At 33.9% G+C, this 922,746-nt stretch carries 921 protein-coding genes, 18 tRNA genes, 2 rRNA genes, 3 other RNA genes, 13 pseudogenes, 6 riboswitches and 3 other annotated features (2 of these 966 only partly in view); of the genes and pseudogenes, 670 read left to right on the forward strand and 287 right to left on the reverse strand.

Going from position 1 to position 922,746, the window contains the following annotated elements:
• The 14 genes from KPF49_RS00885 to KPF49_RS00950 form a co-directional block, all read left to right on the forward strand.
• A 23S ribosomal RNA gene (locus tag KPF49_RS00885) occupies positions 1–2,550 on the forward strand; it begins 320 nt to the left of the window's first position.
• Between the two features lie 52 nt (positions 2,551–2,602).
• Positions 2,603–2,716 (forward strand): 5S ribosomal RNA (gene rrf / locus KPF49_RS00890).
• A gap of 17 nt (positions 2,717–2,733) precedes the next feature.
• Positions 2,734–2,805, forward strand: a tRNA-Asn gene (locus KPF49_RS00895).
• Between the two features lie 7 nt (positions 2,806–2,812).
• A tRNA-Glu gene (locus tag KPF49_RS00900) sits at positions 2,813–2,884 on the forward strand.
• A gap of 23 nt (positions 2,885–2,907) precedes the next feature.
• A tRNA-Val gene (locus KPF49_RS00905) sits at positions 2,908–2,980 on the forward strand.
• A gap of 9 nt (positions 2,981–2,989) precedes the next feature.
• Positions 2,990–3,073, forward strand: a tRNA-Tyr gene (locus KPF49_RS00910).
• A 7-nt stretch (positions 3,074–3,080) separates the two neighbouring features.
• Positions 3,081–3,152: transfer RNA gene (locus tag KPF49_RS00915), tRNA-Gln, on the forward strand.
• Between the two features lie 3 nt (positions 3,153–3,155).
• Positions 3,156–3,228, forward strand: a tRNA-Lys gene (locus KPF49_RS00920).
• A 141-nt stretch (positions 3,229–3,369) separates the two neighbouring features.
• Positions 3,370–4,278 (forward strand): arginase, encoded by a 909-nt coding sequence (rocF, locus tag KPF49_RS00925; RefSeq protein ID WP_183673138.1) that lies wholly within the window; start codon positions 3,370–3,372, stop codon positions 4,276–4,278.
• Positions 4,279–4,378: 100 nt separating this feature from the next.
• Positions 4,379–5,317 carry a helix-turn-helix domain-containing protein gene (locus tag KPF49_RS00930; RefSeq protein WP_183673140.1) on the forward strand — a complete coding sequence of 313 codons (939 nt, stop codon included), beginning with the start codon at positions 4,379–4,381 and terminating at the stop codon, positions 5,315–5,317.
• A 16-nt stretch (positions 5,318–5,333) separates the two neighbouring features.
• Entirely contained in the window at positions 5,334–6,155 is an 822-nt protein-coding gene (cdaA, locus tag KPF49_RS00935; RefSeq protein WP_183673579.1) for a diadenylate cyclase CdaA, read from the forward strand.
• Entirely contained in the window at positions 6,142–7,080 is a 939-nt protein-coding gene (locus KPF49_RS00940) for a CdaR family protein (RefSeq protein WP_183673142.1), read from the forward strand. Before cdaA ends, KPF49_RS00940 begins: the two co-directional genes overlap by 14 nt.
• A gap of 9 nt (positions 7,081–7,089) precedes the next feature.
• Positions 7,090–8,436 carry a phosphoglucosamine mutase gene (glmM, locus tag KPF49_RS00945; RefSeq protein ID WP_183673144.1) on the forward strand — a complete coding sequence of 449 codons (1,347 nt, stop codon included), beginning with the start codon at positions 7,090–7,092 and terminating at the stop codon, positions 8,434–8,436.
• A 112-nt stretch (positions 8,437–8,548) separates the two neighbouring features.
• Positions 8,549–9,028 carry a C40 family peptidase gene (locus tag KPF49_RS00950; protein ID WP_183673146.1) on the forward strand — a complete coding sequence of 160 codons (480 nt, stop codon included), beginning with the start codon at positions 8,549–8,551 and terminating at the stop codon, positions 9,026–9,028.
• 337 nt (positions 9,029–9,365) lie between these two features.
• Here the strand turns inward: KPF49_RS00950 and trhO are convergent, their stop codons facing one another.
• Positions 9,366–10,349 (reverse strand): oxygen-dependent tRNA uridine(34) hydroxylase TrhO, encoded by a 984-nt coding sequence (gene trhO, locus KPF49_RS00955; RefSeq protein ID WP_183673148.1) that lies wholly within the window; start codon positions 10,347–10,349, stop codon positions 9,366–9,368.
• Positions 10,350–10,510: 161 nt separating this feature from the next.
• On the opposite strand from trhO, the gene KPF49_RS00960 reads away from it, so the two are divergent.
• The 9 genes from KPF49_RS00960 to purD (KPF49_RS01000) all read left to right on the forward strand — a co-directional run bounded on the left by KPF49_RS00960 (position 10,511) and on the right by purD (KPF49_RS01000) (position 20,783).
• Positions 10,511–11,161, forward strand: coding sequence for a DsbA family oxidoreductase (locus KPF49_RS00960; protein ID WP_183673150.1), 651 nt, complete (start codon positions 10,511–10,513; stop codon positions 11,159–11,161).
• A 141-nt stretch (positions 11,162–11,302) separates the two neighbouring features.
• Positions 11,303–11,785: a 5-(carboxyamino)imidazole ribonucleotide mutase gene (gene purE, locus KPF49_RS00965; protein ID WP_183673152.1), complete on the forward strand. Its 483-nt coding sequence runs from the start codon at positions 11,303–11,305 to the stop codon at positions 11,783–11,785.
• Positions 11,772–12,890 (forward strand): 5-(carboxyamino)imidazole ribonucleotide synthase, encoded by a 1,119-nt coding sequence (gene purK, locus KPF49_RS00970; protein WP_183673154.1) that lies wholly within the window; start codon positions 11,772–11,774, stop codon positions 12,888–12,890. Before purE ends, purK begins: the two co-directional genes overlap by 14 nt.
• Positions 12,891–12,912: 22 nt before the next feature.
• Positions 12,913–15,084: a phosphoribosylformylglycinamidine synthase subunit PurL gene (gene purL / locus KPF49_RS00975; RefSeq protein ID WP_183673156.1), complete on the forward strand. Its 2,172-nt coding sequence runs from the start codon at positions 12,913–12,915 to the stop codon at positions 15,082–15,084.
• 14 nt (positions 15,085–15,098) lie between these two features.
• Complete coding sequence (gene purF / locus KPF49_RS00980) at positions 15,099–16,481, forward strand: amidophosphoribosyltransferase (protein WP_183673158.1); 1,383 nt, start codon at positions 15,099–15,101, stop codon at positions 16,479–16,481.
• Positions 16,482–16,483: 2 nt separating this feature from the next.
• Positions 16,484–17,503, forward strand: a complete 1,020-nt coding sequence (purM, locus tag KPF49_RS00985; RefSeq protein WP_183673160.1) for a phosphoribosylformylglycinamidine cyclo-ligase — start codon at positions 16,484–16,486, stop codon at positions 17,501–17,503.
• Positions 17,496–18,053 carry a phosphoribosylglycinamide formyltransferase gene (purN, locus tag KPF49_RS00990; protein WP_183673162.1) on the forward strand — a complete coding sequence of 186 codons (558 nt, stop codon included), beginning with the start codon at positions 17,496–17,498 and terminating at the stop codon, positions 18,051–18,053. Before purM ends, purN begins: the two co-directional genes overlap by 8 nt.
• Positions 18,050–19,528 (forward strand): bifunctional phosphoribosylaminoimidazolecarboxamide formyltransferase/IMP cyclohydrolase, encoded by a 1,479-nt coding sequence (purH, locus tag KPF49_RS00995; RefSeq protein WP_183673164.1) that lies wholly within the window; start codon positions 18,050–18,052, stop codon positions 19,526–19,528. The genes purN and purH overlap by 4 nt, the downstream gene beginning before the upstream one ends.
• A 13-nt stretch (positions 19,529–19,541) precedes the next feature.
• Positions 19,542–20,783, forward strand: a complete 1,242-nt coding sequence (gene purD / locus KPF49_RS01000) for a phosphoribosylamine--glycine ligase (protein ID WP_183673166.1) — start codon at positions 19,542–19,544, stop codon at positions 20,781–20,783.
• Positions 20,784–20,807: 24 nt separating this feature from the next.
• Here purD (KPF49_RS01000) and KPF49_RS01005 read toward each other — a convergent pair whose 3' ends face one another.
• Positions 20,808–21,086, reverse strand: coding sequence for a hypothetical protein (locus KPF49_RS01005; RefSeq protein ID WP_183673168.1), 279 nt, complete (start codon positions 21,084–21,086; stop codon positions 20,808–20,810).
• A gap of 108 nt (positions 21,087–21,194) precedes the next feature.
• On the opposite strand from KPF49_RS01005, the gene KPF49_RS01010 reads away from it, so the two are divergent.
• From KPF49_RS01010 to KPF49_RS01060, 11 genes are all read left to right on the forward strand, one after another.
• The gene (locus tag KPF49_RS01010) at positions 21,195–21,698 is read left to right on the forward strand and encodes a GNAT family N-acetyltransferase (RefSeq protein ID WP_183673170.1); all 504 of its coding nucleotides are present in this window, start codon (positions 21,195–21,197) and stop codon (positions 21,696–21,698) included.
• A gap of 29 nt (positions 21,699–21,727) precedes the next feature.
• A complete protein-coding gene (locus KPF49_RS01015; protein ID WP_183673172.1) occupies positions 21,728–22,915 on the forward strand; it encodes a dicarboxylate/amino acid:cation symporter in 1,188 nt (395 codons plus the stop codon).
• A 127-nt stretch (positions 22,916–23,042) separates the two neighbouring features.
• The gene (locus KPF49_RS01020; protein WP_183673174.1) at positions 23,043–24,188 is read left to right on the forward strand and encodes an MFS transporter; all 1,146 of its coding nucleotides are present in this window, start codon (positions 23,043–23,045) and stop codon (positions 24,186–24,188) included.
• 2 nt (positions 24,189–24,190) lie between these two features.
• On the forward strand, positions 24,191–25,093 hold the full coding sequence (locus KPF49_RS01025; protein WP_183673176.1) for an NAD(P)-dependent oxidoreductase: 903 nt from the start codon (positions 24,191–24,193) through the stop codon (positions 25,091–25,093).
• A 120-nt stretch (positions 25,094–25,213) separates the two neighbouring features.
• Entirely contained in the window at positions 25,214–25,594 is a 381-nt protein-coding gene (locus KPF49_RS01030) for a GntR family transcriptional regulator (RefSeq protein WP_183673178.1), read from the forward strand.
• Complete coding sequence (locus tag KPF49_RS01035) at positions 25,594–26,499, forward strand: ABC transporter ATP-binding protein (RefSeq protein WP_183673180.1); 906 nt, start codon at positions 25,594–25,596, stop codon at positions 26,497–26,499. The genes KPF49_RS01030 and KPF49_RS01035 overlap by 1 nt, the downstream gene beginning before the upstream one ends.
• A complete protein-coding gene (locus KPF49_RS01040; protein WP_183673182.1) occupies positions 26,471–28,447 on the forward strand; it encodes a hypothetical protein in 1,977 nt (658 codons plus the stop codon). Before KPF49_RS01035 ends, KPF49_RS01040 begins: the two co-directional genes overlap by 29 nt.
• A gap of 85 nt (positions 28,448–28,532) precedes the next feature.
• On the forward strand, positions 28,533–29,072 hold the full coding sequence (locus tag KPF49_RS01045; protein ID WP_183673184.1) for a ribonuclease FAU-1 family protein: 540 nt from the start codon (positions 28,533–28,535) through the stop codon (positions 29,070–29,072).
• Positions 29,069–29,917 (forward strand): LysR family transcriptional regulator, encoded by an 849-nt coding sequence (locus tag KPF49_RS01050; protein ID WP_183673186.1) that lies wholly within the window; start codon positions 29,069–29,071, stop codon positions 29,915–29,917. Before KPF49_RS01045 ends, KPF49_RS01050 begins: the two co-directional genes overlap by 4 nt.
• 8 nt (positions 29,918–29,925) lie before the next feature.
• The gene (locus tag KPF49_RS01055; RefSeq protein WP_183673188.1) at positions 29,926–31,131 is read left to right on the forward strand and encodes an MFS transporter; all 1,206 of its coding nucleotides are present in this window, start codon (positions 29,926–29,928) and stop codon (positions 31,129–31,131) included.
• The gene (locus tag KPF49_RS01060) at positions 31,132–31,614 is read left to right on the forward strand and encodes a DUF456 domain-containing protein (RefSeq protein ID WP_183673190.1); all 483 of its coding nucleotides are present in this window, start codon (positions 31,132–31,134) and stop codon (positions 31,612–31,614) included.
• Positions 31,615–31,641: 27 nt separating this feature from the next.
• On the opposite strand, the gene KPF49_RS01065 is transcribed toward KPF49_RS01060, so the two are convergent.
• Positions 31,642–31,893: a hypothetical protein gene (locus tag KPF49_RS01065; RefSeq protein ID WP_183673192.1), complete on the reverse strand. Its 252-nt coding sequence runs from the start codon at positions 31,891–31,893 to the stop codon at positions 31,642–31,644.
• 105 nt (positions 31,894–31,998) lie between these two features.
• On the opposite strand from KPF49_RS01065, the gene KPF49_RS01070 reads away from it, so the two are divergent.
• From KPF49_RS01070 to KPF49_RS01080, 3 genes are read left to right on the forward strand one after another with little or no spacing between them, the layout of a single operon-like run.
• Positions 31,999–32,205 (forward strand): lipoprotein, encoded by a 207-nt coding sequence (locus KPF49_RS01070; protein WP_183673194.1) that lies wholly within the window; start codon positions 31,999–32,001, stop codon positions 32,203–32,205.
• A 12-nt stretch (positions 32,206–32,217) separates the two neighbouring features.
• Positions 32,218–32,529: a hypothetical protein gene (locus KPF49_RS01075; RefSeq protein WP_183673196.1), complete on the forward strand. Its 312-nt coding sequence runs from the start codon at positions 32,218–32,220 to the stop codon at positions 32,527–32,529.
• Positions 32,526–33,077, forward strand: coding sequence for a GNAT family N-acetyltransferase (locus KPF49_RS01080; RefSeq protein ID WP_183673198.1), 552 nt, complete (start codon positions 32,526–32,528; stop codon positions 33,075–33,077). The genes KPF49_RS01075 and KPF49_RS01080 overlap by 4 nt, the downstream gene beginning before the upstream one ends.
• Before the next feature lie 16 nt (positions 33,078–33,093).
• Here KPF49_RS01080 and KPF49_RS01085 read toward each other — a convergent pair whose 3' ends face one another.
• Both KPF49_RS01085 and KPF49_RS01090 read right to left on the reverse strand, forming a co-directional pair.
• Entirely contained in the window at positions 33,094–33,690 is a 597-nt protein-coding gene (locus KPF49_RS01085) for an LOG family protein (RefSeq protein ID WP_183673200.1), read from the reverse strand.
• Positions 33,690–34,442, reverse strand: coding sequence for a hypothetical protein (locus KPF49_RS01090; protein WP_183673202.1), 753 nt, complete (start codon positions 34,440–34,442; stop codon positions 33,690–33,692). Before KPF49_RS01090 ends, KPF49_RS01085 begins: the two co-directional genes overlap by 1 nt.
• A gap of 130 nt (positions 34,443–34,572) precedes the next feature.
• Between KPF49_RS01090 and KPF49_RS01095 the strand changes: the two genes are divergently transcribed.
• A complete protein-coding gene (locus KPF49_RS01095) occupies positions 34,573–35,199 on the forward strand; it encodes a hypothetical protein (RefSeq protein WP_183673204.1) in 627 nt (208 codons plus the stop codon).
• 45 nt (positions 35,200–35,244) lie between these two features.
• Here KPF49_RS01095 and pnpS read toward each other — a convergent pair whose 3' ends face one another.
• Positions 35,245–37,008 (reverse strand): two-component system histidine kinase PnpS, encoded by a 1,764-nt coding sequence (gene pnpS / locus KPF49_RS01100; RefSeq protein WP_183673206.1) that lies wholly within the window; start codon positions 37,006–37,008, stop codon positions 35,245–35,247.
• Positions 37,001–37,702, reverse strand: coding sequence for a response regulator transcription factor (locus KPF49_RS01105; RefSeq protein WP_183673581.1), 702 nt, complete (start codon positions 37,700–37,702; stop codon positions 37,001–37,003). The genes pnpS and KPF49_RS01105 overlap by 8 nt, the downstream gene beginning before the upstream one ends.
• A 154-nt stretch (positions 37,703–37,856) precedes the next feature.
• On the opposite strand from KPF49_RS01105, the gene KPF49_RS01110 reads away from it, so the two are divergent.
• Together KPF49_RS01110 and KPF49_RS01115 are read left to right on the forward strand one after the other, a co-directional pair.
• The gene (locus KPF49_RS01110; RefSeq protein WP_183673208.1) at positions 37,857–38,858 is read left to right on the forward strand and encodes a ThiF family adenylyltransferase; all 1,002 of its coding nucleotides are present in this window, start codon (positions 37,857–37,859) and stop codon (positions 38,856–38,858) included.
• A 10-nt stretch (positions 38,859–38,868) separates the two neighbouring features.
• Positions 38,869–39,375 (forward strand): MogA/MoaB family molybdenum cofactor biosynthesis protein, encoded by a 507-nt coding sequence (locus tag KPF49_RS01115; protein WP_183673210.1) that lies wholly within the window; start codon positions 38,869–38,871, stop codon positions 39,373–39,375.
• 271 nt (positions 39,376–39,646) lie between these two features.
• On the opposite strand, the gene moaC is transcribed toward KPF49_RS01115, so the two are convergent.
• Positions 39,647–40,123: a cyclic pyranopterin monophosphate synthase MoaC gene (gene moaC, locus KPF49_RS01120; protein ID WP_183673212.1), complete on the reverse strand. Its 477-nt coding sequence runs from the start codon at positions 40,121–40,123 to the stop codon at positions 39,647–39,649.
• A 67-nt stretch (positions 40,124–40,190) separates the two neighbouring features.
• Between moaC and KPF49_RS01125 the strand changes: the two genes are divergently transcribed.
• The 9 genes from KPF49_RS01125 (at position 40,191) to KPF49_RS01165 (ending at position 48,726) form a co-directional block, all read left to right on the forward strand.
• Positions 40,191–41,438: a molybdopterin molybdotransferase MoeA gene (locus KPF49_RS01125; RefSeq protein WP_183673213.1), complete on the forward strand. Its 1,248-nt coding sequence runs from the start codon at positions 40,191–40,193 to the stop codon at positions 41,436–41,438.
• The gene (gene mobB, locus KPF49_RS01130; protein ID WP_183673214.1) at positions 41,435–41,881 is read left to right on the forward strand and encodes a molybdopterin-guanine dinucleotide biosynthesis protein B; all 447 of its coding nucleotides are present in this window, start codon (positions 41,435–41,437) and stop codon (positions 41,879–41,881) included. The genes KPF49_RS01125 and mobB overlap by 4 nt, the downstream gene beginning before the upstream one ends.
• Positions 41,878–42,333 carry a molybdenum cofactor biosynthesis protein MoaE gene (locus tag KPF49_RS01135; RefSeq protein WP_183673216.1) on the forward strand — a complete coding sequence of 152 codons (456 nt, stop codon included), beginning with the start codon at positions 41,878–41,880 and terminating at the stop codon, positions 42,331–42,333. The genes mobB and KPF49_RS01135 overlap by 4 nt, the downstream gene beginning before the upstream one ends.
• The gene (locus tag KPF49_RS01140) at positions 42,323–42,556 is read left to right on the forward strand and encodes a MoaD/ThiS family protein (protein WP_183673218.1); all 234 of its coding nucleotides are present in this window, start codon (positions 42,323–42,325) and stop codon (positions 42,554–42,556) included. Before KPF49_RS01135 ends, KPF49_RS01140 begins: the two co-directional genes overlap by 11 nt.
• Positions 42,557–43,123, forward strand: coding sequence for a molybdenum cofactor guanylyltransferase (locus tag KPF49_RS01145; protein ID WP_183673220.1), 567 nt, complete (start codon positions 42,557–42,559; stop codon positions 43,121–43,123). It abuts the gene before it with no gap.
• Positions 43,124–43,135: 12 nt separating this feature from the next.
• On the forward strand, positions 43,136–44,155 hold the full coding sequence (gene moaA / locus KPF49_RS01150) for a GTP 3',8-cyclase MoaA (protein WP_183673222.1): 1,020 nt from the start codon (positions 43,136–43,138) through the stop codon (positions 44,153–44,155).
• Positions 44,156–44,204: 49 nt separating this feature from the next.
• A complete protein-coding gene (locus KPF49_RS01155) occupies positions 44,205–45,740 on the forward strand; it encodes an ATP-binding cassette domain-containing protein (protein WP_183673224.1) in 1,536 nt (511 codons plus the stop codon).
• Complete coding sequence (locus KPF49_RS01160; RefSeq protein WP_183673226.1) at positions 45,737–47,269, forward strand: ATP-binding cassette domain-containing protein; 1,533 nt, start codon at positions 45,737–45,739, stop codon at positions 47,267–47,269. The genes KPF49_RS01155 and KPF49_RS01160 overlap by 4 nt, the downstream gene beginning before the upstream one ends.
• A 122-nt stretch (positions 47,270–47,391) precedes the next feature.
• Complete coding sequence (locus KPF49_RS01165; protein ID WP_183673229.1) at positions 47,392–48,726, forward strand: hemolysin family protein; 1,335 nt, start codon at positions 47,392–47,394, stop codon at positions 48,724–48,726.
• A gap of 49 nt (positions 48,727–48,775) precedes the next feature.
• On the opposite strand, the gene KPF49_RS01170 is transcribed toward KPF49_RS01165, so the two are convergent.
• Together KPF49_RS01170 and KPF49_RS01175 are read right to left on the reverse strand one after the other, a co-directional pair.
• Positions 48,776–49,033 (reverse strand): GlsB/YeaQ/YmgE family stress response membrane protein, encoded by a 258-nt coding sequence (locus KPF49_RS01170; RefSeq protein WP_183673231.1) that lies wholly within the window; start codon positions 49,031–49,033, stop codon positions 48,776–48,778.
• A gap of 131 nt (positions 49,034–49,164) precedes the next feature.
• Positions 49,165–50,343 carry an MFS transporter gene (locus KPF49_RS01175; RefSeq protein ID WP_246562756.1) on the reverse strand — a complete coding sequence of 393 codons (1,179 nt, stop codon included), beginning with the start codon at positions 50,341–50,343 and terminating at the stop codon, positions 49,165–49,167.
• Between the two features lie 143 nt (positions 50,344–50,486).
• Here KPF49_RS01175 and KPF49_RS01180 point away from each other — a divergent pair, with 143 nt between their 5' ends.
• The 7 genes from KPF49_RS01180 to recQ all read left to right on the forward strand — a co-directional run bounded on the left by KPF49_RS01180 (position 50,487) and on the right by recQ (position 55,989).
• Entirely contained in the window at positions 50,487–51,065 is a 579-nt protein-coding gene (locus tag KPF49_RS01180; protein WP_183673233.1) for an anthranilate synthase component II, read from the forward strand.
• Positions 51,066–52,148: an aminodeoxychorismate synthase component I gene (pabB, locus tag KPF49_RS01185; RefSeq protein ID WP_183673234.1), complete on the forward strand. Its 1,083-nt coding sequence runs from the start codon at positions 51,066–51,068 to the stop codon at positions 52,146–52,148.
• Positions 52,141–52,737 (forward strand): aminotransferase class IV, encoded by a 597-nt coding sequence (locus KPF49_RS01190; protein WP_183673237.1) that lies wholly within the window; start codon positions 52,141–52,143, stop codon positions 52,735–52,737. The genes pabB and KPF49_RS01190 overlap by 8 nt, the downstream gene beginning before the upstream one ends.
• Positions 52,738–52,746: 9 nt before the next feature.
• Positions 52,747–52,959 (forward strand): hypothetical protein, encoded by a 213-nt coding sequence (locus tag KPF49_RS01195; protein ID WP_183673239.1) that lies wholly within the window; start codon positions 52,747–52,749, stop codon positions 52,957–52,959.
• A gap of 9 nt (positions 52,960–52,968) precedes the next feature.
• Positions 52,969–53,214 carry a hypothetical protein gene (locus KPF49_RS01200; RefSeq protein ID WP_183673241.1) on the forward strand — a complete coding sequence of 82 codons (246 nt, stop codon included), beginning with the start codon at positions 52,969–52,971 and terminating at the stop codon, positions 53,212–53,214.
• Entirely contained in the window at positions 53,214–54,119 is a 906-nt protein-coding gene (locus tag KPF49_RS01205; protein WP_183673243.1) for a 5-oxoprolinase subunit C family protein, read from the forward strand. Before KPF49_RS01200 ends, KPF49_RS01205 begins: the two co-directional genes overlap by 1 nt.
• A 103-nt stretch (positions 54,120–54,222) precedes the next feature.
• Complete coding sequence (gene recQ / locus KPF49_RS01210; RefSeq protein WP_183673585.1) at positions 54,223–55,989, forward strand: DNA helicase RecQ; 1,767 nt, start codon at positions 54,223–54,225, stop codon at positions 55,987–55,989.
• 384 nt (positions 55,990–56,373) lie between these two features.
• Here recQ and KPF49_RS01215 read toward each other — a convergent pair whose 3' ends face one another.
• Positions 56,374–57,243 carry a DMT family transporter gene (locus tag KPF49_RS01215; protein ID WP_219490129.1) on the reverse strand — a complete coding sequence of 290 codons (870 nt, stop codon included), beginning with the start codon at positions 57,241–57,243 and terminating at the stop codon, positions 56,374–56,376.
• Between the two features lie 174 nt (positions 57,244–57,417).
• Between KPF49_RS01215 and KPF49_RS01220 the strand changes: the two genes are divergently transcribed.
• The 6 genes from KPF49_RS01220 (at position 57,418) to KPF49_RS01245 (ending at position 62,531) form a co-directional block, all read left to right on the forward strand.
• Entirely contained in the window at positions 57,418–57,822 is a 405-nt protein-coding gene (locus KPF49_RS01220; protein WP_183673246.1) for a FixH family protein, read from the forward strand.
• Positions 57,823–57,902: 80 nt separating this feature from the next.
• A complete protein-coding gene (locus KPF49_RS01225; RefSeq protein WP_183673249.1) occupies positions 57,903–58,568 on the forward strand; it encodes an SDR family NAD(P)-dependent oxidoreductase in 666 nt (221 codons plus the stop codon).
• Between the two features lie 111 nt (positions 58,569–58,679).
• Positions 58,680–59,648, forward strand: coding sequence for an ABC transporter permease (locus KPF49_RS01230; RefSeq protein ID WP_183673251.1), 969 nt, complete (start codon positions 58,680–58,682; stop codon positions 59,646–59,648).
• Entirely contained in the window at positions 59,638–60,600 is a 963-nt protein-coding gene (locus tag KPF49_RS01235) for an iron chelate uptake ABC transporter family permease subunit (RefSeq protein WP_183673253.1), read from the forward strand. The genes KPF49_RS01230 and KPF49_RS01235 overlap by 11 nt, the downstream gene beginning before the upstream one ends.
• Positions 60,597–61,394: an iron ABC transporter ATP-binding protein gene (locus KPF49_RS01240; RefSeq protein ID WP_183673255.1), complete on the forward strand. Its 798-nt coding sequence runs from the start codon at positions 60,597–60,599 to the stop codon at positions 61,392–61,394. Before KPF49_RS01235 ends, KPF49_RS01240 begins: the two co-directional genes overlap by 4 nt.
• A 78-nt stretch (positions 61,395–61,472) precedes the next feature.
• Positions 61,473–62,531 carry a siderophore ABC transporter substrate-binding protein gene (locus KPF49_RS01245; RefSeq protein ID WP_183673257.1) on the forward strand — a complete coding sequence of 353 codons (1,059 nt, stop codon included), beginning with the start codon at positions 61,473–61,475 and terminating at the stop codon, positions 62,529–62,531.
• Between the two features lie 18 nt (positions 62,532–62,549).
• On the opposite strand, the gene murB is transcribed toward KPF49_RS01245, so the two are convergent.
• Positions 62,550–63,473 carry a UDP-N-acetylmuramate dehydrogenase gene (gene murB / locus KPF49_RS01250; RefSeq protein ID WP_183673259.1) on the reverse strand — a complete coding sequence of 308 codons (924 nt, stop codon included), beginning with the start codon at positions 63,471–63,473 and terminating at the stop codon, positions 62,550–62,552.
• Between the two features lie 99 nt (positions 63,474–63,572).
• On the opposite strand from murB, the gene KPF49_RS01255 reads away from it, so the two are divergent.
• Positions 63,573–64,466 (forward strand): EMYY motif lipoprotein, encoded by an 894-nt coding sequence (locus KPF49_RS01255; protein WP_183673261.1) that lies wholly within the window; start codon positions 63,573–63,575, stop codon positions 64,464–64,466.
• 20 nt (positions 64,467–64,486) lie between these two features.
• Here KPF49_RS01255 and KPF49_RS01260 read toward each other — a convergent pair whose 3' ends face one another.
• Positions 64,487–64,717: a hypothetical protein gene (locus KPF49_RS01260; protein WP_183673263.1), complete on the reverse strand. Its 231-nt coding sequence runs from the start codon at positions 64,715–64,717 to the stop codon at positions 64,487–64,489.
• A gap of 96 nt (positions 64,718–64,813) precedes the next feature.
• Between KPF49_RS01260 and ytxJ the strand changes: the two genes are divergently transcribed.
• On the forward strand, positions 64,814–65,134 hold the full coding sequence (gene ytxJ, locus KPF49_RS01265; RefSeq protein WP_183673265.1) for a bacillithiol system redox-active protein YtxJ: 321 nt from the start codon (positions 64,814–64,816) through the stop codon (positions 65,132–65,134).
• A 30-nt stretch (positions 65,135–65,164) separates the two neighbouring features.
• On the opposite strand, the gene KPF49_RS01270 is transcribed toward ytxJ, so the two are convergent.
• Positions 65,165–66,214 carry a GGDEF domain-containing protein gene (locus KPF49_RS01270; protein WP_183673267.1) on the reverse strand — a complete coding sequence of 350 codons (1,050 nt, stop codon included), beginning with the start codon at positions 66,212–66,214 and terminating at the stop codon, positions 65,165–65,167.
• Positions 66,215–66,342: 128 nt separating this feature from the next.
• Between KPF49_RS01270 and KPF49_RS01275 the strand changes: the two genes are divergently transcribed.
• Complete coding sequence (locus KPF49_RS01275; protein WP_183673269.1) at positions 66,343–67,395, forward strand: glycosyltransferase family 4 protein; 1,053 nt, start codon at positions 66,343–66,345, stop codon at positions 67,393–67,395.
• Here KPF49_RS01275 and KPF49_RS01280 read toward each other — a convergent pair.
• Positions 67,392–68,027, reverse strand: coding sequence for a YigZ family protein (locus KPF49_RS01280; RefSeq protein ID WP_246562758.1), 636 nt, complete (start codon positions 68,025–68,027; stop codon positions 67,392–67,394). The genes KPF49_RS01275 and KPF49_RS01280 overlap by 4 nt on opposite strands.
• Positions 68,028–68,106: 79 nt before the next feature.
• On the opposite strand from KPF49_RS01280, the gene KPF49_RS01285 reads away from it, so the two are divergent.
• The 24 genes from KPF49_RS01285 (at position 68,107) to KPF49_RS01400 (ending at position 94,586) form a co-directional block, all read left to right on the forward strand.
• Positions 68,107–68,988 carry a DegV family protein gene (locus KPF49_RS01285; RefSeq protein ID WP_183673274.1) on the forward strand — a complete coding sequence of 294 codons (882 nt, stop codon included), beginning with the start codon at positions 68,107–68,109 and terminating at the stop codon, positions 68,986–68,988.
• 57 nt (positions 68,989–69,045) lie between these two features.
• Positions 69,046–70,302, forward strand: a complete 1,257-nt coding sequence (locus KPF49_RS01290; RefSeq protein ID WP_183673276.1) for a DEAD/DEAH box helicase family protein — start codon at positions 69,046–69,048, stop codon at positions 70,300–70,302.
• The gene (locus KPF49_RS01295; RefSeq protein ID WP_183673278.1) at positions 70,299–70,907 is read left to right on the forward strand and encodes a ComF family protein; all 609 of its coding nucleotides are present in this window, start codon (positions 70,299–70,301) and stop codon (positions 70,905–70,907) included. Before KPF49_RS01290 ends, KPF49_RS01295 begins: the two co-directional genes overlap by 4 nt.
• Positions 70,908–70,947: 40 nt before the next feature.
• Entirely contained in the window at positions 70,948–71,502 is a 555-nt protein-coding gene (gene hpf, locus KPF49_RS01300; protein WP_221265220.1) for a ribosome hibernation-promoting factor, HPF/YfiA family, read from the forward strand.
• 108 nt (positions 71,503–71,610) lie between these two features.
• A complete protein-coding gene (gene secA, locus KPF49_RS01305; protein WP_183673280.1) occupies positions 71,611–74,133 on the forward strand; it encodes a preprotein translocase subunit SecA in 2,523 nt (840 codons plus the stop codon).
• Positions 74,134–74,143: 10 nt separating this feature from the next.
• A protein-coding gene (gene prfB, locus KPF49_RS01310) for a peptide chain release factor 2 (protein ID WP_183673282.1) occupies positions 74,144–75,251 on the forward strand; the annotation gives its coding sequence in 2 pieces (ribosomal slippage) (positions 74,144–74,215 and positions 74,217–75,251; 1,107 coding nt in all).
• 84 nt (positions 75,252–75,335) lie between these two features.
• Positions 75,336–75,656, forward strand: coding sequence for a c-type cytochrome (locus KPF49_RS01315; protein ID WP_183673284.1), 321 nt, complete (start codon positions 75,336–75,338; stop codon positions 75,654–75,656).
• 57 nt (positions 75,657–75,713) lie between these two features.
• Positions 75,714–76,034: a c-type cytochrome gene (locus tag KPF49_RS01320; RefSeq protein WP_183673287.1), complete on the forward strand. Its 321-nt coding sequence runs from the start codon at positions 75,714–75,716 to the stop codon at positions 76,032–76,034.
• A 237-nt stretch (positions 76,035–76,271) separates the two neighbouring features.
• A complete protein-coding gene (locus KPF49_RS01325; protein ID WP_183673289.1) occupies positions 76,272–77,846 on the forward strand; it encodes a LysM peptidoglycan-binding domain-containing protein in 1,575 nt (524 codons plus the stop codon).
• 69 nt (positions 77,847–77,915) lie between these two features.
• Entirely contained in the window at positions 77,916–78,491 is a 576-nt protein-coding gene (locus KPF49_RS01330; RefSeq protein WP_183673291.1) for a TlpA family protein disulfide reductase, read from the forward strand.
• Positions 78,492–78,493: 2 nt separating this feature from the next.
• Positions 78,494–79,129: a YfbR-like 5'-deoxynucleotidase gene (locus KPF49_RS01335; protein ID WP_183673293.1), complete on the forward strand. Its 636-nt coding sequence runs from the start codon at positions 78,494–78,496 to the stop codon at positions 79,127–79,129.
• Positions 79,122–79,367, forward strand: coding sequence for a DUF2198 family protein (locus KPF49_RS01340; protein ID WP_246562760.1), 246 nt, complete (start codon positions 79,122–79,124; stop codon positions 79,365–79,367). The genes KPF49_RS01335 and KPF49_RS01340 overlap by 8 nt, the downstream gene beginning before the upstream one ends.
• Before the next feature lie 89 nt (positions 79,368–79,456).
• Positions 79,457–81,427: an excinuclease ABC subunit UvrB gene (uvrB, locus tag KPF49_RS01345; protein WP_183673295.1), complete on the forward strand. Its 1,971-nt coding sequence runs from the start codon at positions 79,457–79,459 to the stop codon at positions 81,425–81,427.
• 7 nt (positions 81,428–81,434) lie between these two features.
• The gene (uvrA, locus tag KPF49_RS01350; RefSeq protein WP_246562762.1) at positions 81,435–84,287 is read left to right on the forward strand and encodes an excinuclease ABC subunit UvrA; all 2,853 of its coding nucleotides are present in this window, start codon (positions 81,435–81,437) and stop codon (positions 84,285–84,287) included.
• Positions 84,284–85,420: a DUF4097 family beta strand repeat-containing protein gene (locus KPF49_RS01355; protein WP_183673299.1), complete on the forward strand. Its 1,137-nt coding sequence runs from the start codon at positions 84,284–84,286 to the stop codon at positions 85,418–85,420. The genes uvrA and KPF49_RS01355 overlap by 4 nt, the downstream gene beginning before the upstream one ends.
• A gap of 85 nt (positions 85,421–85,505) precedes the next feature.
• Complete coding sequence (gene hprK / locus KPF49_RS01360; protein WP_183673301.1) at positions 85,506–86,447, forward strand: HPr(Ser) kinase/phosphatase; 942 nt, start codon at positions 85,506–85,508, stop codon at positions 86,445–86,447.
• Complete coding sequence (lgt, locus tag KPF49_RS01365; protein WP_183673303.1) at positions 86,444–87,283, forward strand: prolipoprotein diacylglyceryl transferase; 840 nt, start codon at positions 86,444–86,446, stop codon at positions 87,281–87,283. Before hprK ends, lgt begins: the two co-directional genes overlap by 4 nt.
• 3 nt (positions 87,284–87,286) lie before the next feature.
• Positions 87,287–87,781, forward strand: coding sequence for an acyltransferase (locus KPF49_RS01370; RefSeq protein WP_183673304.1), 495 nt, complete (start codon positions 87,287–87,289; stop codon positions 87,779–87,781).
• Positions 87,771–89,189 (forward strand): tetratricopeptide repeat protein, encoded by a 1,419-nt coding sequence (locus tag KPF49_RS01375; RefSeq protein WP_183673306.1) that lies wholly within the window; start codon positions 87,771–87,773, stop codon positions 89,187–89,189. Before KPF49_RS01370 ends, KPF49_RS01375 begins: the two co-directional genes overlap by 11 nt.
• A gap of 62 nt (positions 89,190–89,251) precedes the next feature.
• A complete protein-coding gene (trxB, locus tag KPF49_RS01380) occupies positions 89,252–90,187 on the forward strand; it encodes a thioredoxin-disulfide reductase (protein ID WP_183673308.1) in 936 nt (311 codons plus the stop codon).
• A 54-nt stretch (positions 90,188–90,241) separates the two neighbouring features.
• Positions 90,242–91,117, forward strand: a complete 876-nt coding sequence (gene rapZ / locus KPF49_RS01385; RefSeq protein ID WP_183673310.1) for an RNase adapter RapZ — start codon at positions 90,242–90,244, stop codon at positions 91,115–91,117.
• Positions 91,110–92,093 (forward strand): gluconeogenesis factor YvcK family protein, encoded by a 984-nt coding sequence (locus KPF49_RS01390; protein WP_183673312.1) that lies wholly within the window; start codon positions 91,110–91,112, stop codon positions 92,091–92,093. Before rapZ ends, KPF49_RS01390 begins: the two co-directional genes overlap by 8 nt.
• A 17-nt stretch (positions 92,094–92,110) precedes the next feature.
• The gene (whiA, locus tag KPF49_RS01395) at positions 92,111–93,055 is read left to right on the forward strand and encodes a DNA-binding protein WhiA (protein WP_183673314.1); all 945 of its coding nucleotides are present in this window, start codon (positions 92,111–92,113) and stop codon (positions 93,053–93,055) included.
• A gap of 106 nt (positions 93,056–93,161) precedes the next feature.
• Positions 93,162–94,586 (forward strand): alkaline phosphatase, encoded by a 1,425-nt coding sequence (locus KPF49_RS01400; RefSeq protein ID WP_183673316.1) that lies wholly within the window; start codon positions 93,162–93,164, stop codon positions 94,584–94,586.
• 58 nt (positions 94,587–94,644) lie between these two features.
• On the opposite strand, the gene clpP is transcribed toward KPF49_RS01400, so the two are convergent.
• Entirely contained in the window at positions 94,645–95,235 is a 591-nt protein-coding gene (clpP, locus tag KPF49_RS01405) for an ATP-dependent Clp endopeptidase proteolytic subunit ClpP (RefSeq protein WP_183673319.1), read from the reverse strand.
• A gap of 98 nt (positions 95,236–95,333) precedes the next feature.
• On the opposite strand from clpP, the gene KPF49_RS01410 reads away from it, so the two are divergent.
• The 19 genes from KPF49_RS01410 to ssrA all read left to right on the forward strand — a co-directional run bounded on the left by KPF49_RS01410 (position 95,334) and on the right by ssrA (position 113,514).
• Positions 95,334–95,405 (forward strand) — tRNA-Arg (locus KPF49_RS01410).
• Between the two features lie 131 nt (positions 95,406–95,536).
• Positions 95,537–96,688, forward strand: coding sequence for a poly-gamma-glutamate synthase PgsB (gene pgsB / locus KPF49_RS01415; RefSeq protein WP_183673321.1), 1,152 nt, complete (start codon positions 95,537–95,539; stop codon positions 96,686–96,688).
• A 2-nt stretch (positions 96,689–96,690) separates the two neighbouring features.
• Positions 96,691–97,155, forward strand: a complete 465-nt coding sequence (gene pgsC / locus KPF49_RS01420) for a poly-gamma-glutamate biosynthesis protein PgsC (RefSeq protein WP_183673329.1) — start codon at positions 96,691–96,693, stop codon at positions 97,153–97,155.
• A 15-nt stretch (positions 97,156–97,170) separates the two neighbouring features.
• A complete protein-coding gene (locus KPF49_RS01425; RefSeq protein ID WP_183673331.1) occupies positions 97,171–98,166 on the forward strand; it encodes a CapA family protein in 996 nt (331 codons plus the stop codon).
• 139 nt (positions 98,167–98,305) lie between these two features.
• Positions 98,306–99,859, forward strand: coding sequence for a gamma-glutamyltransferase (locus tag KPF49_RS01430; RefSeq protein ID WP_183673333.1), 1,554 nt, complete (start codon positions 98,306–98,308; stop codon positions 99,857–99,859).
• A 99-nt stretch (positions 99,860–99,958) separates the two neighbouring features.
• The gene (locus KPF49_RS01435) at positions 99,959–101,737 is read left to right on the forward strand and encodes a DUF2207 domain-containing protein (protein ID WP_183673335.1); all 1,779 of its coding nucleotides are present in this window, start codon (positions 99,959–99,961) and stop codon (positions 101,735–101,737) included.
• Positions 101,738–101,800: 63 nt separating this feature from the next.
• The gene (locus KPF49_RS01440; protein ID WP_183673336.1) at positions 101,801–102,802 is read left to right on the forward strand and encodes an LCP family protein; all 1,002 of its coding nucleotides are present in this window, start codon (positions 101,801–101,803) and stop codon (positions 102,800–102,802) included.
• Positions 102,803–102,849: 47 nt separating this feature from the next.
• The gene (locus KPF49_RS01445; protein WP_183673339.1) at positions 102,850–103,635 is read left to right on the forward strand and encodes a threonine/serine exporter family protein; all 786 of its coding nucleotides are present in this window, start codon (positions 102,850–102,852) and stop codon (positions 103,633–103,635) included.
• A gap of 8 nt (positions 103,636–103,643) precedes the next feature.
• Positions 103,644–104,099, forward strand: a complete 456-nt coding sequence (locus tag KPF49_RS01450; RefSeq protein WP_246562764.1) for a threonine/serine exporter family protein — start codon at positions 103,644–103,646, stop codon at positions 104,097–104,099.
• A complete protein-coding gene (locus tag KPF49_RS01455) occupies positions 104,096–104,341 on the forward strand; it encodes a glutaredoxin family protein (RefSeq protein ID WP_183673341.1) in 246 nt (81 codons plus the stop codon). Before KPF49_RS01450 ends, KPF49_RS01455 begins: the two co-directional genes overlap by 4 nt.
• A 72-nt stretch (positions 104,342–104,413) precedes the next feature.
• Positions 104,414–105,604: a phosphoglycerate kinase gene (locus KPF49_RS01460; RefSeq protein ID WP_183673592.1), complete on the forward strand. Its 1,191-nt coding sequence runs from the start codon at positions 104,414–104,416 to the stop codon at positions 105,602–105,604.
• A gap of 10 nt (positions 105,605–105,614) precedes the next feature.
• On the forward strand, positions 105,615–106,370 hold the full coding sequence (gene tpiA / locus KPF49_RS01465; protein ID WP_183673343.1) for a triose-phosphate isomerase: 756 nt from the start codon (positions 105,615–105,617) through the stop codon (positions 106,368–106,370).
• Positions 106,363–107,871, forward strand: coding sequence for a 2,3-bisphosphoglycerate-independent phosphoglycerate mutase (gene gpmI, locus KPF49_RS01470; protein ID WP_183673345.1), 1,509 nt, complete (start codon positions 106,363–106,365; stop codon positions 107,869–107,871). Before tpiA ends, gpmI begins: the two co-directional genes overlap by 8 nt.
• Before the next feature lie 28 nt (positions 107,872–107,899).
• Positions 107,900–109,192 carry a phosphopyruvate hydratase gene (gene eno, locus KPF49_RS01475; protein WP_183673347.1) on the forward strand — a complete coding sequence of 431 codons (1,293 nt, stop codon included), beginning with the start codon at positions 107,900–107,902 and terminating at the stop codon, positions 109,190–109,192.
• Positions 109,193–109,258: 66 nt separating this feature from the next.
• A complete protein-coding gene (gene secG, locus KPF49_RS01480; RefSeq protein ID WP_183673349.1) occupies positions 109,259–109,489 on the forward strand; it encodes a preprotein translocase subunit SecG in 231 nt (76 codons plus the stop codon).
• A 100-nt stretch (positions 109,490–109,589) separates the two neighbouring features.
• Positions 109,590–110,330, forward strand: coding sequence for an alpha/beta hydrolase (locus tag KPF49_RS01485; protein WP_183673351.1), 741 nt, complete (start codon positions 109,590–109,592; stop codon positions 110,328–110,330).
• A 12-nt stretch (positions 110,331–110,342) separates the two neighbouring features.
• Positions 110,343–112,640, forward strand: coding sequence for a ribonuclease R (rnr, locus tag KPF49_RS01490; RefSeq protein WP_183673353.1), 2,298 nt, complete (start codon positions 110,343–110,345; stop codon positions 112,638–112,640).
• 5 nt (positions 112,641–112,645) lie between these two features.
• Complete coding sequence (gene smpB / locus KPF49_RS01495; protein WP_183673355.1) at positions 112,646–113,110, forward strand: SsrA-binding protein SmpB; 465 nt, start codon at positions 112,646–112,648, stop codon at positions 113,108–113,110.
• A 48-nt stretch (positions 113,111–113,158) separates the two neighbouring features.
• Positions 113,159–113,514: a transfer-messenger RNA gene (ssrA, locus tag KPF49_RS01500) on the forward strand.
• A 134-nt stretch (positions 113,515–113,648) separates the two neighbouring features.
• Here ssrA and KPF49_RS01505 read toward each other — a convergent pair.
• On the reverse strand, positions 113,649–114,203 hold the full coding sequence (locus tag KPF49_RS01505) for a GNAT family N-acetyltransferase (RefSeq protein ID WP_183673357.1): 555 nt from the start codon (positions 114,201–114,203) through the stop codon (positions 113,649–113,651).
• A gap of 322 nt (positions 114,204–114,525) precedes the next feature.
• Here KPF49_RS01505 and KPF49_RS01510 point away from each other — a divergent pair, with 322 nt between their 5' ends.
• Complete coding sequence (locus tag KPF49_RS01510) at positions 114,526–115,296, forward strand: VOC family protein (RefSeq protein WP_183673359.1); 771 nt, start codon at positions 114,526–114,528, stop codon at positions 115,294–115,296.
• Between the two features lie 148 nt (positions 115,297–115,444).
• Here the strand turns inward: KPF49_RS01510 and KPF49_RS01515 are convergent, their stop codons facing one another.
• A complete protein-coding gene (locus tag KPF49_RS01515; RefSeq protein WP_183673360.1) occupies positions 115,445–116,461 on the reverse strand; it encodes an NAD(P)/FAD-dependent oxidoreductase in 1,017 nt (338 codons plus the stop codon).
• Between the two features lie 90 nt (positions 116,462–116,551).
• Between KPF49_RS01515 and KPF49_RS01520 the strand changes: the two genes are divergently transcribed.
• From KPF49_RS01520 to KPF49_RS01540, 5 genes are all read left to right on the forward strand, one after another.
• Positions 116,552–117,472 (forward strand): ABC transporter substrate-binding protein, encoded by a 921-nt coding sequence (locus tag KPF49_RS01520; protein WP_183673362.1) that lies wholly within the window; start codon positions 116,552–116,554, stop codon positions 117,470–117,472.
• Positions 117,473–117,491: 19 nt separating this feature from the next.
• Complete coding sequence (locus KPF49_RS01525; RefSeq protein WP_246562767.1) at positions 117,492–118,301, forward strand: ABC transporter ATP-binding protein; 810 nt, start codon at positions 117,492–117,494, stop codon at positions 118,299–118,301.
• Positions 118,294–119,265 carry a FecCD family ABC transporter permease gene (locus KPF49_RS01530; protein WP_183673364.1) on the forward strand — a complete coding sequence of 324 codons (972 nt, stop codon included), beginning with the start codon at positions 118,294–118,296 and terminating at the stop codon, positions 119,263–119,265. Before KPF49_RS01525 ends, KPF49_RS01530 begins: the two co-directional genes overlap by 8 nt.
• The gene (locus KPF49_RS01535; protein ID WP_183673366.1) at positions 119,258–120,253 is read left to right on the forward strand and encodes a FecCD family ABC transporter permease; all 996 of its coding nucleotides are present in this window, start codon (positions 119,258–119,260) and stop codon (positions 120,251–120,253) included. The genes KPF49_RS01530 and KPF49_RS01535 overlap by 8 nt, the downstream gene beginning before the upstream one ends.
• Before the next feature lie 212 nt (positions 120,254–120,465).
• Positions 120,466–120,666, forward strand: a complete 201-nt coding sequence (locus tag KPF49_RS01540) for a cold-shock protein (protein ID WP_183673368.1) — start codon at positions 120,466–120,468, stop codon at positions 120,664–120,666.
• A 70-nt stretch (positions 120,667–120,736) separates the two neighbouring features.
• Here KPF49_RS01540 and KPF49_RS01545 read toward each other — a convergent pair whose 3' ends face one another.
• On the reverse strand, positions 120,737–121,276 hold the full coding sequence (locus KPF49_RS01545; RefSeq protein ID WP_183673370.1) for a hypothetical protein: 540 nt from the start codon (positions 121,274–121,276) through the stop codon (positions 120,737–120,739).
• Positions 121,277–121,351: 75 nt separating this feature from the next.
• Here KPF49_RS01545 and aroD point away from each other — a divergent pair, with 75 nt between their 5' ends.
• The 15 genes from aroD (at position 121,352) to pcp (ending at position 133,729) form a co-directional block, all read left to right on the forward strand.
• The gene (gene aroD / locus KPF49_RS01550; protein ID WP_183673372.1) at positions 121,352–122,029 is read left to right on the forward strand and encodes a type I 3-dehydroquinate dehydratase; all 678 of its coding nucleotides are present in this window, start codon (positions 121,352–121,354) and stop codon (positions 122,027–122,029) included.
• Between the two features lie 3 nt (positions 122,030–122,032).
• On the forward strand, positions 122,033–122,392 hold the full coding sequence (locus tag KPF49_RS01555; RefSeq protein WP_183673374.1) for a Spx/MgsR family RNA polymerase-binding regulatory protein: 360 nt from the start codon (positions 122,033–122,035) through the stop codon (positions 122,390–122,392).
• An 80-nt stretch (positions 122,393–122,472) separates the two neighbouring features.
• Positions 122,473–122,853: a glycine cleavage system protein GcvH gene (gcvH, locus tag KPF49_RS01560; protein ID WP_183673376.1), complete on the forward strand. Its 381-nt coding sequence runs from the start codon at positions 122,473–122,475 to the stop codon at positions 122,851–122,853.
• A gap of 59 nt (positions 122,854–122,912) precedes the next feature.
• Positions 122,913–123,239, forward strand: coding sequence for a thioredoxin family protein (locus KPF49_RS01565; RefSeq protein ID WP_183673378.1), 327 nt, complete (start codon positions 122,913–122,915; stop codon positions 123,237–123,239).
• 22 nt (positions 123,240–123,261) lie between these two features.
• A riboswitch (SAM riboswitch) is annotated at positions 123,262–123,369 on the forward strand.
• Between the two features lie 61 nt (positions 123,370–123,430).
• Positions 123,431–124,450 carry a methionine ABC transporter ATP-binding protein gene (locus tag KPF49_RS01570; RefSeq protein ID WP_183673380.1) on the forward strand — a complete coding sequence of 340 codons (1,020 nt, stop codon included), beginning with the start codon at positions 123,431–123,433 and terminating at the stop codon, positions 124,448–124,450.
• Positions 124,447–125,127 carry a methionine ABC transporter permease gene (locus KPF49_RS01575; RefSeq protein WP_276516294.1) on the forward strand — a complete coding sequence of 227 codons (681 nt, stop codon included), beginning with the start codon at positions 124,447–124,449 and terminating at the stop codon, positions 125,125–125,127. The genes KPF49_RS01570 and KPF49_RS01575 overlap by 4 nt, the downstream gene beginning before the upstream one ends.
• 15 nt (positions 125,128–125,142) lie before the next feature.
• Entirely contained in the window at positions 125,143–125,985 is an 843-nt protein-coding gene (locus KPF49_RS01580; protein WP_183673383.1) for a MetQ/NlpA family ABC transporter substrate-binding protein, read from the forward strand.
• A 117-nt stretch (positions 125,986–126,102) separates the two neighbouring features.
• Positions 126,103–126,465, forward strand: coding sequence for a DUF4870 domain-containing protein (locus tag KPF49_RS01585; protein WP_183673385.1), 363 nt, complete (start codon positions 126,103–126,105; stop codon positions 126,463–126,465).
• An 808-nt stretch (positions 126,466–127,273) separates the two neighbouring features.
• Entirely contained in the window at positions 127,274–128,056 is a 783-nt protein-coding gene (sufC, locus tag KPF49_RS01590; protein WP_183673387.1) for a Fe-S cluster assembly ATPase SufC, read from the forward strand.
• 17 nt (positions 128,057–128,073) lie between these two features.
• Positions 128,074–129,378: a Fe-S cluster assembly protein SufD gene (sufD, locus tag KPF49_RS01595; protein WP_183673389.1), complete on the forward strand. Its 1,305-nt coding sequence runs from the start codon at positions 128,074–128,076 to the stop codon at positions 129,376–129,378.
• A gap of 16 nt (positions 129,379–129,394) precedes the next feature.
• Complete coding sequence (locus KPF49_RS01600) at positions 129,395–130,615, forward strand: cysteine desulfurase (RefSeq protein WP_183673391.1); 1,221 nt, start codon at positions 129,395–129,397, stop codon at positions 130,613–130,615.
• Positions 130,605–131,036: a Fe-S cluster assembly sulfur transfer protein SufU gene (sufU, locus tag KPF49_RS01605; protein ID WP_183673393.1), complete on the forward strand. Its 432-nt coding sequence runs from the start codon at positions 130,605–130,607 to the stop codon at positions 131,034–131,036. Before KPF49_RS01600 ends, sufU begins: the two co-directional genes overlap by 11 nt.
• Positions 131,037–131,074: 38 nt before the next feature.
• On the forward strand, positions 131,075–132,469 hold the full coding sequence (sufB, locus tag KPF49_RS01610) for a Fe-S cluster assembly protein SufB (RefSeq protein WP_183673598.1): 1,395 nt from the start codon (positions 131,075–131,077) through the stop codon (positions 132,467–132,469).
• Between the two features lie 138 nt (positions 132,470–132,607).
• The gene (locus tag KPF49_RS01615; protein WP_183673395.1) at positions 132,608–132,994 is read left to right on the forward strand and encodes a hypothetical protein; all 387 of its coding nucleotides are present in this window, start codon (positions 132,608–132,610) and stop codon (positions 132,992–132,994) included.
• A 141-nt stretch (positions 132,995–133,135) separates the two neighbouring features.
• Positions 133,136–133,729, forward strand: a complete 594-nt coding sequence (pcp, locus tag KPF49_RS01620) for a pyroglutamyl-peptidase I (RefSeq protein ID WP_183673397.1) — start codon at positions 133,136–133,138, stop codon at positions 133,727–133,729.
• Positions 133,730–133,965: 236 nt separating this feature from the next.
• On the opposite strand, the gene KPF49_RS01625 is transcribed toward pcp, so the two are convergent.
• Positions 133,966–134,877 carry an EamA family transporter gene (locus tag KPF49_RS01625; RefSeq protein WP_183673399.1) on the reverse strand — a complete coding sequence of 304 codons (912 nt, stop codon included), beginning with the start codon at positions 134,875–134,877 and terminating at the stop codon, positions 133,966–133,968.
• 45 nt (positions 134,878–134,922) lie between these two features.
• Positions 134,923–135,954, reverse strand: a complete 1,032-nt coding sequence (locus KPF49_RS01630; RefSeq protein WP_183673401.1) for an acyltransferase family protein — start codon at positions 135,952–135,954, stop codon at positions 134,923–134,925.
• A gap of 165 nt (positions 135,955–136,119) precedes the next feature.
• On the opposite strand from KPF49_RS01630, the gene KPF49_RS01635 reads away from it, so the two are divergent.
• Positions 136,120–136,674, forward strand: coding sequence for a thioredoxin family protein (locus KPF49_RS01635; RefSeq protein WP_183673403.1), 555 nt, complete (start codon positions 136,120–136,122; stop codon positions 136,672–136,674).
• A gap of 31 nt (positions 136,675–136,705) precedes the next feature.
• Here KPF49_RS01635 and KPF49_RS01640 read toward each other — a convergent pair whose 3' ends face one another.
• Positions 136,706–137,470, reverse strand: coding sequence for an ABC transporter permease (locus tag KPF49_RS01640; RefSeq protein ID WP_183673405.1), 765 nt, complete (start codon positions 137,468–137,470; stop codon positions 136,706–136,708).
• A complete protein-coding gene (locus tag KPF49_RS01645; RefSeq protein ID WP_183673407.1) occupies positions 137,471–138,172 on the reverse strand; it encodes an ABC transporter ATP-binding protein in 702 nt (233 codons plus the stop codon).
• A gap of 72 nt (positions 138,173–138,244) precedes the next feature.
• On the opposite strand from KPF49_RS01645, the gene KPF49_RS01650 reads away from it, so the two are divergent.
• From KPF49_RS01650 to KPF49_RS01675, 6 genes are all read left to right on the forward strand, one after another.
• The gene (locus KPF49_RS01650) at positions 138,245–139,093 is read left to right on the forward strand and encodes a DUF72 domain-containing protein (RefSeq protein ID WP_183673408.1); all 849 of its coding nucleotides are present in this window, start codon (positions 138,245–138,247) and stop codon (positions 139,091–139,093) included.
• 19 nt (positions 139,094–139,112) lie between these two features.
• The gene (locus KPF49_RS01655) at positions 139,113–139,940 is read left to right on the forward strand and encodes a sulfite exporter TauE/SafE family protein (RefSeq protein ID WP_183673410.1); all 828 of its coding nucleotides are present in this window, start codon (positions 139,113–139,115) and stop codon (positions 139,938–139,940) included.
• A gap of 12 nt (positions 139,941–139,952) precedes the next feature.
• The gene (locus KPF49_RS01660) at positions 139,953–141,278 is read left to right on the forward strand and encodes a bifunctional metallophosphatase/5'-nucleotidase (RefSeq protein WP_183673412.1); all 1,326 of its coding nucleotides are present in this window, start codon (positions 139,953–139,955) and stop codon (positions 141,276–141,278) included.
• Between the two features lie 51 nt (positions 141,279–141,329).
• Positions 141,330–141,494, forward strand: a riboswitch (Lysine riboswitch).
• A gap of 57 nt (positions 141,495–141,551) precedes the next feature.
• Entirely contained in the window at positions 141,552–143,123 is a 1,572-nt protein-coding gene (locus KPF49_RS01665) for a Na+/H+ antiporter NhaC family protein (RefSeq protein ID WP_183673414.1), read from the forward strand.
• A gap of 88 nt (positions 143,124–143,211) precedes the next feature.
• Positions 143,212–144,132, forward strand: a complete 921-nt coding sequence (gene lipA / locus KPF49_RS01670; RefSeq protein WP_183673416.1) for a lipoyl synthase — start codon at positions 143,212–143,214, stop codon at positions 144,130–144,132.
• Positions 144,133–144,151: 19 nt separating this feature from the next.
• On the forward strand, positions 144,152–144,457 hold the full coding sequence (locus KPF49_RS01675) for a YutD family protein (RefSeq protein ID WP_183673600.1): 306 nt from the start codon (positions 144,152–144,154) through the stop codon (positions 144,455–144,457).
• A gap of 16 nt (positions 144,458–144,473) precedes the next feature.
• On the opposite strand, the gene KPF49_RS01680 is transcribed toward KPF49_RS01675, so the two are convergent.
• Positions 144,474–144,761, reverse strand: a complete 288-nt coding sequence (locus tag KPF49_RS01680; protein ID WP_183673418.1) for a DUF3055 domain-containing protein — start codon at positions 144,759–144,761, stop codon at positions 144,474–144,476.
• Between the two features lie 74 nt (positions 144,762–144,835).
• Here KPF49_RS01680 and hepT point away from each other — a divergent pair, with 74 nt between their 5' ends.
• Genes hepT through KPF49_RS01695 form a run of 3 tightly spaced genes read left to right on the forward strand, consistent with a single transcriptional unit; the run spans position 144,836 to position 146,580 of the window.
• On the forward strand, positions 144,836–145,264 hold the full coding sequence (hepT, locus tag KPF49_RS01685; RefSeq protein ID WP_183673420.1) for a type VII toxin-antitoxin system HepT family RNase toxin: 429 nt from the start codon (positions 144,836–144,838) through the stop codon (positions 145,262–145,264).
• Positions 145,257–146,012 carry a TIGR01457 family HAD-type hydrolase gene (locus KPF49_RS01690; protein WP_183673422.1) on the forward strand — a complete coding sequence of 252 codons (756 nt, stop codon included), beginning with the start codon at positions 145,257–145,259 and terminating at the stop codon, positions 146,010–146,012. The genes hepT and KPF49_RS01690 overlap by 8 nt, the downstream gene beginning before the upstream one ends.
• A gap of 25 nt (positions 146,013–146,037) precedes the next feature.
• A complete protein-coding gene (locus KPF49_RS01695) occupies positions 146,038–146,580 on the forward strand; it encodes a biotin transporter BioY (protein WP_183673424.1) in 543 nt (180 codons plus the stop codon).
• Positions 146,581–146,624: 44 nt separating this feature from the next.
• Here the strand turns inward: KPF49_RS01695 and KPF49_RS01700 are convergent, their stop codons facing one another.
• The gene (locus tag KPF49_RS01700; RefSeq protein WP_183673426.1) at positions 146,625–146,939 is read right to left on the reverse strand and encodes a DUF1462 family protein; all 315 of its coding nucleotides are present in this window, start codon (positions 146,937–146,939) and stop codon (positions 146,625–146,627) included.
• A gap of 96 nt (positions 146,940–147,035) precedes the next feature.
• Between KPF49_RS01700 and KPF49_RS01705 the strand changes: the two genes are divergently transcribed.
• The 7 genes from KPF49_RS01705 to KPF49_RS01735 all read left to right on the forward strand — a co-directional run bounded on the left by KPF49_RS01705 (position 147,036) and on the right by KPF49_RS01735 (position 151,500).
• The gene (locus KPF49_RS01705; RefSeq protein ID WP_183673428.1) at positions 147,036–147,278 is read left to right on the forward strand and encodes a NifU family protein; all 243 of its coding nucleotides are present in this window, start codon (positions 147,036–147,038) and stop codon (positions 147,276–147,278) included.
• A 45-nt stretch (positions 147,279–147,323) separates the two neighbouring features.
• Entirely contained in the window at positions 147,324–147,587 is a 264-nt protein-coding gene (locus KPF49_RS01710; protein ID WP_183673430.1) for a DUF1450 domain-containing protein, read from the forward strand.
• Positions 147,588–147,620: 33 nt separating this feature from the next.
• Positions 147,621–147,980, forward strand: a complete 360-nt coding sequence (locus tag KPF49_RS01715) for a HesB/IscA family protein (protein WP_183673431.1) — start codon at positions 147,621–147,623, stop codon at positions 147,978–147,980.
• Between the two features lie 95 nt (positions 147,981–148,075).
• A complete protein-coding gene (locus tag KPF49_RS01720; RefSeq protein WP_183673433.1) occupies positions 148,076–149,287 on the forward strand; it encodes an NAD(P)/FAD-dependent oxidoreductase in 1,212 nt (403 codons plus the stop codon).
• A 59-nt stretch (positions 149,288–149,346) separates the two neighbouring features.
• Complete coding sequence (locus KPF49_RS01725; protein ID WP_221265223.1) at positions 149,347–149,664, forward strand: YuiB family protein; 318 nt, start codon at positions 149,347–149,349, stop codon at positions 149,662–149,664.
• Positions 149,665–149,675: 11 nt separating this feature from the next.
• Complete coding sequence (locus tag KPF49_RS01730; RefSeq protein ID WP_183673436.1) at positions 149,676–151,142, forward strand: leucyl aminopeptidase family protein; 1,467 nt, start codon at positions 149,676–149,678, stop codon at positions 151,140–151,142.
• Positions 151,135–151,500: a PaaI family thioesterase gene (locus KPF49_RS01735; RefSeq protein WP_183673438.1), complete on the forward strand. Its 366-nt coding sequence runs from the start codon at positions 151,135–151,137 to the stop codon at positions 151,498–151,500. The genes KPF49_RS01730 and KPF49_RS01735 overlap by 8 nt, the downstream gene beginning before the upstream one ends.
• A gap of 45 nt (positions 151,501–151,545) precedes the next feature.
• Here KPF49_RS01735 and mnhG read toward each other — a convergent pair whose 3' ends face one another.
• From mnhG to KPF49_RS01770, 7 genes are read right to left on the reverse strand one after another with little or no spacing between them, the layout of a single operon-like run.
• Complete coding sequence (gene mnhG / locus KPF49_RS01740) at positions 151,546–151,947, reverse strand: monovalent cation/H(+) antiporter subunit G (protein WP_246562770.1); 402 nt, start codon at positions 151,945–151,947, stop codon at positions 151,546–151,548.
• Entirely contained in the window at positions 151,940–152,239 is a 300-nt protein-coding gene (locus KPF49_RS01745; RefSeq protein ID WP_183673442.1) for a Na(+)/H(+) antiporter subunit F1, read from the reverse strand. The genes mnhG and KPF49_RS01745 overlap by 8 nt, the downstream gene beginning before the upstream one ends.
• Positions 152,236–152,715, reverse strand: coding sequence for a Na+/H+ antiporter subunit E (locus KPF49_RS01750; RefSeq protein WP_183673444.1), 480 nt, complete (start codon positions 152,713–152,715; stop codon positions 152,236–152,238). Before KPF49_RS01750 ends, KPF49_RS01745 begins: the two co-directional genes overlap by 4 nt.
• Complete coding sequence (locus KPF49_RS01755) at positions 152,716–154,209, reverse strand: Na+/H+ antiporter subunit D (protein ID WP_183673446.1); 1,494 nt, start codon at positions 154,207–154,209, stop codon at positions 152,716–152,718.
• The gene (locus KPF49_RS01760; protein ID WP_183673448.1) at positions 154,199–154,540 is read right to left on the reverse strand and encodes a Na(+)/H(+) antiporter subunit C; all 342 of its coding nucleotides are present in this window, start codon (positions 154,538–154,540) and stop codon (positions 154,199–154,201) included. Before KPF49_RS01760 ends, KPF49_RS01755 begins: the two co-directional genes overlap by 11 nt.
• Positions 154,540–155,007, reverse strand: coding sequence for a Na(+)/H(+) antiporter subunit B (locus tag KPF49_RS01765; protein WP_183673450.1), 468 nt, complete (start codon positions 155,005–155,007; stop codon positions 154,540–154,542). Before KPF49_RS01765 ends, KPF49_RS01760 begins: the two co-directional genes overlap by 1 nt.
• Entirely contained in the window at positions 154,991–157,384 is a 2,394-nt protein-coding gene (locus KPF49_RS01770; protein ID WP_183673452.1) for a Na+/H+ antiporter subunit A, read from the reverse strand. The genes KPF49_RS01765 and KPF49_RS01770 overlap by 17 nt, the downstream gene beginning before the upstream one ends.
• A 159-nt stretch (positions 157,385–157,543) precedes the next feature.
• Between KPF49_RS01770 and KPF49_RS01775 the strand changes: the two genes are divergently transcribed.
• From KPF49_RS01775 to KPF49_RS01835, 13 genes are all read left to right on the forward strand, one after another.
• Positions 157,544–158,131, forward strand: coding sequence for a peptidylprolyl isomerase (locus KPF49_RS01775; protein ID WP_183673454.1), 588 nt, complete (start codon positions 157,544–157,546; stop codon positions 158,129–158,131).
• 108 nt (positions 158,132–158,239) lie between these two features.
• Positions 158,240–158,443: a hypothetical protein gene (locus KPF49_RS01780; RefSeq protein ID WP_183673456.1), complete on the forward strand. Its 204-nt coding sequence runs from the start codon at positions 158,240–158,242 to the stop codon at positions 158,441–158,443.
• 70 nt (positions 158,444–158,513) lie between these two features.
• Positions 158,514–158,897, forward strand: coding sequence for a S1 domain-containing post-transcriptional regulator Ygs (gene ygs, locus KPF49_RS01785; RefSeq protein ID WP_183673458.1), 384 nt, complete (start codon positions 158,514–158,516; stop codon positions 158,895–158,897).
• 217 nt (positions 158,898–159,114) lie between these two features.
• Complete coding sequence (gene pruA, locus KPF49_RS01790) at positions 159,115–160,668, forward strand: L-glutamate gamma-semialdehyde dehydrogenase (protein WP_375781550.1); 1,554 nt, start codon at positions 159,115–159,117, stop codon at positions 160,666–160,668.
• A 33-nt stretch (positions 160,669–160,701) separates the two neighbouring features.
• The gene (locus KPF49_RS01795; protein WP_183673460.1) at positions 160,702–161,895 is read left to right on the forward strand and encodes an ornithine--oxo-acid transaminase; all 1,194 of its coding nucleotides are present in this window, start codon (positions 160,702–160,704) and stop codon (positions 161,893–161,895) included.
• A gap of 109 nt (positions 161,896–162,004) precedes the next feature.
• Positions 162,005–162,613: a TVP38/TMEM64 family protein gene (locus KPF49_RS01800; RefSeq protein WP_183673462.1), complete on the forward strand. Its 609-nt coding sequence runs from the start codon at positions 162,005–162,007 to the stop codon at positions 162,611–162,613.
• Positions 162,614–162,617: 4 nt separating this feature from the next.
• The gene (lepB, locus tag KPF49_RS01805; RefSeq protein WP_183673464.1) at positions 162,618–163,151 is read left to right on the forward strand and encodes a signal peptidase I; all 534 of its coding nucleotides are present in this window, start codon (positions 162,618–162,620) and stop codon (positions 163,149–163,151) included.
• A 10-nt stretch (positions 163,152–163,161) separates the two neighbouring features.
• A complete protein-coding gene (locus KPF49_RS01810) occupies positions 163,162–166,686 on the forward strand; it encodes a PD-(D/E)XK nuclease family protein (protein ID WP_183673466.1) in 3,525 nt (1,174 codons plus the stop codon).
• Positions 166,679–170,224 (forward strand): helicase-exonuclease AddAB subunit AddA, encoded by a 3,546-nt coding sequence (addA, locus tag KPF49_RS01815; protein ID WP_183673468.1) that lies wholly within the window; start codon positions 166,679–166,681, stop codon positions 170,222–170,224. The genes KPF49_RS01810 and addA overlap by 8 nt, the downstream gene beginning before the upstream one ends.
• Entirely contained in the window at positions 170,205–171,272 is a 1,068-nt protein-coding gene (locus KPF49_RS01820) for a DUF418 domain-containing protein (protein WP_183673470.1), read from the forward strand. The genes addA and KPF49_RS01820 overlap by 20 nt, the downstream gene beginning before the upstream one ends.
• Before the next feature lie 74 nt (positions 171,273–171,346).
• Positions 171,347–172,237, forward strand: a complete 891-nt coding sequence (locus KPF49_RS01825) for a fumarylacetoacetate hydrolase family protein (RefSeq protein ID WP_183673472.1) — start codon at positions 171,347–171,349, stop codon at positions 172,235–172,237.
• Positions 172,238–172,249: 12 nt separating this feature from the next.
• Positions 172,250–172,630, forward strand: coding sequence for a YisL family protein (locus KPF49_RS01830; RefSeq protein ID WP_183673474.1), 381 nt, complete (start codon positions 172,250–172,252; stop codon positions 172,628–172,630).
• Positions 172,631–172,755: 125 nt separating this feature from the next.
• On the forward strand, positions 172,756–174,159 hold the full coding sequence (locus KPF49_RS01835; RefSeq protein WP_183673476.1) for an alpha-amylase family glycosyl hydrolase: 1,404 nt from the start codon (positions 172,756–172,758) through the stop codon (positions 174,157–174,159).
• Positions 174,160–174,175: 16 nt separating this feature from the next.
• Here KPF49_RS01835 and KPF49_RS01840 read toward each other — a convergent pair whose 3' ends face one another.
• The 3 genes from KPF49_RS01840 to KPF49_RS01850 are packed head-to-tail and all read right to left on the reverse strand — an operon-like array spanning position 174,176 to position 177,176.
• The gene (locus KPF49_RS01840; RefSeq protein WP_183673477.1) at positions 174,176–175,504 is read right to left on the reverse strand and encodes a CoA-disulfide reductase; all 1,329 of its coding nucleotides are present in this window, start codon (positions 175,502–175,504) and stop codon (positions 174,176–174,178) included.
• 3 nt (positions 175,505–175,507) lie between these two features.
• Positions 175,508–176,350: a DegV family protein gene (locus KPF49_RS01845; protein WP_183673479.1), complete on the reverse strand. Its 843-nt coding sequence runs from the start codon at positions 176,348–176,350 to the stop codon at positions 175,508–175,510.
• Between the two features lie 4 nt (positions 176,351–176,354).
• On the reverse strand, positions 176,355–177,176 hold the full coding sequence (locus KPF49_RS01850; protein ID WP_183673482.1) for a Cof-type HAD-IIB family hydrolase: 822 nt from the start codon (positions 177,174–177,176) through the stop codon (positions 176,355–176,357).
• 102 nt (positions 177,177–177,278) lie between these two features.
• Here KPF49_RS01850 and KPF49_RS01855 point away from each other — a divergent pair, with 102 nt between their 5' ends.
• Both KPF49_RS01855 and thiT read left to right on the forward strand, forming a co-directional pair.
• Positions 177,279–177,587 carry a metal-sulfur cluster assembly factor gene (locus KPF49_RS01855; RefSeq protein ID WP_183673483.1) on the forward strand — a complete coding sequence of 103 codons (309 nt, stop codon included), beginning with the start codon at positions 177,279–177,281 and terminating at the stop codon, positions 177,585–177,587.
• 80 nt (positions 177,588–177,667) lie between these two features.
• A riboswitch (TPP riboswitch) is annotated at positions 177,668–177,753 on the forward strand.
• 29 nt (positions 177,754–177,782) lie between these two features.
• Positions 177,783–178,331 carry an energy-coupled thiamine transporter ThiT gene (gene thiT, locus KPF49_RS01860; RefSeq protein WP_183673485.1) on the forward strand — a complete coding sequence of 183 codons (549 nt, stop codon included), beginning with the start codon at positions 177,783–177,785 and terminating at the stop codon, positions 178,329–178,331.
• Between the two features lie 289 nt (positions 178,332–178,620).
• Here the strand turns inward: thiT and KPF49_RS01865 are convergent, their stop codons facing one another.
• On the reverse strand, positions 178,621–179,448 hold the full coding sequence (locus KPF49_RS01865; RefSeq protein WP_183673487.1) for an undecaprenyl-diphosphate phosphatase: 828 nt from the start codon (positions 179,446–179,448) through the stop codon (positions 178,621–178,623).
• A gap of 172 nt (positions 179,449–179,620) precedes the next feature.
• Here KPF49_RS01865 and clpB point away from each other — a divergent pair, with 172 nt between their 5' ends.
• The gene (gene clpB, locus KPF49_RS01870; protein ID WP_183673489.1) at positions 179,621–182,209 is read left to right on the forward strand and encodes an ATP-dependent chaperone ClpB; all 2,589 of its coding nucleotides are present in this window, start codon (positions 179,621–179,623) and stop codon (positions 182,207–182,209) included.
• A 36-nt stretch (positions 182,210–182,245) separates the two neighbouring features.
• Here the strand turns inward: clpB and glpK are convergent, their stop codons facing one another.
• Complete coding sequence (gene glpK, locus KPF49_RS01875) at positions 182,246–183,736, reverse strand: glycerol kinase GlpK (RefSeq protein ID WP_183673491.1); 1,491 nt, start codon at positions 183,734–183,736, stop codon at positions 182,246–182,248.
• A 64-nt stretch (positions 183,737–183,800) separates the two neighbouring features.
• Positions 183,801–183,995, reverse strand: a complete 195-nt coding sequence (locus KPF49_RS01880) for a YjzD family protein (RefSeq protein ID WP_183673493.1) — start codon at positions 183,993–183,995, stop codon at positions 183,801–183,803.
• A 232-nt stretch (positions 183,996–184,227) separates the two neighbouring features.
• Here KPF49_RS01880 and KPF49_RS01885 point away from each other — a divergent pair, with 232 nt between their 5' ends.
• The 8 genes from KPF49_RS01885 (at position 184,228) to putP (ending at position 194,338) form a co-directional block, all read left to right on the forward strand.
• Positions 184,228–185,280, forward strand: a complete 1,053-nt coding sequence (locus KPF49_RS01885) for an ABC transporter ATP-binding protein (RefSeq protein WP_183673495.1) — start codon at positions 184,228–184,230, stop codon at positions 185,278–185,280.
• A complete protein-coding gene (locus KPF49_RS01890) occupies positions 185,280–186,224 on the forward strand; it encodes an ATP-binding cassette domain-containing protein (RefSeq protein WP_183673497.1) in 945 nt (314 codons plus the stop codon). The genes KPF49_RS01885 and KPF49_RS01890 overlap by 1 nt, the downstream gene beginning before the upstream one ends.
• Positions 186,225–187,187 carry an oligopeptide ABC transporter permease gene (gene opp4B / locus KPF49_RS01895; protein WP_183673499.1) on the forward strand — a complete coding sequence of 321 codons (963 nt, stop codon included), beginning with the start codon at positions 186,225–186,227 and terminating at the stop codon, positions 187,185–187,187. It abuts the gene before it with no gap.
• Between the two features lie 12 nt (positions 187,188–187,199).
• Entirely contained in the window at positions 187,200–188,240 is a 1,041-nt protein-coding gene (locus KPF49_RS01900; protein WP_183673502.1) for an ABC transporter permease, read from the forward strand.
• A 242-nt stretch (positions 188,241–188,482) separates the two neighbouring features.
• Entirely contained in the window at positions 188,483–190,303 is a 1,821-nt protein-coding gene (locus tag KPF49_RS01905; RefSeq protein ID WP_183673504.1) for an oligopeptide ABC transporter substrate-binding protein, read from the forward strand.
• Positions 190,304–190,417: 114 nt separating this feature from the next.
• On the forward strand, positions 190,418–191,362 hold the full coding sequence (locus KPF49_RS01910; RefSeq protein ID WP_183673506.1) for a beta-ketoacyl-ACP synthase III: 945 nt from the start codon (positions 190,418–190,420) through the stop codon (positions 191,360–191,362).
• 16 nt (positions 191,363–191,378) lie between these two features.
• Positions 191,379–192,620 carry a beta-ketoacyl-ACP synthase II gene (gene fabF / locus KPF49_RS01915; RefSeq protein WP_183673508.1) on the forward strand — a complete coding sequence of 414 codons (1,242 nt, stop codon included), beginning with the start codon at positions 191,379–191,381 and terminating at the stop codon, positions 192,618–192,620.
• A gap of 227 nt (positions 192,621–192,847) precedes the next feature.
• Positions 192,848–194,338 carry a sodium/proline symporter PutP gene (putP, locus tag KPF49_RS01920; protein WP_183673606.1) on the forward strand — a complete coding sequence of 497 codons (1,491 nt, stop codon included), beginning with the start codon at positions 192,848–192,850 and terminating at the stop codon, positions 194,336–194,338.
• Positions 194,339–194,361: 23 nt separating this feature from the next.
• Here the strand turns inward: putP and trpS are convergent, their stop codons facing one another.
• Positions 194,362–195,360, reverse strand: a complete 999-nt coding sequence (trpS, locus tag KPF49_RS01925; protein ID WP_183673510.1) for a tryptophan--tRNA ligase — start codon at positions 195,358–195,360, stop codon at positions 194,362–194,364.
• A gap of 232 nt (positions 195,361–195,592) precedes the next feature.
• On the opposite strand from trpS, the gene spxA reads away from it, so the two are divergent.
• The 4 genes from spxA (at position 195,593) to pepF (KPF49_RS01945) (ending at position 199,730) form a co-directional block, all read left to right on the forward strand.
• Complete coding sequence (gene spxA / locus KPF49_RS01930) at positions 195,593–195,988, forward strand: transcriptional regulator SpxA (RefSeq protein WP_183673512.1); 396 nt, start codon at positions 195,593–195,595, stop codon at positions 195,986–195,988.
• A gap of 123 nt (positions 195,989–196,111) precedes the next feature.
• Positions 196,112–196,861, forward strand: a complete 750-nt coding sequence (locus KPF49_RS01935; protein WP_183673514.1) for an adaptor protein MecA — start codon at positions 196,112–196,114, stop codon at positions 196,859–196,861.
• A gap of 50 nt (positions 196,862–196,911) precedes the next feature.
• The gene (locus KPF49_RS01940; RefSeq protein ID WP_183673516.1) at positions 196,912–197,865 is read left to right on the forward strand and encodes a competence protein CoiA; all 954 of its coding nucleotides are present in this window, start codon (positions 196,912–196,914) and stop codon (positions 197,863–197,865) included.
• 65 nt (positions 197,866–197,930) lie between these two features.
• Entirely contained in the window at positions 197,931–199,730 is a 1,800-nt protein-coding gene (pepF, locus tag KPF49_RS01945) for an oligoendopeptidase F (protein ID WP_183673518.1), read from the forward strand.
• A gap of 182 nt (positions 199,731–199,912) precedes the next feature.
• Here pepF (KPF49_RS01945) and KPF49_RS01950 read toward each other — a convergent pair whose 3' ends face one another.
• From KPF49_RS01950 to KPF49_RS01960, 3 genes are read right to left on the reverse strand one after another with little or no spacing between them, the layout of a single operon-like run.
• The gene (locus tag KPF49_RS01950) at positions 199,913–200,692 is read right to left on the reverse strand and encodes a DsbA family protein (protein WP_246562772.1); all 780 of its coding nucleotides are present in this window, start codon (positions 200,690–200,692) and stop codon (positions 199,913–199,915) included.
• Between the two features lie 27 nt (positions 200,693–200,719).
• Positions 200,720–201,085, reverse strand: a complete 366-nt coding sequence (locus tag KPF49_RS01955) for a globin domain-containing protein (RefSeq protein WP_183673520.1) — start codon at positions 201,083–201,085, stop codon at positions 200,720–200,722.
• 1 nt (position 201,086) lies between these two features.
• Complete coding sequence (locus KPF49_RS01960; RefSeq protein WP_183673522.1) at positions 201,087–201,668, reverse strand: CYTH domain-containing protein; 582 nt, start codon at positions 201,666–201,668, stop codon at positions 201,087–201,089.
• 115 nt (positions 201,669–201,783) lie between these two features.
• Here KPF49_RS01960 and KPF49_RS01965 point away from each other — a divergent pair, with 115 nt between their 5' ends.
• The 5 genes from KPF49_RS01965 (at position 201,784) to fabI (ending at position 205,827) form a co-directional block, all read left to right on the forward strand.
• A complete protein-coding gene (locus tag KPF49_RS01965) occupies positions 201,784–202,134 on the forward strand; it encodes a UPF0738 family protein (RefSeq protein ID WP_183673524.1) in 351 nt (116 codons plus the stop codon).
• A 15-nt stretch (positions 202,135–202,149) separates the two neighbouring features.
• Complete coding sequence (gene yjbM / locus KPF49_RS01970) at positions 202,150–202,770, forward strand: GTP diphosphokinase (RefSeq protein ID WP_183673526.1); 621 nt, start codon at positions 202,150–202,152, stop codon at positions 202,768–202,770.
• 16 nt (positions 202,771–202,786) lie between these two features.
• Complete coding sequence (locus tag KPF49_RS01975) at positions 202,787–203,578, forward strand: NAD kinase (protein WP_183673527.1); 792 nt, start codon at positions 202,787–202,789, stop codon at positions 203,576–203,578.
• An 11-nt stretch (positions 203,579–203,589) separates the two neighbouring features.
• Positions 203,590–204,990 carry a magnesium transporter gene (gene mgtE, locus KPF49_RS01980; protein WP_183673529.1) on the forward strand — a complete coding sequence of 467 codons (1,401 nt, stop codon included), beginning with the start codon at positions 203,590–203,592 and terminating at the stop codon, positions 204,988–204,990.
• 69 nt (positions 204,991–205,059) lie between these two features.
• The gene (gene fabI, locus KPF49_RS01985; RefSeq protein ID WP_183673531.1) at positions 205,060–205,827 is read left to right on the forward strand and encodes an enoyl-ACP reductase FabI; all 768 of its coding nucleotides are present in this window, start codon (positions 205,060–205,062) and stop codon (positions 205,825–205,827) included.
• A 109-nt stretch (positions 205,828–205,936) separates the two neighbouring features.
• On the opposite strand, the gene KPF49_RS01990 is transcribed toward fabI, so the two are convergent.
• Positions 205,937–206,662 (reverse strand): alpha/beta hydrolase, encoded by a 726-nt coding sequence (locus tag KPF49_RS01990; RefSeq protein ID WP_183673533.1) that lies wholly within the window; start codon positions 206,660–206,662, stop codon positions 205,937–205,939.
• A 134-nt stretch (positions 206,663–206,796) separates the two neighbouring features.
• Here KPF49_RS01990 and KPF49_RS01995 point away from each other — a divergent pair, with 134 nt between their 5' ends.
• Positions 206,797–207,903 carry an AI-2E family transporter gene (locus tag KPF49_RS01995; RefSeq protein WP_183673535.1) on the forward strand — a complete coding sequence of 369 codons (1,107 nt, stop codon included), beginning with the start codon at positions 206,797–206,799 and terminating at the stop codon, positions 207,901–207,903.
• 50 nt (positions 207,904–207,953) lie between these two features.
• Positions 207,954–208,643 (forward strand): M23 family metallopeptidase, encoded by a 690-nt coding sequence (locus tag KPF49_RS02000; protein WP_183673537.1) that lies wholly within the window; start codon positions 207,954–207,956, stop codon positions 208,641–208,643.
• A 39-nt stretch (positions 208,644–208,682) separates the two neighbouring features.
• Here the strand turns inward: KPF49_RS02000 and KPF49_RS02005 are convergent, their stop codons facing one another.
• On the reverse strand, positions 208,683–209,087 hold the full coding sequence (locus tag KPF49_RS02005) for a hypothetical protein (protein WP_183673539.1): 405 nt from the start codon (positions 209,085–209,087) through the stop codon (positions 208,683–208,685).
• Positions 209,088–209,277: 190 nt separating this feature from the next.
• Between KPF49_RS02005 and KPF49_RS02010 the strand changes: the two genes are divergently transcribed.
• From KPF49_RS02010 to KPF49_RS02055, 10 genes are all read left to right on the forward strand, one after another.
• Complete coding sequence (locus tag KPF49_RS02010) at positions 209,278–210,072, forward strand: gluconate 2-dehydrogenase subunit 3 family protein (RefSeq protein ID WP_183673541.1); 795 nt, start codon at positions 209,278–209,280, stop codon at positions 210,070–210,072.
• Between the two features lie 11 nt (positions 210,073–210,083).
• A complete protein-coding gene (locus KPF49_RS02015) occupies positions 210,084–211,811 on the forward strand; it encodes a GMC family oxidoreductase (RefSeq protein ID WP_183673543.1) in 1,728 nt (575 codons plus the stop codon).
• A gap of 26 nt (positions 211,812–211,837) precedes the next feature.
• Positions 211,838–213,568: a GMC family oxidoreductase gene (locus KPF49_RS02020; protein WP_183673545.1), complete on the forward strand. Its 1,731-nt coding sequence runs from the start codon at positions 211,838–211,840 to the stop codon at positions 213,566–213,568.
• A 206-nt stretch (positions 213,569–213,774) separates the two neighbouring features.
• The gene (tatC, locus tag KPF49_RS02025; protein WP_183673548.1) at positions 213,775–214,545 is read left to right on the forward strand and encodes a twin-arginine translocase subunit TatC; all 771 of its coding nucleotides are present in this window, start codon (positions 213,775–213,777) and stop codon (positions 214,543–214,545) included.
• A gap of 69 nt (positions 214,546–214,614) precedes the next feature.
• Positions 214,615–216,099: a UDP-N-acetylmuramoyl-L-alanyl-D-glutamate--2,6-diaminopimelate ligase gene (locus KPF49_RS02030; protein ID WP_183673550.1), complete on the forward strand. Its 1,485-nt coding sequence runs from the start codon at positions 214,615–214,617 to the stop codon at positions 216,097–216,099.
• Between the two features lie 45 nt (positions 216,100–216,144).
• Positions 216,145–217,701, forward strand: coding sequence for a peptide chain release factor 3 (locus KPF49_RS02035; protein WP_183673553.1), 1,557 nt, complete (start codon positions 216,145–216,147; stop codon positions 217,699–217,701).
• Positions 217,702–217,885: 184 nt separating this feature from the next.
• Complete coding sequence (locus tag KPF49_RS02040) at positions 217,886–218,677, forward strand: TerC family protein (protein WP_183673555.1); 792 nt, start codon at positions 217,886–217,888, stop codon at positions 218,675–218,677.
• On the forward strand, positions 218,667–220,031 hold the full coding sequence (locus KPF49_RS02045) for a S1C family serine protease (RefSeq protein ID WP_183673557.1): 1,365 nt from the start codon (positions 218,667–218,669) through the stop codon (positions 220,029–220,031). The genes KPF49_RS02040 and KPF49_RS02045 overlap by 11 nt, the downstream gene beginning before the upstream one ends.
• 94 nt (positions 220,032–220,125) lie before the next feature.
• Positions 220,126–221,475, forward strand: a complete 1,350-nt coding sequence (locus KPF49_RS02050) for a TrkH family potassium uptake protein (protein WP_246562775.1) — start codon at positions 220,126–220,128, stop codon at positions 221,473–221,475.
• 81 nt (positions 221,476–221,556) lie between these two features.
• Positions 221,557–222,474, forward strand: coding sequence for a DUF1307 domain-containing protein (locus KPF49_RS02055; RefSeq protein WP_183673560.1), 918 nt, complete (start codon positions 221,557–221,559; stop codon positions 222,472–222,474).
• A gap of 18 nt (positions 222,475–222,492) precedes the next feature.
• Here the strand turns inward: KPF49_RS02055 and nhaC (KPF49_RS02060) are convergent, their stop codons facing one another.
• From nhaC (KPF49_RS02060) to KPF49_RS02070, 3 genes are all read right to left on the reverse strand, one after another.
• A complete protein-coding gene (gene nhaC / locus KPF49_RS02060; RefSeq protein ID WP_183673562.1) occupies positions 222,493–223,920 on the reverse strand; it encodes a Na+/H+ antiporter NhaC in 1,428 nt (475 codons plus the stop codon).
• Positions 223,921–224,019: 99 nt separating this feature from the next.
• Positions 224,020–224,193, reverse strand: a complete 174-nt coding sequence (locus KPF49_RS02065; RefSeq protein WP_183673611.1) for a DUF2187 family protein — start codon at positions 224,191–224,193, stop codon at positions 224,020–224,022.
• 81 nt (positions 224,194–224,274) lie between these two features.
• The gene (locus KPF49_RS02070; RefSeq protein ID WP_183673564.1) at positions 224,275–224,730 is read right to left on the reverse strand and encodes a sigma-70 family RNA polymerase sigma factor; all 456 of its coding nucleotides are present in this window, start codon (positions 224,728–224,730) and stop codon (positions 224,275–224,277) included.
• 193 nt (positions 224,731–224,923) lie between these two features.
• On the opposite strand from KPF49_RS02070, the gene KPF49_RS02075 reads away from it, so the two are divergent.
• The 6 genes from KPF49_RS02075 (at position 224,924) to KPF49_RS02100 (ending at position 232,383) form a co-directional block, all read left to right on the forward strand.
• Positions 224,924–225,439, forward strand: coding sequence for a competence protein ComK (locus KPF49_RS02075; protein ID WP_183673566.1), 516 nt, complete (start codon positions 224,924–224,926; stop codon positions 225,437–225,439).
• A 1,471-nt stretch (positions 225,440–226,910) separates the two neighbouring features.
• Positions 226,911–227,732: a hypothetical protein gene (locus KPF49_RS02080; RefSeq protein ID WP_183673567.1), complete on the forward strand. Its 822-nt coding sequence runs from the start codon at positions 226,911–226,913 to the stop codon at positions 227,730–227,732.
• Positions 227,733–227,787: 55 nt separating this feature from the next.
• Positions 227,788–228,510, forward strand: a complete 723-nt coding sequence (locus KPF49_RS02085; RefSeq protein ID WP_183673569.1) for a WecB/TagA/CpsF family glycosyltransferase — start codon at positions 227,788–227,790, stop codon at positions 228,508–228,510.
• An 18-nt stretch (positions 228,511–228,528) separates the two neighbouring features.
• Positions 228,529–229,122, forward strand: coding sequence for a YveK family protein (locus KPF49_RS02090; protein WP_183673571.1), 594 nt, complete (start codon positions 228,529–228,531; stop codon positions 229,120–229,122).
• Between the two features lie 17 nt (positions 229,123–229,139).
• Entirely contained in the window at positions 229,140–229,772 is a 633-nt protein-coding gene (locus tag KPF49_RS02095; RefSeq protein ID WP_183673573.1) for a CpsD/CapB family tyrosine-protein kinase, read from the forward strand.
• 13 nt (positions 229,773–229,785) lie between these two features.
• Positions 229,786–232,383: a CDP-glycerol glycerophosphotransferase family protein gene (locus KPF49_RS02100; protein WP_183673575.1), complete on the forward strand. Its 2,598-nt coding sequence runs from the start codon at positions 229,786–229,788 to the stop codon at positions 232,381–232,383.
• Between the two features lie 36 nt (positions 232,384–232,419).
• Here the strand turns inward: KPF49_RS02100 and KPF49_RS02105 are convergent.
• The 6 genes and pseudogenes from KPF49_RS02105 to tagD form a co-directional block, all read right to left on the reverse strand.
• Positions 232,420–233,310: pseudogene (locus KPF49_RS02105) on the reverse strand (IS3 family transposase); the annotation flags it as partial.
• Entirely contained in the window at positions 233,292–233,834 is a 543-nt protein-coding gene (locus KPF49_RS02110; protein ID WP_183672582.1) for a helix-turn-helix domain-containing protein, read from the reverse strand. The pseudogene KPF49_RS02105 and the gene KPF49_RS02110, both read right to left, overlap by 19 nt.
• A 70-nt stretch (positions 233,835–233,904) precedes the next feature.
• Positions 233,905–234,339 (reverse strand): GNAT family N-acetyltransferase, encoded by a 435-nt coding sequence (locus KPF49_RS02115; RefSeq protein ID WP_246562777.1) that lies wholly within the window; start codon positions 234,337–234,339, stop codon positions 233,905–233,907.
• A gap of 70 nt (positions 234,340–234,409) precedes the next feature.
• Entirely contained in the window at positions 234,410–235,759 is a 1,350-nt protein-coding gene (locus tag KPF49_RS02120) for an LCP family protein (RefSeq protein WP_183674007.1), read from the reverse strand.
• Positions 235,760–235,797: 38 nt separating this feature from the next.
• Positions 235,798–236,922: a CDP-glycerol glycerophosphotransferase family protein gene (locus KPF49_RS02125; RefSeq protein ID WP_183674010.1), complete on the reverse strand. Its 1,125-nt coding sequence runs from the start codon at positions 236,920–236,922 to the stop codon at positions 235,798–235,800.
• A complete protein-coding gene (tagD, locus tag KPF49_RS02130) occupies positions 236,915–237,307 on the reverse strand; it encodes a glycerol-3-phosphate cytidylyltransferase (RefSeq protein WP_183674012.1) in 393 nt (130 codons plus the stop codon). Before tagD ends, KPF49_RS02125 begins: the two co-directional genes overlap by 8 nt.
• A 162-nt stretch (positions 237,308–237,469) precedes the next feature.
• Between tagD and KPF49_RS02135 the strand changes: the two genes are divergently transcribed.
• The 5 genes from KPF49_RS02135 (at position 237,470) to KPF49_RS02155 (ending at position 243,633) form a co-directional block, all read left to right on the forward strand.
• Complete coding sequence (locus KPF49_RS02135; protein WP_183674014.1) at positions 237,470–238,639, forward strand: CDP-glycerol glycerophosphotransferase family protein; 1,170 nt, start codon at positions 237,470–237,472, stop codon at positions 238,637–238,639.
• 19 nt (positions 238,640–238,658) lie between these two features.
• Positions 238,659–239,480, forward strand: a complete 822-nt coding sequence (locus KPF49_RS02140) for an ABC transporter permease (RefSeq protein WP_183674016.1) — start codon at positions 238,659–238,661, stop codon at positions 239,478–239,480.
• A 12-nt stretch (positions 239,481–239,492) separates the two neighbouring features.
• Positions 239,493–240,818, forward strand: coding sequence for a teichoic acids export ABC transporter ATP-binding subunit TagH (gene tagH, locus KPF49_RS08150; RefSeq protein WP_183674018.1), 1,326 nt, complete (start codon positions 239,493–239,495; stop codon positions 240,816–240,818).
• A gap of 22 nt (positions 240,819–240,840) precedes the next feature.
• Complete coding sequence (locus KPF49_RS02150; RefSeq protein WP_183674020.1) at positions 240,841–242,499, forward strand: glycosyltransferase family 2 protein; 1,659 nt, start codon at positions 240,841–240,843, stop codon at positions 242,497–242,499.
• A 66-nt stretch (positions 242,500–242,565) separates the two neighbouring features.
• Complete coding sequence (locus KPF49_RS02155; protein WP_183674022.1) at positions 242,566–243,633, forward strand: acyltransferase family protein; 1,068 nt, start codon at positions 242,566–242,568, stop codon at positions 243,631–243,633.
• Between the two features lie 39 nt (positions 243,634–243,672).
• Here KPF49_RS02155 and KPF49_RS02160 read toward each other — a convergent pair whose 3' ends face one another.
• Positions 243,673–245,844, reverse strand: coding sequence for a CDP-glycerol glycerophosphotransferase family protein (locus KPF49_RS02160; protein ID WP_183674024.1), 2,172 nt, complete (start codon positions 245,842–245,844; stop codon positions 243,673–243,675).
• A gap of 153 nt (positions 245,845–245,997) precedes the next feature.
• On the opposite strand from KPF49_RS02160, the gene KPF49_RS02165 reads away from it, so the two are divergent.
• From KPF49_RS02165 to KPF49_RS02180, 4 genes are all read left to right on the forward strand, one after another.
• Complete coding sequence (locus tag KPF49_RS02165) at positions 245,998–246,759, forward strand: hypothetical protein (RefSeq protein ID WP_219490136.1); 762 nt, start codon at positions 245,998–246,000, stop codon at positions 246,757–246,759.
• Positions 246,760–246,860: 101 nt separating this feature from the next.
• Positions 246,861–250,001, forward strand: coding sequence for an efflux RND transporter permease subunit (locus KPF49_RS02170; RefSeq protein ID WP_183674028.1), 3,141 nt, complete (start codon positions 246,861–246,863; stop codon positions 249,999–250,001).
• Positions 250,002–250,100: 99 nt separating this feature from the next.
• Positions 250,101–251,879: an SLC13 family permease gene (locus KPF49_RS02175; protein WP_183674030.1), complete on the forward strand. Its 1,779-nt coding sequence runs from the start codon at positions 250,101–250,103 to the stop codon at positions 251,877–251,879.
• A gap of 64 nt (positions 251,880–251,943) precedes the next feature.
• The gene (locus tag KPF49_RS02180; protein WP_183674032.1) at positions 251,944–252,456 is read left to right on the forward strand and encodes a type 1 glutamine amidotransferase domain-containing protein; all 513 of its coding nucleotides are present in this window, start codon (positions 251,944–251,946) and stop codon (positions 252,454–252,456) included.
• 39 nt (positions 252,457–252,495) lie between these two features.
• Here KPF49_RS02180 and KPF49_RS02185 read toward each other — a convergent pair whose 3' ends face one another.
• Together KPF49_RS02185 and folD are read right to left on the reverse strand one after the other, a co-directional pair.
• Entirely contained in the window at positions 252,496–253,146 is a 651-nt protein-coding gene (locus KPF49_RS02185; RefSeq protein ID WP_183674034.1) for an immunoglobulin-like domain-containing protein, read from the reverse strand.
• A 156-nt stretch (positions 253,147–253,302) separates the two neighbouring features.
• Complete coding sequence (gene folD, locus KPF49_RS02190) at positions 253,303–254,154, reverse strand: bifunctional methylenetetrahydrofolate dehydrogenase/methenyltetrahydrofolate cyclohydrolase FolD (protein WP_183674036.1); 852 nt, start codon at positions 254,152–254,154, stop codon at positions 253,303–253,305.
• Between the two features lie 155 nt (positions 254,155–254,309).
• Here folD and purD (KPF49_RS02195) point away from each other — a divergent pair, with 155 nt between their 5' ends.
• The 9 genes from purD (KPF49_RS02195) to KPF49_RS02235 all read left to right on the forward strand — a co-directional run bounded on the left by purD (KPF49_RS02195) (position 254,310) and on the right by KPF49_RS02235 (position 263,468).
• Entirely contained in the window at positions 254,310–255,590 is a 1,281-nt protein-coding gene (purD, locus tag KPF49_RS02195; RefSeq protein ID WP_183674038.1) for a phosphoribosylamine--glycine ligase, read from the forward strand.
• Between the two features lie 77 nt (positions 255,591–255,667).
• A complete protein-coding gene (gene auxA / locus KPF49_RS02200) occupies positions 255,668–256,921 on the forward strand; it encodes a lipoteichoic acid stability factor AuxA (RefSeq protein ID WP_183674040.1) in 1,254 nt (417 codons plus the stop codon).
• Positions 256,908–257,792 (forward strand): formimidoylglutamase, encoded by an 885-nt coding sequence (hutG, locus tag KPF49_RS02205; protein ID WP_221265235.1) that lies wholly within the window; start codon positions 256,908–256,910, stop codon positions 257,790–257,792. The genes auxA and hutG overlap by 14 nt, the downstream gene beginning before the upstream one ends.
• A gap of 10 nt (positions 257,793–257,802) precedes the next feature.
• A complete protein-coding gene (locus KPF49_RS02210) occupies positions 257,803–258,252 on the forward strand; it encodes a hypothetical protein (RefSeq protein WP_183674044.1) in 450 nt (149 codons plus the stop codon).
• Positions 258,253–258,342: 90 nt separating this feature from the next.
• Positions 258,343–258,615, forward strand: coding sequence for a phosphocarrier protein HPr (locus tag KPF49_RS02215; protein ID WP_183674046.1), 273 nt, complete (start codon positions 258,343–258,345; stop codon positions 258,613–258,615).
• On the forward strand, positions 258,608–260,305 hold the full coding sequence (ptsP, locus tag KPF49_RS02220; protein WP_183674048.1) for a phosphoenolpyruvate--protein phosphotransferase: 1,698 nt from the start codon (positions 258,608–258,610) through the stop codon (positions 260,303–260,305). Before KPF49_RS02215 ends, ptsP begins: the two co-directional genes overlap by 8 nt.
• Before the next feature lie 119 nt (positions 260,306–260,424).
• The gene (locus KPF49_RS02225) at positions 260,425–261,789 is read left to right on the forward strand and encodes a cytochrome ubiquinol oxidase subunit I (RefSeq protein WP_183674050.1); all 1,365 of its coding nucleotides are present in this window, start codon (positions 260,425–260,427) and stop codon (positions 261,787–261,789) included.
• The gene (locus KPF49_RS02230; protein WP_183674051.1) at positions 261,789–262,802 is read left to right on the forward strand and encodes a cytochrome d ubiquinol oxidase subunit II; all 1,014 of its coding nucleotides are present in this window, start codon (positions 261,789–261,791) and stop codon (positions 262,800–262,802) included. Before KPF49_RS02225 ends, KPF49_RS02230 begins: the two co-directional genes overlap by 1 nt.
• A gap of 3 nt (positions 262,803–262,805) precedes the next feature.
• Positions 262,806–263,468, forward strand: a complete 663-nt coding sequence (locus tag KPF49_RS02235) for a potassium channel family protein (protein ID WP_183674053.1) — start codon at positions 262,806–262,808, stop codon at positions 263,466–263,468.
• A 38-nt stretch (positions 263,469–263,506) separates the two neighbouring features.
• On the opposite strand, the gene rnjA is transcribed toward KPF49_RS02235, so the two are convergent.
• On the reverse strand, positions 263,507–265,198 hold the full coding sequence (gene rnjA / locus KPF49_RS02240) for a ribonuclease J1 (protein ID WP_183674055.1): 1,692 nt from the start codon (positions 265,196–265,198) through the stop codon (positions 263,507–263,509).
• Positions 265,191–265,412 carry an RNA polymerase epsilon subunit gene (locus KPF49_RS02245; protein WP_183674057.1) on the reverse strand — a complete coding sequence of 74 codons (222 nt, stop codon included), beginning with the start codon at positions 265,410–265,412 and terminating at the stop codon, positions 265,191–265,193. The genes rnjA and KPF49_RS02245 overlap by 8 nt, the downstream gene beginning before the upstream one ends.
• A 249-nt stretch (positions 265,413–265,661) precedes the next feature.
• On the opposite strand from KPF49_RS02245, the gene KPF49_RS02250 reads away from it, so the two are divergent.
• Positions 265,662–265,928 (forward strand): hypothetical protein, encoded by a 267-nt coding sequence (locus tag KPF49_RS02250; RefSeq protein ID WP_183674058.1) that lies wholly within the window; start codon positions 265,662–265,664, stop codon positions 265,926–265,928.
• On the opposite strand, the gene def is transcribed toward KPF49_RS02250, so the two are convergent.
• Positions 265,929–266,480 carry a peptide deformylase gene (def, locus tag KPF49_RS02255; protein ID WP_183674060.1) on the reverse strand — a complete coding sequence of 184 codons (552 nt, stop codon included), beginning with the start codon at positions 266,478–266,480 and terminating at the stop codon, positions 265,929–265,931.
• 202 nt (positions 266,481–266,682) lie between these two features.
• Here def and pdhA point away from each other — a divergent pair, with 202 nt between their 5' ends.
• From pdhA to KPF49_RS02290, 7 genes are all read left to right on the forward strand, one after another.
• Entirely contained in the window at positions 266,683–267,789 is a 1,107-nt protein-coding gene (pdhA, locus tag KPF49_RS02260) for a pyruvate dehydrogenase (acetyl-transferring) E1 component subunit alpha (RefSeq protein ID WP_183674062.1), read from the forward strand.
• Positions 267,790–267,792: 3 nt separating this feature from the next.
• On the forward strand, positions 267,793–268,770 hold the full coding sequence (locus KPF49_RS02265; RefSeq protein ID WP_183674064.1) for an alpha-ketoacid dehydrogenase subunit beta: 978 nt from the start codon (positions 267,793–267,795) through the stop codon (positions 268,768–268,770).
• 18 nt (positions 268,771–268,788) lie between these two features.
• Positions 268,789–270,102, forward strand: coding sequence for a dihydrolipoamide acetyltransferase family protein (locus tag KPF49_RS02270; RefSeq protein ID WP_183674066.1), 1,314 nt, complete (start codon positions 268,789–268,791; stop codon positions 270,100–270,102).
• Between the two features lie 4 nt (positions 270,103–270,106).
• Positions 270,107–271,516 carry a dihydrolipoyl dehydrogenase gene (gene lpdA / locus KPF49_RS02275; protein WP_183674068.1) on the forward strand — a complete coding sequence of 470 codons (1,410 nt, stop codon included), beginning with the start codon at positions 270,107–270,109 and terminating at the stop codon, positions 271,514–271,516.
• Positions 271,517–271,566: 50 nt separating this feature from the next.
• Entirely contained in the window at positions 271,567–271,836 is a 270-nt protein-coding gene (locus tag KPF49_RS02280) for a UPF0223 family protein (protein ID WP_183674070.1), read from the forward strand.
• Between the two features lie 71 nt (positions 271,837–271,907).
• Positions 271,908–272,627 carry a DUF4064 domain-containing protein gene (locus KPF49_RS02285; RefSeq protein WP_183674072.1) on the forward strand — a complete coding sequence of 240 codons (720 nt, stop codon included), beginning with the start codon at positions 271,908–271,910 and terminating at the stop codon, positions 272,625–272,627.
• A gap of 145 nt (positions 272,628–272,772) precedes the next feature.
• Positions 272,773–273,747, forward strand: coding sequence for a bile acid:sodium symporter family protein (locus KPF49_RS02290; protein ID WP_183674074.1), 975 nt, complete (start codon positions 272,773–272,775; stop codon positions 273,745–273,747).
• Positions 273,748–273,775: 28 nt separating this feature from the next.
• Here the strand turns inward: KPF49_RS02290 and KPF49_RS02295 are convergent, their stop codons facing one another.
• Entirely contained in the window at positions 273,776–274,399 is a 624-nt protein-coding gene (locus KPF49_RS02295) for a YktB family protein (protein ID WP_183674076.1), read from the reverse strand.
• Positions 274,400–274,475: 76 nt separating this feature from the next.
• Here KPF49_RS02295 and KPF49_RS02300 point away from each other — a divergent pair, with 76 nt between their 5' ends.
• Complete coding sequence (locus KPF49_RS02300) at positions 274,476–275,285, forward strand: inositol monophosphatase family protein (RefSeq protein WP_183674078.1); 810 nt, start codon at positions 274,476–274,478, stop codon at positions 275,283–275,285.
• Positions 275,286–275,326: 41 nt separating this feature from the next.
• On the opposite strand, the gene KPF49_RS02305 is transcribed toward KPF49_RS02300, so the two are convergent.
• A complete protein-coding gene (locus tag KPF49_RS02305) occupies positions 275,327–275,515 on the reverse strand; it encodes a DUF5325 family protein (protein ID WP_183674080.1) in 189 nt (62 codons plus the stop codon).
• 102 nt (positions 275,516–275,617) lie between these two features.
• Here KPF49_RS02305 and typA point away from each other — a divergent pair, with 102 nt between their 5' ends.
• Complete coding sequence (gene typA / locus KPF49_RS02310; RefSeq protein WP_183674082.1) at positions 275,618–277,450, forward strand: translational GTPase TypA; 1,833 nt, start codon at positions 275,618–275,620, stop codon at positions 277,448–277,450.
• 7 nt (positions 277,451–277,457) lie between these two features.
• The gene (locus KPF49_RS02315) at positions 277,458–277,817 is read left to right on the forward strand and encodes a YlaH-like family protein (RefSeq protein ID WP_246562779.1); all 360 of its coding nucleotides are present in this window, start codon (positions 277,458–277,460) and stop codon (positions 277,815–277,817) included.
• Between the two features lie 39 nt (positions 277,818–277,856).
• Here KPF49_RS02315 and KPF49_RS02320 read toward each other — a convergent pair whose 3' ends face one another.
• Positions 277,857–278,327: a hypothetical protein gene (locus tag KPF49_RS02320; RefSeq protein WP_183674086.1), complete on the reverse strand. Its 471-nt coding sequence runs from the start codon at positions 278,325–278,327 to the stop codon at positions 277,857–277,859.
• A gap of 119 nt (positions 278,328–278,446) precedes the next feature.
• On the opposite strand from KPF49_RS02320, the gene KPF49_RS02325 reads away from it, so the two are divergent.
• Both KPF49_RS02325 and KPF49_RS02330 read left to right on the forward strand, forming a co-directional pair.
• The gene (locus KPF49_RS02325; RefSeq protein WP_183674088.1) at positions 278,447–278,752 is read left to right on the forward strand and encodes an Fpa/YlaN family protein; all 306 of its coding nucleotides are present in this window, start codon (positions 278,447–278,449) and stop codon (positions 278,750–278,752) included.
• 11 nt (positions 278,753–278,763) lie between these two features.
• Positions 278,764–279,960 carry an FtsW/RodA/SpoVE family cell cycle protein gene (locus KPF49_RS02330; protein WP_183674090.1) on the forward strand — a complete coding sequence of 399 codons (1,197 nt, stop codon included), beginning with the start codon at positions 278,764–278,766 and terminating at the stop codon, positions 279,958–279,960.
• Between the two features lie 61 nt (positions 279,961–280,021).
• Here KPF49_RS02330 and KPF49_RS02335 read toward each other — a convergent pair whose 3' ends face one another.
• Entirely contained in the window at positions 280,022–280,927 is a 906-nt protein-coding gene (locus KPF49_RS02335; RefSeq protein ID WP_246562782.1) for a COX15/CtaA family protein, read from the reverse strand.
• Positions 280,928–281,233: 306 nt separating this feature from the next.
• Here KPF49_RS02335 and cyoE point away from each other — a divergent pair, with 306 nt between their 5' ends.
• From cyoE to KPF49_RS02370, 7 genes are all read left to right on the forward strand, one after another.
• On the forward strand, positions 281,234–282,145 hold the full coding sequence (gene cyoE / locus KPF49_RS02340; protein ID WP_183674094.1) for a heme o synthase: 912 nt from the start codon (positions 281,234–281,236) through the stop codon (positions 282,143–282,145).
• 28 nt (positions 282,146–282,173) lie between these two features.
• Positions 282,174–283,313 (forward strand): cytochrome c oxidase subunit II, encoded by a 1,140-nt coding sequence (gene coxB, locus KPF49_RS02345; protein ID WP_183674096.1) that lies wholly within the window; start codon positions 282,174–282,176, stop codon positions 283,311–283,313.
• A gap of 2 nt (positions 283,314–283,315) precedes the next feature.
• Positions 283,316–285,247 carry a cytochrome c oxidase subunit I gene (locus tag KPF49_RS02350; RefSeq protein ID WP_183674098.1) on the forward strand — a complete coding sequence of 644 codons (1,932 nt, stop codon included), beginning with the start codon at positions 283,316–283,318 and terminating at the stop codon, positions 285,245–285,247.
• Positions 285,247–285,873 carry a cytochrome (ubi)quinol oxidase subunit III gene (locus tag KPF49_RS02355; protein ID WP_183674100.1) on the forward strand — a complete coding sequence of 209 codons (627 nt, stop codon included), beginning with the start codon at positions 285,247–285,249 and terminating at the stop codon, positions 285,871–285,873. Before KPF49_RS02350 ends, KPF49_RS02355 begins: the two co-directional genes overlap by 1 nt.
• Entirely contained in the window at positions 285,874–286,221 is a 348-nt protein-coding gene (locus tag KPF49_RS02360; protein ID WP_183674102.1) for a cytochrome C oxidase subunit IV family protein, read from the forward strand.
• Between the two features lie 112 nt (positions 286,222–286,333).
• Positions 286,334–287,296 (forward strand): cytochrome c oxidase assembly factor CtaG, encoded by a 963-nt coding sequence (ctaG, locus tag KPF49_RS02365; protein ID WP_246562785.1) that lies wholly within the window; start codon positions 286,334–286,336, stop codon positions 287,294–287,296.
• 15 nt (positions 287,297–287,311) lie between these two features.
• The gene (locus KPF49_RS02370; RefSeq protein ID WP_183674106.1) at positions 287,312–287,776 is read left to right on the forward strand and encodes a DUF420 domain-containing protein; all 465 of its coding nucleotides are present in this window, start codon (positions 287,312–287,314) and stop codon (positions 287,774–287,776) included.
• A gap of 48 nt (positions 287,777–287,824) precedes the next feature.
• Here the strand turns inward: KPF49_RS02370 and KPF49_RS02375 are convergent, their stop codons facing one another.
• Positions 287,825–288,181, reverse strand: coding sequence for a YugN family protein (locus KPF49_RS02375; RefSeq protein WP_183674108.1), 357 nt, complete (start codon positions 288,179–288,181; stop codon positions 287,825–287,827).
• Positions 288,182–288,296: 115 nt separating this feature from the next.
• Here KPF49_RS02375 and KPF49_RS02380 point away from each other — a divergent pair, with 115 nt between their 5' ends.
• A complete protein-coding gene (locus KPF49_RS02380; RefSeq protein WP_183674110.1) occupies positions 288,297–288,734 on the forward strand; it encodes a YlbF/YmcA family competence regulator in 438 nt (145 codons plus the stop codon).
• 80 nt (positions 288,735–288,814) lie between these two features.
• On the opposite strand, the gene KPF49_RS02385 is transcribed toward KPF49_RS02380, so the two are convergent.
• Positions 288,815–289,714: a glycerophosphodiester phosphodiesterase family protein gene (locus tag KPF49_RS02385; protein ID WP_183674112.1), complete on the reverse strand. Its 900-nt coding sequence runs from the start codon at positions 289,712–289,714 to the stop codon at positions 288,815–288,817.
• A gap of 76 nt (positions 289,715–289,790) precedes the next feature.
• On the opposite strand from KPF49_RS02385, the gene KPF49_RS02390 reads away from it, so the two are divergent.
• The gene (locus KPF49_RS02390; protein WP_183674114.1) at positions 289,791–290,030 is read left to right on the forward strand and encodes a DUF2129 domain-containing protein; all 240 of its coding nucleotides are present in this window, start codon (positions 289,791–289,793) and stop codon (positions 290,028–290,030) included.
• A gap of 1 nt (position 290,031) precedes the next feature.
• Here KPF49_RS02390 and KPF49_RS02395 read toward each other — a convergent pair whose 3' ends face one another.
• Complete coding sequence (locus KPF49_RS02395) at positions 290,032–290,400, reverse strand: DUF7147 family protein (protein WP_183674116.1); 369 nt, start codon at positions 290,398–290,400, stop codon at positions 290,032–290,034.
• 39 nt (positions 290,401–290,439) lie between these two features.
• Here KPF49_RS02395 and rsmD point away from each other — a divergent pair, with 39 nt between their 5' ends.
• Positions 290,440–291,012, forward strand: a complete 573-nt coding sequence (gene rsmD, locus KPF49_RS02400; protein ID WP_183674292.1) for a 16S rRNA (guanine(966)-N(2))-methyltransferase RsmD — start codon at positions 290,440–290,442, stop codon at positions 291,010–291,012.
• Complete coding sequence (gene coaD / locus KPF49_RS02405) at positions 291,005–291,490, forward strand: pantetheine-phosphate adenylyltransferase (protein WP_183674118.1); 486 nt, start codon at positions 291,005–291,007, stop codon at positions 291,488–291,490. The genes rsmD and coaD overlap by 8 nt, the downstream gene beginning before the upstream one ends.
• Here the strand turns inward: coaD and KPF49_RS02410 are convergent.
• Positions 291,483–292,613: a nucleotidyltransferase gene (locus KPF49_RS02410; protein ID WP_183674120.1), complete on the reverse strand. Its 1,131-nt coding sequence runs from the start codon at positions 292,611–292,613 to the stop codon at positions 291,483–291,485. The genes coaD and KPF49_RS02410 overlap by 8 nt on opposite strands.
• Before the next feature lie 150 nt (positions 292,614–292,763).
• On the opposite strand from KPF49_RS02410, the gene KPF49_RS02415 reads away from it, so the two are divergent.
• From KPF49_RS02415 to pyrE, 27 genes and pseudogenes are all read left to right on the forward strand, one after another.
• Positions 292,764–293,285: a YceD family protein gene (locus KPF49_RS02415; protein WP_183674121.1), complete on the forward strand. Its 522-nt coding sequence runs from the start codon at positions 292,764–292,766 to the stop codon at positions 293,283–293,285.
• A gap of 2 nt (positions 293,286–293,287) precedes the next feature.
• Entirely contained in the window at positions 293,288–293,461 is a 174-nt protein-coding gene (rpmF, locus tag KPF49_RS02420; protein ID WP_183674123.1) for a 50S ribosomal protein L32, read from the forward strand.
• A gap of 114 nt (positions 293,462–293,575) precedes the next feature.
• A complete protein-coding gene (gene bshC / locus KPF49_RS02425) occupies positions 293,576–295,153 on the forward strand; it encodes a bacillithiol biosynthesis cysteine-adding enzyme BshC (protein WP_183674126.1) in 1,578 nt (525 codons plus the stop codon).
• A gap of 117 nt (positions 295,154–295,270) precedes the next feature.
• Positions 295,271–295,702 (forward strand): division/cell wall cluster transcriptional repressor MraZ, encoded by a 432-nt coding sequence (gene mraZ / locus KPF49_RS02430; RefSeq protein WP_183674128.1) that lies wholly within the window; start codon positions 295,271–295,273, stop codon positions 295,700–295,702.
• Positions 295,703–295,713: 11 nt separating this feature from the next.
• Positions 295,714–296,640, forward strand: coding sequence for a 16S rRNA (cytosine(1402)-N(4))-methyltransferase RsmH (rsmH, locus tag KPF49_RS02435; protein WP_183674130.1), 927 nt, complete (start codon positions 295,714–295,716; stop codon positions 296,638–296,640).
• Positions 296,641–296,656: 16 nt separating this feature from the next.
• Positions 296,657–297,022: a cell division protein FtsL gene (gene ftsL, locus KPF49_RS02440; RefSeq protein ID WP_183674132.1), complete on the forward strand. Its 366-nt coding sequence runs from the start codon at positions 296,657–296,659 to the stop codon at positions 297,020–297,022.
• Positions 297,012–299,189: a penicillin-binding transpeptidase domain-containing protein gene (locus tag KPF49_RS02445; RefSeq protein ID WP_183674133.1), complete on the forward strand. Its 2,178-nt coding sequence runs from the start codon at positions 297,012–297,014 to the stop codon at positions 299,187–299,189. The genes ftsL and KPF49_RS02445 overlap by 11 nt, the downstream gene beginning before the upstream one ends.
• Positions 299,190–299,198: 9 nt before the next feature.
• Positions 299,199–300,158: a phospho-N-acetylmuramoyl-pentapeptide-transferase gene (gene mraY / locus KPF49_RS02450; RefSeq protein ID WP_183674135.1), complete on the forward strand. Its 960-nt coding sequence runs from the start codon at positions 299,199–299,201 to the stop codon at positions 300,156–300,158.
• Positions 300,159–300,161: 3 nt separating this feature from the next.
• On the forward strand, positions 300,162–301,493 hold the full coding sequence (murD, locus tag KPF49_RS02455; protein WP_183674137.1) for a UDP-N-acetylmuramoyl-L-alanine--D-glutamate ligase: 1,332 nt from the start codon (positions 300,162–300,164) through the stop codon (positions 301,491–301,493).
• A gap of 19 nt (positions 301,494–301,512) precedes the next feature.
• A complete protein-coding gene (locus KPF49_RS02460; RefSeq protein WP_183674139.1) occupies positions 301,513–302,622 on the forward strand; it encodes a cell division protein FtsQ/DivIB in 1,110 nt (369 codons plus the stop codon).
• Between the two features lie 109 nt (positions 302,623–302,731).
• Positions 302,732–304,168 (forward strand): cell division protein FtsA, encoded by a 1,437-nt coding sequence (ftsA, locus tag KPF49_RS02465; protein ID WP_183674141.1) that lies wholly within the window; start codon positions 302,732–302,734, stop codon positions 304,166–304,168.
• Positions 304,169–304,194: 26 nt separating this feature from the next.
• A pseudogene (gene ftsZ / locus KPF49_RS02470) lies at positions 304,195–305,149 on the forward strand (cell division protein FtsZ); the annotation flags it as partial.
• Positions 305,150–305,421: 272 nt separating this feature from the next.
• Complete coding sequence (locus KPF49_RS02475; RefSeq protein WP_183674145.1) at positions 305,422–306,192, forward strand: purine nucleoside phosphorylase YfiH/LACC1 family protein; 771 nt, start codon at positions 305,422–305,424, stop codon at positions 306,190–306,192.
• Positions 306,188–306,814, forward strand: coding sequence for a YggS family pyridoxal phosphate-dependent enzyme (locus KPF49_RS02480; protein ID WP_183674295.1), 627 nt, complete (start codon positions 306,188–306,190; stop codon positions 306,812–306,814). Before KPF49_RS02475 ends, KPF49_RS02480 begins: the two co-directional genes overlap by 5 nt.
• Positions 306,815–306,823: 9 nt before the next feature.
• On the forward strand, positions 306,824–307,333 hold the full coding sequence (locus KPF49_RS08120; protein WP_183674147.1) for a cell division protein SepF: 510 nt from the start codon (positions 306,824–306,826) through the stop codon (positions 307,331–307,333).
• A 12-nt stretch (positions 307,334–307,345) separates the two neighbouring features.
• Positions 307,346–307,651, forward strand: a complete 306-nt coding sequence (locus KPF49_RS02490; protein WP_183674149.1) for a YggT family protein — start codon at positions 307,346–307,348, stop codon at positions 307,649–307,651.
• A gap of 51 nt (positions 307,652–307,702) precedes the next feature.
• On the forward strand, positions 307,703–308,485 hold the full coding sequence (locus KPF49_RS02495; RefSeq protein ID WP_183674151.1) for a YlmH family RNA-binding protein: 783 nt from the start codon (positions 307,703–307,705) through the stop codon (positions 308,483–308,485).
• Between the two features lie 255 nt (positions 308,486–308,740).
• The gene (ileS, locus tag KPF49_RS02500; RefSeq protein ID WP_183674153.1) at positions 308,741–311,479 is read left to right on the forward strand and encodes an isoleucine--tRNA ligase; all 2,739 of its coding nucleotides are present in this window, start codon (positions 308,741–308,743) and stop codon (positions 311,477–311,479) included.
• A gap of 8 nt (positions 311,480–311,487) precedes the next feature.
• The gene (lspA, locus tag KPF49_RS02505) at positions 311,488–311,967 is read left to right on the forward strand and encodes a signal peptidase II (protein ID WP_375781555.1); all 480 of its coding nucleotides are present in this window, start codon (positions 311,488–311,490) and stop codon (positions 311,965–311,967) included.
• Positions 311,957–312,862, forward strand: a complete 906-nt coding sequence (locus KPF49_RS02510) for an RluA family pseudouridine synthase (RefSeq protein WP_183674156.1) — start codon at positions 311,957–311,959, stop codon at positions 312,860–312,862. Before lspA ends, KPF49_RS02510 begins: the two co-directional genes overlap by 11 nt.
• A gap of 223 nt (positions 312,863–313,085) precedes the next feature.
• Complete coding sequence (pyrR, locus tag KPF49_RS02515; protein WP_246562789.1) at positions 313,086–313,601, forward strand: bifunctional pyr operon transcriptional regulator/uracil phosphoribosyltransferase PyrR; 516 nt, start codon at positions 313,086–313,088, stop codon at positions 313,599–313,601.
• Between the two features lie 39 nt (positions 313,602–313,640).
• Positions 313,641–314,558: an aspartate carbamoyltransferase catalytic subunit gene (locus KPF49_RS02520; RefSeq protein ID WP_183674160.1), complete on the forward strand. Its 918-nt coding sequence runs from the start codon at positions 313,641–313,643 to the stop codon at positions 314,556–314,558.
• Positions 314,524–315,786 carry a dihydroorotase gene (locus KPF49_RS02525; RefSeq protein WP_183674162.1) on the forward strand — a complete coding sequence of 421 codons (1,263 nt, stop codon included), beginning with the start codon at positions 314,524–314,526 and terminating at the stop codon, positions 315,784–315,786. Before KPF49_RS02520 ends, KPF49_RS02525 begins: the two co-directional genes overlap by 35 nt.
• 13 nt (positions 315,787–315,799) lie before the next feature.
• Entirely contained in the window at positions 315,800–316,549 is a 750-nt protein-coding gene (locus KPF49_RS02530) for a dihydroorotate dehydrogenase electron transfer subunit (protein WP_183674165.1), read from the forward strand.
• Positions 316,546–317,448, forward strand: a complete 903-nt coding sequence (locus KPF49_RS02535) for a dihydroorotate dehydrogenase (protein ID WP_183674167.1) — start codon at positions 316,546–316,548, stop codon at positions 317,446–317,448. Before KPF49_RS02530 ends, KPF49_RS02535 begins: the two co-directional genes overlap by 4 nt.
• A 9-nt stretch (positions 317,449–317,457) precedes the next feature.
• Positions 317,458–318,150: an orotidine-5'-phosphate decarboxylase gene (pyrF, locus tag KPF49_RS02540; RefSeq protein ID WP_183674169.1), complete on the forward strand. Its 693-nt coding sequence runs from the start codon at positions 317,458–317,460 to the stop codon at positions 318,148–318,150.
• Positions 318,150–318,758, forward strand: coding sequence for an orotate phosphoribosyltransferase (gene pyrE, locus KPF49_RS02545; RefSeq protein WP_183674171.1), 609 nt, complete (start codon positions 318,150–318,152; stop codon positions 318,756–318,758). The genes pyrF and pyrE overlap by 1 nt, the downstream gene beginning before the upstream one ends.
• A 368-nt stretch (positions 318,759–319,126) precedes the next feature.
• On the opposite strand, the gene KPF49_RS02550 is transcribed toward pyrE, so the two are convergent.
• On the reverse strand, positions 319,127–320,827 hold the full coding sequence (locus KPF49_RS02550; RefSeq protein WP_183674173.1) for an Rqc2 family fibronectin-binding protein: 1,701 nt from the start codon (positions 320,825–320,827) through the stop codon (positions 319,127–319,129).
• Positions 320,828–320,954: 127 nt separating this feature from the next.
• Here KPF49_RS02550 and gmk point away from each other — a divergent pair, with 127 nt between their 5' ends.
• The 13 genes from gmk (at position 320,955) to KPF49_RS02615 (ending at position 334,633) form a co-directional block, all read left to right on the forward strand.
• Positions 320,955–321,578 (forward strand): guanylate kinase, encoded by a 624-nt coding sequence (gene gmk, locus KPF49_RS02555; protein WP_183674300.1) that lies wholly within the window; start codon positions 320,955–320,957, stop codon positions 321,576–321,578.
• Positions 321,578–321,772, forward strand: a complete 195-nt coding sequence (gene rpoZ / locus KPF49_RS02560; RefSeq protein WP_183674175.1) for a DNA-directed RNA polymerase subunit omega — start codon at positions 321,578–321,580, stop codon at positions 321,770–321,772. The genes gmk and rpoZ overlap by 1 nt, the downstream gene beginning before the upstream one ends.
• A 56-nt stretch (positions 321,773–321,828) precedes the next feature.
• The gene (gene coaBC, locus KPF49_RS02565; RefSeq protein ID WP_183674177.1) at positions 321,829–323,016 is read left to right on the forward strand and encodes a bifunctional phosphopantothenoylcysteine decarboxylase/phosphopantothenate--cysteine ligase CoaBC; all 1,188 of its coding nucleotides are present in this window, start codon (positions 321,829–321,831) and stop codon (positions 323,014–323,016) included.
• On the forward strand, positions 323,016–325,391 hold the full coding sequence (gene priA / locus KPF49_RS02570) for a primosomal protein N' (RefSeq protein ID WP_183674180.1): 2,376 nt from the start codon (positions 323,016–323,018) through the stop codon (positions 325,389–325,391). The genes coaBC and priA overlap by 1 nt, the downstream gene beginning before the upstream one ends.
• 8 nt (positions 325,392–325,399) lie before the next feature.
• On the forward strand, positions 325,400–326,344 hold the full coding sequence (gene fmt, locus KPF49_RS02575) for a methionyl-tRNA formyltransferase (protein ID WP_183674182.1): 945 nt from the start codon (positions 325,400–325,402) through the stop codon (positions 326,342–326,344).
• Positions 326,334–327,626 (forward strand): 16S rRNA (cytosine(967)-C(5))-methyltransferase RsmB, encoded by a 1,293-nt coding sequence (gene rsmB / locus KPF49_RS02580; protein WP_183674184.1) that lies wholly within the window; start codon positions 326,334–326,336, stop codon positions 327,624–327,626. Before fmt ends, rsmB begins: the two co-directional genes overlap by 11 nt.
• A gap of 12 nt (positions 327,627–327,638) precedes the next feature.
• Positions 327,639–328,370: a Stp1/IreP family PP2C-type Ser/Thr phosphatase gene (locus tag KPF49_RS02585; RefSeq protein ID WP_183674186.1), complete on the forward strand. Its 732-nt coding sequence runs from the start codon at positions 327,639–327,641 to the stop codon at positions 328,368–328,370.
• On the forward strand, positions 328,371–330,353 hold the full coding sequence (pknB, locus tag KPF49_RS02590) for a Stk1 family PASTA domain-containing Ser/Thr kinase (protein WP_221265240.1): 1,983 nt from the start codon (positions 328,371–328,373) through the stop codon (positions 330,351–330,353).
• Between the two features lie 81 nt (positions 330,354–330,434).
• On the forward strand, positions 330,435–331,703 hold the full coding sequence (locus KPF49_RS02595) for a cytochrome P450 (RefSeq protein ID WP_183674188.1): 1,269 nt from the start codon (positions 330,435–330,437) through the stop codon (positions 331,701–331,703).
• Positions 331,704–331,805: 102 nt separating this feature from the next.
• Positions 331,806–332,669 carry a ribosome small subunit-dependent GTPase A gene (gene rsgA / locus KPF49_RS02600; RefSeq protein ID WP_183674190.1) on the forward strand — a complete coding sequence of 288 codons (864 nt, stop codon included), beginning with the start codon at positions 331,806–331,808 and terminating at the stop codon, positions 332,667–332,669.
• Entirely contained in the window at positions 332,669–333,319 is a 651-nt protein-coding gene (rpe, locus tag KPF49_RS02605) for a ribulose-phosphate 3-epimerase (RefSeq protein WP_183674192.1), read from the forward strand. The genes rsgA and rpe overlap by 1 nt, the downstream gene beginning before the upstream one ends.
• On the forward strand, positions 333,316–333,927 hold the full coding sequence (locus KPF49_RS02610; RefSeq protein ID WP_183674194.1) for a thiamine diphosphokinase: 612 nt from the start codon (positions 333,316–333,318) through the stop codon (positions 333,925–333,927). Before rpe ends, KPF49_RS02610 begins: the two co-directional genes overlap by 4 nt.
• A 4-nt stretch (positions 333,928–333,931) precedes the next feature.
• Positions 333,932–334,633: a DUF554 domain-containing protein gene (locus tag KPF49_RS02615; protein ID WP_183674196.1), complete on the forward strand. Its 702-nt coding sequence runs from the start codon at positions 333,932–333,934 to the stop codon at positions 334,631–334,633.
• Positions 334,634–335,330: 697 nt separating this feature from the next.
• Here the strand turns inward: KPF49_RS02615 and rpmB are convergent.
• Positions 335,331–335,519 (reverse strand): 50S ribosomal protein L28, encoded by a 189-nt coding sequence (rpmB, locus tag KPF49_RS02620; protein ID WP_183674198.1) that lies wholly within the window; start codon positions 335,517–335,519, stop codon positions 335,331–335,333.
• 189 nt (positions 335,520–335,708) lie between these two features.
• On the opposite strand from rpmB, the gene KPF49_RS02625 reads away from it, so the two are divergent.
• From KPF49_RS02625 to rplS, 21 genes are all read left to right on the forward strand, one after another.
• Complete coding sequence (locus tag KPF49_RS02625) at positions 335,709–336,074, forward strand: Asp23/Gls24 family envelope stress response protein (protein WP_183674200.1); 366 nt, start codon at positions 335,709–335,711, stop codon at positions 336,072–336,074.
• 19 nt (positions 336,075–336,093) lie between these two features.
• Positions 336,094–337,743 (forward strand): DAK2 domain-containing protein, encoded by a 1,650-nt coding sequence (locus KPF49_RS02630; protein ID WP_183674202.1) that lies wholly within the window; start codon positions 336,094–336,096, stop codon positions 337,741–337,743.
• Between the two features lie 54 nt (positions 337,744–337,797).
• On the forward strand, positions 337,798–338,469 hold the full coding sequence (gene sdaAB, locus KPF49_RS02635) for an L-serine ammonia-lyase, iron-sulfur-dependent subunit beta (RefSeq protein WP_183674204.1): 672 nt from the start codon (positions 337,798–337,800) through the stop codon (positions 338,467–338,469).
• A 5-nt stretch (positions 338,470–338,474) separates the two neighbouring features.
• Positions 338,475–339,350, forward strand: coding sequence for an L-serine ammonia-lyase, iron-sulfur-dependent, subunit alpha (gene sdaAA / locus KPF49_RS02640; RefSeq protein WP_183674306.1), 876 nt, complete (start codon positions 338,475–338,477; stop codon positions 339,348–339,350).
• Positions 339,351–339,354: 4 nt separating this feature from the next.
• A complete protein-coding gene (recG, locus tag KPF49_RS02645) occupies positions 339,355–341,313 on the forward strand; it encodes an ATP-dependent DNA helicase RecG (RefSeq protein ID WP_183674206.1) in 1,959 nt (652 codons plus the stop codon).
• A 4-nt stretch (positions 341,314–341,317) separates the two neighbouring features.
• Positions 341,318–341,944, forward strand: a complete 627-nt coding sequence (locus tag KPF49_RS02650; protein ID WP_183674208.1) for a sortase — start codon at positions 341,318–341,320, stop codon at positions 341,942–341,944.
• 113 nt (positions 341,945–342,057) lie between these two features.
• On the forward strand, positions 342,058–342,624 hold the full coding sequence (gene fapR / locus KPF49_RS02655; RefSeq protein ID WP_183674210.1) for a transcription factor FapR: 567 nt from the start codon (positions 342,058–342,060) through the stop codon (positions 342,622–342,624).
• The gene (gene plsX / locus KPF49_RS02660) at positions 342,624–343,604 is read left to right on the forward strand and encodes a phosphate acyltransferase PlsX (RefSeq protein ID WP_183674213.1); all 981 of its coding nucleotides are present in this window, start codon (positions 342,624–342,626) and stop codon (positions 343,602–343,604) included. Before fapR ends, plsX begins: the two co-directional genes overlap by 1 nt.
• Positions 343,597–344,502, forward strand: a complete 906-nt coding sequence (fabD, locus tag KPF49_RS02665) for an ACP S-malonyltransferase (RefSeq protein WP_183674216.1) — start codon at positions 343,597–343,599, stop codon at positions 344,500–344,502. The genes plsX and fabD overlap by 8 nt, the downstream gene beginning before the upstream one ends.
• Positions 344,495–345,232, forward strand: coding sequence for a 3-oxoacyl-[acyl-carrier-protein] reductase (gene fabG / locus KPF49_RS02670; RefSeq protein WP_183674218.1), 738 nt, complete (start codon positions 344,495–344,497; stop codon positions 345,230–345,232). Before fabD ends, fabG begins: the two co-directional genes overlap by 8 nt.
• Positions 345,233–345,430: 198 nt before the next feature.
• On the forward strand, positions 345,431–345,667 hold the full coding sequence (gene acpP, locus KPF49_RS02675) for an acyl carrier protein (protein WP_183674221.1): 237 nt from the start codon (positions 345,431–345,433) through the stop codon (positions 345,665–345,667).
• Between the two features lie 98 nt (positions 345,668–345,765).
• The gene (gene rnc / locus KPF49_RS02680; RefSeq protein WP_183674224.1) at positions 345,766–346,527 is read left to right on the forward strand and encodes a ribonuclease III; all 762 of its coding nucleotides are present in this window, start codon (positions 345,766–345,768) and stop codon (positions 346,525–346,527) included.
• Positions 346,527–350,072 carry a chromosome segregation protein SMC gene (smc, locus tag KPF49_RS02685; RefSeq protein WP_183674225.1) on the forward strand — a complete coding sequence of 1,182 codons (3,546 nt, stop codon included), beginning with the start codon at positions 346,527–346,529 and terminating at the stop codon, positions 350,070–350,072. Before rnc ends, smc begins: the two co-directional genes overlap by 1 nt.
• A complete protein-coding gene (gene ftsY / locus KPF49_RS02690; protein ID WP_183674228.1) occupies positions 350,073–351,188 on the forward strand; it encodes a signal recognition particle-docking protein FtsY in 1,116 nt (371 codons plus the stop codon). It begins immediately after the preceding gene.
• Positions 351,169–351,498, forward strand: coding sequence for a putative DNA-binding protein (locus KPF49_RS02695; protein WP_183674231.1), 330 nt, complete (start codon positions 351,169–351,171; stop codon positions 351,496–351,498). The genes ftsY and KPF49_RS02695 overlap by 20 nt, the downstream gene beginning before the upstream one ends.
• A gap of 11 nt (positions 351,499–351,509) precedes the next feature.
• Positions 351,510–352,856: a signal recognition particle protein gene (ffh, locus tag KPF49_RS02700; protein WP_183674234.1), complete on the forward strand. Its 1,347-nt coding sequence runs from the start codon at positions 351,510–351,512 to the stop codon at positions 352,854–352,856.
• Positions 352,857–352,940: 84 nt separating this feature from the next.
• Positions 352,941–353,213: a 30S ribosomal protein S16 gene (gene rpsP, locus KPF49_RS02705; RefSeq protein WP_183674237.1), complete on the forward strand. Its 273-nt coding sequence runs from the start codon at positions 352,941–352,943 to the stop codon at positions 353,211–353,213.
• A 2-nt stretch (positions 353,214–353,215) separates the two neighbouring features.
• On the forward strand, positions 353,216–353,443 hold the full coding sequence (locus KPF49_RS02710; RefSeq protein WP_183674240.1) for a KH domain-containing protein: 228 nt from the start codon (positions 353,216–353,218) through the stop codon (positions 353,441–353,443).
• Positions 353,444–353,489: 46 nt separating this feature from the next.
• The gene (gene rimM, locus KPF49_RS02715) at positions 353,490–353,981 is read left to right on the forward strand and encodes a ribosome maturation factor RimM (RefSeq protein WP_183674243.1); all 492 of its coding nucleotides are present in this window, start codon (positions 353,490–353,492) and stop codon (positions 353,979–353,981) included.
• Complete coding sequence (trmD, locus tag KPF49_RS02720) at positions 353,978–354,652, forward strand: tRNA (guanosine(37)-N1)-methyltransferase TrmD (protein WP_183674245.1); 675 nt, start codon at positions 353,978–353,980, stop codon at positions 354,650–354,652. The genes rimM and trmD overlap by 4 nt, the downstream gene beginning before the upstream one ends.
• A 114-nt stretch (positions 354,653–354,766) precedes the next feature.
• Complete coding sequence (gene rplS, locus KPF49_RS02725; RefSeq protein WP_183674248.1) at positions 354,767–355,120, forward strand: 50S ribosomal protein L19; 354 nt, start codon at positions 354,767–354,769, stop codon at positions 355,118–355,120.
• Positions 355,121–355,177: 57 nt separating this feature from the next.
• Here rplS and KPF49_RS02730 read toward each other — a convergent pair whose 3' ends face one another.
• Positions 355,178–356,401, reverse strand: coding sequence for a S41 family peptidase (locus KPF49_RS02730; protein WP_183674251.1), 1,224 nt, complete (start codon positions 356,399–356,401; stop codon positions 355,178–355,180).
• Between the two features lie 359 nt (positions 356,402–356,760).
• On the opposite strand from KPF49_RS02730, the gene KPF49_RS02735 reads away from it, so the two are divergent.
• From KPF49_RS02735 to KPF49_RS02745, 3 genes are all read left to right on the forward strand, one after another.
• Complete coding sequence (locus KPF49_RS02735) at positions 356,761–357,243, forward strand: cupin domain-containing protein (protein ID WP_183674253.1); 483 nt, start codon at positions 356,761–356,763, stop codon at positions 357,241–357,243.
• 178 nt (positions 357,244–357,421) lie between these two features.
• Positions 357,422–360,043, forward strand: a complete 2,622-nt coding sequence (gene ppdK, locus KPF49_RS02740) for a pyruvate, phosphate dikinase (protein WP_183674257.1) — start codon at positions 357,422–357,424, stop codon at positions 360,041–360,043.
• Entirely contained in the window at positions 360,036–360,860 is an 825-nt protein-coding gene (locus tag KPF49_RS02745) for a pyruvate, water dikinase regulatory protein (protein WP_183674260.1), read from the forward strand. The genes ppdK and KPF49_RS02745 overlap by 8 nt, the downstream gene beginning before the upstream one ends.
• 29 nt (positions 360,861–360,889) lie before the next feature.
• Here KPF49_RS02745 and KPF49_RS02750 read toward each other — a convergent pair whose 3' ends face one another.
• The 3 genes from KPF49_RS02750 to KPF49_RS02760 are packed head-to-tail and all read right to left on the reverse strand — an operon-like array spanning position 360,890 to position 362,727.
• Positions 360,890–361,489 (reverse strand): ABC-2 transporter permease, encoded by a 600-nt coding sequence (locus KPF49_RS02750; protein WP_183674263.1) that lies wholly within the window; start codon positions 361,487–361,489, stop codon positions 360,890–360,892.
• Positions 361,490–362,347, reverse strand: a complete 858-nt coding sequence (locus KPF49_RS02755; RefSeq protein WP_183674308.1) for an ABC transporter ATP-binding protein — start codon at positions 362,345–362,347, stop codon at positions 361,490–361,492.
• Positions 362,348–362,355: 8 nt separating this feature from the next.
• The gene (locus tag KPF49_RS02760) at positions 362,356–362,727 is read right to left on the reverse strand and encodes a GntR family transcriptional regulator (RefSeq protein ID WP_183674265.1); all 372 of its coding nucleotides are present in this window, start codon (positions 362,725–362,727) and stop codon (positions 362,356–362,358) included.
• Positions 362,728–362,887: 160 nt separating this feature from the next.
• Between KPF49_RS02760 and KPF49_RS02765 the strand changes: the two genes are divergently transcribed.
• The 22 genes and pseudogenes from KPF49_RS02765 to arsC all read left to right on the forward strand — a co-directional run bounded on the left by KPF49_RS02765 (position 362,888) and on the right by arsC (position 387,734).
• Complete coding sequence (locus KPF49_RS02765; protein WP_183674268.1) at positions 362,888–363,358, forward strand: GNAT family N-acetyltransferase; 471 nt, start codon at positions 362,888–362,890, stop codon at positions 363,356–363,358.
• A gap of 436 nt (positions 363,359–363,794) precedes the next feature.
• Complete coding sequence (locus tag KPF49_RS02770; RefSeq protein ID WP_183674271.1) at positions 363,795–365,213, forward strand: YfcC family protein; 1,419 nt, start codon at positions 363,795–363,797, stop codon at positions 365,211–365,213.
• 37 nt (positions 365,214–365,250) lie between these two features.
• On the forward strand, positions 365,251–366,414 hold the full coding sequence (locus tag KPF49_RS02775) for a M20 family metallopeptidase (protein WP_183674274.1): 1,164 nt from the start codon (positions 365,251–365,253) through the stop codon (positions 366,412–366,414).
• A gap of 364 nt (positions 366,415–366,778) precedes the next feature.
• Positions 366,779–368,296, forward strand: a complete 1,518-nt coding sequence (locus KPF49_RS02780) for a BCCT family transporter (protein ID WP_183674277.1) — start codon at positions 366,779–366,781, stop codon at positions 368,294–368,296.
• A gap of 2 nt (positions 368,297–368,298) precedes the next feature.
• The gene (locus KPF49_RS02785) at positions 368,299–370,296 is read left to right on the forward strand and encodes a CocE/NonD family hydrolase (RefSeq protein ID WP_183674280.1); all 1,998 of its coding nucleotides are present in this window, start codon (positions 368,299–368,301) and stop codon (positions 370,294–370,296) included.
• 67 nt (positions 370,297–370,363) lie between these two features.
• A complete protein-coding gene (locus tag KPF49_RS02790) occupies positions 370,364–370,603 on the forward strand; it encodes a helix-turn-helix domain-containing protein (RefSeq protein ID WP_183674283.1) in 240 nt (79 codons plus the stop codon).
• Positions 370,600–370,698 (forward strand): annotated as a pseudogene (locus KPF49_RS08180) (helix-turn-helix domain-containing protein); the annotation flags it as partial. The gene KPF49_RS02790 and the pseudogene KPF49_RS08180, both read left to right, overlap by 4 nt.
• A 54-nt stretch (positions 370,699–370,752) precedes the next feature.
• Positions 370,753–370,920: a hypothetical protein gene (locus KPF49_RS08050; RefSeq protein ID WP_183674286.1), complete on the forward strand. Its 168-nt coding sequence runs from the start codon at positions 370,753–370,755 to the stop codon at positions 370,918–370,920.
• A pseudogene (locus KPF49_RS02800) lies at positions 370,920–371,777 on the forward strand (IS3 family transposase); the annotation flags it as partial. The gene KPF49_RS08050 and the pseudogene KPF49_RS02800, both read left to right, overlap by 1 nt.
• Before the next feature lie 130 nt (positions 371,778–371,907).
• The gene (locus KPF49_RS02805; RefSeq protein WP_183674312.1) at positions 371,908–375,063 is read left to right on the forward strand and encodes a DUF3427 domain-containing protein; all 3,156 of its coding nucleotides are present in this window, start codon (positions 371,908–371,910) and stop codon (positions 375,061–375,063) included.
• 129 nt (positions 375,064–375,192) lie between these two features.
• Positions 375,193–377,103: a hypothetical protein gene (locus KPF49_RS02810; protein ID WP_183674316.1), complete on the forward strand. Its 1,911-nt coding sequence runs from the start codon at positions 375,193–375,195 to the stop codon at positions 377,101–377,103.
• On the forward strand, positions 377,100–377,948 hold the full coding sequence (locus KPF49_RS02815) for a hypothetical protein (protein WP_183674319.1): 849 nt from the start codon (positions 377,100–377,102) through the stop codon (positions 377,946–377,948). Before KPF49_RS02810 ends, KPF49_RS02815 begins: the two co-directional genes overlap by 4 nt.
• A gap of 72 nt (positions 377,949–378,020) precedes the next feature.
• The gene (locus KPF49_RS02820; RefSeq protein ID WP_477529364.1) at positions 378,021–378,668 is read left to right on the forward strand and encodes a DUF6339 family protein; all 648 of its coding nucleotides are present in this window, start codon (positions 378,021–378,023) and stop codon (positions 378,666–378,668) included.
• A 12-nt stretch (positions 378,669–378,680) separates the two neighbouring features.
• Positions 378,681–380,369, forward strand: a complete 1,689-nt coding sequence (locus KPF49_RS02825; RefSeq protein WP_183674324.1) for a DUF262 domain-containing protein — start codon at positions 378,681–378,683, stop codon at positions 380,367–380,369.
• A 181-nt stretch (positions 380,370–380,550) separates the two neighbouring features.
• A complete protein-coding gene (locus KPF49_RS02830; RefSeq protein ID WP_183674327.1) occupies positions 380,551–381,300 on the forward strand; it encodes a DeoR/GlpR family DNA-binding transcription regulator in 750 nt (249 codons plus the stop codon).
• A 12-nt stretch (positions 381,301–381,312) separates the two neighbouring features.
• Positions 381,313–382,593: a four-carbon acid sugar kinase family protein gene (locus KPF49_RS02835; RefSeq protein ID WP_183674330.1), complete on the forward strand. Its 1,281-nt coding sequence runs from the start codon at positions 381,313–381,315 to the stop codon at positions 382,591–382,593.
• 18 nt (positions 382,594–382,611) lie between these two features.
• Complete coding sequence (pdxA, locus tag KPF49_RS02840) at positions 382,612–383,613, forward strand: 4-hydroxythreonine-4-phosphate dehydrogenase PdxA (RefSeq protein WP_183674333.1); 1,002 nt, start codon at positions 382,612–382,614, stop codon at positions 383,611–383,613.
• Between the two features lie 59 nt (positions 383,614–383,672).
• Positions 383,673–385,064, forward strand: a complete 1,392-nt coding sequence (locus KPF49_RS02845) for a GntP family permease (RefSeq protein ID WP_183674336.1) — start codon at positions 383,673–383,675, stop codon at positions 385,062–385,064.
• Positions 385,065–385,155: 91 nt separating this feature from the next.
• On the forward strand, positions 385,156–385,620 hold the full coding sequence (locus tag KPF49_RS02850; protein WP_183674339.1) for a metal-dependent hydrolase: 465 nt from the start codon (positions 385,156–385,158) through the stop codon (positions 385,618–385,620).
• Between the two features lie 96 nt (positions 385,621–385,716).
• Positions 385,717–386,034, forward strand: a complete 318-nt coding sequence (locus KPF49_RS02855) for an ArsR/SmtB family transcription factor (RefSeq protein WP_102167537.1) — start codon at positions 385,717–385,719, stop codon at positions 386,032–386,034.
• Complete coding sequence (arsB, locus tag KPF49_RS02860) at positions 386,031–387,320, forward strand: arsenite efflux transporter membrane subunit ArsB (protein ID WP_276516306.1); 1,290 nt, start codon at positions 386,031–386,033, stop codon at positions 387,318–387,320. The genes KPF49_RS02855 and arsB overlap by 4 nt, the downstream gene beginning before the upstream one ends.
• Before the next feature lie 15 nt (positions 387,321–387,335).
• Positions 387,336–387,734: an arsenate reductase (thioredoxin) gene (arsC, locus tag KPF49_RS02865; RefSeq protein ID WP_183674347.1), complete on the forward strand. Its 399-nt coding sequence runs from the start codon at positions 387,336–387,338 to the stop codon at positions 387,732–387,734.
• A gap of 31 nt (positions 387,735–387,765) precedes the next feature.
• On the opposite strand, the gene KPF49_RS02870 is transcribed toward arsC, so the two are convergent.
• The 4 genes from KPF49_RS02870 to KPF49_RS02885 form a co-directional block, all read right to left on the reverse strand.
• A complete protein-coding gene (locus KPF49_RS02870; RefSeq protein ID WP_246562792.1) occupies positions 387,766–389,013 on the reverse strand; it encodes a Glu/Leu/Phe/Val family dehydrogenase in 1,248 nt (415 codons plus the stop codon).
• 113 nt (positions 389,014–389,126) lie between these two features.
• A complete protein-coding gene (locus KPF49_RS02875) occupies positions 389,127–389,339 on the reverse strand; it encodes a helix-turn-helix domain-containing protein (RefSeq protein ID WP_183674350.1) in 213 nt (70 codons plus the stop codon).
• 9 nt (positions 389,340–389,348) lie between these two features.
• Positions 389,349–389,795, reverse strand: a complete 447-nt coding sequence (locus KPF49_RS02880; RefSeq protein ID WP_183674352.1) for a DUF2975 domain-containing protein — start codon at positions 389,793–389,795, stop codon at positions 389,349–389,351.
• A 6-nt stretch (positions 389,796–389,801) separates the two neighbouring features.
• A complete protein-coding gene (locus KPF49_RS02885; RefSeq protein WP_183674355.1) occupies positions 389,802–389,972 on the reverse strand; it encodes a hypothetical protein in 171 nt (56 codons plus the stop codon).
• A gap of 223 nt (positions 389,973–390,195) precedes the next feature.
• Between KPF49_RS02885 and ylqF the strand changes: the two genes are divergently transcribed.
• The 51 genes from ylqF to miaA all read left to right on the forward strand — a co-directional run bounded on the left by ylqF (position 390,196) and on the right by miaA (position 450,458).
• Positions 390,196–391,050 carry a ribosome biogenesis GTPase YlqF gene (gene ylqF, locus KPF49_RS02890; RefSeq protein ID WP_183674358.1) on the forward strand — a complete coding sequence of 285 codons (855 nt, stop codon included), beginning with the start codon at positions 390,196–390,198 and terminating at the stop codon, positions 391,048–391,050.
• Positions 391,040–391,798: a ribonuclease HII gene (locus tag KPF49_RS02895; RefSeq protein ID WP_183674361.1), complete on the forward strand. Its 759-nt coding sequence runs from the start codon at positions 391,040–391,042 to the stop codon at positions 391,796–391,798. The genes ylqF and KPF49_RS02895 overlap by 11 nt, the downstream gene beginning before the upstream one ends.
• 65 nt (positions 391,799–391,863) lie before the next feature.
• The gene (locus tag KPF49_RS02900; RefSeq protein WP_183674364.1) at positions 391,864–393,039 is read left to right on the forward strand and encodes a DUF418 domain-containing protein; all 1,176 of its coding nucleotides are present in this window, start codon (positions 391,864–391,866) and stop codon (positions 393,037–393,039) included.
• A gap of 97 nt (positions 393,040–393,136) precedes the next feature.
• Positions 393,137–394,306 (forward strand): ADP-forming succinate--CoA ligase subunit beta, encoded by a 1,170-nt coding sequence (gene sucC, locus KPF49_RS02905; protein WP_183674367.1) that lies wholly within the window; start codon positions 393,137–393,139, stop codon positions 394,304–394,306.
• A gap of 18 nt (positions 394,307–394,324) precedes the next feature.
• A complete protein-coding gene (gene sucD / locus KPF49_RS02910; RefSeq protein WP_183674370.1) occupies positions 394,325–395,230 on the forward strand; it encodes a succinate--CoA ligase subunit alpha in 906 nt (301 codons plus the stop codon).
• A gap of 78 nt (positions 395,231–395,308) precedes the next feature.
• Positions 395,309–396,106 (forward strand): DNA-processing protein DprA, encoded by a 798-nt coding sequence (gene dprA, locus KPF49_RS02915; RefSeq protein WP_183674372.1) that lies wholly within the window; start codon positions 395,309–395,311, stop codon positions 396,104–396,106.
• An 80-nt stretch (positions 396,107–396,186) separates the two neighbouring features.
• Complete coding sequence (topA, locus tag KPF49_RS02920; RefSeq protein WP_183674376.1) at positions 396,187–398,253, forward strand: type I DNA topoisomerase; 2,067 nt, start codon at positions 396,187–396,189, stop codon at positions 398,251–398,253.
• 137 nt (positions 398,254–398,390) lie between these two features.
• The gene (gene xerA, locus KPF49_RS02925; protein ID WP_221265247.1) at positions 398,391–399,281 is read left to right on the forward strand and encodes a site-specific tyrosine recombinase/integron integrase; all 891 of its coding nucleotides are present in this window, start codon (positions 398,391–398,393) and stop codon (positions 399,279–399,281) included.
• Between the two features lie 5 nt (positions 399,282–399,286).
• On the forward strand, positions 399,287–399,832 hold the full coding sequence (gene hslV, locus KPF49_RS02930; RefSeq protein WP_183674378.1) for an ATP-dependent protease subunit HslV: 546 nt from the start codon (positions 399,287–399,289) through the stop codon (positions 399,830–399,832).
• 11 nt (positions 399,833–399,843) lie between these two features.
• On the forward strand, positions 399,844–401,208 hold the full coding sequence (gene hslU / locus KPF49_RS02935) for an ATP-dependent protease ATPase subunit HslU (protein ID WP_183674382.1): 1,365 nt from the start codon (positions 399,844–399,846) through the stop codon (positions 401,206–401,208).
• A gap of 19 nt (positions 401,209–401,227) precedes the next feature.
• Complete coding sequence (codY, locus tag KPF49_RS02940) at positions 401,228–401,998, forward strand: GTP-sensing pleiotropic transcriptional regulator CodY (RefSeq protein ID WP_183674385.1); 771 nt, start codon at positions 401,228–401,230, stop codon at positions 401,996–401,998.
• Positions 401,999–402,137: 139 nt separating this feature from the next.
• Positions 402,138–402,902 (forward strand): 30S ribosomal protein S2, encoded by a 765-nt coding sequence (gene rpsB, locus KPF49_RS02945; protein WP_183674387.1) that lies wholly within the window; start codon positions 402,138–402,140, stop codon positions 402,900–402,902.
• Positions 402,903–402,986: 84 nt separating this feature from the next.
• Complete coding sequence (gene tsf / locus KPF49_RS02950) at positions 402,987–403,868, forward strand: translation elongation factor Ts (protein WP_183674389.1); 882 nt, start codon at positions 402,987–402,989, stop codon at positions 403,866–403,868.
• A 66-nt stretch (positions 403,869–403,934) separates the two neighbouring features.
• A complete protein-coding gene (gene pyrH, locus KPF49_RS02955) occupies positions 403,935–404,657 on the forward strand; it encodes a UMP kinase (RefSeq protein ID WP_219490174.1) in 723 nt (240 codons plus the stop codon).
• A 13-nt stretch (positions 404,658–404,670) separates the two neighbouring features.
• Positions 404,671–405,228: a ribosome recycling factor gene (frr, locus tag KPF49_RS02960; RefSeq protein ID WP_183674395.1), complete on the forward strand. Its 558-nt coding sequence runs from the start codon at positions 404,671–404,673 to the stop codon at positions 405,226–405,228.
• A gap of 109 nt (positions 405,229–405,337) precedes the next feature.
• Positions 405,338–406,087, forward strand: coding sequence for an undecaprenyl pyrophosphate synthase (locus KPF49_RS02965; RefSeq protein ID WP_183674398.1), 750 nt, complete (start codon positions 405,338–405,340; stop codon positions 406,085–406,087).
• A complete protein-coding gene (locus tag KPF49_RS02970) occupies positions 406,077–406,862 on the forward strand; it encodes a phosphatidate cytidylyltransferase (RefSeq protein WP_183674401.1) in 786 nt (261 codons plus the stop codon). Before KPF49_RS02965 ends, KPF49_RS02970 begins: the two co-directional genes overlap by 11 nt.
• 10 nt (positions 406,863–406,872) lie before the next feature.
• Complete coding sequence (dxr, locus tag KPF49_RS02975) at positions 406,873–408,000, forward strand: 1-deoxy-D-xylulose-5-phosphate reductoisomerase (RefSeq protein ID WP_183674404.1); 1,128 nt, start codon at positions 406,873–406,875, stop codon at positions 407,998–408,000.
• Between the two features lie 3 nt (positions 408,001–408,003).
• On the forward strand, positions 408,004–409,305 hold the full coding sequence (gene rseP / locus KPF49_RS02980) for an RIP metalloprotease RseP (protein ID WP_183674407.1): 1,302 nt from the start codon (positions 408,004–408,006) through the stop codon (positions 409,303–409,305).
• Between the two features lie 4 nt (positions 409,306–409,309).
• Complete coding sequence (locus KPF49_RS02985) at positions 409,310–411,001, forward strand: proline--tRNA ligase (RefSeq protein ID WP_183674410.1); 1,692 nt, start codon at positions 409,310–409,312, stop codon at positions 410,999–411,001.
• Between the two features lie 54 nt (positions 411,002–411,055).
• Complete coding sequence (locus tag KPF49_RS02990; RefSeq protein WP_183674413.1) at positions 411,056–415,318, forward strand: PolC-type DNA polymerase III; 4,263 nt, start codon at positions 411,056–411,058, stop codon at positions 415,316–415,318.
• Positions 415,319–415,424: 106 nt separating this feature from the next.
• Positions 415,425–415,892: a ribosome maturation factor RimP gene (gene rimP / locus KPF49_RS02995; RefSeq protein WP_183674416.1), complete on the forward strand. Its 468-nt coding sequence runs from the start codon at positions 415,425–415,427 to the stop codon at positions 415,890–415,892.
• 14 nt (positions 415,893–415,906) lie between these two features.
• On the forward strand, positions 415,907–417,037 hold the full coding sequence (gene nusA, locus KPF49_RS03000) for a transcription termination factor NusA (protein ID WP_183674419.1): 1,131 nt from the start codon (positions 415,907–415,909) through the stop codon (positions 417,035–417,037).
• A gap of 12 nt (positions 417,038–417,049) precedes the next feature.
• Positions 417,050–417,334 carry an RNase P modulator RnpM gene (gene rnpM / locus KPF49_RS03005; RefSeq protein WP_183674422.1) on the forward strand — a complete coding sequence of 95 codons (285 nt, stop codon included), beginning with the start codon at positions 417,050–417,052 and terminating at the stop codon, positions 417,332–417,334.
• On the forward strand, positions 417,331–417,636 hold the full coding sequence (locus KPF49_RS03010) for a L7Ae/L30e/S12e/Gadd45 family ribosomal protein (RefSeq protein ID WP_183674425.1): 306 nt from the start codon (positions 417,331–417,333) through the stop codon (positions 417,634–417,636). The genes rnpM and KPF49_RS03010 overlap by 4 nt, the downstream gene beginning before the upstream one ends.
• Before the next feature lie 4 nt (positions 417,637–417,640).
• A complete protein-coding gene (gene infB / locus KPF49_RS03015) occupies positions 417,641–419,752 on the forward strand; it encodes a translation initiation factor IF-2 (RefSeq protein WP_183674428.1) in 2,112 nt (703 codons plus the stop codon).
• A gap of 2 nt (positions 419,753–419,754) precedes the next feature.
• Entirely contained in the window at positions 419,755–420,102 is a 348-nt protein-coding gene (gene rbfA, locus KPF49_RS03020) for a 30S ribosome-binding factor RbfA (RefSeq protein ID WP_183674431.1), read from the forward strand.
• A gap of 113 nt (positions 420,103–420,215) precedes the next feature.
• Positions 420,216–420,410 carry a hypothetical protein gene (locus KPF49_RS03025; RefSeq protein ID WP_183674434.1) on the forward strand — a complete coding sequence of 65 codons (195 nt, stop codon included), beginning with the start codon at positions 420,216–420,218 and terminating at the stop codon, positions 420,408–420,410.
• Between the two features lie 12 nt (positions 420,411–420,422).
• A complete protein-coding gene (truB, locus tag KPF49_RS03030; RefSeq protein ID WP_183674437.1) occupies positions 420,423–421,334 on the forward strand; it encodes a tRNA pseudouridine(55) synthase TruB in 912 nt (303 codons plus the stop codon).
• 7 nt (positions 421,335–421,341) lie between these two features.
• The gene (locus KPF49_RS03035; RefSeq protein ID WP_183674440.1) at positions 421,342–422,283 is read left to right on the forward strand and encodes a bifunctional riboflavin kinase/FAD synthetase; all 942 of its coding nucleotides are present in this window, start codon (positions 421,342–421,344) and stop codon (positions 422,281–422,283) included.
• A gap of 96 nt (positions 422,284–422,379) precedes the next feature.
• Positions 422,380–422,649: a 30S ribosomal protein S15 gene (gene rpsO, locus KPF49_RS03040; protein ID WP_183674443.1), complete on the forward strand. Its 270-nt coding sequence runs from the start codon at positions 422,380–422,382 to the stop codon at positions 422,647–422,649.
• A gap of 96 nt (positions 422,650–422,745) precedes the next feature.
• Positions 422,746–424,884, forward strand: a complete 2,139-nt coding sequence (gene pnp, locus KPF49_RS03045; protein ID WP_183674446.1) for a polyribonucleotide nucleotidyltransferase — start codon at positions 422,746–422,748, stop codon at positions 424,882–424,884.
• A complete protein-coding gene (locus KPF49_RS03050; RefSeq protein ID WP_375781556.1) occupies positions 424,884–426,563 on the forward strand; it encodes a ribonuclease J in 1,680 nt (559 codons plus the stop codon). The genes pnp and KPF49_RS03050 overlap by 1 nt, the downstream gene beginning before the upstream one ends.
• Positions 426,564–426,629: 66 nt before the next feature.
• Positions 426,630–428,972 carry a DNA translocase FtsK gene (locus KPF49_RS03055; protein WP_183674451.1) on the forward strand — a complete coding sequence of 781 codons (2,343 nt, stop codon included), beginning with the start codon at positions 426,630–426,632 and terminating at the stop codon, positions 428,970–428,972.
• A gap of 2 nt (positions 428,973–428,974) precedes the next feature.
• Positions 428,975–430,231, forward strand: coding sequence for an EF-P 5-aminopentanol modification-associated protein YfmF (gene yfmF / locus KPF49_RS03060; RefSeq protein ID WP_183674454.1), 1,257 nt, complete (start codon positions 428,975–428,977; stop codon positions 430,229–430,231).
• Complete coding sequence (gene yfmH, locus KPF49_RS03065; protein ID WP_183674457.1) at positions 430,221–431,498, forward strand: EF-P 5-aminopentanol modification-associated protein YfmH; 1,278 nt, start codon at positions 430,221–430,223, stop codon at positions 431,496–431,498. The genes yfmF and yfmH overlap by 11 nt, the downstream gene beginning before the upstream one ends.
• Positions 431,491–432,174: an SDR family oxidoreductase gene (locus tag KPF49_RS03070; protein WP_183674460.1), complete on the forward strand. Its 684-nt coding sequence runs from the start codon at positions 431,491–431,493 to the stop codon at positions 432,172–432,174. Before yfmH ends, KPF49_RS03070 begins: the two co-directional genes overlap by 8 nt.
• A gap of 17 nt (positions 432,175–432,191) precedes the next feature.
• Positions 432,192–432,941: a helix-turn-helix domain-containing protein gene (locus tag KPF49_RS03075; protein WP_183674462.1), complete on the forward strand. Its 750-nt coding sequence runs from the start codon at positions 432,192–432,194 to the stop codon at positions 432,939–432,941.
• Between the two features lie 2 nt (positions 432,942–432,943).
• Positions 432,944–433,519 (forward strand): CDP-diacylglycerol--glycerol-3-phosphate 3-phosphatidyltransferase, encoded by a 576-nt coding sequence (gene pgsA / locus KPF49_RS03080; protein WP_183674466.1) that lies wholly within the window; start codon positions 432,944–432,946, stop codon positions 433,517–433,519.
• A gap of 175 nt (positions 433,520–433,694) precedes the next feature.
• Positions 433,695–434,741: a recombinase RecA gene (gene recA / locus KPF49_RS03085; protein ID WP_183674469.1), complete on the forward strand. Its 1,047-nt coding sequence runs from the start codon at positions 433,695–433,697 to the stop codon at positions 434,739–434,741.
• Between the two features lie 139 nt (positions 434,742–434,880).
• Positions 434,881–436,440, forward strand: a complete 1,560-nt coding sequence (gene rny, locus KPF49_RS03090) for a ribonuclease Y (protein ID WP_183674471.1) — start codon at positions 434,881–434,883, stop codon at positions 436,438–436,440.
• Between the two features lie 48 nt (positions 436,441–436,488).
• A complete protein-coding gene (locus KPF49_RS03095; RefSeq protein WP_183674474.1) occupies positions 436,489–437,247 on the forward strand; it encodes a TIGR00282 family metallophosphoesterase in 759 nt (252 codons plus the stop codon).
• Positions 437,248–437,342: 95 nt separating this feature from the next.
• Positions 437,343–439,061 (forward strand): 2-oxoacid:acceptor oxidoreductase subunit alpha, encoded by a 1,719-nt coding sequence (locus KPF49_RS03100; protein ID WP_183674477.1) that lies wholly within the window; start codon positions 437,343–437,345, stop codon positions 439,059–439,061.
• Between the two features lie 17 nt (positions 439,062–439,078).
• Positions 439,079–439,945 (forward strand): 2-oxoacid:ferredoxin oxidoreductase subunit beta, encoded by an 867-nt coding sequence (locus KPF49_RS03105; protein WP_183674479.1) that lies wholly within the window; start codon positions 439,079–439,081, stop codon positions 439,943–439,945.
• Positions 439,946–440,321: 376 nt separating this feature from the next.
• A complete protein-coding gene (locus KPF49_RS03110; protein WP_183674481.1) occupies positions 440,322–442,043 on the forward strand; it encodes an ABC transporter ATP-binding protein in 1,722 nt (573 codons plus the stop codon).
• On the forward strand, positions 442,036–443,850 hold the full coding sequence (locus tag KPF49_RS03115; protein WP_183674484.1) for an ABC transporter ATP-binding protein: 1,815 nt from the start codon (positions 442,036–442,038) through the stop codon (positions 443,848–443,850). Before KPF49_RS03110 ends, KPF49_RS03115 begins: the two co-directional genes overlap by 8 nt.
• 59 nt (positions 443,851–443,909) lie before the next feature.
• A complete protein-coding gene (locus KPF49_RS03120) occupies positions 443,910–444,335 on the forward strand; it encodes a YlbF/YmcA family competence regulator (RefSeq protein WP_183674487.1) in 426 nt (141 codons plus the stop codon).
• 72 nt (positions 444,336–444,407) lie between these two features.
• Positions 444,408–446,867: a DNA mismatch repair protein MutS gene (mutS, locus tag KPF49_RS03125; protein WP_183674490.1), complete on the forward strand. Its 2,460-nt coding sequence runs from the start codon at positions 444,408–444,410 to the stop codon at positions 446,865–446,867.
• Positions 446,868–446,879: 12 nt separating this feature from the next.
• On the forward strand, positions 446,880–448,685 hold the full coding sequence (gene mutL / locus KPF49_RS03130) for a DNA mismatch repair endonuclease MutL (protein ID WP_183674492.1): 1,806 nt from the start codon (positions 446,880–446,882) through the stop codon (positions 448,683–448,685).
• Positions 448,686–448,696: 11 nt separating this feature from the next.
• The gene (locus KPF49_RS03135) at positions 448,697–449,575 is read left to right on the forward strand and encodes an alpha/beta fold hydrolase (RefSeq protein WP_183674495.1); all 879 of its coding nucleotides are present in this window, start codon (positions 448,697–448,699) and stop codon (positions 449,573–449,575) included.
• Positions 449,568–450,458, forward strand: a complete 891-nt coding sequence (gene miaA, locus KPF49_RS03140) for a tRNA (adenosine(37)-N6)-dimethylallyltransferase MiaA (protein ID WP_183674498.1) — start codon at positions 449,568–449,570, stop codon at positions 450,456–450,458. Before KPF49_RS03135 ends, miaA begins: the two co-directional genes overlap by 8 nt.
• A gap of 22 nt (positions 450,459–450,480) precedes the next feature.
• Here the strand turns inward: miaA and KPF49_RS03145 are convergent, their stop codons facing one another.
• On the reverse strand, positions 450,481–450,978 hold the full coding sequence (locus KPF49_RS03145) for a thioredoxin domain-containing protein (RefSeq protein ID WP_183674501.1): 498 nt from the start codon (positions 450,976–450,978) through the stop codon (positions 450,481–450,483).
• Between the two features lie 93 nt (positions 450,979–451,071).
• Between KPF49_RS03145 and hflX the strand changes: the two genes are divergently transcribed.
• The 6 genes from hflX (at position 451,072) to KPF49_RS03175 (ending at position 458,459) form a co-directional block, all read left to right on the forward strand.
• Positions 451,072–452,298 carry a GTPase HflX gene (gene hflX, locus KPF49_RS03150; protein ID WP_183674504.1) on the forward strand — a complete coding sequence of 409 codons (1,227 nt, stop codon included), beginning with the start codon at positions 451,072–451,074 and terminating at the stop codon, positions 452,296–452,298.
• A complete protein-coding gene (locus KPF49_RS03155) occupies positions 452,295–453,536 on the forward strand; it encodes a methionine gamma-lyase family protein (protein ID WP_183674507.1) in 1,242 nt (413 codons plus the stop codon). Before hflX ends, KPF49_RS03155 begins: the two co-directional genes overlap by 4 nt.
• 121 nt (positions 453,537–453,657) lie before the next feature.
• Positions 453,658–454,617, forward strand: coding sequence for an NAD(P)-dependent oxidoreductase (locus tag KPF49_RS03160; protein WP_183674510.1), 960 nt, complete (start codon positions 453,658–453,660; stop codon positions 454,615–454,617).
• 294 nt (positions 454,618–454,911) lie between these two features.
• The gene (gene arcC / locus KPF49_RS03165; protein WP_183674513.1) at positions 454,912–455,853 is read left to right on the forward strand and encodes a carbamate kinase; all 942 of its coding nucleotides are present in this window, start codon (positions 454,912–454,914) and stop codon (positions 455,851–455,853) included.
• A 52-nt stretch (positions 455,854–455,905) separates the two neighbouring features.
• Positions 455,906–457,111 carry a CynX/NimT family MFS transporter gene (locus KPF49_RS03170; protein ID WP_183674516.1) on the forward strand — a complete coding sequence of 402 codons (1,206 nt, stop codon included), beginning with the start codon at positions 455,906–455,908 and terminating at the stop codon, positions 457,109–457,111.
• A 13-nt stretch (positions 457,112–457,124) separates the two neighbouring features.
• Complete coding sequence (locus KPF49_RS03175) at positions 457,125–458,459, forward strand: protein adenylyltransferase SelO family protein (RefSeq protein ID WP_183674519.1); 1,335 nt, start codon at positions 457,125–457,127, stop codon at positions 458,457–458,459.
• Between the two features lie 57 nt (positions 458,460–458,516).
• On the opposite strand, the gene KPF49_RS03180 is transcribed toward KPF49_RS03175, so the two are convergent.
• The 3 genes from KPF49_RS03180 to lexA form a co-directional block, all read right to left on the reverse strand.
• Positions 458,517–459,605: a YkvI family membrane protein gene (locus KPF49_RS03180; protein WP_183674522.1), complete on the reverse strand. Its 1,089-nt coding sequence runs from the start codon at positions 459,603–459,605 to the stop codon at positions 458,517–458,519.
• A 436-nt stretch (positions 459,606–460,041) separates the two neighbouring features.
• Positions 460,042–461,130 (reverse strand): YkvI family membrane protein, encoded by a 1,089-nt coding sequence (locus tag KPF49_RS03185; RefSeq protein WP_183674525.1) that lies wholly within the window; start codon positions 461,128–461,130, stop codon positions 460,042–460,044.
• 206 nt (positions 461,131–461,336) lie between these two features.
• A complete protein-coding gene (gene lexA / locus KPF49_RS03190) occupies positions 461,337–461,951 on the reverse strand; it encodes a transcriptional repressor LexA (RefSeq protein ID WP_183674528.1) in 615 nt (204 codons plus the stop codon).
• Between the two features lie 143 nt (positions 461,952–462,094).
• Here lexA and KPF49_RS03195 point away from each other — a divergent pair, with 143 nt between their 5' ends.
• The 6 genes from KPF49_RS03195 (at position 462,095) to KPF49_RS03220 (ending at position 466,316) form a co-directional block, all read left to right on the forward strand.
• Entirely contained in the window at positions 462,095–462,298 is a 204-nt protein-coding gene (locus KPF49_RS03195; RefSeq protein ID WP_183674531.1) for a hypothetical protein, read from the forward strand.
• A gap of 98 nt (positions 462,299–462,396) precedes the next feature.
• Entirely contained in the window at positions 462,397–462,636 is a 240-nt protein-coding gene (locus tag KPF49_RS03200) for a DUF896 domain-containing protein (protein ID WP_375781557.1), read from the forward strand.
• A 21-nt stretch (positions 462,637–462,657) separates the two neighbouring features.
• The gene (tkt, locus tag KPF49_RS03205; RefSeq protein WP_183674537.1) at positions 462,658–464,643 is read left to right on the forward strand and encodes a transketolase; all 1,986 of its coding nucleotides are present in this window, start codon (positions 462,658–462,660) and stop codon (positions 464,641–464,643) included.
• 106 nt (positions 464,644–464,749) lie between these two features.
• Positions 464,750–464,980 (forward strand): YneF family protein, encoded by a 231-nt coding sequence (locus KPF49_RS03210; RefSeq protein ID WP_183674540.1) that lies wholly within the window; start codon positions 464,750–464,752, stop codon positions 464,978–464,980.
• 124 nt (positions 464,981–465,104) lie between these two features.
• A complete protein-coding gene (locus tag KPF49_RS03215; protein ID WP_183674543.1) occupies positions 465,105–465,809 on the forward strand; it encodes a cytochrome c biogenesis CcdA family protein in 705 nt (234 codons plus the stop codon).
• On the forward strand, positions 465,810–466,316 hold the full coding sequence (locus KPF49_RS03220; protein ID WP_183674546.1) for a CcdC family protein: 507 nt from the start codon (positions 465,810–465,812) through the stop codon (positions 466,314–466,316).
• A gap of 6 nt (positions 466,317–466,322) precedes the next feature.
• On the opposite strand, the gene KPF49_RS03225 is transcribed toward KPF49_RS03220, so the two are convergent.
• On the reverse strand, positions 466,323–466,817 hold the full coding sequence (locus KPF49_RS03225; RefSeq protein WP_183674549.1) for a DUF2621 family protein: 495 nt from the start codon (positions 466,815–466,817) through the stop codon (positions 466,323–466,325).
• A gap of 94 nt (positions 466,818–466,911) precedes the next feature.
• On the opposite strand from KPF49_RS03225, the gene KPF49_RS03230 reads away from it, so the two are divergent.
• From KPF49_RS03230 to KPF49_RS03300, 16 genes and pseudogenes are all read left to right on the forward strand, one after another.
• Positions 466,912–467,112: a DUF1659 domain-containing protein gene (locus tag KPF49_RS03230; RefSeq protein WP_183674552.1), complete on the forward strand. Its 201-nt coding sequence runs from the start codon at positions 466,912–466,914 to the stop codon at positions 467,110–467,112.
• Between the two features lie 17 nt (positions 467,113–467,129).
• Entirely contained in the window at positions 467,130–467,342 is a 213-nt protein-coding gene (locus tag KPF49_RS03235; RefSeq protein ID WP_183674555.1) for a DUF2922 domain-containing protein, read from the forward strand.
• Positions 467,343–467,465: a YvrJ family protein gene (locus KPF49_RS03240; RefSeq protein WP_183674558.1), complete on the forward strand. Its 123-nt coding sequence runs from the start codon at positions 467,343–467,345 to the stop codon at positions 467,463–467,465.
• A 92-nt stretch (positions 467,466–467,557) separates the two neighbouring features.
• A complete protein-coding gene (locus KPF49_RS03245; protein WP_183674561.1) occupies positions 467,558–468,670 on the forward strand; it encodes an exonuclease SbcCD subunit D in 1,113 nt (370 codons plus the stop codon).
• A complete protein-coding gene (locus KPF49_RS03250; protein ID WP_183674564.1) occupies positions 468,657–471,647 on the forward strand; it encodes an AAA family ATPase in 2,991 nt (996 codons plus the stop codon). The genes KPF49_RS03245 and KPF49_RS03250 overlap by 14 nt, the downstream gene beginning before the upstream one ends.
• A gap of 64 nt (positions 471,648–471,711) precedes the next feature.
• Entirely contained in the window at positions 471,712–472,323 is a 612-nt protein-coding gene (locus KPF49_RS03255; protein WP_183674567.1) for an SCO family protein, read from the forward strand.
• A 104-nt stretch (positions 472,324–472,427) separates the two neighbouring features.
• Positions 472,428–472,988, forward strand: coding sequence for a TetR/AcrR family transcriptional regulator (locus tag KPF49_RS03260; RefSeq protein WP_183674570.1), 561 nt, complete (start codon positions 472,428–472,430; stop codon positions 472,986–472,988).
• Between the two features lie 62 nt (positions 472,989–473,050).
• On the forward strand, positions 473,051–473,389 hold the full coding sequence (locus KPF49_RS03265; RefSeq protein WP_183674573.1) for a DMT family transporter: 339 nt from the start codon (positions 473,051–473,053) through the stop codon (positions 473,387–473,389).
• Positions 473,389–473,703 (forward strand): DMT family transporter, encoded by a 315-nt coding sequence (locus KPF49_RS03270; RefSeq protein ID WP_183674576.1) that lies wholly within the window; start codon positions 473,389–473,391, stop codon positions 473,701–473,703. Before KPF49_RS03265 ends, KPF49_RS03270 begins: the two co-directional genes overlap by 1 nt.
• 415 nt (positions 473,704–474,118) lie before the next feature.
• A pseudogene (locus KPF49_RS08185) lies at positions 474,119–474,370 on the forward strand (prepilin peptidase); the annotation flags it as partial.
• A 45-nt stretch (positions 474,371–474,415) separates the two neighbouring features.
• Positions 474,416–474,850: a prepilin peptidase gene (locus KPF49_RS08055; RefSeq protein ID WP_246562794.1), complete on the forward strand. Its 435-nt coding sequence runs from the start codon at positions 474,416–474,418 to the stop codon at positions 474,848–474,850.
• Positions 474,847–475,530 carry a RadC family protein gene (gene radC, locus KPF49_RS03280; RefSeq protein WP_183674582.1) on the forward strand — a complete coding sequence of 228 codons (684 nt, stop codon included), beginning with the start codon at positions 474,847–474,849 and terminating at the stop codon, positions 475,528–475,530. The genes KPF49_RS08055 and radC overlap by 4 nt, the downstream gene beginning before the upstream one ends.
• An 83-nt stretch (positions 475,531–475,613) precedes the next feature.
• Positions 475,614–475,982 carry an ArsR/SmtB family transcription factor gene (locus KPF49_RS03285; protein WP_183674585.1) on the forward strand — a complete coding sequence of 123 codons (369 nt, stop codon included), beginning with the start codon at positions 475,614–475,616 and terminating at the stop codon, positions 475,980–475,982.
• A complete protein-coding gene (locus tag KPF49_RS03290; protein WP_183674588.1) occupies positions 475,975–478,092 on the forward strand; it encodes a heavy metal translocating P-type ATPase in 2,118 nt (705 codons plus the stop codon). Before KPF49_RS03285 ends, KPF49_RS03290 begins: the two co-directional genes overlap by 8 nt.
• Before the next feature lie 60 nt (positions 478,093–478,152).
• Positions 478,153–478,701, forward strand: a complete 549-nt coding sequence (locus KPF49_RS03295) for a GNAT family N-acetyltransferase (RefSeq protein WP_183674591.1) — start codon at positions 478,153–478,155, stop codon at positions 478,699–478,701.
• Positions 478,702–478,786: 85 nt separating this feature from the next.
• A complete protein-coding gene (locus KPF49_RS03300; protein ID WP_183674594.1) occupies positions 478,787–479,278 on the forward strand; it encodes a dihydrofolate reductase in 492 nt (163 codons plus the stop codon).
• 55 nt (positions 479,279–479,333) lie between these two features.
• Here the strand turns inward: KPF49_RS03300 and KPF49_RS03305 are convergent, their stop codons facing one another.
• Positions 479,334–479,930, reverse strand: coding sequence for a hypothetical protein (locus KPF49_RS03305; protein WP_183674597.1), 597 nt, complete (start codon positions 479,928–479,930; stop codon positions 479,334–479,336).
• Positions 479,931–480,275: 345 nt separating this feature from the next.
• On the opposite strand from KPF49_RS03305, the gene mreC reads away from it, so the two are divergent.
• The 19 genes from mreC to aspS all read left to right on the forward strand — a co-directional run bounded on the left by mreC (position 480,276) and on the right by aspS (position 500,068).
• Positions 480,276–481,106, forward strand: coding sequence for a rod shape-determining protein MreC (gene mreC / locus KPF49_RS03310; protein ID WP_183674599.1), 831 nt, complete (start codon positions 480,276–480,278; stop codon positions 481,104–481,106).
• A complete protein-coding gene (gene mreD, locus KPF49_RS03315; protein ID WP_183674602.1) occupies positions 481,106–481,627 on the forward strand; it encodes a rod shape-determining protein MreD in 522 nt (173 codons plus the stop codon). The genes mreC and mreD overlap by 1 nt, the downstream gene beginning before the upstream one ends.
• A 51-nt stretch (positions 481,628–481,678) precedes the next feature.
• Positions 481,679–481,749: a sequence feature (ribosomal protein L21 leader region), on the forward strand.
• Between the two features lie 12 nt (positions 481,750–481,761).
• Positions 481,762–482,070 (forward strand): 50S ribosomal protein L21, encoded by a 309-nt coding sequence (rplU, locus tag KPF49_RS03320; protein WP_183674605.1) that lies wholly within the window; start codon positions 481,762–481,764, stop codon positions 482,068–482,070.
• Complete coding sequence (locus KPF49_RS03325; protein ID WP_183674608.1) at positions 482,070–482,393, forward strand: ribosomal-processing cysteine protease Prp; 324 nt, start codon at positions 482,070–482,072, stop codon at positions 482,391–482,393. The genes rplU and KPF49_RS03325 overlap by 1 nt, the downstream gene beginning before the upstream one ends.
• Positions 482,394–482,678 carry a 50S ribosomal protein L27 gene (rpmA, locus tag KPF49_RS03330; RefSeq protein ID WP_183674611.1) on the forward strand — a complete coding sequence of 95 codons (285 nt, stop codon included), beginning with the start codon at positions 482,394–482,396 and terminating at the stop codon, positions 482,676–482,678.
• A gap of 79 nt (positions 482,679–482,757) precedes the next feature.
• Positions 482,758–484,038, forward strand: coding sequence for a GTPase ObgE (gene obgE, locus KPF49_RS03335; RefSeq protein ID WP_183674614.1), 1,281 nt, complete (start codon positions 482,758–482,760; stop codon positions 484,036–484,038).
• Positions 484,039–484,046: 8 nt separating this feature from the next.
• Complete coding sequence (gene ruvA, locus KPF49_RS03340) at positions 484,047–484,637, forward strand: Holliday junction branch migration protein RuvA (protein WP_183674616.1); 591 nt, start codon at positions 484,047–484,049, stop codon at positions 484,635–484,637.
• Between the two features lie 18 nt (positions 484,638–484,655).
• Entirely contained in the window at positions 484,656–485,666 is a 1,011-nt protein-coding gene (gene ruvB, locus KPF49_RS03345) for a Holliday junction branch migration DNA helicase RuvB (protein WP_183674621.1), read from the forward strand.
• A complete protein-coding gene (gene queA / locus KPF49_RS03350; RefSeq protein ID WP_183674624.1) occupies positions 485,666–486,688 on the forward strand; it encodes a tRNA preQ1(34) S-adenosylmethionine ribosyltransferase-isomerase QueA in 1,023 nt (340 codons plus the stop codon). Before ruvB ends, queA begins: the two co-directional genes overlap by 1 nt.
• 10 nt (positions 486,689–486,698) lie before the next feature.
• The gene (tgt, locus tag KPF49_RS03355; protein WP_183674627.1) at positions 486,699–487,844 is read left to right on the forward strand and encodes a tRNA guanosine(34) transglycosylase Tgt; all 1,146 of its coding nucleotides are present in this window, start codon (positions 486,699–486,701) and stop codon (positions 487,842–487,844) included.
• A 12-nt stretch (positions 487,845–487,856) separates the two neighbouring features.
• Positions 487,857–488,117: a preprotein translocase subunit YajC gene (gene yajC / locus KPF49_RS03360; protein WP_183674630.1), complete on the forward strand. Its 261-nt coding sequence runs from the start codon at positions 487,857–487,859 to the stop codon at positions 488,115–488,117.
• A 99-nt stretch (positions 488,118–488,216) separates the two neighbouring features.
• Positions 488,217–490,496 (forward strand): protein translocase subunit SecDF, encoded by a 2,280-nt coding sequence (gene secDF / locus KPF49_RS03365; protein ID WP_183674632.1) that lies wholly within the window; start codon positions 488,217–488,219, stop codon positions 490,494–490,496.
• Between the two features lie 48 nt (positions 490,497–490,544).
• The gene (gene recJ / locus KPF49_RS03370; RefSeq protein ID WP_183674635.1) at positions 490,545–492,791 is read left to right on the forward strand and encodes a single-stranded-DNA-specific exonuclease RecJ; all 2,247 of its coding nucleotides are present in this window, start codon (positions 490,545–490,547) and stop codon (positions 492,789–492,791) included.
• Positions 492,792–492,858: 67 nt separating this feature from the next.
• The gene (locus tag KPF49_RS03375; protein WP_183674638.1) at positions 492,859–493,377 is read left to right on the forward strand and encodes an adenine phosphoribosyltransferase; all 519 of its coding nucleotides are present in this window, start codon (positions 492,859–492,861) and stop codon (positions 493,375–493,377) included.
• 60 nt (positions 493,378–493,437) lie between these two features.
• A complete protein-coding gene (locus KPF49_RS03380; protein ID WP_183674641.1) occupies positions 493,438–495,600 on the forward strand; it encodes a RelA/SpoT family protein in 2,163 nt (720 codons plus the stop codon).
• 12 nt (positions 495,601–495,612) lie between these two features.
• Positions 495,613–496,065 (forward strand): D-aminoacyl-tRNA deacylase, encoded by a 453-nt coding sequence (gene dtd, locus KPF49_RS03385; protein WP_183674644.1) that lies wholly within the window; start codon positions 495,613–495,615, stop codon positions 496,063–496,065.
• Positions 496,065–496,808: an N-acetylmuramoyl-L-alanine amidase family protein gene (locus KPF49_RS03390; protein ID WP_219490151.1), complete on the forward strand. Its 744-nt coding sequence runs from the start codon at positions 496,065–496,067 to the stop codon at positions 496,806–496,808. The genes dtd and KPF49_RS03390 overlap by 1 nt, the downstream gene beginning before the upstream one ends.
• 246 nt (positions 496,809–497,054) lie before the next feature.
• Positions 497,055–498,311, forward strand: a complete 1,257-nt coding sequence (gene hisS / locus KPF49_RS03395; protein WP_183674650.1) for a histidine--tRNA ligase — start codon at positions 497,055–497,057, stop codon at positions 498,309–498,311.
• Positions 498,311–500,068, forward strand: a complete 1,758-nt coding sequence (gene aspS / locus KPF49_RS03400) for an aspartate--tRNA ligase (RefSeq protein ID WP_183674653.1) — start codon at positions 498,311–498,313, stop codon at positions 500,066–500,068. Before hisS ends, aspS begins: the two co-directional genes overlap by 1 nt.
• A gap of 45 nt (positions 500,069–500,113) precedes the next feature.
• Here the strand turns inward: aspS and KPF49_RS03405 are convergent, their stop codons facing one another.
• Genes KPF49_RS03405 through KPF49_RS03415 form a run of 3 tightly spaced genes read right to left on the reverse strand, consistent with a single transcriptional unit; the run spans position 500,114 to position 502,482 of the window.
• Positions 500,114–501,802 (reverse strand): b(o/a)3-type cytochrome-c oxidase subunit 1, encoded by a 1,689-nt coding sequence (locus tag KPF49_RS03405; protein ID WP_183674656.1) that lies wholly within the window; start codon positions 501,800–501,802, stop codon positions 500,114–500,116.
• Positions 501,802–502,284, reverse strand: a complete 483-nt coding sequence (locus KPF49_RS03410; RefSeq protein ID WP_183674659.1) for a cupredoxin domain-containing protein — start codon at positions 502,282–502,284, stop codon at positions 501,802–501,804. The genes KPF49_RS03405 and KPF49_RS03410 overlap by 1 nt, the downstream gene beginning before the upstream one ends.
• 18 nt (positions 502,285–502,302) lie before the next feature.
• Positions 502,303–502,482 (reverse strand): cytochrome c oxidase subunit 2A, encoded by a 180-nt coding sequence (locus KPF49_RS03415; RefSeq protein ID WP_183674663.1) that lies wholly within the window; start codon positions 502,480–502,482, stop codon positions 502,303–502,305.
• 228 nt (positions 502,483–502,710) lie between these two features.
• Here KPF49_RS03415 and KPF49_RS03420 point away from each other — a divergent pair, with 228 nt between their 5' ends.
• Both KPF49_RS03420 and ssrS read left to right on the forward strand, forming a co-directional pair.
• Positions 502,711–503,406: a Crp/Fnr family transcriptional regulator gene (locus KPF49_RS03420; protein ID WP_183674666.1), complete on the forward strand. Its 696-nt coding sequence runs from the start codon at positions 502,711–502,713 to the stop codon at positions 503,404–503,406.
• Positions 503,407–503,455: 49 nt separating this feature from the next.
• Positions 503,456–503,640: non-coding RNA, 6S RNA (gene ssrS, locus KPF49_RS03425), on the forward strand.
• Between the two features lie 278 nt (positions 503,641–503,918).
• Here ssrS and KPF49_RS03430 read toward each other — a convergent pair.
• Entirely contained in the window at positions 503,919–505,187 is a 1,269-nt protein-coding gene (locus tag KPF49_RS03430; RefSeq protein WP_183674669.1) for a replication-associated recombination protein A, read from the reverse strand.
• A 72-nt stretch (positions 505,188–505,259) separates the two neighbouring features.
• Here KPF49_RS03430 and KPF49_RS03435 point away from each other — a divergent pair, with 72 nt between their 5' ends.
• Entirely contained in the window at positions 505,260–505,673 is a 414-nt protein-coding gene (locus KPF49_RS03435; RefSeq protein ID WP_183674672.1) for an RrF2 family transcriptional regulator, read from the forward strand.
• A 26-nt stretch (positions 505,674–505,699) separates the two neighbouring features.
• Here KPF49_RS03435 and KPF49_RS03440 read toward each other — a convergent pair whose 3' ends face one another.
• The 4 genes and pseudogenes from KPF49_RS03440 to KPF49_RS03455 all read right to left on the reverse strand — a co-directional run bounded on the left by KPF49_RS03440 (position 505,700) and on the right by KPF49_RS03455 (position 510,068).
• On the reverse strand, positions 505,700–507,376 hold the full coding sequence (locus tag KPF49_RS03440) for an ABC1 kinase family protein (protein WP_183674675.1): 1,677 nt from the start codon (positions 507,374–507,376) through the stop codon (positions 505,700–505,702).
• A 242-nt stretch (positions 507,377–507,618) separates the two neighbouring features.
• Positions 507,619–508,476 (reverse strand): annotated as a pseudogene (locus tag KPF49_RS03445) (IS3 family transposase); the annotation flags it as partial.
• The gene (locus tag KPF49_RS03450) at positions 508,476–509,012 is read right to left on the reverse strand and encodes a helix-turn-helix domain-containing protein (RefSeq protein ID WP_219490066.1); all 537 of its coding nucleotides are present in this window, start codon (positions 509,010–509,012) and stop codon (positions 508,476–508,478) included. The pseudogene KPF49_RS03445 and the gene KPF49_RS03450, both read right to left, overlap by 1 nt.
• A gap of 51 nt (positions 509,013–509,063) precedes the next feature.
• On the reverse strand, positions 509,064–510,068 hold the full coding sequence (locus tag KPF49_RS03455) for an LLM class flavin-dependent oxidoreductase (protein ID WP_183675190.1): 1,005 nt from the start codon (positions 510,066–510,068) through the stop codon (positions 509,064–509,066).
• Positions 510,069–510,212: 144 nt separating this feature from the next.
• Between KPF49_RS03455 and KPF49_RS03460 the strand changes: the two genes are divergently transcribed.
• From KPF49_RS03460 to KPF49_RS03570, 23 genes are all read left to right on the forward strand, one after another.
• Positions 510,213–511,325, forward strand: coding sequence for a cysteine desulfurase family protein (locus tag KPF49_RS03460; protein ID WP_183675192.1), 1,113 nt, complete (start codon positions 510,213–510,215; stop codon positions 511,323–511,325).
• Positions 511,326–511,340: 15 nt separating this feature from the next.
• On the forward strand, positions 511,341–512,447 hold the full coding sequence (gene mnmA, locus KPF49_RS03465) for a tRNA 2-thiouridine(34) synthase MnmA (RefSeq protein WP_183675196.1): 1,107 nt from the start codon (positions 511,341–511,343) through the stop codon (positions 512,445–512,447).
• Complete coding sequence (locus tag KPF49_RS03470) at positions 512,444–513,088, forward strand: tetratricopeptide repeat protein (protein ID WP_183675198.1); 645 nt, start codon at positions 512,444–512,446, stop codon at positions 513,086–513,088. Before mnmA ends, KPF49_RS03470 begins: the two co-directional genes overlap by 4 nt.
• A gap of 2 nt (positions 513,089–513,090) precedes the next feature.
• Complete coding sequence (recD2, locus tag KPF49_RS03475; RefSeq protein ID WP_183675201.1) at positions 513,091–515,460, forward strand: SF1B family DNA helicase RecD2; 2,370 nt, start codon at positions 513,091–513,093, stop codon at positions 515,458–515,460.
• Positions 515,461–515,686: 226 nt separating this feature from the next.
• Entirely contained in the window at positions 515,687–518,314 is a 2,628-nt protein-coding gene (gene alaS / locus KPF49_RS03480) for an alanine--tRNA ligase (RefSeq protein ID WP_183675204.1), read from the forward strand.
• Positions 518,315–518,373: 59 nt separating this feature from the next.
• The gene (locus KPF49_RS03485) at positions 518,374–518,637 is read left to right on the forward strand and encodes an IreB family regulatory phosphoprotein (protein WP_183675207.1); all 264 of its coding nucleotides are present in this window, start codon (positions 518,374–518,376) and stop codon (positions 518,635–518,637) included.
• Positions 518,630–519,052 carry a Holliday junction resolvase RuvX gene (gene ruvX / locus KPF49_RS03490; protein WP_183675210.1) on the forward strand — a complete coding sequence of 141 codons (423 nt, stop codon included), beginning with the start codon at positions 518,630–518,632 and terminating at the stop codon, positions 519,050–519,052. The genes KPF49_RS03485 and ruvX overlap by 8 nt, the downstream gene beginning before the upstream one ends.
• Before the next feature lie 12 nt (positions 519,053–519,064).
• Positions 519,065–519,373 (forward strand): DUF1292 domain-containing protein, encoded by a 309-nt coding sequence (locus tag KPF49_RS03495; RefSeq protein WP_183675213.1) that lies wholly within the window; start codon positions 519,065–519,067, stop codon positions 519,371–519,373.
• A 56-nt stretch (positions 519,374–519,429) separates the two neighbouring features.
• Positions 519,430–520,554 carry an endolytic transglycosylase MltG gene (gene mltG, locus KPF49_RS03500; protein WP_183675216.1) on the forward strand — a complete coding sequence of 375 codons (1,125 nt, stop codon included), beginning with the start codon at positions 519,430–519,432 and terminating at the stop codon, positions 520,552–520,554.
• Between the two features lie 92 nt (positions 520,555–520,646).
• Positions 520,647–521,255, forward strand: a complete 609-nt coding sequence (locus KPF49_RS03505; protein WP_183675323.1) for an O-methyltransferase — start codon at positions 520,647–520,649, stop codon at positions 521,253–521,255.
• A gap of 15 nt (positions 521,256–521,270) precedes the next feature.
• Positions 521,271–521,750 (forward strand): transcription elongation factor GreA, encoded by a 480-nt coding sequence (greA, locus tag KPF49_RS03510; protein WP_183675218.1) that lies wholly within the window; start codon positions 521,271–521,273, stop codon positions 521,748–521,750.
• Positions 521,743–522,441: a 5'-methylthioadenosine/adenosylhomocysteine nucleosidase gene (locus KPF49_RS03515; RefSeq protein ID WP_221265275.1), complete on the forward strand. Its 699-nt coding sequence runs from the start codon at positions 521,743–521,745 to the stop codon at positions 522,439–522,441. The genes greA and KPF49_RS03515 overlap by 8 nt, the downstream gene beginning before the upstream one ends.
• Before the next feature lie 179 nt (positions 522,442–522,620).
• Complete coding sequence (locus KPF49_RS03520; RefSeq protein WP_183675221.1) at positions 522,621–523,151, forward strand: YqeG family HAD IIIA-type phosphatase; 531 nt, start codon at positions 522,621–522,623, stop codon at positions 523,149–523,151.
• Complete coding sequence (yqeH, locus tag KPF49_RS03525; RefSeq protein ID WP_183675224.1) at positions 523,151–524,254, forward strand: ribosome biogenesis GTPase YqeH; 1,104 nt, start codon at positions 523,151–523,153, stop codon at positions 524,252–524,254. Before KPF49_RS03520 ends, yqeH begins: the two co-directional genes overlap by 1 nt.
• Position 524,255: 1 nt before the next feature.
• Positions 524,256–525,053: a shikimate dehydrogenase gene (aroE, locus tag KPF49_RS03530; protein ID WP_183675227.1), complete on the forward strand. Its 798-nt coding sequence runs from the start codon at positions 524,256–524,258 to the stop codon at positions 525,051–525,053.
• Positions 525,050–525,343 (forward strand): ribosome assembly RNA-binding protein YhbY, encoded by a 294-nt coding sequence (gene yhbY / locus KPF49_RS03535; RefSeq protein WP_183675230.1) that lies wholly within the window; start codon positions 525,050–525,052, stop codon positions 525,341–525,343. Before aroE ends, yhbY begins: the two co-directional genes overlap by 4 nt.
• The gene (gene nadD / locus KPF49_RS03540) at positions 525,340–525,903 is read left to right on the forward strand and encodes a nicotinate (nicotinamide) nucleotide adenylyltransferase (RefSeq protein ID WP_183675232.1); all 564 of its coding nucleotides are present in this window, start codon (positions 525,340–525,342) and stop codon (positions 525,901–525,903) included. The genes yhbY and nadD overlap by 4 nt, the downstream gene beginning before the upstream one ends.
• Complete coding sequence (yqeK, locus tag KPF49_RS03545; protein ID WP_183675233.1) at positions 525,896–526,453, forward strand: bis(5'-nucleosyl)-tetraphosphatase (symmetrical) YqeK; 558 nt, start codon at positions 525,896–525,898, stop codon at positions 526,451–526,453. The genes nadD and yqeK overlap by 8 nt, the downstream gene beginning before the upstream one ends.
• Positions 526,454–526,468: 15 nt before the next feature.
• Positions 526,469–526,804, forward strand: a complete 336-nt coding sequence (gene rsfS, locus KPF49_RS03550; RefSeq protein ID WP_183675235.1) for a ribosome silencing factor — start codon at positions 526,469–526,471, stop codon at positions 526,802–526,804.
• Positions 526,794–527,507 (forward strand): class I SAM-dependent DNA methyltransferase, encoded by a 714-nt coding sequence (locus KPF49_RS03555; RefSeq protein ID WP_219490153.1) that lies wholly within the window; start codon positions 526,794–526,796, stop codon positions 527,505–527,507. Before rsfS ends, KPF49_RS03555 begins: the two co-directional genes overlap by 11 nt.
• A 50-nt stretch (positions 527,508–527,557) precedes the next feature.
• Positions 527,558–528,148, forward strand: coding sequence for a helix-hairpin-helix domain-containing protein (locus KPF49_RS03560; RefSeq protein ID WP_183675239.1), 591 nt, complete (start codon positions 527,558–527,560; stop codon positions 528,146–528,148).
• Positions 528,149–528,158: 10 nt separating this feature from the next.
• The gene (locus tag KPF49_RS03565) at positions 528,159–528,623 is read left to right on the forward strand and encodes a ComE operon protein 2 (RefSeq protein ID WP_183675242.1); all 465 of its coding nucleotides are present in this window, start codon (positions 528,159–528,161) and stop codon (positions 528,621–528,623) included.
• Between the two features lie 74 nt (positions 528,624–528,697).
• Complete coding sequence (locus tag KPF49_RS03570) at positions 528,698–530,827, forward strand: DNA internalization-related competence protein ComEC/Rec2 (protein WP_183675245.1); 2,130 nt, start codon at positions 528,698–528,700, stop codon at positions 530,825–530,827.
• 23 nt (positions 530,828–530,850) lie between these two features.
• Here KPF49_RS03570 and KPF49_RS03575 read toward each other — a convergent pair whose 3' ends face one another.
• On the reverse strand, positions 530,851–530,988 hold the full coding sequence (locus tag KPF49_RS03575; protein ID WP_183675248.1) for a YqzM family protein: 138 nt from the start codon (positions 530,986–530,988) through the stop codon (positions 530,851–530,853).
• Positions 530,989–531,045: 57 nt separating this feature from the next.
• Here KPF49_RS03575 and holA point away from each other — a divergent pair, with 57 nt between their 5' ends.
• Positions 531,046–532,035, forward strand: coding sequence for a DNA polymerase III subunit delta (gene holA, locus KPF49_RS03580; protein ID WP_246562797.1), 990 nt, complete (start codon positions 531,046–531,048; stop codon positions 532,033–532,035).
• A 30-nt stretch (positions 532,036–532,065) separates the two neighbouring features.
• Here holA and rpsT read toward each other — a convergent pair whose 3' ends face one another.
• Positions 532,066–532,308 carry a 30S ribosomal protein S20 gene (gene rpsT / locus KPF49_RS03585; RefSeq protein ID WP_183675251.1) on the reverse strand — a complete coding sequence of 81 codons (243 nt, stop codon included), beginning with the start codon at positions 532,306–532,308 and terminating at the stop codon, positions 532,066–532,068.
• A gap of 164 nt (positions 532,309–532,472) precedes the next feature.
• Here rpsT and lepA point away from each other — a divergent pair, with 164 nt between their 5' ends.
• The 21 genes from lepA to recO all read left to right on the forward strand — a co-directional run bounded on the left by lepA (position 532,473) and on the right by recO (position 551,162).
• A complete protein-coding gene (gene lepA / locus KPF49_RS03590) occupies positions 532,473–534,296 on the forward strand; it encodes a translation elongation factor 4 (protein WP_183675253.1) in 1,824 nt (607 codons plus the stop codon).
• A gap of 61 nt (positions 534,297–534,357) precedes the next feature.
• Positions 534,358–535,476: a radical SAM family heme chaperone HemW gene (gene hemW / locus KPF49_RS03595; RefSeq protein ID WP_183675255.1), complete on the forward strand. Its 1,119-nt coding sequence runs from the start codon at positions 534,358–534,360 to the stop codon at positions 535,474–535,476.
• 82 nt (positions 535,477–535,558) lie between these two features.
• Positions 535,559–536,524 (forward strand): heat-inducible transcriptional repressor HrcA, encoded by a 966-nt coding sequence (hrcA, locus tag KPF49_RS03600; protein ID WP_183675257.1) that lies wholly within the window; start codon positions 535,559–535,561, stop codon positions 536,522–536,524.
• 3 nt (positions 536,525–536,527) lie between these two features.
• Positions 536,528–537,109, forward strand: a complete 582-nt coding sequence (gene grpE / locus KPF49_RS03605; protein ID WP_183675259.1) for a nucleotide exchange factor GrpE — start codon at positions 536,528–536,530, stop codon at positions 537,107–537,109.
• A gap of 48 nt (positions 537,110–537,157) precedes the next feature.
• Positions 537,158–538,975 carry a molecular chaperone DnaK gene (gene dnaK / locus KPF49_RS03610; RefSeq protein ID WP_183675261.1) on the forward strand — a complete coding sequence of 606 codons (1,818 nt, stop codon included), beginning with the start codon at positions 537,158–537,160 and terminating at the stop codon, positions 538,973–538,975.
• A gap of 82 nt (positions 538,976–539,057) precedes the next feature.
• Positions 539,058–540,194, forward strand: coding sequence for a molecular chaperone DnaJ (dnaJ, locus tag KPF49_RS03615; protein ID WP_183675263.1), 1,137 nt, complete (start codon positions 539,058–539,060; stop codon positions 540,192–540,194).
• Positions 540,195–540,196: 2 nt separating this feature from the next.
• Positions 540,197–541,129: a 50S ribosomal protein L11 methyltransferase gene (gene prmA / locus KPF49_RS03620; RefSeq protein ID WP_183675265.1), complete on the forward strand. Its 933-nt coding sequence runs from the start codon at positions 540,197–540,199 to the stop codon at positions 541,127–541,129.
• A 5-nt stretch (positions 541,130–541,134) separates the two neighbouring features.
• Complete coding sequence (locus tag KPF49_RS03625; RefSeq protein WP_183675267.1) at positions 541,135–541,848, forward strand: RsmE family RNA methyltransferase; 714 nt, start codon at positions 541,135–541,137, stop codon at positions 541,846–541,848.
• A gap of 63 nt (positions 541,849–541,911) precedes the next feature.
• On the forward strand, positions 541,912–543,297 hold the full coding sequence (gene mtaB / locus KPF49_RS03630) for a tRNA (N(6)-L-threonylcarbamoyladenosine(37)-C(2))-methylthiotransferase MtaB (protein WP_183675269.1): 1,386 nt from the start codon (positions 541,912–541,914) through the stop codon (positions 543,295–543,297).
• Positions 543,298–543,963: a deoxyribose-phosphate aldolase gene (gene deoC, locus KPF49_RS03635; RefSeq protein WP_183675271.1), complete on the forward strand. Its 666-nt coding sequence runs from the start codon at positions 543,298–543,300 to the stop codon at positions 543,961–543,963.
• Between the two features lie 103 nt (positions 543,964–544,066).
• Entirely contained in the window at positions 544,067–544,243 is a 177-nt protein-coding gene (rpsU, locus tag KPF49_RS03640) for a 30S ribosomal protein S21 (protein ID WP_040928386.1), read from the forward strand.
• A gap of 159 nt (positions 544,244–544,402) precedes the next feature.
• The gene (locus KPF49_RS03645; protein WP_183675273.1) at positions 544,403–545,032 is read left to right on the forward strand and encodes an NfeD family protein; all 630 of its coding nucleotides are present in this window, start codon (positions 544,403–544,405) and stop codon (positions 545,030–545,032) included.
• Complete coding sequence (gene floA, locus KPF49_RS03650) at positions 545,032–546,024, forward strand: flotillin-like protein FloA (protein ID WP_183675275.1); 993 nt, start codon at positions 545,032–545,034, stop codon at positions 546,022–546,024. The genes KPF49_RS03645 and floA overlap by 1 nt, the downstream gene beginning before the upstream one ends.
• 8 nt (positions 546,025–546,032) lie before the next feature.
• A complete protein-coding gene (locus KPF49_RS03655; RefSeq protein ID WP_183675277.1) occupies positions 546,033–546,491 on the forward strand; it encodes a hypothetical protein in 459 nt (152 codons plus the stop codon).
• Positions 546,492–546,551: 60 nt separating this feature from the next.
• On the forward strand, positions 546,552–547,286 hold the full coding sequence (locus KPF49_RS03660; RefSeq protein ID WP_183675279.1) for a YwiC-like family protein: 735 nt from the start codon (positions 546,552–546,554) through the stop codon (positions 547,284–547,286).
• Between the two features lie 40 nt (positions 547,287–547,326).
• Complete coding sequence (locus KPF49_RS03665) at positions 547,327–548,289, forward strand: PhoH family protein (RefSeq protein ID WP_183675281.1); 963 nt, start codon at positions 547,327–547,329, stop codon at positions 548,287–548,289.
• Complete coding sequence (gene ybeY / locus KPF49_RS03670; protein ID WP_183675283.1) at positions 548,276–548,737, forward strand: rRNA maturation RNase YbeY; 462 nt, start codon at positions 548,276–548,278, stop codon at positions 548,735–548,737. The genes KPF49_RS03665 and ybeY overlap by 14 nt, the downstream gene beginning before the upstream one ends.
• A 2-nt stretch (positions 548,738–548,739) precedes the next feature.
• Positions 548,740–549,093 (forward strand): diacylglycerol kinase family protein, encoded by a 354-nt coding sequence (locus tag KPF49_RS03675; RefSeq protein WP_183675285.1) that lies wholly within the window; start codon positions 548,740–548,742, stop codon positions 549,091–549,093.
• Position 549,094: 1 nt separating this feature from the next.
• Complete coding sequence (cdd, locus tag KPF49_RS03680) at positions 549,095–549,511, forward strand: cytidine deaminase (protein ID WP_183675288.1); 417 nt, start codon at positions 549,095–549,097, stop codon at positions 549,509–549,511.
• Complete coding sequence (gene era, locus KPF49_RS03685) at positions 549,511–550,413, forward strand: GTPase Era (protein ID WP_183675290.1); 903 nt, start codon at positions 549,511–549,513, stop codon at positions 550,411–550,413. Before cdd ends, era begins: the two co-directional genes overlap by 1 nt.
• Before the next feature lie 8 nt (positions 550,414–550,421).
• The gene (gene recO / locus KPF49_RS03690; protein ID WP_260173252.1) at positions 550,422–551,162 is read left to right on the forward strand and encodes a DNA repair protein RecO; all 741 of its coding nucleotides are present in this window, start codon (positions 550,422–550,424) and stop codon (positions 551,160–551,162) included.
• Between the two features lie 36 nt (positions 551,163–551,198).
• Here recO and KPF49_RS03695 read toward each other — a convergent pair whose 3' ends face one another.
• On the reverse strand, positions 551,199–552,590 hold the full coding sequence (locus KPF49_RS03695; RefSeq protein ID WP_183675295.1) for a glycine--tRNA ligase: 1,392 nt from the start codon (positions 552,588–552,590) through the stop codon (positions 551,199–551,201).
• 283 nt (positions 552,591–552,873) lie between these two features.
• Here KPF49_RS03695 and KPF49_RS03700 point away from each other — a divergent pair, with 283 nt between their 5' ends.
• From KPF49_RS03700 to KPF49_RS03725, 6 genes are all read left to right on the forward strand, one after another.
• The gene (locus KPF49_RS03700; RefSeq protein WP_183675297.1) at positions 552,874–553,680 is read left to right on the forward strand and encodes a pyruvate, water dikinase regulatory protein; all 807 of its coding nucleotides are present in this window, start codon (positions 552,874–552,876) and stop codon (positions 553,678–553,680) included.
• 11 nt (positions 553,681–553,691) lie between these two features.
• Positions 553,692–555,443 carry a DNA primase gene (dnaG, locus tag KPF49_RS03705; RefSeq protein ID WP_183675299.1) on the forward strand — a complete coding sequence of 584 codons (1,752 nt, stop codon included), beginning with the start codon at positions 553,692–553,694 and terminating at the stop codon, positions 555,441–555,443.
• A gap of 16 nt (positions 555,444–555,459) precedes the next feature.
• Positions 555,460–556,566: an RNA polymerase sigma factor RpoD gene (gene rpoD, locus KPF49_RS03710; RefSeq protein WP_183675301.1), complete on the forward strand. Its 1,107-nt coding sequence runs from the start codon at positions 555,460–555,462 to the stop codon at positions 556,564–556,566.
• A 103-nt stretch (positions 556,567–556,669) separates the two neighbouring features.
• Positions 556,670–557,041, forward strand: a complete 372-nt coding sequence (locus KPF49_RS03715; RefSeq protein ID WP_183675303.1) for a c-type cytochrome — start codon at positions 556,670–556,672, stop codon at positions 557,039–557,041.
• 69 nt (positions 557,042–557,110) lie between these two features.
• Complete coding sequence (locus KPF49_RS03720; RefSeq protein ID WP_183675305.1) at positions 557,111–557,791, forward strand: tRNA (adenine(22)-N(1))-methyltransferase; 681 nt, start codon at positions 557,111–557,113, stop codon at positions 557,789–557,791.
• Positions 557,781–558,845 carry a Nif3-like dinuclear metal center hexameric protein gene (locus tag KPF49_RS03725; RefSeq protein ID WP_183675307.1) on the forward strand — a complete coding sequence of 355 codons (1,065 nt, stop codon included), beginning with the start codon at positions 557,781–557,783 and terminating at the stop codon, positions 558,843–558,845. Before KPF49_RS03720 ends, KPF49_RS03725 begins: the two co-directional genes overlap by 11 nt.
• A 272-nt stretch (positions 558,846–559,117) precedes the next feature.
• On the opposite strand, the gene KPF49_RS03730 is transcribed toward KPF49_RS03725, so the two are convergent.
• Complete coding sequence (locus KPF49_RS03730) at positions 559,118–560,524, reverse strand: YfcC family protein (protein ID WP_183675309.1); 1,407 nt, start codon at positions 560,522–560,524, stop codon at positions 559,118–559,120.
• Positions 560,525–560,641: 117 nt separating this feature from the next.
• Here KPF49_RS03730 and KPF49_RS03735 point away from each other — a divergent pair, with 117 nt between their 5' ends.
• Positions 560,642–560,920 carry a hypothetical protein gene (locus tag KPF49_RS03735; RefSeq protein ID WP_183675311.1) on the forward strand — a complete coding sequence of 93 codons (279 nt, stop codon included), beginning with the start codon at positions 560,642–560,644 and terminating at the stop codon, positions 560,918–560,920.
• Positions 560,921–560,951: 31 nt separating this feature from the next.
• On the opposite strand, the gene KPF49_RS03740 is transcribed toward KPF49_RS03735, so the two are convergent.
• Positions 560,952–561,914 carry a 4-hydroxy-3-methylbut-2-enyl diphosphate reductase gene (locus KPF49_RS03740; protein WP_183675313.1) on the reverse strand — a complete coding sequence of 321 codons (963 nt, stop codon included), beginning with the start codon at positions 561,912–561,914 and terminating at the stop codon, positions 560,952–560,954.
• Between the two features lie 126 nt (positions 561,915–562,040).
• Here KPF49_RS03740 and KPF49_RS03745 point away from each other — a divergent pair, with 126 nt between their 5' ends.
• The 9 genes and pseudogenes from KPF49_RS03745 to KPF49_RS08190 all read left to right on the forward strand — a co-directional run.
• The gene (locus KPF49_RS03745) at positions 562,041–563,360 is read left to right on the forward strand and encodes a DEAD/DEAH box helicase (protein ID WP_246562799.1); all 1,320 of its coding nucleotides are present in this window, start codon (positions 562,041–562,043) and stop codon (positions 563,358–563,360) included.
• 6 nt (positions 563,361–563,366) lie between these two features.
• Positions 563,367–564,266: a deoxyribonuclease IV gene (locus KPF49_RS03750; protein WP_183675315.1), complete on the forward strand. Its 900-nt coding sequence runs from the start codon at positions 563,367–563,369 to the stop codon at positions 564,264–564,266.
• 99 nt (positions 564,267–564,365) lie between these two features.
• Positions 564,366–565,163 carry a metal ABC transporter ATP-binding protein gene (locus KPF49_RS03755; RefSeq protein WP_183675331.1) on the forward strand — a complete coding sequence of 266 codons (798 nt, stop codon included), beginning with the start codon at positions 564,366–564,368 and terminating at the stop codon, positions 565,161–565,163.
• On the forward strand, positions 565,153–565,989 hold the full coding sequence (locus KPF49_RS03760; RefSeq protein ID WP_183675317.1) for a metal ABC transporter permease: 837 nt from the start codon (positions 565,153–565,155) through the stop codon (positions 565,987–565,989). Before KPF49_RS03755 ends, KPF49_RS03760 begins: the two co-directional genes overlap by 11 nt.
• Positions 565,982–566,410 (forward strand): Fur family transcriptional regulator, encoded by a 429-nt coding sequence (locus KPF49_RS03765; protein ID WP_183675319.1) that lies wholly within the window; start codon positions 565,982–565,984, stop codon positions 566,408–566,410. Before KPF49_RS03760 ends, KPF49_RS03765 begins: the two co-directional genes overlap by 8 nt.
• An 8-nt stretch (positions 566,411–566,418) precedes the next feature.
• Positions 566,419–568,125, forward strand: coding sequence for a putative glycoside hydrolase (locus tag KPF49_RS03770; protein ID WP_219490158.1), 1,707 nt, complete (start codon positions 566,419–566,421; stop codon positions 568,123–568,125).
• A gap of 72 nt (positions 568,126–568,197) precedes the next feature.
• Entirely contained in the window at positions 568,198–568,740 is a 543-nt protein-coding gene (locus tag KPF49_RS03775; protein ID WP_219490161.1) for a helix-turn-helix domain-containing protein, read from the forward strand.
• Positions 568,719–569,471: pseudogene (locus KPF49_RS03780) on the forward strand (IS3 family transposase); the annotation flags it as partial. The gene KPF49_RS03775 and the pseudogene KPF49_RS03780, both read left to right, overlap by 22 nt.
• Positions 569,472–569,483: 12 nt before the next feature.
• Positions 569,484–569,612 (forward strand): annotated as a pseudogene (locus KPF49_RS08190) (IS3 family transposase); the annotation flags it as partial.
• 59 nt (positions 569,613–569,671) lie between these two features.
• Here the strand turns inward: KPF49_RS08190 and ispG are convergent.
• Both ispG and KPF49_RS03795 read right to left on the reverse strand, forming a co-directional pair.
• Complete coding sequence (gene ispG / locus KPF49_RS03790) at positions 569,672–570,790, reverse strand: flavodoxin-dependent (E)-4-hydroxy-3-methylbut-2-enyl-diphosphate synthase (RefSeq protein ID WP_221265271.1); 1,119 nt, start codon at positions 570,788–570,790, stop codon at positions 569,672–569,674.
• A gap of 85 nt (positions 570,791–570,875) precedes the next feature.
• The gene (locus tag KPF49_RS03795) at positions 570,876–571,610 is read right to left on the reverse strand and encodes a DUF1189 family protein (protein WP_183674959.1); all 735 of its coding nucleotides are present in this window, start codon (positions 571,608–571,610) and stop codon (positions 570,876–570,878) included.
• 132 nt (positions 571,611–571,742) lie between these two features.
• Between KPF49_RS03795 and KPF49_RS03800 the strand changes: the two genes are divergently transcribed.
• The 5 genes from KPF49_RS03800 to KPF49_RS03820 all read left to right on the forward strand — a co-directional run bounded on the left by KPF49_RS03800 (position 571,743) and on the right by KPF49_RS03820 (position 576,691).
• Positions 571,743–572,345, forward strand: a complete 603-nt coding sequence (locus KPF49_RS03800) for a superoxide dismutase (RefSeq protein ID WP_183674954.1) — start codon at positions 571,743–571,745, stop codon at positions 572,343–572,345.
• Between the two features lie 319 nt (positions 572,346–572,664).
• Entirely contained in the window at positions 572,665–572,856 is a 192-nt protein-coding gene (locus KPF49_RS03805; RefSeq protein WP_183674951.1) for a hypothetical protein, read from the forward strand.
• On the forward strand, positions 572,831–573,184 hold the full coding sequence (locus tag KPF49_RS03810) for a hypothetical protein (RefSeq protein ID WP_183674948.1): 354 nt from the start codon (positions 572,831–572,833) through the stop codon (positions 573,182–573,184). Before KPF49_RS03805 ends, KPF49_RS03810 begins: the two co-directional genes overlap by 26 nt.
• Positions 573,185–573,917: 733 nt before the next feature.
• Positions 573,918–574,424: a CueP family metal-binding protein gene (locus KPF49_RS03815; RefSeq protein ID WP_183674945.1), complete on the forward strand. Its 507-nt coding sequence runs from the start codon at positions 573,918–573,920 to the stop codon at positions 574,422–574,424.
• 221 nt (positions 574,425–574,645) lie between these two features.
• Positions 574,646–576,691 carry a copper-translocating P-type ATPase gene (locus tag KPF49_RS03820; protein WP_183674942.1) on the forward strand — a complete coding sequence of 682 codons (2,046 nt, stop codon included), beginning with the start codon at positions 574,646–574,648 and terminating at the stop codon, positions 576,689–576,691.
• A gap of 347 nt (positions 576,692–577,038) precedes the next feature.
• Here the strand turns inward: KPF49_RS03820 and KPF49_RS03825 are convergent, their stop codons facing one another.
• On the reverse strand, positions 577,039–577,662 hold the full coding sequence (locus tag KPF49_RS03825; protein ID WP_183674939.1) for a YdhK family protein: 624 nt from the start codon (positions 577,660–577,662) through the stop codon (positions 577,039–577,041).
• Positions 577,663–578,165: 503 nt separating this feature from the next.
• On the opposite strand from KPF49_RS03825, the gene KPF49_RS03830 reads away from it, so the two are divergent.
• Together KPF49_RS03830 and KPF49_RS03835 are read left to right on the forward strand one after the other, a co-directional pair.
• Positions 578,166–579,554: a HAMP domain-containing sensor histidine kinase gene (locus KPF49_RS03830; RefSeq protein ID WP_183674936.1), complete on the forward strand. Its 1,389-nt coding sequence runs from the start codon at positions 578,166–578,168 to the stop codon at positions 579,552–579,554.
• Positions 579,547–580,218 carry a response regulator transcription factor gene (locus KPF49_RS03835; protein ID WP_183674934.1) on the forward strand — a complete coding sequence of 224 codons (672 nt, stop codon included), beginning with the start codon at positions 579,547–579,549 and terminating at the stop codon, positions 580,216–580,218. Before KPF49_RS03830 ends, KPF49_RS03835 begins: the two co-directional genes overlap by 8 nt.
• Positions 580,219–580,339: 121 nt before the next feature.
• On the opposite strand, the pseudogene KPF49_RS08060 reads toward KPF49_RS03835, so the two are convergent.
• Positions 580,340–580,441, reverse strand: a pseudogene (locus KPF49_RS08060) (four-helix bundle copper-binding protein); the annotation flags it as partial.
• Positions 580,442–580,833: 392 nt separating this feature from the next.
• On the opposite strand from KPF49_RS08060, the gene KPF49_RS03840 reads away from it, so the two are divergent.
• The 8 genes from KPF49_RS03840 (at position 580,834) to KPF49_RS03875 (ending at position 589,467) form a co-directional block, all read left to right on the forward strand.
• Complete coding sequence (locus KPF49_RS03840; protein WP_183674931.1) at positions 580,834–583,026, forward strand: peptidoglycan D,D-transpeptidase FtsI family protein; 2,193 nt, start codon at positions 580,834–580,836, stop codon at positions 583,024–583,026.
• 121 nt (positions 583,027–583,147) lie between these two features.
• Positions 583,148–584,119, forward strand: a complete 972-nt coding sequence (locus KPF49_RS03845; protein WP_183674928.1) for a phosphate ABC transporter substrate-binding protein PstS family protein — start codon at positions 583,148–583,150, stop codon at positions 584,117–584,119.
• Between the two features lie 16 nt (positions 584,120–584,135).
• Complete coding sequence (gene pstC, locus KPF49_RS03850) at positions 584,136–585,053, forward strand: phosphate ABC transporter permease subunit PstC (protein WP_183674925.1); 918 nt, start codon at positions 584,136–584,138, stop codon at positions 585,051–585,053.
• Positions 585,053–585,928, forward strand: a complete 876-nt coding sequence (pstA, locus tag KPF49_RS03855) for a phosphate ABC transporter permease PstA (protein WP_183674923.1) — start codon at positions 585,053–585,055, stop codon at positions 585,926–585,928. Before pstC ends, pstA begins: the two co-directional genes overlap by 1 nt.
• A 9-nt stretch (positions 585,929–585,937) precedes the next feature.
• On the forward strand, positions 585,938–586,768 hold the full coding sequence (gene pstB / locus KPF49_RS03860; RefSeq protein WP_183674920.1) for a phosphate ABC transporter ATP-binding protein PstB: 831 nt from the start codon (positions 585,938–585,940) through the stop codon (positions 586,766–586,768).
• Positions 586,768–587,403 (forward strand): phosphate signaling complex protein PhoU, encoded by a 636-nt coding sequence (gene phoU, locus KPF49_RS03865; protein WP_183674917.1) that lies wholly within the window; start codon positions 586,768–586,770, stop codon positions 587,401–587,403. The genes pstB and phoU overlap by 1 nt, the downstream gene beginning before the upstream one ends.
• A gap of 74 nt (positions 587,404–587,477) precedes the next feature.
• Positions 587,478–588,053: a 5-formyltetrahydrofolate cyclo-ligase gene (locus KPF49_RS03870; RefSeq protein WP_246562801.1), complete on the forward strand. Its 576-nt coding sequence runs from the start codon at positions 587,478–587,480 to the stop codon at positions 588,051–588,053.
• Positions 588,046–589,467: a rhomboid family protein gene (locus KPF49_RS03875; protein WP_183674911.1), complete on the forward strand. Its 1,422-nt coding sequence runs from the start codon at positions 588,046–588,048 to the stop codon at positions 589,465–589,467. The genes KPF49_RS03870 and KPF49_RS03875 overlap by 8 nt, the downstream gene beginning before the upstream one ends.
• A 32-nt stretch (positions 589,468–589,499) precedes the next feature.
• Here the strand turns inward: KPF49_RS03875 and KPF49_RS03880 are convergent, their stop codons facing one another.
• Positions 589,500–589,733 (reverse strand): DUF2759 domain-containing protein, encoded by a 234-nt coding sequence (locus tag KPF49_RS03880; protein ID WP_183674908.1) that lies wholly within the window; start codon positions 589,731–589,733, stop codon positions 589,500–589,502.
• Between the two features lie 87 nt (positions 589,734–589,820).
• Between KPF49_RS03880 and KPF49_RS03885 the strand changes: the two genes are divergently transcribed.
• Positions 589,821–590,444 carry an MBL fold metallo-hydrolase gene (locus KPF49_RS03885; RefSeq protein ID WP_183674905.1) on the forward strand — a complete coding sequence of 208 codons (624 nt, stop codon included), beginning with the start codon at positions 589,821–589,823 and terminating at the stop codon, positions 590,442–590,444.
• Positions 590,445–590,488: 44 nt separating this feature from the next.
• Here KPF49_RS03885 and KPF49_RS03890 read toward each other — a convergent pair whose 3' ends face one another.
• A complete protein-coding gene (locus KPF49_RS03890; protein ID WP_040928347.1) occupies positions 590,489–590,734 on the reverse strand; it encodes a DUF2626 family protein in 246 nt (81 codons plus the stop codon).
• Between the two features lie 159 nt (positions 590,735–590,893).
• Here KPF49_RS03890 and KPF49_RS03895 point away from each other — a divergent pair, with 159 nt between their 5' ends.
• The 10 genes from KPF49_RS03895 to gcvPB all read left to right on the forward strand — a co-directional run bounded on the left by KPF49_RS03895 (position 590,894) and on the right by gcvPB (position 599,094).
• Positions 590,894–591,886, forward strand: a complete 993-nt coding sequence (locus KPF49_RS03895; protein ID WP_183674901.1) for an ATPase, T2SS/T4P/T4SS family — start codon at positions 590,894–590,896, stop codon at positions 591,884–591,886.
• The gene (gene comGB / locus KPF49_RS03900) at positions 591,858–592,904 is read left to right on the forward strand and encodes a competence type IV pilus assembly protein ComGB (protein ID WP_183674898.1); all 1,047 of its coding nucleotides are present in this window, start codon (positions 591,858–591,860) and stop codon (positions 592,902–592,904) included. The genes KPF49_RS03895 and comGB overlap by 29 nt, the downstream gene beginning before the upstream one ends.
• 10 nt (positions 592,905–592,914) lie before the next feature.
• Entirely contained in the window at positions 592,915–593,244 is a 330-nt protein-coding gene (comGC, locus tag KPF49_RS03905) for a competence type IV pilus major pilin ComGC (protein WP_183674895.1), read from the forward strand.
• Positions 593,222–593,653, forward strand: coding sequence for a type II secretion system protein (locus KPF49_RS03910; RefSeq protein ID WP_183674892.1), 432 nt, complete (start codon positions 593,222–593,224; stop codon positions 593,651–593,653). The genes comGC and KPF49_RS03910 overlap by 23 nt, the downstream gene beginning before the upstream one ends.
• Complete coding sequence (locus KPF49_RS03915; protein ID WP_183674889.1) at positions 593,643–593,906, forward strand: hypothetical protein; 264 nt, start codon at positions 593,643–593,645, stop codon at positions 593,904–593,906. Before KPF49_RS03910 ends, KPF49_RS03915 begins: the two co-directional genes overlap by 11 nt.
• Positions 593,869–594,291 (forward strand): ComGF family competence protein, encoded by a 423-nt coding sequence (locus KPF49_RS03920; protein WP_183674886.1) that lies wholly within the window; start codon positions 593,869–593,871, stop codon positions 594,289–594,291. Before KPF49_RS03915 ends, KPF49_RS03920 begins: the two co-directional genes overlap by 38 nt.
• A gap of 150 nt (positions 594,292–594,441) precedes the next feature.
• Positions 594,442–594,924: a shikimate kinase gene (locus tag KPF49_RS03925; protein ID WP_219490165.1), complete on the forward strand. Its 483-nt coding sequence runs from the start codon at positions 594,442–594,444 to the stop codon at positions 594,922–594,924.
• An 87-nt stretch (positions 594,925–595,011) separates the two neighbouring features.
• Positions 595,012–595,100, forward strand: a riboswitch (glycine riboswitch).
• A 70-nt stretch (positions 595,101–595,170) separates the two neighbouring features.
• On the forward strand, positions 595,171–596,244 hold the full coding sequence (gene gcvT, locus KPF49_RS03930) for a glycine cleavage system aminomethyltransferase GcvT (protein WP_183674880.1): 1,074 nt from the start codon (positions 595,171–595,173) through the stop codon (positions 596,242–596,244).
• A 29-nt stretch (positions 596,245–596,273) separates the two neighbouring features.
• Positions 596,274–597,617 carry an aminomethyl-transferring glycine dehydrogenase subunit GcvPA gene (gcvPA, locus tag KPF49_RS03935; protein ID WP_183674877.1) on the forward strand — a complete coding sequence of 448 codons (1,344 nt, stop codon included), beginning with the start codon at positions 596,274–596,276 and terminating at the stop codon, positions 597,615–597,617.
• Complete coding sequence (gene gcvPB, locus KPF49_RS03940) at positions 597,610–599,094, forward strand: aminomethyl-transferring glycine dehydrogenase subunit GcvPB (protein ID WP_183674874.1); 1,485 nt, start codon at positions 597,610–597,612, stop codon at positions 599,092–599,094. The genes gcvPA and gcvPB overlap by 8 nt, the downstream gene beginning before the upstream one ends.
• 46 nt (positions 599,095–599,140) lie before the next feature.
• Here gcvPB and KPF49_RS03945 read toward each other — a convergent pair whose 3' ends face one another.
• A complete protein-coding gene (locus KPF49_RS03945) occupies positions 599,141–599,524 on the reverse strand; it encodes a rhodanese-like domain-containing protein (RefSeq protein WP_183674871.1) in 384 nt (127 codons plus the stop codon).
• Positions 599,525–599,604: 80 nt separating this feature from the next.
• Here KPF49_RS03945 and KPF49_RS03950 point away from each other — a divergent pair, with 80 nt between their 5' ends.
• A complete protein-coding gene (locus tag KPF49_RS03950) occupies positions 599,605–600,420 on the forward strand; it encodes a lipoate--protein ligase family protein (protein WP_246562803.1) in 816 nt (271 codons plus the stop codon).
• A gap of 18 nt (positions 600,421–600,438) precedes the next feature.
• Here KPF49_RS03950 and KPF49_RS03955 read toward each other — a convergent pair whose 3' ends face one another.
• Together KPF49_RS03955 and KPF49_RS03960 are read right to left on the reverse strand one after the other, a co-directional pair.
• Complete coding sequence (locus KPF49_RS03955) at positions 600,439–600,660, reverse strand: SA1362 family protein (protein WP_183674868.1); 222 nt, start codon at positions 600,658–600,660, stop codon at positions 600,439–600,441.
• An 11-nt stretch (positions 600,661–600,671) separates the two neighbouring features.
• A complete protein-coding gene (locus KPF49_RS03960) occupies positions 600,672–601,232 on the reverse strand; it encodes a hypothetical protein (RefSeq protein ID WP_183674865.1) in 561 nt (186 codons plus the stop codon).
• A 111-nt stretch (positions 601,233–601,343) separates the two neighbouring features.
• Between KPF49_RS03960 and KPF49_RS03965 the strand changes: the two genes are divergently transcribed.
• From KPF49_RS03965 to recN, 13 genes are all read left to right on the forward strand, one after another.
• The gene (locus KPF49_RS03965; protein WP_183674862.1) at positions 601,344–602,405 is read left to right on the forward strand and encodes a M24 family metallopeptidase; all 1,062 of its coding nucleotides are present in this window, start codon (positions 601,344–601,346) and stop codon (positions 602,403–602,405) included.
• 11 nt (positions 602,406–602,416) lie between these two features.
• Complete coding sequence (gene efp / locus KPF49_RS03970) at positions 602,417–602,974, forward strand: elongation factor P (RefSeq protein ID WP_183674859.1); 558 nt, start codon at positions 602,417–602,419, stop codon at positions 602,972–602,974.
• A 104-nt stretch (positions 602,975–603,078) separates the two neighbouring features.
• Positions 603,079–603,510, forward strand: a complete 432-nt coding sequence (gene accB / locus KPF49_RS03975) for an acetyl-CoA carboxylase biotin carboxyl carrier protein (protein WP_183674856.1) — start codon at positions 603,079–603,081, stop codon at positions 603,508–603,510.
• Entirely contained in the window at positions 603,510–604,859 is a 1,350-nt protein-coding gene (accC, locus tag KPF49_RS03980) for an acetyl-CoA carboxylase biotin carboxylase subunit (protein WP_183674968.1), read from the forward strand. Before accB ends, accC begins: the two co-directional genes overlap by 1 nt.
• Positions 604,860–604,869: 10 nt before the next feature.
• Positions 604,870–605,223, forward strand: coding sequence for an Asp23/Gls24 family envelope stress response protein (locus KPF49_RS03985; RefSeq protein WP_183674853.1), 354 nt, complete (start codon positions 604,870–604,872; stop codon positions 605,221–605,223).
• Positions 605,224–605,234: 11 nt separating this feature from the next.
• The gene (gene nusB / locus KPF49_RS03990) at positions 605,235–605,609 is read left to right on the forward strand and encodes a transcription antitermination factor NusB (RefSeq protein ID WP_183674850.1); all 375 of its coding nucleotides are present in this window, start codon (positions 605,235–605,237) and stop codon (positions 605,607–605,609) included.
• A gap of 4 nt (positions 605,610–605,613) precedes the next feature.
• Positions 605,614–606,954, forward strand: a complete 1,341-nt coding sequence (xseA, locus tag KPF49_RS03995; protein ID WP_183674847.1) for an exodeoxyribonuclease VII large subunit — start codon at positions 605,614–605,616, stop codon at positions 606,952–606,954.
• Complete coding sequence (gene xseB, locus KPF49_RS04000; RefSeq protein ID WP_183674844.1) at positions 606,947–607,156, forward strand: exodeoxyribonuclease VII small subunit; 210 nt, start codon at positions 606,947–606,949, stop codon at positions 607,154–607,156. The genes xseA and xseB overlap by 8 nt, the downstream gene beginning before the upstream one ends.
• Positions 607,149–608,024, forward strand: a complete 876-nt coding sequence (locus tag KPF49_RS04005) for a polyprenyl synthetase family protein (protein ID WP_183674841.1) — start codon at positions 607,149–607,151, stop codon at positions 608,022–608,024. Before xseB ends, KPF49_RS04005 begins: the two co-directional genes overlap by 8 nt.
• An 82-nt stretch (positions 608,025–608,106) precedes the next feature.
• Positions 608,107–609,984 (forward strand): 1-deoxy-D-xylulose-5-phosphate synthase, encoded by a 1,878-nt coding sequence (gene dxs / locus KPF49_RS04010; protein WP_183674837.1) that lies wholly within the window; start codon positions 608,107–608,109, stop codon positions 609,982–609,984.
• Positions 609,977–610,756, forward strand: a complete 780-nt coding sequence (locus KPF49_RS04015; RefSeq protein ID WP_183674835.1) for a TlyA family RNA methyltransferase — start codon at positions 609,977–609,979, stop codon at positions 610,754–610,756. The genes dxs and KPF49_RS04015 overlap by 8 nt, the downstream gene beginning before the upstream one ends.
• A 103-nt stretch (positions 610,757–610,859) precedes the next feature.
• Positions 610,860–611,312, forward strand: a complete 453-nt coding sequence (ahrC, locus tag KPF49_RS04020) for a transcriptional regulator AhrC/ArgR (protein WP_183674832.1) — start codon at positions 610,860–610,862, stop codon at positions 611,310–611,312.
• Positions 611,313–611,318: 6 nt separating this feature from the next.
• Positions 611,319–612,995, forward strand: a complete 1,677-nt coding sequence (gene recN / locus KPF49_RS04025) for a DNA repair protein RecN (protein WP_183674829.1) — start codon at positions 611,319–611,321, stop codon at positions 612,993–612,995.
• Here recN and KPF49_RS04030 read toward each other — a convergent pair whose 3' ends face one another.
• Positions 612,996–613,244 carry a DUF2627 domain-containing protein gene (locus KPF49_RS04030; RefSeq protein WP_183674825.1) on the reverse strand — a complete coding sequence of 83 codons (249 nt, stop codon included), beginning with the start codon at positions 613,242–613,244 and terminating at the stop codon, positions 612,996–612,998.
• A 150-nt stretch (positions 613,245–613,394) separates the two neighbouring features.
• Here KPF49_RS04030 and KPF49_RS04035 point away from each other — a divergent pair, with 150 nt between their 5' ends.
• Entirely contained in the window at positions 613,395–613,832 is a 438-nt protein-coding gene (locus KPF49_RS04035) for a BrxA/BrxB family bacilliredoxin (RefSeq protein ID WP_040928324.1), read from the forward strand.
• A gap of 212 nt (positions 613,833–614,044) precedes the next feature.
• Entirely contained in the window at positions 614,045–615,160 is a 1,116-nt protein-coding gene (locus KPF49_RS04040; RefSeq protein WP_183674821.1) for a M20/M25/M40 family metallo-hydrolase, read from the forward strand.
• Positions 615,161–615,189: 29 nt separating this feature from the next.
• Here KPF49_RS04040 and KPF49_RS04045 read toward each other — a convergent pair whose 3' ends face one another.
• Positions 615,190–616,035, reverse strand: a complete 846-nt coding sequence (locus KPF49_RS04045) for an effector binding domain-containing protein (protein ID WP_183674818.1) — start codon at positions 616,033–616,035, stop codon at positions 615,190–615,192.
• A 97-nt stretch (positions 616,036–616,132) separates the two neighbouring features.
• On the opposite strand from KPF49_RS04045, the gene rnz reads away from it, so the two are divergent.
• Entirely contained in the window at positions 616,133–617,056 is a 924-nt protein-coding gene (gene rnz / locus KPF49_RS04050; protein ID WP_183674815.1) for a ribonuclease Z, read from the forward strand.
• Positions 617,057–617,072: 16 nt separating this feature from the next.
• Here the strand turns inward: rnz and KPF49_RS04055 are convergent, their stop codons facing one another.
• Entirely contained in the window at positions 617,073–618,050 is a 978-nt protein-coding gene (locus KPF49_RS04055; RefSeq protein WP_183674812.1) for an aldo/keto reductase, read from the reverse strand.
• 81 nt (positions 618,051–618,131) lie between these two features.
• On the opposite strand from KPF49_RS04055, the gene KPF49_RS04060 reads away from it, so the two are divergent.
• The 13 genes from KPF49_RS04060 (at position 618,132) to KPF49_RS04120 (ending at position 629,894) form a co-directional block, all read left to right on the forward strand.
• Entirely contained in the window at positions 618,132–618,683 is a 552-nt protein-coding gene (locus KPF49_RS04060) for an NUDIX hydrolase (RefSeq protein WP_183674809.1), read from the forward strand.
• A gap of 97 nt (positions 618,684–618,780) precedes the next feature.
• On the forward strand, positions 618,781–619,224 hold the full coding sequence (fur, locus tag KPF49_RS04065; protein WP_221265265.1) for a ferric iron uptake transcriptional regulator: 444 nt from the start codon (positions 618,781–618,783) through the stop codon (positions 619,222–619,224).
• Positions 619,217–620,110 (forward strand): site-specific tyrosine recombinase XerD, encoded by an 894-nt coding sequence (gene xerD, locus KPF49_RS04070; protein WP_183674803.1) that lies wholly within the window; start codon positions 619,217–619,219, stop codon positions 620,108–620,110. Before fur ends, xerD begins: the two co-directional genes overlap by 8 nt.
• 17 nt (positions 620,111–620,127) lie before the next feature.
• Positions 620,128–621,300, forward strand: coding sequence for a phosphopentomutase (deoB, locus tag KPF49_RS04075; protein ID WP_183674801.1), 1,173 nt, complete (start codon positions 620,128–620,130; stop codon positions 621,298–621,300).
• A 137-nt stretch (positions 621,301–621,437) separates the two neighbouring features.
• Entirely contained in the window at positions 621,438–622,154 is a 717-nt protein-coding gene (locus tag KPF49_RS04080; RefSeq protein WP_219490059.1) for a segregation and condensation protein A, read from the forward strand.
• Positions 622,145–622,690 carry an SMC-Scp complex subunit ScpB gene (gene scpB / locus KPF49_RS04085; RefSeq protein ID WP_183674965.1) on the forward strand — a complete coding sequence of 182 codons (546 nt, stop codon included), beginning with the start codon at positions 622,145–622,147 and terminating at the stop codon, positions 622,688–622,690. Before KPF49_RS04080 ends, scpB begins: the two co-directional genes overlap by 10 nt.
• Positions 622,683–623,414, forward strand: coding sequence for a pseudouridine synthase (locus KPF49_RS04090; protein ID WP_183674798.1), 732 nt, complete (start codon positions 622,683–622,685; stop codon positions 623,412–623,414). The genes scpB and KPF49_RS04090 overlap by 8 nt, the downstream gene beginning before the upstream one ends.
• 82 nt (positions 623,415–623,496) lie before the next feature.
• Positions 623,497–624,030, forward strand: a complete 534-nt coding sequence (locus KPF49_RS04095) for a redoxin domain-containing protein (RefSeq protein ID WP_183674796.1) — start codon at positions 623,497–623,499, stop codon at positions 624,028–624,030.
• Positions 624,031–624,041: 11 nt separating this feature from the next.
• Entirely contained in the window at positions 624,042–625,700 is a 1,659-nt protein-coding gene (locus KPF49_RS04100; RefSeq protein ID WP_183674793.1) for a cytochrome c biogenesis ResB family protein, read from the forward strand.
• A 5-nt stretch (positions 625,701–625,705) separates the two neighbouring features.
• A complete protein-coding gene (gene ccsA, locus KPF49_RS04105) occupies positions 625,706–626,911 on the forward strand; it encodes a cytochrome c biogenesis protein CcsA (protein ID WP_183674788.1) in 1,206 nt (401 codons plus the stop codon).
• Between the two features lie 12 nt (positions 626,912–626,923).
• Complete coding sequence (locus tag KPF49_RS04110; protein ID WP_183674785.1) at positions 626,924–627,634, forward strand: response regulator transcription factor; 711 nt, start codon at positions 626,924–626,926, stop codon at positions 627,632–627,634.
• A complete protein-coding gene (locus tag KPF49_RS04115; RefSeq protein WP_183674782.1) occupies positions 627,631–629,328 on the forward strand; it encodes a sensor histidine kinase in 1,698 nt (565 codons plus the stop codon). The genes KPF49_RS04110 and KPF49_RS04115 overlap by 4 nt, the downstream gene beginning before the upstream one ends.
• Positions 629,325–629,894 (forward strand): ECF transporter S component, encoded by a 570-nt coding sequence (locus tag KPF49_RS04120; protein WP_183674779.1) that lies wholly within the window; start codon positions 629,325–629,327, stop codon positions 629,892–629,894. The genes KPF49_RS04115 and KPF49_RS04120 overlap by 4 nt, the downstream gene beginning before the upstream one ends.
• A gap of 23 nt (positions 629,895–629,917) precedes the next feature.
• Here the strand turns inward: KPF49_RS04120 and KPF49_RS04125 are convergent, their stop codons facing one another.
• A complete protein-coding gene (locus KPF49_RS04125; protein WP_183674776.1) occupies positions 629,918–630,169 on the reverse strand; it encodes a ferredoxin in 252 nt (83 codons plus the stop codon).
• Between the two features lie 155 nt (positions 630,170–630,324).
• Here KPF49_RS04125 and KPF49_RS04130 point away from each other — a divergent pair, with 155 nt between their 5' ends.
• The 33 genes and pseudogenes from KPF49_RS04130 to KPF49_RS04290 all read left to right on the forward strand — a co-directional run.
• Positions 630,325–631,359, forward strand: coding sequence for a LysM peptidoglycan-binding domain-containing protein (locus tag KPF49_RS04130; RefSeq protein WP_183674773.1), 1,035 nt, complete (start codon positions 630,325–630,327; stop codon positions 631,357–631,359).
• A 14-nt stretch (positions 631,360–631,373) separates the two neighbouring features.
• Complete coding sequence (gene cmk / locus KPF49_RS04135; RefSeq protein WP_183674770.1) at positions 631,374–632,021, forward strand: (d)CMP kinase; 648 nt, start codon at positions 631,374–631,376, stop codon at positions 632,019–632,021.
• Positions 632,021–632,629 (forward strand): lysophospholipid acyltransferase family protein, encoded by a 609-nt coding sequence (locus KPF49_RS04140; protein WP_183674767.1) that lies wholly within the window; start codon positions 632,021–632,023, stop codon positions 632,627–632,629. The genes cmk and KPF49_RS04140 overlap by 1 nt, the downstream gene beginning before the upstream one ends.
• Before the next feature lie 42 nt (positions 632,630–632,671).
• Entirely contained in the window at positions 632,672–633,853 is a 1,182-nt protein-coding gene (gene rpsA / locus KPF49_RS04145) for a 30S ribosomal protein S1 (RefSeq protein WP_246562696.1), read from the forward strand.
• A 94-nt stretch (positions 633,854–633,947) separates the two neighbouring features.
• Positions 633,948–635,258, forward strand: coding sequence for a ribosome biogenesis GTPase Der (gene der / locus KPF49_RS04150; protein WP_183674761.1), 1,311 nt, complete (start codon positions 633,948–633,950; stop codon positions 635,256–635,258).
• Between the two features lie 12 nt (positions 635,259–635,270).
• Complete coding sequence (locus KPF49_RS04155) at positions 635,271–636,326, forward strand: NAD(P)H-dependent glycerol-3-phosphate dehydrogenase (protein ID WP_183674962.1); 1,056 nt, start codon at positions 635,271–635,273, stop codon at positions 636,324–636,326.
• Position 636,327: 1 nt separating this feature from the next.
• Positions 636,328–636,534, forward strand: coding sequence for a DUF2768 family protein (locus KPF49_RS04160; protein WP_183674758.1), 207 nt, complete (start codon positions 636,328–636,330; stop codon positions 636,532–636,534).
• The gene (locus KPF49_RS04165; RefSeq protein WP_183674755.1) at positions 636,527–637,264 is read left to right on the forward strand and encodes a hypothetical protein; all 738 of its coding nucleotides are present in this window, start codon (positions 636,527–636,529) and stop codon (positions 637,262–637,264) included. The genes KPF49_RS04160 and KPF49_RS04165 overlap by 8 nt, the downstream gene beginning before the upstream one ends.
• A 108-nt stretch (positions 637,265–637,372) precedes the next feature.
• A complete protein-coding gene (locus tag KPF49_RS04170) occupies positions 637,373–637,645 on the forward strand; it encodes an HU family DNA-binding protein (RefSeq protein ID WP_183674753.1) in 273 nt (90 codons plus the stop codon).
• Between the two features lie 55 nt (positions 637,646–637,700).
• Positions 637,701–638,168, forward strand: a complete 468-nt coding sequence (locus KPF49_RS04175) for a hypothetical protein (RefSeq protein WP_183674750.1) — start codon at positions 637,701–637,703, stop codon at positions 638,166–638,168.
• Complete coding sequence (locus KPF49_RS04180) at positions 638,158–638,853, forward strand: demethylmenaquinone methyltransferase (RefSeq protein WP_246562697.1); 696 nt, start codon at positions 638,158–638,160, stop codon at positions 638,851–638,853. The genes KPF49_RS04175 and KPF49_RS04180 overlap by 11 nt, the downstream gene beginning before the upstream one ends.
• The gene (locus tag KPF49_RS04185; RefSeq protein WP_183674744.1) at positions 638,846–639,802 is read left to right on the forward strand and encodes a polyprenyl synthetase family protein; all 957 of its coding nucleotides are present in this window, start codon (positions 638,846–638,848) and stop codon (positions 639,800–639,802) included. The genes KPF49_RS04180 and KPF49_RS04185 overlap by 8 nt, the downstream gene beginning before the upstream one ends.
• Before the next feature lie 62 nt (positions 639,803–639,864).
• On the forward strand, positions 639,865–640,311 hold the full coding sequence (ndk, locus tag KPF49_RS04190; protein ID WP_183674741.1) for a nucleoside-diphosphate kinase: 447 nt from the start codon (positions 639,865–639,867) through the stop codon (positions 640,309–640,311).
• 63 nt (positions 640,312–640,374) lie between these two features.
• Complete coding sequence (aroC, locus tag KPF49_RS04195) at positions 640,375–641,541, forward strand: chorismate synthase (protein WP_183674738.1); 1,167 nt, start codon at positions 640,375–640,377, stop codon at positions 641,539–641,541.
• Positions 641,541–642,584, forward strand: coding sequence for a 3-dehydroquinate synthase (locus KPF49_RS04200; RefSeq protein ID WP_183674734.1), 1,044 nt, complete (start codon positions 641,541–641,543; stop codon positions 642,582–642,584). The genes aroC and KPF49_RS04200 overlap by 1 nt, the downstream gene beginning before the upstream one ends.
• A complete protein-coding gene (gene aroA / locus KPF49_RS04205) occupies positions 642,581–643,876 on the forward strand; it encodes a 3-phosphoshikimate 1-carboxyvinyltransferase (protein WP_183674730.1) in 1,296 nt (431 codons plus the stop codon). Before KPF49_RS04200 ends, aroA begins: the two co-directional genes overlap by 4 nt.
• Positions 643,869–645,134 carry a tetratricopeptide repeat protein gene (locus tag KPF49_RS04210; RefSeq protein WP_183674727.1) on the forward strand — a complete coding sequence of 422 codons (1,266 nt, stop codon included), beginning with the start codon at positions 643,869–643,871 and terminating at the stop codon, positions 645,132–645,134. The genes aroA and KPF49_RS04210 overlap by 8 nt, the downstream gene beginning before the upstream one ends.
• Positions 645,124–645,567 (forward strand): YpiB family protein, encoded by a 444-nt coding sequence (locus KPF49_RS04215; protein WP_183674724.1) that lies wholly within the window; start codon positions 645,124–645,126, stop codon positions 645,565–645,567. Before KPF49_RS04210 ends, KPF49_RS04215 begins: the two co-directional genes overlap by 11 nt.
• Before the next feature lie 2 nt (positions 645,568–645,569).
• On the forward strand, positions 645,570–645,998 hold the full coding sequence (locus tag KPF49_RS04220) for a DUF2487 family protein (protein ID WP_183674722.1): 429 nt from the start codon (positions 645,570–645,572) through the stop codon (positions 645,996–645,998).
• Positions 645,999–646,135: 137 nt separating this feature from the next.
• On the forward strand, positions 646,136–646,636 hold the full coding sequence (locus KPF49_RS04225; protein ID WP_183674719.1) for a Rieske (2Fe-2S) protein: 501 nt from the start codon (positions 646,136–646,138) through the stop codon (positions 646,634–646,636).
• 19 nt (positions 646,637–646,655) lie between these two features.
• On the forward strand, positions 646,656–647,330 hold the full coding sequence (gene qcrB, locus KPF49_RS04230) for a menaquinol-cytochrome c reductase cytochrome b subunit (RefSeq protein WP_183674716.1): 675 nt from the start codon (positions 646,656–646,658) through the stop codon (positions 647,328–647,330).
• Positions 647,331–647,359: 29 nt separating this feature from the next.
• Complete coding sequence (locus tag KPF49_RS04235; protein WP_183674712.1) at positions 647,360–648,151, forward strand: menaquinol-cytochrome c reductase cytochrome b/c subunit; 792 nt, start codon at positions 647,360–647,362, stop codon at positions 648,149–648,151.
• Positions 648,152–648,206: 55 nt separating this feature from the next.
• On the forward strand, positions 648,207–648,788 hold the full coding sequence (locus tag KPF49_RS04240; RefSeq protein WP_183674709.1) for a DUF1405 domain-containing protein: 582 nt from the start codon (positions 648,207–648,209) through the stop codon (positions 648,786–648,788).
• A 54-nt stretch (positions 648,789–648,842) separates the two neighbouring features.
• Positions 648,843–649,541 (forward strand): zinc metallopeptidase, encoded by a 699-nt coding sequence (locus KPF49_RS04245; protein WP_183674707.1) that lies wholly within the window; start codon positions 648,843–648,845, stop codon positions 649,539–649,541.
• 93 nt (positions 649,542–649,634) lie between these two features.
• A complete protein-coding gene (bshA, locus tag KPF49_RS04250) occupies positions 649,635–650,771 on the forward strand; it encodes an N-acetyl-alpha-D-glucosaminyl L-malate synthase BshA (protein WP_183674704.1) in 1,137 nt (378 codons plus the stop codon).
• 2 nt (positions 650,772–650,773) lie between these two features.
• Positions 650,774–651,952, forward strand: coding sequence for a CCA tRNA nucleotidyltransferase (locus KPF49_RS04255; RefSeq protein WP_183674700.1), 1,179 nt, complete (start codon positions 650,774–650,776; stop codon positions 651,950–651,952).
• Positions 651,942–652,700 (forward strand): biotin--[acetyl-CoA-carboxylase] ligase, encoded by a 759-nt coding sequence (locus KPF49_RS04260; RefSeq protein WP_183674697.1) that lies wholly within the window; start codon positions 651,942–651,944, stop codon positions 652,698–652,700. The genes KPF49_RS04255 and KPF49_RS04260 overlap by 11 nt, the downstream gene beginning before the upstream one ends.
• 14 nt (positions 652,701–652,714) lie before the next feature.
• The gene (locus KPF49_RS04265; RefSeq protein WP_183674694.1) at positions 652,715–655,213 is read left to right on the forward strand and encodes a helicase C-terminal domain-containing protein; all 2,499 of its coding nucleotides are present in this window, start codon (positions 652,715–652,717) and stop codon (positions 655,211–655,213) included.
• Between the two features lie 32 nt (positions 655,214–655,245).
• Positions 655,246–656,430 carry a pyridoxal phosphate-dependent aminotransferase gene (locus tag KPF49_RS04270; RefSeq protein WP_183674691.1) on the forward strand — a complete coding sequence of 395 codons (1,185 nt, stop codon included), beginning with the start codon at positions 655,246–655,248 and terminating at the stop codon, positions 656,428–656,430.
• A 59-nt stretch (positions 656,431–656,489) separates the two neighbouring features.
• The gene (locus KPF49_RS04275) at positions 656,490–657,086 is read left to right on the forward strand and encodes a DnaD domain-containing protein (protein ID WP_183674687.1); all 597 of its coding nucleotides are present in this window, start codon (positions 656,490–656,492) and stop codon (positions 657,084–657,086) included.
• Between the two features lie 3 nt (positions 657,087–657,089).
• Positions 657,090–657,755 carry an endonuclease III gene (gene nth / locus KPF49_RS04280; RefSeq protein ID WP_183674684.1) on the forward strand — a complete coding sequence of 222 codons (666 nt, stop codon included), beginning with the start codon at positions 657,090–657,092 and terminating at the stop codon, positions 657,753–657,755.
• A 52-nt stretch (positions 657,756–657,807) separates the two neighbouring features.
• Entirely contained in the window at positions 657,808–658,344 is a 537-nt protein-coding gene (locus tag KPF49_RS04285; RefSeq protein ID WP_219490066.1) for a helix-turn-helix domain-containing protein, read from the forward strand.
• Positions 658,344–659,201, forward strand: a pseudogene (locus tag KPF49_RS04290) (IS3 family transposase); the annotation flags it as partial. The gene KPF49_RS04285 and the pseudogene KPF49_RS04290, both read left to right, overlap by 1 nt.
• 58 nt (positions 659,202–659,259) lie before the next feature.
• Here KPF49_RS04290 and KPF49_RS04295 read toward each other — a convergent pair.
• Positions 659,260–661,632, reverse strand: coding sequence for a transglycosylase domain-containing protein (locus KPF49_RS04295; RefSeq protein ID WP_183672825.1), 2,373 nt, complete (start codon positions 661,630–661,632; stop codon positions 659,260–659,262).
• A gap of 4 nt (positions 661,633–661,636) precedes the next feature.
• A complete protein-coding gene (gene recU, locus KPF49_RS04300) occupies positions 661,637–662,245 on the reverse strand; it encodes a Holliday junction resolvase RecU (RefSeq protein WP_183672834.1) in 609 nt (202 codons plus the stop codon).
• A gap of 81 nt (positions 662,246–662,326) precedes the next feature.
• Between recU and KPF49_RS04305 the strand changes: the two genes are divergently transcribed.
• The 31 genes and pseudogenes from KPF49_RS04305 (at position 662,327) to brnQ (ending at position 688,328) form a co-directional block, all read left to right on the forward strand.
• Positions 662,327–662,653: a hypothetical protein gene (locus KPF49_RS04305; RefSeq protein WP_183672824.1), complete on the forward strand. Its 327-nt coding sequence runs from the start codon at positions 662,327–662,329 to the stop codon at positions 662,651–662,653.
• Positions 662,650–663,189: an SLOG family protein gene (locus KPF49_RS04310; protein ID WP_183672823.1), complete on the forward strand. Its 540-nt coding sequence runs from the start codon at positions 662,650–662,652 to the stop codon at positions 663,187–663,189. The genes KPF49_RS04305 and KPF49_RS04310 overlap by 4 nt, the downstream gene beginning before the upstream one ends.
• Positions 663,190–663,201: 12 nt before the next feature.
• The gene (gpsB, locus tag KPF49_RS04315) at positions 663,202–663,522 is read left to right on the forward strand and encodes a cell division regulator GpsB (RefSeq protein ID WP_183672822.1); all 321 of its coding nucleotides are present in this window, start codon (positions 663,202–663,204) and stop codon (positions 663,520–663,522) included.
• Positions 663,523–663,529: 7 nt separating this feature from the next.
• An RNA gene (rnpB, locus tag KPF49_RS04320) (RNase P RNA component class B) lies at positions 663,530–663,902 on the forward strand.
• A gap of 80 nt (positions 663,903–663,982) precedes the next feature.
• Positions 663,983–665,104 carry a THUMP domain-containing class I SAM-dependent RNA methyltransferase gene (locus KPF49_RS04325; RefSeq protein WP_183672821.1) on the forward strand — a complete coding sequence of 374 codons (1,122 nt, stop codon included), beginning with the start codon at positions 663,983–663,985 and terminating at the stop codon, positions 665,102–665,104.
• Positions 665,104–668,460 carry a dynamin family protein gene (locus KPF49_RS04330; protein WP_183672820.1) on the forward strand — a complete coding sequence of 1,119 codons (3,357 nt, stop codon included), beginning with the start codon at positions 665,104–665,106 and terminating at the stop codon, positions 668,458–668,460. The genes KPF49_RS04325 and KPF49_RS04330 overlap by 1 nt, the downstream gene beginning before the upstream one ends.
• Positions 668,447–669,295, forward strand: coding sequence for a sulfurtransferase (locus KPF49_RS04335; RefSeq protein WP_183672819.1), 849 nt, complete (start codon positions 668,447–668,449; stop codon positions 669,293–669,295). The genes KPF49_RS04330 and KPF49_RS04335 overlap by 14 nt, the downstream gene beginning before the upstream one ends.
• Before the next feature lie 19 nt (positions 669,296–669,314).
• Positions 669,315–670,156, forward strand: a pseudogene (locus tag KPF49_RS04340) (5'-3' exonuclease).
• Positions 670,156–670,551, forward strand: coding sequence for a ribonuclease HI family protein (locus KPF49_RS04345; protein WP_183672818.1), 396 nt, complete (start codon positions 670,156–670,158; stop codon positions 670,549–670,551). The pseudogene KPF49_RS04340 and the gene KPF49_RS04345 overlap by 1 nt, the downstream one beginning before the upstream one ends.
• Positions 670,552–670,567: 16 nt before the next feature.
• Positions 670,568–670,738: a zinc-finger domain-containing protein gene (locus tag KPF49_RS04350; protein ID WP_183672817.1), complete on the forward strand. Its 171-nt coding sequence runs from the start codon at positions 670,568–670,570 to the stop codon at positions 670,736–670,738.
• Between the two features lie 11 nt (positions 670,739–670,749).
• On the forward strand, positions 670,750–671,019 hold the full coding sequence (locus KPF49_RS08155; RefSeq protein WP_311538881.1) for a NifU N-terminal domain-containing protein: 270 nt from the start codon (positions 670,750–670,752) through the stop codon (positions 671,017–671,019).
• 71 nt (positions 671,020–671,090) lie between these two features.
• Positions 671,091–671,240, forward strand: a pseudogene (locus KPF49_RS08160) (virulence factor); the annotation flags it as partial.
• 225 nt (positions 671,241–671,465) lie between these two features.
• The gene (locus KPF49_RS08165; RefSeq protein WP_311538880.1) at positions 671,466–671,855 is read left to right on the forward strand and encodes a HEAT repeat domain-containing protein; all 390 of its coding nucleotides are present in this window, start codon (positions 671,466–671,468) and stop codon (positions 671,853–671,855) included.
• Entirely contained in the window at positions 671,852–672,289 is a 438-nt protein-coding gene (locus KPF49_RS04360) for a BrxA/BrxB family bacilliredoxin (RefSeq protein ID WP_183672816.1), read from the forward strand. The genes KPF49_RS08165 and KPF49_RS04360 overlap by 4 nt, the downstream gene beginning before the upstream one ends.
• Positions 672,290–672,486: 197 nt before the next feature.
• Positions 672,487–673,440 carry a thymidylate synthase gene (locus KPF49_RS04365; protein ID WP_183672815.1) on the forward strand — a complete coding sequence of 318 codons (954 nt, stop codon included), beginning with the start codon at positions 672,487–672,489 and terminating at the stop codon, positions 673,438–673,440.
• Between the two features lie 9 nt (positions 673,441–673,449).
• Positions 673,450–673,941 carry a dihydrofolate reductase gene (locus tag KPF49_RS04370; RefSeq protein ID WP_183672833.1) on the forward strand — a complete coding sequence of 164 codons (492 nt, stop codon included), beginning with the start codon at positions 673,450–673,452 and terminating at the stop codon, positions 673,939–673,941.
• Positions 673,931–674,485, forward strand: coding sequence for a DUF2140 family protein (locus KPF49_RS04375; protein ID WP_183672814.1), 555 nt, complete (start codon positions 673,931–673,933; stop codon positions 674,483–674,485). Before KPF49_RS04370 ends, KPF49_RS04375 begins: the two co-directional genes overlap by 11 nt.
• A 13-nt stretch (positions 674,486–674,498) precedes the next feature.
• A complete protein-coding gene (gene msrA / locus KPF49_RS04380; RefSeq protein ID WP_183672813.1) occupies positions 674,499–675,020 on the forward strand; it encodes a peptide-methionine (S)-S-oxide reductase MsrA in 522 nt (173 codons plus the stop codon).
• Positions 675,020–675,439 (forward strand): peptide-methionine (R)-S-oxide reductase MsrB, encoded by a 420-nt coding sequence (gene msrB / locus KPF49_RS04385; protein WP_183672812.1) that lies wholly within the window; start codon positions 675,020–675,022, stop codon positions 675,437–675,439. Before msrA ends, msrB begins: the two co-directional genes overlap by 1 nt.
• Positions 675,440–675,443: 4 nt before the next feature.
• Complete coding sequence (locus KPF49_RS04390) at positions 675,444–675,665, forward strand: YozE family protein (protein WP_183672811.1); 222 nt, start codon at positions 675,444–675,446, stop codon at positions 675,663–675,665.
• A 10-nt stretch (positions 675,666–675,675) separates the two neighbouring features.
• A complete protein-coding gene (gene deoD / locus KPF49_RS04395) occupies positions 675,676–676,386 on the forward strand; it encodes a purine-nucleoside phosphorylase (RefSeq protein WP_183672810.1) in 711 nt (236 codons plus the stop codon).
• 26 nt (positions 676,387–676,412) lie between these two features.
• Positions 676,413–677,960 carry a S41 family peptidase gene (locus KPF49_RS04400; protein ID WP_246562699.1) on the forward strand — a complete coding sequence of 516 codons (1,548 nt, stop codon included), beginning with the start codon at positions 676,413–676,415 and terminating at the stop codon, positions 677,958–677,960.
• 66 nt (positions 677,961–678,026) lie between these two features.
• A complete protein-coding gene (locus KPF49_RS04405; protein ID WP_183672809.1) occupies positions 678,027–679,094 on the forward strand; it encodes an undecaprenyldiphospho-muramoylpentapeptide beta-N-acetylglucosaminyltransferase in 1,068 nt (355 codons plus the stop codon).
• 5 nt (positions 679,095–679,099) lie between these two features.
• A complete protein-coding gene (locus KPF49_RS04410; protein ID WP_183672808.1) occupies positions 679,100–679,717 on the forward strand; it encodes a phosphatase PAP2 family protein in 618 nt (205 codons plus the stop codon).
• 20 nt (positions 679,718–679,737) lie between these two features.
• Positions 679,738–680,361, forward strand: coding sequence for a GNAT family N-acetyltransferase (locus KPF49_RS04415; protein WP_183672807.1), 624 nt, complete (start codon positions 679,738–679,740; stop codon positions 680,359–680,361).
• 81 nt (positions 680,362–680,442) lie between these two features.
• Positions 680,443–681,114: a response regulator transcription factor gene (locus tag KPF49_RS04420; RefSeq protein ID WP_183672806.1), complete on the forward strand. Its 672-nt coding sequence runs from the start codon at positions 680,443–680,445 to the stop codon at positions 681,112–681,114.
• On the forward strand, positions 681,111–682,463 hold the full coding sequence (locus KPF49_RS04425; protein WP_221265203.1) for a sensor histidine kinase: 1,353 nt from the start codon (positions 681,111–681,113) through the stop codon (positions 682,461–682,463). The genes KPF49_RS04420 and KPF49_RS04425 overlap by 4 nt, the downstream gene beginning before the upstream one ends.
• A 95-nt stretch (positions 682,464–682,558) precedes the next feature.
• Positions 682,559–685,339, forward strand: a complete 2,781-nt coding sequence (locus KPF49_RS04430; protein WP_183672805.1) for a 2-oxoglutarate dehydrogenase E1 component — start codon at positions 682,559–682,561, stop codon at positions 685,337–685,339.
• Positions 685,340–685,355: 16 nt separating this feature from the next.
• The gene (gene odhB, locus KPF49_RS04435; RefSeq protein ID WP_183672804.1) at positions 685,356–686,606 is read left to right on the forward strand and encodes a 2-oxoglutarate dehydrogenase complex dihydrolipoyllysine-residue succinyltransferase; all 1,251 of its coding nucleotides are present in this window, start codon (positions 685,356–685,358) and stop codon (positions 686,604–686,606) included.
• A 48-nt stretch (positions 686,607–686,654) separates the two neighbouring features.
• Entirely contained in the window at positions 686,655–686,855 is a 201-nt protein-coding gene (locus KPF49_RS04440) for a DUF6501 family protein (RefSeq protein ID WP_183672803.1), read from the forward strand.
• Positions 686,856–686,990: 135 nt separating this feature from the next.
• Positions 686,991–688,328 carry a branched-chain amino acid transport system II carrier protein gene (gene brnQ / locus KPF49_RS04445; RefSeq protein WP_183672802.1) on the forward strand — a complete coding sequence of 446 codons (1,338 nt, stop codon included), beginning with the start codon at positions 686,991–686,993 and terminating at the stop codon, positions 688,326–688,328.
• A gap of 31 nt (positions 688,329–688,359) precedes the next feature.
• Here the strand turns inward: brnQ and KPF49_RS04450 are convergent, their stop codons facing one another.
• Both KPF49_RS04450 and KPF49_RS04455 read right to left on the reverse strand, forming a co-directional pair.
• On the reverse strand, positions 688,360–689,514 hold the full coding sequence (locus tag KPF49_RS04450; protein ID WP_246562815.1) for a toxic anion resistance protein: 1,155 nt from the start codon (positions 689,512–689,514) through the stop codon (positions 688,360–688,362).
• Positions 689,498–690,214: a 5-bromo-4-chloroindolyl phosphate hydrolysis family protein gene (locus tag KPF49_RS04455; RefSeq protein WP_183672800.1), complete on the reverse strand. Its 717-nt coding sequence runs from the start codon at positions 690,212–690,214 to the stop codon at positions 689,498–689,500. The genes KPF49_RS04450 and KPF49_RS04455 overlap by 17 nt, the downstream gene beginning before the upstream one ends.
• Before the next feature lie 113 nt (positions 690,215–690,327).
• Here KPF49_RS04455 and KPF49_RS04460 point away from each other — a divergent pair, with 113 nt between their 5' ends.
• Positions 690,328–690,624, forward strand: coding sequence for a DUF1033 family protein (locus tag KPF49_RS04460; RefSeq protein WP_183672799.1), 297 nt, complete (start codon positions 690,328–690,330; stop codon positions 690,622–690,624).
• A 107-nt stretch (positions 690,625–690,731) separates the two neighbouring features.
• Entirely contained in the window at positions 690,732–690,932 is a 201-nt protein-coding gene (locus tag KPF49_RS04465) for a cold-shock protein (protein WP_183672798.1), read from the forward strand.
• 82 nt (positions 690,933–691,014) lie between these two features.
• On the opposite strand, the gene KPF49_RS04470 is transcribed toward KPF49_RS04465, so the two are convergent.
• Positions 691,015–692,622, reverse strand: a complete 1,608-nt coding sequence (locus KPF49_RS04470; protein ID WP_183672797.1) for an ABC-F family ATP-binding cassette domain-containing protein — start codon at positions 692,620–692,622, stop codon at positions 691,015–691,017.
• An 85-nt stretch (positions 692,623–692,707) separates the two neighbouring features.
• Here KPF49_RS04470 and KPF49_RS04475 point away from each other — a divergent pair, with 85 nt between their 5' ends.
• Entirely contained in the window at positions 692,708–693,583 is an 876-nt protein-coding gene (locus tag KPF49_RS04475) for a CvfB family protein (protein WP_183672796.1), read from the forward strand.
• A 36-nt stretch (positions 693,584–693,619) separates the two neighbouring features.
• Here KPF49_RS04475 and KPF49_RS04480 read toward each other — a convergent pair whose 3' ends face one another.
• From KPF49_RS04480 to KPF49_RS04495, 4 genes are all read right to left on the reverse strand, one after another.
• Positions 693,620–694,387, reverse strand: a complete 768-nt coding sequence (locus KPF49_RS04480) for a MarR family winged helix-turn-helix transcriptional regulator (protein ID WP_183672795.1) — start codon at positions 694,385–694,387, stop codon at positions 693,620–693,622.
• Positions 694,388–694,498: 111 nt separating this feature from the next.
• Positions 694,499–696,286, reverse strand: coding sequence for an oligoendopeptidase F (gene pepF, locus KPF49_RS04485; RefSeq protein ID WP_183672794.1), 1,788 nt, complete (start codon positions 696,284–696,286; stop codon positions 694,499–694,501).
• A gap of 79 nt (positions 696,287–696,365) precedes the next feature.
• Entirely contained in the window at positions 696,366–697,403 is a 1,038-nt protein-coding gene (locus KPF49_RS04490) for a 5,10-methylene-tetrahydrofolate dehydrogenase (RefSeq protein ID WP_183672793.1), read from the reverse strand.
• Positions 697,396–698,397, reverse strand: coding sequence for a 5,10-methylene-tetrahydrofolate dehydrogenase (locus KPF49_RS04495; RefSeq protein WP_183672792.1), 1,002 nt, complete (start codon positions 698,395–698,397; stop codon positions 697,396–697,398). Before KPF49_RS04495 ends, KPF49_RS04490 begins: the two co-directional genes overlap by 8 nt.
• Before the next feature lie 173 nt (positions 698,398–698,570).
• Between KPF49_RS04495 and KPF49_RS04500 the strand changes: the two genes are divergently transcribed.
• Positions 698,571–698,849 carry a hypothetical protein gene (locus KPF49_RS04500; protein ID WP_183672791.1) on the forward strand — a complete coding sequence of 93 codons (279 nt, stop codon included), beginning with the start codon at positions 698,571–698,573 and terminating at the stop codon, positions 698,847–698,849.
• Positions 698,850–699,517: 668 nt separating this feature from the next.
• Here the strand turns inward: KPF49_RS04500 and trpB are convergent.
• The gene (trpB, locus tag KPF49_RS04505; protein WP_183672830.1) at positions 699,518–700,696 is read right to left on the reverse strand and encodes a tryptophan synthase subunit beta; all 1,179 of its coding nucleotides are present in this window, start codon (positions 700,694–700,696) and stop codon (positions 699,518–699,520) included.
• A gap of 654 nt (positions 700,697–701,350) precedes the next feature.
• Between trpB and tenA the strand changes: the two genes are divergently transcribed.
• Together tenA and thiW are read left to right on the forward strand one after the other, a co-directional pair.
• A complete protein-coding gene (gene tenA, locus KPF49_RS04510) occupies positions 701,351–702,022 on the forward strand; it encodes a thiaminase II (RefSeq protein WP_183672790.1) in 672 nt (223 codons plus the stop codon).
• Position 702,023: 1 nt separating this feature from the next.
• Positions 702,024–702,551 carry an energy coupling factor transporter S component ThiW gene (gene thiW / locus KPF49_RS04515; RefSeq protein WP_183672789.1) on the forward strand — a complete coding sequence of 176 codons (528 nt, stop codon included), beginning with the start codon at positions 702,024–702,026 and terminating at the stop codon, positions 702,549–702,551.
• A 393-nt stretch (positions 702,552–702,944) separates the two neighbouring features.
• Here the strand turns inward: thiW and KPF49_RS04520 are convergent, their stop codons facing one another.
• The 4 genes from KPF49_RS04520 to KPF49_RS04535 form a co-directional block, all read right to left on the reverse strand.
• Complete coding sequence (locus KPF49_RS04520; RefSeq protein WP_183672788.1) at positions 702,945–704,186, reverse strand: peptidoglycan bridge formation glycyltransferase FemA/FemB family protein; 1,242 nt, start codon at positions 704,184–704,186, stop codon at positions 702,945–702,947.
• A gap of 17 nt (positions 704,187–704,203) precedes the next feature.
• Complete coding sequence (locus tag KPF49_RS04525) at positions 704,204–705,481, reverse strand: peptidoglycan bridge formation glycyltransferase FemA/FemB family protein (protein ID WP_183672787.1); 1,278 nt, start codon at positions 705,479–705,481, stop codon at positions 704,204–704,206.
• Positions 705,482–705,493: 12 nt separating this feature from the next.
• Positions 705,494–706,732, reverse strand: coding sequence for an aminoacyltransferase (locus KPF49_RS04530; RefSeq protein WP_183672786.1), 1,239 nt, complete (start codon positions 706,730–706,732; stop codon positions 705,494–705,496).
• 137 nt (positions 706,733–706,869) lie between these two features.
• On the reverse strand, positions 706,870–708,126 hold the full coding sequence (locus KPF49_RS04535; RefSeq protein ID WP_183672785.1) for a Y-family DNA polymerase: 1,257 nt from the start codon (positions 708,124–708,126) through the stop codon (positions 706,870–706,872).
• Between the two features lie 138 nt (positions 708,127–708,264).
• Here KPF49_RS04535 and KPF49_RS04540 point away from each other — a divergent pair, with 138 nt between their 5' ends.
• Positions 708,265–709,236, forward strand: coding sequence for a DUF1002 domain-containing protein (locus tag KPF49_RS04540; RefSeq protein WP_183672784.1), 972 nt, complete (start codon positions 708,265–708,267; stop codon positions 709,234–709,236).
• Between the two features lie 35 nt (positions 709,237–709,271).
• Here KPF49_RS04540 and KPF49_RS04545 read toward each other — a convergent pair whose 3' ends face one another.
• The 9 genes from KPF49_RS04545 to parE form a co-directional block, all read right to left on the reverse strand.
• Positions 709,272–710,474, reverse strand: a complete 1,203-nt coding sequence (locus KPF49_RS04545; protein WP_183672783.1) for an ABC transporter permease — start codon at positions 710,472–710,474, stop codon at positions 709,272–709,274.
• Positions 710,467–711,366 carry an ABC transporter ATP-binding protein gene (locus KPF49_RS04550; protein WP_183672782.1) on the reverse strand — a complete coding sequence of 300 codons (900 nt, stop codon included), beginning with the start codon at positions 711,364–711,366 and terminating at the stop codon, positions 710,467–710,469. The genes KPF49_RS04545 and KPF49_RS04550 overlap by 8 nt, the downstream gene beginning before the upstream one ends.
• 77 nt (positions 711,367–711,443) lie before the next feature.
• Positions 711,444–711,818, reverse strand: a complete 375-nt coding sequence (locus KPF49_RS04555) for a DUF3021 family protein (RefSeq protein ID WP_183672781.1) — start codon at positions 711,816–711,818, stop codon at positions 711,444–711,446.
• Entirely contained in the window at positions 711,819–712,262 is a 444-nt protein-coding gene (locus tag KPF49_RS04560; RefSeq protein ID WP_183672780.1) for a LytTR family DNA-binding domain-containing protein, read from the reverse strand.
• A gap of 339 nt (positions 712,263–712,601) precedes the next feature.
• On the reverse strand, positions 712,602–713,057 hold the full coding sequence (locus KPF49_RS04565; RefSeq protein ID WP_183672779.1) for a hypothetical protein: 456 nt from the start codon (positions 713,055–713,057) through the stop codon (positions 712,602–712,604).
• Between the two features lie 344 nt (positions 713,058–713,401).
• Positions 713,402–715,156, reverse strand: a complete 1,755-nt coding sequence (locus KPF49_RS04570) for a GMC family oxidoreductase (protein WP_183672778.1) — start codon at positions 715,154–715,156, stop codon at positions 713,402–713,404.
• Positions 715,149–715,949, reverse strand: coding sequence for a gluconate 2-dehydrogenase subunit 3 family protein (locus tag KPF49_RS04575; protein WP_183672777.1), 801 nt, complete (start codon positions 715,947–715,949; stop codon positions 715,149–715,151). The genes KPF49_RS04570 and KPF49_RS04575 overlap by 8 nt, the downstream gene beginning before the upstream one ends.
• A gap of 103 nt (positions 715,950–716,052) precedes the next feature.
• The gene (gene parC, locus KPF49_RS04580; RefSeq protein WP_183672776.1) at positions 716,053–718,461 is read right to left on the reverse strand and encodes a DNA topoisomerase IV subunit A; all 2,409 of its coding nucleotides are present in this window, start codon (positions 718,459–718,461) and stop codon (positions 716,053–716,055) included.
• A complete protein-coding gene (gene parE, locus KPF49_RS04585; protein WP_183672775.1) occupies positions 718,454–720,448 on the reverse strand; it encodes a DNA topoisomerase IV subunit B in 1,995 nt (664 codons plus the stop codon). The genes parC and parE overlap by 8 nt, the downstream gene beginning before the upstream one ends.
• A 168-nt stretch (positions 720,449–720,616) precedes the next feature.
• Between parE and plsY the strand changes: the two genes are divergently transcribed.
• Positions 720,617–721,204, forward strand: a complete 588-nt coding sequence (plsY, locus tag KPF49_RS04590; protein ID WP_183672774.1) for a glycerol-3-phosphate 1-O-acyltransferase PlsY — start codon at positions 720,617–720,619, stop codon at positions 721,202–721,204.
• A 52-nt stretch (positions 721,205–721,256) separates the two neighbouring features.
• Here the strand turns inward: plsY and acnA are convergent, their stop codons facing one another.
• Positions 721,257–723,950, reverse strand: a complete 2,694-nt coding sequence (gene acnA, locus KPF49_RS04595; protein ID WP_183672773.1) for an aconitate hydratase AcnA — start codon at positions 723,948–723,950, stop codon at positions 721,257–721,259.
• A gap of 222 nt (positions 723,951–724,172) precedes the next feature.
• Here acnA and mscL point away from each other — a divergent pair, with 222 nt between their 5' ends.
• A complete protein-coding gene (mscL, locus tag KPF49_RS04600) occupies positions 724,173–724,577 on the forward strand; it encodes a large conductance mechanosensitive channel protein MscL (RefSeq protein ID WP_183672772.1) in 405 nt (134 codons plus the stop codon).
• 40 nt (positions 724,578–724,617) lie between these two features.
• Here mscL and KPF49_RS04605 read toward each other — a convergent pair whose 3' ends face one another.
• From KPF49_RS04605 to KPF49_RS04665, 13 genes are all read right to left on the reverse strand, one after another.
• Positions 724,618–725,883, reverse strand: coding sequence for a bifunctional folylpolyglutamate synthase/dihydrofolate synthase (locus KPF49_RS04605; protein WP_183672771.1), 1,266 nt, complete (start codon positions 725,881–725,883; stop codon positions 724,618–724,620).
• A 1-nt stretch (position 725,884) separates the two neighbouring features.
• Positions 725,885–728,512, reverse strand: a complete 2,628-nt coding sequence (locus tag KPF49_RS04610) for a valine--tRNA ligase (RefSeq protein ID WP_183672770.1) — start codon at positions 728,510–728,512, stop codon at positions 725,885–725,887.
• Between the two features lie 55 nt (positions 728,513–728,567).
• Positions 728,568–728,777: a binding site (T-box leader), on the reverse strand.
• 33 nt (positions 728,778–728,810) lie between these two features.
• Positions 728,811–729,863 carry an AbrB family transcriptional regulator gene (locus KPF49_RS04615; protein ID WP_183672769.1) on the reverse strand — a complete coding sequence of 351 codons (1,053 nt, stop codon included), beginning with the start codon at positions 729,861–729,863 and terminating at the stop codon, positions 728,811–728,813.
• A gap of 236 nt (positions 729,864–730,099) precedes the next feature.
• The gene (hemL, locus tag KPF49_RS04620) at positions 730,100–731,386 is read right to left on the reverse strand and encodes a glutamate-1-semialdehyde 2,1-aminomutase (RefSeq protein WP_183672768.1); all 1,287 of its coding nucleotides are present in this window, start codon (positions 731,384–731,386) and stop codon (positions 730,100–730,102) included.
• A complete protein-coding gene (gene hemB / locus KPF49_RS04625; protein ID WP_183672767.1) occupies positions 731,386–732,366 on the reverse strand; it encodes a porphobilinogen synthase in 981 nt (326 codons plus the stop codon). The genes hemL and hemB overlap by 1 nt, the downstream gene beginning before the upstream one ends.
• Entirely contained in the window at positions 732,356–733,054 is a 699-nt protein-coding gene (locus KPF49_RS04630) for a uroporphyrinogen-III synthase (RefSeq protein WP_183672766.1), read from the reverse strand. The genes hemB and KPF49_RS04630 overlap by 11 nt, the downstream gene beginning before the upstream one ends.
• Positions 733,032–733,955, reverse strand: a complete 924-nt coding sequence (gene hemC, locus KPF49_RS04635) for a hydroxymethylbilane synthase (RefSeq protein WP_183672765.1) — start codon at positions 733,953–733,955, stop codon at positions 733,032–733,034. Before hemC ends, KPF49_RS04630 begins: the two co-directional genes overlap by 23 nt.
• Positions 733,956–733,962: 7 nt before the next feature.
• A complete protein-coding gene (gene hemA / locus KPF49_RS04640) occupies positions 733,963–735,309 on the reverse strand; it encodes a glutamyl-tRNA reductase (RefSeq protein ID WP_183672764.1) in 1,347 nt (448 codons plus the stop codon).
• Positions 735,310–735,405: 96 nt separating this feature from the next.
• Entirely contained in the window at positions 735,406–735,993 is a 588-nt protein-coding gene (yihA, locus tag KPF49_RS04645) for a ribosome biogenesis GTP-binding protein YihA/YsxC (RefSeq protein ID WP_183672763.1), read from the reverse strand.
• Positions 735,994–736,045: 52 nt separating this feature from the next.
• Positions 736,046–737,302: an ATP-dependent Clp protease ATP-binding subunit ClpX gene (gene clpX, locus KPF49_RS04650; RefSeq protein WP_183672762.1), complete on the reverse strand. Its 1,257-nt coding sequence runs from the start codon at positions 737,300–737,302 to the stop codon at positions 736,046–736,048.
• A 120-nt stretch (positions 737,303–737,422) separates the two neighbouring features.
• The gene (gene tig / locus KPF49_RS04655; RefSeq protein WP_183672761.1) at positions 737,423–738,715 is read right to left on the reverse strand and encodes a trigger factor; all 1,293 of its coding nucleotides are present in this window, start codon (positions 738,713–738,715) and stop codon (positions 737,423–737,425) included.
• 78 nt (positions 738,716–738,793) lie between these two features.
• Positions 738,794–739,777, reverse strand: coding sequence for a hypothetical protein (locus tag KPF49_RS04660; RefSeq protein ID WP_183672760.1), 984 nt, complete (start codon positions 739,775–739,777; stop codon positions 738,794–738,796).
• Positions 739,767–740,381 (reverse strand): DNA mismatch repair protein MutT, encoded by a 615-nt coding sequence (locus tag KPF49_RS04665; protein ID WP_183672759.1) that lies wholly within the window; start codon positions 740,379–740,381, stop codon positions 739,767–739,769. Before KPF49_RS04665 ends, KPF49_RS04660 begins: the two co-directional genes overlap by 11 nt.
• Positions 740,382–740,455: 74 nt before the next feature.
• Positions 740,456–740,500, forward strand: a riboswitch (PreQ1 riboswitch).
• A 5-nt stretch (positions 740,501–740,505) separates the two neighbouring features.
• On the opposite strand from KPF49_RS04665, the gene KPF49_RS04670 reads away from it, so the two are divergent.
• Together KPF49_RS04670 and KPF49_RS08065 are read left to right on the forward strand one after the other, a co-directional pair.
• Positions 740,506–740,964 (forward strand): QueT transporter family protein, encoded by a 459-nt coding sequence (locus tag KPF49_RS04670; RefSeq protein WP_183672758.1) that lies wholly within the window; start codon positions 740,506–740,508, stop codon positions 740,962–740,964.
• Between the two features lie 277 nt (positions 740,965–741,241).
• Positions 741,242–741,430, forward strand: a complete 189-nt coding sequence (locus tag KPF49_RS08065; protein ID WP_246562702.1) for an anion permease — start codon at positions 741,242–741,244, stop codon at positions 741,428–741,430.
• Positions 741,431–741,477: 47 nt separating this feature from the next.
• Here KPF49_RS08065 and KPF49_RS04680 read toward each other — a convergent pair.
• The 44 genes from KPF49_RS04680 to KPF49_RS04895 form a co-directional block, all read right to left on the reverse strand.
• Positions 741,478–741,551 (reverse strand) — tRNA-Arg (locus KPF49_RS04680).
• An 87-nt stretch (positions 741,552–741,638) separates the two neighbouring features.
• Entirely contained in the window at positions 741,639–742,118 is a 480-nt protein-coding gene (locus KPF49_RS04685; RefSeq protein WP_183672757.1) for a metallophosphoesterase family protein, read from the reverse strand.
• A gap of 8 nt (positions 742,119–742,126) precedes the next feature.
• On the reverse strand, positions 742,127–742,717 hold the full coding sequence (rdgB, locus tag KPF49_RS04690; protein ID WP_183672756.1) for an RdgB/HAM1 family non-canonical purine NTP pyrophosphatase: 591 nt from the start codon (positions 742,715–742,717) through the stop codon (positions 742,127–742,129).
• 9 nt (positions 742,718–742,726) lie between these two features.
• The gene (gene racE / locus KPF49_RS04695; RefSeq protein WP_183672755.1) at positions 742,727–743,527 is read right to left on the reverse strand and encodes a glutamate racemase; all 801 of its coding nucleotides are present in this window, start codon (positions 743,525–743,527) and stop codon (positions 742,727–742,729) included.
• The gene (locus KPF49_RS04700; protein WP_183672754.1) at positions 743,520–743,963 is read right to left on the reverse strand and encodes a MarR family winged helix-turn-helix transcriptional regulator; all 444 of its coding nucleotides are present in this window, start codon (positions 743,961–743,963) and stop codon (positions 743,520–743,522) included. Before KPF49_RS04700 ends, racE begins: the two co-directional genes overlap by 8 nt.
• Before the next feature lie 91 nt (positions 743,964–744,054).
• On the reverse strand, positions 744,055–744,819 hold the full coding sequence (gene sdhB, locus KPF49_RS04705; RefSeq protein WP_183672753.1) for a succinate dehydrogenase iron-sulfur subunit: 765 nt from the start codon (positions 744,817–744,819) through the stop codon (positions 744,055–744,057).
• A 20-nt stretch (positions 744,820–744,839) separates the two neighbouring features.
• Positions 744,840–746,585 (reverse strand): succinate dehydrogenase flavoprotein subunit, encoded by a 1,746-nt coding sequence (gene sdhA / locus KPF49_RS04710; RefSeq protein WP_183672752.1) that lies wholly within the window; start codon positions 746,583–746,585, stop codon positions 744,840–744,842.
• Between the two features lie 13 nt (positions 746,586–746,598).
• Entirely contained in the window at positions 746,599–747,210 is a 612-nt protein-coding gene (locus KPF49_RS04715) for a succinate dehydrogenase cytochrome b558 subunit (RefSeq protein ID WP_183672751.1), read from the reverse strand.
• Positions 747,211–747,301: 91 nt separating this feature from the next.
• Complete coding sequence (gene uvrC, locus KPF49_RS04720; RefSeq protein ID WP_183672750.1) at positions 747,302–749,086, reverse strand: excinuclease ABC subunit UvrC; 1,785 nt, start codon at positions 749,084–749,086, stop codon at positions 747,302–747,304.
• Positions 749,087–749,139: 53 nt separating this feature from the next.
• Entirely contained in the window at positions 749,140–749,454 is a 315-nt protein-coding gene (trxA, locus tag KPF49_RS04725) for a thioredoxin (RefSeq protein ID WP_183672749.1), read from the reverse strand.
• A 183-nt stretch (positions 749,455–749,637) separates the two neighbouring features.
• Positions 749,638–751,959, reverse strand: a complete 2,322-nt coding sequence (locus KPF49_RS04730) for an endonuclease MutS2 (RefSeq protein WP_183672748.1) — start codon at positions 751,957–751,959, stop codon at positions 749,638–749,640.
• A 6-nt stretch (positions 751,960–751,965) separates the two neighbouring features.
• Positions 751,966–753,657, reverse strand: a complete 1,692-nt coding sequence (gene polX / locus KPF49_RS04735) for a DNA polymerase/3'-5' exonuclease PolX (RefSeq protein WP_183672747.1) — start codon at positions 753,655–753,657, stop codon at positions 751,966–751,968.
• Positions 753,658–753,702: 45 nt separating this feature from the next.
• Entirely contained in the window at positions 753,703–754,230 is a 528-nt protein-coding gene (locus tag KPF49_RS04740; protein ID WP_183672746.1) for a CvpA family protein, read from the reverse strand.
• 3 nt (positions 754,231–754,233) lie between these two features.
• The gene (gene zapA, locus KPF49_RS04745) at positions 754,234–754,491 is read right to left on the reverse strand and encodes a cell division protein ZapA (RefSeq protein ID WP_183672745.1); all 258 of its coding nucleotides are present in this window, start codon (positions 754,489–754,491) and stop codon (positions 754,234–754,236) included.
• A 119-nt stretch (positions 754,492–754,610) separates the two neighbouring features.
• Entirely contained in the window at positions 754,611–757,010 is a 2,400-nt protein-coding gene (pheT, locus tag KPF49_RS04750; protein ID WP_183672744.1) for a phenylalanine--tRNA ligase subunit beta, read from the reverse strand.
• Positions 756,997–758,049 (reverse strand): phenylalanine--tRNA ligase subunit alpha, encoded by a 1,053-nt coding sequence (gene pheS, locus KPF49_RS04755; RefSeq protein ID WP_183672829.1) that lies wholly within the window; start codon positions 758,047–758,049, stop codon positions 756,997–756,999. The genes pheT and pheS overlap by 14 nt, the downstream gene beginning before the upstream one ends.
• A gap of 296 nt (positions 758,050–758,345) precedes the next feature.
• Positions 758,346–759,062 carry a TrmH family RNA methyltransferase gene (locus KPF49_RS04760; RefSeq protein ID WP_183672743.1) on the reverse strand — a complete coding sequence of 239 codons (717 nt, stop codon included), beginning with the start codon at positions 759,060–759,062 and terminating at the stop codon, positions 758,346–758,348.
• The gene (locus tag KPF49_RS04765; RefSeq protein ID WP_183672742.1) at positions 759,056–760,126 is read right to left on the reverse strand and encodes a M42 family metallopeptidase; all 1,071 of its coding nucleotides are present in this window, start codon (positions 760,124–760,126) and stop codon (positions 759,056–759,058) included. The genes KPF49_RS04760 and KPF49_RS04765 overlap by 7 nt, the downstream gene beginning before the upstream one ends.
• A gap of 94 nt (positions 760,127–760,220) precedes the next feature.
• Positions 760,221–760,577: a 50S ribosomal protein L20 gene (rplT, locus tag KPF49_RS04770; RefSeq protein WP_183672741.1), complete on the reverse strand. Its 357-nt coding sequence runs from the start codon at positions 760,575–760,577 to the stop codon at positions 760,221–760,223.
• Between the two features lie 20 nt (positions 760,578–760,597).
• Positions 760,598–760,801, reverse strand: coding sequence for a 50S ribosomal protein L35 (gene rpmI, locus KPF49_RS04775; RefSeq protein ID WP_183672740.1), 204 nt, complete (start codon positions 760,799–760,801; stop codon positions 760,598–760,600).
• 25 nt (positions 760,802–760,826) lie between these two features.
• Positions 760,827–761,354: a translation initiation factor IF-3 gene (infC, locus tag KPF49_RS04780; protein ID WP_183672739.1), complete on the reverse strand. Its 528-nt coding sequence runs from the start codon at positions 761,352–761,354 to the stop codon at positions 760,827–760,829.
• Between the two features lie 13 nt (positions 761,355–761,367).
• Positions 761,368–761,491 (reverse strand) — a sequence feature (ribosomal protein L20 leader region).
• Between the two features lie 52 nt (positions 761,492–761,543).
• Positions 761,544–761,978 carry a PH domain-containing protein gene (locus KPF49_RS04785; RefSeq protein WP_183672738.1) on the reverse strand — a complete coding sequence of 145 codons (435 nt, stop codon included), beginning with the start codon at positions 761,976–761,978 and terminating at the stop codon, positions 761,544–761,546.
• A 15-nt stretch (positions 761,979–761,993) separates the two neighbouring features.
• Complete coding sequence (gene thrS / locus KPF49_RS04790) at positions 761,994–763,928, reverse strand: threonine--tRNA ligase (RefSeq protein ID WP_183672737.1); 1,935 nt, start codon at positions 763,926–763,928, stop codon at positions 761,994–761,996.
• Between the two features lie 301 nt (positions 763,929–764,229).
• Positions 764,230–765,165, reverse strand: coding sequence for a primosomal protein DnaI (gene dnaI / locus KPF49_RS04795; RefSeq protein WP_183672736.1), 936 nt, complete (start codon positions 765,163–765,165; stop codon positions 764,230–764,232).
• Positions 765,166–765,174: 9 nt separating this feature from the next.
• Positions 765,175–766,476 carry a replication initiation and membrane attachment family protein gene (locus tag KPF49_RS04800; protein ID WP_183672735.1) on the reverse strand — a complete coding sequence of 434 codons (1,302 nt, stop codon included), beginning with the start codon at positions 766,474–766,476 and terminating at the stop codon, positions 765,175–765,177.
• Complete coding sequence (nrdR, locus tag KPF49_RS04805) at positions 766,469–766,933, reverse strand: transcriptional regulator NrdR (protein ID WP_183672734.1); 465 nt, start codon at positions 766,931–766,933, stop codon at positions 766,469–766,471. The genes KPF49_RS04800 and nrdR overlap by 8 nt, the downstream gene beginning before the upstream one ends.
• A 112-nt stretch (positions 766,934–767,045) precedes the next feature.
• Positions 767,046–768,053, reverse strand: a complete 1,008-nt coding sequence (gap, locus tag KPF49_RS04810; protein ID WP_183672733.1) for a type I glyceraldehyde-3-phosphate dehydrogenase — start codon at positions 768,051–768,053, stop codon at positions 767,046–767,048.
• A 50-nt stretch (positions 768,054–768,103) separates the two neighbouring features.
• Positions 768,104–768,688 carry a dephospho-CoA kinase gene (gene coaE / locus KPF49_RS04815; RefSeq protein ID WP_183672732.1) on the reverse strand — a complete coding sequence of 195 codons (585 nt, stop codon included), beginning with the start codon at positions 768,686–768,688 and terminating at the stop codon, positions 768,104–768,106.
• Positions 768,689–768,692: 4 nt separating this feature from the next.
• Positions 768,693–769,553: a bifunctional DNA-formamidopyrimidine glycosylase/DNA-(apurinic or apyrimidinic site) lyase gene (gene mutM / locus KPF49_RS04820; protein ID WP_183672731.1), complete on the reverse strand. Its 861-nt coding sequence runs from the start codon at positions 769,551–769,553 to the stop codon at positions 768,693–768,695.
• A 5-nt stretch (positions 769,554–769,558) separates the two neighbouring features.
• Complete coding sequence (gene polA, locus KPF49_RS04825; RefSeq protein ID WP_183672730.1) at positions 769,559–772,156, reverse strand: DNA polymerase I; 2,598 nt, start codon at positions 772,154–772,156, stop codon at positions 769,559–769,561.
• A gap of 87 nt (positions 772,157–772,243) precedes the next feature.
• The gene (locus tag KPF49_RS04830; protein WP_183672729.1) at positions 772,244–773,800 is read right to left on the reverse strand and encodes an AbgT family transporter; all 1,557 of its coding nucleotides are present in this window, start codon (positions 773,798–773,800) and stop codon (positions 772,244–772,246) included.
• Positions 773,801–773,875: 75 nt separating this feature from the next.
• Positions 773,876–774,445: a VUT family protein gene (locus KPF49_RS04835; RefSeq protein ID WP_221265200.1), complete on the reverse strand. Its 570-nt coding sequence runs from the start codon at positions 774,443–774,445 to the stop codon at positions 773,876–773,878.
• On the reverse strand, positions 774,423–775,064 hold the full coding sequence (queC, locus tag KPF49_RS04840; protein WP_183672728.1) for a 7-cyano-7-deazaguanine synthase QueC: 642 nt from the start codon (positions 775,062–775,064) through the stop codon (positions 774,423–774,425). Before queC ends, KPF49_RS04835 begins: the two co-directional genes overlap by 23 nt.
• Before the next feature lie 9 nt (positions 775,065–775,073).
• Entirely contained in the window at positions 775,074–775,562 is a 489-nt protein-coding gene (queF, locus tag KPF49_RS04845) for a preQ(1) synthase (protein WP_183672727.1), read from the reverse strand.
• Between the two features lie 84 nt (positions 775,563–775,646).
• Positions 775,647–776,912: an NADP-dependent isocitrate dehydrogenase gene (gene icd, locus KPF49_RS04850; protein ID WP_183672726.1), complete on the reverse strand. Its 1,266-nt coding sequence runs from the start codon at positions 776,910–776,912 to the stop codon at positions 775,647–775,649.
• A gap of 12 nt (positions 776,913–776,924) precedes the next feature.
• Entirely contained in the window at positions 776,925–778,046 is a 1,122-nt protein-coding gene (citZ, locus tag KPF49_RS04855) for a citrate synthase (RefSeq protein ID WP_183672725.1), read from the reverse strand.
• Positions 778,047–778,286: 240 nt separating this feature from the next.
• Entirely contained in the window at positions 778,287–778,964 is a 678-nt protein-coding gene (locus KPF49_RS04860) for a hypothetical protein (RefSeq protein WP_183672724.1), read from the reverse strand.
• Positions 778,965–778,978: 14 nt separating this feature from the next.
• The gene (gene pyk, locus KPF49_RS04865; RefSeq protein WP_183672723.1) at positions 778,979–780,739 is read right to left on the reverse strand and encodes a pyruvate kinase; all 1,761 of its coding nucleotides are present in this window, start codon (positions 780,737–780,739) and stop codon (positions 778,979–778,981) included.
• Between the two features lie 9 nt (positions 780,740–780,748).
• Entirely contained in the window at positions 780,749–781,708 is a 960-nt protein-coding gene (gene pfkA, locus KPF49_RS04870) for a 6-phosphofructokinase (protein WP_183672722.1), read from the reverse strand.
• A 69-nt stretch (positions 781,709–781,777) separates the two neighbouring features.
• Positions 781,778–782,722 carry an acetyl-CoA carboxylase carboxyltransferase subunit alpha gene (locus tag KPF49_RS04875; protein ID WP_183672721.1) on the reverse strand — a complete coding sequence of 315 codons (945 nt, stop codon included), beginning with the start codon at positions 782,720–782,722 and terminating at the stop codon, positions 781,778–781,780.
• Between the two features lie 11 nt (positions 782,723–782,733).
• Positions 782,734–783,576: an acetyl-CoA carboxylase, carboxyltransferase subunit beta gene (gene accD, locus KPF49_RS04880; RefSeq protein ID WP_183672720.1), complete on the reverse strand. Its 843-nt coding sequence runs from the start codon at positions 783,574–783,576 to the stop codon at positions 782,734–782,736.
• 21 nt (positions 783,577–783,597) lie between these two features.
• Positions 783,598–784,008 (reverse strand): FadR/GntR family transcriptional regulator, encoded by a 411-nt coding sequence (locus tag KPF49_RS04885; RefSeq protein WP_183672719.1) that lies wholly within the window; start codon positions 784,006–784,008, stop codon positions 783,598–783,600.
• A gap of 66 nt (positions 784,009–784,074) precedes the next feature.
• Positions 784,075–787,221: a DNA polymerase III subunit alpha gene (gene dnaE / locus KPF49_RS04890; RefSeq protein WP_183672718.1), complete on the reverse strand. Its 3,147-nt coding sequence runs from the start codon at positions 787,219–787,221 to the stop codon at positions 784,075–784,077.
• A gap of 17 nt (positions 787,222–787,238) precedes the next feature.
• Positions 787,239–788,198 carry a DHH family phosphoesterase gene (locus KPF49_RS04895; RefSeq protein WP_183672717.1) on the reverse strand — a complete coding sequence of 320 codons (960 nt, stop codon included), beginning with the start codon at positions 788,196–788,198 and terminating at the stop codon, positions 787,239–787,241.
• Between the two features lie 71 nt (positions 788,199–788,269).
• On the opposite strand from KPF49_RS04895, the gene KPF49_RS04900 reads away from it, so the two are divergent.
• A complete protein-coding gene (locus KPF49_RS04900) occupies positions 788,270–788,605 on the forward strand; it encodes a YtpI family protein (RefSeq protein ID WP_183672716.1) in 336 nt (111 codons plus the stop codon).
• A gap of 108 nt (positions 788,606–788,713) precedes the next feature.
• Positions 788,714–789,400: a phosphoribosylaminoimidazolesuccinocarboxamide synthase gene (locus KPF49_RS04905; RefSeq protein ID WP_183672715.1), complete on the forward strand. Its 687-nt coding sequence runs from the start codon at positions 788,714–788,716 to the stop codon at positions 789,398–789,400.
• Positions 789,401–789,745: 345 nt separating this feature from the next.
• Here KPF49_RS04905 and KPF49_RS04910 read toward each other — a convergent pair whose 3' ends face one another.
• Positions 789,746–790,435, reverse strand: coding sequence for a metal-dependent hydrolase (locus KPF49_RS04910; RefSeq protein ID WP_183672714.1), 690 nt, complete (start codon positions 790,433–790,435; stop codon positions 789,746–789,748).
• A gap of 93 nt (positions 790,436–790,528) precedes the next feature.
• Here KPF49_RS04910 and KPF49_RS04915 point away from each other — a divergent pair, with 93 nt between their 5' ends.
• Positions 790,529–791,098, forward strand: coding sequence for a hypothetical protein (locus tag KPF49_RS04915; RefSeq protein WP_183672713.1), 570 nt, complete (start codon positions 790,529–790,531; stop codon positions 791,096–791,098).
• On the opposite strand, the gene ald is transcribed toward KPF49_RS04915, so the two are convergent.
• Entirely contained in the window at positions 791,090–792,202 is a 1,113-nt protein-coding gene (ald, locus tag KPF49_RS04920; RefSeq protein WP_183672712.1) for an alanine dehydrogenase, read from the reverse strand. The two genes, KPF49_RS04915 and ald, sit on opposite strands and share 9 nt — an antisense overlap.
• A gap of 183 nt (positions 792,203–792,385) precedes the next feature.
• Between ald and KPF49_RS04925 the strand changes: the two genes are divergently transcribed.
• Entirely contained in the window at positions 792,386–792,886 is a 501-nt protein-coding gene (locus KPF49_RS04925) for a universal stress protein (RefSeq protein WP_183672711.1), read from the forward strand.
• A 46-nt stretch (positions 792,887–792,932) separates the two neighbouring features.
• Here the strand turns inward: KPF49_RS04925 and KPF49_RS04930 are convergent, their stop codons facing one another.
• The 8 genes from KPF49_RS04930 to KPF49_RS04965 form a co-directional block, all read right to left on the reverse strand.
• Complete coding sequence (locus KPF49_RS04930) at positions 792,933–794,348, reverse strand: aldehyde dehydrogenase family protein (protein WP_183672710.1); 1,416 nt, start codon at positions 794,346–794,348, stop codon at positions 792,933–792,935.
• 65 nt (positions 794,349–794,413) lie between these two features.
• Positions 794,414–795,298 carry a class I SAM-dependent methyltransferase gene (locus KPF49_RS04935; protein ID WP_183672709.1) on the reverse strand — a complete coding sequence of 295 codons (885 nt, stop codon included), beginning with the start codon at positions 795,296–795,298 and terminating at the stop codon, positions 794,414–794,416.
• Positions 795,299–795,361: 63 nt separating this feature from the next.
• Complete coding sequence (gene tpx / locus KPF49_RS04940) at positions 795,362–795,862, reverse strand: thiol peroxidase (protein WP_183672708.1); 501 nt, start codon at positions 795,860–795,862, stop codon at positions 795,362–795,364.
• A 3-nt stretch (positions 795,863–795,865) separates the two neighbouring features.
• Positions 795,866–796,375, reverse strand: a complete 510-nt coding sequence (locus tag KPF49_RS04945) for an RDD family protein (RefSeq protein WP_183672707.1) — start codon at positions 796,373–796,375, stop codon at positions 795,866–795,868.
• Positions 796,376–796,385: 10 nt separating this feature from the next.
• Positions 796,386–797,387: a signal peptide peptidase SppA gene (gene sppA / locus KPF49_RS04950; protein ID WP_183672706.1), complete on the reverse strand. Its 1,002-nt coding sequence runs from the start codon at positions 797,385–797,387 to the stop codon at positions 796,386–796,388.
• Positions 797,388–797,436: 49 nt separating this feature from the next.
• Positions 797,437–798,633, reverse strand: a complete 1,197-nt coding sequence (thiI, locus tag KPF49_RS04955) for a tRNA uracil 4-sulfurtransferase ThiI (RefSeq protein WP_183672705.1) — start codon at positions 798,631–798,633, stop codon at positions 797,437–797,439.
• Positions 798,623–799,750 (reverse strand): cysteine desulfurase family protein, encoded by a 1,128-nt coding sequence (locus KPF49_RS04960; RefSeq protein ID WP_183672704.1) that lies wholly within the window; start codon positions 799,748–799,750, stop codon positions 798,623–798,625. Before KPF49_RS04960 ends, thiI begins: the two co-directional genes overlap by 11 nt.
• A gap of 46 nt (positions 799,751–799,796) precedes the next feature.
• On the reverse strand, positions 799,797–801,491 hold the full coding sequence (locus KPF49_RS04965; RefSeq protein ID WP_183672703.1) for a septation ring formation regulator EzrA: 1,695 nt from the start codon (positions 801,489–801,491) through the stop codon (positions 799,797–799,799).
• 120 nt (positions 801,492–801,611) lie between these two features.
• Here KPF49_RS04965 and KPF49_RS04970 point away from each other — a divergent pair, with 120 nt between their 5' ends.
• A complete protein-coding gene (locus KPF49_RS04970; protein WP_183672702.1) occupies positions 801,612–802,082 on the forward strand; it encodes a GAF domain-containing protein in 471 nt (156 codons plus the stop codon).
• Between the two features lie 228 nt (positions 802,083–802,310).
• Complete coding sequence (rpsD, locus tag KPF49_RS04975; RefSeq protein ID WP_183672701.1) at positions 802,311–802,913, forward strand: 30S ribosomal protein S4; 603 nt, start codon at positions 802,311–802,313, stop codon at positions 802,911–802,913.
• Between the two features lie 576 nt (positions 802,914–803,489).
• On the opposite strand, the gene KPF49_RS04980 is transcribed toward rpsD, so the two are convergent.
• The 5 genes from KPF49_RS04980 to KPF49_RS05000 form a co-directional block, all read right to left on the reverse strand.
• Positions 803,490–803,708 (reverse strand): hypothetical protein, encoded by a 219-nt coding sequence (locus tag KPF49_RS04980; RefSeq protein WP_183672700.1) that lies wholly within the window; start codon positions 803,706–803,708, stop codon positions 803,490–803,492.
• Between the two features lie 672 nt (positions 803,709–804,380).
• The gene (locus KPF49_RS04985) at positions 804,381–805,391 is read right to left on the reverse strand and encodes a Kiwa anti-phage protein KwaB-like domain-containing protein (protein WP_183672698.1); all 1,011 of its coding nucleotides are present in this window, start codon (positions 805,389–805,391) and stop codon (positions 804,381–804,383) included.
• Between the two features lie 195 nt (positions 805,392–805,586).
• The gene (locus tag KPF49_RS04990; protein ID WP_183672697.1) at positions 805,587–805,898 is read right to left on the reverse strand and encodes a hypothetical protein; all 312 of its coding nucleotides are present in this window, start codon (positions 805,896–805,898) and stop codon (positions 805,587–805,589) included.
• Positions 805,891–806,376: a peptidoglycan recognition protein family protein gene (locus tag KPF49_RS04995; protein WP_183672696.1), complete on the reverse strand. Its 486-nt coding sequence runs from the start codon at positions 806,374–806,376 to the stop codon at positions 805,891–805,893. The genes KPF49_RS04990 and KPF49_RS04995 overlap by 8 nt, the downstream gene beginning before the upstream one ends.
• Before the next feature lie 170 nt (positions 806,377–806,546).
• Complete coding sequence (locus KPF49_RS05000; protein ID WP_183672695.1) at positions 806,547–806,912, reverse strand: DoxX family protein; 366 nt, start codon at positions 806,910–806,912, stop codon at positions 806,547–806,549.
• Between the two features lie 50 nt (positions 806,913–806,962).
• Here KPF49_RS05000 and KPF49_RS05005 point away from each other — a divergent pair, with 50 nt between their 5' ends.
• Both KPF49_RS05005 and KPF49_RS05010 read left to right on the forward strand, forming a co-directional pair.
• The gene (locus KPF49_RS05005) at positions 806,963–807,406 is read left to right on the forward strand and encodes an SACOL1771 family peroxiredoxin (protein ID WP_183672694.1); all 444 of its coding nucleotides are present in this window, start codon (positions 806,963–806,965) and stop codon (positions 807,404–807,406) included.
• A 59-nt stretch (positions 807,407–807,465) separates the two neighbouring features.
• Positions 807,466–808,005 (forward strand): hypothetical protein, encoded by a 540-nt coding sequence (locus KPF49_RS05010; RefSeq protein ID WP_183672693.1) that lies wholly within the window; start codon positions 807,466–807,468, stop codon positions 808,003–808,005.
• Between the two features lie 26 nt (positions 808,006–808,031).
• Here KPF49_RS05010 and KPF49_RS05015 read toward each other — a convergent pair whose 3' ends face one another.
• From KPF49_RS05015 to KPF49_RS05025, 3 genes are read right to left on the reverse strand one after another with little or no spacing between them, the layout of a single operon-like run.
• Positions 808,032–808,655: an N-acetyltransferase gene (locus KPF49_RS05015; RefSeq protein ID WP_183672692.1), complete on the reverse strand. Its 624-nt coding sequence runs from the start codon at positions 808,653–808,655 to the stop codon at positions 808,032–808,034.
• Between the two features lie 11 nt (positions 808,656–808,666).
• On the reverse strand, positions 808,667–808,951 hold the full coding sequence (locus KPF49_RS05020; protein WP_183672691.1) for a hypothetical protein: 285 nt from the start codon (positions 808,949–808,951) through the stop codon (positions 808,667–808,669).
• Between the two features lies 1 nt (position 808,952).
• Positions 808,953–810,092, reverse strand: a complete 1,140-nt coding sequence (locus KPF49_RS05025; protein WP_183672690.1) for an MFS transporter — start codon at positions 810,090–810,092, stop codon at positions 808,953–808,955.
• 145 nt (positions 810,093–810,237) lie between these two features.
• On the opposite strand from KPF49_RS05025, the gene KPF49_RS05030 reads away from it, so the two are divergent.
• Positions 810,238–811,578, forward strand: coding sequence for a YjiH family protein (locus KPF49_RS05030; protein WP_183672689.1), 1,341 nt, complete (start codon positions 810,238–810,240; stop codon positions 811,576–811,578).
• Between the two features lie 34 nt (positions 811,579–811,612).
• Here KPF49_RS05030 and KPF49_RS05035 read toward each other — a convergent pair whose 3' ends face one another.
• Both KPF49_RS05035 and tyrS read right to left on the reverse strand, forming a co-directional pair.
• Complete coding sequence (locus tag KPF49_RS05035) at positions 811,613–812,686, reverse strand: cytochrome P450 (protein WP_183672688.1); 1,074 nt, start codon at positions 812,684–812,686, stop codon at positions 811,613–811,615.
• A gap of 1 nt (position 812,687) precedes the next feature.
• Positions 812,688–813,953: a tyrosine--tRNA ligase gene (tyrS, locus tag KPF49_RS05040; RefSeq protein WP_183672687.1), complete on the reverse strand. Its 1,266-nt coding sequence runs from the start codon at positions 813,951–813,953 to the stop codon at positions 812,688–812,690.
• 317 nt (positions 813,954–814,270) lie between these two features.
• Here tyrS and KPF49_RS05045 point away from each other — a divergent pair, with 317 nt between their 5' ends.
• A complete protein-coding gene (locus KPF49_RS05045) occupies positions 814,271–816,865 on the forward strand; it encodes a transglycosylase domain-containing protein (protein ID WP_183672686.1) in 2,595 nt (864 codons plus the stop codon).
• Positions 816,866–816,986: 121 nt separating this feature from the next.
• Here the strand turns inward: KPF49_RS05045 and KPF49_RS05050 are convergent, their stop codons facing one another.
• Positions 816,987–818,654 carry a formate--tetrahydrofolate ligase gene (locus KPF49_RS05050; RefSeq protein WP_183672685.1) on the reverse strand — a complete coding sequence of 556 codons (1,668 nt, stop codon included), beginning with the start codon at positions 818,652–818,654 and terminating at the stop codon, positions 816,987–816,989.
• A 158-nt stretch (positions 818,655–818,812) separates the two neighbouring features.
• Complete coding sequence (acsA, locus tag KPF49_RS05055; RefSeq protein ID WP_183672684.1) at positions 818,813–820,528, reverse strand: acetate--CoA ligase; 1,716 nt, start codon at positions 820,526–820,528, stop codon at positions 818,813–818,815.
• Positions 820,529–820,709: 181 nt separating this feature from the next.
• Here acsA and KPF49_RS05060 point away from each other — a divergent pair, with 181 nt between their 5' ends.
• The 3 genes from KPF49_RS05060 to KPF49_RS05070 are packed head-to-tail and all read left to right on the forward strand — an operon-like array spanning position 820,710 to position 823,129.
• Positions 820,710–821,342, forward strand: a complete 633-nt coding sequence (locus tag KPF49_RS05060) for a GNAT family N-acetyltransferase (protein ID WP_183672683.1) — start codon at positions 820,710–820,712, stop codon at positions 821,340–821,342.
• Positions 821,343–821,352: 10 nt separating this feature from the next.
• Positions 821,353–821,985, forward strand: coding sequence for a CBS and ACT domain-containing protein (locus KPF49_RS05065; protein WP_183672682.1), 633 nt, complete (start codon positions 821,353–821,355; stop codon positions 821,983–821,985).
• 1 nt (position 821,986) lies between these two features.
• Positions 821,987–823,129, forward strand: coding sequence for an acetoin utilization protein AcuC (locus tag KPF49_RS05070; RefSeq protein WP_183672681.1), 1,143 nt, complete (start codon positions 821,987–821,989; stop codon positions 823,127–823,129).
• Between the two features lie 47 nt (positions 823,130–823,176).
• On the opposite strand, the gene KPF49_RS05075 is transcribed toward KPF49_RS05070, so the two are convergent.
• From KPF49_RS05075 to KPF49_RS05125, 11 genes are all read right to left on the reverse strand, one after another.
• Positions 823,177–823,476, reverse strand: coding sequence for an AzlD domain-containing protein (locus KPF49_RS05075; protein WP_183672680.1), 300 nt, complete (start codon positions 823,474–823,476; stop codon positions 823,177–823,179).
• Positions 823,473–824,162, reverse strand: coding sequence for an AzlC family ABC transporter permease (locus tag KPF49_RS05080; protein ID WP_183672679.1), 690 nt, complete (start codon positions 824,160–824,162; stop codon positions 823,473–823,475). The genes KPF49_RS05075 and KPF49_RS05080 overlap by 4 nt, the downstream gene beginning before the upstream one ends.
• Positions 824,163–824,319: 157 nt before the next feature.
• Positions 824,320–825,306 (reverse strand): LacI family DNA-binding transcriptional regulator, encoded by a 987-nt coding sequence (locus tag KPF49_RS05085; protein WP_183672678.1) that lies wholly within the window; start codon positions 825,304–825,306, stop codon positions 824,320–824,322.
• Positions 825,307–825,423: 117 nt separating this feature from the next.
• Positions 825,424–825,792 (reverse strand): YtxH domain-containing protein, encoded by a 369-nt coding sequence (locus KPF49_RS05090; RefSeq protein ID WP_183672677.1) that lies wholly within the window; start codon positions 825,790–825,792, stop codon positions 825,424–825,426.
• A 13-nt stretch (positions 825,793–825,805) separates the two neighbouring features.
• On the reverse strand, positions 825,806–826,252 hold the full coding sequence (locus tag KPF49_RS05095) for a DUF948 domain-containing protein (RefSeq protein ID WP_183672676.1): 447 nt from the start codon (positions 826,250–826,252) through the stop codon (positions 825,806–825,808).
• Between the two features lie 71 nt (positions 826,253–826,323).
• Complete coding sequence (gene murC, locus KPF49_RS05100) at positions 826,324–827,622, reverse strand: UDP-N-acetylmuramate--L-alanine ligase (RefSeq protein WP_183672675.1); 1,299 nt, start codon at positions 827,620–827,622, stop codon at positions 826,324–826,326.
• 2 nt (positions 827,623–827,624) lie between these two features.
• Complete coding sequence (locus KPF49_RS05105; RefSeq protein ID WP_183672674.1) at positions 827,625–829,223, reverse strand: DNA translocase FtsK; 1,599 nt, start codon at positions 829,221–829,223, stop codon at positions 827,625–827,627.
• A 15-nt stretch (positions 829,224–829,238) separates the two neighbouring features.
• A complete protein-coding gene (gene ytpR / locus KPF49_RS05110) occupies positions 829,239–829,820 on the reverse strand; it encodes a YtpR family tRNA-binding protein (RefSeq protein ID WP_183672673.1) in 582 nt (193 codons plus the stop codon).
• A 15-nt stretch (positions 829,821–829,835) separates the two neighbouring features.
• Positions 829,836–830,648, reverse strand: coding sequence for a DUF1444 family protein (locus tag KPF49_RS05115; RefSeq protein WP_183672672.1), 813 nt, complete (start codon positions 830,646–830,648; stop codon positions 829,836–829,838).
• 12 nt (positions 830,649–830,660) lie between these two features.
• Positions 830,661–831,653: a PTS sugar transporter subunit IIC gene (locus tag KPF49_RS05120; RefSeq protein ID WP_183672671.1), complete on the reverse strand. Its 993-nt coding sequence runs from the start codon at positions 831,651–831,653 to the stop codon at positions 830,661–830,663.
• Complete coding sequence (locus KPF49_RS05125; protein ID WP_183672670.1) at positions 831,650–832,726, reverse strand: M42 family metallopeptidase; 1,077 nt, start codon at positions 832,724–832,726, stop codon at positions 831,650–831,652. Before KPF49_RS05125 ends, KPF49_RS05120 begins: the two co-directional genes overlap by 4 nt.
• 72 nt (positions 832,727–832,798) lie before the next feature.
• On the opposite strand from KPF49_RS05125, the gene KPF49_RS05130 reads away from it, so the two are divergent.
• On the forward strand, positions 832,799–833,098 hold the full coding sequence (locus KPF49_RS05130) for a hypothetical protein (protein WP_183672669.1): 300 nt from the start codon (positions 832,799–832,801) through the stop codon (positions 833,096–833,098).
• 81 nt (positions 833,099–833,179) lie between these two features.
• Here the strand turns inward: KPF49_RS05130 and trmB are convergent, their stop codons facing one another.
• The 7 genes from trmB to KPF49_RS05165 form a co-directional block, all read right to left on the reverse strand.
• Positions 833,180–833,812, reverse strand: a complete 633-nt coding sequence (trmB, locus tag KPF49_RS05135; RefSeq protein ID WP_183672668.1) for a tRNA (guanosine(46)-N7)-methyltransferase TrmB — start codon at positions 833,810–833,812, stop codon at positions 833,180–833,182.
• A gap of 11 nt (positions 833,813–833,823) precedes the next feature.
• Positions 833,824–834,615 (reverse strand): phosphotransferase family protein, encoded by a 792-nt coding sequence (locus KPF49_RS05140; RefSeq protein ID WP_183672667.1) that lies wholly within the window; start codon positions 834,613–834,615, stop codon positions 833,824–833,826.
• 304 nt (positions 834,616–834,919) lie between these two features.
• On the reverse strand, positions 834,920–836,329 hold the full coding sequence (pepV, locus tag KPF49_RS05145; protein WP_183672666.1) for a dipeptidase PepV: 1,410 nt from the start codon (positions 836,327–836,329) through the stop codon (positions 834,920–834,922).
• Between the two features lie 119 nt (positions 836,330–836,448).
• Positions 836,449–836,832, reverse strand: a complete 384-nt coding sequence (locus KPF49_RS05150) for a hypothetical protein (protein ID WP_183672665.1) — start codon at positions 836,830–836,832, stop codon at positions 836,449–836,451.
• A gap of 113 nt (positions 836,833–836,945) precedes the next feature.
• On the reverse strand, positions 836,946–837,770 hold the full coding sequence (locus tag KPF49_RS05155; RefSeq protein WP_183672664.1) for a YtxH domain-containing protein: 825 nt from the start codon (positions 837,768–837,770) through the stop codon (positions 836,946–836,948).
• Positions 837,771–837,847: 77 nt separating this feature from the next.
• Positions 837,848–838,543, reverse strand: coding sequence for a pseudouridine synthase (locus tag KPF49_RS05160; RefSeq protein ID WP_183672663.1), 696 nt, complete (start codon positions 838,541–838,543; stop codon positions 837,848–837,850).
• Positions 838,540–840,177: a putative polysaccharide biosynthesis protein gene (locus KPF49_RS05165; RefSeq protein ID WP_183672662.1), complete on the reverse strand. Its 1,638-nt coding sequence runs from the start codon at positions 840,175–840,177 to the stop codon at positions 838,540–838,542. Before KPF49_RS05165 ends, KPF49_RS05160 begins: the two co-directional genes overlap by 4 nt.
• 82 nt (positions 840,178–840,259) lie before the next feature.
• On the opposite strand from KPF49_RS05165, the gene KPF49_RS05170 reads away from it, so the two are divergent.
• Together KPF49_RS05170 and KPF49_RS05175 are read left to right on the forward strand one after the other, a co-directional pair.
• On the forward strand, positions 840,260–841,513 hold the full coding sequence (locus tag KPF49_RS05170) for a BaiN/RdsA family NAD(P)/FAD-dependent oxidoreductase (protein WP_183672661.1): 1,254 nt from the start codon (positions 840,260–840,262) through the stop codon (positions 841,511–841,513).
• Positions 841,514–841,538: 25 nt separating this feature from the next.
• Positions 841,539–842,207 (forward strand): hypothetical protein, encoded by a 669-nt coding sequence (locus KPF49_RS05175; RefSeq protein ID WP_183672660.1) that lies wholly within the window; start codon positions 841,539–841,541, stop codon positions 842,205–842,207.
• 277 nt (positions 842,208–842,484) lie between these two features.
• Here KPF49_RS05175 and leuS read toward each other — a convergent pair whose 3' ends face one another.
• Both leuS and KPF49_RS05185 read right to left on the reverse strand, forming a co-directional pair.
• Positions 842,485–844,893 (reverse strand): leucine--tRNA ligase, encoded by a 2,409-nt coding sequence (leuS, locus tag KPF49_RS05180; protein WP_183672659.1) that lies wholly within the window; start codon positions 844,891–844,893, stop codon positions 842,485–842,487.
• Between the two features lie 231 nt (positions 844,894–845,124).
• Positions 845,125–845,574, reverse strand: coding sequence for a methylated-DNA--[protein]-cysteine S-methyltransferase (locus KPF49_RS05185; protein WP_183672658.1), 450 nt, complete (start codon positions 845,572–845,574; stop codon positions 845,125–845,127).
• Between the two features lie 56 nt (positions 845,575–845,630).
• Here KPF49_RS05185 and mnmM point away from each other — a divergent pair, with 56 nt between their 5' ends.
• Positions 845,631–846,197, forward strand: a complete 567-nt coding sequence (mnmM, locus tag KPF49_RS05190; RefSeq protein ID WP_183672657.1) for a tRNA 5-(aminomethyl)-2-thiouridylate-methyltransferase MnmM — start codon at positions 845,631–845,633, stop codon at positions 846,195–846,197.
• On the opposite strand, the gene KPF49_RS05195 is transcribed toward mnmM, so the two are convergent.
• Positions 846,187–846,987, reverse strand: coding sequence for an alpha/beta fold hydrolase (locus tag KPF49_RS05195; RefSeq protein ID WP_183672656.1), 801 nt, complete (start codon positions 846,985–846,987; stop codon positions 846,187–846,189). The genes mnmM and KPF49_RS05195 overlap by 11 nt on opposite strands.
• A gap of 71 nt (positions 846,988–847,058) precedes the next feature.
• On the opposite strand from KPF49_RS05195, the gene KPF49_RS05200 reads away from it, so the two are divergent.
• Genes KPF49_RS05200 through KPF49_RS05215 form a run of 4 tightly spaced genes read left to right on the forward strand, consistent with a single transcriptional unit; the run spans position 847,059 to position 849,365 of the window.
• On the forward strand, positions 847,059–847,562 hold the full coding sequence (locus tag KPF49_RS05200) for a gamma carbonic anhydrase (protein ID WP_183672655.1): 504 nt from the start codon (positions 847,059–847,061) through the stop codon (positions 847,560–847,562).
• 41 nt (positions 847,563–847,603) lie between these two features.
• On the forward strand, positions 847,604–848,593 hold the full coding sequence (locus tag KPF49_RS05205) for a proline dehydrogenase family protein (RefSeq protein ID WP_183672654.1): 990 nt from the start codon (positions 847,604–847,606) through the stop codon (positions 848,591–848,593).
• A gap of 60 nt (positions 848,594–848,653) precedes the next feature.
• On the forward strand, positions 848,654–849,031 hold the full coding sequence (locus KPF49_RS05210) for a fluoride efflux transporter FluC (protein ID WP_183672653.1): 378 nt from the start codon (positions 848,654–848,656) through the stop codon (positions 849,029–849,031).
• Entirely contained in the window at positions 849,024–849,365 is a 342-nt protein-coding gene (locus tag KPF49_RS05215; RefSeq protein ID WP_183672652.1) for a fluoride efflux transporter FluC, read from the forward strand. Before KPF49_RS05210 ends, KPF49_RS05215 begins: the two co-directional genes overlap by 8 nt.
• Positions 849,366–849,400: 35 nt before the next feature.
• On the opposite strand, the gene KPF49_RS05220 is transcribed toward KPF49_RS05215, so the two are convergent.
• Positions 849,401–850,309, reverse strand: coding sequence for an NERD domain-containing protein (locus KPF49_RS05220; RefSeq protein ID WP_183672651.1), 909 nt, complete (start codon positions 850,307–850,309; stop codon positions 849,401–849,403).
• A 90-nt stretch (positions 850,310–850,399) separates the two neighbouring features.
• Entirely contained in the window at positions 850,400–851,575 is a 1,176-nt protein-coding gene (gene metK, locus KPF49_RS05225; RefSeq protein WP_183672650.1) for a methionine adenosyltransferase, read from the reverse strand.
• An 84-nt stretch (positions 851,576–851,659) separates the two neighbouring features.
• Positions 851,660–851,770, reverse strand: a riboswitch (SAM riboswitch).
• Positions 851,771–851,905: 135 nt separating this feature from the next.
• Between metK and pckA the strand changes: the two genes are divergently transcribed.
• Positions 851,906–853,480 (forward strand): phosphoenolpyruvate carboxykinase (ATP), encoded by a 1,575-nt coding sequence (pckA, locus tag KPF49_RS05230; RefSeq protein WP_183672649.1) that lies wholly within the window; start codon positions 851,906–851,908, stop codon positions 853,478–853,480.
• 31 nt (positions 853,481–853,511) lie between these two features.
• Here pckA and ytkD read toward each other — a convergent pair whose 3' ends face one another.
• Entirely contained in the window at positions 853,512–853,967 is a 456-nt protein-coding gene (gene ytkD, locus KPF49_RS05235) for an RNA deprotection pyrophosphohydrolase (protein WP_183672648.1), read from the reverse strand.
• A gap of 68 nt (positions 853,968–854,035) precedes the next feature.
• On the opposite strand from ytkD, the gene yidD reads away from it, so the two are divergent.
• Positions 854,036–854,260 (forward strand): membrane protein insertion efficiency factor YidD, encoded by a 225-nt coding sequence (gene yidD, locus KPF49_RS05240; RefSeq protein WP_183672647.1) that lies wholly within the window; start codon positions 854,036–854,038, stop codon positions 854,258–854,260.
• On the opposite strand, the gene menE is transcribed toward yidD, so the two are convergent.
• Positions 854,261–855,634 carry an o-succinylbenzoate--CoA ligase gene (gene menE, locus KPF49_RS05245; RefSeq protein ID WP_183672646.1) on the reverse strand — a complete coding sequence of 458 codons (1,374 nt, stop codon included), beginning with the start codon at positions 855,632–855,634 and terminating at the stop codon, positions 854,261–854,263.
• Between the two features lie 118 nt (positions 855,635–855,752).
• On the opposite strand from menE, the gene KPF49_RS05250 reads away from it, so the two are divergent.
• Positions 855,753–856,490 carry a YebC/PmpR family DNA-binding transcriptional regulator gene (locus tag KPF49_RS05250; RefSeq protein WP_183672645.1) on the forward strand — a complete coding sequence of 246 codons (738 nt, stop codon included), beginning with the start codon at positions 855,753–855,755 and terminating at the stop codon, positions 856,488–856,490.
• A 48-nt stretch (positions 856,491–856,538) separates the two neighbouring features.
• On the opposite strand, the gene KPF49_RS05255 is transcribed toward KPF49_RS05250, so the two are convergent.
• The 7 genes from KPF49_RS05255 to KPF49_RS05285 form a co-directional block, all read right to left on the reverse strand.
• Complete coding sequence (locus tag KPF49_RS05255) at positions 856,539–857,279, reverse strand: hypothetical protein (RefSeq protein WP_183672644.1); 741 nt, start codon at positions 857,277–857,279, stop codon at positions 856,539–856,541.
• 510 nt (positions 857,280–857,789) lie between these two features.
• Positions 857,790–858,764 carry a tRNA dihydrouridine synthase gene (locus tag KPF49_RS05260; protein WP_183672643.1) on the reverse strand — a complete coding sequence of 325 codons (975 nt, stop codon included), beginning with the start codon at positions 858,762–858,764 and terminating at the stop codon, positions 857,790–857,792.
• Between the two features lie 27 nt (positions 858,765–858,791).
• Entirely contained in the window at positions 858,792–859,679 is an 888-nt protein-coding gene (locus tag KPF49_RS05265; protein WP_183672642.1) for an SDR family oxidoreductase, read from the reverse strand.
• 118 nt (positions 859,680–859,797) lie between these two features.
• Positions 859,798–860,616 (reverse strand): 1,4-dihydroxy-2-naphthoyl-CoA synthase, encoded by an 819-nt coding sequence (menB, locus tag KPF49_RS05270; RefSeq protein ID WP_221265199.1) that lies wholly within the window; start codon positions 860,614–860,616, stop codon positions 859,798–859,800.
• Positions 860,616–861,404, reverse strand: a complete 789-nt coding sequence (menH, locus tag KPF49_RS05275) for a 2-succinyl-6-hydroxy-2,4-cyclohexadiene-1-carboxylate synthase (protein ID WP_183672641.1) — start codon at positions 861,402–861,404, stop codon at positions 860,616–860,618. Before menH ends, menB begins: the two co-directional genes overlap by 1 nt.
• Positions 861,388–863,043 (reverse strand): 2-succinyl-5-enolpyruvyl-6-hydroxy-3-cyclohexene-1-carboxylic-acid synthase, encoded by a 1,656-nt coding sequence (gene menD, locus KPF49_RS05280; protein WP_183672640.1) that lies wholly within the window; start codon positions 863,041–863,043, stop codon positions 861,388–861,390. Before menD ends, menH begins: the two co-directional genes overlap by 17 nt.
• The gene (locus KPF49_RS05285) at positions 863,040–864,392 is read right to left on the reverse strand and encodes an isochorismate synthase (RefSeq protein WP_183672639.1); all 1,353 of its coding nucleotides are present in this window, start codon (positions 864,390–864,392) and stop codon (positions 863,040–863,042) included. The genes menD and KPF49_RS05285 overlap by 4 nt, the downstream gene beginning before the upstream one ends.
• A gap of 132 nt (positions 864,393–864,524) precedes the next feature.
• Here KPF49_RS05285 and KPF49_RS05290 point away from each other — a divergent pair, with 132 nt between their 5' ends.
• Entirely contained in the window at positions 864,525–865,442 is a 918-nt protein-coding gene (locus tag KPF49_RS05290; RefSeq protein WP_183672638.1) for a 1,4-dihydroxy-2-naphthoate polyprenyltransferase, read from the forward strand.
• 79 nt (positions 865,443–865,521) lie between these two features.
• Positions 865,522–866,133, forward strand: a complete 612-nt coding sequence (locus KPF49_RS05295) for a DUF5067 domain-containing protein (RefSeq protein WP_183672637.1) — start codon at positions 865,522–865,524, stop codon at positions 866,131–866,133.
• Between the two features lie 31 nt (positions 866,134–866,164).
• Here KPF49_RS05295 and KPF49_RS05300 read toward each other — a convergent pair whose 3' ends face one another.
• From KPF49_RS05300 to KPF49_RS05315, 4 genes are all read right to left on the reverse strand, one after another.
• Complete coding sequence (locus KPF49_RS05300) at positions 866,165–868,120, reverse strand: FtsX-like permease family protein (RefSeq protein WP_183672636.1); 1,956 nt, start codon at positions 868,118–868,120, stop codon at positions 866,165–866,167.
• Position 868,121: 1 nt separating this feature from the next.
• Positions 868,122–868,871 (reverse strand): ABC transporter ATP-binding protein, encoded by a 750-nt coding sequence (locus KPF49_RS05305; RefSeq protein ID WP_183672635.1) that lies wholly within the window; start codon positions 868,869–868,871, stop codon positions 868,122–868,124.
• Positions 868,872–868,964: 93 nt separating this feature from the next.
• Positions 868,965–869,867: a sensor histidine kinase gene (locus tag KPF49_RS05310; RefSeq protein ID WP_183672634.1), complete on the reverse strand. Its 903-nt coding sequence runs from the start codon at positions 869,865–869,867 to the stop codon at positions 868,965–868,967.
• Complete coding sequence (locus KPF49_RS05315) at positions 869,868–870,542, reverse strand: response regulator transcription factor (protein WP_183672633.1); 675 nt, start codon at positions 870,540–870,542, stop codon at positions 869,868–869,870. It abuts the gene before it with no gap.
• A 266-nt stretch (positions 870,543–870,808) separates the two neighbouring features.
• Here KPF49_RS05315 and iadA point away from each other — a divergent pair, with 266 nt between their 5' ends.
• Both iadA and nhaC (KPF49_RS05325) read left to right on the forward strand, forming a co-directional pair.
• Positions 870,809–871,960: a beta-aspartyl-peptidase gene (gene iadA / locus KPF49_RS05320; RefSeq protein WP_183672632.1), complete on the forward strand. Its 1,152-nt coding sequence runs from the start codon at positions 870,809–870,811 to the stop codon at positions 871,958–871,960.
• 23 nt (positions 871,961–871,983) lie between these two features.
• Positions 871,984–873,393, forward strand: coding sequence for a Na+/H+ antiporter NhaC (nhaC, locus tag KPF49_RS05325; RefSeq protein ID WP_183672631.1), 1,410 nt, complete (start codon positions 871,984–871,986; stop codon positions 873,391–873,393).
• A 63-nt stretch (positions 873,394–873,456) separates the two neighbouring features.
• On the opposite strand, the gene KPF49_RS08070 is transcribed toward nhaC (KPF49_RS05325), so the two are convergent.
• The 11 genes from KPF49_RS08070 to KPF49_RS05380 all read right to left on the reverse strand — a co-directional run bounded on the left by KPF49_RS08070 (position 873,457) and on the right by KPF49_RS05380 (position 878,921).
• Positions 873,457–873,648 carry a type II toxin-antitoxin system RelE family toxin gene (locus tag KPF49_RS08070; protein WP_338045057.1) on the reverse strand — a complete coding sequence of 64 codons (192 nt, stop codon included), beginning with the start codon at positions 873,646–873,648 and terminating at the stop codon, positions 873,457–873,459.
• A gap of 4 nt (positions 873,649–873,652) precedes the next feature.
• Positions 873,653–873,817 (reverse strand): type II toxin-antitoxin system RelB family antitoxin, encoded by a 165-nt coding sequence (relB, locus tag KPF49_RS05335; RefSeq protein ID WP_183672630.1) that lies wholly within the window; start codon positions 873,815–873,817, stop codon positions 873,653–873,655.
• 309 nt (positions 873,818–874,126) lie between these two features.
• Positions 874,127–874,909: an ABC transporter permease gene (locus KPF49_RS05340; RefSeq protein ID WP_183672629.1), complete on the reverse strand. Its 783-nt coding sequence runs from the start codon at positions 874,907–874,909 to the stop codon at positions 874,127–874,129.
• Positions 874,896–875,633 carry an ATP-binding cassette domain-containing protein gene (locus tag KPF49_RS05345; protein WP_183672628.1) on the reverse strand — a complete coding sequence of 246 codons (738 nt, stop codon included), beginning with the start codon at positions 875,631–875,633 and terminating at the stop codon, positions 874,896–874,898. Before KPF49_RS05345 ends, KPF49_RS05340 begins: the two co-directional genes overlap by 14 nt.
• 17 nt (positions 875,634–875,650) lie before the next feature.
• Positions 875,651–876,148: a hypothetical protein gene (locus KPF49_RS05350; protein WP_183672627.1), complete on the reverse strand. Its 498-nt coding sequence runs from the start codon at positions 876,146–876,148 to the stop codon at positions 875,651–875,653.
• 38 nt (positions 876,149–876,186) lie between these two features.
• Positions 876,187–876,666: a hypothetical protein gene (locus tag KPF49_RS05355; RefSeq protein ID WP_183672626.1), complete on the reverse strand. Its 480-nt coding sequence runs from the start codon at positions 876,664–876,666 to the stop codon at positions 876,187–876,189.
• Between the two features lie 327 nt (positions 876,667–876,993).
• Positions 876,994–877,131 carry a hypothetical protein gene (locus KPF49_RS05360; RefSeq protein WP_183672625.1) on the reverse strand — a complete coding sequence of 46 codons (138 nt, stop codon included), beginning with the start codon at positions 877,129–877,131 and terminating at the stop codon, positions 876,994–876,996.
• 285 nt (positions 877,132–877,416) lie between these two features.
• Positions 877,417–877,677, reverse strand: a complete 261-nt coding sequence (locus KPF49_RS05365) for a hypothetical protein (protein ID WP_183672624.1) — start codon at positions 877,675–877,677, stop codon at positions 877,417–877,419.
• 325 nt (positions 877,678–878,002) lie between these two features.
• On the reverse strand, positions 878,003–878,272 hold the full coding sequence (locus tag KPF49_RS05370; RefSeq protein ID WP_183672623.1) for a Txe/YoeB family addiction module toxin: 270 nt from the start codon (positions 878,270–878,272) through the stop codon (positions 878,003–878,005).
• Positions 878,265–878,513: a type II toxin-antitoxin system Phd/YefM family antitoxin gene (locus KPF49_RS05375; protein ID WP_183672622.1), complete on the reverse strand. Its 249-nt coding sequence runs from the start codon at positions 878,511–878,513 to the stop codon at positions 878,265–878,267. Before KPF49_RS05375 ends, KPF49_RS05370 begins: the two co-directional genes overlap by 8 nt.
• A 126-nt stretch (positions 878,514–878,639) precedes the next feature.
• Positions 878,640–878,921 carry a type II toxin-antitoxin system PemK/MazF family toxin gene (locus KPF49_RS05380; protein WP_219490070.1) on the reverse strand — a complete coding sequence of 94 codons (282 nt, stop codon included), beginning with the start codon at positions 878,919–878,921 and terminating at the stop codon, positions 878,640–878,642.
• 544 nt (positions 878,922–879,465) lie between these two features.
• Between KPF49_RS05380 and KPF49_RS05385 the strand changes: the two genes are divergently transcribed.
• Complete coding sequence (locus KPF49_RS05385) at positions 879,466–879,735, forward strand: hypothetical protein (protein WP_183672620.1); 270 nt, start codon at positions 879,466–879,468, stop codon at positions 879,733–879,735.
• 556 nt (positions 879,736–880,291) lie between these two features.
• Here KPF49_RS05385 and KPF49_RS05390 read toward each other — a convergent pair.
• From KPF49_RS05390 to KPF49_RS05420, 7 genes are all read right to left on the reverse strand, one after another.
• On the reverse strand, positions 880,292–880,789 hold the full coding sequence (locus tag KPF49_RS05390; RefSeq protein WP_183672619.1) for a hypothetical protein: 498 nt from the start codon (positions 880,787–880,789) through the stop codon (positions 880,292–880,294).
• 136 nt (positions 880,790–880,925) lie between these two features.
• A complete protein-coding gene (locus KPF49_RS08125) occupies positions 880,926–881,567 on the reverse strand; it encodes a transglycosylase family protein (RefSeq protein ID WP_276516288.1) in 642 nt (213 codons plus the stop codon).
• Positions 881,568–881,937: 370 nt separating this feature from the next.
• Complete coding sequence (gene queE, locus KPF49_RS05400; protein WP_183672617.1) at positions 881,938–882,678, reverse strand: 7-carboxy-7-deazaguanine synthase QueE; 741 nt, start codon at positions 882,676–882,678, stop codon at positions 881,938–881,940.
• Positions 882,678–883,052, reverse strand: a complete 375-nt coding sequence (gene queD / locus KPF49_RS05405; protein ID WP_183672616.1) for a 6-carboxytetrahydropterin synthase QueD — start codon at positions 883,050–883,052, stop codon at positions 882,678–882,680. The genes queE and queD overlap by 1 nt, the downstream gene beginning before the upstream one ends.
• Positions 883,053–883,181: 129 nt before the next feature.
• A tRNA-Ser gene (locus KPF49_RS05410) sits at positions 883,182–883,271 on the reverse strand.
• A 10-nt stretch (positions 883,272–883,281) separates the two neighbouring features.
• Positions 883,282–883,356, reverse strand: a tRNA-Asn gene (locus tag KPF49_RS05415).
• Between the two features lie 291 nt (positions 883,357–883,647).
• Positions 883,648–884,241, reverse strand: coding sequence for a thermonuclease family protein (locus tag KPF49_RS05420; protein WP_183672615.1), 594 nt, complete (start codon positions 884,239–884,241; stop codon positions 883,648–883,650).
• A 146-nt stretch (positions 884,242–884,387) separates the two neighbouring features.
• Here KPF49_RS05420 and KPF49_RS05425 point away from each other — a divergent pair.
• The 8 genes from KPF49_RS05425 to KPF49_RS05460 all read left to right on the forward strand — a co-directional run bounded on the left by KPF49_RS05425 (position 884,388) and on the right by KPF49_RS05460 (position 885,103).
• Positions 884,388–884,460 (forward strand) — tRNA-Met (locus KPF49_RS05425).
• 10 nt (positions 884,461–884,470) lie between these two features.
• Positions 884,471–884,546, forward strand: a tRNA-Asp gene (locus KPF49_RS05430).
• Between the two features lie 24 nt (positions 884,547–884,570).
• Positions 884,571–884,646 (forward strand) — tRNA-Phe (locus KPF49_RS05435).
• 5 nt (positions 884,647–884,651) lie between these two features.
• Positions 884,652–884,724 (forward strand) — tRNA-His (locus tag KPF49_RS05440).
• A gap of 9 nt (positions 884,725–884,733) precedes the next feature.
• A tRNA-Gly gene (locus KPF49_RS05445) sits at positions 884,734–884,807 on the forward strand.
• Positions 884,808–884,814: 7 nt separating this feature from the next.
• Positions 884,815–884,886: transfer RNA gene (locus KPF49_RS05450), tRNA-Asn, on the forward strand.
• A 4-nt stretch (positions 884,887–884,890) separates the two neighbouring features.
• Positions 884,891–884,962, forward strand: a tRNA-Glu gene (locus KPF49_RS05455).
• A gap of 53 nt (positions 884,963–885,015) precedes the next feature.
• Positions 885,016–885,103: transfer RNA gene (locus tag KPF49_RS05460), tRNA-Ser, on the forward strand.
• 501 nt (positions 885,104–885,604) lie between these two features.
• Here KPF49_RS05460 and KPF49_RS05465 read toward each other — a convergent pair.
• The 3 genes from KPF49_RS05465 to KPF49_RS05475 form a co-directional block, all read right to left on the reverse strand.
• On the reverse strand, positions 885,605–887,293 hold the full coding sequence (locus KPF49_RS05465) for a ribonucleoside-diphosphate reductase subunit alpha (RefSeq protein WP_183672614.1): 1,689 nt from the start codon (positions 887,291–887,293) through the stop codon (positions 885,605–885,607).
• 19 nt (positions 887,294–887,312) lie between these two features.
• A complete protein-coding gene (locus KPF49_RS05470; protein ID WP_183672613.1) occupies positions 887,313–888,659 on the reverse strand; it encodes a ribonucleotide-diphosphate reductase subunit beta in 1,347 nt (448 codons plus the stop codon).
• Between the two features lie 245 nt (positions 888,660–888,904).
• Positions 888,905–889,489 carry a competence protein ComK gene (locus KPF49_RS05475; protein ID WP_183672612.1) on the reverse strand — a complete coding sequence of 195 codons (585 nt, stop codon included), beginning with the start codon at positions 889,487–889,489 and terminating at the stop codon, positions 888,905–888,907.
• Between the two features lie 205 nt (positions 889,490–889,694).
• Between KPF49_RS05475 and KPF49_RS05480 the strand changes: the two genes are divergently transcribed.
• The 5 genes from KPF49_RS05480 (at position 889,695) to KPF49_RS05500 (ending at position 894,611) form a co-directional block, all read left to right on the forward strand.
• Complete coding sequence (locus KPF49_RS05480; RefSeq protein ID WP_183672611.1) at positions 889,695–890,273, forward strand: TetR/AcrR family transcriptional regulator; 579 nt, start codon at positions 889,695–889,697, stop codon at positions 890,271–890,273.
• 10 nt (positions 890,274–890,283) lie between these two features.
• A complete protein-coding gene (locus KPF49_RS05485; protein WP_183672610.1) occupies positions 890,284–891,594 on the forward strand; it encodes a purine-cytosine permease family protein in 1,311 nt (436 codons plus the stop codon).
• 5 nt (positions 891,595–891,599) lie between these two features.
• Positions 891,600–892,682, forward strand: coding sequence for an S-methyl thiohydantoin desulfurase family protein (locus KPF49_RS05490; protein ID WP_183672609.1), 1,083 nt, complete (start codon positions 891,600–891,602; stop codon positions 892,680–892,682).
• Positions 892,675–894,228, forward strand: a complete 1,554-nt coding sequence (locus tag KPF49_RS05495) for a hydantoinase/oxoprolinase family protein (protein ID WP_311538877.1) — start codon at positions 892,675–892,677, stop codon at positions 894,226–894,228. The genes KPF49_RS05490 and KPF49_RS05495 overlap by 8 nt, the downstream gene beginning before the upstream one ends.
• 176 nt (positions 894,229–894,404) lie before the next feature.
• Positions 894,405–894,611, forward strand: coding sequence for an IDEAL domain-containing protein (locus KPF49_RS05500; protein ID WP_183672607.1), 207 nt, complete (start codon positions 894,405–894,407; stop codon positions 894,609–894,611).
• A 120-nt stretch (positions 894,612–894,731) separates the two neighbouring features.
• Here KPF49_RS05500 and KPF49_RS05505 read toward each other — a convergent pair whose 3' ends face one another.
• The 5 genes from KPF49_RS05505 to hemE form a co-directional block, all read right to left on the reverse strand.
• Complete coding sequence (locus tag KPF49_RS05505; protein ID WP_183672606.1) at positions 894,732–896,180, reverse strand: APC family permease; 1,449 nt, start codon at positions 896,178–896,180, stop codon at positions 894,732–894,734.
• Positions 896,181–896,263: 83 nt separating this feature from the next.
• On the reverse strand, positions 896,264–897,253 hold the full coding sequence (locus KPF49_RS05510; RefSeq protein WP_183672605.1) for a lipoate--protein ligase: 990 nt from the start codon (positions 897,251–897,253) through the stop codon (positions 896,264–896,266).
• 63 nt (positions 897,254–897,316) lie between these two features.
• Entirely contained in the window at positions 897,317–898,717 is a 1,401-nt protein-coding gene (gene hemG, locus KPF49_RS05515) for a protoporphyrinogen oxidase (protein WP_183672604.1), read from the reverse strand.
• Positions 898,718–898,733: 16 nt separating this feature from the next.
• Entirely contained in the window at positions 898,734–899,648 is a 915-nt protein-coding gene (hemH, locus tag KPF49_RS05520; RefSeq protein ID WP_183672603.1) for a ferrochelatase, read from the reverse strand.
• A gap of 6 nt (positions 899,649–899,654) precedes the next feature.
• Positions 899,655–900,683, reverse strand: coding sequence for a uroporphyrinogen decarboxylase (gene hemE, locus KPF49_RS05525; protein WP_183672602.1), 1,029 nt, complete (start codon positions 900,681–900,683; stop codon positions 899,655–899,657).
• Between the two features lie 176 nt (positions 900,684–900,859).
• On the opposite strand from hemE, the gene KPF49_RS05530 reads away from it, so the two are divergent.
• Positions 900,860–901,384: a hypothetical protein gene (locus KPF49_RS05530; RefSeq protein WP_183672601.1), complete on the forward strand. Its 525-nt coding sequence runs from the start codon at positions 900,860–900,862 to the stop codon at positions 901,382–901,384.
• 18 nt (positions 901,385–901,402) lie between these two features.
• Here the strand turns inward: KPF49_RS05530 and KPF49_RS05535 are convergent, their stop codons facing one another.
• Together KPF49_RS05535 and KPF49_RS05540 are read right to left on the reverse strand one after the other, a co-directional pair.
• Positions 901,403–902,605 (reverse strand): ABC transporter permease, encoded by a 1,203-nt coding sequence (locus KPF49_RS05535; protein ID WP_183672600.1) that lies wholly within the window; start codon positions 902,603–902,605, stop codon positions 901,403–901,405.
• Positions 902,595–903,326: an ABC transporter ATP-binding protein gene (locus KPF49_RS05540; RefSeq protein WP_183672599.1), complete on the reverse strand. Its 732-nt coding sequence runs from the start codon at positions 903,324–903,326 to the stop codon at positions 902,595–902,597. The genes KPF49_RS05535 and KPF49_RS05540 overlap by 11 nt, the downstream gene beginning before the upstream one ends.
• A 91-nt stretch (positions 903,327–903,417) precedes the next feature.
• Between KPF49_RS05540 and KPF49_RS05545 the strand changes: the two genes are divergently transcribed.
• The 3 genes from KPF49_RS05545 (at position 903,418) to KPF49_RS05555 (ending at position 905,331) form a co-directional block, all read left to right on the forward strand.
• Positions 903,418–903,846 carry an HIT family protein gene (locus KPF49_RS05545; RefSeq protein WP_183672598.1) on the forward strand — a complete coding sequence of 143 codons (429 nt, stop codon included), beginning with the start codon at positions 903,418–903,420 and terminating at the stop codon, positions 903,844–903,846.
• A 54-nt stretch (positions 903,847–903,900) separates the two neighbouring features.
• Positions 903,901–904,263, forward strand: a complete 363-nt coding sequence (locus KPF49_RS05550) for a YtxH domain-containing protein (protein ID WP_183672597.1) — start codon at positions 903,901–903,903, stop codon at positions 904,261–904,263.
• Between the two features lie 84 nt (positions 904,264–904,347).
• On the forward strand, positions 904,348–905,331 hold the full coding sequence (locus tag KPF49_RS05555; RefSeq protein ID WP_183672596.1) for a peptidylprolyl isomerase: 984 nt from the start codon (positions 904,348–904,350) through the stop codon (positions 905,329–905,331).
• Positions 905,332–905,647: 316 nt separating this feature from the next.
• On the opposite strand, the gene KPF49_RS05560 is transcribed toward KPF49_RS05555, so the two are convergent.
• The 8 genes from KPF49_RS05560 to KPF49_RS05595 form a co-directional block, all read right to left on the reverse strand.
• Positions 905,648–907,159, reverse strand: coding sequence for an AbgT family transporter (locus KPF49_RS05560; protein WP_183672595.1), 1,512 nt, complete (start codon positions 907,157–907,159; stop codon positions 905,648–905,650).
• A gap of 63 nt (positions 907,160–907,222) precedes the next feature.
• The gene (yhaM, locus tag KPF49_RS05565; protein ID WP_183672594.1) at positions 907,223–908,164 is read right to left on the reverse strand and encodes a 3'-5' exoribonuclease YhaM; all 942 of its coding nucleotides are present in this window, start codon (positions 908,162–908,164) and stop codon (positions 907,223–907,225) included.
• Positions 908,165–908,170: 6 nt separating this feature from the next.
• Complete coding sequence (locus tag KPF49_RS05570; RefSeq protein ID WP_183672593.1) at positions 908,171–911,113, reverse strand: ATP-binding protein; 2,943 nt, start codon at positions 911,111–911,113, stop codon at positions 908,171–908,173.
• A 4-nt stretch (positions 911,114–911,117) separates the two neighbouring features.
• A complete protein-coding gene (locus KPF49_RS05575; RefSeq protein WP_183672592.1) occupies positions 911,118–912,302 on the reverse strand; it encodes a metallophosphoesterase family protein in 1,185 nt (394 codons plus the stop codon).
• Between the two features lie 155 nt (positions 912,303–912,457).
• Positions 912,458–912,808 (reverse strand): YlbF/YmcA family competence regulator, encoded by a 351-nt coding sequence (locus tag KPF49_RS05580; RefSeq protein WP_183672591.1) that lies wholly within the window; start codon positions 912,806–912,808, stop codon positions 912,458–912,460.
• 73 nt (positions 912,809–912,881) lie between these two features.
• The gene (locus KPF49_RS05585) at positions 912,882–914,012 is read right to left on the reverse strand and encodes a DUF445 family protein (RefSeq protein ID WP_183672590.1); all 1,131 of its coding nucleotides are present in this window, start codon (positions 914,010–914,012) and stop codon (positions 912,882–912,884) included.
• 53 nt (positions 914,013–914,065) lie between these two features.
• Positions 914,066–914,512: a helix-turn-helix transcriptional regulator gene (locus KPF49_RS05590; RefSeq protein ID WP_183672589.1), complete on the reverse strand. Its 447-nt coding sequence runs from the start codon at positions 914,510–914,512 to the stop codon at positions 914,066–914,068.
• A gap of 37 nt (positions 914,513–914,549) precedes the next feature.
• Positions 914,550–915,863 carry a dicarboxylate/amino acid:cation symporter gene (locus KPF49_RS05595; protein WP_183672588.1) on the reverse strand — a complete coding sequence of 438 codons (1,314 nt, stop codon included), beginning with the start codon at positions 915,861–915,863 and terminating at the stop codon, positions 914,550–914,552.
• Between the two features lie 178 nt (positions 915,864–916,041).
• Here KPF49_RS05595 and KPF49_RS05600 point away from each other — a divergent pair, with 178 nt between their 5' ends.
• The gene (locus tag KPF49_RS05600; protein ID WP_183672587.1) at positions 916,042–916,917 is read left to right on the forward strand and encodes a cation diffusion facilitator family transporter; all 876 of its coding nucleotides are present in this window, start codon (positions 916,042–916,044) and stop codon (positions 916,915–916,917) included.
• Here KPF49_RS05600 and KPF49_RS05605 read toward each other — a convergent pair.
• Both KPF49_RS05605 and KPF49_RS05610 read right to left on the reverse strand, forming a co-directional pair.
• A complete protein-coding gene (locus tag KPF49_RS05605; RefSeq protein WP_375781547.1) occupies positions 916,912–917,541 on the reverse strand; it encodes a response regulator in 630 nt (209 codons plus the stop codon). The genes KPF49_RS05600 and KPF49_RS05605 overlap by 6 nt on opposite strands.
• 2 nt (positions 917,542–917,543) lie before the next feature.
• Complete coding sequence (locus KPF49_RS05610) at positions 917,544–918,650, reverse strand: GAF domain-containing sensor histidine kinase (protein WP_183672585.1); 1,107 nt, start codon at positions 918,648–918,650, stop codon at positions 917,544–917,546.
• Positions 918,651–918,753: 103 nt separating this feature from the next.
• On the opposite strand from KPF49_RS05610, the gene KPF49_RS05615 reads away from it, so the two are divergent.
• From KPF49_RS05615 to KPF49_RS05635, 5 genes and pseudogenes are all read left to right on the forward strand, one after another.
• The gene (locus tag KPF49_RS05615) at positions 918,754–919,176 is read left to right on the forward strand and encodes a disulfide oxidoreductase (RefSeq protein WP_311538875.1); all 423 of its coding nucleotides are present in this window, start codon (positions 918,754–918,756) and stop codon (positions 919,174–919,176) included.
• A complete protein-coding gene (locus tag KPF49_RS05620) occupies positions 919,166–919,672 on the forward strand; it encodes a thioredoxin family protein (protein WP_183672584.1) in 507 nt (168 codons plus the stop codon). Before KPF49_RS05615 ends, KPF49_RS05620 begins: the two co-directional genes overlap by 11 nt.
• Complete coding sequence (locus tag KPF49_RS05625; protein WP_183672583.1) at positions 919,672–920,463, forward strand: RluA family pseudouridine synthase; 792 nt, start codon at positions 919,672–919,674, stop codon at positions 920,461–920,463. The genes KPF49_RS05620 and KPF49_RS05625 overlap by 1 nt, the downstream gene beginning before the upstream one ends.
• 70 nt (positions 920,464–920,533) lie before the next feature.
• Entirely contained in the window at positions 920,534–921,076 is a 543-nt protein-coding gene (locus tag KPF49_RS05630) for a helix-turn-helix domain-containing protein (RefSeq protein ID WP_183672582.1), read from the forward strand.
• Positions 921,058–921,948: pseudogene (locus tag KPF49_RS05635) on the forward strand (IS3 family transposase); the annotation flags it as partial. The gene KPF49_RS05630 and the pseudogene KPF49_RS05635, both read left to right, overlap by 19 nt.
• Before the next feature lie 53 nt (positions 921,949–922,001).
• Here the strand turns inward: KPF49_RS05635 and fumC are convergent.
• Positions 922,002–922,746, reverse strand: the 3' portion of a protein-coding gene (fumC, locus tag KPF49_RS05640; RefSeq protein WP_183675503.1) for a class II fumarate hydratase. 644 nt of this gene lie beyond the right edge of the window; only the last 745 of its 1,389 coding nucleotides appear in the window; its start codon lies off the right edge, out of view — the gene reads right to left on this strand; its stop codon occupies positions 922,002–922,004.

The following is a 922,746-nucleotide window of genomic DNA, read 5'->3' on the forward strand; positions in this document are numbered from 1 at the left end:
GTGGAATAATATGGAAAGATTAACCATAGGGGGTAACAGTCCCGTACACGACAAATTGAAGTGCACTAGAAGTATCCTGAGTACGGCGGAACACGAGGAATTCCGTCGGAATCTGGGAGGACCATCTCCTAAGGCTAAATACTCCTTGGTGACCGATAGTGAACCAGTACCGTGAGGGAAAGGTGAAAAGCACCCCGGAAGGGGAGTGAAAGAGAACCTGAAACCGTGTGCTTACAAGTAGTCAGAGCCCTAAGTGGGTGATGGCGTGCCTTTTGTATAATGAACCGGCGAGTTACGCATACATGCAAGGTTAAGCAGGGAATGTGGAGCCGTAGCGAAAGCGAGTCTGAAATGGGCGAATAGTATGTGTGTGTAGACCCGAAACCAGGTGATCTACCCATGACCAGGTTGAAGTCCAGGTAACACTGGATGGAGGACCGAACCGACTTATGTTAAAAAATGACCGGATGAGTTGTGGGTAGGGGTGAAATTCCAATCGAACCTGGAGATAGCTGGTTCTCTCCGAAATATATTTAGGTATAGCCTCATATTATCATCGTGGAGGTAGAGCACTGTTTGGATAAGGGGCCCATCCCGGGTTACCGAGTTCAGACAAACTCCGAATGCCATCGATGAGATGTATGGGAGTCAGACAGTGGGTGATAAGGTCCATTGTCGAAAGGGAAACAGCCCAGACCACCAGTTAAGGTCCCCAAATATATGTTAAGTGGAAAAGGATGTGGCGTTGCACAGACAACTAGGATGTTGGCTTAGAAGCAGCCATCATTTAAAGAGTGCGTAATAGCTCACTAGTCGAGTGACGCTGCGCCGAAAATGTACCGGGGCTAAACATATTACCGAAACTGTGGATCCGTAAGGATGGTAGGAGAGCGTTCTATATGCATTGAAGCCAAACCGAGAGGGAAAGTGGAGCGTATAGAAGTGAGAATGCCGGTGTGAGTAGCGCAAGACGGGTGAGAATCCCGTCCACCGAATGACTAAGGTTTCCAGAGGAAGGCTCGTCCGCTCTGGGTAAGTCGGGACCTAAGCCGAGGCAAATAGCGTAGGCGATGGACAACAGGTAGAAATTCCTGTACCGGTGTAACACGTATGAGTGAAGTGGTGACGCAGGAGGAGAATCGAATCGCACAAATGGACGTGCGTGCAAGTGACAAGCTGTCATACCAGGCAAATCCGGCATGAGTGTAAGGTGAGTCATGATGCGGAGGGAAATGACCCGAAGATCGATATTCACACTGCCAAGAAAACCCGCTAGCGAGTGTTAGACTGCCCGTACCGCAAACCGACACAGGTAGTTGGGAAGAGAATTCTAAGGTGAGCGAGCGAACTCTCGTTAAGGAACTCGGCAAAATGACCCCGTAACTTCGGGAGAAGGGGTGCTCATGAAAATGAGCCGCAGTGAATAGGCCCAAGCGACTGTTTATCAAAAACATAGGTCTCTGCCAAACCGAAAGGTGACGTATAGGGGCTGACGCCTGCCCGGTGCTGGAAGGTTAAGAGGCGTACTTAGCGTAAGCGAAGGTACAAATCGAAGCCCCAGTAAACGGCGGCCGTAACTATAACGGTCCTAAGGTAGCGAAATTCCTTGTCAGGTAAGTTCTGACCCGCACGAAAGGCGCAACGATTTGGGCACTGTCTCAACGAGAGGCTCGGTGAAATCATAGTTCCAGTGAAGATGCTGGATACCCGCGACAGGACGGAAAGACCCCGTGGAGCTTTACTGTAGCTTGATATTGAATCTCGAGTACACCTGTACAGGATAGGTGGGAGTCGAAGAAGCATGCACGTCAGTGTATGTGGAGACGCTGGTGGGATACCACCCTGGTGTACTTGCGGTTCTAACCCGGTACCGTGATCCGGTACGGAGACAGTGTCAGGTGGACAGTTTGACTGGGGCGGTCGCCTCCTAAAGTGTAACGGAGGCGCTCAAAGGTTCCCTCAGAATGGTTGGAAATCATTCAAAGAGTGTAAAGGTATAAGGGAGCTTGACTGTGAGACCAACAAGTCGAGCAGGGTCGAAAGACGGACTTAGTGATCCGGTGGTTCCGCATGGAAGGGCCATCGCTCAACGGATAAAAGCTACCCCGGGGATAACAGGCTTATCTCCCCCAAGAGTTCACATCGACGGGGAGGTTTGGCACCTCGATGTCGGCTCATCGCATCCTGGAGCTGTAGTCGGTTCCAAGGGTTGGGCTGTTCGCCCATTAAAGCGGTACGCGAGCTGGGTTCAGAACGTCGTGAGACAGTTCGGTCCCTATCCGTCGTGGGCGTAGGAAATTTGAGAGGCGCTGTCCTTAGTACGAGAGGACCGGGATGGACATACCACTGGTGTACCAGTTGTCGTGCCAACGGCATAGCTGGGTAGCTACGTATGGACGGGATAAATACTGAAAGCATCTAAGTATGAAGCCCCCCTCAAGATGAGATTTCCCTACAGATGCCAGAGAGACGATCTGGTTGATAGGTTTGGCGTGTAAGTATGGTGACATACTCAGCGGACAAATACTAATTCATCGATGACTTATTCAATATGATAAAGCGTGTATCTACGAATTGCTTCTATTTGGTTTTGAGTGTATTGTCTAGTGACGATAGCGGAGAGGCCACACCTGTTCCCATGCCGAACACAGTAGTTAAGCTCTCCAGCGCCGATGGTAGTTCGGTTTGCCCGTGCTAGAGTAGGACGTCGCTAGGCTTACATTTTAATATTATTCCGCAGTAGCTCAGTGGTAGAGCTATCGGCTGTTAACCGATCGGTCGTAAGTTCGAATCTTACCTGCGGAGCTTTTATGGCCCCTTGGTCAAGCGGTTAAGACACCGCCCTTTCACGGCGGTAACACGGGTTCGAGTCCCGTAGGGGTCACTTTTTTATACAATAAAATCTTCGGAGAATTAGCTCAGCTGGGAGAGCACCTGCCTTACAAGCAGGGGGTCGGTGGTTCGAGCCCGCCATTCTCCATTTTTTTATGGAAGGGTAGCGAAGTGGCTAAACGCGGCGGACTGTAAATCCGCTCCTTCGGGTTCGGCAGTTCGAATCTGCCCCCTTCCACCATTAATATTGGCCTGTAGCCAAGCGGTAAGGCAACGGATTTTGGCTCCGTCATGCAAAGGTTCGAATCCTTTCAGGCCAGTATGAGCCGTTAGCTCAGTCGGTAGAGCATCTGACTTTTAATCAGAGGGTCACAGGTTCGATTCCTGTACGGCTCACTATTAGCACTAGCAAAAGCTAGTGCTTTTTTTATTGTTTTTATTAATTATTTATTCATGAAAACGGGTTTATTTACATATTGTAAACGCTATCTTAGTAATATACACTGAATGTATAATAATTTTTAAGGAGTGTTATACATGGGGTTAGAGATTGATCTAATTGGGGCAACAACTGCCTTTGGTCAAGGCAAGCCAGGAGTGTCATTTGGACCAGACGCATTAAGAATGGCTGGAATTGTTGGAATGTTATCTAAAAATGGACATAATGTTTTAGATAAAGGAAATGTATCTGGTAAGTATGCCCATAATTTCGAAAAAAATGATGTTTCAATAACTGATGATTTAAAGAACTTAGAAGAAGTTCTTGATTATTCTGAGAAACTTGCTAAATTAACTTCAAATTCTATAGAAAACAATCATTTCCCACTAACAATTGGTGGTGATCATTCGTTAGCCCTTGGTAGTTTATCTGGTATTGCGCCACATTATAAAGATTTAGGTGTCATTTGGTTAGATGCGCATGGTGATTTAAATACAGCTGAAACTTCACCGAGTGGTAATATTCATGGTATGATCTTAGCGCAGTTACTCGGTATCGGAAATGACAAGTTAACGTCAATTAACGGCTATCAAACTAAACTAAAAGCTGAAAACATTGTTTTAATAGGTGTAAGAGACTTAGACGATGGTGAAAAAGAGTTAATTAAAGAAAAAAATATTTTAACATTCTCTATGAGTGATGTTAGAGAACTTGGCTTAAACGAAGTGCTTAGAAGGACGCTAAAGCATCTAGAGCATACAGATGGGCTTCATTTATCATTTGACGTAGATTCAATCGATCCAATGGAAGTAAAAGGGACAGGGACAAAGGTACCTGGAGGATTATTTACTTCTGAAGTGATTATGTTTATGGAAGAACTAAGTAAAAAAGATAAATTAACATCTATGGATTTAGTAGAAGTAAATCCATTACTCGATGATCAGAATAAGACAGCAGAAACAGCAGTATGGATAACTGAATACTTATTTGGTAAACGAACAAGATAAACTAGCGCAACTGTCGCTAGTTTTTTAACGTCATTTAACTTTGTTGCATTTTGTTATAAAAAGGTTCATAATTTATAAGAGTAAAGTGAGAGGTGCAGCAATGATAGGGAGAAGAATTAAAGAGTTAAGAAATAGTCAAAAACTTACTCAAAAAGAATTATCTGATGGCATCGTATCTAGAACGTACTTAAGTTTAATTGAAAAAGGATCGGTACAGCCTTCAAATAATGTTTTAGTTAAACTGAGTAAACGTTTAGGTGTCAGCGTCAATGACCTAATGGTAGAAAGTCAAAACTATCAGTATAGTGACATCGATATGAGCCGTGAGATAATTTTTTATGAGAATAAAGTAAAAAATAAAGAGTATGATGTTATTTCTGATTTTATAGAAGAACGGTTTGAAGAGAAAGAAGATATTCAAAAAATTGACCTAGCGAGAATTTATTTAATTTATAGTGAGTATTATATAAATACCTCACACTATAAAACAGGTAAAGATTATTTAACACGTGCTGAAAATATTCTTCTAAAAATGCCGATTAATGATTATTATATTCGTTATACGATATTACTCAGCAATATTCACTTAAAAGATGATGATGTAGATAGTGCATTAGACGTATTAGAGCGAGCAAAAACTGAAATTTCATATACTAATCAGTTTCAGTTAGAGATGATTCAAATCTTATATTTAATGACAAAGGCATATTTTAAAAAAGCGCAGTATTACACTGTGATTCGCCTTACTAATGAACTTGAAAAATTAAGTCGACAACTACAACTCGACTATAAAGTAAATAAAGTACGGTATATGAAGAGTATCAGCCTATATCATGAAAAGAAATTTGATACACTAGAGTTACTTACAGAAAATCATAACGAAATATACGATAAAGTATTATATACGTATTGTTTAATCGTAAAAGGAGACGTGAAAAGTGCACGTCAAGTTTACGAAACAATCGAGCCGACACGTCGATATGAAGCGCTCAACGAGATTATTGATGATTTAAATGAGCGTTTTAGTTCGATTATGTAGAGAGGAACGAATCGAAATGCTTCTAGGAAAATTGTTTGAAGAAACAACGACATTGCATTTAATCACGAGTATCGTGGATTTATTAATTGTATGGTTTGTATTCTATCAATTAATTAATGTGATTAAAGGAACAAAAGCGATACAGCTTATCAAAGGTATATTTTTCATAATTATCGGTCGAGCAGTCAGTGATTTCTTGGATCTCACGACGACGACGCAAATTTTTGACTTAGTATTACAATGGGGATTCTTAGCAGTGATTGTAATATTCCAACCCGAGTTACGACGCGCACTCGAACAACTTGGTAGAGGAAGAATATTTAAAAAGTCAGCAGTGAATAAAGAAGATGAATTACAAAAATATCGTGAAGAAATGATTACTGCGGTGAAATATATGGCTAAACGTAGAATCGGTGCCCTTATTGTATTTGAACGTGAAACGGGCTTAAAAGACTACATTGAAACAGGTACGCCAATGCATGCAGATTTAACATCAGGATTACTTATTAACGTATTCGTGCCAAATACTCCACTTCACGATGGTGCGATGATTATCCAAGGAGATAAAATAATTACAGCAGGAAGTTATTTGCCACTTTCAGAGAGTAATAAAATCAGCAAAGATCTTGGAACAAGACACCGAGCAGCTGTTGGTATTTCCGAAGTAACAGATGCATTTACAGTTGTTATTTCAGAAGAAACGGGAGATATTTCTACGACAATTAATAGTAAACTAAATAAAAGTATCTCACTCGAAGATCTTGAAGAAGAACTAAAAGACTATTGGCAAATCACGAATAATAAAAAAGAAGGGGGTGGCCTATTTGCTAGAAAGTAAACCAGGTATCCTCATCGTGTCACTATTACTTGCTTTATTTATGTTTGCGAGCGCAAATAAAATATTTGAAGATTTTAATCTGTTTGGAGAAAATTCTGGAAAAGATAATGTAACGATAGAAAACGTGCCAGTGAATGTTAAATATGACGAAGATAATTTATTCGTCAGTGGTGCACAAGAAAGTGTACAAGTGAATTTATCTGGCCCACCTTCAAAAATTAAACAACTACAAACGACACAAGATTTTACTGTAGAATTAGATTTAACAAATTATGAACTTGGTGAATATGAAGTAGATTATGATGTCAAAGGGTTACCAGAAAATGTTACTGCGACTCCGTTACCTAAAAAAACGACGGTTTCAATTCAAAATGTAGTGGAACAAACTTTTGAAGTACAAGCAGAAGTAAATGAAAGCCGGATGTCTTCAAAATATACAATCGATTCTATTCAGACAGATCCTAAAGTCGTCACTATACGCGGCGGAGAAGATGATATGGCACGTATACAATACGTACGTGCGATGATTTCAGGAACAGAAAAAATTACTGAATCCATTACGGAAAATACGGATGTTAGTGTCTTTGATGGACAATATAACAAGTTAGACGTTATTATAGAGCCTAGTAAAGTTGATGTGAGTATCAATGTTGAAGAAAATAAAAAAGAAGTCCCACTATACTTGAATACGATTGGTGAGTTGGAGTCAGATTATCAACTTGATGGTGCGAAGTTAAAAGAAGATACAATCACAATATACGGTGAACAAAGCGTACTTGACGAAATTAATGAAGTATACGCAGATTTAGATTTAAAAGATGTTGGGGAGTCTGGTAGTTTTAATACACAATTAAACTTACCGAATAATATATCTAAAACAGAACCAACAAATGTGAAAGCTGAAGTAAAAATTAGTAAAAAGTAGGAGTTAATTATGGGAAAGTATTTTGGAACAGATGGCGTTAGAGGTATAGCAAACGACTTTTTAACACCAGAATTAGCATTTAAACTTGGACGTATCGGTGGATCGGTTTTATTAGATGAAATTAATGAAGAAAGACCACGCGTCTTAATCGGAAGAGATACACGTATCTCAGGTGAAATGTTAGAGTCGGCATTAATTGCAGGGTTATTATCGATTGGTGCTGAAGTCATTCGACTCGGTGTGATTTCAACACCAGGTGTTGCATACCTTACAAAAGATATGGAAGCAGATTTAGGTGTAATGATTTCTGCGTCACATAACCCAGTTGAAGACAATGGTATTAAATTTTTCAAAAACGATGGTTTTAAATTAGACGATGAAACTGAAGAGAAAATCGAACGCCTATTAGAGACAGATGAAACACTTCCACGCCCAACAGGTGTTGAGGTTGGATTCATTACAGACTTCTTTGAAGGCGGTCAAAAATATCTAAGCCATTTAAAATCAACGATTGACGGTGATTTACTTGACCAGCATATCGTTCTTGATGGTGCACACGGTGCGACATACTCACTTGCACCATACTTATTTGGTGATTTAGAGGCAGATGTTGTAACAATTGGATGTAATCCAGACGGTACAAACATTAACGATGGCTTCGGATCGACGCATCCAGAAAAGCTTCAAGAAAAAGTATTAGAAGTTGAAGCGGACTTTGGGTTAGCATTTGACGGTGATGGTGACCGTTTAATTGCGGTTGACGACAAAGGTGAAATCGTCGACGGTGATAGGATTATGTATATTCTTGCAAAAGACCTAAAAGAAAATGGTCTTTTAAATGAAGACATGGTTGTAAGTACAGTAATGAGTAACTTAGGATTCTACCAAGCGTTAGAAAAAATCGATATCAAAAGTGATAAAACAAAAGTCGGAGACCGCTACGTCGTTGAAGAAATGAAAGCACATAACTACAACCTAGGTGGAGAACAGTCTGGACATATTATTATGTTAGATCACAACACAACTGGTGATGGATTACTTACAGGTATCCACTTAGCACATATCATTAAAAAGAGTGGTAAAAAATTAAGCGAGCTTCATAGCGAAATGAAAAAGTTCCCTCAAGAACTCGTGAATGTAAAAGTAGAAGATAAGTATCACGTCACAGATAACGAAAAAGTAAAGGAAATTATGGCTGAAGTTCAAGAAGAAATGGCAGGAAACGGTCGTATATTAGTGCGAGCTTCAGGAACAGAACCACTCGTTAGAGTAATGGTAGAAGCTGAAACAGAAGAGAAAGCAAAAGAATTCGCAACAAGAATTGCTGAAGTTGTTGAAAAAGAAATGGGATTATAATTTTTAGAGCACTATTTAAGAATAGTGCTCTTTTTTTATTTTTTAAAATACTTGTTGAAAAATTGAAGAATTCTAGCATAGGTATGTGTAACACATATTTAGGAGGAATATTATGAGATTAGTTTTATCACTATTACTAATGAGCTTCATTTCTATAAGCATCACACCTGAAGCACATGCCTTAATGCTAGAAAAGAAAGCAAGCAAACCGTCAGCATTAGCACCGTCAGAATTAAAAACAGTTGAACCAAGTACAACTGCTGCAGAATTTGCGTTAAAACTTGCGGTTGGAAAAAGATATGTTTGGGGTGGTAACTCAGACACAGATGTCGATTGTTCATCATTTGCCCAACAATTTATGAGAGGATATAAAGGAATTGAAATCTCGAGAACTACATATGATCAAGTAAAAGAAGGTACTCAAGTAAATAATCCTGCACCAGGAGATTTAGTCTTCTTTAATGATTTTGCGCACGTTGGAGTATATGTTGGTGACGGGATGATGGTCGATGCTTTAAATCCTGAAGAAGGTGTCGGATTACGTGCAGTATCTTATGTCCATGGTAAAGTCGATGGTTACTATAGGTACTAATTAATATAAGTGCATTTCTATAAGAAATGCACTTTTTTTATTTAAATTAATTTTCATTATTGGATGGTAATTTATCGTTTATAAGAAATGATAGTGTAATACAACACTATGATTAGCGATAAAATGCTTATTATACTAAGAGATAGTGGCTAATTACACTATTACTTACGATAAAACGTTATTTAACTTAAATGATAGTAGAAAAATACACTATCATTTCTGATAAATCATCTTTTATACAAAGTAATTGTGTAAAATCACTCAATCTTTTCTGATAACGAATTAAATACACGAAAAAAGAGGCGATTTACGCCAGTAAATCGCCTCATTGTTATAATTACGCGCGCGGTCCGATCATTTTAGTTTTACCGAACTCGCTATTACGCATTTCTTCTAATCGTTCTTCAACTTCTTCTTGAGGTAAGTTGTGAACCATAATATATCTATTTCTAGGGTGCTCAGCACATTCCATTGAGCATGCACCTAGGTGTTTGTCTTGGTTTTCTTTACTACAAAGAATTTGTGCGTTACATTCTGGGTTTGCACAGTTTACATAACGTTCACATGGTGTACCGTCATAGTGATCTCTACCAACGACTGTTGGATTTACTTGGTTAATTGGTACAGTTAAACGTTCGTCGAACACGTACATTTGGCCGTCCCAAAGTTGGCCTTTAGTGTTTTCGCTTTTAGAGTACGTTGCGATACCGCCGTGAAGTTGACCGACATTTTCACCGATACCTTCACGTTTTAACCAGCCAGAGAATTTCTCACAACGAATTCCACCAGTGCAGTATGTTAAGACGCGTTTACCTTCGAATAAATCTTTATTTTCTCTTACCCATTCAGGAGTATCTCTAAATGTTGATACTTCTGGCTTAATTGCCCCACGGAAGTGACCAACGTCATATTCATAATCATTTCTAACGTCTAAAACGACAGTGTTTTCGTCTTGAATTGCTTCCATCCATTCTTCTGGAGATAAATATTCACCAGTAATTTCATGTGGGTTAATGTCATCTTCTAAACTTAAGTTAACAAGTTCTGGACGTGGACGACAGTGCATTTTTTTGAATGCATGTTCGTTTGCTTCATCGATTTTAAATGGTATCTCTTTAAATAAAGGATGATTGTTCATATAGTCGATGTACTTTTGTGTTTGCTCGTAATCGCCAGATACTGTCCCGTTAATTCCTTCATGTGCGACTAAAATACGTCCCTTTAGTCCGAGGTCTTTACAAAACTGTAAATGTTCAGCAGCAAACTCTTCTGGATTATCAATTGTCACGTAATGGTAATAGAGTAATATACGATATTTCATTTTCTTTCTCCTATCATAAATATAATTGCAAGTTATACTAGATAGATAATCATGCATTAAATATTATAGCAGAAAGTTCATTATTTCGCATTGAACAGTTTAAAAAGAATAGACTTTTGGTACACTAAATATATATAATACTTTGTTTAGGAAGGTACATAATGAATATAAAAATATATTTAGATATCGCATGTCCATATTGCTATATCGGTAAGAAGAAATTTGAAGAAGCATTAAAAGAGTTTGACGAAGTCGACTTTGATATTGAATATAAAAGTTTTGAATTAAACTTTGATGCACCACAATATCCAGATGAGACATTAATTGAATCATTATCACGTCGTACAGGTGTGTCTGAAGATGAAGTTAGACGTAACCAGCGTATTTTAATTGAATCGGCGAAAGCTGAAGGCGTCAATTTAAATTTAGAAAACGTTGTGCCGTCAAACACACGTGACGCACACCGATTATTAAAACTTGGAATTGAAGAAGAAAAAGGTAATGAGACATTAGACGAACTCTATTATCGTAACTTTGTGCTGAATGAAAATATCGCTGATCCGGATGTACTTTTATCTGTTGCTAAAACGGTTGGGTTAGACAGTGATAAAGCAAAAAAGGTTGTTGAAGATAAGTCAGAGTATACAGAGTATGTCATTGAAGATTTTAACTATGGTAAAATGCTCGGCATTCAAAGTGTACCGCACTTTATTTTTAACGAAAGATTTAAAATGAATGGTGCACGTGAAGTTGAGTTATATATTTATGCAATTGAAAAAACGTTAGAAGATATGAAAAAAGGCGATTTATAATTTAAATCGCCCTTTTTTATGCTTATTTTTACCAAAACACAAACATTATTTTAAAAAATATAAAAAACGTTCGGAATTTAATGTAGAAACGATGTATTTTATGTTATATTAATAATGAATTTAAAAAACGGAGTGAGAATTTTGGTAGTAAGTATTGTAATGGGTAGTTCTTCAGATTGGCCGACAATGAAAAAAGCAAAAGACATGCTCGATGAATTTGGAGTTAAGACGCATGTCGAAGTCGTAAGTGCACATCGTACACCGCATAAGATGTATGAGTTTGCGACAAATGCAAAAAATAACGGCACAAAAGTAATTATTGCAGGTGCTGGTGGTGCTGCACACTTACCAGGGATGATTGCATCAATGACAAATGTACCAGTGATAGGTGTTCCAATTCAGTCAAAAGCGCTAAGTGGTGTTGATTCATTATATTCTATCGTTCAAATGCCTGGAGGTATTCCAGTGGCAACGATGGCGATTGGTGATGCTGGAGCAAAAAACGCAGGTATTTTTGCAGCGAAATTAATCGGAATTGAAAACAAAGACGTTTATGAGAGATTAGAGAATTATACAAAATCATTAGAACAAAAAGTGGAGGATATGCAAAATGACCTCAAGTAAGACGATATTACCAATGAAAACAATCGGTATTATTGGTGGTGGACAACTGGGTAAAATGCTCGCACAAAGTGCGCTTCGAATGGGATATAAAGTCGCGATTTTAGATCCATCTGAAGATGCACCAGCACGCGCGACGAGCCATGAATTTATTCATGCGGAATTTAGCGATGAACAAGCGCTCAAAAAACTTGCAGATATGTCGGATGTTTTAACATATGAGTTTGAAAATATTGATGCACATTTATTAAGAGATTTAGTTGAACATTATTACGTTCCACAAGGTGCTGAAACAGTACTGACACTTCAAGATAGAGAAACTGAAAAAGCGGCAATAAAAAAATCTGGTGCGAAAGTTGTACCGTATCAAACAGTCGACAATAAAGACGAATTACTTAACTTTATCAAAGAAAATAATTATCCAGTGATCGTAAAAACCGCAACAGGTGGATATGATGGTAAAGGACAATATTTAATTGAAAAAGAAGCAGATATAGACGAAGTACCATTTGGTGAGGTTGAACTTGTTGCTGAAAAATATGTTGACCTTGAGAGAGAAGTATCACTCACAGTTGCAAGAAGCACGAGTGGAGAAATAATCGTATTTCCACTTCAAGAAAACTTACATCAAAACCAAATTCTATATCGCACGATTGTACCGTCAAGAATCGACGTATTTGAAGAAGCTAAACGCCAAGTTGAGCTTATTATGGAAGAACTTTTATTCGTAGGTGTGTTCACAGTAGAATTCTTTGTTGATAAAGATATGAATGTTTTTGTTAATGAAATCGCACCAAGACCACATAACTCTGCACACTACTCAATTGAAGCGTGCAATATTAGTCAATTTGATGCACATATTTTATCAGTATGTGATTTACCATTGCCTGAAGTTTACCAGCATCAAAACGCTGTAATGATGAATTTACTTGGTAAAGATTTAGACCGTCTAGAAGATGAATTATATAGTCATAAAGATTGGAACGTTCACTTATATGGTAAAACAGATCGTAAACCAGAACGTAAAATGGGACACGTCACACTACTCACTGATGATTTAGAAAAAACATTAAACGAGCTTGAAACGACATTTCTAAAAAATAATTAAGATTTATCCTAGGAGGAAAATAATGACTAAATTTAATGAACCTACTGCAAACCAAATTGAAGATGAAAAACTATATACACATATGGGGCTACGTGAAGACGAATATAAAAAGGTAGTTGAGTTAATCGGAAGAAAACCGAACTATACTGAAACAGGAATCTTCGCGTCAATGTGGAGTGAACATTGTAGCTATAAAACTTCAAAAACATTTTTACGTCAATTTAATTCTAAAGGTGAACGCGTATTAATGGGGCCTGGTGAAGGTGCAGGTGTTGTTGATATTGGAGATAATGAAGCGGTCGTATTTAAAGTTGAATCACACAACTCACCATCAGCAGTTGCGCCATTCCACGGTGCAGCAACAGGTATTGGTGGTATTTTACGTGACATCGTATCAATCGGATCGACACCAATCGCACTTGTAAACTCACTTCGTTTTGGAGAGTTAGATAATGATAACAGTAAATGGTTATTAAAAGAAGCGACAGACGGATTAGAATTCTATGGTAATACGATGGATATTAGTTCGGTTACTGGAGAAGTTGAATTCGACGAGCGTTTCCAAGGACGCCCACTCGTAAATGCGATGGCAGTTGGCTTAATTAAACACGATAAAATTCAAAAGGGCCTTGCAAAAGGTGTTGGCAATAAAGTTGTATACGCAGGACTTGAAACAGGTAAAGACGGTATTTTAGGTGCATCATTCTCAAGTGAAGAACTTGGTGACGACCGTAAAGTAGAAATTCCGGATACTCAAGAAGGATATCCTGAAGTTGGTAAAAAATTAATGCACGCAACTCTAGAAGCAATTGACCATGACAAATTAGTCGGTATCCAAGATATGGGTGCAGCTGGGTTAACGTCATCATCTGCTGAAATGGCAGCAAAAGGTGGACACGGTATTGAAATGCACTTAGATAAAGTACCAGTATCTGACGATACGATTTCACCATTTGAAATGATGTTATCTGAAACACAAGAAAGAATGCTACTCGTTGTTGAAGATGGTTATGAAGAAGAGTTCGTAGAAACATTTAAAAAACACGGACTACCAGCAGCAGTAATTGGTGAAGTTATTGAAGATGAGTCACTCGTTCTTTACTATGACGGTGAAAAATATGCAGATCTTCCGACGCATCATTTAGAAAATGCACCAGAAGTGATTTTAGAAGGTGAAGAAATAGCGCTTGATGAAGCGAGAACAGACTATAGTAATGAAGACTTAAAAGAAATATTTAAGCAACTTATTCACCATCCAACACTTGGTGATAAATCATATATCTACAATAAATTTAAACGTAAAGAAGATACGTTACAAGGTTCTGGATTTGGTGCGGGAATCGTTCAAATTGGGGACAGTAAAAAAGCTATTGCTGTAACGATTGATGGTAAAGGCCGCTACGTTGAAGCAGATCCATATAACGGTGGTAAAGAAACAGTGCTTCATGCGTTTAGAACGACTCTAGCAACAGGTGCGTTACCAGTTGCAATGACAGACGGTTTAAACTACGGTAACCCTGAAAATAAAGAGATGTATGAAATTATAAAACAATCTACTAAAGGAATGGCAGAAGCATCTATTGCAGTAAATACTCCAGTTGTATCGGGTAACGTTTCATTATATAACGAAACAAAAGAAGGTCCAGTATTACCAACACCAATTATCGGTATGGTCGGTTTAATTGAAGATACAGATTACTTAAAAGACCGTTTCGTAGAAGAAGGTAATAGTATTTATATCGTTGGAGATTTAAAGACTGAATTTAGCGGAAGTCAAATTGAAAAACTTGTTGATAATAAAGTTCGTCGTACTAAGCGTCAAGTAAACCTTGAAGAAGAATATACACGCGGTATGGATTTAAGACAGTTATTATTAGATGGTGATTTAGAAAAAATCGCACCGATTGGTCGTGGTGGTTTCATCGTTAAACTTGCACAACTACTCTCTCACTATGATTTAGGTGCAGATGTAAACTTAAATGTACGCGGAGACTTACTATTTAGTGAAACGCCAGGTACGTACATCGTTATTGGTAAACCAGGATTAGATATTAAAGATGCAGTTGAAATTGGTACGGTGACTGGTAAAGAATTCAAAGTTAAAGCAGAAGACTTTGAGTTAGATTTACCAATGAAAGAAGTAAAAGAATTATATGAAACAGCGATCACAAGTCGCTTAGACCTGGATAACTAAAGGAGGAATATAGCGTGTTTGGTATATGGGGTCATGAAAATGCATCAGAACTCACATATATCGCGCTTCATAGTTTACAACATCGTGGACAAAATGGTGCTGGTATCGTCGCATCAAATGAGGACTACTTATTTGGTGCGCGCGGTATGGGACTTTTAAATGATGCGATATCAAAAGAGCAACTCGAATCACTAAAACCATTTAAAAATGCGATTGGTCACGTAAGATATGCTACAAAGACATCATCAGAACTCGCAAATGTCCAACCGATTTTACTAAAAAGTTATTCTGGAGACTTAGGAATTTGTCATAATGGTAACTTAACGAACGCGATACAATTAAGAAAAGCTTTAGAATCTGAAGGGTCGATTTTCCAAACGACGACAGACGTTGAAGTGATGGCGCATTTATTAAAGCGTTCTAAAGCTAGAACGAATAAAGACCGAATTAAAAGTGCATTACGTCAAATTAAAGGTGCATTTGTATTTTTACTGTTACAAGAAAATAGTTTAACAATCGCAATGGATAACCATGGTGTACGTCCATTAATGCTCGGAAGAATCGATGATGCGTGGTGTGTTGCGAGTGAGACATGTGCGTTTACTGCGATTGGCGCAGAGTATGTTCGAGACATTGAACCAGGTGAATTTATAACGATTACTGATGACGGGATAGATTTTGATAAGTATTCTTACGTTGAGCATCCAAATTTATGCTCGATGGAGTATATTTACTTCTCACGTGCAGATTCAGAGTTTCGTCATCAGTCAACGTACCGTATACGTAAAGCGCTTGGTGAAGCACTTGCTAAAGAGTTTAAACATGACGCAGATCTCGTTATAGGGGTGCCAGACTCAAGTCTTGCTGCAGCAAAAGGATTCTCTACAGAATCTGGTATACCGCAAGAAGCTGGACTATTAAAAAATAGATACGTTGGTCGTACGTTTATCACCCCGGGTCAAGAAGCAAGAGAACGTGCTGTACGTATGAAGTTATCCCCAGTACGAGATATCGTTGAAGGTAAAAGAGTCATCGTTATCGACGACTCAATCGTACGTGGAACGACAAGTAAATTTATCGTTAGATCACTTAAAAAAGCAGGCGCAACAGAGGTACATATGGGTGTATCATCGCCACCGTTAAAAGACCCTTGTTATTACGGAATCGATGTATCGACACATGCTGAGATTATCGCTTCGCAAAAATCAGTGGAAGAAATATGTGAAGAAATCGGTGCAGACTCACTGACATATTTATCTGTTGACGGTATGCATGATGTATATAAGCAATTTGGTTCTAGAGGCGAGTGTGATGCATGCTTTACAGGAAATTACCCGATAGAAATTGTCGATGATTTATTACCACAAGAAAAAGAACAAAAATCTAAAGGAGTTTAATTATGTCTGAGCAATATAAAAAAGCTGGCGTAGATATTGAGGCAGGTTACGAAGCGGTTAAACAAATGAAAGTACACGTTCAAGAAACGATGCGTAAAGAAGTACTTGGTGGACTTGGAGGGTTTGGTGCAGCGTTTGATTTATCACAGTTAAATTTAAAAGAGCCTGTACTCGTTTCAGGCACTGATGGTGTCGGAACGAAATTACAACTCGCAATCGATTCTAACCGTCACGATACGATTGGAATTGATGCGGTTGCGATGTGTGTAAATGATATTTTAACGACAGGCGCTGAACCACTATACTTTTTAGACTACATCGCTGTAAATAAAGTCGTACCTGAACAAGTTGCGGCTCTCGTTAAAGGTGTGAGTGAAGGATGTAAACAAGCAGGTTGTGCCTTAATTGGTGGAGAAACTGCAGAGATGGGTGATATGTACGACGAAGGTTCGTATGATATCGCAGGATTTGCAGTTGGTGCTGTTGAGAAATCAGAATACGTGGATTTTGATAGTGTCAATGCTGGAGATGCTATTATCGGGTTACCATCAAGTGGTATTCACTCAAACGGTTACTCACTCGTTCGTAAAATCATTAAAGACAATAATGTTGATGTAACTAAAACGTTAAACGGCACACCGTTAATTGATTTACTTCTAGAACCAACACGTATTTACGTACAGCAAATACTTAAACTTCAAGAAGACGTTAAAATTAAAGCGATGAGCCATATTACAGGTGGCGGTTTCTATGAAAACATTCCACGTGCGTTACCAGAAGAACTTGGTGCTGAAGTTGACGTAACAGACGTTAAAGTACCAGAGATTTTAAAGTGGTTAATCGAAACAGGTAATATTGACCGTGACGAAGCATATAACGTCTTTAATATGGGAATTGGATTTATGATTGTCGTCGACGAAAAAGATAAAGAAACAGCACTTGAAAATTTAAAAGCATCTGGAGAAAATCCAGTTGTATTAGGTAAAGTAGTCGATAAAAAAGGACTTACAATCAATGGCTAATGTTGCAGTATTTGCTTCAGGAAGTGGGAGTAACTTTGAAAATATCGCAACGAGTGATTTAAATATTGATATTAAAGTGCTCATTGTCGACAACAAAGATGCCAAAGCAATTGAACGCGCCAAGCGTTTAAACGTACCGTATAAAATTGTAGAACGAACTGGTAAAACGAGAGATCAATTTGAACAAGACATATTAGAGATATTAAAACAAGGAAATGTTGAGTACATATTACTCGCAGGGTTTATGAAAATTTTATCAGCAAAGTTTATCGAACAATATGACCGTAAAATTATTAACATACACCCGTCATTACTTCCAAGTTTTAAAGGGAAAGACGGTATATTAGATGCTTATAATTACGGTGTTAAAGTCAGTGGTGTGACAGTGCATTATGTTGATAGTGGTATCGATACTGGAGAAATTATCGATCAAGCACCTGTTATTATTGAAGACGATGATACGTTAGAAACTTTTGAAGATAAAATTCACGCGACAGAATATGAATTATATATTCGTGCGTTGAAAAAAGTGTTGGAGGTAAACGAATGAGAGCGTTACTTAGTGTTTCAGACAAGACAGGTATTACTGAATTTGGACAAAAACTCGTTGATAACGGGTACGAGTTATTCAGTACAGGTGGTACGTTAAAAGCTTTACAAGATGCGAACGTAGCAGTGAAAAGTGTATCAGAATTAACAAATTTCCCAGAGATTATGGATGGTCGTGTAAAGACATTACATCCAGCAGTTCATGGAGGATTACTTGCTGATCGTAGTAAACAGTCACATTTAGATGAGTTAAAAGAACAAGATATTGATTTAATCGATATGGTCGTTGTAAATTTATATCCATTTGAAGAAACAGTTAAAGACGAAAACGTAACGATTGAAGACGCGATTGAAAATATCGATATCGGCGGACCGACGATGTTACGTGCAGCAGCAAAAAACTATAAACACGTACTATCTATCGTTAATCCAGCAGATTACGATGAAGTGATTAGTCGTATTCAATCTGATGATTTAACAGAAGACTTCAGAAGAGAGTTAATGGTTAAAGTATTTAAACATACGACAAATTACGACCAAGCGATTACTAACTTCTTTAGCCAAGCTGAAAAAACACTTCGTTATGGAGAAAACCCACATCAAAACGCGCGTTACATCCGTACGACAAGCGCATCAAATACCATTTTAAATGCAAAAATTTTAAATGGAAAAGAGTTATCATATAATAACTTCCGTGACGCAGACAGCGCGTATTTACTTGCGCGTAAATTTAGTGGACCAGTTGCGGTTGCGGTTAAACATATGAACCCTTGTGGAGTAGGTGTAGGAAATACAATTCACGATGCATTTATGAATGCGTATGAAGCAGACTCACAATCTATTTTCGGTGGGATTGTCGCATTAAATAAAGAAGTAGATTTAGAAACAGCTGAAGCATTAAGTAAAATTTTCTTAGAAGTAATTATTGCGCCTAAATATACAGCAGCAGCACTTGAAAAACTTCAAGAGAAGAAAAATTTACGTGTATTAGAAATCGACTTCACCGAGCAAACTGGCGACGAAGAAATTGTCAGTGTATCTGGTGGATATCTAATTCAAGATAGAGATAATACACCGTTAAATATGGACGATGTGACAGTCGTGACGAAAAAAGAGCCAACAGAAAGTGAGTATCGTGCACTTACACTCGCGTTAGAAGTTGTAAAACACGTAAAATCAAACGCAATTGTACTCGCTGACGAACATCGTACAGTCGGTATTGGTGCAGGTCAAATGAATAGAGTAGGTGCTTTAAAGATTGCGATTGAGCGTGCGACAAAAGAATTAGATGGTACGGTTGTTATGGCAAGTGATGGATTCTTCCCGATGCCGGACTCAGTACAAGTTGCACATGAAGCGGGAATTAATGCAATTATTCAACCAGGTGGATCTAAACGTGACCAAGAGTCTATTGATTACTGTGACGCACATGATATGACGATGGTAACAACTGGTATGAGACACTTTAAACATTAGGAGAGAATAATTTATGAATACTTTAGTTATTGGAAGTGGCGGGCGAGAGCACGCAATTGTACGTGCATTGAATCGTTCAGAAAAAGTAAATGAAGTATTTGCGTTACCAGGTAACGACGGTATGACTGAAGCGACACTTGTTGAGGGAATTCCAGTTTCTGAGTTCGATCAAATCGGTGAATTTTGTAAAGAAAATGATATCGAATGGGTAGTCGTTGGTCCAGAGGATCCGTTATCAGAGGGAATTGTAGATACACTTGAAGATAAATTTAAATTGAATGTATTTGGCCCACGAAAAAAAGAAGCCCAAATGGAGTCTTCAAAGTCATTTACAAAACATTTAATGAAAAAGTATGACATTCCAACAGCCAGTTACGAAGTGTTTACTGATAAAGAACAAGCAAAAAGTTATTTAGAAAATGGCAACTTCCCAGCCGTTATTAAAAAAGATGGACTCGCTGCAGGCAAAGGCGTTATCATCGCTCAAGACTTAAATGAAGCATTAAACGCACTCGATGAATTAATGGAAACTGACGGTGAAGTCGTTATTGAAGAATTTTTAGATGGCGATGAATTTAGTCTAATGGTACTCGTTAACGGCGATACATTTACACCGTTTAACATTATTGCTCAAGATCATAAACGCGCGTTTGATAACGATGAAGGTCCAAACACAGGTGGAATGGGTGCGTATGCACCGGTGGATTACATTTCAGAAAATATCATCGAAGAAGCGGTTGAAAAAATTGTTCGTCCAACAGTAAATGCTATGGTTGAAGAAGGATTAAACTACTTCGGTGTATTATATCTTGGCGCAATTATTACAACAGACGGTGTTAAAACAATCGAGTATAACGCAAGATTTGGTGATCCAGAAGCACAAATTCTTCTCGATTTACTTGAAACAGATTTTATCGACATGTTAGAAGGTATGAAAAGAAAAGAACCTTTAGCACTCAATTTTAGAGAAGAATACGTAGTAGGAGTCATTTTAGCGTCTGAAGGTTATCCAGGAGATTATGAAAAAGCAAAAGAAATTGTTATTAAAAAAGATTTAATGAAAGGTATTTACGTCAGTGCATTAAAACATCTTGAAAATGACATATATGAATCAAATGGTGGACGTGTATTACTTGCGGTTGGCCGTGGTAATACAATTGAAGACGCAAAAAATCAAGCATATAGAACGTTAAACGAAGTAAAGTATGACGAAAAAGATTTCTTCTATCGTAAAGACATTGCATATAAAGCATAAAAAAACTAGCGCTAAGCGCTAGTTTTATTTTTGGTGTGCTCTAACATCTTTAGAAGTGAAGCCTTTAAAGTGGTAAAATGCACCGTAAATTAAACCGAATGGAATTAAAATTAAAATTAAGAAGAAAAGGCTTCCAACAAATTGTCTTAAACCAAACTCACTAAAGAATTCCCCGCTCGTTGCATCGAGTAGTGGGGGTAAAAATGCAAAGTAGTAAATTGCTGCTACAACTACGAACGTAAATATGTAAAAGATAAAGTTTTTGATATAGTAAGGTTTTGTATCTTTATCGTACTTGAACATTTAGGCACCACCCTTTTTCAAAATTGTCTTTAAATTTAAATATATATCTGTATAATATCATGTATAAAGATTATTTTAAAGCACTTATTTTAACGAGGGAAGTCTATTATGAGTATAAGAAAAGGCCAACTATCTGATATTGATACGGTGATGTCAATAAAAGATAGTGTTGTAAAACTGATGAAAGAAAGCGGAAACAATCAGTGGGATGATAGTTATCCATCACGAGATGTACTTCTAAATGATATAAAGAATGATCACTTGTTTGTCTATGAAGAAGATGATGCAGTGTTAGGGTTTATCGTCGCGGATGATAATCATGCATTCGAGTATGATGATATCCCTTGGGAACTTGCGCGTTTAGATAGTATTGCATTTCATAGAGCAGCCGTAGATCCAAATGCACAAGGTAAAGGTGTTGCTTCTAAATTAATGGATGAGGTCGAATCATTTTTTAAACATAAAGGTTATCTCGGCGTTCATACAGATACAAATCTTAATAACATTCCAATGCAACGTCTATTTGAAAAACGTGGTTATGAATACCGCGGAAAGTTAAACTTACATAATAATTTAGATGAATGGTATGTTGCCTACGAAAAAGTGTTTTAAAATAAAAGTGTTAAATAGGAGGGGTAAAGTTGAAGCTACTTGCTAAGTTGTTCTCAGGTATTATCGCCGGTATCGTTGTAGGTACTATTTATTTTTACACTGCTGATGGTACAGCGTTCCATAGTTTTATGGAAGTAGTTACAAGATTATTTATAACGATGCAAGATATCCTTGGTTCGTTTATTTTCTTCTTAATTCCATTAATTATATTTTTCTTCATCGCAGATGGGGTATCATCAATCGGAACCGGAGCTGGTAAAGTTGTCGGTGCAACGCTAGGTGTTGCATATATTTCAACAGTTATCGCAGGGTTACTTGCATATACAGTTGCACGATTTTTAATGCCTATAGTAACTAAGGGTGGATCGGTACCTGAAGAAGGTTCTGAGTTAACAGGACTATTAGAGTTTGACATCCCACCGCCATTAGATATTTTAACAGCACTTGTTTTAGCATTCTCTGTAGGTATTGTAATTAACATTATAAAAGCAGAAACGATGAAAAAATGGGTGCATGATGGTAAAGAGATTGTAGAATTTTTAATTGAAAAAGTGATTATCACAATTTTACCATTCTATATCGCAGGTGTATTCGCAGGAATGTCATCTGCAGGAACAGTATTTAAAACATTATCAGTATTTGGTATCGTGTTACTCATCGCGATAACGTTACACTGGGTATGGATTACAATTCAGTACACAGTTTCAGGATCTATGCTTGGTAAGAATCCATTTAGTATGATTAAAACGATGTTCCCAGCATACGTTACAGCGCTCGGTACGATGAGTAGTGCAGCGACAATTTCTGTCACACTACCAAAGACAAAAGAATTGGGTGTACGCGAAAAAATTGCTGACTTTGTCGTTCCACTCGGTGCGAACATTCACTTATCCGGTTCAGCAATTACAATTACATCATGTTCAGTAGCTGTAATGACAGTATTACCTGAATATGATACACCAGGATTATTAAAAATGCTCGGATTTGTATTACTTATAGGTATCGTAATGGTTGCAGCACCTGGAGTTCCAGGTGGGGCAGTAATGGCTGCGAGTGGTATTTTAGTATCACACTTAGGATTTAACGATGCAGCAGTTGCATTAATGATTGCATTATACATGGCACAAGATAGCTTTGGTACAGCAGCAAATATCACTGGAGACGGTGCAATCGCTGGTATTATCGACGCATATGAACAAAAGTTAGATAAAAATTAAACGATTAAAATACACTTCTAATTACTATTAGAAGTGTATTTTTTTATAATGTAATATGGGGTTCATGACATTATATATGAGTTTTAATATAATAGAACTATTACTTTAAAGTAGGGAAGGTTTAAGTTTGAGAAAGTTAATATATGTAATTATCGTTATATGCTTCTTAGACCTATTTGTACAATTTCCCATTGTTACGCCTTACGCACTTGAGTTAGGTGCGAGCGAATTTATGGCAAGTATTGTCGTCGCTACGTATTCGGTGACAAACTTGTTAGGTAACGTCATCGGGGGATATGCTTCAGATAGGTTTGGAAGAAAGAGAACGCTCGTTTTAGGGATGTTCTTACAAGTTTTAATTATAAGTACGTACGTTACATCTCCATCGATTGCACTTTTACTTGGAATTCGTATCGTGCATGGATTTACAAGCGGGATGATCACACCAGCTGCGTTTAGTTTAGTTCAGGATGTATCTAGACGTGAAGCAATTGGTAAAGCGATGGCGCTAACTGGGGTATCAATTGGGTTAGCTGCCGTATTTGGTCCAGCAACAAGCGGTATTATATCGAGTATTTACGGTTATAGTAATACGTACTTAGTACTCGCGATAGTTTACGTTATTGGATTACTATTAACATTAGTTGCGGTTAAAGAAAGTACTACTACTCAATCTAGAAAAGAATATAAAGATACGTCGTGGAAGACTTTAATTACAAGACGCCCACTAGTGGTTGCATATATTGCTTCACTTTCATTAATGACATCGATGGGGGCATTGTCTTTTGCATTACCAATTAAAACAATGTCACTTGATTTAGATGATAGGGTGACAGGGATGTTATTAAGTGTGTTCGGTATTACAGCAATCATCGTATTCGGAACGCCTTTAAATAATATGTTTAACAAAGTAACGGCAAATATTTTAATTAAAATTGGATTAGTCGTTATATCACTCGCGATGTTAACGATTCACTTTGCTGAAAACTTATCGGTTTTATATATTGCACTTGGTGTATATGGTGTTGGATATGCATTTGTATTCCCATCAATGAATAAGTTAATTGGACAATTTACGTCATTAAATGAACGTGGTAAAGCAAACGGTATATTTTACGCCTTTTTCTCCATCGGTTCAGTGGTCGGTTCGACACTCGCAGGTTATTTTACAAAACTATTTACGATTCCATTTTTTGGTATGGCGGTCGTACTTTTAATATTACTTATTGTATTTTCAATACTCGATAGGGGTATTGACTTTACAGAGGTGTAATTATGAAAAAAATATTACTCATGGGAATCTATGGAGATATTGGCTATCACTTATATGAAACGTTAAAAGATGATAACGAAGTATACGCATTTATGAGTCCTTATAAAAATAATACTCTAAAAAATGTGCATCCGATTTATTTAAATCCGTACGACTTAGAAGATATGAATGAAGCGGTAAAAGGTAAAGACTTAGTCATATTTTTTGAAGATCCGATTATGCGATTTAACAAAATGACACAAGGTAGATTCGATACGTTTTTTGAATTGATTGCAGATAACGTGGGTCGAGCACTTGAAAATGAAAATATCAAAGATATTATCTATATTTCAGAAGAAATCCAACACGAAGATGTTAAAAGTATTTTATCATCATATAATTTAAATGTTAGAGCGACAAATACGAAAGTGAAGCGTCTCGGTAAAAGTTTAAAATATAAAAACCCAAACAACCGAACGATGCGTAGCGCACAGCGTGCTGAAATACCGAAAAATTGGACGCTAGAAGGTGTCGCTAAGTATTATTTTAAGTGGCTTGACGAGATTATTTTTGGTATATTTAAAATTACTGAAAAAGATGATGAAGTACGTATTACACTTGAACAATCGACAATGCCTTTACTTATACTAAGAAAGAGAACAAATACAGCAAGAAGGCAGATTATATATGACGTCGTTGGAGGCAAGTTATTGAGAAAACAAGGTAGTTGGTTAGAGTTTAGAGCATTAAAAGATGAAGCATCGTTTATAATGGCATTACATGATTTTGATCCTGCGTTGCCATGGCCGTTATATGCATTAACACAAGCGCCACTACATGGTTTAGTCAGTAGAATTTACCAAATGGAAATGATTATTAATGATTCAATACTCGAAGAAAATATAAAAAATAATCCGAACAAATAGAGGTATAATAGCCTCTATTTTTTTATTTTAAAAATAACTGTATTATTTTAAGCGATACAGTTGTATTTTTTAGGAAAATCCGTATTATTATAAGTAGTACAGTAAGGGTGGAGGTGCCAGATGTATAGTTTAAGATTTAACAAGGAAGCGCCCGTTTACGAACAGCTCGTCAATCATATTAAAAGAATGATTATTAAGCGAGTTTTATTACCAGATGAAAAAATGCCATCTGTAAGAGAACTTGCGCGGCAATTAACATTGAATCCAAATACAATTCAAAAAGCATATCGAGAACTCGAACACCAAGGTTATATATATTCTCTGCCAGGTAAAGGGAGCTACGTAAAAGAAAATGATGACATTCAAAGTGAAGCGTATGTTGAAAATCTTTACAGTCAGTTTAACCAAATTGTCTTAGAACTTCTACATATGAATGAATCTAAAGAAGATATAAAAAAATATATTGATGAGGTTGAATCTCGTATTAAGGAGGGGAACTAATGGATATAAAAACAGTACAGTTAAGTAAAAGTTTTGACCGTGAAAAGGCGCTAGACACGGTTGATCTTTTTGTAAAAAGTGGGACAATACACGGTTTAATTGGTTCGAATGGTGCGGGTAAAACAACGCTGTTAAAAGTGTTAACAGGTATTTATAAAGAAGATAAAGGACACGTATTTTATAATGATGCTCCTGTATTTGAAAATATCAGCGTCAAAGAAAAGGTGATATTTATTGGTGATACACCGTTTTTCTTTAGTGGATTTTCACTTTTACAAATGGCAAATTATTACAAAACTATTTACAAAAATTGGAGCGATACACGATTTAAAACACTTTATGAACATTTTAAAATTGACCCTAAAAAGTCATTAAATGAAATGTCAAAAGGGATGAGACGTCAAGCGTCATTTATACTTGCTTTCTCATCAAAACCTGATGTTTTAGTCCTAGATGAACCATTCGATGGGTTAGATCCAATTGTCAGACGACAAGTTAAAAATATTATCTTACAAGATATGGATAGTTACGGGTTAACAGTCGTTCTATCAAGTCATAATTTACTTGAAATGGAAAACATTTGTGACGCAATCTCAATTATGCATAACGGTAAAATTTTGTATACAAATAATATTAATCAGATGAAACACACACACTGTAAACTGCAAATTGCGTTTAAAGAACTACCAGACGAATCATTTTATAAAGCGTTAAACGTCGTTCAGCACACCGTTCAAGGAAGAGTGATTACGTGCATCATCGAAGGAGATATTGAAAACATTGAGGAAAAAATATCTAAATTTAATCCATTAATGTACGATATCTTACCGATAACGTTAGATGAAATGTTCGCTTACGAAATGGGGGAAATTGGTTATGCAATCGAAGACATCATTATTGAGTAAGGTACTATTAAAAAATTTTACAAACTCAATATTTTGGTTAACAATTGGGTATCTTTTACTCACAATCTTATCGTTACCACTACCGCTTTATATTGCGTCATTTGGTTCCTTTATAGGAGAAAGCGAGTATAATTTTAATCCGCTATTTTGGTACGGGATGGTACATTTTTTATTTGGATTAGTATACGCGATGATGCTTGCGGTAAGTATCTTTAATTTTAAAAATAAAGCTGAAACAAACGATTATATTCATAGTCTACCAATTAAGCGCACGACGATTTTTAGCAGTGGTATTTTCGTCGGTATCATTGCGATTATTGCCCCAGCACTCATTACAAGTGTCATTTTACTATTAGAACAGTCAGTTTTAACATTCGAACTTTCAGTTCAGCACATTATTATATGGGTATCATTTGTGATATTCGCGCAAATATTAATGTTTTTCTTAAGTGTGCTTGCAGGTATGTTTGTTAACTCAATTACACTCCATATTGAAATGATCTTAATACTATTATTTTTACCATTCTTATTATGGTTAAGTATTGTATTTAATGCTTCAACATTTTTTGATGGACTTGCAGTGTATTCGAGATTCGGTTTTTCAGAGCTCATTAAACCCGTGCGAGAAACGAGTTTAATGGTGTATTTATTTGAAACTTTTACGTCGTACTCTTTTCCTAAAGGAAAAATGATAATATGGGCAGTCATTGGTATAGCGATGCTTATATTAGCTTTAGTATTATATAAAGTAAGAAAAAATGAACGTGTGAATAAGCCATTTAACTTCCCAATAATTTATTACGTATTGGTTGTATTACTTACGTTACTTGGTACGTTATTCTTGAGCAGTGCGATTTCATCTATACTCCCAGAAATTAAAAATTTATCATTTATGATTATTTTACTTAGTGCAGTAGTTTCTTACGTATTTGTGTTAATGTTTATGCAAGATACTGTCCGTATAAAATTTAGAAAAAAAGAACTCATCATTACAATAGTAAGTATGGTAGTATTCTTTGTCGGATTCTTTGTTCTTTGGGGACGTTATGTTTCATATTTACCAGATGAGTCTCAAATTGAAGGTGTTTACTTCAACAATGGTACAGCTATTAACAATACACATATTGAAGATCTAGATGTACTAGATAGTAAGTATATGTTTGATGACGACAAAGAAACAATCAAAGATGTCAGAAATCTTCATAAAGATATTATCGATAGTAATCAAAAAGCAGATGTGAATAATTCGTTATATACAGTAAACATTTCTTACTTACTAAAAAATGGTAAAGTCGTCACAAGAGAATATAACCAAATTGACGCAAATAGTGAACTCGGTAAAGAGATTTTAAACAGTAAAATTCCATCATATACAAAAGATAAAGATCTCTTATATAAAATTAAAGAAGATAAACTGAAAAGTTTACAAAATATGAATATTGGCATCTACAATTTTAGTTATCAAGATATATCATTAAAAGAATTTAGAATGTTTGCTAAGGATTATAAGAATAAGATGCCTGAATTTAGTAAAAAGAATTCAATTTTTACTGAAACTGGGGTAATTAATGTAGATATTTATAGTGCAGACAATTACAATAACTATTCAGGTGCAGCAACGTTATATAACCCGTCACTACAACAGTTCTTAAAAAATAAAGGATTTAGCTTTGAAGACTATAACTACAACTCTTTAGTCGAAATTGATTTAAATGGTGTAGACGATAAACATAGACTATTTGAAGAGTTATCTACAATATCTTATAAAGAATTTAAGAAAAAATATAATGTCAAAGAATTAGATGAAAGCGAAAAAGCAGAAAAAATCAATGAATTCAACGATTTTAACTTTAACTCGGAAGGTAACACGCTTTATATCTTTGCAGACATTCCATATAGTGACAATGACGTGATTCCTTATATAGAACTGAGCATTGTTTTAGACTAAGAAGAACCGAGAGGTTCTTCTTTTAATTTGTTATAGTATACTTTTACAAAGTAAATTTTGTATACTTATAGAAGGAGTTGAGGCGATGAAGACAAAGTATTTAGATAAGAAGAACTGGCGCCGAATTAAACATTCCGACTATGAGGAAATTTTAACGAAATACGATGGACAAAATGTCTTAATCGGTTGTTTTTATATTAAAAAGGTATACCACCCACTTGTTATAAATATCGTTGGAGAAAAAGTTAAAGTTGTAGACAACAACTATAAATGGATAACGATGATGGGGGAAGACGAAAACTTTAGTCTGACTGTTATGTTTGATGATAATGATCAACCACTTCAATACTATTTTGACATCAACAAGTCACATACCCTAGAACTTGGACACGCAAGGCGTGAAGATATGTATTTAGATGTACTCGCATTGCCAGATGGACGAAGTGAAATTGTTGACGAGGACGACGTTATTCGAGCGCTAAAGCAAGGTAAAATGACACCGGAAGAACGTGATTTTGCGTATAAAATCGCCTATGATCTAGAAAATCTCATTCAATTTCAGTTTGACAAAGTTGTAAATCGTGGAAAATTTATGTATCAGGCAATAATGGAGAGAAACCAATGAGATTTGATGATTATGAGCTACTCGTAACGCTCGACAAAGAAAAAACATTACGTCAAGCAGCAGAAAAGCTGTATATTTCTCAACCTGCCGTTTCTCAGCGTTTAAAAACGATTGAGAATTACTGGGGAGTGCAGATTTTTATCCGTACAAAAAAGGAACTCATTAAAACGAGTGCGGGTGAAAAAATTATTGAGCATGCGAAACAAATAGTTGAGACAGAGGGGCTTTTAAAAGAAAATATTTTAATTAATAAAAACCAGGTGGAAGGTAAATTAACCATTGGAGTCGCATCGTTACTCGGTTATTTAATTATGCCAGATCTTTTACGTAAATTTTTAAAAGAGTATCCGAACGTTAACGTACAATTAGAAGTTGGATCATCATCTAAAATTATTGAAAACGTCGACAGATATCACCTCGCGATTATTCGAGGAAATAAAATTTTAAACTTAGAAAATGAGTTATTATTTACAGACGAGCATTATTTAGTCGCGCCGAAAAACCGTAATTTAGAAGATGAGCCTTTAATCGAATTTCAAGCAGATCCGTGGTATATTAACCAGATGAAACAATTTTTTGAGACACGTTTTAATGAGCCGTATAACCCGCAGCTCTATGTCGATCAGATTATTACGTGTCGGGAATTGCTTTTAAAAGGTGTTGGGATGACAGTGTTACCGAGTGTTATTACGGATACGATGGACTTAACTCAGTTTCATACTGAAAAAGTTGAAGTGGATAATATTCCTTTACTAAGGTCTACATATGTTTCGTATGACAACCAGATGCTAGAATTGCCTCAAGTGAAAACTTTTTTAAAATTATTAGAAGACGAATATAAGTAGGAATATATATGCTTAAAAAATTATTTAAAATACAAAACTATAAACTATTTTTAGTAAATATGATTTTATACGGAATGGCAGTTGCAATTACAACGCCATTCCTTGTGCTTTATATGACTGATAATCACGGCTTAACTGTCACTCAATTTGGTATATTTATGGCTGCTGGTGCGATAGGTTCGTTCGTTGTGAATACAATTGTCGGACGATTTAGTGACCAATTATCATTTGATAGAAAGTATTTATTACTTATCGCAATTGTCATGGAAATTATTACGTTCTCGCTATTTTTAGTTTTAAATCATACAGTGATTTTAGTCATCGGTTATATTATATTTTTCTCTCTTGGTGCGCCTGGACTTCCACAGTTATATGCATCAGCAAGAGAATCTGTTAATAAAAATAATAGTAACGATACACGTTTAAAAATATTTGCAAATACTGTACTTCGTTCGATGTTTAGTTTTGGGTTTCTATTTGGTCCGTTAATTGGATCGATATTAATTGCAAGATATGATTTTACTGGATTATTTGTTGGTACGGTTGTTATATTTATGGTTGTTTTTGTTGTAACGTTATTTATTAAGCCGACAAAAGTAGACCGTGAAGTATCGATTAGTCAGATAGATGAAAAATCAGCACCAAGTTTAATTAGTGCACCAGTATTAATTTTACCGTTTATTGCGATTATTTTATTATACGTCGGTCAGTGGGGGTATTTACTCAATATGCCACTATACGTGACAGAAGTTCTTGGTGAAGACCGTGGAAAAGTAGGAGTCCTCGCGTCACTTTGTGCCGGATTAGAAGTACCATTTATGATAGGAATTGGCTGGATCGCATCTAAATTTGAAACGAAACATTTATTAATGTTTGCTGGAGTATTAGGTGGATTGTTCTTTATGTCAATCGGACTTTTCCAAAGTTTTACAGTCATTTTAGTTGGCCAAGTTGTCCTCGCATTTTTCTTAGCTATATTACTTGGTCTTGGTATTAGTTATTTCCAAGACTTATTACCTGACTTCCCAGGATACGCGTCAACATTATTTGCGAATGGTATGGTTATTGGACAGTTACTTGGGAATTTACTTGGCGGTTTAATTTCAGATATGTTTAGTGTAAACACTGCATTTTTATTTAGTAGTGGATTAATGTTTACTTCAGTATTATTATTTGCATTTACAAAATCACAATTGAGAGTAGGTGAAATCTAAGTGGAAACTATATTATGGATTTTAATTATTTTATCATTTTTAATGGGATATGTTGGACTAGTATATCCGGTCATCCCGTCTATTCTTATGTACTGGATTGGTGCTCTAATTTACACATTTTTCGTTGGAGATAATCTAGGCATTATGTTCTGGTTAATACTCGGAGTATTTACGATTCTCGTCTTTATTAGTGATATGGCCATTACGAAATACTACGTCGGAAAACTCGGTGGTACAACTCAAGGTGAGTGGGCAGCAATCATCGGTGTAATTTTAGGTATGTTTATATATCCGCCACTTGGTGTAATATTCGTTCCGTTATTTTTAGTATTCATTACAGAAATGTTTATGTATAAAGATGCGTCGAAAGCATTAAAAGCAGCACTTGGTAGTCTCGCAGCTTTCGTAACGACAACATTATTTAAAATAGTCGTGTACACATTAATTATTTTATGGTTCGTACTCGATGTCTTTGTATTTTAAAAACGTCCCCTTAGGGACGTTTTATTTTTATTCATCATTTAGTTTTAAAGCTTTAAGGATCAACACTGCAAAAATCGTTATAATTACAAAGTAGACTACACTCAAAATAGAATCGACGAGCGGTTCGTTACCGATAAAAAATCGGAGTGAAAATATAATTATCGAGTGAAGAATTAATAATATAATTAACCAATTTAAAACATTTTTCTTTTTAAAAAACACGATGACCATCAAAATAATAAATATAATTGTGACACCGAGTTTTACCCATTCAAACATAAATAGCACCTCTTTGTTTAAGTATCTCTTATCAAGGAATTATACTCAAGTAAATTTTAATCGCTGAAGTGAAGTGATATAATTACTATATATGTAGGTGATAATATGAAACGTGCCTTAATCGTGTTACTTAGTACGGTAGTTCTTACAGCTTGTAGTAGTCCAAGTCAAAAAGAACAAGACATACAAGCGCTTGAAGAAAGTATTACAGATTTAGAACGTCAAATTAATGAATTAAAGAGTGACAATGAAGATTTAAAGCAAAAAGTAAAAGCAAAAGAAGATGAATTAAACCAGATGGAAAAAGAATAGGAGAAGATAGTTATGTACGAAAGTGATTTTGTGTTAATGGAAAACGAAAAAATGTCTTTAGAAGAATTACAGCAAGAGCTCGGTACAGTTGTACAAAATGAAGTAATTTTTAATGAGTTAGCATCTAAACGTAGTGTATCTCAGCAACCAATGCCTGAAGATACGTTTGACACGTTTTATTTACACTTTGATATTAAAGATTCACAAGATTTTATAAGTGTCGTGACAAATGTGAGTAAAGAAAAACACCTCGTTGATTATGATTTACACAAGAAAAAATTAGACATTCAACTGATTAATTATAACCATCGAGACGAGAAATGACATATATAAAAACAAAGCGTTTATTGTTTAGAGATTATAATCATTCTGATGTTGAATGTTTAAAAGAAATAATGCAAGAGCGGGATACGATGCAGTATTTTCCGAGCGTGTTTTCAAATAGCGAAGTCGAAGCACTCGTTAAAGAAATGTCAGGTAGTATACGCGATAGAGGGTTCGGATTATTTTCGCTCGAGAAAAAATCGACTAAAGAAATGATTGGTATTGCGGGAATTCGAATTAAGCAATATGACGAATGTTTACATCTCGATGAAATTGAAGATTTATTCCCTGCAGTGGAGTTGTTTATCTTACTTGATAAAAAACATTGGAATCAAGGGTTAGCGACAGAAGCAGCAAATGCTATTTTAAAATTTGTTCGTAAAAAAACAGATATTAAAGAAGTGTATGCGTTTGTTTCAAAAAAGAATTTACCAGCGCTTAATGTAATTGATAAAATTGGAATGGAAAAATTCTATGAATATATCGATCCATATTTTATAGAAGGCCATAGAAAAGCACCAAGCTTAATATTTAAAAAAGAAATTTAAAAGCGGACATCTGAAATTAATCACGATGTCCGCTTTCTATATCTTCTCTCGTACGCCCTTCAACAGGTCTGTATGATTTTAATTGATTAATAACGTCATCAACAGAATCGACTTTCATAATAAGATCTAAAAATCTTCTTTCTAAAAAGTCATTTTCAATAAATGTCTCAAATAACTCAAATAATGAGTCATAATAACCGTCTGTATTGACAAGGGCAATCGGTTTTTGCTGAAACCCAATTTGTCCGGAAACGAACACTTGGAAAAATTCTTCCATTGTTCCAGCTCCACCTGGTAATACAATGATTGCATCTGCTTCGTCGATGAGCATATCTTTACGAATACTCATCGTGTCGACGACTTTCATATTTTTAACACGCGGATGCGCCATTTCTTTATCGACTAAGACGGTTGGTATAATACCTGTCACATCACCGCCAGCATCTAGCGCGCCGTCTGCAGTTGCGCCCATTAAACCAAGGCCTCCACCACCATAGATGAGTTCTACTTCTTCTTTAGCGAGAATTTCACCGAGGCGATATGCGTCTTCTTTAAACTGATTACTGTTACCTAAACGTGCACCACAAAAAACAGAAACTCTATTAATTTTCATTAGTTGTTATGCTTTTCCTTCCAGTCTTGGAATTCTCGAAGTGAATCAGATTTTTGATACGCTTCGCCGTAACCAGTTTTTCTGCCGATATTTTGAATGTGACGTTCGTTTTCACGGCGATGTTTACCGAATAATGATTCGTCTCTTGAAGCTTCTCTTTTTTCTTTTAGATCTTTACTCTCTTCACGAAGACGTGCACTTTTAGGATCTAAAGCATCTTTATGTTTTCGGTGAAGACTACCGGGTTCATAGCTTTCTTCATACTCTGTACCTTCAACGAATCTCTCGTTTAATTCACGTACGTTTTTAGTATCTGGTTTTTGAATGTTCAATTTTTGACTTCCTTTCGAAACTTGCATGCGTGACTCTAACTCTTCGTTACTTGGTGTAGAAACGCCTGCTTCTTTTTCTAAACGCGCGTTACGATGTGCGTCTTTATCTTTTTCAAAATCAGCTTCTAATTTTTCAAGTTCTTTTTGTAGTTTGTTGTAATCTTTAATTTGTTTATTATACGCATGTTTTTGTTTAGAATTCTGATATTTTGATGAAATAAAGTCGCGGGTTTCGTTATAACCTGTTGCACCAACTTCAGTAACGACTTGAGCTTTATCTTTTACTTTATCATATAAAATATTTGAGTTTTTAGCGAGTTTTTTTACGTCAGGATGTTTTTTAACTTCTTTTCTGTTTTTAATTAATGGGACGAGTAGGACAGGGAGCACTGTCGCTGCCATTCTAATCTTATCTTTCATAATTTTTTAAACCTCCGTTACACTGTTTACTTATTATTATAACTTACCCGTAAACGATTTACATGAAACTGTGTGTTTGAAATTACACATAAACGGCAATATAAGAAGTAATAATTAGGAGGCGATCAACATGGCGCTAGACAAAAACACGAAAGTACAAAAATTATTTATAGATTATCCAAATATTGGTGAGGTTTTAAGACCACTGTCATTAGAATTTGTTGTAAATGAAAACTTAACAGTAGAGGACATTGCGAATAAAGCGGATTTAGAAAATGATGCACTCGTGAACGACTTAAAATCATTTATAGAAGATGAGGCAGTGACAAATTACGTCAACCATACACCACAAGATTTATCAAAAACAGTAACTGACCGTTACATCGAAGATTTTAAAGATGAACTTCCTGTACTTCATGAGTATATTAAAAAAGTGTCAGATAAAATCCTTAAAGATGAGAACGTCCACCAAGCGTATGATCAGTTAAAAGAAAAAATTGAAGAGTACGTTAATTTATTAGAAGATACAGTACATCCACTCATTGAGGAAAGAAAACCGAGTGACGTGTATGACGCAGATTTACAGAAAAAAGAAGTTGAAATTATCGACGCGTTATACAAAGTTAAACGACTCACAAATGACTACAATTCTGATAACACGAATAGTGAAGTTAGCTTTGTTTACAAACGACTCGAGCGTTTGGAAAAGCAAGTAACTGAAATGATTACGCTAGAAAACTTAATCAGAAGACAATAAAAAAACTCGCCATTAGGCGAGTTTTTTGTATCAACATTATTTTATTTACTTCTCAAACGTAACTGTAAACGTTGTGTGTTCTCCTTCAATACTGTCTACAGCTATTGTTCCGCCATGCAGTTCGACAAGGTGCTTAACAATCGCTAATCCTAAACCAGTGCCACCGTCTTTTTTACTTCTCGCGGTATCGACTCTGTAAAATCTTTCGAATAATCTATCGATACTTTCTTCAGGAATTCCAGCACCAGTATCGTGGACGATGAGTTTCATGAATTCTTCAGTTTCTTCGATTCGAACTTCAACATCATCACCATCTTGAGTATAATTGACGGCATTTGATAGTAAGTTTATGAGTATTTGTCCAACTCTTTCTTTATCTGCAAAAAGTATGTGCTCAGATTTTTCAGGTAACGTAAGATTTAATTGTTTATCTTTAAATAATCGTTTCATTGGTCGAACGGTCGTATAGACGAGTTCGGTTAAATCGAAATTCGTTTCGTTTAATTTAATTTGTTGTTTCTCTATTTTAGATAAATTTAAAATATCGGCAATTAGTGCATTTAACCGTACACTTTCGTCAAAAATAATTTGTAAAAATTCCTTTTCGACTTCTTTTGGCAATTCATCATTTTCAATTAACGTTTCTGCGAACCCTTTTATTGACGTAATTGGTGTTTTTAATTCGTGTGAAACATTTGCGACAAAGTCACGGCGGACATTTTCTAATCGTTTAATGTCACTAATATTATGAAGCGCGACAATGACTCCACGTCTTTCCCATCGTTGACCGTAATAAGGCGCTGCGTAAAAATTTAATACTGTTTCTTCAGGTGTATATAAGTAAACGTCATGGTTGATGATTTTATCGTATTTATAGACGTGGCGAATATCTCTTAAAATATTTAATGGCACTAAACTTTCGCGGTAGTCACTATCAATAACGTTTTCGCGCGTCAGACTAGTTAAATTTAGTGCTGCTTCATTCGCAACGACGATCTTACCTTCAGGGTTTATGAGTATTACACCTGTAATTAAATTCGATAAAATACTCTCCAGCTGTTTAGATTGGTCTACAATTTCTGTCACGTATTCGTTTAAACTCCCAGCAAGTGAATTAATCGATTCACTTAGCGTATTTAATTCAGCGGGGAAAGGCTCGTTAATACGTGCACTATAATCTTTTTCTTCTAAACGTTTAGTGGCGTCATTAATCTTTTGAATGGGTTGTGTAATTTTATATGAAAGTAGTGCAGCTGAAATTAGTGTTGCAACTAAAATTAAAGTAAATACGACAAGTAAGGATACCCAGATTTTATTCGTTACTGCTTCAATTGTTTTTAGCGCTGTTGAAACTCTAACGAAACCAACGATTTCCCCATCTGACTGAATTGGTGAAGCGATATACATCATATTGACTTTTTCAGTGTCACTTTCCCGAAGGAATGATTCACTCACCGATTCATTTTTTAACGCTGACCGAACTTCCGGACGATCTAGGTGGTTCTCCATATGTAATGAGTTCGCTTCGCTATCGTAAATGACTTGACCAGTACGATTGATTATCGTGTAGCGGTTTGAATCTGAAAGTTTTAAACTTTCGATCCATGGTTGTATACTTTTATAATTTAAATCAATCGTATCATTTTCAATTAAACTTGAAACGAGTTCGCTATCTTCTTTTAAGCGTTGGCTGGATAGTGATTCATACGTCGTTCGGTTCACGTTTTCTACAAAGAAAAACATAATACATAATCCAACAATTGAAATGATGAAAAACGAAACAGTAATTCTAATCCATAACTTATTCATCGGAGTATTCCATCTTATAACCGAAGCCTCTCACTGTATGAATGTACTTTGGTGATTTAGGATTATCTTCGATTTTTTCTCTTAACTTACCAATATGAACGTCGACAATACGAGTGTCTCCGTCAAAATCAAAATTCCAAATACCATTTAATAACTGATCTCTAGAAAGTACACGTTGATTATTTTTAGCAAGATAAACTAATAGCTCGTACTCTTTTTTTGTAAGTTCGATTTTTTTATCGTTTTTATAGACGGAGTAGTTGGTTAAATCGAGAGTTAACTCGCCAATTTGAATCGTCTCGTCGACTTCTTCTGTATGTGACTCAAGATTGATACGTCTTAAAATTGCACGGACTCTTGCAACGACTTCTCGTGGACTAAAAGGTTTTGTCATATAATCGTCAGCGCCAATTTCTAAGCCGAGAATTTTATCGAGTTCGTCGTCTTTTGCTGTAAGCATTAAAATTGGCGTATGAATCTTATCGAGGCGAAGTGATCTTGCAACGTCCATACCATCCATTTTCGGAAGCATTAAATCTAATACGATGACGTCTGGTGATTCCTTTTTCACTTGTTCAATCGCTTCTAATCCGTCACTTGCCGTAATGACTTCAAAACCATTTTGTTCTAAATTAAATTTTAGCAATGTTACGATAGACGTTTCATCGTCTACAACGAGAATTTTATGCATAATAACCTCCTGAATATCGATACATATATTTGTAAGTTATTTTATCATGTTTAAGAAAATTATCTTAATATTTACATATTCTTTACAAAGCAGAACGCTCATCGTACCTTATAAAATATGGTATTCTAATTTAGATGATTAAACTCAAGGTGAAATTATGAATATTGAACGTTATAGTCGACAAATTTTATATAAAAATATTGGTGAAGATGGTCAACAAAAGCTGCTGGATAGTACAGTCCTTATTGTTGGTGTTGGAGCGTTAGGATCAGTGTCTAGTGAGATGCTTACCCGTCTAGGTATTGGGAAACTCATTTTAATCGACAGAGATTACGTTGAACTTTCTAACTTACAGCGTCAAACACTTTACACTGAAAAAGATGTTGACGATCAAAAGCCTAAAGCAATAGCTGCTTATGAGCATTTAAAAGAAATACGTGAGGACCTTGATATTGAAGTACACGTTAACCATGTGGACGCACTCTTTTTAGAGTCGCTAGTCAAAGAACATGACGTTGATTTAATTTTAGATGGTACAGATAACTTTGAAACGAGACTATTAATTAATGATGTGTCTTATAAACACGAAATCCCGTGGGTACACGCAGCTGTTATAGAATCATCTTACGTTAGCGCACCATTTACTAAGGATTCGCCGTGCTATAGATGCATAATGCCGGTGCTTCCATCGAATACGTTAACGTGTGACACAGCAGGTGTGATTTCACCAGCTGTCCATACAGCAGTATCAATACAAGTCACAACCGCAATTCAACTACTTGTCGGTGAATCATTTAATAAGCACTATATGACGTTTGGTGACTTATGGTCAGGCGAGCATAGTCGTATCGCATTTGATAATATTAAAAATAAAGACTGTGAAACGTGTGTCCATGAAAACTACCCGTCATATAACGATAATCACCAAGCACTAAGTCTATGTGGTAGAGACACTGTTCAAATTTACGACGATAATATTACGTATGATCTTGCACTTCAAACGGCAAAACGTCTCGGAGATTTCAAAGAAACACCGTACTTCATCGAATTCTATTATGATGATTACCGAATTGTTGTCTTTAAAAATGGGCGCATGTTAATACACGGTTTAAATAAAGAAGATAAAGCACGCACGATTGTCGCACAATTATTTGGATAGGAGAGATTTTATGAGTATTGTAGAAAAAATCGATAGAGATATTGCCGTCGGTGTGATCACAGTCAGTGATACGCGTACAAAAGAAACTGACAAAGGTGGAAAACTCGTCATCGAAAAACTCGGTGACCTAAACGCAGTTGTTGAAGATGAGAATCACTTAATCGTGACAGACGATAAAGACAATATCCGTGAAGCAGTAAAAGAGCTACTGGAAAAAGGTTTAGACGTCGTGATCACAACAGGTGGTACAGGAATTGCTAAACGAGATGTTACAATTGAAGCGGTAAGTGAGTTATTTGATAAAGAAGTCGAAGGATTCGGTGAGTTATTTAGAATGCTGTCGTATACAGAAGACATCGGATCAAGAAGCCTTTTATCTCGCGCAGCTATGGGGACACACGATAATCAACTTATCGTCAGTCTACCTGGCTCAACAGGTGCGGTAAAATTAGGAATGGATAAGCTTATCGTTCCAGAGTTAAATCATTTAGTATTTGAATTAAATAAAGAAAATTAAAAATAAGCCCGAATAGTGACTTTTGCTATTCGGGTGTTTTAATTGAGTTGGAAAAGTTTATTTAACAAAATTGAGGCTGAAGGACCTTTATTTGTTAGATAAAAAGCTTTATTTAACAAAATTCGCACGGTAATACTGAAATATGTTCAATAAAAAATTATATTTAACAAAAATCGTCATCTTTCTAAAATATATGTTAAATAAATCAATATAATGAACAAAACCCGAGAAAAAGTGTTAAATAAAACATTTCTCGGGTTTAAAATTATATTTAGATAAAGTAATCTCCTGATTTCCCACCAGATTTACTTAACAGTTTTGTTTCTCTAATAATCATACCTTTATCGAGTGCTTTACACATGTCGTACACTGTAAGTGCCGCAGCACTTGCAGCTGTCAAGGCTTCCATTTCTACACCGGTTTGTCCCTTGACTTTTACCGTCGCTTTAATGTGTAATTTATAACCGTCATCAGTATCCCAATTAAACGAGATATCAATACCTGAAAGTTGAAGCGGATGACACATTGGGATGATTTGATGCGTGTTTTTTGCTGCCATAATGCCAGCGACTTGTGCGACGGCTAATACGTCACCTTTTTTCATCTTTTCGTTGATGATTCCTTCATATATATCTTTACTAACTTCGATAATACTTTCTGCAGTTGCAACGCGTGACGAGACATTCTTTTCTGATACATCAACCATTTTCGCGCGTCCTTCTTCGTTAAAGTGAGTAAACTTAGACATAAAAACCCCTCTTTTTGTATAATAGTTCATAAGTATTACGTTCATTATATCAAAAGGAGAGGTTTTAGTGACTTTAAATAGACAACCGATTTCAGTATTTGATGCGGTAAGTAAAGTAGTAGAAAATGTATCACATATAGATGTTGAAACGGTTAAACTTGAAGATAGTTACAATCGTTATCTTGCAGAAGATTTAACAGCAACGCACAACGTACCTTTATTTACACGTTCTGCGATGGATGGTTTCGCGATTCGTAGTCAAGATTCAGCAAAAGGTGCGGAATTTAAAGTAGTTGAAGAAGTACCTGCAGGTAGTATGAGTGATTATGAACTAAAAGAATATGAAGCATTCCGTATTATGACAGGTGCAGAGTTGCCAAAATCTGCAGACACTGTAGTAATGTTCGAGCAAGCAAACGTTACTGAAGATACGTTTACGTTACGTAAAACATTCGAGCCGTACGATAACGTTGCAATAGAAGGTGAGGAATGTGAAAAAGGTGAAGTCATTCTTCATAAAGGGAGTCAAATTAACCCAGGTACTGTCGCAACACTCGCAACATTTGGTTACGCTGAAGTTAAAGTGTACCGCGTACCGGTTGTAGGTGTGTTATCTACAGGTAGTGAGTTACTTGAAGTATCTGATGAATTAGAGCGCGGTAAAATTAGAAACTCTAACACACCGATGATTATGGCGCAGCTAGAAAGAATCGGTGTACACGCAAAACGTTATAACCTTGAAGAAGATAATTTAGAAACGTTACTTGAAAAAATTGAAAAGATGTTTAATGAAGTCGACGCAGTGATTACAACAGGCGGTGTGTCTGTTGGAGATTACGACTTACTTCCAAAAGTGTATGACAAACTTGGCGCGGAAGTTCTATTTAACAAAGTCGCTATGCGTCCAGGAAGTGTAACAACAGTAGCGAGAGCACAAGGCAAATTCTTATTCGGCTTAAGTGGTAATCCGTCCGCATGTTATTCAGGTTTTGAATTGTTCGCACGTCCTGCGATTTTACTCATGCAAGGTTCTACACGTGCATTTGCACCGTTTATCAATGCAAAGCTCGGTGAAGACTTTAAAAAAGCAAATCCATTTACACGTTTCATCCGTGCTGAAATTGACTTTATTGATGGTACAGTCATTTCTAAACCTGCAGGATTTAATAAGTCGAACGCAGTTACTTCAATTGCAAAAAGTAACGGAGTAATCGTCTTACCAGGTGGTACTCGTGGATTTGAAGCGGGAGATGAAGTACAAGTGATGATGACAGACGTAACGAGTGGCGTTTCTCATTTTCAAGTGAAACAATGAAAATTCTACAAGTCGTCGGATATAAAGACACAGGAAAAACAACTCTAATCGTAGAATTTTTAAAAATTTTGAAGTCATTAAATTTAAAAGCTGCTGTCATTAAACATCATCACGTCGATATCGATGATACGACTGACACTGGAAAATTTAGTCGTTATAGTGAATTTACAATTATGAATACACCGAACTATATCATTCAACATGAACATAGAAGACCGAATTTAAATGATCAAATTAAAACACTTAACGATAAAGTCGATGTAGTCTTAATTGAAGGATATAAAAACGAAGACTATGAAAAGATTGTACTTACACATTCATTCACTGGTGAAAAAGGCGACATAAGAGATTTAAGCCTAACGAATGTGGTAAACTACTATAATGTAGCATCTGAAAAAGATGCGATATTACAATGGTTTGAAGGTTGGAGTATAGATAAATGAAGCAGTTCGAAATAGTAACTGAACCAATAGATATCGTTAAATATCAGCAGTATGTTCTCGATGAACATCAAGGCGGTGTTGTGACATTTACTGGTCACGTTCGTGAATGGACACAAGGCACTCGAACAGTGTACTTAGAGTATGAGGCGTACATTCCGATGGCCGAAAAAATGCTCGCACAAATTGCTGATGAAATTAGCGAAAAATGGCCAGGCGTTAAAACGAGTATCGCTCACCGTATCGGGAAACTCGATGCGACTGAAATCGCAGTCGTTATTTTAACGTCTGCACCACACCGACATAACGCATACCGCGCGAATATGTATGCTGTCGACAGACTAAAAGAAATTGTTCCAATATGGAAAAAAGAAATTTGGGAAGACGGCGAAGAGTGGATTGGTGACTCAAGACATTATCATTCAAGTGTGGAGGTGGATAGAAGTGAAAATTAAAGTATTTGCAGGCATTAAAGAAAAAATTGGCGATGATCATATCGAATTGCCGGTTCAAGATACGATTACGGTTAAAGAATTAAAGGACCGTATATATATTGATTATCCAGAATTAGACGGTGAAGTCTTCCAGGTTGCAGTCAACGAATCGTTTGAAACAGATGATTCAGTCATTAAAGAAACCGACATCGTCGCGCTAATTCCACCAGTGAGTGGTGGTTAAATGGTTATCGGTGCAGTCTTAGCAGGTGGAAATTCAACGCGTTTTGGTACAGATAAGTCATTATATGAGTTAAACGATACACCGATGTATATGCACGTTGTGAATCGTTTAAAGAATAGTACTGTCTGTGATACAATCGTTGTCAACACAAATTTAAGACTTAAAGATAAATTTCATCCGTTTAAAACGATTGTCGACGATAGTGAATTTGAAGATCACGGACCACTCGGCGGTATATATGCATTACTTAAAGAGTATAAAAACGATTACGTCGTAGTTGTTTCAACAGATACACCGTATATACCGAGTGAATGGTTAAAAATACTCGTCGATACTGCGATTGAAACAGGAAAAATTGTTATTACTGAAGGTGAACAACTCCATCCGTTAGTTGGAGTCTATCACGGTGAAACGATCGTTGAAGATTTAAAACAGCAACTCGAAAGTAAAAAGCTGAGTATCCGTCAGTTTTTAAAACACCAAGACTATGTTGCGTTAAACATTAAAGAATATGGATTTACTGAATCGATGTTTCAAAACATCAATCGTAAAACGGATATTCTCTAGAGGAGGATATATATGAAACAAGTGACTGACAAATTTGGTCGACCGCTTCGAGATCTCCGTATTTCAGTGACAGATAAATGTCAATTTAGATGTCAGTACTGTATGCCAAAAGAAATTTTTGGTGACGATTATGCTTTCTTACCACAAGAGCATTTGTTATCTTTCGAAGAAATTGAAAGACTTGCTCGCGTATATGCAGACTTAGGTGTTAAAAAATTACGTATTACTGGTGGAGAACCACTCATGCGTAAAGATTTATATAAATTAATCGAAAAATTAAATGACATTCCAGGTATCGAAGATATCGGAATGACGACCAATGCACTACTGCTTAAAAAGCATGGTAAAAAGCTATATGATGCGGGACTAAAACGTTTAAATATATCGTTAGATGCTTTAGACAGCGAACTATTCGGTCAAATTAACGACCGAGGAATCGGTACATCGAGAATTTTAGAAAATATCGATTATGCAATTTCTCTTGGGTACGATATTAAAGTGAACATGGTCGTTCAAAAGGGGTTAAATGACCATCAAATTGTACCGATGGCGCGTCATTTTAAAGATACACCAGTAACGCTACGTTTTATTGAATTTATGGACGTTGGTAATGATAACGGTTGGAACTTTGAAAAAGTAGTATCTAAAGAAGAAATTTTAGATATGTTACGTGAAGAGTTCACGCTCGACCCGTTAGAGCCAGCGTATTTTGGAGAAGTAGCAAAAGTCTATAAACATAGAGATACAGATTCACACTTAGGTTTTATTACGAGTGTGTCTGAAAACTTCTGTTCATCTTGTACACGTGCAAGACTTTCTGCAGATGGTAAATTTTACGGATGTCTATTTGCAACTGAAGGATTTGATATTAAGTCGCTTCTACGTAGCGGTATTTCTGATGAAGATTTAGAAGACGTACTGATGGGCGTATGGAATAAGCGCGATGATCAGTACTCAGCAATTCGTCATAAAATTACCGAAGAAGAAAGAAAAGCACGTAACAAAATTAACATGAGCTATATCGGGGGATAATAAGCGTGGGAGAAATGATCTCCCACGTTTTTTTAATGGAGGTGGAGTGTTGAAATTAGATATTGATAAAATGTATTTAGTAAAGTATACGTTAATATCGGTATTCATCGCATTATTTTATATATTATTTGGTCACGAACTATCTAAATTACTCGAAAGGCTAATTATATTTAAAACAGATGTCAGTAACTCTTTAATATTAATGGTCGTTTACTTTTTACTCTTTGTACTTGTGACTTTTATGTACAACAAATACTCGGGGCAAGTGGCGAGTACAATAGTTACTGAAAAAGCATATCAGCTATTAGATAGTATTGACGTTAACTCTAAACGAGAGAGTGAATCGATATTAAACGCGTTATTTGTACATTTAGAAAAATATCGCCCATATCAAATGAGCTTTATACCGACAGTTGTTTTAACGACGACAAAAGTCGTTTTAATAATTGCGGTGTTATTTTTCATTGAACCAATTGCTGCAATTATTTTACTAACTACTGCGCCTTTTATACCACTATTTTATATATTAGTCGGCCTTAAAACTGAAGATGAAGCACTCACTCAAGCGACAGAGTTCGATGAGATGGGAACGCTATTTTTAAATTTAGTACGTGGTAAAGATACAGTGAAGTTTACAAATGCTGAAAAAGAAGCGAACGATACACTTGAAACAAGCAATGAAAATTTTTTAACGACGACGATGCACATTTTAAAATACGCATTCCAATCGACTTTAATGTTAGAATTTATAACGATTTTAGGTATTGGACTTACGGCTTTAGAAGTCGGTCTTAGAATTATTATTTTTGAAAATATAACGTTTTACCAAAGTTTCTTTGTTTTACTGATGGCGCCAGAATTTTACGCGTCATTAAAAGTGATGGGTACAGAATTTCATAACGGAAAACTCGCGGATGGTCATTTAGAAAAGTTTAACGAGAGTATAAAGCCGAAAGCGAGAGAATATCGTACTTTCGGAGATATTCTTCAACTTAAAAATATTACATTAAAAACAGACCGAGAGTTATTAAAAAATACGACATTAAATTTTAATGATACAGGTCTTATCGCGATTACTGGAAAATCCGGTGTCGGAAAGACAACACTTTTAAATTCAATCGGGGGCTTAAAACCTGTAGAGTCTGGTGAAATTATAATCCCACATGATGATTTTGGTTACATTTCAGACGATCTATATCTTTCAGATATTACGTTTAAACAATACTTTGAAAATGTAGATGATGAGACAATTAACGAAGTACTCAAAGATTTAAACTTATATACGAGTATTATGTCGCTAGATGACGGGTTAAATACGCTAATTGTAAATAATAATGTGCCATTAAGTGGTGGAGAAATCGTTCGTTTAAAACTTGCGAGAGTGTTACTGTTAAAACCTAAAATTATTTTAATGGACGAACCGACAGAATTTTTAGATGAAGAAACAGAAAGAGTCGTGTTAGAGCATTTAAAAGAATTAAAGAACAATCATTTAATTATCGCCGTCGTTCATAAAGAAAAATTATTAGATATCGCAGATACACATATCAAAATGAAAAATGAAACGCTAGAGGTGAGTGCATGAACTTCTTAAAAAATGAACAATTAAAAGTGTTTTTCAGCATTATCCTCGGAGTACTAAGTGGACTTGTTGGCGTTTTAATTTTTGGTTTAAGTGGTTACATGATAAGCCTGAGTTATTTTAACCCACCACTTATTACGATTATTTTAATTATCGTCATCATCAAATTAAGTGGTATGTCTAAAGGTGTATTTAAATATTTCGAGAGACTTTACTCGCATGAAGCGACGTTTCAAATGATTAACCGCCTCCGTGTTGGATTTTTAAGAGAAACGTTAACACGTAGAAACAATATGAGAGACGTTCGTTTAATTGAAAAACTGAATCAATACTTTGATGAGATTGAAAACTACTATATTCGTATGATCTACCCAATCATTACTGCGATTACAATCGCACTGATTATTACTCTGTTGTCACTATATATCGATATAAAATTACTGATTATCCTCAGTTTATTTTCGTTATTTGTATTACTTTTTATCCCAGTTTTATTTAAGCGTAGAAGTACTAAGCTTTATGATGAAAAAGAAAGCACAGAGTCTGAATTATATTTAAATATTTACGGTTTGATTTACGGATATTCAGATCTCTTTATCAATAAAGAAGTCGAAGAAAAAAGAAACAAAATTAAAGCGTTAATTGAGGAACATGCGAAATTAAATAAAAGTCGACAAGATGCTGTAAGTTATATCAAGATGTACGCACAGATTCTACAGATTATTGGTATTGCACTTATTATTATGTATACGAACGATGTACTTCTTCTTCCGATGATTATTCTTATTTTTATAAACGTTGTAGAAGTACTTATCCCTGTTATGCAGCCGATAAGTGAAGTTCAACGTGTAAGAAATACTGTAAATATGCTAGAAGCAAGTACTGAAAGTAAAGAAATATTTAATAACAATTTAGCGGTTGAAAACTTAACGTATCGATATGAAAATTCAAAACGTGACGTACTAAAAAACGTGACGTTAAATATAAATGAAGGTGAAAAGCACGTTATTATTGGACCAAGTGGATCAGGAAAGTCTACACTACTTCACCAACTGATTACAAAAGATTCCAGTGTCATGCCACAATTTTTAGATTTTTATAATGGCACACTCGAAGATAATTTAACGATGTTTGGTAAAAATGATGTCGACCATCATACGTTAAACGACTATCTTGAATACTTTGAACTGAAATCATTAAAATTAGACGATTATATATTTTCAAGCGCACAAATTTCAGCCGGTGAAAGAAAACGACTGCACGCAATCCGAATGTCTTTAGAACATAAAAGCACATGGATAATGGATGAGCCAACCGCACATTTAAATGAGAAATTAAGAGAAAAAATGTGGCAATTAATTTTAAAAAAAGAAACGCTAATTGTTGTCACACATGACTTTAGTCATTTAGAATCGTTTGATTATATTCACTATTTAAAAGATGGAGAAATTATAGAAACAGTGACGCGTGAAGGCTTAAAAAGTAAGACGTCAAAAGTAGCACTTATTCAGCAAGGTTTTCTTCAACAATAATTGTATAATTATATTCAAAATTAAAGGGATATGGTAAAATATCAATACTATATTGAAAAAAGTAAAGAGACTTATTTTTCTATAGTTATACTATGGAGGTGAACCCGAAGTTCGGGAACGTATTGGCTACGACCACAATCTTAAATTTATTTATATTTGTCCTACTTATTTTACTAACGATGATGTTTGTAGGATCTGAATTTGCATTTGTTAAAGCAAGACTATCTAAAATTGATCAATATATCGACGAAGGTAATAAAAAGGCAGAGCTTGTAAAACATATGATTTTACATCTCGATTATTATTTATCAGCATGTCAATTGGGAATTACAATTACAGCGCTTGGACTTGGTTGGATTGGTGAATCAACATTCTCAATACTTTTAAATCCATTATTTAATTTAATTCATATACCTGCAGAATATATGACGGTAGTGAGTTTTATCGTTGCGTTTACTATAGTGACGTTCATTCACGTTGTGATTGGTGAACTTGCACCTAAGACAGTCGCAATTCAATATGCTGAAAAAATGACGTTAATTTTTTCAAGACCATTATATATTTTCGGAGCAATTATGAAACCATTTATATGGTCAATGAATGGTAGTGCACGTGCACTCGTACGACTTATCGGTATTAAAGATTTATCGACAGAACATGCACACTCAGAAGAAGAATTGAAAATTATCATGACACAAAGTTATAAAAGTGGAGAAATTAACTTAACAGAACTTGCGTACATGAAAAATATATTTTCATTTGATGAAAGAACCGCTAAAGATATTATGGTTCCAAGAACTCAAATGGTTTCTCTACAACAACCAATTACTTTAGATAGTGTATTAGAAGCGGTAAACGAATATAGTTATACGCGTTATCCAGTTACTGACGAGTCTGGTGACAAAGACCAGATTATTGGATTTATAAATGTGAGAGAATATTTCACACAACATTTATCTGGTGAGGATCACGATATTGAAGACTATATTCATGAACTTCCAGTAATTACCGAAGTTTCACACATATCAGATGCCTTAATTAAAATGCAACGTGAACGTGTCCATATCGCACTCGTCATCGATGAGTACGGTGGAACCGCTGGTATGATGACAATGGAAGACATACTAGAAGAAATCGTTGGTGAAATTCGTGACGAATTCGATGAAGATGAAGAGCCAGAAATCATTAAAGTTGAGCATGAAAGCAATGTTTATCATATAAATGGAAGAATGTTGCTTTCAGACTTAGAAGAAATGTTTGGTATCGAATTTGAAAATAGTGAAGATATCGACACGATTGGTGGATGGTTACAAAATATTAGCCCTGAACTAGAAGAGGGCGATGCGGTAGATACAACAGAAGATAAATGGGTCGTATTAGAAACAGACAACCACACAATAAAAACAGTTGCATTATATCGTAATATATATGGTTACGATGAAGTAGAAGAAGATTAAAAAAGCGTCTAAAACGGATATCCGCTTTAGACGCTTTTTTTATTATTTACTAGCCTCGTTTTTTAAGGGCACTAAAGATAAATGATACAATTAAGATTAAGATAATTGCACCAAGTAATGTACCAACGATACTCATACCGCCAACTGTTGGTCCAATATCTAATCCGAGTGCGTTACCAATTGACGCACCGATTAAACCTGCGATGATGTTACCAATCACACCACCTGGAATATCTTTACTAATAATTGCTCCGGCGATCCAACCAAGGATACCACCGACGATTAATGTCCATAACCAACCGAACATAATAATTCCCTCCAAAAGTTTATCTCAAAAATAAACATTAAATTTAATTTTAAATACCAGTATTATTATCTGATAGTTAGTGTATTCCCCTTAACAAATTTACTAAACATAAACCTGAAATAAAATTTAATTTATTTATCTTTTTTTAATGTCAGAACGAATAGTAAATAAATACTAAACGCTACGATGATACTGATCGCGCTAATTAAATAAATATATGAATATCCAAAAAAGTCAGAGACAATACCGAATATTAATGCTCCGAGTCCAACACCTAAGTCAAAGAATGAGAAAAATGTTGCATTAGCCATTCCGCGACGGTTAGGTGCAGCGCGATTCACTGCCATCGCTTGGAGAGCGGGTTGTACGAATCCAAATCCTAAACCATAAAAGATTGCTGCGATATATAAAGTCTTAGGTGCTGTCATTGAAAACATCATAATCATCGCTGTTAAAATCATCATGATTCCTGGTATAAATACAATAGACATACCGTGGCGGTCAAATAATTGACCTGCATAGAAACGTGTGGATAATAGTGCTAAAGCATAAACGACAAAGTAAATTTGAACAGAATGTGATGGAAAGTCCAGTTCAATCGTATATGCTGGTAAAAATGACGCGATACCACCAAAAGTAAATGTTACAAACATAAGTAAAAATGACGCAGGCAATGCTGTTTTTTCAAATACGTCAAAGCGGTGGTAAGTATTATCTTCATACGTCTCACGATCTGGTTTTACGTAATTAAGTTGGGTAGCTAATAAAAACGCAATTAGAATTAATGTTCCACAGATGATGAATAATAATTTAAACGAAATGTAATCGACTAAAAATAATCCAAGCGCAGGACCTAATGCGAGTGCGATGTTACCGCTAATTGAGAAGAAACCTAAACCTTCCCCGCGTCGTTCTGGTGGGACTAAGTCAGTGGCGATTGTACCTGTTGCTGTTGTAAGATACCCCCAGCCAACACCTTGAGCAACTCTCACGATGAGTAATAAAAGTAGCATTGTACTCACTGTTAATGAATAAGTAGAAACTAAAAAGATAAGTAAACCAGAGTAAAATACGTAGCGTCGACCTTTTGTGTCTAACCAAGTGCCGGCGACTGGTCGGATAAGTAATGCACTAAATGTAAAAATCCCAACGACAAGTCCGACGTATTTGTTATTTAATCCTAGATCCTGTACGAAAAGTGGTAATGTCGGTAACGTCATTTGGAATGATAAGAATATAAAGAAATTCGCGAATAAAATAATGATAAAATCTTTCGTCCATATTTTTAGACGTGTATAGTTATTTCCCACATTTTTTCCTTCTTTCTTTAATATTTAAATTGTAAGTAGAGAATATTTAAATATATAAATCATACAAATGCAACTTTATATTTTATATATAATAAATTTTCATATAAAATATAAGAATAACTAATTTGCAGAGGATTTTTAAAATGAACTTACTAATGATTGATAACTACGACTCATTTACTTATAACTTAGTTCACTATTTACAAGCGAACAAAAAAGATGTAAATGTAATCGTAAAACAACCACATGAACTTTACAATGATATCATAGATGAGAAAAGTATTATAGGGGTCGTGGTTTCACCTGGCCCATCTCATCCAAAAGACCGACCAGAAGTCATTGACTTTTTAAGAGAAATTTGGGGTGAAACTCCAATTTTTGGCATTTGCTTAGGTCATCAAATGTTATGGCATATGACAGGTGGAGAAGTGAGCCACTTAAATCGTCCAGTTCATGGTGAAACATATACATTAACTCACGACGAAACATATATATTTAACAATATTAAAAATAATATTGATATCACACGTTATCACTCACTCGTTTGTAAAGGTGAAAATGACGAGTTTTTAATTGCCGGTACTGCGGATGATGAAATTATGGCCATTCGCCATAAAGAATATGACATCTTTGGCGTTCAATATCATCCAGAATCTATTCTTTCAGAGTTCGGTCATGAACAAATTAATAATTTTATAAACATAGCATTGGAGAGATATTAAATGAAAGCACATATGAATTTTACAAAAAATGGAGTCGTCGAAGATTTATATTTCATTGACCCAGTCGCTGTATATGATGAAAATATATCTCTTCAAGAAGCACTCGATAATCTAGAAACTGCTCAGAAAAATGGTCAATACGGTATTTTTGCAGTAACGTATGAGTCACATGATGACAATAAAAAAGAATTTTTAGCAGCAGTGTACGACACACCTGTCTCACGTGAAGAATTTTTATTATCTAGAGAAAATGGCGACTATGTAATTTCAAAATATAAAATGGCTGAAACTCAAGAAGAAATTGAAAATAATATCGAAAAAGTACGTGACTATATTCGTGATGGTCACACGTATCAAGTGAACTACACGACGAGAATGTACGGCGAGTTTTCTGGTGATGCGCATACGCTATATGAAACGTTAACAAAAAAGAATAATGGTGGGTATACGGCGTATATTGAACATGACGATTTACAAATTGTTAGCTGTTCTCCGGAATTATTTTTTGAAATCGATAAAGACAGAACAATCCGCACGCGTCCAATGAAAGGGACAGCCCCAAGAGGTGAAACAGATGCGGAAGATAAAGCAAACTACGATTTTTTAAGAAACTCTAAAAAAGATCGTGCAGAAAACGTCATGATTGTTGACCTATTAAGAAATGACGTTTCAAAAGTGTCAGAACCTGGATCGGTGAAAGCGCCGAAATTATTTACGATTGAAAAATACAACACAGTATTTCAAATGACGTCTACAGTTGAAGGAAAACTGCTAGATATACCATTTAGAGAGATATTTACTTCATTATATCCATGTGGCTCGATTACAGGGGCACCAAAACTAATGACGATGAAAATCATCGAAGAGCTTGAATCGACAAAACGTGGCTACTACTGCGGCGCAATAGGTATGTTCCATGACGATGAAACAGTCGTTGTCAACGTACCAATTCGTACAATCGTTATCGAAGGTAACGAGTATACTTACGCAGCAGGTGGCGGAATTACGTATAATTCAAATAAAACGAGTGAATATAAAGAGATTCTTGCAAAATCTAAGTTTTTAGAGCAAGCGTATGTTTAGTTTAATTGAAACGATGCGCTTAGATAATGGTGAAGTGAAGCGGTTGTCTTATCATAAGAAACGGATAGACGGTGCAATTCATCATTTTAAATTGAACGCGTTTGATTTTGAAGATGCACTACGCTCTTATGTTGAAAAAAATGGTTTATATACTGGTATTTATAGGTTGCGTGTTGAATATAATAATGACTTAAAAATTACCCACGATTTACTAGAAGATAAAGAAGAAGTCGATGCGAATGTATTAAAAATGGCACCGACCGACTCAGAATTTTTAGAGTATAAAACAACTGTTAGAAGTCAGTATGTGACAACAACTTACCCATTTGCGTTATATTATGACAGTGAAAATAGAATTACAGAATTTAATATTGGTAACGTTGTTGTTAAAGAAGCTGATGGATATTATACACCGCGAGAAAATGGGTTATTAAATGGTGTAATGAGACAGTTTTTAATTGACAGTGGTAAGATTAAAATACGTGATTATACGTTAGAGGAATTCATTGAACTTTATCATGAGAAAAAAATAGATATCTATTTAATTAACAGCTTAAGAGAGTGGGTAAAAGTAAACTTGCATGTTTAGGGGTGAATCATGTTTACGCTGATATTATTTATTGTGCTAATCGTAATTGTAATAGCATCATTTTATATTAGTACATATTTATATGAAAACGACATTACACTTATTGCTTTAAGTGTAGTTTTAGTTGGAATACTATTAAGCGTCGTAACTGTCGGTTTTATTATGGACGGTGTGATTGATTTTATCAGTCAAAAATTAGAAATATTTTATAGCGAAAGTTAGGAGAGTATTATGATTTTTGAAAATGGCGAGTGCGTAATAACGTACCAAAGCGACAAAGCATTTACTGATGATGAAAAAGAGTCAATGTTAACACGATTTAACGCGATTAAATCCGACGAAATTTATGACATCGTAATGACTCAATCGACTGTAAATCTGTTATATTATCCAACGAAAATAATGGAACGACTCAGTGTCGTCGATCCGTCAGAAATCGTTATAGAAAAGCTTGTAGAAGTGGTAGGTGTGAAATAATGAGTATTATAATTCAAGATAAAGGACTACTTTCAACAGTTGTGACTTCGTCTGATGCACTCGATCAGTTATCTCCACAAATCGCAAATAAGCTTGTCGGTAACGATGTTGATGAAAAAACAATCGAAATGGTGATTCGACCAGCAAAAATCCAGTTTACTGAACCTACAGTCATCGCTTTTTCTGGAGCGTTGTTTGACGTAACAGTTGGTGATAAAACATTGTCAGCGAACCGTATGTATATTCTAGACCGCGGTGACGTCCTGACGTTTCACAGTTCGGACCGTGGCGGAAGAGTATACTTAGCAGTTGCTGGCGGCATTAAAAAGAGTGGCTCGAATGTGTTAGAATCTGGCGATGAGTTGACGATGAGAAGAAACTATACAGAACAGCATCATGAAATATTTAGTATGATGCGTAATAAACCAACAGTTGCTTGGGGAATTGGTTCGTATTCACTTGCTGAAGTTTACCTTTCGGATAATTTTCACGTCGTAAGACGTCCTGGAGTACCTGAATCGGTCTACGAGCAGTTAGAAGATACTTATACTGTCATCGGTGAAACATACCGTTATTCAATTAAATTAGACGGAAATACGATCGATTATAATAATGAAGCGATGGATAATTACGGTGTACAAGGTGGTATATTTTTAAAAGACAACAAGCCATTTATTGCGTTAAATGATTTTGATATGTCGACAGAATACACCCACATCGGTACAATTCCGAGTTATCATATGCATAAAATCGCACAGAAAACAAAAGACTCAAAAGTTCAGTTTACTGTGATTGACGCAGAGCATGCATACGTGAATTTGTATAACCATGAAATGTGGAAGAAAAGCTTATTTAAAGCAATCGACTATAAAATCAGTAAAGAACTCGTTAAAGAGAAAATGTAAAGCACCGATTAATATCGGTGCTTTTAATTTGAATAACTTTATCATTTAGAACTTTTAATGTATAATAAATTAGCTTAAAAGTTGGACGATTGGAATGAGTAGTATGGAATCTGTGTTAAAGAAATCATTTGGTTTAGAGACATTTCGACCAAAGCAAAAAGAAATTATAGAGTCTGTATTAAAAAAACATAATACGCTTGGCGTATTACCAACAGGGTCTGGTAAATCGCTATGTTACCAAGTACCTGCGTTAATATTAGAAGGTACAACTATCGTTATATCGCCACTGATTTCGTTAATGCAAGATCAAGTAAATACATTACAAGAAAAAGGAATCAACGCGCAGTATATTAACTCGAATATGAGTAAAAAAGATCAAGAAGATGTGGATCGATTAGTCTTTAATGGAGAAGTAGATTTACTCTACGTCGCACCAGAGCGGTTTAATAGTAGCGAATTTTTAGCACTTATCGATAGTATTCATATCCCACTCGTTGCATTTGATGAGGCCCACTGTATTTCTAAATGGGGGCACGACTTTAGACCGAGTTACCAAGAAGTCATTCCTGTGATTAATGCGCATATTAACGACGCGATAAAAGTTGCATTAACCGCAACAGCAACTGAAGACGTTGAAAAAAATATCGTAGACTTATTAAATATCGAAAATGATCATGTATATAAAACATCAGTTAAGCGTGATAACCTAGAACTCATCGTCAATAATACGTATCAACGTGAACGTTTCATATTAGATTATTTAAATAATCATAAGGACGATAGTGGTATTATTTACGCGGCGACACGTAAAGAAACTGAAAAAATAAGTGGATTTCTAAAAGATAACGGTATTGACAGTTTAATCTATCACGCGGGACTGAGTAAAAAAGAGCGCGAAGAAAATCAATATAGATTTATTAATAATGACGTTAAAGTGATCGTCGCAACAAACGCTTTTGGTATGGGAATTGATAAAGAAAACATTCGTTTCATCATTCACTTTAATTTACCGGGTGATTTAGAAAGTTATTATCAAGAAATTGGGCGCGCGGGGCGTGACGGTAAAATGAGTCAATGTATTTTACTCTCTAACTCTAGAGATATTTTACTGCAGCAGTTTTTCATCGACCGTTCACCAGCGAGTGATGACGTCAAAGAAAGTATGCGTGAAAAACTGGATCGAATGATTCAATATAAAGAAACGTCGAAATGCTTATCCGCGTCAATCGTTAAATATTTCGATAAAAACGAATACGTCGAACCATGTGGAATGTGTTCGAATTGTTTAAACGTTAATCGAACAGTAGACATGACAAAAGAAGCGAAATTTCTAATTGAGCTTTCAAAAGACTACGAAATTTCACCAGAGAAGGCGATCCAAATTTTAAGAGGAGAGTCTGCGGATAATATTATTCATGCAAGTCTTCATCATGCAAAACAATATGGTAGTCTTTCAAATTATTTAACGAGTGAAGTGCACCATATTATTGAAGAAGTTGTCTATCAAGGTTACTTACACTTAAAAAACAATACGCTCTATTTAGTAGATAAAAGTTATCGTGTGCTAGATGATCTCGACAAAGTGTACACAGTAACGTATCGTACACAGTTTAAAGAAAAGGTAGACGTATCGACAGAAACGAGTTTTAATGAGTCACTTTATCAGCAATTAAAAGATAAACGTGAAGAACTCGCAGTAGAAAAAAATATAGAAGAATCACAAATATTTACAGATACGTTACTAAAAGAAATCGCAAAAAAAATGCCAGAAAATAAAAGCGATATGATTAAAATCTCTGGAATTGGAAACTATAAGTTAAAACACTATAGTCCACACTTTTTAAAAGTGATTGAAGAATATAAGAAGTAATATAGTCCCGTAAGGTATTACCTTACGGGATTTTTTGTGTGTTAAGGGGTGTAACGAATGGAGTTATTAACAAAATTGACGTGAGAAATCTAAGATTTGTTAAATAAAATTGTTTATTTAACAAAAATTACTTGTATAAACTAAAATATGTTAAATATAATCATATAATTAACAAAATCTTGGTTGATTTAAGAAAATATGTAAATTAATTAGCGTTATCTTACAAAAACAACTTAAAACTGTTAAATAAAATTTAGAAATAAGATATCTCCAACCTTTACAAGATAAAATGCCTACTCCAACCTAAAAAACTCACCCACATTTTAAAATTCACGTGTAACCAACAAAAAAGCGAGACCTCTCGGTCTCGCTACCAATTAATTTCTAGACTTTTGTACGACTTCCTTTTGGTGGTAAGTTTTTCATGTACATGTAGAAACTTGCTGCAAATATAATAATATAACCGATAATTGAGAATACGTCCGGATACTCTCCAAAGAATACGATACTGAAGATTGCTGTAAATATAATTGTCGTGTAGAAGAATATCGAGATTTCTCTCGCTGGTGCGTAACTATAAGCAATCGTTAGACCAAACTGTCCAACTGATGCTGCAACTCCTGCGAGTAGTAAGAAAATCAGTTGTTCCATCGTCATCGGTTCGTAGTTATAGATGAAAAACGGCAGTAGCGCAACTGTTGAGAACCCTGAAAAGTAAAATACGACAGTATAGAATTTTTCACGATCCCCGAGAACTCTTAACACAGTATATGCTCCTGCAGCGGCAAGTGCTCCGATAACACCGACTAATGCATCGAACGATGCACTTTCAAACGACGGTTTAATAATAAAAATCGCACCGATAAATGCAATCACAATAGACGTCATTTGGAATCTTCTAATATATTCCTTTAAAAAGATTGCTGATAAAATAATCGTAAAGAATGGACTTAGTTTATTTAAAATATCAGCGTCACTTAACACGAGTTTGTCTAGTGTGTAGAAGTTTAATATGACCCCGAGGAGTCCAAGTGTCGAGCGGAGTAAGAGTAGTTTTTGGTTTTCTTTTTTACCAAATAATGGCTCTCTATAACGAACAACTAGAATGAGTGCAATAAGCATTGCGACAAAATTTCTAAAAAATGCTTTTTGCACTGTTGGTAAGTCACCTGAATACTTAACAAACAAAGACATTAAACTAAAACCAAGTGAAGAGATTATTAATGCGATAATCCCTTTAGTTATATTATTCAATTTAATACCCTCTTTATTATAAAAATTACTATCATAGTGTAACACAGTCATTTAAAAAGTAACGTAAAATGCACACTTGCTTCTACTTTCGAAAATTATACACAATTTAACTTTTAGGAATAAAATTTGTTGTGCTATTCTAAAGGTATTACGATTTAATCTAGGGGGATACATATGAAAAAATTATTTGGGACATTGTTTTTATCAAGTGCACTAGTACTTACAGCTTGCGGTAATGAGACTGAAGAAGCGCATGACGAGCATAGTGACCACGAACATGATGAAGTTGCGGGTCTTGACGTTGAGTTAACGACACCTGAAACTACTGAAGCAGGTGAAGAAGTAGAGTTCGTCGCACACGTGACATCAAACGATGAAGATGTAAACGATGCAGACAAAGTCGTATTCGAAGTACTAAAAGATGATGAAAGTCTTGATCACATTGACGGTGAATTCGATGAGAACGGAAAATATAAAATTAAATACACATTCGAAGAATCAGGAACTTATGAAGTTATCTCACACGTAGACGCAAATGGTTTACACACAATGCCTAAAAATGAAGTCGTTGTAGAGTAACTACATTTCTAGACGAAAATATTGTTATGACGTAAAATAAGTATCTAGGAATGGGTATCATTCTACTGGAGGTACTTATTATGAATAAGACATATATTATAACAGATGCGCTGACTTCAATTGGCCAACGTCTCGCACAAGAATTGTCAAAAAACGGACATAACTTAATACTTTCTGGAGACGACTATAGTGGCCTTGAAGAACTTCACAAAAATATAAGTGAAAATAGTGACGCACATCATGAAGTATTTTTACTTGAACAAGCAAAAGAAATTGATTGGCTAAATATGGTTGAAAAAATAGAATCAACGTATGACGGTTTAAATGGGATAATTTTCATTCACTCAATTCATACAGAAGATAATAGTGTTTATAACGTTTCTTATGATGAATTTACTGAAGTTATGGATGAACACGTATGGGGGACGTACTTAGGTGTTCGTACGTTACGTAATCAGTTAATCGAAACGAAAGAAACAAAAATTATAAATTTAGTTGAACCAACAGATGAAGAAGTGTTTGAACATAACTTATATTATGCAGTGACAGGTGCGATTGAGGGGTTAACACACGCTTTAGAACGTGAACTTCGTAAAGAGGATCTAGACGTGTACACACTCAGTTATCGTCCACCAGTTAATAATGACGATTTTAATACGAACGATAATCGTGCGTTAAACACTATTTTAAAAATTCTAGATGATGAGTATTTAAATGATAACGGCGAAACGATAGTAATTCATTAAGACCACTCAGAAATGAGTGGTTTTTATATATACTTCTTGTAAATGAGATGTATTGTAGTATAATGATAAATAGAAAACCAATGAGAATGATTATCAATTAGGCGGTTTCTTATGGCAAAAAAATTATTTCGACTAGACATATTAATAATCGTGCTCATATTCACATCTATACTTTCAATATTTGTCGGTGTGAGTAGTTTGCCGCTGAGTGACATATTTAATTTAAGCGATCAACAAAAAACAGTTTTATTACATAGCAGAATCCCGCGTACTGTGTCGATTATTATTGCAGGAGCGGCGCTTTCGACGTGTGGTCTTATTATGCAACAACTCACGCGTAACAAATTCGTATCACCAACGACAGCAGGAACGATGGAGTGGGCACAGCTTGGTATTTTAATCGGTATGATATTCTTCCCAGCTGCGAGCATGTTAATGAGATTATCATTCGCGACAGCACTCGCATTAATAGGGACTTTAATTTTTATGCAAATTATTACACGTATTAAATTTAAAGATATCATTTTTGTACCACTGATCGGTATTATGCTTGGTGGCGTTGTTTCGAGTGTTGGGACATTTTTAGCACTCCGCACGAATAATTTACAATCTATTTCAACTTGGATGCATGGTAGTTTCTCTACACTTGTAACTGGACGATATGAAATTTTATATATTAGTATTCCGTTGTTTATATTAGCAATTTTTTATGCACATCAATTTACAGTTGCAGGTATGGGAGAAGATTTCTCTAAAAACTTAGGCTTAAATTACAGAAGAGTCGTTAATATTGGCTTATTTATTACTGCAGCGATTACAGCAATTGTCGTTGTAACCGTTGGTATGCTTCCGTTTTTAGGGTTAATTGTTCCGAATATCGTTTCGATATTTAGAGGAGATCATCTAAGGAGTACGATTTTCTTAACCGCAACACTTGGTGGGATATTCGTAATGATATGTGACATTATTGGTCGTGTTATCATTTACCCGTACGAAGTGTCAGTTGGTCTTGTCATTGCCGTATTCGGTAGTGCAATCTTCCTATTTATGATTTATAGGAGGGTGAAATATGCGGAGTAATAAAAAGCTCAATATACAACTGATAGTACTCGCATTAATTGCGTTAGCGTTAATCGCATTTTACATGTTTTACGGCTTAAATTTTAAAATTTTACATTATCAGTTGCCATCAAGAGTGTTAAGAACGGCTGCGATTATCGTTGTAGCGACTGCAATCGCAGTTTCTACAGTGATATTTCAAACGATTGTTAAAAATAGAATTATCACCCCAACAATAATGGGACTTGATTCAGTCTATGTATTTATACAAACGACGATTGTATTTATTGCAGGAGTGAGTTCACCATTATTATTAAATAGTGCATACAACTATTTTTTAAGTATGGCTATACTCGTTATTTTTACAGTAATCGTATTTAAATACTTATTCAAAATGACGAGAAACAACGTATTTATATTATTATTAATCGGTATTATACTTGGTACATTTTTCGGAAACTTAGCGACATTTATGCAAGTGTTAATTAGTCCAGAAGACTTCCTCGTATTACAAGGGCAACTGTTCGGCTCTTTTACATCGATTAATGAGACATTGTTATACATCACACTCGGAATTGTGAGCATAATGGTGATTATTATTTTACTCGATTTTTCATCACTCGATGTGATGTCACTTGGTAGAGATCATGCAATCAACCTCGGAATTAACTATGATCGTAAAGTATCTGAACTTCTTATTATTGTTGCGATACTTGTGTCAGCATCAACAGCACTTGTCGGTCCGATTATGTTTTTAGGACTTTTAGTCATTAACCTTGCACATGAAGTGTTAAAAACATATAAACACTTCTACATCATTATAGGAACGACATTAATTAGTGTTATCGCACTTTTAATCGGTCAAATGGTTGTACAGTTTGTATTTAAGAATAACATTGAACTAAGTGTTATCATTAACTTAGTAGGTGGGGTGTACTTCATCTATTTAATGCTAAGGAGGAGTAAGGCTTGATTCAAATAAAAGGTCTTTCTAAGGCGTATGGTAACAAAAAAGTAGTAGATAACGTATCTCTCGATATAGAAAAAGGTAAACTGATGTCACTTATCGGCCCAAACGGTGCAGGTAAAAGTACAGTTATTTCAATGGTGACACGTTTAATGGATAAAAATAGCGGAGAAGTTTTGTTAGAAGGTGAAAACTTATTTACAAAACCAGATAACGAACTCGCTAAAAAAATCTCTATTTTAAAACAGAGTAACCATTTAAATTTAAATATTACAGTTAGAGAACTGATTGCATTTGGTCGTTACCCATATTGTAAAGGTCGACTGAAAGCAGAAGATAACGAAAAAATTGACGAAGCCATTAAATATATGGGACTTCAAGATTTAGAAGATCGTATGATTGATGAGTTATCCGGTGGTCAACGTCAACGTGCGTATATTGCGATGACTATCGCACAAGATACGGAGTACATCTTTTTAGATGAACCATTGAATAACTTAGATATGAAACACTCGGTTCAAATTATGCAAATTTTACGTAGATTATGCCGAGAAAGAAACAAGACGATTATTATTGTAATCCACGATATTAACTTCGCGTCATGTTACTCGGATAATATCGCTGCATTAAAAGATGGTAAACTTCAAATTTCGGGTACGAAAGATGAAGTCATCCAAGAAGATATTTTACGAGATATTTATGATATGGATATTCAAATACAAAGCGTATGTGGTCACCAAATTTGTATATACTTTGATGGTGAAGCAGCAGAATCACGTCAAGTATTTGGGGGCGTATAAAAAATACCATTTAAGGAGGTGATGAGTGCGCTACAACTTGAAATTTAGTGGGGGCTAAATTTAGAAAGGAAAGTTTAAATGAACATTAAAAAATTATCAGCATTAGTTTTATTATTTTTAGGAATTATCGTGCTTTCAGCGTGTAGTAGTGATGCAACATCAGAAGAGAGTAGCGACGAAAGTAGCTCAGAAAAAGAAACAATTTCTTACGAAAATAAATTCGATATGAGATTAACAGACAAGCCGGATGGAGACACAGAAGCAGTCAATGAAACGATTGACGTCCCTAAAAACTCAGAAAAAGTCGTGTTATTAGATATTGGTGTAGCATCTACATTTGATGCACTTGACTTAGAAGATAATATTATTGGATTAACAAAAGGAGATAACAAGTCTTCATTAGGTGAAGACCTTGAAACTTTTAAAGATGACAAGTATGCAAATCTTGGTGGTTTAAAAGAGCCTGACTACGAAAAAATTGCAGAATTAGATCCAGAAATTATTATGACTGGTGCACGTCAAACAAATAAAGATACGATTGAAGAATTAAAAAAAGCTGCGCCTAATGCAGTAGTCATTAACGTTGCAGCACAATCAGATAATTTCTTTAACGATATTAAAGATATGACAAGCTTTATTGGTCAATTATACGACAAAGAAACAGAAGCAGATGAACTTAACAAAGAATTAGATGAAAAAATCGATGAAACTAATCAAGCAGTTAATGAAAATGATAAAACGATGATGTTCATCCAAACAAATGGTGGCGACTTATCACTTCATGGTCCAGGTGGACGCTATGATTACTTATATCATCCAATTGGATTTGAAGCATCTGGTGAAGAACCTGATCAAGAAAAAACAGCATCACACGGTAACCAAATTTCTTATGAGTACATCTCGAAACAAAATCCAGGTATCGTACTAGTTATGGATAGAGGTGCAGCGATTAGTAATGGTAAAGACGCAACTAAAGTTGACGTAATTAAAACAGATGTTACAAACAACGTTGATGCAGTTAAAGATGACAATATCTTTGAATTAGACTCAGTTAGATGGTACTTAAATTCTGGTGGTCATATTACAGCTATGAAGCAACTGGAAGAAATCGAAGAGATTTTAAGTGAAGTTAAATAATAAAAATCCGAATCAAGATTATTCTTGATTCGGATTTTTTGTATGTTCACCGATAATTCTTACTTCACGCTGTAACTCGACATCAAATTTCTCTTTAACAACTTTTTGAACGTAGTGAATTAATTCTTCGTAATCACTACCTGTACCGTTATCGATATTGACCATAAATCCAGCATGTTTTTTAGATACTTCAACACCACCAATTCGATGTCCTTGAAGTTTACTATCTTGAATAAGCTTTCCAGCAAAATGTCCCGGTGGTCTTTGGAACACTGATCCACATGACGGCAGTTCAAGTGGCTGTTTACTTTCACGTAATCGAGTGAGTTCTGTCATTACAGCATTGATTTCATCTATATTACCTTCAGCAAGCTTAAACGTTGCCTCGACGACTAAATATCCATTTTCTTGGACGATACTTTGTCTATATCCAAGGTGTAATTCATCGCGGTGAAGTGTTAGTAATTCACCTTCAGGTGTAACGACTTTAACTTCTTCTAGGCAGTCTTTTAGTTCACCACCATACGCACCAGCATTCATATACACAGCGCCCCCGACGCTACCAGGAATACCACAAGCAAACTCTAAACCAGTGAGTGATTCATCTCTTGCAAAGCGAGATACGTCGATAATTCGACTTCCACTACCAGCGATAATATAATCTCCTTCACGTTTAATGTCTTTTAGTTCTAGCGTATTTAAAACGATGCCTCGAATACCACCGTCACGAATAATTAAGTTAGAACCATTTCCTAGATACGTTAAAGGAATGTTATGTTCTCGCGCAAAATGGATAGTTTCCATTGCATCGTGTATATTATATACTGTAATATAGTAATCTGCGATACCGCCTGTGTGCGAGTACGTGTAGTTTTTTAAAGGTTCATTTACTTTAATAGAAGAACCATTTAGTTTTTCACGTAAGGATTTTTCAATATTCATAATTAAAGTCCTTTCTAAAATGAATCAATTACTATTATAAACATGTATATAAAAAAAGACTAGAATAACCATGCAGATTAAGAGGGGTGTAACTCTAGCATGTATAAGATATTTAAAGTCGCAACACTTTCAATAATTGTATTACTCCTTTGTGCGTGTCGTTCATCGTTAAGTAATGATCTCGAAATGTACGAATCTTCGATGAAAAAAATATATGCGCTCGATAAAAAGTATTATGAACATTTATCTGAAATAGATTTAGAAAAAATTGAACATGTCAGTACGAGAACTGAAAAAGATATTGAAAGAAGTGAAGTCGATAAGCTAAAGAAAAATATCGATGACAATCTTATTCCAATTTCTGAAGAGATGGTTGAAGAACTAGAAAAAATTGACATTACAAATGAAGAAATTAAAAAAATTCATAAAGACTATGCTGAAAGTATACATCTAAAAGAATCTTTTTCTAAAGAACTCGGAGCTGGTACAGATCTTTTCATTGCATATGAAGAATCGACAGATCAACTGATTAAAGACAGTGAAGCGGTGAGTGCTGCTAAAGAAGAGCGTCAAAGTATTATTCAAAAAGATCATTCTAAACAAGCGAACAATGAAATTGATGAAGTTATAGATATCGTCAACGAAAAAAGTAAAGAATTAGAAGACAACGTGACGTTACTTCAAGGTGATGACGATGCAGATGAAAAAGAAAGAATCGTAGAAGAAGTACTAATGCCAATTTTAGATGATCAAATCGAAAAGCTAAATCAACTGTCACTTGAAACAGATGATGCTAAAGCAGTGCGTAGTATGAGTCTAGAGATGTTTTACACGTTTAAGTCTTATTACCGTGAAAGAATTAATATCATTAAAATTTACGAAGAAGAGCAAGATATTCAAACTCAAAAAAGTATTTCTAAAATCGAGACGTTTAAAAAATTAGATGATACGTATCACGAAGAATTAAATAAATTAAAAGAAGAAACAAAATAAACTGCACGTCGTGCAGTTTATTATTTTTTATCGTTAAGTTGGTCATATGGATTGTCCATTTTACCTTCCCTAATTCGAGAAATGACAATATTTCTTGAAATTACTGTTACAATCCAAAAGGCAAATACGACGACAAAAATCCAAGAGACTAACGCATTGTTTTGAAAATCTAAAACAAATAAAAATACGATGATTAAAAGTGTAGCGTTAATCGTATCTAAAATTGTCCAGCGTTTTAATTCTTTAGGCACTATATTCACCCTTTCATATTGTTTTTATTGTATTTTAATTTGATTTTAACAATAAACCGTGATAAATTAATTAAAGTTAATAAGGAGTTGTTCAAGATGTTAACAAAGATAACATCAATCGAGTCATTTGACCGATTGCTCGAAGAGAAACCATACTTTTACTTTATGAAACATAGCGACACTTGTCCAATATCTGCGAGAGCATTTGATGAGTTTCAAAAGTTTCACTATGAACGTGATATCGATGGTTTTTATTTAGTCGTTCGAGAACATAGAGAACTTTCAAATTACATTGCTGAAAAATTTAATATTAAACATGAATCACCACAAGCATTTTACTTTGAAAATGGCGAAGTCAAGTGGCATGATTCTCATGGTAAGATAACAGTTCAAGCACTTGGAAGTGTTGAAGATTAAAGCAGGAATTTTATTCCTGCTTTTTTTTAATTATCCAATAGGTGCAAACATAATCCGGTTTTGCCCTTGTTTTTTTGCGGCAAACAGCATATTGTCCGCTTCACGAATAATATCTTTTTTGACGTTTTTATTTTCTGTTTTAAAGCCGATACCAATGGACACTGTCATGTTGATGACGTGTGTATTATCCACGTGAAATTTTGTTGATTCAACAGCATTTCGAATCGCTTCAGCGAGTCTCACAGTTTGGTCAAAAGAAATATCTGGAATCACCATTGAAAACTCTTCGCCTGTACTTCTAAATAACTTTCCACCAGTTGGGATGTGGTTATTTAATAAACGAGCGACTTGTTTAATCAACTGGTCTCCAGTTTCATAACCTTGCATATCGTTAAACAGTTTAAAGTTATCGATATCAATTAATAGAATACTGACTGTTTCATTCTTTTTAAATGCATCATCTATAAAACGATCGAGCATTCTTACGTTACCAAGACTAGTGAGTGAATCATAATACTGATATTTCTCTTGATTTATAAAATGAGTAAATATTTTGTCGATATCTTCGTACACTTTAATCACTAATATTGTTGCACATAATGAGAAAATGAAAAATGCAACTAACGTTTTGTCACTAATAGGTGTAACAAACGCGTATAATAAAATTAAGTAAATGACTGTAAATAAGCCACTGGATAATATCGTAACACTCATTTTCGGAGTTTTTATAAACGGCACGATCAATTGATACACAGTAATTAAAGCTAAAAATATGATGAACTGAACGAGGTCATATTGAAACAGAAAATAGTAAAACATAAAAACGATAACTACTGATAATAGCTTATACTGAATTTTGTTGTATAAGAATAATAAGAGCATCGGTATGTAGTAAAACGACAACGTCACATCACCAATATAGAGTGGAATGATGAGAGAAAATATAGCGAGTGTGGTCATCATTACACTTTGAAATAAGTTTTTATTTTTAACGCCTTTTCTAAAATAATATTGTAATCGGTAAAATACATATATGCCACTTATGATTAAAGCGATATTTAAGATGAATTTTAAAATCATTATTGAAACCGCCTTTCAAAAGTCCCGGTAATATTATACACCGTTTTAAGTGAAATAGAAATGAAGTGAGATGAGTATTTAAACGAAATTTATGATATAGTATATAAGAATAATTAGCAGGTGAGGGTATGTATACATTATTTCTTTTAATATTATCTGCAATCATATCTTTCATCGTTGCACCGATATTTATAAAACTGAGCTATAAGTTTGGATATGTAGATTATCCAAACCATAGAAAACAACATTCAAAACCGATGCCATTCTCAGGTGGTATATCGATATTTGTATCTTTTGTAATTACATTAATTATTGCGCGTCCAATGGAAGTAGAATATATGCCGATTATACTTGGTGGTGGATTAATCGTCCTTATTGGTATTATTGACGATAAGTATGATTTAAAACCAAGTGTAAAATTTATTGGCCAACTTGTCGTTATAACGATTCCAGTCATGTTTGGAATTGTCATTGATACGATTACTCCGTTTGGTATTACAGTAGACTTCGGAGTGTTTGCGATACCGTTTACTTATTTATGGATTGCGGTCATCATTAATGCGATTAACTTAATCGACGGTTTAGATGGTTTAGCATCTGGTGTAACGATCATTGCATTAGCAAGTATTGCAGTCATTGGTATTTTACAAAACAATATATTTGTCATGATGATTAGTGTGATATTAATCGGATCGACACTTGGAGTATTATATTATAATTTCTATCCGGCAAAATTATTTTTAGGCGATAACGGATCGATGTTTTTAGGTTACGTACTCGGTGTACTATCGATTTTAGGATTTAAAAATATTACGTTTTTCTCAATCTTATTCCCAATCATCATTTTAGGGGTGCCTTTTATCGATATTATATTTGCAGCAGTGAGACGTTATAGAGAAGGCGTATCATTAACGCGAGCAGATAGAGGGCATTTACATCATAAGTTGCAGTACTTAGGGTTCACACATCGTCAAAGTGTGATTTTACTATACTTTATGGCCGCATTATTTGCGATAGCGTCCGTAATTTTATATTTATCAACAATTACAGGTGCAGTATTAATTTGTTTACTACTGATATTATCTGTTGTCATAATCGTAGAAGCGACGGATTTAATTGGAACAAACCGCCGCCCAATTTTACGATTTGTTAAACGAATGTTTATATATATGTCTCGTTAAACGAGTGTGCGTTCTGCCATTTCTACTTCTGAAGTAGTCATCGTAAACGTATCACTCGTTATTTTTTGTAGTTCGCTTTCTACACTTTCTACTTTTTCTTCAGGAATGATGAGATCATAACTCACTTTGTCTGTATATTGTTGATTTCTAATTTCAATATTTTCTTGTTCTAAAAAGTATTCAAATCGACTTGTAAACGTATAGTCAAGTAACACTGTTGCAGGTATCATCGGAACAAGATATACTTTACCACTCGCTTTTACTGCTTCAGCAGCCCCACTTGAATACGCGCGAATTAAACCACCTGCACCAAGTTTTATTCCCCCGAAATAACGCGTAACAACGACAGTCGTGTTGTATAATTCTTCACGCTTTAATACTTCTAAAATAGGAATTCCAGCAGTTCCTTGTGGTTCGCCATCGTCATCTGCACGCTGGATGAGTGCGTTCTCTCCGATAATATACGCACTACAATTATGCGTAGCGTCACGGTGTTTTTCTTTAATTGTATCAATAAATTCTTTTGCGTCGTCTTCAGTTTCAGTACGTGCAATATAAGATATAAAAGTTGAACGTTTAATATCTATTTCTGTCGACGTGTCTAGTTTATTCATATAAATTTGTTCCATCATTTACACCTCTTTAAAACAGTTTAACATAGGGTGATTTTAGTGTACTATATAATGGAGTGCTAATATGTGAGGGATATATATGAAAATAGCAGTTGTTGTAGATTCAACATCATACTTATCAGATGAAATTAAACGTAGAAATAACATTTATACGATACCTTTAAATACGATTTTCGACGATGAAATTTACAGAGAAGACATTGATATTACTCCAGAGGAATTTTACGACAAAATGCGAGACCGTGAGGAACTTCCAACGACGAGTCAACCTTCGATTGGAGATTATATTATTTTACTTGAAGATCTTCATAAAAAAGGGTACACAGATGTAATCAGTTTACATCTATCAGGAAATATTAGTGGAACAATTCAAAACGCAGTTGCAGCAGGACAAAGCGTTGATGGCATAGAAGTTCATCCGATAGATTCTGATATCGCTTGTACGCCTCTTGGATTACTTGCAGTCTATGCCGCACAGCAAAAAGATAAATTACCACTGGATGAATTGTTAGAAAGACTCGAACGTTTTAAATCGAAAGAATTTATTGATTCATATTTTGTTGTAGATGATTTAACAAATTTAAAAAAAGGTGGACGTCTATCAAACGCACAAGCTTTTGTTGGGCAACTTTTAAAAATAAAGCCAATTTTACGATTTGAAGATGGTAAAATTGTCGCGATTCAAAAAATACGCACAAAGAAAAAAGCGTTAAATACTGTAGTGGGCCTTATTAAAGATACAATCGATAGACAAAATGTTGAAAATGAAGCAGTCACTTTAACAGTAATTCACGCGAATATCGATGACGAAGCGGATGAGTTTATAAAAGAGTTAGAAGCACACTTTAAAGGTGCAACAGTACTAAAAAGTCACTTCGGTCCAGTAATTGGTACGCATTTAGGAGAAAAAGCAATCGGAGTTGCAATTACATCATTCAATGCTGATATTACAGGATTCTAAATTAAAATAATCATTTAACACGCAGCTTATTAGTTGCGTGTTTTTTATGGAGAATATATGAAATTTACGAGAAATATAGATGCAAAAGTTTACGCAGAATGTGGTGTTGTTAAGGACAGATATAAATACAAATGTGTACGTTGTGGAAATAGTAATCATGGACTTTTTTATACGTACACTGACTACTACGGTGAAGTCACGTACTGTTTAAGGTGTGTAAATTTAGGTCGGAGCGACTCTCGAACACCTTTAAGAGTAGTTGAACCATCAAGATACCGAGAATTAATCGCATACAAATTATCGTTTCAATTAAATAAAGAACAACAATACGCACAAGAAAGAATCGTTGACGCAATTAAACATCATCATGATTTGATGATCTATGCTGTAACAGGTGCTGGTAAAACCGAAATTACGTTTCGTGGAATTCAATTTGCGAGAAGTCTTGGTATGAACGTATTATTCGTCTCACCGCGTGTAGATGTAATCCGTGAAATCTATTTAAGACTTACGGACGCATTTAAAAATGCGAGAATCGACTTACTATATGGCGATGAAAAAATTGAAGCGGATTTTGTATTTACCGTTTCAACAGTTCATCAATTATATAACTTTAGAAATCATTATGACGTTATTATCGTTGACGAAGTCGATGCTTTTCCGTTAACAAAGGATCAGTTACTAAAAACACAAATCGACAAAGCCAAAACGGATAGTGGAGTCATTATATATTTAACCGCAACACCAGAAGCTTCACTCATTCGTAAAGTGAAAAAAGAAAATATCGTTTCAATTACGCGCCGTTATCACAAAGAACCACTCGTCATGCCTGAAGTTTATTATACAAATATAAAAAAGACGTTAAGGAAAAAGAAGTTACCAGAAATATTTTTAAGCCGATTGAGAGAATCACTCGCACCTCGTAATAGAAAAGTTTTTATTTTTGTGCCGAATATTGATTTGTTAGTACCAATGAAAGAAGTATTAAATAAGGAATTTGAAAAAGTGGAAACGATTTTTAGTGGAGATCCATTAAGGAAAGAAAAAATCGACCGCATGCGTAATGGTGAAATTGACATTATGATTACGACGACAATTCTTGAAAGAGGTGTGACATTTAAACGACTTGATGTATTCGTCGTGCACGGTGAATATTTTGATGATACGTCACTCATACAAATTGCAGGACGCGCAGGAAGAAAGTTAGAAGATACTAAAGGTAACGTCTACATTTTTACAAAATACAATACACGAGGGATTATGAAAGCGAGAGAAAAAACATTTCAATTTAATAAAGGAAAAGTGAAATTATGAATTGCTTACATTGTCATGAATTAATTATAGAGAATATTCATTTAGTTAATATATTTCAAAAACAACCATTAATATGTCATAGATGTTTAGATGAGTATGAAGCGTTAAGAGTAAACGAGAAGTTTAACTTTAATGGTATGAACGTCCATGCACTTTTTAATTATGAAGGTATTGTAAAGCGAATGTTGAGACGCTATAAATTCCAAGGTGATGCGGTGCAATCTAAAGTTATTGCGATGTTTATAAAATCACATTTACGGTTATATGAAATAGTAGTACCGGTTCCAATTTCAGATGTTCGGTTAAAAGAACGTGGCTTTAATCAAGTGACGAAAATATTAGACGAATTAAATGTAAAATATACAGATTGTTTAACGTCAAGTAGAGTGAAACGACAATCAGAAATGTCTAAAATTGACCGAGAAAATGAAAAGAACCCATTCAGTTTAAAGGACGGGAATATTTGCATAAAAAACAAGTCGATATTAATCATCGACGACATTTTCACTACAGGTGAAACAGTGCGCCAAGTTGCAGAAATACTTAGGCACGAACAGCCGAAGTCAATGGATGTGTTAACGTTTTCTATATCTAGAAAACTTTGATATAATTTAAGTAAGAAGAGAACATTAGGAGGTTTTCATCATGATTAGAGTTGAAATAAGAGGAGAAAACATCGAGGTTACTGACGCGATTCGTACATTTATTGAAGATAAAGTCAATAAGTTAGACCGCTATTTCAGCGATGACCGAGACGTTTTTGCTCATGCGAACATCAAAACTTACCAAAACAAAATGGGTAAAGTAGAAATTACTGTACCAATGAAAGGTTTAACATTACGTGCTGAAGAAAGACACGACGACTTATATGTTGCAGTCGATGCGGTCGTTGAAAAGTTAGAACGTCAAATTAGAAAACATAAAACAAAAATTAACCGTAAGTTCCGTGAACAAGATGAGAATCACGTGGACTTATTCCAAGTATTAAATGATCAAGAGGAAGAAGAGTCAAACGAAGATGAAATCAAAGTAGTGAAATCTAAAGAATTCACTTTAAAACCAATGGATGCTGAAGAAGCAATTCTTCAAATGAACATGCTCGGTCATGATTTCTTCGTATTTAATGACCGTTATACTGAATCTACAAGTATCGTATATAAACGTAAAGACGGTAAATATGGTTTAATTGAAACAAACTAATTGTTATAGCCTCTAGTACACACTAGGGGCTTTTTGTGTGTAAACTTTTATTTTCATAGAAATATTTGGTAAAATATAGTGATAATGATTTTATAAGGAGATATATCGATGAGCATTTTGCGTAAAATATTCGATGGCAATAAACGCGAACTCAAATCTCTAGAAAAAGAGATGGAAAAAGTGACTGCGTTAGAAGATGTATATCGCGCATACTCTGACGCTGAGCTTCAAGCGGAGACGGAAAAGTTTAAAGCACAATTAGCTGAACATAGTGACAATATAAAAAAACAAGAAGAAATATTAAATAAAATTTTACCAGAAGCATTCGCGGTCGTACGTGAAGCTTCTACGCGTACACTCGGTTTAAAACCGTATCCAGTCCAAATTATGGGCGGAATTGCGCTTCATAAAGGTGACATCGCAGAGATGAAAACTGGTGAAGGTAAGACGTTAACAGCGACGATGCCCGTGTATTTAAACGCATTAACTGGGCGCGGTGTACACGTTATTACAGTTAACGAGTATTTATCTTCAGTACAAAGTGAAGAAATGGCGCAACTATATAACTTTTTAGGTTTAACAGTTGGACTAAACTTAAATCAAAAAAATAGTGAAGAGAAACGTGAAGCATATAACTGTGATATTACGTATACGACAAATAACGAACTCGGATTCGATTACTTAAGAGACAATATGGTCGCGTACAAAAAAGATCGTGTTCAAAAACCATTAAATTACTGCGTGGTGGACGAAGTCGACTCTATTTTAATCGACGAAGCACGTACACCGTTAATTATTTCAGGACAAGCAGACGAGAGAGTCACTGAGTATCAGCAAGCACAATTATTTGTAACGACACTTAAAAAAGAACAAGACTTTACGTATGACGTGCGTAAAAATACGATTCTTTTAACAGAAGACGGTATGACAAAAGCCGAAAAATGGTTTAAATTAGATAATCTTTACGACGTAAAAAACGTTGCGATTCTCCACCATATTAACCAAGCATTAAAAGCAAATTACACAATGGAAAGAAACGTAGACTACGTCGTGAATGACGGAGAAGTTTTAATCGTCGATAAATTTACAGGACGTACGATGCCAGGACGTAGATTTTCTGAGGGGCTTCACCAAGCGCTAGAAGCTAAAGAAGCAGTTGAAATTCAAAGAGAATCTAAAACACTCGCATCAATTACGTTCCAAAACTTCTTTAGACTATACAACAAACTCTCAGGGATGACGGGTACAGCAAAAACTGAAGAAGAAGAATTTTTAGATATTTACAACATGCGCGTGACACAAATTCCAACCAACCGTCCGGTTCAGCGTGAAGACTTAAACGATAGAATTTACTCTACAAAAGACAATAAGTTTAAAGCTGTTGTTGATGAAGTTGTTGAGCGTTATAAAAAAGGGCAACCGGTTTTAATCGGTACAGTTGCGGTTGAAACGTCAGAAATTATTTCGAATTTACTTCGTAAAGCTGGCGTACGCCATAACGTCTTAAACGCTAAAAACCACGAGCAAGAAGCACAAATCGTTGAAGATGCTGGTCAGCGCGGTCAAGTGACGATCGCAACGAACATGGCTGGTCGTGGTACGGATATTAAACTCGGTGAAGGTGTTAGAGAACTTGGTGGTCTTGCGGTGATCGGTACAGAACGTCACGAATCACGTCGTATTGACGATCAGCTGCGCGGACGTTCTGGGCGTCAAGGTGACGTTGGAATCAGTACGTTTTATTTATCACTTGAAGATGACTTAATGAAGCGATTTGGTTCAGAGCGTATTCAAGGAATGATGGAAAAACTTGGTATGCAAGACGAAATGTTAGAAAGTAAATTTATTACGCGTAATGTTGAGTCTGCACAAAAACGTGTCGAAGGAAATAACTTCGATGCACGTAAACGTGTATTAGAATATGACGAAGTGCTAAGAACACAACGTGAAATTATATATGGTGAACGTAACGAGATTATCGATAAACAAGATGTTAGAGATTTACTTCATGGTATGATTGATAGCTCTATTGAACGTACAGTCAGTTACTATAACGATAATTCTGAAATGACAGATTACGAGACGTTTAAAGAATTACTCGAACAATATTACGTCCAAGAAGACGATATTTCACTCGATGATTTAGAAGGACATTCCACTGAAGAGATTATTACTCTCGTAAAAGAAAAAGCATACGAAGAATTAAATAGAAAAGAAGAAATTTTAACTTCTGAACGTATGCGTCAATTCGAGCGAATGATGATGTTACGTACGATTGACCAAAAATGGACAGAACATATCGATTCTATGGACCAACTACGTACAGGAATTCACTTAAGATCTTACGGACAAATTAACCCGTTAAGAGAATATCAAAACGAAGGTCTAGAGATGTTTGAAAACATGATGGATGCTATCGAAGACGATGTGTCTCGTATGACATTAAAAACTGAAGTTCAAACAGATGAAGAAATTAGACGTGAACAAGTTGTTGATAAAAACAAAATGCAAGCATCTGACGGTAAAAAGAAAGTCAAAAAACAACCGGTTAGAAAAAAACAAACTGTCGGTCGAAATGATCCATGTCCATGTGGATCAGGTAAAAAATATAAAAACTGCCACGGTGCGTAAGGTGATTTAAATGGAAATTAGTGAAATTAAAAGTTTTATAAATGACATGCATGACAAGCTAGAAAAATTTAGGGGGTCTCTTTGACTTAGAAGAAAAAGAGACTCAAATTAGAGAATATGAAGAAAAAATGGTCGACCCAACATTTTGGGACGACCCAGACAAAGCAAATGAAATCATTGAAAAGAATAATCAGTTAAAAAAAGTGGTCGACGGATTTAATACGCTAGAATCTGAAGTGAATGATATTGAAGTATCATTAGAATTATTAGCTGAAGAAGATGATGATGACTTAAAAGAAATGATGGAAGCAACAATCGAAGACGTTAATGATAAATCAAAAGAATTTGAATTAAATATTCTTTTAAGTGAAGATCACGATGGTGAAGACGCAATTCTAGAGCTTCACCCGGGTGCAGGTGGGACTGAAGCACAAGACTGGGCAGATATGCTGTTAAGAATGTATAACCGTTTTATTGAAGATGAAGGCTTTAAAGTAGAAACATTAAACTATTTAGCTGGCGATGAGGCAGGAGTTAAAAGTGTGACGCTGAGTGTGAAAGGACCATTTGCTTATGGATTATTAAAAGGTGAAAAAGGTGTTCACAGACTCGTGCGTATTTCACCGTTTGATTCATCTGGACGTAGACATACGTCATTTGTATCTTGTGAAGTTACACCTCAATTTAAAGACTCGGATATCAATATCGAAGTGAACCAAGAAGATATTTCAATCGATACGTACCGAGCAAGTGGTGCTGGTGGTCAGCACGTTAACACAACAGACTCAGCAGTTAGAATTACTCACCATCCGACAGGAGTTGTTGTGACGTGTCAAAACGAACGTTCACAAATTAAAAACCGTGAAACTGCAATGAAAATGCTAAAGTCAAAACTGTATCAGTTAGAGCTTGAAAAGCAACAAGAAGAAATTTCAAAATTAAAAGGTGAACAAAAAGAAATCGGATGGGGATCTCAAATTCGTTCGTATGTGTTCCATCCATATTCAATGATTAAAGATCACCGTACAAATTATGAAGTCGGTAACGTCGACAAAGTGATGGACGGAGATTTAATGCCATTTATAGATAGTTATTTACGCTGGCATTTAAATATGTAAATACAATTATTATAAAAAGTGTTTATTTCTGTTAGAATATAGGTATAGTATTTTATACTAAAAAATTTATTAGGGGTGGACACAATGAAAAAGTACTTATCAACATTTTTATTAGGTTCAACGTTAGTTCTAGCAGCATGCGGCGGGGGCGATGATGCTACAGATAACGATTCAGACAATGCAGATTCAGGGGATGCACAAGCTGGTGAAGAAATTGCTAAAGATAACTGTCAATCATGTCACGGTAGTGACTTCACAGGTGCAACTGGCCCAGCATTAGCAGGTACTGACTTAAGTAAAGACGAATTTGCTGACACAGTTAAAAATGGTAAAGGACAAATGCCAGCATTCGAAAGTCTTTCAGATGATGAAATTGATGACTTATACAATTACTTTCAAGAATAATAATTAGTTATAAGCTTTGTCTACGGGCAAAGCTTTTTTACATAGTTGGTGATATATATGAAAAAATTTATATTTGGTCTTTCGGCGATCGTTATTTTGTCAGCATGTAATTCTGACGGTGCGGAAGAATCCGTGAGTAAAAATGCATCTGACATGCATAGAGGAGAAATTGTTTATAAACAAACTTGTATTGGTTGCCACGGTGAAGATTTAAAAGGACGCGGAAGTAGTGGTAAAGACTTGTCTCATATCGGAAGCGAGAAATCTCCGGAATATATACGATCAGTGATTGAAAACGGCACAAGAAGTATGCCCAGTAATTTAGTCGAAGGTGAAGATTTAGATGCTGTTGTTGAGTGGTTGTCAGAGCAAAAATAGTATAAGAAATATTACATAAACACTAGGCACTGTTACATACAGCGCCTTTTTGTTATGGCGATATAACTATTCTATTACAGTTATGTTACAAAGAGTATTTCACGATTTTTCTATGTTATAGTTCTAATTACGTTAGATTTTTATGAACTAATTGATTAAATTAACCGTACATATTTTTAGAAACTTTATATATTGAATTAAAAACTATTTGATAGAACGCAGGAGGAAATCGATACTATGAAAAAGACAGTATTTTCAGTTGCAACTATTACAGCATTAACAGGTACATCATTAACAGCTAACGCTGAAGAAGTTATTGTAAAAGAAGGCGACACTCTTTGGGGTATTGCTAACGAAGTTGGAACTACAGTAGAGGCGCTTAAACAAGCAAATAACCTTAAGAGTGACTTAATTAAACCTGAAGACGTATTAACTTATGACTTAGATGCAGAAGTTACATACGAAGAAGATGCAGAAGGTTCATACACTGTAAGATCAGGTGACACATTATGGTCAATCGCTGAACAATTTGGTGTATCTTTAGATGAGTTATATGCATTAAACAACTTATCTTCAGACTTAATTCATCCAGGACTTGTGTTAAACGTTGGTGGAGAAGTTGCATCAGCACCAGCTGTTAACGAAGTAGAAGTCGAAGAAGTTGAAAAAGTAGAATTACCAGCTGAAAACGCTGAAGTCGAAGAAGTAGAAGTACCAGCAGCTTCAGGTGCATATGTTGTAGAAGCAGGCGATACACTTTACTCAATCGCTAGAGCAACAGGCGTATCAATCGATGAGTTAAAAGCACTAAACGGATTATCAAGTGATTTAATTACAGTTGGACAAGTACTTGTATTAGAAGGTGCAGTCGAAGAAGTAGAAGTTGTAGAAGAGAACAACGACGTTGAAGCTGTAGAAGAAGACAACGTAGTAGTCGAAGAAGTTACTGAAGAAGCAAACTCAGAAGACGCAGTAGAAACTGAAGAAATTGTAGAAGAAAACAACGAAGTTGAAGTAGCTGAAGAATCACAAAATGTTAATGAAGAAGCAGAAGCTGAAGTTAGAAACGCGGCACAAGCTGTAAAAGAAGCAGAGCGTGCAGAACAAGAACGTGTAGAAGCTGAACGTGCTGAAGCTGCTCAAGCAGTAGCAGAAGCAGAGCGCGCTGAACAAGAGCGTGTAGAAGCAGAACGCGCAGCAGCAGCTAAAGCTGTAGAGGAAGCAGAACGCGCTGAACAAGAACGTGTTGCAGCAGAGCGTGCAGCAGCTGAACAAGCTGAAGCAGAGCGTCTTGCAGCAGAACGTGCAGAAGCTAAACGTGCAGCACAAGCAGTAGCAGAAGCAGAGCGTGCAGAACAAGAGCGTCTTGCAGCAGAACAAGAAGCTCAACAAGCTCAACAAGCTGAGCAACAAAATCAACCAGCAGCATCAGCTCCTGTGAACAACGCTTCACAAAACTTTGCTGGACAAACGAACCATTATTTATACGGTTGGTGTGCATGGTATGCATTTGAACAACGTGCAGCTCTTGGTAAACCTGTAAGTAACATGTGGGGAGACGCAAACAACTGGGCAGCAAGTGCTTCAGCTGATGGATTTACAGTAAGTAATTCACCTTCAGTTGGTGCAATTGCACAAAGTTACGCTGGATCTAACGGTGCGGGTGGCTCTGGTCACGTTGCGATCGTTGAATCTATCCACGGTGACGGTTCAATTACAGTTTCAGAAATGGGATGGAATGGTAGCGTTGGAACTGCTACGTATCGTACAATTCCAGCATCACAAGTTTCATCACATAACTTTATTCACTAATATATAAGTAATTTAAGCACCCGAAAGGGTGCTTTTTTAATATAATAAAATAGATAAGGGGGTAAAAGGTTGAGTAAATCGATTAAAGTGTTAATAGGTATTGTCTTATTTTTAATTGTAGCGTTTAGTATATATACAGTGATTACGTTTTCTAGTGACGTTTTAAAAGAAGAAGAGGCAAGTAAAATATCCGATAATGAATCAGTTAAAAATGATAAAGCAGAGGGTGCACAGTTAAATGAGTATGACTTTAATGCTGTCACTGGAGATGAGAGTTTAGAAAGCATTATTAAGAATAACGAAGTCACAGTTGTGAATCTCTTTGCCTCTTGGTGTAATCCTTGCCGGAATGAGACACCGGACTTAAATGACTTTTATAAAAAAGAGTTACCAGATAATACAATGCTTGTTGGATTAAATGTACAAGATAACAAAAAGTCGAGAGATCAGTTTCTAGAAGAATTTGACGTTCAATATCCAATTTATAATGTGAAAGATGAAAAAGATTTTATGACAGATTTACAACTTATTATTATCCCGACAACACTTTTTGTTGATAGTGATGGTAAAATAGTTAAAACATATGTTGGAGAAATATCGAAAAAGACGTTAGATAGTTATATTCAATATGTAAAGGATGAGTAATTATGGGAGTCCATCAGTACTTTAAAAGTTTGAATGATTTAGAAATGCTTACACGCTTGCCGGGTAAGTTTAAGTTTCAACAGCATAACGTTGCTGCACATAGTTTTAAAGTAACAAAAATTGCACAATACCTTGGAACAGTTGAAGAACATCACGGTCAACATGTGGATTGGAAAACATTATATGAAAAGGCGTTAAATCACGACTATCCAGAAATATTTACTGGAGATATTAAAACTCCGGTGAAGTATTCTTCGATAGAGTTAAATAATCTTTTTTCAAAAGTGGAAGAAACAATGACTGTTAGCTTTATTGAAAAAGAATTTCCAGAAGAATATAAAGAAATCTACCGAAATCGTTTTAAAGAAGGTAAAGATAGTAGTCTTGAAGGACAAATACTTTCTGTCGCTGACAAGATAGACTTACTATATGAATCTTATGGTGAAATCCAAAAAGGAAATCCCGAACCATTATTTTTCGAAATATACGAAGAAGCACTCGGCACAATTAAACGATTCGACCATCTCGTTTCAGTTCAAGATTTTTTAGACAATATTTTAGTAGAAATGACTGAAGAGCATACAATTCCTGAGTCTGAATTAAAAAATATTACAAAAGAGATTTTAGATAGTGAATAACTTAGATGTATTTTGGTACATGATGGCAATGATAGTTCCTGCGTTTACTGTTGTTTTATTTACAACAATTACGAGGAATCGTTACGTTGCGATTGTGTTGACGTTTATAATGTTTGCAATATCTATGAGTCGTGGCTATTATAATTCAGATTGGGTCATATATCTCGATGCATTAAGTATTGTGATTGGGTATATATTAGTTGAAGTTTACAATTTAGATCATAAAGATGATATATAAGAAATGACAAACACGCGTTCGGTCATTTCTTTTTTATTTCTAGAAAAATCATGTAAAATAGATATAAGACAATTAATTGGAGGTACATTATGGCAGAATTTGAACTTGTTTCAAACTTTGAACCTGCCGGTGATCAACCGCAAGCAATAAAAGAAATCGCAGAACAAATTAAGTCCGGTCAAAAACACCAAACATTACTTGGTGCAACAGGTACTGGTAAAACTTTTACAATGAGTCAAGTGATTAAAGAAGTTGGTAAGCCAACTTTAATTATTGCGCATAACAAAACACTTGCAGGACAATTATATAGTGAATTTAAAGAATTTTTCCCAAATAATAGAGTTGAATATTTCGTCAGCTACTATGATTTTTATCAGCCAGAAGCGTATGTGCCATCAACAGATACATTCATAGAAAAAGACGCGTCGATTAACGACGAAATTGACCAACTTCGTCACTCAGCGACAAGTGCGTTATTTGAAGGAGACGACGTGATTATTATCGCTTCAGTCTCTTGTATATATGGCTTAGGTAACCCAGAAGAATATCAAAACTTAAGGTTAAATATTCGTGTCGGAATGGAAATTGAGCGTAACGAATTATTAAGACGACTCGTAGATATACAGTATCAAAGAAATGATATTGAATTTGGTCGTGGAACGTTTAGAGTACGCGGTGATATCGTTGAAATCTTCCCAGCAGCACGAGACGATCAGTGTATTCGTGTTGAATTTTTCGGTGATGAGATTGATAGAATTCGAGAAATTGATTTTATTAGTGGTGAAGTATTAAGTGAACGTGAACACTTTGTGCTGTTTCCAGCATCTCACTTCGTAACGCGTGATGAGAAAATGGAAGTCGCAATTGAACGTATTGAAAAAGAATTAGAAGAAAGATTAAAAGAACTACGTGATGATGATAAGTTACTAGAAGCACAAAGATTAGAGCAGCGTACAAATTACGATTTAGAAATGATGAAAGAAATGGGCTTTACGTCAGGAATTGAAAACTATTCAGTCCATTTAACTTTACGCCCACTAGGTAGTACACCGTATACGTTACTCGATTACTTTAAAGACTTTGTCATTATGATAGACGAATCGCACGTGACACTCCCACAAATTCGCGGAATGTATAACGGAGACCAAGCACGTAAGCAAGTACTCGTTGACCACGGGTTTAGATTACCATCTGCGCTAGATAATCGTCCGTTAAAATTTGACGAATTCCAAGAAAAAGCACAACAACTGTTATATGTATCTGCAACACCAGGTCCATATGAGTTAGAACATACAGACAAAATGGTTGAGCAAATCATTCGACCAACGGGATTACTTGACCCTACAATAGACGTCCGTCCAACAGAACATCAAATCGATGACTTACTTAATGAAATTCAACAAAGAATTGAAAAGAATGAACGTGTCTTAATTACGACATTAACGAAAAAAATGTCTGAAGATTTAACGACATATTTAAAAGAAGCAGGTATTAAAGTACAGTATTTACACAGTGAAGTTAAAACGTTAGAGCGTATAGAGATCATTAGAGAATTACGCCTCGGTAAATATGATGTATTAGTAGGAATTAACTTATTAAGAGAGGGTATAGATATACCAGAAGTATCTCTTGTTGCGATATTAGATGCAGACAAAGAAGGATTTTTACGCTCAGAACGTTCGTTAATACAAACGATTGGACGTGCCGCACGTAATAGTGAGGGACACGTGATTATGTATGCCGATAAAATTACAGATTCAATGAGAGTTGCAATCGATGAAACAGAACGTCGTCGTAAAATTCAAATTGAATACAACGAAACACACGGCATCACACCAACAACAATTAAAAAAGATATTCGTGACGTGATTAGTGCTGAAGTTGAAATTAAAGAAGATAAAAATATCGAACAATCAGGTACAGTTAAATTAACGAAAAAAGAACGCGAAGCATTAAAAGAAAAGCTCGAGAAAGATATGAAAGAAGCAGCGAAAAACCTAGACTTCGAAACCGCAACAGAACTTCGCGATGCGCTATTTGAGTTAGAAGCAGAAGGGTGAAATGTGTGTGAGTGAAAAGAACAATAAATATATAAAAATTAGAGGAGCAAAACAGCATAACTTAAAAGATGTAGATATAGATATCCCTAAAGATAAACTCGTCGTCATGACGGGTTTATCTGGTTCAGGTAAGTCGTCACTCGCGTTTGATACGATTTACGCTGAAGGTCAAAGACGTTATGTAGAAAGCTTAAGTGCGTATGCTAGACAGTTTTTAGGGCAAATGGACAAGCCAGATGTCGATAAAATCGAGGGGCTTTCTCCAGCGATTTCTATCGATCAAAAAACGACGAGTAACAACCCGCGTTCTACTGTGTCTACAATTACTGAAATATATGACTATTTAAGACTATTATATGCACGCGCTGGGACACCGTTTTGTCCGTATCATAATATAGAAATTAAAAGTCAGACGATTGAAGAAATGGTCGACACAGTTATGGAATTAGAAGAACGTACACGTATTCAGTTACTCTCACCAATTGTACGTGGTAGAAAAGGACAACATAAAAAGATATTTGAAGACCTTCGTAAAGAAGGTTATGCGAGAGTCATCGTCGATGGTGAAATGTATGATATCGAAGAAGTACCTGAATTAAACAAAAATAAGAAACACGATATCGACATCGTTATCGACCGTATAGGAGTAAAACCAGGAATTGAAGCGAGACTATCTGATTCATTTCAAATCGCATTAGAAAAAAGTGATGGGAATGCAGTCGCAAATGTCATCGATGGTGAAGACATTCACTTCTCAGAAAACTTTTCATGTCCGGAATGTGGATTTACGATTAGCGAACTCGAGCCAAGACTATTTTCATTTAATAGTCCCTTTGGTGCATGCCCAACGTGTGATGGTTTAGGTAAAAAATGGTCAGTTGACGAATCACTTGTCATACCGGATGATTCACTAACGCTAGAAGAAGGTGCGATTAAACCATGGCAGCCAATTAGCTCTGACTATTATCCAAATCTCTTAAGACAAGTGACCGCACACTTTAATATCGATATGAATACACCATTTAAAGATTTAACAAAACAAGAAAAAGAGATTATTTTAAATGGCCATGAAGACAAATTAGACGTGACATTTACACAAAGAAACGGTGCGAAACGCACACGTACGATTCAATTTGAAGGTGTCTTAAACAACATAGAACGTCGGTATAGAGAAAGTCCATCAAACTATACGCGTGAGCAAATGGAACAGTATATGCGTGAAACAGATTGTCCAACGTGCGATGGGTATAGATTAAATATAGAAGCACGTTCAGTAAAAATTAACGATCGACATATTGGTGAAGCGGTTGATCAATCTGTAAATGATGCACTGAACTTTTTTAATCACTTACAGTTAACAGAGCAAAACGCAGCCATTGCAGATCCAATTTTAAAAGAAATTAATGACCGAATGACATTCTTAAAAAACGTTGGACTCGGTTATTTAACGTTAGACCGTAGAAGCGGTACGTTATCTGGTGGTGAAGCGCAGCGTATTCGACTCGCGACTCAAATTGGTTCGATGTTAAGTGGAGTGCTGTATATATTAGATGAGCCGTCCATCGGTTTACATCAGCGCGATAACGATAAACTCATCGCAACATTGAAAGAAATGCGTGATTTAGGAAATACGTTAATCGTCGTTGAGCATGACGAAGATACGATGATTGCGAGTGATTACTTAATTGATATCGGTCCAGGTGCTGGAGAAAATGGTGGACAAATTGTCGCGTCAGGTACTCCAAAACAAGTCATGAGAAACAAACAATCAATTACTGGACAATATTTAAGTGGTAAAAAAGAAATTCCACTACCTGAAAATTATAGAACAAAATCAAATAAGAAGTTTACGATTAGAGGCGCAAAAGAAAATAACTTAAAAAATATCGATGTCGATATTCCACTCGGCGTGTTAAACGTTGTGACGGGTGTATCTGGATCAGGTAAAAGTACGCTAGTGAATGAAATATTATATAAAGGACTTCATAAAGAGTTATATCGTTCAAAAGTTGTTCCTGGTGAATTTAAAGAAATTACCGGTGCAGAACACTTAGATAAGATTATCGATATTGACCAGTCACCAATTGGTCGTACACCAAGAAGTAATCCAGCGACATATACTGGTGTTTTTGATGATATCCGTGACGTGTTTGCTGAAACGAATGAAGCAAAAGTGCGTGGATATAAAAAAGGACGATTTAGCTTTAACGTAAAAGGCGGACGCTGTGAGGCGTGTAAAGGTGACGGTATATTAAAAATCGAGATGCACTTCTTACCAGACGTTTTCGTACCATGCGAAGTATGTCATGGTAAACGTTATAATAGAGAAACGTTAGAAGTTAAATATAAAGACAAAAATATCTCTGACGTACTTGAGATGACAGTTGAAGAAGCATCTAAATTCTTTGAGAATATCCCAAAAATAAGTCGCAAACTTCAAACGCTATTAGACGTTGGATTAGGTTATGTGAGACTTGGCCAACCTGCAACGACGTTATCTGGTGGTGAAGCGCAGCGTGTGAAACTTGCAAGTGAGCTTCAAAAGCGCTCAAATGGTAAAACGTTATATATTTTAGACGAACCAACGACTGGGCTTCACTCTGAAGATATAAGACGACTCATTAAAGTCATTCAAAGGCTCGTGGACAACGGAGATACGGTCGTCATTATCGAACATAACTTAGACGTGATCAAAGTCGCCGATCATATTATCGATTTAGGACCTGAAGGTGGTGACGGTGGAGGAGAAATTGTTGCGCATGGTACAATAGAAGATATTATGGCAACAAAAGAAAGCTACACTGGCTATCACCTAAATAAATGGTTAAACCGAAACCATCAGGAGGCTGAAGTGAAATGAATGGTAAAGAACGCATTTTAAAAATGCTAGAAGAAGGTCAAATTACGACTAAAGAAGCAATTGATTTAATGAACGCATTAAACTACGAAGAGCATAACAATGAAACAAACGACAAAACTGATAATGACAATAGTCTATTTAAATTCTTTGAAAATATGACCGACGAAGTGGGTAAATATTTAGATCCAGAAGTGATTCAAAAAAATGCACAAAAAACGTATCAAGATGTTCGAAACAAAACAAAAGTATCTAAAGGTGCGGTAGATATTTTAAACACGCTAGAAAGTATTTTCGATAAAGCAAAAGTAGGAAACATTGATGCGATTTTTCAAGAAGGTGCGAAAAATAAGTTAATCGAAACTATCGATGAAGATTTCTCATCGATTACGTTAGATGTTACAAATGGTAACGTAGAAATTAGACCGACTGAAGGTGTGACAGCAGCACGTTTTGAAATCACATCATTTTATAAACAACTCGACAAAAAACGTAATTATTTTGAGGAAATCTTTTGTTCAGTAAAAGATGGTAATTTAGAAATCGTATCACCTTTACGTAGTGCTCGTGTGAACATCGTATTAGAAGTTAATAGTGAAGCATTAGATCGATTAATCGTTTCAAGTTCAAATGGTAACGTCGATATTAAAGGGTTACTTGTCAAAGACTTATCCGTTGATCTTTTAAACGGTAATATTAAGACGGAAGATTTTACAGCAAAAACTGCATTCTTACGTACGTCTAGAGGAAACTTAGAAGTCCTCGACAGTACATTTACGGATTTAGAGTTAATTTCAATGCTTGGTGCAATCTCTACACGTGATTTAGATGTAGAAGAAATTGAAATTAAAGCGAATGGTTCAGTTGGATTATCGTTAAATGAAGACACACGTGAAGCGAAAATTGCAACGAACATGGGAAGCATCAACGTAGAAGTACCGGCACATCGTAAAGTTGAAGGTCGACTTAATACAGTGATGGGTCAAATTAACTACCCACCTGGACTAAATATTAGAGATATGAAACCTTCAGATTTAGGACTTAAAGAAATTATGATTATTAACGATACCGATGAAGCGGGACTTGTGATTGAAGCAAGTACTAAAGTTGGTTCAGTGACACTTCATACAGTATAATTAAATCAGTATAGGATAAGTAGCAAGCGTCTACTTATCCTATTTTTGTTATAATAAGTAATATCAATTTTCAAAGAGGTACAATATGTTAACAGTTAGTAATGTGATAGAGAGATTTAAATTTGAAGTCGTTACTGGTGAAATAGGTATACATAAAGCTGTAACAAGTATTGACGTGTCGCGTCCTGGATTAGAAATTACAGGATACTTCTCTTACTATTCTAGTGAGAGAATTCAACTATTCGGTACGACTGAAACGACGTTTTTTATAAATAAACTGACAGATGAGGAAAAACGTGAGCGCGCATATTTATTATGTCGAGATGAAACACCGTGTATTATATTTACTGACGGTTACGAACCACCAAAAGAAATTATTGAAGCGTGTAAAGAAACGAGCACTCCACTATTAAAAACAGAACTTACGACAACAAATCTAGTCTTTTACTTAACAGACTTCTTAGAAATATCACTCGCACCAGAAACAAACATTCACGGCGTACTGTTGGATGTTTATGGTATCGGTGTATTAATTACTGGAGAAAGTGGAATCGGTAAAAGTGAAATAGCACTAGAGCTCGTTAAAAATGGGCACCGACTCGTTGCAGATGATAACGTTGAAATTAAAGAGATCGCGAACGGTGTTTTAATGGGGAAACCTCCGAAACTTATTGAAAACTTATTAGAAATTAGAGGACTCGGTATTATTAACGTTATGACGCTATTTGGTGCTGGCGTTGTTTTAAACGAAAAACGGATTATGTTAAATGTTCATTTAGAGTTTTGGAAAGAAGATAAAGAATATGACCGATTAGGACTCGATAAGCGAACGATTAAAATTATCGACTCAGAGATACCAAGTAAGTTAATTCCAGTACGTCCTGGTCGTAACGTATCGAATATTATAGAAGTTGCTGCGATGGATTTTAGACTTCAAAAAATGGGCGTCAGTGCAGCGAGAGAATTTAATGAGCGTTTAATTGCGCATATTAGAAGTAAGAATGATGGAGGTACACAGTCATTATGATTTTTGCGATCGACCGAGTAGCGATAAGTATCGGTAGCTTTGATATTTATTGGTACGGGATTTTAATATTTACAGGGATGTTATGTGCATACTTTTTAGCCAATCATGAAATGGTTAAAAAAGGATTTGAAGATGGTACGTTAACAGATATGATGTTTTACATTATAATCTTTTCTTTAGTTGGAGCGAGATTATATTTTGTACTCTTTAATTTAAACTACTACTTATCACATCCTGCTGACGTGATTAAAGTGTGGGAAGGCGGTATGGCGATTCACGGAGGCTTAATCGGTGGATTTTTAGCTGGACTCTATTATACAAAGAAACATAATTATAGTCTCTTTCAATTTGGAGATATGTTGATGCCGAGTGTACTACTTGGTCAAGCAATTGGCCGCTGGGGGAACTTTATTAACCAAGAAGCACATGGCGGAGAAGTATCTCGTGAATTTTTAGAGAAACTTCACTTACCAGAATTTATTATTAACCAAATGAATATCGACGGTATATACTATCATCCAACATTTTTATATGAGTCAATTTGGAACGTTTTAGGAATTGTATTATTAATTCTATTAAGACCAAAGTTAAAAATCGGACAGACGTTTTTATTATATTTAATTTACTATTCAATAGGACGATTCTTTATTGAAGGAATGCGTACAGATAGTTTAATGATCTTCGGACTTCTTCGTACTGCGCAAGTGATGAGTTTATCGTTGATTATTTTAGGAATTGTATTATGGATTTATAGAAATAAAAAATACGATTTGCCATTATATGGTGACGTGTACGGAAACTTTAAAACATTTAACAAAAAGAAAAAGAGGAAATAACGTATGAGAAAGTTAGATCGTTTTCCATCAAAAAAAGAAAATCCATTATGGAATATGTATAAAACGATATCTTTTTTACGCGTCGTTAAAAACTTTGTAATCGTTGAAGTTGGGCGCTTCACACCGTCAACAAAAGCGAAACATATACTCTATAGACGAGGACTGAATATGAAGTTAGACGACAAAGTCAGTCTCGCGTATAAGATGATGCCAGACTTATTTTACCCTGAAAATATCACAATAGGGAAAAACTCAGTTGTCGGCTATAACGCAACACTTTTAACTCATGAATATTTAGTAGATGAATATCGTATCGGTAACATCAATATCGGTAAAAATACGATGATTGGTGCGAACGTCACAATTCTTCCAGGTGTCACGATTGGAGATAACGTGCTTGTTGGTGCAGGTAGTGTTGTTTCAAAAGATATTCCGAGTAATAGTCTCGCTTACGGAAATCCATTAATTATAAAGGAGAGAAGCGATATTGAAAAATAAAATCATTTCGCTTCATAATGACGGCAACATATACTACCGTCAAGCGATGAAGAAAAAACATCAGGGGGAATACCGCGAAGCTTTAAATTTAATGACACGCGCACTCAATGAACAAGAAAAGCGTGAATATATTAGTGAGTATGCCTATTTACTGACACTTCTTGGTGAATACGACAAAGCAGAGAACTTTATATTGAATCATTTTGCATCAGAGAATTTTGATACCTCGTTTTACTACGAGATTTCAGAAATGAATGTTTTAATTGAAGATGCCAATAAAGCATTACTCTTTGGTATTATGTACGCAGACCTTCATAAAGATGATGCCTATTACGATGATTTACTTGAGATGTTTACAATTGGAGATTATACGTACGAAGAACTCGTCGAAGAAGCTGAAGAGTTTGTCGGTCAATACGTGTTTCAAACGTACTTTATGAGTGGGTTAATTGAAACGTCTTTAGATTATTTAGATACGATTTCTTACGAGTTATCTAATAAGCGCATGTTTAGAAATATGCGCGGAATGGCACTTCTATTTTTAAATCGATTTGAAGAAGCTGAAGCGGTGCTTACTAAACTGCTACAAGAAGATCAAACAGATATGCATGCATTGAGTCACTTAACATTACTTTACTTCTACACGAACCGAAGAGATTTATATTTAAAATTTCTAAGACATTTAGAAGTCGTCGAACCACTCGATGAAGACGATCGTTTAAAAGTAGGGCTTGTTTTAAACTTTTTAAAGCAATATAAAGAAGCATATCAGTTACTGTATCCATTATATAAGAAAAAATATATGGTTAATTTTCAGTTACTACATGCGCTTAGTCAATCTGCGTACTATAGTGGTTACGTTGAAGAAGCCGAAAATTACTGGAAAGAAATGCAACTATATAACCCGTTAGATGAAATTCATAGTCCATGGAAAAAAGAAGAAGCGACTGAAAGGTTAAATTATATTATCGATGAGTATTTACAAAGTGACGATCCACATAAACGTATTTTAGGATTGTTTAAATCGAGTATTATTCGTCCAGAAGATGTAATTTTAGGATCGCCAATGTGGGATTTAATTGATCATTTTAATAACTTTGAAAAAGTATATACCGCGTTTTTATTTAACCATTTTCAGCATAAAAAATTTGAAAGACTCCATGAAGGGTTAGAGGTTTTATCTATTGACTATTTAAATAGAGATGATATTATGCTCGGGTGGATCGATGAAGTGACCCACTTAGAAATGAATGGCTTACTCGAAAATCAGTCCGGAAAAGTGTACGCACTCGCATATTTATATGTCTATTATCCAGACAGCTTAATGACTGAAGACTTAAGTGAAAAGTATCAAATTCACAAACATAAACTAGAAAAAGCAATTTCCGTTATTAAGCAGAACAAGTGACACACCCGGCGAAAAACAGATATAATATTAAAAGATGTTAACGAAGAAAAGGAGACAAAACTATGTCAGACGTTAAAACTTATGATGTTGCGATACTCGGTGCTGGTCCAGCAGGAATGACAGCAGCTGTATACGCATCTCGTGCTGAATTATCAACAGTCATGATTGAACGTGGAATGCCAGGTGGACAAGTGGCAAACACTGAAGACGTTGAAAACTTCCCAGGATTTTCTTTAATTACTGGGCCAGAACTATCATCAAAAATGTTTGAGCACTCAACAAAATTTGGTGCAGAATATAAATTCGGTGACGTACAATCTGTTACATTAGATGGTAACTACAAAGTGATCGATTTAGGTGCAGAAAAAATTAGAGCAAAAGCAGTCATTATAGCCACAGGCGCTGAACATAAAAAGATTGGTGTTCCAGGTGAAGAGGAACTTGCAGGTAAAGGTATTAGTTACTGTGCAGTATGTGACGGCGCATTCTTTAAAGAGCGAGATCTAGTCGTTATCGGTGGCGGAGACTCTGCAGTTGAAGAAGGTATCTTCTTAACAAAATACGCAAATAAAGTCACTGTTATACACCGCCGTGATGAGTTACGTGCACAAAAGATTCTTCAAGAACGTGCGTTTAATAACGAAAAAATGGACTTTATTTGGGATACTGAAATTCAATCTGTAAACGGTGATAGTGTTGTAGAATCTGTCACGTTATATGATAAAAACACTGAAGAAACGTATGATTTTGAAACGAACGGTGTATTTATCTACATCGGATTAGTTCCACTTACAAAACCATTCGAAAACTTAGGCATTTTAAATGAAAAAACTGGATATGTTATTGCGAATGAAGAAATGGAAACGAACGTGCCAGGTATTTTCGCAGCGGGAGATGTTCGTGAAAAAACACTCCGTCAAATTGTAACAGCTACAGGTGACGGTAGTATCGCAGCGCAAAACGCAAGTGAATATGTATCAACATTTACTGAAGAATAATATGAAAGATGGAACGATTGTTCCATCTTTTTAAACGTCATTTGGAGGATATTAATGAAAAACTTAGTCATTTTAACTGGTATGAGTGGTGCAGGTAAATCTGTTGCTTTAGAATCTTTAGAAGATATGGGTTATTTTTCAATCGATAATTTACCTGTCCCGTTATTACCTAAAATTGTAGAGATGATGCAGTCGACAAACGAACATATGCATGACGTGGCGTTAAGTATAGATTTAAGAGATAGAAAGTTTTTCAGTCAACTCGTACCAGTCATCAATGAACTCATTACAGAAAAAGAGATGCGTACGAGTATTGTCTTTTTAGACGCATCGGACAGTAAGCTGATCAGTCGCTATAAAGAGACAAGAAGAAGTCATCCGTTAAATGATAATGTGACGTTATCTGAAGCTATTCAAAATGAACGTCAGTTGCTCAAAGATGTTAAAAAAGTGTCGTCATATATTATTGATACGACAGATTTAAGTACGAAAAAATTAAAAGAAAACATTTCTAACTATTTAAATTACGACCGTAATGAAGGATTTACGGTAAACGTTTTAAGTTTCGGATTTAAACATGAAATCCCAAAAGATGCGGATATTATGTTTGACGTACGTTTTTTACCGAATCCATTTTATGTTGAAGAGTTACGACCAAAAACTGGGTTAGATGAGGATGTCTATAACTATATTATGCAGTTTAAAGATACTGACATTTTTTATAATAAGTTTGTCGAGTTATTAAACTTTACACTCCCACTATATGTAAAAGAAGGTAAAACCCAGTTAAATATTGCAATTGGATGTACGGGTGGTCAACACCGCTCGGTTGCGTTAGCTGAACGTATCTCAAACTATTTAAGAACAAGACATACGTATCGAGTGAATACGATTCATAAAGAAGTGCATAGGGCTTTAGACGATGAATAAAAAAGCTAGAATGAACGTTGTCTTAATTGGTGGAGGTACAGGGCTAAGTGTACTTGCGCGCGGACTTAAAAATTATCCAATCGATATTTCAGCAGTTGTTACCGTTGCAGATGACGGTGGATCGACAGGTAAAATTCGTTCAGAAATTGACATGCCAGCACCTGGAGACATTAGAAACGTTCTTGCTGCGTTAAGTGAATCAGAAGCACTCATTAAAGATTTATTTACATATCGATTTAATAAAGAAAGAATCGATGGACATAGTTTAGGTAACTTAATGATCGCAGCGATGTACGACATGCAAGGGGACTTTTCAGTAGCAGTTGAAAAGTTATCTGAGATTTTAAATGTTAAAGGTAAAGTGATTCCAAGTACAAATCTCTCCCCACAACTCGTTGCAGAAATGTCAGATGGTTCAATGTATATCGGAGAAAGCTACATTCCAAAAGTCAGTAAACAAATCGAAAGAATGTATATACTTCCTTCGAATATAGACGGTTCTAACCGTGCAGTAGAAGCCATTGAAAATGCAGACTTTATAATATATGGCCCAGGTAGCTTATATACGAGTATTATGCCGAACGTCTTACCTAAAAATATTAATAATGTGCTAAAAAATTTAAACGCGCATCAAATCTATATTAGTAATATCGTTGAACAACCAGGTGAAACGATTTCGATGAGTGCGGCGGATGCGGTTGAAGCAATCCATAAGCATATTGGTAAAGATGTCATTAAACATGTCATCGCTAGTGATGAAAATACAAAAGAGCTCGTCACTGAAAGATATAAAGAAGAAGGCGTCACAGCAGTTAAAATCGGTAGAGACGAGTTAAAAGAAAAAAATATTAACGCGTATATATACGACAATATCGTCCAAAAAACAGAAGATGGTATATTAAGACATGACTCCGTACAGTTATCAAAAAATATATATGAACTATTATTAGAGTTAGTTGATACGATTGAATATTGAAAGTGAGGTGAGTCGAAATGTCATTTGCCTCAGAAATGAAAAATGAATTATGCCGAGCAGAAGTAGACGAATGCTGTAAAAAACATGAGTTATCTGCAATTATTAAAATGAACGGATCGATATCGATGTCAAACGGTCAATGGGTCATTAATATTCAAACAGAGAACGCAGCAATCGCACGGCGCATATTTAGACTCGTTAAAGAAGTGTACGGAATTGAAATCGAACTTCTTGTTAGACGTAAAATGCAATTAAAGAAAAATAACGTATATATTTGTCGAATTAAAGAAAAATCTAGAGAAATACTCGATGATTTAAACGTGATGAAACATGGTGAAATTATTCACGACATTGAAATTTCTTCATTAAAAAACGATTGTTGTGTGAGAAGTTATTTAAGAGGTGCGTTTTTAGCAGCGGGATCAGTAAATAATCCAGAAACGTCGTCTTATCATTTAGAAATCGCATCTCTATACGGAGAACATGCCGAAGAGTTAATGAAGTTAATGAACGAATATGACTTAAACGCAAAAGTCATCGATAGAAAAAGAGGGTACATTACGTACTTAAAAGAAGCTGAAAAAATATCAGACTTTTTAGGACTCATTGGCGGACACCAAGCGATGCTTAAATTTGAAGATATTCGCATATTAAGAGATATGAGAAACTCAGTAAATAGACTTGTCAACTGTGAAACAGCAAACTTAAATAAGACAATTAGTGCAGCGATGCGACAAGTTGAAAATATTAAATATATCGATGCAGTTATCGGACTTGAAGAATTACCTGACCGATTAAGAGAAATTGCATATTTAAGAAGAGATAACCAAGATATGAGTTTAAAAGAACTTGGAGAAAGTGTATCTTCAAAACCAATTTCAAAATCAGGAGTCAATCACCGTCTTAGAAAAATCGATGAAATTGCAGAAAAGTTACGTAATGGTGAAGAAATAGAATTATAGTAAAACTTCATTTACACAATTTTAAATTATCCTTTAAATGAACTAGATAATTCCTTTACAGATCATTGTTATATTAAATTCAACAATGATTTGGAGGAATTTTTTTATGGCAAATTTTAAGTCAATTGTATCATCAGTGTTATTATCAACAACGTTATTATCAAGCATTTCAGCACCTGTTTTTGCTGCTGAGGAAAATGATTCACAAAATTCATCAGAGCAAGACAACCAAACTGAAATGCAAGAATGTAAAACAGAAACGCCTAAAAATGTTATTTTAATGATTGCTGACGGTATGGGTGTTTCTCAACTTGGTGCGTATCGTTACTATAAGGATAATGAAGACGAGCCAGGTTTAGATAAGATTTCATTTGATGACTATTTAGTCGGATCTCAATTAACAGTCAGTGATGATCCAGAATTAAATATTACAGATTCAGGCGCAGCAGGTACAGCACTTGCAACAGGTGAACGTACGTTTAACGGTGCTATTTCTGTAGATAAAAACAAAGAAGCTGTCAAAACAGTACTTGAAGATTATAAAGAAGCGGGCCGTTCAACTGGATTAGTTGCAACGAGTCAACTAACACATGCAACACCAGCTGCATTTGCTGCACATAATGAATCACGTGAAGATGAAATGGATATTGCAGAGCAAATGACACGTACAGTTGAAGTAGGTGAAGAAGAACAGCCAATCGTCGACGTAATGCTTGGTGGAGGCACAGATTTCTTCCAGCAAAAAGATGAAAATGGAGAAGTTGAATTAGATTTAGTAAAAGAATTGGAAGAAAAATCAGGGTTTACATATGTGACATCTCGTGACGAAATGTTAAACGATACAGACTCTGAACGTATGATTGGATTATTTGCTGAAAGTGGAATGAGTAAGGATATTGACCGTCCAGAGGAAGAACCATCATTAAAAGAAATGACAGATACAGCGATTGAAAAATTATCTCAAAATGAAGAAGGTTTCTTCTTAATGGTTGAAGGCTCTCAACCTGACTGGGCAGGACACGCGAATGATTTAACAGGAATGATGAGTGAAATTTCAGCGTTTGATGAAGCGTATCAATCAGCAGTTGAGTTTGCAGAAAAAGATTGTAATACGTTAGTCATTGCACTTGCAGACCACGCAACAGGTGGACTATCAGTAGGTGCAGGAGATAAGTACGAATTCCACCCTAAAGTTGTCGATCAAATGAAGATGACACATGAAGGGTTAACTGAGAAGTTATTAGAAAAAGATGCAGACATTGAAGCATTAGTAGAAGAAAATATTCAAATCGAAGATATTACAGATGACGAGAAAAAAGCAATTATAGACGCTGCGAAAGCAGAAGATGAGGAAAAAACATTAGATGCGATTAACAAAGTCATAGACAAACGTGCAAATGTTTCGTGGGGTTCTAAAGTACATACAGGTGAAGAGATACTTGTATATGCTTATGGACCAGGAAAAGAGAAGTTTGACGGTGTTCAACATAATATTCAAAATGCTGAAAATATTCGTTCATTCTTAGAATAATTAAAAAGGCATGTTTCCTAAACTCATTAGGAAACATGCCCTTCTTTTTTAACAAATACTATTGAAGTTTTTCAGGTTCTAATACGTCATCAATTAAACCATACTCTTTTGCTTCTTCAGCTGTTAAATAATTGTCACGGTCAGTATCTTTTTCAATTTGTTCAAGAGGTTGACCTGTACGTTCAGCTAAAATTTTGTTTAGTTTTTCTCTCGTATTTAAAATGTGTTTTGCTGCAATCTCAATTTCAGTCGCTTGACCTTGCGCACCACCTAATGGTTGGTGAATCATCACTTCAGCATTTGGTAATGCAAAACGTTTACCTTTAGTACCAGCAGCGAGTAAGAAAGAACCCATAGAAGCTGCCATACCCATGCAGATCGTTTGAACATCTGGTTTAATATGCTGAATTGTATCGTAAATCGCCATACCAGCAGTCACACTACCACCTGGTGAGTTAATATATAAATAAATATCCTTTTCTGGATCTTGTGCTTGTAAGAAAAGTAACTGACTCACAACAGAGTTCGCAACATTATCATCAATTGCGCTACCAATCATAATAATTCTATCTTTTAATAAACGTGAGTAAATATCATATGCACGTTCCCCACGATTTGTCGATTCAATAACTGTAGGTATTAAGTTCATAAAAAAGCCTCCTAAATAATCCGTTTCGTAATTTTATTAAAACATATTAGTCAAACAAGGTCAAAAGATACACTTATTATGTTATAATTTTATAGTGTGCCCTCGTAGTGTAACGGATAACACATGAGATTCCGGTTCTCATAATAGGGGTTCGATTCCTCTCGGGGGCGTTTTTTTATTGGATATTTATGTTGATCAATTCTAGTCCATTCGTAAAAAGTTTGATAAAATTTACAATGGATTTACATTCTCTTTACTTTAGATTGCTAAAATTAAGAGATAACAGCTAGAGGTGATTTTTTTGTATTTAATTATAGGTTTAACGATTATTTTTTTAATACTCGGTATGTTAGATAAATATATACATAATAAACGTTTGAAGCAGTTACCTCTTCGAATTAATATTAACGGAGTAAGAGGAAAGTCAACGATTACTCGTTTGACCTATAGTATTTTAAGAGAAGCTGGATATAATGTTGTTGGTAAAACAACGGGTACGGATGCACGTCTTTTATATTGGAATCAGGATGAAGAGATTCCAATTATTCGTAAACCTCAAGGTGCAAATATTGGTGAACAAAGAGGGATTATTAAACAAACGGTTGAGTCAGGTGCAAATGCGATCGTGAATGAATGTATGGCAGTTAATCCTGACTATCAAAAGGTATTTCAAAAAGATTTATTAAAAGCGAATGTTGGTGCCATTGTGAATGTTATGGAAGACCATATGGATGTACTTGGTCCAACATTAGATGAGGTTGCAGAGTCTTTTGTTGCAACTATTCCAAAGAATGGGCACTTAATTGTGTTAAAAGACCACTATGTAGAATTATTTAAAGAAGAAGCTGAAAAGAGAAATACTGAAATAATTGTCGCAGATCCATCTGAAATTTCTGAGGAATATTTAAAGTCATTTCCATATTTAATATTTGCAGAAAACGTAGCGATTGCGCTTGGGATTTCTAGAGTATTAGGTATTGATGATGATATTGCTTATAGAGGGATGTTAAAAGCACCACCGGATTCTGGCGCGGTTGATATTATTTTTTATGAATCGAACGATACGAATAATACATTTGTAAATGCGTTCGCAGCAAACGAACCGACGTCTTCTAAAGCAATATTAAAGAAAATTGAAGCGTCTGGTTATGAGTATCAGTCTAAAGTGATTTTACTAAACTGTAGAGCGGATAGAGTTGACAGAACAAGACAATTTGTTCAAGACTTTTTACCGGAAATACAATTTGATGCACTCATTTGTACAGGGAAATCTACACATATGGTGACTGAGTTTATGAAAGATAGAAATGAGACGTATATTAATCTAGAAGGTAAAGATAATGAAGATGTGTTAAATGAGATTTTTAAAATATCAAATAACATCTTATTATTTTGTGTCGGTAACATTCACGGCCCAGGTAAAACAATTATTCAATATATGGAGGATTTATAAGAGTGATTGGTACAGAACTTTATTTTTCATTATTTACAGGTGTACTACTAAGTTTACTGTTTGCTGAAAGATTTGGTATAAGTCCAGCAGGGTTAGTTGTACCTGGATATCTCGCTTTAATATTTGACCAACCAGTAATGTTATTTTCGATTCTCATAATTAGTTGTATTACATATATAATCGTCGACAAAGTTCTTAGTAAGGTTATTATTCTTTACGGTAGAAGAAAATTCTCAGCAATGATTTTAACCGCGATGATTTTAAAGTTTATATTTGATGCGATGTTTCCATATGCACCGATACCTCATGACATGATTGAAATTTCAGGTATTGGTATGGTTATTCCTGGAATTATTGCAAACACGATTCAAAGACAGGGTGTAGTCATTACGTTATCATCATCGCTATTTGTCACGTTTTTAACGTATGTTTTATTAAATGTATATAACTACGTAGTCTTAGTTTAATTAGGTGATTTTATAATGAGAAAACTAACACTTCAAGAAAAAATATTAAAGTACATCAAACATAATAAACGTTATAACCTAGTTTTAATAATGGTGTTATTTGTAGTGAGTATTGCCAGCATATATTTTGTGTATAACACATTTACACCTGACGTAATAGAGAGTTTTGAAGAAGAGAATCATCGAACAATTACATACACTGGAAATTTATACTTACAAGAATATAATGACATTTTTGAGTCAGAGAACTTTTTAACGAGTTTAAATGATCCACTTTCAAAAAATGAATTATCCTTTACAAATGTTGTGTTAGATAAAAAAGTGGACAATAAAAATGAACAAATTAATGAAATACAAGATAACTACTTTACAGACTTAACGTTTTTTAATAAAAACGTTCCATATGTTGATCTTGTCGATGTAGAAAGAAATATTGGATTATCTTTAGAGAACCCGAACTTAGAAGATGTAGTTGAACATAGAATTGGAAATAGAAAAGTATCGTTTTTATCATTTGTTGATAAGAATTCAAAATTCATTTCAAACGAAGTACCACAAATCAACCATGAACTCGAACCGAGCTTTTTCCTACCAAAGATTCAGGAGTTAAAAAAAGATGGTGATTTGGTTATAGTCAGTGTGAACTGGGGGATTCCAAACGAACGTACAGTGACGAATAGACAAAGAGAACTTGCACATGCATTGTCTGATGCAGGTGTGGATATTATTATTGGAAATAATAGTGTCGTTCAAGAAATTGAAGAATATAATGATACAGTTATTTTCTATAGTTTAGGTAATTTAGTTTCAAATGATTATATTTCGAACTATAAAAAAAGCCTCGTCGTTCAGCATGATATTGAAAGTAATCAATTTAAAGTGACACCTGTTCAATATACTCACGGTGCTTTAACTAAAAACAAGTTAAATTTCTTTGAGGAAAAAACATTATTAAAGCAAATGCCTAAACAAACGTTATATAAAGATGGGGAGTTTTATTTTGAACGGTAAAAAAATACTCATTTGGATTATACTTATTGTGGTGGTTTTATCAATGTACTTTGCGATGTTTTTAAAGCAAAATAACGAAGAGTTAAGCGATTCAGAACGTAGCATTATTGAATATTATACTAAGTAAGTGGCGGTTATTATGATTAAAAAACTTTTTCCTTTATTAGCATTAATATTATTGTTACTTTCATCAGTAACGATTTATATGTTTAAAAATAATCGAGACCTTCTTTCTTTAGAAAAAGATAGTTTTAAAAACGAAAAGACAGAATCATATTCTGTAACGTCAAGTGATTATAGAGCAAGTGAAGTGGGTCAAAAGATTATAGCAGATGGTGGAAATGCTGCAGATGCAGCGATCGGTGTTGCTTTCGCGTTAGCGATTGTTGAGCCATATGCTTCAGGACTTGGTGGCGGTGGTGCGCTATTATATTATGATGGTCAAATGGAAAAACCAGATGAAATAAAGTATCAAAGCATATCGTCTAGTGAGTACGCACATGGTGACTTAATCGGTGTTCCAGGGTTAGTAAGTGGTATGGATACTTTACAAAAAGAGTACGCAAGTATGGATATGAAAGACATTTTAGATTACGTGATTCCTTTAGCTGAGGACGGGATTACAGTCGATGCAAGGTTTGCACAAAACCTCGCACTATATAAAGAATATAATGACGACAGTCCATTTTATAAAGACGGTGAACCACTGCCGAGTGGTGAAAAAGTGAAACAACCTGAACTTGCCGATACGTTAAAATATATTCAAACTCACGGTGTTGAAGCATTTTATGAAAAGCTCGGAGAAACAATGACAGATGAGTTTGAACACTTTAGTGTGGAAGACTTTACGAATTACAAAACGACTAAAGGTAATGTATTAAGTATGGACTACAAAGGTTCTAAAGTATTTACACCGAGTAGCCCACTTGGTGGTGTGTTTACATTACAAGCTTTACAGATTGATGAAGTATTACGTGAAGAGAATGGTGAGGATTATAATTTCATACAATCTGTGAATGATTCAAGAGATATTATGATGTTAAATAAAGATATTGTCAGCGATAATGAAGGAGATCGCACACAGTATTTAGATAAAAATTATATTAAAAATGAACTATATCATTTAAAAAATGTGTCGAAAGTTGATTATGAAGAAAACATTAATAACAATACGACGCATTTTGTTGTTGTAGATAAAGACGGTCATATGATTAGTGCAACAAATACGTTAAATAGGTATTTTGGTTCTGGTAAATATACGAGTTTAGGATTTTATTTAAATAACTCTTTAGATAACTTCTCAAAAGATTCAACAAGTCCAAACTACGGAGAGCCAAATAAAACACCGAGATCTTATACAAGTCCAACAATTATTGTGAATGATGACAGTTACATCGGAATTGGTACACCAGGTGGAAACATGATACCAACAGTAGTCTCTCAAATTATTATCCAATACTTGAATAATGATCTTTCATTAAAATCTGCCATTCAGCAAGGGAGATTATTTAAAGAAAACGAAGAAATTTACTATGAGAATTTCACAGATTTTGAATCACTTGGAAATATCGATGAACTCGAATCACCAATTAGAAAAATCAGTTCACCAAACGAATTTGGTAATATCCAATCGGTCATATATGTCCGTGATTCAAAAGAAAGTTACAGATATTATGATCGAAACAATCGTTAAAGAAGGCAATATGCCTTCTTTTTTTGTATATAGTAGTTTTGTTACAATTATAAGTAAGAGAAAAAGAATAATTAATGAGTTTTAAGAAAGAGGAATGTGATGAAGAAGTATATCGTATTTTTATTAAGTGTTTTACTGAGTTTAACTATAAGTTTTAAAGCACAAGCGAATGAAATTGATGATATTAATATTCATATTGATATTAAAAAAGACGGTTCAGTCGAAGTGACTGAAGAACGAAATCAAAATATGGATGATGGTACAGAAAATTATATCGTGTTTAATGAAGAAGATATGCAAGGCGCTAAATTAACCCATTTTTCTGTTGACGGGTTTAAAGAAGTAAAAGAATGGGATTCTGACTGGAAGCGTGAGGAAAAAGCGGGTAAATATAGTGTTTTAAATACTGATGATGGTTTTGATTTAGTATGGGGAATTGGAGAGTACGGAGATAAGACTTATACCGTTCACTATACATTAACTAATATGGTAAAAAATTTAAAAGATGGACAGTCTATCTACTGGGATTTTAATACATTTACAGAACTACCGACTGATGAAATGACGATGACTATTTCATCATACGAACCATTCACTAAAGAAAATGTTCGCTTTTACGGATTTGGTATTGTTGGAAATATGCATTTAAAAGATGGAAACATTGTTTGGAAATCTAGTGAAGCTATGGATGACAGCAACTATGCAACAGTTCTTTTACAATTTGATTCGAAATTATTTAATACAAATGCTAATAAAGATAAAACGTTAGAAGAAGAAAGAAGTATGGCATTACATAATTCAAACTATAATGAGGATTATTTAGATAGTAATGAAACACTTGGGCCGAAGATGAGTCTTACAGGTAAAATTTTCTCAGGATTAGGGATTCTATTTGGAAGTATTGTTGCGCTATGGACGATTGCTGGATTATGGATCGCAAATCGTAAGAAAAAGGCACGTGGCCATATTAAATCAGGCTATACAATTAAAAAGGACTTAAAAAATTCATCAACAAAAATACCACCGTCAAAAATGAGCGATTATGCAGGATACGCATACTTACTTAATCATTTAGACTATGCGTATTTTGAGCAGTTTATATCTGCATATTTAATAAAATGGCATCGAGATAATCGTATTGAAATTGAGTTTGAAGATGACTCTAAAAAATTAAATAAAAGAAACACTTCAATTATTGTAAAAGATTATGAGACTGTGAAAGAGGAGTACGGTAAATATTTCGAGGAAGCATTAAAGCAAATTAAAAACGAAACATATAATGGAGATTATGAGTTATTATTATGGATGATGTTTTTAAATGCGATGGACGATCATAAAGTAATCACCAAAAAGAATCTAGAAAAGTGGTTTAAAAAGAATGCATCAGATGTTTCTAAAGTTGCGGATTATCTTGATGATTACTCAAAAGAATATTTAGAGAAAAATGGATATATTAAGGTTGAGAAAGATTCAGCTGCATTTGTACCTTTTGAAATTATAGTACCAACTACTAAAGGACATGATTTAATTGAACACTTCGTTAAGTATAGTAATTACTTACAAAATGAAGATGAAGATAATTGGTTAGAACGTGTTAAAAATGATGAAATTCAAACAGAAGAACTCATTTATATTTATTTACTTGGTGTTACAGATGAAATCGAATCAAGATTTAAAAAATATCATTTAAATAAATCTGAAGAGAATTATTTTTACCCAAATTACTTCTATCTCTTTAATAATACGACAAACTCTATTAACCAAGGATTATCAAGCGGTGGATTTAGTAGTTCCCAAGCATCTAGTGGTTTAGGTGGTTCTACTGGAATGGGCGGTGGAGCTGGCGCCGGAGGCGGCGGAGGTGGTGGTGCACGTTAATGTTCGTGCATCCGGTCGCTTCGTGCTATAATATACATGATTTTAAAGAAAGAGGCGCCAAGTATGTCTGAATATAGTAGGGTCGACCGACTAAATAGTCAAAATGACCAAAACATTAAATATGAAGCACCGAAAAAACCGAAGAAAAAGCGAAAATTATTTAAAAAAATATTCGTTTTATTAATTATCGCTGTACTTTTGTTTGTCGGATTTATGATTTTTAAATTATTTAGTTTAAGTAACGATATTAACCAACCACTGGACCGAGAGTATTCAGAGTACAGAGATAATAAGGTGAGTTATTTAAAAGGTGAACCATTCTCTGTAGCTATTTTTGGAGTAGACTCAGATAGTGAACGCGGATTATCTGGTGGTGAACGAAGTGATGCGATTATGTTACTGTCTATTAATCCAAAAGAGAAAAAAACGATGCTCGTAAGTATTCCACGTGATACGCGTACGGAGATTGTTGGCCACGATACGTTTGAAAAAATTAACCACGCCTATGCTTATGGTGGCCCGGAAATGGCAGTAAATACAGTTGAAAACTTTATGGGTGCACCAGTCGATCATTATGTTGCTATGAATATGGATAGTGTCAAGCATTTAATTGATAGTGTTGGTGGCGTTAAAGTCAAAAGTAACGGTACTTTTACAGTTAAAGGTATTGATTTTGTCGAAGGTGAAACGTATAAAATGGACGGAGATACCGCACTGAAGTTTATAAGAAGCCGTTATGAAGAAGGCTCTGGTGGTGACAAAGGACGTCAAGCACGTCAGCAACTCGTATTAGAGTCTCTCGCAACTAAAATGTTAAGTCCTAAAGGCTTACTTCACATCAATTCAGTGTTTGATACGTTAGGAGACAATGTGAAAACAGATTTATCTTCTAGAGAAATTAGCTTAATGGCACTTCGCTATTACGGTGCGAAGAAAAACGTCGAGCGCGTGCAATTAGAAGGTGAAGATGCTGTCTTAAATGACGGGCTATGGTACTTTATACCAGAACCGAATCATTTCTATGAAGTTCGGTCAAAATATTTAGAAAATCTAGAAATTCAATAAAGCGTGGATGACACGCTTTATTTTTTTACAAAAATGAGGTGAGAACTATGTTAGATGTCGTTGAAGAAGTCGAATTACCAGATAATAGTTTGAGTTTAAAATATGTACGTGAAGTATTCTTTGTGACGCTAAATGCTGGAAAGACTTTACTTGAAAACGGTGCAGAAACGTACCGTGTAGAAGATACGATGGAGAGAATAGCAAAGCACTACGGTGTAGAGAATGTCCAAGTGTTTGTTGCAACGACTGTTATTATATTATCCATGAATGATTACGGATTATCTCAACAAATTCGTATACTCACACGAAATAATAACTTAGAAAAAGTAGTAAATATTAATGAGCTTTCACGTCAAATAATTAACGGAATGCCTATTGCTGATGCGAAAGAAGCGGTAAATAGAATTAGTGAAACGAGAATGTTTCCGTTATGGCTCGTCGTATTATTTGGTGGAATTGCCGCTTCAATGTTTTTAATGATGTTTAATGGTTCAGTCAAAGATTTACCGATTACTATATTTGCGGGTGCATTAGGTGTATTAGTTACAGAGTGGATCCAGCGTTACACAAAAATAAAATTTTTCACAGAGATTCTTGCTGCATTTCTGATCGCGTTATTTGCGGTGTTATATGTACGTTTTGGATACGGTGTAAACGTTGATACAATTATCATCGCGTCAGTAATGCCCCTCGTTCCAGGCGTGCCGATTACAAATGCTCTAAGAGAACTCATTCGTGGTCACTTTTTAGCAGGGAGTATGAAAGGTATTGAAGCAGGACTCACAGCGATTGCGATTGGTGCTGGTGTCGGTACAGTATTTTTAATTATTTAGGAGGTTAAATGAACATGGTATTTATCGTACAATTTATACTTAGTTTTTTTGCATCATTTAGCTTCGGCATTATGTTTAATATCCCTAGAAGACATCTCGTATCAAGTGGTATCACAGGTGCTTTCGGGTGGGTCATGTTTTATCTTTTAAATCAGACAATTGGTATTGATGATTTAATCGCAAACTTTGTTGCCGCGATAACGATGACAAGTACAGCGATATTTTTCACTAAAAGATTACAAGCGCCACTCATCGTATTTGTGACGTGTGGTTTAATTCCCCTCGTTCCAGGAGGTAAAGCATATGAGTCAGTACGCGCAGTAGTTGAGAATAATTACTTAGAATCATTAGAAACGGGATTTCAAGCAGCGTTAATTTCTTTATCGATTGCGATGGGGATAATTATTACTGAAATGATTTATGAGTTATTTAAAAATATTAAAAAGAGGATTTCAGAAATATGAAACTGACACTTCTCATGACACCAAATTGTAAATTATGTGACGATGCCAAGTTAAATTTAAAACACGCAATAGAAAGTTTTAGCAATATTAACTATGATGAGGTAGATATATCTACAGATGACAGTCTTCTTGAAAAGTATATGATTCGTGTCCCAGTGATTTTACACGAAGACACGATTATTCAAGAAGGTATTACTGATTTCTTTACGATATACGAGTATATTGAATCGGTTCAGGCGTGATTATACATGTAACCGTTTAAAATAATTCAAATAAACGATATAATTAAATAAGTGTATATTATTTGGAGGATTATTATGAAAGCAACTATTAAAGATCTAGATTTAAAAGGGAAGACTGTACTTGTACGTGCAGATTTTAACGTGCCGTTAGAAGACGGTAAAATCACAAACGATAAACGAATTACAGCTGCACTTCCTACAATTAAGTACATTATTAATGCAGGCGGTAAAGTTGTATTATTCTCTCACCTTGGACGTGTAAAAACAGAAGAAGACTTAGAAACATTATCATTATTACCAGTCGGTAATCGTCTAAGTGAAAAGTTAGACCAAGACGTATATTTTGTAAACACAACAAAAGGTGAAGAGTTAGAATCAGCAATTGAAGACTTAAAGAATGGAGAGGTACTTCTTGTAGAAAATACTCGTTTTGAAGATCTTGATGGTAAAAAAGAAAGTAAAAATGATGAAGCACTCGGTAAATACTGGGCATCACTTGGTGATATTTTTGTAAACGATGCGTTTGGTACAGCACATCGTTCTCACGCTTCAAACGTTGGAATTTCAGCACACTTACCAGCAGTATCTGGATTTTTAATTGAAAAAGAGATTGAATTTTTAGGAGAAGCAGTATTAAATCCTAAACGCCCACTCGTTGCGATTTTAGGTGGTGCAAAAGTATCAGATAAGATTACTGTAATTGAAAGCTTACTTGAAAAAGCAGATAAGATTTTAATTGGTGGCGGTATGGCGAACACGTTTTTACGTGCACAAGGCTATGACACAGGAAAGTCACTTGTCGAAGAAGATAAACTTGATCTTGCGAAATCATTACTTGAAACAGGCAAAGATAAGCTCGTCTTACCAGTTGACGTTGTTACAGCTAAAGAATTTAGTAATGACACAGAGTACACTGTAAGAGACGCTTCAGAAATTGAAGCAGATGAAATGGCGTTAGACATTGGACCGAAGACCGTCGAAGTCTTTGAAGAGGTACTTAAAGACGCAAAAACAGTTGTATGGAACGGACCAATGGGCGTCTTTGAAATGTCTAATTTCGCTAAAGGTACAATTAAAGTATGTGAATCACTTGCGAAGTTAGAAGATGCAATTACAATCATCGGTGGCGGTGATTCTGCAACAGCTGCAGAACAACTTGGTTTTGAAGAAGATTTCACACACATTTCTACTGGTGGCGGTGCGTCACTAGAATTTTTAGAAGGTAAAGAATTACCTGGTATTAAAGCACTAAATGATAAGTAAGGAGATAATTATGCGTACACCATTTATTGCAGGAAATTGGAAGATGCACAAAACAGTTAATGAAGCAGAAGCGTTTTTAAAAGAATTACTAAATAAAGATTTACCGAGTGGAGTAGATGCGGCGATTTGTGCGCCGTTTATTCATCTCGATAGACTCGTCAAAGGAACAAATGAAAGTATTGGTATAGGTGCAGAAAATGGCCACTTTGAAGATCAAGGTGCATTTACTGGTGAAGTATCTATAGATAGCTTAAGTGATTTAGGTGTTGACTACGTCATTATCGGTCACTCAGAACGACGTGAAATGTTTAATGAAACAGATGAAGACGTCAATAAAAAAGTGTTAAAAGCACTAGAAAAAGATGTTATACCAATTGTTTGTTGTGGTGAAACGTTAGAAGAGCGTGAAAACAACACGTATACTGAAAAAATTACGACTCAAATTGAAGCAGCTTTTAAAGGTGTCAGTGAATCAGATGCTAAAAAAGTTGTCGTTGCGTACGAACCAATTTGGGCAATCGGTACAGGTAAAAGTGCGACAAGTGAAGACGCAAATTTAATGTGTCAACTTGTTCGTGAAACAATTGAAAAATTATTTAATAAAGACGTGAGTGAAGCGGTACGTATTCAATATGGTGGTTCTGTAAAACCAGAAAACGTTAAAGAGTATATGAGTGAACCTCACATTGACGGTGCACTTGTCGGTGGTGCGTCACTAGAAGTCGAAAGTTTTGTGTCACTATTAGAAGGTGCTAAAAATGAGTAAGCCAGTTGGTTTAATAATATTAGATGGTTTCGCGTGCCGTGAAGAAACTTTTGGTAACGCAGTAAAGCAAGCAAAAAAGCCGAATTTTGATCGTTATATAAAAGAATATCCGAACAATAAATTAGTCGCTTGTGGAGAAGACGTTGGACTACCAAAAGGTCAAATGGGTAACTCTGAAGTCGGGCATTTAAATATTGGTGCTGGACGTATCGTTTACCAAAGTCTAACGCGTATTAATAAATCGATTGAGTCTAAAGAATTTTATAAAAATCAAACTTTAAACAACGCGATTGACCACGCGTTAAAAAATGATAGCACACTCCATGTGATGGGACTACTTTCAGATGGCGGTGTACATTCCCATTACGATCATATGTTTGAGATTTTAAAACTCGCAAAAGATAAAGGTGTAAAAAAAGCGTACGTTCATGGATTTTTAGATGGACGAGACGTGGACCAGCAATCTGCATTAAATTATATTGATAGAGCTGAAGAAGAGTTTGAAAGAATAGGTTTAGGTGAATTTAAAACTATTTCAGGACGTTACTACGCAATGGATAGAGATAAACGTTATGAGCGTACTAAAAAGGCACATGACGCAATTCACTACGGTGCAGGACCATTGTTTAAAACGGCACGTACTGGTGTAGAAGCAGCATACGATGCAGAAATTTACGATGAATTTGTCACACCATTTATCGTTGGACAAAAAGAAAGATTTTTAAAAGATAACGATTCGATTATTTTTTACAACTTTAGACCTGACCGTGCAGTACAACTATCAAAAGTGTTTGGAGAAAAAGATTTTGATTCTTTCATCGTAGAACCATTTGAAAATGTTAAACTTACAACGTTTACAAACTATGACGATAGTATTGAGGCAGAAATTGTATTTGAAAAAGAAGATTTAGTAAATACGATTGGTGAAGTTGTTTCGAATCATGGGTTAACACAGCTTCGTATCGCTGAGACTGAAAAGTATCCCCACGTTACATATTTTATGTCTGGTGGGCGTCATGAGAAGTTTAAAAATGAAGAAAGAATTCTCGTTAATTCACCAAAAGTTGCGACGTATGACTTAAAACCAGAGATGAGTGCTTATGAGGTTAAAGATAATGCTTTAAACCGATTGAAATCAGGGGATTTAGACGTCATGATTCTTAATTTTGCGAACCCTGATATGGTTGGTCATAGTGGTCAATTAGGTGCTACAATTAAAGCAGTAGAAACGGTTGATGAATGTCTTGGAGAAATTGTCGATGAAATCATTTCCGAAGGCGGTGTTGCTGTAATTACAGCTGACCACGGTAATGCTGACGAAGTTACTCAAGCAAACGGTGAACCGATGACGGCACATACTACTAACTTAGTGCCAGTCATTGTTACGAAAAATGATGTGACAGTGAGTGAAGGAAGACTTGCAGATTTAGCACCGACGGTTCTTGACTTGCTTGGAGTCGATCAACCAAAAGAAATGACGGGTAAAACTTTATTAAAATAAATTATTTTTAAATAAGAGGAGATTAATCATGCCTAAAATTATTGATATTTATGCACGTGAAGTATTAGATTCAAGAGGAAATCCAACAGTTGAGGTTGAAGTGTTAACGGAAACAGGCGCATTTGGCCGTGCAATTGTACCATCTGGTGCTTCAACGGGTGAATATGAAGCTGTAGAACTTCGTGATGGTGGAGATCGTTATCTCGGAAAAGGTGTCACTCAAGCAGTAGAAAATGTAAATGACATTATCGCACCTGAAATTATTGAAGGAGAATTCTCAGTACTAGAACAAGTATCTCTAGACAAAGTGTTAATTGCTTTAGACGGCACTGATAACAAAGCAAAACTTGGAGCTAACGCAATTCTTGGAGTGTCTATGGCAACAGCACATGCTGCGGCAAACTATTTAGGACAACCACTTTATAAATATCTTGGTGGATTTAATGCAACAGAATTACCTGTTCCAATGATGAATATTATTAACGGTGGAGAACACGCAGATAATAACGTGGATATTCAAGAGTTTATGATTATGCCTGTTGGAGCAAAAACATTTAAAAAAGCACTTCAAATGGGCGCAGAAGTATTCCACGAGTTAAAGAAAGTACTTCAAGACAAAGGGCTTCAAACGTCAGTTGGTGACGAAGGTGGATTTGCACCAAACTTAGACTCTAACGAAGAAGCACTTGAAACGTTAATTAAAGCAATTGAAGGTGCAGGATTTACTCCAGGTGAAGACATTCTATTAGCAATGGACGTCGCGTCAAGTGAATTCTACAATGCTGACACAAAAACTTACGAGTTAAAAGGTGAAGGTAAATCATTTAGCGCATCAGAACTTGTCGATTGGTACGTACAGTTATGCGACAAGTACCCAATTGTTTCAATTGAAGACGGATTAGATGAAAACGACTGGGACGGTCATAAAGAATTAACTGAAAAACTAGGATCTAAAGTACAACTTGTTGGAGATGACTTATTCGTTACGAATACTGAAAAGTTAAAAGCAGGTATTGAGCAAGGTGTGGGTAACTCTATCCTAATTAAAGTAAACCAAATCGGTACGTTAACTGAAACATTTGAAGCAATTGAAATGGCAAATCGCGCAGGCTACACTGCAGTAATCTCACACCGTTCAGGTGAAACAGAAGATACGACAATCGCAGATATCGCGGTTGCAGTAAACGCAGGTCAAATTAAAACAGGTGCGCCGTCACGTACTGACCGTGTGGCAAAATACAATCAGTTACTAAGAATTGAAGATGAATTATTCGAAACAGCAGTATACAAAGGAAAAGACGCGTTTTTCAACTTAAAATAAAGGCATTGAAAAAGTCTTTCATTACTGATATAATCAACTACGATATATTAATAGGGGGAACACGCGATGTATACAGCTTTAATTGTATTACTGATCATTGTGTGCATTTCACTTATCGCGGTCGTTTTACTCCAGTCAGGTAAGAGTGCTGGACTATCAGGTGCTATAAGTGGTGGTGCAGAACAGCTCTTTGGTAAACAAAAAGCAAGAGGTATGGATTTATTCCTACACAGAACTACAGTAGTTTTATCTGTATTGTTCTTTTTAATCATGATTTTATTAACATATGTTGGATAATCATTGAGCCGAAGTGATATTTCACTTCGGCTTTTTTATATTTCACGTTTCTTTATATTCTTTAGTATATCTCGTACAATAGGGATAAGGAGTGGTACGAATGAAAGTTAGATTACCTGGAGATTTTTCATTTAGTGAAGGTACTAAAGATTATGCGGTACTTTTACTTCATGGATTTACAGGAAATACATCAGATGTAAGACAACTCGGTAGATTTTTAGAAAAGAAAGAAATCCCGAGCTATTCATTTAATTATGAGGGACATGCAGAAAAACCTGAGAAAATTTTACAATCGTCTCCATATGTATGGTACAAGCAAGCATTAGAAAAATATGATGAGCTAAAAGATAAAGGCTATGAAAAAATATATGTCGTTGGCTTATCAATTGGTGGGGTACTTGCGTTAAAGTTATCCATTGACCGAGATGTCGAGGCAGTGTCAACAGTATGTTCTCCAATGTTTTTAAAAACTGAAGAAGAGTTACTTAATAACTTTAAAACATATGCAAGAAATTTTAAAAAACGTTTTGAAGGTAAAGAAGAAGGGGAAATTGAAACAGAGATTGAAAACTACTCGGACTTATCAGTATTTACTGACATTAAACGTATTATTGAAAGTACACGTGAACAATTGATAGAAGTAGACTGTCCGATTTTTATAGCTCAAGGTAAAAAAGATAATGTAATCAACCCTAAAAGTGCGGATATTATCTACGATGAGGTAGATAGTGAAAATAAAGAATTTAAAGTTTATGAAAATTCTGGTCACGTGTTACCAATTGATAATGACAAAGAGGCGTTTTTTGAGGATTATTACGAATTCTTAAAAGACAATATTTAGGAGGATTTATTCATGAGAGATTTTAAAGATGAAGTGTTAGAAATAATTGATCGTGATACGTATACACCAATGACAACTGAAGAGTTTGAAAGTGAGCTAGAAATTCACGACGCAGAAGATTTTAAGGCACTGATTAAAGCTTTAGTCTCTCTTGAAGAATCTGATATTCTGCGTCGTACAAAGAAAAATAAATACGTTAAAGAAATCACGTCTAAAGTTGTCAAAGGGACACTTTCGATGCATAAACGTGGATTCGCATTTTTACGTCCGGAAGAAGAAGGATTAGAAGATGTATTCATTCCACCTAATGAAATTAACGGAGCGCTTGACGGGGATACGGTTTTATGTACGTTAGAAGACTCAACACGCGGGGATAGTCATGAAGGACGCGTTGTAAAAATCATTGAACATAACGTCACTAAACTCGTCGGTAAATACGAGGGGTCTAAAGGATTTGGGTTCGTTGTACCAGACTCACTCACATATAATACGGATATTTTTATACCAAGTGGTCAAAACTTAGGTGCAGTGTCTGGCCATAAAGTACTCGTAGAAATTACGAAGTTCCCAAATAATAGTAACGAGAATCCAGAAGGGTTTATTACTAAAATACTCGGACACGAAAACGACCCAGGCGTCGACATATTATCTATTGTATATGGACACGGAATTGAAATTGAATTTCCTGAAGAAGTATTAGAACAAGTTGAAAATATTCCAGACGAGGTACTCGACGAAGAAAAAGAAGGACGCGTTGATTTAACTGATAAAAAGACAATTACAATCGACGGCGAAGATGCGAAAGACTTAGACGATGCGATTTCAGTTGAAAAGTTAAACAACGGGAATTATGAACTAACAGTAAGTATCGCAGACGTCTCACATTACGTCGAAGAAGGTACACCTTTAGACGAAGAAGCATATGAACGCGGAACTTCTGTTTATCTTGTTGACCGAGTAATCCCGATGCTTCCTCATAAGTTATCTAATGGCATTTGTTCGTTAAATGAAGGTGTCGACCGACTTGCGATGACATGCCAAATGGAAATTGATAGAAGCGGTACAGTCGTCAACCATAAAATCTTTGAAAGTGTTATTAATTCAGATAAGCGTACAACGTACACAGCAGTCAATAAAATTTTAGAAGAAGATGATGAGAACACAAAAGCTGAACTTGGCGATGTAGCAGAAATGATTCAGCATGCTGGAGATTTAGCCAAAATATTACGACGTAAACGTGATAATCGCGGCGCGTTAGACTTTGACTTTAACGAAGCACAAATTTTAGTAAAGTCTGACGGTACACCAGAAGATATCGTACTTCGTAACCGCGGTGCAGGTGAGAAACTGATTGAAGAGTTTATGCTTGCAGCAAACGAAACAGTCGCAGAGAATTTTCACTGGTTAGATTTACCGTTTATTTATCGTATTCACGAGGACCCTAAAGAAGATAAATTACGTCAATTTTTTGAGATTTTAACAAGCTTTGGGATTTTCGTAAAAGGTAAAGGTAACAAAATTCACCCACATGCATTACAAGAAATTTTAGATGAGGTGAAAGATACACCTGAAGATACAGTGATTTCGATGATGATGTTACGCTCAATGCAACAGGCAAAATACTCATATCAATCGCTTGGACACTTCGGGTTATCGACTGAATTTTATACGCACTTTACAGCACCGATTCGTAGATATCCTGATTTAATGGTACACCGACTTATTCGCACGTACTTAATCGAGAAAGATACAAGTCATCAAACGATTAATAAATACAAAGAAGAATTACCAGAAATCGCATCACATACTTCAGAAAGAGAACGCCGCGCAGTCGATGCTGAAAGAGATACAAATGATCTTAAAAAAGCAGAATATATGCAAAAGCATATCGGTGAACGATTTGAAGGTGTGATTTCAGGTGTCATGAATTTCGGTATGTTCGTTGAACTTCCGAATACTGTAGAAGGACTTGTTCATATGAATAATCTCGGTGATGATTATTATAACTACAACGAACGAATGATGGCACTGATCGGTGAACGTACAGGTAAAGTGTTTAGAATGGGTGACAAAGTAGAGATCGAAGTACAAAACGTCAATATTATTGAGCGTTTAATCGATTTTACAATCGTAGGAATTACACCACGAAAAAAAGTAAAAGAAGAGAAAAAAGATCAGCAAAAGCCAAAATATATTGACTCTAAAGCTCGAAAGAAAGATAGAGTGAGAGATCGAACGAAAAAACCAAAAGGTAAGGGGAAACAGCCGTTTTATAAAAGCGCACCAAAAAGAAAGAGAAAAAGGAAGTAAATGATATGAAAAAGCATCACGGAAAAGTACTTGCACAAAATAGAAAAGCGAGTCATGATTATATCATCGAAGATACAATTGAAGCGGGTCTAGTGTTAAAAGGTACTGAAATAAAATCTATTCGAAAAGGTTCTGTCAGCTTACAAGATGCCTTTTGTCGTGATTTTAAAGGTGAAATGTTCGTATATAATATGCACGTTGCACCATATGAAGAAGGTAACCAATTTAACCATGATCCGCTTCGACAACGAAAGTTATTATTACACAAAAACCAAATTGACCGACTCATCGGTTATTTGCATAATCCAGGCCATGCACTCATCCCACTTAGACTCTACATTAAAAACGGTGTATGTAAAATGCTTATCGGATACGCAAAAGGTAAGAAAAAGTATGATAAACGTCACGACTTAAAACAAAAACAAATGAAGCGAGACATTGACCGCGCGTTAAAAGAAAGAAATAGGTAAGTTGAAAAAATAACTTAAAAATGTTATAATATTATGTGTTAAAAATCCGGGGACGTTCTGGATTCGACAGGGGTTATTGAGCACTTTAAGCGTGTCGGAGGTTTCGGCTCCGTTACAAACGATACTCAGTTATAATAACTGGCAACAATAATAATTTAGTAGCTGCATAATTTCAGCTACATCATCTCGTACGTTTTCTTGCGACCTACTGAGATGATTCAACTTTAGCAAGATATACTAGAAGTCTTCCGTCTGTAGACTTCTAGAAGAACTTAATCAGACTAGCATGAATTGTGGAACGTTCTCTTCCGGCGTTCATGCGAAATATTAATTGAGAACTACACACGTAGAAAGAAGTGTAGCAAGATCCTTGGACGCGGGTTCAACTCCCGCCGTCTCCATATAAAAATACATCCAAACAGTAGTTGGATGTTTGTGTTTATTTATGAAACTCAAAAGAAGTATCAACTTTAATTAAGTTGTTACTTCTTTTTTTGTTTAGCCAAATAAAAAATGAAATTCTTCCAATTACGCTTTCCTACTTCACATACGTCATATGATAATATTCTTGCCCATACAATTCGAGAAGTTCGTCTTTTTTAAACCCAAGCTTAAGATAGAGGCTTAAAGCCTTCTCATTCTCTACCTCACAAATTAGTCCAAAAGGACGTGCTTCTTCACTATCTAGTAAATACTTCAATAACTTAGTCGCAATACCTTGTCCGCGGTACTCACTAAACGTCGCCACGCTATCTATGTACATTTCATTGTCACGTGCTTCTCTCAATTCAAGTGGTGGACTATATGGATGAAATTTCTTGTCCAGTCCAAGTTTCTCCCAGACGTGTTTAAATTCGTGTTCGGTATGGCCGGGATAGCTCAGAACGAATCCTGCAACATCTCCATCTACCTCATACACGTGAATGGTTCTTTTTGAGTTTCGAAAGTCTTCGTCACTGAGACACATTTCAAACGCTTCGAGTACAGTTTCTTTATCAAATTTCTCAATTATTTCAAGATCCATACCTTCCCAAATGATATAAACCAGCTCAGCGACTTTTCTGTTATCTTTCTGTTCCTTTTTACGGATCACAAAAACCTCTCCTTTTTCTTATATTTCTATCGTAACAAACAAGTGGCTTTTCGAGAATCATAAAAACTCCTACATAATTGCTATAGAAGGATGTGTCTATTATTGTAAATAATTTCTGGCTTCTGGTGGTTGAATCTTTTCTTTATCTTTAAATACACGCATTTTTCCACCTGAAATTTCATTTATCTATCATAAAAATAAAATGTAGTATTATAATTCAAAATTAGTTTTATCAGGGCTTTTTTGATTCGAGAAATTGTTAATAGAGTGATGTTGAATGATGATAGAATACGGTAATCAGATTAAGAAGGATAGGTATTAAATGAATTTCCATAATGACAATCCACAAGTAACTAACATTACATTAAACATTCAAGATTTAAGTAAAATGAAAGATTTTTATATAAATATTTTAGGCATGAAATTAATTGAAGAAAGTGAAGCAGGTTTCGTTGCTGGTTTTGAAGGTAGTACGCACACATTCACTTTTGAAGTATTAGAAAAAGGTAGAGTAGCAGAACAAAGTGAAGCTGGATTATTCCATATCGCAATTTTACTTCCAACTCGAAGTGACCTTGGTCGTTTTATTAAATACATGTTTGGTAGACAGATCCCTCTATCAGGGGGAGATCACTTAGTGAGTGAAGCAACGTATCTTGTTGACCCTGAAGGAAACGGTATTGAAGTATATGTGGATAGAGATCCAGATACATGGTCTTGGTCCAATGGACAAGTGGTAATGGATACTCTAGCTTTAGACTTTGCTAGTATTGTTGAATCAAGTCGTAATACAGAGTGGTCAGGTATGCCAGAAGGTACGATTATTGGACACTTGCACCTGAAAGGTGGCGTGGAGATTGACCCAGATTTCTATGATAACTACGGATTTGAAATCGCGACTAAAGTCATGAGCGCATATTTCTTAGCTTCAAATAAATATCACCACCACATTGCAGTGAACAAGTGGCACAGTAACAAAGCAAGAATCGATGCAATGAACACATACGGCTTAAAAGCATTTAACATTTTAATGCCAGACGCTGCGAGCGAAACAGTAGAAACACCAGAAGGTATTAAAATGGTCGTAAACTAAATAAACGATAAACCATGTGTTTATCTTTTGAAATAAAAAAATAGTTCCCCCTCAAGTCACAATGAAAAAACAAGGAATGTCTCTTTTATGAGGCATTCCTTGTTTATTTTCGTTCAAAATTTAAAATATTTTCTATTAATTATTTATATTATTCTAAATTCCGTCTTACTTCTTTATTTAATTCATCAAATTTTTCATTGTGGCTGGATACGATAGCTCCGTCTAGTTCTTCTTTATCGATATAATGCTTCGCGAAATTTACTGCTTCACTTGCTTCCGGATATCCCGTAGCGATTAGATGTACGCGGTTGTCGTAGTGGACTTGGTCACCGATTGCATATAGTCCATCCACACCTGTTTTCACTCTTTCCTCGGTTAAAATTTGATTATATTCGTTCATTTTTACGTCATCTTTTAATGATTCTAATAAGGCGCTATCTGATTTGTATCCGTGATTTACAAATACGATATCGACATCAATTTCTTCACCACCTGATAAAACAACGCGTTCGATCATAGTGCCATCTTTGTTTGAACGGAGTTCTTCAATCGTACGTTGCTTAATAATATGGACATCTTTCTTCTCTAACTCTTTAATTGTCGCTTCGTATCCTTTAAGTTCATCTTTTCTACACACGAGTGTGACGTCTGCAATACCATCTGCAAGATGTACGGCCCAGTCGAGCGCGGAGTTTCCACCACCGGAGATTAACACATGCTTATCTTTATAATGTTTGGTTTCTTCTATATAGTAGTGTAGATTGTCATACTCAAAGTCTTCTGCACCTGGTAAATTAAGCTTTACCGGACTAAAAACACCAACTCCAGTCGCTAAAATTACCGTATTCGCGTAGTGTGTGTGTTTTGTTGTTTCTACTTTAAACAGGTCTTTTTCTTTTTTTATACGCATCACGGATTCATTCAAATGAACGGTTGGATTAAATGTGAGTCCTTGCTTCACCATGGATTCGCGAATATTTGCAGCAGTATTTGCTTCGACTCCGCCGATATCCCACACAATCTTATCTAAATAGAACTTCAGCTTTCCTCCAAGTCGGTCCTGATGTTCTATAATTGTTACGTCTAATCCTCGTAGCCCTGCATAAAATGCTGCGAATAGTCCCGATGGCCCCCCACCTACAATCAGACAATCCGTATTGTTCATATTTTTGCCTCATTTCTATTGTACATTTATTATTATTCATATTATAATCTAATTGAGAATTATTCTCAAATAGAGAAAAGGAGAAAATTAATGAAGCGTATTTTATTTTTATTCAGTTTAATTTTTGTCGTACTACTTGCGGCATGTTCTGGTGAGGACAACACAGACAAAACAGCGAAGGATGAAACACCTGAAACTGTAAAATATGCTACTGACGATGGTGAGGAAATCGATATACCAAAAGATCCAAAGCGTATTGTTGTGATGGGTTCTGGTTACTTCGGAAACTTAAAACAACTTGATGCAAATATCGTTGGTGTACACAATTTAGTTCAAGACTCAGAAGTTCTGAGTAAAGAAGTTGGAGATATTGAATTAATCGAAGAAGGAAATATTGAACAAGTCTTAAATTTAGACCCTGATTTAATTATCACTTATAGCACAGATGAGAATATTAATGAGTTAAAAGAAGTAGCCCCTACAATTGGGTTTGATTATGAAAAATGGAATTATTTAGATGTTCATAAAGAACTTGGCAAGATTATAGGTAAAGAAGACCAAGCAAACAAGTGGGTTGCAGATTTCGAAACAAAACTTGATGAAAATAAAAAGAAGGTGCAAGACAAGCTTGGCACAGATACAAGTGTTTCTGTTGCGGAGGGATTTTCTAAAGATATTTATGTCTATGGTACAAACTGGGGACGTGGAACAGAGATTATCTATCAAGGGTTAGAAATGAAAGTGCCTGAAACAATCGAGGAAGATGTTGTGGAAACTGGTTGGAAAAAGATTTCAGCTGAAAAAGTTGCGAAGTATTCTGGGGACTTTATCTTTTTAGGTGATGGAGATCCAACAACAAATAAAGCAATCGAATCAACGAGTGTATGGAAAAACTTAGATGCAGTGAAAAATGACCGAGTGGTTGAGTTTGATTCAAGTACATTTTGGTTCAACGACCCACTGTCACTAGAATATCAACTTGAATTTATTGTAGAGCAATTAACGAAATAAGCATTTGGAAGTGGTTTTTGTGAGCAAAGTAGAACTAAAAAATATCGTATATGAAGTAGGAAATACGAGAATCCTAAAAGGTATCGACATGGAAATCTTGAGCGGACAGGTGACGACAATTATCGGTCCAAACGGATGTGGTAAATCTACGTTGCTTAAGTCAATTGTAAAACTTTTACCATATAAAGGTGAGGTTTATATCGATGACGTCAAAATCCGCAATCTAAAATCGAAAGAAATGGCAAAGATGATCGGAATTTTATCTCAAAAAAACAGATTACAGTATGACGTACGTGTAATGGACCTTTTAACCTATAGTCGGTATGCACATTTAAAACGTTTTGAAGGATTAAAACAATCGGACATTGATATGATTGACTGGGCGTTAAAAGAGACGGGTGCAATTGATTTTAAAGATAGAATGATGAGTGAACTGTCTGGAGGTCAACAACAACGTGTGTGGATTAGTTTCCTTCTCGCACAAGGAACAGAAACGTTATTACTAGACGAACCAACTACGTATTTAGATATTCATCATCAGCTTGAAACACTTAATATTGTTCATGATTTAAATCGTAAGACGGACCAAACAATAGTAATGGTCCTACATGACTTAAACCAGGCGATTCGTTATTCAGATCAAATCATTGTCATGCAAGAAGGCGAAATTGTGACATTTGGTAAACCAGAAGAAATACTGACGAACGAAGTGTTAAATAAAGTATTTAATATCGATGGTCGCATCGAAATTGATGAGAGAACAGGCCGACCGTATCTCGCTGCCTACGACTTATTTTGTAACACAATAAAGGATATTCACAATGAATAGAACATATATTTTAGCGAGTGCTCTTTTTATCGGAGTGCTCGCCTCATTCTTTTTAGCCATGATGATTGGAATCGAACATTACACCTTTCAAACCGTTTTAAACAGTTTAATGCACCCATATGCCAATGATTCAGTGACACAAACATTGATGGAGATTCGCCTACCACGTATTTTAGTTGCTTTTCTCGTTGGCATGATGATTAGTGTTGCAGGGTTAATCATGCAAACAGTGACCCATAATGATTTAAGTGAGCCGAGTATCTTAGGTGTTAATGCAGGATCAAACCTCATGATTGTTCTCGTTGTTGTACTTGTACCAACGATTACTTTTGTTGGACTTGTCGTCAGTGGGTTTATAGGTGGTTCGTTAGTTGGCTTAGTTATATTAATGATGACCCGCCATAATTCACCGGTAAAACTCGTCTTAGCAGGTTCAGGTATTTCGTTATTACTACTTGCTATAACAAATTTTATTGTTATCACAAATGGGCTTGGACAGTTCGCTATGTTCTTCACGTCAGGAGGAGCAGCGGGACAAACGATGTCGAATGTTTTGATTGTAACACCGGTGGCGAGTGTTTTAATCCTCATATTGATTTTGATGTCGAGAGAACTAGATGTCCTTCTATTATCCGATGACGTAGCGCATTCGATTGGTCAAAATCAACGCATCTATAAACTCGTGAGTTTGTTTATTGCGATTTTTCTTGCAGCAATTTCTGTCGCACTTGTAGGAAATATAATTTTCTTAGGCATGCTTGTACCCCATATGGTGAAGATGATTGTCGGACATTTGCATAAAAAGGCACTCATTTTTACAGCAATATTAGGTGGCGTATTTTTTGTATTAGCGGATATGTTCGCGAGAATGTTCAGTGAAATGCCAGTTAATGCCGTGATCGCAATGATTGGCCTCCCGTTCTTTATCTATATCATTAGAAGAAGGGGGCATACGTATGCGTAATGGTGTTAAGATTTTAATTCTTGTTATACTAATTTTTGTAACAATCGTACTCACCTTAACAACAGGTACGTTTAAGATGTCATTCATAGACATTTGGAACTTAATGACGGGGCAGGCAACTAGCAAAGTCGCACTTGTATTTTATAAATTTAGAATGCCGAGACTCATCATCACGCTCGTATGTGGTGCAGCGCTTGCGTTATCTGGGCTTATCTTACAAGTCGTTTCGAAAAATCCATTATCAGATCCAGGGATTATAGGTGTAAACGCAGGTAGTGGATTTGGAGTGGTATTATTTATTGCCTTCGTTGCTGGAAATAGTGGTGTGAACCATTTATACACACTACCACTAATGAGTTTCATTGGTGGATTACTTACAGTGCTACTCGTTTTCGCGTTATCGTTTGTTGGTGGTAAATTCTCAAGCAACACATTTATTCTAATTGGAGTTGCAACAGCACTTGGTGTCACTGGGTTTGTGTATGTATTTACGTCGATGTTTGATAACACACAAATGGATATGCTGAACCGATTCTTTGCAGGAAATATTTGGGGAGATACATGGGAGTTTGTCATTGTGACGATTCCATATATTGTAATCATCATGATAATTACGCTGTTTAGAGTACGCGAGATGTCGATGATGTCACTTGATGACGATATGCTCACAACACTAGGTATGCATGTCACACGTGAGAAGATTATTTTAATTGTTTTAGCAGCACTACTATCGAGTATCAGTGTGAGTGTTGCGGGGTCGATTTCATTCATTGGACTCATTGCACCACACATTGCACGCATGATGTTTAAAATTGATATGAAAATTATATTTGTGGGAACGTTATTAATCGGTGCGTTTCTCTTAAGTTTTGCTGATTTTGTCGGTAAGACGATCGCTGAACCACTCATCATTCCAGTTGGAATTGTCGTGTCACTCATTGGAGGACCATACTTCTTGTATTTGTTATTCAGAGGGAAAACAATATAAAGAGTAAGGAAGAGATGATTTCGCAAGTAAGAACATCTCTCCACACAGACTTTCGATTTACGAAAATATTTCTTTACATTAAAGAGATGTTTCTGTATAGTTAACTTATGGTAATGAATATTCAATTTAGATGTAGTGTTATTTAATAGATTCACTCCTGTAAATTTGAATGTGTTACACAAATTATATTTTATTTATGGAGGTATTCTATTATGAATAACGGTACAGTTAAATGGTTTAACGCAGAAAAAGGTTTTGGTTTCATCGAGAGAGAAGACGGAGACGATGTATTCGTACACTTCTCAGGTATTGCTGGTGAAGGTTACAAAACTTTAGAAGAAGGACAAAATGTTGAGTTCGAAATCACTGAAGGTGACCGCGGACCACAAGCTACAAATGTAGTTGTTCAATAATTTTGAAATTAGTAACTAAATATATAGTTCAAAAAAGCTGTAATGAGAATCCTCATTACAGCTTTTTATTTTACGCTTCTTCTAAATCTAAATCAGGATATACATTATATTCTTCACTTTCATTTTCAGTGTTTAAAAGCGGTTCGAATTTTGCAGTGAGTACTTCTGGTGTTCCGTTAAATGCATAGTATACTTTACCTGTAATTTCTTCACCAGGTGCGATTTCTCTTAATATAGAGTCATCTAAATCGTAATACGTCGCCTCTTTATCATTCACTTGTACAGATACGTCACGCCCTGCTGGGAATGGTTGTTCTGTATTGTTTTTATAATATAATTCAAGTTCTAATACGTACTCAAATGATTCAAAATGATCCTCGATACGCTCATCAGTTAATTGTGAAGACTTTATCGTAAAATCGATGCCGTCAATTGTTACAACGTCACCAATATCGTGGCGCGTATCGTTTTCAAGTTTCTTTTCAGGAGACACTTTGACTTCTTTTACTTCAGTTTTCGGCTCTTCTTTTTCTGCCACTTCTTCACTATTTTCACTCGTACAACCTGCGAGTAATGATACGGCTAAAATGCTTAATAATAGTCTTTTCATACTTTTCTCCTACTCGTTTAATTATTAAAATTATGGTATCATTCTTTTAAATGAGAAACAAATGAGAGTGGTAGTATGACGGAGGTTGTCGTTACTTTAAGTAGTCATAATTTAGATGAGTTACATGACGAACTTAAAGTACTTTTTTCTGAGCGTGATAACTTTGATATAATAGAGTTCCGCGGTGACTATTTTGAAGATGATGAGGATATTATCGACGCATTGAGTGGTTTATCTGAATCCGATAAAAAAATTCTTTATACATATAGAACGAAAAGTGAAGGTGGATATGGGGATGATGATAATTATATCGATCATTTAAACTATATACTTCACCATGCGAGATTTGATATCATCGATATTCAGTACAATTCATACCGAGATATGGAATTTATCTTCTCGCTAAAATCTCGCGGAATTAAAGTGTTATTTAGTCATCATGATTTTGAAAAGACGCCAAGTGAAAAAGAAATCGCGTCTATTCTAGAAGGTATGAATGACTATTTTCCAGATTATTATAAGCTTGCGTATATGCCAAATAATAGCGAAGATGTTGAGTTATTGTTTGAAATGTTGAAACGCTATAAAAAAGAGTATGGAAATGTGATTATAACTATCGCGATGGGGGAATTAGGTAAAATAACAAGAGTTGCAACATATCCTTATAACTCTGCATTTACTTATGGATGCTTAAATACTCCACAGGCCCCAGGGCAAGTCGAAATAAAAATGTTAAGAGAGGTATATGAATAGTAAATGAATAAATTTTATGAGTACAAAAAATGTACAACGTGTCGTAAAGCTAAGAAGTATTTAGAAGAACAAGGTGTCGATTTAGAAGTGATTGATATGGTTGAAGAACCACCTTCAGAATACGAATTAAAAGACATTATCAGTAAAGCTGATAATTATGAAATTGATCAGTTCTTTAATACACGTGGTAAAGTATACAAAGAACTTGGTTTAAAAGAAAAACTTGATGACTTATCGTTTGATGAAAAAATCGAGTTATTAACGAGTAACGGCATGCTAATTAAACGTCCAATGCTTGTCACTGAAAAAGGTGTTATACTCGGCTTTAAAGAAGAAAAATACGACGAGTTACTCGAATTATAATATTAAGTTTTGATTTGTTTATATTCATAAAATATGAGATACTAAATGTAGTAGGATATATAATATAGGGGGTTTTTGTTTTGGTAACACCAAACAACTTAAAGTATTCAGAAGATCACGAATGGGTAAAGGTTGACGGTGATACTGTAACTATCGGTATTACTGAGTTTGCTCAATCAGAATTAGGAGACATCGTATTCGTTGAATTACCAGACGAAGGTGATGAACTTGAAAAAGGTGAAGACTTCGGTTCAGTAGAATCAGTTAAAACTGTTTCTGAACTTTATGCACCAGTATCAGGTGAAGTTATTGAAATTAACGAAGAGCTTGAAGATAGCCCAGAGCTAGTAAACGAATCTCCATACGAAGAAGCTTGGATGTTAAAAATTAAACTTTCAGATGAGTCACAACTTGACGAATTAATGGATGCTGCTGCATACGACGAAATGATTGGACAATAATTCTTTATAAAACTCTAGACAGCTGTCTAGAGTTTTTTCTTTCGAGAAAGGTATTTTATATGAGACATAAAATCACAGAAGAAGCATTAAATGAAATAGTGAATAGTAGTGGTGTAAATGTCATTTACGGATATACGTCGATGTGTGCAACGTGTAAGCTCGCAGAATCATTTTTAGATCTTGCGGTTCAAGTTGTCCCACTAAATGTTACAAAAATTGATTTAAACTACTATGAATCTTTTATAAAACAATATAAAATTCATAGTGTACCGGCCTTACTTATATTTAAAGACGGAACTTTACAAGAAGAAGTTTATGCATTTGAGTCGGTGACTAAAATTGTCGAAATATTTAAAAATTATGTTGACAATAAAAATATGCAATGATATTATTAATCAAACTTAATAATTCTTATCCAGAGTGGTGGAGGGAAGTGCCCAATGAAACCACGGCAACCGTCTATTTAGACAAGGTGCCAATTCACTGAATGATCGATGGATCATTCGAAGATGAGAAGCGATACGTAAAAAGCTTACTCATCTTTTGAGTAAGCTTTTTTAATGGAGGAATCTACTAAATGATTGATATTAAAAATGTCAATAAAATATTTAAAACAAAAAATAAGACAGTTACAGCTGTCGATGACGTATCGCTAAATATTCATAAAGGTGAAATATTTGGCATCATTGGTTATTCTGGCGCTGGTAAATCCACTTTGATTCGTTTGTTAAACGGTCTTGAAACACTTTCAAGTGGTGATATTGTGATTGGTGATGACACTATTAACAAACTATCAAAGAAAAATTTGAGAAAAAAACGTCAAAAAGTTTCAATGATTTTCCAACATTTCAATTTACTTTGGTCACGCACAGTATATGAAAATATTCGTCTCCCCCTTGAAATCGCTGGCGTGCCTAAAAACGAAATGGATCGTAAAGTATCAGAATTAATCCGACTGGTTGGACTTACGGGAAGAGAACACAACTATCCGAGTGAACTTTCTGGCGGACAAAAACAACGTGTTGGTATTGCACGTGCATTATCCAATGATCCAGAAGTATTACTATGTGACGAGGCAACGAGTGCATTAGACCCACAGACGACTGATGAGGTTCTCGATTTACTCGTAAAAATTCGTCAAGAACTCGGTCTAACGATTGTCATGATTACACATGAAATGCAAGTCATCAGAAAAATTTGTGACCGAGCTGCAGTAATGGAAGATGGTAAAGTCATCGAGGTCGCACCAATCATTGAATTATTCCAAAACCCTAAGTCTTCCGTGACAAAACGATTTGTACAAGATGAACTTGAAGATGAGGATATTGATGTACAAATTAAAACAATTAAAGAAAGTTTTCCAAACTCAACCGTTCTTAAACTTGGTTTTGTTGGTACAAAAGCAAATCGTCCAGTTGTATCTCAAGTCATTAAAGAATACGATCTTGATTTAAACGTACTTTCTGGAAATATTAAACAAACGAATGATGAGTCATATGGACACCTCTATATCGCTACTGAAGTCGATAGTGAAAAACTGGATGAGATTATTGATAAGTTTGAAAGTGAGAAAGTCTCTGTGGAGGTGGTCAAATGAACGAGATAAAAGAAATGTTTAGCTTTGAACATGTGAAACTCGATGTACTATGGCAATCGACTGTAGAGACACTCACTATGACAGGTATTGCGACACTATTTTCTTTTGTATTCGGAATTATATTAGGTATTATTTTATTCCAATCATCAAAAAGCAAAACTAAAGCATCAAAACCAGTATACGGTGTTACATCGTTTGTCGTGAACTTATTCCGTGCAATTCCATTTATTATTTTAATCATCTTACTCATACCATTTACTAAAGCACTTATGGGAACGATGATGGGTGTATGGGGTGCGATGCCAGCACTAATTATTGGATCGTCACCATTCTACGCAAGACTTGTTGAAATTGCTTTAAAAGAAGTGGACAAAGGTGTCATTGAAGCAGCCGAATCAATGGGTGCAAACCAGTGGGAAATCATTCGAAAAGTATTATTACCTGAAGCACTTCCAGCACTAATTTCTGGTATAACAGTCACTGCAATCATGCTAGTTGGTTCAACGGCGATTGCTGGTGTTATCGGTGCAGGTGGACTTGGTAGTTTAGCTTATATGGTTGGATTCACAAGAAGTCAACCAGACGTCACACTAGTCGCAACGATTGTTATTTTAATTATAGTATTTGTAATTCAAATTTTAGGAGATACGATTGCTCGCGCAGTCGATAAAAGATAAAAGGAGACCTAGCTCATGAAAAGATTTTTATTCGCTTTAGTATTATTATTCACTGTGACACTTGCTGCTTGTAATAACTCAGATGATTCTTCTAATGATTCATCAAATGAAGAAGCTTCTAACGATGAAGTAAAAAAATTAACAGTAGTTGCAACACCAGTACCACATGCTGAAATTCTCGAAGAAGCAAAACCATTACTTGAAGATAAAGGCATTGATTTAGACATTAAAGTAGTTAACGACTATAACACACCGAACCAAATGTTAGAAAGTGGCGATGCGAACGCTACATTCTTTGCGCATATTCCGTACTTTAATAACTTACTAAATGAAGGATTCGACTTTGAAAACATTGGTCCAGTACACTTAGAGCCAATCGGTGCATACTCTAACGATTATGATTCATTAGAAGATTTACCAGATGGTGCAAAAGTTTTAATTTCTAACAACTTACCAGACGAAGGACGCGTTTTAAAATTCTTCGTAGACCACGATCTAATCACACTTAAAGATGGTGTTGACCCAATTGAAGCAACGTTAGATGATATCGAAGAAAACCCTCATGATTTCAAATTTGATAATCAAACAGCACCAGAAATCATGGTAAAAGCATATGAAAATAACGAAGGAGACGTATTCTTCATCAACTCAAACTATGCGATTGACTCAGGATTATCACCAAAAGAAGAAGCAATTGAACTAGAAGCGGCAGACTCAGATTACGTAAACGTTGTAATTGTAAGAAGTGAAGACAAAGACGATGAAGCACTAAACACACTTGTTGAAGTATTACAAAGTGACGATATTAAATCATTCATTGATGAAAATTATGACGGTGCTGTAATCTCAGCTGAATAATCAATTTAACATGAACACGGCTTTTATGCCGTGTTTTTTATTTGAATGTTTAAGTGCGTTTATAAAATCTAAATAATTGGGTATATAATTATATGACAAAATTTATGGGGGAAAATTATGGATAATTTCGAGCAAGATAAAAATTACACATATGAAACTCGTCCCGTGTTTGACAATCAAATTGTAATGTTGTCATATTTATCACTCTTTATTTCAGCGTTCATTGCGCCTTTAATTATTTGGGCCATTAAAAAAGATGATGATCCTGAAACAGGAGAAGCTCTAGCTGACGTTTTAAATTTCACACTTTCATATACGATTTATACGATAATATCTTCAGCTTTAATGGTTCTTGTGATTGGTTTTATTACAACACCTATTTTAGGAGTTATGGTTACAATTTTTACAATTATTGGTGCTGTGAAATCAGCAAATGGTGAAAGATATTTACCACCATTAACAATTCGTTTCATTAAGTAAGGATAACGCATGTGTTTTACACATGCGTTTTTTCTTATGACAGGATTTCAGCGTGTTTGAGTGACTGTGGTGTTTTTTTATCTTAAAAGATAGTAGAGAATTACACGATCATTTAGGATAAATGACTGTTTATCCAAAGAGAAAGTGCATAGTTACACTATGATTTGCGATAAAGCGTCGCTTATCCAAAGAGAAAGTGTATAGTTACACTATAACTTAAGATAAAATGCTGGCTATCCAAAGAGATAGTGCATAATTACACTATGATTTGCGATAAAGCTCCGTCTATCTAAAGAGATAGTGCACAATTACACTATGACTTGCGATAAAATACCGACTATCGAAAGAGAAAGTGCATAGTTACACTATGATTTGTGATAAAGTTCCGTCTATCTAAAGAGATAGTATATAATTACACTATGACTTCCGATAAAGCTCCGTCTATCCAAAGCGATAGTGCATAATCACACTATGACTTGCGATAAAATGCCGTCTATCCAAAGAGATAGTGCACAATTACACTATCGCTTCCGATACCCCCAAACTAATCCCGAAATAGCACACATCTCCTATCGAAAAATCCCAAGCTGCACCATAACTCCCATCAATCATTCTCTATTTTCATCTTTTACTTGATTTTTATTCTCAATATATTGAATCGTCGATAGGGAGGTATAATACTTCAAATATAGGCATATATAAGGTACAATATAGACATTCGCACATTAGTGAAACTTTGACTATAGTTTAGAATTATTATAAACTGTTAAAGAGAAAATAAATTCAATCTAACTGGAGGATTATTAGGATGACATCTGTTCTAGAAATCAAAGACTTACATGTCGAAATTGAAGGAAAAGAAATACTTAAAGGTTTAAACCTAACACTTAAACAAGGTGAGATTCACGCTGTAATGGGACCAAACGGTACAGGTAAATCTACACTTTCTCAAGCAATTATGGGTCACCCATCATATGATGTTACTCAAGGTGAGATCTTACTTGATGGTGAAAACGTGCTTGAAATGGAAGTAGATGAGCGTGCACATGCTGGTTTATTCCTAGCAATGCAGTATCCATCAGAAATCTCTGGTGTTACAAACTCAGATTTCTTACGTTCAGCAATTAACTCAAGTCGTGAAGAAGGCGACGAGATTAACTTAATGCAATTTATCAAAAAATTAGATAAAAACATGGAATTCTTAGATATGGATCCAGACATGGCAACTCGTTACTTAAACGAAGGTTTCTCTGGTGGGGAGAAAAAACGTAACGAAATTCTACAACTTATGATGTTAGAACCTAAATTCGCTATCTTAGACGAAATCGACTCAGGTTTAGATATCGATGCTTTACAAGTTGTTTCGAATGGTATTAACGAACTGCGTGGTCCAGAATTTGGTTCATTAATCATCACGCACTACCAACGTTTACTTAACTACATCGAACCAGACTTCGTACACGTTATGATGCAAGGTAGAATTGTTAAATCAGGCGGAAAAGAATTAGCAGTACGCCTTGAAAACGAAGGTTATGAGTGGATTAAAGAAGAACTCGGTATTGAAGACGAAACAGTAGACGCAGCAGAATAATATCAGGAGGAACTCTAATGGCTAACGAATTCGTTTTAGATAAAGAAAAAGTCTTAAACGACGCACAACAAAATGGTGTAAATGACTTCTTTACAACAAAAAGAAAAGAAGCACTAGATTTAATTGATCGTTTAGACATGATTAAACCAGACAAAACACGTATTTATAACTGGGACTTTTTCACAGTTGAACAACCATTTACTGAAAGTTCAACTTACCAGTCACTTTCAGATTTACCTGAAACAGTGAAAAAAGTCGTAGAAACTGAAAGTGTAGAAAACCTATACGTTCAACACAATAACACGAAAGCATTTGTACAGCTTTCAGAGTCATTAAAGTCTCAAGGTGTTATTGTTGAAGATATATTTACAGCTTCAGAAAATCATAAAGAATTAGTTGAGAAGTACTTCATGACTGATGGTGTATCAGTTGATGAAAACAAACTCACAGCATATCACCAAGCGATGTTAAATGGTGGGGTGTTTATCTACGTACCGAAAAACGTAAAAGTTGAAGCACCAATTCAAGTTGTCGTATACCATGATGACGAAAAAGCATCCCTATTTAACCACGTATTATTAGTTGCAGATGAAGGTTCTGAAGTCACATATGTTGAAAACTATGTGACAAACTTAGAGTCATCTAAAGCACAATTAAACGTCGTGAGTGAAGTGTTTGCTAAAGACAACGCTAAAATTAACTACGGTGCAGTAGACTTCTTAGCTAAAGATATTACTGGATACGTTGTACGTCGCGGGAATACTGATCGTGACGCAGTTATAGACTGGGCACTCGGGCTTATGAATGATTCAAATGTGATTTACGACAACACAACTAACCTAAACGGTGATAACTCACAGTCAGATGTTAAGATTGTGACAGTTGGCCGTGGTCGCCAGATGTTAAACTTCACGACTGAAGTGATTCACTATGGTAAAAACACTTACGGAAACATCTTAAAACACGGTGTAATGAAAGAAAATGCAAACAGCGTATTTAACGGAATTGGACACATTAAAAAAGGTGCAACATTCTCAAATGCGCAACAAGAATCACGTGTGTTAATGCTTGATGGTAAAGCGCGCGGTGACGCGAACCCTATTTTATTAATCGATGAAGATGAAGTAGAAGCAGGACACGCAGCTTCAGCAGGACGCGTGGATGAGTTACAACTCTTCTATCTGATGAGTAGAGGACTAAAACGTGAAGAAGCAGAACGCTTAGTCATTCACGGTTTCTTAACACCAGTTGTTGTAAACTTACCGATTGAAAGTGTTAAAAACTTACTCGTAGATGTAATTGAAGAGAAAATCTTAAACTAATTAGGAGGCATCCACATTGGACATTAACAAAATTAGACAAGACTTTAAGGTCCTTGACGAAAAGGTTAATGGGAATGCGCTCACGTACCTAGACACATCAGCAACAAGTTTAACACCTGATCGTGTAGTGGATAAGACTAATGAATATTACTTTAAATATAATGCAAACGTTCACCGAGGGGTTCATACTCTCGGTACGCTTGCAACTGATGCATATGAATCTGCACGTATGAAAGTACGTAAGTTCATCAATGCAAAACGATTTGAAGAAATTATTTATACACGTGGGACAACAGCAGCATTAAACTTAGTCGCACGTTCACTCGGAGATTATGCTGTTGAAGCAGGCGATGAAATCGTCGTAACAGAAATGGAACACCATGCAAACATCGTACCTTGGCAACAACTTGCTAAGCGTAAAGGTGCGAAGCTTGTGTTTATTCCTCTAGAATCTGACGGCACAATTAAACTTGAAAGTGTTGAGAGTGTAATGTCAGAAAAGACGAAAATCGTAGCGATTGCCCATGTATCTAATGTATTAGGTACAGTTAATGACGTTAAATCGATTGCAAAAATTGCTCATGATAACGATGCATATATCGTTGTAGATGGTGCTCAAGCTGTACCACATATGACAGTAGATGTTCAAGATTTAGACGTTGATTTCTATGCATTTAGTTCACACAAGATGCTTGGACCAACAGGTGTCGGTGTACTATATGGTAAAGCAGAAATTTTAGATCATCTTGAACCAGTCGAGTACGGTGGAGATATGATCGATTATGTATATAAAGAAGATGCAACATGGACAGACTTACCGGTTAAATTCGAAGCAGGCACACCGATGATTGCTGAAGCGATTGGACTCGGTGAAGCAATTGACTACTTAACAGAAGTCGGTATGGATAATATCCATGACTATGAACAAGAGCTTGTAAATTATGCTTACGAACAAATGCAGAAAATTGACGGTATTACCATTTATGGACCAAAAGAACGTGCTGGATTAATTACGTTTAACCTTGACGGAGTTCATCCGCATGACTTAGCGACAGCACTCGACCAAGATGGTATTGCTGTTCGTGCGGGACATCACTGTGCACAACCATTAATGAAATGGTTAGACACAAATTCAACAGCGCGTGCAAGTTTCTATATTTACAATACTAAAGAAGAAGTAGATACATTCATTCGCGGCTTAGAGCGTACGAAGGAGTTTTTCTCATATGAATTTTAGTAACCTAGAACAGCTATACCGCTCAGTAATTATGGACCATTACAAACACCCACGTAACAAAGGTGAACTTGAAGATGGTACGATTACAATTGATATGAATAACCCTACGTGTGGTGACGAAATTCGCCTCATGTTAGACATAAAAGACAACATCGTTGATGACGTTCGTTTTGAAGGGCACGGGTGCTCAATTTCAATGGCAAGTGCATCGATGATGACAGAAGCTGTTAAAGGTCAAACTGTAGACCGTGCTTTAGAAATGGGAAATGAATTTAGTAAAATGATGCTTGGAGAAGACTATACGATCACTGATGATATGGGTGACATTGAAGCTTTATCCGGTGTCAGTCAATTCCCTGCGAGAATTAAGTGTGCGACTTTATCTTGGAAAGCATTTGAAAAAGGATTTAAAGAAGAGTAATTCGCACTAAATACGATTAGGAGTGAATAGTTATGGCAATGAGAAAAGCGCCAGATATTGGTGAATATAAATATGGTTTCCGCGATGACGACGTTTCAATCTTCCGTTCAGAACGCGGATTAACTGAAGAAATTGTTAGAGAGATTTCGAAGATGAAAGAAGAGCCTGAGTGGATGTTAGACTTCCGTCTAAAATCACTTGAGCAGTTCTATAGTAAACCAATGCCTACTTGGGGTGGAGACTTATCAGAACTTAACTTCGACGAAATTCGTTATTACGTTAAACCATCAGAGCGTTCAGAACGTTCATGGGATGAAGTTCCTGATGAAATTAAACGTACATTCGACCGTTTAGGTATCCCTGAAGCTGAGCAGAAATACTTAGCAGGTGTATCTGCACAGTACGAATCAGAAGTTGTTTACCACAACATGGAAAAAGAACTTGAAGAAAAAGGTGTTGTATTTAAAGATACAGATGCAGCACTTAGAGAAAACGAAGAGTTATTTAAAGAGTACTTCGCAACAGTAGTACCACCATCAGATAACAAATTTGCTGCACTTAACTCAGCAGTTTGGTCAGGTGGATCATTCATCTATGTACCACCTCACGTTAAATTAGATAACCCGTTACAAGCTTACTTCCGTATTAACTCAGAAAATATGGGACAGTTTGAGCGTACACTAATTATTTGTGACGAAGGTTCATGGTTACACTATGTTGAAGGTTGTACTGCACCAGTTTATACAACGAACTCATTACACGCAGCAGTTGTTGAAATTATCGTTAAACCAAACGCTTACTGCCGTTATACGACAATTCAAAACTGGGCAAACAACGTTTACAACTTAGTAACTAAACGTACATTCGCTGAAGAAAATGCAACGATGGAATGGGTAGACGGTAACATCGGTTCTAAGATTACAATGAAATACCCTGCAATTTACCTTAAAGGTGAAGGTGCAAGAGGTATGACAATGTCAATCGCACTTGCAGGTGAAGGACAACTTCAAGACGCAGGTTCTAAGATGTTACACTTAGCACCAAATACTTCATCATCAATTGTGTCGAAATCAATCGCACAACATGGTGGTAAAGTGACGTACCGTGGACTTGTACACTTCGGACGTAGAGCTGATAACGCAAAATCTACAATCGAATGTGACACGTTAATTATGGATAAGAAATCGACTTCAGATACAATTCCATATAACGAAGTCTACAACAACAATATTTCTCTAGAACACGAAGCACGTGTTTCTAAAGTATCAGAAGAACAATTATTCTACCTAATGAGTAGAGGTATCGGTGAAATCGAAGCGACAGAAATGATCGTAATGGGCTTCATCGAACCATTCACAAAAGAACTTCCAATGGAATATGCAGTCGAAATGAACCGTCTAATCAGTTACGAAATGGAAGGTTCAATCGGTTAATATTAACTTTAAGCTGTCGTACTATTGTGCGACGGCTTTTTTATTATGATACAAAAATATGATTAATTTACAATTAATTGACCGATATACAAATTTAATGATAATCTAAAAGTATACAATATAAAGGAGGTAAATTAAATGGGTCAAACATGGCTTAAACTTGCAGTGCTATACCTTGTCATTGGGATCTCAATAGGACTATTCATGTCTTATACTTTACAACTTAATTGGGCAGCTGGTCATGCACATGTGAACGTTGTCGGTTGGTTAACTACGCTTGGAATCGGTGCCGTTTTATCAATTTATCCGCATTTAGCACAAAATGGTCTCGGTAAAGCGACATTTTGGTTATACCATATCGGTGTTCCAATGTTTCTTTTTAGTACTTTTTATGTACAAATCAATCCGGGTATTGCACACGTTTTAACATTTATCGGTGGACCAATGTTCTTACTTGCAATCATCCTCTTCGGTATTAACATTTTCACTAACTTAAATGAGAATACGACGGATTTTAAACATTAAGACTTTTATATATATATTATTTTGGTAGCGCTTTATTAATTGAGGTGTTTAAAATAATATTTTATGATAACAAACCCTGTATAAATGATTTCATAATTTTAATAATTAGACTACAATGTGAGTAAACAAGAGGTGAAAGATATGAAATTATTATTAACAGGGTTTGTTCCATTTTTAAACCATAAAACTAATCCGACAGAAGAAGTTGTGAAAGCTTTGGACGGTCAAACAATTAACGATTATAACGTCGAAGGACATATTTTACCCGTCGACTTTAACGAATCAGAAAAAGAGTTATTAAGAGAGATTAAAGAAAGAGAACCAGACGTTGTTATTATGCTTGGACTCGCTGCTGGCAGATCTAAAATTACACCAGAGCGTATCGCGATTAACGTAAAAGACGGTAGAGAAGATAACTCAGGTTTTGCACCAGTAGATTTACCGATTACTGAAGACGGACCAGATGGTATATTTTCAACACTACCAATTCGTAAAATGGTCGACAATCTAAAGGCTGAATTTTTACCAGCGAAAATATCAAACACTGCAGGTACGTATCTTTGTAATAACATGATGTATGTTGCTTTAAATGAAGCAGGTTTAGAGGAAAAATTTAAAGCAGGATTCATACATATTCCAGCTTCACATGAACTTGCTATTGAGAATGAGAGTTTACCAAGCATGTCTATCGATGACTTAACACGAGCGGTTAAAATTTGTATAGAAACTTTGTAATAACGATAGGTGAGAGTTTTTTTATCGTTTAATTAACAAAAATAATCCGGATCTGTTAAACATATAATTTTATTTAACAAAATCACAATAGAATAATCGAAATCTGTTAAATATATTTTTTTATCTAACAAAATATGATAAAAAAGACTGAATTCTGTTAATTAAATCAAAATAATTAACAAAATCAGGCAAAAAATGTTAAATAAAAAGAAGCGACAGCCGCCGTCGTACACACTTCAGGCTTTCGCTTCTTTTTTTGATGATATTGTATTGGAAATTGTAATTCCTAATATAAGCGTGATGCCGACGACTTGAAACACTTCTAATACGTCTCCAAGAACAATCACTGTTGTTAACACAGCCATCACTGGTTCGAGTAGTCCTAATATACCGGCTTCTTGTGATGTTATATATTTTAAACTCCCGATGTATAAAAGAAATGCGAGTGTCGTTCCGATTAAAATCGAGAATATTAATACTCCAATTTCAAGTGCTGACCAGTCGTAGTGAAAATCTAATGACCAGATGGGTGTTTTAAAGTTTAACAGTATTCCACCGACGAGCATCGATCCGCCGACGAGTTCTAGCGGGTGCATTCTAACGAGCAGATAGGCAGCGTGCACTGTATAGTATGCAAGTGCCATACCAGATAAAATACCCCAAAATAACGCAAGTGGTGATACGATGAGTTGTGATAAGTTGCCGTTTGTTGCAATTAAAATTACCCCAACAATCATGAACAAAATAACGAGCGCCTCTTTATACGTAAATTGTATATACTTTCTAAATACATAATATAAAATTATATAGATTGGGCCAGTACATTGTAGTACTGTTGCGATCGCAGCATTTCCGTAACCAATCGTTGCAGTAAATGAATACTGAACAAGTGCCATCCCGAAAATACTATAAATGACAAACCGTGTGACTAAATATCGGTCCCAAACTGTCGTCGATTTCTTTTTAAATAAAAGTAAAAATACTGACACGAGTATTATTCCACTAATTAAAAGCCGCGCGGTCACGTACCAGTCGACGTTGACTGGGGTATTTCTAAATAGCCAGTCTGTTGCAGTACCCCCAATTCCCCAAAGACTCGCACCGAGAATGACTGAAATCAGTCCAAGCACTCTTTTGTCTGTAGACATCGTATCACCACCCTTTATATTGATATACTATTGTACTCAATATATTTAACGAATACTAGAGACATTTTTATTTAGATTGTCTCGAATTAATTTATAGTGTTTAAATAAAAAGTTTTGAGATGGTTTTTCGACAACATGTAAAATTGAATGTGCGAGTAATATCGATACAAGTGTCGGTACGATAATCCATATTTCATGTGTTAATCCGTAATCTTCCATGATGTGAATTAGTGTGTACCCGATATTTTGATGAATTAAATATAATGGATAAGAAATACTCCCGAGATAAAGAAGTACTTTATTATTTAAAAATTTTAGCTTACCTCTTAAAATTAAAGCAAAAATCCCGATAAACGTTAATGTAAATAATCCATTTGTTACGCCCTCAAATATAAAGTCATAGAGAACCGAAATAGCAATCACTCCGACATATTTACGATGTAAACCATTGCTCCAAATTTCATGAAGCATAATTCCAATCACAAACATTTGAATATAATTTGCTGTTGAAAATCTTTCTACCCACTGAATCATATCGTTCGGTGCAATTAAACTTTGAACTTGAACGATCATTCCGCCAATAAGCATCAATATTACTACTTTCATAACTTTTGTTTTGTCGAGTAACATGACGACGCCCATCATGATATAGAATGTTAATTCAACGCGTAATGACCAGTAAGAACCGTCTATATTTCTAATCCCAAAAAACTCTTGGAACATCGTCATGTTTAAAATCATTTCTGGAATCGTTCTTTGTATATCAATCGCGCTAGAATTTAATACTATAAAAGTAATCACAATCGCCGCGATATAAGCTGGATATAAACGAAACGCACGTTTAATTAAAAAGTCTCCAGCAGACCTTCCGCGTCGAACGGACATAAAAATGACAAACCCACTAATGATAAAAAAGAGTTGGACACCGTAGTGTCCATAACTAAATATTTCTGTGTTGTAATCACTACTTAAGTGACCAAAACGTCTACCGTAGTGAAATGTATAATGATATAAAACAACAAATAACGCGGCAATTCCGCGTAGTGCATCTATTTCAGTAATCCGTTTTTGATTCATATAATATCTCCTTCGGGTCTACGTTATATGTCACATATCCACTTATCAACCAATAAAAACGCTTATAAATAAATTTTAATAATCGTAAAAAAATTGTAATGATTGTATGTTTAAAATTTATTAAAAAAGGAATAGTAAATAAAACGAATGAAAGTAGGGGTTATTTTGGCTAACAATCTAACACAGTGGTATGACAAAGCACTATCTACTGAAGAGTTACGTCAGCAATTTACTGATTTAAAAGATGGATTTGAATATATTTACGATAACTTTAATGTTAGAGAAGATGAAAACAAAGAGCTACTCCAAGAAAAGCAATTTAAAGTGCTCGGTATCGTCGAGCCTTGGTGTGCGCATTGTATGTTAAATACACCAATTTTATTACACCTCGCTGAAGCATATGATTTTGAAGTGAAGTTTTCATTACGCGATGAAAATTTAGACTTAATGGAGCAATATCAAACGAACGGTAAAAACATTATTCCAAAATTCATCGTTTTAGATAATGATAATAACGAAATCGGAGTGTGGGGACCTTTTGCGCCTGAAGTAAAAGCAACAGTTGACGAATACAAACAACAACTGCCACCAAAAGATAGCGATAATTACGATGAGAAATTTAAAGACTTCATCAAAAAAATTAGAGAAAAATTCACAACAGACGAAGAACTTTGGTATAGCGCATATGAAGACATTAAGAAAACATTATTAAACGCATAAAAGAAACGCAGATTCTTTATGAATCTGCGTTTTATTTTGTATCTTCTTGAACACCTAAAAATTGTAATTTTTGATTGAATAAAAATGGATACGATAAAAATCCAACAAGAATTGAAGCGAGTGCGGCTGTATTCATAATTAAAAAGAGTACGAGTAATTGGTACATCACCGCTTCAATAGGGTCGCCTCCACCAATAATTAAACCACTCATCATACCTGGTAATTGAACGAGTCCAACAGTTTTTTGTCTTTCAATTGTTGGGATCATACTCGTTTTAATGGCTGATTTTAATGTATTGTGGACAGCTTCTTTTGGAGTACCACCAAATGATAAAATTAACTCAATCACTTCTTCATTACTGTTTAATTCGGATTTAAATCGGTCTAAAAATAGTAATGATAGTACCATACAATTACCAATAATCATTCCTGAAATTGGGATGACATACTGTGCGTCAAATGGAATAATGTTAAATAATACGAGTGTTCCCATAGAAAAAGCTTCTATGACGATTAGTGTCGCAATAATAATTACTGTTATATACGGGATTCCTTTTCCCTTTTTAACAATATTTTGACTCGCTGCACCGATAATTAACACAATCATTAATAACATGAAAAGTGTGCTTTCACTATCGAATACAAATTGTAGTATGTAACCGATAATGATTAATTGAATCGTTGCGCGAATAGAAGCAATAACGATATCTTTTTCAAGTCCAAGCTTTAAAAAGAATGAGAGAACAATTGGGATAACTACAAATACCAATGCAAGTGCTAAGCTTAGAAATGACATTTAATTTTCCCCCTCTAAAAATTTTCTTAACTCTTTACTTTTAGGGTTGTTAAGCCCATCGATATTTCCAAATTCGATTAACTCTCCATTTTGTAAATACCAAAAGTCATCTGACACGCGTTTTGCTTGAGATAAGTCGTGCGTCACCCAGACGACAGTTAAATTAAATTCTTTTTGATTTTTTAAGATGAGTTGCTCAATTTCTCTTGCAATCTTAACATCAACGCTTGCAGTAATTTCATCAAGTAGTAAAATGTCAGGGTTATTAACAAGTGTTCTTGCGAGTGCAACACGACTTTTTTCACCACCAGATAATTTTCTAACGGGACGGTCGATAAATTCACTCGAAATATTAACTTTTTCTAAAAAAGAAATCGCCTCATCTTTTGTAAAAGTTTCATTAAACAAATCTTTTGGGAATTTTAAATTGTCGTACACTGTACCCTCAAGCATCGGTGAAGATTGAAACGCAAACCCAATACTTCTACGAAGTTTAATGATATCGATATCTTTAATGTCTGTTTTATCGATATAAATATCACCAGAACTCGGTGATAGTAGCCCGTTAATATGTTTTAATGTTGTTGATTTTCCGGCGCCACTTGGTCCAATTAAAGCAGTAATGTGATTACTTTTAAATTGTCCTGAAATATTTTTCAAAATATTATTATGCGATACATTTTTAAATTCAATAGTAGACATTTGAATACTCCTTTACATTCCTTCTTACTACTATACCTCAATTTGTATGGTAAAATATCTCTAGGTGATATTATGATTTATGTCGGTTTAACAGGTTGGGGGGATCAATATTCTTTATACACAGATATAACGAATAGTAATCAAAAACTTGAAACATATGCTGGTTTTTTCCCGCTTGTTGAAGTAGATTCTACATATTATGCGGTATTACAACAATCGACGATTGAAAAATGGTGTAACGAGACACCAGATAATTTTAAATTTATCGTCAAAACACATCAGTTTATGACAGGTCATGGTGATTTTAGAACGTCTTTTAATAATATTCAAGAACTTTTTGAGGCGTATAAGCATATGTTAGAACCGATGGTTAAAAGAGGCAAGTTAGCATATATATTAATGCAGTTTCCACCTTGGTATGATTGTAATGAGAAAAATATTAATTATATTAGACTCGCTAAACAAATGCTTTCCCCTTTAAAGGTGGCGATAGAATTTCGCCACGAATCTTGGTACAAAGGTGAAAATAAAGAACGTACACTCCAATTTTTACATGATCAAAATCTAATTCATACAATTGTTGACGAGCCTCAAGTTGGTGAAGGTACAGTACCTTTTGTCAACCGTGTAACAGATGATAATGGGTTCATAAGACTTCATGGTAGAAATAACCATGGTTGGTTACAAATGAACCGAACAAGAGAAGAGTGGCGTAACGTTCGTTATTTATATGACTATAATCAACAAGAACTTGAAGCGTTAAGGAAAAGTATAGAGATTTTATCATTTAAAACAAATGATATTTATATTATTTTTAATAATAACTCAGGCGGGCACGCTGCAGGTAACGCATTAAAGTTAATAGATATGCTCGGCATTGAATATAAAAACCTTGCGCCAAAGCAGTTAAAACTTTTTTAAAATTTAAAGGAGGATAATCATGATTTTAACAATAATAATACTCATTTGTATTGGATTATTCTCCTCAATTTTAGGTGCTTTAGTCGGAATTGGTGGCGGAGTCATTATCGTTCCAGCACTTGTATTTTTTGGTATTAAGCTCGGAATGATTGAAGGGATGACACCGCAACTCGCGATAGGTACATCAAGTATGATATTAGTCGTTACCGGCTTATCTGCGATGATTCAATATAACAAAAGTAACCAGGTCGACAGATATAACGGCTCGATATTTTTAATTGGGCTAATTCCAGGTGCATTCGTAGGGTCGTATGCGAGTGCAATGTTAACGATGGATTCATTTAACTTATATTTCGGGATATTTTTAATATTTATTAGTATCTTACTCATGGTAAGAGATAAAATACCACCATTAAAAATATTTCAAAACCCAAAATATTTAAGACCACACATTGATGCAGACGGGGTCGTTCATCAATACGGATTTCCAATATGGATCGCTGTTCTTATAACGTTCGTTGTTGGATTTATTACAGGCTTATTTGGAATTGGTGGTGGTGCGTTAATGACACCACTGATGATTATTGTATTTAGAATTCCACCATCAATAGCGATCGGTACGTCGATGATGCTTATCTTCTTCTCAAGTCTATCGAGTGCAATTGGTCACGCACTTCAAGCACATGTTCAATATTTTGCGCTCGTAATTTTAGCAGTAAGTTCGTATTTTGGTGCGAGATTCGGTGCAAAGCTTGCGAGCAATTTTTCAAGTGACACATTAGTCAAATTATTAAGAACTGTACTTTTACTCATCGGTGTGTACTTAATTTTTGAAGCGATATTTTAGGAGGATTGTTTTATGAAAACAGCAATACGTATCTTCCATACTAATGATATACACAGTCATTTAGATAACTATAATGCAATTAGTCATTACATAAATGAACATAAAAATGATACATCGATATACGTTGATATCGGAGATCATGTGGATCGTAGTCATCCATATACTGAAGCAACGCTTGGCTTAGGAAATGTAAAGTTATTAAACGATGCACATTGTGACGTTGCGACTATTGGAAATAACGAAGGCATCACCTTAAGTAAAGAAGATTTAGAACATCTATATGACGATGCAAATTTTGAAGTAATTTGTGCGAATTTAAGAGATGATAATGGTTTATTATTCAAACCATACACGATAAAACGTATCGGCGATTTAAAAATTGGCTTTATAGCAGCGACTGTAGAGTTTACACCGTTTTATAGAGCGCTTGACTTAGATGTTGAAGGGGCATTTTTATTTATTGAAGAGTATTTAAAAGAAATGAGACATCAGTGTGACGCAATTGTTATGTTGTCTCACCTCGGTAAATATGACGATGAAAGACTTGCAGCAGAGTTTAAAGAAATAGACATTATCATTGGCGGACATACACATCATACATTTCCAGATGACTACTTTGTAAATGACACACTAATTACTTCAGCGGGTCGTTTTGGTGAGTATTTTGGTTATGTAGATTTAGAGTTTGAAGACTATAAACTTGTCCAATCATCATCTAGAATTATCGACACAAATCTTTTAACAAATAATTACGATGCATATTATGACGTTGGTAAAGACATGTTAAAAAAAGAAGTGAAGCGAGATGTGTTAAAAATAGAGCGCACACTTTATACAATTAACTGGTTTACGTATACAATGCTCAAAATGATCCAGTCTTATACGAATACTGACGTCTCAATGATTCATGCAGGGTTAATTGCTGCAGAGTTTAGAGGCGGTACGCTAACTGAGTATAACTTACACAAAGTTTTACCACATGCTATCAACTTAATTAAAATTGAAATGTCTGGCAGAGATTTAAAAGATATGTATTACACGGCGAACATGCAAGAAACTAAAGATGAAATTATTAAAGGGCTAGGTTTTAGAGGCGACGTCATGGGTGTGTTTTTAATTGATGGATTGTCTGTAATTGAAAGTAAACGCGAGTTTTACATTAACGGAAAAATGATTGATGATGATAAAATATATACAGTCGGAACACTTGATATGTATTCATTCGGTCGATTTTTCCCACATTTTAATTCTCTTAAAAAGACTTATTATATGCCAGAGTTTTTAAGAGATATCGTAAATTATTATAGTGAATCATTACTCACTTCTAACGATTTTTGACTTTTATTGAATAAGACTTTATAATTAATACAATCGAAAAACGGAAAACTAAATATAAGTAGAGGCGCACATGACACTGGTAAAAGTTGGAGCAGCCATGCAGTGAAGACTTTGAAGAGGGATTGTGCCGAAATTATAGAGTTGGACACTCTATTTTTGGGACTTGGCTTAATAGGTTAAGTACTGTCATGAAGTTCATGATGCGCTACATTTGTGAAACACAAGTGCGGTGCGCTTGTGTTTTTTTATTACAAATTTTTAGGAGAGATATTGATGGATGCAGTTTTAAATTGGACGTATATTTCGCTTATTCCACCACTAATCACACTTATTCTCGTCTTACTGACGAGACGTGTCGATCTCAGTTTAGGAATTGGAATTTTAACATCAGCAATTGTTATTACGAATGGAAATATAGGAGAAACGCTGAGTAAAATTTGGCACACGTTCATAGATTTGATTATCGAAGATGGATGGCTAAACACATGGAGTGCGTATATATTAATCTTTTTAGCACTTTTAGGAATTATGAGTGCATTTATGAGTATGTCAGGTGGGGCACGTGCATTTACGAGTTACGCGATGACAAAAGTTAAAACGCGAACAGGTGCATTATTATTAAGTGGTGTACTCGGTATTATTATTTTCATTGACGACTATTTTAGTGCGATTATTACACCACAAGTATCAAAACCATTAACAGATAAATATCGAGTATCTCGCGCGAAACTCGCATATTTAGTAGATACAACAGCGTCACCAATCGCAGTAATTATGCCAGTATCGAGCTGGGGTGCAACAATTATGGGGCTTACTGCACCACTTCTTGTTGCAGCAGGACTCACGCATATTACACCGTTTGAATCATTTTTATACATTATTCCGCTAAACTTCTATAGTTTAAGTGCATTATTACTTATGTTCGTCGTTATTTTTACGAACTTTGATATATTTGGTATGAAAAAAGAAGAAACACGCGCAATTAAAGATGGTATTTTATATGATAATGAATTAGAAGAAGATGAATTACCTGTTGCTTATCATTCATCTAAAAATGCCTTAATCGTTCCGCTTGTTGGACTCGTCGTTGGTGTATTAGCTGGAATGATATATACAGGTATTAAAGAAAGTGGATCACTTAATCCACTAATTATATTAGAAAACAACTCGATTACACATGCGTTAATCTTTGGTGGAATTATCGGTGTCGTGTTAGCAGTTATGTATTACTACAGATTTACAAAGCAAGACGACAATTTTTCAAGTCATGAAACGTGGTTAGGATTTAAAAATGGTATAGAAGCGATGATTGGTCCAATTATCGTACTAATTTTAGCTTGGATGACTGGAGAATTAATTGGGGAATTAGGTACGGGTGAATTACTCGGAGAAATGGTGAAAAATTCAAATATTGAAGCGGCATTTTTACCAGCGATTGTGTTCATTGTTGCGTGTATTATGGCGTTAACAACAGGAACTTCTTGGGGATCATTTGGTATTTTAGTACCGATTGCAGGAAATATAATTATTACGCTTGAAGCGCCTGAATTATTACTTGTGACAATTGCAGCAGTGCTTGCTGGAGGAGTATTTGGGGACCATTGTTCACCGATTTCAGACTCGACAATTCTTTCAAGTACAGGATCAGGATCAGATCATATCGTTCACGTTATTACACAAATTCCGTATGCAATGATTGCAGCAACAATTTCACTCGTTTCGTTTTTAGTCGTTGGTTTTACAACGTCAACAGCACTCGGATTACTCGTCATGGCAGGGTTATTTATCATCTTAATTCTTTTAATTAAAGTCTTATACAGACCGATTGAAACTACTGAAAAATAGTGAATATATTCACTTTCATGATAAGTATACGGTTTCGTAAAAGTTATGTTATTATGAAATTAATTACATAATAAAGGTAGGGGTTTTAGTGGCTAAAAAGAATGAAGAAATTCTTAGAAAACCAGAGTGGCTTAAAATTAAGCTAAACACTAACGAGAACTATATCGGGCTAAAAAAGATGATGCGTGCAGAGAATTTACATACTGTATGTGAAGAAGCGCGTTGTCCAAATATACATGAGTGCTGGGCAGATAGACGCACAGCAACATTTATGATTTTAGGGTCTGTATGTACGAGAGCATGTCGTTTCTGTGCAATTAAAACAGGTCTTCCAAGTGAAGTAGACTGGGACGAGCCAAGACGTGTTGCTGAATCTGTACAAAAAATGGACTTAAAACACGCAGTAATTACAACAGTTGCACGTGATGATTTACGCGATGGTGGCGCAGCTGTTTACGCTGAGACAATTCGTAAAATTCGTGAATTAAATCCATATACCACTGTAGAAGTGCTACCTTTTGATTTTAACGGAAACAAAGAAAATATAAAAACGCTTATGGATGCACGCCCAGACATTTTAAACCATAACATTGAAACAGTTGAACGTTTAACTAAACGTGTGCGTGCAAAAGCAAAATATAGAAGATCATTAGAAATGTTACGTTACTGTAAAGAACTTCAACCAGATATTCCAACAAAATCTTCAATTATGATTGGTCTTGGTGAAACACACGAGGAAATTTTACAAACGATGGATGACTTACTCGAGCACGGCGTTGATATTTTAACGATTGGTCAATACTTACAGCCAACGCGTAAACACTTAACTGTTAAAAAATATTACACACCATTAGAGTTTGGTAAATTACGTAAAATCGCTATGGAAAAAGGATTCAAACACTGTCAAGCAGGACCAATGGTTCGTTCAAGCTACCATGCAGACGAACAAGTCAACGCTGCAGCACGTCGCCGTCAAGAAGAAGGAGACAAAATTCGTCAAGGTGAATAATATTATTACAATCGGACATATGCATTTTGAACTCATTGAAGAGTACAGAAATGGATTTGACGAAGAACAATTTAAAGAGAAGTATAACGAAGTACTCAATAAATATGATTATATCGTCGGTGATATTGGTTACGAAAAATTAAGGCTTGCGGGCTTTTATCGAGATGATAAAAAGAAAAGTGAATTCGACAAACGATTCAGTACGATTCAAGATTATTTACTCGAGTACTGTAACTTTGGATGTGCATATTTTATCTTAAGAAAAATCTCTAAAGATGAGCAAAAAGCACTCGGTTTAAAACCAGAAGAAAAGCCTTCAGAATAATATCTGAAGGCTTTTTTTAGTAATCAGTAAACCAACCGGGTGAGATTACCTCTTCTAAAAATTCTTTCACTTCATCTGCTTGGTCATTAGAAAATCCAAGGGCACTTTCTATATAGTTTACTTCTTCTAAATCATCTGTTCCGACAATTGCGAAAGTATTATTTTGCATATTTAAAACTAAGCTTTTACCGAAAAATTTAGATGTTTGAATAATCGCAAGATCATATCGGCCGTAATCTCCAGCAAACCCGATGTATCTTGCATTTGGTGTTTCACTGTCATCGTATAAGTAATGTTTTATCATAATTTCCTCCATAAAAAGGTCTGTCTTTTTATGATATTATAGAAATGATATTAATTAAACTAAAGGAGTTTACTATGTTATTTGTAGACAAAAATTTAATATTAACAAGACTCGATTATATTAAAGATTTAACAAAAGAAATCGATACAGACAACACACTCGCCTTAGAACGTGTATGTGAAATGTTAATTGAAGCTTCTGTAGACGTTGGAAATATGATTATTGATGCATTCGTATTAAGAGATCCAGGGAATTATTTAGATGTCATGGATATTATGAAAACTGAAGGGGTCGTTTCTGAAGACGATTTTAAAAAGTTTGAAGAGACATTTAAATTTAGAAATAATCTCGTACGTGAATACGAAGATATCGATCACGAAAAAATGCGTAAAGTGTTCAAAGAGAATTTATCTGCATATCAAGATTTTAAAGAGAGTGTTTTACACTTCTTTGAAACAGATCCTCAAGCAGTGACTGCATTTATAGGTGATCAACATGTATAAAGGATATTTAATCGATTTAGACGGTACGATGTTTAACGGTGATGAACGTATTGATGGGGCTGCGGATTTTATTCATCGTTTAAATAAGTCAAATACACCGTATATGTTTGTAACGAATAGTGGTGCGAGAACACCAGAAGAAACGTTAGAAAAATTTAATTCGCACGGTATTAAAACGTATGTTGAAAATATATATACTGCAGCACTTGCAGCGGTAGATTATGTAAAAGAAAATACAAATGGTAAAGTGTTCGCGATTGGTTCGGAGTCATTTATCGAAACGTTAAAAGAAAATGATATTCTTGTACAAGAAGACGATGTCGATGCTGTACTATTTTCTTACGACACAAATATTAACTACGATAAATACGTGACAGCAGTGCGCAACGTGAATAATGGAGCTGAACTTATTTTAACCAACCCGGATAAAGTCATACGTCATAAAAATGATTTCATTCCAGGAAACGGATCACTTGCAGCAGTCATTGTGAATGCGACAGATGTGACACCAAAAGTTGTTGGGAAACCGAATAGTTATATTTTACAAAAAGCATTAGAGAAAATGGGTGTCAGTAAAGAAAATGTTGCAATGGTTGGAGATAATTATGACACAGATATTATGACGGGTATTCAAGGTGGTATCGATACGATTCACGTGAATACAGGTGTGCATCGTACAGAAGATGTAAAAGAAAAAGAGATACCACCGACACATACAGTTGAAAATTTATCGGAGTGGGAAATTTAAACTTAATGAGGGGAAAGAGAAATTAATGAAAACAAAAGAACTTGTATTTTGTGCGGTATTTGTCGCACTCGTTGCGATTAGTTCAATGATTACAATACCGATTGGACCTGTGCCAATCACACTTCAAACACCGATGGTCATTTTAACAGGCGCACTTTTAGGACGTCGACTTGGCGTTATTACGATGGTCGTTTATTTAGTCGCTGGACTCATCGGTGCACCAGTATTTGCAGGTGGTAGTGGCGGTATAGGATCACTGACGTCACCAAGTTTTGGATTTATATTAGGTTTTATACCACTTGCATATTTCTCAGGGCTTGGTAATAGTGGAGGAAAAAATACATTTACTGCGATACTAATAACGTTATTTGGAATGGTGGTTCTATTTACAATTGGATTCTTATACTTCTATTTCATTATGAATGTTGTATTAGAGTCACCAACAGGACTTGCTGAATCGATTATGGTTACAGTCGCGCCATTCATTATAAAAGATTTAATTGTGACAGTCGTTGTAGTGCTTTTTTCACATACACTCGTTAGACGCGGCATCACACCACAAACTTAAAAGTAAAACACTTCCTCACTTGAGTGAGGAAGTGTTTTTTAGTATTATTGAACACCGTTTTTCTCAAACCATTTTGTAAGTGGCTTAAGTTGAACATATCCGTCTTGAATGACTTCGTCATTTATTGTGACGAGTGGGTAGAATAACTCGTTGTTGTTAATTTGTTCGATGAGTTCTTCGTCATAGTCTGAGAAGTTTTCATCGTGATCGATGTCTATATAGTTTACGGAAATATCCGCTTCTGGATATTTTTTCTTAAACAATACTTTTAGCCAATCGTAAGTTTCTTCAGAACTTGGTGCGTTTACACAACTTGCACAGATTACTTCACGGCCGTAGACATTTACAGTGTAACTCATTTATATATCCTCCTATGTACCGATAGATTTCTATTCTGTTTTCTATTATAATATATTTACAGGGTTATTTCTCTATAAATGTTTGGAGTGATATATATGACAACAACAAAAGATACAATGTACGAACAAGTCGATGCAGTTTTAGATAAATTACGTCCTTTCCTATTAAGAGACGGAGGAGACGTGGAGTTAGTAGACGTTGAAGATGGTGTAGTTATGCTACGTTTACTTGGTGCATGCGGTAGTTGCCCAAGTTCAACGATTACACTTAAAGCAGGTATCGAACGTGCATTACTTGAAGAAGTACCAGGATTTGTTGAAATCGAACAAGTATTCTAAAACTAGGGATTAAATTCTCTAGTTTTTATTTTTATGGTGATGATTATGAAGCTAGTAGAATTTTGTCAATCAAATATAGAAAAAACGTCTAAAGGTACGTTTAATCATTTAATGGATAATTCTGACGTTGATGTTATGGATTATGAGTGTACAAATGATTGCGGTGTATGCAGTCGTACGGCGTTTTGTATTGTAGAAGGAAAACGTATTGCTGCAAAAACGGACGAACAATTACTCGCTCGGGTCTTAGAAGAACTACAAAAAGATGATGAACCAGATATTTTCGATTATATTAAAGATTCGTTATAATATAGATATTAGAATTAAATGAGGTGACATTTTATGAGTCAAGTGGTGTTAACAAAAGCTGCAGCTGATCAAGTCGCAACAATGCTAGAAGAAAACGACATGGCTGACGGATATTTACGTTTTAAAGTAGAAGGTGGCGGTTGTACTGGTTTAACGTACGGTATGGCTGCTGAAGAAGAGAAACAAGAAAATGATCTCGTCTTTACGCATCACGGTGTCAATGTACTAGTCGATAAATACGACATCGGTGTGATAGACGGTACAACGATTGACTTTAAGGAGTCATTACTCGGTGGAGGATTTACAATTGATAACCCACTCGCAAGTGTTGCATGTGGATGTGGTGCATCGTTTAGAACAAAAACAAATAAAGGCACACCAGAACAATGTTAAATTAACTGTAAACGCTTGAAATATATGTCTGAAAACGCTAATATTATGTTATATATATTAGCGTTTTTTACTATTAAATTTTAGGAGTTGTAGTAATGAGTTTCGAAAGAAAGAAAATCGTTATCCTCGGTGGAGGATATGCTGGACTTAGCACATTAGTAGGTCTTCAAAAAGAGTTAGGTTTATCAGAAGCAGATATTACATTAATCAACAAGAATGAGTATCACTATGAGTCAACGTGGTTACATGAAACTGCAGCAGGTACAATTAACTGGGAAGACGGTGTATACCCAATTCAAAAAGTTGTTGACAACATGAAAACAAATTTTGTCGTTGCTGAAGTTACAAACGTCGATAAAGACAAACAAGTTGTAGAAACGACAAAAGGTAATGTGGAATACGATATTTTAGTAGTAGCATTAGGATTTGAATCAGAAACATTTGGTATTGACGGAATGGCTGATTATGCTGAATCTATTACTAACCCACAAACAGCACTTAAAGCACGTGCACTTGTTGAAAAGAACTTTAACAACTACTTAGAATCTGGAGACAAAAATGACCTTGCAATCGTTGTTGGGGGTGCAGGTTTCACAGGTATCGAGTACCTTGGTGAGCTTGTAGAATCAGTTCCAGTTCTATGTGAAAACTTAGGAATTGACTATAACGATGTAAGTATTACATGTGTTGAAGCAATGCCTTCTATGTTACCAATGTTCAGTGAAGAACTTAGTGGATATGCTAAAAAGTTCTTAGAAGATCGTGGCGTTAAATTCTTACTCGGCACACCAATCATTGCTGCAAACGAGGAAGGATTCGTTGTTAAAGTAGACGATAAAGAAGAAACAATTAAAGCAAACAATAGAATTTGGACAGCTGGTGTACGTGGAAGCAGCTTAATGGAAGAAAACTTTGATGGTGTTAAACGTGGTAGAATTATTGTAAACGACGACTTAACAATTGAAGGTTATGACAACATCTACGCAATTGGTGACGTTTCAGCTGTAATGAACGGTACAGGTTCAGATGCGCGTCCTTACCCAACTACAGCTCAAATTGCAATGCAACTTGGTGAACATACAGCAGACACTATCGCTTCAAAATTACGTGGTAATAAAGTTGAACCATTCGTATATGACGACAAAGGAACTGTTTGTTCATTAGGTTCTAACGATGGTATTGGTGTTGTATATGGCAAAGAAATCAAAGGTAAATCAGCTGCATTTATGAAGAAAGTTATTGATACACGTGCAGTAGCTAAAATTGGTGGACCAGTTCTTGGATTCACTAAAGGTAAATTCCTGTAAGAAAATTTTACGCATGAGTATAGATACTATACTCATGCTTTTTTAATAGAGGTGTCACTTTGAATATTATTCAAGTATTTATATCTATCATTTTATACTTCGTATTATTCTTTGGAATTAGTTTTATTTTAAATATGATTTTAAAAATGACATGGATTATGGCATTTGTTTATCCAGTCATTGTCATTTTAATTATCGATAGAATTGATACGATTGATTACATAAGATCACCAGGTACAGCGTTTAGTGAAGCGATAGACAATATAGTTCATGTTCAATTTTTTGACGTCGTTATATTAGCGAGTGGTTTTATCGGTATTATTTTAGCAGGTCTAACGATACGTTATTTACGTAAATTAGGTTATCAAATGTTTTAGGAGTGGATTGTGTGATTTTTGATTTCAAAAGTAATTTAAATGACAGCAACAGTGCAATTGTTATAGGCGTTACTGAAGACTTTAAAGAAAATAAAAACTTTGAAGAACTTGATGCATTATTTAACGGTAAACTTGAAGCGGCAGTAGAAGCTGGTATTATTCAAACAAAATTAAATAAAGTCGAATCTTCAAGTGCAGTACTTCAAACGAGTTTAAGAAAAGTGTATGCTGTTGGACTTGGAAACTCTAAAGATTTAACAGAACTAAAACTTCAAGAAGCACTCGGTACAGTATTTCAAACACTTAAAAAAGATAAAGTTGAAGATGCATGCATTCATATTGATTCTTTTAGTACAGAAGAGTCATTTTTAAAAGCCATTGGTTTAATGGGAGAAATTAGTTTATATAATCAAGTGAACTATAAAAAAGACGTCGAGCCATATGAACTCACAATTCTTTTCAATAAAGAAGTAGATGAATCCAAAGTATTAGAAGGTAAACTTGCGGGTGAAGCAATTAACTTTAGTCGTGATTTAAGCGAAACACCACCAAACTTACTTTATCCTGAAACGTTTGTTGAGTTAATTGAAAAAGAATTTTCTAATAAAGAAAATGTTAAGATTTCAGTAAAAGATGATAAAACACTAAAAGAAGAAGGGTATGGACTCATTCATTCAGTCGGTGACGGTTCAGAAAGAAAACCAAGACTTGTTACGATTGAATATAAAAATAGTAACAAAGCACCAGTAGCTTTAGTCGGTAAAGGTATAACGTATGACTCAGGTGGATATTCATTAAAACCACGTACGGGTATGGTATCTATGAAGTACGACATGAGTGGTGCAGCAAATGTACTCGGTATGCTAAAGACGCTTGTTGATCAAAAGAAAGAAGTCAACGTTGTCGCAGTATTAGCGCTTGCTGAAAATATGGTGAAAGGTAATGCCAACCGACCAGATGACGTTGTCATTGCGAAAAATGGACTCAGTGTGGAAATCTCTAACACAGATGCTGAAGGACGCCTCGTATTAGGTGATGCAGTTACTGAAGCAGTGACGCACGAACCAGCAATTATTATGGATTTTGCAACATTAACAGGTGCAGTAATTGGTGCTTTAGGTGAATCACGTACAGGTATATTTACAAACCAAAGCGAAGAGTATTTAAAAGATGTTTTAAAATCATCAAAAAAAGTTGGAGAAAAGCTATGGCACTTACCAATGGATGAGTCAGATGAAGCAGCAGTAAAAGATACACCAATTGCTGATATTTTAAATAGTAACTTACGTCCATTTGGTGGTGCATCGTTTGCGGCAGCATTCATCAACCAGTTTACAGAAGGATATCCTTGGTTACACTTTGACATTGCTGGAACGTCACAATTTACAAAAAATAATCCATACGGTCCAAAGGCAGCAAGTGGTGTTATGATTCGCACAGTCGTCGATTATATTTTAGAAGGTTCAATGTATGACTAATTTACTCGAAACTTTTAATATCGAGATTGTACAATTAAATAAAGAACAAGTAGTCATAGCAGTTGATGTCACAGAAGATATGAAGCAACCATTTGGTGTGATACATGGTGGGATGAACGCGGTACTCATTGAGACAGCGATATCACTTGGCGGTATTGAAAATATTGAAGACGGTCACGCAACAGGCGTTGAAATCAACGTCAATCACATTCGTCCAGTATCAACAGGTCGACTTATAACAACTGCGACACCTGTTCATATTGGGATGAACACACAAATATGGACCGCAGAGATAGAAAATAATGATGGCAAAACAACTGCAGTCGGTAGAATGACGTTAATGAACGTTAAAAATTAAAGATACGAAAAAACCTGCTTTAGAATTTTCTAAAGCAGGTCTTTTTTACTCATCGAGCTCTTGTTCTTTTTTACGTGCTTCGATTTTACGTTTGTCTTCTTCTGTAAGTTCTTCATATCCAAGCTCATCTCGTCGTAATTCGTTCAATATCGTTAATCGATACGGTTCAACGTCTGAGTGGAATGCACTTCTAGCAAGCATATGCGCGCCTGTTGGTGCAATGATATAAATAAAGACAAGTGCAAGTATTAATGTAATTTCAAATTGGTTTTCAAAGTACCAAAAGTAAATGAAAACTGCGAGTAAGACAAGTGATACCCCAAGAGTTGAACTTTTACTCGCTGCATGTAGACGTGAGTACATGTCTGGAAGTCTTAATATACCGATACCTGCAACGATAGAAAAGAACACTCCAAATAGTACGAGTATAGTTACAATACTAGTCATCAGGATCGCGATCATGATCTATCACCCATCCTTTTTCTAAGAACTTCGCCATAGCGACAGTACCGACAGCACCAAGCATACCGATAATCATAATCACTACAATTAAGTATGGTGTGTCGAGTAATACTGAGAAAATACCAATCGTTCCCATTAACATTACACCAAACGCGTCTAATGCGACGATTTTATCGTGTAACGTTGGACCTTTAATAATTCGGTACGAAGCGATACCAAGCGCGACTGCCATTCCGATAATTGCGATTATAAATATGATTTGTAAAAATGATGTCATGGTCTACCAACCTCTTTTATGAGACGTTCAAAAGAGTTTTTAATCGATGCAATTTCATCATCAGCATCGACTAAGTTTACTCCGTGAATGTATAACGTTCTAAAGTCATCACTAATCGCAACTACAACTGTTCCAGGTGTTAACGTAATTAAAGATGAAAGCAATACGACTTCCCATTCTTTTTGTAAATCACAAGGATACGCATAGAACCCTGGGTGAACATCAATTTTAGGTTGTAAAACAATTTTTACAACTTCGATGTTCGCGACGAGTAATTCATAAATAAATACGAAGAATAATTTAATAACTCTCCATACACGAATGAGGTAAAAAGTACCAGGTAAGAAGTTTCTTAATATCGAAATAGCAATTAGCCCCATTAAATATCCCATGATGAGAGTACTTAATGTAAAGCTATTGTTCATAAATGCCCATAGGAATGCGAGTAAAAAATTCAATAAGACTTGTACTGCCAATTACTCCACCCCCATAATATATTCTGAATAAATTGACGGATCAGTTAATGTCTGTGCTGCGAACTCAAAGTATGGATATAATAAGTCTGCACCGAGACCAAATATTATCGATACTACAACAAGTCCAATTGCGCTAAATAGTAATTTATCATATTTAATTGGTTTTAAATCCTCAAGGTCTGCAGGTGCTCCGAAGAACACTTGTATAAATAATCTCATAATACTATATAGAATAACTAAACTTGAGAATAGAATAACAATACCTGAAATGTAATATTCATTTAAAAATAATGATTTAACTATATACACTTTCCCGAAAAACCCAGGGAAAGGTGGTACACCAGCGAGTGATAGTCCTGCTAAGAAGAAGAACCATCCAGCTACTGGGTGTACGGACATGAGTCCGTGTATTTCTTTTGCGTTTACTTTACCAGTTCTATAAATAATAAATCCAACAAGCAAGAATAGCGCTGTTTTAATGATCATATCGTGGATGAGGTAGTAAATACTACCGAGCATTCCGTCTAAATCTAACATCGCTACTGCGATTACAATGAAACCAATCGCGATAATGATGTTGTAGATGACGACCATTTTTAAATCATATGATGCAAGTGCACCAATTGAACCAATTATAATAGTTAAAATAGATAATACGACTAAGAACGTACTAATATAGTTAAAGTCTAAGCTAAAGAATAAGCTATATGTGCGCATTAAAGCGTAAACTCCAACTTTTGTAAGTAACGCACCAAAAGCGGCAAGTATTGGAATCGGTGGAGCATTATATGAATCTGGTAACCAGAAGTATAACGGGAATATTGCTGCCTTCGTTAAGAAGACGAACATTATAACTGCTCCGATTAATGTAATGACTGATAAGTTACCATCGTAATTTGCTAGTTTAACTTGAATGTCAGCCATATTTACACTACCTACAACAGAGTATAAGTAACCAATACCAAGCACTAAAATGTTTGATGAAATAACGTTAACAATTAAGTATTTAAAACCTTCTCTAAGTTGTATACGACTACTTCCAATCGTGAGTAACACATATGATGCAATTAGGAACACTTCGAAGAATACGAACATGTTAAAGATATCTCCAGTCGTAAATGCACCATTAATTCCCATAATCATAAATAACATCATTGGGTGATAAAAGTAGCGTTCACGTTCTAAACCAATCGATTGAAATGAGTAAATCGTTACGAAAAAGAGAATGATTGAAGTCGTTAAGACAAGCATTGCACTCAGCATGTCATAAACAACTGAAATTCCAAACGGCGCAGGCCAGTCACCAATGTTAGTCACAAGGACGCCGTTATTGTAGACACGTCTGACAATAATTATTGAAACGATTACCATCATTAAACTCGCGATAGTTGTTGTTACTCTATGAAAAACCGGTCGTTTATTCGCAAATAGCATAATAACTGCTGCGAGACCTGGAATAATGAGTGGTAATATAAGCAACACATTAGTGACCATTTTCTCTTCCTTTCATATCTTCAGTATCATCAGTTCCAAGCACTTTATAGTTATTCAGTGCAAGAACTAAACTATAAGCAGTAAGAGCAAACGAGATAACGATTGCTGTTAAAATCATCGCTTGCGGTAACGGATCGGTATACACTTCAACACGCTCATCTAAAATTGGAACGTTACCTCTTTTTAATTGTCCCATCGTAAGGAGCATTAAGTGAATACCGTGTGATAACACGGATGTACCAATAATAATTCTTAAAACACTTTTAGATAAAATTAAATATGTCGCACATCCGATTAAAACACCTGAAAGAATAATCATTATAAATTCCATTAATCTTTCACCCCACCAACAGACACTAAAATAAGTATTGTTGCTCCGAATACGACTAAAAATACGCCGAGGTCAAAAAACACTGCAGAGTGAATGTGGATATCACCTAAAATCGGAACAGCAATATCTGTAAATGCGTGAGTGAATAATGGCTTACCAAATATCATTAAAAATAGCGGTACACCAAGTGCAAATAACAATCCGAGTGAAATAAGAAATTTTAACGGAATAGGTAACATCTTTCTTAAAGTTTTAATGTCGTAAGCGATAAGCAGTAGTAGTACTGCAGAACTCATCAGTAAACCACCAACGAATCCTCCACCAGGCGTATAGTGCCCAGCGAAAAATAAGTTGAAACTAAACATCGTGATGATGAAAAATGCGACTTTAGCAATGAATTGTAAATGCACATCATTCATCTGTCTTTGGAGTGCTTTATAGCCCGCTCTTTTAAGAGTGCTCTTCATTTCCATCATCCTTTCTGCGGTTCGTCATTCTCATTAAAATGTAAATTCCAATACCCGCAATTGCGAATACGACAGTTTCGAATACTGTATCGTAACCACGGAAGTCAACGAGAATTACGTTTACCATGTTTTTACCAGCTGCAAGATCATAAACATGCTCGATATGATACTCAGAAATCGAATCAAAAATTCTATGACTATATGCAGATAAACCAATTAAGATTGATACTAATCCAACCAATACAGCAACAACAAAGTTTGTTAACTTAAATTGACACGTTTCAGGTAACTTACTTACTTTTGGTAAGTGATAGAAACAAACTAAGAATAGTGTCGTCGTCACTGTTTCAATCGCTAGTTGAGTAAGTGCTAAGTCTGGTGCTCTAAAGAACACGAAGAATAATGCCATACTAAATCCAACGGCACCGAGCATGATAATACTTACCATACGTGATTTTGTCATCATAATAATTCCAAGAGAGATTAAAATAACGAACACTAAAATCACTTCTTGAATTCCAATCGGTGCAAGGTCACTTAAATCTAAATTTAAACCTGTTCTAAACATCGTCATAAAGTTAAATAAGACGAAGAATCCAAATATATATAATAGGTAAGTTCTTAAGAAACCTGTCGATAACGATTGTGTTGCTTTATTTGAATAATACGTACTTTGTTTAAGTAATTGGTCATATAAATTGTTAAGTGTATATGCTTCTTTAATGTAGTTGTAAACAAATGACCAACTATCTCTAAAGTAATATAGCACTGTTCCGACTAATACGATTAATATAGTAGAAAGTAGTGCAGGTGTTACACCGTGCCAAAAACTAATTGAAACGTCGACAAAGTTTTGACGATCTAAAATCGCACTCGCAGCTGGACTAATAATCGTATTTGATAAGATATTTGGGAATAGACCAAATATCACGACGAGTGACGCTAAAATTGCTGGCGAAATTAACATAAGTACAGGTGCTTCACTTGGCTCTTTTGGCGTATCAAAGCTTTCACCTGTAAATACACCGAATATTAATTTCATTGAGTAAACAAATGTAAATATACTACCAACAATCGCAAGCAGCGGGAATAACACACTAATTGCACTTAAGAAACTCACGTTTGACTGCGAGATTTCAAACATCGCTTCTAAAAATAGCTCTTTTGATAAAAATCCGTTAAACGGCGGCAAACCTGCCATTGAGAACGCGGTAATTAACGTAATCGTAAAGCTAATCGGCATAATCGTTAGTAACGCACCGAGACGTTTAATGCTTCTCGTACCTGTTTGGTGATCGATAATTCCAGTCACCATGAATAACGAACCTTTAAATGTTGCGTGGTTAATAATATGAAACACCGCAGCAATTACAGCAACTGTAAAGATTTCTTCATTAAAACCTGCAGTGACTGCAAGAGCTCCGACTCCAAGTAATGACATTATTAAACCAAGTTGAGACACTGTTGAGAATGCGAGTACTGCTTTCATATCGTCTTTTATTACAGCGTTAAATGATGCCCACGTAAGTGTAATTAAACCGACGATAAGAATTGTGTTCACCCATGTTGTACTCCACATAAATACAGGTGTAAAGCGAGCAACTAAATATAGACCTGCTTTAACCATCGTTGCAGAGTGTAAGTACGCACTTACTGGTGTTGGTGCTTCCATCGCATCTGGTAGCCAGATGTAAAAAGGAAACTGTGCAGATTTAGTAAATGCACCGAATAAAACAAGAATTACTGCAAGTGTACCGACACCACTTGATGCAATTAAGTCTGAGGATTGAATCATTTCTCTAATACTATAAGACTCTGTAATCGAGCCGAGTAAGATGAACCCACCGAGCATCATAAATCCACCAAACATTGTAATTAACATCGATTTTTGTGCACCGTATGTGGACTTTTCTTTTGTTGTCCAAAACGCAATTAATAAGAAACTTGATATAGATGTCAGTTCCCAGAACATATACATCATTAAAACGTTATCAATCATTACGACACCAAGCATCGCTGCCATGAACATTAATAAGTAGATGTAAAAGTTTCCAAGTTTTTCATCTTGTGAGAGATATCCAATTGAATAGAGTACGACTAGTGTACCGATTCCAGATATCAAAATTGCAAAAAGTAAACCAAGACCATCTATGTATACATCAAAGTTCATACCAATTCTAGGCATAAAATTTAATGGTTTGTAAATGTTTGATCCACTCTGTATGTTAGGTATTAACGTAAATAAATAAGACACAATAACGAATGGCACTGGTAATACAAACCATCCGAGGTGAATATTTTTTTGAAATTTATATATTATTCCAATAGCTACTGCAGCTAATAATGGTAATAATATGAAAAAATGTAATAACGTCACACCTTAACCTCCTTCGCACAATTATATGACTTTATTATACATGAATTAATATGTGTTTTAAATGTAGACAATATGTTCTATAATTACTGTTGAAACAAAGTAGTTTTCTACCATACACTATTATGATTGAAATTAGAAATAATATTGGAGGAACAATAAATGACTTTTTCACAAGTTGATACAAATGTATTAGATGCTGAAAATAGTGTCTTAATTAAAACAAATCATGGAGATATTAAAGTACGTCTGTTTACAGATAAAGCACCTAAAACTGTAGAGAACTTTGTCACACACGCTAAGAATGGTTACTATGACGGACAAATTTTCCACAGAATTATTAAAGACTTTATGATTCAAGGTGGAGATCCAACTGGTACTGGTATGGGTGGAGAAAGTATTTGGGACAAAGACTTTGAAGATGAGTTCCACGAAGAGTTATTTAACTTCCGCGGAGCACTATCAATGGCAAATCGTGGCCCGAATACGAATGGTTCACAGTTTTTCATCGTTGAAGCGAGCCGTGTACCAAGTACAATGCTCGGTCAATTAGAAGGAGCGGGTTATCCTGAGGAAATTATTGAAAAGTATGCAGAACTCGGGGGTACACCTTGGCTAGATAATCGTCACACAGTGTTTGGTCAAGTAATTGAAGGAATGGACGTTGTAGATAAAATTGCAAGCGTTGAGACTGGTGCAATGGATAAGCCAGTTGAAGACGTAACAATCGAAACAATTGAAGTTCAATAATTAAAAGAGGCATATGCCTCTTTTTTTGACATAAATTCGTCAGATTTTCTTACATTAAATAGACGCACGATTTGTTATACTATTAGTTGTAAAGGTGTGTGAATGACTATGATGGAATTTCTTTATTTTCCAGAAGATAAAACAGAGTATATACCAGGACTCATTACTCTTGTTGTTTGTATAATACTCGCATATGTAGTGTTTGTTTTAATTAGAAAATATTCTAAAAACGAAGCACAACGTGCGAAAGAGTTTGAAGAAGAAGTCATGAAGAAAATAGATCAAGACGACCACGATAAAACATATAAGTAAATACAATAAATGGAAGCCCTGCTTGAAATATGCTATTATTATGAAGTGTTAAATGAAGTGGGGTTTTTTTGTGACAAAACAATACCGAGCAGGTCAATTTGTTAAAGTGAAAGTAACAAACGTACGACCATACGGTGCTTTTGTCAAAACTGTAGATGGTGTAGATGGGTTAATTCACATTTCACAAGTGATGGATGATTTTGTACAAAACATTCATCATTATCTTTCTAAAGGGCAGATTGTTAAGTGTAAAATAATCAGTGTAAACGATAGGGATGGAAAATTAAATCTGACTTTAAAAGAAAATGAATACTTTAAAAGAAAAAGTAAGAAAAAGAAAGAGCGATCGATCTTAGATATTATAGAAGAAACTGAAGAATACGGTTTTGAATCCCTACGAGAACGACTGCCTATTTGGATTAAAGAGGCAAAAGTACAGATGTATGATTGTTAAAAGACTTAGTGAAAACTAAGTCTTTTTTTATTAAAATTTGCTAATTTATCTAATAAATAGTTACAAAAATAATTAATAATAGATAATGTAAGTGTAATTATTTAAAATTAATAATTCATAAAGTTGTAAGTTTATTCATTATTGGCAAATAGCTTGAATATTTATATAGTAGTGTGCGAATATATATTTATAATCAAATTTAGGAGGCTACTTTTTTATGGAATACTCTATGGATCACTATAGACACGAACCTTTCGTTGACTATACTAAAGAAGAAAACAAGCAATGGGTGAAAGCGGGCATTAAAGAAGCTCAGAAGATTTTCGGTCAAGAATTCCCATTAATCATTAATGGTGAAAGAATTTACACTGACGATAAAAACGAAGTCTACAACCCAGCAAACAAATCAGAAATCATTGGTTACGTTTCTCAAGCAACACAAAAAGAAGCAGACCAAGCGATGGAAACAGCGAAAGAAAAGTTCGAAGCATGGAGAAAAACATCATTTTCATTACGTTCAGACATTCTTTTCAAAGCAGCACAAATTATTCGTGACAGAAAAGCTGAATTTACTGGTCATTTAGTAAAAGAAGCAGGTAAGCCATGGAAAGAAGCAGACGGAGAAGTAGCAGAAGCAATCGACTTCTTAAACTATTATGGCCGTCAAAACTTAGAGCTTGCTAATGGCAAAAAGGTACAATCTCGTGCCGGAGAATTTAACCGTTTTCATTATATCCCGTTAGGTGTTGGCTATGTTATTTCACCATGGAACTTCTCATTTGCAATCATGGCAGGTACTGCAGCAGCAGCACTTGTAACAGGTAACACTGTATTACTTAAACCTTCATCTAACACACCAATAATTGCGTACAAATTTATTGAAGTACTTGAAGAAGCTGGACTACCTAAAGGTACGATTAACTTTATTCCAGGTTCATCAAGAGAAATTGGTGACTACTTAGTCGATCATAAAGATACTGCATTTGTATCATTTACTGGTTCACGCGACGTTGGTGTTCGTATTTATGAACGTGCAGGCGTTGTTCATGAAGGACAAGTAAACTTAAAACGTGTCATTGCTGAAATGGGTGGTAAAGACACAATTGTTGTAGACAATGGTGTGGATCTTGACGAAGCAGCAGATGCAATTGTAAACTCTGCATTCGGCTTCTCTGGTCAAAAATGTTCAGCATGTTCACGCGTAATCGCTCTTGAAGAAGTTCACGATGAATTACTTGAAAAAGTAGTTGAAAAAACAAAAGAATTAACAGTCGGTGACCCATCTGAAGATATCTTTATGGGTCCAGTAATTGACCAAGCATCATTAGATAAAATTGAGAAGTATATTGAGATTGGTAAAGAAGAAGGTAAACTCGAAATCGGTGGTAAAATCGAAAACGATACAGGTCACTTCGTTCACCCAACAGTATTCTCTGGTCTTAAACATGATGACCAAGTAATGCAAGAAGAAATCTTTGGACCTGTTGTTGGATTCACAACAGCTAAAGACTTTACTGAAGCAATTAAATTTGCAAACAATACAGATTACGGCTTAACAGGAGCAGTATTTACAAACGACCGTGAACATTTAGAAGAAGCACGTCGTGACTTCCACGTAGGTAACTTATACTTCAACCGTGGTTGTACTGCAGCAATCGTTGGGTACCAACCATTTGGTGGTTTCAAAATGTCAGGTACAGACTCTAAAGCAGGTGGACCAGATTACTTATTACTCCACATGCAAGGTAAAATGACTTCAGAAATGTTTTAATTTAAATTACAAACTACTGTAGGGGGTGTCTGTATGACACAATCAAAAGATATTATTCATCTTGCTGATAAAGTTGCAGCACCAACATACAAACCTCTGCCAATCGTCGTTGACGAGGCAGAGGGTGTATGGGTAAAAGATCCTGAAGGTAATAAGTATTTAGATATGCTCTCAGCATATTCAGCGGTGAATCAAGGACATCGTCATCCTAAGATAATTAAAGCGCTTAAAGAACAAGCTGACAAAGTAACACTTGGTTCTCGTGCGTTTTATTCAAGTAATTTAGGTGAATGGTTAGATAAGCTTAACGAAATTTCTGGTAAAGAAATGGGTATCCCAATGAATACAGGCGCTGAGGCAGTAGAATCTGCAATTAAAGCAGCACGTCGCTGGGGTAAAGAAGTTAAAGGTATCGAGGATGGAAAACAAGAAATTATCGGTATGAACGGTAACTTCCATGGTCGTACGTTAGGTGCGATTTCACTCTCAAGTGAAGCGGCATATAAAGAAGGGTTTCACCCGTTAGTTCCAGGCTTCCCACTCGTGCCATATGGAGATATTGATGCTTTAAAATCTGCGATTAACGAAAACACTGTCGCAATTATTCTGGAACCAATTCAAGGTGAATCTGGAATTAACATTCCACGTGACGGCTTTTTAAAAGAAATACGTGAGTTATGTGACGAAAATAATGTTTTAATGATTGCAGACGAAATTCAATGTGGACTTGGACGAAGTGGTAAATTATTTGCATGTGACTGGGAAGACGTTGAGCCAGATATGTACATTTTAGGTAAAGCACTTGGCGGTGGTGTGTTACCAGTATCTGTTGTACTCGGTGATAAGGAAGTACTCGAGTTAATGACTCCTGGCTCTCACGGGTCAACATTTGGTGGTAACCCACTTTCAGCTGCAGTATCTATTGCAGCAATCGACGTTTTACTCGATGAGAAACTTGCAGATCGTTCAAATGAACTTGGTGAGTATATGAAATCTGAACTTCAAACAATCGACAATCCGGTAATTAAAGAAGTTCGTGGACGTGGATTATTCATTGGTATGGAATTAACAGAAGATGCAAGACCATATTGTGAAGCGTTAAAAGAACGTGGACTATTATGTAAAGAAACGCATGATACAGTCATTCGTTTTGCGCCACCGTTAATTATTGGAAAAGAAGATTTAGACTGGGCAATTGGACAAATTAAAGAAGTACTTTCTAAATAATAAATACTTTTTAAAACTCTCATACGAAACGTATGAGAGTTTTTTTGATTGGAAAACTTAAAAATTTAAAAAGGTGTTATAATATAACAAACTGATAGGGGTGAAAATGATGTCAAAATACATTGAACTTTTTACGACAGAAGAAGGTCTTGAACAAATTTTTGAAGCTTTTGATGGTCTAGGGATATTTGTTGGACTTTTGCTTGTGTTTATTGAGTCATTTTTACCATTCTTACCTCTCATTGCTATCGTTATTTTAAATACGAACGCTTACGGGTTTTTAATCGGCTTTTTAATGAGTTATTTAGGTAGTGTTGTAGGAAGTTATTCAGTATTTCTAATCGTTAGAAATTTTTTAAAGCGTCCGACAACAGCATATATTAATAGACATCCTACACTCGTTAAAATGAGGCAGTTTGTCGATACGAGAGGGTTTAGTTTTTTATTTATCTTATTATCATTGCCATTTACCCCGTCCTCAGTGGTCAATTTAATTGCAGGAATTTCTAACATTAGTAAAAGAGTATATTTGTACATATTAATTGGTTCAAAGTTTATAATGATACTATCGATTTCTGTCGTTGGATATGATGTGACAGCATTTTTCACGTCACCAGCAAGACTATTAATATCGGTCATATTTTTAATTGTTTTATATGTATTATCTAAGTTATATGAAAAGTATTTAGAAAGAAAAATGAATAATCATTTGGAGTGAAAGTATGTTAAAGGAAATAAAAGAATGGGTTATTACAATCGTAATTGCTCTCATAGTAGTTTTTGTCGTAAGAACATTTTTACTTACACAATTCGTTGTTGAAGGTGCGAGTATGGCACCAACATTTATAGATGGAGATCGTGTATTTGTAAGTAAAATCTCTTATAACTTACATGATGTCGATCACGGTGACGTTATTGTATTTGATAGTAATGAAGGTGACGCTTATATAAAAAGAGTTGTAGGTGTGCCAGGAGATTATGTAGAGATGAAAGACAAAGAGGTCTATGTCAATGGAGAACATGTCGATGAAACATATGTCTCTTATAAAGAAGATTCGTACTCTGATAATTTTACGTTAGAAGATCTCGGAGTTGATGGTGAGATTCCTGAAGGGGAGTATTTAGTCCTTGGGGATAATCGTCCAGTGAGTAAAGATTCTAGACAATTTGGCTTAATTGAAGACGAGCAAATTATTGGTAAAGTATTTATTAGATTTTGGCCATTTTCTGAAATAACAATGAACTTTTCAGATTAGGAGGTAAACGATGATTAAAGTTTGGACAGGTGTCAGTGGAACAGGTAAATCTGAAAAAATGTTTGCAGACATCGATGAAAAAACAAACAATGACCCGCTTGGTAATCGTATTTATATAATTACACCAACACAAAATACGTTAACATATGAACAGATTTTAACGAATGATAATAATAAGACCTATAGAGGAAGTTTAAGAACGAATGTCTTAAGCTTCTCTCGTTTTATGTGGCATGTTTTTAATGAGATTGGACATCGTGAAAAGAACCGTTTATCAGATGTCGGTCACATAATGCTTATACATAAAATACTACAGCAATTTAATAATGATGAATTGACATATTATAGAGATTCTAGAGAATATGTAAAATTTTCCGGGAAACTTTTAGAAACTATTGAAGAATTTATTAATTATGATATATCTGTCGAGGATATTAAAGGTTTATCTTTTGACAATAATCGAACGAAAGAAAAGTATGATGATTTAGTCAAAGTGTATGAAAAATGGCTAGAGATGATTGACGAATATTCAATTGAAAGTATTAATTTAATGCCACACTTTTTAAAAATTTTAAATGAAGTTGACGTCAATGAAATTGAAAGCCTAAATAATGCGACGATTTATATTGATGGTTTCCATAACTTTAGTGAGTTAGAACTTCAATTATTAAAAACACTGACGCGTTTCACGGATGATATTACACTTTTACTCATGCATAGTTCAGACAATAAAGATTTATTTAGAAAAACAGAAAATGTAATTCAAGAGTTAAAAAGAGTAGATTTATTTGGTGAAAATGGTGTCGATATTATAGAGTTTCCACATGAAAACTACCGCGCAAAAAGTGAAGGATTATACCAAGTTGAAAATTATTTAAGAAAAGGAACACCGATAAATAACATTGACGGTGTGAGTTTGATTGAAGCACCGAATATGCGCGCTGAAATTGAAGAAGTGATGCGTCAAATTGAAACACTCATCCGAACGAAAAACGTGAAATATAAAGACATCGGTATATTATATAGAGATCAAAGTTATATCGAAGTTTTAAGATATTATTTTGAAAAGTTTGAGATTAAATATTCAATCGACCAAAAATATAAAATGATTCAACATCCATTTATTCAATTTGTTATGAGTATATTTGAAGCTTACCGTCAAAACTTTAAACGTGAATCGATTATTAATATTATGAAGAGTGGTTATTTAAACGATGATGACGACTTTAATATGTATGTATTTGAAAACGTCGTATTAGAATCTGGCATTGATTTTCAAGCTGGGTTATTAAATGACGAATTATTTAAAAAGTTTTTAGAAACACGGGACGACGGTCAAAAACAAACACTTTCAGAAGTGGAAATTCAAGACATTGAAGAAATGCTTGCATATAAAAACAAAGTACTTGCCGCGTTAAATCAACTATATAAGTCGATAGAATCTGGCACTAAAGCCATCGATTATATACAGTCTATTTATCAGTTTTTAGAGAAAAATAGAGTATTAGAAAGACTAGAACAAGATATAGACAATTGTGAAGACGAAACGCGTAAAAATGAAACAGAAGATGCGTATAATCATTTTATTAACTTACTTGATAACGCACATATCGTTTACGGTGAAGACGAAGTGACGTTTGAGTTATTTGTCGATAATTTAATAGAAGGTTTAATGGAAGCAGAGTTTAACTTATTGCCCGCTACGTTAGATGAAGTAACGGTCGGGGTGTTAGATCTTGCGAAGGTTGAAAATAAAAAGTATATTTTCATGGTTGGTATGAATCACGCGAATATGCCGATGGAAATTGGTGGAAATGATATTATTTCTGATGAAGAAAAACGTAAATTTGAGGCACATGAACTTCAAATATCTCCGACAAATGAAGTATTACGCCGAGATGAGAGATTTGTTTTTTACCACGGAGTCACGAGACCAACAGATGGGTTATTTATGAGTTACTCTTTAAGTAATTTAAAAAATGAACCGACTAAAATTAGTCCGTTTGTAAAAGAAATCGTCGCACAAAGTAAAGATATAGAGATTATTCGTCCGTCATTATTTGGTACGACAAATGTTGAAGGAAATATTTCTAGTATTAATAGTATGGAAGATTTACTACTCGAACGTTTAAGAGATATTTTAAATACGCCAAAAAAATATGAAGATACGATTATTGAAGGCGTTAGAGATCGCGTATTTCTTGAAGCAATGTACGTCTTACAAAAAGACGCGAAATATAAAGACTTATACGATAGAGTGGTTCGTAATTTAGCGTACAAAAACGAAAGTGAAAAAGTTGACGAAGCAATTGCTGAAACCTTATATGGTGAAGCGCTAAGTGGATCAGTGTCAAGATTCCATAGTTTCTATAACTGTCAGTTCCAACATTTTATGAGATACGGGCTAAAACTTCATCCACGTGAAGAATTTAAACTAGAAGCAGTCGACATTGGTAATTTATACCACACAGTTTTAGAAGATGTTATGAAGTATCATTTTAATTATGATTTAAAAAATCAATCCATCGCAGACATTAATAGTGCTGTGTCAAAATCTGTCAAAAAAGCAGTTAAAAATATCTCTTACGGAATTTTCGAGCATTCAGGATATTATCAAGCACTGATGGTTAAAGCGATTGAAACGATAACAGAAGTTGTTATTAACTTACAACGATACTCTAAAGCATCTGACTTCAATATTAAATTTATAGAAGAACGGTTTGGTAGAGATGAAGATACGTTTGGAGCATATCAACTTAATACGACGAACGATCATACGGTTCATTTACGAGGAGTCATCGATAGAGTCGACGTTAACGAACGTGAAGACGGGACGTTTATCTCACTCATTGACTATAAGTCGAGTGACCGTAAGTTAGATTTAACTGATGTTTACTTAGGAACTGAACTTCAGCAATTTATGTATATGAATGTGATTGAAGAGAATAGTAAACAAATGTTTGAAAATATTTTACCGTTAACGATGATGTTCTATACAGTGAAATCAACGAAGACATCACTCAACCAAAAAGATGAAGAAAAGCTATTAAAGGCAAAAACAAAAGAAGAATATCAAGACATGCTACAAAAAATGAAAGAAGATAAGCTAAAACCAAGTGGATTATTCGTCGTCAATGAAGATGATGAGTCATATTTAGACGCAACGACAGACGATACGTTGTCGATGCTTCTTCATAACGATGAAAATGTGGGAGACTTTTATAAAGGTTTTACAGCAAAAGGTAAAATTAATAAGCGTTCTAAAAATAATTTTATCTCAATAGATATGTATAACCGTTTTAAAGATCATGCGGTTGAAAAGATTAAAGAAGCGGCAGATGATATTTATGATGGTGACGTCCGTATTAACCCTATTTCTGAAAACGATGATCTCATACCGTGCAGATTCTGTGAATTTAAATCCGCATGTAACATCGATTATATTATGAACAAAAAAGATTTTGTCGATAAAAAAGACCCATTACTCGTACAAATGGTCGAATCTTTAAAAGAAGGCGGTGAGTCTGTTGAGTAAACAATTTACTGAGGATCAGTTACGCGCAATTAACGCTAAAGGTAGCGATATTTTAGTTTCTGCGGCAGCAGGAAGCGGTAAAACAGCAGTACTCGTCGAGCGTATTATTTCTAATATTTTAAATAATACGTATGATCTCGATGAAATTTTCGTTTCAACGTTTACAAACGCAAGTGCAAAAGATATGAAAACTAAACTCGAAGAAGCGTTAAATGAAAGACTTCATAGAACGACAGATGACGAAGAGAAACAGCGTCTGTCTGACCAGTTATTAAAAGTAAATGATGCACATATTAGTACGCTTCATAGTTTTTGTCAGTTTTTAATTCAAAACCATTATAACGTCATCGGTATCTCACCAGATATGCGCACACTTTCAAACGAAGAGACCGATACGTTAAAAGGTGACGTATTAGATCAAATATTAGAAACCTACTATCAATCGACAAACGATGATTTCTTTAAGCTTGAAGAATTTTTATCTTCAGATAAACAAAACGATTCGTTAAAACAATCGATTTTGAACTTATATAACGAAGCAATCGCAACAGAAAATCCTATCGTTTTTTTAGAAAGTTTAATCGATGAATGGGTAAATGAAGATAGTCTTAAAGAATTACATGATTTTAATAAGAAAAAGAACTTAGAAGAAATTGACCGAGTCATCGACTCGATTCAATCATTTTCAGAATATCTCTTTATGGTCGTACCGGATTTAGATTACGAACATAAAGACGTTAAAAAAATACTGGCAGTCAGTGATGAGTTAAAAGGACTTGCACTTAAAATTAAAAATAATACACCAGCGACACCGGTTCTAACAGAGAAGTTTATAACAAAACGTGCAGGTGTATTTAAGCTAATTGAAGACGAACTAGAAAATAGTGAAGCGAAAGCATTACAAGATAAAACTAACGAAGACATTAAAGTAATTGCGACATTAAATACTTCAACACTTGAAGAGTTTTTAGAAGAAATGGCGATGATGAACGAAGTCAGAAACGTCTTCTTACGAATTACGTTAGAGTTAATCGACGCGTATAGTAAACGTAAACTTGCAAATAACACGATGGACTTTAATGATTACGAACATTTTGCGATTCAAATACTATCAGCAAATGACGGGGAAATCGGAGATCTATATAAAGAAAAGTTTGAAGAAGTGATGATTGACGAGTATCAAGATACAAACCGTGTACAAGAGTCTATTATTTCTTATATTAAACGTGGAGATGCGCATGACGGTAATCTATTTATGGTTGGTGACGTAAAGCAGTCAATTTATAGATTCCGCCAAGCAGAACCTAAACTATTTTTAGAGAAAATGGACGCGTTTCAAAATGAAAACTCCGGAGAATTAATTACGTTAAACAAAAATTTCCGTTCAAATAGTGGTGTGTTAGAAACGACGAACTATATTTTTAGACATATTATGGATAGAGCAGTTGGTGAAATTGAATATACGGATAGTGAAGCCCTTCACGTCGGTTTAGAGAAAAACAAAACTCCAATTCAAACAGAAATTAAAGGGATTGTATACGATGAGTCTAAACTCACGCGTGTCGACGCAGAACTCAATTATATTATTAAAAAGATTTTAGAGTTACGTTCTAAAAACGTGCCATATAAAGATATCGTTATTCTTACACCAACGCGTTATTCAATCGACGAGTACCACTCAAAATTTAAAGAGTTTAACATTCCTTTAGTGTATGAAAATAATGCTGGATACTTTGAAACGTTAGAAATTCGTACGATGATTAACTTTATTTCTATTATAGATAACCCGCTTCAAGATGATCATTTAGTTGGGTTATGTCGCTTACCGTTCTTTAACTTTTCGAATACTGACATCGCAAAAATTCGCGTGAACGATGAAAGAAAAAACGTCTACTTCTATGACTCAATTAAAAATTATAATGAAGTAGACGAAACAAAAATAAAAATTGATTATTTACTATCAGAATTAGATATCCTACGTGAAGAAGCGAAATACCGCTCAGTCACGTCACTATTAAAATTTATCTATGAAAGATATAACGTCATCGAATTTTTCGCAGGACTTCCAAGTGGAGATACACGTAAAGCAAATTTAAACGGATTACTCGTTTATAGTATGGAGTTTATGAAGAGAAATCATCATTCTCTTTATGAATTTATTAGTTATATTCATTACTTATCAAATAGAAATATCGACTTCGGAGAAGAACAAGTTGTGAGTGAGGAAGAGGATGTTGTTCGAGTGATGACGATTCACTCGTCTAAGGGACTTGAGTTTAAACATGTTTTCTTAGTTCATAATAACCGCGAGTTAAAAAGTCGAGATCTTAATAGAAGCACTCTCGTTCACCCGTTATACGGAGTCTCTATGAAGACATATGACGCGACGAACTCAGTCGTAAAGCCAAATATTCACTATGAGTATATAAAAGAAATTCTTCATAAAGAAGATATTTCCGAGCGGTTTAGATTGTTATATGTCGCATTAACTCGTGCAGAAGAATGTTTATACATTCCATTTTTAAAAAATGTTGAAGAGAAAAAGTTTAACGAATATATAGAAGAAGAACCGTCGTTTTTAGAACTTATTCTGGACGAATCACTTGACGCTGAAGATATCACCGAAAACGAACCACTACCAAAAGAATTTAGACTACAAGTAGCAAATCATAGAAATTTACTCGTACCGGTATTATTTAGAAAAGAGAGTGACTATTTTAAGACATCTATAGACTTTTATGGAGATAATGAAATCGCAGAAAAAATTGAAAGAATTACGCTAAATGATTTATTAGAAAAGGTAGATGAAGTTCATCCGTCACCAGAAGTTGTGGAGCGGTTAAATTATAAATATGATGGTAGTAAAGAATATTTAGAAAGCGTAAAAGATTCTGTCACTGAAATTAAAAGACGTAACGAGACGGTCGATGAGGATGCTTATCCTCGTAAAGATATTTATAAAAAAGAGGTTAAGCTTAGAAAGCCAGCCTTTTTAGATGATAGTAAGGACGCGCCGCTATTTGGAACAGTAATGCATGAGGTGATGGTTCAAATTGTTCACCGAATTGACTCGGTAATCACTTCAAACAATAAGGAGTCGCTTATAAAGGCAATCGTCAATAACTATACAAAAGACTTAGAATACGTTGAAGAAAATGACCGAGAGCGTATGGTAGAGTATGGTCTAAAATTCGTAAATGATGAAACAATTATAGAAATTTTTAATCACTCTATACAAAACTATACAGAGCTTCCGTTCATTATGAGTCAAAAAACAATCGATATTAGTGATGTCAACGGAAAAATGGTTCAAGGAATTATCGACTGCTTAGTAAAGCATGAAGATAAATACATCATTATCGACTATAAGACAGACAATGTCACAACTGAAAGTGAAAAAGATTTAATTGAACGTTATGAAGTTCAAATGAAGATTTACAGACGCTCAATTGAAGAAGCGTTAAACACGCGTGTCGATGTTTATTTATACTATTTCAACTATGGAGTGTTAAACGTTTATGACTGTGAAAAAAGATAATCAACTGATCGGATTTATGTTCGTCATTTCAATGTTTTCAGTTGGAATATATTATTTACTTCCAATGATTTACGTGAATCCGTATGAATATTTTTATGGTGGAGAGCTGAAAAGTTATCAGCTCTACCATCTATTTTTTAGTGGTGTAATGATCCCAGTCACGTCACTAATTACAGGGTTTATTATTTCAAGACAAGATTATGATAGGTTAACTGTACTTAAAAAGTTATTAATGATATTTATCGTATTATTTTTTATTAGTTTATTATTTAACGGATTTATTGGTTTATTTATCGTCCCAATTAGTGGGATGGTCGTCTTATTCTTTAGAGATAAGCCGCTAATTATTAGTATCATTACGTCCTTAATATTACTCAGTCTATATTTTATTGTTTGGACGATCTTACCTGCACTTGTGGCAGCAAATTCAAATAATATTGTTTACTCAAGTATTCAGCAGTTAAATAATTATCTCGGTGTATACCGAGAGAGTGACATAATCTCGATGATAGAATTCAACGTACAAAGTATATTTACTATTAATTTCTTTGATAAATTTTTATTTTTATCGTTACCACTCACATTTGTCGGCTCGATATTTAATCGATTAAATATCGAAGATTACTTTAAACAAAAAGGGACTATTTTAATGATCATAACAATAATTAGTGGTCTCATTATTAAAATGATGGAGATTCTTAGTTTAGGATCTAAAAGCGGCCGCTTAATTGGTGACAATATTGGTGGAGTAATCATGAGTTTAGGGTTATTTTTACTACTCATATTACTTGTCCAACGACTGCCAAAAGTGTCGGAATTTCTCTTTGAAAATATTGGGGTCTTTTCGCTAACAATGTTTATGATTTTTAATTTAATTATGGCAACGATATTTTATGGATTTGGATTAAATTATTATGGTGAAGTTAAAGTTGGTTATTTAGTGATCATTATTTTAATCATTACTATAGTCATTTTTGTCTTAAGTATGTTGTTAAAAAAGACGAAAATTAGACCACTTATAATAATTTCTAATGAAAATCATTATTAATTTAATTATAATGAATTAAAGAAATTCTAACCGTGTTTTGTTATACTTATAAAAAGGGATAAAGGAGTAGTCTTATGAAATTTCTATCATTTAGCTACAAAGACACGCCGACTTACGGTGTTAAAGTAAAAAGAGAAGACAGCGCATGGATTTTACCAAAATTATTCGAAGAATTTGGAGAAGACAAAGACTATCCAAAAACTTTACTTGAAGGAATTACGAAGTATAATACGTTAGATTTCCAAGAAATTGTACGTACATTAGTTGAAAAAGCAGAAGCGGATGACAACAATCATTTATTTAAAGCGCCGTTTACTGAAATTGAATTTCTAGCTCCAGTTGCACCTCCAAATAACTTAATTTGTTTTGGTCGTAACTATAAAAAACACGCTGAAGAAATGAATAATGAAGTATCACTCACTGTATTTACAAAAGCAAACTCTAGTTTAGTTGGTGACGAAGAGTCAATCGACGCATTTACTGACTTAACGAGCGAGTTAGATTATGAAGGTGAACTCGGTGTTGTAATTGGTAAAGAAGCACATAACGTACAACCGCATTTAGCATTAGATTATGTTTACGGTTACACGATTGTAAACGACATTACAGCACGTGACTTACAAAAATCATTAAAACAATTTTTCTTAGCAAAAAGTTTAGCAGCACCAATTGGACCATATATTGTCACTAAAGATGAGGTGCCATCGTTAAATGACGTATCGATCGTCACTAAAGTGAACGATGAAATTCGTCAAGATGGTAGTACACGTGATATGATTTTACCTGTTGAAGAAATTATTTCAGAAGTATCTAAATATGTGAAACTAATGCCTGGAGATATTATCGCAACAGGTTCACCAGAAGGTGTCGCTGCAGGGATGGAACACCCTGATTTCTTAGAATCAGGTGACGTTGTCCGTGTATCAATTAATGGCATCGGTACACTCACAACTTATATTAAATAAAGGAGATTAAGTATGTTTCATTTGCACTTAACAGCTATTGTTATTACGTTTATATTATTTTTAGTGACGTATTTCTCATATAAAAAAGATCCGTCACGAGACAACCGTCGAGCGTTCATTTTACACATGACGCTAAGACTCTTCTATATCATCGTGTTATTCAGTGGTGTGATGATTTTCATCCAAAACTTAAGCATCATTGGTAATATTGATAAAGGTCATATGATGTACGGTATTAAAGCGTTACTCGGACTCCTTACAATCGGGTTAATGGAGATGACATTAGTACGCGAGAAAAAACAAACGAAAGTACAAACGTTCCTAATTATTGCGATTGTATTAGTCATCGTAACAGTATTACTTGGATCTTACTTACCACTTGGAACATTATAATATTAAAACTGCAGAAAATATTCTGCAGTTTTTTTATGTATAATTTATGAACTTTCTAGATTTGTATACATAATTTTTTAAATCCAGTATAATTAAATTTGACAGTTAAGAAAGGTGGACGTAGGTTGAAAAAGTTTTTATATGTCACGATATTTATTTTTATGTTTTCATTTATACATACAAGTGACGTTTATGCTGAAACTGATGACACGTCACGTGTTTATACAATTACCATCGATCGTTTTTTAAATAAAAACGAAGATAATGATTCCGTTGATAACGTAGACGGAGATTACAACTTACCGTTTGGTGGGGACTTAGAAGGTATTGAAAGTCAATTTGACTATATTAAAGATATGGGATTTGACACATTATTATTAAGCCCAGTCTTTGAAATGGACGATAAGGACTTTTTAGGGTATAGCGTTACAGACTATACTAAAATTGCTGAGCGTTTCGGCGGGGAAGAGGAGTTTAAAGACTTTTTAGATAAAGCACATGACCACGACTTTAAAGTTGTGATTGATCTTCCAACAACTAAAACTGATGAATTTACAGCATTAGACAATCCGAAAACGACAGATATTATGAATGAATATTACGATTTAATTGACCGTGAATTTATCGATTTTAATAACGAAGACAACCAAGAAAAATATAAAGATTTAATGACAAATTTCCTAAATGAGTATGATATTGACGGTGTAAGCATGTTTGTCGTACAAAATGTAGATAGACATGATATTTTACCTGAAGATATTCCTGCATATGCAGTTGTACTCGATGACGATATCGATGCTTCAAATTTTGATTATACTGCATATGATTCAAAGCGTGAAAAAATCGCAAATGCATTCGGTGGAATCGATATCGATATTCCAGAATATCCTAAAGATGATGAAATTTTAATGGCAGACCACTTCTTTAGTGAACGTTTTACGTCCTATTCAGTTGAAAATAATCTATTTCCAGGTACGAGAGTCAAAATGTTGTACCCGTATTTACTTGCTCATAGTGGTCCTGTTTTTGTAACAAATGGAACAGAAATTGCACAAAATGGTGATACGTTAAATACGATTCATCCGCAGATGGACTTATGGACAGATAAAGAAGTTCATGACTTTATGAAAACGACATATAGTGTATTTGATCAACATAAAGAATTATTAAATCGTGAAATTGAAACGATTGAAAAAGATAGTGGTTTATATGCTGTTTTATTTAAAACAGATGATGTAGACTTTATTCTTGAAATTAATAATACGAGTGAAACACAAAAGTTAGAAATTACTGAAGAATATGTTGAAGATGGAAAAGAATTAAGTGGCTTATTACTAGGTGAACGTGTTCAACCACATGATAATGCGTTATATCCTGTAATTGATAGAGAGTTAACAGAACTCTACGCAGTCATTACACCACCAGGCTTAAACCATTGGTATTTAATTTCAAGCTTACTTATTTTCGGTGGATTTGCAGTGTTTATATTTGTCGTTGCTAAACGTAGTAAACGAAAAGAGCATAAATAAGAACAATCGGGAGGCTTTATTTAAGCTTCCCGATTGTTTTGTATCCGAGCATATTAATAATATCTTTAGGGCTACTAAAAGGTGGTGCGTATGAGACTTCAACGTCAATTAAATCGTCTACTGTTCCACCGAGTCGAGTCAGTGTTGATAGTATATCTAGACGCTTATCGAGTCCATTTTTGCCAACTCCAGATGCTCTTAAAATTTTACGTGTATGTGTATCTACGTAAATCCTCATTGAAAGTGGAGTTGCGTCTGGCATGTAACCAGCCTTATTATTTTGAGTTTGTTCAACGATAATATAATCTTCGCCTTCTAAATCTTCTAATGATAATCCCATTGAACCAACAGTGATGTCAAAGAATCTCAAAATAGACACTGATAATAATCCGTCATGCTTATGATTATTTTTTTCAGCGAGATGATTCGCGATGACATATGCTAAACGGTGTGCTGGCCAAGCGAGTGCGACGGATACTTTTTTGTTTGGTACGTGCTGATAATTTGTTTCAACCGCATCGCCGATTGCGTATACATTATCGATATTTGTTAAACCGTATTCGTCAATTGGTATAAATCCGTTATCTAAAACGATGTTTGATGACTCTAAAAACTGTGTACGTGGTAAAATACCAATTGCTTGAACGATTAACTCAGCATCGATTGTTTCGTCGTTATCTAACGTCAGAGTTGTACCGTCTAATGATTTTGGAGTTGTATTTAACATTAAATGAATATCTTGTTCGTCAAATGTTTGTTTAATGTGTTCTGTAAAATGTTGTTCTAAAGTGCTGTAAACTTTGTCATTATGCTGAATTACAGTTACATTCAGACCACGCTTTTTTAACTGCTCTGTAACTTCTAATCCGATAAACCCTGTGCCGATAACGACCGCATGTTTCACGTCATTTTCAGAAATGTAAGCATCCATTTGATCTAAATGATGGAGATGTTGAAAAATAAATGACTGCTTAGCATCTTTCACAGTATCGAGTGTTCGAGCTTCTCCACCAGGAGATACAACTAATTTATCGTAATAATCGTTAAACGTTTCACCTGTTTGTAAGTTTTTAACTGTGACGTAGTTTTCCTGATCGTTTACGCTGATGACTTCATGCTCTGTATGAACGGTAATTCCTTGGTCATTTAATTGATTGGGCGTACGTGCAATCAGATCTTCTCTTTTAGCAACTTCGCGAGATAAATAATACGGTAAACCACAGTTTGCGAAGCTAACATAAGGATTTTTATCATAAACAATGATTTCACTTTCCTTATCGAGTCTTCTAAACTGACTCGCAACAGTCATCCCACCGGATAATCCACCAATAATAACGAGCTTCATATATTACACTCCTTCAGTAAAGTAGAATAGGGCAATCGTTCCGTTTCCAGTATGAGAAATAATAGTAGGGCCGATACTAGAAATTTTAATATCTGTTAAATCAGTTTCTTTTAATATTAAATTTTTTAACGCTTCAGCATCTTTAAGGTTATCTGAATGTGTTATATGCACTTCAGTTTTTGCGCCTTCTTCTTTCATCATTTCAACCATACGTTTTAATACACGTTTCGTTCCACGATATTTCTCAATCGGAACGAGTTTACCATCTTCAACGTGAAGTAGTGGATGAATGTTTAAAAGACTACCTAAAAATGCTTGTCCTTTTGAAAGTCGGCCACCTTTAGCGAGGTAATCTAGGTCTGACACTGTAAATAGGTGTCTAATGTGTGATTTATCATGTTCGATTTTTTGTAATACTTCATCTTTAGATAATCCGTCTTTCACATATTTTGCCGCGCGTTCAACAAGTAACCCGTAACCGTAACTTGCACTTAACGAGTCGATGACAGTAATATCAACGTCATCCCTTTCTTCTAAAATCATGTCACGTGCGATATTTGCACTTTGTATTGTTCCAGATAATTGGCTTGAAAAACCTAAGTAAATGATTGTTTTATCTTCTTCTAGTGCTTTTGTAAAGTGTTGGTAGATTTCTTCAGGATTCGCTTGACTTGTTAGTGGACGGATACCATCATCAACAGCTTTTGAAACGTCTTCACTCGTGATTTCGTATCGATCTAAATATACTTTACCATCGACGTTAACATTTAACGGGATAAAATAAAGGTTATGTGATTTTGCAAAATCTAAACTAATGTCTGAACAACTATCTACGATAAGTTTCATATTTTTACTCCTCTACATTTAATTTAAAATATTCGTTTAAGTATTTTCCGACACCGTCGTTATTATTGTCGTATTTTGTCACGTCGTCAGCGACACTCTTTAAGTCATCGATTGCGTTATTTAACGCAACACCGTGTGTGACGTATTGTAACATTTGTAGGTCGTTATCTTCATCTCCAAAGGCGATTGTGTACTCTTTGTCTAAACCTAAACTATCAAGTACGTATTCGATACCTGTTGCTTTTGAAATTCCTTTTTTAATAATTTCAATAATTGCAACGTTTGGCCCCCAGCGTCTATGTGTGACTGTTTCAGCATAGACATCATCGAATGCTTGTCGAATATAATCAATGCGTGCTTCAGTCGTGTTAATTAACACAGTCGTTGCTTCTTCTGACATATTTTTACGGAGGTCTCCAGTGACAATTTTAGGATCTCCCATATAAAATTCACTCATCAAGACGCTATCGTGATATTGAAAATAAATATCATCACGTACTTCAGCGACGATATTTTTAATGTCATATTTATCGATATGTTCAACAATATCTTTAATCACTTCTTGAGGTAATGTTTTATGCAACACCTTAAAATCGAAATCTAACGGATGATGCACAAAAGCGCCGTTAAAGTTTACGACCGGTGTATTTAATTTTAGTTCTTTATAGTAAGGTACAGTCGCACGGTACGGTCGTCCTGTACTGATCATTACATAATGACCGTCTTCTTTTAATTTTTGAATGACACGTTTTGTATAGTTGCTGATTGTTTTATCGTCAGTGAGTAACGTGCCGTCTAAATCTAAACATATAAGATGTGGTTTCATGAACTCAATCCTTTCGATTACTTTAATAATATCATTATTATTCACTAGTTGTAGAATTTTTGGTATATTGAATACTAGATATATAAACGTGAGGTGACATATATGGATAAGGCAATGGAAGAAAGCATGCTCGGTGCGTTAGAGAACGTTATCGACCCAGAGCTTGGTATAGATATTGTAAACTTAGGTTTAGTTTATGGTGTGTTCTTAGATGAGGACGGTAATGCAGGTGTTGAAATGACACTCACATCAATGGGATGCCCGATGGGCCCTGAAATTGTTCAAATGGTCGAAGAGTCATTACTTGAGTTACCAGAAGTTAAAACTGTTAACGTACAAATCGTATGGAATCCACCATGGTCAAAAGAAAACATGTCACGCTATGCTAAAATCGCTTTAGGTGTAACATGATAAATCACACCCTACTTAAAGTAGGGTGTTTTTTTATGATGTTGCTTGGTACATAGATTTAAACTATACTATTAATTGCTATGAATCATAAGGGGTGCGTATGCTGAGATAATACCCTTGAACCTGTTGAGATAATGCTCGCGTAGGAATATGATCAACGTTTGATTCATAAGTAAACTTTTAGGAAGTGTATTTATGAAAAGTACAAATACGAAGCTCATCGTAATGATGGAGATTGCGATTTTAGCAGCTTTAAGTATGGGGCTCGACTGGTTAGATACACCATTTAAAATCGGTCCATACAGTTTTAGTTTTTCAATGGTGCCAATTATTATTCTAGCGGTGCGCCGCGGGGTAGGCCCAGGAATGATCGGTGGTTTAATTTGGTCGATTCTACAAATTATCACTGGTAACGCTGCAGGATGGATTGTACACCCAGTACAATTAATTTTAGATTACCCACTTGCGTTTATGTTAATTGGAGTCGCAGGTGTTGCAGCAAAAAATAGAACGTTATTAAACGTATTATTTTGGACGCTTATTGGAATTTTTTTACGTTATACATCACACTTTTTCGCAGGATGGTTCTTCTTTGGAAGCTACGCGCCAGAAGGTCAACCTGCATGGCTATACAGTTTAATCGTTAACGGATCTACATTCTTAGCAAACGCAGCGATCTGTTTAATATTTGTTGGATTATTATTCTTTGCTGGTCGACGCTTATTTACACCAGCTGAAAGATAAAAAATACCAGCCGAACTTTTAAAGCTCGGCTGGTATTTTTATTTTTACGTAAATTAGGTTTGCGTGAACGACTGTAAAATTTCGTTCACGTTTAGACGATTTATGTTCACGAAATGATTAAGAGGTTTACGTAAAAGCATTTTGCATTTACGGAATAATTAATCGTTTACGCAAAATCATTTTGCGTAAACAAGTACTTCATCTTGTTAACGAATAGATAAAATGCATGAACGAAATAGAGTTCTCGTTAACGAAAAAACAAATTGCGTTAAATTAAACAGTCATTCGTTTACGATAACACGATGAATTGATACATAATCGCAAATATTCCTGCAGCGAAGCAGTAATAACTGAAATATTTGAGACGCCCGCTTGTTAAAGCTCCTTCTAGTAATTTAAATCCGATGTATGTTGCAATAATCGTTACAATAAACGATGCGATGTACGGAACGAGTAGTGTGTCGAGCATTGGATCTGACGCGATATCTGAAATTGATAAGATTGCAGTTCCGAGCGATACAGGTATATATAGTAGGAATACAAATCTTAATGCATTTTTCTTCTCTAGTCCGACTGCCATAGAACCAACGAGTGTCGCACCGCTTCGGCTTATTCCAGGAATTAATGCCACGCATTGTGAGAGACCAACGATAATTGAGTCTTTAACTGTTAACTCTCCGTCACGTTTAACACCTGATTTATTTTTTATAAACCATAACGCACTCCCTGTAACAAGAAGCATTAATCCGACAAACCCCATAGAGACATTGTCACCAATAATATCTTTTAATAAGAATCCAAGTACTCCAACAGGAATCGTCGCAATAATTAAGTAAATGACGTATTTAAAATCTACTATTGCTTGTTCATCTCTATTGCCCTTAAATATGTAGCGTAAAAAGTTTTTTGCAATTTCAAATATATCTCTCCAGTAGATATAGAGGACTGCGATTAGTGAAGCGGTATTTAAAAATATTTCAAAAGATAGACCATTCGCTTCGACTCCAAATAATTCTCTTGCCATGACTAAATGACCACTTGAAGAGACAGGAATTGGTTCAGTTAACCCTTGTAAAATTCCAAGAAAAACATATTTAATTATTTCTATAATATCCATTGTTTAAATCCTCCTAGTCAATATTACAACTATAGTACAAACGAGAGTGTAAGGAAAGTAAAAATAAAAAGGTCAAAAATAGTCAAAAATTTAGTCGAAACACTTGAAATTCAATATTAACGGTGTATAATATAAGTATAGTCAAAATTGGTCAAACACTTGAGGTGAGAAAATGGATATCAATAAAATGACTTATACAGTGCAGTCTATTATAGAGCGTGCACAACAAATTTCAGTAGAACATAAAGTTCAAACGATTGAACTCGCTGCTGTATTAAAAGCATTATTTACAGTAAGTGATTCAATGGCAAAAGATATTTTACAACGCGCAAATATTAATGTAGATGACTTAATTAAGAAATATGATGAAAAACTAAAAAACTTTAACACAGTTGAAGGTGACAATGTCCAGTATGGACAATATATGTCACAAGACTTTAGTCGCTTAATACAAGAAGCAGAAAAAGTAATGGGAGATATGAAAGATGAATATATTTCTCAAGAACATATGTTACTTGCTGCTTTAAATGTAGATGACATTTTAAAAGAACATGTCGGAAATAAAGACGAAATCGTAAAAGAAATCATTAAAAAGATTAGAGGAGGAAAACACGTGACGACTCAAAATCCAGAAGTACAATATGAAGTATTAGAAAAATACGGTCGTGACTTAGTCGAAGAAGTTCGTAAAGGTAATATGGACCCAGTCATCGGTAGAGATGAGGAAATCCGTAACACGATTCGTATATTAAGTAGAAAACGTAAAAATAACCCAGTGTTAATCGGTGAACCTGGTGTTGGTAAAACAGCAATCGTCGAAGGACTCGCACAGCGTATCGTTCGTGGAGATGTACCGGATTCACTAAAGAATAAAACAATTTTCGAATTAGATTTAGCAGCACTCGTTGCTGGTGCAAAATTCCGTGGTGAATTCGAAGAACGTTTAAAAGCAGTATTAGAAGAAATTAAAGAAGCGGACGGTCGAATTTTACTATTCATCGACGAAGTGCATATGCTCGTTGGTGCAGGTAAAACGGATGGTGCAATGGACGCTGGTAACATGCTTAAACCGATGTTATCACGTGGAGAACTTCATATGATCGGTGCGACAACGTTAAATGAGTACCGTGAATATATTGAAAAAGACTCTGCACTCGAACGTCGTTTCCAAAGAGTACTTGTTAGTGAACCAACAGTCGACGACACAATCTCAATATTACGTGGACTAAAAGAACGTTACGAAGTGCACCATGGTGTAAGAATCACAGACCGTGCACTCGTTGCAGCAGCTGAATTATCAGACCGCTATATTACTGAACGATTTTTACCAGATAAAGCGATCGACTTAGTTGACCAAGCAAGTGCAACGATTCGTACAGAAATGGGATCTAACCCAACAGAACTCGACCAAATTAATCGTCGAGTGATGCAGATGGAAATCGAAGAACAAGCACTTTTAAAAGAAGATGACCAAGTCTCAAAATCACGTTTAGAAGAGCTTCAAAAAGAACTTGCTGAAGCTAGAGAAGAACAGCAATCTCTAACAGCACGCGTAGAACGTGAACGTGAACAAATTAGTGGAGTATCACGTAAACGTGAAGAAATCGACAAAGCACGTCAAGAATTAGAAGAGGCAGAAAGTAATTATCAGTTAGAACGTGCCGCTGAACTTCAGCATGGTATCATTCCTAAATTACAAGCTGAGTTAAATGAATTAGAACAAGCACTCCATGAAGAAACAGACGGTCAAGATAGAATCATTCGTGAAGTTGTTACAGATGAAGAAATCGGTATGATTGTATCACAATGGACAGGTATACCAGTGACGAAACTTGTTGAAACTGAAAAAGAAAAATTACTCAACTTACCACAGTTACTTCATCAGCGTGTCATTGGACAAGACGAAGCAGTCGAACTTGTATCAAACGCAGTAATTCGTGCGAGAGCTGGTATTAAAGATCCAAACCGTCCAATTGGTAGCTTCTTATTCTTAGGACCAACGGGTGTTGGTAAGACAGAACTCGCGAAGGCACTTGCTGAAACGATGTTCGATAGTGAAGATAATATGATTCGTATCGACATGAGTGAGTATATGGAAAAACACGCAGTATCTAGACTGATCGGAGCGCCTCCAGGTTACGTTGGATACGAAGAAGGTGGACAACTCACTGAACAAGTGAGAAGACACCCATACTCAGTAATATTACTGGATGAAGTAGAAAAAGCACATACTGATGTGTTTAACATTTTACTTCAAATTATGGATGACGGCAGACTAACAGATTCTCAAGGTCGTACAATTGATTTTAAAAACACAATTTTAATTATGACGTCTAACTTAGGGTCACACTACCTACTTGATACGATGATTCAAGGTGGAGAGATTAACGATAAAACACGCGAAGTCGTTATGAATGAAGTACTGACACACTTTAAACCAGAAATCGTCAACCGTATGGATGACATCGTTATGTTTAGTCCATTAACTGAAGCGGATATGACAGGTATCGTTGATAAGTTAGTGAGCGAACTAAACGAGCGATTAAACGATCAACATATGAGTGTTGATATTTCAAATGAAGCGAAAAAATATATCGCAAAAGAAGCATATGAACCAGAATTTGGTGCAAGACCATTAAAACGTTTCATTCAACGTGAAATTGAAACACCACTTGCACATAAAATGATTGAATCAAACCTTGAAGAAGGATTGCATGTAAATATTGATGTTAAAGACGGTGCATTTGTATTTAATATGTAAGTAAAAAGCTCTACTGAGTATTCAGTAGAGCTTTTTTTAGTTTGAAAAATATTCTGTTGCTTTAACCGCACGTTTCCAACCGTCATATTTTCTTTCTCGAAGTTCTTCATTCATAGAAGGATTAAATGTTTTGTCGACAGACTTAAGTTTTTTTAATGAATCTTTTGATTCAAAGAAACCGACCGCAAGACCTGCTAAAAACGCAGCACCGAGTGCAGTGGATTCTAAATAGGTGGGTCTTTCGACGGTACATTTTAATAAGTCGGATTGAAACTGCATTAAAAAGTCATTCGCTGATGCGCCGCCGTCAACATTTAATCTTTTAATGTTAGTATCACTGTCTTGACGCATTGCTTCTAATACGTCTGACGTCTGATACGCAAGTGATTCTAATGTGGCGCGTGTAATTTCTTCTCTAGATGTGCCACGTGTGATTCCAAACATCGCACCACGTGCATGCATATTCCAGTGTGGCGCACCGAGTCCAGTAAACGCTGGTACAACGTAGACATCAGTGTCTTCAATATTTTTAGCAAAGACTTCACTTGTTTTTGCATCATCGAAAAACATCATTTCATCTCTCAGCCACTGGACTGCACTTCCTGCGACGAAAATTGAGCCTTCAAGTGCGTATTTTACAGGTTCGTCTTTTAACTGATATGCAATTGTTGAAATGAGTCCATGATTAGAACGTTTTAACTCATCACCTGTGTTTAATAGTAAGAAACACCCTGTACCGTATGTATTTTTCGCTTCACCACATTCAAAACATGTTTGACCAAATAATGCAGCTTGTTGATCGCCAGCGATACCTGAAATCGGAACACGTTCACCAAAGAAATGACCAGCATCAGTAAATGCATATATTTCACTTGAACTTTTTACTTTCGGTAGCATTTTTCTAGGGATGTTTAATATGTTTAAAATTTCATCGTCCCAATCTAACGTATTAATATTAAATAACATTGTACGACTGGCATTTGTGACATCAGTGACATGTGTTTGTCCGGAAGTTAGTTTCCAGATGATCCAACTATCAATCGTGCCAAATAACAAGTCTCCATTTTCAGCCATTTCTTGTGCGCCGTCGACTTCATCTAATATAAATCTTACTTTTGTCGCTGAAAAATAAGGGTCTAAAACGAGTCCGGTTTTCTCTCTAAATAAATCCTCATAACCAGCATCTCTTAAGTTTTCAATGATTTCATCGGTTTGTCTAGATTGCCAAACAATTGCATTATAAACCGGTAAGCCAGTGTGCTTATTCCAAACAACTGTCGTTTCACGTTGGTTAGTGATACCGACACCTTTAATTTCATCAGTAGATAAGTTGTTATCTCCAAGAAGTTGCGCGATTACAGACAGTACCGAACTCCAAATTTCATTCGCATTATGCTCGACCCAGCCTGAATGCGGGAAGTACTGATTAAACTCCATTTGTGCAGTCGCTTCAATATTACCGTCTTTATTCACTAAGACAGCACGTGTTGATGTAGTTCCCTGATCAATTGATAAAATATAACTCATCTGTACACCTCATATGTAATATAAAAAAGACTCTATAAATGATAGAGTCTATAAATTAAAAATATTAATTTTCGTCCTTAACATAATTAGGGTCTGGCTTCATAACCATATCTAAGAAGAATACAACTGCTGTAATTAACACTGCAAATAGTACTCCAATCATCGGATAAAGTGGACCGCCACCGCTTAAACTGTTTAGGATGAAGTTAATCATTTGAGTAAGTAAAAATGCCCAAACGAAAGTTACTATAAATCTCAAATCAGACACTCCTAAAAATATTTATCTTTTCTAAGTTTATTTTACATTAAATTGTTCAAAAAGTATACAACTTAGAGTATAATAAATGTTAGCGTTTTCAATTTATTTTATTTTATAATCTATCAGAATTGATTAAATTTTGAGATAATATTGATTTTTGTTTCAATTGTCTATACAATTAAAACAACTTATTTACAATCCTTTAAAAAAGAAAGGAAGTTTGGTGAACAAAATGAATGAACAAGAACATTTATTATCAGTAAATCACTTAACGACATCATTTAAAATTAATGGAGAATATTATCCAGCTGTAGATGATGTATCGTTTAATATTAATAAAAACGAAGTGCTTGCACTCGTTGGAGAATCTGGATCAGGTAAAAGTGCGACAGCATTCTCTTTAATGAAATTACATAGACATGCGCGTGTACAGGGCGAAGTACTATTTGAAGGGAAAGATATTTTAAAGTCTTCTGAAAAAGACATGAATAACATTCGTGGTGGAGATTTTTCAATGGTGTTCCAGGACCCGATGACAGCGCTAAATCCTTTAATGAGAATTAAAGATCAAATTATTGAAACGTTAACGATTCATAATACGAAAGAGAAAAATGAAAGAGAACCTTATGCAATTGAATTACTCAAGCGAGTTGGTATCGCTCGAGCAGAACAAGTCGGAGAAGCATATCCACATGAACTCTCTGGTGGTATGAGACAGCGTGTTGTTATTGCGATTGCGATTGCGAATAAACCAAAGTTACTTATTGCAGACGAACCAACAACGGCTTTAGACGTAACAATTCAAGCACAAATTTTAGATTTGATTCGTGAGTTAAAAGATGATTTAGGTTCAGGTGTTCTTTTAATTACACACGATTTAGGTGTCGTTGCAGAAATGGCTGATAAAGTTGCAGTGATGTATGCAGGACAAATCGTTGAAATGGCACCAGTTCAAAAGTTGTTTAAAAATCCGCTTCATCCATATACAAGAAGCTTATTAAACTCATTACCATCTGAAGACATGCTTGGTGGACAACTACACGTAATTCAAGGTGTTGTACCAGCGTTAGATAAGATGGACCGAACAGGTTGTAGATTCGCACCACGTATTCCGTGGATCGATGAGGACGCGCATGAACATAACCCTCAGTTACGTGAAGTTGAAGATGGGCATTATGTACGATGCACATGCTATAAAAACTTCTATTTAGATTCATCGAATGAGACAACTCAAGAAGTAGAAGCTAAGCAGTTTGGAGCGTTGCACCAAGGAGGTAATGAATAGTGACAGAATATCTATTAGAAATTAATGATTTAAAAGTCTACTATCCAATTAAAGGTGGATTTTTTAACACGACTAAAGACTACGTCCGTGCAGTAGACGGAGTAACAATAAATATTCCTAAAGGTAAAACGTATGGATTAGTTGGAGAGTCTGGTTCTGGTAAGACGACAACTGGTAAAGCCGTAATGGGACTAAATAAAGTAACTGGCGGAGATATTTACTTTGACGGGAAACACTTAAACAGTGGTAAAAAAGTAGATGTGAGTCGTGAAGTTCAGATGATTTTCCAAGACCCGTATTCATCTTTAAATCCGCGTAAACGTGTATTTGATATCGTCGCAGAACCACTTAAAAATTACGAAAAACTATCAAAAGATGAATTAATAAAAGAAGTCATTCGACTTATTTCTAGAGTAGGATTACCACCAGGATCTTTGTATAAGTATCCACACGAATTCTCTGGAGGACAACGTCAACGTATTGGTGTAGCACGTGCGATTGCATTAAATCCGAAACTTATTATTGCGGACGAACCAGTATCTGCGTTAGACGTATCTGTACAAGCACAAGTACTTAACTTCCTACAAGAAATTCAAGAAGATATGGATTTAACGATGTTATTCATCGCCCATGACTTGGGGGTCGTTCGACATATGTGTGAGTGGATCGGTATTATGTACCACGGTCGACTTGTAGAAGAGGGACCAGCGGAAGTGATTTTCAAAGATCCTCAACATATTTATACAAAAAAATTAATTGCAGCAATTCCAGATGTAAACGTTGATAATATTGAGGCGAACTTACGTAAACGTAGAGAAGTACAAGAGGAATTTGATAATCATTTCCACGAATACTTAGATGAAGACGGCAAGCCGTTTCCTCTCGTTAAAATTTCAGAAAACCATAGTGTCGCTTTACCACCAACTGAAGGAGGTAAACAGTAAATGATTAAATTTATAGTTAGACGTATTTTAATATCTGTTCCACAAATATTTTTACTTAGTCTATTAATTTTCTACCTTGCGAGTTTAATGCCAGGGGATGCATTAAGTGGTGTACTTGACCCGAATATTCCAGCAGAAGCGTTAGAAAAGCAACGTGAGGCTATGGGGTTAAATAATCCATGGTACATTCAATATAGAGACTGGGTCGTTAATATGTTACAAGGTGACTTTGGACGTTCGTATTTCCAGCAGCAACCTGTACTTGACGTTATTGGTGACCGCTTAATGAACACGATTTGGTTATCACTATTCTCTACAATTTTAATTTATTTAATTGGTATTCCTTTAGGTATGTTATCAGGTCGTTATAACGACTCATTATTAGACAACGTAATCACTGGTTATACATACTTAGGGTTTGCAACACCGTCATTCATGTTCGGTTTACTTATGGTATTAGTATTCGGATTTAACTTAGGATGGTTCCCAACTTCAGGGTCTGTCAATCCAAAATTAGATCCTTGGACAATCGAATATTTCTTTAGTAAGGTGTATCACTTAGTTTTACCGTCATTATCGATTGCTTTAATTGGACTCGTTGGTACTGTGCAGTACTTACGCGGGGGTATTATTGAAACGAAACAAAAAGATTACGTAACTTTAGCACGTGCGAAAGGTTTATCTGAAGGGAAAGTGTATAGTAGACACATTTTCAGAAACGCAATTATCCCAATCGCAGCATTCTTTGGTTATGAAATCGCAGGATTACTTGGTGGTTCTATTTTCATCGAAATGATTTACGCGTATCCGGGAATGGGTCGTTTATTCTTAGAATCTATTTCTACACGTGACTTCAGTGTTGCGAACGTATTAATGTTATTCTACGGATTCTTAACGATTGTCGGTACGTTATTATCAGACATTATCTTAAGTATTATTGATCCAAGGATTCGTATTAAATAAGGAGGGTGTCACATGACAAAAGATAATAAAAATTTAAATGATGAAAACCGTGAACTAAACGATGTCAATCCAGAGAACACAGGTTTTAGAAAAGATAGAAATGAAGCACACCCAACAGACATTGATACGCATAACCAGTCAGGTACTAAAGGCATTGAATCACACGATTCAATTGACGTTGAAAACTTGCCGCGCTCAACGCCTGGTTGGAAAGTCATCTTAGGAGAAGTCTTTGCTGATAAAATTGCATTATTTAGTTTAATTATTATGATTGCCATCACATCATATGTATTTGGTTTAACGATGTTTTTAAAGCAATCTGAAATTGTAGCAGTTGATTTATTTTCAATTAATCAAGCACCAAACGAAGAATTTAGACTTGGAACAGACTATGGTGGACGTGACATTTTCGGACAATTAATTATCGGTACGAGAAACTCGTTATTAATCGGTGTACTCGTTACTGCGATTTCTGTATCATTTGGTACAGCATACGGGGTAATTTCAGGATACTTCGGTGGTCAAATTGATAACTTAATGATGCGTATCGTTGATTTTATGATGGTTTTACCATTCATAATGATTATCGTAGTTTACGTAACGATTTCACCAGACTACAGTATCGTTAGTTTCTCACTTATTATGAGTGCATTTTTATGGACAGGTACTGCGAGATTAATTCGATCACTTGCAATTCAAGAAAAAGAACAAGACTATATTAACGCGTCCAGAACGTTAGGTAGTTCACATATCAAAATTATATTTACACAGTTATTACCAAACTTAATTGGAATTATTATCGTTAACTCGACATTATCACTTGCAGCAAACATCGGTATCGAGTCAGGGTTATCATTCATTGGCTTCGGTTTCCCAGAAGATACGCCGTCACTTGGTACATTATTATCTTATGCAACACAAACACAAACACTACGTCTACGCCCTTGGATCTGGGCACCGGCAGCGATTTTAATATTAATCTTAATGCTTTGTGTACGTAACGTTGGTGAAGCGATGCGCCGTGCGGGTGACGCGAGACAACGTAATGCTTAATAGAAAAGTTCAAGCAGTCCGCTTGAACTTTTTTATTTAATTTAAAAAAATATAAGAAAACGATTACATAATTATTTAAAATGAGGTATAATGTTTATAACAAATTAAAACGGTTTCAATTTTTTGAAAATATTTTTAATTTTGTTATTGATTTATCAGAATTTTATGATAATATCAAAATAGATAACAAAACTTGTATATTTCTACGAATCGTTATCTACAAACTTAAAGGAGGACACAAGATGAACAAAAAATATTGGTCTCGCTTACTATTCGGGATGGGGTCATCTCTAGTGCTCGTTTTAGCTGCTTGTGGTGGCGGTGAAGACGCTGGTGACGAATCTAAAGACGAAGACGGTGGCGATTCTGCCAAAGTTGAACCAGATGAAGAAGGGATTTACAACTACGAAGACTTCTCTAAGTCTGTATCAAACACAGGTGAACCTTCAGGTACAGGTACTTTAAAAGTCGGTTATACGTCAGATACACCATTTGAAGGTACTTTAAACTGGGCGTTTTACCAAGGTGCACCAGATGCTAAAATGATTGAACACTTTGATGAAGCAGTATTCTCAATGAATGAGGACTTCCAATACACTCAAGATGGCCTTTTAGGTTATGAGTTAAATGAAGATGATAATACTGTAACATTTACATTACAAGAAGATGCGAAATGGCATGACGGTGAGCCAGTTACTATTGAAGACTACGTTGCTTCATACGAAGTGATTGGTCACCCTGACTATGACGGTGTTCGTGGTTCAAATGAGGGATTCACTTTAATCGAAGGTTATGAAGAGTATCAGTCAGGAGATGCTGACGAAATTTCAGGTATCGAAGTTAAAGACGATAAAACAGCAGTTTTCCATTATAAAGAATTAGCACCATCATTAACAGCTGGTGGATTCTGGGCATACTTATTCCCTGAACATCACTACGAAGGTGTAGAAGTTAAAGACATGAGTGCTTCAGATCAAACGCGTAAAAACCCAATTGGTATTGGACCTTACAAAGTGAAGTCTATTACTTCTGGGGAAGCAATCGTTCTTGAGAAATTCGAAGACTACTGGAGAGGCGAGCCAGGAATGGACGGAATAGAAATTAAAGTTATTCCTCCATCATCAGTAGCTGATGCAGTAGAAAAAGGCGACATTGACGTTGCACTATCATTCCCTACAGATCAATTCCCTGACGTTTCAGAAATTGATGGTGTAGAATGGTTAGGTCAAATCGACGGAGCATATACTTATATCGGATTTAAACTTGGTGAGTGGGATGAAGACAAAAACGAAGTGAACTACAAACCAGACGAAATGAAAATGGGAGACAAAGAGTTACGCCGTGCAATGTGGCATGCGGTTGATAACGATGCTGTAGGTAAGAAATTCTACAAAGGTCTTCGCTGGGAAGGTACATCATTAATTACGCCTTACCACAAAGACTGGCACAAAGATGACTTAGAAACTCCTAAATTCGACCCAGAAAAAGCGAAACAAATCTTAGCAGACGCTGGCTATGAAGATAAAGATGGTGACGGATTCGTAGAAACACCAGACGGTGAAGAACTAGTGATTAAGTTTGCTTCTATGTCAGGTGGAGACACAGCTGAACCATTAGCAAACTACTACATTCAATCATGGAAAGACGTTGGACTTAACGTTGAGAAAACTAACGGTCGTTTAATTGAGTTTAACTCATTCTATGACATGCTTAAAAACGACGACAAAGAAGTAGATGTTTACATGGGTGCTTGGGGCGTAGGATCTGACGTAGACCCTTCAGGATTCTATGGCAGAAAAGCACTATTCAACTATCCACGTTACGCTTCTGAAGAAAATGATGACTTACTGAAAAAAGGTAACTCACAAGAAGCACTTGACACTGAATATAGAAAATCAGTATACGATGAGTGGCAAGAATTAATGGTTGAAGAAATTCCAGTATTCCCAACAATGTACCGTGCGTATGTTACACCAGTTAACGAACGTGTTAAAAACTGGAGTGAAGAATACGGATATAACGAAGATACACTTCTATACAAAATCGGTGTAGATGAAGAGTAATTATTCAAAATAAAAAGCTTGAGTATATATGTACTCAAGCTTTTTTTAATTGAAAAAAATAATACATTGTGCTAAATTAGTACCTAGTAATAAAAATGAATAAGGTGTGGTGAGATGGCGAATGTAGGGGTTGTTGGTATTGGTAGTTATATTCCAGAAACAGTTGTAACGAATCATAAATTTGAAAGCTATTTAGATACATCTGACGAATGGATTACCGAAATGACAGGTATTAAAGAACGACGATTTGCTGGAGATAATATCGAGACAAGTGATATGGCCGTACTTGCTGCTAAAAAAGCGATTGAAAATGCCAATATTAATAAAAAAGATATCGACATGATTATAGTTGCTACGACAACTCCTGATTATCATTTTCCATCCGTTGCAAATATCGTACAAAGTAAACTTAACCTAAATCATATTCCGTCATTAGATCAATCAGCCGCTTGTACAGGGTTTATATATGCATTAGTGACTGCGTATCATTTTGTTGAGGCAGGTACATATAAAAATGTTCTCGTTATTGGTGCAGACAAGATGTCTAAAATAGTCGATTTTAATGACCGTTCAACCGCAATTTTATTTGGAGATGGTGCGAGTGCTGTTGTTTTAAGCGAAGTCAGTGATGGGTATGGTATTAAGTCGTTTGAACTTGGAAGTGACGGAGACGGTGGAGAATCATTATATGTCGACAAAGATACTCACCACATTAAAATGAACGGCCGAGAAGTATTTAAATTTGCTGTACGAGCGATTAAAGAATCGAGTTTATCTGTAGTAAAAAAGGCAGGACTAAGAAGTGAAAACATTGATATGTTAATCCCGCATCAAGCGAATATTCGTATTATGGATTACGCAAGACAGAAGATGAACCTACCAAACGATAAATTAAGTCAAACACTGAAGTATTATGGTAATACTTCAGCAGCCTCAATACCGATAAGTATCGACTATGAATTGAGTAATAAAAGAATTAAAGAAGGAGATCATATTGTCCTTGTTGGATATGGTGGTGGCCTAACATGGGGCGCTGTATGTATGACATGGGGAAAATAATAGGAGGAATATAAATATGGCAGAAAAAAGAGTAGTAATTACTGGAATGGGTGCATTAACACCAATTGGTAACTCGGTAGATGAATTATGGGAGAATGCATTAAATGGAGTTAACGGAATCAATGAAATTACTCGAATTGATACGAGCGATTATAACGTTCACATCGCAGGAGAATTAAAAGATTTTGACGGAGAAGAATACTTCGGACGTAAAGAAGCGCGCCGTATGGACCGCTTCACGCAGTACGCAGTCGCAGCATCAGATGAAGCGGTCAAAGACTCAGGTCTTGATATTAATGATGATATTAGCGAACGCGTCGGAGTATGGATTGGTTCTGGTATTGGTGGCATTCAGTCGTTAGAAGACGGTTTAAGAGTACTATTTGACCGTGGACCAAGAAGAGTAAGTCCATTATTTGTGCCGATGATGATTCCAGACATGGCAGCAGGACAAGTATCGATTCGTCATAACGCTAAAGGACCAAATGGTGCGACAGTAACTGCATGTGCAACAGGTACAAATTCTATCGGTGATGCATTTAGAATTATCGCAAGAGGAGACGCTGACGCGATGATTGCAGGAGGAACTGAAGCACCGCTTACACATATGGGAGTAGCGGGATTCCAAGCAAACCGTGCGTTAAGTAAATCAAATGATCCAGATTATGCATCAGTACCATTTTCTAAAGACCGTTCAGGATTTGTAATGGGTGAGGGTTCAGGAATTGTTGTACTAGAAGAATTAGAGCATGCGAAAGCACGTGGTGCTAAGATTTATGCTGAGATTGTTGGATACGGTAGTACAGGAGATGCGCACCATATTACAGCACCTGCACCGAATGGTGAAGGTGGCGCACGTGCAATACAAGCAGCACTTAATGACGCAGGAATTCAGCCAGAAAATATTCAGTACGTAAATGCACATGGTACATCTACACCATATAATGATGAGTATGAAACACTTGCAATTAAAACAGTATTTGGCGATCACGCGTATAATTTAAAAATTAACTCAACGAAGTCTATGACAGGTCACTTACTCGGCGGTACAGGTGCTATGGAAGCAATCATTACAGCGAAAAGTATACAAGATGGTAAAGTCCACCCGACAATTAACTTAACAAATCAAGACCCTAAACTAGATCTTGATTACTTAAAAGATGGACAAGAAGAATTAGATATTGAATATGCAATTTCTAATAGTTTAGGCTTCGGTGGTCATAACGCAACAATTGTTTTAAAAAAATATACTGAGTAACTTTAAATAGGCGCTATATTTAAAAAAATATGGCGTCTATTTTTATTTTTTAAGTATTAAGTTTATTTAATTTTACAATTATTAATAATGATAAAAAATTACTATGTAAAACGCTTTTATGATTTTGTATACTAAAATTATCATTAAAAAAGGGGGAGCTATAAGTGCTTTTATTAGGAGCAACACGTGTTCGCGATGCAGTAACTTTAGATTGGCAGACTTATGTCATGATTGTACTGTACTTTTTAATTTTACTATTCATCGGTTGGTATAGTTATAAAAAGTCAACAGATGACTTAAACGAGTACATGTTAGGAGGACGTAATATTGGGCCTTATGTAACCGCTCTATCGGCTGGAGCAGCAGACATGAGTGGTTGGATGATCATGGGGTTACCAGGAGAGGTATATTCGGTTGGGCTTTCGGCAGCTTGGCTTGCGATTGGTTTAACTGTTGGTGCTTACATAAACTATTTCGTCGTCGCACCGAGATTACGTGTGTACACAGAAGTTGCGAATGACTCAATTACGATTCCTGAGTTCTTCAACAATCGTTTAAGTGACAACACGAACTTAATTAAGATTATTTCTGGACTTATTATCGTTGTGTTCTTTACGCTATATGTAAACTCTGGACTTGTAGCAGGAGGACGTTTATTTGAAAGCGCATTCGGTACTTCGTATCACTTCGGTTTAATCTTAATTGGAATTATTATTATTGTTTATACGTTCTTTGGTGGATATTTAGCGGTATCACTGACAGACTTCTTCCAAGGGGTAATCATGTTAATTGCGATGGTTATGGTACCGATCGTTGCAATGCTTCAATTATCAGGTTTAGATACGCTGAGTCAAGCAGCAGAATTAAAACCAACAAACTTAGACTGGTTTAAAGGTACGACAGTCATTGGTATTATCTCATTCATTGCATGGGGACTTGGTTACTTTGGTCAACCGCATATTATCGTTAGATTTATGTCTGTTCAAAACGTTAAAAAACTTAGAACTGCACGTCGTTTTGGTATTAGTTGGATGGCAGTGAGTTTAGTTGGAGCAGTATTAGTCGGTTTAACAGGTATTACATTCGTGAACAGTAACGACTTAGTACTTGAAGACCCAGAAACGATTTTCATTTTAATGGGACAATTATTATTCCATCCGTTAGTTGGAGGATTTTTACTCGCTGCAATTTTAGCAGCAATTATGAGTACAATCGCGTCACAGTTAATCGTAACGTCAAGTGCATTAACTGAGGATTTTTACAAACTAATTCGCGGTAGAGATAAAGCAGATACAAACAAAAAAGAATTTGTTATGGTCGGGCGTTTCTCAGTGTTACTCGTTGCAGCAGTCGCAATGGTAATTGCATGGAACCCAAACTCTACGATTTTAGATTTAGTTGGTAACGCATGGGCAGGATTCGGTGCGGCATTTGGTCCAATCGTTATTCTCTCATTATATTGGAAAGGTTTAACGAGAACAGGCGCTATTTCAGGAATGGTCGCAGCATCAATTACAGTTATTCTTTGGATCGTAGTTATTTCACCGATGGGTGAAACAGGATCAGATTTTTGGAACTTATATGAAATCTTACCAGGATTTATCGTGAACTTAGTTGTTACAGTTATTGTAAGTTTATTTACAAAGAAACCAGAACAAAACGTAGAAGAAGAATTAAATATAGTAAAAGAAAAAATCAGACAAGATTTAGCGCAATAAAAAAACGGGTTCAACCCGTTTTTTTACTTTCTTTTTCTACCTAGACCAACCGCATGCTCCATTTTACGTAACATTTTGATTGTTTTCTTAAATGCACGCTCTTGACCTTCGTCTAGAATTTCGTCGAGTTCTTCTGAGTTTAAGTAGTCATTTACTTTTTCTTGGAAATCGATTAGAAACTCCTTAACAATTTCTCCTAAATCTTTTTTAAAGTCTCCGTATGTTTTACCTTCGTACATTTTTTCAATTTCTTCAATAGTATAATCAGTGAAACTTGAATAGATTACAAGTAAGTTAGAAATACCTGGCTTATTTTCTTTATCATACTTAACAATCATTTCTGAATCTGTTACTGCACTACGAATTTTTTTAGCCGCAGCGTTAGGGTCATCCATAAGTGAAATAAATCCTTTTTGATTTGCATCACTCTTACTCATTTTGCTCGTCGGTTCTTGTAAACTCATAATACGTCCACCAAATTTTGGTAAACGTGTTTCAGGTATTGTAAAGATTTCTTTATAGCGGAAGTTAAAACGTTCAGCAAGAGTACGTGTTAACTCTAAGTGTTGTGCTTGATCGTCTCCAACTGGTACGACATCTGCATTATAGAGTAAAATATCAGATACCATTAGTGTAGGATAAGTAAATAATCCCACGGGAATTCCTTCTTTTTGAGATTGTTTACGAGATTTATCTTTAAACTGAGTCATACGTTCTAATTCGCCCATATATGATAGCGTTTGGAAAATCCATGTAGCTTGTGAGTGTGTCGGTACTTCAGACTGTATGAAAAGTGTTGCTTTTTTTGGATCTAATCCCGCTGCAAGATAAATTGCCGCGAGTAACTTAGTGTTTTTACGTAACTCAAGACGGTCTTGAGGCACAGTAATCGCGTGTTGGTCCACAATACAAAAATAAGATTCATATTCTTCTTGCATTTCTACGAACTGAGTAATCGCACCGATATAGTTACCAATTGTAGGTACACCGCTCGGTTGAATACCAGAAAAAAGAGTTTTCATAATTTGCCTCCGAAAAAATAGTGTTATATATTATTTTAATATGATTTCAATATTCTATCAAATCTACATTAACTATCATAACTTCAAAATTTTTTCAAATTTTTTAATATATTTTCATGTTATTTTAATCTTCGAGGTTTATAATATAACTATAAAGGAAATAAGATGTTTACTAAGTTATAAAAATATCTATTTTTGTAGTTTATAGAATAAATATTGGAGTGTGAAATTTATGGTAACATTATTTACATCACCGAGCTGCACGTCTTGTCGTAAAGCAAAAGCATGGTTAGAGGAAAACAACATTCCATATACTGAAAGAAATATTTTTTCAGAAGCATTAACGCTTGATGAAGTTAAAGAAATTTTAAGAATGACTGAAGATGGTACAGATGAAATCATTTCTACACGTTCTAAAGCATTCCAAAAATTAAATGTTGATATTGACAGTTTACCAATGAATGAACTTTATGAGTTAATTATGGAAAACCCAGGCATGTTAAGAAGACCGATTATTATTGACCATAAGAGATTACAAGTTGGCTATAACGAAGATGAAATTAGACGTTTCTTACCAAGAAAAGTTCGTACGTTACACCTAAACGAAGCAAAACGTCTTGCTGAGTAAATGAATTTAAATTGCCTGTAACTGCAAAGTTACAGGCTTTTTGTTATTGTAGTTTATTCATTGGCATTTCTGTTTAAAAACTCGTATAATGAACGTTACCATTAAATGTGAGGGAGTGAGTGCATGAGATTTGAAAGGATAGATGATGAGACCTTAAAGTTCTACATTTCATATGATGATATTGAAAACCGCGGGTTTACTCGTGAAGAGTTATGGATGGATCGTAAACGTGGTGAAGAGTTTTTCTGGAAACTCATGAGCGAAGTAAACGATGAACATACAAAAGAATTTATGAAAGATGGCCCGTTATGGATTCAAGTTCATGCATTTGACAAAGGACTCGAGGTAGTCGTGTCTAAGTCCCAAGCTGATAATCGATATGGTTTAAATCGTCCGGAAAATATGAAAGATACTGAACTCGAAGAATTAATTGAAGAAACATTTAAAGATGATGACTTAGACTTAAATGATAAGGACGAAGAAGAACAGCTCCTTGAAGACCTTTACGGTGAAGAAGATAGTAAGGAATTAGATAGAATTAAAGAAATGATACAAGAAGAAAACAAACGTGATTATACAAAACCATTTATCGCTAAGTTTGACGATATTGATTCATTAATAGAATATAGTTACGGTAAAGAGGAAGATGAATCTCTTTATGATGATCTTCTACTTTCTTATAATGATAGTTTTTATTATTTAGTGTTCTTTACAAGACAAGGTAAATCTCAATCTGAAAGAATTAAATTAAATCTTTTAGAATACGGTGAAAGAACAGATAAGACTGAAGCGGTCTTAATGGAGTATGGTAATACGATTATGGCTTATAATGTAAGACGACAACTAAGACGAAATTTTGAAGCGTCTAAATAAAAAAAGATAATTCCCCTTTTTCTAGCATATATAGAAAAAGGGGAATTTTTATGTTAATCGCGATTGATAGAAATGGAAATGAAGTCGATGCTAAAGATGCAAAACGTAATGAGAAATATTTCTGTCCAGTATGTAATAGTGAAGTTCAGCTAAAACGTGGAGATATAAAAAAAGAACACTTTTCACATGTGAGTATTCATATGTGTGAAAGACATTTATACCGTAAAGAATCTGAAACGCATTTAATGCTAAAACACGAATTATATTTTAAGTTTGGAGAAGCATTTAATGTAAAAATGGAATGTTACTTAGAAAATATTCAACAGATTCCAGATTTACTTGTGGACGATAATCATGCAGTTGAAATTCAGTTATCAAAAGTTTCACCATCTATTATTTTAAATCGTACAAGAGGATATGAAAAAGAAGGTATTGACGTCACGTGGCTATTAAAAGAAGAAGATTTAAATATTAAAGCACATACTATTCAATTAACGCAGTTTCATTATGCGGTTATGAAGGATTTTATTATATATACAGTAAATAATGACTTAGAAATATCACGGTATGTTTTAACTGATAATTTAAGAAATAATCAGTGGTTATTTAAAATTGAGAGAATCCATTATACTGATATTTTTAATCATTACTGTCCATTGTTTTTTACAAAACTTCGGAGTAGAAACGATATTTTAAAAGAGATTAAAAGTGAACGTGAAAAACGAAGTTATTTAAATAAAACAATCGGATATCTATATCAATTATCGCTTAGTGAAGATAACTTACCAAAAATTTTATATTATAGTACTCCGTCAGAACGGTTTATTAATAATAATTCATTAGAATGGAAGTTATATTTATATTACGCAGTTAAAACAAATAGTTATAACTATCATGAATTTTTAAAACTTTTAAGTTTTAGAAAAATGAATCACATGACAAATCATTATGTCGCTAAAGGATTACTTAAAGATTTTAAACAATTATTTCGATTTACGAACTAAAATAGTTGCAAGATAATCTAAATATTGAGAAAATTAAAGAGATTACAAAACTCGGAGGTTACAATATGACAGAACTTTTAAAACGTGAAGATCAACGTGTCGAAGACACTTGGGATTTATCTTCAATATTTGAATCAGATGAAGCGTGGGAAGAGGCGTTTAAAACGCTTGAAAAAGAAATTGAAAAAGCAAATAACTATAAAGAAAAAGGAATCAATAGCGCTGAAGACTTATTAGAAGTACTCGAAGCTGAAAGAGAGCTTAGTGTTGAGTTCGGTAAACTATACGTATACTCACATTTAAAACATGACCAAGACACTTCAAACGGTAAATATCAAAGCATGAATAACCGTGCAAGTCAGTTAGCAACAAAACTTTCAGCGGCGTGGAGTTTCTTAATGCCAATGCTTATGCACATCGACGAAGAGACGCTAAACACATATGCTGAAGATGAAAAATTAAAAGAATTTAAATTTGATCTTGAAAAAATCAATAAAAAACGTAAACACGTACTAAGCGATAAAGAAGAAAAGCTCATCGCGCAAGCAGGACTTGTATTAGACAATCCATCTTCAACGTATATGATTTTTAATAACGCTGATTTAGAGTTTAAAAATGCAGTTGATAAAGATGGTAATGAGCGTGCAGTGACTCAAGGCACATATATCGATTTATTAAAATCAAATGACCGTGTACTTAGAAAGTCAGCGTATGAAAGTCTATATAACAAGTACGGTGAATTTGAAAACACACTCGCTCAAACGTTATCTGGAGAAGTGGATAGTCATATCTTTACAGCACTTGCTAGAGGATATGAGTCGAGTCGTGACCAAGCATTATCAAATAACCATATCCCTGAAGAAGTGTACGATCAGTTAGTAGATGTTGTGAATGACAACTTACATTTACTTCATAGATACACTGAATTAAGAAAAGAGATTTTAGGTTTAGATAAGCTAACAATGTACGATATTTACACACCACTCGTTGACGAGGACTTTAAAGTGACTTATGAAGAAGCAAAAGAACATGTAATTGATGCACTCGAACCACTCGGTGAAGAATATCAAGATATATTAAAAGAAGGTTTTGAAAATCGCTGGGTAGATGTTTATGAAAACAAAGGGAAACGTTCAGGTGCTTATTCTTCAGGAACATATGGTACAAATCCATATATTTTAATGAATTGGCAAGATAACGTTGATAATATGTTCACATTAGCACATGAATTTGGTCATTCAGTACACAGCTACTACAGCCGTAAAAATCAAACTGCAAACCAATCTGGTTATTCAATTTTCGTAGCAGAAGTTGCATCGACATTTAACGAGGCACTACTTGCACATTATTTATATAATCAGTTAGACGATGATAAGAAAAAATTATACCTTCTAAACGAACAACTCGAAGGATTTAGAGGCACAGTATTCCGTCAAACAATGTTTGCAGAATTTGAACATAAAATTCACACGTTAAAAGAAAATGGTGAACCGTTAACTGCTGAAAAATTAAATGAAGTATACGGCGAGCTAAATAAAAAATATTTCGGTGATGCAGTAGAGTATGATGAATTAATCGAAAAAGAGTGGGCGAGAATTCCGCACTTTTATATGAACTATTACGTTTATCAGTATGCGACAGGCTATTCTGCAGCAGCAACATTATCTGAAATCGTCCTTAACGGTACTGAAGAAGATAGAGATCGTTATATTAACGAATTTCTGAAAAAAGGATCATCAAACTACCCAATTGAAATTCTCAAAAATGCAGGCGTTGATATGACAACTCGTGAACCAATTGAGAAAGCGATGAGATTCTTTGAAGAAAAATTAGATCAATTTGAGTCGCTATTAAAGAAACAATAATGTAAAAACTTTGTGAAAAAGTTATCTAAACACTTGTGTAACTATTGATGCTGTGATATATTTAATATATAGAAAATCACTGAACATACCCCTTTGTAACAGTGAAAATTTCTCTCATCCCCTTTTTATTGGCGAGCATTTTAGAAGATGCTCGTCATTTTTTTATATAAAAAAAGCAACCATTACACATGGTTGCCGATTGCTTCAAAGTATATATTGTTTCCGTGAGTCACAGAATGGATATACTGAGTGAGTTGTAATTTATTTAATTCGTGATTTAAGTCCTTTTCATTCCAGTCGTAAATCATTTTCAACTCTTCGATGCTGACGAGTTCGTTATTTTTAATATAGTCATATATATTAGGTAGAGCTTTCTTTTGAACATCGATTTCTAAAAGTTCATGAATAATATAAGAATAAATAAAGTAATCATTTACCCCTTCTATTTTAAGACCTTCTTCTTCAATGTCACCGCTAAAAAAGACAAGTGTCGGTAAATCTTCAATGTCCATTTCACGATATAAGGCGAGGTCTCTTTTAAGTAGAGTGTGAAGACTTTCAGATTGCATTTCATCTATAAATGCATCGATATCTAGATTTGCAAGCTTTGCGCTATCAATGATGTTTTCCTTCGTGCAAACAGAATGTGTCGGTGTGATTCTGTTGTGTAAAAATCTCATGAATTTACGTGCACGGTTTCTACCTTGAATCTCAGATGCCTTGTATGCGAGTGCAATGTTGTCAACGTTAGAAGTAGACTGTGCTTGGCACTTCGTTAAAACTTTTAAAGAAGGCGCTAGTATTTTATTGATTCGAATATAGTCTCCATATTCTAATAAAAGTTTATTAATAATTGCTTCCATTTTTAAAATATCTTTTGAAAATGGATCAAAAAAATAATAGATTTCTATTTTGTAATCAGCAGGTTCAAGAAAAAGTGAAATTACATTCGATTCTTTCACAGCAGGTCACCTCTAAATAAAAGTAAATCAACGACTATTTACCATCGCATTTGCGGTAATCTCATAACGTTTATATATATGTTCTTTAATTTCACTTGGAAGTTTAACATCATCCATTGCTTTAGACATATTGTCTAACCAAGCATCACGTGCTTCTTCAGTCACTTTAAATGGCATATGCCTCATCTTTAACATAGGGTGTCCAAAACGTTCATTATATAGGTTAGGACCACCTAAAAATTGTATTTGAAATAATTTTTGCTTAAGCCTTGTTTCTGTTAAATCTTCGGGAAATAAAAAACGCATACGCGAATCTTTATCGACATAATCATAAAAACGATCCACGAGTTCTTCGATTTTTTCTTCGCCAAGTTGCTTATAAACCGTAACCATTTTATTCTCCTTTTTCAGATTGTAAAGCACGATAAAAACGTTCGCTCTTAACGATCGTTTCACTTCTATTAATATTATAAGTATTTAAAAACTCTTTAAAAATCTCTTCTCCAGTTGAAGCATCGTCTACTTCGAACTCGATTTCATAATCTTCTTGATTTAAGTATGTACTATAGTCTAAAACAAGCGTGCCACCATTATAATCTATTTCTTTACGAAATGTTGTTAATTTGCCTAGCACTTTTAACGTACGGTTAATTAAGTTCGAACGAATGATTAAAAACATCGGACGACTAAGCATGTCTTTATTTATAACGTCACTAATATTAACAGGTTGATCTAACGGTTTATGAAATTCTTCAACCGTATGTGCTTCTGTTGGTACTTTTAAAGTTAATGTATGTGTATTATTTTTTTCTCTTACTCTTAACATTAAATGATGATTTCTTAAATCCAATTTATCTGTATCGACATAATAATTGATTTGTTCGGTACCCTCAATGTCTTTAAATAACTCGTCGTGTATCGTATCGAACTCTTCTTTTGTTAATAAGTTTTTAAATTCAATTTCTGTCTCTTGCATAATAACCTCCTTATATTATTATTGCGATTTAATATAATGAAGTAAAGCATTACACATTTGGTGTCTGAAACAGTCATAAATATGATAGAATAAGTACCGGTAGAGGTGAATTTTTATGGATATTTATGTAAATGAAATTAAATTCGAAAATGATGAATTAAAATGCTATGTTGAGGAAGATTTTTCTGACAAAACTCTCGTCAGTATGGGACAAATGATTGTAGACTCAGATAACTTCACGATTATTTACATATTAGATGACGGTGAGGAATTTATTAGAACTCACTTCGTGACAGAAACTTGGGAGATGTTAGAAAGATATAGAGATTCTAAAATTGTGTTAAACGACCAAGTTGAATTAGAAGATTTTTATACACATTTAGAAGAGTTATTAGAAAATATTGAGGGCAACAACAATTACGGAAAAGAATTCGAAGGTAAAATTGTAGAGACATTCACAATTTAAAAGGAGGGGTCGTCTATGGATGAATGGAGCGTATTTTTATCTCCTTATAGACAGGCCATCGATGAACTTAAAATTAAGTTAAAGGGAATTCGAGAAGAGTATAAGCTTACGAATCGACCGTCCCCTGTAGAGTTTGTTACAGCACGAGTCAAGCCAGTTCAAAGTATTATTGAAAAAGCGAGCAAAAATAATATTTCTTACGACGATTTACGTAAAGGAATGTATGACATTGCTGGTGTCAGAATTATGTGCCAGTTCGTCGATGATATTATGATTATTCGTGACTTAATCGATAAACGTGAGGATATGAAGATTATTGAAGAGCGTGACTATATTAAGCATACTAAAGAAAGTGGCTACCGTTCATATCATATAATTATCGAGTATCCAGTATCAACAGTAGACGGCACAGTGGTTATATTGGCAGAAATTCAAATACGTACACTCGCAATGAATTTTTGGGCGACGATTGAACACTCTTTAAATTATAAATATAGTGGAGAGTATCCCGTTGAAATTAAACAGCGACTACAAAATGCTGCAGATGCTGCGTATTTATTAGATCAAGAAATGTCACTCATACGTGAAGAGATTCAAGAAGCGCAGAAATTCTTTTCATCAAAACGTAACGTCTAATTAGGAGGCGATCGCTTTGCGATTTACAATTATCTCAAAAAACGATGAAAAATCTAAACAAACGAGAAGCTATATTACACAAGAGTTAGAAAAACGCGGCATGAAAGAAGATAAAATTAAACCTGAAATTATTATTTCAATCGGTGGCGACGGTACGTTACTCGGTGCGTTTCATATGTATCAACATTTACTCAGTGAAACGATGTTTGTCGGTGTACATACTGGAAATCTTGGGTTCTATGCAGATTTTCATCCTGAAGAATCGGATTTACTTATCGATTTAATCGACCGTAAGGAGTTCGTTAAAACAGAATTCCCACTTGTACATGTTAAAGTGCATACTGATAATGGTGAAGAAAATCATCTCGCGTTAAACGAAACAACTTTAAAAATGGTACAAGGCTCGACGCTTGCGATTGATGTTGGGATTGGTGGTAAGCATTTTGAAAAGTTTAGAGGAGACGGGATTTGTATCTCGACACCATCTGGTTCAACGGCTTATAATAAGTCGCTTGGTGGTGCTTTAATTCACCCGTCATTTCAGTCGATTCAATTAACAGAAATCGCATCAATTAACAATAGAGTATTTAGGACGATTGGCTCGTCGATTATTTTACCAAGTCACCACACGTTAAATGTGTATCCAAATAAAAATGATACGCATTTACTGACAATCGACCATTTACATTTTCAGTTAAACGGTATTTCATCGATTGAATATAAGGTGGCAGAAGAAACAATCAAATTTGCGAGATTTAGACATTTCCCATTTTGGCATAGAGTCAGGGAGTCGTTTATCTCAAGTTAGAGGTGAAAGAGTTGTCAGTAGACACAGATACAACAAATACAGACCATGTAGAAGACATCGAGAAAAAAGAAGCATATGATGAGCTAATTGTTCTTTTAGAAAATGAAGATTATGAACCATTTAGAGAAAACTTTTTAAAGCTACATGAATACGAACAAGGTGAGTTCTACTCATTATTAGATAACGAAGATAGAGATAAGCTTTACCGCTTATTAAGTCCAAAAGAGATTTCAGACTTTTTCGATACGCTAACGTTATCTGATGAAGAAATGGAAGAAATACTTACAGGTATGGATGCGAGATACGCTGCGCAAGTTCTTGGAGCGATGCAGTACGATAACGCAGCCGACATCATGAATTTCTTACCAAAAGAAGTGATGATGAGTTTCTTAGCATTAATGGAAAGAGACGACCGCGAAGAAATTCGCATACTTATGAACTACGAGGATGATACCGCTGGTGGTATCATGACGACAGAATTCGTTTCAATCGATAGTGAAATGACTGTCCACCAAGCGATGGAACACTTAAGAAGAGTAGCACCAAATAGTGAAACAATTTACTACATCTTCGTAACAGATATTAATAATAAGTTAGTCGGTATTATTTCATTACGTGATTTAATTATTGCTGATGAAGATGAATATATCGGCGATATTATGAAAGAACGTGTAATCTCAGTTAACGTATCAGATGACCAAGAAGAAGTCGCATATGTGATGAGAGACTATAACTTCCTCGCGGTTCCGGTACTGGATTATCAAGAACATTTAGTTGGTATTATCACAGCAGACGATATCATGGACGTTATCCAAGAAGAAGCGGAAGAAGACTACTATAGATTAGCTGGTATGAGTGATGAAGGATCACCACTTGATGATTCATCATTCACAGCAGCGAAGAAGCGTTTGCCGTGGTTAATCGGTTTAACATTAATGGGTATGATTACAGCGACGATGCTGTCGACATTCGAAGATACATTAGAAAAAGTAGCATTACTTGGTGCATTCATACCAATTATTGGTGGTATGGCGGGTAATGCAGGCACGCAAAGTCTAGCAGTCGCAGTTAGAGGACTTGCGACAGGTGACATTAAACGTGCAAGTTTACTAAAGCTTGCAATGAAAGATATATTTACTGGAATGATGACAGGAATAACGTGTGCGGTACTACTCTTTATTATCATTACAATCTTATTTGGTCAACCAGTTGTCGGATTAATTGTCAGTGTGTCGTTATTTGTTGCGATGACAGTTGCGACATTAACTGGGACATTTATACCTATGGGAATGTCAAAACTCGGTATTGACCCAGCGGTCGCAAGTGGACCATTTATAACGACGTCAAACGACATTATTAGTTTAATGATTTACTTTTCTCTCGCGAATGCATTAATGGGTGCCTTAACATAGATATTCGTTGCATTTTTCAAAGAAATCTTTAAAATTAGTAGTAGGTACTAATACGAATGGAGGATTCTCATGAATTTAAAAGGTAAAACTTATGTAGTGATGGGTGTCGCAAACCAACGTTCAATCGCTTGGGGCGCAGCGCGTGCTTTAGATAAAGCAGGTGCAAATATCGTATTCACAACGCTAAACGATCGCTTTAAAAAACAAATTGATAAATTAAAAGGCGAATTAGAAGGCGACCATGATTTTATGGTGAACTGTGACGTCACGTCAGACGAAGATGTTGAACGTGCATTTAAAGAAATTGGAGAACATACTGGTGGAATTGACGGTGTACTTCACGCAATCGCATTCGCTAATAAAGACGAATTAAAAGGCGGATACTCTGAAACGTCACGCGCTGGATTCCAGCTAGCATTAGATATTTCAGCATATTCACTTGCGATTGTTGCTAGAGAGGCTAAAAAAATACTTAACCCAGGTGGATCAATTGTCACGATGACATATCTTGGTGGGGAACGTGCAATCCCAAACTATAATGTGATGGGTATTGCTAAGGCAGCACTTGAATCTAGTGTAAAATATTTAGCACTTGATTTAGGTAATGAAGGATTCCGTGTAAACGCAGTATCTGCTGGTCCAATTCGTACACTAAGTTCATCAGGAATCGGTGAATTTAAAACAGTATTAAAAGAAATCGAAGAACGTGCACCTTTAAAACGAAACGTCGACCAATTAGAAGTCGGAAACGCAGTGATGTTCTTACTATCTGACCTCGCTTCAGGAATCACTGGAGAAATACTACACGTCGACTCAGGTTATCACGCAATGGCATAAAAATAGCGCTAGGACTTCTTGTCCTAGCGCTTTTAAATTTTATTGAAGAGAGTTCTATGAATCGTCTGCGACACTTAATTTTCACCGACGATAAACGACCTCGACTTAATTAAACGCCGTAAAAGAATTTTAGCGCATGCTCAATTTCTGGTTTCCAAGTTTTCCATATGTGCCCGCCGTCAAGTTCTTTATATTCGTAGCGTTCTGGAATAGTAAAGAGTACTTCATTGAGCTCGCGGTTAGGATCTAAGAAGTTTGCTTGTCGACCAGTAATTGTAATGAAGTCTTGCTCTTCTAGTCCAATTGTATGGTATAAGTGAATGTCTTTAGTGCCATCTGTCTCGACGATTTCATCATAAAACTCATCAGTTACTTCTGGACTAAATGCGAGTATATTTTTAAAGAGATTCGGATAATGAATACCGAGTTTAATACTAAAGCTTCCAGCTAAACTTTCGCCCATCAGTAAGCGGCTATCTCGACTATCTATTGTTGGGAATTTATCATCAACAAAGGGAACGAATTCTTTAGTGATGAACTCCATAAATGTTTCTGTATGTTCACCTTCTGGTTGGAAGTGATGGTTTCTCCATTCAACATTAGGGTAAGGAATACCAACCATAATTGCAGCTTCAATCTCATTATTTTTATAAAGTCGTTCATATATACGATTGATTTGCCCGTATTTAAAAAAGTCTTGAGAGTCGAACATATAATAAACGTGATATTTTTCGTTTATATTGAACTGTTTTGGTATATAATATTGAAAATCAATGGTTTCATTTAAAATAGTAGAGTTAATTTCACTATTATGAATGCCTGTTGAAAAGTTCATTTGTATACTCCTTTTTTAAAGATAGTGTATCGTACTTTACATGAATATTAAATGAGTAAGAAATTTAAAAGAACTACAGTTTTTTAATTTATAAGTGATATAATAATAACAAGTTTTAAAAAGGAGGCACTTCTATGTTTAATAAGATTTGGTTTCAAAGTGGTGTAGCGCTTATTATGACGCTTATCATTATATACATGGTCGTACAAGTTCAGTACATATTCGTACCATTTTTCCAAATCATTGCCACTATTTTTGTGCCAGTGCTTCTGGCTGGTGTGTTATTTTACATAACGATACCAATTCAAGAGTTTTTAGAAAGACATAAAGCACCACGTTGGTTATCTATGGTGTCTGTGTTTTTAATTATTACGATTGTAATTACAGTATTATCAATTTCAGTCATTCCAGTTGTAACTGAACAAGTTCAAAACTTAATTACACGTGCACCACTTATTCAACGTGAAATTCAAAGTTTTGTAAATACAGTACTGAATCAAAGAGAACGATTACCGTTTGAAGTAAACTTAAATGAAATTACAGATAAGGCATTTGAAACAGGTTCATCGATGTTTAGTAGCGTCGTTGCGAACGCATTTAAAATTATTATGAGTACAGTTTCAGTTGTTATTTCACTCGTTTTAGTTCCGTTTTTCTTTATTTTTATGCTAAAAGATCACGAAAAATTTGTACCAAGTATTACAAGACCTTTCACAGGACGTTTTAAATTATTTTTACTCGATACAATTAGAGATATCGATAAAACACTCCGTGCATTTATACAAGGTCAAATGCTTGTATCATTTATTTTATGTATTATTTTATTTATCGGTTACCAAATTATCGGTTTAGAATATGCATTATTACTTGCGATATTTGCGTTATTTATGAACGTTGTTCCGTTTGTTGGTCCGTGGGTAGCATTTTTACCTGCAGCAATCCTAGCACTAATTCAAGATCCGATTATGTTTGTGTGGGTCTCAATCATTACACTTGCTGCTCAGCAAATTGAGTCGAATATTATTACACCAAATGTTATGGGTCAGCAACTTGCATTACACCCGCTAACAGTTATTACAATCGTACTAGCGGCAGGAAATATCGCAGGATTTTTAGGAATATTAATTGCGATTCCGACATATGCAGTAATTAAATCTATTGTACAAAACATTTGGCGATATAGACGTGATTTAAGTCATACGTTAATTAGTGATATTGAAACACCAAAACGTAAATTTTAATTAGCGGAATCCTCTCTTTCATTCGATATAAGAATTAAGGAGGGGATTTTTTGAATCCAATTGAATATTTAAAAAAGTGTGGGTTTAAAATAACGAGTAATCCACATTTAATGCAACCGTTTGGGTATAGAAATTATACGGTGAATGGTTTTAACTATGATTCATACTGTGGGGGTTACCACCGTGCATATGATTTAGTAAAGTATGACGGTGCAGACATTCCAGCAGTGATTAGCGGGGTTGTTGTCAGAGGGACAAGTAACTATGGTAACTTTGGTGCAACGATTGTCATTGCGAATGAAGCACTCGGTATACAAGTGATTTACGGGCATTTAAAAAGAAATTTGACAGTGAATATTGGAGAACGAGTAAAATTTGGTCAAACCATCGCAAGGCAGGGAAACACGAATAATTTAAACGCGCCGATGGCCAGTCATTTACACATTCAGTTTCAACCATATGGCTATTTACGAGAAAAAGAATTTGTTTGTAATGGTATAAGTGCTAAACAGATTGACCTAAGAAAAGATAAACATTTTAGCGGAGTATTTATACCTCGGTTTAATATGAATATCAGAAAGACAAGCAGTTTAAATGGAAAAATTTTAAAAGTTGTAAAGCCAAATAGTCAACTATCATTTAATAGTGTAGTCTTTAAAGACGGACATTACTGGTTAAAATTAAAAGAGGGCTATGTATCTTCAGGCACAAAAAGCGAGCAATACGGAAGATTTAACTAAAAAAAGGGATACAAATCTACGGATTTGTATCCCTTTTAATTATGCACGGCGTGTACCTTGACCAACACCGTCGTCGATCTCTTTTAGCATTCTATTAATTGTAACCTGGTTAAACATTTCTACAACAAAGATTACAACAAATGCATATACAATCGCAAAACCAGCTGGTAAGATTGTACCTTTTGTTACTGTTAAAACAAGTGCTGGAAGTAAAACTGCAGCTATGTATAATACAAGCATAATTACACGATTTGATTCGATTCGATCTTGTGCAGCTTTAATTTTTGGACCGAATTCACGTGTCACGTAATCTAAGTCAGCATCGTTTGCTCTGTCTTCAGTATCGAAAACATGTGTCACGATTGGTAAATTAGAATACTTATCTGTTTCATAACGAAGGTCCATGTGGTCATTTGGCCATCTTAATGCTTCAAAAAACTTCATTATTCGGAAACTCCCTTTCTTATACTCTTATCTCCTTAATTATAGACAACTTCACTCTATTATTCAAAGCCTATTCAAACAAAAAGACACAAAAACTTCATAAATTTAAATTAAACTATTACATTATGAGCATAAAGGTGTACAATTGTATATATCATATATTAAGAGATTAATTTAAGGAGTGAGGAAAATGTCGGAGGAGAAACAATTCTCAAGACGTGATTTCCTGAAAACTACGGGTGTAGCAACAGGTGGTATTATCGGAGGAAGTCTTCTTGGAGGTTTAATTGGATTTAACCTCGATGGGGATTCAAACAATAAATCAAAAGACTCTGGTGACAATGAGGGTAACGGTGGACAAGACGAACACGGTGGCCACGGCGGCGGAGGTTCGTTTGACGTACCTGATAGAGGTCGTATTTTCTTTGAAAACGATTCAGATTTCGCAACAATAGAAGCGGCGATGGAAAGAATTTTCCCAGAAACGGACGTTGGACCGGGAGCAAAAGAACTCGGTGCAGCATACTTCTTAGATGGACAACTTGCAGGCGCATATGGCTTTAACTCTAAAGAGTATATGCAAGGACCTTTCTACGAAGGCTTACCAACTCAAGGTTATCAATCTAACTTAAACCGTGGTGAATATTTCAGACTTGGTATTAAAAAACTACAAGATGAAGCACAAGATCGCTTCGAAGAAAGCTTTTCAAATATTGATGAAGACAAGCAAGATGAAATTCTTCAAGATTTCCAAGATGATAAAGTCGACTTCGGAGTACCAAAATCAACAGCAACTTCAGGATACTTCTTTACGATGCTTCGCTCAGCAACGTTAGAAGGGGCATATTGTGACCCAATTTATCATGGAAACAGAAACATGGAAGGTTGGAAAATGAAACAATTCCCTGGACATCAGCACTCATACTTAGACGTGATTGATGCAGACGAATTTAAAGAGATAGACCCATTACCAAACTTTAGCTAGGAGAGAAATAAATGGCAAAGAAATTAGATAAAGTAGATGTCCTCACTGTCGGAGCAGGCTGGACAGGCGGAATCGTCGCAGCAGAAGCGGCAAAAGAGGGACTAAAAGTAGTCAGTCTTGAAAGAGGTAAAAAAAGAGGCACAGAAGATTATCAGCACGTGCATGACGAATTAAAATATGCGATTCGTTATGAACTTATGCAAGATATTTCTAAAGAAACATTAACATTCAGAAATGAACCAGACCAACGTGCATTACCAATGCGTCAACAAGGGTCATTCTTACTTGGAGATAACGTCGGTGGTGCAGGTACACACTGGAACGGTTGGGTATATAGATTTTTACCTTATGACTTTGAAATTGAAACTCAAACGAAAGAAAAGTACGGTGAAGATCGCCTTCAAGAAGATGATGGATACCGCTTTAGAGACTGGGGTATTACATATGATGAGTTAGAACCATACTTTACACAGTTTGAAGAGACTGCAGGTGTCGGTGGAACAGTCAACCACTTCGAAGGTGAAAGAAGTAAAGACTATCCAAACGGTCCAATGGTTCAAACAAAAATGATGAAAATGTTTGAAGATGCAACAAATGATATGGGTTATCACCCACACTTTTTACCATCAGCAAACATGTCTGAAGCATACGAAAATCCAGATGGTGAAAAATTAAATCCATGTCAGTATTGTGCGTTCTGTGAGCGTTTCGCATGTGAATACGACGCGAAAGCTACACCAGAAGTGACAGTATTAAAAACTGCACAACGTCACGATAACTTTGAACTTCGTACACATTGTAACGTCGTAGAAATTTTAACTGACGATGATGATGATTCTAAAGTTACAGGTGTTAAATATGTAGATACACTAACTAAAGAAGAATTCATTCAACCAGCGGATATCGTTGTATTAACAAGTTACGTATTCAATAACTACAAATTATTAGCAGTTTCAGATATCGGTGAACAATATGATCCGAAAACTGAAAAAGGATCACTTGGACGTAACTATTGTTATCAAACATTCGGTGGTGCTAGAGGATTCTTTGACGAACAATTTAACGTCTTCATGGGTGCAGGTGCACTAGGTATGTCTATGGATGACTTTAATGGAGATAACTTCGATCACGAAGACTTAGATTTCTTACACGGTGGTAGTATCACAATTACTCAACTTGGTTCAAGACCAATTGTGACTAACCCTGTACCAAAAGGAACTCCTTCATGGGGTGCAGACTTTAAAGAGGAATCTGTTAAACAATATACGAGATCTTTATCAGTTGCTGGACAATGTGCATCAAGTCCACATAAAGATAACTATCTTGACTTAGATAGTGACTATAAAGATGAATTTGGTGTACCACTCGTACGATTAACTTACAACTTCACAGATATGGACAGAAAAAGAACAAAATATCTAGCAGAACGTTGTGGAGAAATTTTAGAAAAAATGGGTGCTAAAAAAGTAGATGTTGACGATGAATTAGGCGACTATGACATTGTTCCTTACCAATCTACACACAACACTGGTGGTACTATTATGGGTGATGACAGAGAAACATCTGTAGTTAACAATTGGCTACAACACTGGGATAGAGATAACCTATTCGTTGTTGGTGCAGGTAACTTTGCGCATAACTCAGGTTATAACCCAACAGGTACAGTTGGTGCTCTTGCGTATCGCTGTGCTGAAGGTGTAATTAAATATTCAAAAGATAAAAAACGTTTAGAGAAGTAATAATTTATTCTTAGGGGTAGATTTTAATGGCTAAAGAGCTTGAAAAAGTCGATGTTGTAACGATTGGCGCCGGTTGGACCGGCGGAATCGTTTCAGCTGAAACGACTAAAGAAGGCTTAAAAGTAAAAAGTTTAGAAAGAGGTCCATACCGCGATACGAATGATTATCAGCACGTTCACGATGAGTTAAAATACGCGGTGCGTTACGAGTTAATGCAGGACGCTTCAAAAGAAACTTTAACATTTAGAAATAAACGTGATGAGCGTGCATTACCGATTCGTAGATTCGGATCATTTTTACCAGGACAAGGTCGCGGGGGTGCCGGTACGCACTGGAATGGTCAGACAGACCGCTACATGAAATATGATTTTGAAATTAAATCAATGACAGAAGATAAGTACGGTAAAGATAAGCTTTCAGAAGATGATGGCTTTATGTACCGTGACTGGGGAATTACGTTTGATGATATGGAACCATATTATGATACGTTTGAGAAAACAGCAGGCGTAAGTGGTGAAGAAAATCCACTTGGTGAGAAACGTTCTAGCCCGTACCCTAACCCACCAATGGTAAAAACGAAAACATTAAAAATGTTTGAAGATGCTGCGAAAGAATTAGAACTTCACCCAATTATGATGCCATCATCAAATATGTCGCAAAATTACGTTAACCCTGATGGTGAAACGTTAAATCAATGTCAGTATTGTGCATTTTGTGAAAGATTCGCATGTGAATACGACGCAAAAGCAACACCTGACGTGACAGTACTAAAAACAGCTGAAAGAACAGGCAATCATGAAATTCGTTACAACTCTAACGTCACTGAAATCGTGACAGATAAAGACGACAAAAAGAAAGTTATAGGAGTCAAATTTATCGACACTGAAACTCACGAAGAGTATTTCCAACCAGCAGACATCGTTGTACTTTCTAGCTTCGTATTTAGTAACTATAAATTACTCGCAGTATCTGATATTGGTAAACAATACGATCCAGAAACTGGTAAAGGTACGTTAGGAAGTCATTACTGTTACCAAACAGGACTTGGTGCAACAGGTTTCTTCGACGATCAGTTTAATACATTTATGGGTGCAGGAGCACTTGGTATGATTTTAGATGACTTTAACGGAGATAACTTTGAGCATGAAGACCTTGATTTCATTCATGGTGGTTCAATTCACTTCACTCAAACAGGCAGTCGTCCTATTTTAACGAATGTTGTTAAAGAAGACACACCGTCATGGGGTAAAGACTTTAAAGATGAGTCGGTAAATAACTTCACACGAACACTTGAAGTGTATACGATGGCACATACAGGCCCGCACCGCGATAACTATTTATCTTTAGATCCAACGTATAAAGATGCTTACGGTAATCCGCAAGTGCGTCTGACTTATAATTGGACAGAAAAAGATAACGCGCGTAACAAATATCTCGTAAAACAATGTGAAGAGATTTTAAAGAAAATGGGTGCTAAACATATTGACGTTGAAGACGGAGATATCGGTGACTATGATATCGTTCCGTACCAGTCAACAAACTTAGCAGGGGGTACTCCAATGGGAGATGACCCTAAGAACTCTGTAGTTAACACTTGGCTACAACACTGGGACAGAGATAATCTATTCGTCGTAGGTTCAAGTGCATTCGTTCATAACTCAGGTAACAACCCAACAGGAACAGTATGTGCACTCGCATATCGCTGCGCTGAAGGTGTTATTAACTACCACAAAGACAATAAACGTCTAGAAAAATAACTAGAAGCTAAGTGAAACTTAGCTTCTTCTTTTTATGATGTTTTTTAAAACTAAAAACTATATTATAATAAATACATAATTCCATTCATCCTATTCTTTAGGTAATCATTAATTGAATTAATACTTATAGTTGTAAACTCTATAGATATGAATTTAGAGTAGTAAAACTTCAATTAATGGTTGAATGATTAAGGTGGTACATAATTATGTCTAATGAACATGAATATAAAGAAGTGCCAGTAAATAGAAAACGTAAGAAGCTAACCCAAGAAGATAATATGGCACCGTTAATGGACCATATTTTAGATTTAAGAGCTGTCGTTATAAAATCAGCACTTGTTGTTGTATTATGGTTCGTAATTATATTTGCGACGGTAAGTTGGTGGTTCCCGTACGTTTCTAAAGGCGCAAATATTGTAGTATTAGGACCATTTGAAGTGATTCGATTTTATCTTCAAACTTCAGTATCGATTAGCCTTGGATTATCTGTTCCTTTTATCTGCTGGTTTTTATGGGGCTTTATGAAGCCTGGACTCGTTGAAAGAGAGACGGCGTTTATTAAAAGTTCATTGCCAGGGATGTTATTCTTATTTGTCGCAGGGCTTTTATTTGGATATTTTGTCGTCCATCCGATCAGTTACTTCTTCTTAATTTCTCTAGGTGAGAAGAACTTTGATGTTATTGTAACTGCTGATGAGTATATGGCATTCCTACTCATGACGACGATTCCGTTTGGTCTAATATTTCAACTACCCGTCGTTATATTATTCTTAAATTATATCGGTCTACTAAATGCAGAAACGATGGTAAAAATTAGAAAGTATGTATACTTCGGGCTACTCGTAGTAACAGCACTTATTATGCCGCCGGACGTATTTACTCATCTAATTACACTCGCGCCGATGATTGCATTATACGAAGTTAGTATCGTATTGATACGACGACGTGAAAAGAAACAACAGAAAAAGACACAATAAAATGCGCCGTTATAGGCGTATTTTATTTTGATTGTTGTATAATTGAATCAAACTGTTAGAGGTGAAAAGATGAAAACAGAACAGTTAATTTCATTGTTAAAAATAAAAGAAATTTACGGTGATTTACCAGATGAAGTGACGGATATTACTGTAGACTCTAGAGAAGTAAAACCGGGCACAATTTTTGTAGCTTTAAAAGGAATTGAAACTGATGGTTTTAATTATATAGATAGTGCGGTTGAAAATGGTTCACAGTTAATTTTATCAGATAGAAAAAAAGACCTACCAGAAGGTGTCGGGTTAATTAAAGTAAAGGATCCGTCAAAAGTATCGGCACTTTTTGCGGAATATTTATACGACTTTCCGCACGAAAGTATGACGATGGTTGGTGTAACAGGAACAAATGGTAAAACAACAGTTTCTACAATGATTCATAATTTAAGTATTAGTATGTCTAAGAAAAGTGCGTATTTAGGAACAAACGGGTTTAAGGTTAACGAAGATACTTACCCTTCTTTAAATACGACACCTGAGACAACAAGACTCCACAAACGCTTAAAAGAAGCTGTTGAAAGAGAAACTGAAGTTTTTACAATGGAAGTATCTAGTCATGCATTAAAGCTTGGCCGTACGTTTGGAATTGACTTTGATATTGTCATATTTACGAATATGACGCAAGATCATTTAGATTTTCACGGTACGATGGAAGACTACGGGTTTACAAAAGGATTATTATTCTCTCAACTCGGTCAAGATTTAAAAAAGACGAAATACGTCATTTTAAATGATTCAGACCCTTGGTCAAAAAAGTATCGTTCAATGACACCACATGAAGTGGTCACATTCGGTTTTAATGACTCTGCAGATTTTTATCCTAAAAATATCGAAGGAAGTCTAGAAGGGACGACATTTACGCTAGTTACACCTGAAGGAGAATACAATGTAAAATCACCGTTTGTTGGAGATTATAATATTGAAAATTTAATGTGTGCGATTATTAGTGAGTGGCTACAAGGCTATAGCTTAGAACGTATTATCACAGCAGTTGAAGATATGAAAGCAGTGTCTGGACGGTTAGAAGTACTAGATAACCGTTTACCATTTAACTTAATTATCGATTTTGCGCACACACCAGATGCACTAGAAAAAGTCATCGAGACGATTCGACCATTCAATACCGGTAGACTTATTACTGTATACGGGATGACTGGTGAAAGAGATTATTCAAAAGCAAAAGAGATGGGACGCATTGCGAGTATGTCAGACTACGTTGTACTGACAGTAGATAACCCAGGAAATGACGATAAAAACATGCTCATTGAAATCGTTGAAGAAGGAATGACGCATAATAACTATGCAAAAGAAATCGATAGAGAACAAGCAATTAAAATAGCAATTGACTACGCACAACCTGGAGATACGGTATTTTTAGCAGGTAAAGGACGAGAGCCGTATCAAATTATGGAAAATCATGTAAAAGAACCCCATCGAGATGATTTAATTGCATTAAACTTTGCGTATGAAAAATATAACTTTCCAGGATATGAAAACTAACATTTTTTACTAATATACTTTTAAAAATAGTGTTAAGGAGATTTTATGGGACTAAAAGAAGAGATTAATAAACGAAAGACGTTTGCGATTATTTCGCACCCGGACGCAGGGAAAACAACGTTAACTGAAAAGCTATTATTATTTGGTGGAGCGATTCGTGAAGCTGGAGTTGTTAAAGGAAGAAAAACAGGTAAATTTGCGACATCTGACTGGATGAAAGTTGAACAAGAACGCGGAATTTCAGTGACGAGTTCTGTCATGCAGTTTGATTTTGACGGTTATAAAGTAAATATTTTAGATACACCAGGACACGAAGACTTCTCTGAAGATACGTACCGTACGTTAATGGCTGTTGATAGTGCAGTGATGGTAATTGACGCAGCAGAAGGTATCGAGCCGCAAACGTTAAAATTGTTTAAAGTTGCAAAAATGCGTGGTATTCCAGTATTTACTTTTATTAATAAGCTCGACCGTGTCGGTAAAAATCCGTTTGAATTACTAGAAGAAATTGAAGAAACTCTAGATATCGAAACGTATCCAATGACATGGCCAATCGGAATGGGGCCGAGTTTCTTTGGAATTATTAATCGACGCACAAAAGAAATAAATCCGTACCGTGAAGAAGAGATGTTACAACTAAACGATGATTACGAACTTGAAAAGCCGCATGACATCGAAAAAGATTCTGCATTTAAAGAGTCGATTGAAGAGTTTATGCTCGTTGAAGAAGCGGGTGATGAATTCAATAAAGAAAAAATCGCAACAGGAGATCTAACACCTGTATTTTTCGGTTCTGCATTATCTAACTTCGGAGTTGAAGAATTTTTAGATACATTTGTAGACTACGCACCAAGTCCAAACGCACTTGAAACAAAGTCAGGCGAGGTGATTGAACCGACTGAAGAAGAATTCTCAGGATTTATCTTTAAAATTCAAGCGAACATGGACCCTAAACATAGAGACCGACTCGCATTTTTACGTATCGTCTCTGGTGAATTTAAACGTGGGATGGATGTAAAACTTCAGCGTACAGGTAAAAAACAAAAAGTTACTCGAGCGACGATGTTTATGGCGGATGATACAGAGACTGTTGACGTCGCATACGCTGGAGATATTATTGGATTATATGATACTGGAAATTATCAAATTGGAGATACGTTAACTTCAGACAAACATATCGAGTTTAAAGAACTACCGCAGTTTACACCAGAGTTATTTATGAAAGTATCTGCTAAAAATGTGATGAAGCAAAAGCACTTCTATAAAGGAATTGAACAGCTCGTTCAAGAAGGTGCGATTCAGTATTATAAAACGATCCACACAAATCAGCCAATTATCGGTGCAGTTGGTCAACTTCAGTTTGAAGTGTTCGAGCACCGTATGAAAAATGAATATAATACAGACGTTGTTATGGAACCAATCGGACAAAAGCAAGCGCGCTGGGTAGAGAATGAAGAAGATATTACGAATCAAATGGATACCCAGCGTTCAACACTTGTGTACGATAGATACGACAACAAAGTATTTTTATTTGAAAATGATTTTGCATTAAGATGGTTTAGCGAGAAATATCCAGATATTAGGTTATATAGTTTACTTTAATTCATTAAAGCTATATAATTGCTACAAATGAATAATATATGGGGAGTAACGCTAGGTAACTAGTAACACATCGTCATTACGGCAATCTGCCCGGTGTGTTAGACAATATATTTGTTCAGTGAGACCATAGTAAGTAGACGATGTCTATTTACTATGGTCTTTTTTAAGTTTAAGGAGTGAAGATATGGATGTATCGATTTTATTAGAATATGGATGGGTATTAATTGTACTCGTCGTACTTGAAGGATTACTTGCAGCAGACAACGCAGTGGTGCTTGCTGTAATGGTCAGACATTTATCACCAAAAGACCGTAAGAAAGCATTATTTTATGGACTTCTTGGGGCTTTCATCTTTAGAATGGTCGCGATATTACTACTCGTATGGCTCGTTCAATGGTGGTTTGTTCAAGCAATCGGTGCGTTATACCTGTTCTACGTTTCAATTAGTCATTTAATAGGTATATATAAACATAAGAACGATAGTGAAGAAGAAAAAGAGCGAGAACTCGAAAAACATGAGAAAAAAGGCTCTGGATTATGGATGACTGTACTTAAAGTTGAAGTTGCAGATATTGCGTTTGCGGTAGATTCAATTTTAGCAGCAGCTGCAATCGCACTCGCATTACCAAAAGTTGGTGGAGATTTCTTCGGAGTAAACATCGGTCAATATACAGTGATGTTAGTCGGTGGATTAATTGGCGTTATTATTATGCGTTTCTTTGCGAATTGGTTTGTAAAATTACTTGCAGAACGACCAAGTTTAGAAGTTGCAGCATTTACAATTGTCGGATGGGTTGGTGTGAAACTAACAGTATTAACACTTTCTCATGAAGCAGTTGGCATTTTACCTGAAACTTTCCCACAATCTACAGTTTGGAAACTCACATTTTGGATTGTGATGCTAGTAATCATTCTAATTGGATGGTTTGCAGGTGGTAAAAAAAAGAATGTGAAGGATGATGTTAATGCGTCATGATGACGATAAGAGAGAAACTTTCGAAGATAAATACAGACGTAGAGCACATGAATTAGATCAGCATGATACTGTACAATTCGAACGTGTTAAAGATGAAGACACTGAAGCTTCGAACGAAGCACCTAAAGAAGAATTTACGCGTCAAAATAGAGAAGAAAAAGAAATGAATGACACATCAAATAATTTTAAGCCTCGTAAAAGTGGGATGAGTCCAGTACTTGCTGGTTTACTTGCAGGACTACTTGGTGCGCTATTAATACTTGGTGCGTATCATTTTTTCTTTAATGAAAATAATACAGACGATGTCGTAGAAAAACAAAGTAAAAATACTGAAGATGTAAGACAAGAAATCGAGCAATCACACGGTGATAAAGTCGTGACAGATACAATTGTTGCGGTTGAAAAAGCACGACCAGCCGTTGTTTCTGTTTTAAACTTACAACAACAAACATCTTTTTTTGGTACAGAGCTGTCAGATGAGTTATTAGAAGCAGGCACTGGATCAGGTGTGATTTACAAATTAGACGGTGATTATGCGTATATTGTAACGAACCACCACGTAATTGACGGTGCGTCTGATGTTCAAATTAATACAGCAGATGGAGAAACGATTGAAGCGGAATTACTCGGTTCAGATGTTTGGACAGATCTCGCGGTACTTCGCGTACCTAAAGGTAACATTGAAGACGTCATCGAATTTGGAAATAGTGACGAGCTACTTGTCGGTGAAGATGCGATTGCTATTGGTTCACCACTCGGTGATATGTTTAGTGGCTCTGTTTCTAGAGGAATTGTATCTGCATTAGATCGTGCGGTTCCAGTAGATATTGATGGTGACGGCACAATCGACTGGGAAGCGACTGTACTTCAAACTGACGCAGCGATTAACCCTGGTAACTCAGGAGGCGCACTTGTGAATAGTGACGGTCAGTTAATCGGTATTAACTCGATGAAAATTGGGTTAGATAACGTTGAAGGAATTGGTTTTGCGATACCTTCAAACGATGTGCAGTCTATTATTGAAGAGCTAGAAAACGGTGGAGAAGTAGACCGTCCATTTATAGGCTTAAGTCTTGTAGACTTATTCTTAATAAATGATAGCGATAAAGTGAGATATTTAAAATTACCAGAAGATGTTACTGACGGTGTCGTTATTAGTGAGGTTCAGTTAGGATCTCCAGCAGACCGTGCAGGTATTAAAGAACTTTCAGTCATTACACAACTTGATGATACTGAAGTAAAAAGTGCAATGGAATTTAGACAATATTTATACAACAATAAAAAGCCAGGAGATACAATAACAGTCACGTATTATTACGATGGTCAAAAAGAAACGACAGACGTTCAACTTTAAAAGATAACGAGTAAATCTCGTTATCTTTTTTATTTTAAAATAAATTGAAAGATGAGAGTAATAAGCGTATAGTATTTTTTAAGGAGGAGGCGCCGTGAGATTTATTAGTAACATGCTGAACCGTATGACACCACAGCGGTCAATATTTTTATATTATTTAAGTGCATTAATAGTTTCTACATTATTAATGCAGTTGCCGTTTTTTTATAATGACGATACATATATAACTTTTATGGATACGCTATTTGTTACTGCTTCCGGTATCTCCGTTACAGGGTTAACGACAGTAAATATCGTCGACACGTTTAATACGTATGGAATTATTCTTTTAATGTTTATTTTAAACCTTGGCGGTATTGGAATTATGGCGATGTCGACATTTATATGGATACTTCTTGGAAGAAAAATAACTCTAAGAGAACGTACTGCGATTATGGTCGATAATAGTCGCCAAGTAATTTCAGGTGGTGTTCAGCTCGTTCTTAACATCGTATCGTTGCTATTTTTAATAGAATTTATCGGTGCATTCATTTACACGTTAGTTTTCTATTATAAAACTGAAAACTTTTTAGATGCGCTCCTTCAAGGAACATTTTTATCAGTCTCTGCAACGACGAACGCTGGATTCGACTTATACCACCAATCATTAATTGGTTATAGTGATAATTACTACATCATTATTCCAGTGATGTTTCAAATTGTGTTAGGTGCGATTGGTTATCCAGTGTTAATTGAAGTGAAAGAATATTTTAGTCGAAAAAATCCATATTTTAGATTTAGTTTATTTACAAAAGTTACAACGTCAATGTATGCGATATTATTTTTACTCGGTACTGTTTTTTATTTGCTGATTGAGTGGAACGGATCACAGTTTAACAATTCAATATTGTCAAAAGTAACGAGTGCAGTTTTTATGAGTGTCTCTACACGTAGTGCTGGAATTACTATTGTAGATCCTTCGTTATTAAATGAAGCGACGCAATTATTATTTAGTATGCTGATGTTTATCGGGTCATCACCATCAAGTGCTGGTGGTGGTATTCGTACCACGACACTTGCGATTTTAATACTGACAATCATCGCATTTTCTAAAGGGGAAGAGCGCCCGATAATTTTTAAACGTAGTATCGCTAGACAAGATACTGAACGTGCATTTATCGTGTTCTTTCTTGCTATCGTACTTATGTTTTTAGGTATATCGATTATTACATTTGTAGAAGGTGACAGACATAGTTTAATGTCGATTATTTTTGAGGTTGCAAGTGCATTCGGAACGTGTGGAATGTCAATGGGAATTACTGAAGATTTAAATACGACTAGTGAACTCATTTTAATCTTCTTTATGTTTATTGGACGCGTTGGATTTTTAAGTTTCTTACTTAGTTTCGGTGATAACCGTAAATCAATTATCAAATATCCAACGGATCGTCTAACAGTTGGCTAAAATGAATTAAAAAAATGCTATACTAATTTTAAGGATGCTTATTGCATCCTTTTTTTAATTATAGTTGGGGTGTTTTTATTCATGAAGAAAAAAATATTATTAACAACATTAGTAGTAACAACTTTAGCAGGCTGTAATCATGAAACTGAAGAAGAAAATCTAGATGACGTTACGATGACTCAGGAAAAAGTTGAACAAAAAAATGAGTTGCAATATGACAAATTTAAAATGGAAGATGATACGTTATATTTAAAAAATGGTGACGAAGAATCAGAGGTTACACTGACGCATTCAGATGACGTATTAATTAAACAAAAGACAACTACAAATAGTACATATGAAGCAAGAGGTTATAAAGATAAAACCGACGCTAAGAAAAAGTTAATCGAAGAAAATGAAGCACTTAAAAAGAATCAAGACGGTGTTGAGTATAATCTAGATTTAAGAGACAAAGATTTTACTGAAACGTTAACGATTGATTATGAAAATGCAGATTTAAATTTAGTCGCAAATATCCCTGAAGATGAAGATACAGAAGGTGTTTATATTAGTTATGACCAAATGAAAAATACGTTATTTATGAGAGGGTATTATACTGAAGGTGAAGCGACTGCGAATTTTGAAGCCCAAGAAGAGATTGAAGGAACAGGAACGATTGAGCGTAAAGACAATGAAGTGATCGCCTTTAATATGGATGTCGTTCTTCCATATGAGTCTCAAGAACTGACTAAAGATGAAGCGGTTGAACAATTTACACCACTTCAAAAATATTATAAAGAAATGAGTAAGAAAGAGGGTATCGATTTATCTTTATCATTTGAAGAAAACGGTATGCATTTTAAACAAAATGTCGATTACGAGGAAGCGGACGCTGAAGATGTGTTTAAAATTGAACATGTCGATGAAACACCGACAAAAAAAGATTTAAAAAAATTAAGAGAGTACTCTAATCAAGTTGAAATGTTTTCACGTTACGGTTTACTCTATAAAGAAAAATAAGAGCGGGAAATCCTGCTCTTATTTTATTTCATTTGGATAATATTTTTTATAAAAGTTTAATTTATCGTCATCTGTAATTTTCTTAATACCGATACCTGTCGCAGCGAGTATTAGCGCGATGATTGGTGCAGCGTAGTTCATGACAGCAAAAGGTCCATATTCAAGTACTGAAATACCGAGTGCTCCGTATATAAAAACGCCATCTGTACTCCACGGAACAAGTGCAGACGTCACAGTTCCGCCGTCTTCTAATGTTCTTGATAAGTTACTCGTATCGAGGTTATTATCAACAAACGGTCGAACGAACATTCTTCCAGGTACAATAATTGAGATGTAATGCTCTGCACACGTTAAGTTAATAAAAATCGCAGAGAGTAACGCACTGGATACTAATCCGAATGTATTTTTCGCGAATTTTAAAATATGATCTAAAATAACTTGTAACATGCCAGAGTGTTCCATAATACCAGCAAAACTCATCGCAACAAATGTCATCGTCACTACAAACATCATATCCATCATACCACCGCGGTTAAATAGGACGTCAATCGACTCGTTAGAGGTCGTAATCTCAAATCCGTCAATTAGCGTTGTTAAACTTGATGCTAACGAATCATTTTGTACAAATAACTGTGCGAGCGTTCCAAGAAATGCCCCAACGAGTAGTGCAGGTGCTGGTGGTACTTTAAATAATATAACTGCTAAAACAATGACTGGTGCAAGTAGTAACCACGGTGAAATAACAAACGCTTCAGAGATATTTTGTCTAAGAGTTTCGATACTATTTAAGTCAACAGATGTATTATTAATATACTTTACGGTGTACCACTGAAAGACGATTAACGTAATAATAACAGCAGGTACTGTCGTGTAAAGCATATGTTTAATGTGTTTAAAAATATTTGTGTGTGTTAAACCAGATGCTAAATTTGTCGTGTCAGAAAGTGGTGACATCTTATCTCCAAAAAATGCTCCAGCAACAATCGCACCTGCTGTTGGACCAAGTGGGATGTTTAAACCAACACCAATTCCGAGTGACGCGATACCGACAGTTGCGATCGTTGACCATGCGCTCCCAATTGTTAATGAAACGATCGAACAAATAATAACGACAGTGACTAAAAAATACTTCGGACTGATTATATTTAACCCGTAGTAAATCATTGTTGCTACAATACCACCGCCGACCCAAGAACCAATAACAAGTCCAACAAGTAAAATAATGATCAGTGCAGGTAGCGCTAATTTAATGCCACGATACATAAAATCTTCGATTTCAGACCATGAGTATCCATGGAAATAAGCGATTCCTCCTGCGACGATGGCTCCGATAATTAACGGGATATGTGGTGTAATGTCCAGTACAACGACGCTATATAGCATTGTTGTAATCATAACTAAAAATGGTACAAGTGATGTAATAAAACGAAATGGACGCTTATCCATAGCGCTACCTCCTTTAAAATATAATATTCATAATTATACATAATATTTTAATAAATATAAACAAAAAACGGCCAAATTAAATTTGGCCGTTTAAAATTATTACTTTTTAATTTTATAACGTTTATGATTTACAACTGTCTTTTCAAAATCTTCATTTTCGTTCCAGTCCTCGTTAATTGTAATGTCAACAATGACTGAGTTTTCATTAATTTTTTCTACTTTACCAAGCATACCGTCAAATTCAACAATATCGCCGACTTCTGCTGGTACAATTTCTTCTTCGTCTTTGTTCTTACTCACATTAACCCCTCCAAAAGAATCGTTATACTATTATACAATTTTTAGTACAATTTCTCAATAAAAGTGCGAGTAGAGTGTCTTCCTTGCGCTTTTTCTTATATTTTTTGCTGTAGATATACTAACGTTTAAATATTTTGCAATTTCTACAAGTGCGTAACCATCTAAAGTCATGGTTAACCACGCATACTCTCTATCAGTGAGTTTATCTTTCACACCGATTAAGTAAAAATCTATATCACTGAATTTTGTAGAAAACGTATCGAGTATCGTGTCCTCAGTAATTGTAAAACGATCTTGCCGTTTAGATTCTCTACGAATTTCGTCAATCATTCTTTGGTAAATCATCGTATATACAAACTGAGATTCTTTACATTTTGTTTTATCGTGTTTCTTTAATGCTTCATATACTGCGAGTCTACCAATCTGCATATACTCATCAATGTCATATAAAATGTTAAGTTTGTTAATTATAGAACGAATCATCGGTTCGTAAGAAGTGATAATTTCCATGTTAACTCCTGTAAGAATCGATTCTTAAATTATTTCCGGATAACTATAATTTACTGTGTTCTTTAGAGTTTTAATAATCGCTTTAGTTAACAAAAATAAACATTATTAAATATAAAAGTTAACATTTGAATGAAAAAGCACTTAAAATGATGTATAATTTCATCTAATACTAAAAATATGTGAGAAAGGGTAAATGATGAAAGTACCGAAGCACTTTAAAAGAGATGTCATGTACATTGAACCAATATACGACGAAATATATATGTGCCAGGCCGTGTCAGCATCGGGAGTTATACGTTATAAAAAGTCATCTGAACAGTGGCTGAATGAGTATTTAACCTATTTTTATTCGACAAATTTAGCGGCTATTAGAAGTCATGTTAAAATTAACTTTGACATACATAGAATGATTCCGATTTGCGTGGATTTAGATTATCAGTTTATTTTATTTCCGTTAAATTCTAGTAAAAACAAAAATGTTTATTTTCTAAACTTATCGAAAGTGTATCGATTTTTTAAAAGAGAAAATCAAACGGTCATTGAATTTATATGTGGGGAGGAGTTAGTCGTCGACATACCACTCTCACAATGCGAAAGTCAGTACAATAAAGCGACTAGAATTTACGATAAGTACGTTAAATTTAAGCAATTTAGAGAACGTTATTTAAGCACAACTGTCGAGACAATCTATACAATCAACCATAAATAATACGCGTGTATAACACACGGATATTTTATACTCATGAAACTTCTAAAAACTCATTAATTTTTACTTTTAAATTAGCTTTTAATTTTAAGTAAATCTTAAAGATCCTATAACTCTTAAAAAATGTAGTAAAAAAGAATAAGCAATATAAAACAACATTAAAAATACTTATATGGATAAAATAACCACCTTAGAGAGACGTTAAATATTTTTAGGTATAAGAACGTTAAAATTATTACCTCTCTATTGGGCTAATTTAATATTTTAAAATTGAAATTCATTTCGATTTAATTGATTAGTGGTCATTCAAGTAGTTTAATTTATAGTATATTAATAACTTTAAAATGTAAGGACTGATTAAATTTTGGATTTCTTTCTTAACCATATTCTAATCGGTTATATAGTAATTCCTGTACTAGTAATTTTTGGAATATTTAAAATGAAAAAGAATGATAATAAAACGCAAGTAAAATCTGTTATATCTTTTTTAATTATTTACTTGATTCTAAGAACAGTATATTTGATTTTATTTTTATAGTTAAACGGTTAAGAGGTACAGAATAGACTGTTTACATGTTTATAACTTTTAAAGTTTAAAAAGCTCTAAAGTGTTTATATGAAGGAGCTATGTAAACACGGTGTTGTAAGTGCATGTAAAAAGTATGCAAATAAAAGTGAACACTTAAAATCAAGGTGTGAAAGTAATGACTATCTATAATAAGTAAAGTAAGTGATTATAAAAACAACTACTAGGTCAAAAAAATCAATATTCTGTTTTGATGAGAGCAAAATATTTTTGACTATGTAGTTGTTTTTTATATTTTTATTTTCTTTCAATGAATTAGATGTTTTTATATAAATTTTTAAAAATAAATAATAAATATAAATACACATAAAAATGTAAATAAAAACTTAAGCATAAAAAATATTCCTTTCAAATTTAAAACTTATAATATCATTCGATTATTTGTTTTTACAATGTTATTTTGTCATAGATATATAATTTAACTTTAATTTTCCAACAAATTTCTTGATGATAAATAAGCTCTTAATTTTCTGTCAGTTCATACTTATTTTCAATCTAAGCAGCAGTTCTTTCTGGTTGAAATATAAATTTATAGCAATTACATGAGTTCGTCTCTTTCGATGTCCAGTTACGCGTAGAGAATATTTAAATCATTATGATGATTAACAACTTTGTCTATTATAAAGTCCTCTTCATATCTTAATCTTTATAATAAACTAAATCATTTGTAAAAACGATTATAGATCTTTATAAACCGATAAACAGTCTTTATAACGACCAAAATACAACCATGACAAGGACTTTAAGACCTCTAAACATTTATATATAAACGTTATTTAAACACAACTGTCGAGACAATCTATACAATCAACCATAAATAATACGCGTGAAAGTTGTATAAGTCCGTCGTTTTCATTAAAATTATTATATTGTGAAAGAGGGATTATTATGGAAATTAAAGTAAAAGTAAAAGACCGTGAACATCAGTTAGAAATCTTTAAATATAAACTATCACTTGAAGATAAAGTTAAAGAAATTATTAAACATTTAACAGACGATTTACCGTACTTAACGCATGAAGTATCTAAGTTAACATATAACGACTATAACTATAGTGAGTTATACGAAATGAAATTAAGCAAATTATTTGAAGCATTAGACAAAGTGACACTTGAGTCAGAGAACTTAAAACTCGATCTATCAATTATTGAAGGCAAGAGTAAACAACTTGCCCATTTAAATTTAGACTATTCACAGTTTATAAAAATGTGTGACTTATATTCAGATATTAAAGATGAGTACCATGTTCCAAACGGTACTATTTTTTACATTCAACAAGATGAAGAACAGTATGTCATTCGTAAAGAAGAAAATCATTTAGAGTTTTATAGTTTTAAACAACAATTCGACGAAGCGTTTAAAGAATCAGATCGACTTCCATTTTTTATTATTGAATTCAAAGCAAAAAATGAAATGTCACAAAAAGACATTCACTGGATTAAAAAGTATCGTTATCCAAAAAAAGAAAAGAAAAACCCAATGATTCACATCGATGTCGCGAGAGTTTCTGAAAGTATATTAAACGACATTACTACACTCGTGCATCGTTTATATACGATTATTGGGCGTTTTCAGCGTGCAAACGTACCATTCACTGAAACAGATAAACTTCCAACATATACAGAGTTAAATCGAAAAGTTTCGATTGGATACGTACCGATTTTACAGTTAGAGCGTGCGTTACAACAAAAGAAAGGCCCGAAAAGATAAGAAAAAATCCCTGAAATAATGTATTATATATATAGTACTGAAAGTAGGGAAAAACGTGGAAAAAGACCGTGTAAAATTAGTGGATATTCCATTTTTAAATGCCACGCGTAAAGAATTTGTTAATATTTTAAAAGAAAGACTCGATGACGAAAAAAAGACCTTCGTCGTGACTGCAAATCCAGAAATATTAATGAAAACTAAAGAAAACGCAAGATATAAAGCAGTCGTTAGAAATGCTGACTACGTTGTTGCAGACGGAATCGGTGTTATTCTTTTATCTAAATTAAAGAAAACTCCGTTAAAAGAACGTATCGCAGGTTTCGATTTAACAGAAGATTTACTCGAGTATGCGAATGAAAAACAATTAAGTGTTTACTTACTCGGAGCAAAAGAAGAAGTCAATGAAACAGCTGCTTTAGAAATTGAGCAAAAATATAACAAGCTTAAAGTTGTCGGAAGACATCACGGCTATATTGGCATTAAAAATCGAGAAGTTTACTTAGAATTATTAGAAAAAGAGCCAGATATCGTATTTGTTGCTCTCGGTGCGCCGAAGCAAGAATTGTTTATAAGAGAACATATAAAAAAGTACGACAAAGGATTATTTATAGGGGTCGGTGGAAGCCTCGATGTACATGCAAAAGCGGTTAAACGTGCGCCAAATATTTGGATACGCTTGAATTTAGAGTGGCTGTACCGCATGTTAAAACAACCAAGTCGTATTGTAAGGAATTTAAAAACGTTTAGGTTTATGATTAAAGAATTGTTTAAGAATTAAGTATTTAAGGAAGATTTTATGTCAAAATTTCAAAACTCAAATAAAACTTTTATATTAGTACTTTCTACATTGATTGGTGGTATACTTGCTTCTCTTTTCACGCTAATTTTTATCCCCGATCAATACAACGCGACCGCGGAATTTAAAGTACATACTGAAGAATCAGTCGATCCAAATATATATGAAGCGATCATTAAATCAGACAAAGTCGTAAAAGAATTAAAAGAAGAAGAAAATATTACGACACCATTAAAAAAATTAAAACATAAAATAAAAGTGGATTTTAACGAAGAGAAAAAGACGTTAAAAGTATCACTTAGCTTAGACAATAGAAGACATTCAGTACTCGCTACAGATGGACTTGCTAAAATCGCAACAGAAGAAATTGAGTCATTTGTTCAAGGGAGTACGATTGAATATGTAAAAGCACCGAATGACACAGTCATTGAAGACACATCGTTAAAAGTAAAACTCGTCTACATCATTATCGGATTACTCGCAGGACTTGGAATTGGTGCAGCAATATATGCATTAAAAGAACCAAAGAAAAAAGGGAAACAAACAAAAGTAGACACAGAATATACTTTACTCGGTTCAATACCAAAATATTAAATTAAGTGGTGAAATATATGGTAGATAACAGAAAACGAATCGTAATGGATCAACCAGATAGTGAAGTATCTCAAAAATATTTCAACATAGCAGAGCGCATTAAATATTATTCAGGTAACAATAAAAAAGCATTGTTATTTTTATCTGAACAAGAAAAAGAAGGTAAAACTACAATCGCGTCAAATATTGCGATTGCACTCGCAAAAAAAGGTGGGAACATTGTCTACCTAGACGCAGACTTAGAGTCACCTTCAATACATGACACATTTAACGTCACATTAAGAAATGGAATTTCAGACGCAATCGCAACAGATAAAAGTATATTATCTGTAACGTACGACACACCGCAGTATGGGCTATCGACAATTCATGCAGGACTAAAACGTTCAATCGGAAACGAACTATTCCTATCAGACAAATTTAAATATGCAGTCGACACGTTAAAAAACAAATACGACTACATTATTATAGATGCAGGAATGGGTATGAACGATTCAGCATGTCTAGATGCAATAAAAGAAGCGGTCGACGCAGTCGTCGTTGTACAAAGTGAAGAACGCTATACACTTGAAACAGATAATTTAATGGAACGATTAAAACAAAAAGACATCGAAGTACTCGGTGTCATAAATAATTTTGTGGAAAGATAATAGGTGAATTTTGATGAGTAGATTTACAAACTATTTCTCAAAACACGTCAGAGAAAGATTTACGAAAGAAATTGAACTCATTGAGATTAATAGAGCGAAGGGAGACTTTATATTCACTTATAAAGTGCTCCCATTTATTAATTTAAGAGTCATTTCCAAATATACAGCCTCAGTAACTATTGATAATTTGGAAATAGATTTACCATGTGAATTTAAAGACGACATCATTACAGTGCGACTGTCTGAAACTTATTTTAAAAATAGACCTGACAATTTTACAATTCAATTATTTTCATTCGGACAACCGATGAGAATTAAAACTCGAAAAAATAAAAATCGTACTCAATATATCGTTAATGAAAAACTTTATAACATAAAAGTTAAAAAGGACGTACATATATCTAAAAGGTATATGAGTTTAGACTTTAAAAATGAGAATGTTGAAGTGAATGACGTCATATTACAAAAAGATGGGATAATGATTAAGCTAGAAAGAGATGTCGATGAAGAAACATCGTTATTTTTAAGTTATCCTCATAAATTTATAGAACTTCCAACAAAACTTATAAACAAAAACACTTTAAAAGTCACTGGACTTGAAAATCTAACGTATGGGGTCAGTACTTTTTACCTAGCTCAAAAAGAAAATGTCTATACAATGAATGGATATTTAGAAGAGAAAAAAGAGCTTTTTACAGATTTTTATGCGTATACAATAGATACAATGCCAGCACTCATGTTAAATGTAAAAGAACATATTGTAAAACTTCGTGCGCTTTATGTGAGTGAAATTACTAACAATATCGTTACATTGAAAATTAAACCGGAGCAAGAAATCCTCCTAGAGCATCCATCTATAAGCATATATAATTCAAAGTTAGATACGACGAAAAAAATCGCGTTATCAGATGATTTGCAAGCGGAAATTCCAATAGAAGATCTTATAGATGGTTTTACAAACAAGAAAATCAATTTCATAAATAGTAATATTATCTACCAGATTGATATACGATCTGCTTATATTGAAGATGAAATGCTCGGACGATTTAGAAACGAGAACGAATATCTAACTACACACTTTTATCGAAGAAAAGATAACTATTTAGGATTTAGAGTGTCTAGACCAAGAATTAAACGACGGATTACAGATATTAAAAATTTTAAATTACAAGGGTTTATAAAAGGTCGTAATTCGTTCCATGAAGTCGAGAACGTAATTATTTTCGAAGATCGTCATAGTCAAGAAATGGTTGTAAATACAATCGATGATAAGTTTAACTATGAAATTGATGCACAGGAAATAATCAATATAATGAGTCGAGATAAGACAATTATTGATTTATATATTGGTATAAGAAATAAAGAAGGCAAAATTGTTGCTCGAGCAAAGTTACCTTATAAAAATTCTAATTATAAAAAAGATAATTTCTATGACTTAAAAATAATTAAACAAAAAGATAGAGATGTTTATCTACTAATTACAACAACTCCATTTAATAATTTAAAGATTGAAACTTTTGTAGTTCCAAAAAGTGTTGATACGAATGTTGAACGTGATAGAAACATTTGGTTACTTGGTGAACGTATAGATACTGCACAAGAAAATGGTTATCAATTATTTAAATACTTACAAGATCAGCCAGTAGAAGCATATTACGTCATTGATGAAGAATCAAAAGACTATAAAAAGATTATGCATGAAGAAAATGTATTAGTTTTTGGTAGTAAAAAACATCACGAAATCAGTTTAAAAGCAGGCGTACTTCTATGTACACATGATTTTGAAAATATATTACCTTATAAGCCATCGAAAGAATTTTTTAATTATAATGAAACATATAAAGTATTCTTGCAGCATGGTGTATTAGGTAGGAAACCAGCAGAATATCATAAAAAATATTATGACGATCCATTTGATATTTTTATTGTTTCAAGTGACAGTGAAAAATACGACGTTGTAGTTAATACAATGGGCTATGAAGAAGACGAGGTAAAAGTCACTGGTTTAGCAAGATTTGATCGCTTACCAATGAATCATAAAGGTAAGGATATCTTACTTATGCCAACATGGAGAGACTGGATAAACACAGACGAGAGATTTTTAAATAGTGAGTATTATTATCGATATAAAAATCTTTTAGAAAACGAACGACTACATGATATATTAGAGAAATATAATGTAAACATAAATTTTTACCCACATTATAGAGCACAACCATTTTTCAACAAAGAATTAATTAACACTTCAGAACACATTAGATTTATAACATTAGGTGAAAAATCAGTACAAGAACTTCTTATAGACCACGCGTTACTCATCACAGACTATAGTAGTGTTAGTTTTGACTTTACAATGATGAATAAACCAGTCGTATACTATCATTTCGATGAAGACAGATTCTTTAATAGAGGAATCTTGAGACCTGTAAATGAGACATTTCTAGGTGATATCGCAGAAACTGAAGAACTATTAGTCAGTTATATAGAAGCATCAATAAAAAATAATTTTGAAACTAATGTAGATGATATTAGTGAAATAATAAAATATCGTGATCATAATAACTGTGAACGGATATATGAAGCGGTCATAAGTGAAAAAAATAAGCTCTAATATTTGATGTGCTACCCAAAAGTTGGACTTTTGGAATTAAGCAGATTGTAAGGTATGTTTCCTGAATTCTTCAGGAGACATGCCTTTTAATTTTAGCTTAATTCTATCTTTATTATAGTATCTAATATATTCATGTACTGCGATTTCTAATGCTTCATATGTTTTGAAAACTTCTCCATAAAACATTTCTTGCTTTAATAAGCCAAAGAAGTTCTCCATCGGTGAATTATCTAAACAGTTTCCTTTACGTGACATACTCATTGTTGCACCAAATTCTGTTATGGTATTTCCCCAACTACTATGTTGATAATGAAATCCTTGATCCGAGTGAACAACTAATTGTTTTAGATTGTGATGGTGTTCCTCAAGTGCTTTATTTAAAGGATTTAGAGCGATTGCTAGGTTCGGTGAACGACTGACCTTATATGCGATAATTTCAGAGTTATAACAATCCATAATTGTTGATAGATATAGTTTCTTTCCTTTGATAGGTAACGCAAACTCTGTGACATCTGTGACCCATAGTTGATTAAATGTTTTCGGCTTAAAGTTACGCTTTACCTTATTTGGAGCGACTGTTCCAACTTGTCCTTTATATGAACTATAACGCGTTCTCGATTTGTTTTTGAATTTTTGACACAGTAAATTATAGGTCTTCATAATGCGTAACAAGCGCTTATGATTCACCACAATTTGTTCTCTGCTTTCGAGTATCGCTTTGATTCTTCTGTAACCATATCTACCTTTATGTTTTGAGACGATTTCTTTAATTTTTTCTACTAGCCATCGATCTTTCTGTTTCTGATCATCCATATGTTTTATCCAGTAGTAATATACAGACTTTGGTAGCTTCAACACTGTTAAAATCTCTTTTAGTGTATAAGTCGTTTCTTGCCTTACCTCAAGCGCTACTTTCGTTTTTTGTCTGTTGGATCTGTCGGTAAGGCGTTTAACTTTTTTAGAATGATATTTTCCAGTTCTTTCATTCTGAGTTCTTCTCTTAGACGTTCTAACTCTTCGCGTTCTGTTTCATTCAGAGGCTCACTCTTCGATACTTGTTTTTGGTTATTTTCTTTCTTAGACATATATTTTATTGGTCTCCCTTGTTTACCCTCTAGAGCAGCTGGACCACCTTCTTGGATCTTGCGATTCCAGTTAGCGATTGTTGTAAAATGCTTGATACCAAAGTATTCCGCTGTTTCTCTATAGGACAATTGATTCTCTTCTCTATATTTTAAAACAGCCTGCTTAAATTCACTAGTATATTGAGTATTACTAAGAGATTTAGTGAGGCCCTGATAGCCATATGTGTTATATTGTCTTACCCATTTTTGAACAAGCGATCTATCCACATTATACTTTTCACCTAAAACTCTATATCCTCCTGATCCATTTAAATATTCATTAACTACTTTTACCTTAAATTCAAAGCTATGCTTTTTATACTTCATACAAAAACACCCCTAAAGTTGGATTTCCATGTCCAACTTTAGGGGTGCACCTCAATTAGAGCTTATTTTTTTACAATTTTTTTATCATATCTATATGCGGAATTCCAACATCCATGTATTCTTTTGAACTTTCCTCGTATCCTAAGTTTGTATAGAATTTAATTGCATGGGTTTGTGCACCAAGTTTTGCCCAGTGGTATCCTGACTGTCTTGCATGAACATGTACGAAGTTCATTAAGTTATTACCAAAGCCCATACCTCTATATTCTTTTAACACAGCCATTCTTTCGACTTTTATTGTTGAGTCGTCTATTTTTCTGTATCTTACTGTGCCTGCAGGCGAGTCGTTAAAGAGTAGGAGGACGTTTAATGATTCTTTTTCGTATTCGTCTAATTCTTTGTCTTCAGGAACGCCTTGTTCTTCTACAAATACTCTTTTTCTTATGTTTACGCAGTCGTTATAGTATTTCTCTTCATCCGTTATATAAATATTTATGTCGGTCACTCCTAAAAAATAATGACTAAGTATTATACTTAGTCATTATATAATATACTTTAAGTTTTGTATTGTCATATCATTCAGGTGAAAAGTATTCGTCTCTAGGGTTTGAACCTGGATTTAATGAGTTATTCCAGTCCTCATTTTGATTATTGTTTTGATTATAGTTTTCTTGATCATTTTGATTGTAGTTTTGGTTATAGTTTTCTTGTTCATCTAAATTTTGCTCTTTTGTCGGTGGTGTATAGTCTTGACCATCTTCTGATTGTACGTCAGTGTCACCTTCGTTTTCTTCAAAGTTGTCTAACGTTTTTTCAGGTATATCAAACCCATCTCCATACTGACTTTTATAACCTTCTTTTGCGAACCCTGGTATATCGTCACCTGTTAACTTGTATTCATCGATAATATCGTTACCAATTAAGACTGTTGGATTTAGCCAGTAAGCGAGTCGAATGTTAGAGAAATCATTGACGTCTGGTGGATCTAATCCAAGTATTTCTCTTAATGTACGACTTAATACGAATAAGTGCTCTTCGTTTGGTTTATAATAATATGCACCATTATCTCCAATAAAATCTTCACCTAAAATCATTGTCGTATCGAACTTAACTTCATTACTTGCGAAGTATTTCGCGAGTTTTGTGAGATCTTTCATTTTAAAGTTATGTGTGACGTTTTGTGATACGACGTCCACTAAATCATCAACTTTAGTAATCGCGCCAGTCGATTTTGCGCGGTTCATAATTGCTTGAACCATTTCCATTTGTCTTTCTCCGCGACCAAAGTCTGAGTCTACACGTCGACTTCTTACAACAGCGAGTGCTTCTTCACCAGTTAATTTACGGTGACCTTTTTTAACTTTAATTTTACCTGTGTCGTCTTGGTTTGGTTCTTCCATATCAAATGGGACATCGAACTCAACACCACCTAACGTATTGACGATATCAACGACTGAGTCGAAGTTTACACGTATGTAAAAGTCGACAGGTACGTTTAGTAAATTTTCAACTGAATCTACTGCACCATCAATGCCACCTAACGCGTGTGCGTGGTTGATTTTATCAAATGCTTGTTCGTCACTCATATAACTTAGTGTGTCACGCGGGATATTAATCATTCGAATAATATCACCTTCACGGTCAAACGTCGCAAGTATCATCGTATCTGTTCTAAAGTCATCGGTATTTATTTTTTCTTTTTCAGCACGTTTTTTATTTTCATCGATACCTAATATTAATACGTTGAAACTATTATCGATATCGACATCTTCATCGCCACGTAACTCTGATTTATCATTTTTTAAATCACTAAATGACGAATTAACACCTTTGTTTAAGGTGTAGTATAAGTAACCTCCATATGCTGCTGCACCAATTAATCCAATAATAATGATGACGAGCAATATTTTTAAAGTTTTCTTCATAAATTATCTCCAAACTAAGCTTAAAAATTAATTAGCATTTATTTTAACACTTTTACTAATACATTTGTATTATTTGTATGATTATACTCATTCCACTGATGTTTAAATTTACGAATTTCATCTATAGAGAACTGATTCTCTTTAATCATTTGTATAATATCGTCTGTAGAATAGGCGATATTTGATGTCGTTAAATTTTCGTATTTGTCAATAAGTCCTTTTTCTTTTTTATAGTCGTCGATATCATACGGATAATATATAATCGGTCGTTCTAGGTTGGAAAATTCAAATCCAACAGACGAATAATCTGTAATTAAAATATCAGTCATACTTAAAACGCTTTCTAAAGAATACCCTTTACTTAGGTTAATCACGTTTTTAAGAATGTTATTTAACTCGACAGTCGGGTGAAGTCTTAACGCGATAATATAGTTATTTGGTAAGACTCTCGTCATCTTTTCGATATCAAGGTGAATGTCATTCACATTAAACTGATTTTCACGATACGTCGGTGCGTATGTAATAATGATTGTTTCATTACTAATATTTAGTGACTTTCTTAAACAATCGTTCGTATTTTTTATGACAGCTTCATCGTTATAAAAATCGAGTCTTGGCATACTAGTTTTTAGTATTTTGTCATCATTAATATTAAATACTTTTTTAAATATTTCTGACATTGTTTTAGAACCAGAGACATAGTAGTCGATATTTTGATACGTACGTTGAAATCTGTCTTTTGATCGCTTTGGTCTATGGTTAAAAGTCTGATCAGCTAAGCCAAAAGCTTTAACTGCGCCTACTGCGTGCCACGTTTGTATGACAGTAACGTAAGGTCTTAACGTATTCATACCACCAAGTACTGGGAAATGATTGTCTAGAATAATGTTTTTTGCTCGACTGATTTCATACAGTTCTTTTAAATTAAAGTTACTATGTGAATAGACCGTGACATTATTATAATATTTGAACTCATACGGACGTTCTGTATAAATAATAACTTCATTGTAATAACGTAATTTAGGATTTTGAATAATATAATTAATGTTGTCGCCATATGAGGTTAATAATACAACTGAATTTTTAAGTGGCAATAATCGCGCGAATAAAAAGAAACGTGAGACAATAAAATTGTACACACGTAACACTGCTTCTTTAATCATTATTGTTTAAGTCTTTCTTAATTTTAGTCGTAGAAATACCTTCAGTTCTAGGAAGATACACAACTTCACATAAGTCTTTTAAGAAGTCGAACTCACCTTCCCAGTCATGTCCCATTACAAAAGTATCGATATCATGTTTTTTAATATCGTCACGTTTTTGTTCCCAGTTTTCTTCAGGGATAACTTCATCGACGTATTTAATTGCTTCTAAAATAAGTTTACGATCTTCATAAGAATGGTAAGATTCTTTATGCTTTAGGCGATTAAATTCATCCGAAGAAACTGCAACTACTAAGTAATCCCCAAGTTCTTTCGCACGTCTTAAAATATTAACGTGACCAGCGTGTAGTAAATCAAAAGTTCCATAAGTAATAATTTTTTTCATTAAAAATCACCTTTAATTTTTATACTAACTTTCAGTTTATAACATTCTTATATTTAATGCGATAATTATTGTAAAGAAATTAAAGTTTTCGTTTAAAATCTTAGGTATAATATAAAGTATAGATTATAATAGTTTAAGGATAATTAGAAAGTAAGGTATTTTATGAAGATTTTTAAATCAATCGCATTATTCGGTTATAAAGTTGTATTCAAAATTGCTGGTGCAGTGTTACCAAAAAAGAAAAACAGAATTATATTTGAAAGTTTCTTAGGAAAACAATATAGTGATAACCCTAGAGCATTGTATGAGTATATGTTAAAAGAATATGGTGATAAGTATGAATTAATTTGGAGTGTAGACAAAAGATATATCCAATTATTCGAAGACAAACAAGTACCATATTTTAAAAGATTTTCATTAAAATGGTTAATTGCAATGAATACTGCAGGAATGTGGATTTCAAATAGTCGCCTGCCTTTATGGATTTCAAAACCTAAAAAGACGACGTATTTACAAACATGGCATGGTACACCGTTAAAACGTCTTGCGTTAGATATGGACGAAGTTCATATGCCAGGGACAGATACAGAGCGTTATAAGAAAAATTTCACGACTGAATCGAGTAAATGGGACTATTTAGTGTCACCGAATCATTACTCTACAGAAATCTTTAAACGTGCATTTAATTTTAATAAAACAGTCTTAGAAACAGGTTATCCTCGAAATGACTATTTAGTAAATTATAATGATGAGGATTATATTCATAAGCTTAAAGTAGATTTAGGAATTCAGAGAAATAAAAAAGTAATATTATACGCACCGACTTGGCGTGATAACGAATTTTATGCGCGTGGGCGCTATAAGTTTGATATTCAATTAGATTTGGATAGAATGCGTGATCAGCTGGGTGAAGACTATATTATTTTACTTAGAATGCATTATTTAATTGCAGAAAATATTAACGTTGAAAAGTATGAAGGTTTCGTTATTGATTTTTCAAGTTACGAAGATATTAGAGACTTATATTTAGTTTCAGATATTTTAATGACGGATTATTCTTCTGTATTTTTCGATTACGCGATTTTAAATCGTCCAATGCTATTCTTTACATATGATTTAGAAAGCTATCGTGATACGTTAAGAGGGTTTTATTTTGATTTTGAAAAAGATGCCCCTGGTCCATTGTTATATAATACTGATGAGGTTATTGAAGCAATTCAAAATATAGATCAAGATCAGTTTTATGACTTACGTCAAAATTTTAGAAAGAGATTTTGTAAACTAGAAAATGGTCAAGCGTCAAAAAATGTAATTGAGAAAACATTAAAATAGAGATTTGAAAGGAATTATTATGAAATCTTTGTTTAAACTAATAAAAGAGCAAATTGAATATTTTAATTTAGCTCGAAGATTATCTTTATATGAATTAAAAAGTAGTAACAAAAACAACTATCTTGGAATGTTATGGGAGTTATTAAATCCATTAACACAAATACTTATCTACTGGTTTGTGTTTGGTACACTACGAAACCGTGCGCCGGTAGAGGTCAATGGTGAAGAGATACCATTCTTATTATGGCTTATCGTTGGTTTTTTAGTTTGGATATTTTTCTACCAAGCATCTATACAAGCATCAAAGTCAATTTACTCAAGATTAAGAATGTTATCTAAAATGAATTTCCCGATGAGTGTGATACCTAATATTCCTATTTTTTCAAAAATGTATATTCACATTGGGATGATTATTATTGCATTCTTTATTTATCAGTTTTCTGGATATACAGTCACAATTTATATCATACAGTTCTTTTACTTTGTTATTTGTTTATATGCATTAACATTTGCTTTTGGATTGATTATGTCAACGCTATCTACAATTGTGAGAGACGTACACTTATTCTTAAACTCTACTTTAAGAATGGGACTATATGTTTCAGGAGTACTTTGGCCGTTAACAATTTTAAATGATTTTCCAAAAGTTCAAGCATTTTTAAAGTTTAACCCTCTAATTTATGTAGTAGAGGGATACCGATATGCATTTCTAGGTAGAGGATGGTATATCGTAGAGCATTGGAAATATGGATTATACTTCTGGGCACTTGTATTGATTCTTCTAATCATTGGATCAGTATTACACATGAGATTTAGAAGAAACTTTATTGACTACTTATAGAGGTTGGATAGTATGGAAAAAGTAATTGAGGTAAAAAATGTCACTAAAAGATATAAATTATTTGATGATTCAAAAGAGAAGTTTTTAAGTTTATTTAATCGAGAAAACTATGGTAAAGACTTTTATGCACTTGACCAAGTAAATTTCTCCGCCTATGAAGGAGACGTGGTTGGATTTATTGGAACAAATGGTTCTGGTAAATCAACGTTATCAAATATAATCGCAGGAATAGTACCTGAAACATCTGGCGATATAAAAACAAGAGGCGAAGTTGCTTTAATAGCAGTATCTGCGGGTTTAAATAACAACTTATCTGGTAGAGAAAATATTGAATTAAAATGTTTAATGCTCGGTTTTACCAAACGAGAAATTGAAGAATTAGAGCCAGAAATCATAGAGTTTTCTGAGCTCGGTGAATTTATCGATCAGCCCGTTAAATCGTATTCAAGTGGTATGAAGTCAAGACTTGGTTTTGCTATCTCGGTAAGTGTTGACCCAGATGTTTTAATTATTGACGAAGCACTATCTGTTGGAGATAAAGCGTTCGCTGAAAAAAGTTTACAAAAGATGAAAGATTTCAAAGCACAAGGTAAGACAATGATATTTGTTTCACACTCTTTAGGACAAATGAAACAATTTTGCGATAAGATACTATGGTTAGAATTTGGTAGAGTAAAAGCTTATGGTGAAGCAGATGAAGTTTTAGGAATGTATGAAAAGTTTCTAAACAAATGGCAAAAAATGTCTAAAAAAGAACGCGATGAATATCGTAAAAATGTATTATCTACACCTGTTCAAACAGAAACAATTTCAAAATCTGAAGACACGTTAGTATATACAACAACAGATGAATTTATAGATGAAAGTGATGACTACGAAATTCAATTAGAGAGTCGTCTTGCTCATATACGTGGTGGTAAATCTTATATATACGACGCACCAAATAATCAAGAGGCTAGCAAACCTTCAGATAAGTTAAAAAACAAAGTCTATTATGTAAAACGTTCGACATCATACCGTTTTGAAAAGTTTTACTTATTAAGTACAAAGCCAAGTGGAGAAGAAGGTTTAATAGGTTGGATGAAAGAAACAGATTTACAAACCCATGTAACAACCTTTGTAGATAAAGATAAAAAAACATTCAAATTAAATGGTAAAGGATCTGCATACAATACCGCGTGGGGTGGCAAAAAACAATTAGTTTTTGACGACTTATCAGACATGAAGAATGAAACAATAGTAGTTGAAGAAACTTGGTTTATAGGTACTAATACGTGGTGTAAAGGTTATCTAAAAGAAAACTTAATTTGGATTAATGCGAAGTATGTTTATCAATAATTTAAGGAGAAATAGTACTAATATGCTTGAACTTTCAATAATAATGCCATTATATAATAAAGAATACTCAATAGAACAAAGTTTAAATTCAATAATTAATCTTGATATTGATCATTCAAACATTGAAGTCATAATTATCGACGATAAATCAACAGATGATTCAGTTAATATAGTTAGTAAATTTCTAGAAGATTATGACTTTTTTAAACTAATAGAGTTAGAAGAGAATTCTGGCAGTCCATCTACACCTAGAAATGTTGGTATAACAAAAGCAAAAGGAACTTATATTGCACTTTTAGATGCGGATGATTGGTTAGACAGCAAGGGATTTCCTGAATTACTTAAGCAAGCGATTGAAAACGATTCTGACTTTGCATTTGGACAAGCGATTAAACACTCAGATAAAAATATTTCAAAAATAGCAACATTTGCATCTTACAAAAAACAAAATAATTTAATTCCATATGAGATTGAGAAGATTTTTAGAGCGGTTGGACCACCAGGTAAAATTTTTAAAAGGTCACTAATAGTTAATAATGATATTAAGTTTAAGCATTTAAAATATGGTGAGGACAAACTTTTCTTTATAGAGGCTATTAGTTTAAGTAGCAGTGCTTCAATGAATCCAACACCAGTGTATCATGTGAATCGTTATTCTAGAAATGTGTCATTAGTACAAGAAACGAGTATTATTGAAAAAAGTTACCTTAATATAGAGGTCTTAAAAGACGTAATTTTAATGAATATTCCTGATTCTGCTAAGAAAGAAGCTATTAGCAGAATAATAGAAATGGACTTTTTATCTAGGCTATTTAATCGAAAAAGATTTCTAAATTCTAATAATAAGAAAGATTACTATAAAGTGTTTAATATTATGATGAAAGTACTAGATAAAAACAATTTAGTGGCAGATGATTATATCACAGACAATAGTCTAGGAGCTATATTAAAGTTAGTAACTGAAAAACGATACGATGACTTAATAGAATTTATTACTATTACTACAGGAAAACAGAAGTCAGCGAGATTTTTAAAAGACAATCAATCATATATGAGGCTGCCAACACCCCTCGAAGATATAGAACCAGTTAAGGATGAGATTTACGCTGTTTATAATGGTACTTCTGAGATGAATGGTGAGTTTTATGAAATTATAAATGTTTATATTGATGATGTTCAAAGAATTAACAAAGTGTTGTTATGTGAAATTAGTAATGAACCAATTGAGAAAGAAGTTAGCTATCTAGTTAATGATTATAGAATTCTTATTAAAACAAATGATTTAAACTTTGATGATTATAACTTTAACATAAAAATAGTATATGATAATTATAAAAGTGTTTTAGTGAATGCAAGTTATCCATCAGCAAATATCAATTATAATCTTAATCGTCAACATTATAAAGTTGAATTTACCAATCATCATAGTAAAAACACTCATCCTTCAGCAAAAATAAAAGCGAATTATTTAACTGAAGTTCCTGAATCTGTTGAAATACTTAAAAAGTGTTATGTTTATAATGATGTTGAATTTAAAGAGAAACCATTAAAAAAACTAAATAAAAATGATGAAATTAAAGTCTGTGATATTATGTATACAAAAAAAGGAACTCCAAGATTAGTTACAAAAGATAAGCAATTTATTACCGCCAATAAAGAATTTGTAAAAATTATTGAATAGTTATGTAAAGAGAAAAACTTGTCTAAGAAGTTTTTCTCTTTATTATTTTTTTTAAGGAGGATAATGTTGAAAACTTATACATCTGTAATATTTTGGATGAGGGCTATTTGTTGTTTGAGTGTTGTAATGATTCATTCGGTAACTACGACTTTTTATAAATTCGACATGCCGAATTCAGGTTATATATTAAGAGTTTTCCAATTACTGTTATTATTTGCAACACCTATGTTTGTATTTATTTCAGAATTTTTATTAGCTAAGAATTATAGAACTAGTGTGAAAGAAGGGTTCTTTAAGCAAAAGTTATTGATGCTTGGTGTTCCATATATTTTTATAAATTTAGGATTGGCATATGTATTTGGACATCCAAAGAATATCGAAGATTACATAGATTCTGTTAATTACATGATGTTTCATGGAGGGACGGTAACTTATTTTATAGTTATAATTTTTCAGTTTTACTTATTACATATTTTATTTTCAAAATATCTAGTTCATTTAAATCCTGTAAAAATAACTATTTGCTCAGTTGTGTTCAGCTCATTATTTTGGGCCATGAGAAAATTTGTTGAAACACCTGACAATTATTTAATAAGTTGGCTATGGCAAAGAGAAGGCTGGATGATATTTTTTGGATGGCTATGCTATTTTGTTTTAGGATTTTATATTGGGTATTATTATGAAGAATTTATGAGTAGTATAAAAGATTACGCAATCCCTATTTTAATTGGAACAGCATTTGTAACTATATGGGTTATATATAATTATATGTCGGGGTGGTTAACACTTGTAGATTCAAAAAGGATTGATACACCTATTTATGTCACTATGATAATATTGTTATTCTTTTTATTGTCATCATACTTCAAATATGTGCCAAAATTTATTCTTTTTATAAGCAATTATTCATTTAGTATTTATTTATTACATTATTTCTTTGTCCATCGACTTGGGCAACTACATGATCACCCTGTATTTAATATGTTATTTACTTTTATACTATGTATAGTGTTTTCAGTATCAATAGCTTATATTGCTAATCAATTTAAATTAGGTAAATATATCGTTGGTGGAATTGGCAATCTCACACATGAACAGTTTTATAAAAAATATAAAATGGGATTAGTTGATTAATAAGAAAGCGTCAGAATTAGTATTCTGACGCTTTTTAATTTAGTTTAGGTCTTCTTGAATCTTTTCATGAATCATATCACCGATAATTTTAGCAGCATTGCCTTGCTCTTTTGAACAGAATCTTTCGTGAAACTGATTGATTTCATTTTTAAAACTGTTTTCAATTTGATCTAGATTTTTTAGTTGATGAATTAATTCATCTGATTCTGTAGTGATTGGGCCAGGTAAATCTTTCATATAATCTAAGTAAAAACCTCTTAATTCTCCTTCGTATTTTTCTAAGTCATAAGCAAAGAATATTTGAGGTCTTTTTAGAATACCGTAATCAAACATTACTGATGAATAATCAGTAATTAAGCAATCACTGACTAAATATAAATCAGAAACGTTATTATAATTTGAAACGTCTATTGCAAAGTCTTCATAACCTTTAATGTCAATTTGGTTGGCAATTAGATAGTGCATTCTTAGAAGAATTACATAATCATCGCCAAGTTCTTCATACATTTTTGGTAGGTTAATTTTTAATTCAAATTGATATTTTCCTTTTTTAATATATTCATCGTCACGCCAAGTTGGTGCATATAATATTACTTTCTTATCTTTCGGTAAATTTAATTTTCTTTTAATTTCTTCGATATATTTTTGATTGTTTTGGTTATTAACGAGCACATCATTTCTTGGATAACCAATTTCTAAAATATTTTTAGCATCCATCCAAAATGCGGATTGAAAAATCTCTGTTGAATATTCATTCGGTGAGATGAGTACATCCCATCGTTTAGTTTCGTTTTTAAAATTACGTTTATATTTTTCAGTATTTGTCCCTGGCATTTTTACTTCTGCCATATCATTACCCAGTCGTTTTAATGGTGTTCCGTGCCACGTTTGAATGTATGTTTGGTTTTCTTTTTTGTATAAGTGAAGCGGTGTTCTAGCATTACTTACCCAGAAACCAGCTTTAGAGTATGCATCGTAATAATTTTTAGAAGATCTCTTAATTTTTTCTGCAGGTTTAGGTACATAAGTTGATTTTGGCTTACGTAAAATCCATTTATAATTATATTGTGGATAAGTTTTGGACATATATTCATAAATTGCCTTAGGGCTGTCACTATATGCCTGACCAGCAAAAGATTCAAATATAATTGTTTCAGGATCGACTTTAGTATATTTATTTGTTAATTCGTATTTTGAACGATTTTTAGTGCGATGACCTGTGATGACTTGTCTAAGTAATCTTGACTTATATCTAAAATCATTGATGTGATTTGCAATGCTAGTGTTTCCACGCATTAAAGCATACATTTCAATGTTAAAGAATGGCTTTGTTTTATTAAACAGATCCTTATTTAAAAATTTAGCAACGATTTCAAGTGAGTCTTTATTATTTTTATAACGTTCTGCTACTTGTGGATGATGCGGGTCAAATTCAGTTTCTAATTTATCTTTTAAGTCGTTAATCATAAATTGACGTATTCTATCATTATGAGCTTTATAAATATATCTAATAAAGTTCTTAACATATGCTTTAAATTCATCATCAAAATCATTTTCAGCATATTTTAATATGTTTAATGAATCGTGATTCTCATCACGATAGTATAAAGGGAACTTATAATAATAATCAGTTTTTCTAGCATTATGAATTGCGTCAAGCACAAACGCCCATTCAGAATAACGACCTATATTTGAATTAAATATTATTTCATTATTTTTAATAATGGATGTTTTAAATACAACATTTGTAGAAGTGCTTCGTCTTCCAATATTAGTGTTGTTATCTTCTAAAATATTTTCATTCACTTTTAATTTATTTATATCTATGAATTGCGGGATGTTATATGTTTTTGTGAAAACCGATGAGAAGACAATATCATTTTTCTTAATTTGTTCTAAATAAAAACCAGTTGTATATGATGGTAAAATATCGCCCGCATCTATAAACATAAAGAATTCAGTTTCTATATTATTTAAAGAAATATTTCTTTGTTCAGCTAAATTTAATGTCGGGTCAATTTCTGTAATTTCATATTTATTTTTGAAATGAGCTAATTTCTCTGTTATTAGATTTTTTATAGAAGAATCTTCTTCAGATATAATAATTTTTAGTTGAAAACTTTGTTCTCTTTGTTTGAGAATACTATTTAAAGTTTCAGAAACTTTTTTTTCATCTTTTAAACAATTGACGATGTAGGTTAATGTATTCATAGTTAACTCCTATCAATATGATTTCATTGTTATTTATTATAATATAATAAGTTAATAAATTAAATGACCTGTTAGCTTGTACAGTATATTATGTCCAAAACGACACTCTTTATGTTACAATTATATTACGAAAATCGCTACGGAGGCGTGTATATGAAACGTTTAAGCCTCTTTATGCTTATGATTTTAATGACGATAGTGCTCGCGGCATGTAGTACTGAAAATGATCCCGTTGAGTTAGAGAATGGGTTTGTATATAAAGAAAAATCTAAGTTTAAAGAATTTGACAATTATAATTTTGTCGCTAAAGATTATGATGTTGAGTTAAATTATCCACACTTTGGCGAAAAAAGAATTGATGAAAAAATTGAAATGAATCGTGACAGAGAGTATGAGGATTTCGTTAATCTCGTCGAAGCTGATGAAACAAATGACGAAGCTTCTTTAAGGATTGTTTTTAACCCTCATGACGTGAGGGGCGAAATTTTTATGTTTAATATTACTAAAGTAGTTAAACTAACGACAGATACAGACTACTCTCACCACGGAATACTTGCTGTAAACACAAGTAGTGGTGAAGCGGTGTTAAGAGATAATTTATTTGACACTGAACCAACGACGCGTGAAGCGTTGTTTTATCGTCTAGATCAGTCGATTAAAGACACACCATCAATTGCTCCATATTATGATGAGAAAAAATTAGAAGAACGTATTATGGATATCTCTAAAACATTTAATAATGTTGATTTTAAAGGAGATACGGTACAATTTCACTTTGAACAAGATGAAATCGGGTCAAGTGCGATGGGAACACCGACAGTTGAATTAGCATTTATTGACGTTGTTGAGTTTTTAGAGCCGGGTATTAAAGCGGTCGTCGAGGGAGAATCGATGCCGACAAAAGAGGAAAAATAACGGCATTTAAATAGCCTAGAGATACTTATTTTTTAAGCAATCTCTAGGCTTTTTTAATTATGTATATGATATAATTTAAAGACTAAAAATGAGGTGAAAATGTGGTTAAAAGAATAGTAGATTTCTCTATTAAAAATAAACTTGCGATATTTTTAATGACAATTATTATCGCGTTTGGTGGGTTGTATTCCGCTTCTAAAATGAAGATGGAAATGTTACCAGATTTAGACTCACCTGTACTTACAATTACAACACCGTATCCAGGTGCAACGCCTGAAACGGTATTAAATGATGTGACTGATAAGATAGAGTCACGTATAAAAGGGATGGAAGGCGTCGAGCAAATAGATAGTCAGTCCCTTCAAAATGCTTCAGCAGTGACTGTAACCTATCAGTTTGGTACAGATATGGATAAGACTCAAGATGAAGTAGAAACGATGATCGATGAGTTAGATTTCGGTGAAGGGGTAGAGTCTCCAGAAATCGATACGATTTCAATGTATACTTTCCCAGTGATTAGTTATTCTTTTACTGAAGAAGCGGATGATTTAAATGAATTAACAACGCGCTTAGAAGATGACTTAATTCCTGAAATTGAAAGTGTGGACGGCGTATCCAATGCATCGTTCTCAGGTCAAATGTTAGAACGTGTCGAACTATCGTTTGACGAAAAAGCACTCAATAAAAATGATCTAAGCGAAGAAGATGTTTTAAAATACATATCTGGGGCTGCTGAAAACTATCCCCTTGGATTATATACGTTTGAAGATGAACTTCGCTCAATTTTAATTGACGGTCGATTTAGTACTGTAGATGATTTAAAAGAACTAAGAATTCCTGCAGGAGAACCTGAATCACCTGAAATCGACGATGAAACGAAAGCAAAACTTGCTGCAATGTCAGATAAAGAACGTGAAAAATTCGAAAAAGAAATGGAAAAGGAAGTGCTAGAAAAAGGTCTTCCAACAGTTCAACTAAAAGATATAGCAGATGTTGAAACAGTTTCTGAGCGTGAATCAATTTCAAAAACAAACGGTAAAGACTCTCTAGCAATTCAAGTTGTAAAATCAAACGAGTCAAATACAGTTACAGTTGTTAATGACATTAAAGATACTGTGAATGATTATTTAAAGAATAATGAAGACATCGACGCAGTCTTAATGATGGACCAAGCAAAACCGATTGAAGATTCTATTAAGACGATGTTTGAAAAAGCATTACTCGGTGCAGTATTTGCAATTGTTGTAATACTACTCTTCTTAAGAGATGTTCGTTCGACACTCATTGCAGTCGTTTCAATTCCAATGTCTATTTTAATGGCATTTTTAGTGTTAAAACAACTAGACGTTACAATTAACATTATGACGTTAGGTGCGATGACTGTTGCGATTGGACGTGTAATTGACGACTCAATTGTTGTTATAGAAAATATCTATCGACGACTTACTAAAGAAAACGAACAACTTCAAGGTAGAGAATTAATAACGTCAGCGACGAAACAGATGTTTATCCCGATTATGTCATCGACAATTGTAACTATTGTCGTATTCATACCACTGGCATTTGTATCTGGTGAAGTCGGACAAATATTTAAACCTTTCGCGTTAACAGTTGTATTTGCGTTACTAGCGTCACTTTTAATTGCAATTACGATTGTACCGATGCTTGCGCATTTATTCTTTAGAAAAGGTGTTAAACGTAAAAAACATCATGAACGTAGTAAAATTGCAGACAGTTATCGAAGTATTTTAGAGTGGACACTATCTCATAAAGTCATTACAAGTTCACTGTTAATTATTGTATTCATTGGAAGTTTAGCACTCACACCATTTGTCGGGACAAGCTTTATTTCTACAGGTGAGGATAAGTTCTTAGCACTCACTTATAAACCGTCACCAGGAGAAAAAATTGATGAAGTTGTTAAACATGGTGAAGAAGTTGAAAAAGAACTGAAGAAAAACGATGATGTTTTAAATATTCAATACTCTGCAGGTGGAGAGAATCCATTTAATCCTGTTGCGTCAAATGATATGGCGATGATGGTTGAGTATGATAAAGACACTGAAAACTTCGAAGAAGAACCGTCAAAAGTATTAGAAAAAATCGAAGAGTTTAACCACGACGGCACATGGTCAAACTTAGATGTAGCGACTGGTGGAGCATCCAATGAAATTAAAGTGACACTTACTAGTAATAATAGTGAAGCACTTGAAAACGCAGCAAATGATATTGAACGAGCATTAAGTGATAATGACTCACTTTCTAATGTGAGTTCAGATATTAGTGAAACGTATACTGAGTATAAAGTTGCTGTAGATCACGATGAAGCAGCGAAACTTGGTCTTACTGCTGGTCAAATTGCGATGGAGTTAAATCAGTATGAGCCGGAAAAAGTCGTGACTGAAGTCGGTGAAGTTGGTAAAACTCAAGAAGTAATTTTAAAACATGAAACAAAAGATAACTGGACAGAAGAAGAATTAGAAAACCATAAATTTAAAACAGCACTCGGAGAAACAGTGAGTCTCAGTGATTTTACTAGTTTAGAAAAAGGTGAAACACAAGATACGATTAAACGTGTCAATGGTGATACTTCTGCAACTGTCACAGCAAAAATATTAAGTGATGACGTCGGTACAATAACAAATGACGTCTCAGAAAAAGTCAATAAACTTAACATCGACAAAGATGTATCTGTAAAAGTTGGCGGAACAAATGAAGATATTGAGGATAGTTTTAATCAGTTAGGACTTGCGATGTTAGCAGCGATTCTTATCGTGTACCTTGTACTTGTCTTAACGTTCCACGGTGGAATTGCACCGTTCTCAATTCTTTTCTCATTACCATTTACAATTACAGGTGTTATTATCGCGCTACTTATTTCAAAAGAAACATTATCTGTTCCTGCACTTATTGGACTACTCATGTTAATTGGAATTGTTGTAACGAACGCGATTGTTTTAATCGACCGAGTCATTCATATGGAAGACCGAGGTCTTTCAACGCGTGAAGCACTACTAGAAGCAGCGTCAACACGTGTAAGACCAATTCTTATGACTGCGCTTGCGACAATCGGTGCGTTAACACCGCTTATATTTGGTGGAGATTCATCTGTACTAATTTCTAGAGCGCTCGGTATTACAGTGATCGGTGGTCTCGTATCATCGACGTTACTTACATTAATTGTTGTGCCGATTGTTTACGAAGTACTTATGAATATAAGAAACAAATTCGCTAAAAATTAACTTAAGTAATATAAAACCACTTGATAAACTTATCAGGTGGTTTATTTTTATGTGAAATAAGTCATCATAGAGTTAATTAACAATTTAAGGAAGATATGTATGACGTTAGAAATGTTATTTGTATTAGTCATGATTATCATAATGCTCATGCTTTTATTATTTGAAGTAATTCGAGCAGATTTTGTCGTATTTTTATTTTTAGTTATATTTTTAATGACAAATATGATTTCAACTGAAGATGCACTTAGTGGATTTAGTAACGAAGGACTTATGACGATATTACTATTATTTATTGTCGCGAGTGCGATTGAAAAACACGGTGTTATTGAAGGAGTTATTTATAAGTTACTTGGCGATAACACTTCTCCTAGAATGGCACTTTTAAAACTCCTACCACCTGTCGGTGTGGCGTCGGGATTTTTAAATAATACACCTATCGTATTAGCACTCACACCAGTGATTAAAGATTGGGCGCTAAAGCGTGGATTTAGTCCATCCAAATTTTTAATTCCGTTATCATATATTACGATTATCGGAGGAACACTCACATTAATTGGAACATCGACAAACTTAATTATTCATGGTCTACTCATTTCAGATGGTAAAGAAGGGTATAGCTTCTTCCAGCTTGCACCAGTTGGAATTTTTATATTAATTGTTGGTTTAATTTATCTTGTCACAATTGGGTATAAGTTACTTCCAACACATCTCGGGGCGACTGAAAAGATTGAGAGTGAAACAAAAGAGTTTTTAGCTGAAGCTGAGATCGGTGAAGATTTTGAGTACTGTAACCATTCGGTGTTAGATGTGACAAAACATGCGCTAAAAGGAATATACATTATTGAAATTATCCGTGAAAAGCGTCCGCTTCCTGAAGTAAATGCTTATACATACGTGCAAGCAGGCGACAGAATTATATTTAGTGCAACATTAGAGTCAATTGGTAATATTAAAGATGTAAAGGGATTAACGTTACGTACAGGAAGTGAGTTGACGTTAGACGACTTACAAACGGATGATACTGTATTAATTGAAGCGGTCGTTTCGCACCGTTCGATACTCGTAGGAAAGACGTTAAAATCATCACAGTTTAAAACGCGTTATCAGGCAGGGGTTATTGCGATTCATCGTAACAATAAGCGAATTAACTCAAAAGTTGGAGATATCGTATTAAAACCGGGGGATACGTTATTATTACTTGCGAATGAATCATTTTTAGATGTGAACCGCTATAGTGATGACTTTTACATCGTGACAAACTTAACACCACCAGATAAATTTATTAGAAATAAACGCCAAGGCCTTGGAGTATTACTTCTTCTTGGAGTAATGATTTCATTTGTCGTTCTCGGTATTTTATCGATGTTAAAGGCGATGCTTGTCATGGTTGTGATACTGTCGTTATTAAAACTGATTACCCCAAGAGACGTTGTGACGTCTGTACAATTTGACGTTATTTTACTTATTGGAAGTGCGTTTGGTGTAGGTAAAGCAATCACAAACAGTGGACTTGCGTCATTTGTTGCTGAGCATATCGTTGATTTTGCAAAACCATTAGGGTTAATTGCTTTACTTACAGCACTCTATATTATTACGAATATATTTACTGAACTCATTACAAATAGTGCAGCAGCTGTTATTATGTACCCGATTGCGATTGAAGTCGCTGAAATGATGAATGTTCATTATCTCGGGATGGTGATTGCTGTAACGATTGCGGCGAGTAGTAGCTTTATAACACCGATCGGTTATCAGACGAACTTAATTGTGTACGGTCCTGGTGGATATAAATTTACTGATTATATTAAAGTCGGAGTGCCGTTATCAATTATTACGATGATAATTTCCGTAATAGCGATATACTTTTTATGGTTTTAATGTTTAAGAAGAAGGTAAAGTGGTTATATATTAACTACACAACATTTTAGGAGGTAATTAGTCTATGGCTAAAAAAGTCGCAGTATTAATGACAGATATGGTTGAAGATAGTGAGTTTACAACTCCAAAAGATACAATTGTTGAAGCAGGATACGAAGTAGACGTTATTTCACCAGACGGTAAAGACGTTAAAGGTAAAAATGGCGGAAACTTTGAAGCACAAGCTTCAGTCGCGGATGCTAATCCTGAAGACTACGATGCTTTACTTGTACCTGGAGGGTTCTCACCAGATATCTTACGTGGTGACGCTGAAGATAGACCTGCAAAATTCGCAAGTCATTTCTTAGAAAATGACAAACCAGTGTTCGCAATTTGCCACGGACCACAATTCTTAATTGATACTGGTCTTCTAAAAGGTAGAAACTTAACATCAGTTAAAAACGTTAAAACTGACTTAATCAACGCTGGTGCGGACTGGGAAGACAAATCAGTAATTGTCGACAAAAACTTAATTACAAGTCGTACACCAGATGACTTTGATGACTTTACTCAAGCAATTAGTGAAACACTTAAGTAATATAAATTAAAGGATGAGACAAAATGTCTCATCCTTTTTTTATTGCACTGTTACAGTAATTGCTTTTGCATTTGGCTCACCGAATCGGTCGATGACTGTATATGCGATATAATATTCGCCTGTTTTATTTGTATCTACTTTATCTCCTACGATATGTACGTCTTCAGTAATATCGTGACCATCTGTGTCGATAACTGTGACGTTCTCTTTAGGGTCAAATGATTCTCCAGACTGAATTGTGACGTCTTTTACATTTTCAAAAATGACTCTAGATCCCGAATTTTCTTTTGATGGAGACTTTGGAATTTCTGTAGATTCGTTTTGTGAAACAGTAACGAGTCGGTTATTTTCATACCAAGCACCATCACTATTTGTTACTTTATATGTCAGTACATATTGACCTTCAGTATCAGTATCTACGTCACCATCAACTTCAATATCAGATGTTAAATCCTCTGTTGAATCGACTGCGTACACTCCAGCAAGTGGGTCAAACTCATCTCCAACTTGAACATTTGTCTCATCGATATTGTAGATCATTGGATAATTATTATTATACTCCTCAATGATTGACTCAATAGAAGTTGAATCATCATTATTTTCATCTTGAGGTAAATCAACATCTACTGCATCTGTAGAAAATGCAGTCGGTAGTAAACCAATCATTATTTTTATTAAAGTAGTTTTCATACTAAATTCTCCTTCGAACATCTTAATAATAGTTTACTATGAATTTGAAAAAGAAAAAAGTAGTATCAGAAGTAATAGAAGCGTTTAAGTAATATAAATTATGAAAGAAATAAAAAAAGGTATGCCGAGGCATACCTTAAAAAATTATAAAACATATTATTCAATGTTATTTGCGCGTTTAGCAGCGATTAATGCGTTGTTAAGTACCATTGTAATTGTTAATGGACCAACCCCACCTGGTACTGGTGTGATGTAGCTTGCAACTTCTTGTGCTGAGTCAAAATCAACATCTCCAACAAGTTTACCATCAACTACAGTGTTACCAACGTCAATAACGATTGCACCTTCTTTAAGGTCTTCACCTTTAACAAGACCTGGTTTACCAACTGCAGATACAACAACATCAAAGTCTTTAAGCTTTTCAACCATATTTTTAGTGCGTGAGTGCATTAATGTCACTGTTGCATTTTCGTTAGTGAGTAATTTCGCAACCGGTTGTCCAACGATATGTGAACGACCAATAACTGCAACATCTTTACCTTCAAGTGATCCAGTATGTTTTAATAATTCCATAATTCCAAGTGGTGTACATGGAATGAATGTTTCTTGACCAGTGTAAAGACGACCGATGTTGATTGGGCTAAAACCATCCACGTCTTTTTCAGGTGCGATTGCTTCAAGAACTTTATTTTCATCGACTTGTTTTGGAAGAGGTACTTGTACTAAAATACCGTGTACATTTTCGTCTTCATTTAAACGACGTACAGTATCTAGAACTTCTTCTTCAGTTGCACTTTCTTCTAAGTGTACGATATCAGAAGCCATACCAATTTTTTCTGCTGCTTTATTTTTTGATTTTACGTAAGATAGTGAAGCACCATCATTACCAACAATTACTACTGTTAAGTTTGGAGTAATTCCTTTTTCTTTTAGTGCTTCTACTTGTTCTTGTAAACCTGCGCGGTAATCTTTAGCGATTTCGCGACCATTTAATAATTCTGCTGACATGAAAAGTCCTCCTAATGTTTGTTACTTTCATTATTACAAATTCTACTAAAAATTTCTAGTGTAGACGATTAGTCAAATACATACACGTAGCATTTCCATATTGAAAACGTTTTTTGTATAATGTAACTAGAAAAGCAAACTTAGGAGAATGTAAAATGAATGTAGCAGTTATAGGTAGTGGCGGCAGAGAACACGCAATCGTTAAGATGCTTGCTGACTCTAAAGCCGCGGACAACATCATTGCAATACCTGGTAATGCTGGCATGAATGACATTTGTGAAGTGATGTACCGTGTAGATCCAAATGATTTTGATGCAATTGCAGGTATTTGTATCGAGCATCAAATTGACTGGGTCATTATTGGGCCACCGGAGCCACTTGAAAAAGGGCTTGCAGACTTTTTAATCGATGAATATGGTCTGACTGTATTCGGTCCACGTAGACACGAGGCGTCAATTGAAACTTCAAAAATTTTTACAAAACAGTTATTAGATAAATACAACATTCCAACTGCGGATTATAAAATATTTTCAAATTATAATGAAGCAAAAAATTTCTTAGAGAATACGGACTTTCCAGTCGTTATTAAACACGACGGGCTTGGAGATATTACAAAAGTCGTCGTCGCTAACAATTTAGATGAAAGCATTGAAGCACTCGATCACATCGCTCAGTTTAAAGCTGAAGATACACTAAAAATCGAACCAATTATTATCGAAGAGTATTTAGACGGTGAAGAATTTTCACTTATGGTGCTTGTCAATGAAGATGTGTTTCATCCGTTTGAAATTATTGCTCAAGACCATAAGTCCGCTTATAAAAAGGGTGTTGGCCCAAATACTGACGGAATGGGGGCGTATGCACCAGTCACACATATAGACGAAACGATTCGTCAAGAAGCAATTGATAAACTTGTCGCACCAACGGTTCAAGCAATGGTTGAAGAAGGAATGAACTACTTTGGTGTATTATATCTCGGTGCTATGAATACTAAAGACGGTGTAAAAGTGATTGAGTATAACGCACGTTTTGGTGATCCAGAAGCTCAAGTATTAATGAGTATGCTAGAAAATGACTTTTTAAATATGTTAGAGAAACTAAAACGTAAAGAACCTTTTGAAATGAAGTGGAAAGAGGGCTATATGGCAGGTGTAGTACTTGCGACAAAAGACTATCCATATAAAGAAAATTTTGGTCTTCCACTAGAGTTTCCGGAAGAGTTAAAAAAGCACATGTATATTAGTGGAGTATCTCAAAAAGAAGACGGTAGTTATATTTCGAGTAAAGGACAAGTACTTATGGTTTGTAATCACGGAGATACGATTGAAAAAGCGCTAGATAACGTGTATGAAAATATCCAGCTAATTAAATATAACGATGGTGATTTTTATTATAGAGAAGATATTGGACACCGCGCGTTATATCGAAATAAGTAAAGACGAGCGAAGCTCGTCTTTTTATATTAAATGATTTAAATTGTCGTTTTAGTTATAATATTTTAAGAGGTGAAACGATGTATACACGTTTTAATGACCATAAGGAAACGATCGCTTGTTCGTTGCTTGGGATATTTTTTTTAATACAAGGATTATTTATTTTAATTAATTATAAAGGAATTACAACACCTGAAAGTGGATCTAACGAGAAAGTAAAAAATGTGTTTGATTTTATTAATATTTTCTTTATCGAACTTAGAAATATATTAGGTGTAGTCTTTCAGCACTCGCCATTAATTACTATTTTAACTGGTGTTATTTTAGTTGCGATTGGTGGGGTAATGTTTAAGTTCTCTAGAGTGATGAACCGTACAACGTATTATGACAGACGTTTTATCGTCTTCTTCTTTAGTTTAACGTTTTTAATGTTTATTTGGACAACTGTTTTAATGTCTAACGTCTACGGTTGGACGAGTATGCTATTTTTAGTCGCGTTTATTGTACATATGATTTATAACGTTTTTAACGAATATTTTGATAAGAAATACCGAAAAGCACACTATTTAGTGATTCTATTTTTCTATGCTGTTGCGTACTTCTTTACACAAAATAGTGTCTATAACAATATCGATTCTGGTTTAAGACCTACGGATGTTCTTTCAATTAATATGTACTTTACGATGACGTGGATACTTGGCTTACTGAGTCTATCAGTTGGTGTGTTTTTATCTAAATCAGAAAACATTTTAAAGCGTCCAGTAAAAGAAGAAAAAAATGAGATGTCGCGTGTCGCATCGAGACGTAAATTAAAGTTTGACGTCGATGTGAATAAGTATTTTAAATTTATGCAGCCAGTTTATAATTTTAGAGATAAAATTATCCAAAAGTTTTATGATTTCTTTGAAATACAGCCGGTGAAATGGATAAGAGTGAACTATATTGAACTCGTACTCGGAATATTAACTTTACTCGTTATATTTTTAGAGTTTAACAACCGTAACAACGTTGTCTTTGAAGGATTATTTAAAATTTCAAATATTAAATATATGTATGAATGGTTTAACTTAGCACTTACATTTGTACTCGCATTACTTTACATTATTTTTACGATTTTAAATACGGTAAGAAATACAGCATATAACCGTCAAATGATTATAATTGTTGCATTATGGTTAAAAGTAACTACAAGCTTATTTATAACGCTATTTAGAGATGTCGAGTTAAGTATATTTATACTTCCGTTGAACTTTGCACTCGTGTTACTTACGACACCACTTTTATTAATGAGTATATTTAAAACCTTTAGAGGTGAAAAAGATGAAAAAGCATAATTATAGTGGACGTATTGACTCAAATCGTCCAGAACGGTTTCATCAAATTGTTGAACCATATACGAATGAGGCAAATAGTGACGTAATCATTGGGTTTATGTCTGACGAAGGTGTTAGAAGAAATAAAGGACGTATTGGAGCAAAAGAAGCACCTGAAAAAATTAGAGAAAAATTATCTTCTCTTTCATATACGTCACCAATATTTGATGCTGGCAGTGTTGAAGGTACTGAAGATCTTGAAACATCTCAGCAAATACTCGGTAAAGCAGTCAGCAAATTACTGAGTCATGATAACTTCCCAGTCATTTTAGGTGGCGGACATGAAACAGCATATGGTCACTATTTAGGAGTGCGTGATGTTTATAAAGATAAACGCATCGCAGTATTAAACATCGACGCACATTTTGATCTAAGAAATGAAGAAAAAAGTTCTGGTACGATGTTTTACGAAATGTTAAGTGAAGACGATAAGATTGACTACTTTGTCATCGGAATTCAACCGTTTAGTAATACGAAATCACTGTATGAAAATGCAGAGAAATTTAACGTTAAGTATTGGACACTTGATGAGTTACGTAATGATTCGTATTTATCCGCAATAAAAACAGCACTTGAAGACTATGATTATGTATTTATGACATTATGTATGGATAGTATTCAGCAGTCATATGCTCCAGGAACAAGTGCCCCAGCACCTAACGGATTTACTGCTGAAGAAATTATTAAAACAGTGAAATATTTCGCATCACTAGAAAATCTTTCATCGTTTGATATTTCAGAAGTGTCGCCACCACTAGACATCGACGACCGTACATCAAGTCTAGCGGCGTTAATTGTGATAACATTATTAAATGAAAGAAACAGTAATTAGGAGGATTATCATGAATGAATTTACAGATCAACAATTAAATGCAAAAATTCAAGAGGCAAGAGAACTCGTTAAGAAAAAAGCAATTAAATCAGGTGTTGCTGCAGCACTTCCAGTACCTCTTTTAGACTTAGGTACAGACGTTAAATATATGGCAGAAATTGAAGATGAAATTAATGAAGTTTTCGGTGTAACGAAAAAAGACATCGAAGATAATGCGGATGCTCTTAAAACACGTATCATGATTATGTTTTCTAGTGGTGCGGGTGATGTTGTGTCTAAGTTTTCATCGAAAGTATTATTAAAAGCTGTCGGTGGTTTTTCTAAAAAAGATAAAAAACCATCACTTGCCGTATCTAAAGTGATTACACACAGTGTAAATGGAGTTGTAAGTTTTTATCTTATGAAAAAGCTCGGCGACAGTCATATTGATTTTGTTGTAAAACAACTTAAAAATTCATAAATGTGTAATAACTTTTAATGAAATTCTCTGTGAAATCGTGTACAATTATTATAATTCATATGTTTAGGCGTTTTGTAAAGGAGAGAGAACATGCAGAAAAAAACGTTTTCTGTTGTCGATGAAACAGGTATCCATGCGAGACCTGCGACTAAACTTGTACAAACAGCAACAAAGTTTAAGTCTAACATTGACCTAGAATATAACAGTAAAAAAGTAAATCTCAAATCTATCATGGGTGTAATGTCACTTGGTGTTGGAAAAGGCGCGGAGATTACAATTCACACATACGGTGATGACGAGACAGAAGCACTTCAAGCCATTCAAGATACATTGATCCATGAAGGTTTGATAGGTGATGAGTAAATTAACAGGTATCACTGTTGAGCCTGGAATTGTAAGTGGAAAAGTAATCATTGTCGAAGATGTTTTCTTTGATATCAACTCAAATTCAATCGATGCTGCTTCAACTTGGAAAGAATATCAACGTTTAGATATCGCTATAGAAACCTCAAAAAGAGAACTTCGTGTTATTCAAGATAATAGGGAGTTCTCTATTTCTTTAGGCGACGAAGCAATTTTAGAAGCACAAATTATGATGCTTGAAGATCCGTACTTTATCGGAGATATTAGAGAAGTAATTGATCAGAAAAAAACAGCAGAGTATGCAGTTAACTTTGTAAAAGATGCACTGACAGCTTCTTTTGATACGATTGATGATGCGTATTTACGTGCGAGAAGAAATGATGTCATTGACCTAACTGAACGTATTATCGCAAATCTTCTTGATACACCTAGAGTAGACTTATCACTACTTAATTCAGATACAATTATTATCGCAAAAGAACTTCCGCCATCTATTACTGCAAGTTTAGACAAAAAGTTTGTTAAAGGTGTCGTATTAGAGTCTGGTGCCAAACATTCACATACCGGATTATTACTGATGTCAAAAGGAATACCTGCTTTATTTAACGTGGAAGATGCGATTCATCATGCGAGAAATCATAATTTTGCAATTTTAAATAGTCATGAAAGTATAATTAATTTCGCACCGACGAAAGAAGAATTAGAAGCTGTTACACTCGTAGAAGAAGATGACGATGATAGTGATATTGACTTAACAAAAGAAACGTATTCAAAAGATCACGTCAAAATTAAAGTGTCAGCGAATGTTTCGATTCAGTCTTCCGTTGAAGAAGCGCTTCGCTATAAAGCTGAAGGTGTCGGGTTAATGCGTACAGAATTTATGTATATGGATCACGATGATTTCCCAAAAGAATCTGATGAAAATAGAGTATATGAATCGGTCGTAAAATCTCTAGAAGACGTGACGTTTCGTTTACTCGATATCGGTGGAGATAAGTTTTTACCATATCACCCAAAGGAATTACTCGACGAAATTAACCCAGCACTAGGTACAAGAGGTGTTAGATTTTTAAAACTTTATGAACAAACACTTCGCCAACAAATTCGAGCGATTATTCGTGCGAGTCGATTTGGTACAGTAAAAATTATGGTGCCGATGGTAACGTCTGTTGAGGAATTTTTATGGATACAAAATATACTTCGTGAAGAAGAAATCCATTTAAGAATGACAGAACAGAAAATACCACTTGGTGCAATGATTGAAACACCTGCATCAGCGATACATGTCGATAGTTTCGCAAAGTATGCAGATTTTTTAAGCATCGGTACGAATGACTTAACACAGTTTTTACTCGCATTTGACCGAACGAGTCCGAACTTTGATACACTTGCTCAGTCAATGCATCCGAGTATTTTTAAAGTAATACGAAATGTCGTAATAAGTGGTAAAAAGCACAACATACCAGTTTCGATTTGTGGCGTACTTGCACAAAACATTGAAGCAATACCAATATTACTTGGGCTTGGTATTCGTCATATTAGTATCGATCCAAATAAAATGGTCGAAGTAAAATCAAAAATATCACAATTAAAAATTAAACAACTTCGTAGATTACGCCCGCTAATCAATCACATTGAAACAGAAGAAGAAATACTCTCTGTTGCACGCAGATTAAATCAGTCAACCTAAATACAATGTATTTAGGTTATTTTTTTACTGTAACGCAAAACTTTTGTGAACAGTTGAACATGTATATTATAATTGATATACAACAAAGAGTATTTTAAATATATATAAGGAGGAGAAAAATGGAAGATGTTTTAATTGGTCGAATACTGACCGGTTTAACACTTGGTGTACATATTCTTTACGCGACCATAGGTGTAGGTATTCCGTTACTTATTATGGTTTTAGAATTTTTAGGTATTAAAAAGAATGACTACCACTACTTAACAATGGCGCGTCGTATCGCAATGGGATACACAGTAACTGTTGCGGTAGGTGTTGTAACAGGTACGATTATCGGTCTTCAATTATCACTCATTTGGCCAGAGTTTATGCAGCTTGCAGGTCATATTATTGCGTTACCACTATTCATGGAAACATTTGCGTTTTTCTTTGAAGCAATATTTTTAGGAATTTATTTATATACATGGGATAGATTTACGAATCGCTGGCATCATTGGTACTTAACAATTCCAGTTGTGCTTGGTGCAGGAATTTCAGCAGTATTTATTACGATGGTGAATAGTTTTATGAACTCACCAGCTGGATTTGAAATTGTAAACGGTACGTTAGTAAATGTCGATCCACTTAAAGCGATGTTTAACCCTTCAATGCCAGAAAGAGTATTTCACGTATTAGTGACTGCTTATATGACTGCAGCATTCATTATGGCATCAATCGCAGCATTTAAATTATTAAAAGCAAAATTTGATGAGGACCGTGAGTATCATAAAAAAGGTTTAAAATTTATGATGACAATCGGTTTAATCATGTCAGCACTCACACTTCTTGCTGGGGACCTTTCGGCAAAATATTTACATGAAAATCAACCAGAAAAGCTGGCAGCAATGGAGTGGCACTTTGAGACTGAAAGTAATGCTGACCTTATTTTATTTGGAGTTCTTGATGAAGAAAGACAAGAAGTTAAAGGTGCGATTCATATCCCGAGCGCATTAAGTATTTTATCGGACTGGAAACCAAGTACTGAAGTGACAGGACTTAACGACATTCCAGAAGATGAATGGCCACCACTCGTTATACATTACTTCTTTGACGTCATGGTATTTTTCGGAATGTTTGGTTTAGGTGTGAGTATTTTATACTTCATCTTGCATTTCTTTAAGAAAGATTTTCTATATAGCACACCGATGTTATATCTATATGTATTAACTGGACCGTTATCATTTTTAGCGATTGAAGCGGGTTGGTTTACAGCTGAACTTGGACGTCAGCCATGGATCGTCCGAGGATACATGCGAGTCAGTGAAGCAATTACTGAAGCGAGCGGTTTAGGTTTAACATTAATCCTATTCGGTATTTTATACTTCGTTTTAGTAACGACGACGATTTTAGTTATGACACGTATGTTTAAAGATAAGTCAGCAACAAAAAGCCAAATCGAATACTACGGCAAAGAGAGTTTAGATGAGACTGGAGGTCGATTCTAATGGATTTCGCTACTTTAGGTATAACGGTTTTATGGACGTTTTTATACAGTTATGTGGTGATTGCATCGATTGACTTTGGTGCAGGGTTTTATAACTTCTATGCAAAACTTACAGGTAAAGATAATATCATCACACCAATTATTACTCGGTATTTAAACCCTGTATGGGAAGTAACAAACGTATTCTTTGTATTCTTCTTCGTTGGAATTGTTGGGTTCTTCCCAGATACTGCGTATTATTTAGGGACAGTGTTACTTATTCCAGCATCGATTTCATTAATTATGTTAGCGATTCGAGGAAGCTACTATGCATTTAACCAGTACGCAAAAGATTCAAATATGGTCTGGGCATTTTTATACGGAGTGACAGGGTTATTCATACCAGCGTCTCTATCAGTCGCTTTAGTAATTGCTGAAGGTGGATTTATTGAAGAGACTAGCGCTGGATTAGATCTTGACTTTATAGAGTTATTCTTTAACGGTTACGCATGGTCTGTCGTATTTTTAGCAGTAATCTCAGTACTTTATATTTCAAGTGGATTTTTACTATTTTACTCAAACCGTGCAAAAGCATATGAAGCAGTTAAATTAACGAGAACATGGTTCTTAACGTGGACAATACCGATGCTCGTCATTACACAATTTGTTTTTATAGAGCTTCGTGCGACTAATAGAGAACATTTTGACAATGCGACACAAAATTACTGGTACTTATTCTTGTTAAGTTTCGTATTTATGTTAGTTGCGATCTACTTAGTATATAAAAAGAAAAATTATGGTGTTGCGTTTATTATGATTATGCTTCAATTCGCAACGGCATTTTTCGGATATGGTATAAGTAAATTGCCGTATATTTTATATCCGTTCATTGAACTTGATTCTGTAGTTAACGACTCGATGGCAATCGCACTCGTTATTGTATTCATTTTAGGTTTACTACTCTTAATACCAAGTCTTATAATGTTAATGAGATTATTCTTATTTGACAAAGACTACGTACAAGGTAAGGAGTAAATTATGAAAAAAGAGTTTGCAGTCATCGGTCTAGGAAGATTTGGTTCTAGCATTATTAAAGAGTTAAGAGAACTTAACGTAAACGTACTTGCAATTGATAAAGACGAAGCGGTTATTAATGATTATAAAGATATGGTGACTGAAGCAGTCATTGGTAATACGATGGATGAAAATGTGCTGAAAAGTGTTGGGATCACAAATTTCGACCATGTAATTGTCGCTATCGGTGAAAATCTCCAAGCAAGTATTTTAACGACATTAATTTTAAAAGATCTTGGAGTAGAGAAAGTCACGGTAAAAGCACAAAACGATTATCATGGCAGAGTGTTAGAAAAAATCGGCGCAGATGCAGTTATTCATCCAGAACGAGATATTGGTCGATTACTCGCACATCGACTTGTTTCAGCACATACACTCGATATATTAGAAATATCCGATGACCATTCAATTGTAGAGTTTAAAGCAATTGATGATTTTACTGATAAAACACTCGAACAACTCGACTTTAGAAATGAATTTGGAGTATCAGTACTTGCAATCAAAAGACATGAACACATCATTGTCTCACCAGATGCAAATACTAAAATTATAGAAGATGATATACTAATTTTAATTGCGAGTGACCAAGATTTATCTAAATTTGAAATTGTCATGGGAGACCATTAAAAAATACCCGTTACTTAATTGTAACGGGTATTTTTGTGTTATTTTTTATTTTCTAATGTTTCATCGTTGACGCGCATAATCATTGGTAAAATCATCGGTTTACGATGTGTTTTCTTATATAAATGGTTCGATAGTTCTTGAATGATTAACTGCTTCACGTTGAACCATTCGACATTTTCTTGTTCTTCGAGTAATTTTTCTATAGAATCTTTTAATCGCTTTTCTGAGTTACGGATGAGTTTAAATGATTCTCTCATATATACAAATCCACGAGAAATAATATCTGGTCCAGAGAGTAATGTTTTTGTTTTAAAGTCAATCGATACGACGACGACTGCTAGACCTTCTTCAGATAGTTCTTTACGATCTCGAAGGACAATATTTCCAATATCTCCAATGCCGATACCATCAACGAATACTGTACCTGCAGGTACTTTACCAGATACTTCTGCACTGTTTCTATCGATTGATAAGACATCTCCATTTTCCATTAAGAAGATTTTATCTTTATCAACACCTGTATCGATACCGAGTTCTTTATGAATTTTTAGCATGCGGAATTCACCATGTATAGGCATAAAGTACTCTGGACGAATGAGTCGTAACATCAGTTTTTGTTCTTCTTGAGAACCGTGTCCTGACGTATGGATGTTTGACAGTGGGCCATGAATAACATCTGCACCTGCTTTATATAAAGCGTTGATCGTCTTATTTACACTCATCGTGTTCCCTGGAATTGGTGAACTACTAAATACGACCGTATCGTCTGGAATGATTGAAATTTGTCGGTGTGTACCGTTTGCGATACGTGAGAGTGCCGCCATCGGTTCACCTTGAGATCCTGTACAAAGTATCATAATTTGGTGTTTTTCATAACGATTAATTTCTTTTGCTTCGATGAACGTATCAACAGGTGCTTTAATATAGCCAAGTTCTTGACCGATTTTAATGTTGTTTTCCATACTTCTACCGAAAACGACAATTTTACGATTGAATTTTACAGCTGCGTCAATTGCTTGTTGCACTCTGTAAATATTTGAAGCAAAAGTAGCAAATATGATACGACCGGAGCATTGTCTAAATATATCTTCTACGTTTTGACCAACTTCTTTTTCACTTATCGTAAAGTTTGGTACTGTTGCGTTTGTTGAGTCTGAAAGTAGTAGAAGAACACCTTCTTCGCCAAGTTTAGCCATCTTCGCAATATTTGCAGGTTCACCGACAGGCGTGAAGTCAAATTTAAAGTCACCTGTATGAACGATGTTTCCTTCAGGTGTTTTTACAACGACTCCGTATGCTTCAGGTATTGAGTGTGTTGTTAAGTAGAATTCGACAGACAAATGTTCAAACGTTAATACATCGGATTCGTCAATTGGATTTAAAGACGTACGATGCATGAGTTTATGTTCTTCTAATTTATTTTGTATTAAACCAAGCGCAAGTGGTCCAGAATATATTGGTACTGAAATTTCTTTTAATAAAAATGGAATTCCACCGATATGGTCCTCGTGACCATGCGTAACGACAAGCGCTTTAATTTTATCTTCATTTTCTTTTAAATAAGTGTAGTCTGGGATAACGTAATCGACACCAAGTTCATCGTCACTTGGGAATTTTATCCCTGCATCAATAATAATAATTTCATCTTTATATTCCACACAGTAAGTGTTTTTCCCGATCTCCCCAAGTCCACCTAGGGCGAAAACATTTACTTTAGAAGTTTTACTCATCTAGCTTAATAACCTCAAAGTTTTCATTATGTTCTTTTTCATAGGCTAAATGATCGGGACTTAACGCTTCAATGTGCTCTAGTGTAACTTCTTTATCAGCAAAATACTTTCTTACTTGTTCAATATTTTTTGCTTCAATGTAAACTGATAATGTTTCTTCACGTATAATACGCTGTGTTTTATGGTTTTGATAAAATACTTTAAAAATATTCATACTTAATAACTCCTTAATTATTTAATAAAAAAACAAGATGTGCTCAACCTGTAAGCACATCTTTCAACCGGATGGATATCCTTTTTATACTTAGTTGCAAACCGCCAATACGGCCTTTAGATGTTATTGAGTCTATCTATTAGTGTTAAATTGTCTCAACACAACTCGTACCTTTTTACTTAAGTTTATTTTACCTCATAGACGAAAAGGTTGCAAAGACTTTATAATAATAAAAAAGGAGGTAGACTAATGGATGCCTTGGCGATTTTTGACAAAATTAAACAAGAAACTAAACGTGAGGACAAACCGTTTCAGCTCGTCGAATTTAACATGAGAGATAACATGTATATAATGAATGTTATCTACGGGAATGTTGTTACGACGAGTAACAATCATCATACATTTCCCCACGATTTAGATCCTGAAATTTTAAACAAAGAAACGTACGAGCAATTAACAGAATTACTCGATGATAAAAAAATTCCTTATACTGTTCGTAATGATGATTTTATTTAATTATTCTACAGGTACCGCATTTTTATGAGGCACTTCAGGATTATCTTTATCGATATGGTCGTAGAACATAATGCCGTCTAAGTGGTCCATTTCGTGTTGGAGTACAACCGCAAGCAGGCCTTTTGCTTTAATCTCGACTTCGTTGCCGTCGATATCTAAAGCAGTCACTCTAAAACGTTTATGTCTATGCACGATGCCGTCAATATCTTCATCAACACTTAAGCAGCCCTCACCACCAGGAATGTATGTTTCTTGGACTGAGTGGCTTTTTAATTTTGGATTGATGAGCATTAAGTCGTGGACGGGTTGATTATCTTCATCTGTAATATAGATTGCAATCATTCGCTTATCTAAATTAATTTGCGGTGCAGCGAGTCCAACTCCAGCTCTTAAATTATATTTTTCAGCGAGTGTTTCATCTTGAGAGTTAATGAGAAATTCTCTCATTTCACGTAATTCACGTTTTGTCTCTTCGTCAATTTCTGTAATTTCTTTAACTTTTTTTCTTAAGATCGGATGTCCATCTCTGACAATATCATCCATAGTAAGCATATAATCTCTCCTACTGTCGTTAATTCATTCATTTAATTATACAATAATTCTATGAAATATATCAAAAACAACCATTCATAACTTTAAACTATCTATAATGATAATACTTAATAATGCTTTAAAAGCTGATATCTTTTATATGATATATTAGTTTGTGTTATCATAAATGTAAGCATTTTTATGAAAGGTATGGTGAAGAAGTATGGCACCGAAGAAAAAAGGGTTTGATCCGGTGGCTCAATTAAATGATATTGAAGAATCATTTGAGCTTTTTCAAATATTAGATGAAGAGGGTAAAATCATTAATAAAAATGAAATGCCAGATTTATCTGATGATGATTTAGTTGAAATTATGACACGTATGGTATGGACGAGAGTGTTAGATGAACGCTCAACTTCATTAAACCGTCAAGGACGTTTAGGGTTCTATGCACCAACTGCAGGACAAGAAGCGTCACAAATCGCAAGTCATTATGCGATTGAAAAAGGAGATTACGTTTTACCAGGATATCGTGACGTTCCACAGTTAATTTGGCACGGGTTACCATTATATAAAGCATTTTTATTCTCTAGAGGACACTTTGAGGGTAACAAGTTCCCTGAAGGCGTAAACGCTCTAAGCCCGCAAATTATCATTGGTGCTCAGTTCGTTCAAACTGCAGGTGTCGCACTCGGACTTAAAAAGAGAGAAAAAGAAAATGTAGCGATTACTTACACTGGTGACGGTGGTACTTCACAAGGGGATTTTTATGAAGGTATTAACTTTGCAGGTGCATTTAAAGCGCCAGCAATTTTCGTCGTTCAAAATAACCAGTATGCAATCTCTACACCGAGATCACTCCAAACTCAAGCAAAGACTTTAGCACAAAAAGGTGTCGCAGCAGGTATTCCGTCTGTTCATGTTGACGGTATGGATGCACTTGCTGTTTATAAAGTAACTAAAGATGCACGTGAGCGTGCAATCAAAGGTGAAGGCCCGACATTAATTGAAACAGTATGTTATAGATTCGGTGCACACACATTATCAGGAGATGATCCGACTCGTTACCGTGAAGAGTCTGAAGATAATGAGTGGGCGAAAAAAGATCCAGTCGTTCGTTTCAGAAAATTCTTAGAATCTAAAGATTTATGGAATGAAGAAAAAGAAAAAGAAGTAATGGAACGTGCACGTGAAGAAGTTAAAAAAGCAATTAAAGAAGCTGACAAAGTCACACCACAATCTATTACTGGTTTAATGGACTTAATGTATGATGAGAATCCATCAAACATTAAAGAACAATATGAATACTACAAAGGGAAGGAGTCGTAATTAATGGCTGAATTAACAATGATCCAAGCGATCACTGAAGCGATGAAAACAGAACTTAAAAACGACGAAGATGTACTCGTATTTGGTGAAGACGTTGGAGTTAACGGTGGGGTGTTCTTAGCGACACAAGGACTTCAAGAAGAATTTGGAGTCGACAGAGTGTTCGACACACCACTTGCTGAAAGTGCGATTGCTTCACTTGGTTTAGGTTTAACATTAGAAGGGTATCGTCCAGTTATTGAAATTCAGTTCTTTGGATTCTTATTTGAAGCAATGGACGGGATCGCAGGACAAATTGCGCGTCATAGATATCGTTCTGGTGCATCTAAAAGCACACCGATTGTAGTTCGTGCACCATTTGGTGGTGGCGTAAACACTCCTGAACTACACGCAGACTCATTAGAAGGTTTAATGGCACAAACACCAGGTTTACGCGTAGTCATTCCTTCAACGCCAACAGATGCTAAAGGATTACTGATTTCAGCAATCCGCTCAAATGACCCAGTCATTTTCTTAGAGCATATGAAACTTTACCGTTCATTCCGTGAAGAGGTACCTGAAGAAGATTATGAAGTTGAAATTGGTAAAGCATCAGTTAAACGTGAAGGTACTGACGTTACACTCATTGCATACGGTGCAATGGTACATGAAGCAATTGCCGCAGCTGAAGCATTAGAAAAAGAAGATATTTCTGCTGAAGTTATTGATCTTAGAACAGTATCGCCAGTAGATTATGAAACACTTGTGAAATCTGTTGAAAAGACAAATCGTGCAGTTGTAATTCAAGAAGCACAGCGCCAAGCAGGTGTCGGTGGACAAGTAACTGCTGAACTTCAAGAGCGTGCTATTCTTTCGTTAGAAGCACCAATTATGCGTGTAAGTGCACCAGACACAGTATATCCATTTACTGCAGCAGAAAAAGTTTGGTTACCAAACAAAAATGATATTATTGAAAAAGTAAAAGACGTTATCAACTTCTAAATAGATGGAGGGAAATACATGGCATATGAAGTGAAACTTCACGATATCGGTGAAGGAATTCATGAAGGGGAAATCGCAAAGTGGTTTGTATCTGAAGGAGACAAAATCGAAGAAGACGATTCTCTTGTAGAAATTGCAAACGATAAGGCAGTCGTAGAAATGCCATCACCAGTGTCAGGAACGGTTGAAAAAATTCACGTTGCTGAAGGTGAAGTAACAACTGTTGGTACGACAATTGTAACGATTGACGACGGTAGTGAAACTACGTCAGGTGACGATGTAGAAGAAGAATCTGAAGAAAAAGAAGAAGTTAAAGAAGAGTCAAAAGATGAACATAAAGACTCTAAAGAAACAGAATCTAAAGAAGAAACAGAATCTAAAGAAGAAGTTAAATCTGAAGATGATTCCAAAGAAACAGATAAACGTTTTGTTAAAGCGATGCCGTCAGTACGTAAATTCGCTCGTGATAATGATGTTGACATTACTGAAGTAGACGGAACTGGTAAACATGGTCGTGTTACAAAAAGTGATGTTGAATCATTTATGAATGGAGATTCTAAAACTACGACTGAAGCTGAAGAAGGTTCTTCTGAAGAGACTCAGTCAACACCAACTACTGAGCGTCCAGAAGGTAGAGAGACACGTGAGAAAATGTCTTCAATTCGTCGTACAATTGCTAAAGCGATGGTTGAAAGTAAAAAGACTTCACCACACGTTACAAATATCGACGAAGTAATTGTAGACAACTTATACGATCACCGTAAGAGATTTAAAGCGTACGCTGAAGAACAAGGTACAAAACTTACGTACTTACCATACGTTGTTAAAGCGTTAGTTTCAGCGCTTAAAAAGTATCCAGAATTAAACACGTCAGTCGATAGTGAAACAGATGAAATCATCCGAAAACATTACTATGATATTGGTATTGCTGCCGATACTGACCGTGGTTTAGTTGTTCCAGTCGTTCGTGACGCAAATACAAAATCTATATTTGAAATCGCAGATGACATCATAGAACTTGCAACTAAAGCGAGAGATGGTAAACTAAAAATGGAAGAGATGCAAGGTGGCAGCATGTCAATTTCTAACCTCGGATCTGAAGGTGGTAAATGGTTCACACCAGTGATTAACCAACCTGAAGTTGCGATTTTAGGTATTGGACGAATTGAAGAGCAACCTGTCGTTGTTGACGGTGAAGTTGTTCCGGCGAAAGTTCTCGCAATTTCAATTAGTTATGACCATAGAGTAATTGATGGTGCAGTTGCACAAAGGGCATTAAACCATATTAAAAAATTATTAAATAATCCAGATTTACTATTAATGGAGGGGTAAAATAATGGTTGTAGGAGATTTCGCAATCGAAGTAGACACAGTCGTCGTTGGTGCTGGTCCAGGTGGATATGTAGCAGCAATTCGTGCGGCTCAATTAGGACAAAAAGTTGTTCTTGTAGAGAAAGAAAAAGTTGGTGGAGTGTGCTTAAACGTTGGATGTATTCCTTCTAAAGCATTAATTGCTTCATCACACAGATATCAAGATGCTAAAAACTCTGAAGATATGGGAGTTAAAGCTAAAGATGTTGAGTTAGACTTCTCTAAAGTTCAAGAATTTAAAGGTAAAGTAGTCGACCAACTTGTTGGTGGTGTTGAATCACTACTTAAAGGTAACAAAGTTGAAGTTGTTAAAGGTGAAGCTTACTTCTCTGGTAAAAACAGCGTTAAAGTTGCGACTGAAAAACAATCACAAACTTATGAATTTAAAAATGCAATTGTAGCAACAGGTTCTCGTCCAATTGAAATCCCTGGGTTTGAATTTGGTAAACGTGTTCTTGATTCAACAGGCGCTTTAGGTTTAGAAGAACTACCTGAAAAATTAGTTGTTATCGGTGGAGGATACATCGGTACAGAACTTGGTACTGCATACGCTAATCTAGGTACAGAAGTAACTATTTTAGAAGGTATGAAAGATATTTTAGGTGGTTTCGAAAAAAACATGACTTCATTAGTTAAACGTAACCTTAAGAAAAAAGGTGTAAAAGTTGTCACTCAAGCGATGGCTAAATCAGCTGAAGAAACTGACAACGGCGTTAAAATTACTTATGAAGATAAAAAAGGCAACACTGAAGAAATCGAAGCAGATTACGTATTAGTGACTGTTGGACGTCGTCCAAATACTCAAGAAATCGGTCTTGAAGATATCGGTGTTAAACTTGACGATCGTGGACTTATTGAAGTGGACAAACAAGGTCGTACTTCAGTAGATTCAATCTTTGCAATTGGTGATATCGTTCCTGGTTTACCACTTGCACATAAAGCAAGCTACGAAGCAAAAGTTGCTGCTGAAGCAATCGCTGGTGAAAAATCTGAAGTAGATTACATCGGTATGCCTGCAGTGTGCTTCACAGAGCCAGAACTTGCATCAGTTGGTATTAACGAAACTGAAGCAAAAGAAGAAGGTCTTGACTACGTGACAGGACGCTTCCCATTTGCTGCAAATGGTCGTGCGATCGGTTTAAACAAAACAGACGGTTTTGTAAAACTCGTTGCGCGTAAAGAAGATGGTTTAGTTATTGGTGCACAAGTAGCTGGTGACGGTGCTTCAGACATTATTTCTGAACTTGCATTAGCAGTTGAAACAGGAATGACGTTAGAAGATGTTGCATTAACAATTCACCCGCACCCAACATTAGGTGAAATGCCAATGGAAGCGGCTGAAGCAGCTCTTGGTCAACCAATTCACTCACTATAATATTTTAGTAAAGCGCTCGTTTGAGCGCTTTTTTATTTGGAGGATTTTTTATGGAATATAGTTACCCACTAGACCTCGATTGGTCAACTGAAGAAATGATTGCAGTCACACATTTTTATCAAATGATAGAAAAAGGGTATGAATCAGGCGTTAAGCAAGAAATATTAAGTCAAGCGTATCAAGAATTTAAACAAATCGTCCCGAGTAAAGCAGAAGAAAAGACACTATTTAAAGAATTTGAGAAAGTATCGAATTATCGTCCTTGGGATTTAATAAAGCAGTTAAAAAATAGTGAGAAAAATGATATTATTAAGCCTTAGATTTCAAATAATGTATATACTATTTTGAAATCGGGTATATTCATAACACCTAAGTAAAAGGAGTGAAAAATATGGCTAAAAAAGATTACACAGTTAGAGTCGAGCCAATTTCAAGAATTCCAGAAAAGATTTTTGGCTGGTTAGGATGGCTTGCACTACTTGCGATTGTAATATTCATTGCATACTTATCGTTTGCACTTGTAAAAGATCCTGACTTCGTAAATGTTATTCGTGAACAAAGTATTAATATGGCAAACGAACAAGGAATAAGTGCAGCAGAAGTAGAATCTATGGTTTTAGACTCAATAGGTAATATGTGGATTCTAAGCTTAATCGGGGTAATTCCTTTAATTATTTCATTTATTGGTTTAATTAAAATGAGAAAACGAATATTAGCAGGTGTGTTACTGTTAATTACTGCGATTATTATTGCGCCGTTCATAATTACACTATTTTCATCATTAATGTTCGTTATTGCAGCAATTCTTTTATTTGTTCGTAAAGATAAAGAAACAATCGTCGATGAATTTGAGCATCATGATAATAGAAACTTTAATGATTATGATGATGACGTACGCATTGCAGAAGACAAAAGAGTAAATCGTCCTGTAGATAACTATGAAGAAGAAGATTTAGAAAAAACACGTATGTTTGAAGCGGTCGATGAAGATGATTATAAAGAGACTCGCTTAGATGAGGATGAAGAAATTGTCATTAGAGGCGGTTCTAATGAGAGTCAAGATGCAAAGCGTCTAAGACGAGAAAACGTTAATCGTAGAAATGAAGATTAATAATTCTAAGCAACTATTTTTTAAATAGTTGCTTATTTTTTTGACTAAAATTAAATTTTCAGAAAATTTAGTTGTATTTTGATAGGGAGGTGTTAAACTAATATTTGTAAGAATTTTCAGATAATTATAATTTGGAGGAATCAATATGCAGTATGTATTAAAATTTTCAAAGTTTATGACTAATATGATGGCGGTTTGGGTTATTTTATTTACAGTGATTGCACTTATTTACCCGAATCTATTTATTTGGATTGCTCCATACATAACAATTTTACTTGGTGTCATTATGTTTACAATGGGACTTACTTTATCTATCGATGATTTTAAAGAAATTTTTAAACAACCAATTAAAGTAATTGTGTTAGCACTCTCGCAATATTTAGTGATGCCTATCATTGCAGTGTCACTCGTATTTTTATTTAACTTACCACCAGAAATTGCAATTGGTGTTATTTTAGTTGGGTCAAGTCCGGGAGGAACTTCAAGTAATGTTATGACGTTTTTAGCAAAAGGCAATGTTGCGTTAAGTGTAGCAGCAACAACAGTTACAACATTACTTGCACCAATTGTTACACCTAGTTTAACGCTATTACTTGCTTCAACTTGGTTAGACATTTCATTTTCAGCGATGATGGTGTCAATTTTACAAGTGGTATTAATTCCAGTATTACTCGGTTTAGGTGTCGGATCATTATTTAGAAAACAAGTGGATAGAGTCGTCGACGTATTACCAATGATTTCTATGACATGGATTCTTGGGGTGATGACAGCAGTGACTGCATCGAACGTCGATAACATTTTAGCGTCAGGATTAATTATTTTACTCGTTGTTATATTACATAATTCACTTGGCTACGTGACAGGATTTTTATTAGGGAAAATATTTAAATTTAATCTTGCAGATACAAAAACAATTTCAATTGAAGTCGGTATGCAAAATTCAGGACTTGCAACCACACTCGCAGTACAGCATTTTGAACCAGTCACAGCACTACCTGGTGCGTTATTTAGTGTATGGCATAGTCTTTCAGGAGCGGTACTCGCAAACGTTTTTGGCAAGATTAAAGAGAAAGATTCAGATACAATGAACCAAAAATTTAACCAAGAAGTACATGTTTAAAGTTATAATTAAAAAAAGAACCAGTCTATTAAACTGGTTCTTCTTCAATGTAAAACTGATTTAAAGTATTAAATGTCTCTTTTAAATCTTCTAGAAATGCCTCGTCTGATTTTAATGCGCTGTCTTCTGGTGAATAGTATTTACCAATCATTAGCTCACCAGATTTTACAGTGCTTAAACGATCAATTGCTTTTTTTACATCTGTTTCATTTAAATCTTTAATGAATAACTTTTCAGGTTTCATATGATTTTTCGTAATGAAATAATTATCTCCGAGATTTAAAATATCTTCAATTTGTTGGTTCCAGAGTTCAGCAGCATCTGATTTTTGAGGCGCTTCATATATAATTCCGTACTGACAAAATGCGTGATCTTTAAATAGTCCAATTTGAAAGTGCGGAAGCATTTTATATCCGCGCTTATTTGTTCCAAAAGCGACCCATGAATCAATTGGAGGGTTAACCTTTCTACGCGCATGTTGAGCAACGTGACTATAATGTGTGTCGCCCGTTATTTCTGTTAAATAATCAGTGAAGTAGTCTCCTAAATGTTCTAATTTTTTTCTCGCATGTTGCTTTAATTCTTCCATCGTTTTTTCAAGGCTATCGTGAGTAAATACGTTAAAGTCTTCTTCAGTAAATGTATATTTCATTGTATGCCTCCATGTAATGTATAGCTTTATGATAAAATAATAAGTGATAATCATCAAATGATTGAGGTGTATAAAAATGGATGTATATGAATTTGCGAAATCGTTAATTAAAGATGCTGGAGATTTTATTGAAACAAGACGTCTAGAAGGTTTTGAAGTATTAAGAAAAACAGGACCGCACGATTTAGTGACACCGGTCGATAAAGAAACGGAAAGCTTTATTTACAACCGTATTAAAGCACAATTCCCAGAACATAAAATTGTTGGAGAAGAAACGTACGGTAAAGAAGTAACAGAGTTAAGTGGATATACGTGGATCGTCGATCCAATTGATGGCACAGTTAACTTTATTAATCAAAACGATAACTTTGCAATTTCTGTTGGAATATATAAAGATAACGAACCATTTTGTGGTTTCGTCTATGACGTCAGTAATAAAGTACTTTACCATGCAAAAGCGGGTGAGGGTGCTTATAGAGATACGAAACGTCTAAACGAAGTAAAATATCAATCATTAGAGAATACAATTGTCGGGTTAAGTCATAAGTGGCTATTAAAAGAAGATGTTAAAGATGCGTTTACAGAGCTTGTCGTAAAAGCACGATCAGTTCGAAATAGAGGAAGTGCAGCACTCGATTTTACGTATGTTGCTGAAGGTAAATACGGGGCAGCAGTATTCTATAAGTTATTCCCGTGGGATTTTGCGGGTGGAAGAATTATCGCAAATGAACTCGGCATTAAAGTAGTGACATTAACAAATGAAGAGGTACCAGTATTAGAAGCATCAAGTATTGTTGCTGGTCATAAAGATTTAGTCGATGAAATTTTAGAAATATTTAACAATGATACTTTTAAAGAAAATCACGATAAACTATATAAAAAATAAAAAACATTCTCACTGAATATTTAGTGAGAATGTTTATATAATTATAACCAATCATTTTCTCTATACTTTTTCTTTAATGAAAAACCAACACCAAAAGTGGCGAAAAATAATAATGTTAAAGTTATTGCGAATAACCACATCTCTTCAGCAAGTGACACTGATATAAGTACGAGAAGTGTAATTGCAATAACTGCAAGGAAGAAAAAAATCGCCTTAGATTTTTTCTGCATGTATATCGACTCCACGTATAATTTTCTTAATTATATCATATAAAAACGATAGTATGATATAATTGGACAGTTAAATAACCTATAAACGAAGGGATTTTCTGAATGAACGAAAGAAAAGATATTAGAAATATAGCAATTATCGCTCACGTAGACCATGGAAAAACAACGTTAGTTGACGAACTATTAAAACAGTCTGGTCTATTTAGAGAAAACGAACATGTTGAAGATCGAGCGATGGATAGCGGAGATATTGAAAAAGAACGCGGTATAACAATTTTATCTAAAAATACTGCGATTGATTATGAAGATGTAAGAATTAATATTTTAGACACACCTGGACACGCAGACTTCGGTGGAGAAGTTGAACGTATCTTAAAAATGGTAGACGGAGTAGTTCTTGTCGTTGATGCATTTGAAGGAACGATGCCACAGACACGCTTTGTACTTAAAAAAGCATTAGACGCAGGTGTTACCCCAGTCGTTGTTGTCAATAAAATCGACAAACCACAAGCACGACCTGAAGCGGTCGTTGATGAGGTGCTTGAGTTATTTATCGACCTTGGTGCTGACGATGAACAACTTGAATTTCCAGTCGTATATGCATCAGCTATGAACGGAACTGCAAGTTTAGATCCAGACACACAAGATGAAAATATGAAAGTACTCTACGATACGATTTTAGAAAACGTACCTTCACCAATTGATAATAGTGAAGAACCACTTCAATTCCAAGTGTCACTCTTAGACTATAACGACTATGTTGGTCGTATCGGTGTTGGAAGAGTGTTTAGAGGAGATATTTCAGTTGGAGAGAATGTATCGTTAATTAAATTAGATGGTACAATTAAACATTTTAGAGTAACGAAAATGTTCGGATTTTTAGGGCTTAAACGTATTGAAATTGAACATGCAAAAGCTGGAGATATTATCGCGTTGAGTGGTTTAGAAGATATTAACGTTGGTGAAACAGTCACAGACCGTGAAGTTGAAGAAGCATTACCAGCTCCTACGATTGACGAACCTACACTTCAAATGACGTTTTCAGTGAATAATTCACCATTTGCAGGTCGTGAAGGTAAATATGTTACAGCACGTCAAATTAAAGACCGTCTAGATATTCAATTAGAAACAGACGTTTCATTAAGAGTTGATCAAGGTGCGACACCTGATCAGTTTATTGTGTCTGGACGCGGTGAGTTACATTTATCGATTTTAATTGAAAATATGAGACGTGAAGGATATGAACTTCAAGTATCTAAACCAGAGGTTATCGTAAGAGAAATTGATGGTAAAAAACATGAACCATTTGAACGTGTTCAAATTAACGTACCAAGTGAGCACGCAGGAAGTGTAATTGAGTCACTCGGGCAACGTAAAGGCGAAATGCTAGATATGGAAACTGTAGATGACCAAACAAAACTAGTATTTTTAGTACCATCACGCGGACTAATCGGTTATACGACAGAGTTTATGACGATGACACATGGATATGGTATTTTAAACCATACGTTTGAAGACTACCGTCCATTAATCCAAGGTAAAATTGGGGGACGTCGTAACGGTGTACTCGTTTCGATTAATAAAGGAACAGCAAGTGCATTTGCAATTATGAACTTAGAAGACCGTGGGACAAACTTCACTGAACCTGGTACAGAAGTGTATGAAGGTATGATTGTCGGAGAAAACTCTCGTGAAAATGACTTAGGAGTTAATATTACAAAAACTAAAGCACATACAAATATGCGCTCAGCAACTAAAGATCAAACAGAAACAATGAAGCGTCCGAGAATTATGACATTAGAAGAAGCACTTGAGTATATAAACGTCGACGAATTAGTTGAAGTTACGCCAGAATCGATTCGTCTACGTAAAAAAATCTTAAGTAAAAGTGAAAGAGACCGTGCAGAAAAGAAAGCTAAAAAGCAAGAGGAGTAGAATTTAAATGCTTTTGTCCTTCATATTAATGAATGCGTCAGATAGTGGTTTATATGACCGACTGTCGTTTTTTGGAAAACTCTACGGAGTTGATCAAAATCCAGACGTTGCAATGTGGTTATTATTTATAACTGTATATGTTCTTTCAGTACTTGCATATATATTAGGTTTTGCTAAAAAGTTAAAATTATGGCAAAACATCATTATATATATTATTATGCTATTATTCTCATTACCACTCACATTTTTCGCTGCATTTTACCCTGTCGCAGAGTGTTTAATTGTTATTGTATTTGTGATGGGGATGTACCGCTACAGACTTCATAAAGAAAAGAAACAAGGTACAATTTCATTTGATAAAAAATAATTAAAATACCCTGTACGTAAAAACGTACAGGGTAAAATTTTAGACAAAATCAAATGATGTGACGTATTCGTAACGTTCAACAATTTCTCCATCTTTTATGACTAAAAGATCAACCATGCCGTCTTCATAAAGTCTTTGACCGTCTTTAGAAAACTGTGCGTAATGATCATATCGGTCTTTATAAGCGAGTGCTGTTTTTCCGTCTTTATGTGTAATTTCATAAGTGACAGATTTAGGCTCTGCATATTCTAAAAATGGATCAAGTGCCATTAAAAATGTACCGTTTAATAATTCTTCTTTTTTATTTCTATATTTTTTCTCTGATTTTAAAGTTGGTGGTAGAGTTTCACCTTCAATAATTTGACGGTTCCATTCAACGCTGTCGTCAAAGTTAATTTCTTCATCTTCATTAATTAAATCTTCAATATGTATTTTTCTATCATCGAAAATCCATGCACTTGAATCAATTGTAATGACAAAATCTACATTACCTTTAATTTGTAATAACATGTTAGCCCTCCTTAAAATTAAATTATATCAAATTTATCGTGTTCTAAACAGTTAACGTTACTTGAAAAATGCATAGCTGTAGAGTAGTATTTAGTTGTAATGAAAAGGGGGAAAGGGCCTTGTCTAATGAAGAAACTTTACGACAGCTTGCGTTAGAAACACTCGAACAAGATGCGGATCGAATTGTGCAACTGATTCGTGTGCAAATGGATAACCTGACAATGCCTCAATGCCCAGTTTACGATGAAGTTTTAGATACGCAAATGTTTGGGTTATCTAAAGAGATTCACTTCGCAATTAGACTGGGTTTAGTTGATAGAGAAAAAGGTAGAATGATTTTAGATGACCTTGAAAAGCAAGTATCTAAAGTACATGAAGCGTACTATAAACATAGAGAGCAATTAAAAGAGACGAAAGAGTCTTAGTTGGTGGTTGAATGAAAAAAGTTAAGAAGCTAAAGTATCCGATTAGTAAAACGAATCAGCATATTGATTATACAATCATACTTGCATACATAGTACTATCTATTATTGGATTAGTGATGATATATAGCGGAAGCATGGTTAAAGCAGCACGTAGTGACTTTACAAACTTTGATCCTAAGTTCTTTTTTAACTCACAAATTCGTTATGTTATTTTTGGGTTAACGTTATTTGTAATCATTACTTTCTTTACAAATACAAGATTATATAGAAAAGCAATAGTTCCGGTTGTATTAGTCGCTGGAATTATAATGTTTCTCTTAATGACACAAATATTTGGTACTGAGGTTAACGGTGAAAAAAACTGGTTAAGACTTGGTTTTATTAACTTACAGACATCTGAGTTTGTAAAACTCGTAATTATTATGTACCTTGCTTATGTATACGATAGAAGACATCGAGTAAATAACCGATTAATCCCAACGGATGTGAAGCACTTAGCACCATTTATCTTTATGGTGATTATAGGATTATGGGTTGCGTATAACGATTTTGGAACATCAATGATTATATTTGCAATTATATTTTCAATGTTTTTCTATTTAAATTTTCCTAAGAAATTTACTTTTTATGTGTTTTCAGGAGTTATTGGATTAGCTGCATTAATCGTTGGAACAGTTATTGTTTTTAAAGGAAGCTTCTTAAGTGACTATCAACTTGCGAGAATTGACACATTCTTCCATCCGTTTAATGATCCTTATGGTGAAGGGTATCAGTTAACGAACAGTTTAATTGCAATTTCAAATGGTGGATTGTTTGGGCAAGGAATCGGAAATGGTATATTAAAACTTGGATATTTACCAGAAGCACAAACAGACTTCATATTTTCTGTAATAGCTGAGGAGTTAGGTCTTATCGGAGTACTTGTTATATTATCGTTATATGCGCTAATTGTTATTAAGGCATTTTACTATTCATCAATGACGAAAGATTTGTATTTAAGACTTGTAACTTTTGGTATTGGAATTTATATAACGGTGCAATGTTTCTTTAACATTGGTGGTGCGTCTAAAGCATTACCACTTACAGGTGTACCATTACCACTTTTAAGCTTTGGTGGATCAAGTTTTCTAAGTATTTCAATTGCACTTGCCGTATTAAGTGTTGCAGTTAAAGAAATTAGATATAGAAGAGAAAATGGATATGACTAAAGACGTTTTTTAAACGTCTTTTTTTAATATAACAAAAAACGCGAGGAAAAACCCTCGCGTTTTATGGTTCATAGTCTGGTCTGCTAATCAGTAGAATGTAATAGCAAAGTATACCAAATATTAAAGTAATAAATAATGCATGGAATAATGCGATGAAAATATTAACATATGTGAATATTGTTAAAGCACCCGTAATAATTTGTAGTACGAGTAGCGTCATCATAATAATCCAACCATTTTTAATGACGCGGTAATTACTATAGTATCTTAGTACGTGAATCATTGCGATAACCATCCAAATGAATAGAATAAGTACTAAGAAACGATGTCCCATTTGAACCGCTTGGTAAAAGTTAGTTGGCATAATTTGATGTGGCATACAATGTGGCCACCTTGTACATGCAAGAGAAGCGTCAGCATGACGGACCAATGCACCACTATATATTACAAAATAGATATAGATAATAATACCAATAGTGTGGCGTCTGAGTCCTTTATGTATAATAAGACCCTTTGTATCATATTTTAAATCGACGTGAAACACGAGTAGGGTTAGCACGAATACTGCTGCAAAACAGATGAGTGAAATACCAAAGTGTGCAGCGAGTACAAACTCACCATGCCATAAACCTACAACTGCCGCTGCGCCAATTAAACTTTGAATAAGTATGAAGCTTAACGACACACATACTAAAAATTTAGTTTCTCTAATATGAGAAAGTTGTTTCCAAGCCATTACACCAAAGATAATTAAGAAGATGATTGCAATTCCAGATACACCTCTATGTGCAATCTCTATTATTGTATCTAATGGCCAGTCTTTAGGGATTAGTTGACCATGACATAGCGGCCAAGAGTCTCCACAACCTTCAGCAGAACCAGTTTTAGTAACTAAAGCTCCACCAATTTGGACAAATACCATAATGAGGGTAGTAATAACCGCTACTATTTTTAAATTTTTATACAACGAAAACACCTCATCAGAATTCCCTAAATATATCTGTTCAATTAATAAATATAAACCATCATATACAAACATGCAATAATTAAAGTTCTATTTAATACTTAACAAAATCGTAAACTATGGTAGAATCTATATGTGAATGACAGTGAGCTATAGTGGTGAATTGCTTATAGAATGTATAAATTGTAAAATTATTGAACAATTTTTGAACAATCTGTGAAAAAAAGCTATCAATACTATAGATTATCGGTGTCTTTTCCTATATTATTAATAGTAACTAGAATGTTGGTGAAAGGGGGCGAGGGATGAATGCAGAGTCATGTGTCTAGCAATAGACAAACTATGACATTTGTTGAAAGACAACAAGCATTTAGAGTTCTAATTAAAGAGGGCATCATTAAAGCAAATTTAATTCCAGCATTTGCGGCTGGATTTTTAGCTGTAATGTATTACGGCCATTCTTTCTTTAGTTCATTACCATTATTACTAATCATGCTATTAGGTGTTGGGCTTTTAATCGGAGGAGTTGCAGCGCTGAATAACTATTATGACCGGGATATTGATTCAGTAATGAAGTCGAAAGAAAGCAGACCAAGCATAGATGGTACTTATAGTGGTAAAGATATACTTTGGATTGGTTTTTCAATGGTTGTAATTGGAGAAGCACTCTTATATTCGATCAACATGACTGCAGGGACGCTTGGCCTCTTAGCTGGTTTTGGCTATGTAGTGCTATATTCTATCTACTCTAAAAGACATTATGTCATTAATACAGTAGTTGGAGCATTACCAGGAGCAGCACCTCCCTTAATTGGATGGGCGGTTATAGACCCAAACTTACATATACTCGCTATCGCGATGTTCTTTGTAATGTTTATATGGCAACCACCGCACTTTTACGCTTTAGCAATAAACCGTAAAGACGAATACAGCATGGCTAACATTCCAATGTTACCGAGTGTGAAAGGAGAAAAGCGGACGGTTAAATCGATAGTGATGTGGATTTCACTATTAATTATTACTCCGTTTTTCATGGCTGATTTAGGGATTTGGTTCGTAATTCTAATTACATTACTTAACCTATCTTGGTTATTACTATCCTTAAATATGTTCAAACCGATCACAGATTACAAACGCTACGCAAAAACAGTGTTTGTATTTTCATTGAATTACATTCTTATTTTTTACGTGATGATTATAGTTGCCGGTCTATTAATCTAAACTTATATTTCGAAAGAGGGGTCTATTGATGAAGAACAGTTGGACGAAGACAAAATTTTATATGTTAATGTCTGTTCTAGCTATTTTCTTAGCAGGCTGTGGTAAAGAAAATTTAAGTGCTTTACAACCTGCTGGTGAAATTGGGAAACAACAATTTTTCTTAATTGTTCTTTCAATTTCAATTATGTTACTTGTTGTCGGAACTGTTGCGATTACATTTACTATCGCTGTTCTAAAGAGTCGTAGAAGTAAAGTAGGAGAAGCATTTGTACCGAAACAAGTAGCGGGTAACCATAAACTTGAAGTGATTTGGACAACAATTCCAATCATCTTACTTATCATTTTAGCAATTCCAACAGTTTGGATTACATTCAAACAAGCGGACGTTGAGGATATGGTAACGGAAGATGGTGTAGCAAATAAAGATTCAGTAATCGTTAACGTTACTGCATACCAGTACTGGTGGGAATTTGAATATGAACACGAAGGTGTTGTAACTTCACAAGACCTAGTTGTTCCAACAGATGAGAAAGTATTCTTCAACCTTAAAGGTGCAGATGTAAAACACTCATTCTGGATTCCATCAGCTGGTGGTAAGCTTGACACAAACGTAGATGGTATTAACAGCTTTTACTTAGTATTTGATGACGATAAAGCAGAAAATGCAGATCGTTTATTCTATGGTAAATGTGCTGAGTTATGTGGACCATCACACGCTCTTATGGACTTTAAAGTAAATGCTCTACCAAGAGAAGAATTCGATCAGTGGTTAGCTGATATGAAAGAATTCGAAGAAGAAGGTAAAACAGCAGATTCTTCTGACGCAAAAGAAGGTCAAGAGATTTTCAACAACTCTTGTATGGGATGTCACTCTGTAACACCAACTAACCCAGGTGCGGCTGGACCAAACCTTACAAACTTTGGTGACAGAGAACTTATCGCAGGTGTCCTAGAGCACAACGAAGAAAACTTAATTGACTGGATCAAAGATCCAGAAAGCATTAAACCAGACAACAAAATGACTGGTGCTTATCAATTAAACGATGATGAAATTGAAAAAGTAGCTGCATACTTAATGGAGCTTAAAGTTGACAAAAACTCTGGAGACGTTGAAAAAATGAAAAAAGCAATTGAAGCAGAGGATAATGATGAAGGAGGCGACAATTAAGCATGGCTAAGGTAAATGGGCAAGAAGTTGGTTTTGGTCGTTTAATTTGGGAATACCTTACTACAGTTGACCATAAGAAGATCGCTATTTTATACCTAATTGCTGGTGGATTCTTCTTCGTCATGGGTGGTATTGAAGCGATGCTTATTCGTATTCAGCTCGCTGTACCAAATAACGATTTCCTATCTGCTGGATTATTTAACGAAATGATCACGATGCACGGTACTACGATGATATTCTTAGCTGCGATGCCAATTATATTCGCATTTATGAACGCAGTAGTTCCATTACAAATTGGTGCACGTGACTTAGCGTTCCCATTCATGAACGCTTTAGGTGTATGGATGTTTATTTTAGGTGGTATCTTCGTTAACATTTCTTGGTTATTCGGAGACGCACCTGACGCTGGTTGGACAAGTTATGCGTCACTATCTATTGCATCACCAGGACATGGTATTGACTTCTATGCAATTGGTTTACAGATTGCAGGGGCTGGTACTTTAATTACAGGTATTAACTTTGTAACAACAATTATTACGATGAGAGCACCAGGTATGACATACATGAGAATGCCATTATTCACATGGACAGCACTTGTTGCATCAATTCTTATCGTGTTTGGTTTCCCACCATTAACAGTAGGACTTTTCTTACTAACATTTGACCGTATGTTCGGTTCAAATTTCTTCATTGTTGAAGCTGGTGGTAACACAATTATTTGGGAACACTTATTCTGGATCTTCGGACACCCAGAAGTATATATCCTAATCTTACCGGCATTCGGTATTTTCTCTGAGATTTTTGCAGTATTCTCAAGAAAGAGACTATTCGGTTATTCTGCGATGGTATTCGCTACTGTATTAATCGGATTCTTTGGATTCATGGTTTGGGCACACCACATGTTCACAGTTGGTTTAGGTCCAACAGCAAACGCTATTTTCGCATTAGCTACAATGGCGATTGCCGTGCCTACAGGTATTAAAATATTTAACTGGATCGCAACGATTTGGGGCGGTAGTATTACATTTACTACACCAATGCTTTATGCATTAGCATTTATCCCATCATTCGTTATGGGTGGGGTAACTGGTATCATGCAATCAGTTGCACCAGCAGACTATCAGTACCATGACTCATACTTTATCGTAGCTCACTTCCACTACGTAATCGTAGGTGGGGTAGTATTTGCGATATTAGCAGGGCTTCACTACTGGTGGCCATTAATGTTCGGTACGAAACTTAACGAAACATTAGGTAAAATCGAAATGGCAGTATTTGCTATCGGTTTCCATATGACATTCTTAATTCAACACTGGTTAGGTCTATGGGGTATGCCACGTCGTGTATTCACATACTTAGACGGTCAAGGTTTAAATGTTGGTAACTTAGTATCAACAATCGGTGCATTACTCATGGCAGTCGGTGTTATCGTACTAGTCATTAACATTATTATTACAGTTGCTAAAAACGACAGAGTTGTTGACGTTGACATTTGGGATGGTCGTACACTTGAGTGGTCAGTTGCAGCACCAACTCCAGAATACAACTTCTTCCAGACTCCACTAGTACGTGGATTAGACGCTCTACAACTTGAAAAAGAAGAAAACAATGGCGAAATTCCAGCAGCCGGACCAGTTGAGGATATTCATATGCCGAACAACTCAATTATCCCGCTAATCTTGTCATTAGGATTATTTATCGCAGGATTCGGTGCGTTATTCCATGCATCTGGTCAAGACTGGGCAATCCCAGCGGTTAAAGACTTACCAAGTATGAGACCTTGGTCAATGATTTTACTCGTTGGTGGTTTATCGATTACATTCTTATCTATGATGGCAAGATCTTGGATTGACGATCACGGTCATTACGTGAAGAAAGAACGTATCGAAAAAGAAATGCGCGAATATGAAGAAAGAAAAAGAGGTGCGAACTAATGGCAGAAGTTAAATATAATGTAAGCAATGCTAATTGGCCGAAGCACCCAGAAACAGCTACAACAGAAGGTAAAAATAAGTTTGTTGGATTTTGGACATTCTTAGCCGGAGAGACAGTGTTATTCTCTTGTCTCTTCGCAACTTACCTCGCGTTAAAAGACTCTGTACCAAGTGATGATCACTTACTAGCTGCTGATTTATTCCACTTAGAGTTAGCGTTTGTTATGACGATGTTCTTATTAACATCATCATTAACGAGTGTTTTCGCTGTGTATCAAATGAGAAATAACAACTTCTCAAAAATGCAGCTTTGGTTAGGAATTACAGTATTATTAGGTGCTGGTTTCTTAGCATTAGAAATCTATGAGTTTATTGAATATGTATCACTCGGACACACGTTTAGATCAAGTGCATTTGGTAGTGCGTTCTACATATTAATTGGAACTCACGGTTTCCACGTAATTATCGGATTAATTTGGATTACACTTCTAATCATCCGTAACGCAGGACGTGGATTATCAGTATATACAGCTGCTAAAGTAAATACAGCTGCATTATACTGGCACTTCATTGACGTTGTGTGGGTGTTCATCTTCACAATCGTTTATCTGTTAGGGGTGTTATAAATGGCAGACTTACAAACAGAATCATTAAACAAAAAAGAGTTAGACACACTGTATAAATCACGTGCAAAAGAGATGAGAATTCAGTTAACATCTTTTGCTCTAATGATTTTCATGACATTTATAGCATTCGGATTAGTAGCACTTGAATTCAACAAATATTTAGTTGGGGCTATTATCGTTACACTAGCATTCATCCAAGTTATCCTTCAGTTCTTCTACTTTATGCACATGAAGGATAAAGGACACGACTTTGCGAAGTTATTTATATTAGTTGGTATGTACTTTGCAATTGCGTTTATTATTACGTTTGTGTTCATCGTATGGATTGGAACAGGTGGAATTAAATAAAATAAAAGGACTAGCGATGCTAGTCCTTTTTTTAATGTTGATAATTTGACAAATAAAATATGTAAGTTTTGAACAAAATAGTCTATAATGAAGAGTAGTTAATTATTAAAGGGTGATAAATTTGGATCGTTTAATGTCGATACGAATTTTTGGTTTCATTGGTAATTGGAGTCCATTTTTAATTGCGTTCATGATTGTCGCATCAATAGTGTACTTTTTAATTACGATGAAATGGTATAAAGACATACCTGGTGGACGTAAGCTTAAAACATCTGAATTTTGGATGTCTGTTTCAGTCATTATATTATTTTATATTACATTCGGTTCACCAGTAGACATACTGAGTCATATATTATTTACATTCCATATGATTCAAATGGCATTAGGATTACTTTTAATTCCGCCAATGCTATACTTTGCAATTCCTGATTATTTATGGGCATACATGATTAAATTACCTGTATTAAGAGTGTTCCATAAAATAGGACAAAAGCCGTTACTTGCACTCGTGTTATTCTGTGGGGCATTTTCTCTTTACCATATTCCAAAAGTTATGGATACGTTAAAGTTAAATCAGTCTTTACACTTTGCTTCACTTGGTGTCTTATTTATACTCGCAGTTATTGCGTTTTGGCCAGTATTAAACAAAGTAGATCCGCCGGAAAAACATATGAACTACTTATTTAAAACGTTATATGTGTTTGGTATTGGTGGGTTACTTTTACCAGCATGTGCGATGATTATTTTCACTGAGACACCATTGTTTAAAACTTATACTGAAAGTGCAGCATGGTTAAAATCAATGGAGCTTTGTGTACCTGCAGGTGTATTAGATTCACTTAAAGATCAAAATATGATTAGTGGACCAGAATATTTTAGTAACATGTCTCCGTTATCAGACCAACGTACTGGTGGAGTCATTATGAAAATTTTACAAGAAGTTTTCTTTGGTTTTATCATTGCTTACTTATTCATTAAATGGTGGAACCAAGAGTCAAAAGATCCAGACGAAATTACACGTCGTTCACTTGAAGCTGCAAATGAGCGTAAAAAAATGGAAGAATTATATAGATAATAAGAGGGTTGAAGAATGGATTTAAATTTTATATTGCCGACGATTAGTACATCGTTTATCGTACTTAGTGCAATTATGATGGCGATTGGTTTACACAAAATGCTAAAGAAAAGAGATATTGAAGGTCACGATAAATTTATGACATTATCAGCTTGGTTTGCATTAATTTTCTTTATCATTTATTTATCTAAAACGATATTCTTAGGGAACACGATGTTTGGTGGACCAGAATACCTCGTTCCTTATTATGTGACGTTTTTAATCTCTCACATTATTTTGTCGACGACAGGTGGAGTACTTGGTGGTTTCCAAGTCTTTACAGGTAAAAAGAGAATTTTAGCGAAGCATAGAAAAGTAGGAATGTTCGCAGCGATTGTTTGGTTCTTAACTGCAATTACTGGTGTTATGGTATATGTATTACTTTATGTACTTTATCCAGGTGGAGAGACAGCAGGACTTTTAGACGCAATTTTACATTAAGAAACAAAGAAAACCCCGTTACTTTTTTAAAAGTAACGGGGTTTTTATTTATGCATGAACTGCTAGATCTTCATGAATCGCTCTAATTTTTTGAATTGCGTGTTCGACAATTCTTTCTGGGAAATGTTCATCTTTTCCGTATTCAATACCTGTTGGGAAATACCATTTACCAATGTAAGGGTCCATAAGTTGAAGTACTGCATCGTTTGCACCAACGTCACCGCTTATTGCATATGCAGGGAAACGTAAGTAAAACGTTCCTTCAGGAACTCTGTATTGGAAGTCGAACGTCATACGTTCATAGTCCCAACTACCACCTAATACACAACCATGTTCGTTCATAGTTTCTTGTAAGAGGTTTTGTTCAATAATTAATTTTTCGATACCAGAATTTTCAAATACCATCCGAGTAGACCTCCCTATTCCATTAACTTTATTTTAATCGAAAATGATTGGAAATACAAATACAATTTTATGTACTATAATAGTATGATATCATATTCTAAGAAGAGGTGAGCGTATGTTTTCTACATATAAGATGATGGAAGTTTTAGATTGTCTTGATGATATAAATGAAATGGTTAAATCCTCTGATGAATTTAAAAATTATATATTTTATAAAAATAAACTCGAAGAAGATTATGAAACAAAAGCGCTTATTGATCAGTTTAATCAATTAAAATTAGACTTTGAAGAAGTTGAGCGCTTTGGGAGATATCATCCGGACTATAAAGAGAAAAGAAAAAATATTCGTCTCTTTAAAAAGAAAGTAGATTTAAACGAAAACGTTATAGAATATAGACGCGCAGAATATGTTTTACAAAACTTACTCGATGAAATACTTTATGTTATCGGTAAGTCAATCAGTAACCACGCAAATGTTGTAAGTTCAAATCCATTCTTTTCAAATGGTGAGTCTAACTGTATGACTGGTGGGGGCTGTAGTTGCGCAAGTTAAAAAACAAAACGGAATCCGAAAATTTTATCGGATTCCGTTTTTGTATAATTTATAAACGTATTGATTTTTAGACGATAAATTTAATAATTTACGATTAAGTTCGCTTTGTCTGGGTAGTCTGTCACAATCGTGTGTGCTCCTAAATCTAATAAGCGTTTCATTTCGTTTGTCTCATTCACGACCCAGTAACCAACTTTCACATTTAAGTCATGTAAGAAGTTAATGAATCTTTTTTGATCGAGTCTTAATGACGTAACATTAGCTGGAATTTGGAAGGTGTCTCTCGATGGATGGTACAAGTGCCCAAGGCCGCTATAATACAGTGTGTACGCTTTTGTCACTTCTTCACTACCAGCACCAATCGCAATTAAGTCTCCACTAAATCCTGTAAATCGTCGGATCTGTTCATCTTCAAAACTTGTGACGATAACTCTGTCGATTACTTTTTCATCTAAAATTAATTCAAAAAGTAGTGGCGCAATTTTTTGGCCTGCTTCAGTTTTTAAGCTATCTTTCATATCTATATTGATAATAACATCCGGATATTCTCTAAATAACTCACGTAACGTCATGACTTTAGCATCTTTAGACCCTCTATACGGATAATTTCCTCTAACGTCTTTAAAATTATAGCCAAAATCTAATTCTCTTAGTTCTTTTAATGTGTAGTCCGAAACTTTACCGCTATTTTCAGTCACTCTGTCGACGTATAAGTCATGGAGTACGACAATTTCGTTATCTTTCGTTAAGCGGACATCGATTTCAAACCCATCTACTTGCTGATTCACTGCGTTATCAAACGCAAGTCTCGTATGTTCTGGATAATTTCCTTTACCTCCGCGGTGTGCAAATATGTAAGGTGCACGGTGTTTAAACACCGGTTTAATTTCATTTACGTTTCGTTCAGCACGGATTCTACTATATAAATATAATGATGAAATGCCTGCTGCTGACAGTAACGCTTTTGTACGTAATTTCATATTTGGCCTCCTAATAGATGTAGTATACTAAAAGTTAAATGTGTTATCATGTGTGTAACAAAGAAGGGTGAAAGCTATGCTAACAGAACGTATTGGTATTTATATATATTTTAAACAAAATAAGTTTATTCGCCAGTTAAAGCGTTACGGTCATGTCGTCTATGTGAATACTAAAAAGCAATACATGCTCGTTTACGTGAATCAAGAAGAATTAGACGATACATTGAAACGACTATCTAAGCTTAAATACGTTACAGATGTACTTGTCAGTGAATATAAAAATATTAAAAAAGAATATACAAAAGACCCAGTTTAGCTTATTTTAACTGTGGAATGAGATGGTTTAATCTTAAAACACCAATCATGTATTGAAAGAATAATTCCGTTTCGTGAAAATCTTTAGGGTCACGTGACGTCATCTCGACAACCTCGACACCATATTCTTTACAAAGATTATGAATCATTTCATACATTTTACCGTCCGGACCATTTCTTAATCCGCGTAAAATTGTGTAAAGTGCTTGGAAATCTTTTTCGACAGGCTTCATAACGAGACTAAATGTCGACGGTGCGTCTTCATGGTGAAAGAAAATCGCCTTATCCACGCGTGCATGATTATATTCGAGTAGCGCTTTTAACTCGAAGATTTCACTATAGCCATGTCCAAGGACAATAAATTTTTGCATTAATTTCAACCTCTCATAGTATGTTTCTTTAATTATAATATAAATTTAGATAGAGGTGTAGAAGTGAGAATAATTACAGGGAAATATAAAAAACGTCATATTGAAACACTCCAAAATAGAGATACAAGACCGACAAGTGAAAAAATAAGAGAAAGTATGTTTAGTAGTATTGGTGAAATAGTGCGTGGAGACGTCTTAGATTTATTTGCTGGATCTGGCGCGTTAGGTATTGAAGCACTATCTAGAGGCGCTGAGAGTTGTATATTTGTCGATGGCGCAAAAGATGCCATTAAAATCATTCATCAAAATACAAAAGGTATCGAAGAAGACGTTGAAATTTACCGTACTGATTTTAAACGTGCGTTAAAAGCACTGAGTAAGCGTGGTAAACAAATGGATTTAATATTTTTAGATCCACCGTATAAGAAAAAGTTAATCGATAAATCACTCGAACTCATTAAAGAATACAACATTTTAAAAGAGAATGGTTTAATTATTACTGAAGCCCATATCGATGAAACAATCGATTTAAAGGGATTTAACGAGTGGAAACATCATGAAATGGGTACGATTCAATATAAAATTTTAACGACGGAGGAAAACCATGGCTAATCAGAAAATTGCTGTATGTTCAGGTTCATTTGACCCAATTACATATGGCCATATCGATATTATCGAACGTGCGTCAAAAATATTTGACGTTGTTTATGTATGTGTTTCACATAACCAAACGAAAAAAGGGCTTTTCACACCAGATGAACGTGTGGAATTAATAGAAAAAACAATTGCTCATGTACCAAATACGAGAGTACGTAAACACCAAGGATTACTAATCGATTTTTGCTTAGAAGTGAATGCGGATGCGATTGTTCGTGGATTACGTGCAGTATCTGACTTTGAGTATGAAATGCAGATGGCAAGCATGAACCGCAAACTTGCAGAGGAAGTCGATACGTTATTCATTATGACAAATAACAAATATTCATTTATATCGAGTTCAATCGCAAAAGATGTGGCAAAACATCACGGTAAAATTAGTGACGTTGTGCCACCAGAAGTTGAAGCGGCTTTAGTTGAAAAATTTAAGTAGAGTGAATAATCACTGGCTGATTAAAGTCATTTAAACGTTGATTAGTCAACGTATTATATATACGCGTTCCTTTTATTTCATAATAAAAGTCGAGCGCGTCTTTTTTTGTGACGTTCGTTATAAAACTACCGTCTTGAATTTTCGAAAGATATTCTCTTCCATTTTGGTTCATCGCGAGAACTCTAAATTTTTCTGGAGTATAATTGTTATAGTCTTCATTTGTTATATTTAAAAGCACATATATTAATAACCTTTGAAGTCTTGTTCTCGTATATCGCTTTGTTTTTATTTTATTGATAAAATCTTCGTAACTACTCGCTTTTATAATTTGTTGTTTTAATCTATACTCAAGACCTTCAGTCATCGTATAAATTTTCTTTAAGTCTTCGATACTACTTCTTTCAATAATTACTTTCAGTGTTTCAAACATTACTTCATTTGTTACGGCGCCGTCCCTGATAATTTTTTCAGCAAAATGCTTTGGCATAAACTGATTAGCTTGATTGATATCACCATTTAAAAGTGTCTGTCTTAAACTCGTGGCGCTGGAAAACTCACTTTGAGATAATTTATTATCGTTATAATGATTTCCAACACGTTTTACTGTATGAAGTGAAACGTTATAATTTAATATATCACTCGCTTTTATATAACTCATACCGAGTGTGTTATTTGGTTCTTTTAAAGTGGGCTCATTTGTGAGTTCACTTATCGCACGTGGATACGAATACCCATTACTTAGAAGTGGTGCTAAATCGTTTTTACTAATTGATTTAGATTTTAAATATGCACTTTTTAGTGCTTCAATATCGTTAGATTCACTTCCAAAAACGATATGTGACGCACCTAACTTTTTTGATGTGAACATTCCTCCGTACGCAAAATCATCCGCAAAACTTGTTGCGTATAGGAGAGGGAGTTCAACGACTAAGTCCACGTAGTCTAAGGCAGCTTGTGCTCGGTTAAACTTATTGGTCACAGCGAGTTCACCGCGCTGTGTATAATTGCCAGACATCACTGCAATTGTGACATCAGGATCCACTATTTCCTTTGATTTTTTGATATGATATATATGACCGTTATGAAACGGATTATATTCAGTGATTAAAGATAAAATTTTCATAGCATAAGCACCCCTGAAATTACTCGTCATTATTATAGCAAAAATGATAATCATTAGAGAATTAAACGTATATGATGTTAAGAAAATAACTTGACACTTCACTGTAAAATATGTAGAATATTTGTTGTGCTTATAAGAGGTGGGTAAATTATGAAGTGGTCACTATCGGAACTCAGAAAGTTTCAAGATACCGCATTTACTTTTGAAGAACACTTAGAACTTGAAGACGTTTCAAATCGTCAAGACGTTTTAGATGTGAATGATATATTCGTTAAAGGTTCAATTCGTAACAACAAAGAAGAGTTTTATGTCAATATAGACATTAAAGCGAATGTTAAAATGATTGATAGCCGTTCAGGCGAAGACGTTATCTATCCATTAAGTGTTACGTCAATCGAAACGTTCGATGAATCTCTCGAAGAGGATGAGGATATAGAAGATCCAACGTTACATCCTGTTTTACATGAGCTCGATTTAGAGCCTGTAATAATAGAGTTAATTAACGTCTCAATTCCAGAAGTGTATTCTGAAAGTAATGAATTACCAGACTCATCAAACACCGAGAATTGGAATGTTTACAGTAGTGTCGAAGAATTTGAAAAAGACCAACCTGTAGACCCAAGATTAAAAAAATTAGAAACGCTGTTTAAAACAGACGAAACGGAGGATTAACAATGGCAGTACCTAAAAGAAGAACTTCGAAAACTCGTAAAAATAAACGTCGTACACACATTAAATTAAGTGCACCAGGAATGGTTGAGTGCAAAGAGTGTGGAGAAATGAAATTAAGACACCGCGTTTGCCCAAACTGTGGGTCATATAACGGTGCAGAAGTAGTAAATAACTAAAACATGGACAGAAAATGTCCATGTTTTTTTATTTAAAACCGTTTATTTGAGTCGAACGAAGAAATTACATATAATTTGACTTAAATACGTATAAGAATTGTAAGGAGACAAACTATGAGGTATCTCTATAATGATGATTTTAATGATGAAATAAACTGTAGTAGCGAAGCAGACTTAAAATTCTTTCATAATAATCAATTTAACGAAGCGACGCTTCAAAGGTTATTTGAAAGAACCCCACATGAACATACAAAAGCACTTAGTACAATTATCGAAAAAGATATGCTCAACATTCTAGGTGGACTTACAGAAAGTCAAAAAGAAAATATTAAAAAATTAAGCGAAGGACATAAAGTTGTGATTGGTGGTCAGCAAGCTGGATTATTTGTAAGCCCGTCATATACCCTTCATAAAATTATTTCGATTTTGATCGTCGTAAAAGATATTAAAGAAAAAATGAACTATGAAGCTGTACCAGTGTTTTGGGTCGCATCTGAAGACCATGATTATGATGAAATTAACCACACTCATGTCTACGACACGTTTCATAACCGAATTAAAAAAGTATCTTACAAACCTAACTTAGATATAGGTATGAGTATTGGATTTTATGAGTACGACAAAAAGGAATTGTTAGATTGTTTAGATGAAGTATTTAACTATACGAAAGACTCTAAAGAAAATATCGAAATTAAAGAACGAATCGAAAAAGAAATTAACACTCACACATACTGGTCAGAGTTATTCACTGCACTTGTAAATAATATATTTAGTGAATATGGTCTCCTCATATTTAATGCACATAATAGTGAAGTGCGTGAATTAGAAAAAGGAATATTTAAAGAAATTATCGAAAAATCAGAAGATATCGACCGAGCATTTAGAGAGGGTCAAAAAGAGTTTACTGATCACTTCAATATACCTAAAACAATTGAAACAGATACAAATGTCCACTTATTCGTCAATTCTAAAGAGAAAAGAGAATTGCTATCTCGTGATGGTGATGAATTTAAAACTGAGGAAAGTATCTATACTAAAGAAGAATTATTCGATTATTTAAATAAAACTCCAGAAGAATTTAGTAATAACGTCGTAACTAGGCCTTTAATGCAAGAACTATTATTTAATACTGCTGTATTTTTAGGCGGAGGTGCAGAGGTCAAATATTGGGGCGAATTGTACAAAGTGTTTGACGTTATGGAAAGAGAAATGCCCGTTGTTTTAAAACGTATGTCATTTATAAATGTACCAACTGAGTTAGAAAAGTTATTAAGTAGTTATGATTTATCTCTTACACCTCAGTTAATTGAAGATATTCAAAAAGAAAAGGATCATTTAACTGCACAGTCGACAAATAAAAAACTGTTAAAAGGAATTCATAATTTAAGAAAATTAGTTGAAAAAGAATATGAATCACTTGAGAAACAAATTCAAACAAAACACGAAAAACAACTCATTGATCGTAATGAGTCAGGCATTTTAAAACAAGTAGATTACTTAGAACGTAAATATAATTATGATGTGAAACGACAAGTGAGAAATGAATTAAATAAACTCGACGAACTTGGTATGTTACTTCTTCCTAAAGAAGTACTTCAAGAACGTATCTTCCACCCGACGGTTTTTTCAAATCAGACGTTTGATTTCACACCGTTAAACTATACAAACAAGCTGATTGTAGTTATGGAATAAGGAGAATCAGGACCCATTTAGAATGGGTCCTCTTTTTTTTATCATTTTTTAAGAGATAAGTGGAGGAAAGTGGTAGATTATGGTAAATTATAAATAGAGTATGGGAGGGTAGTGGATATGTTTATCGGTGAGTTTAGTCACAACTTAGATTCAAAAGGACGTATGATTGTTCCGAGTAAATTTAGAGATGATTTACAAGCACAATTTGTGATTACTCGCGGATTAGATAAGTGCTTATTTTGTTATACAATCGATGATTTTAAAGCCATTGAAGGAAAGATGAAAGAACTCCCACTCACTAAGCGAGATGCTAGACGTTTTACACGTCTATTCTTTTCCGGTGCTGCGATTGTAGAAGTTGATAAGCAAGGACGTATAAACATTCCACAACATCTTAGAGACTATGCAAATTTAGAAAAGTCATGTACAGTCATCGGTGTGTCAGATCGCGTTGAGATATGGGACAGCGACAGCTGGAATAGTTTCTATGATGACTCTGCTGAAAATTTTGAAATGATTGCAGAAGATTTAATTGATTTTGATTTATAAGAGGTGAAAGTATGTTTAAACATGACACAGTATTATTAAAAGAGACAATTGATGGTTTAAACATCAAGCCTGACGGGATATATGTTGACGCTACTTTGGGTGGTGGTGGTCATACATCATACCTACTCAGTAAACTAACGACAGGACGAGTCATCTCATTTGATCAAGATATACTTGCAATCAACAATGCAAAAGAAAAATTTGATGATGATAGACTTACTCTCGTTCATCGAAATTTTGAATTTATAAAGGAAGAATTAAACGCACTCGGCATAGAGAAAATAGACGGTATATTATATGACTTAGGTGTTTCGAGTCCACAGCTGGATTTAGTAGAGCGTGGATTTTCACACTCTAAAACTGCACGCCTAGATATGAGAATGGACCAGACACAAAGTCTAGATGCTTATGAAATCGTCAATACATACAGTTATGAAGAACTCGTTCGAATCTTCTTTAGATATGGTGAAGAAAAATTCTCTAAGCAAATCGCTAGAGAAATTGAAAGTAGACGTAAAGAAAAACCGATTGAAACAACGACGGAATTGGCAGATATTATTAAATCAAAAATTCCAGAAAAGTTTAAACGAATGAAAGGTCATCCAGCACGTAGAGTCTTTCAAGCACTTCGTATCGCTGTAAATAACGAGCTTCAAGTGTTTGAAAATAGCCTTCAAGATGCAATCGAACTATTAAATAAAGGTGGAAGAGTATCTGTAATTACATTCCATTCATTAGAAGATAGAATTTGTAAGCAAATCTATTTAGAATATGAACGCGGACCAGAGTTACCAAAAAATATGCCAATTATTCCCGAAGGGTACGAGCCTTCCTTAAAACGTGTAAATAAAAAGCCGATTTTAGCAAGCGAAGAAGAACTTGAAGAAAATAGTCGTGCACGAAGCGCAAGGTTAAGAATTGCAGAAAAATTGAAGTGATTTAGGAAGTGTAAATATGCAAGCAGAGCGAGTCAGACAGAATATTCAAAAGCCAAATGAAAAAGTATATATAGAAACGCCAAAAAAGAAACGTAGAATCGTAAGTTTAAAATTAAATGAACTTCTGTTATATGTCGCTTTGATGATTGTTTTATCATCAGCAATTGTGTTTGCACTAGATGCTAAATTCGAAGCGCATGAATATGAAAGAGAAATTTCTCAATTGGATTACGAAATTAACGCAAAAGAAAAAGAAATCGATGAACTAACAACAGAAGTGACACACTTATCTTCTTACGAACGCATTTATCAAAAAGCGAACGAATTAGGACTAAAGCCGAATAACGATAATGTAAAGGTTGTTAGGAAGTATGAAAAGTAATTTATTGTTAAGGATAAGAGAACGCCTGTTAAAACAAAGTAGAAGTCATTCCACTTTCTCTATACCAATAATTACACTCCTGATTTATGTCATGTTAGGAGTGTTTTTTGGTTTTTTAATTATTAATTTTGTTAATATCATGTTGTTTAAAAACGTAGACAACGTAAATTTAAAAGAACAGGCATCGAGTAAATATGACCGCCACTTAGTCGATCACGCAGAACGTGGTAAAATTAAAGACCGAGACGGTAATATTCTCGCAAGAGACACTGAAGCGTATCAAATTGCGGTTATCGTTGGTCAAGATTTTGACAACCATATCGAAGATTCTAATGAGGTCGCAAAAGCATTATCTGAAATTATCGATATGGAAGAAAAAGAGATTTTAAAAGTCATCAATGATGGTATTGAAAAAGGCTTATATCAAGTCGAATTTGGTGATAAGGGCCGCAATGTTGACTATAAAGAAAAACAAAAAATTGAAGACCAAGAATTAAAAGGAATCATCTTTACGCCAACAATTAAACGCTCATATCCTAATGGAATATTTGCGTCACATCTAATTGGTTATGCAGAGTTAGACGAAGAAGGTCAGATTGATGGACGCGTCGGTATTGAAAAAGAGTACGATAAAGAAATGACCGGTAAAGATGGATTTAAAGACTATAACGTTGACAGTTGGAACTATATCGTTCCAGGTACGATGGAAAGTAAAAAATCTGTTGACGGAATGGATGTTGAACTGACAATTGATTCTAATATTCAATTATATCTTGAAGAATCATTAGACGAGATGGAAGAATATTTTGAACCTGAAGAGTTATTTGCCTTTGTTGCAGATGCTAAAACAGGTGAAATATTAGGTGCAGGACAGCGTCCTTCATTTAATCCAGATACTCGTGAAGGGTTTGGTAATAGCTGGTTAAATATGTTATATGAATACCAGTTCGAACCAGGGAGTACATTTAAAGTGTTTACACTCGCTGCTGCTATTGAAGAAGGTGAATACGACCCAAATCAGTACTATATGACTGGTCAGCGACAAGTCATGGACTCAACAATTTACGACTGGGAAAAATCAGGATGGGGATCAATTACGTATAATGAAGGGTTACAGTATTCTTCCAATACGTTAATGATGGACTTAATGGATAACGTTGGACCTAAAAAGATGCTTGAGTACTATAAAAATTTTGGTTTTGGTGAACCAACAGGTTCTGAGTTTAGTACCGAAGCAAGTGGACAAATTGTTTTTGACAACGAACTTCAGCAAAAAATAACTTCATTTGGTCAAACGATTAGTACGACTCCAATTCAAATGATTCAAGGGTTTACAGCATTATTAAACGACGGAATGATGAAAAAACCGTATGTCATTAAATCAGTACGTGATACTGAAACAGATGAAGTTGTGTATCGTGGTCAAGAAAGAAATGTCGAACAAGTTATAAGTAAAGAAACTGCTGAAAAGACGATGGATGAAATGAACACACTCGTCGGTGGGTCGTTAAATAGAAATAGTTCATATGAGCTTGATGATTATACCGTAACAGGTAAAACTGGTACAGCTCAAATATATGATGCCGATGCAGGTGGGTATTTATCAGGTGATTATGAGTCCTTAACGTCATTCATTGGTTATGCACCTGTTGAAGATCCTAGAGTGATTATATATTACGGTGTGAAACGCGCATCTAAAAATAAAAGTGATACATGGGATTACGGAGTTTCTAAAGGATTTAATCCGTTAATGGAACGTTCACTAAAATATTTAGAATTAAAAGATGTCAACCGTAGTGATGAAATCGAAACAATTCCTGTTGAAGACTTCACAGGACAAGACGTTTCTGACGTAGATATTTTACAAAATGATTTACTGAATCAAGTCTATGTTGGTGAAGGTACAACAGTTGAAGATTATTATCCAAAGCATACGGAAATGTTACCTGGAGAAGTAATCGTTATTCAAACAGATGGTGAAAAAACGATGCCTGACTTAAGAGGTTACTCTAAGCGAGATGCCATTTTAATTATGGATTATCTCGGTATTAAGTCTAACTTTAAAGGGGATGGTTACGTTACAGAGCAAACGATTAAACCAGGTGAACCTTTAGGAGATAAACAAAAAATAAGCTTTACATTAAAAATGAAAGATTCAAACAAATAGGAGGCAACAATGAGTGTTATATTTTTAATCATTTCATTTATATTATCAGCATTATTAATGAAAATGATGATTCCGAAATTAAAAGAGTTAAAGTTTGGTCAATCGATTCGACAAGAAGGTCCTGAAAGTCACTTAGCAAAAACGGGAACTCCGACGATGGGAGGTATATCGTTTATAGCAGTAACGACAGTCCTATCTTTAATAGCGTTAATATTTGTAGAAGATATTTCTAAACTACTGATTTTAATTATCGTAACGCTCGGATTTGGACTGATTGGATTTATCGATGACTATATTATCGTAGTAAAAAAAGATAATACTGGGTTAACTTCAAAGCAAAAAGCGCTCGCTCAAGTTGTTGTTTCTATCATTGTCTTTTTTATAATGATGAAGTTCGTACCGTCAATTGAACTTGGTGTTACGGTACCTGGTACAGATTTTACAATCCATTTAGGATATCTATTTATTTTATGGATTGTATTTTGGCTCGTTGGATTTTCTAACGCTGTAAACTTAACGGATGGTTTAGATGGTCTCTCAACAAGTACAACTATTGTTGCGAACTTGTCATTTTTAATTATTGCGTGGATGTCATCTGAAAATGAAATCGTCATATTTTTAGCGATTTTAATAGGTGCACAACTTGGATTTTTAATCTTTAACAAATATCCAGCAAAAGTATTTATGGGTGATACTGGATCACTTGCACTTGGTGGTATTGTTGGTATTGTTTCAATCATGTTAAATAACAGTCTACTACTCCTATTAATTGGTATAGTATTTGTAGTTGAAACTGCATCAGTGATTATTCAAGTGATCTCATTTAAAACAACGGGTAAACGTATCTTTAAAATGACACCGATTCATCATCATTTTGAACTATCTGGTTGGAATGAGAAAAAGATAGTTGCAGTGTTTTCATTAGTCGGTGCAATTGCTGGTGTACTTGGAGTTTTAATCGGGGGTTAAATTATGAAAAATCTAGAGGATTTTAAAGGTAAAAAAGTGCTCGTCTTAGGCTATGGTAGAAGTGGTCGAAGCGCAATCGATGCACTGTTTAAACTCGGTGCGGATATTACACTAACAACAAGTGAAGTACTCGTTGAAGGGAGCGTGTTAAATCATTTAAGGCAATTGGACGTGTACGTCGTAGACGGCCATCACCCAGAACACTTATTAAACGACGTAGATTTAATCGTTAAAAATCCAGGGATTCCATATACTATTCCATTTTTAAAAGAAGCAGTAAAACGTAATATTAAAATTATTACTGAAGTTGAACTTGCATACTTAATCGCGGATAACGATATTATCGGTATTACAGGTACAAATGGTAAAACGACAGTGACTGAACTCATTGGTCGACTACTTACGGATGGAAATGAAACACCTGTACTATGCGGTAATATCGGATACCCTGCGAGCCAAGCTGTGTTAGAGCATCAAGATGATGATCTCGTTATGGAATTATCAAGTTTTCAGCTAATGGGAATCGATACGTTTAGACCAAATATCGCAGTATTTACAAATATTTACGAAGCCCATTTAGATTATCATAAAGATTTAGCAGAATATCAAAATGCAAAATTATCGTTAATGAAAAATATGACAGACGAAGATATCGTCATATTTAATGCGTCTCAAAAAGAATTTTTAGAAAAACTAGACGTTAAAAGTAAAGTGTATTTCTTTAGTATTGAAAAAGATTGTGACGCAACAGTAAAAAATGGGGTTGTTTATCTATTTGATGAACCGATTATAGACGTTGAAGACATTTTACTTAAAGGGTCGCATAACCTTGAAAACATACTCGCGAGTCTACTCGTTGCACATTTTAAAGGAATTCCGGTAGAACATATGAAGTACGTTTTAAAAACGTTCAAAGGTATCGAACATCGTATGGAGTATGTTGGAGAAAAACTTGGAATGTCATTTTACAATGATTCAAAAGCAACGAATGCACTCGCATCGTCATTTGCTTTAGATAGTTTTACTCGCCCAACAATTTGGATTGCTGGTGGCTTAGATCGTGGTCAAGACTTTAAAGAATTAATTCCACATTTAAAACACGTGAAATTTGGTATTGTATTTGGTGAAACGAAAGAAAAATTAAAAGATTTTTTAGAAGGAAATAATATTACAGCGATTGAAACTGAAAATCCATACACTGCAGTAGATGTCGTGAAAACTCACGGTGAAAAAGGGGATAAGGTACTATTCTCACCTGCATGTGCGAGTTGGGATCAGTATCCAGACTTTGAAACAAGAGGCGAGCACTTTAAAGCAGCCGTTAAACAATTATAAAAGTTAAGGAGGGGACAAAATGAAAGATGATTTTAATGTCGATGAATTAAAGAAAAAATTAAAAAAAGATCGGAAAGAAACTCCGACTAAAGCAACACCTAAATCTGATGAAGAAAAAGTCCCCGCTTTAACAACTGAAAAAGAAGTGCTCGATTTAATAAAAAAAGAATCTAGTGAAAAAAATAATGATAGTTTAGACGAAACGTTAATCGAAGACTATAGAGATGAAGAAAAAGATGCATTAAATATCGAATATGAAACCGATGAGTCTGAAAATAAAAAAGAAAGTAATTTTAAGGATAAGTTAAAATCGATAAAAAGACCGAAGTTTAAACTACCAAATATAAATTATTTAAAACTATTTTTAATAATTTTACTTTTATCAGTCATTTCTGTATTATCGATATATTTAATTTCAAGTTGGTCAGCGGTTAAAGAGATCGAAGTGAATGGTAACGTTAATTTAGAAAAAGAAGAAATACTAGAGAGAAGCGGTATTAAAGAAGGTAACAAAATGTACTTACTGCAGACGAATAAAGCAGAAGAAAACATAAAGGTATTACCAATCGTTGAAAAAATTAACATCGAAAGAGAATGGCCCAATAAAGTCATTATCGATGTCGAAGAATATAAAATCGTTGGGTTTGTAGAAAGTCACCGAAATTATTACCCAGTACTTGAAAACAAACGTGTGTTAAGAGGTTTCCATATGGCACCAGAAAACGCACCAATAATACACTTCTTTGAAGGTAAAGAATTCGACGGTTTAGTCGATAGTTTAAACGATGTTAACCCTGAGATTTTAAGAACGATTTCTGAAATATATTATCGACCCCATGATGAGTCGAATACAAGAATTCAGGTACTTATGAATAACGGTCAAGAAATCATCGCTGATTACACAACGTTTGGAGAAAAAATTAATTACTTTGAAGGCATGAGTAATGCAATTGGAGATAAAAATGGAATTATTGACCTAGAAGTAAGTAATGCGTTTATACCATACAGTACTGAAGAAGCAAGACGTGTAAAAAGAGATATGTCTCGAATTCCAAAACATGCGCCTTACTTAGAAGAAATCGATGAGAATCTAGAATCGATTAAAAAAGCATTAGATAATATAGATTAATATTAAAATCGTGAATAGTTTCATTTATTTACTGGAATTAGTTCACAATTCATTCTATATGCGGTAAACTATAGATTAGATTATTCTGAAAAGATTGGGAGGCATTCAGGTGAAGGAACAATATTATGTTGCCCTAGATATAGGGTCATCAAGTGTTAAAATCGTGGTTGGAGAGAAATTTCACGATGGTGTAAATATTATTGGTACTGGCCAAACCTTCACTGACGGTGTATCAAAGGGTATGATTCGAGACTTTGATCTCGCTAAAAGTGGAATTATTGATACGGTAAAAAAAGCAGAGCTTATTGCAAATATAGATATCGATGAAGTCTTTTTAAAAGTTCCAATAACTAACTCAAATATTATTTTTGAGACTGAAACGTTAAGATTCTCAGGTAGAGACACTGAAATCGACGGAGAGTTAATTGAAGAACTACTTGAAAATATTCGTTTTAAAGAGATTTCAGAAGATCAAGAAATTGTAACAGTATTTCCAGTTTCATTCATAGTCGATGATTTACACGAAGTGGAAGATCCAAAAGGTATTATCGCAAGAGAAAGTTTAACAGTGAACGCTGGAATTATAGCAGTTGACCGTACATTATTCCTAAACATGGGGAACTGTGCAGCAGAAGCTGGTTTAAATATTATTGATGTTACATCAGATGCATATAACTATACGCATATTTTAACTGAATCAGAAATTGAGCTTGGTTCAGTTGTAATGGATATCGGTGCAGATTTAACTCAGTATGCTTATTATAAAGACGGCGCATTACGATATACTGGTATTATACCAGCAGGAGGGAATACGATTACTCAAGTAATCGCAAACGAGTTTAATACTGATTTTCATTATGCAAATCGTGCAAAAGAACAATATGGTCACGCATTTTACGACAGAGCACCTGAAGGTGAAAGAGTTGTCTTCCCACAAAACAGTAAAGATGAAGATCTTGAAATAAGCGCTAAAGACTTATCTGACGTTATCGAAGTGACTCTTGAAGATATGTTTATGGAAATTTTTGAAGATCTAGCACGCGCGGGTATCAATGACATTAGTGGTGGATTTGTTGTAACAGGTGGAACTGCTAATATGCGCGGAGTAAGAGATTTACTACTCGATATCGTATCAGAAAAAGTGCGCATTCATATTCCGACTCAAATGGGCGCAAGAAAACCTGAGTTTTCAAGTGCAATTGCGACAATTGAGAGCGGTATTCGTTTTGATGAACTCCTCGATTATGTTACAATTGATAATCATGAAAGTGATTATGACGAAGCTGAAGAGACTATCGAAGAAGAAAAACAATCAATTTTCCCTTCTCTATTTAAAGAACGTAAAGAACAAAATAAAAATAGAGATGTAGCGGAAGTTGAAGAGTACTATATTGAACCATCTGATGAAACTCACGAAGATGATTCATATATTGAGAATGAAGAAATTATTGAAACGTCACATGAAAAAGACGAATCGCCAAAAGAAAAAGAAAAATCTGATTTTGGTGGATTTATGAAAAAAGTATTTAAGAACTTATTTGAGTAATTAATGACTTGGGAGGATATGGTGAGATGTTGGAATTTGAAACAGGTTTTAATCATCAAGCAGCGATAAAAGTTATTGGTGTTGGTGGCGGCGGAAACAACGCTGTTAACCGAATGATTGACGAAGGTATGCAAAATGTTGAATTTATTGCAGTAAACACAGACGGACAAGCTTTAAACTTATCTAAAGCTGAATCTAAAATCCAAATTGGTGAAAAATTAACACGTGGACTTGGCGCAGGTGCAAACCCTGAAATTGGTAAAAAAGCATCTGAAGAATCACGTGAACAAATCGAAGATGCAATTCAAGGTGCGGACATGGTATTCGTTACTGCTGGTATGGGCGGCGGTACTGGTACTGGTGCAGCACCAGTCGTAGCAAAAATTGCTAAAGAAATGGGAGCTTTAACAGTAGGTGTTGTTACACGCCCATTCTCATTTGAAGGTAGAAAACGTCAAACACAAGCAGCAGCTGGTGTTGAACAAATGAAAGCAGCTGTAGACACGTTAATCGTTATTCCTAACGATCGTTTACTTGATATAGTAGACAAATCTACACCGATGATGGAAGCATTTAAGGAAGCAGACAATGTTTTACGTCAAGGGGTACAAGGTATTTCAGATCTTATTAGCGTTAGTGGTGAAGTAAACCTAGACTTTGCTGACGTTAAAACAATTATGACAGACAAAGGATCTGCATTAATGGGTATCGGAGTATCTAGTGGTGAAAACCGTGCAGTTGAAGCAGCTAAAAAAGCAATCTCAAGTCCATTACTTGAAACTTCAATTGTTGGTGCACAAGGTGTGTTAATGAACATCACTGGCGGCGAAAACTTATCATTATTCGAAGCACAAGAAGCTGCAGATATCGTTCAAGATGCTGCAGATGAAGATGTAAACATGATCTTTGGTACAGTCATTAACCCTGAGCTTGAAGATGAGTTAGTGATTACTGTTATTGCGACAGGATTCAATGAAAAGTCAGTATCAAGAAGCCCTGAACGACCGGTTCAACAAGAGCGTAGACAAACTCAATCATTTGAAGAAAAAGAAAGAGAAGATTCATTTATCGATTTAGATGATCGTTCACATTCTGATCAATCATTTGATTCGTCAGATAGAAAATCTTCTTTAGATAACGAACCAGATGTACCATCATTTATTAGAGGTCGTCGTAGTCGTAGAAGATAAGACATTTATTTACGGAGATATTGACTTCAATATCTCCGTTTTTGTCTATTAGGAGATGGTTTAATGTTTAAAAATCATAAGTATTACGTTGGGCATCATTCAGATGATTTAGTTTTTGGTTATACAAAACGTACGAACGGCATTAGTAACTATCCAAGTGAATCGTTTAATATGGCGTTATATATTGGGGATGACTCGACAAATGTTCATCACCATCAGTCGCTTTTAAGTGAAGAAATTGGTTTTGATAGAGAGAGTTTTGTAATGCCTGTGCAAGGTCATGATAATCATGTTTACGAAGTGACTAAAAACGACTGCGGGACAAATATTGATATATTAACTGATAATATTCATAATATCGATGCATTATATACATATGACAGAGATGTCTTACTTGCCATGAATTACGCAGATTGTACGCCAATTTATATTTATAGCGTAGAAAATTCGTTTATTGGATTAGTTCATGCTGGTTGGAAAGGTACAAAAAAAGAAGTACTAAAAAAACTACTAGATCATTACGACGGTGATTTAAATGACTTAAGAGTTGTCATTGGAGTGACGATTAACAGTGACTATTATGAAGTCGATGACAATGTTATTAACGAAACGTTTAAAGTACCAGATCATGCGGTTAAAAGAATAGGTGACGGTAAGTATTTACTTGACTTAAAAGCGGTGAATAAAACTGAAGCGTTAGAGTACGGTATTAAAGAAGAACATATTCATGTCACACCGCTCGGAACTGAAAGTGATGATTTCTTTTCATTTAGATTAGAAAAAGGCAACACTGGACGTGCATTAGGATTTATCGGGAGGAAAACCATTGATTAAAGATAACTTTTTGAAGATTAAAGAAGAAGTCAACGATCAAGCGACAATTATCGCTGTAACGAAATATCATAGTAACGAAGCAGCACAAGAAGCATATGATGCTGGTATTAGAAATTTCGGAGAAAATAGAATCGAAGGATTTAACGAAAAGTTAAACGCATTACCTGAAGATAAAAACATGCACTTCATCGGTACGTTACAATCAAGAAAAGTAAAAGAAGTTATTGATGACTTGTATTACCTACACTCTTTAGAAAGAGAATCTATCGCTAAACGTATTGAACAATATGCGAATCATGATGTAAAATGTTTTATACAGGTAAACGTTTCCGGTGAAGAAAGTAAGCATGGTTTAAAACCTGAAGATGTGAGAGAGTTTGTACAGACTGTCTCACAATATAAACATGTGAAAGTCATTGGTTTAATGACAATGGCACCAGAAACTGACGATGAAGAAGAAATTCGTAACGTATTTAAATCGTTAAGAGTACTTAGAGATGAGTTAAACAAAGAATTTGAAGATATTACAGAACTTAGTATGGGTATGAGTAATGACTATAAAATAGCACTTGAAGAAGGCGCAACATATATTCGTCTAGGAAGTATATTAATGGAAAGTTAGGTGGTTAAAATGGCTTTAAAATTTATCAAAGACCTATTCGTAATCGAACCTGAGGAGATGGACGAAATAGAAAACGACCCTGTCGTATACGAAACGAAAGAAAAAAAGACAGAAAAACCGAATAACGTGACTGCTGTAAACTTTACAGAGACGACGAGAAACCGCAAACCAAAAATCGAAAAGACACAAGCTCGTGAAAACACTCAGTCACAACAAAAGAAACAAAAAGGAGCGGTTGACATGAGTAAAATTGATACGAAAGTGTGCTTGTTTGAACCGTATGTATTTGGAGAAACTCAAGATATTGCGGATCAACTAAAAAATAACCGAACAGCACTCGTTAACTTAACAAAACTTGATAAAGTATCAAAAAAGAGAATCATCGACTTTTTAAGTGGAACAGTGTATGCTTTAGAAGGCGATATTCAAAAAGTTGGAGCAGACATTTTCTTATGTACACCGAACTCTGTAGGCGTAGAAGGTGTGATTTCTGAAAAAAACGACTCTGACTCAATGTAAGGAGTTTTAATTGTGGATCATTCTACAGGCGTTAATATTGTTTTAACTATTTATAAATTTTATACAATTATTTGGCCAATCTTTACTTGGGGGTTCATTATTTACATACTGTCAAGTTGGATTCCAGGCTTAAGAGAATCATCATTTGGTGAAATGCTTGGTAAAGTTTACGAGCCGTTAATGGAGCCATTACGAAAAATCATCCCACCAATCGGTGGTATGATCGATATTTCACCGATCTTTTTAATTATTATATTCCAATTATTTAATTATGGAATGCACCATGTATTTAATGCATTATTAAATGTTGTATCGTAAGAGATATTGTTATAATATCTCTTTTTTATTTTAATTTTAGGAGATATTTTAATGGAATCTTTATTTCAACATTTTAGAAAAGAAGAAAAAGAAAAGATTATTTTTTACTACAGTAAGTTTGAAATTGCGTCTAGAGATTATTATCCCGTACTTCTTGATTTTACTGATCCTAGAGAACGTAAAATAATAGAAAGTATTAGTGGACGTTTTTCTGATATTAAAGTTGAGTACTACGGTGGCGGTAGTGATGATAATCACGAAAGAAAACGCGTATTACTCGTTCCTGAAATGTTAGAAGTATCTAGAGACGACTTTGAAATTGAAACAGTCGAATTAGAATATCCTGAAAAATTCGTTTCGTTATCACATCGAAATATACTCGGTGCGATGATGAGTATTGGTGTTGATAGAAGTAAGCTTGGAGACATCATTATTTCAGATAAAATAGAGTTCGCTGTGGATAAAAACTTTTTTGAACTATTTAAAAGAGAATTAACGACGATAAAAAATGCGCCAATAGAACTGAGTGAAATTCCAAACGATGAATTTTTAGAACCGGTTGATGAAACGACGAAGCATTCAATTATCGTATCGTCATTTCGCCTAGATGTTATTTTATCAGAAGTAATTAAAGAAGGCCGTTCGAAAAGTAAAAATAGAGTGACGAGAGAAAAAGTAAAAGTAAATCACGCTATAGTTACTGATCCGAGTTTTGTAGTAGAACTTGGTGACATTATAAGCGTGAGAGGATTTGGGCGTTTTATCGTCAGTGATTTTATACATGAAACAAGAAAAGGAAAATCTAGAATCGAAGTATTAGTCTATGAAGACTAGTAGTAAAAGTGTTTGACAATAATCTGAAATTTTTGCATAATGTTATTAATGTATTAGACACGCAATATATTGACTTTTTTAAAGCGACTAGAGGGTGGTGAAAGCTCTAGAAAATAAATATATTGATATCACTAATATTTAATTATTATGAATATATAAACGAGTGGACTCTTCATGAGTCAATTAGGGTGGTAACACGGTATAATCGTCCCTTTTTGACTATGAAGAGTTTTTTTAATTTAGGAGGAAATTTGAATGGATTATAAAGATACGCTACTCATGCCGCATACGAAATTTAAAATGCGCGGTGGATTAATTACAAAAGAACCAGATATGCAAAAACGCTGGAAAGAAATGGATTTATACAACAAGAAACTTGAACTAAATAAAGGTAATGAACCTTACGTACTACACGATGGCCCACCGTATGCAAATGGTGCGATTCATATGGGTCACGCGTTAAATAAAATCGTAAAAGACATTATTAACCGTAACAAACAAATGCAAGGTTACTTTACACCATACGTTCCAGGATGGGACACACACGGTTTACCGATTGAACAAGCACTAACAAATAAAGGTGTAGACCGTAACAAAATGTCAATTAGCGAATTCCGTAAAAAATGTGAAGAATTCGCAAACAAACAAGTTCAAGGCCAAATGGAAGGCTTTATGCGTATGGGTATCGATGGAGAGTGGGATAACCCGTATTTAACTTATAAACCTGAATTTGAAGCGGCACAAGTACGTGTCTTAAAAGATATGGCAGAACGCGGGTTAATTTACCGTGGTAAAAAGCCTGTCTACTGGTCACCAGTATCAGAGTCAAGTTTAGCTGAAGCAGAGCTTGAATATAAAGATAAGCGTTCACCATCAATCTATGTATCATTTAAAGTTGAAAATGGTAATGACGTACTTGAAAAAGGTGTGAACTTAGTAATCTGGACAACGACACCTTGGACAATTCCGTCAAACTTAGCGATCGCAGTACATCCTGATTTAAACTATGTTCAGTTTAATTATGAAGGTGAAGCATACGTTATCGTTGAAGATTTAATTGACACATTTTTAGAAGAAGTCGAATGGGATAAAGACAAAGTCGAAAGAACGAAAGAATTTAAAGGTTCTGAAATTGAACGCGTTGAAGCGAAACACCCATTATTTGACCGTACGAGTCTCGTTATTTTAGGTGACCACGTAACAACAGACGGTGGTACAGGACTTGTCCATACAGCACCAGGTCACGGGGATGACGACTATAAAGTTGCACAACATTATAATCTTGATATTTTATCTCCAGTGGATGATAAAGGTGTATTTACTGAAGAAGCAGGTAAATATGAAGGGTTATACTATGATGATGCAAACAAAGTAGTTGGAGAAGATTTAGATGAAGCTGGTGCGTTAATTAAACTTAAATTCATTACGCACTCATATCCACATGATTGGCGTTCTAAAACACCAGTAATCTTCCGTGCAACACCACAATGGTTTGCGTCAATTGAAAACGTACGAGAAGAAATTTTAGATGCATTAAACGACACAAAATTCCAAGTTGAGTGGAACAAAGAACGTATGTACAATATGATTAAAAATCGTGGAGACTGGGTGATTTCTCGTCAACGTGTATGGGGTGTACCTCTACCATTCTTCTATGCTGAAAATGGTGAACCAATTGTAGATGCTGAAGTTATGGAACACGTTGGAGGATTATTTGAAACACATGGTAGTAACATTTGGTTTGAATGGGATGCTAAAGACTTATTACCAGAAGGGTTTACGCACGAAAGCTCACCAAATGGTAAATTTGAAAAAGAAACAGATATTATGGATGTTTGGTTTGACTCAGGATCAACTCATAGAGGTGTGTTAGACGAGAGAGATTACTTAACATATCCAGCAGACTTATATTTTGAAGGTTCAGACCAATATAGAGGTTGGTTTAACTCTTCACTGATTACGAGTGTTGCAACGCGTGGTGTATCACCATATAAAGAATTACTTTCACACGGATTTGTTATGGACGGAGAAGGTAAAAAAATGTCTAAATCACTCGGTAACGTCGTAGATCCAACGAAGATTATGAACCAAATGGGTGCAGACATCATTCGTTTATGGGCATTCTCAAGTGACTTTGAAGAAGACGTTCGTATTTCTGATGACATCTTAAAACAAGTGTCAGACGTTTATCGTAAAATCCGTAACACAGTGCGATTCTTACTTGGTAACTTAAGTGACTTTAACGTAGAAACTGATAAAGTCGCATACGATGATTTATATGATGTTGACAAATATATGTACAACAAATTTAGTAAGTTCTATAACGAAACTAGAGACAACTATGACGCATACAACTACATTACGATTTATCAATCATTACAGAACTTTATCAACGTAGACTTATCAAACTTCTATTTAGACTATGCAAAAGATATTTTATATATCGAAAAAGAAGATTCTAGAGTAAGACGTAGTGTTCAAACGGTTCTATTTCGTATTTTAGAAGACTTAACAAAAGTGTTAGCGCCAGTGCTTGTTCACACAGCTGAAGACATTTACGATCATTCACCAAACAGAACTGCTGAAAGTATCCACTTAACATACTTTAGTGACAAAGAAGACGTCGATGAAGCAGTACTAAAAAAATGGGCACAAATTATGGCAGTTCGTGATGATGTTTATAAAGCATTAGAAGTCGCTCGTAACGAAAAAGTAATCGGTAAGTCACTGGATGCAAAAGTGACGTTAACATTACCTGAAGGGCTAGATAAAGACAGCATTAACTCTGAATTTACTCAGTTATTCATCGTGTCACAAGTTGAAATTGTTGATGAATTAGAAGACGGTACAGAGTACGCAAATTCAACTGTAAAAGTCGAGCATGCGGACGGTGAGAAATGTGCGCGCTGCTGGAACTATAAGACTGATGAAAACCTTGTGACAGGTAAAGATGACATTTGTGATCGTTGCCGCTCTGTCGTTGGCGAAAACTAGGTGAGACGATGAAAGCTTACCGAATTTTGCCGATGAGTATACTTGGTATAGTCATTGTTGCGATTGATCAATTAACAAAATTCCTCGTAGTTAAATATATGGACTACGGGGCATCTATACCAATTATCGACAACTTTTTATCAATTACGTCACACCGAAACGAAGGTGCAGCGTGGGGAATGTTAGAAGGTAAAATGTGGCTATTTTACATTATTACTGTATTTGTGATTATCATGCTTTTATTCTTTTATAAAAAAGAAGCAAAAAATGATCTGTTATTACAAATCTCATTAACATTACTTATTGCAGGCGCATTCGGGAACTTCATTGACCGTGTGTTATTTCAGAAAGTTGTCGATATGATTGATACGATGATTTTCTCATATGACTTTCCGATTTTTAACGTCGCGGATTCTAGTTTAACAATCGGTGTCATTTTAATGATTATTCAAATCTTTTCAGAGCGTGGTGAAGCAAATGGAAATTAAAATTGATGAAAGTAACGTAAATAAAAGAATCGATCAGTTACTTACAAAAGAAATAGAAGACAGCTCTCGTACGGAAATTCAAAATCGCTTAAAAGAAGGAAATATCGTTGTAAATGACGTGGTCGTTAAACCGAATTACAAAGTGAAGTTAAATGACGTAATTACAGTTTACGAACGTGAAATTGAAACAGTTGATATAACACCGGAGAATTTAAACTTAGATATTATCTATGAAGATAAAGACGTTGCAGTTATAAATAAACCGTCAGGTATGGTGGTACACCCGTCAGCTGGACATAGTAGTCATACGTTAGTAAATGGGTTGCTTTATCAACTAGAGTCATTATCAGGTATTAACGGTGAATACCGCCCAGGTATTGTTCATAGAATTGATAAAGACACTAGTGGTCTTTTAATGGTCGCAAAAAATGATGTGTCACACCGTGAATTAAGCGAACAGCTAAAAGATAAGACGGTAGATAGACGATATGTTGCGCTTGTTCACGGAGTAATTCCACACAATAAAGGGACTATTGACGCACCAATTGGACGTAATAAAGAAAAACGTCAACAAATGGCAGTCGTTGATGACGGAAAAGATGCAGTGACACATTTTAACGTTTTAGAACGTTTTCTAGATTACACATTAATCGAAGCGATTTTAGAAACTGGTCGTACACACCAAATTCGTGTTCATATGGATTATATCGGTTATCCGATCGTTGGAGACCCTGTGTACGGTAGAAAAAGTAAGTTTAAAACTGACGGACAATTATTACATGCAAAAACAGTTGGATTTACACATCCAACTACAAAAGAACGTTTAAGTTTTTCTTCAGATTTACCAAAAGAATTTAATTCGATACTTGAAAAAATACGTTTTGAAAAAAGCTAATTTATATTGTTGACAAATATTAAGAAGAAGACTAATATAATAATCAACATAAATAAATACTTATGTGTCTTTAAAACTGGTCCCGTGAGGCCGAAAAGACATGATGAAACGTATATATATAATACTGGTGTCACTATATAGAATATATAGGCCAGTTTTGCTACGCGTATACTCATGTCTTAGGCATGAGTATTTTTTTATGATTATTAGGAGGGTTCTTGTAATGAAGAGAACTATTTTAGATGAACAAGGAATTAACCGAAGCTTAACGAGAATGTCGCACGAAATCTTAGAAAAATATAAGGGCAGTGAAAATATCGTACTTCTTGGTATTAAAAGACGCGGTGAATATCTCGGTAATAGAATGAGAGAAAAAATCGAGACAATTGAAGGACATCCTGTCGATGGTGGTACGATTGACATTCAAAACTTTAGAGACGACACAAAGAGAAGTGAAAATACAGATGGTCTCGATACAAGTATCAATTTAAACGACAAACACGTCGTACTTGTTGATGACGTACTACAAACAGGTCGAACAATTCGAGCGGCAATCGACGCAGTAATGTTCCACCACAGACCAAAGACGATTTCACTTGCAGTGCTCGTTGACAGAGGACATAGAGAGTTACCAATACGTCCAGATTTTGTCGGTAAAAATATTCCAACGTCAAGTGAAGAAGATGTCGTCGTACAAATTGAAGAAGTCGACGGCGAGAATTCGGTCTCAATTTCTTAATCTAAACTCCAAAATCTAAAAAACCGGAGGCAATATACAATGAAAAACTTATTATCAATGGATCACGTATCACCTAGAGAGATTTACGAAATTATTACTCGCGCACAAGAAATTAAAAAAGGTGATTACTCAAAATTTGCAGAAGATACAACAGTTTGTAACTTATTCTTTGAAACGTCAACACGTACAAAATCAAGTTTCGAAATGGCTGAATTTAGACTTGGTATGCATGCAATTCCGTTTGAAGTATCACAATCTGCAGTGCAAAAAGGTGAGTCATTATACGATACTTGTAAAACTCTAGAAGCAATCGGTGTAGATGCATTAGTTATTAGACACCCTGATAATAAGTACTACGAGCAATTAGAAGGAATTAACATTCCAGTTATCAACGGTGGAGACGGAAGTGGAAGCCACCCTTCACAATCTCTACTTGATATGATGACAATTTACGAGCACCATGGCCGTATTCACGGACTAAAAATCGTCATTGTAGGGGATATCGTTCACTCACGCGTTGCAAAATCAAACGCAACAGCACTACGTAATATGGGTGCTGAAGTATACTTCTCAGGTCCTGAAGAATATCAAGATCATTCATTAGGTGTGCCTTACATGGATTTAGACGAAGCGGTTGAAGAGTGTGATGTTGTTATGATGTTACGTGTACAAAACGAACGTCACGACAGAAAAATGTTACTATCAAATATCGAATATAACCAAAGATACGGTATTAACCAAGGTCGTGTTGCACGCATGAAAGATGACGCGATATTAATGCACCCAGCACCAATGAACCGCGGTGTAGAAATCACTGACGAGTGTGTTGAAGGTGATAAGAGTGTCATCTTCGAACAAATGGCAAATGGTGTATTTATCAGAATGAGTATTTTAGAAAGAGTTCTTGAAGGAGAGAAATCTAGTGCTTTTAAAACGAGCAAAGTTACTGTTAGATAATAAGTTCATCGAAAAAGATGTATTAATTGAAGATGGTAAGATTAAAGAGATTAACGAATCTATCGAGGAAAGTGGTCATGACATCATCGACTTAGAAGGTAAACTGTTAACACCAGGTCTAGTCGATGTACATGTTCACTTTAGAGAACCAGGATTTGAACATAAAGAAACGATCAAAACGGGGTCTTTAGCAGCTGCACGAGGTGGATTTACGACAGTTTGCCCAATGCCAAACACAAAACCAATTATCGATACGGTTGAAAGACTTGATCAGGTCAATGAAATTATTGAGCGTGACGCAGCCATTCGCGTATTACCATATGTATCGATTACTGAAGGGTTAAGTGGAGAAAAACTCGTTGATTTTGACGGATTAAAAGCACACGGTGCGTTTGCATTCACAGATGACGGTGTCGGTGTACAAACAGCTAAAGTAATGTATGAAGCAATGAAAAAAGCAGCATCAATTAACATGCCAATCGTTGCACATACTGAAGACAACTCCCTCGCTGGTACAGGTGCGGTACATGAAGGTGACGTTTCAGAAAGACTTGACGTTGAAGGAATTCCAAGCCTTGCTGAGTCAACACAAATTGCACGTGACGTATTACTTGCTGAAGCAGCAGATTGTCATTACCACGTCTGTCACGTGTCAACAAAAGAATCTGTACGAGTCATTCGTGATGCAAAACGTGCAGGTATTAAAGTTACTGCAGAAGTGACTCCACACCACTTAGTATTAGATGAGAATGACTTTAAAGAGTTAGATCCAAACTTTAAAATGAACCCACCATTACGTGGCAGTGACGACCGTGAGGCATTAATTGAAGGATTACTCGACGGGACAATTGATTTTATCGCTACAGATCATGCACCGCATCATAAAGATGAAAAAGCGGTTGGTGTTTCGAAAGCACCATTTGGAATTGTCGGTATTGAACACGCATTCCAGTTACTTTATACAAAACTTGTAAAAACAGAAGTATTTACGTTACAACAACTCGTTGATTTTATGACAGTTAAACCAAGTAAAGTGTTTAATCTTGATAGCGGTGAAATTAAAGAAGGAAAAGCTGCTGATTTAACAATCATCGATTTAGAAGATCACGTGACGATTACTGAAGATGGATTCGTATCTAAAGCAAGTAACTCACCGTTTATTGGTGAAGCACTAGAGTCAGATATTTACATGACAATTTGTGACGGAAAAATCGTCTACGAAAAATAATAGGAGTGTCGACATGAATCACGTACTCAGTGTAAAATCTCAAGAAGAAATTGCACATAATATTTATAAAATGGTGATCCATGGCCCGATTACAAGTAAAATGAAAACGCCAGGTCAGTTTGCACATATACGTGTGAATGAGACTTCAGCGTTTATGCTAAGACGTCCGATTTCCATATCGGACGTTGATGCTGTCAATGGGACTTTTACGATTGTATATCGTGCAGGTGGAAAAGGTACTACAGAGCTTTCGAAACTACAAAGCGGAGATAGCGTCGACGTGTTAGCACCTCTTGGTAATGGTTTCCCAGTTGAAAAATCGAATCATGTACTAATTGTTGGTGGTGGAATCGGAGTCCCACCATTACTAGAGTTATCTAAACAGTTAAACAAGATCGGTGTTAAAACAACACATGTACTCGGATTTAGTTCTGAACGTGAAGTTTTCTATGAAGATGAGTTTAGTCGTTTAGGTGATACATACGTTGCAACAGTAGATGGTAGCTACGGAACGAAAGGTTTTGTAACAGACGTTATTGAAAATCTAGATACTGAATTTGATAAGTTTTATGCATGTGGCCCAAAAGTAATGTTAAAAGTTTTAAGTGAAACATTAGATATGGACGGTTACATTTCGTTAGAGGAACGTATGGGATGCGGCTTTGGTGCATGTTACGCTTGTGTTGCTGATAAAAAAGACGGCGGGCAAGTGAAATTATGTGTGAACGGTCCAGTATTTAAAAAAGGAGAGATTATACTATGAGTTTAAATGTAGAATTACCTGGTCTCTCTTTAAAAAATCCAATCATGCCAGCATCAGGTTGCTTTAGTTTTGGAGAAGAGTACAGTCAGTTTTACGACTTATCAAAACTCGGCGCGATTATGATTAAAGCAACGACAGTCGAACCACGTAAAGGAAATCCAACACCTAGAGTTGCTGAAACTGATTCCGGGATGTTAAACGCGATTGGACTTCAAAATCCAGGACTTGATCATGTATTAGAACATGAACTTAAATTTTTAGAGCAATTCGATGTTCCGTTAATCGCAAATGTTGCGGGAACGACAATCGACGATTATGTTGAAGTTGCACGACGTATTTCTAAAGCGAAAAACGTCCATGCATTAGAATTAAATATTAGTTGTCCGAACGTCAAAGCAGGCGGTATCCAGTTCGGGACAGATCCAGAAATGGCATACAATTTAACAAAAGCGGTCTATGAAGTTTCAGAAGTACCAGTATACGTGAAGCTATCACCAAACGTCACATCTGTTGTTGACATGGCGATGGCTGTTAAAGATGTCTGTGACGGAATTACGATGATTAATACACTTGTCGGTATGAGACTAGATGGAGATGGTCAACCGATTATTAGCAACATTACAGGTGGTTTATCTGGCCCGGCTGTTAAGCCTGTTGCATTAAATATGGTGTACCAAGTGAAAAAAGCTCTACCAGATATGCCAGTTATAGCGATGGGCGGTGTTACAGACGTTCAAGACGTGATCGACTTTATATCAGTTGGAGCGGATGCAGTTGCAGTCGGTACCGCAAACTTTACAGATCCAATGACTTGTCCGAAGTTAATTGACGGACTTGAAGAATACTTAAAAAACAATAATATTAAACATATACATGACATAAAAGGGAGAACTCTTTAGGAGGATACAATGAATACACCAATTATTGCACTTGACTTTAATCGTTATGAAGAAGTAGAAAACTTCTTAAAACAATTCGATGAAAAACTATACGTTAAAGTTGGTATGGAATTATATATGCTAGAAGGACGTAATGTCATTAAAGAAATTCGCGCGATGGGGCACGACTTATTTTTAGATTTAAAACTTCATGACATTCCAAATACGGTGTCACGTACGATGGCAGGCCTTGGACGTTTAGATGTACAAATGGTTAACGTACATGCACGTGGAGGTAGTGAAATGATGCGCCGCGCAAATGAAAGCTTTAAAGAATATAATCCAGACGGAATTTGTATTGCGGTTACAGAGTTAACGAGTACAAATGAGCATATGGTTCAACAAGAACTTCAGTCGAAATTACCACTTAGAGAATCAGTATTAAATTTAGCTCAATTGACTCATGATGCTGGTCTAGACGGAGTTGTTTCATCACCATTAGAAAGTCAAATGCTACATGAAAAAATTGGTCCAGACTTTTTAACAATTACACCAGGTATTCGCCTAAAAGAAAATCAAACGGACGACCAAGTCCGTATTGTAACACCAGATGAAGCAAGAGAACTTGGGTCGAATTACATAGTTGTCGGACGTCCAATTACACAGTCAGACAACCCAGTTGAAAGTTATCATAAAATTAAAGCAATGTGGGAGGGGAAATAATGAGTCAACGAGTGTCAGAAATATTATTAGATATTGAAGCGGTCAAAATTCAACCAAACGATCCATTCACATGGGCGAGTGGTATTAAATCTCCAATCTACTGCGATAATCGTAAAACAATTGGATTTCCTAAAGAGAGAAAAGAACTCATTACATTATTTATTAAAAAGATAAAAGAAAATTATCCTGACGTTGAAGTCATCGCAGGCACAGCAACTGCAGGCATTCCGCACGCTGCATTTTTAGCAGCAGGCCTTGATTTACCAATGGTTTACGTACGCGGCGAAAAGAAAAAGCACGGTGCAGGTAAACAAATTGAAGGTGGAGAAGTTGAAGGTAAGAAAGTTATCCTTATCGAAGACTTATTCTCAACAGGCGGATCGAGCTTAAAAGCAGCAAAAGCTTTAGAAGAAGCTGGTGCAGAAGTCATTTCAGTGATGAGTGTATTTAGTTATGAGTTAAACGTCTTAAAAGAAAACTTTGAAGACGCAGGTTTAAGTTATGATAGTTTAAGTACAATTGACGAGATGCTTGAGTTATGTGAAGAAACAAATAGACTCGATAAGGAAGATATCGCGCTCGTTAAAAAATTTAGAGATGAATTATAAAATGAAAGCACTCGACCTAAAGGTCGAGTGCTTCTTTTTATTAGTATATAGATGTCGTGGATGACAGGTTTTTTATCGTTTACGAGTTTAGAATTTGTATGCAAATCTTATCTATCGTCTATGAAAAGTAATTCTCACCGACACAAATAAGAGTATTGTTTACGAAATTTTCAGTCGCAGACGATTTGACAAATATCGTTTACGAATTTCTCGATTTCCACTTTTTCGTAGACGATAATCTTTGTATCGTCTACGAAAATAAAATTCGCATACGATACTTCATTCTGTGTCGATGAGTTTTAAATTTCGCATACGATACTAGCTACTATCAAAAAATTAAACGATAAACGACCAAATATCATTAATATCTAGTCATTATCTCTCATTTCACGAATTTCTCTTTCGACTGGGGTGACGTATATGGTCTTTTGGTCGGTATAAGTAACGAATCCTGGTTTTGTGCCTGGAATGTTTTTTACGTAGCGGATTTCTGTATAGTCGACAGGTACTGACTGTGATTCTTTCCCTTTAGAATGATACGCTGTGATTTTTGCTCCATCCAATATATCGTCTTCAGTTATTTCGCTTTCAACATGTGTAATCACAACGTGACTCCCTGGCATATCTTTAACGTGAAACCATAGATGATTTTTACTCGCATAACGGTTTGTTAAATAGTCGTTTTGCTTATTATTTTTACCAACGAGTACAGTTAAACCGTGCGTCGTCTTATATTTATTTAAGTTTACTTTTTTCTTTTTACTACGTGATTTCGAATTTCTTTTCTTAATAAAACCTTCTTGCATTAATTCTTCACGAATTTCATCGACTTCTTCGTTTGTTGAGATCATTTCCATTTGGTGAAGTAGCGTATCTAAATATTCGACGTCCATCTCCGCAAGTTTAAGTTGTTTTTTAGCTTCTATTTCACGGTTTTTCATCTTGTTATATAGGTGATAATATCTTTGTGCGTTATCCGCTGGAGATAAATTCACCTTTAACGGAATCGATATTTCTTTGTTTTCATAGTAGTCAAAAACAGTGACTTCTTTACTAAAAGGCTTAACTTCATGCATATATGCTGTAAGCAACTCACCGTATTTTTGATAATCATCTTTACGATAAGACTCTTTAATATCTTCTTTTAAGTTTTCAATTTTACGTTTTGTCTTATCATACGCTTGCTCGATGACGTATAAGTAATCGTTCGCTTTTTGTTTAATACTTTGTTTTACATATCTTGAATGATAAAACTCGTCAAGTAACTCTGAAAGTGTGTCAAAGTGAATTTTTTCATCGTATTTCTGATTCAATGTTTCAAGTTCGCTATAGTAAAACTGGTCGCGTTTTCCGATATATAACGTCGGGTTTACTGTTAATTTGTCGAGAGTCTTTTTTATACCAGAAACGATATTGTCTCGACTCCAAAATCTAACGTTATTTTCTGCTTCACTAATAAATAGTGGGCTAAGTCCTTCAACATTATTGAGAATTTGTCGGTTGATTTTGCCCCCGTTAAAGTCAATTAATTTTGGTAACTCGTTAAGTTCATCTGTTCTTGGATTTAGTTTCGGTTTTGTTGGGGGTGTTTCGTACGTAATCCCGGGGTGAATCGGACGTTCGTTTTCTGACGATGAAATATGTTTATTTGCAAATATCACTTTTTCATCGTCATCGACTAAAATAATGTTAGAATGTCGGCCCATAATTTCTATTATTAATGTTCGTTCGATCGTGTCACCAATTTCGTCACTATTAGAGACGATTATATGGATTCTACGGTCATTACCCATCTGTTTAATGTCTTGTATAATTCCAGATTCTAAATCGCGCCTTAACATTCTTAAAAACATCGGAGGTTCAAATGGTGTCTCATATGTTTCATTTGTAAAGTGTATACGCGCTAAGCTTGGATGACTACTCACTAATAGTGTTTTTGTTTCTCTATTTGCACGTACTTTTAATATAATAGTAGATGGATCGATTTGATGGATTCTATTTATACGCCCGCCAATGAGGGGTTTAAAGTCATTCATCAATTCATGTATGAAATTTCCGTCAAGTGCCATTCTAAGTAACCTCCTCGTTACATATCAATTTACTTTTTCTATTATAACACCGTCGTACATATAGTGAAATTATCTCATAATTATGGTAAAGTTAAGGGTAATCACTTTAATGAAAGGTTTACTGCGAATGACAAACGATAAAGGATTACTCATTGTTCTATCTGGACCTTCAGGCGTTGGTAAAGGTACAGTGCGTAAAGCACTATTTGATGATGAAGAAACTAATTTTAAGTATTCAATTTCAATGACAACTCGAGATAAACGTGAAGGAGAAGTTGACGGTGTTGACTACTTCTTTAAAACACATGAAGAATTTGAAGAGTTAATTGAACAAGACAAATTCATAGAGTATGCGAAATATGTTGGTAATTATTACGGTACACCAGTGGATTTCGTACATGAGACGATGGAAAAAGGGCATGACGTATTTTTAGAAATCGAAGTCGAAGGTGCAAAACAAGTGCGCGACAAATTCCCAGAAGCACTATTTATCTTTTTAGCACCGCCATCAATTGATCATTTAGAATCTCGACTTGTTGGAAGAGGAACAGATTCAAAAGAAATTATAGAACACCGTATTAGTGAAGCAAAAAAAGAGTTAAACTTAATGAATTTATACGACTTTGTCGTCATTAACGATTCGATTGAAGAGGCAAAACGTAAAATAAGATGCATTGTCGAGGCGAATCATTTAAGACGTTCAAGAGTCGAAAGAAACTTAAGAAAATTATTATTGGAGGCAGAAGAGTAATGTTATACCCATCACTTCATGAATTAAAAGAAAACGAAGACTCAAAATATATGATTGTAATTATGGCAGCTAAACGCGCGAGAGAATTACAAGATCATCCAGAATACGCGGTATTCGAAGATTATAAATCTAAAAAAACAGTAGGTAAAGCGTTAGAAGAAATCGCGCATAGCCACGTTAAACGAATTAACTAATCGTAAGCTGACAAAGTATTTTGTCAGCTTTTCTTTACTATTAGAGGTGAAAAATAATGGCAAATATTTTAATAGGTGTTACTGGTGGTATCGCAAGTTACAAAGCAATTGACGCGACGAGTAAACTAACGCAACTTGGGCACGATGTTAGAGTTGTACTCACTGAAAACACACTTCAGTTCGTAACGCCACTTGCGTTTCAAGCAATTGGAAGAAATCACGTATATGTCGATACGTTTAAAGAAGAAAATCCTGCTGAAATATCACACATTAAACTCGGTGAGTGGGCAGATATTATTTTAATTTTACCCGCAACCGCAAATACGATTGGAAAGCTTGCAAATGGCATTTACGACAACATGTTAACAAACGTCCTTGCCGCGAACAAAAAGCCAGTCATGATTATGCCTGCAATGAATGTCAATATGCTGCATAAAAAAGCGACGCAGCGTAACATCGATACGTTAAAAAAAGATGGGTATCACTTTGTAGATAGTGAAACTGGATTTTTAGCGTGCGGGTATAACGCAGATGGTCGACTTGCGAAGTTAGAAACAGTCATTGAAGAAATGAACCGTATTTTATCACTGAATCAAGACTTAAAAGGAAAGCGTGTATTAATAACTGCTGGTCCGACACAAGAAAGAATTGATAGCGTTCGTTATTTAACAAATTATTCAAGTGGAAAAATGGGATATGCACTCGCTGAAGCGTTTAGTGAGCGAGGTGCAGATGTCACTTTAATTAGTGGACCGGTGAATTTAGACGTACCAAGCAGTGTAAATGTTTTAAATGTTGAATCGACTGAAGAAATGTTTGAAGCAGTTAAAAATAATTTAAACAATGACATCGGTGTGTTTTCTGCAGCAGTTTCAGATTATACGCCAAAAACTGTTGCAGATAAAAAGCTTAAAAAAGATACTGATCAATTAGACATTATCGAGTTAAAAGAAACGACAGATATTTTAAAATATGTCGGTCATAATACTGACAATATGTACGTCGTAGGATTTGCTGCAGAAACAGACAATGTCGAAGAAAATGCTCTAAAAAAGTTAAAAAAGAAAAATATCGATGCAATTTGTTTAAATGACGTTTCAAACAAAGCAATCGGTATGAATAGCGACTATAACGAAATTACGATGTATTATAAAAATGGTGAACACACAAAGTTAAATTACGGTACAAAAATAGACATCGCACATTCAATTATCGACGAAATTAAAAAGCGAGTGGACGAATAATGTACGCATCAGTCATCGTTCAAATTTCCAGTAAAAATGTCGACCGACTGTACACGTATAAAATCCCAGATCATTTAAAAGATAAAATTCAACCAGGTTCTAGAGTATTTGTATCTTTTGGTCCACGGATGATTCAAGGGTTTGTCATTGAAGTCAGTCAACATACAGATTTAGATCCATCAAAAATTAAAGAAATCCAAAAAGTTATGGATATCGAGCCCGTCTTAACAAAAGAACTGATTGAATTAAGTAAAAAACTCGCGGATTATTACGTTGAGAGACATATTAAAGTTATTGAAGCGATACTTCCAGCAGCGTTAAAAATGAAATCAAAATCCGTGTTAAAACTGTCAAACGAAGCATCACTTGAAGCAGTGAATCAGTTTAAACAGTTTCATAACGATAAAATAAATGTTAAAAATTTAACGATGGATGATTTAAAGTTACTCATTCCGTTTATTAATAGTAAAGATATATACGAAGAAAAAGAATTTGAGCAGCATACAAAAATGAAAACACGTCGGGGTATTGAGTCAAATTATTTAGATGCGAGACCATCTAGTCGTGCAGTAAAACAGATCGAACTTCTTGAACTCGTTGAAAATAAAGGTCCGATGACGTACGAATCTATCGAAGAAGAAGGATACTCTATCGGCATTATCAATGCACTCGTAGACAAAGGTTTCTGTAAAAAAATCGATATATTAGTCGAACGTGATCCATTTGAAGGCCGCGTATTTTATGAAGATAAAAAGAAAGTACTGACTGACGAACAAGCTCGTGCATTTAAAGCAATCAATCAGTCGATTCAAAATAACACGCACGAAACGTTTTTACTGCATGGAATTACAGGTAGTGGTAAAACTGAAGTTTATCTTCAAGTGATTGAAGAAGTGCTAAATCGCGGTGAAAATGCGATTATGATGGTACCTGAAATTGCACTCACCCCACAAATGGTCAACCGTTTTAAATCAAGATTTGGTGATGATGTTGCAGTTATGCATTCGATGTTAAGTCACGGGGAACGGTACGATGAGTGGCGAAAAATTCGTGAAGGTCGTGCGAGAATTTCAATCGGTGCAAGAAGTAACGTATTCGCACCGTTTGATAATATTGGATGTATTATTATCGATGAAGAACATGAGTCGACATATAAACAAAACGAAAGACCTTATTATCACGCAAGAGAAGTTGCGAAGTGGCGTGCGGAATACTTTAATTGTCCGTTAATATTAGGGTCCGCAACACCAAGTTTAGAATCATACGCGAGAAGTGAAGTAAACGTTTATAAACGTTTAGAGTTAACGAAACGTCCGACAAATCAAACACTCCCAACTCCAGAGATTGTGAGTATGTCTAAAGAACGTGAAGCAGGGAATACGTCGATTATTTCAAGAAATCTCGACATGAAAATACGTGATCGTATTGAAAAAGATGAACAAATGATTCTTTTATTAAACCGAAGAGGATATGCGAACTTTTTAGTCTGTCAAAACTGTGGACACGTCCCGATGTGCCCAAACTGTGATATTAGTTTAACGTATCATAAGTCTAACGCCTCACTCATGTGTCACTACTGTGCGTATGAAGAGCCAATGCCTCATGCATGTGGTGTATGTGGTGAACATGATTTAAGTTTAAGAGGTACAGGCACTCAGAAAATAGAAGAAGTGTTAAGGGACACATATAATGTCGATATTGTTAGAATGGATATTGACACGACGAGACAAAAAGGCGCACATGAAAAACTATTAAAACAGTTTGAAGAAGAATCTGTCCCGATCTTACTTGGAACACAGATGATTGCTAAAGGCTTAGACTTTAAAAACGTCACGCTCGTTGGTGTGTTAAACGCTGATACAATATTAAACTTACCGGACTATAGGGCAAATGAACGAACGTTTCAACTGTTAACACAAGTATCAGGACGCGCAGGTCGTGGTGATATTAAAGGTGAAGTTGTATATCAGACATATAACGAAGATCATTACGCGATTCAACTCGCAAAAAATAATAACTACCGAGAGTTCTTTTTAAGAGAGATGGAATTTAGAAAACTCGCACGTTATAGCCCGTACTATTTTCACATATTATTTACAGTTTCAAGTGAAAATATCGAAGACGTTATAAAAGCGTCGAGTGACGTTCACAAAGAAATTCAAAATCACGTCTCTAAAAGTTCAATTATTATCGGGCCAAGTCCGTCACCAATTGAACGGATTCAAAACAAATATCGATTTCAAATTATATTAAAATATAAAAGTGAACCAGAACTTTTTGACGTACTTCACAAACTCGATACAAAATATAGTATTAATTATCAAAAAACAAAAACAGCATTACGTATAGACGTCGATCCAGAATATATTATGTAGGTGAAAGCATGACGAATATTATATTTATGGGTACTCCAGATTTTTCAGTACCAATATTAGAAAAATTACATGAACAATTTAACGTAGACTTAGTCGTTTCTCAACCTGACCGCCCAGTCGGTCGTAAACGTAAGTTAACTCCACCAGCTGTCGCGAAAAAAGCAGCTGATTTAGGGATTGATCTATATCAACCTGAAAAAATTAGTCATCCAGAGTCCGTTGAAAAAATTAAATCATACAATCCAGACATCATTATCACTGCAGCATATGGCCAGCTTTTAAGTGAAGATGTTTTAAATATTCCTGAACTTGGGTGTGTCAACGTGCATGCATCACTTCTACCAAAACATCGCGGCGGTGCACCGATTCACCGCTCAATTCTAGAGGGTGATAAAGAAACAGGGGTCACACTCATGTACATGGCTAAAGAGTTAGATGCTGGAGACATTATCGCTTCAGTGAAAACGGATATTTTAGAGAGTGATACAGTCGGAACACTGCACGACCGTTTAAGTGAACTCGGAACGAAAATTTTAATTAAAGAATTACCTGCTATTTTAAATAAAGAAAATAGCCGTACACCACAAAACGATGCGGACGCTACATTCAGTCCAAATATTGAAAAAGATGATGAATACGTTGAATTTAACCGTTCAGCAAGAGAGATATTTAACCATATTCGTGGATTAAATCCGTTCCCAGGAAGTTACACAACAATTAACGGCCAGCGTCTAAAATTATATTTATCTAAAATTTTAAAGAGTAAATCTAAAGAAACGCCTGGAACAATTCTAAAAGATACAAAAGGTGGTTTTATCGTTTCAACAAACGATTACGATGTAGAAATTCTAGAAGTTCAACCGTCCGGACGTAAAAGAATGCCAGCATTTCAGTTTATTGAAAACAATCAGTCACTAATTGGTCAAGTCTTTGGTGTAGATAATGACAGTTAGAAAAAAAGCACTCGATGCTTACACAGCAGTTATTGACGATGGTGGATATTCAAATTTAGTCATAAACAAAATAATTAATGACAGTCAGTTTTCAAGTGAAGACCGTGCGCTCTTTACTGAAATCGTCTACGGTTCAATTTCACGAAAACTAACGCTAGAATACTACCTTCGTCCATTTATAAAGACGAAGTTAAAACGCTGGCAACGTCATTTACTCATCGTTAGTATTTATCAGCTTGAATTTTTAGATAAAATTCCGTCCTATGCAGTCATCAATGAAGCGGTTGAGATTGCTAAAGAAGGCGGTGGTAAACAAGATGGTAATAAAATCAACGCAATTTTAAGAAGTTACTTAAGAGAAGAGAAACAAAAAATTTCTGACATTAAAAACGATAAAAAACGACTGTCAATTCAGTATTCAATGCCACTTTGGATTGTCGATCATTTAATGCGTCACTATTCAATTCATGAAGTTGAAAATATATTAAATGAATTATTAAAACGTCCAAATATGTATGTTAGGGTGAATAGAAAACTTACCTCAAGAGATGAGTTACTTGAAAAATTTAGTAGAGAAGGAATCACCGCTCTAAAATCAGATATTCACGAAAATGCAATTATCGTTAAAGGTGGCGGAATCACAGATTCTAACCTTTACCGTGAGGGCTTATTCGGTATACAAGACGCAAGTTCAATGTGTGTGAACTACGCACTTGACCCGTCCGGTAATGAGTTAATATTAGATGCGTGTAGTGCGCCGGGTGGTAAAGGATTCCACGCGTTAGAAAATATGGACGGACACGTTGATTTTTCTGACATATTCGAGCACAAATTGACATTAATCGATAACGAATCTAAACGACTCAAACACACAAACTTAAATATATTATTAAAAGATGCAACAACAGATTCCTATGACAAAATTTACGATAAAATAATCGTAGACGCACCATGCTCAGGGCTTGGAGTTGTTAAACGTAAACCAGAAATTAAATATAATTTAAAAAAGGAAGATATCGATTCACTTGTAGATATTCAGCTATCGATACTTCATCATGTTAAAGAGTTTTTAAAGCCTGGTGGGATACTCGTATATTCAACATGTACAATTCATCAAATGGAAAACGAAAATGTTGCGTATACGTTTAAAAAACAATCAGATGATATAGAGTTTGGCGAATTTGAAATTCCTCATTTTAAATTTAAAGGAAATCATCGTCAAATTCTCCCACATGAATTTAATACCGATGGTTTCTTTATTGCGAAATTTAAGAAGCTATAAGGGAGGAAAGTTATGAATTTTTACGAAAAAAGTATTTGTGGTAATTTTAGAGGAATTAACGAAGATACCGTTAGCATTATCAAAAATAATACCGACCAAACAATTGCTTTAATCGCAGATGGTATGGGTGGACACGAACAAGGTGAAGTCGCTTCACAATTTGTAGCAACTAAAATTAAAGAAAAGTTCGAACCGACAAACTACTTTAAACCTGAAGATGGTGAAAAGTTCGTAAGAGATCTAATTATCCAAACAAACCGCGAATTGTACGACTATTCAAGTCAAAATACAAGCGAAAAAAATATGGGAACAACACTTGTTTTAGCTGCCTTTTTCGATGAAATGATTTTTATCTTTAACATTGGAGACTCTAGAGCATACGGTTTAAAACGTTATGAGATTAGACAGATTACTAACGATCATACGTTTGTAAATATGCTCGTTGAATCGGGTGAAATAACAAAAGATGAAGCAAAAACACATCCGCAAAAAAACATTGTGACAAAAGCATTAGGCACCAATCGACTCATTCAACCTGATGTGTTTCGTTTAAAAAATCATTTATATAACTACATTTTACTGACGAGTGATGGTGTGACGGATGTGTTAGACGATGAATCTATTAAAACAATCGTTTTTGAGTCTGACAATAAAGCAGAAGCAGTCGTTAAACGTGCAGAGGAACTAGAATCTAAAGATAATATTAGTGCACTCGTCATCGATTTGAAGGCGGGTGAGGTATAAATGGAAGGACATATTATTTCAGAACGCTACCGCCTTAAAAAATATCTCGGTGGCGGGATGAGTTCTGTCTATTTAGCCGATGATATTATTTTAGACCGAGAAGTCGTTGTAAAGCTTATTAAATCTGATCCATACAATAAAGAAAAAATGATGGAACGATTTCAACGAGAAGTTCAAAATACGACACGTTTGAATCATCCAAATATTGTGACAGTGTTAGACGTAGACGACACAAGTGAATATCATGTTCTCGTCACTGAATATATTAACGGACCAAATTTAAAAGTTTATATCGATCAAAACAAACCATTACCATTCGATAAAATTGTTGAGTTATCTTTAATGACGCTACGCGGAATTGAACACGCACATAATCGAGGAATTATTCATAGAGATATTAAACCTCAAAACATTTTAATCGATGAAAATGGCCAGCTAGAGATTACAGACTTCGGAATTGCGAAAGCTTTATCTGAAACGAGACTCACTGAAACAAACCAAGTCATGGGGTCTGTTCAATATATTTCACCCGAACAAGCAAAAGGTAAAATCGCTGACGAACGTGCGGATATTTACAGTTTTGGGATTATGCTTTATGAAATGATAACTGGAGAACTACCATTTCAAGCAGAAACTCAAGTATCAGTTGCATTACAGCATATTCAGTCACCAATGCCTAATATCGATGACGTTCGTGAAGATGTACCGGTTGGATTAAAAAACATCGTTTATAAATGTACAGAAAAAGATCCTAACGATCGATATAGTGATGCTGGAGAAGTAATAAGTGACTTACTTAATTACCGAAATATGACAACCGCTTATGAAACGAATGAGAAAAAAGAAAAAGCGGCTGAACAAACGGTGCCAATCGTACCACCACCAGTGAAAAAAGATCCTATGAAAAAAGAACCACAACCCACACCACCTGTTGAAGAAAAGGAAGAGAAAAAGAAAAGACGAAAATGGCCTTGGCTAGTTTTATTACTACTTCTTTTAATTGGTGGTACTGCAGCAGCAGCTTTATTTATAAAATCTACACCTAAAGAAGTTGAAGTGATTGACGTCAAAGGTATGAGTTTAAATGAAGCAAAAGAAACGTTAGAAGAATCTGGATTGAACATTGGAGAAGTGTCGAGAGAATATAATGATTCGATTGAAACAAACCACGTCATTAATACAAATCCAAAATCTGGTAAAATTTTACAAGAAGGCGACACGATTGATTTAAATGTTTCTGACGGAGAAGAGCCGTACGAAATGGAAGACTTTACAAATAAATCTGTCGACTCTGTAAAAGAAAAGCTAGACAGTTTAGAATTTAAATCTGTCAATATTGAAGAAGAGTATTCTGACGATGTCGACAAGGGTGATGTCATCGAACAATCAATTAAACCAGGTACTAAAATCATTCCAAAAGAAGAGAGTATTACGTTAACAGTATCACTCGGACAAGAGCCAATTGAAATTGAGAATTTTATCGGTAACAGTTTTGAAAACGCAAAAGCAACACTTGAAAGTCAAGGATTCGTCATTAATATCGTTAACGAAATATATAGTGATGATTACGATAAAGGTATCGTCGTTGGACAAGATCCAAGTTACGGTGCATTTTTACCAGGCTCACCAATTAATTTAACAGTATCTAAAGGTAAAGCCCCTAAAGAAGCAAAAGAGTTTCAGCATAATGTCACAATTCCATATGGTGATGATGATTCCAAGGATAGCGATTCTAAAGATTCTGATTCTAATGATTCCGTTTCAAAAGATAAAAAAGATAAGAAGAAAAAATCTAAACCGAAAAAAGTCACAGTGTATATTGATGACAAGACACGTAGTATAGATGATGTTGAAGATTCATTTGAGATTAATGAAGATACACCGTATACAATTAACCTTGTACTTGATGAAGGTAAAACTGGACGTTATAAAATCGAAGTAGATGGGAATAAGGTATTCGAAGAGTCAATAAAAAATGAATAAATTATTTTCGTGAAATATTGGCGTTTACAAAAAATCTTATTTATAATGAAACTAAGACTTCAATTTGGAGGATGGAAATTTATGGCAAAAATTAAAAGACATAAAGGTCTAGACAATACTTTAAAAGTATTTGGTCAAGGATACCTTTATACGACAAATCAAAGAGAACGTTTAAATGCGGAAGTGTTTGAAACACGCGCACTTGGTGGTAAAAGTTACGTTGTTTTAAATGGTAAAGAAGGTGCTGAACTTTTCTACGATAACGATAAAATCGAACGTGAAGGTGGATTACCTAGACGTGTTGTAAACACTTTATTTGGTAAAGGTGCAATCCATACAACAACTGGTAAACAGCACATCGACAGAAAAGCATTATTCATGTCATTAATGACTGAAGGTAACTTACAATATGTACGTGAATTAACACGTAACTACTGGAAAGCGAATACTGCACGTATGGAACAAATGGGAGACGTAAACGTCTACCACGAATCAGTTGTTCTATTAACACGTATTGGTATGCGCTGGGCAGGAGTAACTGCACCAGAAGAAGAAATTGAAAGAATCGCAGAAGACATGGATATCATGATCGACTCATTCAAAGGTCTTGGTAACGCGTTTAAAGGTTACAAAGCATCAAAAGATGCACGTAAACGTGTCGAAGACTGGCTAGAAGAGCAAATTATTCAAACACGTAAAGGTGAAATTAATCCTCCGAAAGGAACACCACTTTACGAATTTGCACACTGGAGAGATTATGAAGGTAACCACATGGACTCTAGACTTGCGGGAATTGACTTAATGAACACATTCCGTCCATTAATCGCAATTAACCGCTTCGTATCATATGGAGTACTTGCGTTACACGAGCATCCAGAAGCATTCCGTAAAATGAGTACAGTTGAAGATTATCCTTATATGTTCGCTCAAGAAGTAAGAAGATATTACCCATTCGTACCATTCTTACCTGGTAAAACGAAAGTAGAAGTTGAACATAAAGGTGTAACTATCCCTAAAGACCAACGTCTCGTAATTGACGTATACGGTACACTTCACAGTGAAGATTTATGGGATAAGCCAAACGAATTCATTCCTGAACGTTTTATCGACTGGGATGGTTCACCGTTTGACATGATCCCTCAAGGTGGCGGAGACTACTGGACAAACCACCGCTGTGCAGGTGAATGGATTACAGTAATCATCATGGAAGAAACGATGAAATACTTCGCAAATGAAATCACTTGGGACGTACCAGAACAAGATTTAACAATTAATCTAAACAGTATCCCTGGTTACATCAACAGTGGTATGGTTATTAATAACGTAAGAGAAAAAGTAGACCGTTCTTAATATAAGTTTTCCCTCTAGACGAAAGTTTAGAGGGATTTTTTTATCTTTCTTATAGAAATACGTTTGATATAATTTAATTAGAAAGAATTTCTAGGAGGAATTATGCAGACAGGTAAAATTGTAAAAGCACTTGCCGGATTTTATTATGTAAAAAATGGAGATGACGTGTACCAAACACGTGCGAGAGGAATTTTTCGTAAACGTAAACTCAGTCCTTTAGTCGGTGATATCGTGGATTTTGAATCAGATAATTTAAAAGAAGGTACAATTACTCATATCCATGATAGAAAAAACAGCTTAGTCCGACCACAAGTCGCAAATGTCGATCAGTTACTTATAACAATGAGCATTAAAAATCCAAATTTTAGTTTTTATTTAATGGACCGCTTCATTGCCTATAGTGAATCTCACGGTATAGATCCCGTATTAATTATTACTAAAATCGACTTAAATAGCGACGAAGCACTCCAAGATAAAATAAAAGAAACTTATAATATGTACGATATCTTTTTTACTGAAAAAGACACAGTCAATGAATCGTTAAAAGATATTTTTCCAAATAAGTTATTAGTACTTGCTGGTCAAACAGGTGTCGGTAAAAGTACGCTATTAAATACACTTCTTCCAGAGTTAAACTTAGAGACAAATGAAATTAGTGATAAGTTAAACCGCGGTAAACATACGACGCGTCACGTTGAACTTATCGATAAAAATGGCGGTGAAATCGCAGATACACCGGGATTTTCAACAATTGATTTTACACATATTGAAAAAGAAGACTTAAGATTTTATTTTAAGGAGTTTAATGACTATATTGACAACTGTAAATTTAGAGGATGCGTACATATTAACGAGCCGAAATGTGCAGTAAAAGAAGCAGTCAATAACGGTGACATTAAAGAGAGTCGCTATAACAGCTATGTAGAAATTTATGAAGAGATTAGTAATTATAAGGAGAGATATTAATGGTTAAAGTATTACCATCATTATTAGCGAGTGATTTTTTAAATTTAGAAAGTGAAATGACGAGAATGGAAGAAGCGGGTGTAGACATCTTTCATTTAGATATTATGGATGGTCAGTTTGTACCAAATATTTCCTACGGTATTCCAGTATGTGAAGCAATTAGTAAAAAAACGAATATCCCTCTTGATGTTCATTTAATGACTGAAGACCCAGATCAGTTCGTTCGAGAATTTCGTGATATGGGCGTCGAGTATTTATCGTTTCATATTGAAGCAACACCTCATGCGCACCGTTTAATTACGCATATTAAAGATAATAATATGAAAGCTGGAATTGTGTTAAACCCACAAACACCAGTTAAAGATATCGAGTACGTATTAGACATCGTTGACTTCGTACTTGTGATGACAGTAAATCCAGGATTTGGTGGACAGTCATTTATCGAGTCAGGTGTGAAAAAAATCGCGGAACTGGATTCAATTCGTACAAGAGAAAACTACGATTACTTAATTGAAGTAGACGGAGGTATTAATGACGAAACTGCAAAAGTTTGTCGTGATGCAGGTGCAGATCTTTTAGTCAGTGGATCTTACTTATTTAAAGCAGATGACTTAAGAGAAACAATTAAAGACCTTAAAGGTGAACTATGAAAATAAACGTCGTGATGAGAGACGTTGACTTTATTAATGATACGAATAACTATGCTGGTGTTGATAGAGGGGTATATAGATTATTGAAAAAAGGGATTATCCCGAAATTTACGTACGGCGACTACGACTCAGTAAGCGATGAAGAACGTGAATTTATTGAATCGCAATTAAAAATTAATGCAGTAAATAGTGAAAAAGACTATACCGATAGTCATTTAGCATTATTTGATTTAGTCGATAAAGGTTACACTGAAATTGATGTGTACGGTGCATTAGGCGACCGGATCGACCACGAATTAATGAATATCCAACTTCTATTAAACGAAAAGTTTAAAAATGTTGATATTCGGTTAATTGATAAGTTGAACGTCATATTTAAAGTAATGGGCAAAAAAGAATTAAAAAATATCGGCTATAAATATGTGTCATTCATACCGTTTTTTAACGGTACAACGTTAACTTTAGACGGATTTAAATACGACGGAGAAGTTGAAATATCTATTGGAAGTACTCTAACAGTGTCCAATGAATTTATAGACCAAACTGCGACGGTTGAAACAAATCAACCCGTCATCGCGATTTACTCAAACGATAAAGGTAGGGGATAAGAGTATGTTATTACTTGGACCATTCGTCAATGGTTTAGCAATAATTATCGGTGGTTCACTCGGGTTAATTTTTACATTTATACCAGAACATATGAAAGACTCTATACTTAAAGCACAAGGTCTAGTAGTAATTGGGCTTGGTATACAAATGATATCCGCTTCTACAGATGTGATTATCACTTTACTTAGCTTAATTATCGGTGTCGTAATCGGTGAAATACTAGACTTAGAAGGTCGATTAAACGGAGTTGGACACTGGTTAGAATTTAAACTCGGCGATAAAAATGCAGGTAATATCTCTCAAGGTCTCGTATCTGGATCGATGATCTTTATCATCGGAGCGATGGGGATTGTCGGTGGTTTAGATGCGGGTATGCGCGGAGATAATACAGTATTTTACACAAAGTCTTTTATGGACTTCTTCATTGCGCTAGTTATGACAACGACTTATGGTCTAGGAGTAATCATCTCTGGAATTCCAGCATTTTTATATGAAGCATTAATTACGTTAGGTGCCAAAGGATTTGCACAATTTATACCAGAGTCGGTATTAAGTACGATGACAAAACAAGTAAGTGCAACAGGAGGAGTTATCATATTTGCGATCGGCTTAAATATGATGAACGTCACAAAAACACGTGTTGGTAATATGATTCCAGCAATATTTGTTGCGATGATTGCCGTGTATATTATAAGTTTATTTTAAAAAAGATGAACTCTTTTATAGAGTTCATCTTTTTTATGTTTGTAGTGCTTTTTATCTTGTTGGAATTGAGAATAGAGGCGTTTTTGTTAACGAGTGAGAATGTGTGTTGATGCAAATCGTTTTTACGTCAACAGTTTAAAATTACGTTAATGCAATTTGGATTTACGTAAACGATGAAACCATTACGTGTACAATTAAAAGATTTGCGTTAAATTAATGGACCATCTGTTAACGCTAACGGCTTTTACGTTAACGAAAGTCCAAAATGACTCATTAATTTACATCAAATAAGACGATTATATTTACAGTAGGACTAAACAATCCTTGTTTCAAGAATTTTATCTTATAAATATAAATGCGGAGGACTTTTTTGTTAAAGAGAGAGAATGTATGTTGACGCAAAAGGGCTTTGCGTGAAAAGAATTGAATTAATTTAACATAACTTCGATTTGCGTAAACGACCATCTCGTTACGTTGACGATTCAGCGATTTGCGTCAAACTAACGCCACTCTCTTTAACGCAAACTCATTTTGCGTTAAATTAAATCAAAAACACGAATGACATTCCAACTCCTTTACAAGACAAAAAGCCTACTCCGACCAAAATCATACATCCGAACCGATAAACGAGCATGTGTACACATAAAAAAAGAGATTTGTACGAATCTATCGCACAAATCTCTTTTTTTTATTTTAATTATACACGTTGTACTTTTCCAGATTTTAAAGCACGTGCTGAAACCCAAACACGTTTAGGTTTTCCATCTACCATGATTCTTACTTTGTGTAAGTTAGCACCAAAAGTTCTTTTATTAGCATTTAGTGCGTGAGAACGGTTGTTACCTGATCTAGCACGGCGACCTGTAACGTAACATACTTTAGCCATTCGTCCCACTCCTTCATTTAGTTTTTAATTGATAATTCTTATTGTCGAATACTATAATATAATACATGAATATAGTTTAAAACACAATAAGAAATATTATGTCATTCTATATAATCATGCAGTTTATAGAAGGACTTGTCAAACGGAGTACTTTACATCTATAATAAAATGATGATTAGGAGTGAGTTTATGTCACTAAAAATTAATAATGAGCTTGGTACAATCGAAGTTTCAACAGACGTTATCGCAAATATCGCTGGTGGCGTTGTAAGTGAAAGTTACGGTGTCGTTGGAATGGCTTCAAAAACATTCCGCGATGGATTTGCTGAGTTATTAGGTAAAGAAAACTATGCACGCGGTGTAGTAGTAGAAAATGAAAATGACAGTTTAAAAATTGATTTGTATATTATCGTTCTGTACGGAGTTAAAATTTCAGAAGTTGCATCAAACGTACAATCAACGGTGAAGTATACGCTAGAAAAAACATTAGGACTTAAAATTGATTCTGTAAACATCCACGTTCAAGGTGTTAGAATCATTGATTCGGATGAGTAGTTAGGGAGGATTTTTGGAAATGAATAAAATAGATGGACAACAGTTTCGCAAAATGATTTTAAATGGTGCGAACAATTTAAAAAAGCACGCGGATTATGTTGATTCACTGAATGTCTTCCCAGTACCAGATGGAGACACAGGAACAAATATGAAGTTGTCAATTGTTTCAGGTGCTTCGGAAGTTGAAAATTTAAGTAGTAATCACGTTGGTGAAGTTGGTAAACATTTCTCTAAAGGTTTACTAATGGGAGCTAGAGGTAACTCAGGTGTTATTCTCTCACAGTTATTTAGAGGGTTCTCTAAACAAGTAGAAGCACTTGAGACTATCGATCACGCTTCGTTTAGTGACGCGTTTCAAGCTGGGGTAAAAACAGCTTACAAAGCTGTCATGAAGCCAGTTGAAGGTACAATTTTAACAGTCGCTAAAGACTCAGCAGATAAAGCAACAGAAGTTTCTAAAGAAGAAACAAATATTGTTAAAATTATGGAAGCAGTATTAGAAGAAGCGAAAGCTTCACTAAAACGTACACCAGACTTATTACCTGTACTAAAAGAAGTTGGTGTTGTCGACTCTGGTGGTCAAGGACTCGTTTACGTTTATGAAGGTTTCCTAAAAGCACTTAAAGGTGAAGAAGTCGAAGAAACTGATTCAGTAGAAAAAACTGACTCAGTAAATACTGATGAGTTCGTAAATGACGTTCATGAATTCGATGAGTTCATGACGGTTGATGATATTGAATTTGGATTCTGTACAGAATTTATGGTGCGCTTTGGTGACGATAAAAAGAAATTTGACGAAGACGAATTTAGAAATGATATGGATAAGTTCGGTGATTCTTTACTCGTCATTAACGACGACGAGATCGTAAAAGTTCACGTACATACTAATCGCCCAGGTGAAGCATTAACTTATGGTGCGGAGTACGGTGAAATTATTAAAACAAAAATTGAAAACATGCGTGAACAGTTTAGAGCTTTAGAAGCTAAGCGCGGAGAAAACAATAAAAAAGAAGCGATTAAAACAGCAATTATCGCTGTTTCAAGTGGTGAAGGTATCGATAATCTATTAAAGAGTATCGGTGTAACGCACTTAATTAGCGGTGGACAGACGATGAACCCTTCAACTGAAGATATCGTAAATATTATTAAAGATGAAAATGTTGAAGAAGTTATTATCATGCCAAACAACAAAAACATTATTATGGCAGCTGAACAAGCGTCAGAAATAATAGACGTCAATTCTGCGGTTATTCCTACGCGTTCTATTCCTGAATGTGTATCTGCGATGTTCTCATTTAATCCAGAAGCTTCATTAAAAGAAAATAAAGCATCAATGGTGGAAGCAATCGAACATGTACAAACAGGTCAAGTGACTTACGCAGTTAGAGATACTAAAATTGATGACGTCGAAATTAAAAAAGATGAACATATGGGTATTGTTGACGGGAAGATTGTTACGTCAAATAAAGACGTTAAAGTAACGTTAAATGAGTTACTTGAAACGATGATTGATGACGAGTCAGAAATCGTGACAATCTTCACTGGTGAAGGTAGTGAAGATTCACTCGTTGATGAACTAGTAGAGAAATTTGAAGATTCTCATGACGTTGAATTTGAAATTCACGATGGTAAACAACCAGTATATAGTTATTTAATTTCTGTAGAGTAATTTAAAGCCACATCGGTATTCATCGATGTGGCTTTTATATGATGAGGTGAATTTATGAAATATAATAGTGTGTTTGATATTATTGGACCAGTAATGGTTGGTCCATCGAGTTCACATACTGCAGGGTCTGTTAAAATTGGACAGACGGCGCGCAATCTATTTAAAAAGCAACCAGAAAAAGTCGATATCTATTTATATGGATCATTTAAAGACACGTATAAAGGTCACGCGACAGATGTTGCATTAATTGGTGGATTACTTGGCTTTTCTACAGATAATCCTAAAATTAAGTACGCATACGAAGAAGCTGAAAATAGAAATATGCGTGTCAAAATTATTGAAATGGCAGAAGAAAGAAGCCATCCAAATACTGCATCACTTCACTTATATAGTGGCGATGAAGAGTTAATCGTTGAAGCGATTTCTATCGGTGGTGGTATGATTCAAGTCGTTTCTATTAATGATTATCCGATTTCTTTATCTGGAAATTTACATTCACTACTCGTCTTTCATAAAGATAGTTTCGGTACAATTGCGAACGTGACAAGTATTTTAAAAGATGCTGAGTTAAACATCGGAACGATGAATGTTTCTCGTAAAGAAGTTGGTGAGACAGCTCTCATGACGATTGAAATCGATGGTAAATGTGATGAAAAAACTGTTCAAGCAATCGAAGCGGTTGAAGGTGTCGAACGGGTGATAGAACTAAAAGAGGAAGATGCGTGATAGATATGAACGAATTTAGTAGCATTAACCAGTTAATATCTAAAGCAGAGTCTCAAGGGAAGTCTGTCGCGGATATTATGATCGAGCAAGAAGTAAACACGTCAGGACTTACTTATGAAAAAGTATGGCAGAAAATGGAACGAAACTTAAGTACGATGGAATCAGCAGTAAAAGAAGGTGTTGAAGGTGTCGAAAGTACAACTGGGTTAACCGGTGGAGATGCTTTCAAAATGAAGCGTTACATAGAATCTGGCCGAGGGTTAAGTGGAGATTTAACACTGCATGCGATTTGTTACGCAGTATCGACGAACGAAGTAAATGCTGCAATGGGTCAAATATGTGCGACACCAACAGCAGGTTCAGCAGGTGTTGTACCTGGTGTATTATTTGCAATGAAAGAAAGTCATCCGGAGTTTACGCATGAAGATATGGTTAAATTTTTATTTACAGCGGGTGCTTTTGGAATGGTCGTTGCGAATAACGCGAGTATTTCTGGTGCAGCTGGTGGATGCCAAGCAGAAGTTGGGAGTGCATCTGCAATGGCAGCAGCTGCAGTGACTGAAATGGCTGGAGGTAGCCCTGAAATGTGTGCACATGCTTTTTCAATTGCTCTTAAAAATATGCTCGGCCTAGTGTGTGATCCAGTTGCTGGTCTTGTTGAAGTGCCGTGCGTAAAACGTAATGCAGCGGGTGCGTCAAACGCATTAACAGCAGCAGATATGGCGCTTGCTGGTATTAAATCTAGAATCCCTGCAGATGAAGTTGTTGAAGCGATGTTTAAAATCGGTTTAACAATGCCGTCACAGCTACGTGAAACTGGCCGTGGAGGGCTTGCTGCAACTCCGACAGGTGAACGAATTAAAGAAGAGTTATTTGGATAGTTAAATGACAGAATTATATGAAGTCATTACACCATCGGTCGGCGTTGAAACATTAAAAGGTGTCGGCAAAAAAACTGAAGAAAAGCTAAAAAGTATAGGGATTCACACAGTCAATGATGTTGTATTTCATCTGCCTAACTCTTATCTCGATCAAAATCCAACGGATGTTAATTTAGTAAAATTAGAAGAAACGATTACCGCACTTGGTGTTGTAAAAACAGAACCAACAGTGACGTATTTACGTAAAGGGTTAAACCGTATGAGTTTCTTTATGGAAGCAAATAACGTCTATTTTAAAGTGACATTTTTTAACCAAGCGTATTTGAAAAAGAAAATTGAAGTCGGTGAGATGATTAAAGTTCATGGTAAGTTTAACCGTGCAAAACTTGAAATGTCTGGGCGAAGTATTATAACTTCACACGGTGATTCTGTAGATATGCGTTATGCATTAAACAAGGTCATGAACAATAAGACGTTTAGTAACATCGTAAAAGAAGTGTTTCGAACACAAGTCTTTAACCAAGATTTACCAGACTATTTAATTAAAAAGTATAAGTTGATGCCAATCAAACAAACGCTTTATTTGTTACACTTTCCAGATAATATGGATGATTTACGTCAAGCACGACGTACGATGAAATTTTATGAATTATTTATGTTCCAAGTAAAAATCATTGAAAAGCGTAAATCAGAAAGAGTCAAAGATGAATCGTCTATTATTCATTACGACATCGAACAATTAAAAGAATTTATTGCGACACTACCGTTTGAGTTAACGAAAGACCAAAAGCGAAGTGTCAACGAAATTTGTAAAGACTTACTTACCGAGTATCCAATGAATCGATTGCTTCAAGGAGACGTCGGAAGCGGTAAAACAATTGTCGCTGGAATTTCAGTATATGCACTAAAAACAGCTGGGAAACAAAGTGCGATTATGGTGCCAACTGAAGTACTTGCAAATCAGCACTACGAAAGTTTAGTTGAGTCTTTTGACGATAGACTTACAATCAGCAAACTAACAGGTACAACTTCATCAAAAGAAAAGCGTGAAATTAAAGAACGCTTAATGTCTGGAGAAATCGATCTAATCGTTGGTACACATGCGTTATTTGAAGATGATGTTATTTTTAAGGATTTAGGGCTCGTAATTACAGACGAACAACACCGGTTCGGTGTCAATCAGCGTGAGAAGCTTAATAAAAAAGCGGCGAGTCGAAACGTTTTATATATGACAGCAACACCAATTCCGAGAACTCTGTCTATTACAGCATTTGGTGATATGGATGTTTCTCTAATTAAAACGATGCCAGCAGGACGACTGCCGATTGAAACGTTTTGGAAAAAGGAAAAACAAATTGATGAAGTTATTGAATTTATCCGTAAAGAAGTCAATAAAGGTCATAGTATATACGTTGTAGCACCGTTAATAGAAGAGTCTGAAACGCTAGATTTAATGACGACTGAAGAAGTTTACATGATGTTTAAAGAAGCTTTTGGAGAAAGTAAAGTCGAACTCGTTCACGGTAGAATGAAACCAGATGAGAAAAACAAAGCAATGGAACGATTCGAATCGTTAGAAGTACCGATACTTGTTTCAACAACAGTTATTGAGGTTGGTATTAACGTTAAAAATGCGACTGTAATGACAATCTTTAACGCAGAACGTTTCGGGTTATCTACACTCCATCAATTAAGAGGTCGAGTCGGTAGAAATGATTTACAAAGTTATTGTATACTTATCAGCGAAGGTAAAACAGAACAAGCTGAAATGCGCATGAATATTATGACTGAAACGACAGATGGTTTCGTCTTATCTGAAAGAGACTTAGAAATGCGCGGACCCGGCGACTTTTTCGGTGTGAGACAAAGCGGCTTACCAGAGTTTAAAGTCGCAGATCTCGTCGAAGACTATAGAATTTTAGAAGTCGCACGAACTGAAGCGATAGAATTATTCAAGGAGTAAACATATGCGAACTTTTACTAGAATACTCGGTGTTTTACTTATTATCACAGCACTCGTCTTATTCTTTTGGCAAGATATTCGGGAATTCGTCACAGATATCGTGAATGACCGTATGATCGAGGCATATGAAAACGGAGATGATGACGTTAAAGTAAACTCGCTTGAGAAGTTTATTACAGGTATTGAACCGAGCGATAAAAAAGGTGTAAAAATTAAAGATGATATGGCCGGCATTTTAAAAATTGAAAGTGCAGGTATTTCTGAACCCGTATTTTACGGACCGTTAAGTGAAGATAAACTTAGAAACGGTGTAAGTATGTTAGAAGAGACTGACAACTTAGATATGCAAAATATCCCAATCGCAGGTCATAGAGTTGAAGGCGCAGGAATTCGATTTAACTATATTGACAAAGCAGATGTTGGAGACGAAATAAAATTTATTACACGAGATAAAACACTTAAATACGAAATTACAGACATATTTGAAGTGACTCCTGACAGAGTAGATATTCTAGAACAAACTGAAGGAGATCCTCAAATACTGACGCTTATTACTTGTGAGGATTACAATCCAGATACATTATTATTTGAAAAGCGTCTCATTGTACAAGCAGAAATTGTTGAAGAATAGGTGATTAGCTAATTGCTAATCACTTTTTTTATATAAAATTATTGAAACATTTGAAAAGGCACGCATGATTTTATATACTAAAATTAGCACCAACTACTAAATGGGGAGATTACGTGGTTAAATTAAAAAAAGATGAACGGCGTGAAGAAATTAAACGTCAACTAGAAGAAGATCCATTTTTAACAGATGAAGCACTCGCTAATCTTTTAAGCGTCTCAATTCAAACGATTCGTCTCGACCGAGTTGAAATGAATATTCCTGAATTAAGAGTACGCATTAAAGAAGTGGCGAAAAAGAATGCTGATGAAATTAAAAGTATTCCGCTTCAAGACGTCATCGGAGAACTTATACATATCGAAGTAAATAATGAAGCGTCATCTTTTTTTATTGTTGAAAAAGAACACGCATTCCAAAACTACGATATTATGCGTGGACACTTCCTGTTTGGTCAGGCAAATTCACTCGCCGTTGCGGTGTTAGGTAAAGAGATGGTGCTGACAAAAGAAGCAAATGTGAAGTACTTAAAGTCAGCATCAGTTGGTGATAGAGTCACCGCTCAAGCAAAAGTATTAAAAATTAAGCAAAATGAAGCACTTATTTTAGTGGAATCATTTGTAAATAATGAAACAGTATTTTTTGGACATTTTGTCATGCATTTTAAAAATGAAGGTGAAAAGTAATGAAAACAATCGCAGTCGATCTCATGGGTGGAGATCATGCACCAAAAGTAGTTGTAGAAGGAATTAAATCTGCTTTAGAAAAGTACGATAATCTTAAAATAAAAGCATACGGCACTGCAGGTAGCTGGACAGACAATCACGATAGAGTTGAGTTTATTGAAGTCACTGAAGTAATTACGAGTGAAGATGATCCGGTACGTGCAGTGCGTCGTAAAAAAGATTCGTCAATCGTCCGTGCAGCTAAAGCTGTAAAAGACGGTGAAGCGGATGCGTTTGTATCTGCCGGAAATACAGGCGCTTTACTTACTGCAGGACTATTCGTTATTGGACGTATTAAAGGAATTGAACGTCCAGCACTTGCGTCAATGATTCCAACAACGAGCGAAAAAGGAATGTTAATGTTAGACCTTGGCGCTAACTCTGAAAATAAACCAAACCACTTATTACAGTTTGCTCATATGGCATCGATTTATATGGAAAATATTATTGGACGTAAAAATCCTAAAATTGGTTTAATTAATAACGGTAGTGAAGACATTAAAGGAACACCACTCACTAAAGAAACACATCAGTTATTAAAAGAATCTAACTTAAACTATAGTGGTTTCTTTGAAACAAGAGATGTATTAACTGGTAAATACGACATTGGAGTTACAGATGGATTTACTGGGAACGTAATTTTAAAAACAATCGAAGGTACAGCAAGCAGTATACTCGGTGAAGTGAAAAAAATCTTTTTATCATCATTCTTTAATAAGCTATCTGCTTTAGCTGTGAAAAAAGATTTAAGTAAATTAAAAGATGTTATGGACTATCGTCAATTTGGTGGTGCACCGCTTCTTGGTGTAAATGGTCACGTCTTAAAAGCACACGGTTCTAGTGACGCGCTCGCAATTGAGAACGCGATTCGAAACGCGATTACAATGGCAGAAAGTGACGCGATTGAAAAAATTAAGGAGGCCATTTCTACAGATGAGTAAACTTATACTATTTCCTGGTCAAGGTGCACAGTATAACGAAATGGCAAAAGACTTATATGACAATAATAGTGACGCGCGTGAGTTACTCGATACAATTTTTAGTCTTGTCGACTATGATTTAAAAGAAATTATGTTTTCTGAGAGTGATGACCGACTGAATGATACTAAATATACACAACCTGCATTATTTGCACATTCACTCGCAGTCCTTAAAGCAACAAATATTAAAGGTGACTTTTTACTCGGGAATAGTTTAGGTGAACTACCAGCACTTGTACATGCGGGTGTTTTATCGTTAGAAGATGGAGTAAAAGCAGTTGTTAAACGCGGACAATTAATGAGTGAAACAAAAGCTGGTAAAATGGCAGCGGTCATCGGTATGGACCGACAAAACTTAGAGGACTTATGCAAAGAATTAAGTGACGACAATGAAAAAGTAAGTCCAGCGAATATTAATACTAGAGATCAAATCGTCGTTTCAGGAGATGCATCAAAAGTTGAAGCATTTATAGACGTTGCAAAATCTAAAGGTGCGAGACGTGTAATCCCGTTAAAAGTTTCGGGGGCGTTTCATTCACATTTAATGGAAGATGCGAAAGTGAAATTTGGAGAGTTTTTAGAAGATATAGAGTTTCACGATGCAAAAATTCCAGTCATTCAAAACGTTTCAGCTCAAGCTGAGACTGATAAAAGAACGATTAAAGAGAATTTAATTGAACAAATTACGTCACCAGTTAGATTTGTCGAGTGTGTCGAACGAGCAGTTGAAGCGGGCGCGACGGAGTCAATTGAAGTTGGTCCGAAAAAAGTGCAGACTGGCTTACTTAGAAAAATTACAAAATCAGTAAGTACATCACATATCGACACGATAGAAGAGGTGAATAACTATAATGAGTAAAGTTGCGTTAGTCACAGGCGCTTCTCGCGGAATTGGACGCGCGGTAGCGTTACGTTTAAGTGAAGACGGTTATACAGTAATCGTTAATTATTCAGGAAATAAAGAAAAAGCAGACGCAGTCGTTAAAGAAATTGAAGCAAAAGGCAGCAAAGCAGAAAGTTATCAGTGCCAAGTTCAAAATCATGACGAAGTAAAAGAAATGATTAAACATATTAAAGATACGTATGGTCAACTTGACGTTGTCGTAAATAACGCAGGAATCACTAAAGACACGCTTTTAATGCGTATGAAACCTGAAATGTTTGAAGATGTCATTAACGTTAATTTAAAAGGGGCGTTTAACGTCATTCAAAACGTATCAAGAATGATGATTCGTGCAAAATCAGGTCGTATCATTAACATTTCAAGTATTGTTGGAAGTCTTGGTAATGCTGGTCAAGCGAACTACGTTGCGAGTAAAGCAGGTATTGACGGGCTGACAAAAAGTGTCGCACGAGAGTTAGCAAGTAAAAATATTACTGTAAATGCTGTTGCACCAGGATTTATTGAAAGTGATATGACAGACGTTTTAAGTGACGATTTAAAATCTAAAATGCTCGAGCAAATTCCACTTCAAAAATTTGGTCAAGCGGAAGACATCGCTGAAGCAGTAGCATTTTTAGCATCAGACAATGCGCGCTATATTACAGGGCAAACGATTCACGTTAACGGTGGAATGTACATGGGTTAACCCCTGTGGTATTATGAACACATTGTAAATTTAAGGTGTTCTATTAGTGAAGTATTAATAAGGAATTTTATCTCATTAAAAATAGTAGAAATATATGAATTCCAATGAATAATTTTGGGTATAAGATAATAGACTCTTGCTAGAAGAGTCTTGGTAAAGTAAATCTTTACCTCTACCATTTTAAGGAGGTGAAATGGTATGGATAACTTTGATAAAATTAAAGACATTATTGTCGATAAATTAGGTATTGATGAAGATCAAGTAACGAAAGATGCAACATTCAAGGATGACCTTGGTGCAGACTCTTTAGATATTGCTGAACTTGTAATGGAATTAGAAGATGAATTTGATACTGAAATTCCAGATGAGGAAGCTGAAAAAATCGTTACTGTTGGTGATGCTTTAGATTACATTGAAAAGCTTGAAAACCAATAAAATAATAGATAAAATCCACTTTTAAATAAGTGGATTTTTCTTTTATGTATTGCTATTACTAAAGCGATAAGTTTAGTAAAATATACTAGGGTGAGATTATGGAAAAAGTTTTAAAAGCAATTGACAATGACTATCACTCATCTGAACAAGTGAAGTTATTTTTTAAAAAGCTTGATCAGTTTATGAAAAAAAGTCATGTCAATTATGATAATAAAGAATTATTTCTACAAGCATTTATGCATAGTTCGTTTGTCTATAATATTCATTTAGACAGAATACATTCAAACGAGCGTTTAGAATTTTTAGGTGACGCAGTATTAGAATTGATGGTCTCAGAATATATATTTGACGCTTTTAAAGATTGGCCAGAGGGCGATTTAACAAAATTGCGTGCAAATGTTGTTTGTGAGCCTTCACTTGTAATATTTGCGAACGACTTAAAAATGGAAGAGTTACTACTACTTGGTCCAGGAGAAGAAAAAACAGGTGGTAAAAAACGTCCATCGATTATTTCAGATATGTTCGAAGCATTTTTAGGTGCATTGTATATCGACCAAGGATATGACGCAGTATGGAAGTTTTTAAGTACACATGTATTTCCTAAAATTAAAAATGATGAATACATGGGAATTACAGACTTTAAAACTGCACTTCAAGAATATGTTCATAAAGCATACAAAGAAGAAGTGTACTACCACTTAATTGAAGAAACAGGTCCGTCACATGACAAAAATTTTGTCTCAAGTGTCACGTTAAAAAATGAAGAAATCGGTCAAGGTGCGGGGCGTTCAAAAAAAGAATCTGAGCAACTCGCAGCAAAACGTGCGCTATATTATTTAAAAGAAAAGGCTAAAAGATAATGGTATTTTTAAAAAGCATTGAAGCAAAAGGGTTTAAATCTTTTGCAGATAAAACTTCTATAAAATTTAATACAGGAATCACTGCAGTCGTAGGACCAAACGGTAGTGGTAAAAGTAATATTATCGACGCTGTAAGATTTGTACTCGGTGAAACGAGTGCACGATCATTTAGAGGATCGAAAATGGAAGACGTTATATTTAACGGAACGACTGAACGTAAATCACAAAACAGTGCCGTCGTCGAATTAAACTTAGATAATCGTAAAAGATATTTAGATATCGACAAAGACGATATTTCTATTAAACGTGAGTTATTTAGAAATGGTGAAAGTAACTACTACATCAATAACGAACGTATGAAATTAAAAGATATTACTGAGTTGTTTATGGATTCAGGATTTGGTAAACATGCGTACAATATTATTTCTCAGGGCGAAGTCGATACAATTTTAAATCAAAAGCCTGAAAAAAGACGTGAAATTATAGAAGAAGTCGCCGGTGTGATGAAATATAAAACACGTAAAAAAGAATCTGAGCGTAAACTTGACGACACACTTTTAAACTTAAGCCGTATTCACGATATTACGAGTGAATTAGAATCACGTGTCTCAAAACTTGAAAAAGAAAGTGCAGTCGCAAAAGAGTATTTAGCACTCGTTGAAGAAATGAAGCAAAGTGATATTGAAGTGTCTGTGTATGATATTAAAAACTTATCAGACACACTTGAATCGTTAAACAAAAAATATTTAAACGATAAACGCACAATCGAAGAAGCGAGAAATCACGTCAATTTACTCGATATTTCGATTAATAACTATAGAGACAAACGTGAACGACTCACGATTCAAGAACGTGAAAATAACGAATCATACATTCAACTGTCGCGTGAACAAGAACAAATTATCGGTAAAATCGAATTATCTAAAGAACGTCATACGAGTCGCTCTGAACGTCATACGAGTCTTTTAAACGAAAAAGATAATAAGTTACAACATAAAAAACAATTAGAAACTCGTTTTAAAGAAATCGAAACGTCTTTAAAAAAGTCAGAAGAAAATTTAGAACATCTAAACGATGAAATTAAATCTGTTCAAAAGTCATTAAAGTCATTGAACACATCACACGACACAGACGTTGAAACGTTAAAAGATGAATATTATGCACGTATGGTTGAAAAAACATCACTTGAAAACCAACTTAAAGATCACACGCAGCGTGAAGTCAAAGATTCTAGAAAGCGTGAAGATCTATTCAACCGATTAAACGAGTTTAATGACACACTTAAAACACTAGAAAGAGAAGAGTCACAGCTAAACGAAACGTTAAATACACTAAATACAAACTTAACGGATAAAAGAGACGTATTTAAACAATTACTCGAATCATTAAATGAGAAAAAAGCAAATGCTAATTCATTAAATGATAAGTATGATAAAGCAACTCGCTACATCTCTCAGTTATCCTCTAAACGTGATATGTATAACTCGATGATGGCAAATTACGAAGGCTACTACCGAGGCGTTAAAGCAGTCTTAAAACGAAAAAATAAGATGCCAGGTATTTTAGGTGTGGTGATTGAACTTATCCAAATTGACGAGTTGTTTATAACAGCACTTGACGCAGCGCTTGGCGGTCAGTCTCAAAGTATTGTGACTAAATCTGAAAGTGATGCAAAACGTGCAATATCATATTTGAAAGATAAAAATCTCGGCTTCGCGACGTTTCTACCGCTCGATACAATACAAAAGAGAGATTTATCTGAAGAGATTAAATATAAACTTTCAAATACGTCAGTGAATCACTATATTTTAAAAGATTTAATTGAAACAGAATACGACGCGCTGCTTAATCACTTATTTAATACGACGATTATCGTAGATAACTATGACGACGGATCAAAATTATCTCGTGAGTTAAATTTTAGAGGAAGAATCGTCACAAAATCTGGAGAAATCTTTAATCCAGGTGGAGCAGTTAGTGGAGGAAGCCGTCAAAGTGGTAACTCAGCACTTAAATTACGTAAAGAAAAAGAATCACTCGACGAAAAAATAAAAGCATATACGTTAGAAACGAATCGCTTAAAAGAGGAAAACGATGAATTAACTCATACGATTCAAACACTCGAAACAAAGCTTAAAGAAGAAGAAACGCTTGGTACCTCGTTAAAAGAAGAATACGACGAAACAATTAAACAACTTGAGAAAAATAAAAACGAGAAATCACTCACTACTGAGCGTATCGCACTATTAAATAATGAATTAGAATCTATTGGTGGTGTACTGAGTTATTCATCTTTAGAAAAAGAAATTGATGAAAAGACAAAAGCGCTTGATGCACTCCAAGAAAGAATTACGTTACTTAGTAAAGAAAAGGGCGACATTGAGAATTTAGAAAAAGAATATGAAGAAAATCGTCAAAAACTGTTAGAAAGTCGTATCGCACTTGAGTCAAATATTCGTTATGAGAAAGAGAATTTAAAAGATTATAATGAAAGAATCAATAATGTATCTCTAGATATTAAAGATATCGATGAACGTATCGAGTTACTCGACTCAAACTATGAGTCGATTGACATCGACGCGTTAAACAGTCGCTTAGATGAGATTAGTGAAACTCTTGAAGCACTCGGTAAGAAATCTCGCACATTAAAAGACGAAATAGAAACGGTGACTAAAACATCGACTGAAGATATGAATTTACGACAAGTTCATTTAGAGACGATTGAAACACTTTCAGAAACACTTCGAGAAACGCACGGTGAGAAAGAACGTACCGAGTCATTATTAAGTATTAAACTCGACTACTTATCTGAAACATACGAGATAACATTTGAAAAAGCATCCGAAATGTATACAGATCTTTCAAATATTGAGAGTAAACGTGAACGTATCCATTTAAATAAAAAGAGTATAGAAGAACTTGGTAACGTCAATTTAAACGCAATTGAAGAGTTTGAAACTGTCAATGAACGCTACACGTTTTTAAAACGTGAAGAAGAAGACTTACTAACGGCACGTGAGACGTTACTTAAAGTCATTAAAGAGATGGATTATGAAGTGTCTAAACGATTTAAAGAGACGTTTAATGAAGTAAATGAACAATTTAAACAAGTCTTTAAAACGATGTTCGGTGGCGGTGAAGCCGAGCTTCGTTTAACTGAAGACGGCGACTATTTAAATGCAGGGTTACTTATATATGCCGAACCACCAGGTAAAAAGCTGACGAATATGTCATTATTAAGTGGTGGAGAACGTGCATTAACTGCGATTAGCTTATTATTTAGTATACTAGAAGTGAGAAGTAGTCCATTCATCATATTAGATGAGGTGGAAGCGGCACTCGACGAAGCGAATGTACTTAGGTTCTCTCACTATTTAAGAAACTTAACATCATACAGTCAGTGTATCGTCATAACGCACCGCAAAAAAACGATGGAACAAAGCGACAGACTATTTGGAATTACGATGCAAGAAAAAGGTGTGTCTGAACTCATTAGTGTCGACTTAAAAACATATAAAGAAAGAGAAATAGAGGGGGAATATTAAGTGAGTTTATTTGATCGTTTAAAAAAGAAATTCTCTGGCCAGACAGATAAAGAAGGATTTGAAGATACACCAGTCACTGAAGAAACGAAAGATGCAGATCTTGATGGTGACGGTTTAATATCGATTGAAGAATTTGAAGAGTGGGAACAAGAACAAGTCGGTTACAAATTTAAGCAAGGTCTTGAAAAGTCTCGTGAGAAATTCCAAGACCAAATTAACCAACTGATGGCGACGTATCGTACAGTTGATGAAGATTTCTTTGAAGCACTTGAAGAAGTACTAATTACTGCAGACGTCGGATTTGAAACAGTGATGGAGTTAACAGATGAGTTAAGAGATTATGCAAAACTTAAAAATATCACTGAAACGACAGAACTTCGTGAAGTTATCGTTGAAAAGATGATTGAAATATACGAACGTAACGGTGACTTAGACGAAGGTATGAACATGCAAGACGACTTAACGATTATTTTAGTCGTTGGGGTAAATGGTGTCGGTAAAACAACGTCAATTGGTAAGCTTGCGCACCGTTATAAATCTGAAGGTAAAAATGTCATGTTAGCAGCAGCAGATACGTTTCGTGCTGGTGCAATTAACCAGCTTCAAGTTTGGGGAGACCGAGTCGATGCTGACGTTATTAAACACCAAGAAGGCTCTGATCCAGCAGCAGTTGTATTTGACGCAGTAAACGCTGCAAAACGTCGAGGTACAGATGTTTTAATCGTCGACACAGCTGGACGCCTACAAAATAAAGGTAACTTAATGAAAGAGTTAGAAAAGATGAAACGCGTCATTCAGCGTGTTGATGAAAATGCGCCACACGAAGTATTACTTGTGTTAGATGCAACGACTGGTCAAAACGCAATGCTTCAAGCAAAATCATTTAACGATGTGACTGAATTAACAGGGATTGTCTTAACAAAACTCGACGGCACGGCTAAAGGTGGTATCGTACTTGCAATTAAAAACGAACTCGGTATACCAGTTAAATTTGTCGGACTCGGAGAGAAAATTGATGACCTCGAGATATTTAGTGCAGAAAACTATGTTTACGGACTATTTGCCGATATGATAGATGAATCAGGAGAATCATCAGATGACGAACGAACTGAATAAGACACTACGTATGAACTACTTATACGACTTTTATAATGGCTTATTAACAGATAAGCAAAAAGATTATGTTAAACTATATTACTTAATGGATTTACAGTTTTCTGAAATTGCTGATGAGTTAAACGTAACGCGTCAAGCAGTATACGATAATTTAAAGCGTACGACTGAAGTGTTAGAATCGTATGAAGAAAACTTAGGTATGTACAAACATTATTTAAAACGCCTAGATTTACTTGAAACATTAAGAGAATCATTAGATGATAAAGACAAAGCATTAGAGATTATAGAAAAACTCGAATCACTCGATTAGGAGGAAAAAACGTGGCATTTGAAGGATTAGGTTCAAGACTTCAAAATATCTTAGATGATATTAAAGGTAAAGGTAAAGTCACTGAACAAGACATAAAAACGATGATGCGTGAAGTACGTTTAGCACTACTTGAAGCGGACGTTAACTTTAAAGTCGTGCGTCAATTCATTAAAGACGTATCAAAACGCGCAGAAGGTTCTGACGTGATGAAATCATTAACGCCAGGGCAACAAGTCATTAAAATTGTACAAGAAGAATTAACAGAATTAATGGGTGGAGAAAACGCTAAAATTAATTTAGCGAAAAAGCCACCAACAGTCATTATGATGGTTGGTTTACAAGGGGCAGGTAAAACAACAACAGCAGGTAAGCTTGCATTACTTTTACGTAAACAACATAACAAAAAACCATTACTCGTTGCTGGTGACATCTACCGCCCAGCTGCGATTGACCAATTAGAAACAATCGGTCGCCAATTAGACATTCCAGTCTATTCAATGGGCGATAAAGAAAAAGTTGAAACGATCGTAGAAAACGCAATGAACTACGCTAAAGACGAACATCTCGACACAGTCATCATCGATACAGCGGGTCGTCTTCACATTGACGAAGCATTAATGGAAGAGTTAAAAAACGTTAAAGAAATATCAAATCCAGACGAAATTATGCTCGTTGTTGACTCAATGACCGGTCAAGACGCAGTAAACGTCGCAGAATCATTTAACGATTTATTAGATATTACAGGAGTTACATTAACTAAATTAGATGGTGACACACGTGGGGGTGCGGCACTTTCAATTCGTAGTGTCACTGAAAAACCGATTAAATTTATCGGGGTTTCAGAAAAATTAGATGGCTTAGAACCATTCCATCCTGAGCGTATGGCGAGCAGAATTCTCGGAATGGGAGACATTTTATCAATCATCGACCGCGCGCAAGCAAACGTCGATATGGAAGAACAAGAAAAGCTTGAACAAAAATTAAAAGAAAACTCATTTACGTTAGACGACTTTTTAGACCAAATGGATCAGGTGAAAAGTATGGGACCACTGGATGAGTTAATTAAAATGCTTCCAGGTGCAAATAAAATTAAAGGTCTCGATAAAGTTAAAATGAGCGGTAAAGAAATCGATCACGTCCAAGCAATCATTCGCTCGATGACGATGGAAGAACGTGAAAATCCTGAGAAACTAAACATTTCAAGAAAGCGTCGTATCGCAAAAGGATCTGGACGTTCACTTCAAGAAGTGAACCGTTTATTAAAACAATTTAACGAAATGAAAAAGATGATGAAACAATTTACAAACCAAAAAGGTAAGCGTAAAAACCCATTTAGCGGTATGGGACTACCTTTTTAAATTGGTAAAGGAAAACCTCTTTACAACTGTAAAATCATCTGTTATTATAATATAAGTAATTTTGAACATGAGAGGTGTATATAAATGGCAACAAAAATCAGATTAACTCGTATGGGTTCTAAAAGAAATCCTTTCTACAGAATCGTAGTTGCGGATTCAAGAGTAAAAAGAGATGGTCGTATTATCGAACAACTTGGTTACTTTGACCCATTAAAAGAAGAAGATAACGTCAAATTAGACGATGAAAAAGCATTAGAATGGATGTTAACAGGTGCAAAACCTTCTGACACTGTTCGTTCTATCTTTAGTAAGCGTGGTTTAATGGAAAAACTACACAACGCTAAACAAGGTAAATAATAATGAAACAACTACTACAAACGATTTTACAACCTATCGTCCGTCATCCTGAAAGTCTTACAATTACTGAGACGACTGAAGATAGAAAAGTGGTTTATACTGTCAACGCACATGAAGATGATGTTGGCAGAATCATTGGCAAAGGCGGTCGTGCCATCAAAGCGGTGCGCACGATTATGACTGCAGCTAATGATGACCCGTCAGTAAGAGTGTTTGTTGACGTAGAATAAAACACATCCGACTCGGGTGTGTTTTTTTATTCAGAAAGGATTAACTATGATAGATATCGGAACTTTAGTAAATTTTCACGGTGTGCGTGGAGAAGTAAAAGTGTTAAGTAGCAGTGACTTCGCATTCGAACGCTTTTCAAAAGGCCAAACAGTCACAATTAAAAATGAAACGTATACGATTACGAATTATCGTAAACATAAAAATTTCCATTTATTAACGTTTGAAGGTATTAGTAACATTAATGAAGTTGAACATTTAAAAGGTGAAACAGTGTACCAAGCGTTTGACGCAGTAGACATGGAATTACCTGAAGGACAGTATCATTTTAATGATATTATCGGTTGTGAAGTAGTGAATTTAAATACAAATGAAGTACTCGGTACTATATCAACAATCCTTCCAACAGGGAGTAAGGACGTCTTTGTTATTGGTGATTATAAATATATGATTCCAAATGCTGAAGACATTGTAAAATCGATTGATGTTGAAAATAAAACAATTGAAATCGAACCAATAGAAGGACTGTTAGATCTATGAATATATACTATTTAACACTATTTCCAGAAATGTATGAAGGTATATTAAGTTCATCTATTTTAAAACGCGCGGAAGACAAGGGACTCGTCAACTATCAGACGTTAAACTTTAGAGAATATGCGAATAATAAGCACAATCAAGTCGATGATTATCCATACGGCGGAGGTGCTGGAATGGTATTAAAACCTGAACCAGTATACCGAGCGATGGATGAAATAGATTTAGACAATGCACGTGTTTTACTTATGTGTCCATCTGGACGCCGGTTCGATCAAACGTTCGCAGAAGAACTATCTACTGAAGAAAATATTGTATTTATAAACGGTCACTACGAAGGCTATGACGAGCGTATTCGAAAACTTGCGACCGATGAAGTTTCAATTGGAGATTACGTATTAACAGGTGGAGAAATTGCGTCGATGGCAATGACAGATGCGATTGTACGACTCATCCCTGGTGTAATACAAAAAGAAAGTCACGAAAACGACAGCTTTTCTACTGGAATGCTCGAACATCCACATTACACGAGACCAAGAGAATATAGAGGTATGAAAGTACCAGACGTATTACTTAGTGGAGATCATAAAAAGATTGAAGAGTGGCGCTACGAAGAATCGTTAAAACGCACGCGAGAACGTCGCCCAGATTTATTAGAAGAAAACGAAAAATAAGTTGAATACAATCACTGATTATGCTAAAATAAATAGGTCTATGAGGACGAAAATCACAACCATCCGCTGTATAGTTGCTATATAAGATAGTTGGTAGGAAGAGGAGAATTTAATATGTCACAACAATTATTACAAGACATTACAAAATCACAATTAAAAACTGATCTACCAGAGTTTAACACTGGTGACACAGTAAGAGTACACGTACGTATCACTGAAGGTGAACGTGAAAGAATCCAGGTGTTCGAAGGTGTAGTAATTCGTCGCCGTGGTGGAGGAATTTCTGAAACATTCACAGTAAGAAAAATTTCTTACGGTGTTGGAGTAGAAAGAACATTCCCAGTTCACACACCAAAAATCGATAAAATCGAAGTGACTCGTAAAGGTAGCGTACGTCGTGCGAAATTATACTACTTACGTAGCTTACGTGGTAGAGCTGCACGTATTAAAGAAAAACGTGAAAACTAATTCTCGTTATAAAAGCACTGAAGATAATTTCTTCAGTGCTTTTTTTATAACAAATAATTATTTATTAATTAAATTTAAAACATATTGTAGATCTAAATCATGCTCTATTTGTTCAGGAGTCCATGGAATATAAATATCTGGAACAACACCTGTTTGATTGTAATGATATTTTTCATGCATTTTTGATATTGAGTAATCAAACTCATAATTATCAAAATGTACTGTTATTACATTAAAATAATCCATAATCCCCATCGTTGGTCGGCCGACTACAGTAACTTTCGAAGACTTTTTTACATTTGATACAAAGGTTTCTCCTGAACTTCCACAAAATACATCGGATAAAACATAGATGTTTTTAGGTTTATTTTTTCCACAAATCATATGATCAGTATCTTCTGGTACTAGTGTCATACCTTTATCATAATTTTTTTCAACCATTTTTATTTCTTCTTGAATTAACCGTTCTGTGCTTTCATCTAAATTTTGTTTCAAATATTCTTTTAATTCTTCTAACCATAGGTCGCAATTCCTTTTTGTATAGTTAGTATACATAGTTTCATCATCTTCAAATAAATCTTGAAACGAAATATTTTTATCGAAAATATAATCGAGAAGAGGGAAGTAGAATGTATCATTACCTCCATGATTGATTCTTACATCGATAATTAAATTACTTGATTGAGTGATTTCTAAGCTATGTTCTTGCAAAAGTTTTTGTATTGGTTCAGCATCAGCAAAGCTCTCAATCTTTAAATAAGTTGTTTTTGCATCTATCTGTTTAAAAGTAAAAGTAGGGATATAAGACTCCCATTCATAATTCTTTAGATGAAAAATAAGTTCGTCATTATCTCTAACTAATAAAATTTTATCAGCATTTTGTAACCCTACATTCCAATATTGCCTCTCGTGAATATGATCTTCTAATAATTTTAAGTGTTTATTTGCAAATTCATTTATTGTTAGGTCGTCGATTTTAATGATTTTATCACCTAACTTAAAACGTGAGTCCTTTGTAACTTCTGTTACATATAATGAATTTTCATAGCGTCTAACTTTAAAACCTCTATTAGTCGTGGCTGCATCAGATTTATTGAAATAAAGATGACCATCATTAAAGTCTAATAAATAGGATTGAACTGTTTTGACAAATTCTTCATCTGTCATTTCATTCGTAATATGATATTTTTCAGGTTGATTAAGGTGTTTCTTAGCAGAGTAACCGGCATAATCATTATTTAAAATTTCTACTATCTCATTAAAGATATTTATTTTGTTCAAAGAATCATTCCATTCATTTAAATTTGTTGTATCAATAAAAATGGGAAACTTTTGTAGTACTGTTTGAAGTTAGAAATAATATTATTGGATATTTTTGTAAATATACATTTAAAATTCATTAAATTAATATTAACATAAAAATAACTGAAAATTCAGAAGTCAATTCATTTAAATTATTTTAACTTTTAAGTACATTAGTTCATTATCTTTATTAATTAATAGAACAATATGATTTATGAAATAGAAAATTTTCGAAGAAGAATGATAAGATATTAATTAAATATATAAAAGAAATTGATTAATATTTTAACCAGTACCTTAACATCTATGGTATACGTATTATTATTCGGAGGTCTATTATGAAAAACAGTCAATATTGGATTGAACATTTAAAACTAGAACGTCATGTTGAGGGCGGTTATTATAGACAAGTGTTAAAGTCAGAAGATCGCCACGATAATCGCGCACTTTACACGAGTATTTACTTTCTTTTAGAGCACGGAAATCCTTCTCACTTACATCAGTTAACAGCAGACGAAGTATGGTATTATCACGCTGGACATTCTCTTACCATTCATACAATTTCTAAAAGTGGAGAATACGAAGCAATTAAACTTGGAACAGATGTCGAAAATGGTGAAGTACTACAAGCACTCGTTCCTAAAGGGACAATTTTTGGATCATCAGTTGAAAATGAAGGAGAGTATGCGCTCGTCAGTTGTATGGTCGCACCTGGATTTGAGTTCGATGATTTTAAACTATTCACTCAAGATGAACTCATGAAGCAATTTCCACAACATGAAGAGATTATTAAAAAATATGCATTAAAAGAAGAAATATAGATATAACAAAATACATGATAATTGTTGAGAATCCAGTTTTATAGGGTTCTCAATTTTTTAATCTTTTTTATCACCAAAAACTTTTGTAAGTCATGTATACTTATACATGAATGGGTAAATTACCCACTCAATACAACTGCATATAAAGTAATCTAACATTAACTAAGAGGTGGCTTACATGTCAAAATTAGTCTATTCATTTGATGAAGGAAAAACTCAGTCGAAAGAGATTTTAGGGGGAAAAGGTTATAACTTAGCTGAAATGAAATCTCTTGGATTACCTGTTCCAGATGGCTTTACTATCACAACAACAGCGTGTATGAATTACTTAAATGAAGGTGAAGTTGTAACACCATCATTAAAAGAAGAAATTGAGAACGCTGTCAAAGATTTTGAAGAAAGAGCAAAGAAGGCATTTAATAGTGAAGACTCTTTACTGCTTGTTTCTGTAAGAAGTGGTGCTAAGTTTTCAATGCCTGGTATGATGGACACAATTTTAAACTTAGGTTTAAACGACAAAAATGTAGAAACACTTGCAGAAAAAACTGGAGATCGTCGATTTGCGTATGACTGTTATAGACGACTATTACAAATGTTTGGAGAAGTCGTTTATAAAATTCCAATGGTTGCATTTAACTCATATTTTGACCGTTACAAAGAAAAACATAACTATGAGTTAGATACTGACATTCCAGCAGAAGGCTTAGAACATATTGTCAATTACTTTAAAGAATTATACTTAAGTGAAGCGGGGAAACCATTCCCACAAGAACCAGAAGTTCAACTGATTGAATCAGTTGAAGCTGTATTTAAATCATGGAATAACGACCGTGCACGTGTGTACCGTGAATTAAATGATATTCCACATGATATTGGTACAGGTGTAACTGTACAAGAAATGGTATTTGGTAATAGTGGTGAACATTCAGGAACTGGTGTTGCATTTACTAGAAATCCAGCGACTGGAGAAAACAAATTATACGGCGAATATTTAATTAACGCTCAAGGTGAAGATGTAGTTGCAGGTATTCGCACGCCTAAAGAAATATCAACATTAAAAGAAAAAGCTAAAGATCTTTATGATGAATTTGTTGATATTACTAAAAAGTTAGAAGCTCATTATAAAGATATGCAGGATATTGAGTTTACAATAGAAGACGGCAAATTATTCATTTTACAAACGAGAAATGGTAAACGTACAGCAAAAGCTGCAGTAGAAATCGCGACAGACTTAGTTGAAGAAGGACTGATTAAAAAAGAAGAAGCAATTATGATGATTGAACCAAAATCATTAGACCAATTGCTTCACCCATCATTTAATGAAAAATCTTTAGAGTCTGCAGAATTAATTACAAAAGCAGGATTACCCGCAAGTCCTGGTGCAGCTTCAGGAAAAATTGTATTTAGTGCAGAAGAAGCTAAACATTCAGCTGAAAACGGTGAAAAAGTAATTTTAGTACGTCCTGAAACTTCACCAGAAGATATTGAAGGGATGATTGCAGCAGAAGCAATCGTTACTACACATGGAGGAATGACTTCACATGCTGCTGTAGTTGCAAGAGGTATGGGTAAATGCTGTGTAACAGGGGCATCTGATTTAAAAATAGATGGTGAAACTCGCACAGTGACTTATCCAGGTGGCGAAATTAAAGAAGGACAAGTCATTTCAGTCGATGGTGCAACTGGTAAATTATATTTAGGTGAAGTTGAAACAACTGCAAATGAACAAAGTGAAGCATTCACTAGACTGATGAATTGGGCAGAAGAAATTAGTGATATGGCAGTTAGAATGAACGCTGAAACGAATGATGAAATTACAGCGGGCTTTGACTTTGGTGCTGTAGGAATTGGACTCGTGAGAACAGAGCATATGTTCTTTGGTGAAGAGCGTCTCGTTCAAATGAGAAAATTCATCATTGCTGAAACGAAAGAAGAAAGAGTAGAAGCGTTAAATAAAATTTTAGCGTATCAAAAAGAAGATTTTGAAAAAATATTTAGACAAGCGGATGACCGACCAGTCATTGTAAGATTACTCGATCCACCATTACACGAATTTTTACCTCAAACTGAAAAAGAAACAAAAGAAGTGGCTGAAACGTTAGATATTACACCTGAATTTTTAAATCGACGTATTAGAGAACTATCTGAAGTGAACCCAATGCTTGGTCATAGAGGATGTCGATTATCAATTACTTATCCAGAGTTAACAACAATGCAAACAGAAGCAATGATTGAAGCACTTATTAAAGTAAAAGATGACGGTATTGAAAGTAATTTAGAAATCATGGTACCACTAATTTCTACATTTGAAGAGTTTAAAACACTTAAAGACGTGATTGAAACACGTGCAAAAGAATTAATTGAAGCGTCTGGTCAAACAGTAAACTATTCAATTGGAACAATGATAGAAATCCCAAGAGCTTGCTTTATTGCAGATAAAATCGCAAAAGAATGCGACTTCTTTAGCTTTGGTACAAATGACCTCACTCAACTTACATTCGGATTCTCTAGAGATGACGTCGGTAAATTTATCGGTGAATATGAAGAAAAAGGAATATTAGAAAACGATCCATTCCAAACAATTGATGAAGCGGTCGGAGAACTCGTTAAAATGACTGTCGAAAAAGCGAGAAGTGTTGACCCTGATTACAAGCTTGGTGTCTGTGGTGAACTTGGCGGAGACCCTCGCTCTATAGAATTCTTCAATGAAATTGGAATGTCATACGTTTCATGTTCACCATTTAGAGTTCCAGGTGCAATTCTCGCATCTGCTCAGAGTAAGGTTAAACAAGATGTCTAATCAGTTAAATATTTTTATAGTATCAGATAGTGTTGGTGAAACTGGAGAGTATATGCTACATGCTGTACTCTCACAGTTTCCAAATATTACAGATGATGAAATAAACATTGTAAAATACACATTTATAGATACGATTGAAAAGCTAGAACCTGTACTAACTCTCGCAAAAACAAAAAATGCAATCGTCATTACAACTTTAGTATGTCCAGAGTTAAATCAATTTGGTCAGATGTTTAAAGAAAAAGAAAATCTAACAGTTATAGACTATATGTCGCCGTTAATGAGAGAAATTGAAAATCATTCTGGGAAAACTGCCGTATTAGAAAGTGGTGCAGTACGTAGATTAGATCGTGCGTATTTTAGACGAATTGAAGCGATGGAATTTGCTGTAAAATATGATGATGGTAAAAACTTTGACGGTATAGAAGAAGCCGATGCAATCATTATTGGAGTTTCTAGAACTTCAAAAACACCACTGACGATGTTTTTAGCAAATAAAGGCTATAAAATCGCAAATATTCCACTCGTTCATGAAGTGAATTTACCAAAAGAAATCTATGAATTTAATCATCTACCAATATTTGGTCTTACAGCAAGTCCAGAATATATTCTTAACATTCGTAAGAAAAGAATGGAAGTATTAGGGTTAAGTGACTCAACAAAATATGTCAGTCTTTCAAAAATTAAAGAAGAATTAAGCTACGCTGAAGAAGTATTTAGACAAGTGAACGCAACAGTAATATCGACTGAATTTAGATCGATAGAAGAGTCTGCACATTATATTGAAAAACATTTAAAACATTATGTAGATTTTTAAAAACCAGGTGTCATTGACACCTGGTTTATTTAAATATCTTTTCTTTTAATAATGATTAAACATACAAACCAAGATACGACGTAGAGCACACATGAGACAATAAATGCAATATGCACAAGTAGTGTAAATGGATGAGTGCTATCTGATAGTTTTTGTATATTTTCTACCGCATATCCAAAAAATACGGCTTGAAGCATAAATAGTGTGAATACGGCGTACATCGAAATTAATAAAGCTTTTTCTGTATTGAGTGCAAAGTTTAACGGGTAGAATACAACGGAAAGCCCGAATGTCAGTTGTAACGCGAATTCTAAATCTAAAATTGTAACTTCATACCCAAATACTTTTAGTATAAGTGTGATTAAAGCTCCACAGATAATTGCATATAATAATGTACTCATATATCGGTAATTAACGATATCATTTCTTGAAGAAGGGAGTGTTAAATCAAAATGATTGATATTTGATTTTGTGAGTAAATAGATTGCGTTAACTGGTATATATACCATTGCAACTGAAAGTATTGTATTGATTGGTGACTTCATAAAAAGCATAAACACAATGAGTACAGGGAATAATAGCAAGTATCCTGTTTGAATTTTAATATCTCTCATCATATAATTTAACATTTATTTTTCCTCCTTAAGATGATAGAGTAAGTCATCGATTTTAATCGGTTCTATGACGACAGAATTTCCAAAGACGTTTTCAACTTCATTTGGATGAGTGGTTAATGCTTCAAAATTAATGCCATCTTTGTTAATCGATGAAAAATAAGTTTCAGTATCTCTATCTAATAATTCGTTATTTCCACGAACGATAAAGTAATTTTCTGCGAGTTCATTTTTAGATTCGTTCAGTATAATTTTTCCATCATCAATCATGACAACATAATCCGCAAGTTTTTCTAGGTCTTCAGTAATATGTGTTGAAAATAAAATTGTTTTATCTTCATTGATCATAAGTTCTCTAAGAGTATCAATAATTTCTCTTCTAACGACTGGATCTAGTCCGGTTGTCGGCTCATCCATTATAAATAATTCTGCATTGTGAGATAGGGCAATCGCAATCGATACTTTCGCACGCATTCCTGTAGAGAAATCTTTAAGTTTTTTGTTTAAAGGTAAATTAAATGTTTCTATATAATAGTTACACGTGTCTTTATCCCAATTAGAATACGTACGTGAAACATATTTAATAATATCTTTTAATTTAAAGTTTTCCATGTAATTATTCGCGGCATCTACATAACCAATTCTATCTTTAATTGTTGTTTCATAGTCTTCAATATCTAAACCAAATACTTTTACTTCGCCAGAATTTGGACGTGTTAGATTCATAATCATTTCGATTGTCGTAGATTTTCCGGCACCATTTCGTCCAACAAAGCCTGTAACAAATCCCTTTTTAATATTTAAATTTAAATCTTCAATTGAAAAATCTTTATAATGTTTATTTACATTTTTAAGTTCGACTACATGTTCAATCATCGATTTCACTCCTCATATAAAATATTGATTAATTCAAGCAATTCATTTTTTGACAAATTCATAGATTTACTGTTATGAATCACGTCTTCAATCATCTCTTCAAGCATCTTTAATTTTCTTTCGCGAATTTGCTCGATGTTTTGTTCTTTTACAAATGAACCTTTTCCGACGACAGAATACGTATAACCTTCGTTTTCTAACTCCTCATACGCACGTTTTGTAGTGATGACACTGACTTTCAAATCTTTAGCGAGTTGTCGCATCGAAGGTAGCGCATCACCTTCATTTAAAGTACCGTTCATAATACTCTCTTTAATTTGATTTACAATTTGTTCGTAAATCGGAGTTTTACTCGTATTGTCAATGAGAATATCCATGGCTATAACTCCAATCTAAATTTAATAATGTATATATACTCTATATACACTATACACAGTAAAATAATATTGTGTCAACAAATAAATGACACTTTATAATAAAATAGGGTTTAAAAAATCAAATGATAGTGTATAAATTTAATAAGAAAGGAGTCGACAGATGATTATCAGACGACTTGAAGATAAAGACATTGAACCATTAATGCATTTAGTAAATATTACGATGAGAAAAATAAATACTGAAACGTATCCAGATGAGTTAGTCGAGCAATGGGTCGACGAACAAAAAGAAGATCATTATAGAAATGAAGCGAAAGACTCGCATGTTTACGTAATTGAAAAAAATGGAAACCTAATAGCAAGTGGCGGTATTTCAAAACCGGTAGACGGTGTATCGACACTTAAACTTGTTTACGTTCACCCAGATCACGGTGGTGAAGGGCTCGGTCGTAAAATTATGGAGACTGTATTAGATGATGAGTACGGTAAAGACGCCGACAAAATTATTGGTAGTGCGTTAATTAATGCGATTCGTTTTTATAAGAAGTTTGGTTTTAGAACAAAAGACGATGAATATATATTTAACGAAGACGGAACGATTGAAATTGAAAAAGATGTTTCAAATGAATAGTTAAAGAAGGTAAGCTTATGACATTAAAAGAAATTTGGAATCAGTTACTAGAGAAAAAGATGAGTACGTTAAATCTTTAAATGAATTACTTGATTAATAAATTTTAGCCACACATCAAATGATGTGTGGCTTTTTTGTATACAATTTGGTCGGTACTTTAATGCAAATAAAAGTTATGTCCACGAATTTATATTTCATTAACGTAATTAAGATATACATAAAAGACGACTTCAATTCGTTAACGTAAATTCAATAATCATTCACTTAATGAAATTTATTTTAACGTAAATTTCTTTATCGTTAAATTGTCTACAAGATAAAAAAATCAATGTCAATCAATTTCTTAAGCGCTCTCAATTTTCTAACAATTGTATGAATTTAATTCGAACATGTGTATAATTAAAACAAACTCTATACTATCTAGGAGGCAATACTCATGGATAAACACGATGCTAAAAATAAGAAGAAATGGGAATTCCCAAATGTTTTCGCGTTATTATTTGGACTAATCGTGCTCGCAACTGCTGTTAGTTACATTATCCCATCAGGTAGTTTTGAGCGTGTAGAAAAAGAAGTGAATGGCAATGTTCAAACGTTAGTTGTTCAAGGGACTTATCAAAGTGTAGAAGCAGAGAGAACGACGTTTTTTGGAATTTTTGAAGCAGTATTTAAAGGAATGGAAAATGCTGCACCGATTATATTTTTCATATTTATAGTTGGAGGCGCATTCGGAATTCTAGCAAAAACAGAAGCAATTGAAACTGGGTTAGAACGACTGGTTTATAAAATGGAAGATAAAAAATTTTTACTCATTCCGATAATTATGTTATTATTCGCACTCGGTGGTGCGACGTTTGGAATGAGTGAAGAGACAATTCCATTTCTATTTATATTAGTCCCACTCGCAATACGACTCGGTTATAACCCGATGATTGGTGCATCGATTGTAATACTTGGATCAGTTTCAGGATTTACTACAGCATTTTTAAACCCATTTACAGTTGGTATCGCTCAAGGAATCGCGGAGTTACCACTCTTTTCAGATAAAGGGTATAGAATTATTATGTGGATTATTATGGTCAGTGTGACAATCGCATGGGTCATGTTTAAAGCAAAGAAAATTGGAAAGTTAAGGCAAGAAGGTAAATTAGACGAAGATGAACTCGACTTATCAAATTATCAAGACGAAACATATTCATTAAAAGACGTTGTATTTACGACGCGACAAAAATTAATACTTGTTATATTTACGTTAACTATTCTATTTTTAGCAATCGGCGTGACGAAGTTTGGTTGGTATATTATGGAAATTGCGTCACTATTTTTACTTTCTGGAATCATTATGGGAATCATTGGCAAAATGAACTATAACGAAATTGCGGATAGTTTTATCGATGGGTGTAAAGGACTAGTCCCTGGGGCATTAGTTGTAGGATTTGCATATGGGGTACTCGTGATACTAGAAGAAAGTATGACAATCGATACAATTTTAAATTTCCTTGCAAGCTCAATTAACGGCTTACCATCATTAGTCTCTGCGATTGCAATGCTAATTACTCAAAGTGGATTAAACTTCTTAGTCCCGTCAGGAAGCGGTCAAGCGGCACTATCGATGCCGATCATGTCGTCAATTTCAGACTTAACAGAAGTCTCTAGACAAACTGCAGTACTTGCGTTCCAACTTGGTGACGGTATTTCAAACGCAATCACACCGACAAGTGGTGTATTAATGGCAAGTTTAGCAATTGCTAAAATCGAATGGACAAAGTGGGCGAAATTCGTACTTCCGATTATTTTAATCCAGTACTTACTCGCAGCAATCTTTGTGACAATCGCACATTTATTTGTGTTTTAATATATAAATTAAAACTTTAAGAGCTAGGATGAAATTTATGGAAATTACTTTACAAGATTACGAAACAATAAAAAAAGATTTAGAACATAATGCGATTGATATGTATAGAAATCCTGAACTTGGTGATGAAGAATATCGAGCGATGCGCTTATTAACGAGTGAATTAGAAAAGCATGGCTTTATAATTGATACAAATATCGTCAATCGTCCAACAGCATTTATCGCAAGCTACGAAAGTGAAAAAGAAGGTCCGACAATTTGTTACCTCGCTGAATACGACGCACTAAAAGGATTAGGACATGCGTGCGGTCATAATTTAATCGGTAATATGAGTGTCGGTGCTGGAATTTTACTTAGTAAACGAGTCGATGAAACCGGTGGAAAAGTCGTCGTCGTTGGTACTCCTGCTGAAGAAACAAACGGCGCAAAAGTAACGATGGCAGAAGAAGGGATATTTGACGATATGGACGTAGCACTTATGGTGCACCCGTCAGACGTATCCTCTGAAAGCGGAGATATGCTTGCAATCGATCCATTACAATTTGACTTTTACGGAAAAGCAGCACACGCGGCAGGCAATCCTGAAGAAGGTATTAACGCACTAGACGGCGTCCTTCAACTATTTAACGGTATCAATCCGCTAAGAGAACATTTAAAAGACGACGTAAGAATCCACGGAATTATAATAAACGGTGGAGATGCAGCAAACATCGTCCCAGAACACGCAACGGCTCAGTTTTACATTCGTGCAAACGAAAGAGACTATTTAGATGAAGTCGTAGAAAAAATTAGAAACGTTGCAAAAGGTGCTGCATTAATGACAGGTACAGAAGTCGTTATATCAAACTACGAATTAAGCTACAACAACTTAATACCAAACGATACACTGTCAGAGCTTTTTACAAAACATCATAAGAAATTTACAGATCGACCAATCAATAAAAAAGAAAAATCAACAGGCAGCGCAGACATCGGAGACGTTTCACACCGAATCCCAGCACTCCATCCATATGTCGGCATGAACTGCCCCGGCGTAAAAGCACACACGCCAGAATTCAGAGAACAAACAATTTCAGAAGACGGCTTTAAAGCACTAGAAGAAGCGGTATTAGCACTATCAAATACAGGGTTAGAATTGCTAGAGAATAGAGAAGTGCTTGAAGCGGTGAAAAAAGAACAAGCAGAAAGACTTAAGAAATAATCGCACGCGAAATCGATATATTATCCAAAATTAGGATTGGTTTTTTGAAATAGGCTAATTTAAGGTATGTATCTTGATTGCTTCAAGATACATACCTTAATTTTTTAATTTTAAAAAATCAACGTTACATTCTTACTATATTTTCTTTTTTAAGCTAAAGAACTGTTGGATAAAAGTGAGATAAATTAGATATTTGCAAGGTTGTATTATATAAATTATGTCAAATTCACTTGTATGAATGATAATTTTTATTCGTAAGCACTTGATTAATGTTAAATCTTGTTTAAATATTAATATATGGGAATTAATTATAAGCGTAATACTTACTAATTAATTTGAAATCACTTTAAAGAGGAGTATGTGTATGAATAATAAAGCAAAAGTTGATGTGATGATATTTTGGCCATCAATAATCGTTCTTTCTGTGCTAACAGTATTATTAGTAATTTTTAGAGAATCTGCTGAAGGTATTTTAAATGCAATCATAAGAGGTGTGAACACTCGATTAGATTGGGTATTTGAGTTTATGACGTTTGGCCTATTTATTTTCTTACTATGGCTTATTTTTGGTAAGTATAAAAATGTAAAATTAGGACTAGGGGAAAGAGAATTTAGCAACTTCTCTTATGGTGCAATGCTGTTTTGTGCTGGTATGGGAACGAGTATTATGTTCTGGTCAATTATTGAACCGATGTATTATTTACAGGGACCACCGTTTGGAATAGAAGCTGAGACAGCTGAAGCGACTGAGTGGGCATTACCTTACGCAATGTTCCACTGGGGAATTTCAGCATGGTCGATTTATGCATTCCCATCGATTGTAATTGCATATTCATTTTTCAATAAACAGAATAAGTCATTAAAAGTCAGTCAATCAGTTAAGGGAGCTATAGGTAAGCATGCTGATGGCTGGTTAGGTAAAGTTATTGATATTTTAGTGATATGGAGTTTAGTTGGTGGTCTTGGAACATCTTTAGGGCTTGGGGTTCCTATGATATCAGCTGGTATTAGTCACATATTTGGCCTTGAAGAATCTATATTTTTAAGTATCATAATCATTGCAATCTGGACAGTTATATATCTAACGAGTGCATCATTAGGACTATATAAAGGTATTAAGAACTTAAGTAACTTTAACGTATATATAGCACTAGGTTTAGCAATATTTGTTATCATTGTAGGACCAACTTCATTTATAATTACCTATTTTACAGATAGCTTTGGAATTATGGCTCAAAACTTCTTACGTATGAGTTTCTATACTGATGCAATTAATGGAAGTTTATTCCCACAAGACTGGACTGTATTCTACTTTGCTTGGTTTGCAGCAACAGCCCCTTTTATGGGATTATTTATTGCTCGCATTTCTCAAGGTAGAACTCTTAAAAGTATGGCAATCAACATTCTTGGCTGGGGAAGTTTAGGTTCATGGATTTACTTTGCTGTCTTTGGAGGTTACACTATGAATCTCCAATTAACAGGTAAATTTGACGTTTTAGAAAGTATGGCAAAATATGGAGATGCTGCCACAGTAATAAACGTAATTAATACATTACCACTTGGATTCTTAGCAGTTGTATTTTTTGTTATTCTAGGGTTCATTTTCTTAGCAACTTCTTTAGACTCAGCTAGTTACGTTTTAGCATCAATAGCATCTAAAGATATTGATGATAATAAAGAACCACCTCGATGGCACATAGTTCTATGGGGAATCATTATGGCTGGACTTTCAATTTCATTGTTATTAATTGGTGGACTATCTGTTGTACAAACCTCAGCAGTCGTAGTGTCTGTACCTGTAGTAATTATTTACTCATTACTGTTTATTTCTATAATAAGATGGCTTAAAACAGATAAACATAATTATGAAGGAGAGGAATAATAATGGGAGTATTTGACGTTGATTATACAAAAATAACAGAAAGAACAGATTTTCCATTTGAGGTTGAGATTATTGAACACGAATGGATTACGTTAAGTGATGGCGTGAAACTCTCTGCTAAATTATGGAAACCTATAACGCATGGTAAAACAAAAGGAGCGGTCCTTGAGTATTTACCTTATAGAAAAGATGATTTCACAGCATTAAGAGATGAAATAAGACATAAGTATTTTGCAGGATTTGGTTATACGGCGATTCGTGTAGATATTAGGGGAACTGGTGATTCAGAAGGGATTATTTTAGACGAATATCCTAAACAAGAACAAGACGATGCACTTGAAGTGATAGATTGGATTACGTCACAGGATTGGTCTAATGGGTCAGTAGCTATGATTGGTAAGTCTTGGGGAGGATTTAACGGATTACAGGTAGCTGCGAGACAACCAGAAGCATTAAAAACAATTATTAGCTTATGCTCAACAGATGATCGTTATGCAGACGATGTTCACTATAAAGGTGGGACGTTAATGGCGTCTGACATGTTATGGTGGGCCTCAACGATGTTTGCTTATAATACAAGGCCACCAATGAAACAGTTTGTTGGTGATAACTGGCGCGAAATGTGGTTAGATAGATTAGAAAACACACCACCTTTCGTCGTTGAGTGGGTAAAACATCAGACGAGAGATGATTACTGGAAACATGGTTCAGTGTGTGAGAATTATGATGACATTAAGATTCCAGTCTTAACGATGAGTGGTTGGGCAGATGGATATACGAATCCAGTATTCCGTTTAATGGAAAAACTAAATGTTCCAAAGAAAGCAATGGTTGGACCTTGGGCACATGAGTTTCCAGACTTAGCAATTCCTGGGCCACAAATTGGATATCTGCAAGAAGTCCTTGAATGGTTAGATAAATGGATGACTAAAGAAGACACTGAACACGAAGACGAATTCTTAGTATATGTTCAGGATAGTGTGAAGCCGTCAACAAGTTTTGAATATAGAGAAGGTAAGTGGATTGACTTCTTAAATTCTAAGACAGAAACTAAAGATTTACTAGAATCATTTAATGGGGAAGTTAACTTAAAGAACAATACCCATCATGGTCTCTATTCAGGAGTGTTTTGTCCATTTGGACAAGATGGAGATTTACCTGATGATCAAACAATTGATAATAGTTTAGCAACAAGTATTTTAACTGACAAACTTGAAAATGATTTAGAAATAATTGGTCAACCGAATTTCAGTGTAAAAGTAAAATCAAAACAAGCCGAAGCTAACATTCATGTTAGAATTTCTGATGTTCATCCAACAGGTGAGAAGACGTTAATTACTAAAGGACAGTTTAACTTAAACCACTTTAACTCTCATGAATTCCCTGAGAATTTAGAGTTAGATAAATTTTATGAAGTTAATATACCTTTAGATGTTATCGGATATACTATTCCAAAAGGACACAAAATTGAAATTTCAATATCACCATCGTACTGGACTCAAGTATGGCCTTCTAAAGAGTTAGAAGAGCTGACAGTAGACCTAAGTGAATCTAAACTTATGATACCAATATTGAAAGAAGAAGTACTAAAAGAACCAAAATATAAAGATTCTGAAACAGCAGAACCACTTGAAAAGTTTGTACATCGTGAAGGTAAAAGAACAAGAGTAATTGAAAAAGAACTTACGACTGGTGAATGGAAATTAAAAGATTTCTCAGATGAAGGATTGCGTAAATTGAAAATTAACGGAATCACATATGGAACTGAAAACTATAATACATTCACAATTAAAGAGAATGATCCACTATCAGCTCATGTTCAGTGTGATTGGAACGTTATTGTTAAAGACGATGATATTGATACTAAAGTAATTACTACAAGTTCTATGTATTGTGACCTAGATTATTTCTACTTAGATAACTACTTAGAAGCATATGAAGATGATAAGCTTGTGTTTACAAAAGAATGGAACGATAAAATTAAACGTAATTTTAGTTAATAAAAGGCGTGTTAGATTTATTGCACTAACCCCCTAAATCCGGACACGGATTTAGGGGGTTATTCGTATGTCAAAGTATAGTTATGATTTGAAGTTAGAAATTATAAGAAGATATGAAGAAGGTTTTGGAGCAATCATTCTTTCAAAAGAGTTTAATATAAGCCATGACACGATCAACAATTGGATAATGGCTTATAATCTCTATGGCGAAGTTGGTTTAAAGAAAAGTTTATCTAAAACACGTTATTCTGGTGAGTTTAAGTTATCCGTATTAAAATATAGGATAAATAACGAAACTTCAGGATAAATAACGAAACTTCCTATTCAGAAACAGCTCAAGTCTTTGGGATCAAGAATCCATCTACAATAGCTGGTTGGCAGCGAAAGTATGATTTGGAAGGCTATAGCGGCTTATGTGGTACTTTAGGAAGACCTAGAAAACGTGAGGGAACGACTATGCCTAAGAATAACCATGAACCAAAAAAACTATCAAAGTCTGAAAGAGAAGAACTTATTGAACTAAGAGAAAGAAATGAGTACCTTGAAGCAAAACTGCTTTACCAAAAAAAGTTGGATGCCTTGCTTCGGGAAAAGCGTGCTCAAACAAAGAAAAGACGCAAGTAGTACTAGAAGTAAGGCAAATTAAAACAGAAGTTAAACTGAATACTTGGTTAGAGATTTCTGAGTTACCAAGATCTTCATTTTATGAATGGAAAGAAAAATTAAATCAGGTAAATGAATCTGAGCAGCGATTAGTTCAACAAATACAATCCATCATTCAAGAATCTAGATTTACTTACGGCTATAGAAGAGTTGTACTCGCACTGAAGAATCTAGGTATTATTGTGAACCATAAAAGAGTGCTCAGACTTATGAAGAAGTACAATTTATTGTGTACGAAATTCACAACAAGAAGTAGAAAGTATAGTTCGTATAAAGGTGAAGTTGGAAAAATTGCAGATAATGAGCTAAACAGAGCATTTAACGTAGATCAGATGAATGAAGTTTATGTCAGTGATGTAACTGAGTTCAAAGTGGACAACTCAGATGTAAAAGTGTATCTCTCACCCATTATGGACTTATATAATAGTGAGATTGTGTCATTCAGTATCTCTACATCACCTACAGTAAAATTTACTTGTGAGTCCCTAGAGAAAGCTATTAAGAAGCTGCCTATAGAGCATAATCTCATGATTCATACAGATCAAGGGTTTCATTATCAGCATGTCAAATGGACACAATTACTAGGTCAGAATAATATCAAGCAGAGTATGTCTAGACGTGGAAATTGTTTAGATAATTCACCTATGGAGAATTTCTTTAGTTTGCTTAAACAAGAAATCTATTACGGTGTTAAATATCAAAGTGTTCAAGAATTAATCGAGGCATTAGAAGAATATATTGATTGGTACAACAACAAAAGAATAAAAGAGAAATTAAATGGCCTGTCTCCTGTTCAATACAGGAAACAAGCCATATAAGAATTCACGGACAAGAATGTCCGGATTTATGGGTTCGGTACATAATCGCACGCGAAACGCGTGCTTTTTTAATGGTTGAGAATAAAAATATTTAGTGGTGTAATATAACTAACAAGAGAGTGGTGATATTATGTCATATGAACGTTTTGATAATGACTCAATTATCCATGAAGCGATGGAAGAATATAAAACAACATCTAAATATTTACTGAATAAAAAGTTACTAAGTAATCGAGCATCGATTGAATATTTTCATAATAAACATGAAGCAAAAACAGAAGATGAAATTCAGCAATTTAAAAATAACACTCATTATTCTGTCAAAGATTTAGTGAGTTATATGAATGAAAGAGTATCTGGAGAGTTAAAAACTTTTCCGCTTGCATTATCACTATATGGAAATGAATATCTAGATGCTTATAAGTATGAATTGACTGATGATTTTCAATTAATGGAAAGTAAATTAATAGTGAATGATCATTCGACAGGTGATTTTTTACTTAACCATTTAAAAAATGAATTATTAACATGTTCAAGCTTTGACATTATTGTAAGTTTTGTGAGAGGCTCTGGACTTAATCTACTCATAAATACACTAGATTTACTCCGAGAATATAATATTAAAGGGCGCATTATTACAACGACTTATATGAATGTCACAGAACCAGCGGCAATGCGTGTATTAAATAGTTATGAAAATATAGAATTAAAAGTGTATGAAAGTAGTAATCCAAAAGATAGTTTTCATACAAAGGGTTATATATTTCATAGAGACAATAACTATGGTTCGGTAATTATTGGTTCATCTAACATATCTGAAGCTGCACTTAAAACAGGTGAAGAGTGGAACGTTAGAACTTATGAACGTGCAAGTGACTCAATATATGACAATATGTCGACGCGCTTTGAAAGACTATGGAATCATGATAATACAGTAGAAGCAACAGATGCATATATTAATAAGTACGCACACTTTTTAGAAACAAAAAATATTTTAACACCTATAAAATCATCATTTAATAGTAAGTTAGAATCTAGAGATCAATCAAAAGAGATTATACCAAACTCTATGCAGATGACGGCGATTAAAAATATGCTTGAATCTATTAATGAAGGTTATAAAAGAGGTCTCGCGATCGCAGCAACCGGCACTGGAAAAACATTTTTGTCTGCAATGTGTGCAAAAGAATTAAATCCTAAAAATGTTTTATTCATTGCCCATCGTATTGAATTATTAAATGGTGCGAAAGAAACTTTTAAAACGATATTTAAAAATGACAGTGAAGACAATTTCAAAATTTATAAAGGAAGTAAAAGAGAAGTAGCGAAATTTACATTTGCTTCTATTCAAACATTAATTAATGACTATGAAAAATTTAACCCGAATGATTTTGATTTAATCGTCATTGACGAATTCCATCATGGAACGTCCCCCACATATAAAGCAATTATTGATCACTTTACACCGAACTTTTTATTAGGACTAACTGCAACACCAGACCGTACAGATGGTGGAAATATTTATGAACTATCAGATTATAATATTATTGTTGATGTAAGACTTCAGCACGCGCTAGAAAGTGAGTTGCTCGTACCGTTTCAATATTACGGTATTAGTGATCGCACGATTGATTTAGCTGGAAAAGATGATATTAACGAAAATGAACTCGTAAAGATTTTAAATACAAATCGACGTGTAGATTTCATCGTTGAAAAGATGAATCAATACATACTAACAGATACGAGAAAATGTTTAGCATTTTGCCAAAATATTGAGCATGCAGAATATATGAATACTGAATTTCAAAAAAGAGGATTTTACTCAACAGTTCTAACAGGAAAAGATAATGACAATACACGTTCACAAGTGATTAAAAAGTTAGAAGATGACAATCATCCATTAGAAATTATATTTATCGTTGATTTATTTAACGAAGGTGTCGATATTCCTAAAGTAAATTTAATTCTATTTTTACGTCCGACTGAATCTGCGATTATATTTACACAACAACTCGGTCGTGGACTACGTAAAGCTGAAGATAAAGAATATTTAACAGTGCTCGATTTCGTTACTAATAGTAGAAATAATTACCTCATTCCTATCGCATTAAACGGTAACAAAGAATTTATTGATAAACAAAAGCTTAAAAATAGCGTTAAAAAGAACTTCGTAAACTTATCAAATTCTATTCATATCGAGCTCGATCATATTTCTAAAGAACGAATTTTACAAAGTATCGATACAACAGACTTTATGAAAGCAGAGTTCATTCAAAAAGATGCAAGGCAATTTTTAGAAGTGATACGATTAGAAACTAAAAATGACGAAAAGAAACTATCTATCATGGACTTTTATAGTCATGAGCAAGCACCGTCATTATCTAGATTATTTAAAGGTACTTATAAAAATTTATCGATATTAAATAAAAGAATAAAAGCAGAACGAGAAGTCGACAAAGAAATTAATGAGTCGAAACAATTAACATTTATAATGGATCAAATTATGAAAGCTATACCAGTGAAAGTTCTATATGATCCAATAATATTTATATTAATTTTATTAAATAAAAAATTAAAAGAAAGAGAAGTCATTCACTTCCTTGAAGATAAGTTAAAAGTAAAACTTAATAATCAGGCAAAAGAAAAGATTCATTATGCATTTGTAAGAACGTCAAAAATTAACTATAAAAAGAAGAGATTCTTCAATTATGAAGACGGAGTTTTAAATTCAAAATACGAGTTATCTAATAATGTTCAAAAAGAACTTAAAGAGTTTCTAGAATTTATACAATTGAGTTATAGACAAAATTATCCCGAGAATAATTTAAATTATCAAAATGAATTATTATTATACGAACAATATTCAAGAAGTGAAACCCTTGCATTAATTGGTTATGACAAAGATATCAACTCACTACGTGAAGGTGTACTACAATATAAAGGCGATCATTACTTATTCGTAAACTTAGATAAAAACGAAAAAACGGTAGAAGAGCATCTACTATACGATGATTATTTTATATCTCAATATAAATTTCATTGGCAATCACAAAATCAAACACATGAAAATACGCCAACCGGACAACAATATATCCACCATAAAAAGAATGATAATAAAATACATCTATTCGTACGACGAGAAAACAGTGAAGACAAACTCACTCTACCATTTTATTATCTCGGCGAAGTAGAATACGAATCACATGAAGGTGGAAAACCAATGTCGATTATATGGAACTTTAAACAACCAGTTCCAAAAGACGTTATGGATGATTTAGAAAGTTAATTTGAAGAAGTCTCCTTAAAAGAGGCTTCTTTTTTGTTTAAAACTTCAAGATCTTTACTAAAAATTTAAAGTGTGATCTAATTTATATAAGTGAAATATCGTTTTCATTAGTATTAGTAGAGGTGTAGTATGAGTAAAGCATTTCAATTTGCAAAAATAAGTCAACTTGAGCAATATAACTTCGATAACTCTTTAGAAGGGTTTAGAAGAAATGGTGTTGAAGGGACTATTAAAGAAAATTTACAAAACTCGCTAGATGCGAGATTACATAAAGATTTCGAAAAACCAGTAGTTGTAACAATTAGGAATACTAATGTTAGAAAAAGCGACTTACCAGGAATTGAGGAGTTATTTGAACATATTTACTCAATGGAAGGACAAAATGAATACACAAAAGAAACTGTTGAGTTTATGCAGAGTAAGTATGAATTAGAGACTATTCCAGTTATTTCTTTTGAAGATGAAAATACTAAGGGTCTTACTGGGGCAAATAATGGTCAGACTGATAATCCTGAGGATACGTACGGTATTTATGCATATAAAAAAGGATTCCACTCAGTATCTAAAGATAAAGATCATGAAATCACACGTGGTGGATCGCATGGTATTGGTAAGATTGCAAATAACGCAGCTTCAGAAATTCATTTAATGTATTTTGCGAATTGTGACGCAGAAAATAACCAGCATTTAGGTGGTTCGGTTCATTTAATTGAACATGAATATAATGGTCAAGGCTATCGTTCAACAGGTTATTATACGGATGTTATGGAAGATAATGGTAATAAGAAATTCATACCATTTAAAAACTTAAATAATCATAAAGTATTTAATAAAGATACACGTGGCTTAAAGATTATTATTCCATATGTAAGAGAAGAATTAGCGAATAAAAATAATATTATAAAAGCAATCTGTGATAACTATTTTTTAGCTATTTTAGATCAGAAGCTTATTGTAAATTATTATGACGAAGAAAATGAATTAACTGTGATTGATCATGAAAACTTAGAAAATCTAGTGAATAATCCAGAGATTTATGAAGTAGACTACGAAGAAATAAGAGAACATTTTACTCCGATATATGTAGATACATATTTAAATGAACAAAAGCATAGTATCACAGTTGACAGTAGAGACGAGAGTTATAACTTTGATATTTACTTTAAATATGATGAATCGATTCGCACCGGACGACTTGCGATATTAAGAACAATTGGTATGAAGATAGAAGATTTCAAAGTAAAAGGTAACGTTAGAAAACCATTTAATGCGATTTTAATTGGTGGTATGAAAGAAGATAATTACTTGAAATCATTAGAAAACGAATCACATACAGCTATTTCTGCAGAAGATATACGTGATAAAGAAGAAAATAGAAATGCAGTTCGTTTTATAAACAACTTAAACAAAAAGATGGCCGAACTTATTAATGAATATTTTGAAAAAGCCAACCCTACTGAAGGGGAATTAGACACAGGTGACATCTTATTTACAACAGAATCAAACTTCACATCAAAACTTAAAGATATCGGTAATAAAGTTTCATTATCAAAAGGTGAAGAAATCACAAAAACTCCAAGTCAAAAAGAAAAACGAGGAAAAGGAAACAAAACCGGAACAACTTCAAAAAAACAAAGACAAGTAACAAGAACTCCGATAAAGAAAAATACTAATAAAACCAGTGAATATGTTAACTATTCAACACCAACAAACTTAGTTGATAGAATTGACATTGGTCGAAAAGAAATTGTTCAAATTGATCTTACAGAATTTATTAACAGCAACATGATTAAAGATGATCATATAAATCTAAAACTCTTTGTGATTGATGGTGAAGGTAAGACAGAATCTAATACGATAAGATTAACAGATATTTATAATTCAATTGAAGATTTAGATAATCACTCAAATTATATTATCGAAAATAATGTAATTAAAAATATTAAAATCAATAATAATAGAGTTCATTTAGGATTTAATAAATATAATAATGAAATTAACAATTTAAAATTTGAATATGTATTGGAGGTATTGAAGTGATTTTCTCAAGAGATTCGATATTTCCATATCCTGTAATGACGAATGATGGAACAAGCTATAAAAACAACTTATTTGAGTTTGAAATTGAAGATTTATTCGATACAGAAACTGAGTACACCTTCAAAATTAAATACGAACTTGGAAGTTCATTTTTAAAAGAGAAACTTAAAGAAGGTTATGCTGAGCTCGTATTTGTTATAAATTCCCAAGATAGTTATTTTAAAAAATTAGATTATGATGAAGAAACAGTTACGATTCCTAAAAGTAGGTTAACGCTTTTAAGTCGAACGAAAATTCAACTACAAATTCGTGCACTAAACACACTTTACTTTGCAAATAATAATGATCTACATAATTTTTATAATGATTATAAGACAGATATTGTTGTTCAAAGAAACTCAATATTAGGCTATAGCAATATTGAAGAATTTAAAGGATCACAAACGAATCCATTTACATTATTTGAAACAGCGGTTAATTCTAATCAAGAAGAACTATTTAAAGCTGATATAAGGGAGAATATTATAGTTCTCTCATTTAAAGATAGTAAATATCTATTAAATCAGTATAGTAGTGAACTTAAAAATATGTTTATATACACAGGACTTAGTAGAGCTCTTGTAGAATTTTTAAATTATAATGCACATGGTGATGAGGCAATTGATTTATACGAGTTAAATGATACCAATTCTGCATTAGACTCTAAGCTTTACGAATTAATGTTAAATAAAGGGATCACTGAACTTTCATATAGCAATATAGATTATGTAATATCAAAAATATCTTATAAAATTATTGAAAGTTTTGTTGACTCAATTGAGAGGTTGAGTAGCCATGAGGATTAAGCTTTTAAAAAAGGTTATTTTAATGATGAAGAATCAAAGCAACAAATTTATACGGACTTTCTAAATGGTGAAATCGAAGTATCTAAAGATTATTTCTCTGAAGACAGTGTAAATATCGATGAACCATTTGAATTTCCAATATACCTCGCGAACGCCCCTGTAGAAGATTTTGTAAAAGCAATTACTGTTTTAAGAAAAAATATGGTACATACAGAGCGCTCAATACATTTAGATAGAAGGTTTTGGCATTCATACTTAATACAAGTGATGAGAAATTATATTTTGGATCATTATCCTCAAATCAAAGAAAGTTTAAAAGAATTTAATAATATAGTTTTTAAGAAGTTTGACTGGGAAAACTATATTTATAAATGTATGATTGCTGCTGAATATATTGAAAATAGTGGTCTAACTTCAGAAGAAGAAAAAATTAGAATGAGTGAGATTATTTTTGAGAATTTAGACTTATATAACTATCTCATCAAATATAATATTTTTAGAAATAAGCAATTTATATTAAATTTACTTATGATTATTGATGAAGAAGGACTATCTGAAGAATTAAAAAAGAAAGTTGAAAATGAAGCAGGTAAAGACCTAAGACTGAGTCGTATGATCGTATATGAGATGAACAAACGTTATCCAGTCGTTATGTATCCGCTTCTTGATAAAGAAGAATTAAGAGATGAACTTTATAATATGAAAAAGATTTATAGTTAAAGGATGTAAAATATGGCAATTATAAACTCACAGTTTTCAGGCATAGGAACAGTTTTACAAAGTAGTTTTTCTGTACCTGAATATCAAAGAGGTTACTCCTGGGAGAAGGATCAAGTAGATGACTTTTGGTCAGATTTTATTCAATTATATGAAGATGATGATTTAAATGAACACTTTTTAGGACAGGTAGTTATTCATAAAGAGGGTAATAAAACTAGAAATATCATTGATGGACAACAGAGAATTACAACTTCATTAATATTTTTAGATGCATTTAGAACAAAAGCACTTGAATTTCTTAATTCCACAAAAAATGTAAAAGCTGTGGAATATGCTAGAGAGATTGTTCAGGAAGTTAATGTTAACCACTTAAAAAATAGTACGTTCAAAAAAGAAGTCAAATTAAGACTCGGAGAAGCAGATGATGATTTCTTCCAAAAATATATTGTTCCAGAAATGGGTTATAAAAAAGAAATCGTTATTAAAGATTTATCTAGCTCTGAAAAGTTGATCTATAATTCTAGTAGCTACCTAAATAAGCAATTAGAAGAATATTTAAATCAATTCAATGAAGATGTAGAAAAAGCAAATCATCTATATGATATGTTCGATGAATTTTTAAAAAATATGATTGTGATGTATGTAGAAACAAATAGTTTAAATGAAGCATTTATTATATTTGAAAGTTTAAATGCTCGTGGAAAAGATTTAGAAACATCAGATTTATTAAAAAATCACCTCTTTAGAGTAGGACAAAATAGAATTGAAGAAGTAAAATCTAATTGGTCAAAAATGGCATTAGATTTAGATGGTATAGATTTAACAGCATACATTAGGTATCTTTGGAATGCTGAGAATCATTTTGTTACTAGAAATAAACTATATATGAATATTCGTTCAAAAGTAAATACAGTAGAAGATAGTGTAAATTTAAGTGAGAAATTATTAGAGCTTTCACGGTTATACAGAGCTTTAGTATTGCCTGAAGAAGAGAATTATTTTAATAAACCAATTACTGAGACACTTATAAAACTTCATGAACTAAATGCAAAAACTTACTATCCGATAATTATAGCAATGAAATTAAAAAAATATGAAGATGATGATATTGGAAAAGTACTAAAAGCGATTGAAGTGTTATTAGTTAGAAATGTTGTCGTTGGTGGTATGACAGCAAATACTCTTGAAAAGGAATTTGCTAAAATAGCACTAAAAATATCTAAATCTGAACTCAAAAATGCTGAAAATATTGTGGCTGAACTAAAGAAACTTACACTTTCAGATGATGAATTTAAAGCGAATTTCGAAACATTTACAGTGAGAAGACCTCAAACAGTTCGTTACTTATTAAGAGAATTAGAAAACTTTGAAGAACGTGAGATTAGAGTTAATGAAGATAATATGAAAGTTCATATTGAACACATCATGCCGAAATCGCCAAAAAAGAATGATTGGGGTATTATTAAAGAAGATCATGAGCAATATTTACAAAGATTAGGTAACCTTACATTACTGGGTGATGAGAAAAATCAGAGTGCATCAAACGCAAAGTTTGACCGCAAAAAAGAAATTTACTCTGAATCTAAAATCTCCATGACGCAAGAGCTGACTAAAAATAAAACATGGACTATAAAAGATATTGAAAGACGTCAAAAAGATTTAGCTAATAAAGCTATAAAAGTTTGGCCTAAAAACTCTTAAATATATGGACTCCTCTAACTATTGTGTTTAGGGGAGTTTTTCATTTGAGAGAAATTATTAACAGTTTAATTATGGAAATATATGTTAATATTTATCATTATTAAATAAAATATTGTTAAAAATTATCAAAATAGTTTACAACTTGTGAAATAATCAATACAATAAAAATTAGGTGATGCGATTGTCTAAGGAATCTAGAAAGTCTAAAATTATAGAGTTTTTAAGTGAACATGAAACTTTGACAATTACGTCTATTGCAAAGCTTCTTGAAGTATCTGAAATGACAGTTAGAAGATACTTAAAAGAGCTAGAGGATGACGGGATTGTTCTTGGTACTAATAATGGTTATATGCTTATGGATAATATAACAACTGAGTTGCCTTTTTTTAAAAAGCAGTTAGTTAAGGTGGACGAGAAAAAAGAAATTGCTATTAAGGCGCTTAGTTTTATTAAACCAAATGATCATATATTTTTAGATGCTGGAACCACAACGTTTGAATTAGCTAAATTACTGAAGGATGTGAATTTTCCTTTAACAATTGCGACTAATGATATTAAATCTTCGTCTATTTTAGTGGATAGTCATCACACTGTAATTTTAACCGGAGGCATTATTCAGAACAATGTAGGTTCTATGTATGGGGTACATACCATTAAGTATTTAGAAGAATCTAAGTTCGATATCTCTTTTGTTGCAACAGAAGCGGTTTTTGACGGTTCAATTTATGCGCCAACAAGAGAAAAAGCGTTTATCAAAAAGCTAATGATTGATAGTGGATATTCTTCGTACTTATTAGTCGATGATAGTAAGTTTGACCGTTATTCTTATTCTAAAATTGCAAGCTTAGACAAATTTGATGGTATCGTCGTAAACAGTGAGTTAGATGGTGCTACTAAGAACTATATACAGCAATTTACAAAAGTGATTTGAGGAGTTATCTAATTGAAAATTGGAATTATAGCAGACGATTTAACAGGAGCGAATGCAACTGGTGTACGTATGAGTAAAAGTGGGTTTCGTCCAGCAACTTACTTTTATAATAAAGATATTATAAGTAATAAAGATATCGATACTGTAATTATTGATACAGATAGTAGATATTTAAATAAAGATATCTTAAAAACACGTATAAATCAATCGCTTGAGAGCCTGTTTAAATGTGACATTGATTTTATTTGTAAGCGGATTGATTCGACGATGCGTGGTAATGTTGGCAACGAAATTGACTTACTACTTGATTATGTTGGTGAAGATAATGTAGCTGTTGTTGTACCTTCATTCCCAGATTCTGGTCGAGTTACTATTGGTGGATACTTAGTTGTTAATAACATTCCATTACATAAAACGGATGTAGCAAATGATCCAATTATGCCAATTAACACATCTTGTATTTCAGAGATAATAGAAAGTCAATCGAAATATGAAGTTGGTTTATTGACGATTAATGAATTATCAGGTAACTGTGATGATTTTATTGAAAAGTTTAAAAGTATAACTCAATCTGGTAAAAGAATTGTTGTGATTGATGCAGCGACAAATCAAGATATTGAATTTATTGCAGAGTCATTATCGAAGGTAAATTTACCTATTATACCTGTAGATTCGGGTCCTTTTACATCAGCTTATTCAAAATTTAAAGCAAATCAAAAAGTAGATAATAGCAAAATTATTGTAACAGTCGGTAGTGCAACAAAAGTGACAGAGAAGCAATTAGCTTATCTCATAGATCGTATGGATATTAAACCGATTGTTCCAGATATATATAAGCTTGCTTCTTTTGATGATAATTTTGAAAATGAAATTAACCGTTGTGTAAGACAAGCAAAACTAAAATTAAAAACAAGTGAAACAGTTATTATTACTACTAATGAAGAGAATCTAGTCATTATTGATATACAAAAGCTAGCGAAAGAAAATAATGTACAACCAGAAGCAGTTACTAAACGAATTACTGACGGTTTAGCAATAATTACTAAAAAAATAATTGATGAAACTGATTATACTATAAAAGGTTGCTTTACTAGTGGTGGGGATGTGACTGCGTCACTAACTACTATTATGAATGCAAACGGTATTACTTTGATAGATGAGGTTGCTCCATTAACAGCGTATGGAACGCTCATTGATGGTGAATACGACGGTCTGCCAATTATTACTAAAGGCGGTATGATTGGTGATATTAGAACTATATATGAAGCAATACAATATTTAAAAGCGACTTAAAATTAGGAGGAAATTTTTATGAATAAAAAAGCAATTATCGCAGTACCAATGGGAGATCCAGCTGGAATTGGTCCAGAAATTACAGTTAAATCATTTTTAAATAAAGATATTTTAAATGACTCTAACATCGTAGTTGTTGGGGATAGTAATGTGATCGAACGTGCACTTGAAATAACGGGTGTTGAACTTAAAGTTAATGTGATTAAATCTGTTAAAGATGCGAAGTTTGAAACGGGCACAATTGATTTAATAGATATGAAAAATGTTAATATGGATGAGTTTGAATTTGGTGAAATTCAAGCACAATGTGGACAAGCAGCGTTTGATTATATTGAAAAAGCAATTGATCTTGCTATGAAAAATGAAGTTGATGCACTGGCAACAACTCCTATTAATAAAGAATCGTTATATGCGGCTAAAGTTCCATTTATCGGGCACACAGAAATGTTAGAAGAATTAACTAACTCTCATGATCCATTAACAATGTTCCAAGTTTTAGATTTACGTATCTTCTTCTTAACACGTCATCTATCTCTAAAAGATGCAATTGCACAAATGACGAAAGAACGTGTACGTGACTATGTTGAACGTTCACATGATGCTTTAATTAAACTTGGTGTTGAAAATCCTAAACTTGCTGTTGCTGGACTAAATCCACATAGTGGAGAAAATGGCTTGTTCGGAATGGAAGAGGTTGATGAGATTACACCTGGTATTGAGTGGGCTAAAAAGGATGGCTATGATGTAACAGGACCAGTACCCGCTGACTCTGTATTCTTCCAAGCGTTAAATGGTAAATATGATGCAGTAATTTCTCTATATCACGATCAAGGACACATCGCAGCAAAAATGACAGATTTCCATAAAACTATTTCTATTACAAATGGTTTACCTTTCTTAAGAAGCTCAGTTGACCATGGAACAGCTTTTGATATTGCAGGTAAAAATATAGCATCGAGTGAATCAATGGAAGAGGCTATTAAACTAGCTGGAAAATATGCTTTAAGCTTTAGAAAGTAAATTCATAAAAGGCGCAATAGGTTATGCGCCTTTTATACTCATACATAGGAGGATCTATTGTGGAAGTATCTTCATCACAAATGATTTTTGGTCTTATCGTTGCGATTATATTACTAATATTATTAGTGCTTAAGACAAGGGTTCATGTATTTTTAGCTCTTATTCTTTCAGCTATTGTGGCTGGGTTAATAGGCGGTATGGAACCAACTGAAGTAGTTACTGCTGTGTCAGAAGGTTTTGGATCAACGTTAGGTTCAATTGGTATTATTATTGGTTTTGGTATCATGATTGGAAAAATTATGGAAATATCAGGTGCCGCTGAAAGACTTGCTTATCAGGTTGTCAAATTTGTTGGAAAGAAAAAAGAAGAGTGGGCAATTGCTATTGCAGGTTATATTATTTCAATACCTATATTTGTAGACTCAGCATTTGTTATTTTACATCCCCTTGTTAAAGCATTATCACGTCAGACGGGTAAATCGGTAATAACTCTCGGTGTTGCACTTGGTATTGGATTAGTAGCGACTCACCACGCAGTTCCTCCAACACCTGGACCGTTAGGTGTTGCAGGTATTTTTGATGCGGATATTGGTTTAATGGTATTAGTAGGATTAGTTATATCCGTTCCGGTTGTTATTTCTGGTGTATTATACGCTCAGTGGATTGGGAAAAAGATTTATCAATTACCAAATGAAGAAGGAGAAGGATATTACCGTCCAACTTCTAAAGAGGTATTTGAAGATTTTAAAAATCAAGCGGTTGAACGTGAAAAAGAATTACCAAGCTTTACATTATCTTTATTACCTATTTTAATTCCCTTATTATTAATTTTTGGTAATACTGCGGTTAATGCACTAGTTGAAACAGATGTGTTACATATTAATGAAACGATTTATTCCTATATAACATTTTTAGGTAGTCCGATAATTGCGGTTGCACTTGGTTTGTTATTTTCATTATTCACTTTAGCCAAAAAATTTACGGTTGAAGAAACACTAAATGAATTAGAAGTCGGTCTAAACAATGCGGGTATTATTCTACTTGTAACAGGAGCTGGTGGCGCATTTGGTGCGGTGTTAAGAGAAAGTGGTGCAGGAACAATTATTGCAGAAGAAGTAGTAACTTGGAGTGTTCCAGCAGTACTTATTCCTTTCTTAATTGCAACATTTGTGCGACTCATCCAGGGATCAGGTACAGTTGCTATGATTACGGCAGCTTCAATTTCTGCGCCAATACTCGGTAACTTAGACATTAATCCAGTACTCGCAGCTCAAGCAGCGGCATTTGGTGCAATGATTTTTTCTTACTTTAATGATTCTTTATTCTGGGTTGTTAATAGAATGATGGGAATCAAGAAAGTTAAAGAACAGGTGCTTGTTTGGTCCGTTCCGACAACAATTGGTTGGGCTGTATCGGGAATTACTTTAGTTATTTTAAGCTTATTTATATAATTAATTATAATATGTTTGCTCTCTTCAAAGTATTATGAAGAGGGCTTTTTAGTTTTCACATTATACAAAATTATTGGGAGGGGGAAATTTTGTGACTGGTAAAACACATGCAAGCTGTGGATGTATGATTGGGATGTATTTTGCGAAGGACTACGGTGTGTCTTTAGAGTCTGTTGTTATTTTATCTGCAGCGGTGACTGGGGCTGTAGTTCCGGATATTTGTCACACGAAAAGTTATATTGGTCGACGTCTCCCTATTGTTAGCTTTATTTTTAGCGTAATTTTTGGACACAGATCGTTTACACATTCGTTATTATTTTTATTATTAAATTTTATGATTTTAGATATTATCGGTGTGCCGACGGTGTTTATAGTGAGTTATACAGTTGGGATTTTGTCGCATCTAATATTAGATATGATGACTAAAACGGGAGTGTCTTTATTTTACCCGTTGAAAAAACGAATGTCGTTATCGATTTACTTTAAAACAGGTGGTATTGTCGATTATTTACTGTTTTTTGTTTTTATCGGTATGTCTTATTACATTTTAATGTAATTTAGTATTGTCAAGGTGTTACTTATTTATTAAATAAAAATACATAGACAATAATCTATATAGATGTTAATCTATTAACCATCAGGAGGGTGATTAATGTCTTATAAAGAATTATCAAAAATATTAAAAGTCTTATCAGATCCAAGTCGGTTGGAGATACTAGATTTACTATCTTGTGGGGAATTATGTGCTTGTGACTTGCTGGAATACTTTCATTTCTCACAACCAACACTCAGTCATCATATGAAGTCTTTAGTAGATAATGAATTAGTTACAATAAGAAAAGACGGTAACAAACATTGGTATCAACTGAATCATGATAATTTAGAAGATATTATCAAAAATTTAAATATCATTAATACATCGACCGAAAGATGTGTATGTAAAAATGTGAAATCAGGTGATTGCTGTTGATGATTTTAGCAATTATAATTTTCCTTTTAACTTTAACTTTTGTTATATGGCAACCAAAAGGTTTAGATATTGGTATTACAGCTCTAATTGGGGCAGTTGTAGCTATCGTTACAGGAGTTGTAAGTTTTTCTGATGTTATAGAAGTAACAGGTATTGTTTGGAATGCCACTCTAACTTTTGTAGCTGTTATTTTAATTTCATTAATATTAGATGAAATTGGATTTTTTGAATGGTCTGCAATACATATGGTCAGAGCTTCAAATGGTAATGGTTTAAAAATGTTTGTTTTTATCATGTTACTTGGAGCAGTTGTAGCAGCATTTTTCGCAAATGATGGTGCCGCTTTAATATTAACGCCTATTGTATTAGCAATGGTAAGAAATTTAGGGTTTAATCAAAAAGAGATTTTCCCTTTTATTATTGCTAGTGGATTTATTGCTGATACGACATCACTCCCTTTAATTGTCAGTAACTTAGTGAATATTGTTTCTGCAGATTACTTCGATATTGGATTTATTGAATATTTTAACCGTATGATTGTTCCTAATATATTCTCTTTAATTGCTAGTATTGTCGTTTTATGGTTATATTTCAGAAAATCTATACCTAAAACATTTAATGCAGAAAATCTACCTGATTCTAAAAATGCAATTAAAGATCTTAAACTATTTAAGGTTTCATGGATTGTATTAATAATATTACTTGTTGGTTATCTTGTGAGTGAATTTGTTCAGATACCTGTATCTTTTGTTGCTGGTACGATTGCTATAATATTTGTGCTATTCGCTCGAAATTCTAAAGCAGTGAATACAAAACAAGTGATTACAGGTGCACCATGGAATATCGTTCTGTTTTCTATTGGTATGTATTTAGTTGTATTTGGGTTAAAAAATGTAGGTATCACAACATTTTTAGCTGAAATATTAACTAATATTACAAGTTATGGATTATTCATTAGTGTGATGGGTATGGGCTTTATAGCTGCTTTCTTATCATCAATTATGAACAATATGCCAACTGTTTTAATAGATGCAATAGCGATTGGTCAATCTAGTGCTACAGGACTACTCAAAGAGGGTATGGTTTATGCGAATATTATAGGTTCTGATTTAGGACCTAAAATTACGCCGATTGGTTCTTTAGCAACATTATTATGGCTACATGTTTTAACACAAAAAGGTGTAAAGATTTCATGGGGAACATACTTTAAAACGGGAATTGTCATTACTATCCCAGTATTATTTGTAACACTCTTAGGATTATACTTTACACTAATCATATTTTAATAAGAGGCTTTAATTATGAATAAGAAGACAATTTATTTTATATGTACTGGCAACTCTTGCCGTAGCCAAATGGCTGAGGGTTGGGGGAAGAAATTATTAGGTGAAGACTGGAATGTCTATTCTGCTGGTATTGAAACGCATGGTGTTAATCCTAAAGCAGTAGAAGCTATGAAAGAGGTAGGCATTGATATATCAGACCATACATCAGATTTGATTGATAATGATATTTTAAAACAATCAGATTTGGTCGTAACGTTATGCAGTGATGCTGATGATAATTGTCCGATTTTACCACCAAATGTTAAAAAAGAACACTGGGGTTTTGATGATCCTGCGGGTAAAGAGTGGTCAGAATTCCAGCGTGTTAGAGATGAAATTAAATTAGCGATAGAACAATTTAAATTGAGACATTAAAAAAGAGGCGATTAATTTCGCCTCTTTTATATTAAGATAATCTACCTTGTAGTTTCATAGTGTTCGCAACTTTTTGAATTGAGTTTAAGTAAGCCGCTTCTCTGAATGTAACGTCGTGTTTTTCTTTTGTGTCCCATATTTCATCGAATGCTTGAATCATGCTTTGTTCTTGGCGTTCAAGTACTTCTTTTTCAGTCCAGTAGAAGCCTTGGACGTTTTGAGCCCATTCGTAGTATGACACGATTACTCCACCAGAGTTTGTTAAGATATCTGGTACGACTGTAATTCCTCTATCTTTAAAGACAGCATCTCCTTCAGTTGTAACAGGGCCGTTTGCACCTTCGAGTACAATATTTGCTTTTACTAATTTCGCTACGCGCTCGTCGATTGCATTTGCGAGTGCAGCTGGTACCATAATGTCTACGTCTAATGACCAGAAGTCTTCTGGCGCTAAAATTTTAACGTTTTCCATTTCTTTAAACTTACCACGGTTTTCTTCTAACTCATCGTAAGTAAATCCTTCTTCACGGTAAATTGCGAATAATCCGTCTGGATGCCATTCCATGACTGCTTGTACTTTTGCTCCGAGTTGTTCGAAGTATTTTACAGCGTGGCTTCCTACGTTACCAAAACCTTGAACTGCAAGTGTTGCATTTTCAAAGTGAATGTCAAATTTTTTCGCAACTTGACGACCAATGATTGAAATACCGAATCCTGTAGATTCTTTACGTCCAAGTGATCCACCATACTCGACGGGTTTACCAGTGAATGTACCGATTTCTTGTTTACCAGATAGCTGGCAATATTCGTCAACCATCCAGCTGATCATTTGAGCACTACAGCCAACGTCTGGTGCTGGTACGTCGATTTTTTCGCCTAAATATTTGTAAATTCCACGTACATATCCACGTGCAAGTTGTTCTAATTCGTTGTCAGACATCGTTGTTGGGTCTGCAACGATTCCACCTTTACCACCACCATACGGTGTACCAGTGACTGCACATTTAAATGTCATCCAAATAGATAACGCTTTTACATCATCGTATGTAACGCTTGGGTGAATACGAATTCCACCTTTTGCAGGACCGAGTGTAGTGTTGTGTGCTGCACGGAATGCTTTAAAGCTTTTTACTGAACCGTCATCCATTTTTACAGGGATGTTGATTTCAATCATACGTTCAACGTCTTTTAAAATTTCAAAGACTGCTGGTTCAGTATTTAAGATTTGACATGCTGATTCAACTTGTTGTTGCGCGTTAATAAATGAGTTGTTACTCAAAGGAAATACCACCTTTTAATAATTATGTTTCATACATATATATCTTAGCACGTTTACAAAAATTTTAAAGAATGATTAGTTAAAATTTACAATAAAAAAGAAGTTTAGTTTGACTAAACTTCTTCATCTTCAACATATTCTAAAATATCTCCAGGTTGGCAATCTAACGCCTTGCAAATCGCGTTTAGCGTTGTAAATCGAATTGCTTTTACTTTTCCTCGATTTAAATTTGAAAGGTTGACTACCGATATATCGACTGCTTCTGATAATTCTTTTAGCTGCATTTTTCTATCGGCAAGCATTCTATCGAGTCGTATAATTATCATATTATCACCTTATATCGTTTGATCATATTCGTTTTTTAAAAATAGTCCATGTTTAAATGCATAACCGATTAAAATAATAATTAGTGAAGATACTAGTAATGGCATATTGACCTGGAAGATTGTAAATTCCATTGTAATATCGAGTTGATCTAAAGTATCCTTAAACATTCTATAATACAGAAACTCACTGACGGATTCTTTTAAGCTGTAAAGTACAGTTAAAGCGATGAATAAGTAACCAATAATTTTAATACGTTGACTATTTTCTAATGTGAATATTTCATTTTCACCCATATTTTTAAATAATCGATACGTAAAATATGCAATGAATAAAATAATGGCTAAATATATAATCGTTGTTGAAATAAATAATAATACAGATGGTTTATCGTAAACAACGTCACTAACTTCATTAATATTTTTTATTTTAAATGATGATGATGGTTCTATAAACATATTAAATTAATTGGATTCTAACAATTGAGTGACTGTTGATTCTTTTAAAAATATTAGTGTTGCTAGTAACACGACTGAAACAGTGAGGCTAATCGATATTCCAATAATAGCAAGTAAAGAAATCACCGATAGAATTTTTACAATTGTTCTAAAACGTTTAACATCTTTTTCATTCATAATTTGGTCTCCTTTATTTTAAAATAAGTACTTTGTTAAGCGAAGGATGTATTCATATTTCCTTCCACATATTCAATATAATACATTAATTATTCTTTTTCAATAATTAATTAACGATTATCGTTAATTATTTTATAAAAAAGATAAAATTTAATCCTTTTAATGAAATGAATGAATTTGCTATAATTTAATAGAATATTAAACGTGTAAAGGAAGTGGAACTATGTCTATTAACTGGTTTCCAGGGCATATGGCAAAAGCTAGACGTCAAATTGAAGAGAATTTAAATAAAGTTGACGTTATTATCGAAATTTTAGATGCACGCATTCCGTTGTCGAGTCAAAATCCGATGATGGATGAGATCGTTAAAAATAAACCACGAATCGTTATTTTAAATAAAGCGGATTTAGCAGATCATAATAAGACTAACCGCTGGAAAGATTACTTTAGATCACTTGGACGTTATCCAGTCGCTATAGATGGTAGAAGTAATAACGTATTAAAAAGTATTGAACCTTTAGCACTTGAAGCGACGAAAGACATTTTTGAAAAAATGGAAGCTCGTGGTATTAAACGACGTCCTGTTCGCGCGATGATTATTGGTATTCCAAACGTTGGTAAATCAACATTAATTAATAGTCTCGCAAGACGTAAAGCCGCGAGAACAGGAAATACTCCAGGTCTTACAAAATCACAACAGTGGATTAAAGCAGGAAATAATTTAGAACTACTAGACACTCCAGGTGTATTATGGCCAAAGTTTGAAGGAGATGTCGGCTTAAAATTAAGTTTAACAGGTGCAATTACTGATCGAGTGGTACATTTAGACGAAGTTGCGATTTATGGTATGAAGTTTTTAATTGAAAATGACAAAGAAAATTTCGATACGTTTTATAATATTAATCATTATGATGAAACGGACATAGTTTCAGTATTTGACGCGATTGGTAGAAGTCGTGGCATGTTAATGGCTGGTAACGAAGTCGATTATGAACAAGTGACAAATCGTGTAGTCTATGACATTCGTAACGGTAAGATTGGTAGATATACATTTGACGAGGTTATTCATGACTATTAAAGAAGTAAAAGAATATTTAGAAACGATTACGTCTATTGAAGACTTAGAACAAGATGAATTAAATAATGATCGAAGAGTCGGCGTAAAAAACGCGATTAAAAGTCGTAAGAGAAAACTATTAAAAGAGTTAGAAGTTAAAAATAGATATATTAGAATGATGAGTTATGAGCATGAACTTAATGGAATTATTGCAGGAGTGGATGAAGCAGGGCGAGGACCACTCGCTGGAGAAGTTGTTGCTGGTGCTGTAATTTTAGGTGACGAGAAGTTATATGGGTTAGATGACTCAAAAAAGTTAAGTGAATCTGAAAGAAATCGCTTATATGATTTAATTCTAGACACGTGCACAGTCGGTATAGGTATCGCGACTGTGGAAGAAATTGATACATTAAATATATATGAAGCAACAAAACTTGCAATGATACGTGCAGTGAAAGATTTAAATAGAGACGTCGATCATTTATTAATTGATGCGATGGAGTTAGATGTAGATATTCATCAGCAAAGTATCATTAAAGGCGACGCCAATTCTAATTCAATTGCAGCCGCTTCAATTATCGCAAAAGTGTACCGTGACCGTTTAATGAATGAACATAGTAAAGAGTATCCGGACTATGATTTTGAAAAGAACTCAGGATATGGAACGAAAAGTCATTTAGACGCATTAAACAAATACGGTGTGACACCGATTCATAGAAAAAGTTTTTCACCAGTTAAAGAAATGACTCACAATTTATTCGATATTTAATAATCACACCTTTTTATATTTTTGTATAATGAAAAACGTACAAAATATAAAGAGGTGTTGTTTATTTGAAACGAATTAAAGTCGTCGATAGTTTAAGAGGATTTAGTTTACTCGGGATATTACTTGCCAATTTACTTGTTTTTAATTACGGAATGTTTGGAAATCAATATCTAGAAGTATATGACGTATCTAAAATTGGACAATTTTTAATACAAGCAATTCGAGTTTTATTTGAAGGTAGTACGATGCCAATATTTGCTTTTTTATTTGGATTTGGAATGTACATAATGGCATCTAGTTTTAAACGTAAAGATCTCGGTGTAAAGCGTGGACTGATTCGTCGTGGCATGGCATTACTATTATTTGGTGCTTTGCACGCGGTGTTTTTATTTGAGGGAGATATTTTATTTGCCTACGGCCTCATGATGTTAGTTTTATTTTGGCTACCAAATCGAAGTCTTAAAACGATGATTGTTTGTTTGATTCTTTCATTATCACTTGTTATTTTAATGCATATTGATTTTGGTGGTGTTGAGGAAAGTGTTGACGAGTCCTCTCAATATTATTCTGAAGAATTAACCGAAGAGCAAATTGAGTATTTACTCGAAGAAAAAGAGGCATATAGAACGTTAACGACATCTGAACGCCGATTGTTTTTATTTGATTCTGACAATCCGTTTTTAGGTGGAGGAATCGTTGGATATATATTTACTTACATATTAATTATATCGTTTTACGTCCCGGTTTTTATTTCGGGGATGATTGCTGCAAAGCTTAAAATGTTTGAAACTGGAGGTATGTGGAAAAAAGCACTCGTCATACTTGTGCCAATCGGAATTATATTAAATATATATGCACTTAATAATGAAACACTTGATTTTTATATGTTCTTTATCGATACTGCACTAGCTTTTGGTTATATTGGATTATTTTATTACGTTTATAAAGAAAACTTATTTATGGATAGTTTAGCGGCTGTCGGTAAATTATCGCTAACGAATTATATTTTACAATCAGTATTCCATTCGTTTATATATTACGGTGGAGGACTTGGCAGATTTGGTGATGGTAATTTTACGTTGTCGTTTACTTTAGCGATCATGTTCTTTATCGTCCAAGTTATTTTTAGTCATTATTATATGAAGAAATTTAAATACGGTCCGTTAGAATATTTACTACGTATTTGGACGTATTTCTCATTTAAACCCCACTTAAAACGCGGCAAACATCCGCAAATTTAAAAAATTGATGTATTAAAAGGTTGTTAAGTTTACAATACTGTTACAAATTTATATAATAAGTTTGAAAGCTTATTATATAACGCTTAGGAGGCAAACCATGAATATTCATGAGTATCAAGGAAAACAAATTTTCCGCTCTAAAGGTGTAAACGTACCGAATGGTGACGTTGCGCGTACACCTGAAGAAGCGGTTGAAGTAGCAAAAACATTAGATTCTGATATCTATGTTGTAAAAGCACAAATTCACGCAGGAGGACGCGGTAAAGCTGGCGGAGTAAAAATTGCGAAATCTTTAGATGAAGTTAAAGAATATGCTGAAAGCTTACTCGGCACAACTTTAGTGACAGCTCAAAACGGACCGGACGGAACTGTTGTGAACCGCTTATTAATTGAAGAAGGTTGCGACATTAAAGATGAATACTACATCAGTTTTGTTGTAGACCGTGCAACAAACCGTGTTGTATTAATGGGTTCTGAAGAAGGTGGAACTGAAATCGAAGAGGTTGCAGCAAAAACACCTGAAAAAATCTTTACAGAAGTGATTGACCCAGCAGTTGGATTATTACCTTTCCAAGCAAGAAGACTTGCATTTAACATTAATATTCCAACAGAACTTATCAATAAAGCAGCTAAATTATTACTTGGACTCTATGATGTGTTTGTAGAAAAAGATGCATCAATCGTTGAAATTAACCCACTTGTAACTACAGGTGACGGTCAAGTTATGGCGTTAGACGCTAAAATCAACTTTGACGACAACGCATTATTCCGTCAAAAAGACGTTATGGAAATGCGTGACTTCGATGAAGAAGATCCAAAAGAAATTGAAGCGTCTAAATATGACTTATCTTACATTGCACTCGATGGTAATATCGGTTGTATGGTTAACGGTGCTGGTCTTGCGATGGCAACGATGGACACAATTAACCACTTCGGTGGAAGCCCAGCAAACTTCTTAGACGTAGGTGGCGGTGCGACTGAAGAGAAAGTTACAAAAGCATTCGAACTCATCTTAAGTGATGAAAATGTTGAAGGTATTTTTGTAAACATCTTCGGTGGAATTATGTTATGTGACGTTATTGCGAGCGGTGTAGTACAAGCAGTTAAAAACGTTGGATTAGACATTCCATTAGTCGTACGTTTAGAAGGTACGAACGTTAAAGAAGGTAAACAGATTCTTAAAGATTCTGGTTTAGCAATCACATCAGCGAGCACAATGGCTGAAGGTGCACAAAAAATTATCGCACTCGTTGACGAAAATAAATAAGATAAGGGGAAATTAATTGTGGCAGTATTTGTAGATAAAGATACAAAAGTAATTGTACAAGGTATTACTGGATCTACTGCGTTATTCCATACAAAACAAATGTTAGACTACGGCACAAAAATTGTCGGTGGTGTAACACCAGGTAAAGGTGGACAAGTAGTAGAGGGAGTACCTGTATTTAATACAGTAGAAGAAGCGAAAAAAGAAACTGGCGCGACAGTATCTGTCGTTTACGTTCCAGCTCCATTCGCTGCAGACTCAATTATGGAGGCAGCAGATGCTGATTTAGAACTAGTAATCTGTATTACAGAGCATATTCCAGTTCTAGACATGGTAAAAGTTGTTCGTTATTTAGAAGACAAAAATACACGTCTAGTTGGACCAAACTGTCCAGGTATCATCACTGCAGATGAAACTAAAATCGGTATTATGCCAGGATATATTCATAAAAAAGGACACGTTGGCGTTGTATCACGTTCTGGTACATTAACTTATGAAGCAGTGCATCAATTAACTGAAGCTGGTATTGGACAAACATCAGCAGTTGGTATCGGGGGAGACCCAGTAAACGGTACGAACTTCATCGACGTATTAAAAGAATTTAACGAAGATGATGAAACTCTTGCGGTTGTTATGATCGGTGAAATCGGTGGTACAGCTGAAGAAGAAGCAGCAGAATGGATTAAAGAAAATATGACAAAACCAGTGGTTGGATTTATCGGTGGTCAAACAGCGCCTCCAGGTAAACGTATGGGACACGCTGGTGCGATTATTTCAGGTGGTCAAGGTACTGCTGAAGGTAAAATTAAAGCGATGAACGACGCAGGTATCGATACAGCAGATACACCGTCAGTTATCGGTGAGACTTTAATTGAGCGTCTTAAAAAAGACGGCCTTTATGAACAGTGCTTAACGATTAAATAATATCATTCAAGCAGAGACTTTACGTCTCTGCTTTTTTATTTTGTACCATTTTTTATACGTTTCAATTATAATACAGTTATGAAACTTCACATTTTACAATTAAGCTTTGCACATGTAACAAGTAAAGAGTTTAAGTCAATTCGAAATGGTGAAGTATTAAAAGCATCTACAATTAAAAAAATAGAAAAAGCAAAAAATATTTCTTTAACTTCTATTAAAGAAACATTAACTAAGCACGGGGTAACTTTCATCACGCAGCAATCTGAATTTTACCCACAGTTATTAAAAGAAATTTACGATCCACCATACGTTCTATATGTAAAAGGTGATTTAAAGGTTTTACAGACAAACTTTTTAGGGGTTATAGGAAGTCGAAAAGCTAGTTTTTATACGACTCATGTATTAAAACGATTATTACCAAATTTAAAAGCACTATCCATTGTCTCTGGACTTGCTTATGGTGCAGACGATATCGCCCATTATATTTCTTTAGAGAATGGTTTAAACACAGTAGGTGTTTTAGCATTTGGCCATGATATTCATTATCCAAAGTCGACGTTTAAAACAAGAGAAAGAATGGAAGAAGTTTGTTGTACAATTAGTGAATATCCACCAGGTACACCAATTAAAAAGCATCAATTTGTTGAAAGAAACAGAATTATCGCAGGGATAAGTCACGGCGTTTTAGTTACTGAGGCTGAAGAAAAAAGTGGCAGTTTAATCACATTAGAAATGGCGATGGATGAAAATAGACATGTCTTTTGTGTGCCTGGTAATATTACTTCTCCACTCAGTTTAGGCGTTAACGAACGACTAAAGGAAGGCGCAATTTTAGTGACAAATTCAGACGATATTTTAATTGAATTAAATGTTTAAAGTTTTGAAACATTGACAAATTTTAAAGTAAGTGTGTAATATTGTTCATTGAATAATAAAACGTTAGGGAGGCAATTAAAGTGGCAGATAATTTAGTCATTGTAGAGTCCCCAGCAAAAGCAAAGACGATCGGTAAATATTTAGGTCGTCGCTATAAAGTTGTTGCATCAATGGGACACCTTAGAGATTTGCCCCGTAGTCAAATAGGTATTGATGTAGAAAATAACTATCAACCAAAATATATTACGATTAGAGGTAAAGGACCTTTACTTCAAGACCTTAAAAAAGAAGCGAAAAAAGCAAAGAAAATATTTTTAGCATCCGACCCGGACCGTGAAGGTGAAGCAATTGCTTGGCATTTAGCGCATGCCCTTGGTGACGATAAGGAATATTACCGCGTCGTATTTAATGAAATTACAAAAGACGCTGTAAAAAACAGTTTTAAAGAACCAAGAGAAATGGATCAGCAACTTGTCGACGCACAACAAGCACGTCGTATATTAGACCGACTTGTTGGTTATAATATTTCACCAGTATTATGGAAGAAAGTTAAAAAAGGATTATCTGCAGGTCGCGTTCAATCTGTAGCATTAAAGCTTATTATTGACCGTGAAAATGAAATTCGTAACTTTAAACCAGAAGAATATTGGTCAATTGAAGGTCATTTTAAATATAAAAGATCTAAATTTACAGGTAAATTTCATAAACTAGAAAAAGATAATAAAAAAACAGAATTACCAAACAAAGAATCTGTAGACAAAGTGTTAAGTCAGTTAAACGGTGACGATTTTAATGTAGATACCGTCGAGAAAAAAGAAAAACTACGTTATCCAGCGTATCCATTCACGACGTCAACACTTCAACAAGAATCCGCGCGTAAGTTAAATTTCCGTGCACGTAAGACGATGATGCTCGCACAGCAACTTTACGAAGGTATTGACATTAAAGGTGAAGGTACAGTCGGTTTAATTACTTATATGAGAACTGACTCGACACGCGTATCAAATGAAGCAAAATCTGAGGCGTATAGTTATATTGAAGACAAATTTGGTAAAGAGTTTTTAGGCAAACGTAAAGATAAAAAATCTGAAGGACAAGATGCACACGAAGCAGTTCGTCCAACTTCAACGTTACGTACACCACAAGATATGAAACCATATTTATCTAGAGATCAATATAGACTGTATAAGCTTGTTTGGGACCGTTTTGTTGCAAGTCTTATGGCCCCAGCTGTGTTAGATACTGTTCGCGTAGATTTAAATAACAATGGTGTTATTTTTAGAAGTAACGGTTCGACAATTAAATTTAAAGGTTTCTTACAAGTGTATGAAGAAGGCACTGATGAGAAACAAGAGAAAAATGAAAACATCATCCCAGAAATTGCAAAAGATGACACTGTAAAATCTGAGAAAATCGAACCAAATCAGCATTTTACTCAACCACCACCACGTTACACTGAAGCAAGACTTGTTAAAACGTTAGAAGAGTCTGGTATCGGTCGTCCATCAACTTACGCACCAACGATTGAGACGATTCAAAAGCGTAACTATGTGAAACTCGATCAGAGAAGATTCGTTCCAACTGAACTTGGTGAAATCGTATCTGAACAAGTATCAGATTACTTCCCAGATATTATCGATGTCGATTTTACAAAAGATATGGAAAAGCAACTTGATGAAATTGCTGAAGGTAATAAAGACTGGGTAAAAGTAATCGATGAATTTTACACTGGCTTTAGACCACAAGTTGAAAAAGCTGAAGAAGAGATGGAAGAGATTGAAATTAAAGATGAACCCGCAGGTATCGACTGTGAAAAATGTGGTTCACCAATGGTTTATAAAATGGGTCGATATGGTAAATTTATGGCGTGTTCGAACTTCCCGAACTGTCGTAACACAAAACCAATCGTTAAAAAACTCGGTGTGACTTGTCCGAAATGTGAAAAAGGAGAAGTCATCGAACGTAAATCTAAAAAGGGCCGTATCTTCTATGGTTGTGACCAATACCCAGACTGTGACTTTGTATCTTGGGACAAACCAATCGGTAGAAATTGCCCGAAATGTGATCATTACTTAGTTGAGAAACGAAAAGGTAAAACAGTTAAAGTGAAATGTTCGAACTGTGATTATGAAGAAGATGCAAACTAAAAAAATCTAGGCTAATTGTTATAGCCTAGATTTTTCATGTTTATATAGCGATCACTTAATCTTCAGAATAATATCAATTGAGTGCAATTATCTGTCAAATGTATTAAAATATTCAATGAGAATTTTTTAAGTTAGGAGTGCGTGAGATTAACTATATACTAGAATTTTTAGATGTATTAAATTATCAAAAGCAATATTCTCCTAAGACTATTGAAAGTTATAAGCTCGACTTAATAGAGTTTGAGTCATTTTTAAATCGTGAACATTTGACGTTTACGACATTTAAAGCAAGTGATGCGAGAAATTATCTCGTATTTATTTATGATAAGGGTTATAAAAAGACGACGATTGGACGTAAAATTTCAGCTGTTCGTAGTTTTTATCATTATTTAAATGAACGCTACGTCGTTGAAGAAAATCCGATGGCAAATGTGCCATTTCCTAAAAAAGAATCTAAACTTCCAGATTTCTTATATGAAAATCAGATTGACGACTTATTTCAGTCCTTAGATGAAAATAAGAAGATGTATAGTAGAGACCGAGCGCTGTTAGAGTTATTATACGGAACAGGCATACGTAGTACAGAATTATTAAATATAAAATTAGAAGATATTGATTTTGATAATCGACTATTGAAAGTACTCGGTAAAGGTAATAAAGAACGACTCGTCCCATTTAACGAGTCAACAAAACATGCACTTATTATGTATATTGATCAGTTCCATTTAGATATGGACCGTGCAGAAGCATTTTGGCTAAATTACAATTTATCAAAATTAACTGATCGAGGATTAAGATATATCGTCAACAAAATTATGCAAGAAAGTGCCGTGAAAGCATCTCTTCATCCGCATACGTTAAGACATACTTTTGCGACACATATGTTAAATAACGGTGCTGACATTCGAGCAGTTCAAGAACTGCTTGGTCACGAATCGTTATCAACAACACAGAAATATACCCATCTATCAAAAGAACAATTGAGACATGCGTATTTAGCATCTCATCCACAAAATAATAAGAGGTGAATGAATTGGCAATTAAAGGTACAACGATATTTGCTGTTAAACATAACGGGAAAATGGCGATGGCTGGTGACGGTCAAGTGACGTTAGGAAATCAAGTCGTCATGAAACATACAGCGAGAAAAGTAAGAAGATTATATGAAGGAAAAGTAGTCGCAGGGTTTGCAGGTAGTGTTGCCGATGCGTTTACATTATATGAAAAATTTGAAGCAAGACTATATGAATATAACGGTCAACTTGAACGTGCGGCGGTTGAACTTGCCAAAGAGTGGCGTACTGATAAGATGTTACGTCAACTAGAAGCAATGCTAATTGTGATGAACAAAGATACGATGTTAATCGTTTCAGGAACTGGTGAAGTCATTGAACCAGACGACGGCATTTTAGCAATAGGATCTGGTGGTAATTTTGCACTCGCAGCAGGACGCGCGATGAAGTTACATGGTGACAATTTAGATGCTGAGACAATCGCTAAAGATGCTTTACAAATCGCAGCAGATATTTGTGTATTTACAAATGATAATATTATCGTTGAAACTTTAGAAAGTGAGTAGGAGGCTATATTTTGAAAGTAAGTTTATCTCCAAGAGAAATTGTTACTAAATTAAATGAAAATATCGTCGGTCAAGAAGAGGCAAAACGTAAAGTCGCGATTGCAATGCGTAATAGATATCGACGCATGAAATTAAATGACGATTTAAAAAATGAAGTCATTCCAAAAAATATTTTAATGATCGGGCCAACAGGTGTTGGTAAAACAGAAGTTGCAAGACGTATGGCAAAAATTACCGGTGCGCCGTTTACAAAAGTTGAAGCAACAAAATATACAGAAGTCGGTTACGTTGGTCGTGATGTGGAATCTATGGTGCGTGACCTTGTTGAAACGAGTGTTAAAATCGTTAAAGAAGAACTGTTTAAAGGGGTTCGAGAAGAAGCTGAAAGTCTAGCAAATGATCGCCTCGTTAAATTACTCGCACCAGGACGTTTTAAAGAAACAACATTTAATAATCCATTTGAAATGTTTCAAAATATGGGACAACAACAAGAACCTGTTGAAGAAGTTGATGATACGGTCAGACAAAAACGTAGAGATATTCGTGAAGATTTACTAAATGGTCGTTTAGAAGAAAAAATGGTTGAAATCGAAGTCGAAGAACGACAAATGTCAATGATGATGCCTGGTATGGATAATCAAATGGGTGATATGTTATCTAATATGATGCCTAAGAAAAAACGTAAAAAGCGTTTGCCAGTAAAGCAAGCACGTGAGCACTTAATTCGTGAGGAATCCGAACAGTTAATTGATACAGATCTCGCGAATGATATCGCAATTGAACGCGCAGAAACGTTAGGGATTATTTTTATCGACGAAATGGATAAGATTGCGATGAGTTCAAATAACCAAGGCGGAGTTTCACGTGAAGGGGTTCAAAGAGATATTTTACCGATTGTTGAAGGTAGTGTCGTTGAAACAAAATATGGACCTGTAAATACTGAGCATATTTTATTTATTGGTGCTGGAGCGTTCCATGTAGCTAAACCAAGCGATTTAATTCCTGAGTTGCAAGGACGTTTTCCAATTCGCGTTGAACTAAACAAATTACAAGTTGAAGATTTTAAACGTATTTTAACTGAACCTAAAAACTCATTATTAAAACAATATGAAGCACTTCTTGAAACTGAAGGAGTGACAGTGAGTTATACTGATGAAGCAATTGAAACTCTCGCAAATATTGCTTACGACGTGAACGCTTCAACAGATGATATCGGTGCAAGACGTCTTCATACGATTATGGAAACATTACTTGAAGAATTATTATTTGAAGCGGATAATATGCACGGTGCACATGTCGAAATTACAGAAAAGTACGTGAATGATAAATTAGATAAAATTAAGAGTAGTAAAAACTTAAGTCAATTTATATTATAGAAATGGAGTCGATCGATATATGCCGACATTATTAGAAAGAGCAAGAGAAATTAATAAGTTAATTCAAGAGAATGTAAAGTATGAAACACTCGCTGAGAAATTAAGCCGTATTTTAGACTGCAATACGTATATTGTAGCGAGTGATGGTGAATTGCTTGGATATGGAACATACCATGAAAATTTTGACGAAAATAGTCGTATGCATGAATTTTTAGAAACGAGACAATTCCCTGAATATTATATGGAACGTATTATGAAACTACGCGAAACAGAAGAAAATGTAGATTTTAACAATAAACTGACAATCTTCCCTGAAGAAGTTGATAAATACAGCAACTCTGAAACCTGTATCATCCCGATTTTTGGGGCAGGAGACCGACTTGGAACATTAGTCGTTGGTAAAAAAGAGCACAAATTTAACGAAGAAGATCTCGTTTTATGTGAGTATTCAAGTACTGTTGTCGGAATGGAAATGATGAACGAGCTTCAGCAAAAAGTTGAAAAGGCTGCGCGCGACAAAGCGAGCATTGCGATGGCTATTCGTTCATTATCATACTCTGAACGTGAAGCGATTGAACATATCTTTGAAGAATTAGGTGCAAAAGAAGGTTTACTCGTTGCATCTAAAGTTGCGGATAGAGTTGGAATCACGCGTTCAGTGATCGTAAACGCACTAAGAAAATTAGAAAGTGCAGGGGTCATTGAATCACGTTCTCTCGGTATGAAAGGGACGTTTATCCGAGTGAAAAAAGAAGGTTTCTTAAAAGAATTAGAAAAAGAAGCCTTTTAGTTGAATAAATAATATAGTTATGATACTATAATAAACGGCGAAAGGCCGATTACACACGTTAGAGCATGGAGTTAACTGGTGCCAAATGGTCGTTAACTAGCGCTTTAGCGGAGGTAAAACCAAGAGGAGGAAAATATTCATGGCAGTAATTACTATGAAACAATTACTAGAAGCTGGTGTACACTTTGGACACCAAACACGCCGTTGGAACCCGAAAATGAAAAAATACATTTTCACAGAACGTAACGGCATTTACATCATCGACTTACAACAAACAGTGAAAATGGTAGACGATGCTTACGATTTCATTAAAGACGTAGCTCGTGACGGTGGTCAAGTATTATTCGTTGGTACGAAAAAACAAGCACAAGATGCAATTAAAGAAGAAGCAGAACGTGCAGGTCAATTATATGTAAACCAAAGATGGTTAGGTGGTATCTTAACAAACTACGATACTATCAAAGGCCGTATCGACAGAATTTCTGAAATTGAAAAAATGGAAGAAGACGGACTTTTCGAAGTACTTCCTAAAAAAGAAGTTGCGGAAATCAACAAAGAATATGATCGTTTAATGAAATTCTTAGGTGGTATTCGCGACATGAAAGAAATGCCTAAAGCATTATTCGTTGTAGACCCACGTAAAGAGTCTATCGCGATTAACGAAGCTAAAATCTTAGGTATTCCAGTTGTAGCAATGGTAGACACTAACTGCGACCCAGACGAAGTAGATTACGTTATCCCATCAAACGATGACGCAATTCGTGCGGTACGCTTAATGACTTCTAAAATGGCTGACGCTGTATTAGAAGGTCAACAAGGTGTGTCTAACGAAGACGTTGCAGCTGACCAAGATATTGATCTTTCTGAAGAAGAATCAGCTGAAGAGGCAGAAACTGAAGAGTAATAAACAATATGGTGATAAGTACTAGTTATTTATCACCTTTTTTAAAACATAAATTGATTTTTACTGAAACATGGAGGAATAAACATGGCTAAAATTACAGCTCAATTAGTAAAAGAATTACGTGAAAAAACAGGCGCAGGTATGATGGATTGTAAAAAAGCGTTACAAGAAACTGACGGTAACATCGATGAAGCAATCAACTTCCTACGTGAAAAAGGAATTGCATCTGCTGGTAAAAAAGCAGACCGTATTGCTACTGAAGGTTTAATTGAAGTTGCAGTAAACTGTAACGATGCTGCAATCGTTGAAATCAACGCTGAAACAGACTTCGTTGCACGTAACGAACAATTCCAAAACTTAGTTAAGAAAATTGCTGAGCATATTGTAAACACAAAACCAGCTGATCTTGACGAATTAAACAAATCTGAATTAGACGGACAATCTGTTGAAGAAGTTATGAAATCAGCAATTGCGACAATTGGTGAGAACATGAACATCCGTCGCTTTGAAATCTTAACTAAACCAGAAAACGGTGCATTTGGTGAGTACATCCACATGGGTGGTACAATCGGTGTAATTTCAGTAATCGAAGGTTCAACTGACGAAGAAGTTGCTAAAGACGTTGCAATGCACGCTGCAGCTTTAAACCCTAAATACGCTTCACAAGACGAAATTCCACAAGAAGAACTTGACAATGAGCGTGAAGTTCTTAAAAACCAAGCACTTCAAGAAGGTAAACCAGAAAAAATCGTTGATAAAATGGTTGAAGGTAGAATGCGTAAATTCTTAGAAGAAATCGTTATTGGTTCACAACCATTTGTTAAAGACGGCGACAAAACTGTCGATAAATTCTTACAAGAAAATAACGCAGAATTAGTTACTTTTGTACGCTACGGACTTGGTGAAGGTCTAGAAAAACGTAGTGAAGACTTTGCTGAAGAAGTTAAAGGCCAAATGGGTCAATAAGAAAAAAGACACTTCGGTGTCTTTTTTCTATATAATTTGATATAGAACAGTTTAAAAGGAATGAAAATTATGAGTTCTTCTAAATATGAACGAATCGTTTTAAAACTTTCTGGTGAAGCACTTGCTGGTGGAGAAGGTTTTGGTATTAAACCAGACGTCATTAAAAATATTGCGAAACAAATTAAAGAAGCAAGAGAACTTGATGTTGAAGTTGCTGTAATTGTTGGTGGCGGAAACATTTGGCGCGGTAAAACAGGTAGTGATTTAGGTATGGAACGCGGAACAGCGGACTATATTGGTATGCTTGCGACTGTTATGAATTCACTTGCACTTCAAGATAGTCTAGAGCAATTAGATGTCGATACACGTGTACTGACATCAGTTGAAATGAAGCAAATTGCTGAACCTTATATTCGACGCCGTGCAATTCGCCATCTTGAAAAAGGACGTGTTGTAATATTCGCAGCTGGTATTGGTAACCCGTACTTCTCAACAGATACAACTGCAGCACTAAGAGCAGCTGAGATTAACGCTGACGTTATTTTAATGGGTAAAAACAACGTAGATGGCGTATATTCTGCAGATCCTAAGCACGATGAAACTGCTACTAAATTCGACACATTAACATACATTGATATGTTAAAGAAAAATTTACAAGTGATGGACGCTACAGCGACTTCATTTTGTATGGACAATTCTATACCACTTGTGGTATTTTCAATATCAGAAGATGGCAATATCAAACGCGCAGTACTTGGCGATGATATTGGTACAACGATAACAGAATAAGAGGGAGTAAAGTATGGCTAACGACGTAATTAAACAGGCAGAAAGTAAAATGAAAGACGTAATCGATGCGCTAAATCGTAACCTTGCAGGAATTCGTACAGCAACTGCAAACGCGAGTCTATTAGACCGTGTTTACGTAAATTATTACGGTGCAGATACACCATTACAACAACTTGCGAACATTCAAGTACCTGAAGCAAGAATGCTTACAGTAACACCTTATGATAAAAGCTCAGTAGATGATGTTTTAAAAGCAATTCAAGTCGCTGATTTAGGTGTGAACCCGACTTCAGACGGAACAATGATTCGTATTACGATTCCTCAATTAACTGAAGAAAGACGTAAAGAGTTAACACGTGATGTTAAAAGTGAAGGTGAAAACTCAAAAGTAGCAATTCGTAACGTTAGACGTGATGCTAATGACGCACTTAAAAAGCAAGAAAAAGACTCAGAAATTAGTGAAGACGAATTAAGAACACTTGAAGACGACGTTCAAGAACTCACGAACAAATACGTTGGTGAAATTGACGAACTTGTAAAAGCTAAAGAAGCAGACATTATGGAAGTTTAAAAATGACAGGTAAGCGAGAAGGCTTACCTGTATTTTTTATTCTTTTTTATGGTAAAATGGACTAATATGTACAGACTGTATAGTTCTAATTTTATTTCGGAGGCTACTTATGTTTAATGATCAGAAAAAGACTGAAAAAAATGGTCCAAACCATGTAGCTATCATTATGGATGGAAATGGTAGATACGCAGAACGTCTTGGCCTTCCACGTATTAAAGGTCACGAAGAAGGAATGGAAACTGTTCGACGTATTACGATTGCTGCCAATCGTTTAAATATAAAATATTTAACACTTTATGCCTTTTCAACAGAAAATTGGTCGCGTCCAAAAAGTGAAGTATCGTTTTTAATGAAACTTCCAGGACTGTTTATGAATAAGTTTTTGCCAGAACTTATGAAAGAGAACGTTAAAGTAGAGACAATCGGTCATTTTGATAAACTTCCTTTACATACAAAAAAAGCAGTTTCTCATGCAAAAGAGAAAACAAAAAATAATACAGGACTTACGCTTATATTTGCATTAAATTACGGATCTAGAAGTGAGATTGTTGATGCGGTAAAAGAAATCGTAAAAGATGCTGAATCTAATAAACTCAATCATTCTGATATTGATGAGTCACTAATTAATAGATATTTATATACTAAAGATTATCCAGATCCAGAACTTTTAATTCGTACGAGTGGAGAATGTAGGGTCAGTAATTTTTTATTATGGCAAATATCTTACAGTGAATTTTACTTTACAGACACCTACTGGCCTGAATTAACAACAGAAGAATTTAATTCAATTATTAATGAATATAGAACTCGAGAGAGAAGGTTTGGAGGGTTAAAGGAGGATAAGGTAAATGAAGACTAGAGTAATTACAGCAGTCATCGCCTTATTAATTTTTCTTCCGGTTGTAATATATGGTGGATTGCCGTTTTTAGCACTTGTCTATTTAATGTCATACGTTGCATTATATGAAATATTAAAGATGAATAGAATTCATATATTTAGCGTGCCGGGAATTATGTCGATTATCGCACTATTTTTAATTCTCGGACCGAATTCAAATTTTTTACCTGTTGTTGAAGATAACAGGGTAAATTTAATGATTGGGATGGCATTAATAATGTTGTCATTTACGGTCATTTCAAATAACCGCTTCTCATTTGTAGATATGGGATTTTGTGTAATGAGTGTCGCATACATCGGAATTGGATTTATGTATGCGTATGAAACGAGAACGGCAGGTTTAATATACTTAATGTATGGTTTATTGATTGTTTGGACGACAGATACTGGTGCGTACTTATTTGGTCGTGCGATTGGTAAGCGTAAGCTATGGCCAAGAATATCACCGAACAAAACAATCGAAGGTGCACTTGGAGGACTCTTAAGTGCTGCAGTTCTTGCAGTAATATTTTCTTCGACAGGATTACTTGAAAACAATGTGTTTTCACTCGTCATATTCACGGTAATTTTAAGTGCATTTGGACAAATGGGAGATTTAGTAGAATCTGCATTAAAACGTCAGTTTGACGTTAAGGACTCAGGAACGATTCTTCCAGGTCACGGTGGTATATTAGACCGTTTTGATAGTTTTATATTTGTATTACCGTTAATGAACATATTACCGATTATTATTTAGAGGTGTGAAAATGAAAAGAGTATCGATATTAGGTGCTACCGGCTCAATTGGTACACAAACGCTCGATGTCATTCGCTTAAATAGAGATAAGTTTATGCTTGAAGCAATTTCTGTTGGTGAAAACATCGATTCGTTAAGAAAGATTATTGCTGAATTTAATCCAAAACTTGTTTCAGTAAAACATGAGAAAGATGTTAAGAAATTAAAAGATGAATTTAATGACGTTTTGTTTACTTCAGGTGATAATGGTTTAATTGACGTCGCAACTTATGACGCTGACATTTTAGTTACAGCAATTTTAGGAAGTGTTGGACTTGTGCCGACGTTACGTGCCATTGAGCAAGGAAAAAAAATAGGTCTTGCCAATAAAGAAACGCTCGTCGCTGCTGGTGATATTGTAATGAGTCACGCTAAAAAATATAATGCTGAAATAATTCCAGTGGATAGTGAACACTCTGCGATCTTTCAATGTTTAAACGGCGAGGATCTAAAAACTGTAAAAACCTTAATTATAACCGCGTCAGGTGGAAGTTTTAGAGACTTAACGAGAGATGAATTAAAGTCAGTAACAAAAAAAGATGCGTTAAATCATCCAAATTGGTCGATGGGACAAAAGATTACAATTGATAGCGCAACGATGATGAATAAAGGACTCGAAGTCATTGAGGCGCACCACTTATTTAATATGAATGCTGAAAATATAAAAACGTTAATTCATAGAGAGAGTATTATTCATTCGATGGTAGAATTTAACGACAATTCTATCATGGCACAAATCGGTAACAGTGATATGAGAACTGCAATTCAATATGCACTCACTTATCCGACGAGAATTGAAAAGAATAATCCATTAGATATTCATGAATTATCTACATTAAACTTTGAACCGATGGACTTTAATCGTTTTAAAATGATTCAATTTGCATATGATGCGTTAAAAATTGGTGGGACGATGCCTGCTATAATGAATGCAGCAAATGAATATGCGGTCGAGAAATTTTTAAACGATGAAATTACATTTTTAGAAATTGAAGATATCGTCGAGTCTAGAATGAATGAACATACAGTAATAGAACATCCAGATCTAGATACAATTCTTTATTACGATAAACTTTATAAAGAAGACTGGAGGTCATAACTCTTGGTAGGTATTTTATCTTTTATCGTCGTCTTTGGAGTACTTGTTACAGTACATGAGTTTGGACATTTATATTTCGCAAAACGTGCAGGTATTTACTGTCCAGAATTCGCGATTGGTATGGGACCAAAATTATTTTCTTATACACATAAAGACACGCTATATACAATACGACTTCTCCCTGTTGGAGGATATGTCCGTATGGCAAGTGCTGATATGGAAGTGAACCCTCTAAATAAAGGAATGAGTATTACATTAAAATTGAACGATTCAAATGAAGTTACACACGTTATTTTAGATGATAAACATAACTTCACAGATATAGAGCAAGTCGAAGTTGTTGATAACGATTTTGTTCGTAATATGACTCTTACAGCGAATCGTTATAGTGATAATGAAGTTGTAACTTATAAAATTGCTAAAACAGCATACTTAGTTGAAAATGGACAGTTAGAAAGAATTCCGTCATATAATGAACGCTTCGAATCTAAAACACCTTGGCAACGATTTTTAACGCTATTTGCTGGACCATTATTTAACTTTTTACTCGCATTCGTTCTATTTATATTTTTAGCATATGTCGTTGGTAAAACAGTCGACGAGCCAATCGTTGGAGAAGTTAACGAAAACTCTCCAGCTGAAGAAGCAGGGATTGAACGTGGCGATGAGATCACTGCTGTCAATGGACATGAAGTGAACGATTGGACGAGTATGACGACAACAATCGCACAAAATGCAGATGAAGAAAATCCACTCACATTTACAGTTGCAAATAACGGTGAAGTCCGTGAAGTTGATATAACACCGACGATTGAAGAAACAGAGACTCCAACAGGTGAAGTTGAAAAACGATTAATTATCGGTGTTAGACAAATGATGGCAGAGCCAAAAAACATATTCGAGCCAATTCTCTGGGGAACTGAGAGAATGATTGAAGTGAGTACGATGTTACTCACATTACTCGGTCAATTATTCTTATCGATATTCCAAGGAGAATTTACATTTGATATGTTAAATGGACCGGTCGGTATATACAAAGTGACAGAATCTGTTGCACAACTTGGTATAATTAGTTTAATCGCATTTACTGCGATGATTAGTGTAAACTTAGGTGTAATGAACCTACTACCAATTCCAGCATTAGATGGTGGTAGAATATTATTTGTACTATATGAAGCAATTTTTAGAAAACCTGTAAATAAAACAGTCGCAATGAATATCCAAATTGCGGGAGTATTATTTGTTTTAATGATCATGATTTTAGTGACATGGAACGACATTAAGGTATTTTTCTTAGGAGGATAATGGGATGAGACAATCAAAAATGTTTATACCAACACAGCGTGAAGTACCTGCTTCAGCTGAAAGTTTAAGTCATCAATTGATGTTAAAATCAGGAATGATTAAACAACTCGCACGAGGAGTATACACGTATTTACCAATTACAAAAATGGTATTAAAAAATATTGAAGAAATCGTCCGTGAAGAAATGAATCAGGTCGGAGGTAACGAAGTACAAATGCCAGTGCTTGCTCCAAAGGAACTCTGGGAAGAATCCGGACGTTGGGAGAAGTATGGTAAAGAATTAATACGTTTAAAAGACCGCCACGACAGAGACTTTCTACTTGGACCAACGCATGAAGAAGTCGTTGTTGACTTAGTAAGAGATGAGTTAAAAAGCTATAAACGTTTACCACTGACGATTTACCAAATTCAGACGAAATTCCGTGACGAATTACGTCCACGTTTTGGATTACTTCGTGGTAGAGAATTTATGATGAAAGACGCGTACTCATTCCATGTTGATCAAGAATCATTAACAAAAACATATAATGATATGTACGGGGCATATGAAAAAATCTTTTCACGTATCGGATTAGACTACCGTGCAGTTGAAGCAGATAGTGGTGCAATTGGTGGCTCACATACGCATGAATTTATGGCACTATCTGAAATCGGTGAAGATACAATTGTATTTAGTGAAGCGAGTGATTACGCTGCAAACATTGAAAAAGCACAATGTCTACGTCCTGAAACGAAAAGTGACGAAGTGGAAAAAGATATAGAAAAAATTGAAACACCTAACATTAAGTCAGTTGATGAACTTGCAGAGTTACTCGGTGTTAAAGTCGAAGAAACAACAAAAACAATGGTTGTAGAAGTCGACGGAGAGTTAAAAATGATTGTTATTCGTGGAGATCATGAATTAAATACAGTTAAATTAAAAACATTTTTTAATTCAAAAACTGAACCAGAACTTGCGGATGAAACAGATATTTTAGAAGTGTTTAATGCTCACGGAGGATCTTTAGGACCAGTCAATAGTAAAATTCCAGTCTACATTGACTACCAAGTTGAAGTTATGAAAAACTTCCCAGTCGGTGCAAACGAAGACAATTATCATTTAAAAAATGTTAACTTAAAAGATTTTGAAGTCGAAGCATTTGGAGACTTTAGATTTATTACTGAAGGTGAAATGGCACCAGATGGTAGTGGACCAGTTAAATTTAGAGAAGGTATTGAGGTTGGACAAGTATTCGAACTTGGTACTGAGTATAGTGAATCGATGAATTTAACAGTATTAAACGACAAAGGAAAAAGTGTTCCAGTATTAATGGGATGCTACGGTATTGGTATTTCAAGAACTTTATCAGCAATTGTTGAAAAATATCACGACGATAATGGAATTATGTGGCCTAAATCAGTCACACCATTTGATATTCACATCGTTATGATGAACGTGAAAAAAGATGAATTCGTCGAACCAGCTGAAACACTATACAATTCGCTTTCTAAAGATTTTAAAGTACTTCTTGATGATAGAGATGAACGTGCTGGCGTTAAATTTAACGACTCAGACTTAATTGGTATTCCAGTGAGAGTAGTCGTCGGGCGCGGTATTAAAGACGGTGTTGTAGAAGTGAAATTTAGAAATAGTGATGAAAAACACGATGTTAAACTCGAAGACTTAAAGTCATTCATCGAAGAACATTATGCATAAATTATAGACAGCGTAAATCGAGAGATTTACGCTATTTTTTAGGAGTGGAACGTTATGAATTATAACGAGCAGTTTAAAATACTCTTACAACAAGCAGGCGTTGAAGAAAATGAAGCACTCAGTGACGGCGAGCTTAGAAAAGTGATCATTGACGATAAAGAAAGACTTTGGAAATTTAAACTTCATTTCAACCAGTTAATCGATCAATCATTATTTGATAATTTATCTCAAAAAGTAAAGCATGCGTTTCAGTCGATTGCTGAAGTGAGTATTGAAATCAGTGCAGACAGATTTGAAGCACGTGATGTGTATGAATACTTAAATGATGCACTGAATATGACGAACGCGTCTGAGAATTTTAAACGACAAATTAACCGCTCAAAAGTTTTTTACAATGAAGGCGTCTTAAAATTTAGTTTTACGAGCGAAGTGACAAAAGAATGCTTTGAACGTCAATTACAGACAAATTTAATAAAAGCATATGAAGCGCTCGGAATTAAAATTACATCAATCGAAACGGATGTTGATGTAGAAGCGGTGAGTAAAAACGATGAGCAACTCGAACAAAAAATAAATGATAATACAGTTAAATTAATTAATGAACATAAAAAACAAAAAGAGGCTGAAGAAAAAGAGCCGGAAAAAGTTGTTAAACAGCTCGGTAAAAAATTATCGTTTGACGGTGTAAGACCGATGTCTAATATTGAAGATGAAGAGTTTAACGTTAGACTCGAAGGGACAATCTTTAGTAAAGATATCATCCATACGCGTACTGGAAAACAGATTTTAAACATGAAAATTACCGATTATACTGACAGCATTCAAATTAAACGTTTTGGTAATAAAGAAGAAGAAACGAGAGTGTTTGAAGCCTTAAATGAAGGAGATTGGGTCATTGTAGAAGGTAACGTTGAATACGACGAATTCGCGAAAGACTTAGTCATGAATTTACGTGCATTAACTGAAATAAAACCACCAAAACATGAAGATAAAAGCGAAAAGAAACGTGTTGAACTTCATCTTCATACGATGATGAGTGCGATGGATGCTGTAACGACAGCTGAAGATTATATTGACCGAGCAATTGAATATGGTCACCCTGCGATTGCAATTACTGATCACAATAACGTTCAAGCGTTTCCGAATGCTTATAACTACGCAAAAGATAAAGACATTAAAGTCATTTTTGGTATGGAAGCAAATATTGTTGAAGATGGTGCGAAACTTGCTTTTAAAGAAAGCTCAGTAAAACTAGATGATGCGACGTATATCGTATTTGACGTTGAGACGACAGGGCTATCCAGTAGGTATGATAAAATTATCGAGCTCGCAGCAGTTAAAGTGTATAAAGGTGAAATTATCGACCGATATGAAAGCTTTATAAATCCGCACGAACCATTATCTGAAGTCATTAAAAACTTAACAGGGATTACTGATCAAATGTTAGAAAATGAACGTGAATTTGAAGAAGTGATTCCTGAATTTAGAGAGTGGGTCGGTGACGGTATATATGTTGCACATAATGCGACGTTTGATATGGGCTTTATCGACACGGCCTATACGAAACTAGGGTTTGGACCGTCAGAAAATCCAGTCATCGATACGCTAGAAATAACGAAAGTGTTAAATAAAAGTTTAAAACGTCATAACTTAGCAGCGCTCGCTAAACATTATAATGTAGAACTTGTTTCACATCACCGGGCGATTTATGACGCTGAAGCGACAGGGTTTATATTTATTAAAATGCTTCAACAACTTAAAGAAAATGATATATATACGCACGAAGCGATTAACACACTCGCACGTGAAGATGCATTTAAATTAAGTAAAACATCGCACGCAACTATTTTAGTTAAAAACCAAGCGGGACTTAAAAACTTATTTAAAATTGTGTCAGACAGTTTAACTGAAAGTTTCTATCAAGTGCCACGCGTAAGAAAGCATATGTTAGATACTCATCGTGAAGGTTTAATTATCGGTAGTGCGTGTGATAACGGAGAAGTATTTAGAACATTACTTGAAAAGTCTTATGATGAAGCATTATCTAAAGCAAGATATTATGATTATTTAGAAGTGTTCCCGAAAGATTTATATGTTCATCTTTATGAACGTGAATTAATTCGTGATGATGATATGTATGAAGAGCTTGTTTACAATATGATTAAAATCGGAGAGGAATTATCAATACCAGTCGTTGCCACTGGTAACACACACTACTTAGATAAGAAAGATAAAATTCGACGTGAAATTATTATTAAAGGTAACCCAGGGAATCCGTTATCTCGTCAAACATTACCTCATGCTCACTTTAGAACGACGACAGAAATGCTTGAAGATTTTTCATTTTTAGGCGAAGAATTGGCTCAACAGATTGTCGTTGAAAATACGAACGAAATTAGTAAGAAAATCGGTGAAGTAGAAGTCATTAAAAACGGCTTATTTACTCCTGAAATTAAAAACGCGAATGACGAAGTCAAAGAATTGACGTATTCAACAGCAAAAGAAATCTACGGTGATCCACTTCCTGAGATAATTGAAGCACGTCTTAAAAAAGAATTAGACAGTATTATTTCTAACGGTTTCGGAGTGGTTTATTTAATTTCACAAAAACTCGTAAAAAAATCGTTAGACGATGGTTATTTAGTTGGAAGTCGTGGTTCAGTAGGGTCAAGTTTAGTCGCAACTATGATGGAAATTACAGAAGTAAACCCAATGCCACCACACTATATTTGTCCGAAATGTAAACATAGTGAATTTTTTGATGACGGTAAATATAACTCAGGATTCGATTTACCAGATAAAGAATGTGAATCGTGTGGTATTCCGTTTATTAAAGAAGGTCAAGATATTCCGTTTGAAACATTTTTAGGATTTAAAGGAGATAAAGTTCCTGATATCGACTTAAACTTTAGTGGTGAATATCAAGCAACAGCGCATAACTACACTAAAGAACTGTTCGGTGTAGACTACGTGTACCGTGCAGGTACAATTTCAACACTTGCAGATAAAACAGCGTTTGGTTATGTTAACGGTTATATGAATGACCACGGTTTAAGAAAACGTAAAGCAGAAATTGATAGATTATCCAGTGAAAGTGAAGGAATTAAACGTACGACTGGTCAGCACCCAGGTGGTATTATCGTTATACCAGATTCTATGGACGTTTTTGATTTTACGCCAATCCAGTATCCAGCAGACGATACGACAAGTGAGTGGCGTACGACACACTTTGATTTCCATAGTATTGACGAAAACGTATTGAAACTTGATATTTTAGGTCACGTTGACCCAACGATGATCCGAATGCTTGAAGATTTAACAGGCGTTGACCCTAAAACAATTCAAATCGACGACAAAGATACGATGAAGTTGTTCGAAGGACCAGAAGTGCTTGGTGTATCCCGAGATGAGATTATGAGTAACACTGGAACATACGGTGTACCAGAATTCGGAACACCATTTGTTCGTGAAATGTTAGAAGATACAAAACCAAATACGTTCGGTGAACTTGTTCAAATCTCTGGACTTTCTCACGGTACAGACGTTTGGCTCGGTAACGCTCAAGATTTAATTCGTAAAGGTATTTGTGACATCTCAACAGTGATTGGTTGTCGTGACGATATTATGGTAACTTTAATGTATAAAGGACTTGAACCGAGTTTAGCGTTTAAAATAATGGAAAGTGTACGTAAAGGTCGCGGTTTACAACCTGAGTGGATTGAAACTATGAAACAAAACGGTGTAGAAGATTGGTACATCGATTCATGTTTAAAAATTAAGTACATGTTCCCAAAAGCACACGCAGCAGCATATGTTTTAATGGCTGTAAGAATTGCGTACTTTAAAGTTCATTATCCTAAAGAATATTATGCAGCTTATTTAAGTGTCCGTGCAGCGGACTTTGATTTAATGACGATGACAAAAGATAAATCGACGTTACGTACAAAAGTTAAGGAAATGAAAGGTAACTACAATGAACTGACGAAAAAAGAAAAAGATTTATTAATCGTCTTAGAAATCGTAAACGAAATGAGACATAGAAATATTGAGATGCAACCGATCGATATAGAAAAATCTCATCCTGAAAACTTTATTATTGAAGGAGATTCTTTGATTCCGCCATTTACAGCGGTACCTGGACTCGGACTAAGTGTGGCTAGAAATATCGCACAAGTAAGAGAAACTGAGAACTTCATCAGTAAAGAAGATTTAAATAAAAAAGCAGGAGTTTCACAAAAAGTCATCGACTACTTAACAGAACTTGGCAGCTTAGATCATCTCCCTGATAAAGCACAATTATCAATATTCGACTTATAGTTTTTGTTATGGTATAATCAAATGGAAATAAATGTTGTAGAAATGGGGAAAGAGCGCACTGTATGTACGCTCTTTTCTTACGTTTTAAGTGAGGTGAACGGTAAAAGTGAATAAAAGAGAACAACAGATATATGAATTAGCTGAACCCGTTGTAGAAGAATTAAATTATTCACTGATTGAAGTTGAATATAAAAAAGAAGGAAAAGATTGGTTTTTAAGATTTTATCTAGATAAGCCGGGTGGTATTACGTTAGATGACTGTGTACGAGGTAGTGAAGTACTCGCAGATAAGCTTGACGAATGGGATATTATCGATGGTCATTACTTCCTAGATGTCTCTTCACCAGGGGCAGAGCGTCCAATTAAAACTGAAAAAGATTTAGAGACGACGTTAAATAATGGTATATACGTAAAAACATACCAGCATATTAATGGTGAACAAGAGTGGACAGGTATACTGACAGATTACGATGAACATACAGTAACAATTAAGTACCGTGACAAAACACGAGAAAAAACGGTTGAAGTTGACCGTAGTAAAATTGCTGTAATTCGTAAAGCTGTCTTACTATGAATGGAGGAATATAAGTGAATCAGGAATTACTGAATGCGATTGAGTACATTCAAAAAGAAAAAAATATCCCAAAAGAGGTACTCATTGAAGCAATTGAAGCGGCGCTTTTAACCGCTTATAAAAAGAACTATAAAGACCATAAAGATGTTCGTGTAGAAATCAATATGGACACAGGGAACTACCGTGTAGTTTCACGTAAAGACGTCGTAGAAGAAGTTGAAGATGAAACAGCAGAAATCGACTTACTGACTGCACGTGAGTACAATCCAGCATACGAAGTTGGTGATCCGTTTGACGAAGACATTACACCTTCAGACTTTAACCGAGTCGGTGCACAAGCAGCTAAACAAGCAGTAATGCAGAGAATTAGAGATGCTGAACGTGAAATCTTATATGAAGAATTTATCGATAAAGAAGACGAATTGCTTGTTGGTACTGTAGACAGAGTGGACAAAAGATTTGTTTACGTGACACTTGGAAACACAGATGCAGTACTTCCAGAGTCTGAACGTATGGCAAATGAAACGTATAAGACAGGAGACAGAATTCGTGTTTACTTAAGTAAAGTAGAACAAACGACACGCGGCCCGCAAATTTACGTTTCACGTACACATCCTAACCTTTTAAAGAGACTATTTGAAGAAGAAGTGCCTGAGATTTATGACGGAACTGTGCTAATTATGAGTGTTGCTAGAGAAGCAGGAGAGCGTTCTAAAATTTCAGTTTACGCAGAAAATGAAAACGTCGATGCAGTTGGATCATGTGTCGGTTCTAGAGGCGCTCGTGTTGAAGCAATTGTCGAAGAATTATCGGGAGAAAAGATTGACATCGTGTTATACGATAACGATCCGAAAGTTTACGTAAAAAATGCGTTATCACCATCAGAAGTTGTCGACGTTTTAATTGACGATGAAGAAAAATCAACGACTGTTGTCGTACCAGACAATCAGTTATCATTAGCGATTGGTAAACGTGGACAAAACGCGAGACTCGCTGCGAAATTAACAGGTTGGAAAATTGATATTATTGCTGAATCAGAATATAACGAATCTGAGGAAGCGTCAGTGACTTTAGATTCAGATATCGAAATAGATGAAGAGTTTAAAGTAGAAGCTTTAGCTGAAGAACCATCAGAAGAAAACTAAGGTGTGAGAAATATGGCACGTAAAATTCCAATGAGAAAAGATATTTTATCTGGTGAAATGTTTAAAAAGCAAGATCTTATTCGAATCGTAAAAACAAAAGACGGTGAAGTGTTCGCGGACGAAACGGGTAAGAAAAATGGTCGCGGCGCTTACGTGCAAAAAGATTTAAAACAAGTTGAACTCGCGAGAGAAAAACAAATACTTGAAAGTAAACTTGGTGTAAGTACTGATGTATTAGATCCAGTTTACGATGAAATCATCCGTCTAATTTACCGTGAGGATATCCCGAAACGATGAGTAAAGAATTAAATTTACTCGGTATTGCGACAAGAGCCGGTAAAATTACGAGTGGAGAACCGTTAACTTTAGACGGTATGAAACAAAGAAAAGTAAAGCTCGTTTACTTAGCGAGTGACGCAGGGAATAGTACAAAAAAGAGAATACGTGATAAAACAACGACTCAGTCCATCCCTTTAATTGAAACTTATACGACTGAAGAGTTATCAGTTGCGACAGGTGCTTATAATAGAGTCGTACTTGGTATCACGGATAACGGCTTTAAAAAGAAGTTGTTAGAGCTGAATGAGAAAGGAACGTGATTCAATGAGTAAGATTAGAATTCATGAATACGCGAAACAACATAACTTACAAAGTAAAGAAGTCATCAATGTTTTAAAAGATAACGGTAAAGACTACAACTCACATATGCAATCTTTAAATGATGACGATGTAAAATTACTAGATAGTAAGTTTGTAAAAAAAGATAATAATAAGAAAAACAACAAGAAAGACAACAAGAAAAACGATACTCATAAACAAAATAATAAAAAACATAAAAATAACAAAAACAATAAAAAAAATCACAAGAAGAATAAGCATAATAACAACAACCAGAAAAACAATAAAAAAGACGACAAAAATAAGCAAGATAAACACTCTAACAACAAATCAACTGATTCAGGTAACCGTTCATTCACTTATGAGGAAGGAATCACTGTCGGAGATCTTGCTGAAAAAATCAATGTAGACGCGTCTAAAGTTGTAAAAGACTTATTTATGCTCGGTATTATGACAAATATTAACCAAAGCCTTGATGATGAAGCAGTTGAAATTGTCGCTGAAAACTACGGATTCACTGCTGAAAAAGAAGAAGTTATTGATGATACAGACTTAGATATTTACTTCGACTTAGAAAACGAAGAATTAACTGAAGAGCGTCCAGCGGTTGTTACGATTATGGGTCACGTTGACCACGGTAAAACAACGTTACTCGACTCAATACGTAATGCAAACGTTACAGGTGGAGAAGCAGGTGGAATCACTCAGCATATTGGTGCATATCAAATCCGCTGGAATGATAAAGATATCACTTTCTTAGATACACCTGGACACGAAGCATTCACAACAATGCGTGCACGCGGTGCTCAAGTCACTGACTTAACAGTACTTGTTGTAGCAGCAGATGACGGGGTAATGCCTCAAACAATTGAAGCACTAAACCACGCAAAAGCTGCTGGGACACCGATTATCGTTGCGGTAAACAAAGTAGACAAACCAACAGCAAATCCAGACCGCGTAATGACTGAGTTAGGTGAACATGGATTATTCCCAGAGGACTGGGGTGGAGATACAATCTTCGTACCACTTTCAGCATTAACAGGTGAGGGAATCGATGACTTACTTGAGATGATTACGTTAGTCAGTGAAGTTGAAGAGTTAAGCACGAAGTCTGATCGTGATGCAATCGGTACAGTTATCGAAGCTGAACTTGACAAATCACGCGGACCTGTAGCAACGTTACTCGTTCAACACGGTACACTACATGTCGGTGATTCACTCGTCGTTGGTAATACGTTCGGTAAAGTACGTGCGATGACAAACGATTTAGGTGAAAGAATTCAAACAGCTGGTCCATCATTACCAGTTGAAATTACTGGTCTTAATGATATTCCTCAAGCAGGAGACCGCTTCGTCGTATTTAAAGATGACAAAAAAGCGAGAGCTGTTGGAGAAAAACGTAAAGAAGATAAAATTATGCGTGACCGCGAATCTACAAATAAAATTAGTTTAGATAACTTATTTGAAACGCTTAAAGAAGGCGATTTAAAAGACTTAAACTTAATTCTTAAAGCAGACGTTCAAGGTACAGTTGAAGCACTTGCAGCCTCACTTATGAAAATTGACGTCGAAGGAGTTAACATCCGTATTATTCATACAGGTGTTGGAGCAATTAACGAGTCAGACGTTACACTTGCAAATGCATCAAACGCTATTATTATCGGATTTAACGTACGTCCAGATGCAAACGCACGTCGTACTGCTGAAAACGAAAAAGTAGATATTCGCTTACACCGCGTCATTTATAAAGCACTAGAAGAAATCGAACAAGCAATGAAAGGTATGCTCGATCCTGAATATGAAGAGCAAGTGACTGGTTACGCAGAAGTACGTCAAACAATTAAAGTATCTAAAATCGGTACAATTGCTGGTTCTTACGTCACCGAAGGTAAAATTACTCGAGACTCAGGTGTTCGAGTGATCCGTGAAGGTGTTGTAGTCTTTGAAGGTGAAATCGACTCACTGAAACGATTTAAAGATGACGCTAAAGAAGTCACTTCTGGATACGAATGTGGTATCACAATTAAAAACTTTAATGACGTTAAAGAAGGCGACCAAATTGAAGCGTTCGAAATGGTTGAAGTTAGGAGAGTATAATTATGGCAAAGCGTAATGACCGTGTCGCAGAAGAAATTAAAAAGGTAGTTACAGAAGTCATTGATAACGAGGTAATGGATAAAGAATCATCGTTAAAACTTGTGACAGTAACTGAAGTTGAAGTTTCTGAAGAGTTAGAGTATGCGAATGTATACTTTACGACGTTAAACGAAAATAAATCAGAAGTTGAAGATATTTTAAATAAATATCGAGGTTTATTACGTACAGCAGTCGCAAAAAATATTCGACTTAGAAAAGCGCCAGAAATCTTCGTAAAATATGATCAGTCTGTAGATTATGGTAACAGAATTGAGAATATCTTAAACCAAATTAGAGACGAAGAAAAATAATCAAAGTGGCTAGAGTATCTAGCCACTTTTTTCATTTTAGCTATACTTCTACATATTTTAATATCATGTAATAAATGGTATATTTAATAGAAATAATACATTGGAGGTAAGTCATGACTAATAGACTGTGGTTTATAATGTATTTAATACTGCTCGGCCTAATCATTATCGGAATTGATGCACTATTTTTCCATTTATTACCAACTGAATCGTTTAGCTCTGCATTTTTATCGCTAATATTTATAGTAGTCGTTGCAAGTATTATTGTATTTTTAATTGAAAAATTAACAAAAGTCTTTGAAAAATAACGAGGTGACACTATGTATCACGGAGTAATATGTGTAGATAAACCTAAAGGTATGACGAGTCATGATGTCGTATCTAAAGTAAGAAGAATCTTACATATGAAAAAAGTTGGACATACCGGTACATTAGATCCGGATGTGACAGGTGTGTTAGCAGTAGTCGTTGGTCAAGCAACACAACTGACTGAGATTTTACAAGAAAGACAAAAAAGTTATGAAGCAGTCGTAACGTTAGGTGTATCAACAGATACAGAAGATGCTTCAGGTAAAGTGACACATACAAGTAACGTCTCACATATCACAGCAGAAATGATCGACGAGACAATTGAAAATTTTGAAAGAGAATATAATCAAACCGTTCCAATGTATAGTTCTGTAAAGGTTAATGGTAAAAAGTTATATGAATACGCACGTAGTGGAGAAGAAGTCACTCGTCCAAATCGCATGGTGTATATTCATGATTTAAAGCGTACAGGGGATATTAATTTCGGTGAAACGATTGACATTCCAATTACTGTGACGTGTTCAAAAGGAACTTATATTCGAACGCTTGCGGTTGATATCGGGCGTAAACTTGGAGTAGACGCACATATGTCTTATTTAAGACGTACAGAATCATGTGGATTTACGTTAGATGATACAGTCGCATTAGACGACGTAACGAGTGATTCAATCATTCCAATACTAGACGTTTTAGACGACTTTTATAAAATAGAGTTAAAAGATAAATTAGAGGCACGCGGTCCGTTCTTTAAAACAGTCAATGGACAAAAAATGTCTCAAACTGATATGATGAAATTAACTAAAAATGAAGATGTAGAAACAGTGCTTTTTATAAAGGACAATACACCAATCGGTATTTATAAAAAGCATAAAGAAAACGAATATAAACCGTTTAAAATGTTTTTATCGTCGAATGATTTGTGAGGGTACTATGGAAACATATCGATTATACTATCCAAATGACTTTGACTTACAATTAGAACCTGTTGCTTTAGCCATCGGCTTTTTTGATGGACTACATTTAGGTCATAAAGAAGTTATTGAGAAAATGATTGAAATTGCAGATGAAAAAAACCTTAAAAAAGCAGTAATGACGTTCGATCCACATCCGTCAGTTGTGTTAAATCCAAAAGCACGTCGCACGACGTATTTAACACCGCTACTTGAAAAAGAAAAGATGCTTGAAGAAAAAGGTATTGATTATCTATTTGTCGTAAACTTCTCAAGTGATTTTGCAGCACTGTCTCCAGACACTTTCGTAAACGAATATTTAATTAAACATAACGTAAAAGAAGTAATTGCAGGCTTTGATTTTTCTTATGGCCAGTACGGAAAAGGCTCAATTACAACGTTAAAAACTTATGACGAGTTTAACACGACAAAAGTATTGCCGTTCACTGAAGATAATGAAAAAATTTCAACCACTAAAATTAGAGAATTACTTTTATCTGACCAGTTAGAAGAGGCGAACGAATTACTCGGTAGAGAATACGAAATTAACGGTGTCGTTGTTCAAGGTGAAAAGCGTGGCCGTACGATTGGGTTTAGAACAGCAAATATAGAACCAAATGGGCCATACTTACTACCGTCTTTAGGAGTATACGCTGTAACGATGACAATTGGTACTGATGACACAATTTACCGAGGTGTCGCGTCAATTGGTAAAAAACCAACGTTTCACGATGATTATAAGGTAACAATTGAAGTTCATTTAATCGATTTTGACCGTACGATTTATGGTGAAGAAGTGACTGTATATCTTCACAATTTCTTACGTGGGGAAAAGAAGTTTGACGGTCTTGATGATTTAATCGAAGCGATGACAAAAGATAAAGAGAACGCAGTAAAACTGCTTGAAAAGTATAACGAATAAGCTTATAATAGTACAAGTGCGATATCTTGGTTATTAGAAACCCTAACTTTTAACTCAGGTATTAGCGAATTTTTTAATAAAAGGGAGGACTTGACTATGTCAATGTCAAAAGAAAGAAAACAACAATTAATCGAAGAATACCGTGTACACGAAACGGACACTGGATCTCCAGAAGTTCAAATTGCAGTGTTAACTGAAGAAATTAACACATTAAACGCACACTTAAAAGTACACAAAAAAGACCACCATTCACGTCGTGGACTTTTAAAAATGGTTGGTCGCCGTAAACACTTATTAAACTACTTACGCGATAAAGACGTTACACGTTACCGTGAGTTAATTCAAAGATTAGGTTTACGTCGTTAAGACAACCTGAGCATACCATTTGGTATGCTTTTTTTTATATAAATTAATTGCTAAAAATGGTATCATAAAGAGAAGTATGTAGAGGAGAGAAAATATATGACAGAAACTAAGAAAACGTTTCAAACAGAGTGGGCAGGACGTCCACTAATTGTTGAATACGGAGAAGTAGCTAAACAAGCGAACGGTGCAGTACTCGTTCGTTACGGAGATACTGTTGTGTTATCGACAGTCACTGCATCTAAAGAACCTAAAGATATGGACTTTTTCCCACTGACAGTGGCTTATGAAGAAAAACTATACGCACGAGGTAAAATACCTGGTGGATTTAATAAACGTGAAGGACGCCCAAGTGAAGCGGCTACGCTTGCGAGTCGTTTAATTGACCGTCCAATTCGTCCATTGTTCCCGGACGGCTTTAGACATGACGTTCAAATTATTTCTACAGTATTATCTGTTGATCCGGATAACTCACCAGAAATGACAGCAATGCTCGGATCTTCAATCGCTTTATCAGTATCTGATATTCCGTTTAATGGACCAATCGCAGGGGTTCGTATCGGAATTAAAGATGATGAATTCATTATTAATCCTGATGTTGAAGCGCTTGACAATTCGGTATTAGAACTTGACTTAGCTGGAACACATGATGCAATTAACATGGTTGAAGCAGGTGCAAAAGAAGTACCTGAAGATAAAATGCTTGAAGCGATTCTTTTTGGACATAAAGAAATTAAAAAGTTAGTTGAATTCCAGCAAGAAATCGTTGATTACGTTAAACCAGAAAAAATGGAATTCGAAACGCCAGTTGACGACGAAGATATTAAACAGCTTGTCGATGAAAAAATTGGTGAATACGACATTAGAAATTGCGTATTAACAATTGATAAACAAGAACGTGATGAAAAGTTATCTGAAATTAAAGATGCAATTATCGCTGAACTAGACGAAGAAGATGAGGAATTCGAAGAGAAAGAAAAAGAAGCGAAACGCTTATTTAACGATGTCGTCTTTGACACAGTGCGTCATTTAATTACTGAAGAAAAAATTCGTCCAGATCAAAGAAAACCAGACGAGATTCGTCCATTAAATTCACAAGTTGGAATTTTACCAAGAACACACGGCTCTGGTTTATTTACACGTGGTCAAACTCAAGTATTATCTGTTGCGACGCTAGGTAGCTTAAGTGAGTATCAAATTATCGATGGACTTGGTGAAGAAGAAGAGAAACACTTTATGCATCACTATAACTTCCCGCACTTCTCAGTCGGTGAAACTGGACCACTTCGCGCGCCGGGACGTCGTGAAATTGGTCACGGTGCATTAGGGGAACGTGCATTAAGTCAAGTGATTCCTTCACAAGAAGACTTCCCGTACACAATTCGAGTTGTATCTGAAGTGTTAGAATCTAATGGTTCTTCATCTCAAGCGTCAATTTGTGGTGGGACACTCGCATTAATGGATGCTGGTGTACCAATTAAAGCTCCAGTTGCTGGTATTGCGATGGGTATGATGATGAATGGCGATAACTATACAATTCTTTCAGACATTCAAGGTATGGAAGACGCATTAGGTGGCATGGACTTTAAAGTTGCAGGTACTGAAAAAGGAATTACTGCAATTCAAATGGATATTAAAGTTGACGGATTACGTGAAGATATTTTAGAAGAAGCACTAGAGCAAGCACGTATCGGAAGACTTCATATTTTAGAAAATATGCTCGCGACAATTGAAAGTCCTAGAAAAGAATTATCACCATACGCTCCAAAAGTTGAAACGATGAAAATTAATCCAGATAAGATTCGTGATGTTATTGGACCTGGTGGTAAAAAAATTAACGAAATCATCGATGAAACAGGCGTTACATTAGATATTGAACAAGACGGTACAATTTTCATTGGTGCAGTTGAGCAAGAGATGATCGACAAAGCACGTAAAATTATTGAAGACTTAACGCGTGAAGCAAAAGTTGGAGAAATTTACATGGGTAAAGTAAAACGTATTGAAAAATTCGGTGCGTTCGTTGAATTATTCCCAGGCAAAGATGCGCTTGTTCACATTTCAAATATTGACCACAAACACATTAAAAATGTTGAAGATGTCTTAAAAGTTGGCGATGAAACACTCGTTAAAGTAACAGAAATTGACAAACAAGGTCGTGTGAATGCTTCACGTAAGGCGTTAATTGAAAAAGAAGAAAACGACAAGAAAGATAATAAAAACAATAAGGAGGGATAATGTTGGCTAAGGAAAAGAAACGTGACTCTAACGTAAAAATTATACCGCTTGGCGGTGTTGGAGAAATCGCGAAAAACATGTATATCATCGAAGTAGATGACGAGATGTATATGTTAGACGCGGGATTAATGTTCCCTGAAAATGAGATGTATGGTGTTGACGTCGTAATTCCAGATATTACGTATGTGAGAGAAAATAAAGATCGTCTAAAAGCGATTTTTATTTCTCACGGACACGCAGATTCAATAGGAGCACTCCCATATATTATCGATGAATTAGATGCACCAATTTATGCGTCTAAACTAACAATTGCATTAATTAAAGAGTCATTTAAAGAATTAAATATACGTAAGAAACAAAAATTCTTTACGATTAATAGCGAATCACGTATGAATTTTAAAAATGCGAGTTTTGAATTTTTCGAAACGAGTCATAGTATACCAGATTCATACGGATGCTCGATTAATACAAAATATGGTTCGATTGTTTATACAGGTGAATTTAAATTCGATCAAAGTCTTGAAGGAGATTTCGGTTTTAACGGTGCGAAAATGTATGATCTCGCTAGAGAAAACGATTGTCTCGTTTTAATCAGTGATTCAACTGAAGCAGAAAAACGAGGCTATAACACACCTGAAAATATTATCGAAGGCCAACTATTAACGGATTTCTTAAAATCTAAAGGACGTATTATCGTCTCACTTTACGCTTCAAACTTTATCCGTATTCAGCAGGTATTAACAAATGCACATAAAGCAAACCGTAAAGTAACATTTTTAGGAAAAACATTAGAAGCTTCATTTAAAGTGGCGAGAAATTTAGGATATTTCGATATTCCAGACGGATTATTAATACCATCACATCAAATTAAAAATTATCCAGATAATGAAATCGTCATTATCGCAACAGGTGAACAAGGTGAACCGTTTGAAGCGTTAGGTGAAATGTCTAACGGTACTCACGAAGTTACAAATATTAAAGAGAACGATGAAGTATATATTTTAACGACACCAAGTTCTAACATGGAAGTGATTCTATATTCTACGTTAAACGACTTAACAAAAGCTGGTGCTAAAATTTACTTACCAACAAGTGGAATTCACGCGTCAAGTCACGGTTTAAGTGAAGAGTTAAAAATGATGTTTAACATTTTTAAGCCAAAATACTTTGTACCGGTTCAAGGTGAATATAAAAACCAAATCGCGCATGCCAAACTTGCTACTGAAAGTAATATTGAACCAGAGAATATTTTCTTACTTGAAAATGGAGACGTTGTAAGTTTTGATGGTAAAGAAATGTTCTATCAAGAAAAAGTACAAGCAGGTAACGTATTAATCGACGGTAGAGGTGTTGGTGACGTTGGTAACATCGTTTTAAGAGATCGTCGTATTTTAAGTGAAGATGGTATATTTATTGCGGTTGTTACGATTGATCGTGAAAATAGACAAATTAAAGCAGGCCCAGAAATTCAAAGTCGCGGATTCGTATACGTAAAAGAAAGTGAAGAATTACTTTCTACTGCTGAAGCAATCGTAAAAGAAGTTGTAGAAGATTCAATTAGTACAGGTAATATGGACTGGAACGATTTAAAACAAAGCGTTCGAGAATCACTCGGCAAGTACTTATATGAAAGTACAAAACGACGTCCGATGATTATTCCAATAATATCTGAAATATAAATGTAATTTTGGAGATATTATAAGCGTGCTTTTAGTATCTCCAAATTTTTTAGGAAGGAGTTTCTGATGGCGAAAAAGAAGAAAAAACGTCGTACAAAAAAGAATGAACGGCAACAATATTATGCACTGACGAGTTTTATAATGTTATTAATTGTCTTTATATCTATTTTTCAACTCGGAACTCTCGGTGAGTTTATAGATTCTATATTTACTTATCTATTTGGCTTAAGTAGATATTTTACTTATATTATCATCGTGTTAACTAGTATTTACGTCGCCATGAATCACAACTTTCCTTTTACAAAGAGAATGTTTGGATACGTTCTTTTACAGTTTGGCTTAATCTTTTTATTTCACTCAGTCTTATATATTAAAAACCGTACATTAATTAATAACTACTATACATTTGACGAAGTGAAATCATTAATTAGTGAAACAGGTGCGAAAAACTTCACCGGTGGTGGAGTTATTGGACAAGTATTATTTACAGCGATGAATAACACGTTAAGTTTCATCGGTACAGTGATACTTGCAGCGGTCTTTATCTATTTCTCAGTGATAATGATTCGTAATAAAAGTGTTGAAGTAGAACTACGTAAAGACTTTTCTAGAATTGGTGCACTTCTCACTTTAAGTGGAGAAAAGATTTCTACAAAAACGTCAGAACTCATTGAGAAAAATAAAGAAAACCGTAAAGAACGTCCGAAAAAAGAAAAGAAAGAGAAAAAAGCACCAGTTATTGAAACAGACGATTCTATAGAAACACCTATTGAAAAACCTTCAATTGAAGAAGAATCTGTACAAGAAACTTACGAACCAGAAATCGTCGGTAGTGATGACTTTGAAGAAGACTCAATCGTAGAAAGTAAAGAAACTAGAAGAGACATTGAATACGAAGAAGAAGAGCTAGAAGAAACGATTAACCAAGAATCCGTTGAAGATAATACACCACTCGACGAATTAGACGATGAAGAAATAAAAGAATTACTAGAATATAAAACACCACCAATCACTTTATTAAAAGATGCTGAAGTGACTGAAAAAATGTCTAATGATGTTGTCTTAAAACAAGGTAAAGTTCTTGAAGAAACGCTTCATAACTTTGGTGTAAAAGCAAAAGTGTCAAAAATTAGAATCGGTCCAGCAGTCACACAGTTTGAAGTCCAACCAGATATCGGTGTAAAAGTAAGTCGTATTATTAATTTACAAAATGATATTGCGTTGTCACTTGCTGCAAAAGATATTCGTATTGAAGCACCGATTCCAGGTAAGTCAGCAGTTGGTATTGAAGTGCCAAACTCTGTCGTTTCTATGGTGACATTACGCGAAGTAATTAAACGTAAGACGAGTACAAATCCACTTGAAGTCGCACTTGGTAAAGATATTTCAGGTGCACCAATTATGGCAGAGTTAAATAAAATGCCACACTTACTCGTTGCAGGATCTACAGGAAGCGGTAAATCTGTCTGTATTAACGGAATTATTGTATCGATTTTACTAAATGCTAAACCACACGAAGTAAAATTAATGATGATCGACCCAAAAATGGTTGAGTTAAATACGTATAATGGAATTCCGCATCTACTAAGTCCGGTTGTAACGAACCCACAAAAAGCAGCGGATGCACTTCAAAGAGTTGTAAACGAAATGGAAAGACGATATGACTTATTTAGTGCAACGAACACGAAAAATATTTCAGCATACAATAAATATTTAGAACGTACTGCTGAGGACCCTGACAAAGTGTCTAAAATGCCGTATATTGTCGTTATTATTGATGAATTAGCAGATCTTATGATGGTCGCAAGTAAAGATGTTGAAGCGAGTATTACACGTATCGCTCAAATGGCGCGTGCGGCTGGAATCCATTTAATTATCGCAACGCAGCGTCCATCAGTTGACGTTATAACAGGGATTATTAAGGCAAATATACCATCAAGAATTGCTTTTGCGGTAAGTTCAACGACAGACTCACGAACAATCTTAGACTCTGGTGGTGCTGAGAAACTTCTCGGTAAAGGGGATATGCTATTTTTACCATCTGGACGTTCTAAACCAATTCGTGTACAAGGGGCATTTTTATCAGATGAAGAGGTTCATGGTGTTGTTGACTTTGTGACGAGCCAAATGAAAGCAAACTATGACAAATCTGTTATTTTAAATCAAAAAGAACCTAAAAAAGAAGAAGTTGAATCTGAAGACGAGTTATATCCAGATGCAAAAATGTTTGTTATCAGAGAGCAGCGCGCAAGCGCTAGTTTACTACAGCGACAATTTAGGATTGGTTATAACCGTGCAGCACGACTTGTTGACGACTTAGAGCGTAACGAAATTATCGGTCCAGCTGCTGGAAGTAAACCAAGAAACGTACTCGTCACAGAAAGTGATTTGGATATGAAGGAGAGTTAATATTGGATATTAACAAAACAGTTAACGGAAATATTCCAATCGTAACAATTAATACAGATAAATTTAAAACTTTTACATTACGTATTACGTTTAGAAATGAGTTAGACGTTGAAACAGTGACGTTAAGAAATATACTCGCACGAATGATGATTAAACGTACGAAGACGTACGACACTGAAGCGAAACTCATTCAATATTTATCAGAATATTACGGTGCACATCTGACGTATCAAACGTCAAAAATTGGATCGAGTCACCTCGTTCACTTTACGCTAGAGTTTGTGAACGAACGCTTCATCCATGAAGATCTTGATATTTTAGAAAACTTGTCAAAACTTTTAAATGAGCTATTAAATACACCATTTTCATACGATGAAAAGACTGTCGAGTATTTAGAAAAAGAGAAGCGCCTGTATAAGAATCGACTAAAAAGTATGATGGATAATAGTATGCAGCGTGCGTATGTGAATTTACTAGACGAAATGTTCGGTGATAGTGCTGAAGGTGCGTTATCATACGGTAAAATTGAAGATATCGATGACATTACAATTGACGATATTAAACGTGTACATGAGTCAATGATGAGTAATGATGAGATGATGATTTTACTATGCGGTAATATTAACGATAATACGCACGACTCATTAGAGAAAATTTACAGTCGCAAAGAAGAAATTAAATTACCATTTAGCACGTATAAAATGGATATTAATAAAGTTTTAAACTATAAAGTTGACCATGATGACGTCGAACAATCAAAGGCAATTTTAGGATTTAAAATTGATAAAGAAAATACGAGTGAAATGGCAGTACGTATATTAAATACGATGTTTGGCGGCAGTGCATCGAGCTACTTATTTAAACATTTACGTGAAGAGAGATCTCTCGCTTATCAAATTAGTTCAACAGTAGACATTAAAAATGGATTATTATTTGCACTCGCTGGTGTCGATCATTCACGTGTGAAAGAAACTGAAGAGCATATTTTAATTGAGCTTGAGAAATTCCAAAATGGTGATTTCACAGATGAGTTTTTAGAAGAAACGAAAAATAAAATTCTTTCAGATAGACAAAATAGTAAAGACCGCTCAAAAGCATTGATTAGTATTGTTTATAATGAATATTTAATGGATACAAATGAACGTCAGTTTATTGAAAAAGTAAACAACATTACACGTGAGGACATTATTCAAGCAGCAAAATCTGTCCATATTGATACAGTCTATACGTTAACAGGAGGTCAAAGTGATGACAGTTAAATATTACGAAGCACTAGAAGAAACCGTCATTAGTGAAACACTTCCTAACGGTTTAGAGGTTGTCTATGTTAAAAAACCGGGGTTTAATAAAAAGTACGCAACGTACACGACAAGATTTGGGTCTAAAGATAATCATTTTACAGTCGACGGTAAAGAACATAAAATACCAGACGGTATCGCACACTTTTTAGAACATAAAATGTTTGAAAAAGAAGATGGTGACGTCTTCCATAAATTTAGTGAGCACGGCGCAAGTGCGAACGCATTTACTTCGTTTGACCGTACGAGTTATTTATTTAGTTGTACAGAAAACTTTTACGATAACTTAGAACTTTTAATGGATATGGTCGAAAAACCTTATTTTACAGATGAGTCTGTAGAAAAAGAGATTGGTATTATTAACGAAGAAATTAAAATGTACCAAGATAATCCTGGGTTTAGATTATTCACTACGATGATGGAGTCACTTTATCAGAAACATCCAGTGAGAATTGATATTGCTGGAACGTTAGAGTCAATTAGTGAAATTACGAAAGAAGACTTATATTTATGTCATGATACGTTTTACGCACCGAATAACATGGTATTAATTGTCGTCGGTGATTTAAATGAAGATGAGTTATTTAGCTACGTTAAAAATCATCAGTCGAAACGTGAACACTCTAAAAAAGATTTAGTCGTCCATACGGTTTCCGAGCCTAAAGAAGTAAATGATAAAGAAAAAACAGTAAGTATGAATGTATCAGAAGATCGTTTTATGCTTGGGTATAAATTTAATAATGACTTATCAACAAAGAAATTATTAAAATTAGACTTTACGATGATGTTTGCGTTAGAAATGGTGTTTGGTCCTAAATCAGACTACTATTATGAGTTAATAAATAATGGACTTGTCGACGATAGTTTCCAATTTGCATTTAACGGGGAAAGTGATTTTGCGCATACGTTATTCGTTTCTCACACAAATGATATTGAAAGAACAGTAAAAAGAATTAAAGAAATTATTGATGAAGTAAAGTCGACAGATTATTTCACAGAAGATATGCTACTGAGTGAAAAACGAGAAACAATTGGCGATTATTTATCGTCATTAAATTCACCAGAATATATTGCAAACCAATATACAAAATATTTCTTAGACGGTGGAAACCTATATGAAATTTTAGACATTATCGAAGCAGTAACAATTGATGACGTAAAAGAAGCATTTGAAACAGTATTAGATGACCACTACGTCTCTCAAGTAGAGATGGTAAAAAATGCGTAACGTCGTATTAGTAGGAAGTAGCGGATCGATTGGATCCGCAATACATAATGAATTAAAGTCAGAACATGTCATTAGCTTTTCAAAACAAACACCGTCAAAATTTAATAACACACATCATTATATTGATCTTTCTCAACCAATTTCAGTTGATGAAATTAAAGAGAAGATAGATGTTGATGTGGTAGATGATCTTATATATACACCAGGAATCGCACATTTTAATATGTTAGAAGACACACCATTAAATATTATTGATGAGCAATATAACATTCAAGTCCGTAACTTAATCGTTTTTATACAGGCGATTTTACCAAAAATTAAAAAGAGTCCACACGGACGAATTGTTATTATTTCAAGTGTATACGGACAAGTTGGTGCGAGTTGTGAAAGTGTGTATGCATCGATGAAAGGTGCACAAAATACACTCGTTAAATCACTCGCTGTAGAATACGCAGGAACAAACGTCACAGTGAATGCAGTTGCACCGGGCGTTGTTAAAGGTAAGATGACAGATTTACTTTCTGATGTTGATTTAAAAACTTTGATTGAAGATTTACCCCAGCGTCGCCTAATTGAACCGAGTGAAGTTGCTAAACTCGTCATGTATATACTTAGTGAAGATAGCCAATCAGTTACCGGTCAAATATTTAATATAAACGGTGGATGGTACACATAGTAAAGAAGGGTTAGATTATGAGATTAGGACCGTATTTAAGAAATATAAGAGAACAAAAAGGAATTACCCTCCGCGAAATGGAAGAGCGTTCTCTTATTCGTCGTGACATCATACAAATTATAGAATCTGGTCGTTTTGAAGAGTTGCCAGATAATAGTCACACAAAACATCTCGTTCGTACGTATTGTGATGCATTACAAATAGATAGTGACGAAATTATTAATCGTTACGGTGATGAAATCCCGTCTAAAGAAAAAGTCTATAAAGAGAGAAAAGAAAATAAAGTCAATAAAGACTTACAATATTTAAAAAAGACAATTTATGCATTTTTAACAATTGTCGCTATTCTTTTTATCATCTGGCTCGTATTACTCCAAATAGGGAGTCAAGGTGATTACTTTAGAGAGTCTAAAATATACGATCAAGTTGAAACTGATACCTCTCATAATGAAGAAACGTTTAGTATTAAGCTAAATAAAGTTGAAGATAAAACTGCGCACTACGACGTTAAAACAGCAGACGATATAAAGATTACGCTAAAAGGTGATGGTACTTTAGTAAATATTACAGATGATGAAGACCATACATATGCAAACGAAGCAGTTGAAGATGATACGTTTTTAATTGATAATGATGCGTCACAAGTATTCGTTGCAATAGAGGATAACTCCAAACTTAGCGTTTTTGTGAATGATGTTAAACTAGAAGAAGATGAAGTTCAAAAAGAAGGTACGCTGTTTTATCAATTTAATATTGAGAGGGATTAATTATGAATTTACCAAATTGGATTACAGTCATAAGAGTTGTTCTTATACCTGTATTTATAATATTTGCGATTAATGACTTTTCGTTTGGAACAACTGAAGTGCTCGGCGGTCATGAGATTTTTGTAGAACAATTGATTGCAGCGATTATTTTCGTTGTCGCTTCAATTACAGACGCTTTAGATGGTTATTTAGCACGTAAATTAAATTTAGTGACAAACATGGGGAAATTTTTAGATCCATTAGCGGATAAGTTACTCGTTGCATCTGGCTTAATTGTACTCGTTGAATGGTCAACAATTTCAAGTTGGATAGCAATCGTTATTATTGCAAGAGAGTTTGCAGTGACTGGATTAAGATTATTACAAATCGAACAAGGATACGTGAGTGCAGCAGGTAACTTAGGTAAAATTAAAACAATCTTCCAAATGATTGCACTTACCTTACTATTATTTGGTGATTTGTTTGTAAACTATATTGGATTTTCAATCGGTATGATTTCACTATATATTGCAGTGTTTTTCACAATCCTTTCAATGATTGAGTACTTCTATAAAGGCAGAGAAGTATTTTTAAATTAAAAATGACTACATTTAATTTATTGCTTAAAAAATCAATATAATTTTTTAAAAACTGAAATTAATATTTTAAAAATCGACGAACAAAAGACGAACATATATTCGTCTTTTGTTTTTTTATATGTTATAATTTAATTACTGAAAATGATTAAACTTAAAATTCGGAGGAATCAAATATATGGATGAAAGACAAAAAGCGTTAGAAACTGTTCAGAAAAATATGGATAAGATGTTTGGTAAAGGTGCAGTAATGAAACTTGGTGACGATCCGGGACGTAAAGTAGAAACGACGTCTTCTGGATCGATTACGCTAGACCGTGCACTTGGAGTTGGGGGATACCCACAAGGTAGAATTATTGAAATTTACGGTCCAGAATCTTCAGGTAAAACGACAGTCGCACTACATGCGATTGCAGAAGTGCAGCGCCAAGGCGGCATTGCGGCATTTATCGATGCTGAGCACGCGCTTGATCCAGTATATGCTAAAAACCTCGGTGTAGATATTGAAAACTTATACCTTTCTCAACCAGATCACGGTGAACAAGGATTAGAAATTGCTGAAGCATTTGTACGAAGTGGTGCAGTGGATATCGTCGTTATCGACTCAGTAGCAGCGTTAACACCTAAAGCAGAAATCGAAGGTGAAATGGGAGATACGCACGTCGGTTTACAAGCGAGAATGATGTCTCAGGCATTACGTAAACTCTCAGCAGCAATATCTAAAAGTAATACGACTGCAATCTTCATCAACCAAATTCGTGAAAAAGTTGGAGTTATGTTTGGTAACCCAGAAACAACACCTGGTGGACGTGCACTTAAATTCTACAGTTCAGTTCGTTTAGAAGTTCGTCGTGCTGAACAGTTAAAACTCGCTCAAGATATCGTTGGTAACCGTACGAAAATTAAAGTTGTTAAAAACAAAGTCGCACCACCATTTAGAGTCGCTGAAGTTGATATTATGTATGGTCAAGGGATTTCTAGAACAGGTGAAATACTAGATCTTGGTGTAGAGTATGACATCGTCGATAAAAGTGGTGCATGGTATTCATATGAAGGTGAGCGACTCGGTCAAGGTAAAGAAAATGCAAAAGAGTACTTAACAAATAATCCGGATATTTTAGACGAAATTAACGGTAAGTTAAGAAATGTTTTAGGATTTGAAGGTACTGATGCTGAAGAGTCAGAAGAACATACAGACGAAGAAAATAGTCTATTTGACGAATAATTATAATCAAGTATGAGACTTGTCTCATGCTTGATTTTTTAATGTAAACTCTATAGAATTAATCTGTATGATAAATTATTATATTTAAAATACAATTAATACCAACACGTGAATATCATGTATTAGGGAGGTGTTTTTTGTGGACATGAAAGACATTTTCTTAATCTTACTTGGTATTATTTTCGGTGTTGTTATCGGATATTTAATCGTCAATAGAATTTTGACTAATAAACAGCAACAAGCGAGATCATCAGCTGAACATATCATCGAAGAAGCAAACAAAACAGCGATGAATCTAAAGAAAGAAAAAATGCTTGAAGCTAAAGAGTATAACCAAAAGTTAAAAGAAGAATTTGACCGTGAACAAAGTGACACGCGTCAAAATCTCCAAGCTTTTGAATCTAGATTACTTTCTCGAGAAGAAAGTCTTGATAGAAAAAGTGAGTCTCTCGACAAGAAAGACGAACTATTAGATTTAAAAGAAGCGAAAATTGAAGACAAACAGCAATCGGTAGATGCCAAGGAAGAAAAGATTAATGAGATCATCAGTCAACAAAATGATGAATTAACTCGCATCTCCGGATTAACTCGAGCTGAAGCTAAAGACGAGATCTTTAGAGAGCTTGAAAAAGAACTGTCACACGATATGGCTGTAATGCTAAAAGAACGTAAAGAAGAAGCGGAATATGAAGCGGACAAAAAAGCAAAAGAATTACTTGCAACAACTGTCCAAAGATACGCAGCAGAATACACGAGTGAATCTACAGTATCTGTTGTAAATTTACCAAACGATGAAATGAAAGGTCGAATTATCGGACGTGAAGGACGTAACATCCGTACAATTGAAACGTTAACAGGTGTCGATCTAATTATCGATGACACGCCTGAAGCGGTTATCCTTTCAGGATTCGATCCAATACGTCGAACAATTGCTAAAAACGCACTCGAAGACCTCGTTCTAGACGGTAGAATTCACCCAGGACGAATCGAAGAAATGGTCGATAAAGCAAGACGTAATATGGAAAGTGTGATTCGAGACGCTGGAGAACAAGCAGCGTTTGAATTAGATATCCATAATTTACATCCTGAACTTATTAAACATCTCGGTAAGATGAAGTTCCGTTTAAGTTACGGTCAAAATGTATTAAAGCACTCAGTAGAGGTTGGATTTTTAGCAGGAATGCTTGCAGCTGAACTCGGTGAAGATGTAAGTCTCGCAAGACGCGCAGGTCTACTTCATGATATCGGTAAATCAATCGACCACGAAGTAGAAGGTTCTCACGTTGAAATTGGAGTAGATTTAGCAAAACGTTATAAAGAAAATGAAACAGTTATAAACGCAATTGCTTCACACCATGGTGACGTTGAACCAACGAGTATTATCTCGATTATCGTCGCAGCAGCAGATGCTTTAAGTGCTGCAAGACCAGGCGCACGACGTGAAACGCTTGAAAACTATGTGAAGCGACTTGAAAACTTAGAAAAAATAGCAGAAGGCTATGAAGGTGTAGATAAGTCATTTGCAATCCAAGCTGGACGAGAAATTAGAATCATGGTAAGTCCAGAAGATGTAGATGATATAGAAGCATATCGCCTCGCTAGAGATATCAAATCACAAATCGAAGATGAACTGCAGTATCCTGGACATATTAAAGTGACAGTTGTCCGTGAGATGAGGGCTGTAGAATATGCCAAATAAAGATTGGAACATTCGTTTCCAATCTTTTTTTATGAAAGGAATATTAAATTGAGAATCTTATTTATTGGAGATATCGTCGGTAAAATTGGGCGTAGAATGGTAAAAGAAAATTTACCAAATTTAAAACGAGAATACAATATTCAGTACACGATCGCAAACGGTGAAAATTCAGCACATGGAAAAGGAATTACAGAATCTATATATCGTGAATTGATGTCTTATGGTGTCGACTTTATAACGCTCGGAAACCATGCGTTTCATAAAGAAGAAGTGTTTAATTTATTTGAACAAAATAAGAAAATTATTCGTCCAATGAACTATCCAAAAGTAGTGTCAGGTGATGGATATAAAAAAGTAAACATTAACAATAAAGAATTAATGATCGTTAACTTACAAGGTCGAAGTTTTATGGAACCAATTGATAATCCATTCATGATTATCGATGAGTTATTAGAAAAAGAGACCGCTGATGAAATATTTGTCGATTTCCATTGTGAAACGACATCTGAAGCAATTGCGATGGGTCATTATTTAGACGGCAGAGTATCTGCAGTGGTTGGTACGCATACGCACGTTCAAACAAACGACGGAGTTGTTTTAGAAAACGGGACAAAATACATAACAGATGTTGGAATGACAGGATTTAAAGATGGCATTTTAGGTATTGAAAAAGAAGCAGTCATTTCTAGATTCTTAAACCAACTACCTGCAAGGCATAAAGTGCCAGATAAAGGTAAAGGTATTTTATCTGCAGTTGTTATAGATACAGTAAAAGACACAATTGAACCGATATTAATACGTGAATAATCGGACATAAGTATGATTTTAATATAATAAAACAGTGTAAAACTGAATTAGATAGTTAAATTTGATATGATTTAATTGTCAGAGGAGGCACGAAAATGATCAGTCAATTATCATGGAAAGTCGGTGGACAACAAGGTGAGGGAATAGAATCGACAGGTGAAATTTTCTCAACTACTCTAAATCGAATGGGGTACTACCTATATAGTTACCGCCACTTTTCATCAAGAATAAAAGGCGGGCATACGAACAATAACATTCGTATTTCTACTAAAGAAGTCCGCTCAATTAGTGACCATACAAATATATTAGTGGCTTTTGACCAAGAAACAATTGATATTAACGCCGCTGAACTTGTAGATAACGGTGTGATTTTAGCAGATGAGAAATTTAACCCAGAAGTGGATGAGAGTTTAAATGTACAACTTATCTCAGTACCATTTACTGAAATCGCAAACGAACATGGCAGTAAATTAATGAAGAACATGGTCGCAGTCGGCGCAAGTGCTGGACTTATGCATCTTGATATCGACAAATTTAAAGATATGATCTACACGATGTTTGCACGTAAAGGTGAAGAAATTGTAAACAATAACATCGATGCGTTAAAAGATGGATTTAACTATATTCAGGAACGCTTAAACGCTATAGAAGGCGATTTCGAGTTAGAAAAAGTAAACGAAAGAGAGTCGCTGTACTTAATTGGTAATGACGCAATTGGATTTGGAGCACTAAACGCAGGTGTTCGTTTTATGGCTGCATACCCAATCACTCCAGCAAGTGACATTATGGAATATATGATTGAACACTTACCAAAAGTTGATGGTACAGTGATTCAAACTGAAGATGAAATTTCAGCAGTGACGATGGCAATCGGATCGAACTACGCGGGTGCAAGAAGCTTTACATCAAGTTCAGGTCCAGGTCTATCACTGATGATGGAATCGATTGGTTTATCTGGTATGACAGAGACACCACTTGTAATCGTAGATACGATGCGCGGTGGGCCATCAACAGGACTTCCAACAAAACAAGAGCAATCTGACTTAATGCAAATGATTTACGGAACACATGGTGAAGTTCCAAAAATCATCTTAGCACCAGCAGATGTAGAAGATGCGTTTTACCTCACAACAGAAGCATTTAACTTAGCGGATAAATACCAAGTTCCGGTAATTTTACTTTCAGATTTACAAATGTCTCTTGGTAAACAATCTGCAAATCCATTTGATTTATCAAAAGTTGAAATCGATAGAGGTCAAATCATTACTGAAGATATTGAAAATGACGGTGCTTACTTTGAGAGATTTAAACCGACTGAAAGTGGAATTTCAGACCGTCCGCTTCCAGGAGTAAAAGGTGGGATTCACCACGTCACAGGTGTTGAACATAATCCGAACGGTACTCCAAACGAAAGTGCCGTGAACCGTAAAGAACAAATGGATAAGCGTATGCGTAAAGTGAAAGAGTTATCAATCGACACACCATTTAAAGTGAACGGTGAAGAAGAATCAGACTTACTCGTCATTAGTTTCTTAAGTGGTAACGGTGCGGTCGATGAAGCGGTTGAAAGAGTTGGAGACAATATTACAACGATTCATATGCGTCAACTCTTCCCAGTACCTATTGAAGCACTACGCCCATATTTAGACGGTGCTAAAAAAGTACTTGTCGTTGAACAAAACTATACAGGTCAATTATTTAACGTATTAAAAATGAATTACCATGATCACAACAAGATGGAATCATTCGGTAAATATGACGGCACTCCATTAAAACCGATGGAGATTGAAAGACATATTAAACAATTTATGTAATTAAAGGATGAATAGTAGTGGCAAAATTTAAAGATTTTAGAAATGATGTAAAGCCAAACTGGTGTCCTGGATGTGGTCACTTTAGTATACAATCTGCCATTCAACGTGCCTCAGCAAACGTTGGATTAGAGCCTGAAGACTTAGCACTCGTTAGTGGAATCGGATGTAGTGGACGCGTGTCTGGTTACATTCGTTCATATGGATTCCATGCAACGCACGGACGAAGTCTTCCAATCGCTCAAGGAATTAAAATGGCAAATAAAGACCTCGAAGTTATTGCAACAGGTGGAGACGGAGATGGTTTTGCGATTGGTGTTGGACACACAGTACACTCGATTAAACGTAATATCGATATGACTTACATTGTTATGGACAACCAAGTATATGGACTTACAAAAGGCCAAACATCACCATCAAGTGCGAAAGGATTTGTAACGAACACAACGCCAAAAGGTTCAATTGAAAGTCCAATCGTTCCTGTATCAACAGCAATGGCGTCAGGTGCAACATTCGTTGCTCAAAGTGTCTCTTCAGACATTAAAGGCTTAACAGCAATTATCGAAGCTGCAATTAAGCATGACGGCTTCGCATTTGTAAACGTCTATAGTCCATGTGTCACATATAACAAAGTAAACACATATGACTGGTTTAAAGAACACGTCACAGACATCTCAGAAATCGAAGATTATGATCACGAAGATCGTAATAAAGTAATGAATTATATCAATGAATATGAAGGTCTATTAAAAGGTATTTTATATCAAGATAAAAATTCTAAATCATATGCAAAACATATCGACGGTTATTTAGAAGAAGCAGTCGTTAACCATGATTTAAAATTAAAAGAAGAACAATTTAATGAACTCATGAACCATTTCGCTTAGTAAAAAACGCAAATTAAGTCTACACTTAATTTGCGTTTTTATTTTTGTAAACGAAAATGATTGCTTTGTTAGCGTAAACTACCTAATCATCAATATAACGGAGGAGTCGTTAACGTAAACGGAGTTTGTGTTAAATAGTTTTTTATCTATTAACGATAAAGGGATTTATGTTAAAACACAACTCGTTTCGTTAACGCAAACGTCTTAATCGTCAACAAAACGAAGGACTCGTTAACGTAAAAGCAATTTGCGTTAACGAACATCTCAATTCAACATGTCTAAAACAAAAAGTTCAATCATTTTTATCAGAAAGTTCTTAATAATTGTGCTAGAATTAGTTTAAAGTAATTCGAAAACCGAAATAAGAGGTGTCAATATGCGTACAGTCTTTAGTTATGCGCTAAAGTATAAATGGATTATTATTATCGGACTACTACTCATGTTTGTAGAGCTTGCTGTTGAACTGATACAGCCGCTATTTATTCGCGGAGTGATTGATGACGGTATTACCGTAAGCAATTTAAATAACGTTTGGATGTATTTAGGACTTATGTTAGCCGCTTCGATCATCTCAACAATTGCTGGGGTATTTAATACATACTTATCAAGCTATGCAACGAACGCATTTGGTAATGATTTAAGAAATGCGATTTTTAGACGAGTACAACATTTTACGTTAGAAACTCTGTCTAAATTTAATGGGTCGACATTAATCACAAGGTTGACTCAAGACGTTTTAATTTCAGAGATGTTAGTGTTTTTTGGGATGCGTATTTTACTTCGTGCACCGCTTCTTGTAATTGGTTCTCTTGTGATGTCGTTTGTCGTTAACGTTAAGCTTGGATTTTACTTAACACTACTGACACCAATTTTATTCGTATTTTTATTTGTCACAGCGACAATAGGTGCAAAGATTTTTAGTCGTATTCAAAAACGTCTCGATAAAATTAACCGTTTCTTCCAAGAGAATTTAAGCGGTATGTTATTAATTAAAGTAAATAACCGAGCAGAATATGAATCAGAACGATTTAGTAATATCGCAGGTAAACTCCGTGATGATATGATTTTTGGACTCCGTTTAATGGAGTCAATTTTACCCGTATTATTACTTATTATGAATGGAAGTTTACTACTTGTACTTTATATATCATCTGATTTAATTCAAACAAATAACGTTCAAGTCGGTGAAGTTGTTGCGGTCATTAATTACGCGTTAAGAATGCAAGGTGGCTTCTCAATGTTTAGTTTCTTAATTATCTCAGCAACGCGCGCAAAAGCTTCAGCAGATCGTATTAGTGAAGTACTCCATGAAGATGTTGATGAATTAGATGACGGTAGAAAGATTGAACACACTGAAGGAAGCTCGGTCGAGTTTCAAAACGTATCTTTTAAATATGTGAATAGTGTTTCGAACATATTAGAAGATGTTTCTTTTAAAGTTGATAAAAATGAAACACTTGTCATTATGGGAGCGACTGGTTCAGGTAAAAGTTCTCTCGTTAACTTAATTCCAAGACTTTACGATGCAACAAAAGGTAATGTATATGTGGATGGTAAAAATGTAAAAGATTGGAATGTGAACGAACTCAGAGATTTAATCGGTTATGTACCACAATCAGCGGTATTATTCACTGGGACGATTTTTGAAAATATGCTCTGGGGAGATGAGTATGCGTCTCTAAATGACGTATACGACTCGACAAGAAAAGCACAAGTTCATGAAAATATTATTCGCTTTGATCATCAGTACAACACTCAAGTCGGTCAGCGCGGTGTACAGTTATCCGGTGGACAAAAGCAACGTCTCTCGATTGCTCGAGCACTCGTGAAACGCCCATCTATTCTAATACTTGACGACTCAACAAGTGCATTAGATGCGACAACAGAGAATAGCCTCTGGGAAGAAATGGATAACTTAAATGTCACGAGAGTAATTATTACTCAAAAAATTTCTACTGCAAAAACTGCTGATAAAATACTTCTCCTTGAAGAAGGAAAAGTATCCGCTATTGGAACACATGACTCACTTCTTTTAGAATCTGAACTTTATCAGTCTATAGTAGAAAGTCAGAAGACAGGAGGGTCGTTTGATGATTAAGTTTTTAAAAGAACCATTTGGTTTAAAGCCAATTTTAAAGAAAGAAGATATTGGTAAACAAAGTCGAGAAAATCAGCGCCGGGCATCGAATATGTCAGGGACGTTAAAACGATTCTGGAAGTTTATGAGAGATGAACGGTTTAGAATTTTACTCGTGATATGTATTGTTGTAATCACGAGTTTACTTGGAATTGTTGGGCCATTTTTAGTCGGACAAGTGATTGACAATTATCTCGTACCTAAAGAATTCGATGGATTTGTCACAGTGTTACTGATATTACTCGGTGTTTATGTGCTACATAGTATTTCGACGTTAGCACAGTCATTTATAATGGTCGGTGCGAGTCAGCGTACAGTATTCAACATGAGATATCGACTATTCAACCATATGCAGTATTTACCGATTGACTTTTATAATAAGCGCCAACAAGGTGAATTAATGAGTCGTATGACAAACGATATTGAAACGATTTCTCAGACATTAAACACGTCATTTATTCAGTTTACGACGAGTGTGATTACACTAATTGGGACAGTTTCAGTGATGCTTTACTTAAGTCCGTTATTAACTGTTCTGACGTTAACGATTATTCCATTACTCGTTATTTTAATTAAATATATTACGAATCGTACACGCCCACTCTATAGAATTCGACAAAAACGTACGGGTGAATTAAATGCCTATATTGAAGAAGTCATTTCTGGTCAAGAAATTGTGAAAGCTTTTAGTCAAGAAGATTACGTCATTGATCAGTTTGAAAAAAGAACGAGAAACTTACGTGACGTCACATTTTGGGCGAACCTTTATAGTGGGATGATTCCAAAAATCATGAATATGTTAAACAACTTAAGTTTTACGATTGTTGCTGGAATCGGCGGTATATTAGCACTCACAACAGATACTGTGACAGTGGGTATAATCGTTGTGTTTGCTGAATACGCGAGACAATTTACGAGACCACTCGCCGATCTTGCGAACCAATTTAACCAAGTGCTTTCAGCAATCGCAGGCGCAGAGCGTGTATTTGACATTATCGATACTGAAAGAGAAAAAGATGACGGCATGATTACAAATAGAAACTTAGACGGTCATATTGAATTTAAAAATGTTGTCTTTCGTTATGACAAAGACCAAAAGTGTCCAACGATTAATAATGTATCATTTGATATAAAACCTGGTGAATCAGTCGCACTCATCGGATCGACTGGTGCTGGGAAAACAACGATTGTACAGTTATTAAATCGTTTCTACGAAGTGGATGCTGGTGAAATTTTAATTGACGGGGACAAAATTGAAGACTATAAGCGTGACGTATTAAAAGAAAATACTGCATTTGTCTTACAAGATCCATTTATCTTTAACGCTTCAATTAAAGATAACGTGAGATTTGGTAAACTAGACGCAACTGATGAAGAAATCATCGAAGCGTGTAAAAGTGCAAATGCGCACGACTTTATTATGGGGCTTGAAGACGGATATGATACAGTAATTGACGGAGAAAAACAGGCACTATCTGTTGGTGAACGTCAACTCGTTTCAATTGCACGTGCATTCGTTAGAGATCCAAATATTTTACTACTAGATGAAGCAACGTCCAGTATCGATACGATTACAGAATTAAAGATTCAAGAAGCATTAGAAAGTTTAATGAAAGACCGGACATCAATTATTATTGCCCACCGTTTAAACACTGTTCGAGCTGTCGATCGTTTAATTGTGTTAGAACACGGTGAAATTATAGAAATCGGTAGCCATGAGGAATTGCTTGAACAAAAAGGAGTTTACTATAATATGGTAAACGGATAGAATTAAAACATGATATACTCTATAATAGTGAGAGAAATTATAATAAAAGGTGAGAAATAATGGCGACTAAAGATGAGATTGTAGCAGCTGCTAAAGATGTAGGTAAGATGATTGCCGACACTGAAGAAGTAAAATTCTTTGAAAAGGCAGAAGCTAAAATTCATGAAAATAAAGAAGTCCGTGAAAAAATGGCAAGTTTACGTTCATTACAACAACAAGCAGTAAATTTCCAAAGTTACGGTAAAACACGTGCATACGAACTTGCACAAGAAAAAATCGATGCGCTTGAAAAAGAATTAGATGATATGCCAATTGTACAGCAATTCATCGATGCACAAGAGAATGTAAATGATATTTTACAAATGGTTTCGCACGCGATTAGTAGTTCTGTCACATACGAAGTGATTGAAAGAACTGGTGGCGATCACCTTGAAGGTGAAACAGGCGCAGGCATGAAAAATAAGGCAAGTAAAGACGTTGAATAAAAGGGAGTGACTAGAGTCACTCTTTTTTTCATGGTATAATTTATTAGATATTAACGGTTAGGATGAGTGTATATGTCGAACGTAACTCCGATGATGAAACAATATTTATCGATTAAAGAAGAACATAAAGATGCGTTTTTATTTTTTAGACTTGGAGATTTTTACGAGTTATTTTATGATGATGCAGTTGAAGCGGCAAAATTACTTGAAATCACGTTAACGTCTAGAGATAAAACGAGCAACATACCGATGGCTGGTGTACCGTATCATTCTGCTACACGGTATATTGAAAAGCTGATTAACCACGGCTATAAAGTTGCAATTTGTGAGCAAATGGAAGACCCTAAAGCTGTGAAAGGTATGGTGAAGCGTGAAGTAGTACGCGTAATTACACCAGGAACATTAATTGATGATTTCGGAATTTCTCAAGATGAGAGTAACTATATATTATCTTTAAATCACCGAGATGATATATATGACGTCGTGTACGGTGATATTTCTACAGGGGATATGTATTCATTTGAAACAAAAGACCTCGACACCCTTTACACTCAGTTGTCTCGAATTAACCCTAGAGAAATTGTTGTATCTAATAATAGTGAAGCGGTACTTCATAACTTTTATAATGATCCACCACTTATTACAGTTGTTGACGGTACGTCTAGTGAAGTGCAATTACTTTCATATATTGAGTCTCAAAATAAACAAAAGCTTTCACATTTAAAAGATATTATAGAAATTAATGTCGACTCGAATTTAAAATTATCTCAATCAACCATTAGTAACTTAGAACTTGTTGAAAATTTACAGACGAAAAAACAAAAAGGATCATTGTATTGGTATTTAAATAAAACTGAAACACCGATGGGCCGAAGAAAATTAAAGCGTCTAATTGAATCACCACTTGTAAATCTTGAAGAAATTAAAAATCGTCAAGATGTTGTTGGTAAATTACTTGAAAACTTTATAGAGCGTGAAGATATTAAAGCAGCTTTAAATAACGTGTACGATATTGAAAGATTAACAGGACGAATGAGCTTTGGAAATATAGATGTTAAAGGTTTTATTGAACTTAGAGATTCGTTAGAAGGACTTCCGAATGTTTATAAGCTTTTATCATCTATTGGTTTAATCGATAACGTATTATTTAAAGATTTTGACGTATTAAGTGATGTATACGAAATGCTAAAAGTATTAAAATCTGACGCACCGAAGACGATTCGTGAAGGCAATATATTTGAATACGGTGTGAGTAAAGAACTAGATGAATTAAGAGATATTCAAAATAACTCTAGAGAATGGTTAGAGAATTATTTATCTAAAGAGAAAGAAAAGACAAACATAAAAAATATGAAGATTGGATTTAATAAAGTGTTTGGATATTTCTTAGAAATCTCTAAAGGCCAAGCGGCGACGTTTGATGCAGAAAAGTATGGGTATGATCGTAGACAAACGTTAACTAACTCTGAACGCTACATTACACCAGAGTTAAAAGAGATGGAAGATAAAATTTTAAAAGCTGAAGATGAAAGTGTTATTTTAGAATACAACATGTTTATCGACTTAAGAGAAAAAGTAAAGGGACATACTGAAAGACTTCAGAGAACGAGTGAACAGTTATCTATACTTGATTGCTTAATTAGCTTTGCGGACGTCTCAAATGAGTATCAACTCGTAAGGCCAGAATTCACAGAAGATGAACTAGAAATTATTGACGGTAGACATCCAATTGTAGAAAAGATGCTCGGAGAAAGAACGTACGTACCTAACGACGTTAAAATGGATGATGATACGTTTATCTATTTAATTACGGGACCAAACATGAGTGGTAAAAGTACGTATATGCGCCAAGTGGCAATCATTACGATTATGTCTCAAATTGGTATGAACGTACCTGCGGCTTCTTGTAAAATTCCGATATTTGACGCTATTTATACACGTATTGGAGCAAGTGATGACTTATCAAGTGGTAAATCGACATTTATGATTGAAATGATGGAAGCAAACGATGCACTTAAACACGCGACTAAAAATAGTCTAATTATATTTGATGAACTTGGCCGTGGAACTTCAACATATGACGGAATGGCACTTGCTGAAGCGATGTTAAAATATATTCATAACTATATCGGTGCAAAAACTTTATTCTCAACACATTACCATGAATTGACGGATTTAGATGCGTCGCTACATCATTTAATGAACGTTCACGTAAAAGCAAGCGAGAAAAATGGTGTGTTAGAGTTTCAGCATAAAGTTGAAAAAGGTGCGGTTGAAAAAAGTTATGGTATCCAAGTTGCTGAGCTTGCAGATCTTCCGAGAGAAGTAACAATTGAAGCGCGTAAAGTGTTAAAACGTTTAGAAAATACGAATGACAATACTGTTGACGTTACGCAATTAGAGTTAACGTTAGATGATACGTCAGAACAAACAAGTACTATAGAAGAAAAAATCAAAACGTTAAACATTAATCATATATCACCAATCGAAGCGTTAACGTTACTTAGTGAATTTCAAGACGAATTAAAGTAAAGAGGGGATTATATGGAGAGAGTCCATGTACTAGATCCAGTTATCCAAAATAAAATAGCAGCGGGTGAAGTTGTCGAACGCCCAAGTTCCATTGTTAAAGAACTTGTTGAAAACTCGATAGATGCTCACTCAACATCTATTGAGGTCTTTATCGAAGAAAGTGGTCTTAAAAAAATTAGAGTTGTCGATAATGGTGAAGGTATTGACGATAGAGATAGCCGTTTAATATTCGAGCGTCATGCAACGAGTAAAATCGCTGAAGACTATGATTTATTTGAAATTCGCTCGATGGGATTTCGTGGTGAGGCACTTGCGAGTATTGGTGCAGTGTCTAAAGCAACGGTTGAAAGTTATCGTAAAGACAGACAGCCATTTAAATTAGAATACAATGGTGGCAGAGAAGTTGGCTACCATGAAGGCAAATCTCGCGTTGGTACAGTAGTGACGATAGAAGACTTATTTTTTAACACACCAGCAAGATATAAATATATTAAAAGTTTAAGAACTGAAGCGGGCCGTATTATTGATATGATGCAACGCTTTAGTTTTAACCATCCAGATATTCAGTTTAAACTCGTCTTTGATGGGAAAGTTCGATTTCAAACAAAAGGAAATGGTAACTTAAAAGAAGTCATTGCAGATGTTTACGGGCTAAATGTTGCGAGACATAGCGTAAAAGTTGAAGGTACAACACCAGACTATAAGTTATCAGGATTTGTTGTTCGACCAGAAATTACGAGAAGTAATAAAAATTATATTAATCTTTCAATTAATTCTCGAATTATTAAAGATTTTAGACTCGTCGCGAGTGTCGTTGAAAGTTATCATACGTTACTTCCGAAAGATAAATTTCCAGTCGTCATTTTAAATATCGATATGGATCCAAAACTTGTCGATGTAAACGTACATCCTGCAAAAACTGAAGTCCGGTTATCTAAACTTAAAGAGTTACAACGCCTAATTGAAACTACAATTAAAGATGCGCTACAGTCAGAACGTTTAATTCCAGAAATGGAGACACGTGAGAAAAAAGAAAAGCCAGTCATAACACAAAACGTCTTTGATTTTGCACCTAGACAAGTCAGAGATGATTATGATTACGTATCTAATAATAAAATCAATACAAGTGACTTTAGTTCAAAAGAGAGTAATGATAACAAAGAGACGTATATCGAACAAACAATTAATGATAACATCAGTCACTCTAATGAAAGTTATGACGACTATCAAGATTCTAAATTACCGTATTTAGAAATTGTCGGACAAGTCCACGGAACGTATATATTAATGCAAAATGACTCAGGAATGTATTTAATGGATCAACACGCCGCGCAAGAACGCATTAAATATGAATATTTCTATGAGAACATTCAAAATAGTGATGAGCGTGTGCCATTACTATTACCGTATCATTTTGAGTTTTCATATGATGACGTCATTCGTATCGATGAAAAACTCAATGATTTAAAAGCACTAGGATTTAATATTGAAAAAACAGGTATGAAGCAATATACAGTAACGGAGTATCCATCTTGGATATTAAAAGATGATCCAGAAGGAGATATCGAGTCAGTCATTGATTTTATTTCAAACACAGAAAACTTTTCAGTGAATAAGTACCGTGAAGATATGTCTATAATGATGAGTTGTAAACAGTCAATAAAAGCGAATCACTACTTAGATGAAAACCAAATGCGTACATTGCTAGATGACTTATCCAAATGTAAGTCACCATACACGTGTCCACATGGTCGACCAGTCATCATTAAGTGGTCGACATATGAGATTGAAAAGATGTTTAACCGTATTATGAAATAAGAGGTGTTCTAATGAAACAACAAATTGTATATACGAGAGACGAAGCAATTGATGTGAAAATTTCCGAACCAGAAAACCCGAAAGCAGCTGTATTAGTACTTCACGGAATTTCTGAACATAGTGGACGTTATGATTATTTACTTAATTTCTTTAAATCGCATGATATTTACGGTGTAATTTATGATCATAACGGTCACGGAAATAGAGATAACGGCAATCGTGGTGAAATTGGAAGTTTTGAAAAACTCGTCTTAGATGCTAAAGACGTGTATGATTCACTACCGAATCACTTACCAAAATTTGTAATTGGTCATTCTATGGGGAGTATCGTTTTAAGATTACTACTTACTTCGATTTGTCCAACAGGTGCAGTGATTGTTGGAACTGGAGACAGAACGACTCCAGTTGAAAAGATTCAAACAGCTTTTGTGAATGGTGTTTCAAAAATTACACCAAATTTTAAAAGTTTACTTTTAAATCAACTTGCATTCAGAGGATTTGACCGTCAAGTCGAAGGTACTGCTAAAAATAGATGGATTAGTAAAAATTACGAAAATGTCGTAAAGTTCAACCAAGACCCACTTTCTGGACACCCGGTGTCAGTGAATACATTTAAAGCATTAAACAATGCGATTATTGCAGTGAACAGTGAAGAAATAATTAAAAAATATAATAAGGATACAAACTTCTTATTAATTAGCGGTAAAGATGATCCATTTAGTCACCAAGGAAAAGATATTGAGAAATTAGATGCGACATTAAAAGCTTATGGATATAATACAAAATCAGTATTGTATGAAGATTACCGTCATGAAATTTTAAATGAAAATATTAAAAATGATGTCTACCGTACAATTTTAGACTGGATGGATAATAGTATCGATGACTAAACCTAAAATTATTTGTCTCGTTGGTCCAACTGGTGTTGGTAAAACAGAATTATCGATTAAAATCGCAAAGCATTTTAACTTTAACGTCATTAGCGGTGACTCAATGCAAGTTTATAAAGGCATGGATATAGGTACTGGTAAAATTACTGAAAGTGAAATGGACGGTGTTCGTCATGAGATGATTGATATTCTATCTCCTGACAAAAACTTTTCTGTGAAAGAGTTTCAGGAACTTGTGACGAAATTAATCGAAAAAGAATACGACAATAATAATACACCTTTTATCGTCGGTGGAACGGCATTTTACATCCATGCACTAATTAACGATTTTCAATTTAATGATGAAGATGAAGATGAAAAACTAGAATTAGTGAATTATTTTGAACAGTTTACAAATGAGGCGCTTCATGAAAAAGTAAAAGAAATTAATGAAGATATTCATATTAATAATCGTAAGCGTATGATTCGGGTGCTAATTAAAAATAAACTGGGTCAAAAGAAGCAGCATGATACGACGAGTAAATATGACGCTTTAATCATTGGATTATATGACGACAGAGAAAAGCTATATGAGAGAATAAATAACCGCGTATTAAATATGATAGATCACGGACTTGAAAAAGAAGTAAGATATTTATTTGATCATTATAAGTTATCTAAAACAGCACTTGGTGCGATTGGTTATCATGAATTTATCGATTATTTTAACGGGGACAAGTCTTTAGAAACAGTGATTAAAGATATTCAAAGAGACTCAAGAAGATATGCAAAAAGGCAACTAACGTATTTAAGAAATAAATTAGACGTTGAATGGTTCAAAGTCGGTGTCGATGAGAGTGACATTCTAAATAGAATTGAGTCATTTTTAAAAAAGTCCCATTGATTTTTCAATGAGACTTTTTTATCTATTGATGAGTGTCATAGAGATACGGTTCGAGTATTTTGTATAGATTATCATAAGTGATGTGAGTATTATTTATACGTTTAGCAATTTTACCTTCACGGGAGACGACAAACATCGTAAAGTTTAATTTCACTTCATTTTTAAATATTTTAAATTTATCTTCAGTAAGATAACTAAAAATAGGGTGTTTTGTGTCACCTTTTACGTCTACTTTTTCCATTAATGGTAATTGTATAGAAAGAGAATTGTGTAGGGCATGATCTAGATTACTTGATGATAATGCTTCTTTTTCTTTAAATTGATCCGTTGGAAATAGAAGTATATTTAAACCGTCTTTTTTATAATTCTCGTACAGTTTTTCGAGGATAGTGAGTTGAGGTACGTCGGTAATATCACTTGATATTGTGACTATCAAGAGTACCTGTCCTTTAAATTCTGACATTTTAACTAGATTTTTATGAATGTCCCTAGCTTTTAAATTATAAAATTCTTTTCCCATAAACATATCACCTATCTTCCAATGGTATTCTATTCACTTATTTTGAAATTTATAAACACGAAATGAAAAAGTATATATGTTTGAGGTGAGAAATTGAACACACAATATAATGGAGTTATTGTCGCTGTAAATACTAACGACACACATGATATTAAAAGTGAAGTCGCAGAATTAAAAGTACTTGCAGAATCTATAAATATAAAAATATTAGGGATTCACATACAAAATCGACACGAGATCGATAAACGCTATTACGTTGGCAGTGGATTTTTAAAAGAAATAAGCGAGATGTATGAGGATCTGGATTATGTCATTGTAAATGATGAAATTAAGGCGTCACAAAATAGAAATATAGAGTCAGTTCTTGATACATCTGTTCTCGACCGCACACAAATTATTTTAGATATATTTAGTTTAAGAGCAGACACTAAAGCTGGACAACTTCAAGTCGAACTTGCTCAACTTGAGTATTTAGTACCAAGACTTCGTGGACAAGGAATTAACCTTTCTCGTTTAGGTGGGGGGATTGGTACAAGAGGTCCAGGTGAGACGAAATTAGAAACAGATCGACGTCACATCAATAGGCGCATTAAAGAAATCAAAAATGAATTGAAAACAATTGAAAATACGCGTAAAAACTATCGTGAAAATCGTAATAGAAAAAAAGTGACTAAATTTAGTTTAATTGGTTATACGAATGCCGGAAAATCTGCGATGTTTAACGCGTTAACTGAAGCAAATACAAAAGAATTAAACCAGTTGTTCGCAACACTAGATCCGAAAACAAGAAAATTAGAATTCCAAAATGGATTTAATGCAATCATTACAGATACGGTTGGTTTTATTCAAAAATTACCGACGACTTTAGTTGAAAGCTTTAAGTCAACATTAGAAGAAGCTGCGGATAGTGACTTTTTAATTCATGTGATAGATAATCACTCAGACCACATCGACGAACATTACCGAACTGTACAACAATTATTAAAAGAACTCGATATGTCTCATATTCCGACAATTGTTTTATTTAATAAAAGTGATTTAAATAATGAGTTAAACTATATTACGAACGACACATACTTTTTAGTCAATAAGTTTATGGAAAAAGAAGAACTTCTCAACAAATTAAAAAAAGGTATAAAAGACAATTATGAATTTTACACTCGAAATATCACGATGAATGAGATCAACGAATTATATGAGTTAAAACAAGACACTTATGTGACGAATTTAACTTTTAATGAAGATGATGAAATCTATACTGTTGAAGGGTATACAAAAGACATTTCGATTATTCAGGAGATTTTAAAGGAGAAACAATGAAACACGCACAATCTATTATTGAACAATCAGAAGCACATATTCAGCCATTAATCGATGAAAATAAAAGAATTGCTTATTATAACTTTAAAAAAGTCATGCAGGCGTTTAACAGTCATTCTGTTATGGAAAGTGATTTTACAGGAACGACTGGATATGGTTATGACGACACAGGTAGAGATAAGTTAGAAGATATTTATAGAGATGTATTTGAAGCAGAAGATGCACTCGTACGTGCTCAAATAATTTCAGGTACTCACGCGATTTCACTGAGTCTTTTATCGTTATTAAACCGAGGCGATGAATTATTATATATTACCGGTTGGCCATATGACACGTTAGAAAAAGTAATTGGTGAAAGTGAAGAAGATATCGGTAGTATGAAAGAACTCGGTATCGACTTTAACTATATCAATTTAATTGATGATAAAGAATTTGATGTCGATAAAATTTTAAATAGTATTAACGACAATACTAAAGTGATAGGAATTCAGCGCTCGCGTGGTTATTCTACACGCAAGTCGATGACAATCCGTCAAATTGAAGCGGTAATAACTGAAATTAAAAAGCATTATCCAAACATTATCATTTTTGTAGATAACTGTTATGGTGAATTCGTTGAAACGAAAGAACCGGTTGAAGTCGGTGCAGATATCGTTGCAGGAAGTTTAATTAAAAATCCTGGCGGTGGACTCGCTAAAATGGGTGGATATGTTGTTGGACGTAAAGATTTAATTGAAAGAGTCAGTTATAGATTGACAGTCCCTGGTATTGGTAAAGAAATGGGAGCATCACTCGAAGTTTTATTAGATATGTACCAAGGACTATTTATGGCACCACATGCAGTAATTGAAAGTTTAAATGGTGCATTATTAACAAGTCATGTTCTAACGAGTTTAGGTTATAAAACAGATCCACTCTTCGACGAGAAGCGTACGGATTTAATACAAAGTATAGAATTTAACACCGAAGAAGAAATGATCTCGTTTATTCAAATGGTACAAAGTGCAAGCCCAGTGAATTCTAAATTTTTACCAATTCCTGATTTAATTCCAGGATATCAGCATCCAGTCATTATGGCAGCTGGGACATTCATACAAGGTGCGTCACTCGAGTTATCTGCTGATGGACCAGTAAGAGAACCATATATTGCATTTATGCAAGGTGGATTAGTTTACGAGCACGTCAAATATGCGTTAGAAAAAGTGTTAGATGAATGGATAGAAAAAGGAATTATATAAGTTCCTAATTTAATAATATTGTTTATAGAGGGAGGTAACATGGGTACATTAATAATATAGATAATGAACGATGTTACTCATAACTTATAAAGTAACACACATATTGAAAGGACATGATATTGTGTTAGTTAAATTACTAGAACCTCTAAACGTACCGGATGAAATGGTAGAAAAACTTGCAGCACCGATTAAAGAAAAAGGGCATGAGTTTGTCTATTACAACACGAAAACAACTGATAAAAATGAATTAATCGAGCGTAGTAAAGATGCTGACGTCATTATGATTGCGAATAATCCATATCCTAAAGAAGCGATTGAACAAAATGAAAATTTAAAATATATTAACGTTGCATTCACTGGTGTTGACCACGTAGAGTTAGAAGAGGATGCGAAGGAAAAAGTGTTACTCAGTAATGCGTCAGGATATGCGAATACAGCAGTTGCTGAGCTAGCGGTTGGTTTAACTATAGACGTATTTAGAAAAATCACTGAAGGTGACAGTGATACGAGAAAAGCTGAAGATTTTTCAGGCGCTTTTCAAGGTAGACAAATTAAAGGGAAAACAGTTGGTTTTATCGGAACAGGTAAAATTGGGGTAGAGACTGCCGAATTATTTAAAGCATTTGGTGCAGACTTAATTGCGTATAACGGATCAAGTGAAAATGCACATGCATTAGTACTTGGTATGGAATATATGGACTTAGATGACATGCTTGAACAAGCAGACATCGTAACTTTACATGTACCTGCAACAAAAGATACGCATCATTTACTCGGCGCTGAAGAATTTAAAAAAATGAAAGAAAGTGCAGTACTTATTAACTGTGCACGTGGACCAGTCGTTGATAACGATGCGTTAGCAGATGCATTAAACAATGGTGAAATTGCGGGTGCAGGAATCGACGTATACGATATGGAACCACCAATTCCTGGAGATTATAAACTCCTAAATGCAAAAAACACAGTACTAACACCACACGTCGGATACTTAACTGATGAAGCGATGAAGTTAAGAGCAGAAATTGCGTTTGATAATACAATTAAATATTTAGAAGGTAAACCTCAAAATTTAATAGATTAAATATTTTGTATGACAGATTAAAAAGCTGAGACTTCTAATGTCTCAGTTTTTTTAATTTCAATATATGTTAGTAATATAATTGTATGTAAATATTAATTCTTATATTTAGCAAAATTATACATAGAAAAACGACAAATAATTTACTACTAAATATCATGTTTTTTTAAGAAATATAAATTTATTATTTATTAGAAAAGTCACTTTTGATAAAATAGAAATGCTGTATAAATTAATCTTGTGACAATGTGAGTGACAATATGGCATCAATTTAATATTTAATCAGGAGTGGTATGAATGAGTCAAAAAGTAGTTTTAGCATTAGGTGGTAATGCAATTTTACAACCAAAACAAGAGCCAACTTACGAAAACCAGTACGAAAACGTGTATAGTGCAGCGACGAGTATGATAGACATCGTTAAAGCAGGACACGAAATCATCGTCACACACGGTAATGGACCTCAAGTTGGTCTTATTATTGCTCAAAATGAAGCAGCTAAAGATGACATTAAACCGATGCCAGTATTTGTAAGTAGTGCAGAATCACAAGGTATGATTGGGTTTATGTTAGAACAGGCACTAAAAAATAAGCTAAAAGAAGCAAATATCGATAAAAATGTCGTATCATTACTCACTATGACTGAAGTCGATAAAGACGATCAAGCTTTTCAAAATCCGACAAAACCAATTGGTGTGTTCTTCACTGAAGAAGAAGCTAAAAAAATGGAAGAAGAAAATGGATTTGTAATGGCTGAAGATGCTGGACGAGGATATCGACGTGTTGTTCCATCTCCAGAGCCAAAAAAAATTCACGGTGTCGAAGAAATTAAAACACTCTCTGAAGAATCAATCGTTATTTCTTCAGGCGGTGGTGGTATTCCAATTTGGCGTGACGAAGACGGTGTGATTCATGGTGTTGACGCAGTAATCGATAAAGACCGCTCTGCACTTAAACTTGCACAACAAAGTGACGCTGATACGTTAATGGTATTAACAGATGTGCCGAACGTATTTATAAACTATGGTAAAGAAAATGAAATTAAACTAGAGAATGTAACCGTTGAAGAAATGGAACAATACATTGAAGACGGACATTTCGCAGCAGGTTCAATGCTCCCTAAAGTTGAGTCAGCAATTGGATTTGCAAAATCTGGTGAAAATAAACAAGCGATTATTTGTTCATTATCTGATGCAGTTAAAGCATTAGCTGGTGAAGCAGGTACGCATATAAAATTATAATATATGACACAGCCCTTTTAGGCTGTGTTTTTGTAGTTAAAGGAGTATACAATTGAGTGGTAAATTATATGAGTTAAAAGATCATTGGATGTTAATCATTGCTTTAATGCTTGTTGCTTCCATTTTACGTGCGCCGATTACGTCTGTCGGACCAGTAGTTGATCAAATTAGAGATGCATTAAATATTTCAAATACAGTCGCGGGATTACTGACAACGATTCCTTTACTAATATTTGGTGTTGTGTCTCCATACATACCAAGACTTGTTCGAAAGTTTTCAATCAATCACGTCATATTTTATTCATTAATTATTATATTATGTGGACTCGTCATTCGTAATCTATCGAGTGTAGAATGGTTTATATTAGGAACTATTATTATTGGATTAGGTATTGCGGTCGGTAACGTAACAATTCCAAGTTACGTGAAGCTTCGATTTCCACTTCATATAGGTCTAGTTACTGGATTATACGGTGCAGTTATGAACGCTATGGCGGGTGTTGGTGGTGGTTTATCAGTACCATTATCTGAAACAAGTGCGTATGGTTATAAACTATCATTATCTATTTGGATAATCTTAACAGTTATAGCTATTTTATTTTGGATTAAACAATTAAACGCTCAGAAATATGAAGCACAATATATTGATGAAGGTGCAGTTACACTAACAATTAAAGACTTACTTAAATCGAGAATCGCATGGGGTGTCGCACTTAGTTTTGGATTACAATCTATGATTTTTTACAGTGTCGTTGCGTGGATACCGACAATTTTAGTATCCCAAGGATTAACATTTAAAACAGCTGGGTATTACTTTATGTTTGCACAGTTCATACAAGTTCCGATTGCGTTTATATACCCTCAATTTGTTGAAAGTGTAAAAAATAAAAGGATTCCTGTAGTTATAATATTTGTTGCTTTTGTTACAGGATTTAGTTTAATGTTTGTTGAAAATAAAATAGTACTACTATTTGCAATGCTAATCATGGGTGTCGGCGTCGGTGCTGCATTTTTAACATGTATGGTCTTTTTCTCTTTAAAAGCAAATACATATGACGGTAGTATGATGCTGTCTGGATTCTCACAATCCATTGGATACGTGATTGCGGCAAGTGGACCACTTATTATGGGAGTTATTCAAGACTACATTCAAAATGAAATCATTAACATTTATATTTTCATCGCGTTAAGTATAATAGTATTTATAACATTAATGATTGCAGCTGAAGATAAAACTGTCGAAGAAACGATTAAATAAAGAGGTAGATATAATGTATAGCTACACATATTTAAATAATAGTGAAGTGTTTTATGAAGAGCATTCACCAGTGAATTATGAATATAAAGAAAGATTATTTAACGTACCTTTAGGTCGTAAATTTAATTTTAATAATGCTTCTGATATTTTTAAAAATCAACGTACTCCATTTTCTCAAAGTTATTTTGGTCACCAATTTGGGAGTCCAGTTATTTTAGGTGATGGAAGACAAATTATTTTAGGCGAAGCGCTATTGGACAATTCTTACGTTGATATTGCAGTGAAAGGAAGCGGACCGACAAAGTATTCACGTGGCGGTGATGGTTTATTACCACTAAACGCAGCAATTAAAGAATATATTTATTCTGAGTTTTTATATAACATTAATATTCCAACAACGAGAAGTCTCGCACTATTAGAAACGACAGAAATTGCTGAACGAGAAGCTGATAAAATAGCAGCACTGCTTATCAGAGTTGCGAATTCCCATCTACGTGTTGGAACAATTCAGTTTGGAAAAATCGCTGGAGAACCGTATTTAAAAGAGATCATTGATTACTCTATAAATAGACATTATTCATACCTCAGTGAATTAGAAAATAATGTAAAATACAAAAAGTTTTTTGAAATGGTCGTTAGAAAACAAGCAGAACTCGTGGCAATGTGGCAAAGTGCTGGATTCGTGCATGGAGTTATGAATACAGATAACGTAACAATTGACGGTTCGACAATTGATTTTGGGCCATGTGCATTTATAGAAACATATGACCAAAATGCAGTATTTAGTCAAATCGATCAGCAAGGAAGATATCGCTTTTCAAATCAAGCAAAGATTATGCATTGGAATTTAAGTAAACTTGGTGAGGCTATGATTACTTTATTTAGCGATGATGAAAAAGAAGCGGTGGAAATAGCACAATCTGTTCTCGATGAATTTCCATTAATTTATAACCGAAAATGGTTTATGTTAATGGGAGAAAAAATTGGAGTTGAACAGATTGATTATAATAGTGAGACAGACCAGAAAATGATTATTGAATTTTTAAAGGAAATCGAAACTAGACAATTAGATTATACGAATACGTTTAGACAACTAGCTCTTGGTAGATTAGATTTCACACCAAATTACGGTGATCATTCTGTCAATTTTGATTTAATGAAAAAGAAAAATCCGTCATTTGTACCAAGACATCATACAGTTTTAAACGCGATAGAAGAAGCATTAAACGGGGACTACAATAAAGTCCATGAAATGCTTAAAGCATGTACTAAACCATTTAATGATAATGTACCGGAGTACTTAAAAGAGTCAAAAGGAAATAACTTTTATACGACGTGTGGTACGTAAAACTTAATTAGGTAATAAAAATACTCCTAAACTAGACTTCTAGTTTAGGAGTATTTTTTATTCTTCATCTTCTGTATTGTCATAATAAGGTGAACGCTGTACTTTCTTTCTTATCCATAACACAAAGTATCCAATTGCAATAATAATTCCTAAATATCCATATAATGGATAGAATATGTTAATTAACGTAACAAATCCAATGCGTGTTAAAAAGAATGCAACGACCATTAGAATGATCATCAATGTAACGTATGATTTACTCTTAAAATCAGTAAATCTAACGAGTACAGCATACATTAAAGCGACTACTGTATTGTAAATTAAAATAATAATAATGATAGAGTATATCGAACCAAACCACGGGTGTACAGCATCCGCGACGACTAATGCTGGCACATCTTTAGTTACAGCAGCGTCCATGTTTAATAATAAACTTCCATTCAAGAGGAGTAGTAAAATAAGTACAAACAAACCACCGAGTAATGATCCATCTTTAACGACATCATATAGTCTCGTATCTGATCCCATAATCGTAATAAAACTATATCCGACACCGAACATTAGTCCCGCATAGACTACCGCATCAATCCACCAAATATTCCAAGGAGGGACAGTAGAATCCGCGTATGTAGCACCCTCAGAAATTGACATATCTGCAGTCGAAAAGGCATATATAGACATAACAGTTACCATAATTAAAAGAATTGGTGTTGCGATACCGAGTAAGTTAATAATTTTATCAAAATCTAACATTAACGTAATTGAAACGAGTACAATCAGTACGATTGTACCCATCCAAGTCGGTAGACCAAAACTTTCATTTAAGTTACTACCACCACCAGCGAGCATTATGAAGCTCGTGACGAACATAAAAAAGACGAGAGAATAGTCGAGAATACGACCGACTACATTACCAAATAACTTATTTAGAGTTAACTCATGTGACTCAACGTCGTATATGTACCCGACTTTAGCAATTTGTCTAAAAATAAACGTCATAATTAAAACAGATAAAATAATAGATATGAAGCTCGCCATTCCATTATTCGTAAAAAATTGCATAATTTCTTGGCCAGTTGCAAATCCGGCACCGATAACGATACCACAATATGCAAAGGCAAATTTAAATAGTTCCTTAATATTCAAAAAAACAACTCCTACCTATATATAAATTTATTATACAATAAGATATAGTTGTGTAAAGTTTACAATTACTTTTTATATAACTTTTAACCATCTTTGCGTTTAATAAATATAATAAAAAATCTATTTAACCAGATAGATAAGATTAATGTGTAAAAATATATAGTATTTTATCCGCAGTTAAATCGTACGTTAACGCAAATTGATTTTACGTTAAAGAGTGTTTACTTTCATTGACAATTATAGCGGATACGTTAACGAATCACATACCATGTTGACACAAATCCGATTTGCATTAATAGATGAAAAAAACATTAATGCAAATTGATTTTACGTTAACGAATGAGTAAATAGTTTAATGAAAAATAAACTCTATGAAATTAAACAATAGTTCATTATAAAATAAAAAGCCTATCCAATTACTGGATAGGCTAAATACTTAATCTTCAATATTTGTACGATCGTAATATTTTGAACGCTGTACTTTCTTTCTAATCCATAATACAAAGAATCCTAGACCGACGATAATTCCTAGATATCCATATAATGGATAGAAAATATTAATTAATTCTACGAATCCAATTCTCGTAAATAGGAATGCAACGACCATTAATATTGCTAATAGTATTGCATAATTTTTACTTCTTGCTTTTGTAAATCTAACAAGTACAGCATACATTAACGCAACTACAGTGTTGTAAATCAGTACGATTATAACGATAGAGTAGATAGATCCAAACAATGGATGTACCGCATTAGCAACGACTAGTGCAGGGATGTCTTTAGTGACTGCAATATCCATATTTAACAGTAATCCACCATTTAATAGTAGCATTAAAATAAGTACAAATAATCCACCGAGTAATGATCCTCTTTTAACTACTTCATAAAGTCTAGTGTCAGAGCCCATAATCGTAATGAAACTAAATCCAACGCCGTACATTAGCCCGGCATATACAGTTGCGTCAATCCACCAGACGTTCCAAGGTGGAACAGATGAATCTGCATATTTAGCACCTTCAACAACTGAAAGATCTGCATTAATAAATGCAAAAATTGTCATGAAGATTACCATAATTAAAAGAATAGGTGTAGCGATACCAAGTAAGTTAATAATTCTATCAAACTTTAGCATTAATGTAATTGAGACTAATATAATCATAACGATTGATCCAACCCAAGTAGGCATACCGAAACTTTCATTTAAGTTACTTCCGCCCCCTGCAATCATTACAAAACACGTCACATACATAAAGAATACTAATGCGTAGTCTAAAAATGTTCCGAAGTATTTTCCAAATAATTTTATAAGAGGTAACTCATGGGAATCAACATCATATAAATAGCCAACTTTTGCAGATTGTCTAAATACAAAAGTTACCATTAAGACAGCAAGAACAATTCCTGCAAAACTCATAATCCCATCATTTGTAAAGAACTGCATAATCTCTTGACCTGTCGCAAAACCAGCACCGATAACGATACCGCAGTATGCGAAAGCAAACTTCAAGAGTTCTTTAATATTCAATTGATCATCTCCCTTTTGTGAATACATTTGATGATTATACAGTACGTAGGGTAGATGTAAAGTTTAATATTACACTATATAAGAGATAGGTGTATCATAATTTCTATAGTGTAATATTTGTCCGAAATTATAAAAATGATAGCGTATTTATGACAACAATAAAAAATGATAAACATATCAATGAATGTTTATCATTTTAATAAGTATTAAAGTTCACGATAAAGACCAATCACTTTTCCTAAGACAGTCACTGAGTCTAGAATAATCGGTGCCATTGTACTATTTTCAGGTTGAAGTCTATAATAACCTTTTTCCTTGTAAAAACGTTTCACTGTTGCTTCGTTGTCATCGTTCATTGCGACGATGATTTCACCGTTATGCGCGATATTTTGCTTTCTAACGATTACTTTATCTCCGTCGTGAATTCCCGCTTCAATCATACTATCACCAACAACTGATAATAGGAATACCTCACTATTATGACCAGCAGTTAAATGCTCTGGTAATGGAAAATACTCTTCAACGTTTTCAACGGCTGTGATTGGTAAGCCTGCCGTTACTTTACCGAGAACTGGTGCGTGAATGACCTCAACTTTTTGTTCAAGTTCTTGACTGACAACTTCAATTGCTCTTGGTTTTGTACGATCTCTTTTAATATAACCTTTTTCTTCTAGTTTACTTAAGTGACCGTGAACTGTTGAACTTGACTGAAGACCAATCGCATTTCCAATTTCACGAACACTTGGCGGATAACCTTTTTCATTGACACATTCTTTTATATATTTCAGTACTTCTTTTTGACGCGTAGTTAGTTGTTCCATAATAAATCCTCCGAATTATGAATTAGCTTAATTTTAACATATTTAATATAATGCTACAAACATTTGTTCGTAAATCATTGACAACGAACACGTGTTCTATTATCATATAAATACAAACAAATGTTCTAGGAGATGTGTTATATATGGTCAAACAAGAACAAGTCACTATTACTATTATTACTATAGTCCTTATCGCTCTAAGCTTATATTTCTTAGTCGATTTTTATATAAATGCACCACTATACGATATCGATCAGCCAATTGGAATTTCTCAAGCAGCAACTACTTTTCACGAATTTTCACCGAACATAGATACGAACAGTAACGTTGAAATAGTTTCTAAGTAATACTGATATATAGTAAACAGATAATATATGATATTTACGCATCGGCAATATAGCCGAATGCGTTTTTTTATGGTAAATTTAAAGTGAAAGGATTGATCATCATGTTAGATGATAAAAAACTAACTAGACTGAATGAATTGGCGAAGTTAAAACGTGAAGAAAAGATTACAAAAGATGAGTTAGATGAGTTAAACTCACTTCGCGGTGAGTATTTAAAAAACTTTAGAAAAAGTTTTAAATCACAACTCGAAAATTCTAAAGTAATTGACCCTGAAGGTAATGACGTAACGCCACAAAAAGTTAAAGATATTCAAAATAGTAAGAAAAACAAGAAATAGATTAAGGAGACTTTATTTTTTATGACTTTTGATCAGACTGACCAACTTGTTGTTAATTCAATTCGTGCTTTATCAATTGATGCGATTGAAAAAGCAAATTCAGGACACCCTGGGCTTCCAATGGGTGCGGCACCAATGGCTTATACACTTTGGAAAGAACATTTAAACTTTAACCCAAACTCAGTGAAATGGTTCAATAGAGACCGCTTCATTTTAAGTGCGGGACACGGAAGTATGCTGTTATATAGTTTACTTCACTTTGCAGACGTAATTTCAATGGATGACATTAAAGAGTTCCGCCAATATGAGTCAAGAACACCTGGACACCCAGAATTTAAACATACTGATGGTGTAGAGATTACAACAGGCCCACTTGGACAAGGGTTTGCAATGAGTGTTGGTATGGCGATGGCAGAAAGACATTTAGCTAGTCTATTTAATACAGACGGGCATGAACTCGTTGACCACTACACTTATGTTTTAGCAAGTGACGGTGACTTAATGGAAGGAATTTCTCATGAAGCAGCATCACTCGCAGGACACTTAGCGCTAGATAAGTTAATCGTGTTATATGATTCAAACGATATTTCTCTTGACGGAGATTTAGATATGAGTTTCTCTGAAGATATTGAAGGGCGTTTTAAATCATATCACTGGGATTACCACCGTGTTGATGATGGTAACGACGTGGATGCAATTAATGAAGCAATTAAAAAAGCAAAAGAATCAGATCAACCATCATTAATTGAAATTAAAACAATCATCGGATATGGTTCACCGAACAAACAAGGTAAAAGTGATTCTCACGGTGCACCAATCGGTGAAGATGAAAGAAAAAGTGCATTTGAACATTATGAATTAGATCATTCAAAACAGTTCCATGTTGATGAGTCAGTATATGAAAGATTTGACGAAACGTTAACAGCGCGTGGAGAAAAGTTAGAGCGTGAATGGAACGAATTACTTGAAGACTATAAAGAAAAGTATCCTGAAAAATATGAGAAATTTATAAACGCAGTAGAAGGTAAATTACCAGTCGATTACGACATGAATTTACCAGAATTTGAAGTTGGATCTAAAAAAGCGACACGTGGCAGTTCGAGTGACGTGATTCAACAGCTATCTGAAAATATACCAACATTATTTGGTGGAGCAGCAGACTTAGCATCTTCAAACAAAACGATGGTCAATAAAGAAGAGGCGTTCTCAAAAGATAATTATAGTGGTAGAAACATCTGGTTTGGTGTCAGAGAATTCGCAATGGCAGCTGCAGCAAACGGTATGGCAGCACACGGCGCGATCTTACCATACGTTGGTACTTTCTTTGTGTTTAGTGACTACTTAAAACCAGCTGTACGCTTAAGTGCATTAATGCAGTTACCAGTAACGTACGTATTTACACACGACTCTATCGCAGTCGGTGAAGACGGTCCAACACACGAACCAATCGAACAACTCGCTGGACTTCGTGCGATTCCAAACTTAAATGTGATTCGTCCAGCAGATGGCAACGAAACACGTGAAGCTTGGAAGCGTGCAGTAGAGTCTACAGACACTCCAACAGCACTTGTTTTAACGCGTCAAGATGTTGAAGCATTAGATATCAAAAAAGAGATGCTTGCTGAAGGTGTTAAGCGTGGTGGATACGTTGCGTATGATAACGGAGATGACGCGATTGTATTTGCGACAGGTAGTGAAGTTGCACTCGCAATTGAAGCGGCAAAAGTATTAAAAGAAAAAGACGTCAACGTGAAAGTAGTATCTATACCAGATACTGAAACTTTCTTTAGACAAGATAAAGCATATATCGACAGCGTGTTAAATAAACATATTGAAAATAGAACAGCTGTTGAAATGGCGGCAAGTATCGGATGGGCAAGATTTGTTGGTTTAGATGGTAAGTACTTAACGATCGACACATTCGGTGCAAGTGCGCCTGGTAACGAAGTTATGGAAAGATACGGTTACACAGTCGATAACTTAGTTGATATTATTTTAGAAGATTAATTTAAGGCATCCTGCATATTATATGCAGGATGTTTTAAATGCGTTGAACGATGAAAAAAATTCATGTACAATTAGAATGTTGAAAAAGTGAAAAGAGGTGAGTCATTTGGCAACTTGGATTTGGATTTTAATCGTAATTGTTGCTTTAGCAGGTGGAACAGCACTTGGTTTCTTCCTTGCAAGAAAGTATATGATGGATTATTTAGAGAAAAACCCACCAATTAACGAAGACGTATTAAGAATGATGATGATGCAAATGGGTCAAAAGCCATCACAAAAGAAAATTAATCAAATGATGACGATGATGAACAAAAACATGAAAGACGTTAAAAAATAAATCGTGACACTGACACTCGTCAGTGTTTTTTTATAGGTTTGAAAATTTGTCATAAATATTATAAATAAAAGAAGAAGTCTTTAATGCTGAGTGGTACACTTAGTATGAAGTGGAGGAAAAAGAATTGGGTAGTGAAGTTACATTTTTTCTCGCATTCGGTGCGGGTGTTTTAAGTTTTATTTCCCCGTGTGTGTTACCAGTATTCCCGGCGTTTGTATCTTACATCACGGGAATGAGTTTTGATGAAGTTCAAAATCGTAACTTTAACTTACGCGCGGTACTACATACACTATTCTTCTTAATTGGGTTTAGTTTAATATATATTGCAATTGGATTTGGTACAACATTTTTCGGTGGGGTATTAATCGAATACTCTAAGCTGATTCAACAAATTGGTGCGATATTAATTATTATATTCGGTTTAATTATTACAGGTATTTTAAACTTTGATTTTCTCAATAAAAATAGAAAGTTTGAATTTAAAAATAGACCGGGTGGATTTATTGGATCAGTTTTAATTGGTATGGCATTTGCAGCAGGTTGGACACCTTGTAACGGACCAATTATCGGTGCGATTTTTGCAATGAGTGCAACAGAACCAGAAAACGCACTTATGTTAATGATTGTTTACTGCTTAGGTTTTTCAGTGCCGTTTTTTGTATTGAGTTTCTTTGTATCACGTACGAGATGGATTGTAAAATACTCAGGGACACTCATGAAAGTCGGTGGAGTGATTATGATTTTAATGGGTATTTTATTATATTTTGACGGCCTTACAAAAATCATTATTTGGTTATCACCGTACTTTGGTGACTTTAGAGGGTTTTAAATGAATCAGTTATTAGACTTACTTAAAACATATGAGAATGAAATATTCATTATCGCATCAATCGGTGCGATTATTATGGGGATACTCGTTATCTTTTGGCGAAATCAAGAAACGAAGTCGCCACTATATTTAAAAAAGATTATTATCCCGCCAATTATGATGTCCACGGGGGCATTGATGTTTGTCTTTCCGTATTTTAGATTAGATGGCCAGTTGATATTAGAAGCAGTTATTGTCGGTGCAATATTTTCTTTAGCACTATTATTTACAACAAAATATGAAGTAAGAGATGACGAGTTATACGTTAAACCATCTAAACTATTTCCAGTTATTTTAGTTGGACTACTTATTATACGTACATTTATGAAGACTATATTATCTCAAGATATTTCACCAGGAGAAATCGGGGGAATGTTCTTCTTACTTGCTTTTACGATGATAGTTATATGGAGAACTTCCATGGTCATCCATTATTTAAAATTTAAAGATAAAGAAAAGGTTGAGTAACAGATGTTACTCAACCTTTTTTAATGCTTCAGTTTGTTCAAATATAGAGAATTTTTGTTTTTCATCGTCTGCAAGTTCAAATAAATGTTCATATGGTGAATAGTCTATATTTAACTCTTTTAATTTCTTCTTCATAAATCCATGATCTCGCTTTGGTGTCGCGATAATATAACCTTTTATAATTTGGTCTAAATGGATTGTACTTACTTTTTCATCGAGTGCAATTTTAGAAATTCTCCCTGCAATCTTTTGTTTCGCAACGCCTCTAAATATTTGTGGTACCGGAGAAACTAACTCATCTAATAATTTTCTCGCTTCGGCGTTCCAAAGTGGGAGTGCTTGTTCTATATAATATTCTTGCCAATCAAGTTCTGACCAACCGTCTTCTCGTGGCAATGCTTTTAAAAATTTTCTAAACATAAAAAATCCACCAATTGCAAGGAGTCCAATCATTATGAAGCCCCAAACCGCAATTAGCCACATGACAAAGTCATTGTACACGTTATTCACCTCTCAATTAAATTATAGAAAATTAAATTATAGTTGTCCATATTTCTATTCAGTTCGATATATAGGGTGTAAGGGAGGTGATTGAATGATTAAATCATTATCAGCAAAGTTTGTGTTTGAAGCACTCGATGAGTCAGGGAAAGAAGTTTTAAAATCACGTACTGTGGGTCGTTTATCAGTAAATACTGAAAACAAAAGCTTACTGACTTTTAGTCAAGCGTACGGAAATTTAAAAGGAGAACAATACGTCAACGTCTTAAAAGTTACAACAGAAGCAGTACGTTAATTAAAGGAGGATATTAAATGTCAAAAAAGCTAGTATTATCATTTGAAACTGAACGTGATGGTATTTTAAATTTCACTATCAATAATCCAAAAGAAGGTTTAACTGCAGATGAAGTGAATCAAGAAGCGGACGCGATTATCGAGTCGAAAGCATTAATATCAAAAGACGGTGCACCAGTACGTCTAAAGAGTGCAAAAATCATCACTCAAGACGTCGAGCAACTCGTTTAAATGGATATTGCTCAGCTCGTTAGTGACGTTGGATTTCCTATCGTCGTGACGTTTTTCCTAATGCACCGTATGGAAAGGAAACTCGATCAAGTTGTGATTGCATTAGAAAATCTATCGCACTAACATAGTGACCGGTAAGCATTTGCTTATCGGTCATTTTTGTTTTTACGATGTTTAATATAAAATAGAGTAGATAATAGATAGGGTGATATTGAGTGAAAATTTTACATACAGCCGATTGGCATATCGGCAAACGTTTAAATAGAAAAAGTTTAATTGAAGATCAAATATACGTTTTAGATCAAATATTAGAGTATATCGATCAGGAAGATATCGACGTCGTTGTAATTGCTGGTGATTTATATGATAAAAAACAACCGTCACAAGAAGCAATGAATGTCGTCGATCATTATTTAAAAGAAATTAATTTGGTCCGTAAAAAACCATTACTTTTAATTAGTGGTAACCATGATAGTAAACCTTATGTCGATGCGCGCAGTGAATGGTTTAAAGCGAATGACTTTCACGTAAATACGACACTAGAAGATAGTTTTACACCTATAACGATCCAAGACACGGATTTTTATCTTTTACCGTATTTAGAAATTCCAGAAGTACGTACTTATTTTAATGACGATTCGATTGATACGTTTGAAAAAGCGTATAAAAAAGTAATCGACGAAATGAGTAGTAAATTTAATAATGAAAATAATATATTAGTGGGTCACTTATTTGTATCAGGGAGTAAAGAGTCAGATTCTGAAGAGAAAATGACGATTGGATTAACTGAGGAAGTACCACATACTATTTTTAAAGACTTTGATTATACACTTCTTGGTCATTTACATCGTCATAACGCATTTAATAGTAATCATATATTTTATAGTGGCGCGATTATGAAGTATAGTTTTGACGAGATGAATCATAAAAAAGGATTTAAAGTCATTGACACGGATACGAATACTGTTGATTTTATAGAAGTAAAATTACTCCATGACCTCATACACTTTAAAGGTAGCTTCACTGATATTATTACTCGTAAAAAAGAAATTGAAGATAAAGATGCTTACATTAAGTTTGAGTTAACTGATATGGAAGGCTATAAAGAACCGATGACTGCTTTAAAACAGTTATATGAAAATACTCTCGTATTATCGAGAAAAGTTGAATCATATGTGGATGAGGATATTCAGTACGACGTAAATAATACGAGTGATGATGAGATTTTAACACTATTTTTCGAGAAGTTTACAGGACGACAACCAACTGATTTCGAGTTAGACACGTTTAATAACCATTTAAGAGGGATTAATAATGAAACCAATTAAATTACATATGGAATTTATCGGGCCATATAAAAATGAAACAATCGATTTTAGAGATCTAAACAATTCATTATTTTTAATATCTGGACGTACTGGTTCTGGTAAATCGATGATCTTTGATGCAATTACGTACGCGCTATTTGCTACTGCTTCAACTGAAAGTAGAGGCGGAGAGTCACTAAGAAGTCAGTTTGCTAGTGACGATGAGTTATCAAAAGTCCATTTAGATTTTTCACATCGCGGAAAAGAATATCGAATTGAACGCGTATTAACATATAAAAAACGTAAAAATAAGACCCCAACGACAGGACAAGCGGCAATTTATAATGAGTTCGGAGAGTTACTTGCATCTGGTTTAAAAGAAGTATCTGTCTTTGTTGAAGACTTACTACAAATGACCGCACGTCAGTTTAGACAAATTGCACTTTTACCACAAGGTGAATTTAAAAAACTCCTTACGGCAAATAGTGGAGAAAAAGAAGAAATTTTAAAAACGTTATTTGGTACTGAGCGATTTAACGATGTATATAAAAGTATTTATAAGGAGTTTAAAACTAAAGAAAACAATCTAGACTTACTGAGTAAAGAAATTGAAACAAAATTTTCAGTAGTGACGACTGAACCGATCTTCGAATTTAATACGTCATTAAAAGAGTTTGAAGCTTCAATTGAAGAAAAAAGAGAAGATTTAAGCAAAAAACGTGATGGACTAAAACCGGTAGTTTCATCGATAGAAAAATTGTCTGAAGAGATCGATTTAGACCGTAAACATAATGAAAAAGTGACTGAATATAAAAATACAGAAACATCGTTAAAAGACTTAGTCACTAAACAATATAAAATAAAAGAAACAGAAAAAACATTACATGTCGTTGAAGAGCTATCTAAAATTAAGGAGATATTTAACTTAGAAAAAAGCATTTCAAAAAAACTTTCAGAATCAGTTCAAAAAGAAGATGAATTATCTAAAAGTTTAGAGTATGACGAAAATGAACTAAAAACAGTCACGTATACGATAGACAATTTAAAAAACAAAGAAAACTTAATAGAAAGTAAAGAGAAAAAACTATCTACGTTAAATAAACACTCTACCGAGCGCTATAATAACTTAGATTCATCGATTCAGCATGCTGAAAATGAGATTGCAGAGTTAAAAAGCCATACTGAAAAGTTAACTAACGATATTTCTTTAAAAACTAAAGAATTAGAAGAAACTGACGTCAGTTATGACGCACTCAGAGTGTTAAGCGAAAATAGGCACTCACTTCAGTTAAACATCACGGAATTAAAAAGAGATATTGAAGATGCTGAACGTGAAGAGAAGAAAGTAAAGGAACTTGAACTCCACTTAAAAGAGCATGATAAGTTAATGAATGAGTTAATAATTATGGAGAAAGAAAAGGATAGTATTCTTAAAGCATTTACTGAAATGTCTTTAGAAACAAGTGATTCAATTCATCATTTACTTTCTCATTTAGAAGTAGGTAAACCGTGTCCAGTATGCCAAACGATTGTTACAGAATATCCTGAGCATAAAGAAATGATGGACGAGTCTACAAAAGAAACCTTAACTGATTTAATGAACCGTATAGAATCATTAAAAAAAGAGATAGATACGTTAGAGATTAGAATAGAAGCGGCAAAAGGTAATATTAGTGATGAAAGAAAAGATATGAATAGTTTAAATGAAGCGTTGTCTAAACTAAATGTAGAATTTAAAAACATTGAAGAAAAATATACGTATCAAAACGATAATCTAAAGAAAAAAGAAGCATTAGATCGTGAAGTGAATGAATTAAAGCAGTTACTGACACAAAAAAGAGAGGCACTTACTTATAAAGATAAGTCTTTAAGTGACTTAAAAAATATGAAAGATGAATTTGTAAAAGAGACTGGACTAAATGACTTTAATAGTTTAAAAAAAGAAATCGATGTGTTGTCACGTTCAATTAATAATCATCACGAGATGTTAAAAGAATCTGAGACAAAACGACAAGATCTATTAGTTAAAATCACGAAGTTAAATACAGAAGTTTCATCTTTAAAAGAAAATATTGAATCGTTCGAAGCTAACTTAAATGAATATACACCTAAAATCGAATCGTTTTTAGAAAAATACGATTCAGTAGATCGATCAAATATAGAAGACTATTTTAAAATCGACTATAATTCTCTTAAAAATGAAGTCGATACATTCTATAGTAATGTGCATGAATTAGAGTTTACGTTAAATAAACTGAAAGAAACTCTCGATAGTTTTGACGTTATTGACGTCTCTAAAAAAGAAGAACGTCTTGTAGAACTTGAAACAAAGAAGAATGAATTAACACAATTGATTACTGAAACGGAGTATCAATTAAATAAGGATTTAGCGCTTAAAGAAGAATTGGTCGATTTAATTAAAAAATACAACGATGCGCGCGAAATAGTACGTAAACTAAGTATTTTAGAGAAGATTATTAATGGTAACAGTGAAGGTAAACGTTCGACGCATCCGACATTATCTAGATTTGTTTTAATTCACTATTTAGAGTTAATTTTAGTATACGCAAATAAGAGACTCACTGAAATGACAAATGGACGTTATGAATTAAGACGTAAAGATACGTATAATGCAAGTGAAGCGCTGATTATCGACGTTTTCGATCACTTTAACAATGAAACGAGAAATATCGCGACGTTATCTGGTGGAGAAACGTTCCAAGCAAGTTTAGCACTGAGTTTATCACTCTCTGAAGTCATTCAACATGAAGCGGGTAGTATTAATATGGATATGCTTTTAATTGACGAGGGATTTGGGACGTTAGATGAGGAAACACTCAATACAGCCATTAATACGTTAGTTGATATTCAAACGAGAGGTAAAATGGTTGGTATTATTTCTCACGTTGAAGAATTAAAAACGAGACTTCAAAATATTATTTATGTTGAAACAGAAAATGAAAGAAGTACGACAAAAATTGTAACGTATTTATCATAAATATAATTTAATACTTCCAATTATTATGAGATAATTTAAATAATGAATATATAGGAGGATTATAGTGAAGCGACTATTATTACTAGGAATAATGTCAGTCCTTTTTTTAACAGCGTGTTCTAAAAGCGGTGAGGTCGATGCGATGAGTCGCTACGGTAATACGATCGACGATTTTGAAGTCATCAACCAAGAGGATGAAACATATATTCAAGACAATATGGAAGGCAAAGTGTGGCTCGTTGACTTTATCTTCACACACTGTACGACAGTTTGCCCACCGATGACAAATAACATGGTGTCAGTCGTACAAGACTTAGAAGATGACGGTGTTGAAAACTTTGGTGTACTAAGTTTTTCAGTTGACCCAAAAAGAGACACACCAGAACAACTTCAAGAATATATTAAAGCCTATCACGTCGATGAATTAGACACTGAATGGCAATTTTTAACAGGATATGATTATGACTTCATCCGTGGATTCTCAGAAAAGAACTTTAAAACAATCGTCGCACCACCACCAGAAGGTAGTGACCAAGTAACACACGGTACATCGTTTTATCTAATCGACGAAAACGGTAAAATACTTAAAGACTACTCAGGTGTCGACAGTGGAGACAAACGTTTCCCGAAAGAAGAAATTGTAGAAGACGTTAAAAAACTAACTAAAAATCTATAACATATTTAACCACTAAGAAAATCTTAGTGGTTTTTTATTAAGAAATATTTTAATATATGTTAATATATATGAATGACAATCAGTCATTTTTTGGGGGTGGAAAGATGAACAAAGAAGAACGAATTATCGAGTCTGCAATCGATGTATTTTTAGAAAAAGGGATTGAAAAATCAACAGTATCTGAAATTGTAAAGAAAGCAGAGATCGCTCAAGGTACGTTTTACTTATATTTTGATTCAAAATTATCAGTCATGCCTAAAATTGCAGAAGTTATGGTAGTTAAAATGTTAAATGAACTTTCAAAAAATGTGTCTGGAGAAACTATCGAAGAGGAAATTAAGTCAGTCATCGACATTATTTTTACTCTTACGAAAGAATATAAATCACTCACAACACTGATATATGCAGGGCTTACTCAAACACAGTACGTCGGAGACTGGGAAAAAATATACGCACCACTCTATCACTTTATAGAAAATTTATTAATTGTACGTAAAGAAAATGGTGAAACTAGAGAAACATTAAATACAACATTCACATCGAAAATCTTATTTGGTTCAATTGAATCTGTTGCTGAACAGATGTACTTGTATGATGACTCGAGTGAAGAGAAAGCAAATGAATATAAAGAAGAATTACTGAAATTTATTTTACACGGTATTTAGTATTTTTTAATTTTAGTATTTAATGACTGATAGTCATTCATTTTATAGAAAGGGATTTTTTTATGAATAAAGCATGGATATATGTTTTTCTAACGAGCTTCTTCGAACTCGTTTGGATATACGGATTTAACGTCGCGAGTACGTGGTGGCACTGGCTAATACTTTTACCAATTATCGTCTTAGACTTTTTAATTTTATCAAAAGCTTGTGAATCATTACCAACAGGAACAGTATATGCAGTATTCGCTGCAGCAGGAACCGTCGGAACAGCATTAATGGATATATACTTATTTGACGAAGTCTTTACACTAGAAAAAGGGTTTTTCATCGTATTATTAGTCATTGGAGTTATTGCGTTAAATTTAACAGATGATACAAATAAAAAAGAGGTTGTTAAATAATGGGTTGGATATACGTCTTTTTAGCAGCAATATTAGAACTCGTTGGAGTTATAGGCTTAAACGGATTTAGTCAGAAGAAATCAGTAAAAAACTTCATACTATTCTTTGGAGGATTCGGAGGAGCATTTGTCTCACTATACCAAGCATTTAATTATCTACCAGTCAGTATCGCATATGCGGTATGGATCGGAATTGGTACAGCCGCAGCAGTTATAGTAAACATGGTGTTTTACGGAGAATCAAAAAGCATTGGAAGAATCGTGAGTTTAGTGATCATAATAATTGGAGTTGTTGGGTTAAAAGCGGTGAGTTAATATCAAATAAAAATTTTATTGACTTTTGAAATTTAATTTACAAAAAACTATCGATTTTGTTAAACAAATAAATATATTTAACAAATTTTCGTTTTTATTCCTGATTTTGTTAAATAAATTAATTTAATTAACACTTTTTAGGTTCTCAGGGTTGTTTTTGTTAATTAAACAATTTTATTTAACAAAAAGATAGTCAAATAATAAGAATATGTAATATAAGTAATTAATAAATGGCACCTTATAACAATAAGTGCCTTTTTTATCTAAATTTAAAATTACGAAATCAGAATTATTTAAAAGTGCTAGTATTTTATATTTAAAAATTAAAAAACTGAAGTAAATGATGAAAATATTTTAAATATCGTAATTTTACATAATTTTCACCATCCTCTATAGTTAAGTCAATATTTAGGGGGTGGTTTTTATTTTATTATTATTTATAACTGGAGGGATATTTGCTTCATTTATTTATGTTTTGCTTGAAGAAAAAGAATTTGATTTTAAATTTATGATTAGAAGAAGTAAGTGTAATCAATGCAGTGCATCAATTTGTACAATCGCATTAATTCCAATTCTAGGATTTTTATTTAGTAGAGGAAAATGCCGTAAGTGTCATGAACCGATTCCTTTCACTTATTTTTATAATGAACTCCTTTTATCGATTATTTTTATATTACCAATCTTAGTATATATACAGTTTAGAGATTTTAATTTGTACTATTTATTAATGATATTTTTAGTACCACTCGCTATTTATGATGCAATTTACTTTAAAATACCGAACTTTCTTTTATCAGTATTACTTATTACAGGATTATACTTGACTAATTTTAATTATATAAATTTGTTTGATGATCTTGTCATCATATTACTCATACATTTTATTTATTACTTATTTCAAAATCAAATTGGATATGGAGACATTAAATTGTTATGTGTTTTAACTTTAATTACTCCAACTTTAATGTTTAGTTTCATTGTTTTGCTTTCATATATAGTGGGTGGCTTCTATGTAATTATTGTCGAATTAATCAAAACGACAAATTATAGAAAGCTGCCATATGTCCCATTTATTGTGACGAGTACTATTTTAACTTTTATCAGTTACGATGATTTAACGACTATTTACTTTGGAGGATTTCTATGAATGAATTAATGATAAAAGAAATGATGTCTTCAGATAAACCGCGTGAAAGATTAAAAATATATGGTGCGGATAATTTAACAAATCGTGAACTTTTAGCGATTATAATTAACACTGGTAGTCGTAATGAGAGCAGTTTATCTTTAGCAGATAATGTATTAAAAAACCTTAAAAAAATAAATGATTTGAGAGATATTACGTATCAAGAACTTACTAAAATTAAAGGTATTGGCGAAGCTAAAGCTATAAAAATACTCGCTGTTATAGAACTTGCTGTAAGAATGCATAGCCATAGTCTAGAAGATGATGTCTTCATTCACTCACCGGATGACGTATCTAATTTGTTGATGGAAAAGATGAGATATTATCAGCAAGAACATTTTGTTGTACTTTACTTATCTACAAAATATAAAGTTATTCATCAGGAAACTGTATTTAAAGGTTCTCTAAATACAACGGTCGTACATCCGAGGGAAATTTTTAAAGAAGCAGTGAAACGAAGTGCTGCAGCGTTTATTTGTGTTCATAACCATCCAAGTGGAGACCCAACACCTTCAAGTGAAGATATCGAAGTAAGTAAACGTCTTAAAATGAGTAGTGAACTCATCGGCATCGATTTCTTAGATCATATTATTATTGGAAATGGTAAGTACATCAGTCTTAAAGAAATGGATTGTTTTTAATTTTTCATTCAAGTGAATACTTGAATAAGTATTTTAAATAAGTTATAATATAATCAAGTAATCATTTGAATGAGGTGGAGTGTATGAGTAATAAGGATACGTGTGATGTTTATTCTTATGATGAGGATAAAGTAAATCAAATCCAAAGTGAGTTAGAAAATGAGGATATTAAAAGTGTCGCGAAGTTATTTAAAGCAATTGCTGAGGAGAATCGAGCGAAGATTACGTTTGCTTTATTGAATGCTGATGAGTTATGTGTGTGTGATATCGCAAATGTTATCGGTGTTACGGTCGCGAATGCTTCTCACCATTTAAGAACATTACATAATGCCGGTATCGTTAAGTTTAGAAAAGAAGGTAAATTAGCATTTTACTCTCTTGATGACGATCATGTTAAAACTTTATTTATGAATGCGTTAGAACATGGTAAAGAGGTGAATTGTAATGACTAATCGATCAGAGGAAATGAAAACGTATCGAATTGATGGTTTATCTTGTGCGAACTGTGCAAAGATTTTTGAGGATAACGTTAAAGATCTTGAAGGGGTCGATGATGCGAAAGTAAACTTCGGGGCTTCTAAGATTTATGTTCAGGGAAGTACGTCGATTGAGGACTTAGAGAAAGCAGGCGCTTTTGAAAACTTAAAAATCCGCGATGAAAAGGAACAAACGATAGAACGTGAACCGTTTTGGAAGCAAAAGGAAAATATTAAGTTATATATTTCTGCAATTATAATCGTAATTAGCTGGTTATTAAGTATGCGATATGGAGAAAATCATATTGTACCAACAATTGGTTATTTATCCGCAATTATTATTGGTGGGTATTCGTTATTCATTACTGGGTTTAAAAATTTAAGCAAATTTACATTTGATATGAACACGTTAATGACAATTGCTATTATAGGTGCTGCACTTATTGGACAGTGGAGTGAAGCGGCAGTTGTTGTTATCTTATTTGCTATAAGTGAGGCGTTAGAACGTTATTCAGTAGACAAAGCGAGAGAGTCTATTGAATCGTTAATGAAAATTGCACCTAAAGAAGCACTCATTCGTCGTGGTAATGAAGAAATGAGTGTACATGTTGATGATATTGTAGTCGGCGATATTATGATTGTAAAACCAGGTCAAAAGTTAGCGATGGACGGAACTGTTATTAAAGGTATATCAACATTAAATCAGGCTGCGATTACAGGTGAAAGTATTCCTGTAACTAAAACAGTAGATGATGAAGTATTTGCTGGAACACTAAATGAAGAAGGATTTCTTGAAGTCAAAGTTACAAAAAGAGTCGAAGATACAAAACTATCAAAAATCATTCATTTAGTCGAAGAAGCACAAGCAGAGCGTGCACCTTCTCAAGCATTTGTCGATAGATTTGCGCAGTATTATACCCCAGCAATTGTTGTTCTAGCATTTTTAATTGCGGTTGTTCCGCCGTTATTATTTAATGCTGATTGGAATTTATGGGTCTATCAAGGATTAGCTATATTAGTCGTTGGATGTCCGTGTGCCTTAGTTATATCAACACCTGTAGCAGTTGTTACTGCGATTGGTAATGCTGCTAAAAATGGGGTTTTAATTAAAGGTGGGCTTTACCTAGAAGAAGCGGGAACTTTAAATACAATCGCTTTCGACAAAACTGGCACACTTACAAAAGGTGTTCCATCAGTTACTGATATTATCGCGTATGATGGTAATGAAAATGATCTATTGAGAATTACTGCGGCTATTGAGAAAAACTCTCAACATCCACTTGCTTCAGCAATTATAAGAAAAGCTGAAGAAAGTAATTTAAACTTTAATGAATTACTAGTGGAAGACTTTCAATCGATTACAGGTAAAGGTGTAAAAGCAACAGTAAACAACACACTATACTATGTAGGAAGTCCGAATCTATTTACTGAACTTCATAGCAGTATTGATATTCAAAAAGAACAAGAAATTGCTCAGTTACAAGAACAAGGTAAAACGGTTATGGTGTTAGGTACCGATCAAAAAATACTCTTTCTCATTGCAGTGGCTGATGAAATTAGAGAGTCATCTCCTGAAGTCATCAGTAAACTAAATAATATTGGAATTGAAACAGTAATGCTGACGGGGGACAACGAAAAAGCAGCAACGGCAATCGGAAAACAAATCGGTGTCTCAGACATTCAAGCAGATCTTTTACCTGAAGATAAATTAAAATTTATTAATGAACTTCGTAAAAACGATAAAAGTGTCGGAATGGTCGGAGACGGTGTAAACGATGCACCTGCGCTTGCCGCTTCTACTATCGGGGTCGCAATGGGTGGTGCTGGAACTGACACTGCTCTAGAAACTGCTGATATTGCTTTAATGTCAGACGACTTAAGACAATTACCATATACGATTAAACTGAGCCGTAAAGCTCTCACAATTATAAAACAAAATATTACTTTTTCATTAGTCGTTAAATTAATTGCACTTCTATTAATAATTCCAGGATGGTTAACTCTGTGGATCGCAATATTCTCTGATATTGGTGCAACATTACTCGTCACATTAAACAGTTTAAGACTGTTGAAGACTAGGAACTAAAATATTAACAATTACCCACTCACTTATGAGATAATCATATAAAAGTGAGTGGGTGATTTTTTGTTTACTTATAAAATCGATGATGAGATTTCTTTAAAATTAGTAGATAGAAATGATGCAGAGGACATATTTCAGTTAACTGTTAAATCACGTGACTATTTAAAAGAATGGTTACCATGGCCAACTTATATTCGTGAAGTATCTGATACTAAAAAATTCATAGAGAATTCTATGCAGAATTATGTAGATAATAAGAGTTTAGTTACAGCAATTATTTTTAAAGGTAAAGTTGCTGGTATAGCGAGTTTTAACTCATTTGACTGGTCAAGTCGTATTGGTCAAATCGGTTATTTTCTTGGCGAGGAGTTTCAAGGGCATGGTATTATGACAAAAGTTGTTCGAGCATTAATGGATATTGGTTTTAAAGAGTTTCGCTTAAATAAAATAGAAATAAGAGCTGCAACTGAAAATGTTAAAAGCCGTAAAATTCCTGAAAGACTCGGATTTACTGAAGAGGGCACTTTAAGACAAGTTCAATGGTTATATGATCACTTCGTCGACCATGTGGTTTATGGAATGTTAAAAGATGAGTGGGTGGACTTAAATTAACATTCATCATTAATAAAAAAGCACTTGTTTTTAATTTTTGAATAAGAGGGTATAAGAGTACAAAAACATAGAATGAGGTGACTCTATGCTTGCTTATGTATATGCTGAAGATGAAAATGGCCTAATTGGTAAAGGAGACAGACTACCGTGGAGTCTTCCTGCAGATGTAAAGTTTTTTAAAGAAGTAACGATGCAAGGAGACGTCGTCATGGGCCGCGCGACTTATGAGTCAATACCGAACCGTCCGTTAAAAGGTCGACGTAATATCGTGTTAACTCATAATCCAGATTATGAAGCACCTGGTGCGATTGTCGTTAATAGTAAAAAAGAAGTTTTAGAGTTATATGAAAAGTACGCTGAAGATTTTTATATTATCGGCGGTGTAAGCTTATTTAAAATGTTTGAAGACGATGTTGATTATTTATACCGTACGGTAATTCATGACGAATTCGATGGTAACGTATATTTTCCTGATGACTTTGATTACAATGAATTTGAACTTGAAAAGTCTTGGGACGGTAATGTAGATGAAAAGAACAAGCATCCCCATACTTTTGAAATATGGAAAAGAAAATAGAGTGATTGGAATTAAAAACCCCTAGAGTTTCGATAATCAAACTCTAGGGATTTTTTTACATTAATAGTAGCACTAGCGTTGACGCAATGAGGTGATTGATCATCGTCCATGTAAAGAATGGATACGTGCCACTGTGTAGTTTTATCATCTTGTTAGTGTTATAAACTAAAACAAGTATTAAAAAGAACTCTGTGAATCCGTCCATGTTCATTGTTAAATTCATTTGGAAATATGCAATGTACATTGCAATTGCGTTAAATAGTGCAGTACCGGCAATCATGTAATCTTTTAACAAGACGTTCATTATTATAGTAATGACTGATATTATAAGCCCAAATAATATTAAGTTTGGAATTACAAATGTTAAGTTGCCGCCGTATCTACTGTAACCATCCATATTCGGAGCGACAGCAATGGATCCGATGATAAAGAAAAATAATATAAACCATACGTTATTAAAGTGTCTTTTCATTTGTGGACCTAACTTCATGACGTATGAGTAAACTTTGGCATTTACTTCTTGCCCGTTAATTTCTGTTTTATTATCTTGTACATTTACTTTAGGTTTTTCTTTCTTTTTAAATTGGAAAGCATGATACGCAAAGTAAATTTGAATAATTATAAGTACAATGATAAATGTTTTTAGTGTCATGCTTAACCTCCCGTTCACTATTCCATTATACATACTAACATGAAAACTTATATAAAAGTAATGACTACACTAAGAAAATTCAGAAACGACCTTGCATTTTCAAGTAAATTAAAATATAATGAGAATATAGTTAGACATAGAGAACGACAGTGCTAAGCAAATGTCACTCACCGGTAGCACCGAAGTGCTAGATATCATATTATTATCTGTTAATCGTAGACTAAGAACGTCTACACATCCCTCATTAAGTTGCCATCTTAATGAGGGTTTTTTTATGTTTCATAATTTATATAAATGTATTGAAGAGATATGTTAAAATAACTAATGATTACGGAGGTGGAGGCTTTGAATTTTTTTAGTAAAAACAGAATGATTTTGATTATATTTTCAGTAATCCTCCTTATATTAATGATTGGATTTTCTGTTTCAGATCGTACATATACGACGAAGGCTGAAATGTTTGTCGGTGATTCTGTTGCGTCTTCTCAAAAAGCGATTGGTGGGCCTTTTAATGTAATTGGTAGTATATTTGGCCCTTCTAAAAAAGAAAAAGAACTTGAGGCAAAACTCGATATGCTGCCTCAGCTTGAAGCAGATGTTAAACGTCTTGAAGAAGAGAATAATAAGTTAAAAGAAGCGTTAGATGTTTCTTCTAAACTCGACTATGAAACGATTAACGCGAGAGTCATATCTCGTTCACCGGATCAGTGGTTAAATAGTTTTACGATTGATAAGGGAACAAAAGATGGTATTAGTGAAGGTATGGCTGTGACGACACCAAAAGGTTTAATTGGTGTTGTGAAACGCGCAAATGGTAGTTCGAGTTTTGTAGAGCTTATTACGACAGATTCAGCAAAGAAAAATATTTCTGTTGAAATTCATAATGGCGATAAAAAGCATTACGGCACGATTGAAAATTACGATGAAGATACGAATACGTTAGTCGTTGGTAACATCGTCAATGACGGTAAAATTAAAGAAGGATCTAAAGTATATACGTCAGGGTTAACAAGTATTTTCCCTGAAGGAATTATCGTTGGTGAAGTTGTTGATACTGAAAATGATAGTTATGGTTTAAGTCAAAACGCAAACGTAAAAATGGAAAGTGATACTAACGATTTAGATATGATTTTTGTTATTAAACAAGATCCAAAAACAGCTGAGGATGATAAATAATGCGTTCAATATTATTATTTATCACGTTTTTTATTATGATGTTTATTGACTTTAGCTTTGCGAACTTTAGTCCATTTACGTTATTTGGTATTGAAGTGTACTTTGTACCGAAACTTGTTTTTATGATGTTACTTTTAGTCTCGATATATTTTGGGCTATCGTATGGGATGTTTTTTAGTATAGTATTCGGAATATTACTCGACATATATATTGGTACAGTTTACGGTATTCATTTGTTCGGGTTTGTTGCATTTATCATTTTTATGCATACCGCATTTAGAGTGTTTTACCGAGATCAAGTTGGGCTATTTTTTGTCGTTATTGTAAATACATTTTTATTTGATTTCTTTATATATGGTATTTACAAATTAATTAATTTTACAAATTTACCAGTGTTCGACTATATTGCCTTAAGAGGAATACCGAGTCTATTACTTAATGCGCTGCTTTACATTCCATTATTATTTATCGTTTTAGTGCTTAGAAAGATTCGAAAAAATGTATTTGTAAAACAACTATAAAATGATTGACTCTTAAATGTGCGAAGTGTATACTTTAGAAGTTGATGAATTTGTAAACATCAACCGCTCAGAATAGGTTAAAGTGATTTTTATCCACCTACATGGCGTGTCTTATTATTCAGGAGGTGTAAAGTATGTTTGCTATCATCGAAACAGGCGGTAAACAAGTTAAAGTAGAAGAAGGTCAAACAATCTTCATTGAAAAGCTTGATGCTGAAGAAGGTGACACTGTGACTTTTGATCGTGTACTTTTAGTTGGTGGAGATAACGTTAAAGTTGGTGCTCCAGTAGTTGAAGGTGCAACAGTATCAGCAAAAGTTGAAAAACAAGGTCGCGGTAAGAAAATCGACGTAATCAAGTTCAAACGTAGAAAGAACTACTTACGTAAACAAGGTCATCGTCAACCATTCACTAAAGTTACAATCGAAAAGATTGATGCGTAATGGTTCATGTTGAAGTCAATTTGAAAGGTGACGTAGTAAAAAGTATTGAAATGTCTGGTCATGCTGATTTTGCAGCACACGGCCAAGACATAGTATGTGCAGGTGCGTCTAGTGTTGTATTTGGTGCAACAAACTCGATATTTCAATTGACAAATAACGAACCGGTATTAGATATCGATAACGACGGTGGGTATTTCTATTTAGAAATACAAGAATCCGATGAAAGCGTGAATCTAATACTTAAAACGATGATTATTTCACTAGAAACTATTGAAGAATCGTATAAAGACTATATTAAGGTAACTAAAAGTGAGGTGGACTGAATGTTTAAATTAACATTAGACTTACAATTTTTTGCATCTAAAAAAGGTGTAGGTTCTAGTAAGAACGGTCGTGACTCTCACGCTAAACGTCTTGGTGCTAAACGTCAAGATGGCCAATTTGTTACAGGTGGATCAATCATCTTCCGTCAACGCGGAACAAAAATTCATCCAGGTGTAAACGTTGGTAAAGGTGGAGACGATACGTTATTTGCTAAAGTAGATGGAGTAGTAAAGTTTGAACGTGTTGGACGTAACAAAAAACGCGTATCTGTTTACGAAGCTTAATAAAAAAGCATCAGCTCTTGCTGATGCTTTTTTTTATGAATGAATTTTATGTATAATAGATAGAAATGGAGGTGTCGGTATGTTTGCAGATTATGCAAAGATATATTTAAGAGCAGGCAACGGTGGTAATGGTATAGTTGCGTATAGAAGAGAAAAATACGAGCCGATGGGAGGGCCTGCTGGTGGAGACGGTGGTAACGGTGCAGACATCGTTATGGAAGTCGATGAAGGATTAAATACGTTAATGGACTTCAAATATCAGCGTCATTTTAAAGCTGAACATGGTGAAGCTGGTATGAATTCAAATAAACATGGTAAAAGCCGTTCGCCGATGATTTTGAAAGTACCTCCAGGCACGGTCGTTAAAAATGAAGAGACTGATGAAGTAATTGCAGATTTAGTTGAACACGGCCAACAGGCGGTGATCGCTAAAGGTGGCCAGGGAGGTAGAGGTAACTCTCGTTTTGTTTCTAGTAGAAATACCGCACCTGACTATGCTGAAGGCGGAGAGCCAGGAGAAGAGTTAAATGTCGTTTTAGAATTAAAATTAATGGCAGACGTCGGATTAATTGGATTTCCGAGTGTCGGGAAATCTACATTATTAAGCCGAGTGTCTCGAGCGACTCCTAAAATCGCCTCGTATCCGTTTACGACTATTCAGCCAAACTTAGGTGTTGTAATTCAAGGCGATAAGTCATTTGTAATGGCAGATTTACCTGGTTTAATTGAAGGCGCTGCAGAAGGTACGGGTCTTGGTATACAGTTTTTACGCCACGTGGAGCGTACGAAAGTACTTGTACACGTCATTGATATTGCAGAAACAGAATATAGAGATGCAGTTGAAGACTACCGAATTATCCGTAAAGAGTTAAAAGAGTATAATGAGAAACTATTAAATCGACCAGAAATTATTGCTTTAAATAAAATCGAATTGCTAGAGAATAGAGAAAATATCGAGCGTTTTAAACGTGAAGTTGAGACAGATTCTAAAATTATAGAAATTTCTGCTGTTACAGGCGACGGAATTAATGAATTAAATTACGCGATTATCGACGCACTTGAAAATTACGTCCCTGAAGAAGAAGAGGTTGAAGTCGATAGAGATGTTAGAGTTGTTTATCGTCATGAAAAACAAGAACGTCCATTTGAAATTAAGCGTGGTATGGACGGCAAATTTGAAATTCATGGTGACGAAATTGAAACTCTATTTATGCGCACAGACTTCTCACGTGACGCAGCAGTCAGAAGATTTGCTCGACAAATGAGATCGATGGGGATTGATGATGCGTTAAGAGAAAAAGGCATACAGTCTGGTGATATTGTAAGAATTAAAGACTTCGAATTTGAATTTATTGAATAGGTGAAAACATGTATCAATATTTAAAAGGGATGTTAACAGAAATCCATCCGAATCATATCATTGTAGAATCATATGGCATGGGGTATTTAATCATCGTACCGAACCCGTATCGTTTTGAAAAAGATTTAAATAACGAAAAGAAAATCTTTTTAGAACAAGTCGTACGAGAAGATAGTTTAACACTTTATGGATTTAATGATTTAAAAGAAAAAGAAATGTTTCAATCACTGTTAAAAGTGACTGGAATTGGTCCAAAAAGTGCGCTAGCAATTCTCGCGACTTCTACGCCAAATGAGGTTGTGAATGCAATCGAAAATGAAGATGAAAAGTATTTACAAAAATTCCCAGGTATTGGTAAAAAGACGTCTCGACAAATTATTTTAGATTTAAAAGGTAAACTCGATCCGGCATTTGAAGATGTAAAAGTTGAGATGAAGAGTAAGACAAACGACGTCATTATTGATGAAGCATTAGAAACACTAAAAGCACTTGGATATAGTAAGCGCGAATTAAAAGCACTTGAGAAGTACTTATCTAATAAAGAATTAAACAGTGTTGAAGATGCCGTGAAGTTAAGCTTAAGATATATCGTTGAATAGAACTGGAGACGATTTATTATGGACGATAGAATTTTAGATGAGAGTTTAATTGAAGGAGAAGCACAAGAAGAATTATCGTTACGACCGTTATATTTATCTCAATATATCGGTCAAGACGCGATTAAAAGAAATTTACGTATTTTTATAGATGCAGCAAAAATGCGTGAAGAGCCACTTGATCACGTTATTTTACATGGTCCACCAGGCCTTGGTAAAACGACGCTTTCAAATATTATTGCTCATGAAATGAACGTTAACATTCGTACAACAGCCGGCCCTGCAATTGAAAGAGCTGGAGATTTAGCTGCGATTTTATCGAGTTTAGAGCCTGGAGATGTTTTATTTATTGATGAAATTCACCGACTACCACGCATGGTAGAAGAAATTTTATATTCAGCAATGGAAGATTATTTTATTGACGTTGTCATCGGTCAAGGTGAAGAAGCAAGAAGTATTCGAATCGACTTGCCACCGTTTACATTAGTCGGAGCAACGACTAGATTCGGAAGTTTATCTGCACCGTTACGTGACCGCTTTGGTATTCAGTTACGATTAGAATACTATACAAATGAGGCACTCCAGACGATTGTTGAACGTACGGCTGATATTTTTGACGTCGAAATTGATAAAAATTCAGCATTTGAACTTGCAAGAAGAAGTCGAGGGACACCGCGTATTGCGAACCGTTTATTAAGACGCGTTCGAGACTTTTCTATGGTTAAAAATGAAACTTCTATTTCTTTAGAAACGACTAATGACGCGTTAAATGTACTAGAGGTTGACGAAGAAGGACTAGATCCAATTGACCATAAAGTAATGACGACGATTATTGATACGTATGGTGGGGGACCAGTTGGACTTGAAACAGTCGCAGTATCAATTGGTGAGGAAGTCGTAACACTTCTTGACGTCTACGAACCGTATTTAATTCAACGTGGATTTTTACAACGCACACCAAGAGGTCGTGAAGCAACTGCGAAAAGTTATGATTATTTTAAAAGACATAAAAATATAGAGGATAATGAGTAATGAAACTAACAGACTTTGATTTTGACTTGCCCGAATCTTTAATTGCACAACATCCATTAAAAAATCGATCAGATTCAAAACTTCTTGTGATGGATAAAAAATCGGGCGACGTAGAAGATCGTCACTTCCATAATATTTTAGAGTATTTAAAAGAAGGAGACGTACTCGTTTTAAATAATACACGTGTATTACCAGCAAGATTACATGGTCATAAAAAAGACAGTGGTGGTCACGTTGAGATGTTGTTGTTAAACCCCGAAACTGACGGTTATAAAGTACTAATAAAGCCAGCAAGACGCGTACACGTTGGTACTGAAATCGTATTTGGAGACGGTGAGTTAACAGCAACTGCTGTAGAAAAGCATGATAACGGTATTTTTATCGTAAAATTAAATTATGAAGGTATTTTAGAAGAAGTATTAGATGGTTTAGGTGAAATGCCTCTTCCACCATACATTAGAGAACAATTGGACGATAAAGAAAGATACCAAACGGTGTTTTCTAAACATAGTGGAAGTGCTGCTGCACCGACTGCGGGACTTCATTTTACAACAGAGCTTTTAGAAAGAATCGAAGCTAAAGGTGTTGATATCGTCTATATTACGCTTCATGTTGGACTTGGAACATTTCGACCAGTAGCTGTAGATAATATTGAAGAACACGATATGCATAGTGAGTTTTACTCTATAGAAAAAAGTGCAGCAGAGCGTTTAAATCAGGCAAAAGAAAATGGCGATAGAATTATTAGTGTTGGTACAACGTCTACGCGTACTTTAGAAGCGAACTTTAGAAAGTATGAAACATTTACCGCAACGAGTGACTGGACAAATATCTTTATTTATCCTGGGCAAGATATATTATCTGTTGACGGATTAATAACGAATTTCCATTTACCAAAATCGACGTTATTAATGCTCGTAAGTACGTTTTCTACACGTGAAAATATTTTAAGCGCATATAATCATGCGATTCAGAACAATTATCGCTTCTTTAGTTTTGGAGATGCGATGTTAATTATTTAGAGGTGAAATTATGGCAATACGATATGAACACGTCCATACGTGTAAACAATCAGGTGCACGTGCTGGACGCCTTCACACACCACACGGAATTATTGAAACACCTGTTTTTATGCCGGTTGGGACACTTGCTACAGTAAAAGGAATGTCTCGTGAAGAGTTAATCGAAATCGGCAGTCAAATTATTTTATCGAACACGTATCACTTATGGCTACGACCAGGAAGTGATTTAGTACGTGAAGCGGGTGGACTGCATAAATTTATGAACTGGGAGAAACCAATTTTAACAGATTCTGGTGGATTCCAAGTATTTAGTCTTTCAAACATGCGTAAAATTGAAGAAGAGGGTGTTCATTTTAGAAGTCATTTAGACGGTTCGAAATTATTTTTAACACCTGAAAAATCAATGGATATTCAGCACGACTTAGGTGCTGATATTATTATGTCGTTTGATGAGTGTGCGCCGATCCCTGCGAGTCGTGAATACGTTAAAGACTCATTAGAACGAACGACACGATGGGCAGAGAGAGGTTTAAATCACCACGTAAAGTCTGGTAATGATAAACACCAAGCATTATTTGGTATCGTTCAAGGCGGCGAATACAGTGATTTACGTAAACAAAGTGCAAGAGAAATTACATCTTTAGACTTTCCAGGATACTCAATTGGTGGGTTATCTGTCGGTGAACCGAAACCTTTAATGTATGAAATGCTTGAAGAAACAGTACCACTTTTACCTTTTGATAAACCGAGATATTTAATGGGGGTAGGTTCTCCAGATGCCTTAATTGAAGGTGTAATCCGAGGAGTGGACATGTTTGACTGTGTGTTACCGACAAGAATTGCACGTAACGGAACGACGATGACGAGTGAAGGACGAGTTGTCGTGAAAAATCATAAATATAGTCGTGATTTTGGTCCATTAGACAAAAACTGTGACTGTTATACGTGTCAAAACTATTCACGTGCATACATTAGACACTTGTTTAAAACGAACGAAATTCTAGGTGCTCGCCTTACAACTTACCATAACTTATATTTTCTGTTAAACTTGATGAGTGACGTCAGACAAGCTATTTTAAATGATAGCTTATTAGATTTTAAAGAGTTTTTCTTTGAAAAATATGGATTAAATAAAGACAATCCAAAAAACTTTTAAAGGAGGGGTTACATGGAAATTTTAAGCGTTTTATTTCCGTTTTTAGCAATCTTTTTAATCATGTACTTCTTAATGATTCGACCAGCTCAAAAGCGACAAAAACAAATGAATGAAATGCAAGCAGGTTTAGAAAAAGGTGACGAAGTTGTTACAATCGGCGGACTCACTGGTGAAGTAGAATCATTCGATGCGAACTATATGTACTTAAAGGTCGATGAAAATACTACTTTACGTTTTGAACGTAGAGCTTTACATCAAGTTGTAAACAAATAAAAGTCGACAGATGTCGACTTTTTTTATTTTTATTTAGTTTTGGCATAATAATCGTTATAATTAATATAGTCTTATACATACTATGTAAAGGGTGACATTGTGAAAAAGAAACCAAGTAGAATTATAAGTTTAGCACTTATCGTTGTTCTTCTTGGTACAGTGATCGGTCTGACTTATAAAGACGTCGTTAAAGATGTCAATTTGGGGTTAGATCTTCAAGGTGGATTTGAAGTACTGTATCAAGTGGAACCATTAGAAAAAGACGATAAAATTGACCAAAAAGATGTTGAAGCAACTGCTTCTACATTAGATTCACGTGTAAACGTACTCGGTGTTTCTGAACCGAATATTCAAATTGAAGAAGGGAATAGAATCCGAGTACAACTCGCTGGGGTTGAAGATCAAAAAGAAGCAAGAGAATTACTCTCAACTCAAGCTGAACTGACAATCCGTGACGTAAACGACAATGTTTTACTATCCGGTAAAGATTTAGTTCAAGGTGGGGCAAGTCAAGGATATGACGATTTAAACCAACCAATTGTGTCGTTAAAACTTAAAGACGCAAATAAGTTTAATGAAATTACTAAAGAAGTATCAGAGATGCCGCAAGGTACAAACTTGTTAGTTATTTGGATGGATTTTGAAGAAGGCGTTGATTCATTTGAAAAAGAAATGCAATCAGACGATCCAAAATACATTTCTGCAGCAACTGTAGATCAGCCGATTAACTCTACAGAAGTCATGATTTCTGGTGGATTTAGTGATAAAGACGGCTTACAACGTGCTCAGAATATCGCAGCACTTCTTAACTCTGGTGCACTACCAGTGAAGCTTGATGAGATTTTCTCTACGAGTGTTGGTGCACAGTTTGGTGAAGAAGCACTCGATAAGACAGTTAAAGCAGGTGCGATTGGTGTCATAATCGTACTACTTTACATGTTAGTGTTTTATAGAGTTCCTGGATTAATCGCGTCTCTAACACTTGTAGTGTACGTTTATTTAACACTAGTTATGTTTAACTTAATTAGTGGGGTACTGACACTCCCAGGTATCGCAGCACTTATTTTAGGGGTCGGAATGGCAGTAGACGCCAATATTATACTGTACGAAAGAGTTAAAGAAGAAATTAGAATTGGGCGAAGTATTAAAGAAGCGTACAAAAAAGGTGCAAGTAGTTCGTTATGGACAATTATTGATGCCAACTTAACGACATTAATTGCAGCGATTATTTTATTTATCTTCGGTACTTCTAGTGTTAAAGGATTCGCGATGATGCTTCTATTATCTATTTTAATGAGTTTCGTTACAGCTGTATTCTTAACGCGTGTACTAATGAGATTACTCGTTAGTTCCGGACGGTTGGATAATAAGCCAGGATTATTCGGATTAAATAAAAAACACATTCATAATATTCGTGAAGGCGTAAATGTTCAAGACTTACAAACAGTTTGGGACCGTCTAAACTTTGCTGAACATGCGAAAAAGTTCTTCTTATTAAGTGGAGTTATAATTTTAGTCGGTGCGATTATTTTATCAATCTTTAAATTAAACTTAGGTATCGACTTTACGAGTGGTACACGTGCAGATATTGTAGTTGAAAATAGTACAACCGAAGAATCTGTTCGTGAAGACCTTACGACTTTAAAGTTAGAGCCTGAAAGTCTAACAAAATCTGGTGACAACACGGTTGTTGCGAGATATTCTAAAGATTTAAACAAGGATCAAATTGCAGAACTTCAGCAATTCTTTGAAGAAAAATATGGTGAGACACCAATGACGAGTACAGTAAGTCCAGTCGTTGGACAAGAGCTCGTTAAAAATGCAATTAAAGCGTTACTGATTGCATCTGTTGCGATTATTATTTACGTCTCAATACGATTTGAATGGCGCATGGGACTACCAGCAGTAATTGCGTTAATCCATGACGTATTTATAATGATTGCGGTATTCTCACTCTTTAGATTAGAAATTGATATTACGTTTATCGCGGCAGTTTTAACGATTGTTGGTTACTCAATTAACGATACTATTGTTACGTTTGACCGTATTCGTGAGAACAATAAAAAAATGAAAATGTACCGCTCAGAAGCGGATATTAATCGTCTCATTAATACATCATTAAGACAGACAATGACACGTTCATTAAATACGGTACTTACAGTAATTATAGTTGTAGTCTTCCTCGTACTTATGGGTAGTGAGTCAATATTTACTTTCTCTGTAGCGTTACTTGTCGGTTTAATTAGTGGGGTATATTCTTCACTATTTATTGCGATTCAGTTATGGGGAGTACTTAAGAAAAAGCAACTTCGTAAAAATGGTGGTACACTTGTTGTATACGAAGAAAAACGTAATAATAAAGATAAAGTATTAGTATAAAATAAACGTCTAGGCTTTTGCCTAGACGTTTTTTAAAGGATGATATTTATGTATCAATCAACATATCATTGGATGATGAGAGAATTATCTGATGAAATTACAGAGGACTTGGTTAAAGAATACAATTTATCGGAATTGAATAAAACATTATTAGAAAATCGTGGGTTTACGACTGAAGATGATTTAGAAAAGATTTTAAATCCTCACACGCATGATTTTTCTTTAATTTATGATATCGATGTAGCAACAAAATTAATCTTAAAACATCTCGAAAATAATAGTCGTATATTAATTTACGGAGATTATGACGCAGATGGTATAACAAGTACGACAATTCTTTATAAGGCGCTGAAGAAAAAAAGTGCGTCTATTCATTTCTTTATCCCGAATCGTATTGAACAAGGATATGGACTAGATTATAACTTTATTGAAAATGAAGTTGTCGGAAATTTTGACCTCGTAATTACGGTCGATAACGGTGTCTCGGCGATTAAAGAAGTTGAGCTTTTAAAAAAGAACGATATTGACGTTATAATTGTCGATCACCACGAATTTACTGAAGAACTACCGGATGCGGTTATTATTCACCCGAATCATCCAGAAGGGGACTATCCGTGTAAATATTTAGCAGGTGTTGGAATTACGTATAAACTAATTGAAGCACTTGAATTAGATGAAGAGGAATACATGCAACTTGTGATGATCGGTACTGTTGCAGACATGGTGCCTATGTTTGACGAAAATAAATATTTCACTATAAAAGGTTTAAAATCAATAAATAATAATATGAATACCGGTATAAAAGCACTTTTAAAAGAAGCGGGACGACTAGAAGAAGTCGATGAAGAAACCGTCGGCTTTACGATTGCACCGAGATTAAATGCAACTGGACGTATTGACGAAGCGAGTGTTGCGGTATATTTATTGTTAAACGAGTTTCCTGAAGAGGCTTCAGAGTTAGCGGCTGATATTGAAATGTTAAATGATGCGAGAAAAGATATGGTCGATGAAACGTATATTGAAGCTGAACAATTAGTAAATAGTGATGACAAAATTCAAGTACTATATAGTGAAGATTGGCATCCAGGGATACTAGGTATTGTCGCGTCTAGAATTGTTGAAAATTACGGAGTCCCAGCCATTCTTTTAACGAAAGATCAAGATGTTTATACAGGTTCTGCGCGCTCGATTAATACAATTGAGCTATTAAAAACACTTCGAGAGTTAAATACTGATCATACTGCGAATGGCCATAACCAAGCGTTTGGTATTAAGGTCGATGAATCACTAATTGAAGATTTTAAAGTAGAGTTAACGACATTAATGAATCAATCATATTCAAAATTAAAGCCGACAAAAGATATTGATTTTAAAATAACAAATCCGAACATAACGATTAAGGATCTTGAGGAATTAAACGAATTACGTCCATTTGGCCATGGATTTTTAGTGCCAACGGTGATGGTAAGTAATTCTACTATCGAAACAATTCGTCAAATCGGTGTGGATAGTAAACACCTAAAGATGACATTAAAAGATTATAGTTTCGAAGTCATTGGCTTTAATTTTGGACACTTATTTAACGAAACGTCAATCGGCGAAAAAATCTATACGATTGGAAGACTCGGTATAAATGAGTTCAATGGAGTTAAAAAAGTTCAACTCGTTTTAGAAGACGCTGAAATTAAAGATATGCAGTTATTTGATATGCGTTCTAAAAACAATCAAAATTTTTCTATAATTAATAAAGATACAGATATTTTCTTTATCGCTGAAGACAAGGAAAAACTAGGGAGTAATTATTTTCACTACGGTGAGACAATTCCTTATAATGTGTCACAAGTTATATTAAGAGATTTACCAATTTCAATGGATCATTTCGAAACGACGTTAAAACAATTAAAGCCTTCAAAGTTAATTGCGATTTTTGATGACAAAGACAACTTATTTTTTAGTGGAATTCCTAAAGTACAAACGATTGAAGCAGTATATAATACGATTATCCATGCGAATAATGGTGCGATTGATTTAAAAAAGTTCGCGCCACAACTCGCGAAAAAACATAGTATAACTATGCAAATGCTAGTGAAAGTGACAAATACGTTGGAAGATTTAAATAGAATTTCAGTCCAAAACGGTGTCATATTTTTCGATGAAGAAAATACAAAAGACCTTGTTGTCATAGAGTCGAATTATTTTAAGCAACTAAAGGAAAAATTAAACTCGGAAACACAATTAAAAATGACGTCACGACCAGAATTAAAAACATACATTGAAAAATTAATTAATGAATAAAACTATGTAGACATTGCTAAATTATGATAAAATATAAGTATTAAATGAAAAGGTGCGGTAAGATTAAATGAATTTACGAGAATACGTTTCAGAAGTTGAAAATTGGCCAAAAGAAGGCGTCCAATTTAAAGATATAACTACAATTATGGACAACGGAGAAGCTTTTGGTTACGCAGTCGATCAAATTGCTAAATACGCTGAAGATAAAGATGTAGACATTATCGTCGGTCCTGAGGCGAGAGGTTTTATTATCGGATGCCCAGTTGCATATAGACTCGGCATTGGATTTGCACCTGTTCGTAAACCAAACAAACTACCAAGAGAAACGATTTCTTATGAATACGACTTAGAGTATGGAAAGAATACTTTAGAAATTCATAAAGATGCAATCAAACCTGGTCAGCGTGTATTAATTACCGATGATTTACTTGCGACTGGTGGTACAATTGAAGCAGCGATTCATCTTGTAGAAAAACTTGGCGGTGAAGTCGTCGGACTAGCGTTCTTAATTGAATTAAATTATTTAAATGGACGCGATAAGATTAAAGATTATGACTTTATTTCACTGTTAGAATACAATGAATAAAAATAAGTGCCTGAGTAATCAGGCACTTTTGTATAATATTAAGTTTTAAGGAGTGAGATCATGAGTAATAAAGAATACCCATATGTTGCGGAAGACGTTTTTAACTTATGCGGAAAGTATATGAATGATGATGAACTAAATACTGTAAAGCGTGCTTATGATCTTGCAGAAAAAGCGCATGAAGGTCAATTTAGAAAAAATGGCTTACCTTATATTTTACATCCAGTACAAGTTGCTGGGATTTTAGCAGAGTTAAAGTTAGATACGCCGACGATTGTTGCTGGATTTTTACACGATGTCGTTGAAGATACTGAATATACTCATGAAGATTTAATTGAAATGTTCAATGAAGAAGTCGCAGCCATCGTTGATGGAGTCACTAAGTTAGAAAAAGTTAAATACCGTTCGCTAAAAGAGCAACAAGCAGAAAACCATAGAAAACTGTTTGTTGCGATCGCAAAAGATATTCGAGTTATTTTAGTGAAACTCGCTGACCGTTTACATAATATGCGTACGTTAAAAGCGATGCCTGAAGAAAAACAAGTTCGAATTTCTACAGAAACATTAGAAATTTACGCACCAATCGCAAATCGTCTCGGTATATCTAGTATAAAATGGGAACTTGAAGATATTGCGCTTCGTTATATCGACCCGAGCAGTTATTTTAGAATTGTTAGTTATATGAAAAAGAAGCGTAGTGAAAGAGAAGTTATTATTAATAAGGCGATTGAGGATATTGCAACAAAACTTAATAAATCTCACATTGATCACCAACTTTCAGGTCGCGCTAAACACATTTATAGCATTTATAGAAAAATGAACGATCAACATAAAGAGTTCGATCAAATCTTTGACTTACTCGCGGTCCGTGTACTCGTTAACGATATAAGAGATTGTTATGCGGTACTAGGCATTATCCATACGATTTGGAAGCCGGTCCCAGGCCGATTTAAAGATTATATCGCGATGCCAAAACAAAACATGTATCAATCACTGCATACAACAGTTGTCGGACCTAACGGGGATCCATTAGAAATTCAAATACGTACATTTGAAATGCATGAAATCGCAGAACACGGGGTTGCTGCACATTGGGCTTATAAAGAAGGTAAAAACATCAAGGCGCCAACGAATAACTGGGTAAAAGAAATTGTCGATAATGAATCATCGTATACAGATGCTGAGGAATTTATGGAAGCATTAAAAAGTGATATGCTATCAGACAAAATTTACGTGTTTACTCCTAATGGCGACGTTGTCGAATTACCTCAAGGTGCAGTGCCGATAGATTTTGCGTATTCTGTCCACTCAGAAGTTGGTAACAAAATGATCGGTGCGAAAGTAAATGGTAAAATTGTACCTATTGATTATAAGTTAAACACTGGTGATATCGTAGAAATTAGAACGAGTAAACAATCATATGGACCAAGTTTAGACTGGTTAAATTTAGTGAAATCATCAAGTTCTAAAAACAAAATTCGATCATTTTTCAAAAAACAAGACCGAGAACAAAACATCGAAAAAGGTCGTTTACAAGTTGAAGAAGAAATTAAGTCAAATGGTTACAAATTAGAAGAAGCCTTTGATGACAAATCAGTAGAAGTCGTTTTAGAACGTTATAATTTAAGAGAAATTAATGATTTGTTTGCGATGGTTGGATTTGGCGGGGTTACAGCGCAGCAAATTGCTAATCGTTTAACAAATCATTTAAAAAAGCAACAAGAAAAAGAACCTTTACTTGAAGTTGAACGTACGAAAGATTATAAAAACGTACATTCTGATACTGGAGTTATCGTTGAAGGACTTGGTGGGATGCTTGTTAGCCTCGCAAAATGTTGTAACCCAGTACCTGGTGATGATATTGTCGGTTATATTACAAAAGGCCACGGAGTCAAAGTACATGTTAAAGACTGTTCAAATATTAAAAATGAAACCGACCGATTGATTGATGTATCTTGGTTAAAAGATAAAGAAGAAAAACAAAAATATAAAGTTATATTAGAAATTAAAGGTTTCGATCGAAGCGGACTAGTCAATGAAATACTTAATTTAGTATCGAGTGAGAAAATTCCGATTACTGAAGTCAGTGGCCAAACAAATGCAGATAGTCACGCCAAAGTAAATATATCAATTATGGTCGAGTCTAAAGCAAATTTAAATCAAATCGTCCATAAAATTAAAAACTTAAAAGATATTTATAGCGTTGAAAGAGTCTTTAAGTGAGGTGAATGTCAGATGAAAGTAGTGCTTCAAAAAGTAAGTCACGCATCAGTCATGACAAATGAATTATTTAACGAAATAAATAAAGGCTTTATGCTTTTAGTTGGTGTGAGTGAAACTTCTACAAAAGAAGATGCAAAAAAGCTTGCAGAAAAAATCGTTAAAGCGAGAACATTTGAAGATGATGATGGTAAAATTAATTTATCGTTAAAAGATGTCGATGGCGAAATATTAAGTGTATCTCAATTTACACTTTACGCAGACGTTAAAAAAGGAAATCGTCCGTCATTTATAAATGCAGCGAGTGGAGATTACGCAAAAGAGCTTTATGAGTACTTTAACGAGGAGTTAAGAAGTCATGGTGTGAACGTAAAGACAGGATTCTTCGGTGAGCATATGGATGTAAGACTCACAAATTCAGGACCGATTACCCTGATATACGAAGCAAAAGAAGGTAAGATTGTTTAATGAATGTATTAAAGAAGTTCATATCTAAAATTTTGAACTTTGTCATATGGTTTTTAAAGACTCAAAAACATTTATATGTAAAACCTTTATTTATATTTCTAATGTCTTTAATATTTATTTTTTCTTTTGTATATATTGTAAAATCATATGAACCTCACAATGACTACGAAGATATAACAATCGATTTTAAAGATAAAAAATATGATCTTAAAGGAATTAAAGTCGTCATAGACCCTGGTCATGGTGGTAGTGATCCCGGGGCGCCGTCTTATTATGGAGAAAATGAATCGGCAATTGTCATGAGTGTTGGTGAAAAGCTTCAAAAAGTTTTAGAAGAGTCGAATGCTGAAGTTGTTATGACGAGAGCGGGAAATGAAACCGTTGAGCTCGATGACCGCGATGCTAAAGGTGATATTTTTATATCACTTCATAGTGATGCTTTTGAGTCTAACGAACCTACTGGTTTTACAACGTTTTATGCACACGACAGTCAAATTGATTTAGCGACTGCAATAAATGAAGGACTAAATGAGCAATCATTATTACCGAATAAAGGAGTTCAGACAATGCCTTACCAAGTCATCGATCAAATTAAATATCCAGGAACTCTTGTTGAGCTTGGATTTTTAAGTAATGATGTAGATGACTACTTACTAAACACTGAAGACTATCAAAACCGACTCGTTTACGGTATTGTTGAAGGTATAGAAATATACGTAACCGACTACGATAATAAAGAATAATTGACTATATCGTATTAAGAAATTATAATTTACTAGATACTAATTATAGAAGATAATGTTTTTAAATGAATGACAGAGACGTTATGGTTGGTGAAAATAACGCATTTTTAAACATTTGAGACACTTCTATTTATAAAATATAATATTTTAAATGAGAGTAAGTAATTACTAAATTAGGGTGGCACCACGATATTATCGTCCCTTATACCTTTATGGTATAAGGGATATTTTTATGGAGGGAAATACATGATTCAAATACCACGCGGTACACAAGATATTTTACCGAAAGATTCATATAAGTGGCAGTACATTGAAGATACACTTAAAAATGTATGTGAAAAGTACAATTATCAAGAAATTAGAACACCAATTTTTGAAAGTACAGATTTATTTGTAAGAGCAGTTGGTGATACGACAGATATCGTCAACAAGGAAATGTATACGTTTAAGGACAAAGGTGACAGAAGCATGACACTTCGTCCAGAAGGTACAGCACCAGTTGTACGTAGTTACATTGAAAATAAAATGTACGGTGATCCAAATCAGCCGATTAAAGTATTCTACAACCAACCGATGTTTAGATACGAACGCCAACAAAAAGGACGTTATAGACAATTTGTTCAGTTTGGAGTAGAAGCAATCGGTGTTGAAGATCCATTAATTGACGTAGAAATTTTAAGTATGCTTATGGCATTTTATGAATCATTTGGGTTAAAAGATTTAGAGCTTCACATTAACTCAATTGGAGATTTTGATAGCCGTAAAGAATATCAAAAAGCACTCCAAGAACATTTTAGACCGAAAATCGATGAGTTTTGTGACGACTGCCAATCAAGAATAGACACGAATCCGATGAGAATTTTAGATTGTAAAACAGATAAAAATCATCCGTTAATGTCAACTGCTCCAAAAATTACAGATTACTTAAACGATGAATCGATCGAATATTATGAGAAAGTAAAATCCCAACTCGATAAAATCGGTATTAAGTATGTTGAAGATCCGAGCTTAGTCCGTGGTCTTGACTATTACACACATACAGCGTTTGAGTTAATGAGTACAGCAGACGGCTTTGGTTCTATTACAACACTCGCGGGTGGTGGACGTTACAATGGATTAGTTGAAATGTTAGATGGCCCAGCTGAAACAGGAATTGGATTTGCGCTATCTATTGAACGACTACTATTAGCAATTGAAGCTGAGAGTATTGAAATTGAAAACCCACATACTTTAGATTTATATGTCGTAACGATGGGTGAAGAGTCTCGTGATTATGCGAGTGTATTATTATCACAGTTAAGACAAAAAGGTATTACAGCAGATATGGACTATAAGGCACGTGGAATGCGTGCTCAAATGAGAGACGCGGACAGAAAAAATGCTGCATATACGATTGTAATTGGTGATAATGAATTAGAAGAAGGTAAAGTAAATGTTAAAAACATGTCTACTGGTGAAGAAGTAGCATATTCATTTGAAAACTTAGAGGAGGCAATTCAATAATGAGTAGAACATTAGTATTAGAAACGTTAGAAAAACTTAATGAAACCGTGACGTTAAAAGGATGGGTGCAACGTCGCCGAGACCTCGGAGGATTAATCTTTATTGACTTAAGAGATGCTTCAGGTGTCGTTCAAGTTGTCTTTAATCAAGATCATAAAGAAGCAACTGAGATCGCTGATACATTACGTTCAGAGTACGTAATTGAGGTGACAGGTGAAGTCGTTAAACGTGATCCATCAACAGTAAACGAAAACATTCAAACAGGTGAATTAGAAGTCGTCGCAGATTCATTAAACGTGTTATCTAAAGCAGAAACACCACCATTCCAAATTGAGGATGACGCTGTAAGTGAAGACGTAAGACTTAAATATCGTTATGTTGATTTAAAACGTCAAAAATTACAAGACACATTAAGAACACGTCATAAAACAACTGCAGCAATTCGCGAATTCCTAAATAATGAATTCTTCGTTGATGTAGAAACACCGTTTTTATCTAAATCAACACCAGAGGGTGCGAGAGATTACCTTGTACCTTCACGTATTCATCACGGTGAATTTTACGCACTACCTCAGTCACCACAAATTTATAAACAATTATTAATGTTAAGTGGTTTTGAGAGATATTACCAAATCGTTAAATGTTTCCGTGACGAAGACTTACGCCGTGACCGTCAACCGGAATTCACACAAGTCGATATTGAAAAATCATTTACTGACGTTGAAGATATGATTGATCTGAACGAAAGATTATTACAATATGTATTTAAGGAAGTAAAAGATATCGATGTAGAAATTCCTTTTGCTCGTATGACTTATGACGATGCAATGCTTAAATACGGTGTAGATAAACCAGACACTCGTTTTGGTATGGAACTTGTTGAACTTAGCGACTTTAGTAAAGACGTGGACTTCAAAGTATTTAAGTCAACAGTTGAAAATGGCGGAATCGTTAAAGCAATTGTTGTAAAAGATAGCGCAGATAAATACTCACGTAAAGACATTGAAGCACTTGAAGAATACGTGAAATTATATGGTGCTAAAGGTCTTGCATGGTTAAAATATAATGACGGTGCATTCACTGGCCCAATTGCGAAATTCTTTAGTGAAGACAAACAAAATGAACTGAAAGAGATTCTTGGAGCTGACGAAAATGACCTCGTATTCTTCGGCGCTGACAAAGCATCTGTTGTAAATGCAAGTTTAGGTAACTTAAGAAATAAACTTGGTAAAGAGTTAGACTTAATCGATGAAGATAAATACAACTTCGTATGGATTACAGACTGGCCATTATTTGAATATGATGAAGACGAAGAACGTTTCGTTGCAGCACACCATCCATTCACTTCACCGAAAGAAGAAGATATTGAGTTACTAGAAACAACACCAGAAAAAGTAAAAGCAAATGCTTATGACATCGTCTTAAATGGATATGAACTTGGTGGGGGATCTATCCGTATTTCTAACCCAGAGTTACAAGAGAAAATGTTCAAAGCACTAGGATTCTCAGAAAAACAAATGCATGATCAGTTCGGTTTCTTAATCGAAGCATTTAAATATGGTGCTCCGCCACATGGTGGCTTAGCTTATGGTCTTGACCGTCTCGTAATGCTACTGACAAAAACAGACAACATTCGTGACGTTATCGCATTCCCTAAAACAAGCAGTGCTCAAGACTTAATGATGGATTCACCATCAAATGTTTCAAACAGACAACTAAATGAACTACATCTTCAAATTAAACCAGAAGGTAAGTAATAAAAAATAAGCTTAGCAATTTGCTAAGCTTATTTTTGTATTTGATTACCAAGCTTTAAACCCTGGTGATCCTGGAATATTTTCTGTGAAGATTTGTGAAACTGGAACTGTGTATGCAATTACGACTAAGAAAATCGTAATAATAATGAGTAATCTCCAGTTTTCAACCCAAGCAAGTGGCGCATCGCCATCATCCATAAAGCGGGCGATTGGGAATTCTTCTACAGTATCAGATTTAGGTGTTCTAAGTGATAAGAAGAATGCAAAGAACGCTATAATAATTGCAATTAATAAGAATGATCCACCAATTGCTTGTAGTAATTGATAGCTGATCCATTCTTGAGCTAACTCGTGTCCACCATATTCAGAGAATGTCGAACGTCGTGGTGCACCTTTAAGACCTGCCATATGCATTGCAAATGACATGATTCCCATACCAAGTGCCCATGTATATGCTAACCATAATCCTAGAGAGTTAGTAAGTTTTGTCATCTTACCGCCAACTAAGTGAGGAAGTAAGAACATCATTGCACCAAAGTAAGTTAATACAACCGGCGCACCTACTGTGATATGGAAATGTCCAACGACCCAAATTGTGTTGTGAACGACTTGGTTCATTTGACCTGATGCGTTGATGATTCCACCAATACCACCTGGTACGAAGAATAACATACCAACAAATGGTAATACGAATCTTGAATCATTCCATGGTAACTTCTTAAACCAATCAAATAATCCTGTTGCACCTTTTTTACGTCCATATGTTTCAAATGAAGCAAATAAGCTAAATGCAGTAATTAATGATGGAACAATTACCATAAATGTAAGAACTACTTGTAGACCTTTCCAGAATGCGTCAATACCTGGCTCTACTAATTGGTGGTGAATACCAACTGGAATAGAGAAGAATAGGAATAAGACGAAACTAAGTCTTGCAAGTTTATCTGAAAAACCTTTAACTCCGATAATTTTAGGTAATACTGCATACCAAACCATGTATGCTGGTAATAACCAGAAGTATACGAGTGCGTGTCCAAAGTACCAGAATAACGTACGTGTAAGTTTAACGTTAACTGTATCGATTAATCCAAATGACCACGGGATAAGTTGAGTTAGCGCTGATGCTGCGACACCGATGGTACATACATACCACATGACGTTGTTAATAGCAACAAAATATGCAATCGTAGGTGTTTTTTGACCTGGATTTTGTTTTCTCCATCTAAAGTAACGCTTTGTCTGAGCACCTGTTGCAATCCATGTACCTACGATGACGAGTGTTAACCCAACATAGAAGAGACCGTGTGCTTGTAGTGGTGCGTAAAATGTGTAAAGTACTGAAGCTTGGTTAGTTAAGATCATTGATGCTGCCATTAACACACCAATTGTCATTAGCCAAAAACCAATCCAACCTGCTTTTCTTTCACCGTCAGTTAAGCCACCCATTGCTCTTGAAACAGCTGCTGTTTGGAAACCAACAATGAAGAAGAATGTAAGTACTAAAGCTAAAATTACACCGTGTAGTGTTAAGATTTGGTAATATCCGATACCTAGTGGTAATTCAAAATATCCCGAACGTACGAACGTTTGTAATGCACCTGCAGTACCACCGATTACTAATGCGAGTATTACCCAAATCATATTTGCTAATACTAATTTAGAATCTTTTTTATTAATTACAGTATCTGCTGAATATATTTCGTTTTGTGTTGTATTTAGATAAGATTTAGCCATTATTCTTCACTCCCGACAACTTTAATTACTGAAGTCATATCAGTGTGACCTGTACCACAGTATTCGTTACATACAACTAAGAATTCTCCTTCTTTGTTGAATGTTGTATGATATTTAGAGATTAATCCTGGTTCTGCCATCATATTGATGTTTGTTTTCGCTACTTCAAAACCATGAATTACGTCAGGAGTTGTAACCATAACGCGTACTCTTGAACCTTTTGGAATTTCTACTTCTGTAGGTTCATATCTAAACATACTTGCTACCATGTATAAATCGTAATCAAAACCTTCTTCTTTTGATTCATAGAGTCCAGGCTCTTTAAATCTTTCATCATCTCTTACGTGATCAGGGTTAATCGTTTCGATCCCTGATGCAGCAGGTGAGTGACCTTGGTGAACTGCTGAAATTCCTAAAATAACAAGGAATAAGATTAAAGCTCCAGTTCCAAAGCTTAGCCATATCTTTTCATACTTGTGCATTTATTTCACCTTTCCTTTTTACATTCTTTCCATAAATAACATAAATACGCCGAGCCAAGAAATTAGCATTAAAGCACCGAGTGTCATTGTCATAAATAAAGTACCTCTTAAGTCGAGTTTATGTACATCTTCACTCACACTTTTTTCATGATCGACTGTTTGATCATGCTGAGGTTTAACAATTTTTTTATCAGCCATATATTTCACCTTCCAATTATGTTGTTTATAACAATATTGTATTGTATTTACTTCTATAAAAAAGTGATAAAAGTCACACTTCGACATATATTTGTAACAAATTTATAGTTTCTAAAAAAATTTGAATTACAACTAATTCTATTTGAGATTTAAATTGCAATTTTTCAACAATAAAGTGATAAAAGTCACTAAATATGTTAATATAAAAGCGATAGGGAAGTGATAGTTTTGTCAAATTCTCCAACGTTTAAACCACAATTAATTATTGATTATATAAAGAAAAATGGCATAGAGATGCATGTGAATAAAAATGAATTTATATTTCACTCTGGTGATTTAACAGAGTACATTTATGTAATTGAATCTGGTGAAGTACTAGTATTAAGAATACAAGATGATGGATCAGAAAATGCGATTCACTTTTTAAATAATGATTGCATATTTGGTGCGGTCACTTTGTATTGCGGACCGAAACGCCATACGTCGTTTGCGAAATCTAAAACTGAAGTTGTATTACATAAAATTGAAAAGAATAAGTTTGAAGAAAAAGTGTTAAATGATAGTCGATTTACTAAAGAATGGATGAGATGGTTAGAAATTGAAAGGTTAAGACATTCCTCAAAACTAAGAGACATGTTAATGTACGGTAAAATGGGTGCTTTAGCAAGTGTCATTGTCAGACTATCGAATTCATTTGGTGTAAATACTAAAAAAGGAATTGTTATCGATACAAAACTAACCAACCAAGAACTTGCTATGCTTGCTGGAACTTCTAGGGAAGTTGTCAACCGTTATTTAAAGGAATTATCAAAAGAAGGGATTATAGAAGTAAACAGAAAAATAATTACAGTTAAACATATGAAAAAGTTAAAACATATTATTAATTGTGAAAACTGTGATATCAACTTATGCCAGATTTACTAATCTATAAAATTGCTTCAAAATAATGGTTGTGCTATTATTAATTTAAAGGAAGCACCTGATTAGTACGTGATGTGTCGGTTTCATTTTGACCTAACACCTATATAAAAGGGAGCTTGGCGTTCAAATATGATTGACATGCCCTATAAGGGACTTCATGAGTATTTGACAGAGCACCCACCTGCACAAAGCAGGCCAAATAACCCGACAACTACACACGGCTATATCGGATGCTTCATTAGACAGTCACTTTGTGGCTGTCTTTTTAAAATTCTATTAATTTACTCTTTAAAAATTATAATAGTGTGTTAAGATATTGGAGTAGTAATTTGAAGGTGAAAGGTTGCGTGATCTTTGATGTCAGTTAAAGGGTTACTCTTTAAGAGAAAACAAAAGTTAAATTCTAAAAATGCATCTAAATCATGTGATTTACTTAAAAAAAGAAAAGAATTAAAAAAACAAATTAACAATAACATGTTAACTTAAAACGCGATCACTTTAGTGATCGCGTTTTTTTAATATTTATTAAATGGTTTTAAATTTTTATAAGTTTCATTTAAGAAGCTTTCGTATTTTGAAGTACCGTCATCTTTAAAATATTGTTTATGTTTTAAAGAGTCTGGTAAATATTGTTGTTTGACGATGTTGTTGTTATAGTCGTGTGGGTTTTTATAACCAATTGAGTTACCGAGTTCTTTTGCTCCTTTATAGTGTCCGTCTTTTAAATGTTTTGGGACAACACCGATATGACCTTTTCTTATATCACTAAGTGCGTTATCGATACTTTTAATTGTCGTATTTGATTTTGGAGATAACGCTAAATCAATAACGGCCATAGATAATGGAATTCTCGCTTCTGGAAATCCGAGGCGTTCAGCTGCAATTATCGCATCTAACGTTCTACCTGGAAGCTGAGGATTACTAAGTCCAATATCCTCATAACTGATCACGAGCAAGCGTCTTGCAATTGTGACGAGGTCTCCAGCTTCAATAAGTCTACCGAGATAATGAAGGGCCGCATCAACGTCACTTCCGCGAATAGACTTTTGAAACGCACTCATCACATCGTAATGCTCATCTCCATCTTTGTCGTGTATAAATTGACTCTGTTGCATCGTATCTCTTGCATCTTCTAACGTGACATGAATAGAATCTTTCGTATCACTTAATACTGCAAGTTCTAAACCGTTTAACGCACTTCTAATATCTCCATTTGAAGCTTTCACAAAATGTTCTAACGCGTCATCATCGAGCGTAATATCTTTACTAACAAGCCCACGGTCTTTATCTTCTAATGCGCGAGTAATTCCTGTTTTAATATCGTCTTCTTTCAATGGATGTAATTCAAAAATTTGTGTTCTCGAACGAATGGCTGGGTTAATTGCATGATAAGGGTTTGATGTTGTTGCACCGATTAACACGATTTTTCCACTTTCTAAATGCGGGAGTAGAAAGTCCTGCTTTGCTTTATCGAGACGATGGATCTCATCGAGCATTAATATCACACTACCACTCATATCTGCTTCTAATATAATTTTTTCAATATCTTTTTTAGAACTCGATACAGCATTTAACGTTCTAAACTTATATTTTGAACTACCAGCTAACGCACTGGCGATACTCGTTTTACCAATACCAGGTGGTCCATAAAGTATCATTGATTGTAATCTTTTCGCTTGGACCATACGTCTAATAATTCCTTTTTCCCCAACGAGATGATCTTGTCCGAGTACTTCATCAATATTTTTTGGACGCATGCGAAAACTTAAAGGTTCATTTGACATTAGATTTTTCACCAACTTTTTCGTTATGCTATTATATATACTATATAACAAAAGTGCATCTGAGGTGAAGAAGTGAATATATCAACAAAAGGCCGCTATGGTTTATATTTTATGAATGTACTCGCTATAGAGTACGGAGTTAGAAAACGCTCTGTAAAATCAATTGCAAACGAACGTGGAGTGAGTGACTTATATTTAGAGCAAATCGTTGCGTGTTTAAGAAGAGCAAATCTTGTAAAAAGTACACGCGGTGCATATGGAGGGTATGAGTTAAATTATCCACCAGATGAAATTACAGTACTCGATGTTTTTAAAGCAGTTGGTGAAAATATCGTAGCAATCGAATTAGATGATAAAGATACAAAAAATGAAAGATTTTTATGGAGAAGAATTAGAGATGGAATAAGTGACGTGATTGCTCATACGACACTTTATGATTTAATTAGTCAGCCAGATGAATTTGATGATTATATGTTTTATATTTAAAAAAACCTCCCAATAAAGGGAGGTCGTCACATTCGTCCGCTTTTAAATATCGTAAATATGAGCCAACTAAACATTGCGATGGCGAGTATAGAACCTATCTCTATTACTGGAAGTTTAAATAATATAGAACCTTGTCCGAGCACAGAAGATCCAATAATAATTCCTGCCATTAAAATTGACAGAGATAATAATACAATTGAGAAAGAAATTCTATTTATCGTACGATCTAGATGGCGTGCGATATTTTTTTCTTGTTTTAACCCAAGCATCACTGGAAGATGTTTTTCACCTAGACCTTTAGAGAACTGGTGTAAATTTTGCAGTGATTCCTCAATTAAGGTCGTGAGTAGTACCCAGTCAGAAAGTTTATTTTCTGCGATGTTTTTCGGGTTTAGTCGTTTAATGAGTAAACTTTTACCAAACGGTTCAGCAACTGTTAAGATGCTGTAATTTTTGTCTAGCATTTCAATATTTCCTTCTAAAGTAATGAGTGTTTTAGCGAGTAGAGTGAAGTCTTTTGGTAAGTGAATATGATATTTATTCGTAATTGAAAATAAATCTCTAACTGCGTCGCTAAACTCTAAATCCTTAAGTGGTATATCGTAATACTTATCTTGCATAAGTTCAGCTTCTTTATATAACTCATTTACATCGACACCGTCTGGAACAACGCCCATTTGTACAATTGATCGAACGACTTTTTTAGAATTTTTTTGCATTAATCCAATAAGTAAACTACCAAAGTTTTGTTTGATATCTTCAGTTAGCTTTCCAACCATTCCAAAGTCAATAAAGCCAACTTTACCTTCATTAGTAACGACAATATTACCTGGATGAATATCTGCGTGGAAAAATCCATGTTCAAAAATTTGAGTAAATAAAGTACGCGCTAACGTATCAGCGATGTGATAACGGTCGTATCCTTTTTCATCGAGTAGTTTTGTACTACGTATTGAATATCCATCAAAATATTCCATTGTGAGAATCGTCTTATTTGATAACGTGGCATAAACGTGTGGAAATGCAACAGTATCATTTCCTTTAAATTGACGTTTAATACGGTTAATATTTCTTGCTTCTATTGTATAGTCCATCTCTTGAATAATCGCTTGAGATAATTCTTCAACAATGTCTGTTACTTGATATTGTTTTGCCCAGTTAAAATTATTTTCAGCAACTTGAGCAATAGTTGACAAAATTTCTAAATCTGTACGGATATTTCTTTCGATATTTGGTCGCTGAACTTTTATCGCAACGACTTCTCCAGTTTTTAACACCGCACGGTGGACTTGCCCAATTGATGCAGAACCGAGAGGTTCATCTTCAAATATTAAAAATGTATCTTCAATATTTATATCTAGATTCGTCTCTATTAACTCTTTTGCGATGTCGCTAGAAAAAGGCGGCACTTCACTTTGAAGCTTCTCTAATTCTTTAATAAATGATTCAGGTAAAATATCTCCTCGTGTACTCGCAATTTGTCCGAGTTTCACATATGCTGGACCCGCTTCTTCTAAAAATATTCGAATACGTTCAGCGATTGTTTTATCTTCTTGTTGTGGTGTTTTATTAAATAGTCGTCTTGGCAAGCTAAGTAAATTATCTAATCCACTTTCTTCGATAATAAAGCCGAGTCCACTTTTAGAAAAGAGGATCGCAATTTCTCTAAAGCGGTTAATATATTTAATTTGATTTCGTATCATAGAGTATCCTTCCAATCTTAATCAAGATGATGAAACGATCAAAAAGTGCTAAAATAATATTTAAAGATTTTATAAGTGAAGATAGGTGAAAATATTGCGTGAATTGTTGTTTGTTATTGCACCCATTTTAATTATTCAAGTCATATTCTTTAGTGGTCTAATTTACTTTATTTTAACAAAAAGAAAGCAATAAGGGAGACTGTACCGAACCCATAAATCCGGACATTCTTGTCCGTGAATTCTTATATGGCTTGTTTCCTGTATTGAACAGGAGACAGGCCATTTAATTTCTCTTTTATTCTTTTGTTGTTGTACCAATCAATATATTCTTCTAATGCCTCGATTAATTCTTGAACATTTTGATATTTAACACCGTAATAGATTTCTTGTTTAAGCAAACTAAAGAAATTCTCCATAGGTGAATTATCTAAACAATTTCCACGTCTAGACATACTCTGCTTGATATTATTCTGCTCTAGTAATTGTGTCCATTTGACATGCTGATAATGAAACCCTTGATCTGTATGAATCATGAGATTATGCTCTATAGGCAGCTTCTTAATAGCTTTCTCTAGGGACTCACAAGTAAATTTTACTGTAGGTGATGTAGAGATACTGAATGACACAATCTCACTATTATATAAGTCCATAATGGGTGAGAGATACACTTTTACATCTGAGTTGTCCACTTTGAACTCAGTTACATCACTGACATAAACTTCATTCATCTGATCTACGTTAAATGCTCTGTTTAGCTCATTATCTGCAATTTTTCCAACTTCACCTTTATACGAACTATACTTTCTACTTCTTGTTGTGAATTTCGTACACAATAAATTGTACTTCTTCATAAGTCTGAGCACTCTTTTATGGTTCACAATAATACCTAGATTCTTTAGTGCGAGTACAACTCTTCTATAGCCGTAAGTAAATCTAGATTCTTGAATGATGGATTGTATTTGTTGAACTAATCGCTGCTCAGATTCATTTACCTGATTTAATTTTTCTTTCCATTCATAAAATGAAGATCTTGGTAACTCAGAAATCTCTAACCAAGTACTCAGTTTAACTTCTGTTTTAATTTGCCTTACTTCTAGTACTACTTGCGTCTTTTCTTTGTTTGAGCACGCTTTTCCCGAAGCAAGGCATCCAACTTTTTTTGGTAAAGCAGTTTTGCTTCGAGGTACTCATTTCTTTCTCTTAGTTCAATAAGTTCTTCTCTCTCAGACTTTGATAGTTCTTTTGGTTCATCGTTATTCTTAGGCATAGTCGTTCCCTCACGTTTTCTAGGTCTTCCTAAAGTACCACACAAACCACTAAAGCCTTCCAAATCATACTTTCGCTGCCAACCAGCTATTGTAGATGGATTCTTGATTCCAAAGACTTGAGCTGTTTCTGAATAGGAAGTTTCGTTATTTATCCTATATTTTAATACGGATAACTTAAACTCACCAGAATAACGTGTTTTAGATAAACTTTTCTTTAAACCAACTTCGCCATAGAGATTATAAGCCATTATCCAATTGTTGATCGTGTCATGGCTTATATTAAACTCTTTTGAAAGAATGATTGCTCCAAAACCTTCTTCATATCTTCTTATAATTTCTAACTTCAAATCATAACTATACTTTGACATACGAATAACCCCCTAAATCCGTGTCCGGATTTAGGGGGTCAGTGCAGACCCTTATTGCTTTTTATTATACTCCTTAACAACATCTTCAAATAATTTATAGCTTTTTATAAATGCATCTGTGTCGTAAATCGCTGTAGCTGCGATAATTTCGTCTGCATTATACTCTTCTTGGAATTTTTCTAAATCTCTAAGTGCTTTTTCTTTATCGCCAAGAATTTGAACTGGGAATCTTGTTTGAATTATTTCTTTATGCTGCATTGACCATATATCATCCATATTTGTTACTGGGCGTTTCATCGGTCCACGGTGATTTGTAATCATACCAAAGACATTTTGATAATGACTCGTTACGACGTATTCAGCTTCTTCTTGTGTATCTTGAACACAGACATTTAAGCATGCCATTTTATAAGGTTCTTTTAATTGTTCGCTCGGTTGGAAGTTTCGTTCGTATATTTCAAATGCCTCTTTCATCATCGCTGGTGCGAAGTGAGCTGCAAATGCATATGGTAATCCTAATTTAGCTGCAATGTGTGCAGAATCTGTAGAACTACCGAGTACATATAATGGCACATTTGTATTTAAACCAGGGTTTGCAATGACGTGCGCTTCTTTATCTGATAAAAAGAATTGTAACTCACGAATTTCATCTTCAAAGTTAAACATCCCTTGGTGATTTCCTCTGCGAATTGCGTTTGCTGTTAATTGGTCAGTACCTGGTGCGCGTCCAAGACCAATATCTAAACGGTCACCAAATAATTCATACATCGTTCCGAATTCTTCAGCAACAATATACGGCGTATGGTTAGGTAACATGACACCACCACTTCCAACGCGGATTCTATCAGTATGTTGTAATGTATATTGAATTAGTAAACGTGTCGCACTTGAAGCGATTGATTTCATATTGTGGTGTTCACTGATCCAGTAGCGTTCATAAGTTGTGTGGTCGAGTTCTTCAGCTAAAAGACGCATACGAGTAAACGCATCTTTAGAATCGTACCCTTCACGCACATAAACTAAGTTTAATACTGAAATTTTTAAATCTTTACTCACTTTAATCTCTCCTTTTTTATCTTCATCTAACTTACAAGAGATATGATTATTTTTCTAAAGAAACGACTTAGAGCACTCGACTATATTTATCGTTTTAAAAATGGTAAAATCTCTACTGAATCTAGTTTTTAAAGGAGAAGTGTCATGAGTGTTTATTTAGATTATGCGGCAACAACACCAGTCGATAAAGATACTTTAAATGGAATGGTAAAACACGCGAATATTTACGGAAATCCTTCAAGTATTCATCGTGTTGGTAAAGAAGCAAAATCATTTTTAGAAAGTAGTCGTAGCAAGGTTGCGAAGATGATTGGTGCAAAACCCGAAGAAATTATATTTACGAGTGGTGCAACAGAATCTAATAACTTAGCAATTCGTGGAACACTCTCACATTTTAAATCAAATAGTAATATGATTACGACAAATATTGAACATATGTCAATCATAGAAACAGCAGAATCATTAGCTAATGATGTAAAGTATCTATCAGTTGATCAGACAGGTCTAATCAGTTTGGTTGAATTAAATGAGTTGTTAGACGATAATACTTCTCTCGTGTCACTTCATTATGTAAATAACGAAGTTGGTTCAGTACAGCCAATTAAAGAAATAAAAGATAAGTTACCAGAAGACGTACTACTTCACATCGACGCTGCACAAGCAGTCGGTCACGTTGACATTAATGTTGACAGATTAGGTGTTGATCTTATGAGTATGAGTGGCCATAAGTTATATGCACCTAAAGGTATCGGTGTGTTATACGTCAGAAAAGGGACGCATTTACACGCACAACTTGTCGGTGGTAAACAAGAGCGTGAGCGCCGCGCAGGCACTGAAAACTTACTCTATAGTTATGCAATCAGTGAAGCAATTAAAAATGCGGTAGAGTCGTTAGATGAAAGAAATACGGTTATTTCATCTCGTAAAAAAATGTTAATCGACGGCTTAAAAGAAGCGGGTATTGAGTTTGAAGTTAATGGTGACTTAGATAATCAGTCTCCGCACATTTTAAACATTTACGTACCATTTTCTGAAACAGAATTTTTACTTACAGCGCTCGATCTAGAAGGTATTTACATTTCAGGCGGTAGTGCATGTAACGCTGGAACAGTGACACCCTCACATGTCATTACTGAAATGTATAACGAAAACCGAGCGGCACATTCACTTAGAATAAGCTTTAGTCATTTAACGACTGAAGATGATATTACAAAAACAATTGAGGCATTTAAAAAATTATATGAACGATTAAAATAAAGGATTGAACTATATATGAAGAAAAAAGAAGATACAACAGTCGTTGTCGGAATGAGTGGAGGCGTTGACTCTTCAGTGACAGCGAAATTGCTAAAAGATGAAGGATATAATGTCATTGGAATCTTTATGAAAAACTGGGATGACACAGACGAATTTGGTGTGTGTACTGCAACTGAAGATTATGAAGACGTTAGAAAAGTTGCAGAAGAAGTCGGTATTCCGTATTACTCAGTAAACTTTGAAAAAGAGTATTACAATAGAGTGTTTGAATACTTTTTAGATGAATATAAACGTGGACGTACACCAAACCCTGACGTCATGTGTAATAAAGAAATTAAATTTAAAGCATTTTTAGATCATGCAATGAAACTTGGGGCGGACTATGTCGCAACAGGTCACTACGCGAGGGTGAATCATGACGGTGAAGTAACAATGCTTAAAGGTGTCGATAGTAATAAAGACCAGACGTACTTTTTAAACCAATTAACAAAAGAGCAGTTAAGTAAAACACTATTCCCGCTCGGTGAAATTGATAAAACAGAAGTACGTGAACTCGCACATAAATATGATCTCGCGACCAAAGATAAAAAAGACTCAACAGGTATTTGTTTTATCGGAGAAAGAGATTTTAAAACATTTCTTTCCAACTACTTACCTGCAAAACCAGGGAAAATTATCGATATGGAAACTGGTGAAGAAAAAGGAACACACGATGGAATCATGTATTATACAATTGGTCAGCGCCAAGGTTTAGGCATCGGTGGGCCTGGGGGACCATATTTTGTTGCAGGTAAAAATCTAGAAACGAATGAATTATATGTCGTCACTGGATTTAATAACGAAAAATTATATTCGACAAGTTTAATTGCAGAAGACACAAACTTTATAAACGATATGCCTGAAGAATTCGATGCAAATGCTAAATTCAGATATCGTCAAAAAGATAGTGAAGTATTCGTAAAAAAATTAGAAGACAACAAATTACTCGTTAAATTTAAAGAACCTCAGCGTGCAATTACTCCTGGTCAAGCAGTCGTATTATATGACGGTGACAGAGTAATTGGTGGCGCGACGATTGACGAAGTGTTTAACGGTGAAGAGAAACTGGAGTATTTAGCATGAGTTTTAATTACGAACATTCCATTCAGCAAGGTAACTATGAAACAGCATTAAAAGAAATTTTTTTTTCGATTGAAAAAGATCCAGACAATCCCGTTCATTATATTAATGGCGGGACTGTTCTTTATAATGTTGGGAAATTAGAAGAAGCGAATAACTTTTTACTAAAAGCGATTGAACTTGATAAAGACAATGCAGTGGCATATTACACGTTAGGGAATATGTACTTTAACGAAGGAAAGTATAAAGACGCACGTACACTTTTATTAAGTGTCTATGACAAAATGAGCGATGATAAAGATATTAACTACCTCCTTGCAATGACACACGTTCATGAAGGGGATTTAAGTTTATCGGTACCTTTTTTTGAAGAAATGTACCGAGTTGGTAAAGAAGATTATGAACTCGTATTTCAGTATGCCTTAACACTGTGTCAGTTAGGCTTACTCGACCAAGGTGAACTTTTACTCACTGAAATAACGAGCGAACATGCACACGCAGATTCTGAATATAACTTAGGGCTTATCCAATGGACAAAGTATGACGATAAAGAATCAGCAAAGACACACTTTCAAAATGCGATTAAAATTAAGCCAGATCACATACTCGCACATAACGGAATTAAAAATTTAGAAGAGGAATAAATATGACACAAATGACGTTAGAAGATGATTTATTCATCAATGGAACAGTTGAAAAAATAATATTTCATAATAGTGATAATCACTTCTACGTCATTGTTGTTAAAATCGACGAGACGAACACAGAGTTAAGTGACGAAGCGGTTATTACTGGGAACTTTCACCAGATCGATAAGGGTGAGACTTATCAGTTTACTGGAGAAATTGTCGAACACGTAAGATACGGTAAACAGTTTAAAGCAATTAGTGCAAAAAAGAATATTCCAAAAACAAAAGACGGTATTATTAAGTACTTATCTGGTGAAAAATTTAAAGGAATTGGTCAAAAGACCGCCCAACTTATCGCTCATACACTCGGTGACAATACGCTAGATTTAATTATTGAAAATAAGTCCAACTTAGACAAGGTTAAAGGACTATCTGAAGATAAAAAGAACATCGTCTACCGAACAGTTGTTCAAAATGAATCGACTGCACGTGCAGATCTTATAATGATTGAGCTTCAAATTGATGCGTCAAAGCGTGCCAAAATTCTTGATACGTATAAAAATGAAACGCTCCATATACTAGAAAATAATCCGTATAAACTTGTTGAAGATATCTTTGGCATTGGTTTTAAAAAAGCAGATGAAATTGCGTTAAAAGCAGGTATTGATATCCATTCAAACGAACGTTTATATGCGGGAATTAAATATGCGATTGACACAGAACTTAATGAGTTTGGGCATACGTATGTCGAGTTAGAACAATTAATTGAAGTTTCTCTTATTTTACTTAACGGTAAAGGGGATATATTTACACGTGATGATATTTTAAAAAGTGTCAATTTACTTGCTGAAGAAGACGAGCTAGTCATTCGTAATAACAAAATTACTTTGAAAAAGTTTTTTATTAGCGAAAGAAAGTCAGCTGAAAAAATACATTCATTGAGTCAAATTAAAGTGCACACACCAAGTGATGAACGTATAAATGCAGTTATAAGACAAGTCGAACATTCATTAGAAATTAAATTTAACGAAGAACAAAAAGAAGCAATCATTCGCGCGGTGACAAGTCCAATTTCTGTAATTACTGGTGGTCCAGGTACTGGTAAAACAACAATTGTTTCTGGAATTATTGAAGTGTATAGAAAGCTTCATAATATCGAAAGGTTTATCGATTATGAAGGTGATGACTACCCGATTCAACTCGCAGCCCCGACGGGTCGTGCTGCAAAGCGTATGAAAGACGCAGCAGGTATAGAAGCTTCGACGATCCATAGAATTATTGGCTATGGTAGAGATACTGAAGAAGATGAAATACTTGATAATATCATCGATGCAGATTTAATTATTATTGACGAGATGTCGATGGTCGATACGTGGCTCTTTTATCAGCTAATTAAAAATGTGTTACCTGAAACCCAAGTTGTTTTTGTCGGAGATGACGCTCAGCTTCCGTCAGTAGGACCAGGTACAGTGTTTAAAGATTTAATTGAATCAAGTACAGTTCCTGTTACTATATTAAAAAAGATTTATAGACAGATGGAGTCATCCTCGATTATTAAACTTGCATATCAAATTAATAACAATCTTCCTGTAAATATATTAGAACGTTTCCCAGACCGAACATTTTTTAAAACAAATGCAAGTGGTATTATCGACGTCGTTGATATTGTTGTAAAAGGTGCAGTAAAAAAGGGTTATGATATGCGTGACGTACAAGTTCTCGCTCCGATTTATAAAGGACCTGCTGGAATTGACCAGTTAAATAAAGTGATTCAAAAAGTATTAAATCCAAGTAGTGATGATAAAAAAGAAATCGAATTTGGAGATAAGATTTTTAGAGAAAATGATAAAGTGATTCAACTAGAAAATAGACGTGAAGATAATGTTTTTAACGGTGACAGTGGAATTATTACTGAAATTACGTATAACGATGAGAGTCCAGGCGAAAAAGAATCGATAACCGTCGACTTTTTAGGAAACGAAATTGTCTATGAAAGAAAAGATTATACGGAATTATCACATGCATATTGTACAAGCATACATAAAGCCCAAGGCAGTGAGTATCGAATTGTTATCATGCCAATCGTTAGACAGTATTATCACATGCTCCAAAAAAATATTATCTATACAGGAATCACTCGCGCAAAAGAATCTCTCGTATTATGCGGAGAAGAGGACTCATTTATAGAAGCGATTCATCGTGAAGGTATCGAAAGAAAAACACTGTTATCCGAGTATTTAACAGAAATATTTAATGGCGACACGAAAGCACACGTTAAACTTAGTAATAGTGAAGAGAATTATATGTTAACGATGGATTTAGTGTTAAATAAAAACATCGATCCGATGATTAATATGGAAGGTATTTCACCATTTGATTTTAATTGACTTTAAAGCGTACGCTTCATATAATTATACTGAACAAATAATAAAATGAAGTTGATGACATGACAGAAACATTGCGGTAGATGAGAGCAATGCATCGACAAAAATGTGCATAAATTTTAATAAATTTAAAGTGATGAATAACATTCATAACATGGGTGGTACCGCGGATAGAATTCGCCCCTTTTTATAAGGGTGAATTCTATTTTTTATTTTAGGAGGAATATTAATGAAAAAAGTATCGACAAACGAACTGCGTCAAATGTTTTTAGATTTTTTTAAATCTAAAGGACATAGTATCGAACCAAGTAGAAGTTTAATCCCTGTAAATGACGACACACTATTATGGATTAACTCAGGAGTGGCGACATTAAAGAAATATTTTGACGGAACAGAAAACCCAGACAATCCAAGAATTGCGAACGCACAAAAATCAATCCGTACAAACGATATTGAAAACGTCGGATTTACAGCAAGACACCATACGTTTTTTGAGATGCTCGGCAACTTTTCAATCGGTGACTATTTTAAAGAAGAAGCGATTGAATTTGCATGGGAATTTTTAACGAGTGAGAAATGGTTAAATTTTGAAGAGGAAAAACTGTATGTCACAATTCACCCTGAAGATGATGAATCTTATCATATTTGGAAAGATGATATTGGTATTGAAGAAAATCGTATTATTCGTATAGAAGGAAACTTCTGGGATATCGGAGAAGGGCCATGTGGTCCAAACACTGAGATTTTCTACGATAGAGGTGAATCCTATGAGGGTGATACACCACGTGAAGAAATGTATCCAGGCGGAGAAAATGAGCGCTATTTAGAAATTTGGAATTTAGTATTCTCTGAATTTAACCATAACAGTGATCATACCTACACACCACTTCCTAAACAAAATATTGATACTGGTTTAGGGCTTGAAAGATTATCAAGTGTGATTCAAGACGTACCAACAAACTTTGATACAGATGTTTTCATCCCAATTATTGAAGAAGTTGAGAAAAAATCTAACAAGAAATACCGTGATAATGACAAAGATGACGTAGCATTTAAAGTGATCAGTGACCATATTCGTACAGTTGCTTTTGCAATTGGTGACGGTGCACTTCCAGGTAACGAGGGTAGAGGTTATGTGTTAAGACGTCTCATCCGCCGTGCAACGCGTTATGTTAAAGAACTCGGTATTAATGGCACTTTCCTTTACACGTTAGTTGACGTCGTTAATGACGTTATGAACGAATTCTATAAAGAAATCGATGAAAACAAAGACTTTATTAAAAAAGTAATCGAACAAGAAGAAGCGAGATTCCTTCAAACGTTAGATGAGGGACTTGAAATCTATAAGAATGTTAAAGAAAAAGCTTTAAAAGAAGACAAAGTCATTAGTGGTAAAGATGCATTTAAATTATATGACACATTCGGATTCCCTGTAGAGATGACGACTGAATATGCTGAAGAAGATGGGCTTACTGTAGATCTTGAAGGATTTAAAGATGAAATGGAACTTCAAAGAGAACGTGCACGTGCAGCACGTAAATCATCAGATTCTATGAATGTTCAATCCGAAACGTATCAAAAGTTAACGAAAGATAGCATTTTTACTGGTTATAATAGCTTAAAAGAAAATTCTAAACTACTCTATATCGTTAACAATGAAGAAACACTCGATAGTTATGATGGCACTGATTATGTCGATGTCATTTTCGATAAAACACCATTTTATGCTGTAAGTGGTGGTCAAGTTGCAGATAAAGGAATTATCTATAATGATCACGGTAAAATGGAAGTGACAAATGTCTATAAAGGACCGAACGGCCAAAATATTCATACAGTAAAAGTGTTAGAAGGTGTCATTCAAATTGATGAAGATTACACATTAGAAGTAAATCGAGAGAGCCGTTTATTTATCATTAAAAACCATACGGCAACTCACTTACTGCACCAAGCACTTAAAGATGTTGTTGGAAGTCATGCAAACCAGGCAGGATCTCTTGTTGAAAAAGAACGATTACGTTTTGACTTTACACATTTAGAAGGTTTAAAAGAGGATGAAATTAAAGAAATAGAGCGTATCGTAAATAAAAAGATATTTGAATCACTTCAAGTAGTGATTGAAGAAATGCCAATCGAGGATGCGAAACGTAAAGGTGCAATGGCATTATTCGGTGAAAAATATGGAGATGTAGTAAGAGTTGTAGATATAGATGAATACTCAGTTGAATTATGTGGGGGTATCCACGTTAAAAATACAGCTGAAATTGGTCTATTTAAAATTGTTTCTGAAAGTGGAATTGGTGCAGGTGTAAGACGTATTGAAGCAGTTACATCAAAATATGCAGTGAAATATTATGAAGAAAAAAATGAAACTGTTGAATCTGTAAACTATCTTGTTAAAGCAAAAGCGGACAATACAGTTTCTAAAGTTGAGAATTTAATTGAAGAGAAAAAACAACTTGAAAAAGAAGTAAAATCTCTAAAAGCAGAACTTCAACAAGATGCATTATCTGATTTAAGTGATGATACGTTCAAAATAAATGACTTTAATTTAATCGCAACTGAAGTAAAAGTAGATAGTGTTAAAGAATTAAGAGAGACAATGGATATAGTTAAATCTAAAAATCAAGAAAGTATTATCGCACTTATCTCTAATATTGATGACAAAGTATCGATGATTGTCACAGTACCGAAAGCACAAACAAAAATTGTAAAAGCTGGAGATATAATCAAGAAAATGGCTGAAGCGGTCGATGGTAAAGGTGGTGGACGTCCAGATATGGCTCAAGGTGGCGGTACAGATGTTAAAAATATGTCTGAAGCGTTACAGTTTGTTAAGGATTATCTTAATAGTTTTTAATAATTTAAAAGTTTGTTATAATGTTTCTATCTAACCTAAGTAGTCGAGGAGTGTTATACATGGATAACTTAAATAAGACAATGAAGTTTAATATTGAAGACGCAACGAATGAAAATGTTAAAAACGTACTTTCAAATGTATACAAAACACTTGAAGAACGCGGCTACAATCCTGTAAACCAAATTGTAGGATACCTACAAAGTGGGGATCCGGCATTTATTCCGCGCCATAATGAAGCGAGAAATCAAATTCGTCACATTGAACGTGATGAGATTATGGAAGTTCTTGTGAAAAGTTACGTGACACGTGAACTCAATGAATAAGACACTTGGACTTGATGTAGGTACTAAAACAATTGGCGTTGCAATAAGTGATAGCCTTGGTTGGACAGCTCAAGGACTAACAACTCTTAAAATTAATTCTGAAAAAGATGATTTTAAAATTGAGGAATTAGTAAAAATTATAGAAAAAGAGAATGTATCTACGGTTGTCGTTGGTTTACCAAAACATATGAATAATTCAGTTGGTGAAAGTGGAGAACGTTCAATTTATTTTTCAGAGAAATTAAAAGAAAGATTTCCTTCAATTAAAATTGAATTATGGGATGAGCGTTTAAGCACGATGGCAGCTGAAAGAACATTGTTAGAAGCTGATTTATCTAGAAAGAAAAGAAGTAAAGTAATCGATAAAATGGCAGCTGTGTTTATTTTGCAGGGCTATCTAGATCGGTTTAATTAAAGGAGAATTTTGATGTCAGAAGAATTTGAATTAAATCAAGAAGAAGAATTATTAACACTCTTCGATGAAGAAGGTAATGAAACACTCTACAGAAAATTATTAGAGTTTGAACACCCAGGGTTCAATAAGCACTACGTTATTTTAGCTGAGGAAAGTAATTTCAACTCAGATGACGACGAAGAGCAAATTGATTTAATCCCAATGATTGTTGAAGAACTTGAAGATGAGGAAAACATGAAGTTCTCACCAGTTACTTCAGATGAAGAATGGGATATGATTGAAGAAATAGTAAACACAAACTTTGATGAAGTTGAAGAATAATTGAAAGATTGCTTCCGGTATTGCCGGAAGCAATTTTTTGAAAATAAGGAGAAATTATGCCAAATAATGATGATTTAAAGTTCTCTAAAAACGTTTCAAGCTACATTTCGGTATTTATCGTACTTATTATTGTACTACTTATAATCATTGGTACACTTTTTAGTGTGTTTTACATTAAGCAAGGTATGAAACCTCTAGACGAAGATTCATCGAAAGTTGTACAAGTAGAGGTTCCAACAGGTGCATCTTCAAGTGACGTGAGTCAATTGTTAGAAGATGAGGGGATTATTAAAAATAGCACGCTATTCCAGCTGTATTTACGTTTAAATAGTATTTCAGAATACCAAGCGGGACAATTTGAGTTATCACCTTCTATGGATTATGAAACAATCTCAAAAACACTTGAAACAGGTGTTTTATATGAAGAAGTGTTTTATAAATTAACAGTGCCTGAAGGGTATACTGTCGATGAAATTGGCGATTTACTTGAAGAGGTACTCCCTGTCAATAAAGATGATTTTATTGAACTTGTTCAAGATGAAGAATATTTAAAAGAGTTACAAGAGGATTATCCAGATATGTTATCAGATGAAATATTTGCTGATGATATTAAGTATCCGTTAGAAGGTTATTTATATCCAGCAACATATGATATTACAAAAGAGCAACCAGACTTAAATGAAATTGTTCGTCAAATGTTAGATGCAACGAGAGCAAATTCGTTTAGCTTATATAACTCTGGCGATTATACGGCAACGATTGAAGATGAAGAAAAAGAATTTTCATTCCACGAGTTTTTAACATTTGCCTCATTAGTTGAAAAAGAAGCAACAAGTCTTGCAGACCGTGCGAAAATTACGAGCGTCTTTTTAAATCGTCTCGCTGAAAATCCTTCAATGCCACTGCAGACAGATCCGACAGTTTTATATGCTAAAGGAATTCATAAAGACGTCGTTTTATATGAAGATTTAGAAGTGGAAGATCCATTTAATACGTATATTCATAAAGGATTAACACCTGGTCCAATCGCGTCACCTGGTCCTGAATCAGTACAAAGTATCTTAAACCCAGCAAATACAGATTACTTCTATTTCTTAGCAGATAAAGACGGTAAGAACCACTTTGCTGAAACGTATGAAGAACATCAAAAAAACAGAGAAAAGTATATAGAAAGTGACTGATTTCGCTTTCATTTATTAAAGGTTTATGTTAGTATCTAACTATTATCTACAACTGGCATTCTATGCCGGTTGTATATTTTTGTGGTGAAAATATGAAAATAGAGGATTATTTAAGACAATTAAATACAAAAAAAGAAGTATTTCAGGAAGTGTTTGAATATGCTGTTGATCATCGAGTGCCAATTATTGACAGTGACGCATTAACTTTTTTAAAGCAGATTATTCAACTCACAAAAAGTAAAAACATATTAGAAATTGGTACAGCTATTGGCTATAGTGGTCTCCATATGTTAAACGTAAATGAAGATGTTACGTTAACGACAATTGAAAAAAACGAAGAGTCTTATAATATAGCAAAAAATAACTTTAAAGCATATAACGTTTCAGAAAGAGTGACACAAATTCTTGGTGATGCGAAAGAAGTAGAAATTAATGATACTTTTGATTTAGTGTTTATCGATGCATCTAAGGGAAATAATCTTCTCTTCTTTGAAAAGTTTAGCCAGCTATTAAGTGAAGATGGTATCGTCGTCGTAGATAATATTCTTTTACGTGGACAAATTGTCGATAACAATCTGGAAAGTAAAAACAGAATTAAGCTACGAGATAAAGTTCAGAAATTTAATGAATATATATATGAAAACTATCCATCCGCATCATTTTTAAATATTGGTGATGGATTATTAATTATTAATAAATAACGGAGTGAAGAAATAATGGATATAAATAATAAAGAATACCCAATGACACAAGAAGGTTTTGACAAGTTAGTAGAAGAACTAGATTACTTAAAAACAGTTAAGCGACCAGAAGTGGTAGAAAAAATAAAAGTTGCACGTAGTTTCGGAGACCTTTCTGAGAACTCTGAATATGATGCAGCAAAAGACGAGCAAGGATTCGTTGAACAAGAAATTTCTAAAAATGAAGAGATGATTCGTTACGCAAAAATTATTGAAGAAAACGTTGATAATACTGTAGTTCAAATCGGTAAAACAATCACGTTCCAAGAATTACCAGATGGACCTGAAGAAACATATAAAATTGTTGGTTCAGCAGAAGCAGATCCATTTGAAGGTAAAATTTCTAACGAATCACCAATTGCTGAAGCGTTAATCGGTGCAAAACTTAAACAAGAAGTCAATGTTCCACTTCCAAATGGAAATGAAATGAAAGTGAAAATCGTTAAAATTGACTAATATAATTGGAATTATCGGTGCAATGCGACCAGAAGTTGAAATTCTTAAAAGCGACATGGATATCAAACATACTGTAAATATCGCTCATGTTGAATTCTATGAAGGTACGCTAGAAAATAAAAATATTGTTCTTGTTGAAAGTGGAATCGGTAAAGTAAACGCGTCAATTATAACAACACTTCTCATTAATGAGTTTAAAGTGGACAGTGTAATTAATACTGGTGTTGCCGGTAGTCTAACTAAGGAATTAAATATATTAGATATGGTTATTAGTAGTCATACCGTGCATCATGATGTTGAAGCGACGACATTTGGTTATGATATCGGTCAGGTGCCATCAATGCCGTTAAATTATGATGCTGAAGCTGATCTAATTGAAGCTGCAAAAGATGCACTTGAAGCTTACGACAAAGTAAAATACACTGTTGGTGAAGTCGTTAGTGGTGATCAGTTTATCGATACTGATGAGAAAAAACACATTATTTTAAACACATTTAAAGATGCGAAAGCAGTTGATATGGAATCAGCAGCGATCGCACAGACGTGTTACCAATTTAAAACACCTTACTTAATTTTACGTTCAATGAGTGATAAAGCAGACGGCTCAGCAGATATGAACTACGACGAGTTTCTTAGAAAAGCTTGTATTCACTCATCTAACACTGTAAAATTAGTATTGAAAGAACTGTAATTCGGAGGGGTATAGTAATGCTATTTCTTATGGTTTTTGCTCTAGTAGTAACAGCAATTGTTGGTTTCTTCATTTACAAAGAAACTGAAGTTGAACAAACACGTGGAATTGAAGAATAATTTATTTGGCGCCTAATTTTTTGGGCGCTTTTTATTTTTAAAATTTAAGAGGTTAATAATATGAAACGTTTATTAAAAAAGTATTTTTTACCGAGTGATTATATAAATCACTTTACTGATATCTCACCGGAATATTTAAAATCACATAATAAAAATGCAGTGATGATTGATTTAGATAATACGCTCGTAGCATTTGATGATCCAGATTCAAATGATGAGGTTATCGAATGGATTGAAAAATTAAAAAAAGCTAAAATTCAAGTGTTAATTTTATCAAACGGTAAGCGACCAAGGGTTGACCGTTTTTCAAAAAATTTAGGAATAGACTATATTTATACTGCTAGAAAACCTGCAATGAGAGGTTTCCATAGAGGCATTACGATGCTTGGTGTAAGTAAAAAAGAGGTTGTCATGATTGGTGATCAATTAATGACAGACGTTTTTGGTGCAAATAGAACAAGGATTGATAGTATTTTAGTATTACCAATAAAAGAAAAAGATTTACCAATCACACGATTTAATCGTTTATTAGAACGTAAGATTATGATTATGCTAGGCGATCAAGATTTATTAAAATGGAGGAATGGTTAATGACGGAATATAAATGTGTTGGCTGCGGTGCCGTTCTACAGTCTGAAGATAAAAACGAAAGCGGATATGTACCGAGTAGTCGAATTCACGAAGAAGACGTAATTTGTCAAAGATGTTTTCGTCTAAAAAATTACAATGAAACACCTGATGTTAACGTTGAATCGGGAGAATTTATGACGATGTTAAATTCGATTTATGAAAAAGACGGTCTCATTGTAAAAGTTATTGATGTCTTTGATTTTGAAGGTAGTATTATACCGTCATTTAACCGCATTGTTGGAAATAAGAAAGTGATTGTCGCTGTAAATAAAATTGATTTACTCCCAAAATCTACAAATATTAGCCGTTTGTTGAATCGTCTTAAAAAAATGCTTAGAGATGAAGGAATCATCGCAAATGAAACAGTTGTTGTATCAGCGAGTAAAGGTTTTGGACTTAATGAATTAGTTGATACAATTAACGCGCACAGTGAAGGTAAAGACGTATATATAGTAGGGACGACAAATGTTGGTAAATCGACGTTAATTAATAAGTTAATTGAAGCAACGACAGGTGAAAAAGAAGTGATTACAACTTCAAATATTCCAGGTACAACGCTTGGAATGATTGATATCCCACTTGGTGAAAATCAGTTTATGTACGATACACCAGGGGTTATCTCTAAAAGCCAAATGAGTAATATTTTATCTTTAGATGACGTCAAATATATTATGCCGAGAAAAGAGATTAAACCTCTCACTTATCAACTGGATGAAGGTCAAACTCTTTTCGTATCAAATTTAGCACAACTTGATTTTGTGTCTGGTGATCGCTCAAGTTTTACAATTTATAGAAGTGATAGACTTAACGTCCACCGTACGAAGTTAAATAATGCGAGAGACTTTTATGAAAAGCACTATAACGGTTTGCTCGCACCACCAGAACTTACGAAACGCATTTTAATTGATGATGCTGAAACATATACGTTTCAAACAGATGTCAGAAGTGATATTTTAGTCAGTGGATTATGTTTTATTACGGTAGATAAAGACATTACTGTGAAAGTCACTGTTCCTAAAGGAGTTAAAGTTATTGCAAGACAAACAGTTTTTAAGGAGAAATAAAATGGATTATGCTGTCATCGGACATCCAATTAAACATACGTATTCTCCATTAATTCATAATACGAATTTTAAGTTAAACAGGGATAATCTTTTTTACGATAAACTTGAAGTCACACCGGAATCACTATCTAATATTCGTAATATTATGAATGAGAACAGTCTTCAAGGAATTAACGTCACAGTACCTCATAAAGAAACGATTATCCAGTACTTAGATTATGTGAATGGGCACGGAAGAACTATTCAAGCAGTCAATACTGTCAAACGAGTGGATGATAAGTTATATGGGTATAATACAGATGTTTCTGGTTATAAAAAAACGATTATTGATAATCACTTTACCTATGAAAAAGTACTTATTTTAGGTGCAGGGGGTGCAGCAAAAGCTGTCTTGCTTGCACATCAAGAACTCGGATCAAATGTGACAATAGTTGCGAGACGTAAAGAAAGTTTTGAAACTTTTAAAAATAAAAAGTTTAATGCAATAACAATTGATCAGTTTGATGGTGGTGAATTCGATATTGTTATTAACGCAACACCACTTGGGTTAAATAATGAAGATCCGTTTAAAGTATTTAAACTCGATTTACTAAGTAATTTAACAGATACAGTTGGATATGACCTCATTTACAATCCAGCGGTTACACCATTTATGGCGCATTTTAATAAAAGTATAAATGGACTAGATATGCTCGTTAACCAAGCGATGTTATCATATGAAATTTGGACGGGTAAAGCTGGAAATAAAGAAGCTGTAAAGTCGACGTTAAAACAATTTTTAGAGGAGAGTCATGAATGACATTAACAGGTAAACAAAAAAGATATTTAAGAAAGTTAGCACACGATTTAAAGCCCGTATTCCAAGTGGGTAAACACGGAGTTACTGAGGAATTTAACAATCAAATTATCGATTATTTTGATACACATGAATTATTAAAAATTTCTGTGCTACAAAATAGTATTGAAAGTAAAGATGAAGTTGCACTTAAAGTAAGTGAGGGTACAAACTCAACTGTTGTTCAAATTATTGGGAGTATTATCGTGTTATACAAAGAAAACAAAGAACATAAAGAAATTGAACTTCCATGAGCAAAATCGGTGTTTTTGGGGGGACTTTAAATCCAGTCCACTTAGGACATATAAATTTAATCACTGAAGCGAAACGTTCATTTAATTTAGATCATGTCTTAATCGTACCGGCATTTCAATCACCGCATAAAACTGAACTACCAGTAAGTGAAGCACATCGTTTAAAAATGATTGAGCTTGCGACAAAAGATTTAAGCTTTACATCTATTGATGATTATGAATTAAAAAATAAAGGTAAAAGTTACACTTATCATACGATTAGATTTTTAAAAGAAAAATATAAAGATGATGAACTCTACTTTATTATGGGTGAAGATCAGTTTACTGCTTTTGATCGTTGGTATCGTTACGAAGACTTGTTAGATATGGTGCATTTTATTGTTCTTAAAAGATCTACGAATGATTTAAAGATTACTGCCCCATTTTTAACTGCGGAAGTACCAATATTTGAAGTGAGTTCAAGTGAAATTCGTAAACGCATTTTAAATGATGATTATTATAATCATTTTGTTCATAAAGATGTCTATCACTATATAGAGGAGCACGGACTGTATGAATAGTATAGAAGCAAAAAAAGTCGTTGAAGAGAAATTACCTAAAAAACGCTTTGACCATTCAGTGAGAGTTGCTGAAACTGCTGTAAAGATGGCAGAAATTTTTAATGCAGATAAAGATAAAAGTTACCTCGCAGGGGTGCTACATGATTACTGTAAATATGATAATGATAATGACATGAAACAAATTATTAAAGAATCAGCATTTAGTGAAGAGTATTTAGACTATGGTAATGCGATACTACATGGTCCAGCTGCGGCAGCGATTATGAAAAAAGAGTTTTATATTAATGATAAAGAAATACTCTTCGCAATTAAAAACCATACCTCTGGTCGAGCGGGCATGGGCTTAATCGAAAAAATTATATTTGTTGCAGACTATATTGAACCTGGTAGAGATATACCAGGTGTTGAAGATATACGTAATATCATATTTAAAGAAGAGAATTTAGACCAAGCAGTTTATGAAATTTCAAAACGAAATATTACATTTTTAATCAGTAAAAATGTAAAAATATTTAGTGAAACGTTTAAATGTTATAACTATTATAATTAAAAAAGGATGGATAATTTGGAAAGTAAAGCATTATTAGATTTAGCAGTGGAATCAGTTGATGGTAAACGTGCAGAAGATATTCGAGTGTTTGATGTTAGAGAGTCAAGCACGATTGCAGATTATATTTTAATTTGTCATGGAACGTCAGACCGTCAAGTAAAAGCGATTGCTAGAGCGTTAGAAGATCTTGCTGAAGATAAAGGATTAAATGTATCAGTAGAAGGTGCACGTGAAGGTCAATGGATTTTAATCGATCTTGGTGACGTTGTTGCACATATATTTACTAAAGTAGAGCGTGAATATTATAATTTAGAACGCCTTTACTATGATGGTGAAGCGGTTGAGCTCTAAATACGAGGCGTTTAGCTACTTATATGATGCAATGAATTATGATATACCGTATAGTTTATGGTTAGATATTATACACCCGTATAATAAAGAAACGTCGATATTAGATATAGGTTGTGGTACAGGTGAAATATTAAAGCAATTAAAAGCCGATAAAAAAATTGGTGTCGATAATTCAGAAACGATGATTGAAATCGCAAAAAATGGTGATTCTACAAGTGATTATTACGTAAAAGACATGACAGACTTTCAGTTAAATGAACAATTTGATTTAATAATCGCTACAGTTGATGTCTTAAACTACGTTGAAGATTTTGATACTTTTAAAAAAGTTATAAAAAATGTGTACAATCATTTAAATGATGACGGGGTGTTTATCTTTGATATTCATAGTGAAAGCAAAGTAAATGCTCTAATTGAAGGTGAAATGTTTAGTGATGAGAGTGATGATTTCGTCTATATTTGGAATACATTTAAAGATGATGAATTATCACTATATCATGAATTGACGTTTTTCATTAAAAATGATGATGATACGTATAATCGTTATTTTGAGACACATTATCAAAAAACATTCCCACATAAAACTGTATTAAATGTATTAGAATCATTTGATTTTACGCTTCTTAAAACATTTAGTGATTTTGATCCTGACGGAGAAATTAGAGAGTACTCTGAGCGTACATTTTATATTGCAAAAAAATAAAAAAAGATAATTCAGCATTTGACAGCATATGTATGTAAAGAGGTGTCGATATGGCTGAATTATTTTTTAAATATAAAACAATTCTTTTAAGTAGTGTATTAGGTATACTATGTATCTTTTTGATTGCAATATTTTTTAAAACGACGGATGATATTGAATATACTGAACCAGTTGAGGTAAATAACTCCGTTAGTGCAAACGAAGAGATTGAAGAAGTAATAGATAACGCGTATATTTACGTTGAAATTAAAGGCGCGGTGAAACATTCAGATGTCTATAAAATTTCTAAAGATGCGAGAATTAAAGATTTAATTATTTTAGGAGACCCGCTTCCAAACGCTGATTTAAACTCGATTAACCAATCAGAAAAACTTCACGATGAAAAAAGTGTGTATGTTCCAGTGAAAGGTGAAGTGGTTGACGTTAAAGAAAGCGAAACTAGTGATAAAATCGTTGTCAATATTAATACTGCGACTAAAGATGAGTTAATGCGTTTAAATGGTGTTGGAGAAAAGAAAGCTGAAACGATTATAGAGTATCGTGAAGAAAATGGCTTGTTCAATAAAAAAGAAGATTTAATGAACATACCAGGTATTGGTCAGAAAACATTTGAAAATTTACAAGAACATATTGAAATCTAGAGGTGGAATCATGGAGCGAATTAATTGGCACGAGTATTTTATGGCTCAGGCGATGCTACTTGCGCTTCGTTCAACGTGTGAACGTTTAAATGTTGGCGCAACAATCGTAAAAGATAATCGTATTATCGCAGGTGGTTATAACGGTTCTGTAAGTGGAGAGGATCACTGTATTGATGTTGGATGTTACTTAGAAGATGGACATTGTATACGTACGATTCATGCCGAGGTAAATGCTTTACTACAGTGCTCAAAAAACGGGGTATCAACTGAGGGTGCTTCTGTTTATGTGACACACTTTCCGTGTGTACATTGTACTAAAGCACTTATCCAAGCAGGAATTAAAAATATTTACTATAGAGAATCATATAAAAACCATCCGTATGCAATAGAATTGCTTAAAAAAACAGGTGTGAATTATAGTCAAGTTGATCTTGATGTTGATAAGATTACGGACTATTTAAAGTTAATGCTATGATTTTATTTTTATTATTTTTAACCTTAGTAAGTGGAGCTTTATTAATTAAAATACCACTACTAGGGTTATTTTTTATGGTCATAATTACGTATATCTCTATTGTCAAAAAGATAAGTTTATATAAAATAAGTATCTTATTTATCGCATTACTTATTTCGAGTAGTTACTTTTATAATGACAGAAATCAATTTAACGAGAGAACAGTTGATCATTTTTTAATTTATGATTATAAGTACTATAATGATTCGATTCAGTATGTGGGTAAAAATAATAAAGAAAAATTTAATGTTTATTTAAATGATGATACACATTTACCGATTGGTACACTCTGTAAAGGTAATTTTAAAGTAACTGTGCCAGATAAAGAGAGAAATTTTATAAAGCGAAATCAGCAGCTATCAATGAAAATATCAAAAACAAGTGGCAATATATACATCGACAGTTCTTTAATCTGTGAGAAGCAACCGCTATCAATCTTAATGAAAATAAATGAATTAAAATATACGTACACGAAGAAAGTATTAAATAGTAGTAGTTATAATTACATAGGAGATATACTAATGCTTTCTATTGGTAATAAGATGACGCTAAGTAATGAATTCTTTTCAGCACTCCAAAAGCTCGGAATTTATCATTTATATGTTATTTCAGGAACTCATGTCGCATATATTACGATGATTTTAATGTTTGTATTCTCAAAGCTTAGGATACCAATTGAGTATGTAAAGATGATTACAATCATTATTTTAATTTTATTTTTACTGATGAACGTATTTTCTCCAAGCGTACTTCGTGCAGTGTTAATGGCGATACTTCTTATTACTGCAAGCTTTTTTAATAAACGACCGTACTTAGCCGTAATAAGTGCTACAGCAATTGTTCAATTTATTATAAATCCTTATATTATATTCCACGCAGGCTTTCAGTTATCCTATGTGACGACATTCATTATCATTTTAAGTCGAGACTTTTTTAAAGAGAAATCATCATTATTACAAATTTTAATAGTAACTGTTATTTGTGAAATATGTACAATCGTATTAATAATTTTTCACTTTAACGAAATTTCAATTAGCGGAATTGTCATGAATATATTATTTAGTCCTGTATTTAGTTGTGTTATATTTCCTGCAGTCCTTATTTATAATGTTTCTCTCTTTACGTATTTTCCTAAGTTTTTAGATGAAAGTCTAAATATAATATTTGTACTCAATCATAAAATTATTTTATTTTTAGGTCAGATTATTGAACATAGATTCACGATTCAAAATATAAGTGCGTATTATATCGTAATATTCATTATTTTAAGTTATATATTAATTAGGGTTATACTTACTAAAAGATTTTCACATATTATTTTAGTTACTTTTATATTTATTATTGCTATATTTTTATCATCACTTAAATTGAGCAATGATATTAAACTTGTCATGGTAGACGTTGGACAAGGAGATGCGTTTTTAATAATTGACGAGAAGTACGATCAAACAGTACTCGTTGATACCGGAGGTAAATTCTATAGAAATGATTATGAACTACCGTTATCAGAGAAGACGGTGTTACCATATTTAAAAGAATCGGGTATTAAAACGATAGACTTACTCGTAATTAGTCATATGGATAACGATCATATGGGTGAAGCATTACATATTAACGATAAATTAAATATAAAAAACTTATATATAAATCCACTAGATGAGAAAATATCGGATGAGTTTTTAAATCAGTTTAATAATACGAATATTATATTCTCTACAGAAGTCGATGAGTTAAATTTTAAACGGATGCAATTGAAAAATGTAAATAACATCGATAATGTAAATAATTCTAATGATCAATCAATTGTTTTAGATATATCACTATTAAATAATAACATTTTAATGCTCGGAGATATAAGTTTAGAATATGAAAAAGAAATCTTAAAAAAAGTAGAAAATATAGATGTTGTAAAGATTGGTCACCACGGATCAAACACGAGTACAAGTGTGGAATTAGCTGAGTATCCGTTTCATTTAGCATTAGTATCAAGTGGAGTCAATAACAGATATGGTCACCCACATAAAGAAGTGATTGAACGGTTAATAGAAAACGATAAGAAAATATTAAATACACAGTACACCGGGATGGTTGAAATTACATTTAAAAAAGAGTATTACTGTGTGAGAACAAAATTACAAAAACAAGAGAGTAAATGTTACAAATAAAAAAGAGCTAATAAATATAGCTCTTAAAGTGTTGAAACGATATCGAAGACTTGCGCAATAACGTAGATTGCTGTAAAACCTAATATTCCTACAAGAAATGCAAGTCCTGAATCGATTACGTCGTTATTTTTAGACTGTACATTTTTTTCAAATTTATTCATGACATAACCCCCTACGACTTACTTATAGTATAGAATAGAGTTAAGGAAAAATCTATAGTGAATTATAATAAGAACGGTGATTTAATGAATACACTCTACTTAATTTATGGAGAGAATAGAATTCGTATTGACGAAAAAGTTAATGAATTAACCAGACAATATTTAAAAGAAATTGATGAGTTCAATAGAATTGTATTTGATTATATCGATACACCGGTTGAGATGATTATTGAAGAGTGTTTAACACTTCCGTTTTTATCTGACCGTAAAGTCGTTATTGTAAATGATACATTTTCTTTTACGTCTGAAAAGAAAAGAACAAATGTTGATCATAACATCAATCTTTTAATTGAATATTTAGAAGAAAAAAATGACGACACATTACTTATATTTGTTGCAAATAGTGAAAAGCTCGACAGTCGTAAAAAACTAACAAAAACAATGAAGAAAAATGGTAAAGTCATTGAAATTGAAGCAATGAATGAAAGAGAGTTAAGAGATTATATTTTTGACAGTGCTTCAAAAGAAAGTGTTCATATTTCAAATGATGCTGTCGAGGAGTTAATTAAACGAACAGATGCGGATTATTCACGTGTTAAAAGTGAATTAGAAAAGTTAACGTTATACGTTGAAAATGAAATTACAATCACAGACATCGATGATATCGTTAGTAAAAGTCTAGAAGCAAACGTATTTTCATTGACCGATTTAATTTTAAAAAATCAAAAGCAAGAAGCGGTAGAGACATTTAGAGATTTAATATTACAAAAAGAGGAACCGATTAAATTACTTGGTTTAATATCATCGCAGTTTCGCTTATATTATCAGACGAAAATTTTGTCTAGTGAAGGACTTCGACAAGATGAAATCGCAAAACAACTAAAAGTCCATCCTTATAGAGTAAAGTTAGCACTCAGTGCAGTCAGTCGATATTCGTTAGACAATTTATTAAAAAAGATGGTCGTCATTAGAGATATGGATTATGAGTTAAAATCGACATATTTAGATAGTGAAGCACTATTTGAAATATTCATTAATAAGATATAAAAAAGAACTTCCTGTAAAGGAAGTTCTTTATTATTTAGCAAGTTTTGATTTTAAACGACTTGCTTTGTTTTTGTGTAGTAAGTTTTTCTGAGAAGCTTTGTCAACTAAGCGAATTGCTTTGTTCACTAATTCTTCTGTGTTTTCAGCGCCATTCTCTTTAGCTTCTAATGCGTGTTTAACAGCAGTACGCATTTCGTTTTTCTGAGAGAAGTTACGCTCTGATTTTACTTGTGTTGTTTTAACACGTTTAATTGCTGATTTAATGTTAGCCATATTTGCACCTCCAGAGATTAAAAGTTGTACAACTTTGATTGCAACAAAAAACATTTTATCAAAATTGTTCGTATAATGCAATGTATAGCTTTAAAATCAATTGATGAATCATGTCGAAGTTGATATAATTAGTACAATTGTATGAAAAGGTGTTGGATATATTTATGAACGATAAACAGCGTATTGAGAGACAAAAGAAAATTAGAAACTTTTCTATTATAGCTCATATCGATCACGGTAAATCTTCTTTAGCAGATAGATTACTTGAGCATACTGAATCTGTGGCAGCGCGTGATATGTCCGACAGACTGTTAGATGCAATGGATCTAGAACAAGAGCGCGGAATTACGATTAAATTAAATGCTGTACAGTTAAAGTATACAAGACCAAATGGTGAAGAGTACATATTCCATCTTATAGATACACCAGGACACGTAGACTTCTCATATGAAGTGTCACGTTCACTTGCAGCATGTGAAGGTGCAATTTTAGTAGTTGATGCGGCACAAGGTATCGAAGCACAAACGCTTGCGAACGTATACCTTGCTCTTGATAATGATTTAGAATTAGTACCAGTTGTAAACAAAATAGATTTACCTGCAGCAGATCCAGAACGTGTTGCAGAGGAAGTTGAAGATGTAATTGGGTTAGATAAAGATGATGCGGTATTTGCATCGGCAAAATCTGACATTGGTATCGACGAAATTTTAGAAAGTATTGTAGAAACAGTGCCGGCACCTGAAGGTGACCCAAGTGCACCGTTAAAAGCGTTAATCTTTGATTCAGAATATGATCAGTACCGAGGTGCGATTTCATCAATTCGTGTCATTGATGGTACTGTCAAAGTTGGAGATAAAATCCGAATGATGCAAACAGGTACGGAATTTGAAGTCACTGAAGTTGGAATTCATACCCCTGCACCAATGGCAGTGGATGAACTAACAGTTGGAGACGTAGGGTTTCTAGCAGCTCAAGTTAAATCTGTGTCTGATGCACGTGTTGGTGATACGATTACACATGCTGATAATCCAACTGACACACCATTACCTGGATATAAGCGTATGAATCCAATGGTCTACTGTGGACTTTATCCAATTGATTCAGGTGATTATGTTGATTTACGTGAAGCGTTAGAACGATTACAACTAAACGACTCAGCATTAGAGTTTGAAGCTGAATCTTCTCAAGCTCTAGGTTTTGGTTATCGTACAGGATTTTTAGGGATGCTTCATATGGAAATTATCCAAGAGCGCCTAGAGCGTGAATTTGGTATCGATTTAATTGCTACAGCGCCATCAGTAATTTATAAAGTGCATACAACTGACGGTGAAGTATTAAACGTCGACAATCCGTCACAAATGCCTAGCCCAGATCTTATTGACTATATTGAAGAGCCGTTCGTAGAAGCACAAATTATGGTGCCAAGTGACTATGTCGGTCCAGTCATGGAGTTATGTCAAAAGAATCGTGGGAACTTTATTACAATGGATTATTTAGATGATATTCGAGTGAATATTAAATATGAGATTCCATTATCTGAAATCGTCTTTGATTTCTTTGATACTTTAAAATCTCATACTAAAGGTTATGCATCACTAGATTATGAAATGATCGGCTATAAAGAATCACGCTTAGTTAAAATGGACATTTTATTAAATAATGAAGTGGTCGATGCATTAAGTTTAATTGTGCATAGAGATTTTGCGTATGAAAGAGGACGTGCATTAGTAAGTAAACTAAAAGAATTAATACCACGTCAACAGTTTGAAGTCCCAGTACAAGCAGCAATTGGAAATAAAATTATTTCTCGTACGAACATTCGCTCAGTCGGTAAAAACGTACTTGCGAAATGTTACGGTGGGGACATTTCTCGTAAACGTAAGTTATTAGAGAAACAAAAAGAAGGTAAAAAGAAAATGAAAGCTGTTGGATCAGTTGAAATCCCTCAAGAAGCTTTCCTTGCAGTTCTCAGAATGGATGAAGATTAATAATTAATTTAATGAGAAATCATGAATAATGATTTCTCATTTTTTATTAAGGGGCGAAATTATGGATAGTTTATATATACACATCCCATTTTGTAATAGAATTTGTGCATATTGTGACTTTAATAAGTTTTTAATTAAAAATCAGCCAGTGGATGAATATGTCGATATGCTCATTAAAGAATTAAGTTTTCTAGAAGATAAAAATTTAAAAACAATATACGTCGGTGGAGGAACACCGACAGCATTAAATATGAATCAGCTTGAAAAGTTATTAAAATATATTAAAGAAAATTTTAATGTAAGTGATGAATATACGTTTGAAGCAAACCCTGACGAACTTACTACAGAAAAGATCAGCCTTTTAAAAGATTATGGTGTGAATAGAGTATCTTTAGGTGTACAGACATTTAATAACAAGTTACTCGAAGTGCTTGGTAGAACTCATAATTTTGATGATATTTATACATCGATTAATCATATGGAAAAAATCGGTCTCGATAATTATTCAATTGATTTAATGTACAACTTACCTGGCGAAGAGATGTCAGATATTGAAGATTCTCTTAAAAACATTCAAATACTAAAGCCAAAACATATTTCATGGTATTCATTAATTATTGAAAAACACACAATTTTTTATAACAAGATTAAATCTGGCCAATTAAATATCGCGAGTAGTGAAGTCGAAGGTGAGAGGTATCACCGAGTCATGCAAGGTTTAAAAGATATTGGATATCACCAATATGAAATTTCAAACTTCTCATCAAAACCTGAATTTGAATCATCACATAATAAAACGTATTGGAAAAATAATGAGTATTACGGTGCAGGTGCAGGAAGTCATGGTTATGTGAATGGTCAAAGATACTTTAATGTTAAACCTGTCCCACATTACATCAATCGAATGAAAGAGGATACGAATGCGGTTAAAGACATTCATACACTGAGTAAGAAAGAAATGTATGAAGAAGAGATGTTTTTAAACTTAAGGTTAAATAAAGGATTACGAATAAATCAATTTAAAGAAAAATATGGTGTCAGCTTGTTTGATATTTATCAAAATGTGATAGATAAACATGTAACGTCAAATAATCTTGAAATTAGAAACGGCTATTTAAGACTCACAGAGCAAGGTAAAGTGGTTGGGAATGACGTATTCATCGACTTTTTAATTGATTAAAGTTTAAGCCTTGACATTCTTTGACCTATGTTTTACTATATAGTTAGCACTGATTGATGACGAGTGCTAACGAGGTGAAAGGATGCTTACAGATAGACAAGAAATCATTCTTCATTTTATTGTAGATGATTTTTTAAATGTGAGTATGCCGATTAGTTCGAAACGATTATTAGAAAAATATCCACTAGATGTATCAAGCGCAACAGTGCGTAATGAAATGGCAGAGCTTGAAGATCTCGGATATCTTTCTAAAGCACATACTTCATCAGGACGAATACCATCAAGAAAAGGTCTTAGAAAATATATTAATAATATTAGTAAAGAAATTGAAAGTGTGCCGTCACAGTTTGATTTTGATATTAACTTTGATGATTCAAACTTAAATCGTTTAGGACAAGGTATTGCTCAAACACTTAGCAATAAAACACAGCATTTAACTTACGTTACACTAACAGATGAAAAAGAAGTAGTTAAAGGTGTTTACCTTACATCGATTTCAGACACACTTGTGTTGCTAGTCATCGTTTTTGATAGTGAAGCAGTTAAGCAAGTGACGATTGAAAAGTCTAAGGATATTACTCAAAATGATTTAGAAGAGTTAACAAGAGAATTAAATTTCTTGCTTGTGGATGCTTCGATCAATGAGTCAGTTAATATAATGACTCACTTAGGTGATAAAAGACCTGAGGTGCGGTCTTTCATTCAAATGCTGTCTCATCATATGAATGAGTTAAATAGTGAAAATTCTGTTTCATTTTATTCAGGTCTCGGATTTTTACTTAGAGATTTTGAACGAGACGTTGAAACATTAACTCAGTTATATAACGATATAGAAAATAATAGATTACCAATTTTAACGAATAAGAGTAATGGTATAGAGGTTAAATTTGGTGAAGAAATTGATACGAATTATCAGTTGTTATCTATTATTTCATCTAACTTTACACACAATGATGTGACTCTAAATCTAATGATTATCGGCTCAGAATTTATGGGGTATCAAAAAATAATCTCGCTACTACATGCATTTAATCAAAAGGAGAGTTAGTGCGTGGAAAAGAAGAATGAAACTATAAACGAAGAAGAATTAAAAGAAACTGAAGACACAGAAGAAGAAAACACTCTTTCTGAAGAAACAGAAGAAACAATTGAAGATTCAAACTCTGAAGAAGTTGAAGAAGAAAAAGATCCAGTTGAATTACTGGAAGAAAAACTTGAAAAAGAAGAGAACAAGTATTTAAAACTTTACGCAGAATTTGAAAACTATAAAAGACGTTCGAGAGAAGAAGCAGAAAGAAATAATAAGTACAAAAATCAAAGCTTAGCGACAGACTTACTTTCTGTTTTAGATAATTTAGAGCGTGCACTTCAAGAAACAGGTGACTCTGAATCATTTGAATCACTTCATAAAGGTGTAGAAATGGTTTACAAAGATTTCCTTAATAAACTGGAAGTTAATGGCATTACTCAGATTCAAGCACTTGATGAACCATTTGATCCGAACTATCATCAAGCAGTAATGGCTGAGTCAAAAGACGGCGTTGAAGCTGGAATTGTAATTGAAGAATTACAAAAAGGATATTTACTAAAAGACCGTGTGATTCGACCAAGCATGGTTAAAGTAAGTGAATAAGTTTATAACAGATATAATATAGATATTTTAATGGAGGAATTTTGAATTATGGCTAAAATTATTGGTATTGACTTAGGTACAACAAACTCAGTAGTTTCAGTATTAGAAGGCGGAGAAGCTAAAGTAATTGCAAACCGTGAAGGTAACAGAACAACACCATCAGTTGTTGCATTTAAAGATGGTGAAAGACAAGTTGGTGAAGTTGCTAAACGTCAAGCAATTACAAACAAAGATACTGTAATGAGCGTTAAACGTCATATGGGATCTGACTATAAAGAAGAAGTTGCTGGTAAATCATATACACCAGAAGAAATTTCTGCAATGATTTTACAAGACTTAAAAGAAACAGCAGAAAACTACTTAGGTGAAAAAGTAACGCACGCAGTAATCACAGTTCCAGCTTACTTTAATGACTCACAACGTCAAGCAACTAAAAATGCTGGTACTATTGCTGGTCTTGAAGTAGAACGTATTATTAACGAACCTACTGCAGCAGCTTTAGCATATGGTTTAGATAAAGAAGAAGAGGAAGAAAAAGTACTCGTATTTGACTTAGGTGGAGGTACGTTTGACGTATCTATTTTAGAACTTGGTGACGGAGTATTCGACGTACTTGCAACAAGTGGTGACAACAAACTCGGTGGGGATGACTTTGACGAAAAAATCATCGACTACTTAGTAGATATCTTCAAAAAAGAAAATGGTATTGACTTATCACAAGATAAAATGGCAATGCAACGCCTAAAAGATGCAGCTGAAAAAGCGAAAAAAGACTTATCAGGTGTTTCATCAGCACAAATTTCATTACCATTCATTAGTGCTGGAGAAGCTGGTCCATTACACTTAGAAACAAGTTTATCACGTGCTAAATTCGACGAATTAACTCATGATCTAGTTGAAAGAACAATGGTTCCAGTACGTAACGCGATTAAAGATGCTGGTTTAGACTTCTCAGAACTTGACGAAGTAATCTTAGTGGGTGGTTCTACAAGAATTCCAGCTGTTCAAGAAGCAATCAAAAAAGAAACTGGTAAAGATATTAACCGTTCAGTAAACCCAGACGAAGTTGTAGCAATGGGTGCTGCAATCCAAGGTGGGGTATTATCTGGAGACGTTAAAGATGTTGTATTACTAGACGTTACACCACTTTCATTAGGTATTGAAACAATGGGTGGCGTAAACACTGTACTTATTGAAAGAAATACAACAATTCCAACAAGTAAGTCTCAAGTGTTCTCTACAGCAGCAGATAATCAACCAGCAGTAGACATTCATGTACTACAAGGTGAACGTGAAATGGCTGCAGACAACAAAACACTCGGTCGTTTCCAATTAACAGATATTCCAGCAGCTCCTCGTGGAGTGCCTCAAATCGAAGTTACGTTTGATATCGACAAAAACGGTATCGTAAATGTATCAGCAAAAGACCTTGGTACAGGTAAAGAACAAAGCATTAAGATTGAAGCATCTTCTAACCTATCAGACGATGATATTGACCGTATGATTAAAGAAGCTGAAGAAAATGCTGAATCAGACAAAAAACGTCGTGAAGAAGCAGATCTTAAAAACGAAGCAGATCAACTCGTATTCCAAAGTGAAAAAACTTTAGAAGAGTTTGGTGAAAAAGTAACTGAAGATGAAAAATCTAAAGTAAATGATGCGAAAGAAGCATTAAGTAAAGCACTTGAAAATAACGACTTAGATGATATTAAAACTAAGAAAGAAGCATTAGAACAAGAGCTTCAAGCAGTTTCAATGAGAGTGTACCAAGAAATGCAACAAGAACAAGGTGATGCAACTCAAGGTGCTGACGATGACGTTGTAGATGCTGATTTCAAAGAAGTTAACGACGACGACAACAAGTAATATAAATAGACACAAAGTCAAAGCCAATGCATTTGGCTTTGACTTTTTTAAATGGTAATATTTGTATGTTGGAGGAGAAAAAGTGGCTAATAAAAGAGATTATTATGAAATACTAGGTGTTAATAAAGACGCAACGAAAGATGAAATTAAACGTGCGTATCGTAAGCTTTCTAAAAAATATCACCCAGATATCAATAAAGAAGAGGGTGCAGATGAAAAATTTAAGGAAGTAACAGAAGCTTATGACGTACTATATGATGACGAAAAGCGTCGTCAATACGACCAGTTTGGTCACAGTGCATTTGATGGTACTGGTGGCTTTGGTGGCGGAGGATTTAGCGATTTTGGTGGTAGCGGCTTCGGAGGATTTGAAGATATATTCTCTAGTTTCTTCGGTGGTGGCCGTCGTCAAGATCCAAATGCGCCGCGCCAAGGTGATGACTTACAATACACGATGACGATAGACTTTAGAGAAGCTGTATTTGGTGGTAAGAAAACTGTAACAATCACTAAAGAAGTTGAATGTGATGTTTGTAATGGAAATGGTGCCAAACCAGGAACTTCTAAAAAGACATGTTCAACATGTTCAGGAACTGGTCATGTAAACGTTGAACAAAATACACCATTTGGAAAAATTAGAACACAGCGTACATGCCCAACATGTGGTGGTACAGGTCAAGAAATCGAACAACCTTGTGACAAATGTCATGGTAAAGGGACAGTCCAAAAAGATGTGGAAATCGAAGTTACAATTCCTGAAGGTATTGATAACGGACAACAAGTACGTATTCAAGGTTACGGCGAACCTGGATATAATGGTGGACCAGCAGGAGATCTGTACATCGTATTTAGAGTAAAACCTGATAATGAATTCATTCGAGATGGTGATGATATTCACTATGAACTATCAATTACATTCTCTCAAGCAGCTTTAGGTGATAAAATCCAAGTACCAACGTTACATGGCGATGTTGAGCTTGATATTAAAGCAGGTACACAATCTGGACGTAAATTACGTCTAAGAGAAAAAGGTGTGAAAAACGTAAACGGATTTGGTTATGGTGATCAAATCGTTACAATACGCGTTGAAACACCATCTAAACTTTCAGACGAAGAAAGAGAACTATTTGAAAGACTTGCTGAATTAAACGGAAATAAAGTAAGAGGATCTAATGAGTCATTTACTGATAAGGCACGTAGATTCTTTAAAGGAGACTAATCATGAAGTGGACGAAGATATCGATATTTTCAAGTATTGAAAACGAGGATGTTTTATCATTCTTTTTAACAGAAATATCTAATGGAATTTCTGTTGACTATTCAATGGACATAATGAAAGATAGTATCGATGACTTTCATGAAAAATTTCGTTTAAACCCGGATGATTACCCTGAAACTGACATAAGAATTTCAGTATATTACGATGAGACTGATGATGTTGATAGTAAGATTAAAGAAATTAATGAATTTATAAATTCTAACGATGAATTAATTAACCAGGATAGTATTGAGGTTAAAATTGAAACAGTTGAAGAAAGTGATTGGGAAAACGAATGGAAAAAATATTTCCATAGTTTTAGAGTATCAGATCAATTTGTTATCGTTCCTTCTTGGGAAATCGATGGTTATGAATTCAACGATTCTGACAAGGTAATTCGTTTAGATCCAGGAATGGCATTTGGTACTGGAGACCATCCGACGACTTCAATGTGTTTAAAGTTTATTGAACGAATAATAACTCCAAAACAAAAAATTATAGATGTTGGTACAGGTTCTGGAATTTTAACAATTGGCTCATATTTAATGGGTGCAAGAGACTTAACAGCTACTGATATTGACACGTTATCATTAAAAGTTGCGAAAGAAAATTTTGAACTAAATGACACGAAAAATGTTGATTTAAGAAAAGCGGACTTATTAAAAAATGAGAATAATTACTATGACGTCGTAATTGCAAATATCCTTGCCCATGTAATTGAAGAAATGATTGACGATTCTTATAGAGTATTAAATAACGGTGGACACTTTATCGCTAGTGGTATAATAGTAGAGAAGAAGGATTCAATCATAAGTCAACTTAAAAATACAGGTTTTACTGTATTAGAAGTATTAGAAGACAATGGCTGGGTCAGTATACTTTCTCAAAAAGGATAATTGAAATGCAAAGATATTTTATAGATGAAGTGCTACAAATTAATGAAACATATACTGATTTAAACATAGACACGCATCACATTTTTAATGTGATGCGTATGTCTGTTGGTGACAAATTTGAAATTGTCGATAAGGAAAAATATGTCTTCATTGCTTTAATTGAAAATAAAGCTCCTTTTACGTTAAAAATTATCGAACAGCTAAAAACAAGTCAATCTAATGTTGAAGTTACTGTATTTACTCCATTTCTTAAAGGTGATAAGCTCGATTTTATGCTTCAAAAATGTACGGAACTTGGAGCAAGTCGTTTTATCTTTTATAATGGTCAGCGTTCGATTGTTAAACTGGATGATAAGAAAAAAGAAAAGCGTAAAACACGTTATGAAAAAATCGTGAAAGAAGCGAGCGAACAATCTAAACGTATCGAAATTCCACCAATTATATTTGAAAATAATTTAAAGCAAATTGACTTTAAATTATATGACGCGGTATATATTGCTTACGAAAATCTTTCTGGAAATGTAAGTAAAAAGTTCATAGATCAATTACATATAGACAATCAAAAAATTGCGATTATATTTGGACCAGAAGGTGGACTTACTGAAGATGAAGTAAATTCTCATAAAGAATTTACAACAGTTCAATTAGGAAGTAGAATATTACGTGCTGAGACAGCACCGCTTTATATGCTTTCAATTATCGATAGTTTCTATAATTGAAGCCAAAAATTCAGTATGCTAAACTTTACTGAAGATTATTTGTAAAAGAAAGATTTGATATAGATGGAAAAAACAGTTGCTTTTTCTACCCTTGGGTGTAAAGTAAATCATTATGAAACTGAAGCAATGTGGCAAATTTTTAAAGATGCCGGCTACTCACGTGTTGAATTTGAAGATAATGCAGATGTTTTCGTTGTCAACACATGTACAGTTACAAATACCGGTGACAAAAAATCAAGACAAGTGATTAGACGTGCAATTCGTCAAAATCCAGACGCTGTCATTGCGGTTTCAGGGTGTTATGCACAAACTGCACCAAAAGAAATCGAAGCGATTCCTGGAGTAGACGTAATTATCGGAACAGAAAATAGAGATAAGTTAATCGATTATGTTGAACAGTATCATGAGGAAAGACAACCGATTAACCAAGTTCAAAATATTATGAAAAAACGTACGTTTGAAGAAATGGATGTACCGTACTTCACAGACCGCACACGAGCGACGTTAAAAATACAAGAAGGATGTAACAACTTCTGTACGTTTTGTATTATCCCTTGGGCACGTGGGTTAATGCGTTCTAGAGATCCAGAAAAAGTCATCGAACAAGCGAAAAAACTTGTCGAATCAGGTTACAAAGAAATTATTTTAACTGGTATTCACACAGGTGGTTATGGTGAAGATTTAAAAGATTATAACTTAGCAATGCTCTTAAGAGATCTTGAGAAAGTTGAAGGACTAAATCGCTTAAGAATATCTAGTATTGAAGCATCACAATTAACAGATGAAGTACTCGATGTTATTTATAATTCAAATAAAATTGTTAGACATTTCCATATCCCAGTTCAGTCAGCATCAGACACAGTATTAAAACGTATGCGTCGTAAATATACGATGGATTTTTACGAATCTAGAATACTGAGATTAAAAGAGATGATGCCAGGAGCTGCGATTACGTCAGATGTTATTGTTGGATTCCCTGGAGAAACTGAAGAAGAGTTTATGGAAACTTATAATTTTATTAAAAAGCATCATTTTTCTGAGTTACACGTATTCCCATACTCGACGCGTACTGGAACACCAGCTGCTCGTATGAAAGATCAGATTGATAACGAAACGAAACATGAACGTGTTGAAAGACTCATCGCTTTATCTGATGAACTTGCATTAAGTTATGCAGAAAAGTTTAAGGACGACGTATTAGAAATTATTCCTGAAAAGATAGAAGATGGTATGCTCGTCGGTCACGCAGATAATTATATGAAAATTGCTGTAAATGGGGACGAAAGTCTCACAGGAGAGCTTGTAAAAGTTAAAGTAACAGAGCCAGGTTACCCAGTATCTAAAGGTGAAATTGTGAAAGTATTAGATAAACCTATGGTAAAAGAATATGCATTCGCTGACAGACATATTGACACAAGTGAAGCAATTCAACTAGAAAGAAGGATTTAAATGAAATTAGAAAGATTTATTGACCATACTTTATTAAAACCAGACACAACAGTTGAAGACATAAAAAAAATCTGTGAAGAAGCAAAAGAATATAATTTCTTTAGTGTTTGTATTAATCCATCGTACGTTAAGCTAAGTAAAGAATTGCTTGATGGTAGTGAAACTAAAGTATGTACAGTTATTGGTTTCCCACTTGGTGCAACAACAAGTGAAGTAAAAAGCTATGAAACAAAAGATGCAATTAATAATGGTGCAGACGAAGTTGACATGGTTATTAATATCGGTGCATTAAAATCAGGAGACTATGATTTAGTAAAAGAAGATATTCAAGCAGTAGTTGATGCTGCAGATGGTCAAGCGTTAGTGAAAGTTATTATAGAATCTGCATTATTAACGTCAGATGAGATAGTGACAGCGTCTAAATTATCAAAAGAAGCAGGTGCTGATTTTGTAAAAACATCTACTGGATTTAACGGTGGAGGTGCAACAGAAGAAGCAGTTGCATTAATGAGAATGACTGTCGGAGAAGATCTCGGTGTTAAAGCAAGTGGAGGTATTCGTTCTAGAGAAGACGCATTAAAAATGATAGAAAAAGGTGCAACAAGGCTCGGAGCATCTAGCGGAGTTAAAATTATTCAAGGTGAAAAAAGTAATTCTGAATATTAAAAGACCTTGACCACTATATAAAAGCTATAATATAATATTAATAGATATTATTTTAATATCTGAAATAATTGTTCTTTGTGTTATTCGGAGGGAGGGGAACACGTTGACTAAAACAGTAGTAAGAAAAAACGAATCTATTGAAGATGCGTTACGCCGTTTCAAGCGTACAGTTTCTAAGAGCGGTACGATTAAAGAAGCACGTAAAAGAGAATATTACGAAAAACCTTCTGTAAGACGTAAGAAAAAATCAGAAGCAGCACGTAAGCGTAAATTTAGATAATTCGTGTAACTCCCTCGAGTAACAGAATTATATATTAAAAGGGATGATGAAAATCATCCCTTTTTTGTATCTTAAAAAGAGTATTTTATGTATACTAAATTGGAGGGAGACAATGTGAGTGGGTGTTTAATAAATATAATAAGTTTGATAGCAAGTCCCGTGATTTCTACGATTTTATTACTCATATTCTTTTTAGGAATTACATATCAACTATTGAACTATAGAGTAAATGTTTTTGGAGTTTTAAGTATTGTTTCGCTTATTATTTATTATGTTGCGCATATATTAAATGATGAGTCGAGTATATTTTCACTGACATTACTTATACTTGCACTTGGCTTATTCGTCGTAGAATTTTTTATTGTTGGATTAGTGCTTGGAGTAATTGGTATTTTATTACTCTTTCTTAGTATTATATTTATTACAGAAGATCCCGCCTTCTACAGTCTCGTATTACTTTTCATCTTAATTTTAGTGTTAATAGAGGTAGGTGTTTTTGTCAAAGTGAAAAAGAAAAAAGTTCCTTTCTGGAAACGATTTGTCCTTACAGACGCTACAGATAGTGAAAGTGGTTATACATCTTTTGATGACCGCTCTCATTTAGTCGGTAAAGTTGGAGTGACAACTACACCACTTAGACCATCTGGTACAGTCATCATAGACGATGAGCGGATTGATGCTGTTGCAGAGGGGTCATTTATACCTGGTCAAGTTGAGGTGAAGGTTATACTTGTTGAAGGTACTAGAATCGTTGTCAGACCAATAAAATCTGATGAGGTGAATCACTAATGGCAGGTGGAATTGCTACTCTCGCAATTTTTATAGTTATTATATTTATTGCGGTTATGTTTATATTATCATTCGTTCCAGTAGGATTATGGATTTCAGCACTAGCTGCTGGTGTAAAAATTGGAATCTTTACATTAATTGGAATGCGCTTAAGAAAAGTAAAACCTAAGCGAGTCGTTGAGCCGTTAATTAAAGCACGTAAAGCAGGTATTGATGTTACAACAAACCAACTAGAGTCACACTACCTTGCAGGTGGTAACGTTGATAGAGTGATCGACGCATTAATTGCTGCACAGCGTGCAGATATTAACTTAACGTTTGAAAGATGTGCGGCGATTGATTTAGCGGGTCGTGACGTACTTGAAGCGGTACAAATGTCAGTTAACCCGAAGGTTATTGAAACTCCATTCATAACAGGTGTTGCGATGAATGGTATCGAAGTAAAAGCGAAAGCACGTATTACAGTTCGTGCCAATATTGACCGACTAGTCGGTGGTGCTGGTGAAGATACGATTGTTGCGCGTGTTGGTGAGGGGATTGTTTCAACAATTGGTTCATCTAAACACCACACTGTTGTATTAGAAAATCCAGATTTAATTTCAAAAACTGTACTCGACAAAGGGCTTGATTCAGGGACGGCATTTGAAATTTTATCAATTGATATTGCAGACGTAGACATCGGTAAAAACATTGGTGCAGACTTACAAACTGAACAAGCTGTTGCAGATAAAAACATCGCACAAGCAAAAGCAGAAGAGCGCCGTGCGATGGCAGTTGCTGAAGAGCAAGAAATGAGAGCACGTGTTCAGGAAATGCACGCGAAAGTTGTGGAATCTGAATCTAAAGTTCCACTCGCATTTGCTAAAGCGTTAGAAGAAGGAAATATTACGGTTTCTGAATACTACGATTTAAAAAATGTTGAAGCAGATACAAAAATGAGAGATTCAATTAACAAAATGACAGATCCGACAAAATATAATGAAGAAGAGTAAGTGATATTATGGAGTTACTCGTACCATTAATTATATTTGCGATTGGCGGTATTATTTCATACTTTAATAATGCTGAACAACAAAAAAAGCAGCGAGAAAATCCGAGAAACATTGATTTTGATAAGTTAAATGAAAAATACCAAAAATCAAAACAAGAAGCGGTTGATGAATTCAAACGTTTAAAAGAAGAGTCTTCTAACTTTGAATTTGAAAAAGAAGTTAAAAAGACACAACCAAAAATAAAACGTAAACTTCAAGACACTGTAAAAAAAGAAGTTGAAAGACCTGTTGAAACTGCGAAGTTAAGTGAGTTTGAGAACGAAGTTAAAAAAGAGCGTAAACGTACTGTAAGTGAAAATAATGACAGTAAAAGCGCATTATCTTTTGATAAAGAAGCGGTCGTTAACGGTATTATTATGCAAGAAGTTCTCGGACCACCTAAAAGCAGGCAAAGAAGAGTTAGATAATACTAACTCTTCTTTTTTATGGTTAAATAATCATAGTATAATGAAAGAGAGGTGTAATTTATGCAGTTTAAATTTAAAAAACAAAATCAGCATGGTGCATGGGCGATGGTTTTTATGCCACCATTATTAGGTATGGTTGCAGGAGGATTTCATGCTTCGCAATTGTTTTTTATCATTGGATGGTTATTTATATTTTTCTCAGCAGATCACATACTATATTTTTTCAAGAGATTTAAACGTAAAGAATTTGAGATTCTAAATAGTGCTCTTTTATTTGGGGTTATTTCACTACTATTTCTTCTCTACCCGATTATGGTTGAGTACCGAGTAATTTATTTTTTCCTTTGTATGATTCCTTTTGGTACTGTTAATGCTTATTTCTCATTTAAACGTAATGAACGAAATATGCTGAATAATATCTCAGCGATTATCATATTTAGTTTAGCAGGTGGTGCTACAGGAATTTTAAATACTCACGAAGTTACAAATAAGTTAATATTTATAATGATTATCACTACGCTATATTTTGTTGGATCAGCACTAGTTGTAAAAACAGTAATACGCGAAAAGAACAATCCAAAGTATAAATGGGCATCATTTATTTATCATTTTATTATTATGGTTGCAGGATTTATTTATCATCCGATTGTAGGTGTTGCATTTTTATTTGGATTTATTAGAGCAGTATATGTGTATGGAAAAGGATGGAAACCGAAACAACTCGGTATTTTAGAAATCATTCATGTAGTATACGTGACTATTGTTATCTCGCTATTTATGGTATATTTTAGTTAATCTATTGAGAGTTTTACTTCAAATAAGAAAGGGTTAGTACATGCCAAAAGTATTACATTTTGATAATTTTGACGACGCACAACAAATCCTAGGAGTGAATGATGAACATATTCGTATATTAGAAGATGAGTTTGACGTTCATATTTACTCTAACGGACATGAGGTTAAAATTAAAAGTGATGATGAGTCAATTGAACAAAAAACGTTAGACATACTAACGTCTCTACTTCGAATTAGAAAACAAGGTCACCAAGTGACGTTAAGAGATCTTCAATCTGCCATCCAAATGTCTGAAAAAGGAACTTTAGAATATCTAGAAGATCTTTATAAAGAAGAAATTGCTAAAGACTTTAGAGGAAAACCAATTCGCGCAAAAACAACAGGACAACAAATTTATATTAATCATATTAAAAATAATGATTTAACATTTGGTATTGGTCCTGCAGGAACGGGTAAAACATTTCTAGCAGTCGTAATTGCGTGCCAAATGTTAAAAGATAACGATATTAAACGAATTGTATTAACAAGACCAGCAGTAGAAGCTGGAGAAAACCTAGGATTTTTACCAGGTGATTTAAAAGAAAAAGTAGACCCATATTTAAGACCACTATACGATGGATTACACATGATGCTTGGCGCTGAACATACAGATCGTCTAATTGAGCGTGGAATCATTGAAGTAGCGCCACTTGCGTACATGAGAGGTCGTACGTTAAATGATGCGTTTATTATACTCGACGAAGCACAAAACACAACAACGATGCAGATGAAAATGTTCCTAACACGTCTTGGATTTGGTTCGAAGATGGTCGTTACAGGTGACGAAACACAAATCGATTTACCAAGTAAAACGAGAAGTGGTTTAATTGAAAGTGTAGATAAGCTAAAAGACGTCCGCGGAGTTAAAATTAATCACTTTACAGACCAAGACGTCGTGAGACATCCACTCGTATCAAGAATAATTCGCGCATATGAAGCAGGTGATATACATGTTAACGATTGATTTTTTAGATGAAGAAAACTATACAACAGAAAAAGAACGAGAAGACATTGAAACTCTAATTAACTATACGTATGACTATTTAAAAAAAGATAAAGACGCTGAAGTGTCAATATCATTTGTATCTGAAGAAGAAATACAAACAATTAATAGAGATTATAGAGATAAAAATGAAGTTACAGATGTCATTTCATTTGCGCTTTTAGATGATGATAGTGATGTAGATATTAAAGGTATGCCAGTTACTTTAGGCGATATTATTATCAATACGAACCGTGCACATGAGCAAGCAAAAGAATATAATCATTCATATAAAAGAGAGTTAATGTTTTTATCTTTACATGGTTTTCTACATTTACTTGGATATGACCATATGAATGAAGAAGATGAAAAAGAAATGTTCGGACTTCAAAAAGAAATTTTAGATGCGTTTGGACTTTCTAGAGATTAATGATGGAGCGGTTTAAATACCCTTTAGAAGGGTTTAGACGATTACTTAATAAAGATATTCATTTCTTACTTCACGTAATTACATCAATTATTGTGTTAATAATTTCAGTAATATTCAAACTTAATAGCGTAGAGTGGTTATTAATTATCAGTGCAATATTTTTAGTACTCATAACTGAAGCACTAAATACAGCAATTGAAGAAGTTGTGGATTTAACGACAAATGAATATCAACTTCATGCAAAATACGCTAAAGACGTCGCAAGTTTTGCAGTACTTTTATCGAGTCTTTACGCTATGATTATTGGCGTTATAATATTTTTACCAAAAATTTTAAAATTATTAGGAGTGTTTTAATATGGCGATTATCGATGATGGAATTTTTAAAGACGAATGGTATGACGAAGTTTTAAACGCACAACAAAATGCTTATACACCATATTCTAAATTTAATGTAGGTGCATTACTGATTACTGAAGATGACGAATATATTTACGGTGCAAATATTGAAAACGCATCGTATCCTGCAACAATTTGTGCAGAACGTACAGCACTCGTATCAGCTTATGCTAGAGGAATTACTAAATTTAAAGCATGTGTAGTGATCACTGATGCAGACGATCCAGCGAGTCCATGTGGTGTATGTCGACAGGTCTTAAAAGAACTTACACATGACAAGATGCCTGTATATATGTTAAGTAAAGATAAGCGCGTGATTAAACGTACAGTCGATGAATTATTACCGCTAGGATTTAGTGGAAAGGATATGGACTAATGACACAATTTAAATCCGGGTTTATAACTATTTTAGGAAGACCAAACGTTGGTAAATCGACGTTTATGAACCACGTACTTGGACAAAAAGTTGCGATTATGAGTGATAAACCACAAACGACAAGAAATAAAATTCAAGGAGTTTACACAACAGATACGGTTCAAATGATTTTCATTGATACACCTGGTATTCATAAACCAAAACACCAGCTCGGTGAACATATGATGCGCGTTGCGAAACGTACTTTAAAAGAGACTGAAGTGATTTTATTCGTTGTAAACGCAACAGAAAAAAAAGGTCCTGGTGACGAATATATTTTAAATATGATTAAAGATACGAAGACACCTGTCATTTTAGTCATAAATAAAATTGATCTCATCCATCCGGATGAACTTCCTGAAATCATTGAGCGCTATACTAATGAGTTTGAATTTGCAGATGTCGTACCAATTAGTGCACTACAAGGCACAAATACTACAAATCTTCTAGACGTTATTGAATCACACTTAGAAGAAGGGCCGATGTACTATCCGAAAGATCGTGTCACTGATCACCCTGAACATTTTATCGTTTCAGAGTTAATTCGTGAAAAAATCTTACTGTTAACAGAACAAGAAATTCCGCATTCAATTGGTGTAGAAGTGACTAAAATGAAGCGAGAAGACGATAGAGAAAAAGTAAAAGTTGAAGCGATTATTTACGTCGAAAGAGATTCTCAAAAAGGTATGGTTATCGGTAAAGGTGGTAAAATGCTAAAACGTGTCGGAACGCTTGCACGTAAAGATATTGAAGCATTACTTGGAGATAAAGTATATTTAGAATTATGGGTGAAAGTTCAAAAAGACTGGAGAAATAAGCCACAATTTATTAGAAATCTTGGCTATAAAGATGAAGAATATTAGGTGATAGTTTGATCCACCAAAATAAAGGTTTTATGATTCGACACACCAATTATAGTGAATCAAGTAAAATTATCACTGTACTGAGTGAAAATGGTGCACTTGTTCCGCTTATGGCGCGCGGATTTAATAAGCCAAGAAGTCCATTTAATAGTTTAAAGCAAGGTTTTAACCATAGTCTTTATACGTATTCAAGACATCGAGGAATGGGGACGCTAACTGAAGTTGACGTAATTAGTCAGTATAACAATATTAACGGTGATTTTGATACGTATACAGTTGCAAGTTTTATTGTAGAAATTATTAACCGTATTACTGATGAAGAAATTGCTGACCCAGCATTATATAAATTGATGTACCAAGCATTTAAATTGTTAGATGATAAAAACGAAAAGTATTCGGTACTAAGCTTTGTCATAATAAAATTATTTCCAAAATACGGAGCATTATTAAACGTCGATCAATGTGTATTATGTGGAAGTTATAATTATGAAAATATGAATCGTTATTCGTTTAAATATCATGGTGTTTTATGTAATAACCATACGAATGACGAAGAGTTAGAACGCTCAGTTTTTGTTAATAGCCGGTCAATTTATTTAGCAGCATTTTTAAAGCATGTTCAAATCGAACATTTAAACTCGATCAATATCGACGAGGCTGACGGTAAGAAATTATTTAAATTTGTCGATATGTTATTTCAAGAATATACTGGAGAGTTTTTTAAAACGAGAAAATTACTCCAAATATAAAAGCAGTGTCGTTAGACACTGCTTATTTTTGATTAATTAATTCATTTTTTCTTTTAAATAATCGTTTAAGTCTTCGATTGCGATACGTTCTTGTTCCATCGTATCTCTGTCGCGTACTGTGACTTTGTTGTCTTCTACAGAGTCGAAGTCAAATGTAATACAGTACGGAGTACCGATTTCGTCTTGACGACGGTAACGTTTACCAATTGACTGACTTTCATCAAATTCAATATTAAAGTCTGGTGCCAGCTGTTCATATACTTTCATTGCTTCATCACTTAATTTTTTAGATAATGGCAACACCGCAGCTTTAAATGGTGCAAGTCTATGGTGTAACTTTAATACGTTACGTTTTTGACCGTCACCGAGGTCTTCAATTTCATAAGCATCCACTAAAAATGCAAGAGTCATACGATCTAAACCTAGAGACGGTTCGATAACGTTTGGCACATATTTTTCATTTGTTTCAGGATCATGATATTTAAAGTCCGCACCAGAATACTCCATATGTCTAGATAAGTCGAAGTCTGTACGTGACGCGATTCCCCATAACTCTCCCCAGCCGAACGGGAATAAGTATTCAAAATCTACAGTTGAGTTAGAGTAGTGTGATAGTTCATCTTCATCGTGTGCACGAATTCTAACTTTATCCATATCAATTTCTAAATCTTTTAACCATTGTTCAGCATAGTCTCTCCAATAGTCGAACCACTTTAATTCTGTTCCTGGTTTACAGAAGAACTGTAACTCCATTTGGTCAAACTCACGTGTACGGAACGTAAAGTTACCTGGAGTAATTTCGTTACGGAACGATTTACCGATTTGGCCAATACCAAATGGTAATTTTTTACGCATTGAACGTTGAACATTTCTAAAGTTAACGAAAATACCTTGTGCTGTTTCAGGACGTAAGAAAATATCAGTTGATGAGTCTTCTGTGACACCTTGGCTTGTTTTAAACATTAAGTTGAATTGACGAATTTCAGTGTAATTATGTGACCCACATACTGGACATTTAATATCTTCTTCTTCGATTAATTTACTCATCGCATCAAATGACATACCATCTGCAACGAATGTATCGTCTGTTTTATGCATATGTTCTTCAATTAACTTGTCCGCACGTAAGCGTGATTTACACTCTTTACAGTCAAGCATTGGATCGTTAAAGTTTTCTAAGTGACCTGATGCTTCCCATACTTTAGGGTTCATTAAAATCGCAGCATCAATCCCGACGTTATACGGTGATTCTTGAACAAACTTTTTCCACCATTGCTGTTTAACGTTATTTTTTAATTCGATACCTAACGGACCATAGTCCCAAGTATTTGCAAGTCCACCATAAATTTCTGAACCTGGGAACACAAAACCTCTCGTTTTGGCAAAATTAACAATTTCATCCATAGAGTACTTTTTTTCTTCTGACATTTTATCTTCTCCCTTTACATAAAAAAACCTGGATAACAAAAAACTGTTACCCAGGGGCGAGTAAAAAACCCGCGGTTCCACCCTAATTTATATTTTTATAATTGCTTCATTTCGTCATATTATATTTTAAATGCCAAGTCATTTGTTAAGCTTTCACTATTCTTAACTCGCTGTTACAAATATTATATAATTAATATATTACCAATGCAAGAATACTATGCTTTCATAAATTTAAATATGTCGTTATAATTATTTACTATGACTTAAAAGGGATGAGTGTTATTTGAAAGATTTAAAGTTGTTTATCGTTTCAGATTCAATCGGTGAAACTGGAGAACTTGTTGCACGTGCTGCACTTGCACAGTTTAATATTGATTCAACAGAACATTATGTAGAACGAATTTCTCACATTGCAACAAAAGAAGATATCGACAAATTTATTAGTAGTATACAAGATGAAAATATTGCAGTGCTATATACATTTGTCGCGCCAGAACTTTCAAAATATATAGCGTCAAAATTAGATGAACTTAAAATTCCATACGTTGATATTATATCGCCGATTATAGATATGATTAGCCAAAGTGTTGACGAAGCACCTTTAGAAGAACCAGGGCGTGTCCATCAACTAGATTCAGATTACTTTAAAAAGATTGACGCGATTGAATTTGCAGTGAGATACGATGATGGTAAAGATCCGTCAGGGTTAAAACATGCGGATATTGTGTTGATTGGAGTTTCAAGGACGTCAAAAACCCCACTGTCACAATTTTTAGCATATAGAGGATATAAAGTTGTAAATATTGCGTTAGTACCAGAGGTAAATTTACCTGTAGAATTATTTGAAATTGATTCAACTAAATGCATCGGTTTAAAAATAGATTCTGACGTTTTATTTAAAATTCGAAAGCAAAGACTTCAACAACTTGGATTATTTGAAAATGCAACGTATGGACAAAATGAACGTATTGTAGAAGAACTAGAGTATTTTGAAGACACGATTGAAAAAATTGGATGCCGAACAATTAACGTGACAAATAAAGCAATTGAAGAAACTGCGAGCGAAATTATTCGTATCATGAATTTATAGAGGTGTGTTAAGTGGCGAATCAGTCAGTTACCGAGCAAGTAAAAGAATCCGTTGATATCGTTGACTTAATTTCTGAATATGTCGACCTAGAAAAAAGAGGAAGTAATTATTTAGGGCTTTGTCCATTTCATAATGAAAACACCCCTTCATTTAACGTAAATAAAGAAAAGGGTTTTTATTATTGTTTTGGTTGCCAAGCTAGTGGATCTGTTATTGATTTTTATAAAGAAATGGAGAACTTATCGTTTAGTGAAGCGTTAAGAGATTTAGGAAATCGTGCAGGTTTAAAAATAAAATATAAACAAGAAAGTATAAACTCCAAAGATTTACAATTAATTAAAATGCATGAACATCTCGTTGATTTATATCATGAAATTTTAACAGAAACAAAAGAAGGCGAAACGGCATTAAATTATTTACTCGATCGTGGATTTACACTAGAACAAATTAAACGTGAAAAAATTGGACTCTCACCGAATATGTCTGACGGTACAATAAAAGTTTTAGAAAAATTAGGATACTCAAAAGAAATGATGTACCAAGCAGGACTTGTTGCTAGAAATGAAGAGACTTTTCAATACTTCGACCGGTTTAGAAATAGAATTATGATTCCAATTAAAAATCATAAAGGGAGATATGTTGCATTTACTGCACGTGCTTTAGGTGATGATCACCCAAAATATTTAAACTCACCCGAAACTGATATATTCCATAAAAGTCGTTTAATTTTTAACTTATCAGATTCTTATAAAGTTATACAAGACCGTAAAGAAGTTATTATGATGGAAGGTCATATGGATGTTTTAAAAGTAAAAGGCACGAATATTAAAAACGTTGTTGGAACAATGGGGACAAGTGTGTCTAAAGAGCAAATTGAAATTCTTAAAAGAGTCACTCAAAACATCACACTGATGTTTGATGGAGATAAAGCAGGTAAAAATGCAACAACTTCAGTTGGTGAAAAGATATTAGAAATGCAAGCAAACCCATATGTCATTTCACTCCCTAGTGGTATGGACCCAGATGAGTATATTGAAAAATACGGCAGTGAATCATTCGAAAATTATATTAAAGAAAATAGAGATCATTTTATTTTATATGACGCAAAAGAAAAACTTAAAGATTCTAAAGACAATGATTTAATGTTCACTGAAAATTTAAACCGTTCAATTCAATTACTTAAATATGTTCAAAATGAAGTTGAAGAAAGTAGAATTTTAAGAGGGCTTTCTGATTTATACGAAATTGAAGCTGACTTAATTAAACGACAGCTACCAAAAAGAAAAGAAGTCAGAAGGCAAAAAGAAACATTTCATCGACCGTCAATTTTAAATGTTACGTCAAGAGAATTTAAAGAAAGACATATTATTCATACATTTATCAATGATAAATCAGCACTTGAAACATTTAAAAGTAAATTAGACTCTGAATTATTTCAAACTGAAGGTTATTATGGTATAATTAAGAACTTAGTGGAGTATTTTAGCGAATTCGATACATTTGATAAGCAAATGTTTTTATCCTATATTGACCATGAACAATTAAGTAATTTAGAGCGTATATTAGACACTGACTTACCTATATTAGGAGAAAGTGAATTAAATGATTACGTGAATGCAATAAGTGGTATGAGTTCAAGTAGTGGAGAAAAAAATAAGCTAATCAAAGAAATTGAGCAAGCGGAACTCATTGGAGATGATACACGAGCATTAGAACTATTTAGTCAGCTAATAGAACTACAAAAATCTCCAAAGTCAAAATAATTATAGGGGGATTTCAATGTCCAATAAAAAGACAACATTAATAGATGAAAATGAGATTGACATGACGAATATTGAGTCTGTTAAAAGTTATCTACTTGAAAAAGGTAAGCAATCGGGAGAATTATCGCATGAAGAAATTGCCGATAAGCTACAAAATTTTGACTTAGATTCAGATGCAATGGATGAGTTCTTTGAACAAATCCATACGGCTGAAATTGAACTAGTAAACGAAAAAGATGCAGATGATAAAGACGAAAAATTAGATGTTCGTGATATGTCAGCGCCTGTTGGTATTAAAATTAATGACCCAGTACGTATGTATTTAAAAGAAATTGGTCGTGTTGATTTACTAACAGCTCAAGAAGAGGTCGAATTAGCTAAAAGAATTGAACAAGGTGATCTCGAAGCAAAAAATAAACTCGCGGAAGCGAATTTACGTTTAGTTGTAAGTATCGCAAAACGTTACGTTGGTCGTGGTATGTTATTCCTAGACCTTATTCAAGAAGGTAATATGGGACTTATTAAAGCAGTAGAGAAATTTGACTTTACAAAAGGATTTAAATTCTCAACTTATGCAACATGGTGGATACGTCAAGCAATAACACGTGCTATAGCTGACCAAGCGAGAACGATTCGTATACCAGTTCATATGGTTGAAACAATTAATAAATTAATACGTATCCAAAGACAATTACTTCAAGACTTAGGCCGTGAACCTACACCTGAAGAAATCGGTGAGGAAATGGATATCCCAGCAGACAGAGTAAGAGAAATTCTTAAAATTTCACAAGAACCAGTATCATTAGAAACACCAATTGGGGAAGAAGATGACTCTCACCTAGGTGACTTTATTGAAGATATTGAAGCACAAAGTCCTTCGGATCACGCGGCATATGAAATGCTTAAAGATCAACTAGAAGACGTTTTAGATACACTTACAGACCGTGAAGAGAATGTGCTTCGCTTACGTTTTGGATTAGATGATGGACGTACACGTACACTTGAAGAAGTTGGAAAAGTATTTGGTGTAACACGTGAACGTATTAGACAAATAGAAGCCAAAGCTTTAAGAAAGCTTCGTCATCCGTCACGATCAAAGAAACTAAAAGATTTTATGGATTAATTGTGAACAAAGTGTATATTTACTACAAAAACTCGTTGGAATTTATTTGCAATTAGTATACAATTGAATAAGAATATGCTAATTAAAAGGGGAGGGCAATTTAATGAATAAGAATCCAATTATCCCATTCTTATTAATCATCTTCTTAGGTGTTGGACTTGTTTTCTTACTATCTTCATACGGCGCAACGGATGATGGTAGCAGTGAAACAGCTGACAACGGAAGTGAAGAGCAAGAAAGCGCGTCATCTGGAGACGTAGATGGTGAAGCAATTGCAAAAGATAACTGTGCTTCATGTCACGGTCAAGACTTCTCAGGCGGTATGGGTCCTGCTTTAGCTGGAACTAGCTTAGACGAAGATACTTTCCATGACGACGTAAGAAATGGTATTGATGGTACTTCAATGCCAGCACACTCTGAAGATCAAATTTCAGATGAAGAAATCTCTGCTATGTATCAATTCTTTACAGAATAATTAATAATGAATTTAAACTCCTACATATATTAGTGTAGGAGTTTTTTATTTCTAAAATAGGTGAAAATAATGATAGATTTGAGATTAGAAGCAGTTAGTAAATATGTAGTAGGAACTAAATTATTAGATGTTGGTAGTGATCATGCATATTTGCCAATTTATTTAATTAACAATAACCAAATAGAGTCAGCAGTCGCAGGCGAAATCGTTAAAGGGCCTTATGAAAATTCTATTTCTAATATTAAAGGTCATAATTTAGAAGACGTGATTGAAGTTAGGCTTGGCTCTGGACTAAGTGTCATTAAAGACTCTGAAAAGTTTGATACAATTACAATATGTGGTATGGGTGGACCATTAATCGCATCGATTATTAAAGACGGAGTAAAGTACTTAAACAATACACCACGCTTTGTCATTAGCTCAAATATATATGGTGAGTCCGTCAGAAGACAAATGACTAACGAAGGGTATTCTATTGTACAAGAAGAAATTAATTACTATAATGACAAATTCTATGAATTAATGGTTTTTGATTATGGTAGAAAAGATTATACAGATTTAGAATATAAATTTGGTCCAGTAAATTTAAGTGAACGTACAGATTTATTTTTATTAAAATTAAAGAAAGATAAATCTCATCTAGAACATATTAAAAAACAAATCGAAGCGTCAGGTAAAACGAACCATAAGTTAAAAGAAATTACTGATGAAATTAATTTAATAAGTCAGGTGATTAATAATGAATATTAAACAGTTAGTAGAAAAGCTTAATAATATTGCACCATTTAATGATGCTGAAGACTGGGATAATGTTGGCTTACTAGTAGGATCTAACAAAAACGAAGTGACAGGTGTAATGACGACTTTAGATTGTAATTTAGAAGTGATTGAAGATGCAATAGATAATGATGTAAATACAATTATCGCGCACCATCCGATTATCTTCCCTAAAATTTCAAAACTTGATGATAGTTATCACTCAGATATTATTAAAACATTAATTAAAAACGATTTAAATTTAATTGCAATGCATACGAATTTAGACCATCAAAGTAATGGTGTCAGTAGTATTATTGCAAAAAATCTTGGGCTAAAAGCCGTATCGCCTTTAATTAGACATGATGAAATATCTTATAAATTAAGAGTAAATATTCCTAAAGAAGATAAAGAAGATTTTAAAAAGCAGTTAAATCAAATTGGATTTGGAAATCAAGGGGACTATAGTGAATGTTTCTTTGAATATGATGTTCAAGGTCAATTTAAACCAAACGAACAAGCGAATCCGACAATTGGAACAAATAACGAATTAGAATACGTAGACGAAGTTATCATTGAGTCAATCTTCGATGGAAGTAGAGAAAAAATATTAAATATGATTGAAGCTCATCCATATGAAGAACCAGCATATGATGTATTTAAAATTACGAAACCTACAAGTAAAGGGCTCGGTGTCGTTGCTGAATTTAATGGAACGATGGATGATTTAGTTGAAGTTGTACGTAATCAATCAAAATCTCCTGTCGTTAATGTCGTTAAAGGTAATGACGGAAAAATGACGCGTGTGGCAATAATCGGCGGAAGCGGTGCGAGCTTTATCTCTGAAGCAAGAAAACAAGCAGACTGTCTAATTACTGGAGATATTAAATACCATGAAGCATTCGATGCTAAAGAAGAAGGGTATAATTTAATTGATGCCGGCCATTATTTAGAGTATATGATGATCGAAGGTTTAAAAGATTTACTGATTGAGCAGTTAGATTTAAAAGTAGTTGCTACAAAAGTGAATACAAATCCATTTATGTAAAATAATATATTGATGTCTTGAATTATATTTTAAGCATTCTTTAACGCAAATACGATTTGCGTTAAAGGGTGCTTTATTTTATTAATGATTACAGTAATTGCGTAAACGAATGACTAAGTGTATTTACATAAACATGATTTATATTAAAATAGTAATAATACGTAAACGAAACGAGTGTTTACGTTAACTAATAAAATTTAATTTAACGAAAAATAAATCTCCATATAAAAACGTAGATGTTGATAGACATCTACGTTTTTTTAATGTATCTATTACATTGGACCATAGTTGATAAAGTACGCAATGACGAGTAATACCGCAGCGATTGTATACCAAATAAGAAGTAACGGCCAAATGAATTTGATCCAATCTGTATATTTAATTTTTGCGATTGCTAATGCCGCCATGAAGTATCCAGATGTCGGGTAGAAAATGTTTGAGAATCCGTCACCAAATAGGAATGCAAGTACTGCTGTTTGTCTAGTCATTTCTGTTAAGTCAACAATTCCAATAATGATTGGCATCGTTGCAGCTGCTTGACCACTACCTGACGGGATTAAGAAGTTGATTAATGCTTGTACGATCATCATTGCTACTGGAACTACTGTTTCAGGTAGAACGACTACGATTTTACTTAGACCGTAGACAATTGTATCCATAATCATACCATCTGCTAATACGACTGAGATTGCACGCGCCACCCCAACAATAAATGCGCCAAGTAAAATCATACGCATACCATCATTCATGTATTCAGCAATTTTAGATGGCTTTAATCCGGCAATTAATCCAATCACAATACCAGAAAAGATATAGTAACCACCTAATTCTAAGAAGTACCATTTATATTGGAAGATCAAGAATGCCATTAATACAAGTAAAATGACTAATACAAATGTTGCAATCATTGTTCTTGTTTCTGACTTTGGATATTTAATCTCTTCTTTTACGAATTCACTATCATCAACGTCGTCTGTAACAAGAGATGCTTCTGGATTTTTTTGTACTTTTTTAATATACCTACTTACAAAGATGATACCAACCGTTAGCATAATGACTAATGCAATCGCACGATACCATAAACCTGAGAATAAAGGTAGTTCAGCAATTGTATGTGCAGTACCGACGTTTGCTGCAGTTGTTAAACCACAGGCAAAACCAACAACCGTTGAAATTAATATAATAGCTGTAGATGCAATACGATCATACCCAAATTTTAAAAATAGGGGTAGCAATGCTGGTAAGAATATTAGAGACGCTTCAATCATCCCTGTCATTGCAACGAATAGTGCAAGCGTAAAAGAAATTACTGGAATAATAAGTAATCCTTTATTTCCAAACGTCTTAATTAAGAAGTTTAGAATCATGTCGATAATTCCCGCTTTCTCAATTACACCAAACATCGCACCAATGGCTAAAATACCAAAGATAATAATTACTGTTTCTTCAATACCTCTTGGAATCGCTGTCATAAATTCCATAAAAGTTACTGGTGCTTGCTCAATATAATGGAATGTATCTGCGATTATTACATTGATACCGTTTACTTCTTCACGGTCAAATTCTCCAGCAGGTATAATATACGATGCGAGTGCTGCAAGAAAAATAATTAGAAATAAAATGACATAGATATGGGGCATTTGAAAGCCTTGTTTCTTCTCATTACTTGTTTTACGCAAATTAATCACCTCTTAAGTCTATTTGTTGTTAAGTATACAGAATATTTTGTGAATAAATCAATGATTTAATTAAATTAATAAAAAATGATATATTATATAGTGAGGTAATTAGTCTCAATGGAAGGTGATTTTTTGGAGGCATTTGGAGAGAAGTACGGTGTAACTTTAATGTTCTTAATACCAATTGCTATATTTACTGTTGCATTTACAGATCATTTTATTAGTTACATAGTAATGGCAATTATTTTTGCGATTTTTAGTTTTATTATTGAAAAAAATATAAAAGAAAAGCATAAAGATGAAGCAAAAGAAATTGTGAATAAACGTGTCGGTAATATTGTCATTCCTGCTGTATTTGTATTTATGATTGTCAATCTTATCATTGTATTTATTTAAAAAAGCGACTGATTAATATCAGTCGCTTTTTTTATTTCAAAATCTTAACAGGTTTTGGATTTTTTATATTCGGTAAAATCTTTTCTTTTGGTACTGTTGAAACTGGTTGTTGTGGGTTTTCAGGATCATAGTTTGTAAAGTAGTCAATCACTTCTTTAACGATTTGTGTTGGTGTTGAAGCACCTGCAGTAATCGCGACTGACTCTATACCGTGAAGCCACTCTAATTTTAACTCACTAAGTGATGAGATTCGGTAAGCATTCGTATGAGCGATTTCTTTTGATACTTGGGCAAGTCTATTTGAGTTGTTACTTTTTGGGTCACCTACAACGATTAATAGATCAGCTTCTTTTGCTTGCTCAGCAACTGCTTCTTGTCGAACTTGAGTTGCCATACAAATTTCTCTATGGACTTCGATGTGTGGGAATTCTAATTTCAATGCATCCATAATATGTTGCACGTCCCACTGACTCATCGTTGTTTGGTTTGTTACGATGAGTTTTTTATCTTGTAAACGTTCCGGAAGATGTTTAACTTCTTCTTCAGTTTCAATTAAGTGAACTTTGTCAGGTGAAACTCCAACAGCGCCCTCAGGTTCTGGGTGCCCTTTTTTACCGATGTAAATAACTTCATAGCCTTCTTCAGTTTTATTTTCTATAAGGTCATGAGTAAATTGAACATCAGGGCATGTTGCATCTATACAAGTGAGACCTTTCTCACGCGCGCGTTTTTTTACTTCAGGTGAGACACCGTGAGCAGTAAAAATAACTGTTCCTTCTTCAATTTGTTCTAATATTTCTAAGCGGTTTTCACCATCTAATGTGATGATACCTTCATCTTCAAATGCATCTGTTACGTGTTTGTTATGAACGATCATTCCTAAAATATAAATGGGTCTAGGTAATGACTGATCTAGTGATGCGTTTTTAGCAATTACCATCGCATCAACAACACCGTAACAATATCCACGTGGCGCAATTTTTATAATATCCATTAAGATGCCTCCTCTGTACTGATTATATATCATTATAATGTGATTTCAAATGAATCACTTAAGCTATCTTAATCATCCATGTTCATGTATAATATAGACCGAGCTAAAATAGAAATAGGTGAGAACATGAATGCATTTAAGCGATTTGATTTTAAAGAAGAAATGCTAAAAGCGGTTGAAAATATACACTTTACACACCCAACTTTAGTACAGGAACGAGTAATACCAAAAATCTTAAAAGGAAATAATGTTATTGTTCAAAGTTCAACAGGTAGTGGTAAAAGTCACGCATTTTTATTACCGATAATTAATAATATTCATCCAGAAGATAAAAAAGTTCAGTCAATAATTATCGCGCCAACACGCGAACTCGCGCGCCAATTATATAATATGGCGTCAGAGGTCTTAAAGACTTTTCCTGAAATTGAAGCAAAGCTTTTTATCGGTGGAAAAGATTTTGAAAGAGACCAAACACGTGCAGAAAACAGTCCGCACATAGTAATTGGTACACCAAACCGTATATTAGAACTAATTCACTCATCAAATTTAAAAGTATCAGAAGCGAGCTCTTTAGTTATAGATGAAGCGGATTTAAGTATTGATTTAGGATTTTTAGAAACAATCGATAAAATATCAAATGCTATAGATTCGTCTGCACAATTTTTAGTTTTCTCTGCAACAATCCCAAACGATTTGCAACACTTTTTACAGAAATATTTAACACATACTGAAGTGCTTGTCATTGATAACACAAAGCAAAAAGCGAATATTCACTATAGCTTAATTCCAGTACGTAGTGATAATAAAATGTCAAAAGTACTTGATATTACACAAAACATTACGCCTTACTTAGGTTTTATATTCGCAAATAGTCGTGAAAGAGCAGATGAGTTGTACGAATACCTAGCACAAAATGGTGTAAATGTCGGTATATTCCACGGGGGATTAAAACCGAGGGAACGTAAACAAGTCATTAACCAAATTCACAATTTAGAATATATGTGGGTTGTCGCGAGTGACCTTGCAGCTAGAGGTTTAGACTTTGACGGTGCAAGTCACGTAATTAACTACGACATCCCAAGAGAAATTGAGTTCTTTACTCATAGGGTTGGTCGTGTCGGTCGTGGTGAATATAGTGGGGTTGCAATTACTTTATATGAACCGAACGAAACAGACCTCCTCGACCAAATTGAAAGTAAAGGCTATAAATTTAAACATGAAGATTTAATACGAGGTGAATTACGAGAAATTAAAGATCGTAAAAAACGCTCAGAGAGACGTAAAAAAGAAGTACAACTCGATGAAGATTTATCTTATAAAGTAAGAAAGCCAAAAAAAGTTAAACCTGGTTATAAGAAAAAGATGAAACAAGACTTAGAAAAACTAAAGCGTGATAAGCGTAAGCAATATGCACAAAATCAAAAAAGAAAAAGTAAAAAGAGGTAAGATAATATGTTGATTGGTTCACATGTTCCGATGAATGGTAAAAAAATGTTAGAGGGTGCCGTAGAAACAGCACATTCATATGGAGAAAATACATTTATGATCTATACCGGTGCACCTCAAAATACGAGAAGAAAACCTATTGAAGAATTAAATATTGAAAAAGGACAATCATTGATTAAAGAATATGGAATGAAAGATATCGTCGTTCATGCACCATACATTATTAACATAGGAAACACGACACGTGAAGGTGTGTTTGACCTGGGTGTTGATTTTTTAATTAATGAAATCGCACGTACTGAAGCAATTGGTTCTAATCAAATCGTACTACATCCAGGCGCACATGTTGGTGCTGGAGTAGATGCAGGTATTGAATCGATTATTAAAGGCTTAAACATTGTCTTAGAAGAAAAACACGATGTTCAAATTGCTTTAGAAACAATGGCAGGTAAAGGAACTGAAATTGGTCGTAACTTTGAAGAAATCGCAAGAATAATAGACGGTGTGACACATAACGAACGTTTAAGTGTCACATTTGATACTTGTCATGTTCATGATTCTGGATATGACATTAAAAATGATTTTGACGGTGTCTTAAATGACTTTGACAAAACAATTGGTATCGACCGCATTAAAGTGCTTCACATAAATGATTCTAAAAACGAAGTCGGTGCAAAAAAAGATAGGCACGAAAACTATGGGTTTGGTCATATCGGTTTTGATGCGTTACAATACATCGTTAACCATGAAGAATTTAAAGATTTACCAAAAATTTTAGAAACACCTTTTGTTGGGCTTGACAAAAAAGATAAACAGCCCCCATACAAACATGAAATCGAAATGATTAAAAGTGGTCAATTCGACCCTGAATTACTTGAAAAAATTAATCCAAATATTAAGCAGTAAGTTATAAAGAGCACTTGTAATAGTGCTCTTTTATTTTACAATTCGTAATGGTTACGGTAAAATAGAACAATTGAAGTGATAGAAAGTGAAGGTGAAAACATGACAGCACCAATATTTGAAATTAAAGATGTTAGCTATAAATATTATGAAAAAATGGAAACTACAGTCGCTTTACAAAATATCAATCTAAAAATTGATAGAGGTGAATTTATGGCGATTGTTGGACCAAATGGCTCTGGTAAATCAACATTATTAAAGTTGATATTGGGAATTAAAAAGCTACAAGAAGGTGAAATACTCATAAACGGTAAGCCTGCCAGTCGAAAAAATAGAGAGACGAAAGTCGGCTACGTGTCACAAAAAGCTGCTTCATTTGCAAAAGGTTTCCCAGCAACTGTTAAAGAAGTTGTATTAAGTGGCTTAACCAAAAAACGTGGATTATTTAAAAGATTTAATAAGGAAGACTATGAAGCATTAGATTATGTTTTAAATTTATTAGATATTAAAGATTTAAAAAACAAAAATATCGCAAGTTTATCAGGTGGTCAAACACAGCGTGTGTTTATTGCGAGAGCATTAATTAATAATCCAGAAATTCTCGTGTTAGACGAGCCGACTGAAGGAATTGATGCAAGAAATATTAATAGCTTCTATGAAGTATTAACACTTTTAAAAGAAGAGGGTACGACAATCCTTCTTGTCACACATGATATAGGTGTTGTTATTGATCAAGCAGATACTGTAGCTTGTCTGAATGAGCATTTACATTTCCACGGTACGAATCAAGAATTTCGTAATTTAGATGAAGCACAACTCTCTAAAGTTTATGGATTTCCAATTCAACTCGTGAGTCATGACCACGATAGAAGCTGTTGTGAGGTGCCACATGTTAATTGATGCATTACAAAATTATGAATTTATGAGATATTCTTTTATTAGTGGGATTATTGTCGGATTAATTGCACCGTTACTTGGTACATTTATTGTCGTAAGAAGGCTAAGTTTAATCGCCGATGCACTATCTCATATCTCCCTTGGTGGAATAACTTTCGGTGTTTATATAACAAGTATCACTGGATTTTTAATTAATCCATTAATCACAGCAGTCCTATTTTCAATCGTCGGTGCTTTAAGTATTGAAAAAATGCGTACAGTATATAAACACTTTTCAGAGATTTCAATACCAATTATTATGAGTCTCGGTATTGCATTGTCTGTAGTTTTTTTATCGTTATCTAATGGATTTAATCAAGACTTATTTGGATACCTATTTGGTAGTATTAGTGCCGTGACGAGAAACGATTTAATTTTAATTAGTATTATTGGAGTTATCGTGGTTTCATTCGTTGTATTACTATATAAGGAAATGTTTTTACTGTCATTTGATGAAGAATATAGTGAAGTTATGAAGATTAGCGGTGTGATTCATTTTATTTTTATTGTGTTAGTTGCTTTAGTCATTAGTGCATCAATGAGAATTGTCGGTACGTTATTAGTAAGTGCTATGATGACTCTACCTGTCGCAGCAGCTATGAGAATAACTTCAAGTTTTAAAACATTAATTCTAGTGAGTATTATTTTTGGTGAAATATCTGTACTTATTGGTCTAGTGATAGGATTTTATTTAGATATTGCTCCAGGTGGAATGATCGTATTAGTTGCGATATTTATTTTAGCGATGACATTTGTCGTCAATCGAATTGGAGTGAAGATGAATGCATAATCATACTATTGATAAAGAAGAAGTTAAATCAATATTAAAGGAAAATAATTTAAAGTTAACTAAGCAAAGACTGTCATTACTCGACATCTTTTTAGAAAATGAAAATTATGTAAGTGCAAAATATGTTTATGATAAAATGGCTGAGATTTATGAAGGAATTAGTTATGATACGATATATAGAAACTTATATACACTATATGAAATCAATGTCCTAGAAGAAACGACATTTAATGGTGAGAAGCATTATATGATTTCTTGTAGTGACCATCATCACCATCATTTTATTTGTGAAAATTGTGGTATGGTAAAAATTATTCATTATTGCCCAGTAGAAACATGGCAAAAAGAAATACCAGGCGCTAAAATTAATAGTCACAAAATAGAGCTATATGGCCTCTGTTCAAAATGTCAGAAAGGATGATACAATTCATGAGAAATAAATGGTATTTTTTAATACCACTTCTATGTATTTTTCTTGCTTCCTGCAGTGCTGAAGGCACATTAAATAAAGAAACAAAAAATGTTACTGAGTACAATCAATCTTTAAAAGATAATATTGAAGAGATTTCACAGTTAGAAAATAATATTTCTAACAAATTAAAAGAAGTTTCTTCTTCTGAAAAAGAATTTCAGCAAAAAAAGCATGAAGGTCTTGAATTATTAAAAGATCAAGAGAGTAAATACGAAGACATAGAAAAAGATTTTGAAGACTATGAAAAGTCATTAGAAAAGTTAGACAAAGTAAATACTGAAAAGCTCGACGAAGATAATGTTAATAATTTCAAGCAACTTCATGAAAGCTTAACAGATCACGTGAATCTTTTAAAAGGCTATTTAAAAGATGTCGATCATTTAAATAATAAACAAAAAAATATGTTTAACACTTTAAAAGAAGATGAAGCTACTTTTAAAGAAGCTTCACTATACATTAAAGAAAATAATGATATTATAAGCGAGTTAAATAAAAATCTATCTAAACTCATTACTTCACATAATAATTTAAATAAGATCATAGCAACTAAAGACGAGTCATTAAAAGATAACTTAGAAGATATGACTAACTTAACGGTTGAAAATATCACTATGGAAAATAGTTTCCCAGAACGATTAGCATTTGTACCTGATATTAACATTCCATACCCAGAAGACGGGGTAAAAGGTATTTATGTATCTGGTTATAATGCTGGAGGAGCGCAGCTAGATGAATTAATAGGATTTATGAATGAATCTGGTTTAAACTCAGTCGTTATTGACGTAAAAGGCGATTATGGTGATATTATGTTTGATATTGATACAGGAAATGAATTAATTTCAAACTTTACATTTAATTATTATGACGCTGAAGCGGTACTTAAAAAGCTTGAAGAAAACAATATATATCCAATCGCTCGTATCGTAACTTTTAAAGACACATTACTCGCTGAAGAAAAGCCAGAATGGTCATTTAAAAAATCTGATGGTACTTTATGGAAAAACGGAAACGGTGAAAGTTTTATAAATCCATTTTTAAAAGAAGTATGGGATTATAATTTAGATGTTGCCGTTGCAGCAGCAAAAGCTGGGTTTAAAGACATTCAGTTTGACTATGTAAGATTCCCCGAAGGATTTGAAACTTACAGTAACGAACTTGCTTTTGATAGCGGATCATACGATAAAAACGACCGTGTATCTGCAATACTAGACTTCGTCAATTATGCGCATGAACACCTAAAGCAATATAATGTAGATGTAAGTGTAGATTTATTTGGTTATGCTGCAATTGAAGGAGAAGCACCAGGGATTGGACAAAACTTTGGACAATTAGCTGAAGCAGCGGACGTTATGTCAGCGATGATTTACCCGAGTCACTGGAGTGAAGGTTATTTTGATGTACTCGCTCCAGATACCGAGCCATATAAAGTAATCGATGGTTATATAGAAGTTGAAAAAGAAGTGTTTAATACACTTGAAAACCCACCAGTTTCTAGACCATGGTTACAAGACTTCACAGCAAGTTACTTAGGTGCTGGAAACTTTATACAATATAATAAAGAAGAAGTAGAAGCTCAAGTAAAAGCATTAAACGATCACGGTGTGAATGAGTTTCTATTGTGGGATGCGACTAATAAATATAGTCGTGGAGTAAATTTTAAATAGTTAAAGACGCTTGAGAAATGAGCTGCACCCCTAAAGTTGGACATGAAAATCCAACTTTAGGGGTGTTTTTGTATGAAGTATAAAAAGCATAGCTTTGAATTTAAGGTAAAAGTAGTTAATGAATATTTAAATGGAGCAGGAGGATATAAATTTTTAGGTGAAAAGCATAATGTGGCTAGATCGCTTGTTGAAAATTGGGTAAAACAATATAACACATATGGCTATCAGGGCCTCACTAAATCTCTAAGTAATACTCAATATACTAGTGAATTTAAGCGAGCTGTTTTAAAATATAGAGAAGAAAATCAATTATCCTATAGAGAAACAGCGGAATACTTTGGTATCAAGCATTTTTCAACAATCACTAACTGGCATCGCAAGATCCAAGAAGGTGGTCCAGCTGCTCTAGAGGGCAAACAAGGGAGACCAATAAAACATATGTCTAAGAAAGAAAATAACCAAAAACAAGTATCGAAGAGTGAACCTTTGAATGAAACAGAACGCGAAGAGTTAGAACGTCTAAGAGAAGAACTCAGAATGAAAGAACTGGAAAATATCATTCTAAAAAAGTTAAACGCCTTACCGACAGATCCAACAGACAAAAAACGAAAGTAGCGCTTGAGGTAAGGCAAGAAACGACTTATACACTAAAAGAGATTTTAACAGTGTTGAAGCTACCAAAGTCTGTATATTACTACTGGATAAAACATATGGATGATCAGAAACAAAAAGATCGATGGCTAGTAGAAAAAATTAGAAAGATAGTCTCAAGACATAAAGGTAGATATGGTTACAGAAGAATCAAAGCGATACTCGAAAACAGAGAACAAATTGTGGTGAATCATAAGCGCTTGTTACGCATTATGAAGACCTATAATTTACTATGTCAAAAATTCAAAAACAAATCGAGGACGCGTTACAGTTCATATAAAGGACAAGTTGGAACAGTCGCTCCAAATAAGGTAAAGCGTAACTTTAAGCCGAAAACATTTAATCAACTATGGGTGACAGATGTCACAGAGTTTGCGTTACCTATCAAAGGCAAGAAATTATATCTATCAACAATTATGGATTGTTATAACTCTGAAGTGATTGCTTATCAATTAAGTCGTTCACCAAACCTAGCAATCGCTCTAAATCCTTTAAATAAAGCACTTGAGGAACACCATCACAATCTAAACCAATTAGTTGTTCACTCGGATCAAGGATTTCATTATCAGCATAGTAGTTGGGGAAATACCATAACAGAATTTGGTGCAACAATGAGTATGTCACGTAAAGGAAACTGTTTAGATAATTCACCGATGGAGAACTTCTTTGGCTTATTAAAGCAGGAAATGTTTTAAGGAGAAGTCTTCAAAACATATGAAGCATTAGAAATCGCAGTACATGAATATATTAGATACTATAATAAAGATAGAATTAAGCTAAAATTAAAAGGCATGTCTCCTGAAGAATTCAGGAAACATACCTTACAATCTGCTTAATTCCCAAAGTCCAACTTTTGGGTAGCACATCAAAATTTCTCAAGCGTCTTTTGTTTTGTTTATTTATTTTTTAATAGCTCTTCTTTACGTTTTCTTTCCTTTTCGTAATGTGCTTCTGCTAAAATATCGATTTCTTTTTTCAGTTCATCGACCATCGTTTCTTCAGGTACTTTTCTGACAGTTTTACCATGCATAAATAGTAAACCTTCACCACGAGCACCTGCAATTCCGATGTCTGCTTCACGCGCTTCTCCTGGACCGTTTACTGCACATCCAAGCACAGCAACTTTAATTGGTGCATTGATATTTTGAATGTATTCTTCAACTTCGTTTGCGATTGCAATTAAATCGATTTCGATACGTCCACATGTTGGGCAAGCAATGAGTGTGGCAGCGTTTGAGGCAAGTCCAAATGTTTTTAATAGTTCTTTTTGAACTTTTACTTCTTCAACTGGATCTGCAGATAGTGAAATTCTCATTGTGTTACCGATACCTTTATCGATTAATACACCGAGTCCTGCAGCACTTTTAACTGTCCCAGCAAATAGGGTACCACTTTCAGTAATACCGATGTGTAGTGGGTAGTCAAATGCTTTAGAAGCTTTTTCGTATGCTTCAATCGCAAGGTGTACGTCTGAAGCTTTCATAGATACGATAATATCGTGGAAATCTAGATCTTCTAAGATTTTAATATGATGTAATGCACTCTCTAACATACCATCCGCAGTTGGATATCCATATTTTTCAATAATATGACGTTCTAAACTTCCTGCGTTTACTCCGATACGAATTGGAATTCCTTTTTCTTTACATGCGTTAACGACCGCTTCAACACGCTCACGTTTACCGATGTTACCAGGGTTAATACGGATTTTATCCGCACCACCTTCAATTGCGAGTAATGCAAGTCTATAGTCGAAGTGAATATCGACGACTAATGGAATGTTAATTTGTTTTTTAATTTCTTTAATTGCGAGTGCGTCTTCTTCACGAGGACAAGCCACTCGAACGATTTGACAACCCGCTTCTTCTAAACGCTTAATTTCAGCAACTGTCGCTTCAACGTCGTGCGTTTTAGTCGTTGTCATACTTTGAATGATGATCTCATCAGAGCCACCAATCACTAAATCGCCAACTCGAACAGGACGAGTGTTTTTACGATGTGTAATTTCTGACATTTAATATATCTCCTTGAAACAATAATATTATTTTTTCGTAATTTTAATTATACAATAAATTGCCGTCGATGTAATGGTCAACGGTCTATATTGATGGTTTTCTCTTTTTCTTAAGTTCAGGTAACTTCTTATAATAATAAGTTAAAAAGATAATGACGAATACGTAAACCCACCAAAACTCTCTATGTGTCACAAACTCAATCACTGCAAATATTACCGAAGGGATAACAAAAGAATATGAAATGATCTTAAACCAGTTCATATAATCAGTACGCTTATTTTTAATTTCAGCAACTTTATTTAATATAAATGAGAGTAATAACAATATTGTAAATACAAATGCTGACATGACGATAATTTGGATGATTGAATAAACGACGAAAAAGAATGTGGCACTATTTTTATGCGTATCAATATAATTTTTAAGTTCTTGATCATTTTTAAATTTATCAAAACTTGAATATGATAAATAGTCTTCAGTCATATTTTGAATTTCTATTCCTTGCTTTTGAAAAGATATAAACGCATCTTTCGTATTTACTTCATCGTTTGTAAAAATAATTTTACCTTTTGATGAGTCGAGTGTTGCTTCACCACCGGAATATTCATAATTGACAATTTCAAATTTTGGAATGTCATCTTTTACTTCATCTAAAGTTGATGCAAATTGATTTGTGTTAACGAAAGATAACATATTTGGAATAGATAATAATATTCCTATAATTAAAATGTTTAATAGTAAGTACTTAAAGGGTACTGTTCTAAATAGAGGATACTTTTCAAACTTTACTAAACGTTTGAAATAAGTAAAATAATTCATACTCACACATCCATTTATGTTAATAGTCAGACGTTAGTCTGATTTAGTGTCTACATGACGTATATACCTTTTATTGTAGCACTTAATTTGATATATTTGGATTGTAAACATCATTAGGAGGAGATTTTAGTTATGGCATTTGAATTACCAGAGTTAGAATATGCATATGATGCATTAGAACCAACAATCGACAAGGAAACAATGGAGATTCACCATTCTAAACACCACAACACTTATGTTACAAACTTAAACAAAGCAGTTGAAGGTACTGATTTAGAAGGTAAGTCCCTTGAAGAGTTAGTAAAAGAAGTTGACTCATTACCTGAAGATGTGAAAACTGCTGTAAGAAACAACGGTGGCGGACACTATAACCACTCATTATTCTGGCAACTATTAACTCCAGAACAAAAAGATATTCCTGCTGAACTTAAAGAAGCAATCGAAGAAAAATTCGGTTCTGTAGATTCATTCAAAGAAAAATTTGAAGCTGCAGCTGCAGGTCGTTTTGGATCTGGTTGGGCATGGTTAGTTGTAGGAAATGATGGTTTAGAAATTACATCAACTCCTAACCAAGATAACCCACTAAGTGAAGGTAAAACACCTGTATTTGGTGTAGACGTTTGGGAACATGCGTACTACCTTAAATACCAAAACAGACGTCCAGAGTACTTAGGTGCTATTTGGAATGTTGTTAACTGGGAAAAAGTAAACGAATTATACCAAGAAGCTAAATAATTTATTTAAATAAAAGCTGTGAGTATTTGAATTACTTCCCTAAATTTGGACATTAACATCCAAGTTTAGGGGAGTTTTTTTATAATAAATAAAATAATCGTTTTTAATTGTATTTTATATTATAGTTCATTTAGTCAGTATAATAATCTATATAAATATATTATTGTTGTATAGGTTTAATGAACTTTATGTATTGAGTTTCTACTATATATTTAGTAAACGATTTATATTTTGAATTCAAAATTTAGTATGTACCAATTTATTTTCAGTAACGTCAATATTATTTTATTTAAAAATATGATTTTTAGGAGAATATTTTATGAATTACACTATAAATTCACCTTTAATACCATTATTTTTTAAACAAAGTATTTCATATAATATGGAAGAAAAAATTGGATATATAACAGCTACAAATATAACAAGACAATTACTTGGAGAAATGTCCTATAGAGTAAAAATATTTAATACTGAAGTAAGTATTATTGAACAAAAAAAAAGAGGAGAATAAGCGTAATTGGAATATATATATATTAACCGAAGAAAATAAAAGAAAGATAGGAAAGTTAATTTTAAATTCTAATACTACTCAAACTTTGAAATATGCAGAAACTCACTATGTATTTATGCATGAAAATTCCATATATAAAATTAAAAAACCATATATGCAATCAAAAAAACCATTCAGTATGATTGATGATAATAAAAAAGAAATCGCTATACATGAAGGAACAGACTATTTATCTACAAAAAGAAAAATAAAAATTTTGAATAGCGATGGGGATTCATTCGATGCTTCAATAATATTAGTTATGTCAGTAATAAAATATATATCTTAAATGCAAAATGTATATCACTTAAAAATTTAGGTGATATAAATATATCAGTATAAAATTGAGTGCTATGTTCTTATTAAGAGCATAGTACTTCTTTATTTATGGTTGTGCGTGATCTTATTTTCAATAAAGTCACGCACATTTATTTTATAAGTCCATGGAAGATACGATAGAAGGGGTTCTTTGATTCGTTCGTTTTCATTCATTCTAAATTTTAGTAATTTTATTAACGTTTATATAGTATGAACGAAATCGATTTTAATAATCTTTTAGGTAAATATTACTCCTAGATATTAGAAGAAAATTAAAGAATTAAAAGTATACGTTAAATCACTAGATGTAGAGTACGAATATGAAGAAACTAATCACAAGTAAATTTATCTGGATTATTTAAGTATAGAATTTAAATTTATTCATAATTGAAATGTCACATTAAATACTAATAAAATGCACAGTTTCTTTAAAATTTTGATTTAAACTAAATTATTAGAGAGGAATTTTTATTAGCTAAAATCGATAATAAAAACCAACTATGTATGAGGTGCAAGATGAAAGTAATAACGACTGGAGGTATAAGAGTATGAAAAAACAAGGAAGATTCTAAGATTAAATATTTATTGTCATTATTTTGATGGCTTGACTCAGATTATTATCTAGCTACAGCCAGACTTTAGAGGTTTTTAAGGGTTATAATTAAAATAAATCATTGTTAAAACTATATTAAGGAGGAATTTTGATGAAAAAATATTTAATGCCAACATTATTGGGTTTAATATTTATTTTAGCAGGTTGTGGCAATGACTCAGTATCAAATGAATCAAATATTAAAGAAATGGTGTCAGAATTAAGTGCCAGTAAAATTGTAGAATCAGCCTCTATTAATGATCAAACACTTATTGTCCAGGATGATGGAGAAGAAAATGTCTACGCTTTGCCAGACGATGAGTTTTTTGTATCCATTGCACCATACATCTCATATACACATCCCTTTGAATTTCATAGCTTAACAGGTTGTCAAGGAGAGTTGATGAATGAGGAAATGGATGTAAAAATTACAGATGAAGATGGAGAAGTTTACGTTAATGAAAAGCTGACTACACTTGAGAATGGTTTCTTGGATTTTTGGCTGCCAAGAGATAAAAATTACTCTTTAGAAATTAATTACGATGGAAAAACAGTTGAGTCCGATTTTTCAACTTTTGAGAATGACAGTACCTGTTTGACAGATTTACAGCTTAAATAATTTTTTAAATGCAGATTCCACAATGCTGTCTAGTGTTGTGAGATCTGCATTTTAATTCAATATTAAATATCAGAGCAATAGTTAATTTATCCTTACTTAGTTTTTAAATACATGTAGTGGATAGTTTCTGCACATATATTTTTTATAATAGACTTAGTAAATTAACAGCTTGAAAAATAACGATTACATTTGTAGTCATATTATAATGTAGGAGGAGAAAAATGAATAAAGAAGATAATTATAATCATGCTGAACATGAAGAAAGTCATCATAACCATGAGAAGAGCCACGAATCCCATAATCATAGCGGACACGATCATGCGCATATGGTGACAGAGTTTCGTAATAAATTCTTCATTATCCTGATATTCACAATTCCAATTGTACTTCTATCTCCGATGATTCAAAATTTCATAGGTGTGGATTGGAAATTTAATGGAGATAGTTATATTGTGGCAGCGTTGGCCACTTTCGTTTATTTCTACGGGGGATGGCCATTCATTAAGGGCGCTTACGATGAATTGAAAAACAAAGAACCAGGCATGATGACATTAATAGCAATGGCGATTTCTGTCGCTTACTTCTATAGTATGGTAGTTGTTTTTGGATTCAATGGGGAAGAAATTTTCTGGGAGTTGGCAACTCTTGTATTAATCATGCTTCTCGGACATTGGATTGAAATGCGATCTATTAACAATGCTTCCAAGGCCCTGGAATCCCTCGCATCATTAATGCCTAATACGGCAAACCGTATCACTGAAAATGGTGAAACAGAAGAAGTTCAGATTGATGATATTAAAGTGGGTGATTTACTATTGGTAAAACCCGGAGAAAAAATGCCGCTGGATGGTAAAATCGTTAAAGGAAAGTCACAAGTTGATGAATCAATGTTAACGGGTGAATCTGTTCCAGTTGGAAAATCCATTGATGACGAGGTCATTGGTGGTTCAATAAACAGAGAAGGTTCTCTCACTATTGAAGTAGAGAAACTGATGAATGAATCTTATCTAACACAAGTTATAGATATGGTTAGAGAATCACAACGTACTAAATCGAAAGCTCAGGATGTAACTAATAAAGCAGCTAAATGGTTATTCTATATCGCTTTAGCTTCCGGAATTATCACCTTTATCGTTTGGATAAGTATTGGAGCAACTATAGATACTGCTATCATGAGATTGGTAACAGTTTTGGTTATTGCTTGTCCTCATGCTTTAGGTTTAGCAACACCGCTGGTTATTTCAGTATCTACATCACTTGCTGCAAAGCATGGTCTGTTGATTCGCCAACGTCCACAGTTTGAAAAGGCTCGTAAAATTAACGCTGTGATATTTGATAAAACCGGCACTTTGACTGAAGGTGAATTTGGGGTTACAGATATACAGACCTTCAATAATATAAACGAAAATACTCTTTTACGTTATGCGGCAACAGTGGAAAATGACTCAGAGCATCCTATTGCGAAAGGTATACTCAATGAAGCCAAGTTAAAAGAACTTGAATTGCTTGAAATGACAAATTTTAATTCAATTACCGGTGTAGGAATTGAAGGAGTGATTGATGATAAACAAGTCAAAGTAGTGAGCCCGGGATATGTACGTAAACAAAAAATTGATTTTGATGACCATAACTTCAATAAATGGTCAGAACAAGGTAAAACGGTTGTTTTTCTTCTGGTAGATGAAGAATTGACAGGTGCAATTGCGCTTGCTGATAAGATTAAAGAAAGTTCTAAGCAGACAATAGAACAGCTGCATAAGAGAAATATTAAAGCTATAATGTTGACTGGAGATAACCAAAAAGTCGCAAGTTATGTCGCAGAACAAATTGGGATTGATGAAGTCTATGCTGAAGTAATGCCCAATGAAAAAGCAGGTAAAGTGACAGAAATTCAAGAACGTGGTTTGGTTGTGGCAATGACAGGTGACGGAATCAATGACGCACCGGCATTGACTAAAGCAGATGTTGGTATCGCAGTGGGTGCGGGCACAGATATCGCGATGGATAGTGCAGATATCGTTCTCGTAGACAGTAATCCGAAAGATATTCTTGCAATATTCAGCCTGTCTAAAAGAACATATAATAAATTGGTACAGAATCTGATCTGGGCAACCGGATATAACGTGATTGCCCTCCCATTGGCAGCAGGAGTGCTGGCGCCTTGGGGGATAATACTCAGTCCGGCTGTAGGTGCGATTTTGATGAGTCTCAGTACAATCATCGTAGCAATCAATGCGCAGTTACTGCATAAATTTGAAGTAGAATAAAATAAATGCCGACAAATCCTTACTTAAGGATAGTCGGTATTTTAATTCTTTACTGTATGAAATATGAAAGACATCTTAAAAATACTTGAAAAAATTAGAGAACAAAATATGACCAAAGCAATTGATTAAAATATCATAGACTCCGAATGGGAAGTGATGCGGGTAGTTAACGGTAAAAAATTTTATTAATTTAGAGTATCATTTTTTATCTTATTGATTTTATATAATAATTATAAAAAAGAAGATAAGATAAAAACTCCGCAAATCTTAACTCAAGATTTGCCGGAGCTTTTCTTTGTAATCAAAAATCTCATGTTTTTGTACTATATTACTATTCACTAATTAATTTATTCTATAGGTGTCAACTCACTTTCCGTGACCCATTTATGATTGTGAACTTCTTCTTCAGTATCTGTTGTAACGAAATCCACCATATAGACAGTGGTCTTTTCAGCAGAATCAATCGTAGCCGTTGCACCTTCCATGCCTTCCATGTGTGATGCATTCATTACTGCTTCATCGCCTGGTTCTAATGGGGCTTCTCCCGGTTCTTCCAATTCTTCATGAATGACCCATTTATGATTTTCTACCAGTTCTTCGCCGTTCGTCGGTGTGTATGAGACAGTATAGACAGTGGTGTCAAAAGCACCGGAAATTGTTGCTTCAGCACCATCCATACCTTGCATGTGTTCTGCTTCAATAATCGCTTGACTTCCAACTGCATAAGTTGGATTTTCTGCTTCTTTCAAGTCTTCAGGTACTTCACCGGAACTGGACATCTCATCAGCTGAATGTTCCATATGACCTCCGGAATCTGATTCCATGTCCATTTCCTCCTCAGAGCTGGACTCTGTTTCAGTGCTTTGGCTTTCTTCATCTTCATTAGGCTGAGTTTCCCCATTACCACAGGCAGCCATTAAAAATACAGCGAATATGGAAAGAAGCCCTAATAATATTTTGTTTTTTACCATGTATATACCCTCCATTTTATTAGTTCTACTGAGAACTCTACCCATAACTTTTGCAGTTTATTTGCAGATTCAATGAAAAATAAATGTATTTAATCAAGAATAATATTACCGACTCGACATATTGGACTTCAATTTAAAGACTTATTAACTGTGGATGATATCTCAGCACTTTCTTCAAATCTGCATGAAAAATCGATATTTGAATAATAAAATGTATAAAGAGAATAGCGAATATAATTATGATACCAAGAAAATTAATACTATAATATTATCATCTATATTTTAGTAGAATGCGGTAAAATCACTCATGTAACTTAGAATTAACCTTTAAATTTAAAAAGTCTTGACGGTCAGGTGTTATACTTAGTCATACATTTTTCAGACTAAAACTTCGTTTCAGTTGCTACCTTTGCTGGATTATTTTTATATAATATGACTAATGAACAAAATAATAAGATGATCTATTACGATGTATACTGTTGTAGAAAACTGAGGAGGCTTTTATGTTCAATAAATTAGCTTTAAAAATCGGACTTTTGTTTTTCCTGGTAATTCTTATTATTGAAATCATACTATTCTATATCCTATATACAAATCTAGTCGCTGATCGTGTGGAGGAAGTAATGGGGGATTTATTGGCCCGGGGGAATACACACAGGGACGTATTGGAAGAAAACTATACAACCACTACATTGGAACATGTTGCGATTATGGAGTCAGAATCAGATTTTATTGTGGTAATAACAGATGAGAATGGAGAGATAATCATCAACTCTGATCCGGTTGAACCAGAAATGATGACTGTCATTGAACATACTGATTATGGTGAAATACCACAAGAAGGAGTTATCCTGAAATCAAATTGGTCAGAAGAAAAATATGTCTCTACGGATAGCCCTTTAACATTTAATGAAACTCATAGTGGGCATGTTTTTATGTTTGCTGAAAGTGATAGCATCAAACGGATTATTAATCATCTCAGTCATAAATTTTTGCTTGTGGGTTTATTGACTTTACTTCTGACTGTTATAACCGTGTTTATTCTTTCCAGAGTTATTACCCAACCAGTATTGAGGATGAAAAAAGCGACAGAACAATTAAGTAGAGGCAATCATAACGTGGAATTGTATACACATCGAAAAGATGAGCTTGGAGATTTGGCGACTTCAATTACTTTGCTGTCTCAAGATCTGGAACGTTTAAAAAACGAGAGAAATGAATTTTTAGGGAGTATATCGCATGAGCTACGAACACCTTTAACCTATATGAAAGGATATGCGGATATTATTAGCAGAAAAGATATATCCACGACAGACAGGAATAAATACATTAAAATTATTCAGGAAGAAACAGAGCATTTATTAGACCTGATAAAAAATCTATTTGAATTAGCTAAAATCGATCATAATGAATTTGCTATCACAAAAGAGAGGGTAGTATTTAGCGCTTTGATTGAGACGGTTTTAGCACGAATCTATCCAGCGCTCAATGAAAAAAAGATAAAACTTTTCTTTCATTGTCCGGATAACTTGATTGTTATGGCTGATCCTGAAAGAATTCAACAAGTTATATTGAATATATTAGATAATGCAATAAAGTATACTCCTGAGAAAGGTCATATCACAATAGAGGTTAATCAAAATAAAAATGAAATTTTAACAACTATTTCAGATACAGGCGAAGGAATCCCAGAAAAAGATATACCTTTTATATTCAATCGATTGTATCGTTCTGAAAAGTCTAGATCTCGGGTAAGCGGAGGATCTGGTCTCGGGCTTACAATCGCTAAAGAAATTGTGGAGTTGCATGGTGGCGATATTAAAGTAAAAAGTATACTCGGCAAAGGAACTGTTTTCGTCATATCTTTAAAGAAGGAGAATGTAAATGAATAAAGTGTTGTTAATTGATGATGAAGAGAGAATGCTCGAGCTGTTGACATTATACTTGAAACCTTATCCTTATTTTTGTCGAAAAGCAGTCGGTGCAAAAGCAGGGCTTAAGTTTTTTAAAGAAGAGAAGTTTGATCTTATTCTACTGGATATCATGATGCCTGAAATGAATGGATGGGAAGTATGCAGAGAAATACGGCAATACTCAGATGTTCCTATTATCATGGTGACTGCACGTGAGCAGAAAGAAGATATTGTAAAAGGACTCAAGTTGGGTGCAGATGACTATATAACAAAACCTTTTGATGAAGCAGAATTGGTTGCAAGAATGGATGCATTACTAAGAAGAACAAGAACTGTCAACCGGATTGAAGTAGAAGGGCTGTTATGGGACGAAGATCAATATGAACTATCCTATAAAAAACAACTTGTAAAATTAACACCAAAAGAATTTGCAATCATTGGATTATTCATGAAAAATCCAGGAAGGGTTTTTTCTAGAAATCAATTGATTGATTTAGTGTGGAATATGGATTCTGATACGGAAGGACGTACTGTGGATTCCCATGTTAGAAATATGAGGAAGAAAATTCGGGACGTTGGCTTTCCTATCGATGATTATTTTCACACGGTGTGGGGCGTTGGTTATAAATGGACTAAAAATTAAAAAACACTTTCAATATTAGAATGATAGACTGATGCCCTCATTCGATTAATAAGAAACGCCATATCTAAATTATTATTTAACATGGCGTTTTTTCTATATAAGATTTTTAAGCGATTTCCTTACAAGCTTCTGCACATTCGTGATTCAATCTGATGCATTCTGTCATCATATTTACATCTTCTTCTTTCAAACAGGCATCGTAGCAATAGTTACAGGCTTCTATACATTCATGTAACGTCTAAATCAATTGTTGGTGTTGTTCATGTGCCATTGTAAATCTTTTCTATAGAATAAAATCACTTACTTGGAAATTATTATACCGAGATATTAGAAAAAAAGAATTATAAATTATACTTTAAGTCACTAAATGTCGAGTAGGAATATGTCGAAAACAAATTTATAGAATATAAGTTAGATTATTAAATAATATATAATACTTACCATGATTACTCATATAAAATATAATTCATGAACATACTATCTTAAAACTAGTCTAATTATAAAAGTACTTTTTGTATAGGACATCTATTTCAATCACAGTATTTTATTATGTTGGTATTAAATATATGTTAAAATAGTGGTTGAATTTTATCGAAGAAAGTTAGGTTGAAGCTTGTGAGACGAGTTAAGAAAAAGAGTTCTGAAGCGATAAAGTACCAGCTATTTAAATCTAGAGCGAATACATTAATTTTTATAGTTTTTATTTCTTTTTTAATATTAATCGTTCGTTTAGGTTACTTACAAGTTGTACAAGGTGATTCTTATCATGAACGCGTTGAAAATGCGCAATATGTAAAAATCAACCAAAACGTACCGCGTGGAGAGATTTATGATCGAAATGGAAATGTGCTCGTTCAAAATAAGTCTGAACGTGCAATATTTTTTACAAGACATCGTAATATGTCTAATGGTGAAATCATGGAGATTGCTGAAAAGTTATCAGAGTATCTTAAAATGGATGATGAAAAAATTTCATTAAGAGATAAGCAAGATTACGCGTTAAATAAGTATTTCGATGACTTATTAAAAGAAATGCCAAATGAAGCTAAGTTATTAGAAGATGGTAATATCTCTAAAAATGATTTTAACGAAGAAGCGTATAATCAAATTTCTGATGACTATTTAGATGATTTACTTACAAAAGACGATATAAACATCATTTCAATTTATACAAAAATGATTGTCGCGAGTGAATTAAATCCAGTCACTATTAAAGGTAGTGATGTTACAGAAAAAGAGTTTGCGAGTATTAACGAAGATTTAGATGATTTAGAAGGTATAACTACAGGCATGGACTGGAAAAGAGAATACCCGTATGGTTCAACGTTACGTACTATTTTTGGTGATATCAGTTCACCAGAAGAAGGTTTACCAAAAGAATTGTCAGAGTACTACAAATCACTTGGATACTCTCAAAATGATCGCGTCGGTAAGTCGTACTTAGAATTTCAGTATGAGGATATTTTACGTGGTGAAAAAGAAGAAGTGAAATACTCAACTGACCGTGCTGGTCGAATTATTAACCAGGAAGTAGTTAAAGAAGGTAAACCTGGTAACGATTTATACTTAACAATTGATATCGAACTTCAACAAGAATTAGAAGAGTTAGCAGAATATCACTTAAAAGAAATGCATAATTTAGCAATTCAGGCTAAAGAACGTGCAGATACTTATGGTGATATTGAGTGGGATATTCGACCAGAATTTTTAGATACTGTAAACTTAGTTGTCCAAGACCCTTATAACGGAGACGTTTTAGCTATGGTCGGAAAGCATATTAATGAAGACGGTGAAATTGAAGACTTTGACTACGGAACCTTTGCCGTAACCTATGTACCAGGATCATCAGTGAAAGTTGCTACAGTAACTACTGGTTATCAAAATGATGTCCTTAGTCCAGGAGAATTCATTGTAGATGAACCACTTCAATTTGCAGATGGAACGAATAAATCATCTTTCTTTAACCGTAAAAATCATTACAATATTGATGATCAAGAAGCGTTAATGGTTTCGTCAAACGTCTATATGATTAAAACAGCACTTCGTTTATTGGGGCTAGAATATCAGAATAATATGCCGCTACCAAGTGACATTTCTCAAGATGCTTATAAATTAAGAAATGGACTAAATCAGTTTGGTCTTGGAGTATCTACAGGTATTGATTTACCAAATGAAGATACAGGAATATCACCACCATTAACGAATAATGCAGGTAACTATATTGACCTTGCAATTGGTCAGTATGATACGTATTCAGCTATGCAACTCTCTCAATATATTTCAACTGTTGCCAATGGAGGAAGTCGAATTGAAACACACTTAGCTAAAGAAATTCGAGAACATAATCCAAATGCACCAGGTAAAGTATTAAGAACATTTAATGCGAATGTTTTAAATACAGTTATGATGTCAGAAGCAGAAAAAAATCAAATATATGCTGGCCTATATGACGTATTTAATACACATGACGAGTCAACTAATAGATACGGAACAGGATGGGATGCATATCATAAGTTAGAGCCAAAAGCTGCTGGAAAAACTGGAACTGCCGAAGCGTTTCGTGAGGGTGTACCAGTATTAAACCAAACATATATTGGTTATGCGCCTTATGATAATCCAGATATGGCCTTTTCGATTATTTGGCCAACGACACCGATGACAATTCCATTCTTCCCTGCTCAATATATGGGTAGAGATGTTATTCAAAAATATTATGAACTTGAATACGGTGCACCAAAGAAAGGTTATCATAAGTATGACTTAAATGAATTTTACCCAAGAATTAAAGCGGGTACTTACGATAGTTAGAAACTACTGAATTTCAGTAGTTTCTTTTTTTACATCTTTTTTACATTGCTTTTATTTTTTCTTTAAAAAGCCTTTGTATTATAAAGATGTAAATCAAACAAATGTTTTTGGAGGAAGCCAAATGAAGAAGAAAAGTTTAAGTTTAGCTATGATGTTAGTTTTAGGAGGATCACTTGCTGCTTGTAATAATAGTGATGAAGAAGATACAAGTGCAACAAATGAAGATTCAACAGAAGTAAAAGATGATCAAGCATCAACTTCACAAGAAACAGTGATTGGTGACGGTTCTAGTACAGTGTTCCCAATCTTAGAAATCATAAATGAGGACTACAATGCGGAATACGGTAGTGCAGCTGAAATTGGAGTATCAGGAACAGGCGCAGGTTTTGATCGTTTTATTTCTGGGGAAACTGATTTCCAAAACGCATCTCGTCCTATCAAAGATGAGGAAAAAGAAAAGTTAGATGAAGCAGGTATTGAGTATACTGAATTAGAAGTTGCGATTGACGGTTTAACAGTTGCTGTTAATAAAGATAATGACTTTGTAGAAGATTTAACTTTTGAAGAATTATATAAAATCTACTCTGGTGAAGCAACGAACTGGTCAGATGTACGTAGTGATTTCCCAGATGAGAAAATCGCAGTATACGGTCCAGACCAATCACACGGTACACATGATTTCTTCAAAGAAGAAGTGATGGATGATGAAGATATTACTGGTGAACTTATTCAAGATACAAACCAAGTAGTTAACGCAGTAACTTCAGATAAAAATGCGATTGGATTCTTTGGTTATAACTTCTACTTAAATAACAAAGATTCGTTAAAAGCATTAGCGATTCAAGGTGAAGATAGCAGTGAAGCGGTAGAACCAACTGAAGAAAATGTTAAAAACTACAACTATCCATTATCTAGAGCATTATATGTATATGTTGCTGACGAAAAAGTGAAAGAAAATGATGATTTAAAACAATTTATTGAATTTACATTAGACAATGCTACAGCTGCAGCAGAAGATTCAGGATATGTAGCATTAGACGGTGATAAACTACAAGAACAAAAAGACAAATTCAATGAAATTAGTGAGAACTAATTGAAGTAGGGATTAAATGAAAGAGTTAAACATACAACAACAAATAGAACGTAAAAAGCGTTCAAAAACTTTTGAGAAAGCAGTACCTATCGTACTGTTTTCTATTACTATTGTTTCAGTATTAACGACCATTGGTATTTTATATACACTAATATCAGAGACGATCCATTTCTTTAGTCGAGTCTCTCTAATCGAATTTTTTACGAGTGATACGTGGAACGCGTTTAGTAGCGATCCAACATTTGGAATTTTTCCACTCATACTTGGGACATTTAAAATTGTATTAATTGCAACAATTTTTGCAGTACCAACTGGTGTCTTTGCAGCAATTTATTTAAGTGAATATGCACCAAGTTCTGTTAGAAAAGTATTAAAACCAACACTTGAAGTACTTGCAGGTATACCAACAGTTGTATATGGTGCATTCGCGATCACGTTTGTAACACCGACTTTACAAGCAATCCTACCATCACTTGGTCATTTTAACGCGATTAGTCCAGGTTTAGTCGTTGGATTAATGATTTTACCGATGATTACGAGCTTAACAGATGACGCGATGGCTAATGTACCAAATGCAATTCGAGAAGGATCATATGGCCTTGGTGCAACACAACTAGAAACAGTATTTAAAGTTGTATTACCAGCAGCATTGTCTGGAATAGTTGCATCTATTGTACTAGCTACGTCACGTGCTATCGGTGAAACAATGATTGTATCAATTGCGGCTGGTTCTACACCAAATAGTAGTTTTAATTTATTTGAATCATTACAAACTATGACAGGATTTATAGTTCAAGTGACATCAGGTGATGCAGCGTTTGGATCAGATGTCTACTACAGTTTATATGCAGTTGGTATAACACTATTTGTACTCACATTAATAATGAACATGTTATCAGTTTGGATTACGAAGCGATTTAAGGAGGAATACTAATGGCGACTAGTGAAGTAATGATTGAAAAAAGAAATTCTAAGCGTGCGTTACTTGATAGTGTCATGAGAATAGTATTCTTATTATCGACACTTGTCGGTATAGTCGCACTCGTAATTTTAATTGGATCAGTATTGAAAGATGGACTTGGTGCTTTAAGTATAGAATTCTTTACAAATTTTAGTTCGAGTCGTCCTGAGCGTGCAGGAATTAAAGGTGCATTAATTGGAACAATTTGGTTAATGGCACTAACAACTCCGATTGCAATATTTTTATCGGTAGGAACAGCTTTATATTTAGAAGAATATGCGCCTAAAAATAAAATTACACGCTTTATTGAAGTTAATATTGCGAATTTAGCAGGGGTACCATCAGTTGTATTTGGATTACTCGGGTTAACAATTTTTGTAAGACAGTTTGGCCTTGGTAACTCAGTACTTGCTGCAAGTTTAACGTTATCATTAATGATTATGCCGGTCATAATAGTTTCAAGTAAAGAAGCTCTTAGAAGTGTTCCCCATTCTATTCGTGAAGGCTCAATTGGACTCGGTGCATCTAAATGGCAGACGATTTATAGAATTGTATTACCCGCAGCTATTCCAGGAATTATAACAGGAATTATACTCGCTATTTCACGTGCCATTGGGGAGACAGCTCCATTAGTTGTGATTGGTATTCCAGTTGCATTACTTACAACACCAGATAGTATATTTGATTCATTCCAGGCACTTCCAATGCAAATCTACAACTGGGTAAAAATGCCACAAGAAGGATTTGTAGCATTGACGGCAGCAGGAATTATCGTATTACTTGCAATACTATTAATGATGAATTTAGTTGCGGTATTAATTAGAAATAAATATTCAAAGAGATTTTAGGTGAAAATAATGACAGTAATATTAAAAGAGCAAAATGAATCAATAGAAAGTGAAACGATTCAGCCTTTAAATGATAAAGAGGCACATCAAACAGTATTCTCTACGAAAAATTTAAATCTATGGTACGGAGACAATCATGCACTTAAAGATGTAAATCTTGATTTCCATGAAAAGGAAATTAGCGCAATTATCGGACCATCCGGTTGTGGTAAATCAACATTTATAAAAGCATTGAACCGAATGGTAGAGCTCGTTCCAAATGTACGTATCGAGGGAGAAGTTTTATATAGAGACACTGATATTCTAAATAAAAAACAATCTCTAGAACTACTACGTACTAAAGTAGGAATGGTATTTCAAAAGCCAAATCCATTTCCGAAATCAATTTATGAAAATGTAGCGTATGGTCCAAAAATTCATGGAATTAAAGATAAAAAAACGCTCGATCAAATTGTTGAAAAAAGCTTGAAACAAGCAGCAATTTGGGATGAAGTTAAAGATCGTTTAAAAGATAATGCATATGGTTTATCTGGAGGTCAGCAACAACGTATATGTATTGCTCGTACTCTTGCAATTGAACCAGACATTATTTTAATGGACGAACCAACAAGTGCGTTAGACCCAATTTCTACTATTAAAATCGAGGATTTAATGCAAGAGTTAAAAGAAAAGTATTCAATTATTATAGTTACACACAACATGCAACAAGCAGCACGTGTGTCTGATAAAACTGCATTTTTCTATAACGGATCAGTAATAGAGTACGATGATACGAAAGTAATTTTTGAAAATCCGCGTGACAAACGTACAGAAGATTACGTGACAGGTAGGTTTGGATAATGAAACAAAGAAAACAATTTTTAAATCATTTAGATGATCTTACTTCTACAATTTTTAAAATGTCACATGAGGTTGAAGTGAGAATTCATCAGCTCATTGAGCAAATAGAAAAACGAGATGAAAAAGCGTTAAAAGATTTAGCGATAGAAGATATTCATGTTAACGATTTAGAAATATTAATTAATGAAAAAATTGTATCGATTATTACGTTAGAAGCGCCTGTTGCATCTGATTTAAGAATGCTTATTTCTTATATTAAAATCGCTGAGGATTTAGAACGAATTTCTGACAATGTTGTTAATGTCGCGAATATTTTAGCAAAACACGATATCGAACATCAGGAAATTAAAAATAAGTTAGTTGCTATGTTAAAATTATGTGAACTAATGCTAATTGACGTTACATCTGCTATGAAAACTAAGGATTTACCACTTGTTAGAGAAATTATGACACGTGACGAAGATATCGATGCTATTTACCTTGAGATTACGTCAAGCTCAATCTATGAAATTGACGATAGAGTGCTTATGAGTCAAGTATCTCTCATTACAAAATTTATTGAGAGAATTGGAGATCATATTGAAAATATCGGTGAACATCTCTTCTTTTACCTCACGGGTCAGCAGTATCAATAACCACTTATTTAAGTGGTTTTTTATTTTGTAAAAATTATGATAAAATTTTATTATGCAATTGAATGATAGGGATGATGATTTTGAATAAAAAACAGTTAAGAAAGAAAATGATTGAAACACTACAGTCATTTAGTAAAGAAGAAAAATTAGAAAAAGAACAAAAAATACATCAAAAGCTTTTAAATTTCATAGAAGAAAATGATATTAACTCTGTAGGACTTGTATTATCTATGCCACACGAGATGGATACTTGGCCAATTATTGAACATTTAAAAGAAAACGGAGTTAAATTATATGCACCAAAAAGTGACTACGTCACTAAAGGAATGAATTTTTACGAAGTTGTAGATCGTGAAGATTTATTAACTGATGATAAAGATATTTTAATTCCAGATGATACAAATGAATTAAATAACTCACCAGAATTATTAATTGTGCCTGGTGTTATTTTTAATGAAAAAGGATACCGCACAGGATACGGTGGCGGCTTTTATGATAGATTTTTAAAAGGCTTTAATGGATTAAAAATATCTGCATTATTCGATGAACAATTTGGTGAAGTAATCGTTGAATCACATGATATTCCGGTCGATTTATTAATTACACCAACAAAAACAATTAATGCAAAAGAGAATAGATTGAATGATTAATAAATGGCAAGCAGCCTATGAAATTATTCGTTATACAAAATATGTGTTTTCTACATATGACAGTATGACTGATACGATTTGGCTTAAAAATAGTAAAAGTAAATCAATAATGATTTTAACCGACAAAGAGGTTTCAGATAGTGAGATTGAAACGACAACAGAAAATCTATTTTATAACAAAAGTAATTTAGATCGCGCAGTTAATTTTAAAATTAGCAAAATATATGTGAATTATATTGGTAGTCATGAATTTAAGCGTCAATTTTCATCGAGTGAATTAAAAGTATCACATATTGGTGTTGAAAATATTGGAAAAATTATTTTTAATCCTTTCTATAAAATAGATACTAAATATAAAAAACCAAAGTCTAAAGATTGGTATAAAAAAAGGGTGTTATCAAGCAACCCGTTAGAAACATATTTAATTAAATTTACACCAATGACTTCGATATTATTAATGATTAATACGTTAATCTTTTTAATGAATTTATTTTATATTCATATTAAGGACTCCGTTCATTTAACAAATGATTTAGGGTTAACACACTTTGGTGTCAATCAAGACGGGGAATTTTATCGACTGATTTCAAGTGCGTTTTTACATGCAAATGTCGACCATTTTTTATTTAACGTTGCTGCAATCTACGTATTAGGTAAATTCGTAGAATCGATTTATGGATCGATTAAAATGTTGTTATCTTATTTAATTACAGCTGTAGTTGCCAACATTATTTCTCTCGTGTTCATTACTGATTCACTCTCACTTGGTGCGAGTGGTGCGGCGTATGGTTTAATGGGTATTTTACTTGTACACTTACTTGTCCATAAAAAAGTACAAAAGAAACTCATTTTTCAGGTCGTTGCTATATTTGTAGTTATTGGAGTTCTTTCTAATTTCTTTAGTAACGTTAACCATTACGCACACCTCGGTGGAGCAATTTATGGTGTAATCTTAGGAATTATTTATAACTTTAAAAAAGTGAATAAAAAAGTGCTTCTTGCTACGTGTATTTTAGCGATTGTACTTCCAGTATTATCTTGGGTAATACAAAGCCAACATTCATCACTTCAACCTTATGATGAACAAGCGCTTAGATTTTATTATGAAAAAGATTATGACCAAGCATTAATGAAAGTAAATGAAACATTTAAATATAATAATGAAACGAGTACAAGTTATTATGTACTTGGTAAGTTATATGAAGTTGCTGGAGATAAAGATAGAGCTGAGGCGAATTTAAGTTATGCGTTTGAACTTGATCCAGAAAACGAACTTGCACTTAAAGAACGCTTATATCGATTAAGAAAAAACCAAGATTATGAAGGTATGAAAGAATTAGTAAATGATATTAACGTAAATAAAGTTAAAGATGAAGAACTTGCTGTTATACTTGAGGATTTAGAGTATAGATAGTAATAAAAAAACCGCGAATTTTCGCGGTTTTTTTATAGGTCTGGATAACCAAATGTAAATATTGTTGCTAGTGAAAAGAACCCAAATGTAGCAATTGCGCCAACACTAAAAATAATACCTAGGATGTTTTTAGATCTAACCGCATTGATTAGAGCATAAACACTTAAAATCGCAATTAGCAACATTAATAACGACATTGTATTTACACCAATGTGAATTGATGTCCCGCCGATTTTAAACAGTTCGCCTGTGTCAATGAAAGGCATGTTCAATCCCCCAATACTTTTAACATTACGTTAACTCTATTGTATAATTGATACAACTAAATGTCTAGATAATTTTGAGGTGACAATATGGAAATCATTACATTACCATTAGGTGCATTAAATACTAATTGTTATATCGTCTATGATGATTATAAACATGCGTTAATTTTTGACCCTGCAGCAAATAGTCAAGATATTATTGAAACTGTAAAGGAACATGGATTAACAGTCGAAGGAATTCTACTTACACACGCGCATTATGACCATATCGGTGCATTAGAAGAAGTATGTAAATACTTTAAGTTACCAGTTTATATGAATGAAGAAGAAAGTGGCTGGCTATATGATCCAAGTAAAAATGGCTCAATTCGTTTTATAGAAGAAGTGACTGCTGACGTGGAAAGAAATTATATCGATGAAGGCGAGTTAGTCGTCGGTAATTTTAAGTTAAACGTTCTTCATACACCGGGGCACTCACCAGGGAGCTTGAGTTATATATTTGATAATGACGGTTTTATAGTATCTGGAGATGTATTATTTAATAAAGGAGTCGGTCGTACGGATTTATACCGTGGTAATACTGAGGCAGTGATGCATTCGATTAAAGAAAAGTTATTTAGTTTAAATTTAGAGTATGAAGTGTATCCGGGCCACGGATTACCGACAACACTTCTTGAAGAGAAATATGAAAATCCAAATATAATATGGTAAAGAAAAAGAGAGTTCAGACGATCGTCTGAACTCTCTTTTATTTTTTACTGGTTACCAAATGCTGGTTCCATAAGGAAAGTTGAATAATAAGTAAATCCAACGAAGAATAGCATTAGGTAAGCTGCGAATACATACATATACATTCTTTCAGTCAGTTTCATATATCCAAGTAATATAAAGAAACCAGTTTGACCGATGAAGAAAAACGCCATTTCAGTCATATCGCCGACATAGAATAAAATTGCAAAGATCGCTGTCCAAAAACCGAGCGTTTTAAATACTTTATCCATCGTAATCCTCCCACCAAACCATAATCTATTAATTTAATTATAATCAACTCTCCTACATAAGTAAATACTAAATACTGAATTGTAAAACTCATAAAAAGCTTTTTAAAATAAAAAAATCAAAATCAATAATTTTTAGCATATATAGTTAGGAGGGAGAATATGGAAGAATTATTATTAAGATTACTAGAAGAAAGTATATGTAACGAATATACAGATATACATATTACTTTAGAGAAAAATCATGGGCTGATTAGAGTTAGGCAATTTGGAAAGATGAGAATGCACAGTTCTCTTTCAGAGAAAAATTATCGGCAGTTTATTAATTATTTAAAGTTTATTTCAGATTTAGACACAAATGAACATCGCATCTCTCAAAGTGGTCGTATAGAAATGCTTGTTGGTGAAGAAACTGTGAATTTAAGAATATCGACTCTTCCAACATCACTCATGAATGAGATTATAGTTATTCGCTTATTGAATAGCGTAAAGAATATCCCTTCTAAAAATCTATTTAGAGGGGAGAGTGACTATGAAAATTTAAAGTATCTATGTAATAAAAATGACGGTCTTATATTGTTTACTGGTCCAACAGGATCAGGAAAGTCAACAGTTATGTTTAGGCTACTAAATGACATTAGTAATAAAGGTGATCGACAGATAATAACTATTGAAGATCCTATTGAGTTTGACTTAGAAAATATAGTGCAAGTTGAAATTAACGAGAAAGCAAGAATAGATTACGAGCCGATTTTAAGAGGAGTTATGCGATGTGATCCAGATGTCATTATGTTTGGTGAAATTAGGGATAAAAAAATTGCAGAAGAATTAGTAAAAGCAAGTTTATCGGGTCATTTAGTTTATTCAACGTTTCATAGTAATAGTGCGCATAGTACATTATTAAGACTAAAAGAATATGGTATTTATAAAGAGGAATTGATTGAATCCATACGAGTGATTATTAATCAGAGAATTATTCACGACGGCTCAAGTTCTTTTATCATATACGAGTATTTAACAAAAGACGATATTAGAAAAATTTTGAACAATGAGGACGTGAAATATAAAACGATTCTTCATACGTTAGAAGAATTATATAAAGAAAATTTAATAGAGGTAGAGACGTATGAAATTTATAAACATTCCTACGAATAAATTAAAAAATTATGATGCTGATTTTCTAAAGAAACTCGCACATTTACTCGATAATGGTTTCACTCAAAAAGATGCATTAACATTTTTAGTCGAACAATACGAAGTATTAAATAAAAAAGATAAAGAAGCGTTAACTAATTTGATTGAAACTGGTAGTGATTTACAGACAGTATTAATGTATCTAGGATACCATTCGTCGATTATTGCTCAGATTAGATTCTCACATGTACATGGTGACGTGATTAAAATATTAGAAGAATGTCACGCATATATAAGTAAAAAAAGAAGCACAATTAAAAACTTAGTAAAAGCATTACAGTATCCGTTAATTTTAATTACTCTATTTATTGTTATATTAATTGCACTAAATTACACAGTCATCCCTCAGTTTAATATTTTGTATGAATCTGTAGGAACGAACAAAAGTAGAATGATGAATTTACTCACAGGATTATTAAACTTTTTGCCTAAGTTTGTTCTCATTATTTTCATCGTTTCAATATTATTTACAATATATTTATCTATGTTATTAACATCGAAAAATATCAAATTTAAGAAATCAAGTATGTTACGCATTCCCATAATCAATACGTACTATAAATACTTTGTAACATATAAATTTTCTAGAGAGCTTGGATTCATGTTTTCCAATGGAATTGATTCTAAAGAAATTATTAATATATTAAAGAATCAAGAATTAGACTTAGAATTACAATTTCTAGGTAGTGAAATCGAACGGTTACTTTTAGCTGGAGAATCAATGAGTGACGCAGTGAAAGAAATTCAATTACTTGATCATAGAATTATTCCATTTATAAAGCATGGTGAATATAACTCTAATGTAGGTAAAGAGCTAATTTTATATAGTGAATACGTATTAGAAGGAATTATATTTAAATTAGAAAAACTAACAAGGCGTATACAACCAATTATATTTATAATACTTGGATTTTTAGTAATCTGTTTATATTTAGTGATTGTTTTACCTGTATTCCAAATGATGTCGGATTTAAATTAGGAGGAAAATTATGAAACTGAATATTAAAAAGTTTATACAAAAAAGTAAAAAATCAGAAGGTTTTACTTTAATTGAAATGTTACTCGTACTACTCGTTATATCTGTACTCATTATATTAATTATCCCAAACATAGCCGCACAATCCAAAAATGTACAAAATACTGGCTGTGAAGCTCAGGTGAAAATGGTACAAAGCCAAATTGAAGCCTACACATTAAACGAAGGGCAACCACCAACAAATATTAGCCAACTCGTACCAAATTACCTCACAGATAAACAAGTGTCTTGTTCTAATGGTACAGGAATTAAGATCGTAAATGGGCAAGCTACAAAAGAATGACGGTTTTACGATGATTGAAATGATACTTACATTATTTATTGTAAGTATCATTTTATTATCTACTGTCACATATATCCCTAAATTTAATAAAGGCAATAAAGATGACGAGATTAAAAATATTGAATATCTATTTCAAAATGCTCAAATACGAGCGAAGCGATTTGCGAGCGCTCAATATGTTGAAATTAATCATAGACAAAATAAGATTGTGCTGATGGATTATAAAAACAATTATGAAAAAGTATATAACTTATCATATTGTTCTATATATGAAGGTGGACTCAATGAGGTCATATATTATTCGAGTGGAAATACATCTAGATTTGGGACCATTACATTAAATTGTAATGGAGAAATTGTAAAAATCATATTTCAAATACAAAAGGGGAGATATCGTATTGAAAGATGATGGATTCTTATTAATAGATAGTTTGATTGCTTTAAAAGTGATGTTAATCATACTAACATTTTTAATTCCGACAATTTTATATTTAAACAAGTTAGATTATAGTACTGATGATCATTTATCATTTGTACGAAATTTATATATTGAAACGAAATCAAATAACTCTATAGAAGAAATCTTAAGTAGTAAAAATTATACGATTACTGGAGATAAAATTTGTGAAGTTAAAACAAATATGTGCATTAAAACAAAATGATGGTTTTACATACGTTGAATTATTACTTAGTTTATTTATATTAGTCATGATTCTTTTTATCACTGGACCGACATTAAAAATATTTAGTCATATTGAACTTAAAGAAAAGAGTTTTGATATTGATGTTTTCATAGAAGATATATTTGAAACAGAGTTTGAAAAAGAGGATTTTATAGTCGAGACGAATCGATTATCGTTTAAAACGAAAAATGGATTAATTACTTATAGGTTGTCAAATGATAGAATTGTAAAATCGATCGATGATAAAGGGTTTATACCTCTAATGTACAATGTCAGTGAGTTTACGATTAAAGAGAAAAGTACATATATCTCACTAAGTATAAAAGAAGGTGATAATTATTACACGATTAATATCAAAAAATGAAGGATTTATAAGTATAACTGGACTTATTATCCTTAGTTTTATATCTAATGTATTTTATTGGTATTATATGCGCCTCTATATGATAATTGAAATTAAGATGAATTTAATTTCATATTATGAAAGAAAAATAATTACATTTATAGGTGATTTATGATACTTATTGGATTTATGGGAGTTGGAAAAACAACTATAGCTTTAAAATTAGCTGAAGTTGGAAATAAAAATTTTGTTGATTTAGATGATTTAATAGAAAAAAACAAAAACAAATCAATACCTAATATATTTAAAGATGAAGGTGAAGCGTCATTTAGAAGATATGAATATGAAGCATTAAAAGAAGCGGTTAGAAACGATATTGTTGCAACAGGTGGAGGAATAGTTGAATATCCACCTTCTTTAGATTTTTTAAAACAGACCAGTAAAACAGTTATTTTTTTAAATGCTGATTTTGACACTCTTTATAAACGTATTAAAAATGACACTAACAGACCAAATGCTATAAAGCCGTACGAAGATCTTAAAAAATTATATGAGAAAAGGAATAAATATTATACTTCAGTTGCAGATATAATTGTTAATAATGATGACAAATTAAACGAAGTTGTTCACAAAATTTTACACTTAAAAATATAGGTAATTACCGTTATTGTTGCAATTTGTGAATTTTGCATATATAATGAATTCGGATACAGAAATACTAAACAAATTTGATATTTTCGGTTGAACAGTGTCGGAGAGAACGTATTAACGTCGCCGAAGGAGCAAGCCTTAAAGGTGAATCTCTCAGGCAAAAGGACGGCATTGTGACGAATCCTGAAGATATTTCAACAGGGCACTTATTTATTTAAGTGTCCTGTTTTTTTATAAAGGGAGGATAACATGAGTGAACTAAAGAAAACACCACTTAATAATTATTATCAAGAAGTTGGTGCCAAACTTGTTGATTTTGGTGGCTGGGAAATGCCAGTTCAATTTACAAGCATTATTGAGGAGCACAAAGCAGTACGTGAAGACGTCGGTATTTTTGATGTTTCTCATATGGGTGAAGTAAGAGTTACTGGAAATGAAGCTGTTGATTTTCTTAACTATGCATTGACAAATGATGTATCTAAATTAAAAGTCAACCGTGCACAGTACACAACAATTGCCAACGAAAAAGGTGGAGTTATTGACGACTTATTAATTTATAAGTTAGATGAAAATGAATTCTTCTTAGTTCCTAACGCTGGTAATAAGGACACTGACTATGAATGGCTAACAGGAATTGAAGGTTTCGATGTTGAAATTACAGATGAATCTGATGATTATGCAGTAATTGCTATTCAAGGTCCTAACTCACGTGAAATGGTACAAAAACACACGGATGAAGATATTTCTGAAATGAAAATGTTCAATGCTAAACAAGATATCGATCTTGCAGGGCACACTGTGTTACTTTCTCAAAGTGGATACACTGGTGAAGATGGTTTTGAAATTTACATGAAACCAGATTCATTAGAACCATTATGGAAAGTATTTAAAGAAGATGGAGCAGCTGAATGTGGACTTGGTGCAAGAGACACATTAAGACTTGAAGCAGGTTTACCACTTCATGGTCAAGACTTATCTCCAGAAATTACACCGATTGAAGCTAGAATTGGCTTTGCTGTTAATGCTAAGAAAGAAAAGTTCATTGGTGGAGAAGTCTTAAAAGATCAAAAAGAAAATGGAGCACCACGCCGTTTATCAGCATTTGAAATGACTGGTAAAGGTATTCCTAGAACAGACTACGAAGTTTACGATAATGACGGAAATAAAGTCGGTTACGTAACAAGTGGAACAAAATCACCATCAACTGGTAAAGCAATTGGTTTTGCATTAGTTGATACAGATTTCTATGAAGAAGGTAAGGAATTTATCGTAAAAGTTCGTAAACGTGAAATTCCAGCTAAATTTGTTAAAAACTTTAAATAAAAATTATTAATACTTTAAGGAGTGTAAATATGAGTCATCGTTATTTACCGGTAACAGAAAAAGACAAGCAAGAGATGTTAGACGTCATTGGCATTAAAGATGTTAATGAATTATTCTCTGATATCCCTGAAGAAGTTAGGTTCAAAGGTGATTTAAATATAGAACCTGCGAAAGATGAGTACTCTCTAATGAGAGAACTTACTAGAATTTCTAACAAAAATATAACTTCAGCAACACATTCATCATTCTTAGGTGCTGGAGTTTATGATCACTATATTCCATCTGTAGTGGATTCTATTATTTCTAGATCAGAGTTTTATACTGCATATACACCTTATCAACCAGAAGTTTCACAAGGTGAATTACAAGCAATCTTTGAATTCCAAACATTAATTTCTGAGTTAACAGGTTTACCAATTGCAAACTCATCAATGTACGATGGTCCAACTGCATTTGCTGAAGGTGCGACTATGGCTGCTGGAGCGACTAGAAAGAAAAAAGTAGTTGTTTCAGGTGCAGTGCACCCACAAACTTTAGAAGTTATTAAAACATATACTCACGCACAAAACATTGAAGTAGTTGTTGCAGATTTAGATGGTACGACTACTGATTTAAAACATTTAGAAGAATTAGCTGATGAAGATACTGCAGCAGTAATGGTTCAGTATCCTAACTTCTTTGGTTCAATTGAAGATTTAGAAGCAATTGAAAAGATTGCTCATAAACACAAAGGATTATTCATTGTTAACTCAAATCCACTTGCAATTTCATTATTAACACCTCCAGGAGAATTTGGTGCAGACATTGTTACTGGTGATACACAAGTATTCGGTATTCCAGCACAATTTGGTGGACCACACTGTGGATATTTTGCTGCAACAAAAAAATTAATGAGAAGAATGCCTGGACGTCTTGTAGGTCAAACTCAAGATGATGATGGTAATCGTGGATTCGTATTAACGTTACAAGCACGTGAACAACATATCCGTCGTGAAAAAGCGACTTCGAACATTTGTTCGAACCAAGCCCTAAATGCTTTAGCTTCATCAATTGCGATGAGTGCATTAGGTAAGTACGGTGTTGTTGAAATGGCTGAAAACAATATTCAAAACGCTCACTATGCTAAAGAAGCATTTAAATCAGCTGGATTTGAAGTTCTTGGTGACATGAACTTTAACGAGTTTGTAGTTAAGTTAAATAAAGATGTCACTGAAATTAACGATGAGCTATATGAAGATGGATTTATTGGTGGTTATGACTTAGGTTTAGACTTTGATGAGTTCAAAAATCATATGCTTATCGCAGTCACTGAACTACGTTCTAAAGATGAAATTGATGCGTTTGTTGAAAGGTTAGGTGCTTATAATGGCTAAAAAAGGATCAAGTCCATTAATTTTCGAAAGAAGTATCGAGGATCGTTATGCATACTCGTTACCAAAACTTGATATCGAGAAACAAGATCTTTCTAATTTATTAGATGATAAATTTATCCGTAAAGAAAAAGCAGAATTACCAGAAATCAGTGAATTAGATTTAATTCGTCACTACACTGAACTATCAAATAAAAACTGGGGTATCGATACAGGATTCTATCCATTAGGTTCTTGTACAATGAAGTACAACCCTAAAATTAACGAGCAAGTTGCTCGCTTAACAGGGTTTGCAACTTCACACCCATTACAAAATGAAAAAGCAATTCAAGGATCACTTGAAATTACGTACCGTTTACAAGAGTCATTAAAAGAAATTACTGGTATGGATGAAATTTCATTACAATCTGCTGCTGGTGCTCAAGGTGAATGGACAGCATTAATTATGATTAAAGCATTCCACGAAGCAAACGGAGATCACCAAAGAACAGAAGTAATCGTACCTGACTCAGCACACGGTACAAACCCAGCATCTGCTACAGTAGCTGGATTCAAAGCAGTAACAGTTAAGTCTAACGAAGACGGAACTGTTGATATTGAAGACTTAAAACGTGTTGTAAGTGATAAAACTGCAGCAATCATGTTAACTAACCCGAACACTTTAGGATTATTTGAAAAAGATATCTTAGAAATTAGAGATATTGTCCACGGTGCTGGAGGTAAATTATATTATGATGGAGCGAACTTAAACGCAATTATGGCTAAAGTTCGTCCTGGAGATATGGGCTTTGATGCTGTTCACTTAAACTTACACAAAACATTCACTGGTCCACACGGTGGTGGAGGTCCAGGTTCAGGTCCTATTGGAGTTAAAGCTGATTTAGCAGAGTTCTTACCAAAACCACATGTTAAAAAAGAAGGAGACACATTTAAATTAGACAACGACATTCCTAACAGTGTCGGACGTGTTAAACCTTACTTTGGTAACTTTGCTATCTATCTACGTGCTTACACGTACATTAAAACTATGGGACCAGAAGGTCTGAAGAAAGTATCTGAAGATGCAGTATTAAACGCAAACTATATTATGAGACGTCTTGAAGGTGCATATCATCTTCCATTCAATCAACACTGTAAACACGAATTCGTGCTTAGCGGTGTAAACCAGAAAAAAGAAGGTGCACGTACGTTAGATGTTGCAAAACGTCTATTAGACTACGGCTACCATCCACCAACAATTTACTTCCCGCTTAACGTGGAAGAAGGTCTTATGATTGAGCCGACAGAAACTGAATCTAAAGAAACTTTAGATGGCTTTGTTGATGCACTATTAAACATCGATAAAGAAATCAAAGAAGATTTAGACTTAGTTCTAGAAGCGCCTCATAATACTGTAATTGGACGTCTTGATGAAACTCAAGCAGCACGTCATCCAGTTTTACGTTTTGAAAGAGAAGACATCGTTGACGAGAAGAAATAAGTCATAAATAAAAGAGCGATTCGAATTTATTTCGAATCGCTCTTATTTATTTCTTGTTAATTTTACCTGTCCATTTAGAAATACCGCTTTTTAATACGTAAATATCCTTATGACCAAGTTTTTTTAAAATCCTCGCTGCTCTTAATGCAGTACGCCCATTTTGATCATATAAGTGTACAGGTTGATCCGTACGCAATGATTTTGCTCTGCTGTTAAAAGTACTTAATGGGATATTACGAGCACCTAAAATATGACCGTGCTTATAGGCTTCTTTTTCTCGTAAATCGACAAGTTGAACTTTTCTTAGATTTTCGCTAAATTCATTCTCATCAACAATATTTACTCCTCGTACACTAATCACAGCGTTAACAATAAATAAAATTATTAATATTGCTAAAATAATTAATAAGATAATTGTAGTAGTACTCACAAAATCTCTCCTTTTTAGTTACAATATATATTATAGTGTGTTTACAATTTTTTTAAAAGTCTAAGTTAGGAGAGAGTTCATTGACAACAGAATGGCTTTACATTAATAGTGGTAAAAATGATGCGTATTATAATATGGCATTAGATGAACTACTTATGAGAAAAATCGAGAGAAATGAAATCCCGCCTGTTTTAAGATTATATGAATGGGAAATACCAACACTGTCAATCGGATATTTTCAAAGAATACATAGAGAAATAGATGTTGAGAAAGTCAAAGATTACGGTTATCAGCTCGTGAGAAGAAAAACTGGTGGTAGAGGTGTCTTACATGAACAAGAGCTTACATACAGTTTAGTATTACCGGAAAGCTATGAAAACATGCCACAAACAGTAGCTCAAAGTTACAAAGTATTATCTACAGGTCTTCTAGAAGGATTTAAAAACTTGGGATTAGATGCTTATTTTAGTATTCCAGAAAGAAAAAAATCTGAAATTAGATCGAGTGTTTGTTTCGATACAGCAAGTTGGTATGAATTAGTTGTAGAGGGTAGAAAAATTGCTGGGAGTGCTCAGACGAGAAATAATGGTGTAATTATGCAACATGGTTCTATTCTATTAGATGTTGATATCGACCATCTATTTGACATGTTTAAATTTACAAATGAGCGTTTTAAAGAGAAAATGAAAAGTGGATTTAAATCAAAGGCTGTTGCTATTAATGACTTAACAGATAAACAGTTCACAGTGGATGATTTATATGTCGCATTTAAAAAAGGATTCGAAAATGGATTAGATATGCATACGACAGAGTATAGACTTACAGAAAAAGATAAAGAAGAGTTAGAAGTCCTTATAGAAACTTATAAGTCAGATGAATGGAATTATAAAAGATAAAAAAACGTAAGTTTAGAGTTATTCTCTAAACTTACGTTTTCTTTTCGTTTTACGTAATGCACGTCTATATTTTCTTTCGTCTTCAGATAATAGGAAATAATAATATATCGCATATAAGATTAAGCCGATGATAACAAGTGATAATGCCATATTAAAAATCATATTAAAAACATTATCTAAGTTAGTAATTAATCCAATAAATGCGATGATTAATACAAAGTAAAATAATCCTTTTTTCAAATAATCAACCTCTATAAATATTTATTTAAATCTTTAATATTGTCTATTGACTCTTTTATTTTTTTATCGTCGTCTTTGTCAATTGCTTCTTTCAATGATTTTAATTCTTTAAGTAGATTACTATTGAATATTTCTATTTTATTATGTTGGCGTGTGAGCGTATCTTGTAACTTTAACTCATCTACGTCATCGTTATATTCTTTTATAATATTTGTCATATCACTTTCGATATCACTAATTTTTCCGCCACTAATTTTTTCATCTTTTTTATAACTATTAATTTCTAAAGTAAGTCTTTCTAGTTCTTGTTCAGTCGATCTTGCATATTTTTTAACAATGCTTTGATAGTCATCAATATTAGAGTCCTTTTTATCGCGGTTAATACGTGCAATTTCTTCTTCAATATTATTAAAATCATCTTTTAATTGTTTATTTTCTACTTCAAGAGTATGTAATTCCTCTTCAAGATCTTCTACTCTTTTAGATTTTTGTTCGAACTTTTCATCTAAATTCTCTGATGAACAGGCAGTTAATAATAATGTTAATGATAAAAGTAACAGTGAATTTTTCATCATAATCCCTCACAATACTTTATTATCTTATCATTTCTTTTTAATTTTGAAAAAGAAAATGAAATGTTATAAAAAATACTGTAAACTACGAAGTAAGGAGTGAATCACATTATGAAAAAACTAGACAACACAAAATCTCTATTAAAAAAATATGACGTTGACGCTATTCTCATTATGAGTGAGTTTAACAGAAGATACTTATCAGATTTCACTGGTTCGAGTGGTGCGGTTATTATTACGAATGATGATGAATATTTAATATCAGACTTTAGATATAACGTTCAAGCAAGAGAAGAATCTCCACATTTTGAATTTGTATTACAAAATAAAGGATTACTTCCATTTATTATTGAATTTTTAAAATCAAAAGATATTAAAAAATTAGGTTTTGAAGGCGAATATACAAATTATAATGACTATTCCAAATTAGAAAGTGAATTTGATCTTGAAGCAATAACTGGCGAATTTGAAAAGATGAGAATGATTAAATCTGAAGATGAGATTGCACATATTCAAAAAGCTTGTGAAATTGTCGATAAAGCTTACGAACATATTTTAACTTTTGTAAAAGCAGGAATGACAGAACTAGAAGTAAAAGCCGAGTTAGAATATAAAATGGCTCAACTTGGTTCTGAAGGACCAAGTTTTGATACAATTGTAGCAAGTGGTTATAGAGGTGCGTTACCACACGCAACACCTTCAGAAAAAGTCATTGAAGATGGAGATTTAGTAACTCTAGATTTTGGCGCGACATATAACGGGTACGTATCTGATATTACGCGTACATTTGGTGTAGGTAATGTTTCAGATGAGTTAAAAAATGTGTATAATATTGTGTTAGAAAGTCAATTAAAATCTTTAGAAACGATTAAAGTAGGCTTTACTGGTAAAGAAGCTGATAAAGTTGCTAGAGACATCATTACTGAGAACGGTTATGGTGATAATTTCGGGCATTCTCTTGGCCATGGAATCGGTTTAGAGGTTCATGAAGGACCAGGTCTAGCAAAAACAGTTGATACAGTGTTAGAAGAAAATATGATTATTACAATCGAACCAGGAATCTATGTTGAGGATCTTGGTGGCGTAAGAATTGAAGACGATGCGATTGTAACAACAGAAGGGCTTAAAAAATTAACACATAGTAGTAAAGAGCTTTTCATCATTAACAACTAGGGGGAAATAAAATGATTTCAGTAAACGATTTTAAAACAGGACTTACAGTTGAAGTGGATAACGGTATTTGGAGAGTTATCGATTTCCAACACGTTAAACCAGGTAAAGGTGCAGCTTTTGTTCGCTCAAAACTAAGAAACTTACGTACAGGTTCGATTCAAGAAAAGACTTTTAGAGCTGGTGAAAAAGTTGGAACTGCACATATCGACAATAACAAAATGCAGTATTTATACAATGATGGTGACGATTACGTCTTTATGGATAATAACACTTTCGAGCAAGTATCAATACCAAGCAGTCAATTAGAAGATGAAATTAATTACCTAAAAGAAAACATGAACGTGTCAATTATGACATACGAAGGTGAAACGCTAGGTGTTGAATTACCTAAGACAGTTGAATTAGAAGTTGTAGAAACTGAACCAAGTATTAAAGGAGACACAGTTTCTGGTGCGACTAAAGAAGCTAAATTAGAAACAGGGCTATCAATTCAAGTACCGTTATTTGTTAACAACGGTGATGTTTTAATTGTAAACACTGAGGAAGGCGCATACGTGTCAAGAGCATAATTTTAAAAGCAGATAATTTTATCTGCTTTTTTTAGTTACTAATTGAATTGGTCGTACCACTTCAGTAAAATGTTATTATAAAGATTGCGTTAGGAGAAAAGTTAATGAATTTAGAATATATAGATCAGCTAATTGAAAAAATGGATAAGGCAAGTCTTACAGAATTGTCTTATAAAGACAAAGTTATAGATATTAGCTTAAAACGCGAACCAAAAATAACTACTCAAGTTGCTCAACCTGTTTCTAAAACAGAAGTAACACCTGTTGAAAAGGAAACGATTAGTGATACTGAAGTACCAGAAGGTAAGACTATTAAAGCTCCGATGGTTGGTACTTTTTATCAATCTCCTTCACCAGAAGCAGATCCATACATTCAGGTTGGCGATAAAATAGAAAACGATACAATAGTTTGTATTTTAGAAGCAATGAAACTCTTCAATGAGATTGAAGCAGAAGTATCCGGTGAAATTGTAGATATTTTAGTTGAAGATGGAGAAATGGTTGAGTATAACCAACCATTGTTTAGAGTCAAATGATAAAAAAAGTACTTATCGCAAACCGAGGTGAAATTGCAGTACGTATTATTCGTGCTTGCCATGAACTCGGTATAAAGACAGTAAGTGTTTACTCAGAGGCTGATAAAGATAGTTTACACCGGAAACTAGCGACTGAGTCATATTGTATTGGTCCTAAATTATCTAAAGATAGTTACTTAGATATGATTAGTATAATTACAATTGCTCAGAATACTAATTGTGACGCAATTCATCCTGGATATGGTTTTTTAGCTGAAAATGTAGATTTTGCAGAGATGTGTGAAGCGAGCAATTTAATTTTTATCGGTCCTCATTACAAAACGATTGGACTCATGGGTGTCAAAGACGTCGCTAAAAAGACGATGCAACAAGCAGGCGTACCAACTGTTCCAGGTTCAGACGGTGTCGTAAAAAATATTGACGATGCAAAAACAATTTCTAAAGATATTGGATATCCAGTTATTATAAAAGCAAGTTATGGTGGTGGCGGAAAAGGAATTCGCGTTGCACGTAACGAAGAAGAACTTATTCAAAATTATAAACTAACTGAACAAGAGGCAGAAAGTGCGTTTGGTAATAAGAATTTATATATCGAAAAGTATATTACGAACTTTAGACATATTGAGATACAAGTACTCGGTGACTACCACGGCAATGTCGTTCATTTAGGCGAAAGAGATTGTACGATACAACGAAGAATGCAAAAACTTGTAGAAGAAGCAAATAGTCCAGTTTTAAGCGAAGAAATTAGAGAGGATATGGGTAATGCGGCAGTACGTGCAGCAAAACATATCGATTATGTAAATGCTGGTACGATTGAATTTATTTATGATCTTGATGAGAAAAAGTATTATTTTATGGAAATGAATACACGTATTCAAGTTGAGCACCCTGTGACAGAGATGGTGACTGGGGTAGATTTAGTTAAAATGCAACTTAAAGTTGCGATGCGTGAAGAAATTCCATTTACTCAAGAAGACATTAAATTTAAAGGACATTCATTTGAATTTAGAATCAATGCAGAAAATCCGTATAAAAACTTTATGCCATCAGCAGGCAAAATCACAAAATTTATAGAACCCGGTGGTTTTGGTGTGAGACTTGAAACGGCAAGTTATCAAGGGTATACAATACCGCCGTATTACGATTCGATGATCGCTAAACTTATCGTCTTTGGAGAAGATAGAAGGGACGCATTACAAGTTGCAAGACGCGCCTTAAATGAATTTATAATTGAAGGTATTGATACGACGATACCGTTTCATAAAAATATAATTAATAATGAGGATTTCATCAACAACAATTATAATACTAATTTTCTTGAGCAACATGATATAATGAATGAATGAGGTGACAACGATGGAAGTATTAGGACATGATGAAACTATAGGTAAAATTAAAATTTCAACAGAAGTACTCGAAGTGATTTCAAGCATTTCTGTGCTTGAAACTAAAGGTGTTGCTTCGTTACAGAATAATTTTGCAAGTGGAACTATTGAAAAATTTGGTAAAAAATATCGTGGAAAAGGCATAAGAGTCGATGAAAAAGATGGTTATTTAAAAATCTCTGCTTTTGTAAATCTTTCAGACGATAAAAATGTACACAAAATTGCTGAGGACATTCAAGAGAATATCAAGCAATCAATCTCAACTATGTTAGATATTAACGTCATTGATGAAATTAACGTTCATATCGTAAATATTAATAAGTAATAGGTGTTTTTATGAACAGACATGAACAAAGAGTTAAGGCATTTCAAATATTATTCCAAATCGATAATGATATTGTAGATTTAAATAGCGTAAAGTTTTTTGACTTATATTTAACGATGCCTTATATAAAAGAAACTATTGACTATTATATTGAACATCAAGATGAAATTAATAAGACTATTAGTGCAAAATTAAATAATTATACACTTGATCGAATTAGTAAGGTAGATAGAAATGTGTTAAGGCTAGCTGCTTCAGAACTTCTATCTACAAATACACCAAAGAAAATTATTGTTAATGAGGCTGTTAAAATAACAAAAATCTACAGTGACGTAAACAGTTATAAGTTTGTGAACGGTGTACTTAAAAACTTTATAAACGAGTGATACTATGAGTAAAGACCAAATACTTACAGTAAGTGCTTTATCATCGTATATTGAAGAGAAATTTGTAAGAGACCCGTATTTAGAACGGGTCTTTATTAAAGGTGAAATATCTAATAGCAAGTTACATAGTTCTGGTATTTTTTACTTTACACTTAAAGACACACATGCGACAATTCGTGGCATTATGTTTAGTAATAAAGTGAAGAAATTAAAGAAATTACCAGAAGAAGGTGATGGTGTCATCATCGAAGGTACAATTACTGTATTTAAATCTGGTGGTTATTATCAAATTACAGCGAATGATATAGAGCTAGATGGACAGGGACAGCTTTATGAAAAATTAGAGAAAAATAAAAAAATGCTTGAAGAAAAAGGTTATTTTAAATCTGAATATAAAAAGGCATTACCAAAATTTCCTAAAGATATTATTCTGGTAACGTCCAAAACGAGTGCGGCATATAACGATATGATTAACGCTGTAACTAAAAGATTTCCATTAACGAAAGTAAAAGTGTTAAATACGTTAATGCAAGGACAAAAAAGTATAGACTCTGTTATTAAAAATCTTGAAATCGCAGATAATCATCAAGCAGACATTGTTATACTTGCGCGTGGTGGTGGCTCTATTGAAGATTTATGGACATTTAACGAGTTAGAAGTTGCTAAAAAGGTATTTAACATGACTACACCTACCATCACAGCTATCGGCCACGAAACAGATACAACACTTGTCGATTACGTGTCGGATAAGCGTGCAACAACACCTACTCAAGCAATCGAACTTGCATTGTTTGATCAGTATTATTTACTTGATAAAATAGCCGAAGATGATTTAAGACTTAAAAAGTTAGTGAAAGATAAGTTAATTCAAAAAGAAACTCAACTTGAGAGTTATAAAAATTATTATAAGTTTAGAATGCCTACTAGATTATACGATCAGCATATTCAAAAACTAGTTTATAAAAAAGACCAGTTAAACGCATTATATAATACGCATTTTAATAACTTTCAAAACAAATATAACGAGTTGAATTATGAGTTAAAATTACTCACGCCTAAAAATAAAATTCAAGAATATAAAAATATAAATAATGATTTTAAAAAAACACTCACAAATGAAATGAATTTAATATTCGTAGATTCTAAATCAAAGGTGAGACATAAGCTTGAAGTATTAAGTCGATTGAATCCCCTTGAAATTTTAAAAAGAGGCTACTCTTTTACAAGCTTAGATGATAAAGTTTTAAAAAGTGTTAACGAAGTGAAGCAAGGAGACGCTTTAACTATCCATGTAAGTGATGGACGCATTGAGACTAAAGTGACTGAGGTGATTGATGATGAGTAAATCAGCAGATCAAACGTTGAGTTTTGAAGAAAAAATGAAAAAACTTGAAGATATAATTCAAAAATTAGACAGTGATGAAGTTCAATTAGAAGAATCTTTATCATTATATAAAGAAGGTATTAAACTCTCAAAAGAATGTGACGAGATTTTAAAGAATGCTCAACTTGAAATTGAAGAATTAGAGGGTAATAACGATGATTAATGATTATCAACAGTACTTAAATGAAGTGGATTTGTTAATTAAAGATCATTTAAATAAAAATGATGTTTCTAGTAAAGTTAAAGAATCTTCTTTATATTCAATCTCAGCAGGTGGTAAAAAAATTCGTCCACTGTTGTTATTTAAAACATTAAAAGCTTTAAATTTCCCTTTAGAATTAGGTGTACCTGCAGCTGCTACAATTGAAATGATTCATACTTACTCTTTAATACACGATGACTTACCAGCGATGGATAATGATGACTATAGACGTGGAAAACTAACAAATCATAAAGTATATGGAGAAGCGACAGCGATTCTTGCTGGCGATAATCTACTAACAGAAAGTATTCATCTACTTAGCCATGCGAATTATAACGATGCTATTAAAATAAATCTAATTCAACTGATTACAAATGCTGCAGGGCAATTTGGAATGATTAGCGGACAAATGAATGATATATTAAGTGCAAATAAAGAAATTGATTATAAAACTTTAGAAAATATACACCGCTATAAAACCGGTAAATTAATACAAGCTCCAGTTGTTGCCGCTGCGATGATTGCTGGCGCAAGTAATGATATTATTAATAATTTAAACGATTTTTCCGGAGAACTTGGCTTATTATTCCAAATAAAAGATGATTTACTAGATGTTCAAGGGACGCAAGAAGAATTAGGAAAATCCGTTGGTACTGATGAAAAAAATCAAACGACGACTTATGTATCATTATTTGGTGTTGAAGGAGCAATGGATCTATTAAAAGAAAAAGAGACAGAAACAAAAAGATTACTTTACAAACTAAAAGATGATATTGATATTATACATTTAGAAGATATTATTTCTATAGTCGTAAATAGAACGAAATGATATTCGGTCTTCCGAATATCATTTCTATTTTTTTAGTCATTTTTAAATGATATAATAAGCAAGTAGATAAGGTGGGTGCTATATGAGACTTGAAGAAATTGAAAATCCATCATTTTTAAAAGAAAAAAATGATGATGAGCTTGAAGAGTTGGCACAAAAAATAAGAGAATTTTTAATAGAATCATGTGCTGAAACAGGTGGGCATATTGGAGCTAACTTAGGCGTAGTAGAACTAACGTTAGCACTCCATCGATTTTATAATTCACCTGAAGATAAGTTTTTATTTGATGTTGGACATCAAGCATATATTCATAAAATATTAACTGGCAGAACTAAAGATTTTAAAACGCTTCGACAGTATAAAGGACTATCCGGATTCCCTAAAATGAGTGAATCTGAACATGACGTATGGGAAGCAGGTCATTCATCAACTTCATTATCGGCAGCTTTAGGAATGGCTAAAGCAAGGGATATTCGAAATGAAGATTACAATATCGTTCCAATTATAGGAGACGGTGCTTTAACTGGTGGTATGGCTTTAGAAGCGCTGAACCACATCGGATCTGAAAAGTCAAAAATGACTATTATTTTAAACGATAATGAAATGAGTATTGCACCTAACGTTGGTGCGATGCATAACATGTTTGGTAGAATCCGTACGAACTCAAGTTATAATAAGTTTAAATATGATGCTGAAGAGCTTTTAGAAAGAATACCTTCAGTTGGTCCATCGTTAAGAGATTTAGCAGATAAGGTAAAAGACAGTTTAAAATATCTCGTCGTAGATGGAGTATTCTTTGAAGAGCTTGGTATTAAATATATTGGTCCCGTTGACGGTCATAACTTTAAAGAGCTTCAAAAAGCGTTAGAGTCTACAAATAATTATGATGGTCCAGTGATTATTCATGTGATTACTAAAAAAGGTAAAGGATATTATCATGCAGAAACTGACGCGATTGGTAAGTGGCATGGATTAGGACCATATAAAATAGAAACAGGCGAAACACTCGGAAGTAGTGGTACAGAGTCTTGGAGTGAATATGTTTCTAATGAAGTGTTTGAGCATGCGCTGAAGGATAAGAAAATAGTCGCGTTAACACCGGCAATGCCTGTTGGGTCTAAGTTGACTAAATTCCAAAATGAATTACCAGAAAGATTTTTTGATGTTGGTATCGCGGAACAGCACGCTGTAACGATGTCCGCAGGACTCGCAGCAGCAGGCATGAAACCTTACTTAGCAATTTACTCTACATTTTTACAACGTGGATATGACCAAGTACTACACGATGTCGATCGTCCGAATCTAAATGTGTTCTTTGGTATTGATCGTAGTGGTTTAGTTGGTGCAGATGGGGAAACACATCATGGCATATTTGATGTGAGCTTTTTAATGCCTTTACCAAATATGACGATTATGATGCCTAGAGATGAAATTGAAGCTAAATTGATGATTAATTTTGCATTAGACTATGATGGTCCAATTGCTTTAAGATATCCTAGAGGTAATGTCAAAGGTCTTCAAATAACTGAAAGACAGCCTATAGTAAAAGGTAAATGGGAAATTGTAGATGCCTCTAAAGAAAAAGATGCAGTCATTATTAGTTATGGACCGACGTTAGATGTTGCTTTAGAAGCAAAAGAAATTTTAAATAAATTTGGCATTGAATTAGAGGTAGTTAATGCACGCTTTATTAAACCTGTAGATGCGGATTTACTTAAAGAATATGGTCAGTCAAAAACTCCTTTACTCATCGTTGAAGAAGTTATCGAAACAGGTGGACTTGGCCAATATGTTCAAAGTTATATGTTAGAAAATAATTTCTTAAATAGCGTAAAAACGATTGCGATTCCAGACGTTTATATTGAACAAGGTAGTGTCGATAAATTACTCATCGAAGCAGGAATCACAGTAGAAAACGTCGTAAAAGTAGTTCAGAATATGGTTGAAAACAATGACTAAAATTCGAGCAGATGAATACTTATTTAAGCATTATAGCCTAGGAACAATTGAAGACGTTAGGCGTCTTATCATGGCTGGTAAGGTGTTAAATAATAATGAACCGATTTATAAAGCATCGGATATGATTAAAACAGAAAAAGCATCAATACGTTTTAAAAATGTAAAAGAATACGTTTCTCGTGGCGGTATTAAATTAAAAGCAGCAATCCAGGAATTTTCAATCGATCTAAAAAATAAGGTGGTACTAGATATTGGAAGTTCCACGGGTGGCTTTACAGATTGTTCATTAAAGCACGGTGCGAATCATGTTTATGCTGTTGATGTTGGTACTAATCAACTCGACTATAAACTTAGAGTCGATGATAGAGTAACAGTAATGGAACAAACAAACTTCAAAGGTACACTAATCAGTGATTTTAAACAGTTACCAGATATCATAACAATAGACGTTAGCTTTACTTCAGTTGTTCCTATTATTAATCATATTACTGAGTTATTTAGCCATGAATACACGGTCATTGCGTTAATAAAACCTCAATTTGAAAGTTACCTTGAAGAAAAAGAAGACACGCTCATTATTCAAAATGTTGAAACAAAGAAAAATGTCATTAGACGTGTAGTAGAGGCTTGTAAAGATTTAAATTTATCAACAATTGATGTCATTCATTCACCAATTACAGGCACGAAAGGTAACGAAGAATTTTTACTATATATTAAAAACGACTCAATCGGTCAATCAGTTACGAATGAACAAATCAAGTACTTATTTTAACTATCCTTTATAGGATAGTTTTTATTTTCTAATAACTTTTAAATATGCACAATTATATGCTATTATTGAATAAATATTTGTCTTATGCATAGAGGTGAAGATCATGTCAAATAAAGTAGTTAGGCAAATTAAAATTAGAGAAATTATTACTAACCACGATATTGAAACTCAAGAAGAACTTGTAGAAAAGTTATTAGAGAATAATTATGAAGTCACTCAAGCAACAGTATCTAGAGACATTAAAGAACTTCAACTTTTTAAAGTACCTAAAGCAGATGGAACTTATATTTACAGCATGCCAGAGGATAGAAGATATCAAACACTTGAAAAGCTTGGTAGATATCTAATGGATAGTTTTGTCAAACTCGATTACCACGATAATTTAATTGTTTTAAAAACATTGCCAGGTAACGCTCAGTCAATTGGTGCTATTTTAGATCAATTAGAATGGGAAGAAGTCATCGGTACAATTTGTGGAGATGATACATGTTTACTTATTTGTAGAGGTAATGATGCGAGAGACGTTGTTAAAGATAAAATATTTAATCTTATTTAAGAGGAGATGGCTAATATTTTACTCCGATTAAACATTAATAACTTTGCAGTTTTAGAAAATGTAGAGCTAGATTTTTATAATAACTTGACGATTATATCTGGTGAGTCCGGAGCAGGAAAATCGATGCTAATTGATGCACTTGCTTATTTAGCAGGAAAACGCGCCTCTATGGAAGATATACGTTATGATACGAGCGGCTTAGTGTTAGAGGGTGTGTTTGACTTTCCTGAGACTGAAAGGCTAAATATTCTATTAGAAGAATATAACATTCCCGTTGATGAGATATTTATCGTTAAAAGAGAAATCATGCATAATAAAAAAAGCATTGTAAAAATTAATAATCAAATGGTGACACTTGGACAACTTCAAGCAATTATGCGTGAAGTATTTACAATTCATACTCAAAATAGAAATGATGATTTACTTGAATCCGAGCAGCAAATTGATTATCTCGATAAGTATATAGAGTTATATGATGAAGATGATTTTCATACGTATCAAGAACTTTTCTATAAGTATGAAAAAATTCAAAAGAGAATTGAAGAACTTGAATATAAAGATCGAAATCGTCTTGAGCAACTTGAATTACTCGAACACCAATATAATGAAATACAACTTATGAATTTTAACTCACCAACTGAAGAAGACGACTTAGAAAAAGAACTCGAATATTTAACAAATTTCGAATCCGTAAACGAAGTATTTCATAAAATAAAAACAATACTTGAAGGTGATGTTAGTTTACAGTCACTCTTATATGAAGTTGTCCATCAACTTGAAACAATGAATCAATTTGATGAGAAGTACAAGCTCTATTATAATCAGTTAGAAGAAAGTTATCATTTACTAAATGAGCTAAATAGCGAAGTGACACATGATTTAAGTAATTTAGAATACGATGAAGAACGTCTTAATGAAATTCAAGAAAGATTGAATAATATTAATCATTTAAAACGAAAATATAACCAAACCTTTAAAGGTCTAATTGAATTAAAAGAGGCACTTGAAACTGATATAAATGATTTAAAAAATTTCAGTGAGTCATATGAAGAACTCATTTCTGAAAAAGAAAGGGTATTTAAATCATTAAATACGTACGCTAAGAAGTTACATCATATTCGTGATGATCGAAAAGACTTTTTAGAAAATGCGATTATTAAAGAATTAGAAGACTTAGACATGCAAGATGCTGAATTTAAAATTATTAATAAGGAAGGTCAGTTTAATAAATTAGGGTTTTCTAACGTCGAATTTTACATTACGACGAACAAAGGTGAACCGTTAAAACCTTTAAATAAGGTTGCTTCAGGAGGGGAAATTTCACGAATAAACTTAGCGTTAAGAACAATATTTTCAATGTTTGAAAATCAAGCGCTTGTTATTTTAGATGAAATTGACTCAGGGGTAAGTGGCAAAGTCGCAACAAAAATGGCAGAAAAAATGAAGTTATTATCAAAAACACGTCAAGTATTTGCGATTTCGCATTTACCTCAAGCTGCAGCTGTAGCTGATCATCATTTACATGTTCATAAAACAACGGTTAACGACCGCACGGTGTCTACAGCTGAATATTTAGATAATGAGACACATGTTAAAGAAATTGCAAGAATGTTAAGTGGATCGACAATTAATGAAGCAGCAATCAAAAACGCGGAAGAATTAATAAAGACGAGTAAACAATAATTATTGTTTCTCGTCTTTTTTCATAAATCTTTCTTGTGCACGATTGTTTTTACGTTCTCTATATAATACATAACCTGCAACAAACCATACACCTAAAACTAATAGTATAAGGCCAATTAAAAATTGTAAGACAAGTGAAGAAAATGGCCAAATCGTAATTCCAAATATACTATCACGTATTAATTTCACACCATAACCTGCAAAAATAACAGGAATTACTAAAATTAATAGTGCAATTATTTTTTTCATTGAATCAAACACCTGCTATTACTAAACTAACTTTCTCACTTAATTTAGTTTAGTCTAAATAATAGGACACGGCAAGTGAATAGCGCTTTAATCTTTACAAATAAAAAAATTAACATTACACTTTAATTATTAAAGTAAAGAGGTGCTATTATGGATTTAGATTTCAAAATATACATGGAAGATTTAGTAGAAAATGCTAGAAAAGAATTAACAGATGTTGGATACGAGCAACTTCTAACACCTGAGGAGGTAAATGAAGCGCTCGACAAAGAGGGTACTGCCCTTGTGATGATTAACTCAGTATGTGGATGTGCAGGTGGTATCGCAAGACCAGCGGCAATTCACTCACTAAACTTTGATAAAAAACCTACTCATTTATATACAGTGTTCGCTGGACAAGAAAAAGATGCGACTGAGGCAGTTCGTGAACGCACTCCAGACTTTTTACCTTCATCTCCAAGTTTTGCGTTTTTCAAAGACGGAAAAGTGGTAGATATGATAGAGAGACATGAAATTGAAGGACATGACGTAATGAGTGTTATTACGGATCTTCAAGCATGGTTCATGGAACACGGTGATGATATTTAAAAAAAGTGGTCCATTTTTGGACCACTTTTTATTATAGTGCTGTAAGGTAGCTAAGACCCATTAGTAAGCCTGAAACAACGATTAAAATAACCATTGCCCAAATAATAATGTTTTGCATTTTTTTTGGCATTTCATGAACCCTCATTTACTCGTATTTATATTTTTTATGATACTTGTAATATTAACAATAATCAACTAGGAGTGGAAAATTAATGAACAAAGAAAGAGTAGTAGAACTGTTGAAAGAATTAGTTCAAATTGATTCTGAATCAGGTGAGGAACGAGAGATTGCAGATTATCTATTTTCTTTATTTGATGAATTAGAACTTAAAGGTTTTGAAGATGACACACAAGAAAAAACTGGTTACGGTGCAGGTAACTTATTTTTTACGTTAGAAGGTAACAAAAACATCGAACCAATTTGTTTTATGGTTCATATGGACACAGTAAAACCAGGTAAAGGTGTTAAACCTGAAGTTAGAGATGGTTATATGTATTCTGATGGTTCAACAATTTTAGGTTCTGATGATAAAGCTGGAGTTGCAGCTGTAATAGAAGCAGTACGTACGATTAAAGAAAGTAACATTCCACATGGTGACATCGAAGTAATTGTAACTGTTGGAGAAGAAACAGGACTTGTTGGGGCTAAAGCATTTGATACTTCAGTTGTTAAAAGTAAAATCGGATATGCTGTGGACGGAACAGGGCAAGTAGGTACAATTGTAAACCGTGCACCTGCACAAAATAAAATTGAAGCTCATATTCACGGTAAAAAAGCACACGCAGGAATTGAACCAGAAGTCGGGGTTTCAGCAATTAACATCGCAGCTGAAGCAATTAGTAATATGACACTTGGACGAGTAGATGACGTTACTACAGCAAACGTAGGACTTATTAAAGGTGGAGAAGCAACAAATATCGTTGCAGACAATGCATATATTCTTTTAGAAGCGAGAAGTCTTGAAGAAGATAAACTCGCTAAACAAACAGCACATATCGAATCTAAATTAAAAGAAGCTGCTCATAAACTTGGTGGAGAAGTTGATGTTGATATTGACTTTATGTATCCAGCACTTCACTCTAAAGAAGATTCAGACGCTGTGAAACTTGCATCAGATGCAGCTGTAAAAATAGATCGTGAGCCAAATATTATCGCTTTAGGTGGCGGTAGCGACGGTAACATTTTTGCTGGTCAAGGTATCGACACAGTTATTTTAGGTCTAGGTTATGAAGAGATTCATACAACATCAGAAAGAATGCCACTTGAAGAATTATATAAAATTACAGAACTAATAATTAAAATGGTTGAATTACAAGCAACTAAATAACAAAAATGCCCGTTTATATAGACGGGCATTTACTCTATATATGGCTGCCACACTTGAATAATTGAAGGATCATCGATAGAATGTGTTAAACCTTTTATCAGTTCAATTGAAAAAGTGAGATCTAAATCGTTGTTTTCTTTAACGAGCCATCTTCTAAAAATATATTCGTATAAACTTTTTATTTCAGTCGACACTTTTCCGTCTGTTTCAAAAATTTGATAATCACCTGCTGGAATATATGTCGAATTAAACGGTGTGTTCATATCAGAAGCAGTTCCGACAAATACTTGTATATCTCCGTAGCTATATCTCTCCATTATAAATAACCCTTTAAATGATCCATTATTATGTTTTAAAATTTCAGCGATAATGCCACTATTTAAAAGGTAGTTTAAATATCTCATTTTCTTTTTATGATTATAATCATTCATATTAAAAAATTCTTCCACACCGATTAACCTAACCCCTTCAAGTGAACGCATTTCAGAAAACGGCTCTCGTTTAGTCGTTGGGTTAATTTCAAATGAAACTCTATGTTGAAGTGATATTTTATCTATATATTTATCGGTATCATAAACACTAATACCGAATTCTTTTTGATAGTCACTTTTAAATTTTGCTAAATCTTTATGGTTATAATATTTTATAATGTCTGTCAGACGTCGATGTCCCTCGTAAACCTCTAATGCGATTTCTGAAAGTTGACGACGTTTTTGATAATCAGTCGGTGACATACCAACTAATGCATTAAATAAAGTTAAAAAACTTTTTGATTCAACATCCATATCCATCAATACTTCGTCAAAATTAATATCTTCACGTAAATGATCTTCTATAAAAACAATAAACTGCTCAATAAAATGTATAGAATCCACTGTGTCACCTTACTTTCTTCTTTATATTATTCCATGATGATATCTAAAAGACAAGAATACTATGTTATAATTAGATTACTTTTATATGGAGGTCACTATGTATATAAATATATTAGGTTCTGCGGCAGGACTCCCATCAAAAACTCGTAAAACTCAGTCAATCATTTTAGATATGGTAAATGAGATTAACGAGTATTTTTTAATCGATGTCGGAGAAGCATTGCAACATCAGTTACTAAAAACATCTATTAAACCATCAAAAATCAACCATGTATTTATTACTCACTTACATGGTGATCATATATATGGCTTACCAGGATTTTTATCAAGTCGTGCGCATCAAGGTGGAGAAGGTAAACCACTCACAGTTTATGGACCAAAAGGTCTAAAAGAATGGTTAGATATTACATTTTCAGTTAGTGAAACGACTTTAAATTATCCAGTAGATTTTATCGAAATTAGTGATGGAGATCAGTTTAAAGTTAAAAACGTAGACATTACTTTAAAAAAATTAAATCATAATATTGACAGTTTCTTATATATTTTCAAAGAAGAAAATCAAAAAGGTGCTTTAAATGTTGATAAATTAAAATCTGAAGGAATTCAACCTGGTCCAATTTACAGTGAAATTAAAGAAAGTGAAACTTTTATGTATAACAATAAAGTTTACTTCACAAAAGACTTTTTAGGACCAGAAATTAAAGGAAGAAAAATTGCGATTCATGGTGATACAAGACCTGTAGAAGACATCAATTATTTAAATTTAATTAATCATTCAGATTGCATTATCCATGAGGCAACATTTTTAGATTATGAATACGAAAAAGCGAATGATTATTATCATTCTGAAATTCATAAAGTACTTGATATTCAAAAAGATTTGAATGTTAAAAAATATATTTTCACACATATAAGTAATAGGTATGAAGAAGATTTTTTAAGACAGTTTATAAATAACCTTCCAAACGATATTTTAATCGCACATGACTTTTTAAAAGTTGAAATTCCAAGAAAGATATAGAAAAATAGTCGCTTTTTTAGCGACTATTTTTCTTTCCAATTCTAAAAGCTTTTCTTTTATTATCCGGCTGTACCTTTTTAATATTTTCCATTTGACGATTATTTTTATATCGTTTTGTTTTAATTTTAGAGCGGATTTCATCAACAACCTCATCAGGAATACTTTCAGCATTGTAGTAATGTCGTAAATTTTTCTTTAATTGAGCGACACTGCTAACACCTTGAACGATAACCACATTTTTATCAATTAAATATTTATACGCAATCTCTTCAAGTGGATAACCGTATTCTCTTATCATAATGATAATTTCTCTTAATTCTTCGACAGAATATCCCATATAACCATGTTTAAATTTTGTTTTTAACGCATCATCATACTCTTCTGTTAAAAGGCCTTGCATAAGTGGTCCTCGTGCTAAAAATGTATAATTATCGTCTAAGTATTCTTCGCCTCGATTATCGATAATATTTAGCGGTGTCATTAAAACAGAAAGATTACTATTTTCTTTATAATAGTCGATGACATTTTTTCTCGTTGTCGATATTCCATAACTTTTAATATGACCATCATTTTTTAAAGATTCGAACGCTGAAATCGTATCATCCATGTTATCGTGTATTGTTCCACCATGCAGCATTAATAAATCAATAACATCTCTAGATAGTCTAAGTTTAGACTGATTAACCGCTTGTTTAATATATTCGCCATTAGGATTCCATCTAATTTTTTCTCTTAATGCTGAATCGAATTCATTTCCGACTTTTGTCCCGATTATATAGTCAAAAAATTGACCATAGTCATATAGAAATGAGCCAATGACAGCTTCGTTTTTACCATATTGGTATAAATCGGCTGTATCAAAGTAGTTTATTCCCTCTTCAAAGGATAATCTAATAATGTCACTTAACTCTTCACGATTATCAAGTGGTAGAGTCATACATCCTAAAGCAAATTGAGAAATGGACTGGTTATCTTTCGTTACAAAATATTTCAAAATATCACACCTAACGTATACAATTAATATATAAATAATTATAGCTTAAAAAATGTTTTGAATATAGAGAGGTATACAAATATGAATCAAAATAATAAGCAATTAATTGAGAAGAAGTTATCTAATGAAAGCATTTATAACGGTAAGATTATCGACGTTAATGTTTACGACGTAGAACTTCCAAATGGTGAAACGAGTAAACGTGAAGTCGTATATCATCAAGGTGCTGTTGGAATAATTGCAGTGCATGATGGTTATATGTATTTCGTAAAACAGTATCGAATCGCAACTGAAGAAGTGTTACTTGAAATTCCTGCAGGAAAAATTGAGCCAGAAGACGATGCAGAGAAAACGGCATTTAAAGAATTAAAAGAAGAAACTGGACTGGTGGCAGAAGATGTAAGAAAACTTCATGAGTTTTATGTTTCTCCTGGATTCTCAAATGAGAAAATTCATTTATTTGAAGCAAAAGGTCTATCTTTAGATCAGCAACAATTAGATGAAGATGAGTTTTTAGAACTGGAGAAAATTGAATTATCTCAATTAGAAGAGAAACTGATAAACGGTGCTTTTAGAGATGCAAAAACAGTGATTGGTGTACAACATGTTCTATATTCAAATGATTATAAATAAAAGACTTATTTACTGATTTTATTTAAACTATTTTAAATAAGCACCATTTCTAGTATAATTATGATTGAAAATCGGAGTGGTGCAAGTGAAATCGAAAATGAATACAGTAAAAGAACAATTGCATAAATCAGGTTATAAACTCACACCTCAAAGAGAAGTGACACTTAGTGTTCTATTAGAGAATAAAAGTAAACATTTAAGTGCGGAAGATATATTTCAGCGTGTAAAAGAGCAATATCCAGAAATAGGACTTGCGACAGTTTATAGAACGCTAGAGTTACTTTACGATTTAAAAATTATTGATAAAGCAAACTTCGGTGATGGTGTGTCCCGTTATGATTTTAAACAATCAGGTGCAAAACATTACAACCATCACTTAATTTGTGTAAATTGTGGTAAAGTCATTGAAGTTGAAGATGATTTACTTTATGACGTTGAAAAAATAGTCGAACATGATTATAAATTTAAAGTTTTAAACCATCGTTTAACTTTTCATGGTGTTTGTAGAGAGTGTCAATTAAAGGATGAATCAAATGAATAAAGAAAATGAAAGAGACGTCCATGATTATTTATCTTTTTTAAAGATTGAAAAAGGCTTATCAAAAAGTACTCTAGACTCTTATAAACAAGATTTAGTTCTATACCAAAATTTTTTAGAAGAGCGTCAATTAACATTTAATACAATAACACCGACGGATATTATTCAATTTTTAAAGGTTGAAAAAGAAAAAGGTAAACGTTCAAAAACACTTGCCCGTTTACAATCGACTTTAAAAAATTTCCACCAATTTTTAATTAATGATGGAAAAACTGAGAAAAATCCTGCAGCTTTATTAAATAGTATTAAAGTAGAACAAACGTTACCAGATAGTTTGTCAATTGAAGAGATGGAGATTGTTTTGAATACACCTGAAGAGACAACAGCAGGCATACGAGACAAGGTTATGATGGAACTATTATATGGTACAGGTATTCGAGTATCTGAACTAATCGATATGAAGACATTAGACGTTAACTCTGAGATGGGCTTTATTTCTGTTATGGGTAAAGGTCAAAAAGAAAGAATTATCCCAATTACTGATTATGTTGCAAGGTTACTTAGAGAATATATTGAAAACACTCGTATAGAATTGTTAAAATCAAATGATACAGATGCTTTATTTATAACAAATAGAGGAAAGCCATTTTCTAGACAAGGTGTTTGGAAAATGATTAAAAAATATGGTCAAATGAGTGGTGTGTTAAAAAACATAACACCACATACGTTTAGACATACATTTGCCACACATTTAATTGAGAATGGTGCAGATCTTAGAATTGTCCAAGAACTGCTTGGTCATACGGATATTGCAACAACGCAAATTTACACACATTTATCTAAGAAATCTGTAAAAGAGATGTATGATGAGTTTCATCCTCGAAAATAAAGGAAGAAGGTTTAATAATGTTTAATAGAATACATTTAGTTGTATTAGATTCTGTAGGAATTGGAGAAGCAAAGGACGCAGAAGAGTTTGGTGACATCGGTGCGCACACATTAAAACATGCACTACAATCTAAAGATGTAAAGCTACCAAACTTGGAAAAATTAGGTTTAGGTTGTATCGATGACTTACCAAATGTAAATTGTGTAAAAGAAAATAAAGCATTTTACACTAAAATGAGTGAAATTTCTCGTGGTAAAGATACGATGACTGGTCACTGGGAAATTGCTGGACTTAATATTAAAACACCATTTAAAACTTATCCAAATGGATTCCCAGAGGAACTCATCCGTCAAATTGAAGACAAAACAAATCGTAAAGTTGTATGTAACTTACCTTATTCTGGGACAGATGTAATCGATGATTACGGTGAGGAACATATGGAATCAGGTAATATTATAGTATATACATCTGCAGATCCTGTTTTACAAATTGCAGCGCATGAAGATATCATTCCGGTTGATGAGTTATATGATATTTGTGAGACTGTACGTGAAATTACATTAGCCGAAGAGTTTTTAGTTGGACGTGTGATTGCACGACCATTTATTGGAGAAGGTAAAGGAAAATTTACACGTACTGAAAATCGTCATGACTATGCATTAAGTCCATTTGAACCGACAGTTTTAGATGCCTTAAAAGAAAATGACTACACAGTGTATGCTGTTGGTAAAATCAATGACATCTTTAACAGTCAAGGAATTACGGATATGGTTCGTACAAAAAATAATATGGACGGTGTCGACAAGCTACTTGATGTTATGGATAAAGACTTTAAAGGCTTATCATTTACTAACTTAGTAGATTTTGATGCGGTATATGGTCACAGAAGAGATAGTGAAGGTTATGCGGATGCTTTAAAAGAATTTGACGACCGCTTACCAGAAATATTGGATAAATTAGACGATGATGATTTATTAATTATCACTGCAGATCACGGTAATGATCCAACGTTTAAAGGGACTGATCACACACGTGAATATGTCCCGTTACTCGTAACATCTAAAAAAGATTTAGACTTTAAGGAAATCAAAGCTCGTGATTCATACAGCGATGTCGCAGCTACAATTGCAGAGAACTTTGATGTTTCATTTAAGACACATGGAGAAAGCTTCTTAGGAGAATTAAAATAGATGAATAAATCAAAAATATTCTTGTTTTTATTTATTTTAATTGTTTCACTTATATGGGGCTATGTGTACTGGATGTACGTCGTCTGAGACTAAACTTTATGTTTAGTCTTTTTTCATTATAAAGTTGGAGGTATAGGATGAAAGGTTATGAGGTTAAGCTCGATGCGTTTCACGGTCCACTTGACTTACTACTACATTTAATAAGGGAATTAGAAATTGACATTTATGATATACCGATGAGTGTTCTTACTGAGCAGTATATGAATTATATTCAAAAGATGAACGCACTAGAAATTAATGTTGCTAGCGAATATTTGGTGATGGCAAGTGAATTATTAAGAATTAAAAGCAAAATGTTGCTACCAGAACCTCCATTAGAAGAATTTGATGAAGATCCAAGGGAAGAACTAGTTACCCAGTTACTTGATTATCAAAACTATAAAATGTACTCTGAAGAATTAAAGCAATTAAAAGAAGAAGCTGAAAAATATCTAGTAAAGGCACCACATGAATTTGATGAGGTTTATGTTAATGAAGAGTTGTCGATTACTTTATCTGAATTAATGGACGCATATAACAAAGTAAGACAAAGAGTAGAGGTACAAACATCTACAAGTTTTATAGAATCTGAATCATATACACATGAAGATGCTGTTTCATTTTTAGAAGATCAATTTAAACATTCGTCTAAATTATCTTTAACAGATTTGTTTTCAAAAGATGTAAAAAATCATCAAGTTGTTCAAGTGTTTTTAACATTGCTTGAATTTTTAAGTTTAAACATATTTAAAGTAGAAAATAATAACAATGAATATATATTTACAAAACTAAAGGAACAAGAAGAATGGATTTAAAGAAGATTGATATTATTGAAGCGATGCTGTACTTAGCAGGAGATATTGGTGTTAAAGAATCTATTTTGATAAAGCATGTACCAATCACAGAGCAAGAATTAGAAGAAGAAGTAAAGAAGTATAATAAGCCACATTTTATGATTTTAAAATATGATGATATATTTTATTTAAAAACCACACCTTTAGTAGAAGAATATGTCGTAAAATTACTCGAAGAACGACCAAAAAACAAACTATCAAATCAAGCCTTGGAAGTATTGTCTATCATTGCGTATAATCAACCAGTAGCAAGAGGTGTTATTGAAGACTTAAGAGGTGTTTCACCCGATGGTCCAATTAATACGTTATTAAACAAAGCTTTAATCGAAAGAGTTGCAATTAAAAATGATCGCCGAACATTTTATAAAACAACTCAAACATTTTTAGAGGTTTTTGGACTAGAAAAAATCGATGACTTACCAAATGCTGATGAAATAGAAGAAGATGAGCATATTGAACTATTTTTCAGTAATTTAAAAGGAGAAGATAATGAGTAAAGTAAGATTAAATAAAAAAATTGCAGATGCCGGAATTACTTCAAGAAGAAAAGCAGAAGCTTTAATATTAAATGGTCAAGTAAAAGTAAATGATGAAGTATGTAAAGAACTCGCAACTTTTGTCGGTCCAAAGGACAAAGTTCAAGTGAATGGAATTGAAATTGAAAATGAGGAACCAATTTACATTTTATATCATAAACCGACAGGAGAAGTTTCTACAGTAGAGGATGATAAAGATCGACGCACAGTCGTCGATAAATTCGACCACTTGAACACTAGAATTTATCCTGTTGGCCGTCTTGATTATGATACGTCAGGTATTCTACTTTTATCTAATGATGGTGAATTTACAAATTACATGACACATCCACGTTACGAAGTAGAAAAGACATATCGTGTAAAAATTGATCGTAACTTATCTAATGAAGAATTAAAAGAATTAGAATACGGAATTATGTTAGAAGATGGTAAAACAGCACCAGCAAGAGTCGAAATTATTCGAGATAAAAAAAGTATGGATATGATTGTTCAAATTACGATAATTGAAGGTAGAAATCATCAAGTAAGACGTATGTTTGAATACTTCGGTGCTGAAGTCAAAAAATTGAAAAGAATCGGTTATGATTTTTTAACAATCGAGGGAGTACCAACTGGTGATTATAGATTTTTAACGCCACACGAAGTGAAAAAGTTGATTGGTCATGCTAAAGCAGTTTCAAAATGATTCAAATTTGTCATATTTGTGACTAATCAGCTATTGATTTATTGTTATAATTTAATTATATATTTCTAGGAGGCTATAGCGAGTGAATAAGAAAGCGCGAAATATATTACGTATTACGATAATTGTAGGCATCGTTATTTTAACAGCTGCCACATTATGGTTTAACTTTAGTTCTAAAAATCAATCGACAAAAGTTGGTGATACTGCGATTGACTTTAAATTAAAGACAACTGATGGTGAAGATGTTCACTTATATGATATAACAAAAGATAAGGGAGTTATTTTAAATTTTTGGGGGACTTGGTGTAAACCATGTCGTGAAGAGATGCCCGATTTAAACGAAGCTTATGTTACTGCTGATAATGATGATTTCATTATTATTACAGTGAACGTCTCTGAAAATAGTCAACAAATTAATCAGTTCTTATCTGGATTACCAGAAGAAATTAGCCTTCCAATGGCTATGGATAAAGATCGCAGTGTAACTCAAGCATATAATGTAGGCCCATTACCTACAACTATTGCGGTTGATAAAAACAATAAAATTGTTAAAAAACAAGAATATCAATTAACTAAAGAGGATATTCAAGACTTTATTAATGAAGTAACAGATTAAGGTGAGTGAACATGTCTAAAGAAAATGAATATATTGAATGTCCACATTGTGGTCATGTCAATCCACCAGGGACTCAACTTTGTCAGTCATGCGGGTTATTAATCAATGATGATTATGACAAAAAGAAAATAAAAGACGTTATGAGATATGATGGAAGTGCGGTCCGCTCTAAGGTAAGATCTTCTTCTGTATTTGATAAGATTTGGATATTTTTCACATCCATTCGTAATGGTGTAATTATTATTGCACTAATCGCAATAGCATCAGCAATTGGTACAATTTTACCTCAAGAGTATTTCATTCCTGTAGGTGTTGATGCCGCAGATTATTATAAAGAGCATTATGGAACTTTTGGTACACTTTACTACAACTTAGGATTCCATAACTTGTATTCTTCTTGGTGGTTTTTACTTTTAAATGCGATGCTTGCATTATCAATTATTGCAGCGTCAATTGACCGCGGTGTACCATTATTTAAATCTTTAAAAAATCAAGGTGTTAAAAAGCACCCTTCGTACTACAAAAGACAACGAATATATTTACATAATGAAGAGGCATCAAAAGATGATGTAGAGAGTTTAGTCAAAGATTTAGAGAAAAAAAGATACAATGTACGTAAAGAAGAGAACTCTTATTTACTTGAAAAAGGTCGTCTCTCAAGATACGGCCCTTATATTAACCATACTGGTCTTATAATTTTACTGATCGGTAGTATGCTTAGATTCTTCCCAGGAATGTATTTAGATGAACTCGTTTATGCGTCAGAAGGTGAAACGGTCAAATTACCTGGAACTGATAGTAAATACTATATTAAAAATGATGAGTTTATTGTTGATACGTATGATAAAGACGCAGGGACCGTCTTTGATAAGTCACTAGAAAATCAAGGAGCACTTGCGAGTAATTATCAAACAAATATTACATTTTATGAAAATGAATCTTCAGATATCGTCGGGTCAGAACCGGAATTAAAAGAAATTGATCGTGCGGAAATTAAGGTAAACCATCCATTTAAATTTGATGGTTATCATTTATATCAATCAAGTTTTGATAATTCTGCAATGAAATCTATGACATTTGAATTACAAGATGATGATGGAAATGTCGTTTCTGAGCCATTTGAAATTAACTTAAAAGACCCTGAAGAGGAATTCACGGTTAAAGGTACAGATAATACTGATTTTGACATTCGTCTAAGAGCATATGCTCCAGACTTTCTAGAAATCGGTTCTAATGGTGGATTAATTTCACAGACTCCGGTCCCAAGAAATCCAGCATTTATTTTTGAAGTTAAAGACAATGATAATAATGAAGAGTATTCATTAATACAAATACAAAATACGACAGAGATATCAAAAGACAATATGTATAATGTGAAATTTGTATCGATGGAAAACGAAATGGCTAGCGTTCTAACATTGAAAAAAGATAAAACATTGTTCTTGATTGCTTCAGGATTTATTATATTCCTCATTGGAGTGTTCATAGGATCATATATTAATCATAGACGTATATGGATTAACTCTGATAATGGTTTAACACTCGCTGCTCATACGAACCGTAATTATTATAGTATTTCAAAAGAAATTAATGAAATACTTGAAAAACACAATTTAGGAAAAGTAGTAGACAGTGATTCTAAAGTTCATGATGAACGAATGAAAGGATAATATTTATGTCAGATCATTTATTTTTACAAATCAGTAATATATCTATTTATATCGGATTTATATTACTGCTAATTTCGCTTATTCCACTCGGTATGAGTATTAGCTCTAAAAGATCTTCTAGATATGCAAATATCGCAGTTTGGATAGTTACAATCGCATTTATTTTAGAACTAACTTACTTTATATTTAGATGGCTAGCGACTGGACATGCACCGGTGTCAAACTTATTTGAGTTTATTGCGATGTTCTCAATTATGCTTATATTTGGTTATCTCGTCACATATCATTATTATAAAACGAAAGTATTGGGATTATTTGCAATTCCTATTTCGTTATTATTACTTGTATATGGTGCACTTTTCTCAACAGATGTTGCACCATTAATCCCAGCATTACAAAGTAACTGGTTAGCTATTCACGTAATCACAGTAACAATTTCATACGGAATTTTATCGATGAGTGCAGTTGCAGGTATTATTTACTTAATAAAAATTGTACCTGCAGATGAAAAGTCATGGAGAACATTTTTCTTAGAAGGTATTTCTTATTTTGTCATTGTTATCTTTACATTTATGATAATGATGATTGTTATGAGAGGGATTGTGAATTATGAAGCTGATTTCTTTTATGTAAATCAACAAGGTGAAGAAGCAGTTGTAACATATCACTTACCGAGCTTAGTAAATTATGACGATTCCATTCCTGTTAAAAATATCGGTGGAAATGAATATGATAAGGCTGATCATTTTACAACTGGAATTGAATTACCACCAATTATAAAAGCACACTCATTAAACACAGTCATTTGGTCAGTTGGAGTTGGCTTAATTATTTATGGATTACTTCGTTTAATAGCAAGAAGAAGACTCTATACGTTATTTAAGCCACTTGCTAATAAGGCTGATTTAAATTTAATGGATGACATTGGTTACCGTTCAGTAATTATCGGCTTCCCATTATTTGCATTAGGTGGACTATTCTTTGCTGCAATATGGGCACAAGCTGCATGGAGTAGATTCTGGGGTTGGGACCCTAAAGAAACATGGGCTTTTATAACGTTTATGTTCTACACAATTTTTCTACACTTACGTATCAATAGAGGCTATGAGGGAGAAAAATCAGCATGGTTAGCTGTCGCTGGATTCTTCTTAATACTCTTTAACTTAGTTGCAATTAACCTGATTGTTGCTGGCTTACATTCATATGCTTAAAGGTGGGATTATATGCCTAAACGTAAGATTTTAGTTGTCGATGATGAAGAAAGAATTCGTAAACTCGTTATTCTTTATTTAGAAACAGATGATTTTGAAGTCTCTGAAGCAGAAAATGGCGAAGAAGCTTTACAACTCGCCTTAAATGAAGATTTTGACTTGATTATTTTAGATATTATGATGCCAGGTAAAGATGGTATTGAAGTAACAAAAGAGTTAAGACAACATAAATCCACTCCGATTCTCTTACTCACAGCAAAAAGTGAAGAGAATGATATTTTAGAAGGCTTTGAGGCTGGAGCAGATGATTATGTAAAAAAGCCTTTTTCACCACGAGAAGTGTTGCAAAGAACAAAAGCAATATTAAAGCGATCATCTGAAACAGCATATATGAAATTTGATACAAATAACCGTGATATAATAATTTTTGAACATTTAGAGATTGATAATGATGCACACCGAGTAACTGTTGATGGACAATATGTCAATTTAACACCTAAAGAATATGAATTACTATTATTTTTAGCTGAAAACCCAGATAAAGTATTTGATCGTAAAGAATTATTAAAAGAGGTCTGGAATTATGAGTACTATGGAGATTTAAGAACTGTAGATACTCATATTAAACGATTAAGGGAAAAGTTAAGCGATGTATCAGTAGATGCAAGCTTAATGATTCAAACTGTCTGGGGAATTGGTTATAAATTCGTGGTTTCTGAATGAACTTAAGAGATAGTTTAGTCGTAAAACTGTGGTTTACTATTATTGTAATAGTTACCGCAGTTTTAATTATATTGTCTATAAGTTTAACGTTTTACTTTAAAAATTATGCTTTAAATAATAGTGAAAATAATCTTTTAAATGATTTAGAACGTATTGAGCAAGAAATTTTAATGCATCATGAAGATGCAATAAATACTCAAAAAGTGCATACAGAAAACAATTTAATCGTCTATCAAAATGGTCGTTACGTATCAGCAAACTCTGAAACTGATAAAATAATATTTGATTATATTATTAATGATAGAGAATCAAACAGTGATACGCTTTTTATTAAACATGGTGAAAATAAAGAGTATATGGCTAAAGTTTTAAATATGTCACAGTATTATGATACTGATACGCTACTCATTAAATACTCTGATATGTCTCCGATTTATAAATCGATTCGTGATATTACGATGATTATTTCTATTAGTGCGTTTATTATATTTATTGTGACAACACTATTTTCATTTTTACTCATTCGTAAAATTACAGATCCACTAATTGCTCTAAGAGATGCCTCTTTAAAAATGGCGAGTGGACAGTTTAGTGAACTCGACGTAAAAAGTTTTGATGAAATTGGTGAATTGACTCTTGCATTTAACAAAATGAGTGAAGATATTAAAGATAATATTAGAAATTTAGAACATGAAAAAAATTTACGAGAGTCTATATTTACTTCGATTTCCGATGGTATTTTATTTTTCGATAAAAATAATAATACTATTTTTAGAAACAAAGAAGGCGATATTTGGTTAAAAGAAATCATTCAACAACAATCTCTTGTCGATACGATTAATCTATATTTAGATAGAGCAAAAGACGATTTTGAGTCATTTTCAATAACTGAATCGATAAACGAGGATACGTACGTTGAAATATTCTTTACACCAGTCGTCTATTCCGAAAATATCGGTGTGACAGTTACTATTCGCAATATTACGAGCGAGAAAAAACTAGAAGATATGCGTGCAGAATTTATATCGAGCGTTTCTCATGAATTAAAAACACCTATGGTCATGATCACTGGTTATAGTGAAGCACTATTAGATGGAATTGTTACTGATAAAGAAGAAGTTAATAATATGCTTAGTATTATTAAAGATGAATCTGATCGAATGAATCATTTAATTAATGAGTTAATTGAAGTAAATAAACTTGAGTTTAATTCCGAATTATTTAATATTAAAGATAATGATTTTAATTTACTTATGAATGATATTGAAAAACGATTTAATTATGAAGCAAAAGATAATGATTTGAATTTTGAGATTGTAAATAAGTTAGAAAATCCAATATTCCCTTTTGATTATGATAAAATGTATCAAGTATTTACTAATTTAATTGATAATGCGATACGTTACACAACTTCTGGTGATTCTATCATAATTACTCTTAACGAAAATAAGAATGATATTACTATTAAAATTGCCGATACTGGAATCGGTATGAAAGCATCAACATTAAATCGTATTTTCGAACGATTTTTTAAAGAAGATAAAGCAAGAACTCGTGGTAAACAAGGTACTGGGCTTGGATTAAGTATCGTAAAAAGTATCGTTAATAAACATAATGGTACAATAGATGTTGAGAGTGAATACAATAATGGCACAACTTTTATAATTACTCTAAGTAAAGAGGGGCAACAATGAAGAATTTTCATACGTATAAAATATTAATGATTAGTATTTTATCTGCAATTTCATTTATTTTAATGTTAATAAGCATTCCATTACCATTTTTTCCACCATTTTTAAAATTTGATATTGGTGACTTACCAGCTTACGTTGGTTTTGTAGTTTTTGGTGGAGGTGTTGGAGTATTAATTATTGTTATAAAGATAATTATTTATGGATTTATAGTATCAAGTGAACCAATTGGACCGATTGCTAACTTACTTGCATCACTAAGCTATTTATTACCTTTATATTTAGTGTACGTAAGAACAAAAACAAAAAAATCTCTTGTTATCGGTATAATTGCCGGTACTATTGCTATGACACTTGTATTATCAGTACTAAACTATTTTATATTACTTCCGTTATATGGAATGATTCTTGATCAAAGAGATGTTTTTGAGAATGTGAAGACATTAGTCACTGCTGGAATTATTCCATTTAATATTGTTAAAGGTATTTTACTTGGATTGGTGATTTACTTTGTTCATATAAAAATTATCCCAATTTTAAAGAAACAAAATGAAAAAGGACAACACTAATATAAAAGTGTTGTCCTTTCTTATTATTCAAATTTTAAAGGGTCACCATCGAAACTCTCATCTGCAACTTTTATAGAATCCGTCGGACATCCTAAAAAGGCCATCTCTAATTCATCTAATAGTTCTTCTGGAACAGGAGTAATACCTTGATTATTATCTAATATAGAATAAGAGATACCGTCATCGTCATAATCAAAAATATTCGGTGCAGATGCCCCGCATGCACCGCAAGCGATACATGTATCTTGATCGGAAATTGTATATTTTAAATTCACCTAATGTCACCTCTTCAATAAATCAATATTAAAGTTTTTAAAACACCTTTTCAACTCATTACACTTACTAATTAGGAAGATTTGAATATACTTTCAAAGTGTAGTAAAAAATACTATAATAAAAGTTACTAAAGTAGGTAGGGTAGGAATGAAATATGAAAGACGATTTTTACAAAGATATACAACATAAGCGTAGTGATACAAATAAAAATGATCAACCAAGGCGCCGAACTAGAAAAAACAAAGTTGATAAGGAATTTAGTCGAAGTGCAAAATATAATAAAGAAGATGTAAAAAAAGAAAACGTAAAATCATCTAGTAAACAAACAAACAAAGAAAATAAAGATGCTGGATTTAAGACATTAATTGCATCTTCTGCAGCTTCATTTAAAAATAAATCTGCAAAATATAAGAATCAATTCTCTAAAGAATTTGGTGAGTCGAAATCTAAAGTTAAAGATTTTAAAAATAAGCATTTCACTAAAGAGAGTATAAATAAAAATAGAAATAAAAAGTCACTCATTGTTTTAATTGCTCTATTAATTCCTATTACGTTAGTTCTAGGCGCTATGATTGTTTCTAACTTCTGGCCATCTGGTGACGGTTTCGAAGAAAGTGCGGTTGTTGATGATAATGAAGGTAAAGAGACTAGAGAAGTTGACAAGGAATTCGAAAATAAAAAAGCAGAATTAGAAAAAGAGTTTGCTAAAAATGACGAGGATAATGATAATAATAAAACTAGCAAAAAAGTAAATGGCAGTAAAAGTGACAAAAAAGAAGATAAAAATAATGCTGAAGATCAGTCAAAAACAACAAAATATTCTGACAAGCAAATAGTAAGTCTAGAAAAACTTGGACAATCTGAAATAAACTCTAAAAAAGAAGCAGATGAAAAGCGTAAACAACAAGAAGCTGAAAGAGAAAAACAACGCCAAGAAGAAAAACGTCTAGCTGAAGAACGTAAAAAACAAGAACAAGAGGAACGTGAGAAAGAAGAAAAAGAAAACGAAGAAGATAACGAAGAAGAAACAGTAGGTCAAACTCACGTCGTTTCAGCAAAAGATAATTTATACCGTATAGCTATTAATTATTATGGTAGTGGTAGTGAAGAAAACGTTCAAAAAATTAGAGATGCCAATGGAATTTCAGGAAATAACTTATCCGTTGGACAACAATTAATTATTCCATAGAAAAGGTGTACTACATGACAAAAATCAACATAGCAATCGATGGACCAGCTGCAGCTGGGAAAAGTACTATCGCCAAAATCGTTGCATCAAAACTCAACTATAAATATTTAGACACAGGTGCAATGTACCGAGCGGTGACATTATATGCACTAAATAGTGATTCAAAATTAGACGAATCGAACATTAACAATATAACAATCGATTTTGGAGATAAGGGTGAAGTTTTTCTAAATGAACAAATTGTTACAAATGAAATTAGATCAAGTCTAGTTACAAATAACGTTAGTAAATTTGCTTCATTAGAATTTGTAAGAGAATATCTCGTAAAACTCCAACAACAAATTGCTCACGATAAAGGTATTGTTATGGATGGTAGAGATATAGGTACAGTTGTTATACCCGACGCTGAATTGAAAATATATTTAACAGCAAGTCCAGAAATCCGAGCAAAAAGAAGACTTATTGAAGAAGAAGCAAGAGGAAATGATATTACACTCGATGACTTAATAAAAGAAATTGTTGCACGTGACGAAAGTGATATGTCTAGAAAACATTCTCCACTTAGAAAAGCTGAATCAGCAATAGAATTAAATACTGATAATATGACAATTGATGAGGTTGCGAATGAGATATTAAGTTACGCAAAAAAGGTGGGCATTTAATGTTTTACAAAATTATGAAAATATTTGTTACTTTATATTACAGAGTAACGCATAAAATAACAGTTATCGGAGAAGAAAATGTCCCAAAAGAAGGCCCCGTTTTACTCGCAGCCAATCATAAGTCTTTACATGATCCGCCTGTCGTTGGCATATCTGTTAAACGTGAGATGTCGTTTTTTGCTAAATCTGAGCTTTTTGAAAATAAAATATTCGGTGCAGCAATTAGAAATTTAAACGCAATTCCAGTAAATAGAGGTAAGGGCGACCGTGCGGCTTTAAAAACTTCAATTGAAGCATTGAAAGAGGGCAGGATGCTACTTATGTTCCCTGAGGGAACGAGAAATAAAACTGGTAAAAATGAGTTAGCACCACTGCAAGAAGGCGCGAGCTTTATCGCAATGAGTGCAAAAGCACCAATTGTACCTGTTGCAATTCGAGGTAGTTATAAAGGCAAAGATGGTGTTACAATTATATTTGGTCAACCAATATACACGAAGCAATTACGTGAAGAAGGGTATAAGAGAAAAGATATTACTAAAATTTTAGAAAATAATCTAAATAATTTGTTAAATGGTCCATTACACCTTGACAAAACGGACAATTTATAGGAACTTAATAGTATTAAGCGTTTTAAAATGGAGGATAACAGTATGACTAACGAAGAAAAATTTGAAGAAGTAGAAAACACTGAAGAAACTGTAAACTCAAAATACAACGAAGGTGACGTTGTTACTGGTAAAGTTTCTAAAGTTGAAGAAAAATTTGTTGAAGTTGAATTAGAAGATGGTACTAAAGGAATTGTTCCAATTAGTCAATTAACTTCTAAACGTATTGAAACAACAGACGAAGTGGTTAGTCTTGAAGATGAGGTTACTGCTAAAGTAATTAAAATTGAAGATGAAAACACTGTTGTGATTTCAGTACGTCAACATGAAACTGAAGAAGCATATAGTGAGTTGCAAAGTAAAAAAGACAATGACGAAGTCATCCAAGCAGAAGTAATTGAAGTTGTACCAGCTGGTTTAGTAGTAAATGTTGGTGCACGTGGATTTATACCAGCTTCACTTATTTCTACACAGTTTGTTGAAGATTTAAATCAATTTGACGGACAAACTTTAGAAGTTAAAGTTGAAGATGTTGATCCATCAAATAATCGTATTATTTTAAACAGAAGAGTACTTGAAGAAGCTGCTGAAAAAGAAGAACTTCTTAAAAACTTCGACTCACTTGAAGAAGGTTCTGTCGTAGAAGGTGAAGTTGTTCGTACAACAAACTTTGGTGCTTTCGTTAATGTTAACGGTATTGATGGCTTAGTTCACATCTCTGAAATTAGCTACGAAAGAGTTGAAAGTGTTGAAGATGCTGTGAATATTGGTGACATAGTAAATGTTAAAGTACTTTCAGTCGACAAAGATAATGAAAGATTATCACTTTCAATTAAACAAGCTGGAGAAAGTCCATTTGAAGAATTTTCAAATGAACACGAAGTTGGCGACATTGTTAAAGGTACTGTAAAACGCCTAGTTGACTTTGGTGCTTTTGTTGAAGTTGCACCTGGTGTTGAAGGACTCGTACACATTTCAGAAATTTCATATGATCATGTCGAGCACCCAGAAGATGTATTAAAACCAGAGCAAGAGGTAGAAGTTAAAATCATTGGCTTTAACGAAGAAGAAGAGAAAACTTCATTATCAATTAAAGCAACACAAGAAAAGCCTAAACGTCAACCACAAACTCAAAATAAAGAAAAAACAGTTTACAAAGATGACGAAGATGATGCTCCGACATTAAGAGATATTTTAGGAGATAAACTTAAAGACTTAGGTCTTTAATTATATTTAAAAGAGCGAGGAAACTCGCTCTTTATTTTTTTATAAATAAAACTGTAATTATGATAGAATAATAAAAGAAAAGAGGGAAATATAAATGATACCTACGGTTGCTGTAGTTGGACGTCCAAATGTTGGAAAGTCAACTTTATTTAATAGAATTATTGGAGAAAGAAAATCTATTGTAGAAGATACTCCAGGTGTTACAAGAGACCGTATCTATTCAACAGGTGAGTGGCTTGGCCATGAATTTAATATTATAGATACTGGTGGAATTGAATTAGAAAATAGTCTGTTTCAAAATGATATTGCAATGCAAGCTGAAATCGCAATTGATGAGGCAGATGTTATTGTTATGGTTGTAAATGGTAGAGAAGGTGTAACTAATGATGATGCGCATATCGCTCATCTACTTCACCGATCTAAAAAACCTGTTGTATTAATGGTTAATAAAATAGACTCTTATGAATTACGCTCAGAAATTTATCAGTTCTATGAATTAGGACTAGGTGAACCATATCCAGTATCAGGCTCACATGGACTTGGTCTTGGAGATGTACTAGATGAAGTAATAGACAATTTTAAATCACTTAACTATGAATTAGAAGACGACGATTCAATAAAAGTGTCCTTAATTGGTCGTCCAAATGTTGGTAAATCAAGTTTAGTAAATACTATTTTAGGTGAAGAGCGTGTCATCGTTTCAAATATTGCAGGTACAACTCGTGATGCCATTGATAGTAAATTAGAAAAAGACGGCATAAATTATACTTTTGTTGATACTGCAGGTATTAGAAAACGAGGAAAAGTATATGAAAGTACTGAGAAATACTCAGTATTAAGAGCAAATGTTGCAATTGAACGTAGTGACGTTGTTTTAATTATTTTAAATGGTGAAGAAGGAATTAGAGAGCAAGATAAAAGAATTGCAGGGCTAGCACATGAAGCTGGACGCGCGGTTATTATCGTTGTAAATAAATGGGACGCAGTTGAAAAAGACACGAAAACAATGCGTGAGTTTGAATTAAAAATTAGAGATCAGTTTAGATTTTTAGATTATGCTCCGATTGCTTTTGTATCAGCAAAAACTAAAAGTAGAGTACATACTCTATTTCCATTAATACACCTTGCAGATGAAGCACATAAAAGAAGAGTACAGTCTAGTACATTAAATGAGGTGCTTGTCGATAGTGTAGCAATGAATCCAACACCTACAGATAAAACTGGTAAACGACTAAACATTTTCTATGGTACACAAGTAAGTGTTTCACCACCAACATTTGTCGTATTTGTAAATGACCCTGAACTCATGCACTTTAGTTATAAGAGATATTTAGAAAATCGCTTGAGAGAAGCGTTTGATTTTACTGGTACACCAATTCATATCATTACACGTAAAAGAAATTAATGCAGGAGAGATATCATGAATATTTCAATGATTGGAACTGGAAGTTTTGGAACAAGCTTAGCAATGGTACTTGATTCTAATCATCATAACGTACTTATGTATGGTAGAAATAACCAAACAATTGATGAAATAAATAATAACCATTCTAATAAAAAATACTTAAAAGATATTGAGTTAACTGAATCAATTCGTGCGACAAATGATTTAAAAGAAGCAGTTACGCATGGTGACTTACTTGTTTTAGCTGTGCCAGTTAAAGCAATGCGTTCAGTTTCAAAAGAAATTAATAAACTATTAAATAACTTGGATAAGAAAGTATTAATATGTCACGTCGCTAAAGGGTTAGAATTAGGCTCTCACAAAAGAGTGTCTGAGGTGATTATAGAAGAGATTGATGAAAAGAATTATACGGACATCGCTATTTTAAGTGGTCCTTCACACGCTGAAGAGGTGTCATTAAAACAACCAACAACTGTTAGCACAGCTTCAATTAATAAAACTGGTCAAAAAGAAATTCAAGACGTATTTATTAATAAATATTTTAGAGTATATGAGAATAATGATCTTATCGGTGTAGAGGTCGGCGGAGCATTAAAAAATATTATCGCATTAGCTATCGGCGTACTCGACGGTTTAGGTTTTGGAGATAATACGAAATCTGCTGTAATTACTAGAGGTTTACACGAAATTGCACGTTTAGGTACTAAAGTCGGTGCAAATCCGTTAACATTTATGGGACTCACAGGTGTTGGAGATTTAATCGTTACAGCAATGAGTGAACATTCAAGAAACTTTAGATGTGGAAGAATGCTTGCAAGTGGTCAATCACTAGATGAGATCATCGAAAATATGGGAATGGTCGTTGAGGGTGTAAATACAACAAAAGCAGCATATGAACTTTCACAAATACACAACGTCGATATGCCAATTACAAATGTCTTATACAAGTATTTATTTGAATCTATTTCCGAAAAAGATGCGTTATTCTCCTTAATGATGAGAGAAAGAAAATCAGAAACAGAAGAATTAGTTGATATAATGAGAAATCATTTAGAGATGGAGAAATAAAATGTTTGATATATCTAGAATGGATTTAATGTGGGTATCATTTTACTCGATGGGTGCAATGGCTTTAGCTGCATTACTTATATATATTGCACGCTATAAAATGCCATATAGACTTGTCAGTATTATACTATCTATTGCAGCATGGTTATTACTAATTTTTTCATTTATAACAATGATTTTAGTCCTAGGAGGAAGTAGCCATGCGTAACGTACTTAAAATGATGAGTTTACTATTTGTGACATTAATATTAAGTGCATGCATGTACCCACAAAGTGAGCGTCAAAAAAATGATTTACCAAAAGAATCACAAATAAAAATGGTGGATAATGCTGTCACACAATATCAAGAAGATAATGACGGTTTGTTGCCTTTTAAAACAACTGAAGATCATTTAAATAATCGTGAATACCTTAAATATCAAGTCGATTTTCAAAAGCTAGTCCCTGATTATCTCAGTGATATTCCAACTACTGCATATGAAAACGGTGGGCATTACCAATATGTCATAATTGATGAGGACTCTGATCCAAAAGTAAAAATTGCTGATCTTAGAATTACAAATACAATTCGTTCATTAACAACTCGATTAAATGTTTTAAGTGAGCATGTAGAGCTTGGTGAAACAATTGGACCTAATGTCTATGCACTTGATTTAGATCATTATCATTTAGACCAAAATCCAACAGTTGATAGCCCCTATACAGGAAACGAATTAAATGTCTACTTTAACGGGGGAGAAGAATTTTTAGTTGATTATAGAGAAGATGTCCAACACATCATTGATGACAAAGGTTTAAGTTTTGACATGGGTGAAGACGTTAGACATGTCTTATATGAAAATACCCCTGTTGTACCAACTTATAGCTCAGAGTTAACAGTAGACGAAAATAATAACGTGATATTTATGACAAGTAAAATTAAAAATGAAAAAAAGTGATCTTATTAAACAAAGAATCCTTAAAGATATTGAAGTGACGGCACTCATGTGGTAAAGTCAAAACATAATGAATAATTCATTATATAGAATCTAGGAGGTCAATTAACTATGAACAAAACTGATTTAATTAATGCAGTTAGTGACAAAGCAGATCTTACTAAAAAAGATGCAAGTGCTGCAGTAGATGCAGTATTTGAAGCTATTCAAGGGTCACTTACAGAAGGTGAAAAAGTTCAATTAATTGGATTCGGAACTTTTGAAGTACGTGAACGTGCTGCTCGTAAAGGTCGTAACCCACAAACAGGTGAAGAAATCGAAATTGCAGCATCTAAAGTTCCAGCTTTCAAAGCAGGTAAAGCTTTAAAAGACGCAGTAAAATAAGAATTTTAATAGACCTAACGATTGTTAGGTCTATTCATTTATAAGGGTGATTTTTTTGTTAGCATTAAGCGATATGATGACTTATTTTGATAATGACATTCAGGAAAAATATTCTGATTTTCTTAAAGAACTAAACAATGAACAGTATTACCTAAGTACAAATAGTGAAATCATTGAGGCTGTTATTAAATTTAATATCGCTTTACTTATTCTCGATGAGAAACCTAAATCAAACAATTTAGAAACTCACGTGTTATATAGTGATTTATTAATGACAGAGTTTTACACAATAATGGCGAAACATAATCATTACAAAATACTATTTGACATAGTAATGCTAACAAAACAATCAATCATAAAGAAATCTAAGTTTTTTGATTCTCATAAAAATTTAAGCAATGAAGATAAAAAGAGCTTGTTTTTTGCACCGATTGAATATTTAATTACAAATGGTTTTTTGAATGAGTCAATCAATAGAAAAATCGAAGCTTTTATAGATAATGGTGAAAATAATGAAAGATAATAAAATACAAACAATATTCAATACAATTTCAAAAGATTATGACCAAATGAATGATATCATTAGTTTTAAACAACACGATATTTGGCGTAAAAAGACTATGGCTGAAATTTTTTTGCATGACGATGATTGTGTTTTAGATTTATGTTGTGGTACTGGAGATTGGACGATTCAGCTTGCAGAAGTAAACAAAAATGTAGATGTTACTGGACTAGATTTTAGTGAGAACATGCTAGAAGTTGCAAAAGATAAAGTAACACAATTTGAAAATATAAAGCTCATACAAGGTGATGCGATGGAGTTACCTTTTGATGATAACAGTTTCGACCTAATTACAATTGGCTTTGGGTTAAGAAATCTGCCGAATTACAAGCAAGCACTGATTGAAGTATTCAGAGTGTTAAAACCGGGGGGTCAATTCGTTATATTAGAAACATCGAATCCAAGCAATAAAATTATTGCAAAATTATTTAATATATACTTTGGTAAAATAATGCCTTTATTTGGCCAATTATTTGCTAAAAGTGGTGAAGAGTATAAATGGTTATATGAATCAACAAGAGATTTTTTATCAAAAGAAGAACTAAAAGATTTAATGAGTACAACTGGATTTATAAATATTAAAATTGTCCCTCATAACATGGGTATGGCTGCGACCCATTTTGCACATAAGCCACTAAATGACTAAACCATTTAAAACATATATCAAGCCTGATCTTAAACAAATTGATAATTATATTAGATATAGTTTACAACCTGGAGAATCCATTGTGAATGATGAGAGTTTCAATTTGTATGTGACAGGCGGAAAGAAATTAAGACCATCTTTAGCGCTTCTCGTTGGTAAATTAGGGGACAAAAATAAATACAATGATTTAATTAAAACTGCAGCAAGTTTAGAACTAATTCACATGGCTAGTTTAGTTCATGATGATATTATCGATGATTCAAAAACGAGAAGAAAGCATAAAACAACTTATTATAAGCATGGCTATTTTCAAGCTGTAAATACTGGAAATTATTTGTTATCCAGTGCAATTGAAGCAGTCGCTCATATTGAACATCAGGATTTTCACGATTCATATGCTGAAGCAATGAAAAAAATTGTAGAAGGCGAATTGTTTCAGTTTGACACTCAATTTGACGATACACAAACAATAGATGATTACTATAGAAAAATCTATAAAAAAACAGCATTGTTAATTGTCTTAAGTATTAAGCTCGGTGCATATGCAACAAACGTCGACGATGAATTATTAGAAAAACTTATACAGTACGGTTATAACATCGGGATGAGCTTCCAAATCTTAGATGATTGTTTAGACTTTACAGCGAGTGAGAAAGTACTTGGTAAACCGAACTTTTCAGATTTAAAAAATGGACATTATACTTTACCAGTACTTTTATTAAGAGATGAAGATCCTAATTTTAGATCTATGCTTAAAGAATATAGTTATACTCGTAAAAATAGTGAAAAACTATCTAAATACTTACTAAAAACAAATGCAATCAGTCAATCAAAGAAAGTAAGTAGTAGTTATTTAGATGAATCACTTCAAAATATAGAAGGCATTCCATCACCAGTCAAAGATTACTTAGCTGAAGTAGTTGAAAAACTAAGAGATAGATTAAATTAATGTGACAATTAACATTGATAAATGCTATTATATATACAGATTAATTAAAGGAGATTATGTCAATGGAAAGAACATTTTTAATGATTAAACCAGACGGTGTTCAAAGAAACCTTATCGGTCAAATTGTTGAACGCTTAGAAAACAAAGGGTTCAAAATTGTAGGTGCAAAATTAATGCAAGTATCTGATGATCTTGCTAAAACACACTACGGAGAACACAGTGAGAAACCATTCTTCGGTGAATTAGTAGATTTCATCACATCTGGACCAGTATTTGCAATGGTTCTTGAAGGTGAAAACATCATTAGCACTGCACGTTTAGTTGTAGGAGCTACAAATCCTCAAGAAGCTAACCCAGGTACGATCCGTGGTGACTTTGGTTTAACAGTTGGTAAAAATATTATTCACGGTTCAGATTCACCTGAAAGTGCTGAACGTGAAATCAATCTTTTCTTTGATGAATCAGAGCTTATCGACTATAGCTTAATCAATAAAGACTGGATTTATTAATTTTAAAAAAGGCTGAGTATAACTACTCAGCTTTTTATTTTATATAAATAAGAGGTGTAGTAAATGAGATTTTTAACAGCAGGTGAATCTCATGGTAAAAAAGTTACGGCAATTGTTGAAGGGTTCCCTTCAAATGTACCGATTGACAAAAATCGTATGACAGAAGAATTATTTATGCGTCAAGGTGGTTATGGTAGAGGTAGACGCATGCAAATAGAAAAAGATACATTTGAATTTGGAAGTGGTGTTAGACACGGTTATACATTAGGTAGCCCAATTCAAATGGAAGTAAATAATGATGACTTTAAGCAGTGGGTTAACGTCATGCAATCCGAACCGATTACTGATGAAGAAATTAAAAAGATGCGTCGAGTGATTAAACAACCAAGACCAGGACATGCAGATTTAGTTGGTGGGATGAAGTACAACCACCGTGACTTAAGGAATATCCTAGAGCGTTCTTCAGCCCGAGAAACTACGGCACGTGTGCTCGTTGGTGCACTATGTAAAGAGTTACTGCACTCACTAAACATTAATATGACAAGTCGAGTGACTCAAATTGGTAACGTCATCGATGACGGAAAGTATACGTATAAAGATATTTCGACACAAAAAGAACAATCTTCTGTTCGTATGGTATCGAAGGAGAAAACAAAACAAGCCGAAAAACTCATCGATGAAACTAAAGCTTCTGGTGATACGTTAGGTGGTATTGTAGAAGTTATTGTTGAAAATCCCATTATTGGACTTGGCTCTCATGTCCATTATGATAAAAAACTCGATGCTAAAATTGCTCAATCAATTGTAAGCATAAATGCATTTAAAGGTGTCGAGTTTGGAATGGGCTTTAAAATGGCAAATCAAAATGGAAGTAACGTTCATGACGAAATTCTCTATAATAACGATGATGGATTTATTCGTAAGACGAATAATTTAGGTGGTTTTGAAGGCGGTATGACAACTGGTATGCCAATCGTCGTACGTGGTGTTATGAAGCCAATTCCTACGTTATATAAGCCACTAATGAGTGTCAATATAGATACGAAAGAACCATTTAAAGCAACAATTGAACGAAGTGATCCAACAGCAGTTCCTGCTGCCAGTATAGTTGCAGAGCATATGGTTGCAATTGAAATTACTAAAGCAATATTAGAGAAGTTTGGTAGCGATGATTTTTCAGATTTAAAACGTAATATCAAGAACTATAATAAGCGCTTAGAGGAATATTAATGGATATTAGAACAAATTATAATTCGAATAACTATACGATACACGTTGGGCATTCAATTTTTGAAACATATATCAATTACTATACTTCTAAATATAATGATGTATTTTACTTAATTGATGAATATGTATTTGATTTATATAAAGAAATGTTTTTAACATTTGAAAATGTTATAAAAGTACCTCGAGGTGAATCATTTAAAGATATTTATCACGTCATGGATACGATTGATTTTCTTTTATCAAACGAAATTAAAAGAAATAGTCTAATCGTTGTAATTGGTGGTGGTGCAACTGGAGATGCAGGTGCGTTTTTATCGAGTATTTTACTTAGAGGCACAGATTATATTCACGTTCCGACAACCTTACTAAGTCATGACTCTTCAATAGGTGGAAAAACCGCGATTAACCGTCCATTAGGTAAAAATTTAGTGGGTACGTTTTATAGACCTAAAGGTGTCATTTATGATTTAAACTTTTTAGAGACGTTAAGTAACGAAGAATTGTTAAGCGGCTTTGGAGAAGTTGTGAAACACGCAATGTTAAATAATAAAAATACAGTAAATCATTTAATTGAAGTAACAAAAAATAAAATTAATTTAAAAGAATTAGAACCATTTATTATCTCCGGTATAAAAACAAAAATGTATTATGTGACTGTCGATGAAACTGAATCTAACTTAAGACGCTCACTCAATCTCGGACATACGTTAGGTCATGCTTTAGAATATGAATATAAACTTAAACATGGTCATGCAATAATTTTAGGTCTATTATTTACACTATTTTTATCGAACAAAATATTGGATACTCAATTTGATTTAAATTACTATAAAAAGTACTTTAATACAATTGGTTATAACATATCATATCTATATGATTTAGCCGAAGACAATCTAATTAATTTAATGTCTGTAGATAAGAAAAACAGTGTATCTAATATGATAAACTTCGTTTTACTAAAAGATTATGGAGTACCTGTTTTTAAAGGCATTGAAAAGATCAAATTAAAGAAGTATTTAAAAGAATTTCAGGAGTTAATATGACAAATAGAATTAAAAAGACTTTTAAAGGATCATTAGAAGTTCCTGGAGATAAGTCAATTACACACCGAGCGGTGATGATCGGAAGTTTAAGTAAAGGTACAACAACAATTTATAAGCCCTTAATTAGTGACGATATTTTAAGAACGATTCAATGTATGAAAGAACTCGGTGCATATATTCATATCGAGGATGAAAGAATCGTTATTGAAAGTGGCGGTTTGTTGTCTCTAAATTCCCCAAAAGAAGCTCTTTATACAGGAAATAGTGGTACAACAACTCGTTTACTCACTGGTCTTATTGCAGGACTTAAGTTAAATGCTGAAATTAAAGGCGATTCTACAATTCAAAAGAGACCGATGAATCGTATAAAAATTCCATTAGAAGAAATGGGAGCAAATATAAGCTTAATTAACGATGAATATCCACCAATTAAAATACAAAAAAGCGAGTTAACAAGCATTACATATGAAATGCCTGTTGCGAGCGCACAAGTTAAAAGTGCGATTATATTCGCTGCTCTCGGTGCTAAAGGTGAAACAAAAATTATAGAAAAAAATATTTCTAGAAACCATACAGAGTTAATGTTAGCTGATTTTGGTGCCAATATAAGAGTCGATAATAATATAATTACAGTAAAAAGAACAGATTATTTAAATGCCCAAGAAGTTAGAGTACCTGGAGACATTTCAAGTGCTGCATTTTTAATGGTACTTGCTGCTATAATTCCTGGTAGTGATATTACAATTAGAAACGTATCGTTAAACGAGACAAGAAATGGTATTATTACTATTTTTAAAAAGATTGATGCTAATATGACAGTAACTGTTAAAAATAATGATGGCGAACCATACGGTGATATACGAATAAAGTATAAAGAAAATCTAAAACCTTTTATGATTAATGAGACACTTATCCCTAAACTCATCGATGAGATTCCTATCTTGACGGTTCTTGGACTATTCTTAAATGGTAAAAGTACTATTAAAGATGCTCAAGAACTACGTGTTAAAGAAACAGACCGAATTGTAGCTGTAACGAATGAGTTAAAGAAATTTAATGCATCTTTCAATATTTTTGATGATGGGTATGAGATTATACCGACTAACAATTTAACTCAATCTATTGAACAACTAAAAAGCTATAGCGATCATAGAATCATCATGATGTTAATTATTATGACGATAAAAATGAATCAAAAATTAAATATCGATGACATGTCACATTTAAATGTTTCATACCCAAATATTTTAGATGACATCGATTCAATCACAAAAGAGGTCGACTATGAGTAACACTGTTGAAAAAGCAATTGATAAAATACGTGTTGGTAATTATGATAGCCAATCTATTGAAAGTGTCTTAGAAAATCTAACGAAATATAACGAAGAAGATGAGGAACTACTATTTGTCCTTGGTGATTTGTTAGATTCAATTGGAGAAAAAGATGCTGCACAAATAATATTCAATCATCTATATAATACAAATAATTACGATGACAACCTACTTTCATATTTAATCGACATTCATATCACTAATGGAAATATTGACGATGCATTATTATTATTAAATGAAGCAAAAGAAACGCCGACATCTTTATTATTAAAAGCTGAGGTATTTCAACAGATGCACTTAAATGATGTCGCTCTTAAAAATCTTTTAAAAGCAAAGAAATTAACCGACGATATCGTTATTGACTTTGCAATTGCAGAGTTATACTTCTATGAGGGTAACTTACTCGAAGCAACGTATTATTATAAAAATGTCTTAAAAGAACTTGACTCAGTCAATAATATTAATGTGAATTTAAGACTCGCAAATATTTATACAAACTTAATGGAATCAGAGACTGCACTCAAATACTTCAACGAAGTAGATTCTAGTGAATTTGAGAACGAAGATTATTTTTCAAAAGGACTCGTTCATTTTCAGCTAGAACAATATAAAGAAGCTGAAAAGATGTTAATGACAGTTATCGAAAATGAACCGTATTTTATAAACGCATATATTTTACTTATGAAAATAAAAGAAAAAGAGTATGATTTCAGTGGGGCTATTCAATACCTTAAAGATTACAGCGTTCTCGATGATTTAAATCCTTTAATTTATTATCATATCGGTCGATTGAATTTAAAATTAGGTCAAGTTGAAGAAGCAAAAGAGTATTTTAGTAAAGCTACTCATTTAGACTCTGAATATGAGGACGCATTACTTATGCTATTTGAAAGTATATTAGAGTCTGATACGACTGAAGAAATTGAACAGTATACAAAACATTTAGATGTCAAAGAAATGTCACCCGACGCACTTCACTTACTCGGTACAATTGAAGCAAGAAATGAAAATGATGAAAAGGCAAAATTATACTACGGTGAAGCTGAAAAATATTTAAAAGATAACACTGAATTTTTATCAGACTACTATTATTACTTAACTGAAATTCGAGACGATAAACGAATTGATATTCTAAATAAATTAATCAAACTTGAACCAAATAATTCAGATTGGCAATTAGAGTTAGAATATATTAGAGGTGAGGAGGATGGATTCTAAAAGAGATTTTTTCGACTATTTTTTACACAAATATAACAACTTAAATTATCAAATTGTTTGGATATTAAATTTTATAAAGTCAGACAATAATTTATTAAAAAACGTTACTTTAATAAATAACGATACAAATATACAATTAGTTATTTCAGAGCGTTACCCATATGTCATGCTAAAAATAGATTCTATTGTTATTTTGGATAGTGAAGACATTCTTTATCATCTAAATAAATATAAAAATCATCCAATTTTTATGGATTTTCATATGAAAGAAGATATAAAGCTAAAAGAAGTTAAAATTAATCAAGTATATGAGACGTATTATTTAGAGAAAAATAATTCAATCGATCACCTTATTGATGAGGCATTAATTAATAAGGATGAAAAAAAGTTTAATATACTCTCAAAATTAATAAAAAATATAAACGAGGGATAGTTATGTTATACAACTACCATGATTTATCATTAATTAAAGATGAAATTGAGTTTGTCGACACGGCGGTGATACCAGTCGTAGATGTTGATATTACCGATGGTCGTTTAGAGAATTCAAACAACATCGAACTTATGCAGCACGTATTATTTTTATTAGAAAAACAGCTGAAAGGTCGTCTATTAATTACACCATTGTTTTCAGTAATTAATAATGATTCAAGCAATGTAGTAAACTATGGTAACCAATTAAAAGACTTTGGATTTAAACATATCGTAATTTTAACTGTTAATAATAGAGATATTGAAGAGTTTGATCAAATTAAATTAAATAGTATACCACTTGAAAATTTTGAAGCAGATGTTATGCAATCACTTGTAAAAGATGAGATGACAAATGTTTTAAAACAAATTATTAAATTCTGGAATCAATAAAATGTACTTTTATAAAAATTAGAAAAGTTTGTCTAAAATATGAAAAGACTTGTTGACCATGCTTATCTAATAGGATAAACTTAATATGTCTTAGTTATTAATATAGAAAAGATTGTAAGTTTGAGGGGGGAAATGGAATGTCAAATAAAGTTACTCGACGCCAATTTCTAAACTATTCATTAATGGGTGTCGGTTCTTTTATGGCAGCCGGAATGATTCTACCAATGGGTAGATTCGCATTAGATCCATTATTCCAGACTGATGCTGAAGGTGACGAAATCGTTACAAGTGTTAAGGTTAGTGAAATAACAGAAGAACCTGAGAAGGTTGATTTCACATTTACCCAACAAGATGCTTGGTACGAAAGTGAAGTTACTAACTTTGCATGGGTCTATAAAGATGGGGACAAGCTTGTCGGATTATCGCCTGTATGTAAACACTTAGGTTGTACAGTTACATGGGCTGGAGATGATAATAACCCAGATATGTTCTTCTGTCCTTGCCATAACGGTCTGTATACTAAAGATGGTAACAACGTACCAGGGACACCTCCACGTGGACCACTTGATGAGTTCGAAGTTGGAGAAAAAGATGGATATATCACAATTGGTAAGAAAAAAGAGAACACGCTTGTTTGAGTAAAATAGGAGGGATTTTATGCTAAATCGTATTTACGATTGGATTGATGATAGAATTGATATCACTCCGATTTGGAGAGACATCGCTGATCACGAAGTGCCTGAGCACGTTAACCCTGCCTATCACTTCTCAGCATTCGTCTACTGTTTTGGTGGATTAACTTTCTTCATTACAGTAATTCAAGTTCTATCCGGTATGTTTTTAACAATGTATTACGTACCAGACATCGTTAATGCTTGGAACTCTGTTTATTATCTGCAAAACGATGTTGCAGCTGGTATGATTGTACGCGGTATGCACCACTGGGGTGCGAGTTTAGTAGTTGTAATGATGTTCTTACATACATTAAGAGTATTCTTTACAGGTGCTTATAAATCTCCACGTGAATTAAACTGGGTAGTAGGGGTATTACTATTCATGGTAATGTTAGGATTAGCATTTACTGGTTACTTACTACCATGGGATATGAAAGCATTATTCGCAACGAATGTTGGTCTTGATATTGCTGAATCAGTACCATTTATTGGTGAATGGATTAAAACACTACTCGCTGGAGATGCAGAAATTGTAGGCGCACAGACTCTAACAAGATTCTTTGCGATTCACGTATTCTTCCTACCTGCAGCATTGTTTGTATTAATGGGGATTCACTTTATCTTAATACGTAGACAAGGAATTTCAGGTCCACTATAGGATCTAATTTTTAGGGGAGGTAGAAATTAATGAAGCGCGGTAAAGGTCTTAAGTTTGTTGGAGACTCACGAATTCAAAGCTATGAAAAACCAAAGCTAAATCGCGACTACTCAGAATTCCCTGGTAGAACAGAAGAATTCTACCCAGACTTCTTATTAAAAGAATGGTTGACTGGTGCGGTATTCTTAGTTGGTTTTCTATGCTTAATCGTTGCTGACCCGGCACCTCTTGAGAGAATGGCTGATGCAACAGATACAGGTTATATTCCATTACCTGACTGGTATTTCTTATTCTTATACCAGATTCTTAAGTATTCATATGCATCTGGTCCATTTAACGTAGTAGGTGCAATTATTATTCCTGGTCTAGCAATGGGGGCATTACTATTAATGCCTTGGTTAGATACTTCAAAACACAGAAACTGGAAAAAACGCCCAGTAGCGGCAAGTTTAATGATTGTTTCAGTAGCTATTATTTTCTATGCAACTTGGGAATCAGTTGCATACCACGACTGGGAACAACAAGCTGAACAAGGTAAAATTGTGTTCTCAAACTTAGATTCTGATGATCCAGTATTCAATGAATTAATTCGTACGAACTGTACAAGCTGTCACGGAGGAGAACTAACAGGTGCATCTGGTCCAGACTTAGTAACTCCAGACCTTGATGAAGGCACTGTTAAAGCTTTCGTAGAAAACGGTACAGAAACGATGCCAGCATTTAAAGATACGCTGACTGAAGATGAGATTGATGAAATTTCTCAATTCATTGCTAACCTTGAACTTACAGATAAAAAGAACGCTGACAATACTGGTGAATAATTAAAATTTTACCCTCGATGCAAGACGCATTGAGGGTATTTTTATAGGTGACTTTATGACTCAGTTATTATACCAATTGATGTATAATCGAATATTTTTAATTATATTACTCATATCAAATTTTCTTGGTACAATTTATGGTTATTATTGGTATCATGGACAATTATCTGTAACAAAGTGGTATTTTTATCCATTTGTTCCAGACAGTCCAACAGCAACTCTATTTTTATGTATTGTAATTGTATCAATTCTCTTTAATAAAAAATACGGTTTAATAGATGCTTTAGCATTTACAACTTTGATTAAGTATGGTGTTTGGGCGGTCATTATGAATTTTCTATTTTTCTTTGAATTAAACATGATTACACCAGTTGGTCTCATGCTAATCATGTCTCATAGTATAATGGCGCTTCAAGCATTTTTATTTTTACCACATTTAGAAATTAAACCATGGCATTTTTATGTTACAGCGCTTTGGTTATTTCATAATGATGTAATCGACTACGTCTATATGCAGTATCCAAAATATGGGTCGTTAGATCGTTTTAGTGATCATATTGGATATTTATCATTTTGGTTAACGGTAATTGTTTTAGTATTGCTTAAAACGTTAGTACCAACTAAACGTTTGAATTGACTTTAAAATGCTTTCTAAAGTATGATGTATATTGAAGAATAGGAGAGTTGTTTTATGTTGATGTATATTATATATTTCGCTATTCTTTTAATTGTACCATTACTCGCTCAAATGAACGTAACCTCGACATTTAAAAAATATAGTCGAGTCCGTTCTACGAGCGGTTTAACAGGTAAAGAAGTAGCAGAAATGATCTTAAAAGAAAATGGTATTTATGACGTTGAAGTGTTACGTGGGAAAGGTCAACTTACTGACCATTATGATCCAGGTAAAAAAGTTGTTGTATTATCACCAGATAACTACGACAAACCATCGGTTGCTGGTACAGCAGTTGCGGCACACGAAGTAGGACACGCAATTCAACACGCAACTGGTTATATGTTTTTAAACTTTAGATCAGCAATATTTCCACTTGCACAATTTGGAAGTAATTTTGCGTTCTTCTTAATTATGGCAGGTATTTTACTCACTGCAGGAATGCAGGCATCTGGTCCAACACTAGGAACTTATTTACTCTGGGGCGGAATTGGTTTATTCGCATTCTCAGTATTATTCCAAATCGTCACATTACCAGTTGAATTCGATGCTTCAAATCGAGCGATGAAACAAATTCAGCGATTAAATATTGTGAATGAAAAAGAATACCGTCATGCTAAAAAGGTACTTAGTGCAGCAGCAATGACTTACGTGGCAGCAACAGCAACAGCTGTAGCTGAACTAGTAAGATTAATTTTAATAGCTAGAAATAACTAAAACTACTCAAATTATTGAGTAGTTTTTTTATTTCACAATAATCAATTTCTTTATTATACTTATATGGAACATTATTTAAAAAGGAAGATTTAAATGAAAATTGGAGTGACATGTTATCCAAGTGTTGGTGGAAGTGGGATTATCGCGACAGAACTTGCAATAGAAATGTCAAAACTCGGCCATGAGATTCATTTTATTGCTTCTAGTGTTCCATTTCGATTAATAGGTAATTATTCTAATATTTATGTACATACAGTTGAAATCAACGATTATAATGTCTTTAAATTTAGACCATACGACATTACCCTTGCTTCAAAAATTGCAGAAGTTATTGATTTACATGATTTAGATGTTATTCATATGCATTATGCGATACCACACGCTGTGGCGGGTATATTAGGAAATCAGATGTCTAAACGTAATGTTGGTATTATAACGACGCTTCACGGTACAGATATTACTGTTTTAGGTCATGATAGAAGCCTAGAACCTGCGATACGTTTTGGTATTGAAAATTCCGACGTAACGACGGCTGTGTCAAATAGCTTAAAACAACAAACTATTGATATGATTAAACCAAATAAAGATATCGAAACTATCTACAACTTTGTAGATGAAACTCGTTTCAATAGAAATAATTTAGAAGAAGTAAAAAGTCACATGAAACAGAGTCTTGGTATCGATCAAGACTCAAAAGTGATTATGCATTCATCTAACTTCAGAAAAATTAAAAACATAAAAACGATAGTAGAAGCTTTTTATATTATCCAAAAATCTGTAAAGAGTGATTTAGTTTTAGCTGGAGATGGACCTGAAATTGGTCCAGTCCGAGACTTAATCTACGAACTTGGTATAGAAGATAAAGTTCATCTCGTCGGTCAACAAACAGATGTTACATCATTTTATAAAATGAGTGACTTATTCATGCTATTAAGTATCAAAGAAAGTTTTGGCCTTGCGCTTTTAGAAGCAATGAATTGTGGTAGTGTACCTATCGGTTCAAATGCAGGGGGAATTAAAGAGGTTATTAAGCACGGTGAAACTGGTTATATAGTTGATGTGTACGACAAAGAAGCTGCAGCAGAACATGCCGTAGAGTTGTTAACGAATGAAACACTTTATAAAGATATGCAAGAAACAATGATTAAAGATGTAAGAGCTCGATTTGGAGAAAAAGAAATTGTCTCACAATACGAAGATATTTATAAATCAGTCATTAAGGAAAATTGATTATGAATCTTGAAGAAACTTTTAAAGAAGCAAATTTAATATTAGATACGCTACAAAAAAATGGATTTGAAGCTTATTTTGTCGGTGGATCAGTTAGAGATTATTTAATGAACGTAGACATTGGAGATATCGATATTACTACGAATGCACTCCCAGAAGATATTCAAAATATATTTCCACGTACCATTGACGTCGGAGTTGAACATGGCACCGTGATTGTCGTTATAAATAAAACTCCATTTGAAGTGACAACTTATCGTACCGAGACAACGTATTCAGATTATAGAAGACCGGATTCAGTGTCTTTTACAACATCTATAAAAGAGGATTTAGCACGTCGTGACTTTACAATGAATGCAATTGCTATGGATCGAATGTTTAAAATTTATGACCCGTACAACGGACAATTATCAATTAAAAATAAAGAAATTATAACAGTTGGAGATCCATATGAACGTTTTAATGAAGATGCATTAAGAATGCTTCGTGCAATTCGTTTTGTATCACAATTAGATTTTAAATTAAATAAAAGTACATTTAATGCAATCTCACAGCTTGCTTCTAATGTAAAGTACATCTCAGTTGAACGTATCGTACAAGAATTAAAAAAACTTTATAGTGGCGTAAATGTATCACATGCGAAAAGCTTATTAATTCATTCTGAAATACTTAATTTCTTACCTTATTTTAATAAGTTAGATATAGATTATGTTAAAAAAACAAATGTACATTCACTCATCAATGAAATTATCATTCAACAAATATTGAACGAAAATAATCATTTTGAAAATGAGTTAAAGCTTTCGAATGATGAAAAAAATAATATCAAGGATTCATTAAGACTTTATAAAAATCTATCTGAAAATGAATCACCAATTATACTCGCATATAATTATACTGAACATGATATATTAAATTTAAAAAATATTATTAATGATAATAATTTTTTAAACCAACAATATTTAAAGCAAATCAACGATATACTATTAGAAAAGAAACGACTAATGATTAGAAGCAAGAAAGATCTTGCTGTTAACGGTAATGACCTAATGAAAACATTAAATAGACGTGGAGGCCCTTGGTTAAAAGAGTTAATTTCAGAAATTGAAAGAAATGTTTTATTTAATAAATTAGACAATAATTATGAGTCTATTATTGAGTGGGTGAAAGATGAATATTAAAAACTCTGTAAAAGTTGCATCGGAAAATAGTAAATACTTTAAATCACTAATATTTAAAGATACCATTAGTTCAACTCAAACGATTGCTAAAGAGGAATTAAAGAATTATAAAGACGAATTTTTAGTTGCAGCACTCACTCAAACTGATGGTGTTGGTCGATTTAAAAGAAATTGGGAGTCTCCGAACGATAAAGGATTTTACGGATCATTTGTATTTAGACCTAATGTAAGTAGAGAAAAACTCATAGAGTTTAACTTATTTATAGCACTCGCAATAACTAAAACTATTGAATCTTTTATCGATTACGATATAAAAATTAAGTGGCCAAATGATATTTACATTGAAGGTAAAAAAGTCTGTGGTTTTTTAACAGAAATGATTAAAGAAAAGGAACAGCTTTCTATCATTTGTGGAATAGGAATTAACTTATTTAATGAGCGGTCTGAAGTAGAAAAAAAAGAGTCGATTGAACGATTTGCGAATGATACATTTAATGTAAAAGATTTTGTTAATGATTTAATTCATAATATTGAAAAGTATTATGAATTATTTTTAAGTAAAGACTTTAAGTCTATTAGAAATGAGTATATAAGTTATTCCGTCGTATTAGGTAATAGAATTAAAATTACGACGCCAAGCGAACAATTTTATGCAAAGGCAATTGATATCGATGATAATGGTATACTTGTAGTAATTAATGATGATGGCTATATAAAAAAAGTCATCAGCGCAGATATTGAAGAATAGAGTTGTGATTTTTTATGTTAGACAAGCGATTTGCTGTTGTAGATTTAGAAACGACTGGTAATAATCCATATAAAGATAAAATAATTGATTTGAGTATTGTGTTTGTTGAAGGTAATAAGATCGTTGGTGATTACAATCACTTAATTTCTGACGCTGACGATATACCTTCCTTTGTGACAGAGCTCACTTCAATTACTTTAGAAGATATTAAATCAGGTGTAAAGTTTAGCGATATTAAAGATGAAGTGTATGAATTACTCGCTAACTGCTGCTTTGTTGCTCATAATATTGAATTTGATTTAAATTTTTTAAAAATTGCTTTTAAAGAAGTAGGAATTAACTTTAAGCCTAATTTGGCAATAGATACGGTGGAATTATCAAAAATATTTTTTCCAACATTAAACTCGTATCAACTTGGTGCTTTATCAAAATCTTTAAATTTGACGTTAGATAACGCACATCGTGCATATGACGATGCTAAAGCAACGGCAGAGCTTCTTATTAAAATTATAAATAAAATTCAAAGTTTAGACCGACAAACGATGATACGTTTATATAATATTTCTAAATCATTAGACACAAATGTCAGTGAATTATTATTTGCATCGCTAAGTGAGAACAACCATAAAGATGCATCATTTTTAGTAAAATCTTTAAGCATTAAAGAAGTTAAAGAAGATCAGCATATAGAATCTCATATAACAATCGAGTCATTATACGAGAACTTTTTAAAAATAAATCAATTTAAACATCGTGATGATCAAATCAAGTTAATCTATACAATTTATAACAGTTTAAAAGAAAATAAAGCACTCGCTTTAGAAGCATATACTGGTCTTGGTAAAACTGAAGCTATATTAATTGCGAGCATTGCGTTTAGTAATGAGACAAATCAACAAATTTTAATTTCAACGAGTAAAAAGATATTACAAGAGGAAATGTATTATCGTAGTTTAAAGCGTTTATTAAAAGCATCAAATTTAAACAAATTACCTATTGCGATGTTAAAAGGGAAGTCAAATTATATCAATTTAAATACGATGCTTAAATTGCTTGAATTTAAAGATGACAATTACGAAATTATAATTCTTAAAATGAAATTACTTGTATGGCTGACATCCACAAAAACTGGTGACTTAGGTGAAGTCTCATTAAAAGGTCCTGAAAAACTCTATTATGACACTGCACATTATCAAATCAGTGATTATGATCAATACTTTTATAATCGTGCGGTAGATCATGCTAAATCTAGTCATATATGTATTACGAATCATTATTTTATGCAAGAGTGTCTAACTGAAATGGATAGTAATTATTTGATTGTCGATGAAGCCCATCAAGTATTAAGGGCAGTAAATAGTCAAAATGAAACAGTCTATAAATATATGGATTTAAAGTTTTTATTATCACAAATTGGAGCGAACAATAAGGATCGTATTTTAAAAGATTATTTAGACCATAATCATTATGAGAAAAAAGATTATTTAATTAGTATGCTTAGTCAGTTAAATAAAACAATTGATGAAGCATTTGCTCAATTAAATCATCAAAATATAACCTTGGCAACAACACAGTTTACACATATTTTAAATTTAATTGACATCATTTTAAGTTCAATATTAAATACTGAAAACTATGAGTCCTTATATAATTATCTCCATCATTTTAAGCTAAAAATACATGATATTGTAAAACATTTAAAAAGCAATGAATATCGATTAATTACTGATAAAAACTTCCAAAAGACAACACTTTTAGTTAATAATCAGTCTAAAGAATTGTTGTACAGCGATTTAGAATCTTTAAAAGGTCAATTACTCATTTCTGGTACGTTAGAAGTCAATGAGTCATTTAATCATTTAGACGAATGGTTTAATGGTGAATTTGACACGAAAATTATTAAAAATGATAATCTTTTTGACAGTGTCAATTTATTTATACCAAATGATGTTCATGACTTAAATGATAGAGAAGCATATATTATAGACCTTGTAGATTATATCTCAATGTACTACAGTATTCGACAAGAAAAGATGATTGTATTATTTACAAATTATAAGTTATTAAACGACGTCTATCAGTTTATCATTGAGAGTGAATTGTTTGATTTCCCGATATTAAAACAAAATAAAAATGATTCAGCAAATAAGTTATTACTTCAATATAATCAGCTTCAAAACTGTTTATTACTTGCGACAGAAAGTTTTACTGAAGGGATTAATTTTGAAAATCTAAATGATCGTACAATCTTTTTAACAAAATTACCATTCCCCGTACCAACTGGTGATGGATTTAGGCATTTCTATAAAAAAGATTTACCAGATGCAGTATTTATGTTTAGACAAATTTTAGGACGTCTTAAACGTAATGAAAATGACAGTGGTAGAATCATTCTTTTTGATAATCGATTACTCAATAAGCCATATAAAAATGCCTTTTTAAAGTATTTTGAGGAAGAAAATATCATTTATGACGATAGGTCTGCTTTCAATGATATGTTAACTAGATTATAATAAAATTATTAACCATTTAGGGGGAGAATATTGTGCAAATTTCAAAAAGAATGGATCTATTACAACCAAGTCCAACAATTGCCATTTCAAATTTAGCACGTGATTTAAAAGCAGAAGGTAAAGATATCATAAGCCTCTCTGCTGGTGAACCTGATTTTAATACTCCAAAAGAAGTCATCGACTCAGCATATGAAGCAGCCTTAGAGGGACAAACTAAATATGCTGCAACAACAGGTATCTTACCACTACGTGAAGCAATTAAAAACAAAATGAAAAAAGATAATAATCTCGATTACAGTGTAGATGAAATTTTCGTTGGTAGTGGTGCAAAGCAAGTATTATTTAATATTTTTCTAGCGATATTAAACCCTGGAGATGAAGTTATAATTCCATCGCCGTACTGGGTATCTTATATCGATCAAGTAAAATTTGCTGAAGGAACACCAGTCGTTGCTAAAACAACAAGTAAAACAAACTATAAATTAACACCAGAAATATTAGATAATCATGTTACGGATAAGACTAAAATTTTAATTTTAAATTCTCCAAACAACCCTACAGGTGTTATCTACAGTAAAGATGAATTAAAAGCACTCGCAGATTACTTAGAAGAGAAAGATATTATCGTCGTTTCTGACGAAATTTATGAAGTATTAGTTTATGAAGGCAAACATTATTCAATTGCTGAAATGAGTGAGAAAATGAAACAAAACACCGTTGTTGTAAATGGTGTCAGTAAATCTCACGCAATGACAGGGTGGAGAATCGGATATGCATGTGGCGACAAATCTCTTATTAAAGCAATGTCTAAATTACAGAGTCAATCAGTATCTAGCGTAACAACACCTGCACAGTTTGCTGCAATTAAAGCTTATAATTTAGAAGAGACATACTTAAAAGATTACAATGAAACGTTTAAAAATCGCCGAGATAATGCGTATAAAGAAATTCAAAAGATTCCATACATCACATGTGTAGAACCAACTGGAGCATTTTACTTGTTCCCTGAAGTAAAAGAACTCGTCGAAAAATGTAACTTTGAAAATGTAGACGCGTTTGTAGAAGCACTTTTAAAAGAGAAACACATTGCATTAGTTCCAGGATCAGCATTTGGTTCTCAAGATAACATACGTATTAGTTATGCATTAAGCGAAGATAAATTTAATGAAGCGATGCGTCGTCTTAAAGAGTTTGTAGAAGAACATTCAAATAATTAATAAAAAAAGAGATATTAGCCACTAATATCTCTTTAATTATTATAAGTAGGAGAATTTTAATGAATGAATATATAAAATTTATTCGTATTTCTGTGAATAAGCTTTTAATTGATCATTATGCTAAAATCGGGCTTGATGAAAAACTTACAATTTTACTAATTCGATTAATTGAATATAGTAATGACGGCAGTAAAGAGATTTCTTTTGACGATATTATCGAAGGTTCAACGTTTACACCTGAAGAGCTATCCATACTAATTCAGAAATTAATTAAAGAAAACTTTATCAATATTAATACTAAAGTTATTGATGGGAAGCATATTGAAACATATGACTTTAATCCGCTTTATAATAAGCTAGAAAATGTCATTATGAATAAAAAAGAATCTACGTATACTGATAATGATATCAAAAACTTATTTCAATACATTGAAAAACTATATGGTAGAACGCTTGGACCTAGTGAATATGAACGTATGACAGCTTGGCTGAGAGATGATGGCTATAGTACCGAAAATATTAAAGAGGGCATAGATATCGCATACAAAAACAATGTAACTTCACTAAGTTATGTGGAGAAAATACTCCACAGTATGAAAAAAGAAGATACAAACGAGCCAAACGTTCCATTTATAAATTGGTTAGAAGGAGATTAAACATTGTTAAGTAAAAAGAAGACGATGGAAGCATTAGATATCATTCACGACATGTTTCCTGAAGCTGAAGCTGAGTTAAACTATAGTAATGAATTTGAGTTAACTATTGCAGTATTATTATCCGCTCAAGCAACAGATATATCAGTAAATAAAGTCACTGATCACTTATTTCAAAAATATAAAACACCAGAAGATTATCTCAATGTTCCATTAGAAGAACTGGAAAATGATATAAGAACGATTGGATTATATCGTACAAAAGCTAAAAATATTCAAAAGTTATGTCGTGACTTAATTGATAAGTTTGATGGTAAAGTACCAACAAATTACGATGAACTAATTACACTTGCAGGTGTAGGTCGAAAAACTGCAAACGTTGTTTTAAGCGTTGCATTTGATACACCAAGGATTGCCGTCGATACTCATGTTGAACGTGTCTCAAAACGCCTAGGTATCGCAAGATGGAAAGATAACGTGACTGAAGTCGAAGAAACATTAATGAGAAAAATACCTATGGATAGATGGAGTAAAGCTCATCATCAACTTATTTTCTTTGGGAGATACCACTGTTTAGCTAGAAATCCAAAATGCTTTGATTGTCCACTATTGTATATGTGCCGAGAAGGTCAAAAAAGAAAGCGTAAACTAGAAAAAGAAAAAGCAAAGTAGCGCACGTGCACTGACCCCCTAAATCCGGACACGGATTTAGGGGGTTATTCGTATGTCAAAGTATAGTTATGATTTGAAGTTAGAAATTATAAGAAGATATGAAGAAGGTTTTGGAGCAATCATTCTTTCAAAAGAGTTTAATATAAGCCATGACACGATCAACAATTGGATAATGGCTTATAATCTCTATGGCGAAGTTGGTTTAAAGAAAAGTTTATCTAAAACACGTTATTCTGGTGAGTTTAAGTTATCCGTATTAAAATATAGGATAAATAACGAAACTTCCTATTCAGAAACAGCTCAAGTCTTTGGAATCAAGAATCCATCTACAATAGCTGGTTGGCAGCGAAAGTATGATTTGGAAGGCTTTAGTGGTTTGTGTGGTACTTTAGGAAGACCTAGAAAACGTGAGGGAACGACTATGCCTAAGAATAACGATGAACCAAAAGAACTATCAAAGTCTGAGAGAGAAGAACTTATTGAACTAAGAGAAAGAAATGAGTACCTCGAAGCAAAACTGCTTTACCAAAAAAAGTTGGATGCCTTGCTTCGGGAAAAGCGTGCTCAAACAAAGAAAAGACGCAAGTAGTACTAGAAGTAAGGCAAATTAAAACAGAAGTTAAACTGAGTACTTGGTTAGAGATTTCTGAGTTACCAAGATCTTCATTTTATGAATGGAAAGAAAAATTAAATCAGGTAAATGAATCTGAGCAGCGATTAGTTCAACAAATACAATCCATCATTCAAGAATCTAGATTTACTTACGGCTATAGAAGAGTTGTACTCGCACTAAAGAATCTAGGTATTATTGTGAACCATAAAAGAGTGCTCAGACTTATGAAGAAGTACAATTTATTGTGTACGAAATTCACAACAAGAAGTAGAAAGTATAGTTCGTATAAAGGTGAAGTTGGAAAAATTGCAGATAATGAGCTAAACAGAGCATTTAACGTAGATCAGATGAATGAAGTTTATGTCAGTGATGTAACTGAGTTCAAAGTGGACAACTCAGATGTAAAAGTGTATCTCTCACCCATTATGGACTTATATAATAGTGAGATTGTGTCATTCAGTATCTCTACATCACCTACAGTAAAATTTACTTGTGAGTCCCTAGAGAAAGCTATTAAGAAGCTGCCTATAGAGCATAATCTCATGATTCATACAGATCAAGGGTTTCATTATCAGCATGTCAAATGGACACAATTACTAGAGCAGAATAATATCAAGCAGAGTATGTCTAGACGTGGAAATTGTTTAGATAATTCACCTATGGAGAATTTCTTTAGTTTGCTTAAACAAGAAATCTATTACGGTGTTAAATATCAAAATGTTCAAGAATTAATCGAGGCATTAGAAGAATATATTGATTGGTACAACAACAAAAGAATAAAAGAGAAATTAAATGGCCTGTCTCCTGTTCAATACAGGAAACAAGCCATATAAGAATTCACGGACAAGAATGTCCGGATTTATGGGTTCGGTACAACGCTACTTTGCTTTTTTAATTATTTGAATTATCATCTGAATTATTTGATGGTGGAGGAGTATTTGTTTCTCCACCAGATTCACTTGGTGTTGTGTCTTGATTCGTATTAGAATTTTCACTTTCTGAAGGTGTTTCTACTGGATTTGTCGTTTCAGTTTCTTGTCTTTCTTGTGATTCTTTATTATCCTCTGACTCCTTACTTTCTTCAGATTGAGTGTTTTCTTCTGAGTCATCTTCACTAGGTGTTGTATAGTAATATCTACGTACTTTTTGATTACTGTTATTATTTGAATCATTATTAGTATCATTATTATTGTTATTATTTGAGTTATTATTAAAGAAGAAAGAACTATCCTTTACAGCAAGTTCATTTCCGTTTATCCAATTCACACTGTCTGGCTTTGTAAAGTCTTGACCATTAAATGTACTAATTTGATTCATTACATCTTGGAAGAACCACTGCGGTGTAATATGTTCTTCATTACCAATAAATGAAGTGACACCGTCTTTTTTAGTACTTGTAAACCCTGTCCATACACTCATCGTATATTCTGGAGTATAGCCAACAATCCAAGCATCTTTTGCTGCGTTACTTGGTAAATTATATTCATCCAATACATTGTCTGAATAAGACGTTGTACCAGTTTTCGCTGCGATATTTAAACCATCCATTTTTATATAATCGGCACTACCATATGGATCAAATGTATCTTTTAACATATCTGTAATCATAAATGCTGTATAATCTTCCATCGCTTTATGAGTTTCATAGTCCATATCAATCTTTTCGTTCTCAGAGTTAATTACATATCGAACTGCGCTAGCTTCATTAAATGTACCACCGTTACCAAATGCTGCGTATGCTTGTGCCATTTGGAGAGGGCTAAATCTTGATTCATTACCACCAAGTACATCGTTAAATGATATTGAATAATCTCCGTCTAGCTTTTTAGAGTAATCGAGTCCTAAACCTTTCGAGAAATCTTCAGCAGATCCGCTTGATTCATCTTCTACTTGTTCAAATACTTTTACAGCAGGTACGTTAAAGCTTTGTCTTAGGGCATCTCTAATTGTCACCGTTCCGTGACCTTGTTTATCATAGTTGTAAATTTGACCATCGAAATTTTTCGGTGAATAAGACATTTCATCTTGAACAGTATAATTTGTAGGTAATTTCATATTTTCTATCGCAGGTCCATATGCAAGTATAGGCTTCATTGTAGAACCAGTGTTATGTTGAGTAATCGCAAGATTTTCTTTCACTACCTCTTGATAATCTCTACCACCACTAATCGCAATTAATGCGCCACTATTTGTATCAAGTATTGACGATGCGATATTAAAATCATCACTCTTAAACTTATCACCGTAGAAAAACTCTTTGTCATCAACTGTATCTTGTAATGTACGCTGGATATTAGCGTCCATATTAGTATATATATCGATACCAGATGAAAGTAACTCAGATATTTCGATGTTATTAAATTCATCTGATTCCTCAAGCTGAGTTTTAATAATGTTGACGTATGCAGCAAATTCAGGATCTTTTGGTTCCGTTGATGCACGTTCTTCTTCTGATCTCGCAATTAAGTTCGTAGTTAAATCAGTGTTTACCGCTTCATTGTATTCATCTTCAGTAATTCTACCGTGATGAAGCATCAATGAAAGCACTTGGTTCGCACGCTTATTACCCGATTCAGCATCTACATATAAGTTATAAACGTTTGGCAAGTTCGGTAGACCTGCTAAGTATGCCGCTTCTTTTAAGTTTAAATCTTCAAGCTCTTTATCAAAATAATATAAACTTGCTGTACGTACACCGTATATACCGTCAGAATAGTAAATTTTATTTAAATACATTTCTAAAATGTCATCTTTAGAATATTCTTGTTCTAAACGATATGATAAATATGCTTCTTGTGCTTTACGTTTAATTGTTTTTTCTTCTGTTAAAAATGCACGTTTAACGACTTGTTGAGTGATTGTGGAAGCCCCTTGAGATCCAAATCCTCCTGTAACATTTTTAACTACAGCACCTCCAAGACGTTTAAAGTCAATCGCACCGTGCTCATAGAATCTATTATCTTCTACAGCAAGTACAGCATCAGTCATATGTTCAGGTGTGTCATCAATATCGATATATTCTCGTTCAATTCCTTGATAAATTGTCGTGACAAGCTCGTCATTTTTATCGAAAACTCGAGAAGGAATTGGGTCTTTTAATTTTTCAATACTAAATGCTGGGGCAGTTGAAGCGAAATATGCAAATACAACAATTCCAAGCACAAACATCGAAACACACGCTAATATAAATAATAACGCAAGACGTTTCCATAACGTTTTTTTAGATTTATTATTCCTTTTATTTCTCGATAAAGGATTATTCATCTTCTTACCTCTCTCCAAAATAAATTTCATCTACAGTTTTTAAGTAATCAAATCTCGGATTATATTTCTCGGGGATTTGATAGCTTTCTTTTTTTACATCGTCATATCGAATCGATTTTCTTCCATCTTTGTTTTTAAAATTATCCCAGTGGACTAAAAATCGTTCAATCGGATATAAAAAGACTTCATCGTGTACGTGAAATCTCATAATAATAAAAACAATGCCACCTTGCTTGTGACATTCTCTCATATGCTCAACTTGGTGTTCATGTATATTGATAAAAGGAAACCTTGTCGGATTTCTCGTTTCTTTTACTTCAAAGTCGATATATCTCCCTCTATAAATACCGTTATAGTCACTTGTTGAAGGTGTTTTATAATAAGCCTCTGTTATTTTAGCCTTTTTTCTCGATGGATAATCTACATTCACAACTGTGATAGGTGTTGGTTTTTTATGGATAATCGCACGATTTGTATTTAAATAATACTTATTTGTCGTATCGATATCCTTTTCAAGCGTCATTCCTCGATGGCCATATTGTACTTTCTTCTTTCTATGATTACTAGTGACATTACTTTTTTGAATACCAGCAGGATACTTCAAATTAATCATTCCTTGAGTATATTCATTCATGTTAAATTATTATACAATAGTATATGTACATAAATCTATCGTTTTAAAAGGATGAGTCTATTGAATAGCGATCTTAAAAGCAGTGATTTAAGGATGTATCTTAAAGAAGTTAAACATAAATATGAAACGGCACAAAATGGTTATAATTACAGTTTTGAAAATGAAATTCAACCCTTTTTGAATTATGCCGATAAAATCGCAACTTCTATAGAATCTATTTCTTCTGACAGGTATTATAACAGTGACACAAAAGTTAAACTATCTCAACAAATAACAGAACTTGCAATGGCTTGTCATAAAAAAGAATTTAAAACACGTCTATTTAATGAAAAATTTAAATTCATTTCAATGTGGTTTAATTATATTATAAACAAGGAGCTAATATGAGAGTTTTAATTATAGGATATAAAAATTATGAACTCGGTATATTTAACCATAAACAAGAAGAAGTGACTGTTTTAAAATCATTTTTAAAAATGAAAATCATCGAATATATAGAAAATGGGGCAGAATGGTTTATCGTCCAAAATTATCCTGGCATAGATATGTACGCAGGCGAAGTATTAAAAGACTTAAAAGAAATTTATGATTTTAAATATATTGTCTTGAAGCCTTTTTATAACTATGATGAGCGATTTAAAGATGAAGATAAACTCATCTTACAAGAAATCGAAAATGAGGCGGAATTTTCATCATACATTTTTAAACGTCCTTATGAAAATCCAAGTATGTTTAAAGAAATCAATCGCTTTTTAACAGATAACAGTTCACATGCATTAATATTTTATGATGAAGAGTCTGAATCTAACTTAAAGTATATATATCGTCATTTACTTGAAAAGAGTAGCAAATCTGATTATAATATTGAAAGAATTCAATTTGACGATTTAAATGATTTTATTAGTTACCAATATGACAACTAAGAGGTGAAAGAAATGAGCGAATATTCTCTTAACTTGTCTGCTAAAGATATTTTTGAGAAAGAGTTTGAAAAAACAATTAGAGGTTATCAACCAATTGAAGTTGATACTTTTTTAGATGATGTCATAGCTGATTATCAGCGTATGGCAGATATGAACAAAAACTTACAAAAGCTTGAAGAAGAAAACAAACGTTTAAAAAAAGAAGTCGAAGAGTTAAGAATCCGAGTGGCAACACGTTCTCGTGGTGATGTGTCTGACAGTCAGAATCAACATATCGATATTTTAAAACGTCTTTCTAATTTAGAGAAAAAAGTATTTGGTCATACTAAATAATTCCCGGTGGATCGGATAATCGCTAAGGAAACTTAGAGGAAAGTCCATGCTCACACAGTCTGAGATGACTGTAGTGTTCGTGCTTGACGAAACAATAAGTCAAGGTAGCTATATGCTAACGGCAGTTTAGTTTTCTAAGTCATTTTGATATGAAAGCAAACTTGAAAGTGCCACAGTGACGATTTTTTATGGAAACATAAAAAGTGGAACGGGTAAACCCCTCGAGTGAGCAATCCAAATTAGGTAGGAGCACTTTTTCTCTGGAATTCAACAGAAGAAAGAGATATTACGAAGGTAATATAGACAGATGATTATCACTATTGTGTGAGTGTAATCTAGTGCACGTTTTAACACATTAGTACAGAACATGGCTTATAGAGAAGCCGGGCTAGGTGACTCTCCGTTATGGAGAGTCTTTTTTTAAATCAATATATAAATCAAATATAAAAGGATGCATATTATGAAATTTAGTTTTTTAGCAAATACACCAATGGGGCTTGAACGTGTAGTAGCAAATGAAATAGAGGCTTTAGGCTACAAAACTACACTTGAAAATGGACGAGTTTTCTTTACTGGTGATGAAAAAACGATTGTTGAAACGAACTTAAAACTACGTACAGCTGAACGTATTCGTATTATTATTGGAGATTTTAATGTAACTACATTTGATGGTTTATTTGAAGCTGTTAAAGAACTACCGTGGTCAGACATATTAGGTCCAGACGCAGATTTTCCTGTCACAGGTAAATCCCATAAATCCACACTCTATTCCGTACCAGATGTACAAAGAATTACTAAAAAAGCAATTGTTGAACACTTAAAAGAAGCATTTAAGCTCGATGGTAAACTTCCTGAAACAGGCGCACGTTATAAAGTAGATATTAATATTTTAAAAGACCGAGCACTTCTTACTATCGATACGTCAGGAGATGGATTACATAAACGTGGGTATAGAGTCTCGCAAGGTGAAGCACCAATTAAAGAAACACTCGCAGCTGCAATGTTACAACTCGCAAACTATACAGGAAGTAATCCTTTAGTTGATCCATTTTGTGGTTCTGGAACAATTGCGATTGAAGCTGCGATGATTGCTAAAAATATTGCACCAGGGTCAAACCGCACATTTGATGCTGAGAATTGGGATATTATTCCGGAGGATATGTGGACAAGTCTAAGAAATAAATATGAAGAAGAAGCATTATACGATAAAGACGTTGAAGTTTATGCGAGTGATATCGACGGTAAAATGATTGAAGTTGCAAAAGAAAACGCTGAAGAAGTTGGATTATTAGAAGAAATTAAATTTACAGTTCAAGATGTCCACGATTTAAATGATATTAAAGATCATACGCAAATCGTTACAAATCCTCCATATGGTGAGCGTATTGGTGAAGCAAAAGCAGTGGAGGATATGTACCGTAAGATCGGACAATTAATGGAACAAAACGATACGTTAAACGTTTATTTAATGACGTCAAATAAAGAATTTGAAATTATTATTGGGAAGCGTGCGACACATAGAAGAAAATTATTTAACGGATATATTGAAACAACTTATTATCAGTACTGGGGTAAAAAGTAATGGTAAACGATGATACTTTAAATATCTTATATAAGATTCGAAAAGAAATAAGCAAATCCAACAACAAACAACTTATGTCTGAAATCGACTACACGATAAAAAAAGTGTATGACGACTTATTTGTTGTTTCGTTTATCGGACATTTTTCTGCTGGTAAATCGAGTTTAATTAACCATTTATTAGAAGAAGATGTCCTACCATCTTCACCAATTCCAACGACAAGTAAAACTGTCCAAATCGAAGTTAATAACGATACACTTGCGCGCGTTTACATCGATAAAAATCATTTTGTTAAGTTAAATAATTTAAGTGAAGTTAAAGATATTAATAAAAAAGACGTTGCAATTGAGTATGTAAAAATTATGCATGAAAGTACAAAGTATGACAACACTTTCGTATTCCAAGATACACCAGGTGTCGACTCAAAAACATCTGCGCACGAGGAGAGCACGAATAAGTTTTTACTAAACTCTGACTATGTCTTTTTTACAGTTGAATATAATCATGTTGAAAGTGAATCGAACTTATCCTTTTTAAGTGAGATTGCATCTTATAATATCCCGTTTTCTTTAATCGTTAACCAGATCGATAAGCACGATGATAATGAATTATCCTACGAGACATTTATCCATCGTTTGAATATGACACTAAAAAACCATGGGATCACACCAGAACATATTTTTACAACATCTATATATGACACACCATACAGACAAAATAGTGAATTAGAAAAATTTTTAAAAGAACTTGACCAATCGAGAGAAGAATTTAAAACGCGTTATCACGACCGTATTATAAAAAATATTGAATCTAAACATGTGGATTACTTAAATGACACGTTAAGCAATTTACAGATTCATGAGAAAACTATTTCTGACTTAAAGGCACATATATCTTACTTAGAAGAAGAAAAAGATACTCAAGATGCTTCAGAAATTAAACAAGATAAAAATAAATTGAAAAGTTACGTAGACAACAATGCAAAATCAGTTGTAGATAATAGCTATCTCTTTCCACATGACGTTAAAGACAGTATTCGTGAATATTTTAAAATGTGTACTGGTGAAGTGACAATTAAAGGATTTTTTGGTAAAAAGAAAAAGTTAGATGCAATGAAAAAAGAACAATTGTCAAATGTCCATAAATTTATGCAAGACGTCATTGATTGCCAAATTAACACTCAAATAAATGACTTATTCTTTGATTTGAAAATTTCAACGAGCGACTATTTCAAATATGAGTATCATGATTCATTACTCATCGATTATGACATTACTGAGAGTAATGAGAAATTTTTACACGTTTATTTAGATCACTTAAAACAAACGATTTCTAGAGAAGTGAGAGAACAACTCAGCACATTTATTGATTCCTTAAATGTTAGCCATCAAAATGTTGAAACTGCTAGTAACGTAAATGAAGAATTAGCACGATATAAAAAAGCGTTAGACATTCAAGAGTTAAAAGAAGTATTTTTATCTGGTAGTTATCAAAACTTATATACTCATGTTGATGAAGATTTAAAAGTATTAAACAAAAATATTGAAGTCTCTTTAGATCAGATTAAAGACCTCACTGAAGAGAAAGTAGATATCGCGAGCTATGACTATAAATCAGAATCTTTAAATATAGAGTTATATAAAGAAGTTACTGATTTAGTTTCAACTTCAGAAAACTATAAAGATGTTTACAATTTACTACAGAGTAAATTATCTCGATTAGATAATGACGAAGCGAATATTAGTGTATTTGGTGGTTTTAGTGCCGGAAAAAGTACATTTATAAATGCATTATTAAAGGAAAAATTACTGACAACTAGTCCGAATCCTACAACCGCTTCAATTACAGAAATTAGTAATAATGAAAAAAGTTATATTGAATATAAATCAGAAGAATCTCTAATTAAAATGCTCGAAGCAGTAACTGGTAAATCAAGAATACCTTTAGACAAACAAGTCAGTGAGTTAAATAAAAAAGAAGTTTCTAAACTATATATTCCACTTAAAAATGGATTGAATGAAAATCTTGAAATGTATCGTCCGTTGCTCGGTCAAACTGTTGAATCAACGAAAAAAGACATCGATTTTAAAACAAGTGAAGATAGTCATGCAATATTTATAGAAAAAGCGTATATCGGTGATGATGCACCGCTTCTAGAAAACTTTACAATCGTTGATTCACCAGGTATTAACTCAATGAACGACCGTCATACTCAAGAAACATACCATATTATCGCTAATAGTGATTTAATTATATATGTTTCATACTTTAACCATGTGTTCACAGAGTCAGATGCACAATTCCTAAAGTACATTCAATCAATTAAAGGTAAGGGATTCCCATTAACCATCATTATTAACGCAGTTGATCTTGCTAAAGATACGACAGAAGTAGAAGACGTCAAAGAGTATATGCATCAGTCGTTAAACCAGCTTAAAATTCAGCACGATATTTACGGTGTATCAAGTAAATATGCATTAAATCACAATGATGCATCGTTTGAATCTGTAAAAGCACAGTTTTTAAAAAATGCTGAGAGTACGTCTAAAGCACTGCTTGCTAAAAGTATTGATGAAAATATCAAACAGTTTATTGAATTATTAAAATCGAACATTAAACAATTTAACGATGGCGAGAATCATATTCAAACACTCATTAAAAATCGAAAAAACACGTATAATTTAATTAATACGTTTAATGCTAGTTACTTTACTAATGAGGCAACAAATGAAATGGAAAACTTATTTACATTTATGCCGAAACAGCTCGAACTTAAGCTGTACGATTATTTATCTTCAAAAATTTCAATAAATGATACGAGTAAAAAAGCATTAAATGCACGATTCGAAGAGTTAAGTAATGATATTTCACAGTATTTAACAATTGAAAGTAACACAATATTAAATAATATATTTAGATTTATTGATCAGCTGTTAAGTCAACAGCTTAATGACTTTAATGTTAAACTAAGAGAAAGTAATGTTGTTGATACCATTACTTTCCCAAAAACAAAACATAGTCAAATTACAATTTCCACTGACAAATTATTTATAAAAGAAAATTTAAAACAGCTTGAGAAAAAGACGAAAACACATAAACAACTCAGAGATAATCTTTTAATATTCTCTAAAAAGATTGTAGAGTCACTACAATTGGATGATTTAAAACAACATGTAAATGATAATATTAAAGTATACTTTGACGCAGTCGACTCTTCATTAAAGGAAGATAAAACTCGAGTGCTCGAATTACTTAATAAAGAAGTTGAAACACCTAGTGAAAATAAGTATCACGAAAGTGTTGAATTATTAAATAAAATAAAGCAGACTGTAGGTGAAGATAATGTCAATTATTGATGAAAGAGAATTACTAGAGTTAGATCCGTCTACATTATTACTTGTTGATACGAGAAACGTCATGGGAAATGAACAAAAAACAAATGAACTTCTACGAAATGATTCGATTAAACATACCGTTCATATATCAGAACACCCATTTTTCGTTGAAGAGGGTGGACATAATAATGGTCGTAGTCCAATTCCAACTAAAGGTATTGTTAAGGGGTTATACGATTCACTTAAATCAACAGGAAAAGATATCGTATTATTCGCGGATGACAAAAGTTTCTTTCATACGCGCCTATACGTCGTTTTCAAATTATATGGTTATGATGTCAAAATTTATATTGGTAGTTTAGATACTTTAAAAAAAGTGGCTGAAAAAGTCGATGATGTGTCAGTAGAACTACCGAGGGAGTTTGAAAGTATTGATGAACTTCCTGACAGTAATTTTTACACAACACTAGAAGAAGTCGAAAAAAATCTTAATGATAATAATCATTTACTAATAGATGTTCGTGCAAGATCTAGATATCTCGGTGAAGGAGATAGTATGGATAGCAAAAGCGGTCATATTCCGACAGCAATTAATATCGAAAACAGAGAGTTGTTTAAAGACGGAAATATATCACTCGACGTTTTACAAGACGAACTTGTAGATATTAAAAAGTTCGATAAAGTCACAGTATCTTGCGGTTCTGGGATGAGTGCTACACCGATGTTTATGTTTTTAGATTACCACGATGTTCCTGTTAAATTGTATGGTGGTAGTTTTTCTGAATGGGTACGTGAAGGTAAAAAGATTGTGAGTAATGAAACGACTTTAAAGGAACGTGTATTAGACATTGAGTAAATTATTAGTTATCGACGGAATGGCGCTACTATTTCGTCACTTTTTTGCAACGAGTTTTAGTAAACAATTCTTTTACAACAAATATGATCAACCAACAAACGGCGTACAAGGTACCATTCGTCATATATATAAGGCAATTGAAATTATACGCCCTGAAAAATCATCATTGCGTGGGATATGGGGAGTAAAACGGTCCGTACAGAGTGGTATGATGACTATAAATCGAATCGACCACCTCCCCCAGAAGAACTTATCCCTCAATTTGATTTAGTAAAAGACGTTTTAAATGACCTTGGTTTTTATCAAATTGGAATGACAGGCTATGAAGCTGATGACATAATTGGTACAATCGCAAAAAAATATAATCAAACAATTATTATCTCTGGCGATAAAGATCTACTGCAAGTCATCAACTCACATAATGAATTATGGCTAACTAAAAAAGGTTTTACTGAATACGACATATACGATTACGAACGTTTTATAAATGAATATTCAATTACACCAGAGCAATTTATCGATGTAAAAGCACTGATGGGCGATAGTGGGGATGGTTATTTTGGTGTTAGTGGAATCGGTGAGAAAACAGCGTTAAAGCTTATACAAAAGCATGTCACACTCGATAATCTATTAAATAACTTGGATTCACTCACAAATCGTCAACGTGAAAACATATTAAAAGACTATGATCATTTAATATTAAGTCGTCGACTTGCTGAAATTATTACAGACGTACCAGTAAACGTAAGTGACATTATCGAATTTTCAGATTTTAGTTATGACATCGAACGTCAATTAGACGTTTTAGAAAATTATGATCTTACGATATCAAAACGTTATGTTGAAAGTTTGGATTTATAATGGCTAAAATATATATTGATGCAGCGACTAGACAACATCCACATGTTTCAGTCGGCGCTGTTGTTATAAAAAATGACGATAAAGTTTATGAGTTCACAACACTGTTTGAAGGAATAGATAATAATGAAGCAGAATGGGCAACTTTGGTATATGCAATTGAGAGATGTATCGAATATAATATAACTGAAGCAATTATTTACACTGATTCAAAAATAGTTGTTGATTCAATAGAAAAAAGATTTGTAAAAAATAAGCGTTTCAAAAAGTATTTAGATGAATATATGAAACATGAAACTTCGTTTAATCTACTATTTACTTCTTTTGTAATGCGAAAAAATAACAAACATGCAGATACTCTTGCGAAAAATGGACTGTACAAACATTTAAATAAGTAAAGGATTAGCGCATATTATGAATCTTCATGAACTTGAGAAAATTCGTGAGTTAGAAGATAACTATTGCAAAAACTGTAAGTTAAAAAAAGTAAACAGAAAATTATATAATAAATCCTACGCACATCATTTTTGTATCAATGAATGTTCTGTAGGACTTAAAATAAAAATATATGGAAATAATTTATGAGGAGAATACAAATGAACATTTTAAAAATCGAACCTACACCAAACCCAAATACAATGAAAGTTGTTTTAGATGAACATAAAGAAGATATGAAATCTTCAACACATACTGAAGTTAGCGATGATAATCCTGAATTCATTAATCGTGTACTTGAAATTGAAGAAGTGACAAGTGTATTTTATGCACTAGACTTCATTTCTATCGACAAAGATCCTCGTGCGGATTGGGAGACTATCATTCCTAAAATCGAAGCAACGTTTGAAGACGGCGATACAAAAAAGTAGTACCGCACGTCGACGAACATTTCGGTGAAGTAAAAGTAGAGTTACTTAAATTTAAAGAAATCCCTTACCAAATTAAGTTAAATGATGGACAAGCTAGAGAAGAGTTAAGTGAAAGATTTGTACAAGCAGTAGAAAAAGCGACATTACCGACCGATAACATTATTTTTAGTAGAAAATGGGATGCGCTTGGATTTTATTATGGTGAACTTCAAGACGTTTTAAACGAAGTTACTGAAGAACTTGAAGCAATATATACTGAATCTCGTTTAGAAGAACTCATTCAAGCTGCGAAAGAAAACAAACAGCCTGAACCGAAGCAATATTTCAAAGTTGATTTAGATACATTTAAAAATGAATCCGACTGGAAAAAGCGTCTCTATTACTTAAATCACTTTGACACACCAGATATATCTGATTACGAATTTTTATCGTATGCGTTAACTGACGTGAAAGTTCAGATTCGTAGAATGGCAGTGTCACTACTCGCAATGATTGAAAAGGAAAAGACATTAAATTATTTAAAAGATGCTTTACAAGACAAATCTGTAACTGTAAGAAGAACTGCAGGAGACGCTTATAGCGATCTCGGCTTTAAATCTGGCTTAAAAGATATATATCCATTACTTAACGATAAAAGTCCGATTGTTCGTTGGCGTGCGGCAATGTTTATATATGAAGTTGGAGACGAATCGAGTCTACCTTACTTGTATAAATATAGAGAAGATTCATCTTATGAATGTAAACTCCAAAAAGAACTCGCAATTTCTCGAATTGAAGACGGAGAAGAAGCACTTGGAAGTGTTTGGAAACAAATGGAAATGAGGGATAAGTCATGAACGCATACGAAGATTATATGAATGAGCTTGTAGAAGCATATAGAAGAGACTTAACTAAATATAATTTTGAAGAACTAACAACTACTGATGCAGTCAATACTTTCATGAACGATTTAGACAGCAATGAAACAACTTTTGTTGTGATTAATAGTATGTGTGGTTGTGCGGCAGGACTCGCAAGACCAGCAGCTCGTACAGTTGCATTACAAAATCCAAATAAACCTGATCACTTAGTCACTGTTTTTGCTGGGCAAGACAAAGAAGCAACAGAAACAATGAGAGAATATATCGGTCAAGCGCCATCTAGCCCGTCAATGGCTCTTTTTGAAGGAAAAGACTTAAAATATTTCTTACCGAGAGAATTTATTGAAGGTAGAGAAGTCGAAGATATTATGATGGACTTAAAAGATGTGTTTGACGAACATTGTCAATAAAAAAAGGAAAGCGTTTCGCTTTCCTTTTTAGTCTATTAATTAGTATTATTCGTAAATGCACATCGAAATCATGTAAAGTGAGAGTAATACTAATCCAGTAAACATTACTGCTTCCATTAAGACCACTCCTTCTTTGGAAGTATTTATGATTACTTACATTATATTAAATATACAAGATAAAAGAAAGGTGGATTTTTATGAATAGTTTTGACGAAGCTTATCATAACCTGTTAACGCACGTTTTAGACACAGGTATTGAAAAAGATGACCGTACAGGTACTGGAACAATTTCTACATTTGGATACCAAATGCGTTTTGATTTAAGTAAAGGTTTCCCGCTTCTTACGACAAAACGTACATCATTTAAACTTATCGCCACTGAACTCATTTGGTTTATGAGAGGCGATACGAATATCAAATATTTGCTTCAGTACAACAATAATATTTGGAATGAATGGGCGTTTAAACGTTATGTTGAGTCTGAGGATTACAAAGGTCCAGATATGACAGATTTTGGTCGTCGCGCACTCAAAGATGAAGCGTTTAATGAAGTGTATAAAGAAGAGATGGAAAAATATAAAAAAAGAATTTTAACTGACGACACATTTGCTAAAAAATATGGGGAACTTGGGAACGTATACGGAAAACAGTGGAGAGACTGGGTAGGACCAAATGGTGAATCTATCGATCAATTAAAAAATTTAATTGATTCGATTAAGAATAATCCATACTCTAGACGTCATATCATTTCAGCATGGAACCCAGCTGAAATTGAAACGATGGCATTACCACCTTGTCATACATTATTCCAGTTTTACGTAAATGATGGAAAACTAAGCTTACAACTTTACCAACGTAGTGCTGATGTATTTTTAGGTGTTCCATTTAATATTGCATCATATAGTTTACTATTAATACTTGTCGCAAGAGAAACTGGTTTAGAAGTGGGAGAATTCGTGCATACGTTTGGTGACGTTCACATTTATAAAAACCATATTGATGCGGTTGAAACACAGCTTTCACGTGATGGTTTTGAAGCACCAACAGTTAAAGTTAATACGGATAAATCAATGTTTGATCTTGAATATGAAGATTTAGAACTTGTAGATTATAAAAGTCATAAAAGTATTAAAGCACCAATCGCAGTGTAAAGGAGAAAAATTATGTTATCTTTAATCGTAGCATACGCGAATCAAAACGTGATTGGGTTTAAAGGTGATATGCCCTGGAAACTCCCACACGATTTAAAACGTGTTAAAGAAATTACGACAGGTCATACTATCGTCATGGGCCGTTCAACTTATGAATCACTTGGTAAACCACTACCAAATAGAAAAAATGTTGTTTTAACTTCTCAAAATATTGAGGACGATGGAATAGAAATTATTAGAAGCCTCGAAGAAATTAAAGACTTAGAAGGTAAAGTGTTTATATTTGGTGGAAGTAAGTTGTACCACGCAATGATTGATGAGGTTGACGAAATGTATATTACTGAAATATATGAAGATTTTATTGGGGATACGTTCTTCCCTGAATATGATAAAGACGACTTTGAAATCATATCTAGAGAGGACTTTGATGTGTCAGAGGATGTTAACTATCCATATTCATATTTACACATCATAAGAAAAGAAGATAGCTATGAATCGTAATATATGGAAAATACTATTTTTAATATTACTCTCAATTAATTTAATCGTAATATTAACTATCGGCTATAAAATTTTAACGACACCGAGTTATGACAATTTTACTGAAAAATCAAATCAAACTCACACGTCACCAATTCAAGTCGTTACAAATAACGAAACGATAGAACACGCGATTAATCAACAAATTGACGAAAACATGTACGTCAATATTAATGAGGACGGTATCATTATAGAAACGGGATACCATGTACTAAACCTAGATATACCTGTAAAAATCTCAATAGAACCACTTGTAAAAGACGATAAAATTATTCTACAATTAAAAGATATAGACGTTGCTTCATTATCCATTAGTATGGATATGCTCTACGATACACTTAAAAATCATGTAGAGCTTGGTGAAGGAATGACTTTTAGCGACGAGTCAGCTGAAATAATTATCGATTCAAAGGTATTTAAAGATCAGCTCGAATACGACGTTACAATCGATGAAATTGATTATAAAAACGATAAATGGTACTTCTCAGTCGATGGGGTACTCTAAAGGAGTGTAGTAAATGGCAAAAGCAACTTTAGCAGGTGGATGTTTCTGGTGTCTTGTTAAACCGTTTGACCAATATGACGGTGTGAATAGTGTTATAAGTGGATATTCAAACGGACATAAAGAAAATCCAACATATGAAGAAGTTGGATCAGGCACAACCGGACATACTGAAGCTGTTCAAATTGATTTTGATCCAGAAGTTATTTCTTATAACGAAATTTTAGAAGTTTTCTTCAAAACATTTGACCCAACTGATAACGACGGTCAATTTGGTGACAGAGGATCAATGTATATGCCTGCAGTTTTTTATCATGACGAAGAACAAAAAGAAGCTGCAGAGGAATATATTAAAGAATTAAATGACAAGAAAGTTTTTAAAGACCCTGTTATCACGCCTGTATTACCTTATAAAAACTTCTATGAAGCCGAAGATTATCATCAAGACTTTTATAAGAAAAATAGCGCACATTATAATGCGTTCTATAAAGGATCTGGTCGTAAAGGATTCATTGAAGAGCATTGGGGTGAAAATTAATGAATAAAAATGTTTCAGAGCTTAATGAGATGGAATATCATGTTATGAAAGAAAATGGAACAGAGCCCCCATTTCAAAATGAATATGATCAACATACTGAAGTAGGAATTTATGTCGATAAATTATCTGGTCAAGCACTATTTAGCTCGACAGATAAATACGATGCTGGATGCGGCTGGCCATCTTTTACAAGAACAATCGACGAGTCGGTATCTGAGCATTTCGATGATTCATTTGGCATGCGCAGAATTGAAGTCCGTAGTGATACCTCAGATTCACATTTAGGACACGTATTTAATGATGGACCAGTCGAAGCCGGTGGAATGAGATATTGTATTAATTCAGCTGCACTTAATTTCATTCCAAAAGAAGACTTAAAAGGTACAGAATATGAAAAGTACTTAACATTATTTGAGTGATTTTATGAAAAGTTATTCTTTTTATCAATTTTTAAAAACGAAAACTGGAGAAAAAAGTGACAAAGGATCATTTTCAACTCAAGCTGTAAATGACCCACAATTTCCCATATTTTCAACAGACTATGATGAGATATCTGATTATCTAGAGAAAACACCATATGACGGTGTTTCTCTGGATACATATGATACGCTATTTGAAGAATATAAAAACTGGTTAAATTATTAGGAGGAAAATGATGAGTATTCATATTGGAGCAGAACAAGGTGCTATTGCAGAAACGATTTTATTACCAGGAGACCCATTACGCGCAAAATATATTGCAGAGACATTTTTAGAAGATGTGACTCAATTTAACGAAGTAAGAAATATGTTTGGATTTACTGGAACGTACAAAGGAAAAAGAATCTCTGTCATGGGAACAGGAATGGGAATTCCATCAATCTCGATTTACGTTCATGAATTAATGCGTGATTATGGTGTAAAGAATTTAATTCGTGTTGGAACTTGTGGCGCAATCAAAGAAGATATTAAAGTACGTGATTTAATTATCGCACAAAGTGCATCGACAGATTCTAGTCAAAATGTAAAATTATTTGACGGCATTAGCTATGCACCAACTTCTGACTTTGAATTGCTATCTTCAGCGTATAACGAAGCGACAAAACGTGGTGCACGCGCAGTAGTTGGTAACGTATTTACTGCAGATTCATTCTATGATGAAAAAGGTAATATCGAACAACTCGCTGAATACGGTGTGCTTGCTTTAGAGATGGAATCAAGTGCTTTATTTACAATTGCTAAAAAATATGACGCTAAAGCATTAAGTATCTTAACAGTATCTGATCACGTTTTAACTGGAGAAGAAACTTCAGCAATGGAAAGACAAACATCATTTAACGAAATGATTGAAATAGCATTAGACGCAGCATTACCTTTTGCTGAGTAATTTTTAATTAGAAAATAGGTGAAGTTGTGAATAACGAAGATCCAAAGAGTAGTCGTTTAAAAGTAAATTTAAATGTATTTTGGTTTATTATTATTTTACTAACGACAATTTTCATTACGATAATTATTACTGCTTTAAGTCTGAATGGCAATACTGAGCGTGCTGTAAACGTTGGTACTGATACACGTCAAGAATTTGCAAAACTATATAACGTATATGATACGTTGTCTAAAGAATATTACACAGATGTCGATAAAGACGAATTAATCGAATCGTCCATTAAAGGAATGGTAGAAGGTCTCAACGATCCGTATAGTGAATATATGCTACCAGAACAAACTGAAGAGTTTGAAGAATCGATTACCGGAGACTTCCATGGTATCGGTGCAGAACTTATGCAAGATGATCGATCGATTATCATTTCAAGTCCAATGAAAGGTTCTCCAGCAGAAGATGCAGGACTACAATCTGGCGATAAAATCATTGAAATAGATGAAGAATCAACTCAAGATTTTACAACGCAAGACGCTGTAAAAAGAATTCGTGGTGAAAAAGGAACTGATGTGACATTAACAATTCAGCGTGGATCTGATAAACCGTTTAATGTGACGATTACTCGTGACAAAATTCATGTTGATAGTGTCACTTCAGAAATTAAAGATAACGTAGCACATATCAGTGTGAATAGATTCCAACAAGAGACTGCAAATGAGTTAAAAAATGCTTTAGAAGAAGCGAAAGATAAAGAAGTAGAAGATATTATATTAGACTTCCGCTCAAATCCAGGTGGCCTGTTAAACGAAGCTGTCGATATGATAAACTTCTTTGTCAATAAAGGTAAGTTAGTTCTTTACTTAGAAAACAAGTTTGGTGACCGTGAAAAAGTAATCGCTGAAAATGATCAAATCATTAGAGAAGACGATTTTGACAATATTTATATCCTTCTAAACGAAGGTTCTGCGAGTGCAAGTGAAGTATTTGCTGGTGCTATGAGAGACCTAACTGACGCAGAAATCATCGGTACAAAATCATTTGGTAAAGGTATCGTCCAGCGTTCAAGTGAATTCAAAGATAATTCTCTCGTAAAATATACAAACACGAAATGGTTAACACCAAATGGAGAATGGATTCATGAAAAAGGAATTGAACCAGATTTCGTCATTAACACTCCAGATTTTTATAGAGTGAAATTTTTAGATAGTGAAGATGCTTACATTGAAACACAGAGTAACGATGATATAATTTCAATTAAAGTTATTTTAGATGCACTCGGATATGATGTAGATAAAATTGACAATAATTTTGATAGTAATTTAACTAAAGTTGTTCAACAGTACCAAAATGATAAAGATTTAGAGCCTAATGGAATTGTTACTGGTGATACGACAGAACAGTTGATGAAAGACATTCGTGAACATATAAAAGAAAATGACGTTCAATTAGAATATTTACTCGACTATATTAAAGGCAAAAAATCTAAAAAAGAAATTACAAAAGAAATGAAAGAAAACTCTAAATACATTCCTGTCGATGAATCTCGTAAAAGAGAATTAGACGAAGACGAGGAAGAATAATTCATTCAGTTAAACACCGTGCATTACGCATGGTGTTTAACATTGTAATTAGAAAAGAGGATACATATGAAAAGAAAAAATGATGTCGTCGTACTGACTGGTGGTGGAACAGTTGGACACGTCATGTTAAACAAATTACTCATCCCTGAATTACTAAATGAAGATACTAAGCCATATTATATTGGATCTAAAACAGGCATTGAAAAAGAAATAATCGAAAATTCAGGCATTGAATATTATAGTATATCAAGTGGTAAATTAAGACGATATATTTCGTTTGAAAACTTTAAAGACATTTTTAAAGTGACTAAAGGTATATTTGACGCAAGAAAAGCACTAAGAAAGTTAAAACCAAAATTTGTATTTTCTAAAGGTGGTTTTGTGTCTGTACCTGTAGTCTTAGCAGCAAAAAGCTTAAATATACCCGTTTACATCCATGAATCAGATATTTCTCCAGGTCTTGCAAATAAAATTGCAGGAAAATTTGCGACAAAAATATTTGTCACATTTGAAAAGACATTAGATTATGTTGATAAGAATAAAGCTGAATATATTGGGCCAGTAATCCGTGAAGAGCTTTTACACGGTAGTGAAACAATCGCACAAGATATTACTGGTTTTGATTCAAGTAAAAAAACTATTATGTTTGTCGGTGGAAGTTTAGGCGCTAAATCGATTAATGATATTGTCCATGAAAATATCGATGAATTAACAAAAGACTTTCAAGTCATTCACATTACAGGTGCTGATAATATTAAAGATGATTTACAATCAGAAAATTATAGACAATATGAATTTGTTCAACATGAATTACCGCATCTTTTTAAAATATCAGACGTCGTGATTTCTAGAAGTGGGTCAAATGCAATTTATGAGTTGCTTCTTCTCAAAAAACCGATGCTCTTAATTCCTTTACCGTTATCTCAAAGTAGAGGAGATCAAATAGAGAATGCTCATTATTTTAAAAGTAAAGGTTATGCAGAAGTCATTGAAGAAGAAAATTTAACTCCAAAACAAATGATTGATTTTATTAAAAAAATCACAAATAATGAAATAGAATACATTAAGCAAATGGAGCAATTTAAATCTGGTACAACAGCAAAACGCTTAACTGAAAAACTATTAGAGGAGTAACCATTATGAGTAGAGCTAAGAAAATTTCATTATTCATTATATTTACCCTCATTTTTGGTGTCATTGCTGTATTCCATGAGTCACGTATTGGGAAATTTATCGACCGAGAAGTCTATGAATTTATATATGCTTCTGAAAGCTTTTTAACAACGGCTCTATTTTTAGGTTTCACGCAACTCGGTGAAGTGATTTCAATGATTATTCTATCACTCATCGTCATTGCGATTTTACTCCTATATCGAATGAATATTCATGCATTATTTATGGTTGTTTCAATGCTTGCATCAAGTATATTAATACCTATTCTAAAACATTCATTCGATAGAGAACGTCCAGCTTTTTTAAGACTTATTGAGATTAGTGGATTCAGTTTTCCAAGTGGTCATAGTTTAGGTTCTACTATCTTTTTTGGTAGTTTAATGGTTATAATTAAGCATACAAACTTAAACCATAAAGCAGTGCTATATGCAATTTGTGCGGTTTTCATCTTGTTAATTTGTTCGTCGAGAGTTTACCTCGGAGTACACTTCCCAACGGATGTATTAGCAGGTATTGCAATTGGTAGCGCAACAGTCGCATTAGTATCTTGGCTATTTCATGGTAAGTTTGATGATATAAAATAACAAAAAAGAAGGTGGATCTATTGATTACTCATTTATATGAATCAATTACGCTTGAAAATGACCGTATTAAGTTAATACCAATGCAATTATCACATGCTAAAGAACTTCAAAAAGTGAATCATGAAAGTATATGGACTTATATGTTATTTCAAGCTGTCACAGAAGACGAAATGATTGAATGGGTATCAACCGCAATAGATTCACGCAATAAAATGCAAGCAATTCCTTTTGTCGTTGTACTAAAATCAACAGATGAGGTACTCGGTAGTACGAGAATTCAACATATTGATTACGAAAGACAAAGTTGCGAGATTGGTGCAACATGGTTTGGAACAAGTGCACAACGTACATTTGTGAACTCTGACTCAAAATTTTTACTCTTAGAATTTTGTTTTGAAATCATGAATATGATGCGCGTTCAAATTCGAGCAGACGAAAGAAATGTCAGATCGAATAAAGCGATTGAACGCTTAGGGTTCACGAAAGAAGGCGTACTAAGAAAAGAACGCGCACTTCACGGAGTGCCTCGTAATTTAGTTGTTTACTCAATTATTGATGATGAATGGCCTGAAGTAAAAAAGAATTTATTAATTAAGCAACAAAGCTATAGTAACGATATACCAGGAAAAGCTTCAGGCAATTAGTGAAACGTCTATTAAAGTTTTTACTTTAATAGACGTTTTTTTTATAATGACTTTAACTATTGTTTATTTTGAGGTGGAGAAATGCCAAAAATATTAATTATTGAAGACGAACAGAATTTAGCACGATTTTTAGAACTTGAACTTAAACATGAAGGCTATGATGTCACCGTAAAGTCGGACGGCTTAAACGGACTCGAAAAAGCATTAGATGAAGATTTTGATTGTATATTGCTAGATTTAATGCTTCCAGGGTTGAACGGTCTCGAAGTATGTAGAAAAATTAGACGAGAAAAAGAAACCCCGATTATTATGATTACAGCTAAAGATGCAACGTATGACAAAGTCATTGGATTAGACTACGGCGCTGATGATTACATCGTTAAACCATTTGAAATTGAAGAACTGCTTGCACGTTTAAGAGTAATTATTAGAAGACATTCATCAAGTAGTTTATCAAATACGATAGACGCTCATGGTATTACAATCGATTTATCTGCATATAAAGTAATTATTGAAGATATCGAAGTCGATTTAACAAAAACTGAATTTGAACTACTTAAATTACTTATAGAAAATGAAAATGTCGTATTAAGAAGAGAGACAATTTTAGATAAAATATGGGGATATGATAACGAGGTTGAAACAAATGTCGTTGACGTTTATATTCGTTATTTAAGAAATAAGTTGAAACCATTTAAACTTGAAAAAATTATTGAAACGGTAAGAGGTGTTGGTTACGTGATTAGATCATGAAAACGTCATTAAGAAGTCGCTGGATGCGTTTATCGATTTTAATTATTATTGGATCTTTTATTATGTTTAGTGCGTTTTTAATATACGCGACAAGTTTATATTTGAAAGATTTACAGTACCGAGCACTCGATAGAAGTGCTGTAGAACTTAAAGCAATGTATGAAACGACCGCTTTTAACACGATTGATGAACGTGAAATATATTCTAATCTGTACGATAACCAAAAATTTGTACTATATACAAATAGTGGTGAAGAAGTTTACCGTTGGCCGAGTAGAGGTATGTCTTTTAATATTCCGAGAGAACAAATTATTCATCCAGATATTTATTCGTTAGACTTTGAAGATATGAGTTATCTCGTACAGACTGTAAAAATTGATTCAGAATACTGGAATGGCTATATCGCAGTAGTTCATCCAATGAATGAATATTATACGATTTTACAAATGATCATTATTATCGCAACTATTATTGGATTCATGTCAATATCGATTACTTTAGTCATTAGTTATTTTATGGCTGGACAGATGGTACGACCGATTTATAGGTTTACTAGACAGCTTCAATATGTCGAAAATAACGGTTTTTCAGAACGTCTTGATTTAAAAACCAATCTTGAAGAAATCGATTATATGGTCTTATCGTTTAATAAAATGATGGATACTCTCGAAGAGTCTTTTAATCAGCAAAAGCAATTCGTAGAAGATGCTTCACATGAACTGCGTACACCGCTTCAAATCGTTCAAGGGCATTTAAATTTAATTAACCGATGGGGAAAAAATGATAAAGCTGTTCTTGAAGAGTCTCTACAGATATCGATTGACGAAATGGGACGAATAACAAAACTTATAGAGGAGTTACTTGAGTTAACGAAAAATGAAAATGAAAAGACAAACATTATTGACCCAATTAATTTAAACGAAGAGATTATTAGTAGAGTAAATGCAATGAAACAACTTCATCCAGCATATACGTTTACATTAGATTTAGATCAGGCGATTTTTTATCCTATTAGTCAGTATCAGTTTGAACAGATTTTAGTCATATTTCTAGATAATGCAGTTAAATATGATTATATTAACAAATCAATTCATATTAAATCTAAATTAATGAGTAATAAAATAAAAATAGAAATTAGTGATAAAGGTGTCGGAATACCTGAAGAAGATGTGAATAAGGTGTTTGATCGTTTCTATCGTGTGGATAAATCGAGAAGTAGAGAACTTGGCGGAAATGGACTTGGATTATCTATTGCGAAAAAAATTATAGAATCAAATGAAGGAAATGTATATTTAGAAAGTAAGATAAACGAAGGAACGACAATTCATATTGAATTTCCTTTAAAATAGTTTTTTATACTCAAAAGGGTGTTAATTTCTTTATAATCAGCGCTAATAATGTTAAAATATACACAAGCAATAAATACACAGAAGAGGTGTCTTAAATGAAAGAAAAGGCGTATGATCACGCGCCTGTTAGTTTCGGAACAAACCTTGGGTTAGTATTAGAATACTTTGATATGTATCTAGAAGACCCAGACAGTGTTTCTGAAGAAATGCAAATCTTATTTGAAACTATTTTACAAAATGAAGGTCAAATAAGTTCTCCAAAAACAGGTGGATCAAACAGCAAATTAGAAAATATTATTAAATGGGTAATGGACATTCGAACTTATGGTCACTTAGATGCAGATGTGTACCCAGTATATCCTCCAGAAGTTAAAAACAAACCTGACTTCAGTTTTGAAAATTATGGTTTTACTGAAGAGGATGTTAAAAGTGTCGATGTTGAAACGATTAGTCCATATTTAGTTGACACATTTGATAATGCGCTCGATGCTTTAAACCACTTAAAAGAGACATATACGTCTCCATTATCTTTTGAATTCTCACACATTAATAACGAGGAAGAAAGAGAATGGTTTAAAGAATATGCTGAAACAAAAGGTCGACCAAGTTACGATAATAAAGATAAAATCGAACTCTTTAAATCGTTATCTAAAGTAGAAGGTTTCGAGAAATATCTACAAAAAAACTTCGTAGGAGCTAAAAGATTCTCTATTGAAGGTGTAGACTCATTAGTTCCAATGTTGAACCACTTACTCAAAAAGATGTCAGAAGATAAGTTACAACATTTACAAATCGGTATGGCACACCGCGGACGTTTAAACGTTTTAACTCACGTTTTACAAAAGCCTTATGAAATGATGCTGAGTGAGTTTATGTCAACAGATGCTATGAAATTCTTACCAGAAGATGGTTCTTTAGAAATTACAAACGGATGGATGGGTGACGTTAAGTATCACTTAGGTGGTATTAAAACGAGAAAAGATAACGGTATTGAACAAACTGTTACACTTGCTAATAACCCATCACACCTTGAAATCGTTGGACCAGTTGTACAAGGTAAAACACGTGCAGCTCAAGAGAAAAACGACGTTAAAGGTTCTAGTGAACAAAATGCTAACGATGCATTTGCAGTTGTTATCCACGGTGACGCAGCATTCCCAGCTCAAGGTGTAAACCCAGAAGCAATGAACATGAGTGACTTAAGAGGTTACACAGTTGGTGGATCAGTGCATATTATTACAAACAACCGTATTGGATTTACAACTGAAGAGTGGGACGGACGTTCAACACTTTACTCAAGTGATATCGCAAAAGGATTCGATATTCCAGTGTTACACGTTAATAACGACAAACCAGAGTATGTATTAAAAGCAATTGAACTTGCATTTTCATACCGTCAAAAATTCAACAGAGATATCGTTATTGACTTAATTGGTTATCGTCGTATGGGACATAACGAAATGGATGAACCAATGACAACTAACCCAATGCTTTATAACGAAATTAAAGAATACCCAACAATTGAACATCTATATGGTGATCAATTAGTAGAGGAATCAGTCATCTCTAAAGATGAAAAAACTCAAATTATCGATGACGTTGAAAAAGAAATTCGAAATGCACACGATAAAATTGATAAGAAAGATACAATTGTAAGTGGCGAAATCGAACATCCTGACTTCATATTTGAAAAACAAAAAAATGAAGTAGATGAAAGTATTACAAAAGAACGTCTCGAAAAAATTAATAATGAATTACTCACTTATGAAGGCGAATTTGAAGTATTTAAAAAGCTATCTAAAGTGTTAGAAAGAAGAAAATTACCATTTGAAGACGATTCTGTCGGAATCGACTGGGGACATGCAGAAGCTTTAGCATTTGCGACACTCCTACAAGATGGTACACCGATTCGCATATCAGGTGAAGACGCTGAGCGTGGAACATTTGCTCACCGTAACGCAGTACTACACGATCCTATGAGTGGAGAAGAATATACACCATTAAAAAATATTAGTGACGCGAAAGCTTCATTTGATATTCACAACTCACCATTATCAGAATTAGCAGCACTTGCTTATGAATACGGCTATAACGTTCAGAATAAAGATGTATTAACGATTTGGGAAGCGCAGTATGGTGACTTTGTCAACATGGCACAACCTATTATCGACACATTTATTTCAGCAGCACATTCAAAATGGGGAGAAGTGACTGGTTTAACAATGTTACTTCCACATGCACAAGAAGGACAAGGTCCTGAACACTCAAGTTCAAGAATTGAACGTTTCTTACAATTATGTGCTGAAAATAACATGACTGTAGCGAACCTATCATCTAGTGCAAACTACTTCCACTTATTAAGAAGACAAGCACAAAACTTAAATACTGATTTAACACGTCCATTAATACTCGCTTCACCAAAGAGTTTATTAAGAAATCAAACAGCATCTAAATCAGTAAGTGAATTTATTAATGGCAAATTCGAGGAAATCATCTATGAAAATGATAACCCTAAAGCAGTTAAAACTGTATTAGTTGCAAGTGGTAAAATTGCGGTTGAACTCGAAGAAAGCCTGAAAAAAGAAGAGGACGATTCTAAATTATTAATTAAATTAGAACAATTATATCCTTTCCCTAAAGAAGAGATTAAAGAAGTTCTAGATTCACTACCTAAATTAAAAGAAGTAAGATTTGTTCAAGAAGAACCTAAAAACCAAGGTTCATATCGCTTTGTTGAACCTAATTTACGAGAATTACTGGATGATAAAGTTGAATTCAACTACGTTGGAAGAAACGAAAGTGCATCTCCAGCTGAAGGTAATGCGGGTATTTACAAATTAATTCAAGATAAGATTTTAAAAGAAGCATTGAAATAAGAGGAGAAGATAAGTAATGAGTGAAATTATCGTTCCAGAGCTTGCAGAATCGATTACAGAAGGTACGATTGCAACTTGGTTTAAAAAAGAAGGCGACAGTGTTGAAAAAGGGGAAGCAGTATTAGAGCTTGAAACTGACAAAGTAAACGTTGAAGTTGTCAGTGAAGAAGACGGCGTAATTTCTGAAGTAAAAGCTGAAGAAGGAGACACTGTTGAAGTCGGTCAAGCTATAGCGGTCGTTTCAGCAGGTGGTTCAGCACCTAAATCAGACAATGATTCTAAAGACGAAAGTAAAGAAACGCCTAAGGCTGAAGAGAAAGCTGAAGAAAAACCAGCAACAGATGTTAAAGAAGACGACTCCCATATCGTTGCAACACCTTCAGCACGTAAGTTAGCTCGTGAAAAAGGGATTAGCTTAAGCGACGTGAATGCTGCAGATCCAAGAGGTCTAGTACGTTCACATGACGTAAATAACCACGTAAATGCACCACAACAAGAAAGTGCTAAAAAAGACGATAAAACTGAATCTATTAAAGAATCTTCAAAACAACAAGCAAAAGATGAAAAACCAGTAGTTCGTGAACCGATGTCACGTCGTCGTCAAACGATTGCAAACCGATTATTAGATGTATCTCAATCTACAGCGATGCTAACGACGTTTAACGAAATCGACATGACGAATGTTATGGAATTACGTAAACGTAAAAAAGAACAGTTTATGGAGAGAAATAATGGAACTAAACTTGGTTTCATGTCATTCTTTACTAAAGCTGCAGTTGCTGCACTTAAAAAATATCCAGCGGTAAATGCTGAAATTGATGGCACTGACTTAGTTTACAAACAGTTTTATGATATTGCGATTGCGGTATCAACAGACGAAGGTTTACTCGTTCCAGTAATTAGAGACTGTGACCGTAAAAACTTCGCTGAAATTGAAGACGACATCATTGATGTTGCGACACGTGCGCGTGACAAAAAGCTTAAGCTTGATGAAATGACTAACGGATCATTTACAATCACAAATGGTGGAGTATTTGGTTCATTAATGTCAACACCAATTATTAATGGTACACAAGCTGCTATTTTAGGTATGCACACAATTCAACAACGTCCTGTCGCAGTAGATGGTAAAGTTGAAATCCGTCCGATGATGTATGTTGCATTAAGTTACGACCACCGTATCATTGATGGTGCTGAGTCTGTAGGTTTCTTAAAAACAATTAAAGAATTAATTGAAAATCCTGAAGACTTACTACTAGAAGGTTAATAATAGAGGTGCGAAAAACGCACCTCTTTATTTTTAAGGAGAGATAATATGTTACATAAAACTTGGCATGACAATCACATTAAAGATGTTGAGGTTGTTCATACGAATGCGAAAAAGTTTAAAGTATCAGATATGCTGACAATAGGTAAAACTTATCCAGTCGTAAATGAGACAGAAGAATATTTATTTATAATTGATGATTCTAATAAAGTTGGCGGGTATTTTAAAGAATATTTTAAAGAAGTTTAAAGTGTGCTACTTATGCACGCTTTTCTTTAAAAATAAACTTTCTGATAATTCTAAAAATATATAGACTTTCCTCTTAATATACTGTATTATGTGTTTTATGCGATAAGCCGAGTATAAAATTATGGAGGTAAAAATATGAAGTTAAAATATGTTTTTGTCGTAGGTTTTATGTTATTTGCGATGTTTTTTGGTGCTGGTAACTTGATATTTCCACCGGCAATCGGACATGAGAGTGGAGAGCATTTTTGGCCAGGAGTAATTGGATTTGTTCTCACCGGAGTAGGGCTTCCATTGATTGCTGTTATTGCTGGAGCAATTTCTAAAGGTGGATATGATGAATCGCTAAATCATGTAAGTAAATGGTTCTCAATCGCGTTTATGGTTGCGATATTTTTAACAATTGGGCCGTTCTTCGCAATTCCAAGAACTGCTACTACAGCGTATGAAATGTCCATTCTGCCATACTTATCTGATACAAGTACATTAAGTCTATTAATATTTACGGTATTATATTTCCTTATTGTTTTCTTAATTTGTTTAAAACCTGGATACTTAGTAGACACAATTGGTAAATCATTGACACCAATTCTCTTAATTACAATTGTCTTATTAATTATTATGGGTATTTTAAATTATTCAGGTTTAACACCAAACGAAACATCAGGGGCATTTTTAGAGAAGTCAGCATTCTCAGTAGGATTTACTGAAGGATATTTAACGATGGATGCGATCGCAGCAATTGTATTTAGCTTAATTGTTATTAATGCAATTCGCGGTTTAGGATTTTCTAGTAAAAAAGACTTATTAAATGGTACTATTCAATCAGCTGTGCTTGCAGCAGTTTTACTTGGAGTCATTTACGTTGCACTTGCTTGGATTGGTAACAGAGTAGGACTTCCAGGAGAGATAGCAGAAGGCCAAAACTTAGGTACATTTATTTTAACGTTTGTAGCAGAAGATGTACTTGGTGGATTTGGAGTGTTCGTACTAGCAACTATTGTATTTCTTGCTTGTCTAACAACTTGTGTTGGTTTAATTGTTTCAGTATCTGAATATTTCCATGAATTAATTCCGAGAGTTAGTTATGTAGCTTGGGTATCAATTTTTGTATTAATTTCGTTAGTACTAGCAAACCAAGGACTGAGTACAATCATTCAAGGATCTGTACCAGTACTGATGATTCTTTACCCAATCGCTATGACAGTAGTCTCACTTGTTATATTCACATACTTTGTACCGTCACCAAGACTAGCATTACAAATTCCAGTTTATACAGTAAGTATTGTGTCTATATTAGCAGTAATCTTTAGATCAGATTACTTTGGTATTTCAGCACTTGAAGTTTTACCACTTCAAATATTAGAATATTTACCGTTATTTGCTGCAGAGTTTGAGTGGATTCCAATCTTAATTGTCGGATACATTATCGGATATGTATTTGGTTCAAAACAACCTAAAATTGTATATGAATAAAAAACAAAACGGAAAGGATAATCCTTTCCGTTTATTTATATCTATCTTTAATATCTAAAAGACGTGTTTTTAACTCTTCTTCCATAGATACAAGTTCTCTTTCTGCTTGTTGACGCTGTTCTTTACCTTCAGTTTGAATACGTAGCGTCTCTTCAATTGTCTCTAATAAATTATCTTGTGTATGTTTTAATGTTTCAATATCGACAATACCACGTTCATTTTCTTCAGCAGTTCTTAATGCATTTTGTTTCAACATCTCACTGTTTTTAGTAAGTAGTTCGTTCGTTGTATCAGTCACTGCTTTTTGAGCTTTAGAAGCTGATTCTTGATTTAATAATGTTAAAGCGATTGCCATTTGGTTTTTCCATAATGGAATTGACGTTAGAATAGAACTTTGAATTTTTTCTGCAAGCGACTGATTAATATTTTGAATCATTCGTATTTGTGGTGCAGACTGTAATGTAATTTGGCGAGATAATTTTAAATCATGAATTCTTTTATCCAGACGGTTAATATACTGAACCATGTCATTCACGTCTTGAGTTGCCATTTGGTTATTCGATTGACTCGCTTTTTCTTGAAGCGCTGGTAGGGTAGTAGACTCTAATTCTTCTTTTTTAAGTTCTGCAGCTTTTATATAAATGTTTAATGCTTCAAAATATGCTTTATTTTCATCGTATAAGTTATCGAGTAAATTAACATCTCTAATGAGTAAGTCTTTAGAACTTTCTAGCTGAACACTTATTCTATCAACCTGACTTGCAACACCTTTGTGTTTAGCAAGTAACTCATTCACTGAACGGTTTACTTTACCAAATAGACGTTGAAATACATTTTTATTTTGCTTAGTAAGTTCTTCAGGATCAATCTCTTTTAGCTTACTCATAAGTTGTTTTAAAGAGTCTCCAACAGGACCAATTTCTTTAGACTGTACCTGATTTAACATATCATGAGAAAACTTTGATAACTGTGATTGCGCATTCGCTCCATAAGCAATTAACGCATCATTGTTGAGTGGTTCGATTTGATCTTTAATTGATTTAATTTGTTCGATTTCTTCTTTTGTAAATTCGTCATCTTTAAAAGTTGTCGTATATTCATTTTTCGGTTCTTCAATGATTTCAGCTTCAACTGGCTGAAATGGACTTTCAAGTAATTCATCTTTTGTATTATTTTTTGTCAATATATTCACCTGCTTTTTGTGTGTTACTAAGTTCCGCATTAAAATCTTTTATACGTATTTTACTATCGTTATTTTCAAGTCGAGGAGTGTTTACACCCTCTGTACGATCTAGTACTGCACGCTCGATTTTTAACTGATTATAATCATTTCGATTAATTTCTGAAAGGTCTAATTCTAGATTTCTTTTTAAATCGAGTAATCGTAGTCTTGCAGTATTTAACTCTATTTTTTCTTCTTTTGTTTTACCTGGTAAACGGTAAAGATCTAAATATATTTCAACCATATTTACGGCTGAATCTAAGTTGGAGTGAAAAAATTGTAATCCATTATAAAATAGCTTTGGTTCGTTATGGACTTTTTTCATAATTGCTCGTACTACTCGGTTTATATCGAATATTAATTTAATATCACTAAAGTTTCTAATTTTTTTATAACTATTAAATAGTCTTTTTTGTTTTTCACGCGCACTTTTTAGCTCTTTTTTTATATATTTATATTCACTGCGTGTTAATTCATGCTCGTTTAAATACTTTTGAAGTGTAAATTGTTGAGTAGAAAAGTAAGATAAAAAAACTGTTCCACCCGTTACTAGTGCAGAGATCATCGTTGTTAAATCAAACACGCCAATTGTTAATAACCATGTAATTAAACCGACAGGACTAGCAATTAGTACTCCATACCAATGCGTAAATTTGTCCTTCATAATTATTCTCCATTCATTACGTCTTAATATAATTATAAATCTTTAAACTTGAATTTGCTAATAATAGGAATATAATAAACTCACTAGACTATATACATAAGTGGGGATTTTTTATGTATGAGATTGTAATTATAACTGCAGATTACGAAGGCTGGTGGTTATTTGATGAATGGAGGGAAGACGTCACATTATCTCACACATTTGATAATTACGAGACTATGAAATTAAAATATGATCAAATATACAAATCTTTAGAAGACAAATATCCATCCATAAAAAGAGGGAAGTACAATATTCCAGCATTTTTTAGTTGTTGTGAGATTGAATATTGTGATGACTGTGATGATGATATGCAAATCTATCACTCTTTAGTCGTTCTCAAAGACAAAAAAGTAATTGAAATAAACTAAACTATAAAATGTCTTAATATCTACTTTACAAAAACGTTTTCACTGGATATAATGGATGTGTTAATATTCATTTCTGAATATTGAATATATTTTTGGAGGATTTATTGATGAAACAAGGAACAGTTAAATGGTTCAATGCTGAAAAAGGTTTTGGATTTATCGAAGTAGAAGGTGAAAACGACGTATTCGTTCACTTCTCAGCAATCAATGAAGAAGGTTACAAATCTCTTGAAGAAGGTCAAGAAGTAGAGTTTGAAATCGTTGAAGGCGACCGTGGCCCACAAGCTACTAACGTTGAAAAATTATAATATATAATTAATTAGATTTCACTATAGATAAATTCGTAGCAAAAAATAACCTTTCCGTTAATTTAACGGAAAGGTTATTTTTTTAATATTGATTTAAAATTCCTTTTTCAATTAAGTAATCTTCATAAGTGATTTCTTTTGTCATAGCACCGACATCGTTTAATTCAACAACTCGATTTGCGATTGTATTAATGAATTCAAAGTCATGTGATGTAAATAAAATTGATCCTTTAAATTTAATAAGACCATCGTTTACTGCTTGAATACTTTCTAGGTCTAAGTGGTTTGTCGGTTCGTCTAATAGTAAAACATTCGCTTTAGATAACATCATTTTAGACAACATTGCTCTGACTTTTTCTCCACCTGAAAGTACGTGTGCGTGTTTTTTTGCTTCTTCACCACTAAATAACATGCGCCCTAGGAAACCACGTAAAAATGTTTCTGTTTGTTCATCTTCAGGTGCGTATTGTCTTAGCCAATCAACAAGTGATAACTCAACACCTTCAAAATACTCGCTATTATCTTTAGGCATATACGTTTGAGTTGTCGTTACTCCCCAAATGACTTCACCTTCATCAGGTTCAATGACACCTGCTAATATGTCGAGTAGTACAGTCTTTTGGATTTCACTGTCACCAACGATAACTGCTTTATCGTTAGGGTTAATAGTAAAATTGACGTCTTTTAAAATTTCTTTTCCATCAATAGAGTGAGATAAATTTTTAACTTGTAATAAATCATTACCGATTTCTCTTTCAGGACTAAATCCGACGTATGGATAACGTCTACTTGATGGTTTTATGTCGTCAAGTTCAATTTTATCTAACATTTTTTTACGACTTGTTGCTTGCTTAGATTTTGCAGCGTTCGCACTAAATCTCGCAATAAATTCTTTTAATTCAGCGATACGTTCTTCTTTTTTCTTATTTTGTTCTTGCATTAGCTCTTTAGCAAGTTTACTTGATTGATACCAAAAATCATAGTTTCCAACGTAAAGTTGAATTTTACCATAATCTAAATCCGCGATATGTGTACAGACATTGTTTAAAAAGTTACGGTCATGGGATACAACTATTACAGTATTTTCAAAGTTAATTAAAAATTCTTCTAACCATTGAATGGCTTTAATATCTAAACCGTTCGTCGGCTCATCGAGTAGTAATACATCTGGATTACCAAATAAGCTTTGAGCGAGTAACACTTTTACCTTTTGGCTGTTTTCTAACTCCGACATCTTTTTATGTACAAGATCTTGCCCGATACCTAAACCATGTAATAGGTTTTCTGCATCACTATCTGCAGTATAACCGCCTTTTTCTCCATACAAAGCTTCGAGTTCAGCAGCACGCATACCATCTTCATCATTAAAATCAGGTTTCATGTAAATAGCATTTTTTTCTTCTGAGATTTGCCATAACTCCTCGTGTCCCATAAGTACAACATCTAAAACTATTTCGTCTTCATATTGGAAATGATCTTGTTTTAAAAACGCCATACGTTCATTAGGACCCATTGTCACGTGACCTGTTTGAGAGTCAATTTCTCCAGATAATATTTTTAGAAACGTTGATTTACCAGCACCGTTCGCACCGATAAGTCCGTAACAGTTACCAGGGGTAAACTTTATGTTTACATCTTCAAATAATTTTCTATCTCCAAATTGTAAACTCACATCACTAACTTGTAACATGTACATTCTCCTTAATTATTAATACACGTAATTATACTATACATATGCTATGATTAATATATTATAAGATAGATTAGGAGATTTTATGAATAGATTATCAGGAACGACTCAATTTTTAACGTTAGATAAAATAGAAGGGTCAACTTTATACTTTAAAACTGAAGATAACGAAATAATTCGAATGAATAAATCATTACAAAAAGAAGAATATGAAATTGGCCAAGACGTACCAGCGTTTATTTATCCAAATACACGTGGAGAATTATTCGCTTCACCGGTCATACCTAAAATCACAAGAGACAAGTTTGACTTTGTGCCAGTAAGTGAAATCACATATGATGGTGTTTACATCGATATAGATGCTCCAAAGGATTTTTTAATTCCTTATGAAGACTTACCAAAACTAAAAAAAGTATGGCCAAAACCAGGTGATAAAGTTATGGCAACACTTCGAGTAGAAAGTGACAACCAAATATACGGACGCTTAATCACTGAAACTGAGGCGAGAGAAATGTCACAACCATTTGACGAAGAAGCATTTAAACTCCATCGTAATACTTGGTTAGACGCGAGACCATATCGATTACTTAAAGTTGGTTCGTTCTTAATAACGAATGAAGGGTACAAAGTATTTGTCCATGAATCAGAACGTCAAGAAGAGCCAAGACTCGGTGAAGCAGTAAAAGTCAGAGTTATCGGGTTTAATGAGCATAATGAGATGAACGGCTCTTTTATAGAAAAAGCATATAAAAAAATTAATACAGATGCTGAAGAAATCTATGAATATTTACTCATGAATGGTGGATCAATGGTTTATAATGATAAATCATCACCAGAGGACATCAAAGAGATATTTAATATTTCTAAAGCAAGTTTTAAACGTGCGCTTGGTGGGTTAATGAAAGAAGGAAAAATTACTCAAGATAAAGAGGGCACATACATTAAAAAAGAGCGTGAATAAACGCTCTTTTTTTACTATAATATTATTATGTTAACTTTATAAGAAGAGATCAAATCTTATTTTATTCTCTAGTGTTTCAGTTTCTATGAAATCTAAATCTGACATTATTGAAATATACTTATTATGATTATAATCTACATACATAATTAAATGACTTTCAAAGTTATCATATGCATAATTCACTGCTTTTTTGACTAAATCTTTAAAGATTTTTAAATCTTCAACTAGAGATATGAATTCCAACTCTACCGTCCATTCATTTACACGTTTATAAAGTAGAGTAGTAATGATGTGTTTATCATTTTTAGCTTGCCATACTACATTATCTTTATTAAATACGTATTCTAAAGTACTTTCATTTTCTAATAGAATAGGTGAATAACTTTTATTATTGAAAATCTGCATCGCCTGTTTTAGTACTTCTATAAACTCTTCTTTCTTTTCTTCAGAAAGGTGATCAAAAACTTCATCGTACTTTATTATTTTTAAAGAACGATATTCTTCTAATACAACTTTACCTTTTGGGCTGATATTTAGTATGTATATTCTTTTATCTTTTTTTGACTGTGTTTTCTTTAAAAGTTTATTATTTTGCAAACTCTTAAGAGTACGGCTTAAAAACCCTCTGTCGATATTTAATACCTCTTCAATCTGTTTTGCAGTAACATCTTTGTTGTTTGATAGAAAATTTAGCACTTCAATTTGTGCTTGATTATAGTTATTATTTGAAAATTTTAATTCATTATTTAATTTGTTTAAAAACTCATTAAAATCTTCAAATTCACTAATAAATTCTACGTCCATACAATCACCTTCTATTATATTTGACTAAGTCAATGATAATATTTATTAGTTGATTTAGTCAAATAAATATCCCTTGATACTTATTATATCAAGGGATAAGGGGTATAATACTTATGATAATCTTTCTAGTTCATCAATTAATTCACCAATATATTTTATCGTATTATCTAGTGGTTCTGATGTTGTGATATCTACACCTGCATGTTTTGCGAGTTCTACTGCATTTTTCTTACCGCCAAGTTTTAATACTTCTAGCCAATCATCTACTGCAGATTGTCCTTCGTTTAAAATTCGTTTAGATACTTCTGTTGAAATCGTAAGACCTGCAGAATACGTATATGGATATAATCCCATGTAGTAGTGTGGTTGTCTCATCCAAGTGAGTTCTGCACCTTCAGTAATTTCTACGTCATCTCCCCAGAATTCTTCTAATACTTCACGTTTAATTCGATTTAAATCTTGAGCTGTAACTGTTTCGTGGTTGTCTACTAACTTATAAACTTCACGTTGATACGCCGCTTCTAATAAGTGTGTAACAAAGTTATGGTAATACGTTCTTGATATTATAGAACTAATAACCCAGCGCTTGAATTGATTATTATCGCTTGTTTTCAATAAATGGTTAGCCATTAGCATTTCGTTTAAAGTTGATGGTGCTTCGATAAAGTATAGAGAAGGGCGTGTATCGAATATGTTGTTTTCTCTATTTGCATTATAGAAATGACCTGCATGACCAAGTTCATGTGCAAGTACAAATACTTCCTCCATCAATGACGTCCAGGTAATTAAGATGTACGGGTGTACACCGTATGGGCTTGAACAAAATGCGCCTGTTGATTTACCTTTATTTGATACGAAATCAATCCAGCCTTCATCATAAGATCGATTAATCATATTGATGTAATCGTCACCCATGATACTTAAGCCGTCGAGTATATATTTACGAGAGTCTTCAATTGTAATTTCTGGTTCTGAATCTGGATCTAGTGAAATTTTTAAGTCTTCAAACTTCATATTTTCAATATTATTTTCTTTTTGTAAAAGTTTTGCGTAACGTCTCATATGTGGTGCTAAATCTTTCATAATCGTATCAATTTGACGGTCGTATAATTCTCTAGATACGTCTTGTTCATGAAGTAAATAATCGATGACAGAGTCAAAACCTCTTAAATCAGCTTCAGCTTTTTCTTGTTTTAAATGTAAATCGTACGTCGCAGCAGTTGTATTTTCATATTTCTTTAATACATCGCTAAACTGTCTAAACGCAGTACGTCTAACTGTTTCGTCACGGTGAGATTCTAATTCACCTTCAAACGATAAATAAGAAAGTGGATATTCTTTACCATCTACGGTAAACGAACCGAAGTCTAAGTCTAGTAATTTCGTTTTTAAATACAGTTCATAAGGTCCACTAAAAACGTTATTAAAGCTTGCGAGTGCTTTTTCCACGTTTGGATCTAATTGATATGGTTTAACTCTCAATAATTCATCTATAAACCCTGTATATTCTTTCTTGTTATCTTTTATTTCATTTAAGAAAGACTCATCATTATTCAGTAATTCACTCGTTAAAAATGAAGTTTCTGTTGAGAATAGAGTAGAAGTTGTACCGATAATACCTGCTAGCTTCTGTGCATCACCATCACCTTGGTCACTCGACAATTTTAAATTTGAATATGTACTTATAATAACTAAGTCTTCCAGTAATTTACGATAATCATCAATTGCATCAAGAGCAGTTTCTACACTTTCTAAATGACCTTTATATTTACTATTAAAAGATTCTATTTCTTGCCTTAATGATTCACTTTTTTCTTTAGCTTCCTCATCATTTTTACATAAATCTGTTAAATCCCAAGTATACTTTTTGTTTACTTCGCTTCTTAATGGTAGCGACATATTATCATCCTTTCGAATTTCGAACTATATCACTATTATACATTGATTTCTGTATAAAAAAAGAGAGAAGACTGAAAATTTAATCTTCTCTCGTATTTTGTGCACGGTAATGTCTAAATCCATATGTGCTTTCTCGTATTTTATTTCTACTTTCTAATCCGGCACCAATTGCACCTGCAAACGTACTTATAGACGCTGCAAACCAGGCGATTCTTAGATAAACTGTTAAACCAGCTTTGTCCGTTTCAATTACAGTAATCTGAGATGGTAAAAATTCACTTGGTAATAATATAATAGATGCGATTAAAAACATTAAATATAAAATAATATAAAACGTTATAATCGATATCGTTAGTGTACTTAATGTTGTTAAATTATAAAGTCTTATAATTTCTTTTTCATCTTTATTATTCGTTGTTTGCCATAAATCGTGTGCAATCATAATCCATGTCGTCATACTAATAATTGCAACTAAATTAATTAAAATCATTCTTTCGACACTAAATGAATTCGATAAATTCCACATCGTCGAAAATACCATACCAAACGCACCAGTTGTAAAAGCGACAGCAACTACACTGCTTAAACTACTCATCATATTGAGTGGGTTATTTAAAAGTGTCATCGTTACAAATAACTTGAAAAAGTTATTATCTTTTAATAAAAATCTTTCGTGCGGTTTACGATCTTTCCTCACTTTAATATTAGACTCTTTCGTAGTTTTATCTTTATATAGATCGATATCATTTTCTGTTTCATTCATTTGATAAACTAGATTTTCAATTGTTTCTTTTAATTTTTTTGATATAAATATCGGACCAAATGCCGGAAGTGAAATCATTGAAATATTATAATCGTTATTTATATCAACAGCAATTGTCCTATTGTTATCAAATAGGGGTAAGTCTGTCATGATAATAGCTTTTGACCACTTTTCATTGTCAATCATTTCTTCAACCGCTTCATATATATCTGCTAGATTCGATGCTTTCTCAATAAATTGTTTCGACTTTATATCAAATTCAATATTTTCAATATCTAAACTATCTTGTACATCTTGAGCAATTTTAGACGCATACCCCGTAGAAGTCACAAGTCCAATCAATTGATTAGTCATTATCTTGTTCCTCCTGTTCTTTTTTTATCATATTATATCTGTAATTTTGTCTATAAGAATATGTTATAAACCGAATTTTATTTTCATCCTCTACTGTAGAACCAAATGCTCCTGCTAAAATTGTAAGTGAAGCAACAAACCAAACAAGTCTCAATGAGTAGGAAATAATTGAATCTTTGTTCGCACTTGTCGATTCAAAAAATAACTCGATCGGCACAAATAGAGAAATACTAACTGTAAGTAATATGACGTTGATGGAATATATAATAACTGTCGTAATTAATAAAGTGAAGAATGTCGTTAGGTTATAAATACTTCTATATTTCTCATCAGTTACTCTTGATTTTTTCTCCCATAATTTATGAGCATATATTAACCATATAATCATACCAATAATTGCGAGTAACGAGAGAATAGTGAGTCGTGTTTTACTATATACGACACTCAATTCCCAAGGCATTGAGAATATAGAAATATAAGTCCCCGTCGCAAAAGCGAGAGATATAATTGTTTTAAAGTTTCCAACGCCTTTCCATGGTTTGTTTAATAGGGTCATACCAATAATTAATTTTAATCGATTAGTCGTTGGATTTTCTTTATTTAAAATATCATTTTTTAAAAAGTCTTCTAACATTGATAGTTGTTTATTTTTTAAATTAAAAAATCCTAATGCTGGAATAAATATCGTCATTATATTATCTTTTAGTAAATATTTTAATGTTTTACCTTTTTCAATATAAGGTAGGTCGGTGATATTTATTAAATAATCCCAATTATTTTCTTTTCTAATTTTTTCTAATTTAGGTCGTCCGTTTTCGATATCTTCTGAGGTTCCGATAACTGGATCTATTTTATAATCGATTTTCACGTTTTTATTTAATTTATTGGATAATTTATTTTCTAAATCAGCTAAATCATCTAATAATAATTGAGTCTGTTCATTTGGTGTAGTAACAATACCGAGTTTGATTATATTTACCTCCTGTTTCTTCAATTTTAAACACTTTTAAACTAATCGTCTAATGAATTTAAGAATATTATTGATTAGTTATGAATCTAGTATTAAAATTAATCTTGTTCTCAAACGAATAGTATTTTTAAGAACTCTTTAAACGCGTTCAGAACCCTTTATATGCGTATGTTTACGCGAATATAAGGGGTTTTAAAGTGAAAAAATTTAATATTGGATATACCACATCGACGTACCGGCTACTATTGTCTGGTGCAGTAATAATTATTCCGTTATTATTATTTAGTGTGAGTGCAAAAAAGCACTATATATTTATCTTTAAAGAGCAATTTAGTATGGACGAATTTATAGATTTTACATTTATATGGATAGCGATGATTCTTTATATTTACACGAAATACCAAGATGGTAAGATTGCACAACGCGCATATGATTCAGGAGAGTATGCGAGACGTAAAGAAGAAATGTACGATTAATATATTATATAAAGTGACAATAAGTTAGTAGATATAGATAAACAGCACTTATTTAAAATTTAAGTGCTGTTTATTTTTATTATCGATAAAACTAAACGTAAAATATTTATTAATTTCTTACATATTAGACAGAAAATAAAAGAAACTTTAAAAAACATGCAAAATACAAGATAAATACTAATAAATCAAGGTAGAAGAGAGGACTTTTATCGTTTATAATACAACTTCCTATAATATATGTTATGTAAACTTTAGGGTCTAAAAACGGTCAAAAAGCACTAAATTTGGCTTATTTTTAGACTGCTTAAATGTAATCATTTTTACTGTAATTCATGTTAATTTTGTAAATAAAAATATCTTCTTGTTAATTTTATGGATTGAAACTTATATTATATATCAATTCATATATTGATACGGATTTAATATAAATATATTAAAATTAGATTTTATACGTAATTAATTCATAAATTAAGCTAATCTTAATGATTACATATGGTATTTCTTATGAATTACATTAAGTTACAGCTATTTATATTAAATACTTTATATATGGTTATATTAAGGTTTACTTATATAATCTATTGCTATATGTTTTATTATTCACTATAAAGTTTACATAATATATGTATTCATCTTTAATCTTTCGACTAAAGATGAATACATTTTGCTTATTTATTTAAATAATCCATAACTTGTTCCATATCTTTATCACCACGGCCTGATATTGTCACGACGAGTATGTCATCTTTAGCCATCGTTGGTGCAAGTTTTAATGCATATGCAACTGCATGTGAACTTTCTAACGCAGGAATGATTCCTTCTGTTTTAGATAGTATTTGTAATGCATTTAGTGCTTCTTCATCTGTTGCGTATTCGTATGTTACACGTCCAATATCATGATAATAGCAATGTTCAGGTCCAGCTCCTGGATAATCTAAACCTGCAGAGATACTGTAGGCATCGTCACTAGTCATATACATTTTTGTCCCATGTAATACGTTAATACTTCCTTTATTAATTGCCATTGAGTGTTTATTTGTTTCAAATCCTTTACCTGCAGCTTCAACGCCATATAGTTTAACGTCTTTATCGAGGATAAATGGATGCATTGTACCAATTGCATTTGATCCGCCACCAATACATGCCACTATAGCATCAGGTAGTCTATTTTCTTTTTCTAATATTTGAGTTTTGATTTCTTGCCCTATAACACTTTGGAAGTCTCTGACAATTGTTGGAAATGGATCTGGACCTAATGCACTTCCGAGTAAGTAATGCGTGTCATCGACGTTTTCAACGTAGTATTCAAGTGCAGCATCGACTGCTTCAGTTAACGTACGGTTGCCCTCTTCTACTGCGACAACTTTTGCACCGAGTAACTCCATTCGAAAAACGTTTAAGCGTTGTCTACGCATATCTTCAGCACCCATAAAAATTATGATTTCCATATCAAACATTGCTGCAACTGTTGCACTTGCAACACCGTGCTGCCCTGCGCCTGTTTCAGCGACGAGTCGTTTTTTACCCATACGTTTTGCGATTAACGCTTGCCCGATTGCATTGTTTATTTTATGTGCCCCTGTATGGTTTAAATCTTCGCGCTTTAAGTAGATTTTAGCGCCGCCGAGTGTTGTTGTTAAATTTTCTGCAAATGTAAGTGGCGTTTCTCGACCTGAATACTCTTTTAAATAATAGTTCAATTCCTCTTGGAATGATTCATCGTGTTTTAATTCGTTATATACTTCTTTTAACTCTGCCATCGCTGACTTTAATGCGTCAGGTACAAATGCACCACCGTATTCTCCGAAAAATCCGTTTTGATCTGCTTCAGTTTGAATTTTATTAATAGTATTCATGTTTTTATTCTCCTTAAATTTAATATTATTTAGATTTATCACGATGACGCCATCGTTTAAATTTAAATTCACAATATGTATTTAATAAAATTGTCATCACTCTCCCTAATAAAAAACGCACATTTTGAATCCTAAAAAGGACGCAAAATGCGCGGTGCCACCTATATTAACAGTAAAACTGTTCACTCATTCAACTAAAAAAGCACCACGGAATAATTCGTAAGGACGATATTATTTCGCGGTGCCACCTTAATTGCTTCTCTTATTATTAAGTTAACTATTATTCGCCCAATTCAAAATAATATTGTACATGTTTCCATCAACCACATGTTTTCTGAGTGCTACAGCTACTATTTTTACTTTTACGAATAAGTATATATTATACTAAAGACTAAATATTCAGTTGTCAACAATTTTTATTTTATATTTATAAGACAAAAGATAAAAACTATAGTACACTTCAGTTGTAATCAAATATAAGCACATGGGGAGCTTCGGCTGAGAAAGGTAAGACCTGACCCACAATCTGATCTAGGTAATACTAGCGTAGGTGTTGTGTATATCATGTTTATTTCGCATGCATTTATTTCACAAGCCTCCTCTAACGGAGCTTTTTTTGTGCAAATAAAAGGGAGAATATTTAATATGAAGTTCAGTGAGAAAGCTCGCGAATTATCAAAACAATTTTGGGATGGAAGTCACAATCATCCATTTGTGACTGGCTTGGCAGATGGTTCATTAAGTGAGGAATCATTTAGATATTATCTTATTCAAGATGGTTACTACTTAATCCACTTTTCTCGTCTTTTTGGAGAAATTGGAGACCGTGCAGAAAGCAACGAAGTAAAAGATATTATGTTTAAAAACAAAGAAGACCTAGAAGCAGGAGAAATTGCAGTTCGTGAAGAGTTCTTTAAAGAAAAAAACATTACAGACGAAGAATTTGATAACACAGAAATTGCACCAACTGCAGATCATTACATTGCTCATATGTATAGACAAATTGTAGAATCTGAAGATTACATCGGTGTTGCGGTTGCTGGACTATTACCATGCCCGTGGTTATACCAAGATATCGGTGCAGAATTAATTAAACATCAATCACCTGTACCAATTTATCAAAGCTGGATTGATACGTACGTCACAGACGAGTTTAACAATTTAACTGAAAGACATATCGATTTATGCGATAAATTATACGACAAAGCAAACGATGACCAAAAAGAAAGAATGTTAAACGCGTTCTTTATGAGTGTTAGATTCGAGTACTTATTCTTTGATATGGCATATAAACAAGAAGATTGGATTAAATTATAGTATGTCCACAAAAAAACTTACAATTCTCGCTGTATGTATCGCGTTAAATACTGTATTGTCTTCAATTATTAGAATTGAAGGTATGGCACCAATGTCGACAGTCTTTAACATTATATTTGCAACTTTTGGTACATTTTACGTGACACTCATTGCCCTTGTGACAGCGATTTTAAGAATGATTATATTCGGAATTCCACCGCTAGCACTAACAGGTGCGGTCTTTGGTGCAATTTTAGCTGGAATTGGCTATAAATTATCAAAATCAATCTTCGGTGCATGGTTCGGTGAGTTTGTCGGCACAGGAATTATCGGTTCGATTATTTCAGTACCAGTTATGAAAATTTTTATGGATCTTGATTCAAACGCAGTATGGTTTTTATACACACCGAGATTCGTCGGAGCGACAATTATCGGTGGAATCATCGCGGTAGTCATCTATAGTAGTCTTAAAAACTCTAGAGCATTTAAAAATATACAAGAGATATTCGATAAAGAACATGATCATAACTCGACTTACCGCAAGTCATAGTGTGGTATTACACTATCCCTTTGGTTAGTTGGTGTTTTATCATAAGTAATAGTATCTTATTACACTATCTCTTCAGTTAGTGGGCTACTTATCGCAAGTCATAGTGTGGTATTACACTATCTCTTTGGTTAACGGGCTATTTATCATAAATGATAGTATCATATTACACTATCTCTTCAGTTAGTAGGCTATTTATCGCAAGTCATAGTGTGGTATTACACTATCTCTTTGGTTAACGGACTATTTATCATAAGTAATAGTATCTTATTACACTATCTCTTTGGTTAGCGGGTGATTTATCATAAGTAATAGTTACCTATTACACCAACTCTTATGATAACGAATCAAATCACGTCCAATACAAAAAGAGAAGCACTAGTTGTGCTTCTCTTTTTATCTTACTTTATCGATTAAGGTTTTCGCTTTATAAATGACTGGTCGATTTACAATTGAAAATGTTCCAGGTAGTTCTTCGATTGATGCGTTATATCCTTGTTTAAATCTAAATACACCGTAATCACTTGCGTCTTCATGGAAGTTACCTGTGATTCCAAACATATTAAAACGCTCAAGACCAAGTTCTTTTGCTTTTTTAATCATTTCCCATGTCACGAAGTTTGTTCCTAAATACTGAGAGTGTTCTGGATAACTACCACTGTATAAATAGACCATTTCATTATTGTTGTAGTAATACATACCGACAGATAAGTCGATTAAACCGCCATATTCGTCTCGATGTTTCTCAGCTTCTCTAAGTCTTTTCTCTCTACTTTTCACGAGATTTTTTTGTTCATTTAATCGTTTCTTTTCACCGCGCGTAATCGTTTCTTTTTGTTCTAATTCTTTTAGCGCTTCGGTTAATTCTTTTAACTCTTTCGTTAACTCATCGATATATTGATCAAGATCAATTTGTGATAACACGATATACGACTTATCTTGTAAACTTTTCAACTGTGCTTTAATTCTCGACTCTGGAATTTCGTCAAATCCTAGTCGCGCCTCTGTATCTTTATAGATTTCTATGAAGCGGTCGTATTCTGATTCATCAAGATATTTAAGCTTTAACGGCAGCATTTCACTTTGGCGTGTATTGTAACGAGTTGTGCGGTCCATATTTTTTAAAATTTCATCTAGACTACCACTAATATCTACAACGGATAGAAATCTAATACTTTCTCCAAAAATCATTTGTCTCGTAAATCCGTGGTGTTTAAATCCATTTCTAGAGAATATCCTTATAATTTCTTTGTTATTTTTTGGATCATTTTCTATTACATTCCCATCTCTATTTCTCATTTGATAGATTGTATACGGAGAAAATGTAAGAGTAACTGCACCTTTAGATTTTGCGAAATCATCAATTCCTTTTATAAAGCGTTCTAACTTTTCATTTGTAAAGTCTTCAATCACAGGACCAGAATGCGTAGACATCGCGTTAAATGATCTTAAAAAAGGATACTCACTAATTAATGATACGCCGATAAGATTTGCTTCTTCTTTTAAGCCGAGTAAATATGTTTTTGTATGCTCTTTAACATAATCATAATATAATTCGTCGTGCATAAAATGATACATATCATTATAGTTTTTCATAAACGTATAAAATTCTTGTTCAGAAATTTCTTCAACTTTCATTAGACTCGCACCCTTTACTATCTTTTACCGAGTTTTTGCTCTAATTTCACTTTTACTTTAAACGCATTATGAACAACAGGATTAATCACTTTCACAAAGTCACCAACAAGCTCTTCGATTTCAGCATCAAATCCACGTTTGAAGCGGTATACACCGTAGTCCTCTCCGTCTTCACTAAAGTCACCGGATACACCGTAGAAGTTATAGCGAGCAATATCGTGGTCCATTGCATGTTTCATCATCTCAAGATGCATCATATATGGTCCTACAAACATATTAAACTCTTCACTTGACGCTCCTGCGTTATAGACGAGTTCGTAAGGTGTTACAAAGTATACTCCACTACCGAGATTTAATACGTTACCGTGTACTTCTTTAAATTCTTTCGATTTTTCAAGATCGTTTACGTGACCTTCAATATTTCTTTCTAACTCTTTAATTTTATTTAATGTTTTTTTGTTTTGGTTTTCTTTTTGTTCTTGCTTTTCTTTTTGTTTTTCTAATTTCTCAATTTCTTTTTCAGTTTGGTCGATAAATTGATCTAATTCAATATAAGCAAGTGGGACAAGTACTTTATCGCCATATGCTTTTTTAAACTGCTTAAAGTACTTTTCAGGGTCTTCATTCACGAAGAAATCTTGACGCTCTGCAGTGTGTAAGTACATATCGACAAAGATATCCATTTCATCTACTTCTAAGAAACGAACTTTAACTCCAAATCGTTTTGCTTTTCGAATATTTCTTCTACGTAAGTTATCAAAAGATTTTACTAATTCATCTTCATTTTTAAATTTGCTCACGTCTAAGACACTCATCCAGCGTGCTTGTGACGTATTTGAGTAACCTCTTGTAAATCCTTGATGAACGTAACCCATATTTTCTAATAACTGAATAACCTCATCACGATTTTCGTAATCATTATACGGCTCGACGTCCTTATCGTATTTTTTATAAATCCAGTTCGGGTCAACCTTTACGTAAGACGCATTATTTTCTTTTAAATATTCAGTTAAACCAGCAAAATATGCACGTACTAAACTTAAGTTATCATAGTCAAGTACAGGTCCACGGTTAGAATAATAGAAATATTTGCCTAAAATTGTCGGCTCTTTTGTAAATAAACCTGCTGCTAAGACGTTTCCATCGTTATCTTTTAACCCGAGTAATTCTACTTCAAAACGCCCGTCATTTAAGCGGTTATCTTTATTTTCAATCATCTGGAAGAAGGCACTTTCGTGTCCTCCGTATTCTATAAAATCTGCATATTCTTTATTAGTTAATTGTACGAACTTCATTATATTATCTTCCTACCTTTTTAATAAGTGATATAACTTATCTAATGTTCCGTTAATTGGTTTTACAAAGTCACCAATATATTCGTTAACTGTTGCGTTAAATCCTTTTTTAAATTGGATGACACCGTAATCTTCAGCATCTTCAGTAAATTTACCACTAATACCATAGAAGTTATAAATGTCTACATCATGCTCTAAAGCGTATTTAATCATTTCCCACTGAATTGCGTAACTTCCAGCAAAGTGTCTAAATTCATTTGCAGTGCCTCCTGCTAAATATGCAACTTCGTGTGGTGTATTAATATAATAGCTCGCTGCAACTGGGAGTTCTTTACCGTGGGTTTCACGTAGTTTAACCCCTTCATTAAATTTCTTCTCGATATTAGCGAGTTGTTCGTTAAAGTTTTTCACTTTATTTTGTGCTTTTTTATTATCTGGATGACGATCTGCTTGCTTCTTTGCTTTATTTAAATCTTTTTGCATTTTAGCGACTTCTTTTTCTAAAGTATCAACGTATTCATCTAAATCGACATAAGCAAGTGGAATCATCACATTATCTTTAAAATATTTCTTTCTAGATTTATAAAATGCAGGTCCACGATCGAAGAATTCTTTCATTTCACTCGTGTCTTCCATAAAATCTGTAAATATATCGATATCTTCTAAACCGAGGTATTTCACTTTAATACCATCTTTTTCAGCTCTACGAATGTTACGTTTACGTAGTTGGTCGAAATTTTTAAAGATTTCTTCTTCAGTTTTATCTTTTAAATCTAACGTTGAGTGCCATCTAATTTGAGTGTCTTTACTAAATCCGACAGTGAATCCGTCGTGTGTGTAGCCAAGTTCTTTAAACCAATCAAATAATTGCACATTTTCTTTTTCTTCTAAAATATTACCATCGTGATCACGCACGTTTAAAATGACGTATGGATCCACACGAAGATAAACAACCTTTTTATCTTTTAAAAATTCTTCTAACCCTCTAAAAAATGCTTTAACTATTCTATGATCAGAATAATCAAGTACAGGTCCTCTATTCGTATACGCAAAGTTAAAGAATTTCATAACGCGGCCAAGCGTAACTAAACAGGCTGCTTTTACTTCACCGTTATGTTTTAAACCAACGAAGTAACTCTTTGTACCTTCTTCTACTTTTAAGCGGTAATTATCTAACGTTTGAGTAAAATGACTAAAATGTTCAGTCGTATATTGCTCAAATTCTCTTTCAGTAAGTTCTACAAACTCCATTAATTTCAATCCTTTTTCGAATGCTCTCTTTAAATTCCGTTTAAAGTATAGCATTTTTTCACTACTCTATTCTATTCAAAGCTAAATTTCTAAGTGAATATCCAATCTATTATTATAGCATAATTTATGTGAAGTTTTTAGCGCTTATGTCCTGCAATAAGTCCCTCTCTAAGTTTTAACGTCGATGCTTCTGTCATACTTAACGCGCGCATCACACTTAATGTTCCGTATTTAATTTTTAGTTCATCGATTGTCTTTAATAATTGTTCACGTTTTTCATCATTTTCTTTAAACAAATTGCCTTGAATATACTTGTTGCTGATTAAGTTCGTTAAACTTACACTAATCGTTCGGTACAATGCACTTTCATCTGCAATCTTTTTAAGACGAATCCAAATACCAAACATCACTTCGTTCTCGTCATGCGTTCCTTCGTCAATTGTAAACTGCTGACGATACGATTTACCGTATTTTGTAGTCACTTGAAATTGAATCGTGCGTGCAAAACGATTCATTAACCGGAGTCTATGAATAACTTCATCGACGTGTTCAAGTATGACGACATATAGTTCATGAAACTCATAATCTCTCATTAAAATTTGACTCTTAGCGATTGTCGGACTTTTTGCATTGTATTTTTCGCTTAACTTACTAAAATCTAGACCGTTAGCATGCATATGCCAGTCGATTCCAATCACACCGAAATCTTTTTTTAAATATTCTACCGGGTAAAGGGCTAAATCTTTCACTGTAAAAATACCACGCTGATTTAATTTCTTTTCTGAACGTTTATTAATACCAAAAAAATTTCTAAGCGGTGAAATCGGCCATAACTTTTCAGCGATATCATGATATCGCCACTCTGTAATCCCATTTGGCATCTTTTTCGCTTCAATATCTAGTGATACTTTACTTAACAAAACGTTATCACCAATACCAATCGCACATTCAATGAGTGTTTCTCTATAAATATGTGCTTTTAAAATTTCTGCAAGTTCATACGGTGTTTCAGCAAAGAGATGATAACTATCTGTCACATCCATAAAAAATTCATCGATAGAATATTGATGAAAATCTTCAGGCGCAACATATTGTAACGCAATTTCAGTTATTTTTTTTGAATACGTTAAATATGTTTTCATCGATGGGTTAATCACTTTAATGTGGTCCGCTTTTGGAACTTCGAAATGTCTAGACCCTGTTTTAATACCAATTTCTTTCATTTTTGGTGTCGCTGCTAAAACGACAGATCCCTTTTCTTCAACATCACCAACGACCGCAAGGTACGTTGTTTTTGGATCCCATCCGTTCATCAAGCAAGATACACTCGCGAAAAAACTTTTTTGATCGATACAAAATATCTCTCTTTTTGGACATAAATAATAGTTATACATAAGCGTTCTCTCCTTAAAGCGAACATATGTTCTATATAAGGATAACACATTTTAACTCAGATGAAATACCTTATCTTTTGTATATCGCTAGTTAATATAGTATTCTTAAAGCAAATTTATATATGAGAGGTATGAACTATGAAAAAGTGGTTACTTATTTTAACATCTCTTTTACTTACATTTAGTTTATCTTCTAAAGCATTTGCTGCTTCAGAATGGAAAGAGAGTGTAACGATATATGGTGCGGGATTAGAAAATTCTCCGGATAAAGAAAAAATTACTCAGTTACTTGGTACAAAAGATTCAGATATTGTCGATTATGTTTACGGTAATGATACTGAAAAGTATATTAACTATAGATACGACGATAATATTTTATTCTCAAGTATTCGTATTATGGAGAAAAACTCTGGTGGGTTAAAAATTGACATCGACGAAACTTACGGTAAAATCACACAAATTAGCCCTGAGACTTACCAAAACGCGCTAATCACAGCTGGCGTCACTGATGCAGACGTAACAATTGCTGCACCACACGACGTTACTGGAGAATCAGCGTTAACAGGAATCTATAAAGCATACGAAGTTCAAGGCGAAAGTTTAAATACTGAATATACGAAAAACGCTCAAGATGAACTAAACACAATCTCAGATATCACGTCTGAAAACGAAGGTAAAGATGGCTACAGTGAATCTCAGTTAAATAAAGCCATTACTGAAATTAAAATTACGATCATTAACCAAATCAACGATGGTAAAGACTTAACTGAAGATGATGTTCGTCAAATTGTCGATGAAAAACTTAAAGACAACGGTTTACAAGACGTCATCACAGATAATCAGAAAAACCAGATTATTAATATTATCATTCAAATTAAAAACTCCGGATTCTTTAATGAAGACTCTGCAAGTAAAATTTTAGATAGCTCAAAAGACTTACTTAACCAAATTAAAGATAGTGACGCGTTTAAAGATGCTAAAGAGCAAGCGAAAAACTTAGGAAATGATATTAAAGATTTCTCTCAAAGTGAAGAAGGACAAGGACTTATCGAGTCAATTAAATCTTTCTTTAGATCACTTATTGATTCAATTAAAAATTTATTTAACTAAACAAAATGCCGATGGATATCCCATCGGCATTTATTTTACATGTTTTTCATCTTTTTAATCGATTTTAACATATTAGAATCATTCATTAACACGTTGCGTTTGTATACAGTTGTTGTCAAGAACAGTAACAATACAACTGAAATAGCGAGAATTACGATGCCGATATATATTACACTCATCGATGTATCTAAGTTAAGTAATCGCACCGGCATTGTAAACGGTGTAAAGAACGGGAAGTAACTACTTATTTTAAGAAGTGTTCCGTCACTATTCATAATGTTAAATAGACCGATATAAAATCCACCAATTGAAATAAATGTGAGTGGCATGAGTCCTTGTTGTAAATCTTCCATACGTGATATAAATGATCCGAGTAATGCTGCAAATATTAAGTATAGTAATAATCCGAGTATTAAAAATACGACAGAGTAAACAATAATTGGTACAGTTTGCTCATTTGAAACTAGTTCAAAGTCTGATAATGTTGCTTCTAGAGAAGACATTTTAAATGCAATAAGTCCTGAACCAATCACAATCAGTATCTGTGTGAAAGATACGAGTATAATCGCGCTTACTTTCGCTAAAACATGACGCGTCGGTGATATGCTTGAAACAATCATTTCAATCACTCGTGATGATTTCTCATGAGCAATTTCCGTTGCGATTTGACTCGCATATCCAATGATGATAAAGAACATAAGCATAATAACAGCGTAAATAACGACTATATTTAATAAGTTCTCACTTTCAAAAAATCCAGCTTCGTCTGTTTCATCGTCAGGATCACTACTTTTTACTGTTAAATCTGCACTTGAATCAAGTAAAGCTAAATCTTCTTTAGAAATATCAATCGCATTTGACACGTATAGTTTATTTAACTCATCGAGTGCGACTTCTATCGCTTGACGGTTATCGTTAGATAATTCCTCGTCAGTAGTTAACGTCGCTTTAATCGGTAGATCTTCAGAGTTAATTGTTAGTACGTTATTAGATTCTGACTCTATAATAATCGTATCATCGAACGATTTAATGACATCTGTAACAACTTCTCTATCTTCTTCTGTCGCTTCTATTGTTAGGGCTGTTTTTTCATCTTCACTATCAAATAGATTTAAAATTTTGTCGAAGTTCATACCTGCAAATACGAATGCAATAAGTAACAATGTCGTGATTATAAACGATTTTGATTTAACCTTTTGTTTATACGTCGACAGTAACGTCACTAAAAATTTATTCACCGCGCTCACCCACTTTACTTATAAATATTTCGTTTAATGTCGGATCTTTTACGCTAAACTCACTAAAGTAACCAAGTGGTGTAATACGCTCATAAATCGGTTGCGCGATTGTTTCATCTTCAATCTTTAACGTCACTAAATCATTTGACTCATTGTAAGATAAAACACCTGGATAATCCTTTAAAAATGATACGTCATGCGTACCACGAATTAATATCGTTTTTTGCTTATAGTCATCTTTAATTGACTGAATCGAACCTTCCGCAACTTGTGTGCCATGTTTTAAAATACAAATTGATTCACATAATTCTTCGACATGTTCCATACGGTGGGTACTAAAAATAATCGTTGCACCATTTTTATTTAACTCTTTGACAGCTTCTTTTAACAACTCTACATTAACCGGGTCTAATCCAGAAAACGGCTCATCGAGTATAAGTAGATTCGGATTATGAATAATACTCGCAATAAGCTGAATCTTTTGCTGGTTCCCTTTAGATAATGCACCAATCTTCTTATTCATGTTTTCAGATACGTTAAAACGTTCCAACCAATATTCTAGTTGTTTTTTAGCATCTTGTTTTGACATGTTTTTAAGTTGCGCAAGGTAAAGCACTTGTTCCTCGACTGTCAGTTTCGGATGTAGCCCGCGTTCTTCTGGTAAGTAGCCGATATAATCCGTAAAATTATAATCGATTTTTTTATCGTTAAACGTCACAGAGCCACTTGTCGGATTTAATATATTTAAAATCATACGAAACGTCGTCGTTTTCCCTGCACCGTTTCCACCGAGTAAACCGTACATTTCACCATCTTGAACATTAAAATTTAAATCATCTACAGCAGTAAAATCACCGAACTTTTTCGTCAAATGATTAATTCTTAGTCCCATAAGCACCATCCTAGTTATATTTGTATAGTATTTAGTATAACGTGAAACACCTTCAATATAAAAGTTCTCTAAGCATATTATTTATCATTTAATTTTTCGTTAATTTCTTTACTATCACGAATTGCCATAATAATAAATATACTTTGGACGATTAAAATAATGACAACGATTGAAGCGGCATAGAAAGATATATCAGTTAGAGTTGCTGAAATCCAGCCGTTCATGATCGCAACAGTAGTGAAAGCAACTGCACCAACAACGAGTTGTATGAGTCCAGCAAGAGGTGGTGGCATTTTAGTTAAATGTGCACAAGAGGCAAGTCCAATAAGTAAAGAGGCGATCCACACTGACACAATTTCTTTCGAAGGGTCTAAAATCATAAGTGAAACTAAATAGATAAAGCTCCCGATTAGTACAGATTGAACCATAAACTTTAATGCATTTCCTAACATTTAAATCCCCAACCTTTCTTTTAAAATTGATACAAATCGTCTTGAAATATTGACCTTTTGTCCGTTCGAAATGACTGCAATTAAATTCCCAGAAAAAGATGGTTCGACTTTTTTAATCATCTGTATGTTCAACAACTCAAACTTCGATACTTGCATAAATGTATTCGAGTTCAATTCATCTAAAAACATCGTGAGACTTTTATACGTTTGTACTGTTTCTTTACTCGTATAAATCGTCAGGATTTTGTTATGGATTTCCGCACAAACGATATCCATCTTTTTAATGACGGTAAATTCATCATCAGATTTCACGGTGATGTTTTCCTTATCTTTTGTAAAATGATCGACATATGACAAGACCCGTGCGCCAGTAGTAGCATTTTGCGCGTGTACTTGTACTTCATCTTCTTCTAAACTACTATCAATAATAAGATTAACCTTCAATTTCAGCCCCTCCCTCACTTGCTAAATTCAGTATACAATTTAATTAAAAATTATAGTTAAAAAGTTCGTAAGTGGTAAAAATATCGGTATAACCGGTAAAAAAGCACTTCTCTTATAGTGAGAAGTGCTTATATTTAACATAATCATTGCTTTTAGTATGATATTTGTTAAATAAACAGTTTTATTTAACACTTTTTAGTTATTTGCCTTCAATTTTGTTAGATAAAAAGATATATTTAACAAAAATCAGTCCTACATTCTAAAATATGTTAATTATCCTGATATATCTATCATATTCCGAGAATTTTTGTTAAATAAGTTTAGATTAACCTAGCAACCTTACTTAAATTTCTCTTTATGATGTTCAATGATATCCGTATGACTATTCAACATGTCTTCACCTTTTTTGGTTAACACATTTTCTTCATCAACAAAACCTAAAGTCTTTAACCACTTTAATTCTTCTTTAAAATTTAAACCATACTCCTGTGAGAAGAACTTCGGTGCGCGTTTACGATTCACATTCTTAACCCACCAAAGCATAACGACGTGCCCGAACACTAACTCGTCATCATTAATAAACGTCATATACGATTTATGCGGCAATAACGTGTTAGACAATTTAATTTGCTTTAACAGATTATGCGCATCACCTTCAGATGAAATATACGGAATTTTATTGTATCCATCTTCACGATAATCTTTCTCGAGCTTCTCTCTAAGCGATAAAACACCATCACGCTCACGATCCTCACGACTTCTTTTAGAAAAGAAGAAATCTAAAAACTTCCCCACTACATTCACCTCTATAGAAACACTATTACCGTTTATAATAGCATAAGTTATTATTTCTTTTATATGGTTTAACTATTGCTTCATATCCATATACCTTTCATTTTACAAAAACAAAATTTCTAATCATGAATATGTTAATTAAATACTTTTATTTAACATATTTATCGATTAATCCATATTTTTGTTAGATAAAGTGATTTATTTAACAAATATAAGTAAAATGAATATAAATTCGCTAATTAAATTAATATTATTAATAAAATCCTTTACTTTTTGCTAATTAAAATTGGCCATTACAAAAACCCCTAAAACTAGTCTTCTAGTTCTAGGGGTTAAATAATATATTAAGCTTTTGCTGCTTTTTTCTCTTTTACTAATTGTCCGCCACCGTCGTCTAAGTATTTAAGAATACCTTCTGATGCACGGTATGCGAGTGCACCGATTGTTGGTGTTGGGTGGTGTCCTCCGAATTGAGGGAATGCTGATCCACCGACTACGAATAGGTTATCAACGTCCCACATTTGTAAGTAGTTGTTAACTGCTGAAGTTTCACTTGATTCACCCATGATAACTCCACCTGTGTAGTGTCCACCTTGATACTTGTGGTCAAATTCGTCTGGTACTTCGTCGTCTTCGATGTGGTCTGCACCCATTGCATCTAAGATTTCATGACATCTTTCTACACCGAACTTCGCGATGTTGCGTTCGTTGTCACCGAATTTGTAAGTGACGCGTAGTAACGGATCACCAAACTCATCTTTATATGTTGGATCTAAATCCGTATAGTTGTGGTAGTAAGATAAAGTACATGCAGAATACCAAACATGTAGCATACTATATGCATATTTTAGTGACTCTTCCTTAAACTCTTTACCCCAAGTTGGTGTGTCGCCTTTAATGTTTTGTCCACTAGTGATCGCACCAAATCCGTATTGACGTAATTCGATACATCCACCACCGATAAAGTCGAGGTCTGAGTGATCAAAGTTATCTGCTTGATAATCGTTTAAGCATGCACCGAGTGCTCCTGCACCCATGTAAAGATTGAACTTCTTATCGTCGAAGAATCCTCTTGCACCGTTAAACGCTGAGTTATATTGACCGTTGAAGTTACGTCCAATTACACCTTTACGAGTTTTTGGATCGTATTGTTCACCGATATCTGAAAGCATAAGTAGACGGTTGTTTGAAATTGCGAATGCTGCTAATACAACAACGTCTGCTGGTTGCTCGTATTCTTCACCTGTTACTAGGTCAGTATATAAAATACCTTCAGCTTTTTTAGAATCTTTGTCATAAATTACACGACGTGCTAAAGAGCTTGTACGTAACTCAAAGTTATCGTGTTTTAATGCTGTAGGAATAACTGTTGCTAGTGGGTCAGATTTCGCACTAAAGTCACATCCTGCACGCGTACAGAATGAACAGTACATACATTTATTAAGTTTTTCACCATCTGGGTTCTCATAGTTTGCAGACATGTTGCCTGATGCCATTTGGAATGGGTGTAAACCTAATTCTTTAGCCGCATCTTTAAATAATTTTAATGGAGGAGTTTCTTCCATTGGTGGGTTTGGCCACTCCATTTTACGCTCTGGAGCTAATGGGTCTTGCTCTCCACCGATACCCGCAGTTTTTTCCCATTTTTCATAGTATGGCTCTAATTCATCATAAGTAATTCCCCAGTCTTGAATAGACATTTCTTCAGGAATCTTATCTTTACCATAGCGTTCTTCTGTCATACTACGAATTTCAAAGTCATACGGCCAATAACGATATGTAGAACCTGCCCAGTGCACACTTGCACCACCAACGTCTACTCCGAGTTGGAAGTCTTTCATTGTACGAACTGGTAATGCAGTTTCGTCTAATTCGTTACGAGACGTCACTGTATCGCCTTTAAGGTTTTGCATAATTTCGAATCTATTATCAAAACGTAACTCATCTTTTACACCGATGTAGTCTTCACGATTTGCGTTTTCACCACGCTCAAGTGTAACTACTTTTTTACCAGCTTTTGCCATTTCTGCACTGACAACACCGCCAGCCCAGCCGGTACCTACGACTACTACGTCTACTTTATCTAATTTCTTAGCCATAAGTTACGCCTCCTCCTTGGTAATCTCTTAAACTTTCAGGCTCTAATTCTAAGAAGTCTTCTGAAGCAATATCGTTTTCCCATCCCATACGTGGACCAGGATATCCGATCATCTTCCAACCTTCCATGTTTCTGTTACCACCATATGCTGGGTCAGAATACACACCTTCAATAACAAGGTCTCTTAATAAACCGAAAAATGCTTCTGAACGCATACCTGGTGTATCAACATCACCTGATTCAAATTTTTTCAAGATGTCAATCATCTGATCTTCTTCGAGTTCATGGAATTTTTTGTCATGTTCTTCTTGACTGACATCAGTTAATTTTCTAAGACCGATAATCATCATTTCGCCACGTGTAATTCTTTCCTGACGACCATGAGTATCTGATTTCATTGGTTCAAATGGTCCTTGACGGTAATCAGTTGCGTTATGACCATAGTGACCATACAGTTGTCTATCGATGAAGTATGGCACACCTAGTTCAGTCGCACCTGGACCATTATCATCCTCTGGATATATTACGTCAGCAGCTGCTGCTAAGTTTTTAAAATCATCTTGACGACTAATATATGTACGTGCATCTTCAATTGGTAATGTGTCCGCTTGATTATCACCATTGCTTCCGCTATTGTCGCCGCCTTGGCCACTACCTGACTTATTATCACCATCTAAATTAAATCCAATAAGTCCACCAAGTAATGACCCACCGATTATACCACCGGTAGCCACACCAGTTGTTTTCAAGAAATCACGTCTTGAAAATTGCTTTTCACTATTGTTTTCTGGCATGTTAATTTCCCCCTTTTCATTAACATATATCTACTTTAAACCACTTATTAAAAAAGTACAACATGAAAAAGGCATTAACTATAAGTTAACGCCTTTTTACATTCTAAGAATAGATTGAAAATATAACTTTATCTATTTCCCCAAATGTGTCTTCATCTACTATAAATGATCCGTTAGAATACATTTCTGATAAACGAATATCCATTGCTTGTATATCTTCTCGATTTTCGTCACTTATTAATGACACTGTAAAGTCTTCTGTAAATAATCTTGCACGTAATACTTCATGTGGTTTTGACTTCACGTTTTTATATAATGCTCGCCCAACTTGACTACGTTTACCTATCTCAAATTCTTTAAGATTCGTACGTTTCACAGCTCCGCGGTTTGTTACAGATAATACGTAATCTTGATTTGTTGTTAAGTTTCCGCTGACAACCGCATCGTTTTCTTTAAGTGAAATACCTTTAACTCCTTTAGTTCTAAGGCCTGTGTCTGACACTTCATTAATGTTAAACATAAGTGAGATTCCTTGTTTTGTTAATAATAGTATATTTGATTCACCTTTAACTACATCAACGCTGACAACTTCATCATCTTTACTTAAGTTAATCGCACTAATCGCTCGATTAATTCTCGTCATTTCATGGTCTTTTAATGACGTACGTTTCACTTGGCCGTTTTTAGTTGTCATCACAATCGATTCATCGATATCAAACGAATCAATCTCATACGCAAATATTGGGTGCTCTTGACTATCTAAATTATATTTACTCGATAAATGAACCCCATGATCTTTCCAGCGGATATCTTCTAACTCATGGACGGGTATAATCATATAATTTCCTTTATTTGTAAATACGAGTAACGTTTCTAATGTATGACCTTCTTTAAAGAATAAAAGCTCATCGTCGTCTTTTTTACCGAGCTCTTCAAAAGGACTTGCACTAAAGCTTCTCGGGCTAGTACGTTTAATGTAACCATCGCGAGTGACGGTCACTACTGTGTCTTCCTCTCGAATAAGCATCTCACGACTCACTTCAAGTGACTCTATTTGGTCTTCAATCACTGTAAGACGTTCAGATTTAAATGTCTTTTTAACGTCTCTAAGTTCTTTTTTAATCACTTTTTTAAGTGTGCTTTCATTTTCAATAATATCTTTTAATGTATTAATTTCATATTCAAGATCGATATGTTCGTTTTCTAAATCAACAATGTCCGTATTTGTTAAACGATATAGCTGCAACATAACGATTGCCTCTGCTTGCTTTTCAGTGAAATCGTAAGCATTCATTAAGTTTTCTTTCGCACTACGCTTGTTTTCTGATTCACGAATTATTCGAATCACTTCATCTAAAATAGACAGTGCGCGCATTAAGCCCTCAATAATATGCATTCTTTTTGAAGCCGTATCGAGTAAATACTTAGAACGTCTTAAAACAACTTCTTTTTGGTGCTCAACATACGCGACGAGTATATCTTTTAAACTTAATAATTTAGGACGTCTATTATCGATTGCAACCATGTTAAAGTTATAAGAAATTTGTAAGTTTGTTTTCTTATATAAGTAGTTTAGAATTGCATTAACATTAGAATCTTTTCTTAATTCTATTATGACTCTTAAACCGTCACGGTCCGTTTCATCTCTTACTTCTAGCATACCATCGACTGCTTTATCGATAATAATTTCATCAATTTTTTTTACTAAATTTGCTTTATTGATCTCAAATGGTAATTCAGTAATGACTAGTTGAACTTTATCTCCACGCATCTTTTCAACATCTACTTTAGCGCGAACAACGATTCGGCCTTGTCCAGTTTCATATGCTTTTTTTAATTCTTTTTTACCTTGAATAATACCACCTGTTGGAAAATCCGGTCCTGGCATAATCTCAAGTAATTCGTCAATTTTAACTGTTGGTTTATCAATCACTTTAAGTGTTGCATTTATTACTTCTTCTAAGTTATGTGGCGGAATATCTGTTGCATAACCTGCTGAAATACCTGTTGAGCCGTTCACTAAAATATTTGGGAATTTAGAGGGTAATACAGTAGGTTCTTGTGTCGTATCATCAAAGTTATCAATAAAATCTACCGTATCTTTATTAATATCACTTAATAGTTCTTGAGATAAATGAGATAAACGAGCTTCAGTATAACGCATCGCTGCTGGTGGGTCACCGTCTACCGATCCTTTGTTTCCGTGTATTTGAACGAGTTCTTCACGCATCTTCCAGTCTTGACCGAGACGAATCATCGCGTCATAAATACTAGATTCTCCGTGTGGGTGGTAGTTACCAATAACATTACCAACCGTTTTTGCAGATTTACGGTATCCTTTATCAAACGTATTACCATCTTTATACATTGCGTATAAAATACGACGTTGTACTGGTTTTAAACCGTCACGAACGTCTGGGATTGCACGGTCTTGAATTACATATTTACTATATCGTCCGAAACGATCTCCAATTACATCTTCAAGCTTTAATTGCTGAATTTGTTTATGCATCACTATCTCCCTCCTCTAAAATATCAATTTGATCACTATCTAAAATAGAAATATCATCACCTAAAGTGAAACTAACATTTTCTTCAATCCAGTCACGACGAATCGAAACGTTATCTCCCATTAAAGTCGATACACGTTTTAATGATAGTGCCTCATCATCAACGAGCACCTGAATTAACGTACGGTTTTCTGGATCCATTGTCGTTTCCCATAACTGATCAGCCATCATTTCCCCGAGACCTTTATAACGCTGAATTTCAACGTTATCATTTAGTTCTTCTCTCATTTCAAGTAGTTCTTCTTCTGTCCATACATATCGTACATCTTTTTTCTTACCACGTTTAGACTCTAATTTGAATAACGGTGGTAACGCGATGTAAATTTTACCTGCTTCAAATAACGGACGCATATAATTAAAGAAAAAAGTAAGTAATAGTACTTGAATATGTGCACCATCTGTATCAGCATCTGTCATTATAATAATTTTGTCGTAATTCACTTCGTCAATGTCAAACTCGTTACCGACTCCAGCACCTATCGTATGAATAATCGTATTAATTTCTTCATTTTTAAAAATATCTTCAAAGCGAGCACGCTCTGTGTTAATCACTTTACCTCTTAGCGGTAAAATCGCTTGGAATTTTCTATCTCTACCGAGTTTCGCAGATCCTCCAGCAGAATCTCCCTCAACTAAAAACAGTTCGTTTTTCTTTCTATTTCTACTTTGAGCTGGTGTTAATTTACCAGATAAAAGCGCATCTTTACGTTTTGATTTTTTACCACTACGCATATCTTCACGCGCTTTACGTGCAGCTTCACGAACTTGTCTTGCCTTAATTGCTTTTTTCACAAGTTCAGAAGAAACAACACCGTTTTCTTCTAATACATATGGTAAATTCTCATTTAGCACGTAATCCATTAACTGTCTCGCTTCAGGCGTTCCGAGTTTACCTTTCGTTTGTCCTTCAAACTGAAGCAGTTCTTCAGGAATCTTAACTGATATAACCGCAGTTAAACCTTCGCGAATATCGTTACCTTCTAGATTTTTATCTTTTTCTTTTAACTCGCCAATTTTACGCGCAAACTCATTAAAAATACGTGTAAATGCTGATTTAAAACCAACCTCATGTGTTCCTCCGTCTTTAGTACGGACGTTATTAACAAAACTCATGACAGTTTCCGTATATTGATCGTTGTATTGGAACGCAACATCTGCTTGCATACCGTTATAGCTACCACTAAATGCAACTGGGGTACCGAAACTCTCTTTACCTTCATGTAAGAAATTGATAAAAGAAATTAAGCCTTCTTCATAATGAAATTCTTCAGTACGGTCAGTTTTTTCATCTTTAATAGATACTTTTAAGTTCTTTTCTAAAAATGCAGATTCTCTCATACGTTCAACAATTGTCTCAAAGTTAAACTGAACACCAGCCTTAAACACTTCTTGGTCTGGTTTAAATGTTACTGACGTACCTGTACGGTTTGTATTGCCTATTTTTTTAAGTGGTTCGTTTACATGACCACCATTTTTAAACGACATAAAGTATTTTTTACCGTCTCTAAAGATTTCTAGTTCTAACCACTCAGACAATGCATTTACTACAGATGCACCAACACCGTGAAGTCCTCCTGACGTCTTATATCCACCAGAACCAAATTTACCTCCAGCGTGAAGTACTGTAAAAATAACTTCAGGTGTCGATTTACCACTACTATGTTTACCTGTCGGTAACCCACGTCCATTATCCGTAATTGTAATACTATCGTCTTTATGAATTGTAATATCTATTTTGTCACCAAAGCCGTTAATAATCTCATCAACAGCGTTATCTGTAATCTCATATACTAAATGATGCAAACCTCTAGCGTCCGTTGAACCGATATACATACCCGGACGTTTACGAACCGCATCTAGACCTTCTAAAATTTGGATGGAATCATCCGTATAATTTGAATTTGCCAAAAGTGTTCCTCCTACAAACATACGTTCGAATTAAAAATCTCTTCTTATATTTTATAGCACTTAAATGATTTTGCAAACCATATATATAAAAGTTAACATAATTATATTATTGACACTTCATAAATTAATAAAATATTTTATTAATTTATGTTAATATATTATTACCTAGTAATAAAATGAGGGTGAAATATGGAGTTTTCAACAATAGCTTTATTAATTCTTTCATATTTAATTGGATCTATTCCATTTGCTTTAATTATCGGTAAGATATTTTTTGATATAGATATAAGAAATCATGGTAGTGGAAATATTGGCACGACAAACACGTTTAGAATTTTAGGGAAAAAAGCTGGTATTATCGTACTCATTTTAGACTTTTTAAAAGGTATGATACCCGTTTATATTGCAATGTTAGCAAATACAGAGTTACCACTGATTTTATTTGGACTATGTGCAGCACTTGGACATGTCTATTCTATCTTTTTAAAATTTAAAGGTGGTAAAGCTGTTGCTACAGGTGCTGGAGTTATACTCGCAGTTCAACCATTAATATTTTTAATCTTACTGACTGCATTTTTAATTACATTATACATATCTAAGTACGTGTCTCTTGGAAGTATCGTCGGTGTCACAACTTTATTCATATTGTCATTATTTACAGATGACTTAACATTAAAGCTCGTATCATTACTATTATTAATTATTATCATCTATAAACATTTACCAAATATAAAAAGAATTATGAATAAAACGGAGCCAAAAGTTAAATTATTTTAAAAATAATTTAAGCTCAAATTAAAAAGCCAAGACATTTGTCTTGGCTTTTATATTATTCAGCAAGTTTTTTTCTTAATACCATTTGTAGAATACCACCATTACGATAGTAATCAACTTCTACTTCAGAGTCGAATCTTGCTTTCACATCGATATCTACAGTACTACCATCTTCTTTTGTAGCAGTGATTGTAATGATATCACCTGGTTTAACATTTTCATCGACAGGAATGTTAAACGTTTCGTTACCTTCTAAACCATAGTCATCTGAGTTTTTACCTTCAACGAATTGAAGCGGTAATACACCCATCATCACTAAGTTTGAACGGTGAATTCTTTCGTAAGATGCAGCAAGTACTGCTTTAACTCCAAGTAAGTTTGTTCCTTTAGCTGCCCAGTCACGACTTGATCCCATTCCGTAATCGTCACCAGCAAGTACTACTAATCCTGTATCGTCTTCTTTGTACTTCATTGCAGCGTCGTAAATACTCATTACTTCACCAGTTGGCCAATATGTTGTATATCCACCTTCAGTACCTGGTGCGATTTGGTTACGAATACGAATGTTCGCAAACGTACCTCGAACCATTACTTCATGGTTACCACGTCTAGAACCATATGAGTTAAAGTCACGTGGTGAAACACCTTGCTCGATTAACCATTTACCTGCAGGTGTATCTTTACCGATTGCTCCTGCTGGAGAAATGTGGTCAGTTGTTACTGAATCACCGAATTTCGCAAGCACTTTTAAGTCGTTTAAAGGTTTTACTGAGTCCACTTCTGCTGGTAGGTCATTAAAGAACGTTGGATTTTGAATATACGTTGAATCTTCATTAAAGTCGTATAATGGTGCATCTGTAACGTTGATATTATTCCAAGTTTCGTTAGAAGTGAACACTGTTTCATATTCTTTTTTGAATAATTCAGGTGTTACTGTTTCATGTACAGCATCTCTAACTTCTTGGATAGATGGCCAAATATCTTTCATGAAGACGTCGTTACCCTCTTTATCTTGTCCGATTGGATCTTTGTAAAGATCGATATCAACAGTACCAGCTAGTGCATATGCAACTACAAGCTGTGGTGATGCTAAGTAGTTTGCTTTAACTAATGGGTGAATACGCCCTTCGAAGTTACGGTTACCCGATAATACTGATGAAACGAGCATATCGTTGTCACTAATCGCCTCTGTAATCTCATCACGTAATGGACCTGAGTTACCGATACATGTCGTACAACCATAACCGACTAAGTTAAATCCAAGTTGATCTAAGTACTCTTGAAGCCCTGAGTTTTCGAGGTACCCAGTAACTACTTTAGAACCTGGTGCAAGTGATGTTTTCACGTGCTTAGGTACTGTTAACCCTTTTTCAACTGCTTTTTTCGCAACTAATCCGGCACCTAACATAACGTATGGGTTAGATGTGTTTGTACATGATGTAATTGCGGCAATGACTAAGTCACCTGTTTTAAGTGTCTCTTTTCCACCATCGTTATATTCAACTTCAACTTCTTGATCGAAAATTTCTTTAGAATAACCATGACCATGGTTGCCATTTTCTCTTGTTACAGAAGCCTCAAATTCGTCTTTCATATTTGAAAGTAAGATTAAATCTTGTGGACGTTTTGGACCAGATAATGAAGGCTCTACTGTAGATAAATCTAACTCAAGTACTTCTGAGTATACTGGTTCTTTTTCTGCGTTAAAGAATAGGTCGTTTTCTTTTAAGTACTTTTCAACGAGGTCGATATGTTCTTCAGAACGACCTGTAAGTTTTAAGTAACTTAATGTTTCTTCGTCAACAGGGAATAATGCGTTTGTTGCACCGTACTCTGGCGCCATGTTTGAGATTGTTGCACGGTCAGCAAGTGGTAAGTTAGATACCCCTTCACCGAAATACTCAACGAATTTACCAACGACTCCGTGTTCACGTAACATTTGAGTAATACGTAGTGCTAGGTCTGTTGCTGTTGCACCTTCAGGTAATTGATTTGTTAATTTAACACCAATAACTTCTGGTAATGGGAAATAACTTGGTTGTCCGAGCATTCCGGCTTCAGCTTCGATACCACCAACACCCCAACCAAGAACGCCTAACCCGTTGATCATAGTTGTATGTGAATCCGTACCAACCAGTGAGTCTGGGAAGATAACATTTTCACGGTCATGAACAACATTTGCTAAATATTCTAAGTTCACTTGGTGAACAATACCTGTTGCTGGAGGTACTGCTTGATAGTTATCAAACGCTTCAGCTGCCCAGCGTAAAAATTCATAACGTTCTTTGTTTCTTTCAAATTCTAGTTCCATGTTTTTAAGAAGTGCGTTATGTGTACCGTATGAGTCAACTTGTACTGAGTGGTCAATGACTAAGTCAACTGGTACTTCTGGGTTAATTTTCTGAATATCCCCATCTTTGTCATTCATTGCTTTACGAAGTGACGCTAAGTCTACAACTGCAGGCACTCCTGTGAAGTCTTGTAAAATCACTCGTGAAGGTTTAAAAGGAACTTCTTTTCCTGCTAAATCACCTTTGTCCCAGTTCGCAAGTGATTCGATATGTTTTTCTTGAATTGAATGTCCGTCATATTGACGTAAAACTGATTCTAACAGTACACGAATTGAATATGGTAATTTTTCAACATCACTATATCCAGCATCTGTTAAAGATCTAAGTGAATAGTATGTTTTTTCTTCACCATTTACATTCAATGTACGTTTAGCATTTTCTTGTAAATTTTTTGCCATTATATTTCCCCCCGGAATGTGTTCGTTAATTTTATTGTAACTGTTTTCAGTATTTTTTTAAACTTGTATGTATGATTTATTTATACAAACTATCTATGTTTATCTATAAGTTTTAGTTATTAAAAAATTATATAATGATAATTTTTACTTTATAATTAAAATTATATAGCCATTAAAGTCTTTTTTGTGTACAATAGAAAGATATTATTATGAGGTGAAAATATGATTAAAGAATTTAAAGAATTTATGATGCGTGGAAACGTATTAGATCTTGCAGTTGCCGTTGTTATTGGGGCTGCATTTGGTAAAATCGTTGACTCATTAGTCGGTAATATCATTATGCCATTAATTGCACTATTATTTGGTGACACAGATTTCGCGTCTTCTTGGCAGTGGAACGGTGTGACATACGGAGTATTCATTCAGTCAATTATCGACTTCTTAATTATCGGTTTTGCAGTATTTATGTTTGTTAAAATTGTAAACAAAGTCACGTTTGGTGCGTTTGAAGAAAAAGAAGAAGAGCCTGAAGTTGCTGAAGAAGTACTATTATTACGTGAAATTTTAGATGAGTTAAAACTACAAGACGCTAAAGAAGAACAAAAATATATACGTGAAGAAGAGTAAAAAAGTAATCCCAAATTAGAAAATCTAATTTGGGATTTTTTTATTTATTAGAAAAATGTTGTTTAATATAACTGATGAAATACAAGCTACCTGTACAAAGTAATACATCTCCGTCAAATTCATCGACAAATTTTATATAATCATCTACTTGTTTTACATTTTCATGATTGACTGATTCTAAAATCTTATCAATTGGCATCTTTCTGTAAAAATCAAATTCTGTAACGACAAATTTATCCGCGATAGACTCTAATTCATCGACCATATATTGAATCGGCTTTCCTTCTACTACTGAGAATAATACAGTAATTTTACGATCCGAATAGTTTTCTTTCATTGTCTTAATCAAGACATCAACTGCTTCTTTATTGTGTGCGCCATCAATAATAATCGTTGGATTTTCTTGGAGAATTTCAATTCTTCCCGGCCATGTTACAGACTCAACACCATGCACAACTTTATTCATATCTAAATTAACAATTTTTAAGTCATGCATTTCAAGTAGTGCTGTGAGTGCTAAACTTGCGTTTTGTTGTTGATGATATCCGAGCATTTTTAATTGTATATCATTAAAATCATAGTCTTTATATTTAAACGAGAATTCATGATTGTTACTGAGTAAGACGATATCTCGCCCAAGCTCGATACCTTTGGCATGCTTTTCATCTAACACTTTATAGATGATATGTTTAGACTCTGTATCTTCTATACTAAAAACAAGCGGTACGTTTTCTTTAATTACACCTGATTTGTCTTTAGTAATTTCAACTAAAGTTTCACCTAAAATATCAGTGTGATCCTTACCGATACTTGTTAGAACTGTCATTACAGGATTAAATACATTTGTCGAGTCATGCGTTGCGCCGAGTCCTGCTTCAACTAAAACGATATCGACAGGATGAATATCACCGAAATAGACAAACATCATCGTCGTGATAATTTCAAATTCAGTCGCTGGACCGAGATCTGTCTCTTCAGTCAGTTGTTCACTTACAGGACGAACGATACTCGCGACTTCACTAAGTGCATCGTTAGAAATTGGTGTGCCGTTAATTGAAATTCTTTCGTTAAATACTTCAATATATGGCGACGTAAATGTACCGACTGAGTAGTCATTATCATTTAATGCCCCTCTCATGTACGATACGACAGAACCTTTACCATTTGTTCCTACAATATGAACACCTGTAATTTTCTTTTCTGGATTACCGAGTTTTTCGAGCATCCAAACCATGCGTTTTACGCCTGGTTTGATGCCGAATTTACCTCTATTATGAATCCAGTCTAATGTTTCATCATAATTCATATTACTTACCTCTTAACTCGTTCAGTCTCGAATTCACATCTTCATATTGTTCTAAATATGAAGCTTGTTTTTCTTTTTCTTGATTTACAATTTTTTCTGGTGCATTTTGAACGAATTTTTCATTGCTTAACTTACCTTTAACACGTTTTAATTCGCCGTCTAGACGCTCAAGTTCTTTTTCTAAACGTTCGATTTCTTCATCTAAATCGATTAACCCTTCGAGTGGAAGTACAACTGTCGCACCTTTAACGACTTGAGTTTTCGCGTCGTCTTCAATATTAATTTTTTCTCCAATTTCAAGAGTTTCAGGATTAGTAAATCGAGTAATGTAGTGTGTGTTTTCTTCGATTAATTGTCGACTTGTACTATCTTTAATTTCAATTTTAATATCGATTGGTTTAGAAAGTGGTGTATTCACTTCATTTCTCGTTTGACGCACTGATTTGATAATGTCTACAAGTAAACTCATCGTATTGTTACTTTCTTCATTCGATAATGACTCATCAACTGTTGGCCACTCACTAACAACAATTGATTGATTACTATCAATTGCTTGGTAAATCTCTTCAGTGACAAACGGCATAAATGGATGTAGCATTTTTAAGATTTTATCGAGTGTGTAAAGTAGTACTGAGCGCGTCATTTGTTTTTCTTCTTCAGTACCTTCGTTCATTGAGATTTTAGACATTTCAATGTACCAATCACAGAAGTCATCCCAAATGAAGTGATATAAAATACGTCCAACTTCACCGAATTCATATTTTTCAAATAGACGTGTGACTTCACGAATTGTGTCATTTAAGCGTGTTAAAATCCACTCGTCTGCAAGTGTTTTTTTACCATCTAAGTTAATGTCTGAGTGTTTAAAATCTGAACCGATATTCATTAGCGCAAATCTTGATGCGTTCCAAATTTTGTTAATAAAGTTCCATATTGACTCTACTTTTTCATCACTATAACGTAAATCTTGACCTGGTGTTGATCCTGTAGATAAGAAGAATCTAAGCGCGTCTGCACCGTACTTATCAATAACATCCATTGGGTCTACACCATTACCTAGAGATTTAGACATTTTACGATTTTGTTCGTCACGAACAAGTCCATGTAATAATACATCATTAAACGGACGAGTATCTGTTTGTTCAAGTCCAGAGAAAATCATACGTGATACCCAGAAGAATATAATGTCATATCCAGTGACGAGTACGTTTGTTGGATAATATTTTTTAAGTAAATCTGTTTCTTCTGGCCAGCCTAACGTAGAAAATGGCCATAATGCACTTGAGAACCATGTATCTAAAACGTCTTTATCTTGCGTCCAGTTTTCAATATCTGCTGGTGCTTCTTCACCGACGTACATTTCACCAGTTTCATTATGATACCATGCCGGAATTTGGTGTCCCCACCATAATTGTCTTGAAATTACCCAGTCATGAACATTTTCCATCCAACGGTTAAATGTACCTTCAAAACGGTTTGGTACAAAGTTAACTCTATTATCTGTTTCTTGGTTTTCGAGTGTTTCATCTCTAAGTGGTGCCATTTTAACAAACCACTGTGTTGATAAATACGGCTCTACAATTGCGTTACTACGTTCTGAGTGTCCAACACTATGCATATGAGATTCAACTTTAATTAGCTGATCTGTTTTTTCTAATTCTTCGACAATTGCTTGTCGTGCTTCAAAGCGGTCCATTCCGACGAATTTACCACCGAGTTCATTGATTGTACCATCTTCATTCATAACATTAATACGTTCTAGATTGTGACGATTACCGAGATCAAAGTCATTCGGGTCATGCGCAGGTGTTACTTTCATTGCACCAGTTCCAAATTCCATATCGACGTAATCATCTGTAATCACAGGAATTTCACGATCCATCAGTGGTAAAATTACTGTTTTACCTATAATGTCTTGATATCTTTCATCATCTGGATGAACGACAACCGCAGTATCACCAAGCATTGTTTCTGGTCGTGTCGTTGCGATTTCTAAATAGCCACTGCCATCAGCATATGGATATTTTACATGGTAAAACTTACCTTCAATTTCTTTATGAACAACCTCAATATCACTTAATGCTGTACGTGTTTCAGGATCCCAGTTAATAATGTATTCTCCGCGGTAGATAAGTCCTTTGTTATACATACTTACAAAGGTTTTACGTACTGCTTTAGAAAGACCTTCATCTAACGTGAATCTTTCCTTTGTATAGTCTAGACCAAGACCTAATTTTTTCCATTGATCTCGGATATGACCAGCATATTCTTCTTTCCAATTCCACGCGTGAGATAAAAATTCTTCACGTGTTAAATCGTGGATATCAATTCCTTCTTCTTTGAGACGTTGAACAACACGTGCTTGTGTCGCGATACCTGCATGGTCCATACCAGGTAAATATAATGTATCAAAGCCTTGCATACGTTTTTGACGTGTAATAATGTCTTGTAACGTCGTATCCCAAGCGTGACCTAAATGAAGTTTCCCTGTCACGTTTGGTGGTGGAATAACAATCGTATAAGGCGGTTTATCAGATGTCACATCTGATTCAAAATAACCAGCTTCTACCCATTTTTCATATTTACCTTTTTCAACTTCTGTTGGATTATACTTTGTTGGCATATCCATAAGTATTTCACTCTCTTTCTAATTAATAAAATAAAACAAAAAATCCCATCCTAAATAATAGGACGGGATAACCGTGGTACCACCTAATTTTGGCATAATTATGCCACACTTAACTATGATTAACGCTCATTAAACGTTTATCTTTACTATTATTTCGAGACAAATTATCCATAGACTACTTCACATTACGCTGCCATATGCTTTCACCAGACGCATACTCTCTAAAGACTTATATAATGCTACTACTTCTATTATCTATATTTAACTATGTTAATTTTATTGCATTCTTGAATGTAAGTCAACTTTTCTTAAGCTCACGATCCGTAAGAAACTTCGCAACTATAGGAACGACGACTAATATTATAAAAAATATTCTAAATATATGATAACTCGAAATCATCGCGATATCCCCGCCACTTTCCATTGCGATTATAATAATTTGCGCAAGGCCACCAGGAGCTGCTGATAAGAAAAGACTTGTAAATTCATGAGATGTAAAAATAATATACACTGAAACGATAACAAAAGTACCTAAAATCAAGCCGACATTTTGAATAATAATCGCTAAAATATCTTTTAATGATAATTCTTTCATAAGTGTCGTAATTTGTAGCCCAATTCTAATACCGAATAGAATCTGTGCAAATGCAATTAAAAAATTGTCTAAAGTAAATGTAATCTCTGTAGTTAGATTCCAGACAATTGTCACAAATATTGGCCCAAGTAATAATGCAGCTGGGAATTTTATCTTTCTTAATAGCATGTAAAGTATATACCCCGTAACAGGAACGAGTATTATATACGGATTTTTAATTTCAGAAATATTTAAAACATCTGGTAGATTACCGACACTATCTTCAGGAAAGAAATGCGTAATAATTGGTACAAGTGTAACAATAAAAATAATTCTAGATGTCTGAGTGAGCGAGACAAGTAGAAGATTTGCGTTTTTATTTTCTTCTGCCATTAATATCATTTGACTTAAAGCACCTGGAACGCTCGCAAAAACAGCGGTTTCTACAGTTGTATTTGTTAGTTTACGAAATGGGATTGACAATAACAGTGCAAGGCCAATTGTAAATAACGTAATTATGACAATGTTATACCAGTCTTCGGTCATTTTAATAATTGCTGGCAACGTTAAAGACGTTCCGATTTGAATTCCCATTATAAAAACACCCGAGTTACTTAAAATTTTTGGGAACCATATATCATTATCAATGACTCTAATAAATATTAACGTTCCAATCATTGAACCAAATAAGTAGCTCAGCGGTAAGTCAATCAGTTGAAGGATATTCGCAACTAATATAATAAAAATAATGAGAGAAAAGAGTTTTACAATTCTCAAATAATCACTCCGAGTATATAAAAATACCTCGAGAAACTCCCGAGGTATAGAAGATTATAAATGATAAATAAGTACTGGTAATAGTAAAAGAAATGCTACTAGTGGCATTAACCAATAAATAACTCTCTCTGCAGCAGGTTGTCTCTTATTGTTCTTTTGAATTGGCATAGCTACCCTACTCTCTTTAACTTGTTTATATATTAAATTATGCACATTTTCTATAGTTAAATCAATACTTATTTAACAATACGTGATAACGCGTTTCTAAATGCTTCAATAGTAAATTTAATATCTTCTTCAGTATGCTTCGTTGAAATAAACATTCCTTCAAATTGTGAAGGTGGTAAGTACACGCCTTCTTTAATTAATTCAGGATATAGTTGTGCAAATAAATCTAAATTAGCACTATTTGCATCATCAAAGTTTTCTACTGGTCCATCAGTTAAGAAGAAACCAATCATAGATCCCGCACGGTTTACTGTAAACGGTACGTTAAACTCTTTAAACACTTTAGTTAGCCCTTCTTCAATCATATCGCCGAGTTTATTGAAGTGAGTATAGCTATCTTCAGTAAGTTGTTTTAGCGTGTGTAATCCAGCTGTCATCGCAAGTGGGTTACCGGATAATGTACCTGCTTGGTAAATATCTCCTGCAGGTGCGATACGTTCCATAATTTCTCTCTTACCACCGAACGCACCGACTGGTAATCCACCACCAATTACTTTACCTAAGCATGTAATATCTGGATCAATTCCAAAATATCCTTGTGCACAGTTATAGCCAACTCTAAAACCAGTCATTACTTCATCAAATATTAATAACGAACCGTGTTCTTTTGTAATATCACGAACAAATTGTAAGTAGTCATTTACTGGAGGAACAACACCCATGTTACCTGCAACAGGCTCCATAATTACTGCTGCGATTTCATCTCCATAGTGTTCGAACGCTAATTTTAAACTTTCTTTATCGTTAAATGGAACAGTTACTGTATTTTTTGCCGTGCCTTCAGGTACACCAGGTGAGTCTGGTAAACCGAGTGTTGCGACACCACTTCCTGCTTTAATTAGAAGTGAGTCACTGTGACCATGGTAGCACCCTTCAAATTTTAAGATTTTATTTCTATTTGTGTAACCTCTCGCAAGTCTAAGTGCAGCGAGTGTCGCTTCGGTACCTGAAGATACAAAGCGTAGCATCTCAACAGAAGGTACTCTATCAATAACGAGTTGCGCTAACTCATTTTCAACAGCTGTTGGTGCACCGAATGATGACCCTTTCTCAGCTTGATTTTTAATTGCTTCAACGACTTCGTCGTCAGAGTGACCTAAAATTAACGGCCCCCAGCTTAAAACGTAATCTAGATATTCGTTACCATCGACATCTTTCACACGAGCATCTTTTGCACTTTCAATGAATAATGGATCCATATTTACTGATTTAAATGCACGAACAGGTGAGTTTACCCCACCAGGCATTAAATCAACAGCTTCTTCAAATAATTTCTTAGAATTCTCGTACATCATTAAATTTCTCCTTTATCGATTTTTTTACATAATTCTTTAGCGAAGTAAGTCATGATCATATCTGCACCTGCGCGTTTAATTGATAGCATCTGTTCGATAATCACTTCTTCATCAAGTAAACCTTGCTCAATTGCATTGACTGTCATTGCGTACTCTCCACTTACGTTATATGCAATAATCGGTAAGTTAGAATTATTTCTAACATCGCGAATAATGTCTAAATATGATAATGCAGGTTTTACAATCATCATATCAGCACCTTCACGTGTATCACTTTCTAATTCTCTTAACGCTTCTAGGCGGTTGGCTGGATCCATTTGATACGTTCTTCGGTTACCGAATGACGGTGTAGATTCCGCAGCATCTCTAAATGGTCCATAAAATTTAGATGCATATTTAATACCGTAACTCATAATTGGTACGTCATAAAATCCAGCTTTGTCTAACCCGTCACGGATTTCTGTTACGAAGCCATCCATCATATTAGATGGTGCGATAATATCTGCACCAGCTTTTGCTTGTGAGATTGCTGTTTCAATTAGAAGCGGGAGTGTTTTATCGTTATCGACGTCTTTAGTATGTTCGTTTATAACTCCGCAGTGTCCATGGTCTGTATATTCACATAGACAAGTATCTAAAATAACGATTAAGTCTGGATATAGCTTTTTAGCAAGTTTACATGCTTCTTGCACAATACCATTTTCATCATATGCACCACTACCAACGTCGTCTTTATGGTTTGGTACGCCGAAAAATATCACTGACTTAATACCGAGTTCGTAAACTTCTTTTAACTCTTCTTCAAGTAAATTTAATGAGATTTGGTAAATACCTTTCATTGAAGGAATTTCTTTTTTAACGTCATCTTTTTCAACGACAAAAATCGGATAAATAAGATCTTCTTTTTTAAGTGACGTCTCTCTAACTAAATCTCTCATAAACTCTGACTTTCTTAAGCGACGATGTCTATCAAATTTCATTTTGAAACTCCTCTTCTATTAGTGTAATCATCGATTCTAACGTTGCTTCTTTAGGAACTTGTGTCTGTATACCGTAACTCATTAATGCCTTTTGAGTAACGTGTCCAATCGAAACAACTTTAATATGTTCTAAATCCTCTTTTTTAAAATGTTCCATAAAAGCGTGAACACCTGACGGACTAGAAAATGTTAAACCATCAATGTTTTTTAATTCCTTCTTTAACTGATTAATTGATTCCATATTTGGTGCAGGTTGATATAACGCGATTTCTGTTAAATCCGCACCTTTTTCTATAAAATAGTCTCTCATAATCGAACGTTTATCTTTACTTGCTGGATAAAGAACTCTAATGTCTCTTTGAACATCAAACTCTTCTTTGAACCCTTCTTGCGTGTAATCACTTGGTTCAAAGTCCACATGAAATCCGGCGTCTTTTAACGCTTCAGTCGTCGTTTTCCCAATTGAAGCAATATGTTTAGCGTTCAATGTTTTTAACTCATTATAGAAAAATTTAACGGTATTTTTACTCGTTATGACTACCCAATCGTAATCTTTATTTAACTTTTCACGATTATATTCTAATTTTTTAAATGTAATAATCGGAAGATGTAGTAACTCTAGAGATGTATTTACATCTCTAAAGTGACTCTGAGTGACGATGACTTTACTTATTTTTGTTGATTTCATCAATAATTTCTTTTGCACCCATTTTTTCCATTTCATCTGCAACGAGGTTACCAAGTGCTACAGGATCATCGTTCGATTTTTTAACGAGATATTTTTCATTGCCATCTTCACTCATAATTAATCCTGTTAAATATATTTCATCATCAACAAATTGTGCACTCGCACCAATTGGCACTTGACAACTTCCGTCCATTCTTTTTAAGAATGTACGCTCTGCTGTTGTTTCAGTCGCAGTAACTTCGTCATGAATCGTAGATAATATTTCATGAACTTCACGATCATCATCTCTAATTTCTACACCTAAAGCACCTTGTGCAACAGCTGGAACAAACTCTTCTGGGTCAAAGTACTCTGTGACAATATCGTCACTCCAACCCATTCTTTTTAATCCTGCAGCTGCAAGTATAATCGCGTCATATTCACCGTCACGCATTTTTTGAATACGCGTATCTATATTTCCACGAACCCAGTTCACTGTAATATCATCACGTAATTCTTGCAGTTGTGCTGCACGGCGTAAGCTTGACGTTCCGACGATAGCACCTGCTGGTAACTCTTTAAACGGAATATTATCGTTAGATAAAAATGCATCTCTACGATCTTCACGAATCGGTACTGCAGATAATTTGAAACCTTCAGGTAGTTCACTCGGTACATCTTTTAATGAATGAACAGCCATATCGATGTCGCCAACTTTTAAAGCATGTTCAATCTCTTTAACGAATAATCCTTTACCACCGACTTTACTTAACTGGCGGTCAACAATTCTGTCACCTTTAGTAACAATTTCTTTAACTTCAAAGTTTACATCTGGATTTTTCTTTTTTAATGATTCAATTAATTGAAGTGTTTGGGTTTTCGCAAGACCACTACGTCTTGTACCTACTACAACTGTTTTCATAATGTGCCTACTTTCTAATCGGTTGTTTTTCTTTTCTTAATTGCTCTCTTTTTTTGTACTCTTCATGATGTCTTTCGTGAATGTCTTCTACAATTTCTTCAATTCCAAAGATGTGCTCGAGCTCTGTTAATTGAACTGCACCTTTTCGTTCATCGGCAAGTTCTTTTGTATACGTAATAGGATCACGTAACATTTGGTTAATAATACTTTTCATATGTTTAGAAATAATTGTTTTTTCACGTTTTGATAAGTCGAGTTTGTTATTAATACTATTAAATGTCGTTTCGTGAATATTTAAAGCTTTCGTACGCATCGCTTCAATTACTGGAAGTACACCTTGCATTTCTACCCAATTTAAATATTCAACAATCGATTGATCTATCATTGAATCAATCTTTTTTGCTTCTTCTTTTCTTTTTTCTAAATTGCTATCAACGATACCACTTAAATCATCAACGTTGTAATAATATACACTATCGATTTCACTGACATTTGGATCGATATCTCTCGGTACCGCGATATCAATTAAAATAAGTGAACGTTCTTTATTGTTACCTTTTACTTTTTCAATCATATCTTCAGTAATAATAAAGTCCGGTGCACCGGTACTTGAAATAACAATATCTGTATCTTTTAAAGCATCTTCTAGTTCATTTAACGGTCTATAATTACCTAAATATTTCTCTGCAAGTGTACGTGCATTATCTGGGTTACGGTTAACAACTGTAACATCACTTACACCATTAGACGTTAAGTTTAATAATGATTCTTCCGACATTTCACCTGCACCGAGGACTAATACTTTTAAGTTTTTGATATTTTCAAAGATATTTTTCGCAAGTTCTACTGCTGCATAAGACATAGATACTGCATGTTTAGAAATTTCTGTTTCATTATGTCCACGTTTGGCAACAGTAATTACTTCTTTAAATAACTTATTAAATATTTTTCCTGTCGTATGTTCCTCTTGCGCGAGAATAAACGCATCTCGAATTTGGCCTAAAATTTGCGTCTCACCGAGCACCATCGAATCAAGCCCTGCTGCGACTCGGTATAAATGTCTTATCGCATCATCATTTACTTTAATTTCAGTAATGTCTTTTATAGTATCGAGAGAAACATTAAAATGTTCACTTAAAAAGTTTCTCGTATAATATGTCCCTGTATGAATTTGATCAGTAACAACATATAGTTCTGTACGATTACATGTTGAAAAAATGACTGCTTCTAAAATACTTTTTTGATCTCTTAAAGTATGAAGCGCTGGCACAATTTCACTATCTTCAAAATTGAGTTTCTCACGTTCTTCGACGCTTGCTTTTCTATAGTTTAGACTAAGTGCAATAACATGCATTTAGATTGCCCCTTACCTAGCTTTTTTCAATACTCTATTAATACTATCAGATAAAAGCGTGTCTTTGATGTTTTTAGCACAATGTTCAAAAATTTGTTAAAGTCTCTCCTCAATTGCGTGTAAAACTTTATCTACATTGTATTTTTCAGTCGAAGAAAATGGAATTATAACATCTTCGTCTTCTAATTCTAATTCTTTTCGAATAATTGAAACATGTTTTTGAAGTCGACTTTTAGAGATTTTGTCTGACTTTGTTGCTACAATAATTGTTTTAATATCGAGTTGTTTTAAAAAGTCATACATTAAAATATCATCTTCAGTTGGTGGATGACGTAGGTCGATAATTTGTACACATGTTTCTAAAGTTTCTCTATGTATAAAATAATTTTCAATCATCTCCGCCCATTTTTCTCGTTCCTTTTTAGACTGTTTCGCATACCCGTATCCTGGAACGTCTACAAATACGAACTGATCATCGGCATTATAGAAGTTTAACGTTACTGTTTTACCTGGTTTACTTGAAATCCTTGCGATATTTTTTCGTCCTGTAATCGCGTTAATAAAACTCGATTTACCAACGTTAGAGCGTCCAGCCATCGCAACTTCTTTAAGTCCTGTTTTAGGATATTGTTCTTTTTGTACTGCTGATATTAAAAACTCAATATTATTTGGATTTAATTTCATTATTTTCACCTCTAAAAAAGGCCGTCTTAAATTAAGACAGCCTCGATTTAATTTATGCACTTTGTTTATTTAAAGTTATTTCGTTACCTTCTTTATCATACACTAAAGGATCTGTCTCATTGACAATTGTATCTTTAGTAATACGTACTTTACTAATATTATCATTTGAAGGAACATCAAACATAATATCTACCATACGCTCTTCGATAATTGAGCGTAATCCACGAGCACCTGTTTTTCTTTCGATTGCAAGTTCTGCTACCGCAACAAGTGCTTCTTCATCGAATTCTAACTCAACATCATCTAACTCAAGCATACGTCTATATTGTTTTACTAACGCATTTTTAGGCTCAGTTAAAATAGAAGTTAATGCATCAGCATCTAATTCTTCTAAGTTCGCAATGATTGGTACGCGTCCAATAAACTCTGGAATTAAACCGTAGCTTTGAAGATCATCTGGACGGACAAGCGCCATTAACTCATCTTCAGTTTCAATACTTTCTTCACTACTACCAAAACCAATAACTTTCGCACCGATACGACGTTTAATAATTTCGTCAATTCCATCGAATGCTCCACCTAAAATGAACAAGATGTCTTTTGTATCCACTTGAATTGACTCTTGGTTTGGATGTTTACGTCCACCTTGTGGTGGAACACTTGCAACCGTGCCTTCAAGTATTTTTAATAGTGCTTGCTGCACCCCTTCACCTGAAACATCTCGTGTAATTGACGTGTTTTCACTTTTACGTGCGATTTTATCGATTTCATCGACATAGATAATGCCTTTTTCAGCACGTTCAATATCATAATCTGCAGCTTGAATTAAACGTAATAGAATATTTTCTACGTCATCACCAACATACCCTGCTTCAGTTAAACTTGTCGCATCTGCAATCGCAAATGGTACTTCTAAAGTACGCGCTAAAGTCTGTGCGAGTAACGTTTTACCTGAACCAGTTGGCCCAATTAAAGCGATGTTACTTTTTGATATTTCAACTTCATCATCACTTTCATGGTTCACACGTTTATAGTGGTTATATACCGCAACACTTAATGCGCGTTTTGCTTTCTCTTGACCAATCACATACTCATCAAGCGCTGCTTGAATTTCACCTGGTTTAGGAATATCTGTTAACAATTCCTTTGGTGAGTCTTTTAATTCTTCTTCTATAATTTCATGGCATAATTCAATACATTCATTACAAATATAGACGCCACTACCGGCAATTAGTTTCTGTACTTGATCTTGGTTTTTTCCACAGAAACTACATGTCAGATCTTGATTATCTTCATTAAATTTAAACATGTTTGCACCGACCTTTCGCTCATTCGTATATTACACTAGTATAACTACTCTTTCAAATAAATTGTACTGATAAAAAGATGCCCTACACATCTTAATGTATAGAGCATCTAAATGAAGCAATTATTGTTTTCTGTTATCTACTAAGAATTCAATCGCTTTTTGGTTTCTAATGTCATTTTCAATAACAGTTAGGTCACCAAGTACATTTTTAATATCTTCTTTAGCCATTTGGAATTGTTCAGCTAATTTTTGTAATTCATTATCGATATCTTCTTCACTTGCTTCGATATTTTCAGCATCTGAAATTGCTTGTAAAGTTAGTCCTGTACGTACACGTTTAAATGCATCGTCTTTCATTTGTTCAAGTAAATCTTCTTTTGTTTGACCAGAGATTTGCTCGAATAACTCTAAGTTAAGACCTTGTTGTGCAAGACGTTGTTCGTATTCTTGTAACATTCTTTGTTGTTCGCTTTCTACCATCGCTTCAGGAATTTCCATTTTTGCGTTTTCAGAAGCTTGAACAACTAATGACTCTCTTAATTCAAAGTCTTTTTCTTGTTCTTTGTATGCTTTTAAGTCTTCAGTAACTTTTGCTTTAACATCTTCAGCAGTTTCAGCATCGTCAAAGCCTTCTAATTCTTCTTTAACAAAGTCATCGTTAAATTCTGGAGTTTCTTTTTCTTTTACTTCGTTAACTTTTACTTCGAATGTAGCTTCTTTACCTTGGAGTTCTTCTGCTTGGTACTCTTCAGGGAAAGTTACTTTTACATCCTTTTCGTCTCCAGCTTTAAGACCAACAAGTTGTTCTTCAAATCCTGGAATGAATGTACCGCTACCGATTTCAAGGTCGTGACCTTCTGCTTCTCCACCTTCAAATGCTTCACCATCTACGAAACCTTTGAAGTCAATGTTTGCTACGTCACCTTCAGCTACTTCACCATCTTTAACGACAAGTTCAGTGTACTGAGCGAGTAAAGCTTCGATTTGTTCGTTAACGTCTTCTTCAGTAACTTCTGCATCGATTTCTTTACCTTCTAGGCCTTTATATTCACCAAGTTCAACTTCTGGCTCTACAGTTACTTCTGCAGTAAGCACTAAGTCTTTACCTTGTTCGATTTCTTTTACGTCAACTTGTGGTTGATCGACTGGTTTAATTCCTGTTTCTTCAACTGCTTTGCCGTACGCTGTTGGTAAAATAATATCTAAAGCATCTTGATATAATGCTTCTACACCAAAACGTTTGTCAAACATTTGACGAGGAATTTTACCCTTTCTGAATCCAGGTACTTGAATATCTTTTTTTACTTTGTTGAATGCTTGATCTAATGCGCTATCGAATTCTTCAGCAGGTACTGTAATTGTTAATGTACCTACATTTCCTTCTTTCTTTTCCCAAGTTTGTGTTTGAGACATAATCATTTCCTCCGTTAATTACATATTTTCATTTAACCAATACATTGTAACATATTCAAATTTCTAATCAAAGTTACATTAGTTACGAATTTCATCTTCAATTTTTAATATCCATTCTGCAACATGTCCATAAAAAGATTGGACGGATAATTCATTATTTAACACCTTAGTATATGATATAAACCCTTTTGCGAGTTCTTTCGGTGTAAATGGCACTTTTAGAGGATACCACAAGACACTAATGTTTAAAAACATTTCGATTGCTTGCTCAATTCTCTCTTCGTTATCTAAACGTATATTACCATCTTCGACAATCCATTTTATCGTCTGACTAATTTTTGCTGACGTTTCAAACGGCTTAAATTCGCTCGTATGATACTTAAATGTTTCACCGAATTTATTGACTTCTATAATTGCATCGTACTCTATTTCTTTTAAATAAATTATCATCATAGAAGATACACTTATTGCTGTTTCCTTTTTTAACAATGAATAAACATCTTGTCCATATGAATCGTCTTTTTTGTCGATTAAATATTCGAGTGCAGTAATTACTAATGCTTTGTTTGAAGAATAAAGACTTTTGTCAATATCAATGTCTTCATTAGATGCTTCAGAGATATCGTCATTTTTCGTTCCGTTAGCAATTTGTTTCGCTGCATACTCTTTACAATGTTTCGCAAATTGTATTAAAGACGATGTAATCCCACTACTTTCTCCAGTTGCAACGATAATTTCTGACCACTCAAGTAATACTTCATACATACCAAGGTTAAAGAGTGACTGAAGAATCATATTAAAGTGAATTTCAGCTTCTTCTCTTGTCATTTCTTTCGTTTGAAAATTTTTCTCAGCGTATTGATACATCGATTCATATTCTTTTTTATTAATTAAAATATGGTAAAACATTTCAATTAAATCTAAATTAATATTTGAGGTAACTGATTCATATTCATTGAAACGCACTAAAAATGAATCGTAATCTTCATTTACATACAAAAATTCTAGATCTTTTTCTAGCTTTCTTATAAATCTTGGGTGTGTAGTGATTTTATCTTTCATATAAATCACGAATTATTAATTCACTCCACGACTCATAATCACCAAGGTCAGTTAATTTGTCTTCTTTAGACCAAATTAGTTCTAATGTGTCTTCTTCATTTGAATAAACTTTTTCTTTGTCGACTTCAACTTTAAATACTAATCCGATGTGAACACGTCCTACATCGTTGTTATCGTCGTTAATTAGACCGATTAATTCGAAGTCTTTTAAATCAGATTTACTCATTGCGATTTCTTCTTCAAGTTCTCTCGCTGCATTTTCAAACATTTTTTCTTTAATATCATTTTCTGATTCTACGTCATTCATATGGCCACCAACACCGATAGAATTTAACCCGTGTAAACGAGATTCTCCACCACCTGTTAAGCGTTTATAGACTAAAATCTCATCATCACTTTCAACAATTGTATATGAGACAAGCTGTTTAAATGATTCATCTTCTTCCATATCCCCGCGACGTTTAACCTCAAAATCTTTAAATGACGCAGTAATTTTATTAAATAAATCATCGTTTTGACTTAAAAAACCATTAAAAGCATATGCTTCATTATTAAATAACTGTTCTCTATTTACGACTAAAATCATTTCATCAAATTTACTCATGCTATAACTCCTATAATTTTATTATTCTTATTATACTATAGTAATCTTTAACACGTTTTGCTATAATTTTTCAAAGATAACAGGTTCGAAAACTTCCCTGTATAAAAAACTAAGGAGAATTCATGTGAATCAAAATGGAAAATATCTTGCCATCAATGCAGTGATCGCCGCACTATATGTTGTACTTACAACGATAAATCCAATTGGACACGGAATGATACAAATTCGCGTTTCTGAAATGCTTGCGATAATTCCTTTCATTAATAGAAAGTTTATCCCCGGTATTTTAATTGGAGTAACTGTAGCAAACTTCTTTTCACCGCTCGGTTACATCGATGTTTTAGTCGGTTTAAGTTGTGCGATTGTGTCGTATACTATAAGTTACTTCATTAAAAACTTATGGATTAACGTTGTGCAGTACGCTATCGTATGCGGACTAATCGTTTCATTAATGTTGAAATATGTTTTAGGTATTCCGTACTGGCCATCAGTTGTTGCAATATTTTTATCAACATTAATTGTTGGTTTAATCGGTGCGGTGATATTTAATGCACTTAAAACACGTTTAAAACTTATTGATTAAATATATGGTCTACTGAAATTGTTTCAGTAGACTTTTTTAATGAGAACGGTATTATTATGATGGAATTTACATACTAGAGTTGCTTTGACGATTATTAATTTAATCGGAACGACAACTTCTAAAATTGTTTTCGGCTTTATGTTAGCGACAGGTCTAATGAGTATGTTCGTCTCAACAGCAACAATGATTATTCCATTACTTGCTGCTTTATCAGTAACGTTAGACGTTTACCCGATGATCTTAATGGCATCAGCTGCAATGGCAGAACTGCGCGTTCATGTTACCAGTTTTTACTCCCCCAAACGCTATCGTATTTGGTACAGGAAAAATCTCAATTGGAGAAATGGTCCGTGCAGGTGTATGGCTAAACTTAATTGCATGGGCAGTTATCGTCGTCATCGCATACTTATTACCACCACTCGTATTTGGTTTCGACGTATCACCATTTCCTATAAGTTTAAAATAATAGATAAATAAAAAGCCTGTAACTTTAAAAGTTACAGGCTTTAATTACGTCCTGGGAGGGATTCGAACCCCCGACCGATGGCTTAGAAGGCCATTGCTCTATCCAGCTGAGCTACCAGGACCTATCAACGAACACAATAACTATTATAATCAACTCGTATCCAAGATGTCAACATCTTTTTTAATAATTATACATTTTTTATAAATAGTTATTTTAGTTCGATGGTTTCAATTTGTTGGTGCTTTCTAGAATAGTAAGTGACTATATTTTTATCAGTATCTAAAATCGCGTATGACTCTGGATATTCACTTCTAGATGATTGAATAGATCCTGGATTAATGCAGTACACGTCGTTAATCTTCTCAACTTTAGATACATGTGTGTGACCATATAACGCATATGTTGCGCCAAGTGCTTTTGCTTTAGCTGCGAGCATCTCGCGGCTACTATTTACGTTATATAAGTGTCCATGTGTAAAGAAAATACGTCCATTAAATAAATCTTCGTCTTTAAACTGCATATCAAAGTCTGTATTACCTCTTACACAGTGAAATGATTTTAATATATCATCGTCATAAGAAAATTCACTGTCACCTAAATGCAAATATAGGTCTGCATTCATTATTTTAGGTAATGCTTCGATAATCTTTCTTTCATTATGGTTATCACTAACGATTAACACTTTCATTTGATCACCTATTTTTGTAGTTTTTTAAATAACTCTTCGTCTTTAAGCAATTTATCAATTGCATTTTTTCGGTGTGATATTTCTGCTTTCTCATCTGTTGAAATTTCACCGAATTTAACACCGTCTAGTGTCTGAAATAAAGGATCATATCCGAATCCATTATTGCCAACTGGTGCTTCTAATATTTCACCAAATACCGCACCTTCATAAGTTGAAGTTGTGCCGTCTGGGAACGCAACAGCAATTACTGAAGTAAAATATGCTGAACGATTTTCTTTTCCTTCAAGTAAATCGAGTAGTTTTTTATTATTTTCATCATCTGTTGCATGCTCACCAGCAAATCTTGCAGATTTAATACCTGGTTTTCCTTCTAACGCTTCGACTGATAATCCAGAGTCGTCGCTTACGACTGGTAAATTTGTACGTTTAGCTCCTTCTATTGCTTTAATTAACGCATTATCTTTAAATGATTGACCGTCTTCGACTGGCTCAAAATCATCAAGTAATGTTTTAATACCAATGACTTCAAATCCTTTAAATATCGATTTAAAATCATTAATTTTACCTTCATTACCACTTGCGATTACAATTTTTTTCATATAAATCTCCTATAGTTCTACTGATTGTATTGTGTATTTAAAGTTAGGCATCCACTCATTTAAAATTTGTTCAAACTGTTTATAATCACCGTGAACATAAATATCGTGGATAACTTCGCTTTTACGGTTACTGAGTAATTTTTTAAACTCAAGTAACGTACTAACGTCTCTCGCAGTTTCAAACCCAGAGTCGACGATATTTTTTTCATTGTTAAAATATTCATTAATATAATTACTGATTAATGGATAATGTGTACATCCGAGTATTACAGTATCTGCTGAAGTTCTTTTTAAATTGCTTAACGTTTCATCGATGACTTTATCTCGATTTTTTTTGTTTTTATAATCTCCAGATTCTATTAGCGGAACAAACTTCGGGCAAGCAATTTCTAACACATTTGCATGATCGTTAATCTTTTGAATCGTTGATTTATACTTATGAGAATTTTTCGTTCCACGTGTTGAAAGTACAACAATGTCGTTATTATTAGATATTTGTAACGCTCTTCTAGAGCCCGGCATAATCACACCAATAACTGGTATATCAGTCATTTCTCTAATCTTACTAATTGCAGCTGCAGTTGCGGTATTACAAGCAATTATAAACACTTTAATATCTTTACGACTTAAAAATTGAAAGATTTCTTCTGTAAAATGTATAACTTCCTCTGTAGACCGTTCACCGTATGGACATCTCACACTGTCTCCAAAATAAATAATCTTTTCTTTAGGAAGTTGCCTAATTAATTCTTTAACTACTGTCAGTCCACCGACACCTGAATCCATTACACCAATCGCTTTATTATTCATAGCGGACCAACTCGCTTTTTTCCATCATCTTCTCTAGTAGTTTTGTTAATAATTCTTTTTCATTTAAGTCTAGATCTTGCGTAATTTCTTCGATAAACTCAATACGTTTTTCAATAACTCTTTCAATCAATTCTAAACCTGTCGGTTCTATTTTAACTTGTACAAGCCTTTTATCAGTTTTGCTACGTTCTCGTCTTACAAAGCCATTTTTTTCAAGTCTATCGATAATATCTGTTGTTGTTGAGTATGCTAAATCTAGATTTTTAGCAACTTGTCCAATTGTGATACCACTCGAGTCATTTACCCATTGTAAAGCTATAAATTGAATTTTTGACAATTTGTATTCTTTTAGTATTTCACGACCGTATAATCTTAGCTGTACAGATAGTTTTCTTAACGATTTTTCAATCGATTCGTTACTACTGGCAAAAGACATAATATTCCCCACCTTAAACGATATGAGTATATTATATCATTAAATGAAAATTGAAATAAAAAAAGATGTGCCGAAACACATCTTTTTGTTATTATTCTACTTCGTGATCACTACCAAAGAATGATTTAAACATATGGAATGTTGTCTCTCTTTGCATAGAAGCGATTGAAGTTGTTAATGGAATACCTTTAGGACAAGCTTTTACACAGTTTTGTGCCATACCACATTCTGATACTCCACCTTTACCCATAAGGGCATCTAATCTTTCGTCTTTATTCATACGACCTGTTGGATGTAAGTTAAATAAACGAACTTGTGAAATTGGTGCTGCACCAATAAAGTCAGACTTATCATTAACGTTTGGACATACTTCTAAACATACACCACACGTCATACATTTAGATAATTCATAAGCAGCTTGACGTTGTTTTTCAGGCATACGAGGTCCTGCACCTAAGTCATATGTACCGTCGATTGGTACCCAAGCTTTCACACGTTTTAAGCTATCAAACATACGTGAGCGGTCTACTTGTAAGTCTCTTACAATTGGGAATGTGCTCATCGGTTCTAACGTGATTGGTTGAGTATACTGATCGATTAATGCTGTACATGATTGACGCGCATTACCGTTTATGACCATTGAACACGCACCACATACTTCTTCAAGACAACTCATGTCCCAAGTAACAGGTGTTGTTTTTTCTCCTTTAGCATTTACTGGATTTCTTTGAATCTCCATAAGCGCACTGATGACGTTCATATTCGGTCTGTAAGGAATTTCAAAGTCTTCCCAGTAACTTTGTGATTCTGGGTTTTCTTGGCGTTTTATTTTTAATTTAATTGTTTCTTTTGCCATTAATAAATACTCCTTTCAGATTACTTCGTATAGTCACGTACGCGTGGTTCGATTAAACTAACATCTACATCTTCATACTCAAAACGAGGGGCTTCTGTAGGTCCTTCATAGTGAGCTTTCGTAGTTTTTAGCCACTCTTCGTCGTTACGGTCAGGGAATTCTGGTTTGTAGTGTGCACCACGTGATTCGTTACGGTTTAATGCACCGATTGTGATTACACGCGCTAACACGAGCATGTTCCATAATTGTCGAGTGAAGAACGCTGCTTGGTTGCTCCACTGTTTTGTATCGTCCATGTTGATATTATGATATCTTTCCATGAGTTTAACGATTTCTTTATCAGTTTCTACTAATTTTTCATTTTCACGTACAACTGTTACGTTGTGTGTCATTAACTCACCAAGTTCACGGTGTAGTTGATATGCGTTCTCTTCACCTTTCATATTTAAGATATTGTGCCAACGATCTTCTTCGTGCTTAACTGCCTCGTCGTAGATAGAAGCGTCAACATCTTCATATGTTTTTTCTAAAGAGTTTACATATTCAATAGCATTTGGTCCTGCGACCATACCACCGTAGATTGCTGATAGTAATGAGTTTGCACCTAGTCTGTTTGCACCGTGTTGTGAATAATCACACTCACCTGCAGCAAATAGTCCAGGAATATTTGTCATTTGATCGTAATCTACGTATAATCCACCCATTGAATAGTGAACTGCTGGGAAGATCTTCATCGGAACTTTACGTGGGTCATCCCCAGTAAATTTCTCGTAAATTTCAATAATTCCACCTAATTTAACATCTAACTCATGTGGATCTTTGTGAGATAAATCAAGGTAAACCATGTTTTCACCGTTAATACCTAATTTTTGATTCACACATACATCGAAGATTTCACGAGTTGCGATGTCACGCGGTACTAAGTTACCATAGTTTGGATATTTTTCCTCTAAGAAATACCAAGGTTTACCGTCTTTATATGTCCAAATACGTCCACCTTCACCACGTGCAGATTCACTCATAAGACGTAGCTTGTCGTCCCCAGGAATTGCTGTTGGGTGAATTTGGATAAATTCACCGTTCGCGTAAATTGCACCTTGTTGATAAACGATTGATGCTGCTGAACCTGTATTGATCATTGAGTTTGTAGACTTACCAAAGATGATACCAGGTCCACCAGTTGCCATAATTACAGCGTCTCCACCAAATGATTTAATTTCACCTGATTTAATATTTTGAGCTGTAATTCCTCTCGCACGTCCTTCAGAATCTTTAACAATTCCTAGGAATTCCCATCCTTCAAATTTATTAACTAAACCTTCAACTTCAAACTTTCTTACTTGCTCATCAAGTGCGTACAGTAATTGTTGACCAGTCGTTGCACCAGCAAATGCAGTACGGTGATAAAGTGTTCCACCGAAACGACGGAAGTCAAGTAAACCTTCTGGCGTACGACTGAACATAACTCCCATACGATCAAGTAAGTGAATAATTTTTGGTGCTGCTTCTGTCATAGCTTTTACAGGCGGTTGGTTTGCTAAAAAGTCCCCACCATAAACTGTATCGTCAAAGTGTTTATATGGTGAGTCACCTTCACCTTTAGTATTGACGGCACCGTTAATTCCACCTTGTGCACATACTGAGTGAGATCGTTTTACTGGAACGATTGAAAATAGATCGACCTGTGCACCACTTTCCGCTGCTTTTATCGTTGCCATAAGACCTGCAAGTCCTCCACCGACAACGATAACTTTATTATTTGCCATTAATGACACTCCTTTAAATAAATGCGAATAATGTTTGAACTCCGATAAATCCAACGATAACAAATACGATAATTGCTACGTAGCTCATCACTTGTTGTGATTTAGGAGATTGCGTAATACCCCAAGTAATCATAAATGACCATAATCCGTTCGCAAAGTGGAATACTACTGAAAGTACTCCAATTACGTAAAATACAAACCAGAATGGATTTTCTAGAATATCAGCCATCATGTCAAAGTTAACTTCTGCACCGAACAATACTTGGAAACGTGTTTGGTACACGTGTATCGCAATGAATACAAAAGCAAGAATACCTGTAATTCTTTGGAGTAAGAACATCCAGTTTCTATATGTACCGTAACGTCCGACGTTGTTTTTAGCCGTAAATGCGATGTAAACCCCATAAATTCCGTGGAATAAAATTGGTAAGTAAATTACAAATGTTTCTAATACTAAAACAAATGGTAAGTTACCCATGACACCAGCCGCTGTGTTGAACGCTTCTGGTCCTCGTGTCGCAAAGTTGTTAATCACTAAGTGTTGGACTAAGAATACACCTAGTGGTATAACACCAAGCAATGAATGCAATCTTCTCACAAAATAGCTCGAATCTTGTTTAGACACTATTGTCCCCCCTAACCAAATTAACAAATCATAGTGTTGCTTATTATTTTACGACTCCTCATTACTTAAATCAAGATTGATTAAAGCCTTTTCACTTATTATTCTGAAGTTTTTCAACGATTCTTTCAGCGACGTTTTCAGGAATTCCAATTCTTTTAAAGTCTTCAACTGATTTAGTTTTTATATTTTCAACAGATCCAAATGCTCGTAATATCGATTGTTTACGTTTTGGTCCTAAACCTTCAATATCATCTAGCGCTGAGCGAAATGCTGATTTCTTACGCGTATTTCTATGAAATGATATCGCAAACCTATGGACTTCATCTTGTATTCTTTGGAGTAAATAAAATGTTTGTGAGTTTTTCTTAAGGGGAACAATTTCAGCATTATCACCATACAATAATTCTGCTGTATTATGCTTATCGTCTTTTTTAACTCCTGCTACGGGGATAAAAACTCCCAGTTCATCTTTTAAAATACTTTTTGCAGCATTCATTTGACCAATTCCACCATCGACAATAATAAGATCTGGAAGCGGAGAGCCTTCACGTAATACACGGCTATAACGACGTCTGATGACTTCTCGCATCGATTCATAGTCGTCCGGTCCTTCGACAGTTTTAATTTTATATTTTCGGTATGATTTTTTATCTGGTTTACCATCAATAAATGTGACCATCGCACTAACGGGATCTGCACCTTGAATATTCGAGTTATCAAACGCTTCGATATGTCTTGGTGCTTCGATGTTTAATACGTCACCGAGCGTATCAATTGCCTCAACCGTTCGCGCTTCGTCTCTAGCAATAATTTCAAAGCGGTTTTTAATTGCAATTTCAGCATTTTTATTAGCAAGATCTACCATTTCTCGTTTACTCCCGCGTTTTGGTGTGATAACTTTCATCGGTAGCGCTTCTTTTAAGATTGACGGGTTAATTGCTACTGGTAAATGAACTTCTTTTGGCTTCAAGTTAGAATCTAACTCATAAAACTGATATACAAAACGGTTAAATTCTTCTTCGACGGTGTCATTCATCGCAAACATTTCTGCTTTTTTCTCAATCAATTTACCATTCCGTACAAGTAAAACACTAATGGACATCCAGCCATTATAAGTAAAATAGCCAAATGAGTCTCGAGCTGTCATATCGCTTGTTAACATATTTTGTTTTTCCATCGTTGCATTTATATGATGAATTAAATCACGGTATTCTTTGGCACGCTCAAACTCTAACTCTTCAGCTGCTTTATTCATTTTATTCGTTAATTCATCAACGACAGATTTCGTATCACCGCTTAAAAAGTTCGTAATTCCTTGAATCATTTCTTGATTTTGTTTTTGAGTGACCTCGTACACACAGGGCCCTAAGCATTGACCAATATGATAATAAAGACATAAACGGTCTGGCATTGTATCACATTTTCTTAACGGATAAATACGGTCAAGAAGACGTTTTGTCTCGTGAGCACTATATGCGTTTGGATAAGGTCCAAAATATGTTCCATTACTTGGCTTAACAGTACGTGTCACAAGTAATCTCGGATGCTTTTCTTTTGTAATTTTTATAAACGGATAGCTTTTATCGTCCTTTAAAAGGATGTTATACCTTGGCTGATGTTTTTTAATGAGTGTATTTTCAAGTAATAGTGACTCAACTTCAGAGTCAGTAACAACAAAATCAAAATCGACGATATCACTTACAAGTCTCATCGTTTTTTCATCGTGAGCACCGGTAAAATATGATCTTACTCGATTTCTTAAATTTTTAGCTTTACCGACATATATAATTACATCGTTTTTATTTTTCATTAAATAACAACCAGGTTCTTTTGGTAAAACCGAAAGTTTTAGTCGTAATTGTGAGTTGTCTGTCATACATCATCCCTCAATTGATATAAAAAAAGCCGCTGATGCGGCTTAAAAATTTATTAGATATGTTTTTCGATTAAAGAAACAAGTTGTTCTTTCGGTTGGAAACCTACAACTTTGTCAACTTCTTCTCCGTCTTTCATTAAGATAAGTGTTGGAATTGACATTACACCATAGTCAGCAGCTGTTGCTTGGTTTTCGTCAACGTTAACTTTAACGATGTCCGCTTTACCTTCAACCTCAGTTGCTACTTCTTCTAATACAGGTGCAATCATTTTACAAGGTCCACACCATGGTGCCCAAAAGTCAACAAGTTTTACACCTTCACTAATTGTTTCTTTAAATTCTGCATCATTTGCTTCAATAATTGCCATTTTGATTTGCCTCCAAATTTTATTGTTCTTTTATTATAACAGGTTTTATTATATAGAAAAATATTATGCTTATACTTATTGGAAGACCGTTAAATATAAAATTCCAGATATAAACATGATAATTGCAAAAGCAATTAATACTTTCGCTAGTTTATACATATCAAAGTTATCTATTTTAAACACCTACTTCATTGTAACAATGGTTACACCAAATCCGCCCTCATTTGGCATCCCTTGTCTAAATGATTTTACTTTACTATGCTTTTTTAGCGTTTTCTCTACCGCTTCTTTTAAAGCTCCGGTTCCTTTACCATGAATAATTTCTACTTCATTTAAATTCGATAAAACAACTTGGTCTAAATATCTGTCTAAACGTATCACAGCGTCTTCATATCTCTCACCACGTAAATCTAAACTCGATGAAACACTTTGACTTCTGACACGTCTAGAGACCACCGGTTTTTGCTTTTTCTCTTTACGTTTCTTTAACTCATTACGTGGGACTTTCATTTTTATAATACCCATTTGCACAGAGATTTCGTCACCTTCAATATCGATGACTTCACCTTTTTGACCGTATGATAGTACATCAACAGAATCTCCAATTTCTAATGTTGACGTATCGTCAGATTTTACGTCTTTTTTAATATCTTTTTCGTAATAACTATCTGTTAATTCTTTTTTAGCGTCAATGAGTTTATGTGACTCGATATGGTCGACACCGAGTTCTTTCATTAATTCTAATTCCTCAATGATGCGAGATGCTTTATCTTCTGATGCTTTAATAATACGATTTGCTTTTTCTTCAGCCGCTTCAACTAGGCGTTCTTTTTGATTTTCATAATCTTTTAAGTAACTATTTAACTCTTTATATAATGCTTTAGTATTTTCGAGTAACTCGTGCGTTTGTCTTTCATTTTCTCTCGCTTCTTTCGTATGAGATTCTAGCGATGATATCATCTCATTAATTTCATAATTATCTCTACCAGACAGTTCTTCCGCTCGTCTAATTACAGACTCTTCCAAGCCAAGTTTTTCAGAGATTTTAAACGCGTTAGACTTACCTGGTATCCCCATCATCAGTCTATATGTTGGAGATAACGTATCGACGTCAAATTCCATAGAAGCATTTATAACGTCATCACGGCTATATGAAAATGATTTAAGCTCTTTATAGTGAGTCGTTGCGATTGTACGTATATTTTGGTTTAACAAGAATTCTAATATACTAATCGCAAGAGCTGCACCTTCTTCAGGATCTGTGCCTGCACCTAACTCATCTAGTATGACTAAACTATCTTTTGTCGCGACGTTTAATATATGACTAATATTTGTTAAATGACTAGAGAATGTCGAGAGTGACTGTTCAATCGATTGCTCGTCTCCAATATCTGCATAGACGTTATCAAATATCGGCAGTCTTGATCCGTCCATAGCTGGAATTGGAATACCACTTTGTGCCATTAAGACACATAAACCAATAGTTTTAATTGTCACTGTTTTACCACCGGTATTCGGTCCAGTAATAATAACAGATAAGTCATCGATAAATACATCATTTTTAACAACTTCATCGATATCGATTAGCGGGTGATACGCTTGTGATAGATGAAAATCTATATCTCTATCGACTCTTGGTATTGTCCCTTTAATCGAATTACCGTATTTTGCTTTTGCGTGAATTAAATCGAGAGTGTGTAGTATATCGTCAATACGTAATAATTCTTCTCCTTCAGCAACGGCACGGTTTGTCAGTTCTGCTAGAATCTTTTCAACTTCTACGTTTTCTTTCTCTCTTAATCTAGAAATCTTATTTGATAATTCGACAATTGCCATCGGTTCGATATACACCGTTTGTCCAGTCGCACTCACGTCATGGACAATCCCTTTGACTGAACTTTGTGAGTCTGCTTTAACAGGTAATACGTATCTGTTATTTCTCATCGTAATAATTGAATCACTTAAATGTTTACTCGAACGTCTTAAAATATCGTTTAGTCTCGTACGAATCGAACTTTCTTCACGATTTATTTGTCGTCTAATTTTTAACAACTCGTTAGATGCGTGATCGAGTACACCATTTTCGTCTACTGTACTATTAATTTCTTTATAGAGTGCTTTATCTTCAGGAAGTTCGTTTGTATATACTTCAATCGATGAAAGTTCTATGTCATCTTCTTTAAATGCTTCAACCGTATCAATCAGCATATCTTTACGATTTAACATACCTTTAATTTTTAGAAATTCGCTAACTGTTAATACGCTACCGATTTGTGCACGCTTAACGAATCCTTTAATATCCGTAATGCCTGCCATCTCTAAATGTTGGTGTCTAAGAATCGTTAAAATATCATCTGTTTCGCTTAAATTTCTTTTAACGACTTCAGGTGATGTTTCAAATAAATCGACAGATATTTTACTTTTTGTCTTATCACTCACTGCATAGTCTTTCACACGCTCGAGTATTTTATTATATTCTAGTGCGCGAATTGAACGCTTATTCATAAATTATCACTTACCATCTTCTATAAATTGTTTAAACTCTTTTCTAGTTTTTGTATTTAATACTTGTGCTTTATTGATTAGACCTTTTTGTAGTGTCGCGATACCATACTTCATAAATTCTAAATGATCTATGTGGTGGGCATCTGTATTTACTGTTAACATTACGTCTTTACCGTAAATAACGTCACTTGATAAGTCTAAACGCTGCGGATTTGCATTAACTTCTAATATTGTATTTGTCTCTTTTGCGAGTTTAAGTAAAGCTTCGATGTCTACTTTGTATCCCTCACGTCGACCAATTAATCGGCCTGTTGGATGTGCAATATGTCTGACATACGGATTTTCCATCGCTGATTTTAAACGATGCATAATTTCTTCAGCCGTTTGATTAAAGTTTGAATGGATACTCGCGATAACGTAATCTAACTCTTTAAGTATATCATCAGAGTAATCTAGAGTACCATCGGCTAAAATATCCATTTCTGTCCCTGCATATACATCGATTTCATTATATTCATCATTAATTTTACGAATTTCTTCAATTTGTTTTAGCAATCTCTCGTCACTTAAGCCATTAGCAACGGATAGATTTTTTGAGTGATCAGTAATCACTATATACTCATATCCACGTTCAATACATGCTTCAACCATTTCTCGAATATTATATGCACCATCACTATATGTCGTATGCATATGGATGTCGCCTTTAATATCGTCAAGTGTGACAATATTACTTATATCTATATCAATTTCACTGCCATTTTCACGCATTGCTGGTGGGTAAAATGGTAAATCAAAATGATTATAAAATTCCGCTTCACTTTTGAACGTGATAACTTCTCCGTCATGTTCAACACCGTACTCGTTAATTTTTTCATTTCTTTCTTTAGCAATCTGACGCAGCCTTACGTTATGTTCTTTACTTCCAGTAAAGTGTTGAAGTGTTGAATAATACTCATCACCACTTACTAAACGAAAATCGACTTGAATCTTTGTGAGTCCTTCTTCGTACATAATAGACGTTTTCTTTTCACCTTTAGCAATAAATGACTTAAAAAAACTAGCGGTTTCAATATCTTTTATAAACTGCTCTGCCTCATTTGTTTTAACAATAAAGTCAATATCTCCACTCGTTTCGGCTAAACGTCTTGCACTCCCAGCAATGTCGAACGTTTCAATATAATCTAGATTATTTAAAAATTCTTCAATTGTTTCACTAATATGAATTACAGTATTAATTGGGTAACGTTTAACATCACTTAACTCTAGTAAACCATTTAATATATTTTCTTCAGTTTTCTTACCAAAACCAGGTAACTTTTGAAGTTTACCTTCACGTAAAAAATTTTCTAATTCGTCTAACGTACTGATTCCAGTGGTTTTATATATCTTTGCTACTCTTTTCGCGCCGAGTCCAGGTATTTTTGTCATATAGGTGAGTCCAACGGGTGTTTCTTCTTTTAACTCATTTAAAAGGCTACTTTCCCCTGCTTCTATATATTCCTCAATTACTTCTCTCGTTCCTTTACCGATTCCTTTAATATCAGAAAAACTTTCAATTTCTGATAACGAACGCTGATCTCTTTCTAGTGCCGCTGCTGCTTTTCTATAGGCAGAAACTCTAAATCCGTTTTCTAAATTTAATTCTAAATATGTAGCGATATCTTCGAGTAGTCGGATAATGTCCTTTTTCGTCATAACTTTTTCCTCCATAAAAAATAGGGCCTTCTGGCCCTATTTAAATTATATTTGTGACCAGTCTTTTAACTTGTCAGAAATAATTAGCGTATGATCCATTATAAACGTTGCTAGTTGAGAATTTGAGATTTCTTCTTGTAAACCGGTAGACGGTACTGTTGCTAAAAAGAACATAATAACTGCGAGTACATAAACACATTCAATTACTCCAATAATCGTACCGATAATTTTACTACGCTTTCTCTCAAATATAATTTGATTGACAAAGTCAAATACGCTAACGATGATTTGAATAATTAATTTAGAGACGATAAAAATGAATAAAAAAGCAGACATATAGTAATATGCTTGTTCTAAATCTTGAATAGTTGGTAAAACGACATTCTCTACTTCAGATACACTCGACGGATATGGCATGATTAATTCTAGTTTATTTCCGAGCGTTTCATAGTTCAGTCTTGCGATTACCAATGCTGATACTGTGCCAAGAAAGTGTAATAACTGTAATAATCCGCCACGTCTAAAACCGACGATTCCACTTAGGATAATAAGTATTAATATAAGTAGTGTCATAGACTACTCCTTTAGCTCTTTTAGTTCTTTTAATACTTTATCATACTTTTCTTCGAGCTGAATATACTCATCCATTAAATTCACGCATGTTAATACTGCCTTACGATGTAGGTCAAGTCCAGCATTCATACGCGCAACTTCACACAACTTATCATCTACCGCATCAGCAACATACTCTAAATATTCTTTATCGTTTGAACCAACTAAAGTGTATTCACTATTGTAAATTTTTACAGATACTCTATTCTTTTTATTGTTCATAGTAATCTCTCTTTTTCTTTCAATAATTCATTTAAATTTATTTTAATTATACTGAACAGTGTGCGTATTCACAACAATTCTAATTCAATTATTGAAAAAAGAGGCAATTATGCCTCTTTTTACTCGCGGATTGTAAATCCTTCTTCTTCAAATCTTTCTAACACTGGTTCATGTGCTTCTTTAACGTCACTGTCTTTAAGTGTATCCTCTTTATTTTGATAAATTAAGTGTAATGCAATTGATTTTTTATCATTGTCGATATGTTCACCTTCATAAACATCAAATGGATATACTTCGACTAAGTAGTTTGGACGTAATGACCAAATGAGGTCAATAATCGATTGTGATGTTACATCTCTAGGAACTTCTAAAGCAACGTCTCTAGAAATTGAAGGGAATTTAACAATCGGTTCGTATATGATAGATTCACTCTTATCTAATACATGTTCTAAATCAATTTCAGCCACTGTCGTTTGACCTAAGTCATGTGCTTTACTATATGTCGGGTGGAGTTCACCAATGACACCGATATTCACATCGTTTAGATAAATATGTGCACTACGACCTGGGTGAAGTTCTTCGTAGTCAGTAGTTGCTTCAAAACGAACATCTTTTAATAAGTTAAACTCTGTAAAAATAGCTTCAATAATACCTTTTATATGATAAAAGTCAGGTTCATGACTCGTATTTAACCACTTCGTATCATTGACTTTTCCTGTTGAAAGTACTGCGAGTTTTTGAATTTCATCTGGTAATTCGGTTTGACCATTCGTTTTAAATATATTCCCGATTTCAAACAACTCAATACGTTCTTGCATACGGTTTTTATTGTAAACTGCGTTATCTACAAGATGCGGGATCAGACTTGTTCTTAATACAGAATGCATTTCACTCATTGGCATATTAAGCTTAAGTCCTTCATTTAATGTCGTAAATTTACCAATATTTTCTTCGCTTGTTAATGCATAGTTAATCGCTTGACTAAAACCGTTAGACATCAGCAACTCACGCATACTTCTCGTTTTAACTTGAGCGTCTGTTAACTGACCTGGTGTAATCTTACTATATTTAGGTAACGTTGACGGAATATTATCGTAACCGTAAATTCTCGCAACTTCTTCAGAAATATCTTCTTGAATTTTTAGGTCATCTCTTCTAGACGGAATGTAGCACGTTAGTTCATCGTCACCTTCAGCTTTTATTCCGAGATGTTCTAATATATCTTTCACTTCTTTAGAAGATAACTCTAAACCAAGTCTCTTATTTAAGAAGCTCACTGATGTATGAATTATAGTATCCTCAAGATTTAACGTTCCGTCAGATAAAAGTTGTGCTTCAACTTCACCACCTGCATACTTTTCAAGTAAGTGTGCGGCACGGTTTAGTGCTTTTAATACGAATACGTGTGATACTCCCTTTTCAAAACGTTGTGATGCTTCACTACGTAAGTTTAAACGTGACGCAGTTTTACGAATACTCACTGGATCAAAAAGTGCAGATTCAATTACGACATTTTTTGTATCATTTTTAACTTCAGAAAAGTCTCCACCCATAACTCCAGCTAAAGCGACTGGTTCTTTACCATTAGTAACGACGATATCTGTATCTAGTAACTCACGCTCTTTACCATCTAGAGTCGTCATTTTTTCACCGTTTTTAGCATGGCGCGTCACAATTTTTGTGCTACCGATTTTATCATAATCAAACATATGAATTGGTTGACCAAATTCAAGTAATACGTAGTTTGAAATGTCTACGACGTTATTAATTGGACGAATACCTGCTTTAATTAAACGAATTTGCATCCATAAAGGACTTGGTTTAATTGTTACATTTTTAACGATACGCGCACCGTAATATTGTACACTCTCTTCATCATCAATCGAAACTGATAGTAGAGACGTGTCACTCGTTTCATTAAACGACTGATCTGGTTCAGTGACTTCTCCACCAAATAACGCACGTGCTTCGTACGCACTACCAATCATTGATAATGCATCTTTTCTATTCGGTGTTAAGTCATACTCTAATACATAATCATTTAAGTACAGTGCCTCTAACGCATTTTGACCTGGTGCAATATTGTCAGTTTCAGTAAAGATAAAGATTCCATCTTCAAATTCTTTCGGGCTTAAATCTTTTGGAATACCTAGTTCTTCTAAACTACAAATCATTCCTTCAGACTCTACACCACGAAGTTTTGCTTTACGGAGTTTAAGTCCAGGAATCTCTCCACCTACTTTAGCAACAATCACGTAAGTATCTGCTTGAATATTTGGTGCACCACATACGATCTGTACTGTGTCGTCGCCAATATCCACTTTTGTAACGTTTAATTTGTCAGCATCAGGGTGCTTATCACACTCTTTAACGTAACCAACGACGACATCTTTCACTGTTTCTGTATAGTCGATAATATCATCAACTTCAATACCGCTTCTTGTAATTGTTTCACTTAATTCGTGTTTTGAAACATCTAGCGGGATAAACTGATCTAACCACTCTTTAGATACTTTCATGTTTAACCCCTCTTTCTTCAATATATTTAAACTGTTCTAAGAAATTTAAATTGTTTGTGTACATATGACGGATGTCTTCAATACCGTAATATAACATTGCAATACGGTCTGGACCCATACCAAACGCAAAGCCACTATACTCATTACTGTCAAACCCTGCCATTTCTAATACGTTCGGGTGCACCATACCAGCACCAAGTATTTCTATCCATCCAGATTGTTTACATACGTTGCATCCTTTACCGCCACATTTAAAACATGATACGTCTACTTCAACACTTGGTTCAGTGAACGGAAAGTAACTTGGACGTAAACGAATTTCACGGTCTTGACCGAAAATTTCTTTTAAAAATAACTCTAACGTTCCTTTTAAATCTGCAAGTGATACGTTTTTGTCAACTACAAGTCCTTCGATTTGAGTAAATTGATGTGAATGTGTTGCATCGTCACTATCACGGCGATACACTTTACCAGGACAAATAATTTTAATTGGTCCTTCACCATTTGCTGCATTTAATACACGTGCTTGTACTGGTGAAGTGTGCGTACGCAGTAACGTTTCGTTTGATATGTAAAACGAATCTTGCATGTCGCGTGCTGGATGTGTTTTTGGTAGGTTTAATGCTTCAAAGTTATAATAGTCACTTTCAACTTCATAACCTTCATACACTTCATATCCAAGCCCAACAAAAATATCCTCGATACTGTCGATAATATGTTGAAGCGGGTGTTTACCACCAATTGGACGTTGTCTACCAGGTAACGTCACGTCGATCGTTTCACGCTCTAACTTTTCTTTTAATAATCTTGCTTCAATTTCTTCAATTCCATTTTCAATTCTTTCTTGAATCGACTGACGTAACTTGTTTACACGCTGACCGAAATCTTTTTTATCTTCATTTGGGATTTCTTTCATATGTTGCATTAACGTCGTAACAGTTCCTTTTTTACCTAAAAACTTTACTCGTAAATCGTCGAGTTGTTTACGATCATTTACATCTTTAAATAGCGATTCAAATTTTTCTTTAATCGCATCCATATCAATGTCTTTATGGTTCAATTCATTCACCTCATTATAATTTTTTGCATATAAAAACTCCGTCCAAATAAATAGGACGGAGTTCCGTGGTACCACCTAAATTCCTGTTAAACAGGCACTCTCATTTTATAAGGAAATGACCCTTTAACTTCATCTGCTAGGTGAACCCTGACTATAGTATGAGAATACTTCCACCGATGTATTCACTCTCTGGTCATACTAATGTTGTCATTTATGCCTACTTCACTTGAAGTTATTATTTAATTAAGTAAATTATACAATATTTTTTAAAAAACTTAAAGGCTATACTGATGCATTAAAATTCCACCAGCAACAGAAACGTTTAAACTTTCTGCATGACCTGGCATATCGATTTTTACTTTGTAGTTTGCATGACTTAATACGTCATCACTTACACCTTGTCCTTCATTACCAAGAACAATCATTATTGGACCAGTGATTTTGTTTTTGTTTAGAGGTTCTCCTTGAAGGTCTGTCGTTAATACAATTCCGTCGAAATTGTTAATGGCTCCGATTAAATCCGTATCTTCAATCGATACGTGAAAGTGACTGCCTTGACTACTACGTAGAACTTTATCACTATACGGATCAACAGTGTCTTTTCCAATTAATATACGCTTAAAGTTAAACGCATCAGCTGTTCGAATTAAAGTTCCGAGATTTCCAGGATCTTGAACACCGTCTAAAGCGAGAATTCGATTACTATCGACAGTTTGAGTGTTCATTTCAACTACTGCGATAATACCAGGTGGTGTAACAAGTGTTGAGAGTGACTTCATAACGTTTTTAGTCACAACTGTCGTTTTTAAATCAAAGTTAAACTCACTATTTTCTAATACAAATAACTCTAATATATTTGCATTCCACTTCAGCGCTTCTTCAATTAAATGTTCGCCTTCAATTAAAAATTGATTGGCTTTTAGACGCCCTTTTTTCGTCAACAGTTTGCGTACAGCTTTAATACGCTTATTATCTTTAGATGTAATTACCATTTAATTTCGTCAACGACTTCATCGTTTAATGATTTTACAATCTCAACGACAAGTTTAACAGCGTTTTTAAAGTCATCACGGTGCATAATACTAACGTTTGAGTGCATATATCTTAATGGCACACCAATCGCAAGTGATGGTACACCATCATGCACAGTATGGAAGCGCCCAGCATCTGTTCCACCACCAGGAATTGCTTGAAGTTGTACGTCGATTCCTTTTTCTTCAGCAAGCTTTTGAACATGTTTTCTAAATCCTACGTGACCGATATTTGTCGCGTCTAAAATGACGAGTAGTGGACCATCTCCAAGTACTCCTACACCGTCACTTGTTTGAAGTCCTGGAGTATCTGTTGCGATACCAACATCAATCGCAATCGCGAGATCTGGATTCACTTTATGTGCAGCAGTCTGTGCACCACGTAGTCCAACCTCTTCTTGAACAGTTGCACCACTCACTAAGTTAACATCTATTTCTTCATTCTTTAACTCGTTTAACACTTCAACAGATAATGCACAACCAAATCTATTGTCAAATGCTTTTGCTAAAACGTAATCCTTGTTTGCCATCTCAGTAAATTCAGTATACGGCACGATCATGTCACCAGGTTTAACCCCAAGTGATTCTGCTTCTTCTTTATCTTTAACTCCGATATCTAAATACATATCTTTAATATCAACGGTTTTATTTCGTGCTTCAGGTGATAACATATGAGGCGGTGTAGAACCAACGACACCAATGTATTCACCGTTATCAGTAACAAGTGTCATTTTTTGTGATAAAATCACCTGGCTCCACCAACCGCCGATTGGTGTAAATTTAATGAATCCTTTGTCATCAATTTGAGTGACCATAAATCCGATTTCGTCTAAGTGACCACCGATTAAAATCGTACGCGATCCGTTACCTTTTTTCTTACCGAATACACTACCTAAGTTATCTTCAATAATTTCATCTGATACTGGAGTTAAATATTCTTTCATTAATTTTTTAACATCATATTCAAAACCAGAAATTCCATTCACATCTGTCAGTGATTTTAATAATTGTAATTGCTTATCCATATGTATCCCCTTTCTTATATAAACTTTATTTTAGCATATTATTATATTATATATAAAAAAATCCACATTGAATGAATCAATGTGGATCGTTAAATTATTTTAAAGCATCTTTTGCTTTGTTTACTAATTCTTCGAATGCTTTTTCATCGTTAATTGCGATTTCAGAAAGCATCTTACGGTTCATTTCGATACCTGCAAGTTTAAGTCCGTTCATTAAACGGCTATAGCTGATGTCGTGTTGACGTGCAGCTGCGTTAATACGTGCAATCCATAATTTACGGAATTCACGTTTTCTATTTTTACGGTCACGGTATGCATACTGACCTGATTTAATTACTTGTTGCTTAGCAACTCTATATAAATTACCTTTGGCACCGAAGTAGCCTTTTGATTGTTTTAATAATCTTTTACGTCTTTTGTGAGTAGTTAATCCTCTTTTTACACGAGCCATTATTGTTCCTCCTTAATGAATTATTTACCAGCTCTAGCGAGTAAATGTTTTAGTCTTTTAGCGTCTGATTTCGCAACTAATGCTGGTTGACGAAGTTTACGCTTTTGTTTTTTAGTTTTGTTTGCCATTAAGTGGCTAGTGAACGCTTGTGAGCGTTTGAAATTACCAGCTGCTGTTTTCTTAACACGTTTTTTGTAACCTTTATGAGTTTTCATTTTAGGCATGATAAATTTCCTCCAAAATCAAGTATTATTTTTCTTTTTTAGGTGCTAAAACAAGGAACATAGAGCGCCCTTCCATTTTTGGACGAACCTCAATTTCTCCTTCTTCTTTAAGCGCTTCAGCAAATTTAACAAGTACATCTCTTCCGATGTCTTTATGTGTAATTGCACGGCCTCTGAAACGAATTGAAGCTTTAACTTTATCACCTTTAGATAAGAACTTCTTCGCTTGATTTGCTTTAGTGTTAAAGTCGTGTTCTTCAATTGTTGGAGAAAGACGTATTTCTTTAACGTTAATGACACGTTGTTTTTTACGTGCTTCTCTCTCTTTTTTCTGTTGCTCATATTTGTACTTACCGTAGTCCATAATACGCGCAACAGGTGGTTTCGCATTTGGCGCAACTAAAACGAGGTCAAGATCTACTCTCTCTGCCATTTCTAGCGCTTCTTTTTTAGACTTAATACCGAGCTGTTCGCCATTTTGGCTGATTAATCGAACTTCTTTTGCACGAATACGATTATTAATAATTGCTTGGTCTTTTGCTATTGTTGACACCTCCAAAAATTTAACGAACAAAAAAGAGCGAGTGCATAGCTACACCCGCTCTCTGAAATAGACACTAATGTGTCCAGTCCCGAAAAACCCTTTTACCTTAGGCTTAGGGTGTGAAGCGGGAGCTTCAACTTGTCCGTTCAATTCAACTCTTATAACTATATACTAAGTTTTAATATAAGTCAAATATTTTTATAAATTAAATTTCGCTTTGACTGCTTTTTTCTTTAACTCTTTTAAAAATGCTTCTTTTTCTCTCGGTGAAACTTTTACGTTATCATAAACGCCACCTGTGTAATCAATTTGTATCGCGTCTTCACTTTTTGCTGCTTTATTTCCACCGACGATAATATCCTCTGTCAATTCGACATGTGTAATTGCATCATAATAAATTTTTGATTTTTTAATCCCGTTATGAATAATCAATTGATGATCAGTAAACACATATTTTACAGGTTTAAATGTATTCACTAGTACGATAATGATAATGAGTAATATCGATACAGAAATTCGATATAACGAAATATCTCGAAACATTCCGAGTAAAAGTATAATAACAGTCGGTACAACGAATAATAAAATGTTGTACCGAATGAATTTACTGCCGTATTTTGAATAATAGGTCATATAATCACCCGCCGATTATTTTTTTAGACGAATTTCATCGACAAGTTTGTATAAGAAGTCTTCTTTTTCGTAACTATTTTGTTCTTTCTCTCCATATTTACGAACGTTTACTTCTTTTGCTTCAACTTCTTTGTCACCAACGACAACTTGGTAAGGGACTTTACGAGTTTGCGCATCTCTTATTTTATAACCTAGTTTTTCATCACGTGTATCAATGTCTGCGCGAATTCCGTATGATTTCATTTCATCTAAAATTTCTCGTGCATAATCATAATGTAAATCTAAGTTAACCGGAATAATTTGAACTTGCTCTGGTGCTAACCATAATGGGAATGCACCTTTATATTCTTCAATTAAGAATGCAACAAAACGTTCCATCGTTCCAACAACACCACGGTGAATTACAACTGGACGATGATTTTGACCGTCTTCACCAATATAAGTGAGGTCAAAACGCTCTGGTAATAAGAAGTCAAGCTGAACTGTTGATAGTGTTTCTTCAATACCTGATGCTGTTTTAACTTGAACGTCAATTTTTGGTCCATAAAACGCCGCTTCATCGACTGCTTCAACATATTCTAGTTCTAAGTCATCTGCCGCTTCTTTTAGCATTTTTTCAGCCATTTGCCACATTTCGTCGTCATCAAAGTATTTCTCAGTGTTTTCTGGATCACGATAACTTAATCTAAATGAATAATTTTCAATATTAAAGTCTTTGTAAACTTCTTCAATTAAATGAAGTACACGTTTAATTTCTTCTTTAATTTGATCTGGACGTACGAATACGTGTGCGTCGTTTAAGACCATTCCTCTTACACGTTGTAACCCTGACACTGCTCCTGACGCTTCATAGCGGTGCATCATTCCTAATTCTGCGATACGAATTGGAAGTTCACGGTATGAATGTCTTTCGTTTTTATAGACCATCATATGGTGTGGACAGTTCATTGGGCGAAGAACTAATTCTTCATTACCGACTTTCATTGGTGGGAACATATCGTCTTGATAGTGATCCCAGTGTCCACTTGTTTTATATAAATCACTGTTTGCTAAAATTGGAGTATATACGTGGTCATAACCAAGCGCTACTTCTTTATCGACAATATAACGCTCAATTTCACGACGAATTGTCGCACCGTTTGGTAACCAGAACGGTAGACCTGCACCAACGAGTTGTGACGTATCGAAAATTTTCATTTCACGTCCAATTCTTCTGTGGTCACGCTCTTTTCTTTCTTCTAACATTTTTAAGTGTTCTTCTAAATCTTTCTTTTTAAAGAATGCTGTACCGTAAATACGTTGTAGCATTTTGTTATCAGAATCTCCGCGCCAATATGCTCCAGCAATTGATAACAATTTAAACTCTTTAATTTTAGACGTTCTCGGTACGTGTACACCGCGACATAAATCTGTGAAATCGTCTTGAGTATATACAGTAACGAGTTCATCTTCAGGAATCGCATCGATTAACTCAAGTTTATATTCGTCATCTTTAAATAATTCTTTTGCTTCATCTCTAGATAATACGCGACGCTCGATAGGAATATTTTCATCGATGATTTGTTTCATTTCACGTTCGATTTTAGGGAAGTCTTCAGAAGAAAGACTTTCATCCATATCAAAGTCATAGTAAAATCCGCCCTCAATGACTGGACCGACTCCGAATTTTACATCTTTATAAAGACGAGTTAATGCGTGAGCAAGTAAGTGTGCTGTTGAGTGACGCATCACTTCTAATCCTTCTTCTGATTTATCTGTAAACAATTCAATTTCAGCATCATTTACGATTGGTCTTTCTAAATCGTACATATCTCCGTTTAATTTCGCAGCGACTGATGCTTTTTTTAAACCTGGACTAATTGACCCAGCAATTTCCTCTGCGGTAATGCCACTATCGAATTCTTTTTCACTACCATCTGGAAATTTAATTTTCACTTTAACATCTGACATATCTATTCCTCCATAATTGTTTTAAAAATTAAAAAAAGTCGCCCCTAAATATAGGGACGACTTAAACACCGTGTTACCACCCTGATTTACAAATTTAAAAAATTTGCCTCAGACAATAGGATATAACGCTCCAAAACGTATAGCGATTAAGCCATCATCATTCAAGGTAGTAACTTTAGAGTTTTAATATGCATTTTCACCAAACATGCACTCTCTATAAATAAAACAAAAAAGCTTTGTCCTTTGGATTTATTAATGATTTATCTCTTATTATTATACAATATTTTATATATGTTGCAAACTATTCGTGGCGGTAATTGGGTCCAATTAACTCTACTTCATACGTTAATACCCGAATTCTTTCTACCATTCGCGTCGCTTTGATATTATCGATAGTACCATCTTTTGTGTGAGAATATAACTCGACTAATTGATCGATACTATAATTTGAACTAATAAACGTTGGACGTTTTTCAGCCATACGGCTTTGTAAAATTGGTGTAAGTACCGTATCTCTACTCCAAGCTGTAATATCTTCTGCACCTAAGTCATCAAGCATTAAAACATCCGCTTCTTTTAGTGCACGAATTCTCTCATCACTCGAATGATCTTTAAACCCTGCACGGAGTTCTTGAAGGAGTTCGGGAACATAAATGATCATAGAAGCAATGTTTTTCTCTTTTAACTCATTCGCAAAACTTCCTAAGAAAAATGACTTCCCGACACCAAATTTACCATGAATGTACATGCCCTTATAATCATTTCCACTCACAATATTATGAATGGTCTCAATCGACTTATGAATCACTGTTTCACGGTTTGATCCTTCAACGATTTCTAAATCATCAAACTTTGCATCAACAATATCTTGAGCAATGAAAAAACTTTGAATTAATTTTTGCTTTTCTTTATATCGGTCTTGTTCAAGTTTCACTGGGCACGGTGTTAAATAATGGTTAATTGTACCATTTCTCACTTCTAAGTTAATTAAATACCCGTCCGGATGAGATACACAGTTTCCTTTTTTATCTGTCACACACTCAGTATTTTGATCGATAAACTTTTTAATAATTAATATTTCATCTTCAATCATTTTTTTAGTAATTGTTTCTTCAGTGTCTGCTTCGAACTGTTTGAATTTACTTGAATTTATAATTTCATTGTAAACTGCTTCATTTCTCTTATTTAATTTGTTAAGAATTTCGCTGTTTTTTAACATATCATCAAACGACTTCATTAGTATCACCTACAACTTTCTAAAACGGTCAATCGCATCTTTAATTGAAGCGGACTGTTTTTTAGTTACTCGTTTTTCTGTGTGTTCTTTTTCTTTAGTACTTTCAGTAAACCATTTTGGTTCAACAGCTTGTCGATTCACTTTATAGTTATTATATTTTTTCTTCGACTGATTTTTATAAAATGAACGTGCTGCATTTTTTGCTTCTTCAGCTGTTTGGTATCCTTTACTCTCCCAGTCTCGAGCAATCTTAAATACGTAGTTATCATATAATTGCCCATCTTTTTGAAGTAATGCATACTCGAGTAAAATGTTAATTACACCGTTATTCAAACCTGTTTCGGTGACGAGTCTCGTTACTAATATTTCATCATTTCTTGAAGGGTTATTGTTTCTTAATTGTCTAATTCTCGTAACAGGACTAATCTTATCAAGTTGTGAAAAATAGTCCGCTTTTTCCTCATCTTTACTTTCTACTTTTTCAATCGTTTCAACGTTTACTTTAGTAGGTTCAGCTTCTTTTTCGTAGCGATAATAATCTAGTGCTGCGCGTCTTAAAATATTTAAATCAATACCTTTTGTTTTATCAGTTGCTTTTATAACTACAGATTTCATATCGTATGCGTTTAATGAAAATAGTTCAGCGAGTTTTACGATATTTTCTCTCACTGTCTTTGTGAAAAATTTACGGTCGACAAATGTGCCTTTTAAATGTGTAAATAATACTTCAAAGTCAAAGTCATCAAGCTCAACGTAGCTACCGTCACTCTTATTTTTGCCGTGATAAGAATCTTCACGAATATTTAATGGTTGTAATGAGAAGTTAGAGAACACTTCTGTAAATTTCCGACTGACGTTCGTAATATTTTGTGGAAGAGATGGATATTTCCAGTACTCACGCTTTTTGTTAAATGATGTACTACCGATTTTTGTAAATAAATACATACTTAACATTGGATCATTAAAAAAATGTTCAGCGTCTAACGGTCGTTTTACTTCATATATTAATTGGTCAACGTGTGAATCATTACTGACATATGTTTTCACAAGTCCGACCGCTTCAAGTTTTTCAATTTCTTCACTGAATGTTGATAATGTCATGTTCATTTCATCAATAAATTCGCTATGCATACGTACTTCAAGCGGTTTAAATTTTCTACTAGAATCATGAAGATAAATGTAAATAGACGCTGAAATACTACCAATCATCGGCATATAAATATCATTTAACATTATACGTTCAGTTTCACTTAAAATCTCTTTATTGTGAACAAGAAATTCTGTACGTGGTGTTAAACGAGAATTACTCAATTGTTTCACCTTTATCAAGATGTTTTAATGCATCCATTAACTGGTTAATATCTGTGAATTCTCTATACACACTCGCAAATCGTACGTAAGCGACTTGGTCTAAGTTCATCAATTCTTCCATCACAATTTCTCCAATATCATTAGAAGATACTTCGTTATTGTTTGTATTTCTAATTTTCTTTTCAATACGTTCGACACATTTTTCTACTTCAAGATAACTAATCGGTCGTTTTTCACAAGACTTCATTAAACCATCGAGTATTTTATCTCTATCGAATTTTTCACGTGTATTATCTTTTTTAATAACGACAAGTGGCGATAATTCTATTCGTTCAAATGTCGTAAATCTAGAGTTGCACGCTTCACACTCACGACGACGTCTTATACTTGTCATATCATCTGCGTGACGTGAGTCGATTACTTTTGTGTTTTCGTGTTTACAATTTGGACAACGCATACAATCACCTAGCTTTTTTCATAATTATAACATGATATACCATTTAACATTTAATTAAAAAAACTCTCTATAAGTCATCCTTATAGAGAGTATAATTCACTTCAAAAATTAATTAAAGTTCTTTCGCAACACGTTCAACTAACTCTACTGTACGTGTTGAGTAACCCCACTCGTTGTCGTACCAAGAAAGTACTTTTACTTGGTTATCACCAATTACCATTGTTAAATCACTATCAATAGTTGATGAGTGTGGATTTGTATTAAAGTCACTTGAAACTAATGGTGCATCAGAAATTCCAAGAATACCTTTTAATTCACCTTCTGCAGCGTTTCTAAGTGCTTCGTTTACTTCTTCTTTAGTAACATTTTTGTTTAAGTCTACAACTAAGTCAACTAATGACACGTTATCAGTTGGAACACGTAGCGCCATACCATCTAATTTACCTTCTAATTCTGGTAATACTAATGCTGTTGCTTTTGCAGCTCCTGTTGATGTTGGTACAATGTTTTGAGCTGCTGAACGCGCACGACGTAAATCTTTGTGCGGATTGTCTAAGATTTTTTGGTCTGAAGTGTATGCGTGAACAGTTGTCACTAAACCTTTATCAATACCAAATGAATCATTTAATACTTTCGCAACCGGTGCTAAGCAGTTTGTTGTACATGAAGCATTTGAGAATACATCATATTTTTCAACATCTAAATCTTTGTCGTTAACGCCTAAAACGATTGTTTGTACGTCTCCACCTTTAGATGGACCAGTTAATACAACTTTTTTTGCTCCAGCTGTTAAATGTTTAGATGCAGTATCTCCATGGTTGAAAGCACCTGTTGCTTCAAACACGATGTCTACACCTAAATCTTTCCAAGGTAAGTTTTCTGGATTACGGTCTCTAGTAATTTTGATTTCTTTGCCGTCAACAACTAAAGTATCGTTATCTTTAACCTCAACAGTTTTCTCCCATTTACCGTGAGTTGTGTCGTAGTTAAGTAAGTGAGCTAAGTCTTCAGCATCATAACTTGCGTTTACTGCTACGAGATTTAACGTATCAAAGTCGTGAACGATACGAAATACTTGTCTACCAATTCTTCCTAAACCGTTAATCGCTACATTTGTCATAGTTATAATCTCTCCTAGAATTTATTCAAGTTCATTATAGCACATGAACGTTATAGTTGTTCAAGTAATTCATCAATCTCTCTATAAAGTTCATCTAAACTGCCACGGTTATCTAACACAACGTCTGCGTTTTCTTTCTTTTTAGATAAAGATAATTGTGACTTAATTCTTGCTTTCGCTTCTTCTACCGTATAATCATTTCTTTTCATTAATCTTTTAATTTGAGTCTCTGTATCAACGTAGACGACAATGACAAAGTCAAACTGATCTTCTAATTTATTTTCGTATAATAATGGTATATCTGAGAATACATGACCGTCTTTAATATACTTTTCAGCATCTCTATCCATGTCTCGTCTAATTATTGGATGTGTAATATTATTTAAAACAGCAAGTTCATCCTTGTCATTAAATACGATGTCACCAAGCTTTTTACGATTTAATGTCCCGTCATCTTCTAATACGTCTTCACCAAAATGTTCAACAACCTTTTTAAGTCCTTCAGTTCCTTTGTTTAGTACGTTTCTTGCGTATATATCAGCATCGAGTACGGTGTAGCCTTTATCTTTTAAATAGTTACTAACGGCACTTTTACCGCTTGCAATTCCACCCGTTAGTCCAATTTTTTTATACATGCAATCACCTCTGACACTTTGTACAATAATACGTATTTCGTTGGCCAATTACTTTCGTTTTAATTTCATGACCAAGCGGACAATACTTCTGACCATAAACAGTGAATTTCGTCTGCATATTTCCAGATTCTCCAGACGTGCTTCTATAATCTGAAATCGTTGAACCACCAGCATTTAACGATAACTCAAACACTTCAACAATTTTATCGAATAATAGCTCTAATCTTTTTCTAGAAATATTTTTAACACGTCTCGTTGGTAAAATACCACTTCTATATAATGCTTCAGACGCATATATATTACCAACACCTGGAATAATTTTAGAATCCATTATAATCGCTTTTATATATGAGTTTTCATAACGTTTAGATTTTAGCGTTTCAACGAAATAATTCTTTGCAGTTTCTTCTGTATATTCAGGCGCCATATTTTTAAACGGTAAAAAATCATCGAAATTTTTGATTGTCCGTATTTCACCGAAACGTCGAATGTCTGAATAGACTAATATCTGTCCACTACTTAACTTAAACTGAACGTGCCAATGTTTTTTATAATTCGTTTCAGTAATCTCATCTAAATGATCGACGATAAAAAATCCACCACTCATTCCGAGATGACTGATCATGTAAAACATCTCATCATCATTAATAAGTTCAAAGTACATATATTTACCACGACGTTTTATATTGATGATTTTAGAATTTCTTACTTTTAAAAAATCATCAATGTTTTCCTTAACAATTGTGAGTCGGTTGTTTTTATGGCCGTTAATTACAGTTTGTGATAATACGACGTCTTTAATCTCTAAACCGATTAAAGACGTTAAACTTCTTTTTACGAGTTCAACTTCAGGTAATTCTGGCATGTTATCTACTCCATTGTGTACCAATTTGGACCGTATTCATACTCAACCTTTAACGGAACTTCAATTTCTAATGCATGTTCCATAATTTCTTTAATGACTTCTATAAAGTCTTCAACCTCTATTTTTGGAATATCAAAGACTAGTTCGTCGTGAATTTGTAACAATAACTCTGCGTCGAATTTTTCTTTTTTCTCACTTTCAAAGTAGTTAACCATCGCAAGTTTAATAATATCTGCAGCTGTTCCTTGAATTGGTGAATTCATAGCGATACGTTCTGAAAAGCTTCTCGCGTTAAAGTTACGTGAATTAATGTCCGGAACGTAACGTCTTCGACCGAGTAACGTCGACACGTAACCGTCACGCTTTGCATCTTGAACGATATATTTCATATACTCTTTAACGTTAACAAACGTATCGAGATACGTATCGATAAATTCTTTGGCTTCTTTACGTGTAATTCCAAGTTGTTGAGATAATCCGTAATCAGAAATGCCGTAAACAATACCGAAGTTAACTGCTTTTGCATTCGAACGCATCGTACTCGTCACTTCACTTGGTTCAACATTATAAACGTTGGCTGCTGTAATTGTGTGAATATCTTTACCTTCATTAAATGCTTGAATCATTTTTTCATCTTTAGAAATTGACGCGAGTACTCTTAACTCAATTTGCGAATAGTCGAGTGATAAAAGAACGTTATCTTCACTTTTTGGAACGAACGCTTTTCTAATTTTACGTCCTTCTTCTAAACGAATTGGGATATTTTGTAGGTTCGGTTCGACACTTGAAAGACGTCCAGTTTGAGCAAGTGTTTGGTTAAATCTCGTATGAATTCGACCATCTTCGTGAATTTGTCCTTGTAGACCGACAACGTATGTCGATTGTAGTTTTTGAATTTCACGATACTCTAAAATATATTCAATAATTTTATGCTTAGGACGAAGTGTTTCAAGTACATCTGCCGCTGTAGAGTATCCTGTTTTTGTTTTCTTAATTACTGGTAATTCTAGATGTTCGAATAATACAACTCCGAGTTGTTTCGGTGAGTTTATATTAAACTCTTCTCCAGCAATTTTGTAAATTTCACTTTTTAAATGGTTTAAACGTTCTTCAAGTTCTGTTTCCATTTCTTTTAACGTATCTAAATCAACAGTAATCCCTTTAATCTCCATAGCCGATAACACTTTAGATAAAGGAATTTCTAATTCTTTGAATAAATCGTACATCTCATCGTCTTTAAGTTTCTTTTCGAGTGGTTTTAACGCGTGATGAATCGCGAGTGTTTTTGTTTCAGTAAAATCTTTCGTTTCTTCAATTGTAGGATTTTTCTTATTGCGACCTTTACCATAATGTGATTCGTCGCTATCAATTTGAATATTAAAAGTTTCGACTGTCGTCGATACGTCTACGATTTTTTTACCTGGATCAAGTAAAAATGACCCAAGCATAATATCACCAGTAAAATTAGTAAAAGTAACGTCTAATTGATTTAAAAATGCTATTTGTCGTTTTAAATCATACGTATTGACTGTATCTCTAGTTGTTAAAAACTCTTTAAGTGACTCGGTGTCTATATCTTCGATATTTGTCACAAAGCTATTTTCTCCGTCAGTCACTGCGAGTACTGCTGGCTTATTTAATAAGTAGTTTGCATGTTCACTTTCAAAATATAGTGAGACGTTTTTACCGAGTTCTGATAAACTACCGACTCTCTTTGTTTCAAAAGTCGTCGCATCGTTAACTGGTGCTTCATTTAAATTTTCAAGTAACGAGTTAAATTCAAATTCTTTAAATACTTTAATTTTGGCATCTAAATCTTCAGGTGGTAGTTTTAAATCATCTAAATTAAAGTCAAACGTCATGTCTCTATAAATTGTTGCAAGTTCTTTAGACATTAACGCATCATCTTTAAAGTTCTCTAAATTCTCACGTTGTTTCCCTTTTAACTCTTCAATATTTTCATAGACACCTTCGACTGAATCATATTTTTTAAGTAATTTAATCGCAGTCTTTTCACCGATACCTGGGACACCAGGAATATTATCTGACGTATCCCCCCATAATCCTTTCATATCAATGATTTGTTCTGGGCGAAGGCCATACTCTTCTTCAATAAACTCTGGTGTATATTTATCGATTTGAGTGACTCCTTTTTTCGTAAAGTAAATCGTCACGTGATCACTTGCGAGTTGAGTCAAGTCACGGTCGCCAGTAATAATGATTGTCTCCATACCGTTTTCATCTGCTAATTTAGACAACGAACCGATAATATCATCCGCTTCGTAGTTCTCTACTTCATATCGTTTAATACCATACGCATCAATCAATTTACGAATCGGCGCAAACTGTTCACCTAATTCTGGCGGTGTCTTTTGACGCCCACCTTTATACTCTCCGTATTTTTCGTGTCTAAATGTCTTTTTACCTGCATCAAATGCAATTAAAAAGTGTGTGGGATCTTCTTCACGAATAATTTTATCTAATATTTTTTGAAATCCAAAAATAGCATTCGTATGCAGTCCACTTTGGTTACTTAAAAGTGGTAGTCCATAAAATGCACGGAACGCTAAACTATTACCATCTATTAAAATTAACTTATCCATAGTTCGTCTCCTCTATGAGTGATTAGTTTCATTATACAAGTCGGTTACTTTCTTTCCAAATTAAAAAACACGTCCGAAGACGTGTTTTTATGGATATATAATCGGCGCGTTTGGTCCTAGTGGTAAACCAAGAAGCATCCAGCCGATTAAGAATATTAACCATGTAATTAAGAAGAATATTGAGTACGGTAACATTATTGATATTAATGTTCCGACACCGATATCTTTTACATATTTATTCGCAAACGCAATAATAACCGCGAAGTACGTCATTAATGGTGTGATGATATTTGTACTTGAATCTGCGATACGATAAGCCATTGTTGTTAACTCTGGAGAGTATCCAAGTTGCATTAATATTGGCACGAATATTGGCGCCATCATTGCCCATTTTGCTGATGCACTACCAATGAATAAGTTAATAAATGCTGTTACTAAAACGAATCCGATAATTAAAGGAATTCCTTTAAGATTTAAACTTTCTAATAATTCTGCACCGTATACACCAATGACCATACCGATGTTACTTTCAGCAAAGTACGCAACAAATTGACCTGCGGTAAACGCGAGTACAATAATTGTACCCATTGTGTTCATCGTATCTGTTAACTGATGCGCAACATCTTTTTCACCTTTAATCGTTTTCGTTACAAGACCATAAACGAGACCAGGGATAAAGAATAAAATCGCAATGATTGGTACTAAGCTTGACATGAACGGTGACTGGATAATTTGATCCATGTAACTACCTTCATCTCCACGCATTGGTGAGAATGGGAATGCAACGAGTAAAGAAACAAGTAATACTGAAACAATAATTGAAATAAATGCGTAAAGTAATCCTTTTTTCTCTAAATTATTTAACGCATGCATATCCTCTGAATCATCAGTATTTAAATACTTACTGTCATATGTACCAAGTCGTGGTTCGACAATTTTATCTGACACGAACCAACCAACTATCGTTAATACAAATACACTCGCTGCAATGAAGTAATAGTTCATTGCCACGTTCATTGTTTCAACATACGCTGGGTCTATCATCATTGCCGCATCCATTGATAATTCCGCGAGCATTGCGTCAGTACCACTAAGTAATAAGTTTGCACTAAATCCTGCAGAAACCCCTGCAAATGCTGCCGCAAGTCCTGCGATTGGATGTCTACCAAGAGCTAAGAAAATTACTGCCCCAAGTGGTGGTAATACAACGTATCCTGCGTCACTCGCTAGTGATGACATAATTCCTGCAAATACTAACCCTGCAGTGATTAAAGACTTTGGAATCGCTAAAATAAATCCTCTTAACGCTGCTGAAATTAACCCTGAACGTTCAGCGATACCGATTCCTAGCATCGTAGTCAGTACTACGCCTAAAGGCGCGAAGTTAATGAAGTTATCTACCATGCTTTCAAATATATATGTAATACCGTCTTTACTTAGTAGGTTGTTGACTTCAATTATTTCATTTTGATCTCCGGGATGTACGACTGAAATTCCAATCGCAGATAAAATCGCAGAATCGACTAAAGTTAATACTGCGAGAAGGAAAAACAGAGTCACTGGGTGTGGCAACTTATTTCCTGATTTCTCAACGAAGTCAAGAAACCTTTGGAACATCCCACCCTTTTTATTTACGTTTTCCATGCAAAATCCTCCATCTTAATATGTGTCTATCTTATTTTGTCAGAAAAGACAGTATATTTCAATAAATAGTTCTCTTTACCTAACGTCAGAGATATTAGGCTCATAAATGCCGAGTTTCATAACAATTTGTCGAATACTTCCGGCGACAACTAATTGCATTAAAACTTTGATCATCCATTGACCTAATATCGCATATGGTACGTCACTCCATTCTATAAAGCCCATACCAAATGGAGAAATACCAATAATCACAAATAATGCACTATCTAAAAAACCTGACGCAACGCCTGAGTACATCACGCGTCTAATAAACGGGATTTTAAAACGTGTATAAATCTCAGTATCAATTGTTTCAGAAATTAAAAACGTTACTGTACTTGCCATTACAATCCATAACGGATCTCCAAGTACACGACTTGAAACTGCAGATAAAATTAACGCGAGCGCAATAAAGCCATATGTTTTTTTACGTCCATACACGTTTTGAACCATGTCTCTCATAACGAGTGTTAACCCAATAAAAAACGATCCAAACGGAATTAAAAATACACCGAGTTGAAACGTTCCGTAGCGCGCTGTGACGACGTTAGCGCCGATAATTGTTAATAAATAAATAATAACCCTAATTAGATTTTTTTCTTTCATATTGCTTTAAACCTTCATTTCTAAGTATGCAAGCTGGACATTCACCACATCCGCTTCCTTTAATACCGTTATAACACGTTAATGTCTCTTCTTTTATATATTGAAACACATCTAAATCATCAGCCATTTCCCACACTTCACTTTTATCCTTATCCATAAGTGGTGTGTCAATTTTAATATGACGATCTAAACCTAAACGAATTGCCTCTTCTAAAGCGACAACAAATTCATTTCTACAATCCGGATAACCGCTATAATCTGTATCACTTACTCCAGTCACAATCGTATCTGCACCAATTTGATACGCTGCGATACTTGCGATATTAAAAAATAATATGTTGCGACCTGGCACAAATGTATTCGGCACGTCACCGCTGCTTTCAATATCGATATCTCTCGTTAACGCATTTTCTGTTAAATCATTAATTAACGACACATCGACAACAATGTTTTTTACGTTAAAATCTTTTGCAATCTTTTGTGCAATTTCAACCTCTTCAGCGTGTCTTTGGTTATAGTGAAACGTAATTGTTTCTACTTCATCGTAGTGTTTAAGTGCATATGCTAAACATGTTGTGCTATCTTGCCCACCACTAAATACAATTAATGCTTTAGACATATAAACTTCCTATCTATTATCAATTTTTTCAGGGTACATATCATGTTCAAAGAGACGTTTTTCAGCCATTTTTTCAAACTTAGTCCCTGGTTTACCATAATTTGCATAAGGATCTATTGAAATACCACCGCGCGGTGTGAATTTACCCCAAACTTCAATATACTTCGGATCCATTAACTCAATTAAATCTTTCATAATCATATTTACTGCGGATTCATGGAATCCACCGTGATTTCTATAACTAAATAAATATAATTTTAATGATTTACTTTCAACCATTTTAATATCTGGTATATAACTAATATAAATTGTTGCGAAATCTGGTTGATTTGTCATCGGACATAGTGTTGTAAATTCTGGACAGTTAAACTTCACCATATAATCCATTTCTCTATGGCTATTATCAAATGTTTCTAACACACTTGTATCGTAAGTAGTTGGATATTGTACGTTTTGATTACCCAGTAATGTTAAATCATTCATCGTTTCGTCTTTCATTATGATTCTCCTTTAAATATAGTCTTATTAATTATATAAGATAAAAATAAAAAATAGAACCACCTCAGTGGTTCTATTCATTTACTATTGCATGTTTTCAACAAGTAAGTCGCCGAATTCAGAAGTTTTAACTTCCGACGCGTTATCCATTAATCTCGCGAAGTCGTATGTGACTGTTTTATTAGCGATAGTTGTTTCCATCGATTTATTAATTAAGTCCGCTGCTTCTTGCCAACCAAGGTGCTCTAACATAAGTACTGCAGATAAAATAACTGATGACGGGTTTACAACGTCTAAACCAGCGTATTTTGGTGCAGTACCATGTGTTGCTTCAAAGATCGCATGTCCTGTGTTGTAGTTGATATTTGCACCTGGTGCTATACCTACTCCACCGACTTGTGCTGCAAGTGCATCAGAAATGTAGTCTCCGTTTAGGTTCATCGTAGCTACAACTGTATGGTCTAGTGGATTTAAAAGAATTTGTTGTAAGAAAATATCTGCGATAGAGTCTTTAACGATAATCTTACCTGCTTTTTCAGCTTCTTCTTGAGCTTTGTTCGCAGCTTCTTTACCTTCTTTTTCTACGATTCTATCGTATTCACCCCAAGTAAATACTTTATCGCCATATTCTCTTTCAGCTAGTTCATAGCCCCATTTTTTGAATCCACCTTCAGTGAACTTCATGATGTTACCTTTATGAACGAGTGTAACTGTTGGTTTATTGTGCTCGATCGCATAGTCAATCGCCGCTTTAATTAAACGTTCAGATCCTTCTTTAGAAACTGGTTTTACACCGATTGCTGATGATTCTGGGAAGCGAATATTTTGTACACCCATCTCATCTTGTAAGAAGTTAATAATTTTTTTAACTTCATCACTGCCTGATTCGAATTCGATACCTGCGTAAATATCTTCAGTGTTTTCACGGAAGATTGCCATATCAACTTCCTCAGGATTTTTAACCGGTGACGGCACACCGCTATAGTGTCTAACCGGACGTAAGCATACGTATAAATCAAGTTGTTGTCTTAATGCAACGTTTAATGAACGAATACCTCCACCGATTGGTGTTGTTAGTGGTCCTTTAATTGCGATTAAGTACTCGTTAATTTTATCGAGCGTGTCTTGTGGTAACCATTCGCCTGTTTTATCGTATGCTTTTTGACCAGCAAAAACTTCAAGCCATTCAATTTTCTTTTCACCGTTATATGCTTTTTCTACAGCACTATCGATGACTTTTTTAGCTGCTGGCCAGATGTCTTGACCAATTCCATCTCCTTCGATAAATGGAATGACTGGGTGGTTAGGTACGTTTAGTACACCATTTTCTAAAGTAATTTTTTCTGCCATGAATGATTCTCCTTACTTTCTATTTTCGATTGGTTCATATTTTCTATTAGTATAACCAGCGTATTCTGCACGTGGACGGATGAGTCGGTTATTTTCGTATTGCTCTAACATATGCGCAATCCAGCCCGATGCACGGCTCACTGCGAAGATCGGTGTAAATAAGTCGTGTGGAATACCCATAGAATGATACACAGACGCACTGAAGAAGTCTACGTTTGGAAGTAAACCTTTTTCTTTTTCTACTAATTCAGCAATACGAACTGACATTTCGTAAAGTTCTGGTTGACCATTTTCTTCAGTTAATTTACGTGACATATCTTTAAGGTATTTTGCACGAGGGTCCCCTTCTTTATATACGCGGTGACCGATCCCCATAATTTTTTCTTTGTTTTCAATTTTTCGATTAATATATTCATCAACATTATCTAAACTTCCAATTTCAGATAACATATTCATTACTTGTTCATTCGCTCCACCGTGTAATGGTCCTTTTAAAGCACCGATTGCTGCAACTGTTCCTGAGTATAAGTCAGATAATGTTGCTACACAAACACGTGCAGTGAATGTAGAAGCGTTAATTTCGTGGTCAGCATGAAGAATCAGTGCTTTTTCCATCGCTTCAACTTGAATATCAGTCGGTTCTTCACCGTAAAGCATATACAAGAAGTTCTTCGCAAAACTATATTCTCTTTTCGGTTTTATTGTTTCTAAGCCGTTTCTAAAGCGTTCAAAGTTCGCAACTAGTGCTGGCATTGCCCCTTGAATACGAAGTGCTTTGTTCCAGTTTGCTTCTTCAGTTAATGTATCAGCTTCTTCATCAAAAATTCCTAAATAAGAAACCGCTGTACGTAGAGATGCCATTGGGTGATCTCCGTTTTGAGCAAACTGCTTAAATACTTCCTCTTTATCTTGAGAGATATACATATACTCATATAAATCATCTTTAAATTTAGCTAATTCTTCTTCGTTTGGTAAGCGATCATTCCATAATAAGTAAATCACTTCTTCAAACTGAGCATTTTCAGCTAAATCATCAATCTCATACCCAGCATACGTTAATTGAGTTCCAATGATGGAACTAATTCTTGACTCTCCAATTACTACACCTTCTAAGCCAGAATTCTTTTCAGGCATAAAATAACCTCCCCTTATATCTGAAAACGTTTTATTGTTTTTATTATAACAAACATTTTACTTACCTGCTGAACATAAAAATCAACTTTCTTTGTGATTAAATAATCAAAAAACTACTACAACACTGTTCTATAAAGCTTTAAAAATAAAATTTAATTTAATATAAGAATTATAACTAAAAGTTAAGTTTCTTATAAAAATCAATAAGTTTTATTTATAAATAAAAACAGAGAGTATTATCTACTCTCTGTTTGGCATATCGATTGTATCTATATTATTAATATCGTTGAAGTTAACGTCTCCTTGAACATTATATGATTCATCGTCTTCAGAGAAAACTCCGTCAACGTGAGCTTCAACTAATTGATAATCGCTATTAAATTTTAGTATAAGTGACAATTCTTCAGTATCATACTCTTCAAGATACGATGATAAATTATTACTAATTGCACTTAAATCTTCAACTTCTAATACATTATATGTGAGAACGTATAAATCATCTTCAGTCGTTAACTCACCTTCAGGTAAGTCTTTTAAACTTTCAATAATTTCAATATAATTCAGTGCATTTAATTCAGTATCTGTATCTTCAAGTTTACCGTTTTGCACTTCTTTTTTCTCACTATCTACATCATAAAAAGTATAGACCGATTCATTATTATCAACTTCGAATTTTACATTTTCATCATTATCCATCGTCACAAAGAACTCTAATGCCTCATTATCATCGATAGATAAAGTCCCGTGTTCTTCATACGATAAAACATCATTATTTTGATCGATAGAGTCATTAATAATTGTCTCTGTCGTCATAGACTTTTCTTGTTTCACTTCTGTTTTTTGCGCATCCTCAGCATCATTACTACATGCACTCAGTAAAACTGATGATGCTAACAAACTAACTAGAATCTTTTTCATAACTATCTCCTTAACTATAGAACATCTGCATGTCCACTATAAACGACATGCTGTTCGCTATCAACAGTGACATTCATACCTGGTTTTAACACTTCAAAAGCATCTTTAGCGCCAACAATCGTCGGTAAATCTAAGTTTAATCCAATAATCGCACCTGGGCTTGTTAAACCACCTTCAACAGTAATCAGTCCTGCTGCTTTAACGAGTAGTGGTGTCATCATACCGTCGACTTTCTCTAATACGACAATTTTATTCGTCGTATCAACTTTAGATAACTCTTCATATGTTTTAGCAAGTACAACTTCTCCATACCCAGTATGTTTTCCGATACCTTGAGCGTTTATTAATGTGTCTCCGACAACGTGAAGTTTCATTAAGTTTGTCGTACCTGCCTGACCAGTTGGTACACCAGCAGTAATAATGATTAAGTCACCTTCATTAACGATTCCTTTTTCAACAACACTTTGGACTGAGCCGTTTAATACTTCGTCTGTATTATTTAAGCCACCTTTAACAACTGGATGAACGCCCCATACAAGACAAAGTTGTCTTGCGACATGTTCATACGGAGTAACTGCAACGATGTCACATTGCGGACGATGTTTAGAAATCATATTCGCCGTATGACCAGATTCTGTTGCAGCGACGATTGCTTTACAGTTTAAGTTTAATGCCGTATGTGCTGCTGCAACACCAATCGCTGTCGTGACAGTTGGATCTTGATATTTCGTACGTTCTGTTAATAATGCTTTATAATTTTGTGCAGTTTCACTTGATTGTGCGATATCTGCCATCGTCATTACAGCTTCAGCAGGATATTCTCCAGCCGCTGTTTCACCTGAAAGCATTACTGCATCACTACCGTCGAAAATTGCGTTTGCAACGTCACTTGCTTCAGCACGTGTACATCTCGGGTTGTGTTGCATTGAATCTAGCATTTGTGTCGCTGTGATGACTGGTTTACCCGCATGATTACATTTTTTTATTAATTCCTTTTGAGCAATTGGAACAGATTCAGTTGGAATTTCAACACCTAGGTCCCCGCGCGCAACCATTAGTCCGTCAGAGACGAGTAAAATGTCACCAATATTATCGATCCCTTCTTGGTTTTCAATTTTAGGGATAATTTTAATATATTCAGCACTGTTTTCTTCAAGTAATTGACGAATTTGTAAAACGTCATCTTTTTTACGAATAAATGACGGCGCAATAAAATCAACTTCATGTTCAATTCCAAATAGAATATCTCTTTCGTCCTTATCAGTCATAGATGGTAAGTTAACTTTAACTTGAGGGACGTTGACCCCTTTTTTATTTTTAACTTCACCTTCATTTAAAACGATTGTACGAATAACTTCTTTTTCTAGATCAATACTCGTAATTTTAAGTGTAATAATACCATCATCAATTAAGATTTCGTCGCCCTCTTTAACGTCATGAATTAACCCACTATAAGTAATTGAAATGTGTGTGTTATCGCCGAGCACTTCATTCATATGAACGTCTAATTCTTGATTTTTCTCTAAATGAACGACACCATCTTTCATATTATGTGTTCTAATTTCTGGCCCTTTAGTATCGAGTAAAATTCCGATATGTTTGTCTAAACGTTTTGCAACGTTACGAATCGATTTAATTCTCGCTAAATGTTCTTCATGGTCTCCGTGAGAAAAGTTTAGTCGAGCAACATTCATACCTGCACGCATTAATTTTTCTAACATTTCTTCACTTTCTGAAGCTGGTCCAATTGTACATACTATTTTTGTATTACGCATAATATCCTCCTATATAGATAACTCATTTATAATTTCAATGAGTGAAGTATCTAATTCCTTTTTTTCACTTAACACGGTATCGTATGATACGTGCGAAATCGTATTATTTTTAAGGTAAACCATCTCACCCGAATAGTCATTTAAAAGTAATGTAACTGCTTCGTGTCCAAATCTTGACGCGAGTATTCTATCTTTTGCCGAAGGTCGACCTCCTCGTTGAATGTGACCGAGAACACTAATTCTCGTCTCAATATCTAATTCTTTACTTAATAGTTTACTACATTCTTCTGCTGACATAACACCTTCAGCTACTAAAATAATTGAGTGAGCTTTTCCTCTTTCCATACCTCGTTTAATTTTAGATGTGATTTTTTCGAAATCATATGGTTCTTCAGGTATTAATACAGATTCTGCACCACTTCCTAATCCACTATATAATGCGAGCATTCCACTATCTCTACCCATTACTTCGATAATAAATGTACGTTCATGACTCGTAGCGGTGTCTCTAATTCTATCAACCGCTTCAATCACTGTATTTAATGCAGAGTCAAACCCAATTGAACTTTCTGTAATCGGTATATCATTATCAATTGTCGCTGGAATCGCAATAGTTTTAATACCATGATTTTCTAATGCCGTCGCTCCTCTAAAAGTACCATCTCCACCGATCACAACTAATCCTTCAATGTGATATTCTTTTAAGATTTTTACCGCTATTTCTTGGACAGATTCATCTTTAAATTCCGGACATCTTGCAGAATGAAGTGACGTTCCGCCGCGCTGAATAATATCACCAACGTCAGATAATGACATTTTTTTAATATCTCCACGAATTAACCCTAAATATCCGTAAGAAATCCCATATACTTCTAAACCTCTATTTATACTAGAACGAACAACAGATCTGACTGCTGCGTTCATACCTGGTGCATCTCCACCACTTGTTAATACCGCAATACGCTTCACTTTTACACTCTCTTTCTAAAAAAATACTCCCTTACTAAGTATCATACTTAAAAGAGAGTTAAATTTGTATTATTTTTCTTCGATTTTAAAATCACCGATATTCATATATTTTTCAAAACGTGAATCTATCAGAACATCTTCATTGAATTGAGATAATTCATCTAAACCGTTTAAGATTGTTTCTTTAGTATCTTTAAACACAGCCTCTTTATCGATATGCGCGCCACCAATCGGCTCTTTAATTACTTTATCTGCAACATTTAAATCATATAAGTCTGAAGCGGTTAATTTTAATGATTTTGCTGCTTCTGCTTTTAACGATCCATCTTTAAATAGTATACTCGCTGCACCTTCAGGAGATATCACTGAATATGTACTATTCTCTAACATATATAGACGGTCACAAACACCTAATCCAAGTGCACCGCCAGATCCACCTTCTCCAATGACTATTGAAATAATCGGTACATTTAAACCTGCCATCTCAACTAGGTTTTTAGCAATCGCTTCACTTTGTCCACGTTCTTCAGCTTCTTTACCAGGATAGGCGCCTTTTGTATCGATAAAAGTAATAATCGGTCGGTTAAACTTTTCAGCTTGTTCCATTAAACGTAGTGCTTTTCTATATCCTTCTGGATGTGGCATACCGAAATTACGTTTAATATTTTCTTTTGTCGTCATCCCGCGCTGATGACCAACGACCGTTACCGCTTGATTGTTAATACTCGCAATACCACCGACAATTGCTTTATCGTCACCGTATACTCGGTCACCAAAAAACTCGATAAAGTCATCGAAAATATTCTCAATATATTCTAAAGTTGTCGGACGCTCTAAAGTTCTCGCAAGTTCTACTTGCTCCCAAGGACTAAGTTGAGTGCTTTTTTTATTTATTTTTGCTTTTATCTTATTAATATCATCACTTAAATCGATATTGTTTTTTTGTTCATAAGTTTCTAATTCTTTTCGTCGTGCTTCTAACTGTTCAATACTTTCTTCAGAATTTCGTGACATAATCCATCCCTCTATTCGTGTAAACGTAAGATTTGTGCGAGTAGTGATCTCATTTCAGTTCGGTTAACAACTTTATCCAACTGACCATGGTCGATTAAAAATTCTGCAGTTTGGAAATCATCCGGTAGTTTTTCTTTAATCGTTTCTTCAATAACTCTACGACCTGCAAACCCGATGAGTGCTCCACTTTCTGCTAAGTTAATATCGCCAACTGAAGCAAATGATGCACTAACACCACCAGTTGTTGGATGCGTCATATATGAAACATATAATAATCCTTTATTTGAGTGACGTTTCACTGCAACAGATACTTTTGCCATTTGCATTAACGATAAAATACCTTCTTGCATTCTTGCACCACCACTCGCTGTAAATACAACAACTGGTAAATTTCGATCAGTCGCATAATTAAATGCTTGTGCGAGCATTTCACCGACTGCACTTCCCATACTCCCCATACGAACTCTCGTATCCATGACCGCAACGACGACTTCTTTACCGTCAATTTTACCGTGTGCGACACGAAGCGCTTCATTTAAACCTGTTTTTCTTTTATCATTTTCTAATTTTGAAACATAATTAGGAAAGTTTAATGGATTTTTAGAAGTGATATTTGTAAATAGTAGTTGCTTACTGTCTTTATCGAGTAACGCATCGAGTCTCTCGTCACTTGTGACTGGAAAATGATAATCACATTTCGGACACACATGGACGTTTCGAATTAATTCTTTAGTAAAAAGTAAATTTTTACAGTTTGGACATTTTGTCATCACCGGCTCTGAGTCTTTATAAGTCCCCTTTTTGGTCGGCTCATTCGTCTTTTTATTTAACTTATAAAATAGATCTTTTAACATAACTTCTCCTCGACTCTATGTTTAATCGGTATATTTTTTAATAATTGTGTATATCGCACGAAGAATTTTATTATCCTGTTCTTGAACATTTTTATTGCCGTGATATTCCCTTTTAACATAATCTTCAAATACCCGATTAATTTCTTTTAATTCCTCACGCTGTTCGTCTGTTTTAATTAAAAATTGTCCGATAATATCAAATAAGCGGTGATCTTTAAAATCAGCAAGATACGTGCCTTCACCAATTTTTACGTGAACAACACCGAGCATTTCTAAAGCACGGAGTGCTTCTCGAACACTCTGTCTTGAAACGTTTAGTTTATCTTTTAGATAACGTTCACTTGGAAGACGATCACCAGGTTTAATGTTATTTTCGCGAATAATTTTTTCTAGCTCAATTAAAATATATTCAAATCTTGTTTTATTATTCATTTTTTACCTGCCATTTTTAAGTGGTCATACCACTGATAATAACATGACTTTAACGATCATTCAATTTCAATGAATTAAGCGCACATTCTCTTTCCCAAGTGCATCAAATAAATATTCTAATTGTGAGTAATTTATAAATCCGAGGCGATTTTTTTTCATATCAATTACAGGAATTCCATTATGAGTGAGTATATGTGTTAAATCTTTCGTTTCATGATTACGAACAACAACATATTTAGTATGTTTAATATAATCTCTCACAAAATCATCCACCATATATAATCGATTGATAATAAGTTGTTTATTATTTTTATATTCATCCATCACACCATCAATAACAAGCATATTTTGCTGGAGTTTAGATAAGTTTATAATATAATTTTTTGGAAACAACACAGCATCCGTCTCTGTATGACCATCTGTAATTTTAACGTAAGCCATATCTTCATTTTTTTTCGTACGAATTTGACGAACTTCTAATATATAAACGAGAAATATCCCTTGTTCACGTTTGTTTTTATTACTGAGTAAATGAAAAGGAACGTACTGTATATCTTGATGTTTTAAAATTATCGGGTGTTCAGATATAAAGAATCCTAATACTTCCTTTTCTCCATTAATTTTTTCAGTTTGAGATAGTTCTTCAACATCTGCTTCAGATCGAACGGGGGTTAACCCGAGAACCATGTCGATTAAATTAATTTGGTTCACTCCATCTTTGACTGCATCTAACGCTTTTTTAGATTCTTGTAAAAGTGACTTTCTCGAACGATTAAACTCATCTAAACTTCCAGATAAAATGAGTGCATTAACCTGTTTTTCTGTTAAACGAATGCCGAATTCATTTAACCGTGAGATGAATTCATAAATATCTTCAAATGGCTGTTCTTGACGTGCTTCTATAATCTTATCGGCTAATTCTTTTGAAATACTTTTTAACATTGAAAAACCAAGTCGAATTCCGTTCCCTTCACTTGTATTTTGATACAGTGACTTGTGAATGCTAGGTTTAACCAATTTAATGTTTAATAATTTTAATTCTTGTAATGTACGTTCTAATTTATCTGGTTTTGTTTTATGCTCGAGTAACATCACCGAGTAAAATTCTTTCGGGTAATGTGCTTTAATATATGCCATACGATACGTAATAATTGAGTAAACTAACGCATGACTTTTTGGGAATCCATAGTCTGCGAACTTTAAAATTAAGTTAAAAAGTATTTCACTCACATTTTGATCGTAATTATTTTTTAATGCACCTTGGATGAATTTTGTTTTTTCGTTCATGAGTTCTTCTCGGTTCTTTTTTGACATCGCACGCCGAGTAATATCCGCTTCTTGCAGCGTGAAACCAGCGATTTTACGCGTCGTTTGCATAATTTGCTCTTGGAAGATCATGACTCCATACGTATCTTTTAATATGTCTTTTAAATCATCATGTGGGTATTGGATAGGTGCATTAGCATGTTTAATATGAATAATATGATCAATTTGTTCCATTGGTCCTGGACGATACATTGCTAAAACGAGCGCAAGATCTAACAAACTATTCGGTTTATATCTTTCAATCACTCTCGTAATACCTTCAGATTCTAACTGAAAAATCCCTGCTGTTAACCCAGAAGATAATAACTTAAATGTTTTTTCATCATTTAACGGGATATTATTTACATCAAACCCTGGATTTTTATGTTTAATACGTGTACTCATATAACGAATTAGCGACAGTGTTTGTAAACTCAAGACATCGATTTTTAGTAACCCAACTTTTTCACAATCAGCCATCGGCCACTGACTACTAATCCCATCACTAGTAAACATAATCGGTATTTCTTCATTTAAAGGATTTCTACCAAGTAACACACCACTTGCATGAATAGACGTATTTCTTGGTAAGTTTTCAATTTTTAATGCGTACTTCTTTAGTGACTTGTATTTTGGGTGAATTTCGATTAAATGGTTAAACCTCTGAGAATTAAAAGCATCTTCTAAATTCATATTGTTTTCATCAATAATATTAGAAACTTCTCTTAATTCACTATCTGTAAAATTAAAAATTCTTCCGATTTCTCGTGCTGCACTTTTAGCAGTCATATTGTTGTAAGTTAATATATTCGCTACATGCATCTCACCGTATTTATCTTGTAAATATTTGAGTACTTTCGGACGATCTACTGACGCAAAGTCAATATCAATATCTGGCATTGTTACGCGTTCTTTATTTAAAAATCTTTCAAAAAGTAAATCATATTCAATTGGATCGATATCAGTAATATCGAGTAAATACGCAACTAAACTTGCTCCAGACGACCCGCGACCTGGGCCGACGTAAATATCGTTATTTTTTGAATATCTTACGAGGTCTGAAACAATTAAAAAATAATCCGCATATCCCATTTCTACAATCGTCGTATATTCTTTATTTAAACGATTTGTATAGTTAGACGTGATATTTTTGATTTTTTTATTTAACGCATTCTTTAATTCTTCTTTTAATAATTCCTCACTCGAATCGTTTGTAAATTTTGGAAGTGTAAATTCAACTTTTGGGATATACATTTCGCATTTACTGACGATTTCTTTATTTACTTCTAAAAAGCCTTCAAATTCTTTGACTTCTTCTCTTAACTTAACGTGAGATGTACCTTCTGATTCGTTTAAATAGTCTAAATTTATTTTTTCATTTTTTTGAATCGCATTTAAAATAGTTTTTACTGGCGCGTCTAATTGTTTATAGTAATAACTCTCAGAAATATATGCACGTTTATACGTATCGTGATTTAATTTGTGAGAAACGTATTTATCTTCTCTAGGGATATTAATTTCATTCAAGATACCAATTCCATCTTCATTTTTTAATACGGCGATACAACCCGTGGTATCTTTTAAAAATGATAATGGTGTCGTGTCTATTTGTTTATAGCTAATTCGAGAAGATAATTTTGATAAAAAGTGAAAGCCATCTAAGTTTTTAGCATATAAAACTACGTTCGCATTTTCAAAGTTTGATTCAATTTCAACTTCTAGACCGACGATTGGTTTAATGTTCTCTTTTTGTGCTTTTTCGATAAACTCATATGCCCCGTGCATATAGTTAAAGTCTGTTATCGCAACACTTGTTTGCTTATCTTCTTTTAAAATATATAGAAGTGGATCAATTTGAATATTGCTGTTTAGAAACTCGTAACTACTATGCACATTTAAATTGATCATTCACTTCACCTCAACTTTTATAATTTTTCTTCTAATTTTTCGATTAACTTGTTTAAATCTTCTTTTCTTCTAAATCTAATTCCACTCGCATGCGGGTGTCCACCCCCACCGAAATGTGCAGCAACGTCATTAATCTCAACATCTTTTGAACGTAATCTTACTCTAATTTCATCACCAGATTCTAATGCCATAAACCAAACCTTGACGTCTTCAACGTCTCTAAATAAGTTCACTTGTAATGCGGCAGCTGTTTCATCTACTCCGTAATCTTCGCGGTCTTTTTCAGACACATACACGCTTAAAACGCCTTTATCAGTTAAGTTAAAGTTGTTAATTAAAAATCCTGAGAACTTAAAATCCTCTAATGATTTTTTGTATAATTTCATAAGAAGTCCATTTGTATCGACTTCTCCTCTTGCAATGTCACTCATCACTTCATATGTTGATGGATGTGAGTTATATAAAAATCGTCCCGTGTCTCCAATAATCCCTAAATAAACGAGTGAGCGTACTGTTTTATCGATTGAATGACTATCTACAAGTGATAAAAGAATATAAATTAACTCACTCGTTGAAGAGACTGACGGTTCAACAATATTAATGTCACCATATGGTTCGATATTTGGATGGTGATCGATTTTAATAACACCTTTACCAACTGTAAAGTCACCGTCATAATCGATTCTTTCAACATTCGCTGTGTCTAAAACAATGACGAGATCTTTTTCAGTAATTTCGCCATCATCTAATTCACCCATAAATTTAAGTTCGTTTTCATAAACACCTAGCGCACGGATTTCTTTTTCAGGATATTTATTTTTTAAATATTGTTTTAATGATAATTGAGAACCTAAAGCGTCAGGGTCCGGTCGAATATGTCTTAAAATAACAATGGACTCAGCGGCCTCGATCTGTTTAAATACATTATCTTTATATTCATTTAATGATCGTAGTTGTTCTAAAAATTGATTAAACATTAAAAACACCTCAGTAATAGTTGTGATATTCTCTTTAAGCAATTATACTACAGTAGAATGGAGTTGTAATAATGAGTACAGGTTTTCAGTTATTAATCACTACTCTAGTTACTGCATTAATTGTAAGTTTCTTTGTATTTTTATTTTATAAAGTGCTTCAAATACGTACTAAAAGAGACGTAAGAAAGGCATATTATAATGCGATGGCTAGATTTTGGTTTGGTATATTTTTAATTGTATTTGGTATGAATTCCATCATACAATTTCAAACAGTCGTGACGTATTTAGTTGGCGGAATTTTTATCACTTTTGGTATTATTAACGTCACTCATTTCAACAAAGCGCGTAAATACTTTAAACAAAATTTACCGATTGAAGATGAAGCATACGAAAAAACTAAACAATAATTTGCATGACCATCTAACAAAAGTTAGATGGTTTTTTTTAATTTTACAATGACAATACAATCTTTTTTTTATATGATAAATATATCACTTATTTATAAGGAGTTTGTTATGGAACGTATTTATGCTGGTAAAACAAAAGATGTGTTTAAAGATGATAACGGTGAAATCGTCCTTTACTTTAAAGATGATATGACTGGTAAAGATGGTGTATTTGATCCGGGTGAAAACCAAGTCGGCCTCACAGTCGAAGGATCTGGACGTGCAGGATTAGAAATGACATCTCATTTCTTTAAAACTTTAGAAGCCAACAACATTCCAACACATTATCTTTCAAGCGATTTAGATAAAAAAGAAATGCGCGTAAAAGAAATTGAGAATTTCGGTGACGGCTTAGAGGTTATTTGTCGCTACGTTGCAGTTGGAAGCTATTATAGAAGATACGGTAAATACATAGAAAACGGCACAGTATTAAACTCACCAATCGTAGAATTTACATTAAAAGATGACGATCGACAAGATCCAGTCGCTTCAAAAGAAACGTTAGACATTTTAGGACTACTAACAAACGACGAGTACGACAAAATTGAACAACTTACAATTCAAATTTCAAATATCATTAAAGAAGAACTACTAAAAAAAGACTTAGAACTTTATGATATTAAGCTTGAATTCGGTAAAGATAAAGAAACTGGCGACATTTTATTAATCGATGAAATTTCAGGTGGAAACATGCGCGTGTATAAAGGCGAAGACAACATCCACCCACTCGACATTGGTAAATATTTATTTAATTAAACCTAAAAACTCCCTTAAACCAAGGCACCGAATTGCGCCTAGTTTAGGGGAGTTTTATATTTTAAGAGTTATAGGCAAGTTATTTAATATATTTATAGTTTCTTATCGAAATTTATTTAACAAAAAGTTTCATCTTTTGTTAATTAATCAACTTTATTTCACAAATATCGATTACTCAAACTCGTTTTTGTTAATTATAATTTTTTACTTAACATATTTCGGATGATTAAACTAAATTTTGTTAAATATATTGTTTTATTTAACAAATTTCAGTCTCAAATTTATATTATTGTTAAATAATAATTATAAAGTTGTCCACTCACCTTAAATAACTACTTTATACTCTTATTTAAAATCTACCGCTTCACCAGGTTTTAAAATCTGGCACTCTGTTTCAAGTGCTTGTTTAAAGTTTTCAGGATCTTGCTTAATTGGTGGGAACGTATTGTAATGGACTGGTACTACGACTCGCGGTTGAATTAGTTGGTCAGTAGCATGAATCGCGTCACTAATTCCCATCGTAAAGTGGTCACCAATCGGTACAAATGCAACATCAAACTCTCCGTTAAGCTCACTGATAAGTTTTAAGTCACTAAAGATTGCTGTATCTCCGACATGGTAAATCTTTTTATCGCCGAGTGTTAATATAATACCTGTTGGCATACCACCGTAATGAACGTTACCATCATCATCTGTAAAGCTTGATGAGTGAAACGCTTGAACATATTTCACTTTAAAATTATCGTACTCTTTTGCCCCGCCGATATTCATACCGACCGTGTTTAAGCCTTGAGTTTCTAAATATCCTGCTAATTCAACTGGTGCAATGACTGTCGCGTCATTATTTTTAGCAATTTCAACAGTATCTCCAACGTGGTCATTATGTGCGTGTGTGAGTAAAATATAATCTACTTTAACATCTTCTACTTTTAAATCTGTTAACTCATTCCCGGTAATATACGGGTCAAAAATCCCTTTAACACCGTCATGTTCAAATTGAACGATAGAATGTCCATGATAAGTTACTTGTGTCATTATATTTCCTCCTTATTATCTACTCTAATTATATAACCGAATTTTTACTTAATTAATCATTATATTGTGCTATATTATGTGAGAGGTGTTACTATGACTACAATTTTTAATATAAATAATTTTAGTGAAAGTAAAGATTTCGTCTTCTTTACAAACGATTTAATAGAATCAAATCCAGTCGTTACAAATATGTATAAGATGATGCACCAAAATAGTACGGTGTTAATGTCCTTAAATTATTTTAATGAAATAGATCCATTTATCATTCAAAATATCCATTTCGAAACGATAAAAGAAACACCAAATATTGACGGATATGTGACTGATCAATGCATTGTAAAAAATGAATTAGATGAAAATTTTCTAAGAGAACTATCTAAAATTATTCAACAAAAACATTTGATTATCGGTCCATCGTTTTCAAATATCCCCTATTTTTTACAATCTAAAAATTTAGAAATTGCAATTAAGCATAACGTGACTGCAGTAATGTATGATGTCAGAGATTTAGATTTTAAAAATTATAATGAGCTAAAACCACTTGCACAACTAAAATCGTTCGCAAGAAAACGTATCGAAATTATTCCAGTCGTCAATTCTATTAAAAAAAGAGATGAGCTATTAGCACTCATCCCTTTTAAATCTACTTGTATATTAGATTAATGAATCAATTTCAACGTATTCTAAATCTTGTGCTTCTGCAACTGCTTTATATGTCACGTGACCTTGATAGACGTTAAATCCTTCTTTAAGTCCTGCGTTACGTTTTGCTGCTTCTTCTGGACCTAAGTTTGCGATTTGAAGTCCATATTGTAATGTTGAGTTTGTTAAAGCAATTGTAGAAGTTCTTGGCACTGCACCTGGCATGTTCGCTACAGTGTAGTGAATTACACCATGTTTCACATACGTTGGGTCATCATGTGTTGTGATGCGGTCAGATGTTTCAAAGTTACCACCTTGGTCAATTGCAATATCGACAACCACTGATCCGTCACCCATATTTTTAATCATTTCTTCAGTGACTAACACTGGTGCTTTTGCACCTGGAATTAATACCGAACCAATAACAACATCACTTGATTCGACTTCTTTTTTGATATTCATTGGTGTAGACATTAACGTTTGAACTTGGTCTCCAAATAACTCATCTAACTCTCTTAAACGGTGTGGGTTTAGGTCTAGAATTGTAACTTTCGCTCCGAGTCCAACTGCAATTTTAGCTGCGTTCGTACCTGCGTTACCTCCACCGATAATTGTTACTTTACCACGGTCAACTCCAGGGACACCTGAAAGTAAAATACCGCGTCCACCTTTAATCGCAACTAGGTTCTCAACCGCAACTTGTGTTGCCATACGTCCCGCAACTTCACTCATCGGTTGTAATAATGGTAATCCACCGTATTGATCGACAATTGTTTCATAAGCGATTGCTGTTACTTTTTTGTCAATTAACGCTTTCGTTAATTCTACTTCTGGTGCTAAGTGGAAGTACGTAAAGATAATTTGATTTTCTTTGAACAAATCAAATTCCGGTTCAAGTGGTTCTTTAACTTTAACCACCATGTCAACGTCCCATGCTTCACTTGCAGAGTCTACGATTTTTGCGCCTTTTTCTTCATATTCTTCGTTAGAGAAAAATGATCCAAGTCCCGCATCTTTCTCAATAAGCACTTCGTGACCTGCTTGAACAAATGCATACGCAGCATCTGGTGTTAGTCCGACACGATTTTCGTTGTTTTTAGTTTCCTTTGGTACTCCAATAATCATTTGATTACCTCTTTTCTTATTGATTATAACAACTTCCTCTTAATTTCATCATAACATAATAAGTAAAAAAATTGTTATCCATACATTAGTAAATTTGGTAAAATAAATATGACAGTACTACTCTTTACTGATTATTAATTACAGAAAAAGGGTATGGAGTACTGAAGTTAAGGAGGAATATTCATGAAAAATTACCAAAACATTTTAATCGCAGTCGACGGTTCTCATGAAGCAGAATGGGCATTTGAAAAAGCGGTGAACTTAGCAAAACAATCTAACGCGCGTCTTATTGTAACTAACGTAATCGATACAAGAAGTTATGCTTCTGTTGAAGCTTATGATCGTACAATTTCAACACGTGCAAAAAACTTTGCTGACAAGCTTTTAGAAGGCTACAAAAATAAAGCGATTTCTGATGGTGTTGAAGACGTTGTTAAACTCATCGAGTACGGTTCTCCTAAATCAGTAATTCCTAAAAAAATCGTTAAAGATACGAATGCTGACTTAATCGTTGTTGGTTCTACAGGTTTAAACGCCGTTGAACGTTTCATTATTGGATCAGTATCTGAAGCTATTGTACGTCATGCTTCATGTGACGTTTTAGTCGTTAGAACTGAAACATTACCTGATGACTTTGAACCAACAGTTGCAACTGATGAATTAGTACAAGAACACAGAAACTAAAGCATTAAAACAGGGCCTCTACTTTTAGTAGAGGCCCTTAATTTATTTACTCTGTATATAACACTTTTAGTTCTGTATATTCTTCAATACCAATCCACCCGATTTCTCTACCGATACCAGATTGTTTATATCCTCCAAATGGAGCTGCAGGGAGTCTAGGCGAACCATTTACAAGAATACTTCCTGTACGGATTTGTTTCGCAAATTCATATGCTTCTTCTTTTGTTTCACCAAATACGGCACCGAATAATCCGTAACTAGAATCATTTGCAATTTCGAGTGCTTCATCAACATCTTTGTAAGTGATAACAGCTAATACAGGACCAAAGATTTCTTCTTGAGCGATTGTACTCTTATTATCGACGTTTGTGAATACAGTCGGTTCAACATAGTAACCTTTGTCTTCACTTTCTACTTTACCGCCTCCAAGTAGTAATGTCGCTTCTTTTTTACCTGTTTCAATATATTCGTAAATTTTATCTTGTTGTTGTTTAGATAATACTGGTCCAATTGTTTTATCTTCATCTTCAGGGCTACCGATACGTACTTTTTCTTCAACGTATTCTTTAATGTAACTTTCAACTTCTTCTAATCTTGATTCAGGTACAATGATACGCGTTAATGCAGAGCACGCTTGTCCAGCATTATTAATAATTGCATCCATCGATTGTTTTACAGATTTTTTAGCGTCTCCGTTAGGGAGTAATACGTTTGGTGATTTACCGCCCAGTTCTAGGTGAATATTTTTAATATTTTCTTTTGCTTGCTCGTAAATTCCTCTTCCTACTTTTGTAGATCCAGTAAATGACACCATATCAACATTCTCGTGACCTGTCAGTGAATCTCCGACTTCGCTACCAGATCCTGGAACTAAGTTAAATACGCCTTTTGGTAGGCTTGTATTGTCGATTACTTCAGCAAGTAAATAAGCTGTAACAGGTGTTTTTGTACTTGGTTTTATAACAGTTGTCGCACCCGCTAATAAAATCCCCGTTAATTTTCTTTGGATTTGGTTTAATGGATAGTTCCATGGTGTGATTGCTGCAACAACCCCCACACCTTCACGTACTAAGTCAAATCCTTCGTGATGCTCTGTAAAATCTACTTTATCAGCATTTTCAAGAGCTGCTTTAATCTCATTGATTGCTTGCTCAACTTGTGCGGTTTTTGTATAGTTATATGAACTTCCAAGCTCTTGACGAATCGTTTCTTCAAACTCTTCTTGACGCTCGATTATACCATTTAAAATTTCTTCAACATATTTTTTACGTGTTTCTAATGATGTTTGATTATATTCTTTATACGCACGAGTTGCTGCTTCGACTGCTTTGTCGACATCTTCACTTGTCGCTTTTGCTACTGTCGTAAAAATCTCTTCTGTTGCTGGATTTTCAACTTCAATTACATCTGTTGTTGATGGTTCAACCCATTCACCATCTATATATAATTTATCGTATTTCATTAATAAAGACCTCCTTAAAAGTCTGTACTATACAGAGTATCCATTTCTTAAGGAGGTTAAACATTTTATTTATTATTCCATTCTTCAATCGTTTTTAAAAAGTTTTTCATACTCGCTTCATTTTTAAAGTCAGGAATATCTCCAATTAAGACATCTTTATTTTGTAAGGCTTCATATCCTTTTTTAAGAACGATAATTGACTTTTGACTTTTTTCATCTTTAAAAATTGTTCTTGGTAAATTTAAAAACATAAGTAATGTGACGTCTTCTTTAATATACTTTTTAAAGGTCTCTTGATTTTCAGTTAAAATATTTGATGGTACTGTAAAAATACCGATGCCATCGCTTTTAACTTTGTTCATACCTGCTTCAATTATTAATAGATGTGCGAAGCTATTACCTTCTTTAAACGCTGTTTTGTATCCTTCAACTTGCACCGGATAATAGCCAACTGGTAAGTCACCAACTGCCGTATCGACTGTTTCAATGAAATTTGGTTCGATAATGTTTTGAGGATAGATTTTCATATGTGTTTCTAAAAACTCACATAGATTTGCATTGAGCTCTGCGAGTGTCGGATCGATTTCCACACCATTTAAATCTAATTCTGGATTTAATTCACTTAACGTCATTGATAAATGACCTGTCCCACTACCAACATCTAATAAAGATACTTCTTTATTAGTATTTAAAACATTACTAATATATCCGATTGTATACCCAATAACATCAGGCGTTAATTGATGATTCGGTTGAATAGTTTCATCTTTTAACTGTTTTAAGTATGCAAACTGAAACGCTTTTCTTTTTTCGGCTTTTGTTCCATCTACTTCCACTTCAAGTAGTGCGCGTGACAGCGATTCTATTCTCGATAAATCAGTTTCTTTTTTAATTTCATCAGTTTTACTGACGAGTGTTTCATAAATCTTCTCTAAATTACTCAATTCCATTTAAATATTCACCTCTAAAAAAATAAGGACTATTCTTTCGAATAGTCCTATTATAGCAATTCATTAAATACTTTTTAAAGCTTCGATTGCTTTCTCATAATCTGGTTCGTTCGTACCTTCAGGTACATATTCAAAGTATACGACTTTATCATCTTCGTCTAAAACGAACACACTTCTCGCTTGAAGGCGTAAGTTTGGCATTAGTGTACCAAATTGTTTTGCAAATTCAAGATCTTTATGGTCAGATAAAGTAACTGCATTATCGATACCTTCATCTGCACAGAAGCGTTTTTGAGCAAATGGTAAGTCGTTTGAAATAGTAATTAGTTGTGTGTTTTCAACATCAGCAACTTTATTATAAAATGTTTTTGTTTGAACTTGGCACACACCCGTATCAAGTGAAGGTACTGCACTAATTAGCTTTTTTGTACCTTTAAACTCTTTTAACGGTTCAACATCTTTTAACTCATTGTTTACAACTTTAAAACTTTCAATTTGTTGACCTTTATCTACTGCTTTACCGTCTAATGTGACTTCATTGCCACCAAAAGTAATTGTTGTCATAAGTTAAATCAGCCCTTCTTTTCTGTTAGATTCTATATCCACAGTATATTCAACATCATTAGAGTTTACAACTAAAGTGTCTCCGATGAAGTCGTGAAGACCCATACGGTTTTTGTTAAATAAAATCATTAAGTATGGTAAATTTAGAAGCGCTTGTGTGATATATCGACCAATTAATTCTCTAAATATTACTTGCATAAATGATAAATTATATCCTTTACTTGAAACGACTTCTATACCAAATATCATCTTTCCTAACGTTTGATGGAAGAAATATGTCATCAAGACAAAGTATGTGAAAAATACAATTGTCGATACAACAGTTGATACTGGAATCGCATCAAATATTATATTTTTGTTCATAAGACCAAGCATCGTTAAAATTGGAATGACTGCAATTTGACGAATCGACCATAAAACGATGAGATCGATGATGTAGGCAATGAGACGTACAATCGTATCTGCAACAGGATATAATAATTCTTTTTGCAAGATTACTGTTTCTTTTTTCATTACCTCACCTCTATTCTTCGTATAAGTACATTGGTTTTGGACCTTGACGTTTATTTAATAAGTTTTCAACGATTAATGCCTCGTTATCTGTAAATAACTTTTGAACCATATTCGGTGCTTTAAACCTAAATTTTGATAAGCTATTTAAGTCTTGACCGTACGTGTAAACTTGTGGGTTATCAACATCGATTTCTTTTTTAAGATCGTTTAGTGCATCATCATAGTAACCAATCTCATCGACTAAACCATTTTCTAAAGCATCGTTCCCTAAATATACTCGACCGTCTGCGAGTTTACGAACTTCTTTTTCACTCATATCTCGACCTTCAGAAACGACTTTTACAAAGTCACTAAACATTGAATCGACCATATGTTGAACATACTCTTTTTCCTCTTTAGATGGTTTTTTAGATGGAGATAACATATCTTTCATATCTCCAGATGTATACGTATTAAATTTTACGCCGTATTTTTCTGCAAGTTCGCTGTAATCAATACTTTGCATAATTACACCGATTGAGCCTGTTAACGTTTCATTACTTGCATAGATTTTATCCGCAGGCGCTGATACGTAATATCCACCGCTAGCTGCCATTGTTCCCATTGAACTGTAGATTTTTTTACCTTTATCTTTTGCTTCTTTTAAATACTTATGTACCTCAGCACTTTCATAAACGCCTCCACCTGGAGAGTTAACATCTAATAATATAGCTTTTACTGAGTCATCTTCGATAATTTCTTTTAATGCTTCAATTGTTAACTGGTGATTATAGCCAGCAGTAGGGTTTAAAAACCCTGAACTTTCCGGAGCAGACTGAATTACTCCTTCGATGTTAATGACTGCGATTTGGTTATTTGCGTCACCTTCTTCTAAAACTGTGACGGGTGACTGGTCTGAAAAACTACTGAAAAAATCATCTAATTGTTCTTTTTGAAATACATTAAATACGCTCATTACAACACCTGAAATAAGGAGTGCAATTGCAGCAATTAATGCAATAACTCTTTTCATATTTCCATCTCCTTTCAACATCTGTACTAGTTAGTTTAACACAGCTAAATTATAATAAGTCACTAAACTTTGAATTTTTTTCTTCACTATTTGAATGATAAATTTCAATATCTTTTAATGCTTCTTCAATGAATGGCTCAAAATCTATGTTAGATTCATATTTCTCGACATTTTCTAAGTTTGGTTGTGTTTTAGGCTTTTTTGGTTTAAATATTGTACAACAATCCTCATACGGTAAAATCGACGTTTCATATGTTCCGTAGTACATTGATTTTTGAATAATTTCATTTTTTTCATACGTTAATAGTGGTCTTAGTACTGGGAAATTTGTCACTTGATTGATAGTATTCATACTAGTTAACGTTTGTGACGCGACTTGTCCGATGTTTTCACCGTTCACAATCGCTTCAGCACCGATTGATTTTGCAAGTCTTTCAGCAATAATTAACATCACCCGTCTCGTTGTTGTCATTGAGTAACCATCTGGAATTTTATCGTAAATCGCTGTTTGAATCTTTGTAAACGGTACAATATGCATCTTAATACTGACACCTGTTTTTTCCGCCATAATATCAACTAGTTTTTTAACTTTTTCTAGCGACCGTTCGCTTGTATATGGTGGTGAAAAATAGTGAATTGCCTCAACTTCAATCCCGCGCTTCATAATTTCAAATCCAGCAACTGGGCTGTCTATTCCACCAGATAACATTAAAACAGTTTTACCACCTGTACCAAGTGGTAATCCACCATTACCTTCGAACACTTCGCTGTACATATATACTCCTTCAAAACGTACTTCGATCATAATTGTGTGGTCAGGTTGTTTAATATTAACTGGTCGATTTGTTTCTCTTACCACGTATCCACCAATCAGTTGCTGGATATCATGTGTTTTTAAATGAAATGATTTGTCCACACGTTTCACTTCGACTTTAAATGTATCGTCCTTATTAAATGTTGACTCTAATTCTAGAGCAACTCGCTTCATTTCATCTTCAGACTTGCGGAGTCGAATAATCGGTGACATACTTAAAATCCCATTTATATGCTTTAAACGGTCGATAATGTCGTATGCATCTTCATTGTCTAACTCAATATACATTCTGTCTCTATTTGCTCGAACCACAACACTTTTACCTTCTAATGCTTGTTCAATTTGAGAAACGAGTTTACCAATAAACATTTTTCTATTTTTCTTTTTTAACGTAAGTTCTCCGTATCTTACGAGTATTAAATCATAATTCAATGAATACATCTCCTAATTCTTTATAAATCTCGTCGAATACTTCTATAAACCGATCCACTTCTTCTTCAGTTGTATACTGCCCCATCGTAATGCGAATACTTCCTTCGATGACACTGTTTTTATTGCCCATCGCAATTAGAGTTTCGTTTAATTCATCACGCTGTGACGCACATGCACTTGTTGTTGACACGTAAATCGAGTGCTTAGATAATGCATTTACTATCACTTCGCCCTTTACACCATTAATTGACATATTAATATAATTCGGTAAATGTGACGGCTGAATGTAAATCGCTTTGTAGTCTTTAAAATAATCGGTGATTTTTTTATTATATGACTTTAAATTTTTGCTCGCACGGTTCATGTTTTCAATCGCCAGTCGTAACGATTTTGCCATTGATACAATTCCCGGTACATTGACTGTACCACTTCTAACGTTTAACTCATGACCGCCCCCGTACATGACTGGTTGCAACGCGTCAACCTCTTTTACAAATAATGCCCCAACACCTTTTACACCGTAAAACTTATGTGCTGATAAAGTTAAAGCATCCACACCGTTATAATTTAAATCAATTTTTCCGATGGCTTGAGTCGCATCAATATGTAGAAATGCACGATTATATTCTTTCACAACTTTTATAATCTCTTCTACAGGATTCACGCTACCAACAATATTATTTACAGCGATAATTGATACGAAAATAACATCGTCATTCATTTTCTCTTTTAAGTCTTCGAGGTCAATAATACCGTCTCTTTTTGTATTAATATAGACAAGATTAATACCTTCAATATTTCTTAACACCTCAATGACACTTGGGTGTTCAAGTTCAGATACAAGAACTGTCTTACCAAACTTAATTTTACGTTTAATTGTACTTTGTATCGCAATATTATTACTTTCCGTCGCACCAGAAGTAAATATGAGTCCATAGTCATTTAAATTTAATAACTCTTTCATTTGTGAACGAGAAGCTTCGAGTAACTGACTGACTTCTTGACCACCTTTATGGATACTCGCTGAGTTAAAAAAGTATTGTTCATTGACAGTATTATACGTTTCAAGAGTTTCTTTAAACGGCTTTGTCGTTGCTGCATTGTCTAAATAAATCATAAAAATCTCTCCTACCATAAAAAAGACTTAGGACATCGCCTAAGTCTTATCTGTTTTCATATGCTTCAAAAATTCGATCAACTGCATCTTTATCAATTTCACTTAATGCTTCTTCCGCAATTTCTAATGAACGTTTATAACGATTTTCATTAAACAAACGCGTCGCCTCTTCGATATGACTATCAAGTTCAGCATTATCTTTACGGTAACGGTTTGCATACTGAATAATGAGTTCTGAGAGCTCTGCGTCATGAATCACTTCATAAGCTTCTTGCTCGAAGTTATTTAAAAGAATAACTGCCTTGTCGACTTTTTCTTTTATATAACGCACATTTAATGGTCGGCGCTCTAGATATCGATCGATTTCTTTCACTTCGTTATCCAGTTCATGTTTCATAACGATGAACTGCTCAGGAATTCTCACTAAGTTAGAAGTCGTTAAGCGATGCATAATCTCTTCTTTTTTCTCATCGATTAAGTCTGTGTTATCGATTGCTTCTTCTTCATCATATTTTAATGACTGTAAATATTCGAGGACTTCATCTTGTTTGTTATTAATACTTTCAATTGTACTATCGATATATTCTAAGTTATCAATTATTCTACTGTAACGTGTCGTGTTTTTATTCACTTCGTTTTCAATACCTGAATACATTGTGACGAGTTCTTCAATTTCATGTTCATACTTATGAATCGTCTGAACTTCTCTATCATTAATGTAATAAGATTCTTTTATAAAGTTAATTTCTGTGCGAAGTGACATATTAGTATCTTTTGCTTTAAACAATGAGTCGGTAACTTTATCTTTTAAATCATCGTATTTAATTTTAGCTTCAACTTCGTGTTCGATTAAGTCAAACATATCATCAAGTTCATTGTTAATACGATCTAAATCTGCTTCAGCTTCTTCTAATTCTAACTTCGCAATTTTTGGCTCGATTAAATTTAATTCTGTACGTAGGCGTGAAAGTGTCATATCAACTTTAATATGTTCTAAGTCATATCCGTCTAATCTCAACTCTCTACAGCCATAACGTACTTCTTGAAACTGTGTCGGTAAGTCTTTTTGAACTTCTTTAATTAATGAAGGGATTCTCTCCATACTTTCTTTTAAGTTCACGAGTTCTTCGTGTACATCAGAAATATGACTATATGCCTCATTATAATCTCCGTTATCTACAAGAGAGCTATACTTTTCTAATTCTGGTTCGTATGAATTAATTAAAGACTCTAACGGTTTTCTAGAATCACCAAATTTATGACCATCTGCTAAAACGTCACGGTTTGCTTCTCGTTGTAGGTCTACAGACTCATCATAAAGTTTACGACTTTCGTCATTTTGATTTACAAAAGATGAAATTTCAGATGATAACTCATCATACATTGTTTCGATATTATCGATGTGCTGAACTGCATGATCTTCATTTTGTTTACTATCACTAAATTTAAACTTCTTTAAATTCTCATCTGCTGCTTCAAAGTTACTTTCAGCATGCATTTTGTTGTTTTTTAATGTGTCTTTCCAGCGGCCATCCAATTGTTCATATAATTCTTTAGCCTCTCCATGTAGATTAAAAGATTTAAATTTTTCTAAATCTAAATGGAATGGTAATTGAATTACTTGTTGTAGTCGTTCTTTTTCTTTTGAAACTTCTTCTTGTTTAGACTTTCTTAAATAAAATAAAACCCCGACTACGATAATAACAAGGATAATCAGTCCAATTAATAAATAAATCCACATACAATTACCCTCCCTAACTTATAATTTATTATAGACTAAATCTTTGAAAGAAAAAACATTAAACGGTATAATTTTTAAAAATATACAAAATTCATATTCACATTATTAGGAGGCAATACGATGTTTGATAATACACCTATTCAATCATACGAGGAATTACACCAAGCACTCGATGCGTTACTTGAAGAGAATTTAAACGTAACTGCAAACCTTGCAAATGCATCTGCACTACTCGATCACTTCTTAGAAAACATTAACTGGGTGGGCTTTTACTTATTTGATGAAGATAAAGAACAACTCATCCTCGGGCCATTCCAAGGAAAACCCGCATGTACAACAATAGAAGTTGGTAAAGGAGTGTGCGGCACAGCATATCGTGGGAATGATATTTTTATCGTTGATGACGTCAACGAATTTCCAGGACATATCGCTTGTGACGCAAATAGCAAATCAGAAATCGTCTTACCAATCTATAAAGATGGAAAAGGCATCGGTGTATTAGATATCGATTCACCAATTTACGAACGATTTGAAGAGAAAGATAGAGTCGGATTAATCGAGGTCGTTGAAATTATTAAAAAATATATATAATTAGTTCTTCTCTTGACATTAGTAGTCATTTCACGTAATATATTAAATTGTGTAAATGAACAATATAAGTAGCAGGTAATTATTCTATGACCTTATGTGATTAGCGGTTGCGATGTGTTGTGTAACCAATGCTATGAGGCGAAGACACTTTGAATCACATACCCATAGAAGTAACTACCCCTTATGATGTTATTTGCATATAAATAAATCATTAAGGAGGAGTCAATAATGGCTCGTTTTACAGGATCGACTTGGAAAAAGTCACGTCGCCTAGGTATTTCATTATCAGGCACAGGTAAAGAATTAGAAAAGCGTCCATACGCTCCAGGGCAACATGGACCAAACCAAAGAGTTAAACTCTCAGAATATGGTTTACAATTAAAAGAGAAGCAAAAGCTTCGTTACATGCATGGAGTAAACGAACGTCAATTCCGTTCACTATTCGACCGTGCGGGTAACATGCCAGGAATCCACGGTGAAAACTTCATGATCTTACTTGCTTCACGTTTAGACAACGTAGTATTACGTTTAGGTTTAGCAAAAACTCAACGTCAAGCACGTCAATTAGTAAACCACGGACACATCACTGTTGATGGTAAAGTATTAGACATTCCGTCTTACCAACTTTCACCAGGTCAAACAATCGGTGTACGTGAAAAATCACAAAAATTAGACATCATTGAAGAAGCTCTAGAATTCAATAACTTCGTTCCAGAATACCTAGACTTCGATGCAGACAAATTAGAAGGTACATTCGTACGTCTACCAGAACGTAGCGAATTATCAGCTGAAATTAACGAACAATTAATCGTTGAGTACTATTCAAGATAAACAACTTAATTTCTACAATCACCCTACAAACGTTGTTAAATCAATGTTTGTGGAGGTTTTATTTTATATTAAATATTAACATAATACCCTTATTTACCCCTATTTATATTTGAAATTGGGGCAAAATTGGGGCAAAAATATAGGTACAAAATAGATTGTATTTAGCACTCGCATAAGAATGTGGGTGCTTATTTTTATGCAAACAAAAAAGAGGTAGCATATAGCTACCCCAAAACGTCTGCTACTGGGACACATCATTGAGAGGTGCGAGCAGTCCTATTAAATATATTATACCATATAAAAAGACGCCTATAATATAGACGTCTTTCGCAAACAGTCCGCGTACGGATACTGAAGCTGTTCCTAGATATATTATTTTTCATAAATTAATGATAATAAGAAGATAGTAAACTAGATAATATTATATTAAAAGTAACTGAATAATTTTATATAAGTAATGAATCTGCTCCTAAATTTTGAGTATAGTAATATTCTTGTGGAATTCTAATTAAATCATCCAACTTATTTGTTTTCATTTTTAATATAAAAGTTTTTAAATCATATTTATTTAATATTTTAAATTTCTCCATCTTTTACCAAAAACTCATACTGATCTATAAAATAGCCCCTATCTCTCAAACACACTATTTTTTTCTCTGGTCCTTCTGGTAATTCAACAGTATTTAAAAACTCTCCACATGCAAAACAACGACCTAAGAATTCTTCTTTTGGAAGTACTTCTTCATCTGTATAATCTATCCATTTTTCAATTTCTTCTTCAGTGAATATTCTCATTGTTATTCCTTCTTTCACTTATATATAGGTAATTATGCTGACCAATAACTTTAAGGTGTTAAAAATAAGGCGATTACCTTATATTAATATTCAAGATTTATTGTATAAATAATATACATTGTCAAATAAATTTACCCTAGTGCTCTTACTCTTAAGAACCTTTTTATCTTTTACAAGTATATATCCTTCTACTATCCTATCTCCATCTTTAAAAACGGCATAATATATCTTATAACCACTAAATAAAAAGATAGGATTTATAATGATATATTCTGTTTTAACCATAATTAATATTATGAAATTCAAGATGACTAATAAAACAAAATAATCAAATTGCGTTCTAAACTCTAAGAATAGGAATGGCATCAATAACGATAGAACAAAAAATGTATACTCATTCGCTGATATCTTATCATATTTTTTAATTTGTATAATATCAGTAGTTTTACTTTTCTTCTTTTTCATATTTATAAAAATTGTCGGCACTAGTTTATAGGTGACAATATAAATTATCGTAATAATTATTAAAAGAATAACCATTTCATATTTTGCAAAAATGTTCTTTGTAACTAAATAATCTCGTATTTCACCATAAATTATTAAAACTAATAATGGTGTATAGGCAACAAACCATAAAATATATTGAAACAACTTCTTAGATTCGATTATTAATCACTCTTCTCTATATCCAATTATTGATTGAATTTTTTGCGTCAAATAAGAAGTTACAATTTTGTTTTGAAATAAATAAATTACTGGAGTTAAATCATTCTTATCACTCTCTTTAATTTCAATTGTATTGTTTTCGAAATTAATAAACTTCATTAAATCATAAACAATGTCTAACTCCTTTTTTAAACTATCTACTGAACTAGGGCGTTTCTCCATTGCATCTTTTATGTCTTTTAATTCATTACATCTATCGTCAAAATGACTTTTTAAATCACTTAAAGTATCCTCAGATATTTGAGCCATTGATCTTGAGCGTACATATTTAGTAGCTTCACTCCTAAAGTAATCAATCGAACTTTGGTTAGCAAAAATATTTTGATTAACTATTCTATCAATATTACTATCTCTTTGCATTTCTATGTGTTCACTATACTTAAACGCCCATTCAAAATGTTGTGGATTATTAACAATTATATAATTTTTATATATAATAAAACTTATATAACCACCAACTTCAATGACTGATTCGGTTACTTCTTTATATTCTTCAAGTAATATACCTAATTTTTTATTTCTTCCAGCACCTTTTTCTCCTCTATAATAACCAAAATAACACCATTCATTTTTTGATGTGCAATGAATTTTTAACAAATGAAAAGAGGCATTTTTCATATCAAGTTTATTTTCAGACATCGATTTATATATTAATTCCAAATTGTTTTTTATACTTTCAAATTCATCAATATTAATAACTGGTAAAGTCTCGTTAACGTGGAATTCATTGTTATAATTAGTAAAATAAAACTCATCTTCTACTTTTAACCTGTTTAAATTATCGATAATATTAGACTTTAAAAAGTCTTGTAATTTAGTATCTATATTAACTTCTTTACACTCGTATTTTAAATCTAAATTATTAAAATGCCCAAAATAAAATAACTCTAACTCAAATTCCAAGGTTCTTTGTGATAACTCATTTAAAAAGATTTTTAAATCTTCGATTTGGTTCATTCCCCTAACCTCTTTCAGTGTGTAGTTATACACATTTTAACTGTAAGCAGTTCAATAAGCAATAAAATTATACAAAAATAGCTGTTAGCGAGGTGACTAACAGCTTAACTACACATTTATATTATATCACAAAGTTATATATAGGAACATACATTCGGTTATAAATAAAAACAGGGAGCATTTCAGCTCCCTTTGTTAATATCTCTTATTCACTTCACGCTGAATTACGTTTGGATCGTAGTCTGCTCTTTTCAATCTATTAAATCTATCTTGACCATTACCCCATTTGCCTGCGATAACTTCGTTCACAATTGTTGCGACCGACTTAGATGTCGGTCGCACATTAACGCCCATTCTACGATTGATTTCTGTCTGAACTTTAGCATAGTTACTACCTAAAGAACGTTTACGTGCATCTCCATTACCATGCTTTCCAGCTAATACTTCAACTGCAAGTTGTGAGATTGTTTTAGATTTAGGTTTAATCGTTGTTTTCTTTTTACTCACTTTTTTTAGATTTAGCCTTAGTAACTTTCTTACCATTTAATTGGTCTAAATATCGTTGTACTTTACGTCTAAACGCTTGGTAACTATTAGTAGCGTGCATTTTATGTGGACAGTCTTTACGTGACCAGTCATAGTGACGTTTAAGTCTGTCAATACCCCAACCGTACTGCTTTAATACATGTGCGATATATAGTGCTGCATTATCCTCTGCTTTCTTGTATCGTGCAGATTTAGCACCACTATAACCGTTATCCATACTGTAGCAAATTTCAATACCGATTGATTGTCGGTTACCTGCACCATTACCATCGCCTGCATGCCACGTATTACGGTTAAATGGTATTAATTGAACAGCTTCTTTATCGTCAATTGCAACGTGATAACTGACTTGTAGATTATTATAGTTGTGGAACGATGCTTCATTTCTTGCTGAAGCAGTATTTCCAGTATTATGCATCGTATTATATTGAGGTTTCATAGCGTATGGTACTTTAATATAGATTATTATCCATACAATAAAATGTCACTAATTAATATTATACTGAATATTTATGTATTTTACATTTATATTTAAAATCATTAGAAAATATTAATGGTATAACAATAAAAAAACATAGATAGTTAAACACTATCTATGTGACTTTGTTTTTATCTTCTTCCTAATTTTAATGCTCCGATGATTAGTGGGATTTGAAGCGGAAGGCGTCCGTATAATACGTATGGATTTGCTTCAGTGCCTGGTTTAAATGGTATTTTCTTTAAAGCCATATATACATTCGCTGGAAATACTGCAATCATAAATAATGCAATGAGTTTTCCATAAATGTTGTGTTTACTTTTCACCCATAATAAAAACGAAAATAGTATTTCTAATACACCAGTAAATTTTACGATAAACGTCTTACAAGGTAATACTGATGGGACGATTCTTCTAAATCCTTCTAGATTAATAAAGTGTAATACTCCTGCACCCATTAATAAAATTGAGTATAATGTTCTTAATATTACTTTCATCTAAATACTTCCTTTCATTAATATAATAAAATAAATTTAAAGGTGATTCTATGATTATGCATGATTTTAAAGTACAAACAAACTGGGAAAATGGTAGGAGTTCTATCGGAGATTTTAAAGCTGATCATATCGATGGTAAGATTTCGATTCCAAGTGAACTTGGCGGTCCGGGTGACGCATCAAATCCTGACGAATTATTAGTTGCTGCTGCATCTAGTTGTTACATTATTAGCCTTGCTGCGACACTAGAGCGCGCGAGATTTACGAATGTTAAAATTACTTTAAACTCTGTCGGTACCGCTTCTTTAAGTGAGAGTGGTAAATTTAAAATGGAGACAATTACTCACTATCCGACTATTTTTACTGATGATACTGAAAAATTAGAAAAACGTATCGATAAATTAATAGAAATTGCAGACAATAACTGCATGGTATCTAACGCGATCCGAGGAAATGTCGAGATTATTGTTAAACCAACAATTGATAGTAAGTAATATTGAATTTTAAATCATTTTAATCTAAAATCTAACTATTACTCTATTCAGGTGATGAAATGAATACGTACTTGATTTTAGCTATTGTTTTCGGTTTGATTACTCTCGCATTATTTACTTTAACAGTTAAACACGCATCACAAGGTGAGCGGTCTGCGATGTGGTCAGGGTTTACAATCGTCAGTTTGGTCATTACAGTCATCGTTGTTGGTGTTTATCAACAGGAAAAATTATATTATAACCCAAAAGAAATCGCGGATAACGTATTGAGTAAACAAATACAAGATGTTGTCCATGCGTATAATTTACAAGATGATTATTATGAAGCAGATATTCCAAAGTTTGAAAAAGGTGAGTACCGAGAAAATACCCCTTTAAAGTTTTCAGACTACACGGTAACAAATATTGTGAAAAAACCACGCGGTCAATATATTACGATTGAAAAGAATAACAAATCTGTCATTATATATGATCCGATTGGTAAAAGAGATATTAAACTCGAGCAGCAATATACATTTTTAGGATCTCCAAGCTTATCGTATCCGTTTGTAGTAAAACTTCATTATAAAGATGACCAGTCGAGGTTTGTTTTATTTTAAAAAAGAGAAGAGTTAAAAACTCTTCTCTATTTTTTATAATACGTAATATAGTCGTCTTTTAATTCTACACCGATATAGTCTTTGCCGTTTTCTAGCATCCAATCAAAATCATCATATTTAATTTTAATTGGATCTCCACTTAGCATTTGTTCATTTTCTAAGTCGAGCATTAAAATATGACGTCTTTTATTTCCATATTTAATTTTTGTGTTTACAATATTTAAACCAAGTGACATTGTATTTTTTAAACTTGGTAAATTTGTCGGCATTACTGTACCTATTAAATATTTAAACTGTTTATCTTTACGTAACTTTTCTAGTAATACCTCCCCCATTTTTAATTGAAGGTTTTTGCCACGTAAATCTTCATGGATAAATGTAATCTCTGAGTAAATCGTATCTTCACGACTCACATTTGCGTCATCTGCTAAATGCTCATCTTCATTTATTTTTGGTATATAAAATGCTCTAAGTGCTTTTAATTTTTCACCATCAAACACACCAACACTATATTCACTTTCTAATAATGTCAGCATGTCTTCTCTACCTAATGTTTCTAATACTTCTTTATCTTCAAGATTATCATAGACTTCTTTTTGAAGACTAAGCACTTCGTCGATATATTTCGGGGTAATATTTACAATCTCCATTTACAGCCTCCTTAACTAAACAAGTACTGATTAATTAAATCTAATGATTCAATTGGTTTTCCAGTAAAGTATACATAGAAATAATATAAAACAATTAAGACGATTACAATTATAAATAAACTCGCAAATGATTTTATAAACTTAAAGATAATACGATAAATCATTGAAACAATCGCTAAAAATATAATCATGTATATTAAGCTCTGGACTGTTAAATCAATATTATACAATCCAGTATAATTTAAACCGAATATTAATATGACAGACAACATAATTAGAACAAAAATTCTTTTCAAACTACTTCCTACTTTCTACATACGTCAGCTGAGTCGCAATAACAATTCCAATGACTAAAAATACGGCACTAATAAATGGTAAATATGATACTACAATTTTATCGATAAATATTCCACCAATAACCGCACCAAGTCCAATTCCTAAGTTTAAACTCGACATGTTCCAGCTAAATACTTTAGAAGCACTTCCCTTTACACTATTAACAAGTCCTGACTGAATCATTGGTGATGTACTCCACTGGAAAACGTTAAACAAGTAAAATGCAATAAAAAATAGGAGTGGTATATTAAACGTAAATGGTAACGAAATTGCCATTGTCGTAAATAATATTAGCATCGTAATAATCGCATGCTTAATGTTGAATTTGTCAACGAGTATACCACCTAAATATGTTCCAGACATTCCACCAAGGCCAGCAACAAATAATGCAAGTGATACTTGATTTAATGAAAAACTATTTTCTGTTAATAATGGTGAAATATATCCAATAATATTAAAGTTTGCTGTCAGTACAAGTAGTGTAATCGTAATATATAATACGACGTTCTTTTTATTTAATATGATGTTTTCATCGTCTATATTTGAAATGTGAGAAGTTTCTGGAAGTTTTCTTAATAAAATTGTCGATACGATAATTGTTAAAATAATGATGATAAAGAATACTTCTCGCCATCCAAAAATATTACCAACGAGTGTGCTAATTGGTATTCCAAAAACATTCGCTGCACTAAATCCCATGTAAACGAGTGCAATCATTTTTCCTCTTAAGTGTGCTTCAGATAATAGTGAAGTTAAATCTAAAATCTTAACAATTAAAACTGACGCACCCATCGCTGTAATCACACGACCAATAGCAAGTGTAAAAAACGACTGGCTGAGCATAAAAATAACATTACCAAGTATAAATATTAAAAATGAATACAATATCATTTTCTTTTGACTAAATTTTTCACTGATTTGTATTAATAGTGGTCCAAAAACCGCAAATGACACAGCGTACACTGTAATCAGTTGTCCAGTTAATCCGTAACTAATATTTAAATCACTACTGATCATTTCTATTAAACCTGAAATAATCAGTTCCATAATTCCAAGTAAAAATATTGTAAACATAAATATTATAACTAACTTTCGATTCATCTAATCACCTTACAAAAAGTCTTACACTAATATAACACGAAATGATTGTTCGATATATAATGACAATATAATAAGCTTTTATTTAAATTTTCATTTTATTTTTAAACATTATAATGTATAATTATAAAAATAAAGAGGTGTTGTCATGTATTCACTAAAAAATAATTTAAAATTTATTATCCCTTCTTTAATCGGGATATTTATTTTTATATGTCCAATTAAAAATGAAAATAATGAAGTCACAGTACCAGTTGCTTTTATCGCCAATAAAATACTCGATTTTATTAGTTTATTTGGTGAGAATGCGATTAGTTATATCGTTGCGGCAATTATGGTCATTTCAGCAGTGTTTTCTTTAATATATTCCTATGTTGTTAAATCTAAAAACACTTTAATGAATCAATTATTTAACGAATCCTTTGCTTGGAATATTGTACGTATATTAGGTGCGGTATTTGGAATACTAGTCTTATTTGATATCGGACCGATTCAAATTACGTCTGAAGATACTGGTGGTACAGTTTTTTATGACTTACTGCCGACGCTATTTGCTGTATTTTTAATTGCTGGATTTTTACTACCACTACTTTTAAACTATGGACTGCTTGAATTTATCGGTACATTATTTAGAAACTTAATGCGTCCGATTTTTACATTGCCTGGACGTTCAACAGTCGATAACTTAGCGTCATGGGTTGGGGACGGAACAATCGGAGTATTACTTACAAGTAAACAGTATGAAGCAGGTTTTTACACAAAACGTGAGGCAACAGTTATTGCGACGATATTCTCTGTCGTATCGATCACATTTACAATTGTAATTTTAGAATACTTAGAGATGTTAAATTACTTTGTACCGTTTTATGCAACAGTTATATTTTCAGGGCTAGTGTGTGCGATTATACTACCGCGAATTCCACCACTATCTAAAATTGATGATACGTATTACGTTGAACATAACGGATATAGTGAAAAGATTCCTGACGGTGAAACGACTTTATCTTGGGGGTATAAGCAAGCGATTGAAGCGGCTAAAAAAGCAGATGGTCCTATTGAGATTGTAAGAGATGGTTATAAAACTGTACTAGATATGTGGCTTGCAGTGCTACCTGTCGTTATGGCCGTTGGTACACTCGGTACAGTTCTTGCTGAATTTACACCGATATTTAGTATTATTGGTGCACCGTTCGTTCCAATTTTAGAAACGATTGGAATTCCAGATGCTAAAGCTGTATCTGAAACATTATTTATCGGATTTACAGATATGTTTTTACCGACACTGGTCATCGGTAGTGAAGTATCAGAAATGGCGAGATTTATTGTTGGAGCGTTAAGTATTACACAGCTTCTATACTTATCAGAAGTTGGAGGAGTAATTTTAGGCTCAAAAATCCCACTAGGTATTGGAAAAATGTTTCTTATTTTCTTAATGAGAACAGCGATCTCACTTCCAATTATAATTATTGTAGCAATGATGCTTTTCTAATAAATAAAGACACTTCCTTTTATAATGAGTCCCATTAAGGAAGTGTCTTTTTTATATGCAGTGACGACAGTTCTTTAAAACCGAAAGTTGTCATCCACTCATAGTTTTCTATATCGTATTCATTTAAAATATCTAATTTTAATAATCGTTCTAAACCAATAGTAACAACTACAACACCTAAACAGTAATGTATACCGTGTCCAAACGTTAACCCGTAACCTTTCATAGTGTCATTCACAATATAAATTAGAATTAAAACATGATCGTTTTCTTCAATTGTCACATCGTCATATGTTTCTCTTTTTATGCATACTCTTCTTATATACGGAAACGGTGGATGCTTTTTAAGTACATCTTTTACAGTGTGCTCGGTTGCTGAAAGATTATATTTTACTTTTTCATAGATTAAACTATTTACACTACTTAAAAATGGACGGTGACCATCGATAACAAGGTTTAAAATAATATCTAGTACTTCTATATTAAAACCAGCTTCATGAATAATAGCTTGTATAAATCCATCTTCATTAATTTTTTTCTTTTGTATTAAATCTTTTAGAATTTCTCTAACAGACTGTATAGACGTTACGATTCTTTCACCGTCACCATCCCCTGTCATAATGTATTCAATTAACGCATCGCCCTCTTTTAAGAGTAAATGATAGTCCGTTTCATTTAATCCATAAAACTGTGATAAGTATGATACAACAAACGGCTCTGATACATCTTTAATAACATCAACATTTTTTTTAAAAATAATATCATTTTCTGCTTTTTTACTTGAACCTACTAAATGTTGAATCGTTTGATTTATAGCGCGCTGCAAGGCACGTTTCATATCTGTATGATGTTCCCCTTCTTTTTGATACATCAGCCAGTGATTATAAAATTCTGTCATCACTCGTTTATTTTCATTAGATGTACTTAATGACTCAATCTGCTCTTGCTTCCTAAACGCTGTAAAAGATTTACTTTTTAATATATCTTTAGCAATTTTTTCATCATTAATAATAAAAGCATCCATTGACTCATCGTAAAAGAGACTAGAGTCGACATAGTCTTTAACACTATCTCGACTCGTAAATAGATTCTTAAGATTTTTCTTCATATTATTCAAAATAAACGACTGTATATTTTTTCTTACCACGTCTAAATACGATTAAATCCCCTTCTAAAAAGTCTTTAGAAGTTACTGTGTAATCAACATCTTGCTCGCGCTCACCGTTAATGTAAATTGCACCGTTCTTAATATCTTCACGAGCTTGACGACGGCTGGATGAGATTTTAGTGTCTACAAGTAAGTTCACAAGTGGATGTTCAGTATTTTCTACTGCTTCTTGTGGTGCATTTTTCATAGCGTCTTTCAGTTCTTTACCTGATAACTCTTTAATATTTCCACTAAATAATGCTTCAGTAATTCGTAACGCTTCTTCAAGTGCCGCTTCATCATGTACAATTTTAACCATCTCTTCAGCTAATGCGCGTTGTGCTTTACGTAGGTGTGGTTCAGTTTTAACACTTTCTTCAAGAGCTTCAATCTCTTCACGAGATAAGAATGTAAATACTTTTAAAAAGTGAATGACATCTTCATCATTTTGGTTAAACCAAAACTGATAAAACTCGTATGGAGATGTTTTTTCTGGATCTAACCAAATATTTCCACCTTCAGATTTACCAAATTTAGAACCATCAGATTTTGTCACTAAAGGAATTGTAAGTCCCTCAGCATCTGTAATTCCATCGATACGACGCATTAAATCGATTCCTGAAACGATGTTCCCCCATTGGTCTGAACCACCGACTTGAATTTTTACGTTATATGAATTTCTTAAGTGTAAAAAGTCGATAGCTTGAATGATGTTATACGTAAATTCTGTAAATGAAATACCCGTTTCTAAACGTGACTGAATCGCATCTTTTGCAAGTAAATAGTTCACTCCGACATGCTTACCATAATCTCTTAAAAAAGAAATTAAACTAATATCTTTTAACCAGTCGTAGTTATTTACTAAAATTGCGTCTGTTTCTTTACCACTTTCAAAATTAAAAATACGTCGCAATTGTGCTTCAATTCCAGCGATATTTTTATCTAAATCTTCTTGTGAAATTAAATCGCGTTCTGATGCTTTAAATGAAGGATCTCCAACTTGACCTGTTCCCCCACCAACTAATACAACTGGGCGATGTCCATATTGCTGAAATCTTTTTAATACTAAAAATGGTACTAAGTGTCCAATATGTAAGCTATCTGCTGTTGGGTCAGTCCCGCAGTATAGTGATACTGTCTCATTTTCTACCAAATTTTCAATGTTTTCTTCATTTGTCACTTGGTATAATAGTCCACGCCATTTTAAATCTTGAATTAATTCACTCATTTTATCTCTCCTTTAAATATAAAAAAGCACCCATACAGTTTTGTATGGGTGCTAAACACGGTACCACCATATTTTTTACTCAATTTAGATTACAGTTCTCACTTTTGAAATTTTAATTGTAAGTGTATTCGCTAAAAGAAAATTATGTGTTCACACCACCCACACACTCTCTAAAAATTTTTCAGTTAGTTACTTCTCTTACATTTCAATATATTAAATTTAAATCTAATTAATATTATAATATCAATAACTAAATAATACAATCCTTGTTAAGTACATGTCAAATTATGATATAATTTCCTCAATAGGAGGTCGTAATGAACAAGAAAAATTTTACAGATCGTTTAAAACAATTATTCTCACGTCAAGATAAACCAAAGAACAAAGTTCAAGGGGATTCTTTTAAAGCACGTGCAAATAATATATCTCGTCGATTTAAAGAAACGAAACATCCATACCGCTTCTTATTTAATACGACATACGATACGATATGGAACGTCTTACTATTTACGATACTCTCATTAAGTTTAATCGGAATCTTACTATTTAGTATAGGATTAGGCTATTTTGCAGCTCTTGTAAATGATGATGTCAATTATACTAATGAAGAAATTGAAACAAAACTTAGAGACGTCACTGAAAGCACGAATGTCTCATTTGCTTCAGGTGAGAATCTCGGTACGTTAAAGTCCGATTTAATTAGAGAGTCCATTAAATACGAAGATATACCAGAAAACGTTATTGACGCACTTATAGTTACAGAAGATGAAAATTTCTACGAACATAACGGTGTTGTTCCAAAAGCATTTATACGTGCATCACTTCAAGAGGTTGTTTCAAGTGGTGAAGGTACCGGAGGTAGTACGTTAACTCAGCAACTCGTTAAGAACCAACTACTCACTAACGATCCAACTTTCCAGCGTAAAGCTTCAGAATTATTGCTTGCATTTAAAGTAGAAGATTTACTTTCTAAAGAAGAGATTTTAACATCTTATTTAAATGCGGTATCGTTTGGACGTAATGCGAATGGTCAAAATATTGCTGGTATTAAAAGCGCTGCTAAAGGTGTCTTCGGTAAAGAAGCAAAAGACTTAAACTTAGCTGAAGCTTCATTTCTAGCGGGAATGCCTCAAAATCCATACGCATATACACCATTTAACGTAGATGGGTCTTTAAAAAGTGAAGATGAGCTTTCTCTTGGTAAAAAAAGACAAGAATATGTGCTCAGTCGATTACTCACTGAAGGTAACATTACTGAAGAAGAGTATGACGAAGCAATGAACTATGACTTATATGACAATATGACAAGTTCAGTAGACGTACCAAATCAAAAATATCCATTTTTAACTGAAGAAATCGAAAGACGCGCAGTTGGCGTTCTAAAATATATTCTCGCTGAGGAAGACGGTGTTTCTCGTGAAGACTTAAATGTTACACCACTTTTAAATCAAGAATATACTCAAAAAGCAAATGATGCATTAAGAAATAATGGATATCAAATTGAGACAACAATTGATAAAAATATTTACGACACGATGCAAGACGTTAAAAACAATCAATTTTCATACTATGGTGACCGTAGTTCGTTAGATGCGATTGACGCTTCATATAGCGATGAAGGTGAAATGCAGAAACATGAAGTTGGTGCAATGCTTAAAAATAACAAAACTGGTGCGATATTAGGATTCATTGGTGGTAGAGATTTCAAATCATCAGAAAATAACCACGCAACTCAAACATCAAGAATGTCTGGATCAACAATGAAACCTCTAGCAGTATATGGTCCTGGAATTGACAAAGGACTGATTGCTCCAGATACGGTAATTTTAGACAAGCAGTTTTCAATTTATAACCCTCAGTCAGGTACAAGTTATTCTCCACAAAACTATGATAGAAAAGACTTTGGTCTACTATCAGTTAAAAATGCACTCGCAAACTCTTATAACTTATCAACGTTAAGATTATGGGCAGAAGTGAGAAAGCATAATCCAAGAGAATATCTAGATAACCTAGGGCTTAACATGCCTGATTCTCTATTTGATCAAGACGGTATAGGTATTCCTTCTTTACCACTTGGAGTTAATAATATGACTGTTGAAGAAGGTGTGAATGCATTTTCTAGTTTTGGTAACAACGGTGTCATGACAGATAGTTATATGATTGAAAAAATAACAGATCCAACTGGAAAAGTGATTTATGAACATGAGCAAAAAGAAAAAGATGTATGGAATGATTCAACTGCATATCTAATGACAGATATATTAAAAGAAGTATTTAAAACAGGTTCAGCCTATCACATCAAAGATTACTACCACTCAATATCATCCACATATGATTGGGCAACAAAAACAGGTACTTCTGAGCAGTTTGTTGACTCTTGGATGATTGCATATAACCCTGAAGTTACACTCGGTATGTGGATGGGATACGATAGTAATATTCCTCAAGTATACGGTACAGAAAACGATGACCATATTACAATATATAACTGGCAATCACTATCAAGCGCGCTTCAAAATGCAGATAGTGAAAAAATGGGTGCAGGACAAATGTTCTCACAACCAAATTCAGTTTATAAAGAGTCATTTTGTGGTATGTTAATGCAAAAAGGTAACTGCGGAGAAGATAAAGAAATCTCAGGATTAGTTGCAAACAATACTCAATTTAGTAATAAATCTGGTCTAGATGATAACGACGTATTAAATCGTAACGGTAAAGACTTTGATACCGGCTTATCTGCAAGTGATTTAAGAGGTGTTGTAAGAGGATCAGGTGATAACTATTATCGCATTGGTTCAACACCGAAAAAAGTCGTAAAGTCTATTAAAGATAAATTAAAAGAAAGTAAAAGCAATTCCAATAGTTCAGATAACGAATCAGGATATGACTCACAAAATAATAGCTCACAATAGTTTAACACCCCTTAAATATAACAATTTAAGGGGTGTTTTTAGTTCATTTAAGAAAATAAAACATTAATCATTAAAAAACGCGCACATCTTTGTACGCGTCTTTTTAGTTCGTTTGGTTTTATTAGAATAAACCTGTAGAGTTACCTTCTGCGTCAACATCCATATGGTTTGCAGATGGAACTTTAGGTAATCCTGGCATAGTCATTACGTTACCAGTTAATGCAACGATGAATCCTGCACCAGTTTTTGCAATTAATTCACGAACTGTGATTGTAAAGCCTGTTGGACGACCAAGTTTTTTCTCATCGTCTGATAATGAGTATTGAGTCTTAGCCATACATACAGGGAAGTCTCCCCAACCGTTTTCTTCGATTTCTTTAATTTGACGTTTTGCTTTGTCAGTGAAGTTTACACCGTCTCCACCGTATACTTCTGTAACGATTTTTTCAATTTTTTCTGGGATTGAAAGATCAAGGTCGTAAAGTTGTTTGAAGTTATTTGGCGTTTCAAGTGCTTCTTTAACTTGTTTCGCTAACTCAATACCACCTTCTCCACCTTTTTCCCATACTTGTGTAAGTGCAACTTTTACGTCGCGCTCTTCACACCAGTCTAATACAAAGTTACGTTCAGCATCTGTATCTGTAACGAAGTCGTTTAATGCAACGATTGGTTCTACACCGAATTTACGAGCGTTTTCGATGTGTTTTTCTAAGTTAACGATACCAGCTTTAAGTGCGTCAAGGTTTTCTTCACCTAAATCACTTTTCGCAACTCCACCGTTCATCTTAAGCGCACGGATTGTAGCAACTAATACAATTGCATCTGGTTGGAATTCACCAAAACGTGCTTTGATGTCCATGAACTTCTCAGCACCTAGGTCTGAACCGAATCCAGCTTCAGTAATTACAACGTCAGATAATTTTCTTGCAGTGTTTGTTGCAATTAATGAGTTACAACCGTGTGCAATGTTAGCAAATGGTCCACCGTGAATTAATGCAGGTGTACCTTCCATTGTTTGTACAAGGTTAGGTTTAATTGCTTCTTTAAGAAGTAATGCTAGTGCACCTTCTACACCTAATTCTTTTACTGTAACTGGTTTTTTATCTTTCGTGTAACCAAATACAATACGTCCTAATCTTTCTTTAAGGTCGATTAAGTCTGTTGCTAAACAAAGAATAGCCATGATCTCACTTGCAACAGTGATGTCAAAACCGTCTTCACGTGGAACACCTGAAGTTGGTCCACCTAAACCGATGACTACGTTACGTAATTCGCGGTCATTAATGTCCACAACACGTTTCCAAGTAATTCTTCTTTGGTCAATGTTTAATTCATTGCCTTGGTGAATATGGTTATCAATTAAAGCTGATAAAGTGTTGTTTGCTGATGTGATTGCATGTAAGTCACCGTTGAAGTGAAGGTTAATTTCTTCCATTGGTAATACTTGTGCATGTCCACCACCAGTTGCTCCACCTTTAATACCCATTACTGGTCCAAGTGATGGTTCACGTAGTGCAACCATAACTTTTTCTCCAAGTTGGTTAAATGCATCCGCTAGACCAACTGTAACAGTTGATTTACCTTCACCAGCTGGTGTTGGGTTCATTGCTGTTACAAGTACTACTTTTGAATCATTTTCGTTACCTTCGAGATTTTTAATATCAACTTTTGCTTTATATTTACCGTGAAGTTCTAATGCTTCCTCAGGAATACCTGCTTTTTCCGCAATTTCTTCAATCGGTTTTAAAGTTGCTTTTGCAGCAATCTCTTGGTCCGTTAAATGTGCCATTCTGCTTTCATCTCCCAAATAAGATATTTTTAAGATTTTAATAAATCTCTCACTTATCATTATTACATAGAATCTAGTTCTGTGCCACAGTTATCAGTTTCTTAAACTACTATTTTAGAACAAATAGAAAAAACAGCAGATAAAAATCTGCTGTTATATTAATCATCATCCATACTTGATAAATCTCCTGCGTCAAGATCTAATTCCCACGCTTTTAATACACGTCTCATAATTTTACCACTACGTGTTTTTGGTAATTTATCTTTAAATTCTATTTCACGTGGTGCAGCGTGTGCTGCAAGACCAAGTTTTACAAAATTACGAATTTCTTCTTTCAACTCATCACTTGGTTCGTAGCCGTCACGAAGTGCAATAAATGCTTTAACGATTTCACCGCGTACTGGATCTGGTTTACCAATTACCCCAGCTTCTTGTACCGCTTCGTGTTCAACTAATTTCGATTCAATTTCAAACGGACCAACTCTTTCGCCTGCTGTCATAATGACATCATCAATGCGCCCTTGGAAGAAGAAATAGCCATCTTCGTCTACGAACGCTGAGTCTCCGGATACGAACCAATCACCGATAAAGTAAGATTTATATTTTTCGTTGTTATTCCAAATATCTCTCATCATTGAAGGCCATGGTGCTTTCATTGCTAAGTTACCCATACGGTTTGGTGGTAATTCTTTACCACTATCATCTACGATTGATGCTTCAATTCCAGGTAACGGTTTACCCATCGATCCTGCTTTAATATCTAATGACGGGAAGTTTACAATCATATGTGCACCTGTTTCAGTCATCCACCACGTATCATGAATTCTCAAATTAAATACCTTATCGCTCCACTTAATTACTTCTGGGTTTAATGGCTCGCCTACTGAAAGTAAATGTCTTAAGTTGCTAAGATCATATTGTTTCATGACCTCGTCTCCAGCTCCCATTAACATACGAAATGCTGTTGGAGCTGAATACCAGATTGTTACTTTCAACTCTTCAAGTGCTGAGTACCATGCTTCAGGTGAGAAACGACCGCCGACAATTACGTTTGTTGCACGGTTTAACCACGGTGCAAAAATACCATAGCTTGTACCAGTCACCCAACCAGGATCTGCTGTACACCAGTATACGTCATCTTCCTTAATATCTGTAACGTATTTACCAGAAATATACTGCTGAATCATCACATTATGCACGTGATAGACACCTTTTGGTGAGCCCGTGGAACCACTTGTATAATGTAAAATTAAACCATCTTCAAGATTGACCCACTCAATATCAAACTCATTACTTGCTTCATCAAATAAAGAGATAAAGTCGATTACTTTTTCGTCTTCTTTAACATCTTCACCAACAACAAATACGTGTTCTAACGAATCTATATTATTATATGGTACTCTTTCTAATAAATCAGATGTTGTAATTAAAACATTTGCTTCAGAATCTTCTAATCGATCAACAACTGCTTTTTCCATAAATGCTTCAAATAAAGGTCCTACAATCGCACCGATTTTAATTGCACCAAGGAATACGAAGTATAACTCAGGTGATCTTGGCATAAAGATAAATACACGGTCACCTTTTTTAACTCCTTTTTCGACTAGCATATTTGCTGCTTTATTTGATTTTTCTTTCATATCTTTAAATGTAAACGTTTTCGTTTTATTGCCATTTTTATAATGAAGCGCCACCTTATCACCGTAGCCTTCATCGACATGACGATCGATGGCTTCATAAGCCATGTTCACTTTACCTGTTTCGTACCAAGTAAAATGCTTTTTAGCTTCTTCCCATGAAAAGTTTTTTACTGATTCTTCGTAGCTCTTCATATTTGGATTTTGATCTACTGCTTTATAGATTTCGTGTTCCATTTAGTTCACTCCTAATAAAAAAGTAAAACGCTTTCTTTTGTATTTAATTATCATGTTAAACCTTATTTTATAGAATTTCAAGATTATCTATTTTTTTATTTAGTACTATTTATCAAATATTCTATAAAATATTAATGTATACTATATTTAAACTAGTGAATTTTAGTTTAGGGGTGAGGCATTGAAGCATAAAAAAACATTTCATAAATTAGAATATGAAATTAACAATCAGAGCATCGTAATTGAAGGTCCTATCGATGAAAAAACATTAAAAACTTATTCTTTTGATTCTACTTTGGAAGCGTTTAGAAGACCAAACGATCAATTTGAAGCGCTTCAAGAAATCGCTACTCTAGAAGAAGGAAGAATCATTATCGCTCGCGTCGACAATCATATTATTGGATACGTCACATATCATAGACCTGACGAATTCGAACGATGGAGTTTAGGAAATCATGAATTTATATTAGAACTTGGTGCAGTTGAAGTATCTAAAAAATTTCGTAATTCAAAGATTGGTAAAAACTTATTAAAACTTTCTTTTATGGATGATTATATGGAAAACTATATCGTTTTAACGACTGAATATTATTGGCACTGGGATCTTAAAGGCACTAAATTAGACGTTTATGAATATAAGGATTTGATGATTCGTTTAATGGCAGTCGCTGGATTTGAAGTATATATGACAAATGACCCTGAAATTACAAGTCATCCAGCAAACACATTAATGGCAAGAATTGGTAAGTATATTAATAGAGATCAGCGCATTATTTTTGATGAAATTAGGTTTAAAGACCGTTTCTTTTTCTAAGGAGGATACTATGTTAGTCAGTCGAATAATGACAAAAAATGTAAAAATACTCTCACCTGAACACACAGTAAACGATGCATTAAATATGATGAATGAAAATAAAATACGTCATATTCCAATCGTAGAAAATGACGAAGTCATTGGCTTAGTTACAGATAAAGATATTAACTTAGCACTACCTTCCATACTAAATAAAGATTCAAAAACGACAATCCATCACCCATTAAAAGATATTATGAAAACTAAAGTGATGTTTACAAGTCCTAGAGATTTTGTTGAAGAACTCGCCGTCGATTTTTTACAATTTGACATCGGTGCAATTGTCGTTATTCAATCAAAAAAACTCGTTGGTATTATTACTCAAACTGATATTATGCACGCATTTATAGATATTACAGGTATGAATATTCCAGGTTCTATTATAGAAATTGATGTTTTAGATCGACCAGGAATCGTATATGATATCGGTAAAATATTATATGATTTAAATATTAAAGCAGTTTCTATTACAATTTTTGATAATAAAGAAATAGAAGGTCATAAATTCGTCGTCATTAAAGTAAATGCAATGAATCCAATGTTTGTCATTAAAAAACTTAAGGAAATGGGCTACGACGTTGTAGATCCTATGAACCGGGGATAATATGAACGCGTTATACGTCTATAGTGACGAGCTTTTAAAGTATCGTTTTAACGATACACATCCTTTTAATCAGATGCGTCTAAAAATGACGACAGACCTACTTAAATCAGCAAATTTTTTAAATGACGAAGATATTGTTCAACCTCGTGTTGCAACAGAAGAAGAAATTTTACTCGTCCATAAACCAGATTATGTAGATGCAGTTAAACGTGCCGGACATAATGAAATTTCAGAAAAGGAACTTGAAAATTTTGGTTTAAATACTGAAGATACTCCGCAATTTGAAAACATGCATGAAAAATGTTCGATGCTCGTCGGTGCATCACTGACTGGTGCAGACTTAATTATGAACAATAAAGCAAAAAAAGTTGCTTCACTCGCTGGTGGATTACATCATGGATTTACTGGTAAAGCTAGTGGCTTTTGTGTATATAACGACGCTGCAATTGCATGCCAATACTTAAGAGTAAAATATAATCAGCGTGTCTTATATATCGATACCGATGCACATCATGGAGATGGTGTACAGTTTACATTTTATGATATGAATGATGTAATGACTTATTCTATTCACGAGACTGGTCGGTACTTATTTCCTGGTACAGGGCTTGTTACAGAACGAGGGGTGGATCTTGGCTTTGGTTTTAGTGTGAATCTGCCAGTAGATGCTTTTACTGAAGACGATTCTTTTCTTCAAATTTTTGAAGAAAGTGTTGAAATTGTCGCACGTCAGTTTAACCCTGATATCATCGTGCATGTAAATGGTGTTGACGCACATTACAGAGATCCGATGACTCACTTATCATTAACTTCAAAGTCATATGAAGAAATACCAAGAATTGTTAATAAAATAGCGGATAAATATGCAAATGGTAAGCTTCTTGCCTTAGGGGGCGGTGGTTATAACATTTGGCAAGTCGTTCCTAGAATGTGGGCACAAGTATGGCTTGCTATAAAGGAAATCGATTCACCAAAAGGAAAATTACCTGAAGCATTTATCGAGAAATATCAACCATTATCAAAATTAGACTTCCCTATAGAATGGGAAGATGATTTATCAGACTATAAAGATATACCAAGGCGAGATGAAATTACTGAAAGAAATGCAATGGTACTCGATAGAATAAAAATGTATTTAGAATAATAAAACTGCCTCGTTATTTTATTTAATATAACGAGGCAAATTTTAAATTACATAATTAACATTAATAAATATATAAAGAAAACTGAAAGAACAACTACAAAAAACAATGGTACACGAAAGATACCTAATATAGCAGCAAAAATTCCTCCAAGTATTCCTTGAAGCGGGGTCTCTACTGCATATAGTATTCCTGGAAAAATTAAAACACCTAATGCAGCGATCGGAATATAATTTAAAAATGTAATAAATATATCTGGTAATACAAACTTTCCTATAAAAAATACAGGTAATATTCTTGGCAATATGTTTACAACTGCTAATAATAAAACTAGACTTAAAATATTCATGTGACTGTTCCTTTATTTTTATCTTTTACTTCTAAAATTAAACCAATTAACGCAGCACCAACCATCGCGAGAACGATAGAAACACCCGCTGCTACACCTATTTCTTTTAATAAAAAGTGCATACCCATTCCAATACTTGCAACAACAAAATTTTTAAAATCTCTAACTGCAGGCATTAAAAGTGCAATAAACAACGCATAGAGTGCTATACCACTTGATATAACGAGTTTTTCACTCATAATTTCTCCAGTTAAATAACCGACAACAGTAAATACCACCCAAAATAAATAAGATACAAACAGCGTTATAAAATAATCAGTAAAAGTTTTTCTCTCTTCAGGATATCTACTCGTCACGGCAAAAGTTTCGTCCGTTACAAAAATAGAAATCAACAATCTCTTAATAAAATTTAATTGCTTTAAATCATAATTTATTTTAAAACTCATTATAAACATTCGTGAATTTAATATAAATATAGCGATAATAATTGCGATATAACCACTATCTTCTAACATTTGTAAAGTTAAAAATTGTCCTGCACCTGCATAATTTAAAACACTCATTAATGTTGTAGACAATAAGTCAATGAGTGGTTTTGCTGTTATACCAAAAGCCATCGCAACAGGTAAATATCCAAAACCAATTGCTATACCGTCAGAAAAAGAGCGCTTATATACTTCACTCAATAACCACCACTCCTTTGAAAACAATTAGTAACATTTTATCATAAACTTTCTGAAAATTGTGAAATATATTTAATTTTATTCTATAAATAAAAATTATAATTAAACATAAAAAAACTTGAGTTTTATATTAAACTCAAGTTTAAAAATATAAGCCGCATTATACACGAGTTGTTTTAGCATAATTAATATCAAGTGGTAATACGTTAATTTTTTCTTCAACTTCTTCATTATTCATGAGCTTTGTAAGTAATCTCATTCCAACAGCTCCAACGTCGTATAACGGTACTGCAATCGTTGATAATCTTGGTCTCATCATATAAGCAATTCGTGTGTTTGAACAGCTAATCACTTCTAAGTCTTCAGGTACACTGATGTTTTCGTCTAACGTTCCATGAAGGATACCACCAGCAACTTCATCTGATATTGCGATGACGGCATCTGCTTTTACCTCTTTCACTTCGCTAAATAAGTCCATACCCTCTTCATATGTGTTAGCGTAAAACTCAAACATATTATCTTTACTCATATTATTTCTTTCAAGTACTTCGATTATTTTATCAGCTAAAATGTTTTCTAAAATGTTATGATATCCACTTTGTACATACGCAATTTTTTCATTACCTCTATCGATAAATCCTTGTACAACACGTTCGATTGCATCTCTGTAATTTGCGTTTACTCTATAGATCGACATATCTTTAGAATATCCACACACAACTACTGGTGTTGTTGTACGCTGGATACTTTCAATCACTGACTTGTCATCTGTACCACCTAAAAAGATAATACCATCTACTTGATTACTACGCAGTGTTTCAAATGCATCGAATTCTTTTTTTGCATCATTATCCGTATTTGTAATAATAATTTGATACTTGTACATTTCAGCGATTTCTTCTAGACCTCTAAGTACTGCTGAATAGTATAAATCAGAAATGTCTGGAATAATCACTCCGACTGTTTTTGTCTTTTTACTCGCTAGACCACGAGCAACTGCGTTCGGTTTATAATTTAATCTCTCTATGACGTCTTTTACTTTACGACGAGTTTCTGGCTTAACATTTGGATTTCCGTTTAATACTCTTGAGACAGTTGCCATTGATACGTTAGCCTCTCGCGCAACATCGTAAATCGTAATAGTCATTGGTCGTTAACCTCCTATGAAAACGTTTTTGTTTATTGTTAATAATAACAGAAATTTAATGTTTATGTAAATCATTTCACGTTAAACAGTAAAAAATTCAGCCGAAACGGCTGAATTTTATAATTTTGATAAATCGATACTATCTTTTCCTTCGTTATGATCTTTAACATCTTGATGAATTGCTCTCTTTTGAGCTTCTAATTCAGTTTCATCTGTATCTTTAATACGTTTAACCTCATCAATTTCAGCTTTTTTCTCTCTTACTTTATCGACAACTTTGTCTTTTTGATCTTCAAAAGTTCCTTTAGGATCTTTTAAATCTTCTCTGAGAGATTGGCCAGATTTAGGTGCTAAGAATAGTCCAATTATAGACCCAACGATAACACCTAGTACTAAACCAAATGGTAAACCTTTTTTATTTTTTTGCTTTGGTTGTTCATAAGATTTAATACCATGAGTGTGTAAATCTCTATCATAACTTTCCATAAATATCCCTCGCTTAGTAGCGACCTTTTACTGCGCCGCTTCGTTGTTGACGTTGTTGCCATTTGTCAGCAATTTCCATTGCAACGTTAGACCATTGTACAACTTGTGCAATTTGTTCTTCATTTTCTGAGATATTAGTTGTAATCGAGTTTGTAACTCTGTCTACAGAAGTGTTTAAGTTTTGAACTGAGTAACCAACACCTTGTACTGCATCGACTACTGAATTTAATTTCTCAACTTTACCTTGAACATCTTCAACTAGACGGTTGCTTTTGTGTAGTAAATCTGTTGATTCACGCGTAATCCCTTGAATTTGTCCATCCATACCATCAAGTGTTTCTGCAACATAGTCTAAGTTCTTTTTAACACTAAATAAAACGATTGCTACAGCTATACATGCGACTAAAAAGCCGACAGCAGCGATAATAAGAGCAATCCACCCTAAAATACTCCAATCCATAAATAACGCCTCCGTTAATGTTTCTATGTGTATAATTATTTATAACCTAATTTAAATTAGAATAAACATGTTTACGAAATAAGTTCTGTAAATCTTTTTTCATACTTTTGAATGTCACCGGCACCCATGAAAATAATCACACTATCTTCATGTTGATCGAGGTCTTTTATTTTTGTTTCAGTAAGTAATTCCGCTTCAGGAATTAGTTTTACTAAATCCTCGCTCGATAAATTACCTGATGATTCTCTTGCTGAGCCAAATATATCTACAATATATACTTTATCTGCTTCTTTTAAACTGTGTGCAAACTCATCTAAAAATTTTTCAGTACGTGAAAATGTGTGTGGTTGGAAAACAGCAACAACTTTTCTGTTTTTATATTTTTTTCTTGCTGTTTCTAACGTCGCTTCGATTTCTTTAGGGTGATGAGCATAGTCATCCACTATAATATAATTTTTTAATTTCGTCTCAGAAAAACGACGTTTAACCCCACCGTATGTTAAGAATGCTGATTTAATATTTTCAAAATCTAGACCTTCTAAATAGCATACCGCGAGTACCGAAAGTGAGTTTAAAATTAAATGATCACCAAACATCGGAATTAAAAATTCGTCTATATACTCATTTTTTATATAAAGTTCGAAACGAGTACCCTCGTCTAAAACTTCAACGTTTCTCGCCTCTACTGTATAGTCTCCTTCAATTCCGTATGTGTAGATTGGAATATCTAGACTAATATCTTCAATATACTGATCTCCACCATATGCAATAACAGCCTTTTTAACTTGCTTTGCCATCGATTTAAAGGCAGATACAACATCATGAATATCTTCAAAATAATCTGGATGGTCAAAGTCAATGTTTGTAATAATTGCGTAATCTGGGTGATAGGCTAAGAAGTGACGACGATATTCACAGGATTCAAATGCAAAATAATCCGCATTATTTTTACCAACACCTGTCCCATCACCAATTAGATAAGTCGTTTCTTTATCACCATTCATAACATGACTAAGCAACCCTGTTGTCGACGTTTTACCATGCGAACCTGTGACAGCGATTGAAGTGTAGTCTTCCATAAAATTTGATAAAAATTCATGATAACGAATGACTGGATATCCTTTATCATATGCTTTTTTAATTTCTATATGATCATCGTTAAACGCGTTGCCTGCGATATAAGTATATCCTTCGACAATATTTTCAGCAGAAAATGGTAAGATTTTAATGCCTTTTTCTTTTAATTGATATTCTGTAAATACTTCGCTTGTAATATCTGATCCTTGAACTTCATGTCCTAGATCAAAAAGCACTTGAGCAAGTGCACTCATGCCTGCACCCTTTATTCCTATAAAGTGATATTTCTTCACAATTACACCTTACTTTCATCAGCTGGGTTAGTTAGATATTTAACGATATTATCTAATACCTCATCAGTTACAGTACCGATATTTAAGCGTACTGGACGATTTGAAGTTGAAATTGTAACGAGACAGTCATTTCCTTCAAACAGTTTATCAGCACCTTCAATAACTCTATTATTCTTATCATAATACGAAATTTTAGTCTGAATTAAATTAAGTAGTTGATATTTAATCGATGCATCTGTATTTGTATGATTTAGTACTAAGTGAATACCTAAAGCTTTACCCTGTTTTAATATTTGTAAAATTTGCCTGATAACTTCAGGGTTATTACGTTCAAAAATTTTATCGACTTCATCGATATATACAATAATTGAGCTTTTACGTGATTCTTGCTTAACACGTGTATTAAAGCTTTGAATATTACGTACATGTGCCCTTCTAAATTGAACGTTACGGCGATTCAACTCATCTATTATATCACTTAATGCATCATTATCGTTAACTGATTTTCTTTCACTGAATTTATGACTTAAGTTGTCATAAGGATTGAAAATATCATCGTCAGAAATGATTTTAAAATTAAATGCGTGATCACTATGATTCATAAGTAATGATACAAGTAAGTTATCAATCACTTCTGTACTTTTTTCTTCGTTACCGTAAATGAGTATATGTCCAGCTTTTCTTAATTCATATGTAAAAATTCTATTATCTACTGTTTTACCAAGTGCAAATCTAAAATCATTCTTTCTTAATTTTAAGCTACTATTTAAAAACAGTGTTTTATATAGAATTTCGTGCTCGTTATCAACTGGAAATTCAATTTGAATATTATTATCTCCTAGCACTTCTGAAACAATTCGAACATTTTCTTTCCGTAGAGCCCCTTCTAATTGTGCCTTTACATCATCAATTCGTGATAATTTAAAATGACGGTTTAACTGAATATTATAAGCTCCAACAACACCGTTTGAAATATATTCTGTCGCTTTACCTTCAATACCGATACTATTAAGAATACGATTTATTTCATCTAAATTTTCATTGTCATATTTAACAAAGTCTTCATCTTGTTCGCGACCTAATATACTTACTGGTGGCAATGTTTTACTCGGACCGATACGTCTATCTTCTTGAAGTGTAACCGGCGCTTCTTTAGTGTTAGACTCGACTACTTTACGTTTTTTATATTCGAGTTCTTTTTGTCTTTCTTCTTGTTTTAAACGAGCTGCTTCTCTAGAACGTTCACGCGCCTCTTTTGCTTCACGTTTTTTCACAATATCAGCGATAATTGGAGATTCATGATACTCAAACTTACGGCGGTATTCAGCAGTCTCATCATATTCGCGACGATTTGGATTTTTTGTACCATGAATTGCAGAAGGTACAACGCGTGCTTTAGTAATCGTTTGACTGGATGGTCGCTTTACTGAACGCCTCTCTAGAAAATCAGATTGAGAGGAATCTTTTTTAATAGACTCCTCTTTTTTACTTTCTTCATTTAATTCAAATGGGAAAGGAAAACGTTTATTTAATTTCATGTCATCTATTGTTTCATTACTAAATTTTCGATCTTGAAATCTATTTCTTGATCTTCTACGCATCCTTATTCCCCCTTACTAGTTAAAAAATGGTTGTCCAATTTCGTAACTATCGTCTAATACATAAATTCCTCTTACACCGTCATCTTCTAATCCTAACTCTTTTCTTGAAGAGATCATTCCGTTAGATTTAACACCTCTTAGCTCTGACGGTTTAATATATAAGCCATTCGGCATAAATGCTCCGACTTTCGCTACGACTACTTTTTGACCTTTATCAATATTTGGTGCACCACAAACAATTTGTAACACTTCGTCACCAACGTCAACTTTTGTCACACTTAAACGGTCCGCATCCTCATGTTGCTCACACTCTTTTACATACCCAACTACAAATTTCGGAGTTAAATCTGGATTAATTTCGTCTAAATCTCCATGAATAATATCGTTAATCTTTTGAACAATTTCTTCATTCGCTGTTTCTTTTTCTAATTCTTCTTCAGTGAATTTTTCACTCGCATTAAAAATATTTAGACCGAGTAGTTTATCGTTATTTAAAATCGCTGTAAAACCGTCGAAATCTTTCGTTTCAAATGAATTACTACCTTCTAATGATACGAGCAAGACATCTCCAATATTTTTATTATATGTTAATTTCATTGTTTCTCACCTTTATTATTTGTTCTTATCTTTATTATAGTTCTTTGTCTTACCTAAAATAAACACCGGCTCTAGTTTTTTATCTCTATAACTAAAGCTTAAACTTGTGATTGGTGTTAAACCTTCAGCAAAGTACTGCATCATCATCTGAGCCATAATATCATAACCGACTTCATTTTTAACATCTACGATAATTAGTACATCTTGATGTGGTAAGCCAATCATCATTTCTCCGTCAACTTGACTGTGAAATTCGTTTAAAAAGTCTTCATTTAAAATTCTAGATGCATCGTATCCGTCTTTATGACTGATGAAGTAAAAGTCATTTTCTTGGACTGTTTCTTTCTTTGTTTTAATACTTAACTCACTTAAGTTATTATACGCTTTTTCTTTAACTTCTTCTTTCGTTAAGTTTAATTTTTCAAGTAATTCTTCATCGATTAATTCATAAGAACGTCCATGATCAAGCGCATAGAAAATAACAGTTTCTGCTGTATGCTCGTCTACTAAAAATTTTGTACCCTCTTTTGTCTCTTTAGGAAAACTTGTACTTCTGACAACTGGGTAAATTTTATCAACATTAACTTCTTCTTTGTCATCTGCCATACGAAGTAACGTTTCTTTAACATAGTAGACAATCTCATCGATAATTTCTTCAGACTTATTTGCCTTTTGAAGTAGTTTATTTAACTCGATATCGACACCTTTAAAGTTATCTTTTCTCTCGACTCTTAATCTTTCTTCTTTTCTATTAAATCGACTATCATATTCTAACTCTGTGTCATCGAGTTTTTTTAAAACTTTATCTTTTAATTCAGTGACATTCATGAAATTCCTCCGTTATTCATTACCTAAATTCAGTACTTGGTCACCAGGTTTAATTAATCGAGCATTAAATAATACTTTGTAAAACGCATAAGTGACAACACCTGGAAGTATGAGGTGAAATACTGTAATTAGTATATATGTTGTCATATTTGGCCCCATCGTTTCAATTGCCATGATTTGGCCAACAAGTCCACTCGTTCCCATTCCTGCACCTGCACTATTATTTAACATCGGGAAAAACACTGTCATTATCGGTGCGACAATAATACTTGCAATTGATGGTGGTAAAATAATCCACGGATTTTTAATGATGTTTGCAACTTGTAACATTGAAGTTCCAAGCCCAATTGATAAAACCCCTGAAGAACCATTATCTTTATAACTCATCAGTGCTAAACCGACCATATGACAACAACATCCAATTACCGCCGCAGCTGCTGCGAGCCCGTCAATATCAATTATAACAGCAAGCGCTGCACTTGAGATTGGTGCAGTTAACGTAATTCCAAATACTAATGCAACGAGCATACCCATTATAAATGGATTTTGCTCAACTGCAAAGTTTACAAATGATCCGAGTGATGTCATTAATTTAGCAATATATGGACCGACAAATTTACCAACTAAAAACCCAATGATTATCGTTAGTATTGGAGAAATTAAAATATCTAATTTGGTACGTCCCGCATACAATCTAGAAAGTTCAGTTGCAACTAATACTGCGATAAAACTTCCTGCAACGCCTCCAAATTCATAAGCACTATACCCAACTGTTACAGCTGAGAATATAACGAGAGGATGTGCTTTTAGACCATATGCGATACTCGCACCTATCGCTGCACCAGTTAAACTCATCGCGAGTTCCCCAACCGGAATTAATTCACTTAACATTGGAACATAAGTCCCAATCGTTTTAATGATTAAACCAATAAGTAACGAAGAAAATAATCCAAGTGCCATAAAGCTCATCGAATCAATGAACCAGCGCTTTAATAATGTTCTCATCCTCTTAACTCCTGTACTTTTTCTTCATCAATTCCTTTGATTAATTCAGTTAATAATTTTTTTGCTTCTAAGTAGTCATTTTTATTAATAATTGAGTGACTTGTATGGATATATCTTGAGCAGATTCCAACGACAGCACTTGGTACTCCGTCGTTAGACACATGAATACTTCCAGCATCTGTACCTCCTGGAGATAAATAATACTGATACTTAACGTTATGATCTTCTGCTGTTTTTAGTAAGTAGTCTCTCATTGGTTTACCTAAAATCATCGTACCATCTTTAATTCTAAGTAACGTACCTTCACCAAGCTTACCGAGGTCATCTTTTTTACCGAGCATATCGTTAGCTGGCGAACAGTCTACAACAAACGCCACATCAGGTTTAATTAAGTTCGCACTTGCTTTTGCACCTCTTAAACCGACTTCTTCTTGAACGTTTGCACCGATGTATAAATTACAATCAAGCTCAACATCTTTTAATGCTTCTAATACTTCTAAAGCAATTAAACATCCGTAACGGTTGTCCCATGCTTTTGCTAAAAACTTATCTTCAGTCAATTTTTCAAACTTAACGTTTGGTACAATTGAATCACCGATATTCACACCCATTTCTAGCGCTTCTTCTTTAGAATCTGCACCGATATCGAGTAACATATCTTTAATCTTTGTACCCGTATCTTTTGATTCACCACGTCTAAAGTGAACTGGTACACTTCCGATGACTCCAGTAAGTTCTTTATTATCATTTGTTCTTACAGACATTCTTTGACTAAGTAATACATCTTCAGACCAACCGCCAAGTGGTGTGAATTTTAGAAATCCGTTATCTGTAATTTCAGTAACCATAAAACCTACTTCGTCCATGTGGCCAGCAACTAAAACGTTAGGAGCGTTTTCATTTTTTGATTTCTTAACTGCAAAAATACCACCTAAACCGTCATTAATGTAGTCGACATCTAACGCTTCAAATTCTTCTCTTAAGTAGTTACGTACTAAATCCTCAAATCCTGGTGCTCCATGTAGTTCTGTTAATACTTTCATTCTTTCTAAAGTTTTCTCGCTAAAATTCATGTGCATTTCTTCCTTTCTAAATTTATATTTATTAATGATTATGGTAGACTAACAGAAAGGGAGGCTACCATAATGTCAAAACGAAGTTTTTGGACAATTGTCCTAAGTGTTGTAGCAATTGTACCCGTAATTTTATGGGTAATTTCAAGACGTACAATCGATGTTGATAAAGTACTAGATAACCTTTACTTACAATTCGATGGTATTTCTTTTGTATCTGTTGACTACAATCAGTCAAATTCAGAACGATTTGGCCAAAACCCAAAAGTACTTCATGGAGTTGTTCACGTTGAACAAGGTGATGACCTTCAAAAGTACAATTTCACTGCAAATAAATATACTGGTGAAATCATGGAGATTACTGTACAGTAATTTCCATGTTTTTATATATGAATATATTTTATCAAACTATTGTGATAACAGAAACTAAGAAAAAAGCACCTACTAAAGGTGCTAAAACTGAATGACTATTTTATAAATTTTAAATCCTTTGCTACTAAACTTTTCTTCATATTCTGTACGAATATTATCTTCATCTTCTTCATCATGTAAATCTAGGTTAACTTCTAAAAATTCTGTACCAAATTGATTTAAAGATATTAAACTATATTCAAATAGTCCTCTATTATCTGTTTTAAATTGTAATGTCCCATTGTCATTTAAAATCTTTTTATATTGTGATAAAAATGACTCATATGTTAGACGTCGTTTTTCATGACGATTTTTTGGCCATGGATCAGAAAAATTCAAGTAAATTTTAGATACTTCATCTTCATTAAAATATTCATCTAGTAAGTTCGCGTCATATAATAGTAAACGAACATTTGTTAAACCTTCTTCAAGTACTTTTTCTAGTACTCTAATTAGAACGTTTTTCTCAATTTCAATACCAACGAAGTTAATATCGGGATTCTCTTTCGCTAGCGTTGTAATGAATTGCCCCATCCCAGTACCAACTTCTATATGAATATCGTTATCATTATTAAAAAATTCTTTTATATTGTTTTTATATGAACCGTCTACATCGACGATATGATTATTTTCTTTTAGAAAATCCATCGCCCACGGTTTATTTCTCATTCTCACAATTTTTACCTCTATATAAACATATCTTTTTCTAAAATATCATTTAAGAAAATAATCCAGTCGTTCATTTCCTTAAATCTTTTACGATCTTCATACCACTGAATCATCGTTAAACATTGAATTAGCGTATACCACTTCATACGTTTTCTAAAGTCATGGTCAAGTGTTTTACCGTACTTAGATAACCACTCTTCCCAATCCTTAAAATCAACATAAGTATATAAAATCATACCAATATCAATTGCTGGATCTGCAATCATTGCACCTTCCCAGTCGACTAAGAAAAGTTCATCTTCGTCTGATAATAACCAATTTTTATGGTTCACATCACCATGACATACTCTACAAAAATCTGGGTCGATTTGTGGAACTTTATTTTTTAAATATTTGATTGCAGCTCTCACTGTATGGTGTGCATTAATTTTTGGTGACAGTGAGGTTTCGATTTTATTTAATAATAATTCTGGAAGCATCGGTTTCATACCGAGTTGTTCAAGTGTGTTTAATAACTTATTTGATGAATGAATTTTTTGCATCAGTGAAGCGACACGGTTAGAATTCATTTCTTCTTCTGTCAGTGTTCGACCGTTTTTCCAGTGCTGTGCGGTAATTACTTCGCCTGTTTCGATACGTTTAGTCCAAACAAGCTTTGGTACGATTCCTTCAACTGACAACATCGTTATAAACGGGCTTGTGTTACGTTTTAAAAAGAACTTATCGCCATTAATTTCTGCTTTATAGGCGTCACTTGACGATCCACCTATCGGATCTAACGTCCAGCCTAATTGATAGAAATGTTCCACCGTGTGTTCACCTCACTTTTAAAATATCGTCATTAAAAAATGCGCTAAGTAATACTTAATTAGCGCACTTTTAATTGTATTTAAAATAATATCCACTTTTAGCATTAAATTCAAGACAAAAATTATGTCGTAATATGACAACTATTGTTAATTCATTGATGATGAGTGCTTAAAGCTAGCATGTTTTTATAGTAGTTTTTTTGTTAACTAAAGTTAAATATTGTTAATCGAATGTACGTTCCTTTTTAACGAAACGATAATTCACATTTTACTTTATATATTTCAATCCTTCGTGAAGTTAATATTATTCAACAAGTGCTTCTTCAACTAATATTTTGTGTAATGCTTCTAAATAAATCGTCGTCGCAAGCACTAATTCATCGACAGGCATCTGTTCATTTGCTTGGTGCATCGTATCTTTTGTATCTTTAAACATCGCACCGTATGCCACACCGTTTTCTAATACTCGTGCGTATGTTCCTCCACCAATAGTAAATGGTTCCGTATCGTCTTCGACGTAATTTTTGTATGTGTCTGTTAATACTTTAACGAGTGGAGAATTTTTTTCAACATAGTGTGGTACTTGATCGCTAATGTTCTCTACTGCAATTTTGTGTGCTTCAACTTCTTTTGATAACTTATCAATCGCTGCTTTAAAATCCATACCTAATGGATATCGTAAGTTGACACCGAAATAGCTTTTACCATTTAAATCGTAGCGAATGATTCCTGTATTAACAGAAGTTTCACCCATTTCCTCGTGTTTAAAGTCCATTTTAAACTGCTGACCATCGAAGTTATCTCGAATATAATGATCATAAAATGATAAAAATTCAAATGCACGTTGATCAATTGAAATAATTTTTAAGAACCTTAACAATTCTAAGCCAGCATTTTTTCCTTCGAGTGGTGTTGAACCGTGCGCACTTTTACCATGTACAATTAAATCAACTGTATCTTCATTTTTAATGAAGTCTCCTGTTAACTTCATTTCTTCTAAAAATGCGTCAAATGACTGTTTCAATTTGTCAGCATCGTCTACAGTAATATTTGCAGTTGCTGATTCAGGAACCATGTTATAACGTTCACCTGATGTAAACCTATTTAAAACAACGTCACCATATGCTTTAGTATCACTCTCAAATACTAAATCAAATGACGTAATTCCTTTTTCACCATGAATCACTGGAAATTCTGCGTCAGGTGCAAAACCAAAGTTTGGCATCTCTTCTTTTTTAAAGTATGCATCTGTACATAACCAATCTGACTCTTCATCCGTACCAATAATTAAGCGCACACGTTGTTTTAATGGTACTTTAAGATCATTTAAAATCTTCATCGCGTAATAAGCTGCGATCGTTGGTCCTTTATCATCTTGGACACCGCGAGCGTAAATCACATCATCTTTAATGACCGGTTCGTAAGGATCTGTGTCCCAGCCAGTACCAGCAGGTACAACGTCTACGTGACCTAAAATACCAAATAAATCTTCTCCGCTACCAAGTTCAATATGACCCGCTAAATTATCGACAACTTTAGTATCCATACCGTCTCGCTCACCTAGAGATAACATGTACATTAATGCCTCTTTAGGCCCGTCACCAACTGGTGCATCCGGTTTACTTTCACCTCTAACACTCTCAATTGAAAGAAGACCTTTTAAATCTTCTAACATTTTATCTTTATACTGATTCACAATTTCATTAAAATCCATACAAATTCCCCTTTCTATTTGTAATTTATTATACTAAAGAATTTTATCTATTGCATTCATATCAAAACTATATGAAATTAAAAAAGACCTTTTAAACCGTTGTTTAAAAGGTCTAGTATTTATTCCTTTACCATTAAAGTAAGTACAAAGAATAAAATATAACTAATTAATAATACTGATCCACCGATAATATATATAATTAGAGTAATACTTGATGGTAAATTAAATGGATTTACGAATTCAAATAACATACCTAATGTTAAGCCTATACTCCCAATGATTGCTGTCCATACATGAAGTTTTGTAAGTAGTCCTTCGTTTGATTTAAACACTTTGTAAAATACAGACCACGAGAATAAGCTTAACCAGCCAACGACAAGTATGTGAGCGTGTATCGGCCTTAACTCATACGCGCCTGATCCTGCCATATGTGCACCCATCAATGCACCAATTAATCCAAATGCTGCTGAGAATCTAAGCAATGTCTTACTATAGTTATTCATGATTTCCTCCATATGTTCATTGTTATTTAAAACTATATAGAGTTAATATGAACGGAATATGAATGGAAAATATTAAAAAACCCTAAAACTTTTATAGTTTTAGGGTGATTAAATTACTTATTTTCTTTTACGATGTGTACGTTATGATTGCTGTCGAAATGTTCATCTTCGTCTACAACTTCGTAATCTTTTTTATTACCTTGCTTTTTGTCATAGTTATCAAACTCTTTTTCAGCATCTTTTACAGATTTTTTGTTTTTCTTTTGTTGTTTATTAGCAGACTTTTCAGCTTTCTTTTGTGTCTTTTTCACTTGGTTTTCAGCTAATCCACCTTCATCTGCAAGGACTGATTTTGGTTCTGTTGCACTTTTATTGTTTGAAGAATCTGGCGTAGTGTAAACTTCATCTTTTTTGTCGTCTTTTTTATGTTCTACTTTTTCTTTAACTTCTTTTTTTTTTGATTCAGCTTCTTTTTTTACGTCTTCAGCTTTGTCTTTAACTTCTTCTTTTTTGTCTTTTGCTTCTTTTTTTACGTCTTCAGCTTTATCTTTCACTTCTTCTTTTTTGTCTTCGGCTTTGTCTTTAACTTCATCAGCTTTTTTCTGAGCTTTATCTTTAACATCGTCAGCTTTAGCAACAACTTCTTCTTTAACATCATTTGCGTTGTCTTTAAGCTCGTTTAGATCACTACTTGATTTTTCTTGGAACTCTAAACTTTCATCTTTAACTTTATCGACAGAGTCTTTAGCTTTCTCAGCCAGTTCATCGACTTTTTTATTAGCACTGTCTTGAACATTTTTAGCGTATTGTTTTGGATCTTCTTTCGCTTTTTCAATTTCACGTTTTACCGCTTCTTCGTTATCAGCAATCTTTTTAATTGCATATCCAACACCTACAACTGCACCTAGTTGTAATAACTTTTTAAATAATTTCTTCATTAAAAAACACCTCTTCGTTGTAATTAGTTTTGTCAACTACCTATTACATACCCCGAGATGTTTTTATATAAACTTAATTATATTAAATTTTTTAAGTTATTTATTTCCTCTTCAGTGAGACGTCGATATTCTCCGAGTTCTAACGCATCGTCAAGTTGTAAATTACCAAACTCTACACGTTTTAACTCCAGCACTTCGTTGTTTAAATATTGGAACATACGTTTTACTTGATGAAATTTACCTTCTGAAATCGATAAATATACTTCATCGTCATTAATGACTTCGACTTTTGCTGGTTTTGTTGTAAAGTCTTTTAACGGTATACCCGTTTCTAAAAAGGCAACGTCTGATTTTGTGACATCATTTTTTAACTTACAGTAGTATTTCTTAAAAATATCTTTTTTTGGATTTAACAACTGATAACTTAATTTACCATCATTAGTTATGATAAGTAACCCTGTCGTGTCGATATCTAAACGACCGACAGGAAATAATTCTCTATACTGCGGATGATCAATTAAGTCAATCACTGTATCATGCTCATAACTCTCTGTTGCTGATATTACGTCTTTAGGTTTATTAAGCATAAAATACATAAATCCTTCTAATACTACTTTATAGCCATCGACCTCAACGTAATCATCGTCTTTCACTTTCTCTTTTCTTGTTTTAATGACTTTATCATTTACAGTGACACGACCGCTTTTAATAATTTCACCGACTTCTTTTCTTGTTCCGTAATTTGCATGTGCTAAAAACTTATCAAGTCTCATAGGAACTTCACCCTACTTCTAATTTTATCTGCACGGTCACCAAGTACTCTATCAGCTAATCCAGATTTAAATACAATAATCATATAAATCGATGCACCTACAATTACACATACCGCGAGCGTAATAATCGAATTTAGACGTACAGTTAAATCGAGTGATAACGCGAATAATCCATATACTATTTCTACTGCTAATAACATCATTAAACTGTATGCAAGAATTTGCATTAATGGTGTTAATATTTTTCTAACACTAAATCGACCATATTTTTTAATAATGTAGAAATTGAAAATGACTCCACATGATAATGCAATAATTGTTGACATTACCGCTCCAACTGTGTGGAAGTACATAATTAACGGAATGTTTAAAACTAATTTTATAATAAGTACAAGTAGTACGACGAATACGTTAAAATTTTGTTTTTCGATCCCTTGAACAATTGACGCTGTCATACTAAATAAAGAAATGACGATACAAACAGGTGCATAAAACGTTAATATTTTAATTCCCATTTCGTTAAAACTATAAAATGATGTGTATAGTGGAACTGCCATAATCATCATACCGATTGCTGCAGGTACAACGAGTATTAATTGTAGTAAGACCATTGAACTAACTTGATTCTCTAACTCATCAAACTTTTTTTGTTGGAAACTTTTCGTTATAAACGGAAGAATCGTAATCGAAAATGCGACTGCGAGACTTACCGGAATCATGACGAGTTTTTGAGTCGTAATATTTAACATTCCAAACCATGCATCTTGTATATTTGACGGCACACCAATCATTGATAATGCGTTATTATGCGTTAATTGGTCAATAAACATCATCATCGGAAATGTGATTCCTATAACAACAAATGGAATTCCGGATAGAATAATTTCTTTATACATCTCCTTATACGATAATGTAATCCCCGTCGTGTCATTCTCAATATCTTTTTCAATCAATTTCTTTCTTTTAAACCAAAATACACCTAATGTAAAAATCGCACCGAGTGCTGCAACAAATGCTGCGAACACTGCGATTTGGTTTCCTTGTTGAATCGTACCGCCCATTACGCGGATGACAAAATATGAACCTGATAAAACAACAGTAATACGTACAACTTGCTCGACAACTGAAGATACACTTGTCGGCCCAAATGATTCAAATCCTTGGAATACTCCGCGCCACGTTGACATAAACGGTACGACAATAACCGCGAATGCAACAATACGAATGATATTCGTAATTTCAGCATGCCCCCAGACATGTGTACCTGTTGAAGATGCTGCAAGTTGTATATCTGCAATTACTGGCGCTAAAAAGTAAAGTACACCAAAGCTAAATAGACCTGAAATTAACATGACTACTAAACTTGAACGATATAGTTTTTGGGTCGTTTGATATGCACCAAGTGAATTATATTTCGCAACGAACTTCGATACTGCGCCTGGCACTCCTGCTGAAGCGATGGACAGCATTATCGTGTACGGTGTATATGCATACCCATATAATGCGAGGTTTTCTTCTCCTCCCATAATACTATAAAATGGAATGATGTAGATCATTCCTAAAAATTGTGTAATGAGACTCGCTGAGGATAAAAACAGCGTACTCCTAAACAATTTTTCGTTTGATTTTGACATATTCATACCTTCTTCTATAATCATTAAGCTATATTATAATAGATTCAACACATTTTTTAAAATTATTTAAAGGTGGATTGTAATGTACGATACGATAATTATCGGTGGCGGTGTGTCTGGTTTAATGGCTGCAGTGGCTGCGAGCAAAAATAATAAAAAAGTACTCCTCATCGAAAAAAATAAAAGCCTCGGTAAAAAGTTATTAATTTCTGGTGGTGGGCGTTGTAACGTCACAAATAACCTCCCTTATGAAGAAATTATTAAAAACATCCCAGGAAACGGAAAGTTTTTATACGGACCATTCTCAATATTTGATAATCAATCAATCATTCGTTTTATTGAATCAAACGGCGTCAAACTTAAAGAAGAAGACCACGGCAGAATGTTCCCTGTTTCAAATAAATCTAAAGATGTCTTACAAGTATTTTTAGATCATTTAGAAAAACAACATGTAGAAATTAGATTAAATGAAGTCGTCAATGAAGTACTAAAAGAAAACGATAAAATAACAGGTGTAAAACTAAAAAATGGAGACATTTTAAACTCAAGAAATGTTATCATTACAACCGGTGGAAAAAGTGTCCCTCAAACTGGATCGACTGGTGACGGATTTAAATTTGCTAAAAACCTCGGTCACACGGTCACTAAATTGTTTCCTACTGAAGTTCCAATTTTAAGCGACGAATTGTTCATCAAAACTGGCGAATTAAAAGGATTAAGTTTAAAAAACATTAAACTTTCTGTGTTAAAGAAAAACGGTAAACCAAGAATTTCTCACGAGATGGACATGCTATTTGCACACTTTGGAATTACAGGTCCTGCAGCACTCAGATGTAGTCAATTTGTTTTAAAAGAACTTGAAAAACAAAGATCAGAAACTGTTAATATGGAGATAGACTTTTTTCCAGAGTTTTCTCCTGGGCAACTCAGACATAATTTAGATGAACATGTCAATAAACAAAAAGATAAGTCCATTCAAAATATTTTAAAGCAGCAATTAGAAAATCGACTTGTCGAATTTATGTTTAAACACCTAAACCTAGATACAACGATGACTGGCCATAACTTTGACAACAACTCTAAAAATAAAATACTAACATTTTTAAAGTCATTTCAATTTAAAGTAAATGGCACTCAGTCAATTGAAAAATCATTTGTTACAGGTGGCGGTGTTAACTTAAAAGAAATTAACCCGAAAACGATGGAAAGTAAAATTGTAAATGGACTGCATTTTGCAGGTGAAGTGCTAGATATTCATGGTTATACTGGCGGATATAACATCACAAGTGCACTAGTCACTGGCTATGTTGCAGGTTTACACTCACTCGAAAATTAAAAGTTAAGGAAGGTTATTAGTTATTATGAAACAATTAAAAAATGCTCCGAATTATTCATCTTTAGAATATAGAGAAGAACATATTTTACCTCTAATGAAAGAAACAAATGGTCGTTTAAAATTTTTAGAAAATCAAATTTTAAAACAAAAAACGATTTTACCAGAACATTTAAACGAACTCATTCGTAATCACGTTGAACATATGCTACTCGCGATGAGCTATGAACAGGTCGTATCATATCGTTTAGATGATGATAAAAACCCAGTGCCACTTGATGATTACTATGCAATGCATGCATTATTTAGATCAACACCAGAACTGTTTGAAACGTACGATTATACAGAATCTCAAAAAGAAACACATGAAAAAATATTAAGAGCATTGGATGAATATGTCGATAGAGAAACACATCTAATTAAAGCACTTCCGTTTAGTCATGAAGAATATTACGACGGCTTAGTGAAAGTGTTAGAACATTTAATTAAAAGTAATGTACTCATCTTATCTAGAGTTTTAAACAAAAACTTTAGAACAGATGCACTCCCACATCTTGTGACAAGTGTCATTGAACAATTATTTGTCTACACCGAAATGGATAACCCGTATATTACAAGTTACGCACAGTATAGTTTAGCGTTTTACGATCAATCACTTAAACAACAAATGCTCGATGCTGAAATAAAAGAAGATTAATTTTAGGAAAACCTCATTTAAAATGAGGTTTTTTAGTATAATCTAAAAAAAACGCTTTCTTTTTATTTTAATAACATGTATAATTAAATCACTTTAAACTTAGGAGTGATGACATGTTAATTAGTACACTACTCCCTTTTATTACAATGTCTTGCTTATTTATTAGCATCGTTTTATTTAAAAAATTTTTAATCAAAAAAATTTAGGAAAACCTTATAATTGTTTAATTGATAATAAAACCCCTTAAGTTTAGTTGTTAAACTTAAGGGGTTTTCTATTAATTCGCTACGATATTGACAAGCTTTCCAGGTACGACAATTACTTTTCGAATTGTTTTTCCTTCAATTGCTTCTTTCACTTTTTCATCGTTTAATGCGATTTTTTCTATTTCATCTTTACTTAACGTTGGATCCATCATAATACGTGCTTTTGGTTTACCGAGCACCTGAACGAGAATTTCTACTTCATCTTCAACGAGTTTTGACTCATCAAATGTTGGCCATTTAGCATATGAGATTGTATCTGTTTCACCTAATTTTTCCCATAGCTCTTCAGCAATATGTGGTGCGATTGGTGAAAGTACTTTTACGAGACCTTTAGCATAATCAATAGAAATTTCATCTACCTTATACGCCTCATTTACAAATACCATCATTTGTGAGATTGCTGTGTTAAAGTGCATGTTATCAAAGTCTTCAGTTACTTTTTTAATCGTCTCGTTATAAACTTTGTCGAGTTTAACTGTTTCTTCGTTTACAACTGTCTCTCTTAGTTGTCCAGATTCATCAATTAAAAGTCTCCATACACGGTCTAAGAATCTTCTTGCACCGTCTACACCTGTTGTCGTCCATTCAACTGAAGCGTCTAACGGTCCCATAAACATTTCGTATAGACGCAGTGTGTCCGCTCCGTGACTTTTAGTAATGTCATCTGGATTCACAACGTTACCCTTAGATTTAGACATTTTTTCGTTACCCTCTCCAAGAATCATTCCTTGGTTAAATAACTTTTGGAACGGTTCTTTTGTAGGTACAACACCTAAGTCATATAAGAATTTATGCCAGAATCTAGCGTATAGTAAGTGAAGTACAGCGTGTTCTGCTCCACCAACGTATAAATCAACAGATAACCAGTGTTTTAATTTTTCTGGGTCTGCAATTAATTCATCATTCGTTGGATCGATATAACGAATGTAATACCAGCAAGACCCCGCCCATTGAGGCATCGTGTTTGTTTCACGGCGTCCTTTAACTCCGTCTTCGCGGATAACTGTTAACCATTCTTCATTGTTTGCAAGTGGTGATTCACCTGTACCTGACGGTTTAATTTGATCCATCTTTGGTAGTTCTAATGGTAATTCATCTTCAGGTACTGCCGATGATGTGCCGTCTTCCCAGTGAATAATTGGAATTGGTTCTCCCCAGTAACGTTGTCTAGAGAATAGCCAGTCGCGTAACTTGTATGTTACTTTCGCCTCTCCGGCTTTTAACTCTTCTAAATGGTCGATTGCTTTTTTAATTGCTTCTTCATTGTTTAATCCGTCTAAGAAACTTGAATTTACATGATGACCGTCGCCAGTATATGGTAATTCTTCTTCACTATCAACGACACGTTTAATTTCTAAATCGAATTTTTCAGCAAATTCAAAGTCTCTGTCGTCATGTCCTGGCACTGCCATAATTGCACCTGTTCCGTAAGATACAAGAACATAATCCGCGACAAAAATCGGCATCGTTTCACCACTAAATGGATTCACCGCATAGCTTCCAGTAAAGACTCCTGTTTTATCTTTTTGAAGCTCTGTACGTTCTAAATCTGATTTATGTGATGCTTTTTCAACATATTCTTCGACTGATTCTCTTTGATCGTCAGTCGTAATCTTTTCTACTAAATCATGTTCAGGTGCGAGCACCGCGTATGTTGACCCGAATAACGTATCTGGTCGCGTCGTAAATACTGTAAATGTTTCGCTACTATCTTTAATTTCAAACGTTACATTCGCACCTTCAGAACGACCAATCCAGTTACGCTGCATATCTTTTAATGATTCTGGCCAATCTAAGTCGTCTAAATCTTCAAGTAAACGATCTGCGTACTCAGTAATTTTTAACACCCATTGACGCATTGGTTTACGAATGACTGGATGCCCTCCACGTTCTGATAATCCATCGATAACTTCTTCATTTGCAAGCACTGTACCGAGTGCTGGACACCAGTTCACTGGCACTTCATCGACATATGCAAGTCCTTTTTCATATAATTTAGTAAAAATCCACTGTGTCCATTTGTAATAATTTGAATCTGTCGTATTAATTTCACGGTCCCAGTCGTAAGAGAAACCAAGTTCTTGAATTTGACGACGGAAATTATCAATGTTTTTTTCATTAAATTCATGAATGTCATTACCAGTGTCAATCGCGTACTGCTCTGCTGGTAAACCAAATGCATCCCATCCCATTGGGTGCAGGACATTATATCCTTCCATACGTTTATAACGCGCTAAAATATCTGTTGCTGTATATCCTTTTGGGTGACCAACGTGTAGTCCTGAACCTGAAGGATAAGGGAACATATCTAATACGTAATATTTCTCTTTGCTAAAGTCACTTGTGTCAGTTTTAAACGTTTTGTTATCTAACCAATAATTTTGCCATTTTTCTTCAATTTTACGATGATTATATGACATTTACTTTCCTCCTAAATATATAAAAAATCCCAATGTCAAAAGACATTGGGACGATCTATAAGACCGCGGTACCACCCGCATTCACATAAGTGTGCAACTTCATTTAGAATTTTAAATTTAAACCGGACGAGTTCATGAATTTCTGATGTTAGTTTTCACCACTCACTAACTCTCTAAAAATCATACGTTCATTACTATTTCCTTAAAATTATTATAATTTGTTTTCTCTCTTTATGCAAACTTCTTTTCTAAATTTAAAAGATATCGTTTATTTTCTTCTCCTAAACGAAACCCTCCGATATTACCGTCTTTTCTCACTACTCTGTGACATGGGACGATAATAAGTAACTGATTATTTGCGACTACTCTTGCAACAGCCCTACTGTACGTTTTACTTTTTACATTTTCAGCAAGTTCACTATAAGATGTCAAGTTTCCATAAGCAACGTCCATAAGATGCCTTAACACAGTCTTTTCAAATTCTGTCCCGGTAAGTTCAACTGAAAAAGAAAAGTCTTTTCTCTTTCCGATAAAATATTCATTTAGCTCTCGGATGACTCTATTTAATAATTCATCATTTGTATTTGTTATAGGCTCTTTTACTTCGACAATTTTAATAATTTTATTGTTTTTTGTTTCAATTTTTAACCGGCCAATCGGAAACTCTTTAATGACTTCCATTACGTTCATCCTTTTATATACTATAATTAAATACGATTATTATTTTGGAGGTCACAATGTTAAATAGAGTACTTGATCAAAGTAAACAGTTCGCTTTAGACATATTACACAGTCATTCAATCGCAGTTGACGCAACGAGCGGAAATGGTAACGACACACTATTTTTACTCGATAATATTTCTAAAGGTAAAGTATATGCGTTTGATATTCAGCAACAAGCGATTGAATCGACTAAAGAAAAAGTTTCAAATCATAAACACATTGAAAATTTAGCGCTCATAAACGACAGTCACGAAAACGTCCTAAAATACGTAGATAGAGACATAGATGTCGCTATGTTTAACTTAGGGTTTTTACCAAATGCCGATAAAACAATCACAACTCTCAGTCATTCAACGATTGTAGCGATTAATCGTATCCTCTCAAAATTATCAGTTGGAGGACGTGTGATTATTACAATTTACCACGGTCATAAAAATGGTAAAGATGAAAAACGTGCCGTTCTAGAATTCGCTGAGTCACTAGATCAACATTTTTATAATGTTTTAATGTACCGCTTCATTAATCAAAAAAACAATGCACCATTTATAATTGTAATTGAACGTAGAAGACTTAATCGATAAATCCAATATGATAGTTTAAATCTTCTAAGAAACGTTTGACATGGTAAAACGGAACATTTACATTTTCTCTTTGGAAAATACCATGTTCAATATTATTTAGACGAACAAGTTTTAAATAATCTGAATCGATTTCTTTTAAAATCTTAACGTTTCTGTCGACATCAACAATATCATTTTCGTTAGAGTGAATGCTAAGTACTGGTACGTTTACTTCATTCATCGTATCTTTAATATCATTCATACGATTGTTAATTGCAGTGTACCAGTGATAACTCACTTCTTTAATGAGAAGATCGTCATTTTTATATTGTTCTAAAACCTTTTTATCCGTAGTAAAGCTATCCATACGAATGCCGAGTTTAAATTTAGAGTTGTCGCTCGTTAAACGAATCGACGATTTTAATAAATTTTTACGGTTCATAAATGACTGCTTGAACGTATATAACGGATTTAATAAAACTGCACCATCAATATTTAACTCGCCTTCTTTTAAGGCCTCAGTTACTATCAGTCCACCAAGACCTTGACCGACAACGATAATCGGCAATTCGTAAAGGCTCGCATCATCGACCCACTCTTTTAGTCGGTCGATGTATTGCTTAAAATCATCAACATGACCTTTATTAATGCGCGTTGTTTGTCCGTGACCAGGTAAATCTCCAATAAGTGCGTGATATCCCTCACTATTAAATTTTGAAATTAAGTCTAAATAATATTCATGATGCTCTAACATATCATGTAAGATGACAACAATTCCTTTCGCCTTACCTTCAATTTCCCATTTCCACATATTTTTTCTCCTTACATTTTAAAAAATCTTTGATATTATATTATTATAACAAAGTGAAAGGTGCGTTAATGATGATTTTAAAATACAAAGAACACTTTCCAAAAATTCATGATAGCACTTTTATAGCAGATAATGCTACAATTATAGGAGACGTAACGATTGGCCAACACGCGTCAATATGGTTTGGAACCGTTGTACGTGGAGATATTGCACCTGTTAAAATTGGCAATTATACAAATGTGCAGGACAATTCAGTTCTTCACCAATCTCCAAATATGCCACTCATTTTGGAAGACAATGTAACAGTTGGACATAGAGTGACATTACATAGTTGTACAATTAAACATGGTGCTTTAATCGGAATGGACTCAACAATATTAGATGGTGCGGTCATTGGTGAAAGCGCATTTATAGGCGCAGGTTCACTCGTCACTGGAAATACACAAATTCCACCGAACACGTTAGCGTTTGGACGACCAGCAAGAGTTATTAGAGAGTTAAATGAAAACGATTTAAAGGAAATGAAACGTATTAATGAAACATACGTCAATCATATTCCACATTACAAAGGGTAGTTTTAATTAATATTTTATAAATTTTTTGGGGGAATTTTACAATGGCAGTATTACGTGATTTTTTTATTAATTTATCTGAAATCAAACCGGTAAACGACGCGACGAAAAAAATGGGCTTACGTTTTGGCGCTCAACACGTTGTTGGCGGAGTTAAAACATCGGATACGGTTGATAAAATTCGTGAATTAAATCAAAAAGGTATGTCTGTAACTGTTGACAACCTAGGAGAATTCATCGAAGATCGTGCGCAAGCAGAATACGAAAAAGGTTTAATTTTAGAAATGATGGAAGCGATTTACGATAATAATCTTAATGCGCATTTCTCAGTAAAATTAACACAACTCGGTCTAAATTTAGGCGATGACTATGTCCTAGAAAACATGCGTGAAATAATGGATATGGCGAAAAAGTCAGGTAATATATTCGTCAATATTGACATGGAAAACTACGCTTCTAAAGAAAAGACCTTAAAAGTGTTAGATGAATTACTTAAAGATTACGATAATGTTGGTACTGTAATTCAAAGTTACCTATTTGATAGTATGTTTGACGTTGAAAAATATAAAGACGTGCGTTTACGTTTAGTAAAAGGTGCGTACAAAGAAGACCCAAATATCGCTTACCAGTCTAAAAATGATATTGATGGGAACTTCTTTGAACTTATTAAATATCGCTTAACACATGGTGAAGGATTTACTTCTATCGCAACACATGATCATAACATTATAAACCGTGTGATTGATTTTGTTGAAGCAAACGATATTTCTCACGATAAATTTGAGTTCCAAATGTTATATGGATTTAGAAGCGACTATCAAAAAGAAATTGTCGATGAAGGATATAACTTCACAGTTTACGTACCCTACGGTAATGATTGGTACGCTTACTTTATGAGACGTCTTGCAGAACGTCCTCAAAATTTAAATTTACTCGTTAAATCAGTAACGCACAATAAGAAGTTTAAAATTGGTGCTGTAGCTGCTGGTGCGGTCGGTGCAGGACTTTTCGCAACAAAACTTTTTAAAAAGTAATATAATAGAAAAAGGTACGGAAAATTCCGTACCTTTTATTTATTTTAATAGGTGATTTAAATGAAGTATAACCGTTATGTCTATGTATTTTTAGGTGGACTACTTGGGGGGTTGTTTAGAGTAACAACAATTTATGGAATTAGTTTTTTTGATGTCCCATTTATAACGTCAACACTCGTTATAAACTTACTCGGTGCTTTTTTACTCGGTATAATTTTTAATCGATTTAAATATAAAGAAAATGCACTTATTTTTATAACAGGTTGTCTTGGTGCATTCACAACATTTTCAAGTTTAACATTAGAACTTTCGTCATTATTTGAACGTGGAGATTTTCTTTTATCCACACTTTACTTATTCGTTTCTATGACACTTGGATTAATAATGTTTATATTCGGTATTAAAATACAAGAATTAAGAGGTGACCGGGATGCTTAACTTTTTAGTCATTCTACTACTCGCTGGAATTGGTGCAGTAGTAAGAGATTACATCACAGAAACATTTCCAAAATCAATACTCGGCACTCTTTTTGTAAATAGTATCGGTGGATTCTTAACTGGTATATTATTTCAAAGTGTTATGTATGGCAGTGACTTTTTTAATTTAATGATGCTCGGTTTTTTAGGCGGATTTACGACGTATTCTACATTCACTAAAGACCAGTACATTCTTTTAAAAGATAAAAAATACAGTCACCTTCTTTTATATACACTTGGAACATTTATAACTGCTCTTTTATTTTTTTACCTTGGAATATTCGTAACAAAATAAAAACTCATCTTAGTTTTAAACTAAGATGAGTTTTTTTATGGGTTTAATCGCATCAGTGATTCAGCGATTTCATCTAAATCTTTAACAGTATATTGGAAACGCCCTTGGAAGACATGCTTATTAAAGTAGTCTTCAAGCTGCTCAGTACCAACAATTACTTTTGTATTCCCATTTGTAGAATAATTCATAATCGTATGTCCACCATTATCTTTAGGGTTAAAGTAAATGATTGGTACAACATCAAATTGTAATTTAAGTACGTTTCTAAGCTTTTCAGCAGTTGTTTCTGTTTCTTTTATTGTGTCGTTATAATAATTAACAGATACTTTTTCATCATTTTCTTTTTCAAAAATTAGCGTTTGTTCTTTTTGCGAATCTAAGTTTAAGAGTTGGAAAATTCCTTCTAAATATGGGATTTCATCGAACTGCTCATCTGTCACTCCATGTAAAATATGTCCACTCCAATATTTAGAGTCAATTAAGTAAATTCCTGTACGTGTTAAAACAAGATGATCAATTTTACGCGTATTCGTAAAGTTTCTAGATGGTAAGTAAATATTAGAAAGAATATACATATCTGATTCACGAATTCTTTCTTCAGTGACGAGTTTATTTTTAAAGTTTAGTAACGCAAGATCTGTCAAATATTCACCCTTATCGACAGTAAACTGTTGTAAACTCGATAATTTATTGTTTAACAATGTTGTATCTTCTAGATATTTTTCATTTAAATTTGATAACTCTTTTTTATGAGCCATACGCTCATCTTCCTGTGTTTTTTCATAATTTTCAATGAGTGTCGCTTCTTTATTTTTAAATAATTTTTCATTTTCTGTAACTTCATTACGATGCTTTATGTAATAGATTAAAAATGAAATTGCTATGATTACAAGTAAAGCCGCAACAATTATAAAAAGTGGCTCTGTTAATATATCTGTAGACATATAATCTCTCCTTTTCTATTTAACTTTATTAATTATAGCAATTAATTAATAGAAATAAAAATAAAACAGCCACTTAAAGTGGCTGTAAAGCTAGTTTAAATAAGATTTTAAAACATCTGTCTTATCAAGTTTTTCCCATGGTAAATCAATGTCATGTCGACCAAAATGACCGTAGCTTGCTGTTTGCTTATAAATTGGACGCTGTAAATCTAACATTTTAATAATACCGTCTGGTGTTAACTTGAATTCTTTACGAATTGCTTCAGCAATTTTATAGTCTTCAAGCTTACCAGTACCAAATGTATTCACTGAGATAGAGACTGGATCAGCGACTCCAATCGCGTATGATAACTGTATTTCACATTGCTTTGAGAGTCCACTTGCGACAATATTTTTCGCAATGTATCTTGCTGCGTAAGCTGCAGAACGGTCAACTTTTGTCGGATCTTTACCACTAAATGCGCCACCACCGTGTCTAGCGTATCCACCATAAGTATCTACAATAATTTTGCGTCCTGTTAACCCTGCATCTCCGTGAGGGCCACCGATGACAAATCGACCCGTCGGATTAATAATAATACGTGTGTTTTCATCCACTAATTCTTCAGGAATAATAAAGTCAATAACCTCTTCTTTAATGTCTGACTTAATTTTTTCATGAGACACTTTTTCATCGTGTTGAGATGAAACAACGATTGTATCGATGCGTAGTGGTGTATCATTTTCGTCGTACTCAACAGTCACTTGAGTTTTTCCGTCTGGACGAAGATAATCTAAAACATCATTTTTACGTACTTCTGTTAGACGACGCGCGAGTTTATGCGCGAGTGTAATTGGTAATGGCATAAATTCCTCAGTCTCGTCTGTAGCATAACCAAACATTAAGCCTTGGTCCCCTGCCCCAGTTGTCCCTTTTTCTTTAGACTCGTTATCACCTTCACCATCTACACCTTGTGCGATATCTAGAGACTGCTCGTCGATTCCTGTAAGTACTGACATCGTTTTATAATCGTAGCCAAACTCAGCGTTCGTATAACCAATAGATTTTACTGTATTTCTAACAATTTTAGGGATGTCGACATAAGTAGACGTTGATATTTCTCCAACAATCATTGCTAGTCCCGTATTAACAACTGTTTCACAAGCCACACGTGCATCTTTATCGTCTTTAATAATCTCATCTAAAATCGCATCTGAAATTTGGTCTGCGACTTTATCTGGATGTCCTTCTGTAACTGATTCTGACGTAAATAATCTACGTTCCATATATTTTCTCCTCAACTATTTTATTAGCTATCTCTTACATTAAAAAAACCTTTTCTCAACACATAGAGAAAAGGCCACCCTTTTCTCTTATCGATCAGAAATAACTATTTCTGCAACCTTTAGCACCATACTTCTTAATCGAAGGGGTTGCTGGGCTTCATAGGGGGTACTCCCTCCACCGACTCTTGATAAGAGATAACTTGTCTATAACAATACACATAATAATAGAAGTTTTCAAGTACTTTTAAAATATATTGTGATTCATTGGAATCTTTTATCATGTTATAATAAACTAATAATGATAATTAATTTTTGGAGGCAACTAATATAATGTCAAACTCTGTAAATAAAATCGAAGCACTTGTTAAAAAAGATTCAACGAACAATCAATTATCTCGTGCAGAACTCGTTGAAGCCGCTTCAAGAAGAAACGAAGGTAAAGTCGCTAGTAATGGTGCTTTTACTGCTACAACTGGTAAATATACTGGACGAAGCCCAAAAGACCGCTTCATCGTTGAAGATGACGTAACTAGAGATACTGTTGATTGGGGCGAAGTTAACAAACCAATTAGTGGTGACGTATTTGATGCTTTACTTGAAAAAGTATTAAATTACTTAGACGACAAAGAAGAACTCTTCGTCTTTAATGGTTACGCAGGTGCAGACGAAGATACACGCTTAAATATTCGTGTCGTAAACGAATTCGCGTGGCATAACTTATTTGTTAAAGCATTATTCATTGATCCTGAAACAAAAGAAGAAGGTTTAAACATTTCTCCGGACTTCACAATCGTTTCAGCTCCATCATTTAAAGCAGATCCAGCAGTAGATGGAACAAATTCAGAAACATTTATCTTAGTAAACTTTGAAAAACAAATTGTTTTAATCGGTGGAACAGAATACGCAGGGGAAATGAAAAAGTCTATCTTCTCTGTGATGAATTTCTTACTACCACAAAATGATATTTTAAGTATGCACTGTTCAGCAAACGTTGGTGAAAAAGACGACGTTGCACTATTCTTCGGATTATCTGGAACTGGTAAAACAACACTTTCAGCAGATCCAAAACGCGGCCTAATTGGTGACGACGAGCATGGTTGGAATGAACACGGTGTATTTAATATTGAAGGCGGATGCTACGCAAAAGCCATTCATTTATCTGAAGAAAATGAACCTGAAATTTACCGTGCAATTAAGTTTGGCAGTGTATTAGAGAACGTTATTTTAGACGATGAAAGAAACCCTGATTATAATGATAATTCTCTCACAGAAAATACACGTGCTGCATATCCAATTAACCATATTGACAATGCGGTATTACCATCAAAAGCAGGACATGCAAAAACAATCGTTTTCTTAACAGCTGATGCATTCGGAGTACTTCCTCCAATCGCAAAATTAACAAAAGAACAAGCAATGTATCACTTCTTAAGTGGATTTACATCAAAACTTGCAGGTACTGAGCGCGGTGTAACGACTCCTGAGCCTGTATTCTCAACTTGTTTCGGTGCACCATTCTTACCATTACATGCATCAGTATATGCAGACAAACTTGGTGAATTAATCGACAAGCACGATGTGTCAGTATACCTTGTAAACACTGGCTGGACTGGTGGAGAGTACGGTGTTGGGGAACGTATGAACTTAAAATACACACGTAAAATGGTTTCAGATGCGGTTGAAGGCGAGCTTAAAAACCATGAATTCGTTACAGATGATGTATTTGGTCTACAAATTCCAACAGAAATTGAAGGTGTACCAAGCGAAGTATTAAATCCTAAAGATACTTGGGAAGATAAAGCTGCTTATGACGAAAAAGCAAATAACTTAATTGAATCATTTAAAGAAAACTTTAAAAAGTTCGGTGATGACGTAAAAGAAATCGCTGAAAAAGGTGGATTTTAATCCATAGAAAAAACGCAAATTGATTTTGGAATCAATTTGCGTTTTTATTTTTAGCTTTTTTATACAAATACATAATACAATCATCTTTTAATAAGATGCTTTTATCCGCTTCATTTATATCTTCAACTGAGTCATATAATACAGCGCCATTTGTTTCTAAGTAATCATTTTTATTTTCTATATTAGATAAACTCACTTTATACACTGCTTTAAAAAATGGATACTCTTCGTAAACTTTATAAGTCCCTAGATACTCGGTATTTTTTATGATTCCTCCGGTTTCTTCATAAACTTCACGTTTTAGAGCATCTATTGTCGTTTCTCCCGCTTCTACTTTTCCACCTGGAAACTCTATTCCTCTTTTTTTATGTTTCGTAAAGACATACTGATTTTTATATGTCGGGATTGCAAGACAATGCTTTGCTTCAATTGATTCGTCAAAAAATAATTCGACTAAATTTCCATTCTCATCATTAAATTGTTTCATGAGTTCACCTCAATTGATATTTTTTAATACGTTCGATATATTAAATTTAATTAGAAAAGATGGTGTTTATGAAAAAATTAATTTTAAAAATGATTCGTTTTTACCAAAGATATATTTCTCCAATGTCTCCACCGACGTGTCGATTTTATCCAACGTGTTCTCAGTATGCAATAGAAGCAGTTGAAGAACACGGTGCAATTAAAGGCAGCTATTTAGCGACACGTCGCATTTTAAAATGTCATCCGTTTCATGAAGGCGGCTTTGATCCAGTTCCACCAAAAAAGAGAAAATAATTAGTCGATATACGCCTCTCGGTTTAATTTTCTAGAAATTTTACCAGACGGCGTATATTTTATTTCGTCAACAATAATCACTTCTTTTGGATGTTTAAATCGTGCTAAATACTTATTAAATAATGCTTCTAACGTACTATTGTTCACTTTCTCTTCAACGATTAATACAGGGACTTGTCCCCATTTATCATCGTCTTTTTTAACGACAACACATGCATTTAAATCAGTATACTTTAATACGACATCTTCAATTTCTTTAGGGTATATATTCTCCCCACCACTTATTATTAAATCATCTCTACGATCTAAAATGTATAAGTAACCATCTTCTACTGCTGCAATATCTCCAGTATTAAAAAATTCATCTTCAATATTGATTTCAGCATTTAAATAACCGTTAGTTACGTTTTGGCCTTTAACGAGTAATTCACTGTTTTCATTAACATAGATATTATCATTTACTTTACCAACAGTACCGGATAATATTTTTTCATCATCATGAGAAATAATAACAATTTGTGAGCACGTTTCAGTCATTCCAAAACTATTATATACTGGTAAATTTAACGATATCGCAGATTTCAATAGCTTTGGTGTCGTGTTCGCCCCGCCCATTAAAATTGCCTGTAAACTACTTAAATCTTTTTTGTCTACATTTTCATCACTCATTATTCTACTGAGCATGACTGGTACAAACGACGTATGTGTGACTTTTTGCTGTTCGATTACATCGAGTACATGTTTAGTATTAAACTTATTATGAATAATTAACGTACATCCTGAAATAATTGCACGCATTAATATCGAGAATCCAGAAATATGAAAAATTGGATTCACCATCAGCCACGTACTATTTGAATCATATTTCAAACCCTTTTTCGCATTTAAATGTGATGCGTAGTGATTTAAATAAGTTTGCGTCACAGCTTTTGGACGCCCGGTTGTACCACTTGTAAACATAATTGATAATATATCATCATCATTCGCATCTAATTTTTCATATTCTACTTCTTTTAAATTTAATAGATCGTTATAATCAAATACTTTAGCTTCTACATCGTCTAATACACCTGAAACAATTGTTGAAAAAATCGTATCAACATTTACGTCACTCAGTTGATTGTTAATCTCTTTAGCTGAAAGTCTTGTATTAATCGTGACAATTTCAATATGCCGTTCAATTAAACTATGAATTAAAACCGCACTATCTAAACTATTATCTATATATACCCCGACTCTTTTAATATTAGGAAGTTTTTTAGAAAGTTCATGTACTTTATCTTGTAAATTTTTATATGTAAGAGAATCATTTTCGTAAATGATTGCGAGTTTGTCTGGATATTTTTTAGCATTCTCTATTAACCATTTGTTCAATTCAAACACTCCTCCAACTCTCCTATTATATCAAAAAGATATATTTACTCGTATCATTTAGACATTAAGTGAAAAAAATGCTAAATTATAATTAACAAATAACGAGGGAGACGAAATTATGGCAGGCCATTCAAAGTGGAATAACATTAAACAACGTAAAGGTGCGCAAGATAAAAAGCGTAGTAAAATTTTCCAAAAATTATCACGCGAAATTTACATGGCAGCAAAACAAGGTGGCGGTGACACGGATACTAACCCAGCACTTCGATTAGCTATGGACCGTGCACGTGCTGAAAATATGCCAAAAGACAACATCAAACGTGCGATTGATAAAGCGACAACATCTGGAGCTGGAGAAGATTATGATCCAGTTATGTACGAAGGTTATGGCCCAAGCGGTGTTGGTATTTTAACAGAAGCATTAACAGACAACCGTAACCGTACAAACACAAACGTACGTATTGCTTACAATAAAAACGGTGGAAATATTGGAGAAGCTGGATCTGTAAGTTATATGTTCGAAAGAAAAGGTTACATCGCTATCGAACGTAGTACGACAGACGTCGACGAAGATACGATGTTAATGGAAGTACTTGAAGCGGGCGCTGAAGAGTTAGAAACGAGTGAAGAAGTATTTGAAATCTTTACAGAACAAACAGATTTCGCACAAGTACGAGATTACCTTGAAGAAGAAGGATTCACACTCGCACAAAGCGAGCTAACAATGATTCCAATGAACACAGTCTCATTAAGCGATGAAGACTACGAAACATTAGAAAATATTATTGACGCACTTGAAGACGATGACGACGTTACAGACGTCCACCATAACGCAGTGCGTGCAAGTGAAGAATAAAACTTATCCCCTTAAGTCTATAACTTAAGGGGATATTTTTTGATTAATTTATACTTCAGGAGAATTGATTTTATTGTATAGACTACTCCACTGTGATTTTAAATAATCACTTGTTTCATCGAATAGTTGTTGTCTTGCTGTGTTTTGTTCGTTATTATATTTTTTACGCGTAAAATCTCCTTTATATTCGAGTGGAAATTCACCACCATCTGGTGTCTTAAACGTGTCACAATTCAAAATTTCAATTGGAGTCATCTTTGTTTTATTATAAAGATTATTCGTATCTTGAATTAAATAATCTGTTTTCTCTATTTCTGATAACCTAAATTCAAGTAAATTTTTTGCTTCAAGTACTAGATATGTTAATTCAAAATAACTTTCATTAATTGATTGTAAATTTCTTTTGAAATCTTCTTCGTCACGAATACGATGAAGTAAGTTATTATAAACAGCCTTTTTTAACTCACTAATTCTTAATAAATAATCATTAGTCAATTGACGGATATCTTCAATTCTATCCTTTTGAGATTCTACAACTACATTCACTTCTAGTTCTTTTGCATGTTGTTCTTTCATTTGTTGTAATTGCTTATCAAATTGCTCACGTTGCTCTTTAAGCATTTCCCTATGTCGAATATTATGATCTTCAATCTCACGTTCTCTAATTTTTGACGTTTGCTTAAATTGATAATAACTTATCCCAATATTAATTATTACTAGAATAATGATAAACCATTGTGAAAAACCTCCGCTTGCTACAGCTTCCGATGCATTTACACCTGCATTCATAAAAACATCTCCTTTAAATAATTAATCATCTTTTTATAATAAAGTCGATTTTTTTATCAAAATAATGTCATTATAATATTTTGCATCAAATTAAATAATTTAATTTTATACAAATCGCTTTTGTATTAAAGCACCTGTCATTTCATGTACGATTACGCCTTTTGTGTCAACGAAACAAGCAACCTCTTTATACAAGTCACTTTTATGTAAAATTAATAAAAACTATTTCACACAAAACGCATTTGCATCAACGAAACGCTACATTTCTCTTCTTAATTTTTTAAAATGATTAATAATTCACCAAGAATTATTAGTATTGAGAAATACATATACGATGATTAAAAACAGTACGACTATATCCTAAATTTTCATCATTCACTTTCTTTATACATATATTCTATAAGTAAGTATTTATCCTATCAAATCAATTATATATAATTTATATTTTATTGGGGAGTATATGGTGATTTCTATCAAAAATGCCGTCCTTAAATAGGACGGCATTTTTTATTATTCACTCTCTTGTTGTTCTTTAAATTCTCGTAACATATCACGAACTTCATCTGTATCTTTCGTACTCATTAATGCATGTCTTAACTGACTTGCTCCTCTAAATCCTTTGACATATATTTTAAAGAATCTGTGTAACGCTTGAAACGGGCGTTCTTCTAGTTCTTTTGAGTATTTGTCGTGTAAATCAAGGTGTAAATGAAGTAACTGAAGTAGTTCTTCACTTGAATGTTCTTTTGGTGTTTTTTCAAATGCAAATGGATTATGAAAAATTCCGCGACCAATCATTACACCATCTACACCGTACTTTTCTACAAGTTCTAACCCTGTTTTACGATCCGGAATGTCTCCGTTTATCGTAAGTAATGTGTTTGGTGCGATTTCATCACGTAACTCCTTAATTTCTGGAATTAATTCCCAGTGGGCATCGACTTTACTCATTTCTTTTCTTGTACGTAAATGAATAGAAAGATTTGCGATATCTTGTTTTAGAATATGCGTTAACCATGGCTTCCACTCATCAATTGACGTATAGCCGAGTCTCGTTTTTACACTAACTGGAAGTCCTCCAGCTTTTGCCGCTTCAATAAGTTCACTAGCAATTTCAGGTCTTAAAATTAGTCCACTGCCTTTACCGTCACCGGCTACATTTGGCACTGGGCACCCCATATTTAAGTCGATACCTTTAAAGCCAGCTTTTGCCATACCGATACTCATCTGACGGAAAAATTCCGGCTTATCTCCCCAAATATGTGCGACCATCGGTTGTTCATCTTCAGTAAATGTTAAACGCCCACGTACACTTTTATTACCTTCAGGGTGGCAATAACTTTCAGAGTTTGTAAATTCTGTAAAGAAGACATCTGGACGTGCTGCTTCACTCACCACATGACGGAAAATGACATCTGTGACATCTTCCATTGGTGCTAGAACGAAAAATGGGCGTGGAAGATTATTCCAAAAATTTTCTTTCATCTATCGTTCAATTCCTCTCAAATTTAGTTATAACGAAATGTTGTACCCACCAGTTATACCATAAATTTGACCTGTCGTGTAGCTACTTTCTTCACTACCGAGTAGTACGTATACAGATGCGAGTTCGACTGGTTGTCCTGCACGACCAAGTAAACTACCTTGTCCAAATGTTGGTATTTTTCCTTCTAGCTGACCACCATCTAATTGAAGTGGTGTCCAAATTGGTCCTGGTGCTACCCCATTGACGCGTATTCCTTTATCATTAAAATATTGTGATAAGTTTACTACTAAGTTTGAGATTGCCCCTTTTGTTGATGCATAGTCGAGTAGTTGTTTTGAAGGGTTAAATGATTCTACAGATGTCGTTAAAATGATTGAAGCTCCTGATTCTAAATGTTTTTCAGCTTCTTTAACTGCTTCAAACATACTTACAACATTCACTTGGAATGTATTTTTAACTTGTTCAATCGATAAATCTTCTAACTTTTCTTGAGCAAATTGCTCTGCTGAGTTTAATACTAATACGTCTAAACCACCTAAAGCCTCTACCGCATCTCTAACTACTTTAGCTGCTTCACCATCATTGCGGAAATTTGCTTTTAACGTAACTGCTTTTTGTCCTAAGTTATTAATGAAATCTTCAACTTCCTTGGCATCTTTTTCCTCACCAGGCAAGTACTGAATTGCAACATCCGCACCTTCTTTAGCATATGCGATCGCTGCCGCACGGCCAATTCCAGAGTCTCCACCTGTAATTAATGCTTTAAGGCCTTTCATACGACCATGGCCTGTATAAGTTTCTTCACCTGTATCTGGGACTGGTGTCATTTCACTTTGCAGAGCAGGTCCACTTTGTTGTTGTTCTGGAAAATCATTATATTCAAATTTAGTTCTTGGATTTTGTAAGTTTGACATTTAAAATTCCTCCTAAAGAGTCGTAATCATTCAATACCCGAATTATTTTTATTTTAATCGTACTCATACTTGAATCATTAAAAAAGCAAAAGTTCAAATGAACTTTTGCTTTATGAGTTTATGGGAATTTAGGGAACTGATCAAAATCCGGTTGGCGTTTTTCTTTAAAGGCATCTCTTCCTTCTTTTGCTTCGTCCGTTGTGTAATAAAGAAGCGTTGCGTCTCCAGCAAATTGTTGAAGACCAGCTAATCCATCTGTGTCTGCATTCATTGCAGCTTTTAAGAAACGAAGTGCTGTTGGTGAGTGTTGCATCATATCTTCACACCATTTGACTGTTTCATCTTCTAATTCTTCTAATGGTACGACTGTATTTACAAGTCCCATATCTAATGCCTCTTGTGCGTCGTATTGACGGCATAAGAACCAAATTTCACGTGCTTTTTTATGTCCAACGATACGTGCTAAGTAACCAGAGCCGTATCCAGCATCAAATGACCCAACTTTAGGACCCGTTTGGCCAAAGATTGCGTTATCTGCTGCGATAGTTAAATCACAGACCACATGTAAGACATGTCCGCCACCAATTGCATATCCAGCAACCATCGCAACAACTGGTTTTGGTGTAACACGAATTAGACGTTGTAAATCTAGTACGTTTAAACGTGGGATTTGGTCTTCGCCAACATATCCACCATGTCCACGTACTTTTTGGTCTCCACCTGAACAGAATGCTAAATCACCTTCACCTGTTAATACGATTACTGAAACATTTTCATCGTCTCTAGCGCGACTTACTGCATCAATCATTTCTGAAACTGTTAATGGTGTAAATGCGTTACGTACTTCTGGACGGTTAATTGTGATTTTCGCAATCCCATTATAAAATTCATATTTAATCTCTTTATATTCTTTTAATGTAGTCCACTCGCGTGCCATTATTTTCCCTCCGATAAAAATTCCTGACATTCTTTTATAAATGCCTCTTTATTTTCAAGATGAACATTATGTCCACACTTTTTAATTATTTTAAAGCAACTATTTTTTAATTGCTTATTCATATTATCTCCAATTTTAACAAACTTTTCATCTTTTTCACCGACAATAATTAAAACGTCGTTATTCTTATTTAGTTTGTCCCAGTAATGAGGCTGAATACCCGTGCCATATTTTCTTAAACTGTCTGCCGCTTCAGCACCATTTTGACTTAACCTTTCTTTTCTTTGCAATAAAAAAGATTTTTCATCTAAAAGTTTTTGAGTTTTAAATAGCGGTAACTCTTCCCACTCATTAATAAAAGACTCAAGGTCTGTCTCTAAAGATTTTGCTCTAAATTCGTCAATTTCAATACGGCTATCTCTTCTAATAGCTTTACTCATCCCTGGAGATGTCGACTCTAATATAAATTTATTAAATCTCTCAGAATAATTTGCTAAAAGTGATATCGCCACACGTCCACCCATTGAATACCCATAGACGTGCACATTTGCTAAATTCAACTCGTCGACGATTTTTACGATCCCCTTTGAGATATCGTCCATCGAATAATCGATACCAATACTTTTCGTTTGACCAAATCCTGGTAAGTCGATAAGTAATGTGTTCATGTTTCTAAATTCCGATGCAATGTCTGTCATAGAACGCATATCTGATAAAAATCCATGCAATAAAATTAGTGTGTCACTTTTACTACGGTCATTATACTCATAGTTAAAATCGAGCATCATTTACGAGATCCTTTACTTGTTCTTTTAGTTGATTATGCTGCACTTTATTGTCATCTCTATCTGTTTTAATTTCTATGAATACTCTACCTGTTTGATTTAATAACTCTTCTGTTAAGTCTTCAGGTGAGTTTACCAAATGATAATTAAAACCATACAGTTTTGCAGCATGTGAAAAATCTAAATTAAGTGGTGTTCCAAATAGCCGTTCAAAATAGACGTCGTGCTCTTTTTGCGGTAAGTAACTAAATATATTACCTCCATTATTGTTAAAGCAAATGACTGTTCCGTCAATATTTTCTAATTTTGACATTAGAAGACCATTTAAATCATGATTTAACGCAACATCCCCAATAATGAGTGTCATATCTTCTTTAGTCGCAACTCCAAACGCACTCGACACAACACCGTCAATTCCGTTTGCACCGCGATTTGAATATATTTTTAACTGATTAAATACGTCATATCTTTCAAAGTCACGAATCGGCATACTACTCGATAAAAAGACTCGGCGCGTACGATACGTATTTTTAATAATTTCATACATATAACGCCCTTCATCAGTATAATCTTCCATTGTTTCTTCAATAAGTACTTTTATTTTTTTATCGAGATTATAAAGGACATTGTCTGAGTAATCAGATTCAATAAATAATGATTTTAACGTCTCTTTAACATTTCCAACGTAAACTTTGTTCGGTGTTTTCGGAAATGTTTTTACATCGTTAAATTCACTAATTAATATTTGTGGTAAAGTCGTACGTTTTAAAAACTGGTTCGTCGATTTTGAAGTCACAGCTTCACCAATACGAACGATAAAGTCAAATCGATGATTTAAATTTTCTTCTTGTTCTTTTGTTAAATTCATAAAAATAAGATCGTGAGTTGTAACAACATGACTTAACTCCGTACGATTATCAATTCTAGGATCCATGATAAATGTTAAGTTTTTATATTGATCAAAATCAAAATCGTCAAAACTATAATCTGTTTCACCAATAATCACTAATCCATTTCCAACGAGCGGTTCGATGTCCGTATTGTATGTCACAGAATTTTCTAACTGTTGTTCACGATAAAATAAATCTGTACGACTGACGTCTGGCATTAACGGTTCTCTTACTGGAACATTAATATGCACTGGCCCTTTATTAATACCATAAAAATATTGACTTGCTTGAAGTACTCTATCAAACACATGAGATATATTTGTATCACTGTTATCTGCGATCGGCAGTTCTGTTTCGTATTTTACATAGTTTGTAAACATATTTGTCTGGTTAATCGCTTGCGGTGCACCGACTTGTCTTAATTCATGAGGTCTATCTGACGTTAACACAACTAACGGTATATGCATTAACCCTGCTTCTGACACACTTGGTGTGTAGTTTGCCGCAGCTGTCCCAGACGTACAGAGTAAACTCACCGGTCGTTTACTTACTTTACTTAATCCAAGTGCGAAAAAACCTGCGCCGCGTTCGTCTGGGTGAATATACGTTTTAATATACGGATGAAGTTCAAACGCAATCGCAAGTGGTGTCGAACGAGATCCTGGACTAATAACAACCTCACTCACACCTTTACTATATAGACCATCAACAAGTGTAAACACTTGCTCTGTGAGATGTTTTTGATGTGTCATTCTAATGCCTCCAGTACGTTTAACATTGGTCTAAATTTTGTTTTTGTTTCTTCGTATTCAGACTCTCCTGTTGACCCTTTGACAATACCTGCTCCAGCGTAAAGTGTTGCACTTTTATTAGTAATACGCATTGATCTTAAAGACACAGCAAATTCAGCTTCGTGTGAACGAGAAATGACCCCAATTGGTGCAGCGTAAAGTCCACGCGTAAAGTATTCCTTTTCTTTAATATATTCTAAAGCACGTTCCTTTGGTAACCCACCAACAGCTGGGGTTGGGTGAAGTGCCATCATCACGTCAAATAAGTTACTTTCTTCATTTAAAACCGCTTCAATTGGTGTATATAAATGGTAAATATAACGATTCTCTAAAATACGCGTGTCGTCGTACTTTACACTAGAAGTATATGGGGTTAAATCTTCAACAATAGAGTCTCTCACCACGATATGTTCAAAACGATTTTTTTTATCTTGTAAAAATGCTAACTTATTATTTTCGTTTAAGGCGTCGTCACTTTCTCTACGGATTGATCCTGCGATTGCATGCGTTGACAACGTATTATGTTTAAGATGAAATAACTTCTCTGGTGTTTTAGAGACAAATGTCGACTTACCTTTTTCATAAAGAATTGTAAACGTATCGGGTTCTTGTTTTAAACGGTTAATTAAAAAGTTTGAGTCGACTTCTTCTTCAAATCGAATCAGTAACTCTCTAGATAACACTACCTTTTCAAAATCATCATCTAATACGCCAACTGTTTCATCGACTAACTCTTTCCATGCCTTTGGATATATTTCATGTTTACTTACAATTTCAGGGAATCTAAAACGACTATCCGTATCTTCAATTTCTTTTAATATTTTATAAATCTTTTCAACAAGATGACTAGTCTCTAAATCTTCTTTTTTCAAAATAATAAAACATTCGTTATTATATAAATCAAACTGCCATGACGCGAGTAAAAATTCGACCATTTTATAGTCTGTCCATTCATCGGTCGTTTTTTTATCGTCAAAACGCATCCCACCAAATAAATGGATGTCTCCCTTTAAATCGTCACTTAGCTCGATTGTCTGGATGTCTTCAAACAGCTCGTTTTTCTTTTTTTCTAAAACGTCTGCATTAAATTGATTTCGATTTATGCTCTCTAAATAACCGATTCCAATTATATTGAAATCAGCTTCTTTAGACTTAAACCAAAATCTTTCTCCTTTTTTATTATTAAAATGCATAAAGATTTTAGATTCTGATAGATTAAAATCTTCTGTACTAAAATGTAATGCTAAAAATGGTGTGTTGGAATCAATTCCTACTTCGTCAATTTTTATTTGTGACGACTCAATATCCATTATATTCACATTCCTTTATAATAATTACTCTATATTTTATCATTTTTCTAAATAACTGTGTATATTGTTCGTTTGAAAGTATGATAGAATATTGTAGATCTATGCTTAAAAATACTTAAAAGGATGATTTTCATGCAACATGCACACGTCTTAACCGGCTATAAAAAATATATTAGCCTAACAAGACCGCATACTTTAACAGCTGGATTTGTTCCTGTTCTTGTCGGGACAGCTGCTGTATTACCATTTGGAGACATTAATTTTTTAATGTTTTTTTTAATGCTCATCGCAACAATACTCATTCAGTCAGCTACGAATATGTTTAATGAATATTACGACTTTAAACGCGGTCTAGATAGCGAAGATTCTGTTGGAATTGCAGGTGCGATTGTTCGTAACGGTATTACCCCAAGAAGAGTACTTTCATTTGCAATTTCATTTTATATTATCGCAGCGTTGATCGGTTTATATATTGCATATGAAACATCTTGGTGGTTGATTTTAATCGGTAGTATTTCGATGTTAGTCGGATTTTTATATACAGGTGGTCCTTACCCGATTTCTTGGACACCATTTGGAGAAATTTTCTCTGGTGTATTTATGGGACCAGTCATTATCTTAATTACATTTTATATTCACTTACATGAATTACATATTTTTCCGTTATTATTATCTATTCCAATCATGATTACGATTGGTCTACTTAATATGTTCAATAATATTCGTGATAGAGTAAAAGATGCTCAGAGTGGACGAAGAACATTTGTTATTCTTGTCGGAAAAGAAAAAGCAACACAAGTTGTAAACTTCTTACTCATACTTTGTTATGTATTTGTCATTATTATGTCAGTCACCGACCTATTCGCTTCACTATTTTTACTACTGCCACTCTTATCATTTAAATTATATAAAAAGACAATGCAGTTATTAAAAGACGGAGATTCACCTGTTGAATTAATTCCAGCGATGGCAATGATGGGTAAATTTAACACAATTTACGGATTACTTTTATCTATTGGTGTATTATTATACGGATTAGTTATACATTAAACATTTTATGATTATACCTATTTATTTTCAGAAAATTCATATATACTAAATTTAATCGATCAATAATGGAGGAATTTTAATGAATTTAAAACATCTATTAGCTGCAACCGCTGCTTCAACCCTACTACTCACTGCTTGTAATCAAGATGACTCAGCTGAAACTGAAGAGCCTATTGAAAATGCTGAAACTGAAGAAGCAAAAGAAGCTGAAGCTACTGAAGTTAAAGTCAGTGAAGACGAACTTAAAGATTCAATCGAATTCGATGGAGAATATGGACACTACGTCATTACACGTATTGATACAATCGACATTCCACCAACTGATCTAGATAAAGAAGCCGCAGAAGATGCGGGGGAAGAAGCATCTGACAGTCCAGCAGTTGTTATTGAGTTTGACTTTACAAACAAATCAAACTCTCCAACTTCAGCAAGTGAAGCATTCGCTTTAGACCTAGCAGTTCGTCAATTTAATGAGTCTGGTATGATTCCAACGGATAACTTAACATTAGATATCCCTGAAGACAGCACGTATCATAAAAATGTAAATGATGCTTCAGAAACAGTTCAAACAGATGAATCATCAAAAGCAGTTGTTGCTTATGGACCAATTGATTCAGAAGAAAATGATATTAATATTCAGTCACGTGAAGACGAATCATTATTAAATCTATTACTAAAATTTAATGAATAAGATAAAACAGTGTGCAAATGCACACTGTTTTTTATTTTTTACCTATTATTTTAATATATGTTCTAGATGTAATTATATACATGATGATATACACAAGCATGATTATAACAATAACACTAGTATAGCTTGTGACAAATAACTTAATATCATTTATAGCGAGTAACCCAAGCAAAGTATAAATGATTTTTGATGCAAATATTGTATGAATGATCGCAGTCACTATAGGTAATCCAAAAATCACAAGTATTTGACGGTTGATTGTAGATTTAATTAGTGAAAATGACAATCCAAGTTTTTGCATAATTTCATAATTTTCTTTGTCTGAATATCCTTCAGAAATTTGTTTGTAGTACATAATTAAAAATAGGCCAACGAGGAGTGTAATAGATACAACAACACCTATAAATACGAGTCCACCATTAAGTTCATAGATAGTTTTCTTTACTTCTTCTTTACTTCTTATCGGCAATTGAGTATCCGCTTCAAACGATTCAACACTTTCATCGAGTCTTTCTTTGGCATCATCATTTATTGCATTAAAAGCTAATGTTTTTGTTTCCGCACTACCACTATCATCTGTATAGTACGCCTGAAATTTCTTATATAATGTTTCATTTGGTACAACAATATATAATGCATCAATTGCAATTTGTGATTGAAGAAAGTTCTCATCAGTATAAGTGGTCTTTAGCGAATCATTATCTAAAAATTGAAAATGAGTATTTTTATTATATCGTTTCGTATTGCTGCTAACTAAAATCTCATCATCATCTAGATTTAAATTAGTATTATAATATGCATTATGACTATCAATAGAACGTACAATCATATACATCATAGTACTTTTTGAAGGTTTGTTTAATTGATTAAAATTATCAATCTTTCCATTATTGTCAATTGCTGGTAACTCTAAAGACTTTGTCATATTTAGGGACTCTACGTCCTTATTCATTGTTAACTCATCGTACAATTGTTTAACTTCAGCAGGCTCCTTAAATACAGTTATACTCATTTCATAATCATATTTTTGAGTATGATCAACTTGTGTTTGTATTCCACGATATGTCGTTAAACTTAGTCCAAGAGTTACGATTAAAAACGTTATGATCATCGTAATACTTGCTAACCCTACAACATGAGACTTCATACGGGACATAAGTCCTGAAACTGTAAAAAAGTGCTTTTTATTATAATATATATTACTGCTTTTTAAAATTTTCAAAACGATAAAAGTTAATGACATAAATAAAAAATAAGTTCCAATTAACACAAATACTACTGCTATTAATATTGTAAATAACGAATCCATAATTCCTGTAGTGGTTAATGCTAAGTAGTAACCATATATAAGTGAAATTACTCCCAATATAGATAAGATTAATATAACTAATCGTGAAGTTTTCTTTTCTCCAGCCTTCTCTGTCTTCATTAATTGAATCGGACTTTGTTTTGTAATATGAATATTACTAATAACATATAATATAACGAAAATGAAAAAGATAAATAACATTAAAAAGATACTTGCTTCAATTTTAAATGGATAATCCATAATCGATACACCAGAATTTTGAATCATCTTATTCAATGCTAAAAATATTAAATTACCAAATAAATATCCTAAAACAATACTTAATAATGATACAACTAAAAACTCTAGTACCAATTCATAAAACAGTATTAAGCGAATGTGCTTTTTCTCCATACCAAGCACTAAATTAATCGCAAACTCTTTTTTACGTCGTTTAATTACAAAGTTATGAGCATAAATAACAAATATTAAAACGAGTAAACCAACGATAACATTTGCATATTTCATTAATTTTGGTAAAAATTCATTACGTTCAATTAAATAGTCATTATAAATTAATGATAATAATATATACTCAAGTCCAAACATCACAGAAATCGCAATTACAAATGGCACAATTATCTCTCTAAGTGATTTAAAATTTCTAAAAACAAGTTTACTTATGAGTTTAAATGTCATTCTACTCACCACTTTCGCTTAACATTGTTAAACTATCAGATATTCTTTTTTGAAATGCTTGATTTGAATCGTTACCTTTATAAATTTCATGGTACACTTTACCATCTTTTATAAATAAGACACGGTTCGAAAAAGCTGCATCAGTCACTGAATGTGTAACGAGTAAAATTGTTTGATTAGACTCATTTACTTCTTGAAACAACTCCATAGTTTCTTTTGAAGTCTTTGAGTCTAATGCACCTGTAGGTTCATCTGCTAATAATATCTTCGGTTCTGTAATAAGTGCACGTGCAATAGCAACTCTTTGTTGTTGTCCCCCTGAAATTTCATAAGGAAATTTATTAATATGTGATTCTATATTCAATTCCTCTACAAGTGGTATTAGTTTTTTCTTCATAATTTTCGGTTTAACATCTGACAAGACAAGTGGCATTAATATATTATCCTTATTCGACATGGTATGAAGAACATTAAAATCTTGGAAAACAAAACCGAGTTGATCACGACGGAATTGTGCAACGTCTTTATTTTTTAACGATGATAAATCACGGCCATCAATTAAAACTGTACCTTCTGTTGGTGTATCAAAAGTTGCAATGATATTAAGTAATGTAGATTTTCCAGAACCTGATTCTCCCATTATCGCAACAAATTCACCTTCATTGATTGAAAAATTCATATTTTTCAATGCCGTCACTTTATTATTTCCGTGACCAAATTCTTTTTTTAAGTTTTTAACTTCTAGTAACATTAATCTCACCTCTTGATTATTTAATCCAAGTATAAAATACAAAAATACCAAGTACATTTATATATTCTTACAAATATACTTGGTATTCTTACATTATTGTAAGGTTGTAGACTGTTTAAATTTTATTTTGAAAATAGTATACTCATTTAACTTTGAATCTACAGATACTTTTTGGTTTAAACGACGTGAAATTTTGCGAACTATATACAAACCGACACCACTTGATTTTTCATCAAGCATACCATTAAAACCCGAATATCCTTTATCAAAAATCTTTGGTAAATCCGATTCAGAAATTCCGATACCAGTATCATGAATGACTAACTCGTTAGTTCTTTGATCAAAGTAAATATAAATGTCATTCCCTTTTGCATATTTTAATGAATTGTTTAAAATTTGTTCTATCATAACTGTACTCCACTTTGGATCAGTAAGAACAATTGAATCAATTTTTTCATAATGTAATTTCGTTTTATTATGAATAAAAATCATTGCATATCTTTTTATAATATTTTGAATGATAGTATCTAATTCTATTTCTTTAAATGACATATCTGTAGATTCATTCATAATTTTTAAATAGTTTAGCGCCAAATTTGTATAGTTATCAATTTGTATGATTTCTTGTAAAATTTCTTCTTTATTATTTTCATCTTTTCTTTCAAGTAGCAATTTTGAAGCAGTAATAGGTGTTTTAATCTGATGCACCCACAATAAAAAGTAAGATTCAATTTCTTCTTGGTAACTACTTTGCTTATTTTTTAATTGCTGAATTTGTTTTTCTAATATTTCTATTTGCTTTGTTTTGTTCTCCTCATCAATAAAAGTAAAAAAGTGAGTAATAAAATAAATCACGTATATAATAATAATAATAGAAACACTTAATAAATAAGCTCGAAACATAAAATCAAATAAATAAAATACAATTAAAAATAAAAGTAGTATAAGCGCAATAATTAAAAGTTCATTTTTCTTACTATATATATACCGTTTCATTTAATCATCCTTTAATCGGTAACCATAATTCTTTTTCGTTTCAATAGCTCCTTCTAAATCAATCGATTTTAATTTCTTTCTCAGTCGAGCAATGTTTACCGCTAGTGTATTATCATCAATAAAATGAGAAGACTCCCAACATCTCTCAATAAGTGAATTACGACTCACAAAGTGATTTAAGTTTTGGAGTAATAGTTGCATGATTAGGTATTCTGTATGTGTAAATTCTATTGATTTTTCTTTATATGTAAACATCATCGTATCCAATGAGAGATTATATTTTCCTTTTTTCAATACATTTAAATCCTCATTAAATTCATATGTTCGTCTAATTAATGCTTGAATTTTACTGATGACAACATTCATATTAAAAGGCTTTTCTATAAAATCATCTCCACCCATTTGCATCGCCATAACTTGATCCATACTTTCATGTCTAGAACTAATGAATACAATAGGAACTGTTGAAAATTTACGAATTTCTTGACACCAATAATATCCATTATAAGAAGGTAAATTAATATCTAGCAAAATAATATGGGGTTTTAATTCTTTTACTTGTTCAGTAATTGTATTGAAATTCTCAACATAATTAACTTTAAAGTTCCATTTGTTTAATTCTAATTTAAAACTCTCTCTTATTATTTTGTCATCTTCTATAATTAATATTTTCATAAAGCACCTCTTTGAAAAAGAAAGTTTTTTTGAAACTACTCTTAAATATAAATAATTGAAGCAATAAAATAAATTTTATTTATAAACTATTTTCACTATATTCAATATAAATTTTAGCAGATTTCATCCTATGTACAATGTCGTTGAAAGTCTGATAATAAATTCGTTTTATTAATAATATTTCTTAACATAGAATGAATACTACTGTTTTTATTTACATTTATATGGTTAAATAAATGTAAGAATATTTAGAAAAGAGTGTTTATATGTTTACATTAATTAAAAATGCTAACCTTTTTACACCGAAGCATTTAGGTAAAAAAGATATCTTATTTACTCAAAATAAAATATTAAAAATTGAAGATGAAATCGATGTTCAACCGCTTCAACAATTATTTACAGTTAAAATTATTGACGCTAAAAATAACTATGTTGTTCCTGGGTTTATTGATCCTCATATTCACTTACTTGGCGGCGGTGGTGAAGGCGGTTTTGAAAAGCGTACACCTGAAGTGCAGTTAAGTGATTTAATTAAATCAGGGTTAACGACTGTCGTTGGATTACTCGGTACTGACGGTACAACGAGACATGTTACTTCCCTACTCGCTAAAGCACGTGGGTTAGAAAAAGAAGGTGCGTCTACATTTATGTACACAGGTAACTACGACGTCCCAACTCCAACGATTACAGGTAACGTTAAAGACGATATTATTTTAATCGATAAAATCATCGGAACTGCTGAAATTGCAATTTCAGATTCAAGATCTGGCCAGCCAACTGTTCAAGATCTTGCAAAAATTATTGGAGATTCACGTGTTGGTGGATTAATTGGAGGAAAAGTTGGCGTTACACACTTCCATACTGGTCCAGGTAAAGATTACTTATCACCATTACATGAAATTATCGATCAATACGAACTTCCAGCTTCAAAAATATATGCAACACATATTAATAGAAGTAAATCATTAATGAACGATGCGATTGCACTTGGTAAAAAAGGTGCATTTATCGATATTACATGTGACTACGATACGGCTTTTGGATGGGTAAAATATTATGTAGAAAATGATGGACAGTTATCACAACTCACACTATCCACTGACGGGAATGGAAGTTTACCGACATTTGACGAGAATGGCAAACTAACAGGATTAGAAGTTGCTCCGACAGATACGATTATTAAAACGATTCAAAAAGTTGTTGAACATAATATTCTAAGTTTAGAAGATGCATTAACACTTGTGACAACAAATACGAGTCAAGCATTAGAATTAGAGTCAAAAGGAAAAATTGAAAAAGATTATGATGCAGATTTATTAATCATTAATAAAGATACCTTTAAATTAAACGAGGTCTTTATGAAAGGTAGACAAATGATGTCAAATGGTGCTGTCGTTGTAAAAGGAACATTTGAATAAAATAATGAAAGTACGTGACGTATATGAAAAGAAAACCTACGTTGTTTGAAGCAGTATTACCAATTATTATAATGCTTCTTTTCTTATCAATTGGTTTTGGTATCTTAAAACTTAGACCAGAACCACTATTAATACTATCTTCAGTATTTGCTGCATTAATTACTTTAAAACTTGGATATTCTTGGCAAGAAATGATGGACGGTATACAAGAAAAAATATCACTTGCAATGCCATCAATTTTAATATTAATTTCAATTGGTATTTTAATTGGTACATGGATGATTGCTGGAACAATTCCAATGTTAATTTACTACGGTGTTCAAATGATTAACCCAAAATATATTTTAGTCATTTCATTTGTCGTTGCGGCAATAATCGCTGTCGTGACAGGTACGTCATGGGGTGCTGTCGGTACCGTTGGCGTAGCATTAATTGGTATAGCTACAGGACTTGAAGCAAACATATCAGCAACTGCAGGCGCAATTGTTGCTGGTGCATTTTTTGGAGATAAGCTCTCTCCTCTTTCAGACACAACGATTTTAGCACCTATCGCTGCGGGGAGTGAGCTATATGATCATATTAAACATATGCTATGGACAACGATACCAGCAACAATTTTATCTTTGATTGTATATTTTATTGTTGGTTTAAATGTTGAATCAAAAACTATTGAATCACCACTCGCACAAAACATGATAATCGAGTTAGAACAAATGTTTAATTGGAATATATTATTACTCATTCCACCAATTATTATTTTATACGGCACAATTAGAAGATATCCAACACTTCCTGTGATTATTATATCTTCAATTACTGCAGGAATTATTGCAATGATTTTTCAAAAATCGACGATTCAAGATGTGTTCTTATCAACAGTCAGTGGTTTTAATGTCGACATGGTAACAAAAATCCAAGTTACAGAAAATGATATTATGCCCGAAGTTCTCAGACTCGTAAATCAAGGCGGTATGGAAGCGATGACGTCTGTTGTTTTAATTGCCTTCGCGGCATTTGTGTTCGCTGGAATTATTACCACATCTGGATCTTTAGAAGTGATTATTGAAGCACTTTTAAAAGTAGTAAAAAGAACAGGGGATTTAATATTAGCAACCGTTTTATCTTGTATGACTATGGCTTTAGTTACTGGTAATTCTTACTTATCAATTATTGTACCCGGTGAAATGTACAAAGATACATATAAGATGAAAAAGCTCGCACCAAAAAACTTATCAAGAACATTGGAGGATTCTGGAACAGTAATTGTTCCACTTATCCCTTGGTCAAGTGCCGGTGTTTTTATGGCAGCTACACTTGGTGTCCCTACCCTTTCTTATGCACCGTGGGCAATTTTGTGTTACACAGGATTTATATTTGCAATCATATTAGGTTATACAGGTATTGGAATTACTCAATTAGATGAAGAAAAATAAAAACAACCGAAAATTCTTATAAAATAAAAAGGCAAGATTCTATATTTTAATTAGAATCTTGCCTTAAATGTTTTTTTTATAAATATTTGAACGATGCCCTACAGAAATGATATTAATAATAATTTTATCATCATCAATTCTAGTTATTATTCTGTATTTTCCTATACGATATCTCCAATATTCATTCAGATTTCCTTTTAAACTTTTCTCATGTTTTCTAGGGTTTTCTGTATCTTTTAGATTTTTTCTATCCAGCTGATTAAAATTTTACTTTTTCTTTTAATAGTTCCATATCGTATTCATCTTCCAATTTCTCTTTTAATGCTTCTTTTAATATAGTGGATAGTGGCATATCGTGAATTTCTGCGTAATCATTAAACAATTTGCTTTTTTCTTTATTTAGTCTAACAGTAACTGTGGACATAGTATCACTCCTCAAAGTGATTTAGTTGTTTTTGTGTAATTCTTATTCTGTATCATCCGCTTAAATTCCCTGCACTTTTAAAATAAAAAGCCCTATGATCCGTTTAGGATTGTAAGGCTGACCTATAAATAAATTTTGTATTAAACATCTTCAATTTGAGTTATTATTTTATCTTCTAAAACATCAGTATAGAAATATTCAATTTTATTTTGCGTATTTAACCAGTTTTTAACAATATCCTCTATTATCACTTTTGTACAATATTTAGAACATGCTCTTTCTTTATACTCAATTAAATCATTCCTTATTTTAATAAGTATCAAAGACTCCTGTTTTTCTTTGTCTTTTTAAAATTAAATTAAATATAACTACTCCTAAAATAAGCCAGGAAATATTAATTAATATATACTCTACTGAAATTAGTATACTTATTTCACGATTTAAGATAAAATTTCTGGCAATATCAACACCAAGTGTAAATGGAATTAGATCTAATACTTTTAAATGTATTATATTGACTGAGTTCGATATAAATAAAAGAATACCTTGAAATAGCATAATAAACTGGCCAATACTTTTTTCTATTAACGTTAATCCGCCAAATATTAATCCAATTCCGAACATTCCAACTATAGAAGGAATAACAATTATAAAAGATAATAATATTCTTATTAATGTATTAACATCTAATTCAATGTAAAAATACGCAAACATTAAGACTACAAACACACTTAATAGAGAAAAAATCATACTAATAAATACATTTGCAAACATTAATATTATTGGAGATACAGTACTTTGTAGTCGCAATTCTAACGTACCAGTATTAAAATTGCTCTCTATTAAGGATGAACTAAACCCCAATGCTACAATACTTAATTGCCAAAATATTACTCCTATTAAAACAAATATTTGAGCCTGTGTTTTATCGATATTGTAAGTTGCAATAAAAGCATCTCCATTTTGAAAAAATAATGCAATAATATATATAGCAAAAAATATGACAAAGTCACTTATGAAACCAATCTTATATTGTATTGAAGATTTTATAGATAGTAATAGTTCATATTTAATAGCTTTAAGAGTCACCATACAAATTAGATTCTCCTTTTAATTTATGATATGTAATTTCCAACTTATTTGAATCATAGTCTTTAAATTCTTTTTCAATAATAGTTCCGTTAAATAAAAAGAAATAGTGTTCTATCATATCACTTAAAAATTTAGTATCATGGGAGGATACAATAATACTTGTATCTACCGATGATACAATTTTTAAAAGAGTTTCTTTTAAGTCTTTTAATGCATCTAAATCAAGTCCAGAAGATGGTTCATCTAATAATAATAGTTTTCTTTCTGTAGACAAAGCAGCTAATAATTGTGCTTTCTTTTTTTGTCCAGTTGATAATTCCTCAACTCTTTTATTTAATAACGGGATAATATCTAAATCTTGAGCGTATTTTTGTATGTTTTTCTTTAGACGTTTTTCTGGTACTCCTTTAATCACACCGTAATATAAAGCATTATCAAAAATTGTATTTTTATAAAATATACCTCTCTCATCCGATGGTATATAAGATATATTTGATCTTGCCCATAAATCATATGCTTCCTTAGTACATGTACATTGAATTTCACCTTTATTTTGGAAATATAATCCACTAATTAATTTCATAAGTGTAGTTTTTCCTGAACCATTTGGACCTACAAAACCATATATTCTTTGTGGTTTCAAGCAAATCTCCATATTAATATTTTCAAATATTTGATTTTTTTTTATTTTTCGCCCTATATTTTTTAAAATAATTTTTTCCAATATTAGCCCCTCCAAAATCATGTTGAATTACTAAAAAATTTGAGACACTCTTCATAAATATCTTTAGATTGCTGACCGTTAATAAACAAAGGAATTTCAAGAAATTGATTCATATTGTCTATATATCCTTGGAATTTTGCAGATGATATTTTTTCATTTTTTCTATTGAGGTTCCAAGAGTCTTTCTTTATAAAAGGATATACATTTATTGCAAGTACTTTCGACTCTAGATAATTTTCAATAAAATTAATTGTTCGTTTAATATATGTAATATCGTCGTCTAAATTCACACATAAAATAACTGCATCTGGCTCTGCTGCTAAAAGTGTAGCTAATTGTCTCAGTGGATAAAATTCAAGATTTCCAAAGGTATATGGAATTGTTTGAGATTGAGTACCAATAATAATTAAATCTTTTTCTCTAAGGTTAAATAAAAGTTTATTGATAGCATAAATATCTTCCTCTAAATTAGTTTTCAAATGATTTTCATACCCATTTGGATATGCATAGTCCATTCCAAGTAATAAACTCGTTGGCTCTGTTCCTAATTGTCCTACATTATAATTATTTTTATAAATTCTCTTCTTAATTCTAATTGAGTGTTAAATTTTCCTTGTTCTGGAGAAGTACCAACAATTGCTATGACAGGAACAAGTATTTTATGTAGCATTCCAGATGAATTTAGTGTGAAATTAGTTGTATTTAAATATGGAGAAAAAGAGTTATCATTTTCTTCTACTTTTACATTATCTAAATAATAAATTTGTTTATTATATTTTTTGGCCTTTTTTTCAAAATAATCTTTAAAATTCATTTTGAACATAGTATCTAAGGTATAAGTGTGCTCCAGTATGAGAGTATCAAAATTATCACTCCAGTTTATGTTTTTATATGATTCTATTAATAAATCTTTCTTCTCTATGCCATATATAGTTTCCTTTGTCGTCTTTCCAATATATGGACTAAATGGATAATCATAAACTCCTGTTAACTCAAAGTTTAATAAATCACTATTACCAATAATTCCATGCATTTCTTAGCTCATCGGAAAAGCAATCGCCCTACTTATTTTAAGCACGATATTGCTCTATCTTTAAGATAGTCATGTAATCCATATAAGGTTCTATACTTATTTTTATATCCTGTTATTATGCATGTTATATACGGAGCAGTAAAACTTGAGACCGAAACATTTTTATTGTTTTTTCTCCAATGCAGGTATTGATGGCCAGCGTAAGCTAATATATTCACAGGTGATCCCTCTACATAAATATAGTCTCTAACCCTTATAATATCAGTACTCCAATGAACCCCAATTACAGTTGGTAACATTGCTGGATAAGATATCACTCCATTATTGTCAAATGCAGCCACTAAATTGTAATGAAACATCAATAATATCAGCATTAAAATCGTTTACATCAACATATATACCTAGGTCTTTAAAAACCCCTAATAACTTATCTTCTATTATTTTTTGTTCTTCTGTAATTATCATATATACTCCTAAAACCATTGTAATTATTTTATTATAATATACTTAAAATTAGTAAATACTATTTTGAGTATAGTATAATTATATAATTTTCGTCAATTCTTAATATTCTGAATTTATTTAATAATATATTTATTGTATTAAGTGACCAATTCCCTACGTTAAAAAAGTACCAGCAGGAAAGGTGCTACAACGATCTAGTTCTATTCTTTATATAATAAAAAGTTCGATTTTATAAAATACATAAAATCGGACTTGCATTAGTAGTAGAATAATAATTCAGTTTTTTTATAATCCACTCTCAAAACGATCTAATCGTTCTTGTGTCGGCATTACGTTAAATACGATTGAATCTCCAGAAATTGAAAGTATCGCTTGACCACGTTCTAAGTTTGGTATTAATTCATATTCAGATTCTTTAATTGTATCGACTAACACGTCTTCAAGTTTAGCTAAGGTTGACTGATCCATTCCTAATAAGAATTTATATTGTGTTAACTCAAAAATTTGTTTTAAGTCATTTACAATTAGTCCATTTCCGTCTGTCAATAATTCTTATGGAGATTGTGTCGCCAACTGAATACTAGCCATATATTTACGTATTTCTTTCATAACTTCTTTTATATCCAACTATTTTAAGAATAGTTGGATTAGTGTTAAAACATACGTAAATCTAGCTTCAATACTTTTAATAAATTTTCTATCGTTTAATATTTAAATGTGTATTGATAAGATTTATCTCATCTTTAGTTTTTTCAATTCCAGATGGAATTTTAATTATGATATTAGGATTTTTTGCTTACTTATAACGTCTAAATTTTTATTAAAAAAAGCAAGATTCGATATTTTAATTAGAATCTTGCCTAACAAATATTTATTTATAATGATATTTACATGAAGCTATCATAATTGATCTTTTATCAATCTTATATACTAGTCTATGTTCTTGTGTAATTCTTCTACTGTACCATCCACTTAAATTCCCTTTTAATTTTTCTGGTTTACCTATTCCACTAAGCACTCCCTCACGTTCAATACTTTTAATTAACTGGTTTATTTTTTTTAAGGTTTTCTTATCTTGTATCTGCCATTCTTTATAATCTTCAAATGCCTCAGTTGAAAACGTAATGAGAAGTTTACTCATCTATTTGAACCTTTACGGTTTCGCCCTTATCAAACTGTGAAATTGAACGTTTCAGATGTTCGTTATTATAAGGATTTTTTTGTAAATAAAAGGTTTCCATAATCGAGTTATAATCGCTTTCTGACATTAAAACAGCGTTATGTTCATTTGTTGTGATTGTTATTACCTCACTATTATCATTGACTTGATTAATTAATTGTCTAAAATTTTTTCTCGCATTTGAATATGTTTCTACACTCATTTAATCATCTCCCTTTTTAATTGTACAATATATTGTACAATATATAAAGCTTATTTACTTCCTCTTTCTATTCCATACCTTTATAAAATAAAAAATTATGATTCATTTAGGATCGTAGGGTTTTCCTCATAATTCTTTAGTATTTATGATATTATTAATTAATTTTATTACTTCATTTAGCGTTTCTTTTTTGTAATCAAACATATGAATTTGTAGTGGATTAATATAACCTATTACTTTACTATGCTTAACTTCTTCGTATATACTATATTCAATCATTTTATTATTAAGCTTACTCATGATTGATACAATAACAAGTAATCCTGTAAGTTTTGAACATTTACTATTACTCACTACTAATGCAGGTCGTCTTTTTAACCCCTCGTCCAACACTTGGTTCAAAATCAAGTGTAATTATATCTCCTTTTTTTGGCTGAAACTTTAGCACACGTTAGTGCTTGGACTTGTAATAGAAAGTAGAGAGATACTAGTATGCAAAGTAAATAAATTTCGATCGAAACACGAAAAATAAGAGTGAGTAAAATTGAACGTATTAAAGAAACTACCGAAGAAATTAATTTCATCGGTAGTTTCTTAATGACTGTAAATAAATTTTTTAAAATATAATATTAAAACTATTAATTGTAGAAAATAAACTATGACAGAAGCATAGAAATGCAATGTATTATCTTCAAATATATATTCATCCATTAATTCTCCAGTGGTAAAATTTAATAATATACATATTATAGTTAATGTTAATGTGCCTATAAGAATAATCCTAGACTTACCATTCTTTTTAATTTTATACAAATAAGTTATAACTCCAATTAGATTAAGTATTATGAAAAAGTATATAAGTAAGAATACATTATAAGTTAACATTTATATTCCTCTTTTCATTTTAAATGATATAATTTATTATAATAAATCAATTTAATTAATCAATTGAATGGGGAATGCTTATGAAAAAATACTATTAATTTTCTCAATACTTGTTTCATCTTATATCTTTTTAGAAGTACAAAAAGCTAAGGCAAGTGTAGATGAACTAGGATATCAAGTAGAATACAAAACAGCAGAAAACATTGACTTTGATAAAAATGATGTTTTTGTTGTTTTGATTGAAGAAAATAGACTTGATATTAATAAGTCTATTTATGCTGTTTACGAAAGAAAAGAAATAGAAAAACTTAAAAACGATTCTTACATTATCTCCTAATAAAACTTACGATAATTTTAATTTCCTTGTCCTTATAATATTGAATTGTATTATTGAATAAATGTCTCTCTAAAAATTTCTTACCTACTTCATCATTATCCATTGAATATACAATTTTGGTGTAGTGTCATATCATTTCTCATGATCTGCGAGCTCTCTACACATCTAGGCTTTATTATTTACTCCTCGCTGTGTATTTGCAAGATTTATCTCATCATTAGTTTTTCAATTCTAGGTGGAATTATAATTATGATATTAGGATTTTTGCTTACTTATAACGTCTAAATTTTTATTAAAAAAAGACAAGATTCTATATTTTAATTAGAATCTTGCCTAACAAATAGTTATTTATAATGATATTTACATGAAGCTATCATAATTGAACGTTTTAGATGTTCATTATTATGAGGATCTTTTGTAAATAAAAGTTTCCATAATCGAGTTATAATCGCTTTCTGACATTAAAACAGCGTTATGTTTATTTGTTGTGATTGTTATTGCCTCACTTTTATCATTATAATCCGTCTTGATGCGCTGCCTAAAGTATCAGTTGTTTTTATTGAAACATCACTGCTCGTTTTGTCAGTATGAATTTTGTTCCTGTGACGTCATGTGCAATTTCTCCGCCTTCAATATATAATTTGACGGATTGTGCTTTATGTACGACGTTATTAAAATCACGATAACGAATCAATATTCTACCATTAAACGCAGTTGACTCTTCAATATATACGTTAAGTAATAAAACATCGTGCTCAATAACTCCACGTGAGTCTACTGCTGGTTTTCCATATTCATAATCTGTCGTAAAGTCATAGCCTTCAATTGTAAAATCTTCAAATTGAAAAGGGTTTGCATTTATATTAACTACTCTAAATTGTAATACTCTCTTATTATTTTTATCAGAAGAACTCACATTATCGATTTCTAAATACGGTTGTGTTAATAACACTTGATCTTTCCCGCGATTTCTTATTGCTAAAACTGCGATTGTGATTGCAATTATCGCTAAAATAATTGAAAGTATACTAATTACATCTAAATTTATGCCCATTTATTTCACCACTCTTATGATTATAATATCAAAAAGAATACGAATAATGGTGTGTAAAGAACTTAAATTTAAAAATTAATGATTTAAGGCAATAAAAAAAGCATGTTTCAATTAAGAAACATGCTCAATTTCTATATTATAGGTTTGCACCACATACAGGCCAAGGTGATGATCCTCTTTGCTCGTATAACATTTGTGCACGCTTAGTTTGTTCAGCAGCTGATGCTTGTGAAGCTACTCCGCTTCCACCAACTGATTGCCAAGTTTGTGCATCAAATTGATATAAACCGTGGTAAGTACCACTTGGGTCTACTGCGCTAGCGTTTCCGCCTGATTCACATGCTGCAAGACCTGACCAGTTTAAACCGTTGTTTGAAGCTGGTGCAGATGCTTTAGGTTGTGCTGGAGCTGATGGTTGGTAATTTTCTTGAACTGGTGCGCTGTATTCAACGTTATCGTAGTTAGCTGTTTCGTTAACTTGAACATCATTATTTTGAACGTTGTTTACTGCTTCAGTTGCTTCACCTACTGGTGCATAGCTCCATTTCCATTCAAATCCGTTAGATTCAAAATTAAATGTGTACCCTTCTAAATCAAATGTAATATCGTAATTACCTTCTTGAATTGGTGCTTCATTTAAAGATTCTGGATTATTTATAGCAAGTTCAGCTAATTTAGCTTCGTCAACTTCAATTTCAGAAGCGTTTGCGTTAACTCCTGAAAATGCTGTTAAACCGATACCTAATGCTAAACCTGTAGTCATCATTGTTTTTTTCACTGTGAAATTCCTCCTAAGTTTTTTTAGATTCATTTCCTTCACGCATACTAATGTATCACGAATTAATATTTCTGTGGTTACAACAATATTAAGAAACAAGGCAAATTTTTACACTAAAATTACATGCGTGTTCTTTTACTAAAAACAGAAGATAAAATAAAAGCGCTACACCCTTAATAGCACACGGTTTAGATAATTTACAGACAGCTGTAACACTTTGTAACAATTGGATAAATTTTTTATAAAGTTTTTTTAAATTATTTATAAAAACCTTGTTTTTATCGCTTGAACTACGAATTATTTCATTTTGTTAAGGTAAAAAACAGTAAATGATGACACAGTATCTCTAATTATAATAGTAGATATTTAATCACACACCTCTTTCATTATCATAAATGAGTGCATGAAGTTGAGGTAATGGTTTAAAATCATTCGCTGCTGGATCATTTAATACTAAATCCCATAAATTCTTTAAATCATTTAAAAGTCTTTGACTTATATTTCCATCTTCATATGGATCTGGATTACCGACACTTACATAAAAGTCTCTATTATATTTTTTATATCTATTATGTACGTATTTCGCATATTCAAAATCTTCTTCATTAAATATAACTACTTTAAGTGAAAAATTTACGTTTCCTTTATTTAATTTATCAATAATATCATCTAAAATATTAAAGTTTATTTCCATATTAGAAGACGGTGGCTTTGGTGAAATTGTTAAATCGTCAATTTTTAGAAACCAATCTTGATAAATAGATCCTTGAGTTTCTAAGCCGACTTTCACACCGTCATTATGTAGCATATCAATAAGATCGTTCATTGGTTTATTAATTAATGCAGGGTTTCCACCTGTAATTGTTACATGATTATAATTTCTTACATTATCTATGTATCCAATTTCTTCTATTTCATCATATACTTCTTTCGCTGAAAGTACTCTTGCTTTTTCTTCTCCATTCCATGTAAATGCACTATCACACCAAGAACAAGAATAATCGCATCCACCAGTACGTACAAACATTGTCTTTCGACCAATGACCATACCTTCTCCTTGTATAGTTGGTCCAAAGATTTCCATAATTGGCATTTTCTTTTGTTCTCTCATTAGCGTAACTCCCTATATCTTGCCCATGTTTTCGGCGTTTCTGAAACTGCGACTTCTACAACGTTATCCATATTCAGCTCATTTTTAATTTTATCGTAGAAAAATTTAGCGATATTTTCGGATGTTGTTTTAAAATCAAACACATCATTAAGATGTCTATGATCGAGATTATCATCTATAAATACTTTAATCGGTTTTAATAACCCAAAATCAGTGACAAAACCATCATTATTCAGCTCATCAGAACCTAAAGTCACTTTAACAATATAATTATGACCATGTAATCTTTTACATTGATGACCCTCAGGCAAGTAATCGAGTTGATGGCTCGCACTAAAATGAAACTCTTTCGTTATCTCATAGTTATAAAACACAACTATATCCCCTTTCTAAAAAATCTAGTTCAACTAAATACATTGTAGCATTTAAAAAAAGGCAAAAAAATAAGACAGTTATGAAGATAACTGTCTTTCTAAGAGAACGAATTAATATTCGTGTTTGAGCGGGCACGGAGAGATTCGAACCCTCGCGCCGGAATGAACCGACCTACACCCTTAGCAGGGGCGCCTCTTCAGCCACTTGAGTACGTGCCCTTAATAAAAATGGCTCCGCAGGTAAGATTCGAACTTACGACCGATCGGTTAACAGCCGATAGCTCTACCACTGAGCTACTGCGGAATATTTAAATAACCAACATGTATTATTATAACAACATTTTAAGAAATAGCAATGCTAATTTAAAAAAAGTTTACGTAAAATTTAAAAAAGCAATGTAAAAGACTACATTGCTTAAAAATTTATTAGTTTAGCGAACAACTTCGAAATGAAAATGTAATCGGGGGGCGATTTGTTCATTTCATAATTTTATATTAGCACCCTTTTAAAAATAAAACAACTCTAATTGAGAAATTTATTCGTTTTTCTCAATTAGAGCGTTCATAATTTAGACATATTTAGAATTTTATCAACTTAATTATTATTCCACATACCCGCCTTTTTATTTTTTGCTTCATTTTCAGCTTGTTTCATCTTGTTTTCATAAGTAGTATTCGGCTCATACACATACTTTACTTCTGCTAAACCTTCTTTAACGAGTTGTTCGTTTACCATAGTGTCATCTGCAAAAACATAAACTAAATATCTATCATACTTATCGGTTGGTGATTGATCGAACATGACATATACATGCTCAGCGTTATCTAATAATTCCTCTACTCTATGTAATGCTTCACGTGCAAATGGCTCATCTTTCTCACCATTTTTTCTGCCGATTTCTGGTGTATCAATCAGTAAATATCTAAATGAGTAACTCTCATCATTAAAGTAAAAGCGCGTCGTATCTCCATCTATATGATAGTCAACTGTTACTTCATACTTTACAAGACTTTCGACATCGTTGATGTCTACTCCGTTTTCAACTATTTTAGGCTCTTCATATGTAAAGTATATAATTAGTAAAATTACAAAAGTAATTAATAATCCAGGTAACCCCATTTTTCTAAACTTTTTAAATGGATCTTTTCCTGGTTTATAAAAGTCGTTCATATTAAAATTTTTCTTCATATAAATCATCCTTAGTAAATTCTCAATCACAATTATACAAGATAACAGATGATTATACATTTTATTTTAAAAATTTGATAAAAACCTCTTGAAATTATTTATTCTTTTGTGTAATATATTATTCAGACGTTAAAAATTTACATTAACGCGGGATGGAGCAGTTGGTAGCTCGTCGGGCTCATAACCCGGAGGTCAGTGGTTCAAATCCACTTCCCGCAATTTTTTAATGGGTCCCGTGGTGTAGCGGTTAACATGCCTGCCTGTCACGCAGGAGATCGCGGGTTCGATTCCCGTCGGGACCGCCATTAAATATATAATAGTATAAACTAGGTTCTGTAGCTCAGTTGGTAGAGCATCTGACTGAAGATCAGAGTGTCGGCGGTTCGATTCCGTCCAGAACCACCATTATGGCGATTGTGGCGAAGTGGTTAACGCACCGGATTGTGGCTCCGGCATTCGTGGGTTCGATTCCCATCAGTCGCCCTTCTCTTTGCGGGTGTAGTTTAGTGGTAAAACCTCAGACTTCCAATCTGATGTCGGGAGTTCGATTCTCCTCACCCGCTCCATTATTATTCCGCAGTAGCTCAGTGGTAGAGCTATCGGCTGTTAACCGATCGGTCGTAAGTTCGAATCTTACCTGCGGAGCTTTGGCCCCTTGGTCAAGCGGTTAAGACACCGCCCTTTCACGGCGGTAACACGGGTTCGAGTCCCGTAGGGGTCATTAAAAAGGTTGTTCATAAGAACAACCTTATTTTTATATTTAATATTAATTTTGGGTAGGTGGCCGAGTGGCTGAAGGCGCACGCCTGGAACGCGTGTAAACGGCAACCCCGTTTCAAGGGTTCAAATCCCTTTCTACCCGTTTTTTAAAAGTATCAGTAACTAAATGGCTTTCTTATAGGTTTTATAATGCAATTAATATTTCTAAATTTATTTTTTGCCACCAAACTGCCACCATAAATATTTCTTTTTTCTTTTAGTATAAATGCTTTATATGTGCAATAAATTTAAAAAGAGTCACCGTATTACCTAGTAATTTTTACTTAATAACTAATTATTACAAAGTATACGATGGCTCTTTTTATTTTCTTACTCAATTTTAAATATATAACCTGCTTTTTATCCTCTTATTTACAAATAATTACGATCCGCATCCAAAATATGTTAAATATATCTAGTTATTTAACAAAAACCTCGCTGCTAATCATGATTATGTTAAATAAAATCATATACTTAACAAAAAACTACCAGACGCCTATAATTCTGTTAAATAAACCGAGATATCTAACAAAGCCCAAATATTTTTGTTAATTAAATACAAAAAACGCACCTCTTAACTAAAGTTAGGAGGTGCTTTATTATATTACGCTTCACAGTTAATACAAATTTTACTTAAGTTAAATTGTTGTGCAGCGTTTGTACCGTGTTGATAGTACAGTGATTTAATACCGTTCGCCCAAGCGAATAAGTGCAGTTCGTTTAATTCTTCCGCTGTAATATGACTTGGGTTTACCATGATATTTAATGATTGTCCTTGGTCGATGAATTGTTGTCTTGTTGATGCTTGTTCAATTACGTTATATTGGTTTAATTCACCAAATGTTTTAAATACTTCTTTTTCTTTTGCTGATAAAAAGTCTAAGTGCTGAACGGATCCGTCGTTATCACGAATGGATTTCATAATCTCTTCAGTATGCTTACCTTTTTCTTTTAATATCTCTTCAAGGTATGGGTTAATCATCGTCTTTTTAACTTTCGCTGTATCTACAACGAAGTAGTTTGACATGAATGGCTCAATTGATTTAGATACTTGTCCTAAGATGAATGAGCTTGACGTTGTTGGTGCAACTGCAAGTAATGTTGCATTACGTCTACCGTAGCCTTTAAGCATTTCTGGCTCGCCGAATTTTTCAGCAAGCTCTTCACTTGCTTTGTACGCACGTTTTCTCATGAATGAGAAAATCTGTGAGTTAATTTTATTCGCTTCAATACTTTCAAATGGAATCATATTCGCTTGTAAATATGAATGCCAACCGAGTACACCAAGACCTAATGCACGGTTTTCGACTGCGAATTTATACGCGCGTTTCATATGTTTAAATGCTGCACGTAGTTCTTCATCTTCAGAATCTCTCATAGATTCTAAGTCAGAGATAAATTCACTCATGACTGCGTCTAAGAAGTAAATCATTGTTTCTACTGCGTCAGTTTCTTTCCACTCATCATAACGTTCAATATTCATTGATGATAAGTTACATACAAATGACCAATCTTCTTTATTTGGAAGCATAATTTCTGAACAGAGGTTAGAGTTGTTAATTGTTAAGCCTTTGTCTTTGTATACGTCTACTGTGTCATTATTTGCGTTGTCATGGAAGAAGATGTACGGATAACCCATTTGAACACGTCTAGATAATAATTTTGCCCAAGTGTCACGTTTTTCTTCGTCACCTTTAATCATTTCTTCTAACCACTGATCTGTTACAGATACACCGTGTGTGAGCGTTTGAATTGGGTTACCTTCTGTACCAATATCTAAAAACTCATCGATATCACCGTGCTCAATTGGTAAATAAGGACTAAAGCGTCCGCGACGAACAGACCCCTGACTAATTGTATCTGTCACTTGTTCGAATAATTTCATAAAGTGAACTGAACCACTTGTATGTCCGTTATCTGTAATTTCCGAACCTCTTGGGCGAATGGCACCGAAGTATCCACTTGTTCCACCGCCGTATTTACTCATTAACGCAACTTCACTTGCTGTGTCCATAATTGATGGTACGTTGTCTTCAATGTATGATCCAAAGCAACTAATTGATAGTGCACGTTTTTTACCGAAGTTAGACCATACCGGACTAGATAATGAGTAAAAACCTCGGCTCATATAGTCGTAAAATTTGTCTGAGAATCCATCTATATTTAAAATCTCTTCTGCTTTGTCTGCGATATTTCTAATTCTTTGTTCTGGTGTTTCACCTTCAGATAAATACCCGCGTTCTAAAAATACGCGAGAATCTTCATTCAGCCAATAAAATGGTTGTTTAGCCAATTAAAATCCCCCTAATACATTACTTCATGTTATTGATGTCGAGCATTCTAAGTCGAATTGTTTGGTTAACTTCTTGTTTAGATTTACTTTCTAAATCAGAATTTGGAGAGAAAATCGTATCTCCACTTACTGATTGACTAAATTTCGTGTAGTTTACACTACGTTTATGAAGGAAGTCAGTGAGTTTTGTACCGATAACTTCATCATCAAACCATGTTGTCTCAGAAACAAGTTTTTCATCAACATCAAATAATTTTTCGTAACCGACTGATACGAGTGAGTTGTTTAAACGTTGTTTAACAAACTCTTTTACAACATCACTTGACATAAACTCAAGTTCACCTTCACCTAAAATCCAGTCGATTACTTTTTCTTCAGATTCATAAGCTTCTTTACATGCTCTATAAATCGCTTCTTCCATTTCCTCATCAAACCACTGAGGTTGTTCTTCACGAATTGTATTCACAATATCGATACCAAACATACCGTGAATTTGTTCCTCTTTAGAAGTTGCTTCGATAACGTTTGATAGTCCTTTAAACATATTTCTATGTTTGTTAAATGACATCATAATTAAGAACTGACTGAATAACGATACGTGTTCAGTAAATAATGAGAATAAGATCATCGATAATACATATTCTCTGTCATCTTCACTTCTTGCGTACTGAACCATACGTGTTAAGTAATCGACACGTTGTTTTAACGCAGGAATATCTTTAATTTTACTAAATTCATCATTCAGCCCTAAAATTTCTAATAAGTGACTATATGCATCCGCGTGACGCACTTCAGATTCACTAAAACTCGCACCTACCGCACCAATTTCATATTTTGGCATACGGTGATAAAGGTCACCCCAGAACGTTTTAACCGCAACTTCAACTTGAGAAATTGCAAGCATCGAACGTGTCACTGCAGTTTTCTCGTGTGGTAAGGCACCTTGCATGTAGTCCTGAATATCTGATGTATAGTTAAATTCAGTGTGAATCCAGTAAGAGTGTCGAATCGCATCCACATAAGAATATAAATCAGGATATTCAAACGGCTTCATTTCCGCCCTTCTTTCAAAAATGTCGCGCTTTCTCTTTTGCTTTTGACGATCTCTATAAATAATATATGCTCTTGCTGTATCTTTATAATCACTCTTCAGTAAAACATCTTCTACAACGTCTTGAATATACTCAACAGTAATAATATCTTCACTTTTCTCTAAAATTTCAACAACTTGATTTGTTAAATCATCAATCATCTCAGCCATACCCGGTTCGCCAGTTGCCTTATTGGCCTTAGACATCGCAATTGAAATCTTATCTTTATCGAAATTCACAATTTCGCCACTACGTTTTCTAATTTGTGTAATCAAAATTCCGACCTCATTTCTTTAAGTTTCGCTTATTAATTCTAACACTAATCGTCATTAAATCATACCTTATTTTAAAATTAAATTATATAAAAATACAACATATTGTGTTTATTTCTTTGTAAACCTTTTATTTAGCACAATATATAGAGCGTCACGTTAAGAGTTAATAATTACTTATCATCAAAATAAAAAACCCTTACGTCATTGAATCACTCAATATCCGTAAGGATTTTAAGTCAGAATATCTAATATACACTAAAATCAAATTGCTGCATATGTTTAAAATATTCGTGTCGTTTATATTCATCTAACATTAAGCTTTCTTTCAGAGAATACATCGATCTTTCTTTAAGTTCAGATTCTCTATAAAAAGCTTCACGCTTTAAACTCATTTTATAAAACAACTTCATAGCGTTCGAGTATTGTCGATCAAACTGATAATAACTCACTTCCACTAAAAATTCTTCTCCGTTATAAAAATAAACTTTTGTCGAACTACCCTCTTTCTCATAATCTTTGATATGTCGAATATTAAACCAAAGATTATATGCATTACGATCTGAAAACAGAGGGAAATAAATATAACTACCGAAAAAATCAATCATAATTGGTGGTTTAGAAATAATATTTGTCATATCTTTAGTCATTGCTTTTCTATGTATATAGTTAGAAGAAAACCTTAGACAATTCTCCTCCATTAACTTGTTAACAGACTTATTAATTTCATATTCCTCACCAGTAATTTCTTTCGCAACAGACATTTTTGTATTAAAGTAACTATCGGAAATAATGTACATTGTGTTTTTGTTAATTGTATAATAGCTCTTCATATTTTACATCCTCCATTATTTGTTAAATTATTATACAACATTTATTTATTTTTGTTAAATTTAATTTAACTTTATTGTTAATTTACTTATCATAGTCATTTTATTGATATTTAATTTTAAATATATCACTTAAATTTTCAGAAAATATTTACAAGTTTGAATATTCGTGATAATATACCTATCAAATGTTAGGTAGGTGATTTTTTTGAGTAAAAAACATGAAATCATTAATGTGACCATTGAAAATATCTCAAAATTTGGCATTGATGGTACTACTATGAAAAATATAGCTTTAGATAGTGAGATCAAATCAGCGAGTATTTATTACTTTTTTAAAAACAAGGAAGAATTAATTTTAGAATGTGTAGATGTCATATTAAATCGGCATTTAGATTCTTTAATTTCAGCAAATTTATTTAAAGAAAATATCAGCACCCTTGATTCTCTATATTTATTACTAGAAAACATAGTGGAATTTCATGAAAATAACCCAGTTGATACTATGGCTTATTTACAATTATTAAACTCCCATAATTCAGAAATTCAGGAGAAGATAAATAAATATCAACTTAAATATTTGAATTGGCTGGAAAATTCATTTGAACAAAAAATGTCAATCGAAGGGAATAATAAAGAAAAGAATAAATTACTTCTTGAATACGTAGTCCTTTTATCGAATGCATTGTTTTGGGAAAATATTGTTTATTCATCAGAAGATATGATAAAACGTTTGGATTTTGCTAAAAATTTACTTTTATATTCATTTGAAAAATTAAAAAAATGAGGTGTTTACTATGGAAGTTAGTGAAATAGAAAAAACTAACCTACTTGAAGATTATGAAATCGAACCTGTTCCCCAAGAAAAGCGACAAAGTTGGGTTAAGCTTTCATTAGTTTGGACTGCAGGTATTATTGCATTATCTGCGACTGCATTAGGAGGAGCACTTGGCAGTGGAATGAGTCTAGAACAAGCAATAATTTCAGCTGGAATTGGTGCATTCATACTGTCTCTATTAAATGCATTTTCTGGGTTTGTAGGTGATAGAACAGGATTATCTACTGCTATGGTGTCAACATTTGCGCTAGGTAGATATGGATCATTTCTTGTTTCTTTAGTCATTGCTATTTCTCTTTTTGGTTGGTTTGGAGTACAGCTTGATTTATTTGGTTCTAGTCTTTATGCAGTAATAAATTCCGTTTTTGGTATTGAGATTAACAAGGTTTGGTTGGTAATACTTGGTGGCATCTTAATGACAGTAACATCAATGATTGGTTATAAGGCACTTGAAAAACTAAGTCTTTTTGCCGTTCCATTACTTGCTTTCTTACTTATTGGTTCAGCATTCATCGTACTAAAAAATTATAACTTAACTGAATTAATTAATGCACCAATTACTGGAGAAACAATTTCATTTGGATCAGGTATTTCCATCATTATAGGATCACTAGCTATTGGAATAATAATAGCACCTGACTTTTCTAGATACTCAAAATCATCATCTGATACATTAATCGCTTCATTACTTAGTTATTTTTTAGGATATTTAATCGTTCTTGTTCTCGCTGTATTTTTAGCAAAAGCGACATCACAAACCGATGTAGTACAAATTATGATAAGTATCGGATGGGGAACAGGGGGTATGCTCGTATTAATCTTAGCTCAATGGACAACAAATAATACTAACCTTTACTCATCATCACTAGCTTTCTCTGTTGTATTTAAAAATATTCCTAAATATATAATTACTATTTTTGCAGGTATAGTCGGTACTTTATTCGCTATAACAGGTATATACGAAAACTTTATTACATTCTTAAATGTACTTAGTATTATGATACCTCCAGTCGGTGGTATATATGTAGCTGATTTTTTTATGAGACATTCAAAATATCACTATAGTTATATACCTCATATTATTAAATTTAATTATTATAGCATTATTATCTGGTTAGTTGCCGTTTTAGTGGCGTTATCCACATCACCTGCTCCAGTAGGTTTTGATATATTCAAATTAACAACAATTCCAGCTTTAGATGCTTATTTAATCGGATTAATACTTCAACTTATTGTAAGTAAATTTAACATAGATGTGAAAGGAAGATAAAAATTATGAGAATGATCGGCTTAGAAGAAATAGAGAAAATGGCACTTGGTGCTGCTTTACTTGGTACAGGTGGCGGCGGTGATCCTTACATAGGTAAACTTATGGCAAAACAAGCAATTGAAAAATATGGTCCAGTAAAATTAATTAGTTATAACGAATTAGATGACGATGATTTAGTGGTACCTTCAGCGATGATGGGAGCTCCATCTGTAATGGTTGAGAAAATACCTTCTGGTGATGAAGCAATTGCAGCATTTAAAGAACTAGAAAAAAACTTAGGTAAGAAGATCACTGCAACAATGCCTATAGAAGCTGGCGGTGTAAACTCATTGATTCCGATAGCCTTAGCAGCTACATTAGGTTTACCTATTGTTGATTCAGATGGTATGGGACGTGCATTTCCAGAATTACAAATGGTAACTTTCTTTTTAGATGGTATTAATGCATCACCAATGGTGTTAACAGATGAGAAGAAAAATGCAACATTAGTCAACGCAATCGATGGAGTCTACGCGGAGAAAATTGCTCGTTCAGTAACAATGGTATCTGGAGGCTCTGTACTAGATGCCATCTACCCTATGACTGGTAAAAATGTTAAAGAAAGTGCTATTCACGATACATTAACACTTGAAGAAGAAATAGGAAATATTTTACTTTCAGATTCTAATGTAATTGAATCATTGAAAAATAAATTAAATGGCTATGTATTATTTTCAGGTAAAATTATTGATATTAATAGAGCTACAGATGGTGGTTTTGTTAAAGGTAAAGCAAACTTTGAAGGTATTGATGAATTTAATAACCAAAGCGCTTCAGTAGAATTTCAAAACGAAAATTTAATTTGCTACGTTAATGATTTACCTAAAGCAATTACCCCTGATTTAATAACCGTGCTCGATAAAGAAACAGGTATGCCGATCACAACAGAAGGTCTTCAATTTGGAATGAGAATTGTAATATTAGGCATGCCAGCTGATGCAAAGTGGAGAACTCAAAAAGCTATAGATACGGTTGGACCTAGATATTTTGGCTATGATTTAGATTATAAAACAATTGAATCTTTAAATGGGGGTAATGAAAATGTATAAATTAGGAATTGATGTAGGAGGCACTAATACTGATGGGGCAATTTTAGATGAAGATTTAAATGTATTATCCTCTTTCAAGTCCCCTACTACAGATGATATTGAAACAGGCATTAATAATGTAATAGAGAAACTTCTTAAAGATATCACTATAGACAAGAATAAGATTAAACATGCAATGCTAGGAACAACTCAGTGTACAAATGCTATAGTTACTCGAAAAGGTTTAGATAAGGTTGCTACTATACGAATAGGCTTACCTGCTGGAGCAGCTATTGAACCACTTTATGATGTTCCAAATGATTTAAAGGAAAAATTAGGTACTTATGTGTACCAGGTTGCTGGAGGTCATGAATTTAATGGAGAATTAATAAGTGATCTAGATGTCGAGAAATTGAAAGAAATTGCAAAAGAAATAACTGGAAAAGTTGATTCTATATCTATAACTTCAATATTTTCACCAGTTAATAATATTCATGAAATTGAGGCTGCAAAAATATTACGCCCACTAGTTGGTAAAGAAATTCCAATTTCTCTTTCCTCTGAAATTGGTAGTTTAGGATTACTTGAAAGAGAAAATGCAACTGTACTTAATTCTGCGATTCAAACAGTAGCAGAAAAAACTATTAACGGATTTGAAAAAGCTTTAAGAAAGCATGGTATTCCAGCTACTCCATATTTTTGTCAAAACGACGGTACTCTCATGAGTAAGGAATATACGTTAAAATATCCTATATTAACTGTTGCATGTGGTCCAACTAATAGCTTACGTGGTGCGAGCTATTTATCTGAATTCGAAGATGCAATAATAGTTGACATTGGTGGTACAACAACAGATATTGGTGTGCTTCAGCGTGGATTCCCTAGAGAATCATCCATTTCCGTAGAATTAAGTGGTGTTCAAACAAACTTTAGAATGCCAGATATCTACTCCATTGCTCTAGGTGGCGGTACAATTGTAAAAGGAGATATTAATTCAATTAAAATTGGACCAGAAAGTGTAGGATATCAACTTCCAAAAAAAGCACTTATATTTGGTGGTGACACTTTAACTACAACTGATATTGCAGTTGCTAAAGGTTTTCTAAATCTTGGAGACAAAGATAAAATATCACATTTAGATTCAAGTTTTGTTGATGCAGTTTATCAAGAAATGATAAAGATGATAGAGGTTGCTGTAGAAAAAATGAAAACTTCTAAAGATGATGTGCCAGTTGTATTAGTTGGTGGGGGTAGTGCATTAATTAAAGAAAATAGCACAATCCAAGGTGCAAGTACAGTTGCTAATCCAAAGAGTGGATCAGTTGCAAATGCTATAGGATCTGCTATATCTGATGTTAGTGGCGAGGTTGAAAAGGTAGTAAATATTAGTGTAGATACTCGTGAATCAGTGATTGGGGAACTTAAAAAGCTTGCAATAGATGATGCAGTAGAAGCCGGTGCCGTAAGAGAAAAAACCGAGGTAATAACATTTGATGAAATTCCTCTTGCTTATTTACCAGGCGGTGCAACACATGTCAAAGTTAAATCTGCTGGCCCGCTCAAATGATTTTATCTGACACAAAGAGAGTTTAAATCTCTCTTTGTGTTTTTATTTTTAATCAACCCCATCTATATTTTATCTTTAATGTAAAGTATTATTTTCAGACAATTTCAAATATTGTATTGACTTATGACAATTCTCAACATATAATTGAATCTATCAATAGATAGGAGGCGTTACTAATGGAAAGTAAGTCAGTAGAAATTCTCGCAATGCGTCGTGCATTTTTACAAGCGTCTGATGATCTCTCTGCAGATTTAATTATTGAAGAGTCGCTTAGAACATTTAATGAAGCTCGTTTTTTAGAAAAAATTGAAGAATCACTTGTTAATAAAAATGAAGAAATGTTTAATCACTATATGGAGTTATTAAATGATGTTAAAAATTAAAATTAAATATGCACTCAAATGAAAAAGCTGAATGAGATTATAAGATTAACCTCACTCAGCTTTTTTAATTTGAAATAAAATAGTGACTTTTTCTAATTCTATCTTATCTTTCACTAACTACTAAATATCTTTCGAATGTATTTCTTCTTGTGTCATGTCTAAAATCAGATGATCGAGTTCTTCTCGTTTTAAGCTTTTTAGTTTATTGAATTGGAACATAAAGAATATTAATCCAATAATTGTCCAAATTCCTAATGCAATATACGACGGTAATGTGAGTGATGCTGGAGATCCTGGGATGAGTAGTAGTCCTAAGAATACTACTGAGATGATTGCTCCTATAACTCCAAACACCGTATATAGTGTACTCTTGTGTCGTTTATCGCTAAAGAATTTGACTGTCACTAAGCTCGTTGCTAAAAATGCAATTGATACGCCTACTGATGACATGTCTACAATCCAGCTGAGCGCTGTACGCCCTAACCAAGGGGCCGTAAGGCATACAACCATGACGAATAGAATTGCGTTTAGTGGTGTATTTGTTTTTCTATGCAGTTTTGAAAAGGCTTCCGGTATAAATTTTGCGCGACCTAATGCAAAGATTAGTCGTGAAGATGATAAATAAAATCCGTTTAACCCTGTAAATACTCCAAAAGAAATCGACAATGCTAAAACGAATAATCCTAACTTACCAAATGCAGACTGAATAACGTCTCCAGTTAACCATAACTCTGATTTTTCAAGCATGTCAGTATACGGGAACGTCCACGATGTCAGTAAGATCATCATCACATAAGTAATAATACTTGCAACAATTCCAAATACAATTAGTTTAAACGTTTGACTTGCATCAAAGTTAAATTCTTCTGCCGCTTGTGGAATATTATCAAAACCTACATACATCCACGGCGCAATCGCAACGATAACGATAATTGATTTTAATATCCCAACGTCTTCATTAAATAATGGCACCGCATTGTCAAAGCTAAATGTTGACGGCGTGAATGATAAAGTAAATAAACCTGCCACAACGATTGCCATAAATAGGCAGAAGTAAAACTGTAATTTACCAGATAATCCTGACCCTTTAAAACTAATAATCGCAAATATGACTAGTATAAGTGTCGATAAAATAACTTCTGTAATGTATACGTCCCAACCTGCGATTGAATATAAGTATCCGACTTCTAAAAAGTCTGGAAGTATAAATTTAAACAGTAAACTAAACGCACTCGCGTTAACTGCAACGACACATATATAACCAAAAATTAAAAACCAAGATGATATAAAACTAAAATACTTTCCAAATCCTACATACGTAAATGCAAACTCTCCACCAGATACCGGGAACTTTGCTGTTAGTGCCCCGTATCCAACTGCAATGATTAACATTAATAATCCACCGAGAATAATTCCGAGAACTGCACCTAATGTTCCTGAAGACTTTAACCAGTCTCCGGGTAATATAAATGCACCCCACCCGATAGAAGATCCGTAGGCAATTGCCCATACAAATCTTTTCGACATCGTACTATCAAACGATTCACGTTTTATATTCGGTTTGTCCATATAATCCCTCATAATTTTAGATTTAGTGTATAACTACTCTATATCTAATACTATAAACAGATTATTTCGTTTTTCGCAACATTTTATACAATTAATTCTAAAAATTCTTCTCTAGTTATACGTCCTAAATAGTGCGGAATGTCAATATCTTCAAGGGCTTCATCTATCGCATTATAATTGTGTCTCACACCAATTAATTTCTCTTCAATATCGCTAATTTCTCCAATTCCAAAGAAATCTCCGAAAATTGCTGCGTGTTCAATTATTCCTTTTTGTACTTCTAAACGAACGTCTAATAGTCCAGCATCAAACTTATGGTTTGCTTCAAAGTTATAATGCGGATTTCTACCAAAATTCCATTCATCTGTTTGATACTTTTCTTTAGATAATTTCATAATTTTTTCCCAATCTTCGTCGTTTAGCTTATACTCTTCAATTTCTTCTTGACTGCCGAAGATTTTTTCTAGAATAAGTCTCTTAAATCGGTCAATATCGAGTGGTTCATCTAAAAATTCATTCACATTACCTACTCGGCTTCTCACTGATTTAATCCCTTTAGATTCAATCTTTTTAGGATTTACTTTTAGTGAATTTTGCACCGCTTCTAAGTCACTACCTAACATAATTGTGCCGTGACTAAACATTCTTCCTTTAATAGAAACCATTGCGTTCCCTGAAATCTTTTTACCATTTACTTCTATGTCGTTTCTACCAGCAAGTTCAGCAGGTACACCTAAATCGTTTAATACATCGACAATCGGTTGCGTGAACTTTTTAAAGTTATGGAAACTATTGCCATCATCTTCAGTCACAAAGCTAAAGTTTAAGTTATTTTCATCGTGGTATACTGCTCCGCCACCACTCACTCTACGAACAACTTTAATACCGTTTTCTCGCGTATATTTCTCGTTAATCTCTTCAACTGTATTTTGGTTTTTACCAATGATAATTGACGGTTGGTTAACGTAAAATAAGAAATAAGAATCATCTGTTGGAATCTCTCTTAAAACGTACTCTTCCATTGCTAAGTTAATCATTGGATCATAAATATTATTATTCGATATAAATTTCATTGTTTTCCTCCATAAAAAAATCAGACTTACTGTTATTATAACAAGTAAGCCTGATTTAAACATTTAACTGATTATTTCATGTGCAGTATCTTTCGCAGTTTTTACACAATCTGGTAATCCAACTGCATAATGCGGTGCACCGATTAAATATAGCCCTGGATAATTCTCTTTAAAATAAGCATGTATTTTATCGATCATTTCTTTATGACCAACTAAATAGTTTGGTGCTGCGTCTGGCATTCGTGTAATAATATGAAATTCTGGTTCTCCTTCAATATTCATAATTTTATTTAAATCACGTTTGACAGCGTCTAAAATTTCTTCATCTGCGCCGTTTTTAATCAAATGATTTAACTTTTCATGATTCGGTTTACCAATATATGCACGGAGTAACGCTTTTCCTTTTGGGGTAGAATGCGCCCATTTTTTGTTTGTCCACGTACAAGCGGTCATTGCCATATCATCTTCTTGGCGATTAATTACAAACCCTGTACCGTCTAAGTCATTTTTAACTTGAGACTCATCAAAACATAGGACAACATTCGCAACTGTCGTCGCTTTCATATGGTTAAAGTACTCTAACATCGGTTCGTCGATTAAATCTTTATAAGAAAAGTGCATCGTAGCAACGATAACATCACTATACTCTTTTTTACTACTATCAACTGACACTATATAACTATTTGTTAATTTATCGATTTTTTCTACTGGAGTATTTAAGTAAATATTACCACCTTGTGACTCAACAACTTCTTTTAGGCGGTCGATAAAGGACTCAAGCCCATTTTTAAATTGGAAGAACATACCTTGCTTTTTACCTTCAGTTGTTGCTTTAGCACTTTGGTTATCTTTTGTACGATTTTTACGTTCGTACATTCCTTTAATGAGACTACCATATCTTTCTTCTTCTTCTTTAAAGAATGGATACGTCGACATTAAACTCATCTCATCAAGCGCAGTACTATATACACCGCCAAGAAGCGGTTCAATCATATTTGTCGCGACTTCCTCACCGAGACGTTTTTTGAAGAAATCTCCCGCAGAAATATCACCATGCATTTCAACAACTGGAATTTGATAGTCGAGTAATGCACGTGTCTTTCCTTTTCTTGATAATAGCTCTGTCTCTTCAATTGCTTCTTTTGTTGTCGGAACTCCTAAAATCGTATTTTTAGGCACAGGACTAAGTGAACCGTTTGAGTATATGAATGATTGTCCAGTTAAATTTCTGACGAGGTCTTCTTCCATACCAATTTCAATCGCAAGGTCTGTCAATTCAGGTTTACGACTAATGTAAGACTCTGCACCTTGTTCAATAACAAAGCCATTTTTTCTATATGTCTTTACTTTCCCACCGAGGCGCTCACTCGCTTCATATAAATCAACTGGAACTCCTTCTTTTGTTAAGTAGTAAGCAGCGGAAAGTCCAGTAATTCCACCGCCGACAATACATACTTTTTTCACATAACTCAGCCTTTCACTATAGTTTTTCTATTTCGTTTGCCATCGCATCGATAAATCTAGAATCTGTGTTTGGCATTGGTGGACGATGGTACACTGCGTTGTTACGATCTGTAACGACTTTACATTCATAGTCGTTATCGTATAACACTTCTAAGTGTTCACATACAAAACCTAGTGGTAAGTAAACGAAGTGTTTAAATTGATGTTCATCGTATAAGTCTTGAGTTAAATCTTGAACGTCTGGACCTAACCAAGGATCTGGTGTATTACCTTCTGACTGCCAACCTGTAAAGTAATGACCGTAATTCGCACGCTCACGAATCAGTTCCATCGTCTCTTCTATTTGTTTTGGATATGGATCATTATTCTCGACGATCATTTTTTCAGGTAAGCTGTGTGCACTGACGATAATCGCTGTTTTATCGTGCTCGTCTTCAGGAATAGTTTTCATTGTTTCTTCTACTTGTTCTACCCAGTAGTCAATAAATGGTTTTTGACGATAAAAATCATCCACAGACTTGACTGAGATACCGTATTTTTCAGCTTCTTCTTTTGCACGTTTGTTGTACGTATCTACTGAAAACGCTGAATAGTGCGGTGCAAGTACGATTGTTTCAATTTCTTTAATGCCTGCTTTATTAATATCTTCAACTGCTTCTTCAATAAACGGTGTAATATGTTTTAATCCGATAAATAACTCATACTCATCGTCACTACGTTTGTTCATTTCTTCAACTAATGCAGTCGCTTGACGTTTTGTTGTATCTTTTAAAGGTGATACACCACCAATTGCTTTATAACGCATTTTTAAATCTTCTAGCGCTTCTTCTGAAGGTTTGCGTCCGTGTCGAATATGTGTGTAATACGGTTCAATATCTGATTCTTTATACGGCGTTCCATAAGCCATAACGAGTAATGCTTTTTTAGTCATAATTAATTACAATCCTTTCGAATAATTGTGAACAAATTCTGTAAGTCTCTTTAACGTATCTGGGTTTACTTGTGGGAATACTCCATGTCCTAAGTTAAAGATATGTCCGTTATTTTGACCTTGATCTAAAATTTGAGTGGCGTATTTTTCAATAACATCCCATTCTGCAAGTAAAATTGCTGGGTCTAAGTTACCTTGAAGCGACTTTTTAATACCCATATCTCTAGCTTCTTGAATTGACGTTCTCCAGTCTAGACCAATAACGTCACTACCTAACGTATCCCACTCTTTAAGTAAGCGGCTCGCACCAATCCCAAAAATTGTAACTGGTACACCTAATTTTTTCGTTTCACTAATTAAACGGCGCATTGCGTTTCCTAAGTAGTACTCATAGTCTTCCTTATTTAAAGCACCTGCCCATGAGTCGAAAATTTGTATCATTTTCGCTCCCGCGTCTACTTGTGCTTTTAAATAAATGATACTCATATCTGTTAACTTTTCCATTAATGCAAACCATGTTTTTTCATCGTTATACATTAATGCTTTTGTTTTATGATATTTTCTCGTCGGTCCACCTTCAATCATGTAACTTGCGACTGTAAATGGTGCACCGCAAAATCCGATGAGTGGTACATTTAGTTTTTCGTTGACTAAAATATCGATTGCTTTAACTGTATAGTTTAAATCTTTATGTGGATCAAGTTCCCCAAGTGCTTCGACATCTTCAATACGACGAATTGGATTATCAATCACCGGGCCGACGCCTTTAACAATATCCACATCAATACCAATCGGTGCCAGTGGTGTAATAATATCTTTATAAAGAATGGCAGCATCAACATTGTAGTTTTCAACAGGTGTTGCTGTTAAGTATGCTGTCACTTCCGGATGTTTAGTGATTTCAATTAAACCACCATACTGTTCTTTAACTTTATTGTATTCTGGCTGCGAACGACCCACTTGGCGCATAAACCAAACCGGTGTATAATCTGTTTTTTCTCCTCGAGCTGCTCTTAAAATCGTATCATTAAACAATGAATTTCCCCCTAATTACTTCCTTATCGTTAGTATTGTATCACGGTAATTCTCAATTTCTTTAATTGTGAATGAATTGTCATATTTGAATGTGACAAATGTTTAACATCTTTTCATTTAGGGCTAAATACATTAATATAAGATTAATGATAGAGAAAGAATGAGGGGTACAAACTATGTATATTCACAAAACAAATGGAACTATTGGGTATTTACAAGATGTTAAAGACAAATATCCAAATAGTTATTTACAAGCAAATGCGAATACTGCTCTACTTTATTACGAAGATGACGACGACACATCTGTCTTTGAAACAGACAATTCTTATGAAGTGTTAAATAGTAACGGCGAATTAGATGAAAATTATCCGACATTTGTCGTTCACATTCCTGCATATGGTTTAGGTAAATCGACAATTATTTCACACCTCGGAGACTTCCAAAGAGAATTAGACAACGTTCGCGGTGTAAAATCTTACCGAATTGGTAGTAAAGTCGATCAAGAAAGTTATTTAGTATTAATCAGTTTTGTTGAAGTTAGTGCATATCATGACTTCAAAAAGACTGATACTTTCAGTAAATACTTATCTCAAGAATCACTTAAAAAATTCCAAAATGAAGAAAGTATGTTCCAAGACTTCGCAACTTCACAAGTGTTCTTTCCCATTAAAGAAATGGAACAAGATGAAGATGAGTTTTAATAGAAAAACGCATTGAGTTTAGTCACTCAATGCGTTTTCTTTTTTATATACATTTTTAGAAAATACTGTATTTAAAATATATCCAAATATCGGGAATATAATCGCAATGTAAAACAGTTCTTTATGAAGCGTCATAAATAATAGGGCAAATATTAACGACAAGATAAACACTAACCTATGCGAATATCTAATATACGATACTTGAATATTTTTTCTACTCACCGGCCAAATTTTTGGCCAAAGTAAATAAGCTTGTGCAGAGTATATTTGAGTGAGTTGCAGAATAATAATATATAAGACGAATAACGAGAAAATAATCGTGACATATATATTCGACATCCAAATGATAAATATCCCAAATAATAAGATCAGTCTTAATATAATCATCGGTAAATCATGATCTCTTAGAAAACTTCTATGGAACATATAGTCATACATATATTTTTCATTAAAGTTTTTGATATTATGTTTCTTCATTAAAAAGTCTAAATATTGGCGACGCTTAAATTTCTTCTCTGAAGATTTTACATTCGTAAACATTGAAATAATCGTGTTAAACCGGTTAATTTCATGCGCCTCATATTCAATTAATCCTGTCCAGTTCACTCTTAATATACGTTTTTTATTTAAAATCGTTAAAATGATAAATAACACGACAGGTATTAAAATCACAAAATAAATCTTAATTAATGATAAGAAAAACAACACCGCATTTAAAACAACTAAACAATACATAAGATTTTGCGTATTCACTAATGTATGAATTGATGCTAATTTAATTTTAAATGTCATATATACCGCAACAAGTACACCGATAAAAAATACTGCCATCTCTTCTGAAGAATGGTTAATTAAAACGAGCATAAATGTCAAAAACATCATTACTACTGGGAACGTATAACTTAATATTAAAGAATAGCGCTCTGCTTGTTTAAAATAACCACTGAGTTCTTCTTCTACTGGCGTTAAAAATATACTGTCTGCTTCTTTTAATAAACTTCTATACGTCGGTGTAATTGAGAATGCAATAAGTACCGCAACTAACATATCGACATATATATTACCAACGAGCGTTTCTCGAAGTCCAAATAATGAATAGAAAAACGCACCAAGCGCGATTGTTAAAAAGATTAGAAAGTGACTATTAAAAATAAATTTCATATAATATGCACGTTTAGATATGTCTTTATCCATCCGTGTTTTAAATAAATCAGTCCACATCGTTGTCACCTGTTAAATGTAAGTAGATATCATCTAGAGTACCGTCGACACCTGTTTGTTCTCTTAACTCTTCAATTGTGCCGTCTGCAATTTTTTCTCCGTGATGAATAATAATATAACGGTCACAATATCTTTCAGCAGTCGATAATATATGAGTACTCATTAAAATCGACTTTCCTTTATCTCTCATAGAAACCATTAGGTCAATAAGGCCTTCTATTCCGAGAGGATCTAGTCCTAAAAACGGCTCGTCGATAATGAATAATTCAGGCTCAACGACAAACGCACATATCAGCATAACTTTTTGCTTCATCCCTTTAGAAAAATGCGTCGGGAATTTGTCGAGTTCAGTTTCTAATCTAAATAACTTAAGTAGCGGTTCTGCACGGGTCATCGCCTCATCTTCAGTCAAACCGTATGCCATCGCTGTCATATGAATGTGTTCTCTTAACGTCAATTCTTCGTAAAGAATCGGTGTTTCAGGAATGTATGTTAAATGCTTTCTCATATTTTCATCTTGTATATTTTTACCGAGCACTTTAATATCTCCACTATGAGGAGATAAAAGTCCTAATATATGTTTAATTGTCGTACTTTTACCAGCACCATTAAGCCCTATTAAGCCGACAATTTCGTTTGATTGTAATGAAAATGATATGTCGTGAATAATCGGTGTTCTACCGTACCCACCTGTCACGTGTTCTAATTCTAAAATATTCATATTGAAACTCGCTTTCAATTTATTATTCGTTTATATAGTATATAATAATTATAAGTAAACTATATCATAAGTTATTATGGAGGTTATACAAATGAGTAACAACAAAACTGTATTTGAAATGATTATTGACCGCGATATTGAAGCGGATATTATTTATGAAGATGAAAATTTCATTGCATTTTTAGATGCGTTTCCTGTCGTCAAAGGTCATACGCTCGTCGTACCGAAAAAACGTATCGAAAACATCTTCGACTTAGACGATGAAACAGCAAATGATTACTTGAAAATCGTGCGTGACGTCGCAACTGCAGTTCGTGACGCGTTTAAACCTGCAGGGTTAAACGTCGTTCAAAATAATGGTGAATTTGCTGGACAGTCTGTATTCCACATTCATTTTCACATATTACCAAGATATAATGATGAACACGACGGATTTGGATACAAATGGGTCGACACTGAGTTTTCAAAAGAAGAACGTCAAACACTTGCAGCTGAAATTAAGTCTAAACTGAATGCATAAAGTCAAATATTTTTGGGTAAACATCATATAAGATATATAAGGAAGTGAAATATAATGGGAGTTAGAAACTTTTTAATCGGTTTTACTGTCGGTGTTGTCGGCGGTGCATCTTTATCAGTTATAAATGCCCCACAGTCAGGTAAAGCACTGACGAATTCTTTAAAAGAGAATTCAGGAACAATAAAATCTTCAACAAACCAAGTAAAAGAAGAAATTAACAATATTAAAGAATCTGTATTACGTGCAAAACATGAAACTTCTAATATTAACGATTTAACAGATGAAGTAAAAGTACTTGTCGATAACTTTAAAACAGATATCGATCCGAACGTAAACAATTTAAAAGACGATATTACAGCTGTACAAAATAGTGTTGAAGATATTCAACACGCATTTGATAAGCCAGAAAAGAAATAATAATGAAGCGGTGATGAATTCCATGCATCACCGCTTTTGTTATGTTATATTTAAAATTGTGAAAATTATTAAAGGAGTTTTGAAATGAAGAAATTTATAACGACTGCTTCATTATCAGCAGCACTTGTTTTATCAGCATGTGCAAATGATGACGAAAATAAAGATGAAGCAAAAGAAGAAAAAGATGATATTAAATATGAAGACACACTCGCAACGAGTGATGCAGGTGACGTAACTGTTGATGATATTTTAAACTCAATTGGTAGCGAAGAAGTTGCTTCACAAACGTTTGAAATTACTTTAAATAAAATCATTGAAGATAAATATAAAGACGAAGTCGATATTGATCAGCTAAAAGAAGATATCGATAAAGAAATTGAAGAGTATGGTGGCGAAGAACAATTTTCTCAAGTACTCGCACAAAGTCAACCAGGCTTAACAGTTGAAGGATATAAACAAAGTAAAATCGCTAACGTACTACACAATAAATTTTTCGCAGATAAGTTAGAAATTTCTGATGACGATGCACTTAAAGATTCTTACAATGCTCAACATATTTTAGTAAAAGTTGACGAAGAAGGCGAAGACAAAGAAGACGATAAAGACCAAAAATCTGACAAAGAAGCGAAAAAAGAAGCAGAAGATATCTTAAAAGAAGTTAAAGATGGCGGCGACTTCGACGAAATCGCTAAAGAAAAATCAGACGACACTGGAAGTGCAATGAACGGTGGTAAATTAGGTCTAGTGACAAAAGGTCAAATGGTACCAGAGTTCGAAGAAGCATTATTTGAATTAGAGCCAGGCGAAGTTTCAGACGTCGTAAAATCAGACTTCGGTTATCATATCATTAAACGATTAGATACGAATAAAGAAGATATGTCAGAGAATGAAATTGCAGATGCAAAATCTCAAATAATCAATCAAAAAATTCAAGAAGATCCAAACAAAATTATGGACTTCTACAAAGAATTACTCGATGAATATAATGTTAAATTCAAAAACAAAGATATCAAAGAACAAATTGATAAAATGATGCAACCATTAGAAATTCAAAAAGACGCTGAATAATATAAAATCCCTCTATTTTAAAATAGAGGGATTTTTTCATCTACAATTTAGTAGATTGTGTTAAAAAGTTAGTTTCTCATTGACGATATGATGTATTGTCTACGAAAATTTCGTTTCATGTACACAAAATGAAGTATCGTATACGACTTATTTGAGATATTGACGATATACTTCGAATTGTCAACGAGATAAGTGAAATTGAGAATTTCGTTGACAATACTCTAATCACTGTCAACAAAAAATGAATTTCATTGACGATTCTCTTGTTTAGTCGAATCGTTAATGATTTTAGATTTTCATCTACAATTTAACTAATCTATAGACCATTTGTTCCTGGTCCAATTGGTATTCCAAGTAATAGCCAAGCGATAAATAAAATCGTCCAACCGATTAAAAAGATTAACGAATACGGTAGCATAATTGAGATGACTGTTCCAATACCGTTACTCTTTCCGTAACGTGCTGCAACAGATACGATATATGGGAAAAACGGCATGAGTGGTGAGATAATATTTGTCGATGAGTCCCCGATTCTATATGCAACTTGCGTTACTTCCGGTGGAATATCTAACTGCATAAACATCGGAACAAATATCGGTGCCATCATCGACCATTTCGCAGAGTCCGCAGCTATAAAAATATTAACGATTGCTGTAATTATAATAAGAAGCACTAAAGCCACAGGTCCACTAATCGATAATGATTTTAAAATATTGGCGCTTTCTACAGAAATCCACATTCCGATATTCGAATAATCAAATAGTGCGACGAATTGTGCTGCAAAAAATATAAGGACAATAAACTCTGCCATCATTTTTATAGAATCTGTCATCATATCAATTAAGTCACTATCTTTTTTAATCGATTTATCGACAATTCCATACACAATTCCAGGAACTAAAAATATAATCATCATAATAAATATTATACTTTGTATAAATGGTGAACCGATAAATTCACCATTTTCACCTCGTAAAATTCCACCTGATGGTAGAACCATTAATAATATTAAAACAATCATGACTAATAATGAGATATTTGCATATAAAAATGCTCGAGGATTTACTTCGCTTTTATCTTCATAATAGTTTTCAAAACTACCTAAGCTCGGTTCTACAATTTTATCTGTAATAATTGTACCAATAATGACAATTAGAAAAGTTGATGCAAACATAAAATAAAAATTATCAGTTGCATTCACAATATAATTTTCATTTAGAATTTGTGCAGCTTCAGTCGTCATTCCACTTAATATTGGATCATTTGTTCCTAATACTAAATTTGCCGAATAACCGCCTGCTACTCCTGCAAAAGCTGCAGCAAGTCCAGCAATCGGGTGACGATTATAGCTTAAGAAAATCATTGCACCAAGTGGTACAAGTACAACATATCCTACAGAAGCCGCAACGTTTGATAAAACTCCAAGTAAAATAACGACTGGTGTAATAAATTTTTTCGGTGCAAAGCTGACGCTTTTTCTAATAATTGCAGCGAGATACCCTGTTTTTTCAGCAACTCCAACACCAAGCATTACAACGAGTACTGGTCCAAGCGCAACAAATGACGTAAAGTTTTCTACGACTGATGTAAATATATAGGAAATACTACTTGGTATTAACAGACTAACAATATCGTACTCTAACATCTCTAATTGATGTGTCTCAGGATTAATACCTTCAAATTTCACAGTGACTCCAAGCATATAAAATATATGAGATATAATCATCAGAGCTACTAAAAATATAATAAAAATCGATACCGGATGCGGTAAACGATTCCCGATTACTTCTAATTTTGATAAGTATTGAACCACTTTATTATCTTTCATACTATTCTCCTATGAATTTAAATTAAAAAACTCTCTACTACAAAATTGTAGTAGAGAATGATTTTATTCTTCGCCTTGACTACGGTATAACATTCTACCTTCAAGTGGGAACACTCTTTGAGTGAATGCCCCTTTTTCAGCGTTTTGAATATGTTTATTCATCATTAAAACTCTAGCATCGATGTTATCAATCATGTGTAAAATTTCTGCTTCTGGAATCATCGGTGTTTTTGGTGATCCATATTCTAATTTACCATGGTGAGCTAAAATTAAATGTTTTAATAACATAACATCTTCGCCTTCGATATTTAACTCTTCAGCGATTTTAGTAATCTCTTCAGTCGCAATAACGATATGACCGATTAAATTACCTTCAACTGTGTACGTTGTATTTACAGCACCTGATAATTCTTTTACTTTTCCAATGTCGTGTAAAATAATTCCAGCGTATAGTAAATTACGATCAAGCGTTTCGTAAATATCGCATAGTGATTCCCCGACTCTTAACATCGTATAGACGTGATACGCAAGTCCTGAGACGAAATCATGATGATTACTCATTGCTGCTGGAAATGTTGAAAACTCTTTACGATATTTATTAAGTAATCCTCGAGTAATTCTCTGGAGGTTTGCGTTTGTAATTTTTAATGCGTAATCAAAGATTTTTTCAAATAAGTCCTCACCATCTATCGGTGCTTCTTTTAGAAAATCTTTCACTAATACGTTATCCTCAGGTGTACTCGTACGGATTTCTAAAATTTTCATTTGATTTTTACCACGGTAGTTAATAATTTCTCCGCGCACTTTTACGAGATCCGCTTCTTTTAACTCTGTAATTTGCTCAGGTGTAACTGTCCATAGTTTTGAATCTAACTCTCCAGTTTTATCTGCCAAAATTAAAGTCATATATGGTTTACCTTGTTGAGTCACACCATCTTGAGCACGTTTTACTAAGTAAAAAGACTCGACACTATCTCCTGGTTTTAAGGTAGAGATTTTACTCATCTATTGTTACCTCCTATTTTTATTATCTTTTAAAACGATTGTATTTGTCGCTGGAATACTCTTTTCTAAGTTACAAGTAAAGAATAGTACTTCATGTTCTTTAGATTGCTTTTTAAAGTACTCTAATATCGTACGTGTACGCGATTCATCAAAATGAACAAATGCGTCGTCAATAATAATTGGTAAATTATAATAATTTTTTAACGCTTTAATTAAACTGATGCGTAGTGAAATATATAGTAATTCTTTTGTCGATTGTGATATCTCTGATGGATCAAAGATTTGTCCATTACTATGTTTTACTTTAATAATATTGTTTTCGTACATGACATCGATATAACGACCTTTTGTAATATACTCAAAGATTTTTCTCGCTTCTTCTACAACAACTGGTAAACGTTGGTCTTTAATAGCCTTAATATGTGCCTCTATTAACGTTTTAATATACATAAGTGACATATAGTCTACCGCATGTGACTCTATATTATTTTTTTCTAATTCAAATTCATGACGATATACAGACAGCTTACCATTTTGTTCAAGATGTCGAATTTCTTGTTGCACTTTTGCAAGTGTATTTGTTTCTTCATCGATTTGTGTTTGATAGTTATCAATTGCTGCATTCATTGAAGATTCTTCATTTCTTAAATCTGCGGTATTAAATTCAGATAGTCGTTGTCTAGATTCAACGTCAAAGTTTTCAAGCGATAATTTATTATCTAATTCTTTAAATCTCGCTTCGTTTGCTTTAAATTCGTTAAACATACGACCGTAATAATAAAACTCATCTTCATCTTCAGCATCGACGTAATTAAATAAGTCTTCCATTTCTTTTTCTGCAACGTAGTTTCGGTTGTCGATAACGTCAATTTCACTTTCGAACAAGTTAATTTGTTCTCTTAAGTTTTGATACGTCGCCTCATCTTTTTTAAGCTTTTCTAGAAGTCTATTCGCTTCAAAGAAAATAGAGTTAATATGGAATTCAATGCCTAACTTAGATACTTCACTGCGGACTGAATTGCTAAACGTTTCAATGTTTTGTTCTAAAGTTTCAATTCTAGACTTTAACTCATCAACACTTCTACGCATTTGTTTGATATTACGAATTGTATAAATCGTGTCAACAATCTGTCCGTCATCTAGCTCATCACTCACATAAAGCTTTTCTTTCACACGATGAAGATCACGTTTTAGTTGATCATTTGTACTATCTAAAATCGAGCGTTTTTCTTCAAGACTTTCTAACTTCATTGAGTCAGAAATCTTTTTATTCGTTAAGTGGTCGATTTCATTAATTAAATCGCGCGCGTCATAATAATCAAAGTTTAAGTTATAGGCTTCTTTTTTGTCATTAATTTCACGCTTGATTTTTTCTAACTCGTTTTCGTAATCATCTTTAAGACTATCGTCGTCTTCTTTTTTATTTAATTTTAATAAGAGTAGTGACAATGCACCGACTAAAATGAAGATTCCACCGTATATAAACTCTTGACTGATTAATATAAACGATAAACCAACAAGCATCAGTACGACACTGATTGATATAATCGCTGTTGCTTGTGTTTTATTACGTTTTTCACGGTTTCGTTTTTCTTCTAAATATCTTTCTTCGATTAATTGATATACACGGTCTTTTTCTCTAAGTTCGTGTTCTAAGTCTTGAACTTCTAACTTAGCACGTATTCTATCGTCAGAAATTTGCTTTTCTTCGAGGTTAGAAAGTTTTTCTTCAGTTTCGTTTTTCTCTTGTTGTAAATGTGCGATTTCATTATTATAAAATTCGCTTTCCATCTCGATTTCATCGTGACGTGATAATAAGCTTTGAACATTTTCTCTCACGATGTTTGAGTCATCAACATTTAAATGTTCTTCTTGCCAACCGATATCTAACATCGATTGATGAATTTTTTCTTCAGTTTCTCTGACTTCGTTTCTTAAGCGCTCAAGTTGTAAAATATCATGTTTTACGTTCGGCTCTTCTTTAACGATTCTCTCGAGATATTTAATATCTTCTTCGTTTGGTAATTCAATTCTATTTTCTTCACGAATTAATGCTTCTAATTTTTCTTGACGAAGTAATTTATCTTTTTCACCTGTCGTTAAATGATTTTTAATTGCTTCATATCTTTCGATTCCTTTTTCAGGGAACATGACAGGTTCAACATCAATTTTATTTGCTAAATGATACCACTCTTTTATTTCAGGGTGGTACATAATTTCTTTCATTTTAAGTTTTAATTGTTCTTTAATCGTTTGAGAAGCTTGCTTCTTTCGTTCAATACTTTCAATTATTTTATGTTCTTCGTGAACTAATGATTTATATGTTTCTTCATACTCTTCTAATTCTGCAATTTTTTCATTGATGTCAGAAATAGAGTCTAATTTTTCGTTAATTTTAGGCTTCGTACCATTTCGCTTATATAATTCCTCAAGTTCTTTGTTGATGGCACTTAACATATCTTCATACTTATTTGATCCAAGTGCTCCTGCACGAAGTAAATAATCTTGAAGATCTTTTTCAGTTAAGTTTTTATTAATGTCTTGAAGACCGAGAACATCAAACGAAAATATCGAGCGGTACATTTCTTTATCGATATAATTTAGCTTACGTTTTAACCATTCTTCAGTGCGAGATGTACCATCAGCCATCGTAATTCGTACGTCACCTGCTGATTTGTTACCTTTAATACGTTCAATTGTTACTGGTCCAGTTTCATCATCAAATTCTACTGTTAAGCGACCACCATACGCATTACCGAGTCTCGGTTCACGTCGTGGTTCTCCTTCGTTCCTACGAGGAAATCCAAAAAGCACTGAATGGATAAAGGACATCATCGTCGATTTACCCGCTTCGTTTTCCCCGTATATTTGCACAAAGTCGTGTTCAATTTTAAAACTTTGATCGATGATTTTACCGTAACCATATATGTCTAAACTTTTTATTTTCATATTGTTACTTCCTCATGAGTAGTTTTAAACGTTCTTCACCAAGTTCTAGTAATTCATCTTTATCAATATCTTGAATCGGTGGTAAATATCTATTGACTTTAGGATCCATATATAACGTATTTAGTGCTTCTCTAAATAACTTGTCATCGCCTCTAAATGTCGTTTTAATATCTGTCAGTAAGGCATTTCTTTCTTCATTTTCATGTTCGATATGAAGACGGTCAATCCATACAAAGTCTTCAACGTCACGTTCATCTTCTTGAAGTAAAGATAATACTTCGTAGTAGTCATTACCACCAATATCGTCATCACCATCATAGTAAACTGTTAATTCAATCACTCGTTTACCTTCTTTACGAATCGTGTTTTTATATTCACTTATCGATTGGTATAACTCATCTCTACGTAGACTTTTCACTTCAAGTTCGTAGTTTTCAAATAGAATTTCTTCTACAGACACAAACTTACTATATAAGTGTACGTGGTCTCCTTCTACAAGATAAAACCCTTTCTCCCCAGACTCATTCATATGTCGTCCTTGAATATTTCCAGAGTATTGAATCAGCGGTATATCAGAAAGCTCTTGACGCTGATGAATATGTCCAAGCGCCCAGTAATGATAGAGTTTAGAGCGCAACTCTTCTAACGTAAACTCTGTATATCTTGCACTTTTTGTGTTCGATTTAGAGTAGGTACCGTGTAGAATTCCAATATGAATCCCGTCGTTACGTGTATTTACTGGGTATTGGTCAAGTTTATTTTCATAAGTTTCATCATGTAAATAACTAAAGCCATGTAAAAACACTTGTTCTTTATTTTTACTCATTAGTTGATACGTTTCAATATTGTCTTTAAAGACGTGAACCGTACTCGGCCAACTCGTCTGTATACCGTGATCTAAAGGATCATGATTTCCATGAATCATGTACGTAAATATCCCGTTTTTTTCAAGACGTTTAAATTGTTCTTTTAAAAATATTTCAGATTTTAATGTTCTATTTTTTTGGTCAAATACATCACCAGCTAAAATAACAAAATCGACTTCTTCTTTAATTGCATAGTCAATCATGCGTTTTGTTGCTTTATATGTACTTTCCATTAAACTATCAACAATGTGTGGAGGCAATTCACTTCTTGATTTAAACGGACTATCAAGATGTAAATCTGCGGCATGGATAAATTTAACCATTAAACACCTCACCTTTCTATTCCTTACATTATATCAAAAAACGACAAAAGATTGTAACAGAGTATATGGCGCGCGTAGCTTGAACAGTGTATTTTATTACTACAATTTTTCACATAAAAAAAGTATGCATTTATTAAAATGCATACCTCTAATAATTATTGTTCATTTACTTTATATAAATCTTCAATTGGTTTCATAATTACTCGGTTTAAGTCTTGAATTAATTGACTAAGTTTTTGTTCTGATTCCATTAAGCTTTTGATGTTTTCATCTGCTTCGATTGCTTGAGCAGTTTGTTGTGCACGCTCTACATCAGCATCTAGAATCTCTTCACCTTGCATTTGTTTCACTTGAAGTTCCATTTGAACCTCTCTAAATTCATCGAATAATTTCTTAGATTCTTCGTTTTCATTTACTGCTTTGTAGTAAGATTCTAACGCTTTAAATTCATCTGATTGTCTTAAAGCACTCTCAAGCGCATTTGCTTGATCATATACGTTTACCATGGAATTCTCCTCTTTTATAAATTTTCATAATTAATATGTTACCATATGTCACTATTATTTTAAAATGATACGGCTAAACAATATAAGGGACGACGATTCCTTGAATAAATCCAACAAATCCCCCGAGAACATATCCAAGTAACATAATCATCTTTAGTTCATTTCTCGCAACTTCAAACACTAAAAATTCTAATTTTTCGATATCGAAGCTATCAATTTGTCGAGTAATTACTTCTGCAAGATGTAAATTTTGTACAATACCTGGTATATGTTTTCCTAAATAGTGAATAATATTTTCTCTCAGTCGAATTTTTCCTGAGGATTTTAAAGAGTCAAATAAGTTTTTATTTAATAAATGTATCGGTCGATCTAATAATTCTTCGACATTAATTTTCTGTTTAAAAATCGAAGACGCACGGCTAGTTATTTTCTCTTGGTCAATGGATGAAATATAACTACTCGGTGTTTGTTTAATTAACGACTCATATTCACGAAGTATAAAATCCCGTTCAATATTCTTCATATCTTCGTTACCTAAAAGTTGTACTAATTCTCCTTGCACTCTCGTTGCAAGTGTATCTTTTGGAACGACATATTTAATTGCGCGCTCTAGTTTACCTCTATTTTCTATAAAATCATCAATCATCGTATAAATATCGTTATACCCTTTGTCAGAAGTTAAGTAAGAAATAATTCTTTCATTCAGTGTGAGATGAAGTGTACTCACTTCGTTGTCTAATTTTTCTTTAGCATCTTCAGGTAAAAGTGATTCAATCGTTCTGAACATTAGCTCATCACTAGAATTTTTAACTTTCGTATCAATCTCGTAATATAAAAACTCTAATATTTTATGGCGTAAATTTGGAGATACTTTATTTAATAAGTCACTAATTGAAATATTTTCTTTTTCTATTATTTCGATTTGTTTATCGATAAATAAATCAATAAACTTTTCAGACTCTTTACTTTTTAATTTTTCTACAAATACATCAGGCGTCAGTAAGTATTCAGTAATAATATTTCCGAGCTTTTTTGATGCTTCTTTTCTACGCATCGGAACAACACCTGGTGTCAGTGGAATTCTTTTACCAAATAAGTACTTTGCTTCGTATGGATGAAACAACATCTTAATTGCGATTGTATTTGTAATTCCACCAATTAATGCACCGACGACTGTTGTAACGATAATCGTCGTTACCGACATAATAAAATTCTCCCCTCTTAAAAAAAGAACACCTTTTAAAGGTGTTCTAAAATTTATTCTGAAGTTTTTTGTTTAAAAAACATCGTCGCTTGACGGCCTAAATAAGACGCGTGTTCTGGTTGGTTATCTTCATTAACAACACGATATAAATCATTCATTTTGTTCTTTTCTAGTCTCCAACCATCTTTCTCTTCTAGAGTTTCCCAGTAGAGAATTTCTTTATTATACTGCGGGTAGCTTGCACTTCCGCGTGATAATACTTGCGCAAGTTCTAGCGGATCCCCACCAAATGTACTTGTTAAAATATCACTGTCTCTAAACAGTGCACAAACTGAAATACATGTTGTCCAGTTTGGTACAATTCTTTCTTTTTCAATTTGTACAAGAGTCTTTTTAGAAAGACCAACAGTCTGACTCATAGAGTCTTGTGTGTATCCAGCCTCTGTTCTCACGATTTTAAATTTTTCTTGGATGACCTTAGTAAAGGTTTTTTTATCCATAAATGTTACTTCCCTTCCTAAACATACAAAGTTGCACTTAGTTTGTAACTTTACTTTTTCTAGTCTCTTGCTCATTGATAACAAGCGCAACCGCTGCATCACCAGATATATTAACGACCGTTCTTGTCATGTCTAACAGACGGTCAATTCCGATAATGATACCAATCGCAGCTGGATCAAGGCCAATCGAAGTTAGCACCATAGCTAACATAATTAAACCTACACCCGGAACTCCAGCTGTTCCGATACTTGCAATTGTCGCAATTACCACAACTGTTACCATCTCAGTAATCGATAAATCGACCCCTGATAATTGAGCAATAAACACAGTCGCAACTCCTTGCATAATTGCTGTACCGTCCATATTAACAGTTGCACCCAGTGGCTGAACAAAACTTGAAATAGATTCACGTATCTTCAAGTTTTCCTGAGCAGCTTTTAATGAAACTGGTAGAACAGCACTAGATGATGACGTACTAAATCCGACTGTCATCGCTGGTGCGAAACCTTTTATAAACCAAAGAAAACTTTTCTTTGCAAAGAATCTCACCATAGAACCATATATTAGTACAAAATGGAGTAATAATGCAATTAATACACATAAGAAATACATACCTAATGATTCGATTGCTCCAAAGCCTGCATGAGTAAATGCTGTCGCAACTAAACCAAATGCACCAAGCGCTGCAAAATATTTCATAATCGCCATGACAATTGTCATAACAATTTTTTCAAATTCTTGAAGTAATTTAATTGTCGAAGGGACTTTATCTTGTAATACGATAATCGCAATACCAATAAATATAGCAAATGTAATAATCTGAATCATGTTTGTTTCTGCCATCGCACTAAAGAAGTTTTTCGGGACAAAACTAATAATTGTTTCATCGAACGATTGAGGGTTTACGTCAATATTATCAACGTCTGACTCCCCACCAAACTCCGCATTACGATATTCCGTAACTTCTGATGATTCTAGTAAAATACCTCTACCTTCACCAGGGTTAAGTAGGTTCGCTACTCCCATCGCTATAGTAATCGCAATAGCTGTTGTCATAAGGTAAAAGCCAACTGTTTTAATACCGATGACTCCGAGTTTTTTTGGGTCACCAACGTTTATAACACCGAGTACAATCGAGATAAATACGACAGGAACGACCATCATAAAGATTAAGTTTAAAAATACTTGTCCTAATACGTTAAATATGTACTGATCAACAATTTGAACAAACGTGCTATCAATAAATATATTAAATATAGAACCGACGATAATACCAAGTATAAGACCAGCAATAATCATTATAGTCATCGTTTGACTTGAAGACCTTTTCTTTTTATGTACATCTGACATAATTATAACCTCCTATTCCATAAATACATGAGTTTCCTTAATTATATTCTATTTTAATATTAAAAGTAAATTTTTTCACTTTCGATTTATATAAAAACGACAATAATAGAATTAGTATAAAATTTTTTATTAAAGGTTATGCTATACTAAAGAGTAATATTTTTTTGGAGTGTGACGTATGAAGTCCATTAATAAAAATATAAAAAAAGCACGGTTAGGTGCCGTGCTATCAATCGTCACTTATATATTTTTAACATTAGTTAAAATTACGTTTGGTTTTCTAGATCAGTCTGATGCATTAATCGCAGATGGTTTAAACAACTTTACTGACGTTATCGGTTCAACTGCGTTATTTATCGGTTTAACAATCGCTTTAATTCCAAGAGATGATAACCATACGTATGGTCACTACCGAGCAGAACTAATTGCCGCTTTAATTGCGAGTTTTATAATGTTTGCTGTCGGTATACAAGTCATTATTCAAACAGTAATTAAATTTATAAATAACGACTACGCAGAACCAAGTACGACTTCATTATATATTTCTATTTTTTCAATGATTATTATGCTAATCGTTGCGTTTATTAACTTTAGACTTGCTAATAAAGTTAGTAGTGTCGCCTTAAAAGCAGCGAGTTTCGATAATTTACAAGACGGCTTAGTATCTTTAGGTGCAGCAATTGGTATTATCGGTGTGCTTATTGGTTTTGAAACTTTAGACACAATCGCAAGTTTCTTAATTGGTATACTCATTATTTACACAGCAGTTATTATATTTAAAGAAACTGCGACGACTTTAACCGATGGTTTTAATAGTAAAACATTAAAAGAGATGGAAGAAATTATTCAAAACGTCAGCGGTGTGATAGACGTTGTAGATATTAAAGGACGTTCACACGGGTTTATATATTTTGTTGACGTTACAGTAACAGTCAACCCTAAATTAAACGTTGTTGAAGGACATATGATTACAGAAAGAATTGAACGAGCGATGTCCGATGCGTTTGGTGATACTGAAACAATCGTACACATCGAACCTGCTCTATTCTCATAAATTTACAATATGATGACGAATCGCATAAACGACTGCTTGTGTACGGTCAGACACTTCGAGTTTATTTAAAATATGACTCACATGTGTTTTGACCGTTTTTTCACTGACGAAAAGTGTTTCTGCGATTTCTTTATTACTTTTACCGTAAACCATTTCCTTTAGTACTTCTAACTCTCTTATCGATAAAACATTCTTTTGATGCGGGAGTTTGTCATGTTTTAAAAGCTGAGAAACATCTTCGTGAATAACTTGTTCACCATCCGCGACTTTTCGTAATGATTCGATTAAATCATCCGCATCCATTTCTTTTATTAAATATCCATCCGCTTTTTTATTCAATACAGGACGAACGTATTCTTCTGACGTGAAACTCGTTAATATGACTACTTTAACTTTAGGATAATCTCTTTTAATAATCTCTAAAATATCGATGCCATTTAATTCTGGCATGACGAGATCAAGTAAAATTAAATCAACGTTTTCGTGATTAACTTCTAGAAATTTAATCAATGCTTCTCCACTATCGACATCTTTTATTACTTTTAAATCATCTGTTGTACTTAGTAAAAACTTCATACCTTCACGTACGACTGCGTGATCATCTGTGATGACAATATTCATTATTTTCACTCTCTCTTTATCGGTATTGTAAAGCGTATCGTCGTTCCTTCATTTAATTTTGAGTGAACATTTAAAACTCCCCCGAGTTTTTCAATACGCTCTTTTATGTTCGTTAAACCGTTTTGACGTTTGACTGTTGATACGTCAAAACCTGTGCCTTTATCTTTGACCATAACGGAAAATAAGTCTTCAGTCACGAAAATTTCAACATCACTCATCGTGACATTTGAATGTTTACTCGTATTATTTAACGCTTCTTGAATCACTCTAAACACTTCGATTTCACTTTTATCAGGTAAATAATAAAAGCCATCAATATCGATATTTAATTCGATACCGATTAGTTCTGAGTATTCTTTTAACGCATCGACTAATCCATTTTCTAATCCGATAGGTTTTAATTGCCATATTAAAGCCTTCATTTCATTCATAGCATATTTAGACGTCGACTCAATTTTTTCTAATGTTGATTTCATTTCGTCAGATTTTGCGATTCGTACACCTGCATTACTCATAATATTAATTGAAAAAATCGTCTGATTAATTGAATCATGTAAATCTCTCGCTAGACGCTGACGTTCTTGAATTCTCGCATTTTCTTTTTCAATTTTTGTTAATTCTATACGTTTTAGTGCTGAACCGATTTGAAACGCAACAGATTCTAATAAATCTAATGTGTCTTTGTTGTATTCTTTAATATTTTTAGTCGCAACATTTAAAATACCAAACGATTCTTCGCTTGATATTAGCGGTACTGTTGCGTGATGCGTAATCCCTTCGTTTTTGTCGCTATTTTCTCTAAACACTCGTTCTAATCTAGAACAAGCGATAATATTCGTCGCTTTTTTTAAGTTACTTCTATTATACTGATTCACACACCAACATTTCCCGTCAAACATCTTTTCAAAGTTGTTTTCTTTTAAACCGACAGGTAGATTATAGTGCGCAGCGAGATCGTGTTCACCTTTATTATTAATAAAAAATATCCATCCGGTATCGAATTCACTATTTTCAACTAACAGTTTTAGTGCATGATTTAGCATTCGATTACGGTCAGTTTCTTCATTTAAATATTCAGCAATCATTCTGAGTAGTTCTAATTTACTTTTCACGATAATCACCTTTTTAAAATTTTCTTCACATTCTGTTAACTCTAATTCCGAGTGATTGTGTTAAAATATAGTGTGAGTTATTTAGAAATGATGAGGTGATTTATTGTATAAGAAGACTTTAATGCAACTTATACTTATCGTATCACTCACAGCAACTCTCGGCTCGCTATACTTTAGTGAAGTTCGAAATTATATACCTTGTGAGTTATGCTGGTATCAAAGAATTTTAATGTACCCTCTTGTAATTATATCGTTAATTTCACTGATTAAAAATGACTTTAAAGCGTATTACTATATTCTCACAATGAGTATAATGGGCTTTATAATGGGAGTATATCATTACTCACTACAAAAATTACCCGCAGTTCAAGATGGGTTAAACGCTTGTAGTGACAATAGTTGTACAGTAACATATGTCAATTACTTCGGATTTATAACTATTCCATTAATGTCTTTAACTGCATTTTTAATTATCATTGTATTATCAGTATTAAGTTTTAAAAAGGAGAATGTTCATGAACAATAAAATATTTTATGCCATTATTGCCGTTATCATTATCGGATTTCTTGGTGCTTTTTTATTTTTAAAAGGTGAAAAAAATGATCCAGATAACCTGAGTGATAGTGGGTATTACCCTTATACAGATAAAGAACCTTCTGAACTTCAAGGTCCAACAATCGACAAATTAGATGATGAAAACTATCAACTAAACGAAACACCTGAGTCAGCAAAAGAAAAAATTGATAGTGGTGAAGAAATTTTTGTCTATTACTGGAGTCCAGTATGTGAATACTGTTTAAAAGCAACACCATTACTGATGGAAGCAAAGAATAAAGAAGACTTCCCACTTATTCAAGTAAACGTCTTAGAATACCCAAAATTCCAACGTGAACAAGGTATCGAAGCTACACCAACACTCATTTACTATAAAGATGGTAAAGAAGTGACACGTGCTGAAGGTGCAGCTGAAACTGCAGACAACTATTTAGACTGGATCAACAGAACGCGAGAAGAAAAATAATGATTTTTACAATTACAAATAAATCCAAAGATTCGTTAGAAAATGTCTTAAAATCAATGCATATTCCTAAAAAAGAAATGCACTGGTTACGAATGAGTAAAGACATTAAAATTAACGATGAAGAAAAATCAATTAGAGATTTCGTCCATCAGGGAGATATTGTGTATCTTCCTGATTTTTCTAATAAGAGTAGCTACGAAAAAAGTAATCAACATGTAACTGTTCAATATGAAGATGATTATTTAGCAGTAGTTATAAAACCACACAGACAAAAAACACATCCAAATAATAATGAAACAGATACGTTAATGAACGACGCAATCAATACGATTCAATCTAATTATTTAGAGCCTGTCCATCGAATCGATTTTGACACAAAAGGTTTAGTGATTCTCGCTAAAAATAGTTACATTAAAAAAATGTTAGATTATATGATTGAACATCGTGAAATCGTTAGAGAATATACTGCGTACGTCAGTCGTCCAAATCACTTAAAAGTTGGAGATATTTCTCTACCTATAAAAGAAGCGCGTCATAGCAATCACCAGGAAATGAACCGTCGTGGTAAAGAAGCACTAACACACGTTTTATCTATTAAAGACAATAAAGTAAAACTACAATTATCCACTGGACGCACCCATCAAATCCGTGTACATCTCTCTCACTTAGGTTCTCCGATTATTGGAGATAACATTTACGGTGGAGAAAAAAGTAAAGAGTTACAATTATTTGCGTCGCGCGTTCAATTTACGCACCCCGTGACAAAAGAAAACATTAATATTGAAATGTAAAAAACGATCAGCCTACTGAGGTGCACCCCTAAAGTTGGACATGGAAATCCAACTTTAGGGGTGTTTTTGTATGAAGTATAAAAAGCATAGCTTTGAATTTAAGGTAAAAGTAGTTAATGAATATTTAAATGGATCAGGAGGATATAGAGTTTTAGGTGAAAAGTATAATGTGGATAGATCGCTTGTTCAAAAATGGGTAAGACAATATAACACATATGGCTATCAGGGCCTCACTAAATCTCTTAGTAATACTCAATATACTAGTGAATTTAAGCAGGCTGTTTTAAAATATAGAGAAGAGAATCAATTGTCCTATAGAGAAACAGCGGAATACTTTGGTATCAAGCATTTTACAACAATCGCTAACTGGAATCGCAAGATCCAAGAAGGTGGTCCAGCTGCTCTAGAGGGTAAACAAGGGAGACCAATAAAATATATGTCTAAGAAAGAAAATAACCAAAAACAAGTATCGAAGAGTGAGCCTCTGAATGAAACAGAACGCGAAGAGTTAGAACGTCTAAGAGAAGAACTCAGAATGAAAGAACTGGAAAATATCATTCTAAAAAAGTTAAACGCCTTACCGACAGATCCAACAGACAAAAAACGAAAGTAGCGCTTGAGGTAAGGCAAGAAACGACTTATACACTAAAAGAGATTTTAACAGTGTTGAAGCTACCAAAGTCTGTATATTACTACTGGATAAAACATATGGATGATCAGAAACAGAAAGATCGATGGCTAGTAGAAAAAATTAAAGAAATCGTCTCAAAACATAAAGGTAGATATGGTTACAGAAGAATCAAAGCGATACTCGAAAGCAGAGAACAAATTGTGGTGAATCATAAGCGCTTGTTACGCATTATGAAGACCTATAATTTACTGTGTCAAAAATTCAAAAACAAATCGAGAACGCGTTATAGTTCATATAAAGGACAAGTTGGAACAGTCGCTCCAAATAAGGTAAAGCGTAACTTTAAGCCGAAAACATTTAATCAACTATGGGTCACAGATGTCACAGAGTTTGCGTTACCTATCAAAGGAAAGAAACTATATCTATCAACAATTATGGATTGTTATAACTCTGAAATTATCGCATATAAGGTCAGTCGTTCACCGAACCTAGCAATCGCTCTAAATCCTTTAAATAAAGCACTTGAGGAACACCATCACAATCTAAAACAATTAGTTGTTCACTCGGATCAAGGATTTCATTATCAACATAGTAGTTGGGGAAATACCATAACAGAATTTGGTGCAACAATGAGTATGTCACGTAAAGGAAACTGTTTAGATAATTCACCGATGGAGAACTTCTTTGGCTTATTAAAGCAAGAAATGTTTTATGGAGAAGTTTTCAAAACATATGAAGCATTAGAAATCGCAGTACATGAATATATTAGATACTATAATAAAGATAGAATTAAGCTAAAATTAAAAGGCATGTCTCCTGAAGAATTCAGGAAACATACCTTACAATCTGCTTAATTCCAAAAGTCCAACTTTTGGGTAGCACATCATACAGGCTGATCGTTTTTATTTCACGCATTCGGATGAATCATATCTTCAGGACGAATCCATTCATTAAACTGTTCTTCTGTAACAAGACCAGTTTCTAATGCAGATTCTTTTAATGTAATACCTTTTTGATGTGCGTTTTTCGCAATTTTTGCGGCATTTTCGTAACCGATATGTGGGTTTAATGCTGTAACTAACATTAATGAACGGTTTAATAACTCATCAATCACTTCCATGTTTGGCTCAATACCAACCGCACAGTTGTTGTTGAATGTGTCTATACCGTCACCAAGTAGGTAGATAGATTGTAATGTGTTCATTAAGATTAATGGCTTATACACGTTTAACTCAAAGTTACCTTGTGACGCACCAAATCCAACTGCTGCATCGTTACCAAATACTTGTGCTGCAACCATTGATAACATCTCTGCTTGTGTTGGGTTTACTTTACCAGGCATAATTGATGATCCAGGCTCGTTTTCTGGAATTGTAATTTCACCAATACCTGCACGTGGTCCTGAGGCTAACCAGCGAATGTCGTTAACAATTTTTAATACGTCTCCTGCTAATGCTTTTAATGCACCGTGGAAATACACAACTTCATCGTATTGTGATAACGCATGAAACTTGTTTTCTGATGAAACAAAATCGTATCCAGTCTGTTTCGAAATTTGCTTTGCGACTTTTTCTCCGAACTCAGGATGAGCGTTTAAACCAGTACCTACTGCCGTACCACCGATTGCTAAATGTGAGAGTTGTTGTTTAGAT

It is taken from the genome of Nosocomiicoccus ampullae, assembly GCF_019357495.1.
In the GTDB taxonomy this organism is placed as follows: domain Bacteria; phylum Bacillota; class Bacilli; order Staphylococcales; family Salinicoccaceae; genus Nosocomiicoccus; species Nosocomiicoccus ampullae.

Coding starts and splice junctions, on each gene's coding strand:
- KPF49_RS02010 (WP_183673541.1), top strand. CDS start 209,278: ATGTCGGAGGAGAAACAATTCTCAAGACGTGATTTCCTGAAAACTACG.
- pepF (WP_183672794.1), bottom strand. CDS start 696,286: ATGTCGCTACCATTAAGAAGCGAAGTAAACAAAAAGTATACTTGGGAT.
- KPF49_RS02125 (WP_183674010.1), bottom strand. CDS start 236,922: ATGATTAAAGAAGCAGTGTTACGTGTGTACAATTTTATTGTCTCACGT.
- KPF49_RS01935 (WP_183673514.1), top strand. CDS start 196,112: ATGAGATTTGAAAGGATAGATGATGAGACCTTAAAGTTCTACATTTCA.
- rocF (WP_183673138.1), top strand. CDS start 3,370: ATGGGGTTAGAGATTGATCTAATTGGGGCAACAACTGCCTTTGGTCAA.
- KPF49_RS05575 (WP_183672592.1), bottom strand. CDS start 912,302: ATGGTTAAATTTATCCATGCCGCAGATTTACATCTTGATAGTCCGTTT.
- KPF49_RS05250 (WP_183672645.1), top strand. CDS start 855,753: ATGGCAGGCCATTCAAAGTGGAATAACATTAAACAACGTAAAGGTGCG.
- pstC (WP_183674925.1), top strand. CDS start 584,136: ATGAAAGAGTTAAACATACAACAACAAATAGAACGTAAAAAGCGTTCA.
- pheS (WP_183672829.1), bottom strand. CDS start 758,049: ATGGATGCGATTAAAGAAAAATTTGAATCGCTATTTAAAGATGTAAAT.
- KPF49_RS01760 (WP_183673448.1), bottom strand. CDS start 154,540: ATGGAATTTATAATGATTATTCTTTCAGGTGTTTTAATCGGATGTGCG.
- ybeY (WP_183675283.1), top strand. CDS start 548,276: ATGTTAACGATTGATTTTTTAGATGAAGAAAACTATACAACAGAAAAA.
- moaA (WP_183673222.1), top strand. CDS start 43,136: ATGAAACAAGTGACTGACAAATTTGGTCGACCGCTTCGAGATCTCCGT.
- rnpM (WP_183674422.1), top strand. CDS start 417,050: ATGGCACGTAAAATTCCAATGAGAAAAGATATTTTATCTGGTGAAATG.
- KPF49_RS03880 (WP_183674908.1), bottom strand. CDS start 589,733: ATGCCTTTCATTGACACAGGCGAACTGTTTAAAATCGGCGGGACATCA.
- KPF49_RS04335 (WP_183672819.1), top strand. CDS start 668,447: ATGTCAATTATTGATGAAAGAGAATTACTAGAGTTAGATCCGTCTACA.
- KPF49_RS03115 (WP_183674484.1), top strand. CDS start 442,036: ATGATTAAGTTTTTAAAAGAACCATTTGGTTTAAAGCCAATTTTAAAG.
- KPF49_RS05580 (WP_183672591.1), bottom strand. CDS start 912,808: ATGGTAAACGTATATGATCAAGCAAATGCGCTTGAGAGTGCTTTAAGA.
- msrA (WP_183672813.1), top strand. CDS start 674,499: ATGGCAAAAGCAACTTTAGCAGGTGGATGTTTCTGGTGTCTTGTTAAA.
- purD (WP_183674038.1), top strand. CDS start 254,310: ATGAATGTAGCAGTTATAGGTAGTGGCGGCAGAGAACACGCAATCGTT.
- KPF49_RS02855 (WP_102167537.1), top strand. CDS start 385,717: ATGTCTTATAAAGAATTATCAAAAATATTAAAAGTCTTATCAGATCCA.
- rimM (WP_183674243.1), top strand. CDS start 353,490: ATGATAGATATCGGAACTTTAGTAAATTTTCACGGTGTGCGTGGAGAA.
- KPF49_RS03175 (WP_183674519.1), top strand. CDS start 457,125: ATGTATAGCTACACATATTTAAATAATAGTGAAGTGTTTTATGAAGAG.
- KPF49_RS04575 (WP_183672777.1), bottom strand. CDS start 715,949: ATGCCAGAAAACAATAGTGAAAAGCAATTTTCAAGACGTGATTTCTTG.
- KPF49_RS03260 (WP_183674570.1), top strand. CDS start 472,428: ATGAACAAAGAAGAACGAATTATCGAGTCTGCAATCGATGTATTTTTA.
- trhO (WP_183673148.1), bottom strand. CDS start 10,349: ATGAAATATCGTATATTACTCTATTACCATTACGTGACAATTGATAAT.
- KPF49_RS01775 (WP_183673454.1), top strand. CDS start 157,544: ATGACTTTTTCACAAGTTGATACAAATGTATTAGATGCTGAAAATAGT.
- auxA (WP_183674040.1), top strand. CDS start 255,668: ATGTATACACGTTTTAATGACCATAAGGAAACGATCGCTTGTTCGTTG.
- lspA (WP_375781555.1), top strand. CDS start 311,488: ATGAAAGCTTACCGAATTTTGCCGATGAGTATACTTGGTATAGTCATT.
- KPF49_RS01840 (WP_183673477.1), bottom strand. CDS start 175,504: ATGAAGCTCGTTATTATTGGTGGATTATCCGGTGGGATGACTGTTGCG.
- smpB (WP_183673355.1), top strand. CDS start 112,646: ATGAAAAAGCATCACGGAAAAGTACTTGCACAAAATAGAAAAGCGAGT.
- KPF49_RS03305 (WP_183674597.1), bottom strand. CDS start 479,930: ATGACACTAAAAACATTTATCATTGTACTTATAATTATTCAAATTTAC.
- KPF49_RS01085 (WP_183673200.1), bottom strand. CDS start 33,690: ATGAAAATTAATAGAGTTTCTGTTTTTTGTGGTGCACGTTTAGGTAAC.
- KPF49_RS05510 (WP_183672605.1), bottom strand. CDS start 897,253: ATGAAATTTATATCGAATAATAATATTTATGATCCAATGATTAACTTA.
- thiT (WP_183673485.1), top strand. CDS start 177,783: ATGAAAAGTACAAATACGAAGCTCATCGTAATGATGGAGATTGCGATT.
- KPF49_RS03110 (WP_183674481.1), top strand. CDS start 440,322: ATGCGTACAGTCTTTAGTTATGCGCTAAAGTATAAATGGATTATTATT.
- KPF49_RS02350 (WP_183674098.1), top strand. CDS start 283,316: ATGGCTAAGGTAAATGGGCAAGAAGTTGGTTTTGGTCGTTTAATTTGG.
- KPF49_RS04470 (WP_183672797.1), bottom strand. CDS start 692,622: ATGTTACAAGTTAGTGATGTGAGTTTACAATTTGGAGATAGAAAATTA.
- KPF49_RS03675 (WP_183675285.1), top strand. CDS start 548,740: ATGGAGCGGTTTAAATACCCTTTAGAAGGGTTTAGACGATTACTTAAT.
- KPF49_RS05355 (WP_183672626.1), bottom strand. CDS start 876,666: ATGCATGGAATTATTGGTAATAGTGATTTATTAAACTTTGAGTTAACA.
- KPF49_RS02990 (WP_183674413.1), top strand. CDS start 411,056: ATGAATTATAACGAGCAGTTTAAAATACTCTTACAACAAGCAGGCGTT.
- KPF49_RS01650 (WP_183673408.1), top strand. CDS start 138,245: ATGATTTATGTCGGTTTAACAGGTTGGGGGGATCAATATTCTTTATAC.
- KPF49_RS04455 (WP_183672800.1), bottom strand. CDS start 690,214: ATGAAGGACAAATTTACGCATTGGTATGGAGTACTAATTGCTAGTCCT.
- pyrF (WP_183674169.1), top strand. CDS start 317,458: ATGAATACACCAATTATTGCACTTGACTTTAATCGTTATGAAGAAGTA.
- murB (WP_183673259.1), bottom strand. CDS start 63,473: ATGAATATTGAAAAATCCTTACGTGAAAAACTAAATGGTTCTTCTATT.
- KPF49_RS01715 (WP_183673431.1), top strand. CDS start 147,621: ATGAGTCAAGTGGTGTTAACAAAAGCTGCAGCTGATCAAGTCGCAACA.
- KPF49_RS03625 (WP_183675267.1), top strand. CDS start 541,135: ATGCAAAGATATTTTATAGATGAAGTGCTACAAATTAATGAAACATAT.
- KPF49_RS03145 (WP_183674501.1), bottom strand. CDS start 450,978: ATGGGAAAAGAATTTTATAATTTAAAAGCTAGGGACATTCATAAAAAT.
- KPF49_RS01220 (WP_183673246.1), top strand. CDS start 57,418: ATGAAAAAATTATTTGGGACATTGTTTTTATCAAGTGCACTAGTACTT.
- KPF49_RS02300 (WP_183674078.1), top strand. CDS start 274,476: ATGGATGTATATGAATTTGCGAAATCGTTAATTAAAGATGCTGGAGAT.
- KPF49_RS05490 (WP_183672609.1), top strand. CDS start 891,600: ATGAGAATGATCGGCTTAGAAGAAATAGAGAAAATGGCACTTGGTGCT.
- KPF49_RS01795 (WP_183673460.1), top strand. CDS start 160,702: ATGACACAATCAAAAGATATTATTCATCTTGCTGATAAAGTTGCAGCA.
- KPF49_RS04030 (WP_183674825.1), bottom strand. CDS start 613,244: ATGAAAAAAATAATTGCACTATTAATTTTAGTAATTCCTGTTATTTTT.
- aroD (WP_183673372.1), top strand. CDS start 121,352: ATGACGGAGGTTGTCGTTACTTTAAGTAGTCATAATTTAGATGAGTTA.
- KPF49_RS03735 (WP_183675311.1), top strand. CDS start 560,642: ATGGAAGGTGATTTTTTGGAGGCATTTGGAGAGAAGTACGGTGTAACT.
- KPF49_RS02210 (WP_183674044.1), top strand. CDS start 257,803: ATGAATGAATTTACAGATCAACAATTAAATGCAAAAATTCAAGAGGCA.
- KPF49_RS05035 (WP_183672688.1), bottom strand. CDS start 812,686: ATGAAGAAAAATCTTAAGAATCTATTTACGAGTCGAGATAGTGTTAAA.
- KPF49_RS05375 (WP_183672622.1), bottom strand. CDS start 878,513: ATGAGTGTAGAAACATATTCAAATGCGAGAAAAAATTTTAGACAATTA.
- KPF49_RS02550 (WP_183674173.1), bottom strand. CDS start 320,827: ATGGCACTTGACGGAAATTTCATACATGAATTGATGAATGACTTTAAA.
- KPF49_RS04875 (WP_183672721.1), bottom strand. CDS start 782,722: ATGTCACGAAATTCTGAAGAAAGTATTGAACAGTTAGAAGCACGACGA.
- KPF49_RS04900 (WP_183672716.1), top strand. CDS start 788,270: ATGAGTACAGGTTTTCAGTTATTAATCACTACTCTAGTTACTGCATTA.
- rsgA (WP_183674190.1), top strand. CDS start 331,806: ATGCAGACAGGTAAAATTGTAAAAGCACTTGCCGGATTTTATTATGTA.
- queE (WP_183672617.1), bottom strand. CDS start 882,678: ATGAGAGAACAAAAGAAAATGCCAATTATGGAAATCTTTGGACCAACT.
- coaBC (WP_183674177.1), top strand. CDS start 321,829: ATGGCAAATATTTTAATAGGTGTTACTGGTGGTATCGCAAGTTACAAA.
- KPF49_RS02100 (WP_183673575.1), top strand. CDS start 229,786: ATGAGTAGATTTACAAACTATTTCTCAAAACACGTCAGAGAAAGATTT.
- pyrE (WP_183674171.1), top strand. CDS start 318,150: ATGAGTCAACGAGTGTCAGAAATATTATTAGATATTGAAGCGGTCAAA.
- KPF49_RS05045 (WP_183672686.1), top strand. CDS start 814,271: ATGAACAAGAAAAATTTTACAGATCGTTTAAAACAATTATTCTCACGT.
- KPF49_RS05560 (WP_183672595.1), bottom strand. CDS start 907,159: ATGAAAGATAATAAAGTGGTTCAATACTTATCAAAATTAGAAGTAATC.
- pknB (WP_221265240.1), top strand. CDS start 328,371: ATGGAAGGACATATTATTTCAGAACGCTACCGCCTTAAAAAATATCTC.
- yfmH (WP_183674457.1), top strand. CDS start 430,221: ATGACAGTTAAATATTACGAAGCACTAGAAGAAACCGTCATTAGTGAA.
- KPF49_RS01195 (WP_183673239.1), top strand. CDS start 52,747: ATGTTTACGCTGATATTATTTATTGTGCTAATCGTAATTGTAATAGCA.
- deoB (WP_183674801.1), top strand. CDS start 620,128: ATGTTTAATAGAATACATTTAGTTGTATTAGATTCTGTAGGAATTGGA.
- KPF49_RS04985 (WP_183672698.1), bottom strand. CDS start 805,391: ATGAACCAAATCGAAGATTTAAAAATCTTTTTAAATGAGTTATCACAA.
- KPF49_RS03795 (WP_183674959.1), bottom strand. CDS start 571,610: ATGAATTATTTTACTTATTTCAAACGTTTAGTAAAGTTTGAAAAGTAT.
- tpx (WP_183672708.1), bottom strand. CDS start 795,862: ATGACAACAATTACTTTTGGTGGCAATGAAGTCACATTAGACGGTAAA.
- trxA (WP_183672749.1), bottom strand. CDS start 749,454: ATGGCAATTATTGAAGCAAATGATGCAGAATTTAAAGAAACAATTAGT.
- KPF49_RS05585 (WP_183672590.1), bottom strand. CDS start 914,012: ATGTCGGTAACGACGATTATCGTTACAACAGTCGTCGGTGCATTAATT.
- nusB (WP_183674850.1), top strand. CDS start 605,235: ATGAACAGACATGAACAAAGAGTTAAGGCATTTCAAATATTATTCCAA.
- KPF49_RS02630 (WP_183674202.1), top strand. CDS start 336,094: ATGAATAAAATAGATGGACAACAGTTTCGCAAAATGATTTTAAATGGT.
- KPF49_RS02175 (WP_183674030.1), top strand. CDS start 250,101: ATGACGTTAGAAATGTTATTTGTATTAGTCATGATTATCATAATGCTC.
- icd (WP_183672726.1), bottom strand. CDS start 776,912: ATGGCAGAAAAAATTACTTTAGAAAATGGTGTACTAAACGTACCTAAC.
- KPF49_RS04215 (WP_183674724.1), top strand. CDS start 645,124: ATGGATTCTAAAAGAGATTTTTTCGACTATTTTTTACACAAATATAAC.
- secA (WP_183673280.1), top strand. CDS start 71,611: ATGAGCATTTTGCGTAAAATATTCGATGGCAATAAACGCGAACTCAAA.
- KPF49_RS01585 (WP_183673385.1), top strand. CDS start 126,103: ATGGATAATTTCGAGCAAGATAAAAATTACACATATGAAACTCGTCCC.
- KPF49_RS02785 (WP_183674280.1), top strand. CDS start 368,299: ATGGGAGTATTTGACGTTGATTATACAAAAATAACAGAAAGAACAGAT.
- rpmI (WP_183672740.1), bottom strand. CDS start 760,801: ATGCCTAAAATGAAAACTCATAAAGGTTACAAAAAACGTGTTAAGAAA.
- KPF49_RS02215 (WP_183674046.1), top strand. CDS start 258,343: ATGCAGAAAAAAACGTTTTCTGTTGTCGATGAAACAGGTATCCATGCG.
- mnmA (WP_183675196.1), top strand. CDS start 511,341: ATGAAGAAAAAAGAAGATACAACAGTCGTTGTCGGAATGAGTGGAGGC.
- msrB (WP_183672812.1), top strand. CDS start 675,020: ATGAATAAAAATGTTTCAGAGCTTAATGAGATGGAATATCATGTTATG.
- KPF49_RS03830 (WP_183674936.1), top strand. CDS start 578,166: ATGTTCAATAAATTAGCTTTAAAAATCGGACTTTTGTTTTTCCTGGTA.
- yjbM (WP_183673526.1), top strand. CDS start 202,150: ATGGATGAATGGAGCGTATTTTTATCTCCTTATAGACAGGCCATCGAT.
- KPF49_RS03560 (WP_183675239.1), top strand. CDS start 527,558: ATGGCTGAATTATTTTTTAAATATAAAACAATTCTTTTAAGTAGTGTA.
- KPF49_RS01515 (WP_183673360.1), bottom strand. CDS start 116,461: ATGAACAATACGGATTGTCTGATTGTAGGTGGGGGGCCATCGGGACTA.
- KPF49_RS04540 (WP_183672784.1), top strand. CDS start 708,265: ATGAAAAAGTGGTTACTTATTTTAACATCTCTTTTACTTACATTTAGT.
- tpiA (WP_183673343.1), top strand. CDS start 105,615: ATGCGTACACCATTTATTGCAGGAAATTGGAAGATGCACAAAACAGTT.
- codY (WP_183674385.1), top strand. CDS start 401,228: ATGCCGACATTATTAGAAAGAGCAAGAGAAATTAATAAGTTAATTCAA.
- rplU (WP_183674605.1), top strand. CDS start 481,762: ATGTTTGCTATCATCGAAACAGGCGGTAAACAAGTTAAAGTAGAAGAA.
- KPF49_RS05570 (WP_183672593.1), bottom strand. CDS start 911,113: ATGAAAATAAAAAGTTTAGACATATATGGTTACGGTAAAATCATCGAT.
- purL (WP_183673156.1), top strand. CDS start 12,913: ATGACTAAATTTAATGAACCTACTGCAAACCAAATTGAAGATGAAAAA.
- dtd (WP_183674644.1), top strand. CDS start 495,613: ATGAAAGTAGTGCTTCAAAAAGTAAGTCACGCATCAGTCATGACAAAT.
- KPF49_RS01200 (WP_183673241.1), top strand. CDS start 52,969: ATGATTTTTGAAAATGGCGAGTGCGTAATAACGTACCAAAGCGACAAA.
- sdaAB (WP_183674204.1), top strand. CDS start 337,798: ATGAAATATAATAGTGTGTTTGATATTATTGGACCAGTAATGGTTGGT.
- KPF49_RS00930 (WP_183673140.1), top strand. CDS start 4,379: ATGATAGGGAGAAGAATTAAAGAGTTAAGAAATAGTCAAAAACTTACT.
- whiA (WP_183673314.1), top strand. CDS start 92,111: ATGTCATTTGCCTCAGAAATGAAAAATGAATTATGCCGAGCAGAAGTA.
- dxs (WP_183674837.1), top strand. CDS start 608,107: ATGAGACTTGAAGAAATTGAAAATCCATCATTTTTAAAAGAAAAAAAT.
- plsX (WP_183674213.1), top strand. CDS start 342,624: ATGAAAACAATCGCAGTCGATCTCATGGGTGGAGATCATGCACCAAAA.
- KPF49_RS03740 (WP_183675313.1), bottom strand. CDS start 561,914: ATGGATATTATAAAAATTGCGCCACGTGGATATTGTTACGGTGTTGTT.
- KPF49_RS04440 (WP_183672803.1), top strand. CDS start 686,655: ATGTTACATAAAACTTGGCATGACAATCACATTAAAGATGTTGAGGTT.
- hemC (WP_183672765.1), bottom strand. CDS start 733,955: ATGAAAACAGTTGTAGTAGGTACAAGACGTAGTGGTCTTGCGAAAACC.
- putP (WP_183673606.1), top strand. CDS start 192,848: ATGATTGTACTGTACTTTTTAATTTTACTATTCATCGGTTGGTATAGT.
- KPF49_RS03460 (WP_183675192.1), top strand. CDS start 510,213: ATGAGTGTTTATTTAGATTATGCGGCAACAACACCAGTCGATAAAGAT.
- KPF49_RS03655 (WP_183675277.1), top strand. CDS start 546,033: ATGGAGTTACTCGTACCATTAATTATATTTGCGATTGGCGGTATTATT.
- KPF49_RS05200 (WP_183672655.1), top strand. CDS start 847,059: ATGATTTTAAAATACAAAGAACACTTTCCAAAAATTCATGATAGCACT.
- KPF49_RS04325 (WP_183672821.1), top strand. CDS start 663,983: ATGAAATTTAGTTTTTTAGCAAATACACCAATGGGGCTTGAACGTGTA.
- lexA (WP_183674528.1), bottom strand. CDS start 461,951: ATGGAACAACTAACTACGCGTCAAAAAGAAGTACTGAAATATATAAAA.
- KPF49_RS05175 (WP_183672660.1), top strand. CDS start 841,539: ATGAAACAATTAAAAAATGCTCCGAATTATTCATCTTTAGAATATAGA.
- KPF49_RS01275 (WP_183673269.1), top strand. CDS start 66,343: ATGTATACATTATTTCTTTTAATATTATCTGCAATCATATCTTTCATC.
- purN (WP_183673162.1), top strand. CDS start 17,496: ATGGCTAATGTTGCAGTATTTGCTTCAGGAAGTGGGAGTAACTTTGAA.
- ispG (WP_221265271.1), bottom strand. CDS start 570,790: ATGTCAGAAATTACACATCGTAAAAACACTCGTCCTGTTCGAGTTGGC.
- KPF49_RS04390 (WP_183672811.1), top strand. CDS start 675,444: ATGAAAAGTTATTCTTTTTATCAATTTTTAAAAACGAAAACTGGAGAA.
- KPF49_RS02040 (WP_183673555.1), top strand. CDS start 217,886: ATGGATGTATCGATTTTATTAGAATATGGATGGGTATTAATTGTACTC.
- yhbY (WP_183675230.1), top strand. CDS start 525,050: ATGACATTAACAGGTAAACAAAAAAGATATTTAAGAAAGTTAGCACAC.
- KPF49_RS03390 (WP_219490151.1), top strand. CDS start 496,065: ATGAATGTATTAAAGAAGTTCATATCTAAAATTTTGAACTTTGTCATA.
- KPF49_RS03155 (WP_183674507.1), top strand. CDS start 452,295: ATGAAACACGCACAATCTATTATTGAACAATCAGAAGCACATATTCAG.
- KPF49_RS03695 (WP_183675295.1), bottom strand. CDS start 552,590: ATGTCAGAAGAAAAAAAGTACTCTATGGATGAAATTGTTAATTTTGCC.
- KPF49_RS01735 (WP_183673438.1), top strand. CDS start 151,135: ATGACTAATTTACTCGAAACTTTTAATATCGAGATTGTACAATTAAAT.
- KPF49_RS03055 (WP_183674451.1), top strand. CDS start 426,630: ATGGCGAAAAAGAAGAAAAAACGTCGTACAAAAAAGAATGAACGGCAA.
- KPF49_RS02150 (WP_183674020.1), top strand. CDS start 240,841: ATGCTTGAACTTTCAATAATAATGCCATTATATAATAAAGAATACTCA.
- rpe (WP_183674192.1), top strand. CDS start 332,669: ATGGTTAAAGTATTACCATCATTATTAGCGAGTGATTTTTTAAATTTA.
- KPF49_RS03960 (WP_183674865.1), bottom strand. CDS start 601,232: ATGAAAAATTCACTGTTACTTTTATCATTAACATTATTATTAACTGCC.
- KPF49_RS03495 (WP_183675213.1), top strand. CDS start 519,065: ATGTCAGAAGAATTTGAATTAAATCAAGAAGAAGAATTATTAACACTC.
- tagD (WP_183674012.1), bottom strand. CDS start 237,307: ATGAAAAAAATTATTACTTATGGAACTTTTGATTTACTACACGCTGGT.
- sufU (WP_183673393.1), top strand. CDS start 130,605: ATGAATTTTAGTAACCTAGAACAGCTATACCGCTCAGTAATTATGGAC.
- KPF49_RS01325 (WP_183673289.1), top strand. CDS start 76,272: ATGAAAAAGACAGTATTTTCAGTTGCAACTATTACAGCATTAACAGGT.
- sucC (WP_183674367.1), top strand. CDS start 393,137: ATGAATATTCATGAGTATCAAGGAAAACAAATTTTCCGCTCTAAAGGT.
- KPF49_RS01450 (WP_246562764.1), top strand. CDS start 103,644: ATGAACATGGTATTTATCGTACAATTTATACTTAGTTTTTTTGCATCA.
- spxA (WP_183673512.1), top strand. CDS start 195,593: ATGGTAACATTATTTACATCACCGAGCTGCACGTCTTGTCGTAAAGCA.
- KPF49_RS04835 (WP_221265200.1), bottom strand. CDS start 774,445: ATGAAAGAAAAAAATCTAATTAGGGTTATTATTTATTTATTAACAATT.
- rpsB (WP_183674387.1), top strand. CDS start 402,138: ATGGCAGTAATTACTATGAAACAATTACTAGAAGCTGGTGTACACTTT.
- relB (WP_183672630.1), bottom strand. CDS start 873,817: ATGTCCACAGTTACTGTTAGACTAAATAAAGAAAAAAGCAAATTGTTT.
- KPF49_RS05025 (WP_183672690.1), bottom strand. CDS start 810,092: ATGAATCGAAAGTTAGTTATAATATTTATGTTTACAATATTTTTACTT.
- KPF49_RS03925 (WP_219490165.1), top strand. CDS start 594,442: ATGATACTTATTGGATTTATGGGAGTTGGAAAAACAACTATAGCTTTA.
- KPF49_RS04090 (WP_183674798.1), top strand. CDS start 622,683: ATGAGTAAAGTAAGATTAAATAAAAAAATTGCAGATGCCGGAATTACT.
- KPF49_RS05160 (WP_183672663.1), bottom strand. CDS start 838,543: ATGAGACTTGATAAGTTTTTAGCACATGCAAATTACGGAACAAGAAAA.
- tenA (WP_183672790.1), top strand. CDS start 701,351: ATGAAGTTCAGTGAGAAAGCTCGCGAATTATCAAAACAATTTTGGGAT.
- KPF49_RS05205 (WP_183672654.1), top strand. CDS start 847,604: ATGGCAGTATTACGTGATTTTTTTATTAATTTATCTGAAATCAAACCG.
- KPF49_RS01625 (WP_183673399.1), bottom strand. CDS start 134,877: ATGTCTACAGACAAAAGAGTGCTTGGACTGATTTCAGTCATTCTCGGT.
- KPF49_RS01865 (WP_183673487.1), bottom strand. CDS start 179,448: ATGGATATTATAGAAATAATTAAATATGTTTTTCTTGGAATTTTACAA.
- KPF49_RS02530 (WP_183674165.1), top strand. CDS start 315,800: ATGAATCACGTACTCAGTGTAAAATCTCAAGAAGAAATTGCACATAAT.
- KPF49_RS01630 (WP_183673401.1), bottom strand. CDS start 135,954: ATGAATCAAAAACGGATTACTGAAATAGATGCACTACGCGGAATTGCC.
- KPF49_RS02495 (WP_183674151.1), top strand. CDS start 307,703: ATGGAATCTTTATTTCAACATTTTAGAAAAGAAGAAAAAGAAAAGATT.
- trmD (WP_183674245.1), top strand. CDS start 353,978: ATGAATATATACTATTTAACACTATTTCCAGAAATGTATGAAGGTATA.
- KPF49_RS04665 (WP_183672759.1), bottom strand. CDS start 740,381: ATGAGTAAATTTGATGAAATGATTTTAGTCGTAAATAGAGAACAGTTA.
- KPF49_RS04365 (WP_183672815.1), top strand. CDS start 672,487: ATGAATAGTTTTGACGAAGCTTATCATAACCTGTTAACGCACGTTTTA.
- rpmB (WP_183674198.1), bottom strand. CDS start 335,519: ATGGCTAAAGTATGTTACGTTACAGGTCGCCGTGCTAGATCAGGTAAC.
- pepF (WP_183673518.1), top strand. CDS start 197,931: ATGACAGAACTTTTAAAACGTGAAGATCAACGTGTCGAAGACACTTGG.
- tyrS (WP_183672687.1), bottom strand. CDS start 813,953: ATGAGTGAATTAATTCAAGATTTAAAATGGCGTGGACTATTATACCAA.
- KPF49_RS03770 (WP_219490158.1), top strand. CDS start 566,419: ATGAGAAATAAATGGTATTTTTTAATACCACTTCTATGTATTTTTCTT.
- KPF49_RS01960 (WP_183673522.1), bottom strand. CDS start 201,668: ATGCAAGAGACAGAAATTGAATTTAAAAACTTATTAACAAAAGAAGAG.
- KPF49_RS01845 (WP_183673479.1), bottom strand. CDS start 176,350: ATGAAACTTATCGTAGATAGTTGTTCAGACATTAGTTTAGATTTTGCA.
- KPF49_RS03025 (WP_183674434.1), top strand. CDS start 420,216: ATGACTAATAGACTGTGGTTTATAATGTATTTAATACTGCTCGGCCTA.
- KPF49_RS01425 (WP_183673331.1), top strand. CDS start 97,171: ATGAGAAAACTAACACTTCAAGAAAAAATATTAAAGTACATCAAACAT.
- KPF49_RS04610 (WP_183672770.1), bottom strand. CDS start 728,512: ATGGATATGCCAACAAAGTATAATCCAACAGAAGTTGAAAAAGGTAAA.
- rdgB (WP_183672756.1), bottom strand. CDS start 742,717: ATGAAAAAAATTGTAATCGCAAGTGGTAATGAAGGTAAAATTAATGAT.
- purH (WP_183673164.1), top strand. CDS start 18,050: ATGAGAGCGTTACTTAGTGTTTCAGACAAGACAGGTATTACTGAATTT.
- rsmH (WP_183674130.1), top strand. CDS start 295,714: ATGTTTAAACATGACACAGTATTATTAAAAGAGACAATTGATGGTTTA.
- KPF49_RS02520 (WP_183674160.1), top strand. CDS start 313,641: ATGAAAAACTTATTATCAATGGATCACGTATCACCTAGAGAGATTTAC.
- mraY (WP_183674135.1), top strand. CDS start 299,199: ATGAGTGTTATATTTTTAATCATTTCATTTATATTATCAGCATTATTA.
- KPF49_RS05360 (WP_183672625.1), bottom strand. CDS start 877,131: ATGATAATTACAGAAGAACAAAAAATAATAGAAGATAAGTTATTAGGG.
- KPF49_RS05105 (WP_183672674.1), bottom strand. CDS start 829,223: ATGCGTAGAAGATCAAGAAATAGATTTCAAGATCGAAAATTTAGTAAT.
- KPF49_RS05370 (WP_183672623.1), bottom strand. CDS start 878,272: ATGAGTAAACTTCTCATTACGTTTTCAACTGAGGCATTTGAAGATTAT.
- KPF49_RS03825 (WP_183674939.1), bottom strand. CDS start 577,662: ATGGTAAAAAACAAAATATTATTAGGGCTTCTTTCCATATTCGCTGTA.
- KPF49_RS01270 (WP_183673267.1), bottom strand. CDS start 66,214: ATGATTTTAAAATTCATCTTAAATATCGCTTTAATCATAAGTGGCATA.
- purM (WP_183673160.1), top strand. CDS start 16,484: ATGTCTGAGCAATATAAAAAAGCTGGCGTAGATATTGAGGCAGGTTAC.
- KPF49_RS02445 (WP_183674133.1), top strand. CDS start 297,012: ATGAAAAGTAATTTATTGTTAAGGATAAGAGAACGCCTGTTAAAACAA.
- KPF49_RS03760 (WP_183675317.1), top strand. CDS start 565,153: ATGTTAATTGATGCATTACAAAATTATGAATTTATGAGATATTCTTTT.
- qcrB (WP_183674716.1), top strand. CDS start 646,656: ATGCTAAATCGTATTTACGATTGGATTGATGATAGAATTGATATCACT.
- KPF49_RS05390 (WP_183672619.1), bottom strand. CDS start 880,789: ATGGGCATAAATTTAGATGTAATTAGTATACTTTCAATTATTTTAGCG.
- KPF49_RS03885 (WP_183674905.1), top strand. CDS start 589,821: ATGGAAATCATTACATTACCATTAGGTGCATTAAATACTAATTGTTAT.
- KPF49_RS02330 (WP_183674090.1), top strand. CDS start 278,764: ATGAAAAAAGTTAAGAAGCTAAAGTATCCGATTAGTAAAACGAATCAG.
- yqeK (WP_183675233.1), top strand. CDS start 525,896: ATGAATAGTATAGAAGCAAAAAAAGTCGTTGAAGAGAAATTACCTAAA.
- KPF49_RS03380 (WP_183674641.1), top strand. CDS start 493,438: ATGAGTAATAAAGAATACCCATATGTTGCGGAAGACGTTTTTAACTTA.
- sdaAA (WP_183674306.1), top strand. CDS start 338,475: ATGAACGAATTTAGTAGCATTAACCAGTTAATATCTAAAGCAGAGTCT.
- KPF49_RS02285 (WP_183674072.1), top strand. CDS start 271,908: ATGGCTAAAAAAGATTACACAGTTAGAGTCGAGCCAATTTCAAGAATT.
- KPF49_RS02625 (WP_183674200.1), top strand. CDS start 335,709: ATGTCACTAAAAATTAATAATGAGCTTGGTACAATCGAAGTTTCAACA.
- truB (WP_183674437.1), top strand. CDS start 420,423: ATGTATCACGGAGTAATATGTGTAGATAAACCTAAAGGTATGACGAGT.
- KPF49_RS04740 (WP_183672746.1), bottom strand. CDS start 754,230: ATGACACTACTTATATTAATACTTATTATCCTAAGTGGAATCGTCGGT.
- der (WP_183674761.1), top strand. CDS start 633,948: ATGATACCTACGGTTGCTGTAGTTGGACGTCCAAATGTTGGAAAGTCA.
- KPF49_RS03220 (WP_183674546.1), top strand. CDS start 465,810: ATGAATCAGTTATTAGACTTACTTAAAACATATGAGAATGAAATATTC.
- KPF49_RS04905 (WP_183672715.1), top strand. CDS start 788,714: ATGGAACGTATTTATGCTGGTAAAACAAAAGATGTGTTTAAAGATGAT.
- nrdR (WP_183672734.1), bottom strand. CDS start 766,933: ATGCGTTGTCCAAATTGTAAACACGAAAACACAAAAGTAATCGACTCA.
- KPF49_RS08155 (WP_311538881.1), top strand. CDS start 670,750: ATGAACATTTTAAAAATCGAACCTACACCAAACCCAAATACAATGAAA.
- KPF49_RS04830 (WP_183672729.1), bottom strand. CDS start 773,800: ATGGAAAACGTAAATAAAAAGGGTGGGATGTTCCAAAGGTTTCTTGAC.
- KPF49_RS01055 (WP_183673188.1), top strand. CDS start 29,926: ATGCTTAAAAAATTATTTAAAATACAAAACTATAAACTATTTTTAGTA.
- glpK (WP_183673491.1), bottom strand. CDS start 183,736: ATGAGTTATATTTTATCAATTGATCAGGGAACTACATCAACACGTGCT.
- rnjA (WP_183674055.1), bottom strand. CDS start 265,198: ATGAGTAAAACTTCTAAAGTAAATGTTTTCGCCCTAGGTGGACTTGGG.
- uvrC (WP_183672750.1), bottom strand. CDS start 749,086: ATGACAGACAACTCACAATTACGACTAAAACTTTCGGTTTTACCAAAA.
- KPF49_RS02735 (WP_183674253.1), top strand. CDS start 356,761: ATGAAAAACAGTCAATATTGGATTGAACATTTAAAACTAGAACGTCAT.
- rpsA (WP_246562696.1), top strand. CDS start 632,672: ATGACTAACGAAGAAAAATTTGAAGAAGTAGAAAACACTGAAGAAACT.
- cdd (WP_183675288.1), top strand. CDS start 549,095: ATGGCGATTATCGATGATGGAATTTTTAAAGACGAATGGTATGACGAA.
- mscL (WP_183672772.1), top strand. CDS start 724,173: ATGATTAAAGAATTTAAAGAATTTATGATGCGTGGAAACGTATTAGAT.
- KPF49_RS02885 (WP_183674355.1), bottom strand. CDS start 389,972: ATGAATGAAAAAGATGTTAAACGTTTTAGAACAATTGTAAAAATTCTA.
- pyk (WP_183672723.1), bottom strand. CDS start 780,739: ATGCGTAATACAAAAATAGTATGTACAATTGGACCAGCTTCAGAAAGT.
- KPF49_RS02230 (WP_183674051.1), top strand. CDS start 261,789: ATGGATTTCGCTACTTTAGGTATAACGGTTTTATGGACGTTTTTATAC.
- KPF49_RS03765 (WP_183675319.1), top strand. CDS start 565,982: ATGCATAATCATACTATTGATAAAGAAGAAGTTAAATCAATATTAAAG.
- rplT (WP_183672741.1), bottom strand. CDS start 760,577: ATGGCTCGTGTAAAAAGAGGATTAACTACTCACAAAAGACGTAAAAGA.
- folD (WP_183674036.1), bottom strand. CDS start 254,154: ATGTCAGCAGAATTATTAAATGGTCGCGAAATCGCTAAAGATTACCGC.
- KPF49_RS01825 (WP_183673472.1), top strand. CDS start 171,347: ATGAAATTTCTATCATTTAGCTACAAAGACACGCCGACTTACGGTGTT.
- KPF49_RS04015 (WP_183674835.1), top strand. CDS start 609,977: ATGACTAAAATTCGAGCAGATGAATACTTATTTAAGCATTATAGCCTA.
- recD2 (WP_183675201.1), top strand. CDS start 513,091: ATGACACAAATGACGTTAGAAGATGATTTATTCATCAATGGAACAGTT.
- pdxA (WP_183674333.1), top strand. CDS start 382,612: ATGAATAAAAAAGCAATTATCGCAGTACCAATGGGAGATCCAGCTGGA.
- KPF49_RS04490 (WP_183672793.1), bottom strand. CDS start 697,403: ATGACTAATCAATTGATTGGACTTGTGACTTCTACGGGGTATGCGTCT.
- KPF49_RS01430 (WP_183673333.1), top strand. CDS start 98,306: ATGATTAAAAAACTTTTTCCTTTATTAGCATTAATATTATTGTTACTT.
- prmA (WP_183675265.1), top strand. CDS start 540,197: ATGAAGTGGACGAAGATATCGATATTTTCAAGTATTGAAAACGAGGAT.
- KPF49_RS01990 (WP_183673533.1), bottom strand. CDS start 206,662: ATGAACTTTTCAACAGGCATTCATAATAGTGAAATTAACTCTACTATT.
- recJ (WP_183674635.1), top strand. CDS start 490,545: ATGTATCAATCAACATATCATTGGATGATGAGAGAATTATCTGATGAA.
- greA (WP_183675218.1), top strand. CDS start 521,271: ATGGATATAAATAATAAAGAATACCCAATGACACAAGAAGGTTTTGAC.
- KPF49_RS03870 (WP_246562801.1), top strand. CDS start 587,478: ATGATTTTGAATAAAAAACAGTTAAGAAAGAAAATGATTGAAACACTA.
- rpsT (WP_183675251.1), bottom strand. CDS start 532,308: ATGGCTAACATTAAATCAGCAATTAAACGTGTTAAAACAACACAAGTA.
- KPF49_RS02510 (WP_183674156.1), top strand. CDS start 311,957: ATGGAAATTAAAATTGATGAAAGTAACGTAAATAAAAGAATCGATCAG.
- pepV (WP_183672666.1), bottom strand. CDS start 836,329: ATGGATTTTAATGAAATTGTGAATCAGTATAAAGATAAAATGTTAGAA.
- KPF49_RS03285 (WP_183674585.1), top strand. CDS start 475,614: ATGAGTAATAAGGATACGTGTGATGTTTATTCTTATGATGAGGATAAA.
- KPF49_RS01965 (WP_183673524.1), top strand. CDS start 201,784: ATGGATATTTATGTAAATGAAATTAAATTCGAAAATGATGAATTAAAA.
- pyrR (WP_246562789.1), top strand. CDS start 313,086: ATGAAGAGAACTATTTTAGATGAACAAGGAATTAACCGAAGCTTAACG.
- KPF49_RS01370 (WP_183673304.1), top strand. CDS start 87,287: ATGAGAAAGTTAGATCGTTTTCCATCAAAAAAAGAAAATCCATTATGG.
- nadD (WP_183675232.1), top strand. CDS start 525,340: ATGAGCAAAATCGGTGTTTTTGGGGGGACTTTAAATCCAGTCCACTTA.
- recG (WP_183674206.1), top strand. CDS start 339,355: ATGACAGAATTATATGAAGTCATTACACCATCGGTCGGCGTTGAAACA.
- yhaM (WP_183672594.1), bottom strand. CDS start 908,164: ATGAGTAAAATCTCTACCTTAAAACCAGGAGATAGTGTCGAGTCTTTT.
- KPF49_RS05385 (WP_183672620.1), top strand. CDS start 879,466: ATGGGGAATGCTTATGAAAAAATACTATTAATTTTCTCAATACTTGTT.
- KPF49_RS03565 (WP_183675242.1), top strand. CDS start 528,159: ATGGAGCGAATTAATTGGCACGAGTATTTTATGGCTCAGGCGATGCTA.
- KPF49_RS05015 (WP_183672692.1), bottom strand. CDS start 808,655: ATGGAGATTGTAAATATTACCCCGAAATATATCGACGAAGTGCTTAGT.
- KPF49_RS03910 (WP_183674892.1), top strand. CDS start 593,222: ATGGGCAAGCTACAAAAGAATGACGGTTTTACGATGATTGAAATGATA.
- KPF49_RS04785 (WP_183672738.1), bottom strand. CDS start 761,978: ATGACCTATTATTCAAAATACGGCAGTAAATTCATTCGGTACAACATT.
- KPF49_RS02810 (WP_183674316.1), top strand. CDS start 375,193: ATGAGTAAAGCATTTCAATTTGCAAAAATAAGTCAACTTGAGCAATAT.
- KPF49_RS01520 (WP_183673362.1), top strand. CDS start 116,552: ATGAAGCGTATTTTATTTTTATTCAGTTTAATTTTTGTCGTACTACTT.
- KPF49_RS03725 (WP_183675307.1), top strand. CDS start 557,781: ATGAATATTAAACAGTTAGTAGAAAAGCTTAATAATATTGCACCATTT.
- bshA (WP_183674704.1), top strand. CDS start 649,635: ATGAAAATTGGAGTGACATGTTATCCAAGTGTTGGTGGAAGTGGGATT.
- recU (WP_183672834.1), bottom strand. CDS start 662,245: ATGATTAATTTGAAGTATCCTGCTGGTATTCAAAAAAGTAATGTCACT.
- clpB (WP_183673489.1), top strand. CDS start 179,621: ATGGATATCAATAAAATGACTTATACAGTGCAGTCTATTATAGAGCGT.
- KPF49_RS08120 (WP_183674147.1), top strand. CDS start 306,824: ATGGCTTTAAAATTTATCAAAGACCTATTCGTAATCGAACCTGAGGAG.
- KPF49_RS02250 (WP_183674058.1), top strand. CDS start 265,662: ATGGATGCCTTGGCGATTTTTGACAAAATTAAACAAGAAACTAAACGT.
- KPF49_RS05070 (WP_183672681.1), top strand. CDS start 821,987: ATGAACGCGTTATACGTCTATAGTGACGAGCTTTTAAAGTATCGTTTT.
- rpmF (WP_183674123.1), top strand. CDS start 293,288: ATGGCAGTACCTAAAAGAAGAACTTCGAAAACTCGTAAAAATAAACGT.
- KPF49_RS03195 (WP_183674531.1), top strand. CDS start 462,095: ATGGTCAAACAAGAACAAGTCACTATTACTATTATTACTATAGTCCTT.
- KPF49_RS04420 (WP_183672806.1), top strand. CDS start 680,443: ATGCCAAAAATATTAATTATTGAAGACGAACAGAATTTAGCACGATTT.
- KPF49_RS01675 (WP_183673600.1), top strand. CDS start 144,152: ATGCATTTTGAACTCATTGAAGAGTACAGAAATGGATTTGACGAAGAA.
- KPF49_RS01225 (WP_183673249.1), top strand. CDS start 57,903: ATGAATAAGACATATATTATAACAGATGCGCTGACTTCAATTGGCCAA.
- KPF49_RS02780 (WP_183674277.1), top strand. CDS start 366,779: ATGAATAATAAAGCAAAAGTTGATGTGATGATATTTTGGCCATCAATA.
- iadA (WP_183672632.1), top strand. CDS start 870,809: ATGTTTACATTAATTAAAAATGCTAACCTTTTTACACCGAAGCATTTA.
- moaC (WP_183673212.1), bottom strand. CDS start 40,123: ATGTCTAAGTTTACTCACTTTAACGAAGAAGGACGCGCGAAAATGGTT.
- KPF49_RS03800 (WP_183674954.1), top strand. CDS start 571,743: ATGGCATTTGAATTACCAGAGTTAGAATATGCATATGATGCATTAGAA.
- KPF49_RS02610 (WP_183674194.1), top strand. CDS start 333,316: ATGAAAATAAACGTCGTGATGAGAGACGTTGACTTTATTAATGATACG.
- obgE (WP_183674614.1), top strand. CDS start 482,758: ATGTTTGCAGATTATGCAAAGATATATTTAAGAGCAGGCAACGGTGGT.
- pruA (WP_375781550.1), top strand. CDS start 159,115: ATGGAATACTCTATGGATCACTATAGACACGAACCTTTCGTTGACTAT.
- pheT (WP_183672744.1), bottom strand. CDS start 757,010: ATGAAAGTATCTAAAGAGTGGTTAGATCAGTTTATCCCGCTAGATGTT.
- KPF49_RS01025 (WP_183673176.1), top strand. CDS start 24,191: ATGAAAAAAATATTACTCATGGGAATCTATGGAGATATTGGCTATCAC.
- KPF49_RS04520 (WP_183672788.1), bottom strand. CDS start 704,186: ATGAAAGTTGAAGAAATTTCTGAACAAGAATTTTATACGTTTATGAAA.
- hutG (WP_221265235.1), top strand. CDS start 256,908: ATGAAAAAGCATAATTATAGTGGACGTATTGACTCAAATCGTCCAGAA.
- KPF49_RS04910 (WP_183672714.1), bottom strand. CDS start 790,435: ATGACACAAGTAACTTATCATGGACATTCTATCGTTCAATTTGAACAT.
- ftsL (WP_183674132.1), top strand. CDS start 296,657: ATGCAAGCAGAGCGAGTCAGACAGAATATTCAAAAGCCAAATGAAAAA.
- KPF49_RS04765 (WP_183672742.1), bottom strand. CDS start 760,126: ATGGATAAGCAATTACAATTATTAAAATCACTGACAGATGTGAATGGA.
- KPF49_RS04685 (WP_183672757.1), bottom strand. CDS start 742,118: ATGAAAGTGTTAATCGTTAGTGATAACCATAATGAAAGAAAGATTATC.
- plsY (WP_183672774.1), top strand. CDS start 720,617: ATGGAGTTTTCAACAATAGCTTTATTAATTCTTTCATATTTAATTGGA.
- KPF49_RS03230 (WP_183674552.1), top strand. CDS start 466,912: ATGATTAAATCATTATCAGCAAAGTTTGTGTTTGAAGCACTCGATGAG.
- KPF49_RS01545 (WP_183673370.1), bottom strand. CDS start 121,276: ATGAAAAGACTATTATTAAGCATTTTAGCCGTATCATTACTCGCAGGT.
- priA (WP_183674180.1), top strand. CDS start 323,016: ATGTACGCATCAGTCATCGTTCAAATTTCCAGTAAAAATGTCGACCGA.
- citZ (WP_183672725.1), bottom strand. CDS start 778,046: ATGCCTGAAAAGAATTCTGGCTTAGAAGGTGTAGTAATTGGAGAGTCA.
- recN (WP_183674829.1), top strand. CDS start 611,319: ATGGCTAATATTTTACTCCGATTAAACATTAATAACTTTGCAGTTTTA.
- KPF49_RS01580 (WP_183673383.1), top strand. CDS start 125,143: ATGAAAAGATTTTTATTCGCTTTAGTATTATTATTCACTGTGACACTT.
- gcvPA (WP_183674877.1), top strand. CDS start 596,274: ATGAGTCATCGTTATTTACCGGTAACAGAAAAAGACAAGCAAGAGATG.
- KPF49_RS01855 (WP_183673483.1), top strand. CDS start 177,279: ATGGATAAGGCAATGGAAGAAAGCATGCTCGGTGCGTTAGAGAACGTT.
- mobB (WP_183673214.1), top strand. CDS start 41,435: ATGAAAATTCTACAAGTCGTCGGATATAAAGACACAGGAAAAACAACT.
- KPF49_RS05120 (WP_183672671.1), bottom strand. CDS start 831,653: ATGAGAACATTATTAAAGCGCTGGTTCATTGATTCGATGAGCTTTATG.
- KPF49_RS01065 (WP_183673192.1), bottom strand. CDS start 31,893: ATGTTTGAATGGGTAAAACTCGGTGTCACAATTATATTTATTATTTTG.
- KPF49_RS01745 (WP_183673442.1), bottom strand. CDS start 152,239: ATGACATCATTTTTACAAATCATATTTATAATCGCAATTATCGGAATG.
- KPF49_RS01315 (WP_183673284.1), top strand. CDS start 75,336: ATGAAAAAGTACTTATCAACATTTTTATTAGGTTCAACGTTAGTTCTA.
- KPF49_RS03325 (WP_183674608.1), top strand. CDS start 482,070: ATGGTTCATGTTGAAGTCAATTTGAAAGGTGACGTAGTAAAAAGTATT.
- mraZ (WP_183674128.1), top strand. CDS start 295,271: ATGTTTATCGGTGAGTTTAGTCACAACTTAGATTCAAAAGGACGTATG.
- sdhA (WP_183672752.1), bottom strand. CDS start 746,585: ATGGCAAATAATAAAGTTATCGTTGTCGGTGGAGGACTTGCAGGTCTT.
- thrS (WP_183672737.1), bottom strand. CDS start 763,928: ATGTCAGATGTTAAAGTGAAAATTAAATTTCCAGATGGTAGTGAAAAA.
- ndk (WP_183674741.1), top strand. CDS start 639,865: ATGGAAAGAACATTTTTAATGATTAAACCAGACGGTGTTCAAAGAAAC.
- KPF49_RS05350 (WP_183672627.1), bottom strand. CDS start 876,148: ATGGACTATGCATATCCAAATGGGTATGAAAATCATTTGAAAACTAAT.
- KPF49_RS04260 (WP_183674697.1), top strand. CDS start 651,942: ATGAATATTAAAAACTCTGTAAAAGTTGCATCGGAAAATAGTAAATAC.
- dprA (WP_183674372.1), top strand. CDS start 395,309: ATGAAACTTCACATTTTACAATTAAGCTTTGCACATGTAACAAGTAAA.
- cdaA (WP_183673579.1), top strand. CDS start 5,334: ATGCTTCTAGGAAAATTGTTTGAAGAAACAACGACATTGCATTTAATC.
- KPF49_RS02270 (WP_183674066.1), top strand. CDS start 268,789: ATGGCATATGAAGTGAAACTTCACGATATCGGTGAAGGAATTCATGAA.
- fmt (WP_183674182.1), top strand. CDS start 325,400: ATGACGAATATTATATTTATGGGTACTCCAGATTTTTCAGTACCAATA.
- KPF49_RS01070 (WP_183673194.1), top strand. CDS start 31,999: ATGAAACGTGCCTTAATCGTGTTACTTAGTACGGTAGTTCTTACAGCT.
- KPF49_RS04430 (WP_183672805.1), top strand. CDS start 682,559: ATGAAAGAAAAGGCGTATGATCACGCGCCTGTTAGTTTCGGAACAAAC.
- xerD (WP_183674803.1), top strand. CDS start 619,217: ATGAATAAAGAAAATGAAAGAGACGTCCATGATTATTTATCTTTTTTA.
- aroA (WP_183674730.1), top strand. CDS start 642,581: ATGACAAATAGAATTAAAAAGACTTTTAAAGGATCATTAGAAGTTCCT.
- KPF49_RS01780 (WP_183673456.1), top strand. CDS start 158,240: ATGATGGAATTTCTTTATTTTCCAGAAGATAAAACAGAGTATATACCA.
- KPF49_RS01180 (WP_183673233.1), top strand. CDS start 50,487: ATGAACTTACTAATGATTGATAACTACGACTCATTTACTTATAACTTA.
- KPF49_RS04220 (WP_183674722.1), top strand. CDS start 645,570: ATGTTATACAACTACCATGATTTATCATTAATTAAAGATGAAATTGAG.
- KPF49_RS03745 (WP_246562799.1), top strand. CDS start 562,041: ATGAATGCATTTAAGCGATTTGATTTTAAAGAAGAAATGCTAAAAGCG.
- KPF49_RS01335 (WP_183673293.1), top strand. CDS start 78,494: ATGGGAGTCCATCAGTACTTTAAAAGTTTGAATGATTTAGAAATGCTT.
- hemW (WP_183675255.1), top strand. CDS start 534,358: ATGGATAGTTTATATATACACATCCCATTTTGTAATAGAATTTGTGCA.
- KPF49_RS08065 (WP_246562702.1), top strand. CDS start 741,242: ATGTTACCAGTTTTTACTCCCCCAAACGCTATCGTATTTGGTACAGGA.
- KPF49_RS05590 (WP_183672589.1), bottom strand. CDS start 914,512: ATGGATAAAAAAACCTTTACTAAGGTCATCCAAGAAAAATTTAAAATC.
- purD (WP_183673166.1), top strand. CDS start 19,542: ATGAATACTTTAGTTATTGGAAGTGGCGGGCGAGAGCACGCAATTGTA.
- cyoE (WP_183674094.1), top strand. CDS start 281,234: ATGCAGAGTCATGTGTCTAGCAATAGACAAACTATGACATTTGTTGAA.
- mltG (WP_183675216.1), top strand. CDS start 519,430: ATGCCAAATAATGATGATTTAAAGTTCTCTAAAAACGTTTCAAGCTAC.
- ytxJ (WP_183673265.1), top strand. CDS start 64,814: ATGTTAACAAAGATAACATCAATCGAGTCATTTGACCGATTGCTCGAA.
- gpmI (WP_183673345.1), top strand. CDS start 106,363: ATGAGTAAGCCAGTTGGTTTAATAATATTAGATGGTTTCGCGTGCCGT.
- KPF49_RS05185 (WP_183672658.1), bottom strand. CDS start 845,574: ATGGAAGTCATTAAAGAGTTTCCGATTGGCCGGTTAAAAATTGAAACA.
- KPF49_RS03375 (WP_183674638.1), top strand. CDS start 492,859: ATGAATTTACGAGAATACGTTTCAGAAGTTGAAAATTGGCCAAAAGAA.
- dnaE (WP_183672718.1), bottom strand. CDS start 787,221: ATGATCAATTTAAATGTGCATAGTAGTTACGAGTTTCTAAACAGCAAT.
- KPF49_RS01230 (WP_183673251.1), top strand. CDS start 58,680: ATGGCAAAAAAATTATTTCGACTAGACATATTAATAATCGTGCTCATA.
- KPF49_RS02875 (WP_183674350.1), bottom strand. CDS start 389,339: ATGATAATTATACGACTCGATAGAATGCTTGCCGATAGAAAAATGCAG.
- KPF49_RS01030 (WP_183673178.1), top strand. CDS start 25,214: ATGTATAGTTTAAGATTTAACAAGGAAGCGCCCGTTTACGAACAGCTC.
- tgt (WP_183674627.1), top strand. CDS start 486,699: ATGGCAATACGATATGAACACGTCCATACGTGTAAACAATCAGGTGCA.
- KPF49_RS01645 (WP_183673407.1), bottom strand. CDS start 138,172: ATGTCTACTATTGAATTTAAAAATGTATCGCATAATAATATTTTGAAA.
- KPF49_RS05220 (WP_183672651.1), bottom strand. CDS start 850,309: ATGTCTACAGATATATTAACAGAGCCACTTTTTATAATTGTTGCGGCT.
- thiW (WP_183672789.1), top strand. CDS start 702,024: ATGTCCACAAAAAAACTTACAATTCTCGCTGTATGTATCGCGTTAAAT.
- KPF49_RS01095 (WP_183673204.1), top strand. CDS start 34,573: ATGGCGCTAGACAAAAACACGAAAGTACAAAAATTATTTATAGATTAT.
- KPF49_RS05495 (WP_311538877.1), top strand. CDS start 892,675: ATGTATAAATTAGGAATTGATGTAGGAGGCACTAATACTGATGGGGCA.
- KPF49_RS01295 (WP_183673278.1), top strand. CDS start 70,299: ATGAATTGCTTACATTGTCATGAATTAATTATAGAGAATATTCATTTA.
- mnhG (WP_246562770.1), bottom strand. CDS start 151,947: ATGACTAGTATTGTAACTATACTCGTACTATTTGGAGTGTTCTTTTCT.
- KPF49_RS05300 (WP_183672636.1), bottom strand. CDS start 868,120: ATGACATTTAAACTCATAAGTAAACTTGTTTTTAGAAATTTTAAATCA.
- KPF49_RS01440 (WP_183673336.1), top strand. CDS start 101,801: ATGTCTGAATATAGTAGGGTCGACCGACTAAATAGTCAAAATGACCAA.
- secG (WP_183673349.1), top strand. CDS start 109,259: ATGTATACAGCTTTAATTGTATTACTGATCATTGTGTGCATTTCACTT.
- ruvA (WP_183674616.1), top strand. CDS start 484,047: ATGTATCAATATTTAAAAGGGATGTTAACAGAAATCCATCCGAATCAT.
- rnc (WP_183674224.1), top strand. CDS start 345,766: ATGGAAAAAGTTTTAAAAGCAATTGACAATGACTATCACTCATCTGAA.
- KPF49_RS04660 (WP_183672760.1), bottom strand. CDS start 739,777: ATGAAAGATAAAATCACTACACACCCAAGATTTATAAGAAAGCTAGAA.
- KPF49_RS03010 (WP_183674425.1), top strand. CDS start 417,331: ATGAGTAAAGAATTAAATTTACTCGGTATTGCGACAAGAGCCGGTAAA.
- KPF49_RS05085 (WP_183672678.1), bottom strand. CDS start 825,306: ATGACTATTACGATTTACGATGTTGCGCGAGAGGCTAACGTATCAATG.
- KPF49_RS02140 (WP_183674016.1), top strand. CDS start 238,659: ATGAAATCTTTGTTTAAACTAATAAAAGAGCAAATTGAATATTTTAAT.
- KPF49_RS08050 (WP_183674286.1), top strand. CDS start 370,753: ATGCCTAAGAATAACCATGAACCAAAAAAACTATCAAAGTCTGAAAGA.
- KPF49_RS01045 (WP_183673184.1), top strand. CDS start 28,533: ATGAAGACAAAGTATTTAGATAAGAAGAACTGGCGCCGAATTAAACAT.
- KPF49_RS04530 (WP_183672786.1), bottom strand. CDS start 706,732: ATGGAGTTTGTAGAACTTACTGAAAGAGAATTTGAGCAATATACGACT.
- KPF49_RS02180 (WP_183674032.1), top strand. CDS start 251,944: ATGGCTAAAAAAGTCGCAGTATTAATGACAGATATGGTTGAAGATAGT.
- KPF49_RS05170 (WP_183672661.1), top strand. CDS start 840,260: ATGTACGATACGATAATTATCGGTGGCGGTGTGTCTGGTTTAATGGCT.
- yajC (WP_183674630.1), top strand. CDS start 487,857: ATGGAAATTTTAAGCGTTTTATTTCCGTTTTTAGCAATCTTTTTAATC.
- KPF49_RS05010 (WP_183672693.1), top strand. CDS start 807,466: ATGAATACGTACTTGATTTTAGCTATTGTTTTCGGTTTGATTACTCTC.
- KPF49_RS05505 (WP_183672606.1), bottom strand. CDS start 896,180: ATGGACAAACCGAATATAAAACGTGAATCGTTTGATAGTACGATGTCG.
- menD (WP_183672640.1), bottom strand. CDS start 863,043: ATGACACATCAAAAACATCTCACAGAGCAAGTGTTTACACTTGTTGAT.
- KPF49_RS03470 (WP_183675198.1), top strand. CDS start 512,444: ATGAGTTTTAATTACGAACATTCCATTCAGCAAGGTAACTATGAAACA.
- KPF49_RS04925 (WP_183672711.1), top strand. CDS start 792,386: ATGAAAAATTACCAAAACATTTTAATCGCAGTCGACGGTTCTCATGAA.
- KPF49_RS00950 (WP_183673146.1), top strand. CDS start 8,549: ATGAGATTAGTTTTATCACTATTACTAATGAGCTTCATTTCTATAAGC.
- hisS (WP_183674650.1), top strand. CDS start 497,055: ATGATTCAAATACCACGCGGTACACAAGATATTTTACCGAAAGATTCA.
- comGB (WP_183674898.1), top strand. CDS start 591,858: ATGAAATTTATAAACATTCCTACGAATAAATTAAAAAATTATGATGCT.
- rbfA (WP_183674431.1), top strand. CDS start 419,755: ATGGCAAAGCGTAATGACCGTGTCGCAGAAGAAATTAAAAAGGTAGTT.
- lepB (WP_183673464.1), top strand. CDS start 162,618: ATGTTAAAGGAAATAAAAGAATGGGTTATTACAATCGTAATTGCTCTC.
- KPF49_RS01655 (WP_183673410.1), top strand. CDS start 139,113: ATGATTTTAACAATAATAATACTCATTTGTATTGGATTATTCTCCTCA.
- KPF49_RS03070 (WP_183674460.1), top strand. CDS start 431,491: ATGCGTAACGTCGTATTAGTAGGAAGTAGCGGATCGATTGGATCCGCA.
- floA (WP_183675275.1), top strand. CDS start 545,032: ATGGCAGGTGGAATTGCTACTCTCGCAATTTTTATAGTTATTATATTT.
- rnr (WP_183673353.1), top strand. CDS start 110,343: ATGAGAGATTTTAAAGATGAAGTGTTAGAAATAATTGATCGTGATACG.
- KPF49_RS03120 (WP_183674487.1), top strand. CDS start 443,910: ATGGCGACTAAAGATGAGATTGTAGCAGCTGCTAAAGATGTAGGTAAG.
- KPF49_RS05255 (WP_183672644.1), bottom strand. CDS start 857,279: ATGAATGCAGGTGTAAATGCATCGGAAGCTGTAGCAAGCGGAGGTTTT.
- KPF49_RS01205 (WP_183673243.1), top strand. CDS start 53,214: ATGAGTATTATAATTCAAGATAAAGGACTACTTTCAACAGTTGTGACT.
- KPF49_RS02045 (WP_183673557.1), top strand. CDS start 218,667: ATGCGTCATGATGACGATAAGAGAGAAACTTTCGAAGATAAATACAGA.
- gcvT (WP_183674880.1), top strand. CDS start 595,171: ATGAGTGAACTAAAGAAAACACCACTTAATAATTATTATCAAGAAGTT.
- pckA (WP_183672649.1), top strand. CDS start 851,906: ATGTCAAACTCTGTAAATAAAATCGAAGCACTTGTTAAAAAAGATTCA.
- KPF49_RS01885 (WP_183673495.1), top strand. CDS start 184,228: ATGAATGAACAAGAACATTTATTATCAGTAAATCACTTAACGACATCA.
- KPF49_RS02880 (WP_183674352.1), bottom strand. CDS start 389,795: ATGTTTATAGAACCATCATCATCATTTAAAATAAAAAATATTAATGAA.
- KPF49_RS04570 (WP_183672778.1), bottom strand. CDS start 715,156: ATGGCTAAGAAATTAGATAAAGTAGACGTAGTAGTCGTAGGTACCGGC.
- KPF49_RS03050 (WP_375781556.1), top strand. CDS start 424,884: ATGTTGGCTAAGGAAAAGAAACGTGACTCTAACGTAAAAATTATACCG.
- KPF49_RS02745 (WP_183674260.1), top strand. CDS start 360,036: ATGTCTAATCAGTTAAATATTTTTATAGTATCAGATAGTGTTGGTGAA.
- KPF49_RS04970 (WP_183672702.1), top strand. CDS start 801,612: ATGTTTGATAATACACCTATTCAATCATACGAGGAATTACACCAAGCA.
- KPF49_RS03820 (WP_183674942.1), top strand. CDS start 574,646: ATGAATAAAGAAGATAATTATAATCATGCTGAACATGAAGAAAGTCAT.
- gmk (WP_183674300.1), top strand. CDS start 320,955: ATGACAAACGATAAAGGATTACTCATTGTTCTATCTGGACCTTCAGGC.
- KPF49_RS01705 (WP_183673428.1), top strand. CDS start 147,036: ATGACAACAACAAAAGATACAATGTACGAACAAGTCGATGCAGTTTTA.
- KPF49_RS05485 (WP_183672610.1), top strand. CDS start 890,284: ATGGAAGTTAGTGAAATAGAAAAAACTAACCTACTTGAAGATTATGAA.
- KPF49_RS03815 (WP_183674945.1), top strand. CDS start 573,918: ATGAAAAAATATTTAATGCCAACATTATTGGGTTTAATATTTATTTTA.
- racE (WP_183672755.1), bottom strand. CDS start 743,527: ATGAATAATAAAGCGATTGGTGTAATGGATTCAGGTGTCGGTGGACTG.
- sufC (WP_183673387.1), top strand. CDS start 127,274: ATGACATCTGTTCTAGAAATCAAAGACTTACATGTCGAAATTGAAGGA.
- KPF49_RS01485 (WP_183673351.1), top strand. CDS start 109,590: ATGAAAGTTAGATTACCTGGAGATTTTTCATTTAGTGAAGGTACTAAA.
- KPF49_RS05005 (WP_183672694.1), top strand. CDS start 806,963: ATGATTATGCATGATTTTAAAGTACAAACAAACTGGGAAAATGGTAGG.
- KPF49_RS05150 (WP_183672665.1), bottom strand. CDS start 836,832: ATGAATAACTATAGTAAGACATTGCTTAGATTCTCAGCAGCATTTGGA.
- KPF49_RS02370 (WP_183674106.1), top strand. CDS start 287,312: ATGGATTTAAATTTTATATTGCCGACGATTAGTACATCGTTTATCGTA.
- KPF49_RS02295 (WP_183674076.1), bottom strand. CDS start 274,399: ATGAAATATACATTTACTGAAGAAGACTTTAACGTATTTACTCACGAT.
- ruvB (WP_183674621.1), top strand. CDS start 484,656: ATGGACGATAGAATTTTAGATGAGAGTTTAATTGAAGGAGAAGCACAA.
- hemB (WP_183672767.1), bottom strand. CDS start 732,366: ATGAAATTTGATAGACATCGTCGCTTAAGAAAGTCAGAGTTTATGAGA.
- miaA (WP_183674498.1), top strand. CDS start 449,568: ATGACTAAACCTAAAATTATTTGTCTCGTTGGTCCAACTGGTGTTGGT.
- KPF49_RS01575 (WP_276516294.1), top strand. CDS start 124,447: ATGAACGAGATAAAAGAAATGTTTAGCTTTGAACATGTGAAACTCGAT.
- KPF49_RS03135 (WP_183674495.1), top strand. CDS start 448,697: ATGAAACAACAAATTGTATATACGAGAGACGAAGCAATTGATGTGAAA.
- KPF49_RS03875 (WP_183674911.1), top strand. CDS start 588,046: ATGATTAATAAATGGCAAGCAGCCTATGAAATTATTCGTTATACAAAA.
- KPF49_RS01080 (WP_183673198.1), top strand. CDS start 32,526: ATGACATATATAAAAACAAAGCGTTTATTGTTTAGAGATTATAATCAT.
- KPF49_RS02120 (WP_183674007.1), bottom strand. CDS start 235,759: ATGAAGAAAACTTTAAAAATATTGCTCGTCATCATTATTATTGGATTA.
- KPF49_RS01110 (WP_183673208.1), top strand. CDS start 37,857: ATGAATATTGAACGTTATAGTCGACAAATTTTATATAAAAATATTGGT.
- KPF49_RS04760 (WP_183672743.1), bottom strand. CDS start 759,062: ATGGTAATTACATCTAAAGATAATAAGCGTATTAAAGCTGTACGCAAA.
- aroE (WP_183675227.1), top strand. CDS start 524,256: ATGGATTATGCTGTCATCGGACATCCAATTAAACATACGTATTCTCCA.
- KPF49_RS04480 (WP_183672795.1), bottom strand. CDS start 694,387: ATGGACGTAGAATTTATTAGTGAATTTGAAGATTTTAATGAGTTTTTA.
- hprK (WP_183673301.1), top strand. CDS start 85,506: ATGTTAACAGTTAGTAATGTGATAGAGAGATTTAAATTTGAAGTCGTT.
- KPF49_RS03240 (WP_183674558.1), top strand. CDS start 467,343: ATGGATATTGCTCAGCTCGTTAGTGACGTTGGATTTCCTATCGTCGTG.
- KPF49_RS03235 (WP_183674555.1), top strand. CDS start 467,130: ATGTCAAAAAAGCTAGTATTATCATTTGAAACTGAACGTGATGGTATT.
- rpsP (WP_183674237.1), top strand. CDS start 352,941: ATGGCAACAAAAATCAGATTAACTCGTATGGGTTCTAAAAGAAATCCT.
- KPF49_RS01530 (WP_183673364.1), top strand. CDS start 118,294: ATGAATAGAACATATATTTTAGCGAGTGCTCTTTTTATCGGAGTGCTC.
- radC (WP_183674582.1), top strand. CDS start 474,847: ATGAATGAATTAATGATAAAAGAAATGATGTCTTCAGATAAACCGCGT.
- KPF49_RS04730 (WP_183672748.1), bottom strand. CDS start 751,959: ATGAATAAGCGTTCAATTCGCGCACTAGAATATAATAAAATACTCGAG.
- rnz (WP_183674815.1), top strand. CDS start 616,133: ATGTATATAAATATATTAGGTTCTGCGGCAGGACTCCCATCAAAAACT.
- metK (WP_183672650.1), bottom strand. CDS start 851,575: ATGGAACGTAGATTATTTACGTCAGAATCAGTTACAGAAGGACATCCA.
- KPF49_RS01255 (WP_183673261.1), top strand. CDS start 63,573: ATGTATAAGATATTTAAAGTCGCAACACTTTCAATAATTGTATTACTC.
- KPF49_RS01555 (WP_183673374.1), top strand. CDS start 122,033: ATGAATAAATTTTATGAGTACAAAAAATGTACAACGTGTCGTAAAGCT.
- KPF49_RS02235 (WP_183674053.1), top strand. CDS start 262,806: ATGAAAAAAGAGTTTGCAGTCATCGGTCTAGGAAGATTTGGTTCTAGC.
- KPF49_RS03895 (WP_183674901.1), top strand. CDS start 590,894: ATGGAAGAATTATTATTAAGATTACTAGAAGAAAGTATATGTAACGAA.
- tig (WP_183672761.1), bottom strand. CDS start 738,715: ATGTCTCAAACACAAACTTGGGAAAAGAAAGAAGGAAATGTAGGTACA.
- KPF49_RS01680 (WP_183673418.1), bottom strand. CDS start 144,761: ATGATAAAACATTACTTATACGATGACAGTGAAACACCAAATGCAAGA.
- pnpS (WP_183673206.1), bottom strand. CDS start 37,008: ATGAATAAGTTATGGATTAGAATTACTGTTTCGTTTTTCATCATTTCA.
- menB (WP_221265199.1), bottom strand. CDS start 860,616: ATGGCACGCGAGTGGACTACATTAAAAGAATATAAAGAGATTAAATAT.
- KPF49_RS05315 (WP_183672633.1), bottom strand. CDS start 870,542: ATGAAAATATTAATTATAGAAGATGACAAAATAATAAGAGAGAGTTTT.
- nhaC (WP_183673562.1), bottom strand. CDS start 223,920: ATGGATAAGCGTCCATTTCGTTTTATTACATCACTTGTACCATTTTTA.
- rpsO (WP_183674443.1), top strand. CDS start 422,380: ATGTCAATGTCAAAAGAAAGAAAACAACAATTAATCGAAGAATACCGT.
- KPF49_RS02280 (WP_183674070.1), top strand. CDS start 271,567: ATGGAATATAGTTACCCACTAGACCTCGATTGGTCAACTGAAGAAATG.
- acpP (WP_183674221.1), top strand. CDS start 345,431: ATGGATAACTTTGATAAAATTAAAGACATTATTGTCGATAAATTAGGT.
- era (WP_183675290.1), top strand. CDS start 549,511: ATGACACAATTTAAATCCGGGTTTATAACTATTTTAGGAAGACCAAAC.
- KPF49_RS04115 (WP_183674782.1), top strand. CDS start 627,631: ATGAACTTAAGAGATAGTTTAGTCGTAAAACTGTGGTTTACTATTATT.
- trxB (WP_183673308.1), top strand. CDS start 89,252: ATGTCAGACGTTAAAACTTATGATGTTGCGATACTCGGTGCTGGTCCA.
- infB (WP_183674428.1), top strand. CDS start 417,641: ATGAGTAAGATTAGAATTCATGAATACGCGAAACAACATAACTTACAA.
- KPF49_RS05075 (WP_183672680.1), bottom strand. CDS start 823,476: ATGAATATTTTAAGTCTAGTTTTATTATTAGCAGTTGTAAACATATTG.
- KPF49_RS05125 (WP_183672670.1), bottom strand. CDS start 832,726: ATGAATTTTAGCGAGAAAACTTTAGAAAGAATGAAAGTATTAACAGAA.
- rpoD (WP_183675301.1), top strand. CDS start 555,460: ATGTCCAATAAAAAGACAACATTAATAGATGAAAATGAGATTGACATG.
- KPF49_RS03035 (WP_183674440.1), top strand. CDS start 421,342: ATGGAAACATATCGATTATACTATCCAAATGACTTTGACTTACAATTA.
- KPF49_RS04350 (WP_183672817.1), top strand. CDS start 670,568: ATGAATCTTCATGAACTTGAGAAAATTCGTGAGTTAGAAGATAACTAT.
- KPF49_RS04005 (WP_183674841.1), top strand. CDS start 607,149: ATGATTAATGATTATCAACAGTACTTAAATGAAGTGGATTTGTTAATT.
- KPF49_RS04285 (WP_219490066.1), top strand. CDS start 657,808: ATGTCAAAGTATAGTTATGATTTGAAGTTAGAAATTATAAGAAGATAT.
- KPF49_RS05535 (WP_183672600.1), bottom strand. CDS start 902,605: ATGTGGACTGATTTATTTAAAACACGGATGGATAAAGACATATCTAAA.
- KPF49_RS04935 (WP_183672709.1), bottom strand. CDS start 795,298: ATGGAATTGAGTAATTTAGAGAAGATTTATGAAACACTCGTCAGTAAA.
- fabD (WP_183674216.1), top strand. CDS start 343,597: ATGAGTAAACTTATACTATTTCCTGGTCAAGGTGCACAGTATAACGAA.
- KPF49_RS03750 (WP_183675315.1), top strand. CDS start 563,367: ATGTTGATTGGTTCACATGTTCCGATGAATGGTAAAAAAATGTTAGAG.
- KPF49_RS03430 (WP_183674669.1), bottom strand. CDS start 505,187: ATGTCAAATGAACCTTTAAGTTTTCGCATGCGTCCAAAAAATATTGAT.
- sdhB (WP_183672753.1), bottom strand. CDS start 744,819: ATGGCAAAAGAAACAATTAAATTAAAAATAAAACGCCAAGAAAACCCA.
- sufD (WP_183673389.1), top strand. CDS start 128,074: ATGGCTAACGAATTCGTTTTAGATAAAGAAAAAGTCTTAAACGACGCA.
- KPF49_RS01720 (WP_183673433.1), top strand. CDS start 148,076: ATGAGTTTCGAAAGAAAGAAAATCGTTATCCTCGGTGGAGGATATGCT.
- KPF49_RS04605 (WP_183672771.1), bottom strand. CDS start 725,883: ATGAATTATGATGAAACATTAGACTGGATTCATAATAGAGGTAAATTC.
- arsC (WP_183674347.1), top strand. CDS start 387,336: ATGAATAAGAAGACAATTTATTTTATATGTACTGGCAACTCTTGCCGT.
- KPF49_RS02070 (WP_183673564.1), bottom strand. CDS start 224,730: ATGGAAATTATCACTTCTTACGAACCGATGATTCGTTCTATAATTAAC.
- KPF49_RS02135 (WP_183674014.1), top strand. CDS start 237,470: ATGAAGATTTTTAAATCAATCGCATTATTCGGTTATAAAGTTGTATTC.
- KPF49_RS02015 (WP_183673543.1), top strand. CDS start 210,084: ATGGCAAAGAAATTAGATAAAGTAGATGTCCTCACTGTCGGAGCAGGC.
- coxB (WP_183674096.1), top strand. CDS start 282,174: ATGAAGAACAGTTGGACGAAGACAAAATTTTATATGTTAATGTCTGTT.
- KPF49_RS04185 (WP_183674744.1), top strand. CDS start 638,846: ATGACTAAACCATTTAAAACATATATCAAGCCTGATCTTAAACAAATT.
- cmk (WP_183674770.1), top strand. CDS start 631,374: ATGACAAAAATCAACATAGCAATCGATGGACCAGCTGCAGCTGGGAAA.
- KPF49_RS01710 (WP_183673430.1), top strand. CDS start 147,324: ATGAAGCTAGTAGAATTTTGTCAATCAAATATAGAAAAAACGTCTAAA.
- KPF49_RS02410 (WP_183674120.1), bottom strand. CDS start 292,613: ATGAAAATTTTATCTTTAATCACTGAATATAATCCGTTTCATAACGGT.
- brnQ (WP_183672802.1), top strand. CDS start 686,991: ATGAAGTTAAAATATGTTTTTGTCGTAGGTTTTATGTTATTTGCGATG.
- aroC (WP_183674738.1), top strand. CDS start 640,375: ATGAGATTTTTAACAGCAGGTGAATCTCATGGTAAAAAAGTTACGGCA.
- ahrC (WP_183674832.1), top strand. CDS start 610,860: ATGTCAAATAAAGTAGTTAGGCAAATTAAAATTAGAGAAATTATTACT.
- KPF49_RS04410 (WP_183672808.1), top strand. CDS start 679,100: ATGAGTAGAGCTAAGAAAATTTCATTATTCATTATATTTACCCTCATT.
- KPF49_RS05630 (WP_183672582.1), top strand. CDS start 920,534: ATGAAGTATAAAAAGCATAGCTTTGAATTTAAGGTAAAAGTAGTTAAT.
- ylqF (WP_183674358.1), top strand. CDS start 390,196: ATGTCTATTAACTGGTTTCCAGGGCATATGGCAAAAGCTAGACGTCAA.
- KPF49_RS02415 (WP_183674121.1), top strand. CDS start 292,764: ATGAAGTGGTCACTATCGGAACTCAGAAAGTTTCAAGATACCGCATTT.
- eno (WP_183673347.1), top strand. CDS start 107,900: ATGCCTAAAATTATTGATATTTATGCACGTGAAGTATTAGATTCAAGA.
- mtaB (WP_183675269.1), top strand. CDS start 541,912: ATGGAAAAAACAGTTGCTTTTTCTACCCTTGGGTGTAAAGTAAATCAT.
- KPF49_RS05195 (WP_183672656.1), bottom strand. CDS start 846,987: ATGTGGAAATGGGAAATTGAAGGTAAGGCGAAAGGAATTGTTGTCATC.
- KPF49_RS05595 (WP_183672588.1), bottom strand. CDS start 915,863: ATGTCAGATGTACATAAAAAGAAAAGGTCTTCAAGTCAAACGATGACT.
- KPF49_RS03485 (WP_183675207.1), top strand. CDS start 518,374: ATGGATAACTTAAATAAGACAATGAAGTTTAATATTGAAGACGCAACG.
- queF (WP_183672727.1), bottom strand. CDS start 775,562: ATGAAAGACGAAACGATGAATGATTTAACATTACTGGGTAATCAAAAC.
- mutL (WP_183674492.1), top strand. CDS start 446,880: ATGGAGAGAGTCCATGTACTAGATCCAGTTATCCAAAATAAAATAGCA.
- KPF49_RS01755 (WP_183673446.1), bottom strand. CDS start 154,209: ATGGTCACTAATGTGTTGCTTATATTACCACTCATTATTCCAGGTCTC.
- KPF49_RS05215 (WP_183672652.1), top strand. CDS start 849,024: ATGCTTAACTTTTTAGTCATTCTACTACTCGCTGGAATTGGTGCAGTA.
- yqeH (WP_183675224.1), top strand. CDS start 523,151: ATGACGGAATATAAATGTGTTGGCTGCGGTGCCGTTCTACAGTCTGAA.
- KPF49_RS02165 (WP_219490136.1), top strand. CDS start 245,998: ATGAAACGTTTAAGCCTCTTTATGCTTATGATTTTAATGACGATAGTG.
- KPF49_RS02765 (WP_183674268.1), top strand. CDS start 362,888: ATGATTATCAGACGACTTGAAGATAAAGACATTGAACCATTAATGCAT.
- purK (WP_183673154.1), top strand. CDS start 11,772: ATGACCTCAAGTAAGACGATATTACCAATGAAAACAATCGGTATTATT.
- KPF49_RS02710 (WP_183674240.1), top strand. CDS start 353,216: ATGAAACAACTACTACAAACGATTTTACAACCTATCGTCCGTCATCCT.
- coaE (WP_183672732.1), bottom strand. CDS start 768,688: ATGTATAAAAAAATTGGACTAACGGGTGGAATTGCAAGCGGTAAAAGT.
- KPF49_RS04035 (WP_040928324.1), top strand. CDS start 613,395: ATGGATTTAGATTTCAAAATATACATGGAAGATTTAGTAGAAAATGCT.
- rpmA (WP_183674611.1), top strand. CDS start 482,394: ATGTTTAAATTAACATTAGACTTACAATTTTTTGCATCTAAAAAAGGT.
- KPF49_RS02475 (WP_183674145.1), top strand. CDS start 305,422: ATGTTTAAAAATCATAAGTATTACGTTGGGCATCATTCAGATGATTTA.
- pstA (WP_183674923.1), top strand. CDS start 585,053: ATGGCGACTAGTGAAGTAATGATTGAAAAAAGAAATTCTAAGCGTGCG.
- tkt (WP_183674537.1), top strand. CDS start 462,658: ATGACTTTTGATCAGACTGACCAACTTGTTGTTAATTCAATTCGTGCT.
- KPF49_RS04060 (WP_183674809.1), top strand. CDS start 618,132: ATGAATCAAAATAATAAGCAATTAATTGAGAAGAAGTTATCTAATGAA.
- KPF49_RS03100 (WP_183674477.1), top strand. CDS start 437,343: ATGATCAGTCAATTATCATGGAAAGTCGGTGGACAACAAGGTGAGGGA.
- KPF49_RS05065 (WP_183672682.1), top strand. CDS start 821,353: ATGTTAGTCAGTCGAATAATGACAAAAAATGTAAAAATACTCTCACCT.
- KPF49_RS01075 (WP_183673196.1), top strand. CDS start 32,218: ATGTACGAAAGTGATTTTGTGTTAATGGAAAACGAAAAAATGTCTTTA.
- KPF49_RS02775 (WP_183674274.1), top strand. CDS start 365,251: ATGGAAATTACTTTACAAGATTACGAAACAATAAAAAAAGATTTAGAA.
- KPF49_RS02805 (WP_183674312.1), top strand. CDS start 371,908: ATGTCATATGAACGTTTTGATAATGACTCAATTATCCATGAAGCGATG.
- ptsP (WP_183674048.1), top strand. CDS start 258,608: ATGAGTAAATTAACAGGTATCACTGTTGAGCCTGGAATTGTAAGTGGA.
- hemH (WP_183672603.1), bottom strand. CDS start 899,648: ATGACTAAAAAAGCATTACTCGTTATGGCTTATGGAACGCCGTATAAA.
- KPF49_RS01700 (WP_183673426.1), bottom strand. CDS start 146,939: ATGAGTTACACTGTAAATGTCTACGGCCGTGAAGTAATCTGTGCAAGT.
- dxr (WP_183674404.1), top strand. CDS start 406,873: ATGAAAAGAGTATCGATATTAGGTGCTACCGGCTCAATTGGTACACAA.
- tagH (WP_183674018.1), top strand. CDS start 239,493: ATGGAAAAAGTAATTGAGGTAAAAAATGTCACTAAAAGATATAAATTA.
- KPF49_RS02320 (WP_183674086.1), bottom strand. CDS start 278,327: ATGTTATTACAAATTAAAGGTAATGTAGATTTTGTCATTACAATTGAT.
- KPF49_RS03290 (WP_183674588.1), top strand. CDS start 475,975: ATGACTAATCGATCAGAGGAAATGAAAACGTATCGAATTGATGGTTTA.
- recA (WP_183674469.1), top strand. CDS start 433,695: ATGGATGAAAGACAAAAAGCGTTAGAAACTGTTCAGAAAAATATGGAT.
- KPF49_RS03405 (WP_183674656.1), bottom strand. CDS start 501,802: ATGGCTAAATCTTATCTAAATACAACACAAAACGAAATATATTCAGCA.
- KPF49_RS04275 (WP_183674687.1), top strand. CDS start 656,490: ATGAATGAATATATAAAATTTATTCGTATTTCTGTGAATAAGCTTTTA.
- pgsA (WP_183674466.1), top strand. CDS start 432,944: ATGAATTTACCAAATTGGATTACAGTCATAAGAGTTGTTCTTATACCT.
- fur (WP_221265265.1), top strand. CDS start 618,781: ATGAATACAGTAAAAGAACAATTGCATAAATCAGGTTATAAACTCACA.
- KPF49_RS05555 (WP_183672596.1), top strand. CDS start 904,348: ATGAAGAAATTTATAACGACTGCTTCATTATCAGCAGCACTTGTTTTA.
- KPF49_RS02695 (WP_183674231.1), top strand. CDS start 351,169: ATGACGAACGAACTGAATAAGACACTACGTATGAACTACTTATACGAC.
- scpB (WP_183674965.1), top strand. CDS start 622,145: ATGGATTTAAAGAAGATTGATATTATTGAAGCGATGCTGTACTTAGCA.
- KPF49_RS01820 (WP_183673470.1), top strand. CDS start 170,205: ATGACTGTGAAAAAAGATAATCAACTGATCGGATTTATGTTCGTCATT.
- bshC (WP_183674126.1), top strand. CDS start 293,576: ATGAGGTATCTCTATAATGATGATTTTAATGATGAAATAAACTGTAGT.
- KPF49_RS04360 (WP_183672816.1), top strand. CDS start 671,852: ATGAACGCATACGAAGATTATATGAATGAGCTTGTAGAAGCATATAGA.
- KPF49_RS04965 (WP_183672703.1), bottom strand. CDS start 801,491: ATGTGGATTTATTTATTAATTGGACTGATTATCCTTGTTATTATCGTA.
- KPF49_RS04980 (WP_183672700.1), bottom strand. CDS start 803,708: ATGAGAATATTCACTGAAGAAGAAATTGAAAAATGGATAGATTATACA.
- pdhA (WP_183674062.1), top strand. CDS start 266,683: ATGGCACCGAAGAAAAAAGGGTTTGATCCGGTGGCTCAATTAAATGAT.
- KPF49_RS02595 (WP_183674188.1), top strand. CDS start 330,435: ATGGCAAAAATTAAAAGACATAAAGGTCTAGACAATACTTTAAAAGTA.
- clpP (WP_183673319.1), bottom strand. CDS start 95,235: ATGAACTTAATACCTACAGTTATTGAATCGACAAATCGTGGGGAACGT.
- KPF49_RS04210 (WP_183674727.1), top strand. CDS start 643,869: ATGAGTAACACTGTTGAAAAAGCAATTGATAAAATACGTGTTGGTAAT.
- KPF49_RS03890 (WP_040928347.1), bottom strand. CDS start 590,734: ATGGATAAAGTATTTAAAACGCTCGGTTTTTGGACAGCGATCTTTGCA.
- KPF49_RS01910 (WP_183673506.1), top strand. CDS start 190,418: ATGGCGAATGTAGGGGTTGTTGGTATTGGTAGTTATATTCCAGAAACA.
- rpoZ (WP_183674175.1), top strand. CDS start 321,578: ATGTTATACCCATCACTTCATGAATTAAAAGAAAACGAAGACTCAAAA.
- KPF49_RS01010 (WP_183673170.1), top strand. CDS start 21,195: ATGAGTATAAGAAAAGGCCAACTATCTGATATTGATACGGTGATGTCA.
- KPF49_RS04930 (WP_183672710.1), bottom strand. CDS start 794,348: ATGAAATACGATAAATTATATATAGATGGTGAATGGGTTGAACCATCA.
- KPF49_RS02380 (WP_183674110.1), top strand. CDS start 288,297: ATGTTTTCTACATATAAGATGATGGAAGTTTTAGATTGTCTTGATGAT.
- KPF49_RS01455 (WP_183673341.1), top strand. CDS start 104,096: ATGAAACTGACACTTCTCATGACACCAAATTGTAAATTATGTGACGAT.
- hemA (WP_183672764.1), bottom strand. CDS start 735,309: ATGCATGTTATTGCACTTAGTCTAAACTATAGAAAAGCAAGCGTCGAA.
- hepT (WP_183673420.1), top strand. CDS start 144,836: ATGTTATTTGTAGACAAAAATTTAATATTAACAAGACTCGATTATATT.
- KPF49_RS04245 (WP_183674707.1), top strand. CDS start 648,843: ATGTTGATGTATATTATATATTTCGCTATTCTTTTAATTGTACCATTA.
- KPF49_RS01940 (WP_183673516.1), top strand. CDS start 196,912: ATGTTAATCGCGATTGATAGAAATGGAAATGAAGTCGATGCTAAAGAT.
- KPF49_RS05130 (WP_183672669.1), top strand. CDS start 832,799: ATGTCAAAACGAAGTTTTTGGACAATTGTCCTAAGTGTTGTAGCAATT.
- xseA (WP_183674847.1), top strand. CDS start 605,614: ATGAGTAAAGACCAAATACTTACAGTAAGTGCTTTATCATCGTATATT.
- KPF49_RS04535 (WP_183672785.1), bottom strand. CDS start 708,126: ATGTATAACTATTATTTATGTCCAAAAAGAGAGATATTTTGTATCGAT.
- pnp (WP_183674446.1), top strand. CDS start 422,746: ATGACAGAAACTAAGAAAACGTTTCAAACAGAGTGGGCAGGACGTCCA.
- mreD (WP_183674602.1), top strand. CDS start 481,106: ATGCGTTCAATATTATTATTTATCACGTTTTTTATTATGATGTTTATT.
- def (WP_183674060.1), bottom strand. CDS start 266,480: ATGCTTACTATGGATGATATTGTCAGAGATGGACATCCGATCTTAAGA.
- parE (WP_183672775.1), bottom strand. CDS start 720,448: ATGTTTGTAGGAGGAACACTTTTGGCAAATTCAAATTATACGGATGAT.
- hrcA (WP_183675257.1), top strand. CDS start 535,559: ATGCTTACAGATAGACAAGAAATCATTCTTCATTTTATTGTAGATGAT.
- KPF49_RS02355 (WP_183674100.1), top strand. CDS start 285,247: ATGGCAGAAGTTAAATATAATGTAAGCAATGCTAATTGGCCGAAGCAC.
- KPF49_RS01510 (WP_183673359.1), top strand. CDS start 114,526: ATGAATTTCCATAATGACAATCCACAAGTAACTAACATTACATTAAAC.
- gap (WP_183672733.1), bottom strand. CDS start 768,053: ATGACAAATGTAGCGATTAACGGTTTAGGAAGAATTGGTAGACAAGTA.
- KPF49_RS04080 (WP_219490059.1), top strand. CDS start 621,438: ATGAAAGGTTATGAGGTTAAGCTCGATGCGTTTCACGGTCCACTTGAC.
- KPF49_RS01615 (WP_183673395.1), top strand. CDS start 132,608: ATGGGTCAAACATGGCTTAAACTTGCAGTGCTATACCTTGTCATTGGG.
- coaD (WP_183674118.1), top strand. CDS start 291,005: ATGGCTAATCAGAAAATTGCTGTATGTTCAGGTTCATTTGACCCAATT.
- KPF49_RS03660 (WP_183675279.1), top strand. CDS start 546,552: ATGCAGTTTAAATTTAAAAAACAAAATCAGCATGGTGCATGGGCGATG.
- KPF49_RS03075 (WP_183674462.1), top strand. CDS start 432,192: ATGAGATTAGGACCGTATTTAAGAAATATAAGAGAACAAAAAGGAATT.
- menH (WP_183672641.1), bottom strand. CDS start 861,404: ATGATGCTCGATTTTAACTATGAGTATAATGACCGTAGTAAAAGTGAC.
- KPF49_RS01570 (WP_183673380.1), top strand. CDS start 123,431: ATGATTGATATTAAAAATGTCAATAAAATATTTAAAACAAAAAATAAG.
- KPF49_RS05090 (WP_183672677.1), bottom strand. CDS start 825,792: ATGGAAAGTTATGATAGAGATTTACACACTCATGGTATTAAATCTTAT.
- queC (WP_183672728.1), bottom strand. CDS start 775,064: ATGTCTAAAGCATTAATTGTATTTAGTGGTGGGCAAGATAGCACAACA.
- KPF49_RS03520 (WP_183675221.1), top strand. CDS start 522,621: ATGAAACGTTTATTAAAAAAGTATTTTTTACCGAGTGATTATATAAAT.
- KPF49_RS04180 (WP_246562697.1), top strand. CDS start 638,158: ATGAAAGATAATAAAATACAAACAATATTCAATACAATTTCAAAAGAT.
- KPF49_RS03805 (WP_183674951.1), top strand. CDS start 572,665: ATGAATTACACTATAAATTCACCTTTAATACCATTATTTTTTAAACAA.
- KPF49_RS02265 (WP_183674064.1), top strand. CDS start 267,793: ATGGCTGAATTAACAATGATCCAAGCGATCACTGAAGCGATGAAAACA.
- KPF49_RS02615 (WP_183674196.1), top strand. CDS start 333,932: ATGTTATTACTTGGACCATTCGTCAATGGTTTAGCAATAATTATCGGT.
- tsf (WP_183674389.1), top strand. CDS start 402,987: ATGGCTAAAATTACAGCTCAATTAGTAAAAGAATTACGTGAAAAAACA.
- KPF49_RS01995 (WP_183673535.1), top strand. CDS start 206,797: ATGTTTAATAAGATTTGGTTTCAAAGTGGTGTAGCGCTTATTATGACG.
- KPF49_RS01690 (WP_183673422.1), top strand. CDS start 145,257: ATGTATAAAGGATATTTAATCGATTTAGACGGTACGATGTTTAACGGT.
- KPF49_RS03270 (WP_183674576.1), top strand. CDS start 473,389: ATGGGTTGGATATACGTCTTTTTAGCAGCAATATTAGAACTCGTTGGA.
- KPF49_RS05600 (WP_183672587.1), top strand. CDS start 916,042: ATGAAGTCCATTAATAAAAATATAAAAAAAGCACGGTTAGGTGCCGTG.
- KPF49_RS04170 (WP_183674753.1), top strand. CDS start 637,373: ATGAACAAAACTGATTTAATTAATGCAGTTAGTGACAAAGCAGATCTT.
- KPF49_RS01190 (WP_183673237.1), top strand. CDS start 52,141: ATGTTTAGTTTAATTGAAACGATGCGCTTAGATAATGGTGAAGTGAAG.
- KPF49_RS01955 (WP_183673520.1), bottom strand. CDS start 201,085: ATGGTTACGGTTTATAAGCAACTTGGCGAAGAAAAAATCGAAGAACTC.
- KPF49_RS05310 (WP_183672634.1), bottom strand. CDS start 869,867: ATGAAACGGTATATATATAGTAAGAAAAATGAACTTTTAATTATTGCG.
- KPF49_RS03570 (WP_183675245.1), top strand. CDS start 528,698: ATGGTCATAATTACGTATATCTCTATTGTCAAAAAGATAAGTTTATAT.
- KPF49_RS04295 (WP_183672825.1), bottom strand. CDS start 661,632: ATGAATAATCCTTTATCGAGAAATAAAAGGAATAATAAATCTAAAAAA.
- KPF49_RS01050 (WP_183673186.1), top strand. CDS start 29,069: ATGAGATTTGATGATTATGAGCTACTCGTAACGCTCGACAAAGAAAAA.
- lgt (WP_183673303.1), top strand. CDS start 86,444: ATGATTTTTGCGATCGACCGAGTAGCGATAAGTATCGGTAGCTTTGAT.
- KPF49_RS04225 (WP_183674719.1), top strand. CDS start 646,136: ATGTCAAATAAAGTTACTCGACGCCAATTTCTAAACTATTCATTAATG.
- parC (WP_183672776.1), bottom strand. CDS start 718,461: ATGCATAAACAAATTCAGCAATTAAAGCTTGAAGATGTAATTGGAGAT.
- KPF49_RS01355 (WP_183673299.1), top strand. CDS start 84,284: ATGAATGGTAAAGAACGCATTTTAAAAATGCTAGAAGAAGGTCAAATT.
- KPF49_RS03845 (WP_183674928.1), top strand. CDS start 583,148: ATGAAGAAGAAAAGTTTAAGTTTAGCTATGATGTTAGTTTTAGGAGGA.
- alaS (WP_183675204.1), top strand. CDS start 515,687: ATGAAAAAAGTATCGACAAACGAACTGCGTCAAATGTTTTTAGATTTT.
- KPF49_RS04885 (WP_183672719.1), bottom strand. CDS start 784,008: ATGAATAATAAAACAAGATTTGAATATATTTTAATTGAGCTAGAAAAA.
- KPF49_RS01660 (WP_183673412.1), top strand. CDS start 139,953: ATGAAAACAGCAATACGTATCTTCCATACTAATGATATACACAGTCAT.
- mutM (WP_183672731.1), bottom strand. CDS start 769,553: ATGCCAGAATTACCTGAAGTTGAACTCGTAAAAAGAAGTTTAACGTCT.
- KPF49_RS02395 (WP_183674116.1), bottom strand. CDS start 290,400: ATGCAAAAATTTATTGTCCTTGGACATGGCTATAGTGAAATCTTCGAG.
- KPF49_RS04165 (WP_183674755.1), top strand. CDS start 636,527: ATGCGTAACGTACTTAAAATGATGAGTTTACTATTTGTGACATTAATA.
- ytpR (WP_183672673.1), bottom strand. CDS start 829,820: ATGAAATTAACATATAATAAAAATATTGGAGATGTCTTGCTCGTATCA.
- hemL (WP_183672768.1), bottom strand. CDS start 731,386: ATGATGTACGAGAATTCTAAGAAATTATTTGAAGAAGCTGTTGATTTA.
- KPF49_RS02020 (WP_183673545.1), top strand. CDS start 211,838: ATGGCTAAAGAGCTTGAAAAAGTCGATGTTGTAACGATTGGCGCCGGT.
- rapZ (WP_183673310.1), top strand. CDS start 90,242: ATGAAAAACTTAGTCATTTTAACTGGTATGAGTGGTGCAGGTAAATCT.
- KPF49_RS02375 (WP_183674108.1), bottom strand. CDS start 288,181: ATGGTATTTGAAAATTCTGGTATCGAAAAATTAATTATTGAACAAAAC.
- KPF49_RS02090 (WP_183673571.1), top strand. CDS start 228,529: ATGTCAAAATTTCAAAACTCAAATAAAACTTTTATATTAGTACTTTCT.
- KPF49_RS05620 (WP_183672584.1), top strand. CDS start 919,166: ATGAACAATAAAATATTTTATGCCATTATTGCCGTTATCATTATCGGA.
- KPF49_RS04895 (WP_183672717.1), bottom strand. CDS start 788,198: ATGTTTAATCAATTTTTAGAACAACTACGATCATTAAATGAATATAAA.
- yidD (WP_183672647.1), top strand. CDS start 854,036: ATGAAAAAATTAATTTTAAAAATGATTCGTTTTTACCAAAGATATATT.
- KPF49_RS01235 (WP_183673253.1), top strand. CDS start 59,638: ATGCGGAGTAATAAAAAGCTCAATATACAACTGATAGTACTCGCATTA.
- zapA (WP_183672745.1), bottom strand. CDS start 754,491: ATGAACAATAAAAAGAATAGAGTATCTGTAAAAATTTACAATAGTGAA.
- KPF49_RS01850 (WP_183673482.1), bottom strand. CDS start 177,176: ATGAAACCACATCTTATATGTTTAGATTTAGACGGCACGTTACTCACT.
- KPF49_RS03755 (WP_183675331.1), top strand. CDS start 564,366: ATGACAGCACCAATATTTGAAATTAAAGATGTTAGCTATAAATATTAT.
- KPF49_RS05540 (WP_183672599.1), bottom strand. CDS start 903,326: ATGAATATTTTAGAATTAGAACACGTGACAGGTGGGTACGGTAGAACA.
- phoU (WP_183674917.1), top strand. CDS start 586,768: ATGAAACAAAGAAAACAATTTTTAAATCATTTAGATGATCTTACTTCT.
- gcvPB (WP_183674874.1), top strand. CDS start 597,610: ATGGCTAAAAAAGGATCAAGTCCATTAATTTTCGAAAGAAGTATCGAG.
- KPF49_RS02770 (WP_183674271.1), top strand. CDS start 363,795: ATGGATAAACACGATGCTAAAAATAAGAAGAAATGGGAATTCCCAAAT.
- KPF49_RS04405 (WP_183672809.1), top strand. CDS start 678,027: ATGAAAAGAAAAAATGATGTCGTCGTACTGACTGGTGGTGGAACAGTT.
- ppdK (WP_183674257.1), top strand. CDS start 357,422: ATGTCAAAATTAGTCTATTCATTTGATGAAGGAAAAACTCAGTCGAAA.
- odhB (WP_183672804.1), top strand. CDS start 685,356: ATGAGTGAAATTATCGTTCCAGAGCTTGCAGAATCGATTACAGAAGGT.
- KPF49_RS01665 (WP_183673414.1), top strand. CDS start 141,552: ATGGATGCAGTTTTAAATTGGACGTATATTTCGCTTATTCCACCACTA.
- KPF49_RS01390 (WP_183673312.1), top strand. CDS start 91,110: ATGAATAAAAAAGCTAGAATGAACGTTGTCTTAATTGGTGGAGGTACA.
- pabB (WP_183673234.1), top strand. CDS start 51,066: ATGAAAGCACATATGAATTTTACAAAAAATGGAGTCGTCGAAGATTTA.
- KPF49_RS04345 (WP_183672818.1), top strand. CDS start 670,156: ATGGCTAAAATATATATTGATGCAGCGACTAGACAACATCCACATGTT.
- ald (WP_183672712.1), bottom strand. CDS start 792,202: ATGATTATTGGAGTACCAAAGGAAACTAAAAACAACGAAAATCGTGTC.
- KPF49_RS01290 (WP_183673276.1), top strand. CDS start 69,046: ATGAAATTTACGAGAAATATAGATGCAAAAGTTTACGCAGAATGTGGT.
- comGC (WP_183674895.1), top strand. CDS start 592,915: ATGAAACTGAATATTAAAAAGTTTATACAAAAAAGTAAAAAATCAGAA.
- yihA (WP_183672763.1), bottom strand. CDS start 735,993: ATGAAATTAAATCCAAATAATATTGAGTTTTTAATATCAGCAGTACAA.
- polA (WP_183672730.1), bottom strand. CDS start 772,156: ATGGATAAGTTAATTTTAATAGATGGTAATAGTTTAGCGTTCCGTGCA.
- KPF49_RS05115 (WP_183672672.1), bottom strand. CDS start 830,648: ATGAATGTCACTGAATTAAAAGATAAAGTTTTAAAAAAACTCGATGAC.
- KPF49_RS01320 (WP_183673287.1), top strand. CDS start 75,714: ATGAAAAAATTTATATTTGGTCTTTCGGCGATCGTTATTTTGTCAGCA.
- KPF49_RS03410 (WP_183674659.1), bottom strand. CDS start 502,284: ATGCACAAGTATGAAAAGATATGGCTAAGCTTTGGAACTGGAGCTTTA.
- KPF49_RS01540 (WP_183673368.1), top strand. CDS start 120,466: ATGAATAACGGTACAGTTAAATGGTTTAACGCAGAAAAAGGTTTTGGT.
- KPF49_RS02460 (WP_183674139.1), top strand. CDS start 301,513: ATGAAAGATGATTTTAATGTCGATGAATTAAAGAAAAAATTAAAAAAA.
- rpsD (WP_183672701.1), top strand. CDS start 802,311: ATGGCTCGTTTTACAGGATCGACTTGGAAAAAGTCACGTCGCCTAGGT.
- KPF49_RS02080 (WP_183673567.1), top strand. CDS start 226,911: ATGGAAATTAAAGTAAAAGTAAAAGACCGTGAACATCAGTTAGAAATC.
- KPF49_RS02985 (WP_183674410.1), top strand. CDS start 409,310: ATGAGACAATCAAAAATGTTTATACCAACACAGCGTGAAGTACCTGCT.
- KPF49_RS01900 (WP_183673502.1), top strand. CDS start 187,200: ATGACAAAAGATAATAAAAATTTAAATGATGAAAACCGTGAACTAAAC.
- trpS (WP_183673510.1), bottom strand. CDS start 195,360: ATGAAAACTCTTTTTTCTGGTATTCAACCGAGCGGTGTACCTACAATT.
- KPF49_RS03985 (WP_183674853.1), top strand. CDS start 604,870: ATGGAAGTATTAGGACATGATGAAACTATAGGTAAAATTAAAATTTCA.
- fabI (WP_183673531.1), top strand. CDS start 205,060: ATGAATTTAAAAGGTAAAACTTATGTAGTGATGGGTGTCGCAAACCAA.
- acsA (WP_183672684.1), bottom strand. CDS start 820,528: ATGGAACACGAAATCTATAAAGCAGTAGATCAAAATCCAAATATGAAG.
- KPF49_RS02035 (WP_183673553.1), top strand. CDS start 216,145: ATGGGACTAAAAGAAGAGATTAATAAACGAAAGACGTTTGCGATTATT.
- KPF49_RS01135 (WP_183673216.1), top strand. CDS start 41,878: ATGAAGCAGTTCGAAATAGTAACTGAACCAATAGATATCGTTAAATAT.
- KPF49_RS05340 (WP_183672629.1), bottom strand. CDS start 874,909: ATGGTGACTCTTAAAGCTATTAAATATGAACTATTACTATCTATAAAA.
- KPF49_RS02095 (WP_183673573.1), top strand. CDS start 229,140: ATGGTAGATAACAGAAAACGAATCGTAATGGATCAACCAGATAGTGAA.
- KPF49_RS04265 (WP_183674694.1), top strand. CDS start 652,715: ATGTTAGACAAGCGATTTGCTGTTGTAGATTTAGAAACGACTGGTAAT.
- accD (WP_183672720.1), bottom strand. CDS start 783,576: ATGTTAAAAGATCTATTTTATAAGTTAAATAAAAAGACGAATGAGCCG.
- KPF49_RS04240 (WP_183674709.1), top strand. CDS start 648,207: ATGACTCAGTTATTATACCAATTGATGTATAATCGAATATTTTTAATT.
- KPF49_RS04460 (WP_183672799.1), top strand. CDS start 690,328: ATGTATGAGATTGTAATTATAACTGCAGATTACGAAGGCTGGTGGTTA.
- clpX (WP_183672762.1), bottom strand. CDS start 737,302: ATGTTTAAATTTAATGAAGATAATCAAGATCTGACATGTAGTTTCTGT.
- polX (WP_183672747.1), bottom strand. CDS start 753,657: ATGACGAAAAAGGACATTATCCGACTACTCGAAGATATCGCTACATAT.
- mnmM (WP_183672657.1), top strand. CDS start 845,631: ATGTTAAATAGAGTACTTGATCAAAGTAAACAGTTCGCTTTAGACATA.
- KPF49_RS01005 (WP_183673168.1), bottom strand. CDS start 21,086: ATGTTCAAGTACGATAAAGATACAAAACCTTACTATATCAAAAACTTT.
- KPF49_RS01640 (WP_183673405.1), bottom strand. CDS start 137,470: ATGTCATTTCTAAGCTTAGCACTTGCATTGGTATTTGTAGTTATCCCA.
- KPF49_RS04110 (WP_183674785.1), top strand. CDS start 626,924: ATGCCTAAACGTAAGATTTTAGTTGTCGATGATGAAGAAAGAATTCGT.
- KPF49_RS02790 (WP_183674283.1), top strand. CDS start 370,364: ATGTCAAAGTATAGTTATGATTTGAAGTTAGAAATTATAAGAAGATAT.
- KPF49_RS01245 (WP_183673257.1), top strand. CDS start 61,473: ATGAACATTAAAAAATTATCAGCATTAGTTTTATTATTTTTAGGAATT.
- KPF49_RS03440 (WP_183674675.1), bottom strand. CDS start 507,376: ATGATACGAAATCAAATTAAATATATTAACCGCTTTAGAGAAATTGCG.
- KPF49_RS04130 (WP_183674773.1), top strand. CDS start 630,325: ATGAAAGACGATTTTTACAAAGATATACAACATAAGCGTAGTGATACA.
- KPF49_RS05050 (WP_183672685.1), bottom strand. CDS start 818,654: ATGGCACATTTAACGGACCAAGAGATTGCTGCAAAAGCAACTTTAAAA.
- tatC (WP_183673548.1), top strand. CDS start 213,775: ATGTCTAATGAACATGAATATAAAGAAGTGCCAGTAAATAGAAAACGT.
- KPF49_RS03300 (WP_183674594.1), top strand. CDS start 478,787: ATGCTTGCTTATGTATATGCTGAAGATGAAAATGGCCTAATTGGTAAA.
- rplS (WP_183674248.1), top strand. CDS start 354,767: ATGTCACAACAATTATTACAAGACATTACAAAATCACAATTAAAAACT.
- ruvX (WP_183675210.1), top strand. CDS start 518,630: ATGAATAAGACACTTGGACTTGATGTAGGTACTAAAACAATTGGCGTT.
- KPF49_RS04960 (WP_183672704.1), bottom strand. CDS start 799,750: ATGATTTATTTAGACAATGCAGCAACGACAAAGCCGTTTAAAGAAACT.
- KPF49_RS05420 (WP_183672615.1), bottom strand. CDS start 884,241: ATGAAGAAAAATTTTAATATGAACGACTTTTATAAACCAGGAAAAGAT.
- accB (WP_183674856.1), top strand. CDS start 603,079: ATGAATTTAGAATATATAGATCAGCTAATTGAAAAAATGGATAAGGCA.
- recQ (WP_183673585.1), top strand. CDS start 54,223: ATGGAATCTGTGTTAAAGAAATCATTTGGTTTAGAGACATTTCGACCA.
- ytkD (WP_183672648.1), bottom strand. CDS start 853,967: ATGAAACAATTTAATGATGAGAATGGAAATTTAGTCGAATTATTTTTT.
- KPF49_RS05530 (WP_183672601.1), top strand. CDS start 900,860: ATGTATATTCACAAAACAAATGGAACTATTGGGTATTTACAAGATGTT.
- KPF49_RS04630 (WP_183672766.1), bottom strand. CDS start 733,054: ATGAAATCAACAAAAATAAGTAAAGTCATCGTCACTCAGAGTCACTTT.
- KPF49_RS04555 (WP_183672781.1), bottom strand. CDS start 711,818: ATGTTAGGAAATGCATTAAAGTTTATGGTTCAATCTGTACTAATCGGG.
- KPF49_RS05155 (WP_183672664.1), bottom strand. CDS start 837,770: ATGAAGAAATTATTTAAAAAGTTATTACAACTAGGTGCAGTTGTAGGT.
- KPF49_RS02650 (WP_183674208.1), top strand. CDS start 341,318: ATGCGAACTTTTACTAGAATACTCGGTGTTTTACTTATTATCACAGCA.
- KPF49_RS04475 (WP_183672796.1), top strand. CDS start 692,708: ATGAATAGATTATCAGGAACGACTCAATTTTTAACGTTAGATAAAATA.
- KPF49_RS04425 (WP_221265203.1), top strand. CDS start 681,111: ATGAAAACGTCATTAAGAAGTCGCTGGATGCGTTTATCGATTTTAATT.
- KPF49_RS01810 (WP_183673466.1), top strand. CDS start 163,162: ATGATTAAAGTTTGGACAGGTGTCAGTGGAACAGGTAAATCTGAAAAA.
- KPF49_RS04915 (WP_183672713.1), top strand. CDS start 790,529: ATGACTACAATTTTTAATATAAATAATTTTAGTGAAAGTAAAGATTTC.
- KPF49_RS02005 (WP_183673539.1), bottom strand. CDS start 209,087: ATGAAGTTTTTTGAAGCATTAAGATGGCCAAATGACCACATGGACCTT.
- rsmB (WP_183674184.1), top strand. CDS start 326,334: ATGACAGTTAGAAAAAAAGCACTCGATGCTTACACAGCAGTTATTGAC.
- KPF49_RS05625 (WP_183672583.1), top strand. CDS start 919,672: ATGATTTTTACAATTACAAATAAATCCAAAGATTCGTTAGAAAATGTC.
- KPF49_RS05290 (WP_183672638.1), top strand. CDS start 864,525: ATGCAACATGCACACGTCTTAACCGGCTATAAAAAATATATTAGCCTA.
- dnaK (WP_183675261.1), top strand. CDS start 537,158: ATGGCTAAAATTATTGGTATTGACTTAGGTACAACAAACTCAGTAGTT.
- xseB (WP_183674844.1), top strand. CDS start 606,947: ATGAGTAAATCAGCAGATCAAACGTTGAGTTTTGAAGAAAAAATGAAA.
- glmM (WP_183673144.1), top strand. CDS start 7,090: ATGGGAAAGTATTTTGGAACAGATGGCGTTAGAGGTATAGCAAACGAC.
- pstB (WP_183674920.1), top strand. CDS start 585,938: ATGACAGTAATATTAAAAGAGCAAAATGAATCAATAGAAAGTGAAACG.
- KPF49_RS04995 (WP_183672696.1), bottom strand. CDS start 806,376: ATGAAACCTCAATATAATACGATGCATAATACTGGAAATACTGCTTCA.
- KPF49_RS02245 (WP_183674057.1), bottom strand. CDS start 265,412: ATGAATATTTTTAAAGTATTTTATCAAAACCATAAAACACAGCGTATT.
- KPF49_RS05000 (WP_183672695.1), bottom strand. CDS start 806,912: ATGAAAGTAATATTAAGAACATTATACTCAATTTTATTAATGGGTGCA.
- KPF49_RS01535 (WP_183673366.1), top strand. CDS start 119,258: ATGCGTAATGGTGTTAAGATTTTAATTCTTGTTATACTAATTTTTGTA.
- KPF49_RS00960 (WP_183673150.1), top strand. CDS start 10,511: ATGAATATAAAAATATATTTAGATATCGCATGTCCATATTGCTATATC.
- uvrB (WP_183673295.1), top strand. CDS start 79,457: ATGGCAGAATTTGAACTTGTTTCAAACTTTGAACCTGCCGGTGATCAA.
- KPF49_RS04255 (WP_183674700.1), top strand. CDS start 650,774: ATGAATCTTGAAGAAACTTTTAAAGAAGCAAATTTAATATTAGATACG.
- KPF49_RS04465 (WP_183672798.1), top strand. CDS start 690,732: ATGAAACAAGGAACAGTTAAATGGTTCAATGCTGAAAAAGGTTTTGGA.
- opp4B (WP_183673499.1), top strand. CDS start 186,225: ATGATTAAATTTATAGTTAGACGTATTTTAATATCTGTTCCACAAATA.
- KPF49_RS01160 (WP_183673226.1), top strand. CDS start 45,737: ATGAACTTCTTAAAAAATGAACAATTAAAAGTGTTTTTCAGCATTATC.
- KPF49_RS01280 (WP_246562758.1), bottom strand. CDS start 68,027: ATGATGGAACAAATTTATATGAATAAACTAGACACGTCGACAGAAATA.
- efp (WP_183674859.1), top strand. CDS start 602,417: ATGATTTCAGTAAACGATTTTAAAACAGGACTTACAGTTGAAGTGGAT.
- KPF49_RS04330 (WP_183672820.1), top strand. CDS start 665,104: ATGGTAAACGATGATACTTTAAATATCTTATATAAGATTCGAAAAGAA.
- nhaC (WP_183672631.1), top strand. CDS start 871,984: ATGAAAAGAAAACCTACGTTGTTTGAAGCAGTATTACCAATTATTATA.
- KPF49_RS02315 (WP_246562779.1), top strand. CDS start 277,458: ATGCTTTTGTCCTTCATATTAATGAATGCGTCAGATAGTGGTTTATAT.
- KPF49_RS01905 (WP_183673504.1), top strand. CDS start 188,483: ATGAACAAAAAATATTGGTCTCGCTTACTATTCGGGATGGGGTCATCT.
- KPF49_RS02970 (WP_183674401.1), top strand. CDS start 406,077: ATGAAGACTAGAGTAATTACAGCAGTCATCGCCTTATTAATTTTTCTT.
- KPF49_RS02585 (WP_183674186.1), top strand. CDS start 327,639: ATGAATTTTTACGAAAAAAGTATTTGTGGTAATTTTAGAGGAATTAAC.
- typA (WP_183674082.1), top strand. CDS start 275,618: ATGAACGAAAGAAAAGATATTAGAAATATAGCAATTATCGCTCACGTA.
- KPF49_RS05285 (WP_183672639.1), bottom strand. CDS start 864,392: ATGGATATTGAGTCGTCACAAATAAAAATTGACGAAGTAGGAATTGAT.
- KPF49_RS02055 (WP_183673560.1), top strand. CDS start 221,557: ATGAAGAAAAAAATATTATTAACAACATTAGTAGTAACAACTTTAGCA.
- aspS (WP_183674653.1), top strand. CDS start 498,311: ATGAGTAGAACATTAGTATTAGAAACGTTAGAAAAACTTAATGAAACC.
- KPF49_RS02535 (WP_183674167.1), top strand. CDS start 316,546: ATGAGTTTAAATGTAGAATTACCTGGTCTCTCTTTAAAAAATCCAATC.
- KPF49_RS04945 (WP_183672707.1), bottom strand. CDS start 796,375: ATGAAAAAAGAAACAGTAATCTTGCAAAAAGAATTATTATATCCTGTT.
- KPF49_RS05545 (WP_183672598.1), top strand. CDS start 903,418: ATGAGTAACAACAAAACTGTATTTGAAATGATTATTGACCGCGATATT.
- arcC (WP_183674513.1), top strand. CDS start 454,912: ATGAGTCAAAAAGTAGTTTTAGCATTAGGTGGTAATGCAATTTTACAA.
- KPF49_RS05030 (WP_183672689.1), top strand. CDS start 810,238: ATGTATTCACTAAAAAATAATTTAAAATTTATTATCCCTTCTTTAATC.
- lpdA (WP_183674068.1), top strand. CDS start 270,107: ATGGTTGTAGGAGATTTCGCAATCGAAGTAGACACAGTCGTCGTTGGT.
- KPF49_RS04200 (WP_183674734.1), top strand. CDS start 641,541: ATGGATATTAGAACAAATTATAATTCGAATAACTATACGATACACGTT.
- KPF49_RS01090 (WP_183673202.1), bottom strand. CDS start 34,442: ATGAAAGATAAGATTAGAATGGCAGCGACAGTGCTCCCTGTCCTACTC.
- KPF49_RS04120 (WP_183674779.1), top strand. CDS start 629,325: ATGAAGAATTTTCATACGTATAAAATATTAATGATTAGTATTTTATCT.
- KPF49_RS01695 (WP_183673424.1), top strand. CDS start 146,038: ATGAAAACAAAAGAACTTGTATTTTGTGCGGTATTTGTCGCACTCGTT.
- hpf (WP_221265220.1), top strand. CDS start 70,948: ATGATTAGAGTTGAAATAAGAGGAGAAAACATCGAGGTTACTGACGCG.
- KPF49_RS02895 (WP_183674361.1), top strand. CDS start 391,040: ATGACTATTAAAGAAGTAAAAGAATATTTAGAAACGATTACGTCTATT.
- KPF49_RS04235 (WP_183674712.1), top strand. CDS start 647,360: ATGAAGCGCGGTAAAGGTCTTAAGTTTGTTGGAGACTCACGAATTCAA.
- KPF49_RS02825 (WP_183674324.1), top strand. CDS start 378,681: ATGGCAATTATAAACTCACAGTTTTCAGGCATAGGAACAGTTTTACAA.
- KPF49_RS03450 (WP_219490066.1), bottom strand. CDS start 509,012: ATGTCAAAGTATAGTTATGATTTGAAGTTAGAAATTATAAGAAGATAT.
- KPF49_RS02305 (WP_183674080.1), bottom strand. CDS start 275,515: ATGCAGAAAAAATCTAAGGCGATTTTTTTCTTCCTTGCAGTTATTGCA.
- KPF49_RS01445 (WP_183673339.1), top strand. CDS start 102,850: ATGTTAGATGTCGTTGAAGAAGTCGAATTACCAGATAATAGTTTGAGT.
- KPF49_RS03665 (WP_183675281.1), top strand. CDS start 547,327: ATGCCAAAAGTATTACATTTTGATAATTTTGACGACGCACAACAAATC.
- KPF49_RS03715 (WP_183675303.1), top strand. CDS start 556,670: ATGAATAAGAATCCAATTATCCCATTCTTATTAATCATCTTCTTAGGT.
- fabG (WP_183674218.1), top strand. CDS start 344,495: ATGAGTAAAGTTGCGTTAGTCACAGGCGCTTCTCGCGGAATTGGACGC.
- KPF49_RS04310 (WP_183672823.1), top strand. CDS start 662,650: ATGAGAGTTTTAATTATAGGATATAAAAATTATGAACTCGGTATATTT.
- KPF49_RS04550 (WP_183672782.1), bottom strand. CDS start 711,366: ATGGGACTAAGAATTAATCATTTGACGAAAAAGTTCGGTGATTTTACT.
- KPF49_RS05095 (WP_183672676.1), bottom strand. CDS start 826,252: ATGGATTGGAGTATTTTAGGGTGGATTGCTCTTATTATCGCTGCTGTC.
- KPF49_RS03265 (WP_183674573.1), top strand. CDS start 473,051: ATGAATAAAGCATGGATATATGTTTTTCTAACGAGCTTCTTCGAACTC.
- KPF49_RS04525 (WP_183672787.1), bottom strand. CDS start 705,481: ATGAAGTTCGTACAATTAACTAATAAAGAATATGCAGATTTTATAGAA.
- KPF49_RS01435 (WP_183673335.1), top strand. CDS start 99,959: ATGAAGAAGTATATCGTATTTTTATTAAGTGTTTTACTGAGTTTAACT.
- KPF49_RS05210 (WP_183672653.1), top strand. CDS start 848,654: ATGAAGTATAACCGTTATGTCTATGTATTTTTAGGTGGACTACTTGGG.
- frr (WP_183674395.1), top strand. CDS start 404,671: ATGGCTAACGACGTAATTAAACAGGCAGAAAGTAAAATGAAAGACGTA.
- KPF49_RS01170 (WP_183673231.1), bottom strand. CDS start 49,033: ATGTTCGGTTGGTTATGGACATTAATCGTCGGTGGTATCCTTGGTTGG.
- KPF49_RS03505 (WP_183675323.1), top strand. CDS start 520,647: ATGAAAATAGAGGATTATTTAAGACAATTAAATACAAAAAAAGAAGTA.
- KPF49_RS05265 (WP_183672642.1), bottom strand. CDS start 859,679: ATGTCAAACTTACAAAATCCAAGAACTAAATTTGAATATAATGATTTT.
- mutS (WP_183674490.1), top strand. CDS start 444,408: ATGTCGAACGTAACTCCGATGATGAAACAATATTTATCGATTAAAGAA.
- pcp (WP_183673397.1), top strand. CDS start 133,136: ATGAAATTATTATTAACAGGGTTTGTTCCATTTTTAAACCATAAAACT.
- KPF49_RS01035 (WP_183673180.1), top strand. CDS start 25,594: ATGGATATAAAAACAGTACAGTTAAGTAAAAGTTTTGACCGTGAAAAG.
- lepA (WP_183675253.1), top strand. CDS start 532,473: ATGAACGATAAACAGCGTATTGAGAGACAAAAGAAAATTAGAAACTTT.
- KPF49_RS04375 (WP_183672814.1), top strand. CDS start 673,931: ATGAATCGTAATATATGGAAAATACTATTTTTAATATTACTCTCAATT.
- KPF49_RS02110 (WP_183672582.1), bottom strand. CDS start 233,834: ATGAAGTATAAAAAGCATAGCTTTGAATTTAAGGTAAAAGTAGTTAAT.
- gpsB (WP_183672822.1), top strand. CDS start 663,202: ATGAGCGAATATTCTCTTAACTTGTCTGCTAAAGATATTTTTGAGAAA.
- KPF49_RS05550 (WP_183672597.1), top strand. CDS start 903,901: ATGGGAGTTAGAAACTTTTTAATCGGTTTTACTGTCGGTGTTGTCGGC.
- KPF49_RS02390 (WP_183674114.1), top strand. CDS start 289,791: ATGCTAACAGAACGTATTGGTATTTATATATATTTTAAACAAAATAAG.
- KPF49_RS05475 (WP_183672612.1), bottom strand. CDS start 889,489: ATGAAGAGCTATTATACAATTAACAAAAACACAATGTACATTATTTCC.
- leuS (WP_183672659.1), bottom strand. CDS start 844,893: ATGTCATATAATCATCGTAAAATTGAAGAAAAATGGCAAAATTATTGG.
- KPF49_RS05165 (WP_183672662.1), bottom strand. CDS start 840,177: ATGTCAAAATCAAACGAAAAATTGTTTAGGAGTACGCTGTTTTTATCC.
- smc (WP_183674225.1), top strand. CDS start 346,527: ATGGTATTTTTAAAAAGCATTGAAGCAAAAGGGTTTAAATCTTTTGCA.
- KPF49_RS03720 (WP_183675305.1), top strand. CDS start 557,111: ATGATAGATTTGAGATTAGAAGCAGTTAGTAAATATGTAGTAGGAACT.
- KPF49_RS02030 (WP_183673550.1), top strand. CDS start 214,615: ATGAAAACAGAACAGTTAATTTCATTGTTAAAAATAAAAGAAATTTAC.
- KPF49_RS04140 (WP_183674767.1), top strand. CDS start 632,021: ATGTTTTACAAAATTATGAAAATATTTGTTACTTTATATTACAGAGTA.
- KPF49_RS03965 (WP_183674862.1), top strand. CDS start 601,344: ATGAAAAAACTAGACAACACAAAATCTCTATTAAAAAAATATGACGTT.
- KPF49_RS03775 (WP_219490161.1), top strand. CDS start 568,198: ATGAAGTATAAAAAGCATAGCTTTGAATTTAAGGTAAAAGTAGTTAAT.
- sufB (WP_183673598.1), top strand. CDS start 131,075: ATGAGAAAAGCGCCAGATATTGGTGAATATAAATATGGTTTCCGCGAT.
- KPF49_RS04100 (WP_183674793.1), top strand. CDS start 624,042: ATGTCTAAAGAAAATGAATATATTGAATGTCCACATTGTGGTCATGTC.
- KPF49_RS05295 (WP_183672637.1), top strand. CDS start 865,522: ATGAATTTAAAACATCTATTAGCTGCAACCGCTGCTTCAACCCTACTA.
- KPF49_RS02290 (WP_183674074.1), top strand. CDS start 272,773: ATGCAGTATGTATTAAAATTTTCAAAGTTTATGACTAATATGATGGCG.
- sppA (WP_183672706.1), bottom strand. CDS start 797,387: ATGAAAAGAGTTATTGCATTAATTGCTGCAATTGCACTCCTTATTTCA.
- KPF49_RS02360 (WP_183674102.1), top strand. CDS start 285,874: ATGGCAGACTTACAAACAGAATCATTAAACAAAAAAGAGTTAGACACA.
- KPF49_RS02750 (WP_183674263.1), bottom strand. CDS start 361,489: ATGTTAAATTATATGATGAGAGATATTAAAATTCAAACAGGATACTTG.
- KPF49_RS05260 (WP_183672643.1), bottom strand. CDS start 858,764: ATGAAAGAAAATTTTTGGAATAATCTTCCACGCCCATTTTTCGTTCTA.
- dnaI (WP_183672736.1), bottom strand. CDS start 765,165: ATGAAGTCGTTTGATGATATGTTAAAAAACAGCGAAATTCTTAACAAA.
- KPF49_RS03835 (WP_183674934.1), top strand. CDS start 579,547: ATGAATAAAGTGTTGTTAATTGATGATGAAGAGAGAATGCTCGAGCTG.
- KPF49_RS01800 (WP_183673462.1), top strand. CDS start 162,005: ATGTCAAAATACATTGAACTTTTTACGACAGAAGAAGGTCTTGAACAA.
- KPF49_RS03250 (WP_183674564.1), top strand. CDS start 468,657: ATGAAACCAATTAAATTACATATGGAATTTATCGGGCCATATAAAAAT.
- KPF49_RS01400 (WP_183673316.1), top strand. CDS start 93,162: ATGGCAAATTTTAAGTCAATTGTATCATCAGTGTTATTATCAACAACG.
- KPF49_RS02760 (WP_183674265.1), bottom strand. CDS start 362,727: ATGGATATTCTCATTGACAATACGAGTAAAACTCCGATTTACGAACAA.
- KPF49_RS04700 (WP_183672754.1), bottom strand. CDS start 743,963: ATGTCTTTTGCCAGTAGTAACGAATCGATTGAAAAATCGTTAAGAAAA.
- KPF49_RS02075 (WP_183673566.1), top strand. CDS start 224,924: ATGATGAAAGTACCGAAGCACTTTAAAAGAGATGTCATGTACATTGAA.
- KPF49_RS01115 (WP_183673210.1), top strand. CDS start 38,869: ATGAGTATTGTAGAAAAAATCGATAGAGATATTGCCGTCGGTGTGATC.
- acnA (WP_183672773.1), bottom strand. CDS start 723,950: ATGGCAAAAAATTTACAAGAAAATGCTAAACGTACATTGAATGTAAAT.
- KPF49_RS01040 (WP_183673182.1), top strand. CDS start 26,471: ATGCAATCGAAGACATCATTATTGAGTAAGGTACTATTAAAAAATTTT.
- KPF49_RS02185 (WP_183674034.1), bottom strand. CDS start 253,146: ATGAAAACTACTTTAATAAAAATAATGATTGGTTTACTACCGACTGCA.
- KPF49_RS04860 (WP_183672724.1), bottom strand. CDS start 778,964: ATGAAAAAGATTCTAGTTAGTTTGTTAGCATCATCAGTTTTACTGAGT.
- ileS (WP_183674153.1), top strand. CDS start 308,741: ATGGATTATAAAGATACGCTACTCATGCCGCATACGAAATTTAAAATG.
- KPF49_RS03575 (WP_183675248.1), bottom strand. CDS start 530,988: ATGAATAAATTTGAAAAAAATGTACAGTCTAAAAATAACGACGTAATC.
- KPF49_RS02225 (WP_183674050.1), top strand. CDS start 260,425: ATGGAAGATGTTTTAATTGGTCGAATACTGACCGGTTTAACACTTGGT.
- fabF (WP_183673508.1), top strand. CDS start 191,379: ATGGCAGAAAAAAGAGTAGTAATTACTGGAATGGGTGCATTAACACCA.
- KPF49_RS01565 (WP_183673378.1), top strand. CDS start 122,913: ATGAGACATAAAATCACAGAAGAAGCATTAAATGAAATAGTGAATAGT.
- KPF49_RS01765 (WP_183673450.1), bottom strand. CDS start 155,007: ATGAAGAGCACTCTTAAAAGAGCGGGCTATAAAGCACTCCAAAGACAG.
- KPF49_RS05500 (WP_183672607.1), top strand. CDS start 894,405: ATGGAAAGTAAGTCAGTAGAAATTCTCGCAATGCGTCGTGCATTTTTA.
- queA (WP_183674624.1), top strand. CDS start 485,666: ATGAAACTAACAGACTTTGATTTTGACTTGCCCGAATCTTTAATTGCA.
- KPF49_RS02385 (WP_183674112.1), bottom strand. CDS start 289,714: ATGAAATTACGTACAAAAGCGTTACTGTCAGCAGCAGGCATTTCATCA.
- KPF49_RS04040 (WP_183674821.1), top strand. CDS start 614,045: ATGAACAAAGAAAGAGTAGTAGAACTGTTGAAAGAATTAGTTCAAATT.
- KPF49_RS01145 (WP_183673220.1), top strand. CDS start 42,557: ATGGTTATCGGTGCAGTCTTAGCAGGTGGAAATTCAACGCGTTTTGGT.
- KPF49_RS04160 (WP_183674758.1), top strand. CDS start 636,328: ATGTTTGATATATCTAGAATGGATTTAATGTGGGTATCATTTTACTCG.
- KPF49_RS01830 (WP_183673474.1), top strand. CDS start 172,250: ATGTTTCATTTGCACTTAACAGCTATTGTTATTACGTTTATATTATTT.
- deoC (WP_183675271.1), top strand. CDS start 543,298: ATGAAATTAGAAAGATTTATTGACCATACTTTATTAAAACCAGACACA.
- KPF49_RS03415 (WP_183674663.1), bottom strand. CDS start 502,482: ATGGCTGATAAAAAAATTGTTAAACCTCAGCATGATCAAACAGTCGAT.
- murD (WP_183674137.1), top strand. CDS start 300,162: ATGAAAAATCTAGAGGATTTTAAAGGTAAAAAAGTGCTCGTCTTAGGC.
- KPF49_RS02965 (WP_183674398.1), top strand. CDS start 405,338: ATGTTTAATGATCAGAAAAAGACTGAAAAAAATGGTCCAAACCATGTA.
- KPF49_RS05305 (WP_183672635.1), bottom strand. CDS start 868,871: ATGTTACTAGAAGTTAAAAACTTAAAAAAAGAATTTGGTCACGGAAAT.
- KPF49_RS01285 (WP_183673274.1), top strand. CDS start 68,107: ATGAAAATAGCAGTTGTTGTAGATTCAACATCATACTTATCAGATGAA.
- KPF49_RS02160 (WP_183674024.1), bottom strand. CDS start 245,844: ATGAATACATTAACCTACATCGTCAATTGTTTAAAAGATGAAAAAAAA.
- deoD (WP_183672810.1), top strand. CDS start 675,676: ATGAGTATTCATATTGGAGCAGAACAAGGTGCTATTGCAGAAACGATT.
- ccsA (WP_183674788.1), top strand. CDS start 625,706: ATGTCAGATCATTTATTTTTACAAATCAGTAATATATCTATTTATATC.